General features: G+C 42.9%; 727 protein-coding genes, 12 tRNA genes, 3 rRNA genes, 1 other RNA gene, 126 pseudogenes, 1 riboswitch and 3 other annotated features (2 of these 873 only partly in view). Of the genes and pseudogenes, 381 read left to right on the forward strand and 488 right to left on the reverse strand.

Annotation, left to right across the window (positions count from 1 at the left end; all coding sequences use genetic code 11):
- From ACOBWA_RS10150 to ACOBWA_RS10165, 4 genes are all read right to left on the reverse strand, one after another.
- On the reverse strand, positions 1 to 166 hold the start of the coding sequence (locus ACOBWA_RS10150) for a TIGR04283 family arsenosugar biosynthesis glycosyltransferase (RefSeq protein WP_420229275.1). Its footprint begins 539 nt before the window's first position; only the first 166 of its 705 coding nucleotides appear in the window; the start codon lies at positions 164 to 166; its stop codon lies off the left edge, out of view.
- Positions 167 to 211: 45 nt separating this feature from the next.
- On the reverse strand, positions 212 to 1,033 hold the full coding sequence (locus ACOBWA_RS10155; protein ID WP_420229276.1) for a DUF547 domain-containing protein: 822 nt from the start codon (positions 1,031 to 1,033) through the stop codon (positions 212 to 214).
- Positions 1,034 to 1,168: 135 nt separating this feature from the next.
- Positions 1,169 to 2,161 (reverse strand): arsenosugar biosynthesis radical SAM (seleno)protein ArsS, encoded by a 993-nt coding sequence (gene arsS / locus ACOBWA_RS10160; protein ID WP_420229277.1) that lies wholly within the window; start codon positions 2,159 to 2,161, stop codon positions 1,169 to 1,171.
- Between the two features lie 231 nt (positions 2,162 to 2,392).
- Positions 2,393 to 3,583, reverse strand: coding sequence for an FAD-dependent oxidoreductase (locus tag ACOBWA_RS10165; protein WP_420229278.1), 1,191 nt, complete (start codon positions 3,581 to 3,583; stop codon positions 2,393 to 2,395).
- Positions 3,584 to 3,966: 383 nt separating this feature from the next.
- On the opposite strand from ACOBWA_RS10165, the gene ACOBWA_RS10170 reads away from it, so the two are divergent.
- The 6 genes and pseudogenes from ACOBWA_RS10170 (at position 3,967) to ACOBWA_RS10195 (ending at position 9,609) form a co-directional block, all read left to right on the forward strand.
- On the forward strand, positions 3,967 to 4,923 hold the full coding sequence (locus ACOBWA_RS10170) for an alpha/beta fold hydrolase (RefSeq protein ID WP_201606489.1): 957 nt from the start codon (positions 3,967 to 3,969) through the stop codon (positions 4,921 to 4,923).
- A 223-nt stretch (positions 4,924 to 5,146) separates the two neighbouring features.
- Positions 5,147 to 5,967, forward strand: a pseudogene (gene dapD, locus ACOBWA_RS10175) (2,3,4,5-tetrahydropyridine-2,6-dicarboxylate N-succinyltransferase).
- A gap of 224 nt (positions 5,968 to 6,191) precedes the next feature.
- Positions 6,192 to 6,923 carry a 7-carboxy-7-deazaguanine synthase QueE gene (queE, locus tag ACOBWA_RS10180; RefSeq protein WP_201606491.1) on the forward strand — a complete coding sequence of 244 codons (732 nt, stop codon included), beginning with the start codon at positions 6,192 to 6,194 and terminating at the stop codon, positions 6,921 to 6,923.
- A gap of 61 nt (positions 6,924 to 6,984) precedes the next feature.
- The gene (locus ACOBWA_RS10185) at positions 6,985 to 8,136 is read left to right on the forward strand and encodes a multidrug resistance efflux transporter family protein (RefSeq protein WP_420229279.1); all 1,152 of its coding nucleotides are present in this window, start codon (positions 6,985 to 6,987) and stop codon (positions 8,134 to 8,136) included.
- A gap of 100 nt (positions 8,137 to 8,236) precedes the next feature.
- Positions 8,237 to 8,872, forward strand: coding sequence for a trimeric intracellular cation channel family protein (locus tag ACOBWA_RS10190; protein WP_057760886.1), 636 nt, complete (start codon positions 8,237 to 8,239; stop codon positions 8,870 to 8,872).
- Between the two features lie 71 nt (positions 8,873 to 8,943).
- Complete coding sequence (locus tag ACOBWA_RS10195) at positions 8,944 to 9,609, forward strand: trimeric intracellular cation channel family protein (RefSeq protein ID WP_057760888.1); 666 nt, start codon at positions 8,944 to 8,946, stop codon at positions 9,607 to 9,609.
- Positions 9,610 to 9,691: 82 nt separating this feature from the next.
- Here the strand turns inward: ACOBWA_RS10195 and recJ are convergent, their stop codons facing one another.
- Positions 9,692 to 11,485 (reverse strand): single-stranded-DNA-specific exonuclease RecJ, encoded by a 1,794-nt coding sequence (gene recJ, locus ACOBWA_RS10200; RefSeq protein ID WP_420229280.1) that lies wholly within the window; start codon positions 11,483 to 11,485, stop codon positions 9,692 to 9,694.
- A gap of 361 nt (positions 11,486 to 11,846) precedes the next feature.
- On the opposite strand from recJ, the gene ACOBWA_RS10205 reads away from it, so the two are divergent.
- On the forward strand, positions 11,847 to 12,362 hold the full coding sequence (locus tag ACOBWA_RS10205; protein WP_101206415.1) for a hypothetical protein: 516 nt from the start codon (positions 11,847 to 11,849) through the stop codon (positions 12,360 to 12,362).
- Positions 12,363 to 12,557: 195 nt separating this feature from the next.
- Positions 12,558 to 12,935 carry a hypothetical protein gene (locus ACOBWA_RS10210; protein WP_420229281.1) on the forward strand — a complete coding sequence of 126 codons (378 nt, stop codon included), beginning with the start codon at positions 12,558 to 12,560 and terminating at the stop codon, positions 12,933 to 12,935.
- Between the two features lie 98 nt (positions 12,936 to 13,033).
- Here ACOBWA_RS10210 and ACOBWA_RS10215 read toward each other — a convergent pair whose 3' ends face one another.
- The 4 genes and pseudogenes from ACOBWA_RS10215 to uvrB form a co-directional block, all read right to left on the reverse strand.
- Complete coding sequence (locus ACOBWA_RS10215) at positions 13,034 to 13,339, reverse strand: hypothetical protein (RefSeq protein ID WP_420229282.1); 306 nt, start codon at positions 13,337 to 13,339, stop codon at positions 13,034 to 13,036.
- A 370-nt stretch (positions 13,340 to 13,709) separates the two neighbouring features.
- Positions 13,710 to 14,492 carry a pyridoxal phosphate-dependent aminotransferase gene (locus ACOBWA_RS10220; RefSeq protein ID WP_420229283.1) on the reverse strand — a complete coding sequence of 261 codons (783 nt, stop codon included), beginning with the start codon at positions 14,490 to 14,492 and terminating at the stop codon, positions 13,710 to 13,712.
- The gene (locus ACOBWA_RS10225; RefSeq protein ID WP_420229284.1) at positions 14,429 to 14,761 is read right to left on the reverse strand and encodes a hypothetical protein; all 333 of its coding nucleotides are present in this window, start codon (positions 14,759 to 14,761) and stop codon (positions 14,429 to 14,431) included. The genes ACOBWA_RS10220 and ACOBWA_RS10225 overlap by 64 nt, the downstream gene beginning before the upstream one ends.
- 306 nt (positions 14,762 to 15,067) lie before the next feature.
- Positions 15,068 to 17,178: pseudogene (gene uvrB / locus ACOBWA_RS10230) on the reverse strand (excinuclease ABC subunit UvrB).
- A 469-nt stretch (positions 17,179 to 17,647) separates the two neighbouring features.
- On the opposite strand from uvrB, the gene dps reads away from it, so the two are divergent.
- The gene (gene dps / locus ACOBWA_RS10235; RefSeq protein ID WP_101206410.1) at positions 17,648 to 18,130 is read left to right on the forward strand and encodes a DNA starvation/stationary phase protection protein Dps; all 483 of its coding nucleotides are present in this window, start codon (positions 17,648 to 17,650) and stop codon (positions 18,128 to 18,130) included.
- A 159-nt stretch (positions 18,131 to 18,289) separates the two neighbouring features.
- On the opposite strand, the gene ACOBWA_RS10240 is transcribed toward dps, so the two are convergent.
- A protein-coding gene (locus ACOBWA_RS10240) for an IS3 family transposase (RefSeq protein ID WP_420229285.1) occupies positions 18,290 to 19,376 on the reverse strand; the annotation gives its coding sequence in 2 pieces (ribosomal slippage) (positions 18,290 to 19,124 and positions 19,123 to 19,376; 1,089 coding nt in all).
- A 160-nt stretch (positions 19,377 to 19,536) separates the two neighbouring features.
- Between ACOBWA_RS10240 and ACOBWA_RS10245 the strand changes: the two genes are divergently transcribed.
- Entirely contained in the window at positions 19,537 to 20,379 is an 843-nt protein-coding gene (locus ACOBWA_RS10245; RefSeq protein ID WP_420229286.1) for an IS630 family transposase, read from the forward strand.
- Positions 20,380 to 20,406: 27 nt separating this feature from the next.
- Here ACOBWA_RS10245 and ACOBWA_RS10250 read toward each other — a convergent pair.
- From ACOBWA_RS10250 to ACOBWA_RS10265, 4 genes and pseudogenes are all read right to left on the reverse strand, one after another.
- Positions 20,407 to 21,563, reverse strand: a pseudogene (locus tag ACOBWA_RS10250) (cation diffusion facilitator family transporter).
- A 128-nt stretch (positions 21,564 to 21,691) separates the two neighbouring features.
- Complete coding sequence (locus ACOBWA_RS10255) at positions 21,692 to 22,246, reverse strand: acyl-CoA thioesterase (protein WP_420229287.1); 555 nt, start codon at positions 22,244 to 22,246, stop codon at positions 21,692 to 21,694.
- Positions 22,247 to 22,397: 151 nt separating this feature from the next.
- Entirely contained in the window at positions 22,398 to 22,808 is a 411-nt protein-coding gene (locus ACOBWA_RS10260; protein WP_057760908.1) for a DUF2177 family protein, read from the reverse strand.
- 39 nt (positions 22,809 to 22,847) lie between these two features.
- Positions 22,848 to 23,753: a LysR family transcriptional regulator gene (locus ACOBWA_RS10265; RefSeq protein ID WP_257019964.1), complete on the reverse strand. Its 906-nt coding sequence runs from the start codon at positions 23,751 to 23,753 to the stop codon at positions 22,848 to 22,850.
- Between the two features lie 104 nt (positions 23,754 to 23,857).
- On the opposite strand from ACOBWA_RS10265, the gene ACOBWA_RS10270 reads away from it, so the two are divergent.
- On the forward strand, positions 23,858 to 25,030 hold the full coding sequence (locus ACOBWA_RS10270) for an MFS transporter (protein ID WP_420229288.1): 1,173 nt from the start codon (positions 23,858 to 23,860) through the stop codon (positions 25,028 to 25,030).
- 85 nt (positions 25,031 to 25,115) lie between these two features.
- Here the strand turns inward: ACOBWA_RS10270 and ACOBWA_RS10275 are convergent, their stop codons facing one another.
- From ACOBWA_RS10275 to ACOBWA_RS10290, 4 genes are all read right to left on the reverse strand, one after another.
- Positions 25,116 to 26,567: a class I SAM-dependent methyltransferase gene (locus ACOBWA_RS10275; RefSeq protein ID WP_420229289.1), complete on the reverse strand. Its 1,452-nt coding sequence runs from the start codon at positions 26,565 to 26,567 to the stop codon at positions 25,116 to 25,118.
- A 120-nt stretch (positions 26,568 to 26,687) separates the two neighbouring features.
- Positions 26,688 to 27,737 (reverse strand): DUF1365 domain-containing protein, encoded by a 1,050-nt coding sequence (locus ACOBWA_RS10280; protein ID WP_420229290.1) that lies wholly within the window; start codon positions 27,735 to 27,737, stop codon positions 26,688 to 26,690.
- Positions 27,738 to 27,820: 83 nt separating this feature from the next.
- Complete coding sequence (locus ACOBWA_RS10285; protein ID WP_420229291.1) at positions 27,821 to 29,569, reverse strand: NAD(P)/FAD-dependent oxidoreductase; 1,749 nt, start codon at positions 29,567 to 29,569, stop codon at positions 27,821 to 27,823.
- Positions 29,570 to 29,708: 139 nt separating this feature from the next.
- The gene (locus ACOBWA_RS10290; RefSeq protein WP_420229292.1) at positions 29,709 to 30,368 is read right to left on the reverse strand and encodes an SDR family NAD(P)-dependent oxidoreductase; all 660 of its coding nucleotides are present in this window, start codon (positions 30,366 to 30,368) and stop codon (positions 29,709 to 29,711) included.
- Positions 30,369 to 30,900: 532 nt separating this feature from the next.
- Here ACOBWA_RS10290 and ACOBWA_RS10295 point away from each other — a divergent pair.
- Both ACOBWA_RS10295 and ACOBWA_RS10300 read left to right on the forward strand, forming a co-directional pair.
- Positions 30,901 to 32,103 (forward strand): pyridoxal phosphate-dependent aminotransferase, encoded by a 1,203-nt coding sequence (locus tag ACOBWA_RS10295; protein WP_201569818.1) that lies wholly within the window; start codon positions 30,901 to 30,903, stop codon positions 32,101 to 32,103.
- Between the two features lie 253 nt (positions 32,104 to 32,356).
- Positions 32,357 to 32,432 (forward strand) — tRNA-Asn (locus ACOBWA_RS10300).
- A 562-nt stretch (positions 32,433 to 32,994) separates the two neighbouring features.
- On the opposite strand, the gene ACOBWA_RS10305 is transcribed toward ACOBWA_RS10300, so the two are convergent.
- From ACOBWA_RS10305 to ACOBWA_RS10330, 6 genes are all read right to left on the reverse strand, one after another.
- Positions 32,995 to 34,311: an arsenic transporter gene (locus tag ACOBWA_RS10305; RefSeq protein ID WP_420229293.1), complete on the reverse strand. Its 1,317-nt coding sequence runs from the start codon at positions 34,309 to 34,311 to the stop codon at positions 32,995 to 32,997.
- 84 nt (positions 34,312 to 34,395) lie between these two features.
- Positions 34,396 to 35,169, reverse strand: coding sequence for an arsenical resistance protein ArsH (gene arsH, locus ACOBWA_RS10310; RefSeq protein WP_083603586.1), 774 nt, complete (start codon positions 35,167 to 35,169; stop codon positions 34,396 to 34,398).
- A complete protein-coding gene (arsC, locus tag ACOBWA_RS10315) occupies positions 35,156 to 35,563 on the reverse strand; it encodes an arsenate reductase (glutaredoxin) (protein ID WP_057760920.1) in 408 nt (135 codons plus the stop codon). Before arsC ends, arsH begins: the two co-directional genes overlap by 14 nt.
- Positions 35,564 to 35,607: 44 nt before the next feature.
- The gene (locus ACOBWA_RS10320; RefSeq protein WP_420229294.1) at positions 35,608 to 35,970 is read right to left on the reverse strand and encodes an ArsR/SmtB family transcription factor; all 363 of its coding nucleotides are present in this window, start codon (positions 35,968 to 35,970) and stop codon (positions 35,608 to 35,610) included.
- A 172-nt stretch (positions 35,971 to 36,142) separates the two neighbouring features.
- Entirely contained in the window at positions 36,143 to 36,445 is a 303-nt protein-coding gene (locus ACOBWA_RS10325) for a hypothetical protein (RefSeq protein ID WP_420229295.1), read from the reverse strand.
- Positions 36,442 to 36,903, reverse strand: coding sequence for a hypothetical protein (locus ACOBWA_RS10330; protein ID WP_420229296.1), 462 nt, complete (start codon positions 36,901 to 36,903; stop codon positions 36,442 to 36,444). The genes ACOBWA_RS10325 and ACOBWA_RS10330 overlap by 4 nt, the downstream gene beginning before the upstream one ends.
- A gap of 380 nt (positions 36,904 to 37,283) precedes the next feature.
- Between ACOBWA_RS10330 and ACOBWA_RS10335 the strand changes: the two genes are divergently transcribed.
- Positions 37,284 to 38,633 carry an MBL fold metallo-hydrolase gene (locus ACOBWA_RS10335; RefSeq protein ID WP_420229297.1) on the forward strand — a complete coding sequence of 450 codons (1,350 nt, stop codon included), beginning with the start codon at positions 37,284 to 37,286 and terminating at the stop codon, positions 38,631 to 38,633.
- Between the two features lie 355 nt (positions 38,634 to 38,988).
- On the opposite strand, the gene ACOBWA_RS10340 is transcribed toward ACOBWA_RS10335, so the two are convergent.
- From ACOBWA_RS10340 to msrB, 4 genes are all read right to left on the reverse strand, one after another.
- Positions 38,989 to 39,065, reverse strand: a tRNA-Asp gene (locus ACOBWA_RS10340).
- A 37-nt stretch (positions 39,066 to 39,102) separates the two neighbouring features.
- Positions 39,103 to 39,178: transfer RNA gene (locus ACOBWA_RS10345), tRNA-Val, on the reverse strand.
- A gap of 223 nt (positions 39,179 to 39,401) precedes the next feature.
- Positions 39,402 to 39,887 carry a glutathione peroxidase gene (locus ACOBWA_RS10350; protein ID WP_238050728.1) on the reverse strand — a complete coding sequence of 162 codons (486 nt, stop codon included), beginning with the start codon at positions 39,885 to 39,887 and terminating at the stop codon, positions 39,402 to 39,404.
- Positions 39,888 to 40,024: 137 nt separating this feature from the next.
- On the reverse strand, positions 40,025 to 40,450 hold the full coding sequence (gene msrB / locus ACOBWA_RS10355) for a peptide-methionine (R)-S-oxide reductase MsrB (RefSeq protein ID WP_057760931.1): 426 nt from the start codon (positions 40,448 to 40,450) through the stop codon (positions 40,025 to 40,027).
- Between the two features lie 537 nt (positions 40,451 to 40,987).
- On the opposite strand from msrB, the pseudogene ACOBWA_RS10360 reads away from it, so the two are divergent.
- Positions 40,988 to 41,053 (forward strand): annotated as a pseudogene (locus ACOBWA_RS10360) (hypothetical protein); the annotation flags it as partial.
- Between the two features lie 129 nt (positions 41,054 to 41,182).
- Positions 41,183 to 42,546 (forward strand): annotated as a pseudogene (locus ACOBWA_RS10365) (aminotransferase class I/II-fold pyridoxal phosphate-dependent enzyme); the annotation flags it as partial.
- A 116-nt stretch (positions 42,547 to 42,662) separates the two neighbouring features.
- On the opposite strand, the pseudogene ACOBWA_RS10370 reads toward ACOBWA_RS10365, so the two are convergent.
- Positions 42,663 to 44,269, reverse strand: a pseudogene (locus ACOBWA_RS10370) (inorganic phosphate transporter).
- A gap of 568 nt (positions 44,270 to 44,837) precedes the next feature.
- Positions 44,838 to 46,528, reverse strand: a pseudogene (locus tag ACOBWA_RS10375) (ATPase).
- A 320-nt stretch (positions 46,529 to 46,848) separates the two neighbouring features.
- Between ACOBWA_RS10375 and ACOBWA_RS10380 the strand changes: the two are divergent.
- The 5 genes from ACOBWA_RS10380 to ACOBWA_RS10400 all read left to right on the forward strand — a co-directional run bounded on the left by ACOBWA_RS10380 (position 46,849) and on the right by ACOBWA_RS10400 (position 51,294).
- Entirely contained in the window at positions 46,849 to 47,109 is a 261-nt protein-coding gene (locus tag ACOBWA_RS10380; RefSeq protein ID WP_420229298.1) for an FFLEELY motif protein, read from the forward strand.
- Positions 47,110 to 47,147: 38 nt separating this feature from the next.
- Entirely contained in the window at positions 47,148 to 47,552 is a 405-nt protein-coding gene (locus tag ACOBWA_RS10385) for an FFLEELY motif protein (RefSeq protein ID WP_420229299.1), read from the forward strand.
- Between the two features lie 84 nt (positions 47,553 to 47,636).
- Positions 47,637 to 48,707: a bifunctional demethylmenaquinone methyltransferase/2-methoxy-6-polyprenyl-1,4-benzoquinol methylase UbiE gene (ubiE, locus tag ACOBWA_RS10390; RefSeq protein ID WP_420229300.1), complete on the forward strand. Its 1,071-nt coding sequence runs from the start codon at positions 47,637 to 47,639 to the stop codon at positions 48,705 to 48,707.
- A gap of 118 nt (positions 48,708 to 48,825) precedes the next feature.
- The gene (locus ACOBWA_RS10395; RefSeq protein WP_420229301.1) at positions 48,826 to 49,530 is read left to right on the forward strand and encodes a ubiquinone biosynthesis accessory factor UbiJ; all 705 of its coding nucleotides are present in this window, start codon (positions 48,826 to 48,828) and stop codon (positions 49,528 to 49,530) included.
- A 102-nt stretch (positions 49,531 to 49,632) separates the two neighbouring features.
- Positions 49,633 to 51,294, forward strand: a complete 1,662-nt coding sequence (locus ACOBWA_RS10400) for an ABC1 kinase family protein (protein ID WP_420229302.1) — start codon at positions 49,633 to 49,635, stop codon at positions 51,292 to 51,294.
- Between the two features lie 117 nt (positions 51,295 to 51,411).
- Here the strand turns inward: ACOBWA_RS10400 and ruvB are convergent, their stop codons facing one another.
- From ruvB to ACOBWA_RS10425, 5 genes and pseudogenes are all read right to left on the reverse strand, one after another.
- Positions 51,412 to 52,395 carry a Holliday junction branch migration DNA helicase RuvB gene (gene ruvB, locus ACOBWA_RS10405; protein WP_057760949.1) on the reverse strand — a complete coding sequence of 328 codons (984 nt, stop codon included), beginning with the start codon at positions 52,393 to 52,395 and terminating at the stop codon, positions 51,412 to 51,414.
- A 175-nt stretch (positions 52,396 to 52,570) separates the two neighbouring features.
- On the reverse strand, positions 52,571 to 53,191 hold the full coding sequence (ruvA, locus tag ACOBWA_RS10410; protein ID WP_420229303.1) for a Holliday junction branch migration protein RuvA: 621 nt from the start codon (positions 53,189 to 53,191) through the stop codon (positions 52,571 to 52,573).
- A gap of 78 nt (positions 53,192 to 53,269) precedes the next feature.
- A pseudogene (gene fba, locus ACOBWA_RS10415) lies at positions 53,270 to 54,306 on the reverse strand (class II fructose-bisphosphate aldolase).
- A 386-nt stretch (positions 54,307 to 54,692) separates the two neighbouring features.
- The gene (locus ACOBWA_RS10420; protein WP_201548846.1) at positions 54,693 to 55,079 is read right to left on the reverse strand and encodes a hypothetical protein; all 387 of its coding nucleotides are present in this window, start codon (positions 55,077 to 55,079) and stop codon (positions 54,693 to 54,695) included.
- Positions 55,080 to 55,336: 257 nt separating this feature from the next.
- Positions 55,337 to 56,534, reverse strand: a pseudogene (locus tag ACOBWA_RS10425) (phosphoglycerate kinase).
- Between the two features lie 519 nt (positions 56,535 to 57,053).
- Here ACOBWA_RS10425 and ACOBWA_RS10430 point away from each other — a divergent pair.
- A complete protein-coding gene (locus ACOBWA_RS10430) occupies positions 57,054 to 57,383 on the forward strand; it encodes a TraR/DksA family transcriptional regulator (protein ID WP_420229304.1) in 330 nt (109 codons plus the stop codon).
- A gap of 65 nt (positions 57,384 to 57,448) precedes the next feature.
- Here ACOBWA_RS10430 and ACOBWA_RS10435 read toward each other — a convergent pair whose 3' ends face one another.
- Both ACOBWA_RS10435 and ACOBWA_RS10440 read right to left on the reverse strand, forming a co-directional pair.
- Positions 57,449 to 58,117, reverse strand: coding sequence for a thiamine phosphate synthase (locus tag ACOBWA_RS10435; protein ID WP_420229305.1), 669 nt, complete (start codon positions 58,115 to 58,117; stop codon positions 57,449 to 57,451).
- Positions 58,118 to 58,204: 87 nt separating this feature from the next.
- Positions 58,205 to 59,287 carry a serine hydrolase gene (locus tag ACOBWA_RS10440; protein ID WP_057760963.1) on the reverse strand — a complete coding sequence of 361 codons (1,083 nt, stop codon included), beginning with the start codon at positions 59,285 to 59,287 and terminating at the stop codon, positions 58,205 to 58,207.
- A 392-nt stretch (positions 59,288 to 59,679) separates the two neighbouring features.
- On the opposite strand from ACOBWA_RS10440, the gene ACOBWA_RS10445 reads away from it, so the two are divergent.
- The 3 genes and pseudogenes from ACOBWA_RS10445 (at position 59,680) to ACOBWA_RS10455 (ending at position 63,989) form a co-directional block, all read left to right on the forward strand.
- Complete coding sequence (locus ACOBWA_RS10445; RefSeq protein ID WP_101206382.1) at positions 59,680 to 60,315, forward strand: response regulator; 636 nt, start codon at positions 59,680 to 59,682, stop codon at positions 60,313 to 60,315.
- A gap of 34 nt (positions 60,316 to 60,349) precedes the next feature.
- Positions 60,350 to 62,107 (forward strand): sensor histidine kinase, encoded by a 1,758-nt coding sequence (locus ACOBWA_RS10450; RefSeq protein WP_420229306.1) that lies wholly within the window; start codon positions 60,350 to 60,352, stop codon positions 62,105 to 62,107.
- A 165-nt stretch (positions 62,108 to 62,272) separates the two neighbouring features.
- Positions 62,273 to 63,989, forward strand: a pseudogene (locus ACOBWA_RS10455) (sigma 54-interacting transcriptional regulator).
- 74 nt (positions 63,990 to 64,063) lie between these two features.
- On the opposite strand, the gene ACOBWA_RS10460 reads toward ACOBWA_RS10455, so the two are convergent.
- Together ACOBWA_RS10460 and gpmI are read right to left on the reverse strand one after the other, a co-directional pair.
- Positions 64,064 to 65,527 carry a S41 family peptidase gene (locus ACOBWA_RS10460; protein WP_420229307.1) on the reverse strand — a complete coding sequence of 488 codons (1,464 nt, stop codon included), beginning with the start codon at positions 65,525 to 65,527 and terminating at the stop codon, positions 64,064 to 64,066.
- Positions 65,528 to 65,760: 233 nt separating this feature from the next.
- The gene (gene gpmI / locus ACOBWA_RS10465) at positions 65,761 to 67,419 is read right to left on the reverse strand and encodes a 2,3-bisphosphoglycerate-independent phosphoglycerate mutase (protein ID WP_420229308.1); all 1,659 of its coding nucleotides are present in this window, start codon (positions 67,417 to 67,419) and stop codon (positions 65,761 to 65,763) included.
- Positions 67,420 to 67,666: 247 nt separating this feature from the next.
- On the opposite strand from gpmI, the gene ssrS reads away from it, so the two are divergent.
- A non-coding RNA gene (ssrS, locus tag ACOBWA_RS10470) (6S RNA) lies at positions 67,667 to 67,862 on the forward strand.
- 106 nt (positions 67,863 to 67,968) lie between these two features.
- On the opposite strand, the gene ACOBWA_RS10475 is transcribed toward ssrS, so the two are convergent.
- Complete coding sequence (locus ACOBWA_RS10475; protein WP_057760971.1) at positions 67,969 to 68,601, reverse strand: FxsA family protein; 633 nt, start codon at positions 68,599 to 68,601, stop codon at positions 67,969 to 67,971.
- Between the two features lie 253 nt (positions 68,602 to 68,854).
- On the opposite strand from ACOBWA_RS10475, the gene ruvC reads away from it, so the two are divergent.
- On the forward strand, positions 68,855 to 69,439 hold the full coding sequence (gene ruvC, locus ACOBWA_RS10480; protein WP_057760973.1) for a crossover junction endodeoxyribonuclease RuvC: 585 nt from the start codon (positions 68,855 to 68,857) through the stop codon (positions 69,437 to 69,439).
- 160 nt (positions 69,440 to 69,599) lie between these two features.
- On the opposite strand, the gene ACOBWA_RS10485 is transcribed toward ruvC, so the two are convergent.
- From ACOBWA_RS10485 to ACOBWA_RS10500, 4 genes and pseudogenes are all read right to left on the reverse strand, one after another.
- Positions 69,600 to 70,550 (reverse strand): META domain-containing protein, encoded by a 951-nt coding sequence (locus ACOBWA_RS10485; RefSeq protein WP_420229309.1) that lies wholly within the window; start codon positions 70,548 to 70,550, stop codon positions 69,600 to 69,602.
- Between the two features lie 313 nt (positions 70,551 to 70,863).
- A complete protein-coding gene (locus ACOBWA_RS10490) occupies positions 70,864 to 71,526 on the reverse strand; it encodes a glutathione S-transferase family protein (protein ID WP_420229310.1) in 663 nt (220 codons plus the stop codon).
- Positions 71,527 to 71,747: 221 nt separating this feature from the next.
- A pseudogene (locus ACOBWA_RS10495) lies at positions 71,748 to 72,384 on the reverse strand (peroxiredoxin).
- A gap of 432 nt (positions 72,385 to 72,816) precedes the next feature.
- Positions 72,817 to 74,556 (reverse strand): glutamine--tRNA ligase/YqeY domain fusion protein, encoded by a 1,740-nt coding sequence (locus ACOBWA_RS10500; RefSeq protein WP_420229311.1) that lies wholly within the window; start codon positions 74,554 to 74,556, stop codon positions 72,817 to 72,819.
- 321 nt (positions 74,557 to 74,877) lie between these two features.
- Between ACOBWA_RS10500 and ACOBWA_RS10505 the strand changes: the two genes are divergently transcribed.
- Positions 74,878 to 75,384 (forward strand): peptidylprolyl isomerase, encoded by a 507-nt coding sequence (locus tag ACOBWA_RS10505; RefSeq protein ID WP_228153198.1) that lies wholly within the window; start codon positions 74,878 to 74,880, stop codon positions 75,382 to 75,384.
- Between the two features lie 123 nt (positions 75,385 to 75,507).
- A pseudogene (locus ACOBWA_RS10510) lies at positions 75,508 to 76,361 on the forward strand (UDP-2,3-diacylglucosamine diphosphatase).
- Positions 76,362 to 76,482: 121 nt separating this feature from the next.
- Here ACOBWA_RS10510 and orn read toward each other — a convergent pair.
- Positions 76,483 to 77,070, reverse strand: a complete 588-nt coding sequence (orn, locus tag ACOBWA_RS10515) for an oligoribonuclease (protein ID WP_057760984.1) — start codon at positions 77,068 to 77,070, stop codon at positions 76,483 to 76,485.
- Positions 77,071 to 77,300: 230 nt separating this feature from the next.
- Here orn and rsgA point away from each other — a divergent pair, with 230 nt between their 5' ends.
- The 4 genes and pseudogenes from rsgA (at position 77,301) to secB (ending at position 80,324) form a co-directional block, all read left to right on the forward strand.
- On the forward strand, positions 77,301 to 78,404 hold the full coding sequence (gene rsgA, locus ACOBWA_RS10520) for a ribosome small subunit-dependent GTPase A (RefSeq protein ID WP_102093737.1): 1,104 nt from the start codon (positions 77,301 to 77,303) through the stop codon (positions 78,402 to 78,404).
- A gap of 220 nt (positions 78,405 to 78,624) precedes the next feature.
- Positions 78,625 to 79,080 (forward strand): rhodanese-like domain-containing protein, encoded by a 456-nt coding sequence (locus ACOBWA_RS10525; RefSeq protein WP_201567342.1) that lies wholly within the window; start codon positions 78,625 to 78,627, stop codon positions 79,078 to 79,080.
- A 336-nt stretch (positions 79,081 to 79,416) separates the two neighbouring features.
- Positions 79,417 to 79,679: pseudogene (grxC, locus tag ACOBWA_RS10530) on the forward strand (glutaredoxin 3).
- Positions 79,680 to 79,871: 192 nt separating this feature from the next.
- A complete protein-coding gene (gene secB / locus ACOBWA_RS10535; protein WP_057760989.1) occupies positions 79,872 to 80,324 on the forward strand; it encodes a protein-export chaperone SecB in 453 nt (150 codons plus the stop codon).
- Positions 80,325 to 80,516: 192 nt separating this feature from the next.
- Here secB and adk read toward each other — a convergent pair whose 3' ends face one another.
- From adk to ACOBWA_RS10565, 6 genes and pseudogenes are all read right to left on the reverse strand, one after another.
- The gene (gene adk / locus ACOBWA_RS10540) at positions 80,517 to 81,170 is read right to left on the reverse strand and encodes an adenylate kinase (RefSeq protein ID WP_179798483.1); all 654 of its coding nucleotides are present in this window, start codon (positions 81,168 to 81,170) and stop codon (positions 80,517 to 80,519) included.
- 334 nt (positions 81,171 to 81,504) lie between these two features.
- The gene (ccmI, locus tag ACOBWA_RS10545) at positions 81,505 to 82,785 is read right to left on the reverse strand and encodes a c-type cytochrome biogenesis protein CcmI (RefSeq protein WP_420229312.1); all 1,281 of its coding nucleotides are present in this window, start codon (positions 82,783 to 82,785) and stop codon (positions 81,505 to 81,507) included.
- Positions 82,782 to 83,339, reverse strand: a complete 558-nt coding sequence (locus tag ACOBWA_RS10550) for a cytochrome c-type biogenesis protein (RefSeq protein ID WP_420229313.1) — start codon at positions 83,337 to 83,339, stop codon at positions 82,782 to 82,784. Before ACOBWA_RS10550 ends, ccmI (ACOBWA_RS10545) begins: the two co-directional genes overlap by 4 nt.
- Positions 83,336 to 84,013 (reverse strand): DsbE family thiol:disulfide interchange protein, encoded by a 678-nt coding sequence (locus ACOBWA_RS10555; RefSeq protein ID WP_420229314.1) that lies wholly within the window; start codon positions 84,011 to 84,013, stop codon positions 83,336 to 83,338. The genes ACOBWA_RS10550 and ACOBWA_RS10555 overlap by 4 nt, the downstream gene beginning before the upstream one ends.
- The gene (locus ACOBWA_RS10560; protein ID WP_420229315.1) at positions 84,010 to 86,043 is read right to left on the reverse strand and encodes a heme lyase CcmF/NrfE family subunit; all 2,034 of its coding nucleotides are present in this window, start codon (positions 86,041 to 86,043) and stop codon (positions 84,010 to 84,012) included. The genes ACOBWA_RS10555 and ACOBWA_RS10560 overlap by 4 nt, the downstream gene beginning before the upstream one ends.
- A 280-nt stretch (positions 86,044 to 86,323) precedes the next feature.
- A pseudogene (locus ACOBWA_RS10565) lies at positions 86,324 to 87,657 on the reverse strand (hypothetical protein).
- Positions 87,658 to 88,150: 493 nt separating this feature from the next.
- On the opposite strand from ACOBWA_RS10565, the pseudogene mrdA reads away from it, so the two are divergent.
- The 8 genes and pseudogenes from mrdA to scpB all read left to right on the forward strand — a co-directional run bounded on the left by mrdA (position 88,151) and on the right by scpB (position 96,225).
- Positions 88,151 to 90,135, forward strand: a pseudogene (gene mrdA, locus ACOBWA_RS10570) (penicillin-binding protein 2).
- Positions 90,136 to 90,204: 69 nt separating this feature from the next.
- Positions 90,205 to 90,891 (forward strand): 16S rRNA (guanine(966)-N(2))-methyltransferase RsmD, encoded by a 687-nt coding sequence (gene rsmD / locus ACOBWA_RS10575; RefSeq protein ID WP_420229316.1) that lies wholly within the window; start codon positions 90,205 to 90,207, stop codon positions 90,889 to 90,891.
- 210 nt (positions 90,892 to 91,101) lie between these two features.
- Positions 91,102 to 91,529: pseudogene (gene rplM / locus ACOBWA_RS10580) on the forward strand (50S ribosomal protein L13).
- 10 nt (positions 91,530 to 91,539) lie between these two features.
- Positions 91,540 to 91,926, forward strand: a complete 387-nt coding sequence (gene rpsI / locus ACOBWA_RS10585) for a 30S ribosomal protein S9 (protein ID WP_101206364.1) — start codon at positions 91,540 to 91,542, stop codon at positions 91,924 to 91,926.
- Between the two features lie 332 nt (positions 91,927 to 92,258).
- Positions 92,259 to 93,347, forward strand: coding sequence for a lipid A biosynthesis acyltransferase (locus ACOBWA_RS10590; protein ID WP_420229317.1), 1,089 nt, complete (start codon positions 92,259 to 92,261; stop codon positions 93,345 to 93,347).
- A gap of 108 nt (positions 93,348 to 93,455) precedes the next feature.
- Positions 93,456 to 94,541: a tryptophan--tRNA ligase gene (locus ACOBWA_RS10595; protein WP_420229318.1), complete on the forward strand. Its 1,086-nt coding sequence runs from the start codon at positions 93,456 to 93,458 to the stop codon at positions 94,539 to 94,541.
- A gap of 180 nt (positions 94,542 to 94,721) precedes the next feature.
- Entirely contained in the window at positions 94,722 to 95,540 is an 819-nt protein-coding gene (locus ACOBWA_RS10600; protein WP_420230762.1) for a segregation and condensation protein A, read from the forward strand.
- Positions 95,541 to 95,664: 124 nt separating this feature from the next.
- Positions 95,665 to 96,225, forward strand: coding sequence for an SMC-Scp complex subunit ScpB (gene scpB / locus ACOBWA_RS10605; protein ID WP_420230763.1), 561 nt, complete (start codon positions 95,665 to 95,667; stop codon positions 96,223 to 96,225).
- Between the two features lie 120 nt (positions 96,226 to 96,345).
- On the opposite strand, the gene lolA is transcribed toward scpB, so the two are convergent.
- The 3 genes from lolA to rplU form a co-directional block, all read right to left on the reverse strand.
- A complete protein-coding gene (gene lolA, locus ACOBWA_RS10610) occupies positions 96,346 to 97,032 on the reverse strand; it encodes an outer membrane lipoprotein chaperone LolA (RefSeq protein WP_420229319.1) in 687 nt (228 codons plus the stop codon).
- 408 nt (positions 97,033 to 97,440) lie between these two features.
- Positions 97,441 to 97,698, reverse strand: coding sequence for a 50S ribosomal protein L27 (gene rpmA / locus ACOBWA_RS10615; protein WP_021813611.1), 258 nt, complete (start codon positions 97,696 to 97,698; stop codon positions 97,441 to 97,443).
- Between the two features lie 91 nt (positions 97,699 to 97,789).
- Positions 97,790 to 98,101: a 50S ribosomal protein L21 gene (gene rplU / locus ACOBWA_RS10620; RefSeq protein WP_057761012.1), complete on the reverse strand. Its 312-nt coding sequence runs from the start codon at positions 98,099 to 98,101 to the stop codon at positions 97,790 to 97,792.
- A 569-nt stretch (positions 98,102 to 98,670) separates the two neighbouring features.
- Between rplU and ACOBWA_RS10625 the strand changes: the two genes are divergently transcribed.
- The 6 genes and pseudogenes from ACOBWA_RS10625 (at position 98,671) to hemB (ending at position 108,266) form a co-directional block, all read left to right on the forward strand.
- Positions 98,671 to 99,696 carry a polyprenyl synthetase family protein gene (locus tag ACOBWA_RS10625; protein ID WP_420229320.1) on the forward strand — a complete coding sequence of 342 codons (1,026 nt, stop codon included), beginning with the start codon at positions 98,671 to 98,673 and terminating at the stop codon, positions 99,694 to 99,696.
- Between the two features lie 828 nt (positions 99,697 to 100,524).
- Positions 100,525 to 101,927: pseudogene (locus ACOBWA_RS10630) on the forward strand (efflux RND transporter periplasmic adaptor subunit).
- A 35-nt stretch (positions 101,928 to 101,962) separates the two neighbouring features.
- Positions 101,963 to 105,193, forward strand: a complete 3,231-nt coding sequence (locus ACOBWA_RS10635; protein ID WP_420229321.1) for an efflux RND transporter permease subunit — start codon at positions 101,963 to 101,965, stop codon at positions 105,191 to 105,193.
- Positions 105,190 to 105,549: a hypothetical protein gene (locus ACOBWA_RS10640; RefSeq protein ID WP_420229322.1), complete on the forward strand. Its 360-nt coding sequence runs from the start codon at positions 105,190 to 105,192 to the stop codon at positions 105,547 to 105,549. The genes ACOBWA_RS10635 and ACOBWA_RS10640 overlap by 4 nt, the downstream gene beginning before the upstream one ends.
- Positions 105,550 to 105,757: 208 nt before the next feature.
- Positions 105,758 to 107,002 carry an efflux transporter outer membrane subunit gene (locus ACOBWA_RS10645; protein WP_420229323.1) on the forward strand — a complete coding sequence of 415 codons (1,245 nt, stop codon included), beginning with the start codon at positions 105,758 to 105,760 and terminating at the stop codon, positions 107,000 to 107,002.
- Positions 107,003 to 107,258: 256 nt separating this feature from the next.
- Positions 107,259 to 108,266, forward strand: a complete 1,008-nt coding sequence (hemB, locus tag ACOBWA_RS10650) for a porphobilinogen synthase (protein WP_420229324.1) — start codon at positions 107,259 to 107,261, stop codon at positions 108,264 to 108,266.
- Positions 108,267 to 108,389: 123 nt separating this feature from the next.
- Here hemB and ACOBWA_RS10655 read toward each other — a convergent pair whose 3' ends face one another.
- On the reverse strand, positions 108,390 to 109,367 hold the full coding sequence (locus tag ACOBWA_RS10655) for a glutathione S-transferase family protein (protein ID WP_420229325.1): 978 nt from the start codon (positions 109,365 to 109,367) through the stop codon (positions 108,390 to 108,392).
- Between the two features lie 318 nt (positions 109,368 to 109,685).
- On the opposite strand from ACOBWA_RS10655, the gene ACOBWA_RS10660 reads away from it, so the two are divergent.
- Positions 109,686 to 109,762, forward strand: a tRNA-Val gene (locus ACOBWA_RS10660).
- Between the two features lie 241 nt (positions 109,763 to 110,003).
- On the opposite strand, the gene ACOBWA_RS10665 is transcribed toward ACOBWA_RS10660, so the two are convergent.
- Complete coding sequence (locus tag ACOBWA_RS10665; protein ID WP_238051263.1) at positions 110,004 to 110,228, reverse strand: helix-turn-helix domain-containing protein; 225 nt, start codon at positions 110,226 to 110,228, stop codon at positions 110,004 to 110,006.
- A gap of 150 nt (positions 110,229 to 110,378) precedes the next feature.
- On the opposite strand from ACOBWA_RS10665, the gene ACOBWA_RS10670 reads away from it, so the two are divergent.
- From ACOBWA_RS10670 to ACOBWA_RS10685, 4 genes are read left to right on the forward strand one after another with little or no spacing between them, the layout of a single operon-like run.
- Positions 110,379 to 110,594, forward strand: coding sequence for a hypothetical protein (locus ACOBWA_RS10670; RefSeq protein ID WP_045447035.1), 216 nt, complete (start codon positions 110,379 to 110,381; stop codon positions 110,592 to 110,594).
- Between the two features lie 11 nt (positions 110,595 to 110,605).
- A complete protein-coding gene (locus ACOBWA_RS10675) occupies positions 110,606 to 111,817 on the forward strand; it encodes an Arm DNA-binding domain-containing protein (protein WP_420229326.1) in 1,212 nt (403 codons plus the stop codon).
- Positions 111,804 to 112,094 carry a hypothetical protein gene (locus tag ACOBWA_RS10680; protein WP_420229327.1) on the forward strand — a complete coding sequence of 97 codons (291 nt, stop codon included), beginning with the start codon at positions 111,804 to 111,806 and terminating at the stop codon, positions 112,092 to 112,094. Before ACOBWA_RS10675 ends, ACOBWA_RS10680 begins: the two co-directional genes overlap by 14 nt.
- Positions 112,095 to 112,104: 10 nt before the next feature.
- Entirely contained in the window at positions 112,105 to 112,425 is a 321-nt protein-coding gene (locus ACOBWA_RS10685) for a hypothetical protein (RefSeq protein ID WP_201549472.1), read from the forward strand.
- A gap of 106 nt (positions 112,426 to 112,531) precedes the next feature.
- Here ACOBWA_RS10685 and ACOBWA_RS10690 read toward each other — a convergent pair.
- A pseudogene (locus tag ACOBWA_RS10690) lies at positions 112,532 to 113,577 on the reverse strand (TRAP transporter substrate-binding protein).
- A gap of 488 nt (positions 113,578 to 114,065) precedes the next feature.
- Between ACOBWA_RS10690 and ACOBWA_RS10695 the strand changes: the two are divergent.
- Both ACOBWA_RS10695 and ACOBWA_RS10700 read left to right on the forward strand, forming a co-directional pair.
- Entirely contained in the window at positions 114,066 to 115,229 is a 1,164-nt protein-coding gene (locus ACOBWA_RS10695) for an iron-containing alcohol dehydrogenase (RefSeq protein WP_420229328.1), read from the forward strand.
- 49 nt (positions 115,230 to 115,278) lie between these two features.
- Positions 115,279 to 116,178 carry an SMP-30/gluconolactonase/LRE family protein gene (locus ACOBWA_RS10700; protein ID WP_420229329.1) on the forward strand — a complete coding sequence of 300 codons (900 nt, stop codon included), beginning with the start codon at positions 115,279 to 115,281 and terminating at the stop codon, positions 116,176 to 116,178.
- Positions 116,179 to 116,292: 114 nt separating this feature from the next.
- On the opposite strand, the gene ACOBWA_RS10705 is transcribed toward ACOBWA_RS10700, so the two are convergent.
- The 10 genes from ACOBWA_RS10705 to ACOBWA_RS10750 all read right to left on the reverse strand — a co-directional run bounded on the left by ACOBWA_RS10705 (position 116,293) and on the right by ACOBWA_RS10750 (position 129,841).
- Entirely contained in the window at positions 116,293 to 117,117 is an 825-nt protein-coding gene (locus ACOBWA_RS10705) for a M48 family metallopeptidase (protein ID WP_420229330.1), read from the reverse strand.
- A gap of 28 nt (positions 117,118 to 117,145) precedes the next feature.
- Positions 117,146 to 120,457, reverse strand: a complete 3,312-nt coding sequence (locus ACOBWA_RS10710; RefSeq protein ID WP_420229331.1) for a type I restriction endonuclease subunit R — start codon at positions 120,455 to 120,457, stop codon at positions 117,146 to 117,148.
- A gap of 9 nt (positions 120,458 to 120,466) precedes the next feature.
- The gene (locus ACOBWA_RS10715; protein ID WP_420229332.1) at positions 120,467 to 121,843 is read right to left on the reverse strand and encodes a KAP family P-loop NTPase fold protein; all 1,377 of its coding nucleotides are present in this window, start codon (positions 121,841 to 121,843) and stop codon (positions 120,467 to 120,469) included.
- A 138-nt stretch (positions 121,844 to 121,981) separates the two neighbouring features.
- Entirely contained in the window at positions 121,982 to 122,974 is a 993-nt protein-coding gene (locus ACOBWA_RS10720; RefSeq protein WP_420229333.1) for a restriction endonuclease, read from the reverse strand.
- Positions 122,975 to 123,157: 183 nt separating this feature from the next.
- The gene (locus tag ACOBWA_RS10725) at positions 123,158 to 124,234 is read right to left on the reverse strand and encodes a hypothetical protein (protein ID WP_420229334.1); all 1,077 of its coding nucleotides are present in this window, start codon (positions 124,232 to 124,234) and stop codon (positions 123,158 to 123,160) included.
- Positions 124,222 to 126,168 (reverse strand): RNA-directed DNA polymerase, encoded by a 1,947-nt coding sequence (locus ACOBWA_RS10730; RefSeq protein WP_420229335.1) that lies wholly within the window; start codon positions 126,166 to 126,168, stop codon positions 124,222 to 124,224. Before ACOBWA_RS10730 ends, ACOBWA_RS10725 begins: the two co-directional genes overlap by 13 nt.
- A 319-nt stretch (positions 126,169 to 126,487) precedes the next feature.
- Positions 126,488 to 126,904, reverse strand: a complete 417-nt coding sequence (locus ACOBWA_RS10735; RefSeq protein ID WP_420229336.1) for a hypothetical protein — start codon at positions 126,902 to 126,904, stop codon at positions 126,488 to 126,490.
- Between the two features lie 187 nt (positions 126,905 to 127,091).
- A complete protein-coding gene (locus ACOBWA_RS10740; protein WP_420229337.1) occupies positions 127,092 to 127,760 on the reverse strand; it encodes a restriction endonuclease subunit S in 669 nt (222 codons plus the stop codon).
- Between the two features lie 31 nt (positions 127,761 to 127,791).
- Positions 127,792 to 128,316 (reverse strand): restriction endonuclease subunit S, encoded by a 525-nt coding sequence (locus ACOBWA_RS10745; protein ID WP_420229338.1) that lies wholly within the window; start codon positions 128,314 to 128,316, stop codon positions 127,792 to 127,794.
- Positions 128,306 to 129,841: a type I restriction-modification system subunit M gene (locus ACOBWA_RS10750; protein WP_420229339.1), complete on the reverse strand. Its 1,536-nt coding sequence runs from the start codon at positions 129,839 to 129,841 to the stop codon at positions 128,306 to 128,308. The genes ACOBWA_RS10745 and ACOBWA_RS10750 overlap by 11 nt, the downstream gene beginning before the upstream one ends.
- Positions 129,842 to 130,399: 558 nt before the next feature.
- Between ACOBWA_RS10750 and ACOBWA_RS10755 the strand changes: the two genes are divergently transcribed.
- The 5 genes from ACOBWA_RS10755 (at position 130,400) to ACOBWA_RS10775 (ending at position 136,673) form a co-directional block, all read left to right on the forward strand.
- Entirely contained in the window at positions 130,400 to 130,906 is a 507-nt protein-coding gene (locus ACOBWA_RS10755; RefSeq protein WP_420229340.1) for a hypothetical protein, read from the forward strand.
- The gene (locus tag ACOBWA_RS10760; RefSeq protein WP_420229341.1) at positions 130,903 to 131,490 is read left to right on the forward strand and encodes a hypothetical protein; all 588 of its coding nucleotides are present in this window, start codon (positions 130,903 to 130,905) and stop codon (positions 131,488 to 131,490) included. The genes ACOBWA_RS10755 and ACOBWA_RS10760 overlap by 4 nt, the downstream gene beginning before the upstream one ends.
- 197 nt (positions 131,491 to 131,687) lie before the next feature.
- Complete coding sequence (locus ACOBWA_RS10765; protein ID WP_420229342.1) at positions 131,688 to 133,388, forward strand: hypothetical protein; 1,701 nt, start codon at positions 131,688 to 131,690, stop codon at positions 133,386 to 133,388.
- Entirely contained in the window at positions 133,375 to 135,267 is a 1,893-nt protein-coding gene (locus ACOBWA_RS10770) for a hypothetical protein (protein WP_420229343.1), read from the forward strand. Before ACOBWA_RS10765 ends, ACOBWA_RS10770 begins: the two co-directional genes overlap by 14 nt.
- A gap of 47 nt (positions 135,268 to 135,314) precedes the next feature.
- A complete protein-coding gene (locus ACOBWA_RS10775) occupies positions 135,315 to 136,673 on the forward strand; it encodes a hypothetical protein (RefSeq protein ID WP_420229344.1) in 1,359 nt (452 codons plus the stop codon).
- 98 nt (positions 136,674 to 136,771) lie between these two features.
- Here ACOBWA_RS10775 and ACOBWA_RS10780 read toward each other — a convergent pair whose 3' ends face one another.
- From ACOBWA_RS10780 to ACOBWA_RS10810, 7 genes and pseudogenes are all read right to left on the reverse strand, one after another.
- Positions 136,772 to 137,521, reverse strand: a complete 750-nt coding sequence (locus ACOBWA_RS10780; RefSeq protein WP_420229345.1) for a MauE/DoxX family redox-associated membrane protein — start codon at positions 137,519 to 137,521, stop codon at positions 136,772 to 136,774.
- A gap of 52 nt (positions 137,522 to 137,573) precedes the next feature.
- A complete protein-coding gene (locus ACOBWA_RS10785) occupies positions 137,574 to 138,059 on the reverse strand; it encodes a DUF305 domain-containing protein (RefSeq protein WP_261869610.1) in 486 nt (161 codons plus the stop codon).
- A gap of 27 nt (positions 138,060 to 138,086) precedes the next feature.
- A complete protein-coding gene (locus ACOBWA_RS10790; protein ID WP_420229346.1) occupies positions 138,087 to 139,049 on the reverse strand; it encodes a copper resistance protein B in 963 nt (320 codons plus the stop codon).
- Between the two features lie 25 nt (positions 139,050 to 139,074).
- A pseudogene (locus tag ACOBWA_RS10795) lies at positions 139,075 to 140,779 on the reverse strand (copper resistance system multicopper oxidase).
- 79 nt (positions 140,780 to 140,858) lie between these two features.
- Positions 140,859 to 141,500, reverse strand: coding sequence for a DUF411 domain-containing protein (locus ACOBWA_RS10800; RefSeq protein ID WP_420229347.1), 642 nt, complete (start codon positions 141,498 to 141,500; stop codon positions 140,859 to 140,861).
- Between the two features lie 135 nt (positions 141,501 to 141,635).
- On the reverse strand, positions 141,636 to 142,229 hold the full coding sequence (locus ACOBWA_RS10805; protein ID WP_238036686.1) for a c-type cytochrome: 594 nt from the start codon (positions 142,227 to 142,229) through the stop codon (positions 141,636 to 141,638).
- Positions 142,230 to 142,320: 91 nt separating this feature from the next.
- A pseudogene (locus ACOBWA_RS10810) lies at positions 142,321 to 142,580 on the reverse strand (hypothetical protein).
- A 194-nt stretch (positions 142,581 to 142,774) separates the two neighbouring features.
- Here ACOBWA_RS10810 and ACOBWA_RS10815 point away from each other — a divergent pair.
- Both ACOBWA_RS10815 and ACOBWA_RS10820 read left to right on the forward strand, forming a co-directional pair.
- Positions 142,775 to 143,496 (forward strand): annotated as a pseudogene (locus tag ACOBWA_RS10815) (heavy metal response regulator transcription factor).
- A 1-nt stretch (position 143,497) separates the two neighbouring features.
- Positions 143,498 to 144,973 (forward strand): ATP-binding protein, encoded by a 1,476-nt coding sequence (locus ACOBWA_RS10820; RefSeq protein WP_420229348.1) that lies wholly within the window; start codon positions 143,498 to 143,500, stop codon positions 144,971 to 144,973.
- 255 nt (positions 144,974 to 145,228) lie between these two features.
- Here the strand turns inward: ACOBWA_RS10820 and ACOBWA_RS10825 are convergent, their stop codons facing one another.
- Together ACOBWA_RS10825 and ACOBWA_RS10830 are read right to left on the reverse strand one after the other, a co-directional pair.
- Positions 145,229 to 145,372, reverse strand: coding sequence for a hypothetical protein (locus ACOBWA_RS10825; RefSeq protein WP_178377961.1), 144 nt, complete (start codon positions 145,370 to 145,372; stop codon positions 145,229 to 145,231).
- A gap of 99 nt (positions 145,373 to 145,471) precedes the next feature.
- Positions 145,472 to 146,304, reverse strand: a pseudogene (locus tag ACOBWA_RS10830) (cation transporter).
- A 75-nt stretch (positions 146,305 to 146,379) separates the two neighbouring features.
- Here ACOBWA_RS10830 and ACOBWA_RS10835 point away from each other — a divergent pair.
- Positions 146,380 to 146,454, forward strand: a pseudogene (locus tag ACOBWA_RS10835) (IS1 family transposase); the annotation flags it as partial.
- A 273-nt stretch (positions 146,455 to 146,727) separates the two neighbouring features.
- Here ACOBWA_RS10835 and cobA read toward each other — a convergent pair.
- From cobA to ACOBWA_RS10875, 8 genes and pseudogenes are all read right to left on the reverse strand, one after another.
- Positions 146,728 to 147,659: pseudogene (gene cobA / locus ACOBWA_RS10840) on the reverse strand (uroporphyrinogen-III C-methyltransferase).
- A gap of 137 nt (positions 147,660 to 147,796) precedes the next feature.
- Positions 147,797 to 150,975, reverse strand: a pseudogene (locus tag ACOBWA_RS10845) (molybdopterin-dependent oxidoreductase).
- Complete coding sequence (locus ACOBWA_RS10850; RefSeq protein ID WP_420229349.1) at positions 150,972 to 152,399, reverse strand: NAD(P)/FAD-dependent oxidoreductase; 1,428 nt, start codon at positions 152,397 to 152,399, stop codon at positions 150,972 to 150,974. The pseudogene ACOBWA_RS10845 and the gene ACOBWA_RS10850 overlap by 4 nt, the downstream one beginning before the upstream one ends.
- 76 nt (positions 152,400 to 152,475) lie before the next feature.
- Complete coding sequence (locus tag ACOBWA_RS10855) at positions 152,476 to 153,177, reverse strand: serine/threonine protein kinase (protein WP_420229350.1); 702 nt, start codon at positions 153,175 to 153,177, stop codon at positions 152,476 to 152,478.
- 35 nt (positions 153,178 to 153,212) lie between these two features.
- Positions 153,213 to 153,476, reverse strand: a complete 264-nt coding sequence (locus ACOBWA_RS10860; protein WP_420229351.1) for a hypothetical protein — start codon at positions 153,474 to 153,476, stop codon at positions 153,213 to 153,215.
- Positions 153,439 to 154,350, reverse strand: a complete 912-nt coding sequence (locus tag ACOBWA_RS10865; protein WP_420229352.1) for a PP2C family protein-serine/threonine phosphatase — start codon at positions 154,348 to 154,350, stop codon at positions 153,439 to 153,441. The genes ACOBWA_RS10860 and ACOBWA_RS10865 overlap by 38 nt, the downstream gene beginning before the upstream one ends.
- A complete protein-coding gene (locus ACOBWA_RS10870; RefSeq protein WP_420229353.1) occupies positions 154,350 to 154,586 on the reverse strand; it encodes a hypothetical protein in 237 nt (78 codons plus the stop codon). The genes ACOBWA_RS10865 and ACOBWA_RS10870 overlap by 1 nt, the downstream gene beginning before the upstream one ends.
- A 3-nt stretch (positions 154,587 to 154,589) precedes the next feature.
- A complete protein-coding gene (locus tag ACOBWA_RS10875; RefSeq protein ID WP_420229354.1) occupies positions 154,590 to 155,933 on the reverse strand; it encodes an MFS transporter in 1,344 nt (447 codons plus the stop codon).
- Between the two features lie 766 nt (positions 155,934 to 156,699).
- Here ACOBWA_RS10875 and nirB point away from each other — a divergent pair.
- Together nirB and nirD are read left to right on the forward strand one after the other, a co-directional pair.
- Entirely contained in the window at positions 156,700 to 159,285 is a 2,586-nt protein-coding gene (gene nirB, locus ACOBWA_RS10880; protein WP_420229355.1) for a nitrite reductase large subunit NirB, read from the forward strand.
- Positions 159,286 to 159,375: 90 nt separating this feature from the next.
- Positions 159,376 to 159,726, forward strand: a complete 351-nt coding sequence (gene nirD, locus ACOBWA_RS10885; protein WP_238036651.1) for a nitrite reductase small subunit NirD — start codon at positions 159,376 to 159,378, stop codon at positions 159,724 to 159,726.
- Positions 159,727 to 160,248: 522 nt separating this feature from the next.
- Here the strand turns inward: nirD and ACOBWA_RS10890 are convergent.
- Complete coding sequence (locus ACOBWA_RS10890; RefSeq protein WP_420229356.1) at positions 160,249 to 161,370, reverse strand: Fic family protein; 1,122 nt, start codon at positions 161,368 to 161,370, stop codon at positions 160,249 to 160,251.
- 586 nt (positions 161,371 to 161,956) lie between these two features.
- On the reverse strand, positions 161,957 to 162,199 hold the full coding sequence (locus ACOBWA_RS10895) for a helix-turn-helix domain-containing protein (RefSeq protein WP_420229357.1): 243 nt from the start codon (positions 162,197 to 162,199) through the stop codon (positions 161,957 to 161,959).
- A gap of 214 nt (positions 162,200 to 162,413) precedes the next feature.
- Here ACOBWA_RS10895 and ACOBWA_RS10900 point away from each other — a divergent pair.
- Positions 162,414 to 162,714: pseudogene (locus ACOBWA_RS10900) on the forward strand (transposase); the annotation flags it as partial.
- 494 nt (positions 162,715 to 163,208) lie between these two features.
- On the opposite strand, the gene ACOBWA_RS10905 reads toward ACOBWA_RS10900, so the two are convergent.
- The 4 genes from ACOBWA_RS10905 to ACOBWA_RS10920 all read right to left on the reverse strand — a co-directional run bounded on the left by ACOBWA_RS10905 (position 163,209) and on the right by ACOBWA_RS10920 (position 167,190).
- Positions 163,209 to 164,066, reverse strand: coding sequence for an ABC transporter ATP-binding protein (locus ACOBWA_RS10905; protein ID WP_420229358.1), 858 nt, complete (start codon positions 164,064 to 164,066; stop codon positions 163,209 to 163,211).
- Positions 164,067 to 164,081: 15 nt separating this feature from the next.
- Positions 164,082 to 165,068 (reverse strand): FecCD family ABC transporter permease, encoded by a 987-nt coding sequence (locus ACOBWA_RS10910; RefSeq protein ID WP_420229359.1) that lies wholly within the window; start codon positions 165,066 to 165,068, stop codon positions 164,082 to 164,084.
- A 53-nt stretch (positions 165,069 to 165,121) separates the two neighbouring features.
- Positions 165,122 to 165,982: a heme/hemin ABC transporter substrate-binding protein gene (locus ACOBWA_RS10915; RefSeq protein ID WP_420229360.1), complete on the reverse strand. Its 861-nt coding sequence runs from the start codon at positions 165,980 to 165,982 to the stop codon at positions 165,122 to 165,124.
- A 152-nt stretch (positions 165,983 to 166,134) separates the two neighbouring features.
- Complete coding sequence (locus tag ACOBWA_RS10920; protein WP_420229361.1) at positions 166,135 to 167,190, reverse strand: ChuX/HutX family heme-like substrate-binding protein; 1,056 nt, start codon at positions 167,188 to 167,190, stop codon at positions 166,135 to 166,137.
- A 560-nt stretch (positions 167,191 to 167,750) separates the two neighbouring features.
- Here ACOBWA_RS10920 and ACOBWA_RS10925 point away from each other — a divergent pair.
- Positions 167,751 to 169,931: a TonB-dependent receptor plug domain-containing protein gene (locus ACOBWA_RS10925; RefSeq protein ID WP_420229362.1), complete on the forward strand. Its 2,181-nt coding sequence runs from the start codon at positions 167,751 to 167,753 to the stop codon at positions 169,929 to 169,931.
- 102 nt (positions 169,932 to 170,033) lie between these two features.
- Positions 170,034 to 171,287, forward strand: a complete 1,254-nt coding sequence (locus ACOBWA_RS10930) for an HmuY family protein (protein WP_420229363.1) — start codon at positions 170,034 to 170,036, stop codon at positions 171,285 to 171,287.
- A 457-nt stretch (positions 171,288 to 171,744) separates the two neighbouring features.
- Here the strand turns inward: ACOBWA_RS10930 and ACOBWA_RS10935 are convergent.
- Positions 171,745 to 172,134, reverse strand: a pseudogene (locus ACOBWA_RS10935) (NAD(P)H-dependent oxidoreductase); the annotation flags it as partial.
- 66 nt (positions 172,135 to 172,200) lie between these two features.
- Here ACOBWA_RS10935 and ACOBWA_RS10940 point away from each other — a divergent pair.
- Together ACOBWA_RS10940 and ACOBWA_RS10945 are read left to right on the forward strand one after the other, a co-directional pair.
- A pseudogene (locus ACOBWA_RS10940) lies at positions 172,201 to 173,492 on the forward strand (IS3 family transposase).
- A gap of 46 nt (positions 173,493 to 173,538) precedes the next feature.
- A pseudogene (locus ACOBWA_RS10945) lies at positions 173,539 to 174,339 on the forward strand (IS3 family transposase); the annotation flags it as partial.
- Here ACOBWA_RS10945 and ACOBWA_RS10950 read toward each other — a convergent pair.
- The gene (locus ACOBWA_RS10950) at positions 174,340 to 175,347 is read right to left on the reverse strand and encodes an HAD-IC family P-type ATPase (RefSeq protein ID WP_420229364.1); all 1,008 of its coding nucleotides are present in this window, start codon (positions 175,345 to 175,347) and stop codon (positions 174,340 to 174,342) included.
- A 14-nt stretch (positions 175,348 to 175,361) separates the two neighbouring features.
- The gene (locus ACOBWA_RS10955) at positions 175,362 to 176,540 is read right to left on the reverse strand and encodes a heavy metal translocating P-type ATPase (protein ID WP_420229365.1); all 1,179 of its coding nucleotides are present in this window, start codon (positions 176,538 to 176,540) and stop codon (positions 175,362 to 175,364) included.
- 188 nt (positions 176,541 to 176,728) lie between these two features.
- Here ACOBWA_RS10955 and cadR (ACOBWA_RS10960) point away from each other — a divergent pair.
- Positions 176,729 to 177,159 (forward strand): annotated as a pseudogene (gene cadR / locus ACOBWA_RS10960) (Cd(II)/Pb(II)-responsive transcriptional regulator).
- Between the two features lie 124 nt (positions 177,160 to 177,283).
- Here the strand turns inward: cadR (ACOBWA_RS10960) and ACOBWA_RS10965 are convergent.
- Together ACOBWA_RS10965 and ACOBWA_RS10970 are read right to left on the reverse strand one after the other, a co-directional pair.
- Positions 177,284 to 177,457 (reverse strand): hypothetical protein, encoded by a 174-nt coding sequence (locus tag ACOBWA_RS10965; RefSeq protein ID WP_420229366.1) that lies wholly within the window; start codon positions 177,455 to 177,457, stop codon positions 177,284 to 177,286.
- 47 nt (positions 177,458 to 177,504) lie between these two features.
- Positions 177,505 to 178,086, reverse strand: coding sequence for a hypothetical protein (locus tag ACOBWA_RS10970; protein WP_420229367.1), 582 nt, complete (start codon positions 178,084 to 178,086; stop codon positions 177,505 to 177,507).
- 123 nt (positions 178,087 to 178,209) lie between these two features.
- On the opposite strand from ACOBWA_RS10970, the gene ACOBWA_RS10975 reads away from it, so the two are divergent.
- A complete protein-coding gene (locus tag ACOBWA_RS10975) occupies positions 178,210 to 179,868 on the forward strand; it encodes an isovaleryl-CoA dehydrogenase (RefSeq protein WP_420229368.1) in 1,659 nt (552 codons plus the stop codon).
- Between the two features lie 188 nt (positions 179,869 to 180,056).
- Here ACOBWA_RS10975 and map read toward each other — a convergent pair whose 3' ends face one another.
- The 6 genes from map to ACOBWA_RS11005 all read right to left on the reverse strand — a co-directional run bounded on the left by map (position 180,057) and on the right by ACOBWA_RS11005 (position 184,886).
- Positions 180,057 to 180,830 carry a type I methionyl aminopeptidase gene (gene map, locus ACOBWA_RS10980; RefSeq protein ID WP_420229369.1) on the reverse strand — a complete coding sequence of 258 codons (774 nt, stop codon included), beginning with the start codon at positions 180,828 to 180,830 and terminating at the stop codon, positions 180,057 to 180,059.
- Positions 180,823 to 181,029 carry a ParD-like family protein gene (locus ACOBWA_RS10985; RefSeq protein ID WP_057761037.1) on the reverse strand — a complete coding sequence of 69 codons (207 nt, stop codon included), beginning with the start codon at positions 181,027 to 181,029 and terminating at the stop codon, positions 180,823 to 180,825. The genes map and ACOBWA_RS10985 overlap by 8 nt, the downstream gene beginning before the upstream one ends.
- Before the next feature lie 216 nt (positions 181,030 to 181,245).
- Entirely contained in the window at positions 181,246 to 181,875 is a 630-nt protein-coding gene (locus ACOBWA_RS10990; protein WP_420229370.1) for a YjiH family protein, read from the reverse strand.
- Positions 181,872 to 182,648 carry a nucleoside recognition domain-containing protein gene (locus ACOBWA_RS10995; protein WP_420229371.1) on the reverse strand — a complete coding sequence of 259 codons (777 nt, stop codon included), beginning with the start codon at positions 182,646 to 182,648 and terminating at the stop codon, positions 181,872 to 181,874. The genes ACOBWA_RS10990 and ACOBWA_RS10995 overlap by 4 nt, the downstream gene beginning before the upstream one ends.
- Before the next feature lie 96 nt (positions 182,649 to 182,744).
- Positions 182,745 to 183,761 (reverse strand): arginase, encoded by a 1,017-nt coding sequence (locus ACOBWA_RS11000; RefSeq protein WP_420229372.1) that lies wholly within the window; start codon positions 183,759 to 183,761, stop codon positions 182,745 to 182,747.
- A 30-nt stretch (positions 183,762 to 183,791) separates the two neighbouring features.
- Entirely contained in the window at positions 183,792 to 184,886 is a 1,095-nt protein-coding gene (locus ACOBWA_RS11005) for an ornithine cyclodeaminase (RefSeq protein ID WP_420229373.1), read from the reverse strand.
- A gap of 168 nt (positions 184,887 to 185,054) precedes the next feature.
- Here ACOBWA_RS11005 and ACOBWA_RS11010 point away from each other — a divergent pair, with 168 nt between their 5' ends.
- Positions 185,055 to 185,486: an Lrp/AsnC family transcriptional regulator gene (locus ACOBWA_RS11010; RefSeq protein WP_057761040.1), complete on the forward strand. Its 432-nt coding sequence runs from the start codon at positions 185,055 to 185,057 to the stop codon at positions 185,484 to 185,486.
- Positions 185,487 to 185,757: 271 nt separating this feature from the next.
- Here the strand turns inward: ACOBWA_RS11010 and ACOBWA_RS11015 are convergent, their stop codons facing one another.
- Positions 185,758 to 186,483: a GntR family transcriptional regulator gene (locus tag ACOBWA_RS11015; RefSeq protein ID WP_191113992.1), complete on the reverse strand. Its 726-nt coding sequence runs from the start codon at positions 186,481 to 186,483 to the stop codon at positions 185,758 to 185,760.
- Positions 186,484 to 186,819: 336 nt separating this feature from the next.
- Between ACOBWA_RS11015 and ACOBWA_RS11020 the strand changes: the two genes are divergently transcribed.
- The 7 genes and pseudogenes from ACOBWA_RS11020 to ACOBWA_RS11050 all read left to right on the forward strand — a co-directional run bounded on the left by ACOBWA_RS11020 (position 186,820) and on the right by ACOBWA_RS11050 (position 193,880).
- Positions 186,820 to 188,109, forward strand: coding sequence for an SLC13 family permease (locus ACOBWA_RS11020; RefSeq protein ID WP_420229374.1), 1,290 nt, complete (start codon positions 186,820 to 186,822; stop codon positions 188,107 to 188,109).
- Positions 188,110 to 188,686: 577 nt separating this feature from the next.
- Positions 188,687 to 189,700, forward strand: coding sequence for a Bug family tripartite tricarboxylate transporter substrate binding protein (locus ACOBWA_RS11025; RefSeq protein ID WP_261871177.1), 1,014 nt, complete (start codon positions 188,687 to 188,689; stop codon positions 189,698 to 189,700).
- A 116-nt stretch (positions 189,701 to 189,816) separates the two neighbouring features.
- On the forward strand, positions 189,817 to 190,272 hold the full coding sequence (locus tag ACOBWA_RS11030; protein WP_201550233.1) for a tripartite tricarboxylate transporter TctB family protein: 456 nt from the start codon (positions 189,817 to 189,819) through the stop codon (positions 190,270 to 190,272).
- Between the two features lie 5 nt (positions 190,273 to 190,277).
- The gene (locus tag ACOBWA_RS11035; RefSeq protein WP_238051828.1) at positions 190,278 to 191,783 is read left to right on the forward strand and encodes a tripartite tricarboxylate transporter permease; all 1,506 of its coding nucleotides are present in this window, start codon (positions 190,278 to 190,280) and stop codon (positions 191,781 to 191,783) included.
- A gap of 186 nt (positions 191,784 to 191,969) precedes the next feature.
- Positions 191,970 to 192,743 carry a sulfite exporter TauE/SafE family protein gene (locus tag ACOBWA_RS11040; RefSeq protein ID WP_420229375.1) on the forward strand — a complete coding sequence of 258 codons (774 nt, stop codon included), beginning with the start codon at positions 191,970 to 191,972 and terminating at the stop codon, positions 192,741 to 192,743.
- A 304-nt stretch (positions 192,744 to 193,047) separates the two neighbouring features.
- Positions 193,048 to 193,443 (forward strand): TetR family transcriptional regulator C-terminal domain-containing protein, encoded by a 396-nt coding sequence (locus ACOBWA_RS11045; protein ID WP_420229376.1) that lies wholly within the window; start codon positions 193,048 to 193,050, stop codon positions 193,441 to 193,443.
- Between the two features lie 159 nt (positions 193,444 to 193,602).
- Positions 193,603 to 193,880 (forward strand): annotated as a pseudogene (locus tag ACOBWA_RS11050) (peptidylprolyl isomerase).
- A 227-nt stretch (positions 193,881 to 194,107) separates the two neighbouring features.
- Here the strand turns inward: ACOBWA_RS11050 and ACOBWA_RS11055 are convergent.
- The gene (locus ACOBWA_RS11055) at positions 194,108 to 194,293 is read right to left on the reverse strand and encodes a pirin-like C-terminal cupin domain-containing protein (protein ID WP_420229377.1); all 186 of its coding nucleotides are present in this window, start codon (positions 194,291 to 194,293) and stop codon (positions 194,108 to 194,110) included.
- 212 nt (positions 194,294 to 194,505) lie between these two features.
- On the opposite strand from ACOBWA_RS11055, the gene ACOBWA_RS11060 reads away from it, so the two are divergent.
- Positions 194,506 to 195,201: a pseudouridine synthase gene (locus tag ACOBWA_RS11060; protein ID WP_420229378.1), complete on the forward strand. Its 696-nt coding sequence runs from the start codon at positions 194,506 to 194,508 to the stop codon at positions 195,199 to 195,201.
- A gap of 379 nt (positions 195,202 to 195,580) precedes the next feature.
- Here ACOBWA_RS11060 and ACOBWA_RS11065 read toward each other — a convergent pair whose 3' ends face one another.
- Together ACOBWA_RS11065 and ACOBWA_RS11070 are read right to left on the reverse strand one after the other, a co-directional pair.
- Entirely contained in the window at positions 195,581 to 196,453 is an 873-nt protein-coding gene (locus ACOBWA_RS11065; protein WP_420229379.1) for an alpha/beta fold hydrolase, read from the reverse strand.
- A 7-nt stretch (positions 196,454 to 196,460) separates the two neighbouring features.
- A complete protein-coding gene (locus ACOBWA_RS11070) occupies positions 196,461 to 197,252 on the reverse strand; it encodes a class II aldolase/adducin family protein (RefSeq protein WP_420229380.1) in 792 nt (263 codons plus the stop codon).
- A gap of 85 nt (positions 197,253 to 197,337) precedes the next feature.
- Between ACOBWA_RS11070 and ACOBWA_RS11075 the strand changes: the two genes are divergently transcribed.
- The 14 genes and pseudogenes from ACOBWA_RS11075 (at position 197,338) to ACOBWA_RS11140 (ending at position 209,894) form a co-directional block, all read left to right on the forward strand.
- Positions 197,338 to 198,027, forward strand: a complete 690-nt coding sequence (locus tag ACOBWA_RS11075; RefSeq protein ID WP_420229381.1) for a Crp/Fnr family transcriptional regulator — start codon at positions 197,338 to 197,340, stop codon at positions 198,025 to 198,027.
- Between the two features lie 141 nt (positions 198,028 to 198,168).
- Entirely contained in the window at positions 198,169 to 199,914 is a 1,746-nt protein-coding gene (locus ACOBWA_RS11080; RefSeq protein WP_420229382.1) for a phosphoethanolamine transferase, read from the forward strand.
- Between the two features lie 78 nt (positions 199,915 to 199,992).
- Positions 199,993 to 200,686 (forward strand): annotated as a pseudogene (locus tag ACOBWA_RS11085) (response regulator transcription factor).
- A gap of 112 nt (positions 200,687 to 200,798) precedes the next feature.
- Positions 200,799 to 202,139, forward strand: a complete 1,341-nt coding sequence (locus ACOBWA_RS11090; RefSeq protein ID WP_420229383.1) for a sensor histidine kinase — start codon at positions 200,799 to 200,801, stop codon at positions 202,137 to 202,139.
- A 178-nt stretch (positions 202,140 to 202,317) separates the two neighbouring features.
- Positions 202,318 to 202,791 (forward strand): diacylglycerol kinase, encoded by a 474-nt coding sequence (locus ACOBWA_RS11095; RefSeq protein ID WP_420229384.1) that lies wholly within the window; start codon positions 202,318 to 202,320, stop codon positions 202,789 to 202,791.
- Between the two features lie 138 nt (positions 202,792 to 202,929).
- On the forward strand, positions 202,930 to 203,754 hold the full coding sequence (locus tag ACOBWA_RS11100) for a PAP2 family lipid A phosphatase (RefSeq protein ID WP_420229385.1): 825 nt from the start codon (positions 202,930 to 202,932) through the stop codon (positions 203,752 to 203,754).
- A gap of 213 nt (positions 203,755 to 203,967) precedes the next feature.
- On the forward strand, positions 203,968 to 204,411 hold the full coding sequence (locus ACOBWA_RS11105; protein ID WP_420229386.1) for a YceI family protein: 444 nt from the start codon (positions 203,968 to 203,970) through the stop codon (positions 204,409 to 204,411).
- Between the two features lie 8 nt (positions 204,412 to 204,419).
- Entirely contained in the window at positions 204,420 to 204,626 is a 207-nt protein-coding gene (locus ACOBWA_RS11110) for a YceI family protein (RefSeq protein ID WP_420229387.1), read from the forward strand.
- A 75-nt stretch (positions 204,627 to 204,701) separates the two neighbouring features.
- The gene (locus tag ACOBWA_RS11115; protein WP_420229388.1) at positions 204,702 to 205,319 is read left to right on the forward strand and encodes a c-type cytochrome; all 618 of its coding nucleotides are present in this window, start codon (positions 204,702 to 204,704) and stop codon (positions 205,317 to 205,319) included.
- Between the two features lie 12 nt (positions 205,320 to 205,331).
- Positions 205,332 to 206,550, forward strand: a protein-coding gene (locus ACOBWA_RS11120) for an IS3 family transposase (protein WP_261871193.1) whose coding sequence is annotated in 2 segments (ribosomal slippage) — positions 205,332 to 205,612 and positions 205,611 to 206,550 — 1,221 coding nt in all. Because the reading frame shifts where the segments join, the coding sequence is not laid out codon by codon here.
- Positions 205,607 to 205,722: a sequence feature (AL1L pseudoknot), on the forward strand. (Overlaps the previous gene by 116 nt.)
- 41 nt (positions 206,551 to 206,591) lie before the next feature.
- The gene (locus ACOBWA_RS11125; protein ID WP_420229389.1) at positions 206,592 to 207,107 is read left to right on the forward strand and encodes a c-type cytochrome; all 516 of its coding nucleotides are present in this window, start codon (positions 206,592 to 206,594) and stop codon (positions 207,105 to 207,107) included.
- A 26-nt stretch (positions 207,108 to 207,133) separates the two neighbouring features.
- Positions 207,134 to 207,433 carry a c-type cytochrome gene (locus tag ACOBWA_RS11130; RefSeq protein ID WP_420230764.1) on the forward strand — a complete coding sequence of 100 codons (300 nt, stop codon included), beginning with the start codon at positions 207,134 to 207,136 and terminating at the stop codon, positions 207,431 to 207,433.
- Positions 207,434 to 207,515: 82 nt separating this feature from the next.
- Positions 207,516 to 209,117: a flavin monoamine oxidase family protein gene (locus ACOBWA_RS11135; RefSeq protein ID WP_420229390.1), complete on the forward strand. Its 1,602-nt coding sequence runs from the start codon at positions 207,516 to 207,518 to the stop codon at positions 209,115 to 209,117.
- 87 nt (positions 209,118 to 209,204) lie between these two features.
- The gene (locus tag ACOBWA_RS11140; protein WP_420229391.1) at positions 209,205 to 209,894 is read left to right on the forward strand and encodes a c-type cytochrome; all 690 of its coding nucleotides are present in this window, start codon (positions 209,205 to 209,207) and stop codon (positions 209,892 to 209,894) included.
- A 21-nt stretch (positions 209,895 to 209,915) separates the two neighbouring features.
- Here ACOBWA_RS11140 and ACOBWA_RS11145 read toward each other — a convergent pair.
- From ACOBWA_RS11145 to ACOBWA_RS11215, 15 genes and pseudogenes are all read right to left on the reverse strand, one after another.
- Positions 209,916 to 210,334: pseudogene (locus tag ACOBWA_RS11145) on the reverse strand (PaaI family thioesterase).
- Positions 210,335 to 210,476: 142 nt separating this feature from the next.
- Complete coding sequence (locus ACOBWA_RS11150) at positions 210,477 to 211,019, reverse strand: DUF3124 domain-containing protein (protein ID WP_101206454.1); 543 nt, start codon at positions 211,017 to 211,019, stop codon at positions 210,477 to 210,479.
- Between the two features lie 44 nt (positions 211,020 to 211,063).
- Complete coding sequence (locus ACOBWA_RS11155; protein WP_057761091.1) at positions 211,064 to 211,765, reverse strand: potassium channel family protein; 702 nt, start codon at positions 211,763 to 211,765, stop codon at positions 211,064 to 211,066.
- Between the two features lie 68 nt (positions 211,766 to 211,833).
- On the reverse strand, positions 211,834 to 213,042 hold the full coding sequence (locus tag ACOBWA_RS11160; RefSeq protein WP_420229392.1) for a TrkH family potassium uptake protein: 1,209 nt from the start codon (positions 213,040 to 213,042) through the stop codon (positions 211,834 to 211,836).
- Positions 213,043 to 213,056: 14 nt separating this feature from the next.
- Positions 213,057 to 213,593, reverse strand: a complete 537-nt coding sequence (locus tag ACOBWA_RS11165) for a hypothetical protein (protein WP_420229393.1) — start codon at positions 213,591 to 213,593, stop codon at positions 213,057 to 213,059.
- A gap of 224 nt (positions 213,594 to 213,817) precedes the next feature.
- On the reverse strand, positions 213,818 to 214,570 hold the full coding sequence (locus ACOBWA_RS11170; RefSeq protein WP_420229394.1) for an EamA family transporter: 753 nt from the start codon (positions 214,568 to 214,570) through the stop codon (positions 213,818 to 213,820).
- A 30-nt stretch (positions 214,571 to 214,600) separates the two neighbouring features.
- Positions 214,601 to 214,756 carry a hypothetical protein gene (locus tag ACOBWA_RS11175; protein ID WP_420229395.1) on the reverse strand — a complete coding sequence of 52 codons (156 nt, stop codon included), beginning with the start codon at positions 214,754 to 214,756 and terminating at the stop codon, positions 214,601 to 214,603.
- 78 nt (positions 214,757 to 214,834) lie between these two features.
- Complete coding sequence (locus ACOBWA_RS11180) at positions 214,835 to 215,977, reverse strand: flavin monoamine oxidase family protein (protein ID WP_420229396.1); 1,143 nt, start codon at positions 215,975 to 215,977, stop codon at positions 214,835 to 214,837.
- A 131-nt stretch (positions 215,978 to 216,108) separates the two neighbouring features.
- Positions 216,109 to 216,531 carry a hypothetical protein gene (locus tag ACOBWA_RS11185; protein WP_057761099.1) on the reverse strand — a complete coding sequence of 141 codons (423 nt, stop codon included), beginning with the start codon at positions 216,529 to 216,531 and terminating at the stop codon, positions 216,109 to 216,111.
- A gap of 450 nt (positions 216,532 to 216,981) precedes the next feature.
- A complete protein-coding gene (locus ACOBWA_RS11190; protein WP_420229397.1) occupies positions 216,982 to 217,470 on the reverse strand; it encodes a M48 family metallopeptidase in 489 nt (162 codons plus the stop codon).
- Between the two features lie 221 nt (positions 217,471 to 217,691).
- The gene (gene betT / locus ACOBWA_RS11195) at positions 217,692 to 219,737 is read right to left on the reverse strand and encodes a choline BCCT transporter BetT (RefSeq protein ID WP_191114027.1); all 2,046 of its coding nucleotides are present in this window, start codon (positions 219,735 to 219,737) and stop codon (positions 217,692 to 217,694) included.
- A 292-nt stretch (positions 219,738 to 220,029) separates the two neighbouring features.
- Positions 220,030 to 221,730, reverse strand: coding sequence for a choline dehydrogenase (betA, locus tag ACOBWA_RS11200; RefSeq protein ID WP_420229398.1), 1,701 nt, complete (start codon positions 221,728 to 221,730; stop codon positions 220,030 to 220,032).
- Between the two features lie 117 nt (positions 221,731 to 221,847).
- A pseudogene (gene betB / locus ACOBWA_RS11205) lies at positions 221,848 to 223,351 on the reverse strand (betaine-aldehyde dehydrogenase).
- Between the two features lie 149 nt (positions 223,352 to 223,500).
- Positions 223,501 to 224,070: a TetR/AcrR family transcriptional regulator gene (locus ACOBWA_RS11210; RefSeq protein ID WP_220456015.1), complete on the reverse strand. Its 570-nt coding sequence runs from the start codon at positions 224,068 to 224,070 to the stop codon at positions 223,501 to 223,503.
- Position 224,071: 1 nt separating this feature from the next.
- Positions 224,072 to 224,415 (reverse strand): annotated as a pseudogene (locus ACOBWA_RS11215) (DMT family transporter).
- A 504-nt stretch (positions 224,416 to 224,919) separates the two neighbouring features.
- On the opposite strand from ACOBWA_RS11215, the gene ACOBWA_RS11220 reads away from it, so the two are divergent.
- From ACOBWA_RS11220 to ACOBWA_RS11235, 4 genes and pseudogenes are all read left to right on the forward strand, one after another.
- Positions 224,920 to 224,995: transfer RNA gene (locus ACOBWA_RS11220), tRNA-Asn, on the forward strand.
- A 190-nt stretch (positions 224,996 to 225,185) separates the two neighbouring features.
- Positions 225,186 to 225,514 (forward strand): annotated as a pseudogene (locus tag ACOBWA_RS11225) (CopG family transcriptional regulator).
- Between the two features lie 323 nt (positions 225,515 to 225,837).
- The gene (locus ACOBWA_RS11230; protein ID WP_420229399.1) at positions 225,838 to 225,987 is read left to right on the forward strand and encodes a hypothetical protein; all 150 of its coding nucleotides are present in this window, start codon (positions 225,838 to 225,840) and stop codon (positions 225,985 to 225,987) included.
- Positions 225,972 to 226,568: a hypothetical protein gene (locus ACOBWA_RS11235; RefSeq protein ID WP_420229400.1), complete on the forward strand. Its 597-nt coding sequence runs from the start codon at positions 225,972 to 225,974 to the stop codon at positions 226,566 to 226,568. The genes ACOBWA_RS11230 and ACOBWA_RS11235 overlap by 16 nt, the downstream gene beginning before the upstream one ends.
- 104 nt (positions 226,569 to 226,672) lie before the next feature.
- On the opposite strand, the gene ACOBWA_RS11240 is transcribed toward ACOBWA_RS11235, so the two are convergent.
- From ACOBWA_RS11240 to ACOBWA_RS11250, 3 genes and pseudogenes are all read right to left on the reverse strand, one after another.
- Positions 226,673 to 226,763 (reverse strand) — tRNA-Ser (locus ACOBWA_RS11240).
- Between the two features lie 91 nt (positions 226,764 to 226,854).
- A complete protein-coding gene (locus ACOBWA_RS11245; RefSeq protein ID WP_420230765.1) occupies positions 226,855 to 228,003 on the reverse strand; it encodes a type I glyceraldehyde-3-phosphate dehydrogenase in 1,149 nt (382 codons plus the stop codon).
- 157 nt (positions 228,004 to 228,160) lie between these two features.
- Positions 228,161 to 230,096, reverse strand: a pseudogene (locus ACOBWA_RS11250) (AAA family ATPase).
- A gap of 507 nt (positions 230,097 to 230,603) precedes the next feature.
- Between ACOBWA_RS11250 and ACOBWA_RS11255 the strand changes: the two are divergent.
- The 10 genes and pseudogenes from ACOBWA_RS11255 to ACOBWA_RS11300 all read left to right on the forward strand — a co-directional run bounded on the left by ACOBWA_RS11255 (position 230,604) and on the right by ACOBWA_RS11300 (position 242,134).
- Positions 230,604 to 232,130 (forward strand): aldehyde dehydrogenase family protein, encoded by a 1,527-nt coding sequence (locus tag ACOBWA_RS11255; RefSeq protein ID WP_420229401.1) that lies wholly within the window; start codon positions 230,604 to 230,606, stop codon positions 232,128 to 232,130.
- A 236-nt stretch (positions 232,131 to 232,366) separates the two neighbouring features.
- The gene (locus ACOBWA_RS11260; protein ID WP_420229402.1) at positions 232,367 to 232,855 is read left to right on the forward strand and encodes an alcohol dehydrogenase catalytic domain-containing protein; all 489 of its coding nucleotides are present in this window, start codon (positions 232,367 to 232,369) and stop codon (positions 232,853 to 232,855) included.
- Positions 232,852 to 233,394: a zinc-binding dehydrogenase gene (locus tag ACOBWA_RS11265; RefSeq protein ID WP_420229403.1), complete on the forward strand. Its 543-nt coding sequence runs from the start codon at positions 232,852 to 232,854 to the stop codon at positions 233,392 to 233,394. The genes ACOBWA_RS11260 and ACOBWA_RS11265 overlap by 4 nt, the downstream gene beginning before the upstream one ends.
- A gap of 198 nt (positions 233,395 to 233,592) precedes the next feature.
- Positions 233,593 to 233,919 carry a DUF779 domain-containing protein gene (locus ACOBWA_RS11270; RefSeq protein WP_420229404.1) on the forward strand — a complete coding sequence of 109 codons (327 nt, stop codon included), beginning with the start codon at positions 233,593 to 233,595 and terminating at the stop codon, positions 233,917 to 233,919.
- Between the two features lie 190 nt (positions 233,920 to 234,109).
- Positions 234,110 to 235,739, forward strand: a pseudogene (locus ACOBWA_RS11275) (GMC family oxidoreductase).
- Between the two features lie 459 nt (positions 235,740 to 236,198).
- Entirely contained in the window at positions 236,199 to 237,839 is a 1,641-nt protein-coding gene (locus ACOBWA_RS11280; RefSeq protein ID WP_420229405.1) for an ABC transporter substrate-binding protein, read from the forward strand.
- Positions 237,840 to 238,034: 195 nt separating this feature from the next.
- Positions 238,035 to 239,050: pseudogene (locus tag ACOBWA_RS11285) on the forward strand (ABC transporter permease).
- A 132-nt stretch (positions 239,051 to 239,182) separates the two neighbouring features.
- A complete protein-coding gene (locus ACOBWA_RS11290) occupies positions 239,183 to 240,097 on the forward strand; it encodes an ABC transporter permease (protein WP_057761128.1) in 915 nt (304 codons plus the stop codon).
- 1 nt (position 240,098) lies between these two features.
- A complete protein-coding gene (locus ACOBWA_RS11295) occupies positions 240,099 to 241,166 on the forward strand; it encodes an ABC transporter ATP-binding protein (RefSeq protein WP_420229406.1) in 1,068 nt (355 codons plus the stop codon).
- Positions 241,163 to 242,134, forward strand: a complete 972-nt coding sequence (locus ACOBWA_RS11300) for a peptide ABC transporter ATP-binding protein (RefSeq protein WP_102093680.1) — start codon at positions 241,163 to 241,165, stop codon at positions 242,132 to 242,134. Before ACOBWA_RS11295 ends, ACOBWA_RS11300 begins: the two co-directional genes overlap by 4 nt.
- A 95-nt stretch (positions 242,135 to 242,229) precedes the next feature.
- Here ACOBWA_RS11300 and ACOBWA_RS11305 read toward each other — a convergent pair whose 3' ends face one another.
- The 4 genes and pseudogenes from ACOBWA_RS11305 to serS all read right to left on the reverse strand — a co-directional run bounded on the left by ACOBWA_RS11305 (position 242,230) and on the right by serS (position 247,657).
- Entirely contained in the window at positions 242,230 to 243,207 is a 978-nt protein-coding gene (locus tag ACOBWA_RS11305) for a nuclease-related domain-containing protein (protein ID WP_420229407.1), read from the reverse strand.
- Between the two features lie 233 nt (positions 243,208 to 243,440).
- On the reverse strand, positions 243,441 to 243,809 hold the full coding sequence (locus ACOBWA_RS11310) for a hypothetical protein (RefSeq protein ID WP_420229408.1): 369 nt from the start codon (positions 243,807 to 243,809) through the stop codon (positions 243,441 to 243,443).
- Positions 243,810 to 244,079: 270 nt separating this feature from the next.
- Positions 244,080 to 246,076 (reverse strand): annotated as a pseudogene (gene tkt, locus ACOBWA_RS11315) (transketolase).
- Between the two features lie 295 nt (positions 246,077 to 246,371).
- A pseudogene (serS, locus tag ACOBWA_RS11320) lies at positions 246,372 to 247,657 on the reverse strand (serine--tRNA ligase).
- 498 nt (positions 247,658 to 248,155) lie between these two features.
- Between serS and ACOBWA_RS11325 the strand changes: the two are divergent.
- A pseudogene (locus tag ACOBWA_RS11325) lies at positions 248,156 to 248,814 on the forward strand (YcxB family protein).
- 265 nt (positions 248,815 to 249,079) lie between these two features.
- Positions 249,080 to 249,565: a Dps family protein gene (locus ACOBWA_RS11330; RefSeq protein ID WP_101206316.1), complete on the forward strand. Its 486-nt coding sequence runs from the start codon at positions 249,080 to 249,082 to the stop codon at positions 249,563 to 249,565.
- Between the two features lie 118 nt (positions 249,566 to 249,683).
- On the opposite strand, the gene ACOBWA_RS11335 is transcribed toward ACOBWA_RS11330, so the two are convergent.
- The 3 genes from ACOBWA_RS11335 to ACOBWA_RS11345 all read right to left on the reverse strand — a co-directional run bounded on the left by ACOBWA_RS11335 (position 249,684) and on the right by ACOBWA_RS11345 (position 252,631).
- Complete coding sequence (locus ACOBWA_RS11335; protein WP_420229409.1) at positions 249,684 to 250,388, reverse strand: DUF2057 family protein; 705 nt, start codon at positions 250,386 to 250,388, stop codon at positions 249,684 to 249,686.
- Positions 250,389 to 250,475: 87 nt separating this feature from the next.
- The gene (gene hda, locus ACOBWA_RS11340; RefSeq protein ID WP_420229410.1) at positions 250,476 to 251,279 is read right to left on the reverse strand and encodes a DnaA regulatory inactivator Hda; all 804 of its coding nucleotides are present in this window, start codon (positions 251,277 to 251,279) and stop codon (positions 250,476 to 250,478) included.
- A gap of 329 nt (positions 251,280 to 251,608) precedes the next feature.
- On the reverse strand, positions 251,609 to 252,631 hold the full coding sequence (locus ACOBWA_RS11345) for an AI-2E family transporter (RefSeq protein ID WP_420230766.1): 1,023 nt from the start codon (positions 252,629 to 252,631) through the stop codon (positions 251,609 to 251,611).
- Between the two features lie 601 nt (positions 252,632 to 253,232).
- On the opposite strand from ACOBWA_RS11345, the gene purM reads away from it, so the two are divergent.
- Complete coding sequence (gene purM, locus ACOBWA_RS11350; protein WP_341610128.1) at positions 253,233 to 254,294, forward strand: phosphoribosylformylglycinamidine cyclo-ligase; 1,062 nt, start codon at positions 253,233 to 253,235, stop codon at positions 254,292 to 254,294.
- Positions 254,294 to 254,986, forward strand: a complete 693-nt coding sequence (gene purN / locus ACOBWA_RS11355; RefSeq protein WP_420229411.1) for a phosphoribosylglycinamide formyltransferase — start codon at positions 254,294 to 254,296, stop codon at positions 254,984 to 254,986. The genes purM and purN overlap by 1 nt, the downstream gene beginning before the upstream one ends.
- A gap of 171 nt (positions 254,987 to 255,157) precedes the next feature.
- Here purN and ACOBWA_RS11360 read toward each other — a convergent pair whose 3' ends face one another.
- A complete protein-coding gene (locus tag ACOBWA_RS11360) occupies positions 255,158 to 256,531 on the reverse strand; it encodes an NAD-dependent succinate-semialdehyde dehydrogenase (protein ID WP_420229412.1) in 1,374 nt (457 codons plus the stop codon).
- 403 nt (positions 256,532 to 256,934) lie between these two features.
- Positions 256,935 to 257,924 (reverse strand): LysR family transcriptional regulator, encoded by a 990-nt coding sequence (locus tag ACOBWA_RS11365; protein ID WP_057761159.1) that lies wholly within the window; start codon positions 257,922 to 257,924, stop codon positions 256,935 to 256,937.
- Positions 257,925 to 258,607: 683 nt separating this feature from the next.
- On the opposite strand from ACOBWA_RS11365, the gene ACOBWA_RS11370 reads away from it, so the two are divergent.
- Together ACOBWA_RS11370 and ACOBWA_RS11375 are read left to right on the forward strand one after the other, a co-directional pair.
- Positions 258,608 to 260,194: an isocitrate lyase gene (locus tag ACOBWA_RS11370; RefSeq protein ID WP_101206309.1), complete on the forward strand. Its 1,587-nt coding sequence runs from the start codon at positions 258,608 to 258,610 to the stop codon at positions 260,192 to 260,194.
- A gap of 153 nt (positions 260,195 to 260,347) precedes the next feature.
- Entirely contained in the window at positions 260,348 to 261,724 is a 1,377-nt protein-coding gene (locus ACOBWA_RS11375; RefSeq protein ID WP_420229413.1) for a CYTH domain-containing protein, read from the forward strand.
- Between the two features lie 343 nt (positions 261,725 to 262,067).
- Here the strand turns inward: ACOBWA_RS11375 and ACOBWA_RS11380 are convergent, their stop codons facing one another.
- Positions 262,068 to 262,580: a L,D-transpeptidase family protein gene (locus ACOBWA_RS11380; protein WP_404693512.1), complete on the reverse strand. Its 513-nt coding sequence runs from the start codon at positions 262,578 to 262,580 to the stop codon at positions 262,068 to 262,070.
- Between the two features lie 140 nt (positions 262,581 to 262,720).
- On the opposite strand from ACOBWA_RS11380, the gene ACOBWA_RS11385 reads away from it, so the two are divergent.
- Entirely contained in the window at positions 262,721 to 263,989 is a 1,269-nt protein-coding gene (locus ACOBWA_RS11385; RefSeq protein WP_420229414.1) for a hypothetical protein, read from the forward strand.
- Between the two features lie 145 nt (positions 263,990 to 264,134).
- Here the strand turns inward: ACOBWA_RS11385 and ACOBWA_RS11390 are convergent, their stop codons facing one another.
- A complete protein-coding gene (locus tag ACOBWA_RS11390; protein WP_420230767.1) occupies positions 264,135 to 265,340 on the reverse strand; it encodes an argininosuccinate synthase in 1,206 nt (401 codons plus the stop codon).
- Positions 265,341 to 265,707: 367 nt separating this feature from the next.
- Here ACOBWA_RS11390 and pyrC point away from each other — a divergent pair.
- The 4 genes and pseudogenes from pyrC (at position 265,708) to ACOBWA_RS11410 (ending at position 268,336) form a co-directional block, all read left to right on the forward strand.
- Positions 265,708 to 266,777 (forward strand): annotated as a pseudogene (gene pyrC / locus ACOBWA_RS11395) (dihydroorotase).
- A gap of 294 nt (positions 266,778 to 267,071) precedes the next feature.
- Complete coding sequence (rnt, locus tag ACOBWA_RS11400; RefSeq protein WP_420230768.1) at positions 267,072 to 267,731, forward strand: ribonuclease T; 660 nt, start codon at positions 267,072 to 267,074, stop codon at positions 267,729 to 267,731.
- A 281-nt stretch (positions 267,732 to 268,012) separates the two neighbouring features.
- Positions 268,013 to 268,159, forward strand: coding sequence for a hypothetical protein (locus ACOBWA_RS11405; protein ID WP_420229415.1), 147 nt, complete (start codon positions 268,013 to 268,015; stop codon positions 268,157 to 268,159).
- 102 nt (positions 268,160 to 268,261) lie between these two features.
- Positions 268,262 to 268,336, forward strand: a tRNA-Glu gene (locus tag ACOBWA_RS11410).
- A 238-nt stretch (positions 268,337 to 268,574) separates the two neighbouring features.
- On the opposite strand, the pseudogene ACOBWA_RS11415 reads toward ACOBWA_RS11410, so the two are convergent.
- The 11 genes and pseudogenes from ACOBWA_RS11415 to ACOBWA_RS11465 all read right to left on the reverse strand — a co-directional run bounded on the left by ACOBWA_RS11415 (position 268,575) and on the right by ACOBWA_RS11465 (position 282,718).
- Positions 268,575 to 269,182 (reverse strand): annotated as a pseudogene (locus ACOBWA_RS11415) (BLUF domain-containing protein).
- 415 nt (positions 269,183 to 269,597) lie between these two features.
- On the reverse strand, positions 269,598 to 270,326 hold the full coding sequence (gene ispD / locus ACOBWA_RS11420) for a 2-C-methyl-D-erythritol 4-phosphate cytidylyltransferase (RefSeq protein WP_420229416.1): 729 nt from the start codon (positions 270,324 to 270,326) through the stop codon (positions 269,598 to 269,600).
- 167 nt (positions 270,327 to 270,493) lie between these two features.
- Positions 270,494 to 270,802, reverse strand: a complete 309-nt coding sequence (locus ACOBWA_RS11425) for an FtsB family cell division protein (protein ID WP_057761172.1) — start codon at positions 270,800 to 270,802, stop codon at positions 270,494 to 270,496.
- 149 nt (positions 270,803 to 270,951) lie between these two features.
- Positions 270,952 to 272,267: pseudogene (gene eno, locus ACOBWA_RS11430) on the reverse strand (phosphopyruvate hydratase).
- 326 nt (positions 272,268 to 272,593) lie between these two features.
- A pseudogene (locus ACOBWA_RS11435) lies at positions 272,594 to 274,950 on the reverse strand (heavy metal translocating P-type ATPase).
- A 228-nt stretch (positions 274,951 to 275,178) separates the two neighbouring features.
- Positions 275,179 to 275,403, reverse strand: coding sequence for a heavy-metal-associated domain-containing protein (locus ACOBWA_RS11440; protein ID WP_420229417.1), 225 nt, complete (start codon positions 275,401 to 275,403; stop codon positions 275,179 to 275,181).
- A 256-nt stretch (positions 275,404 to 275,659) separates the two neighbouring features.
- Positions 275,660 to 275,914, reverse strand: coding sequence for a cation transporter (locus tag ACOBWA_RS11445; RefSeq protein ID WP_420229418.1), 255 nt, complete (start codon positions 275,912 to 275,914; stop codon positions 275,660 to 275,662).
- A gap of 27 nt (positions 275,915 to 275,941) precedes the next feature.
- Entirely contained in the window at positions 275,942 to 276,817 is an 876-nt protein-coding gene (gene kdsA / locus ACOBWA_RS11450) for a 3-deoxy-8-phosphooctulonate synthase (protein WP_420229419.1), read from the reverse strand.
- A 212-nt stretch (positions 276,818 to 277,029) separates the two neighbouring features.
- The gene (locus ACOBWA_RS11455) at positions 277,030 to 278,664 is read right to left on the reverse strand and encodes a CTP synthase (protein WP_420229420.1); all 1,635 of its coding nucleotides are present in this window, start codon (positions 278,662 to 278,664) and stop codon (positions 277,030 to 277,032) included.
- Positions 278,665 to 278,860: 196 nt separating this feature from the next.
- On the reverse strand, positions 278,861 to 279,910 hold the full coding sequence (locus ACOBWA_RS11460; protein WP_420229421.1) for a porin: 1,050 nt from the start codon (positions 279,908 to 279,910) through the stop codon (positions 278,861 to 278,863).
- 609 nt (positions 279,911 to 280,519) lie between these two features.
- Positions 280,520 to 282,718 (reverse strand): malate synthase G, encoded by a 2,199-nt coding sequence (locus ACOBWA_RS11465; protein WP_420229422.1) that lies wholly within the window; start codon positions 282,716 to 282,718, stop codon positions 280,520 to 280,522.
- A gap of 681 nt (positions 282,719 to 283,399) precedes the next feature.
- Between ACOBWA_RS11465 and ACOBWA_RS11470 the strand changes: the two are divergent.
- Positions 283,400 to 284,064: pseudogene (locus ACOBWA_RS11470) on the forward strand (tRNA-(ms[2]io[6]A)-hydroxylase).
- A 178-nt stretch (positions 284,065 to 284,242) separates the two neighbouring features.
- Here the strand turns inward: ACOBWA_RS11470 and ACOBWA_RS11475 are convergent.
- The 6 genes and pseudogenes from ACOBWA_RS11475 to mtgA form a co-directional block, all read right to left on the reverse strand.
- Positions 284,243 to 284,443, reverse strand: a complete 201-nt coding sequence (locus ACOBWA_RS11475; RefSeq protein ID WP_420229423.1) for a hypothetical protein — start codon at positions 284,441 to 284,443, stop codon at positions 284,243 to 284,245.
- Positions 284,444 to 284,515: 72 nt separating this feature from the next.
- The gene (locus ACOBWA_RS11480) at positions 284,516 to 284,842 is read right to left on the reverse strand and encodes a hypothetical protein (RefSeq protein WP_102092250.1); all 327 of its coding nucleotides are present in this window, start codon (positions 284,840 to 284,842) and stop codon (positions 284,516 to 284,518) included.
- A gap of 66 nt (positions 284,843 to 284,908) precedes the next feature.
- A complete protein-coding gene (locus ACOBWA_RS11485) occupies positions 284,909 to 285,166 on the reverse strand; it encodes a hypothetical protein (RefSeq protein ID WP_420229424.1) in 258 nt (85 codons plus the stop codon).
- A gap of 53 nt (positions 285,167 to 285,219) precedes the next feature.
- The gene (locus ACOBWA_RS11490; RefSeq protein ID WP_420229425.1) at positions 285,220 to 285,390 is read right to left on the reverse strand and encodes a hypothetical protein; all 171 of its coding nucleotides are present in this window, start codon (positions 285,388 to 285,390) and stop codon (positions 285,220 to 285,222) included.
- Positions 285,391 to 285,704: 314 nt separating this feature from the next.
- Positions 285,705 to 287,937 (reverse strand): annotated as a pseudogene (gene ppk1 / locus ACOBWA_RS11495) (polyphosphate kinase 1).
- A 149-nt stretch (positions 287,938 to 288,086) separates the two neighbouring features.
- The gene (gene mtgA / locus ACOBWA_RS11500; RefSeq protein WP_102093061.1) at positions 288,087 to 288,776 is read right to left on the reverse strand and encodes a monofunctional biosynthetic peptidoglycan transglycosylase; all 690 of its coding nucleotides are present in this window, start codon (positions 288,774 to 288,776) and stop codon (positions 288,087 to 288,089) included.
- Between the two features lie 296 nt (positions 288,777 to 289,072).
- On the opposite strand from mtgA, the gene ACOBWA_RS11505 reads away from it, so the two are divergent.
- The 5 genes and pseudogenes from ACOBWA_RS11505 to ACOBWA_RS11525 all read left to right on the forward strand — a co-directional run bounded on the left by ACOBWA_RS11505 (position 289,073) and on the right by ACOBWA_RS11525 (position 295,068).
- Positions 289,073 to 289,387, forward strand: coding sequence for a glutaredoxin family protein (locus tag ACOBWA_RS11505; RefSeq protein ID WP_420229426.1), 315 nt, complete (start codon positions 289,073 to 289,075; stop codon positions 289,385 to 289,387).
- A gap of 488 nt (positions 289,388 to 289,875) precedes the next feature.
- A pseudogene (locus ACOBWA_RS11510) lies at positions 289,876 to 291,649 on the forward strand (L-lactate permease).
- Between the two features lie 91 nt (positions 291,650 to 291,740).
- A complete protein-coding gene (locus ACOBWA_RS11515) occupies positions 291,741 to 292,928 on the forward strand; it encodes an alpha-hydroxy acid oxidase (protein ID WP_420229427.1) in 1,188 nt (395 codons plus the stop codon).
- Positions 292,929 to 293,034: 106 nt separating this feature from the next.
- Complete coding sequence (locus ACOBWA_RS11520; protein WP_420229428.1) at positions 293,035 to 294,108, forward strand: rhomboid family intramembrane serine protease; 1,074 nt, start codon at positions 293,035 to 293,037, stop codon at positions 294,106 to 294,108.
- Positions 294,109 to 294,255: 147 nt separating this feature from the next.
- A complete protein-coding gene (locus ACOBWA_RS11525) occupies positions 294,256 to 295,068 on the forward strand; it encodes a MipA/OmpV family protein (protein ID WP_420229429.1) in 813 nt (270 codons plus the stop codon).
- A gap of 152 nt (positions 295,069 to 295,220) precedes the next feature.
- On the opposite strand, the gene ACOBWA_RS11530 is transcribed toward ACOBWA_RS11525, so the two are convergent.
- The 4 genes from ACOBWA_RS11530 to fumC all read right to left on the reverse strand — a co-directional run bounded on the left by ACOBWA_RS11530 (position 295,221) and on the right by fumC (position 298,081).
- The gene (locus ACOBWA_RS11530; RefSeq protein WP_420229430.1) at positions 295,221 to 295,739 is read right to left on the reverse strand and encodes a hypothetical protein; all 519 of its coding nucleotides are present in this window, start codon (positions 295,737 to 295,739) and stop codon (positions 295,221 to 295,223) included.
- Positions 295,740 to 296,006: 267 nt separating this feature from the next.
- Positions 296,007 to 296,375: a redoxin family protein gene (locus ACOBWA_RS11535; protein WP_420229431.1), complete on the reverse strand. Its 369-nt coding sequence runs from the start codon at positions 296,373 to 296,375 to the stop codon at positions 296,007 to 296,009.
- Positions 296,318 to 296,533, reverse strand: coding sequence for a redoxin family protein (locus ACOBWA_RS11540; RefSeq protein WP_420229432.1), 216 nt, complete (start codon positions 296,531 to 296,533; stop codon positions 296,318 to 296,320). The genes ACOBWA_RS11535 and ACOBWA_RS11540 overlap by 58 nt, the downstream gene beginning before the upstream one ends.
- Before the next feature lie 144 nt (positions 296,534 to 296,677).
- On the reverse strand, positions 296,678 to 298,081 hold the full coding sequence (gene fumC / locus ACOBWA_RS11545; RefSeq protein WP_102092240.1) for a class II fumarate hydratase: 1,404 nt from the start codon (positions 298,079 to 298,081) through the stop codon (positions 296,678 to 296,680).
- Between the two features lie 212 nt (positions 298,082 to 298,293).
- On the opposite strand from fumC, the gene ACOBWA_RS11550 reads away from it, so the two are divergent.
- Both ACOBWA_RS11550 and ACOBWA_RS11555 read left to right on the forward strand, forming a co-directional pair.
- A complete protein-coding gene (locus ACOBWA_RS11550; RefSeq protein ID WP_420229433.1) occupies positions 298,294 to 299,019 on the forward strand; it encodes a 5-formyltetrahydrofolate cyclo-ligase in 726 nt (241 codons plus the stop codon).
- Positions 299,019 to 299,267, forward strand: coding sequence for a hypothetical protein (locus ACOBWA_RS11555; protein ID WP_420229434.1), 249 nt, complete (start codon positions 299,019 to 299,021; stop codon positions 299,265 to 299,267). The genes ACOBWA_RS11550 and ACOBWA_RS11555 overlap by 1 nt, the downstream gene beginning before the upstream one ends.
- A 689-nt stretch (positions 299,268 to 299,956) precedes the next feature.
- Here the strand turns inward: ACOBWA_RS11555 and ACOBWA_RS11560 are convergent.
- The gene (locus ACOBWA_RS11560) at positions 299,957 to 301,318 is read right to left on the reverse strand and encodes a Na+/H+ antiporter family protein (protein WP_420229435.1); all 1,362 of its coding nucleotides are present in this window, start codon (positions 301,316 to 301,318) and stop codon (positions 299,957 to 299,959) included.
- A gap of 632 nt (positions 301,319 to 301,950) precedes the next feature.
- Here ACOBWA_RS11560 and lon point away from each other — a divergent pair.
- Positions 301,951 to 304,355, forward strand: a pseudogene (lon, locus tag ACOBWA_RS11565) (endopeptidase La).
- Positions 304,356 to 304,716: 361 nt separating this feature from the next.
- Positions 304,717 to 305,274, forward strand: coding sequence for a superoxide dismutase family protein (locus ACOBWA_RS11570; protein WP_057761216.1), 558 nt, complete (start codon positions 304,717 to 304,719; stop codon positions 305,272 to 305,274).
- A gap of 224 nt (positions 305,275 to 305,498) precedes the next feature.
- On the opposite strand, the pseudogene topA reads toward ACOBWA_RS11570, so the two are convergent.
- Positions 305,499 to 308,176 (reverse strand): annotated as a pseudogene (gene topA / locus ACOBWA_RS11575) (type I DNA topoisomerase).
- Positions 308,177 to 308,431: 255 nt separating this feature from the next.
- On the reverse strand, positions 308,432 to 309,028 hold the full coding sequence (locus ACOBWA_RS11580) for a hypothetical protein (RefSeq protein WP_179797808.1): 597 nt from the start codon (positions 309,026 to 309,028) through the stop codon (positions 308,432 to 308,434).
- Positions 309,029 to 309,385: 357 nt separating this feature from the next.
- Here ACOBWA_RS11580 and ACOBWA_RS11585 point away from each other — a divergent pair, with 357 nt between their 5' ends.
- Entirely contained in the window at positions 309,386 to 309,925 is a 540-nt protein-coding gene (locus tag ACOBWA_RS11585; protein WP_420229436.1) for a DUF2799 domain-containing protein, read from the forward strand.
- A 224-nt stretch (positions 309,926 to 310,149) separates the two neighbouring features.
- On the opposite strand, the gene ACOBWA_RS11590 is transcribed toward ACOBWA_RS11585, so the two are convergent.
- From ACOBWA_RS11590 to ACOBWA_RS11600, 3 genes are all read right to left on the reverse strand, one after another.
- The gene (locus ACOBWA_RS11590) at positions 310,150 to 310,551 is read right to left on the reverse strand and encodes an ExbD/TolR family protein (RefSeq protein ID WP_025651314.1); all 402 of its coding nucleotides are present in this window, start codon (positions 310,549 to 310,551) and stop codon (positions 310,150 to 310,152) included.
- 115 nt (positions 310,552 to 310,666) lie between these two features.
- Positions 310,667 to 311,356: a MotA/TolQ/ExbB proton channel family protein gene (locus ACOBWA_RS11595; RefSeq protein WP_101205179.1), complete on the reverse strand. Its 690-nt coding sequence runs from the start codon at positions 311,354 to 311,356 to the stop codon at positions 310,667 to 310,669.
- A gap of 108 nt (positions 311,357 to 311,464) precedes the next feature.
- Positions 311,465 to 312,283, reverse strand: a complete 819-nt coding sequence (locus tag ACOBWA_RS11600) for an energy transducer TonB (protein ID WP_420229437.1) — start codon at positions 312,281 to 312,283, stop codon at positions 311,465 to 311,467.
- Between the two features lie 625 nt (positions 312,284 to 312,908).
- Between ACOBWA_RS11600 and ACOBWA_RS11605 the strand changes: the two genes are divergently transcribed.
- The 4 genes from ACOBWA_RS11605 (at position 312,909) to ACOBWA_RS11620 (ending at position 317,159) form a co-directional block, all read left to right on the forward strand.
- Positions 312,909 to 313,961: a siderophore ABC transporter substrate-binding protein gene (locus tag ACOBWA_RS11605; RefSeq protein WP_420229438.1), complete on the forward strand. Its 1,053-nt coding sequence runs from the start codon at positions 312,909 to 312,911 to the stop codon at positions 313,959 to 313,961.
- Between the two features lie 82 nt (positions 313,962 to 314,043).
- Positions 314,044 to 315,129 carry an ABC transporter permease gene (locus ACOBWA_RS11610; protein ID WP_413772503.1) on the forward strand — a complete coding sequence of 362 codons (1,086 nt, stop codon included), beginning with the start codon at positions 314,044 to 314,046 and terminating at the stop codon, positions 315,127 to 315,129.
- Positions 315,130 to 315,225: 96 nt separating this feature from the next.
- Entirely contained in the window at positions 315,226 to 316,311 is a 1,086-nt protein-coding gene (locus tag ACOBWA_RS11615; protein ID WP_101211979.1) for an iron chelate uptake ABC transporter family permease subunit, read from the forward strand.
- Between the two features lie 77 nt (positions 316,312 to 316,388).
- Positions 316,389 to 317,159, forward strand: coding sequence for an ABC transporter ATP-binding protein (locus ACOBWA_RS11620; protein ID WP_414559251.1), 771 nt, complete (start codon positions 316,389 to 316,391; stop codon positions 317,157 to 317,159).
- A 432-nt stretch (positions 317,160 to 317,591) separates the two neighbouring features.
- Here the strand turns inward: ACOBWA_RS11620 and ACOBWA_RS11625 are convergent, their stop codons facing one another.
- The 5 genes from ACOBWA_RS11625 to ACOBWA_RS11645 all read right to left on the reverse strand — a co-directional run bounded on the left by ACOBWA_RS11625 (position 317,592) and on the right by ACOBWA_RS11645 (position 324,381).
- On the reverse strand, positions 317,592 to 317,744 hold the full coding sequence (locus ACOBWA_RS11625; RefSeq protein ID WP_261863866.1) for a PepSY domain-containing protein: 153 nt from the start codon (positions 317,742 to 317,744) through the stop codon (positions 317,592 to 317,594).
- Between the two features lie 62 nt (positions 317,745 to 317,806).
- A complete protein-coding gene (locus tag ACOBWA_RS11630) occupies positions 317,807 to 318,289 on the reverse strand; it encodes a PepSY domain-containing protein (RefSeq protein WP_420229439.1) in 483 nt (160 codons plus the stop codon).
- Positions 318,277 to 318,864: a PepSY-associated TM helix domain-containing protein gene (locus ACOBWA_RS11635; RefSeq protein ID WP_420229440.1), complete on the reverse strand. Its 588-nt coding sequence runs from the start codon at positions 318,862 to 318,864 to the stop codon at positions 318,277 to 318,279. Before ACOBWA_RS11635 ends, ACOBWA_RS11630 begins: the two co-directional genes overlap by 13 nt.
- A gap of 220 nt (positions 318,865 to 319,084) precedes the next feature.
- The gene (locus ACOBWA_RS11640) at positions 319,085 to 321,412 is read right to left on the reverse strand and encodes a FepA family TonB-dependent siderophore receptor (RefSeq protein WP_420229441.1); all 2,328 of its coding nucleotides are present in this window, start codon (positions 321,410 to 321,412) and stop codon (positions 319,085 to 319,087) included.
- A gap of 887 nt (positions 321,413 to 322,299) precedes the next feature.
- Positions 322,300 to 324,381, reverse strand: a complete 2,082-nt coding sequence (locus ACOBWA_RS11645; RefSeq protein ID WP_420229442.1) for a TonB-dependent receptor domain-containing protein — start codon at positions 324,379 to 324,381, stop codon at positions 322,300 to 322,302.
- 501 nt (positions 324,382 to 324,882) lie between these two features.
- On the opposite strand from ACOBWA_RS11645, the gene ACOBWA_RS11650 reads away from it, so the two are divergent.
- The 5 genes from ACOBWA_RS11650 to ACOBWA_RS11670 all read left to right on the forward strand — a co-directional run bounded on the left by ACOBWA_RS11650 (position 324,883) and on the right by ACOBWA_RS11670 (position 329,416).
- Positions 324,883 to 325,158 carry a Trp family transcriptional regulator gene (locus tag ACOBWA_RS11650; protein ID WP_420229443.1) on the forward strand — a complete coding sequence of 92 codons (276 nt, stop codon included), beginning with the start codon at positions 324,883 to 324,885 and terminating at the stop codon, positions 325,156 to 325,158.
- Positions 325,159 to 325,272: 114 nt separating this feature from the next.
- On the forward strand, positions 325,273 to 326,691 hold the full coding sequence (locus tag ACOBWA_RS11655; protein ID WP_420229444.1) for an anthranilate synthase component I family protein: 1,419 nt from the start codon (positions 325,273 to 325,275) through the stop codon (positions 326,689 to 326,691).
- A gap of 72 nt (positions 326,692 to 326,763) precedes the next feature.
- Complete coding sequence (locus ACOBWA_RS11660) at positions 326,764 to 327,411, forward strand: anthranilate synthase component II (protein ID WP_179797784.1); 648 nt, start codon at positions 326,764 to 326,766, stop codon at positions 327,409 to 327,411.
- Positions 327,412 to 327,429: 18 nt separating this feature from the next.
- Positions 327,430 to 328,164 carry a lysozyme inhibitor LprI family protein gene (locus tag ACOBWA_RS11665; protein WP_185156593.1) on the forward strand — a complete coding sequence of 245 codons (735 nt, stop codon included), beginning with the start codon at positions 327,430 to 327,432 and terminating at the stop codon, positions 328,162 to 328,164.
- Between the two features lie 298 nt (positions 328,165 to 328,462).
- Entirely contained in the window at positions 328,463 to 329,416 is a 954-nt protein-coding gene (locus ACOBWA_RS11670) for a DMT family transporter (RefSeq protein ID WP_420229445.1), read from the forward strand.
- Positions 329,417 to 329,530: 114 nt separating this feature from the next.
- On the opposite strand, the pseudogene ACOBWA_RS11675 reads toward ACOBWA_RS11670, so the two are convergent.
- The 4 genes and pseudogenes from ACOBWA_RS11675 to ACOBWA_RS11690 form a co-directional block, all read right to left on the reverse strand.
- Positions 329,531 to 330,273 (reverse strand): annotated as a pseudogene (locus ACOBWA_RS11675) (amino acid ABC transporter ATP-binding protein).
- 59 nt (positions 330,274 to 330,332) lie between these two features.
- On the reverse strand, positions 330,333 to 331,016 hold the full coding sequence (locus ACOBWA_RS11680; RefSeq protein WP_179797881.1) for an amino acid ABC transporter permease: 684 nt from the start codon (positions 331,014 to 331,016) through the stop codon (positions 330,333 to 330,335).
- Between the two features lie 74 nt (positions 331,017 to 331,090).
- Positions 331,091 to 331,927 carry an amino acid ABC transporter substrate-binding protein gene (locus ACOBWA_RS11685; RefSeq protein ID WP_057761253.1) on the reverse strand — a complete coding sequence of 279 codons (837 nt, stop codon included), beginning with the start codon at positions 331,925 to 331,927 and terminating at the stop codon, positions 331,091 to 331,093.
- A gap of 429 nt (positions 331,928 to 332,356) precedes the next feature.
- Positions 332,357 to 333,112, reverse strand: coding sequence for a UTRA domain-containing protein (locus ACOBWA_RS11690; RefSeq protein WP_238052142.1), 756 nt, complete (start codon positions 333,110 to 333,112; stop codon positions 332,357 to 332,359).
- A 384-nt stretch (positions 333,113 to 333,496) separates the two neighbouring features.
- On the opposite strand from ACOBWA_RS11690, the gene hutU reads away from it, so the two are divergent.
- The 6 genes from hutU (at position 333,497) to hutI (ending at position 340,794) form a co-directional block, all read left to right on the forward strand.
- Positions 333,497 to 335,215 (forward strand): urocanate hydratase, encoded by a 1,719-nt coding sequence (hutU, locus tag ACOBWA_RS11695; RefSeq protein ID WP_420229446.1) that lies wholly within the window; start codon positions 333,497 to 333,499, stop codon positions 335,213 to 335,215.
- A gap of 71 nt (positions 335,216 to 335,286) precedes the next feature.
- Positions 335,287 to 335,478 (forward strand): hypothetical protein, encoded by a 192-nt coding sequence (locus tag ACOBWA_RS11700; protein ID WP_420229447.1) that lies wholly within the window; start codon positions 335,287 to 335,289, stop codon positions 335,476 to 335,478.
- Positions 335,451 to 336,650: a YjiH family protein gene (locus ACOBWA_RS11705; RefSeq protein WP_420229448.1), complete on the forward strand. Its 1,200-nt coding sequence runs from the start codon at positions 335,451 to 335,453 to the stop codon at positions 336,648 to 336,650. Before ACOBWA_RS11700 ends, ACOBWA_RS11705 begins: the two co-directional genes overlap by 28 nt.
- A 120-nt stretch (positions 336,651 to 336,770) precedes the next feature.
- Positions 336,771 to 338,333, forward strand: a complete 1,563-nt coding sequence (gene hutH, locus ACOBWA_RS11710) for a histidine ammonia-lyase (protein ID WP_420229449.1) — start codon at positions 336,771 to 336,773, stop codon at positions 338,331 to 338,333.
- Between the two features lie 42 nt (positions 338,334 to 338,375).
- The gene (gene hutG, locus ACOBWA_RS11715; protein WP_420230769.1) at positions 338,376 to 339,407 is read left to right on the forward strand and encodes a formimidoylglutamase; all 1,032 of its coding nucleotides are present in this window, start codon (positions 338,376 to 338,378) and stop codon (positions 339,405 to 339,407) included.
- 91 nt (positions 339,408 to 339,498) lie between these two features.
- Complete coding sequence (hutI, locus tag ACOBWA_RS11720; RefSeq protein ID WP_420230770.1) at positions 339,499 to 340,794, forward strand: imidazolonepropionase; 1,296 nt, start codon at positions 339,499 to 339,501, stop codon at positions 340,792 to 340,794.
- 114 nt (positions 340,795 to 340,908) lie between these two features.
- Here the strand turns inward: hutI and gdhA are convergent, their stop codons facing one another.
- A complete protein-coding gene (gene gdhA, locus ACOBWA_RS11725) occupies positions 340,909 to 342,255 on the reverse strand; it encodes an NADP-specific glutamate dehydrogenase (protein ID WP_420229450.1) in 1,347 nt (448 codons plus the stop codon).
- 621 nt (positions 342,256 to 342,876) lie between these two features.
- Between gdhA and ACOBWA_RS11730 the strand changes: the two genes are divergently transcribed.
- The 8 genes from ACOBWA_RS11730 to ACOBWA_RS11765 all read left to right on the forward strand — a co-directional run bounded on the left by ACOBWA_RS11730 (position 342,877) and on the right by ACOBWA_RS11765 (position 347,263).
- A complete protein-coding gene (locus ACOBWA_RS11730; RefSeq protein ID WP_010201036.1) occupies positions 342,877 to 343,239 on the forward strand; it encodes a roadblock/LC7 domain-containing protein in 363 nt (120 codons plus the stop codon).
- Positions 343,240 to 343,415: 176 nt separating this feature from the next.
- A complete protein-coding gene (locus ACOBWA_RS11735) occupies positions 343,416 to 343,910 on the forward strand; it encodes a PAS domain-containing protein (protein ID WP_420229451.1) in 495 nt (164 codons plus the stop codon).
- A gap of 3 nt (positions 343,911 to 343,913) precedes the next feature.
- Positions 343,914 to 344,426 (forward strand): PhnD/SsuA/transferrin family substrate-binding protein, encoded by a 513-nt coding sequence (locus tag ACOBWA_RS11740; protein ID WP_420229452.1) that lies wholly within the window; start codon positions 343,914 to 343,916, stop codon positions 344,424 to 344,426.
- Entirely contained in the window at positions 344,423 to 344,662 is a 240-nt protein-coding gene (locus ACOBWA_RS11745; RefSeq protein ID WP_420229453.1) for a hypothetical protein, read from the forward strand. Before ACOBWA_RS11740 ends, ACOBWA_RS11745 begins: the two co-directional genes overlap by 4 nt.
- Before the next feature lie 124 nt (positions 344,663 to 344,786).
- The gene (locus ACOBWA_RS11750) at positions 344,787 to 344,996 is read left to right on the forward strand and encodes a hypothetical protein (RefSeq protein ID WP_420229454.1); all 210 of its coding nucleotides are present in this window, start codon (positions 344,787 to 344,789) and stop codon (positions 344,994 to 344,996) included.
- A gap of 29 nt (positions 344,997 to 345,025) precedes the next feature.
- Positions 345,026 to 345,409 (forward strand): hypothetical protein, encoded by a 384-nt coding sequence (locus ACOBWA_RS11755; RefSeq protein WP_420229455.1) that lies wholly within the window; start codon positions 345,026 to 345,028, stop codon positions 345,407 to 345,409.
- 140 nt (positions 345,410 to 345,549) lie between these two features.
- Complete coding sequence (locus ACOBWA_RS11760; protein ID WP_057761270.1) at positions 345,550 to 346,164, forward strand: hypothetical protein; 615 nt, start codon at positions 345,550 to 345,552, stop codon at positions 346,162 to 346,164.
- A 418-nt stretch (positions 346,165 to 346,582) separates the two neighbouring features.
- Positions 346,583 to 347,263: a class I SAM-dependent methyltransferase gene (locus ACOBWA_RS11765; RefSeq protein ID WP_165598497.1), complete on the forward strand. Its 681-nt coding sequence runs from the start codon at positions 346,583 to 346,585 to the stop codon at positions 347,261 to 347,263.
- 19 nt (positions 347,264 to 347,282) lie between these two features.
- On the opposite strand, the pseudogene ACOBWA_RS11770 reads toward ACOBWA_RS11765, so the two are convergent.
- From ACOBWA_RS11770 to nfsB, 11 genes and pseudogenes are all read right to left on the reverse strand, one after another.
- A pseudogene (locus ACOBWA_RS11770) lies at positions 347,283 to 347,857 on the reverse strand (GNAT family N-acetyltransferase).
- A 48-nt stretch (positions 347,858 to 347,905) separates the two neighbouring features.
- Entirely contained in the window at positions 347,906 to 348,628 is a 723-nt protein-coding gene (locus ACOBWA_RS11775; protein ID WP_420229456.1) for a nucleotidyltransferase family protein, read from the reverse strand.
- Positions 348,625 to 349,938 (reverse strand): XdhC family protein, encoded by a 1,314-nt coding sequence (locus tag ACOBWA_RS11780; protein WP_420229457.1) that lies wholly within the window; start codon positions 349,936 to 349,938, stop codon positions 348,625 to 348,627. Before ACOBWA_RS11780 ends, ACOBWA_RS11775 begins: the two co-directional genes overlap by 4 nt.
- 111 nt (positions 349,939 to 350,049) lie before the next feature.
- The gene (locus tag ACOBWA_RS11785) at positions 350,050 to 351,447 is read right to left on the reverse strand and encodes a xanthine dehydrogenase family protein molybdopterin-binding subunit (protein WP_420229458.1); all 1,398 of its coding nucleotides are present in this window, start codon (positions 351,445 to 351,447) and stop codon (positions 350,050 to 350,052) included.
- Entirely contained in the window at positions 351,405 to 352,085 is a 681-nt protein-coding gene (locus tag ACOBWA_RS11790; protein WP_420229459.1) for a molybdopterin cofactor-binding domain-containing protein, read from the reverse strand. Before ACOBWA_RS11790 ends, ACOBWA_RS11785 begins: the two co-directional genes overlap by 43 nt.
- A complete protein-coding gene (locus ACOBWA_RS11795) occupies positions 351,995 to 352,471 on the reverse strand; it encodes a hypothetical protein (RefSeq protein ID WP_420229460.1) in 477 nt (158 codons plus the stop codon). Before ACOBWA_RS11795 ends, ACOBWA_RS11790 begins: the two co-directional genes overlap by 91 nt.
- A 2-nt stretch (positions 352,472 to 352,473) precedes the next feature.
- Positions 352,474 to 352,797, reverse strand: a complete 324-nt coding sequence (locus ACOBWA_RS11800) for a hypothetical protein (protein ID WP_420229461.1) — start codon at positions 352,795 to 352,797, stop codon at positions 352,474 to 352,476.
- Between the two features lie 4 nt (positions 352,798 to 352,801).
- The gene (locus ACOBWA_RS11805; RefSeq protein ID WP_420229462.1) at positions 352,802 to 353,467 is read right to left on the reverse strand and encodes an FAD binding domain-containing protein; all 666 of its coding nucleotides are present in this window, start codon (positions 353,465 to 353,467) and stop codon (positions 352,802 to 352,804) included.
- A complete protein-coding gene (locus tag ACOBWA_RS11810) occupies positions 353,464 to 353,985 on the reverse strand; it encodes a 2Fe-2S iron-sulfur cluster-binding protein (protein WP_420229463.1) in 522 nt (173 codons plus the stop codon). The genes ACOBWA_RS11805 and ACOBWA_RS11810 overlap by 4 nt, the downstream gene beginning before the upstream one ends.
- Entirely contained in the window at positions 353,949 to 354,134 is a 186-nt protein-coding gene (locus ACOBWA_RS11815) for a hypothetical protein (protein WP_420229464.1), read from the reverse strand. Before ACOBWA_RS11815 ends, ACOBWA_RS11810 begins: the two co-directional genes overlap by 37 nt.
- A gap of 333 nt (positions 354,135 to 354,467) precedes the next feature.
- Positions 354,468 to 355,124 carry an oxygen-insensitive NAD(P)H nitroreductase gene (gene nfsB, locus ACOBWA_RS11820; protein WP_102093857.1) on the reverse strand — a complete coding sequence of 219 codons (657 nt, stop codon included), beginning with the start codon at positions 355,122 to 355,124 and terminating at the stop codon, positions 354,468 to 354,470.
- Positions 355,125 to 355,507: 383 nt separating this feature from the next.
- Here nfsB and ACOBWA_RS11825 point away from each other — a divergent pair, with 383 nt between their 5' ends.
- On the forward strand, positions 355,508 to 356,167 hold the full coding sequence (locus ACOBWA_RS11825; protein WP_102093856.1) for a DsbA family oxidoreductase: 660 nt from the start codon (positions 355,508 to 355,510) through the stop codon (positions 356,165 to 356,167).
- Between the two features lie 44 nt (positions 356,168 to 356,211).
- Positions 356,212 to 356,907 (forward strand): haloacid dehalogenase type II, encoded by a 696-nt coding sequence (locus ACOBWA_RS11830; protein WP_420229465.1) that lies wholly within the window; start codon positions 356,212 to 356,214, stop codon positions 356,905 to 356,907.
- A gap of 123 nt (positions 356,908 to 357,030) precedes the next feature.
- Here ACOBWA_RS11830 and ACOBWA_RS11835 read toward each other — a convergent pair whose 3' ends face one another.
- Complete coding sequence (locus tag ACOBWA_RS11835; protein WP_420229466.1) at positions 357,031 to 358,161, reverse strand: S-(hydroxymethyl)glutathione dehydrogenase/class III alcohol dehydrogenase; 1,131 nt, start codon at positions 358,159 to 358,161, stop codon at positions 357,031 to 357,033.
- 292 nt (positions 358,162 to 358,453) lie between these two features.
- On the opposite strand from ACOBWA_RS11835, the gene ACOBWA_RS11840 reads away from it, so the two are divergent.
- From ACOBWA_RS11840 to ACOBWA_RS11850, 3 genes are all read left to right on the forward strand, one after another.
- Positions 358,454 to 358,993, forward strand: coding sequence for a LysR family transcriptional regulator (locus ACOBWA_RS11840; RefSeq protein ID WP_420229467.1), 540 nt, complete (start codon positions 358,454 to 358,456; stop codon positions 358,991 to 358,993).
- A 26-nt stretch (positions 358,994 to 359,019) separates the two neighbouring features.
- The gene (locus tag ACOBWA_RS11845; protein ID WP_420229468.1) at positions 359,020 to 359,373 is read left to right on the forward strand and encodes a LysR substrate-binding domain-containing protein; all 354 of its coding nucleotides are present in this window, start codon (positions 359,020 to 359,022) and stop codon (positions 359,371 to 359,373) included.
- A 111-nt stretch (positions 359,374 to 359,484) separates the two neighbouring features.
- Complete coding sequence (locus ACOBWA_RS11850) at positions 359,485 to 360,003, forward strand: DUF302 domain-containing protein (protein ID WP_420229469.1); 519 nt, start codon at positions 359,485 to 359,487, stop codon at positions 360,001 to 360,003.
- A 90-nt stretch (positions 360,004 to 360,093) separates the two neighbouring features.
- Here the strand turns inward: ACOBWA_RS11850 and ACOBWA_RS11855 are convergent, their stop codons facing one another.
- From ACOBWA_RS11855 to epmB, 8 genes and pseudogenes are all read right to left on the reverse strand, one after another.
- Complete coding sequence (locus ACOBWA_RS11855) at positions 360,094 to 360,381, reverse strand: DUF4031 domain-containing protein (RefSeq protein ID WP_057761296.1); 288 nt, start codon at positions 360,379 to 360,381, stop codon at positions 360,094 to 360,096.
- Positions 360,382 to 360,493: 112 nt separating this feature from the next.
- Positions 360,494 to 362,758 carry a transglutaminaseTgpA domain-containing protein gene (locus ACOBWA_RS11860; RefSeq protein WP_420229470.1) on the reverse strand — a complete coding sequence of 755 codons (2,265 nt, stop codon included), beginning with the start codon at positions 362,756 to 362,758 and terminating at the stop codon, positions 360,494 to 360,496.
- Positions 362,755 to 363,771, reverse strand: a complete 1,017-nt coding sequence (locus ACOBWA_RS11865) for a DUF58 domain-containing protein (RefSeq protein ID WP_420229471.1) — start codon at positions 363,769 to 363,771, stop codon at positions 362,755 to 362,757. The genes ACOBWA_RS11860 and ACOBWA_RS11865 overlap by 4 nt, the downstream gene beginning before the upstream one ends.
- Before the next feature lie 247 nt (positions 363,772 to 364,018).
- Positions 364,019 to 365,043 (reverse strand): annotated as a pseudogene (locus ACOBWA_RS11870) (AAA family ATPase).
- A 42-nt stretch (positions 365,044 to 365,085) separates the two neighbouring features.
- A complete protein-coding gene (locus ACOBWA_RS11875) occupies positions 365,086 to 365,508 on the reverse strand; it encodes a c-type cytochrome (RefSeq protein ID WP_228153204.1) in 423 nt (140 codons plus the stop codon).
- 100 nt (positions 365,509 to 365,608) lie between these two features.
- Complete coding sequence (locus ACOBWA_RS11880; RefSeq protein ID WP_420229472.1) at positions 365,609 to 367,696, reverse strand: EAL domain-containing protein; 2,088 nt, start codon at positions 367,694 to 367,696, stop codon at positions 365,609 to 365,611.
- Positions 367,697 to 368,018: 322 nt separating this feature from the next.
- Positions 368,019 to 369,776, reverse strand: coding sequence for a hypothetical protein (locus tag ACOBWA_RS11885; protein ID WP_420229473.1), 1,758 nt, complete (start codon positions 369,774 to 369,776; stop codon positions 368,019 to 368,021).
- Positions 369,777 to 370,193: 417 nt separating this feature from the next.
- Positions 370,194 to 371,201, reverse strand: a complete 1,008-nt coding sequence (gene epmB, locus ACOBWA_RS11890) for an EF-P beta-lysylation protein EpmB (RefSeq protein WP_420229474.1) — start codon at positions 371,199 to 371,201, stop codon at positions 370,194 to 370,196.
- Positions 371,202 to 371,361: 160 nt separating this feature from the next.
- Between epmB and efp the strand changes: the two genes are divergently transcribed.
- Positions 371,362 to 371,934, forward strand: coding sequence for an elongation factor P (efp, locus tag ACOBWA_RS11895; RefSeq protein ID WP_057761310.1), 573 nt, complete (start codon positions 371,362 to 371,364; stop codon positions 371,932 to 371,934).
- 157 nt (positions 371,935 to 372,091) lie between these two features.
- Here efp and ACOBWA_RS11900 read toward each other — a convergent pair.
- The 10 genes and pseudogenes from ACOBWA_RS11900 to ACOBWA_RS11945 all read right to left on the reverse strand — a co-directional run.
- Positions 372,092 to 372,385 (reverse strand): annotated as a pseudogene (locus ACOBWA_RS11900) (response regulator); the annotation flags it as partial.
- Between the two features lie 38 nt (positions 372,386 to 372,423).
- Entirely contained in the window at positions 372,424 to 373,893 is a 1,470-nt protein-coding gene (locus ACOBWA_RS11905; protein WP_420229475.1) for a GAF domain-containing sensor histidine kinase, read from the reverse strand.
- A gap of 30 nt (positions 373,894 to 373,923) precedes the next feature.
- Positions 373,924 to 374,784 (reverse strand): tRNA threonylcarbamoyladenosine dehydratase, encoded by an 861-nt coding sequence (locus tag ACOBWA_RS11910; protein WP_420229476.1) that lies wholly within the window; start codon positions 374,782 to 374,784, stop codon positions 373,924 to 373,926.
- 100 nt (positions 374,785 to 374,884) lie between these two features.
- A pseudogene (locus ACOBWA_RS11915) lies at positions 374,885 to 375,777 on the reverse strand (TatD family hydrolase).
- A gap of 199 nt (positions 375,778 to 375,976) precedes the next feature.
- On the reverse strand, positions 375,977 to 376,153 hold the full coding sequence (locus tag ACOBWA_RS11920; RefSeq protein WP_420229477.1) for a hypothetical protein: 177 nt from the start codon (positions 376,151 to 376,153) through the stop codon (positions 375,977 to 375,979).
- Positions 376,154 to 376,357: 204 nt separating this feature from the next.
- Positions 376,358 to 378,605, reverse strand: a pseudogene (gene gspD, locus ACOBWA_RS11925) (type II secretion system secretin GspD).
- A gap of 77 nt (positions 378,606 to 378,682) precedes the next feature.
- Positions 378,683 to 379,588, reverse strand: a complete 906-nt coding sequence (locus tag ACOBWA_RS11930; protein ID WP_420229478.1) for a type II secretion system protein N — start codon at positions 379,586 to 379,588, stop codon at positions 378,683 to 378,685.
- Positions 379,589 to 379,780: a hypothetical protein gene (locus tag ACOBWA_RS11935; protein ID WP_420229479.1), complete on the reverse strand. Its 192-nt coding sequence runs from the start codon at positions 379,778 to 379,780 to the stop codon at positions 379,589 to 379,591.
- A gap of 40 nt (positions 379,781 to 379,820) precedes the next feature.
- On the reverse strand, positions 379,821 to 380,414 hold the full coding sequence (gene gspN, locus ACOBWA_RS11940) for a type II secretion system protein N (RefSeq protein ID WP_420229480.1): 594 nt from the start codon (positions 380,412 to 380,414) through the stop codon (positions 379,821 to 379,823).
- A 228-nt stretch (positions 380,415 to 380,642) separates the two neighbouring features.
- Positions 380,643 to 380,966: an H-NS family nucleoid-associated regulatory protein gene (locus ACOBWA_RS11945; protein ID WP_101204384.1), complete on the reverse strand. Its 324-nt coding sequence runs from the start codon at positions 380,964 to 380,966 to the stop codon at positions 380,643 to 380,645.
- 542 nt (positions 380,967 to 381,508) lie between these two features.
- Here ACOBWA_RS11945 and ACOBWA_RS11950 point away from each other — a divergent pair.
- Positions 381,509 to 382,290 (forward strand): annotated as a pseudogene (locus ACOBWA_RS11950) (IS630 family transposase).
- Between the two features lie 610 nt (positions 382,291 to 382,900).
- On the opposite strand, the gene ssb reads toward ACOBWA_RS11950, so the two are convergent.
- The 3 genes and pseudogenes from ssb to ACOBWA_RS11965 form a co-directional block, all read right to left on the reverse strand.
- Complete coding sequence (ssb, locus tag ACOBWA_RS11955) at positions 382,901 to 383,524, reverse strand: single-stranded DNA-binding protein (RefSeq protein WP_101204383.1); 624 nt, start codon at positions 383,522 to 383,524, stop codon at positions 382,901 to 382,903.
- Positions 383,525 to 383,860: 336 nt separating this feature from the next.
- Entirely contained in the window at positions 383,861 to 384,247 is a 387-nt protein-coding gene (locus tag ACOBWA_RS11960) for a DUF3833 family protein (protein ID WP_420229481.1), read from the reverse strand.
- A 331-nt stretch (positions 384,248 to 384,578) separates the two neighbouring features.
- A pseudogene (locus tag ACOBWA_RS11965) lies at positions 384,579 to 385,942 on the reverse strand (MFS transporter).
- A 727-nt stretch (positions 385,943 to 386,669) separates the two neighbouring features.
- Between ACOBWA_RS11965 and uvrA the strand changes: the two are divergent.
- The 5 genes and pseudogenes from uvrA (at position 386,670) to ACOBWA_RS11990 (ending at position 392,390) form a co-directional block, all read left to right on the forward strand.
- Positions 386,670 to 389,574, forward strand: a pseudogene (uvrA, locus tag ACOBWA_RS11970) (excinuclease ABC subunit UvrA).
- 311 nt (positions 389,575 to 389,885) lie between these two features.
- A complete protein-coding gene (locus tag ACOBWA_RS11975; protein ID WP_420229482.1) occupies positions 389,886 to 390,164 on the forward strand; it encodes a hypothetical protein in 279 nt (92 codons plus the stop codon).
- A 202-nt stretch (positions 390,165 to 390,366) separates the two neighbouring features.
- Positions 390,367 to 391,002: a hypothetical protein gene (locus ACOBWA_RS11980; protein ID WP_420229483.1), complete on the forward strand. Its 636-nt coding sequence runs from the start codon at positions 390,367 to 390,369 to the stop codon at positions 391,000 to 391,002.
- Between the two features lie 113 nt (positions 391,003 to 391,115).
- Positions 391,116 to 391,781 (forward strand): AAA family ATPase, encoded by a 666-nt coding sequence (locus ACOBWA_RS11985; protein WP_420230771.1) that lies wholly within the window; start codon positions 391,116 to 391,118, stop codon positions 391,779 to 391,781.
- 204 nt (positions 391,782 to 391,985) lie between these two features.
- The gene (locus ACOBWA_RS11990) at positions 391,986 to 392,390 is read left to right on the forward strand and encodes a hypothetical protein (RefSeq protein WP_420230772.1); all 405 of its coding nucleotides are present in this window, start codon (positions 391,986 to 391,988) and stop codon (positions 392,388 to 392,390) included.
- 109 nt (positions 392,391 to 392,499) lie between these two features.
- Here the strand turns inward: ACOBWA_RS11990 and ACOBWA_RS11995 are convergent, their stop codons facing one another.
- Positions 392,500 to 392,739, reverse strand: a complete 240-nt coding sequence (locus ACOBWA_RS11995; protein WP_420229484.1) for a DUF503 family protein — start codon at positions 392,737 to 392,739, stop codon at positions 392,500 to 392,502.
- Positions 392,740 to 392,909: 170 nt separating this feature from the next.
- Here ACOBWA_RS11995 and ACOBWA_RS12000 point away from each other — a divergent pair, with 170 nt between their 5' ends.
- From ACOBWA_RS12000 to gorA, 3 genes and pseudogenes are all read left to right on the forward strand, one after another.
- Positions 392,910 to 393,698, forward strand: coding sequence for a threonine/serine ThrE exporter family protein (locus tag ACOBWA_RS12000; RefSeq protein WP_420229485.1), 789 nt, complete (start codon positions 392,910 to 392,912; stop codon positions 393,696 to 393,698).
- Between the two features lies 1 nt (position 393,699).
- A complete protein-coding gene (locus ACOBWA_RS12005) occupies positions 393,700 to 394,152 on the forward strand; it encodes a threonine/serine exporter family protein (protein WP_057761340.1) in 453 nt (150 codons plus the stop codon).
- A gap of 174 nt (positions 394,153 to 394,326) precedes the next feature.
- Positions 394,327 to 395,689 (forward strand): annotated as a pseudogene (gene gorA, locus ACOBWA_RS12010) (glutathione-disulfide reductase).
- A 281-nt stretch (positions 395,690 to 395,970) separates the two neighbouring features.
- On the opposite strand, the gene ACOBWA_RS12015 reads toward gorA, so the two are convergent.
- Positions 395,971 to 396,897 (reverse strand): XAC2610-related protein, encoded by a 927-nt coding sequence (locus ACOBWA_RS12015; protein WP_420229486.1) that lies wholly within the window; start codon positions 396,895 to 396,897, stop codon positions 395,971 to 395,973.
- Between the two features lie 140 nt (positions 396,898 to 397,037).
- Entirely contained in the window at positions 397,038 to 397,406 is a 369-nt protein-coding gene (locus ACOBWA_RS12020) for a hypothetical protein (RefSeq protein WP_201601527.1), read from the reverse strand.
- A gap of 215 nt (positions 397,407 to 397,621) precedes the next feature.
- Here ACOBWA_RS12020 and ACOBWA_RS12025 point away from each other — a divergent pair, with 215 nt between their 5' ends.
- Positions 397,622 to 397,831: a hypothetical protein gene (locus ACOBWA_RS12025; protein ID WP_025644536.1), complete on the forward strand. Its 210-nt coding sequence runs from the start codon at positions 397,622 to 397,624 to the stop codon at positions 397,829 to 397,831.
- 14 nt (positions 397,832 to 397,845) lie between these two features.
- Here ACOBWA_RS12025 and ACOBWA_RS12030 read toward each other — a convergent pair whose 3' ends face one another.
- Positions 397,846 to 398,472 carry a GNAT family N-acetyltransferase gene (locus ACOBWA_RS12030; protein ID WP_420229487.1) on the reverse strand — a complete coding sequence of 209 codons (627 nt, stop codon included), beginning with the start codon at positions 398,470 to 398,472 and terminating at the stop codon, positions 397,846 to 397,848.
- Between the two features lie 364 nt (positions 398,473 to 398,836).
- Entirely contained in the window at positions 398,837 to 400,486 is a 1,650-nt protein-coding gene (locus tag ACOBWA_RS12035; RefSeq protein WP_420229488.1) for an FAD-dependent oxidoreductase, read from the reverse strand.
- A gap of 243 nt (positions 400,487 to 400,729) precedes the next feature.
- Between ACOBWA_RS12035 and truD the strand changes: the two genes are divergently transcribed.
- Positions 400,730 to 401,887: a tRNA pseudouridine(13) synthase TruD gene (truD, locus tag ACOBWA_RS12040; protein ID WP_420229489.1), complete on the forward strand. Its 1,158-nt coding sequence runs from the start codon at positions 400,730 to 400,732 to the stop codon at positions 401,885 to 401,887.
- Positions 401,866 to 402,051 (forward strand): hypothetical protein, encoded by a 186-nt coding sequence (locus ACOBWA_RS12045; protein ID WP_420229490.1) that lies wholly within the window; start codon positions 401,866 to 401,868, stop codon positions 402,049 to 402,051. The genes truD and ACOBWA_RS12045 overlap by 22 nt, the downstream gene beginning before the upstream one ends.
- Before the next feature lie 112 nt (positions 402,052 to 402,163).
- Here ACOBWA_RS12045 and ACOBWA_RS12050 read toward each other — a convergent pair whose 3' ends face one another.
- The 3 genes and pseudogenes from ACOBWA_RS12050 to ACOBWA_RS12060 form a co-directional block, all read right to left on the reverse strand.
- Positions 402,164 to 402,895, reverse strand: a complete 732-nt coding sequence (locus tag ACOBWA_RS12050; RefSeq protein ID WP_420229491.1) for a GGDEF domain-containing protein — start codon at positions 402,893 to 402,895, stop codon at positions 402,164 to 402,166.
- A gap of 29 nt (positions 402,896 to 402,924) precedes the next feature.
- The gene (locus ACOBWA_RS12055) at positions 402,925 to 403,620 is read right to left on the reverse strand and encodes a hypothetical protein (RefSeq protein WP_420229492.1); all 696 of its coding nucleotides are present in this window, start codon (positions 403,618 to 403,620) and stop codon (positions 402,925 to 402,927) included.
- Positions 403,621 to 403,913: 293 nt separating this feature from the next.
- Positions 403,914 to 404,796 (reverse strand): annotated as a pseudogene (locus ACOBWA_RS12060) (PHP domain-containing protein).
- A 290-nt stretch (positions 404,797 to 405,086) separates the two neighbouring features.
- Between ACOBWA_RS12060 and ispZ the strand changes: the two are divergent.
- The 7 genes from ispZ to ACOBWA_RS12095 all read left to right on the forward strand — a co-directional run bounded on the left by ispZ (position 405,087) and on the right by ACOBWA_RS12095 (position 409,980).
- A complete protein-coding gene (ispZ, locus tag ACOBWA_RS12065; protein ID WP_420229493.1) occupies positions 405,087 to 405,638 on the forward strand; it encodes a septation protein IspZ in 552 nt (183 codons plus the stop codon).
- Positions 405,639 to 405,742: 104 nt separating this feature from the next.
- Positions 405,743 to 406,069 (forward strand): YciI family protein, encoded by a 327-nt coding sequence (locus tag ACOBWA_RS12070; RefSeq protein WP_420229494.1) that lies wholly within the window; start codon positions 405,743 to 405,745, stop codon positions 406,067 to 406,069.
- Between the two features lie 56 nt (positions 406,070 to 406,125).
- Entirely contained in the window at positions 406,126 to 406,515 is a 390-nt protein-coding gene (locus ACOBWA_RS12075; RefSeq protein WP_261869048.1) for a hypothetical protein, read from the forward strand.
- A gap of 124 nt (positions 406,516 to 406,639) precedes the next feature.
- The gene (gene mnmD / locus ACOBWA_RS12080) at positions 406,640 to 408,241 is read left to right on the forward strand and encodes a tRNA (5-methylaminomethyl-2-thiouridine)(34)-methyltransferase MnmD (protein WP_420229495.1); all 1,602 of its coding nucleotides are present in this window, start codon (positions 406,640 to 406,642) and stop codon (positions 408,239 to 408,241) included.
- Positions 408,214 to 408,723: an FAD-dependent oxidoreductase gene (locus tag ACOBWA_RS12085; RefSeq protein WP_420229496.1), complete on the forward strand. Its 510-nt coding sequence runs from the start codon at positions 408,214 to 408,216 to the stop codon at positions 408,721 to 408,723. The genes mnmD and ACOBWA_RS12085 overlap by 28 nt, the downstream gene beginning before the upstream one ends.
- A gap of 101 nt (positions 408,724 to 408,824) precedes the next feature.
- The gene (locus ACOBWA_RS12090; protein ID WP_420229497.1) at positions 408,825 to 409,259 is read left to right on the forward strand and encodes a secondary thiamine-phosphate synthase enzyme YjbQ; all 435 of its coding nucleotides are present in this window, start codon (positions 408,825 to 408,827) and stop codon (positions 409,257 to 409,259) included.
- An 82-nt stretch (positions 409,260 to 409,341) separates the two neighbouring features.
- Entirely contained in the window at positions 409,342 to 409,980 is a 639-nt protein-coding gene (locus ACOBWA_RS12095) for a hypothetical protein (protein WP_420229498.1), read from the forward strand.
- Positions 409,981 to 410,130: 150 nt separating this feature from the next.
- Here ACOBWA_RS12095 and ACOBWA_RS12100 read toward each other — a convergent pair.
- The 7 genes and pseudogenes from ACOBWA_RS12100 to ffh all read right to left on the reverse strand — a co-directional run bounded on the left by ACOBWA_RS12100 (position 410,131) and on the right by ffh (position 416,665).
- Positions 410,131 to 410,807, reverse strand: a pseudogene (locus tag ACOBWA_RS12100) (DUF4112 domain-containing protein).
- Complete coding sequence (ubiA, locus tag ACOBWA_RS12105) at positions 410,800 to 411,717, reverse strand: 4-hydroxybenzoate octaprenyltransferase (protein WP_420229499.1); 918 nt, start codon at positions 411,715 to 411,717, stop codon at positions 410,800 to 410,802. The pseudogene ACOBWA_RS12100 and the gene ubiA overlap by 8 nt, the downstream one beginning before the upstream one ends.
- 130 nt (positions 411,718 to 411,847) lie before the next feature.
- A complete protein-coding gene (locus tag ACOBWA_RS12110; protein WP_114700576.1) occupies positions 411,848 to 412,090 on the reverse strand; it encodes a hypothetical protein in 243 nt (80 codons plus the stop codon).
- A gap of 91 nt (positions 412,091 to 412,181) precedes the next feature.
- Positions 412,182 to 413,081: a class I SAM-dependent methyltransferase gene (locus ACOBWA_RS12115; protein WP_420229500.1), complete on the reverse strand. Its 900-nt coding sequence runs from the start codon at positions 413,079 to 413,081 to the stop codon at positions 412,182 to 412,184.
- A gap of 66 nt (positions 413,082 to 413,147) precedes the next feature.
- Positions 413,148 to 413,990, reverse strand: a complete 843-nt coding sequence (locus ACOBWA_RS12120; RefSeq protein WP_201608189.1) for an undecaprenyl-diphosphate phosphatase — start codon at positions 413,988 to 413,990, stop codon at positions 413,148 to 413,150.
- 158 nt (positions 413,991 to 414,148) lie between these two features.
- Positions 414,149 to 414,850 (reverse strand): tRNA (adenosine(37)-N6)-threonylcarbamoyltransferase complex dimerization subunit type 1 TsaB, encoded by a 702-nt coding sequence (gene tsaB / locus ACOBWA_RS12125; RefSeq protein ID WP_420230773.1) that lies wholly within the window; start codon positions 414,848 to 414,850, stop codon positions 414,149 to 414,151.
- A 270-nt stretch (positions 414,851 to 415,120) separates the two neighbouring features.
- Complete coding sequence (ffh, locus tag ACOBWA_RS12130) at positions 415,121 to 416,665, reverse strand: signal recognition particle protein (RefSeq protein WP_420229501.1); 1,545 nt, start codon at positions 416,663 to 416,665, stop codon at positions 415,121 to 415,123.
- A gap of 452 nt (positions 416,666 to 417,117) precedes the next feature.
- Here ffh and ACOBWA_RS12135 point away from each other — a divergent pair, with 452 nt between their 5' ends.
- Both ACOBWA_RS12135 and ACOBWA_RS12140 read left to right on the forward strand, forming a co-directional pair.
- The gene (locus ACOBWA_RS12135; protein WP_420230774.1) at positions 417,118 to 417,882 is read left to right on the forward strand and encodes a cytochrome C assembly family protein; all 765 of its coding nucleotides are present in this window, start codon (positions 417,118 to 417,120) and stop codon (positions 417,880 to 417,882) included.
- A 114-nt stretch (positions 417,883 to 417,996) separates the two neighbouring features.
- Entirely contained in the window at positions 417,997 to 418,746 is a 750-nt protein-coding gene (locus ACOBWA_RS12140; protein WP_420229502.1) for an IS5 family transposase, read from the forward strand.
- Between the two features lie 62 nt (positions 418,747 to 418,808).
- On the opposite strand, the gene purU is transcribed toward ACOBWA_RS12140, so the two are convergent.
- On the reverse strand, positions 418,809 to 419,729 hold the full coding sequence (gene purU, locus ACOBWA_RS12145; protein WP_227670811.1) for a formyltetrahydrofolate deformylase: 921 nt from the start codon (positions 419,727 to 419,729) through the stop codon (positions 418,809 to 418,811).
- 208 nt (positions 419,730 to 419,937) lie between these two features.
- Positions 419,938 to 425,652, reverse strand: coding sequence for a beta strand repeat-containing protein (locus tag ACOBWA_RS12150; RefSeq protein WP_420229503.1), 5,715 nt, complete (start codon positions 425,650 to 425,652; stop codon positions 419,938 to 419,940).
- Positions 425,653 to 426,136: 484 nt separating this feature from the next.
- On the opposite strand from ACOBWA_RS12150, the gene rpmB reads away from it, so the two are divergent.
- Together rpmB and rpmG are read left to right on the forward strand one after the other, a co-directional pair.
- A complete protein-coding gene (gene rpmB, locus ACOBWA_RS12155) occupies positions 426,137 to 426,373 on the forward strand; it encodes a 50S ribosomal protein L28 (protein ID WP_057761372.1) in 237 nt (78 codons plus the stop codon).
- Between the two features lie 128 nt (positions 426,374 to 426,501).
- On the forward strand, positions 426,502 to 426,657 hold the full coding sequence (gene rpmG, locus ACOBWA_RS12160; protein WP_010201403.1) for a 50S ribosomal protein L33: 156 nt from the start codon (positions 426,502 to 426,504) through the stop codon (positions 426,655 to 426,657).
- Positions 426,658 to 426,841: 184 nt separating this feature from the next.
- Here rpmG and ACOBWA_RS12165 read toward each other — a convergent pair whose 3' ends face one another.
- The 11 genes from ACOBWA_RS12165 to ispH form a co-directional block, all read right to left on the reverse strand.
- On the reverse strand, positions 426,842 to 427,153 hold the full coding sequence (locus ACOBWA_RS12165) for a hypothetical protein (protein ID WP_101205798.1): 312 nt from the start codon (positions 427,151 to 427,153) through the stop codon (positions 426,842 to 426,844).
- Between the two features lie 221 nt (positions 427,154 to 427,374).
- Positions 427,375 to 427,686: a hypothetical protein gene (locus ACOBWA_RS12170; RefSeq protein ID WP_057761376.1), complete on the reverse strand. Its 312-nt coding sequence runs from the start codon at positions 427,684 to 427,686 to the stop codon at positions 427,375 to 427,377.
- 124 nt (positions 427,687 to 427,810) lie between these two features.
- Positions 427,811 to 428,209 (reverse strand): hypothetical protein, encoded by a 399-nt coding sequence (locus ACOBWA_RS12175; RefSeq protein WP_420229504.1) that lies wholly within the window; start codon positions 428,207 to 428,209, stop codon positions 427,811 to 427,813.
- Between the two features lie 211 nt (positions 428,210 to 428,420).
- Complete coding sequence (gene rpe, locus ACOBWA_RS12180) at positions 428,421 to 429,110, reverse strand: ribulose-phosphate 3-epimerase (protein ID WP_057761380.1); 690 nt, start codon at positions 429,108 to 429,110, stop codon at positions 428,421 to 428,423.
- A gap of 113 nt (positions 429,111 to 429,223) precedes the next feature.
- Positions 429,224 to 429,436: a TIGR03643 family protein gene (locus ACOBWA_RS12185; protein WP_057762609.1), complete on the reverse strand. Its 213-nt coding sequence runs from the start codon at positions 429,434 to 429,436 to the stop codon at positions 429,224 to 429,226.
- Between the two features lie 298 nt (positions 429,437 to 429,734).
- Positions 429,735 to 430,625 (reverse strand): S-formylglutathione hydrolase, encoded by an 891-nt coding sequence (fghA, locus tag ACOBWA_RS12190; RefSeq protein WP_420229505.1) that lies wholly within the window; start codon positions 430,623 to 430,625, stop codon positions 429,735 to 429,737.
- Between the two features lie 120 nt (positions 430,626 to 430,745).
- The gene (locus ACOBWA_RS12195; protein WP_420229506.1) at positions 430,746 to 432,227 is read right to left on the reverse strand and encodes a C13 family peptidase; all 1,482 of its coding nucleotides are present in this window, start codon (positions 432,225 to 432,227) and stop codon (positions 430,746 to 430,748) included.
- Positions 432,228 to 432,546: 319 nt separating this feature from the next.
- Positions 432,547 to 434,469, reverse strand: a complete 1,923-nt coding sequence (htpG, locus tag ACOBWA_RS12200; RefSeq protein WP_420230775.1) for a molecular chaperone HtpG — start codon at positions 434,467 to 434,469, stop codon at positions 432,547 to 432,549.
- Positions 434,470 to 435,023: 554 nt separating this feature from the next.
- Positions 435,024 to 435,839 carry a thioesterase family protein gene (locus tag ACOBWA_RS12205; protein WP_420229507.1) on the reverse strand — a complete coding sequence of 272 codons (816 nt, stop codon included), beginning with the start codon at positions 435,837 to 435,839 and terminating at the stop codon, positions 435,024 to 435,026.
- A gap of 134 nt (positions 435,840 to 435,973) precedes the next feature.
- Positions 435,974 to 436,141, reverse strand: a complete 168-nt coding sequence (locus ACOBWA_RS12210) for a hypothetical protein (RefSeq protein ID WP_261869025.1) — start codon at positions 436,139 to 436,141, stop codon at positions 435,974 to 435,976.
- A 53-nt stretch (positions 436,142 to 436,194) separates the two neighbouring features.
- Positions 436,195 to 437,151: a 4-hydroxy-3-methylbut-2-enyl diphosphate reductase gene (gene ispH, locus ACOBWA_RS12215; RefSeq protein WP_114700587.1), complete on the reverse strand. Its 957-nt coding sequence runs from the start codon at positions 437,149 to 437,151 to the stop codon at positions 436,195 to 436,197.
- A gap of 352 nt (positions 437,152 to 437,503) precedes the next feature.
- Here ispH and gmk point away from each other — a divergent pair, with 352 nt between their 5' ends.
- The 8 genes and pseudogenes from gmk to ACOBWA_RS12255 all read left to right on the forward strand — a co-directional run bounded on the left by gmk (position 437,504) and on the right by ACOBWA_RS12255 (position 448,417).
- The gene (gmk, locus tag ACOBWA_RS12220; RefSeq protein ID WP_420229508.1) at positions 437,504 to 438,130 is read left to right on the forward strand and encodes a guanylate kinase; all 627 of its coding nucleotides are present in this window, start codon (positions 437,504 to 437,506) and stop codon (positions 438,128 to 438,130) included.
- Between the two features lie 164 nt (positions 438,131 to 438,294).
- Complete coding sequence (rpoZ, locus tag ACOBWA_RS12225) at positions 438,295 to 438,555, forward strand: DNA-directed RNA polymerase subunit omega (protein WP_057761396.1); 261 nt, start codon at positions 438,295 to 438,297, stop codon at positions 438,553 to 438,555.
- A gap of 339 nt (positions 438,556 to 438,894) precedes the next feature.
- Positions 438,895 to 441,092 (forward strand): annotated as a pseudogene (locus ACOBWA_RS12230) (RelA/SpoT family protein).
- 113 nt (positions 441,093 to 441,205) lie between these two features.
- Entirely contained in the window at positions 441,206 to 441,586 is a 381-nt protein-coding gene (locus tag ACOBWA_RS12235; protein WP_057761400.1) for a RidA family protein, read from the forward strand.
- Between the two features lie 147 nt (positions 441,587 to 441,733).
- Positions 441,734 to 444,022 (forward strand): primosomal protein N', encoded by a 2,289-nt coding sequence (locus ACOBWA_RS12240; RefSeq protein ID WP_420229509.1) that lies wholly within the window; start codon positions 441,734 to 441,736, stop codon positions 444,020 to 444,022.
- 217 nt (positions 444,023 to 444,239) lie between these two features.
- Positions 444,240 to 445,427 (forward strand): cation diffusion facilitator family transporter, encoded by a 1,188-nt coding sequence (locus ACOBWA_RS12245; RefSeq protein ID WP_420229510.1) that lies wholly within the window; start codon positions 444,240 to 444,242, stop codon positions 445,425 to 445,427.
- A gap of 307 nt (positions 445,428 to 445,734) precedes the next feature.
- Positions 445,735 to 446,439: a hypothetical protein gene (locus ACOBWA_RS12250; protein ID WP_102092779.1), complete on the forward strand. Its 705-nt coding sequence runs from the start codon at positions 445,735 to 445,737 to the stop codon at positions 446,437 to 446,439.
- Between the two features lie 91 nt (positions 446,440 to 446,530).
- Positions 446,531 to 448,417 carry a monovalent cation:proton antiporter-2 (CPA2) family protein gene (locus ACOBWA_RS12255; RefSeq protein WP_201605690.1) on the forward strand — a complete coding sequence of 629 codons (1,887 nt, stop codon included), beginning with the start codon at positions 446,531 to 446,533 and terminating at the stop codon, positions 448,415 to 448,417.
- Between the two features lie 45 nt (positions 448,418 to 448,462).
- Here ACOBWA_RS12255 and ACOBWA_RS12260 read toward each other — a convergent pair.
- Positions 448,463 to 449,390, reverse strand: a pseudogene (locus ACOBWA_RS12260) (DUF2628 domain-containing protein).
- A gap of 201 nt (positions 449,391 to 449,591) precedes the next feature.
- Between ACOBWA_RS12260 and trmB the strand changes: the two are divergent.
- The 3 genes from trmB (at position 449,592) to ACOBWA_RS12275 (ending at position 453,671) form a co-directional block, all read left to right on the forward strand.
- The gene (gene trmB / locus ACOBWA_RS12265) at positions 449,592 to 450,431 is read left to right on the forward strand and encodes a tRNA (guanosine(46)-N7)-methyltransferase TrmB (RefSeq protein ID WP_420229511.1); all 840 of its coding nucleotides are present in this window, start codon (positions 449,592 to 449,594) and stop codon (positions 450,429 to 450,431) included.
- A gap of 1,056 nt (positions 450,432 to 451,487) precedes the next feature.
- The gene (recA, locus tag ACOBWA_RS12270) at positions 451,488 to 452,540 is read left to right on the forward strand and encodes a recombinase RecA (protein ID WP_179797620.1); all 1,053 of its coding nucleotides are present in this window, start codon (positions 451,488 to 451,490) and stop codon (positions 452,538 to 452,540) included.
- Positions 452,541 to 452,918: 378 nt separating this feature from the next.
- Positions 452,919 to 453,671 carry a regulatory protein RecX gene (locus tag ACOBWA_RS12275; RefSeq protein ID WP_420229512.1) on the forward strand — a complete coding sequence of 251 codons (753 nt, stop codon included), beginning with the start codon at positions 452,919 to 452,921 and terminating at the stop codon, positions 453,669 to 453,671.
- A 179-nt stretch (positions 453,672 to 453,850) separates the two neighbouring features.
- On the opposite strand, the gene ACOBWA_RS12280 is transcribed toward ACOBWA_RS12275, so the two are convergent.
- From ACOBWA_RS12280 to ACOBWA_RS12305, 6 genes are all read right to left on the reverse strand, one after another.
- Positions 453,851 to 454,564, reverse strand: coding sequence for a YidB family protein (locus tag ACOBWA_RS12280; protein ID WP_420229513.1), 714 nt, complete (start codon positions 454,562 to 454,564; stop codon positions 453,851 to 453,853).
- Positions 454,565 to 454,805: 241 nt separating this feature from the next.
- The gene (locus tag ACOBWA_RS12285; RefSeq protein WP_420229514.1) at positions 454,806 to 455,264 is read right to left on the reverse strand and encodes a hypothetical protein; all 459 of its coding nucleotides are present in this window, start codon (positions 455,262 to 455,264) and stop codon (positions 454,806 to 454,808) included.
- A 52-nt stretch (positions 455,265 to 455,316) separates the two neighbouring features.
- Entirely contained in the window at positions 455,317 to 455,598 is a 282-nt protein-coding gene (locus tag ACOBWA_RS12290; protein WP_057761419.1) for a succinate dehydrogenase assembly factor 2, read from the reverse strand.
- 120 nt (positions 455,599 to 455,718) lie between these two features.
- The gene (gene folP / locus ACOBWA_RS12295; protein WP_420229515.1) at positions 455,719 to 456,612 is read right to left on the reverse strand and encodes a dihydropteroate synthase; all 894 of its coding nucleotides are present in this window, start codon (positions 456,610 to 456,612) and stop codon (positions 455,719 to 455,721) included.
- Between the two features lie 455 nt (positions 456,613 to 457,067).
- Complete coding sequence (ftsH, locus tag ACOBWA_RS12300) at positions 457,068 to 458,963, reverse strand: ATP-dependent zinc metalloprotease FtsH (protein WP_057761422.1); 1,896 nt, start codon at positions 458,961 to 458,963, stop codon at positions 457,068 to 457,070.
- A gap of 401 nt (positions 458,964 to 459,364) precedes the next feature.
- Positions 459,365 to 459,997, reverse strand: coding sequence for an RlmE family RNA methyltransferase (locus ACOBWA_RS12305; RefSeq protein ID WP_057761424.1), 633 nt, complete (start codon positions 459,995 to 459,997; stop codon positions 459,365 to 459,367).
- Positions 459,998 to 460,331: 334 nt separating this feature from the next.
- On the opposite strand from ACOBWA_RS12305, the gene ACOBWA_RS12310 reads away from it, so the two are divergent.
- Both ACOBWA_RS12310 and ACOBWA_RS12315 read left to right on the forward strand, forming a co-directional pair.
- A complete protein-coding gene (locus tag ACOBWA_RS12310; protein WP_057761426.1) occupies positions 460,332 to 460,643 on the forward strand; it encodes a YhbY family RNA-binding protein in 312 nt (103 codons plus the stop codon).
- A 219-nt stretch (positions 460,644 to 460,862) separates the two neighbouring features.
- A complete protein-coding gene (locus ACOBWA_RS12315; RefSeq protein WP_420229516.1) occupies positions 460,863 to 461,636 on the forward strand; it encodes a hypothetical protein in 774 nt (257 codons plus the stop codon).
- A gap of 154 nt (positions 461,637 to 461,790) precedes the next feature.
- On the opposite strand, the gene ACOBWA_RS12320 is transcribed toward ACOBWA_RS12315, so the two are convergent.
- The gene (locus ACOBWA_RS12320; protein ID WP_420229517.1) at positions 461,791 to 462,519 is read right to left on the reverse strand and encodes a CHAP domain-containing protein; all 729 of its coding nucleotides are present in this window, start codon (positions 462,517 to 462,519) and stop codon (positions 461,791 to 461,793) included.
- Positions 462,520 to 462,768: 249 nt separating this feature from the next.
- Here ACOBWA_RS12320 and ACOBWA_RS12325 point away from each other — a divergent pair, with 249 nt between their 5' ends.
- Positions 462,769 to 463,284, forward strand: a complete 516-nt coding sequence (locus ACOBWA_RS12325; protein WP_201605714.1) for a hypothetical protein — start codon at positions 462,769 to 462,771, stop codon at positions 463,282 to 463,284.
- Positions 463,285 to 463,581: 297 nt separating this feature from the next.
- On the opposite strand, the gene lpxC is transcribed toward ACOBWA_RS12325, so the two are convergent.
- From lpxC to ACOBWA_RS12395, 14 genes and pseudogenes are all read right to left on the reverse strand, one after another.
- Positions 463,582 to 464,499, reverse strand: a complete 918-nt coding sequence (gene lpxC / locus ACOBWA_RS12330; protein WP_201605716.1) for a UDP-3-O-acyl-N-acetylglucosamine deacetylase — start codon at positions 464,497 to 464,499, stop codon at positions 463,582 to 463,584.
- Positions 464,500 to 464,823: 324 nt separating this feature from the next.
- Positions 464,824 to 466,029 (reverse strand): cell division protein FtsZ, encoded by a 1,206-nt coding sequence (gene ftsZ / locus ACOBWA_RS12335; RefSeq protein WP_420229518.1) that lies wholly within the window; start codon positions 466,027 to 466,029, stop codon positions 464,824 to 464,826.
- Between the two features lie 280 nt (positions 466,030 to 466,309).
- Positions 466,310 to 467,587 carry a cell division protein FtsA gene (gene ftsA / locus ACOBWA_RS12340; RefSeq protein ID WP_420229519.1) on the reverse strand — a complete coding sequence of 426 codons (1,278 nt, stop codon included), beginning with the start codon at positions 467,585 to 467,587 and terminating at the stop codon, positions 466,310 to 466,312.
- A 163-nt stretch (positions 467,588 to 467,750) separates the two neighbouring features.
- Positions 467,751 to 468,539 carry a cell division protein FtsQ/DivIB gene (locus ACOBWA_RS12345; RefSeq protein WP_261869007.1) on the reverse strand — a complete coding sequence of 263 codons (789 nt, stop codon included), beginning with the start codon at positions 468,537 to 468,539 and terminating at the stop codon, positions 467,751 to 467,753.
- Positions 468,540 to 468,916: 377 nt separating this feature from the next.
- The gene (locus tag ACOBWA_RS12350; RefSeq protein ID WP_227684579.1) at positions 468,917 to 469,909 is read right to left on the reverse strand and encodes a D-alanine--D-alanine ligase; all 993 of its coding nucleotides are present in this window, start codon (positions 469,907 to 469,909) and stop codon (positions 468,917 to 468,919) included.
- 23 nt (positions 469,910 to 469,932) lie between these two features.
- Positions 469,933 to 471,372 (reverse strand): UDP-N-acetylmuramate--L-alanine ligase, encoded by a 1,440-nt coding sequence (gene murC, locus ACOBWA_RS12355; protein ID WP_420229520.1) that lies wholly within the window; start codon positions 471,370 to 471,372, stop codon positions 469,933 to 469,935.
- A gap of 22 nt (positions 471,373 to 471,394) precedes the next feature.
- Positions 471,395 to 472,522 (reverse strand): undecaprenyldiphospho-muramoylpentapeptide beta-N-acetylglucosaminyltransferase, encoded by a 1,128-nt coding sequence (gene murG / locus ACOBWA_RS12360; RefSeq protein ID WP_420229521.1) that lies wholly within the window; start codon positions 472,520 to 472,522, stop codon positions 471,395 to 471,397.
- A gap of 296 nt (positions 472,523 to 472,818) precedes the next feature.
- Positions 472,819 to 473,789, reverse strand: a pseudogene (gene gshB / locus ACOBWA_RS12365) (glutathione synthase).
- A 65-nt stretch (positions 473,790 to 473,854) separates the two neighbouring features.
- A pseudogene (gene pyrE / locus ACOBWA_RS12370) lies at positions 473,855 to 474,570 on the reverse strand (orotate phosphoribosyltransferase).
- A 62-nt stretch (positions 474,571 to 474,632) separates the two neighbouring features.
- On the reverse strand, positions 474,633 to 475,331 hold the full coding sequence (locus ACOBWA_RS12375; protein ID WP_420229522.1) for a hypothetical protein: 699 nt from the start codon (positions 475,329 to 475,331) through the stop codon (positions 474,633 to 474,635).
- 422 nt (positions 475,332 to 475,753) lie between these two features.
- Positions 475,754 to 476,593, reverse strand: coding sequence for an SDR family oxidoreductase (locus tag ACOBWA_RS12380; RefSeq protein WP_420229523.1), 840 nt, complete (start codon positions 476,591 to 476,593; stop codon positions 475,754 to 475,756).
- Positions 476,594 to 476,718: 125 nt separating this feature from the next.
- A complete protein-coding gene (locus ACOBWA_RS12385) occupies positions 476,719 to 477,129 on the reverse strand; it encodes a hypothetical protein (protein WP_420229524.1) in 411 nt (136 codons plus the stop codon).
- 32 nt (positions 477,130 to 477,161) lie between these two features.
- A complete protein-coding gene (locus tag ACOBWA_RS12390; protein WP_420230776.1) occupies positions 477,162 to 478,385 on the reverse strand; it encodes a DUF4105 domain-containing protein in 1,224 nt (407 codons plus the stop codon).
- Between the two features lie 41 nt (positions 478,386 to 478,426).
- Positions 478,427 to 478,879: a hypothetical protein gene (locus tag ACOBWA_RS12395; RefSeq protein WP_420229525.1), complete on the reverse strand. Its 453-nt coding sequence runs from the start codon at positions 478,877 to 478,879 to the stop codon at positions 478,427 to 478,429.
- 151 nt (positions 478,880 to 479,030) lie between these two features.
- Here ACOBWA_RS12395 and ampD point away from each other — a divergent pair, with 151 nt between their 5' ends.
- The 3 genes from ampD (at position 479,031) to ACOBWA_RS12410 (ending at position 482,076) form a co-directional block, all read left to right on the forward strand.
- Complete coding sequence (gene ampD / locus ACOBWA_RS12400) at positions 479,031 to 479,660, forward strand: 1,6-anhydro-N-acetylmuramyl-L-alanine amidase AmpD (protein WP_420229526.1); 630 nt, start codon at positions 479,031 to 479,033, stop codon at positions 479,658 to 479,660.
- A gap of 112 nt (positions 479,661 to 479,772) precedes the next feature.
- The gene (gene murJ / locus ACOBWA_RS12405; RefSeq protein WP_057761456.1) at positions 479,773 to 481,323 is read left to right on the forward strand and encodes a murein biosynthesis integral membrane protein MurJ; all 1,551 of its coding nucleotides are present in this window, start codon (positions 479,773 to 479,775) and stop codon (positions 481,321 to 481,323) included.
- A gap of 129 nt (positions 481,324 to 481,452) precedes the next feature.
- Positions 481,453 to 482,076 (forward strand): hypothetical protein, encoded by a 624-nt coding sequence (locus ACOBWA_RS12410; protein ID WP_420229527.1) that lies wholly within the window; start codon positions 481,453 to 481,455, stop codon positions 482,074 to 482,076.
- Positions 482,077 to 482,087: 11 nt separating this feature from the next.
- Here the strand turns inward: ACOBWA_RS12410 and ACOBWA_RS12415 are convergent, their stop codons facing one another.
- Both ACOBWA_RS12415 and ACOBWA_RS12420 read right to left on the reverse strand, forming a co-directional pair.
- Complete coding sequence (locus ACOBWA_RS12415; protein WP_420229528.1) at positions 482,088 to 482,405, reverse strand: GNAT family N-acetyltransferase; 318 nt, start codon at positions 482,403 to 482,405, stop codon at positions 482,088 to 482,090.
- A gap of 23 nt (positions 482,406 to 482,428) precedes the next feature.
- On the reverse strand, positions 482,429 to 482,797 hold the full coding sequence (locus tag ACOBWA_RS12420) for a GNAT family N-acetyltransferase (protein ID WP_420229529.1): 369 nt from the start codon (positions 482,795 to 482,797) through the stop codon (positions 482,429 to 482,431).
- A 125-nt stretch (positions 482,798 to 482,922) separates the two neighbouring features.
- On the opposite strand from ACOBWA_RS12420, the gene ribF reads away from it, so the two are divergent.
- Positions 482,923 to 483,990: a riboflavin biosynthesis protein RibF gene (ribF, locus tag ACOBWA_RS12425; protein WP_420229530.1), complete on the forward strand. Its 1,068-nt coding sequence runs from the start codon at positions 482,923 to 482,925 to the stop codon at positions 483,988 to 483,990.
- A 75-nt stretch (positions 483,991 to 484,065) separates the two neighbouring features.
- On the opposite strand, the gene ACOBWA_RS12430 is transcribed toward ribF, so the two are convergent.
- From ACOBWA_RS12430 to ACOBWA_RS12445, 4 genes and pseudogenes are all read right to left on the reverse strand, one after another.
- Positions 484,066 to 484,305, reverse strand: coding sequence for a DUF2789 domain-containing protein (locus tag ACOBWA_RS12430; RefSeq protein WP_238052848.1), 240 nt, complete (start codon positions 484,303 to 484,305; stop codon positions 484,066 to 484,068).
- A gap of 294 nt (positions 484,306 to 484,599) precedes the next feature.
- The gene (locus ACOBWA_RS12435; RefSeq protein ID WP_420230777.1) at positions 484,600 to 485,583 is read right to left on the reverse strand and encodes a malate dehydrogenase; all 984 of its coding nucleotides are present in this window, start codon (positions 485,581 to 485,583) and stop codon (positions 484,600 to 484,602) included.
- A 376-nt stretch (positions 485,584 to 485,959) separates the two neighbouring features.
- Positions 485,960 to 486,640 carry a hypothetical protein gene (locus ACOBWA_RS12440; protein ID WP_420229531.1) on the reverse strand — a complete coding sequence of 227 codons (681 nt, stop codon included), beginning with the start codon at positions 486,638 to 486,640 and terminating at the stop codon, positions 485,960 to 485,962.
- A 488-nt stretch (positions 486,641 to 487,128) separates the two neighbouring features.
- Positions 487,129 to 489,260 (reverse strand): annotated as a pseudogene (locus ACOBWA_RS12445) (transglycosylase SLT domain-containing protein).
- Positions 489,261 to 489,607: 347 nt separating this feature from the next.
- Here ACOBWA_RS12445 and miaB point away from each other — a divergent pair.
- A pseudogene (gene miaB, locus ACOBWA_RS12450) lies at positions 489,608 to 491,100 on the forward strand (tRNA (N6-isopentenyl adenosine(37)-C2)-methylthiotransferase MiaB).
- Between the two features lie 101 nt (positions 491,101 to 491,201).
- Here miaB and ACOBWA_RS12455 read toward each other — a convergent pair.
- The 5 genes and pseudogenes from ACOBWA_RS12455 to ACOBWA_RS12475 all read right to left on the reverse strand — a co-directional run bounded on the left by ACOBWA_RS12455 (position 491,202) and on the right by ACOBWA_RS12475 (position 496,486).
- Complete coding sequence (locus tag ACOBWA_RS12455) at positions 491,202 to 491,438, reverse strand: hypothetical protein (RefSeq protein WP_420229532.1); 237 nt, start codon at positions 491,436 to 491,438, stop codon at positions 491,202 to 491,204.
- 150 nt (positions 491,439 to 491,588) lie between these two features.
- Positions 491,589 to 492,802, reverse strand: a pseudogene (locus tag ACOBWA_RS12460) (RtcB family protein).
- 789 nt (positions 492,803 to 493,591) lie between these two features.
- A complete protein-coding gene (locus ACOBWA_RS12465; protein WP_420229533.1) occupies positions 493,592 to 494,320 on the reverse strand; it encodes a LysE family translocator in 729 nt (242 codons plus the stop codon).
- A gap of 175 nt (positions 494,321 to 494,495) precedes the next feature.
- Positions 494,496 to 495,755 carry an acetylornithine deacetylase gene (gene argE, locus ACOBWA_RS12470; protein ID WP_420229534.1) on the reverse strand — a complete coding sequence of 420 codons (1,260 nt, stop codon included), beginning with the start codon at positions 495,753 to 495,755 and terminating at the stop codon, positions 494,496 to 494,498.
- A 77-nt stretch (positions 495,756 to 495,832) separates the two neighbouring features.
- Entirely contained in the window at positions 495,833 to 496,486 is a 654-nt protein-coding gene (locus tag ACOBWA_RS12475) for a UPF0149 family protein (protein ID WP_420229535.1), read from the reverse strand.
- Positions 496,487 to 496,698: 212 nt separating this feature from the next.
- Here ACOBWA_RS12475 and ACOBWA_RS12480 point away from each other — a divergent pair, with 212 nt between their 5' ends.
- Both ACOBWA_RS12480 and ACOBWA_RS12485 read left to right on the forward strand, forming a co-directional pair.
- Positions 496,699 to 497,139, forward strand: a complete 441-nt coding sequence (locus tag ACOBWA_RS12480) for a hypothetical protein (protein WP_057761479.1) — start codon at positions 496,699 to 496,701, stop codon at positions 497,137 to 497,139.
- A 108-nt stretch (positions 497,140 to 497,247) separates the two neighbouring features.
- On the forward strand, positions 497,248 to 497,709 hold the full coding sequence (locus ACOBWA_RS12485; RefSeq protein ID WP_420229536.1) for a cell division protein ZapA: 462 nt from the start codon (positions 497,248 to 497,250) through the stop codon (positions 497,707 to 497,709).
- A 77-nt stretch (positions 497,710 to 497,786) separates the two neighbouring features.
- Here ACOBWA_RS12485 and ACOBWA_RS12490 read toward each other — a convergent pair whose 3' ends face one another.
- The 4 genes from ACOBWA_RS12490 to ACOBWA_RS12505 form a co-directional block, all read right to left on the reverse strand.
- On the reverse strand, positions 497,787 to 498,077 hold the full coding sequence (locus ACOBWA_RS12490) for a hypothetical protein (RefSeq protein WP_224737782.1): 291 nt from the start codon (positions 498,075 to 498,077) through the stop codon (positions 497,787 to 497,789).
- A gap of 314 nt (positions 498,078 to 498,391) precedes the next feature.
- Entirely contained in the window at positions 498,392 to 500,485 is a 2,094-nt protein-coding gene (glyS, locus tag ACOBWA_RS12495; protein WP_420229537.1) for a glycine--tRNA ligase subunit beta, read from the reverse strand.
- A gap of 9 nt (positions 500,486 to 500,494) precedes the next feature.
- Positions 500,495 to 501,496 (reverse strand): glycine--tRNA ligase subunit alpha, encoded by a 1,002-nt coding sequence (glyQ, locus tag ACOBWA_RS12500; protein WP_227679301.1) that lies wholly within the window; start codon positions 501,494 to 501,496, stop codon positions 500,495 to 500,497.
- A 454-nt stretch (positions 501,497 to 501,950) separates the two neighbouring features.
- Complete coding sequence (locus ACOBWA_RS12505; protein ID WP_057761485.1) at positions 501,951 to 502,163, reverse strand: PspC domain-containing protein; 213 nt, start codon at positions 502,161 to 502,163, stop codon at positions 501,951 to 501,953.
- Between the two features lie 746 nt (positions 502,164 to 502,909).
- Here ACOBWA_RS12505 and nadR point away from each other — a divergent pair.
- From nadR to ACOBWA_RS12520, 3 genes and pseudogenes are all read left to right on the forward strand, one after another.
- Entirely contained in the window at positions 502,910 to 503,968 is a 1,059-nt protein-coding gene (nadR, locus tag ACOBWA_RS12510; RefSeq protein WP_420229538.1) for a multifunctional transcriptional regulator/nicotinamide-nucleotide adenylyltransferase/ribosylnicotinamide kinase NadR, read from the forward strand.
- Positions 503,969 to 504,077: 109 nt separating this feature from the next.
- Positions 504,078 to 504,808, forward strand: a pseudogene (gene pnuC / locus ACOBWA_RS12515) (nicotinamide riboside transporter PnuC).
- 222 nt (positions 504,809 to 505,030) lie between these two features.
- Positions 505,031 to 505,464, forward strand: a pseudogene (locus tag ACOBWA_RS12520) (DUF962 domain-containing protein).
- 199 nt (positions 505,465 to 505,663) lie between these two features.
- Here the strand turns inward: ACOBWA_RS12520 and ACOBWA_RS12525 are convergent.
- From ACOBWA_RS12525 to ACOBWA_RS12535, 3 genes are all read right to left on the reverse strand, one after another.
- Positions 505,664 to 506,275, reverse strand: coding sequence for a nitroreductase family protein (locus tag ACOBWA_RS12525; RefSeq protein WP_057761493.1), 612 nt, complete (start codon positions 506,273 to 506,275; stop codon positions 505,664 to 505,666).
- A 105-nt stretch (positions 506,276 to 506,380) separates the two neighbouring features.
- Positions 506,381 to 507,094 carry a pirin family protein gene (locus tag ACOBWA_RS12530; RefSeq protein ID WP_420229539.1) on the reverse strand — a complete coding sequence of 238 codons (714 nt, stop codon included), beginning with the start codon at positions 507,092 to 507,094 and terminating at the stop codon, positions 506,381 to 506,383.
- A gap of 345 nt (positions 507,095 to 507,439) precedes the next feature.
- A complete protein-coding gene (locus ACOBWA_RS12535) occupies positions 507,440 to 507,820 on the reverse strand; it encodes a DoxX family protein (protein WP_420229540.1) in 381 nt (126 codons plus the stop codon).
- A gap of 137 nt (positions 507,821 to 507,957) precedes the next feature.
- Between ACOBWA_RS12535 and ACOBWA_RS12540 the strand changes: the two genes are divergently transcribed.
- Positions 507,958 to 508,863, forward strand: coding sequence for a LysR family transcriptional regulator (locus ACOBWA_RS12540; protein WP_420229541.1), 906 nt, complete (start codon positions 507,958 to 507,960; stop codon positions 508,861 to 508,863).
- A gap of 34 nt (positions 508,864 to 508,897) precedes the next feature.
- On the opposite strand, the gene ACOBWA_RS12545 is transcribed toward ACOBWA_RS12540, so the two are convergent.
- Together ACOBWA_RS12545 and ACOBWA_RS12550 are read right to left on the reverse strand one after the other, a co-directional pair.
- Entirely contained in the window at positions 508,898 to 510,304 is a 1,407-nt protein-coding gene (locus ACOBWA_RS12545) for a Na+/H+ antiporter NhaC family protein (protein WP_420229542.1), read from the reverse strand.
- Between the two features lie 210 nt (positions 510,305 to 510,514).
- Positions 510,515 to 510,589: transfer RNA gene (locus ACOBWA_RS12550), tRNA-Gly, on the reverse strand.
- Between the two features lie 529 nt (positions 510,590 to 511,118).
- Here ACOBWA_RS12550 and ACOBWA_RS12555 point away from each other — a divergent pair.
- The 4 genes from ACOBWA_RS12555 (at position 511,119) to ACOBWA_RS12570 (ending at position 513,531) form a co-directional block, all read left to right on the forward strand.
- A complete protein-coding gene (locus tag ACOBWA_RS12555) occupies positions 511,119 to 511,931 on the forward strand; it encodes a M48 family metallopeptidase (RefSeq protein ID WP_057761502.1) in 813 nt (270 codons plus the stop codon).
- Positions 511,932 to 512,215: 284 nt separating this feature from the next.
- Positions 512,216 to 512,536, forward strand: a complete 321-nt coding sequence (locus ACOBWA_RS12560) for a BolA family protein (protein WP_420229543.1) — start codon at positions 512,216 to 512,218, stop codon at positions 512,534 to 512,536.
- Between the two features lie 74 nt (positions 512,537 to 512,610).
- The gene (locus tag ACOBWA_RS12565; protein ID WP_420229544.1) at positions 512,611 to 512,970 is read left to right on the forward strand and encodes a SirB2 family protein; all 360 of its coding nucleotides are present in this window, start codon (positions 512,611 to 512,613) and stop codon (positions 512,968 to 512,970) included.
- A 165-nt stretch (positions 512,971 to 513,135) separates the two neighbouring features.
- Positions 513,136 to 513,531, forward strand: coding sequence for a hypothetical protein (locus tag ACOBWA_RS12570; RefSeq protein ID WP_102091853.1), 396 nt, complete (start codon positions 513,136 to 513,138; stop codon positions 513,529 to 513,531).
- A gap of 207 nt (positions 513,532 to 513,738) precedes the next feature.
- On the opposite strand, the gene trxC is transcribed toward ACOBWA_RS12570, so the two are convergent.
- The 4 genes from trxC to ACOBWA_RS12590 all read right to left on the reverse strand — a co-directional run bounded on the left by trxC (position 513,739) and on the right by ACOBWA_RS12590 (position 516,760).
- Positions 513,739 to 514,176 (reverse strand): thioredoxin TrxC, encoded by a 438-nt coding sequence (trxC, locus tag ACOBWA_RS12575; protein WP_420229545.1) that lies wholly within the window; start codon positions 514,174 to 514,176, stop codon positions 513,739 to 513,741.
- Between the two features lie 123 nt (positions 514,177 to 514,299).
- Positions 514,300 to 514,920: a class I SAM-dependent methyltransferase gene (locus tag ACOBWA_RS12580; RefSeq protein ID WP_420229546.1), complete on the reverse strand. Its 621-nt coding sequence runs from the start codon at positions 514,918 to 514,920 to the stop codon at positions 514,300 to 514,302.
- A 171-nt stretch (positions 514,921 to 515,091) separates the two neighbouring features.
- The gene (locus tag ACOBWA_RS12585) at positions 515,092 to 515,793 is read right to left on the reverse strand and encodes an IS1 family transposase (protein WP_420229547.1); all 702 of its coding nucleotides are present in this window, start codon (positions 515,791 to 515,793) and stop codon (positions 515,092 to 515,094) included.
- A 94-nt stretch (positions 515,794 to 515,887) separates the two neighbouring features.
- A complete protein-coding gene (locus tag ACOBWA_RS12590) occupies positions 515,888 to 516,760 on the reverse strand; it encodes an MBL fold metallo-hydrolase (protein WP_420229548.1) in 873 nt (290 codons plus the stop codon).
- A gap of 378 nt (positions 516,761 to 517,138) precedes the next feature.
- Here ACOBWA_RS12590 and ACOBWA_RS12595 point away from each other — a divergent pair, with 378 nt between their 5' ends.
- From ACOBWA_RS12595 to ACOBWA_RS12620, 6 genes are all read left to right on the forward strand, one after another.
- Positions 517,139 to 517,426, forward strand: coding sequence for an ArsR/SmtB family transcription factor (locus ACOBWA_RS12595; protein ID WP_057761516.1), 288 nt, complete (start codon positions 517,139 to 517,141; stop codon positions 517,424 to 517,426).
- Positions 517,427 to 517,472: 46 nt separating this feature from the next.
- Complete coding sequence (locus tag ACOBWA_RS12600) at positions 517,473 to 519,176, forward strand: SulP family inorganic anion transporter (protein ID WP_420229549.1); 1,704 nt, start codon at positions 517,473 to 517,475, stop codon at positions 519,174 to 519,176.
- Positions 519,177 to 519,413: 237 nt separating this feature from the next.
- On the forward strand, positions 519,414 to 519,740 hold the full coding sequence (locus ACOBWA_RS12605; RefSeq protein WP_057761519.1) for a beta-lactamase hydrolase domain-containing protein: 327 nt from the start codon (positions 519,414 to 519,416) through the stop codon (positions 519,738 to 519,740).
- A gap of 65 nt (positions 519,741 to 519,805) precedes the next feature.
- Complete coding sequence (locus ACOBWA_RS12610) at positions 519,806 to 520,138, forward strand: TIGR01244 family sulfur transferase (protein WP_057761521.1); 333 nt, start codon at positions 519,806 to 519,808, stop codon at positions 520,136 to 520,138.
- Positions 520,139 to 520,525: 387 nt separating this feature from the next.
- Positions 520,526 to 521,062: a bile acid:sodium symporter family protein gene (locus tag ACOBWA_RS12615; protein WP_420229550.1), complete on the forward strand. Its 537-nt coding sequence runs from the start codon at positions 520,526 to 520,528 to the stop codon at positions 521,060 to 521,062.
- Between the two features lie 499 nt (positions 521,063 to 521,561).
- Complete coding sequence (locus tag ACOBWA_RS12620; RefSeq protein ID WP_420229551.1) at positions 521,562 to 522,323, forward strand: glutathione S-transferase family protein; 762 nt, start codon at positions 521,562 to 521,564, stop codon at positions 522,321 to 522,323.
- Positions 522,324 to 522,407: 84 nt separating this feature from the next.
- On the opposite strand, the gene ACOBWA_RS12625 is transcribed toward ACOBWA_RS12620, so the two are convergent.
- From ACOBWA_RS12625 to ahpF, 4 genes are all read right to left on the reverse strand, one after another.
- Positions 522,408 to 522,572 carry a hypothetical protein gene (locus ACOBWA_RS12625; protein WP_420229552.1) on the reverse strand — a complete coding sequence of 55 codons (165 nt, stop codon included), beginning with the start codon at positions 522,570 to 522,572 and terminating at the stop codon, positions 522,408 to 522,410.
- The gene (locus tag ACOBWA_RS12630; protein WP_420229553.1) at positions 522,553 to 522,711 is read right to left on the reverse strand and encodes a hypothetical protein; all 159 of its coding nucleotides are present in this window, start codon (positions 522,709 to 522,711) and stop codon (positions 522,553 to 522,555) included. The genes ACOBWA_RS12625 and ACOBWA_RS12630 overlap by 20 nt, the downstream gene beginning before the upstream one ends.
- On the reverse strand, positions 522,699 to 523,790 hold the full coding sequence (locus tag ACOBWA_RS12635; RefSeq protein WP_420229554.1) for an alanine/glycine:cation symporter family protein: 1,092 nt from the start codon (positions 523,788 to 523,790) through the stop codon (positions 522,699 to 522,701). Before ACOBWA_RS12635 ends, ACOBWA_RS12630 begins: the two co-directional genes overlap by 13 nt.
- A gap of 321 nt (positions 523,791 to 524,111) precedes the next feature.
- Positions 524,112 to 525,689, reverse strand: coding sequence for an alkyl hydroperoxide reductase subunit F (gene ahpF / locus ACOBWA_RS12640; RefSeq protein ID WP_420229555.1), 1,578 nt, complete (start codon positions 525,687 to 525,689; stop codon positions 524,112 to 524,114).
- A gap of 438 nt (positions 525,690 to 526,127) precedes the next feature.
- On the opposite strand from ahpF, the gene ACOBWA_RS12645 reads away from it, so the two are divergent.
- The gene (locus ACOBWA_RS12645; RefSeq protein ID WP_057761532.1) at positions 526,128 to 526,376 is read left to right on the forward strand and encodes a YdcH family protein; all 249 of its coding nucleotides are present in this window, start codon (positions 526,128 to 526,130) and stop codon (positions 526,374 to 526,376) included.
- Positions 526,377 to 526,545: 169 nt separating this feature from the next.
- Here the strand turns inward: ACOBWA_RS12645 and ahpC are convergent, their stop codons facing one another.
- A complete protein-coding gene (gene ahpC, locus ACOBWA_RS12650; RefSeq protein ID WP_057761534.1) occupies positions 526,546 to 527,112 on the reverse strand; it encodes an alkyl hydroperoxide reductase subunit C in 567 nt (188 codons plus the stop codon).
- A 268-nt stretch (positions 527,113 to 527,380) separates the two neighbouring features.
- Here ahpC and ACOBWA_RS12655 point away from each other — a divergent pair, with 268 nt between their 5' ends.
- Together ACOBWA_RS12655 and ACOBWA_RS12660 are read left to right on the forward strand one after the other, a co-directional pair.
- Positions 527,381 to 528,292 carry a hydrogen peroxide-inducible genes activator gene (locus ACOBWA_RS12655; RefSeq protein WP_201568716.1) on the forward strand — a complete coding sequence of 304 codons (912 nt, stop codon included), beginning with the start codon at positions 527,381 to 527,383 and terminating at the stop codon, positions 528,290 to 528,292.
- Positions 528,293 to 528,331: 39 nt separating this feature from the next.
- Positions 528,332 to 529,003, forward strand: a complete 672-nt coding sequence (locus tag ACOBWA_RS12660; RefSeq protein WP_420229556.1) for a hypothetical protein — start codon at positions 528,332 to 528,334, stop codon at positions 529,001 to 529,003.
- On the opposite strand, the gene ACOBWA_RS12665 is transcribed toward ACOBWA_RS12660, so the two are convergent.
- From ACOBWA_RS12665 to ACOBWA_RS12695, 7 genes are all read right to left on the reverse strand, one after another.
- Positions 528,981 to 529,583, reverse strand: coding sequence for a methyltransferase domain-containing protein (locus tag ACOBWA_RS12665; protein ID WP_420229557.1), 603 nt, complete (start codon positions 529,581 to 529,583; stop codon positions 528,981 to 528,983). The genes ACOBWA_RS12660 and ACOBWA_RS12665 overlap by 23 nt on opposite strands.
- Before the next feature lie 204 nt (positions 529,584 to 529,787).
- Positions 529,788 to 530,417 carry a M48 family metallopeptidase gene (locus ACOBWA_RS12670; protein ID WP_420229558.1) on the reverse strand — a complete coding sequence of 210 codons (630 nt, stop codon included), beginning with the start codon at positions 530,415 to 530,417 and terminating at the stop codon, positions 529,788 to 529,790.
- A 120-nt stretch (positions 530,418 to 530,537) separates the two neighbouring features.
- Positions 530,538 to 532,094 carry a DUF1513 domain-containing protein gene (locus ACOBWA_RS12675; protein WP_420229559.1) on the reverse strand — a complete coding sequence of 519 codons (1,557 nt, stop codon included), beginning with the start codon at positions 532,092 to 532,094 and terminating at the stop codon, positions 530,538 to 530,540.
- 3 nt (positions 532,095 to 532,097) lie between these two features.
- On the reverse strand, positions 532,098 to 533,249 hold the full coding sequence (locus tag ACOBWA_RS12680; RefSeq protein ID WP_420229560.1) for an imelysin family protein: 1,152 nt from the start codon (positions 533,247 to 533,249) through the stop codon (positions 532,098 to 532,100).
- 69 nt (positions 533,250 to 533,318) lie between these two features.
- Positions 533,319 to 534,995, reverse strand: coding sequence for a di-heme oxidoredictase family protein (locus ACOBWA_RS12685; protein ID WP_420229561.1), 1,677 nt, complete (start codon positions 534,993 to 534,995; stop codon positions 533,319 to 533,321).
- A gap of 285 nt (positions 534,996 to 535,280) precedes the next feature.
- A complete protein-coding gene (locus ACOBWA_RS12690; RefSeq protein ID WP_420229562.1) occupies positions 535,281 to 536,741 on the reverse strand; it encodes an imelysin family protein in 1,461 nt (486 codons plus the stop codon).
- A 339-nt stretch (positions 536,742 to 537,080) separates the two neighbouring features.
- Positions 537,081 to 537,737 carry an OmpA family protein gene (locus ACOBWA_RS12695; protein ID WP_057761553.1) on the reverse strand — a complete coding sequence of 219 codons (657 nt, stop codon included), beginning with the start codon at positions 537,735 to 537,737 and terminating at the stop codon, positions 537,081 to 537,083.
- 374 nt (positions 537,738 to 538,111) lie between these two features.
- On the opposite strand from ACOBWA_RS12695, the gene ACOBWA_RS12700 reads away from it, so the two are divergent.
- From ACOBWA_RS12700 to ACOBWA_RS12725, 6 genes and pseudogenes are all read left to right on the forward strand, one after another.
- Entirely contained in the window at positions 538,112 to 539,074 is a 963-nt protein-coding gene (locus ACOBWA_RS12700; RefSeq protein WP_101206015.1) for an acyltransferase, read from the forward strand.
- Positions 539,075 to 539,460: 386 nt separating this feature from the next.
- Positions 539,461 to 539,865 (forward strand): hypothetical protein, encoded by a 405-nt coding sequence (locus ACOBWA_RS12705; protein ID WP_420229563.1) that lies wholly within the window; start codon positions 539,461 to 539,463, stop codon positions 539,863 to 539,865.
- Complete coding sequence (locus ACOBWA_RS12710; RefSeq protein WP_420229564.1) at positions 539,784 to 540,551, forward strand: hypothetical protein; 768 nt, start codon at positions 539,784 to 539,786, stop codon at positions 540,549 to 540,551. Before ACOBWA_RS12705 ends, ACOBWA_RS12710 begins: the two co-directional genes overlap by 82 nt.
- Positions 540,552 to 540,691: 140 nt before the next feature.
- Positions 540,692 to 541,458: pseudogene (gene minC / locus ACOBWA_RS12715) on the forward strand (septum site-determining protein MinC).
- 289 nt (positions 541,459 to 541,747) lie between these two features.
- Positions 541,748 to 542,559: pseudogene (gene minD / locus ACOBWA_RS12720) on the forward strand (septum site-determining protein MinD).
- 97 nt (positions 542,560 to 542,656) lie between these two features.
- Complete coding sequence (locus ACOBWA_RS12725) at positions 542,657 to 542,851, forward strand: cell division topological specificity factor MinE (RefSeq protein ID WP_240366544.1); 195 nt, start codon at positions 542,657 to 542,659, stop codon at positions 542,849 to 542,851.
- Between the two features lie 85 nt (positions 542,852 to 542,936).
- Here the strand turns inward: ACOBWA_RS12725 and ACOBWA_RS12730 are convergent, their stop codons facing one another.
- From ACOBWA_RS12730 to pilG, 11 genes and pseudogenes are all read right to left on the reverse strand, one after another.
- Complete coding sequence (locus ACOBWA_RS12730; protein WP_101206018.1) at positions 542,937 to 543,464, reverse strand: cytochrome b; 528 nt, start codon at positions 543,462 to 543,464, stop codon at positions 542,937 to 542,939.
- Positions 543,465 to 543,602: 138 nt separating this feature from the next.
- Complete coding sequence (locus ACOBWA_RS12735) at positions 543,603 to 544,100, reverse strand: hypothetical protein (RefSeq protein WP_420229565.1); 498 nt, start codon at positions 544,098 to 544,100, stop codon at positions 543,603 to 543,605.
- 17 nt (positions 544,101 to 544,117) lie between these two features.
- Entirely contained in the window at positions 544,118 to 545,053 is a 936-nt protein-coding gene (locus tag ACOBWA_RS12740; RefSeq protein WP_420230778.1) for a chemotaxis protein CheB, read from the reverse strand.
- Positions 545,054 to 545,101: 48 nt separating this feature from the next.
- On the reverse strand, positions 545,102 to 547,534 hold the full coding sequence (locus tag ACOBWA_RS12745) for a response regulator (protein ID WP_420229566.1): 2,433 nt from the start codon (positions 547,532 to 547,534) through the stop codon (positions 545,102 to 545,104).
- Positions 547,531 to 549,828 carry an Hpt domain-containing protein gene (locus ACOBWA_RS12750; RefSeq protein ID WP_420229567.1) on the reverse strand — a complete coding sequence of 766 codons (2,298 nt, stop codon included), beginning with the start codon at positions 549,826 to 549,828 and terminating at the stop codon, positions 547,531 to 547,533. Before ACOBWA_RS12750 ends, ACOBWA_RS12745 begins: the two co-directional genes overlap by 4 nt.
- Positions 549,822 to 551,975: an Hpt domain-containing protein gene (locus ACOBWA_RS12755; protein WP_420229568.1), complete on the reverse strand. Its 2,154-nt coding sequence runs from the start codon at positions 551,973 to 551,975 to the stop codon at positions 549,822 to 549,824. Before ACOBWA_RS12755 ends, ACOBWA_RS12750 begins: the two co-directional genes overlap by 7 nt.
- 30 nt (positions 551,976 to 552,005) lie before the next feature.
- The gene (locus ACOBWA_RS12760) at positions 552,006 to 552,938 is read right to left on the reverse strand and encodes a CheR family methyltransferase (RefSeq protein ID WP_420229569.1); all 933 of its coding nucleotides are present in this window, start codon (positions 552,936 to 552,938) and stop codon (positions 552,006 to 552,008) included.
- A gap of 110 nt (positions 552,939 to 553,048) precedes the next feature.
- Positions 553,049 to 554,336 (reverse strand): annotated as a pseudogene (locus tag ACOBWA_RS12765) (methyl-accepting chemotaxis protein); the annotation flags it as partial.
- A gap of 302 nt (positions 554,337 to 554,638) precedes the next feature.
- Positions 554,639 to 555,169 carry a chemotaxis protein CheW gene (locus ACOBWA_RS12770; protein WP_160022438.1) on the reverse strand — a complete coding sequence of 177 codons (531 nt, stop codon included), beginning with the start codon at positions 555,167 to 555,169 and terminating at the stop codon, positions 554,639 to 554,641.
- A gap of 3 nt (positions 555,170 to 555,172) precedes the next feature.
- The gene (locus ACOBWA_RS12775) at positions 555,173 to 555,535 is read right to left on the reverse strand and encodes a response regulator (protein ID WP_057761573.1); all 363 of its coding nucleotides are present in this window, start codon (positions 555,533 to 555,535) and stop codon (positions 555,173 to 555,175) included.
- A gap of 179 nt (positions 555,536 to 555,714) precedes the next feature.
- Positions 555,715 to 556,092: a twitching motility response regulator PilG gene (gene pilG / locus ACOBWA_RS12780; protein ID WP_057761576.1), complete on the reverse strand. Its 378-nt coding sequence runs from the start codon at positions 556,090 to 556,092 to the stop codon at positions 555,715 to 555,717.
- Positions 556,093 to 556,778: 686 nt separating this feature from the next.
- Here pilG and ACOBWA_RS12785 point away from each other — a divergent pair.
- The 10 genes and pseudogenes from ACOBWA_RS12785 (at position 556,779) to ACOBWA_RS12830 (ending at position 565,259) form a co-directional block, all read left to right on the forward strand.
- On the forward strand, positions 556,779 to 557,270 hold the full coding sequence (locus tag ACOBWA_RS12785) for a hypothetical protein (protein ID WP_420229570.1): 492 nt from the start codon (positions 556,779 to 556,781) through the stop codon (positions 557,268 to 557,270).
- A gap of 122 nt (positions 557,271 to 557,392) precedes the next feature.
- Positions 557,393 to 557,608, forward strand: a pseudogene (locus tag ACOBWA_RS12790) (HlyD family secretion protein); the annotation flags it as partial.
- Between the two features lie 30 nt (positions 557,609 to 557,638).
- Entirely contained in the window at positions 557,639 to 557,998 is a 360-nt protein-coding gene (locus ACOBWA_RS12795) for a hypothetical protein (protein WP_420229571.1), read from the forward strand.
- Between the two features lie 259 nt (positions 557,999 to 558,257).
- The gene (locus tag ACOBWA_RS12800) at positions 558,258 to 558,980 is read left to right on the forward strand and encodes a response regulator transcription factor (RefSeq protein ID WP_057761578.1); all 723 of its coding nucleotides are present in this window, start codon (positions 558,258 to 558,260) and stop codon (positions 558,978 to 558,980) included.
- An 85-nt stretch (positions 558,981 to 559,065) separates the two neighbouring features.
- Positions 559,066 to 560,303: pseudogene (locus ACOBWA_RS12805) on the forward strand (HAMP domain-containing protein); the annotation flags it as partial.
- A 641-nt stretch (positions 560,304 to 560,944) separates the two neighbouring features.
- Positions 560,945 to 561,192 (forward strand): annotated as a pseudogene (locus ACOBWA_RS12810) (sensor histidine kinase); the annotation flags it as partial.
- Between the two features lie 256 nt (positions 561,193 to 561,448).
- On the forward strand, positions 561,449 to 562,219 hold the full coding sequence (locus tag ACOBWA_RS12815; RefSeq protein WP_057761581.1) for a methionine ABC transporter ATP-binding protein: 771 nt from the start codon (positions 561,449 to 561,451) through the stop codon (positions 562,217 to 562,219).
- Positions 562,220 to 562,268: 49 nt separating this feature from the next.
- On the forward strand, positions 562,269 to 562,925 hold the full coding sequence (locus ACOBWA_RS12820) for a methionine ABC transporter permease (protein ID WP_370587210.1): 657 nt from the start codon (positions 562,269 to 562,271) through the stop codon (positions 562,923 to 562,925).
- Positions 562,926 to 563,095: 170 nt separating this feature from the next.
- Entirely contained in the window at positions 563,096 to 564,073 is a 978-nt protein-coding gene (locus tag ACOBWA_RS12825; RefSeq protein WP_420229572.1) for a MetQ/NlpA family ABC transporter substrate-binding protein, read from the forward strand.
- A 337-nt stretch (positions 564,074 to 564,410) separates the two neighbouring features.
- Positions 564,411 to 565,259 carry an aldo/keto reductase gene (locus ACOBWA_RS12830; RefSeq protein ID WP_420229573.1) on the forward strand — a complete coding sequence of 283 codons (849 nt, stop codon included), beginning with the start codon at positions 564,411 to 564,413 and terminating at the stop codon, positions 565,257 to 565,259.
- Positions 565,260 to 565,359: 100 nt separating this feature from the next.
- Here ACOBWA_RS12830 and ccmE read toward each other — a convergent pair whose 3' ends face one another.
- From ccmE to ccmA, 5 genes are all read right to left on the reverse strand, one after another.
- Positions 565,360 to 565,860, reverse strand: coding sequence for a cytochrome c maturation protein CcmE (ccmE, locus tag ACOBWA_RS12835; RefSeq protein WP_101206027.1), 501 nt, complete (start codon positions 565,858 to 565,860; stop codon positions 565,360 to 565,362).
- A 243-nt stretch (positions 565,861 to 566,103) separates the two neighbouring features.
- Positions 566,104 to 566,325 carry a heme exporter protein CcmD gene (ccmD, locus tag ACOBWA_RS12840; RefSeq protein WP_160023571.1) on the reverse strand — a complete coding sequence of 74 codons (222 nt, stop codon included), beginning with the start codon at positions 566,323 to 566,325 and terminating at the stop codon, positions 566,104 to 566,106.
- 16 nt (positions 566,326 to 566,341) lie between these two features.
- Positions 566,342 to 567,130, reverse strand: coding sequence for a heme ABC transporter permease CcmC (gene ccmC, locus ACOBWA_RS12845; protein WP_420229574.1), 789 nt, complete (start codon positions 567,128 to 567,130; stop codon positions 566,342 to 566,344).
- A gap of 286 nt (positions 567,131 to 567,416) precedes the next feature.
- Positions 567,417 to 568,073 (reverse strand): heme exporter protein CcmB, encoded by a 657-nt coding sequence (locus ACOBWA_RS12850; protein WP_179799371.1) that lies wholly within the window; start codon positions 568,071 to 568,073, stop codon positions 567,417 to 567,419.
- 135 nt (positions 568,074 to 568,208) lie between these two features.
- A complete protein-coding gene (gene ccmA / locus ACOBWA_RS12855) occupies positions 568,209 to 568,838 on the reverse strand; it encodes a heme ABC exporter ATP-binding protein CcmA (protein ID WP_420229575.1) in 630 nt (209 codons plus the stop codon).
- Between the two features lie 161 nt (positions 568,839 to 568,999).
- Between ccmA and ACOBWA_RS12860 the strand changes: the two genes are divergently transcribed.
- The 4 genes from ACOBWA_RS12860 to ACOBWA_RS12875 all read left to right on the forward strand — a co-directional run bounded on the left by ACOBWA_RS12860 (position 569,000) and on the right by ACOBWA_RS12875 (position 572,013).
- Complete coding sequence (locus tag ACOBWA_RS12860; RefSeq protein ID WP_420229576.1) at positions 569,000 to 570,103, forward strand: hypothetical protein; 1,104 nt, start codon at positions 569,000 to 569,002, stop codon at positions 570,101 to 570,103.
- 30 nt (positions 570,104 to 570,133) lie between these two features.
- The gene (locus ACOBWA_RS12865; RefSeq protein WP_420229577.1) at positions 570,134 to 570,301 is read left to right on the forward strand and encodes a hypothetical protein; all 168 of its coding nucleotides are present in this window, start codon (positions 570,134 to 570,136) and stop codon (positions 570,299 to 570,301) included.
- A gap of 331 nt (positions 570,302 to 570,632) precedes the next feature.
- Positions 570,633 to 570,959: a hypothetical protein gene (locus ACOBWA_RS12870; RefSeq protein WP_420229578.1), complete on the forward strand. Its 327-nt coding sequence runs from the start codon at positions 570,633 to 570,635 to the stop codon at positions 570,957 to 570,959.
- 145 nt (positions 570,960 to 571,104) lie between these two features.
- A complete protein-coding gene (locus ACOBWA_RS12875) occupies positions 571,105 to 572,013 on the forward strand; it encodes a histone deacetylase (RefSeq protein WP_420229579.1) in 909 nt (302 codons plus the stop codon).
- 32 nt (positions 572,014 to 572,045) lie between these two features.
- On the opposite strand, the gene ACOBWA_RS12880 is transcribed toward ACOBWA_RS12875, so the two are convergent.
- Positions 572,046 to 572,828: a sulfite exporter TauE/SafE family protein gene (locus ACOBWA_RS12880; protein WP_102091816.1), complete on the reverse strand. Its 783-nt coding sequence runs from the start codon at positions 572,826 to 572,828 to the stop codon at positions 572,046 to 572,048.
- 80 nt (positions 572,829 to 572,908) lie between these two features.
- Entirely contained in the window at positions 572,909 to 574,327 is a 1,419-nt protein-coding gene (gene coaBC, locus ACOBWA_RS12885; protein ID WP_420229580.1) for a bifunctional phosphopantothenoylcysteine decarboxylase/phosphopantothenate--cysteine ligase CoaBC, read from the reverse strand.
- Positions 574,328 to 574,455: 128 nt separating this feature from the next.
- On the opposite strand from coaBC, the pseudogene radC reads away from it, so the two are divergent.
- The 3 genes and pseudogenes from radC (at position 574,456) to ACOBWA_RS12900 (ending at position 580,317) form a co-directional block, all read left to right on the forward strand.
- Positions 574,456 to 575,138: pseudogene (gene radC / locus ACOBWA_RS12890) on the forward strand (RadC family protein).
- 349 nt (positions 575,139 to 575,487) lie between these two features.
- Entirely contained in the window at positions 575,488 to 578,418 is a 2,931-nt protein-coding gene (locus ACOBWA_RS12895; RefSeq protein WP_420229581.1) for an acyl-CoA dehydrogenase, read from the forward strand.
- A 522-nt stretch (positions 578,419 to 578,940) separates the two neighbouring features.
- Entirely contained in the window at positions 578,941 to 580,317 is a 1,377-nt protein-coding gene (locus tag ACOBWA_RS12900) for a dicarboxylate/amino acid:cation symporter (RefSeq protein WP_057761609.1), read from the forward strand.
- 117 nt (positions 580,318 to 580,434) lie between these two features.
- Here ACOBWA_RS12900 and ACOBWA_RS12905 read toward each other — a convergent pair whose 3' ends face one another.
- The gene (locus ACOBWA_RS12905) at positions 580,435 to 581,190 is read right to left on the reverse strand and encodes a TSUP family transporter (RefSeq protein WP_101206038.1); all 756 of its coding nucleotides are present in this window, start codon (positions 581,188 to 581,190) and stop codon (positions 580,435 to 580,437) included.
- Between the two features lie 463 nt (positions 581,191 to 581,653).
- Between ACOBWA_RS12905 and nhaA the strand changes: the two genes are divergently transcribed.
- The 5 genes from nhaA (at position 581,654) to ACOBWA_RS12930 (ending at position 585,135) form a co-directional block, all read left to right on the forward strand.
- Positions 581,654 to 582,856, forward strand: coding sequence for a Na+/H+ antiporter NhaA (gene nhaA, locus ACOBWA_RS12910; protein ID WP_102091810.1), 1,203 nt, complete (start codon positions 581,654 to 581,656; stop codon positions 582,854 to 582,856).
- Positions 582,857 to 583,065: 209 nt separating this feature from the next.
- On the forward strand, positions 583,066 to 583,437 hold the full coding sequence (locus ACOBWA_RS12915) for a DUF2799 domain-containing protein (RefSeq protein WP_420229582.1): 372 nt from the start codon (positions 583,066 to 583,068) through the stop codon (positions 583,435 to 583,437).
- An 89-nt stretch (positions 583,438 to 583,526) separates the two neighbouring features.
- On the forward strand, positions 583,527 to 583,667 hold the full coding sequence (locus tag ACOBWA_RS12920) for a hypothetical protein (RefSeq protein WP_420229583.1): 141 nt from the start codon (positions 583,527 to 583,529) through the stop codon (positions 583,665 to 583,667).
- A gap of 77 nt (positions 583,668 to 583,744) precedes the next feature.
- Entirely contained in the window at positions 583,745 to 584,737 is a 993-nt protein-coding gene (locus ACOBWA_RS12925) for an oxygenase MpaB family protein (RefSeq protein ID WP_420229584.1), read from the forward strand.
- Positions 584,701 to 585,135 (forward strand): hypothetical protein, encoded by a 435-nt coding sequence (locus ACOBWA_RS12930; RefSeq protein WP_420229585.1) that lies wholly within the window; start codon positions 584,701 to 584,703, stop codon positions 585,133 to 585,135. The genes ACOBWA_RS12925 and ACOBWA_RS12930 overlap by 37 nt, the downstream gene beginning before the upstream one ends.
- Before the next feature lie 128 nt (positions 585,136 to 585,263).
- On the opposite strand, the gene ACOBWA_RS12935 is transcribed toward ACOBWA_RS12930, so the two are convergent.
- Positions 585,264 to 585,998 (reverse strand): NUDIX hydrolase, encoded by a 735-nt coding sequence (locus ACOBWA_RS12935; protein WP_101206042.1) that lies wholly within the window; start codon positions 585,996 to 585,998, stop codon positions 585,264 to 585,266.
- A gap of 557 nt (positions 585,999 to 586,555) precedes the next feature.
- Between ACOBWA_RS12935 and ACOBWA_RS12940 the strand changes: the two genes are divergently transcribed.
- On the forward strand, positions 586,556 to 587,119 hold the full coding sequence (locus tag ACOBWA_RS12940) for an NUDIX hydrolase (RefSeq protein ID WP_420229586.1): 564 nt from the start codon (positions 586,556 to 586,558) through the stop codon (positions 587,117 to 587,119).
- 82 nt (positions 587,120 to 587,201) lie between these two features.
- Here the strand turns inward: ACOBWA_RS12940 and ACOBWA_RS12945 are convergent, their stop codons facing one another.
- Complete coding sequence (locus ACOBWA_RS12945; RefSeq protein WP_420229587.1) at positions 587,202 to 590,267, reverse strand: insulinase family protein; 3,066 nt, start codon at positions 590,265 to 590,267, stop codon at positions 587,202 to 587,204.
- Between the two features lie 296 nt (positions 590,268 to 590,563).
- Between ACOBWA_RS12945 and ACOBWA_RS12950 the strand changes: the two genes are divergently transcribed.
- Positions 590,564 to 591,025 carry a universal stress protein gene (locus ACOBWA_RS12950; RefSeq protein WP_420229588.1) on the forward strand — a complete coding sequence of 154 codons (462 nt, stop codon included), beginning with the start codon at positions 590,564 to 590,566 and terminating at the stop codon, positions 591,023 to 591,025.
- Between the two features lie 99 nt (positions 591,026 to 591,124).
- On the forward strand, positions 591,125 to 591,586 hold the full coding sequence (locus ACOBWA_RS12955) for a universal stress protein (protein WP_057761630.1): 462 nt from the start codon (positions 591,125 to 591,127) through the stop codon (positions 591,584 to 591,586).
- Positions 591,587 to 591,703: 117 nt separating this feature from the next.
- Here the strand turns inward: ACOBWA_RS12955 and ACOBWA_RS12960 are convergent, their stop codons facing one another.
- Positions 591,704 to 592,639: a LysR substrate-binding domain-containing protein gene (locus ACOBWA_RS12960; RefSeq protein WP_420229589.1), complete on the reverse strand. Its 936-nt coding sequence runs from the start codon at positions 592,637 to 592,639 to the stop codon at positions 591,704 to 591,706.
- Positions 592,640 to 592,858: 219 nt separating this feature from the next.
- On the opposite strand from ACOBWA_RS12960, the gene ACOBWA_RS12965 reads away from it, so the two are divergent.
- On the forward strand, positions 592,859 to 593,980 hold the full coding sequence (locus tag ACOBWA_RS12965) for a YeiH family protein (protein ID WP_420229590.1): 1,122 nt from the start codon (positions 592,859 to 592,861) through the stop codon (positions 593,978 to 593,980).
- Positions 593,981 to 594,281: 301 nt separating this feature from the next.
- Here the strand turns inward: ACOBWA_RS12965 and ACOBWA_RS12970 are convergent, their stop codons facing one another.
- Positions 594,282 to 594,491 carry a cold-shock protein gene (locus ACOBWA_RS12970; RefSeq protein WP_045453470.1) on the reverse strand — a complete coding sequence of 70 codons (210 nt, stop codon included), beginning with the start codon at positions 594,489 to 594,491 and terminating at the stop codon, positions 594,282 to 594,284.
- Positions 594,492 to 594,734: 243 nt separating this feature from the next.
- Entirely contained in the window at positions 594,735 to 595,097 is a 363-nt protein-coding gene (locus ACOBWA_RS12975) for a YbaN family protein (protein WP_420229591.1), read from the reverse strand.
- 479 nt (positions 595,098 to 595,576) lie between these two features.
- Positions 595,577 to 595,693: riboswitch (TPP riboswitch) on the forward strand.
- 172 nt (positions 595,694 to 595,865) lie between these two features.
- On the opposite strand from ACOBWA_RS12975, the gene ACOBWA_RS12980 reads away from it, so the two are divergent.
- The 3 genes from ACOBWA_RS12980 to ACOBWA_RS12990 are packed head-to-tail and all read left to right on the forward strand — an operon-like array spanning position 595,866 to position 596,760.
- Positions 595,866 to 596,135 carry an ABC transporter substrate-binding protein gene (locus ACOBWA_RS12980; protein ID WP_420229592.1) on the forward strand — a complete coding sequence of 90 codons (270 nt, stop codon included), beginning with the start codon at positions 595,866 to 595,868 and terminating at the stop codon, positions 596,133 to 596,135.
- Positions 596,135 to 596,503, forward strand: a complete 369-nt coding sequence (locus ACOBWA_RS12985; protein ID WP_420229593.1) for an ABC transporter substrate-binding protein — start codon at positions 596,135 to 596,137, stop codon at positions 596,501 to 596,503. Before ACOBWA_RS12980 ends, ACOBWA_RS12985 begins: the two co-directional genes overlap by 1 nt.
- A 26-nt stretch (positions 596,504 to 596,529) precedes the next feature.
- Entirely contained in the window at positions 596,530 to 596,760 is a 231-nt protein-coding gene (locus tag ACOBWA_RS12990; RefSeq protein ID WP_420229594.1) for a hypothetical protein, read from the forward strand.
- A gap of 95 nt (positions 596,761 to 596,855) precedes the next feature.
- On the opposite strand, the gene ACOBWA_RS12995 is transcribed toward ACOBWA_RS12990, so the two are convergent.
- From ACOBWA_RS12995 to ACOBWA_RS13020, 6 genes and pseudogenes are all read right to left on the reverse strand, one after another.
- Complete coding sequence (locus ACOBWA_RS12995; protein ID WP_420229595.1) at positions 596,856 to 597,386, reverse strand: VWA domain-containing protein; 531 nt, start codon at positions 597,384 to 597,386, stop codon at positions 596,856 to 596,858.
- Entirely contained in the window at positions 597,356 to 597,841 is a 486-nt protein-coding gene (locus ACOBWA_RS13000) for a TerD family protein (protein WP_420229596.1), read from the reverse strand. Before ACOBWA_RS13000 ends, ACOBWA_RS12995 begins: the two co-directional genes overlap by 31 nt.
- Positions 597,817 to 598,146: a TerD family protein gene (locus ACOBWA_RS13005; RefSeq protein ID WP_420229597.1), complete on the reverse strand. Its 330-nt coding sequence runs from the start codon at positions 598,144 to 598,146 to the stop codon at positions 597,817 to 597,819. The genes ACOBWA_RS13000 and ACOBWA_RS13005 overlap by 25 nt, the downstream gene beginning before the upstream one ends.
- A gap of 145 nt (positions 598,147 to 598,291) precedes the next feature.
- The gene (locus tag ACOBWA_RS13010; protein ID WP_420229598.1) at positions 598,292 to 599,602 is read right to left on the reverse strand and encodes a DUF262 domain-containing protein; all 1,311 of its coding nucleotides are present in this window, start codon (positions 599,600 to 599,602) and stop codon (positions 598,292 to 598,294) included.
- Positions 599,599 to 600,039 carry a DUF262 domain-containing protein gene (locus tag ACOBWA_RS13015; RefSeq protein ID WP_420229599.1) on the reverse strand — a complete coding sequence of 147 codons (441 nt, stop codon included), beginning with the start codon at positions 600,037 to 600,039 and terminating at the stop codon, positions 599,599 to 599,601. The genes ACOBWA_RS13010 and ACOBWA_RS13015 overlap by 4 nt, the downstream gene beginning before the upstream one ends.
- A 217-nt stretch (positions 600,040 to 600,256) precedes the next feature.
- Positions 600,257 to 603,174 (reverse strand): annotated as a pseudogene (locus tag ACOBWA_RS13020) (valine--tRNA ligase).
- Positions 603,175 to 603,485: 311 nt separating this feature from the next.
- On the opposite strand from ACOBWA_RS13020, the gene ACOBWA_RS13025 reads away from it, so the two are divergent.
- Together ACOBWA_RS13025 and ACOBWA_RS13030 are read left to right on the forward strand one after the other, a co-directional pair.
- Entirely contained in the window at positions 603,486 to 603,629 is a 144-nt protein-coding gene (locus ACOBWA_RS13025) for a hypothetical protein (protein ID WP_420229600.1), read from the forward strand.
- Positions 603,630 to 603,730: 101 nt separating this feature from the next.
- Positions 603,731 to 604,627, forward strand: a complete 897-nt coding sequence (locus tag ACOBWA_RS13030; RefSeq protein ID WP_420229601.1) for a formate/nitrite transporter family protein — start codon at positions 603,731 to 603,733, stop codon at positions 604,625 to 604,627.
- 186 nt (positions 604,628 to 604,813) lie between these two features.
- Here the strand turns inward: ACOBWA_RS13030 and ACOBWA_RS13035 are convergent, their stop codons facing one another.
- From ACOBWA_RS13035 to ACOBWA_RS13065, 7 genes are all read right to left on the reverse strand, one after another.
- On the reverse strand, positions 604,814 to 605,737 hold the full coding sequence (locus tag ACOBWA_RS13035; RefSeq protein ID WP_179799341.1) for a bile acid:sodium symporter family protein: 924 nt from the start codon (positions 605,735 to 605,737) through the stop codon (positions 604,814 to 604,816).
- A 306-nt stretch (positions 605,738 to 606,043) separates the two neighbouring features.
- On the reverse strand, positions 606,044 to 606,550 hold the full coding sequence (locus ACOBWA_RS13040) for a YbjQ family protein (protein WP_420229602.1): 507 nt from the start codon (positions 606,548 to 606,550) through the stop codon (positions 606,044 to 606,046).
- Between the two features lie 78 nt (positions 606,551 to 606,628).
- Positions 606,629 to 607,069, reverse strand: a complete 441-nt coding sequence (locus ACOBWA_RS13045) for a YbjQ family protein (RefSeq protein WP_227526636.1) — start codon at positions 607,067 to 607,069, stop codon at positions 606,629 to 606,631.
- Positions 607,070 to 607,177: 108 nt separating this feature from the next.
- Positions 607,178 to 607,735 (reverse strand): YecA family protein, encoded by a 558-nt coding sequence (locus tag ACOBWA_RS13050; RefSeq protein WP_057761653.1) that lies wholly within the window; start codon positions 607,733 to 607,735, stop codon positions 607,178 to 607,180.
- Between the two features lie 298 nt (positions 607,736 to 608,033).
- A complete protein-coding gene (locus ACOBWA_RS13055) occupies positions 608,034 to 608,270 on the reverse strand; it encodes a PA3496 family putative envelope integrity protein (protein ID WP_057761656.1) in 237 nt (78 codons plus the stop codon).
- Between the two features lie 186 nt (positions 608,271 to 608,456).
- Positions 608,457 to 608,651, reverse strand: coding sequence for a hypothetical protein (locus tag ACOBWA_RS13060; RefSeq protein WP_420229603.1), 195 nt, complete (start codon positions 608,649 to 608,651; stop codon positions 608,457 to 608,459).
- Entirely contained in the window at positions 608,648 to 609,913 is a 1,266-nt protein-coding gene (locus ACOBWA_RS13065; RefSeq protein WP_420229604.1) for a hypothetical protein, read from the reverse strand. The genes ACOBWA_RS13060 and ACOBWA_RS13065 overlap by 4 nt, the downstream gene beginning before the upstream one ends.
- Positions 609,914 to 610,363: 450 nt before the next feature.
- Here ACOBWA_RS13065 and serB point away from each other — a divergent pair.
- The 6 genes and pseudogenes from serB (at position 610,364) to hemJ (ending at position 616,129) form a co-directional block, all read left to right on the forward strand.
- A pseudogene (gene serB / locus ACOBWA_RS13070) lies at positions 610,364 to 611,553 on the forward strand (phosphoserine phosphatase SerB).
- 436 nt (positions 611,554 to 611,989) lie between these two features.
- Positions 611,990 to 612,858: pseudogene (locus tag ACOBWA_RS13075) on the forward strand (DUF368 domain-containing protein).
- 281 nt (positions 612,859 to 613,139) lie between these two features.
- Complete coding sequence (aciT, locus tag ACOBWA_RS13080; protein ID WP_420229605.1) at positions 613,140 to 613,532, forward strand: AciT family ciprofloxacin tolerance protein; 393 nt, start codon at positions 613,140 to 613,142, stop codon at positions 613,530 to 613,532.
- A 206-nt stretch (positions 613,533 to 613,738) separates the two neighbouring features.
- Positions 613,739 to 614,245 (forward strand): SCP2 sterol-binding domain-containing protein, encoded by a 507-nt coding sequence (locus ACOBWA_RS13085; RefSeq protein WP_420229606.1) that lies wholly within the window; start codon positions 613,739 to 613,741, stop codon positions 614,243 to 614,245.
- Positions 614,246 to 614,673: 428 nt separating this feature from the next.
- Complete coding sequence (gene bioB / locus ACOBWA_RS13090; RefSeq protein WP_420230779.1) at positions 614,674 to 615,654, forward strand: biotin synthase BioB; 981 nt, start codon at positions 614,674 to 614,676, stop codon at positions 615,652 to 615,654.
- A 40-nt stretch (positions 615,655 to 615,694) separates the two neighbouring features.
- A complete protein-coding gene (gene hemJ / locus ACOBWA_RS13095; protein WP_057762639.1) occupies positions 615,695 to 616,129 on the forward strand; it encodes a protoporphyrinogen oxidase HemJ in 435 nt (144 codons plus the stop codon).
- Between the two features lie 182 nt (positions 616,130 to 616,311).
- Here the strand turns inward: hemJ and ACOBWA_RS13100 are convergent, their stop codons facing one another.
- The 6 genes and pseudogenes from ACOBWA_RS13100 to ACOBWA_RS13125 all read right to left on the reverse strand — a co-directional run bounded on the left by ACOBWA_RS13100 (position 616,312) and on the right by ACOBWA_RS13125 (position 624,693).
- Positions 616,312 to 616,887: a hypothetical protein gene (locus ACOBWA_RS13100; RefSeq protein WP_420229607.1), complete on the reverse strand. Its 576-nt coding sequence runs from the start codon at positions 616,885 to 616,887 to the stop codon at positions 616,312 to 616,314.
- Between the two features lie 263 nt (positions 616,888 to 617,150).
- The gene (locus ACOBWA_RS13105) at positions 617,151 to 617,642 is read right to left on the reverse strand and encodes a hypothetical protein (protein WP_420229608.1); all 492 of its coding nucleotides are present in this window, start codon (positions 617,640 to 617,642) and stop codon (positions 617,151 to 617,153) included.
- A gap of 118 nt (positions 617,643 to 617,760) precedes the next feature.
- Positions 617,761 to 618,475, reverse strand: a pseudogene (gene rph / locus ACOBWA_RS13110) (ribonuclease PH).
- A gap of 181 nt (positions 618,476 to 618,656) precedes the next feature.
- Positions 618,657 to 620,353 (reverse strand): annotated as a pseudogene (locus ACOBWA_RS13115) (AMP-binding protein).
- Between the two features lie 611 nt (positions 620,354 to 620,964).
- Positions 620,965 to 622,691 (reverse strand): annotated as a pseudogene (locus ACOBWA_RS13120) (AMP-binding protein).
- A 353-nt stretch (positions 622,692 to 623,044) separates the two neighbouring features.
- A pseudogene (locus tag ACOBWA_RS13125) lies at positions 623,045 to 624,693 on the reverse strand (vWA domain-containing protein).
- Positions 624,694 to 625,294: 601 nt separating this feature from the next.
- Here ACOBWA_RS13125 and parC point away from each other — a divergent pair.
- Positions 625,295 to 627,601 carry a DNA topoisomerase IV subunit A gene (parC, locus tag ACOBWA_RS13130; RefSeq protein WP_420229609.1) on the forward strand — a complete coding sequence of 769 codons (2,307 nt, stop codon included), beginning with the start codon at positions 625,295 to 625,297 and terminating at the stop codon, positions 627,599 to 627,601.
- A gap of 124 nt (positions 627,602 to 627,725) precedes the next feature.
- On the opposite strand, the gene ACOBWA_RS13135 is transcribed toward parC, so the two are convergent.
- On the reverse strand, positions 627,726 to 628,205 hold the full coding sequence (locus ACOBWA_RS13135; RefSeq protein ID WP_420229610.1) for a BLUF domain-containing protein: 480 nt from the start codon (positions 628,203 to 628,205) through the stop codon (positions 627,726 to 627,728).
- Between the two features lie 113 nt (positions 628,206 to 628,318).
- The gene (locus tag ACOBWA_RS13140; protein WP_420229611.1) at positions 628,319 to 628,792 is read right to left on the reverse strand and encodes a BLUF domain-containing protein; all 474 of its coding nucleotides are present in this window, start codon (positions 628,790 to 628,792) and stop codon (positions 628,319 to 628,321) included.
- A gap of 83 nt (positions 628,793 to 628,875) precedes the next feature.
- Between ACOBWA_RS13140 and ACOBWA_RS13145 the strand changes: the two genes are divergently transcribed.
- Positions 628,876 to 629,718 (forward strand): IS630 family transposase, encoded by an 843-nt coding sequence (locus tag ACOBWA_RS13145; protein WP_420229286.1) that lies wholly within the window; start codon positions 628,876 to 628,878, stop codon positions 629,716 to 629,718.
- 356 nt (positions 629,719 to 630,074) lie between these two features.
- Here the strand turns inward: ACOBWA_RS13145 and ACOBWA_RS13150 are convergent, their stop codons facing one another.
- The 3 genes from ACOBWA_RS13150 to ACOBWA_RS13160 all read right to left on the reverse strand — a co-directional run bounded on the left by ACOBWA_RS13150 (position 630,075) and on the right by ACOBWA_RS13160 (position 631,507).
- Entirely contained in the window at positions 630,075 to 630,548 is a 474-nt protein-coding gene (locus ACOBWA_RS13150) for a BLUF domain-containing protein (protein WP_420229612.1), read from the reverse strand.
- Positions 630,549 to 631,001: 453 nt separating this feature from the next.
- A complete protein-coding gene (locus ACOBWA_RS13155) occupies positions 631,002 to 631,412 on the reverse strand; it encodes a hypothetical protein (protein ID WP_420229613.1) in 411 nt (136 codons plus the stop codon).
- Positions 631,373 to 631,507 (reverse strand): hypothetical protein, encoded by a 135-nt coding sequence (locus tag ACOBWA_RS13160; protein ID WP_420229614.1) that lies wholly within the window; start codon positions 631,505 to 631,507, stop codon positions 631,373 to 631,375. The genes ACOBWA_RS13155 and ACOBWA_RS13160 overlap by 40 nt, the downstream gene beginning before the upstream one ends.
- Before the next feature lie 385 nt (positions 631,508 to 631,892).
- Here ACOBWA_RS13160 and ACOBWA_RS13165 point away from each other — a divergent pair, with 385 nt between their 5' ends.
- Positions 631,893 to 632,636 carry a Cof-type HAD-IIB family hydrolase gene (locus ACOBWA_RS13165; protein WP_420229615.1) on the forward strand — a complete coding sequence of 248 codons (744 nt, stop codon included), beginning with the start codon at positions 631,893 to 631,895 and terminating at the stop codon, positions 632,634 to 632,636.
- 102 nt (positions 632,637 to 632,738) lie between these two features.
- Here ACOBWA_RS13165 and ACOBWA_RS13170 read toward each other — a convergent pair whose 3' ends face one another.
- From ACOBWA_RS13170 to ACOBWA_RS13190, 5 genes and pseudogenes are all read right to left on the reverse strand, one after another.
- Positions 632,739 to 633,470, reverse strand: coding sequence for an AbgT family transporter (locus ACOBWA_RS13170; RefSeq protein WP_420229616.1), 732 nt, complete (start codon positions 633,468 to 633,470; stop codon positions 632,739 to 632,741).
- Complete coding sequence (locus ACOBWA_RS13175; protein WP_420229617.1) at positions 633,464 to 633,604, reverse strand: hypothetical protein; 141 nt, start codon at positions 633,602 to 633,604, stop codon at positions 633,464 to 633,466. Before ACOBWA_RS13175 ends, ACOBWA_RS13170 begins: the two co-directional genes overlap by 7 nt.
- 20 nt (positions 633,605 to 633,624) lie before the next feature.
- Positions 633,625 to 634,355, reverse strand: a pseudogene (locus ACOBWA_RS13180) (AbgT family transporter).
- A gap of 312 nt (positions 634,356 to 634,667) precedes the next feature.
- Positions 634,668 to 634,874, reverse strand: a complete 207-nt coding sequence (locus tag ACOBWA_RS13185; protein ID WP_420229618.1) for a hypothetical protein — start codon at positions 634,872 to 634,874, stop codon at positions 634,668 to 634,670.
- Positions 634,875 to 634,978: 104 nt separating this feature from the next.
- The gene (locus tag ACOBWA_RS13190) at positions 634,979 to 635,806 is read right to left on the reverse strand and encodes a 3-oxoacyl-ACP reductase (protein ID WP_420229619.1); all 828 of its coding nucleotides are present in this window, start codon (positions 635,804 to 635,806) and stop codon (positions 634,979 to 634,981) included.
- A 373-nt stretch (positions 635,807 to 636,179) separates the two neighbouring features.
- On the opposite strand from ACOBWA_RS13190, the gene ACOBWA_RS13195 reads away from it, so the two are divergent.
- Positions 636,180 to 637,313 (forward strand): ABC transporter substrate-binding protein, encoded by a 1,134-nt coding sequence (locus tag ACOBWA_RS13195; RefSeq protein ID WP_057761690.1) that lies wholly within the window; start codon positions 636,180 to 636,182, stop codon positions 637,311 to 637,313.
- 81 nt (positions 637,314 to 637,394) lie between these two features.
- Here ACOBWA_RS13195 and ACOBWA_RS13200 read toward each other — a convergent pair whose 3' ends face one another.
- The 11 genes and pseudogenes from ACOBWA_RS13200 to pilM all read right to left on the reverse strand — a co-directional run bounded on the left by ACOBWA_RS13200 (position 637,395) and on the right by pilM (position 654,377).
- The gene (locus ACOBWA_RS13200; RefSeq protein ID WP_420229620.1) at positions 637,395 to 638,606 is read right to left on the reverse strand and encodes an FUSC family protein; all 1,212 of its coding nucleotides are present in this window, start codon (positions 638,604 to 638,606) and stop codon (positions 637,395 to 637,397) included.
- Positions 638,607 to 638,894: 288 nt separating this feature from the next.
- A pseudogene (locus ACOBWA_RS13205) lies at positions 638,895 to 640,315 on the reverse strand (glutamate synthase subunit beta).
- 231 nt (positions 640,316 to 640,546) lie between these two features.
- Positions 640,547 to 645,010: a glutamate synthase large subunit gene (gltB, locus tag ACOBWA_RS13210; RefSeq protein ID WP_420229621.1), complete on the reverse strand. Its 4,464-nt coding sequence runs from the start codon at positions 645,008 to 645,010 to the stop codon at positions 640,547 to 640,549.
- Positions 645,011 to 646,018: 1,008 nt separating this feature from the next.
- Entirely contained in the window at positions 646,019 to 646,963 is a 945-nt protein-coding gene (locus tag ACOBWA_RS13215; RefSeq protein ID WP_420229622.1) for a hypothetical protein, read from the reverse strand.
- A gap of 129 nt (positions 646,964 to 647,092) precedes the next feature.
- Positions 647,093 to 648,199 carry a 3-dehydroquinate synthase gene (gene aroB / locus ACOBWA_RS13220; RefSeq protein ID WP_420229623.1) on the reverse strand — a complete coding sequence of 369 codons (1,107 nt, stop codon included), beginning with the start codon at positions 648,197 to 648,199 and terminating at the stop codon, positions 647,093 to 647,095.
- 77 nt (positions 648,200 to 648,276) lie between these two features.
- Positions 648,277 to 648,837 carry a shikimate kinase AroK gene (gene aroK, locus ACOBWA_RS13225; RefSeq protein WP_420229624.1) on the reverse strand — a complete coding sequence of 187 codons (561 nt, stop codon included), beginning with the start codon at positions 648,835 to 648,837 and terminating at the stop codon, positions 648,277 to 648,279.
- Between the two features lie 204 nt (positions 648,838 to 649,041).
- Positions 649,042 to 651,393, reverse strand: a complete 2,352-nt coding sequence (gene pilQ / locus ACOBWA_RS13230; RefSeq protein WP_420229625.1) for a type IV pilus secretin PilQ — start codon at positions 651,391 to 651,393, stop codon at positions 649,042 to 649,044.
- Positions 651,394 to 651,420: 27 nt separating this feature from the next.
- Positions 651,421 to 651,954, reverse strand: a complete 534-nt coding sequence (locus ACOBWA_RS13235; protein ID WP_420229626.1) for a pilus assembly protein PilP — start codon at positions 651,952 to 651,954, stop codon at positions 651,421 to 651,423.
- The gene (locus ACOBWA_RS13240) at positions 651,954 to 652,523 is read right to left on the reverse strand and encodes a type 4a pilus biogenesis protein PilO (protein WP_420229627.1); all 570 of its coding nucleotides are present in this window, start codon (positions 652,521 to 652,523) and stop codon (positions 651,954 to 651,956) included. Before ACOBWA_RS13240 ends, ACOBWA_RS13235 begins: the two co-directional genes overlap by 1 nt.
- Before the next feature lie 145 nt (positions 652,524 to 652,668).
- Positions 652,669 to 653,322, reverse strand: coding sequence for a PilN domain-containing protein (locus ACOBWA_RS13245; protein WP_165598122.1), 654 nt, complete (start codon positions 653,320 to 653,322; stop codon positions 652,669 to 652,671).
- On the reverse strand, positions 653,322 to 654,377 hold the full coding sequence (pilM, locus tag ACOBWA_RS13250) for a type IV pilus assembly protein PilM (protein ID WP_420229628.1): 1,056 nt from the start codon (positions 654,375 to 654,377) through the stop codon (positions 653,322 to 653,324). The genes ACOBWA_RS13245 and pilM overlap by 1 nt, the downstream gene beginning before the upstream one ends.
- A 193-nt stretch (positions 654,378 to 654,570) precedes the next feature.
- Here pilM and ACOBWA_RS13255 point away from each other — a divergent pair, with 193 nt between their 5' ends.
- Positions 654,571 to 657,207 (forward strand): penicillin-binding protein 1A, encoded by a 2,637-nt coding sequence (locus ACOBWA_RS13255; protein ID WP_420229629.1) that lies wholly within the window; start codon positions 654,571 to 654,573, stop codon positions 657,205 to 657,207.
- Between the two features lie 159 nt (positions 657,208 to 657,366).
- On the opposite strand, the gene ACOBWA_RS13260 is transcribed toward ACOBWA_RS13255, so the two are convergent.
- The 16 genes and pseudogenes from ACOBWA_RS13260 to ACOBWA_RS13335 form a co-directional block, all read right to left on the reverse strand.
- Positions 657,367 to 657,891, reverse strand: coding sequence for a DUF6586 family protein (locus ACOBWA_RS13260; protein ID WP_420229630.1), 525 nt, complete (start codon positions 657,889 to 657,891; stop codon positions 657,367 to 657,369).
- A gap of 166 nt (positions 657,892 to 658,057) precedes the next feature.
- Positions 658,058 to 662,274 (reverse strand): annotated as a pseudogene (gene rpoC / locus ACOBWA_RS13265) (DNA-directed RNA polymerase subunit beta').
- A 151-nt stretch (positions 662,275 to 662,425) separates the two neighbouring features.
- A pseudogene (gene rpoB / locus ACOBWA_RS13270) lies at positions 662,426 to 666,543 on the reverse strand (DNA-directed RNA polymerase subunit beta).
- A gap of 761 nt (positions 666,544 to 667,304) precedes the next feature.
- Entirely contained in the window at positions 667,305 to 667,676 is a 372-nt protein-coding gene (gene rplL / locus ACOBWA_RS13275) for a 50S ribosomal protein L7/L12 (RefSeq protein ID WP_057761722.1), read from the reverse strand.
- A gap of 120 nt (positions 667,677 to 667,796) precedes the next feature.
- The gene (gene rplJ, locus ACOBWA_RS13280; protein ID WP_057761724.1) at positions 667,797 to 668,324 is read right to left on the reverse strand and encodes a 50S ribosomal protein L10; all 528 of its coding nucleotides are present in this window, start codon (positions 668,322 to 668,324) and stop codon (positions 667,797 to 667,799) included.
- Positions 668,325 to 668,780: 456 nt separating this feature from the next.
- A complete protein-coding gene (gene rplA, locus ACOBWA_RS13285; protein WP_057761725.1) occupies positions 668,781 to 669,482 on the reverse strand; it encodes a 50S ribosomal protein L1 in 702 nt (233 codons plus the stop codon).
- Positions 669,482 to 669,913 carry a 50S ribosomal protein L11 gene (rplK, locus tag ACOBWA_RS13290; protein ID WP_057761727.1) on the reverse strand — a complete coding sequence of 144 codons (432 nt, stop codon included), beginning with the start codon at positions 669,911 to 669,913 and terminating at the stop codon, positions 669,482 to 669,484. Before rplK ends, rplA begins: the two co-directional genes overlap by 1 nt.
- A 90-nt stretch (positions 669,914 to 670,003) precedes the next feature.
- The gene (gene nusG, locus ACOBWA_RS13295; protein WP_057761729.1) at positions 670,004 to 670,534 is read right to left on the reverse strand and encodes a transcription termination/antitermination protein NusG; all 531 of its coding nucleotides are present in this window, start codon (positions 670,532 to 670,534) and stop codon (positions 670,004 to 670,006) included.
- Positions 670,535 to 670,605: 71 nt separating this feature from the next.
- Positions 670,606 to 671,091: a preprotein translocase subunit SecE gene (gene secE, locus ACOBWA_RS13300; protein ID WP_420229631.1), complete on the reverse strand. Its 486-nt coding sequence runs from the start codon at positions 671,089 to 671,091 to the stop codon at positions 670,606 to 670,608.
- Between the two features lie 51 nt (positions 671,092 to 671,142).
- Positions 671,143 to 671,218, reverse strand: a tRNA-Trp gene (locus tag ACOBWA_RS13305).
- 328 nt (positions 671,219 to 671,546) lie between these two features.
- Positions 671,547 to 672,737 (reverse strand): elongation factor Tu, encoded by a 1,191-nt coding sequence (gene tuf / locus ACOBWA_RS13310; protein WP_114701991.1) that lies wholly within the window; start codon positions 672,735 to 672,737, stop codon positions 671,547 to 671,549.
- A 222-nt stretch (positions 672,738 to 672,959) separates the two neighbouring features.
- Entirely contained in the window at positions 672,960 to 675,086 is a 2,127-nt protein-coding gene (gene fusA, locus ACOBWA_RS13315) for an elongation factor G (protein WP_101205359.1), read from the reverse strand.
- A gap of 342 nt (positions 675,087 to 675,428) precedes the next feature.
- Positions 675,429 to 675,902, reverse strand: a complete 474-nt coding sequence (rpsG, locus tag ACOBWA_RS13320; RefSeq protein WP_057761735.1) for a 30S ribosomal protein S7 — start codon at positions 675,900 to 675,902, stop codon at positions 675,429 to 675,431.
- A 218-nt stretch (positions 675,903 to 676,120) separates the two neighbouring features.
- Positions 676,121 to 676,494: pseudogene (rpsL, locus tag ACOBWA_RS13325) on the reverse strand (30S ribosomal protein S12).
- Between the two features lie 392 nt (positions 676,495 to 676,886).
- Positions 676,887 to 677,729 carry an EcsC family protein gene (locus ACOBWA_RS13330; protein WP_420229632.1) on the reverse strand — a complete coding sequence of 281 codons (843 nt, stop codon included), beginning with the start codon at positions 677,727 to 677,729 and terminating at the stop codon, positions 676,887 to 676,889.
- Positions 677,654 to 678,025, reverse strand: a complete 372-nt coding sequence (locus tag ACOBWA_RS13335) for a hypothetical protein (RefSeq protein ID WP_420229633.1) — start codon at positions 678,023 to 678,025, stop codon at positions 677,654 to 677,656. The genes ACOBWA_RS13330 and ACOBWA_RS13335 overlap by 76 nt, the downstream gene beginning before the upstream one ends.
- Positions 678,026 to 678,524: 499 nt before the next feature.
- On the opposite strand from ACOBWA_RS13335, the gene ACOBWA_RS13340 reads away from it, so the two are divergent.
- The 3 genes and pseudogenes from ACOBWA_RS13340 to ACOBWA_RS13350 form a co-directional block, all read left to right on the forward strand.
- Positions 678,525 to 679,760: a beta-ketoacyl-ACP synthase II gene (locus tag ACOBWA_RS13340; protein WP_102093985.1), complete on the forward strand. Its 1,236-nt coding sequence runs from the start codon at positions 678,525 to 678,527 to the stop codon at positions 679,758 to 679,760.
- A 3-nt stretch (positions 679,761 to 679,763) separates the two neighbouring features.
- Positions 679,764 to 680,450, forward strand: a complete 687-nt coding sequence (locus ACOBWA_RS13345) for a hypothetical protein (RefSeq protein WP_420229634.1) — start codon at positions 679,764 to 679,766, stop codon at positions 680,448 to 680,450.
- Positions 680,451 to 680,584: 134 nt separating this feature from the next.
- Positions 680,585 to 681,496: pseudogene (locus ACOBWA_RS13350) on the forward strand (anthranilate synthase component I family protein); the annotation flags it as partial.
- 152 nt (positions 681,497 to 681,648) lie between these two features.
- Here ACOBWA_RS13350 and hisC read toward each other — a convergent pair.
- The 8 genes from hisC to ACOBWA_RS13390 all read right to left on the reverse strand — a co-directional run bounded on the left by hisC (position 681,649) and on the right by ACOBWA_RS13390 (position 689,774).
- On the reverse strand, positions 681,649 to 682,782 hold the full coding sequence (gene hisC, locus ACOBWA_RS13355; RefSeq protein ID WP_420229635.1) for a histidinol-phosphate transaminase: 1,134 nt from the start codon (positions 682,780 to 682,782) through the stop codon (positions 681,649 to 681,651).
- Positions 682,783 to 682,858: 76 nt separating this feature from the next.
- On the reverse strand, positions 682,859 to 684,154 hold the full coding sequence (gene hisD / locus ACOBWA_RS13360) for a histidinol dehydrogenase (protein WP_420229636.1): 1,296 nt from the start codon (positions 684,152 to 684,154) through the stop codon (positions 682,859 to 682,861).
- 251 nt (positions 684,155 to 684,405) lie between these two features.
- Entirely contained in the window at positions 684,406 to 685,098 is a 693-nt protein-coding gene (hisG, locus tag ACOBWA_RS13365; RefSeq protein ID WP_420229637.1) for an ATP phosphoribosyltransferase, read from the reverse strand.
- 93 nt (positions 685,099 to 685,191) lie between these two features.
- Positions 685,192 to 686,460 carry a UDP-N-acetylglucosamine 1-carboxyvinyltransferase gene (gene murA / locus ACOBWA_RS13370; protein ID WP_114701832.1) on the reverse strand — a complete coding sequence of 423 codons (1,269 nt, stop codon included), beginning with the start codon at positions 686,458 to 686,460 and terminating at the stop codon, positions 685,192 to 685,194.
- A 111-nt stretch (positions 686,461 to 686,571) separates the two neighbouring features.
- Positions 686,572 to 686,823: a BolA family protein gene (locus ACOBWA_RS13375; protein WP_420229638.1), complete on the reverse strand. Its 252-nt coding sequence runs from the start codon at positions 686,821 to 686,823 to the stop codon at positions 686,572 to 686,574.
- Between the two features lie 164 nt (positions 686,824 to 686,987).
- Complete coding sequence (locus ACOBWA_RS13380) at positions 686,988 to 687,983, reverse strand: alpha/beta hydrolase (RefSeq protein ID WP_420229639.1); 996 nt, start codon at positions 687,981 to 687,983, stop codon at positions 686,988 to 686,990.
- Between the two features lie 237 nt (positions 687,984 to 688,220).
- A complete protein-coding gene (locus ACOBWA_RS13385) occupies positions 688,221 to 689,012 on the reverse strand; it encodes a BON domain-containing protein (protein WP_420230780.1) in 792 nt (263 codons plus the stop codon).
- 276 nt (positions 689,013 to 689,288) lie between these two features.
- Positions 689,289 to 689,774: a YraN family protein gene (locus ACOBWA_RS13390; RefSeq protein WP_420229640.1), complete on the reverse strand. Its 486-nt coding sequence runs from the start codon at positions 689,772 to 689,774 to the stop codon at positions 689,289 to 689,291.
- A 143-nt stretch (positions 689,775 to 689,917) separates the two neighbouring features.
- Here ACOBWA_RS13390 and rsmI point away from each other — a divergent pair.
- Together rsmI and ACOBWA_RS13400 are read left to right on the forward strand one after the other, a co-directional pair.
- Positions 689,918 to 690,873: pseudogene (gene rsmI, locus ACOBWA_RS13395) on the forward strand (16S rRNA (cytidine(1402)-2'-O)-methyltransferase).
- A 54-nt stretch (positions 690,874 to 690,927) separates the two neighbouring features.
- A complete protein-coding gene (locus ACOBWA_RS13400; protein WP_420229641.1) occupies positions 690,928 to 691,947 on the forward strand; it encodes an adenosine kinase in 1,020 nt (339 codons plus the stop codon).
- Positions 691,948 to 692,062: 115 nt separating this feature from the next.
- Here the strand turns inward: ACOBWA_RS13400 and ACOBWA_RS13405 are convergent, their stop codons facing one another.
- Together ACOBWA_RS13405 and nfuA are read right to left on the reverse strand one after the other, a co-directional pair.
- Entirely contained in the window at positions 692,063 to 693,385 is a 1,323-nt protein-coding gene (locus ACOBWA_RS13405; RefSeq protein ID WP_420229642.1) for an O-acetylhomoserine aminocarboxypropyltransferase/cysteine synthase family protein, read from the reverse strand.
- A gap of 255 nt (positions 693,386 to 693,640) precedes the next feature.
- A pseudogene (nfuA, locus tag ACOBWA_RS13410) lies at positions 693,641 to 694,325 on the reverse strand (Fe-S biogenesis protein NfuA).
- Positions 694,326 to 694,908: 583 nt separating this feature from the next.
- On the opposite strand from nfuA, the gene ACOBWA_RS13415 reads away from it, so the two are divergent.
- The 5 genes and pseudogenes from ACOBWA_RS13415 to ACOBWA_RS13435 all read left to right on the forward strand — a co-directional run bounded on the left by ACOBWA_RS13415 (position 694,909) and on the right by ACOBWA_RS13435 (position 699,563).
- Positions 694,909 to 695,898, forward strand: a complete 990-nt coding sequence (locus tag ACOBWA_RS13415; protein WP_420229643.1) for an alpha/beta fold hydrolase — start codon at positions 694,909 to 694,911, stop codon at positions 695,896 to 695,898.
- Positions 695,899 to 696,108: 210 nt separating this feature from the next.
- Positions 696,109 to 697,104, forward strand: coding sequence for a bifunctional nicotinamide-nucleotide adenylyltransferase/Nudix hydroxylase (locus ACOBWA_RS13420; RefSeq protein WP_420230781.1), 996 nt, complete (start codon positions 696,109 to 696,111; stop codon positions 697,102 to 697,104).
- Between the two features lie 209 nt (positions 697,105 to 697,313).
- A pseudogene (locus tag ACOBWA_RS13425) lies at positions 697,314 to 698,710 on the forward strand (nicotinate phosphoribosyltransferase).
- Positions 698,704 to 699,237, forward strand: a complete 534-nt coding sequence (locus ACOBWA_RS13430) for a hypothetical protein (RefSeq protein WP_420229644.1) — start codon at positions 698,704 to 698,706, stop codon at positions 699,235 to 699,237. The pseudogene ACOBWA_RS13425 and the gene ACOBWA_RS13430 overlap by 7 nt, the downstream one beginning before the upstream one ends.
- Before the next feature lie 2 nt (positions 699,238 to 699,239).
- Positions 699,240 to 699,563, forward strand: a complete 324-nt coding sequence (locus ACOBWA_RS13435; protein ID WP_420229645.1) for a hypothetical protein — start codon at positions 699,240 to 699,242, stop codon at positions 699,561 to 699,563.
- A gap of 113 nt (positions 699,564 to 699,676) precedes the next feature.
- On the opposite strand, the gene ACOBWA_RS13440 is transcribed toward ACOBWA_RS13435, so the two are convergent.
- Positions 699,677 to 699,955, reverse strand: coding sequence for a type B 50S ribosomal protein L31 (locus tag ACOBWA_RS13440; protein WP_057761772.1), 279 nt, complete (start codon positions 699,953 to 699,955; stop codon positions 699,677 to 699,679).
- A 516-nt stretch (positions 699,956 to 700,471) separates the two neighbouring features.
- Between ACOBWA_RS13440 and ACOBWA_RS13445 the strand changes: the two genes are divergently transcribed.
- The gene (locus tag ACOBWA_RS13445) at positions 700,472 to 701,071 is read left to right on the forward strand and encodes a YceI family protein (RefSeq protein ID WP_165597900.1); all 600 of its coding nucleotides are present in this window, start codon (positions 700,472 to 700,474) and stop codon (positions 701,069 to 701,071) included.
- Positions 701,072 to 701,183: 112 nt separating this feature from the next.
- Here ACOBWA_RS13445 and ACOBWA_RS13450 read toward each other — a convergent pair whose 3' ends face one another.
- Complete coding sequence (locus tag ACOBWA_RS13450) at positions 701,184 to 701,621, reverse strand: hypothetical protein (RefSeq protein ID WP_420229646.1); 438 nt, start codon at positions 701,619 to 701,621, stop codon at positions 701,184 to 701,186.
- Positions 701,622 to 702,178: 557 nt separating this feature from the next.
- Here ACOBWA_RS13450 and ACOBWA_RS13455 point away from each other — a divergent pair.
- The gene (locus ACOBWA_RS13455) at positions 702,179 to 703,798 is read left to right on the forward strand and encodes an FAD-dependent oxidoreductase (RefSeq protein WP_420229647.1); all 1,620 of its coding nucleotides are present in this window, start codon (positions 702,179 to 702,181) and stop codon (positions 703,796 to 703,798) included.
- A 130-nt stretch (positions 703,799 to 703,928) separates the two neighbouring features.
- Here ACOBWA_RS13455 and ACOBWA_RS13460 read toward each other — a convergent pair whose 3' ends face one another.
- The gene (locus tag ACOBWA_RS13460) at positions 703,929 to 704,612 is read right to left on the reverse strand and encodes a TIGR00730 family Rossman fold protein (protein WP_397477824.1); all 684 of its coding nucleotides are present in this window, start codon (positions 704,610 to 704,612) and stop codon (positions 703,929 to 703,931) included.
- 303 nt (positions 704,613 to 704,915) lie between these two features.
- Here ACOBWA_RS13460 and ACOBWA_RS13465 point away from each other — a divergent pair, with 303 nt between their 5' ends.
- A complete protein-coding gene (locus ACOBWA_RS13465; protein WP_420229648.1) occupies positions 704,916 to 705,107 on the forward strand; it encodes a hypothetical protein in 192 nt (63 codons plus the stop codon).
- Positions 705,104 to 705,880: an alpha/beta fold hydrolase gene (locus ACOBWA_RS13470; protein ID WP_420229649.1), complete on the forward strand. Its 777-nt coding sequence runs from the start codon at positions 705,104 to 705,106 to the stop codon at positions 705,878 to 705,880. Before ACOBWA_RS13465 ends, ACOBWA_RS13470 begins: the two co-directional genes overlap by 4 nt.
- A gap of 48 nt (positions 705,881 to 705,928) precedes the next feature.
- On the opposite strand, the gene ACOBWA_RS13475 is transcribed toward ACOBWA_RS13470, so the two are convergent.
- On the reverse strand, positions 705,929 to 706,651 hold the full coding sequence (locus ACOBWA_RS13475) for a putative quorum-sensing-regulated virulence factor (RefSeq protein WP_057761782.1): 723 nt from the start codon (positions 706,649 to 706,651) through the stop codon (positions 705,929 to 705,931).
- Between the two features lie 197 nt (positions 706,652 to 706,848).
- On the opposite strand from ACOBWA_RS13475, the pseudogene ACOBWA_RS13480 reads away from it, so the two are divergent.
- Positions 706,849 to 707,438 (forward strand): annotated as a pseudogene (locus ACOBWA_RS13480) (M23 family metallopeptidase).
- Between the two features lie 107 nt (positions 707,439 to 707,545).
- Here the strand turns inward: ACOBWA_RS13480 and phoR are convergent.
- The 3 genes from phoR to dtd all read right to left on the reverse strand — a co-directional run bounded on the left by phoR (position 707,546) and on the right by dtd (position 709,964).
- Positions 707,546 to 708,637 (reverse strand): phosphate regulon sensor histidine kinase PhoR, encoded by a 1,092-nt coding sequence (gene phoR / locus ACOBWA_RS13485; RefSeq protein ID WP_201569546.1) that lies wholly within the window; start codon positions 708,635 to 708,637, stop codon positions 707,546 to 707,548.
- A 58-nt stretch (positions 708,638 to 708,695) separates the two neighbouring features.
- A complete protein-coding gene (gene phoB / locus ACOBWA_RS13490; RefSeq protein ID WP_057761786.1) occupies positions 708,696 to 709,400 on the reverse strand; it encodes a phosphate regulon transcriptional regulator PhoB in 705 nt (234 codons plus the stop codon).
- A 111-nt stretch (positions 709,401 to 709,511) separates the two neighbouring features.
- Positions 709,512 to 709,964 carry a D-aminoacyl-tRNA deacylase gene (gene dtd / locus ACOBWA_RS13495; RefSeq protein WP_420229650.1) on the reverse strand — a complete coding sequence of 151 codons (453 nt, stop codon included), beginning with the start codon at positions 709,962 to 709,964 and terminating at the stop codon, positions 709,512 to 709,514.
- A gap of 274 nt (positions 709,965 to 710,238) precedes the next feature.
- On the opposite strand from dtd, the gene asd reads away from it, so the two are divergent.
- Positions 710,239 to 711,075, forward strand: a complete 837-nt coding sequence (gene asd, locus ACOBWA_RS13500; protein ID WP_420229651.1) for an archaetidylserine decarboxylase — start codon at positions 710,239 to 710,241, stop codon at positions 711,073 to 711,075.
- Between the two features lie 93 nt (positions 711,076 to 711,168).
- On the opposite strand, the gene ACOBWA_RS13505 is transcribed toward asd, so the two are convergent.
- The 5 genes from ACOBWA_RS13505 to fadB form a co-directional block, all read right to left on the reverse strand.
- Positions 711,169 to 711,798 (reverse strand): HD domain-containing protein, encoded by a 630-nt coding sequence (locus ACOBWA_RS13505; RefSeq protein WP_420229652.1) that lies wholly within the window; start codon positions 711,796 to 711,798, stop codon positions 711,169 to 711,171.
- A gap of 233 nt (positions 711,799 to 712,031) precedes the next feature.
- Positions 712,032 to 712,475: an isochorismatase family protein gene (locus tag ACOBWA_RS13510; RefSeq protein WP_420229653.1), complete on the reverse strand. Its 444-nt coding sequence runs from the start codon at positions 712,473 to 712,475 to the stop codon at positions 712,032 to 712,034.
- Positions 712,472 to 712,606, reverse strand: a complete 135-nt coding sequence (locus ACOBWA_RS13515) for a hypothetical protein (protein WP_420229654.1) — start codon at positions 712,604 to 712,606, stop codon at positions 712,472 to 712,474. The genes ACOBWA_RS13510 and ACOBWA_RS13515 overlap by 4 nt, the downstream gene beginning before the upstream one ends.
- Before the next feature lie 285 nt (positions 712,607 to 712,891).
- A complete protein-coding gene (gene fadA / locus ACOBWA_RS13520; protein WP_057761795.1) occupies positions 712,892 to 714,064 on the reverse strand; it encodes an acetyl-CoA C-acyltransferase FadA in 1,173 nt (390 codons plus the stop codon).
- A gap of 208 nt (positions 714,065 to 714,272) precedes the next feature.
- Positions 714,273 to 716,453, reverse strand: coding sequence for a fatty acid oxidation complex subunit alpha FadB (gene fadB, locus ACOBWA_RS13525; protein WP_420229655.1), 2,181 nt, complete (start codon positions 716,451 to 716,453; stop codon positions 714,273 to 714,275).
- Positions 716,454 to 717,319: 866 nt separating this feature from the next.
- On the opposite strand from fadB, the gene ACOBWA_RS13530 reads away from it, so the two are divergent.
- The 3 genes from ACOBWA_RS13530 to ACOBWA_RS13540 all read left to right on the forward strand — a co-directional run bounded on the left by ACOBWA_RS13530 (position 717,320) and on the right by ACOBWA_RS13540 (position 719,285).
- The gene (locus ACOBWA_RS13530; protein ID WP_420229656.1) at positions 717,320 to 718,396 is read left to right on the forward strand and encodes a polyprenyl synthetase family protein; all 1,077 of its coding nucleotides are present in this window, start codon (positions 717,320 to 717,322) and stop codon (positions 718,394 to 718,396) included.
- 71 nt (positions 718,397 to 718,467) lie between these two features.
- Positions 718,468 to 718,695 carry a hypothetical protein gene (locus tag ACOBWA_RS13535; RefSeq protein WP_420229657.1) on the forward strand — a complete coding sequence of 76 codons (228 nt, stop codon included), beginning with the start codon at positions 718,468 to 718,470 and terminating at the stop codon, positions 718,693 to 718,695.
- A complete protein-coding gene (locus tag ACOBWA_RS13540; protein ID WP_420230782.1) occupies positions 718,608 to 719,285 on the forward strand; it encodes a DUF72 domain-containing protein in 678 nt (225 codons plus the stop codon). The genes ACOBWA_RS13535 and ACOBWA_RS13540 overlap by 88 nt, the downstream gene beginning before the upstream one ends.
- Before the next feature lie 101 nt (positions 719,286 to 719,386).
- On the opposite strand, the pseudogene ACOBWA_RS13545 reads toward ACOBWA_RS13540, so the two are convergent.
- The 3 genes and pseudogenes from ACOBWA_RS13545 to ACOBWA_RS13555 all read right to left on the reverse strand — a co-directional run bounded on the left by ACOBWA_RS13545 (position 719,387) and on the right by ACOBWA_RS13555 (position 722,385).
- Positions 719,387 to 720,561, reverse strand: a pseudogene (locus ACOBWA_RS13545) (surface lipoprotein assembly modifier).
- A gap of 316 nt (positions 720,562 to 720,877) precedes the next feature.
- Positions 720,878 to 721,585, reverse strand: a complete 708-nt coding sequence (locus ACOBWA_RS13550; protein WP_420229658.1) for a Slam-dependent surface lipoprotein — start codon at positions 721,583 to 721,585, stop codon at positions 720,878 to 720,880.
- A 14-nt stretch (positions 721,586 to 721,599) separates the two neighbouring features.
- Positions 721,600 to 722,385, reverse strand: coding sequence for a histone H1-like repetitive region-containing protein (locus tag ACOBWA_RS13555; protein WP_420229659.1), 786 nt, complete (start codon positions 722,383 to 722,385; stop codon positions 721,600 to 721,602).
- A 513-nt stretch (positions 722,386 to 722,898) separates the two neighbouring features.
- On the opposite strand from ACOBWA_RS13555, the gene ACOBWA_RS13560 reads away from it, so the two are divergent.
- The gene (locus ACOBWA_RS13560; RefSeq protein WP_261870198.1) at positions 722,899 to 723,639 is read left to right on the forward strand and encodes an SDR family oxidoreductase; all 741 of its coding nucleotides are present in this window, start codon (positions 722,899 to 722,901) and stop codon (positions 723,637 to 723,639) included.
- A 126-nt stretch (positions 723,640 to 723,765) separates the two neighbouring features.
- Here ACOBWA_RS13560 and ACOBWA_RS13565 read toward each other — a convergent pair whose 3' ends face one another.
- A complete protein-coding gene (locus ACOBWA_RS13565; protein WP_101205324.1) occupies positions 723,766 to 724,395 on the reverse strand; it encodes a superoxide dismutase in 630 nt (209 codons plus the stop codon).
- A 552-nt stretch (positions 724,396 to 724,947) separates the two neighbouring features.
- Here ACOBWA_RS13565 and rdgB point away from each other — a divergent pair.
- Both rdgB and tig read left to right on the forward strand, forming a co-directional pair.
- A complete protein-coding gene (gene rdgB, locus ACOBWA_RS13570; RefSeq protein WP_420229660.1) occupies positions 724,948 to 725,601 on the forward strand; it encodes an RdgB/HAM1 family non-canonical purine NTP pyrophosphatase in 654 nt (217 codons plus the stop codon).
- A 526-nt stretch (positions 725,602 to 726,127) separates the two neighbouring features.
- A complete protein-coding gene (gene tig, locus ACOBWA_RS13575) occupies positions 726,128 to 727,471 on the forward strand; it encodes a trigger factor (RefSeq protein WP_420229661.1) in 1,344 nt (447 codons plus the stop codon).
- A 151-nt stretch (positions 727,472 to 727,622) separates the two neighbouring features.
- Here the strand turns inward: tig and ACOBWA_RS13580 are convergent, their stop codons facing one another.
- The 7 genes and pseudogenes from ACOBWA_RS13580 to ACOBWA_RS13610 all read right to left on the reverse strand — a co-directional run bounded on the left by ACOBWA_RS13580 (position 727,623) and on the right by ACOBWA_RS13610 (position 734,460).
- Entirely contained in the window at positions 727,623 to 728,375 is a 753-nt protein-coding gene (locus tag ACOBWA_RS13580) for a HupE/UreJ family protein (protein WP_420229662.1), read from the reverse strand.
- A 50-nt stretch (positions 728,376 to 728,425) separates the two neighbouring features.
- Positions 728,426 to 729,114: pseudogene (ureG, locus tag ACOBWA_RS13585) on the reverse strand (urease accessory protein UreG).
- Between the two features lie 57 nt (positions 729,115 to 729,171).
- A complete protein-coding gene (locus ACOBWA_RS13590) occupies positions 729,172 to 729,966 on the reverse strand; it encodes an urease accessory protein UreF (RefSeq protein ID WP_420229663.1) in 795 nt (264 codons plus the stop codon).
- A complete protein-coding gene (gene ureE, locus ACOBWA_RS13595) occupies positions 729,956 to 730,600 on the reverse strand; it encodes an urease accessory protein UreE (protein WP_420229664.1) in 645 nt (214 codons plus the stop codon). The genes ACOBWA_RS13590 and ureE overlap by 11 nt, the downstream gene beginning before the upstream one ends.
- 164 nt (positions 730,601 to 730,764) lie before the next feature.
- Positions 730,765 to 732,954 carry an urease subunit alpha gene (gene ureC, locus ACOBWA_RS13600; RefSeq protein ID WP_420229665.1) on the reverse strand — a complete coding sequence of 730 codons (2,190 nt, stop codon included), beginning with the start codon at positions 732,952 to 732,954 and terminating at the stop codon, positions 730,765 to 730,767.
- A 56-nt stretch (positions 732,955 to 733,010) separates the two neighbouring features.
- Positions 733,011 to 733,313, reverse strand: a complete 303-nt coding sequence (gene ureA / locus ACOBWA_RS13605; RefSeq protein WP_057761815.1) for an urease subunit gamma — start codon at positions 733,311 to 733,313, stop codon at positions 733,011 to 733,013.
- A gap of 118 nt (positions 733,314 to 733,431) precedes the next feature.
- Positions 733,432 to 734,460 carry an urease accessory protein UreD gene (locus ACOBWA_RS13610; RefSeq protein WP_420229666.1) on the reverse strand — a complete coding sequence of 343 codons (1,029 nt, stop codon included), beginning with the start codon at positions 734,458 to 734,460 and terminating at the stop codon, positions 733,432 to 733,434.
- A 923-nt stretch (positions 734,461 to 735,383) separates the two neighbouring features.
- Here ACOBWA_RS13610 and clpP point away from each other — a divergent pair.
- From clpP to ACOBWA_RS13625, 3 genes and pseudogenes are all read left to right on the forward strand, one after another.
- Complete coding sequence (gene clpP / locus ACOBWA_RS13615; protein ID WP_219621832.1) at positions 735,384 to 736,010, forward strand: ATP-dependent Clp endopeptidase proteolytic subunit ClpP; 627 nt, start codon at positions 735,384 to 735,386, stop codon at positions 736,008 to 736,010.
- A gap of 186 nt (positions 736,011 to 736,196) precedes the next feature.
- Positions 736,197 to 737,468, forward strand: a pseudogene (gene clpX / locus ACOBWA_RS13620) (ATP-dependent protease ATP-binding subunit ClpX).
- A 468-nt stretch (positions 737,469 to 737,936) separates the two neighbouring features.
- A complete protein-coding gene (locus ACOBWA_RS13625) occupies positions 737,937 to 738,782 on the forward strand; it encodes an SDR family NAD(P)-dependent oxidoreductase (RefSeq protein ID WP_420230783.1) in 846 nt (281 codons plus the stop codon).
- A gap of 160 nt (positions 738,783 to 738,942) precedes the next feature.
- On the opposite strand, the gene ACOBWA_RS13630 is transcribed toward ACOBWA_RS13625, so the two are convergent.
- The 3 genes from ACOBWA_RS13630 to argS all read right to left on the reverse strand — a co-directional run bounded on the left by ACOBWA_RS13630 (position 738,943) and on the right by argS (position 742,886).
- The gene (locus tag ACOBWA_RS13630; RefSeq protein WP_420229667.1) at positions 738,943 to 740,037 is read right to left on the reverse strand and encodes a PTS transporter subunit IIC; all 1,095 of its coding nucleotides are present in this window, start codon (positions 740,035 to 740,037) and stop codon (positions 738,943 to 738,945) included.
- A gap of 125 nt (positions 740,038 to 740,162) precedes the next feature.
- Positions 740,163 to 740,969: an SPOR domain-containing protein gene (locus ACOBWA_RS13635; RefSeq protein ID WP_420229668.1), complete on the reverse strand. Its 807-nt coding sequence runs from the start codon at positions 740,967 to 740,969 to the stop codon at positions 740,163 to 740,165.
- Positions 740,970 to 741,056: 87 nt separating this feature from the next.
- Positions 741,057 to 742,886, reverse strand: coding sequence for an arginine--tRNA ligase (argS, locus tag ACOBWA_RS13640; RefSeq protein ID WP_420229669.1), 1,830 nt, complete (start codon positions 742,884 to 742,886; stop codon positions 741,057 to 741,059).
- Positions 742,887 to 743,264: 378 nt separating this feature from the next.
- On the opposite strand from argS, the gene ACOBWA_RS13645 reads away from it, so the two are divergent.
- Positions 743,265 to 743,483 (forward strand): DUF2788 domain-containing protein, encoded by a 219-nt coding sequence (locus tag ACOBWA_RS13645; protein ID WP_101205310.1) that lies wholly within the window; start codon positions 743,265 to 743,267, stop codon positions 743,481 to 743,483.
- Between the two features lie 166 nt (positions 743,484 to 743,649).
- Here ACOBWA_RS13645 and ACOBWA_RS13650 read toward each other — a convergent pair whose 3' ends face one another.
- The 4 genes from ACOBWA_RS13650 to cmoA form a co-directional block, all read right to left on the reverse strand.
- On the reverse strand, positions 743,650 to 744,777 hold the full coding sequence (locus ACOBWA_RS13650) for a DUF1176 domain-containing protein (RefSeq protein ID WP_420229670.1): 1,128 nt from the start codon (positions 744,775 to 744,777) through the stop codon (positions 743,650 to 743,652).
- Positions 744,778 to 744,811: 34 nt separating this feature from the next.
- On the reverse strand, positions 744,812 to 745,858 hold the full coding sequence (gene cmoB / locus ACOBWA_RS13655) for a tRNA 5-methoxyuridine(34)/uridine 5-oxyacetic acid(34) synthase CmoB (protein ID WP_420229671.1): 1,047 nt from the start codon (positions 745,856 to 745,858) through the stop codon (positions 744,812 to 744,814).
- Positions 745,859 to 745,961: 103 nt separating this feature from the next.
- Positions 745,962 to 746,474 (reverse strand): hypothetical protein, encoded by a 513-nt coding sequence (locus ACOBWA_RS13660; protein WP_261870175.1) that lies wholly within the window; start codon positions 746,472 to 746,474, stop codon positions 745,962 to 745,964.
- An 81-nt stretch (positions 746,475 to 746,555) separates the two neighbouring features.
- The gene (gene cmoA, locus ACOBWA_RS13665; RefSeq protein WP_201569589.1) at positions 746,556 to 747,353 is read right to left on the reverse strand and encodes a carboxy-S-adenosyl-L-methionine synthase CmoA; all 798 of its coding nucleotides are present in this window, start codon (positions 747,351 to 747,353) and stop codon (positions 746,556 to 746,558) included.
- Between the two features lie 262 nt (positions 747,354 to 747,615).
- Here cmoA and msrA point away from each other — a divergent pair, with 262 nt between their 5' ends.
- From msrA to ACOBWA_RS13685, 4 genes are all read left to right on the forward strand, one after another.
- Complete coding sequence (gene msrA / locus ACOBWA_RS13670; RefSeq protein ID WP_296207304.1) at positions 747,616 to 748,137, forward strand: peptide-methionine (S)-S-oxide reductase MsrA; 522 nt, start codon at positions 747,616 to 747,618, stop codon at positions 748,135 to 748,137.
- 185 nt (positions 748,138 to 748,322) lie between these two features.
- Positions 748,323 to 749,015 (forward strand): thiopurine S-methyltransferase, encoded by a 693-nt coding sequence (gene tmpT / locus ACOBWA_RS13675; protein ID WP_420229672.1) that lies wholly within the window; start codon positions 748,323 to 748,325, stop codon positions 749,013 to 749,015.
- 52 nt (positions 749,016 to 749,067) lie between these two features.
- Complete coding sequence (locus tag ACOBWA_RS13680; RefSeq protein ID WP_420229673.1) at positions 749,068 to 749,781, forward strand: DUF1499 domain-containing protein; 714 nt, start codon at positions 749,068 to 749,070, stop codon at positions 749,779 to 749,781.
- A 226-nt stretch (positions 749,782 to 750,007) separates the two neighbouring features.
- Positions 750,008 to 751,468 carry a lytic murein transglycosylase gene (locus ACOBWA_RS13685; protein ID WP_420229674.1) on the forward strand — a complete coding sequence of 487 codons (1,461 nt, stop codon included), beginning with the start codon at positions 750,008 to 750,010 and terminating at the stop codon, positions 751,466 to 751,468.
- A gap of 118 nt (positions 751,469 to 751,586) precedes the next feature.
- Here ACOBWA_RS13685 and ACOBWA_RS13690 read toward each other — a convergent pair whose 3' ends face one another.
- The 4 genes from ACOBWA_RS13690 to ACOBWA_RS13705 all read right to left on the reverse strand — a co-directional run bounded on the left by ACOBWA_RS13690 (position 751,587) and on the right by ACOBWA_RS13705 (position 755,288).
- Positions 751,587 to 751,886, reverse strand: coding sequence for a hypothetical protein (locus ACOBWA_RS13690; protein ID WP_057761845.1), 300 nt, complete (start codon positions 751,884 to 751,886; stop codon positions 751,587 to 751,589).
- Positions 751,887 to 752,215: 329 nt separating this feature from the next.
- Positions 752,216 to 753,097, reverse strand: a complete 882-nt coding sequence (locus ACOBWA_RS13695) for a DUF4062 domain-containing protein (RefSeq protein ID WP_420229675.1) — start codon at positions 753,095 to 753,097, stop codon at positions 752,216 to 752,218.
- A gap of 171 nt (positions 753,098 to 753,268) precedes the next feature.
- Positions 753,269 to 754,258: a glutamate racemase gene (murI, locus tag ACOBWA_RS13700; protein ID WP_420229676.1), complete on the reverse strand. Its 990-nt coding sequence runs from the start codon at positions 754,256 to 754,258 to the stop codon at positions 753,269 to 753,271.
- Between the two features lie 217 nt (positions 754,259 to 754,475).
- Positions 754,476 to 755,288, reverse strand: coding sequence for a DUF1285 domain-containing protein (locus ACOBWA_RS13705; protein WP_420229677.1), 813 nt, complete (start codon positions 755,286 to 755,288; stop codon positions 754,476 to 754,478).
- A 551-nt stretch (positions 755,289 to 755,839) separates the two neighbouring features.
- On the opposite strand from ACOBWA_RS13705, the gene ACOBWA_RS13710 reads away from it, so the two are divergent.
- Positions 755,840 to 757,477, forward strand: a complete 1,638-nt coding sequence (locus ACOBWA_RS13710; RefSeq protein ID WP_420230784.1) for an electron transfer flavoprotein-ubiquinone oxidoreductase — start codon at positions 755,840 to 755,842, stop codon at positions 757,475 to 757,477.
- Positions 757,478 to 757,603: 126 nt separating this feature from the next.
- Here the strand turns inward: ACOBWA_RS13710 and ACOBWA_RS13715 are convergent.
- Positions 757,604 to 759,099 (reverse strand): annotated as a pseudogene (locus ACOBWA_RS13715) (alanine/glycine:cation symporter family protein).
- A 752-nt stretch (positions 759,100 to 759,851) separates the two neighbouring features.
- Between ACOBWA_RS13715 and ACOBWA_RS13720 the strand changes: the two are divergent.
- The 3 genes from ACOBWA_RS13720 to ACOBWA_RS13730 all read left to right on the forward strand — a co-directional run bounded on the left by ACOBWA_RS13720 (position 759,852) and on the right by ACOBWA_RS13730 (position 762,656).
- Positions 759,852 to 760,112, forward strand: a complete 261-nt coding sequence (locus ACOBWA_RS13720; RefSeq protein ID WP_101205298.1) for a DUF4212 domain-containing protein — start codon at positions 759,852 to 759,854, stop codon at positions 760,110 to 760,112.
- Between the two features lie 4 nt (positions 760,113 to 760,116).
- Complete coding sequence (locus ACOBWA_RS13725; RefSeq protein WP_420229678.1) at positions 760,117 to 761,985, forward strand: sodium:solute symporter family protein; 1,869 nt, start codon at positions 760,117 to 760,119, stop codon at positions 761,983 to 761,985.
- Between the two features lie 161 nt (positions 761,986 to 762,146).
- Positions 762,147 to 762,656 (forward strand): hypothetical protein, encoded by a 510-nt coding sequence (locus tag ACOBWA_RS13730; RefSeq protein ID WP_420229679.1) that lies wholly within the window; start codon positions 762,147 to 762,149, stop codon positions 762,654 to 762,656.
- 97 nt (positions 762,657 to 762,753) lie between these two features.
- Here ACOBWA_RS13730 and ACOBWA_RS13735 read toward each other — a convergent pair whose 3' ends face one another.
- From ACOBWA_RS13735 to ACOBWA_RS13790, 12 genes and pseudogenes are all read right to left on the reverse strand, one after another.
- Positions 762,754 to 763,359 carry a rhomboid family intramembrane serine protease gene (locus tag ACOBWA_RS13735; RefSeq protein WP_420229680.1) on the reverse strand — a complete coding sequence of 202 codons (606 nt, stop codon included), beginning with the start codon at positions 763,357 to 763,359 and terminating at the stop codon, positions 762,754 to 762,756.
- Between the two features lie 40 nt (positions 763,360 to 763,399).
- Positions 763,400 to 764,451: pseudogene (locus ACOBWA_RS13740) on the reverse strand (5'-nucleotidase).
- 234 nt (positions 764,452 to 764,685) lie between these two features.
- Positions 764,686 to 765,975: a TRAP transporter large permease gene (locus ACOBWA_RS13745; RefSeq protein WP_420229681.1), complete on the reverse strand. Its 1,290-nt coding sequence runs from the start codon at positions 765,973 to 765,975 to the stop codon at positions 764,686 to 764,688.
- Positions 765,972 to 766,499 carry a TRAP transporter small permease gene (locus tag ACOBWA_RS13750; RefSeq protein ID WP_420229682.1) on the reverse strand — a complete coding sequence of 176 codons (528 nt, stop codon included), beginning with the start codon at positions 766,497 to 766,499 and terminating at the stop codon, positions 765,972 to 765,974. The genes ACOBWA_RS13745 and ACOBWA_RS13750 overlap by 4 nt, the downstream gene beginning before the upstream one ends.
- 17 nt (positions 766,500 to 766,516) lie before the next feature.
- The gene (locus ACOBWA_RS13755) at positions 766,517 to 767,575 is read right to left on the reverse strand and encodes a TRAP transporter substrate-binding protein (protein ID WP_420229683.1); all 1,059 of its coding nucleotides are present in this window, start codon (positions 767,573 to 767,575) and stop codon (positions 766,517 to 766,519) included.
- A gap of 381 nt (positions 767,576 to 767,956) precedes the next feature.
- Positions 767,957 to 768,304 carry a hypothetical protein gene (locus ACOBWA_RS13760; RefSeq protein WP_420229684.1) on the reverse strand — a complete coding sequence of 116 codons (348 nt, stop codon included), beginning with the start codon at positions 768,302 to 768,304 and terminating at the stop codon, positions 767,957 to 767,959.
- Positions 768,305 to 768,501: 197 nt separating this feature from the next.
- Positions 768,502 to 768,615, reverse strand: a 5S ribosomal RNA gene (gene rrf, locus ACOBWA_RS13765).
- A 183-nt stretch (positions 768,616 to 768,798) separates the two neighbouring features.
- Positions 768,799 to 771,652: ribosomal RNA gene (locus tag ACOBWA_RS13770) — 23S ribosomal RNA — on the reverse strand.
- A 346-nt stretch (positions 771,653 to 771,998) separates the two neighbouring features.
- A tRNA-Ala gene (locus ACOBWA_RS13775) sits at positions 771,999 to 772,074 on the reverse strand.
- Between the two features lie 9 nt (positions 772,075 to 772,083).
- Positions 772,084 to 772,160, reverse strand: a tRNA-Ile gene (locus ACOBWA_RS13780).
- Positions 772,161 to 772,235: 75 nt separating this feature from the next.
- Positions 772,236 to 773,774, reverse strand: a 16S ribosomal RNA gene (locus ACOBWA_RS13785).
- Together the 16S, 23S and 5S rRNA genes with 2 tRNA genes alongside form the textbook arrangement of a ribosomal RNA operon.
- A 684-nt stretch (positions 773,775 to 774,458) precedes the next feature.
- Positions 774,459 to 775,025: a DNA glycosylase gene (locus ACOBWA_RS13790; protein ID WP_420230785.1), complete on the reverse strand. Its 567-nt coding sequence runs from the start codon at positions 775,023 to 775,025 to the stop codon at positions 774,459 to 774,461.
- A 482-nt stretch (positions 775,026 to 775,507) separates the two neighbouring features.
- Here ACOBWA_RS13790 and upp point away from each other — a divergent pair, with 482 nt between their 5' ends.
- Positions 775,508 to 776,167: a uracil phosphoribosyltransferase gene (upp, locus tag ACOBWA_RS13795; protein ID WP_057761878.1), complete on the forward strand. Its 660-nt coding sequence runs from the start codon at positions 775,508 to 775,510 to the stop codon at positions 776,165 to 776,167.
- Positions 776,168 to 776,240: 73 nt separating this feature from the next.
- On the forward strand, positions 776,241 to 776,990 hold the full coding sequence (locus ACOBWA_RS13800; RefSeq protein ID WP_420229685.1) for an SDR family NAD(P)-dependent oxidoreductase: 750 nt from the start codon (positions 776,241 to 776,243) through the stop codon (positions 776,988 to 776,990).
- Positions 776,991 to 777,097: 107 nt separating this feature from the next.
- On the opposite strand, the gene ACOBWA_RS13805 is transcribed toward ACOBWA_RS13800, so the two are convergent.
- The gene (locus ACOBWA_RS13805; protein ID WP_420229686.1) at positions 777,098 to 777,739 is read right to left on the reverse strand and encodes a hypothetical protein; all 642 of its coding nucleotides are present in this window, start codon (positions 777,737 to 777,739) and stop codon (positions 777,098 to 777,100) included.
- Between the two features lie 177 nt (positions 777,740 to 777,916).
- Here ACOBWA_RS13805 and ACOBWA_RS13810 point away from each other — a divergent pair, with 177 nt between their 5' ends.
- On the forward strand, positions 777,917 to 778,897 hold the full coding sequence (locus tag ACOBWA_RS13810) for an alpha/beta fold hydrolase (RefSeq protein WP_420229687.1): 981 nt from the start codon (positions 777,917 to 777,919) through the stop codon (positions 778,895 to 778,897).
- A gap of 86 nt (positions 778,898 to 778,983) precedes the next feature.
- Here ACOBWA_RS13810 and ACOBWA_RS13815 read toward each other — a convergent pair whose 3' ends face one another.
- Together ACOBWA_RS13815 and tyrS are read right to left on the reverse strand one after the other, a co-directional pair.
- Positions 778,984 to 779,211 (reverse strand): DUF1653 domain-containing protein, encoded by a 228-nt coding sequence (locus tag ACOBWA_RS13815; protein WP_420229688.1) that lies wholly within the window; start codon positions 779,209 to 779,211, stop codon positions 778,984 to 778,986.
- A 99-nt stretch (positions 779,212 to 779,310) separates the two neighbouring features.
- Positions 779,311 to 780,521 (reverse strand): annotated as a pseudogene (gene tyrS / locus ACOBWA_RS13820) (tyrosine--tRNA ligase).
- Positions 780,522 to 780,664: 143 nt separating this feature from the next.
- On the opposite strand from tyrS, the gene ACOBWA_RS13825 reads away from it, so the two are divergent.
- The 4 genes from ACOBWA_RS13825 to ACOBWA_RS13840 all read left to right on the forward strand — a co-directional run bounded on the left by ACOBWA_RS13825 (position 780,665) and on the right by ACOBWA_RS13840 (position 784,484).
- Positions 780,665 to 782,023: an anhydro-N-acetylmuramic acid kinase gene (locus ACOBWA_RS13825; protein ID WP_420229689.1), complete on the forward strand. Its 1,359-nt coding sequence runs from the start codon at positions 780,665 to 780,667 to the stop codon at positions 782,021 to 782,023.
- Between the two features lie 237 nt (positions 782,024 to 782,260).
- Positions 782,261 to 783,511, forward strand: coding sequence for a beta-ketoacyl-ACP synthase II (gene fabF, locus ACOBWA_RS13830; protein WP_420230786.1), 1,251 nt, complete (start codon positions 782,261 to 782,263; stop codon positions 783,509 to 783,511).
- A 129-nt stretch (positions 783,512 to 783,640) separates the two neighbouring features.
- The gene (locus ACOBWA_RS13835; protein ID WP_420229690.1) at positions 783,641 to 784,054 is read left to right on the forward strand and encodes a hypothetical protein; all 414 of its coding nucleotides are present in this window, start codon (positions 783,641 to 783,643) and stop codon (positions 784,052 to 784,054) included.
- Positions 784,055 to 784,073: 19 nt separating this feature from the next.
- Entirely contained in the window at positions 784,074 to 784,484 is a 411-nt protein-coding gene (locus ACOBWA_RS13840; RefSeq protein ID WP_420229691.1) for a hypothetical protein, read from the forward strand.
- 138 nt (positions 784,485 to 784,622) lie between these two features.
- Here the strand turns inward: ACOBWA_RS13840 and ACOBWA_RS13845 are convergent, their stop codons facing one another.
- The 5 genes from ACOBWA_RS13845 to ACOBWA_RS13865 form a co-directional block, all read right to left on the reverse strand.
- Positions 784,623 to 786,440 (reverse strand): aminopeptidase P family protein, encoded by a 1,818-nt coding sequence (locus ACOBWA_RS13845; protein WP_420229692.1) that lies wholly within the window; start codon positions 786,438 to 786,440, stop codon positions 784,623 to 784,625.
- Between the two features lie 407 nt (positions 786,441 to 786,847).
- Positions 786,848 to 788,416 carry a peptide MFS transporter gene (locus ACOBWA_RS13850; protein WP_420229693.1) on the reverse strand — a complete coding sequence of 523 codons (1,569 nt, stop codon included), beginning with the start codon at positions 788,414 to 788,416 and terminating at the stop codon, positions 786,848 to 786,850.
- A gap of 299 nt (positions 788,417 to 788,715) precedes the next feature.
- Positions 788,716 to 789,093, reverse strand: coding sequence for a hypothetical protein (locus tag ACOBWA_RS13855; RefSeq protein WP_420229694.1), 378 nt, complete (start codon positions 789,091 to 789,093; stop codon positions 788,716 to 788,718).
- Positions 789,094 to 789,350: 257 nt separating this feature from the next.
- A complete protein-coding gene (gene lnt, locus ACOBWA_RS13860) occupies positions 789,351 to 790,925 on the reverse strand; it encodes an apolipoprotein N-acyltransferase (RefSeq protein WP_420229695.1) in 1,575 nt (524 codons plus the stop codon).
- 275 nt (positions 790,926 to 791,200) lie between these two features.
- Positions 791,201 to 792,100, reverse strand: coding sequence for a CBS domain-containing protein (locus ACOBWA_RS13865; RefSeq protein WP_201607997.1), 900 nt, complete (start codon positions 792,098 to 792,100; stop codon positions 791,201 to 791,203).
- A 288-nt stretch (positions 792,101 to 792,388) separates the two neighbouring features.
- Between ACOBWA_RS13865 and ACOBWA_RS13870 the strand changes: the two genes are divergently transcribed.
- Together ACOBWA_RS13870 and ACOBWA_RS13875 are read left to right on the forward strand one after the other, a co-directional pair.
- Complete coding sequence (locus ACOBWA_RS13870; protein ID WP_420229696.1) at positions 792,389 to 792,901, forward strand: hypothetical protein; 513 nt, start codon at positions 792,389 to 792,391, stop codon at positions 792,899 to 792,901.
- Complete coding sequence (locus ACOBWA_RS13875; RefSeq protein ID WP_420229697.1) at positions 792,844 to 793,707, forward strand: DUF4105 domain-containing protein; 864 nt, start codon at positions 792,844 to 792,846, stop codon at positions 793,705 to 793,707. The genes ACOBWA_RS13870 and ACOBWA_RS13875 overlap by 58 nt, the downstream gene beginning before the upstream one ends.
- Before the next feature lie 7 nt (positions 793,708 to 793,714).
- Here the strand turns inward: ACOBWA_RS13875 and ACOBWA_RS13880 are convergent, their stop codons facing one another.
- Entirely contained in the window at positions 793,715 to 794,254 is a 540-nt protein-coding gene (locus ACOBWA_RS13880; protein WP_420230787.1) for a YcgN family cysteine cluster protein, read from the reverse strand.
- Positions 794,255 to 794,489: 235 nt separating this feature from the next.
- On the opposite strand from ACOBWA_RS13880, the gene ACOBWA_RS13885 reads away from it, so the two are divergent.
- From ACOBWA_RS13885 to mutY, 8 genes and pseudogenes are all read left to right on the forward strand, one after another.
- Positions 794,490 to 795,227 (forward strand): dienelactone hydrolase family protein, encoded by a 738-nt coding sequence (locus tag ACOBWA_RS13885; protein ID WP_420229698.1) that lies wholly within the window; start codon positions 794,490 to 794,492, stop codon positions 795,225 to 795,227.
- 332 nt (positions 795,228 to 795,559) lie between these two features.
- Positions 795,560 to 796,923: pseudogene (locus ACOBWA_RS13890) on the forward strand (DUF2339 domain-containing protein).
- 68 nt (positions 796,924 to 796,991) lie between these two features.
- Complete coding sequence (locus ACOBWA_RS13895) at positions 796,992 to 797,180, forward strand: hypothetical protein (RefSeq protein ID WP_420229699.1); 189 nt, start codon at positions 796,992 to 796,994, stop codon at positions 797,178 to 797,180.
- Positions 797,181 to 797,293: 113 nt separating this feature from the next.
- Complete coding sequence (locus ACOBWA_RS13900; protein WP_420229700.1) at positions 797,294 to 798,667, forward strand: DUF2339 domain-containing protein; 1,374 nt, start codon at positions 797,294 to 797,296, stop codon at positions 798,665 to 798,667.
- A gap of 125 nt (positions 798,668 to 798,792) precedes the next feature.
- Complete coding sequence (gene ylqF, locus ACOBWA_RS13905) at positions 798,793 to 799,617, forward strand: ribosome biogenesis GTPase YlqF (protein WP_420229701.1); 825 nt, start codon at positions 798,793 to 798,795, stop codon at positions 799,615 to 799,617.
- Complete coding sequence (locus ACOBWA_RS13910; RefSeq protein WP_420229702.1) at positions 799,560 to 799,748, forward strand: hypothetical protein; 189 nt, start codon at positions 799,560 to 799,562, stop codon at positions 799,746 to 799,748. The genes ylqF and ACOBWA_RS13910 overlap by 58 nt, the downstream gene beginning before the upstream one ends.
- A gap of 23 nt (positions 799,749 to 799,771) precedes the next feature.
- Positions 799,772 to 800,710 (forward strand): GIY-YIG nuclease family protein, encoded by a 939-nt coding sequence (locus tag ACOBWA_RS13915; protein WP_420229703.1) that lies wholly within the window; start codon positions 799,772 to 799,774, stop codon positions 800,708 to 800,710.
- A 153-nt stretch (positions 800,711 to 800,863) separates the two neighbouring features.
- Complete coding sequence (mutY, locus tag ACOBWA_RS13920; RefSeq protein WP_420229704.1) at positions 800,864 to 802,105, forward strand: A/G-specific adenine glycosylase; 1,242 nt, start codon at positions 800,864 to 800,866, stop codon at positions 802,103 to 802,105.
- A gap of 86 nt (positions 802,106 to 802,191) precedes the next feature.
- Here the strand turns inward: mutY and ACOBWA_RS13925 are convergent, their stop codons facing one another.
- Complete coding sequence (locus ACOBWA_RS13925; protein ID WP_057761915.1) at positions 802,192 to 803,094, reverse strand: acyl-CoA thioesterase; 903 nt, start codon at positions 803,092 to 803,094, stop codon at positions 802,192 to 802,194.
- A 359-nt stretch (positions 803,095 to 803,453) separates the two neighbouring features.
- Positions 803,454 to 806,357, reverse strand: coding sequence for an RNA polymerase-associated protein RapA (gene rapA / locus ACOBWA_RS13930; RefSeq protein ID WP_420229705.1), 2,904 nt, complete (start codon positions 806,355 to 806,357; stop codon positions 803,454 to 803,456).
- 453 nt (positions 806,358 to 806,810) lie between these two features.
- Between rapA and ACOBWA_RS13935 the strand changes: the two genes are divergently transcribed.
- Positions 806,811 to 807,758 carry an NAD(P)-dependent oxidoreductase gene (locus tag ACOBWA_RS13935; RefSeq protein ID WP_420229706.1) on the forward strand — a complete coding sequence of 316 codons (948 nt, stop codon included), beginning with the start codon at positions 806,811 to 806,813 and terminating at the stop codon, positions 807,756 to 807,758.
- Positions 807,759 to 807,769: 11 nt separating this feature from the next.
- On the opposite strand, the gene ACOBWA_RS13940 is transcribed toward ACOBWA_RS13935, so the two are convergent.
- Entirely contained in the window at positions 807,770 to 809,395 is a 1,626-nt protein-coding gene (locus ACOBWA_RS13940) for a flavin-containing monooxygenase (RefSeq protein ID WP_420229707.1), read from the reverse strand.
- 93 nt (positions 809,396 to 809,488) lie between these two features.
- Positions 809,489 to 810,202 carry an RluA family pseudouridine synthase gene (locus ACOBWA_RS13945; RefSeq protein WP_420229708.1) on the reverse strand — a complete coding sequence of 238 codons (714 nt, stop codon included), beginning with the start codon at positions 810,200 to 810,202 and terminating at the stop codon, positions 809,489 to 809,491.
- A gap of 480 nt (positions 810,203 to 810,682) precedes the next feature.
- Here ACOBWA_RS13945 and trxA point away from each other — a divergent pair, with 480 nt between their 5' ends.
- The 3 genes from trxA (at position 810,683) to ACOBWA_RS13960 (ending at position 813,349) form a co-directional block, all read left to right on the forward strand.
- Positions 810,683 to 811,009 (forward strand): thioredoxin, encoded by a 327-nt coding sequence (gene trxA, locus ACOBWA_RS13950; protein ID WP_057761928.1) that lies wholly within the window; start codon positions 810,683 to 810,685, stop codon positions 811,007 to 811,009.
- 524 nt (positions 811,010 to 811,533) lie between these two features.
- Positions 811,534 to 812,802, forward strand: coding sequence for a transcription termination factor Rho (gene rho, locus ACOBWA_RS13955; RefSeq protein ID WP_055125334.1), 1,269 nt, complete (start codon positions 811,534 to 811,536; stop codon positions 812,800 to 812,802).
- A gap of 319 nt (positions 812,803 to 813,121) precedes the next feature.
- Positions 813,122 to 813,349, forward strand: coding sequence for a hypothetical protein (locus ACOBWA_RS13960; RefSeq protein ID WP_057761930.1), 228 nt, complete (start codon positions 813,122 to 813,124; stop codon positions 813,347 to 813,349).
- 195 nt (positions 813,350 to 813,544) lie between these two features.
- On the opposite strand, the gene ACOBWA_RS13965 is transcribed toward ACOBWA_RS13960, so the two are convergent.
- Entirely contained in the window at positions 813,545 to 814,432 is an 888-nt protein-coding gene (locus ACOBWA_RS13965; RefSeq protein ID WP_102092076.1) for a neutral zinc metallopeptidase, read from the reverse strand.
- 544 nt (positions 814,433 to 814,976) lie between these two features.
- Between ACOBWA_RS13965 and ACOBWA_RS13970 the strand changes: the two genes are divergently transcribed.
- Positions 814,977 to 815,333 (forward strand): hypothetical protein, encoded by a 357-nt coding sequence (locus tag ACOBWA_RS13970; protein ID WP_057761933.1) that lies wholly within the window; start codon positions 814,977 to 814,979, stop codon positions 815,331 to 815,333.
- Positions 815,334 to 815,577: 244 nt separating this feature from the next.
- On the opposite strand, the pseudogene ACOBWA_RS13975 reads toward ACOBWA_RS13970, so the two are convergent.
- From ACOBWA_RS13975 to rpmI, 5 genes and pseudogenes are all read right to left on the reverse strand, one after another.
- Positions 815,578 to 815,876: pseudogene (locus tag ACOBWA_RS13975) on the reverse strand (integration host factor subunit alpha).
- Positions 815,877 to 816,090: 214 nt separating this feature from the next.
- A complete protein-coding gene (gene pheT / locus ACOBWA_RS13980) occupies positions 816,091 to 818,490 on the reverse strand; it encodes a phenylalanine--tRNA ligase subunit beta (protein ID WP_420229709.1) in 2,400 nt (799 codons plus the stop codon).
- A 188-nt stretch (positions 818,491 to 818,678) separates the two neighbouring features.
- Positions 818,679 to 819,733 (reverse strand): annotated as a pseudogene (gene pheS, locus ACOBWA_RS13985) (phenylalanine--tRNA ligase subunit alpha).
- A gap of 327 nt (positions 819,734 to 820,060) precedes the next feature.
- Complete coding sequence (rplT, locus tag ACOBWA_RS13990; RefSeq protein WP_011281252.1) at positions 820,061 to 820,417, reverse strand: 50S ribosomal protein L20; 357 nt, start codon at positions 820,415 to 820,417, stop codon at positions 820,061 to 820,063.
- 119 nt (positions 820,418 to 820,536) lie between these two features.
- Entirely contained in the window at positions 820,537 to 820,734 is a 198-nt protein-coding gene (gene rpmI / locus ACOBWA_RS13995) for a 50S ribosomal protein L35 (RefSeq protein WP_057761939.1), read from the reverse strand.
- 435 nt (positions 820,735 to 821,169) lie between these two features.
- Between rpmI and ACOBWA_RS14000 the strand changes: the two genes are divergently transcribed.
- The 9 genes and pseudogenes from ACOBWA_RS14000 to ACOBWA_RS14040 all read left to right on the forward strand — a co-directional run bounded on the left by ACOBWA_RS14000 (position 821,170) and on the right by ACOBWA_RS14040 (position 827,521).
- The gene (locus ACOBWA_RS14000; RefSeq protein ID WP_420229710.1) at positions 821,170 to 821,613 is read left to right on the forward strand and encodes an acyl-CoA thioesterase; all 444 of its coding nucleotides are present in this window, start codon (positions 821,170 to 821,172) and stop codon (positions 821,611 to 821,613) included.
- 194 nt (positions 821,614 to 821,807) lie between these two features.
- Positions 821,808 to 822,665, forward strand: a complete 858-nt coding sequence (gene hisI, locus ACOBWA_RS14005) for a phosphoribosyl-AMP cyclohydrolase (RefSeq protein WP_420229711.1) — start codon at positions 821,808 to 821,810, stop codon at positions 822,663 to 822,665.
- Positions 822,666 to 822,883: 218 nt separating this feature from the next.
- Positions 822,884 to 823,123 carry a Sec-independent protein translocase subunit TatA gene (gene tatA / locus ACOBWA_RS14010; RefSeq protein ID WP_057761945.1) on the forward strand — a complete coding sequence of 80 codons (240 nt, stop codon included), beginning with the start codon at positions 822,884 to 822,886 and terminating at the stop codon, positions 823,121 to 823,123.
- 26 nt (positions 823,124 to 823,149) lie between these two features.
- Positions 823,150 to 823,851, forward strand: coding sequence for a Sec-independent protein translocase protein TatB (gene tatB, locus ACOBWA_RS14015; protein WP_420229712.1), 702 nt, complete (start codon positions 823,150 to 823,152; stop codon positions 823,849 to 823,851).
- 148 nt (positions 823,852 to 823,999) lie between these two features.
- Positions 824,000 to 824,737: a twin-arginine translocase subunit TatC gene (gene tatC / locus ACOBWA_RS14020; protein ID WP_420230788.1), complete on the forward strand. Its 738-nt coding sequence runs from the start codon at positions 824,000 to 824,002 to the stop codon at positions 824,735 to 824,737.
- Between the two features lie 216 nt (positions 824,738 to 824,953).
- Positions 824,954 to 825,766, forward strand: coding sequence for a UvrD-helicase domain-containing protein (locus ACOBWA_RS14025; protein ID WP_420229713.1), 813 nt, complete (start codon positions 824,954 to 824,956; stop codon positions 825,764 to 825,766).
- Positions 825,763 to 826,179: a hypothetical protein gene (locus ACOBWA_RS14030; protein ID WP_420229714.1), complete on the forward strand. Its 417-nt coding sequence runs from the start codon at positions 825,763 to 825,765 to the stop codon at positions 826,177 to 826,179. The genes ACOBWA_RS14025 and ACOBWA_RS14030 overlap by 4 nt, the downstream gene beginning before the upstream one ends.
- The gene (locus tag ACOBWA_RS14035) at positions 826,095 to 826,451 is read left to right on the forward strand and encodes a 3'-5' exonuclease (RefSeq protein WP_420229715.1); all 357 of its coding nucleotides are present in this window, start codon (positions 826,095 to 826,097) and stop codon (positions 826,449 to 826,451) included. The genes ACOBWA_RS14030 and ACOBWA_RS14035 overlap by 85 nt, the downstream gene beginning before the upstream one ends.
- A 154-nt stretch (positions 826,452 to 826,605) precedes the next feature.
- Positions 826,606 to 827,521 (forward strand): annotated as a pseudogene (locus ACOBWA_RS14040) (tRNA dihydrouridine synthase).
- A 252-nt stretch (positions 827,522 to 827,773) separates the two neighbouring features.
- Here ACOBWA_RS14040 and ACOBWA_RS14045 read toward each other — a convergent pair.
- Together ACOBWA_RS14045 and ACOBWA_RS14050 are read right to left on the reverse strand one after the other, a co-directional pair.
- On the reverse strand, positions 827,774 to 828,202 hold the full coding sequence (locus ACOBWA_RS14045; RefSeq protein WP_414559463.1) for an MAPEG family protein: 429 nt from the start codon (positions 828,200 to 828,202) through the stop codon (positions 827,774 to 827,776).
- 11 nt (positions 828,203 to 828,213) lie between these two features.
- Positions 828,214 to 828,628, reverse strand: a pseudogene (locus ACOBWA_RS14050) (OsmC family protein).
- Between the two features lie 476 nt (positions 828,629 to 829,104).
- On the opposite strand from ACOBWA_RS14050, the gene ACOBWA_RS14055 reads away from it, so the two are divergent.
- Positions 829,105 to 829,575: an RNA pyrophosphohydrolase gene (locus tag ACOBWA_RS14055; protein WP_353670547.1), complete on the forward strand. Its 471-nt coding sequence runs from the start codon at positions 829,105 to 829,107 to the stop codon at positions 829,573 to 829,575.
- 142 nt (positions 829,576 to 829,717) lie between these two features.
- Here ACOBWA_RS14055 and ACOBWA_RS14060 read toward each other — a convergent pair whose 3' ends face one another.
- The 3 genes from ACOBWA_RS14060 to ACOBWA_RS14070 all read right to left on the reverse strand — a co-directional run bounded on the left by ACOBWA_RS14060 (position 829,718) and on the right by ACOBWA_RS14070 (position 832,299).
- Complete coding sequence (locus tag ACOBWA_RS14060) at positions 829,718 to 830,104, reverse strand: NRDE family protein (RefSeq protein ID WP_420229716.1); 387 nt, start codon at positions 830,102 to 830,104, stop codon at positions 829,718 to 829,720.
- Positions 830,002 to 830,538, reverse strand: a complete 537-nt coding sequence (locus ACOBWA_RS14065; protein ID WP_420229717.1) for an NRDE family protein — start codon at positions 830,536 to 830,538, stop codon at positions 830,002 to 830,004. Before ACOBWA_RS14065 ends, ACOBWA_RS14060 begins: the two co-directional genes overlap by 103 nt.
- Positions 830,539 to 830,646: 108 nt before the next feature.
- Positions 830,647 to 832,299, reverse strand: a complete 1,653-nt coding sequence (locus ACOBWA_RS14070) for a DUF4139 domain-containing protein (RefSeq protein WP_420229718.1) — start codon at positions 832,297 to 832,299, stop codon at positions 830,647 to 830,649.
- 460 nt (positions 832,300 to 832,759) lie between these two features.
- Here ACOBWA_RS14070 and urtA point away from each other — a divergent pair.
- From urtA to ACOBWA_RS14140, 14 genes and pseudogenes are all read left to right on the forward strand, one after another.
- A pseudogene (urtA, locus tag ACOBWA_RS14075) lies at positions 832,760 to 834,064 on the forward strand (urea ABC transporter substrate-binding protein).
- 489 nt (positions 834,065 to 834,553) lie between these two features.
- A pseudogene (urtB, locus tag ACOBWA_RS14080) lies at positions 834,554 to 836,118 on the forward strand (urea ABC transporter permease subunit UrtB).
- 10 nt (positions 836,119 to 836,128) lie between these two features.
- Positions 836,129 to 837,199 (forward strand): urea ABC transporter permease subunit UrtC, encoded by a 1,071-nt coding sequence (gene urtC, locus ACOBWA_RS14085; RefSeq protein ID WP_420229719.1) that lies wholly within the window; start codon positions 836,129 to 836,131, stop codon positions 837,197 to 837,199.
- The gene (gene urtD, locus ACOBWA_RS14090; protein ID WP_420229720.1) at positions 837,199 to 838,044 is read left to right on the forward strand and encodes an urea ABC transporter ATP-binding protein UrtD; all 846 of its coding nucleotides are present in this window, start codon (positions 837,199 to 837,201) and stop codon (positions 838,042 to 838,044) included. Before urtC ends, urtD begins: the two co-directional genes overlap by 1 nt.
- 78 nt (positions 838,045 to 838,122) lie before the next feature.
- Positions 838,123 to 838,821 (forward strand): urea ABC transporter ATP-binding subunit UrtE, encoded by a 699-nt coding sequence (urtE, locus tag ACOBWA_RS14095; protein ID WP_420229721.1) that lies wholly within the window; start codon positions 838,123 to 838,125, stop codon positions 838,819 to 838,821.
- Positions 838,822 to 839,142: 321 nt separating this feature from the next.
- Positions 839,143 to 840,027 (forward strand): prolipoprotein diacylglyceryl transferase, encoded by an 885-nt coding sequence (gene lgt, locus ACOBWA_RS14100; protein ID WP_420229722.1) that lies wholly within the window; start codon positions 839,143 to 839,145, stop codon positions 840,025 to 840,027.
- A 148-nt stretch (positions 840,028 to 840,175) separates the two neighbouring features.
- A pseudogene (thyA, locus tag ACOBWA_RS14105) lies at positions 840,176 to 840,805 on the forward strand (thymidylate synthase); the annotation flags it as partial.
- 100 nt (positions 840,806 to 840,905) lie between these two features.
- On the forward strand, positions 840,906 to 841,751 hold the full coding sequence (locus ACOBWA_RS14110; RefSeq protein ID WP_420229723.1) for a hypothetical protein: 846 nt from the start codon (positions 840,906 to 840,908) through the stop codon (positions 841,749 to 841,751).
- The gene (locus ACOBWA_RS14115; protein ID WP_420230789.1) at positions 841,706 to 842,140 is read left to right on the forward strand and encodes a tyrosine-type recombinase/integrase; all 435 of its coding nucleotides are present in this window, start codon (positions 841,706 to 841,708) and stop codon (positions 842,138 to 842,140) included. The genes ACOBWA_RS14110 and ACOBWA_RS14115 overlap by 46 nt, the downstream gene beginning before the upstream one ends.
- Before the next feature lie 297 nt (positions 842,141 to 842,437).
- Complete coding sequence (locus ACOBWA_RS14120) at positions 842,438 to 843,046, forward strand: hypothetical protein (RefSeq protein WP_420229724.1); 609 nt, start codon at positions 842,438 to 842,440, stop codon at positions 843,044 to 843,046.
- Between the two features lie 38 nt (positions 843,047 to 843,084).
- Positions 843,085 to 844,338 carry a site-specific integrase gene (locus ACOBWA_RS14125; RefSeq protein WP_420229725.1) on the forward strand — a complete coding sequence of 418 codons (1,254 nt, stop codon included), beginning with the start codon at positions 843,085 to 843,087 and terminating at the stop codon, positions 844,336 to 844,338.
- A 276-nt stretch (positions 844,339 to 844,614) separates the two neighbouring features.
- Positions 844,615 to 846,033: a hypothetical protein gene (locus ACOBWA_RS14130; protein ID WP_420229726.1), complete on the forward strand. Its 1,419-nt coding sequence runs from the start codon at positions 844,615 to 844,617 to the stop codon at positions 846,031 to 846,033.
- 14 nt (positions 846,034 to 846,047) lie between these two features.
- Positions 846,048 to 846,695 (forward strand): hypothetical protein, encoded by a 648-nt coding sequence (locus ACOBWA_RS14135; protein WP_420229727.1) that lies wholly within the window; start codon positions 846,048 to 846,050, stop codon positions 846,693 to 846,695.
- Positions 846,692 to 846,958, forward strand: a complete 267-nt coding sequence (locus ACOBWA_RS14140; RefSeq protein ID WP_420229728.1) for a hypothetical protein — start codon at positions 846,692 to 846,694, stop codon at positions 846,956 to 846,958. Before ACOBWA_RS14135 ends, ACOBWA_RS14140 begins: the two co-directional genes overlap by 4 nt.
- Positions 846,959 to 847,368: 410 nt before the next feature.
- Here the strand turns inward: ACOBWA_RS14140 and ACOBWA_RS14145 are convergent, their stop codons facing one another.
- From ACOBWA_RS14145 to ACOBWA_RS14160, 4 genes and pseudogenes are all read right to left on the reverse strand, one after another.
- Positions 847,369 to 848,220 (reverse strand): thymidylate synthase, encoded by an 852-nt coding sequence (locus ACOBWA_RS14145; protein WP_371533081.1) that lies wholly within the window; start codon positions 848,218 to 848,220, stop codon positions 847,369 to 847,371.
- An 897-nt stretch (positions 848,221 to 849,117) separates the two neighbouring features.
- Positions 849,118 to 849,243, reverse strand: a complete 126-nt coding sequence (locus ACOBWA_RS14150; RefSeq protein ID WP_256713876.1) for a hypothetical protein — start codon at positions 849,241 to 849,243, stop codon at positions 849,118 to 849,120.
- 99 nt (positions 849,244 to 849,342) lie between these two features.
- Positions 849,343 to 850,175, reverse strand: a pseudogene (locus ACOBWA_RS14155) (cation transporter).
- Between the two features lie 164 nt (positions 850,176 to 850,339).
- Positions 850,340 to 851,558, reverse strand: a protein-coding gene (locus ACOBWA_RS14160) for an IS3 family transposase (RefSeq protein ID WP_420229117.1) whose coding sequence is annotated in 2 segments (ribosomal slippage) — positions 850,340 to 851,279 and positions 851,278 to 851,558 — 1,221 coding nt in all. Because the reading frame shifts where the segments join, the coding sequence is not laid out codon by codon here.
- Positions 851,168 to 851,283 (reverse strand) — a sequence feature (AL1L pseudoknot). Its footprint overlaps the gene before it by 116 nt.
- A 146-nt stretch (positions 851,559 to 851,704) precedes the next feature.
- On the opposite strand from ACOBWA_RS14160, the pseudogene ACOBWA_RS14165 reads away from it, so the two are divergent.
- Together ACOBWA_RS14165 and ACOBWA_RS14170 are read left to right on the forward strand one after the other, a co-directional pair.
- Positions 851,705 to 852,330: pseudogene (locus ACOBWA_RS14165) on the forward strand (recombinase family protein).
- 436 nt (positions 852,331 to 852,766) lie between these two features.
- Positions 852,767 to 853,513, forward strand: a pseudogene (locus tag ACOBWA_RS14170) (IS5 family transposase).
- 215 nt (positions 853,514 to 853,728) lie between these two features.
- Here ACOBWA_RS14170 and ACOBWA_RS14175 read toward each other — a convergent pair.
- Together ACOBWA_RS14175 and ACOBWA_RS14180 are read right to left on the reverse strand one after the other, a co-directional pair.
- Entirely contained in the window at positions 853,729 to 854,547 is an 819-nt protein-coding gene (locus ACOBWA_RS14175; protein WP_420229729.1) for a thioredoxin domain-containing protein, read from the reverse strand.
- A 23-nt stretch (positions 854,548 to 854,570) separates the two neighbouring features.
- Positions 854,571 to 855,899 carry a protein-disulfide reductase DsbD domain-containing protein gene (locus tag ACOBWA_RS14180; protein WP_420229730.1) on the reverse strand — a complete coding sequence of 443 codons (1,329 nt, stop codon included), beginning with the start codon at positions 855,897 to 855,899 and terminating at the stop codon, positions 854,571 to 854,573.
- A 168-nt stretch (positions 855,900 to 856,067) separates the two neighbouring features.
- On the opposite strand from ACOBWA_RS14180, the pseudogene ACOBWA_RS14185 reads away from it, so the two are divergent.
- Positions 856,068 to 857,292 (forward strand): annotated as a pseudogene (locus ACOBWA_RS14185) (IS3 family transposase).
- Positions 857,293 to 857,432: 140 nt separating this feature from the next.
- Here the strand turns inward: ACOBWA_RS14185 and lnt (ACOBWA_RS14190) are convergent.
- Positions 857,433 to 859,000: pseudogene (gene lnt, locus ACOBWA_RS14190) on the reverse strand (apolipoprotein N-acyltransferase).
- Positions 859,001 to 859,239: 239 nt separating this feature from the next.
- Here lnt (ACOBWA_RS14190) and ACOBWA_RS14195 point away from each other — a divergent pair.
- Both ACOBWA_RS14195 and ACOBWA_RS14200 read left to right on the forward strand, forming a co-directional pair.
- Positions 859,240 to 859,884: a DUF411 domain-containing protein gene (locus ACOBWA_RS14195; RefSeq protein WP_083499708.1), complete on the forward strand. Its 645-nt coding sequence runs from the start codon at positions 859,240 to 859,242 to the stop codon at positions 859,882 to 859,884.
- A gap of 798 nt (positions 859,885 to 860,682) precedes the next feature.
- A pseudogene (locus ACOBWA_RS14200) lies at positions 860,683 to 861,403 on the forward strand (CHAP domain-containing protein).
- Between the two features lie 147 nt (positions 861,404 to 861,550).
- Here ACOBWA_RS14200 and cadR (ACOBWA_RS14205) read toward each other — a convergent pair.
- Positions 861,551 to 861,961: a Cd(II)/Pb(II)-responsive transcriptional regulator gene (cadR, locus tag ACOBWA_RS14205; RefSeq protein ID WP_025643920.1), complete on the reverse strand. Its 411-nt coding sequence runs from the start codon at positions 861,959 to 861,961 to the stop codon at positions 861,551 to 861,553.
- A gap of 142 nt (positions 861,962 to 862,103) precedes the next feature.
- On the opposite strand from cadR (ACOBWA_RS14205), the gene ACOBWA_RS14210 reads away from it, so the two are divergent.
- The 8 genes and pseudogenes from ACOBWA_RS14210 (at position 862,104) to ACOBWA_RS14245 (ending at position 871,555) form a co-directional block, all read left to right on the forward strand.
- Positions 862,104 to 864,305 (forward strand): heavy metal translocating P-type ATPase, encoded by a 2,202-nt coding sequence (locus ACOBWA_RS14210; protein ID WP_420229731.1) that lies wholly within the window; start codon positions 862,104 to 862,106, stop codon positions 864,303 to 864,305.
- 120 nt (positions 864,306 to 864,425) lie between these two features.
- Positions 864,426 to 866,473 (forward strand): annotated as a pseudogene (locus ACOBWA_RS14215) (heme lyase CcmF/NrfE family subunit).
- Between the two features lie 143 nt (positions 866,474 to 866,616).
- Complete coding sequence (locus ACOBWA_RS14220; protein ID WP_349773458.1) at positions 866,617 to 867,135, forward strand: DsbE family thiol:disulfide interchange protein; 519 nt, start codon at positions 866,617 to 866,619, stop codon at positions 867,133 to 867,135.
- A gap of 83 nt (positions 867,136 to 867,218) precedes the next feature.
- Complete coding sequence (locus tag ACOBWA_RS14225) at positions 867,219 to 867,701, forward strand: cytochrome c-type biogenesis protein (protein ID WP_020443538.1); 483 nt, start codon at positions 867,219 to 867,221, stop codon at positions 867,699 to 867,701.
- On the forward strand, positions 867,698 to 868,978 hold the full coding sequence (ccmI, locus tag ACOBWA_RS14230; protein WP_101211261.1) for a c-type cytochrome biogenesis protein CcmI: 1,281 nt from the start codon (positions 867,698 to 867,700) through the stop codon (positions 868,976 to 868,978). The genes ACOBWA_RS14225 and ccmI (ACOBWA_RS14230) overlap by 4 nt, the downstream gene beginning before the upstream one ends.
- Before the next feature lie 141 nt (positions 868,979 to 869,119).
- A complete protein-coding gene (gene lspA / locus ACOBWA_RS14235) occupies positions 869,120 to 869,827 on the forward strand; it encodes a signal peptidase II (RefSeq protein ID WP_045455808.1) in 708 nt (235 codons plus the stop codon).
- A 275-nt stretch (positions 869,828 to 870,102) separates the two neighbouring features.
- A complete protein-coding gene (locus tag ACOBWA_RS14240) occupies positions 870,103 to 870,435 on the forward strand; it encodes a DUF3817 domain-containing protein (protein WP_420230790.1) in 333 nt (110 codons plus the stop codon).
- Positions 870,436 to 870,964: 529 nt separating this feature from the next.
- Positions 870,965 to 871,555 (forward strand): recombinase family protein, encoded by a 591-nt coding sequence (locus ACOBWA_RS14245; RefSeq protein WP_420229732.1) that lies wholly within the window; start codon positions 870,965 to 870,967, stop codon positions 871,553 to 871,555.
- A gap of 76 nt (positions 871,556 to 871,631) precedes the next feature.
- Here the strand turns inward: ACOBWA_RS14245 and ACOBWA_RS14250 are convergent, their stop codons facing one another.
- Both ACOBWA_RS14250 and ACOBWA_RS14255 read right to left on the reverse strand, forming a co-directional pair.
- On the reverse strand, positions 871,632 to 871,880 hold the full coding sequence (locus ACOBWA_RS14250; protein WP_371532839.1) for an antitoxin VbhA family protein: 249 nt from the start codon (positions 871,878 to 871,880) through the stop codon (positions 871,632 to 871,634).
- A 128-nt stretch (positions 871,881 to 872,008) separates the two neighbouring features.
- A complete protein-coding gene (locus tag ACOBWA_RS14255) occupies positions 872,009 to 872,353 on the reverse strand; it encodes a hypothetical protein (RefSeq protein ID WP_420229733.1) in 345 nt (114 codons plus the stop codon).
- Positions 872,354 to 872,544: 191 nt separating this feature from the next.
- Between ACOBWA_RS14255 and ACOBWA_RS14260 the strand changes: the two are divergent.
- The 6 genes and pseudogenes from ACOBWA_RS14260 (at position 872,545) to ACOBWA_RS14285 (ending at position 879,627) form a co-directional block, all read left to right on the forward strand.
- Positions 872,545 to 873,763: pseudogene (locus tag ACOBWA_RS14260) on the forward strand (IS3 family transposase).
- Positions 872,820 to 872,936, forward strand: a sequence feature (AL1L pseudoknot). It overlaps the preceding pseudogene by 117 nt.
- A gap of 32 nt (positions 873,764 to 873,795) precedes the next feature.
- A pseudogene (gene hsdR, locus ACOBWA_RS14265) lies at positions 873,796 to 875,152 on the forward strand (EcoAI/FtnUII family type I restriction enzme subunit R); the annotation flags it as partial.
- Positions 875,153 to 875,259: 107 nt separating this feature from the next.
- Positions 875,260 to 876,735: an N-6 DNA methylase gene (locus ACOBWA_RS14270; RefSeq protein WP_420229734.1), complete on the forward strand. Its 1,476-nt coding sequence runs from the start codon at positions 875,260 to 875,262 to the stop codon at positions 876,733 to 876,735.
- A 26-nt stretch (positions 876,736 to 876,761) separates the two neighbouring features.
- Positions 876,762 to 878,486: a restriction endonuclease subunit S gene (locus ACOBWA_RS14275; protein WP_420229735.1), complete on the forward strand. Its 1,725-nt coding sequence runs from the start codon at positions 876,762 to 876,764 to the stop codon at positions 878,484 to 878,486.
- A gap of 217 nt (positions 878,487 to 878,703) precedes the next feature.
- A pseudogene (thyA, locus tag ACOBWA_RS14280) lies at positions 878,704 to 878,988 on the forward strand (thymidylate synthase); the annotation flags it as partial.
- Positions 878,989 to 879,052: 64 nt separating this feature from the next.
- Positions 879,053 to 879,627 (forward strand): annotated as a pseudogene (locus ACOBWA_RS14285) (dihydrofolate reductase).
- Between the two features lie 127 nt (positions 879,628 to 879,754).
- On the opposite strand, the pseudogene uvrC reads toward ACOBWA_RS14285, so the two are convergent.
- Positions 879,755 to 881,598: pseudogene (uvrC, locus tag ACOBWA_RS14290) on the reverse strand (excinuclease ABC subunit UvrC).
- Positions 881,599 to 881,751: 153 nt separating this feature from the next.
- Positions 881,752 to 883,274 (reverse strand): annotated as a pseudogene (locus ACOBWA_RS14295) (DUF3360 family protein).
- 512 nt (positions 883,275 to 883,786) lie between these two features.
- Between ACOBWA_RS14295 and ACOBWA_RS14300 the strand changes: the two are divergent.
- Complete coding sequence (locus ACOBWA_RS14300) at positions 883,787 to 884,347, forward strand: DUF4442 domain-containing protein (protein WP_102092092.1); 561 nt, start codon at positions 883,787 to 883,789, stop codon at positions 884,345 to 884,347.
- A gap of 198 nt (positions 884,348 to 884,545) precedes the next feature.
- Here the strand turns inward: ACOBWA_RS14300 and rplS are convergent, their stop codons facing one another.
- The 4 genes from rplS to rpsP all read right to left on the reverse strand — a co-directional run bounded on the left by rplS (position 884,546) and on the right by rpsP (position 887,005).
- On the reverse strand, positions 884,546 to 884,989 hold the full coding sequence (gene rplS / locus ACOBWA_RS14305; RefSeq protein WP_420229736.1) for a 50S ribosomal protein L19: 444 nt from the start codon (positions 884,987 to 884,989) through the stop codon (positions 884,546 to 884,548).
- A 205-nt stretch (positions 884,990 to 885,194) separates the two neighbouring features.
- Positions 885,195 to 885,959, reverse strand: coding sequence for a tRNA (guanosine(37)-N1)-methyltransferase TrmD (gene trmD, locus ACOBWA_RS14310; RefSeq protein ID WP_420229737.1), 765 nt, complete (start codon positions 885,957 to 885,959; stop codon positions 885,195 to 885,197).
- Between the two features lie 77 nt (positions 885,960 to 886,036).
- Complete coding sequence (gene rimM / locus ACOBWA_RS14315; RefSeq protein WP_101205950.1) at positions 886,037 to 886,570, reverse strand: ribosome maturation factor RimM; 534 nt, start codon at positions 886,568 to 886,570, stop codon at positions 886,037 to 886,039.
- A 165-nt stretch (positions 886,571 to 886,735) separates the two neighbouring features.
- The gene (rpsP, locus tag ACOBWA_RS14320) at positions 886,736 to 887,005 is read right to left on the reverse strand and encodes a 30S ribosomal protein S16 (RefSeq protein ID WP_021812802.1); all 270 of its coding nucleotides are present in this window, start codon (positions 887,003 to 887,005) and stop codon (positions 886,736 to 886,738) included.
- A 426-nt stretch (positions 887,006 to 887,431) separates the two neighbouring features.
- Here rpsP and ACOBWA_RS14325 point away from each other — a divergent pair.
- A pseudogene (locus tag ACOBWA_RS14325) lies at positions 887,432 to 888,906 on the forward strand (ATP-binding protein).
- 38 nt (positions 888,907 to 888,944) lie between these two features.
- Here ACOBWA_RS14325 and ACOBWA_RS14330 read toward each other — a convergent pair.
- The 13 genes and pseudogenes from ACOBWA_RS14330 to ACOBWA_RS14390 all read right to left on the reverse strand — a co-directional run bounded on the left by ACOBWA_RS14330 (position 888,945) and on the right by ACOBWA_RS14390 (position 902,027).
- A complete protein-coding gene (locus tag ACOBWA_RS14330; protein WP_420229738.1) occupies positions 888,945 to 889,124 on the reverse strand; it encodes a hypothetical protein in 180 nt (59 codons plus the stop codon).
- A gap of 204 nt (positions 889,125 to 889,328) precedes the next feature.
- Positions 889,329 to 891,025: pseudogene (locus tag ACOBWA_RS14335) on the reverse strand (ATP-binding protein).
- Positions 891,026 to 891,354: 329 nt separating this feature from the next.
- Positions 891,355 to 892,005: a winged helix-turn-helix domain-containing protein gene (locus tag ACOBWA_RS14340; RefSeq protein WP_420230791.1), complete on the reverse strand. Its 651-nt coding sequence runs from the start codon at positions 892,003 to 892,005 to the stop codon at positions 891,355 to 891,357.
- Between the two features lie 664 nt (positions 892,006 to 892,669).
- The gene (locus ACOBWA_RS14345) at positions 892,670 to 893,086 is read right to left on the reverse strand and encodes a F0F1 ATP synthase subunit epsilon (RefSeq protein WP_057761996.1); all 417 of its coding nucleotides are present in this window, start codon (positions 893,084 to 893,086) and stop codon (positions 892,670 to 892,672) included.
- A 114-nt stretch (positions 893,087 to 893,200) separates the two neighbouring features.
- Positions 893,201 to 894,634, reverse strand: a complete 1,434-nt coding sequence (gene atpD / locus ACOBWA_RS14350; RefSeq protein WP_057761998.1) for a F0F1 ATP synthase subunit beta — start codon at positions 894,632 to 894,634, stop codon at positions 893,201 to 893,203.
- Between the two features lie 38 nt (positions 894,635 to 894,672).
- Positions 894,673 to 895,553: pseudogene (gene atpG, locus ACOBWA_RS14355) on the reverse strand (F0F1 ATP synthase subunit gamma).
- A 216-nt stretch (positions 895,554 to 895,769) separates the two neighbouring features.
- On the reverse strand, positions 895,770 to 897,314 hold the full coding sequence (gene atpA, locus ACOBWA_RS14360) for a F0F1 ATP synthase subunit alpha (RefSeq protein ID WP_057762002.1): 1,545 nt from the start codon (positions 897,312 to 897,314) through the stop codon (positions 895,770 to 895,772).
- 93 nt (positions 897,315 to 897,407) lie between these two features.
- Entirely contained in the window at positions 897,408 to 898,031 is a 624-nt protein-coding gene (locus tag ACOBWA_RS14365) for a F0F1 ATP synthase subunit delta (protein ID WP_057762004.1), read from the reverse strand.
- A 13-nt stretch (positions 898,032 to 898,044) separates the two neighbouring features.
- The gene (locus ACOBWA_RS14370) at positions 898,045 to 898,515 is read right to left on the reverse strand and encodes a F0F1 ATP synthase subunit B (RefSeq protein ID WP_101205956.1); all 471 of its coding nucleotides are present in this window, start codon (positions 898,513 to 898,515) and stop codon (positions 898,045 to 898,047) included.
- Between the two features lie 117 nt (positions 898,516 to 898,632).
- Positions 898,633 to 898,881, reverse strand: coding sequence for a F0F1 ATP synthase subunit C (gene atpE, locus ACOBWA_RS14375; protein WP_010197960.1), 249 nt, complete (start codon positions 898,879 to 898,881; stop codon positions 898,633 to 898,635).
- A 33-nt stretch (positions 898,882 to 898,914) separates the two neighbouring features.
- Positions 898,915 to 899,781, reverse strand: coding sequence for a F0F1 ATP synthase subunit A (gene atpB, locus ACOBWA_RS14380; RefSeq protein ID WP_101205957.1), 867 nt, complete (start codon positions 899,779 to 899,781; stop codon positions 898,915 to 898,917).
- Positions 899,782 to 900,457: 676 nt separating this feature from the next.
- Positions 900,458 to 900,856, reverse strand: a complete 399-nt coding sequence (locus ACOBWA_RS14385; RefSeq protein WP_102093133.1) for an ATP synthase subunit I — start codon at positions 900,854 to 900,856, stop codon at positions 900,458 to 900,460.
- Positions 900,857 to 901,133: 277 nt separating this feature from the next.
- Positions 901,134 to 902,027 (reverse strand): metal ABC transporter solute-binding protein, Zn/Mn family, encoded by an 894-nt coding sequence (locus ACOBWA_RS14390; protein ID WP_420229739.1) that lies wholly within the window; start codon positions 902,025 to 902,027, stop codon positions 901,134 to 901,136.
- Between the two features lie 210 nt (positions 902,028 to 902,237).
- On the opposite strand from ACOBWA_RS14390, the gene ACOBWA_RS14395 reads away from it, so the two are divergent.
- The 6 genes from ACOBWA_RS14395 to gluQRS all read left to right on the forward strand — a co-directional run bounded on the left by ACOBWA_RS14395 (position 902,238) and on the right by gluQRS (position 907,945).
- On the forward strand, positions 902,238 to 902,816 hold the full coding sequence (locus ACOBWA_RS14395; RefSeq protein ID WP_165598211.1) for a Fur family transcriptional regulator: 579 nt from the start codon (positions 902,238 to 902,240) through the stop codon (positions 902,814 to 902,816).
- A 78-nt stretch (positions 902,817 to 902,894) separates the two neighbouring features.
- Complete coding sequence (locus ACOBWA_RS14400; protein WP_420229740.1) at positions 902,895 to 903,692, forward strand: metal ABC transporter ATP-binding protein; 798 nt, start codon at positions 902,895 to 902,897, stop codon at positions 903,690 to 903,692.
- A 113-nt stretch (positions 903,693 to 903,805) separates the two neighbouring features.
- Positions 903,806 to 904,609: a metal ABC transporter permease gene (locus tag ACOBWA_RS14405; RefSeq protein WP_101205961.1), complete on the forward strand. Its 804-nt coding sequence runs from the start codon at positions 903,806 to 903,808 to the stop codon at positions 904,607 to 904,609.
- 316 nt (positions 904,610 to 904,925) lie between these two features.
- The gene (locus tag ACOBWA_RS14410) at positions 904,926 to 905,780 is read left to right on the forward strand and encodes a metallophosphoesterase (protein ID WP_420229741.1); all 855 of its coding nucleotides are present in this window, start codon (positions 904,926 to 904,928) and stop codon (positions 905,778 to 905,780) included.
- Positions 905,781 to 906,272: 492 nt separating this feature from the next.
- Positions 906,273 to 906,710, forward strand: coding sequence for an RNA polymerase-binding protein DksA (dksA, locus tag ACOBWA_RS14415; RefSeq protein WP_057762021.1), 438 nt, complete (start codon positions 906,273 to 906,275; stop codon positions 906,708 to 906,710).
- Positions 906,711 to 906,952: 242 nt separating this feature from the next.
- Positions 906,953 to 907,945: a tRNA glutamyl-Q(34) synthetase GluQRS gene (gene gluQRS, locus ACOBWA_RS14420; protein ID WP_420229742.1), complete on the forward strand. Its 993-nt coding sequence runs from the start codon at positions 906,953 to 906,955 to the stop codon at positions 907,943 to 907,945.
- Between the two features lie 132 nt (positions 907,946 to 908,077).
- On the opposite strand, the gene ftsW is transcribed toward gluQRS, so the two are convergent.
- Positions 908,078 to 909,202: a putative lipid II flippase FtsW gene (gene ftsW / locus ACOBWA_RS14425; protein WP_420229743.1), complete on the reverse strand. Its 1,125-nt coding sequence runs from the start codon at positions 909,200 to 909,202 to the stop codon at positions 908,078 to 908,080.
- Positions 909,203 to 909,553: 351 nt separating this feature from the next.
- Complete coding sequence (gene murD / locus ACOBWA_RS14430) at positions 909,554 to 910,978, reverse strand: UDP-N-acetylmuramoyl-L-alanine--D-glutamate ligase (RefSeq protein WP_420229744.1); 1,425 nt, start codon at positions 910,976 to 910,978, stop codon at positions 909,554 to 909,556.
- 707 nt (positions 910,979 to 911,685) lie between these two features.
- On the opposite strand from murD, the gene ACOBWA_RS14435 reads away from it, so the two are divergent.
- The 4 genes from ACOBWA_RS14435 to ACOBWA_RS14450 all read left to right on the forward strand — a co-directional run bounded on the left by ACOBWA_RS14435 (position 911,686) and on the right by ACOBWA_RS14450 (position 916,398).
- Entirely contained in the window at positions 911,686 to 913,185 is a 1,500-nt protein-coding gene (locus ACOBWA_RS14435) for a SulP family inorganic anion transporter (RefSeq protein WP_057762027.1), read from the forward strand.
- Positions 913,186 to 913,359: 174 nt separating this feature from the next.
- Positions 913,360 to 914,214, forward strand: a complete 855-nt coding sequence (locus ACOBWA_RS14440; RefSeq protein ID WP_057762029.1) for a universal stress protein — start codon at positions 913,360 to 913,362, stop codon at positions 914,212 to 914,214.
- Between the two features lie 476 nt (positions 914,215 to 914,690).
- On the forward strand, positions 914,691 to 915,029 hold the full coding sequence (locus tag ACOBWA_RS14445) for a P-II family nitrogen regulator (RefSeq protein ID WP_010197981.1): 339 nt from the start codon (positions 914,691 to 914,693) through the stop codon (positions 915,027 to 915,029).
- Positions 915,030 to 915,135: 106 nt separating this feature from the next.
- A complete protein-coding gene (locus tag ACOBWA_RS14450; RefSeq protein WP_102078333.1) occupies positions 915,136 to 916,398 on the forward strand; it encodes an ammonium transporter in 1,263 nt (420 codons plus the stop codon).
- Positions 916,399 to 916,592: 194 nt separating this feature from the next.
- Here the strand turns inward: ACOBWA_RS14450 and ACOBWA_RS14455 are convergent, their stop codons facing one another.
- The 4 genes from ACOBWA_RS14455 to ACOBWA_RS14470 form a co-directional block, all read right to left on the reverse strand.
- Complete coding sequence (locus tag ACOBWA_RS14455) at positions 916,593 to 916,976, reverse strand: DUF2147 domain-containing protein (protein WP_101205965.1); 384 nt, start codon at positions 916,974 to 916,976, stop codon at positions 916,593 to 916,595.
- A 261-nt stretch (positions 916,977 to 917,237) separates the two neighbouring features.
- A complete protein-coding gene (locus ACOBWA_RS14460; RefSeq protein ID WP_101205966.1) occupies positions 917,238 to 917,501 on the reverse strand; it encodes a hypothetical protein in 264 nt (87 codons plus the stop codon).
- A gap of 71 nt (positions 917,502 to 917,572) precedes the next feature.
- Positions 917,573 to 917,815: a hypothetical protein gene (locus tag ACOBWA_RS14465; protein WP_420229745.1), complete on the reverse strand. Its 243-nt coding sequence runs from the start codon at positions 917,813 to 917,815 to the stop codon at positions 917,573 to 917,575.
- Positions 917,773 to 918,279, reverse strand: a complete 507-nt coding sequence (locus tag ACOBWA_RS14470) for a DNA/RNA non-specific endonuclease (RefSeq protein ID WP_420229746.1) — start codon at positions 918,277 to 918,279, stop codon at positions 917,773 to 917,775. The genes ACOBWA_RS14465 and ACOBWA_RS14470 overlap by 43 nt, the downstream gene beginning before the upstream one ends.
- A gap of 314 nt (positions 918,280 to 918,593) precedes the next feature.
- On the opposite strand from ACOBWA_RS14470, the gene ACOBWA_RS14475 reads away from it, so the two are divergent.
- Positions 918,594 to 918,684: transfer RNA gene (locus ACOBWA_RS14475), tRNA-Ser, on the forward strand.
- A 250-nt stretch (positions 918,685 to 918,934) separates the two neighbouring features.
- Here the strand turns inward: ACOBWA_RS14475 and ACOBWA_RS14480 are convergent.
- Both ACOBWA_RS14480 and ACOBWA_RS14485 read right to left on the reverse strand, forming a co-directional pair.
- Positions 918,935 to 920,251: a DUF3100 domain-containing protein gene (locus tag ACOBWA_RS14480; RefSeq protein ID WP_420229747.1), complete on the reverse strand. Its 1,317-nt coding sequence runs from the start codon at positions 920,249 to 920,251 to the stop codon at positions 918,935 to 918,937.
- 78 nt (positions 920,252 to 920,329) lie between these two features.
- Positions 920,330 to 921,493, reverse strand: coding sequence for a M20 aminoacylase family protein (locus tag ACOBWA_RS14485; protein ID WP_420229748.1), 1,164 nt, complete (start codon positions 921,491 to 921,493; stop codon positions 920,330 to 920,332).
- A 572-nt stretch (positions 921,494 to 922,065) separates the two neighbouring features.
- Between ACOBWA_RS14485 and ACOBWA_RS14490 the strand changes: the two genes are divergently transcribed.
- A protein-coding gene (locus ACOBWA_RS14490) for a hypothetical protein (RefSeq protein WP_420229749.1) crosses the window boundary here: on the forward strand, positions 922,066 to 922,746 show its 5' portion. Its footprint extends 39 nt past the window's final position; only the first 681 of its 720 coding nucleotides appear in the window; the start codon lies at positions 922,066 to 922,068; its stop codon lies off the right edge, out of view.

Here is a 922,746-nt window from a genome sequence, read left to right on the forward strand (position 1 = left end):
CTGTACTTTTGAGCACACTTTTGGCGATAGCAACCGAACCATCCACTGAACCACCATCGACCAATATCACTTGCTGCGGTGCCGGATCGAGACTGGCAATATGAGCGATAAGCTCAGGCAAGTTGTCCGCTTCATTTAACAATGGAATGATGATGGAGAGTTTCAATGGATATACCGTCACGTTAATCAGCGAGTAAGATTAAAAACTGGCTTATTTTTTGTTCAAATTCCAGTTGTAGTCGGTATAGCTTATTTTTATCTTGCCTTGTTTTAGCTCTGCTGTCTGAGCTTTACTCAATCCTAGTGACGAGTTATAACGACCCAAAAACCCTGCTAAATCTTTGGTGCCACGCCAGTTGGTTGCAAAATCTTCTTTATACCATTTAAAAATTGGCGACACTTTTAGCGTACTGCCTTTGAGAGTGTTGCGACTACTGTCTGCTAAAAACTTAGACGTTGCCTGCTCTAATTGACGGTCTAAACGCTTGCCAGTAAAGGCATCATCTTGCAGTGCAGGGCAACCGATACTGGCACAATTGACCGCAAAGTGAATGCGCGGATCGTTGTAGCGTTTAGAGCCACGAATGAGATTGTGCTCGATATCATCAAGTGAACGCGTCTTACCGAGTACCGAAACAAACTCTTGCTTCCATGGTGACCCAAACAGTCCGCCGATATCTTTGATAGATTTGACGTTTGGATATTTCGTCAATACCAAATCAACCGTACCAGCGTTATAAACGTTGATTAAAAATGCCAACTGCTCGTTTTTACTCCAACGATTGAATTCTGATTGAGACACTTTGCTCGTCGCCTCTAGATAGCTTGTCAGCTTGCTCTTATCTGCTTTCATGCCAGCATAATTGACCACTGAAGCTTTGCCACCGTTGGTCATGGTCACATGCTTATTTAATAAACTATCCCAACTCTGATGATTAAAGTCAGCATGAGCGGCCACGCTTGCTAATAAAATAGTCGTGGCAATCACTGGTTGTGCGAACAATGTTTTCGCGGAAAAGTTAAATACTGACATAGGACTTACTCCGTTTACGCTGATTGTTTTTTATCTAAATTTTTATCTATGCTAAAAGTACCTATGTTTAAAGTGCTTAGGCTTAAAGCTCCTATATTTAAAGTGCTTATATTAAAAGCACTTACATTAGAATGGCTAAGGCGTGTCTGCTAGCACTGGCTCTACTGCCTCTTCTTCTAACGCGCCGCCACAGCTACTGCCCTGTCCTGCTGTACAGCCATAGCAGTGGTCAGCAATGGCAATGTCATCGCCAGACGGGTTCTGCGTTAACAAATCACTTAGGTGTCGCCGTGTTTTATTTGGTACAGGCATCTCTAACTGCTGATTGAAATCACAGTCAAACAGCTCACCCAACCAATTGACACTAATGGTCGAACGGCACATGACTTCGGCCAGATTAGCAGCCATATAATTGGCTTTAAGCAAATCCATATACGAGTGGAACTGGTCTTTTGCCAGTAGCACCGCCCCAAAACGCTGAATCGGCATATTTGTTAGGGCAAATAGATGGTTAAACTCAATATCAAAGTGCGCTTTTAACTCACGCTTATAATCTGCTTCAAGCTGTTGTTGATTGGGCGGTAGCGTCGCACCTTGCGGATTGTAAACCAAGTTTAATGTTAAATCAGCATCAGGCTTGCCGTACCCTAAGCTGTTGAGCTTTTGCAATCCCAATATACTGTCGTCAAACGCACCTTTACCGCGCTGTTTATCCACGTTTTCTAAGGAATAACAAGGCAAAGAAGCCACCACTTCCACTTGGTTGTCTGCTAAAAACTGCGCCATATCCTCATAACCCTCTTCCATAAGAATGGTCAGGTTACAGCGGTCTATCACTTTGACACCTAATGCCCTAGCGGCCTTGACCAAATACTTAAAATCCTCATGCATTTCAGGCGCACCGCCCGTCAAATCAAGCGTATCGATGTTTTGTGCTTGTAATACCTTCGGTATCAGCTCAACCAACTCACGTGACATCATCTCGGTACGATAAGGACTGGCAGCCACATGACAGTGCACGCAGGACATATTACATAAGTAGCCCATATTGACTTGTAATATCGTCAATTGACGTCGTTTTATCGCTGGAAAATCAGTATGCTCAAGTAACTCGATAGTTGATTTCATGGTGGTCTAAAATCCTGTTAGCAGTACAACTAAAAAAGGATAGCAACGTGACATTAAAGATTAGAAAACACAGATAGCGCATTGCTTTTACTGTTTATTTTCAAGTTTGACAATGTAAAACCTGATTGCTCACTTTACGGTTTATCTAATCAATCATACCTGATTATCAATAAGCATTGACAACTAATCATATGGATTTTATGGTTTATTCCAAATGAGCATTAACCTTCGTTAGTTCTTATCAGCTTCGATGAATTGCTTATCGATATACTTCTTGAGACGCCATACCCAGCGACCTTGTAGGTTTACATTACCCCAACTACCAATGGCGTATTTATCACCGCAAGACAGCAGATATAGCGTGCGCGACTTTGGCTGATAGCTCTTCATTACGTTGTTACCCAGATAGGCCAATAAGTTATCAGCTTCGACAGCACCACCATGCACCGAGTGAACCCCTGAGTGCGCCACGTATTTATCGATTCGTGTCGCCACATCACCAACCGCAAACACATTAGGATGAGAGACGCTCTGTTGCTTATCGTTCACCGCGACAAACCCATCACCTTCTATTTCTAAATCTGTAGAAACCGTCCATGCCGACCCTATGACGCCAGTCGCAGCGATGACAGCATTGATGGGCAATGATTTATGCGTAGTTGATAATTTACCGTCACGATAATCGCTCGCTCGTTCTCGAACTATCGTAATGTCATGACGATGTAACTGCTTAATAACCCGCTGTCGAAAGCCCGAATTAAACCCTGACAAGAGATTCTCACCGCATACTAATGTCACCTGATGATTACGGTTAATATTCCGTAGCGCGACTTGGGCTGCCATCACCAATTCTATGGCCGCAGCACCTGCTCCGATAATAGCCAATTGATACTTTTCAGACTGCTGAGCGGCCTTTAGAATCCGCTGCCATTGAGTGATAAATGTTGATAATGGTCGTATGGCAATCACGTTAGTATTAGCAGCGCCAGTATTGTTATCGTCATTATCGCTTCTGTACTCGTTGTAGCTATTGTGGTCAGGTTGCCAACGCATGTCTGTATCTGCGCCCGTATTTAGAGACAAGACATCATAGTCAAAATCCGTTTGTTCATCACCAGTCGTAACCACCTTGTTTGACGCTGCGTTTACTTGTACAAGCGACTGCTGAATGAATCTCACACCTGCTCGCACACAAAGCGATTTGATATCGATACTGATATCATGCAGCTGATAATGTCCTGCCATCCAACCAGGTAACATGCCAGAGTAGATGGTTTGCGGTTGCTCACTAATTAAATGAATGTCCGCATCTATAGTATCGGCATCCTTTATACGCGCGGCGCTAAGTCGGCGCAACATGCCAATGTGAGCATGACCTGCACCTGCCAATAGTAGTGTCTTTTTCGATGAAAATTTTGTCATAGATGATTTTATCAAAGCGGTTGGCGGTTGGCTGCTGTTAGTGTTTGATCGAATGTTGATTGATATAAATGACTTTAAAAACTCATTTAAAAGTATCATATAAATAAGACCAGTCTATTGCGGGTAAACAGTAAGAGCGTAAATGACTTATGTGATTCATGTGACTTATACAGATTCAGCGATAGTCACTGCGTCAACCGTTATTAGTAGAATGATATTTTTATAACTGAATTAAAATAATAAAATAAGGTGAAATTATTTATCATCGCCCAGTACAATAGGACATTATAATAGCCGTATGATAAATTGCGCTGCTTGACCCATTGTTTGAGAAACATCGTCAAAACCGTTAATGAAAATTATAAGTAATCAAGGAACATTACATGAGTACCAATATCGATAACAGTAACGATCACATTTTGTCTTCTGACAATATTCACTACTTGCATCATGACTTTTTTGAGCCAAGTAGCAAAGACGTCGAGATTAGCGCAACTTTATTGATTGTGCATGGCATGGCAGAGCACAGCGGTCGCTATAGCGATTTTGCACAGTTTTTGGCAGACAATGGTATCGCTGTGGCGACTTATGACCATTTGGGTCATGGACAGACGATCAAGACTGAGGCCGATCTTGGGTTTTTCGGTGAAGAGCATCCGGTACAGTCACTTTTAAAAGACGTGATTGTCATGGCCGATAGCTTAAAAGACCGTCATCCAGACGTTCCGCATTTTGTGATGGGTCACTCGATGGGGTCGTTTATCGTGCGCAATGTACTCAAGCATCATGCGCATAATTTCACAGGCGCCATCCTAATGGGTTCCGCAGACGCTAACCCACTGGCCAAGGTTCTATTACCTATTAACAAGCTACTAGCCAGAGTCGCCCCACGACAACCGAATACAGTTTTTGCCAAGGTGATGAACAAAGTCCTTAACAGCCAACTATCTGATCGCAATTCGTCCTCACAGTTTGCGTGGCTCAGTGAAAATACCGCAAACATTGAAGCCTATGAAGCCGATCCTAAGACTGGTTTTGACTTTACCAATAATGGCTTTATGACATTGTTCACGCTTATGGATACTGGACTGAATAAAAATTGGGCTACCACTATTGCCAAAAACTTCCCAATGCTATTTATCAGCGGTGAAGATGATCCGATTGGTGAAATGGGTCGCGGTATACGTAGGGTTGTCACGCGTCTGGACAAGCGTCACTTCAGTCATGTCGATATTCAGCTGTATCCTAATATGCGTCATGAAGTGCTGCACGAAAAGGATAAACAGACCGTTTATCAAGATATTTTAGAGTGGATAGAGACCAACACGGCAGACAATTAAATTATGATAAATGAGTTGTTTTGAGGAGTATCTGAAAACAACTCATTCAATATTGTCACAATAAGACCCTCAACGCGTTTGCTAAAAGCGGTCAAATTAGCGACAATACGGCAAGCAAGTTTTTGGACCAAGCCATACCTTGAATTTTCTTTAGGCTGGGTCATATAAGTCTTTAACCATAACATTAAGATCACCCTCCCTTTCATTCATTTTAGGAACCTTTATGTCATTACAACAAACCATCGAACAAGCTTTTTGAAAACCGTAACGAATACAGTCCAGCTAATATGCCACAAGACGTGCGTGATGCTATCAATCAAGTACTTGAGCAACTAGACAACGGTAGCCTGCGCGTAGCAGAAAAGAAAGATGGCGAATGGGTTGTCAATCAGTGGGCCAAAAAGCCGTACTATTGTCTTTCCGTCTAAACGACAACTACGTCCAAGCCGCTGGCGAACACGTACAGTTCTATGACAAAGTTCCAACTAAATTTGCTAACTGGACCGAAGCGCAGTTTAAAGAAGCAGGCGTACGCGTTGTACCACCAGCTGTCGCACGTAGAGGTTCTTTCATCGCAGCAGGCGCAGTATTGATGCCGTCATACGTCAACATCGGTGCCTATGTCGATCAAGGTGCGATGGTTGATACGTGGGCGACCGTTGGTTCATGTGCTCAAATCGGTAAAAACGTGCATTTATCAGGTGGCGTTGGCATCGGCGGTGTATTAGAGCCATTGCAAGCAAACCCTACTATCATCGAAGACAACTGCTTCATCGGTGCACGCTCTGAAATCGTTGAAGGCGTTATCGTTGAAGAAGGCGCTGTCATCTCTATGGGTGTCTATATCGGTCAATCGACGCGCATCTATGATCGCGAAACTGGCGAGATTCATCGTGGCCGTGTACCAGCAGGTTCTGTTGTCGTACCAGGTAGCTTACCGTCAGAAGATGGCACGCACAGCTTGTACGCTGCCATCATCGTGAAAAAGTTGACGCGCAAACTCGTGCAAAAACATCAGTAAACGAGCTATTACGCCTAGCCTAAATATTTGGCACGTACCATTATTTGGTACATAATATTGTTTTATATGAAGATGCTGGGGATGACTCCAGCATCTTTTTTGCAACTTAATATAACGCGTTACGTTATAATCCTCTTTTAGTTTGTCTTTATACAAACACAAAATCATTCGTACCATCCCCTGCCTTTTTATTACGATTGATAAGCGCTTCATCGCCTTATCGACCTTTAACTGTATTTGAAATATTATGAGTGAATCATCATTACGCACCGCCGCTATCCCTGTTACTGACCCCGAAGCAGGATTACGTCTGACTGAGATTTTTTATTCCTTACAAGGTGAGGCAATCACTTCAGGCTTGCCGACGATATTTGTGCGTCTAACGGGCTGTCCGCTGCGCTGCGTCTATTGTGATACCGAATATGCTTTTACTGGCGGCGAACGTCAATCATTAGAAACCATCATAGAAACCATCAAAGGTTATCCGTGCAAGCGTATCTGTCTGACGGGCGGTGAACCATTAGCACAGCCAAATGCCATTGAATTGATGAAACGTTTGCTGAGCGACGGGTATGAGATATCCCTTGAGACCGCAGGCGCACTCACGGTAGAAAACGTGCCAGCACCAGTCAGTAAGGTGATGGATCTCAAAACGCCAAGCTCAGGCGAAGTCGATAAAAATCTATGGTCAAACCTCGACTATCTCACTCAGCACGATCAAATCAAGTTTGTCATTATGAATCGTACAGATTACGACTGGGCAAAAGCTAAATTGACCGAGTATAAGCTAAACGAATTGGTCGGTACGGTATGGTTCTCTCCGATGTTTAATGTCGCAGATGATGTCGATGAACAGCTCAGCCCTGAAGTACCTGTATTGGCGCGCGAGCTAGCAGAATGGATGTTGGCTGATGCCTTGCCAGTTCGCTTTCAGCTACAATTGCATAAGATCATTTGGGCAGATGCCAAAGGCAAGTAACTATCAGCAAGTAACAAACAGAAAGTGTGAACACGTTGAGTGCCATGGATAAGGTAGCGGTATGATCAAACTCATTTTATTGGGCTTGCTAGCAGGTGCGTTTTTTAGCTCGACATTTATCTTAAATGAGCTTATGAGTAGCGCAGGTGGACATTGGTTTTGGTCAGCGAGTCTACGCTATGTCTTTATGCTGTTAATTATTACCGTCATTATTGCGATACAACATGGCTTTGGTCGTATTAAAGCGCTAATGAGGATTTTTCTTCAGCATTGGGGCTTTTGGTGCATTACTGGCAGTATCGGGTTTGGACTGTTTTATACCGGTATTTGCTATGCCGCAGATCATGTTGCGGGATGGGTGGTAGCGGCTACCTTTATGTTTACCGTCGTCGCCAGTTTACTTGTACTATTGGCATTTGGTCAACGTTTTGATAAAAAATTCATCGTATATGCTGTCATTGTCTTTATCGGTGTGGCACTCGTCAATATCAGTGAAGGTCTGCATGCTGCTGCTATAACCGACACCGTCCCAATGTCTGACATGCTGCTCTACGGTGCGCTACCTGCGCTTATCGCTGCTTTTAGCTACCCAATTGGTAACCAGCTGGTTTGGCAGGCTTCTCATAATGCCCGCCAGCGCAATACTGAACTACAGAAGGCCGCAGAGTTGAACGCTCAAAAAGCCAGTATTGGTATTGATATTAACGATCAAAGTGAACCGCTCATATCCGAAGCTTACGATTTGCCAGCTACGACATATGATGCTACCGACCTCGATAGCGTACTGCAAAGTAACAACACTGCGGCAACCTCCTCCCTACAAAATCTAATTGCTCGTATTCCTTCTATCGAAACCACGCTACTGCAAAATGCCTTTAACAAAGTGTGGCTAATGACTCTTGGGTGTTTGCCATTTTGGCTGTTTTTGGGCATTATAGTGCGCCCTGACCAGCCCCACCCCTCACAAATAATCAATACGTTGCTCGTTGCTCTATTGGCAGGCGTGGCAGCGACCACTATATTTTTGTATGCGCGCGAGCAAGCTGTTACTTCAAGCGAGGTTGCAGGCGTCGACTCAACCCAAGCCAGTGAGGTTATCTTTGCTTTGATTGGGGGTATATTATTGTTAGATAACGCCATACCTTCGGCGATGGGACTGGTCGGTATAGGGCTGATTATTGTAGGACTGATATTATTTGCAAAAGATGGCTAAATGGCACTGTAACACTACACCTTTTTCGTCAAATTTATGCATTGAATAACCGCCTAAAAAACACCTATCACTTTGATGATCACGATTTGGCAATATAACCATGGGTAATGCTTTGATTTTTCCTGATATTCTATTATATTTATTGGACATGGTTGGCATTGTTGCCTGCGCGATTGCAGGGACTTTACTTGCGCAACATAAAGGCTTCGATATCGCTGGTTGTATCTTGGTGGCGATGGTCAATGCCATCGGCGGTGGGACATTACGCGATATGGCTCTCGACCGTCATCCTCTATTTTGGATGACTGATCTTAATTACGTGATCGTTATCACGGTGACCTCCCTTATCTTACAAATCTTCTTTCACCTTTATCATAAGATTGATAATGCGTTAAAGCTCTTTGATGCTATTGGGCTAGCAGCTTTTAGTGTCATTGGTTTTAAGGTAGCCTTAACCTTAGACATGTCTCCCCTCATTGCTATTATGATGGGTGTCTGGACTGCCATTATCGGTGGTTTACTACGTGATATCATTTGTAATGAGATTCCGCTGGTACTACAGCGTGAAATTTATATTACTGCCAGTATCGCAGGGTCTGTGACCTATTTATGCTTACAGTATTTTGGGGTGGGCGCCAGTCTCAACGAATTTATTATGCTGTTTGTCATCTTCGCGGTACGTATGCTCGCGCTCAGATTCGACTGGCATCTGCCTTCTATTCGGCTCGTAAACTGATTAATTGAGCAAGACTCTGCTGAGATAGCCTTTGTTTGACTGACAATAATTGAAAATAGTGAGAACTGCCCATGTTGGCTATCGTATTGGACCCTACCGTACTGATCACTACTTTTGACCCGCGCTCTTTGATATATTTCTTCGATATGATTGGCATCATCGCCTGTAGCGTCTCCGGAACGATACTTGCCAAGCACAAAAACTTCGACGTCTTCGGCTGTCTGCTCGTGTCTATTGTCACTGCTATCGGCGGCGGCACGGTACGTGATGTCATTCTGGATCGCCATCCGTTATTTTGGATGGTAGATATGAGCTATCTGACCCTCATTACGATTTCATCACTAGCGATGCAGATATTTTTTCATCCAAACTCCAGACGAGTGGATAAGTTCCTCAAACTATCTGACACCATTGGTCTATCAGCATTTACGCTGATCGGTATCAAAGTCGCTGATAGTATGGGTGCCAATGTACCTGTAGCGCTATTGTTAGGTGTGATTACCATCGTAGTTGGTGGCATCATTCGCGATATGATTTGCAATGAGATTCCATTGGTACTACAGCAAGAGATTTATATTACGGCAGCGTTGACGGGTGGGGTGCTGTACTTTGCTCTAAAGAACTTAGGCGTGACAGATTGGGTAGCTGACATCTCTACGATGAGTACGATTTTTACTTTGCGGATGCTAGCTATTCGTTACGATTGGCAGTTCCCCACATTAGAGTGGAAATACTGATACTAGGGCGTGTCTTCATTTCAAAAATACCAACGCGCCCATCTCTGAGCGCGTTTAGTATTATCGGTTTGACATTGTCGCTTTACCCTTGCTCTACCACAGCCAAGTCTTTGACCATCAGCTGTAAGCTTTGTTTGCCATTCCATTCATTGATGTCTAGCTGAAATAACAAATGGACTTGCTTAGCACGGTAATCCCAAGCGTCATTATCGAAGTTAAAGCAAATAGCCTCTATCGGATATTGAACGTCTGGATAGCGCAGCGATAACTTAAGATGTTTGTCTTTTAAAATCTTAAAGCTTAGTACCTCAAACACCCCGTCAAATATCGGTGGCGCAAATCCATGACCCCAGATACTGGCATCGGCTAAATGCTCAGCAAACCATAAGCTAAAGTCACTCGCTTGCAAAGGTCCATCGGTGAATTTTTGCTCTGCAAATACCTCATCATCCATCTGAGCCATCACTTCATTAAAAGCTGTGACAAATGCCTCAAAGTTGCGGTGCTTGAGGGTCAGGCCTGCTGCCATCGCGTGCCCGCCGAAATGACTTATTAAGTCTGGATAACGCTCAGCAACTTGTTCAATTGCATCACGAATATGTACGCCAGCGATAGAACGTGCAGAACCTTTAATGGCACTATCTTCATCTGTTTGTTCAGTGTCTGCTGGTGCAAAAACGATGCTGGGTAAATAATGGCTTTCTTTTAAGCGACCAGCGACAATGCCAATGACTCCTTGATGCCAGTCATCTTGGTATAGAATAATACTACGAGCGCCTGTATTGTTTGCTTTAGCAGTAGAAACAGCTTGAGTAATTGTGTCATTGCTACTCACATTGTTATCGCTATCACTACTCACACTCTCATCGCTATTATCTTCATTAGCCAATGCTTGTACGATACTATCAGCTTGCGCACGCATCTCGCCCTCTACATGACGACGCGTACGGTTCAGCTGCTCAAGCTCTTGTGCCAAACGTTGCGCGGTGCTCCAGTCCTCAGTCAATAAGCATTCGATACCGATGCGCATATTATCCATACGCCCAGCTGCATTGATACGTGGGCCTAATACAAAACCAAAATCCTGTGCATGAAGCTGCTTGGGGTCACGGCCCGCTTGCTCAAGCAATGCCAACATTCCCATACAGCAGCGGCCTTGACGAATAGCCGATAATCCATGATGTACCAAGATACGGTTGTTTTTATCCAGTACCCCAACGTCTGCAATCGTCCCAAGTGCGACCAAATCCAAATATTGGCTAACCTGTACCGTGGACTTGCCAGCTTCGCGGCGTAGCTTTGCTAAGCGTCCGAGCACATAAAATGCGACTCCGACTCCAACCAATGCCTTACTAGCAAAGTCACAACCTAGCTGATTGGGATTGACTACCGCTTCCGCAGGCGGCGTCTCTTTGGTCGTGAGATGATGGTCAGTGATAATCACCGTGATACCATCAGCTTGGGCTCGCGCTACCCCTTCATGACTTGAGATGCCATTATCAACCGTCACTATCATATCTGGCTGGAAAGTCTCAATACCTAACTCGACAATCTCTGGCGTCAGGCCATAACCGTACTTAAAACGATCTGGTACTAGGAAATCAACGACCGCACCCATCTTTGTGAGCGCACGCATCATTAAGGCTGTACTGGTGGCACCGTCACAGTCAAAGTCACCAACGATCAAGATGCGCTGACGCTCATCAATGGCCACATCTAATAAGCGCACGGCTTCAGTGACACCGTGCAGGGCCTCAGCAGGCAATAGACCTGACAGGCTAGTCTCCAGCTCATCAGGCGCAGTGATACCTCGCCCTGCATACAGACGGGCAAGCGTGAATGATTGAGCGGCAAATGGTTGCAGCGCGGCGGGCAACTCGTCGATGCGAGTGCTGGTATAACGGGGGTTAAATTTAGCATGAGCGTATTCTACTGGCTTTAGCAGAGGCTCACAATGACAATTTATACTACCTCTGTATATCATTAGGCATTGTGCAACCTGATGAATAATGCCTGTAAATTAGCAATAATTGATACTGCCATTTTTATAGCTCATGTAAACTGCCTTCGTTTAATCACTTACAAAAAAGGTGCATAGTATGAGTAATTTCATTCATTTTGCTACAAAGCAATGATTGTAAGCCACGCATAAATCCATAAAATAGTAAGCAACTGAAGAATTTGTTGTTTATTGAACTTTTTATCATTTATATTTTAATTATTTATAAGGACACTTTATGAAAACCACGCCACTTGCTGAAAAACTTCCAAATACGATCGACCCTAACCTAGACCTTGAGAAGGTTAAAAAAGAATGTCAGGGAATGGTAAAAAGACGCGCTAGAGTTTCTGCTGGTGTAGCGGTTGTGCCAGTACCATTTTTTGATGTGGCAGTTGACGCGGGGATGTTGACGCAGTTGATTCCAGAGATTAGTGAGCGTTTTGGTCTCATTGAAGACCGTCAATCAGCCATTAACTTGGAATCTCGCGAAGTGCATTGGAGCGCAGTAAAAGATCGTACTGTAGATTTCGCTGGACTCATGGCAACACGCGGTATCGTTAAGAAAACCATTCAAGGTTTCGGTGGTCGTATCGCTGCCAAACAAGTGACTAAGTTTATCCCACTTGGCGGTCAATTGGTTGCTGCGACTATGGGCTATACGATTTTTAAGAAAATCGCTAATGACCATATCAACGAATGCTATAAATTGGCGAAAGATATTCAGCAAAAAGAACACGGCAAAAACGTATAAATAAGCCGAATAGCTTAGTCTATATCAAGCCAGTTAAGTGATTACTTAGCTGGCTTTTTTGTGGTTAATACATATAGGTTATAGAGTTCTAAAATAAAATGCGCCTGTGGTTAATGATGTCATTGCTAGGTTTTACTGATAAAATACAGCTTTATTTATGACAGACACCTTAAAGGACTAACTTATGAAAAAATCTTGGCTTCAACGATGATGCTAGCGACTTTTGCCTTGGCGGGATGTACCTCAACAGGTACTACAAACAACGGTACAGGTACAGCAATCGGTACCGCAAACGAGATCGGCATGAATGTTTTTAGAGCTGCGATCGACAACCAATGCCGTAGCCAAATTGAAAAACAAAACGCATGGCGTGTTGCAAGCGTCGCCATGACAGAAGCACAGCAAGAATCTGTTAAAACCAATGTTTGTGGCTGTGTGAGTGAGCAAGCGCCACAGCAAGTGACGATTGTTGAGCTGGGCAATGCCGCGATTGACTCTCAGTACCGTACTCAGTTAGTCGCACAAGTCGTCGCCAAATCTCTACAGAGCTGCTATACAAGCTTTGTTCAATAGAACAATTAAGTTATTTATTAGAATAAAAAATAATAAAGAGAGTGCGTTATACATAATGCACCCTTTTTATTGCTAATAGATTGGTTCAATTAATTAGCCTAAAATTTATTTGTGTCAGATGCTTGAGACGTTATAGATGCGGTAAAAGGTAATGATTGGCTACGACGGAAATACTTCGAGGTGCTATCAATAATTTTATCTACTTCCTTAATTAAATCATTAATCACATCATCATAAATACCATGATATAGCTCTTTTTCAAATGCTGTAAATGGGTGTTTGCGCGACGCTGAACCCACCTCAGTGACACCGTCTTTACTATAAAAAATATCTACGCGACCATCACTATTCAACACACAATTTAATAGTCCGCCTTCAATTTCCATCTCTACGCGTTCTGGCATAAAAATATAGTCATCTACATTGATAAGCTTTTTTCTACTTCTCGTTTAAAAAATGATTTGATATCGAACATAGGTACATCCCTAACTTTATAATTATAAGATACGTGAGCATGCCGAGCACTGTGACTGTTACCCAGTATTCATCTGCGTGATTAACGGGTCATGCTTTACTCAGTTATCGTATAAGATAGTGCTAGATTATTTAAGGTGCGATATGTAAAACTGCGTTTGATGTTGGTAAAAATGTGCGATTGACTTTGAATGGGATATAGACCCAACGAAACAGAACCAGAAAAATAGACTCAACAAAAAAGAAGCGACCAATAAGCAACTTCCCTTTTTTATTATCGAACTCCATTGACTAACTGAGTTAGACCCAGCCCTTCTCACGAAATGATTTGAGTACCTCTACAAATACTGCCATCTCATCAGGTCTGCCAAGTGTTAAGCGATTAAAGCCACTGATTGGCGCAAACTCACGCCCGACAGCAATACCATGCTCACGCATTCTGTCGATATAGGTTTGCACATCGCCTTGTATCTCATGAAATATAAAGCTTGCCTGCGATGGCAAGTAGCGTAAGCCAAGCTCATCTAATGTTTGCTCAACCAGTTGACGCGATTGATTGGCCATACACAAGCTCAATACTAGAAACGCTTCATCATCGAGAGTCGCTAATGCAGCCACGGCACCTGCCAAGTTGGTATTATCAATTGAGATGAAAGCCTCTAGTTTGCCTATCGTTTGCGGGCTAGCAACTGCATAGCCGACACGCATGCCAGCGAGTGCACATAGTTTTGAGAAAGTACGCACTACAACGATATTTTCTGAGTACTCCTCTCGTATCCATGCGACACCACTCTCAAAACTTGGATCAGTCACATATTCCGAATAAGCTTCATCTAATAAAAAGTAATGGTTACTTGTTGCATTTCCTACCCATTCTTTGAGATTTACTGTGTCAGTAATAGTCGACGTTGGGTTGTTTGGATTGCACAGATAAAACAAGCTAATACCGTCAAAGTCATCAGCCACCTTTTGCATACTTTGCAAGTCAAAGGCGTAATTTTCAGTCATCAGCGGTACTTTTACCACAGGCACATCGATAGATGTCGCATATAACTCAGCATAGGCAAAGGTTGGATGCGGCACGATAACTTGGAATTTTTACCTGCTACTAATGCTTGATTTTGTAGCATTTGGACGACAGTACGGATGTTTTCACTAGAGCCACTGCCCAGTGAGATTTGACTCTCTGTCACACCATTTATCTCAGCAACTTTGGTAATCAGAGCTGCACGTTGGTCGTCGGGATAACGAAAGCTGATGTCTAAAGAGTCGATAACGGCTTTTTTGGCCGCATCTGACATGCCGAGTGAATTTTCGTTAGAGTTTAATTCTATTAAGTTATTGGTAAGCACAGTGAATAATACGCCTAGATTATGTCCATTCCAAAAATTTAGTCTGTGTTGACAGTGTGATCTATAAGAAAAGCAAGCCTAGCTAGAGCGTTACTCACTCTCGGCTTGTTCGCTCATGACCTAAATTTTTGAAATGTTATATGGATGGTGAGGTTTATGCGGATATGGTAAGTGGCAATGCGCTGTATTACAAGTATTCTGCACATTCCCATATTGAATAAACCATAAAAAGGTGAGGTACTTAAAAAGCACCCCACCTTAGCTATTGTTTAGCCTCTTTTTAGCCCTAATATTTAACCCAAGTTATCAGATTAAATGTGCTTTTAACTCAAGCACTTTATCACGCGTTTTTGCTGCTTCTTCAAACTTCAAATCGCGCGACATTTGCTGCATTTGCTTCTCTAGACGTTTGATTTCTTTGGCAAGCAGATCAGGACTACGTAAGATATTGATATCGACATCAGGTAGATTACTCTTAACTGGGATAGCTTGATTGTCATTGGCATCCAAGCTTTCACCCGTATCAATCTTGTCCGTGATACTACGACGAGCCCCTTTTGGCGTGATGTTATGCTCAAGGTTAAAGGCAATCTGCTTATCACGGCGGCGATCCGTCTCATCTATCGCCTTTTGCATACTTGGCGTAATGCGATCAGCATAGAGAATGGCTTTACCATTCAAGTGACGCGCGGCACGACCAATGGTCTGAATAAGCGAACGCTCTGAACGCAAAAAGCCTTCTTTATCCGCATCAAATATCGCTACCAGTGATACCTCAGGCATGTCCAAGCCTTCGCGTAATAAGTTGATACCGACCAGCACATCATGCACGCCAGTACGGAGCTCATGGATAATCTGCATACGCTCGACAGTATCGATGTCCGAATGTAGATAGGCAACCTTTACATCATACTCTTTGAGGTAACTGGTCAAATCTTCTGACATACGCTTGGTCAATGTGGTAATCAGTACACGCTCGTCCTTTTCACGGCGTTTGGTAATCTCTGATAGCACATCATCAACTTGCGTCAAGACAGGACGTATCTCAATCTCAGGGTCAATCAGACCCGTCGGACGGACGACCTGCTCTACGACTTGCTCGCTATGTTCAAGCTCATATAACGCTGGCGTAGCACTGACATAAATGGTTTTGGGCTTGATACGCTCCCACTCTTCAAATTTCATCGGGCGGTTATTCATCGCACTGGGTAATCTAAAACCATAATTGACCAAGTTTTCTTTACGTGATCTATCGCCTTTATACATCGCGCCAATCTGTGAAACCGTCACATGTGATTCATCAAGGAACAACAAGGCATCTTCTGGAATATAATCAAATAACGTTGGCGGCGCTTCCCTGATGGACGACCAGAAAGATGCTGCGAGTAGTTTTCGATACCGTTACAGTAACCAAGCTGCTGGATCATCTCCAAGTCATATTGAGTACGCTCTTTGAGACGCTGTGCTTCAATCAGTTTGTTGTTGTCACGGAAGTATTCTAAACGCGGCTCTAGCTCAGCACGAATCGTGTGGCTAGCAGCTTCTAGCTTATTACGCGGCGTCACATAGTGCGACTTTGGATAAATAGTAATACGTGGCACGCTGCGCACCGTCTTACCCGTTAAAGGATCAAACCACGTAATCTTCTCAACTTCGTTATCGAATAGATGCACACGTACGGCTAGCTGCTCAGACTCAGCAGGATAGATATCTAACAGCTCTCCACGCAAGCGATACGTACCACGACCAAAATCTAGCTCGTTACGTGTGTACTGCATCTCAACCAAACGCTTGATAGTCGCTGTACGATCGATGTTATCGCCCACAACGACATGCAATAGCATTTTTAGATAACTTTCTGGATCACCCAAACCATAGATACAAGATACTGAAGCGACGATAATCGCATCACGACGCTCTAACAAGGCACGCGTGGCGGACAGGCGCATCTGATCAATATGATCGTTAATAGCGCTGTCTTTTTCGATAAAGGTATCACTAGCAGCAACATACGCTTCTGGCTGATAATAGTCATAGTAACTGACAAAATATTCGACCGCATTATTGGGGAAAAACGATTTGAACTCACCATATAGCTGAGCCGCTAACGTTTTGTTGTGCGCCATAATAATGGTCGGACGCTGAGTTTCAGCGATGACCTTCGCCATGGTATAGGTCTTACCAGAACCAGTCACACCTAGTAGCAACTGCTCGTCCATGTCCGAATTGATGCCTTTAACTAGCTTTTTGATGGCTTGCGGCTGGTCGCCTGCTGGCTCAAAGTCAGTAACCATCTCAAAGGCACGACTTGATATTTGCGTCCCTGACGCATTAACACCACTAATTTCAGCTTCGCCTTGGAGCTGAGTGGCCAATTGATTTAACTGACGCGATGAGCGCGGTTCAGGCATTCGCATAATGGCTTTCTTCTTCTTAAGGTTTATAACAATATGGGGTCTGAGCAGCGGTTTTTAAAGGAAAATAAGAAGTCTTATCCTATAGTCGAAACGCTCTCTCGCTGCCCAAAAAGTGAGTATATAAATGTACGGTTTATCAAGAGTTAGTGTTTAATATTAGCGGATAAAACTTACATCGTTATAAAAAACGCACACAGTATTCGATAAATTTACAAAGCTTTTCACGGTTAACAAACTCGTTACACGACCACCTAACAAAGCCTAACACTCAAGGGTTCCAACACTGAATTAAGCTGCTATTATCGTTCTTGAATTAACAAGTTGATGACTTTTCAGTACTAGTGAACAAATAGCTTTATAGCAATTCGTATCATTAGCTGTAACTTGCTTGTCATCGAATAGAAGACCAATAAAAATACATTGAACTTTCATTCAATATAATAATTTTAAATAAATGACGGAGTAAAATATGAGAGAACGTTACGCAAGTGGTATTTCAGACGAAACTGCGAAAAAAATGATTGATTTGCTAAACGCTAACCTAGCAAACGTTATCGATTTAACCTTAGATGGTAAACAGTGCCATTGGAATCTACAAGGTACTGGCTTCATCGGTGTGCATCAATTACTAGATGAGACGTCAGATCGTATCCTTGAAGTATCAGATACCATCGCGGAGCGTATTGTAATCCTAGGTGGTCAACCAAACGGTTTGGCAAGTCGCGTAGTCAAAGAGTCTATCCTAGATGATTATCCAACCGACATCACTGAGGTAGATCAGCATGTACGTGAGTTAACTAGCCGCTATAAAAAAGTCGCAGAGACATTGCGTGAAGCAATTGCCACAGCTGGCGATGCAGGTGATGAAGACACCGCTGACTTATTTACAGAAGCTAGCCGCATTGTCGATAAAGATGCATGGTTCATCGGCGCAAACGCACCAAAGAACTAATAGTATTTAATTCGACTAGTCACTAAGTACTAGAGTTATAAAGTTATAAAAAAGCCGTCATGATTGACGGCTTTTTTGTGTTTAGCGTTTTGTTAATTTAAAAAGAATACTTAAAAGCATTGGTAACCCTCCCAAACCTAAGACACCTAATAAATAGAATTAAGCCGCTTGATTGAGTTTCTGTATTGGCGTAAAGCCGCCATTGCCCATATGTGGGCGCTCATTATTGTAGTGATATAACCAAGCCTCTGCTTGTGTGCGTACTTGATCAAGAGTATCAAACAGCTCCTGATTTAACCAATCATAGCGCATCGTTCTATTAAAGCGCTCCACATAAGCATTTTGCTGTGGATTGCCAGGCTCAATGTAACTAATCGTGATGACTTTCTGCTCAGCCCAGTCTTTAAGTGCATTACTGATATACTCAGGGCCATTGTCACATCTTATCTGCACAGGTCTACCTCGGCACTCAATTAACTGGTTCAAGCTACGTATAACCCTCCCAGCTGGTAGCGAGAAGTCAATCTCTACTGTCAGTGCTTCACGGTTATAGTCATCAATCACATTAAACAGTCGAAAGCCACGACCATCTGTTAAGCTATCATGCATAAAGTCCATGCTCCAGCTTTGATTGATCTTATCAGGTACTGCCAGTGGTACAGGCTTATTGCGCTTTATACGGCGCTTGGGTTTGATTCTAAGATTCAATTCAAGCTCACAGTAGGTGCGATACACGCGCTTATGGTTGTATGGCAGCCCCATGACATTGCGCAGGGTTAAGAAGCACAATCCAAAGCCCCAGTTCTTATTCTCATCAGTCAGTTTTATAAGTAGGTCAGCTATTTGCTTATTCTCATCGGTTGCTACGGACTGGTGATAGTAGCAGGTGACGCTGATGTTAAAAATACGACAAGCGAGGCGTATGCTAATGCTACGCGCGTCAATGTAGTGACAAGCGAGCTGTCTGCGCCTTTGGGGCGCTACCACTTTTTGTCATAGCGTCCTGTAGGATGTCGGACTTTAGGCATTCATCGGCATACATCTTCTTAAGGCGGACATTTTCAGTCTCAAGCGCTTTGAGACGAGCAATCAAAGAGGCGTCCATGCCGCCATACTTTGAGCGCCAGTTATAAAAGGTGCTCTGGCTGATGTTATGCTCTCGGCAAAGCTCGACGATAGGAACGCCTTGTTCGGCTTGTTTGAGGATGTTAACGATTTGGTTGTCGCTAAAGCGTGTCTTTTTCATAGGATTCTCCTGCTGGTTTATTTTAGCAGTTATTCTCTATTTTTAAGTGTTCTTATTTTTCGGGGGATTACCCATTCAATATGATTCCTCTACCACATATAGTCTAATCCAAATAAAACCGATACAACCCTATTAACAATTGCATTTAATGAAATAAACGATGACTTATTCAATAGACTATCGCAAACAGGTACTTTCTAGCATCACTGATGGTATGACCATACGAGAAGCTGCGCTATTTTATGGACTTAGCACCAGCACCATTCACAGCTGGCAGAAGAAATTAGCGCCTAAAACAACCAGAAATAAAGCACCGACTAAAATACCTGATGACGCATTGATTGAAGACGTAAAAAGATACCCAGATGATTATAACTATGAAAGAGCTCGTCGCTTGAACTGTAGTAAAACGGGCATCTTTAATGCTTTAAAGCGTCTTGGTATCAGTCAAAAAAAGACCTTGGAACATCCAAAAGCGTGTCCGATAAAAAGAGCGATATTCCAGAGTAGGCTTGATCGCTTTACGCAGCAAGGCTATCCCATTGTCTATATGGATGAAAGCGGCTTTGAGGCTGAAACCATTCGTTCTCATGGCTATGCACCGATTGGTAAACCCTGTATCGATAGCTACAACTGGCAAGCTTCGAGACGTACTAATGTCATCGGAGCTCTCTATGAAAAAATGCTATTTGCGCTTGATTACTTTGAACACAATATTAACAGCAGCATATTCTACCACTGGTGCAAATACACGCTAATCCCAAGTCTTAAAACTAAATGCGTGATTGTCATGGATAATGCTCGATTTCATAAGAGTAAGCGTATTCAAAAGCTACTTAATAGACATGGTCATCGTATTTTATGGCTGCCGCCGTACAGCCCTGATCTAAACCCTATCGAGAAAAAATGGGCACAGGCTAAGTTTCTACGCCAAGGATGGATGGAGAATAATCTACCTAAACTGTTTCATGATATGGGCTGTATCGATTTTATAAAGACTTAACTATACTTAATCTATTAAACCTTTATATCAAATATTCTCTAAACTTAGCAGCTCAGCGTCAGGTTCGGACAGTGTCAAGATAGCCTCTTGAAAGACTGGATTACCTCTGAATAGATTTTCAATCTCTTCAAACTTCTGAGCGATATGCTCTTCTTTTTGATTGCCGGCGATATCTACTGCCGCCACCATAAATATCTTTTTTGGGCCGACCCACTCTAGGTGCAGATAGGACACACTATCGATATCTGGATGATTCAGCAGCTCGCTCAAAACGTATTCGTGCATCCGGTCAGTGACTCTATGCCCGACTAAGAAATCTCGGTTGCGACTGATTAAGAATATGGCGACGACGCCCAATAGTAGACCAACAATGATAGACCCTAATGCATCCCAATACGGTTCGCCCGTATAAGCGTGCATACCCATAGCAGCAGCGGCAATCACCAAGCCGACAACTGCTGCTAAATCTTCAAAGAATACACCGCGCAACGTTGGGTTAGACGTATCTACGACATAGCCAAGTGCACTGATATCAAGCGCTTCACCATGCTTCTTACTTTGTCTGTATGCCTGAACCAATGAGATCCCTTCGAGCACAAACGCCACTGCCAATACGATAAAGCCAATCGTATAATTAGTCTCAGATTCAGTAGCGTTCCATTCTTTGATACCGGTATAGATAGAGACAATCGAACCTGCCGTAAATACCCCAAAAGCAGCAATCATCGACCAAACATAAGATTCTTTGCCGTAGCCTAACGGATGGCTTTTATCAGCAGGTTTGATGGATTTTTTTCTGCGACGATGAGCAATGTACCATTGCCAGCATCCGCCCATGAGTGAGCTGCCTCTGCAATCATGGAGGCTGAGCCTGTCATAAAGGCGGCAACTGTTTTTGCGATTGCGATAACCAGATTGGCCCCGACCGCAATCAACACGGTAATGAGTGAGCCTGAATGCTCATCGTTGGTTTCAGGGCTTTGATTAAGGGTATGTTTTAGTTCAGGGTCACTTGGAATTTTAGGATTGCCTGCCCCACGCGCACGAGGTGTTTGCGATTTAGGAGAGGCTGGTAGATGGCGCTGGGGATTAGCAATAGATGGCTTTAGACTCATGCTAGACTCACTGAAATAAGGTATTGATAGTAGAATTTTTGCCGTAGATAAATGGCTTGAAACATACATCAGCTTAAGATAAGCGCTCTACAATATCAGTGTCTTTTTAGTGAGTCGTTGTATGAATTATTAATTCAATAAAACTAGATAACTTTATAAAATTTTAGATAACTTTAGATAGCTTTAAATAACTTAGGCTATTTTTTGTCATCTACTTCGTGTTCGCTAAACTGCTTGTTAATCTCTTCGAAATCACAACTTGGACGATGTGAGCTTTCCATACGCAGCTTTTTTCGTTCTTTGGCCGCATCAGCTCGACATTGCTGCATCTTGTTTTTGATATCGAGTGGCGGTGCAGAGGTTGGTTTACCATTGTCATCGATAGCCACCATCGTAAAGTAACAACTGTTGGTATGACGAACAGTACGACCACGCACATCTTCTGCTTCGACGCGGATACCTACTTCCATTGAGGTATTACCAACATAATTGACACTGGCTGCAAAAGTAACCAGCTCGCCCACATATATCGGCTCACGGAACATCACCTGATCGACAGACAGTGTCACCACATAGTTACCACTATAGCGACTGGCACAAGCATAAGCGACCTGATCAAGCATCTTGAGCAAATCCCCACCATGCACATTGCCAATGAAATTCGCCATATCAGGCGTCATAAGTACTGACATGTATAGCTCATGGTTTAATGGGGCTTTTTTAGCAGTGGAGCTGGTATTGTATTGCGGCATAATAGTCCTTAATGGGTTAACACTTATTTATTATGTCTACCATTTATACAGCAGGTCGCCGTATAGCACAAACAGACCTCTGTCATTGGACAGTCTAAATTGTGTAAATCAGGGCTATTTAAACAGCGTTATATAGGCCAAGATATAAGCATTAGCTTAACCAATGAAAGCGATACGCAAGCCACGCTACTATGGCGCTAACCGAACCGGTCAAAATACCACCCCAAACAAAATCTACCAACGCTGTATCTAGCGTAAAGCCCTTATACAGTGCTAAATTGGTAAAGTCGTATGTGCCATAAGCCATCAAGCCAATCAGCCCGCCGAGTAAGAAGATATGACCCACGGATGCGCCAGCTTTGATTTGCGGATATAGAACCAAAATACAAAGCGCTAATATATAAAACATATAAAACACGCCAGCCGCCATCATGTTCGGCTCATCAGCCAATAGATGCCCGATACGCGACTCATAAAAGGCGCCTTTCATGGTCGTTAGCCAGACAGCATCGACACCCAAAAATATAACCACAGCAGCGAGATAAATAAAAACGTAACCCATGATATTACCTCTTATAAAATGAATAAAAACGGATAAAATTTATAGTGTCAGTCTTGGTTGAATAAAGTCTAAAAATGCCAGAATACGCGAAGATACGGCACTGTTTTTGTAATATACCGCCTGTATGGCTTCGCGGTTATTTGGTCTGACTATCGCCTCGGGCAATACCTCAACCAATCGTCCAGATTCTAAATCTTCACCAATCATAAAATGTGACAGTAAAGCGATACCCTGATGATTCAAACATAGCTGACGTAAGGTCTCGCCGCTACTGCCAGTCATATGAAAATTGAGCTTCACTGGAGTTTTTAGTGGCCAGCTATTTAGTTTTGACGCATCGTTAAAGCCAATTAATTTATGAGTGCTTAAATCATCAACATTCAAATTATCAATATGAGTCACTTCATTATGCTGGTGTAAGTATTCAGGACTGGCTACTAGCCGCAGCTTACTTTTACCTAATAGACGTGCATGCAGATTTGAGTCTTTTAAGTCGCCAATTCTGATAGCCAGATCTGTCTTGTGCTCAAGCAAATCAATAATATTGTCATGTGAGGTAAGGTCGAGAGTAATGTGTGGATATTGCGCCACAAAATCACCAACCAAAGGGGTCAGTTGATGAAAGACAAACGGGCTCGCGGCGTCAATCCGTAAATGCCCACTTGGCGCTTGTTTTAACAGCTTAATCGCTTCTTCACCGGTATATAACGTATTTAAACTCTCACGCGCATATCTTATAAAGACATGCCCTTCCTCCGTCAGCTCCAAGCGCCGTGTCGTTCTATTTAGCAGTGTGCATTGCAGCGTATCTTCGAGTCTGGACACCGCACGAGATACTTTGGCAACCTGCTGATTCAGTAAGTTGGCAGCGCCAGTAAAGCTGCCCGTGTCTACTACCGTCAAAAATATCTCTATGTCTTCTGTTTTAGCATGTCCCATCATCATGATTACCTTTACAAAATTGACAAAAGCATTTTGTCATTTATGCTGTTTTTGCAAACTATAAATCCGTCAAACTACGCGCATCATTTAATTATTAGGATGTCGTTATGCCACTCGCTTTATGGGCGCTTACTCTAAGCGCATTTGCAATTGGGACAACCGAATTTGTCATCGTTGGTCTGGTACCAACTATTGCCGCAGATCTAGGCGTGAGCTTGCCTTCCGCAGGGTTACTCGTCAGCCTATATGCTGTCGGTGTTGCCATCGGTGCCCCTATACTTACCGCACTCACTGGCCGCTGGAATCGCAAAATAGTACTGATGAGCCTAATGGGTCTGTTTGTCATCGGCAACTTGCTGGCTTGGCAAGCACCAAGTTATGAAACCTTAATACTTGCCCGTATCTTGACCGGTCTGGCGCATGGTGTGTTTTTCTCTATTGGCTCCATGATTGCTACCAGCCTTGTCAGTAAAGAAAAAGAAGCCAGCGCGATTGCCATTATGTTTACTGGGCTTACCGTGGCGCTCGTCACTGGAGTACCCCTTGGTACATGGATTGGACAGCATTTCGGTTGGCGCGCTACGTTTTTGGTCGTCTCAGTACTGGGTTTAATCGCTTTAATCGGTAGCGCAATATTGGTACCGAAAAACCTTAAGAAATCTATCCCTGCAACGTTCAAAGAACAATTACAAGTCATTGTAAAACCACAACTACTGGTAGTTTATCTAATGACTATCCTTGGCTATGGCGGTACGTTTACGGCATTTACCTATCTAGCCCCTATCTTAGAACAGCAGACCAAATTTGCACCATCAGCCATTGGGCTTATCATGCTCATGTACGGCGTGTCCGTTGCAATCGGTAATATCTGGGGCGGAAAACTTGCAGATAAACGCGGCCCTATTAGTGCGCTTAGCATTATATTTAGCGCCTTAAGTGTCATTCTTTTACTGTTCACCTTTACTATGCAATCCAAGATTGCTGCTGTACTCACTATTTTAGTATGGGGTGCTTTCGCCTTTGGTAATGTACCAGGCCTACAAATCTACGTAGTCAAACAAGCTGAAAAATATACGCCAAATGCCGTCGATGTTGCCTCTGGATTGAATATTGCTGCATTTAATATCGGTATTGCACTAGGCTCCATCATCGGTGGTAGCGTGGTTGAAAATATGTCACTGCAAGACACGGCTTGGATCGGTGCTATCATCTCTTTAATAGCACTGGCGGTAACACGCTATTCAGGTCTTCGTGATAAGCGTGCCCTGCAAGCATCGTAGAACTTTTCAATACATAGGTCTCAAACTGTTAATGCAGTATGAGACCTATGTATGTTATGAACAAACCATATCTGTATCACCTAACTTATACCGATGCTGTGTCTGCCCTATCTTCTTCACTAAATGTCTCATCATTCAAAACCGTTTTATGATTTAAGACGGCAGATGGCAAATCAGAAAAATGTAGCGTATCGATATTGTTAGGCTTCACCGCAGTAACTTGTACCACACCTATCGTGCGCTCCAAAAACCCACCTTCGCAATAGCAAAAGTAAAACTGCCATAGGCGGATAAAAGCATCGTCATAGCCAAGCGCTTGAATCTCTGCACGCTGGGCCATAAATGCAGCACGCCAGTCACGCAGTGTGTACGCATAATCAAAGCCATAATCATGCAATTGTTTGACGACCATATCGGTCTGCTCAGTAAATTGGGTCGTCAGCTCTTGGTTTGAGAGCAGACAACCACCTGGGAAAATATGCGTTTGGATAAAATCGACTGAATCGATATAGTCTTGATAATTCTGATCGTTAAAGGTGATGGCCTGTAATACCATAAGACCTGTTGGCTTGAGTAAGCTATTACACTTAGCAAAGAAAGTCGGTAAGTACTCATGCCCCACCGCTTCAATCATCTCGATACTGACTAACTTGTCATATTGACCTGTCAGCTCGCGGTAATCTTGCTTAAGCAATGTAATCTTGTCAGACAGACCTGCTGCCTCGACTCGTCGCTGTGCTTCATCATACTGGGCATCAGAGATAGTCGTGGTGGTCACATGGCAGCCGTAATGCTTGGCCGCAAAGATAGCAAAGCCGCCCCACCCTGTACCGATTTCAATCACATTATCATCAGCACTAAGCTGTAAACGTTGACATATAAGCGACAGTTTATGCTGCTGAGCATCGCTAAGCGTCACGTCAGGTGTAGGATAAACTGCTGATGAGTACATCATCGTATCGTCCAAAAACCGTTCATACATGTCATTGCCCAAATCATAATGCGCTAGGATATTGGATTTAGAGCCAGATTTGTCATTGCTACGTAGCTGATGCTTCGCTTTTTCAAATGCTTTACTAATACCAGCAAAACGATTCTCTAGTTTATTGAGCACTGCTAAGTTACGAGCCGCCAAACGAATCAAACCTGTCAGATCATCCGTATCCCACTCACCATCGATATAACTGTCTGCTAGCGCGATAGAGCCTCCTAAAAGCAGCTGACGATAAACAGCAGAATCATGAATCTGCAATGTCACATGTAGTGAATGGCGACCAACCGCCGAGCTACTAGTGTCATTAGTAGCTACTTTGCCAAAGCTACTTGTCTTAGGTTCCTGCTCGTCAAATGTTTCAATCAGCGTGAGGCTACCAAACTGAACGTGCTGTAACGCACGAAAGATAAGTTTTCTAGCTAAGTTATTCACACTATTGCTGACTGGCTGTAGTACAGCACTTTCATTAACTACTTTGCTCACACGAGCAGTTAATTTTTCTAGTTTTGTGACTGGTGCTCGATCGGTCGGTCGTGCTGGCATCGTGTATTTATCCTTATTTAAATGCTTTATTTTTTAGTATTACATTGACGATATTTTTGGTTTGTTGATATTTAAAAATTGCTAGAACTATAAGACATTTTTTCGCTCGATACTGCTTTTCTACTGTCTACTTTTCTGTTGACTGTCGGCCAATTTTTCATCGTAGTTGATATACGGCACCTTTTTAATCGCATAGAGCTTAAACGCATGCCAATAAATACGGGTTAAGGACGTTATATTCATCAGAGGGTTTTTTCGCAAGCTATGACGAACAGCCTCTTCTGTCATCGGTACGCCTGATATCTTTATGCCAGTTTTTAGCACTTCACCGCGCTCATCGCTGATATTGATAGCGATACGCACTTGTAAGCCAGTATTAAGTTGCTCATCAGTTTTAGTACGTTTTACATTTACCTGCCAGCGATACAGCTGATCGATAGGGTTAAAAGGTGATACGTGAAAGTCCTTGTCATGACGGAACTCAGAATTCTCTCCTTCTAACAAAAACCCGTAGTAATGACGCTTGTCCCATGGTGTATTAGACACTTCAGCCAATAGATGAGTGGGCGTTTGCTGCGCATCAAATCCTAAATAAAAGTTAACTGGGCTAAAGTACATGCCCGCATTACGGCAGACGAGCAATCCCAACATATCGCCTTCAGGTGCGCTCCCCGCATATTTCTCGAATGCTCGGCTTAGACGCTGCTTCAATGCTTGATTAGACCGCAAATTGCTATCAATATCTTTATTGTTACTTATGTTTTCATTGTCATTTAGGCTTTCATTATTACTTAGGCTATTGGTACTCTGTAGGTCAGTATGCTGTAGATAGTCATCCGGACAGAATCGTTGTAGCGCCTTTTTCTTTGTTGAAAATAGAGGCAGACCTTTCGCCAGTAGCTTTTTCGGTAATACTTTACGTAATGGTAATTTTTCTAAAAACTTACTCTCGTCAAATGACGCCGTGCTAATTTCAGGAAGTTCTTGCCCTGTCGCCAATGCGCTAATATTGACGCCCCAGTAGCGATAAGGGTAAACGAATTTATTCACACTAGGTAGCAGCCGACTGTGCCATGTCGTACCCTCAAACAGCTGATGCGGCAATGCATTTGTATCATAAGAAGACTCATGACTTGGCGTAGCATTGGTATCTTGGGCGGACATGGTCATAAATAGTCTCTTGTGTACGGCGTACACTTTATATGGAAAATCTTTCAAAACACTTAGAATACATAACAGAATTAATCGTAATATTATTTGGTTTTACGGCGACCGAATAAGCCACGTTTCTTATATTGGCTCGTATCAGCAGTTGAACTCTGCAAACGATTAGCATACTCAACCAGTTCCTGATTGGTTGTCGCTATGGTGATTTCGCGCTTATTCAACCTACGTAATTTGGTATCCGCTTTTATAGGTAAGTCTTTATAACGAAACGGCGTATGTGCGCTATCAGCGTCAGGTAAATGGGCTGGGTCAACCTCGTCTTTTATATCAATATCAAGACCGAGCGCCTGACAGACACGTAGGCCACTGCGTACGCCATCTTCATGAAAGCCATTAAACCAATAAGCCCCGCAGAAATGTGTGTGCGAACCGTTACCAGAGATACTCGACCATTTAGTCTGCGCCTCAATCATCGCAAGATCGAACACTGGATGACTGTAATCGATGCTCTTAATTATCTGCTTATCATCGACGCTTTTGTTGTCTACAGCTGGATTTAGGGTGACCAAATAATTGTGTTTTTTGGTCAAGCGTTGCAGGATATTCATGTGATACGTCAGCACTGGCTTTGCAGGTATCTGTGCGTTTCCAGCCGCTTGCTCATCCTTAGTATTGCCTGAAATTGTCTCATCTATTAAGTAATTCCAGCTTGCCCATGCCAGTGGTTTCTTAGGTAAAACACTGGTATCGGTGTGCAGTACAGCCGTGTTTTTGGTAAAGCGAAAATGACCTAATACTTCAGATTCATCGGTGCTCGCATCCTTTAAAATCTTTAGTGCGGTATCTGCATGACAAGCAAATATAACTTCGTCGAATACAAGATTTTCGCTACGATTGTCAGCGTTATCTTTATCCTGCACTGTCAAAGCATTCTGTACCGTCAAAGTTACTTGATCGCCATCACGAACCACCGACTGTACTGGGCTGTTGACCCGTATCTTGCCACCCGCTTTGATAAAGCGCGGAATCAGTTTATTGACGTATTGCTTTGAGCCGCCTTTTATCGTAAACCACTGCGGACGATTGACCACATCCAGCAACCCGTGGTTGTCAAAGAACTGTGCAAAAAATACTAGTGGAAATTCTTGTACTTCATCTAAACTGGTTGACCAAATGGCTGAGACCATTGGCAATAGATAGTTATCAGTAAATAGCTGACCATATTTCTTTTGTGCCAAATAACCACCGAGCGTTTGCTCTGCAAAGCTACTGACATCTTGTCCTTGGTCGCGCGCGCTATCATAATCTTGGCGTAGCTGTTTGATATGCTTATTAAACTGCAAAATATCTTTGATAAATTGCCAGAACTTCGGATTGAGTACGTTCTTGCGCTGTGATAATAAAGTGTTGAGCGTATGACCATTGTATTCAAAATTACGTGCAGTATTTTTGACAGAAAAGCTCATGTCCGTTGCCTGAAAAGGCACCTGCAACTCATGGAGCAAACGAAAGAAGTTCGGGTATGTGCGCTCATTAAAGACAATAAACCCTGTATCTATCGCACTACTCTCTACATTGCTACTCTTTGCTTTTTTACCGTCTTGTAGTGCCACATCAATCGTATTTACATGCCCGCCGATATAATCATTGGCTTCAAACACCGTCACATCATGTTGCGTACCTAGATAATGGGCGCATGTCAGTCCTGATATACCTGAGCCGATGATAGCGATACGTTTTGGGGTAGTCTGATGGTCAGAAACTGTTGCAACCTTGGTAGCATTTTTTTGGTTACCTGCACGCTTGAAACGAGTAAAAGGCATAGTAAAAGGCATAAAATCATTCCCTTCTGTGTTTTTCTGTCGATATGTTGGCTAAGAGTTCTATTGATAGTAGATTACTTTTTATTAAGTTTTTCACTAACTTGCTGCCAGACCAAATCAGGCAACGTACCCAATGCTTTTAAAGGCATGGTTAGTTTTTTGGAAATTCAATCACCTCATGCCCGCTTTCGATACCATCACGTATGGCGTGACTGGCCTGCGCTGGCGTTTGAATAAATGGCATCGGAAAGTCATTCTGTTTGGTCATCGGTGTCTCAACAAAGCCAGGTACGACTAAGCTAACTGACACATCATGCGGAGCAAGGCTAATCTGTAGGGTCTTCATCAGATAATGGATAGCAGCTTTTGAGCTACCATAGGCCTCAGCGCGCGCAAAAGGCACATAAGCAGACGCTGAACCGATACCGACCAAGCGACCTTTTGAAGCGATTAGCTTTGGCAGCACTCCTTCGATCGCATGCGATAAGGTACCCATATTGACTGACATCACTTTCATAAAGACACTGCTATCAAAGTTCGGCATATCTAAGTACTCGCACATGCCAGCACCGCAAATCGCTAGATCGACATTGTCGATTTTTTCAAAAGCTTCGATGACCTTTTCTCGATCCATGAGGTCTAAATCAATCGTTTCTGCGCCTAACGCTTTAAGCTCGGCCAACGCTTCGTCGTCACGGCCAACTGCATATACATGATGATCTGCTAGCAGATAGTCTTTTGCCAACTGCTTACCAATGCCTGACGTCGCCCCAGTAATGAGAATATGTAATTTTTCAGTAGAATCTGTCATCGTAAATATCCTTTTTAAGTATTTTTATAATATAGAATTAATGCTCTTAAACTGATTGCTCAATGAAAATTTAGATTTTTGATAACAGCTAGCTATTATTGTTATTCTTCGCAGCTATCATTGGTCGCATTTCATTAATCTATAGGCCATTTTATTTAACAAATCTAAATAATTATAGTGGTCGGCTACAGGTTTATTGTTGTGTCTTCGCAATCATATGGGCTTAAGCTTAATCTCAGCGTGTTATTTGTCATTTTTACAAGTACCCTGCTATCACAAGCAACAACACAAGATTCTGTTACTAGCATCATAAGACAGCTCAATATCAGCATGCTATAATGCAAAAACTAGCAATCGCGTCGTTTGCCGATGCATCATCACCATCATCTATAATCGAATGACCGCCGTATCAAGGTAAGATAACACTATCTTTTTTCAAACTGCATGACATCTTGTCCTGATAGCAATGAAAACGTTATATAATTAATATCAGATTTTCACCAACCCCACCCTCATATAAAAAGGATCTCTCATGAGCGAGTTGCAACTGTCTGACCGCGTCAACAACATCCAACCATCACCTACGCTAGCGATTACCAATAAAGCCAAAGAGCTAAAAGCAGCTGGTAAAGATATTATCGGTTTGGGCGCTGGTGAACCTGATTTTGATACCCCTGAACACATCAAAAAAGCAGCAATCGACGCAATCAATAATGGCTTTACTAAATATACAGCTGTCGATGGTACGCCAGAGCTAAAAACAGCCATTATCGAAAAATTCAAGCGTGACAACGACATCAGCTATGAGCCAAACGAAATCCTAGTATCGGTCGGTGGTAAGCAGTCATTCTTTAACCTTGCTCAAGCATTTATCAATCCTGGCGACGAAGTCATCATCCCAGCACCATATTGGGTCAGCTATCCTGACATGGTTATCATCGCAGAAGGCGTGCCAGTCATCGTCAAATGCCCAGCTGAACAAGATTTCAAAATTACTCCTGAGCAGCTAGAAGAAGCGATTACTGATAAAACTAAATTGTTAGTATTAAATAGCCCATCTAACCCAACGGGTATGATTTATACGTTAGATGAGCTAAAGGCCATCGCTGAAGTATTGAAAAAGCATCCACAAGTCTATGTAGCTTCAGACGATATGTACGAGCACATCCGCTGGACAGGCGATAAGTTCTACAATATCTTAAACGCGGCACCTGAGCTAAAAGATCGCGCCATTATCTTGAACGGTGTGTCTAAAGCGTATGCGATGACGGGCTGGCGTATCGGCTATGCGGGTGGCCCTGCTAAGCTAATTGGCGCGATGAAAAAGGTACAGTCACAGTCTACTTCATGCCCGACATCAATCAGCCAAGTGGCTGCCGAAGTTGCTATCAGTGGTGATCAGAGCGTACTAGAGCCGATGGTAGCCGCTTTTGAGAAACGCTGTGACCTAGTCGTAGATGGTCTAAATGCCATTAAAGGCATTACTTGCCTGCGTCCTGATGGCGCATTCTATGTATACCCAAATATCGTACCGCTCATCAAAGCGGCTGGCCTATCGTCATGTACTGAATTCTCAGCATGGTTATTGGACAAAGTTGGCGTGGCAGTCGTACCTGGCGATGCGTTCGGTCTTGGCGGCTATATGCGTATCTCGTACGCTACTGATGAGGCGACGTTAAAAGACGCCCTATCGCGTATCGAAAAAGCAGTGGCTGATTTAGATGTTGCTGAATAAATCGTAAATAGCAACGAGTCTTACCGCTGTTCATAAAAAGACGCCCTATACATTCTATAGGGCGTCTTTTTTACGCGAGTCTTAGGCATAACTAGGAAAAACACGCTATCTCGTCATTAAAATGATAATTTTTACTAATTATGCAAAAAAGGCTTGACGTATTTTTTAACTTTGCTAGAATACGCCCCACTTAGCAAGAACTCGTTAGAGACTTCTAAGGCTCGTTGTAAGCGATTAGTTACTTACAGCCTATTCTCCAATAGCTCAGTTGGTAGAGCAACGGACTGTTAATCCGTGTGTCCCTGGTTCGAGCCCAGGTTGGAGAGCCACATTCTAGTAGTAAATTTCTTGAGTCAACTTTGATTCAATTATGGCATTTGCCAAAACCCTCATCAATTTGATGAGGGTTTTTTATGCGTATCATTTAGGGTCTGTTGAACATTCAAATGTGGTACTCGCAGTGACTATTTTTTAGACAATACGCAGTGAAATTTTTGACGCCTAGTCGTTCTAGGTTAGACAATTTCGCCATATATTGGCAAAAAATAGCCCTGTCCTCCACTCGAGCACAGCTCTCGTCTTGCAAACGGGCAAAGCAGTGCTTTACTCGATCCGTTCTCAAGGCTGATGCTAAAATCACCTCAAGCGTTGTTGCAAGCCTAGTTAAGGTCTCGACATTATCGTCGGTTTACGCCTAGTTTGATGCGATTTTAGCGATCAGCAGTCCTAATATTTGAATGTTCAACAGACCCTAATATTGTTTATCTATTTTGCCGCTTTGATAAGCGCTAATCACTACTTTGTCTCATACTTGATTATGACAATGATATTCAAAAGTAAATATCATTATCACGATAGGATATTACTGTAGCAAGTTTTCTATTGGCTAGCTTAGCTTGGCAACATTGTTAGCATTGGCAACCAGAATACCAATGCTAACAGTGTCACTAACAACACAGGTGGCGTGATCAGTAGACCAATTTTTATGTACTGTCCCCAGCTAATTTTGTAGTCCTTTTCTGCCAACACATGTAACCATAGTAAAGTAGCAAGACTACCAATCGGCGTAAATTTAGGGCCCAAATCATTACCGATGACATTGGCATAAATCATTAGCTCTCGTGTTGCTGCAGGCACTTGTGCTTGATCAATCGCAAGCGCGCCGACTAGGGTCGCTGGCATATTATTCATAACAGAAGCAACTATGGCGGACAAGAATCCAGTTCCAACGGTAGCAATGACTGCGCCTTGTTGTCCTAACCAGTTAAGTACTTGCGCACCATAGGCCGTAAGCCCTGCATTACCTAAACCATATACCACTAGATACATACCGATTGAGAACAGGACGATTTGCCAAGGTGCTTTACGTACTACATCGCTCACAGAGACCACTGCACCACGCCCGCCTTGCCATATACGACCAGCGATTGCCATTAGTGCAACAGCAGCGATGCCCGTGACCAGTGAAATAGGTAGCCCCAACGGCTCTGTTGCAAAGTAGGCGACCAGTAGCAAGCCTAATAGTGGAAAAGCAGCTCGGAATACCAATGGATCGGTAATAGCAGACTCTGGTGCGCTGAGTTCGCTAGTCGAGTAAGTTTTTGGAATATGACGTGCATATACAACCCACAACACCAGTAGCGTAGCTAATACAGACACGATATTGACCGGTACCATCACCGCCGCATAACGACCAAAGCCTATGTCAAAATAATTGGCACTGACAATGTTGACTAAATTTGAGGTGACCAATGGTAGGCTTGCCGTATCAGCAATAAAGCCCGTCGCTATAATAAATGCCAGAGCTGATGGTGGCGAAAATTTCAGACGCAGCAAGATAGCGATGACGATCGGGGTCAGTAGTAGCGCTGCACCATCATTGGCAAAAAAGGCAGAAATAAAGGCGCCGAGCACGACAATCATCGGAAACAATAAGCGCCCTTGTCCATTGCCAAGGCGTGCCACGTGCAATGCAGCCCACCCGAAAAACCCTGCCCTATCTAAGATAAGGGAGATGATAATCAGCGCCACAAAAGTAAAGGTCGCATCCCAGACAATATCCCAGACGATACCCACATCTGATAGCTGCACGACGCCAAGCGCTAACGCGACTAAGGCACCACCCAAGGCGCTGCAGCCGATACCCAGTCCTTTAGGTTGCCAGATAACTAAGACTAAAGTGACCACAAAAATAGCAAATGCAAGCATTGTACAACCTTACTTAAGCTGATTTTATTCAGCCGATTTAATATAGGGAATTAGATCGATTAGGGGGTTAGATCAATTAGGAGGTTAGATCGATTTTTGATTGACGCGGCTCGATAGTTCTTCAGCACTCTCGACGCGTTCTGAATAGCGATCAGTGAGATAATCTGAACGTCCACGTGTGAGCCAAGTAAACTTCACTAGCTCCTCACAGACATCGACAAGACGCAGATATAACGGAGACATATCCATGCGATTGTCGTCGTTAAACTCCAAAAATGCTTTGGGTATCGAAGATTGGTTGGGGATAGTAATCATCCGCATCCAGCGCCCGAGAATACGCATCTGATTAACTGTATTAAAGCTCTGACTACCGCCGCTGACTTGCATCAGTGCTAGGGTTTTACCTTGAGTTGGACGCACGCCACCTAGTGACAGCGGTATCCAGTCGATTTGCGCTTTCATGATACTGGTAATACTGCCGTGACGCTCTGGACTCACCCACAGCATGCCTTCTGACCACTGCGCCAGCTCCCGCAATTCTTGCACTTTGGGATGGTCTGAGTCTACATCGTCAGGCAACGGCAAGCCGGATGGATCAAACATTTTTACTTCACAACCATACCAACGTAGCAACCGGCTAGACTCTTCAGCGGCCAATCTAGAAAACGAGCGCGCACGGACAGAACCGTATAGCACTAGTATTTTTGGCGGATGACGTGAGTCATTTGGCGCAACCAAAGAATCAATATCGATAGGCTGAAGATTATCTATATCAATATTGGGCAAATCGTCTAAGCTAAATTCTGGCGAAACAGTAGGATCAACGGCTAATGTTTGGTCAACCTCAGTGTTTGTCATGAGTAACAACCTCGCCGTCTTCTTTTGTAAAGCTACTTACTGGATTGGCTAGTAATTCAAACACACGCTCTGACGGACGGCATAGAGCAGCGCCTTTATCAGTCACTACGATAGGACGGTTGATTAAAATAGGATGCGCTATCATGGCATCGATAATTTGATCGTCAGACAACTCAGGATTATCCAGACCAAGCTCATCATTAATAGCTTCTTTGCTTCTTAATAGCTCTCTAGGCGAAATCTGCATTTGTGCCAATAGTTCAACTAAACGGTCGCGGGTTGGTGTATTTTTCAGATATTCCACCACTTCTGGCTCTTCACCTGATGCTTTAATAATGGCAAGCGTGTTACGAGAGGTTCCGCATTTAGGATTATGAAAGATTAATGGCTTCATAGTGTTTACACCTATTTTATGTATTTATTGAATTGATAATTGGTTTAATCATTATTTTGCTCAGCAAACTCATTTACTCTGCAGCCGCTTAGGCTATCCATGAGTGACGCACACAGTTCTGGATGTCCCGCACAGCAATCTTGCAACAGGAACTGAATGACGCTATCCATATGTGATAGCGAAGCACGATAGATAATCTGTCGGCTATGACGCTGTGAGACCACCCATCCTGCCCGTGCTAGCACCGATAAGTGGGCTGACATTGTGTTATGAGGGACAGAGAGCTGACGGGCTATTTCGCCCGCAGGTAGGCCTTCAGGCTCGTGGCTGACTAGCAGCTTAAAAGCCTTTAGACGAGTATCTTGAGAGAGCGCAGCAAAGCTTGCGATAGCATTAGTTATTTCCATATGTCCAATAATACAGACATATTAAAATAATTCAATGTTTTTTGAACAATTCTGTCGCTTATTTTAAGTGTCAAAACTTAGTAAAAATGCGACGATAAATATATTTTCTAAGTAGTTGATGCTAATAACTACCAACATGCGATTAATTGCTACGTATGCTCAAGTAGGTATACTACATGTTCGCGTGAAGACAATGCTTAACCACTTTGAGTCTGACTTTCTCTGATGGTTTGAGGCTACCATTTACCCAAAAATCGTTATCTAGTTTATCCATATGCTTTTCAGCTCCTCCCCAGCGTGTTTCCTTAGAAACAAAATCCTTTAACTCAATTAACGTATAGCCCTGCTTTTTCTCCTCGCTGAGTAACACCTTAGGAATCCAACCATTAATTTTTATTGAATGATCTAACTTAAAATTAATACTAAGATTTAACCAATATTGAGTTTCCTCGCCCTCATCTGTTAAATAACTCAATGTAAAATTATTTTTATACCAAAAATAAAATTATCCGTGGATTTTAAGAAATACCAAGTTAAATCCAACAATTCTTGACAACGTTCAATATTGGGCGGTAGAGCATCATTATGTTCAATGTTATTTCTAATAATCATCATTTGTTTTAACATATAAGGTCGAACTAAGCCTAAAGACTCTAAGTATTCTAGATATCCTTTTGGTGAATCAGATAAAGCAATTTTTTTGAGCGAATATACGTGTTCTACAAACTTTAGTCTTTGATTGAGACAACGCTTTAAGTTAGAAACAACATCTACTCGATTAAACTCATTTGCATTCCTTGTCAAAATTAAGTCAGCATGATTCCAAAGATCGTACGCTCTCAGACGATCTGCTTCGTTCGTATAACTATAGCTCTCTATTGTTGCAGGCCAATCTAATACTGAATTGCATAACCAAATATATTCTTTCTTCATATTTTATTACTCAATTTTTCTAACTGATTGACATCATTATATAGAAACTTAGAGCAGACCAACCTTAAAAAACAATCTTTGTAAAGTTGCCTCACCTAGCCTTTCAATTAAATGCGTAAAGATAAAAAAACCAAAAAATCTAATGGTAAAAATGAGCATTTCTTCACCTTTTCAACCTAAAAATCTCTACGTTTAGCCTTATGTAAATAACAAGTTTAATATATGTTATTGTATATTGATGACACTTAGAAGTTCATGCTAGATTTAATACGAGTTTATGCAACAGTAAAACTAGATTTGGCTGGTAGCTCTCGCTCTGTACTGCCCATAAATCTGATTAAAATAACTATTATGATTAAAACAATAATAAGGAAATGACCATGCTATTAGAAAAAATCAAGACACCTGGACTTTCGCACTTATCCTACTTGGTAGGCTCTGGCGGTCAAGCAGCGGTAATTGACCCACGTCGTGACTGCGCGATATATGTAGAAAAGGCGCGCGCAGCAGGGCTTGAAATCACTCATATTTTTGAGACACATCGTAATGAGGATTTGGTTTCTGGCGCACCTATCTTGGCTGCAATGACAGGAGCAACAGTTTTGCATGGACCCAATCCAGAACAACCTGTTGTCTACGCTGAGACAGTACGTAATGGTGATTGCTTTTCAATTGGCCAATTAGAAATCCGTGTCTTAGAAACGCCTGGTCATACCGATGATCACCTGGCTTATGCGCTGTTTGACACGGCGTATCCAGATAAGGCGGTTGGCGTTTTTACTGGCGATGCGCTCTTTGTAGGTGATGTCGGTCGTACTGACTTCTATCCTGAGCGTCGCAGAGAAGTTGCAGGTTTACTTTATGATTCGTTACAAGACATTCTAGCGCTCGGTGATCAGGCGCTTATTTATCCAGCTCATGGTGCACGGTCAGTCTGTGGTTCAGGTATGGCGGAGCGTGAGTTTTCTACCGTTGGTCATGAAAGGATGAACAATCCACGCTTACAGATTAACGATCGTGAGGCTTTCATTGATTTCAAGACTAGCGAAAACCATTATCAGCCGCCTTATTTCAGATTGATGGAGCGCCTTAATATGGAAGGTGGTGAAGCGCCTCCAGTGGTTATGCGTCCGCGTAACCTTTCGCTTAAACAGCTGCATGACTGTGATGCTGATCATCTCATCGATATTCGTGAACCAATGGCGTATGCGTCAGGACACCTGCCCGGTTCTATGAGCTTACCTGTCAACATGCTACCTGCGTTTGCCGGATGGTTTATTGAAGAAGGACAAAGCTTGGCACTGATTGCCTCTGATGAAGATCAACTGGCGACTGCGATGGAGCATCTGGTACGTATTGCTTTTGATAATATTGTCGGTGGCTATGTGGGTGTCGTCCCTGCCGCTGCCAAAGGGGAACAGATGCAGCAAACCCCTATGATCGATACAACTGAGGTAGAGAGTCGCCTTAATAGTGCTCAAAATTGGACATTGCTCGATGTACGCGATATCGATGAGAGGAATACCAATGCGATCGAAGGGTCACAGCATATCTATGTTGGTCACCTGAATGAGCGTTGGCATGAGCTTGACCAAAGTCGTCACTATACCTTGATGTGTGCCAGTGGTGCTCGGGCAACAATAGCAGCAGGATGGCTTGCTAGTCGAGGTTTTGAGCACATTGATATCTATTTAGGGTCAATGGGTGCATGGCAAGCAACGCATGACTAACCCTTTATTCGTAGATAAAATTTGCAATGAGCTAAAACGCGTCTCAAGTTTTAAACAATGAGTTTTAAGCAAAGACATTTTAAAGTGCTATAACTAGGATAAATACAACGACCCTTCTTTTACTCAGTATAAGACTGATATAAAAGAAGGGTCGTCGTTTTAGCTGACCTTTAAGCGATATGACTTAAGTAAATGTAAGTCATAGTTCTAGATCCTGACTCTTACTGTCTTTCCTTACCTGACTTATCACTCATAAAACATAGATACATAAAAAATAGACACAAAAAAACCTCAAACAACCTAATGCTTGAGGCGAAACTTGCTTAAACTTAACCGTTTAAATTCGTTTTGAATATGGCGCAGCGGACGGGACTCGAACCCGCGACCCCCGGCGTGACAGGCCGGTATTCTAACCAACTGAACTACCGCTGCTTAGGTCTCTTAGCTTGTTTAGCCACTTGCTAAGAAGTGGTGGGTGATGACGGATTCGAACCGCCGACATTCTGCGTGTAAGGCAGACGCTCTACCAACTGAGCTAATCACCCTTCGAACAATTGCTAGGCAATTTATTCAACATCAACTGAGCTCTTAAGTTTGTCACTAAGCTCCGTTGCTGTGGGTGTGTATTATATAGATTTACTGTTGGGTGTCAAACAGTATTTACCACTTTTTGGATATTTTTTCGATTTTTATTAGAATATCTAGCAAGCATTTGTTTTTATTGGCTTTATATTTTCATACAAACCCAATGTTTTTTAGGTTTAATGCTTATTTGTTAGCCAGTGCTTGCTCGATGTCGTTTTTAATGGCTTCTGGCTTAGTCGTTGGTGCATAGCGGTCAATCACCTGACCTTTACTATCGACTAGGAACTTGGTGAAATTCCACTTGATACCATCTGTCAGCACACCACCTTTTTGTTCCTTAAGCCATTCATAGATAGGATGAGCATCTGCGCCATTGACATCAGTCTTTGCCATCATCGGAAAGCTAACACCATAATTCTTTTGGCAAAACGCGCCAATCTCATCGTTGCTACCTGGGTCTTGGCTACCAAATTGGTTACAAGGAAAACCGACAACTACCAGTCCTTGATCCTTATACTGTTGATATAGTGATTCCAAGCCTTCGAACTGCGGCGTAAATCCACATTTGCTTGCGGTATTGACGATTAATAATACTTTATCTTGGTAATCTGAAAACGCTTGCGAGCTACCATCCATGCGCTCAGCCGTAAAATCATAAATTGTACTCATCATTTATCCTTAAATTGAGGTTTTTGTTGTTCTGGGTGTCTATACACTACTTCTTTTTCTATCATACATATAATAAAACTATTGAAAAGGAAGCACCGTGCACTTCCCTTTCACGTTTCTGATACTACTTAGACTACTTACTTCTCAGACTTATCTAAATCGATAGATACTGAGTTGATGCAATAGCGCATGCCTGTTGTCTCAGTAGGGCCATCAGGGAATACATGACCCAAATGTGCGCCGCAGTTGCTGCAAGTGACTTCGGTGCGAGTCATGCCTAGCGAGTTATCGACGTGCTCTTCAATCGCGCTGTTATCGATACCTTGATCAAAACTTGGCCAGCCACAGCTCGCATCAAACTTATTGCTTGAGTCAAATAAGCTTGCACCGCAGCCCTTACAGCGGTAAACGCCATCATCGGTTGCATCATTGTATACACCTGTAAATGGACGCTCAGTGCCCTTCTCACGCATAATATGATACTCATCAGCGGTTAAACGCTCTTTCCAGTCAGCTTCAGTCAACTGGCTGATTTCTTCTTTGCTTAGTTGATTGTCTTGCATAATTTATCCTTATTCGAGTATTTATTATCTAATCTCGGTAACTATTTTATCGCCATATGATTATGAGAACGACGTGCTCTATCTGTTGGTTATCAGCACACTATTCAAGGCATATATAAGAAAAGCACTCTTTATATTGGGAGATAGACAGCATGATTGAAGAGATTGACTGAGTTAAATATACCAAATTAATTTTAGATAATGATGGGTAAAGATGTAATTTTGATACCTATACATTTTATAGTCTACTTAAGAGATTTAGAGCCATACAAATATAAGCCAAGTATTAATTGCAAGATATACTTGCAAACACTGATAGAACTGATTGTAAAATCATTTGCAAATTAACTATCAATGCAATAATATCTTGCATTAGTGCTTAACTAAAATGTTTAATATATCTCTACTCTGAATAATTACTGATTAACAAAGGCTCATATAACAATGTCTGACGACAATGGCAAAGGTACGCAAGCGGAACGACTGGTACAGTTGCGCCGTGACAAAGGATTTACTGCTGAGCAGCTAGCGCAAGCCATGACAGCCGCTGGTGCAAAAGTGAGCCGTGGTGCTATCTCAAACTGGGAGCGCGGTACCAATGGCATTGTCTCATCCAAGCTGCCTACACTTGCGCGTATTTTGGGCTGTAGTGAAGGATATCTGTTGCGCGGCGACCTCAACAATGAAGCTATTGATGCAGACGAGTCGACATCATCTGTAGAGCGCAGTGAACATCAAAAGATAGATACGATTTCCCACACCCAGTCAGATATTAAAATAACTGATGCTCAATCGACGACACCTTATTCCGCTAGTAAAAAATCAAAAACCAATTCGACAACCAACCCGAAAAACGGTCATGCTATGAACACCATAAAAAAATCTGATAAATTACAAAACGTTTGCTATGACATTCGTGGTCCTCTATTGCAGACTGCGAATAAGATGGAAGCAGAAGGCAAACGCATATTAAAACTAAACGTAGGCAATCCAGCACCTTTTGGTTTAGAAGCCCCGCATGAGATTTTGCGTGATGTCGCTATGAACTTATCTGAGGCAACTGGCTATTCAGACTCGCAAGGGATTTTCTCAGCGCGTAAAGCCATTTTGCAATATTATCAATCAAAGGGATTGCTGTCGGCCGTTGACGTACGTGACGTATATTTGGGCAATGGGGTTTCTGAGCTTATTGTCATGACCATGCAGGCGTTGATGAATGACGGTGATGAAGTCCTAATTCCAATGCCAGACTACCCGCTTTGGACTGCTGCTGCTAATCTCGCTGGCGGTACTGCGGTGCACTATCGCTGCAATGAAGAAGACAACTGGCACCCTGATATTGAAGATATTAAGTCTAAAATTACGAGCAAAACGAAAGGTATCGTGGTTATTAACCCGAATAACCCAACAGGTTCACTTTATAGTGATGAGCTATTAAAGCAAATCATCGAAGTTGCTAAAGAGCATGATTTAATCATCATGGCTGATGAGATTTACGACCGTATTCTCTATGACGATAATGTACATACGCCGATGAGCACCTTAACTGACGACGTGCTAGTACTCTCTTACAATGGCTTGTCGAAGTCACATCGTATTGCAGGTTTTCGCTCAGGTTGGATGATGGTATCAGGCCGCAAACAGCACGCAGCTGACTTTATTGAAGGCTTAGATATGCTAGCATCCATGCGCCTTTGTTCTAACGTGCAGGGACAGTATGCCATTCAAACAGCGATGGGTGGGCATCAGAGCATGCAAGATCTGACTTCTGAAAAGGTCGCCTATATAAACAACGTGAGATGGCAGTCTCACGTCTTAATGCTATCAAGGGTATTTCTTGTACCATGCCTCAAGGCGCGTTTTACTGTTTTCCGAAAATGGATCCAGAGGTTTACCCTATCACCGATGATATGGATTTTATGATGGACTTGCTCGTTGAAGAAAACGTATTGATGGTTCAAGGTACTGGGTTTAACTGGGACAGACCCGACCATTTCCGTCTGGTGTTCTTGCCTAACTTGCTTGACCTAGAAAATGCGATGGATAGATTGGACAGATTTTTTGCCAAAAAACGTAAGCAGTTTGGTACCGAGTAAATCGTCATACATCATTAAAAAAACGCTTATCGGCACGATGCTGATAAGCGTTTTTTATTGCGTTGAACCTAGTGATTCAAACTCAATTATAATAATTCACTGATAAAGACAGCATATTAAAAAATATTGCTCAATACGAGATAACTGATAGCTGACATAGTAGCCGCTGCAGGCAGCGTCACAATCCAAGCCAAACCAATCGGCTTCATAAGCTTCCAGTTAGTATCTCTGTTGACGATACCGATACCCAGTACCGCGCCTACTAGCGTATGAGTACTTGATACAGGCAGACCCATAGTCGATGCGCCCATCACAACTGCAGCAGCAGCTAACTCAGCTGAGAAGCCTGAAGCTGGATGCATTTTCGCTAGATTGGTACCAACGGTTTGAATCACTTCTTTACCAATGAACCAAAGACCAACGATTAGTGCCACACCAAAAGTCAGCATGACAGCAGGTGGCACCGCAGCTTCAGTAGCGATACTATTAGTACGAATCACATCCATAATGGCGGCAAAAGGACCAACCGCGTTGGCAATATCGTTTGAACCATGACTAAAGGCAAAAGCTGACGCGGTAAAGACCTGCATCCAGCTAAACATAATGAACGTCGCTTTGGTCAAATCTTCTTTGTGCTTACCGCGAATACTCTTGGTATAGATATAGGTCGCTAACCATACTAGCGCCGCTATCATACCCATAATCAAGAAGCCCTGCAGTGTGGTCAGGCCGCTATTAACATTTTTCAGACCTTTAAAGACGACTAGAGAAGTCATCACCGCACCACCTGCGGCAGCAATGATAGGTACCCATTGCTTAAGTGCTTTTAGAGTATCAAGGCTACTACGCTCATTTTCAATATCATAAAGCTTTTTGTAGTAATCAGTTTCTAGGTCTTCAACAATACAATCGTCATCTTTATAGATTTCCTGATCACGTAACATCGCTGACGTATAGGCCAATTGTTCAGACTCTGTCAAACCATCCAAAAACTCTTTATGGTTTTGCTTTAAGACTTTTTATTGCCTTTTAGCGTCGCAATATGAGCTTCGGTTTTATCATTATATTCAATGATGTTTTTCTTGATTTGTCCATATAAAAGATAAGACAACACGCCACCTAGTAGCGGCGACAGTACCCAAGAAATAGCGATGGTCCCAACTGTTCCCCAATCTACCGTTGATAGCGCCATGTCCGTACCACCTAACGTGATACCTAAAACAATGGAACTACCAATCACACCACCAATAATGGAGTGAGTGGTCGAAACAAGCAGACCTTTTTTGGTCGCAAATAACAGCCAAAATGCTGCTGCAACCAATGCGGAGAGCATGACATAAATGAACTGATTGGGCGTCACTGATAGACCATCTAGATCGACGATGCCGCTTCGAATCGTATCAGTCACCTCCCCGCCTGCAAGAACTGCCCCCGATACTTCAAATATCGCGGCAATACCCAATGCTTGCGGGATAGTCAACGTCCCTGCACCCACCGAAGTACCAAATGAGTTGGCGACATCGTTACCACCGATATTGAATGCCATAAAGACACCAAAAGCGGTCGCCACAATGAATAGCGTCGTTTGTTGACGCATGGTGTAATCTAAACCCCACCACAAAAAGTAGGAAGTCATCGCAATCAGTAAAATGGCAAAAAATAGATTGATTCTCATAGAGCCAACTGGCTTGACTGACTCTGTAGAACTGCTGCTAATACCCATACGTTAGTACGTCCTGCGTAAGCTGATTAAAATTATATGAGGTTGATAATATTGCGCTGCTACTCACAGTACTTGTTACGGCATCTAACGAAGTAGCATATATAAAATATACAACATGCGATTAGAAGGTCTTAAACCGACTAGAGCGAAAGTGAATAATACATCCTTCAACATGTCACAAAGCCGCAAGTGATATTGCTAAATCGTCTGATTACAGCATCTTGCGGCTTATATATTTCATAGCGATATTTGTGGTACTACTAACAGCTATTGTAACAATTTTTGTCGTAATTATTAAGTTATCTATACTAAATAACCAAAACACGTTGTTTGCTAAATTAAAATTATTATTTAGCAGAAGCTGTTTTGCGCTCTATTATATTAAATATGAGCACATAATGCATGATGATATTGCGAGATTTGTAAATGCGAGTGTATACGGACAAGACCACACTCTGTAAAGACAGGATGGCTCGAATATGTTTCGAGCCATCCTACTTAGGAAATACTTGAAAAATACAATTATATAAATCTATGACAGTCCTTAAACTTCAGGCATCTTTAACAACTACTTGCTTTTGGTGATTGCCGACAACTGCTCTATAGCATGATCTAACACATCTAAACGCGCCTGACGCTTTTCGTTGGTCGCAACAACACACCATGGTGCTGTCGTTGTATCTGTACGTGCCAGCATATCTGCTGCAGATTGCACGTAGTCTGACCATTTATCACGGTTACGCCAGTCATCATCTGTCAGTTTAAATTGCTTATGCGGTGTTTCTTGACGATCTTCAAACCGTTTAAGCTGCTCTTTTTATCAATCGCTAACCAATATTTGATAACCAACGTTCCTGCTGCTGCCAAGTCTGCCTCAAAACGATTAATTTCATCGTATGCTCGTTGCCATTCATCAGTAGACGCAAATCCTTCAATACGCTCAACCAGCACACGCCCATACCACGTACGATCAAAAATGGCGATACGGCTAATACGATTCGTTTGCTCGTCAGGCAATCTTGTCCAGAATCGCCACAAGTAAGGATGCTGGGTCTCATACAACATTGGCGCGCCAATATTATAAATTTGATACTCGCGGGGATCTAGCGGTGCGACCAACCTTTTGATTGCACCGCCCTTGCCAGCAGCGTCCATTCCTTCAAAGGCAAATACAACATGCCGACCTTGGCGTGCACGTAGCAACTCAGCAAGCCGCCCTTGTTTCTCTGCCAATGCCTCACGATAGTCGGACTTACTGATTTTTTTGTCTTTAATAGACGTCAGCTGCTTAGGTATCGGTACAGGCTCAAACTGTTTTTGTTTAGTATCTGAGCTAAGTTTTAGTGTCTCGGACTGGGGAGCGTTTGCTGATATTTCATTATCATTGTCATCGCTATCTGTCTGACTACTCGCCAGCGCGGTTTGCATAGCATGTAGCACCAAGTGACAAAAGTTATCAGCGGCCTCTAACTTATCGTCACCATCAATGATGACCCAATCATCCTGTTGACGCAGCAAGGTCGCAGCCACCTCATTAAACTTTTCGATGACTTGCTTATTGTTCCAGTCAATTTGATACAAAAACTGCGGATCTGCTTCATCATCCTTTAAGCGACTGTGCAACGTTTCGATATCAACATGAAACCAGCATTTTAATAATTTGGTTTGATTGGCAATAAGATCCTTTTCAAATGCTTTTAGCGTGTCCAACTGCTGCTGTAGATAGTCTTGCCACTGAGCGATAGGAAGCGAATTTTTACCTTTTTGACCTTTATCATTTGATAATGCTTCAAGGTTCTCACTATCTGATGTCGCTAGTCGCATGACATTGTATAATAAATCAGCATACCAGTTGCCGAAATACACCATGACATCGCCATGGCGTGGCATGGCGCTAGTATGCGCTTGCCAAATGGGTTGATAGTTCAATGGCGAATGACCAATAGTTGCCTCAACTTTAAGCAGCCTTGGATCCACCCATTGCCTCAACTGTTTAACGGCGGTACCTTTACCCGCTTGCTCCATTCCATTAACTAGCACCAATAGACCTGTTGGCTTATTGAGGGTCGGCGGCGTTTGCTGGCGAGTGGCTTTTAAAGCATACTGAGCTGTTACCAATGCTAATCTAAGCGAATCCTCGTCCAGTGAAAACTGACTCAAAGGATTGGGCTTTAGACGCTGCTCCACAACTTGCTCACTAAATTGTGTACTTACCGCTTGTGGTGCTATTGGTTCAGTAGTATCATTTTTTTTAGACATGATTACACTCGCTATTATTGTTATTGGGCTGCTTTACTAATGAATGACTTATGGGATAGCTATTAATAGGACAACTCTTAATATCTCTGACTCATCGCTCATATTTATCTCATTTAATCATAGCACTGCACCAATCGAGTAAATAATATTGCTGTGTAACAGATTGGTATTTGTATTCTTAATTATTTTCTTTTAAGGTGAACACAATTTTAGGTATAGGATAAAACAGTTGTTGAAAACCTTATAACCCTAAACCACTATATTTAAAACAACCATACTTAAATTTGATCACCCTATTTACTTCTACAGGATTTACAGCCATGACCGCTTTAGCTGATTTACAACAGCATTTGACACGTTTTTGGGCGATGCCTCATCACCAAAATGATGTTTTGAGAGCCAAGCTCAACGAAGTACAAATATGGCAACAAGTACGTATCCGTCACACCCATCGTGCACTATTTGAACAACCCAAAAACCAGCTAATGGCAGATTATTTTTTAACGAAGCTATATGGTGGTGATGAGTTCGAGATACTAGCAAAACAATTGGTCCGTATCCTGCCAAAAGCCAAAAACTAGAACGTCTTGCCAAAGAGTCTGCATTAGAGGCTGGTAGCATGGGCATCCAAGCGGCTATTTTTGCTATTGAGCTAGATCTGCATTTAGCCCAGTGGCTACTCGATCAAAACTTACCAGTGAACGCAGACAATATGCTAGCCGCCTACCGTACTGTCGATGAAGGAGACGAGCGTAGAGTTCAGATTGCTAATCTAAAAGACGTCTGCTATCGCACGGACAAACATCTAAATTCGTTTATGCTCAAAAAAGCCTTTGCATTGGCAAAAGGTGCTGCTTATCGCAGCAATTACCAGCCACTTTATGATTTCATCGACGCAGGCTTCAAAGCTATGAAACCTTTAAGTAGCGTAAGCAGTTTTATTGAACCATTTTGTGAACGTGAACTGCTAATTGTTGATGAGGTACATAATGGCGATAAGCCAGTAGGGTTTGGTGTATCATAGAATTAATACGCTAAATAGCTAATTAATTCTTGGCATATCTCAAGCTGTATATAGCCTAATAAAAACAAACCTTAGGATAATGTAATGACCGACACTTCCAGTAATAACAACGCTCATTTGCAAGACAAGCTGGTAAAAGACAGTATTGCTCATAATCAGCAGATTAGTGCGCAGATATTACGCAATCAAACAACCAATGTCGTGCCGAGCAAAAATAATAGCGTTGCTAGTGATGACAATAGCGACTTTACTAAAGTTCAAGACCTACCAACTGGGACGCCGCAAGGCCAACAAACTACTATGCCAAACAACGACAAAACGACTCGCACAAACACTTCAGAGCAAACCATAAAACAAACCCTGTTCAATCAGCGTGATGACATCAATAATCCGCACACGCCTGAAACAGACGGCAACGAGCAGACGCATTTCGGCTATAAGACAGTCAATAAAGCAGAAAAACAAGCACGTGTGGCTGACGTATTTACCTCTGTTGCCAAAAAATACGACATCATGAATGACTTGATGTCATTCGGTATTCATCGTCTGTGGAAGCGCTATGCGATTAGTCTATCAGGCGTGCGTGCTGGTCAGCATGTCCTTGATATCGCTGGTGGTACAGGTGATTTAGCCAAAGTATTTAGCCGTGAAGTTGGTAGAAATGGCCACGTGGTACTATCTGATATCAATGCTGCGATGTTAGAAGTGGGCCGTGAGCGCCTAATCAATGCAGGCTGTAATAACGTCGATTTTGTATTAGCTAACGCTGAAACGTTAGCCCCTTTTGATGACGAAAGCTTTGATTTGGTCACTATTAGCTTTGGTTTGCGTAACGTTACTGACAAAGATGCCGCGCTAAAGTCTATGTATCGCGTCCTAAAGCCAGGTGGTCGTCTATTGATTCTGGAATTCTCCAAGCCAGTATTTGAGCCACTATCTAAAGCCTATGATTTGTATTCATTTACCGCACTGCCAGTGATGGGTAAGCTGATTGCTAATGATGCTGAAAGTTATCAATACTTAGCTGAGTCAATTCGTATGCATCCTGATCAGCAGACACTCAAGCAGATGATGCAACAGGCTGGTTTTGAAAACTGTGATTATCATAACTTGACTGCTGGTATCGTGGCTGTCCATCGCGGCTTCAAAGCGTAACGATAGAGTAAGATTGGCAAGACTATTACGTTTAATAGACCCTATTGAACTTAACACGAACATACTATGCGCTGATGCAGCTAATGCAAAGGCGCTCACTTACCGATGCGAGAGCCTTATGCTGACTGTCCTTCTATTAGCTGGAGCCGAAAAGCTAATTAACATTGCCATTGCCAGTGATGAGATTACCAAGGCAGGTTTAACGCCGCTTGCAGGTAAAGTGTTACGTCTTAATATGAGACTGCCTGAGATTCATTTAGACATCTTGTTCACTCATGAGCGTTTGCGCTTTGAGCCGGTCACGACGGAAAGTATATTTGAGCCAAGTGGTCAGATGAATGAGCGCCAAAAAGCTAGCATGGAGCGCGCACGTTTTGGTCATAGTCGTCCAGATTGTACCATTACTGTAGATAATGCTGCTCAATTGCTCAATCTGATGCGCGGCGCGGAAGGCAACTTGCCAATCGCTGGCGATTACAAGGTGCTAATGCAGCTCAAACAACTGGTTGCAGGGTTTGATCCTGACGTGGCTGGACAGCTTGAACCATTTATTGGTAAACCAATGGCTAGCCAGTTACATCTCCTTATCTCTCAGCTTAAAGGTAGCTGGCGTCATAGTGCCAAACGTGCTTTTGATGACGTTAGTGATTGGGCCAATGAAGTGGCTGGCAATAGCACACCTGACCCTATCGAGGTGGCTGAAGTAAATGATCTAAAACAGCAACTGTTAAAATTACGTGCTGACGTCGAACGAGAAGAAGCCAAACTTGCTGCTATCAAAGAAGAGCAAGCGCAGTTTCTTAACAACTCGTTTCATCAATAGCCGACTGCATCAATCATAAATGAACGCTATTACCGATAGTACTATTTACGATTAAGCACAGCGCTTACCCCATTTTCGTCTTTGTTTAGAGTACCTAACCTCATGCTATTATCGCACCGCGCTCGTCTACTTGAGCTTTGGCGTATCGCCGCAATGTATCGCCTTGATACCCATTTTTCTATTGAAGAAGCACCGCAGCTGCAACCTTTGGCGCGATTAATTCGCATTCATCCAGCAGCATGGGGCAAAAAGCACCAACCAAATGCGATTAAGTATGCGCTTGAGGACATGGGTACGCTGTTTTTGAAACTTGGCCAGTTACTCTCAACGCGTCGCGACTTGGTACCACCTGAGATTATCGCTCAATTGATTCAATTGCAAGACAAAGTTAAGCCTTTTGACGCTGATATTGCTGTCGCTCAAATTCAGCATCCTAAACATGGTCTTGGCCAGTCTATTGAAACCTTGTTTGCTCGATTCGATATCAAACCGTTAGCGGCTGCTTCTATCGCCCAAGTTCATACTGCTGCCCTACATGATGGGCGTGAAGTTGTGGTAAAAGTGGTTCGCCCCGATATTCGCACTGTGATTGTTTCTGACTTTGAGCTACTGCGAGAATTGGCAAGCTGGGCATCTGCACGAATTGAAGCGGCACGTGCCATTCATATCATCGATATTGTCGAAGACTATCGGCAAGTCATGCTCAATGAGCTTGATTTGACGCTTGAGGCTGATAATACTACTCAGATGCGCAACAACTTCTTGGGTTCAGCACTGATGTATGTGCCTGAAGTTTACGACGCTGCCAAAAACGTGATGGTCATGGAGCGTATCCAAGGTGTCCCTATCTCACAAGTTGAGATGTTTGATCAGTTAGGTTACGACCGTGCAGCGCTTGCAGAAAAAGGCCTAACGATATTTTTCACCCAAGTCTTCCGTGATAACTTTTTTCATGCTGATATGCATCCAGGCAATGTGTTCGTAGAGACACCACCTGTGCAAACCTTACATGCAGGTATGGCAGCAGTTGATTTAGGTCATGAACCACGTTATATCGGGCTTGATTGCGCCATCATGGGCACTTTATCAAAAGATGATCAGCTCATCGTGGCGCGGATGTTACTTGCCGTAATGAACAATAACTTCACCGCCGTAGTTGATATTGTTAGCCGTGCAGGTTGGATACCACCAAACGCTGATAAGCATGCCCTGATGCGTGATATGAAACGTACCGTCGGCCCTATGCTACAAAAATCAATCGATGATATCGACTTCGCTGGCGTACTGATGCAGATTTTGGACATTGCGCGTAGACATCATATGAGTATCCCGCCGCAGCTGATGCTTTTGCTAAAAACCTTGGTCCATGTGGAAGGACTCGGTCGTGATTTATATCCTGATCTAGACATTTGGTCACTTGCCAAGCCAATTCTAAGCAGTTGGATTAAAGAGCAATTAGATCCTATGCGTAATCTACAACAGCTGCGCCAACAACTTCCTGAAATACTCCTGTCTACTACTGATATTCCTAAACTATTAGATCAAGGACTACAAAGCCTTGCCTCACAGGGCTCTCGCCAGGACAGTCAACTACGCGAGATACAACAGATTCGCGCTGACATGCTAAACGACCGTCGTCGTGATTGGTTGGCACTCGCAGGGTTTGCTATTTTTATCGCTATCGCTACGCAAGTCATCGGCTGGCTATCACCTATATTTTATATACTGGCTGTTCTAGTGGTTGTTTGGCGAATTTTAGCTTAGAAATCAGATTTATTTTTATTCAATCAGTTCAGAAAATTTTCATAATTTCAGATTTAAACAAAAAAATGCGCCTACTTCTCATTAAAAGTAGACGCATTTTTTATTGAATACTGATTACTATAACATCTGATCTATTGCCATCTGTGTCAGTACGCGGCCACGAGCAGTTCGCAGCACATAACCTTGTTGAATCAGATACGGCTCAATCACATCTTCAAGCGTACCACGGTCTTCAGCCATCGCTGCTGCCACTGCTTCAACACCCGCAGGACCACCGTCAAAGCGCTCGTGCAATATTTCGATATAACGTCTGTCTAGATGATCAAGACCGCGTCTATCCACTGCCAGCATATCTAGCGCACTACCTGCAATCGCGCCGTTAATACTACCGTCGCCTCTTACCTCAGCATAGTCACGCACACGGCGTAATAGGCGGTTAGCAATCCTTGGTGTACCACGTGCACGGCGCGCAATCTCTACAGCCCCGTCTTCACTCATTGGTACACGCATTAGACGTGCTGCGCGACTGACAATCGTCGTTAGATCAGCAATATTGTAAAACTCAAGGCGCTGTACAATCCCAAAACGGTCACGTAGTGGTGAGGTTAACAGTCCTGCTCTCGTCGTTGCTGCTACCAAGGTAAACGGTGGCAAATCAAGCTTAATAGAACGCGCAGCAGGCCCTTCACCAATCATAATATCTAATTGGAAATCTTCCATTGCTGGATAAAGGATCTCTTCAATAACCGAGCTTAGACGGTGAATTTCATCAATAAACAGCACATCACCTGCTTCTAAGTTGGTCAGCATGGCTGCCAAATCTCCTGGGCGCTCAAGCACAGGCCCTGAAGTAGAACGCAGATTACCACCCATCTCACGAGCGATGATATTGGCAAGGGTCGTCTTGCCCAGACCCGGTGGACCAAATATAAGTGTGTGATCTAGCGCTTCGTCACGGCCACGAGCAGCACCGATGAACACTTCCATCTGCTCACGTACCACCGGCTGACCAATATACTCAGCCAATAACGCCGGTCGGATATTGGCATCAGGAGCATCACTTGCACCTTCTAGCGGATTGATTAAACGATCTTGCGTCATAGAATTTATCATTATATTAAAAAGTTAGTTAACAAATAGCATAACCAAACGCTGCGCATAAGTCATGCAAAACCTCATTAAGCGAACACTAAAACGAAAATAAGCGACATTTAATGTCGCTTATTAATTTAATACACTATGTGGTTGTCATCGATAGACGGCTAGTTAATATGAATTAAAAGCCGGATAACTGCTGTAAAGTAGCTTTTAACAAGCTTTGAGTATCAGCAAAAGCATCTCCTTTACTCTTGGCAGCTTTAATCGCTAGCTGAGCTTCTTTTTCTTTGTAGCCCAAGCTAATCAACGCGCCTTCCACTTCAGCGATGATACTACCTTCGTGAGAAATCGTGGTTTCCTGAGGTGTCAATTCAAACGAGCCACTATCAACGTCGATATTCTTTAATTTGTCTTTTAGCTCAATTAATAAGCGTTGCGCCGTCTTTTTACCGATGCCTGGGATACGAGTCAACGCCGTCTCCGACTCTTGCTCGACGTGCATTTTTAGCTCAGCTGCTGACATTGCAGACAGCATAGCCAAGGCCATTTTTGCTCCAACACCATTAATTTTAATTAACTGGCGAAAAACATCGCGTTCTTTTCGATCGATAAAGCCGTATAGCAATTGGGCATCTTCGCGAACATGGAAATGTGTCCAAATGCTGGCTTGTTCATTAAGTTGCAACTGGCAAAATGAAGGCAATGGCAGTTCGATATCATAACCCACACCAGAGGTCGTCATGATACAAGCCGTCGGTGCCATCAAGTACTGCACCTGTCCGGTAATCAATCCAATCATTACTTATGACCTCTTATGTAGGATATTATAAAACCTGCTACTATCTTATGATTAATAACTACATTCTACAATACAGTCTTATTGGTAAAAATCCACCATACCTTCAAGACTGATTGGGCGAATTTTATGTGCTTGGCCTGCAGAGCCGAACGCTTCAAAACGATTGGTACAGATATCTGACATCGCTACCATAGATGCTTTGAAATATTTGCGTGGATCAAATTCACTTGGATTTTTGCAAGGAATTCACGGATAGCACCAGTTGATGCCAGACGTAAATCCGTATCGATATTTACTTTACGCACACCATGCTTGATCGCTTCAACGATTTGCTCAACTGGCACACCATAAGTTTCGCCGATATCACCGCCATTTTCATTAATAACTTTTAGCCATTCTTGTGGCACTGATGAAGAACCATGCATAACAAGATGAGTATTAGGAATACGGGCATGAATCTCTTTTACGCGCTCAATAGACAAGATATCGCCTGTCGGTGGACGTGTGAACTTATAGGCACCATGGCTAGTACCGATAGCAATCGCTAACGCATCGACATTGGTATCTTTTACAAACTGCTCAGCTTCATCAGCACTGGTCAAAAGCTGCTCATGATCCAATACGCCTTCAGCGCCAGAACCATCTTCTTCGCCAGCCATACCAGTTTCCAGACTACCTAGGCAACCGATTTCGCCTTCTACAGAGACGCCGCAAGCATGTGCCATCTTAACAACTTCGCGCGTGACGCTAGCATTGTAATCATAATCCATTGGCGTTTTGCCATCTTCACCAAGTGAGCCATCCATCATCACTGATGAAAAACCTAATTGGATTGAGCGTTGGCAGATAGCTGGCGACATACCGTGATCCTGATGCATCACTACTGGAATATGTGGCCATTCTTCGATAGCAGCGATAATCAAATGACGCAAAAATGCTGACCCTGCATAGTTACGTGCGCCTGCGCTGGCTTGGACAATAACAGGTGAATCACAAGCATCCGCAGCCATCATGATTGCACGCATTTGCTCTAAGTTATTGACGTTAAAGGCAGGAACACCATAGCTGTGTTCAGCGGCATGATCTAGAAGTTGACGTAAGGATATTAGGGCCATAAGACGCTCTCTGATTGGATTTTGAATAGTATTTTAAAAAACAGCTTGATAGCAATCATTTCACTGTATATTCGACCATACTGACCGTATATAGGCTAGTAAAATTCTGAATGATATTGGATATGATTACCACGCGGTGATTATAGCAAAAATTGTTCTGTCTTCGTAGCGGTTGACCGACTATTTGTCAGTCTATACCGTCTCTTGATGTCAGTTTAATTTTATAAAATGTAACAATGGCATACAACGCAAAAAGCCTTGGCAATCACCAAGGCTTTTCTAGTATTTTGAGGCTTATAAAGCAATGACTATTCTTAAAGGTTACATATCAATCGATAGCTTCCCAGTAAATCAGTCATTATAGTGCTTAGTTATCGCGTAGCTTCTTAGTACTGTTGCTCTGCATCAACTGCAACATCATTTGCGCCATCAGCGACAGCGTTAGCGCCATCAGCAACAGCTTCAGCAGTATTTTCAACCGCTGTGTTAGTGCTTTCAGCAATAGCATCGCCAGTGTTTTCTAGAGCGTCTGTCGCAGCTGCACCAGCAGTTTCAGCGCCTTCAGCGACTTCTGTACCAGCGTCTTGAGCAGCAGCTTCAGCTTCAGCAGCAGCAGCTTCTGTTTCAGCGGCAGCAGCATCAGCGTTTGCAGCAGCATCATCGCCAGCAGATTCAACAGCAGCTTCAGTGTTTTCTTCTGTTTGTTGGCTACATGCAGTGATTGCAAAGGTACCAGCAAGTACGCTAGCAAGTAATAAATGACGTTTTAACATAATAAACCTCTCGTAAATAATGCATGTCAAAATACATGGTCGCGCTATTTTATAGAGTGCGAATCAGACATGCAATAATAATTTTCAGTATATAAATAAATAATTACTGCTTAATAATAATCGATGGCTATTGCGCTTACTTATGCTAATAAAAACAAGCAAATCAACAGTCAAAATATTATTTTTACAGACTACCTTAGTTATTTAAAGTTAGTTGTACGTCTAATGTTACTAAGCTACAGAGTATCGTTAATTAGTTAGGCATCTATTTGCAGTGCAGCAACTGCCGGAAGTACTTTACCTTCTACAAACTCTAAAACGCACCGCCGCCCGTTGACATATAGCTCACGCCTTCAGCAACTTGATATTTATCGATGGCCGCTAACGTATCACCACCGCCCGCGATAGAGAAACCATCGCTGTCCCTTACAGCAGTAGCTAATATTTGTGTGCCTTGCCCGAAAGCATCGACTTCAAATACACCCACTGGACCATTCCACAAAATGGTTTTTGCATTAATAATGGCATCGGCAAGCTGCTTTGCGCTTTCTGGTGCGATGTCCAATATCATGTCATTGTCACCGATCGCATCAACTGATTTGATCGTTGCTGTAGCTTTTTGCAATGAGCCAGTAAAGTCAGCGAAATCGATGTCGTCTTTATCAGCGACTACGACGTATTCAGGCAGTAAGATTTCAGTTTTGGTCATAATGTCACGCGCAATATCGAGCAAATCTGCTTCATACAATGAGGCGCCAACACTATGACCTTGTGCCGCCAAGAAAGTATTGGCAATACCGCCACCAACGATAATTTGCGTGCAAACTTCAGCCAAGCTGTGTAGCACTTCTAATTTGGTTGATACTTTGACCCACCAACGATAGCAAGCATTGGCTGTGCCGGTGTTTCAAGCGCTAAGCTTAGAGCATCAAGTTCGGCGGCTAACAATGGCCCTGCACAAACGGTTTTGTCTGCTTGACGCATTGCTTGCGTAACACCTTCTGTTGATGCCTGTGCACGGTGCGCTGTACCAAAAGCATCCATCACAAACACATCGCACAAATCAGCATACTTTTTCGCTAGCGTGGCATCATTTTTCTTTTCACCGTCATTGAAGCGTACATTTTCTAATAGAACCACTTCACCCGATTTTACATTGGCACCTTGGGTAAGATAATCACTATTAAGACGTACAGGTGTCGATAGTTGCGAGCTTAATTTGTCCGTCAAATAGTCAGCAACCGGCGCTAATGAGTATACAGTTTCAGGATTGCCCTCTGTTGGGCGGCCTAAATGTGAGCAAACAATTACCGCAGCACCTTTTTCGAGCGCCATCTTGATGGTAGGAAGACTGGCTTGCAAGCGCGCATCGCTCGTGACCTTACCGTCCTTAATAGGCACATTTAAATCTTCTCGGATTAAGACCACTTTATCCGTTAAGTTCAACTCACTCATACGCAAAAATTCATCACCTGCTCCTATGTATCAATATATCTGTTAATTTGCGATTACTGTCGTTACTGATAGGACCATTATAGTCAGCTCTATATAAATCAGATTCAGTGCTAAGCTCGATCAATCTACTATTTTGTAGCACTCTCGCTCGCCTGTCTTACAACCACGCTATCTTATAGCCAAGCTATATAGTCATTATCAGCTTTATTACGTTTTAATGTTTTTTAACGCTTGGCTCTGACACTTATCAGACCACTCTGGTGAGTCGATCAAGTAAGCAGAATTCAGCGGCGGTGTATTCTACCAGTTTTCTACAACAGTCTCACAAGCAACCTGACACAAATTTCAGTACATTTTAAATATTGAGCCCCTATCTTCAGACCATTATTCGATGGCAACAACTGAAGTTGCTAGCTTTAAGCATAGTCAATAAACCGTAACATTTCGTGGTGGTACTCAGCAGTCAAGCTCTTTATGATAGAAACATTGACAATAAAAATAATCCATTAGGAGAAAATAATGAGCATTAACTTAGACACTGCCAAACAAAACCTATTAAAATTAAAAGATGAGTACGAATCTCGAATTGATAAGATCGAAGATCACATTCAAAATCCGCAAGATGATCTCAATGAACATTGGGAAGATCAGGCCATATCCTATCGTCAAAACGACATGCGTAAAAATTTGATGAGCGAGGCACGTCAAAGCTTAATCTATGTCGAAAATGCATTGAGTCGAATTGAAAATGGTACTTATGGCGAGTGCGAAGTCTGCGGTGAACAGATCGAAAAGCAACGCTTAGAAGCGCTACCCTATGCTACCTTATGTATGGAACATGCTGAGTAACGCTGTCATATTAATATTCTATTGTAAGACTATTGTTACTTTAAAGATTTTACAATAGGCGCGCTTCAAGTAGGTATTTTCCATTTAGAAAATGCCTGCTGCCATTGATGACAGCGCTGAGCTATATCTGCTACTGGTAGATCCATGATATCCCCGACTACTGCCACAAGCGCAATGGGCAAATCTACCAGCTCTGATACATTTTCTGCGGTTAACCCACCTATCACACAGATCGGTATGCCTTGCTGACACCCTTCCATAAGCTGCTGACGTGAAATGATATTAGCATTTGGCTTAGTCGTAGAAGTAAATACAGCACCCATCGCAGCATAACTTGCGCCGTCATTTTTTGCTTCTTTAATCAGCGCTACATCACCATGGCAGGTACGACCGATTATTTGATGCGATGACAAGGATTGCAGAGCATCACCGATACTGCCGTCTGTTTGACCAAGATGTACCCCAACGCCAAGCCTTTCGGCCAACTTCACGTCATCATTAATAACAACTGGCACGTTGTACGTTTTAGCTAACTCGACGATTTTTTGCGCCTCATCAAAAAGCTGCAAAGCTCCATCAGGTAGGCTAAGAACTTGCTTACGACGAATTTGTAATAGCGCAATTAACCCTGTCGATAAGGCTGCCTCTAGCTTTTGATACAACAGCTCGAACTCATCGTCGTTGGTCAACAAATATAGCTTAGGTATAACTGAGGAGAATGGTGAATGACTCATAGCGTGTATCCTTAATGCTTAAATTCAACACAATAAAAAAGCCGTTATATGATATAACAGCTTTTTTATACATTTAGAACAGCAAACTTACACTGTGCGACGTGTAGCCAAACTATTTAAGATATTTTTAGCATCGCCCCAACGTGTTGCTGAGCTGTTTGCTCCTAAGATAACGATAATCGCAGGACGATTATTGACCCGAGTTTCCATTACCACACAACGCCCGGCTTCATTGATAAAGCCTGTCTTAGAGATACCGATTGGATAGCTGCCGTCACGGACCAACGTGCTGGTATTACTGGCTTTATAGGTACGGTTACCACTTGAGTAATTTGAGACAAAAAAGTCATAGCTCTTAGTGGTAGAAAAACGACGAATCACATCATAGTTACCAGCGGCACGTACCATCTTAACCAAATCTTTTGACGAAGCTACGTTACGCTTATCAAGTCCAGTTGGATCGCCGAAAAACGCCGTATTCATACCCAAGTCTTGCGCTTTACGATTCATTGCACGCATAAAGGCATCATAGCCACCTGGGTAATTACGCGCTAGACTCTTCGCTGCTGGATTTTCAGACTTCATCAACGCCATTAATAGCATCTCAGCACGGTTTAAACGATCACCTGATTTCAAACGCGAGCTTGCACGCTTGGGACCAACGAAATCTTCTGGATCAAGCGTGATTTCTTCACGCATATCAAGGCCTGCATCCAATACAACCATAGCCGTCATAACTTTGGTAATACTGGCCATGGGACGCGCGATATCAGCATCTTTTTCGTAGATAGATTCGCCAGTTTCAGCATCGATCACCGCAACACTACGTGAATCCGTACTAATCGGAATCATATCGCTGCTACCGAATGCCCCGCGATAAGTTGTATTGTAGCGAGCACTATTGGTGTTATTACTACTAGCAAAACTATTAGTATTCGTGATGTTGGTAGTGCCGTAGCCATTATCGACTTTCTTAATAGCAGAGCCATTAGACTTGTACATAATGTTGCGAGCTTCAGACAAGCTATCAGCGCCGCCCCAACTCAGGCGTGCACTAGAGGCAGTGTCAGTGCTACCATTAATTGTAAGTGCGGCTTGTGCAACACTGCCCAAACTCAATGAAATCATAGCAGCGATCAATTGCTGTTTGGTTAATGGTAGTTGCTTCATTATGCCTCCTGCTGTCGCTATTACGCCAGTTACATATTGTCTGACGCCAAAAACGTACGTAGCGTTTATAGATGTGTTTGTAAGTACTCACATAGAGCTTTTGTATTTTTAGTGTATCATGGTTTACATTTAAGTTTAATCTATCAAACTGATTTAGTAGTTTTTTTGGCTTCATTCAAACTTTGCTACAACCAATTTATATTATAGAAACATCAATTCACACTGCAGCAATATAATTTAACTTCGAATGTTATGATTACTCGTATTTTGTTATATTGATCAGCGGTATTTTGAATATACAAAGATAACAATAATGGTTGAAATATATTCGTTTTTTATACTATTTGAACCTAATAAAGCGTTCATTCTGACAATCAATAAAGAGTATGGTTATGATTAAAGTATTAGTGGTAGATGATCATGATTTGGTACGGATGGGTATTAGCCGTATGTTGTCAGACAGCCCCGATATTGAAGTGGTAGGTGAAGCAGACAGCGGTGATATGGCTATCAAACAAGCCAAACAACTACATCCTGATGTGATTTTGCTAGACGTCAATATGCCGAATATTGGCGGGCTTGAAGCAACCAAACGTCTGATACAACTCGACATGGGTATCAAGATTTTGGCGGTCAGTAGTATGTCTGCACAGCCCTATCCCTCAATGCTGATCAAAGCAGGTGTCAATGGTTACATTACCAAAGGCACGCCGCTTGATGAAATGATACGTGCGGTCAAAAAGATTTATCAAGGAGGTCGTTACTTCAGTCAGGACGTCGCTGAACAGTTAGCAGATGTTCTATTATCTGATAACGCAAACTCACCTTTTGACTTATTGAGTGACAGAGAAAAACAAGTGGCCATGATGGTTGTTAATTGTCAAAGCCCTCAGCAAATAGCCGATCAATTGTTTGTTAGTGTCAAGACCATTAATACATATCGCTACCGTATTTATGAAAAAGTTGGGGTTGATAGTGATGTTAAATTAACTCATTTGGCCATTCGTCATGGTCTGATTCAACCATAAACCATTTTAGCGTTTATTCTATTACGGCCAGTTTATGAACCCTGCTACCAATCTTAGCTCTGCCATTACTCGTTATGTTCATCATGACGATACGCTTCCTCTGCCGCAGTTGCGTAAGTTAGGACTGATCTATAGCAGTTATCGTTTCGTTGTTAGCCTGTTTTCTATGCTCATGCTATACATCTCTGCTCGTACTGGTGATAGCGCTTCTTTACCGAGTTTTTTACAACAAACGACTCTAAGCTTTTATGTACTTCTAAGCCTGATACTGCTTGGGTTATTTTATGTTGTTAGAAAACATATGCGCCGCCAACTGGCATTCGGACTGGCCTTAGACGTTATTATATTAAGTCTGCTGCTCTATACGACAGGCAACCCTGATTTGCAGTTAACCATGCTATACATGGTGGTCGTCGCGGCTAGCTTTATGCTACTACACGGCTCACAAGCGTTGGTTATTACGTTACTTGCCATCATTCTCGTTATTTATCAGCAGTTTTTTTACGCTATTGCTAATAGCATGAGTCTAGCCAATCTAGGTGATGCGCTACTGATGTCGGCGAGCTTTTTAGCAGTGGGCGGTTTGAGTTGGTCTATCTCTCAACGATTGGTACAGCTTGAGAAAGTCGCGGCAAACCATGCTAAGGAAGTTGAGCGACTGAATGTGATTAATCAAGAGGTTATCACGCAGATGGTGAATGGTGTTATCGTTATCGATAAGCAACATATTGTCTTAGCAAATCTTGCCGCACATCAGTTGCTGAGCCTTTCTCTTGTCACGCCTGTCACACCACAGAATACCTTTGAAGATGTGAAAGAGACTCAAAACAAAGCACTTCTCTCTAATTTTGAGCAGCAACTCAATAAGCAGCATTCACAGTTGTTTAATGCCTGCTTATCGGTAGCATCTGGGCAGTCACGCGCTTTTACCTACGACGTGCCAGCTGTGGCAAATGCCTCAATATTTGGCAAATTACGTGTACAAATTATTCCACTAAAAGACGATAGTAAGCTTGTCATATTAGAAGATTTACGCCGTGAGCAAGCCAGTGCTCAACAACTGAAACTGGCTTCCTTAGGGCAATTGACTGCCAGTATTGCTCATGAAATCAGAAACCCATTAGCAGCGATATCGCAAGCCAGCCAGCTATTAATGGAAGATGTTGCAGAACAAATGGAAGATGACAGTGCATTAACAAATGAATCGAATGCTGCCATGACCGGCAACCATGAGCTTTATGAAATGATATTTTCACAGACAAAACGTGTAAACCGTATCATCGAAGATATTTTAAAGCTGTCTCGTCAGCAGACGGCTACCAGCAGGTGCTCGAATCTGGCTGAATGGATGCCATCGTTTTTGGAGAATTACTTTCAAGGACACGACATTTTTCTACGAATAAAAACCAAACCCATCATATCATTTGATACTCATCAGTTAGAGCAAATATTGATCAACTTAATCAACAATGGTCTGCGTTATAGCAGCTATGCTCATCCTCATGCTTATGTAGAAATCGACATTTACTGCGCAGACAACGATGTTATAATCGATGTGTTAGATAATGGGGATGGCGTTAGTACTGATAACTTACAACTTTTGTTCGATCCGTTTTTTACAACAGATAAAGCTGGTACAGGTCTGGGACTTTATTTATCACAAGCATTTTGTGAAGCCAATCAAGCACGTCTACTCTACATTCCTGAACATGAAAAAACATGCTTTCGATTAATTGTGCCTTCTATCAAATCTGATAATAAATTTTATACTATCGAAGAAAATCTTACCTAAATTCATCCTTTGAAAGCTATATTATTTCGAATTAGTTTTTGCAAAATATAATAATTGAAATGAGATTATAGTATCAAATATTTAAGTTCCAACTTTGTATGAAACTATACGCCTATTTAGACCCAGCTATTGACTTTATAGCTATTGAATACGATGAGATGATGTATGACAACAACCGCGCTAGTCGTCGATGATGAAGTAGACTTATGTCGATTAATGCAAATTACCTTGACTAAAATGGGTATTAAAAGTGATGTGGCTTATACATTGTCGCAAGCAAGAACGTTTTGGCAAGACAATGACTACGATTTCTGTCTGACGGACTTAAAACTGCCAGATGGCTCTGGACTGGAGCTGGTAAAAGAAATTAGCAATAGCTCTAATATTCCAATAGCAGTGATCACGGCTCATGGCAGCATGGATTTAGCTATTGAGGCATTAAAACTCGGTGCCTTTGATTTTGTCAATAAACCGTTAGAACTACCACGTTTGCGCCAACTGGTAGAGAATGCCATAAAAGTTATTCATCAAGATAACGAAGTACAGGCCACACCGGAATGCTCTCCTGAACAAAAAATGCTAGATAGTAGATTGATTGGTAATTCTGCTGTCATGCATCCCCTCAAAAATACTATTTTAAAGCTAGCACGCTCACAGGCACCTGTGTTTTTATCGGGCGCTTCTGGCACAGGTAAAGAAGTAGTCGCCAGATTGATCCATGATTTAAGTCCACGGCGTGATGGCAGCTTTGTACCAGTGAATCTGCGGTGCGATACCATCGGAGTTAATGGAGTCGGAGTTTTTTGGTCATAAAAAAGGCAGCTTTACAGGGGCTGTCGCTGATAAACAAGGGTTATTCCAGCAAGCCAATGGCGGCACGTTATTTTTAGATGAAGTGGCGGACTTACCTTTAGCCATGCAGGTTAAATTGTTACGTGCCATTCAAGAAAAAACAGTAAGGGCAATAGGTGATACAAAAGAAGTTCCAGTAGACATCCGCATTTTGTCTGCCACTCACAAAGACCTGAGCCAATTGGTACAAGATGGTGCATTTCGACAAGACTTATATTATCGCATCAATGTCATTGAGCTAAAGCTTCCAACGCTTAACACACGCCGTGATGATATCCCTGTGTTAGCAGACCACTTTTTGGCGATGATCGCCGATGACTGGCAATTAGAGTCGCCGCCGTCATTGACAATGGAAGCCTGCGAACGCTTACAACGCCACGATTTTGCAGGTAATGTCCGTGAACTACGCAACTTATTGGAGCGTGCAGTTACGTTAGCTGAAACTTCATATATAGACGTTAGTCATTTAGGTCTTCCTGACATTGAACCTGAGCTTATAAATACACAAGAGCAAAATCATAGCTCAGCTATCGATAGCTCTGAGCCACCTGCTCGTAACGTAGAAAGTCAAATAGACGTTCAATCTACAGCCCAATCAACAAAGGACGGTGAGCAAGTCATTCAATCTAGTCGCAATATGGCGACGCAGGTTGAGCAAAGAGTGACCAATTTACATCCCTATCGTACTAACACCAACCACTACCCTTCAATGGTGCAGCATTCGTCAGCTAGTAATAACAGTTCGTCAACCAACGTAGCAAATACTTATGACAAAGAGTCGCTCCTTGCTTCCACCGCCCAAAAAGAAACTTCTAAAGACATATCAGGTTTACAAGAATTGTTTGACGGTCAACTACCGCCTCAAGGATTAGAACATTATTTGCAGGAGCAGGAGAAGCAACTGATTATCACGGCACTCAAACAAACTGGCTGGAACAAAACCCAAGCAGCTGAATTATTAGGAACCACCTTTCGCTCTTTACGCTACCGTATGAAAAAGCTCGAAATTTCTGAAGATGCGTTCGACTAGTTTCTTTTGAACGTCATCATCAAATATTTTTAAGCGTTGAATGGTATGTGCTGTTAATTAATTGCTACGAAATTCTATTCTTTCGTAGCATTTTTTCTAACAAAGCGAATGCCAGAACCAAGCGCGCGCGCCTTTACTATTTCTAATGCTTGCTGCTCCCACGTGTTCTCGCTGCCTGATAAGGTCACATCAGGCTCTACACCGATCTCATCTATTTGTTTGCCTGCTGCCGTCATATAATTGGCCACAGTCAATTTGACGGCTTGCTCATCGTTTAACGGTATGACTGATTGTACTGAGCCTTTGCCATAGCTAACTTCACCGATAATAGTAGCGCGTTTTTGTGCTTGTAAACTACTGGCAAGTACCTCTGCCGCTGATGCTGAATAGCGGTTTTGTAATACCACTAATGGCAAAGGTTTAAGTATCGCATCACCTTGGGTCGATAGTACCCGTGATTTATTTTGACGTGCTTGCACCTGCACTACATCAGTATCATCCATAAATAAACTGGCCACGCTCACTGCTGATGTCAGTACGCCACCTGGGTTGTCACGCATATCTAGTAAAATGCCTGATATAGGAGCGTTTAGATTAATTAAACCTTCTAGTAATTTTTCACGGCTGTTGTTTTGAAACGCCGGTAATTTGACAATGGCAATACCATCGACCAGTTTGGTCTCGATAATCTGCGGATGACTATTATTACGCTGCAACGTCGTTGTATGCTTACGGCGACCAGCTTTAGAAGTGATGATATCTACCTGCGTACCAGCAATACCCGTCAAAAGCTGCTCAACATCATTAACCTGTCGCCCTTCGTCTAGCTTAAACTCATCAATTTGATGCAAATAATCACCAACTGCGATGCCTTTTTTGTCTGCAGGTGAATCATCGATAACCTCTGTCACAACCCAATATCCCGCCTCTGGCTGGTAATTAACCTTAATACCAATATCACCAACGTCACCTTCAGTAAAAGCACGCAGGTTTTCATAAGCTTCTGCGTCCAAAAATTCAGCATGGCTGTCAAGCTTGGTCAGCATGCCACTCATCGCATTGCTAAATAACTCTTCGTCATTGACCGCATCGACGTATTGACGACGTACTAAATCCACTACAGCCACAAATGTCTTTAGCGTCTCAGGAGAGATAGCATTTAGCGATACTTGTGCGACCTCTGCTGGAATCTCCGTATCAATATTATCGGCATCATCTGTTAGGGCGCTTTCATCTGGCACACTATCTATCGAATCATCTGGCTCGTCGGCGACATCTAACATATCAGCAATGTTCGATAAATTATCAGTGTCGTTTTCATCCGCTATTTCATCTGCATTTAAACTGATGAGCTGTAGACCATTCGTAGGGTTATCATTATTTGTAGAAGCTGCTGCTTGTGCATTAACGCTAATCGCACAACCAAGCACACCGATTAAAATTATGGGCTGTAAGACTATAGACGCGACTGATACCTTCCCTACTGATTTACTTAACCCTTTGGATAAAAAAGAACGTGCAAAAGAAATAGGCTGCATAAAAGAACTCATTTGAATAATAGAGAATACGAATTTATCGTTATATAGCGATTTATAAGATAGCACCAAACGCATATTTCGAACTAGCATAGTATTGCAAGTAAATTAAGTAAAATGTATCACAAAAAAGGAAAGGATAATAGGTTATCCTTTCCTTTTTGATATCTTCTGGTACAGCTGTCAAGTCAGTATAAACCACAGTCATTCAAGTACTGTGGTTTAACTCGACTGGCTTAGACTGCTGGAACCAATAAGCTCTCACCTGTCATCTCAGCAGGGGCGTCGACATTCATTAGTGATAAAATAGTCGGCGCCACATCACTAAGTTTGCCGCCACGGCGTACTTGCAGCTTTTGCTCACCTACGTAAATTAATGGTACATGCTCTGTCGTATGCTGTGTATGTACTTGACCACTTTCATAGTCTTGCATCTGCTCGCAGTTACCATGATCGGCTGTGATAAGCATGTCACCACCAGCAGCACGCACCGCTGACTCGATACGGCCAACACATATATCCAAAGCTTCTACCGCTTTTACCGCTGCATCAAAGATACCTGTGTGTCCAACCATATCACCATTGGCATAATTGACCACCAATACATCATACTTACCAGACTCAATTGCTTCTACTAATTTATCAGTGACTTCAGGCGCGCTCATCTCAGGCTGTAGATCATAAGTTGCAACGTCTGGAGATGGCACTAATATACGGGTCTCACCCTGATATTCTTCTTCGCGGCCACCACTAAAGAAAAACGTCACATGCGCATATTTTTCAGTTTCAGCGATACGTAGCTGGGTTTTTCCTTGATCCTGCAAGTACTCTCCCAATGTATTGGCCAAAGATGTTGGGTAGTAAGCAATGCTGGTTTTTGGATTGTCAGCTAGGACATCTGAATACTTAGTTAGCATCACAAATGCCGCCAGTTTTGGCTGCTTTTGACGTGCAAATCCAGAAAACTCATGATCTGGCAGAACAAATGCTTGGGCAAGCTCACGAGCACGGTCAGCACGGAAATTCATAAAAATAAGTGCGTCGTTATCATTAACAGTATATGGCACTTCATCACGTCCAATTACAGTCGTTGGACTGACAAACTCATCGGTCTCACGCGCTTTATAAGCAGCTTGAACAGCGCCATCTGCCCGTGTCGATAGACGATCAGCTTTCCCTTCAGTAATCAGCTCATAAGCTTTTTGCACTCTATCCCAACGATTGTCACGATCCATTGCATAGTAGCGACCGATGATACTTGCAATCTGTACGCGGCCACCTTCGTAATGAGCATTCAATTTATCAATATAGTCGCGCAGACGATTGATGTACTTATCAGCAGATTTAGGCGGGGTATCACGGCCATCTAAGAAACAATGAATAAAGACATTCTTGGCACCATGGACCAATGCTGAATGACACATGCCTTCGATATGGTCTTGATGTGAGTGGACGCCGCCATCAGAGAGCAAGCCCATAATATGGACGTTACCGCCACGCTCATTAGCCGCTTTTACGGCATTGACCAATGCTTCGTTTTTATAAAAATCACGATTGGCAAGCTCACTTGAGATACGAGTTGAGTCCTGATACAGAACACGCCCCGCCCCTAAATTCATGTGACCAACTTCTGAATTACCAAACTGACCATCTGGCAAACCAACATCTTCCCCTGAAGCTGAAATCAGCCCATGAGGATATTGCTGATAAATCTTGTCTAAATTTGGCATATTGGCAGCAGCGATGGCGTTATCTTTATCTTCTTCACGATGACCAAAGCCGTCCAATATCATCAAGACATGCGGTATTTTTTTATTCTGTGCACCGTCTTGGTTATTGCTAAGCTGTGTTTTATTATTATCAATAGAGTCTGATGCTTGTTGGGTACTGGTCATATATTACCGCTCCTCGAGTGAATGAACGCCTATAATGCTGTGTAAGGGAATATAAAGCCCTCTATATTAACACACATCTTGAAATAGCTGAAAAACTGAGCATTTTTCGTGAGTTTATGAATAATTTTATAGGGTTATCTTATGACGTTTTTTCTAGATAAGACAATATAAGTGCGGCCAACCAACCAAGCTACGTATCAATCTGTAATTCAGACTTGCAATCACTCTTTTCATTGGTTAAGATAAAACTATTCTGAAGTGTTGGCTAGTAGATGTTTATTCCCTGAGCCGATAATGCTTTACCAGGATGTGGTACCTATTGTCTCATTGTGTATGCCTGCACCGCTTGCGGTGTATCAGGAAACCTGCAGAGATGATGACGCATCCGCCCTGAACTTCACGGTTCATGGGTCACCATCTTACAGCGGCACTTCGGTTGTTTCATTCGGTTAGTAAATATATTTCTTATAATTTATTTACTACCACTAAAAAGCCCCTTTCGTCATCGACGATAGGGGCTTTTTTTATGCTTACGATTTAACTGAATAGTTATTCGTCATTAGCAGACTTGGTAATTTTCTTTACATCTTTAGGGATGTTTTTGGCAGTACCATCAACCGTAGTATGCTGTTTAAACACGTCACCAAATGGGTTTTGCTGCTGTTGACCAAACGGATTCTGACCATTCATGCCACCTGCACCACCGAACGGGTTTTGACCACCCATACCACCAGCACCGCCAAACGGATTTTGACCGCCGCCCATTTGACCACCCATCTGCTTCGCCATCATTTCCATCATTTTTTGCTGGTTATTCATGACGTAATTATTGGCCAAGTCTTTTAGCTTTTTCTGCACAGGTGGCAATACTACCAACAACGCCATTAAATCACTAAGTACCCCAGGAATAAGCAGTAAAATACCAGCAGCTGCCATCGCGATACTCTTAATCATCGTGGTCTCTGGCGGACGCATCGCAGGGTTCATCATGCCACCAGCTTTCATTTGCTGTGCCATTGGATTAAGAGCAGCCATACCTTTGCGCATCAAAGAGATACCGATAACCGCGGCGATAATAAACCACATAAACACCCACCAGCCGCTCATAAACTGAGCAAGCAAATACCACAGTAGCATCTCGATAATAAACCAAACGATGGCTATACCAACTATCTGACCCATAAAGTGTCGTCCTATAAAATAAAAACCAATAAATTGAGCGCCATGAAAATTAAAATGGCTAACATATGATGTATATGGGGATTGGTTGCTATACTATCAAACTTAAGGCTAATTTTTAAGCCATATAGTCGGTACAATATAATTTGGCTACAAGAAAGGCAAACGTCAGTGCTACGAATAGTAGGCTAAGCGAGTCCGTATCCAATCTATATTGTATTGAATATAAAATGACAGGTAAGCAAGACGGAATATTATGGCAATTATTATAGGCATTGACCCAGGGTCACGCATGACCGGTTATGGGATAGTACAGCAGACAGGTGACAAGCTGACCTATATCGATGCAGGGACGATTCGTACAGATACCAAAGAGATGCCTGAACGCCTCAAGCGTATCTTTAATGGACTAACCCGTATCACACAGCATCATTTAAAATACGCAGACGAGCCTATCTATACGGCGATTGAGCAAGTATTTATGGCGGAAAACCCTGACTCCGCACTTAAGCTCGGGCAAGCAAGAGGTGCAGCGATTGCAGCAATGGTTGCACTAGATTTAGAAGTGTCAGAATATACGGCTCGGCAAATCAAACAAGCCGTCTGTGGCTATGGAGCGGCGGCCAAAGAACAAGTACAAGAGATGGTGTGCCGGATATTAGCGTTAGAAGTCGTACCGCAACAAGATGCTGCCGATGGTCTTGCCTGCGCCATCTGTCATGCTCACTCAAGCCATTCAATGAACAAACTGATATTGAATAGCGCCATGCGTGGTCGCGGTGCTTCCAAGAAGAAAGGTCGTTGGCGTTTAACGGAAGAAGATTTGGGTAACTTACGTTAAAGATCAGCGTTAAAATAGCGAGGCGTTAAGATAATGAGGTGTTGAAGCAGAAAAGCGTCAAAATAGATAAACAGCAAATTAGACACCCCATAAAAAACACGCGCTATTAGACACGTGTTTTTTATGACTATGAGTATTTCAAAGCTCAAACTACAGTAAGCTACTCTACAACTGCACTTTCAATGACAGCATCTAATATATAAGCATACTTTTCATCAGCAGTATCATCTTTAGTTGGCTCATTAGTCTCTGATAATTCATCGATGTTTAGCGGATAGCGTTGTAAGCGCAATACTTCTTCGTGTTTGCTGTCATGCTGATAGCCATCGATCTCACCAACGAATACTCGCCACTGTCCTTCGTGAGTTTTAATACCTTGATCATTATATGTAATAGGCTTAACTTGTAGACACTGCTCAGAGTTACCTGCTTCGCAAGGTACTGTTTCGGAGTTTACTGCCCAAAATACTGTTTCACCCTTACTGTTATATTTTGCTTGTGCAGTAAGCCTACCATTCCATACTAAAGTCACATCATCGTCAGTAAACTGGGTCAATACTGGGTTATCGCCTTGATCAATTTTGAACTCACTACTGCCCTGCATCAAAGTGTTCAAGGTGTTTTCTGCCACATCTAGCTCGCCACAAGACATCTTCGTACTCATACCCTCTTCAGTAGTTAAGGTATGGCCCTTTAACTGATAGCCAGCACTAATCGTATTACAGCCTACGCTATAGCTTAGCGTGTCTTGCCCTTGATATTGGTTAAACGCCAGCGTTACCTGACTGTTAATATTCGCAAATTCAGCCATAGGTTGTTCATTGGCATCGACTGCATTTACTAACGTCCAACGATGATGAGATAAGGTGGTCGTCAGCTTGTCTTGAGCAGTTAGTTCAACAGGTTCAGATTCGTCTGATGTAGGGCTCATACTAGATACCAGACCTTCACTTACGGCTAAGTCTGTCATCTCGCCAGCTTCAGTACCCTGCGATGTATCATTTTCGCTAGACGCCGCTTCTTTTTGACACGCACTTAGCATCAGACTAACTGCCATCATACTGGGTAATAGCAGTAATTTTAACGTTGGCTTATTTCGGCTACCTACCATATTACATACCTCTTAGTAAGCTTGTACAACTTATCTCGCGTACCATCTATATTTTAAAAAACCTATTCAAAAGAAGTCATAATTTAAAAACAGTCCTCTTTAATAAATAATTTAGAAACATAATTGATATAACTAAGCTAGACTAACCACTATAACCTTGGCACTATTAACCTATGTAACGAAATGTTGATTTTTATTATATTTCATAAAAAAACAGCTAACGATTGAGGTTAGCTGTTTTGCTTTATAGCGATCAATTTACCGGATAGGTTAATAGATAATTTTATGATTTAAACTATTTTTCTAGAACCTTTTAGTCATTCACACTTGCAGGTTTGGCTTTAGCCATATTTTTAATACTAAAGCGTTCATTCATCTTTTGATAAAAACGAGCTAGGTTTTCGCCTTGCTCATTAGGATTAATCTTCAATACTTTACCAAAATCCAAGCTTAGATATAGCACGATATCCGCAAAACTTAATTGCTCACCTACTAGGTATTCACGACCTTCTAATATCGTCTCAAAATACGCCATGGCTTTGACCGCACGAGCAATTGATGGTGCGACGAACTCGGGCACTTGCTCAATACGTTGTGCTTTAGATGGATGACTGTGCTGAAACGCGAGCATCAAGTTGTACAGGACTTCAAATTCAGCAATACGGCGCATAGAGCAAACTTGCGCACGCTGTACCACATCATTACCCATAACTGAACGCTCACCGTAAACGCGGTCCAGGTACTCACAAACTGCCTGAGAATCATTCAGTACTGTACCATCATCTAAGGTCAAAACAGGTACGGTCTGCATCGGATTCATTTGCGTAAATGCTTCTGACATTTGCTCATTTGCCGCAAAATCAATGTCTATCACATCCACATCATCCATATCATCGACATCGATACCTTTTGATGCCAATAAGATAAGGGCTTTGCGCGGGTTGGGCGCTGTACGGGTGACGTATAATTTTTTCATGATGAACTCCTTGTAAGAATAATTGAATAGAAATTTAGCGCTGATACGCCTTATTATGATGGTGGCACTAATGAGCACCTATCTATTGATACTCCATACCATAGTTATAGCCTACTCTGACCGTCATGGCAAAGTGTTATTAATCATAAAGTAGAAATAATAAAAGCCCCATAACCTTGAGTCATGGGGCTTTATTTAATCACATTTACACATCAGTCTAATTATTTGTTTGGTGCAGGTGTGGTGCGTAGATACGGCTTAATCTCTTTGTGACCTTTTGGATATTTTGCAGCGATATCTTCGTTTTTCACACTTGGTGGAATGATTACGTCATCACCGTCCTTCCAATCTACAGGCGTCGCGATGTTATACTCATCCGATAATTGCATCGCATCAATCACACGAATAATCTCATCAAAGTTACGGCCACAGCTGGCTGGATAAGTCAGTGTTAAGCGTACTTTTTCTTAGGATCAATAATAAACACACTTCTGACCGTCGCTGTATTGTCAGCATTTGGATGAATCATGTCATAAAGATCTGCAACCTTGCGCTCAGGGTCTGCAATGATAGGGAAATTGACAGCAGTACCTTGGGTTTCTTCAATGTCACTTACCCAACCTTTATGATCTTCTAAACCATCAACCGATAGCGCAATTGGTTTAACATTGCGCTTCTGGAACTCACCGCCTAGTGCTGCGGTACGACCAAGCTCAGTGGTACATACTGGCGTATAATCTGAAGGATGTGAGAAAAAACCACCCAATGATCGCCTGCCCACTCGTGGAAATTAATATCGCCTTCTGTGGTCGCAGCGTCAAAGTTTGGTGCGGTATCGCCTAAACGTAAATGTGCCATGCTTGATTCCTTAGCTATGTGAATGAACGCTTATATCGACACGTCGGCCTCGCGTTCTATTATTGTCATCGACGTGCTCAGCTATCAAATATAACATAAAGCACATCCGTAAAAACTGACTTTATCTTAACAAACTGGTTATGAATGTCTTGTGACGGATTGTAATGCGGTTATTCCATTTACCTCTAAGCTGATGGACAAATTTTTTAATGAATTTTATGGACAAGTAGCTTTGATAAATAATTAAACCACCATACCTGCATCCCATAAGCAAAATTCGCACCATAATCATACTTAACTTTATAACTGCACACAAAAAAGCCCATTCCTAGCGTACTAGAAATAGGCTAACTTGCAAACTACTATTGTTCAGTATTATTTCAAAATATCTATTTGGATAAGGATACTTTTCATATACTGAGTCAACATAAATTAAGCTGGCTTATAGCTATCACGCAAACTAACGATTTGGTTAAATACTGGCTTATCAGTGCTGTGATCTTCGCTATCAGAGATGAAGTAACCTTCACGCTCAAACTGGAAACGCGTGCCGGCATCTGCATTGACCAAAGATGGCTCAACCACTGCATTTAGCTCAGTGAGCGAGTTCGGGTTTAGCGCTTGATAAACATCAGCAACGCTACTTGGATCCTCAGCACTGAATAGCTGCTCATACATACGTACCGTCGCTGGCACACCTTGACTGGCTGATACCCAATGAATCACGCCTTTAACCTTACGCCCTTCAGGGTTGTTGCCCAAAGTAGCAGGGTCAATCGTCGCTTTTAGCTCAACGACATTGCCATTTTCATCAGTGATATGTTCAGTGACGGCTAGTATGTAGGTGTTACGCAGACGAATCTCTGGCTTTTCTGGTGATAGGCGCTTATAGCCTGCTGGCGGCTCAATCTCGTAATCACCTTGATCGATGTATATCGTTTCGGTGAATGGAATCTCACGCTCACCCATATCCACGTTAGGATGGTTCGGCTGAGTCAACCAAAGTGTCTGCGTCGTATCGTCAAAACGTGCATTAACGCTATCGGCTTTTTGCGACTCCCAACTGCTGACCGCTTCACTAAAGTTAGTAATGGTCACTTTCAATGGCTTTAGCACCGCCATACCGCGACCAGTTGTCGTCTCTAACGATTGACGAACGCTAAACTCTAGTAAACGGAAATCAACCACACTATCCGCTTTGGTCACACCCACACGCTCACAAAAATCGCGCAAGCCCTCTGGCGTATAACCACGGCGGCGCATACCAGCGACGGTCGGCATACGGGGATCGTCCCAACCGCTTACGATACCTTCATCTACCAGTTGCTTTAGCTTACGCTTACTGGTCAATGTATGATCAACGTTTAAGCGGCTAAACTCGTACTGATGCGGCGGTACGTCAAAGCCGATTTTTTCGATGACCCAATCATAAAATGGACGATGATCTTCAAACTCAAGCGTGCATAATGAATGGGTAATACCTTCGAGCGCATCAGAGAGTGGATGAGCAAAGTCATACATCGGATAGATGCACCATTTATCACCAGTCTGATGATGCGCTTGATGCATCACGCGATAGATAACAGGATCACGCAGGTTCATATTTGGGCTAGCCATATCAATCTTGGCACGCAAAATAGCCTTTCCTTCAGCGTATTTACCGTCTTTCATATCGTTGAAAAGCGCTAGGTTTTCTTCAACACTGGCATCACGATATGGTGAAGGTGTTCCCGCTTCATTAAATGAACCACGGTTTTCTTTGATTTGTTCAGGAGTTTGCAAATCAACATAAGCGTCGCCTTGCTCAATCAGCTGGATTGCCCATGCATGCAACTGATCAAAATAACCTGAGGCATGATGCGCCTCGCCTGCCCACTCAAAACCTAACCACTGCACATCGTTCTTAATATTGTCGATGTAATCTTGCTTCTCAGCAGTTGGGTTGGTGTCATCAAAACGCAGGTTGCACACACCGCCGAACTCTTTGGCCACACCAAAGTTTAAGCAGATAGATTTTACGTGACCTAAATGCAGGTAGCCATTTGGCTCAGGCGGAAAGCGCGTTACAATTTTCTGGTATTTTTTCGCATTGACATCGTCACGAATGATATTACGAATAAAATCGTTTTTTGCTTCGTCTTTTTGTGCATTGTTGCTTGAGTGATCACTCATCGGGCATTGCTCCTAACGCAAATTGTCAGTTCATGGTGCGTGCCATCACGCATCACGAAACGTTTAAACTAAAGTGTTAAAATAAAACGAGAATATTAAAATAAAGCGAGAATATTAAAACTTAGATAGTGCGACCGCATTATCAAAATTTGTCAAAAATGGGTAAAGTTGCGTTATTCTATCAGGTTTCGCAAACGCATTAACAGCCTGATACATGACACGGGATAAAAAAGCCGTTAGACTACCCGTAACTTTTTAACCACCACTCACAATAGTGCTATTTAAGGCGCTGCAATCAAAAAGGAATATCCCATGGTAGACATGCCACCAGTAGTAGAACTTGAAACCAATATGGGTGCGATCGTTATCGAACTCAACGAAGAAAAAGCACCAAAAACCGTAGAAAACTTTTTAAACTACGTAAAATCTGGTCAGTATGACGGTACAATTTTCCATCGCATCATTGATGGTTTCATGATTCAAGGCGGCGGAATGGACGCTGAGATGAATGAAAAACCAACCAACGCGCCTATCGAAAACGAAGCGGACAACGGTCTAAAAAATGACAAAGGTACTATCGCAATGGCGCGTACCCAAGATCCGCATTCAGCGACTAGCCAGTTCTTCATCAACGTAAAAGACAACGACTTCCTAAACCACTCTGGCAAAAACATGCAAGGTTGGGGTTACACCGTATTTGGTAAAGTAACAAGCGGTATGGACGTTATCGAAAAAATGCGCAGCGTACCAACTGGTCGTTTCGGCATGCATGCTGATGTGCCAAAAGAGCCAGTTGTTATCAACTCAGCAACCATCATTACTCAGTAATAGTCATTCAATAGCTGCTAGTCAGTAATAGTTACTTAGCGATAGCTGTGAATGAGCGAGCATTTTCTAGTAGAGTTTATTAATTCATGCTCGCTATACGATAAGTCACGAGGACCAAGATAAATGCAAAGTTTTAATCACTTAATCACGACCCGCCCTCATCAAGTGCGGCAAGTATTGATTAGCGATTTGCATTTATCGCCTCAGGAGCCTGCCTTAGTGCAGGCTTTTTTGGCGCTATTAGATGACTGTCTCGCCTTGCCAGCGCTCAAACGCCTCTTTATATTGGGTGATTGGTTTGAGGTGTGGCTGGGTGATGATACGTATTTATCGTTGTCAGAAGACGAGAAGATAGCACACTGGTTGACTCCACTTATCACCAAACTCAAGCAGCTACGTATCAATGGCTGTGAGATATTGGTCATGCACGGTAACCGTGATTTTTTATTGGGTCAGCCGTTCTGTAATCTGTTCGGTGGTGAGCTGATCAACGAACCGTATATTTTGCTTGTTGGTCAGCAGAATTACCGCTTAGAACACGGTGACGCACTCTGTACTGATGATAAAAAATATCAGTTTTTTCGCAAAATTATGCGCAATCGTTTAACTCAGTGGTATTTGCTTAATAAGTCATTAGAAAAACGCTTAGCCATCGCAGATAATATGCGCAAAAAAGCCAACAGAAGAATGCGAACAAAGCTGCGCATATTATGGACGTGAATGATAAAGCCGTACGTCAAGCCATCACTACTAGCGATGCATTATTACACGGACATACTCATCGTCCAGACATTCATCAGGCGACTGCTAATAAAAAGCGCTACGTGCTTGGCGACTGGCGATTGTTAGATAAAGATACGTGCCAGCCTAAAGTAAGCGCTGTGATTGGGGTAGTGACAGATAATGAGCATTCAAATGACGGTTTTAGCAGTAATGATGCTGCGTTTGGATTGTTTGAGTTTACAATGCTTGTTTGACTTGATCGTTGAACCTAGCTTAAAAACAAAAAGGGGTCTGTTGAAATATCAACAGACCCCTTTTTATGTTTACTACAATTCTTTGACTACACTCTTAAATAGCTTATCATTTGCTTGCTTTTTAAGGTATTAGCTTAAAGAAATGCTGACGGTAATGCTTTAGCTCACGGATAGAGTCACGAATATCGTCTAAGGCTAAATGACTGCCGCCTTTTTCAAAGTTCTTTAAGATATCAGGACGCCAACGGAAACAAAGCTCTTTAATTGATGACACGTCAAGATTGCGATAATGGAAGAAACGCTCAAGCTCTGGCATTTGGCGCGCCATAAATCGACGATCTTGGCAAATAGAGTTACCACACATTGGCGACTTACCACTATCAACCCATTTGTTTAGGAACTTGATGGTCTCCGCTTCCGCTTCTGCCAATGTCACCGTACTACGACGTACACGATCGACCAATCCTGATTGACCGTGCTGCTTGGTATTCCAGTCATCCATCTTGTTTAAGACTTGATCCGATACCTTGATAGCAAACACAGGCCCTTCAGCAAGTACATTCAAATCTTCGTCAGTGACGACAGTAGCAATCTCGATAATCTCATCATTTAAGGTATCAAGTCCGGTCATTTCTAAATCAATCCACACCAGCCCTTTTTTGCCTTGATTTTTGATTTTAATCTTGTTGGGATGGTCACCGGTAGTCATACAATATCCTATGGTCATTAAATTTTGGGACAGTTTTAAACATAATTTAAAAAACGTATTGCGGTTGAATACTCATATTCAGACAGCATTGCAATGCACTGATTGATTCAAAAAATTTAACAATCAGCCAAAATATTACAAAACCACTGTCTGCCGCAGACGCTTTAGGCTGTATGTTAGCAAATTTTCACGCTACACTTAGCAATATTTTTATAATAGGTCAAAAACCCATGGCATTAATCCGGCAACGCAAACTGACTAAACAACAGATTCGTCGCATCGACAAGCAGCAACTGTCCAATCAAGATAGTATTGATGACAGTTTGATGGATGGCGTGGTCATGGCGCATTACGGTAAGCAACTAGAAGTACAAGTCACTAGCCTGCCAGCTGTAATACCTGAGCAGCCAGAGATTGCCCCTGACGATCCTGAGCCGTTTTGGCAAACGCTTGAATTGAATGATATCTGGCGCTGTCATGTGCGTACCAATCTACCGATGCTAGCTGCTGGTGATCAAGTACGTTGGAATGCCGACTCTAATACTGGCTTTGGACGTATCGAAGCCGTCAAACCGCGTACATCGCTGGTTTCTCGTCCTGACCGCTATCATAAGCTCAAGCCTGTTGCCGCCAATGTCGATATTTTAGCGATTGTTTTTGCGCCATTGCCTGCCGCTGCGCCAACGCTGATCGATCGCTATCTTGTGGTATGCCATCATGCAGGTGTCAAACCACTATTAGTACTCAACAAAGCCGATTTATTAGCAGCAGAAAACGGTGTGGATACCAATGAGTTATTGGCACAATATGCCGCGCTCGGTTATGAGAGCGTTCTAACTTCGGTCGATTGCCCTGAAAATATCGCTGAGAGCGATGAGCAAGAAGGCCTTGATGAACTAAAACGCTATATAGATAAAAAGCTGGTGATCTTCGCGGGTCAATCTGGCGTCGGCAAAAGCAGTTTAATCAATGCCCTTCTGCCTGACTCTGGACAGAGCGTCAATATCATTTCGCAAAACTCTAAGCTCGGTCAGCACACCACGACAACTAGCCGACTATTACCATTCAATCCAGAAGATCTCACTCAAGGCGGTATCGTCGATACACCAGGGATTCGTGAATATGGCATTTGGCATCTTACCCCTGATGATATTATTTCGGGCTTCGTTGAGCTAGCACCATTGGCTGGCGGTTGCCAGTTCCGTGACTGTCGCCATACTCACAACAGCAAAGGCTGCGCACTATGGCAAGCAGTAGCTGATGGTGAGGTATTGCAGCGCCGTGTTGAAAACCTCGTCACGCTACGAGAAGAGGCAGATACTAAGCCTTATTAATATTTGGCTTGTTAGTGTCCGTTTTAATTAAAAGCGGTATTGTGAGTGGATATTTTTATTAGGCTGAGAAGATCCATAGATAAGTACAATAACCGCCCAATTATTGCCTATGTTATCGCCCGTTTACTATAGATGGCCTTATCGGTATAATAGCGCCTTGTTCACTATCATTGGGCTGTCTTCTCAGCTTAATAGAACACTTATTTTTTGGAGGTATGGTTTGGATCGTGCGCTGGAATTTGTGGGCAACCACCCGTTTTTATTTGGTATATTAGCCGTACTTGCTATACTGTTTTTTACGATTGAAAACAAACGTAGCGGTAGAAAGATATCGCCTAACACGCTTGGCATGATGGTCAACTCTCAGAACGCGCAACTTATCGATATTCGCGCTAAGAAGAAGTTTGAATCAGGCTATATTCAAGGCAGCCGTAACATACCATTCACTGACCTCAAAGACCGCTTAGAAGAGATTCGCGCGATTGAGCAGCCAGTGATTATCATCTGCGACATGGGCGTCCAAGCAGGCGCTGCGATTCAGATGATTGGTAAAGATAGTGTCTATCGCTTAGATGGCGGTATTGGCGGCTGGCAAGGCGCTGGCATGCCGTTGGTTGGTGTAAAAGACGCCAAAGCAAAGGCTAAAGGTAAAACAAAACCAAGTCTAAGCAAGTAGTAAACTTGTATAAGCGTTTATATAAGCTTTTTAGCTGATGTTTGTATGACCTGACTGACGCTATCAACGTACTAAAACATTGCTACAAAAAAGACACCTTTTTATTGGGTGTCTTTTTTTATGGTTTATTTATCATGTTTTATAGCACTAAAATACGTTTTGCGCCAAAACGGCTTGAATTTGTTATGCCTATCCCCACTTTAGTAATGAGCATCACTGAATGCATTTTTACTTTACTCATTGATAACAGACTATCCTAACTCTTAGACTATGATAATTTATCATGCTCTCTATAATATGTTTGTTGTCTCACAAATTTATAAATAAGGATTTACCATGACTGTATCTGTAAAAGTTTACACTACCCCTATCTGCCCATACTGCTCAAACGCCAAACAACTACTAAAAACCAAAGGCGTTGATTATGAAGAAATCGGCATGCACGATATGAGCAGCGAAGAGCGCCAAGCGTTGATGAAAAAACCAATAACTACCGCACTGTGCCGCAAATCTTCGTTGGTGAAACTTTTGTCGGTGGTTTTGATGAACTTAACCAAATGAACCAGCAAGGCAAACTTGACGAGCTATTGGCAGGTTAATCTGCTACCTTTCTTTACTGTCTGTCTTTATTTATGTAAAGATAGACAGTGGCACGTTTTAATAGAGTAGTAAGAAGTAATGATAAAAAATATCGAGACAATACCAAAAAATAGTCTCGATTTATATTACAATGAACTTTTATTAAAATGACTATTTGCCCAATCATTTGATTTAATTTTAGAGGATTTACCATGGCTGAAGAACAAGCACAACCACAATTGGCACTAGAACGCATCTACGTAAAAGACATGTCACTTGAAGTCCCAGGCGCTAGCGTATTCACCAAAGAGTGGAACCCAGAGCTTGATATCAATTTGTCTAGCAACGCTGAAAAACTAGATGACGATCATTATCAAATCATCCTAACTGTGAGCGTTACTGCCAAAAATGCGGAAGAAGCAGCATTTATCGCTGAAGTGCATCAAGCAGGTATCTTCTTACTAAAAGACATTCCAGAAGATCAAATCGGTCAAATCTTGGGTGCATACTGCCCTAATGTGTTGTTCCCATATGCTCGTGAAGTCATCAGTGACATCGTGACGCGTGGTAGCTTCCCACAATTGCTACTAGCACCTGTGAACTTTGATCAAGCGTATGCACAGAGTCAGCAGCAAGCGCAAGTTGATGCTCAAGGTAATGCATAAGCATTAATTAAAATATATGAGCTCTACCAGTCGTATATTTGATAAAAGGCCGTTTACTTATAATGAGTAAGCGGTTTTTTTGTGGGTATGTTTTATGAGGCATAAAATTATCAGCCATAAAAAAACCCTGCTATTAAACAGGGTCTTCAATGACTACATCGACTGGCTAAATCAATTAGCTAACCTCGATAGTTAGCCTTTTAGTGCAGACAAAATTTGCTGCTTAACGTCATCGATACCTTGCGTACCATCAAACTTGTCATAGTTAGGCGCATCACCGCCTTCTTTAGCTTTGTCTTGGTAAAAACCAACCAATGCTGATGTTTGCTCATGATAAGTAGATAGACGGTCACGAATAGTCGCTTCTTGGTCATCTTCACGCTGGATGAGCGCTTCACCAGTGACGTCATCGATGCCTTCAACCTTTGGTGGATTGTGATCGACATGATAAACACGACCTGAACCTGGATGCTGACGACGGCCAGACAAACGGCTCACGATTTCATCATCAGGTACGCTGATTTCGATGACATGGTCGATAGCAACATCAGCGTCTGCAAGTGCTTGCGCTTGAGGAATAGTGCGCGGGAAACCATCTAGGATACAACCATTCACGCAATCAGGCTTAGCGATACGCTCTTTCACTAGGTTGATAATGAGGTCATCAGAAACCAAACCACCAGCATTCATGATATCTTTGGCTTTTTTGCCAAGCTCGCTACCTTCTTTAATTGCTGCACGTAGCATGTCGCCAGTTGAGATCTGTGGAATATCATATTCTTTAGAAATAAACTGGGCTTGGGTACCTTTACCGGCGCCTGGTGGTCCTAGTAAAATAATACGCATCATTACACGACTCTCCTTAATAGATAGGATTTTGGGATTAATAAAACTCTGGGATTAGTTGTTTGCAAAGCTACCTTACCTTGTGGCCCTGCAAAGCTCAAGTATTTTCATTATTGATGTGACAAGTTGGCATGACTTATCTGTTCATACATGGTCAATTCAAGATAAAAAGCAGCAGTATTGACTGCGTTTGGAGTGCCCATTTATATATCTGGGTTACCTTTATATCTCTTTTAATCAAGTCAATCATAACACTGCTGCTCGCGTCCATACTGAGCAACAGCGTCTATATAATAAATACCATTAGCGTCCAGTATTTATATTACTACTATGGCTATGGAACTTGCTGATTTATTTCCACGTTGACCTGATTTTGTTCTGCGCTGATAACCACTGGATTACCCGAGAGGTCGCCTGACTCTGCGGTAGCATTGCCACTATGACTGATACGAGCGATGACCGCTAGCTGTACTTTATCAGAACGAGCCGACCCTAGGGTACGCTCTGGCATCATAGCATCAAGATCACTTAGGCTAATAACCGCTTCGCCTTGTTTGATATTGCTAATCGGTAGACGCTTAGCCGCAAATGGTGGACCACCTTTCACGTCACGTATCGCTACAAACAGCGTATCGTCAGCTTTTACCAATGGTAACAGACTAGCATTTATTTTGACTGTCACTTCGACGCCTTCAGAGGCTTGCTGCTGCTGCATCACCACATTAGCGCTAAGCTCATCTAGACTTGATAGCGCTTGCGTATGATCACCTGGTTTGGCCGCGATACTGTCACGCAGACGTTTAATCCAGCCTTGCGCTTGATCGAAGTTACTAGCACGGGCTTCACCCATCGCCATAAGCATTTGTGCGCCCTCATGCTCTGGGTTTTTGGCCAGTATGTTTTCTAACACTCGGCGGCTATTGGCATCTAACTGACCCTTATTAGCAAAGAAACTAATCTGCGCATAAGTGGTCGCAATCTCTTCGTTATCAGGTGATAGACGATAAGCGCGCGACAAAGCCTCTAATGCCGAATCAGTCGCCTCTAATGACAAGAACAGCTCCGACAGGCGCATCCAGCGATTGTAGTCACTGGCATGACGATAGACGTTAGTCTGCATGGCACTAATCAGCTGATTACCATCTTCAATTGCCCAAGCCGGTGGCTGATCGATTCTACCTGTCAGTAAGTCATCTGCCACTTGACCGACTTTGTCCTCAGCAGCCCATAGCTCAAATACAGGTGTGCGATCACCGACCATCAGATATGCCATGGCCGTTAATACAGGCACCCAAACCATAATAATCAATCGGCTTTTGATACCTGGCGTGACCATTGGTGACACTTCACGCTGAGCATCCAAAAGCTGACGTTCAAGCTCAAGCTTCTGGTTTTGATAGTGATGGTCATCAATGATACCACTGTCTTTGTCTGTTTTCAGCTCTGCTAGTCGCTCACGAAACACAGCAACGTTGATATCCAGCAGTTGATTGTCTACAGGCTTACTATGCGAACGCGGTGCTCTTAACCACGGCTTAATGGTGATAACACCCAATAAAAGAGCGACAAGTAAACTTAGCGCAATAAATAAGCCAACAGTAGAAAATATGGTCATTTTTTGCCCCCAAGGCTTGTAGTGTCGTCTTTGTCATCGTTGTTGGCTCGTGATAATAAGCGATCAAGTTCTGCTTTTTCAGCGGCAGACAGCGCTTTGACATGGTTGTCTACTGCTACACCACTCTCGCCGCTGGCAACAAGCTGACGGCGTTTACTTTGCCAAAACCAACCGACCAATAAAACAATCAACAATAATGGTGGGAAAAACCATAAAATCCATGTTGAAGGACGTACTGGCGGCTTATAACTGATAAAGTCGCCATAACGCTCTTGCATATAGGCTCGAATCTCGCCATCACTACGACCATCTTTTATCAAATCATAGGTTTTTTGCTTTAAGTCTTGAGCAATTGGCGCATCAGACCCTGCCAAGTTTTGGTTTTGACATTTCGGGCAGCGTAGCTCTTCGATGAGACCACGGTACTGGGCTTCTTGTTGCACAGAGTCAAAATCGTAGACATCAATGGCAGCAAAGCTTGCCATACTCAATAGACAAGCAATTAACAAGCTCGCTAACTTTATGGTCGCATTTCTTATTTGGTAGGCTATCATTTGCACGCCTCCGCAACTTGGCTCGGATCTGGACTGACACCATTATTACTAGCGTCATTGAGTACCATCAAGCAAGGCGTGATACGACTTTGCCAATTGCTTTCATTGATCTCACCGATGATATGCTGACGAATAATCCCATCACCATCGACGATGAAAGTCTCAGGCGCACCAGTCAGACCTAAGTCAAGAGCGAACTGTCCTGACAAGTCTTGAATAGACATAGAGAACGGGTCGCCACCGCGATTCAGATACCCTAACGCATCACCAATATCATCTTTGTAGTTTACGCCCACCAAGTTTACACCGCGCTCTTCTAGCTTCATCAAAAAAGGATGCTCAATGATACAAGTTGGACACCAAGAGCCCCAAATATTCATGAGGAATGGCTTATCTGGCAAGTTGTCATTGGTCATGATACGACTGGTATCTGATAATAATGGCAACTCGAAAGCAGGTACTGGACGCTCAAGCACTGTATTGGTCACGATATCAGTCGGCTTGCCCAAACGCATATAGAGCATAGCAACCAAACCAATAAAGATAACCAGCGGAATCAAAAACCCGATTTTAAGTTTTTTCTTAGTTTTTACTTTATTGCTGCTTGGCGCTTTAATCCCGTTGACAGCCTCTTGCTGAGCTTTTCTATCAGGTTCATTATTTGAGGTAGTCATATTAACGCTCCCCTATCTTTGTAGCTGACGTATCCAAATCCGCAACCGTCGCAAAACCTGATTTTTGGCCGCGATTTGCGCAGGGGTTTTAGTTTTTTGATACGGTAACGACTGTCTAGCATGCTGAGCAATGCACCAAACGCCATGATGAGTGCACCCAACCATATCCAGCGGATCAGCGGTTTGACATAGATACGGAAAGCCCATTCATTGCTATCTTCAGCAATTGGCTCACCAAGTGCTACGTACACATCACGCATTAGATTGGCATCAATCGCAGCTTCTGTCATCGGCATCATACTGATAATATAGTTACGCTTTTCAGGATATAACGTGGTCACTTCTTGACCGTCTTTACTGACTGTTACTTCTGCTTGGGTGGCGTCAAAGTTACTGCCTTTTACTTCACGGAAGCCTTGTACAGTAAAGTCATAACCTTGTACATTCACACTATCATTAGGCCCTAATGCTACATCACGCTCAATGCTCAACGTGCTGGTAAATGCCACACCGATGACTGCAATGATGACGCCAATATGAGCGGTTTGTTGACCCCAATAGCTTAGACGCAACTGACGTAAGCCCTTTAAGCGACTTGATGCATTTTTGGTTTTATCTTTGAAGTCGACAACCATCCATAACAATACCCAAAAGCTCACAGCCAATGTGACACCGATATTTAACATCGCTGATGGACTGGTAAAATAGGTGATAATGGCAGCTAACACCAAACTGCTTACCGCGATAACCATACCAGCACCCAATAACGGACGGCTGTCTTGTTTCCAGCGGATATTAGAGCCCATACCCATCGCTACTAGTAGTAGCCATGTCAACGGTACAAATAGAGCGTTGAAGTATGGAGGGCCAACAGACACCTGACCTAAGTTAAAGGCATCAGCAATAATGGGATATAGCGTACCAAGTAGTACCACTAAGGTTGAAATGAGAATAATAACGTTGTTAATCACCAAAAATGATTCACGTGAGATAAGTCGATACTGACTCTCGACCGTCAAACGCCAGCCACGTACCGCAAACATCAACAGACCACCGCCGACGATGATACCGAGAATGACTAGAATCACTAGACCACGCGTTGGATCAGCGGCAAATGAATGCACTGAGGTGATGACACCTGAACGTACTAAGAACGTACCAAGCAAGCTAAGCGCAAAAGCAAAGATTGCGAGCATAATCGTCCATGCTTTAAATACACCGCGTTTTTCGGTGACAGCAAGTGAATGCAGTAGCGCCGTCCCTGCCAACCACGGCATCAATGAGGCGTTCTCTACTGGATCCCAGAACCACCAACCGCCCCAGCCAAGCTCATAATAAGCCCACCATGAGCCAAGCGCGATACCGACTGTTAAGAAACCCCAAGCAGCCAATGCCCATGGACGCGACCAACGTGTCCATACCGCATCCAAACGCCCTTCCCACAGTGCTGCCATACAAAACGCAAATGGCACAACCATACCCACATAACCCATATAAAGCATCGGTGGGTGAATAATCAGACCAAAATCTTGCAATACAGGGTTTAGATCTGCGCCATCAACAGGCAGATTGGGTAATGTGCGATCAAATGGCGATGAGGTAAAGATTAGCATCGCTAGCATCATCATCTGCACGCCTGCCAATATCACCAGCACTCGCGCACGCATCGACAACGGCAGTCCACGACTGAAGTAAGAGACCAGCGCGCACCAAGTGGCCATGATGGTCATCCACAATAGCAACGAGCCTTCATGCCCGCCCCATGTCGCCGACAGCTTGTAGTACCAAGGCAGCAATGTATTGGAGTGCTGAGTGACGTAGACGAGACTAAAGTCGTTATAATAAAAGCCTGCCATTAGCGCAGCAAATGAGGTAATCATTGCCGCAAATTGCGCCCATGCCAGACTTGGCGCCAAACGCTGCCAAGCGACGTGGTCACGCATGACGCCAATGGTTGGTAGTACCACCTGCAAAATCGCCAGTATAAAAGCGGCCAGCAAGGCAAAATAACCCAATTCTGTGATTAACATACGGTCTAACCTTGTTTACCTTGGATACAATTAAGGGTTCACCGATGGCATTGCTAGCCACTGGCAAACGCTAATAGTCCTTTATGCGGTCATAGTTTACGGTTAAAAACTGAGGTTTCAATTGCTGTAGAAGCACATAAAACCCGCTACTATCATTGTGACGTATCAATATGAATGATTGATACAAAATGCTTATCTATTGTTAACTTTACATTTTCTAGTTATTCAAAGCTTATTCAATACAGCCGTTCATGACTAATTAAAAATACTTATTGATGCATTACTGCATCGAGGGGAAAAATACTAACACTAAATGCAACCAACCTGCTAGAAAACCGGTCAAACCGCCCAAAACAATTAACGTCATCTCATCCTCTCGGAAAGCGGGACGCAACAAATTCTGAAACTCATTTGGCGTGAGCGCACGTATTCTATCGCGAAACAGACCAAATATCTTACTGGCTCGGCTTTCATTTAGCTCAGGATCTCGCAGTGGTACCATTGTTGCGACAATAGACTTGTCGATAATGGTATTTTTGAGTTGTCCATAATCACGGCGACCCAATCCCACACGTAATGTCGTACTAATCACTGGTGACTCTAGCACCGTATATAGATGCGATTTCATCAAATCACGGGTTTGCGCTGAGCGATCGCCATACATCATTTCATTCATGATGTTTTCTAAAGTGACCAAATCCTTTACCACAATTTCAGCAAAAACCTCAGAAACTTCCTCTTGGCGCTTCATAAAGCCGCCTTGTAAGCGATACTTTGCGATATGCGGTATGACAGGTTTGATAAATGGAAAGCGACTTTGCACCGTAAACAGCTTCAAATAAGGTATGAAGTGCGGCTCTACTGGATTAAATACCATCCAAATGGCAATCCAATTGGTGAGAAAACCCCAGATTGCGGCAAAGAACGGTACGGTCCAATGCTGCGGCACCACCAAAAATATAAACATCTGGATAATACCAAATACCAGACCAATCAAAGCACTAATGTGCCAGATAAAGTCTATCTCTTTTTGCCCAACCTTTAGAAACATATTCACCATCAGGCGACGATCGTTTTCCATCGTGTTTACAATCATCTTACGCATATCGACCAAGTCTTCGACATGATAAGTCAAATCTGTCACAAGCGACTGCATAATACTGGGCAGCTCTTTATGGGCTTGCGCATAGACACGGCGCTTTAGGGCGTAAGGAAGGTTGCCCCACAATGCTGGCGAGTGATCCAGCATAATCTCATCAATCAATGGCTCAAGGTTTTTGTCCACCGTATCAGTGACAAATATCGCCATTTGCTCAGGCTCCATCGCCTTAAAAACTCATCAAGCGAACCGAGTTTTGAGAGCGTCTGGTCAACGATAACTCCTGATATCTTGCCCGCTTTGCGCGGAACAATACCTTGCCAACCGATACCTGGCAACCCAAAAAATGGGAAGTTAGGAATACGAATACCCCAGAACTTAACCGGATAAAACAGCATTTTGAGCGCCATCCACACATGTACCCAAGTGACGAATGCCGTCACTGGTGGGATGGTCAGCATGGCAAAGAACTCTGGGTGTTCAGCTATCGTCTGCCATAATGAATTTACGTCCATGACTTATCTAGTCCCTGACAGGTTGATTGTCGTTGCTAATATTGTCGCTACTGATAACGAGACTTTAGCAAAATGAGAACGTTTCAAAAGACGCTCCGCCCATAATAACTACTATAAAATAAATCGCCTGATTTTAGCATACTTGCCATTTATTAGCACATATAGACCAGCGGCAAGTTGTGACTAAAGATGACATGGTTGATATCGTCTGTTAACCAATAAAAACCTAAATATAAGCAAGTGCTTGGTCAGTAGATAATCAAGACAAAATATATGACTGAGTACTGCGTCTGCTCATTTGTTCTGTTATAATTTGTAGTGCAATAACAAATACTACCTGCGTATAAATGACTGCATAACGTTTTCACCCCATACCCTTCTATGTGATTGAAACCATTTGCATTATCTTTTAGACTCACCGCACTTTGGTTAACCAACCTGCCCTCTTATTTTTCTTTTATTGACTCACTGACCGTTTGGGCTCTGATCTTCTATGAATAAACCGATAACTCCCAATACCGAACAGGTCAACAGTACCTTTACCAATCGTATTATCATCTTTGGGATTATAATATTGATTGGTTTGGGCGGTTTGATAACACGTTATGGGTATTTGCAAGTCTACGCTCATGATCAGTACACAACGCAAGCCGATAACAACCGTATTAAACTGATATCTGCGCCGCCTAGTCGTGGCTATATTTATGATCGTAACGGGGTAATACTAGCAGACAACCAGCCAGTATTTACAGCGATGCTCAGTCCTGATGAGGTCGAAAATCCTGAACGTACGTTGCATCTGCTTGCGCCGATTTTTGATTTAACCGATACAGATATCACTGACATTTTGGCGCGTCTAAGTAAAAATAAAAACGATCCTGTAACCATCAAGATTGATTTAACAGAAGCACAGTTGGCTCAGTTTAGCGAGCGTAAGCCATTCTTCCGCGGGGTATCTATCCAGAGTAAGCTTACACGCTCTTATCCTTATGATGAGCTGTTTGCCCATGTCATCGGCTATGTCGGACGTATCAATGACAAAGAGTCAAAGCGTATCGATAAAGACCGTTACGCTGGTACTGACCTAATTGGTAAGATTGGTATCGAAGATTACTATGAAGATATTTTGCTTGGGCAACCGGGTTATCAATCGGTAGAAACAGACGCACATGGTAATATCTTACGCCAGCTGGATACCAAGCCGCCGATAGCGGGTAACGATATTACGTTGAGCTTGGATTATGGTTTGCAAACCATCGCCCAACAGCAACTCGATGGACGCCGCGGTGCAATCGTCGCGATAGATCCCAAAAACGGTGATGTATTGGCATTTGTTAGTAATCCAAGCTACGACCCTAACCCTTTCATATCGGGTATTTCTTTTAAAGATTATGACGATCTACGCGAAGATTTAGATCAGCCACTATACAATCGCGCACTCCAAGGGATGTACCCCCTGCTTCTACTATTAAACCGTTCGAAGGTTTGGGCGGTATTCATTATGGTCTACGCGATTGGAACAGCACTATCTATGACCCTGGTTATTTTAGCTTACCTGGTGACACGCATCGATTCCGTGACTGGAAACGTGGCGGTCATGGCACGGTAGATCTGAAAAAATCCATCATGATGTCGGTCGATACGTATTACTACAAACTGGCCTACGAGATGGGCATACAACGTCTACATGATTGGATGACACGCTTTGGTTTTGGTCAACAAACAGGCATTGATTTGCCCAACGAAAAATCAGGCATCATGCCATCGCCAAAATGGAAAAAAGACACTTACGATAAAGACTGGCTACCGGGCGAAACCATCTCGGTCAGTATTGGACAAGGGTATTTCTTGGCAACGCCGCTACAGATTGCTAATGCTACAGCCATGACTGCCAGTAAAGGACAGCACATTACCCCGCATTTATTAAAGAGCAGTGACGGTGCTGCGGACGTCAAAATCATCACTAAGCCAGATGGCAAAATAGACTACAACGGTAAGCCGTCTGACTGGCTACGAATGCATGATGCTATGGAAGACACCGTCAAAAGAGGGACAGGCCGCGGCATCTATACCCCACGCTATCGTATTGCTGGTAAAACAGGTACTGCACAGGTAAAGTCTATCGCTCAAGGCCAGCGCTATGACAAGTCGGCAATCGATAAGCGTCACTGGGATCATGCTTGGTTTAATGGTTTTGCCCCAGTAGAAGACCCGCAGATTGCCCTTGCAGTATTGGTCGAAAATGGCGGCGGTGGTAGTGCTGTTGCAGCGCCTATCGGCCGTGCTCTATTTGATTACTGGGTATTACAACGCAAGACAGATCCGGTGCTGCCACCTTCTGCTGATGAGCTAAAAGTTATTAAACGCCAAAAGGCTTTTGAAAAAGCCATGCGTGATGCTATTCGCGATAAAGAAGCAAAAGCGTTAGAAGAGAAAGAAGCCGCGGAAGCTGAAGCGGCAGCAGCGACATCTGAGTAACTAGACGTTTAAGTAATCAATAGTATAAAAAGTAAAACCTAGCAAAGAATTGGTAAGCGAGACACAATAATGAAAAAAGCTTCAAATGGACGCGCACCAAAGAATAACCGTAAAGCGAAAAGTGCCGCAGCAGGTGATGTGCGCATCATCGGTGGTCAGTTTAAGCGCCGTATTGTAAGTTTCATCGATGCAGATGGCCTGCGTCCGACCCCAGATCGCTTACGGGAGACTTTATTTAACTGGCTACTCTCTGACATTCATGACGCCCATGTGCTTGATAGCTGTGCTGGCAGTGGCGTACTGGGGTTTGAAGCGCTATCTCGCGGTGCGGCCCACACAACATTTATCGAAATCAATCCAGCACAAAGCAACTTGCTACGTCAGAGTGCTGAGCAATTACGTCTTGAGTCTACTGCTTACCAAATCATCACTGGCACTGCTGAGCAAGTATTGCGTCAAGAGCAGCTGACTGCGCGCCCCTTTGACATTGTATTTATCGATCCACCTTATGCTCAGGATTTATGGCAGCCTATTTTGACTGCGCTTATTACCAATACCTTAATCAATACTGAAACACTAATTTATTTAGAAGCTGATAAAGATTTGTCAGCACAGCTTAAGCAATTGGAAGCGTCGCTAAATGAGAATTTATATCCTCAATCAAGCGTTACTCAGCAGTCAATCGCTTTTGAATGCTTAAAACAAACCAAAGTCGGACAAGTTGTCGCTGGACTTTATCGTCTATCATCGTCATAATTGTCGGGTTAATGAAAGCCGTTAACGTATTTTACAAATGTTTAGAACCGCTAAAAACTGGCCGACGCTGCAGTTTAATGTATATAAGGCGAAAATAAACCCCAATGCAGCTTGCAAGCGTAGGCGCTACTGCTTATAATGTGCAGTCTGTTTTTTGAGAGCCCCGTTCCCAGCTAAACTCTCAACGAATTCTAATTTTAAGGTTTTATCATGAAAACACTTAGTGCAAAACCAGCTGAAGTGACCCATGACTGGTATGTCGTAGATGCTGACGGCAAAACCCTTGGTCGCTTAGCCACTCAAATCGCAACTCGCTTACGTGGCAAGCACAAGCCTTCTTTTACTCCGCACGTTGATACTGGTGACTTTATTGTTGTCATCAATGCTGACAAAATCACGGTAACGGGTAAAAAGCACAAGACAAAAAGTACTATCGTCACAGTGGCTACCCAGGTGGTATTAAAGAAACCAACTTCAATAAGTTGCTTGCACATAAGCCTGAAGATGTTCTACACAAAGCAGTTAAGGGTATGCTTCCAAAGGGCCCTCTTGGCTATGCGATGATCAAGAAGCTGAAACTTTATGCGGGTACTGATCATCCACATACTGCACAGCAACCTAAAGAACTAGACATCTAAGGATATACTTATGGAACGCAATTACGGAACTGGTCGCCGCAAGACGTCTACTGCTCGTGTATTTTTATCAAAAGGTACTGGTAGTATCGTTGTTAACGGTAAGCCACTTGACGAATACTTCAGCCGTGAAACTTCACGCATGGTTGTACGTCAGCCATTAGAACTACTAGACTCTGTTAACGCATATGACTTATATGTAACTGTTGCAGGCGGTGGTATTAGTGGTCAAGCTGGCGCAATCCGCCACGGCATCACACGTGCATTAATCGAAGCTGACGAAACTTTGAAGCCTGCCCTAAAAGCAGCTGGTTTTGTTACTCGTGATTCACGTCAAGTTGAACGTAAGAAACTGGGTCTACGTAAAGCACGTAAACGTCCACAGTTCTCAAAACGTTAATCAAAACTATCTCTTATATTTTTGCTGCTGTTGTCTTTTTCTCAGAGCTTCAGTAGCAAAGTTAAATAAGAGTCTGGTTTTGCAAAACCTTATAAGCTGGTCACAGCTTATAAGGTTTTTTTATGCCTACTGATAGCGTGTTGATTATCCGATTGTCTTCATCAAACCAGCTTTGTTTTACGGCAATAACTAACATGAGTGCCTTGTTTCAACGCTGCAAAGTAGAGCGTCTGTAGAAATTCTAACTTGCAAAGCATTACACGCTACCCCATCATATCAGTAACTTTTTATTATTTGCCATGATGCCTCAAACCGTGCTGCAGAAGGATATTATGAAAGCGCCAGAACAATTTGACCCTAGCAAGCCATCTGCCAATAGCAGCGTGTCGCCTAGCATGAAACAGTCGGCTAAGTCGCCTGCGATACCTGCTGGCACACCGACAATTACTCAAAATCATAAGCGTACAGCGCAAGCAGATAACAAGCCATTTCAGTGGCAGTTTTTATCACCCAAGAATTGGGGCATCTGGCTGTTATTTTTGATAATACTACCAATGATATATCTGCCGTTACGCTGGCAATTTTGGCTAGGACGTAAGCTCGGTATATTGATTTTTAAAGTTGCTGGCTCACGTAGACGCGATACATTAATCAACCTGAAGTTGGCATTTCCAGAAAAGCCTGAAGCTGAACGTGAATTAATGGCCAAGCAAGTCTTTGTCAATCAAGGCATTGGTGTGTTTGAAACGTTATGCGCTTGGTTCAGGCCAAATATATTTACTAGAACTGTTTCCATTTCGGGGTTACAGCATATTGTTAATGCGCAAAATGAGCAGCGACCAGTTATCCTGCTAGGTGCACATTATACGATGCTAGATTTGGGTGGCCTATTATGTGCGCAGTTTTTCCCTGTAGATTGTATGTACCGTACGCAAAACAACCCATTATTAGACTGGTTTATTTATAATGGTCGTACCAATATTTTTGGTAAGCAAATCTCTAGTCGTGATATGCGTAGTTTAGTTACCTCTATCAAAGCGGGACACGTCATTTGGTATTCTCCTGATCAAGACTATGGTCTCAAGCAAGGTGTTATGGCGCCATTCTTCGGTGTACCTGCTGCGACGATTACTGCATCGCGTCGCATGGCAAAACTGGGTAGCAAAGCAAAGCCACCAGCTGTCATGGCACTGCATACTTATCGACAAACGCCTGACAATTTGCCGCGTGGTAAACGCCCACACTATCATTTAACAATTACACCAGAATTAGACAACTACCCAAGTAAAGATGAAGTCGCTGATGCCACTCGAGTCAATGAAGTTTTAGAAGGACTCATTCGTATTGATCCTACCCAGTGGATGTGGTTCCATCGTCGCTTCAAACATGGGCCAAATGGTCGTACTGATATCTATAAGTAAACCTTTATTTCCAAAAATACTAGTGAAGTTTGCTATACTTTGCGGCTAATAATTTGCATTTTAGCTATGCACTGATAATAATTTGATAAACAAAATAACGGATTTTCCATGAGCAATAACAGTACTCCTGACAATCAAACTTCTGATACTTCAACCGAAGCCAAGCGCATCCTGACTGGTATCAAGCCAACTGGTATTCCACACTTAGGTAACTATGTTGGCGCGATTCGTCCAGCGATTGAGTCTATTCAGAATAGTGATCACGAAGCGTTTTTCTTTTTAGCAGACTACCATGGCATCATCGGCTGCTATGACCCTGCTATCATTCATGAGTCGACTAGAGCCATTGCTGCTACGTGGATTGCTTGTGGTCTAGACCCTGAGCGTGTTACGTTCTACCGTCAGTCAGACGTGCCTGAAATTCCAGAACTTGCTTGGATTTTGAACTGCTCATGTGCCAAAGGTTTGATGAACCGCGCCCATGCCTACAAAGCGGCCATTGATATTAATACAGAAAAAGCCGATGTCGATCCTGATCAAGGTGTCACCATGGGTCTATTCGGTTATCCCGTGCTAATGGCGGCTGATATCTTGATGTTTAATGCGACCCATGTACCTGTTGGGCGTGATCAAGTGCAGCATATCGAGATGGCGCGTGATATCGCAGGTACTTTTAATCATCGTTATAAGTCGCTTTTCACGCTACCGTCAGCAGTCGTTGATAACGATATACCGCTGCTTACTGGGCTTGATGGCCGCAAGATGAGTAAGAGCTATAGCAATACGATTCCCCTATTCGGTGAGCCAAATCCACAGGTTAGTCCTGAAAAACAAATGCATAAAGCAATCATGAAAATTGTGACTAACTCACAGCTACCTGATGAGCCAAAAGATCCTGATGATTCAGCTATCTTTGAGATTTATAAAGCATTTGCTACTGCTGAAGAGATTGCTGATATGCGTGCGCGTTATGCCGCTGGTATTGGCTGGGGTGACGCTAAGCAAGCGCTGTTTGATAAGATCAATGACGAAATCGCGCCATTCCGTGCACGTTACGAAGAACTGATGGCCAATCCAAAAGAGCTAGAAGAGATCTTGCAGATGGGTGCGGATAAAGCCCGTCGCCATAGTCGTAAGCAACTAGACAAAGCTCGCCGTGCTATCGGTATCCGCCCGCTTGCTAAGCTTAAATAATCGTTCCTGGAATAGTCGTTTTACTGGCGCAATTTATTATCAAAGCGGGTGCTAAACGTGCAAACTGAACCAAACACCAAACAGGCGGCTTTGTCTAAAGCCGCCTTATCTGCTATGGCTGATTCAACCTCCGAACTTACAGACAATCAGAGCGATCTTGATGAATCAGTCAACCATAATATGTCGCTACGTATCTATCAAACGCCTGTGCAGCATTTGCCAGAAGATCTATATGTACCACCGCAAGCCTTTGCTATTTGGTTAGAGCAATTTGCTGGTCCATTGGATTTTCTATTGTATTTGGTCAAAAAGAACAACGTCGATTTGACCCAAATGCCTATTCTGCCTATCACTGAGCAATACTTAGCTTATATCGGTGAATTGGATACCGAGCACTTTGAATTAGCAGGTGATTATCTGCTGATGGCATCAACGCTCATCGCTATCAAAACCGAGTTGCTATTACCTACCCCTGATACCCTAACCGACGAGCGTGACCCAAAAGCAGAGTTGATCGAACGCCTTGAAGAATACGCGCAAATCAAAGTGGTCAGTCAGCGCCTAGACAATCTAGTACGCTTAGAACGCGATGTGTTTTTGGCCATGGTTAGTATGCCTGATCAAAACGTTATGAATGCGGAGCTGCCAAGCTACTCATCTAACTTGCTGATTGATAGTTTATTTAAAATGCAACTACAGCCCGACTATCAAATGCATACGATCAAAGTTGATGCAGTACCACTTGCCGATCGTATTGCCAGTATTAGTAGGCAATTAAGTACAGATGGGGCGCGCTCCTTTTATGAGCTACTAGACAAGGCACAAGGTAAAATAGGCGTGGTCGTGAGTTTCGTCGCCGTACTTGAGCTTATAAAACGGCAGTTAGTTGGTGTGGTTAATATTGAGACAGATAGCGATAACGTCAACTCTGCTCCCAATGAAGAACCGTCTGATGTGGATAGTGAGCCTACCGCACTTACGTTACAGTGGTTAGCCTAGTAGACTCTAAGACTGTCTCCTAGCCCATTCTCTATCAAAATCACAATATTGAAATAAGAGCATACTTTAGATGGTAGATATTGAAGACCCAAAGCAACATGACGAAACCCAAGAATCAACAACTATGACTACATCACCATCAGCTGAAGCGCAGCATAATTCTCTTGAAGAGATGAGTAAACGTATTGAAGTACTGTTGCATGCGTCAGAAGCACCGCTGACAGCTCACGCATTAAAAAAACATTTATCATTATCTACTAAAGAATTAAAGCAAACCTTGGAAGTACTGCAACAACGCTTAGGTACAGGTGTGCTTAGGCTACATGAGACCGCCAGCGGTTATCGCTTACAGATATCTAATGACTATAGCAGTCTAATTCAGCGTACTTTTCCGCAGCGTCAAGAACGCCTGAGCCAAGCCCTACTTGAAACCCTAAGTGTCATTGCATACAAGCAACCTGTGACGCGTAGTGATATCGAGCATGTGCGCGGAGTGACATTATCGAGCAATATACTGCGCCAGTTATTCGATAAAGGATGGATTGTGGAGAAAGGCTTTAAAAATACTCTAGGCTGTCCTGCATTGCTTCATACTACTGCGCAGTTTTTAGATGCGTTTGGATTAAGCCATCTGGATGAACTGCCACCTATGCCAGATATGGAAACCATACGATCCATATCTTAAACTTTCTGCTGAACAAACTATAGTTACTCACATGAAAAAGGACAGATCGCATAGGATCTGTCCTTTTTATTACGTTGCTGATTTTGAACTGATATCAAAACCTAGCAACATATCGGTTAATTACTGATTAATTACGTCAACACCTTTTGGTGGTGTAAATTTAAACTGACTGCTACCAATACTTGGGTTCATTTTGATACCGCTAAACTTGATAGAGGTTGTTTGACCCAAGGTGTCATTCAATACCATCATGACAGGTTTGCCACCACTAAAGCTTATTGAAAGACTTTTGAAACTTGCACTGTCTGACTTAGGATAGAGTACGTAGTAGTTTTTGTTGTCATATGGCTGAGTGATTTTGAAGTTTTGATCAATCTTGCTTGGATCACCTGACAGTAGCAAAGCTGGCGTATTACCTACTTGGCTGTCGACATTCTGCTTAGTCGCTTGCTCTAAATCCTTGTCATAAACCCACATAGAGTTACCATTAGCAACGATCAATTGCTCTGATGGTGACTTGGTTTCCCAACGGAAGTTATTTGGACGTTGTACACTCATAGAGCCTTTAAACGTACCACTACTCGCGCCTTTAGTCGTTTGACTAAAATTGGCCGTCATACTCTTGGTATTGGTCAGCAATTTATTCAAACGTTTAGCAGCTGTTAGGTTATCAGCAGGAGCTGCTGTAGCCGTTTGAGTCAATGCCATCATTGGCGCTGCGATACCTAGCGATGTCATTAATACACCTGCTAAAGCACCACTCATCAATTTTTGTTTGGTTGATTTTTTCGTAGATAAGTTCACCATAAATCCTCTCTAAAAAGCATAATCGCTTTAAAGTTGTCGCTAAAAATAAAATGTTCTATTGAAATTTTTGTTTTCTATAAATACTGATTTTACCAAGCTAAAGCTGGTAACCATCAGCAATGGCAACAGTGTGCCAGTTTTTTATTACGCGCCTAGTCATGATTTGCAATCTTTACTACGGCTGCCATACACGCTTGTAACCAATACAGTTACACGGTAAAAGTTTGCATTTATAAGTGTTAGCTACAGTAATTAAGCTAATAGTGGCCTTAAAAATATCGCTCAAAAGAATTATTATTAATTTATATCACCCTACAAACGTAAAAAGCCCCTACTACCATAAGGCAGTAAGGGCTTTTTAATTATCTGATCATTCTATTCAGTGAATAAAACGACCTAAATAGATAATTATGCGTTTTCAACCGTAACATAACGACGGTTAAATTTACCTTTGGTCGCAAACTTTACAACACCGTCATTCAGTGCAAATAAAGTATGGTCACGACCCATGCCAACGCCTTCGCCTGCGTGGAATTCTGTACCACGTTGACGAACGATGATGTTACCAGCTGTGATAGCTTGGCCACCAAAGATTTTTACGCCTAGCATTTTTGGGTTTGAATCACGACCGTTACGGCTCGAACCGGCAGCTTTTTTATGTGCCATGAGAAAATCTCCTTGTTAATTTGACTTATCGCTGATGTGATAACTCTTAAGCATTTAGTGCGCTATTTAGCAATAATTGCTAAATGGATAATTAGGCATTAATCGCTTTGATTTTTAACAAGGTGTACCATTGGCGGTGACCTTGTTCTTTGTGATAATGCTTACGACGGTTGTGCTTGATGATACGGATTTTTTCGCCGCGACCATGCTCAACAACTTCAACTTCTACGCTAGCACCGTCAACAACAGGCTGACCGATTTTGACGTTATCGCCGTCAACAACCATCAACACGTCTTCAAATTTGATTGTTTCGCCTTTTTCTGCTTTTAGTAGTTCAACTTTAAGCAATTCATCGACGACTACACGGTGCTGTTTACCACCAGTTTTGATTACTGCGTACATTGTATGACTCCGTTTAACCCGTGTGCCGTGGCTGATGTTATACCAACGCTTTTACGACGAACACGACAGGGAAAAATTAAAGGCAAGATTTTACGGCTTTTTGCTCATAAAAGCAAGCCGCGCCTCTTGTTTTTGCAAGGTGGTTACACTAATGACCATCTCTCATTTTGCTATAACGGCTGCTCATCAAGGAAAGTCGATAAATGACAATACGAATATAAACATGAGAAATAGTAATAATAAGTGATAGATTAAGCCCAACAGCGGCCATTATAACTTATGCAATCAGTTACTTACAGCCTTTTGTGAATCATTTATGTGACCAATAAGCTTAAAATGCGCTAGAAGATATATCTGCAAAACATAAGACATTTTTTATAATTTTTATTCTATTCAATAGGCATAGTAAGCCCTGTATATCATACGCTTGACCTACTTGTGCTATATACTTTAACCAACAATTTAAGCAGATAGCTATGCTATCATAAGCGAAATAATACCTTACCTATAGATAGATAAAGTCAAGGTTATACCAACTCTCTTTACTCTTATTAATATGACTATTTATTATGACTAGTACCTCTTTAAATAATACCCTGCCTGCCTCTCAATCGACGCCTAGCTATGCTGATATTCAAAGTATTGTAGCCAATGACTTTGAGGTAATGGACAAGCAAGTATTTGGCAGTTTGAACTCAAAAGTACAGCTTGTTATGAGCGTCTCGCAACACGTGATCAATGCTGGCGGCAAACGTATGCGCCCGCTGATTACGCTATTGTGTGCCCGTATGTTTGACGACAATCCATCAGAAAAAGCGATGCACCTAGCAGCCATTACTGAGATGCTACATACTGCAACCTTAGTGCATGACGATGTGATCGATGAATCAGGACAGCGCCGCGGTAAACCGACGGCAAACGCCACATGGGACAATGCCACTGCCGTATTGGTCGGTGACTATCTCATAGCCCGTGCTTTTAATCTTTTGGTTGGTTTTCAGAGCTTGCCATTGTTGCAAGTGTTCTCTGATGGGACCTGTGATATTGCTGAAGGCGAAGTGTTACAGCTACAGCACCAACATAACCCTGCCGCGACAGAGGAAGATTACTTACGCATTATCGATGGCAAAACATCACGCCTGTTCATGATGGCGACCCAAGGTGCTGCTATCTTGCAAGACAAGACAGCATATATGACGGCATTAGGCGATTTCGGACAGCATTTTGGTAATGCGTTTCAAATTATCGATGATGTGCTTGATTATAGTGGCGATAGCGACGTAATGGGCAAAAACCTAGGCGATGACCTTGCTGAAGGCAAGCCTACCCTACCGACTATCAAAGCACTCGAACTACTCAAAGACAGCGACACTGAAGGCTATGAGCAGTTGCGTATCGCCGTTCAGACAGGTAAGACACCAAACGCTGAGCAGCTGATTGAATTGGTACGTAATTCTGGCTCATTAGCTTATTGTAAGCAGCGCGCGCTGGAAGAAACTAAACTGGCGCAAGATGCCCTTAGTACGCTACCAGACAACCGTTATCGTACAGGCTTATATCAATTGACTGAACTCGCTAGCGCCCGACTAGTATAATTAAAGCTGAGTCGTCTTTATTATTAGCTAATTAAGACGACTCTTTTTTGACAGAATTTTTTAGCAAAGCTTTTTAGCAAATTTCTTTAGCAATTGATAAATAAAAAGCCCATAAATTAGAAATTACCCTCTTAAAAACTAGCATGTCAGCCAAATCGTTACCTTTCTTTAAGTTTCATACATCCTTGCAGTACTATAATCGTATAAGGCTTTTTGGACAGTCGGTCAAAGTTTGATAACGCTAGGTAGAGAGATACTGATAGTTATTTTTTATGACTGTAATTAGGGGTTGCTAAAACTGTCATTTTGTTGACAAAGTCGATTTTCTATCGTTAAAAAACCTTAGTTACTATAGGGTTTTAGATTTATAACAAAAGTTTACAATATATTTTGATACTAGGTTGTGCATGGTTCTATTAGCTGTTAATAGAGACGACGCTTACTATGACGGCAATCTATTAATTCGTAAACTGTAATATTACCGCTTTTCGGTCCAGCTCATATCTGAAACTACTTGACTGTGGGGTTACCCCAATAGTTTATAATGACTCATTAAATTTATTAATCCATTCTGTGGTTTGCTTAAACAATTAATGCTAAATAATCCTTTCGATACTTAATCCATATCGATGTCAGATTTTCTATTAGTCATATTTCGCTAACGGAAACATCTGAAACTGGAATAAATAATGCTAGCTTAGGCTATTTATTCTTTTTATTTAGCATTAGTAAGTTATTTAGCATTAGCAAGACCCTTATATTCAGTACGCCAAACTTATTGATCGATTTTTATACTGTCACTATTTATATATATTGCCGAGGACATTGATGAAGCACTCTTATCTTGCGCTTGTAATAGCATCTGTACTATCTGGAGCTGTACTGGTTGGCTGTGACAAAAACGAGGACGCCGCTGGTGAGCAAGCCGCACAGCAGCAAATGCCGCCTGCGGTTGTCAACGTTCAAACAGTCACTCTCGATACCGTCCCTCAAGTACAAACTTTTTCTGGACGTACTGCAGCTTATCAAACTGCTGACGTCCGCCCACAGGTCAACGGTGTGATTGACGAAGTACTATTCCGTGAAGGAAGTAACGTCAAAAAGGTCAGCCACTATATCGCATCAACACCGACAACTATGCCTCATCTGTAACGAGTGGCCAAGCCGCCGTACAGCAGTCACAAGCTAACTATCAAACTGCTGTGGCAAACAATGCCAATGCAAAAGCTGAGTTGGTCAGTCGTCAAGCGTCATTAGCACAAGCGCAAAATGACTTACAACGTCTGCAAGGTCTGGTCAGTATTGATGCCATCTCAAAGCAGCAGTACGATCAAGCACAAACAGCCGTACGTACAGCACAAGCAGCAGTACAAAGCGCCGCCGCCGCTGTCGGTCAAACTCAAGCAGGTATTGAGAGTGCAAAAGCAGGCATCCAGACTGCAAAAGCAGGTTTAGAAGCCAGTACCTTAGATCTAAACCGTACAATCGTACGCGCACCGCTTACCGGTCGTACTGATCGCTCTAGCGTCACTGCTGGTACTCTAGTCAGTGCTGGTCAAGCAGATCCATTGGTGACTATTTCACGCTTAGACCCTATCTACGTCGATATCAGCCAGTCTTCTTCTGAGTTGCTCAAGCTTCGTCAGCAGATTGCAGATGGTACTGCTCAGCCAGGTATGAACTCAGTTGAATTGGTGCTAGAAGACGGTTCTGTTTACCCAGTACGCGGTAAGCTTGCACTGTCGGAAGCCAAAGTTGATGAGTCAACAGGTGCTGTCACCTTACGTGCTATTTTTCCAAACAGCAATAACATCCTGCTACCAGGTATGTATGTCACGGCACGTTTGACACAGAGTGTTATTACCAACGCAGCCCTTGTCCCGCAAAGTGCAGTCACTCGTACGCCGAAGAGTGAGACGCAAGTCTATATCGTTGACGAAAATAATAAAATCCAAGTACGTCCGGTCACCATTAATGGTACTTACGATGGACAATGGGTCGTCACTGAAGGCTTGAAAGCAGGTGACAAAGTAGTTGTGATTGGCGGTGCTAAGGTTAAGCCTGACCAAGAGGTGGTCGCCAAACCACTAGAAAGTGCAAATCCAGCACCATCTGCAAAAGGACAAGGCACGCCAAACGCCAAAACGCCTCAGCAAGCTGCAAAAACGGTGGATAAGCCAGCTGGTAACGAAACTTCTGCTAAGAAACCTACAGAAACCGCTGCTAACTAATTCCATTCAAAGATAGGAAGACTTAGGGATATACTATGTCACGTTTTTTTATTAATCGCCCTATTTTTGCATGGGTTATGGCTATTTTGGTCATGCTCATCGGGGTGATATCGGTTATTAATCTACCGATCGAACAGTATCCACGTATTGCACCGCCGACTATTTCGGTCAGTGCAAGCTATCCTGGTGCTAATGCACAAACCGTCGAAAACTCAGTCGTACAGATCATTGAGCAACGTATGAAAGGCCTCGATGGTCTGATGTATATGTCGTCATCGAGCTCGTCAAATGGTAGTGCTTCAGTGACGCTTACCTTTGAAAACGGCACAGATCCTGACACAGCTCAAGTACAAGTACAGAACAAACTGCAAGCAGCGATGAGCTCCTTGCCTGAGTCTGTTCAGCGTCAAGGTGTCAACGTCAATAAATCGTCTAGCAGCTTTTTGATGGTGCAAGCATTTATTTCTGAAGATGGCACCATGGATCGGGCAGATATTGCCGATTATATTAACTCTAATGTCGTCGATTCGATCAGTCGTGTAGAGGGTGTGGGTGAAGTTCAAGTCTTTGGCTCTACTTATGCGATGCGTGTATGGCTTGACCCTTCACGCCTACGTAGCTACAACATGATACCTTCAGATGTGGTCAATGCGATACGAGCGCAGAACGCACAAGTATCTGCCGGTCAGTTAGGTCAAGCACCTGCTGATACCGACCAACAGGTTATCAATGCCACGGTCACGGTGCAAAGCTATCTTCAAACGCCTGAAGAATTCCGAAACATTCTACTAAAAACAGATACCTCAGGCGCACAAGTACGCTTAGGCGATGTGGCAGATGTCGAAATCGGCAGTGAAAACTATAGCGTTGTGTCTTTATACAATGGTAAAGAAGCAGCCGGTTTAGGTATTTCACTCGCTGGTGGCGCAAACGCCCTTGAGACTCGTGAAGCCGTCGGCGCACGTATGGCTGAGCTGGAAAAAAACTTCCCAATTGGTCTAGCCTCAGTCGTTCCGTATGACACCACACCATTTGTACGCTTGTCTATTGAACAAGTCGTTATGACCCTCATTGAAGCGATTGTGTTGGTATTTATCGTTATGTTCATTTTCTTACAGAACTGGCGTGCCACCATTATCCCGACCCTTGCCGTACCTGTCGTACTCTTGGGTACCTTTGCAGTGTTGTATATTGCAGGCTTTAGTATCAACGTCTTGACCATGTTTGCTATGGTTCTCTCCATCGGTCTGCTGGTCGATGATGCGATCGTCGTGGTAGAGAACGTCGAGCGAATACTAGAAGAAGATCCTCACATCTCTATAAAAGATGCAACTATCCAGTCGATGGGTGAAATCAGTAAAATCGTTATTGGTATTGCGCTTATCTTGTCTGCAGTATTCGTACCGATGGCGTTCTTTGGTGGCTCAACAGGGGTGATTTATCGCCAGTTCTCCATCACGTTGATTACCAGCATGGTGCTGTCAGCCATGGTCGCGCTTATTTTTACGCCTGCGCTATGTGTCACTTTACTCAAACGCGGTAAGAGTCACGAAAAAGGCAGTACTGAAAAGCAAAAGGGTTTCTTTGGTTGGTTTAACCGTGGCTTCTTTAAACTTAGCCGCTCTTATGAAAACTTTGTCGGCAAGAGTATTCGTTTTAAATGGCTTTACATGATTGGCTATGCAGCCATCATCGGTATCATGGCGGTTGTGTTCTTACGTATTCCCGGCTCGTTTTTACCAGAAGAAGATCAGGGTATTATGTTTACCTTGGTTCAGCTTCCTGCTGGTTCGACATTAGATGAAACGCAAGAAGTGCTCGATAAAGTCAGAAACTATTACGACACTCAAGAAACCGATAACATTGCCTCTGTCTTTACCATTGCAGGCTTCAGCTTTGCAGGTCAAGGTCAGAATATGGGTCTGGCGTTTGTGCGCTTATCAGACTGGGAGGAACGCTCGGGCGATGAAAACACCGCTCAAGCTGTCGCTGGTCGAGCGATGGGGTATTTCCTTACTCAGATAAATGAAGCTCAAGTATTTGCCATCGTCCCACCAGCGATTACCGAGCTTGGTAATGCCAGTGGTTTTGACTTAATGCTTCAGGACAGTGGTAACCTCGGACATGACGGGCTACTTGAAGCCCGAAACATGCTCTTAGGTATGGCCGCGCAGAACGATCAAGTAGCTGGCGTACGTCCTAACGGGCAAGAAGACTCGCCACAACTTAAAGTAAATATCAATCAAGAACAAGCGGCGGCTTATGGCCTGTCACTAAGCAATATCAATAGCGTTATCTCAACAGCGTGGGGCTCAAGCTACGTTAATGACTTCATCGATCGTGGCCGTATCAAACGTGTCTATGTACAAGGTGAAGCCAGCAGCCGTACCAACCCTGATGATATTGGCAAATGGTATGTACGAAATGACATGAATGATATGATTTCGTTTGATGCATTCTCTAGTAGTGAGTGGCAGTCAGGCTCACCGCGTCTTACTCGTTACAACAGCCTACCGTCCATGAACATCCAAGGTAGCGCCGCACCAGGACTAAGTACTGGTGAAGCAATGAGCTCAATGGAAGCGATGATAGACAAGCTACCTGAGGGTATCAGTTACGAGTGGACAGGTATGTCATTGGAAGAGCAAAAATCAGGTGCCCAAGCGCCAATGCTTTATGCGCTTTCAATCCTAGTTGTCTTCTTATGTTTGGCAGCTTTGTACGAAAGCTGGTCGATTCCTTTCTCTGTGCTACTAGTTATTCCACTTGGGGTATTGGGTGCAGTGATATTTACCTGGCTACGTGGTTTTGCCAATGATATCTACTTGCAGGTTGGTCTACTGACTGTCGTTGGTCTATCCGCCAAAAACGCCATTTTGATTATTGAATTTGCCAAAGAACACCAAGAAGAAGGCTATAGTCTGACAGAGGCCGTCATGACCGCAGCACGCCAACGTTTGCGTCCGATTATCATGACCTCACTTGCCTTTGGTTTGGGTGTTGTACCATTATTCTTGGCGAATGGGCCAGGTTCAGGCAGTCAAAACGCTATTGGTACTAGTGTTGTTGGTGGGGTAGTCACAGCAACCCTCTTAGGTATCTTCTTTATCCCAATGTTCTATATCTGGGTGCGTAGCGCGTTCCCGCATAAATATGAGAACAACACACCCAATGATAAAGATGGTGGCAATGGTACGCCTGACTCGCATAACCCAACACCTTCTGAGAGTTATCAGCCTGCAAGTCTTGGAGACAATACACAATGAGTGCTCAAAAAACATCTATCATCAACTCATCATCGGTAGCTATTACAGCTATCGATGCGCAGCCAGCACTATCTCGTTTGCGCAAAAACAGTGGCCGCCTGTTAGGGCTGACTGCATTGGCAATCAGCATGGCCGCTTGTAACACCATTCCAAAAGCGGATATGCGTCCTGTGCTAGCAGAGCCAAATATTCCTATGCAGCAATCTTACGGTGCATTTGATAAAGAGACTGTCAGTAGTGCTGACCAAGCAAGCATTGCCAGTCAACGCTGGCAGAATTTTTATAGCGATGAGCGGCTAAAAGGTTTGATTGCTCTCGGTCTTGAAAAAACAAAGACTTTGAAAGTGCGCGCCTAGCGATTGAAAAAGCACGTGCACAGTATCAGATTACCGATATTAACGACTTACCAGCTATCAACGGCAGTGCTGGTTATACTCGCTCAGCACAGAATCGTACTGATCGAAACGCTAGTAGTAGCTACAGTGTCAACTTGGGCCTTGCCAATTACGAGCTCGACTTTTGGGGTAAAATCTCAAGCTTAAAAGATCAAGCATTGCAGAACTTTTGGCGACGACAGCAGCCAAAGATGCGACCCAAATCAGCTTGATTAGTAATATTGCCCAAAGCTACGCTAACCTAAGCTATAGCTTAGCGCAGTTAAAACTGGCTGAAGCTACAGTCGAGAGTCGTGAGCGCTCGCTATTTATCGCGGATAAACGTTTTGAAGCAGGTATTGACGCAAAACTGCCTTTATTGCAGGCTGCTGCCTCATTAGAGAGTGCCAAGCTTGCCGTATTACGTGCACAGACCAGCGTTCTCCAATCACGCAATGCATTGCAGTACTTGGTTGGTGGCGCGATTCCAAACGAGCTTATCCCAACACCTGCTGTCAGCAATATCACTAGCCAGCAGATATTTAATGCCGGTCTACCAAGTGAATTACTACGTTATCGTCCTGACGTACTACAAGCGGAATACAATCTAAAAGCGGCTGGTGCAAATATCGAAGTGGCCCGTGCCTCTTACTTCCCATCTATTAGCTTAACCAGTAGTGTGGGCGTTAGTAGCGGCAGCCTAAATGACTTGTTCAAAAATGGTGCCGTTGGCTGGTCGTTTGGACCTAGCATTAGCGTCCCTATCTTTGATGCAGGCCGTCTAGATGCCAACTATGATGTGGCTCAAATCGAACGTGAACAAACGCTTGCTAGCTATGAGAGCTCTATCCAAACGGCATTCCGCGAAGTGTCAGATGTACTTGCTACTCGTGCAACTCTTGGTGAGCAGTTAGAGGCGCAGTATCGTCTGCAAGATAATTTTGAGCAGACCTATCAGATAGCAGATGCGCGCTTTAAAGCAGGTCTGGACAATTACTTAGACGTACTTGATGCGCAGCGTTCACTGTTCTCTACTCAGCAAGGTATCCTAGATTTAGAGCTACAGAAAATCGTTAGCCAGATTGAGCTGTACCAAGCGCTTGGTGGCGGTGCGAACCTTGATGTACCGACCGTCATCCCTGTACCGCAGCACACCAACTTGGCGCAGATTGTCACTGGAACTGCTACTAGTGCAAAAACCAAAGCGACAAATGCCATTAAAGCAGCTGGTTCAGCGCGTGTGACTACCCCGCAAGAAGCTGTCGCCATTAAGCAGTCGCAAACGGTAGAAACGACTACTTTTGAACCGACTGCTATCGTCGATGTGAATGACGATGGTAAGAAAGATGCCGCTGTCGGCGTGGTCACTGAAGAGACTCGCTTCAATGATGCGAGCGTTGAACACGTGCCTGTGACACAGATTGTCGAGCCTTAAATTAAATGATGGGCTCATAATCTCGTGACGTAATCGTATCTTTACGTTGATAGTCGATAAGTATCATCAGCCCTACCGACTTAACTTGGTAGGGCTTTTTGCTTTATTTTGAGCCTGTTAGTTATAGTAAAATCGTTTTATAAGTCGCTTTTTTGAGAAGCCAGTGCCATAAAGCATGACGCCATAAAAAATGACTTATAAAATAATTTTCACTCGAGCAACACCATAACTACTAAAATGATAGTAAGGAATTATTATGAGCTATACGTTTAACCGCCAATACCCTGCCACTCGCTTGCGTCGTCTACGCTATAACGACAATGTACGAGCAATGATTCGTGAAGTCGAACTACATCCCAAGCACTTTATCGCGCCTGTCTTTGTATTAGAAGGCGACAATCAGCGCGAGACGATCTCTAGCATGCCGGGTGTTGAGCGTTTATCAATCGATTTGCTTATTAATTATGCCAAAGAGCTCTTGGCAGAGGGTGTGACGACTATCGACATATTCCCTGTCATTGACAACGCATTGAAAACCCCTGATGGCAAAGCCGCTTACGACGAAGATGGTCTTACCGCACGCGCAGTCAAAGCGGTCAAAGACGCCGTACCAGAGATGGTCGTCATGACTGATGTCGCACTAGACCCTTATACATCGCACGGTCAAGACGGTCTGCTCGATGACAGCGGCTACGTCATCAATGATGCAACCATCGAGGTATTGGTTAAGCAAGCCCTTGTGCATGCCCGTGCTGGTGCCGATATCATCTCTCCGAGTGATATGATGGATGGGCGTATCAAAGCCATGCGTGATGCCTTTGAGGCAGAAGGCTTTGTTAATACGGCTATCATGGCCTACTCCGCCAAATATGCCTCTGCTTACTATGGTCCGTTCCGTGATGCTGTTGGTAGCGCTGGTAACTTAAAATGCGGGCACAAAAAACAGTATCAAATGGACTTTGGCAATCGTGCAGAAGCCTTGCATGAAGTCGCTATGGACATCAATGAAGGCGCTGACATGGTCATGATCAAACCAGGCCAGCCATACTTAGACCTTATCCGTGAAGTCAAAGATACCTTTGGTATACCGACCTTTGCCTATCAAGTCTCTGGTGAATATGCCATGCATATGGCAGCTATCCAGAACGGTTGGCTCAGTGATGCTGTGATTTTAGAATCTCTGATTGGTTTCCGCCGTGCTGGTGCCGATGGTATTTTGACTTACTTTGCGTTAGAGGCAGCCCGTCAGCTAAACAATGGTTAATATCAATTAAAATGCCTTTTACATTGTAAAACACCCCAGCTGCTTCATAGTCGCTGGGGTGTTTTTTATTGAAATTCTATTTATACTAAGCCGTTTTTGTTCACATGTATAAAGCAAACATGTCTATAGCTGGTCACGATGATGTGCTGTCGTAAAATCAATAGCAGGGCCAATAGGGATGATACGAGTGGGGTTGATATTGGCGTGGCTGGTGTAATAGTGCTGCTTGATGTGCTCCATATTTACTGTCTCAGCGATACCTGGAACTTGGTATAGATCACGCAGATATCCCCACAGGTTTGGATAGTCGATAATGCGGCGTAGGTTGCATTTAAAATGCCCAACATAGACCGCATCAAAACGAACTAAGGTGGTAAATAGTCGCCAATCCGCTTCGGTGATAGTGCTCCCTGTGAGGTAACGCTTATCTGCTAGGCGCGCTTCCAGTGTATCTAATGCAGCAAACAGCTCAATCACCGCCTCTTCATAAGCCTCTTGTGTGGTCGAAAATCCAGCCTTGTACACACCATTATTAATCGTCGTATAGACAAACGCATTAATATCATCGATTTCTGGCAATAAAGATGCTGGCGAAAAATCCCCTGCTAGTGCGCCAACCTCATCAAAAGCTGAATTAAACATACGAATGATCTCTGATGATTCATTACTCACAATCGTATTGGTCTTTTTGTCCCATAAAATCGGAACAGTAACCCGTCCCGTATAGTTGGGTTTTGCTTTAATATAAAGCTCATAAGCATAATCTGCATTGATCAGCGGATCAGGGATTACGCCCTCGCCCTCTGCAAACGTCCAACCATTCTCTCCCATGTAAGGGTTGACCACAGAGATCGGAATGATCTGCTCCAAACCTTTGAGCTTACGATAAACCAAAGTACGGTGTGCCCAAGGACACGCCAGTGAGACATATAGATGATAGCGATCAGGCTCAGCCTTAAACCCGCCTACGCCCGTAGGACCTGCACTGCCATCTACCGTTACCCAGTTCCTAAACCCGGCATCTTCACGCTCAAATCGACCACCATTTTCTTCCGTGTCGTACCATTTATCTTGCCACTTACCATCGACCAATAAGCCCATGTCATTCTCCGACTAATTCTAATTCTAATTTTCATTAAATGCTTGTTTAATACGAATGACTTTACGTCATCGTATTATGACCATCGCATTTGTTAGAGAGATATAATACCAGTTATAGGCGCTGATCCATTAGGTTACACTCTATTATTAACAATAAAAACTAAACTGGTTAAAATAAATATTTAGAAAATATACATAAAAAACATACTGTAGTATTTGATAATAACGCGTGACGTCAAATATTATGATAATAAAATAAGATAATTATAAAAAAGGCTTGCAAAGTCTGAAAAACTTGCTAAAATGCTCAACCTAAATAGGCGTATAGCTCAGTTGGTTAGAGCGCTACCTTGACATGGTAGAGGTCGTTGGTTCGAATCCGATTACGCCTACCAGATTCGAAAAGCCCCAATCTTAAGATTGGGGCTTTTTTTTGTCCGTGAAATATGGGCTGCAGAGAAAAAGGAAACTATACGTCGATGCAAACTTCCTCTTTTCTCACTTTCCGCAAACGTCATCAAAAAATGTGTGTGCCCAAATTGTGCCTAAGTTGTGCCTGCTCTCTATTTAGCATTCCTTCCAGAGTAGCACTTTTGACCTCTACCCCAAATTATCTAAAACACTCTCAAGATTTATTTACTTCTCTTTATCTAGCGACTCGTTAGGTACATAAGTAAATAAATCACCTACTTCAATATCTAGTGCCTCACAAATTTTATCCATAGTGTCAAAATCTATTCTTGAAGTCTGTTCGTTATAGATCTTGTGCATTGTCGACTTACTAATTCCTGTCATTCTTATTATATCTGCCACCTTCATACGTCGTTCAGCTAGTAGCACTGGTAAATTACATAAAATCATTAATAATTCCTTAATGGACTAAAAAAGTACTTGCATCGACTAACGATAGCTAGTAAAGTACTTCTATCGAACAACAAATTAATTCCATAGAAGTATTTATTGTCTCGATAAAACAACCTAGTTATTTAATTGGCTTACAAGGAATTTATTATGTCACATACCTACCTAACTACCCAAGAGCTTTCTGAGCTCATCAAATATAACCCTCGTACTATCCGTAATGAGCTCAAAGATAGCGTGCTTATCGAGGGTATTCATTATATACGCCCGTTCGGTGGTCGTAAGATTTTGTACATTTGGGAAGAGATTGAAAAAGATATGCGCACTGGCATTGCCGGTAGCATCAACGCCATGGCACTACAATAAGGAGAAATAGGATGGCTAGTATCAGAAGGCGCAAAGGAAGCAATATGCTATTTGTCGATTTTTATTATATGGGTATACGCTGTCGGGAGACGACAAACCTTACAGACACGCCAGCGAATTGCAAGAAGCTTGAGAAGGTGGCTGAGAAAATGGAAGCAGAAATCACCCTAGGTCTGTTTAATTACGCTAAGTACTTTCCAAAAAGTGACAAAGCAGCACAGATGGTAGCGTTAAACGATCGCAAGGAATGTATTAATACCGATACGCCCTCTTTTGAACAGTTTGCAGAATTATGGTTCTCTGAAAAAGAAATTGAATGGCGCGATACCTATAAGCGCAAAATAAAGGAGATTATTGATATGTACTTGATTGCTAAGTTTGGGACTAAACCCATTCATCTCATAAAAAAGACAGATGTATTAGCCTTCCGTTCATCGCTCGCCAAAGTAACGTACGGAAAAGCTAACAAACATCTGTCAGCGGCACGCATCAATTCGATCATGGTACCTTTAGGTATGATACTAAAAGAAGCAGCGAAACGCTATAAATTTGATAATCCTTATTACGATATCAATGCGCTCAAACAGCCCAAAACAGATATTCAACCATTCACACTAAGTGAGGTTTGGACGTTTATCAACGGCGTAAGAGCAGACTATCGCAATTATTATCTGGTACGTTTTTTTACAGGTATGCGTACGAGTGAGATCGATGGGTTAACGTGGGAGAACATTGATTTTAATCGACGTGAGATTGTGATCAAACAAGCTTATGTTAAGGGCAAAATTGTTCCTCCTAAGACTCAGGAGTCTTACCGTGCGATTCAAATGTCACCTTGGGTCTACGATGCTCTGAAGGAACAGCAGACCATCACTTATAAGCGATCTGACTATGTATTTTGCGCGCATACAGGTGAACCACTTGATTATAACAACGTAAATAAACGTGTTTGGCACCCTACTCTTAAGATTTTGGGTCTCAAAAAGCGTAATGCTTATCAGACTCGTCATACCGCAGCAACGCTATGGTTGGCTGCTGGCGAAAGTCCTGAGTGGATTGCCAGTCAAATGGGACACTCTACAACTAAGATGCTATTCAACACATATAGCCGTTACGTACCGAATATGACTCGGCAGGATGGTAGTGCATTTGAAGCATTGGTCAATCGCAGTCAGATTGCTCAGGTATCTACCGATAAGGGGCCTCACAATGAAAATGATTGATTACGATAAATTGCATGCGACGTTTAAACCTAGTGGCTATGTCAGTAATGGCGCAGATAATATTGCTAACTACCTCATTTGTGAGCTCTGTATTCAGTCAGGTACTGATTTGGCTAGGTTCCTAAGTATTGATAGTTGCTTTGATAATCATACGGCGCTGCGCATATGGGTTCAAATGCGCTTAGAGGCCAATCCTGACTATGTCGTTGATGATATGTGTAGTCAGCTACAGAGTGAGCTTTACGAGCTACTACCTCAAACTGGCTATGGATACTAAGGAGAATGTTATGAGCATGAACTTCGTCTTTGATTCAGCTTTTGATGATACAGCGAAGCGTTTGTGTCATGAGTATTGGTCCTATGTGTCGCCCAGTGATTATATAGCGCATTTAGAACTGCTTTGTTATGAACACAACACGGAGACTGATGTTTTATTTGCTACACTTGCAAAATGTCAGGTTTATTTAGATGACGTACACTGTGAGTACTGTGGTCGTCCCTATCCATTAGATGTCCCAGCAGATATTCCTCATGCAAGGAGATTGAACTCTTGGTTTTGTGAGGGGTGTATTAGCTTTTCTGGTGGACAGTTTGTCCTAGGTAGGTAAATCTTGAAATAGTTAGAATCAAAAAAAACAAAAAAGCCTCAGCTCAAAGTTGGGGCTTTTTCAATTTAGTCAGTTCAGCTATATTTTAGCTAAAATTTTTATCAGATTACACTTTACAGACTACACTAGCTTCTTTAGCCTTATCATAGACCCCGTAAGCATCTAGTCCTAAAGACTCCACATCATCAAGATATTTCTTTGTACCTTTTTCAAGTGGGCCTTTCCAATATGGGTCATTGAGTGGGTCTAGGATATCGACAACTTCGTCTCCTTGATCGATAGCTGCTTGTAGCTGCGTTGAATAAGTCTTATCCCACATGGCCCCTACTTTCTTGCTAAGCGCCATACCTGAATTGTCATCAATAACTTGTTTCAAGTCCTCTGGCAGACCTTCATACTTAGCTTTATTCATAGTTACCATTAAAGCAGAACTATAAAATGGCATATTAGTATGATACTTCGTCAACTCATTTAGTTTGAAAGTCTCCATAGCTTCCCACGGAAAGCTTAATCCATCAACGACACCACGCTGTAAAGAAGTATATATATCATTGGCAGGTAGCCCCACAGGAGAAGCTCCCATACTTTCGATGATATCACCTGCAACTGCTGAGGGCCTACGAATACGCATACCTCTCATATCCTCAGGAGTTCTGATCAATTTATTAGTACTGTGCAAGGTTCCAGGTCCTGTGGCAAACATAAAGAGCAAGTGTGAATCTTTATACTCGTCAGCAATCGTACCATTGTCATACAAGGTTTGCAGCATACAGCCTGTTTGTGTTGATGAGTTAGATAATCCTGGAAGCTCTGCAATCTGAGATAATGGGAATCGACCACTTGTATAACCTTGTACTTGTGAGCCAATATCAATGGTTCCTTTTACAGCAGACTCATAAGCTGTATCCGCTTTACTAATAGTGGCCGAAGGATATACCTCAACTTTAAGACGCCCGCCCGAATCAGCTTCGATTTTTTTGCCCAAGGTTCAAAAATCTCTTTATTAATATCAGATGTTGCAGGATAGAAATGTGAGAAACGTAAAACAGTGGTCTCTTCTGAAGAAGTCGCACCATTACTAGATTGGTTTGAACAACCTAAAAGGCTCATCGCGGCTAGCACACTTATCGGAAAAATGGGTGCTAATTTCATTATCAATTCCTTTTGATAGTAGTCATAAGTTCATTAATTTAACTTATGTTTTTATAGTATTTGACAGGTAAGTTAAATACACCATTATTAGTGGTTATAAATAATTAGGTCAATATATACTTAACGTACAACTGAACACTCATCTGAAATTATCAACTAAAGTGATAGCTGTCAAATCATTTAATGACTATTCTCTAATGTTTATGATAATGTAATACCTTACAAACATCGGCTAGTTAAGCATGCTAGTAAATTCAGATATTGCTTACTTTTCTGGTACCTAGAATCTTTTAATACGTTTTTTTGCAGCTCACTGCACACTGCTCTTGTAAAAAATGTATTGAAAGTAAACATGTTAATAAGGTAAGTAGTTACCTAATATGCTTGAAAAGCATTGACGCCTTATAAGAGTCTAATCGATATAAGAGCACTCTTACTTTTGCATCGTTTGTTCTCAACAAGTGAGTATATATACAAGGAAGAACAGAATGACAGGGATTGAATTTTATACTAATGGTCATATTGTCAGCGAAGCTGACAGCATGCGCCAAAAGCTAGGGGTCTTAGCAAAACAATATTCTGCAACATCAGCCATCATTATTACAGATGCTGGTATCTCCGAACTAGGCTATGTCGATATCGCCCAGCAATCCTTACAGGAAGCCGGTGTTAATGTCGTTGTGTTCGATAGTGTCGTTGCAGACCCGCCCATTGAAATTGTTGAAAGCGCTATTGAGCGTGCAAGAGACAATCAATGTGACTTGATCATTGGCTTAGGTGGTGGAAGCTCTATTGATACAGCAAAGATTGTCGCCTTATATCCAAACGACTTTCAGTCCGTTAACGATATTTTGGATAAAGATATTAGCGGTTTCAAAAAACTACCACTGTTTGCGATACCGACCACTGCTGGTACGGGCGCAGAGTCTACTTTTGTCTCCGTGATTACCGCAAAGGATGGCAGTAAAAAGGCTATTTATACTCCTAAAATCCTACCTGACGTCGCCATTTTAGATGCAACATTAACACTAAAACTACCTCGTCATATCACTGCAGCAACCGCGCTTGATGCCATGGTGCATTGTATTGAAGCCTACACGAGTCGCACTAAAAAGAATCCTATTTCAGATGCGCTAGCACTAAAAGGCTTACAGATGCTTTGGAGTAATTTTGGAAAAGTATTAAACCAAGGTGACAATATTGATGCTCGTGCCGATATGCTGTTAGGTTCCACACTGGCAGGCATAGCCTTCGTCAATGCCTCTGTAGCCGCCGTTCATGGACTCTCCTATCCCCTTAGTATTAACTTCCACATTCCACATGGACATGCTAATGCACTCGTCATGTGCGGTGTTTTTACATTTAACTTATCAGAAGCTGCTCCTCTATACGCAGAGCTTGCTCGTGCTGTCATGCCTACTCAAACAGCTGGAATGACAGATTTAGACGCAGCGAATTCATTTATTAGTCAACTAAAAATGTTTTTGGAAAACAGTGGTCTTAAATACCGTTTGAGTGAATTGGATATTACAAAGAACGATATTCCTGCCCTAGCCGACATAGTTATCAATACCTATGCACGACTAATCGCAACCAATCCTAAAGATATGACTTTAGAAGAAGTCACTGCTATATATGAAGAAATAGCCTGATAAGAAATATTGTTTAAATAATTTTGTCTATCAATCAAGGAAGATGATTATGTCGAAATATGAAATAGAAGTTGCTGTTGATGGCTTTCACTATTTAGAAGGACCTCGCTGGTATCAAAATGCGCTATGGTTTGTCGATTTCTATACTCAAGGCGTTTATCGAGTTAATGATGAAGGAGTAGCAGAGAAAATCATTCATGTTGAACAACAGCCTTCCGGTTTAGGATGGTTGCCTGATGGGCGTTTGCTGGTTGTATCGATGAAAGACCGCAAAGTCTTACGACTAGAAAATGATGGTAACTTGGTCGTTCACGCCGATATCTGGGAGCATTGCGGTGGTCATGCCAATGATATGGTTGTTTCAGCTAATGGTAATGCTTATGTCGGCAACTTTGGTTTTGATTTGATGGGTGGCGCTGACCATGAAAACACAGGGCTTGTGTTGGTTAAGCCTGATGGAAGCTCAAAGGTTGTCGCTGAAGGATTGGCATTTCCAAATGGGATGGTTATCTCTGCAGATCAAAAAACATTGATCGTTAACGAGCTATTTGGCAATAAAGTTACGCAATTTGATATCAAAGAAGATGGTAGCCTCGGAGAAAAACGTAACTTTGCTAATTTTGGAGAATTAGGTGATGAGCCAAATCTGGGTCTACGTATAGAAAATGCCAGCATATTACCTGATGGTTTGGCCTTGGATACCGAGGGTGCTGTGTGGATCGCAGATACCATAAACCAGCGAGCGGTACGCATAGCAGAGGGTGGTGAAATTTTAGAAACTATCGATACTGCACCTGATGGTATCTTTGCGGTTACTCTTGGTGGACATGATGGTAAGACATTATTTATGTGCGCGGCGCCAGACTGGGATGAAGACTCTCGCAAGGCAGAAACCAAAGGACGTATGTTAGCTGTGCAAGTGAAAGTGGGGCATGCAGGTACGCCATAGTTAAAAAGCGTTTTAGAACTGAACTCAAAATAACCCGCCTGACGCGGGTTATTTTAGTTGATAGCTACTTTTTGAAGGTGGTTTTTATGTTAATTGCGATAAAGGTATTATGATTTACTCATTCAAATAAAGCTCAGCCATCTCATCAAGCCTCGCTTTTACCTCTTTCCAGTTCGGCATTACCTGCGTTAATAACCGCCAAAAATGCTCGCTATGATTATGCTCAGCGATATGACACAGCTCATGGAGTATCACGTAATCGATGCATTCCTTTGGTGCTTTTACTAAGTGCGGATTAAGTATTAGATTGCCTTTAGTAGAGCAGCTACCCCACTGCTTCTTCATAACTAACAGTCTGAAAGCTGGCGTATCAGTTACCCACGCTGCTTTAGGTAATACCACCTCCAGGCGTTCTATAAAGATAAGCTTTGCTTTAGTTTTATACCACTCGTCAATTAGGCTTTTGACGATAGCAGTTCGTGCTTCGAGGTCTATTGTAGAATCGCTTTCAGACAATTCTACATTTAACTTACCGCGACTGAGCTTCACCGTGCTGTTTATCCCATCAGCAGTTTCTGTACTAGTTATCACTTTTAACACATAACGACGACCCAAATAAAACTGGGTTTCGCCGCTGACATAGCGCTTGGGTAATACATGATCTTGTTGCTTGGCAAAGTCTTGTAGGCTTTGCCATATCCAGCGAGCACGTTTCATGAGTGCATCATAAATCAACTCATCGGTAGCATCGACAGGTGCGGTGGCAACCACACGCTGATCAGGGTGTACTTTGATAACCACTTTTCGAGGCTTGGTCTTTTTAGCAATCAGCTTGTCGCTTTCAGGTTTCTTTATCTTCTCTTTATAAGTTACTTCTTTACGCACGACTTCATAGTCAATCTTATATTGACCATAATAAAATACGCCATTCTCAGTCATTACCTACTACCCTCTTGCTGCTCTTAGGCTACTTGTCTCTTGAAAGTCCAAGACGGGTAATCTTTAGCACTTCCTCGATGAGCTGTTGCGCTTTGTCGATACCCAAATCCATAAATAACATCGGTAGCAATTTGACACTAATAGCATTTTCGATCTCTGCTGGGTTAATAGAATACTCAGCAACTGCTGTCTTAACGATACTATCAATCTCAAAGGCGTAAGCGACCAGCTTGTCATTATCTAGCTCTTTATCCGCTAAGAAATCAATATCAAATAAGTGTTTAAACAAACCAAAGTACGCCTGAGCATGTTTGTTCAATTTACCACTATCATCGATAAACGCATTCGGTACATCAGCGACATCGCGGTCTTTGACAGCTTGCTCAAAATCAGCAAACATCATGTACTGCTTCACGGGTGCATCGAACATTGCCTTGGCATCCGCAATAGCTTGCTTGAGCAATTTAGAAAAATACTCTTGGGCATAAGGGTCATCAGCCAAATCTTGTTCAATCATCTTGGTCACCCGACCAGTGATTTTATCCGTTTGGTTGCGGGCTTCATCATCGCTTAATTCTTCAGGCTTAACATCCTTACCTAGGTTGCCAACCAAATAAGCACCTTTTGCCTCACGAACTTCAAGCCCTGCAATGTGCTTATCAAGTAAGCTGCGAATGTCCGCTTCATACTCATCGTAATCAATGGTTTCATCAGCATCCTCGCGCACTTGCTTACGTAGATTGATAAAGGCTTTTAGATCGGCTTTGTAGCGATCACGCTTACTATCGAATGACTTATCTTCAAAGAAAGACGCCGATTGCAGCGCAATTTTCATAGCGTTAGAAAATGTGGTTAAAGCTGCATAAAAGTCGTCACGTTCTTTAAGCTTGGTATCGACTACTCTGCCCTCTATTTCCTGCATCTTTGGTGCAAGCACCTGTCTTAACGCTTGCCCATCTTGTTTATTTTTCACTGATGAGAATATTGCCCACAGCTCGTTATGCAGTCTGGGTAGCTGCTTATACTCAGTATCCATCGCGTTATATAGACCTTTGAGGTCTTCGATATCAAAGCCGCCTTGCGTACGCTCGGCTAAGTCTTGGTATTTCTCAATGGTGACATCCAGCTCTTTTAAGATGCCGCGATAGTCAATCAGATAACCAAAGCGTTTCTTCTCATGCAAGCGGTTTACCCGTGCAATTGCCTGAATCAGGTTGTGCTGCTTTAAGGGCTTATCGATATACAGTACGGTGTTTTTTGGCTCATCAAAGCCCGTTAGTAGCTTATCGACAACGATCATAATGTCAGGACCATCATCCTGACTAAAAGCTTCTATGATGGCTTTGGTATAGGCTTTTTCATCACCGCCATACTGATTGGCGACATTGGCTTGCCACCAGTTCTGGACAATGTCTTTTGACTCGCCATCGACAGTATCATGCCCTTCACGGGTATCAGGTGGCGACATGGCAACCACTGAGGTCACTTTGCCAATCTTATCTAATGCCATCTTATAGCGGATAGCAGAGGCTTTAGAGTCACAGGCCAGTTGACCTTTAAGGTGCTGCTGTTTAAAGTTTTGGAAGTGATCAGAGATGTCATGAGCGATCAACTCAATACGACCTTCAACCTGATAGATTTGACCTTTTTGCGAGAACTTACGTTTGAGATCCGTTTTTTGATCATCGGTGAGCTTTTGGGTGATACGGTCAAACCATGCATCAATGGCTTGATCATTGGTATTCAATTCAGGGATACGCTCTTCGTATAAGAGTGGCGTGACCGTTTTGTCTTTGACCGCTTGCTGCATGGTATAAGAGTGAATAATGCTACCGAATTTGTTTTCGGTCTTATCATCCTTTAGCAACGGTGTACCTGTAAAGGCAATAAAAGCAGCGTTTGGCAAGGCTTGCGCCATACGGATATTGTTCTCACCATTTTGGCTACGGTGACCTTCATCGACCATGACGATGATGTTTGGGCTGTCGTTATAGCATTCATCATATTTAACGGCTGAACCAAACTTATTAATAATAGAGAAGATAACGCGCTCGTTACCGTGACCGATTTGCTGCGCTAGACGGCGACCAGAGGTTGCCATGGCATCGGATTTATCGCGATCACTGAGCACACCACCAGAAGCAAAAGTTTGACTAAGCTGAGTTTCAAGATCGACACGGTCGGTGACAACAATAACGCGGCACTTCGCAAGCTCCTCTAACCAAATAAGTGCTTTGGAGAAGAACACCATCGTGAATGATTTACCACTGCCTGTGGTATGCCAAATGACACCACCTTGCCGACTACCCGACTTACCATCAGAGCCGTCAAAGGTGCTGATACGCTCAATCAATGCTTTAATACCAAAGACTTGCTGATAACGAGCAACAATTTTGCCCACCTTTTTGTCAAACAAGGTAAACATGCGTGTCATCTCAAGCAAACGCTCAGGCTGCAAAAGGCTGATGATTAAGCGGTCTTGGTCGGTGACGGCTAGATCACCACCAGCAATCAAAGACTTATATTCCTCTTTGATAGAGGCAGGACGATCACCAAACAAGTTATCAACCTGCTCATCACTGAGCGCTTGGTTCTTTAAACGATGGAACTCAGGCTCAGAGATTTCTTCTTCGACCCATTTTGTCCAAAACTTCTCAGGCGTACTGCAAGTGGCATACAGACCGTCATTACCATTGACCGCTAGCAATAACTGGCTATAGGCAAATAGATGAGGTATTTCTTTTGGCTTTTGATTGCGAATATGCTGGGATACTGCTTGGGCATTAGTCGATTGCCACTCTCTACTCGAATCAGGGCGTTTGGCTTCTATCACTGCCAGCGGTAGACCATTTATAAAGCAAACAATATCAGGTCTACGACTGTTCGTACCCTCGCTATTGAGTACCACCAGTTCTTCGGTAACGTGAAAGCTATTATTATCGATGTTATTCCAATCTATCAGAGCGATGGTCTGCGAAGTTTTCTTACCATCGATGAACTCAGTCACGGTCACGCCATACAGCATAGCGTTATAAAGCGCCTCGTTTGCTGCCTGCAACCCTAAGTTCATCACCGGATTTAGTTCATGCATGATCTTATCAATGGCGCTGTCTGATAGATGATGCGCCTTACCTTCAAACGTAAAAATTTGCTCAGCTAAAAATGCACGCATGATCGGCAGTAATACGACTTGGTCAGTAGCCTTATTTGAAACAACCTTTGAGCGCATGGCGTTACATTGATTTGGCGGAATGAACTCGTAGCCCAGCGTGGTGAGCAAGGTTAAGGCTGGAAGCTTTGAGCTAAATTCTTCAGCGAAGTTTATGGCTGATGTCATCATGTACTCCTATTAGCCAAAAGCCATTATATTTGCTGTTTCTAATATTAGTTTTATCGCTCTACCTTTATATGGCGTGCCATCCATAAACCTATCCATATATAAAGCCCATTCTTCTAGCTTGTCGTCACTTGGTGTATAATTTTCTGTATTCTGGGTGCAATCTCTTGCAAGAACCACCATCATCACTTCAAAAGCTTCGGGCCTAACGATATATTGATGACTGAGACTTCCATCATTAATGACTGGAATCTCTTTTACTCCTAGAAAATCACCTAATAAACTAGCATCAATGTGTTCGTATTTAATTCTGCTTAAGATTGAAGGTCGAAAGCAAACTAACATCACAGCAATCAGTCGTAGCAAGACGTAACCAAAGTACATCCTTTCAGAAAATGTCTCTGAATTAGAAAGATTCTGTACAATTTGTATATGCAAAATTAGTGTTTCTATTTCTCTAAGAGAGAGATTTTGATGTTTAACCAGATGTTCGATCGCTTTTCTAAAATGTTCTTTTCCTAAAAGCTCATTAGGTAAGCACTCTTTATCTCTTGCTAGTTTAAAAAAGTGATCAGTAGCTGCTAACACAGGATAGTTCAAATCCCTAATAGAATGTGCAGACAATTCAAACCTAAACTTTATAAATTTATCTAAGTAACGTTGTGCATCAACCGCCTGACCATAGCAGTGGTTTATAGAAGCTCTCAACTGCTGAGTATTAGTAACAAGTACGAAGCTAACACCTTCAACATCAAAGGTATGTTTGATTATCTCGAGCATGTCGACTGCAAAATTTGGTCTACATCGATCAAGTTCGTCGATAAATATAATAATAGGATCTTGGGATGCGATAGCAGTTAGAGCAGTTTGTAACGTCTGTAAACTCTTTTCTGCCTCCACATGGTCTTTTAGTATGAGCTCTGCCGTTTTATCTATTGAGTCATCAGCTGCTTTTTGAATTACTTCATCAAAATCATTTGCAAGATCAGCAAAGTCTTGTCTCAGAATATGAGAAACACCAGCTTTAGCGACTGTTTTAATGGTATAGCGTACAGCTGGCAATACTCTATTTATAAAAGCTTTTCTGCGTGGACCTTCAGGTAATATTTTAATAATTTCTGCTAGTACGGTCATTAAAGGCTCATCAACGTGATCAGCTTTAAAAGCATCGATATAAATTATATTGTGCGTACTGCCTTCTTTCATCAGATTGATCAGTTTATGGCAAAACTCAGTTTTTCCTGTTCCCCAACTACCATCGATAACCATTGGTGAAATATCTATATCAGACTTTAAAAGCTTGATAGCTTTCTCAGCAATGCTTTTACGCTGAAACTCATCACGCCCACCTTGCCCACCGAATGTTTTTGCCGTAATGTCCATATCCATTTCACTGTTCCTTTGATTGAACTTAATAAATTATTATTAGAAGTTAACATTAGCGACTGACATCTGTACGATCACTCGATATCTATGGATACTTATGACGGTTTATACAACCCATGTCGCACATACCTTTCATCTTTGTTATAGCAACGTAGGCAAGCTCGATATCCCGAGTGATGAGAGACTGTCATCTGATAACAGATTAAGATTATCGTATATCCAGTTTACGAAATCTGCACCTGCCAGCACTGTCACATCATGCTGCTCTGCAAAATCGGTATTTTTAAATTCCGCTGTTGTGATGAGCACTCTATCAATGTGCGTGTAATCATCTTCATTAATCTCGTACTCTGCCACTTGTCTGATACCTCGATTGCCTGTTGTACCTTCATGGTGCTTAACTTGAATAAAAATGCCTTCCTTCTTTTCTGAGAACTCTGAAAAACGTGTCGCAATGACATCGACATCTTGTATGCCCGATTTCTCATTTTTCGCAGGTATACGTGCAGTGTAGTTTTTAGCTTCTAAAATTTCTTTAATAAGGTGTTCAAGACCAATGCCCCCAGACTGAAGGTTTATATCTTTATTACTGCGCAATCTAGATAGTAGATCAACTTTAAACTTCTCAGTATTTTGCTGTATTTTAAATTCTTGTTCGTTGTTCCATGTATATAGCTTGTCGTTCTTAATCGATTCTATATGCTTGTATAACTCGTCCGAAAATTCATTCAAATCACAAACAGTCATGCGTATCTTAAGTCTGTTTTGCAGGGCAGTTGATAAGTTACCTCTAGGGATAAAGTAACCATCCTTGTGCTTTAGATATCTGACAGATATTCTATTCTCCCCATACTGAATGCCTTCGGTAATAGGTTGATAACTTTTCTCACCAATTATTTCCGCAACAGCAACTGCTCCAGAAAAAGGAACAATCACATAGTCACCTTGCTTAAGATTAAAATAGCGTTTTATTTGGTTAGTTTGTCGCCCTCTACCGATACCTTTGAATCCTTGGTCAATTAAATCTTTTACAGTCTCAAATTGAGAAAAATTAACACTCGCCCAACCATAGCCAATCTGATTATTTTTAATAAGCTTAGGACTTCTGACCATCACAAAATTAACTTGAGCCATTTACCAACTTCCTTTTAGGTGAGATACAAAAAATAGTAATATTCTATGTTTATATTGCTATTTAACTACTAATTGCTATTTAACTACTAATAGCTTCTACAAGATGAACTGATAGCCCAGCATGAGTCAACAAGCTTAAAGCAGAAGTCTTTGAGCTAAAATCTTCTTGGAGGTTGATATTATTTAATAACATTTATCATTCCTAAAGCGCGTTAATAAAGAATATCCTTTAGCGATTTCGAACTGACTCATGGTCATAGCCAGGAGGTAAGTGCTTGAAATAGTCATTTTTATTTGGTCTCGACTTGTATTGAAAATCTCTGATTTTTTTATATTCAATGTTGTCGTCAATATACACGTATTATCTCCACCCTTAATATAGATAATATTTGAATTAAATGTTTTAGTTGGTTGTAATACGCAAGACCCACCGTACTGTGAAGTATTAACCTGAACAGTGTAGCAGTGAATATCTCTGACTACTGATTCTAGAATATGCTCATAATAGTTAGTATCTCTGTTCCATACACAGGCTATTAATAAATCAATTTCTGATTTAAATAAGGAACGATGTGTTATATCAGAAAGTTCATAACAATTATAAGTAGTAAAGGATGTACCTCGCCAAGACACTCTATGATAATAAGCTTTTGGTTCGAAATACGAATTTGCAGGCTGGAGTCGAAGGGATTCAAGCATTTCTAGTTCAGCAGGTGCATAATGATTTTTAATTCGTGCTGTCATTACACATGATTTGTATTTATCTGAAGTTCTAAACGGTAGTGCCTCAATGATAAGATTGTAAGCTATATCATCTACCACCCAATGCTCTAAACCAAAAACTAGTCCAATTTGGTGTCTTCTGGAAAAAGTAATCATAAAAGGAAGCCAGCTGACAGGAATAGCTACCTCTGGAATTACAACCAAATCAGCTTTTTCATATATCGCAGAATTTAATATGCTATATAGTTTCTCCTGTCTTTCAAAGCTGAGATTAGGTTCATGGTCTTTACGGACTGCGTCTTCAATATTAGAATTGTCCAGTTTGATATTTGCTATAGCCAAAGTTAATTTATCTTTAGGTTGATTTCCTTTAACCTCTAAATGCGACTTAACGATTTTCGATTCTTCATTGCAATTATTAGTAAAATTAATAAAACTATTATTCTGTTTAAACTTAGCTCTGTATTCATTCAATACATTTTCTAACAATTGATTTAAATTTTTATCAGGGCTAAGATGCTTTCCTAGATGAAACAACTGCCATTCATCAAAATGAATGAACCTAGGGAATATTTAATCTTATTATTATCAAGTTCAATATTCCTATTATTCATAAAATAGGTTTCTACTGTTAGATCACTATCACTGTTTGAAAAATTTGCTAGAGGCCAAGCGACTAAATTATGCCTTATTAAATTTGATTTTCTAAAATTTATAGAATAATTATATAATTCTTCTTTAGATGTATTTAACGAGCTTAAATTTCTAAATACTGTTTCAACAGTAGATATATCTGGCAGTCCCATAGTCATTGTCAAAGAAAGTGTATTAAATAATCTTAAATCTTCGTGCAACTCATCAGTAACACCTTTTAACTTATATTTTCTTTTAGGTTTTATATAGTTGATCTTGTCGATTTCATTATCGATGTAGTTATAGAAAAATATCACGAATTTATAATTTCTAGTTACCACTGCATATTGATATATTTTTTCCCATAGGCGAAAATACTGAAGAGCGTTTTGACCCTTAAAAAAGTGTTTAACTTGTGATAAAACAGTATCGTTTTTATTTATTTTACAAAGTCTATGAGCAATTATGTGACTTGATAGATACTTTGCTAATTCTGTTTCGTTTTCTACAAGTCCTACAATATTACGTAGTTTATTGGCTGAGCCGTTATAGATAATGTCATACGCAAACCCATCTAACTCTTTATTTATATGGTCATTTGGTAAAAACTTAAAAGCACTACTTTGTTCATCTAGTTTTTGTTTGAAAACTTCAAGACTTGCTCGACTATGATTCTTATCAAGAAAATGCAATATAAGCTTATCTCTTTGAATTTGTAATAACTGTTTATGTACTTTGATCATGTAATTTGAATTATTATTTTTGTTATCTGCCAATGTATCACCAAGATAATGTTCCATGAATGATTCAATAGGTGAATCATCACTTCTAAAATTAGAGTTTCTTGGTCGTTTAAAGACCATGATGATATCGTCTACATACCTACCATAGTAATCTGGTCTGACGTTGCTCTCTACCAAGTCATCAAATTCGGATAAATACCAATTTGCAATAATAGAAGATGAAGATAAACCAATCGGTAGAATGAGATTATCTTTGTACTCAGTATGAGTTTGATCAAAACTATCTTTTATAGTACGTTGATAGCTAACATAAATTTGTTCAAGCAAAATATTTAGTTGAATAGCTAATCTACATTTATCAGTATCTTCATCATAATACTCTTCGACAATTTTCGTTATTTCTTTAAAGTCTAAATCCACGTTGTAGTAGAATGATTTTATATCGAGGGATAATAGAGCTACATCGTCATTGTCTTTAGAAATATTAGTTGCAACTTCAACTGCTTGGTCGCGCCATTTGTTGTATTGATAAATGTAACGTTTAAAAAGCCCAGTTCCAGTTGGACCGTCTTCACTTATAGCATTCTTCAATGCCGTAGGATGCATACGGTTTCCGTAGCTATCTTTGCTCATTTTTGTTTCTAAAACCGAACCAACAAAAAGACACCATAGAGTTTCAATTATATGAATTTCTACAGGAGCAGTAATAAAGTAGTTTATTTTAGAAACCGAGTATTCATCCGACTCTCTAACATTACTGATGAATAAGCCTTTATCTTCATTGTGTTTTCTTTGTTTAAAGTCCTCTTCTCGTTCTACAACTTTTGGTAGTAGACGATAGCTTATATCTTTCAACCATCTTTTGAACTGTTTACTAGCGCAGGCTTCGTTACTATTGATAGTTGATACTATATTTACAAAGACGTCGTCTAGTCCGTTATCATTTTCTTCATCTTCTGACGAGTGACTCACATCAATATGTTTCATTTCAAATTCAGCAATTTGCTGCTTTAAAAATAGGTTCAGATTTTCGTGATAAGCCAAACCTTTTAAATATAAATATGCTTTTTCAACATGCTGAATGTTAATTTCCACTACATACCTCCCCATTAACTAAAGCTCGAATCTTTACCGTCAATTGCTGCGACATAAACTTACAACCTACCACGGTAAGTAAGGTTAAAGCTAAATGTTTTGCACTAAACTCTTCTTGGAAGTTGAAGCTAAGGATAATCATATCTGCCTACTTTAGACATAGCGTTTGTTTGGTTTTATCGATTGTAACTGATAATGTCATAAAAAAGGCAAAGAAAAAACCGCCAAGGTTGCGCGTTGCCCCAAGGGCACTAAGCGTGGCGGTTATACTGACTGGTAGATACTCTTATATGCTGGGTTATTAATCTACCCTACGTGCTTAACCGTCCCAAGAAAATCCCGTTTTTCTAGTGACTGTTGTTGTAAATTTTTCTCCGTTGCAGGTTGTTTCATAAACTGAGGTTGGGCTCGAAATTGCTAACTCAAGTGTGAAATCTTCACCTTTGTGACTAACTTGCCGAGTATGAATTTCAGTCTCTTTCATTGTCTTTGAAACAAGTTTAAATGTATCATTTTCTCTTTCTTGAAGAGCCTTATCAAACTGCATATCATGATTTTGTAAAAATTTTGTTATGGGAATATAGTCATCACAAGATTGCTTCGAAAAAATAGCTCCTTGATTCTCTAAACCTTCCTGAAGGAAGTTGCCTGTTACTTCCTCTCCATATTTATCATCAATCGAACGTAATTGCTTCTCTTGTTTTAAGCCTAAGCTTGTGCCTTTATTTAAACTCATAGTCTTAAATCCCTGTTATTTAGTTATTTTTTAGAGAAAACTTATACTGCTATAACTCATAAAAATATAAGCCTTAGCTTACGAGCGTATCATACAAGTCAATTATTAAGCGACCGAATATCTGTATCATAACTTTACTAATATAATTTTAATTAGTGTACGAGGCGAACTTTAAGACGATTCAGAATTATTCCCCATCAACCACCACCCTTTTCTTACCCGGCAACAAAACCTGCATCAGCGCCTTTTTCTCTTGCTGCAAATCAGCCAACTGCTGTTCAAGCAACTCAATCTCTTTATCGGCATTGGTTAACACGGTAGCGATTTTTTGTTGTTCTTCTGGCTTAGGTAATGGAACTTTGAAACCTCTAATCCTTACTAATGCTAATTTAGGTTGAGCATTTTGTGTTGATTCTGCATCTATGTAGCGTTGAATAATGCTAGATGTCATTACATACAGAAGAAACGTCTTATCACATTTGATATTTGTTAATTTATCAGCATTTTCAGTTAGGTTAGCTCCATCAAGCTCGTCAGGAATACTACCAACAATCCCTAATGTACCAGCAACAGTGATAAACAAATCATCTTTGCTAATCGTATAGTTTTTGATTAGAGGTGCAACCGATTCAGGTACATATTTAATATTTGAAAGATCAACTCCTCCCATGTACATATCTGCAACTCTAATATATGGATTAAAAGTTTTGACTTCAGAAAGTGCACTGCCTTTAGGTAAACGCTTTCCACCTTTGACATCACAAATATCTTCTAGATTTACCCAATTCCACTCATCCTCAAACGGTTTACCCAACTCATCAAGCAACCGCTTTTTACCCGTGAGTAACTGCTGCATCAACGCTTTTTCTGCTGGGTGCTATTATCAATCAAACGCTCAGTCGTGCTAATCGCTTTATCCCAAGTGGATAGGATTTTGGCGATTTTTGTTGCTCAGCTAAAGGAGGATATATAGTTTTTAGCTTACGTATATCCCCTAAATTTATTCGTGAAAAAGTAGAACCACCTGCAAGCTTAAATATTGTCTTTTGAGTATCGGTTGATTGAAGGTTATAAAATAGAAACCTTGGATCACTACCTTTAGGCTTAACTAGAACTGTATCTTGTCCTAGAACAAATGGTTTATCTGAATCGACAAAAGATGCTATACCAACAGATTGGTTACGACTAAGAACTAGGTCGCCGTATTCAACTGTGCAATGATCCATCAATGATTCATATTCTTCAGCTGTCACCCTTTTTGTAGGGCTTTCAAGGTCGATTGCTCCCCATTTGATAGTACCAGGAGAAACTAGCGGAATGCCATTTTTAACGTACTTCGGAGTCCTATGTTTACAGTCAATGACATCCGAAATCTCATCAAGAGTCTTACGCTCCCATCCCTTAGGCACCATAACCCAACTCCTTTAAAAACCCTGCCATTTCAGTCTCTAGACTCTCCAGTTCAGCCTTTAACTCAAGACGCTCAGCACGCACCGCATCTAAATCAATCTCCGCCTCTTCCTCAAAGGTATCGACATAGCGCGGAATGTTTAGATTAAAGTCGTTTTCTGCTATCTCATCAAAGCTGGCTAGATACGCGTATTTATCGACACTTTCTCGCGCTTTATAGGTCTCAATGACTTTAGCAATATTGTCTTCAGTCAGCTGGTTTTGGTTCTTACCTGATTTGAACTCATTACTGGCATCGATAAACAATACCGTGTCATCATTTTTGTTCTTCTTAAACAGCAAAATAGCCGCTGGAATACCCGTCCCAAAGAACAGCTTTTCGGGTAAACCAATCACCGTATCGAGCAGGTTTTCTTCGATCAGTTGCTGACGGATTTTGCCTTCACTGGATGCACGGAACAGCACGCCATGCGGTACGACCACAGCCATGCGACCAGTCGCAGGTTTAAGCGTTTCGATCATATGACTGATAAACGCATAGTCGCCCTTAGTCTTGGGCGGTACACCGCGATGGAAGCGTCCATAAGGATCGCTACTGGCATCTCCATGACCCCATTTATCCAGTGAAAACGGCGGATTGGCAGTCACCACATCGAACTGTAATAAGTGCTTGCCGTCTTTATCGAGTAGCAGCGGATTACGGATGGTATCGCCCCACTCGATACGGTGGTTGTCCTCACCATGCAAAAACATATTCATCTTAGCCAGTGCCCATGTCGAGCCAATGGCTTCTTGACCGTATAGCGCATACTTCTTGGAGTTTGAGTTTTTGCGTACCATCGCCCCGCACTTGATGAGTAGCGACCCCGAACCACAGGCTGGATCACAGATTTCATCGCCCTCACTTGGCTCAAGGATAGTCGCTAGTAAGCTTGATACCTCAGGCGGTGTATAGAACTCACCTGCTGTCGCCCCACTACTCGCAGCGAAGTGCTTGATTAAATACTCGTACGCATTACCAATCACATCGAGGCTACCGACACGCTCAGCACTTAGATTAAGGATATCTTTGCCAAAATCTTCTAACAAGTGGCGTAGTAGCTCATTCTTTTGCTTTTCTTGACCGAGTTTATCGGTGTTAAAGCTAATATCTTGGAAGACGTTTTTGAGCTTAGTGCCGTTGGCTTCTTCAATCGCATGTAGCGCCTCATCAATACGTTGACCATTACCCGGCTGATGACGCTGCTCATACAAGTCCCAAAAGCTTGCGCCTTCAGGCAAGACAAAACGCTGCTTGGACATCATGGCGTGGATCAGCTCGGGGTTGTCGCCAAATTGCTCGACCAACTTGTTGTACTCATCGCGATATACATCAGACAGGTACTTTAGGAATAGCATAGTTAAGATAAAGTCTTTATAGGTATCGGCACTGATGACTCCGCGAAAAGTATCGCAGGCATTCCATACGGCTTTATTGATATCGTCTTGATTGATTTTGCTAATATTATTAGTGGTACTGGCAGGCATTGGTTATTCCTTAACGCACTGGAAAATTTCTGGTTGTTATGGTGAGGTAATGATAGCAGGGTATAAGAAGATTGGCAGATGTCATTGCTGAAAAATTCGATTCTATAGTTGATTTAGTTTAAAAGTGATACAAGGCAACCGAGTGTAGATGTATATGTGATATTTCAAACGAGATTAACGCTGTAACTCTTTTATAGAGGATTGACTATATTAACTTTAATTGTGTACTAACCTGTATTCCCCATTTATCTCTGCGAATCTACTCCTCAATAAGTACATTATTTACTTGTCATTCTCAAACTATTTTTCTAGCTATCTCACCTGCCCTTGCAAGCCAGACTTTAAAACACTTCAAGTAGAACCATCGTAGATTACGTATAAAAGCTTAAAAGTATCGCAAGACGTCATTCGCTGTCGCTTAATTTAAGTCTTTGCCCTAAAACCTCACAAATTGGCTTTCAATTATTATTTGGTCCTCGTAAAGTATTAGTGGAGGTCAGCACATGGGTATATATAAAGCACAAGTTATCTACAAGATACTGAATAATTGAGGAAGATATGGATAGGATATCAATAGCTAAGCTTCAGAAAAACACAGTGACGATACATCCAGATATCATTAGTTTGTTCGATATTTACGTTAATCATATTCGACCTTCAATGGGTAGTCATAATATAGAAATGGAGCAAAACCGAGTCTTCTTCAGACCTACATTATTTATTAAAGAAAAGACAGTATGGTCGATGGTCAATAATTTCGAACTCTACTACTTCTTAAAATCATTTAAAATAGATCAGAAGACAGCCAGAAAAGATGTGAGTATAGGTAGCATAAGTGAAGATCAGTTGGTGTTTGGCATACCTTTTTATGAATTAATTGACATCATCGCACGGTATAAAAAGAGCTTAGATATAAAACTTATCTATAGTTGCTTAAATGAGATTTTAACTACGAGTATCAATCAAGAATTATTCAACAAGAATACCTTTCCCATCACTACATTTTGTCAACTCATAAACATCAATGAGCAAACCTATCATAGACGTCCTGAGAGTGCTTTATGATGGAAAATACTGAAAGTATTGATAAACAGCTAGAGTGTCTTAGCACTCAAGCAATGACAGATATTGTTAATACACTTAACGATGATGAGACATTTACATATCCAGAAGAAGCTTTAGCTGCCATATCTGCCATTGTTATTGCCGTAAATGATAGCTATGTATATCCGGATGACTCTGTTCAAAATTTGTTCGAGCGTATCGTACAGATATTACAGAAGGAACCAGTGGCTCGCCGCTATATGGAGACTAGCAAATCAGCACTGGCACAAAAGCCGCTGATGATGCAGCTACTCATTCTCATGCAGAACCCTATAAATAGAGTCCCCCATGATTTTCTAAGAAGAAATCTGATTTGGCTAGCTATAGCAATGCACACAAGCGTACTGCTGATGCCAAATGGTATAAAAAAGCACACTGATAATATATTAATGCAGTTTAAACAAGCTCAGTTTTCAAGCTCTATAAGACGAACGTGGATTTGGCGTGAACTACCCGACTTGTCTCAGATGACCATAAGTGTGGAGTACATATCTACCCTTCTCAATAATCTATTAGAGCAGAAAAAAGTGAGCTTGAAGCATTAACTAACAACCCTATTAGTGACTCAGTCAAAGCAAAAAACGAAGAATCTATAGCAAAGGCTAAGATTGGCCAAATAGATAAGATAACAATTGCCTACCAGCACGCATATAATTTACAGGCAGCAAAACCTAAGCGTAAAAAACCACCAAAAAACAACAGTATCAAGCCTATAAAATTATCCGATGATACTCCGATATATTTGGCTGGTCCCAATACATTGACTCATAACTGGGGTAGTGCACATAGCGATAATAACTGGAGCAGTACACCGGATGATATCGAGCATAATACTACTGCTATAGATCTGGAATTTTTGGACGCCCATACCGAAACTCACGAAGGGTTGACGACGAGTTTCGAAGAGTATGTCGATCACAATGAAGCACCATATATTAGCTACGACAACTATCCTGACCCTCTCATACAACAGTCTATACCACTACAAACTATTGATTTGTCACTGCAGCAAAACTATATGTCCCAGCGCAATCTTGCGCTCAATTCTAATACACGACTGCTCCCTCTTGTTGGTTACCAATCACTGTTTGCCGCTCTACACCAAGATGCCAAATCTTTACCAGAAGCAGAAACGAATAAAGTCTGCGCTGGTATTCTATTGCTCTCAATGCTCACTGGTCTCCCAATTAAATCGTTACTCATATCAGGTTATATCGGTCATCCTAGTATTTTTGGTATATACGATAAAAGAGCTTACATCAAACATAGCCTTGGTATTACTAAACGCCCTATTAGTCAGACATTGACAAAGCAAGATTACGAAAACCACTCTGATGACATCAAAATCCCACTACCCTTATGGCTAATTGATAACCTGATTGCTTGCAAATTGCCTGTGAAAGCGGACTTTATAGCTTATCTCGCTGACTTACGTGGTAGCCTTGGTCTATCTTACCTTTCAGTCAATCGAATAGAAACGGCTTTACACGTCGTACTCTCTCGCTATACGCCAAATTGCCATGCACATATCGCCGATATTATTTGCCGCACGGCCGCGCCTCATGCTCCAGCAATGTACTACAGCAGCCATACCAGTGAGGAACTCCTTGCACACTATAAATCAGCATTGAGCGTATTTAATAGTCATAGTGACTTTGACTTAACTTATATCACCCCTTGGCATAAATATACGGTGGGCTCAGCATTTGCGCTGAAGATTGGAACAGTTTGCGACATCTTAAATGAGATGAAGTACTTGACCGATCAAAGTTCAAACGATGAGGAGCACTTTAATAGAACCAGTCTCTTTGTATGGTTTGTCTTTTGCCTTTTAACTGGCGTGCGACCAAATAATGGTCTTGGAAAAATGTGTGATATCGATCTCGATATGGGCTGGCTTGTTATCAATGATAAACCCGTTAAAAAAGTGCAAACTGATCGGCTAATTCCATTATGCCCTACTATTGTACGCCTTCTAATAGAATATAGAGACTATTTGAGTGACTATGAAACTAGACATCCATCAAACCAGAAAATCAGCGAAACTATTAAGAATATTGGCTTAGGTAACGATGAAGCACTATTAAAGCTCTTATCTGCAAGTATAAATCACTTAAAAGATATTAAGCGCGGTGATGCCTATCATATGACTAAAGATATTATTGATGCCAATCCTTATTGGACAAGGCACTTCGTACGTACGCAGCTTGAGAAACGTGGCGTTCAGCCTCCACTCATTAACACTATTATTGGTCATGAAAAATCTCGACAAGAAGTATTGGGACGTTTCTCATCGTGCAGTAAAGCAGATATCAGGCGTGTTGCACCTATATTTGAGCAGATGGCTGAGTATTTAGGGTTAAATATTATAGAAATTAAAAGCTATTCTAAACTCAGTCGTATACAGAGAAGACATATAGGGGTAGATCATGCTAATAGATAATATCCATCTGCCAAAAATTATTGATGGTTTAGCAAAATTTGATGGTAGAAAAAAGCGCTATGTACCATATCCTTCGCTACTTAACGATAGTAACCCTGCAAGAAAACGTGAATTACAGCTATTAGTAGATCTACAGACCCAGTGGGAACTCTTACTTGAAATACATCCTGGCAACATTAGGTTCGTCCAATCTTTTAATAAATATTACGGGCACTACGAACAAGTACTTTGGCCAGATAGTCGCACCTTTTTAGCTATACCGAACCCTGTAAGTTTTGCTGATGAGTTATGGTTACCAGAAAGCCAGATGCTAGGTCAGTTTCAGCGTGATTTTACTAATAAGCTAAAGCCTTTATCGGGCGAAGGGTTCGATAAGTTTCAAGAGATTGTTCAGAGTAAAATTTCTCAAGCTTATAAAACTACCAAAACACTAAAACAAGCATGGCAAACCGTTAGTCAGTTTATCGATTATCAAAATAAGCACTATATGCTTGCTGAGCATCACTATCCTAAGATAATCACGCCACAGCCTATAAAGTTTAACCCATTAATTACTGATAAAAGCTGGGTTAAAAACGGTAAGGTACTAGTCAAAATTGTTCGCGCAGTAGAGCATAATTGGGAGCAAACAGCCGATTATAGCCAAGATCAGATTATTGGCTGGCTGATATTCTCAGGAATTGTATATGGCGGTATCAATGAGGTGCAAATGCTACAAGGGTGGCTTACCTCATTGCTCGCCAAAGAGTATCAGCCATTTATCAAAGAAAGGATAATGGTCTCGCCGCGCTTTGTACAAAAGCGCTTTGGTAACGAGCGCGAAGAAGGTAGTGACAAGCTTTATAACACCAAGCAAATCGTTGTAGATATGGTCAGTCAGTGTTGGTTGATGAATTACCATAAAAGCAGCAGTCCAGCAGAGACCACACATATCATTGCCAAGCTGTCAGAAGATAAGATCAAACAATACTTGACCATGGTTTTGTCTGATTTGATCAAGCCTTTAAATATTGACTTGCCTCCCTTTCTAAGGTTTTTACGTTACGCCAGTTATTACTGGGAGGGTCTCGATGACGCTGATATTGATCATGCCTCAGTTGGGGTACTGCGAGGTATGCATAACACTGCAGGACTGAGTACGCAGGACTTTTATCGGTTTTTGAATCAGAAATATCAGTATACAAATGAACCTTATGATCTAGAACATATTTTAACGCTGTCTATCAGCAAAAACTCTACTAATCAAAAAGAAAAAACTAACATTTCCACCAAAAAGATAGAGGTTAGAAAATCTGATTTGATTGTAAGTCTCACTAAAGACTTCAAAATGGATGAAAAACAGAAAAAACAAAAAACCAGTAAAAAGCCGCCTACCCTTATCGAAAGAGTACAAAAACGTTATAAGCAATACGATGATTTAAGTGAAAAGATTTTATTAGATTGGGTACTCAGTTTGCTAAGCCGAGAAGCACCACCGAACAACGTAACTATTTTGAAATATATTAAAACCATAGGCTATGAGTGGTTGTATTTCACAACAGCGCAGCCGCTTGATATTTGGTCAGAGGAAGAGTTTGAAGAGCTCTATGAAGACATCTTAGAATACAAAGCTGTCGTACGAAACAATACTGACATTGGATATTCTGCCAATTTATTAAAGAGTATGCACAATTTTGCTAAGAGCAAATACAACCTTCCCTCCGTGAACTTTCAACACGCCAAAAATGGTCGGCGTGTACGTGCGGAGCTGATATCACCGCAAGCGTACCAAGCCATTATTACGCAGATACTGGGTTCTGTAGATATATTGGAGCGGGAGATGTTCGCGCTTTTATTTATCTTAGTCTATCGTACTGGGATGCGCAAAAAGAGCTGTTAGGACTTAAGTATAATGACATCGAAGGTCTAAAGGCAGCCACACCCTCAGTGGTGATCAGGCCCAATAGCTATCGTCCAACTAAGACTCAAAGTAGTATTCGCCGCGTTCCCTTATTTGCCCTCCTAAAGCCTAATGAACTGAGTTTTTTTATTAACTTTGTGCAAAGTAATATCGGCGGCAATTCAAACAAATTTATCTTTACCTTATCATCGGATCAGCGCCCTATTGATGACCATGTTCCGTTAAAATTACTCAAACGAATCTTAAAAGACATATCGGTAGATGATAATGTTACAGACCATACTTTTCATGGGTTTAGGCATACGGCAGTGAGTAACCTATCTCTGGTGCTAGTAGGCCATTCAGATCTCGTAGAAGCCCTTACCGATTATGACGAAAGCGATGTACTTCGCATTAAACAAGGCATACTCGGAGAGCATATTAATGCACAAGATCGCTGGTATGCTCTCTCAGGTATTATGGGACACTTATCGCCTGAGCGGAGCTTTGAGTATTACAACCACTTTGCCACACTGATGGCGACCTATGCGCTTAGTAAAGCAGATATAACATTGCCAGAGCGGACGCTGTATAACGTAACAGGTTTTACGAACAAAAAGCTTAAGGAAAATAATGCGACTGTTCGTAATAGTAGCGTCAGCATACCTAGTATCCGTACACTTTTATTTAAAAATATTATAGAAGGCAAACGCAAGTCACCGAAATTTACGATAGAGAACTGTGATAAGCAATTTCTCTTGAGTACCAATACGCTAGCCGCTGATGAATTGTTTGGTCGTTATGGTCTAAACCGAGTTCAACTGCTACTACAGACCTATGATAAAGAGATGCCATTAAGTAAGGCAGCCCAGTTAGCAAATATTTCTATTCACGATGCAAAGGTTCTAATAGAACGTGCCAGCGAGATTATCGACATCACTACCAAACGCGGCAAACCTCGCTTTGTTAAGCTATCAGATTCAAATACCCCTGTACTGAGTCCACTGAACATTCAATACCAAAGTGACTTAAGATTGCTGTCGCTTTTGTTAAGTAATGCTTACCGTCTACGAGAAAAGTCAGGGACTGACTGGACTTGGTTTATTGAGATATGTCGTGAAAAACTGTCTAATAGCCGAGCATACCTACCATTTAGAAAAGAAGATGAGAAGGAGTTGCAGCGGTTCATTGGTATTGCTGAGAAACTGCTGCCTTTGAAACGTTGGCTGGTGAGTAGCAACGAAGATTTATTGATGAAAACTATGTCATCTACTGACTATCAAGATATTAAGCAGCAATCTAATGATTCGAAAAATGCTCTCCATATCGGTATTGCTAGCCGAGATCCTAGAGATCAAACGAATAGGTGGCAATACTCACCGCTACTACGGTTTTTGTGCATATGATGCTAATCACAGATGAGAAACTATCTATTGTGAGTTGATTTTTCTAAATTATTCACAGATTTTTTTAGATGCAAGCCCGATGTAAGTCATTATAAGAACTATAATATGCTTGAAAATCTAATCAACATATATATCCCCATACCAACCATCATGATGTTTTCAGTCAAAGACACAAAACCAAGCGGTACATTTGAGTTACCACCAACGCAGGCACATTTTAACTCACGCTTGTCTATGTAGACGGCCTTAAATACTGAGAGGCAATTGATACCGCCTATAAATATAGCAACCACAGACGCTACTACACTTAGCCATGCGACATCTGCTAACATGGCAATACCTACAAACGCCTCGGCGAAAGGATAAACGTAGGCGTAACGGACCACCTTACGTGCTAACAAATCATATCCCAAAAATTGATTGGTAAAGCTCTCCAAGTCTTGCAACTTTTGAATAGCAAGCACGATCATGGATAAGGCAACAAACCAGATGATAGTTTGTACCGAAAACAATGTGCTGCTAAAACCCCAAGTGAGTGAAATACTAGCGAGTGCTGTGGTTGCGAATATCGCGATCACTGGCGTGTAGCTCATCTCAGTACTTTCAGAAACCTCTTTGCCAAAAAAGGCTTGCAGATCATCATACCCGCCTATGCGCTCACCATCGATAAAAATTTGCGGCGTAGTTTTAACATTGAGCTTGTCTTTAAGTGCTTGAGTTTCAGCATCATTCGTCAAATGCTTGTCCTCGACCTGATAACCATTACGCTCTAAAAGATCGAGTGCTTTTAAACCAAATGGACAAACATGATCAGGTTTGACCATGCGATAAACCACGGCTGTTTTCATAATACACACTCCTATCTAACATATAGATCCTATCTTTTAAACCTTTTACGCTTCATTCAAGCTCTTCAATCAACTGCTGCATTTCATCAATTTCGCGCTTTTGTGCTTTTATAATGTCGTCGGCAAGCTGCTGCACACGCGGATCTTCAATATCAGCACGACTACTAGTGAGAATAGCAATCGAGTGATGCGGTATCATGGCCTGCATCCAATCGACTTGATCGACAGTTGCTTGAGATCTAACGCCCCAAATACCAACAGCAAACATCAACACGCTCAGACCATAGATCATCAAATTGACCTTGGTCTTCTTATACATATTAGTCATAAATGCCAACATGACCACTGCCATACCAGCACCCATGTAGAGCGCCATATAAGCTCGGGTTTCACTAAAATAAATATGACCCCATTCATAAGTGTTGAAATACATCATGATGTACATCACAATCGTAGACGTTAGAATCATCAGAGTGAACTTTACATAAGGGTTCATGCCCTGTTGATGATTCATGTTGTTTTGATCTGAAGCATTCATAGTATATCTCCTATTATTTTAATAATATTAAAACCAGAACTTAACCCCCGCAGTTAAACTACTGCTATCAACCGATTCATTATGTTGACGTCGTTGACCACGAGCCTTGCCAAGCGCTGTCTCATAACTCACACCGATGTAAGGCGCGAGTTGGCGACTGAATGTCTCATAAGTAAGCCTAACTTCCGTTTCCATCTCATTAAAGCCCTTGGTAATGTCATTATCATGGTCATCTTTACTAAAGGCAGTCAACCCCACCTCCGGTATAACTACCCAATGCTGATCCAAACGCCACTCGTATTCTGCACCTAAATCAAGACGAAGTTGACCATCGGTATATAAGTACGCCCTAGCGTCCGTTTCGATGAAATACGGCGCGGTACCGACAATACCTGCAATCACTGCAGATTTGTCGTTTTCAGTATCGTAAGCGACACCGGCCTCACCGTTCCAAAAAATACTCAGTGGTTTCCAATAAGCGAGCGAGCTCAAACTATCGATTTCTTTATCATCTTTAGTCTGAGCACTACCTTCAGTGCGTAGCCTTACACGATTACTATCCGTACCGTACCAGCCCGTTGCTTCGAAGTTGATTTGATCTTCCTCAAACTGATAGCCCAAGTCGTCTACTGACACTCCCCATAATAGCATGCTGCCCATCATCATTGGCTTACCATACTGCCCGTAGGGAACCCCATTTGAATAGTCTGGACTACGAGCATCAGCCGGTGGTTCACCGCCTTGCATACCAGACATGTCCATACTGCTGTGATCCATACCAGACATGTCCATACCGCTGTGATCCATATCAGACATATCCATACTACTGTGATCCATATCAGACATATCCATACTGCTGTGATCCATATCAGACATGTCCATACCGCTGTGATCCATGATGGGCATCTCAGCAGCATTTGCTAAAGGTAACGTTAATAACATCAAAGATGACATGCCAATAAACGGTAGACTTACTTTATAAATTTTCATAATAAGGCTCATATTCGAAGGTTTATTAAACGACGGCCACTTCTCTGAACATACCGGCTTCCATGTGATACAGCAGATGACAATGCCATGCCCATCGTCCAGCTTCTCCTGTCACATCGAAGCTAATCTTTGCGCTGGCTGTACCATAATAGTATGCTTGCGCACCTGAAACTCGCCGTTAGGCATACGTAAATCACTCCACATCCCATGTAGATGCATCGGATGATTCATCATCGTGTCATTAACCAAGGTAATACGTACGCGCTCACCCGGCTTAATATTCACTGGTGTCGCGTCACTAAATTTGACCCCATCGAACGCCCAAATATAGCGCTCCATGTTACCGGTTAAATGTAGTTCTATCTCTCGGGTAGGTTTGCGCTGCTCCGCAAATATTGCCTCATCGACAGAGCGCAGCTGACTATAATTCAATACCTCTCTATTAATATTGCGCAGGTTGATACCGGGATCATCAAGGTTCATACGTGGACTGTCCACACGCATATCACTCTTAAAATCGTATTCTGTTTTGGCATGACGGGCTTTATAACCATCAGCACCCATAGCGCCCATCATATCTGCCATTGTGAGCCATTCAACTTTGTCCATAGCAGGTATCGCAGCACGAGCGCCTTCTTTAGTTGCAAGTGTTGCTGCAACATAGCCTGAACGGTCTATGTTTTGGGCAAATATGGTATGGGCATCTTTGGTCGGGGTAACGATGACATCATAAGTCTCAGCCACACCAATACGAAAATCATCAATCGCAACTGGTGCGACATCGATACCATCGGTTGCCACCACAGTCATTTTGAGACCGGGTATGCGTACATCAAAGATAGTTTGCGCTGAGGCATTGATGAAGCGTAATTTAACGCGCTGTCCTGCTTTGACGATTTGCGCCCAATTAGCTGCGGTCGTTTTGCCATTGATAAGGTAGGTAAATGTGTTTTCACCCGACAAGTCCGTAAAATCAGTGGGCATCATGCGCATCTGATTCCACATTTTGCGCTTATCAAACGCGGTTTTCATATCCGTTTCGGCAATATCAGCAAGCAGTTTTTTGAAGTCTGGTAGATGGTAGTTGTCAAAGTCGGCGCGCTGTTTGAGCAGCTTCAAGAGATTATGCGGGTTGCGGCTGGTCCAATCACTAAGCACGATCACATGGTCTTCGTCGATAGGATGACGCTCACGCCCTTTAGGTTCAATCACAATGGCACCCAGCATACCGGTTTGTTCTTGGAACCCACTGTGTGAGTGATACCAATAAGTGCCTGATTGTTTTAATTTGAATTTATAAGTAAAGGTGCTATGCGCAGGAATGCCCTCAAAGCTAATTCCAGGTACACCATCCATTTCAAACGGCACCAGCAACCCATGCCAATGAATAGATGTTGATTCATCCATCTGATTATGAACACGTATCACCACCGTATCACCTTCACGCATCTTTAGCGTTGGTGCTGGCAGTGAATCATTGATGAGCGTTGCCATGCTCTTTTACCGTTCACAATAGCAGACTGTTTACTGACGTATAAATCAAACTCTTTGCCTGTCAATACAGGTACTTTATGAGTGTTTTGATCACTATTAATGGTGGCCGCCTGACTGCTCGAGCGATTCGAATGTCCCAATGCGCTACTGGCAATGGTCGGTATCAAGGAAGCACCAAGGACAGCAGAAGATCCAGTCAAAAAACGTCGGCGGTTCAATATGTTCTGTTTATTCATAATGATGACCTAATTTAATTTGCGAGATGGTGGTTAAGCTTTTGGCTGTTATATTTTTTATATTTAACGAATAATTTAATCACAGTTGCTGCTGAGGAGACTCAATATCCGCATAAACTTCTGTGGTGCCATCTTTATTAAGTTGCATTACCTTGTAAGGCATAAACTTACCTTCATACTCCATACCGGGGCTACCAACAGGCATACTTGGTACAGCAAGTCCAATGGCTTGTGCAGGAGTATTTGCTAAGAACTGTGCCATGTATTTTGCAGGAACATGTCCTTCAAAAACAAAGCCATCGGTGGTAACGGTGGTATGACAAGAACGCATCTGCTGCGGTACGCTATAGCGTTCTTTGAATAAAGACAAATCTTCAACATCCTGTGCGGTTGCGCTTAATCCATTATCTTCTGCATAGCTTACCCATTCTTTGCAACACCCACAGTTGGCATCTTTATAAACCGTCGCTGAAACATTCTTAAGTAGGTCTGATTGGTTGACTACAGGCGTCGTAACCGCTGTAGATTCAGCTTGTGTTTCTGTCACCTGATTGGTTGATGTGGCAACAGTTGGCTCAGGTTGTACGGGTTTTGAATCAGAAGTGCCCGTATTTGATTGGCTACAAGCCGCTAGTAACAGTGAAGATGTCATCATCACTAAAAGCGTACGACCAGATAACTGGTTGTGCTTACTAGAAAACATATTGGTATAGCGTCTCATAAAACACTCCTAAGCATGTATTTGTCTATTGGACATTTTAAAATTTCTACAACCTATCACTAAATAAAGTAAAACAGGCCAAACTTAAATTGCAAAAGGTAGCACTATTTTAGTGCTACGCTTTTTATTAAATAATTAGTGCTGCATTTCAAAGCTATCATCCGACATATCCATATCTCCATCAAAGCTCATGTCCATAATGTCAGTATCTATCCTCGTGGTCAGCATCGTGTACTGAGCTTCATTTAATTCAGGTAACGATCTAATGAAAGCCATCATTGCCCACATTCTGTCATCGTCGTGAGAGGCACCCCATGCTGGCATTCCAGACGCCATGATTCCGTGCTTAATCGCCCAAAATCCTTGCTGTGCGCCAGCTTTCGTTTGATAGCGCTTCACCACATCAGCGTTGGTAAAGTTGGGCGGTTTAGGGTATAGACTTTCACTAAAATCGGTGCTTTCCACCCCAGGTGATAAGTGACAGCCTGCACACATATCTTTATAATCCGCACCGCCTGTACTGATCATATCTACTTTTGCTAGGTTTGGAACGATGATGCCCTTGCTAGCATTTGCTATTGAGCGCGTGCGGGCAGTCTCTAAAAATTTATAAACCAGTGGGCTATGGGCTTGATCAGCGCCAATATTTATCACACCACTAGTCACTACCGCAAAAACGCCTACAATAGCGACAAAGACAGCAAAGAGTATTCCTAGTAAAAACTTCATAGGCTCATCCTAAAAATCCATTTTTATTAATATCCGATTAACCTTTGATGAAAATCATCTAGCAATAATCATGAGCGTATAAAAGGAATCGTTAAGAGTCGCTATCACTGCTCACACAGTGTTTTTGGTACATCTGTTTCATTTTACCCATATTAGCCATCATGGCTTTCATGGCAGGATCATTCATGTCCATCTTGCTGTGATCCATCTTTTGCATCATCTGCATATGCTTTTCCATTTTTCACAGTTCATCTGATCCTTTTCAGCATGCATCTTAGGGTCATGTGCCATAGCAGACGTTGAAACAACTAAGGCGATAGCGGTTGCTACGATTGATTTAAATAGTGACATGATAGATCCTTATTTGATTGGTATGAAATCGACAAGACTTCAAAGTATTAAGTTACTCTAAAGCATACTTTATTGATTCTGACAGAGACATGACCGCAAGATTACAATATTGTCATCTTGAGAATTTTTGATGTTCAAAGCGGGGTTATGCTTTACTATGCTAGGTAGGCGTGAAATGTATATGGGAAGCTATTATGAAAGTACTGCTGGTAGAAGATGAGTTGAAACTTGGCGAATATATAAAAAGGGCTTAACCGAAGCTGGGTTTATTGTGGATCATTATCTAACAGGCCTAGATGGCTATCACGCATTGATGACTGAAGAATTTAGCGTGATACTGATGGATGTCATGCTACCGGATATTAGTGGCTTTGAGCTGGTGCGTAACTACCGAGCTGCAGGTAAACATACTCCCGTGCTATTTTTAACAGCAAAAGATGACTTAAGTGACAAGATAAAAGGGATTGAGATTGGTGGCGATGATTATTTAACCAAGCCGTTTGCGTTTGCAGAATTGGTAGTCAGGATGAAAAGTCTATTGCGACGTGCTAATCAAGTCGATTATCAAAGTACGATCATGCAAATAGCAGATCTCAAAATGGATATTGCAAAGCGTACCGTACATAGAAGAGACCAACCTATTAAATTGACCGCAAAAGAGTTCTCGTTATTACAGTTTTTATTAGAGCGCCGAGGTGAAGTTCTACCACGCTCAGTCATCGCCTCTCAAGTATGGGATATGAATTTTGAAAATGATACGAACGTGATTGATGTGGCAATCAGGCGTCTTCGCATAAAAATAGACGATGAACATGAGGCAAAGCTGATTCATACTGTGCGTGGTATGGGCTACCGATTAGATGCTGTCAATACAATCGCTGATAGCCAGCCATCTTATGAAGCTGACGATATCTAATATGAAATATCGGTTAGATAGTCGACGCCTGCCATTACTGTGGCGCACCGTTTTTCTGCTAACTGTATTCGTAATTATCTCTCAAGTGATTATTTACGCGTGGGTGCAGCGTTCTGTCAGTGGACATTTTGAACAAATGGACTCTGAGATTATCACGCATGCAGCTTTTAACCTGCGCAAAAGTATCAATGATGTTGATGCTCAGACAAAGTCATCAGCAGCTTCAAAATCTCAGTCATTAACTAGCGCCAACCATCTACATCCTTCTCGGCTTGACTATGACTTAAAAACTGTCATTGCAAATAAGAGCGGTGCACTATTATCTAGCGATCCAACCAGCTTCATCAACGACCTACCTTCAGATTTTAGCCTGCCACAATTGTGGCAAGTCTATCGTGATCAGCAATTCACGATTGAGATAAAGGGTAGGAATTACCGAGCAATCATCATCGAAAACCAAGAGGTTTTGGCACTTATTGCATTGCCCATCGATGTTCATCACCACTATCTCATGCATTTCAATCGTCAACTCAGTATGATTTTATTCGCTATTACATTACTGTTGGTGTCAGTAGCTGCATTAAGTGTGTATTGGGGTTTTGCACCTTTAGCCACTATCGTACAAAAAATGAAAAGGATTAACCCTGAAAGATTGGATGAAAGAATAACCGTCAGTGATATGCCTTTAGAGCTACGACCACTAGCAAAATCTTATAATTCAATGATGGTCAAACTTGAGAGTAATTTTGAATCCTTGTCTCGGTTTTCAGATAATATTGCCCATGAGCTCCGTACCCCAATTGCGACGCTGAGTACGCAAACGCAAGTCATGTTGAATAAGCCAAGAGATGGCAATGAATACATTGAGCAGCTACATCATCAACATGACACGTTAGAGCAGCTATCGGCTATGATTAATAATATGTTGCTACTGGCAAAAACTCAAAAAGGTTTAAGCGACACGCAAGTTAGTAACGTAGATACCGAGAGTCTAATCACAAAGCTGATCGACTACTATGAAATGCTTGCCGAGGATCGTGAGATAACTTTTGCAAAATCGGGTGAATTTGCGACAGTATTAGGTGATGAAGGTTTATTGCAATGGTTATTTGCTAATCTGCTGTCAAATGCCATCTATTACGCCGCTAGTGCCAGTACTATCACAATATCAGCTACCATCATTACCTCAGATATCACTCTTGAGAACTCAAAAGAATATCCTCTATCCTCAAAACAATCATTATTAAGAATCGCCTTGACTAACCGCTTAGACAAACCGCTAAATCAAAGCGCGGCCGATAAATTATTTGAGCGATTCTATCGTCATGATAAGACAAGCAATCAACATTCAGGGACAGGACTAGGATTGTCTATCGTTCGGGCTATCGCCAATGCCCATAAAGGCAAAGTAAATATTGCGATCAAAGATGAGTATTATTTTGAGGTTACTGTAGAGTTATTGATGGCCAAATATTAACTATCTTCATACTACGATGCTTGGATTTTATGAACTATAAAAATCGATGAGTTAATAAGATATTAAGATAATAATGACGGCACCCTAGTGAGGACTTGAATCTTTGGCTGTGAGCTAATGGTATTAAGGTTTCAACTTGCTGAGATAGCCACAGTGTACTTCATGATGTACTTACCATAGATATTCTATCTATGATCGGTGCGCTAGTGAGGACTTGAAGAGACCATCCCAGATTCTGTGTAACTGACGTTTAGATTAAATACTTACACAAAATTTAGGAAGGTCTCCCAGATTCTTATCAAAGACTTCATCATCTATTATTCGCCAAACGGCAACTTGCTGATGGTCTTTGGTGGTGACTAGATTTAAAGTTTGTTCAATCATTGCTTGAGGTCTCATATCCTTATGATGTTTATTTGCTTCAAACCCAGTTACTTTACACTTAGCGGTTTAATTAAGCTACTTACTTGAGCTATTTGCTTCAGTTATTAGGCTTGGCTACTTACTCAACTTCAATATTCTAAAGGCGCCCTGAATAACTAAAGCAAATACGATGCTACCAATAATCAAATCAGGCGTACTAGAGTGTAACCAATTAACCAAAACCCCTGCAACAATTACCCCTAAATTGATAATCACATCGTTTGAAGTGAAAATCATACTGGCTTGCATATGGGCTTCTTCTTCTTTGCTTTTCGATTTTTGTAGTAAATAGAGGCAAATCGAGTTTGCAATTAGCGCAAGAATCGATATGACTATCATGGTAGAAAAGTCAGGTAACTGCTCATTGCCAAAGAAACGTCTTAGTACTTCTAAAAAACCAAGAATCGCTAGCGTAATTTGAAAATATCCGGCAATTCTAGCAATCCGTTTTTTCTTAATGACCGTTCCACCGACCGCAAATAAGCTAATTCCGTACACGAAGCTATCTGCTAACATATCTAAGCTGTCGGCGACCAACCCCATCGAACGAGAAATCAGTCCCGTGCTCATTTCAATAATAAAGAAAGCAAAGTTAATGACCAGCACTATCCATAGTAGCTTTCTTTGCTCAGCATCTTTTTGTGACTAGAGTCAGCATCAATTTTAAAATTATTGTTGGGATCAGAGGGGTCAATGGTTTCGGTCGAGAGTAGGGTGTCTCCTAATTTTAGGTCATGAATAGCAGTCTCTATCCCTTCTATATTGTCATGATGAAACACAGTTAATTGACGGTTAGGAATGTCGAACTCAAGATGTTCAATATTCGAGTGGCCCTCTAATTTCATTCGGATTAGGTTTTCCTCCGAAGGGCAGTCCATCTTCGATATTTTAAAAGTTGTTTTATTCATAGCTACATTTATATCCGGGTGGTGGTTCAAAAAGTAGGCTGAAAAAAACAGGCTGAGAAATTGATAAATAGTGAAATGCAAATGACACTATACATCAAATGCCCAGCCTGTCTAAGTGACAATATAAAGAAAAATGGTTTCAAAAGCTATACCCCAAGGGAACCAGCTATTTATCCCTTTGAACCTATTAACAGACCACTTAAAACAGACTGGTATAATGGAACCGCTTAAAACAAACTGCCTAATTAGCTCGTGTTGCACTCAAAACAATAAAACTTTGCACCATACTCTTTTTATTACATCGTCTACTTTTTACATACGTTTTAGTATTTTGTAGTAGTCATTACCCTGTCTAATAATTTGCGCTGACATACTATAAAAGTGCTAAGCACTATTATCGCTTGGCACTAGTATGCTTCTATCCTACGTGACAACCTCCAAATTACTGACTAAATCATGACTGCTAACAACGTTTTGAACGTCAATAAAGGTACTTTTGCCTAACGCACCAAGGTTGTAGCTTGCAAACTCATGATATAAATTAACCACATCACCCATAATTAATAGTGCAGGTGTTGGTAGTTTTGCCTCAGCTTGCTGCTCGGCGATATTACCAAGCGTACCGATGAGCAGCTGCTGAGTTGGTAAACTGGCATGACTAATTACAGCAAAAGGTGTATTACTGTCGCGTCCTGCGGCAATTAGCCCTTGGGTCATCTCATTTAGTCTATTCAACCCCATATAAAAGACAACGGTCTGCGTACTGTCTAAGAGTTCATCGTAGTCATTGTTAGGTGCGCCTGACTTTTTGCAGGCGGTCACAAATTTTACGGCTTGCGCATGATCACGGTGTGTCAAGGGAATACCTGCTCTACTTGCGGCCGCACTAGCAGCAGTGATACCAGGAATAGATTCAAAATGAATACCATGACGCACCACTTCTTGCAGTTCTTCACCACCTCGTCCAAAAATAAAGGGGTCGCCCCTTTGAGCCTAACGACCGTTTTACCTGCTAGCGCATGTTTGACCAGTAGCTCATTAATACCTTCTTGTGGTAGCGCGTGATTGGCACGGCGCTTACCGACGAATATCTTCTCTGCCGTCAGCGCACACATATCTAAAATATCCTCTGAAACCAAACTATCATAGAGCACGACATCTGCTTTTTGCATTACTCGTAATGCTTTTAACGTGAGTAGCTCAGGATCGCCAGAACCTGCACCAACCAAATGTACCGTGCCCGTTTTCACACTTTTTTCTATACCTAATGGCTCATCGCTCACTCTAATATGACAATTTATATTGGGTAAATTCTGTGAAGTTAATGCGGCAATGAAGGTAGATGAATCAGTCATGGTAATAACTCCTAATAACACTGTTAATAACGCGCAACTCTGCACCTAACAATGGCATACCTAAGAAAAGAAGAGCATATAAAATACGGTGCAAGCCCTATGCCATATTAACGATCAAACTTTGCAACAAACACTACTTAAGACGCATACCTATCGATCAAGGCATTAATTTGACTCACACATGAACCGCAGTTAGTCCCTGCTCGGCATGCCTTTCCAACCGCATGGGCACTCATACACTGCTGCTTGGTAATCGTCTCGATAATAATATTCTCTCCAACTGCCATACATGAACATACTAATGCACCTGGATCAACATACCCTGTCGCTGGACGACCTGCTAGCAACCACTTATAGCGTTGATTCTCTGGTATCGCATCAGTACTGGCAAAGCAGTTGTTAAGCCAATGAATATGGGGCAGCTGCGCCACCTGCGGTGCAAAACAAACGCTTAGTAGTAGCTGATCGCTTGGTATGTCAGACTTTGACGCACTAATCGATGCCCGATCTATCGCTTTATTACTTGCTTCTACCTGCGTCGAGACGAAGCGAAGCTGCTTTGCTTGCTTGCTGCAAGTAAAGGCACTATTGATCGGTTTATCGGTGAGAGATGCTTGATAGGCATTGATAAAATTTTGCCAGTACTCAGGGTCAAGCAGTTTACTGACGACTTTGTCTATAGGACTGGCTAAAGTAATCAAGACGCTATTGGTTTGACGACTTAAGCTCCATGTCAATGCGGGTAATGAGTTTGATTTTTCAGAAGTTTTATTTGTATCAGAAGAAGATATCAGCACTCCTTGATCCTCAGACTCTTTCTCAAAATCCAATAAAGTCTCACGCAGATGCACTATCATGGTGTCTTGTAGATCAGGATGCACCAAAATCTTGCCATAAGTTTTCATTGGCACAGGCATCACGCTGATTGCAGAATTTTTTAATTCAGGCTGTCCTGAATGCGGATCAACGACCGTTGGAATCAGCGTGCCTACGCGAGCAAAACGAGCAAAGGCGTTGCTCCAATGCATCGGCATAAAGGCATCGCCTGCACTCATACTGTCGCTGATGGCAACTTGGGCGAGCACCTGACTGTCTGTAGTGGTGCTCGCGACCGTACGCGGCGGCTGGCTCTGTATTGATAAGTTTTTCTCATAGCAGGGACTTAGCTGTACATAATCGCCTTGGTCAACACCGAGCTGCTTGGCATCATTTGGATGCACGGTGAGCGTTGGTACAGATTCGTGTTGGTTGAGCTGCGGTGCAAGTCCTGTGCGCGTCATCGTATGCCACTGATCGCGAAGCCTACCTGTAATCAGCCGTAAGTCTACTGCCCCTGAGTCATCCTGATAAAACATACGACTGCCGTTATTTTTTTACTATCAGTGCTTTTTGATCTTAATCGTCGCGGATGCCTGTTGGGTATACTCGCGTGACTGGGCGGCGTAATGGCAATGAAACGTGTTTTGATTGGTGCGATACGTGCGTCGCCCCACTGAAACGGTGTCATGGCATCATATGCGTCACGACTGAAAGAAACGACGTCTTTATTTTGCTGCTCAAGATGGTTTGGGCTTTCCTCTATCAATGCTATCGAACCGACTACCATTGGAGAAAGATCTTTTGCTAAATTAAGATAGCGCGGTTGATTGCTCGCTGATATATCTTGGCTGGCATCATTTCTATAAGCAGTTAGGGCGATATGCTCATTAAATATATCCCTAGGATGCTGATAATCAAACCCTGCCAAACCCATGCGTTTAGCGACTTGCGACAGTATCCACCAGTCAGGCTTTGCTTGTCCGAGTGCAGGCATCAAAGCCCGCTGGCGCGAGATGCGGCGCTCCGAGTTGGTCACTGTGCCTGATTTCTCCCCCCAACCCTGTGCGGGCAAAACAATATCTGCACACTTAACCGTGTCGCTGTCGACGGAGCAGTCAGATACTATCACCAAATCACAGGTAGCCAGTGCGCGGCGAAACTTATCAGCCTCGGGCAAGCTGACGACAGGGTTGGTCGCCATAATCCAGATGGCTTTGATACGGCCATCTAGTATGGCATCAGCAGCATCGCAAGCTTTTACCCCAACCTCTGCGGCAAGCGGTTGCGGCGCTTGCCAAAAATCAGCCACCAAGTGACGATGCTGCTCGTTATCTAGGTCTAGATGCGCGGCAAGTAGGTTCGATAACGCGCCCACTTCACGCCCTCCCATCGCATTCGGCTGACCGGTGAGTGAAAATGGACTTGCACCTACTCGGCCCACTCGCCCAGTATACAAGTGAGTATTGATGATGGCATTGACCTTGTCGGTACCACTCGCAGACTGGTTGACTCCCATACTAAATGCTGTGATTGTTTTATCGTTTGCAGCGACCAGCTCATAAAACTCCCGTACCAGTTCCTCACTGATACCGCATGCCGTCGCCACTTTATCAATCGTCCATGTTTTTGCGGCCTCTAAGGCGGGCGTGACATCCTGACACTGCTTAAGATAGTCCTTATCACCACAGCCTTCTTGCTCAAGATAATGCAGCAGTCCGTTATATAAGTGGGTATCCGTGCCGACAGTGATGGGCACATGTAAATCGGCAAATTCACAAGAATCAGTACGACGCGGATCAATCACGATTAGTTTTTTATTAGGATCACGCTTTTTGGCGGCTAAAAACCGTCCGAATAAGATAGGATGACACCACGCCATATTGGAGCCCACCAATACCAATAAATCACAAGACTCTAAATCTTCATAATTACTAGGCACTAAGTCTGCACCAAAAGCACGCTTATGCCCTGCAACCGCTGAGGACATACAAAGACGCGAATTGGAATCGATATTATTATTACCAATGAAGCCTTTAATAAACTTATTGGCAACGTAGTAATCCTCTGTAAGCAGCTGCCCTGACACATAAAACATTACGCTGTCACGCCCGTGTGTCGCGATAGTGTTATTCAAACGACTGGCAATATCATCCAATACTGCCTCCCACTCGACAGGCTGCTTATCTGTCGGTTGTCCTTTTGCAATTGATCGCTGTTTGTCTTGATAATAAGGCTGAGTCAACCTGCGCTCAGTGCCCAATGTTTGTGCCAATGCACTGCCTTTTGAGCAGAGTTTACCGAAGTTTGCTGGATGATCAGGATCGCCTGTCACGCTGACTACACCTGCCTCATCGATGTTTGCTAGTACGCCGCAGCCTACGCCGCAGTAAGGACAAGTGGTACGAATAGGACTGACCAAATCCTCAGTGTAAATCGTAATACGAGAGGACGGTACGACACTGAGGGCTTGATCGTCATTTAAGATGGTGCTGCTCATGAGGCCTCTCCTATTAGGTGTGCATCACTTGGCACGGCAGATTCGGGCTCAGCTGCTTCTATTTTCTCTACATCGCAATAAGCTTCGCCAAAGATAAGGTCTTCTTTTATCGAGGATATGTCACTGCCATCAGTGATCAGTTGACTATAAAACCCGCTTTCGCTCACATCACCGTACAGTACCGTGCCAATAAGTTTGCTTGCTTTAATATAGAGACAAAGATAATGATTGAGGCTCGTTTGCTGATAGACCACGCGCTCTATCCGCATCATTTCACTATCATCAAAAGCAATCTGACCTGCTGAAAAAGCGGCGATGCCAGATACTTTTAATTTTAAAGATAAAGGTTTACTTATAAAGGGACGCCAGTGGTTTTTAGATTTATTTAGTTGTGAGTCACTATTGGCTGTCTTGCGACTTGAGATGCGTGGCATTTTTAAGACAGACACCAAAGTATCGACCTGTTGATTGACAGGAGCCACCATCCCGAATAGCTCCCCGTCCAGCTCGACACACTCACCGATCGCATAGACATGAGGACAGCTTGTATGCATAAAGTTATCTACAAGGATACCTCGGTTAACCTCAAGACCACTTTGCTGTGCTAGTGTCATATTGGGGATGACGCCAACTGCCATGACAATAAAGTCTGCTGGCAGTGTGCGGCCATCCTTTAACAACAGACCATTAACCTCGTGTTGATCATTGACCGTAATACACTCTGTGTTGGCTAATACCTCCAGCTTGACACTTCGACTGAAGAGTTCTGCTTGTAGCAGATGAGCGGCGGGCATATCAAGCTGTCGGTTGAGAACATGACTATCGACATGAACCACTGTCATATCTGCCCCTTGAGACGCCAAAGCGCAAGCGGCTTCCAGACCCAGCACCCCGCCACCAATAACGAGACCCTTTTTTGCTTGGCGCGCGTACTCCGTCAATACCTGCACATCAGCAATATCTCGAAATACATGAACACCCTTAGCATCATGATTGGCAAAAGGGATGACGCGAGCTTGTGAGCCAGTAGCCAGCACCAGCTCAGTATAATCTAGGGCTTGTCCATCACTCAATTCAATACACTGTTGCTTGGTATCGATGGCATCTACCGACGTGCCAGCCAATACCGTGATACCCAATTGCTCATATTCTGCTAGCTCGTATAAATATGTCTCTTCAAAAACCGACTCTCCCGAAAGTACTGGTGACAGCATGATACGGTTATAGCCAACTTGCGGTTCTTTGCTAATCAGTGTGATGGGTAAATGAGCTACGCCTTTTCCTTGGCTACTTTGCTGCTGGGCACGTGCCAGCTCAATGGCAAAACGACTGCCTGCCATCCCAGCACCTATAATAACGATGCCCGCAGTAGTCCGACGTTTAGAAAAAGAAGTATGGGTTGGTTCTGGTGAATCAAGTGACATAGGAAAATCATTCCTTAGCCGCAACACGCAGCGTTGAATAAAATGGCTTGTCGTACTATTTACGTTTAACAAGGTTTTATGAAAAATAAATCAGCAACGATATAATAATGACAAATTGAATAAAGCAAATGCTGTGCCAAACCAATAAGGGACGTCGTACAATCAGCGGTTCAGGATCTCTGATATCGTTACTGTTATCAGGGCTGAAGTCTTGTAAGAACTCACCAATCGCTTGATATCTTGCCTGCGTACTAGCATGTAGCGCACGCATCAACGCTTGTTGGCTAGCAGCTGGCACTCGGTTTTGACGCAGGCGTTCTGCAGGTACGATCAGTGAGGCAGATGGGTTCATCAAATCTTGCGAGCTAAATGGCAGCTCACCTGTGAGTAACTCATAACCAATCACGGCGATAGAAAACAAATCAGAATGCACGCCTTTTGGGGCATCGGTGTAATATTCTGGTGCAGCGTAGTGCAAATCGCCATTAGGAGGACGCGTACTGTCTTTTAGTATGGAGGAGCTAGCAGAGCCAAAGTCGATTAACTTGACCGCACCTGATTGAGTTAATAATATATTTTCAGGCTTGATATCTTGATGCAGTAGATAGTTCCGATGCATCACACGGACCGCCATGCCGATCTTAGTAAGTAAATCGTAAGTTTGCCAAATATCACAAGGGGCTTGACGATCCATAAACACTCGTAGGCTCTCCCCTTCGATATATTCCGTTAAATGATATAAATAAGTGCTACTGGCAGGCACTGGGTAGTAGCGCAAAAGCCCCGACGCATTAGACGCATTGAAAGTAGCACTCAGTTTTTAGAGACATCACTGGTTAAAAGTGGATCATGGGAGGATACGCTATTGGGGTCCACTTGATTGTAAGCGGGCTCACCAATGCGTTTGTGCTTGGACAGGCTCAAACCGATTTTGCGTTCCTTTAAAAACTCACGTAGATAATGCCCATCAGCAATGACGTTGAGACTTGGTGACTTCAAAACAAATGCATGCTGGTCATCATCCTCTACTAAATACACCTCACTGCGAGCCGTGCGCGCGATGATTTTTGACCACAAAATTATCAATCTGTGCCCCTACTGCCAAGCCCGTTGGTAAGCGATAGTGATTGATATCCTGAGCGTGACTACTGTCGCTATCCACACTTTGATCAAGAGCAATGCCGTTGTCGGTTTCTCTGTGCGTTTTGCTCTTTGTGATTGCATCGTTCATACCCAGCATGATCACACTGAGGTTATCGTAACTGCCCTCGCTAAAGGCATGTTCACATAAGCGCTGGCTCATCTGAAGATGGTCGATGATTTGATTGGGACATCCCACTGATTGGTGCATAATCTGTACAGCAGCACACAACTCAAACTGTAACTCTGCGGGCGCGATAGACTCATAAACCCCATCAGTCATGAGCGCCAGACACTCGTTTTGATGCAAGGTAAACACCGACTGTTGCAGCTCAACTCGGGTATCAGCACCGATAGCAGCAGACAACGCCCCTTTGTCTCGTCCGTGGTGAATGTGATGGTCTTTGGTCAATAGCACCATACTGTCGATACCGATACGATAGATACGAGAGTCGCCTGTATGAAACAGATGAATACGGTCGCCTATGCATAGCAGTCCTGATAAGGTGGATAATAAAGCTGGCAGGCGCTCATACGCCTGCGGGAAATAAAGCGCATCATTGGCTTGGTGCACCGCCTCCTTAATCACGATGGCAACTTGATTGTCATCAAAGCTATAGAGTGAATTTGGCGATTGCTCTTGCGCTTTGCTTGCAGAGTTTCTTTGCGATTCGCTTGATGCCTCATTTGCTTGCACCCTATCTGTCTGTACCATCTCTGCAAGTTTTGAGGTGATATAGTGTGTCACTGTGTTTATCACTGACTGACTGGCTTGTTTGGGAAACTGGCAAGCACTGACCCCATCAGCCATTAGCACCAATAAAGGCGCTGTAAAGAGGGATGATCGCCACTATGCGCTGACGATGATGAAAAGGATGATAACGATGGGAACCCATAAGGCAAGCAGGTCGTTATGAGTAGGCTATCTTGGTTCTCAGCTTTGCGCCCTGCCATCGTATAAAAATCAGGCAGCCACAATGCAACGTCCGCATCATGACTGCTTACTTGACTTGTCTCTTTATGAGCTTGTTTGACGCTCTCATACATAATTTAGCTCACTTGTATTTGAGCAAAGCTGCCATCTGGCATCTCTTCAATAATAACGCCTTCAGGCTCTTTTAATAAAAACAGCGCCAAGAAGCCAATCACTGCTGTTGCGGCAATCACAAAGAAGAACGCCTGATACGATACCAGACTCAGTACAGTTAGATAGACCACTGACCCGACGTTACCGTAAGCACCCGTCATTCCTGCAAACTGACCTGTCATACTACGTTTAATCAAAGGAATCACAGCAAATACTGCTCCCTCACCCGCCTGTACAAAGAAAGAGCAGAACATGGTAATCAACAGCGCAAGTGCGATCGGCCATGAAGAGTCAACGACACCCATCAACAGATAACCAACAGCCAAACCTGCGGTAAGAATCAACAGCGTGATTTTGCGGCCGAATTTATCACTCAACCAGCCGCCGCCTGGACGTGACATCAGATTCATAAAGGCGTAGCTTGATGCCAAGACACCTGCCATGACGATCGATAAGTTAAAGGTTTCTTGATAGAAGAGTGGCAGCATAGAGACCACAGCCAACTCTGAGCCAAAAGTCGCAAAGTATAAAATATTCAAAATACCGACTTGCTTAAAGTCATATCGGTGAGCTTTTGGCACAGGCGTGGTAAATACTTCCTTATTAAAGCGATAACTGCTGATAAATTCATAAACGTATAACACCACCAACGCAATATAGACGATGTTGACACTTGCCTGACTCAGCAAACTCACGCCAGCTGGTGATAATTTCCACGCCAATAAGGCCAATGCCAAATACATTGGCAGTTTAAATACCATCATGAGCCAGAAGTCACCTGATGAAGTCACCATCATGGCACCCGATTTTTTAGGTTTGAAATACGTAGCACCCTTAGGGGTATCACGTACCATCTTATAAAAAATCACACTATAGAGCATCATAACCACCCCTGAGGTAGCCGTTGCATAACGCCAACCTTCCTCACCGCCAAAGATGGCAGCGGCCGCAATAGCGACTGTCGGTAGTAGCAGTGCCGCGGCGGCAGAGCCAAAATTTCCCCAGCCCCCATAGATACCTTCAGCTGTACCCAGCTCATTAGCAGGGAACCAGTCACTCATGAGACGAATACCGACCACAAACCCTGCACCAACGAAACCTAATAAAAAGCGTGATAGCGCTAACGTGTTGTAATCTTGCGCAAAAGCGAAGGTGAAACAAGGAATAGCGCCAATGGCTAAAATTGCAGTGTAAACAAGCCGCGGACCAAAGCGATCGGTCAACATACCGATGATGACTCGGGCTGGAATAGTCAAGGCAACATTTAATATCAATAAGGTTTTTACCTGGTCTTTGGTGAGGTTCAAGCTCTCCCCTATCGCAGATAAGAATGGTGCATGGTTAAACCATACAAAAAGGTGAAAAAAACGCCATCCACCCAAGATGGAGAATTTTGTTTTTACCGCTAAAAGAAAAGATATTCAGCTTGTTTTTATTTGGCACATCAGGTTTCGATGAAGGCATAGACGATTTCCTCAAATGGCTAACATTAAAGTTATAAAAACGCGTTATGAGTCAAAAACTTATCAGTTGCGACCATTAAGAGAGTGCAATGGATGTGCCAGCTACAAATATAAAATTGATATAGATATGAAACGTCATCTTTTTTAATAGGGCTACGCTTTGTACCAAATGGCTCTAAAGGCATTCCAATTAAATAATATTGCTTAGATAAAACCAAGTTACCCTCGGTTAAGTAAAGTAAGCGATGCACCTTTAAAGTAACAATCAAAACCAATTTGGTGCATTTTTGTAACTATTTTGGTGCATAGGATATAAATGATAATTGTTAAAAAGATCATATTAAGCAACTACTTACAACAGAAAATAGCATCACCAAAAGTACTGGTATGACCTTATAAACTGGTAAGGCTACATACTTTTTAGCTATATAAGGGTTCGATAATTGAATGTCATTAATTGTGTTTGGCACGATTATTGAGGGCTTAATAGTTATAGGCATCTAAGTATTAACGACTATCTATCATTGAACCATTTAAAAATTAACTTGCGACTTTTGGATGGGACATTAGATGAAAGTATTTAAGCAAACCCATTACTGAGGATAGGCATATGAGTAGCACTATAGTGAGTACGATGAATAAAGCTAAATTAGTGGTGATTGGTAACGGTATGGTGGGACATCACTTTATCGAGCGAGCCATAGAGAAAGGCTTACACGATCAGTTTGAGATTCACGTATTTGCTGAAGAGGATCGCCCAGCTTATGACCGGGTGTATCTATCGAGCTATTTTGAACATAAAGATGTGAGTAAACTAAACTTAGTGGACTTGAGCAGGTATGAGGATGCTCAGATTCAGTTGCATCTTAATCAGCGAATCACAAACATTGATGCCGCCAATCAATGTATCAGCACGGAAGACGGTACCCAGATAGACTATGCTGAATTGGTACTAGCAACAGGCTCCTATCCGTTTGTGCCGCCGATTCCAGGGCGCGAGCATCCGCACTGTCATGTCTATCGTACGATTAAAGATTTGGATGATATTCTCAGTACTGCTGAGCAGCCAAAAGTCAAAAGAGGCGTCGTGGTCGGTGGTGGTCTGCTGGGTCTTGAGGCAGCTAAGGCCCTAGTCACACTAGGGCTAGAGACTTACGTGGTAGAGTTTGCGCCTCAGCTGATGGGCGTACAGCTCGATGCTGCTGGCGGTGATATTTTAAAACGTAAAATTGAAGCCCTTGGCGTCAAAGTACTAACAGGTAAAAATACTAAGGCCATTATCGACAATACCCTATCGGATGAAGCATCGTGTCATCTAACCATGCAGTTCGCTGATGATACGTCGTTGGATACCGACATGATCGTCTTTAGTGCGGGTATTCGTCCGCAAGATGGCATTATCAAAAGCAACCCTGAATGCGGTATTGAAATCGGCACCCGTGGCGGTATTCTGATTGATGAAGCCTGCCGTACCAATGCTCCGAATGTCTATGCCATTGGAGAATGCGCCGTATGGGACAACACCGTTTTTGGCTTGGTCGCACCAGGTTATAGCATGGCCAGTATTTGCGCCGCTCAAATCGCAGGCGATCACGCTCAGACCTTTACAGGCGCTGATATGAGCACCAAGCTCAAATTGATGGGCGTCGATGTGGGCAGTATCGGCGATGCGCACGGCGCAACAGAAAACAGTTTGAGCTACTTATACCAAAACCCTGCTGAGGGTATCTACAAAAAACTGGTAACCACAGCAGACAATAAACGGCTACTGGGCGCTGTATTGGTAGGCGACACTGAGGACTACAATAATCTCTTGCAGCTATTTCTAAACGATATTGACCTGCCTGCCCATCCTGAAAGCCTGATCCTACCCAACGTAGAAAAGCCCACCATGGGTATCGAGAACCTGCCCGATAGCGCCACGATTTGCTCTTGTTACAACGTCACCAAAGGTGCTATTTGTGCCGCCGTTGAAGACGGTGCTTATACCATGGCAGAGGTGAAATCATGTACCAGTGCTGGTACCGGCTGTGGCGGCTGCGCACCTATGGTAAAAGACACATTAGGCTATCAGCTAACCGCGCTTGGTTTTGAAGTCAATAATGATCTGTGTGAGCATTTTGCTTACTCACGTCAGGAGTTGTATAGCTTGATTCGAGTACAAGGCATTAAGACATTTGATGCACTATTAGATGAGCACGGTAGTGGTCATGGCTGCGAAATTTGCAAACCAACTGTCGCCTCTATTTTGGCGTCTTGCTGGAATGATTATGTACTCAAGCCCGAACTCACGCCACTGCAAGACAGCAACGATTACTATCTAGGCAATATTCAAAAAGATGGCACTTATTCGGTCGTGCCACGCGTGCCTGGCGGTGAAATCACTGCAGATAAACTCATCATCCTCGGACAAGTCGCCAAAGAGTTCAATCTGTATACCAAAATCACTGGCGGTCAGCGCGTCGACTTATTTGGCGCACGTTTAGACCAACTGCCCGATATCTGGACCCAACTGGTCGATGCTGGATTTGAGACGGGCCATGCTTATGGTAAATCTCTGCGTACAGTGAAATCTTGTGTGGGCAACAACTGGTGTCGCTACGGTGTCGATGACAGTGTGGGTTTAGCACTTAGACTAGAAGACCGCTACAAAGGAGTACGCTCACCACACAAAATAAAAATGGGCGTATCTGGATGTACCCGTGAGTGCGCTGAAGCGCAAAGCAAAGATTTTGGGATTATTGCCACTGAAAACGGCTGGAATCTCTTTGTCTGCGGTAATGGTGGCATGACCCCACGTCATGGCGAGCTATTCGCAACGGATCTTGATACGGATACAGTTGTCAAATATATCGACCGTATTATCATGTTTTATATCAAGACCGCAGATAAGCTTCAGCGTACATCCAAATGGCGCGAGAGCCTTGAAGGTGGACTTGAGTATCTACAGGCAGTCATTATTGAGGACAGTTTAGGTATCGCTGAGGAACTAGAGTCACAGATGCAATTACTCATCGACAACTATGTTTGTGAATGGAAAGCCACCATTACTGATAGCGAAAAACTCAAACGTTTCCGTCACTTTGTTAATAGTGAGCAAGGCGATGACAATGTGGTATTCGTCACTGAGCGAGAGCAGATTCGCCCTGCAACCGACATCGAAAAGACGCAAATAAAAGTAACCGAATTGGCGTAATCTTAACGTGTCAGCGTCTATTAATATTAGACGCTAAAAAGCATTTTTTGTTGTTGGTCTCATTTATATTTTACTATTAAGGATCTTCTGATGACTCAGCTTACTGTGTGCAAAATCAATGATATTATTCCCGAGACAGGTGTCTGTGCGCTCGTAAACGGCAAACAAGTGGCTATTTTTTGCACCAAGCAAACACAGTTATTTGCGCTTGATAATTATGACCCGTTCAGTCAAGCCAACGTCTTGTCTAGAGGTCTGATTGGCGGCACCACTATTACTAACGAGGATGGCTCTGATGAAAATGTACTATATGTCGCCTCACCTATTTATAAGCAACGCTTTAATCTTGTCACAGGTCAATGTTTAGATGACAAAAGCATTATACTCGACACGTATAAAGTAGAGCTTGAGGGTAGCGATGTCATCGTAAAATATAACTAGGTACTTGTGTGTCTAGTACATACTACCTTCTAGACTATTGAAGCAGCCTTTGACTTTAAGAGTCGAAGGCCGTTTTATTCTTCATCAAACCTTTTGTCATCCCCTAATAAATTAATGAGATTGATGTCTGCTAGTAAGTTATCGATATTAAATAAGATTAGAAAAGCTATTTGTGATTATTTATAAATCAACACTAAAATGACAATGCACATTTATCACACAGGAATAAGGCATCTTGCTTTATTTTCTACAATCAATAACTGCATAGTAGATGTATAGCAAAGTCTAAGCGCTTCTATCCTCTTGAACAATCAGCTTGGACTCTATGTTGATCCCTTGTACATACAAAGAAGACCTTCTAAATGTAACCCTCTTATAAAGTTAAGACTTCCTTATCGTATCGAATATTTTAGACCTTCATAATGGAACCACTCATATTATGTCACTGAATGGGTTGTCTCTCTTGCAGTTTGTTCGAATACTTTCTTGCTGTCATAGCGGAATTAAAAAATACTATTTTTATCATAAAACCAACTCATAACTCGTACTACGTCCTGATGCTATAGATTTTTGCATCATGTCCTTCTCTATTAAATCATTAATATCTCGTAGTGCCGTATCTATAGAACACTTGGTCATAGTCGCCCATTTCTTAGTGGTAAGTTTGCCATAAAAATCAGTCAGCAAAATATTTAGCATTTTTACTTGCCTATCATTTAAAGCGTACTGTCGATGCGTCTGCCAAAAGCCCGCCTTACTGATAATTTTATCCGTGGTTTCTTGAGCTACAATGAGGGATTGCTCTAGCGTTTGCAAAAACCACACCAACCAATCCGTGATATCTTTATCACCTTTTTGCGTACGTTCTAGTATTTTGTAATAGTCATTACGCTGTTTAAGAATTTGCGCTGACATACTATAAAAGCGTTGGGCACTGTTATCGCTTTTTGCCAGCATACGTTCTGTGAGTGCTCGTGTTAGTCGTCCATTTCCATCATCGAATGGATGCAAAGTCACAAACCATAAATGAGAAACACCTGCTTTTATGACCAAATCTATATCGTCTTGCTTATTTGACGAAGTGTTAAACCACAATAAAAATTTGCTTAACTCATCTGGCAACCTATCGGCACTCGGGGCAACAAAATGAACCCGCTCGCGACCATACCCACCAGACACTACTTGCATTGGCCCTTTACTATCATCACGAATACTGCCTGCTTGAATACGATAAAGCCCACTATATCCATCTGGAAATAATGCTCGATGCCATCCAAGTAAATCATCTAACAATAGTGGCTGTTGATAACGATAGGTGGCACTTAGCATCATCTCTACCACGGCATCGATCTCACGAGTAGTGGTTGGCATACTGGCATTATCCAGCCCTAAATGCCGCGCAACTGAAGAACGAACTTGCTCATCATTTAGTGTCTCACCTTCTATCTCAGAAGTTTTGATAATCTCTAAGGTCACCGCATCTAATTGTGCCTCAACATTCAGATCGAAACCTAGTGTTAGCAGCTTTCCTAGTAAATGGCCTTGTAATATCCGCACACGACTGACGAGTGGCAATAGCTTTTTGTCCGACCATTGCCATTCAGTCCAGTTTGGATGTTCATGAATATAAGTAACATGCTTCATATGTTCCTCAGAAATATGCAGAGATTAGGACAGTAATCTCCTTATATTATGCAGAGAATAAGTAGTAGAGGCAATACGCAAAAACTCAAAAATGACAATAGTAGATGCAATAAGAGTAGATTCTCAACAAACACACATATTCTTTTATTCTGGTAAGGGCTTGAGTAGAGGTAAAAATACTATAAAAATACAGTGCCCAATTACGAGTTAAATTTTATTCTATTACAATTTACATTGTGATTATTAAATCGTATAATATATACAGGCTATGAATATCGGTGTATGTAAAATAATATCATTTTTTACACGTTCGTTGACCTACCTTGACATGGTAGAGGTCAGCAGTTCGAGTCTGCTTATGCCTACCAAATTTAGAAAGCCCCAGTTTAACGACTGGGGCTTTTTTTCGTCCGTAAAATATGGGCTATAACGGAAAATCTATATTTGTATCCAGTTAAAATCACTATTATTTAATCAGCTTTAAATGATTCAAAAACGCGACGGTGACCAAAACGTGACCGACCCTTAAAAACCATTAAGATTAAAACCCTCTTTTTGACCTCTACTTCAAATTCTGAGCTAGAACCTATTTTTTAGTGTTTTTCTCTTTATCCTCTTTTACACATTCAAATTTTACATATTCAAAAATATCTCCTACCTCTACTTCTAAATACTCACAAAGCTTATCTATAGTATCGAAATCAATTCTAGATGATTGATCGTTGTATATCTTATGCAACGTCGTTTTGCTTACCCCTGTTGCTCGTACGGCATCCGCTACTTTAAGCCTTCTTTCAGCTAACAAAGTTGGGAGATGGTTAACTATCATGCTATAAACTCCAATTATAATTATAAAAAGTACTTTCATAGTTATAAATTTATGGTAAATTACAACCATGGTATCTAAAAGTACCATTATAGTTAAACTTTATATAAGGAACATATTATGTCACATACCTACCTAACTACCCAAGTGAGCTATGCTGAAGAAACCGTAGAGATAAACTTGGTAAACTAATGACTCGATGAGGAGCTTGCTTGCCATGACTAAAAAAATCAGAACTGACAGGGCAACCTTCAAAGCTAAAGCCTTTCATAAGGTAGGGTACGATAACGAATGGCAATATCTCAGCTACCGCAAAGCAGCTTTGTATCGCCATGCAGACCTTATCTAACTGGCACAAGAAAACCAACCAAGGCAAACTTGAGGGAACAGAACAATATGATTCTGAGCTTATGGCGGCGCTTCAGTAAATGAGGCAGCTCAAGCGACAACTTAAAATAGCTGAAGAGGAAAGAGATATGCTAAAAAAGTCCACCGCATACTTTACTAAACACAGCTTGTGAAGTGAGCCTATATTGAAGCCAATCAACAGTTTTTGAACAACTAAATATTGCATCCTCTAGCTAATACAACTAGACGAAACGTAATATCAGTCATCAACAAACCTGCCGCAATCAGCGTGAGCTACTGTGAGCGAGGAATAATCTTAGAAAAATGATAAGGTATTGATTTAGTTAGAGTGTAGAATCGTTAAAAATAATAAAGCACCATCCTGCGTTTTGCTAAATAATTCTAGATAGGTAAAGACATTAGTCTTTTCGACTGATACGAATATCAGACGTATATCTCAATTAAGTTGTCTGATTAAAATATCCCAAGTTAATTTCTACGAGATTAGCGGTAGGGGTCAAAACTGCTTTCATTTTAATAGAAAAAGTCCTACACGTGATTAATCGTATAGTATAAATACTTGAGTTTTAAACCTTCCTCTTCTTAGGTTAAAACAGTCTCTTGAACTCTCATAAAAAATAAAAGAATAGTTTTACTGGAGAGTTTACACAAACACCAAGCCATCTTCAGTCTGATGCATCTTAATATCGACATCATAAACATCGCTTAATTGTGGACGTGTCATCACCTCATTAGGCGTTCCTTGTGCAACAACTTGTCCACCGCTTAATAGCACCACTTCATCAGTATAGCGATGCGCATGGGTCAAATCATGCAACACAACCAAGATACTTTTGCGTTGCTGTCGCACCAAATTATGCAAATAATGAAGTAAAAAACGCTGATGGCGAATATCGAGGTGATTGGTCGGTTCATCAAACATCATGATTTTAGTGTCTTGCATTAGCGCACGCACGATAGCCAAGCGCTGTTTTTCACCGCCTGATAAGGTTTGCACGCGGGCACTGACCAAACTTGATAACTCAAAATCCTGTAGTAAACGTTGCGCGCGCTCAACATGATGGCTATTTGGGCGCTGATACCATGCAAGATTTGGCGAGACTCCTAACAGCGCATAATCCAATACCGTTAACGGCAGCTCAAAACGCTCATGTTGTCCAACCCAAGCGATATGACCATCATTCATGACCTCGTTGATCGGCTGACCGTAAATCGTAATGTGACCATCCGTTTTAAGCGCGGTTCCTGTGTGTTGACCTAAAACCGTATGCAGCAACGTACTTTTACCCGCGCCATTTGGTCCGATAAAGGCGACCAGCTTTTGGCTTGGCACGGTTAGCTTGTCTATTCTTAACAATGTTTTATGACCATGCGAGATATGAATATCTTGCATCGACAACAGCCCGCCTTCATCACTACTCTTGATATCACTACTATCTATAAGACTGTCTCGACTCGCTGGTGATGTCTTTGATATAGCCGTAAAAAATGAATGAAACATAAACACTCTCTCCAATTAACGGCGGCTACTACGCACAAACAGCCAAATAAAGAAGGGGCCGCCAAGCAACGCTAAAACGATGCCAACGGGCACATCCACTGGATAAGCAACATGCCGCGCCGCGCCATCAATGATCAGTAATAATATCGCCCCAAGCCAGCCAGACCAAATCATGAGACGCATCCGCCCGCCGCCAAACAGAATAGCCAATAGGTTGGGCACCATCATGCCAATAAAACCAATGACGCCTGCTAAAGACACCGCTGCCCCTGTTAATAATGCCGAGGCAATCACGACCAAACAACGAACCACACCCACTTTGATACCCAAGGATTTAGCAGCGGCTTCACCAAGCATCAGCCCATCCAACTGGCGACCTAATGGTAATAAAATTGCTAACCCCAATAACATAGAGACAATCGAATAACGCAGCGGCACAAAGCCCGCTTCCGCCATACTACCTGACAGCCAAATGGTCGCCGAGCGCAGCACCATGTCATCAGACATAAATAAAATCAGGCTGACCACCGCCGCACAAAAAGCGCTGATGACAAATCCCAATATCAGCAAGCCCATCTGCCCACCACCCAAAAACCGATGACAAGCGAGAATAAACAAGCACACCAATACGCTTCCAGTAAACGCTGCAAGCGGTATCCCAATGCCACCAAATCCCAATGCCAGAACCAAAACAACACCAAGCGCTGCGCCACCTGATGTACCGATTAAACTTGGATCCGCTAAAGGATTTTCAAATAAAGCCTGTAATGCTGCACCACTAACTGACAACGCCATGCCAACCAACAATGCCGTCACTACGCGCGGATAGCGTAGCTGCCAGATAGTATCGTCAAGATGGCTAGGGCTTGACCATTCGCCAAAGCCAATACCAAGCGCCAACCAAATTAGCAGCACAGATGCGACAGTAGCGGCAACATAATAGATGCTATGTCTGTATTTTCCAGTTTGTATAGGGATAGAAGCGGAAATCGTATTTGCCATGTGAGATATCGTTTTATTGAATATAAAAGAGATTATGCTATATATTGCTTAAGCTATTTTGCTACAGCGTTCAGCTTTTTTAAGACTTGCGGTGAATTCAGACCATAACGTAAAAAGTCATCTGCTGGCCAAAAGTGGACGCCAGCATTTTTACCAGCCGCACTTGCCGCAACCTCAGGACGTTTACTAAATTGACTGACACCGCCAACCACTGCCTGATTATGATCAGCAATGATAATGACATCGGGCTTAGCAGCCAGCCAGCCTTCGCGTGACATAGGTTTTAACCCCGATACGTTTGCCGCATTGATTCCACCAGCACGCCGAATCAACTCATCGCCTACCGTGCCCTTACCTGCAACGATACGACCATCGTAACTTAGCAGATAGCGCTTACCAGTTTTTGCCATAGGGCTCATCTCTGCCTGCCAACGATTTGCAAGCTGCGACCCGGCAGATTTTTTATCAACGTAACTGCCGATAGATTTAATACTGCTTGCAAAGGTGCTGATTTCTTCTTTGGGCGCGACATTGACAGCTTTAACCTTTAAGCCGTTTAGCCGCTGATAAATACTTGCCGGCTGTACCATATAACTGCCGAGTACCAGATCTGGCTTAACGGCTAACACTGACTCGGCGGTGATATTACGATGCAGACCCACGGTTGGTACATTCTTTAACGCTGGATTGTTATTGGTCGCATCTTTGCCCACCAGCTTATTGGTCGCTCCTAGCGCCACAACCACATCGGCGACATCGGGACTCATAGCGACGATACGCTCATAAGCTTGAGCAGAAAGCGATGGCACTGCCAATGACCCAATGATGACAGCACTGCTGATCGTACGAGTGGCAAATTTTGTATTTATAACCAAGTTGTTCGTTAATATTATTTTTGATAATACAGAAGACATAATTATTCCTAATTTGCTAACCTAAAAGATGACACTATTGAAAGGAGCACTAACGTTCATTAAGGACTCAAAATAGCTCACATAACAGCTGTGGCTTAGCTGTTATGTAAATGTCAGTATCCTAAAAATTTTCTGATGTTTTTATGACGGTCTTACGTATTCTCGGCTTCAGCCATTACCGCTGACGCTAGGGCTTCTGTATATGAATGCTCTTGTACCGTATTAGCAACGATCTGCTGCCATTCTTCAAGCTCAGGCGTACCTTCAATACGTTGCCCAAACACGCTAAAGATACTAACGCCGTGACGATCAAACCCTTCAATGCAAGTCACGATACCGTCTTTGGTTGGGCGCTTAACGCTCCATACTTGCGCCAATGCTTTGTCTTTTAAATGCAGCGTAAAGTCATTATGGTCTTTGTCTAAAATATTAAACCAATCACCCATACGCTTGAGTGTCTGTACCGTTCCTGTCTGAATCTGTACGAGTCCGCTATTACCGACAAATATCATCATTGGACATTTGGCATCGCGCGCTTGCTCAAATACCGCTTCGACAGCGCTAATCTCAAGCTGCTGCGTCATCTGTTCTGGTGCTTGACGGTAACTGCTAGCACGATCGATATCGAGATTTTTTAATAATGAGTGGAATTGATGCACGTCTGTCATCGCTTGCCAGCCTTGCTGTAACTGCGCGCGCGCATCTTCACTTAATGCCTTGTAACGCCAGTCATTTAGCGGCTCTTGTACCTCTAACGTCAGTGTCTCATTATTCACCGTTTGCTGCTGCTCCTGAATCATTGCTTGCCAGCGCGCAATAGTCTCAGCGCTTAACTCTCGCAGATAGACTTTGTCAATCGCCGCGCCCTGAGCGTTATAAAACTGAATACTATAAGATGGCTTATCGGCACGGCTGGTATCCGTTACCGCCAGCATATGCTGCCATTGCCACATAAAGAATCGCAAATCCAGCCCACCCACATTGAGTGCCAATCCCATCTTTTCGCCAAGCTTAAGATTGTGATATGGCGCGGTTTTTTCATGCACTGCCAACTCGTTTCTGACAATGCTTTCCATGTCACCAAAGTTTTCAAATTGCTTTAATACAGTTTTGCACTGATCACCCATATACTGGCTATAAGGCGAAGCTAACATCAGTTCAAACTCGCTGATGCCTAGCGCAGCCGCTCCTTCTGTGGGAAATAACATCGGTGTTTTTGCTTTTAATGCTTGGTACTGTTGCCACAGCTCAGTATTTTTTTGGTTAACGATAACGGTTGACTCATGATGGTCTCCATAAAATAAATAGCAGTAAAAAAGCCAATGATCTTGGCTATGTAGTATTGAGATATGAATATCTTTAGAAAATAGCAGCGACGATGATGATTGATGTTTGATGTTTGATAAGACCAATGCCTGCTGTACTACAGTTCTTGCAATGATGCAGCAAGGGTGTATTTATCAAGCAAACCTTTAGCAATTATCGCTTCCAATTCATCATTTATAATTTTGTCTCTAGGCTTCGGGCGAGATCATTATGGCAACATTTTTTCACTTTGTAAATAATAATAATTATCATTTACATCTTGATAATTATTATCTTTTGAAATACTATGTCTGGGCTTTGTTGCTTAATCTAGTGAATCAAGTAACCAAACCTTTAATAATTAATACTATGAAACGGTCGCTTTAGATCACTCTTTTTGTAGCAAAAGGTCTTTAAGTAACACGACTTTCTTACTCTCTCTTTTACGATGGCTGTTTTATTTATGTCAATTTTAGCGTTTAATTTATCGTTGACTCATACGGGACTAAACACCCATCCCTCACCACTGCGTCATAGCCCATTAGCCATCAGTGTGGCATTAGCATTGTTTGCATTCACGTCAGTTTCAGTCCAAGCAGCGCCGATTCTCGCAGAGACTAATGTTGATATGACCGACGATGCAGCCATGCCGAGCACACGTTTAGATCCTATCGTGGTAACGGCCACACGCTCTGAGCGTGCATTAAGCGATGCGCCAGTTGCCCTGCAAGTACTCAGCCGCCAGCAGCTAGATGACAACCATGCTCATACTTTAAAAGAAGCGCTAGCCTTGTTGCCCAATGTGTACTTACGCGAAGTCCATGGTAAAACAGGTTACGAGGTCAGCATGCAAGGCTTTACCGGTGATCAAGTATTGGTGTTGATTGATGGCTTACCCATCACCGCCAGCACTGGCTCGACAGTAAATTTGAATCAATATATGAATATGGATATTGAGCAAATAGAAGTGGTGCAAGGAGCGGCGTCAGCGCAGTTTGGTAGCGCGGCGATGGGCGGCGTCATTAATATCATCACCAAACCCATTGGCGCGGCAACAGGACATATCACCACCGAGATTGCCAGCAATGGGCAGCAAAATCCATCTGGTAAAAAGCTAGATGCCAATAAGCGCTATGTAGAAGCCAGCGTGGAAGGGGCGTTAGATAAAAACCAGCGCTTTCACGCGCGTCTATCAGGCTCGTATCTGGACAATGATGGCTTAAGCTTAGACCATGAAGCATGGCCCAGATTAAAAGATGCCAGCGAGCAATCACAAGTCAGTGCCCGCCTCAGCTACCGCCCTGACGGTAACGACACATCAGGTAATAACAATGACCGCAACGATAGCCGACTGGTCAAAAATTCTCAATATTGGCTAGAAGCCAGCCACTATAAAGAAGACGATATTAGTCGCTTTAACTATTATGTCGCGCCGCGCTATTTGGCACAGCAAAGAGATGAGCACATCAGCAAGCAGCGCTTTAGTATCGGGGCGCGCGCTGATATCGCGCCGCATGTCGATGATCGCAGCAAGACTTATCGATTGTCCGCTCAAGCGCTGCATGAGGAATATCAAAGCGAATCCAATACTAAAACACAGCAAGCCATCACTAGTGCCCGTGATACAGAGATTAGTACGACGTTGGCGCAAGCCCAGCTCGACTTACCTGAGCTATTGCTATCCGATAAGCACCTTCATCTTATCCAAGTCGGCGGTCAGGTTCAGCAAGACAAGTTGAGCCAAACGAAAAACCAAGTCAGCGAGCTTATCAGCGATGACGTCAGCCGTGATGTCGGTGAGCTGTATCTACAAGATGATTGGCTGATTGGCGATAACTGGGAAGTGTTGAGTGGTATTCGCTATCAAAACGATGAAGACTTTGGTGGTCATACAGCGCCAAAAGTATCACTCAAATACAACCATTTGGATGCCAGCGGTCGTGATCATGTCTTTCGTAGCAGTATTGGCGGTGGCTATCGCGTGCCCAACCTGAAAGAACGCTACTACGTCTTTGACCATAGCAATTTGGGTTATAAAGTCATGGGCAACCCCGACTTGCAGCCTGAAACCTCAACCAGTTACCAGATCGGCTATCAAGGTCAACTGAGCGACACCATGAATTTGACGGTCAATGGTTTTTATAACGAGATAGATGATCTGATTCAGACCGATGAAGACAATGCGAGCTTTGAAGGCAATATCGCCATTTATAAATATATGAACGTCGATAGTGCCAAAACCTATGGCGGCGATATTGGCCTTGACTGGCAAGTGGACGAGCGCGCCAAACTACAAGCCAGCTACGCTTACCTCAAGACGCATAACAATGTCACCGATACCGAGCTGACCTATAAGCCCAATCACAAAGCGATGCTGGCACTAGATTATCAAATCAATGACAAATTACAGCTGATCCCGCGCCTCAATTATGAATCCAAACAGCTGATTAGTACCAGCGAGCAAGCGTATTCACCCTCTTGGTGGACACTCGATAGCAAGCTCAATTATGACGCCACTGCAAACTTGAGCTTGTATGCAGCGATTAATAATATCTTTGATGTGCAGCGTGATGTCACCGATACCAGTGACTACCGTCCCATTGATAATCGCGAGTGGTTACTTGGCGCCAGCTACCATTGGTAAGCCTTTGATTCACAATCATTCTAAAGCAAGTGTATTTGTACCGCTATTTTTACCCTTATTTTGTACCCTCTATCTGAAACCACAACCTTCAAGGAAGCTGATATGACCCCCATTTCCCCAGCAATTCACACCAAGCCGACCAAATTGGCATTACTGTTTAGTGGCAGTATTTTAGCACTCAGCATGACTGGTTGCGGGGGCGGCAGTGATGACTCGAATAGTAATGGCAGCGAAAATAGTGATAGTACACCGCCTACTAGCACAGCCAGCTTTAGCGAAACGGCAACTTGGCAAGTCACCAATCTAGCACCTAATACCGCGACCTGTTATGACTTTGATGCCAAAGCTGAAAGCTCGTGTGACGAAGATAAATGGGATATCAAGTTTGATAACCAAGCGCGTTCGGTCAAGCTTTGGTCAAATAGCGGTGATTCTGGCACTGGCAAAGGCGGCGTTTTTGGTTTAATCGATTGGTCAGATTTGAGCCGTTATAGCAATGCAACTCAAGATCCTGATACCAGTCGTGATATTACCATGCACTACAATGAAGACCATAGTGGCGGTATTTTTGATGCGCAGCCTTGGTTTGAATACAATTTAAAAGACAACCATCAGCTCTACCCGAACAATCGTGTCTACCTTGTCACCACAGATAATAGCAGCGCCATGACAGACAGCAGCGTCCAGCAGCCTATTTATGCCATGCAGATTACCAATTATTATAATGATACTGGAACCTCCGGCTACCCTACTCTGCGCTGGATTGATACTGCGCTACCGAATAAGGTACAGACGAAAACCATCGATGCCTCAAACAATGATAATTGGGTCTATTTTGATTTAGCTACAGGAAAAAGTAGCAGCGATAAAAACAGCAGTTGGCAGATTGGCTTTAAGCGTAATGATGTGATTTTAAATGGTGGGGATTCGGGCAGTGGTAAAACTGGCGGTTATCTTGCCGCCACACCAGCCGGATATTATGATGCGCAAGGTAAACCGATTACCAGTCAATTTACCAGCGATGGTAGCGTGGCTACTTTAGCCGACCTTACCAACACCGCTGTATATGATAAACCGCTGAGTGCTAGAAGCTGGGTTATTGACAGTAAAGGCTCAGATCTCAATCCTGCTTATACCGGCAGTTTCCCGAACTTAGACTTTGGCTGGTATACCTACAATGGCATGACGCATCAACTAAATGCCAAACCAGTTGACAGCGCACAAGGCGCGCTCATTAGATCTGCTGAAGGCAATAGCTATGCACGCGTGCGTTTGGATAAAATCAACTATCCTGATAGCTCAGCCACGACTGCGACCTCATGGGAATTTAAAATAGACATTCAGCCTGCTCCTTAGTTTTTTTACCTTTTGAGTTTCGCTCAGCTAAGTTTAACTTATACATAGCGCATTATTTCAGAAAATAAACACATCATTTTAACTGCCCTTCGCAAGCTATCATACTTTACGAAGGGCAATTAAATTGGACAGCTACTAAGCTTAGATCAAAACCCACTTATATTGTCTCTGAAATATCTTCAGAGTTTCGGCTCTCCTTCACTAATTCGACACCATCAGGATCACCATACGCTGACGTACATTCAGAATTCTTAGTCTGACTGTTAATTGCTTATCCAGCTTTAATTGGCATAATAGGAGCATTAGTGTTCTGGAATAAACAGCTACTTAACAATAAGGCTGTAGGTAAAAAAGTATCGCTACTATTTTTGGACTTCATAAGGGCATACTGGCTATACCACAGCATTTTCAGATAGGCGATCAACTCATTATTCATAAGCAATAAAGCTTGCCCTATTTACGCTGCAAACAAGGCACTCAGGTGTTCCTGATACTGCACAATATCGTTATCAATGGTCGGATTCTTAATGGCATCATTCACCATGAATGTTGGCATTGGCTCCATTCCTAGAAACTGATATGCCTTATGAGTAGCGATATATACGCCATCAACGCCAACACCTTCAAAAAACTGCTCGGGATCAGTGAATGCTTCTGTAGGTGCATTCCAAGTTACTGAAAGCATATACTGTTTACCTTGCAGTAGACCACCAGAACCATATTTATCTTCTGAGTTTTGACGAGAACGTCCATCACTTTGATAGAGACTGCCATGACCAATGGTGAAAATCTCATCGATATATTTTTTAACAGTCCATGGCACACCCATCCACCAAGCAGGAGCTTGTTGAGCTATGCTGAAAAAACTGTAGAACCAAACTTGGTAAACTAACGACTCAATGAGGAGTTTATCATGACTAAGAAAATCAGAACCTATAGTGCAGCATTCAAAGCTGAAGCCGTTAAAAAGATAGCAGATAATGATGGCAATGTTTCAGTAACGGCAAAGCAGCTTGGCATCGCTATGCAGACCTTATCTAACTGGCAAAACAAAGCTAATAAAGGCCAGCTTATTGGTACTAAAGAATATGATCCTGAGCTTATGACTATACTAGAAGAGAATAAACGTCTTAAACGTGATCTCAAAGTTGCTCAAGAAGAGCGAGATATTCTAAAAAGGCCACGGCGTACTTCGCCAATGAGGAACGTTAAGAAACAGTCTGGGAGACTGTTTTAGTGACGCAAGACGAAGGGCTATGCCCGCAGTGACAGTTGATGAGGTACGTCTTTATCAAGGATAACCAGAAAATATTTAGCATCACTTGTATGTGTCACGTATTAGATGTCAAGCCATCAAGCTATTATAACTGGATAAATCGTGGTGTTAGTAATCAGCAGATCCACCGCAACCAGTGTGAGCTGCTGGTTCGCGTGGCTCATGATGAAACTAAGCAGCGCTATGGCTGTGAGCGATTGCATGCTCATCTTGCAGAGCAAGGCCATCATATCAGTCAATACATGGTAAGACGCATTAAAGAAGAATACGGCATTGTTTGCCGTCGTCACAAGCGTTTTAAAGTTACCACCAACTCAAACCATAACAAGTTTATTTATCCAAACCTGCTCGATCAAAAATTTGATACCAGTCGTCCTAACGAAGCTTGGGTTAGTGACATCACTTACATATGGACAGATGAGGGTTGGCTATACTTAGCAGGTGTTAAAGACCTCTACACTAAAGAGCTGGTCGGCTATGCTATCCACAAGCGTATGACAGCAGATTTAGTTTGCCGTGCACTCAATATGGCCATCAAGAACAAACGACCCAACCAACAGCTGATTGTGCATTCTGATAGAGGCAGTCAGTACTGTAGTTATGACTATCATAAGATCATTAAGAAGTATAAATTTAAGGGTTCAATGTCCAGACGTGGTAATTGCTTTGATAATGCTCCGATAGAGAGTTTCTGGGGCATATTGAAAAATGAGTTAGTGTATCATCAGGATTATAAAATGAGATTCGAAGCTATCAATGACATCATTAAATATATTGAGCTTGAGTATAATGAGGAGCTATTAGCAAAGCACTGCTTTGCAGCGACGCAAGGCAAGAGCTATGCTCGCAGTGGGACTAGAATCCAAAAGGGTTTGGGCTATAAAACGCCAAGACAGGTGTGGTTTGATTTTTATCGTCAAGCTGCGTAACTAAAATCTCCCAAGTCAATGTCTACAGATTTGACAGCATAGGTCAGTTCAACCATCCAGCTACTATGACTGGATAATTCGTGGTATCAGTGATCAGCAAATACATCGTAACCACTGCCTATTGCTGGTTAAAGCCGCTCATACTGAGACAAAAGAGCGCTATGGTTATGAGCGTCTACAAGCCCATATAACGGCTCAAGGGCATAAGATTAGCAAGTACATGATCAGAAGTATTAAAGAAGAGTATGCTATCAAATGCAAGCGTCATAAGAAGTTTAAAGTGACCACTAACTCAGATCACAATAAACCAATTTATCCAAACCTATTAGAGCAAAGCTTTGAAGCCAAACAGCCCAACCAAGCTTGGGTCAGTGATATCACTTATATCTGGACCTCTGAGGGTTGGCTGTACTTAGCAGGGGTAAAAGATATTTATACCAAAGAGCTGGTCGGCTATGCCATTAATAAGCGAATGACAGCAGATTTAGTCTGTAACGCGCTAAATATGGCGATTAGGAATAAGAAGCCCAATAAAGGCTTAATCGTGCATTCAGATAGAGGCAGTCAGTATTGCAGTCATGACTATCGCAATTTGATCGAACATCATAAGTTTAAAGGTTCAATGAGCCGTAAGGGCAATTGTTACGATAATGCCCCTATAGAGAGCTTCTGGGGCGTGTTAAAGAATGAGCTAGTGTATCACCAAGAGTATCAAACAAGGATGGAAGCCATTAGCGATATTGTTAAATATATTGAGCTTGAGTATAACCAGACTAGGATTCAAAAGAGTTTAGGCATGAAGTCGCCAAGACAGGTGTGGTTTGATCATTATCGTCAGGCCGCTTGATTAAAATCTCCCAAGTTTAGGTCTACGGATTTGACAGCATAGGTCACCTTTGAACCTTAGCAAGCGTAAAGCATTGAGAGTCACTAGTACCGTTGCACCAGTGTCCGCTATCACAGCAATCCATAGTCCGGTAATACCTAGTAAAGTAGTGATTAGAAACACGGCCTTTAGTCCTAGAGCAAAAATTACATTTTGATGAATATTGGACATGGTTGCGCGAGATAAGGCAATGAGATGAGCAACGTCCGTGACGCGACTTTTTAATAATGCTATATCAGCTGTTTCGATAGCGACATCCGTGCCGCCACCCATGGCAATGCCCACATCTGCGGTTGCTAGTGCTGGCGCATCGTTAATACCATCACCAATCATCGCTATCTTGCTATTATCCTTCATCTCATTGAGCAAACGTAGCTTATCTTCGGGCAATAGCTCAGCTTGCCATTCTATATTTAAGTGACTAGCAAGCGCCTGAGCGGTCAGACGGTTGTCACCTGTAAGCATCACCGAACGCACACCCATCGCTTTGAGCTGAGCCACTCCTGCCTGAGCATCATCTCGTAACTCGTCTCGTAGCGCGACCAACCCAAGCCCTTCACAGCTTTGCTCATCGAACAGAACGGAAACCGTCTTACCCTCGTTTTGTAGTGCTTCAATTTGTGCATTTTGTTCTAGTGATATTGATGTTTCATTGGCAGCGTAGATAGGTGATCCGATGGCTAGAGTCCTATCAACTACCGTCGCATGTACCGCTTTTCCCGCAGTAGCATAAGCTTTGGAAGCCATTGGTATAGAGATATTAGCGGCTTTGGCATGATCAATGATCGCTTTTGCCAGTGGATGACTAGAGGCGGACTCAACACTGGCAAACAGCGCTAGTATCTCATCCTGACCTTCAGGCCCTATATGCTCTTGTACTGATTGCTTCTGTGCAAAGGCAATCACGTCGGTCACCAGTGGTTTACCTTCAGTCAACGTACCCGTCTTATCAAAAGCGACAATATTCACGCGACCAATGGTTTCTAAAGCGCTGCCCCTTTGATAAGTAAGCCGTGGCGTGTACCGACAGCCAATCCTGATGCAATGGCAGCTGGAGTAGATAGTACAAGCGCGCAAGGACAGGCGATTAGCAACAGTGCAAAACCCCGATATAACCAAGTCGCCCATTCTCCTCCCATCGCTAGCGGCGGCACGATAATAACCAGTGCGGCAATCGCCATCACCGCTGGGGTGTAGTAACGACTGAATTTTTCAATGAAACGAGCCGTAGGGGCTTTAGAGGCTTGCGCCTGCTCTACCAGATTGATAATGCGTGCAATGGTGTTGTCGGCCGCGGTCTTTTCTACGCAGACTTGCAGCGCTCCTTCCATGTTGATGGAACCTGCAAATACTGCATCGCCCATGGCTTTAGCAACGGGAATTGATTCGCCAGTAACAGGTGAGTCATCAAGACTAGAGCTACCTTGAACAATGACACCATCAGCGGATACTTTATCGCCAGGACGTACCAATACCAGATCATCGATCTGCAACGAAGCTGCAGGAACGTCACGCTGTCTGCCTTGTGCATCAAGTAAAATCGCAGTTTTTGGCACCAATGATGCCAATGCCCTGATACCAGCACGGGCACGATCTGCTGCCACACCTTCTAACAATTCACCGACTGAGAACAAAAAGACAACCGCCGCCGCTTCTTCAGCTTCACCAATGATAAGTGCACCAATTGCCGCGATAGACATCAGCATTTCAATAGAAAACGGGGTGCCTGTCATTGCCAAGGTTATAGACTTTCGGGCAAAAGGGAAAACACCCACAACGACGGCAATAGCAAATGCCCACATGCCATAATCAGGAAAAAGTAATGCCAACGCGTAGGCGACGCTCATCAAGACGCCGAGACCAACCACTTGCTTACCTTTTCTGGTTTGCCACCAACGCTGTTGCTGCGTATCTAATAGATTATCACTAATGCTGTCTGCTGCGTTTGCTTGATCAGTAGTGGCAGATATGCCAAAACCCAGACGCTTGATGGTCTTTTCAATATCGTTGCACTGAGTATCTGAATCAGGGGCAAGCGATAGCTCTAACTTTTCAGTCGCAAAATTAAGCTGTATGTCAGAAACACCGGGCATACGTGCTAATGCAGTTTCAATCTTTCTGACGCAACTGGCACAGTCCATACCTTCAATACGATATTGCATAATAAATTGCCTCATTATAAGAATTCATTTAATAACGCTATTGTGAGCCCTCTAGTGGCTTCAGGGTCAAGGCCGTTTATATGCAATGGTATAAACTTGATTTCCGTAGAGCTAAACCTTATAGTTACTTTAATGTTTTCAGTTTTGAAATGGCTTTGATTTAACTTTGAGAGAACTGTGAGATAACCATGCTAATAAAAATTGGAGAGCTTGCTAAGCGCACAGGTGCTACAGTAGAAACCATTCGCTATTATGAAAAAGAAAAGCTATTACCAGAACCTTCCCGTAGTGAGGGGAATTATCGCTTATATCGCGAAAGTCATATCGAGCGTCTACAGTTTATCCTGCACTGTCGTACACTAGATATGACGTTGGATGAAGTACGGACTTTACTTAAGTACTGGGAAGAGCCTAGCAGAGATTGCGCTGATGTCGATACCTTGTTGGATGAACATATCTGCGCTGTAGAAACACGTATAGAAGAGCTAAAGCAGTTAAAAAACACTTAAGTGTTTTGCGGCAGAAATGCGTTGGTAGCGCACCAGCGAAGTCATGTGGCATATTAAATGCGCTTGCTGATCATTCTTGTCATGAAAATTCGCCATATGGCTCACATTAAATACTATCCGAATAGATGCAAATAATTAATACTTATTCATCGCTATAGATAGCACCTCTGCTGTCTAATAATTACTGTACCGCAATTTCACTTTATTCTATTTGAACTGATTCTAATGACTTGATTAACTAGACTCTGATAACTTGGCCTCTTCAAAAAATGCAAACCATAAACGCCTACCCTCCTCATTAATACGTCGCACCGTCTCAAAATACTTTTGCCGTGCTTCCTCATCTACTAAGGGAGCAGGAAGCAGAGGGTCAAAAACAACACTACGAATACCTGCATCTCCAAGCATGAATATTTTTCGAAGCGCCACGTGGGACGGCAGGTCAGCCAAACCACTTAACCAGTCAGTGAGCTGCTGCGACTTCTCTTTATAATGCTTTTCAAGATGCATGTCTGACCAGAGTGCTCGTGCTTTTTTTGCCTAACCTCATCGAAATCATTGGCCTTAAAAACCGCGGCTTCCTCTTCTAATCCCAAGTCCAATAGACGCTGACGGACGACATCAATACCGCCTAATAAATTATTGGGGCGCAAATAAAGCCCCTTATCGAGTTCACGAAACCCCAATAATGACAAAGCACGAGCACGGGCACGCAGCGCTTTACGATCACTGCGAGGTAACCCACCGGTAGCTACCGCTATCCATGAACCATCGGATTTTATCGTTCTTTTATCCGCTGTCTGCCATAAGGCCACATCGGCGCCCAATTTTTGAGCTTTCGGTCCGAGTTTGTAGGTGGCAGGACCAATCGACTCAGCAAGATCCGCTTGGATCAAACGAGCCAACGTCACACGTATACTATTTTCTGTTATACCAAAGATAGAGCCTGCCAGCACCGCTTCGGAAGCGCTAAGTGTGTTTGCCTCTGCCACCATAAGTAAGCGTAAAAGCAATAAACGAGGCGTTGGTTTGTTCATATTACACCTATTGACGGAATTATTTTTTATATGTAATACTGATCGTAGGAACTACTGAACTACTGAACTACTGAACTACTGAAACTTAGTAAATGACATTTAAAATCAAGGAAGATAATCATCATGTCAATTGTAAATCAATTTAAGACCCATGAGGTGCAGAATCAACCTTTTGCCTTAGCCAATTATAATGCATGGGAAACAGATACAGCGCTCAAAGAAGCTGTCGCAAGAGAAGGTGCTGCTTGGGCAGAAAGTCACTTGAAAGAGTTTGGGGCACTGACTGGTGGAGATTTAATCACTAGCGGATTCTTAGCTAATGAAAACAAGCCTAAACTACGCAGCTTTGATAGCTATGGTCGGCGCGTAGATGAAGTAGAGTTTCATCCGGCTTACCATGATCTAATGCATGCAGGAATGAAGTACGGCATGAGCAACTTTGCTTGGCGCAATGAAGAGCGTGATAGTGCTCACGTGGCTCGAGCGGCAGTCATGTATCTCGGCTCACAGCCTGAGGCTGGGTTTGGTTGTCCCATGTCTATGAGTTATGCCGCTATTCCTGCCCTACGTCATTCGCCAGCACTGGCCGAAAAATGGCTGCCCAAGCTATTATCTGAACACTATGATCCGCGCAGCTTGCCCATGGAAGAAAAGTTAGGCTGTACGATGGGCATGGGCATGACAGAAAAACAAGGTGGATCAGATTTACGTCGCAATACGACTCGAGCTACAAGACAAGAAGATGGCTCTTATGAAATCATCGGGCATAAATGGTTTTTCTCAGCGCCAATGTGCGATGCTCATCTCGTCTTGGCTCAATCTGACAGTGGTCCTAGTTGCTTTTTAGTACCACGCTTTCGGCCTGATGGGACACGCAATGCAGTGCAAGTGCAACGCTTAAAAGATAAATTAGGAGATTGGGCAAACGCTTCCTCAGAGGTGGAGTTTCAAGGCGCATTCGGTGAGATAGTAGGCACTGAAGGTCGCGGTATCCCTACCATTATCGAGATGGTCGCGCTAACCCGACTTGACTGTATGATTGGCTCCTCAGCTCAAATGCGCCAAGCGATCGTTCAAGCGATTCATCACACCAGTCAGCGCGAAGCCTTTGGTAAATTATTAGTCAACCAACCCATTATGCGTAATGTGCTGGCAGATTTAGCCTTAGAGTCAGAAGCAGCTCTAGCCCTAACAATACGAATTGCACGCGCAGTTGATAAGATAAAAACAGACCCTCATGAAGCCGCGCTCGCTCGTATCGCGACAGCAATTGGAAAATACTGGATATGCAAACGCGCTCCCGTTCTTATCAATGAGGCACAAGAGTGTTTGGGCGGTAATGGCTATGTCGAAGAGACTGTTATGCCGCGTCTGTACAGACAAGCACCGCTAAACTCAATCTGGGAAGGCAGTGGCAATGTGCAGTGTCTAGATGTGCTGCGTGCCTTAAAAAAGGAACCAGAAACTCAGCGAGCTTTATTTAAGGAATTGCAGCAAGCAGCAGGAAAAAATGCTGATTATGATGCAGAATTACACCTGCTGATAGAGCGATTTGAAGACATTCAAACCTTAGAGTTCCGTAGTCGCTACGTGATTGAGCGCCTAGCATTGATGCTACAGGCTTCGATACTACTACAGACTGATCATACGGAGATCGCTCAAGCATTCTGTCGTTCTAGGATTGGGAATGAGCATGGACTGGCCTTTGGTACATTAAGTCCTGATGCTCCCGTGGATTTATTAATCGAACGGGCGGCTGGCGCCACCAAAGCAGTTCTATAAGTATCTTTATATGTGTTAAATAGTCGCCTGCTATTGATTGTTATCATAGCAGAGGCTTTTGCCCTTGAGGTCAGCCACTTTATTCTCCTCCCTAACTGGCTTAAATAACAGTCACATGACATCCTAAGAAAAGGCGCTTCTGAATTATAGAAACGCCTTACCGAATCATCGTTCGAATATTAAATCGCTTAAAGCATTTCATCATTTCGCAAAGTGAGAACTTCATAGCCGTCAGAAGTAACCGCAATGGTATGCTCCCACTGGGCAGATAGCTTTTTATCATTGGTGATTACGGTCCAGCCATCTTTTTTGACTTTAACTTTGGCTTTACCTTGATTGACCATTGGTTCAATGGTAAATGTCATACCTTCTTGTAGAACTAGACCTTTTCCTTGATGTCCATAATGTAGCACTTGCGGTCCCTCATGCATTTCGCGTCCAATACCGTGGCCGCAATACTCTCGCACTACTGAATAGCCCTGCTGCTCAGCGTAACTTTGGATGGCATGACCAACATCACCTAGCGTTGCTCCAGGTTTCACCACTCGTATTCCTTCCCACATCGCTTCATAGGTCTGATCAACCAAGCGTTTTGCAAGTGGTGCCACCTCACCTATCAAATACATTTTGCTAGAATCAGCGATAAAACCCCCTTGTTCTAGGGTAATATCCACATTCACAATATCACCTGATTTGAGTATTTGATGATCTGAAGGAATGCCATGACATACCACGTTATTCACCGAGGTATTCAATGCATACTGATAACCATACTGACCCTTACTGGCTGGACGTGCACCTAACTGATCAACAATATAGTGCTCAGCAAGGTTATTGATGTCCATCGTAGAAGTACCAACTGTAATTTTCTCATCGAGATAATCAAAGACAGAAGCTAGAAGTCGTCCAGACTCGCGCATGATTTCCAATTCCGCTGCGCTTTTAAGTATGACCTTATCCATCTATAAGGTTCCTCACATTGACATCAGCTTGTCTCATTTGCTCATTGATAATTTGATTGTAAGACATATTGGGGTTGGCTTCAGCAAGCATGCCTATCTTCATCCAATATTCAGCTTGAGCGTTGATGGAGCGCACCATGACGGCACTTGCTTTACGAATATCTTCATGCAGTTCATCATCAATTTTAACAATACCCATAAAAACACCTTAATATACGAAACGTATATGAATCGTATATCTATTTTTGTATGGTTGCAAGGCATAATATATCGCTTGAACTCAGTTTCCTTATATTGAAATTATGTGAATTCAACTATAGCTTGTTACTGATAGCAAAAAACCACCTATCAAGGTGGTTTTTTACTGCTAATTTTTTGTTCAGACGTGGTATCTCCAAATTTTAGAAAGTTCTATTTAGAAAATCATATGAGCACACAAGGCAATAATCGGTAATGAGATGATTGTTCTCAATAGAAAAATGACTAATAACTGAAAAAAGCTCACTGGAATTTTTGTCCCTAAAATCAATCCCCCTACTTCTGACATATAGATCAATTGAGACACTGACAAGCAAGCGATAACAAATCGAGTTAACTCAGACTCTATCGAAGAACCGATAATAGCCGGCAAGAACATATCGGCAAAACCTACCATGATCGTTTTTGACATTTCTGCGGCAAACGGTATATTCAATAATTCTAAGAATGGAATAAAAGGCATACCTAAATAATCAAATACAGGGGTTTCTTCTGCAACGATTAAACCCATCGTGCCGATGGCCATAACGACAGGCAATATCCCAATCCACATATCCAAAATATTTTTTAGACCATCTCTTAAGAAAGTAAGAAAGCTTGGGCTTTTATCTGCTTTTTGGACGGCTTTATGCAAACTGTGGGTGAATAATGTTTTTCCTTCGGGAATGGTTTCATGATCTCTATCACTGTTTTCGATAGTATAAGTATCTTCAATTCTAGATAAAGGCAATAACCTTGGTACTATTAGCGCACAAACAATGCCGCATAAAGCAACGACGCCAATCATATTGATAAAGTAGCTCTCGAGCTTAACCTGAGAGATGACAACCAAACAGAATGTAATCGACACTGCTGAAAAGCTTGTAGCGATAATTGCCGCTTCTTTTTGGTATAGAACCCACCTTCCAATTGTTTATCGGTTAATAACACACCGATAGTGCCATCGCCCAACCATGACGTTAAACAATCTACAGATGACCTACCTGGCAAGCCAAACAAAGGTCTCATCACTTTGCTTAGTAGAACCCCAAAAAATTCTAATAAGCCAAAATCAAGCAATAATGGTAGCAGCAATCCAGCCAAGAAAAAGACGATAAAAAGTATTGGCATTAACTCATATAATATTAAGCCGCCAATATTGTCTGAATATATTGACTCAAACCCAAATTTAAAATAGGTCACGACAACAAAGAACGCACCAAGCATCCTAATGATAAGCCAAGGCGTTGTAACGTTTAATAAATTATTTAGAAACGCATTCTTCAAAATAAATGCAGGTTTCATGATTTTAGTATATAAAGTACAACACAAGGTAATCATGATTGAGGTGACAACCAATAACGGCAAAAGGTCACCGATATAACCCTGTATATAATCCTTTAATACAGATATAGGAATGGTAAATCCTTCTGCATAGGTGACAAACTTACCGTCAACATATGGGATTGGAAATACAAAAAGCATCAAACCTATAATAGATGGGATAAAGAACTTCAAAAATTGTCTGATATTGATACCGCTAACATCTCGACTTGCAGCGCTGGCTTTAATAATGTCCATATTATTTTTACTCGCAGTCCCTTTTTAACCAACCTAAAGAAGGTTTTAACAAACCCCTTTAGATTAGATTCTGTTACTCATTTTGAATATTCAGTACTAGTAATTGCTCAAAAGTGTGTGGGTCACTTTCTCTAAAATTTTAAATATTCTGGTCGAGTCATCTTTTGAGTTGTTATACAAAGGATTTATCTCTGCCATTTCCCAGCAGCATACTTTCTTGTTCTTAATTAACTCTATGTTAAGTTGCATCGCTTGCTCGTATGACAGGCCATTCATTGCAGGCGTACCGGTGCCTGGCACATATAAAGGATCGACACTATCAACATCAAATGACACGTAGATATGATCGCAATATTCTAGTTTTTTGAAGATTTCCTCTACAGTAGAACTGATGCCTTTTTGGGTTATCTCAGCCACGCTATATAAAGGGATTTTGTGCCTTCTAATTAGATCCATCTCTTCTTCTTGATAATCTCTAACCGCACAAAACACCACATTTTCTGGCTTAATTGATGGCTCGCTTGATGCCATAAACTTCAATTTTTCCCAATACTCTTTTTCTTTTTCAGAAAGCTCGTTACGCTGACATTCCAAATTATCAATGGCACAAGCCATTGCCAAAGGCATGCCATGCATATTTCCTGATCCGCTGGTATATGGTGAATGGAAATCAGCGTGTGCGTCTATATAAACCACACCGATTTCAGCATCAGGATGCGCCATTTTTAGACCATGCATCGTACCTGCACAGCTAGAATGATCGCCTGCAATAACAATCGGAAATTGATTCTCATTTCTTATATCTTTGATTTTATGCGCCAATTTAGAAATAACAGGCTCAATTACATCGGCGTATTTTGCATGCTTAAATGACGACTCTTCTGCATGTATATATTCATTTTTTATACTATCAAGTTGCAATTTTTCATAGTAGTCTGCATTCATCTCTTTTGATGACGCGCGCAATGCATCGATTCCTAGTGACGCGCCTTTTTTATGCCCTGCGACGTCTGAATAAACTTCTACTATTCGCACGTTTTTCATTAAATCATTCATTATTTTGTCTCTATTAAATAAAACAATTTTTTCATCATTTGAGTCCACATCTGGCATTGAACTCCTATTTTTCTATATTCAAACTACTTATGATGCGGCCATCGCTTCATCCGTCTCTGGGCTACGATCTTTGCTATGAGCTTTGACTACCGAATAGAGGTTTTTAGGGTCTTGTTGCTGAGGAATCAAGTCGAGCAGCTCATATGCATCCTGCTTTTTGATCAAATCACGCAAAAATACCAAAGCCGTAAAGTCTTCTGAGGCAAAACCAACACCATCAAATACAACCAAGTTATTTTCGTTGGTGCGTACTTCTTTTTCACCGTTTACGATGCGGTGAAACTCTGTCACAGGGAAATCTTGAGAGAGCTGTTGAATGTCGCCTTCAATACGAGTTTGTGGTTCAAACTCTACAATCACATGATCGGCTCTTAACAAGATATTGGCATCTAGCTCTGTTTTGCCAGGACAGTCACCACCGATGGCGTTAATATAGACGCCTTTTTTGACCATATCATCACGAAGAATGGTGGCGTTTTTCTTATCTGCAGTACAGGTAGTGATGATATCTGCGCCTTCAACTGCTTCTTCTACCGTTTTGCAAATAGTAATCTCTAGACCTGAATCGGCAAGGTTATGCGCTACTTTTTCAGATGCGGCTGGGTCGACATCATACAAACGCACTTTTGAGATACCCACGACTGCCTTCATACCCATTGCTTGGAACTCACCCTGAGCACCATTACCGATAAGCGCTAAAGTCTGGGCGTTTTTAGGCGCACAATGTTTGGCAACCAATGCAGAAGTCGCCGCAGTACGTAAGGCGGTTAAAATACACATTTCTGTCAGCAGAATGGGATAGCCTGTATCGACATCAGACAATAAGCCAAAAGCGGCGACCGTCTGCAAATCGCGCTTGGTGTTGATCGGATGGCCATTGACATATTTACAGGCAAACATTTCACCATCGCTGACAGGCATCAACTCTATGACGCCGTCTTTGGAATGTGAAGCAAAACGACTGGATTTTTCAAAACTATCCCAACGAGAAAAATCTTGTTCTAAAGCATCTACCAATTCTTTTATGGTCTGTTCTATACCATAATTACTAATGATTTCAGCCATCGCCTGTACGCTAACAAATGGCACACCCTGCTTCTGTGATACGATAAATTTAGACATTAATTTTGCTCCATTCCATGAATATTATTTATTTAACCGACAATTAATATGCTACCAATTATAATTGTCAGTTAAAATGTCAATAATTTACCAAATATGGACATTTTTTTGACACATTGTTAGGTACCACTTAGCATAATGTCAAAATCTAATGAAGGAAGCATTTTTATGGCGTATTACACTTATGACTCTTTAGATAGCGAACTGATATCTGAACTTCGACAAGATGGTCGAGCAACCATCTCAAACCTGGCTAAAAAACTTAAAGTCTCTCGTGCCACTGTCCAGAATAGATTGGATAGATTGATTCACAACGGTGCTATTTTAGGGTTTACGATTCGAGTGCATGAAGCATTAGATAAAGAAACGGTCAAAGCGATGATGATGATTGAAGTAACAGGAAAATCTACTTCACAAGTGATCAGGAAACTGCGGGGTATCCCGCAATTGATTAAGCTGCATACGACCAACGGGGCATGGGACTTAGTAGGAGAAATACACACGACGAGCTTGAGAGAATTTGATGAAGTGCTGCGTCAAGTCAGAGAAATTGATGGTATTTTGAATAGTGAAACAAGTGTTCTGCTTTCGAGTTTGTAATGTCATTAAACTCACAATCGCATAAGCGATGCTGTTTATCTGATAGATATTAACTTAGGATGTTGTGACTAGGCCGCCTGAAGGTAAGCGTAAAAATAATATATTGGCGTTTTATAACCTAGATTTTTTAATTTTTATTTTACTGGTACAATAAAACTAAAGAACCTATCTTTTACTACGTTCTTTAGTATGAAAACACGATGATACCTTTAACTCAGACGATAGCTTATCTGAGCTTGAGACAAGAAATTCACTAACGACTTACTATTTATTAAATAATATTAACTTCATAGCTGAACTTCTCTGCCATTCCATATGACTCTCTATATTCGATAGGATCACCTTCTAGACTCTTAGCAATACGGCATACCTTCACTAGGTTTTCTTGCTCATTATTATCTAAATAAGGGTCTACGTGATTGGCTACAAAAAATAGTGTCTCTACGGCAGATGAAACAAACTGGCCACACTTTGTGTAATAAAATGGATATAGCAAATTCTCAAAATCTTCAGGCTCTAGATTTACAAAGGCTTGATAACGACTCTTAGGTAGCCAGATTTTTTCACTGAGCGAAACTTTGCCTTCAATAATGCGCACACGTTCTATATAAATAAGCGCTTTATTCTTACCAATATCTAGCTTTTCGTTAATCTCTTCAATACCCTCTATTACCATGACCTTTTTGACCACGCCTGTCGGTGTCGCATAGCAAGCATCTTTATCACGAAATTTGAAAAACCGTAATAATGAGCTTTCAAAATCTGGACGCTTTAGAAAGGTACCTCTGCCTTGATACTTGGTTAACACGCCATCGTCGACCAGCTTTTCAACCGCTTTTCGAACGGTTCCGACTGATACTTGATACTTGTCTGCAAACTCCTGCTCAGTCGGTAAAGGTGTGTTTTCATCCCATTTACTTTCTGTCAATAAAGTCAAAATGTGCCATCGCACTTGCTCATACCGTGGTATTTTAAATTTTTCTAAGTTTTTTAGCATTATTCCACCACAATTTAAGGGGTTTATGAATTGTTTTACTGTTTTTAAGCATTGTTATCATTCTAGAGATTGGGATACAACGGAGTACTCTATCTTAAGCGCTAAGAAAACCTTATATATCATTGCAATACTAACGACTGTCTAGCACTTTGTGGGCAATCTTATCTAATTCATATTACTTTTTTGCTATTATTCCACTTATTTATACGTGCATTTCAGGCTTATACGATTCTGTAATCTAGAAAGTTGTTTGTCAATATTCTCGTAATGTTCTTTACCTATAGAAGTCAATACAATTCTCTATAGAATTCATGTAGTTAAGATCAAGGGACAGTAATGACTCTTTATATTCTAGCCGCAATAGTAATATGTATTATTTTGGGCTATACCACCAAGATCAATATTGGTCTATTTGCTATTGCATTTTCATACCTCATCGGCTGTTTCGGTATGGGAATGAGTGCTTATGAAATTGTTGAGCTATGGCCTCTCAAAATTTTCTTTGTTATTTTTGCCGTTACTCTCTTCTATAATTTTCCTTTAGCGAATGGCGCTTTAGAAAAACTTTCGAATCATTTGATCTATAGATGTCGTCATTTTCCCGAGTTTTTACCGTTGGTTATTTTCTTTGCCGCTACGGTCGTTGCTGGCTTAGGGGCTGGTTATTACACCGTCTTAGCCACGATGGCACCTATGATTCTGTTATTGTCTAAACGTACTAACTTGAATCTTGTCATTGCTACTTTATCTGTTAACTATGGTGCATTGGCTGGTGCTAACTTTATCACCTCACAAAGCGGGGTTATCTTTCGAGAGCTGATGCGCGGGGCCGGCGTTGCAAATGATAATACCTTTACTTATGCTTTAGGTGTCTTCGCAGTTACCTTTCTCATGCCAGTGATCGTTTTAGGTATCTATTGCTTTTTTAATGCCAAAAATAGCAAAATTGCGATTCAAACGATAGTACCAGAGCCTTTCGATAATAAGCAAAAACAATCTATTATGCTGATTTTTATCATGATGGCTATCGTGCTTATTGTACCCATCTTAAATCTACTAATGCCTAACATAGAAGCGATTCAGTTTTTGAACGCTCGGATTGACATTGGTTTTATCGCCATTATTTTCGCCTTAATCAGTTTATTATTAAAATTAGGGGACGAAAAAACAGTAATTGCTTTAATTCCTTGGAATACACTTATTATGATTTGTGGGGTCGGCATGCTAATCGGCCTTGGCGTTGAGATCGGTGTTATTTACGAACTAACAGAATGGCTAAGTACCAACGTCCCTATCTGGATGATACCAATTTTGGTCTTCGTTATTAGCGCAATCATGTCAATCTTTGCTAGTACACTTGGCGTAGTCGCTCCTACTCTATTTCCTATGGTGCTGCCTTTAGCCGTCGCCTCTGGACTTAACCCTCTATTGTTATTTACCTGTATTGTGGTGGGAGCACAAAGCTCATCCCTTTCTCCTTTCTCATCAGGAGGTAGTCTAATGTTGGGCGCTTCTCAAGTAGTTATAGAAAAAAACAAGCTATTCAATGCACTATTATTCAAAGCGGTACCCTTAGATATTGGTATTGGCATATTAGCAATTTTCATTATCCAGCTGCTGTTTTAACTAACATGTGTTCTTATGTTGAGAATGAGAACAAGCCCTGCCCTTAAACAAATCCATTCCAAAAGACAGTTTTGAAACAGCTGTCTTTTGACTAACATATACGACCAAATTTCTTAAATACCTAATACATTGCCCGTTCTGGCGCTTAGTCTCATCTCACTGAATTCATCTACCAAGTTAGCTCTTTTCCTTATCCAAAAAACATACCCTAGCACATTTTTAACATCGCTCTCATAGTTATCAATACCTGTAAATCATTGTATTCATTATTTTTTATTGACATTATCATCTTGTATTCGGAAGGTTTTTCTGTCTTTTCTTTCCCTTGATGTTAAGACAATAAGTAATTTTGTATCAGTCATTGTGATAGTACCTTAAAATAAAATTCATGTATACATACATATGTTTCTTGTTATTTTTATAATATTCTGTTACTTTTGCAAAACGCTAAAAACTCTACTTTTATGAAGTTTAGTAGTTATTGTCAGGATGATCTGAACTTCAGCTGTAATCACTTTATTATTTTGCTCAGAATTCTATTGAGCTATTCATTAAAAATATACACAAGGAGTGTCGTGTGAACAAACTATCCTATTTGGCTCTTGGCCTTTCTGCACTTACCCTTACCGCATGTAATAAATCTGATACGGCAGCATCTGATGCCAGTTATGACGCCCCTTCACGTCCAGAATGTATCGCCCCAGCAAAACCAGGCGGTGGCTTTGACTTGACTTGTAAACTTGCTCAAGCTGGCTTAAGAGATACTGGCCTATTAGAAGATCCAATGCGAGTCACTTATATGCCAGGCGGCGTAGGTGCTGTTGCTTATAACAAAATCGTTGCCAATGATCGTGCTAATAACGATGCAATCATTGCTTTCTCTACTGGTTCTATCCTAAATCTGTCGCAAGGTAAATTTGGTAAATTCACCGAAAAAGACGTGAAATGGCTAGCAGCCGTTGGTACTGATTATGGTGCTATCGCTGTCAATGCAGACTCACCTATCAAAGATCTAGCAGGATTGGTCGCTGAGCTTAAGTCAAATCCAAAAGCAATCAGTTTCGCCGCTGGTGGTAGTGTTGGCGGTCAGGACTGGATGCAGACAGCTATTTTAGCCAAAGCGGTTGGTGTCAACCCTAGCGATATGACTTATGTTGCGATGGAAGGTGGCGGCGAGGCTATTACAGCTGTAATGGGTAACCATGTGACTGTCGTAAGTGCTGGTATCGCTGAGATCATGCCACAAGCTACTGCTGGCAAATTGCGTGTATTGGCTGTATTCGCAGATGAAAGACTGGGCGGCACTATGGCCGATATTCCTACTGCTGTAGAGCAAGGCTATGACGTTACTTGGCCTGTCATGCGTGGTTATTACATGGGTCCAGATGTCAGTCCTGCCGCTTATGACTGGTGGAAAGCAAGCTTTGATAACATGCTTGCGGATCCAAAATTCGCTGAATTACGCGAGCAGCAAGAGCTACTACCATTCTCTATGACTGGTGATGAGCTAGAAGCATACGTTTATAAACGTACAGATGAGCTACGTGAATTGTCTGCTGAGTACGGTCTTGTTGATGCTGCAGCTAAGTAGCATTACTCAGATCATATCCCCTTAATGATTGAATACTGATTCTTATAGTATTTATCGAAGGTTGACAGATGAGATATCTATCAACCTTCTTATTTTGGAATTTAAGGAATACTTCTATGACAATGGAACGTGCATTTTCTGGATTAATGGGGCTGTTTAGCTTATTTTTAGTCTACTTAGCTATTGGTTACGTTGCTCCTATTGCCTATGATCCTATCGGCCCTAGACCCTATCCTATTTTGATTTTCTCACTTACGGCGCTTTTGACCTTGGTTATTGCCTTTCGTCCAGCACGATTTACGAAAGTCATCGATTTAGGCTATAACAACGTCGTGCTTAGAAATCTTGTGCTGTGTGTCAGCGCATTATTAATTTATAGCTTAATTTTTGAGCCTTTAGGTTTTGTGGTTGCTACCACACTGATGTGTTTTGCGGTTGGTTTATTATTTGCCGGAAATCCTATTAAAAGCCTTATCTTTTCAGTTGTGATCAGTATCGCCCTGTATGTCTTATTTGACATGGCTTTGGATGTGATTCTGCCGCTTGGAATATTATCAGGAATAATGGGATAGCTATTATGGAAACTTTTGACTTTTTAATGCAAGGTTTTGGCGTAGCGATGTTGCCCAAAAACTTACTGATTGCACTCATTGGCGCTTTTATTGGTACAGTTGTAGGCATGTTGCCTGGCCTTGGCCCTATTAATGGTGTGGCAATTCTATTGCCTTTTGCCTTTGCCCTTGGTCTACCACCCGAGAGTGCACTTATCTTACTGGCGGCTGTTTATCTTGGTTGCGAATATGGCGGTCGTATTTCTGCCATTTTACTTAATGTGCCGGGGTCTGCGGCAGCGGTTATGACCTCATTAGATGGCAACCCGCTAGCGGTTCAGGGCAAAGCCGGCATCGCCTTGTCCATCTCTGCGGTTGCCTCGTTTATTGGTTCTACGATCGCGACCATTGGTGTGGTGTTGTTTGCCCCTCTATTGGCTAAATGGGCTGTGTCTTTTGGACCTGCTGAATACTTCGTATTAATGGTATTCGCGATTTGCTGTTTGAGTGGTTTGGTTGGTGATCAGCCTATCAAAACAGCAGTGTCAGCGTTAATCGGCTTGGGTCTGGCTACTGTTGGTGTCGATGCGGTCACAGGTATCTATCGCTATACCTTTGATTCAGTCAACTTATCTGATGGTATTCAGTTCACAACGATTGTTATTGGCTTTTTCAGTGTCAGTGAAATCTTGATTTTGCTCGAAAGAACCAGTACTGGTGGGAAAATTATCGCGCAAGGTAAGCGTAGCTTATTCAACCTAAAAGAATTTCTCTTCACCATTGGCGCCATGGTGCGTAGTGGCATAATGGGCTTTTTCGTTGGTATTTTGCCTGGCGCAGGTGCGACTATCGCGAGTGCGATGACCTATGCTAGTGAACGCAAAATTGCTGGCGACAGTGGCAAATTTGGTGAAGGCGATCTTCGTGGTTTAGCATCTCCAGAGGCGGCTAACAATGCATCAGCATGTGGTTCATTTGTACCGATGTTGACCTTGGGTGTTCCTGGTTCTGGTACAACAGCGGTCATGATGGGTGCGTTGACTTTGTATAACATCACTCCAGGTCCACAGCTATTTACCGAACAGCCAGACATCGTTTGGGGTCTTATCGCTTCATTATTCATCTGTAACGTCATCTTGTTAGTAATGAATATTCCTTTGGTTGGTGTATTTTCTAAGCTACTTAATGTACCAAACTATATCTTGATACCATCCATTGCTGCTATTAGTTTCGTTGGTGTTTACTCTATCAACAGCACGACCTTTGATATGGTATTCATGGTAGGACTTGGGATATTTGGTTACTTCTTACGCAAGCTACATTTCCCTCTATCAGCTCTTATTCTAGGTTATGTACTGGGAGAGCTAATGGAGTCTAACCTCAGACGTGCCTTGTCTATTTCTCAAGGTGAGATGTCTATTCTATGGAGTAGCCCAATCACCGTATCACTATGGGGTCTGGTAGTTGTCATGATATTCATGCCAATCATTCGTAAAATGTATCGTAAGCGCTTTAAAAAGACTGCTGCATAAGTTCTTGCTAGTTCGTCTCTAAATCTCTCTCCGGCGGTGGTTATACTCTATGTATGGCCACCGTTTTTTTAGAGATAATTTCACCCTACTTGCAATAGTTGTTTAATACTCCTAGCTCTTTTTGTCAGCTGTCCAAAATTAGCAAAACATCACTACTTGATGTCACTTATGAAATAGGATTTTATAGTGCTCTTTGTCTTAGAGTTATTGCAAACCATTCCAACTTGGCACTTAGTAGGTTTGTTTGTCGCTGGCATGGTTGCTTTTATTATCTCCACTATATCCGGCGGTGGCGGCGCTATGTTGCTGATACCAGTTACCTCTTCGATGGTAGGGACAGCGATTGCACCACCTGTGATCAACGTGGCTACCTTTCTGAGTAATGCCTCACGACTTTATCTATTCTGGCATGATATTGATTGGTCATTGACCAAATATTATGTCCCAAGCGCTATCGTAGGTGCATGGCTAGCCGCATTGGTGTTTAGTCGTTTGGACGCAGGCTGGATTCAGTTATTGGTTGGCACATTTTTAGTCTCGACTATTTTCCAATACAAGTTTGGTAAGGTAAGCAAGACATTTGATATGCCAAAAGTAGGTTTTGTACCTGTGGGCTTTGCCATTGCTTTTATGAGCACCTTGGTAGGTGGCCTCGGCCCTATTCTTAACCCTTTTTATATGAATGCTGGACTGGAAAAAGAAGGTCTTATTGCGACCAAAACAGCTAATTCTTTCTTTGTAGGTATTGTACAAATCGTCAGCTACACCTTTTTTGGGATACTCACCGTCAAGATATGGGCGTATGGTCTTGTATTAGGACTGGGCGCCGTGATTGGCAATATCATTGGCAAACGCTTTTTAGCAGGCATTAGTATTAGCCAGTTTAGAATTATGCTGCTAATACTAATGGTCATCAGTGGCCTAATAATGATAATAAGAAATATTGATGTGCTGTTCTAGAGACTCTTCCACTCTATGTCATGACCACTCATAGTCTATTCTTATAAATAAGCATCATTTTTTAACTTCATATATATTTGCCGATTAAAAATCTGCGTACAGTATTTTTATTAATTGCATTACAACTTACAATGTTATTGTTCAACCATATAATACCTATAATTCGATAGAATCAGTACATATAAGATATTGTCACTCCATAACATTCAGTTGACCTACTTTAAAATAGTAGAGGTTGTTCCAAAGTAAAGAAGTTCTGTATGCTGCTGTTTTAGAAAAGGTGCTGAGTAAGTGGCTATCGCCTTTGAGTGAGATTAACGCCAACCAAGATCCAAGGGTTGCCCTTAAGACCTACATTGAAGAAAAATATAAAATCTCAAAAAAATCGCCTGCAGCATCGAGACTGTATGCGTTAGAGATTATACAAGGGGCACCTCATTTGATGGCCGTATTAAAAGGCCCTTTAAGGTCTTTGGTTCGTGAAAAGGTGGCAGTGATTGATGGCTGGATTGCAGATAACAAGATTAAGTCCGTGTCTGCCATCCATTTAATTTTTCATATTTGGGCGGTCACTCAGCACTATTCTGATTTTTCTATTCAAACTGAAGCGGTGTGCAGTCATAGCTTGAGAAATAAAAAGTTCGCTAATGAGGCATTAAACACTAGTACTCAGCTTTTGGTAGATAGTTTGATTCCGTGATTTGACATTATGAAGGTACAGCTATGTACCGAAACCCAAATAGTCGTGTCTGTATAGATAGTGACTTGGGAGAAATCAGCACCTGCAAGTGATGTTAGCAACTAAAGTAAGTAGTGATATAATGTCCTGATAATTAATATTTTATAGAAGGGTTACATTATGGCTCGTACCGCTAGCGCATTGCACATTTTAGTAAAACATAAAGAACAAGCTGAGGACATTATTGCCAAGCTTAAAAAAGGCGCTAAGTTTGATGTACTGGCCAAACGATACTCAACTTGCCCATCAGGCAAAAAGGTGGCAGCTTAGGTGAGTTTGGCAAAGGTGATATGGTAGGGCCATTCGATAAGGTTTGCTTTACTGGCGAACTATTTACCCCGCATTTAGTAAAGACCAAATTTGGCTGGCATGTCGTAAAAGTCCTTTATAGAACTTAAGCGTTGGTGCTCTGATTGTAAGCCAACTGAGCTATATTTCAAATATTGTCCTGATTCGCATATGCTTGAACATCGTGATAATTATGTGTGAATCAGGACTTGATGTTTGGTCGACCTACCCTTTCTAATCCTTACGTCAAACTACCCTTATTTTATTTAAGCAGTATTTTACTTAAGCAGCTTTCTACGAGTTAAGGTCAAATAGTGAGGGGTGAGATAAGTTGTAATCAGCCTTTAAAACCCCTAGGTAATTCAGGTGCAGGCAAGCGCTTCATATCAGAGTCAACATTACCGAAACGCTCATGGCCATTATTCCAATCAACAATAGATTGTTCAATCTCAGCTTTGTTATCAGTAACGAAGTTCCACCACATTAGCACTTGATTACTAAGCGGTTCGCCGCCGATAAACATAATACGTGTGCCCTTTTAGCAGCCAACTTAATACTTTTATTATTGGCGACATCGCTATCATGAAAACGGAATAACTGATCTTGTCGACAAACCTTGCCTTCGGACTCTACCTCCCCTTCTGAAACCAAAATACCGTACTCAAAGTCTGACTCTAAATTTATTATGCCACTACAGGTACAATAAAAAGGATATATAATTGACGCATCTAAAATATGAGCAATAAAAACATGGATATCGAAGGCAATACTGCTGATCAAATAGAAATTATCTATGAAGATGAGTATATAGTAGCGATTAATAAAGAAGCTGGTCTGTTGGTGCATCGCAGTTGGCTGGACAAAGGTGAGACACGCTTTGCCATGCAGCTCACCCGTGATGCGGTAGGCTGTCATGTGTTTCCAGTACATCGGTTAGACAAACCTACATCAGGTGTGTTGTTGTTTGCCAAGAGCTCAGCCGTGGCACGCAGCCTTACCGAAGCGTTTACTGAACGCAAAGTGACCAAGCAATATTTGGCCGTGGTGCGTGGCTTTATGTCTGAACAAGGTACTGTTGATTATGCGCTTAGCTTTAAACCTGATGCCATTGCCGATAAATTTGCGAACTTAGATAAACCTGCTCAAGAAGCGGTCACTCACTGGCAGAGCTTGGCACAAATTGAGCTGCCATTTGCAGTATCAAAAAAGCATGCCACTAGCCGCTATAGTCTGGTGCGCTTAACGCCTGAAACTGGACGCAAACATCAGCTGCGTCGGCATATGAGACATGTATTCCATCACATCGTAGGTGATACCAGTCACGGCGATATACGTCACACACGATTTTTCGTACTCACTATGATTGCACGCGTATGTTGCTGCATGCACAGACTTTGGCGCTCAGCCACCCCGTCACTGGTGAGCCACTAGTACTAACAGCAGGATTAGACGATCAGTGGATGCGTATCTTAGAAGAGTTCTCTTGGACAGATAGTGTTGAGGTTTAAGACCCTAGTGGAGACTTGAAAAGACAATCTCTTATACTGCGCTCCAAAATCTCAAATTTTTCAGTATGCTTTTCTTATCGGACTATCAATATCTTGTGGCACCACGCATATAGGCCATTTAATGATAATTAGCCATTTGTTAGTGATCATTTTATCAAAAACCTTTTGCACAGCTTTGTGACTACGCTCACGGATATTAGTCTCATTTAGACTTATGCATTTTTTAAGAATTAGAAGATGATAAGAGAATAACAAACGCAGAGCACCATGTGATGCCCTGCGTTTGTTAGATTGAACTGTATTTACAGAATACTGCGTCTAAATTGCAGATAGGCCGCTGTGATTGCCGCTGCATCTTCTACCTGCGGATAATGACCTAGCCTAGGCATATTGGTTATATCAGCGTTGGGTATCAGCTGGCGATAACGATCAATCATATGCTGACCTGAGATAGGATCTTTGGCACCTGCGATTAATTTCACCGGTACAGTACTGTTGATAATCGCGCCTACCCATCGTTCGCGGTATTGCTGACGCTGTGGCATATAGTTAATCAGCTTATGCATCACACCCAACCCATCATTGTGATTTAACAGCTGCCATAGCGTGTCTATCACCTCTGACGTAGGCGGCGTGTTTGGGCCAAATATCCGCTGTAGACTGCCCGCAAATTTCTGCTTATTAATCAGCTTTGATACCAGAGGACCTAATGGCGAGAGCAGTAGTTTCTGCACCAAGATAGGTTTGTGCGTCTCTGGAAACAGACCACCGTTTAAGAAGCATACGCTGGCAATGTGTCGCTCAGCACTATCCTCAACTTGTCTGGCTAGCAACTCCTGAGCTACCGTATCACCATAGTCATGCGCTAATATATGATAATCATTAACGCCCAGTTTTTGCAAAACAACTTGATAAATATCAGCCTGTTCACTGATTAGATAGCGCGCGTTTTTTGGTTTATCTGACAACCCAAACCCTAGCATATCGAGGGTGATGACATAATAGTGCTCGGTTAGCGCGTCCCACATGCCTTCCCAGTCCCAACTGGCACTAGGATAACCATGAATCAATAGCAATACAGGTGCACTTTTATCCCCTGCATACCGAGTAAAGATTTGATGCCCATGAATGGATTCATACTGCCCCTGCTGTTGCCACTCATCAAGAGTTATCATTAGAGACTTACTCCTCAAACGATGGATCAGTGCGGCGCAATTTTCTTAGTAACGCAGGCCATGCGATATCGCCATTCGCGCCACGGGTGACTTGCTCTGATGCAGCTTGGATACCGGCCAATATTTGTGCTGGTATCGGCGTCAATGCACCGCCCCCACTCTGCGCTTTGATCTGAATCTCACACGCTCTTTGCATGATATACATGTACAAGAACGCATTGGCGACCGTATCGGCACAAGTGAGCAGACCATGGTTACGCAAAATCATAAAGTGAGCATCACCTAGATCCTCAACCAAACGAACCTTTTCTTCAGGGTTTAATGCGACACCTTCGTAGTCGTGGTATGCCAAGTTAGATAGTGGAAATAATGATTGTTGCGAGATAGGTAGCAGGCCTTTTTCTTGCGCTGAGACGGCCACGCCATCATTTGTGTGCAGATGGATAACGCAATGCGCATCGTCGCGAGCTTCGTGTACAGCACTATGAATGATAAATCCAGCTGGATTTACGTCAAACTCTGATGGTGCTACTTTTTCGCCTGCTTTGTTAACCTTGACTAGACTAGAAGCGGTAATCTCTTCAAATAACATCCCGTACGGATTGATTAAAAACTCATCCTCAGTGCCTGGTACGCGCGCAGAGATATGAGTGAATACCAAATCATCCCAACCATAAAAGGCAATCATTCGATAACAGGCAGCAAGATTTACGCGCATCTGCCACTCTTGTTCGCTCATATTATGGTGTACACTCGAGGTTGAATCCGTTGATGTCGCGGTTTGCATAGTTGTTTGCATGGTGTATTCCTTTACTGTGTTAGATATCCTGAATGATTACTTTACACCATTTTATAAAACCAAATCTGTCAAAAACATTACACTTATGAATATCAATCATTATTTGAATAACGACCCATGGTTTAGTAAATTACCAGCCATTGTGCAGCCGCTATTGGCAGGCGATGCGGTGCTAAAGGTATACCAAAAAGGCCAAATGATTCATGCCATCGGTGACAACGATGATGCGGCGCTACACTTTGTCGTGTCGGGTACGATTAGAGTCTGTAACGTGAGCGCTAGTGGCCATGCCATGACGTTGGCGCATCTATCTAGTGGTGAGTGGTTTGGTGAGATATCTATCATAGATGACAATCCTCGCACCCATGATGCGTGGACGATTAATAAAGTGACGCTAATCTCAATCCCAAGAAATCTAGTCATTCAGACAGCGCAGTTGCATCCGATTTTATACAAGCACCTCGCGCTTATAACCTGCGAGCGAATCCGACGAGCATTTGATTGGATTGACGATGCTACCTCACTCAATACCTCAGCGCGATTGGCTAATATGCTGATTGGGCTGATTGACACTTATGGTAAGCAAGTGAATGGTAATATCAAAATAGATCTGCGCTTATCGCAAGAAGAGCTTGGCTTTATGCTTGGCACTACCAGACAAACCATCAATAAAATCATCCAATCGTGGCAAAAGCAGAACCTTATCGATATGCACTATGGTTTCATCACTATAAAGGACAAACCTCAGTTAATGGAAATGATGAATCCTGCCTGACTTGAATGTATAAAATCATCTCAGAAAACACCTCAGCATCTAACTTATTATAAGTAGCATCAATCGCCTTAACATCTTCTTAACAGACCACTTGCTATGGTAAGGAATGACGTTTCCTACCATCTGTTGAGAAGTATCTGTATGTCCATACCTCAAGCCATCAAGACCAATGTGCTCAAAGTTAAAGTACCCAAGGCCAATGCAAAGACCAGCTACCTTAGTAAGCCCTATGATCGCGAGATAAATCTCAGTTATCTTATTCTCATCGTGGCTTTATATTTGGTAGCGACTGCAAATATTGGGTTCTTTGAGCAGGTGCTGACTGTCTATCCATTTAACAAAAACGTCGGCTTTATACTCTCTATTACAGGCATGTTATTCGGACTAATGTGGCTGGTATTACAGCTGCTTTGCTATCGTCCCATTGCCAAACCAGTATTGATTGCGCTACTGATTGCTGCCGCTATATGCGGTTATTTTACCGATGCTTATGGGACGATATTTGACACCAACATGCTGATCAACAGTCTGGAGACCGATCAAGCAGAGGCGATGGGCTTGTTTGCCCCTAGCATGGTCATTCGGGTGCTGCTACTGGGCGTGTTGCCGGCATTTATTATTAGCAAGATACGGTTGAAACGCTTTACTTGGCAACGCAGTATTCTACAAAAGACAGCCACGTTGATATTGTCTATCGCGCTAATCGCAACGTGTCTTTTACCATTTGGTGACCAGTACGCCAGCTTCTTTCGTCAACATAAACAAGTTCGCTCTTATGCCAATCCGATCACGCCTATTTACTCTACGATCAAACTTGGCGAAAACTATGTCGATGAGCTACGCCGTCCTGATACTTTCACGCTACATGCGACAGATGCAAAGCGTGTGTCACCTGCTAATAGTGTTACTGGCGGCGGCAAACCTAAATTGATGGTGTTTGTGGTTGGGGAAACGGCTCGCGCAGATCACTTCGGCTTGAACGGCTATACACGTAATACCACACCACTGCTCTCAAAGCAGTCAGACCTTTATAGCTTTAAAGATGCCGTCTCCTGCGGAACCTCTACAGCCTACTCCGTACCTTGCATGTTTAGCTATGCAAATCGAGCAGACTACGATATCGATACAGCCAAGTATAATGAGAACGTACTCGATACGCTAAGCAAGCAAGGGATCAATGTCATTTGGCGAGACAACAACTCTAGCTCTAAAGGCGTGGCTGATCGTGTTACTTTTGAGGACTACAAAACGGCTGATACCAATCCGAACTGTGATGTCGAATGCCGAGATATCGGTATGCTTGATGGGTTTGATGAACTTGTAAAGTCAGGCAGCTCACAGAAAGAGATGCCAAAAGACACGCTTATTTTGCTGCATCAAATGGGCAATCATGGCCCCGCTTATTACCAGCGCTATCCCAAAGAATTTGAAAAATATAACCCTGTCTGCATGACCAATGAGCTGTCTAAATGTGATGCTCAGTCTGTGATAAATGGCTACGATAATGCGATTCGTTATACCGATTACTTTTTGAATAATGTGATTGATACGTTAAAACCTTATGAGCAAGATTATGATGTGGTAATGGTATATATTAGTGATCATGGGGAGAGTTTGGGTGAAAATAATATCTACTTGCACGGCTTGCCCTATAAGTTCGCACCCGATACCCAAAAACACGTGCCTACGATAATTTGGTCGCCCAATAGTAATAGTATCGATACTGAAAGTCTTTCTAGTATGGTCAATCAGCCCGTGTCGCACGATTTTATTACCCCGACATTGCTTAGCTTTTTTGGTATTACGACCGATGAAGTCAAAGGTGCAGCAACTTTTTTAAATTGGGTCATTCTAGTTGAGTGGCTAAAAATAATTTACTTCAAATAATTTGTTAAAAGTAGCTCACTACATTCGTTTTATATCGTTCAGTTCTTTTAGGTAACCACTATTTTTTAGGTCAGCATCATGTACAAGATACTCGTTATTGAAGACAACCCCGATATCGTGGCCAATATTTATGCTTTTTTGAGCCAAAAGGGTTTGAGTTGGACAACGCGCACAACGGCTATAGCGGGCTAACACTCGCCTCAAACAATCGTTATGATGTGATATTGCTAGATGTGATGCTGCCAGGTATGGATGGCACGCAGCTGTGCAAAAACTCAGAGAAGAGCTGCATGACAAAACGCCTGTGCTAATGCTCACGGCTCGCGATACAATCTTGGATAAAGTCGCTGGTTTTGATAGCGGCGCTGATGATTATTTGGTCAAGCCGTTTTCGCTGGTTGAGCTGGAATGCCGTATCAAAGCGCTCATACGTCGCACCGAGGACGATCATTTTGCCCACAGTATTGCGGTCGGAGCGCTGTCCTTAAACAATAGTGAGCATACCATTATGCGCGACGGACAATCACTGAAGCTTACCCCAACTGGCTTTAAAATATTGCATATCCTAATGAGTGCAGCGCCTAGAGTCGTCAGTAAAACTGAGATTGAAGAAAAAGTATGGGGGCTAGACATACCCAGTAGTGATGCACTGCGCACCCATATGCATAGCGTACGTGCACAGGTCGATAAGCCATTTGACACACCTATGATAGTCACAGTACCTGGCGTAGGTTACCAAGTTGTTGACCCTAATAAATCAGCAAGCGCGTAGTCATCATTGCAGTATGGATTGAATAAACCTTATCCAATTTACTAACTGACTGACCGTATCGTATTTATTGCTCTATTATATATAGCCCTTTTCTATTAGGTTGTCCCATGCCATGCTCAATATAGACTCCATAGCCAATAAGTTCAGACTGTCTTACTTCATATTCGCATTATTACTGTGCGCAGCTTTTGTCAGTATTTTCTTGTACGCGGAGAGCCGAATAGAGCAAGATTTGGTCAAGGCTCGCCTATTGCAGCAGCTAGAGCTTAGTCAAGAAAAGTATGGTGACCAGCCTATCTATGTCGCTGAACCAGGTATCAAGATTTATCGCTATGACAAAGCACCTGCCAGTTTGCAAGCGATAGCCAATGACACGGTGCAAGAGACTTCTGTCACTGTTAATAAAGCCTCTGGAGCAGGTCATGCCAACCTGCATCTTTTTGCCTACGCCCAAGACGGTCAAACTTATATTTTGACTTACCTAGAAAACACAGAAATGGTAATGGAAAATTATCCAGTCTTGGCGATATTTGAGCACCTAGAAGACATATTTGCAGATACGTTAAAGGTAGCCGTGATTTTAAGCTTACTTATCGCCGCTATCTTCTCTCAATTGTCTTCCAAACAGATCATCAAGCCTTTATTAGATTTGAAACGAGCTGTCGAGACTGACCATCACAACTTAAGCGATTTGACACACTTGCCATCTGAGGTTGGTGTCTTGGCACGGGCCATCGATGAGAAAAACCACAAGTTAGAACAGTACCTCAAGCGCGAGCAACTGTTTACTGGTGATGTCAGCCATGAGCTGCGTACGCCGTTGACTATTATCATGGGGGCTTCCGAGGTCTTGGCCTCGCAACTAGACCCTGACAGCCACTTAAATGAGTTTACCAATCGTATCAGTACCACGGCAAAAGAAACTTCCGAGATTATCACCGCTCTGCTCCTACTATCGCGCGCGCCTGAAAAGTTAGACGCACCGCAAACCTCTATTAACAGTATCGCCTTAGCGGAAATGCAGCGCCTGAAATACTTGCTGCGGTATAAGTCTGTCACTTGTCAGATCATTGCTGAGCAGGAATATATTGCTTACGTACGGCCCGAACTACTAAAAATGGCACTAGGCAACCTCATAAAAAATGCGTTTCAATATACCGATGATGGCGAAGTAACCATTACTATCGATGACGAAAAAATCACGGTAACTGATACTGGCTTAGGTATTCCTGAAGCGATGATGCCTTTACTCTATGAACGGTTTGAGCGACTAGAGTCTCAGTATAAAGACGAGCAAACAATCCTGTCGTCAGAGCATGAGACAAAACATAAGGTTGAAGGCTCAGGTCTAGGACTCAGTATCGTCCAGCGTATCATGTCGCATATGGGCTGGCAGCTCACTCACCAAGCCAATCGCTCAGGTGGTAGCACCTTTAGTATTTATTATAAATAACCTCGTGATAGCTCAAAGACATATTCATTTCCTAATAATAATTGCTGATTGGGAAACGACAAATTTAAACACCCATTATGCTTTATTCTCATCCCTCTATATCCTCTTAACGTTTTCTTAACCTCTCCCGTCTTATACTCAGGCTATCTTAATTTTAATAGACCGTTAAGAATGCCCTATGAAGCAAATTACTCATACCAACCTTATAGAGCCGTCAGCCGAGCATAGTTCTATCAATCAGACGACGCATGATAATGCACTTGCAGCTGACAGCTTCGCAAGTCATGCCAAAGGCAAAACAGGAATTTACCGCATTATAAAAGCCACTGGTTACTCTATAGATGGCTTTAAAGCCGCATATAAATTTGAAGCGGCTTTTAGACAAGTTGTGTGGCTCAATCTTGTACTGCTAGCTGCTGTCATCGTTATGCCTTTTGCGCTTGGTATAAAAATGATGCTAGTCGTCGCTTCTTTTTTATCTTTGATTGTTGAGCTAATCAACACAGGTATCGAAGCCTGCGTTGACCATACTTCGACCGCCAAGCACCCACTCGCAAAAATCGCAAAAGATGTCGGCTCTGCGGCTCAGTTCTTAGTGTTAAGTTTGTTAATGGTTTTATGGGTAATGGCATTATCTGCTCTATTTTATTAGAGTCTGTTCTATTTTATTAAAACACGACGAGCACTCGCCTAACAGCGCAACACGCTGCTAGCGTTATTTTAGAAAAATAATAAAACGAAGGTCGTATTAGGATCTATCAACATCGCATATACGTTATCAGGTGTAGTCATGACTTCAGAAAACAATGCAATGACTTGGGACTGGCTAAAACTACTGTGCGTGACCATCATGGCCACCTTAGTTTTTGAGCATAGCCAATTAGATGTACGCATCAGTGAGCTTTTTTATAATAATGGTCACTGGCTACTTGAAAAAGGCGCGCAGCCTTATGCATTTATCTTTTATGATTTGCCCAAAGCATTATTGATTATATTGGCTGTCTACCTCATAGCGATTTTAATCATCAAGTATAGACAGTCAAGGCTTAATGCTATTGCCTTAAACCGCAATAAGCTAAATCTCAGTAAGCCCAGTCATAATAAACTTGATAAATTTCTGCTTCCTTTACCTATACGCGAGATTGGCTACCTACTGATTATATTGGCGATTGTACCTGCTACTATTGCCACGCTCAAAGGCGTCACCCATGTTAGTTGCCCAAATGACTTGGTTATTTTTAATGGGGATTTGCCCTACCTCAACCTTTGGCAAAACATCGTAGCAGCAACGCCTGCCAGATGCTTCCCAGCGGCTCACGCCAGCGCAGGGTTTTCTTTATATGGACTGGCTTTTTTACCGACACTAAGAAAATACCGCTATCAGATAGGCATATCAGTAACCATTTTGGGTTGGACAATGGGACTGTATAAAATGCTGTTTGGCGATCATTTCTTTAGCCATACATTAGTCTCAATGCTGCTGTCATTAACCATAGCCTGTGCGCTCGCAGCCCTGTTTTTTAAACAATCGATTAAGAATAAAACACACAGCACCAACGACGATAAAAGACACACTGGTATTAACTTGTCTAGCATTGAGCACTCTAACATTTAAATTCAGCACTTAGGTTCAGTACTTATGCATCAGTACTTAGCTTCAATAATTAGGTATCAATACTTATGCATTAATAGTTGGAATTGACGTTCGAATATAACAGAGCCGTTCGTTATCTCTTTACGAAAATAGCACTACTAAGTATTTGAAAAACCCTGTATAAATAATTAACAATCACTGGCTTATTGTTAAGCAAACGCACGGATAGCGCTTGTGAATAAGCTCTTCTATATCAATAGCCTGCACAGGAATGTAGCTATGCGCTTGTTGTCTATTAGGCCAAAACCTTCGCATATCTATTCTTTTTTGACCATTCCATGGCTGCTTGTAGGCGCTACAAATAGCAGTCAAGCGGCCAACTACACTATTAATCCTGCCAGCACTCACATCCGATTTGCCATCGAACACTTTAAAAGCTCGGCCACGACTGGTGGCTTTTACAATATCAAAGGTCAATTGCAATACGATCCAAACTTAAGATCAGGTGATATCTCATTAATCATACCGATAAACTCCTTAAATACAGGCAATCCTTCTTTCAATAATAGTCTAACGGGGCCTGAATTTTTTGATATGCAGAGATTTCCTTCAGCACATTTTGAATCGACAAAATGGCATTTCAATCAAGATAAAAAAGCCCGCAGGTCACTCGGGTAGATGGACAATTGACACTGCATGGCGAGACCCACCCAATTAGCCTAACCGCGACTAAGTTCGATTGTTATCTAAACACAAGCATCAGAAAAGATGTTTGCGGTGGCGAGTTCACTGCTACGATTAATCGTACAAAATGGAATATCAATAAATTCGCTTGGTTCGGACTGACCAAAAATCTTGACTTAAGTATCAAGGTCGAAGCCGCCAGACTATAGTATTTTTAATGTTTAGCCACTGATTTTCAATAGACTCTGGTAGTGATTTGCAGAAAGCTTAAAAAGGAATTAGACATGTTTCATCAGTATTATAAAAGCATTGCAAAACCACTTTTTGCGATCATGCCATCATTGTCGTTTTCTTCAGTAATAACACTGACACTAGTACTCAGCTTAGTGTCTACCGTCGTGATGGCAGATACTGTCAGTCTGCCAATGGACACTTTGCCCAGTCCAATAACCCTACCAAATGTTAGCCCTGCTAATAGTGCGCTTGCCAATCGCGGCGCTTACGTGACGCGTACTGCTGACTGTATGGCTTGCCACCGTGAAGACTATAGTGGCGGCGTACCAATTGAGACACCGATTGGCAATATCTATTCGACCAATATTACACCGTCAACGCGCTATGGCATCGGCAACTATACTGAATCTGACTTCAAAAAGGCTTTGCAAAAAGGTCGTGCACCCAATCATCAGCTTTATCCTGCCATGCCTTACCCATCTTATCATGGCATGACAGATGCAGATATCAGCGCCTTGTTCGCGTACTTTCAGACCGTTCCTATCGTAGATAAACCACCTGAAAAAACCACTCATTTGCCTTTCCCGTTAAATATCCGTAGCTTGATGCTAGCATGGAATGTCATCAATGTGAACCGCCCCGATATTGTCGGAGACTCAACATTCTGAGAGAATACGACAATGAAAAGACAAACTTATACTCCTGAGATCAAAGAACGCGCCGTTCGGATGCTGATTGAAGTGGCAGGTGACTATCCCTCTATGTGGTCAGCTATTCAAGCCATCGCCCCTAAGATTGGCTGTACGCCTGAAACCCTACGATCGTGGCATAAAAAGCACATTGATCAAACCATTCCTGCCTCAGTGCAAGCTCAAAGTGACAAAGAGCGCATCAAAGAGCTTGAACGCGAATGTCGCGAGCTTAAGCAAGCCAATGAGATTATACGTAAGGCTGCTGCTTTTTCGCCCAGGCGGAGCTCGGCCGCCCACCGAAATAATGACTCAGTTTATTGATGATTACAAACACCTCTATGGGGTCGAGCCAATTTGTCGAGTATTACCGATTGCCCAATCAACGTATTATCGCGCTAAAGACTTAAGCAACAACCCACACAAGCGCTCATTGCGTTGCCACCATGATGACTTCTACATCAGCGAGATCAGGCGCATCTGGCAGGATAGCAAGTGCCGCTATGGCGCTCGTAAAGTCTGGCAGCAGATGAAAGCAGACGGCATTCATGTCGCTCGTTGTACTATTGAGCGACTAATGAAGCAGCACGGTATGCAAGGGGTTTGGCGCGGTAAGAGTAAGATTACTACCAATAGTCGTGATGATCAGCTGCGGGCGAATGATTTAGTCAATCGTAACTTTAGCGCCCACCGCCCTAACCAGCTATGGGTTGCGGACTTCACTTATATCAAGACAACTAGCGGCTGGGTATACACGGCTTTTATTATTGATGTGTTTGCTCGCGCTATTGTCGGCTGGAAGGTGTCTAATCGCATGAACACCGATATGGTGATGGCAGCGCTCAATCAGGCCATTGCATACAGGAATAATCCTAAAGATGTGATTCATCATAGTGATCGCGGGGTTCAGTATTTATCCATTCGCTATACAGATAAGATGACGGACTCTGGTGTTATTGCCTCTGTTGGCACAACAGGGGATTCTTATGACAATGCCTTGGCCGAGACAGTCAATGGCCTTTACAAGTCTGAGGTGATTCATTATTTAAAGCAGAGCTGGAACGGTGTAAATGATGTTGAACTGGCAACGCTTGAATGGGTGGACTGGTTCAATAAAACACGACTGCATAGCACGATTGGTTATGTGTCGCCTTTTGAGTTTGAAAAGCGGTATTATGACAATTTAACCCTGTCAGGCATTGCTGCCTGACTCAAGTAAAACACTCTCCGATATAGTCGGGGCGGTTCAATGTGCCTTCTACTGAAAACCGCTCAGGGCTGACGAACACTCAGCAGCGCGGTGAATATTTGGTCAATAACTTAGAGCACTGCGGCACTTGTCATACACCGCGCAACTTAACACAAGGTCTTGATAAAGACCGCTATTTATCCGGAGCACCACTTGGTAAATGGTTTGCACCAAATATTACGCCTGACAACGATACGGGTATCGGCCTTTGGAGCGAAATGGATATCGTAACTTACCTGCGTACAGGCACTCTTGATAAGCGCGCTTATGCGGGCGGGCCAATGGCAGAAGCCGTGGCGCATAGTATACGCTATCTCACTGACGAAGACCTGATCGCGATGGCGTCTTATCTAAAAGTCGTCCCAGCCATTAAGACCGATGACTATTTGATACCTGTCAATGTATCTCGCCTACCGCAACCAGTCAGCGATTCTATTACTTATGACTTACTGGAGCAAAAGACTATCTGGCGCAGGCAAAAGCCGAGACGGTTAGCAGTGCCAACAATAGCGGTCTGAACAGCAACACGCCAAAAGACTTATATCTGACACATTGCGCTAGCTGTCATGGCGTCGACGGTTACGCCCAGCCCGATGCACGCTATGCATCCATCGTTGGCCTCAGTAGTATTCGCCGCGTAAAAACTGATGCGCTCGTTGGCGTGATTGCCTTTGGGGCAAAAGGTGCCTTTAACACAGCACCAAAAATGCCCGGCTTCTCAAAAGATGTAAGCCCTGCACAAATCGCTAGTATTACTAACTATGTACGCGTCACCTTTGGTGGTTTACCAAACAGCGATGTCAGCGCAGCGGATGTCACGCGTGTGATAAAGGAAAAAAGCTAGCCATAAAACTAACTATAAAAAATACGCTCTAATCTTCGCTTTTTATAATAATGTAAAGACTCAGCACGATAAGGATAGTCCTATGAATGACCTGCTCCAATCTCCTACGAGGCGACAACTGCTCTCAATGATAGGCAAGACGGCAGGCGCGACCGCGATGTATCAAGCGATGACCACGTTGGGGTTTGCATCCGAGTCAAGCTTTAAAGAAGAAATGAACCTCAAAGGCGCACCGGCTGGCGCTAGTATCGTGATATTGGGTGCAGGATTGGGTGGTCTAACTGCCGCCTATGAGCTGCGCAAAGCAGGCTACAAAGTGACCGTGCTTGAGTACCAAAATCGTGGCGGCGGACGTAGCTGGACACTCAACAGCGGTGACAAATATACAGAGCTGGGCGGTGCTGAGGTCACGTGCGACTTTGAAAAAGGCAATTATTTTAATGGCGGGCCATGGCGACTGCCCATTCATCACTACGCGGTCTTTCATTACTGCAAAAAGTTTGGCGTGGCATTGCAGCCCTTTATCCAAAACAATGATCGCGCTTATCTACACCGTACCAATCACTTCAATGGTGCGCCGCAGCGTTTGGGTGAGGTGCAAAACGATATCCGCGGTTACGTGTCAGAGTTATTGTCCAAAGCCGTCAATAAGGGCAGTCTAGATAGTACGGTCAATAAAGAAGACAAAGAAAAACTACTCGAAGGTCTCAAGGGCTGGGGCGTGTTAGATACCAACTATCGTTATGTCAAAAGCCATGAGACTGGTAAGCATCGCGGCTATAGTGTATATCCCGGTGGTGGTCTTATGCCAGATGCCAAGCCATCAACCCCCATACCAATGGATAAACTATTAGACTCAGGCATGTGGTCGGATATTTATAGCAACTATACCGTCCATGTCCACCAACCAGCGATGTTTCAGCCCGTCGGCGGCATGGGAAAAATCGGTGATGCGTTCACACGTGAGTGTCGCGAAATGATCACATTCAATGCCAAAGTCACCAAAATCAATCAAGACGAAACTGGGGTTACCATTGACTATGTCGATAGCAATAGCCCTGACAGTGAAGCCAAAACAGTGCGCGCAGATTGGTGCATTTGCACCATTCCTTTATCCATACTGACGCAGATTGATATCAATGTCTCCGCGCCAATGAAGCAAGCGATGGCAGCCGTTCCTTATGACAGCTCTTACAAAGTGGGCTTGGAGTTTAAACGGCGGTTTTGGGAAGAGGATGAATGGATCTATGGCGGCATCACCTATACTGATCTGCCGATCACCCAAATCTCCTATCCGTCACAGGATATGTTTAGCTCAGGCTCAGGTGTGCTACTTGGTGCTTATGGATTTGGCGAGACTTCGTACAAATTTAACTCATTGACACCCAAAGAACGTATCAACGCGGCGCTCGCCTATGGCAAACAGATTCATCCGCAATATACCAAAGAGTTCCGCTCAGGCACATCCGTCGCATGGCATCGTATCCCTTGGTCGCTTGGCTGCTACGGTATCTGGAGCGAGTCAAGTCGTGAGCAGTACTATCACACATTATGCGAGATAGATCATCGTATTGTGTTAGCAGGAGAGCATTGCTCACATATTCCTGCATGGCAAGAAGGCGCGATATTATCCGGTATGGATGCTGCCAAACGCTTACATCAAAAGGCCAAGAAACTTGGATAGCCAGCTTTTGAGTAATGAGCTTTGAATAACCAGGCTGCCGTTCAAGCAAGGATGATAACAATGAGACTAAGCACATTAGGAACAATCATGAACATGGTGACATCAAACTTAATCAAACCATTTAGCCCACTCAGCTCGAGCAAGGCAATAATGATGCTCATGGTCGGCGGATCGATAGTGTTAACAACGTTGTCAGGCTGTAGTCAGTATAAGGCAAAAAACGCAGCCACTATCGCCAACCCGCAGACCGCACCCATGGTATTTGACAACAATTTTGACAATCAAGCCAGTCGCAATCAGGGTGCATGGGGCGGCGTATATATGTCCAAAAACGAGTTCACTGAACCCACCAGCAATATTGTCGATGTAGGCTCAATACTAAAAATGAACGATGATGCCAGCATGCAGAGATGGCTCACTAAATTTGAAGGCAGCACACAAGGTAAAACGGGGTTCTTTGCCACTAATGGCAAAAAGCTCTACGATGACTCTTGTGCTGGTTGTCACATGCAAAAAGGTGAAGGCGCGCAAGGCGCAGGCTACTATCCACCGCTAGCCAATAATAGCAAGATGCAATCGAAGTACTATATTATTAGTGTATTAATCAATGGTCTACGCGGCATGCCATCATTCCACCGCATGATGAGCGATGAGCAAATAGCAGCTGTCACACAATACGTGCATAGCGATCTAAATAATTTCACAGATACAGTGACTACTGCTAATGTCGCGCAGCTACGCCATGAGTTTCCACCAGGATCAGACCCTAGTGAGTGAGTAAAATACACGACAAATTAGCTAACCTTCAATACGCTTAGGCGGCACCGAATACGTGCCAACCACATGAGCCACGATGTCATCAGAGCCTTCTGAATAAAGAGAGACTTCGCCCACTATCAACGTGCGTCCCACTTTCATCAAGGTACATTCGGCGATAATACGAGCACTTGCTGATGGCTTACGCAAAAAGTTGATGGTCAAACTCGTCGTCACCGTTAACGGGACAATACCGATTCTTCCGAGGATAGCGACGTAGATAGCGACATCAGCAACGGCCATCATGACCGGTCCCGAGACTGTGCCACCGGGACGCAGCTCGTTTATGCCAATCTCATGCGATAAGGTCGCGCCATTTTCGTTGACCGCCTCGACGACGCATTTGGTTTGGGAAACTCCAATGCCATAAAGGCGCTGATTTCTTCTTTGGTTGCAGACATAACGCTTCCTTGAATTGAACTGTCCATGTTGATTCGTTTAATACATGTATACGATCATCGCTAGATAGCAAAATCGAAACTATTTTCGCCTATACTACAGTGCTCTTTTAATACTATAAACTACGCACCGACTATACATATATCAATGTATCACGGGCGTGCCTTCTGTACTAAAGGCAAATCCTTTATTGCTAAAGTTGCCAATCATGACCGCTTCTATCACTGGTCTGACTGTCTCATCTACACCTTCAACTTCGATGATAAAGTTGGCACCAGAACCACCTTTGTCCTCTTCTTTTTCGACGATATAGTTCAGCGTGGCCATCGCTGGTAGCTCGATAGGCTTATCTAGATATGACTTGACCAATGCCCCATCTGTATCATAATAATCAATTTTATTGATATACAGTGACTTTTTTAGCGTGGTGTTACGTACACTCAGCGTCGCCGATAGCAGCACCTTGCGAGCGTCTCTATCGGTATAGATATCAGAATAAATCGGCACATAAAAGGTTTGCTTGTAACCAAACTGACTGTGATCCACGTCTGAGGTAATCGCCAACTCTTTAATCGGGTCTTTTTGATGTTCGGACAGAAGAACGTTCGGGTCTTGTGCGGACTGATCACAACCTGACAGTAGTGCCATTATAGCGATCAGTAGGACAGATATACTTCGCTTATTCATAATCATTTCCCTATACCTTCTGGTATCACTGCGATGACAAGCTGCTATTTGATTTTCACACCCACACTACGTAAGAACTGATTGATGTGTTTGTTGGCACCATAGATCACCAGTACATCGCGCTCTTGCAATACTTGCTCAGGCGTCGCCAAACCTTGAATACTAGGCTTGCTCTGCGTACGACCAAAACTGTCTTCATAATACTCATAGCGCAACGTACTAAGCAATCGGATATTAAACTTTTGCTCTAACTGTAAGTCGTCAACGGTCTTACCAATCAGCACATTTGGAATCTTAATCTCTACCATGCTGAAGTTATCGCTCAATTCGAACGAATCGACAAAATAACGTAGTGACAGACGCTTGGCCCAGCGATTGGCCGCTTCTTTTTCAGGGTGAATCAAATCATCCACACCGATGGCTTGTAGGACTTTTTCATGTAGCGGATTGATACTACGGCTGATCAAACGTTTTGCTTTTAACGTCTTAAACAGCGCCGTTGCCATGACATTAGCGCCTTGATCTTCGCCAATTGCCACGATGACAATATCAGTATCAACGATTGGTAATCCGCTAACCGTATACTCGTCCGTGGCATCCATACACAACGTATGAGAAATCACTTCTTTATACGCTTCAACCCGTTGCATACTACTATCAATAGCAATCACTTCATGCCCTTGACTGGTCAATGCCGATCCTAACGATGCACCGAAATTTCCTAGCCCTACGATGATGTATTTCATAACTTAAACAACCTTTTTTAGTATTTTTTTGCTATTTATTAAGAACGACTCAGTCTGTTTACGACGGATTAGTTAATCGTAATCTCTTCAGTAGGATAGCGATAATTACGTTGACGCATATTTTTTAGCAGTGCAATAAATATCGTCAGCATACTGACGCGGCCAACGAACATAATGACCGAAACCACTATTTTACTAAAATCTGATAAGTCTGCTGTCAGGTTTAAACTTAGGCCCACCGTGCTATAAGCTGAGAAGCACTCAAATACCACTTTAATCAAATCAAGCTCTGGCTGATCATAACTGATGAGTGTCACGCCCGTACCGATGACCAGTAGCGACAGCCACATAATAGAAAATGCGCGGCGAACTGAAACCTCCGCAATCTCCCGTTTAAACACCTCTATCTTGGTCTGACCACGAGCTAGGCTCAATGTATTCAATAACGCAATCGCAAAGGTACTGGTCTTGATACCCCCACCTGTAGAGTTTGGCGAAGCACCAATCCACATCAAAAATATCGTCAGCATCACCGTTGGAAACGTCAGCTCACCCATATCAATGACATTAAATCCTGCCGTACGCGGGGTAGCCGCCGTAAAAAACCCTGTTACCAGCTTCCCAAGAAAACTGGTATGGTCAGCGAGCACATTATTGTATTCAAAGATCATCACCCCAATCAGACCGACTAGCAATAGTGCGCCTGTGGTAATCAAAGTAATACGGCTATTAATATTAAGTAACCAAGGCTGATAAATATAGCGTTGGTCATGACGATTTATCAGCCGCTGAGCACGATAACGTAAATACCTAAGCACATTGACCACAATAGTAAAACCCATACCACCAAAAATAAATGTCATCGCCAGAATCAGCTGTAGCGAATAATTAAAACGTAGCGAATCATCGTATAAGCCAGCACTAAAGGTAGAGAACCCAGCATTACAAAAAGCAGAAATCGCATGAAAGACTGAAAAAAATAACTGCTCAGACCAATCCATATTGGGTATATCATAAATACTGACATAAATCAGCGCAGCCGCTACCGCCTCGACAGCAAATGTGACGTATAAGATAGACTTGAGTGTCGACACTACATCACCCATACCACGCATGTAAGACATCTCGCTGATGCTGGCTTGTGTCTCATAGCTGACACCACCCTTAAAAAAATAACTAAAATAGGTCACAAAGGTCAAAATACCCAAACCGCCAATTTGTATCAGCCCCATAATAATGACTTGGCCAAAAGTCGTAAAATAGGTGGCAGTATCCACGACGATAAGCCCTGTTACGCAGACCGCGCTAGTCGCAGTAAAAGCGCATCAACAAAAGACAGTGGCTGCGTCGTCGCATTGGGCATCATCAATAGCAAGGCACCAACCAGCACCACGACTAAAAAGCTTAGAATAAAAAACTGCTCAGGGTGTAGAAAGGTACGATTGAGATTGAAATTATGATCGGAGAGTTCGCGGACGAAGGTGACAAACACCGCTATCTTTATCGCGACAAAGCCATCAACGGCAGCAGCTAGGCCCGAACGTACTAAGTCCGTAAAATGCGCGGTCAATAAAATGATAATGGCAATGCTAGTCAGTGCGTCAAAGACAGCGACTTTATTAAAGGTTAATGGCTTTTTGGTATAGATGTAACGACCAGCGGTCACCATAAAGCTCAGCAAGATAATGACCAAATAGAAGATGTGGAATACTTGCTGGAGCCACGTCGGTAGCGTAAAACCACTATCTAACAAGGCAATAACTACTCCGATAACACTAATAAGAATCGTAAAATTATTTAATAATTGATAACGTGTGGCTGCATTCATAGCCTGAGTCCATGACAACAATAACCACGATACTTATACTCCTTTTTTGTCGTATCCACAAAAAGTGATTTAAGTTAATCGTAACCAATTATTGAGTCATAGCAGCTATTGATAAGCTAGATGCTGATAACCAGACTGATAATCCGAGCGAGATAAGAAGTGCTCATTAGGAAGTAACGGTTTTAATAACTCTATAGTTTAATGCTATCGCCTATACACACTTATTAAACCTCTTCTTTTACTCTTGCTATTTTTACGCCGCCCCATGTCACCGATGCCACGCCAATCGCAATTAAGGTGGCGCCTAAAAATAAACCTTCTGGTGGACTTTCCCTTTGCAAAAAAATAGCGACGGGTACGCCGACAATGGCTCCTACCGCACCTAACAAACTCAGCAACACAGGCCCACCTGTCTTTTGCAATAGAAATAATAGTAAAAACTGTCCAGCAAATACGCCTGCTTGTATAGCTATCATGCTTAGCGGCAACCAGTTCTCTAAAGATACAGCGATAGAGAAGTCTGACATCGCACTAAATAAACCTAGCAGCAGCGCTGCCGCAATCAACATACCTGGAGCGAGTGCACCAGAAGACGCATTATCGGGCCAGCGTAACGTCCGATATATATTACCAATAGCGAGTAGCACTGGACCACAAAGTGCGATTAAAATCCAAAACACACTAGAATCTGGCGCAGAGAATTTATGCACGGCTAATGCCCCTGCTCCAATGAGTGCTGCGATGACCCCAAGCGCACGGACAATATAAAATTGCTCTATACGTAGTATCAGCGCGCCAAGATACGTTAGCAGTGGCGGCAATGAGAGGATTAAGGCAACAAAACCTGCGCCCACATGAGGAATGGCAGAGAATAATAATAAGTTGGCGGCGGCGACACTGACAAGCGCTGCGACAAAGTAATACTCTAAGCTGCGCGCATTAAGAGGAGGGAGTTCTTTTCTGATGAGCGCTATCATAAATAAAATAACAGCAGCACCAGTAATCGACTAGAACAAAAACCCTAATGGGGTCAGACCGACATCGATAGCGTACTTTGCCACATTGGTTGAGATACCAGTGAGTGCCCCACCTGCCAGTAGACAAGCGAAAGGCACCAGCCAAGTGGTTTTGTGAGAAGTTTTTTGTTTGAGCGAATCATTCATCGACTATCCTATTGGATGATGAATTTTCTTAGTCATGTTGGATGGCCTTTAAAATAACTTATAACAGCACCCTAATAGCTACTGGCGCAAAATGGTAGCAGGTAAGCTTTGTACAGCGACGGTTGCTGCATCAATTGCCCCAGCGACATAGCCTGGGAACTGTGCTGACCACTCACTACCACAACCTATTAGACAGTCTTGCCACACGCCTGTTTTTGGCTTGGACGGCGGTGCTACTGCATGCTGACCGTTACCGCTAGCATCAGCGGGCATCGCTGTTAATGGATCCTGTGCCCAGTCTTTGAGATATTCAGCTTTTGGAGTACTTGCCTGATCACCAAATAGTCGCACTAACTGCGCACGGCAATGTTCTTTTAGTACCGTATCAGAAACGCTTTGACGTACTTGAGCAGGAACACCAAAGAAGCCAAACAATGCCCCATCGTTCTCTAATGTCGAGGCATCATGTATCTCAGTAAGTGGCCCTATTGCACTGCGCGCGGCACCCGAGAAACCAGCATCTCGCCAAAATGGTGATTCATAAATAGCGACGTATTTGGCATGAGGCGCCATCCAAGTGGCTGTCTCGCGCCACTGTTCACTTAATTCTTGCGGTAGCGCTGGCTGAAATGCTATCCGACCTTCTACCAATCGAGGCGGTAACGCAAGTAGCACATGCTGCGCACGGAACGTGGTCACATGTCCAGAAGTATCTTCACTCTGTACTTCGATATGTTGAGGCGTCCTGTTTAATTGCTGTACGGTTTGACTAGTCATAATGCAACTAGCATCTAAGCGAGCATATAGCGCATCAGTCAACGCGGCCATACCACCGACTAGACGCACAGAAGGTGGTGCACTTTTATAACCTTGCATACGCACGGGTGGCTGATTGGCAGCGCGCTCAACCATCATATCGCCTTCTTCGAACTGCGCAAAACGTAATAAATTTAACGATTCAATCAGACTACTTAACTGCGTTTGATAATCCGGCCAAAACCATGACGGTCCTAAATCAAACGCCGCGCTTGATTCTGCTTGATCGATATCAGTACTGTTATTAGTAGCAGGCGCATCTGAATATTTAGCAACTGCAATGCGACCACCCAAGGTATCACGCGCCTCTAACAGTATATACGCTATGCCCTTTTGCTCTAATAAGAAGGCGGCATATAATCCGCTCAACCCACCACCAACGATTACCACAGGTATGTCTTGCATATCGGATTACCCTATTTATAGTCGGTTCAATATAACTTGGATACAAGGAGGCCGAGCGAAAGTACTACAAATAGCAGGCTGAGCCAGACTGACACCGTCCCCAATTTATAGAGGATTGACTATAAACCAAACTACTCTGCCAATAGCTTAGTAAGCATCTCATCGATCTCAACCTTGAACTCTTTGTCTTCGATCTTATTGGCTGTGACTTTAGCATTTTGTAGACTTTGGATAGCGGCTTCTTTTTCGCCTGTCTCAAGCTGTAGCACCGCCATAGAAAAAGCAATCGATGACATATGGTCTTTTGAGTTAATGGCAGTAGCCTTGGCCAGTGCTTTGTCATAAATCACCAGTGCTGCGTCCAAATCTTCTGTGAAGTCAGCGAGCGTTTCCCATTGTTCTGGGTGGTCTTTGTCAGTGCCTTCATTATCGGTACAAATGGCGTTTAGTTCAGCATACAGCGAATCAAATTTTTCTTGATTGCCTCTGCGATCTGCTTCTAATAACTCTTCAGCTAAGGTGTAAATGGCTTTATATATTTTGGTATTAATCATTGTTTACAACCTTTCATAGACTATATCGTGTGTGGTTAGGATTATAACGTAATTCTAGGGCGTGTCCTCATTTTAAAAATGGTGATAAAAATGAGATAAATTGCAGTCAAACAAGGAAAATAGCGCAGATAATATCGGGATATTAACCAGCTATTTAACGATGTTTGGCAAAATTTAGCCATTTTTAGCCCGTTTAGATATGATCAATTGAATTGAGGACACGCCCTAGCGGCTCAGATGATTGCTACAGAGAAGAACACGATATTTATGTGGCTGTTGTTAACATCACTATGAACCTTGTTAAGGTTGTTAAGGTTGTTAAGGTTGTTATTCATACTATAGTCGATTCAATTTAAAAGTAGTACAAGGCAACCGAGTGCAAGTTATACATTAGTATGCTTAGCGAGGATGACGATGTAGCGGATGTATATAGACTTGACTATATTAGGGCTACAACTCTCGCCAGTGTAACCACAGTCGAGTATCCAACTCAAACTGATGATACTCAGGCTCCATATGGCAGCATAATTGATAAAACGCTTTGTTATGCTCATGCTCTTTGAAATGGGCAAGCTCGTGCACCACTATCATGCGCAAAAACTCTGGCGGCGCGTCTTTAAATAGGCTGGCTACCGTGATGCTATTGTGCGATTTGAGCTTACTGCCTTGTACGCGCGATTGCGTCGTATGGATACCTAGGGCATGTTTTAAAACCTTGAGCTTACTGCTATAGCTGACATTTGATAGCTGACCAATCTTACGCATGTATTGGGTTTTTATCTCATTTATATACTGATAGAGCGCTTTGTCGCTTTGGATTTGATGCTGATTCGGGTACTTTTTTTCCAGATAATCGCCTAATTTACCATCAGTTACAAGCTGAGTAGCTTGAGTCTGAATCTGCTCTGAGTAATGTGCTATGTACTTTAATTTGGTCACAAGTGTATCCTTTGCTAATACGTTGCAGCATATTAGTCGATCAATTTAATCTTAATGAATTTTACCTTATATTTTCGGTGCTTGTTTGCCACTTATTTGGGATACATCTTCAACTTAAACGACAGTTATTTATAAATAGTTATTCATAAAAAAACCCCATAAGCTGCGTTCAACTTATGGGGACATTTTTACTAATAGTTTTACTTAAAAAGTGTGTCTGATTAACGCTCTAAATGCAGATACTGCAAATGACGCTCGTACTGATTTAAGATATCAACCAATACCTGCTCTTTTGAGTAGCCAACCAAGTCATACTCTTGCGAGCCTTCGCTTAAGAACACTTCCGCACGGTAGTAGTACTCTGCGTGCTTAGTAGATGTACTCAATGTAAAGTTAGGACGATGAGCTTTAATTAGATTGACTTCATAAATAAAGTCATCTTCATCGCCATGACCGACACGCAGTTTTAGACCATCTACCTGACCACTGTCTTGGTCCATGCCTGCATCGATACCTTCACCGATACTAGCAAGGTTTTTGGTATCTAACGAGGTTTTGAGACCACCTGCTTTAAACTCTTTTTCGACCTCAGACATTGCTGGCATGACGACCGTATGCAAGAATTTTTCGACCTGTGCATGTCCTGGGAAACTCACAATACGTTGCAAGCGCGCTTTCCAGCTCTTCCCACTGTCCAACACATTTGCCGTGCCGATTGTACTTGCTTTACGCTTATTGCCTTCTTCTTTTAGCGACTTCCACATAGACATCATGTAGAGCACAAGAATAATAGAGAATGGTAAACCTGCAATGACAGAAACAGATTGCAATGAGGCAAAACCACCTGCAAATAGCAGTCCTAACGTAATAAGACCAGTGGCTGCTGCCCAAAACAGACGTAACCAAACAGGAGCATCGGTATCATTGGTCATACCTCTTGAGCTCAAGTTCGCTAGTACTAACGCGCCTGAGTCAGCAGAAGTCACAAAGAAAATAAGACCAATAACCACACCAGCAAATGACAATACTTCACTGTAAGGGAAGTATTCAAACAGCGCAAACATGCCCATTGCCGCATCATTGACCGCAATTTCACCCAGCTCTGTTGCGCCATTGGCAACCAAGTCTATCGCTGAATTACCAAAGATAGAGAACCATGCAAAAATAAACCCAAGCGGAATAAACATCACGCCAAATACAAACTCGCGCAATGTACGGCCACGGCTAATACGTGCAATAAATAGACCTACAAATGGTGCCCAAGCAACCCACCATGCCCAGAAAAATATCGTCCACCAAGATTTCCACTCGGCACCAGCAGCACCGTCATAAGCATAAACGTCAAAGGTTTTATAAATGATGGTTTGGAAATATTGACCGATATTTTGAGTAAAGGTATTTAATAGATACACCGTATTGCCCATAACCAATATGGCAAGCAACAACAGTATTGACGACAGCATGTTGAATTCAGATAGACGACGAACGCCTTTTTCGACACCTGTCATCGCAGAAATAGCTGCGGCAGCGACAACACCTACAATGATGAGCGCCTGAACCGTTTTGCTAGATTCGATACCGAACACATGGGTCAAGCCAGCATTGGCCTGCAATACCCCAATACCCAAACTGGTCGCAATACCCATCAACGTACAGACGACGCCGAAGGTATCAATACCATCGCCTAACCAACCTTTGATTAAGCGTTCACCGAATATCGGTGTTAGCGGCGAGCGTAGCGCGAGTGGCATGTTTTTGCGATAAGCAAAGTAAGCCAGCGCCATACCGATTAGTGCATAAATACCCCAACCATGTAGACCCCAGTGCAAGAAGGTCTGAGCAAGCGCTTCACGCATGGCCTCAGCACTAGCAGGCTCTAGGCCTGTATGAGGGGTCAAATAATGCATCAAAGGCTCAGAGGCACCAAAGAACAACAGGTCAATACCAATACCCGCTGAGAACAGCATGGCCGCCCACGCTAAAAATGGAAATTGCGCTTTTTCGTGGTCTTGACCAAGCTTTATATCACCGTACTTAGAAAAACCAACAAACAACGCGAAGATACTATAAGCGGCAACCACCAACATATAATACCAGCCAAACTTGTCTGATACCCAAGTCATGCTCGCGCTCAACAAGGCCTCACTATAATCTGGAAAAGCGATGGTCCAGATTATCAATAAAATAGAAATAATAGCTGAGCCCATAAACACGGTTTTGTTTAGGGTCAGAGGTTTCGTCACATCTTGTGATGGCGAACTGTACATAAAAGACCTCAATAGATAAATTAAACAGGGTCCGATATTGCTTTGTCCGGCATCGTCTAATAGTAGACTGATGATCTATAACCGTATAACGTGGAACCAACCGCATGACGGACAAAGCAGTACCAATAAATAAAAAGCTAATAAAATTATAAACAAATTCAACCTGAACGGTATTCATTATTCTAATATGTTAGCGCTGATAGAAAAGGCCTCTACTTGGAAAGGCCTTTTGGTTAAAATTTTCTCATATCATTATTTATTCAGTAACCTGTATGCAGGCTTATATCACAGCCTACACCGTCGAGAGATAATCGCGCATTGGCTCTGAGCGCAGCGCTGCACCATTGGCCACGTAATAATCTGCCGTTGAACGTGGCAGCTGTACGCCTCTCATCTTATCGACAATTTTTTCGGCGAGCATAATAGTTGTAGCATTGAGATTACCACTAATAATGTTTGGCATGATAGACGCATCGACGACTCGCAAGCCATCAATACCATGTACCAGACCTTCGCCGTTTACTACCGAATCGTTATCTTCACCCATCGCACAGGTACAAGATGGATGATAAGCCGTCTCACTATGATTGCGTACGTATTCATCTAACTGGGCGTCGGTGACCAGATCATCGGTCGGTGCAATTGCGCGACCACGATAAGGATCAAGCGCTGGCTGATGCATGATCTCACGCGTGATACGCATCGCAGCACGGAACTCTTGCCAGTCTTGATCATGCGACATATAGTTAAACAAGATACTTGGATGTGCTTTCGGATCACGTGATTTTAGCTTAACGCGGCCACGGCTTGGTGAGCGTAATGAGCCGACGTGTGCTTGGAAGCTATGCGATTTAACAGCACTGCGGCCATCATAGCGTACAGCTAGTGGCAAGAAATGGTACTGAATATTTGGATGGGTAAACTTCTCATCCGTACGGATGAAGCCGCCACCTTCAAATTGGTTAGACGCACCAAGACCTGTGCCATTGAATAACCATTCTGCACCAATCGCAGGCTTATTCCACCATTTATTGGCAGGCGCGATTGACACTGGCAGTTTGCATTCATACTGCATATATAGCTCTAGATGGTCTTGTAAATTATTACCGACACCTGGCAGATCCAATATTTCAGTCACGCCAGCATCTTTTAGCCATTGACCAGGACCGATACCTGAACGTTGCAGTAGTTGCGGTGAGGCAATCGCACCAGATGAGATAATCACTTCGCGAGCGGCATGGAAATTTTTGGACTGGCCTTCGTGCTCGACTTTGACACCGACAGCGCGCTTGCCGTCAAATAAAATCACGTCAGTCAATGCACCTGTCAAAATCGTAATATTGCTACGTGGTTTGGCACGGTCAAGATAGCCGCGAGCCGTCGATGCACGGCGACCGTTAGGCGTCACGAATCGATCCATCGGACCAAAACCTTCTTGCTGATAGCCGTTTAGATCTTCGGTACGTGGATAGCCAGCTTGTACGCCCGCTTCAATCATAGCTTGGAACAGTGGATTAACTCCTGGCTTTGAGGTAGTCATTTCAACAGGACCGCCCACCCCATGATAGTCGTTCTCGCCAGCGTCACAGTTTTCTAGCTTTTTGAAGTACGGCAAACAATCAGAATACGTCCAGTCTGACAGTCCTTTTATTTTAGACCAATCATCAAAATCTAACGCATTACCACGGATATAGCACATACCGTTAATCAATGATGAGCCACCTAACCCTTTACCGCGGCCACAATCCATGACACGATTATTCATATATGGCTCAGGATCTGTCTTATAACCCCAGTTATAAGTCGTGCCTTGTAGCGGCATGGCAAGCGCAGCTGGCATTTGGGTACGGAAGTCAAAACGATAGTCTGGACGACCTGCTTCTAACAGCAGTACTTTAACACTGGCATCTTCGGTCAGACGTGTGGCCAGCACATTTCCTGCTGAGCCTGCTCCGACGATAATATAGTCATACTCAGGTGTGGTTGATGTCATAACATACTCCATAATATTGAAAAAACATAAATCGTTTAGGGTCAGTAAGGTCTACTAAAAGGCTAAATAAAAGCTGATAAGCAACCTTACTGGCTTCGTTTTTCTCAATAAGATTGATTAAAAGACAGATTCAAACGCACCCAACTCTACTTGGATAGATTTGGTCTGAGTATAGTGTTCGAGCGCTTCGATACCGTTTTTCGCGGCCGATGCCAGAATGCTTGTACCCGCCTACTGGCATTTGTGCTGCCGACTCGCCCCACGTATTCAACCAGCAGATGCCAGCTTCGATCTGAGCGATGACTCGATGTGCGCGTTTTAGATCTGCAGTCACAACCCCAGCGGCCAAGCCATAATCAGTATCATTGGCACGGCGAATGACCTCTTCTTCGGTCTCGTACGTCAATATCGACATCACTGGGCCAAAGATTTCTTCGCGTACGATAGTCATATCGTCCGTGCAATCAGTAAATACTGTCGGTGCGACAAATGCGCCTTTTGCAAGCTCGTTCGTTGTAACGCGCTCGCCACCTGTTAGCAAACGCGCGCCGCCTTTTTTACCTTGCTCGATATAGCCAAGCACACGCTCCATGTGCGGGAAGCTAACCAGTGGACCCATATTGATGTTCTCATCCATAGGGTCGCCTAGCTTAATACGCTCAACACAAGTTAAGATCGCTTGCTCAAACTTAGCTTGTAACGCTTTAGGGATGAATACGCGTGTGCCATTGGTACATACCTGACCCGTACTGTAGAAGTTGGCCATCATAGCGATGTCAGCAGCGGTATCGATATCTGCGTCATCAAATATGATTAAAGGTGATTTACCACCAAGCTCTAAAGTTACGTCTTTTAGAGATGAGCTTGCTGCACTCGACATGACTTTTTTACCAGTCGGTACGCCACCCGTGAACGATACTTTTGCGATATCTGGGTGATCGGTTAGCGCTTGACCCACTTCATAGTTACCTTGTACGACGTTAAACACACCATCTGGCAATCCAGCTTCGGTCAATATTTCTGCCAGTTTTAGTGCCGTCAATGGCGTCACTTCTGATGGTTTAAAAATCATCGCATTACCAGCAGCCAGTGCAGGTGCCGCTTTCCACATCGCGATTTGAATAGGATAGTTCCACGCGCCAATACCTGCGACCACGCCAAGAGGCTCGCGGCGAGTATAGACAAAGCTAGTATCACGCAATGGAATCTGACGTCCTTCAATCATTGGCGCAAGCCCTGCATAGTACTCGATGACATCAGCACCAGTCACGATATCGACATACTTTGTCTCAGAGTAGGCTTTACCCGTGTCTTTGGTCTCAAGTAGGGCGAGCACATCATTGCGCGCACGCAATATTTCAACAGCCTTTGATAAAATGCGGCCACGCTCGACCGCTGTCATCGCCGCCCAAACTTTTTGACTTTTATGTGCGGCTTTTACGGCTTCATCAATCTGCTCTTTGCTGGTTTGCTGAATCGTTGCCAATACTTCACCAGTGGCTGGATTGATATCTTCAAAAGTCGTCAGCGATTCATCTACCGCTAGATAGCGACCGTTGATATAGGCTGTTTGTACTTGGTCTAAATCGATAATATCTGTCAAATTATTAATATCAGTCATAAATTCTCCTTAGGACGATTGGCAAAAGTAGCTATATAAAGGTACTCAGGCCGAATAGTGTCGTCGTTAGTTAAGTTTCGAAATTTAGTCTTTAAGAAATTTAGTCTTTAAATAGTGAAATAAAAATTATTTTATAAAACAGCGTCATTTTATGAATCAAAGTCTTGTTGCGTCATTTTTATCAGGCGATCACGTAATGACTGTTTGTCTGCGATATCGATACCTGAAAAGTCTGAGAGCCAAATACCGTCAGCGACAAGGCGAACCATACATAATGTCTCGGTATTATCCGTTGCTGCATGTTTTTTGAGTTGCTCGTTCGCCCACTTAGCCCACAACTCACGCAGCTCACTATCACCTAGCATCAGCACATATAAGGTCGCTTGGTTATCGTACTCTTCCTGCCCTTGCTCGCCGAGACTGATGGTGGCGTCTATGTAAGCGCGGGTAAATGAACCGTACTTAACAGGATCGTCAGCCATTGCTGCGTTTACTTCTGCCTCAAACTTAGCCATTGCATCATTGAAGACTTCTAGCACGAGTGCGTTTTTGGTAGAAAAATGATGCATCACACCACCCTTTGTCACCCCAACCGCATCAGCGACCGCCTGAAAAGTCACTTTAGATAAGCCCTGCTCCAATGTGATACGTGCTGCTTGATCTAACAACGCACGACGAATGACTTCTGGCTGTTTTTTACGCTTATAAGCATTTTCCATATCAATGCACCACAGAATTAGACAATAAGTTCATCACAACAACACCGCCGACGATCATCGCGATACCGACCACTGCTGCTGTATCAAGATTTTGCTTGAATAGCACCACACCAGCAAGTGATGTCAGTACGATTCCGAGTCCGCCCCACAGCGCGTACGCAATACCTAGCGGTATGGTCTTAAGCGTCTGAGCCATTAGATAAAATGAAACCGCATAGAGCGCGCCCATCATCAAAGTTGGCACCAAACGGGTGAACTGCTCTGACTTCATCAAAAAGTAGTGCCGATCACTTCACAAATGATGGCAATGGCTAAGTAACCATAAGCAATAGTAGTAGGACTCATCTTTAGAACACCCGCTTTCGTTCAACGCATGCTATGAAAAAACATAGCAAAGAAACCACATGGTCGGTATTTTATAGAAATCTACTGCCAATGTGAAGGGCTGTCTTGCAACTTTATTGTGTCAAACGGTATCGCACCACCCTTGTATTCAAAAACACAAAGCCTTAAATCCAGTTTTACTTTGCCGAATTGACGTCTAGTTCCATATTCTTATCGTTTGTCCATGCGCCATAAAAAATTTTCTGAAAATAACTTGTATTTCTAAAGCACATTTTATTTTTAAAACACATTTATCGTCATTTTCTATTGAGTTCTGTCTTGAAATAGCCTATCTGATAAGGGATTGGCGTTAATTTTCAATAATTGCGATAATATTTATAATTAAACGCATAATAAGGTTGACAGCCTGTAGTGACTTGGCTAAAATGTGCCCCACATAACGCAAACAAGCTAATTAACTGCTTTAATATAAAGCATCAATGACTTGCTGTTATGACCAGCTATTCTCCAATAGCTCAGTTGGTAGAGCAACGGACTGTTAATCCGTGTGTCCCTGGTTCGAGCCCAGGTTGGAGAGCCATATACTAAAAACCTTCATCATAATTTGATGGAGGTTTTTTTATTGCTGTGTCTTTTATATTTACTTCTAATAATATTAGCACGGCTGTGGTGTTCTTTTAGACATTTTTGTTGTATGGTAAGATTAGTTTTGATTGGGTTCGTTTTTGTTTGAGTGCTTCGCTCTTACTCACTAAAAGTAATGGTTTATTATGATACCTGTACGTATAAAAATAAGTTTTCTGATCATCCGCAAAAGATCATGCGCCCGATTAGTATTCGTTTGTCTGAAGAAATGATTGGTCTATTAGAAACGACGTCATCAGACTTGGGCTTTAAGCGCATTCAAGGGCTTATTCGTCTTTATATTCGTCAGGGCTTAGATCGTGACCATCAGGATTATACGCTTGCCCATGATGAAGTATTCATCGAAACACTACGTAAGCGCGGCGTTAGCCAACATATTATTGATGAAGCGATTGTAGTAACGCATAATAACAACATCACTCATCCGCTATCTGAATTACAAGACAACGATTAAACAATTAATAGTGTCGTTACTAATGAATAGTATCGCTGCTAGATAGTCTTAAAATAAAAAAGACCGAGTTTGCTAACGCGAGCTTGGTCTTTTTTGTGGCTGTTATAAAAGTTAAAGCATTACTGATCTTTCTCTAACTCTCCTCTTGTTACGCCCTTCTTACATTTAATCTACAGTAAGTATGTTTTTAAGTACTCTGCGATATTTGCGACTGTAGTTAGCCATAACTAAACACAACAGATGTTTAAACAAGGTATATTAAGGATATAGTCGCGACTATTCATAAGGTTTCAACATAATAAAGATCTGCAAGGAGGGGTACGATGACGGGCTTACATCAGCGTTTCAACAAAACTTTGTTTTCAACCATGACGGTAGCAATACTAGTGATTGCGACTGGCTGCTCATCGCCGCAGACTGATCCAAGTAAAACAACCATACCGACAGATTCAGACCAATGGCAAAAAAGCTAGGACAAACTTTTGAGCAGTTGTCTGAGGCCGATCAACAAGTACTCAGCCGATATATGCTGCGTATGAAATTGAGCGACGCTTATGAATCAGGAGCCATGCCGCGTACCACTATCAAGCAAGCGCTAATACAACAGCGTGAATATGAACGTCTGCATCCAAACAACCCAACAGGCAAGAAAAGCCCAATCGTCAAAGGTCAGGCGGCGAACGCTACTGCACAGATGTATCCTGTCGCCCTGCTCCCAGTGAAAACCAGTGATAGCGATAGCTTAAATCAAGTCAAAATGCAGTTTATGCTATCCAATCATGGCAAAGGCGCGATAAAAAGCTTTAAAGGGACGCTGACCATGAAGGATGCCAACCTGACAAAGGGCAAAAACTTTAATGTGCCTTTGACAACGTTTGATCCACCTATCGCCCCAGAACAGTCCGGCAAAATCATTATTGAAAGCAGTATTGAGGATATCAATGTCATGCGCGCTATCAAAAATGCTAGTGGCATCACTATCGAGATTAACAAAGGCACGCTTACCTTAGTAGATGATCAGACAATCGAATTTGAAAACTCACTGGTGAAGTAGCAGTACAACCTACTATTGAGGATTTTATAGAAGGTACTAATTAACATTTTTATCAATACCATAAAAAAAGCCCCAATCATTGCTGATTGGGGCTTTTTCGAATTTGGCGGAGACGGAGAGATTCGAACTCTCGAAGGGCTATTAACCCTTGTCGGTTTTCAAGACCGGTGCATTCAACCGCTCTGCCACGTCTCCATTGGTGCATCATTATATAGATATCATTTTATAATGCAAGCCCCTAAACTAAAAAATTCAATTAATTTTCGAATACTTGTAAATTGGTGCATTATCGCTTGCTTGAGGCCAGATGTAAGCACATATCGAGCAACCTATTGGCATAACCCCATTCATTATCATACCATGCAAAAACCTTATATTGACCACCCACTTGCATAAGCTGCTGACCATCAATGATAAGCGACTCAGTCTGATGGATAAAATCACTAGATACCAATGGCTCATCGGTATAAGCCATAATGTCATGCAAATGCGCCTGACTGGCAGATTTAAGTACTTCTCGCACTGTCTCGACATCGACATCTGGCGTATCAAACACAAAGGTGACATCAATCGCAGCCACGTCGATAGTGGGCACCCGTATCGAATGCCCATTTATCTTGCCGACCATGGCTGGTAGCACCCGCTCTGTCGCAGCGATACTACTGGATGTCGTTGGGATAATATTATAGCCAGAAGCGCGTGCCCGTCTTGGATCTCGATGTGCTTGATCCAGCACTGTCTGATCGGCAGTGACTGCATGAATCTCTGTCATCATGGCGGACTGCACACCGAACGCCTTATCTAGCGTATCAATCAACGGCACCAATGCCTGCGTGGTACAAGAAACACTAGAGATAATCGGTAGCTCAAGCGTGAGCGCATCGGTATTCACGCCCATGACGATACAGGCATCCACATCATCAAATGGCGCGGCACCGATGATTACTTGCTGTGCGCCTGCATGGATGTGTAGCGTCGCTTGCTCATACGAGCGAAAATGCCCAGTACACTCTAAAACCACATCGACCCCTAGCGACTGCCAAGGTAGGTTTTGTGGATTGGGCTCTGAGAGCATATTGATGCAGTAAGTCAGATTGTTTTTGGTCAGACAGAGCTCAGTCTTGCTCGTATCAACTGACTCACTCTCTACAATCTCAGCATTGACCCCTAATCGACTGAGGCGGCCATGTGTGCTGTCAAACTTCAATAAATGCAGCAAGATATCCGCTGGCGCTAAGTCATTAATTGCCACTACATGAATCGCACGACCCAACACTTCAAAGCGCTCTAACAAAGCGCGAAGTACATTGCGCCCTATCCGACCAAAGCCATTGATAGCGACTCTCAGTGGCTGTGTGTGCTCACCAGTGGTACGGAACGTCGCCGCTATTGGGTCAGACGTCAATTGATAAGTAGCGCTCGAAAAATCAGGCATAACATTGGACATAAAGGGTATCGCTATAAATGAGGGTAAAAACTGAGCGTTATCACGTTGAGTGCGCTAATGATTGCTGAATATTAAGAAATAGCAAAAATAAAGCCTATAAAACTAATGGTAAAAGTTATAGGCAATAAAATTATAAGCAGCAAAACTATGGGGTGATAAAAATCAATGCGAGGCGAATGGTGTTGTAGTCAATGCTCTGCTTAAGATGATCATATATCGGACGCAATTTGATGCTACCGTCATCATTGAAGTCATTTGGATTATTAGCAACTTTAATAGCGACATAGGCATTGCCAACGGCTGTCATTACCTCATCATCTGGACGCAGATGATCGCAGGCAAGACTTGGGTCTTGTGATTTTAGGTCAGCAATATGACGCATGATGGTCGACTGTGACAACTGACGCGCTTGTGATATCTCCGCAATGGTCAAACTCTCTTCTAACAACACTCTGGTCGCAAGTAGGGTACTGTCTGATTTGTCAGAGACCTGATTGCCTAACTTCTGTTTTTTATCGATTTTCGCTTGCTGTTGTTCGCGTCGCTTCTTTTGTAGGGTGGCGTAAGCATCGATTACCGACTTGCTCAATGTCCCACCTGACTTCAGCACGAATTTTTCATGTGCCTGCTGCATGCTTTCTTCATCTAGCATCGCATAGTTGGCATCCGCTTCTTCAGACAGTACCAAAAACCGCTTATCTGCGCCGCGAGCCAATGGATCAAGTTGCAAGCTCATGTCGTTCATACCCAGCAGCTGTAGACCTGATAGCGATTTGAGGCGTGATAATGCTACATAGCCTTGTCCCAACTCAAAAGTACGCGACAAATCGATTTCAGCCGCATCGAGGGTCATGCCTTGTGACTTATGAATGGTAATCGCCCATGCCAGACAGAGCGGCACTTGTAAGTAACTTGCCAGCACGTCACCCGTTTCATCTTCGATAATCCATTCTTCAGGCTCAGCGATGACTTCTCGTCCTGAATTAAGCCGCACGACAGGCATTTTTTGGGTCGTTGGTTTCTTCGACTTTGGTTTTTCTTTATCTTTTTTAGCAGCAGACTTCTTACCTTTTGTCGTTTTTTCGCTAGCAGCATCCTCATCAACGTCATCGCTGCTATCGTCTTCGATTAACGCGTCACTACTGTCTTTATCATCTATTTTGACAGCAGCAAAACCAATCAACTCGCCCATCGTTCCGTTAGAGACACCAAGCTCAGCATTGTTTTTGATAAACATGACCTTGGCGCCGACTTTGAGAATCAGCTCGTCTTGGGTACGCACGGTCTTTTTAGCGTCTCAACCAGCTTGCTATCGCCCGTTGCAGTCGCCTCAAAACGCATCATCTCGCCATCTAGAGACGCCAGTTCTTTGTCATTGATTTTATTGACGTTGAGGTTATGGGTATACAGCCGAGTACGCTTGATATCGACACTTTGGTCATACGTCGCTTCTAAAGCAGCAATCGCCTCAAAGGTTACTTCCTGACGGCGGATTTGGTTAAGGATGTCATCCAAATCCAGACCGCCATTGGCTGCATCGCTGACTTGACGATGCTGCTCAGACAAGTAGCAAATATGGAACTTGGCATCGAGCCACGCTTCGGACATAAAGGCAAACTTTTCACGATTCGTCTCACCTTTACTGCCAATCGGTGGCAGCTGAAAAAAGTCTCCTGCGACTACCACCTGAATACCACCGAACGCTTTGTCATTTTTGCGAATATGCTTGAGCACTTGGCTGACTAAGTTAAGCTGCTTGGCATGTAGCATTGATATCTCATCGATAACCAACACAGCCGTGTCTTTTAGTCTGTCTGCTAAGAACTGCTTGCGTGATAAATTTGTCAAATCTCGATCAGACAGCTCATCCTTGATACCAATACCCGACCAACTATGAATCGTTGTGCCGTTCATGTGTGTGGCAGCAATACCGGTACTGGCAGTCACCGCAACAGGCACACGGCGAGCTCGTAGATAATCAATATATTGATTGAGCGTATAGGTCTTACCTGAGCCTGCTGAGCCCGTTAAAAGACATTTTGACCTGTTTTTAAGATATCGAGAGCAGAAGATTGACGCATAGATTCAAACCAGCCAGTAATGTGAAAAAAGAGAATAATAAAACCATCATCATAATGGAAAAAAACGCAACATTTGCCTAAAATCACCTAAAATTTGCGGGCTGTGCAACCTTGAGGTATCGACAATAAAATAAACAATTGTCAATAGAATATAGATAAAAAATGCTTTATTTTTTATAAATGCAAAAAATCAATAGCTTATCTTTTAATTTTGTCCGTAAAGTATCTGCTTTGATCATAAATACCAAGCCTATGCATTCTAGGCTTTACAGCAATAAAATCATGGCCATTAAAGCAAACTTCCTGTTATGTGTTAACTCATCAGTCATTATAAAATTTTAGTATGATTATCAGCAGAAGCCCAGTAGTATGGAACGTGTACAGAGAGCAATTGATGTTAATCAATCACAACATCAACTGATATTGTTTTGCGATAACAGATATTAGGATAGATAAAATTGCGCTTGTATTATCCGATAAAACAAACAACACAACAAGGAGTGTTTCATGCTGTATGCAAATCCCAATACGGAAGGTAGCCCTGTTCAGTTCCGCGAAAAATACGATAACTTTATTAATGGTGAGTGGACCGCTCCTATCGATGGAGAGTATTTTGATAACACAAGCCCCATCGATGGTAAAACTATTTGCCAAGTAGCCCGCTCAAAAGAAGCCGATATCGAAAAAGCCCTAGACGCGGCGCATGCTGCCAAAGACGCATGGGGCAAGACCAGTGTTACTGAACGTGCCAACTTGTTACTCAAAATTGCTGACAGCATGGAAGCCAACCTAGAAGCGATTGCGATTGCCGAATGTTACGAAAACGGCAAACCTGTTCGTGAGACACTCGCAGCCGACATCCCTCTAGCCATTGATCACTTCCGTTATTTTGCCAGCGCCATTCGCGCACAAGAAGGCGGTATCAGTCAGATTGACGAAGACACTGTGGCTTATCATTTTCATGAGCCACTTGGTGTCGTCGGTCAAATCATTCCTTGGAACTTTCCTATCCTAATGGCCGTATGGAAGCTAGCACCTGCCCTTGCTGCTGGTAACTGTGTCGTTCTAAAGCCAGCCGAACAAACGCCAGTTTCTATTCTGTTCATGTTAGAGACCATCGGCATCGCTGATATTTTACCAAAGGGTGTACTGAACGTCGTCAATGGCTTTGGGGTCGAAGCGGGTAAGCCACTTGCGTCAAATCCGCGCATCAATAAAGTTGCCTTTACAGGTGAGACTACCACTGGCCGCCTCATTATGCAGTACGCGAGCGAAAACATCATTCCAGTGACGTTAGAGCTTGGTGGCAAAAGCCCTAACATCTTCTTTGCCGATGTTATGGATGAGGACGATGACTTCTTGGACAAAGCGGTCGAAGGTCTAGTGATGTTTGCACTGAACCAAGGTGAAATCTGCACCTGTCCATCGCGGGCACTCGTTCATGAGAGCATCTATGATGAGTTTATCAAACGCTGTATCGCCCGTGTCGAGGCCATCAAAATGGGCAACCCACTCGATACTGAGACTATGATTGGTGCGCAAGCCAGCTCAGATCAGTTGGAGAAGATTTTATCTTATCTTGATATCGGTAAAAAAGAAGGCGCAAAAGTCCTAGTCGGTGGCGATCAAGCCAAACACGATGGCGACCTAGCAGACGGCTATTATGTTAAGCCAACTATCTTTGAGGGCACTAATGACATGCGCGTGTTCCAAGAAGAGATCTTTGGACCCGTCCTTGCCGTGACTACTTTTAAAGACGATGACGAAGCCATGCAGATTGCCAATGACACCTTGTATGGTTTAGGCGCTGGTGTATGGACCCGTAGTGTACACAAGGCATATCGCTTCGGACGTGGTATCCAAGCAGGCCGCGTATGGACCAACTGCTATCATATTTATCCATCACATTCGGCGTTCGGTGGTTACAAACAATCTGGTATCGGACGTGAAAACCATTTAATGATGCTCGACCACTATCAGCAAACCAAAAACATGCTGGTATCGTACAGCCCTAAAAAAATGGGCTTCTTCTAAACCATCATTTCTAATCATGGAGCGGGTTATCACAAGTGTTACATAGCCCGCTCGCTACAACGATCTAAATAAAAAACTGAGACGAATTTTTATATCCTCTAATGCGCTTAGGCGCACAGCAGGAAAAATTTGTAGCAGTCTTGCGTTCAAAATAAGGTGTTTGCATATTTTGAATGCAATATCGCAACAACTTTTTATATCAACATTTATCAATCACCCATAAAAGAGAGCTTATTATGACTAACAAAATGAAAGCCGCTGTATTACATGAGTTCGGTCAAGACTTAAAAATCGAAGAAGTCGACATTCCAACCGCAGGTGCTGGGCAAATAGTTGTCAAAATGCACGCCTCAGGCGTCTGTCATACTGATTTGCATGCGGTTGAGGGGGACTGGCCTGTTAAGCCAAGCCCGCCATTTATCCCAGGTCATGAAGGTGTTGGCGTGATCACGGCGGTCGGTGACGGCGTAACTCATGTCAAAGCAGGTGATCGCGTTGGTGTGCCATGGCTATACTCTGCTTGTGGTCACTGTACGCATTGCTTGGGTGGCTGGGAAACCTTATGTAAAAAGCAAGAAAACTCTGGTTACTCAGTGAACGGTAGCTTTGCAGAATACGTCCTGCAGATGCCAACTATGTTGGCATTATTCCTGAGAGTGTCGACTCCATTGAGATTGCCCCTGTTTTATGTGCGGGCGTCACGGTATATAAAGGTCTTAAAATGACCGACACCAAGCCAGGCGACTGGGTTGTTATTTCAGGTATCGGCGGCCTTGGTCACATGGCTGTACAATATGCCATTGCCATGGGGCTCAATGTTGCTGCTGTTGATATTGATGACGAAAAACTTGAATTCGCCAAAAAGCTGGGGGCAACAGTGACGGTAAATGCCAAAAATACAGACCCAGGCGAGTTGCTACAAGAAAAAATCGGTGGCGCTCATGGCGTGTTAGTCACTGCAGTATCATCAAAAGCTTTTGATCAAGCCTTAAGCATGTTACGTCGCGGTGGTACTTTAGTATGTAACGGGCTCCCCACTGGCGACTTCCCGGTGTCAATCTTTGATACTGTACTCAATGGTATCACCATACGTGGCTCTATCGTTGGCACACGTCTTGACTTACAAGAGTCGCTAGATATGGCAGCGGCTGGCAAAGTCAAAGCGACCGTCAAAGCTGAGCCGTTAGAGAACATCAATGATATTTTTGAGCGGATGCGTAATGGCAAAATCGAAGGTCGTATCGTCATCGACTATAATCAATAACGGATAGTAAAATGACAGTGTTATAAGCTTATTACATAGTTATTCCAACTGTCAATTATCAGCCGAAGGTCGTATCTTTTAGTCATATGCCAGTTGTGATGTGTCTGAAGATGATGCGACCTTTTGATTTGACTTTGGCATACTGATACTAGAGAGCAATTATATAAACCATGGATGGGCCATAAGAAGGAGTACGATATGAAACTGGCAGCAACAGAATCTTGTAAAGCGTTAATTGAGCTATTGAAATCTAAGCACGGTGAGCTGATGTTTCATCAATCAGGTGGCTGCTGTGACGGTAGCTCGCCCATGTGCTATCCATTAGGAGAGTTCAAAGTGGGTGGTCAGGATGTGTTGGTTGGTGAGCTTGTTGACTGTCCATTTTATATGGGACGCGCACAATACAATCTATGGCAGCATACCGATTTGACCATTGATGTCGTCAATGGTCGCGGTGCGAGTTTTTCGTTAGAAATCCCTGAAGGCAAACGCTTTATCGTACGCTCAGAACTCTGTGCGATATAAGCACGTTTGACGCAAAGCTAGGTAGCATTAATCTTACCTAATGTACCGAATATAACAGTCTTCGCTTGTCCTATGATATTGGGGAAAACAGATACCGCAGAGTCACTTTTATTTTATTATTTTAGCAAAATAATAGTTACTGTAAAGCGTAAACTATTTTAATTAGCATGGATGCTATAAGGAATATAAAATGGAATTTGACACAACATTTGACTATGTCATCGTCGGCGGAGGTTCGGCGGGTTGCGTGCTCGCCAGCCGTCTCACTGAAAACCCAGATATCAGTGTCTGTTTATTAGAGTACGGCGGTGATGGCAAAGATCTAGCAGTACGTGTGCCTGCTGGACTGATTCTGATGGTTCCTGGCAAACCGCTCAAACTAAACAACTGGTGCTTTCACACTACTCCGCAAGAGCACCTTAATAACCGTAAAGGTTTTCAGCCACGTGGACAATGTTTGGGCGGATCATCAGCTATCAATGCCATGATCTATACACGTGGTAGTAAGCTAGATTATGAGCGCTGGGTGGAGCAAGGCTGTACTGGCTGGGGATTTGACGATGTACTGCCCTACTTTATCAAAGCTGAAAACAACGTTCGTGGTAGCGATGACCTACATGGTGATAGCGGGCCGCTGCATGTTAGCGACCTACTCAGTCCACGAGACATCTCCAAAGCATTTGTAGAAGCTGCGATTGCCAATGGCCTCAGATCACAACCCTGACTTTAATAGCGAAAAGCAAGACGGTACAGGGTTGTATCAAGTCACTCATTTCCATGGTGAAAAACAAGGCCAACGCTGTTCTGCCGCGGCCGCCTATCTACATCCTGTACAAAACCGTGCCAACCTGACGGTTATCACTCATGCACAGGCTAACCGCGTCATTATTGAAGACAATCAAGCGACAGGCGTCGTCTACGAAAAAGACGGTGTCGAACATACTGTCACGGCGCGTCATGAAGTCCTACTATCAGGTGGCGCATTTGGTTCACCTAAAGTTCTGATGCTCTCAGGTATCGGCCCTGCAGATCATTTGCAGTCTCATGGTATCGATGTGGTGGTAAATGCACCTGAAGTCGGTGGCAATTTGCAGGATCACTTAGACGTCGTCTTTGATTACGAGGTCAATACTACTGACGTCATCGGTATTGGCATGGCATCGATTTCGACATTGACCAAAAGCATTCGGCAGTGGAGAAAAGACGGTACAGGGTTACTGTCTACCAACTATGCAGAGGCGGGTGCGTTCTTTAGCGTCGGTGATGACCCAAAAGAGTGGCCAAACACACAGCTGCACTTTGTCATCTCACGCGTGATCGAGCACGGTCGCGATCTCAGACGCGGTTTCGCTGTCTCTTGTCACAGTTGCTACTTACGACCTGAAAGTCGAGGTACTGTCAGATTAGACTCAGCCGACCCCTCCGATGCTGTCTTGATCGATCCAAACTATCTGTCGCATCCAAAAGACGTAGAGTACATGGTAGCTGGTGCCGAACGTACTCGAGCCATCATGCAAGAGTCCGCACTCGCTAAGTACATCACTGAAGACTACCCTGCCCCTTACCTCGAAAAAGACGGCATGCTCGGCTATATCCGTAATAAGTCAGATACCATCTATCACCCAGTAGGCACTTGCCGCATGGGCTCAGATGACAGCTCTGTGGTTGATTTGGAATTGAAGGTACGAGGTGTGAGTGGATTGCGAGTCATCGATGCTTCAGTGATGCCAACGCTTATTAGCGCCAATACCAATGCGCCAACTATCATGATTGCCGAAAAAATAGCCGATCTGATTAAAGCGAATTATAGCCCTGTTTAATACTCCATTAGGTAAACAGCTTATATTTGGGCACGTCAAAGAGACATAACTTTATTATTTCTAATTGTTTATACTTAGTAACATTGTAACTCATTAGCAATTTAAAAGCGTGTCTCTTTGCTACTTAGAATAAATAAACATAAAGCCATAGAATCTAGTATTTAATATCTTATTGATACTAAATACGGCAAAAACGTGCATTTTTTATCAAAATTAGTCGATTTATTGCTTGCATTATCACAGATTAAGAGAGTATATTCGAACGACTTATTTATATTTTTAGTTTCAATCTATATAATTTAAAGTTATAACAACCCTTAATATGTTTTATTTTGTATATATAAAATACTGCATAGATAGATACTTTAGAGGTTACTAAACGCTTTCTCATCGTATTCATGCTCGAGTACGAACATATGGATACATGAGTACCTACCTACCATTACATAGGATGTAATAATGCAAAAATCACTCTTCAAACTTACGATGTTGGCGACGTTTCTCTTAGGTATCAGCGCCTGTAGTGGTGACAACAAAACCACCGACGATTCTGCTGCTAGCTCAGATGCCAAAGCCGCCAAAACATTACTCTATTGCTCAGAAGGTAGCCCTGCCGGATTCGATCCAGCGCAATATACTTCAGGTACGGATTTTGATGCGAGTGCCTTCCCTATTTATAATGGCTTGGTAGAATTCAAAAGAGCGGAAACTGAAATTCAGCCAGGACTTGCTGAAAGCTGGGATATTAGCGAAGACGGCAAGACTTATACCTTTAATCTACGCAAAGGAGTTAAATTCGGTACAACTGATTACTTTACTCCGACTCGCGATTTCAACGCGGATGACATTGTGTTTACGCTAGAACGTATCACTGACCCAGACTTTGAATTTAATAAAGCTTATCCTGCTGAATTCCCATATTCGGTCGGTATGGGACTACCCGATATTATCTCTAATATCGAAAAGGTTGACGACTATACGGTAAAAATCACTCTTAGCGAAACCAATGCGCCGTTCCTACAGAACCTAGCGATGCCTTTTGCTTATATTGGTTCTGCTGAGTACGCAGATCAATTGCTAGCCTCTGGCAATGCTGCTGATATCAATACTAAGCCCGTCGGTACTGGACCTTTCGTCTTTACCTCGTACCAAAAAGACGCGCAAATTCGTTATACCAAAAACCCAGACTATTGGAATAAAGACGACATCTATATCGACAACCTCGTGTTTGTCATCACTAAAGACTCGGCAGTTCGTGCACAGAAAGTGCAAGCTGGCGAATGTCATGTGTCCGCTTATCCAAAACCTGCCGAAATAGAATCTGTCAAAAAATCAGGTAAAGCCACTGTTCTCGATCAGCCTGGCTTCAACGTCGGCTATGTCGGTTATAACGTAGAAAAACCTCAATTAAGCGATCTTAAAGTGCGTCAAGCATTAGATATGGCGATCAACAAAGACGCTATTATCAATGCGGTTTATCAGAGCGAAGGCCTCAAAGCAACCAACCCAATGCCGCCAACGCAGTGGGGCTATGATGAGTCACTTAAAGACGCGCCTTACGACGTCGAAAAAGCAAAAGCGCTAATCAAAGAAGCTGGCGCGGATAATCTTTCTATCAATCTATGGTATATGCCAGTTCAGCGTCCATACAACCCAAATGCCAAGCTAATGGCTGAGATGCTGCAAGCAGATTGGGCGAAGATTGGCGTCGATACCAAGCTTGTGACTTATGAGTGGGGCGAGTACCTAAAACGCGCTGCTAAAGGCGAGCCTGATGTCATTCTAGCCGGCTGGACTGGCGATAATGGTGATCCAGACAACTGGCTTGGCTCATTGTTATCTTGCGACGCTGTCGGCGGAAATAACTATTCTCGCTGGTGTAACAAAGACTTTGACAATTTAGTCACCAATGCCCGTCAGATTAATAATCAAGATGAGCGTGTGAATGAATACGTACAAGCGCAGCAAATATTCAAAGAGCAGCTTCCTTGGACGACAATGGCGCATTCGGTAGTGACGGTATTCACCGCACCAAATGTGGTCGATTATAAAATCAGCCCACTTGGCTCAATACGCTTCGATGGTGTAAAAGTTGAATAACCTTGACTGATTAATTCCGTTACAACATAAGCAATTTATTCATTTTATTCATTCATATAAGTGCGGCTGGGTCAGATACTCTGCTCCAGCCGCACTTATATGAATGATATGAACAATATGAATTAAGCACTTTGTCACGGATCTCTTCATCATCGCTAATACTCTAATCATTGAACCACAACTATTGAGCAGCCCATGCTACTTTATATTCTGCGTCGTATTGCCATTTTAATACCCGTCTATCTTGGCCTAACGCTATCCACTTTTACTCTGATTCGTCTCGTACCTGGAGATGCGGTAGAGATTATGATGGGCGAGCGTATGGTCGATCCAGAGCTACATGCTCGTGCCTTAGAAAGGCTAGGATTAGACAAACCACTCGTTGCCCAGTATTGGGATTATTTGACTGGCATCCTAACAGGTGATTTTGGTCAGTCCTTTCGTACTCGTACGCCCGTATTACAAGACTTTTTGCCCACTTTGTTCCTACTTTAGAGTTGGCGTTATGCGCTATTGTTATCGCTAGTGTCATTGGTGTTAGCTTAGGCATCTTTGCTGCCTTGCGCCGTGGTACATGGATTGATTACACCCTCATGTCAGGCGCGTTGGCAGGCTACTCTATGCCTATCTATTTATTAGGTCCCATCCTGACTGGTATCTTCGCTCATTATTTAGGTCTACTGCCCGTCGCTGGGGTGATATCTGTCGCACAGTTTTTAGATGTGCAACCACTGTATGGGTCATGGTTACTCGGCTCACTAAGCTCAGGAGAGCCTGGCGCGTTTTGGAACGTGGTCAAACACTTTATATTGCCCTCTATAGCCTTATCGACCATTCCGTTAGCGATGATTGCGCGGATGACACGCTCTGCAATGCTAGAGGTATTAGATGAAGACTATGTGCGTACAGCACGAGCCAAAGGCTTATCTCCACGCCGAGTAATACTGGTTCATGTCATGCGTAACGCCTTGATTACTGTGGTTACCGTCGTCGGCCTACAGATGGCGACATTGCTTGCAGGTGCCATTATTACCGAGACTATCTTTAGTTGGCCAGGCGTTGGTAATTGGCTACTCGATGGGTTTTTCACTCGTGACTACCCTATTGTACAAAATGGTATTTTATTGGTCGCCACCGCTCTGATTTTGGTTAGTTTATTTATTGATATTTTGTATGGTCTGATCAATCCACGTATTCGCCATACTTCTTAATTTAACATTAATAAATACTCACATTATAAATAGTGATGATTAGCGCTCAAGTGAAGTTTTAGCAATGCTTAGTACTTTTTATGAATAAGATTCTAAAAAATGTCACTGCGCTAGCCACTATAGGAAATGCTCATGAAGCCTTCTGTTCTCCCCTCTGATGTCAATCTGATGGCAGCCACACCGCCGTCATCTTGGCAGCTATTTTTATCGACGTTCTGCCGAAACAAAGGCGCCGTGATTGGTTTTATCGTACTGGCATTGATGGTTCTAGTTGCCATACTTGCGCCTGCTATTGCCCCTCACGATCCTTACGAGCTGTTCACCGGTCAAGAGCAATTGCCACCTGCCTTTTTAGATGGCGGCAATGCGATGTTTTGGCTAGGCACTGATGATGCAGGCCGAGATACATTGTCTCGAGTGATGTATGGCGCGCGTTATTCATTATTTATCGGTCTAAGCGCGACAACTCTGGCGATGTTGGTTGGTATTTCTTTAGGTCTAAGTGCAGCGTTTTGGCCAAAGGTCTGGGGCAAAGCGGTCATGTTGGTCAATGATATCCTGATGTCATATCCGAGCTTGCTATTGGCCATTATCATTGCCGCTATCTTAGGGCCATCTATGACCAATACGATTATTACGATCGCACTGGTCTGTACGCCGCCTTTTATTCGGCTGACTCGTGCCACAGCGATGGTGGAGCTGCAACGTGAATATTTTATTGCCTCACAAGTGATGGGCGCTGGCGTGCTGCGTTTGTTGTTTATCACCATTTTGCCCAACTGTATGGCACCGCTTATCGTACAGGCAACGATGATTTTCTCATCTGCTATTTTAGAAGCAGGTGCGATTGGTTTCCTAGGTTTTGGCGTACAGCCACCTGATGCCGAATGGGGCGCGATGCTAGGTACGGCGCGTCAATATATTCAAAGTAATGTTTGGCTAGCCATCTGGCCGGGTGTCGCTATCTTCTTAGCTGCACTATCGATTAACCTGACTGGTGATGGCTTACGCGATGCGCTAGATCCTAAATTAAAGCAGGTGACCTAAGATGACTGAACCATTAATTAATACGCCTATCACTCATACGTCTATGAATGGTGCATCAACAAAAGACGCACCATTGTTGTTAGATATTGAAAACCTGTCGGTTACTTTTGGACAAGGGGTGCGTGCCTTTCGCGCAGTAGATGATGTATCACTGAAAGTCGCACAAGGGGAGGTCATCGCTGTCGTGGGTGAATCTGGCTCAGGTAAATCAGTCACCATGATGGCGCTGATGGGTCTATTGCCACCTTCTGCAACAGTTCGCGCACAACGAGTGGTGTTTGATAATAAAGATATGCTCAGTATGCCTGCCAAAGAGAGACGCGGCATCATTGGCAAAGACATCTCTATGATTTTTCAGAATGCGATGTCTTGCCTAAATCCAAGCTTTACTGTTGAGATGCAGTTAGGTGAAGTGCTACGCAAGCATCTTGGTTTACGAGGCGCAGCAGTACAAACACGTATCTTAGAGCTGTTAGAGTTGGTCGAGATGCCCGATGCAAAGAATCGTCTCAAGGTCTATCCACATCAACTATCAGGTGGTATGAGTCAACGAGTTATGATTGCGATGGCGATTGCTTGCGAGCCAAAACTACTGATCGCAGATGAGCCAACCACGGCTCTGGATGTCACTGTACAAGCACAAATCATGGATTTGCTGAGCCGTTTGCAACGCGAAAAACAAATGGCCATGGTATTAATTACCCACGATTTGGGCCTTGTCGCGCAAAACTCGCGTGATGTCGCGGTCATGTATGCGGGACAAGTGGTGGAAACCAGTACCGTGCCAGAGATTTTTCAAAATCCTGCACATCCTTATACCGAGGCATTGCTACAAGCCATCCCTGAACTGGCTATCGGTCAAGACCGTCTAAACAGCTTGCCCGGTGTCGTACCCAGTCAATACGATCGACCAGCTGGTTGCTTACTGTCTCCTCGTTGCCCGTATAAAGAACCTGCTTGTGAAGTACCGCCACCTATTTTAGATACGCCCAATGGCAAGGTGCGCTGTATTGATTCTGATATTACCTCTCGCCCCTCTCACGCTGCTACTTTGGAGTCCCAAGTATGAGTAATAAAGTGGTCCTAAAAGCAGACAATCTACACAAGCACTACCCAGTATCACAAGGTCTGGGCAAAGCAAAGGCCTACGTAAAAGCGCTCAATGGTGTCTCTTTCGAGCTTGAAGCTGGCAAGACATTGGCCGTCGTTGGTGAGTCAGGCTGCGGCAAATCCACCCTTGCCCGCCAGTTGACACTGATCGAAGCACCTACACATGGTGAGCTATTTATCAACGATGAAGGCACCACTGGCTATAGCAGAAAGGCACTAAAAGAGCTGCGTACTGAAATTCAAATGGTCTTTCAAAATCCTTATGGTAGCTTAAATCCGCGTCATACCATTGGCTATCAATTGACAGAACCATTAGATATCCATACCAAACTGTCTAAAGAAGAAAAGCGTGACAAAATCAACGAGATGATGAGACATGTCGGTCTACGTCCCGAACATGCAGGCCGCTATCCACATATGTTTTCGGGTGGTCAGCGCCAACGTATTGCCCTCGCCCGCGCGATGATGCTCAACCCTAAAATCGTCGTCGCTGATGAACCGACTTCCGCGCTCGATGTATCAATCCAAGCCCAAGTCCTAAATCTATTTATGGATTTGCAGGATGAGTATCGCACCGCTTACGTCTTTATCTCGCACAATTTGTCGGTCGTACGCCATGTGGCTGATGATGTAATGGTGATGTATTTGGGTCAAGCTGTTGAGCACGGCCCCAAAGAAGCGATTTATAATGCGCCAAAACACCCTTACACCATCGCACTATTGGCTGCGGCACCAACGGTAAACGGCCATAAAAATGATTTGACCCTACAAGGTGAGCTACCAAGTCCGCTTAATCCACCAAGTGGCTGTGCGCTACATAAACGCTGCCCCTATGCCAAGCAGCAATGCAGCGAGGTAGAGCCACAACTGCGCGAATGGGACGGTCGATTGGTTGCTTGTTTACGTTTAGAAGAGATATATGGTTAAGGTGAATAAGATTAAGGTAACTAACGATTAATCAATATTAACCACACCGCGGCACTTAGGAAATTTGCTACAACCAAAAAAGGTCTGACCTTGATTCAGGCCTTTTTTGCCACGCGCTTGATCATCTCACCGTTACATCTCGGGCAGGTTGGCGTTTGAATTAAATCAGCTGTATGGTCTATCACCTCAATTGTCGCAGGTTCATTAACTTTTGGCTCAGATTCTACGATCTCAAACGGCGTAAGAAAAACCTTATCAGCAATACCGTGCGATGTAATTGTATGCTGAATATCTGCCTGCTGAGTGTCCATACTATCAATTGGTAAATCGCTAGATTCAATGTCAGTCTGACCCGACCATCGATGCACTTCCCTACTTTTTAGAATAGCTCGTTTAGCGGTCTCTTTTACTATCGGCTCTGGTATAGACTCATGAGCCACTTTAGCAACTGGTTTATCATTAGTATTATCGCTAGGCTGCTTATTTGTATTTTTGCTTGAATTGCTATGCTTGTCTTTTAGATAGGCTTTATGCTCTCGATTGGTGCGCCAAGACTTACTAAATCTATTGCTATTAATCTGCGCAACGATAGATGCAACCTCATCTTCAGTGAGTAGCTTATTTTGCTTTTCCTTCACATAAGACACCATACCACTCGTCAATACATACTCGGGCAACTCATCGCGGGTTTTTAATTCGCACTCACCGATAAAAGCAATCATCGAATGAAAGTAGCTCAACTCCAAGCCTAATAAATCTGCGAGCGTCTTAATGTGCAAGTAGTTTTGACGCAATGGGTTTTGGAATTTGAATTTACTTCCATTTGGGAAGGCTTGCGTCCACTGTCTTTGGTTCTCGCTACCATATATCCAGCCTTTATAGTTTTTCGTCTCAATCACAAAAATGCCGTACACAGAGACGATGATATGATCGATTTGTGTACTACCACCATTGGCCCTTGGTAAGGTAATACCGTTTAAACGGTGGTAGACGTCTTTTTCAAGCTTTAGCCACATGGCGACGTTGATGACGGTCTCGCCTAGGAAACCTTTAAAGGTGGATTTTAGGGACATGGTAGCGATCTTTAGAATGGTTATAGAATGTGCTAAGCGTAATACCAAAACTCTTTAAATTTAATTAATCAGCACTCTCTTACGATGCTTTAAAGGCTTGGCATAAGCAGAAGAACATGATTTGATATGTTTATAAAAACTCTTATAAACCCGATCATATTCTTCATCAAGCTGTTTAAGTACATCTAAAGTACTATCGCTAGGATTAACTTCATGTTCATGCTGTGCATTTATCAGGTTTCCCCTGCATTTAAAAACAACTCATATTTTTTCTCAAGCTCTGGAAAATATAAAGCTATTAATATTTCTATCTTGCCACCTTCTCTATAAAATTCATCAACGTCTAAAGCTTCATCGCAATTGCTTGAAAAACTTTTGGATTGAACTTCCTGAATAATGGCTGCAAAATCAACCAGTCTAAAAACCACTTCCTCAAACTTTATTCTCAAAAAGGCTTCATACTCCTTCTTGCGTTCAGCTCTCTGAGTAATGAGAATACCGCACAGTCCAAATATTCCGATTATGCAGGCTGCTATCAAGCCTTCACTTAGTTCAATCTGTTTTAGCCATGTAATAGCATTTGCCAGTTCGATACTATCCATCTAATTTTTCCAGTTCTGTAGTCATATAATTTATTTTTATATGAGAGCTGCACAAGCCGTGAAACTTAGCTTCGTGAGCAATCAGTCTATTCTAATTTACCACTAAATCATCATGTTGAGGCACAGAATTTAGTACTGATTGCAGCAGTTATTTTACCGATAGCCATATTGATGAAAGCAGACCAAAAGAAAAATCAAAGATTAAGCCATAAAAAAAGCCACCAGATTTCTCTGATGGCTCTTTTTTAAACACTAACTAAGTTAGGTCTATCACACCAAACTATTTACCGCTTCAATCACAGCATCCGTCGTGATACCAAACTCTTTATACAAGTCGCTAGCAGGAGCAGATTCGCCATAAGTCGTCATACCGATGACTTTGCCATCTAGACCAACGAACTTATACCAGTAATCTACATGCGCGGCTTCTACTGCGACGCGAGCACGAATATTGGCAGGCAATACCGCTTCGCGATAGCTAGCATCTTGCTCGACAAAAATCTCAGCACATGGCATAGACACTACACGTACGCCAACACCATTTGCGCTTAGTTTTTCATACGCTTCCATCGCTAAGCCAACTTCTGAACCAGTGGCGATGATGATTGCTTGTAGCTCGCCTTGCTCTTTTGCCAGTACATAGCCACCTTTGGTGATGTTAGCGACTTGCTCGCTATCACGTGCTTGATGTGGCAAGCTCTGACGGCTAAAGATCAATGCTGATGGGTTGTTTTCTGATTTGATTGCTTCTACCCAAGCACTCGCAGATTCAGTCGCATCACACGGACGCCATGTACGTAGGTTTGGCGTGGTACGTAGGCTAGTTAATTGCTCAACTGGCTGATGCGTTGGGCCATCTTCACCCAGACCGATAGAGTCATGGGTATAGACGTGGATGACGCGCTGCTTCATGAGTGCGCCCATACGTACTGCGTTACGTGCGTATTCCATAAACATGAGGAACGTCGCTACGTAAGGGATAAAGCCGCCATGCAATGCGATACCATTGGCAATCGCAGTCATACCAAACTCGCGTACACCGTAATAGATATAGTTGCCGTCAGCATCTTTTTCGATGCCTTTAGCACCTTTGAATAGCGTCAGGTTCGAGCCAGCTAGGTCGGCTGAACCACCCAATAGCTCTGGCAATAATGGCTGCAAGCTGTTGATCGCGTTTTGGCTGGCTTTACGACTAGCAACATCACCGCCTGCTTCTTGCGTTTGCTGAATATAGGCTTGTGCTTGGCTAGCAAAGTCAGCAGGCAACTCGCCATTGAGACGGCGTGACAATTCTGCTGCAAGCTCTGGATAGGCTTTTTATACGCTTCAAAGTCTGCATCCCAGTTCTTTTGCTGGACATCACCTTTGGCTTTAGCATCCCACGCTTCATAGATTTCGTCATCTAATTCAAATGGGGCATGTTTCCAAGACAGCGCATCACGAGTCAAGACGATTTCATCATCACCAAGTGGTGCACCATGACTGGCGGCTAGACCTTGTTTGTTCGGGCTACCAGCACCGATCGTGGTTTTACAAATAATTAGACTTGGCTTAGCAGTCTCTGCAATGGCTTGCTCAGTCGCTTGCGTGATTGCATCAGTATCATGACCGTCAACTTTGATAACTTGCCAGCCGTACGACTCAAAGCGCGCTTGCGTATCATCAGTGAACCAGCCTTCGACATTACCGTCGATTGAGATACCATTATCATCGTAGAAGAATACCAACTTACCAAGCGCCAACGTGCCAGCTAATGAGCAAACTTCATGACTGATACCTTCCATCAAGCAGCCATCGCCCAAGAACGCATAAGTATGATGGTCGACGACGTTATGACCGTCGCGGTTGAACTGTGCGGCTAAAGTTTTTTCTGCGATTGCAAAACCAACGGCATTAGCAATGCCTTGTCCTAGTGGACCAGTCGTCGTTTCTACACCAGGCGTGTAACCAAGTTCAGGATGGCCTGGGGTTTTTGAATGCAGCTGACGGAAACCTTTAAGGTCATCGACGCTCACATCATAACCTGATAAATGTAGCAATGAATAAATAAGCATCGAGCCATGACCGTTTGACAGTACAAAGCGATCACGGTTGTGCCAATTAGGATCAGCTGGATTGTGCTTCAAAAATTTGCGCCACAAAACTTCGGCAATATCAGCCATACCCATTGGCGCACCCGGATGTCCAGAGTTGGCTTTTTGAACCGCGTCAAACGACAGTACACGGATGGCATTGGCTAGTTTACGTTCGCTAATTGGAGCTGGCATAGAGTGTCCTAATATTCGAATGAGTAGTATGAAGATAAGAGGAGAGTTTACTCAGAGGATAATCCATCAAAAACGCGACAGGCGTCCTCAATGGATAGGCTATAAAATAAAAATGCAATATTAACATATTTGCTATGAGCCTAGCCAAAAATGCGGTGACAAGACCGTTTATATTTAGCAATGACTCACATCAGTTTTGTTAAACGATAAGCAATGACGGACTTTGATTTAAGTTATAAATAATAAGCTGCGAGTGACCTAAGTGACAAGCAGCTCATTACTTATAGTCAATTTATTAAACTGAAATAGTCTCAGCACCGCCCATAAACGGACGTAATACTTCTGGAATCGTAATGCTGCCATCAGCGTTTTGATGATTTTCCATCACTGCTAGTAGCGTACGACCAACCGCCAAACCTGAACCGTTCAAAGTATGAGCTAAGCTGGTTTGCTTGCCATCTTTGACACGAGTACCCATACGGCGCGCTTGGAAGTCACCACAGTTAGAGCAGCTAGAGATTTCACGATAAGTATCTTGGCTTGGTAACCATACTTCGATGTCATAAGTCTTTTGTGCAGCAAAACCCATATCGCCAGTACATAGCTGTACCGTGCGGTATGGCAAGTTCAACTGCTGCAAGATATATTCAGCCTGTCCTGTCATTGCCTCAAGCAACTCATCAGATTGCTCAGCGGTACCGACATTGACCATTTCTACTTTCTCAAACTGATGCTGACGAATCAAGCCGCGAGTATCACGCCCGTGCGAGCCAGCTTCACTGCGGAAACATGGCGTATGCGCCGTGAATTTTAGCGGTAGTTCTTTGATATCCAAACGCTCACCACGTACCAAATTGGTCATTGGTACTTCAGCCGTTGGAATAAGGTAAAAATCCATTTCATCGTTATTCGTGTGATTGCTCAATTTAAATAAATCATCTTCAAACTTAGGCAACTGACCCGTACCCTTTAGACTATCGCTATTAACGATATAAGGCACATAAGTCTCAAGATAGCCGTACTTCATCGTGTGCGTGTTCAACATAAATTGAATTAGTGCACGATGCAATTGCGCCAATTGTCCTTTTAGCACGTTAAAACGGCTACCAGTCAACTTAGTCGCTGCTTCAAAGTCCAGCATACCAAGCGTCTCACCGATATGAGTATGATCTTGAATCTCAAAATCAAACGTACGCGGCGTGCCCCACTTACGCACTTCTACGTTATCCTCTTCTGACGTACCGACTGGCACATCTGCCGCCGGAATATTCGGAATTTGCAAAGCCGCTTGAGTAATACGCTCCTGCAGAGTACGTAGCTCGTCTTCCGCAGCTTTAATCTCACCACTAACGCTTTGCATCTCAGCCAATAGCTCACTGGCGTCTTCGCCTGATTTTTTAGGGCACCTACTTGCTTTGCACCAGCATTACGGCGCGATTGCAACTCTTCGGTTTTGACTTGTAGAGACTTGCGCTCGTTTTCAATCGTCTGCCAGAACTCCATATCAAGCTCATAACCACGGGTGGCTAGCTGCTGTTGTAGGTCGCTTAAATCGCCGCGTAAGAGTTTCGGATCAATCATAATAGTTGCCTGTAACACTAAAGGTGAGTAAAAGGTTTAAAAGTATTATTAATAGAGTAATTGCCTAGCACATCGCTATCACAGTCTTTGTGATAACTGGCTATGACGTTATGTTTTATATCAACATATCTTGTAGACGCTATAATACCAAGACACGGCAGATTTGACCATGTTTTGGATATCTTTGGCTACTTTTCCCTGTTTCTGGCTGACTTTCACTAGCTTTCGTTCATTATGCTAATCGCTTATCATAAGTTATTCTATTTCTAATTTCTCACTTTTGCTTTCGTCTAGTCTGAATAAACTGAGTATAGAGCTTGAACTACGTCATTAATATGACATCTATCCGTGAACAGTCTTGCTTATATGTTTCATTTAGGAGTACTTTTCGGTAAGATAAGCGCATACCTTTATTCACTTCTAGCCAAGTACAGCATTGCTGCTTCGCTTTGGCAGTTTTAATCCAACGCTTTTAATATAAGTATTTGAGAAACCTTTATGGCCCTGTACCCCTACACGCTCCAACCTGTCGCCTTAAACCTAACTGAGGCTGAATTTCACCAAGCACAGTATGAACTGTTTGCCAGTGCCAGCCCCTCTTTGGTTTATCAAGCTTTAAGACCAAAGAGTGGATCATCATGGCGGTGGTTGTGGTACTTGCTATTGCAGGACTTATCTTTGTGACAGGCTATTCAACCATCATATTTTGGTTAATGCTGGTTGGTGTGGTGATTTATCTATTGGCACGTACTTTAGGTTTTAAATGGTACGTAAAAAGAGAGTTTGACAAACAAGTGGCCGACCAAGAGATGCCAGATGAAATGCGCCAGATGAAGTTAGGTGTGCAAAAGCATGGTCTAGTCATGGCGATGCCAAGCAACCAGCCTGATATGATGAAAAACTCGCAAATGCGCGGTATGCAAATGCGTGCAGGTGCGACTCAGCAAGCAGTTATTCCTTGGACCTCTATTAAGAGCTGGGATGAGACTGATGACTATATCTTTATGATGTTTGAGCTAAAAGGTCAGCAAGGTAGCCAAATCGTACCGAAACGCTTGCAAGCACAGAAGTTTCCTATCGATACGATACGTCAACATTTACAAGAAGTGGTTCCCGTTAAAGGCTTAAATCCTGAAAACTTGCAGCCACCAGCGTAAATGTAATGAGGTCTCTCTATCGTTTAGAAAAACAGTAAAGAGACTTGGTTTTAGTTTTATAAAACCAATCGTAAAATTGTATTTATTAAATTTAACTTATTAATAATAGTTTGCTATTATTATAAGCATCAAAGGAAGAGATAGAGTTTATATTGATAGGTACAGATAAAAACTAAAGTATTTTCGCTGTATTTCAATTGATTAGAGTCTTTATTCTTCTTTATTTATTATCATATAACTACACTAACACTATAAGGACAATACTATGAGCAATTCTAACAATGCTACTAACCAGATCGGTCTAGAAAAAGCAGACATGAGCGAAGTCATCGCCAAGTTAAACAACCTACTATCGACGTATCACGTGTTTTATCTAAACGTACGTGGCTATCACTGGAATGTAAAAGGTGAGCATTTCTTTACTTTGCATCCACAATTTGAAGAGCTATATACGTCACTACAATTACAAATTGATGAAATCGCTGAGCGTATCTTGACTTTGGGTGGTACACCACTTCACGCTTATAGCGATTTTACGCAGCATACTAGTATTAGTGAAGACAAAAACGTCAAAGATGGCACAAGCTGTGTCAAAGGCGTAGTCACTGGCTTACAAGCGTTAATTGCAGAGCAACGCCAAGTATCAGCCCTAGCAGAAGAGAGCGAAGACCAAGGTTCAGCTGACCTAATCGATGCTTACGTACAAGAGCAAGAAAAACTGGTATGGATGTATAACGCGTTTTTGGGTTAAGAATCGTTAGATTTTACTAGGCTAAATTTTAATAAGCCTAATGATCATCAAATACTAAATAATAAAAAAGCACCTAATTAGGTGCTTTTTTATTGTCTATCTTTTAGAAAAGACTGTTTTATTTTTCGATCCATTGACGCATTTTTTCACGTTCAGCAGGCGTGGCTTGTAGCCATACTTGCATAAACGTATCTAACGTACTGGTAGAAGTATTTACGCTAGATGCTTGCTTAACAGTGGTCGTGCCAGTGTTGACGTTACTAGTAGAATTTACTACGGGTTGATCTAAAGAGGCGATAGCACGTTGGTTCTGTAACTCTGCATCACCTGCACCGCCGAACACGCCGCCCAGCGCTTTACCAAGGCCTGAAAATAGACCACCTTGGTTACCGGCCATACTTTGCTGGCTAGCAATGACAGTATTGTTTTGTTGCACAGCGAGCGTAGGCTGCTTGGCATATTCTCTAGCAGCTTCATAATCTTCTGGTTGATTAGGCATAGTCAAACGATATGTTTGATTGTCGGCCAATTGTGCCGTCACACTGACATTACCTGAACGCAAATAATCATGCTCATCACGACGCAAGTTATATAAACGGTCATACTTAGCAGTAATAGCATGTTGTCCAGGCTGTAACGTAAATGTTTTCTGCAGCGGCTGAAAAGCGCTCTGCTGAATTTCCTGCCCATTAATAGCAGTTACTTTGATATGGTCATCAACCTGTAGAGTAACCGCTGCCTGTGACAACGTAGAAACCGAGGCAGCCCCCACCAACAACGTGCCTATCGTTAATTTCTTTAGCAAAAAAGTATTCGATTTCATAAGTTATTCCATTAATAGTAAAAGCGAGTTGGACAAAAGATTCGTATTCTTACGGTTATTCATTTTTTGCTGCTAAGAGTCTTGCTGCTAAAAATCAAGTGGCATCGTATGTTGATCTTGATCAGGCGTGTCGTTATCCACTTGCGTCTCTTGAGCGATATCCGCCAGCTCCGCGGCAAGCGTCTGCTCATCAATAGTACGCAGAGCATCACTTATGACTGCTTTTGAGATATTACTGCGACCAAGGTTAGAAAACATTGGTTGAATATAATTAAGTACTTCCATCATCGCACCGATACGATGCGGTCCATCGGTCAGTAAGTGATCAATAATTCGATCGTCAAACTGCCATCCACGCCGACGCAAAATAGACTGTAATAATGCTTGTCTATCTGCAAAATCATGACCAGTAGGCACTTTAAAGGTCGGTGCTTGTGCCAAACGCGTCATTAAATCTCTTAACTGAAATGGTAAGTCGTCGGCTGGTTTATTAGCGGCAAACAATAACTGGCGTTGCCCTTCTCGACTACGATTAATCAGATGAAATAAAGCTTCTTGCCACTGACTGCTTTGCTCAAGCACTTCCAAATCATCGATAGCAATCAGATCAAAGTTTTCTAACGATGATAGTACGTGGACATCTGTATGAATCAACTCATTAAGGGACAAACAGATAGCCGATTTGTCCATCTCGATAAATGACTCGCAAATAGCAGACAGCAAATGGGACTTACCTGTAGCAGGGCTACCAAACAGATATAGTTGACCGATCAGGCCGACATGTAACTGCCGTACTGCATCGATAATTGACATCCAACCGGGACCGGCAAAGTCGCTGAGACTTGCATCATGCTTAATGTCCAGATTGAGACTTAGCTGTGCTTCTGCCATGAATCATCAACTCGTGTTGCGTAGTGCAATGGAAAAATATAATAGAAAAAGAAAGGTTACTTTGAGCTGTATTCATTACTGTCAATACTAGCCGATATAACTGTAAGTGATGGCCCTATAGCCTTTGCAAAAATTGGTTAGTCGCTTTATCGAAAACAAATTTAGGAAAGCTGGTACCAAAACGGTTGATACTATCAACACTGTGCCTATATATAACATATTTACAAAATGACTGACAAGTCTTTTACCCATTAAGCCTTATCAATCATTGCGTTCCTATCTTGATATTAGATATCAATCTTTATCTAGTGTATTCAATAATAAGATAATTATCTTTTTTCAAACAGTGCCAGTTGTTTACGGCCTTTATAAAAGTCAGTGGTTCGATAGTAGTTGTATAAATGGCGGAACAGGACGTTTAAGACAGCGGATACTGGCAAGGCGATTAGCATACCAACAAAACCTAGTAGACTGGCACCTGCCAATACGGCAAATATGACCCACAATGGCGATAGACCAATCTTATCACCTAACAGCAATGGTTGTAGGATATAACCTTCTGCAGCTTGTCCAATCAAGAACGCACCTACGACCAATGACAAATACGTCCAGTCCAATCCGAACTGAAATAGACAGGCGATAATAGCCGCGATAAAACCAATACCAAATCCTAAATACGGCACAAAACTAGCAATGCCTGCTACCATACCAATGATAAGCCCAAGCTCTAGCCCAATGAGCTGTAACTGTACAGCATAAATAGCGCCTAGCAACACCATCACCAGCAATTGACCTTTGATAAATGCCATCAATGCCAGATCACATTCTTTAGCTATTTCAGTCACTTTTTGACAGTAAGCCCCTGGTATCGCCATCTTCCAGTTATGCAAACGCTGATCCCAATTAAATAGGAAGTAAAAGGTCAAAATAGGCACCAATACAATCAGACCTGCATTATTGATGAAGTTCATACTTGAGGTCAGTATTTGGCTCATCATGGTGCTAGCATCAGCGAACTTGTAATTCGTTTGCATATAATCGACAAGTGTATCGGAAAACTCTTTAGACTCTAATTGGGGCAATTTGATACGAGTATTACTGTTGAACCACTCTCGTACGACTTGGTTATACCAATTAAATATCTTTGGCAAATAATCCCACGCCGCTTGCAGCTGATGCCATAGTGTCGGTACCAACCACCATAATAATAACGCCATCCCCAAAGTAATTGTCGAGTAGACAATAATAATCGCGACCCAGCGCTTGATGTATTTTGATAGGCGCTTGACTAGAGGATTAAACAAATAAGCCAACATAAAAGCAAAAACGAAAGGCACGATGACGGGCATCATTAAATACAAGAGAAACACAGCCACCACTAACGCCACGACAATAAATAAACGCCGAAAAAAGGATCTATTGGTTGATTCATCATGGCAAGTAATCCTATAGTTGGACAGGTTTGAAAAAGTGACAGGTTTGAAAAAGTGACAGTGAGTCAGTCAGTGATAGCGATTTCTAAATGATATAACTATAGCTATCACGATGTGTCACTAGGCGAATTGCTTTTTCTCATTAGTTTTAGCTAGCTAAACTGAGACATATCAAAGTCCCTAAAAAGCCTGATTCTTAATAAATTTATGTTTAGTAATTTTTATTCTATCAATCACATTTGAACTTGTATTAAGGCCATTATTGACAATAAATTTAGCGTTCTATTATCGCAGAGTACAACAAAAAATCAGTCATTTTTTGTTTCTTAACGGCTTATTTGCCACTTAATGCAAATCTTAGTCAAATATTGGCAAGTTGCTTTGCGAGTACGGTCTGTTTTTGGGTATAATGCGCGCACTGTCTTTAAACTTTACTTTTGAACTTTATAACGCTAATTTTTGCGTGCTCAATTACTTTACCTTCTAATCCCAATTATCTATCCCCAACTGTGAGATGACTATGAGTGACAAGCCTTCTTTAAGCTACAAAGATGCCGGTGTTGATATCGATGCAGGCGATGCTTTGGTTCAGCGAATCAAGTCCGTTGCAAAAGCCACTACTCGTCCTGAAGTCGTGGGTGGACTTGGCGGTTTTGGTGCGTTGTGCCGCATACCAACAGGTTATACCTCACCATTATTGGTTTCTGGCACTGATGGCGTCGGCACCAAACTAAAACTGGCGCTACAGCTGAACCGTCATGACACGATTGGTATTGATTTGGTCGCGATGTGCGTCAATGATCTACTGGTTTGCGGCGCAGAGCCACTATTCTTCTTAGACTACTATGCAACTGGTAAGCTGGATGTTGATGTAGCGGCGACTGTCGTGACTGGTATTGGTGATGGTTGTAAACTAGCTAACTGTGCGCTTATCGGTGGTGAAACTGCTGAAATGCCAGGCATGTATCAAGATGACGATTACGATCTAGCTGGATTTTGCGTAGGCGTGGTTGAAGAAGCAGAAGTCGTTACTGGTGAAAATGTTGCAGAGGGCGATGTACTGATTGCCCTTGCCTCAAGTGGCGCGCACTCAAACGGCTACTCATTGGTTCGTAAAGTCATCGAAGTTAGCGGTGTGGATGTTACGAGTAGTGACGAGCAACTAGACGGTCAGCCTATTCAAGACGCTCTAATGGCTCCTACCCGTATCTATGTAAAAGCAATCAAGGCATTACAAGATACGCTTGGTAGCTCAGCTTTACATGCGATGTCACACATCACAGGTGGTGGTCTAACGGACAACCTGCCACGTGTACTACCTGATAACCTAGCAGCGAGCATCGATACCAATAGCTGGCAGTTCTCAGAACTATTCACTTGGCTACAGACCCAAGGTAATATCGCGCAGAGCGAGATGTACCGTACCTTTAACTGCGGCGTTGGTTTTGTCATCGTTATGCCAAAAGACAAAGCAGAAGCTGCTATCCAAACCTTGACTGATGCAGGCGAGACAGCTTGGCAAATAGGTGAAATGATCAAACGCAGCACTGATGGCCAGGCGGATGCAGTGGTGTACCGTTAATGTCAACTGATAACGCAAGCCAGCCTATCAAACCATTGCGTATTGCTGTTCTAGTCTCAGGAAGTGGTAGCAACCTGCAAGTGTTAATCAATGCCATGCAAGCAGGTGCGCTACCGATTGAAATCGTTGGTGTTATTAGTAACCGTGAAGATGCTTATGCATTGACTCGTGCTAAAGATGCCAATATTCCAGTTGCGATATTGTCACACGTTGCTAGTGGTAAACGTATGGGCATCAAGACGTTTGAAACCCACGCCAACGAACAGCTAATAGCATGGCAACCTGACTTAATCGTCTTGGCTGGGTTTATGCGTGTACTAAGTGGCTCATTTATCGATAATGTACCAGCGCCCATGATTAATCTTCACCCTTCTCTACTTCCGGTTTATAAGGGTTTAGATACTCACAAACGAGTCATACAAGCGGGTGAACGTTGTCACGGTTGTAGTATTCATAAAGTCACAGCGGAGCTTGATGCGGGTCAGGTGTTGACTCAAGCTGTATTAGATGTCGATATCAACGACACCGCAGAGAGTTTACAGTCACGGGTGCAGAAGCTTGAGCATCAGCTACTACCTTGGACGATTTTACTACTAGCAAAAAATGTATTATCACTTGAAGCAAATAATACACCATCGCAAACGGAGACTTATTTACCTAAGTTGCCTTTGCAATTGCTTATAGACGGATAAAAATCTCAGCTTATTAAACTGCTTTTAATAATGCTTTATATAGCTCAATAAAAAGCCCAGCTACTCATTACGAGCAACTGGGCTTTTTTATTTGATAACCATTTATTATTTACTATTACTTAAAATCGTAAATAGTTATCTATTTAGCTAATTTGTCTAATCAGTTCATTCTTAGAATACGTGAACCGCTTTAATGTTGACAAACTCTTTGATACCAAAACCGCCATGCTCACGGCCATAGCCTGAGTTTTTCACGCCACCAAATGGCAGTGCAGGATTGGCAAGACCATAACCATTAATATAGACCATACCTGTATCGAATTGCTCACGTGCTAGACGAACAGCTTTCTCTTCGTCTTTTGAGAAAATCGCGCCACCTAAACCATAACGACTGTCATTAGCGATGCGCATTGCATCGTCTTCATCTTTTGCACGAATTAGTGAAGCGACAGGACCAAATAGTTCGTCATCGTATGCAGGCTGACCTTTTTCAACGTTCTCTAGGATAGTTGCTGGATAGAAGCTACCTTTACCTTCAGGTACTTTACCGCCAACAGCGATCGTTGCACCTTTAGCCACACTTTGCTCTACTTGGTCATGTAGCTGCTCACGTAGATCTGCACGTGCTAATGGACCGATATCTGAGCTGTCATCCATGGGGTCACCCGCTTTGGTGCCTTCAAATTTCTCAACGATACGCTTACGGAATTCGTCATATACGCTATCGACTACGATAAAGCGTTTGGCGGCTACACAAGTTTCACCGTTATTAATTAAACGTGCTTGAGTACAAGTTTCTACAGCAGTTTCGATATCAGCATCTTCTAATACGATGAATGCATCATTTGAACCTAGCTCTAATACCGCTTTCTTAATCGCCTTAGCTGCTTGTTGTCCAACGATTACACCTGCTTTGTCACTACCTGTTAGTGTCACGCCGCGTACTTTATCATTGCCAATCAATGCTTCTGACTGGTCATGATCAATGATAATCGTACGGAACAAATCACTTGGCAGTTCAGACTCGTGAAGAATTTTTTCAATTAGTAGACCAGAACCTGTGACGTTAGATGCGTGTTTTAGCAGGACGCTATTACCCGCCATTAGATTTGCGATGGTGTAACGGAATACCTGATACGCTGGGAAGTTCCAAGGCTGCATACCGTAGATGATACCGATAGGTTGGTATGTCACTAGCCCTTTCTTCATGCTTTCGATATCGCGTACATCATCAGCTAAAGAAGCGACGCCATTTTCAGCAGTGTAATCACAGATAGCTTTACAGAGATCAATCTCTTGCATGCTTTGGCTATATAACTTACCGCGCTCTTCAGTCATCAGCTTAGCCAGCTCTTCTTTGTACTCCATCAGCTTATCACCGATAGACTTGATGACACGACCGCGTTCTTCGTGGCTCTCTGTACGCCATTCTAAAAATGCATTATGTGAAGCATCGACAATTTTGTTGACTTCGTCATTGCTCATATAATTGTAGTTACTAATTTCTTCGCCCGTGGTTGGGTTAATAGTAGTAATATTTGACATAGTTACTGTCCTTATTATTCGAATTTATATTTGGGATTTATAATCGGGTTTATTGCCACTTGTAGTTATTTTGCTGTGACAGTTTTAATTATTAAATTTACGTCGATAGCACAGTCTATTGGTAGCTCGTTTTCTATCTGCCGTTATCTTAACAAGCTATTTGATTAAGAGTTTTACAATATATTGTGAAGTGTGTTGAAGATGTTAATAGTGTGACTGACTTATTAAGTCTATCTAAATGTAAAATATCAATTATTAATCCCTAGAACATAAAAAAACCAGCCTAACGGCTGGTCTAATAACTATATAGAGTGGGAGATATAGGAAAATATGTTTATTAAAAATTCAGATAATTAGGAATATTCCGCTCTGATAAAAGATAGATTCAACTCACACAAACCAATCAAAACAAATGATTAATAACCGGTATCTCTTGTGGTGGATTTTCTTCTTCAGCAACGACTTGTCGTGCCACATGCATAATTAGCTGACGTAACCAGCGATGGGCTGGGTGATGCTGCAACAAAGGAGACCATGCCATCGTAAGCTCAAACTCAGGAATAAAAAACGGCGGATCTTCCATCATAATACTGTCATTATTTGCCTGCATTCTTGCCACACGTGTTGGCAAGGTCGCTATCAAATCTTTATTTGCTGCAAGCATAGCAGGCATTTGATAATGACGAGTAAAGACACTGATTTGGCGTTTTTGCCCAAGACGCTGCAGGGCCTGATCGATAGACCCTAGTCCACCAGATTTCTCTGGATTAACCCCAAAACCCACACCCATACCGGTTTTAGATACCCAAACGTGCTGTGCTTTAAGGTAGTTTTTCAGATTAAAACGATTGGCATAAGGACTGTCAGAAGATAATAGGCAACTAAAAGTATCACGCCATACTAGAACCTGATGAAAGCTTTGAGGTATCTCGTTAAAACGGTTAATCGCTAAATCAACTCGTCCCTGCTCCATATCTCGATAAGAGACGTCTGATGGAGTCAAAAAGTCCAAAATCACATTAGGCGCTTCAGAACGTAGTGCTTTTACTAGCTTAGGTACTAGGGTCGCTTCGGCATAATCCGATGTCATGATACGGAACACACGAGAGGTACTATAAGGGCGGAATTCAGTACGCGGCTCCAACACTTGAGTCAAGTCAGCAAGTATCTCGCGGATACGCGGCTGTAATTCAAGGGCGCGTTCAGTCGGCGTCATACCCTCAGATGAGCGTACCAATAATGGATCATTAAACAGCTTACGCAAACGGCGCAAGATATTACTCATAGCAGGCTGAGTAATCCCAAGCTGCTCGGCTGCGCGAGTGACGTTTTTTTCTCGTAGCAACACATCTAGATGGACTAATAAATTTAAATCAACCCGCTGCAAATTCATATTTGGTTCTCTTGGCTTTTGAATAAACGCCATATTAAGGCTGGCATTTGTAGTGCTGCTACGATGATTTGTGCGCTATAACAGCATAATTTCATTATTTTTTACTAATTTGGTTCTATTTTTTTCTGATAGAGCTGCATTATAACTCATTAAACCTATCGTAAGACCCTGTTATATAAACATTATATCATACAGAAATACCAAAGATAACTATCATAAATTAGATAAATCTTGGTAAGGTGGTTATAGTGAGTTCTATAAAGGATTTGCAGCATAGAGGACGAACCTTAGGTTCATAAGCTGTTTTTATCCAATTAAATATTGTCGCTAAGTAATATATTAATGGTTTTTATCAGTCATTAAATACGGTTAATTGACCTCATTATTGTAACATCTCTTGCTACCAATTATGACATCACTGCCTATTAAGTATTCAGATACCTTTTAGATATATAGTGAGAATCGATAAATATTTATAAAACAGCAATTATTTTCAACTGTTGAGTTCAGCAAATTTCTTGTAATAGCTTAGCGGTTTGTTTAGGGTAAATAGAGCTTCGATAGATAAAAGATAGACCAAATTTTGAATATTACTTTTTAGTACAAAGATTTTAGTAAAGCGACAGACCCATTATTTCAACAATTAACTTATTTGTTTTTACACCCCACCAAGGAGACTATAGATGTCAACTGCATATAAATCAGCGATCGACTTAGTACGTGAATTAAAGCAAAAGCACGGCAACTGGCAGAACATTAGCGAAGTTGATGCTGCACGTATGATGTCACAAAACCGTTTCAAAACGGGTTTGGATATCGCAAAATATACTGCAAAAATCATGCGTCAAGACATGGAAGATTATGACAATGATACGTCTCAGTACACGCAGTCTTTAGGTGCATGGCATGGTTTTGTTGCACAGCAAACTATGTACGCTAAGAAAAAATATTTCGGTACGACTTCTAAAACTTACATCTACCTTTCAGGTTGGATGGTAGCTGCCCTACGCTCTGAGTTTGGTCCACTACCTGACCAATCTATGCACGAAAAGACATCAGTACCTAAGCTAATCGAAGAAATCTACACCTTCTTGCGTCAAGCAGATGCTAAAGTGTTGAACGACTACTTCCGTGAGCTAAACGCTGCTGAAGAAGCTGGCCAAGACACTTCAGCTATCCTAGAAAAAATCGAAAACTTTGATTCACATGTTGTGCCAATCATCGCTGATATCGATGCAGGTTTCGGTAACGAAGAAGCTACTTACCTATTGACTAAGCAAATGATCGAAGCTGGTGCTTGTGCCATTCAGGTTGAAAACCAAGTATCTGACGCTAAGCAATGTGGTCACCAGGCTGGTAAAGTAACGGTACCGCATGAAGACTTCATCTCTAAGCTAAACGCTATTCGTTATGCATTCCTAGAGCTTGGTGTTGAAGACGGCGTTATCGTTGCTCGTACTGATTCTGAAGGCGCATCACTAACGCAAAAAATCCCAGTATCAAATGAGCCAGGCGACCTTGCTTCTAAATATATCGATTTCATCGAAATGGAAGAAGTAACGCTAGAGAATGCTCAAGAAAATGACAGCCTACTTAAGCACAACGGCAAGCTAGTACGCCCAGTTCGTCTACCTAACGGTCTATATCAGTTCCGTGAAGAGACTAACATTGACCGTGTTGTACTTGACTGTGTAACGGCTCTAGAAAACGGCGCTGACCTACTATGGATCGAAACACCGACTCCAGACGTAGAGCACATCAAAATGATGGTTGACCGTATTAAAGAGCAACAGCCTAAAGCCAAGCTTGTATACAACAACAGCCCATCATTCAACTGGACACTCAACTTCCGTAAGCAAGTTATCGCTCAGTGGGAAGAAGAAGGCAAAGACATCTCTGCATACAATAAAGATGACTTAATGAGTGCTGATTATGACGGTACTGAGCTTGATGCAGCAGCTGACGTAGCCGCTAAAAACTTCCAACGTGATGCGTCACGTGAAGCTGGTGTATTCCATCACTTAATCACGCTACCGACTTACCACACGACTGCTCTTAGCGTTCATGAACTTGCTAAAGGCTACTTCGGTGAAGAAGGCATGCTTGCTTATGCAGCTGGCGTACAGCGTAAAGAAATCCGCGAAGGTATCTCTTGTGTTAAGCACCAAGCAATGGCTGGTTCAGACCTTGGCGATGACCACAAAGAAATCTTCTCAGGCGATAACGCTCTGAAAGCTGGCGGCGGCAAGAACACGATGAACCAGTTCTAATAACTGACAGACTAGCAGTATTTATCAAAAAACCGCCCTACATCATGTAGGGCGGTTTTTTATTGCGGTTTAAATAATCAGAGAATGGTAGACTAATAATTGTTTATCACAACCATCGATCAGAGCCATTAGTCAGAATTATTAGGAGCTAATATGCAAGAGATAGAGCTGAAGTTTTTGGTACCAGAGTCACGACTAAAGGGATTAATGCGTCAAACGCACGTTAAATCCTCACAAGTGACACAACTGGCTGCACACTATTACGATACGCCTGACCAACAGCTTGCACAGGCAGGTATCGGTCTGCGTATTCGCAAAGAAGGCGATACATGGGTACAAACCATTAAAGCTGGTGGTGATGGTATCGCGGCACGCTTGGAGCACAATGCCGTACTCGATAATGAGCAAGTACAAGCGATGCTTAATAATAATGAGCTGATGCCTGATTTAACGATATATCAAGACACTCCAATCGCTGCAGCATTGGCTGACTTTAAACTCAAAAAGCTAGCAAAGACGCTAACACGACTTTATGTGACTGACGTCAAGCGCACTACGCGGTTGCTAACAGAAAGTAATGAGGATGAAACCGATAATTGTATCGAAATGGCTTATGATCAGGGAGAGATTATTCATGGTACTGATGACTCGCTACGCAAAGCTATTCAAGAGATAGAATTTGAATTGGTGTCAGGAGATTTAGATTTTCTATTTACGACTGCCAAAACATGGTGCAAGCGCTATAAGCTGTGTCTATCTACCGTTACCAAAGCTGAAAACGGTAGCTTACTTATTAACGGACAAAATCACAGTCCAGCGGTCAACGCAAATCTAAGTCAATTGCAAATAGACAAAGACAGTAGTGCACCTGCCTTTATACGTGCGGTCGTACATAATTGCTTATTACAGATATTACCAAACAGCAGTGCTATCGTCGCTGGCAGTATAGATGACGATCATATTCTACAGTTGCGGATTGGTATTGATCGCTTGCGTACTGCGTTGAAAGCATTTGCTGACTTCTCTGATGAAATTAACCCTGAATGGCTGCCGATACTAAAGCAAACTGTAACCTTGCTTAGCGGCTACTATAAACTTGCTTGTATCAACGCACAGATCGAACCTGAGCTACAAGCATGTGGCGCGCCTGCCGTCGACTGGACAACAGATATCGAAAATATCAAAATCACGCCCATCAATACGCTGCAAGCCAATGACTTTCAGATAACCTTGCTAGAGCTGATTGCCTTTACTATGAGCGACCCCAGCATTGAACCTCAGACTGATCAGCTTGCCCGCGATAAGCTAACGAAAGTCCTTTCTAAACAATATAAAAAATTTCTTAAGACCAATAAAAAAGCTGACGAAGTAAGTGTTGCTGAGCTTGTGAGCGATGACACAAATGTAAGCACAGATGTTGCTGATAATGACCAACCTGAAAGCGACCTGCTTAGTCAATTAAAAGATTTGCGTTACATCAGTGAATTTTCCGCATCTTTACTAAGTAAGAAAAAACCAAACGTTGGCTAAAACTGCTAATAAAAGCGCAAAAAGCGTTAGAACAACTGAACGATGATAATCAATATCAGCAGTTTTATGAATTGAAATCAACAACAGATGCTAATGCTTTATATGGTGCGGGTTGGTTTACGGCCATACTGACTGATGACCAGAGTCACATTGATGCATGTTTAGCAAAATTTGCGGATAGCTCAACGTTTTGGTAGAAGTAGGAATATTGTTTTTATGACAAATACTGCTTTCATAAAGTAAAACCACTCCATAAAAAAGACAGTTTGTTATATAACAGACTGTCTTTTTTATTGTGTTTAAATAGCTCCTGTTAGCGTCATGGCTAAATGTGCAAAACGACCTAGTTAGCAACGATCGTAACGGGCATACCCTCTTCTACTTGCTCAAATAATTCTACGATATCTTCATTACGCATACGGATACAGCCATGTGATAGCGGAATACTCATTGGTTCAGTATCTGGTGTGCCGTGAATATAGATATAGCGCTCATAAGTATCGCAACCACCTTGGCTATTGCTACCTTTGTTTAACCCTTCTTCAAGACCGCTTAACCAAAGAATACGGCTCAGTATCCAGTCACGCTTGGGATGTAGCTCACCAAGATTGGTATCATATATCTCACCTGTCGGCACACGCCCGACAAATACCGCATTCATAGGCTCGCTACCACCTATTTTTTGTTCAATGACATGCCTACCGAGCGGCGTGCAACCACTATCCTGCTGACTACCAATACCATTCTTTGCAGTGGAGACTACGTATCTAACCTCAGTCTGCTGCTGGTACATCGTTAATGTTTGCTCAGCGATATTAATCACGAGTTGTTTATCAAGCGTCTTATTATTGGTCATAAATGCTTCCGACTATCAGTCATTCATCAGATTACTATCAAGGTTATTAGTAAAATGATTGAAAATTTCTATTATCAAGGGATTGTATCAAGACATTTGGCACCGTAATATAGGGGCACACTTTTTGATGCTAGCAGATTATGACGACTATTTCACCGACACGTGTGTCGATGTATGATTTTTTATATCATGATACCCAGCCTATGCTGTCACTTTTGGCCGATGCAGCACAGCTTTCTCTACCGCAAGCTCGCTTAGGGATGGATGCCAGTCTACAAGCCATCGTAAGTGCGCTTCTCGCCTATCAGCAGCGTCATCAGGGACAAGCAGTAAGCAAAAAGCTGTTTGGTCGTAGTGCTGTCAAAGAGTTACGACAGTATAACTCAATGAACTTTGCAACCATTAGCGCCACACTCTACCATCGTCATGATGCAGCAGATGCTGTATTTAGTGATAACGCCCGTGTCATAAAGGCAAGCGAACATATCGCTGAGAAGATTGACGCAACGATGCAGCAGGCTCAAACTCTACTCACCTCTTTATGCGTGATTGTGCTGCGTGAATTGGCTATCCTGACAGAATATAGTCAGCTAGACAATGATGAGATCAATAAATGGTTTGCGCTACAACCACAGTTTTTATCAGTAGCACGATTTAGCCCAGAGCATACGCATACCTTAGCTGCTGAGATAGAAAGCAATAGTGACCTGCTTACATCAACTACTGAAGCTGCTGAAGCGATAGAGAACAACTCAGAGAATAATGCGGAACGTACGTTACTAAATACTGAGCAGTTATCAAGCACTCCACCTCCTTTTGATCCTTACTGGTATGAGCTGACTGGATTCAAACCTGAAAACTATGAACCTGTGCAAGATATGCAAATGGCAACAGGCAATTATCTAAAAGCCATTGGGCGTTCACCTGACAATCTACAGCAGGGTCGTCACAACGATATGCTAGTATTTATGGAGATGCATGCCGTTGCCTTACCGCACCAGCGTTGGCTGCTTCAATTAGCCAAAATCTCAGATATCTATCTCAGTCGAAATCGACTGCGCGTTAACTCTGAACCAGCCAATCCGCCCAAACCGCCTTTAGTCAGTTTGGGATTAATCGGCGGCAATAATGACAATACACCGACCACCACTAGTGAAAAGCCCATCGAGTATGAAGCTTCTACACCACTATGGAAGAATCCTGTCATTCTTATCATCATACTTGTCGTTGGTGTCCTTGGTGCGCTCGCTACCTTAAAATACCAATCGCAAAAATCTGACGGTGCGATCCTGGCAACTGAAGAAGTATTAGAACAAGATGCTATTGATGAGCGGCAACAGCAAGATGTGGCCATCGTAATGGTAGATGAAGATGAATCTGACGTTGTAGAAACAGAAAAAGCTGAATAAAAAGCTTTACTATTAAGACAGCTATTCTAAAAGTGATGGTTTTAGCAATCATTTATTAGCCATAAAAAAAGAGGCCCTATTAATATAGAGCCTCTTTTTTGTTGTGCGATCTAAATTCTTAATTGGCTATAAGTAGCTCAAAAACTTACTTAGATAAATCACGACCACGGCTAGCTTCGATAGCTAGACGTAAGCCATTTAGACGGATAAAGCCTTCTGCGTCTTTTTGGTCATAAGCGCCCGCATCATCTTCGAAAGTGGCGATTTTTTCATCAAATAATGAATCGTCAGATTTACGACCAACAACGCTCACGCTACCTTTATACAGTTTTACACGTACAGTACCGTTGACGTATTCTTGTGATTTGTCAATCAATGCTTGTAGCATCATACGCTCAGGGCTGAACCAATAGCCATTGTAGATGATTTTTGCGTAGCGTGGCATTAGCTCATCTTTTAAATGTGCAGCTTCACGATCAAGTGTCAACGACTCAATACCGCGATGCGCTTTTAACATAATAGTACCCGCTGGCGTCTCGTAGCAACCACGTGATTTCATACCGACGTAACGGTTTTCAACGATATCTAAACGGCCGATACCATGTTTGCCACCGATTTCGTTCAGCTTAATCATGACTTCATAAGGCTTCAGCGCTTCGCCATCGATAGCAACGATGTCGCCTTTTTCGTATTCTAGTTCTAGATATTGCGCTTCATCAGGTGCTTCTTCTGGGCTGACAGACCAGCGCCACATGTCATCTTCTGCTTCAGTATACGGTTCTTCTAGAACACCGCCTTCATAAGAGATATGCAGTAAATTTGCATCCATTGAGTAAGGAGACTTTTTCTTATTGCCCGCATAATCAATGGCGATGTCATGCTCTTCAGCATATTTCATCAAGCTTTCACGGCTTGATAGATCCCACTCGCGCCAAGGAGCAATAGTTACTACGTCTGGTGACAAAGCGACAGCACCTAGCTCAAAACGAACTTGGTCATTGCCTTTACCAGTCGCACCATGACTGATAGCATCGGCGTTATGCTCTTTAGCAATCTCAACCAAGCGCTTGGCAATCAATGGACGAGCAATAGACGTACCTAGCAAGTACTCACCTTCGTAAATGGCGTTAGCACGGAACATAGGGAATACATAATCACGAGCGAACTCTTCGCGCAAATCTTCGATATGGATATGCTTGATACCCATTGCTTGAGCTTTGGCTCGTGCTGGCTCAACTTCTTCGCCTTGACCGATATCAGCGGTAAAGGTGATTACTTCCGCATCATAAGTTTCTTGTAGCCATTTAGCGATGATTGAGGTATCAAGACCACCTGAATAAGCCAAGACGATTTTATTGATATTTTTGGATCAAGTTGAGCCATGAATAACTCCCATTATGAAATATAGTTTTAGAAAAGGCGACGATCAAATCAAAAGCAAGTCGAACGATAATTACCTGCTCAGTGTACATCATATTTACTATAGGCAAAAGTCTAACTGCCATAAGGCGTGCGCTTTTGACTTAAATTCTAGTCAACCTCATTTTTGCCACTAGGATTTAAACATCGTTTAAAGATAAGATATTAATCTTAGCTCGATGAATTATGTACAGATATCTAGCCTTATATTTAGTCAAGTGGGCAAATCTGTTATGATAGACCCACAGTATCACTCCCTTTTGTTTCCTTTATTTGACGATATAGAGCGCTTTGACACTATGACTGATTCGATTAGAGAATTGACCATCCTTCAGCCAGATGACTGGCACATTCATTTGCGTGACGATCTCGCTTTGAGCACGACCGTACCTCATGCAGCAAGCAGTTTTAACCGTGTCATCTGTATGCCTAACCTGGTGCCTCCAGTCAAAAATGCACAAGAGGCTATTGCCTACCGCGCACGTATCATGGAGCAATTAGCAGCAAGTAACTTAAGTCTTGAGCGCAAGTCAGCTTTCGATCCGCGTATGACTCTATATTTAACGGATAATACCACTGCCCAAGATATCGAGTTGGCAGCGCAGTCAGGTATCGTACAAGCTGTCAAACTCTACCCTGCTGGAGCGACTACCAACTCCGCAGACGGCGTCACCAACATCAATGCCTGCGTCGATGTCTTTGAAGCATTAGAGAAGTACAATTTGCCATTGCTAATTCATGGTGAAGTGACCCAAGACCATATAGATATATTTGATCGTGAAAAGCGTTTCTTAGACGAAGTATTAGCACAAATTATCGTGAAATTCCCTATGTTGAAAATAGTAGTAGAGCACATCACTACCAGCGATGCGGCAGATTTTGTATTGTCACAAGGCAACCATGTTGCTGCCACTATTACGCCGCAGCATTTGATGTTTAACCGCAATCATCTATTGGTTGGTGGTATCAAACCGCACTTTTATTGCCTGCCTATCTTAAAGCGTGAAAGCCATCAAAAAGTGCTATTAGATGTAGCCACTAGTGGTAATCCAAAGTTCTTCTTAGGTACTGACTCTGCGCCACATGCGACAGACAAAAAGAAGCCGCTTGTGGCTGTGCAGGTTGCTATAGTGCAGCCACGGCGCTGCCTTTGTATGCGACCGCCTTTGATAGTGTTGGAAAAATAGACAAGCTTGAAGGTTTTGCCAGTCGTTTTGGCGCTCAGTTCTACGGCTTACCTCTAAATGAAAGTACTATCACGCTTGTTAACACGCCTATGCAAGTACCGACTGACTATCCTTATTTTGATGGCGCATCATTGACGCCCCTAATGGCAGGTGAGACGCTACCTTGGTCGATTAAGGCTTAACGCCCGCAAAGCTTAGCATTCAATAAATGACCTATTATTTTATCCTATGATATTAATGACGCCTTTGTAGTAGATTTCTTTGTACTAAAGGTGCAGTTAGTATCGTAGGATGCTTATTTCTTATTCAATATATTAGTACGACTGATAAAAGTGATTTAACTTTATATGACCAATCAAAACATAGCGACCTTGCCTGACGAAGACTTATCAAACCCTAAATCTGCTAGTCTCGATGCGACTCTAAGCACTTCCGCTGAAGATGCAGCTTTAGCGACAGATGATGAGCAAGCGACTATGGCCTTAAAAGACCGCTTTCGTAAGTTCTTGCCTGTCGTCGTCGACGTGGAAACAGCAGGCTTCAATGCCCAGACCGATGCCCTATTAGAAATTGCCTGTATTCCTGTCTTACTGAATGAGCAAGGTGTATTTTATCCAGGTGAAGCTTTCAACGCTCATATCGAGCCTTTTGAAGGCGCAAACTTAGAGCCAAGTGCGCTTGCCTTTACCGGCATTGACCCTAAAAATCCAATGCGCAAAGCCATTGCAGAAGATGAAAAGACAGCATTGCGCCGCATCTTTAAAGGGTTAAAAGACGTACGCCGTGACGAAGAATGCCGTCAATGTGTCTTAATTGGACACAATGCCCATTTTGACTTGGCTTTTTTAAATGCAGCCGTGCTACGAACCAATAGCAAAAACCACAATCCATTTCATAACTTTTCAGTATTTGATACCGTCACCTTATCAGCATTAGCCTTTGGTCAGACCGTCCTAGCACGCGCTTGTAAAGCAGCAGGGTTAGAGTTTGATGGTAAGAATGCTCACTCAGCTCTGTATGACACTCAAAAGACTGCTGAGCTATTCTGTCATATACTGAATAACTATCCTATGTTGGCCAATGCGCTGCATAATGAAGACGCGAAAGAAGAATCAACTGATAGCGACAGTCGATAAGTCACATATCTTATATTGCCAATCATACATAATAGTGCTATTTGTAATACTTGATGACTTTGACATCTTGATTTGGCAATCAATAGGGATATGATTGATATCATAATAAATAGACGGAACTATTTTAGTGATGACAGACGTAGTTGTTCTATTCGATATGAATAACGGTCTGATGATAAAATATTACTCTTAAACGATGTAGTTATATCCTATAGATGGTTTAAGTTGCTCACACTGTCTTGATAGCAAGCACTATTAAGATTAATAGGAGGGACTTTATTATGGATCCACAGCTCAAGTTATGGGGCACCATTCTTGGTTATATGCTGCTCGCACTGACGATTAGTGCCTGTACTTCTTTATGGATTCGCTATCATTTAAAGCGAAATGACCTACATCCTCGTCGCGCAATTAAAAAAGATATTTAATTTTAAAAAGACGTAGAAAAAGGCTTGACAGGAAGCGCCGACGCTATTAAAATACGCACCACTTCAGCATAAATGGTGAAAGCAGTTGAAGTGTTGTTACTAGTCCCCATCGTCTAGAGGCCTAGGACACCGCCCTTTCACGGCGGTAACGGGGGTTCGAATCCCCTGGGGACGCCACTATTTGGCGTCACTTGTTAGCACTATTGCTTAGCATTAGGTTAGACTAACAAGCGTACCACCAAAAACCCAGTTCATAATTTATTATGAACTGGGTTTTTTATGTCTCTCATTAAGAGCTAATTTATTCTTTTAAATGAAAAAGCCAGCATTCAATAGATGCTGGCTTTTTTACTTGACTATCTTATTAATTATAAATATAGCTTGGATCAATAGGTACTTTATTCATATCTATCGATTACAGCAGTAACCATAGCAACGTAGCCACTATCATCAATCCCAATATCGTCTGGATTAAAAAGAACGCCTGATGCTGCCCTACAACCTTACTTAAAGTGACCCCTAGCGTACTATATTTGACAGGAGGCGTATCAACGTTACCTGTTCTCGTTTGCTCTTCATAGTAGCCTTGCAACACATCTAAGAACTTCTGCCACTCCTTAGAATCCCACTCATACGGCTTAAATGGCATTAATTTTTTAAGCTCAGGCTCTTTAGTCATCCAACGCTCAAGGGTAATTGAACGTAACGACCAACCGGCAAAACGACGTTTGGTAATTTCAGAAAAGTCTAAAATCTTTAATTCTTTATGTCGATCATCTACCAACAAACGATTTTTTAGATTGGTTAGTGCCTGCTCTGAGCCTTCGACACACTGTAAAAGTAGCCATTGCCATAGCAAAGAATACCTGTGATATTATCTATTTGATTGCGTTCAACCGCGGTCTCTGAGATATCATTAAGCGTGCTAGGACTTGAAAGACCAGTAGAGGTAATCCGGCTTATATATACAAGCTGGCAGAGATCTGGCGTTACTGGATTTGTTGAATCGTTGATTGTTGACAATCAGCTTCTCCCTATTATCAGGTAAATGTCGCTAAAACAATCATACTAACTTCAGAAAAAATATAGAGACAACATAACTAAGCGTAATGAATCGGTCTGATATATTATTAATTTTATAAGTTTTTATATTAATTGTATTAAGTTAGTTACATCATAGGTTAGTTTGGTCATTAAAGCAACCTATTACTGGACATAGGCCCGCTCAGACACAAAAAACATATGTAATAACCATATTATATTCCAAAGTAGATTATATATATTCTTGGTATAGGCTTTAGTAATAGTTAATTTTTTAGAATAGTACAGAAAAGTCTAACGAGGATATAGTGGCTACTGAAGCCATAATACTTATCATGGCTATTATTAAGCATAAAAGGAGTAAAACTGATGCTCGTTAGCAGAAGTAGGATTGAGGCTAAGACTGAAGTGCCATAATCGCTGTTAACAGCAGCGCATCATCAGGATAGGTCAGTTTTATATTCTGGCGACTACCAGAGACTAAGCGTATTGGTAAATCTAGTTGTTCAAAAGCACTGGCTTCATCTGTGATGCTTAGCTGATGTTCAAACACATGATTTAGGACTTTTCTTAATTGACCTAAGCGGAATACTTGCGGGGTTTGTGCTTGCCACATGTTGCTACGATCAATAGTAGATTTGGTATAAGAATGTGGACGACTCTCTTCTGCGGAGGTAGCTAGCTGATAGGAAGCTTTTAACGTATCGGCCACTGGTGTCGCTAGAATAGCGCCGTAAGGCTCCAGCATCGCTGCTTCAATCACTTGATCGATATCTACATTCGGTACAGCGGGACGTGCTGCATCGTGAATAAGCACCAAATCTGAATCATTAGCACCTGTCTGACTAATTGCTTCAACGCCCGACTGTACTGACTGCCAACGCTCTGCTCCGCCGACTGCATAGCGTACAGGAAGTGCAAACTTTAGTTGTTGAGCCGTGCTGTCATCGGCTGATATGACCAATAGACACTTATCGATATGATCACTACAAGCAAGTCGTGCCACGCTATGCTGCAATAGCGTCTGACCTTCTAGCATTGTATATTGCTTGGCAATAGACGCACCAAAACGGCTACCGCGACCAGCTGCGACGATCATGGCATGTATATTAGGGGTTGTATTCATAGTAGTGTACTCATGGTTTGAGCCCATGACAGTATATGTAGAGAGGAATAAAGCAGGTGTTAAGTGTGATGAATGGTGTCAGATAACAACATTATAATGCTACGTCATGAAAGTTAAGTCATGCCGTGAAAAATAGTCTATTTGTGAGAGCCAGTGTATTTATAAAGCTAATAGTTGCTGTGCGTGGTTGGTGCGGTAGATACTTGGACAAAAGTCTCATTGGGTTTGATTAAACCTAAATCTAAGCGAGCATGCTCTTCTACGGCCTCAAGTCCCGTTTTTAAATCTTGAACATCGGTGCGTAGTAAGTTGTTTGCTGCAACTTGATTGTCATTCAAACGTTGTTGCTCTTCGATTTGAGCTGTCAACTTATTGTGTTCAAAACGGCCATTTTCACCCAACCAATACTGATATTGCAATCCTAAAAGCACTGCAACGGCTAAAGCAAGTAGTATAAATTGGCTAAAATATTTCATAAGGTGATAACGCCAAACGGTATAAAAGAAGATAGTAAAATTTAAGCTGATTAGGCGATATACAAATGATTATATATCGCCCAAATATTGACTTCGGCTAATGAGTCTAGGCTTTTTAACGTATATTACGCTAAAAGCCAGTCAGACTCCTAGCCACGTAGACCGATAAACTCTTCACGGCCACGATAGCTTGCGCGTACTTGTTGCTCGATACGTAGCAATTGGTTGTACTTCGCTACGCGGTCTGAACGGCATAGCGAGCCAGTTTTGATCTGACCAGCCGCTGTACCAACTGCCAAGTCTGCAATGGTGCTGTCTTCCGTTTCGCCTGAACGATGTGAAATGATGGTTGCATAGCCATTTTTCTTAGCCATATAAATCGCATCTAGCGTTTCTGACAAGGTGCCAATTTGGTTAAATTTAATCAAGATTGCATTGGCAATATGCTTATCAATACCTTCTTGCAAGATCGCAGGATTGGTTACAAATAAATCATCACCAACCAATTGGACTTTATCGCCAATCTGCTCGGTCAGATATTTCCAGCCATCCCAATCCGACTCATCAAGACCATCTTCGATAGAGATAATAGGATACTGACGTGCCAGCCCAACTAGGTAGTCTGAGAACCCTTGGCTATCAAAGGCTTTATTACCTTCGCCTGCCAAAACGTATTGACCGTTTTTGTAAAACTCACTAGCCGCACAATCTAGCGCAAGATGGATATCTTCACCAGCTTTGTAGCCAACTTGCTCAATCGCCTGCATGATAACCGTGATAGCTTCTTCGTTGCTACGTAGGTTAGGTGCAAAACCACCTTCATCACCAACGGCAGTATTTAAGCCTTGTGATTTTAATACTGACTTTAAGCTATGGAAAATTTCTGTACCAGCACGTAGCGCTTCTGAGAAGCTTGTGAAGCCTACAGGCTCAATCATAAACTCTTGGATATCAACCGTGTTATCCGCGTGCTCGCCACCGTTCAAGATGTTCATCATCGGTACAGGCATGGTCAACGACGTTTGATTACGTAGATTGGCGATGTATTGATGTAATGGCAGATTCTGTGATTTGGCTGCCGCTTTGGCCGTAGCAAGTGACACAGCTAGCATGGCATTGGCGCCCAAGCTTTCTTTGTTTTCTGTACCATCTAGCGCAATCATGGCATCATCAATGGCCTGTTGCTCAGTCACATCTTTGTCAATCAAGGCACTGCGGATTTGACTGTTGACATTAGAAACGGCTTTTTGACGCCTTTACCCATAAAGCGGGTCTTGTCGCCATCACGTAGCTCAAGCGCTTCACGTGAGCCTGTTGATGCGCCACTTGGAGCAGCAGCACGGCCGACAGTACCGTCAGCTAAGATAACATCAGCTTCGATAGTTGGGTTGCCGCGCGAGTCTAAAATTTCACGAGCGCGAATGTCTTTAATTGCGGTGACGTTGTTGGTTTCTTCAGCGTACATAATGTCTGTTAATTCCTTTGGTCATGCCAAGTTTGTGAGATAAATAACGGCAGCTAGCATACAAAAAAGATAAAGCAAAATATCATATAGCGCATAGTCCTAAAAACCCTTCATACCTTTCTATCTTGTGGCTATCGTTGCCTAACGATTAGAGGTGTATGGAGCAGATTAATAGTCGGCTATAGTGCTTGGCATCATAGCATATATTTTACCAAACTTCCCTTATCTTACACCGACTTGCCGTCATAAAAACAATTCTAGATATACAGATATGCGATGGCTATCTGTTTTATATTTATAAAATACCTAAGCAAATATGATAGCTACTATTTCGCTATGCGTTCTTTATCCGTATGAGAGGTTGATACCGTATTATCTAGCTCAACCTCTGTCTTAAACCGTGTCAATCGTAGTGCATTCATGAGTACTGAGATGGAGCTAAGCGCCATAGCAGCGGCGGCAATCATCGGATTCAAAAACCCAAATGCGGCAAGCGGAATACCAAGACAGTTATAAATAAAGGCAAAAAATAGATTTTGTTTAATATTGCGTAGCGTCGCTTGAGCGATTTTTTGTGCCGCATCGATATGCATGAGCGACTCACCCATTAGACGTGCAGAAGCACTATGCTGAGCAACATCAGTCCCCTCAAACATCGCAAAGCTAGCATCAGCAGTAGCCATCGCTGGCGCATCATTGACACCGTCTCCTGCCATCGCTACCTTATGACCAGCAGTTTGCAATAGTGCAATTTGACTGGCCTTGTCACGCGGGCTCATCTTGCCATAAGCCTTATCAATACCCAACTGCCCTGCTACATGATCGACGACGGACTGCTTATCACCACTCATCAAAATGACATTGATACCCGCATCTTGTAGTGCAGCGATTGCTTGCGGCGTATCTACCTTTAAATCATCAGCTAAGGCAAACGCGCCTAATGGCTCATCATTAATACTAATCGCAACAGTACTGGCAATTTGCCATACTTTTGGCATGAATCTTGGCAACGTCAAGTTCGCAAACTCTGCCGTACCCACTTTTATTAATCCAAGCCCTTCGATATTTGCTTGTATACCAGCGCCTTTTATCACACTGATGTTAGTCACATTAAATGGAGGTAGTTGGCGGTCTTTAGCCGTATTGACGAGAGCCGTTGCTAATGGATGACTGGCATGCGCTTCGACACTGGCGGCAATCTGCAATACATCATCCACAGCAAGCGACTTATCCACCATGACATGATCGACGATAGTAGGTTTACCAATAGTCAATGTGCCCGTTTTATCGAGCACTACCGTATCGATATTGCCTGCTGCCTCAAGACTTTGTGCATCCTTGAACCAAACACCATGACGCGCGGCAACACCCATACCAGCCATGATCGCCGCTGGCGTGGCCAAACCAAGCGCACAAGGACAAGCAATAACCAATACCGATACTGCGTGCATTAAAGCAGTATCAACCATACCTGTTAGCCACCATGTGACTCCAAAAGTAACCAATGCAATCGTAACTACCACAGGGACAAAAATAGCCGTTACTCGATCAGCGAGACGCGCTAGATTGGCTTTTGATCCTTGTGCGTCACTTAACGCTTGTACCATATCGCCGAGTTTCGTGTCGCTGCCTTTCGCACTGACACGGTATAGTAGACTGCCATTCTCTACCAAAGCGCCTGCCAGCAACCCATCGCCTTGCTCTTTTTGAGGGCTACCGACTCACCAGTTAAATGACTCTCCACGCACCAACCGCTGCCTTCTATGACGGTACCATCTGTAGCGACGCGGCTGCCTTGCTTCGCACGTAGGACGTCACCTACTTGTACATCAGATAACGCAATATTATGAAATTCACCATTTGGCTGCTGCTGCTCTACTTCATCAGGTGTCAATGACAATAGTAAATCAATACTGTTTAGGCTGTGCTTCTTGGTACGTTCCTCAAGATATTTACCTGTACGTACAAAGGCAATGACCATCACCCCTGCTTCAAAATATACGGCTGGGCTATTACTCGCACCGTGTTCGCCCAAATGCCCACTTTGCAATAGACTGTTTAAAGTACCATCGCCATGCGTGAGCCAAAGATAAGTCGAATACGCCCATATCGTCACTGTACCAATGACTACCAACACATCCATATTGGCAAGGCCGCCCTTTATAGATGCCCATGCGCTCTTATAAAACGGTAGCGCCAAGCCAAACTGTACTATGGTCGCTAAAATAAATTGAACCCAGACCGGTGGCATCCACGCCATACCAAAACCCGCCAACATACCTGCCATACCCACCAAAAATGGCACCAAACAAATCCATAATCCGATTAAACGCCATGGGTATTGAGTGGCAGTATCTTCGTCAGTCTGAGCAAATAAGCTATCGGCTGCCTGCACATTAGCCACAAAGCCTGTTTTATTCACCCACTCTGTCACCTGTTCGGGTGTCGTCTGGGTTGGATCATAATCAACATTGGCGGTCTCGCCAGCAAAACTCACACTTACCTCGTACACCGAAGGCTTTTTGTTAAGCACCTTCTCGATTCTTGAGGCGCAGGCCTGACAAGTCATGCCATCAATCGCTAATTGCAGATGCGCACGTTGCGGTGTCAGTGGCGTGTTGGACTCAACATCAGTTTCGACATCATAAGACTCATCTTTGGTAGTACGGCTGGTATCGTTCATAAATAAAACTCGTCATGGTGCCTATAAATTTGTAGGAACCACGATAAAATATCAGTGGGTGGGCAAAAAATTCAAATAAAGCAATTAGGTTATATTGTATTCAGTATGAGTATTTTAGACAAAGTATCAATGTATCAATGCTAAATACTCGTAATCGTTAATCATTAAAAAACCAGCTATCATGCTTGTAATAACATGTTAGCTGGTTTTTTACATAGAAGATGAGATTTATGAGTTAGCAACTGTCGCCTCAAATCCCGCATCGTCAATAACTGAAGCAATAGCCTCTGCACTGGTTTTGCTATCATCAAAGGTTACCGTCGCTAAGTTGTCAGCGAGGTCAACGGTAATAGTCTCTAATCCATCAATATCGGCTGTTGCTGTATGTACGCTTGCTACGCATCCGCCACAAGTCATACCGTCAATTTTAATAATACGTGTTTGATCTGCCATATTGGGCTCCTTATTTTTATTAGTAACAGGCAGCTCTAATAGTAATTCTGTTAATGCTTACTTTGATATTTTTAAGTTATCAAAGTAAGAGCAACTATCAAAGCTACGTTAAATAAGCATAAGCCCTATTATCCTCGACAACAAGACCGTTTAGTTGTTGCTTTATTAACGAGATGCTATTAACGAGGCAGCAACTTATTAATAAAAACGTAAAAGAGCGCGTCGACAAATTGATAGCAATAGCTATTTGTAGCGTCTAGTCGTCATGATGCGGGTTCTGCGGTGAATCAATCGGAAATGGCTGAGTCACATAATCCACCATACTAATCGCCGCCGTTAAAGCATGGATACTAGTATCCGTATCATCATAGCTTACCGTTGCGACATTATGCTTAGGATCCAAATTAATAGCCGTCACGCCTGAGATATTCTTAAGCACAGTCATTACACTATCTAAGCCCTCTGCATCATCGATATTTTCGATGCTTACTTGCGCCATCTGAATTGCCATTGTATAGCCCTCTTATCACGTACTGTATTAATGAGTATCCAATACTTCAAAACCTTTGACCAAATCATCAATCTGCTTGAGCTGACGCAAGAATGGCTCTAATTGACTCATACGCAGCGCACACGGACCATCACATTTTGCGGTTTCTGGGCTAGGGTGCGCCTCTAAAAACAGCCCTGCTAAGCCTGTTGCCATACCAGCGCGTGCAAGGGTTGTAATCTGCTCACGACGTCCACCAGCACTGTCACTACGCGCGCCTGGCTGCTGTAAGCTGTGCGTCACATCAAAGAATACCGGTATATCCATCTGCTTCATGGTATCAAAACCAAGCATATCGACGACCAGATTATTATAACCAAAGGCACTGCCACGCTCACAAAGTATCAATTTATCATTACCGCCCTCTAAGCACTTATTGACGATATGACGCATCTCGTGAGGGGCCAAAAACTGCGCCTTTTTAACATTAATAATGGCATCTGTTTTTGCCATCGCATGCACTAGATCCGTCTGACGCGACAAAAATGCAGGTAGCTGAATAATATCAGCCACTTCAGCGACTGGTGCTGCTTGATGTGGTTCATGCACATCAGTGATAATCGGTACTTGGAACTTTTCTTTGATCTGACCTAGCCAATCGATACCCTGCTCTAAACCGGGCCCACGATACGAATGCAAACTTGAGCGATTGGCTTTATCAAAGCTCGCTTTAAAAACATAGCCGATACCCAAGCGCTGGCAAATATCAACATACTGCTCAGCAATCTCAAATGCCAATTCTTTGGACTCTAAAACATTCATACCACCAAACAATACAAAAGGCTGGTCGTTACCAATGTTAATCGTATCATTGTTAGGAGTGTTGAGCGTGATATGTGATTGTGCAGTCAATAAATTTTCCATGAAGCCATTACCTCTTATTTTGTTATTAATATGTCTGTCCCATATTGTAACCGATAGGCTGATTAAAAAAGTATGCAAGCGTAATTAGAGATTATTAATGAGGATATTGACTTGTTAATAACAACAAACGGCCTGAGTTAAGCAAAAAAAGACCAATCCGAAGATCAGTCTTTTTATAATAAACGCTTGCACTTTGCATTACATTTTGAGAGCTATTTTGCTTCGCTGTGGTTCTTAGCGGCTTTTACAAAGCTATTAAATAGTGGATGACCACCACGTGGTGAGCTAGTGAACTCTGGATGGAACTGTACAGCAACAAACCATGGGTGCTCAGAAATCTCAACCGACTCTACCAAATGTTGCTTGGCAGAATAACCAGAGATGGTCATACCTGCTTGCTCTAACGGCTCGATATAACGATTATTCATCTCATAGCGATGGCGATGACGCTCAGTGATATTGCTCGCACCGTAAATTTGGCTTAGCTTACTGCCAGAAACCAGCTCTGCTTGCTGTGCGCCTAGACGCATCGTGCCACCAAGGTCTGAATCATCACTACGAATCTGTAGCTCGCCGCGCTCATCTAACCACTCAGTGATCAGACCAATGATAGGCTCAGCTGTCTTACGATCAAACTCAGAAGAGTTGGCGTTAATATTAAGTACGTTACGTGCATACTCAATCACAGCCAACTGCATACCAAGGCAAATGCCTAAATATGGAACGTTGTTTTCACGAGCATAAGTGATGGCTTTTATCTTACCCATCGTACCGCGCTCACCGAAACCACCTGGCACTAATACCGCATTGGCATTGTTTAACTGTGCCAATAAGCTATCATCACTCTCTAGACGCTCCGCATCGATATAATCAATCTTGACGTCTACCTTGTGAGTGATACCAGCATGTAGTAATGCTTCATTGATTGACTTATAAGCATCTGGAAGCTCGACATATTTGCCAACCATCGCAACAGTCACTATTCCTTCTGGATTCAACTGAGCTTCAACCACTTTGTCCCAATCGCTCAAATCAGCTTCAGGCACATCAAGACCGAAACGCTCACAAATTAGATCATCAAGATCTTGCTCGTGTAATGTGCGCGGTATCTGATAGATACTTTGTGCATCTTCACACATGATGACCGCACGCTCTTCAACGTTGGTAAATAGCGCAATTTTGCGACGGTTGTCTTGTGAGATATGATGGTCAGAGCGGCAGATTAAGATATCAGGCTGTAGACCAATAGAGCGCAGCTCTTTTACGGAATGCTGCGTTGGCTTAGTTTTGGTCTCACCCGCACTAGCAATATACGGTACTAAAGTAAGATGCATTAGCATGGCTCTATTACGGCCAAGCTCTACTTGCATCTGACGTACGGCTTCCATAAACGGAAGTGATTCGATATCACCAACCGTACCGCCAATTTCGATAATAGCGATATCATACCCTTCGCCACTGGCAAGGATTTTGTTTTTGATTTCATCAGTAATATGTGGAATAACCTGTACAGTACCGCCTAGATATTCACCACGGCGTTCTTTATTTAAAACATTTTGATAAATACGGCCACTGGTGAAGTTATTACTTTTACTCATTTTTGAGTGACGCAAGAAGCGCTCATAATAACCCAAATCTAAATCGGTCTCTGCGCCATCTTCAGTGACGAATACTTCACCATGCTGAAACGGGCTCATTGTACCTGGATCAACGTTAATATACGGATCCATTTTGGTCATCGTGACAGTCACGCCACGTGCTTCTAAGACCGCTGCAAGAGAAGCTGCGGTGATACCTTTTCCTAGTGAGGACACTACCCCACCGGTCACGAATATAAACTTGGTCATAGTACTCTGTCGGTAATTGGTAAAGAAGGATTTTACTAAAAATACGCCATAAAATATAGGGCAAAAATGCAAACTGTCTGAAACTCTTATAGTTTCGTGCTGGTAGCAAACATTTTTCTATTATTAAAACGCTACGCAACAAAAAACTCACCCCGAAGGATGAGTTTTTTTAATTTAAACTTAATAAAGAGTAAGATTAGAATTTATATTCTAGACCACCGCCGATAGCGAGTAGATCGTAGTCATCACCACGAAGGTCAGCTGAGTTTTGACCAACATAAGCATGAGCAATCATATTAGGCTTATAAGCATATTCACCACCAACTACGATTTGATCAGAATCAGCGTCATCATAGCCAAGCAAGTTGTCAGTGTTATTGTATTGAATATAAACAGCAGCTGGCTTAGCGAAGTTATTTAGGCCCATCTTAGCACTAACAACTAGACCTTTTTCTTTATCATCGCCTCTGTTAGCTGCATCACTATCAAAATCAGCTACTTGATATAGAGCGCCAAGTACTACAGGAGCTGCCATGTACTTGCCTAGATCAACAGTAGCCGTACCACGGATTAAGTCACCAGAAAGGTTAACATCTTTATCATAAGCAACACCAAATGTAACACCAGTACCAGCATCATACATTGCTGCAGCAGCAAAGCCATTGTCACGATCACCGCTATCAGAGACAAAAGACTCATCAGCTTTATACATAAGTGCAACATCTAACGGTAGGTTGTTATATTTAGGCGCTTTCCAGATAACTGAATTATTACGGCGACCGCTATCAACCATGTTATAGCCGTTTTCGTTTTCTTCAAGCTGATTTGAGCCTAGGTTATCCCAAAAACCACTACCAGCAGTCACAACGTTATTTACGTAATCAACAACTGATGTATTACGACCAACGCGGAGTTCACCATAGTTATCATTATTCAAGCCTAAGAAAGTATCACGGCTTTTGAATGCAATATTGTTATCATCACCATCATTACCATCAATATTGATACCCACTTCGTACTGATAGATTACATCAGTATTAGCAGTAATTGCTTCAGAACCCTTGAAACCAAGACGTGAAGAATATGAGTTGACTTGGACGGCGTCCATATCGTCATCAGTACGAGACTCATCATCTAAATTAACGTAGTCCATACCGACAAATGCTTTACCATAAACGGTTGGTGCTGCATTGGCTGCTGATACAGATAGGGCTGCGATTGCTGTAGCTAAAAGTAGTTTTTTCATGGGGTATCTCCACTTTACAATTGTAGTAATGAGCAAGCTGTTATTAGCTGGCGCCCATAATGGTATCGTCACAAATCCTCAAAGATATAATGTGTAACTGGCTACCGAGATTAGTCAGAAACAAGTGTGGCGAAGTTCTATTACAGTAAGATGAAAAAAACCATGATTTACATAACTGGGATTAAAAAAGTAACTGCCATGTAATCTTTAGTTTTTATCCTTCCATTGCGTAACATCCGTTACCAAACTCATACTTCGAATACAAGCATAACAACTTTGACATAATTTGCAACATATTTTTTTGCCTTTTCGATACAACTATTATCAAATAACAGACCCTTCATTTTATTTGAACGATTGTTAAAAAACTTCCGCTTACTCAATTAGATACGGATAATATTGGTTAATATGATTACTAATATTCTTAAATTTTTATAATAAACATCGAATAATAGTCCAAAATAAAGCGCTATTTACTAAAAATAAATAGCGCTAATTAAGAAGTTAATAATCTATTTGAGCAAATTTATCAGTTACAAACGAGCAAGACTGACTGGCATACTTGCTCATCAAGTATGCTCAAATACCTGTCATATTTAGTCTATTGTTCTAAGCGTTTGCTTTAAGATCCAAACGTGCTTGATGCAACAATGGCTCAGTATAACCACTAGGCTGTGCGCGGCCTTTGAATACTAAATCACAGGCGGCTTTGAATGCATAAGAGCTATCGAAGTTATCTGCCATTGATTGATAGTCATCATCGCCTGCATTTTGCTCATCGACGACCTTGGCCATGCGTTTCATCGTATCCATCACTTGCTGCTCACTAACCACGCCATGATGCAACCAGTTAGCAATATGTTGGCTTGAGATACGCAAAGTAGCACGATCTTCCATGAGACCGACATCGTTGATATCAGGTACCTTGGAGCAACCAACGCCTTGATTTACCCAGCGTACGACATAACCCAAGATACCTTGAGCATTGTTTTCAAGCTCTTGCTGCTTCTCTTCATCAGTCCAGTCGGTATTTTTCGCTAATGGAATGGTCAAGATGTCATCCAAGCTAGCACGCTCGCGTGATTTTAGCGTGTCCTGTACATCAGCCACGCTCACTTGATGATAGTGTATGCTATGCAAGGTAGCGCCCGTTGGTGATGGTACCCACGCAGTGCTGGCACCAGACTTAGGATGAGCGGCTTTAGTATCCATCATCTCTTTCATTTCATCAGGCTTAGCCCACATACCTTTACCAATTTGCGCACGACCTTGTAGGCCTGTCTCTAGACCGATATCGACGTTCCACTGCTCGTAAGCAGGCTGCCATGCTTGCGACTTCATCTCGCCTTTTGGTACAAATGGACCTGCATTCATGCTGGTATGCATCTCGTCACCAGTACGGTCTAAGAAACCTGTGTTAATAAAGATAACCCGTTCTTTGGCTTGGCGGATTGCTTCTTTTAAGTTGACCGTCATACGGCGCTCTTCGTCCATGATGCCGATTTTAAGCGTATTGCGTTCTAGACCTAACAGATCCTCTGATGCATTAAATAAGTCATTGGCCATTTTAACTTCTTCAGGGCCATGCATTTTTGGCTTCACGATATACATTGAGCCTTGACGCGAGTTTGATAGCTCGTTTTTGCCTTTAATATCATTAAGTGATAATAGGGGCGTGATTAGGCCATCCATTAAGCCTTCAAATATTTGCTCTTGACCATCACCTAGATCGACTAAGATGGCAGGGTTCTGCATTAAGTGACCGACGTTATGGATTAATAATAGTGAACGACCCGGCAAGATCAGCTTGCCACCGTCTGGTGTGTTATATTCACGATCTGGGTTTTGCTTACGTGTACGGGTTTTACCACCTTTTTCAAAGGTTTCTTGTAGGTCGCTATTCATCAAGCCAAGCCAATTACGATAGACTTCGACCTTCTCTGCTGCATCTACCGCAGCGACTGAATCTTCACAATCCTGAATGGCTGTCATGGCTGACTCAAGGAGTACGTCCTTGATGTTTGCTGGATCGTCTTTACCCACTGGATGGTCGCTATCGATTTGAATCTCAGCATGCAAGCCGTTGTTCTTTAACAGTACACCTGTAGGAGCTTCAGCGTCACCGACAAAACCGACAAACTTAGCCGTATCTTTTAGCTCAGTACTGCTATCACCTTGTACGACCTCGAGCTTGCCATCGACTACTTTAAAACCAGTCACATCATTGTAAGAACCTGATGCTAATGTAAAGTGCTCATCTAAGAACGCTTTAGCGTAAGCGACAACAGCAGCACCGCGAATAGGATTATAGCTACCACCCGCTTCTTGACCATTTTCACTACTGATAACATCGGTGCCATACAAAGCATCGTATAAGCTACCCCAACGTGCGTTGGTCGCATTAAGCGCATAACGAGCGTTACGAACTGGTACGACTAGCTGCGGCCCTGCGATGTGCGCGATTTCGTCATCGACGTTTTTGGTATCAACCGTAAACGCTTCGCCTTCAGGTAGCAAATAACCAATCTCTTGCAGGAATGTCTTGTAAGCTGGATAGTCTATTTCGCCATCTTTTGCAGGATTATCTAAGTGCCATTGGTCAATCTGTGCTTGAATCTTGTCACGAGTCGCAAGCAACGCTTTATTGCGCGGGGTAAACTCTTTAATAACCTTTTCGAAACCTGACCAATAATCGTCTGAATCCACACCGACTTTCGGTAATACTTCGTTTTCAACAAAGTCATATAACTGCTGATCGATGGCAAGACTGCCTTTTTGAATACGATTGGTGTTAGAAGACTGGCTCATATTGTTATCCTTATCTGTTCGTGAGGGGTACTAATACTGAGTTGTGACAGTAACTGTTTAAGAGTTTTTAATCTTGTGAGGTTTAAACGTTCATATTTCATTCGTTGTGGAATCTTTAATTCTCTAATTTTTCTACGAAGATATATCTACAATTTTTATGTTCTAATGAAAAGCAATCTATTGATATCAGGTTTATTCTTTACTAAGAGCGAATCATAAAAGTAAGACGAAATGCTTAAACAGCAAAATCTCATCCTACTATCAAATAATAAAATTAACAAGGAAACACCATTCACTAAGTAAATACTTAGGCTGTTTAATAATGATAATGTATAAGTGGCCTACTCTAGGAGCTATAATCATCATCTAGGAATTAGATGCAGAAAAATTAATATAAACAGTAAGTAATCATTGATACCTTTAATTATGCTTAACCGTTATCTATTAATAAACACCTATTGATGACTGTCAGATATTTATCATCGTATCTAGGTCAGACTAACGATATAATTACTGGTATCACCATTCATAAATAAAGCTTTCTTAGACTATGACTATCAATCAACAAGACCTCACGACATTACAATCAACAGCAAATACTATAAATAACGATAGTATCGAGAAAAATCTGTCGAAGAAAACATCTCTCAAACTGTAAATAATAGTGCTGAAGCAGATCTAATCGAAAAAGAGCTGCCTGAAGAAGATAGCATCGATATTACGCATCTGCGCACTCCTATAAAGGTAGACTTATCTCCTGTTTATAATTTCTTAGGTGCTCGAACCACGCAATCTTGGGTAAATGCTGCGATTGAAAACCTACCTATGATCATTCAAGACCATGCTAACTGCGAAAAAAGGCAGCTGGTACTGCGATGAATTTGATATTTCGTTATGAGTTCTCGTATGACTTGCAGCGTAAACTTGCACAGCTGATACGTGAAGAGATGCTGCACTACGAGCAAGTACTGGGTATCATGAATGAGCGCGGTCAGGAATGGAAATATCTAAGTGCTGGACGCTACGCCAAAGGTATGTTGAAGCATAAACGCACTTACGAGCCAGCAGCGATGGTTGATGTATTGATAATTGGGGCATTTATTGAGGCACGCTCTTGTGAGCGTTTTGCCGCGCTGGCCGAAGTCATCGACGATGAGCGTTTAGCGAAGTATTATCGTTATCTACTCAAGTCAGAGAGCCGTCATTTCGAAGATTATCTTGCACTCGCTCAATCATTATCAGATGAGAATATCGATGAGCGAGTTGCTTTCTTTAAGGAAGTAGAGGCTGAATTAATAAGTAGCCCAGATGCTGAGCTACGTTTTCATAGTGGTACACCTGCTTAAAACCCACGCCTTACCTAAATATGTCTACCTATATAATGTCGAAAGTAAAAATATAGTAAGCAAAAAAGGCACTGTGTTTGATACGAGTTATATACTCTTACCAAACACAGTGCCTTTCTGTTTATGTACAAATGCGTATTTATGTACAAATACTAATAGCTATTGATGTAGTGAGTTTTTACTTTTTATCTTCCATCAATGGACTGTCATACTGTTTATTACTTTTAGCGACATTATGCGGATCATGATTTTCCGTAGCCTTTTCTGCTGCGGCTGGATTTGCTTTTTGTAATGCATCATCAGGGACAATACCATTATTGTCATCTGCATCTTTTAAGTTATGATCACTATTGACGCTTTCATTATTTGAGTTATTCATTGGTACTCCCTACTATAATAATTACTCGTGTAATCCAAGAAACGCTATATATCTTTCGAGATTTAAACCTATCTAATCTTTTTCATCAGGATTTAAAATACGGGTTTGTGCATTATCAATATTGGCATAACGATTTAAATCATTAATACCCTCACTCTTTGGTGCTGCACTACCGACAGTATCTTCATTGATATTGTCATCAAATGCGGTACTACCTTCTTGATCACGACGATCTGGTTGGCGCGCTGGATTGTCATTATCATTTACGTGTTCTGAGTCGACAACAGACTCATCAAAAGTATCAGTTCCTTTGTTCTCGGTAGTATTTCTTTCAATTGCACTATGATCATCAGATCCTAGTACCTTTGTCTTGTCTATTGCTGAGTCTTTAGCTTGCATTATCATATCCTCTTTTTATATTTATAATTTTGTCGATTTGGTTAGCCCGCTGTTAGCTATACTCCTTTACTCATTACCTTTTTGGCTCAAGTCGTAGGCACTTAGTTCTGCTGCATTCTTGCCACCAGCTGGAAGATTCTCTTCTTTACGTGGATCAGCATAAACTTCGTCGGTCTCTTGTGAGTCTTGCTCAGGGCCATCGATTTCAGGCTTGTGCTTGCGCCCTGCATAACTATCTTTAGGGTTTTCTAGTTCACTAGCAGCAGGGTCATCCACGATTACTTTTTCTTCTGTGTCTGTTGCTTCTGGTTCTTGCATAGTCATGGCGCGTCCCTCGCTTTATTATTAATTATTAGATCGATGTTTGATGTCGTAGATTACTTATCAGTACGTAGATCATCATCAATAAAAGGTGTTTTCTCTTCTTCACTTAATGATTCAGGAGCGTCGACTTTTTTATTCTCTGCTAAGTTCTTCTCAACTTCCTGACCATTTACCCGTTCTGCAGCTTGCTTGATATCTGAATTGTCATCGTTAGTAGTACTCATGGTTTATTTCCTATTATTATGATTTGATTAGACGGCTTTAGACAGTCCAATAGATATATGTTTCGAGATTATACCAACGCTTAAATGAGCAACCAATACTTCTCAAGTAGCGTCGGAATTGATATTAATTATAGGTATGACCTTGGGTAATGCACCAGTGTACTGCCGTATCAATATGTGAATAATTGTGAGGTTGCAAGTCAGTTTGTAACTTTTGCAATTGGTGAGCAAAAAAACCAAGCACCAGTATTTACCAGTGCTTGGTTAGATAGACAATCGAATAGCTGATTATCGCCTAAAGGTATCTTTGCAAATTAGCTAGACTCTTCGACACGATTGATCGTTTTTAATAAATGCTCTTGTGCGACATGTGGCTCCTCACCTGCTGCTGGCTGTGACTGCTGCCAAACGCCAGTGCCATCAAGTGTCCACGCTTGCGTATTATCCTGTAAGTAGTTAATTAAGCCATCTTGATAAATCTGCTTAAACAGTTTCTTGTTCTCAATCGGGAACGCCACTTCTACGCGATGGAATAGGTTACGATCCATCCAGTCTGCACTACCGCAGTATAGACGCTCATCGCCATTATTATAGAAATAATAAACGCGCGTATGCTCCAAAACCGACCGATAACAGAACGTACTGTAATATTTTCAGAGAGTCCTTTTACTTGCGGACGTAAACAACACATAGACCGTAAAATCAGCTCAATCTTAACGCCTGCCTGCGAGGCATCATATAATTTATCAATGAGGCGGCGCTCAGTGAGCGCATTGGCTTTTATAATGATATGAGAACGTTTACCCGCTTTGGCATGAGCGATTTCATCATCGATAAAGCTCATCAATTTCTCATGCAAAGTAAACGGTGCATGTAATAGTTTTTTGAGGTTGGCAGGCTTACCCATGCCGGTTAACTCTTGGAATATTTTATGAACGTCCTCTGAGATATCAGGATCGGCGCTAAACAGACCATAGTCCGTATAGACTTTGGCATTGGCCGCGTGATAGTTACCAGTGCCTAAATGAACATAACGACGGATTCGATCGTCCTCGCGGCGTACGATTAACATAAGCTTGGCATGGGTCTTGTAACCGACGATACCGTAGACCACGACCGCGCCTGCTTCTTGTAGATAGTTGGCAACTGCGATATTAGATGCTTCATCAAAACGCGCACGCAGCTCGATAACAGCCGTGACTTCTTTGCCATTACGAGCAGCGGCTGCAAGTGCTTTGACAATTTCTGAATTGGTACCTGAGCGATATAGCGTTTGTTTAATCGCCAATACTTTAGGATCGCTTGCTGCTTGCCAAAGTAAATTAATAATCGGAGAAAAGGCATGAAAAGGATGATGAACTAACACATCGCTTTTACGCATGGCAGCAAACATACTGGTCGATTTATCTGACTTATCCATTTCTCGGCGAAATGCCTTTGGCACGACATGAGTAAATGGCTGGTAGCGTAGCGCAGGAATATTAAAGTCAAACAGCAAACGCGTTAGATTGACAGGACCATTGACACGGTATAGCTGATTGTCATGCAGCTCAAACTCATTAAGCAGATACTCACTGATATGCGTTGGGCAATCAGTTGTGACCTCAAGACGTACTTTGTCACCGAAGCGGCGGTTTTCAAGCTCGCCTTCTAATGCTTTGGCAATATCTTCGACATCATCGGCCAAATCTAAATCGGCATTACGTGTCAGCCTAAATTGATGACAGCCACTCACACTCATTCCAGGGAATAGCTCACCGATATGCTCATGAATGATAGCGGATAGCATCACATGATGCTCTTTACCACCAGTCAGCTCATCTGGCAGGCGTATCACACGCGGCAGACTGCGCGGCGCAGGTACAATCGCTAAGTTGATATCGCGTCCAAAGGCATCTTTACCTTCCAATGTAGCAATAAAGTTTAAGCTTTTATTTACAAGACGCGGAAATGGATGTGCCGGATCAATACTAATCGGCGTCAATACGGGTACGACTTGCTCCGTAAAATAGCGCTTCATCCATGCAGACTGTTCAGCGTTTAGCTCATCACGTTTGAGATAGCGAATATCTTCGAGCGCGAGCGCTGGCAAGATGTCCTCATTGAGGATACGATACTGCTCACTGATTGCAGCATGAGTGATAATAGATATCTCGTTTAGCACTTCGCTAGGACGCATGCCATGAGCACTGGTCGATACATCACCGATGTTAAGCTTTTGCATGATGCCAGCGACACGAATCTCAAAAATTCATCGAGATTGGATGAAAAAATAATCAAGAAAAATAAGCGTTCAAGCAATGGGTGACGCGAACTAGATGCCTGCGCTAATACCCGCAGATGAAACTGTAGTAAAGACAAATCACGATTGATATAACTGCTCGGTGAATAGCTGCCATCTTCTGAGCGTTGCCATTCAATTTCTGCCAAGTTATTTTGGCTATTATCTACACTAACGTCTTTATTAATATTGTCATTAGCGCCATCTTCAACATTATTAACGTCAATCATATCGTTAACATCACTACTGCCCTGATTACTAGTCATCTCTACCACGTCACTACTCCTTTTGCGTTATCGATACGCCATCATCTTTTATCGTTCTGTCTTTTCTAGGGCATATCCTAGTTTTATTCGAAATATCCTAGCCTACAACATCCGATCCTATAATCTAACCTAGCCCTAATGATTTATATTTACGAAGCTGCTTGCGGTAATACAGCATTTTTCATGCGTTTTTTGATAATACGTTGCTTATTACGCAAACGCTTATCGCCTTGATTGTCTTCGTAGTACTTTGGATTGGTAAGCATCGCAATCAGAAGTGCTGACTCATCTCGGTTTAGATTGGCCGCAGACTTATCGAAATAATGATGCGCTGCCGCGTCGATACCATAGATACCATTGCCAAACTCCGCCACATTTAGGTAAGCAGTCATAATGCGCTGCTTGTCCCACAAGGTCTCAATCATCACAGTGATGACAGCCTCTTCCGCTTTACGCACATAAGAGCGATGCGAGGTTAGGAACAAGTTCTTTGCCAATTGCTGAGTAATCGTTGAGCCACCAGCAGACATTTTGCCTGTCTCTTCATTTTTCTTTTGCGCCGCTTTGATACCTTTAAAGTCAAAACCACTGTGCTGACTAAACGTCGAGTCTTCACTCACAATTGCCGCTTGCTTGGCAGATTTGGCAATCGCATCATATTCAGCCCATGTCTGAGTGACTGTGCCGCCCGTTAGGCGATGCGTCAACATAAACATACTGTTGTTAATTGGCTGTGTTTTCCAAATTAATAGTAGCCCAACAACCAATATATGGAATGCGACAACCAATAGCATAATTGCCAATAACAGACGTTTGATAAATGTGCCAAAACTTGCCATGCGCGGTATCCGAGTGGTTAAAAAAGTAATAAGATAAGATAGATACTCTATCAATGACTATGAGACATAACCAAGAATCAATGATTGTAAACGGGCTATTTATAGCCAATCATTAACTGTTGAGCATTAGTCATTAATAACGATCAATAGCAGGTCATCTTACCTAATCTCACAATCGCTGTCATTATTTACCCCACTTCTTTATGATGTAATGGCCGTTAAAGTATTTTATGTTTTAAATAAGCGCGTACTGAGCATCAGCGCTTTGCAATCAGTATGAAGATAAGAGATTACCCATGCACGATGATAATATAGAAGTATTACGAGCGCGTGTTATTGCAGCAAATCCAAGCCTCAACACTGCTGAAAATAACAATCAATGGTGGCTACTGGGCACCTCGGGCTGTCATTTGTGTGATATCGCTGAGCAAATACTTGCACAGTTTCAGTCGGTACAGCCAATCACTTACCAAAATGTCGATATTGCAGAATTTGATGAGGCGCTTATGATGGATTTTGCCACGTCTATCCCTGTGATTTTGACTCCATCAAAACGATTAGACTATCCATTTTCAGTCATGGATTTACAGCAACTGTTAGCTCACAACTAACGGCACTTTGTTTTGATGTTATAGAGCTTTTAAATTTCTTATATTAGAATATCTACCGCTAATTTTAGCTAGTATGGTATTTCAATATTTGCTAGACTACTTTTATATTCTGTTTGGTAAATTGATTATACTAATGCTAATGATTTACTGATCAATAATCTCAACTCTCTAACCTTGCACTCTGTTAAATCATATACATACAATTCTCAGCGAAAGCACCTAAGAGCAACTATTAGGGCGTGTTTAACACGCCTTAATAAATATAGTTAGCTGAATGTAAAACTGTTATGGATTTAAACGCGCTACTGGTATAAATTTTACTTGCGTGCTGCGTTCCCAGAGGCTGCGCAAAATTCATCCCAGTAGCGCTATGACATTTTTAGAGTGTATCGACTATAGTAATAACTTAGTATGACTTTAAAACCAGTAAAAAATAAGCTGGTATACACAACAATAAGGACTGTTAATAACAATAAGGACTGTTAATTATGTACACTTTCTTAGCCTTAGCGCCAATTCTCGTTGTATTCATACTACTCATAGTTATGCGCCTGCCAGCTAAGATATCTATGAGTATTGCCTATTTGGTGACAGCTCTGCTAGCCTTTTTCATTTGGCACGCTAGTGGTGCCTCAGGTAGCGGCTGCTACTGTTAATGGGATTATTGTGGCACTTACTATTTTATTCATTGTATTCGCAGCTATTTTACTGCTGAATACGCTGAAAGAAAGCGGCGCTCTTGTCGCCATACGTAAGGGCTTTATGGATATTTCACCTGATAGGCGCGTCCAAGCGATCATTGTGGCATGGTTGTTCTGCTCTTTAGTAGAAGGTTCATCAGGATTCGGAACACCATCTGCAGTGGGTGCTCCGCTGTTGTTGGCTTTAGGCTTTCCAGCGATGGCATCGGTCATGGTTATTCTTATCATTCAATCTACACCCGTATCATTCGGTGCAGTTGGTACGCCTCTACTACTTGGCGTTTGGTCTGGTATTACTGATAAACAAGATTTAGCACAGTCCATTGCCCCTACTACTGCCGAAAATTATTTATTACAGATTACAGCTAACGTAGGCCTTGTACATGCGCTTATTGGGTTTTTGATACCTTTAATTTTAAGTGCTTTTTTGACAAGGTTCTTTGGTGAAAAACGCTCCTTCATAGAAGGGCTTAAAGTATGGCCATTTGCCATTTTTGCAGGTCTTTGCTTTACTATTCCTTATTTTTTGGTTGCTAAATTTCTAGGGCCTGAGTTCCCTTCACTCATTGGCGGTTTCATTGGGTTGTTAATTGTACTTCCCGCTGCTAAGCGTGGTTTTTTGATGCCTAAAGATACTTTTGATTTTGCCCCTCGCGCAAAATGGGACAAAGACTGGCTGGGTACTTTAGACGAGGTAAAATATGATGATTCAGAAACCCCAAAGTTCTCTTTAATTCGTGCATTTTCGCCCTATTTCATTGTGATTGCCTTATTGGTCATAACTCGAGTGATTGCACCACTCAAAGCTTTTCTGGTAGGGGATTTAACAACCATTAGCCTTACTAATCTTTTTGGTACAACAATCTCTAGTAAGATACAGCTCGCCTATTCTCCTGGTAGCATTCTAATTATTACTTCTTTATTATGTATTTTACTGTTCAAAATGAATAGCCAAGCGGTAAAGCGCAGTTGGAGTAACTCGGCAAAGACCATGGTTGCTGCCGCACCAGCTTTGCTATTCTCGGTGCCTATGGTACAAGTATTCATTAATTCAGGCTCAGCCGCTGAAGTCGCTACTGCGCTACCGGCTATGCCAATATTACTGGCTGAAAGTGCTGCCGATGCTTTTCAAAATGCGTGGCCGCTAGTGTCTCCATGGATTGGGGCAATGGGTGCTTTCATCGCCGGTTCAAATACTATTAGCAATATGATGTTTTCATATTTTCAATGGTCAACAGCCAATCAGATCGGACTCAATAGCGACCTTGCAGCACAAGTAATAGCCTTGCAAGCTGTGGGTGGTGCGGCTGGTAACATGATTTCGGTGCATAATGTGGTAGCTGCTTGCGCAGTAGTCGGCTTGGTGGATAAAGAAGGCTATGTGATTCGCAAAACACTGCTAGCGATGATTTATTATGTCGTGCAAGCAGGTTTGATCGGTATGGCTATCATCTTCGGTCAAATATGGTGGTGGGCTTTAGCCGTTCTCTGGCCCATAACATTCTTTGGACTGATGTCTTTTTGTGGCAAATTTTCCCGTAGAAAACTGAATGGACGATAATCAGGCAAGCTGACGCTATTAAACTAGATCTAGTAGCGTTAGGTTAAGGTTGCCTTCTAGTTAAAACATAACAGCAATAAGAGATAAACCTATGAAAGACTTAACTAAAATCACCGAAATCGAAGATCTGCGCCGCGTTGCTGAGCGTAAAGTGCCGCGTATGTTCTATGACTATGTCGATTCAGGCTCGTGGACTGAGACCACCTATCGTAATAACGAGACTGACTTTGACCGTATCAAGCTGCGCCAGCGCGTATTGGTCGATATGGATAACCGCAGTCTGGCAACGAGTATGATCGGTGAGCCAGTCAAGATGCCTGTAGCCATCGCCCCAACGGGTTTTACCGGCATGATGTGGGCAGATGGTGAGATACATGCCGCACGCGCCGCTGAAAAATTCGGCGTGCCCTTTTCACTATCGACCATGAGTATCTGCTCTATCGAAGACGTCGCTGAAAATACCAGTGCGCCGTTTTGGTTTCAGCTTTATGTCATGCGTGATCAGGACTTTATGGCCAATTTGATTCGCCGTGCCAAAGCAGCAAACTGTTCTGCGTTGATTTTGACTGCGGACTTACAGGTGCTGGGACAACGTCATAAAGACATCAAAAACGGTCTATCCGCACCGCCAAAACCCACATTGGCTAATATTTTAAATTTAATGACCAAGCCAGAATGGTGTCTTAATATGCTGGGCACCAAACGTCGCACGTTTGGTAATATCGTCGGTCATGCACAAAATGTTGAGGATCTGTCATCACTCTCTGCTTGGACGGCAGAGCAATTCGATCCGCGTCTGAGCTGGGACGATGTGGCGCGTATCAAAGACATGTGGGGCGGTAAACTTATCATCAAAGGTATCATGGAGCCTGAAGATGCTATTATGGCAGCTCGCAGTGGCGCGGATGCACTGGTCGTCTCAAACCATGGTGGCCGTCAGTTAGATGGCGCACTGTCTTCTATTTCTGCGCTGTCTGACATCGTACAAGCTGTCCATGCTGAGAATAGCGACATTGAAGTGTGGTTAGACAGTGGCATTCGCTCTGGTCAAGATGTGCTAAAAGCCATCTCATTGGGTGCAAAGGGCACAATGATTGGTCGCGCTTTTCTCTACGGATTGGGAGCGTATGGTGAAGACGGGGTGCGCCGCGCGCTTGAGATTATCTATAAAGAGTGTGATATATCTATGGCATTCTGTGGTCATACCGATATCAATACTGTCACGGATAATATCTTGGTAAAAGGCACGTATGAAAACCTCAAAGTGGGTCGTTTTTAGAGCGGCTGATTGTAGAACAATCAACGTTTAAAACCGGCTACACATAACATAATTTGCTCATACCCTTTATACTGTCTCTATAACTTTTTGATGACAGTTAGCCTTTATGACCATTCAACAATTATTAAAAACAGCGCCCGTCACTACCCTGCTATTAGCCAGCTTTATCGGGCTATTTGTCATGCAGCTAGTCACGGGCGTCGATGCCAATAACCCGTCAACTGAAGCGTTAGTTAAATGGGGTGCCAACGCCTTACCCTTAACGATGATGGATGACCCATGGCGCTTGGCCAGTAGTGCGTTTTTGCACATTGGTCTCATGCATCTACTATTTAATGGCTTTGCCATGTATTTCTTTGGGCAGATTGCCGAGCCGATGTTTGGCTCAGCCAAGTTTTTGGCGTTATTTTTACTAGCGGCAATCGGTGGTAACCTACTCAACAGCTATGTGACGTGGCAAAGTATTTTGGATGGCACGGGACAGCCCGGACTATCAGCTGGCGCGTCAGGCGGTATCATGGGCATTGGCGCGGCATTATTAATCGCTGCACTGTTTAAAATATCGGTCAATGGCATGGTGCTCAATCTAAAAAGCCTGATATTTATTATGGGCATCAACCTCGTCTATGGGTTTGCTGTACCGGGTATTGATAATGCTGGTCATATCGGTGGCGCAATCACAGGACTAGTGATTGCATTGGCTTTTGCGATTGGCTACCGTCAGCGTCTAGCCGTTGCTATACAGAATGCAGCGATTCAGCAGCAGCGCACGTTTAACCCTTATCAAACCAACTACTCATACAGTACTCAAGACAACTCATCATATAACAGTCAGTATAGTGGCCAATATCGTGCACAATACGATAATCAAAGCTCGTATGATGCCACTTCTATCGACCAATCGCCTCATATTGATGCCAATTCAACCGAGCAAGATGCTGCGTTTGCCAACAATGAAACGAATACAGCAGATATATATGCCGATAGCATTACTGCTAACAACTCACCGTTAAACAATGGCACTGTTCATAATAGTATTGAACCCGAAGCACTTAAAAAACCTTCCATTATCTGGCAACTATTACCATGGCTTGCGATGTTACTTATAAGCATTGGTTTTGTCTGGTGGTGGCAAGATATTCATCAGCAATTACTACAAGTACTAAAAGCCATTGAGTAAATGCTCATACTTATCTATCATTGCTATATGTACTCCAAAAACAGCATACTGACCAACATTACTGATTCGTTTTATTGCTTACTCTTTTGAACACGTTTTGCTTACTCGCACCACTCAGTTATTTATACTCACTTACGAGATCCAATTATGTTAAAACTTGCAGCGCTACCTAATATCTCTACACGTACTATGTTTAGCGCGTTCACAGCTACTGCACTACTTAGTGTGGCTAGCATGTCTAACGCCGCACTTTTTAATGACAACTTGCCGACTGACAAAGATGCTGAGCTCAGCGTTGGGGTCAATGTCATGGCAGTCAAATCGGCCTATGATCTCGAAGACAGCACTGAAGTGCGCGTGCTACCAGGTGCATTTTATGACAACAACAAAGTCTATGTACGCGGTGCGCAAGCTGGTGCGTATCTGATCAATGATGGTGTCAATCAGCTGTCTGCTTATGCCAAGCTTGCGGGTTCTGAGTTTGATCCTGATGATGCCAATGGCGCACTACAAGGTTTGGATGAGCGTAAATCATCAGCAGAAGCAGGTCTAAGCTATCAGCGTCGTACGGCTATTGGTGGCATCCGCGCACAGATAGGTGCTGATGTATTAGATCGTAGTGGCGGTAACACGGCTCGCTTAACCTACCTTTCTAGAATTACTAAAGGCAAGCTAACGGTCTATCCAAGCATTGGCTTTGAATATCATGATGCTGACTACAATGAATACTACTATGGCGTCAGTGAAAAAGAAGCCGCTAAAACGGGCGTTGACGCTTATAAATCTAACTCAAGCCTGAATCCGTATATCAATATCAGTGCCAACTATGACTTTAATGAGCGCTGGGCAGGATTTGCCAATCAAAGCGTGAGCTATGTACCGAATGAGCAATACGATAGCCCAATGGTTGACTCACGTACTGAAGCAGCGACAACGCTTGGTTTGCTTTATAAGTTCTAGTTAAGCTTGGCTTTTCATGAAAAAAAGACTTTATCACGTAATGTGGTAAGGTCTTTTTTCATGAATTCCGATATATGGTACAGCCAATACACTGATAAAATATATAGGTCTTACAGTAGGTGCGTATGATCTAAATATTCAAGCTCAATTAACTATAACCTTTTGATCATAGTGTTGATAGCATTAGACATACCTAACAAATTTAGTATGTGATAATAGCTATCTTTGACACGTTTATAATGATCGGGGTCAAAGCCCATTAACGTAGATGGTAGCCCTCTTGAATCGACATATTTTCTCTTTGATTCATTCCATTGCCCATGGACATATGCATTACGAATATATTTGCATGCTAAATAGTCATCAAACATAAGCCTATTAGGCTTAAGACCTCTGATTCTAAAAGCTTCAAAAATTCGTTGCAAGCGAGCTTCATTAGATCCTTTGTCAAAATAGCTAGCTATATCTAACATTCCAGCTTGATTGGGCATAGACCATTTTGTTATCATCATTTCAATACTACCAACCATCATGACGATCCAAAGGCGACAGAATGACGAGTATTTAATACTATCTGGTACATTACCTTCTAAAGGGTGTTGGTTCACTAAATTTTCTATCATTTCTAAATAAATTTGATCATCAGAATATGCATCAATAAATTCATCCATAGTGCTTCCCTTTATTATCTATAATGCCATAATTAGCTAATATCCTACCCTACAGTTGATTTAATGGCTTAGCAAAACCAATCAAACTTTTAATAAATACAAAGTATAATCTAAACAATTTTAAAATGTAATCCTGTTAGTTTAAATGAGTCACAGAGATTAGTGTATTCAAGCTAAAAACAGAATCTGCTCTATAGTCGTAAATAAAAAAAGACCTTGCCAATTAACATGGTAAGGTCTTTTTTATTTCTAACTTCTTAATAGAACCTAAGCATTACTTTTTAAATACTCTAACATAGTGTCTGCATCTGATACTTCAAATGGGTCTATTGGACAGTTGTCGCCAAAATCAGCTTCTTTAAAGACTTTTTTAACTTCTTTATTGTCGACAACCATCGAATAACGCCATGAGCGCATACCAAAGCCAACATTACTCTTATCAACAAGCATGCCCATTTTACGAGTGAATTCACCATTACCATCAGGAAGTAAGAAAACGTTTTCACGGTTTTGCTTTAGACCCCATTGGTACATGACGAACGCATCATTGACAGAAATGCAAACTATTTCATCTATGCCTAATGCTTTAAACTCATTATAAAGCGCTTCATAACGAGGAGATGGCTGGTCGAACAAGTTGGCGTAAAGGCACCTGGTAGAGAAAACACAACCACCTTTTTATTAGCAAATAACTCATCTGTGGTTAGATCATACCATGTGAACGGGTTGTCTCCTCCAATAGAGTCATCACGAACACGAGTTTTAAAAGTCATATCAGGTACATGGGTAATCATTGTTTACTCCGAGTTAGGTTATTGTTTTTTTTATTTATAAATTCTCAGTGGAACAAATATGATGATGCTACTAGCAATACAAATTGTACTTGTCGTACATTAAGCAAGTCTGACACCGTAGCAGGTCACTATTTGGTCTACTGCTTACTTAGGATGTACCATATCAGCAGGAATGACCCACTCATCAAACTGCGCTTCAGTTAGTAGCTCTAGCTCAACCGCCACTTGCTTCAAAGTCTTATTCTCTTTATAAGCAGTTTTAGCGATTTTTGCAGCATTTTCATAACCGACATGACGGTTCAATGACGTTACTAGCATCAATGAGTTATGCAAGAAGTCATCGATTTTGTCTTTTACTGGCTCGATACCAACGGCACAGTTTTCGTTAAAGCTGTTGCAAGCATCGCCAAGCAGCTTGATAGATTGCAACAAGTTAAACGCGATAACTGGCTTATACACGTTTAGCTCAAAGTTACCTGATGCGCCAGCCATACTGATAGTGGTGTCGTTACCCATAACCTGAGCGACAACCATGGTCATTGCTTCTGACTGAGTTGGGTTCACTTTGCCTGGCATGATAGAAGAGCCTGGCTCATTTTCAGGAATCGTCAACTCGCCCAGACCACAACGAGGACCAGATGCCAACCAACGTACGTCGTTAGCGATTTTATTCAAGCTGCCCGCTAGTGTTTTTAGTGCGCCTGACGCAAATACTTCTGCATCACGAGCCGCTAATGCTTCGAATTTGTTTGGTGACGTAACGAATGGCAAGCCAGTCAAAGTCGCTAGTTGCTCAGCTGATTTTACTGCATAGTCAGGATGGGCGTTTAGACCAGTACCAACTGCAGTACCGCCTAGTGGCAATTCATATAGACCTTGTAGCGCGTTGTCGATACGAGTCAATGAATGGTCAAGTTGGCTCACATAGCCGCTGAACTCTTGGCCTAAAGTCAAAGGCGTCGCGTCTTGTAAATGCGTACGACCGATTTTTACGATGCTATCGAATTCTTTGGCTTTTGCCGCTAACGTATCGCGTAGTGCTTTTACCGCTGGAATCAGTAAGCTGTTGATCTGACGAGCAGCAGCCACACGAATCGCTGTTGGGAAGCTGTCGTTGGTAGACTGTGCATGGTTCACATGGTCATTTGGGTGAATTGGCGTGTAGCTGCCACGCTCAGAACCAGCGATTTCGTTGGCACGGTTGGCCAATACTTCGTTCATGTTCATATTTGACTGAGTGCCAGAACCTGTCTGCCATACGACCAATGGGAACTGATCGACCAGACCACCATTGATGATTTCGTCAGCGGCTTGTACGATAAGGTCACGCTTGTCGCCTTCGATACGCTCTAGGCTTGCATTGGTAATCGCAGCGGCTTTTTTGACCAGTGCCATCGCTTCAATCATTGGACGCGGCAATGTCTCACCACCGATTTTAAAGTTTTCGCGGCTACGCTGAGTTTGCGCACCCCAATAAGCATCAGCTGGGACTTCTACATTGCCCATGGTGTCTTTTTCGGTACGAGTTGCCTGATTCTGTGTCGACATAACTACCCTCTTTACTGGTTTGTTGTTAAATAACTGAACGATAAAAAGTGCAACAGCTGCTGCACATAAACGGAAATACGATATAAAGTGGCGTTATGATAGCATGACTAGGACGTGTTGAATATTCACAAATCGCCTTGAGCGATGCCTAAAAACGAATGTCTAAAAACGCCTGTCATCACCAATCTGATACTTCATTGGATAAGATACCTATGCACTCTAAAATTATGCACTCTGAAACCATGCACCCTAAACCAATACGCCCTGAACCAAATAACCTTGATTCAAATAATTCGGACTTAAAAAACGCTGAAACATCTGAATCTGTCATCAGCAATCCGCCTAGACGACACTTTACTCGCCAACGCCGTCAGTTGAGCGATGGAGAACGTAGACAACTTGCTCAGTCTGCAAGCTTACATTTGACCAAACTACAGCAGCGACTGCCTACACATGCGCGTGTTGGACTGTACTATGATGGCTTTGGTGAGCTACCTACTCAGTCACTATTGGATTGGTGTCAACGCTTAGGCTATTTACCTTATTTACCTGTTGTCGGTTCACTTGGTCGTACTAGCAATGGCAATGATGATAAACGATTGCGCTTTGTGCCTGTTTATCATTCAAAATTGATCAACATACCGACGCGTATCCATCGGTTAGGTATGAAGCAAAACCATCATCGCCGTCTACTTTGGGCGTGCGAATTGGATGTCATTATCTGCCCACTGGTGGCGGTTGATCTAAATGGTAATCGTATGGGCATGGGTGGCGGGTTCTATGATACGACCCTTGGGAAAAGTTATCGCTCAGGGGCTTCAAGGCCGTTAAAGATAGGCTGGTGCTATGATTTTCAAGTGGTTGAACAATTAGCACGTCAACCGTGGGATGTGCCACTAGATGGCTTAATTACGCCAAGCGGCATAAGGTGGTTTTGATGAAAGATGATGAACAATTTGAAAAAGACTCTAGCGCTGCTGATTCCAGTGCAGACAGTGTGGATGAGTATTTACAAACGTTAGGCAATGAGGACGCTAGGGAGCAACGCTACTACAGTCAAGAGCAACTCTTTAGCGCTGATGAAATGACACGGCTCGTCAATGAAGAACGCTTAAATGAATTGCTAGCGCAAAGCGATGCGTTTTTGAGTAGTTTGAATAGTGAGATTGGGGATTTTGATGAATAACATCTATAAATGATAGAGCACAATTTGAATAACCGCGGTTATATGTTAGTTTGATTTGATCGACGTTTTCTTTTTATTGCCAAACTATTGTTTCTATATAACCTATAAACTATACTTATCGCAAATAATTATCATTACAGTATAGGTCGTTGATCGTGGACAAAGTAAAAAAGAATTTATGTCGCCCGCTTCGCTACAAGTTTGTTTTTATTTGTTCGTGCTATTACTACTGGCCACGCCTGCGGCTTATATTTATGATTACGACGGCTTTGATTTTGCTGAACTAAGAACCTTTTTGCTAGCGCTTGCAGCATTTTATACCTTCGCGCTTAGCACTCACATTGAAATGCGTCATATAAAGTCCTCTAGCAGCACATCTTTTCTACATTTTTTGATCCCTATATCTCAATGCTTTTCTTTGATTCTACTATCTTTGTTTGCGTTGGCCACTATTGAATACATCAACGGTGATTTGAGGCTAGATCGTGTTTATGACCCATTCATTACACTGTTTTTCGTATACCTGTTGCGCAAAAATATAGAAAGTATAAAGCAAGATATCGGTACTTAAGATAACCGTCTAATTTAATTATTCTAACAATCCTATAACTAATGCAAAAAAAGACGCTTACCGATAAGCGTCTTTTTTGTTAGATACTTGGATTGAGTTAAAGGGCTGACCAAATCACTTATAACACCATCGCTGCAATCCAACCAAATGCTAGTAGCGGAATGTTGTAATGCAAGAATGTCGGTATCACACTGTCTTTAATATGGTCATGTTGACCATCGATATTTAGACCAGACGTTGGTCCCAATGTCGAGTCTGACGCAGGCGAACCCGCATCCCCAAGCGCGCCAGCCGTACCGATAATCGCCACAGTAGCCAACGGCGAGAACCCTAAAGAGATACATAGCGGCACATAAATCGCGGCCAAAATAGGAATGGTCGAAAATGAAGAACCAATGCCCATGGTCACAATCAAACCAATCAATAGCATAATAAATGCCGCCATCGCTTTATTACCAGCGAACAGTGATGCTGCTCCATCGACCAATGGCTGAATCTGCTCAGTGGCTTTCATTACTTCAGCAAAACCTTGCGCGGTAATCATAATAAAACCAATCATCGCCATCAGCTTGATACCGTCATTAAAGACGCCATCAGCATCACGCCACTTCACTACGCCAGTCGCCATAAATACACCGAAGCCAAACATCGAGCCGAGAAGTAGCGAGTCAGTATATAACTGCACAACGAAAGCAGTCACGATAGCAGCCAGTGCAACCAGCGTCTTTAGCTTGCTTTGCGACTGTGCGCCAGCAGCCGTTTTGCTTAATGCATCACCTTCTACTACAGCATCATGCGCTTGCTGATCTATCGCAATCTGCTGATATGCGCGTGGCTTACGGTAGCTGATAAATACAGCAACTAGCAAACCAATTAGCATACCCAATGCAGGAATCGCCATGGCTTGCACCACAGAAATATTGGCAACATCAATACCCGCTTCACCCACGTTTTTTAGCATAATCTGATTCAGATAAATATCACCAAAACCATAAGGAATAAACATATAGGTGGTGACCAGTCCAAACGTAATCAGACAAGCAATCAGGCGTCTATCAATCTGCATGCGATTGAATGCTAACAATAGTGGCGGTACCAGTAGCGGAATAAAGGCAATATGAATAGGGATTAAGTTTTGGCTGAAGCAGCTCATGGTAATGAGGCCTGCAAACAGCATGTACTTAATCATGCCACTCGTGCCCGCAGCATCAATACGCTTGATAACCGCGCCTGCCAACGACTGCGGCAAGCCCGAATGAGCAATCGCTACCGCAAACGCCCCAAGCAGTGCATACGACAGCGCAATCTCTGCGCCATTACGGATGCCTTCCTGAAAAGCATTGAGCGTATCAGTAATACCAAGCCCTGCTAGCAGTCCACCTACCAGCGCCCCGATTAATAAACTGAGCACCACGTGCACTCGCGAAAGTGACAGTCCTAGCATAATAATAACTGCTAGCAATACTGCATTGATGGCCATGTGTTGCCCCTTGTTCTTTATACTTTGGTCTTATTGAGACCTATGAATATTGAAACTAATGAATATCGCCCTGTTGTCTAAAACGTCTTAATATGAGAGCCTGTTTTAGACGCGCGCCAGTTTACCTTATTTTGGGTATAAAGCCTACGCATAGAACCGATTAGACATCATCATAGGTAGCCAAATATCACCTATACATCTAAACCCTCTTCTATAATTTCTGACTGTCTTTATCCTTCATAGACCAGTTATACCGTTGACGACATGTCATTGGTAACATTGATTGCATTAATAACTGGGCACTCAGACAACTATTTAACAAAGATAAGCAAACGACTTCACCATTCAGCCTTGCAATTTTTTTCGTGAGCACCATTTATCTAAACATGAACCACGAACTTGACTTTACAAGTCTGGGGAACGAGGAAAAACATATGAGTGAACATAATATTGATAAAGACAACATCGACATCGATGTATCATCTGCCCTGAACACTGACACGACGTCTGACGCAAATACTGACACTGACGCTAACATCAGTGCTGACGCGAATAATGAGACAGAAAGCTCATCTACGGATGCGTTAAATGCCTCATCCAACGCTGTCAAAGACGATGAAGATGAAAGCTATCTGCCACTGCTGGCATTACGCGACGTCGTCGTCTATCCACACATGCAAATTGCATTGTTTGTGGGACGTGCGCCATCGGTGAAAGCGGTTGAGCTGGCACAGGCTGAGTATGGCAATAAAGTATTGGTAGTCGCGCAAAAAGACTCACTGACCGAAGATATTGATCAAGACAACTTGTATCAGTACGGTACGGTGTGCCGCATCGTCAGTACTATGCCACACGATAGCGATGAGAACTGCATTAAAGTATTGATCGAAGGTCAATACCGCGCTCGTGTCGATAACATAGAAGGCCATGATGATTTATTGATGGCGAGATTTGAACGTGCCGACCTTGATGTCAGCATGGATGAGAGTCAACAGAAAAATACCATTCAAGCATTAACTACATTATTCGAAAGCTATGCAGATGCGCGACTTCGCAATGCACGTGAGCTGACTCGTGTGGCCAAACGTATTGACGACTTGCTTGAGTTGGTTTATTTCATCTCAACTCGTGTGTCGATGGATCTTGATATCAAGCAGTCTTTCCTAGAAGAAGACGATATCAAAACGCATATCAATACTTTGACTGAATATCTAGTCAAGCAAAGTGCTGAGCAAAATATCGAACAAGATATCCAAGATGCTGTCCGTCAGCAAATGGAAGACAATCAGCGCGAATACTTCTTGAATGAAAAGATGAAAGCCATCAAAAATGAGCTGTCAGATATGAATGACGGCGCGTTCGATGGTGAAGATGATGTGGCTGAGCTAGAGCAGCGTTTAGAAGATGCTGACCTGCCAGAAGATGTGCGCAAAAAAGCGGAGCAAGAATTCAAAAAGCTCAAAATGATGCCACCTGCATCAAGTGAATCGTCAGTCGTACGCAACTATATTGAATGGATTTTGGATACGCCGTGGAATGCGACGACCAAAGTATCTATCAATCTAGACAAAGCTAAGACGGTATTAGACGAAGATCATTATGGCTTGCAAGATGTGAAAGACCGCATCTTAGAATATCTCGCCGTGCAATCACGCGTGAAGAAACTTCGTGGCCCGATTCTATGTCTCGTCGGTCCTCCAGGTGTTGGTAAAACCTCATTGGGTGAATCAATTGCCCGTGCCACTGGTCGTAAGTTTGTGCGTATGGCCCTTGGCGGCGTACGTGATGAAGCCGAGATTCGTGGTCATCGCCGTACCTATATCGGTGCGATGCCGGGTAAAATCGTTCAATCACTTGCAAAAGTAGAAGTCAAAAACCCGCTGTTCCTATTGGATGAAATCGATAAGATGGCGCAAGACTTCCGCGGTGATCCAGCATCAGCGTTGCTTGAAGTATTGGATCCATCACAGAATGACACGTTTAACGACCATTATTTAGACATGGACTTAGACTTGTCGCAAGTGATGTTCATCTGTACTGCCAACAGCATGGATATTCCGCCTGCGCTGCTTGACCGTATGGAAGTCATTCGCCTGCCGGGTTATACCGAAGAAGAAAAAGTTAATATCGCACAGAAATACCTAGTGCCAAAAGCGATTAAGCAAAATGGTCTCAAAGAAGGTGAGATTGAGATTGTTGAAGCGGCATTGCATAGCATCGTGCGTAGCTATACGCGTGAAGCAGGTGTACGTAACCTTGAGCGTGAAGTGAACAAGATCTGCCGTAAAGTGGTTCGCGGTTCGGTTGAAACTCATGGCGCACGTGCTCCGAAAAAGCAGAACGTCAGCTAGTGACCGTCGATGACAAAAATATCGATGACTATCTAGGTGTACATCAGTATGACTACGGTCTGGCTGAAGAAGAGCCTGAAATTGGTCGTATTACTGGTCTTGCATGGACTCAGGTCGGCGGTGAGCTATTGACCATCGAAGCGGTCGGTATGAAAGGTAAAGGCGAGCTTAGCTTTACCGGTTCACTAGGCGATGTAATGAAAGAGTCGATTCGCGCGGCCATGAGTGTGGTTCGTGCTCGCGGTGATAGCTTAGGTATCGACTACGAAACGTTTAAAACAACAGACGTCCATGTGCATATGCCAGAAGGCGCCACGCCAAAAGACGGCCCATCTGCTGGTGGTGCACTGACGACAGCGCTAGTCTCTGCGTTGACAGGTATTGCTATTCGTCCAGATATTGCGATGACAGGTGAGATTACCTTACGCGGTAAAATCCTACGTATCGGCGGTCTCAAAGAGAAGTTGCTTGCGGCACATCGCGGTGGTATCAAGCATGTCTTGATCCCAGCGACTAATGAGCGAGATTTGGCTGATATTCCTGATAACGTGAAAGAAGGCTTAACCATTCAGCCAGTCGCGACGATTGAAGAAATCTTAAAGGTTGCTTTGGTCAGTATGCCAACACCAATTAAGCCTGCCAAAGTGACTGTTGATAAAACCTCTGGTAAAGCACTGCACAATTAATTGAACCTTTATTAAGCCAGTTCTATAGATTAGGAAGCCGCTCATCACTATGGTGAGCGGCTTTTTTATACCTGTTTGTTATTCATTTGCTTGCAGTTCATAGCCTTCTTAGTAGGTTTCTCACGCATTTAAAGCCATTTAATTTTGAAAATCATTTATCTTAGTTCGTTTTTCAAACCCATACGTTACTTACATTTATTAACTGATTGTTGCGCATTTGATGAATAACTATAGGGTTAGCTTGGCTATACTGGCTCCGATGTTAACGAATATTGACGCCGATTTTTATAGAACAATAACGATAGATATTCGCAGCTTTAATAAAGATTAAAAATAACAACTCAAACAATTGGAGATAATAATGAATAAGACATTACTTGCAAGTACCCTATTATGCGGTTCAGCGTTAGCAATGACTGGTTGCCAAACCGTAGAAAGTCAAATGCAGACAGGCAATCCTTTAGCACAGCCAACGCTAAAGTCAACCATACAAACAGTAGATGGCAAGAAGAAAGAAGTTGGTCAAGTTTTCTTACGTCCAGTTGATGGTGGCGTCCAAGTTTACGGTAAACTCACTAACCTACAGCCAGGCAGAACTGTCTCATTACATATCCACGAAACAGGTAGCTGTGACGTCATGGGTAAAGCAGCAGGCGGTCACTTCAACCCAGATAACAAGCCACATTCTAATCCAGATGACATGAATGGTCATGCTGGTGACTTGCCAAACTTAACTGCTAATGAAGATGGTGTTGCTACTATTAACTATGTGAACAAGAAAATTGCAGCGACTGAAGCAGGTAAATATAGCGTAAATCGTTTGGCTTTTATCGTACACGCTGGCGTTGACGACTATACCAGTCAGCCTTCAGGTAATGCAGGCGATCGTATTGGTTGCGGTATCATCGTAAAAAACTAATGCTGTCCAAACCTATTAATTTAGGTTAATTCTATAAATATAGAAATAGCTTAAAAGAAATATTATAAGCACAAAAAAACCCTCTTAAATTATAAGAGGGTTTTTTATTGAAAGTAACTTTTGGGTTTGTTTAAGCCAATATAAGAAAGACGGATGCAAATCGTACCTGTAGTACATTAAGTGAGTCTGTCTCTATAAAAGCACTATATTGGACTTCACAATAGTTATTCCTCTATCCATTCACCTTTCCGCCAGTAAACACCCCAACGTGTGGCCTTGCCGTTTTTCTCAGAGCCGATATACTGCTCTTTTTCTTACGTGACCAGCGCAAGATGGTTGGGTTACCTTCAGGATCTTCATCTGGCCCTGCAAACAGATACTGGAACTTGTCTTCCATCTTGTCTTTGATTTCTCGTAGTTCAGCCAGCTTTGGCGGACGTGTCTCGCGCACTTTTGGAAACTTAGACGCTGCTAAGAACATCCCAGCCGCCCCTTCACGCAAAATGAAATAATCATCGTGCTTGGTCGACTTTAGCTCTGGCAGATGGATTGGATCCATACGTGGCGGCGCTGCTTCGCCTGTTTTTAGTACTTTACGCGTATTATCACAGTTTTGACAAGCAAAATACGGACCAAAGCGTCCTGTTTTAAGCTCCATCTGCCCATCGCACTTGTTACAGTCAATAGTTGGTGCATCTGAGCCAGGAACTTCAAACTTGCCTTCTTCTAGTATATAACCATCGCAATCAGGGTTGTTACCGCAAATGTGTAGTTTGAGACCACCATCTACGATGTAACCATTCATCGCCGTGCCACATTTCGGACAGCGTTTTTCTCCATCAAATCTTTAACTTCTGCCGCTTCGTCATCACCTTCCGCATCATCTAGATTGGCGAATGCTTCGACTGGCATTAGATTTTTGGTGCCTTTACAGCGCTCTTTTGGCGGTAGATTGTAGCCAGTACAGCCTAAGAATACGCCTGTTGACCCTGTGCGCAACTGCATCGGACGATCACAGATATCACAATGGACATCTGGCACGTCAGTCGGATCGTTTGGACGCATGCCGTCTTTTTCTTTGGCACGCTCTAGAGTGGTTTTAAACTCACCATAGAAATTATCAAGCACATCTTTCCAATCTTGATTACCTTCTGCCACATGATCGAGCTTATCTTCAAGCGCAGCAGTAAAGGTATAATCCATTAAGTCTGGGAAGCTAGCCGTCAATCTATCAGTAACGATATCACCCATTTTTTCAGCAAACAGACGCTTATTCTCAAGCTTTACATAGCCGCGATCTTGAATGGTTGAGATAATTGAGGCATACGTCGATGGACGACCGATGCCTTTTTTCTCAAGCTCTTTTACTAGGCTAGCTTCTGTATAGCGAGGCGCAGGCTTAGTAAAGTGTTGACTCGGATCTAGCTTATCTAGATTTAACTTATCGCCTTTTTTGACATCAGGCAGTAAGGTGTCGTCAGTCTTGGCTGGTGGCATGACTCTTGTGTAGCCATCAAATACCATGGTACGACCACGGGCTTTTAGCTCGATATCGTCTGCGCCTACAAACAGGTTCACTGACAGGTATTTGGCAGGTAACATCTGACACGCCACAAATTGACGCCAGATTAGCTCGTATAGACGTATTGCATCACGCTCAACACCTTTGAGCTGCGTTGACTTCATATTGACATTAGAAGGACGAATCGCTTCATGCGCCTCTTGTGCGCCTTGTTTATTGCCATAGAAGTTTGGTTTTTCTGGTACGTATTTTGCGCCATAACTGTCTTCGATATGACCACGGACAGCTGCAAGTGCATCGCCTGATAAGAATGTCGAATCGGTACGCATATAAGTAATATGACCGGCTTCGTATAGACGCTGCGCTAAAATCATGGTTTTTTAACAGAGAATCCTAAGCGCGTGCTAGCAGCCTGCTGCAAGGTCGAAGTAATAAATGGCGCGCTTGGACGTGATTGCGTTGGTTTTTCTTCACGCTCTTTAACAATAAAGTCGCTTGCCTTGAGCACCTCTAACACTTTATCGGTCTGCTCTTTATTACCAAGCTTTAGGGTTTTGCCGCCTTGTTTGGTCGCCTCTAAGCGTATACCGATTTGCTCAGCGTCTTTTTTCCATTAGCAATGTGCGTATCAGCATGAATCTGCCAGTACTCTTCTGGAATGAACGCGCGAATCTCATGCTCACGCTCGACGACCAAGCGCATGGCAACTGACTGTACACGACCTGCCGACAGTCCGCGAGCAATCTTTTGCCATAATAATGGCGATACCATAAAGCCAACAACACGGTCCAAGAACCGACGCGCTTGCTGCGCGTTCACGCGGTCAATGTCTAATTTCGAAGGCTGCTTAAATGCACTTTGAATAGCTGACTTGGTAATCTCGTTAAAGACCACACGTTGATACTTGCTATCAGGGCCACCGATGACTTCTTTTAAATGCCAAGCGATCGCTTCCCCTTCTCTATCCATATCCGTTGCTAGATAGATTTTGTCAGCGTCTTTGGCTAGTGCTTTGAGCTCTTTGATGACTTTGGTTTTGTTTGGCAGTACTTCATAAACTGCCGCCCAGTCATGCTCTGGATCTACACCCATGCGGCGTACCAGTGCTTGTTGCGCTTTTTCTTCTTTGGTCAGACTGTCATCTTTTTTAGCGGTCGTTGCTTTCTTTGCGCTTTTGCTCGCACTGACCGGCAAATCACGGACGTGACCGATACTTGAGCGTACAATAAAGTCATCACCAAGGTATTTATTAATCGTTTTTGCCTTGGCTGGTGATTCTACGATCACCAAAGACTTACCCTTTGGGCTGTCAGCAGCTGGTACTGGACTTTTTTGGTTGTGGTTTTTGCCATGTTTGACGACACCATAATATAAGTAAATTAAAAGTAAGTTTAAATTCAGCAGCACAGCAATTTATGGAAGCAGATACTCATGGTTTGACCATGGTTTAGCTATTTATAGTAATAATCGCTGCTGATAAAAAAGGTTATAAAACAAATAATAACCATAAAATAAAGATATAGTTATAAAGACGTTACACTGCTAAGCGTTAAACTGTCAACTTTAAATAATTTGAATATGACAAACCGCTTGCATATTGCCCTTTAATGGAGACGAAAAAACGCTTTACTAGGTTTATGCTTGTTTTTGCATCTGTAGCGCCCATTTCTCAAGGTTTTCTTTGAGCACTAATAAGTCCGCTTCGATCCGTTTTTGATGGTACGTTGGGTTAGATGCTGGACGTACATAAGCAATATCTTCCCAATAAATAATAATGCTGTTGGCCTTGGTCAATAGACCTTTAACAAACGGCTCGATACTTACTGGCAGCTCTAACGGCACTTGATCCAAGCTAAAATCAGTCTTTTTGACCGTCGGATTATTGCTGATTTGACTAGAACGAATCGCACTGGGAATAGTAAGCGTCTTATCGTCTGTACTGGTATCGACAAAACTGCTGTCTGGTCGCCACTGTCCATCAATCACTTGATAACGGGTATGCGGCAGTTTAGTGTCTTCAAATATCAGGCAGTACTGTCCAAGCATACCGCGGCCATACTCATTGTCACGGCCTTTGATCCAATCAGGGCACGAAACGAGTTTTGGATTGAGCTGTAAACGACGCGCGGTCATACGTAGCTTATCCAAACGCTGATCGATACCGTTCGGTTTGAGCGCCATCATACTCCCTAATACGAATAGTACAATGATAACGCCAATCAATGTTCCCATGATGGTCTGGCCTTTTGACTAAATGAAAAAATACTAAGAGATATAGAGGTAAATATCGCTAGTGAACCGATGCTTATAAAGTAGTACGTACAGACTTGCGGTTAGCACGATAATAAACAACTATATATAAGGGCTTATAATGAGCACGAACCGTTAAAAATCAAGCGTTGTCGTCCAATCGCGGTGCAACGAGTGCTTTTAAAGCATATGACAATTTAGCAAGTTACGCTATTAAATCAGCTATTTAGCGTATACAAACTTACTGATCACAGTACGCTATAAAAACCAGATACGAAAAGTGGTCAGTTCAAAAAAGTGCTATGATAAACCATAATTTTAAACGCGCGCAGGTTTATTATGAATTATCTTATTGAGTCAAACTCATCGGGCGCTTATCACGCTCGCAAGCTGACAAGTAAAGTCATGAGCAAAGCAGGCATGAGCCTATCGCTACTTGGCGCGGTCGTACTGACATTATCAGGCTGTGCCACGACTCAGAGCCTAACCCCGCAGCAGTGTCAAAGCAGTAACTGGCAAGAAGTTGGCTACGCTGATGGTTCGCAAGGGCGTTCAGGTGCCTACTTTGGTCACTATACCAATAGCTGCGCCAGTATAGGCGGTGCTAGCCCTAACCGTATCCAATGGGAGCAAGGCCGTCAACAAGGCCTCAAAAACTACTGTACCGAGCTGAACGCTTATAAGCTCGGTCGCGAAGGCTATGACTGGCAACCTGTCTGTCCGTTAGAAGGTATTGAGAAGTTAGAAGAAGCTTACTCTCAAGGGCGCTACTACTATATCCGTCAACGCGATCTCGACTACTTACGCTCACCTTACCCATTTGGCTACAGACATGCAGGTTTTGGTTACGGCTATCGTCCATTTGGCTACGGCTGGTAAAAAAGAAAACCTCACTAACGACTTAATTTGAGGTTTAAGTAGTTAATGAGGTTGGAGAAAATTTTATTATTTTAATTGTTTTTATTATAGCGGTGTTGGTTGTCTTGCTGGTTGGGCTATTGATTTATCTAGCCAGTTTTCTCATATAAAGTTAAAGCTACTAGTACTAACTCACAGTGCTTAAACTATTCAATGCTTAAGTTATTCAGTATTTAGCGACTAAGCTACTCATTCACAAATGCGATTTTGGTCAGTCCAGCGTTACTTGCCGCTGCCAAAACTTGAGCAACCGTATCGTACTTGCCTTCTTTATCTGCACGTAACTGTACTGCTGGATTCTTACCAGTCGCGCCTTGTTGCTGCAAGCGTGTCTCTAACTCTTCCATGCTGATTGGGTCGCTATCCCAGAATATTCCCGCGTCCTTATCAATGCTGACTTGGATCGCTTCTGGCGGCGTTTCATTGAGCGCGGCACTAGTCTCTGGCAAATCTAAAGGCACCGTCGGATTCAGCACGGTCGCTGTCAATAAAAATATAATCATCAATACCAGCATGATATCGATCAGCGGAATGAGGTTCATCTCATCCATGCTTCGTACGTCATCATCACCCAATTGAAATGCCATAGTTACTCTCAATGCTTTTGGTTATTTTCACACAGCCAAGCCGTTTTTTGACCTGTCGTTTGAGCCTTTACAGACCTAGCGCTGGCAGATTTAATGCTTGCAAGATCAACACTATCTATAGCTGCTTTGGCACAGAATTACTGTAGTTATTGGTATGCTGAGTCTCGCTCGTCGTTGAACGACTGCTTGGTGCAGCGTGCACTTGTGAGGCGCTAGCAGCATGGCTCGCGGTTACCTTGGTAGTATCCACAAGACCCGTTGATTGCGCCAATAAATCATGCGCTCTATCGTTGGCTTGATACATTATGCGGCGATTGATACGTACTGCAAGGTTATAAAACACCACAGCTGGAATCGCTACTGCAATACCAAGACCTGTCATAATTAGAGCTTCACCGACTGGCCCTGCAACCTGCCCCAATCCTGCCTGACCACTCATACCGATATTGTGCAAGGCATGGAAAATACCCCATACCGTACCAAACAAGCCGATGAACGGTGCAATCGCTGCCGTCGTACCAAGAATCGGCAGACCGCGCTCACTAGCAAAGCGATAGCGACCGATATGCTTGAGCAAAGTCTGCTCAGTCACCAAGCGGCGAGTGGCAGCATCAGTACCAGCCAAGTCAGACTGTTTGGCTTGTAATTGCTGACTCAAATCATCTGCTACATTGGTCGCCAGCTTACGGCTTTGCAATACGCGGACGATACCTGTCACCCAAGAGAGAATAGATAACGCAAGCAACAAAAAGAACAACGTTTTTGTCACCATGTCGCTGATCTGCCAGTATTGCATAAAGTCCATGTCAGACTCCTTAATGTGTAATGCCATTACATGATACTGAGGTAAATATCATGTTTAGTTTTATAATGAAAAATGATTAATAAATACGTTGTTATAAAGTATGAACTATCAAGGAACCGCGTAACTGATCGGTAGAGTTACATCACCTACCACGGGTACGCCATTCTTAGTAAAGGGTTTGAACTTGCCAGATCGCACTTGACGTCGGGCTTCTTTGTCTACTAGCGGATTACCTGATGATTGAGCCACTCGCACGTTATCGATGCCGCCTTGTTTGTTGACTCGCAATACCAAGACAACGTTGAGCGTATCACCAGAACGGGCTCTACGTGCGGCGCGCTCAGGGAAACTAAAGTTTGGCGCAGATGCCCAGTTGGCTGAGCTGGCAGTAAAGCTCACAGGCTCATTACTCTGTGCTAAAGCAGCTGCTGCTTCTGCCTCAGCTCTTGCTTGTGCAGCGGCGGCCTCTGCGGCAGCCTTCGCTTGAGCGGCAGCTTTGGCATCAGCGACTCTTTTGGCTTCTTGCTCTGCCCTAGCTTGTGCTTCTTGCTCAGCTTTTCTAGCTTGTCGCTCTGATTCAGCTTGGGCAGCTGCTTGACGTTGTGCTTCGGCTGCTGAGTTATCAACCTTTGGTTTCGGTAGCGGCTCTTTTGGGGCTACTTTTTGACTGGTATCAGGACGAGGCTTTTCTGACGCTATCACAGGCGTCACTTTCGGCTCTATATTTTTTACAACAGGCTCTTTTGGTTTTACTGGGGTCTCTGTTGGTTGTTTAACCGGCTCTTTAGGCTTTGGTTCAGGTTGCGGCGCTGGCTGAACTTGCACCTCAGGCGGTACTTCTTTTTTGGCCGTGACTGTTTGTTTTTCTACTTCAGTTGAGACCGTTTTTGCCGGTAATGACACAAACTTTATCTCAAGTGGTGACATCTCTTTTTTGGCTCAGGTTTAAGTTCAGGCGTTTTTATTGCCACTAGTGCAATTGCGGCAAGCACATGGAGTCCTAAGACTGCAACAATAGCTAGCAATAACGACTTAAGTGGTGGCGCGTCTAAATCCGTTGAACTCATAACAGCCTAATGTTTATTACTCAGAGTAGAATGGCGTAGATAATAATGCAAACGATAATTATTATCAATAATAATTTACAATATTTTCGCTATTTAATACATCTCTGATACTTGACATTGCTTATTGGTTTTACATATCACAACGCTCATTTTCATGAACGTTGCCTACTTTCATGCCTCACTACTATGAACCTTATTTTTCATCAAATGATACGTTGCGTTTAATATAACAAGTACTGTTAATAAAAACCATTATCATTTATATTGATAATGAGTCTCAACTACTTTATTATAACGGCTGTGCTGTCTACTCATACTATTTTTATAAAAACTATTCGTATAAAAAGTTAGTAATTGGTACTAAGTAGACTATTTATTTTATGCTTTTTATCTCAAGCATCTTTCAGACTTAATATTTTTAGCATCATTCATCTGCAATTATTTTAGACAATTGCTTAAACATTTTTTGATAGACCGAGTTCATTATGCCGACACCTTTATTATCTAGCAGACCTACCGCCTCTTTTTTCAAACGTCCATTATTGACTGCTGCCATGACAGCGTTATTAGCTACGGTAGTGGCAGGATGTAGCTCGCCTGAATCTAATGACTCTGAGCCAGCAGACGCCAAAACTGAAAACCCAACGGCTGATGAATCACAGAACGTTGCTAATAACGACGCTGTATCTGCTGAGAAAATCATGGTCAATACTGTAAAAGGTGATGTTGAGCTGGCTATGAACCCATCGCCACTTGTCGTCTATGACATGACATTGATGCAAGACTTGGCCGCGCTAGATGTGGCGGTCGATGGTATGCCTGGTGGCCTATTACTAAAGAATCTACATTCAGAAACACAGCCTGATCCAAAATCGGTAGGTACTGTGTTTGAGCCGGATCTTGAAGCGTTGAATGCAATGCAACCGCAAGCTATTTTGGTCGGTTCACGCATGGCAGAAAAATACGACGAGCTATCAAGTATCGCGCCGACATTGGACATGAGTATTGATACAGCTAACATTTACGAATCAAGCAAGCAGCGCCTGCATGATCTAGGTGCACTGTTCGGTAAAAGCGATCAAGCCGCTAAGCTACAACAGAACATCGATGGACTCATCACTGAGACCAAGAATCTAACAAAAGAAAATAAAGGCACTGGCCTAGTCGTCATGGTCAATGGCAACAAAATGTCAGCCTATGGTGACAAGTCTCGCTATGGTTTTATCCATACTGTGTTAGGTGTACCAATGGCAGATGACAAAATTGCCGATGCGCCTCATGGTCAGCCGATATCGTTTGAATACATCCAAAAAGCCAATCCTGATTGGTTATTTGTCATCGACCGTAGTGCTGCAATTGGTGAAGACGGTATTGGTGCCAAGGCCGTATTAGACAATCCACTGGTTGCCCAGAGCAATGCATGGAGTAAGCAGCAAGTGGTTTATTTGAGCCCAGACTCTTACTTAGCATTTGGCGGTTACTACCAGTGGATGCAGGATCTAACGACGATCAAAGATGCTTTTACTAACGCTAAATAACGTCGTTGCTTATAAAAAATATTATTGCTCAAGTAGGTAATTATTACCGTTAACCCTGCTCATTTTTAAGCCAGTAGAGATTATGTCGTTATTTTCACACCGTACTCATGCTAGGCTCAAATCCAGTACTGCTCCATCAGCGTCAAGCTGGCAAAGCGGTACTGGCAATGCGTTACATCGACGTACTGTCATACCACCGTGGTTCATCAATACAGCAAGCCTCATTCTTATGGGGCTTTTGGTGTTATTGAGCTTATCTATTGGTGTGGCTGACTTTTCGTGGTCAGGTATCTTGCAGAGCCTGCTGACTCAGAGTGCCAACTCCGATAGCTCATTGTTATTGGTTAGCCGTATACCGCGTACCATCGCCATTATCTTGACTGGTATTGCTATGGCAGTGGCTGGGATGATTATCCAAGTAGTACTAAAAAACCGCTTTGTAGAGCCATCTATGGTTGGTGCAACTCAGAGTGCTGCACTTGGTTTGCTAGTGGTCAGTCTGCTGTTCCCTGCCAGTGCGCTCATTGTAAAAATGGGCGTGGCAACCATCGCTGCCGTTTTTGGCATGATGCTATTTATGCTGCTCATTCACCGCATTCCGCCCACTGATTTTTTGATGATTCCACTGATTGGCATTGTCTTTGGCGGCATTATTGAAGCCGTCACTACCTTTATCGCCTATCAAACCGAATCACTACAGATGCTGAGTGTTTGGCAGTTTGGGGATTTTTCGGGCGTATTGGCAGGGCGCTATGAGCTGTTGTGGCTCACGGGTGGACTGTGTGTGCTGGCTTATATTATTGCTGACAAGCTGACCATCGTTGGTTTGGGTGACAATATCGCCTTAAACTTGGGTATTAGTAAGCGTCAAGTCACTTGGATTGGCGTGGGTATGGTAGCCATGATGAGCGCTGTCGTGGTCGTGACTGTGGGCATGATTCCTTTTATTGGGCTGGTCGTACCAAACATTGTGAGCCGTCTAATGGGAGATAAGTTGCGTCGCAGCTTGCCAGCAGTGGCCCTACTTGGTGCTTCAGCCGTACTGCTATGCGATATTATCGGGCGCTCTATTCGCTATCCATTTGAAGTACCGGTCGCCACTATTTTTGGTGTGGTTGGTACGGTGCTGTTTTTATGGCTGTTATTACGTGCGCCAGCTGAGCAGTAGCACCATGTTCACTAACTATGTATTAATTTTCAACACTCGCTTACCGTCGTTCATTTTTTGCCTTATTAGATAAGCTTGGCACCATAGGATTTTTGTATGTTCTCATCAACTAAGCTTACTTCCACCAAGACTGATGCTACCAGAACCAGCACAGCGGTAAATAATTCATCTTCAGCAGATGGTCAGTATTCAGCCGCTGCACAAGGTCATTTGGCAAAGCTTTGGGCATGGATAGCTGCCCATCCAAAATCCATAGCAGCTATTATTCTACTTATCTCGATGACCTTGTTTATGACACTCAATGTCAATGGCTATTGGGACTTTGCACTACCATTACGCGGCAAAAAACTGTTGGCACTAATGGTGGTTGGCTATGCGATTGGCGTGTCGACGCTACTGTTTCAGACGTTGACTCACAATCCAATTCTAACGCCCTCCCTACTTGGGTTTGACTCACTCTATGTTCTGTTGCAGAGCTTACTGGTTTTCTTTTTAGGTGCGATTAGCTTTACCAGTCTCGATCCTATTGCCAAGTTCACGTTAGAGATTGTCCTGATGTTTGGGGCATCTTTATTATTGTTTAAGTTATTATTTTCTAAAAGCAGTCAGGATCTGACACGGCTAATATTGGTGGGCGTTATCTTTGGCGTGTTGTTTCGCAGCTTATCAGCACTCATTGCACGACTGATAAACCCTGATGATTTTGTGGTCGTACAGTCTGCCAGCTACGCGCAGTTCAATACGGTCAACCCTCAGCTACTAGGTATCAGCTTATTTATCTGTGCCATCACTGCGATATTTGTGTGGCGCTGGCGTTATCAGTGCGATGTATTGATGCTCGGACAAGCACAGGCCGTCAACCTTGGTATCAACTATCAACGTCTGGCATTTGGTCTATTAACTGTCATCGCTGTATTGGTTGCCACGGCCACTGCACTGGTCGGTCCAGTGACTTTCTTTGGTTTATTGGTTTGCGCATTGACCAATCGTATCGCGCGACATATGTATCACACTGAGCGGCTGATATTGGTCAGCTTGGTTGCTATGATTTGCTTAGTGCTGGGTCAGACTATCTTTGAGCAAGTGTTAGATATGGCAGGCGTATTGTCAGTGGTGATAGAGCTAGCAGGCGGATTGATGTTCTTAGCATTGATATTTATGTCTCAACGTCGTTCGTTATAACTACTTAGCCGACATTGTTTATTTAGCTGATGCTGTTGATAGAGAAAACCCTAAGACTTTTTTAAATAAGACTGACTATGATTAAACTAAATAATATCTCTCACCATATTGGCAAACAACAAATCTTGCATGACATTACGTTGTCCCTACCAACGGCGCAGGTAATTGCTTTGATTGGGCCTAACGGTGCTGGAAAGTCTACGTTGTTTTCTGTCATGGCCCGTTTGCAGCCGCTACAATCTGGGCAGGTGAGCTTCGCTGTAGATAATGAAGAGCGTGATATTGTCAGCTGTCAGGCACGGACACTGGCAAAGACTGTCGCGATGCTTGGGCAAGACAATCATGTACAAGGACGCCTGCGCGTACATGAGCTACTGATGTTTGGTCGTTATCCCTATCATCAAGGACAACCAACTGCTGACGATCAGCAAAAAGTACAGGAAATCCTTGAACGCTTTGAGCTTGAGCCATTAGCCGAGCGCTTCTTGTCAACATTGTCTGGTGGGCAACGGCAACGCGTGCTGATCGCTATGATTGTCTGCCAAGATACACCCTATCTATTGCTCGATGAGCCACTGAACAACCTAGATATGTATCATGCTGGTCGGCTGATGCGTGAGCTGCGTCAGCTTAGCCACAATCAGCAAAAAACCGTGGTAATCGTCCTGCATGATATCAACCAAGCGGCACAGTTTGCAGATACAGTAGTTACGATGAAAGCAGGAGAAGTGACGGCTGTTGGTCGCCCTGCTGATGTTATTACTAAAGAGACGATGAAAGATTTATACAACGTCGATGTCACTGTCCTAAATCATCAGGGTCGTCCAGTGATTGTTGATGCAGTTTAAGTACAGCATTTTGCAGACGAAAAAAGGAATTTTTGATGCATAAGATCCTATTGAGCCATCGATGGATAAACTATAAAAATCTATCTATATTAATTTTAGTAATTAGCTTTTGCTTATTCATTTTTAATGCTTTAAATAAAGAGATATCAAATACCTTTTTTGGTTAGGAATCACTTTATATGCTTTAAGATTGGTGGTTATTCCTATGGATTTTACTCAAAACATCTCTTCAGTAGACTACATAAAGAACTACGATGAAAATAATACATGGCATAAATGGGTGATGCTAGGTGAGAGATTTTCTTCCTTTATTTTTACTGTCTTGATAGCATACACAATATTTTTGCAATTCAAGTGATAACTAGGGCATGCCTTTAATGCAGTACATAGCTATTTACCGAATTAAAAGCCTACCTTAGAAATCTGGCAATATTACCTACCCTTTTGCAACGCCTTCAATCGACTTTGACGCCCTTTCCACCATAGATAAACACCAGTAATAGACAACACTGTCACAGCCAAACCTATCAATGCTAAAAATATTTGATACAGCAAATGGCCAATACCTTGACTGATATGCCCCATATGTAAGGTCGATAGCCATTGATCGGCTTTGCTGCCAAATGATGAACTTTGATAGCCAAAATTTACACGCTCGATGCTACCAGTCCTTGCATTGACGGTAATAGACGAAGCGCCGCCTTTTTACCGATATCTCTATCTGTTTTAAAACGCAGCTGCCATTGACCCTCGTCCTCAATCCAACGTATGCCTAAAAACTCTCGTACTAGCATACCCTTGCTTTGGGCAGCAGTGTTTGCCTGCTCACTTAAATAAGCAATGCTATTGGCTTTATTGACCACATCAACAGACTCGACATCGACAACCTCATTGTTTACAACCTTAACCCTAGTCGCTGTTTCTGCACCAGACGCCTGCTCTGCTTTTTCTGATGGTTTTCTTGAGTTCTCCTGTCTCTCACCCCTTCCTTCAAGCCCTACGACAGCGTGCATCACAGGTTGATAGACCTCTCTTAGGTTAAAACCAACACTAGACCACGCGATGACAAATAAGATCCCCCAAAGCCATAATCCAAAAGCATGGTGTAGATCATAATTCAATTTGAACATATTACTTTTAGTACGGATTTTCCACGCTGGTAACCAACGTTTAAAAAAGGAGGCACGTTTTTTAGGCGAGGTTTTATTCTGTGCTTTTTCTTGATCGCTCTAGGAAACGTTAAGTAAAAGCCAATAAAGCAATTAATCGTCCACACGAGCGCGACAATCCCTAGTAGCAATTTTCCAATGTCACCCAGTAATAAATCGCGATGTAACCAAAACACTTTCCACATGGTGTTGTGCCATGCCCACTCATCTCTATCACGAGTACCAATGATATCGCCAGTATAAGGATGGACATAAACTTGTTGAAACGGTGCTTTTGGTTGGTTTTGGGCGGCTTTTCCTCGTGCTCTATCTACCGAAAATACGGCTGATCTCTCTGCTGCTATCGAAGTTGGCATGCTAGAAAAGTTATATTGAGGGTACGCACTGATGACCTTATCATGAAGCTCAGCAATAGGCAGATGTGATGCGTTCTGCTTCTCAACCTGAGCCAGTTTATGGTTGAAGATATCATCTAGCTCGTCATGAAATGCCAATAATGTACCAGTAATACCAGTGATAATTAAAAAAACTGCCATGGCGAGCCCCGTATAACGGTGAATCCAAAGACAGCTATAGCGAAAATTAAATGACATAAATAAATCTGCTGTTATATTGTGATAGTAAGTTATTGAATTATTAAAAATATTTACGGGGACATGGGCTTATTTTGAAAATGAAAACCTGCCCTAACAACACAAAAGGTCTAAGCAAATAGCTCAGACCTTTTTCTACCTTAACAAACTCTGCGTCTACCTCCTAAAAATCAACGCTAACGTCGAACACATAAGTACGGCCAGGCTCATTAAAAGTACGTGCACCAGCATTCGTAGCGGTACCCTCACGATAAACACCCGTATCAAATAAGTTTTTGACACCAGCACCAACCGTAATCGCGTTTGTCAAATCATAGCGAGTGCTCACGTTAGCAATGGCATACGGCTCGCGATCAAGCAACGGGTCATCACTATCATCTCCCGTCGTCGCTGAAATCGTTGGGGCTTCAATCGTGCCATAGTAGCTCACATCAAAACCAGCATTCCACTGAGGCGTGATATCCCAATCGACACCCGTGTTTACAGTAAACTTAGGAATGAGCGATAATGGCTCGCCATTGTCTTTACGCTCAGAGCGGATGTTACCAGTGATATTAGAAGACCATCTTACATTGTCAGTGACTGGTACTTGTACAAAGCCTTCTAAACCTTCAACAATTGCTTCACCTTGATTGTCCCATTGAAAGATAGAACGATCTGTCGCCGTATCTACCGCCACACGATCCGTACCAGCGCCAATGCGGTTATCATAGGCATTGTGGTAATAAGTCAAGCCAGCATTCAATCCAGTACCATCATCATAAGTAAAGGTCAACTCTTTGTTCCAAGAAGTTTCATTTTCTAGATCAGAATTACCCAAAACATGACACCCTCCACCTCTTTTTTCATCTTTCACGTATTGTGGACAGCCATTACCTCTGGTGTAATAAATATAATTTGGGTCAAGCTGGTATAGCGATGGCGCTTTAAATGCACGACTGACACCCGCCTTCACTGACCAATCAGGACTAAAGTGCCAAGTAGTATTGATACTAGGCGACCAATTACTACCAGCCTCGCTATGATAGTCGAAGCGTAGACCTGGAGTCACATACCAGTCAGGTGTGATCTCGTAGTTATCTTCTAGATATACACCAATAAGATAAGCATCTGAAGTTGGATCACGCTGTTCAGGATCGGTCTCTACATCACCAAAATCAAAACCATCTGCAAATGCCAAATCAGATACCACGGGGTTATCTAGCTTTTCGCCGCGAAACTCTGCACCAGCAGTCAAGGTATGACGATCAAAGTAAATATCCCATTCTGATTTGGCATTTAGCGTATCGTAAGTCGCCTCTGTCCACTCAAAATCTTCGCCATCGTCAGGTATGACAATCTGTCCTTCGCCACCACCCGCACTACCTTCACCCAAACGCTCATTAACTGTCCGAGTATACTCAATGAAACTGTTACTACTAGCGTCATCATACTCACCGCGATGTGTGATCGCCGCGCCATAGCGTTGCATTTTGCTCGTTGTTTCACCTTCTAACTCATCTAACAAATTTTGGTTCACGGTTTGGAACAATGAATCACCCGCCCAGCGGTTTTCTTGACGGCTATAATTCACTTCAAAACCGACCGTATTCATCGCATCCATCGCGTATTCAAACAATTGGCGCACATCGATATTTTCGACACCTTCAGTACCTGCCGCTACCGAGGCAGCCGGACCACTGCGCCCGTCAACAATCTGTGCATCTTTGGCATTGATATAAGGATCATCGCCTTCACTATCGTGATAACCAAGAGTGGTACGCGAGGACAGTTTATCCGTCAATGCACCTGCCATATTGATATTGGTACGCCAGCTACTGCCTTCTAGATCGCTCTCTGGTGCCTCATAGTGACCACTGATAGAAAACTCTGGCTCAGTCGGGCTCTTAGTAATGATATTTACCACGCCGCCCATACTACCAGAGCCATAACGAGCTGCTGCAGGACCGCGCAATACTTCGATGCTTTCGATAGCGCCTGGTGGTACCCACTGCGAGTCACCACGCGTGTCTTGCTCACTGCCACGACTAGGTCGTGAGGAATTACGAGAAGTGACAGGACGACCGTCGATTAAGATAAGTGTATTGTTTGGCCCCATACCGCGCAAATCAATTTGACGCTGGTTACCACGCTGACCTGACGTTGAAGAACCCGACAAATTCACACCTGGCATCTTACGTACAATCTCTGAAATATCATTAGAAACTGATGCTTTTTCGATGGCTTCTTCACTAATAATAGACAGCCCAGCCGCTTGTTCTAGCTCGTCCCTTGCTGCCCGCACCACAATTGTATCCAATGTAGCTGTAGGCACAGCTTCTTGGTCGGTCGCCCCTTGCACAGCTACCTCATCACCCTCGGCAGCAAAAGCGGTACTACTAAGAATAGAAGTCACAGCGATACTTAGTAAAAGCTTACCAGTCACGACGCGTTGAAGTTTTTTTGGAGAAGTGATGACTGAGAAATCAGAGCAACCTGATTGGTTTGACATAAGTAATATTCCTTGAAGCGCACAATTTCATTAATACCTGTTTATCTCATCGTCAGTGAATGGTTTCAGCCACTTTTTATGCAATGCTTCGGATGCATTCTCGGTGCAAGTACACATAAATAAACGTCTAAAATTGACATACGATTGTCGGATAGACGTGTCCGTAAATATATGTGTTATAAAAACATGACTAAAATATCGCCAAGCGGCTTAGCTATTGAGAGTAAACGAATAAGGGTATGTACTAAGTAGGGTTAAAAGTTTGATGACGCTATAACTGTCATTAGCCAACGAATTAAATATTTAGCGTAAAAAAGTCTCTATAAATAGAATAGAGCAAAGGGTCATTAACTGTTCTGTAATGAACGAAACACACTTTAGCAAGATACATATAAGAATGCAAACATTAATGATAATAATTATCATTAATGTTTGCATTCTTATATGTGGTTTAGTTAACGGTTTAATTGATGCTTAATATCTTTATAGAAAGGCCTGCTAGTTTCATTTGTATAAGCACTACCCTGTCAAACCTTGTCGATATTTCCAATATGATAGTTCGGCCAGTTAGAAACATTATGCGTCAGCTTCAGAATTTCGACGTTTGATTACTCTATGCCCGTATTCATTCACAATCATTTCCTGATAATTTGAGATATATAAATGAGCTTCGATGATAGCTCGCTGTTGTTTAGAGTATTGGCGTAGTGCTCGCATACGATTTAACTCATATGCTATTTATACGGTAGCCTCACCTTCTACCAAACGAGCAACTTAACATCTACTCTTAGATAAATCGCACTCTCAAAAATCTCGTAAAAAAGCCAGCTCCCGTATAAGACAGCTGACTTTATAAGTACGATTAGACTTAAATTTGATAAGCTAGATTAGAACTGATAAGTTAAAGACGTTTTGATATTACGTCCCATGTCGAAATCAGTAGCAGCATCACTGGTTGAGCTTAATCGAGATGAGTGGTTAGCATAAGTTTCATCAAAGATATTGTATACACCTAAAGTCGCTTTAATACCTTCGATCTGAGTTGGCGTATAAGTCATAAAAATATCGTGAACATCGTAGCTTGGCTTAGTATCTTGATTATTATCTGTAATTGATGACACATAAGTACTGCGCCAACCTAGATCAACGATATCAGTTGGTGCATAATTTAAGTTTACCATGTAACGATCACCCGAGTCCGCACTACCGCCGCTGACTGATGGAATACTATCGCCTGTCTTATCACCTTCGCTACGAGCACGCGAATAACTTAGCCCCATACCAAAGTCACGAGTCGTATAATTGGCTGCTAGTTCGACCCCTTTGATTTCGTAGTCTTCGTCGCTGTTTATTGTACCTTGGCAATCTTGTAAGTTGCCCGATGAACCGCGTGCACCAGTGTCGCAGTTGAGACCATATCGACCCGCGCGATCACCTGTTCTGATGAATTGCTGGTAGTTTTCAATGTCAGTGACGAAGTACTTACCACTCAATTGCAGAGCATCATTAGCGATCGTTAAACCGCGCAATGTCGTCGCAATACCAACCTCAGCGTTAGAACCTTCTTCCGCTTTTAGATTTTTATTGGCATAAGTCTCTGCTCCGTCATCATTAAAAACAGTTTGGCTTAAGTCTGGACCGTTAAATAACTGAGTATAGCTCGCGAATATTTGGGTACGCGGGGCAATCTCATAACTGGCAGCCAGTGCACCGACGACGTTGTCATACGTTTTGCCACCAGAGACAAACTCTGGAGATTCGTAGCGATCATAGCGCACACCTGGCGTTAAGGACAGTTTACCCATTTGCCATTGGTCTTCTAAATATACAGAAGTATTGGTTGCCTCATCACTGCCTGCCGCAGCGCCGTCACGAATCATTTCTGATTCTTTCTTGTAATGCTCAACCCCAGCGATTAACTTATGAACCCCTGGTACACCATTGATGATACTGCTATCGATGATACTAGTGTTTTGTACTTTACCGCCTGTAGTCTTTACTTGAGCATCAAAGTCAAAATTACCCACATTGTCAGAATCACGTAATATTTGTGTCTCTGTTTGATAGATGGTGGTATCAACATCTATCAGCTGATTTACAGGATTATAAGTATGATCGAGTGTATAAGTATCTCTGCTTATGTTTTGCGGTATTCGCTCATCGGACAGGCTAGGAAAGTCTGGGCGGAATGGAAAAATACCATCTTTTTCAGTACGACTAAAGCTTGCGCCAATGCGATGAGCATCAGCAATATTAGCACCTGCTTTCAATAGAATATTTTCGCTTTCGCTATCTTCGAAAAGCTCACGACCTTTACCATCTTCACCCGAACTAGTATCACGCTTACCATAGTAAGCAAGTAGATCAATATTATCAGTTGGGGCAGCGAATACTGTAGCTGAAGTCAATAGTTCGTCATTATTACTACCATAACCCACATTAACTTTAGCACCGATTTTTTGGTTAGGTTTAAGCAAATCTGCCGCGTCGACTGTCTCAAAAGCAACCGCACCGCCAAGAGCATCATTACCTAGCGTCACCGAGTTATTACCAACAGCGACTTCTGCTTGTTTTAGCAGATCTGGATCAATAGTGACGTCACCCATATGGTAGAACAACGCGCCTTCTTGACGTGCGCCATCAATCGTTACTTTTAGATTGGTATCATCAAGACCACGTACACGAATACGTTGGTTGACTGATGAGGTACCGCCCACGCTTACCCCTGGTACAACGTCCAGAAAATCATTCAAGTGGCTGGCTTGTGCAGCTGGGGTGTAGTCATCTATATAGACAGAGTCTTCTTGTACAGCGTCATGCACTGAGCTATTCGCTGTTACAGTGATAGTCTGCAATGTCGTGTTTGGCATATCTGCTGCCGTTGCAGCGCTGGCAGCTTGCGTCCACAATACAGCGGCGACACCGATAGACAATACTGTCAATTGACTAGATAACTTTACTTCGCGCATAACACATTTACTCACTTTGTTTACTGTCAGAAATTAGAATGTTTAGAATTATTTTTAAAAGTTGTCGTCAAACAATCTTTAAAATAGTGCTTACCAGAAGATTAAATACCTTGAAAAACTTGACTCATCATACGAATAACATGACTAATGTTAATGATAATAATTTGCGTTTAAATAATGAGAGGCATAATAACGAAGTATTAACACTTTGGCAATAATTAATATAATAAATTCTCAGTTTTAGCTCTGAATATGCTGAGAGAGCACAAAAATGCTTCTGCACTAGCAGTAGATATAGCATTCAATATAATTCTGGCTATGTATTAAAGCTATATGTAGACAGGCATACAAACTCATCACGTCTATAGCAGGCTGCTATTAACTTAGCTCATCCCTTGTTTTTTTTGTACTACTGTACTAGAATACTGAAACAAGATAGTTCTCAGCGAAAAATCGCTCGATGAGCGACTTATCTATTTTCTTTGGCTAAGATTACCTATTATGACTATCGATCCTTATCAGAGCTTAGTGAAACATTTGACCAACTGTACTGATAGCGCAGATATCGAAAAGCTGCTCAGTGCACTGCTGACCGATAAAGAACAGCATGACATTGCCAATCGTATTCGGATTTTTGACTTGCTAGATCGTGGCATCACCCAGCGTGATATCTCTGAGCAGCTAGGTGTTGGTATCGCCACTGTCTCTCGCGGTGCCAAGGCCAAGCAAAGCCATGATGTCAGCGCGTTATTGGCCACTCATAGAGATCACTTTTAGCCTCTGACGACGATACTATCTAGCTTTTTACTGACGAAACTTATACTTATTAATCAACACTTATTAGTCGACACTTATTAATCAACACCTATTTGAACCATTTCGGACTTTGTTATGACCTCTAGCACTCGCATACAGACCAAGCCTGCTCCTATCGATATCCCGAGCAAACCACAACGTATCAAACTGACGCAAGATATCGATTTTTTTGCATTATTCAAACGTATCGAAAGCGCGTTTGATACCTGCTATTTGCTCGAATCATTAGGTGAAGACAGCCATATCTCGCGCCATCATGCGATCGGCTTTGACCCTGTGACGACTATCGCCGCATTAGACCGCAACACGCTTGCGATTACCGATAATAAAACCGCTGAGACAAGCCATTATCAAACTGACAACCCTTATCAGCTACTGCGTGACATAACGCCGCAGCATGTCATCGCTCGCGATCAAAGCGGTGGTCTGGTCGGGTATTTGGGTTATGACTGCGTGAACTTCTTTGAGCCTAGCCTCAATGCAAAAGCCAGCGAAGACTTTGAACCATTTAAGTTTGGCGTGTATTTAGATGGATTGACCTTAGATAAGATGACTGGAGAAATCTTCTACTTTTATTACCCAACCGCTCAGCAGAATAATCGCATCGAGCAAATCAAAGCCCTACTTGATGAGCCAACGCCCAGCTATGAAGCGCCTAAAGTTGAATTTTTAAGTGATGGTATGAGCCAAGAAGAGCATGCCAATGTCGTCATGCAAGTCAAAGAAGACATCATCGCTGGGCGTATTTTTCAGTGCGAGGTAGGCTTTAAATCTAAATATCGTATTGCCGGTGACAAAATGCCGATTTATGAAAAGCTACGTGCCGTCAATCCATCACCGCATATGTATTTTATGAAATTTGCTCAGCAGTGCATCATTGGCGCTTCTCCTGAGCTACTATTCCGCTTGCGTCAGGGTGAAATGGAAACCTATCCGCTAGCAGGGACTGCCAAGCGCGGTGCAGATGTGATCGAAGACCGTAAGCTTGCCCGCGCCTTACTCAACGATGACAAAGAAATTGCCGAGCACAATATGCTAGTCGACCTACATCGTAATGATATTGGCCGAGTGGCGCGATTTGGTACGGTAAAAGTACGTAGCTTGATGGATATCAAACGCTTCTCTCACGTGCAGCATATCTCTTCTGAAATCGTTGGTATCCTGCATCCTAACGAAGACATGTTTAGTGCCCTTGCCAGTAACTTCCCTGCTGGGACACTATCAGGCGCACCCAAGGTAGAAGCCATTAAGGTGATTAATGAGCTAGAGCCAGATGGTCGCGGTGCTTATGGCGGTGCATTAGGCTCGTTCAATTTTAATGGTGATTGTATCTTTGCCATTCCTATTCGCAGTCTGTTTATCAATGGCGAGTCTGCCTACGCCCAAACTTGCGGCGGTAACGTTTACGACTCAAACCCAGCCGATGAGTACTTAGAGATTCAGCGTAAACTGTCGGCGATGAAAGTCGTGTTGGACAGCTTTATGCAATCATAATTGCTACCAGAAGTACTGCATAAATTGACCATATTTTACCTAGCACTATTTTTACAAAAGAGTTTATGACCCATGAATGTTTTAATTATCGATAACTACGACTCGTTTACCTTCAATCTCTACCAATATGTGGGTGAGATTTTGCAAACCTTAGACAGTGATAAAGAGGCCAGCGTCATCGTTAAACGCAATAACGAAATCACCCTAGCAGATGTGCAAGCGATGAATCTTGATAGAATTATCATTTCACCTGGCCCTGGCTCCCCTGACGATCCCGCGTACTTTGGTATCTGTAGCGAGGTGATTGAAACACTAGGCAAAACTGTGCCGCTACTAGGCGTTTGCTTGGGTATGCAAGGCATTGCTCATGTATTTGGCGGTGATGTGGTACGCGCTAGTGTGCCGATGCATGGCAAAGTCTCATCGATTCGCCATGATAATTCAGGTATCTATCAAGGCTTACCACAAGAGCTTGAGATCATGCGCTATCACTCACTGGTGGTAAAAGCTGACACCATCCCAAGCTGTCTGACGATTACCTCAGTAGTCGCCAATGATAGCTGTGCTGAATTGAGCTTTGCTGAGTCAGCATTGACTGGTGATGAGATTATGGGACTGGCGCACAAAGAGTACCCAATCCAAGGCGTACAGTTTCATCCTGAGTCGTTTGCCACTGAAGGCGCTAAGCGATTGCTAGGTAACTTTTTGCTACAGGTATAAACCTATATGGCCGTCTCCATGTCTAGCTCAAGCCTAAATACATCCAGCTTACTCAGACGTACTACATTGCTCTCAAGCTTAATGCTAATGACCTCTGTCAGTTCGGCTGTAGCACCTGTACAGGCAAACTTTACCATGGGCATGGACATCCAAGGTCAACGTCTTAACCTTTATGAGAGATGTGCAGAAGGAAGCGTTACTTGCAACAATATGCTACTGGTCGCTCCCGATTTAGGACGACTATTGCAGACAACACCAGAATCTAGTAAGTCGCCCTACGCTGTCAAATACTACTCTGCGGAAACCAAGCATAGCTTATGTAAAGATGGCGTGACCCCGTGTCGATTTCAGGGTTATACCTTTGAGGGCGAAGATTTTGATGGGTTTATAGATACCTCGAACCATGAGATATCTATAAGAAGTAAATGGACAGTCGATACCTATAGTGCCACCTACAAAGAAAACGAGACTTATCTGCCATTAGCCTCACAAGCTGATTTGGTTGATCAGATATATAACACGTCTGATAAAGCATTGAATGAAAGCTACAGAGTAACGCGAAATGAAGTCAGACGCCTGTACGGTGAGGATATGGCGGCTAATCTTAAAAAAGAGCAGACTCAGTGGATAAAACAGCGCTCAAAAAACTGCGGGGCTGATACGGATCATTTACCAAGAACCCAATTGGAAAAAGTGTGCTTTATTCAGCGAAATGCTCTCCGAGAGCAAACATTCTTTTTATGGATTGATTAACAGAGACTGTAGAAAGAAAAAATGACGCGAACACGAATATGATATGAGTTAATAATTCGATATCACTTAGGTTATTTAGCAAACGCTAGCCATTTTTGAGCCATTGGAATAACTATTAATTGAATTTAGCACACGACCTAGTAGCCACTTATTATCTTTTAGTGATAGACTCAAAAGAACAAACAAAAGACAGCCTTTAATCAGGTTGTCTTTTCTTATTTTAGTATTGCTTGGAGAGATTGTATCAATAGCAATCTTACAACATCTTGTGTCACTTAGATCGTAAGAAGAAAACAGTATGGCAAACATCGACAACGGAATGACGAACCATTCGCACCAATCATGGCTAGGCACCATTCAAATCATCACGGCTGCTATCTGCTGGGGTACGTTGGGTATATTCTCGACTTACCTAAACCAAATTGGATTTAGTGGCTGGCAGGTAACGATATTACGTATCGTCACGGCGGCCTTTATCATTTTAGCCATGCTACCAACACTATGGCCACACCTTATCAAATTACAGCCAAAACAGTGGCTTGGACTGGCGATGCAGTCGTTGATAGGTGTCCTTGGCATGTCGGTCTGCTATTTTTTTGCGGTCAGTTATGTCGGTGCTGGCCCTGCCGTTGCCTTACTCTATACCGCGCCTGTATTTAGTTTATTATTTTCGAAGTTCTTACTGAGTGAGTCTATTACTCGGAAATCAGTTTTACTAGCATTGATGGCGGTGTTTGGCGTAGGCTTAACGATGCTAGGTGAGCAAGCAAAAGTTAACTGGGGGATTTTACTCGGTCTATCAGCAGGGATGTGCTATTCGTTATATGGTGTACTGGGCAAGCGCGCGATGCATTACGCTCACCCTGCCCCTCTGGTATTTTTCACTTCCATTATCATTAGTGCTGGCGTACTACTGCTCTTGCCTGAGACCTATAACACTTATGAGCAGCTATTAGATCTGCCCTTAATGACTTGGGGCTATGTTTTGGGATTGTCATTATTGGGAACCGTCGTGCCATTTGGGCTATATATGAAGGCATTGGAAAAGCTGCCTGCCACTCGTGCATCGGTATTTACGATTTTCGAGCCATTGACTGCGATTGCACTTGCAATGCTGTTACTGCATCAATCTTTGTCTTGGATTCAGTATTTGGGCGTGGCGCTTATTTTGCTGGCGGCTTTATTAAATGCTGTGTTAAATGGTACCGCCACTCGCGTACCTCGCTGGTTAAAACAACGAACAAAGGCATAGTGTTACTATCTGCTCATTTGAGATACGTCCCATTTATTTCGATAAAAAAATCCCCAACCATGACGTCATGATTGGGGATTTTTTGTTTCTTCGTTTACTTAAAAACAAGCGTTTTTACTGCTCAATACGTTGCAAAAATGCCTGCGTACGAGGATGCTTTGAGTCTTCAAACAGCTGCTTGGCACTGCCTTCTTCGACCACATAACCATCTTCAATCAGTACAACATGATCGGCAACGTCGCGGGCAAAGTTGATTTCGTGAGTCACTACGACCATCGTCCAACCTTCAGAGGCGAGCTGCTTCATCGTCTCAAGCACATCCTGTACCAACTCTGGATCCAGCGCCGACGTTGGCTCATCGAATAGTAACAATGACGGCTCAATAGCAAGCGCACGGGCAATACCAATACGCTGCTGCTGACCACCAGATAGCTGGAAAGGATAGAGATCCGCTTTGTCCGACAGTCCAACTTTCTCAAGTAGTACCAGTGCCTGCTCACGGGCTTGCGCTTTGCTCTGTCCTTGTACCACTGTAGGCCCAAGCATCAAGTTTTCAATGGCTGTCTTATGTGGAAACAAGTTATAAGACTGAAACACCATACCTGACTTACGCTGTAAAGCTAGTAGCGTTTTTTTGCTTGGCTTAGTCGCAAAGTCGACGCTCAAGCTATCGTCATCAAAAGCAATCACACCTTGATCAGGAATCTCTAGCGCATTTAAGCAACGCAAAAAGTGGTTTTACCCGATCCTGAAGGTCCTAATATTACGACCACTTTGCCTTTGTTAATGGTCAAGTCGATGCCTTTTAGCACCTGATTGCCACCAAAGGCTTTATGAATATTAGTGACTTTGATCATAAAAATTCCTGTTGTGCTAGGGCGTGTCTATTGAGCCATAATTTATTTTACTACGTAGCTTATTTTGCCACATAACGGTCTAGCCGAGTTTCAAGCTTGCCTTGGATAAAGGTCAAGAACAGACAAATACCCCAGTAGATAATCGCCGCTTCGGTATAGACCAACATAAACTCATAGTTACGAGCTGTGATAATCTGCGCTTGTTTAAATAGTTCAGTGACCAGTACCAATGAGGCAAGCGAGGTGTCTTTTACCAAACTGATAAAGGTATTAGACAACGGCGGCACCGACACTCGAAGCGCCTGCGGTAAAATCACATGACGAAACGTCTGTAGATACGTCAAGCCAACCGTCGAGCCTGCTTCCCACTGCCCTTTTGGTATCGACAAAATCGAAGCACGCACTGTCTCCGATGCATAAGCACCGATGTTCAGTGAGAACGCAATAATCGCTGAGGGAAAGGGATCGAGCTTCACCCCAACACTTGGCAGACCATAAAAAATAATAAACAGCTGAACCAGCATCGGTGTACCGCGAATGGCGGACACATAGACACGAGCGAGCCGATAGATGATTTCATGGAACCAAGTAGCACGCGGAATGATACGAATCAATGCCACTGTCAGTGCAATGGCCATACCAATCGCAAATGAGATCAACGCCAGCGGTATCGAGTAATAGATACCGCCTTTGAGCATTGGCCAAAACGACGAAATAACAATCTGCGCTCGATCAGGACTCATAAATGGCAATACTGCCAATAAGTCTGCGAACCATGATGTAGACATTACAGAAGCTGACATGATAGAAACTGACATTATTTTTGTTGACTTATATCAGCACCAAAGAACTGTTCGCTAAGCTTAGTTAGCGTGCCTTCAGCCGCCAATTCAGCCATTGCTTCATCCAGTTTCGCTACAACTTCATCATCACCTTTGATAAGCACTAGGCCTGAACCACGTAACTCACTAGCAGGTGCAGTCAGTTTAATCTCAAGATCAGAATCTGGGAACTTTTTGAGATAATCCAATACCGCTAGATTGTCATTCATCGTAAAGTCAGCACGGTCCTGCTTCACTAATTGAATTGCTTGCGCCATACCATCGACAGGAACGATCTCTGCGCCATAACGCTCTGCAAGCTCACCATAGTTACTGCTAAGTGATTGCGCCGTACGTAGGCCTTTTAGACCTTCCCACGAGCTATAACGGTTGTCATCAGTAGGTGCCAATACGACCGCACCTGACCAGCTATAAGCCATTGCTTTGTCATACTTTGCTTTACGCTCAGGCGTGGTCAAACTAACTTGGTTAGCCACCATATCAAAACGTTTTGAATCCAAACCAGCCAACATTGCATCCCATTGGGTTTCTTTAAACTCAACGTCTACGCCTAGTTTATCTGCGACTGCACGCGTTACTTCAACATCATAACCCGTTAGTTTGCCGCTCTCATCATGGTACGTGAACGGAGGATAAGTACCCTCTGTACCGACGTTGATGGTGCCGCCGTTGTTGATACGTTGTAGCAAATCAGAACCGCCTGTTGCAGCGCTATCAGTTGCACTGGTATCGGCTTCGTTGGTAGTAGATTGACCACAAGCGGCAAGGAACATAGTACTGGCAGCAAGGGCTAAGAGAGTACGACGTTTCATAAGACGTCCTTATAAGAGTGAATAAATAAAGTAAAAACGCATAATGCTAATAAAATATACGGTGCTAATAAATAGGACAAGCCGACACAGAAGAACAATATAAGCTCTTCTATGATTTTCGGCTTTGGTTGCCCGATTTGAGGCTATTCGGGCTATTTTTCAATACTGTTTCTATATTATATTTTAATTTTTAACGATTGTTCAAATATTCTGATGACTTTAATTAACGCCAATTGCTATCTTATTAAATAGCAGCTTATGGATATAGTATCTCACTTTAGACAGAAAAACGTACACAATCAGTGAGCATACGTAAGCTATAGTCAGTTCAATATAATTTCGATACAAGGAAACCGAGTGCAAGTTATACATTAGTATGCTTAGCGAGGATGAGGATGTAGCGGATTGATATAGGCTTGACTATATCTACTATAACTCGCCAGAAAACTGATAGCGATCACCCGCATGCCACATTCTTACAAAGGTAACGACTTGGCCGGCCGAATAGGTCTGCCGACGCAACACAAGCGTTGGTGACTGCGGCGCAATTTGCAAAAACTCAGCAATTTCATCAGGAGCTGCCAATGCTCGGATGGTATAACTGCCACTCTCTAGAGGGCTTTTGGCAATCAAGTAATCACTGGTATTGACCACACTAAAATCCTGATCAATAAACTTCGGCACTTTTTTGGCATCGACCCAACGTTCCTCAAACTGTATGGGCTGACCATCAGCAAAGTGAATGATTTTTACTTCATACAGGACAGCTTCATCACTAGCATCTGTCTGAGCGCTTGTATTAGCAGGTACAGACTTTTCATCAATACCAAACTTACGACGCAACTCATTATCGAGCATAGCAGCAGTAACGGCGCGCTTGCTGACGACCTGTGCCTCATAATCACGATTGGCAGACTTTAAATCCTCAGCGATGTTGCGTACCTCAACAAACGTATGATTGAACTGCTGCTGCGCGACAAACGTGCCCGACCCTTGCCGACGCTCTAACACCCGCTCCTCGCTCAGCTCTTTTAGCGCACGGTTGACCGTCATTCTTGACACGCCAAACTCTTCAGCCAGTGCCATTTCTGTCGAAATTGCGTTGCCCGCTTGCCACTTACCAGAATGGATGTTGTCTAGTATGGCGTTTTTTATGCGTTGATACGCCGGAATCGTCTTTGTCATATCCGCCTTTGACCGTCAGTTTTGCTAATAGGAATGACCACATAATATCACGAGACCACCGTGCAAGCCTTAGTCAAAATGTCTGAGCGTTCAGTGTTGACTAGGGCGTTTTTCAACTCACTCGGTGTTATCTAAATCGACTGAGTAAATAACAAAAATAATCAGCTCATGAAAAAAACCTTGCATGAAAAAAGTATCTTTGATAATTTGTATATACAAATATACAGCAGTGCTAGAAAATTTGCTTTATCGATTCGATATTTTTATGAATTTAGATGAATACTTAGTAGTAGATAAATACTTAGTAAATGAATATCTAGGCTGACTGTAAGACACTTACTCTGATGACTTTATCGCCCTATTCGCTATCACAAGGATATGATCATGACTACTGACAATGGAACCAACAAAGAGACTAAGCTGACTCGCCGTGATGAGAGCCGTAATATTGCTGCGCCTACTGGTAGCACGCTACATTGCAAAAGCTGGCTGACCGAAGCACCTTATCGTATGCTGCAAAACAACCTGCATCCTGATGTGGCAGAAAACCCAAAAAGCCTGGTCGTCTACGGTGGTATCGGACGCGCAGCCCGTAACTGGGAAAGCTATGATCAAATCTTAGAATCACTAAAAGAATTAGAAGATGATGAGACGTTGCTAGTACAGTCTGGTAAACCAGTCGGCGTGTTTCAAACACATGAAAACGCACCACGCGTATTGATTGCCAACTCCAACCTTGTACCGCGTTGGGCAACGTGGGAGCACTTCAACGAGCTCGATCGCAAAGACCTGTTTATGTACGGTCAAATGACTGCTGGTAGCTGGATTTATATCGGCACGCAAGGCATCGTCCAAGGTACGTATGAGACTTTTGTGGAAGCGGGTCGTCAGCATTATGACGGTAGCTGGGCGGGTCGTTGGATTTTGACCGCTGGTCTAGGCGGTATGGGCGGGGCACAGCCATTAGCCGCGACCTTTGCTGGTGCGACTTCTCTAAACATCGAGTGCCAGCAGTCTAGTATTGATTTTCGCTTGCGTACAGGCTATGTCGATAAGCAAGCTGACAACCTTGACCATGCTTATGAGCTGATTAAGCAGCATACTGCCGCAGGTGAAGCCGTCTCTATTGCCCTACTTGGTAATGCAGCAGATATCTTGCCTGAGATGGTCAAGCGCGCCAATGCAGGCGAGATAAAACCTGACTTGGTTACTGATCAAACCTCAGCGCATGACTTGATTAATGGCTATCTACCAAGCGGTTGGACAGTAGAGGAATGGAAAGCTGCTCAAGAAGATCCAGAGCAACATGCAGCACTGACCAAAGCCGCTGCTCAGTCTTGTGCCGTACACGTCCAAGCGATTTTAGACTTGCAAGCGATGGACATTCCAGCGACTGATTACGGTAATAATATCCGTCAGGTCGCTTTTGATGAAGGGGTCAAAGATGCCTTTAATTTCCCAGGCTTTGTCCCTGCTTATATTCGTCCGCTATTTTGCCAAGGTAAAGGCCCGTTCCGCTGGGTAGCGTTATCAGGTGATCCAGAAGATATCTATAAGACTGATCAAAAAATCAAAGAGCTATTCCCTGAAAATAAACATATCCATCGCTGGTTAGATATGGCAAAAGAGCGTATTCAATTCCAAGGCTTGCCTGCTCGTATCTGTTGGCTAGGTCTTGGTGAGCGTGACAAAGCAGGTTTGGCATTTAATGAGATGGTCAAAAACGGTGAGCTAAAAGGCCCAATTGTAATTGGTCGTGATCACCTAGACACAGGTTCTGTCGCCAGTCCAAACCGCGAAACAGAAAGTATGAAAGATGGCTCAGATGCGGTATCTGATTGGGCACTATTAAACGGCATGCTGAACGTAGCAGGCGGTGCCACTTGGGTATCACTGCATCATGGTGGCGGTGTCGGTATGGGCTACTCGCAGCATTCAGGCATGGTCATCGTGGCGGACGGTACAGATGCCGCAGCCAAACGCTTGTCAAGAGTACTGGTCAATGACTGCGGCTCAGGCGTCATGCGTCATGCCGATGCTGGTTATGAGTTGGCGATTAAGACAGCGAAAGATTATGGTTTAAACCTGCCAATGCTCAAATAATTTGCCCTCTGTCCTTATGAGCTTGTAGCTAGGCATAAGGACATAATCGCCTATTTATCAAGGAGGATAATATGATTGAGCAAAATACGATATCTAGTCTGAACGATGAAAGTACAACGACATCATCGAAAAAACTACTATCAACCCCTATTGCATTAATACAGCTGATCGTATTCAGTGCGATCGGTTTGGTGATGTTTTTTGTGCCGTTTACCATTGGTGAAAAAGCACGATTTTGTTCGATCATGGCGCAACCTATCTAGTCAATCAGCAGCATACCTTGTCCGTGACGCTATTATTTTTACTCATGCTCTATGGCGTGAGTAAGCCATTTATCGATGGCTCATGGCGTAAAAATATCACTCACATGATTATGACGACTTTCAAGATCATCGGTCTGATGTTGGCAGTGATGTATGTGGCTGACATAGCGCCTGCCTTTATGATGGAAAAGGACATGCTGCCTTTTCTGTTTGAAAAACTGGCCTTACCAGTCGGTATGATTGTACCGCTTGGGGCGTTGATATTAGCATTCTTGGTTGGTTTTGGCTTACTAGAAATGGTTGGTGTGCTCATGCAGCCAATTATGAAACCTATTTGGAAAACCCCAGGTTCATCAGCGATTGATGCTGTTGCTTCCTTTGTCGGCAGCTACTCCATTGGCTTACTCATCACCAATCGTGTGTACTTGCAAAAGCAATATTCAGCGCGTGAAGCCATTATCATTGCGACTGGGTTTTCAACCGTGTCAGCGGCATTTATGGTCATTGTTGCCAAAACGCTTGGTCTGATGGATTTTTGGAATATGTTCTTTTGGTCTACGCTAGTAATTACCTTTATTGTCACTGCGATTACCGCTCGTATTCCACCTATCAGTCTCTTTGATGATCATGTCGAACGTCCCGCTTTAGACCATAAAGGTGGTACACGGTTAGCAGCTGCGTTTGACTTAGGCTTGTCCACTTCACGCCGTGCAACTGACCTCAAACAAATATTATGGTCTAACTTCCGCGACGGTCTAACGATGGCAGCCGCCATTGTGCCGTCCATCATTGCAGTCGGTTTAACAGGATTACTATTAGCAAAATATACGCCGGTGTTCGATGCCCTAGGCTTACTTCTTTATCCATTTACATGGCTTGGCGGCCTACCAGAGCCTCTCGTCGCTGCCAAAGGAATGTCAGCAGGATTGGCTGAAATGTTCTTGCCAGCACTATTGCTAAGTGACGCAGATATACTGACGCGCTATGTCGCAGGGGTCATCTCCATCAGTAGCGTGCTGTTCTTCTCAGCCATGATTCCGTGTGTGCTTGCAACCGAGATTCCAGTCTCTGTTGGCAAAATGGTCATCATTTGGTTCGAGCGCGTGGTACTTAGTATTTTATTGGCTGCGGCTTTCGGACATCTGGCTATCTACCTCAATTGGATTGGCTAAAAAATTCAAACTCAATAATAGATATTTCGTTGATTAAAATCCTTTTAACAACTTCATTTTAATAAAGATACGAATCAAAAATCATATAACCCATATGACTATGCAACTAGGATTACCCCTATGAACAATATCAAACAACTAACCCTACATCCTCGCCAGCTTAGCTTTGAGATGCTACGTGATATCTACGAGCAACCTGTCATATTGACACTGCCTGAGAGTGCTTATGAAGCGATAGATGCCTCGCACGAAGATGTACGTACCATCATTGCACGAGACAAAAGCGCTTATGGTATCAATACCGGTTTTGGCCTACTTGCTAAGACACGTATCAGTGATGATCAGCTTGAGCTACTTCAGCGTAACCTGATCGTTTCTCACTCAGTGGGTACTGGTGAAGCGTTGCCAGACGGTGTAGTTCGATTAATTATGGTCATGAAAGTCGCCAGTCTGGCGCAAGGTGTCTCTGGTGTACGCCGCGAAGTGGTTGATAGTTTACTTGCCTTAATCAACAATCAAATCACACCCAATATCCCAGCCAAAGGTTCAGTTGGTGCCTCTGGTGACTTAGCGCCATTATCACATATGACACTTGCAATGATGGGCGAAGGTGATGTGTTTGTTGACGGTAAAAAAATGCCTGCCGCTGACGCTCTAGCCCAGCATGGACTTGAGCCTATTACTCTTGCAGCCAAAGAAGGCCTTGCGCTGATCAACGGTACGCAAGTCTCAACTGCGCTAGCATTACGTGGTTATTTCTTAGCGCGTGATTTACTTGAGACAGCTACTATCGTCGGCTCACTGTCAATTGATGCCGCCAAAGGCTCAGATTCACCATTTGATGCGCGTATTCACGAAGTACGCGGTCATCATGGTCAGATAGAGATCGCCAAAGCACACCGTCAACTGATCAAAGGCAGTGCTATCCGTGCTTCGCACGATGGCGAACAAGATGATCGCGTTCAAGACCCATATTGCTTACGTTGCCAGCCACAGGTCATGGGTGCTTGTCTTGATATCATCAACCAAGCAGGGAAAACGCTGCTCATCGAATCTAATGCGGTAACAGACAATCCGCTTATCTTTAATAATGAAGATGGTCCGGTCGCCATATCATGTGGTAACTTCCATGCTGAGCCAGTCGCTTTTGCCGCGGATATTTTAGCATTGGCTATCGCTGAGATTGGCTCGATGTCTGAGCGCCGTGTCGCTTTGCTGATCGATGCAACTTTGTCAGGTGGTCTGCCACCATTCCTAGTCGATAACGCTGGGGTAAACTCAGGCTTTATGATTGCTCATGTAACCGCAGCAGCACTGGCTTCAGAAAACAAATCTATCGCCCATCCTGGTAGCGTCGATAGCATCCCGACTTCTGCCAACCAAGAAGATCACGTCTCAATGGCTACCTATTGCGCACGCCGCCTATATGAGATGGCGCAAAACACTGCGACTATCATAGGTATTGAGCTACTGGCTGCTGGTCAAGGTATTGATTTTCATCGAGGACTCGAGACATCAGAGCCGTTAACTGTGGCACATCAAAAACTACGTGAGAAAGTGACGTTCTATGATAAAGATCGCTACCTCGCCCCTGATATCGAAGCGGCCAAGCAGTTAGTACTAGACGGCACACTTGCTCAGCACTGGCAAGAACTACGTCACAACTGGTACGAGTCTAAATAAGCATTGGCTGGTAAAAGGAGAGCCATGATGGCAGTCACAAACATGACCACACCCATTAGCCATACACCCGCTGATATGACTCAGTGGACAGGACGCGCAGAGCCGTTTGAGACTGCACGCGCCCGTTATTGGTATCAGCTTGCTCAGCCTTATGAGGCTCAACATATTGGGCTAATTGGCTTTGCCTGTGATCAAGGCGTCAGACGCAATCAAGGCCGCGTGGGTGCTAGAGCTGCACCGTCATTGATTCGTCGAGCTTTTGCTACGCTGCCAGTCATCGCTGATTTGCAACAACGCTTTGATAGTCAATTATCAACCTTATTAGGTGATGCTGGCGACATTCATTGTGATGATAATGATGGCTTTGCCGACAATATTCTTGAGCAAGCTCAGATCAAATATGCCGATGCAGTGAGCACTATCGTCAAGCAAGGTGGATTACCCATCGGGCTTGGCGGTGGTCATGCCATTGCTTATGGTAGCTTTTTGGGATTATGGCAGGCCTTAGAAAAGGCAAACGATACAACTATCAGCACAAACACAGCGCCTACTATCGGGATTATTAATTTCGATGCCCATCTTGATATTCGTCAGTCTGATGTAGCAACCTCTGGTACACCGTTTCGCCAGATTGCCGAGCATCTTGACGCACACGATCAGCCCTTTCATTATTGCTGTATTGGCGTCAGTCGCTTTTCTAATACCGCCGCGCTCTTTGATCGCGCTGAGCAACTGGGTGTACAGATTATTAGTGATGAAGACTGTCATTATCAGCCTTGGGACACCATTGCCGAGCAGGTCAAAAGCTTCATAGATCAGGTCGATATCGTGTATCTCACCATTGATATGGACTGCCTCCCCTCTAGTCTCGTCCCGGGTGTCAGTGCGCCTGCTGCTTTTGGTATTGAGCTTGGTTTTGTTGAGCGTATGGTCAAGCTGATTGTGTCATCAGGCAAAGTAAAAATGGCAGATATTGCTGAGATCAACCCGACCTTTGATGTGGATAGTCGTAGCTGCAAAGTCGCTGCTCGACTGCTAGCGACTATTGTAGAGCAGCACTTACTTAGCGCTTAGGCCTTCAAATAAAGGTCTCTGACTCCACAATAATTAGGAGCATATTATGAATAAATCAAAGAACTCCGTATTGAAAAATCCTACAGAACAGATGCTAGACGAGTCTATTATGACATCATTTGATCATATTATTATTAATGCCAATATTGCGACCTTTTCAGCGCAGCATGGTTTTGGCATTGATACAGGTGTAGATGCAAATAAGAACGCTGATAGCATCCCATATGGTCAGCTACACAATGCAGCCATCGGTATTAAAAATAGCAAAATCGCTTGGGTTGGCACACAGCATCAAATCACTGCTCATTTGTCTAAATATCAAGCTAGCCAAATCACGGATGTAAATGGTAAATGGATAACGCCTGGACTCATCGATTGCCATACGCATATCGTCTATGGTGGCAATCGTAGCAATGAATTTGAAGCCCGTTTGCAGGGCGTTAGTTATCAAGATATTGCTGAACAAGGCGGCGGTATTGTCGCGACGGTCAGTGCTACCCGCGCTTCCAGTATTGAATCGCTATTTGCCCAAAGTGAAAAACGCTTAATCGCACTTATGAAAGAAGGTGTCACCAGTATCGAAATCAAGTCTGGCTATGGCTTGGACTTGGACACTGAACGTAAAATGCTTACGGTCGCTCGTCAACTGGGAGAAAAATACGACATTCATGTAAGTACCACGTATTTGGCGGCTCATGCCTTGCCACCTGAGTATAAAAATCGTGCAGATGACTATATTGAGCAAGTCTGCGAGTGGCTGCTAATTCTGCATGCAGAAGGCTTAGTCGATGCGGTCGATGGTTTCTGTGAAAATATCGCCTTTAGTACAGAACAAATCAGACAAGTGTTTGAGGTAGCTCGCTCTTTAGATCTACCAGTCAAACTGCACTCTGAGCAACTGTCTGATATCGGCGGAAGTGCCTTAGTTGCTGAATATAAAGGACTATCAAGCGACCATCTAGAGCACTTATCAGAAAAAGACATCAAAAAAATGGCGGCTAGCAATACCGTTGCCGTGATATTACCAGGGGCGTTTTATACGTTACGTGACACTAAGTTGCCACCGACTGAAGCTTTGCGCAAGCATCACGTCCCTATGGCAATTTCAACTGATTGTAACCCCGGCACCTCACCGTTGACGTCGCTGTTATTGACGATGAATATGGGCTGTACGCTATTTTACTTAACCACTGAAGAGGTTTTGGCAGGAGTTACTGTTCACGCAGCACAAGCATTGGGTCTACCTAATAAAGGAAAAATAGAAGTCGGCTGTGATGCCGATTTAGCGCTATGGAATATCGCTCGTCCTGCTGACTTGGCCTATCAGATGGGGCTCAATCCCATCCAAGGCATCATGGTTCAAGGACAATGGCGCGACACAATATAATCAATCTACCTTTGTTTATCTCAATTAAAAAGCCCCAACCATTCAATGATTGGGGCTTTGCTATTTGTCCATATTAACCAACCACTAAGGCTTGTTTACCACTTATAAGTAAGACTAGTTCAAAATACCAAAAGCGACCAACGCATCAGCCACACGTTTGAAGCCAACCATATTGGCACCAGCCATATAATCGATATACCCATTGTCAGTTTGACCATATTGTTCTGAAGCATTCGCAGCACTGTCGTGGATATCTTTCATAATACCTTTTAGACGCTCATCGACTTGCTCAAAGGTTTGATATTGACGGACAGAGTTTTGCGACATTTCAAGCGCAGATACTGCTACCCCGCCCGCATTAGCAGCTTTACCAGGTGCATAATGAACACGGTGCAAACGGATATAATCAATTGCTTCCGCAGTGAGCGGCATATTAGCGCCTTCCACCACATACTTCACGCCATTTTCGACCAATAATTTGGCATCAGCTTCATTGACTTCATTTTGAGTAGCGCATGGAATCGCAATATCAGCTTCAAACTGCCACGGTTTCTGTTTAGCAAGCCACTCGCCACCATAAACATCAACATACTCTGCTAAAGGCTTGTTTTGCTGCTTTTGTTTTTTGAGCCAATCAATTTTTTCTTGATTAAGACCCTTTTCATCATGCAACATCCCTTGTGAATCAGAGACAGTTATTGCCATACCACCTAGCGCATTCACTTTTTCGGCAGCGTGCAATGAGACATTACCTGCTCCTGATATCAGCACCTTTTTGCCTTGAAGCTTATCGTTCTGAGCGATGAGCATATTTTCTAAGAAGTAGACTGCACCGTAGCCAGTCGCCTCTGTACGCATCAAGCTGCCACCAAAGCCCACGCCTTTGCCAGTGATAACCCCTGTTGATTCACGCGTTAAATTCTTATACATCGCAAACATATAGCTAACTTCTCGACCACCGACGCCGATGTCACCAGCAGGCACATCCATGTCTTTGCTCACGTAATGATGTAGCTCACGCATAAAGGCATAGCAAAAACGACGTATCTCGCTGTCTGTTTTACCTTTAGGATCAAAATCTGACCCACCTTTACCGCCACCAATAGGCAAGCCAGTTAAGGCATTTTTAAAGATTTGCTCAAAGCCTAAGAACTTCAATACGGATTGATTGACGGTAGGATGGAATCTAAGACCGCCTTTGTAAGGGCCTAGAGCATTGCAAAACTGCACACGCCAACCACGATTGACTTGTACCACGCCTTGATCATCTTCCCAATTGATACGAAAGCCAAATACCCGATCAGGCTCTACCAAACGCTCGAATACCTTTAACGTACTGTATTCAGGATGCGCATCGTATAAAGGTTGAATCGTAATTGCCACCTCTTTTACTGCTTGAATAAACTCTGGCTGATGGGCATAACGTGCTTCGACTTTTTGGATGGCTTCACTGATGCTCATGTATTTCTTCCTTAGGATAAAACTGGTGATAGTAATTATTTACATCGACGCTACAACATATTGAGTGAACGAAAGGGCTATAAACGTTGATGTAAAACTGAAATCGCCCCTATACAAGATTATGTATAGAGACTGATAGGATCAAAAAAGCTGACTCAATTTGTATCTTTATAACGCATTTAGAAGTGTCAATATTTATCCCCTCATGACTGTATATCATTTTTGAGACTTATAAGTCTAGTAAATATCTTCATCATAAGAATCTATAAGTGATTTTTATTAACTAAATTCCAGCGGCTCCGTTTGATAGCAATGGTGGACATTAATCTATAGTTACAAAGAATACCTCTATTCAAAAAATACCAAGGATCTTGCTAGGTCTTCAACCGCTCATCGATTAGATATAATAAAAAACCACCATTTTCCTCGAAAAAATAAAGATAAAGGGTAATGATTTGATGACAAAAGGCATAAAAGTCCAAAAAATTTACTTTTAATTGGGCAAGTGTATATCAATATTATTAGGAAGGAATTATAATACCTTTCTTTAAACAAGGATATTTTTGACTAACTTCATTAGTTCATAAATAAAAAACCAATCACCAGTACAGAGAAAGCGATATGCGTACAGATTCATTTCAGCAGATATTGGAAGACTTAAACAGTTCATCAGCAGATGTTGAAGCATCTGCGCTAATCTCTAACGATGGTCTTATGATTGCTTCAGCTCTACCAACCGGCGTGGATGAAGATCGTGTGGGTGCTATGTCAGCAGCATTATTATCATTAGGTGACCGTGCAGGCCGCGAGCTGGCACGCGGTAGTATCGATCGTATTATGATTCAAGGCGAGAAAGGCTACGTCATCATGACTTCATCAGGCGATGAAGCCGTACTCACCATCATGGCAAAGCCCAATGCCAAGCTTGGCTTGATATTCCTAGATATTAAGCGCGCTTCAGAAGCGTTGGCAAAGCTCATTTGATTGGCGACTGCTTATCGAATTTATTAGCTTTTAATTACTATAAACATAGTTGATTCAATATAATTTGGATACAAGGAAGCCGAGTGAAAGTACTACAAGTAGTAGGCTAAGCAAGGCTGACACCGTATCTAACTTATAGAGGATTGACGATATAACGATCAACGAAGGAGATGACCATGGGTTCTCCAATCCCCGATGCACACAAACCCGATATGCCTGCTGAGCAAATCACAATGACTTATCATGATGGCACCTCACGGACTGTCTATGATACTGGTATAGAGCGCCCCTACCCAGACGGTAAGCTGATTGTCTCGCGTACCAATCTCGACGGTATCATCACTCACGTCAACGACGCCTTTGTCGAAATCAGTGGCTATCATGTAGATGAATTGATTGGCCAACAGCACTATATTTTGCGTCATCCTGATATGCCAAAAGCTGCCTATAAAGACTTATGGAATACTGCTGAGTCTGGACAAAAATGGCATGGCTATGTCAAAAACTTATGCAAAGACGGCAGTCATTATTGGGTCTATGCCACTGTGGTGCCTAACGTGCGTCGCGGCGAAACCGTCGGCTACACCTCGGTACGACGCAAACCATCACGCAGCAAAATTGAAGCGGCGTTGATTCAATATGCCCAAATGAAACAAGATGAGGAAGGCTAACTCATGACGACACACAATATGTTAATCGCCCCTGATTTTTCGCCTGATCGCTTTGCTGGCTGGCACATGTTCAACACCTTGATTCAAAAACGTGCCAACTTAAACATGCATCTCAATATTCCTGCCTCTCACGCTGAGCAAGAGCAGGTCATTGATGCTGGTGACATTCAAATCATTTATGCCAACCCTTTTGATGCAGCCACTCTCATTCGAGAGCAAGGCTATCGAGCCATTGCCCGACCTATCGGCAAGTCTGACGAGATGATCATTGCAGCCGCTGCCAATAGCACTATCAGCCGTTTGGAAGACATTCAAGCAGGGGCTACTGTCGCGATGGCTGACAACCGAGATGTCAAACTGATTGGTTTGCGATTGCTAGAAGCCGTTGATATCGAAGAATCTGATCTCAACTGGGATGTGACCGAGACCTATCAAGCGGCTGCCCGCAAAGTCATCAAAGGTGAGGCCCAAGTCGCATTTTTTTGGCAGAGATATTTCATAGCTTTTCACGCTTGACCAAGACTCAGCTGTCAGTACTTATCGAAAGTGACTTGGCTGATATCAGTCATGTGTTACTAGTCAAAGAAGACTTTCCCGATGCACAAATCTTCCTAGAAGCCATCCTGAATTTGCACAACGATGCAGATGGTAAAGAGGCCTTGGCTGAGCTTGGCATGCCTCAAGGGTTTGAGCCAATGAGCGAAGAAGATGCCGAATTTATGATTGATTTGATGCAGACATTATTGGATTAGTCGCTCAATCATTATATTGATATCAAGCGCTATTTTGCGAGATGAAGTCATCGTTTGTTTTACAACATCATTATCATTGAAACAAGCACCGTCGTAATAATAGCGATGACAGGAGGGTATTATTATGTCTGATTCAGACCTTATCAAAGAAAATGAAAGAGTCGCGCATCGAGTATTTCGGTTTTACTCTCGTAAAGTATTTTTAGCTCCTAACAACCGTCACTTTCATGAGCAGCGTATCAATGCAGCGTTACTGTTGACGGAGAAAGAGCCGTTACAAGGCGCTGTAGCGGACTTTTTTATGGGTGCTGGTTTGATATCCCATATGATGTAAACAACCTATTTACTCGTATCAAAGATCGTTTGTATCCTCATGTCCAGCAAGGCTTTCGCGATTGCATTGATAAGAAAAGATACATCCAGCGCAATAGTATGTTGGCCACTCGTTGGAGTGTGCTGATATCCCCTTCTCTCAATGAGCAAAAGCAACGGCTGCGTATCAGCAGCGACGATGCCCGAGAAATCGCTAAAGATATCACCACTGAGCTGATGCAAGCGCGTGAGGACGAAGACTGGGGTACGATTGAGCAAATCGAAAATGAGTTTTTTGCCCATTGTACTGCGCGCAATGATCGTCTCGCATTTTCGCTGGTATGGTTTCGCTTGGGTAGAAGTGATTGGCAGTTCGATGCACGTTGGGACAACTGCCAACAACATCTCGATCAAACTATAGTCAAATCCATATAAATCCGCTACATCGTCATCCTCGCTAAGCATATTAATGTATAACTTACGCTCGGTTTCCTTGTATCGAAATTATTTGAACTCAACGATATGAAAGCCTAATTTGTCACCTATTAATCACTTTTATCATAATGGTAGTTACTATGTCCTCTTACTTAAATGCTGATAAAACCTATCTTACCCTGACGCCAGCTGGTATTTTTGAGGCGTTTTCACAGAACGAACCGACTGATGAGCAGCTAGCATTACAGAATTTACTGTCTTATGATCAGACACTGCTCGCTGCTGACTGGCTTCAGCGTTATTCTGATGACTGGCTACAGAGTTTTATAGAACAAGGCTGGATTGAAAAACTGTCACTATTTTTACCAGCGCCTAACTTGCCATTGGACCAGTTTTTGCCTTATGTCGTAGCGAGCTTATCTGGTAAACGCCGAGCCGCGATCGGCTCTGATGAAGGGTTTTGTTTGGCACGAGTTGGCTATAGTCAAGAAGAAGCGGACATGCTCAGTGTCGCCGCCGCTGATTTTTCAGGCTTTATGCTCCGCCAAAAGCAACGTGGGTGGGCAGTAGAGAGTCAGGCAATCTCGTTTTTTCAACAGGTCGACCTACTCATTCCTGAGACCAGCTTTGTGTTTTTATGGATAGATAATGCAGGCTACGTTCTCATCATCGATGGCGAACCTCTGACCAACAGTCGCGCTTTTGTAGAGCTGGTATGGGCACTCAAAACCTCTGGATTGAGATTTCTTAACTAAGGAGATTTCTTAACTGATTTAACTCACTTAGTTGATTCCGCTGTATCGACTGATTTGATGCCTAATCTCAATCTTTTACGCGAGCATAAGCAGTGCGATTAGCTAAAATCAAGCGCACTGCTTATGCTCATGCAAATCTTTTCGTACCATTCTTATCTATATCACTCTTTGATATCAACCAACTCTACGCAGCAATAACAATACTCTCAGAATTAACAATAACTTGTCAGAATTTAGGTCATACTCTTCTCATACACTTAGGTATTTTCTTGCCACAACTTAAGTTGCCACAAATCTCTAATCATTCAAACATCTATACAGCTTCCAACATTTTAATTATCTTTTTCAACGTTGTACCCTACCGAAATCGGCAACCCCTGCCAAACCTTGCATTCTTGCTTATTTTTTAGGACAGTTTATGACTTCGCTGACCACTGTGCGCGTGCGTTATCAAACGATTGAGATTGGCAATACCGACATTCATATTTGCACACTACGTGACAATCAACAATTTAGCGACCCTGATGACGAAGCGTTAAATCTGGGCATTTGCTCCGCTTCTTGGCCGATGTTTGGGGTGATATGGCCGTCAAGCTTGGTGCTAGCCAATCATATGCTCGATTACGATATTGCAGGCAAACGTATTTTGGAAGTTGGCTGCGGTATGGCGCTCTCTAGTCTGCTACTGAATCATAGACATGCGGACATTACAGCGACTGACTATCATCCAACGGTTGAGTATTTCCTTGATAGGAATACCACGCTGAATAATAATAAAGAGATTAATTTTGAGCGTTTAGACTGGGCAGAGGACAATAGCCATCTTGGCAAGTTTGATATGATTATCGGCAGTGACTTGCTCTATGAAGACCAACACATTGATATATTAGCCGAGTTCATTGACCGTCACGCTATGCCGACTTGCGAAGTCATCGTGGTTGATCCTGGTCGCGGTCGCAAAAACAAGCTAACCAACAAGATGACTGAGTTTGGCTTTAGTAGTAAGCATGTAAAACCTGAAAATACGACTTATCTAGACTTGCCATTTAAAGGGCATATTTTGACGTTTTCGCGAGATAATAGTAGCCAAACAGAGTAAAAGCCAGCCGTCAATGCAATTAAGTGAGCACAGTATCCTGCCATTGCTGCCGAGTGATTTTGTACAGCACATGCTCAGCAAGTCGATGATTAGACTCAAGCATAGGGTGAAAAAATCCTCCTGTGTATTGGTCATACCAAGGCGCTCCATAACCAATTGTGAGCGCTTATTGATAACGGCAGTAAAGGCAACGACTTCATCTAGTCCTAATGTATCGAATGCAAAATTCAATGAAGCCCTTGCCGCCTCTGTCGCATACCCTAATCCCCAATAATCATTATGCAGGCGCCAAGCAATCTCAACAGCAGGAGAAAACGGCATATCGGCATACGCATGATTTAACCCAACCATACCGATAAAAGTATCTGTCTCTTTTAGACTAACCGCCCAAAAACCCCACCCATTATCATCAATCAGCGACTGGCATTTTTTGGCGATAGCATTACTCATCGAAGTAGTTAATAACTTAGGAAAGTATTCCATTACTTCAGGGTTAGCGTTCATCTCAGCGAATGGCGCAAAATCGCTCGCTTGCCATTGTCTAAGGTACAGTCGTTCGGTTTCTATCGTATTTATAATTTTATTCTCTCGCATTTCGTTGTTCAAAATGAATACTGTTCAAAATAAATCAGGTTAATCAGGCTAGCTATCAAGCCAGCCTTGTTGTTTTGCATAAGCTAGCTGCTCCGCTGTATCAATATCGTAGCTAAGTTGGTCATTATCGACCTCACCTATTTGATCAGCGGGCAATCCTCTAATGAGGTGACGAAGCCCTTTATCTCCTATCAACTCTGGCTGCCCCTGTCTAAGCAATTTATAGTTAATTGTTAAAGGTAGACCTATGATATCAGTTACCGTTTCATCCAGATATTGATGTTTTTCTAAACGTTGCCAACTGTGATAGCGACTGGCCACTACCGTCTGTTTGCCCGCTAGCAAAGCGGTTAAATGTGGTTCATCTAATAATACTTGATCGACTCCCATGATGAGCACTCGATCGATTGAAGTTGATTCAAAAGCAGCAATTGTCTCAATACCCAAACTCAAACTATGCGCCATACCAGTATCAGCTTGTGAGTTCACCACTATCTGAACCGTTGGATATTGATTGGCCAACGCTGTAATCGCACTAGCAATCAAACGATGGTTATCAGGAATGACAATGACAATAACTTGCGGATTGGTCATTATTGCCAGTTGAGTCATATAAGTAACTAATGGCTCGCCATTCTTAACGAGTAGCTGTTTTGGTTGACCGAGACGCTGACTGAGGCCACTTGCTAAGATAATGACCGCATGATTTTGACTATGCTGTTGATTACTTTCTGTATGTTCAGCACCTTCTGTAAATGCACGCTTACTCATACGCCACTCTGGACAGTATTGGCATCCGTATCACTACTCACCGCTGTGATATTTGGGAGATTACTATGTGAACCATTTACTGAAGCGGTTTGATCATGCATGATCGCATTAATCTCTGCCATGATGCCAAGCGCGAGTGCCTCAGGGCCATCTCCACCCAGCTTATAACCAATCGGATAATGCAATTTGTGAATGCCCGCTTCTAACATAGTAGGATTGCTAAGGTTTATGCTAATCTCATTAATTAAACGTTCGGTTCGATAGCGCGGCCCTAACTGTCCTAAGTATTTATAATTGTTTGAATGCTCGAGCAGTACAGCTAGGCGCGCGCGATCTTGACTCAAGCTGTGTGACATCAGGGCGACGGCTGCGTTATTACTGAGCTTAAGCAAAGTCTCACTGTCATTTAAAGATAGCGACATCACAACATCCGCTTGAGGAAACCGCATACGCGTCGCATATTGCGCGCGACTGTCTACGACCGTCACATGCCAATCTTGTAGCTTGGCCATGGTCACCAGTGGCATCACATCGTTACCTGCCCCGCAAACCAATAGACGCACTTGTGGTTGCAGGCGCTGCACAAGCCACTCTGTTGTTACCTTGCCGTTTTCCACCGTCACATATTCGGCATTTTTATCAGACAGCTTATATTCTGCTAATTCTTCTATAGTATTGGCAAGTATGCTTGAAAACGCTGTTTTCCCTAGTGCAGAAACACTTCCCAAACTGCGGTACTCATCTAAATTAATCCTCATCCCAGTTCGCAGATTATCACTGTTTTGCGATATAGAATCTTGATGCTGATAGTCGTTAGCACGAATTAAAGTCGCTACAGTAATCGGCTGCTGAGTACGTCGAACATTACGGATTGTCTCTAACAATGGCGTTGCTGTCGTTAACCGCTCAAATAATACATGCACTCGCCCATTACAGCCCAATCCAAAATTTAGCTCATCAAAGTCCGCATCATCTAAGCCGCTATCTGGCTCATCATATATATCAGACTCAGTTTGCTTCACGCCTGCTTGCGCTTGGCCATCGTCAGCATATTGAATGTCATCACCCGTCTGATACACTTGCACATTGGCACCGTTACGAGTAAGCCAAAAGCCACGTTTGATGATGTGCGGCTCCAAGCAACCGCCACTAATCATCCCAACTGAACGACCATCCTCACAGATAAGCATCATCGCGCCAGCACGGCGATACGCTGAGCCTTCAGTACGTACGACCGTTGCCAATACAGCATCAATACCCTGTTGCTTAGCTTTGATTGCCAGCTTAAGAATGTCAGCGACCTGATTCATAACGCCTCTTATTTGGTAGTTATTTTCTTGATAATGACGAAATATACTTCTGATTGAGTTATAAAAACCCGCTCATTAAGCGGGTTCCTGTCGTACATATGGCTCAAAAAATTACTCTGGCATCTCGTAAAGCAATTTATCAAGCGTGATCGGAAAATCATAAACACGTACGCCGACGGCATTGTATACAGCGTTAGCAATCGCAGCAGCAGCACCGGCAATCGCCGTCTCACCAATACCTTTAATATGCATCGGGTTGGTATAAGGATCATCCTCTTCGACCAATATCACATCTAACTGCGGTACATCGGCATTAACTGGCACATGATACTCAGCGAGGTCATGGTTACATAGGCGACCGTCACGTTTATCGTGGATGACCTCTTCCATCAACGCTGAGCCAATACCGAATACCATGCCGCCATAGCATTGCGAAGTCGCTGTCTTGTGGTTAAGAATACGACCAGCGGCAAATGCACCTGTCATACGTTTCACCCGAATCTCACCAGTGACTTTATGAACCGCCACTTCAGCGAAGTTCGCACCAAAAGAGGCTTGGCGATGGCTCTTACCGTTCTTACCCGGTTTTATCTGGCCTTTGGCAGTGATTTTTTGCTCATCATAGTCAGCGACCACATCCGCAAGCGCATAAGACTCTGTATTATCAAAATCATACTCTTGTGATGCTGACTGTCCTGATAGCGAAAGCCCTGTGGTTTGCGATAGCTTATCAATAGTGCTGTCAGCAAATGATTGGCCGCTCTTTTTGGCAGCTTCCATTGCCGTTAAAGCATGCTCGCCTGTTTTCTTGATTTGACCATTGTCTAACTGAATGTTGTCAGGATACAGACCAACTTTTTCTGCTAGCATTTCACGCAGCTGCTCACAAGCAAGATAGACACCACTACCCGCACTCGCAGCACCCCAACTGCCACCTGAGCCTGATGCTGGTGGCAATGCACTGTCACCTAGTTTCATCTCAACATGGTCGATAGGCAGTCCTAACAGGTCTGCCGCTACCTGAGAAAACACCGTATAAGACCCTGTACCGATGTCTGTCATGTCTGTCTCGATAACCGCTTTGACACCAAGTGCTTTTGACTTATCGATTTGCAGCGTTGCGCGTGCTTCAGATGGCTGTAATTGGTTACCACGGGCAGCCGCCGCCATGCCTGTACCTATCCACCAGTCGCCTTCTAATTGACTGGCAGGCTTGGGATTATGCTTATCCCAACCAAACTGTTCAGCGCCCTTCTCCATACAAGCGACTAGCTGACGGGTGGAGAAAGGAATCTCTTCGGTAGGGTCCTCTTCAGGCTCATTACGGCGGCGCAGCTCGATTGGATCAATGTCTAGCTGTGAGGCTAGCTCGTCCATGGCACATTCAACCGCGATCAAACCCACCGCTTCGCCAGGTGCACGCATCGAGCCTGATAACACTTGGTTCATATCGACCATTTCATAATTTACACGGCGGTTTTTACCACTGTATAGATAGTGCGTAGACAAGGCAGTTGGCTCAAAAAAGCTTCTCCTGGCAAATTACTGGTCGTAGTATCATGAATAAATGTGTTGATAATACCTTCTTTATTACAACCAATAGCGATACGCTGACGCGTGTTTGAGCGTCTGACCGTTGCTTCCATCACTTGTGAACGCGTCATAGTGATTAGCACAGGACGACCCAGATCTTTCGCAGCAATCGCCGCTGCAATAGATTCAGGAGCAATACCGAGCTTACTACCGAACCCACCACCCACATAGTGTGCGATCAGTTGTACTTGATCTTTATTTAGGTCCAGAGCATCCATGACTTGCTGTTTGCAAGAAGCGATCATCTGATTGGAAGTATACAGAACGAGCTTATCGCCTTCCCAATGCGCCAACGTCGCATGTGGTTCCATCGCCGCACTGTTTTGACTTGGCGTATGATAAAAACGATCTAGTGTCACCTCAGCATCGGATAGACCTTGCTCTGGATCTCCTTGAACGTAGTTCTTATCCGAACCTTTTTGCTCATCAACTTCATGGGCGTTAGACAACTCTTTAGTAAAATTTAATGCTGCTTGGTCAGTTTCATCTTTATAAGTGACTTTAAGCGCATTTGCCCCTTCTGTTGCTGCTTCAAAAGTTTCAGCGATGACCACCGCAATAGGCTGACCATGATAAAAATCTCAGTTGCTCCCTGCTTCGGCGCTTTTTTCAATCCGCCTTGCTGCGAATTACGCAAGAAGTGCTTAGGGTCTGTCACAACCTTGATAATATTAGGGATGCCGTCTAAAGAACTGCTATCAATATTTTCGACTTGTCCTTTGGCAATGGTCGCACCGACCAAGACACCGTACGCTTTATTGTCTAAATGGATTTCAGCACTGTAAGGCGCTTGACCACTAACCTTTAGCGAGCCGTCAACACGGTTAATTGGCTTACCAACCAGTTTGCTCGCTGTTGTGCTAAACAAAGACTCAACAGGCTCATCCATGGTCATTTTTTTGGTCGGTTCTGACTGAGTGATTGATTCAAGTAATGACATGATTATGCTCCCTCGCCCGCTAGTGCGCGCTGAATGACTTGTTTTAGTAGGCGACGCGTCAACGGTATCTTAAAGTCGTTTTGACCATTACCTTTGGCATCATTCAATAACAGATCAGCGGCTTGCGCGATAACGTCATTATTGCCATCGGTATCCGTCAACAGTGCCTCAATCGCTTCATTACGCCATGGCTCCGTACCGATACCACCAAATGCTAAACGTACCGTCTTTAGATTGCCGCTATCATCAGCGTCTATCACTGCAGCACAGGATACAAGCGCAAAGGCATAAGAAGCACGATCGCGCACTTTGTCATAGGTGTGCATACCTTTAATAGGCGCAGGTAAGACAACATGAGTAATTAACTCGCCTGCCTCTAATACGTTTTCGATATGCGGCGTATCTCTTGGTAAGCAATAAAAAGTCTTTTACATTGATAGCGCGAGTCGAACCGTCCGCCTTAACTGTTTCGATAGTGGCATCCAGCAAGCGCATGGCCACTGCCATGTCAGATGGATGCTGAGCGATACAGGCATCGCTCGTGCCTAAAATAGCCAGCGTACGGTTCTCGCCGTTAATAGCAGGACAACCTGTGCCCGGTTCACGCTTATTACAAGCGCTGTCTGTCTGGTAAAAATAATAGCAACGGGTACGTTGTAAGAAATTGCCGCCAGTCGTTGCTTTATTGCGCAGCTGACCAGTCGCCCCTGCCAAAATCGCTCGGGACAATACTGGATAATTTGCAATAACTTCAGGATGCGCCGCCAAATCGCTATTGGTCACAAGCGTACCGATACGCAAACCACCATCGGTAGTGGTTTCGACCTTTTCTAACTCTAAACGGGTAATATCGACCAATTTAATTGGCGTCTCAATCTCTAGCTTCATTAAGTCTAATAAGTTGGTACCACCTGCGATAAAAGACGCATCTTTGGTATTAGCAGATATTGCCGCTTGCTCTGGTGCATCAGCACGACTATATTCAAAGCGTTTCATGAGCGGCCTCCTGTTGTAGCAGTTGCTGTCTTGTTATTCGCTGAGGTCCTACCAAGTTGCGCCTCGCTCGGTGGCGGTGACCAGATACCTGTCACGCTTGAGTTTTGCACTGTGTTGTCTGCTTTTTGAGTACTAGGCTCTTGTGTTTGAGTATCTGATACCTGGCTTTCAAGCACTTGTGAAATGGCTTTGATAATATTTGGATAAGCTGAGCAGCGGCAGATGTTACCGCTCATGCGCTCAGCAATTTCTTGTACAAGGCGACCATCAGGGTTTTGCAGATCTGTGCTCACATGGCTTGGCCAGTTTTGTTTCACTTCTTCTATCAATGCGGTCGCTGAACAAATCTGACCTGGCGTACAGTACCCACACTGAAAAGCGTCATTGTCTTTAAACGCTTGCTGCAATGCCGATAATGACTCTGGCATCCCGATGCCTTCGATCGTTGTGATGTCATCACCATCATGCATAACGGCGAGTGTCAGACAGGAATTGACCCGTCGTCCATTGATGAGCATGGTACAAGCCCCGCATTGACCATGGTCGCAGCCTTTTTGGGTCCAGTAATTTGTAGGTGCTGACGACAGACGTCGAGCAGTGTCGTACGAGCGTCAAGATTTTCGAGCTGATAATCTTGCTTATTGATTGTTAAGGTCAAAGTAGACATGCTGGCTTCTCGCTGGCAGGTGAATATAATAGAGTGGTGAAATACGCTTCAAAATGACAATGTCAATAAATTTATTATGACGTATGAAAACAGTTGTTTTGTTTTTACTTTGTAGGGATTCCAGTGTAGTTTCTAATCTGCGAGAGTATCGAAATGTTAGCGCTGCTAATAGGTAGTATATTTTTTATCATCAGTTTTTAACGTTATTTCAAAGGAAGTCCCTAAAAAAAGCCCCATAAACAGTCAGTTTACGAGGCTCTTAAATAGAATTTTTACGTATAGTATTTAGTAGATCTGTCTATCAAAAATGTTCTTTGCTTAGATAATAACTGGCTATGCCTTCGTGATAATCGTTTCTTCATCAAAACGTGATTTTGGTAATTCAGCGTTAAAGTCATCTTTACTACGATAACCAAGTGATACGACTGCCACAGCGGTGTAGCCTTTACTACGTAAATCAAACTCTTTATCAAGTGCTTTCAAATCCGCCCCTTCCATCGGAACCGCATCAATACCCAAAGCTGCCGCCCCTAGTAGCAAAGCGCCCATATTAAGATACAATTGCTCTATCAACCAATGTGGTTCGTCCTTTTGCTCATAACGACGAATGTCCAAAAACATTTTACGCGTCTCATGCATTTGCTCTTTAAATTTTGGCTCTGCAAAACGACCATCTGCATCTTCTTTTTCTAAGATGTCATCCAAAAACTCATCATCAGCATAGACACGGCTACAGAATACAATGACGTGCGAGGCACCTTTTACTTTGGCATCGTTGAACTCATACATGCCCTCAGTGCCTTTTGCGATTCGGGCTTTACCTGCTTCATCATCAGCAATGACAAAATGCCACGGCTGAATGTTGGTACTCGAAGGACTAAGGCGCAAAATATCCTTTAGACTTTGGAAATCTTCTGCTGAGATTTTCTTATCGGTATCAAATTCTTTTGTGCTGTAGCGCCAGTTCATTGCTTCAGTGATGTTTTTCATCTATGACTCCGTTATTGATATTTGTTCTTCTTAGAATTTTTCTTCTTCGATTGCTATTTAACGAAGTCACTTTAAATAAAAAGCTATTTTATAACTATGCTTGCTTGGTTAAGTATTCGTAGGTTTTGTTATGACTGAGTCAGCGTATTGCAAAAACGCCTACTTTCTTATTAGTAATGGTTACAATTACGCTACCGAATTGGCGACGCCGACTGCGCAGACTACATTGTAATCACTTAGTCATTCTCTTAGTATGAACTGACTTGATACATGGTAACTAGTTATAGTTGTCTGATAACTAGGTATATCTGCTTGATTCCAACTGATATGCCACTATCTATATATCCCAAACAAAACATACATAATAATACCCGTGAGGAAATATGAGCACATCAGAAAAACCACTCCGAATAGATATCGTCTCAGACGTCGTCTGCCCTTGGTGCGTTATCGGCTATCGTCAATTGGCAGCAGCACTTGAGCAAACCAATACCGCTCACACTATCCACTGGCATCCGTTTGAGTTAAACCCAAATATGCCAAGTGAAGGTCAAAACCTACGTGAACACATCATTGAGAAGTACGGCTCTACTAAACAAGAATCAGATGCTAGCCGAGTCAGAATGACTGAAGCTGGACAAGAAGTTGGCTTTGAATTTAATTTCAATGATGATACACGCATGCACAACACCTTTAACTTGCATCAGCTGATACATTTCGCTGATCAACAAGGCCGCATGCATGAATTAAAGCAAGCCTTGTTTGCCGCGCATTTCACCAATAACAGAGATATCTCCGATATCAACGTGCTTGCCGATATTGCAGCAGAGACTGGGCTTGATCGTAGTGAATCATTGGCAGTGTTAGAAGGTCAATTCTTTGCGAAAGAAGTACGAGCAGAAGAGCAGCATTGGCAACAGCAAGGCATCCAAAGTGTACCAGCGATTATCTTTAATGAGCGTCATCTGGTCAGCGGCGCTCAAGGGGTCGAGAACTATGTCAGTATCTTAGAGCAATTGGCCAACATGAACATGACTGAGTAAACCACCTGACGTTATAAAAATGTCATTCTATAAAAGGATACTTTATGTCTTCTGAACGCTTTCCCTCGATTATTGTATTCGACGTCAACGAAACACTGCTCGATATCGATACGCTAACGCCTTTATTCATACGCGTCTTTGGCAAGCAAAGAGTGCTAAGAGAATGGTTCGCTCAGCTAGTACTGTACTCGCAAACTATGACGTTGTCCGGTCTCTATACGCCTTTTGGTGAACTTGGCGTTGGTGCTCTGCAAATGGTTGCTGATATCAGACAAGTGACTTTGACAGATGCTGATATCAATGAGTTCAAAGAAAGAATGAGCTCGTTGCCGGCTCATCCTGATGCAGCGCCAGCACTGACTCGTTTGCGTGATGCAGGGTTTCGACTGGTCACGCTGACTAATTCAGCAAGCAGTGCGTCTCCAACGCCATTAGAAAAAGCAGGACTCAGTCAATTCTTTGAGCAGCACTTTAGTATTGAGACTGTTGGCAAGTTCAAGCCAGCACCTGATACTTATCAATTGGTGGCTGATACGCTAGCCGTTGATACGTCAGACTTATGTCTTGTTGCCTGTCACCTCTGGGATACTATAGGTGCACAAGCGGCAGGTTGTCGCGGTGCATTTTTGACCCGTCCTTATAATGCAATGCTGAACGCGCCTAATGTACCAGTTCCTGATTTGACCGCATCAGATTTATCGACATTAGCGGATCTAATCATTAGCAAAAAAGGTGCTTGATACATTTAAACTTTAAGCTATGCGTGAAAATAATATTAAAAAAGGCTGCCTCAATATCGAAGCAGCCTTTTTATTTTTAATAAAGCATTTCTAAGACAATAACGTCGTTGCGGTCTTTGTTGATTACTCTGAGAAATGTACAACCGTACGGATACTTTCGCCTTTGTGCATCAACTCAAACGCTTCGTTGACGTCTTCTATTGGCATCGTATGAGTGATGAAGTCTTGTAATGGAATCTCACCCGCTAGATAGCGCTCGACATAACCTGGTAGTTCTGTGCGACCTTTTACACCGCCAAATGCTGAGCCCTTCCAGACTCGACCAGTCACTAACTGGAATGGACGGGTTGAGATTTCTTGTCCAGCACCAGCGACACCGATGATGACCGACTCGCCCCAACCTTTATGGCAGCACTCTAGCGCTGAACGCATAACATCGACATTACCGATACATTCAAACGAATAATCAACACCGCCATCGGTCAATTCAACGATTACTTCTTGAATCGGCTTGTCGTAATCTTTCGGGTTAATACAGTCAGTTGCCCCTAGCTTTTTAGCTAACTCAAACTTGCTCTCGTTAATATCAATCACAATGATACGGCTGGCTTTTGCCATCGCCGCACCGATGACTGCGGATAGTCCAATACCGCCCAGTCCAAAGATAGCAACGGTAGCGCCCTCTTCAACTTTTGCAGTATTCATGACCGCGCCCATGCCAGTAGTTACACCGCAACCAAGCAAGCAGACTTCTTCTAATGGCGCTTCTTTATTGACTTTAGCCAAAGAAATCTCTGGTAAAACCGTGTACTCAGAGAAAGTTGAGCAACCCATATAATGGTAGATAGGTTCGCCATCTTTGTAAAAACGCGTCGTGCCATCTGGCATCAAGCCTTTGCCTTGAGTCTCGCGTACTGCCGAGCAAAGATTGGTTTTGCCTGAGCGGCACATTTTACAGACGCCGCATTCTGCCGTGTATAACGGAATGACATGATCACCGACCTGAACGCTGGTTACGCCTTCACCAACTTGCTCAACGATACCGCCACCTTCATGACCCAAAATCGCAGGGAATACGCCTTCTGGGTCTTCACCAGATAAGGTAAAAGCATCTGTGTGACAAACACCACTGGCGACGATTTTCACCAATACTTCACCTTTACGCGGTAGCATGACGTCCACTTCTTCGATAGATAGTGGCTGCTTTGGACCCCACGCAATGGCGGCTTTTGATTTAATAAATTTATCAGACATAAGAATCTCTCTTTTTAATTGATTGTTATTTATGGGTGACGACATAACAGTTTTGCTATAAGTACAAGCAGTTTTGAAAGTTTGCTAGCGCATCTTATGGATTTTGGCGTTTACTATATCTATAGTTAAAACAAATAAAGATAGACTGAGCTTATCTTGCCTGCCCTACATAGGCAAGCATCTATGACAGTAAAACACCATCTGTTTACATTGATACTAACCATTATATTTATTTCTGAGCGGATAACAATATGCTATATTTGCAAATATCTTTTACACATTGGTAATAATCATGCGCTGGGAAGGGATTAGTGAGTTTGTCTATGTCGCAGAATATGAGAGCTTCACACGTGGTGCGAAAGAGCTTGGTATCTCGATTGCACAAGTCAGCCGCCAGATCAGCGCGTTAGAGAAACGCTTAAGTATAAAGCTGCTATATCGAACCACACGCAAGGTTTCACTAACCGAAGAAGGACGTGTATTCTATCAGCACTGCCGCAGTGTGCTCGATGGCTTGGATGCCGCTGAGCAAGCCGTAAGCAACTTACAATCAAAGCCTCAAGGCAGGATAAAACTAACAGCGCCCGTTACTTATGGTGAGCAGCAGTTATTACCACTGATCAATAATTTTATGATGCAGTATCACAATATCGAAGTGACTGCCTTTTTGAGTAATCAGAAAATTGACTTGATTGAAGGGGGTTATGATTTGGCGATTCGTATTGGCAAATTGCATGACTCGACGATGATGGCAAAGAGACTTAGCCTGCGTACTAACTTTGTCTGCGCTGCGCCCTCTTATCTAAAAAACACGGTATACCACACCAACTGAGTGATTTAAGTCAACATAATTGCCTATTGGGTACTCGTGACTATTGGCACTTTATAGATACCACTAAAGTACAAGAGAATAGCGATGCTCATGGTAAGACGAACAACCAACAAACGAGCGTAGAAAGGAACCTGCGTGTCTCTGGTACGGTGCAATATAACAGCGGCTATAGTCTGGTCAATGCTGCGCTAAAAGGTCTGGGTATCGTACAGCTTCCTGATTATTATGTACAAAAGTATTTAGCGTCTGGCGAGTTGGTCAGTTTACTTGATGACTATAGAGAGCCCGAAGAAAGCATTTGGGCCATTTATCCACATAACCGTCATTTATCACCAAAGATTAGGCTGCTCGTAGATTATCTAGCAGAACATTTGGTTTAACGTTCTGTTAAGACGCATTGCAATCACAAACCTGATTACGCACAATGAATATTCGGTGTTGCTCATTATAGTTAGGACTGACCATACTACAGATAACTTAAAGGTGTAATTATGATTAAAATCGTCTCCATCGCTGCCCTAGCAGTGGCCGTTTCCTCTTGTGCCAGTATCGATACGCTGCTGGATAAAACCAATAGCACCGGTACTATGACAGACACCACAACCTCTATCAATGCCGAAAAAGGCTTAGTAACTTTACAGAGCAATCACTCCGTCCAAGATACCGCAGACAAACTGGTCTCAGTGATCGAAAGTAAGGGTATGAAAGTATTTGCACGAGTCGATCATCAGAAAAATGCACAGAGTGCCGACTTATCATTGAGACCAACTCAAGTCGTTATGTTTGGCAACCCTAAAGCAGGTACGCCATTAATGAACTGTGAGCAAACTGTTGCCATTGATTTGCCGCAAAAAATCTTAATTAGCGAAGATGCTGATAAAAAAGTATGGCTGTCATACAACAACCCTGACTACCTCAAGACACGCCACAATATCAAAGGTTGCGATACTGAGATTGCTAATATCTCAAAAGCACTCAACGCGATCGGTACTGCAGCCACAGAAAAATAATGCGTTCAGTATAGTTGAATAAATATACATTCGAGTAGATAAGTGAACAGGCAATTGAAACATGACTTATTTACTTGAAAACCCCTCATATTAAGAATGACTAGATTGTTCTATCTGGTCATTTAACTCTACTTTTAATTTCTTTGCGCACTCGATAATCTTTTTTCTATCTGCAGGAATAGCGCCTTGTGCAATAGCGATTTCACGCATTTGAACCGTGATATCATAATGAGGATAGCTGGCGTTACGATGAAATAGACGCGCATCCACATCAATAAATGCCGCAAAATCATGCAGCTCTTGCAAGCTATCCGCCAGCATATGACACCACTTATGGCCTTTGAATTTTATCTGCACAAAATCTACATATATCGCCATATAACCGCCTCTCTACTTATTCACTAATTCGCTTATCTAACTTATCGTCAGTTCAAAATACCTCAACAGCACTATCATCAAAGCAACTTAATAGCACTATCACCAAAAACCTTTATAACAATGCGCGCACATCTTTTTTAAGTTGTTTGAGTCGTTCTTGATACTCGCTATGACTGCTATCAAATGTACTCAGTCGTCCGTAGCGTAACTGACGGTAGTTTTGTCTAATTTCAATAAGCTTTGTCTGAATAACGATTGGGTCACTACTATCTGTTAGCTGACTCGTAGCAGAATGAGCATTGTCACCCTGACGGCTATCAGTAGCCGATGCCAAACGTTCCAGCCAAGCTAGCTGCCCTTCGTTATCATTGCGAGCTAATAATTTATCATGTTTGGCAACACGTTTTGAGAGCTGAGCAAGAGGTAAGTCTGCTGGATGCCAACGTTTGCGGCGGCGATACCAAATGACAAATACTAAGATAGCCATAACGGAAACCGCACTGGTGGCTAACCAAACGACTTGCTGCATGATTGAGCTAATATTGAACCATTTGAGTAATGAGTCTGCCTGTTTGTCTTGGTCATAGCCGACTACGTCTTTTTGCCAGTAGTAGCTCGCTTGGTCTGATAGGCGGCGTAGCGTTTGTAGCATCTGATACTGCTGATAGCTGATTTGTGCACTGGCACCATTGCCAAACATGGCTGCCCCTTGCTGCTCGGTCATCGTATTCATGCCTCGCTCTACTCGCTCAGGTGCCACAAAGGCTGTCGGATCCACACGTACCCAGCCTTGGCCCTCAAGCCAAACCTCAGTCCATGCGTGCGCATCCATTTGCCGCACTTCCCATACGTTACCATTGCGACTCGGCTCACCGCCTTGATAGCCGGCTACTACTCGTGCAGGAATGCCAGCGGCGCGGAGCATAAAGGTAAAGCTTGAAGAGTAGTGCTCACAGAACCCTGCTTTGGTTTCAAATAAAAACTCGTCAATACGATTGGTATTGAGCCGTGGTGGCGACAACGTATAGCGAAACTCTGTTCGATTGATCCATTGCTCGATAGCCGCTATGTAGCGCACAGGGTCTGAACCTGACTGCTTAAATAATTGCTTAGCAAGCGCGCGTGCTTGTGGATTACCTTCATTAGGCAAGGCAAGGTTCTCACGTCTTGATGCCTCTGTTAGAACCGGATCAATACGCATCTGTGCAAACTGCAACACATCATAGCGAAGCTGCTGCGTAACAGGTTGGTCCTTTGACAAGGTAAATTCAGAGGTAGTATTGATATCTGGCTGCTCAGAGAACGGATAATCAAGACCGAATAGCCAGTTTTGCTGAGTGGGTTCTAAGATAACCTTGTAATTGACAGGTGCCGCCCTTTCTTCCTCAGGTACAGTAGCAAAGGCGTTCTGAATCCATGCAGGTGCTTGCAATCTCGACGACCATTGATCCTTTTGAGGGGCTGGGCGCCATGTGACACCATCAAAATCACTAAATACCAAACCGCGCCAATACAGCTGCTGCTGTGGCGGGCGCTCATCAGCAAACTCTACGCGAAAGGCCAGCTCAGTTGACTGCCCTAAATTGGCAAAATCACCAGGGGACATGCTATCAGAGACACCTGTGGTTGCTTGCTGACCGGAGAGCTGTACGGACCACAGCGGTGGCAGTCTCGGAAAAAACAAAAATAGCACCACCAATAATGGCAATGCACCAACCCCTAACACGCCCAATGTACGCAAGCGTCCATCACCGCTAGCATTGCTATCATCATTAAGCGCAATAAATGCTAGCAATACAATGACTGCGCCAACGATCACTTCTAAAGTAGTCAGTAAACCTTGGTCCATCAAAAATAATGCCGCAAGCACGAACAATGATAAATTCAACACCACATAGGCATCGCGGCGCTTATATAGCTCCCACAGTTTGCTAATTAGGCATAGCACTAGAAATGCCACACCCATATCCAATCCAAATGCTGTATTGTAGGTTAGCCACAGACCTAATAGCCCCAGCAGAAAGCCTAGCATTTGTACACTTTGATAAATACGCTTTAGGTGCGATAGTTTTTTGAATTTAGCTTTGATATAAGGCAATTGAGCGGCGATACTGACGGCGGCAAATCCTATCAGCCATAATGGTAAATGTGCGGCATGCGGTAACACAACGACGACTTGAGTAATTAATACCCAATAATAAGATGGCAGTGCAAATAACTTACGATACCATTTAGCGTCATTTCGCTCAGGTCGAATTGAGACTTTTTGACCTAAAGCCAACTGCTCAAAGCTGGCTGTTTTTGTAACATCGACCGCAGAATAATCTGTGGACAGTGTATCAACATCAGCAGAAGATAAGCGTTTAGAATTGGTCATGGTGCTTTCGCAAGCCTTAGCAAGCATGCTTGCGCAAAGGATTCTCCGTTACCCATCTCCGCAGTAGCAGGAGTATCACTAGGTAAACGCATTTGAAACGGCACGCCTAGCTGACCCAGCGTCAATGCCCCATAAGCCAATTGTGCAAGTTTTTGCTCGTGATGTGCAGCTGGCATATCTGCATAATCAAGCGTTTGCTCATGACCGACTGGATCAGCGAAGTGCTTGGTTAGCATACCTTGTCCCCGCGCTACATGCCCCCAAGAGACTCGAGCCAATGACTCACCCTCGACATAGTTGTCTAGTCGCTCAAAGTCGTCCTGACCCTGTCTATACTGCCCACCTGTTGGTAAATCCTCTAAGCTTACGATTGCATATTTTTCTTGCCAATCAAAGACTTCAGGCTCTGGATATACCCACGCTGTACGCGCAAAGTAGACATAAGACCATGCACACATGATACCTAATGGATAAACTGTTTTTATTTTTAACCGTGGTAGTTCAAGTTGGCCACGGTTGTAGGTCTGGACAGGCAGTCGAATGACTTGCTCGCCTTGTAGCCGTGTGATAAGCACTGAACTTTGCGTGTTTGTGCCGTTTTTGGTTTTTTTATTGGTTATTTGCTCAAATTCAAATAGCAACTGACGCCGTGGTTGGCGACTATCACTATTCAACTGTAGTGTAACCCAAACAGACGCACCTGCCTCTGGCATAGTGACTTCCAGTAAACGCACTTGCAGACCAGATATATGAGCAAAAGTAACATGAAAGCTAATTAGCCAAACACTGACCAGATAAAAGCACAAACCAAGCACTAAGTTGTTGCCATAGTTGATACCCGCGATAAAGGTAATTACTAACAATACGGCGAATAGCATTCCTTCACGACTAAAGAAAATATAAACATTACGCAAATTAAGCGTAGCACTGTCACTCTTAGGCGCGCGCGCGGCAAACCAGCGGCTCAGAGCTGATTTTATTGGTGCGGTTAAGGTCTTTGGTAACAAGCTCATGACTACCCTATTATTACCATCTAAATAACAATGCTGTCAGTATTTGTATCTGACTGACAAACAAACTCACGAATAGAACGATACAGTTGATTCAGGACAATTTGAATACAAGAAAAGCGGGTGAAAATACCGTAAATAGTAAACTGAGTGACTTTGATATTTTTTCTAAGTTATATAGCTTTGACTATGTGTAGAACTACGTTTCACCGATGCAGTTAATCAATACGGTCAAACAGTCTGCCAGCTGCTAAGCGACGACTGACACTTCTGCTAGGATACGTTGGGCGATGGTTTTTGTTGCCTGCCCACCAGTCACATGCGCGGGTACGAAACGCTGACCGAGGCGATGATCAGTAACCGCAGCAAACACCGCTTGGATATCTTCAGGGGTCACTTCCATATATCCCGATACATAGGCATGCGCTTGGGCAGCACGTTGTAGCGACAACACGCCGCGAGGCGATAAGCCATGATACTCTTGGCTTGCACGAGTTTTTGCAACCAGTCTTTGCAAATAATCCAGTACTGTATCTGCCACATAAACTTGCCTGACAGCGTGCTGAGCCAGTAGTACAGCTTCAGTATCAAGTACCGTATCCAAATCCTTGAGTAGCTCGCGACGGTCTTTACCTTTAGCAGCTCACGCTCTGCGGCAGGCGATGGATAACCCAATGACAAACATAATAAAAATCTGTCTAACTGCGACTCTGGAAGCGGATAGACACCTGCTTGTTGCAATGGATTTTGGGTGGCAATCACAAAGAACGGCTGCGGCAAAGGATAAGTCTGGCCATCTTGCGTGACTTGTCGCTCCTCCATCGCTTCAAGTAGCGCACTCTGTGTTTTAGGACTGGAACGGTTGATTTCATCAGCAAGTAATAACTGTGTAAAGATAGCGCCCGGACGAAACTCAAATTGTTGTTTACTTTGGTCGTAGATGCTCATACCTAAAATATCAGCAGGCAACATATCATTGGTAAATTGCACTCGGCTAAAGCTCAAACCTAACAACTGCGCCAAGCCCTGTGCCAAAGTCGTCTTACCCATACCAGGCAAGTCCTGTAACAACAAATGACCGCCTGCTAATATACAACTGAGTGCTAGCCTGACTGCTTGCGGCTTGTCCAATACAATCTGATTTAATTGCGCTAACAGCTGTGCAATTTGCTGCTGATTGCGTTGAAAATCAGCCGTACTAGGGATGGACTGGCTGAGCGGGTTCGCTGTTATATGAGAGGTAGATAATGATCTATCGTTAGCTGCATGGGTCATAGTAGGTTATTGGCTCATTTTTTAGGTCATAACGATGATAAGTCAGTTTACATCATCTGTAACGGTTGGTGCAGCGGCACGGAGCGTAGATAAATAAGCAATGATATCGGCACGCTCTTTCGCATCTGGCATCGGGTCAGACAGCATTTTGGAGTCTGGCATGGCTTTTTGTGCATCTGCAATGTATGGATCGAGTGTCTCTGCATCCCATACCCAACCTGAATCTTCTAACCCTTTGCTGTAGGTATAGTCTTTTAACTCGGCAGCCGGCGCACCATATATATTCATTAATTGTGGGCCTTTTTTATTCAGACCTGCATTACGTTGATGGCATTGACCGCAAGCATCTTTATAAATTATTGAGCCGTTGTCCGCATCCCCGTCGGTATATAAGGGCAGAATCACAGGAGCGCGGTGGTCAGGTGGTGTTTTCTCACAAGCTGTGAGCAACAGAACAGCAGCCAAAAGGCTGCTCATTTGATATCTACTAATAAGGGACATTTTTAGCAATCTTTGGTTGAGGAATATCATCGCCATGACATAAACGATATGATGTATTGGCCTTTTAACTCGCTACCTTTATCGTGCTACTAGGCTCTTCTAAATAATACCCTTGCAAATAGCGCGCCCCCACACTCCAAGCGACTGACATCGTTGCTGCATCTTCGATATAAGGCATGAGCACATCAACTTTGATATCATTAGTGCGCATGATGATAGACTTGACCGTTTCTAAATTTTCTACTGAACCAATGTCTTGAATATAACTGCGTGCCAAGCGTACCATATCAGGCTGGACAAAACTGGCAATTTCGATAGATTTGGCAGACGAGCCAAAGTTATTAACACCGATTTGACAATTGACATCGTTGAGCGCGGAAAATTGGGATTTGGCGACGGTTAAATGTTCAGAGATATCTATTTCATTGAACTGTAGTGTTAATACACCGGCTACGCCGCCTACCGCTTTTATCAATTGGCTGGCGACAATCGGCAGTTTTTTATCAACCAGTGAAGCATTGGTTAATTGTACTAACAGTTTGGCTTCAGGATGAACTTTACGGACGTCATTGATTTTCTTACAGGCATTGATAAGCACCCATCGATCAATCTTTTCTAACAGTTGATGTTTTTTAGCCACCGCCATAAATTGATCAGGGGTTAATACCGTATTGTCAGCATCTGACAGCGGTAACCGTAGATACACTTCAAAGAAGTCGCTACGATCGTTGTTGATGTCGTATATTGGCTGAAATGATAGATCAAAACGGTTATTAGTAATGGCATCCACTAATGACTCAGCAAGTGCATGATCATCGCTATTGGCATGTTCGCTTGGGTCATATATACGATAAGATCCACCACTATTAGAAGTCTCTACCATGATTTGGCTGATAGCGTCCATGGCGCGTTCTAATATGATAACAGGCTCTACCGTATTTTTTTCAATTTTGACAATAGCAATGCTAACTGTTGTATTCGTTGTACGTTTATCAACTTCAATAAACATATCCTTGATAGAGGATCCGATATTTTTAGCAAGTTCTTCAAGATCATTCGTCGTCTTGTTTTTTACTAATATCGTGAATGCAGTATCGCTGAAACGGCTTACATGCCCATCAGGTACTAGCTCAGTCAACGTGTGGGCAACTTGTTTGACCGTTGCATCTATTCCTTGCAGACCCAAACTACTTCTTATTTTTCCTACATTATCAACCTGCACATATAACAGGGCTGCGATCATTAGTCCTTGGGACGCCTGCTGATGTATTGCTATCATCTGATCTTCAAAACCGCGACGATTATCTAAGCCAGTTAAATTATCTTTACGTTCAGCTTCGGCTAAACGCTTGGCAACCTCTGCACTATTGTTACTATTCTGCTGAATAATAATCTGAATGACTGGCTCGCCCTCTAACGTGGCTGATGCTAATTGTAACTTTGCTTCAAAAGTGCTGCCATCTGTCCGTACACTTTCAAAATTAAACTCAACGTCTTGGCGACTACCTTTATCAAACTGACGTAAAAACTGTTTAAATCCTTTGACACTATCACCACCCGAAATCAGATCAATAATAGGCACGCCTACCGCTTCATTCATTGATTTGAAACCGAATAATTGGAGATAGGGATCATTAGCAAAGATATGAATCCCTTCATCAATATAAGCAACCGCGCTCTTGGAGTTCTTAATCAGCACATTAGCACGTTGTTCTGCTTCAGACAGTACTTGACGTAAAGTTTTTAGCTCACGACGACTGCGCAAACTACTATGCTGTAGACAAATAGCCATGACGACAGGCATTTCTTGATCGATGGTGAGCGCTTTGACCATTGTGCCACTAATAACAGTAGGTAGTCCTTCCTCATTACAAGCTGTCGTCGCTATCTCTTCGTTCACTAGACAAATCATCGGCAGATCAATACTTTGCTCTTGTACTAGGCTCACTACATCCGTAAAGCTCATATCATAAGCCTTACCAAATACCAAGATATCCCACGGTTGGCGTAAGAGTTTCAATAGCTCTTCTTTATCGTCCAAAAACCCTAAATTTACATTATCGTAATAAGGACTCAATAACTGCACAAGACGTTCAGCGTAGAGCTGATCATCATTGATTACCAATAAATTTAAAAGAGATTGAGAGCGCATAAGGAGCCTTTTAGTCGTACGTATTGTTATCTATTATTTTGTTACTTTACATCTTTGTCTAAAACTAACCTAGCACATAAAACACGCTAGCGTTAATATTCTATGAATCCTATCAGTATAGACTGAGCTTTCACCATGATAATTACTTTATTGTTAGAGATATCATAAAAGTCAGAGTAACAATATTTATCATTATAGACAATAATTAGACCAACTGCAGATTAACTTATGCCCTTTGTCGCCTACTATATTACTGACGAAAATCTGTATAAACTCTCCGTTATGGCGTGAAATACTTGTCGCATCTAAGTACCTCTAAGCGCTATAACTGCGCCACCTCATATTGACTAAACTTATCAGTCATCATTAGCCTGCGTCCTAATCGTAGAGTGGTTTGTTTATTACCAATACGCATGACGACTCTATCATCAGCTTGAAAGTAAAAAGGCGGTACGATTAGCGTGCCAGTCGTCTGTAGCTGTTCATCTTTACCGAGAATAAATACCGGTACAAAATGATGACTTCGCGTTTTACTGCCTTCCAAACGTAATCCACATGCCACAATTTTATGCCCGAGTATTTGCCATTCCACTTCTGGATTTTTAGTATCTACATTGAACCAGCGTACCACCCCTATTGACCAATCAGGTTGTTCTGTATTTTCAGAGCCATAGACCAAAATTAAACTCATTATGTGTAAGGGCTGCGGTGCCGTTAGAGAAAGGTCAGAGTCATGTTTTTCTACAATAAGCCTCTCTTTATTGAAAATATTTTTGTCTGCAACCTTCTCATTAGGCTTACCATTTTTTGGCAACAAATGCAGTTTGCGATATGCTGAAGAACTTTCATAGTCGTCAAATATCTCAATATTTATAACGCTACTGCGACTACGCTCGCTGTCAAATGTATCGTATAAAGGCCTGTCCTCTTCTCGTAAATTTTTGATAGCGATCAAATTGGCAAAAATTTTTGAATGACCTACTTGGTAGTGTATATCATTAAAATTGGTGATTAACTTTGCCTGCTGCTTGCTAGTATATTTGGTTGGTAAGGTAGGTGGCGGCTGCAAATAGCGATAGCTAATGGTCATCGAAATAGCATTAAGCAGACTATATTCTGCTGTGCCACCTTCTTCGATAAAGGCTTCTTTACGTGACTCAAAATATTCAACTATCGGTGTCAGTTCTATAAATAGACAGTCATGACGATCTTCATATGGGTTGATATGAGAGTTGACGGTCAGATAGCTTGGCGGATTACTACTATGAAGATCAACGAAAACTTTTGTCTCGGTGGCGGGCTCCATTGTCGCAACCATGTGCTTAGCCAATTCAGGCAATAGACGCTGTACTAGTAAGATATTCGGGCGCCTCATAGCACGCAAATTTAACAAGTGATGCAAACAAATTTGGCAATATAGCTGATGGATACTGTTTGTTTGGTTCGTGACAGTATGTAGACTTAAATCAATATCAGCTACTTTTTTCTGATGAGCCAAATAATATAACCGATTGACTTTAGACCACAGGTAGTCTGATGGCTTTCGATAGCACAGTGCTTCTTCTGCTAATAGTTTTTGGTATCTTAATAGTGATTGATAAATCGCAATAGCAAGCGTGCTATCAGGTTTAGTCTCAGCGCCAAAAAAACGCTGCCAACCTTTATCAGAAGATTGGTTTAAGGAGGCTTCTGACAACTGCGTCTCACGACGTACGACTTTGTCGTAAACCATAATAATTAAATAATGTAGCGATTGCATTTGAGCGATATAAGACATCTGATCCTGACTAAGCGCGCCTGTCTCATAGATATAGTGCTGTCTAAAAGCTGCAATCAGTCGGTCTGAGGCATCAATGACTGTTGCCATTAATTTGAGACGCTGTTGTTCATCCATATTGGATTCACGTAATACTGTCAGTAGACTCTCTAAATGCTCTGTTTTCTGCTCTTGGGTAAGCGTAGGTAGCGTTGCTAACATCTTTAACAAGTAACGCTCTTGACCATTTACTGAGCGATTAGATAGCGGAGGTAGTGGCTCTGTAGAATCTAAATGCTCTCGAAACATTGATAACGTTATCATCAGTATCTTTACTCTCTATTAGTCACTCCGAAGCAATCAGTAATATGCAGCAGTACAAATACATGTATGGCATAAAAAATGTTTGTTAAGCTAGACTATAGAAAAGTGATGATATCTATTTATTGTAAGCCTAAATCTAGCAGTACGCTCTGACAATACCTACATACTGTCAAAATCTTACATCTAAAATTGTATATTTTTAAGTTAGCTTACATACTGACAGTCTATATTCTGCTCCAATCATATATCTATATATACTTATACAAAAGCATAAATCCTAGATTTTAGTTTTTAGTTTTTAGTTTTTAGTTTTTAGTTTTTAGTTTTTAGTTTTTAGTTTTGAAAGATATTATCCGTATCTTTTTTAAGAGCCTCTCTTTGTTTACTAATTCTCCTAAATTGTTATAGTGCCCTATATTAGCTATTGCTGTAAATATCAATCGGCACTTTAAAAGGTCTATTCGGTAACTCTCTGACCAACTTAGGAACAAGATAACCTGGCAATGATGCTAACAATGACCAATAAAGCTCAATCGCTGCTTGCTCACTACTATCAAAATGCGCTGCACCAGCCACCTTGTCCAACACATGCAAGTAATATGGTAGCACGCCACAAGCAAACAAACGCTGACTAAGCTGCACTTGCCCGTCAAGAGTATCGTTGACACCTTTTAACAACACAGCTTGGTTTAATAGCGTAATCCCAGATGCTCTGGCACGTTGCAAATATTCAGCGGTTGGTGCATCTATTTCATTAGCATGATTACAATGAATCACCATGACAATATGGCAGCGGCTTTGAGATAACCTCTCTAACAATGCAGCGTCCAAGCGTGCGGGTATCACCAATGGCAAACGCGTATGCAGCCGAATGGTAGTAACCTGCGGAAGAGACTCCAAAGTATCTAACCATGAAAACAATCGTCTATTAGTCACATTTAGTGGATCACCACCACTCAAAATTACCTCATTGACCTCAGGATTTGCATTAATATAGTTGATGATATTTTCTTTTGCATCAGCAGTCGGCATATTGGCACTATAGTCAAAATGCTGGCGAAAGCAGTAACGGCAGTGAATAGCGCACGCGCCTGTAATCGTTAACAATACTCTTGACTGATATTTATGAAGCAAGCCTTTTACAGGATTTTGAGTGTTTTCGCTTAGCGGATCTGCTACGTAGCCTGTGACGTTGATTTGCTCTTGCTGGTCTGGCAACACTTGTTTAAGCAAGGGATCATTACGGTCGCCAATAGCCATTTTTGCCACAAAGCCACGCGGCACACGCAGTTCAAAATGCTTAGGTACGTAAACTTCTGCACGCATTGATTCAAGCTGTAGGATACTCAATAGCTCATCAACAGATGTAATAGCTTCCGATAATTGCGTTTGCCAGTTTTTTTGTGTGATTAAATGGTTTATCATGACAGCCTATTACCTGTGCCCAAAATCCGATATTATACGCCCTTAGTGTCTAGCCTATCAAAGTATCCTCGTTAATCCGTAAATACTTGGCATAACAGAAAATTTTGGTACAGTCAGCCCTATGTCTTACTATTATATTTACAACCCCTAGGAGTTTCTTGTGGCAAGTTTTTCTACTAATGAATTTAAAGCTGGTCTAAAAGTGATGCTTGATGGCAACCCTTGTGCCATTCTTGAAAACGAGTTTGTTAAGCCTGGTAAAGGTCAAGCCTTTAACCGTGTTAAGTTGCGCAATCTTCGTAGTGGCAAAGTACTGGAACAAACTTTCAAATCAGGTGACAGCTTAGAAGCTGCTGATGTGATGGATACTGAAATGAACTATCTATACAACGATGGCGAGTTTTGGCATTTTATGCATCCTGAGAGCTTTGAGCAGATTCAAGCGGACAAAAACGCAATGAGTGACTCAATCAAGTGGTTGAAAGAAAACAGCAATGCTCTATGTACCATTACGTTATTTAACGGTGCTCCTCTGTCAGTCACTCCGCCTAACTTCGTTGAGTTAGAAATCACAGAAACAGATCCTGGCGTACGCGGCGATACTTCAGGCGGTGGTGGCAAACCTGCTAAATTAGAGACAGGTGCTGTTGTACGTGTACCATTATTCGTGCAACAAGGTGAAGTGGTACGTGTTGATACGCGTACTGGCGACTACCAAACTCGCGTGAACTAATATCGCTCTAAACATGACTGGTAGTTGATATTTACTGATATCTTTATCATCAATAAAAAAGCTTAACCACCATATAGGCGGTTAAGCTTTTTTATATTTACCGATCATAGTTACATTAAAATGCTAATCAATGGCGCCAATACTAATATTTAGTAAGTTACTCTTCTTCCAATGATTGCTTTTGTATCAGCCAATACTGTACTAAGGCATTCAACTGCTCTTGCTTAAAAGGTTTGGTGCAATAATCCTGCATACCAACTTTCAGATATTTCTCACGCTCGCCGTCCATTGCATTGGCAGTCAAGGCAATAATGGGCGGCAATACTTGAGAATCATATAATTCATGCAGCTTAATAGTAGCCTGTACCCCATCCAAAATCGGCATGTGATGATCCATTAATATCACATCATAACGCTCAGGGAATAAAGCAAAAGCCTCAATTGCTTGCTGACCATCAGTAACATGAGTGACGGTATGACCACTGTTGGTTAGTGCTTTTTGGCAATAATCGCATTGACAGTATCATCTTCAACCAACAAGATATGCCCAGACCGCTCATGCGTAGGTTCAATTATGGTCGTATCGTTAGAGTCTTGCCATGTCTCATACTTGTCTTCATCAATAGTAGTTAACGGTAATAAAACACTAAATGTCGTACCGACTCCTACTTCACTATTTACATGAATGTAACCACCCATCAAATCGACTAGAGACTTACAAACAGACAGTCCAAGTCCAGTACCACCATAAATACGATGAGTAAATTTATTCGCTTGGTCATAAGCGTCAAATATCGCCTCTAACGACTCTTCTTTGATACCAACACCCGTATCTTTCACTTCTATACACAAAGTTATATTCTGACCAGTTTCATCGCATTCTATTTTGCTTGCTTCTTTTTCTTGACTCGTACTCACGAATTTTTCGTTAATGTTATTTGGACAGTAGCAATTGTCCATATGTTTAACATCGATACTTACTTGACCACCTTCACGCGTGAATTTAATCGCGTTATTGACCAAGTTTGCGATAATCTGCTTTAGACGTACAGGATCGCCGTTTACATAAGGTGATAGCGTTTCAGTATAATTATAATCTAAGGTCAGGCCTCTTTGACGTGCCTTTATTGCAAATAAACTGACGACCTCATTACATAAGCTAGATAAATTCAATGGAATAGAATCAATCGTCATTTTTCCAGACTCAACTTTTGATAAGTCCAAAATACCATTAATGATGACCATCAAATGCTCGTTAGAAACTTTTATATTATCAACGTATTCTCGCTGTTCATTACTGAGCTGGGTATCGCCTAACATCTCTACCATACCGATAATACCGTTCATCGGTGTGCGAATTTCATGACTCATATTAGCCAAAAAGCTCGATTTCATTTCATTAGCACGCTTAGCATCACGCTGCTTATCCTGTAATTGCAAAGCATCAGCTGCCATTTTGGCAAACTCTGCCAAGATCTCTGACTGTTGTTCATTAAAACTATGATTAGGCTTTGTATCCATAAGGCATAAAGTACCTAGACGATACCTTTTATTGTCTTCATATAAGATAATAGGAGCACCAACATAAAATCGTAAATATGGAGAACCTGAGACCATGGGATTCTGGCTAAAGCGATCGTCGTTCCAAGTATCTGGCACTATAAAAACGTCATCGGACAATATCGTATAGTTACAAAAAGCAATGTCACGTGATGTCGTGCATACACTTTCAGGTTCACTATCAAATTTACAAGCTGGTTTTAAATACTGTGTTTCCTCGTCCATGAAAGTAATGGTGACTACAGGCACATCAAAGAACAGTTTTGCAAGTGCAACTAGTCGATCGAACGCAGGCTCATCATCTTCGTTGAGTACCTGGTACTTCTTTAGCTTGTTGACACGTTCTAATTCATCTACCGCGACAGGGTAGCTCTGCTTGGACGAGTTAGATATAGACAAGGTAAACTCCATTAAATAATATCAGACACATTAGTTACGACTCGTCTGTCTTATTAATAATTGTAATGCTTCACTCACCATAATCATCGCCACCACTGACGTAACGACCACTGCTGAGCCATAACCACCGCACTGTAAACCGCCTGTTTGACAGCTTTTATCTACAATCGGTGGCTCTGTCGAATAGACACATTTGATACCAAATTTTTCTTTTAAAGCACTATTAATGCCTTTTTCGTGGCGTAACTTGTTGCGTAACTTTGCAAGTAGTGGGTCTTGATAACAGTCACGCAAATCACTTACTCTAATCTGACTTGGATCTATCTTACCACCTGCACCGCCCGCACAGACCAACTTTAGTTTATTAAAACGACAGTGTAAAGCGATTGCTAATTTAGCATTCATATCGTCTACACAGTCTAAAATAACAATCGGTTTACCCTGAGCATTGGCAAATTTGACTGCTTCACGACTTGGTAAGAGTGTGGCGACATTATCTACTGTCAAAAAGTCATCGACTAAATTTAACGTTACTGTGGGATTAATTTCTCTAATACGAGTTGCCATTGCTTCAATTTTACTTTGACCAAATGTGCTGTCCAATGCAGGCAGTTGGCGGTTGACATTAGACGCAACTAATACATCCAAATCAATCAGCGTAATCGTTCCCACTGCTGTCCGAGCCAGCGCCTCTGCTGCCCAAGAGCCCACTCCTCCTACACCAATAATGTAGACATGAGCTGCCGAAAAAGTATCAACCGCTGAGGTACCATAGAGTGTCCGTGTACCTTGAAAACGACGATCGTACTGCTCATCTTGTTGGCGCGATTCGTCTTGTGCAAGACTGTCTTCGACGGATTCTGGTTGTTCAAATTGTCGCGTGTCACTCATAACAGATCAAATTCTCTTTTCAAATATTTTGGTTGTCATTTATTTGGCTAGTACTTTTTAGCTTCTAATTACAACGATGCTTTTCTTATAAGTAGCACAATTACACTGAATAAGCCCAGTCTACTTTCAGAGCATCACAGCTATTTTGCCACAATTGCTTAGCAAGTTTATCATGTGGTATCTCTAATAGCTCACTCAAGCCTGTTAATACCCATGGCAGATTGGCTGGTACATTCCTATTATGTGAATCAATATCATCCGTTGTCTGACACATAATAGGTGTAATATCTGGACAATCCGTTTCAACAACCAAGCATTCGATGCCATGACTTTCAACTGCTACTTGAATAGCACGGCGCAGTTTTTTGGCATTCGGATTGGTAATTTGACCCGTAACACCAAGCTTAAACCCCAATTTTACAAAAGCCTTTGCCTCTTGTTCACCACCGCTAAAACTGTGGGCAATACCGCCTAATTTATGCGCATCGTATTTATGCGCTTTTAATATTGCAAGTGCTTCGGCATGCGCCTTACGAATATGCAGCATCACTGGCAGTCGATGGGCCACTGCTATATCCAACTGCGCCGCAAAGAACCTTTTTGTTTAGCAAATACATCAGGCTGCTTCATTGCATCGGTAAAGGTGTCTAATCCAATCTCACCAATAGCTAATGGACGACGCTCTATCACCATTTGCTCAAGTTGTGTTAAATGGTCGTCGGTATGCTGCTTAATATAAAAAGGATGTAAACCTAGCGCGATATGGGCTGCAACATCGCACTTATTTTTACTATTCACCTCTGTCACAGACGATTGCGACAGTTCATTGATGGAGTCTTGAGTATCGTACATTCGATCAAAATACTGGTATAAATAACCTACTAGCACTAAGTGACAGACACCTTGACTATAAGCCTGCTCTACCTGCTGCCTTCGGTCAGTATCGAATACAGGAGCGTCAAAATGTGTATGCGTATCTATAAGAGGATAGATATTTTTAAAGCTTCTCTAGCGTATATTCTCTCAGCCATAGTCGCTGATTTGTTGCCACACATTAATAAACTCCAAAACTGACTTTTCAGAACATAGAATTGAGTAATAAACACTGAACAATTTTTTCTATATTAGTATTTTTATATAAGAATATTGCTATAGACGCATTACTGAGCTTTTATTTTCTAATTACTAACTTCTATTTTTTAGCTGCATTCTCACGAGCATCATTGATATCATTACCTTTAGATACGGTCTCATGGTTGTTTACTGTCTTCGTATTGTCCTTTCGACTACTGCGTCTAGGGATGAGCAATAGCGCAGTTGCAGCCACACTCAGTAAAAACCACTTTTTTGTATTCTTATAATTTGTCATCTTAGCTTCTGTTTTACTATGGTGGAAAACATAATACGTAACTCATTATTTTATTAGTAACTAATATACTCAAATATAAAAGCGGCTATGTTTATCTGTGTTATGAATACGCAAGCTAATGTACGATGTAACTAGTATCTATCACATCGTACATTAATTTATGTCAGTTGAATCATATTAACCGTTATATATAAGGCTATTATTTTAACGATTGAGAGGATAGGTCGTGATACCGCTATTAGGACTATCTACTCTCGTAAAACCTTGCGAAGTAGATTTTGGCGCTTGATCACGTTTAGGGATAAGAGGATTAAGCGGCATAAGCTCGTAATCTGCACTGACATTACCATTCCAACCTTCAGTGCCGCTCAATGGTAATTGCTTAATCGTACCGTTTTTATCAATGACCAGCTGCAACACTCGCATTTGATTAAATTTGCGTTCAGTCACACTTCGCTACCGCGCCGCCATCACGTAAAATAGTCGGCTGTAAAAAGATGATCAAATTGCTCTTTTGGGTGCTGTCATTGTCAGAACGAAAGAGTCTACCGATAACAGGAACATTGCCCAAACCAGGAACTTTCTGTTGACGTGTGGTGGTGTTGTCACGCATCAGGCCGCCCAAGGCAATCGTCTGCTGATCATCCGCTAGAATGGTCGTATTAATAAGGCTTTTATTGGTAATTAGCCCACTGGCATTACCCGTACTACCTGGTACCACTGACGAGACTTCTTGCGACACCTCTAATCGTACTGTGCCGTTGTCACCAATGTGGGGAATGACATTCAGATTAATACCAATGTCTTGACGATCAATTGTCTGAAATGGGTTGTTTGAATTATTGCCACTAGTGGTAAAAGAACCCGTGACAAAAGGTATGTTTTGACCAACTAAGATACTGGCTTTTTCATTATCCAGCGTCAAAATCGATGGCATGGATAGCAAGTTGGCACTGGTAGATGAGTCAAGCGCCTGTAAAATAGCGCCATAAAACTCTGTATTGCCCTGACTGTCTTTGCGACTGTCTCCAATGCCTATCAATGCACCTGCGATAGAGCTGGCAGCAGCGCTAATACCTGCCGTACTTGTCCCTGCTAAAGCGGCAGCCGCAAGCGTCGTTGCGCTGGCTCCCACATTGTTAAAGTTGACCACTCCATACCCACTATTAGCGTTACCTAGCGCCCACTGAACACCTAGCTGGGTAGCATCATCGCCTGACACTTCAACGATAGCCGCTTGAATTAATACTTGTGCGCGGCGACTGTCTAATTGGTTGACCGCATCTTCAATCTCAAACATTAGCTCAGGTGCGGCGTTGACGATAACGGCATTTTGAGTCTCATCAGCGATAATACTAAACGGACGACCGCCCACTCCTGTGCTTGTTCCACTTGTGCTGCTAGTCGGCACAGCGGCCGCACTGCTACTACCAAGGTTATCGCTGGCTGCATTATTAATTACGGCGCCTGTACTACTTGCATCATTTAGCGAAGCTGATTCTAATGTCGAGGTCGCGCCAGCACTGTTGATAGATTGATTAGCAAGTAAACCGCGTAACATATCGGCGATATGACCAGCACTAGCATACTTTAAACGAAAGACACGTAAACCACTTAAACGTCTGGTCGGCGTAGTATCCAATTGATTGACCATTTCTTGGACTTTAGCAATCATTTCAGGACTGCCTTTGACCAGCAGTCTATCGCTTGACGTATCAGCAATCACCTTTAGCTGATTGTTGCCACCTTGTGCTTGTCCACTACCCGCACTTGAGACTAAGGCGCTAATCAACTCCATCATACGTTCGGCATCGACATGGCGTAGTGGTATCACTTGCAAACTGTCATTTACATTACTGTCTAAATCACGGATAAGGGCTGTCAGTTGGTTAAGGCTGTCTGCTCGATCGGACAATACTAGCGCATTGACACCAGGTACAGCGGCCGCGTGAGCCGACTGCGGCATCAATGGGCGAATAACACCTAATACTTCTGCAGCTTGGGTGTTGGTCAAATAAATAACTCGAGTAGCGAGCGACTCGCCCACACTATCACCGCGTAAATCAACCGCCACGCCAGATTGCTTAGCAATATTATCTGGCACCAGTTTTGTCGTCGTTCCTGACTCAATCGCGGCGATACCATTCACTTGCATCACGCTTAGAAATAACTGATAAATCTCATCACGGGACAAGGCTTTATTGGAGATGACCGTGACATTACCATTGATACGTGGATCAAGTACAAAGTTTTGATCTGTGATGGTCGCGACCTCATTGATAAAAGCTTTGATATCAGCGTCTTGCAAATTGACTTTCCAGCTCTCAGCATTGGCAAGACCAATACCAGCAGCCCATAATGGCACTGCTAGACAAAGTGGACGACACAGGCGCATCAAACGCTGCAGGCTACAGTACAAAAGCGTGGCTGAAAAATTCTGAAAACTTACCATATTGATGATTACCTACAGTGATATTGCTTACTATGTGCTGATTTTTTAAGGAGCAATTTTGCTAAAAACCTACCTTGCTAGAACTGCTGGCGAATCGTAATAACTTGCTCACCACGTTGAACCTCTATCTGCGCTTCACCTGCTTGCTGTACTTGCTGAAGTACACCAGCATCTTGCGCTGGGTTATTACCCACGCTCTGTCCGTTGACGGTCAGTACCTTATCGCCTGGCTCAAGCCCTAAACGATTACGTAGGCCAGCAGGCATCGCCGCTGTGACTTGGTAACTTTCACCTGATGCCATCACCCCCATCCTACTTAGATAACTGGCAGGGTTTTCTTGCAAGGCCGTAACCGCTTCTTCGATAGCCGACTGTGGACTTTTTGAAGTGTCTGCGCCAGTTGTCCCTTCTGCCTCAGGAACAGCGTTTTGTACTGGCTGGGGCGCTGTAGGCAACATGCTATTATTTGGCAAACGCTGATTACTTATTCCGCTTGCTAGCATATCACTTTGGTCTAATGGCATCGCCTCTGGCATTTTGATAACGGTTTCTTTATCGTTAGCATCAGCGATAATGACTGAATTCCAATCAACAGCCACGAGCGTATAATCGCTGTCTTTTAGCCCATCACCGATGCGGTAATTTTTGACTTCGCCATTGACATTTAATAAGGCGGAAGACATGCTCTCAGGTATGGCTAGTAGTACGCCTTTTAGCTCAATGTTGGGAGGTGGTTGCACGGCTGCGGTAATAGGATCGGGATCAGCAAATATTGCAAATAAGCCACTATAATCGTTGGTGGATTTGGCACTATTCTGTAGAGGTGCTAAAGGTAATGCAGGTGCTAAAGGCGCTGCTAATAATAACCATAAAAGACGGGCGGCTGTCCAGCATAGCCAAGCAATGGCTAACAACAATAGCCAACCTGAAAAGCGATTGAGGGTATTGATAACAGGTTTTAGGCTTGCGGCGATATTAAACATTTAGTTCGCCCCCAAACCAGCTAACAATGGCTGGCGCACACTGACAACTGGCGTATCTTGAGCGGCTTGTCCTTTATACTCAGGCATGTTCTCTAGCAAGCGCTGCGTCAAACTGACATCGAGCATATTATCGCTGTCGAGATACAGATCACCCAAACGCTTATCTTGATTGTTCAATAAATTGATATGCAACAAATCTCTATTGTTTTTTGCTCTGTACTAAGCTCGGCTCTTAGAGCAGGCATCGTAATATAAAAACTTTGCCACCACTAGGATAGCCTACTTCACCACCAACCCAAGTCAATTGGCCATCCGCTGCACTAAATCCGCCCGCGTCTTTAGCAGGATCACTACTAGATGTGTCACTTTTATCAGACTGACGCGTTAGCGATACATTGTTTACTTGAATAGGGGTATTTGGCAGCTGCCAGTTGACCACACTCGCTAGCGTCTCAGGTGCAATTTTTCCACTCATGTCATCAACTTGCCATGAGTTTAACCCAAGTTTAACTTGCCCATTCAGACGTGTCTGTGCTGAGTGGATATTAACATCCGCACCTAGCTTACCTATGAGTAGCTGCCAAGGCTGCCATGACCATTCTGCCATACCTGTAAGCGACGTCGATGACATAGGCAATTGCCAAATGGCAGCACCTTGCCATACGTTGCCAGATACATGCTGGACATAAGGCGTATCTGGCGCGTATTTCTCAAGTAACCATGCTGCTGGCATTTGCAAAACAGAAAATAGCGCAAACAACACAAACCCCACTAGCCACCAGAGCTTACGGGGACGTTTATGAGAAAACTCAGATACTTGGGCCACAGTCGTACAACTCTTATATAAGACAAAAACGTCATTATCATAACAAACAATGGCATATAGATGACAGAAAAAAGCCAGTATCTTTTTGCCAAAATACTGGCAGTAAAGATACTGGCTTTTATTTTCTGAAAAACAGCTATATCTATCGCTAAATAGTTGTAATTACACCATTATAAATAGTAACTTCAAACTGGTTCAAAGAAAGTAACTTTATAAGAAAACAGCTAATTAAATAGCAAAATCTTCGATATCACGACCTGCTGCTAGCGCTTCAACCAACCATGTTGGCTTACGGCCACGGCCAGTCCAAGTTTCACTATGATCATCGGTATTGCGATATTTAATACTGCGTTTTTTCTCTAACTTTTCACCAGCTTTCAGTATCTCTTCGATCGTTGCATTGCTATCTTCAGCAATTTGCTCGAACTGCATATAGGCATCATACAAACGTTGATGTTGTTTTTTGGCGATAAGTTGTTGAGCGTTTTCAGTTATAGCACGTAACTCATCTACGTTCAAATTTTCTAAATCAATTGCGTTATTTTTGCTCATAATAAATCCAACTATAAAATAAGAGTGTGGCCTCTATTGAGGTATTGTTTTTCGTGAAATAATGCAGTGAACAAATCGTTCATTGGCCATTAATTCTATTTATAAAATATAATTAACTCTAAAGAGTATTTAATTTCTAATAACAGCCCAAACAATCCATTATAAATAGAAAATATATAGCGATAGATGCTCATTGTATCCATTTTAAATAAAATTAGTTTTGGATAAATCTAAACACACAAGTCATCATTCTTTATATATTGCTATTATAGCTTTGAAAATATTTTCTAATAATAAAACAAAATTCTAGTACTTTGACTACTGCTAGAATCTCACAATAATATTTCGACAAAAATCTATTGTTAAAATAATAGAGTAGTAAGTCAATGCACTATACTCTCAAATACTGCTAATTTTAGAGATATAGTCAGTCCAAAATAGAAAAGGTACAATGCTTTTAAACCAAGCAAAGAGAAATATAAAAGATGACCTACTCAGCAGATTTTCGAGCACAAGTTATCAAAAACATTGAGCAAAAAGACATGAGCATCCGTCAGGCCTGTATTTTTTATAATATCAGCAAGAGTACACTACAGCGCTGGCTTATAGACCCAAGCATCCAAACGACCAGAGTCAAAACGCCAAGCAGTATACCCAATGAAGCTCTTCTACAAGACGTTAATCAATACCCAGATGACTATCTATATGAGCGAGCTCGTCGTTTAAACTGTAGTAAATCAGGTATTGGCTATGCCTTAAAAAGATTAAATATCAGCCAAAAAAAGACCTTAGCACATCCAAAAGCGTGTTCAATAAAAAGAGCGGTATATAAGAATAAGCTTGATCATTTTAAGCAGCAAGGCTATCCCGTTGTCTATATGGATGAGAGTGGCTTTGAGGCTGAAACTATTCGTCCTTATGGCTACGCACCGATAGGTAAACCTTGTATTGATAGCTATAATTGGCAAGCTAAAAAACGTACCAATGTCATCGGTGCTCTGTATGAAAAGATGCTTTTGCGCTTGATTACTTTGAGAAAAACATCAATGGCGATATATTCTATGACTGGTGCAAATATACGCTCATTCCAAGCCTTAAAACTAAATGCGTAATCGTCATGGATAATGCCAGCTTTCATAAACGAGTGAAAAGTCTTCTGAATAGGCATGGTCACAGGCTTTTATTTCTACCATCCTATAGTCCTGACTTAAATCCTATTGAAAAGAAATGGGCACAAGCTAAGTTTCTACGACAAGGTTGGATGGAGAATAATCTACCTAAACTATTTCATAATATGGGTTGTACTTCTTTTATTTTGGATTGACTATAGTTCTGCATCAGCTCTGTAACTTACTATGTCGTTGCTATGCTGCTTTCTGAAGAAGTTAACATTTAATATAAAAATCTATTATCTAAATAGCTTTCGATTTATTAATAAGAAACAAGTAAAACTTTGACTATTATCATCGAAATTTATTTTATTTAGAGACGATCAATATATTAACTATATGCCATATAAAGTTAGTATAGCAATTTTTAAAACCAAACGTCACTAATCATAATTATTTTTTGGTATAAACGGTCAATATAGAGTATAGAAGGTAGTAGGCATACTAGCTAATGTGAAAACCAATAGTATTAAACCAATACCAAATAAACTTAAGTTTAATGATTTAGGTATTAAGAGCATATTAAATAAATTAAAAATTCTTTAATAAAAAATTAGTTTAGCTACGTTAAAAAGTATTAACTGAATTATATTTTGGATATAGTTAACCCTCTATAAAAGAGCCACAGTGTTAACCTCGTTTGAACTATCACAGTTACATCTGCACTCAGTTGCCTTGTATCTCTTTTAAATTGAATCAACTATAGCAAGCATTAAAAAAGCCCTACAGTTGCAGGGCTTTTTGAACATTTATTTATTGTATAAGTTAGAACGGAATATCATCATCTACAGGGCCGTCTGGCATTGCTGTAGGCTTAGATTGTGCAGGTTTCTGTGCTGGCTGATTGAATTGATTTTGCTGAGCAGGCGCCTGATTGTTAAAGCTATTCTGCCCACCTTGAGCCGCTGGTTGATTGTAGCCGCCTTGATGTGCCATCTGATTATTTGCTTGCTGACCAAAGTTATTCTGGTTGTTTTGACCACCTTGATTATTATAGCCGCCACTTTGACCTTGGTTTTGACCACCAAAGCTATCTCCACCTTGACCACCGCCAGTTTGACCATCGAGCATCTGCATTTGTTCAGCACGAATCTCAGTAATATAACGGTCTTGACCACTTTGGTCTTGGTATTTACGTGTACGCAAACTACCTTCGATATAAACCTTGCTGCCTTTACGCAGGTATTGCGCTGCGATTTCACCTAGACGGTTAAAAAGTGCGATACGATGCCACTCTGTCGCTTCTCTTTTTTCGCCGCTTTGTTTGTCTGTCCACTGCTCTGATGTCGCAACCGAGATATTGGTCACGCTACCGCCATTGCTAAATTGGCGTGCCTCAGGATCTGCTCCGAGGTTACCGATGATGATAACTTTATTGACTCCGCGCATGATACCGTCCTTTTACTTATGAATAATTTAATAAACTGTTTTAATCGTTATTTGATAGCATCATTTGATACTATCAATTGTATAATTTTACTTTAACCAATTTTTATCGAAATATCTATAGGCTACCTATGGTGCACGTCAGTCTATGTCGCTTAGATACTCTATCTAGGTATGCTAGTCGATATTGTAGAGTCCAATAAATAACAGGTGATAGATAAATATGCTGCTATTTTGCCATTTTAAGACGCTGAAGAACACCGTCTACCTTTATCGATATTGCATAGCACCTAACTTATTATCAAATGATTTAGAGATTTCTAGTTAGCATCGGAAGGCTTACGATGCATACTTAACGTCTACGCTACCCAGCTCTACGCCAAATTTTTTCATCACTGAGCGATTGAGCATGACATCCTTATTGATAAGATACATCCAATCATCGAACGTTACTTTATAGGTTTTGTCCTCGACAGGTAACTCTAATAAGTAATTCCAGTGCAACGTGTTGCCAACCACTTGCCCTGTTGCCTCGCCAATAACATCACCTGCCACACCTTTCCAGCTGCCATCTGTCTGCTCAGTCAGACGCCATATACGCTGCGATTTCGTGCCATCTGCCCACGAGAACTTCTCGTTTAGGACAATGACATCATCTCCCTCATGGGTTGCATCAATATCAACATAAAAGCGCTTTTTTACTTCGCCATTTCGACCTTGGAACATACCCCAACCATCGATTTGCCCCGAAAAAACTCATGCATGTCGAGCGTTGGTGTGGTGTTCTGATAGGCCTGAATATTTTGTGTAGCGCAACCAGAGGTCAGCAGCATGGCTGATAGACCAATACCTATTGTTAGCTTGGATATTGAGCGATGCGCCTTCTTTTACCCTCAATGACATTACCAGACAACATAAATTTACTCATATTAATTCCTTTTAAATAGAGATAAATAGTTAGTTTCTATTGATTGATATTGGTGGTTTATAAGATTGCTGTCTGTACAATTTGTGCTATTTGTCTTTATTTCTATATAAAAACATAAGCCTAAAGTTGTTATATATCTAGCGGACTCTGCGCCAAACTCGATAGCTGCTGACGTGAATCATCCGTCAACTGTGTCTTATCTAATTTTAAATAGGCGACTTGCTCTTTTGCCATTACGACCAGCTCATCAACACCATCTACTGCCAACATCTGCCGTGACCAATCTTGAATATTGATGTCTTTAGGAATAGTAACTGTCGTGCTCGATAGATAAGGAGGCTGAGAAATGGGAATAATGATAAGTAGTGCGGCACCCATAATAATAGCCAGCATGCCCCACGCCAACAAATTAGGCTGACTTAATAACAGACCACCCATTGCCCCGCCTACAAATGCACCAAAGAATTGACTAGAGGAGTTAAGACCCATCGCGGTCGCTTTATTGGCGACTGGTGCACGCTTAGATATCCACGAAGGAATCGTTGCCTCAAGTAGATTAAAGCCCATAAAGTACAGCAGCAAACCAAATATAATACCAACACCGACCTGACTACCAAGCGCGAGTATTGCTAAAGCGGCGGTCATTAATGCAATCGCACCCAAAAAAACCTGACGCATTTTGCGTTTCTTTTCAGCGATTATGATAAACGGTATCGCGATGGCGAAGCCAATAAACAATAGTGGCAAATACACCATGCCTTGCTGACGTACTGACAAGCCAAGTACGTCACTGAGCTGGTGCGGCAATATCACAAATATCGCCGTCATCGTCAGATGTAGCGCAAAGATACCAATATGTAAACGGTTAAGATCGCCAATCTTAAGGACAGTGGCCAACTGTTGACCGATGGTTTTGTTATCTAGATTGTGCTTGAGCACGCGCATAGGCGTCGGTACTACCACCAATAGCAGCATCGCCAAAATAGCAAACCCTGATGTTAGCCAAAACAGCCCAGAGATACCGAGCGAGCCGACTAATAATGGACCAAAAGCAAAGGCGAGCATAATAGAGGTCGCAATCGTCAGACCCATCGTGGCCATCGCTTTGGTACGCATTTCCTCACGAGTCACATCTGCCAATAGTGCCATAAGCACAGCAGAGACCGCGCCACTACCTGCCAGCGCCCGACCAATAATCACTTCGTAAATATCAGTCGCATTTGCTGCAATCATGCCGCCGACAGCGAACAGTATCAATCCCAAAAGATAATAGGCTTACGCGGGAATTTATCAGCAGCCAAACTCATCGGTATCTGAAAGATGGCCTGCCCTAAGCCATAAATACCAACGGCCAAACCAATTAAAAACGGCGTCGCGTGTGCATAATTGTCACCATAAACAGAAAATACCGGCACAATCATAAACAAGCCAATCATACGTAAGGCAAAGATGCCACCGACTCCGAGGATTGCCCGTTTCTCTACGCTATTCATACTTGCCTCACTGGTTGATCATTGCTGGTTGCTCATTGCTATCTTTCACGACTAACACTGTGCCATACCATGATTTATCACTACTGGTTTATCAAGGCATTGGCCTATAAATCAAGCCCCCTAGTATAAGACATTCGCCGTTTGGTTGCCGAGACTTTTGTCTTACTGGTGCAGTAACGTATGCGCCCTTAACCCAAGCCATTCATATTACGAGATTATTTTGTTACCAAGTGCATCAGATGCACAGTGACACCTTGAATAATGCTGTCACCATGACAATAAAGTAAAACGTTGTCAGCACAATTAATGGCTCACTCACCATATCTACGTAACGACGAACGCTTCTATAAAATGACATTTTTGGTCAAAACCATAACAAACGATGCCTGTTACTTAACACTGATTTGATTTAGATTTGCTTAGTCCTATAAAAATCATCATAAGAACGACAAGCAACATAAAGCCAAATAACAATAGCAAATGAACAACTAGGCTGGCTTAACTTTTACCTTATCAATGTATGTACCTTTTATAACGACACTGTTCATAACGACATTATTTATAACGTTACCCTTTATAACAACGCTACTTATAACAACACTACTTATAACAACATCATAAATTTAGAATTATTCACGTTTTAACCAACCATTTTACTGATCTGTATTTACTTTTTGACTTGAGATATTTCCCAATCCCCTTTTAGCAAATAGGAAACCTGTAACCGATGGCACATGACCATATCGCAATACGCGGCGCACGTACTCATAATTTAAAAACATCGATTTAGACATTCCACGAGATAAATTCGTGGTAATCACTGGCCTATCTGGCTCTGGTAAATCTTCATTGGCATTTGACACTCTGTATGCCGAAGGGCAACGTCGTTATGTCGAGAGTTTATCCGCATACGCTCGTCAGTTCCTCTCGCAAATGGAGAAACCTGATGTCGATAGTATCGAGGGTCTATCCCCTGCGATTGCTATCGAGCAAAAATCAACCAACCATAACCCACGCTCGACCGTCGGTACGATTACCGAGATTTATGATTATCTGCGCCTGTTATATGCACGCATTGGTACGCCATATTGCCCTGAGCACGGTGAGCCAATGGTCGCGCAGTCGGTCACTGAGATGGTCGATCAGGTCATGGCCTTGCCAGATGACACCAAGATTATGATTTTGGCACCGGTGATTCGCGAGCGTAAAGGTGAACATACCGTCTTGCTTGAGCAGCTGATTGGGCAAGGCTTTGTCCGTGTACGCGTCGATGGTGATGTCTATGACACTGACGAGCTACCGACCCTGGATAAAAAGAAAAACATACCATCGAAGTGGTGGTCGATCGCTTTAAAGTCCGTGATGACTTGGGCAACCGTGTTGCTGAGAGCTTAGAGACGGCGTTACGTCTAGGCCAAGGGCTGGTCACGCTACACTTTATGGATGGTAATCCAAAAAGAAGGCGGTGACGAAAACCAAGTGATGTCAGCCAAGCACTCTTGCCCTGTCTGTGATCGCGCGGTGTCTGAGCTTGAGCCACGCATGTTCAGTTTTAACAATCCATATGGCGCGTGCCCAAGCTGTGATGGTCTCGGTAAACGTCAATATTTCGCCGCTGAAAAACTGATTACTCATCATGAGAAGTCACTTAACCAAGGCGCTATCAATGGTTGGGATAAGCGTCATGCGTACTATTTTGGTTTACTTAGTACCGTCTGTAAGCATTTTAAAATCGATATGGATGCGCCATGGCAAGATCTGTCAAAAGAGCAGCAAGACCTTATCATGCACGGCTCTGGTAAAGAAAAGCTGACCTTTAACTTTACCGATGAGCGCGGTCGTAAGACCAATAAAACCGTACCGTTTGAAGGTGTGCTTCCTTACCTAGAGCGTCGTTATGCTAAGACACAAAGTAACCTTGTCCGTGATGAGTTGGCTAAATATCTGGCTGATACCACTTGTAACGTTTGTGATGGTGCACGTCTGAATGAAATCTCACGCAATGTCCGTGTTGATGATCAGACCATTGCAGAAATCGTTAAGCTATCTATCGGTGATGCGGCTGACTATTATAAAACGCTGAAGATTGGCGGTCACAAAGGCGAAGTTGCCGAAAAAATCTTTAAAGAGATTAATGAGCGTCTAAACTTCCTTGTGAGCGTTGGGCTTGATTATTTGACCCTTGCTCGCTCTGCCGAAACACTATCGGGCGGTGAAGCACAGCGTATTCGTCTGGCTAGCCAAATAGGTGCTGGTCTGATGGGCGTCATGTATGTACTTGATGAGCCATCAATCGGTCTGCATCAACGTGACAACGATCGCCTGCTAAAAACCCTAACGCGCCTGCGTGATTTGGGCAATACCGTACTGGTCGTTGAACATGACGAAGACGCCATTCGCCAAGCAGATCACGTCATCGATATCGGTATCGGTGCCGGTGTGCACGGCGGTCATGTCATCGCTCAAGGTACGGTCGATGACATCATGGCAAACAAAGAATCGCTGACTGGACAATATATGTCTGGTAAGAAAAAATCGAGATTCCAACTGTGCGTCATAAAGCTAAAACCATCGATGTAGAAGTCAAAGGTAAGGCCAAAGCCAAAAAAGTCCCAATGACCATCGAGCTAAAAGGCGCGTCAGGTAACAACCTACATGATGTGGATTTGACCATTCCTGTTGGTATCATGACTTGTGTGACTGGTGTCTCAGGTTCGGGTAAATCAACGTTGATTAACCGTACGCTTATGCCATTGGCAGCGACTCAGTTAAACAATGCCTCAACGCTGATTGCCGATAAGTTTGAAAGCATTAGCGGTCTTGAGCATTTGGACAAAATGGTCGATATCGATCAAAGTCCAATCGGCCGTACGCCGCGCTCAAACCCAGCGACTTATACAGGCGTGTTTACCCCTGTGCGTGAGATGTTTGCCCAGACGCAAGAAGCGCGTGCCCGCGGTTATAAGCCTGGTCGCTTTAGTTTCAACGTAAAAGGCGGACGCTGTGAGATGTGCCAAGGTGATGGTCTCATTAAGGTTGAGATGCATTTCTTACCAGATATGTATGTGCCTTGTGATACCTGTGAAGGCAAACGCTACAACCGCGAGACACTAGAGATTCACTATAAAGGCAAAACGATTGCTGATGTGCTCGATATGACGGTTGAAGATGCCGTTGAGTTCTTCTCAGCGATACCAGCGATCTATCGTCGTCTGCAAGCATTGATGGATGTCGGTCTGAGTTACATTCGCTTGGGTCAGTCTGCGCCAACACTCTCGGGTGGTGAAGCGCAACGTGTCAAACTGGCGCGTGAGCTTGCCAAACGCGATACGGGACAGACGCTGTATATCTTGGATGAACCAACCACTGGTTTGCATTTCCATGATATCGATAAGCTGCTCAATATCCTGCATGCCCTACGCGATAAAGGTAATACCATCGTGGTCATCGAGCACAATTTGGATGTTATCAAGACGGCGGATTGGGTGATTGATCTTGGCCCTGAAGGCGGTAAAGGTGGTGGTATGATTATCGCTGAGGGTACGCCTGAGGAAGTGGCTGAAGTCAAAGAATCCTACACGGGTATATTCTTAAAGCCGATGCTTGAGCAAGGTATGAAAGAAGTCAGCTAATACCGTTAGTCATGATTGATAAAAGGTCACTCTTTATAGGGTGGCCTTTTTATTGGTTGGTATAAGGCAAAGCGCAAACTATAAGCTATGAATGAAAATTGATATATAAACTAAGACTTAAGTTACTTCACTACGTTACCTTTCTTAATATTTATTAAAGATACTTAAAAGTTAAATGCATTAATATTTAAATGGTTAGATATGACGCGTAAACGCATACGATATAGAAACAACTGGTTAATAACGATATAGCCAACACAAATTGACATTACTCACTCCTGCATGACCTCTGAAACTCTTAAGGACTTCTTATGAAAAAATTACTATTTATTATCTTGGCATCTACTGTTGGCGTTAGCGCCTGTGCGTCAGGCGGCACATCAAATGGCACAAGCGATCGCAACCATCAAAGACCTGCGATGTCAGCGGATATGAAGCAAGCCATGGATGACTGTGCTCAACGAGCTGGCGTAAAAATGTCTAAAGAGAATCGTCCAAGCCAAAGTGATATGAAAAAACTAGAAGCCTGTATGACTGTAAAAGGGTATAAAAACCTGAAGGACATGGTCAAGGCCGTCCGCAATAATTAGCATTTTTTAGATGATTAATGATAAAAGGCCACTCTTTAGGGAGTGGCCTTTTTTGGGCGTTATCATTGCCACTTGCTCATTTCACCTTCAGCTAGCATGCTATAGCTTTCTCCCTGAGAACTGTATACAATTTGAAGCTAAGCACAATAGCGGACTAAAAATTTTTTAGCCAAATGACATCTAAAATAATAGAGTTAAAATCATGAGTGGATTCAGACTATATAGTCTTGCACTAGATACTAAATCGATTAATACTAATGAAATTAATTTAGTTGATGACTCAGACTCTAAATACGATAACTACTTCACTCTAATTGTTGGCAATAATGGAACTGGAAAAAGCAGAATACTAAGTAGAATAGCAAATTTTTTCAAAGATATAAGCAGAAAAGATAGAGAGAATCACTCATTTAATTATTCAGAATTTGACTACAATTTTCCACCTTCAAAAATAATAGCTATTACGAATAGTATTTCAGATAAATTCCCCATGGATCAGAGTTTTAGAAATATTAAAAACTCAACCCTTGAGTTATACCATAGAGATTTTGACTATAACTATTTAGGAATGAGGAATAGGATAAATAGCTTCTCAAGTACAGCTTTAATGAATCGAGCTTTAGAGATAATTTTTGAAAGCTATTCACAGTTTGATATCTCAAGAAACTATAGACACATATTTGATTATTTGGATTACGAACCTGTACTGAGATTAGAATATAAATTAAACACCTCATCTTTTGAAGATTACCACAATAGTATTAATCCAGAAATCTTAGTAGCTTATGCTGAGAATTATTACGAAAAAAGTTTTTTGATAGAAGTGAAAGTACTATAAATATAGTAAAAGAAAGAGCTTATGACTTATGTAATCTTATTAATGACAGCATTCTATCTAAAAATCGTATAAATGAAATAATTGTTAATTTTTCAGAAAAAAATATTAATAGAATTAGCCAGGATAACTCTTTATATAGTGAAAAAACCTATGAGTATGATTTAATTAACATTTTGAGAAAAGTAGGAATTATTAGTACGTTTAGAGTCCAAGTGTATAAAAAAGGTGGAAGTTCATTCAACTTCAGAGAAGCCAGCTCTGGAGAAGCAAATATTTTATCAACGTTAATATCACTTGTACCATTACTCAAAGATAATAGCTTAGTACTAATCGATGAACCTGAAATAAGTCTTCATCCTTTGTGGCAATCAAAATATATTGACTTATTAAATAAGATTCTAGAAAATGTTTCTGGATGCCATATAATTATTGCTTCTCATTCACCTTTCTTAGCTTCTGACCTAAAACCAAGCAACTCCTCTGTAATATCTTTAAAAAACAAAAAAGGTGTTATATGTGCAAATGGACTTGAAAAATCAACTTACGGATGGTCAGCTGAAGATATTTTATTAAATGTTTTTGAAATGGAAACAACTAGAAATTTTGATTTATATCAGAGCGTTTCTAAAGCTCTTTTATTGTTGAGTGACAACAAAAGATCTAATGAAGAATTGAAGTTTATTCAGAATAATTTAAAATCTTTCTATCCTTCTCTTCTTGATAACGATCCTATAAAACCTGTTATTGAAGCAATATTTAAAGCGATTTCTTATGACTGATAGGATCCATATCCCATATATTTTTTCTATAGAAGAACTACAATGTATTAAAGACAACTTTACTTCTCATACTGATTGGGAAAAAGTAATATTTGATGGCATCAAAAAAATATTGTTGATCATCTGAGACCACAACAAGCAAATACTTGCTGCTATTGTAAAAACCAACTAGGCCATGATATTAAACAAGTTGATATTGAACATATACTACCTAAAAGTAAGTATGAAAAATTCACTTTCAATGGTAAAAATTTAGCTTTGAGTTGTCCCGCTTGCAATACGATAAAAAGCACTAAAGAAGTTTTGAAAAAACCATTAGTAAGGTATCCACGCAGTAGTAATCATATAAAGATAATTCATGCACACTACGATAATTACTCAGAACATATAGATATAATTAACAATTGTGTCTTCTTTTCCAAAACCAGTAAAGGCTCGGAAACAATTACTTTTTGTAATTTATTTAGATTAAGTGAAGTCGAGGACAGGGCTAAAGCATATGAGAAAATAACCTTAACTTCTTTATGTGACAAACTAAGTAATACTAGTCATATAGATCCACAGACTAAGCAAGATATAATGAACATTATATTGAGTAAGATTCGTTAAAATTTTATGTAGGAATCCTTGAAAATTAGTATTATTTTCTGGGTGTCGCAAGCTCCACCCAACCTACAAGTTAAACATTTTTCAGAATTAAGATATAAAACCAATTAACCTAAACAAACTCTCTTTCAATATTCATCACCCTTGCATCCACCGTACGCTCTAGCTTTTCCTCAATTTGACTACATTGCGACTCGACCTCACGTTTTGACAGTCCAACGATCACAAACGTCCACTCACTAGCATCATGGCGCGCGCGGCCGCCGCTTTCGCATACCGCGACACTTGGCGTATTGCCAAAGCGCGCGTGCAAGCCGCCCATACGGTGGCGTTTTTCTTTAGCGAGCCACAACCGGGCAATGCAAACGTCAATGTCAAAATAGCGATGTGCATTTTATACTCCTTGCCAAAAATTTTTATAATAGCAGCCAACATAATATTCGATAATGACTGATATTGTCTGCGCGTCAGCACCTATACCCTTTATAATAGTGTATCAATACCAACCTGCGTATCTCACCCATGACCTCTATCAGCTACGTAAAGCAGCAGCGCATTACTCGACTATGCGTGCGCTGCGGATTACTCCTTATGCAGTATGGCGCTGAGTCTGCCGTAGTGGTGGACTTATCCAAACGCTTGGGGCTTGCCTTGGGGATGAACAGCGTCGAATGTTCGCTGAACTTTAATGCTATTACCCTAACGACTATCTGTGACGAGCGCTGTATTACCACCACCAGAGACACGATTAATCAGAGCATCAATGTCAACTTATTGGTGCAGATCCAGCAAATAATCAATAAAACTGAAGCTACTGTCGACAGTACCGATTTGATTGACCGCACGACCCTTGCCTTTGATGAGTTGGATAAGACCGTATATCCAACGTGGCTCGTAAGTATATTTGTTGGCGCATCTTGTGCGGCGTTTGCTTATCTAAATGGTGGTAGTTGGTCGATTACGGCGGTGACATTTATCGCTGGCATGGTTGCGATGCTCACTCGTATTTATCTATCCAAGCATCATTTCAATCCCTTTATCACTGTCATTGTGACGGCTTTTATTGCTTCTCTTATTGGGGCGACGACCTATTATTTTGATATTGGTAATAATGCCGATATCGCTGTTGCCTCTAGCGTGTTGCTACTGGTGCCCAGCTTTCCGTTGATTAACTCGTTCTCAGACATACTCAAAGGCTATGTCAATATTGGCGTTGGGCGTGCGGTCTTTACCTATATGCTCACCTTATCCGCGTGCGTTGGTATCGTGATAGCGCTGGTTTTACTTCGCATACAGCACTGGGGGTTTTAAGATGTGGTTTATTGAGACCGTCATACTGTCTTGCATCATTACCCTTGGTTGGACGCTGATGTTTAGCGTACCCAAACGCTATATCTTGCCTTGTTTACTGATGACAGCGTTTGGCTTTGGGTTAAAGACAGCTCTCGTTTATCAGCACATTCATATCGTGGTTGCTAGCTTTTTTGGGGCGATGCTTGCCAGCTTTTTGGGTGTGTACTTTTCTAAGAAATATACCCTACCGCCCAAAGCGCTCATCTCGCCCAGTGTCATCTGTATGATGCCTGGTATCGCCGCCTATAAAGCGATGGTCAGCATGGTACAGATTGGTTATTTCGGCTTTTCAGACGAGTTATTTAGCCAAATGATGGTGTACTTATTTGAAGCGCTGTTTGTGACCTCAGGATTGGTGCTTGGCTTGTCTATCCCTGGGCTGTTATTTTATAGACGTCGCCCTATTGTATAGATGGGTTTGAGTAGATTTAAATATCTAAATGCTAAGCTTTTCTTAATCAAACACCATTTATACTCAAGCGATTCAACACATCTTAACCATAAAAAACTTGTAAGATGAATGATAAGACCCATTACAGTAGAGTCGGAAATAGCACCCATAACAATTCAATAAAGAGACCTAATTATGACCAAACATTATGATTATATCGCCATTGGTGGCGGTAGCGGCGGCATTGCCTCACTCAACCGTGCAGCAAACTATGGCAAAAAATGCGCCATTATCGAAGCCAACCAATTGGGCGGCACTTGTGTGAATTTGGGTTGTGTGCCTAAAAGGTCATGTGGTATGGCGCGCAAGTGGCTGAAGCCATCCATAAATATGCGCCAGATTATGGTTTTGATGTCGATGTTAAAGGTTTTGATTTCCAAAAGCTGGTACAGAGCCGCCAACAATACATCGAAAACATTCACCGCGCTTATGATAATAACTTGGCTAAAAACGGCGTCGAAGTGATCAAAGGCTTTGCTAAGTTTGTCGATACCAATACCGTAGAAGTAAATGGCGAGCTGATTACCGCTGACCATATTTTGATTGCTACGGGCGGTTATCCTATTCAGCCAGATATTAAAGGTGCAGAATACGGCATCGATTCTGATGGATTTTTGCGTTGAATCATTTACCAAAACGCGTGGCGATTGTGGGCGCAGGCTATATCGCTGTCGAGATCGCAGGCGTGTTAAACAGTCTGGGTGCCGAGGTGCATTTGTATGTGCGCAAACACTCGCCACTACGTACGTTTGACCATACTATCGTAGAGACTTTGCTGATAGAAATGGAACAAGCTGGCATCAAATTACACACCAACACGGTGATCAATGAAGTCAATAAAAATGACGATGACAGCCTTGATTTGACCACCAACGATGGCGGTGAAGACTGTATCGACACTGTTGACTGCTTGATCTGGGCGATTGGTCGTGCGCCATCGACTGATGGTATCAACCTGCAAGTGACAGGGGTCGAGACAACCGAGACGGGTAAAATTAAAGTCGATAAATTCCAAAACACCAACGTCGATGGTATTTATGCGGTTGGCGATATTATCGAGAACAGCGTAGATCTAACGCCCGTAGCGATTGCCGCTGGTCGCCGCTTATCTGAGCGTCTGTTTAATAATAAACCCAATGAGCATTTGGACTACTCGTTGATACCGACCGTAATCTTTACTCACCCTGCTATCGGTACGATTGGCCTGTCTGAAATCGACGCGGTGGAACGCTATGGCAAAGAAAATATCAAGTGTTATACCTCAACGTTTACCGATATGTATAGCGCGGTCACTCAACATCGTCAAAAATGCACCATGAAACTAGTATGCTTGGGCAATGACGAAAAAGTCATTGGCCTGCATGGTATTGGTTTTGGCGTCGATGAGATGATTCAAGGCTTTGCCGTTGCGATTAAAATGGGCGCGACTAAAGCAGACTTTGATAATACCGTTGCTATTCATCCAACCGGTGCAGAAGAGTTTGTGACGATGCGTTAATATGTGCGTTGATTTGATAATTTGATAGTCGTACTAAGCAATTTATTATAAAGGCTACTCTTGAAGGAGTCGCCTTTTTTGCTAGGTTTGAGGACTATATCTCGCTTTAACGAATTACTTCAATATTCTTTATTTTACTCTGACATTCTTAAACTGAACGACATTATCTAAACTGCCAAGCACGCTTTTAGGTTGCGGTTTTAACTGAACCGTATTATTAGGTAGTTTTACCGTGATGCCTTGATTATTAATTTTATAAAGTACAGGTCTGTTGGTGAAGCTCAGTGTTTTCTTTGTTTTATCATAGTCAAACTGTCCTTCATAAAGCAGCTCAATTCGGCCCTCCTCATCTGCAAAAGCATAATATAATTGCTCGCTGCCATCTTTATACTGACTATCGAGCACCATTTTTTATCATTATCTACTGTCAGCATATAGATATAGGGAAATGGGTTTTCTGCTTGTTCGACATAAGGTGGTAGCATTTCATAGTTCTCGACCTTCATTTTGCCCTTGATCTTTTTGCTTTCAGTAATAGATAGCAGGCTTCTGTTATTCCACTCCTCCTCAATGATACGGACAACGACTGGTTCATCGTTGATCACCTTATACTCTGAAAACTGATGCCACGCAGCACCGCTTTTGGTCATAGTGTTCAAGGTTTCACTGTCTTTATCGATGCCAAAAAAACCACAGTATCCCTGTGCCAGATCCGTAAATCCATCACTATGAATGAAAGTATTATCCTTTTTTAGATAGACTTGGTAAGAAGGTCCACCATAACAGCCATTGCGTCCATCTCTTAGTGCTAAGTCCTTTTGATTATCAAAATTAAAGTCATCGTATATCAGTACGCTATGCTCGCCATAATACCTATTGGCAATATTAGCGCTAATTTTGTCGCTTAGTTGACGCTCTTTACTGTTGTCCAACTCATATTCAATATCGAGACTAGCAGGCTGACTAATCATGGTTTGCCCAGTTTTTGCATTGATAACCTTAATAATACTATTTGACTCGCCATCTTCATCCTCTGCTGGGATAATGATGGCAGAGTAATCGTCAGAAAACTCTTCAATTTGATAGTGCTGATTTGAAGCTTGAGCCGTAGCTGACAATGTTGACGTAAACACGAGGAAGCCACTTGCTATTGTCGTTGCTCTGAATGCTCTTTTAAACAAGACCTTAGATAGAATATTGCTAGACATTGCGTACTCCTTATTCGCTTATTTTTTATTATCATAGGCCTTCTAGAACAATATAGACCACTGATTAGCTCTTGTTAAGCAAAAAAGGCGCTACTTAAGCGCCCTGTTTATATCATTAATTTAAGCAGTTTTATAAACCACTATGGCGTCAATACCCATTCGCCATTGACATCACTGACCTTAAAAGCGCCGCTATCAGTACGACTATTGCCGCCGATGGTTTGCGTGACATCAGCGGTACACAGATAAGTGTTGTCACCCTCAGTCGTATCACAGCTGACATTGTCTACGCTCTCAAGCGTTGGCATCATACCTGCCATCATGCCGCTCACAGCTTTTGCCATTTCATCATCACCCGCTTGCACCATTGCATCGTCCATGATGCTATTGGCCTTGTCATACTGCGCCTGAATCAGCTCTTCTACATCACTATCAGAGGGGCCGCTCGAGCAAGCGGCAAAGAGCGGTGTCAATACAGCGATAATTGCTAATTTTTTTATACTTCTCATCGTATTCTCGTTTCGATTAGGTAGTGCTCAAAGTATACCTAAACACCCTATAAAACCCAACATAATTTCTTTGTCAATAGCACTGCTTTTTATAGCCTTTTATCTTTGCTAGTATCTTGCTCTTTTTATGCCTTAGCCTCAAGTGACTTGCAGACAGTTCAATATCCTTGCTGTTATTATGCCAGTATTCTAATAAACGATAAGAGAGTTGCAAGATGGTAGCCGTCTACCTTTATATTTTACCTGTTGGCTTAGGCATTATGACTTTAGCAGCAAGTTTATTGTTCTTGTTTGCATTTTTGATGTCTGATGACCCTGCGACCCGCTTGCCTGCTTTTAACTGGTTCAAGCGCTTAATTATTGTGGCATTTATCTTGCTCAGCATTGGGCTATTTATGACTTTTGGTCACTTTTGGGGCGCATAAAGCAAAGTCCGCTGTTATGCGTTAACGATTTTCTCAAGCTCCAATAGCACTAAGTCATCGCGCTTAGGCTCGCCATTATTGCCATCGACAGGAAACGGCATACTATTACCATTTAGCTGATAACCGCGGCGCTGATAATAAGCCAAAAGCTCAGGACGATGACTTAGTATAGACATAGTCAGACGGCTAGGCTGATTAAGTGACTGTAAATGGCGATCTGCAAAGGTCTCAGCCGCTTGTAAAATCACGTTCCCAACACCCTTCCCTTGTAGCACAGGATGTACCGCAAACATGCCGATATAGGCTTTTTTATTTGAGTCAGCATCGGTTTTAATATCGACAGCGATACAGCCAAGTATCTCACCCGTCTCATCTCCATCACGGTCGCCTGTTGTGGTTTTCGGATAAACAAAATAATAGTGATTAGGGTCATTGATAACAGCAGCGAGCTCCGCTGATGTGGTCCTGATACCGCCGATTAAGTCGGCCTCATTGGTCCAGCCCGCTGTCTCGCGATAGCAGCAGTTCAATAACTGCTCAAGTGCGCCAATATCCTCTAATGTCGCTTCACGCAAAAATACCGACTCTTTATCAAAATGGTCTGTTTTCATATTGCTGTTATTTATATTGTTTTCGCTCATATTATAATTTTTCCTTTTCCGTCTATGTATAGTTGCATTCAAATAATTTCGATACAACAAAACCGAGTGTAAGTTATAGATTAGTATACTTAACAAGGATGACGATGTAGCGGATTTATATGGATTTGACTATAAAAAACTGGCTTAGATCACTAAGCCAGTCTAGGGTATGTCATTAATTAGATTGTGAGGCTTAAAATGAGAAAAGTTGTAGATAAACGAGGAAAAAATTGCCGTTAATATGAACATATTTGCAAGATTTCTGACAATGTTTAGCAAAATTTAGCCATTTTAAGACCACTAAATGTATTCATGTGCTAATTGATGACATGCCCCAGATACTAATACTTATTAGTCTATAGTACTAGCGCGATAATGCATGCGCTTGCTCAATAATATCGAGCCCTGCATTAAGCTGCGCACGTGTCGGCGCATGACCACGGCGTAATAGCTCAGAGAAGGCTACCAGCTCTTTGTCACGTCCAAGCGTACTTGCTGCACTAGCCCGTGTATCCTCGCCTTTACCATCGAAGTAGTATTCGATATAATCATGCGTATCTGGCGTACCAAATAGGATATTGTGATCTGGTGTCGCGGCATGACCGCTATAGCGTAGGCTCTTGCCATATTGCATGGTCCAAAAGAAAGGAATACGCGCCTCTAATGAGTCAACACTGTCGTCATTTAATATCGCAGCTGCTGTGACCATGCCATGCTGCAATGCCACGCGCCAATGCTCGATACGCATGCGACCCATTTGATTGGTGGCTTTTGCAATATCACCTAGCGCATAGACGCCATCGCGCAGCTGTAGATGAGCGTCGACTTGTACACCATCTGGTTCGTTAACTGCGCTCAATATCTCTGTACGTGGAGACACGCCAGTACCCAATATCACGATATCAGCATCAATATGCTCACCATTCGCCAGCGTGACACCGCCTACATTTGAAAAAGCTTGGTTATTGTTATCTCCATCCTTATCTACTTGACGGTCAACCTTAGTAATTTCATTGACGGTTGCGTCAAACACAAAATTGATGCCCTTCTCTTCATGTAACTTAATTAAGGCGTTACTCACCGTTTCAGAGATAATATTGCCCATCACACGGCTACCTTGCCCAATCACTGTGATAGAAGCTGTCGTGCCTGCTTGCGCTAATGCCGAAGCGGTCTCCATACCGATAAAACCTGTACCAATGATCACCACACGCTGATCATGACTGGCCGCTTTAATTAATTTGGCATCATTCATGCTGCGTAGCGTATATACTCCATCTATGTCAGCACCTTTGATAGGTGGCAAGTTTGGTCTAGCGCCAGTGGCGACGACCAAGAAGTCTGCAGTTTGTCGCTCGCTGTTGCCATCATTATCTTCTATAACGATGGTTGCTTCATTGGGTAGCACTTCGCTAACCGTTTGGTTGAGGCGTAACTCAATATTATTGTTATCCGCCCAATCAGCACCGCCCAATAGCAGCTTCTCCTCGTCCATCTTGCCTGCCAAAAACGCTTTGGATAATAAAGGACGATTGTAAGGTGCCTTATCCTCTTTACTAATCAATGTAATCTTGCCGCCATAGCCACCCTGACGCAACTGGTCGGCCGTCATAAATCCTGCACCGCCACCACCAACGATAATAGTATGGGTGTCAGTTAATTTATCATTTTTGACTTGCCCCGTTACCTGAGCTGAGGTATCGACTGTCAGATTATCACCATCATGAGTCAGCTCATACTGGGTCAAACTTTTTGTCGCTATCGGCTCTAATAGGGTGCCATCGCGACTATCAAAAGTCGCATGATGCCAAGGACAAACTACCCGATTGCCACAACGTAATCCGTTACCCAAATCTGCGCCCGCATGTGGGCACTTACCATCGAATGCACGGAACTCATCATCATCACGAGTGATTAAAATGATACTATCGTCTTCTTGCTTATACGACTTCATACCACCGCTTGGGATATCCGCTTTACTGATGGTGGCTATGTTGATCGTTGCGTCGGTCATAATGCTTCCTTAACAGTTATAATGATTTCTAATGACAGCAGGTTGAAAATGACCGTAACCAACCAGACAAATTCAACTTATCCTATTATTTTTAATATGCTATGCATTGATAGTAGCAAGAGCGCCGCGCACACGATGTTTTTTTGTATGTTTGCTGCGTTGCAAAACGTAATTATGCGACTTTATTTTCCGCACTCTTTTTACTTCTAATCATTATTAATAAACAAAATAAAAGACGACCTTATGACTTCTCAAGACAACCAAAACGAAATAACTACTTCTCAAGATAGTTTAGATAGCCAAGCTGCTACTCTTGATTCAACAGCTGTTGCTCAAAACGCTAATGAACGAACAGCTAGTGAGAAAACAGCCAGTGAGCAAATTGACCTAGCTCATATGGATATTGCCACTATTACAGATACTGAAAATTTGCCTCAGCCAAGTTTGCAGCCAATACAGCAAGCGACTTATAAAGCCAATACGACTGATTTTATCGTTAATGAGCTATTGCCATTAGACTTCACTGGTGAAGGTGAGCATTTATGGCTACATATCGAAAAATCAGGCATGAATACTACTTATCTGGCGAAACTACTGTCAGAGTGGGCAGACATTCCATTACGTGATGTTGGCTACTCAGGGTTGAAAGACCGTCACGCGTTGACGACTCAGTGGTTTAGTTTGCGCATACCAAAGAAGCAATTGCCACCTACTGAGTTTGCACCAGTGGACATTGGCGAAAATGAGACTGTCACTATCCTTGCGCAGCACTGGCACAATAAGAAACTCAATCGCGGTACGCACCGTGCCAATCAGTTTGTTATTACTTTACGTGATATCCAGTTTGCGAGCGCTAGTGACGAAAATGTTGATGACGGAAGTAACGCATCACCCGAGCAACTACTATCTGCAAAAGAGGCCGTCGAGCAGCACCTAACGCGCATTGGTAGAAACGGCGTACCCAATTATTTTGGTCCACAGCGTTTTGGTCGTCAGGGTAATAACGTCAGAGAGGCTTTATCACTGTTTGCTCGTCCGCCGCGAGAGCCTCGCCCGCAGCCAAAAAAGAGCAAACGTAAGCGTGCCCCGCGCGAGCAAAATACGATGGAATTGTCTGCTGCACGTAGCTTGATATTTAATGAGATATTGGCAGCACGGGTACGTGATGGTAGCTGGAACACTGGCCTAGCAGGTGAAGTGTTTAATTTGGATGGTTCAGGATCAATATTCACTAGTGAGACACTAGATGATACGTTGCATGCTCGTCTTGACAGTGGCGATATTCATCCAACTGCCGTGCTATGGGGCACGGGTAACGATAAAATCACCGGTAGCGCTGCAGATTTAGAGACCGAGGTAGTACAACACAGCCCCTACTCATGCAACTGGCAACTGGATTAGAGCAGCGCGATATTAAGGCGCAAAGACGAGCGCTACGTCTACCGATTGAGGCGTTAAGCTGGGAATGGTCGGACGATCAGACGCTGGTATTAAACTTTACTTTGACGACGGGTAGCTTTGCCACAAGTGTGCTCGCAAGCTTGGTACAGCAATTAGCTTCTTGATTGGAGGGATTAATGAAACTGGCATCTAAATTGGACTAATCAATAGAATATCAGCCATACCGATAATACTTACACAATCTTAGCGGCATGGCTGATCGCTAATAATTAATGGCTAACGACTTTTGTAAAGCAATTGCTTACCGCCTTCTTTTTCAGCCCACATCTCATTTGCACTGACAACTTGATTGCGACCACGGTGCTTGGCTTCATACAGGGCTTTATCTGCTGTGCTAATTAAACGTTGGCAGATATCACTAGGCAGCTTTTGCATTGAGGCTATTTTGCTTTCCGCACGCTGAGTAGCAATTGGCTTGATAAGAGGTGACGTTCGAGCGACGGTCTTTTGCTGTGTGATCGTTTTGTAGCCTTGCGCAATACAATCTCGCTCTTCGTGAGTTAAGGTATACAATCCAAAACTTGCTGTCACATTAAAATCAGCCAGACCTTCAATCTTCATGACATGTTCAGCAATATTTAGCCGTAATTGCTCGGCAATCATCATAGCGCTATCATGCTTCGTGTCTGGCATTACAACCAAAAATTCTTCGCCGCCGTAGCGACTGACAATTGACTCATCTGTTAACGACTGCGATAGCGTCTGCGATATTTCAATTAGAACCTGATCACCTACATCGTGTCCATAATTATCGTTAATCTGTTTGAACCAGTCCAAATCTAACAGCATGACGCTTAAGTCTTGATATTCTCGCACAGTAGCCAAGGCATACTTCATCTTTTTCAGACCGTAGCGACGATTTTTAAGCTGGGTAAGCTCGTCCTGATTGGCATGTCGTAAGGTCTCAAACCGACTATCATCTAATACCAATAGCAAAGCACGGAACATATAAACGATAAAAATCGCTTTTGGCAGCGCTAAATATAAATGCGTCGACCGCCAAAAAATGCGGATGAACGCTGTAGCTCGTTGATACTATCCCAATTTAAGACGTTGTTCTCAAAAGCCAACGCAGCAACCGCATTTTCAGCAGCCATGATCTCGTTGTAAGTTAGATAGTTATGACTTTCAAGCATGGGATGAATGACAGTCAATTGGCGTAAATTAGGCAGACTGATACCAAAGTAAGGCGACATGATCGCTAATAGCATCAAGATAATATGCAGCCAAAACATGCGCCAAGCATAGCGGCGCTTAATCAGCATCATGCCAAGCATAGCACCGCCGACGAGCGACACGCCTGCAAACAAACTGCTATACCCTATCATTACAATAACAGTAGAAATGTAAGCAGTGTAAACCAAAACCAAAGCTATCTGCCATCTGCTTAAGACAATGTCGTTGTCATTGCTTGAATGAAATAAGCCTTTGACCATGCACAAAAAGAACAGTCCAACAAAGCTAATCCCAAGCCATAATGGATATAGATAATGTATGTTCACATAGGTGTTTAACGCATCTTGTTGCCACCAGACATACAAGCACCAGAACCAATGCAATGATACCTCTAACACGATAAATAAGGCCATCAGCGATGTTCGGTCAGCTGCTTGCCACTCAAAAATCATTTGAGAGATTTTGTTGTAACCTAGATGGGATATCGATACAGCCATAGAAGGGTTACCGCAGAGAGTATAAATACATTAAAAGGTATAAATGCGTTGAATAGATAAGTGCTAAAATCAAAGCCAAAGCATATTGTTCGCTCTGAAATTCCCACATCAAGTGTTACAAGTTCTGGTCCTATTATCAATCTATTTTACGCATTTATTTCCCAATAATTTCTCTATGAATATAATTTTGTTTACTTACCCATTCTTGGCCTTATTCATCATGATAAATAAGGCCCTATCGCTATTGGAAATAACCTTATTAGAAGTAACTGTAAAAAGGTAAATCCTATTCACTAAGCAAGCGTTGCAAAAGATTCCCAAACCCCTTGCTGATCATCATTTAAAGTAGGAACATCGCCCAAACGTCGCCAAGGCATGTTACTACCATGAAAGTCACTACCAATAGATGCCGCAAGATCATGCTCAGCAATGCTACGGTCGACCATTCTGCGTGTACTAATCGGCTCACTAGTGGCTGGTAGTTCACAAGCATCTCCGCCAAGCTGCGCAAACTCTTCGATTAGTTTACGCACGCGTGTCGCTGATAGTTGATATCGCGTAGGATGTGCGAGCACCGCTTTGCCGCCGCAAGCATGAATCAGCTCGATACCATGCTGCATCGTCAACGCCTCGATCGCTACATAAGCAGGTTTATTATCTGCTAGGTACTTATCAAAGGCTTTTTGAACGGTTTTGACTTCACCGCGCTCAAACAATACCTGTCCAATATGGGCGCGCCCGACTGCTTGAGGATTACCGCCTGCTTTATCGAGCACTGCTTGCCATAGCTCATCATAACTAATATCTAATAGCTCACTCAATTTTTCGGCGATACGCTGACCACGAGTGGCTCGACTGTCTTGCAGTTGCTGCAGCGTTGCGTGCATTTTTTCGCGATCAGTAAAGTCCAGTCCAAGTACGTGAATAATTTTATTGGTAGACTTATTCTTTCCGTAACCACCGCTTAATGTATGTTCACAACTGATTTCAACGCCATTAATAATCTGCATATCGCAGGCACTCGGCAGCGTCTCTTGCCTCATCAATCCCTGCCAGCGTGTCATGGTCAGTCAATGCCAATACGTTGATGCCCGCTGAATGAGCACGTTGTATGACCTCGGTCGGTGCATAGGTACCATCTGAACAAGTACTATGGCAATGTAAGTCAATTTTCATAAGGTAAGCCTTAAAGTATTAGATAAAATAAGAGTAGAATAAAAACTAGTTAACAGACAGTCATTGCTACGATTATGAGTATTGTGATTTGTCTTACTGATTCTGTAGATTTAGCAGTTATTGGTGCTGTATTTGTGTTTATATTTGGCCAGTGACATGGTCATCAGGCGCAATAAGAAAGTATTACTCTGTAGGTTGCGTATATCGCATGATTATCGTGTTGATTGCTTTTTTTGGTGCGGTAGACGTGTAAACTACCCCATACGTTTTTGTTGGATATACCCTTTGCTATGAAAGCATTATTAGACTTTATTCCCTTAATTGCCTTTTTTATCGCGGCGCGTTATAACGGTATTTTAGCAGCGGCAGGGGCTTTGCTCGTCGCCACTATTATCGTTTACGCCATTCATTTTATTCGTCAAAAAGGTAAGTTTGATAAGCAGCAATGGGTTGTCTTATTATTAACGATTTTATTCTGCGGCGGCACATTACTATTGCGTGATGATATTTATTTGCGCTGGAAGTCGCCTATTATCAATGGTATTTTTGCGTTGACGCTATTCGTCAGTGCCGCTATTAATAAGCCATTGATGCAGCTTGCTATGAAAGAGGTATTTACCTTGACGGTTAGCGGCTGGAAAAAGCTGACCGTTGCTTGGGCATTGTTTTTTGCCCTAATGGCTGTACTACATTATATCACAGCGTTCACAATGTCAGATGAAGCATGGATCAACTTTAAGACCTATGGCTGGATTCCAATTATGCTGGTGTTTGTCGTAGCTCAATTTGCCGTGTTGAAAAAGCATCTCAACCCTGCACTGACGGACAAAGCCACTAAATAGTTTCTGTTGCCTTGTCATAGCAGCAGTCACTTTGTCGCTATGACGTTTATACTAAGCCCATATAAGCTCATTACTACTTTTTTATTATTCACTAAGGAAGTCTCATGTCTTTATTTGCAATCATTGGTCATGACGTGGCTAATAGCAGTGCACAACGTCTGATTACTCGTACTGAACACATTGAACGCCTAAAAGCATTGCACCAAGAGGGTCGTCTCGTTATCGCAGGTCCAACGCCTATCGAGCATGGCAAAAGTGATATGTCAGGCAGCTTAATCATTGCAGACTTTGACTCTATCGAAGCGGCTCAAGCATGGGCAAACGATGAGCCTTACTTACGTGATGGCGTGTATAGTCATGTCGATATCAAACCATTTGTTCAAGCATTGCCAGCACCAACTGATAGCAAAAATCAAGTAGCTGCATCGTGATTCAGAGAGTCTCTTTTTCACCTACCCGTTTCTACAAAAGTGCCCTGATTGGTCTTATGTTAGTGACAGCTGTTTCGGCGCAAGCTGCACCCACTGCGCCCATAACACCTGCTGTCGATGCAACCGATCCGACAGCAGTGCTGCCGTTGACTGGGCCAGTAGCGGCGCGCGCTTTACCAACGAAAAACTCAGCACTAGATATCAATGATACCTTGGCGGCACAGTTGCAACCATCTACTAAAGCATTGTCAGCTGCCAATCAAGAACTGCTCAGCCGTAATGCACAACTGCAGCGCCAAGTGAACGACTTGCAGACCCAAGTAAATGTCTTGGTTTACGAAAGTAAAGGACAGTTATTTCTATACGGTGCGTTTACCGTTTTGATCAGTCTATTAGTCGGCATTTTTGTCTCGTGGTTAGTATTTGTCCGTCGTGAGCGCTGGTAGCATATGCTGTACTCGCACTGACTTGCATTACTCTACTTCGCTGCGTCTGACCAAATGTCGATATCATTGATCCGTCACAATTGACCGTTGAGCTACCGTTACTGATATTCCTAAGAAGTGTCTCATGTCTACCGCTAATCATCAAAACCCTGAACACTTAAACGTTATCACACCTGCCAAGATTGACTGGCAAACGGATGATACTGGCAATATGGTGCCAGTATCAGGTGAGTTTGGGGATGTGTATTTTTCTCATGCGGATGGTTTGGCAGAGACCCGTCACGTGTTTCTAGAGCACAATCAGTTACCAGAGCGTTTAGCACACCTTGCACCAAAGCAATGCTTTACGATTGCTGAGCTAGGCTTCGGAACTGGGCTTAATCTACTAGCGACGTGGCAATTGTGGCGACAATTACGTGAAACCAATCCGCAATTAGCAACGGCTCGCCTGCACTTTATTACTACTGAAAAGTTCCCTATACCGCTAGCGGATTTGACGCAGATACTTGCTTTATGGGGTGAGCGCGCACCGGAGCTAATGGCATTTATTGAGCCACTTTTGGCTGCATATCCGCCCCTGGTTGCAGGCTGTCATCGTTTAAGTTTTTCTTATGATAACTTAACCGTCGATATGTGGCTTGGTGATGCAGCAGAAAGTCTAAGCAAACTGGCATTAGACCATTCTAACCAGCATACGCCTTGTATTGATGCTTGGTTTTTAGATGGTTTTGCGCCTTCTTGCAACAGTACGTTGTGGGCTGACAGTATCTTTGGACAAATGCAGCGTCTATCACGCCCTCATACGACTGCCGCTACTTATAGCTGTGCAGGTATCGTCAAGCGCGGACTAAGAGAGCATGGCTTTCAAATTAAAAAAGTCAGAGGTTTTGGTCGAAAGCGAGAAATGCTAACGGCCATCATGACTAATGCAGAAAGTAGTGACCTTACTAGCGATAATAAAAGTTGTGATAATAAAAGTTGTGATAATAAAAGCCACGATGCAAAGCAAGAAACGACTTATAGCACATTTGATTACACTGTCGTCATTGGTGCAGGTGTCTCAGGGTTGCTCACAGCTTGGTCGCTTGCCAATCGCGATATTACCGTTACTTTATTAGATAAATCAGCGCCCTTAGCAGGCGCATCAGGCAATCCTAGAGCGTTACTTGCGCCCAAAATGACGCCACTTCACCATGTTGACGAGCATCTGCATACCATAGGTTATCTCCATAGCAGCAGGCTATATCGAGACCTTAATCAAACAGCCGTACAGCTTAATACAGCACCGGTACTTGAACTGACTGGCGCCCTTGATTTGCTTATAAAAGCCAATATCGGTACAGAACAAATTGCCGACTATCCTGACGAGATGGCGACCACCCTATCGCATGAGCAAGCACAGGTTACTAGTAGCCTAAAAGAGCAGGACTTATCAGAGAACTTGTACTTACCGCAGTCTGGTCTGGTCAATCCACAAGCATTAAAAAACACCATACTGACTCATCCGCTCATTCACTTTCAGCAGTTAGAAGTGAATGAAATCAACGAGACTGAGCAGCAGGTTCGTATCGAAGGTATTGATGGAAACCGTAACACTGTCACTATGACTGCTGATAATGTTGTCATTTGTGCGGCTTTTGAAAGTCATCAATTGGATCAGCGTATTTTTGATTGCCGTAAAATTCGTGGGCAGCTGTCTTGGTTTACCCCTCGACGGAGCAACTAACAAAGCTACCTAAAATACCGCTTAAATATAGTGGTTACTGTGCGCGGTTCAAAGCACAGAGTGGAGATGACGAGTTAAATACTGTGGTCGCTGACGAGCCCTATTTATTGCTTGGTGCGAGTTTTATCCGCAATGACACAAGTACTGACATACGTGACGAGGAACATCATATTAGCCGAGACAAGCTCATCACTGCTATACCTGAAATGGCATCTGTCATTCCGGCAGATACGAGTCTATGGCAGGGACGATCTGGCATTCGCACCCAAACGCCTGATTACCACCCTATCGTTGGACAATTGGCAAATAGTCAGCGGAGGATATGGACAATGAGTGCAATGGGCGCAAAAGGTTATGCATTGGCACCTATTTGTGCTGAAGCATTAGCAGATATGATGCTAGGGTCATTCGCACCACTGTCAGAGACGATGCTCGCACGCCTATCACCCAATCGTACACGTCTACAGACGCCGCTTGTTTAAGAATAAATGGCTCTTGTGTAAATAACAGCAACGATTTCCATAGTTCATACTGTCTTATGATATCTTAATTTGATGTCGATCCTAATAATGAGATATACCCCATGAGCTATTACCAAACCACCCTTACTCTACCCGCCTATGCGCGCGGCATTCATATCATCACTCCGAAGGTTGAAGAAGCGATTTCTCAGCTGCTACCTCACTCTGCCAAGGTAGGGTTGGTTCATCTGTTTTTGCTGCATACGTCAGCCAGTCTTGCAATCAATGAAAATGCTGATCCAGATGTCAGATTAGATACAGAGGAATGGCTTAATAAAATCGTACCAGAAGATCAGCCAGAGTATCGCCATACCTTAGAAGGCTCAGACGACTTGCCAGCGCATCTCAAAAGCATGATGCTTGGAGTAAGCTTGACTATACCGCTTGTCGATGGTGAGTTAGGACTGGGTACGTGGCAAGGTATTTATTTATGTGAGCATAGAAACCTGCAAGTATATGGTGGACAGCGTAAGCTGGTGATTACGGTAAATACGTAATAATATACTGTCAATAAATAGCAGGTTGACCCTTGCCAATTACCACAGTTACGTAGAGCGCCATTAACGGATAAAGCTGATTATGAATACTTCTTTCTCAAAAGCACTAAACTTACGAAAATCTAAACTGCTTTATCGTACGGCTCCTGCTATTTTCTTCAGTCTATTGCTACTGACTGCTTGTCAAAAAGATCCAGAACCTGAAGCAACTGATACAACTACAGCTGAAACCTCAACGCAAACCAAGCCCGTAACGACCAATATCAACGTTGATGAAGCTAAAGACAGCAACGTTGATGATGCTCAAAATGTAGCGCAGACTGATTCAGAACGTGATATGAGCTTAACAGAGTTAAATAAAGATCTTACTGATACTACGTCTACGGCAAATGATAGCGCTGAAAAACCTAACCCAGAGCAAGCTATTAAAGGCGCACAAATCACTGATGTCCGTTATAAAAGTGAAGCAGGTGAGAGTTTGTCCGTAGTCTTTGAGACGTCGGCAGCTGGTATGCTTAACGCTATCATTACTCGTCCCAACCAGCCAAAAATGACATTGAGCGCACCCGAAGGCCAAGGCAATAATCCTACCTATCAATCAGCTGACGGCAGTATCCAACTCGTCAGTCATGCTGGTGGCGGTACTATCGACCTTATCCGAAACAATAAAGTGACTAGCTTTGATGCCGTCAGTGCTGAAGCAGAAGTCATCACTGAATAAAACCTAATTCGCTTTCTGTCTCAACACTCTATTTAAAACCATAAAAAAGGCGGCAAACGTTATTATCGTTGCCGCTTTTTTCGTTTCTATGTATTACTCTCCGCTGACTTGTCTCTACTGAGCTGTCTAATGAGTTATGAGTGATTGTATTTAACCAAACCCAGTCGATTGCCCAAACATCCCAACCAACCAACTTATCACTGTCCACAGCCCCCAACCGACAAACACAATGACTAGCAGTCCAAGAAAATCAGGGATATGCAAATACAGCCAAGCAACGATTGGATTGCGCCAAAAAACCCAAAGCGGCTTTGCTGCTGCTTGTCTTCTAGTGACTGGTGTAAAAACGGTCGATCCATATGCATGGTTTCGGTAATACCATACTCATGATGTAGATGCTCGTGCACGATACCCAGGGTCTTACGGCTAGGGCGAATGAAAATATCTAATAGCGTACCAATGCCAGGTACGATACCAACGACCATATCAATAACTGCCAATCTAACCGCTGGCGTCATTTTATGAGCGGGCACACCTAACTGACGCCCTAATATAAATGCATAACTGGTCAATGCCAATCCTGCCAAATCTCCTGCTAGTGGAATGGTCGAAAGCGCCGCATCCGCACCCATTCCTTGGTTGGTAAAAGGCACTCGTACTAGCGAATCCATGGTATTGGCAAATTTTGCCAGTTTACGCTCAGTTGCGATAACTTGCTCACGAGTCAGACCATGTTTGGCAAGTTTAGCTTGATAGTCTACGCCTGAGCCATTTGTATCAGACGATTTCTTTGATTTGAATCTCGACAATTGATCGAACTTATCCATTTAGCGTCGTCCATATGCAAGTAACTGCGATGAGCGCAAAGACATAGCGTCCTACCCAGATATTGGCCAAGAATGCCTGAAAGCAAGCTAAAGGATTGCGGCTGGCACAAGCACTGTTTTGTTTGGCAAACATCATCGCAACAAGCGCCAATCCAAATACTGGGGTTACGCCTAATGTGGTCGGAGCAAAATAATGCCACATAACCACGCCCATCATTAGCAAAAATAGCATCTGTAATATTGAGATGATAATCACATCATAACGACCGAATAGTATCGCTGTTGATTTCACGCCAATCTTTAAGTCATCCTCACGGTCAGCCATGGCGTACTGGGTATCATAGGCCACTGTCCAACACATATAAGCAAAGAATAGCAGCCAGCACCAAATATCGGGAGCGCCCTGCACCGCCACATAAGACATCGGTATCGCCCATCCAAAAGCAGCTGCTAAAAATACTTGCGGCAGATGGGTATAGCGTTTCATAAATGGATAAACAAACGCCAATACAACGGCACCAAGCGACCAGTAAAATACAGCTATAGGCAGGAAAAATAGCAGACTGGCACTTAACAGCACCAGTACTAAGAATGCAGCGACGGCTTCTTTGCCAGATAAGCGTCCATCTGCTAACGGGCGGCCTTTAGTACGAGTCACATGACCATCTACTTTGCGATCCGCAAAGTCATTGATCGCACAACCAGCCGCTCGCATAAATATTGCACCAAGGGCAAATATCGCAAATACTTTGATACTTGGCAACGCTGCCGTCATTCCTTGCTGCTGCGCTTGACCCATTGCAGCGAGTAGTACGCCCCATAATGTTGGCCATAAGAGCAGCTCAATGCCGACTGGCTTATCAAAACGGGTTAGCTGGATGTAGGCTTGTAGCTTGTCTTTAAATGTCATGGCTTTTTATTATCATTGTTTGAATAATTTTTATGTGCGCTTATATATTTCGTTCAGAACAACTAAATCAACTTTTGAAGGGGCTGGTTACTGAGTTTTAATAGACTAATTACTAAGTTTAATGAGCTGGTTATTGAATTTGTTGCCATAATTTATTCGCTTCGATCAGTGATAGCTCAGGATATTGCTTGCGCAAAGCTTTTAGTGCTGGGACTTTGTCTTTCTGTTTAGCTTGCTGACGTAAAAATGCTAATTGCTCTTGTGGATTGCTCAGTTCTTTTAACCGTGCCTCAAGCCGAAGAATGCGAGTACGCAGCATGATATTAATCAACAATAGAATTGCACCCATAACCCAAATGATTAACGCTGACATTCCTTGCTCCTAAATCCATTAATTTTGAACACATAAGCTGATTAATTGCGTACATTTATACTCGTACATTCATTATCGCAAACAGCAGCTGTCAGACAAAATACCCATCAAAGCGTACGGCTTCATTGTGCCAGCTTTCACTAGCAGGCTCATCAGCAAGCAGCGGTGCAAACTGTGGACGCTTTACGACTACGCGACCTTGGCCTTGCGTATTTTGTTTGACAACGGCCTGCGCCCTACTTAGCAGTTGTTGCTCTTCATCTAATGTTGGTGGACGAGCCAATTGATGCAGTGCTTGCATATGCTTACCGACTTTTGCCCCTTTGCCTGTTCTGCTATCTTGATAGCTATCTTCTGGAAACATTGGATCCAGATAGATGACATCAATTGTGGTAGCGTTATCTATTACGGTGCTTGCTTCTAGATTCTCAAAATAACTGAGCGCATCAGTGTTAATAATCTGTAGACGGCTCATGAGCTTTTGCCAATTGGGTAGCGCACTCATACGCTGCTGCTCTGCAAGTAACAGCAATGCCATCAACGGCTGCTGCTCAAGCATAGTGACTTGGGCACCAGTACTGGCCAATATTAAACTATCATGTCCAAAGCCAGCGGTTGCATCAATAAGGTGACTATCTGATGTGATTTTGGCTGCTTGTAATAGCAGCTCAGACTTACGACCAGCACTCACTACACGGCGCTGCAACTTGTCCCACTCAGGTGCCACACTGAGCCCATCACTTAGCCATGATAGCTTGTCTTTATCATCTAATAATAGAATAGGCTGAGTAGATGCTTGGCTCAATTGCTGACGTCGATTTTGAGTTAATTTCTCTGTAGCGACCTCTACATCTAAGAGAATTGGTAATGTATGCTCAGCTATCAATGCCTGTAAACGCTCAACCTGTGCTTGCTGGCTGTTATCGACGTAGAATAACTGACAATGTACAACAGCACCTGTCTCATCATACGTTTGGGGCACATCGGTCATAACCATCATCCTATTTGCTGCTTATTTTCACTATGAATTACTGGCGTGTTAAATCATAACGCAAATCTAGCCAGCCATTTGATAACCAAAGCCCCAAGCGGCGACCAACACGATAACACCCGTGATGATGCGCAACCAAGCAAAAATAGTAAAGTCACGGCGACTTACCCATGCCACAAGTAAGCGAATACAAAGTAGCGCTACTACAAATGACACGATGGTTCCGATACCTAGCACCAGCCAGTCTTCACTGCTCGTCAGTACGTCACCATGCTTGAGTAAGTCCAACAGTGCCGCGCCTACAATGACAGGAATACCCAAAAAGAAAGAAAACTCAGCAGAAGCCTTACGTGAAACACCTAACCACAACGCACCAATAATAGTGGCACCTGAGCGTGACGTCCCTGGTATAAGAGCTAAACATTGGAACAAACCAATCATCAACGCAGTTTTTATGCTGACATCTTCTGCCTCTTCTGCAATGACCGTTTTAGGACGCTTTTCCACGTAAAATATCAGTAGACCGCCGATGATGAGCATAATGGCAACGACAATAGGATTAAACAGATAAGCTTTGATTTCATCGGCAAAGGTAAAACCAACAATCATCACAGGGATAGTAGAGACAATCAGACTCAGTCCCAGCTGTCTAGGATTGGTCATGCCTTCTGCTTTGCCAGTCAGCAAACCCATCAACGCTTGCCACAATCTACCCCAATAGTCATAAATCACTGCCAAAATAGCGCCAAGCTGTACCACTACGACAAATAAATCAACTTTTTCTTTAGTCCAGAAACCCATCACATCTGCTGATAAGATCAAATATCCCGTACTAGAAATGGGTAAAAACTCAGTGATACCTTCAACGATACCCATGATGACAGCTTGAACGAATAAAACTATATCCACAGTGACTTTCCTAGAAATAGACTGGCCTAAAAAAACTGGCCTAAAAACAGACCGATTGGCTGTCCTATATTAACGTTGATTTTATATGGGTATGCGCTTGCTAAACACTAAAAAGCTGGCTGCTATCAATTGACGCTGCAAAAAGCATATTTATAAAGCTATGCTTTACCTTGCTCTTTAAGTGTTTTCCAAGCTTGATTACGTAGATATTTTGGTAATGCCTGTGACGCTTCCGTACCACCATCGTTTGCAAACTGAGCAATACCAAGCTGCCCAATAACAACAGCATCTGGCCAAACATCTTCATGGTAGTCTTGCTGATCATGTCGTGTCAATAACGGCGCGCCATTACCCGCGATAGGCAGGTTGAGCTCTGTTTGGCTATCATAATCTAATAGCTGCTCAGTGCTATCGCTATCATTAGCCAAGACTGGCTGCATAATGTTATGACCAAACTGGTCGTCAGTTACCAACTCATACTGCCCAAAGTAGACTTGCTGCATACGAGCATCAAGGGCGCTGTATAGATGTGTCAGCCCATACTTCTGATACGCGCATTGTGCGATTGCTTGCAGGCTTGAGACGCCAACACAAGGCAAGTCATGCGCGACAGACAGAGCCTGTACCACTGCGGTATTGATGCGAATACCACTAAACGCACCCGGCCCGCGATTGAATATTAAAGCCTGTATATCAGCAAGATGTAACTGCGCCTCAGACAATGCAGCATCAATCATTGGTAAAATCTGCTGAGTCTGCTGACGCTTCTCTGTTTCGGTATGGCTCGACAATACCTGTCCGCTCGAATCTAAAATCGCGATCGAACACTGGTCGAACACGGTATCCATTGCTAAAAACATCACAACCTCGGCTTTTACTTTTGGTGTTCTAAATTGATTTGTCAGATTTTAATAATTTTTAATAATGATCTATCATTCATGTCCTGTAATAATACTGACAGAATGAAGCAGCGCCTATCATAGCATTTAGGGTACACGAATTTTATTAATTTCTATATTTTTCACACTTTATCCATCAGTGTTTATCTACAACTGATAACGATAAAAAGCCCCAAAGCTTCATTGGCTTTGGGGCTTTGATCAAACTTCTTAAAAATAACTAATTGTTATTTAAAAGCGGGTTTTGAACTTCTTTGGTGCTTGGTTTTGCATTTCTTGCATCTGCTTTTGCATCTCTTCGGTGCTTGGCATATTATTTGGATCCAGTCCCATTTGCTTGGCCATTTGTTCTGGATTCACGTCTTTAGTACCACCTTGCTGACCGCCGCCAAACAATGGACCGCCGCCACCGCCAGCACTACCGCCGCCCATGAGCCCTTGCATAGATTTCATCATTTTACTGATGCCTTCAGGCTTTGAGATCATTTTCATCATTTTTGCCATCTGCTTGTGTTGCTTGAGCAGACGGTTAACATCTTGAATCTCACGGCCTGAACCTGCAGCGATACGGCGCTTACGACTTGGATTAATCTTGTCAGGGTTTTTACGCTCAAACGGCGTCATTGAATTGATCAATGCTTCCATTTCACGTACTTTTTCTTCTGGTTTGGCGTCTTCGACGGCTTTTTGCATGTCTGAGCCGCCCATACCTGGCATCTTATCTAAGAAGCCTGCCATGCCGCCCATACTCTTCATCTGCTGGAACTGAGTCAATAGATCCTCAAGGTCGAAGTCACCGCCCTTTTGCATCTTTTTCGCCATTTTTTCGGCTTTATCACGGTCAATCTTTTGCTCAACTTCTTCGACCAGACTCAGTACGTCACCCATACCAAGGATACGCTGTGCGATACGCTCAGGGTGGAACAGCTCTAGCTCGTCTAGTTTTTCACCGCGACCCAAGAACTTAATTGGCTTGCCAGTGATAGCGCGTACAGAAAGCGCCGCACCGCCGCGAGCATCACCGTCAGTCTTGGTTAAGATAACACCCGTCAATGGCAATGCATCATTAAAGGCTTTTGCGGTATTGGCGGCATCTTGACCCGTCATTGCATCGACGACAAATAGCGTCTCAGATGGGTTAACCGCAGCAGTTAGCGCCTTAATCTCATCCATCATGGTATCGTCGATATGTAGACGACCAGCGGTATCAATGATCAGAATATCTTGATATTGGATTTTGGCTTCTTCAATCGCACGCTTTGCGATATCAATTGGATTCTCATCTGTGCTTGAGTTCACAAACTTAGCATTCACCTGACCGGCTACTTGCTCAAGCTGTTTGATGGCCGCTGGACGATAAACGTCGGCAGAAACTAGCATCACTTTTTTCTTTTGGCGCTCTTGTAAATATTTTGCCAACTTACCAGCTGTAGTCGTTTTACCCGCACCTTGCAGACCTGCTAGCAAATAGACAACGGGCGGCTTACCTGTCATCTCTAACTGCTGATTGGCACTGCCCATCATTTCGGTCAGCTCGTCGTGTACGATTTTGACAAAGGCTTGACCTGGCGCTAACTCTTTTAGCACCTCAGCACCAAGCGCTTGTTCTTTGACGCGTTTTACAAAATCACGAGTGACAGGCAACGCCACATCAGCTTCTAACAACGCCATACGCACTTCACGCAGCGTATCTTTGATATTGTCTTCGGTCAACTGCCCAGTACCGACGATGTTACGTAGGCTCGACGATAAGCGTTCTGTTAAGGTATCAAACATAAATAACTCTCAATTAAAATGGTTTTCAATTAAATAATACGCAATTAAAATAACTCTAAATCAAACCATTAAAATGGTTCATAAATAATATTAGGATACGCTATAAGATATTAGGATATTGCATGACAAGAGACATGATAAAAGAATTATATTATCAATACTATAGCATTAACATGGCTCAAAACTTATAGTCGTTTCGCAAAGGACACAGCGCTTATAATTGTAGTTAACTTTTTACAGATGACATATTTTATGTTTTGCGCTATGCAGTACTGCCGATCATTTATAAGTTATAAGCAAGATGGTGCTCAATTGGCACCCATTTTATGATAAATTGGACGATTATTCTAATCATTCTGATAATACCACTTTAGCGACACATTGAGCGGCAGTTTATGCTCAGTATAAGATGAGGCTTTTTATCTGTGCACTTTGCATTCTTACTTGCTAGCATGGCTTATATCTTAGTCAGCATCCATATTGGTTGGGCGCTGGTTCAGGACAAACCTATCCACAAAAGCCTCAGTTTAGGCTTATTGCTGGTCGGCATGGCGGCACATGCGGCACTGCTATATCCATACGTTGTGACGCTGTATGGTTTAAATTTCAACTTATTCAATATCATCAGTCTGACCAGTTTATTTTTCTTATTCTTTTATCTGTTGTTTTGTTTATACCGCCCTATTCTTAGCCTTGGTATTTTGGCTGCACCCACTGCGCTAATAGGTATGACTGTCGGTTATATCGGCCGCGCCCCTTATCAACCACTCACTGACGTCAGTATCGGACTTGAAATTCATATCATATTATCATTGGCCGCCTATTGTGTGCTGTTGATGGCTGCGGTACAAGCGCTATTTCTACGGCTACAAATACGTGAGCTCAAGCATCATACCATTCACCGCTTTTGGGTCAATAAGCTACCCTCCTTGCAAAGTATGGAGAGTTTATTATTCGATATGCTCTTGGTAGGCTTTGTATTGCTCAGTATCGCACTGGGGATTGGACTTATCTATGTGCAAGACCTGATGGCGCAACATATTGTGCATAAGACTGTTTTTAGTCTACTGTCGTGGTTATTATTTGGTGTACTACTATTCGGTAATTGGCGTGCAGGCTGGCGAGGTAAACGTGCAGCCAACATCACTATTTATGCCTTTATCCTATTGGCTATTGGCTTTGTTGGTAGCAAGTTCGTCTTAGAAATGCTCCTATAAAATATATGTTCAGAAAAAGGCGGTCAGCAACACTAGGGCGTGTCTTCAATTGGATAAGCCCTAAATAATAGTTACAATACCGCATCTATTGAGTCGATGCGAGAAATACAAGTTATGGCAAGAAAAGCATTAACAGATACGCTTTGGGATCAATTGCAATCGACGATGATAAAGTACGGCTGCTATCAAACTCAAAACAGCCGAGAGATCATGGAAGCCATACTGTGGAAACTACGCACAGGGGCGCCTTGGCGTGACATACCTGAAGAATTATGTTCGTGGAAAACAGCCTATAGTCGTTTCAACCGCTGGTCGAAAACTGGCTTATGGGCGGATTTTTTTGGCTTACGAAAAGAAGTTGATACGGAATGGGTATTCACAGACGGAAGCTATGTTCGCTGTCATCAGCATGCAAGTGGAGCTCGGCGTGGTGAAGAGCGAGCAATTGGACAAAGCCGTGGCGGAGCAACTACAAAGATACACCTATCCTGTGATGCCGATGGATATCCGCTCCATTTTAAAATCACTGGGGGTGACGTCCACGACAGTCAAATTGCAGGTGAATTGATTGAGATGATTGGACAGGCAGATTACTTTATCGCTGATAAAGGCTATGACTCAGAGTGTATCAGAGACAAAGCTCGCAGCCATAATATGATACCTGTCGTTCCTAAAAGGAAGAATGCCAAACAGCCTAATCCAGAGTTTGATAGCTATTTGTACAAGCTGCGTCATCTTGTTGAAAATATGTTTGCAAGGCTTAAACACTTTCGTAGTATCGCCACTCACTATGAGAAGTTAGCGCGTAATTTTAAGTCAATGCTTTACCTAGCGTGCACTATCATTCATTGCAAGATGAATTGAGGACACGCCCTAGTTACTGACCGCCTTTTTTATATTTTTAGCCGACTCACCACTCATTTTTCTTAGTTAAATACCACTGTCTTATTACCCGCCACAATCACACGGTTTTGCACATGCCAGTTTACAGCACGTGCTAATACGTTGCGTTCGATATCACGGCCGATAGCACGCAACTCTGTCACCCCTTGGCGATGCGTCACACGATGTACGTCTTGCTCAATGATAGGCCCTTGATCAAGCTCAGCTGTGACATAGTGCGCAGTTGCGCCGATAAGCTTAACGCCTTTATCATAAGCTTGACGATAAGGATCTGCGCCCACAAACGCAGGTAAGAATGAATGATGGATATTAATAATCTGCATCGGCCAACGCTTGACAAAATCTGATGACAATATCTGCATATAGCGTGCCAATACTAGTAAGTCGTTACCTGCCATCAACTTATGGATTTGCTCTTCTGCCTCTGCCTTATTGTCTTTGGTCACTGGCACATGATGAAAAGTAATGCCAAAGTTTTGTACTGCTTGCTTTAAATCAGGATGGTTGCTGACCACGCAAGTAATCTCGCAATCGAGCAATCCACGCTGATGTCGCCATAATAGATCTAACAACGCATGATCAAACTTTGATACCAAAATACCGACTTTGGTCTTCGTTGCATTATTATGTAGACGCCAATCCATGTCGTGGCGCTTAGCAACCGTATGCGCAAAGCTGGCTTCAAAATTTTCAATAATATCGCTTAATCCTGCCAAGGCAAACTCTAAACGCATAAAATATTGCCCACCTTCATGCGCCGTTGAATACTGATCAAGCGTAATGATATTAGCGCCATAACGATGAATAAATTCAGAGACTGCCTGTACGATACCTGCCTGATCTTTGCATTTGATGAGCAGAGTGGCTGTATCAATAGCGCTAGGTGTCTGTTTGCTCTGAGAAGCTATGGTCGATAATGAAACCGTTTTAGTGTTGTCTGACATAATTCGCCCAATATAAAAAATGATGACTTATCGCTGAAAAATTGCTGACAGCATAGTAAACCGGTTATTTTAATCTTTTTGCAATACTTTGCTGAGCGAGTTGGTTGTCTTTAGTTATTTAAGGTGATTCAGTTTTTTGAAAGGACAAACTAAAAACCCCCAACGTAGGGTTGGGGGTTTAAAAGTCTAAAATTAAAATAATGATCTTCTATTCGACCTTGATGGCTCTGGAGAAATCAAATCCATTGCGAACAACAGTGACTGTAGACCCCATAGAAAATGCTTGATTGAAATCTACAATATAGCTATTAAAGTCTGTATTTGTCGTATTGCTTGACACTCCATTAATCGAAACTGCATAAGGTGTTTGACCAGTTATATAAGGAGATAGAGTTACTTTAGTAGTATTTTTTTGATCATTAATCATAATACTCATATTATCTACACAAGTAGCTCCACCTGTACCAAACGGGCTAGCATTATCTATCCAAGGTGTTATTAAGCTGTTGCCACTGATGTTCAAATCGCTGTCTAACGACGGTAGTCTATAATTAACACTTTGAGTGCTTTCGCTTCCGTTTAAGGAAGTAGAGGCATCAAAACGAACTTTTACCCAGTTGGAATAGCGTAGAGGATAGCGAATCTCAAAGTCTGCCCGTCCTTCTGCATTAGTAATAAAGGTATAACCGTCATCTGACACTGTGCCGCCGATAATAGCTACTGGATTAATAGCTTCCAGAATTCCATTATTATTTCTATCCTCATCCAAGATGGGATCACTGTCTAAAGTAAAATTGTAATTTGAATCTTCAGTAGGTAAGAATCCAAATTCCTGTGGTATTGATACAGCAACTTTTTCAGACTTTGTAAGTGGCTCTGGTGTTGTTGTGCCAATAATATCACCTTGCTCATTGCGCTCTATTTCGTCCGCTTTTTGATAAGTGACTGTACTATCAAGTAAGCAATATCTACCTTGAGCATATTCTGTAGCATAAGACTGAATAGACACTTCCTTGTTAGGAACCGCACGTCCTGAGCCGTCGACTACAGATATTGATACGCGTTTTGTATAATAAATAGTATCGGAAGATACGACGTTGCTAAAGGCTAGTGTTGTGTACACCGCATCTTGTGAAACGGTGATAGTCTTAGTTTCATCCGGTACGTTAAAAGTAGCATCTAGTAGGCTGGCATTGATAACGACACCGCCGATAGGAGAACTTGCATTAGCTTGGTATACAACGCGTGCTTGACCTTTACTATCAGTTATTGCTGTAGCAGCCGATAAGCGACCTGCTGAAGAGTCTGACGTACGGCTAAATACTACAGTTTGACCTTCGACTGGTATATCATTTATGTCTTTTACCGTTGCAATGACTTCAGTACTACTACCTGGAGTAATGACAGATCTTACAGCTTGAAAGATGATTTTTGCGGGTGTAGTTGCCCTAAATCGAGTATCAACTGTTGTCTGATATTTAAGACTACCCGTAGTACCTGTAGCAAATATACCAAGTACCTTAGCTTTGAGTACTGCTGTACCTGCTAACTCAGACGTTAGTTTCACAGGGACTGTAATTATATAGCCATTTGCAGCTATATCAGTAGCTCTGATTTTTCTTGTGAAGATGACACTATTGTTGCCACTGCCATTATTAAACTTCCCAATAGTCGTTTGCACTTCAATAGTTTCACCAATCAGACTTTGTGCTAATTCTGGACTATCAGCACGAATTTGGACATTGATAGTTTGCTGCTCATTTACATCATAGACATCTTCAATATCAATAAAGCTTATACCTGCTTGAGAAACTTTGATAAGATCTAGACTGTTTAAACTACGTTGAGTATTTACTCTATTTTCTCCAAAGGCACGGGCATATATACGTAAGTTACCGTTATCGTCAAATGACAGTGCGCTTTCACTAAGAGTAAAGCTAGCGTTACCATCTGCATCAGTTGTCGTAGGGGCGCTAGTAATAACATCACCATTCTCGTTTATTAGTTCGATACCAGCATTGGCAATAGAACGTCCTGACCCGTCTACTAAAGTAGCACTAATGACTGTTGAAGCATTGTCCTTCAAGTTAGTCTCTGTAGCCGTAAGGGTCATTGCTGTACCAATTGCTGATAAGCTCAAAGCCTTCTCTTCGCGCACTTGCATACTGACATTACCATCTACGTCATATTGTGGCGTGACGATTTTGGCATTGATTACAACACTATGATTGAGGCGTGCATTTGTAGAATTGGCAGCTAGGATAATACCAACATCTATCTGACCACTAGCGTCAGTTGTTACCATGCTTGGCGTGGTCAAGGCTGCACCACTTGCTTCTAAGTTTTCAATACTCAGCTGTACTGGCACTCCTGATAAAACACCACCATTACTATCTGTCACTCGGAAGGTCGCACTAGTCTGATCGCCACCAGTATTCAAAGTAGACTTATCAGAAGACGCTATTAGCTGATAGCTATCGATCGTAGCGGTATCTACTGCAACGATATAGTTTTGTACCAATGAAGTGTTTTCGGCAGTTGTTGTGGTCGCTGTTAATCGAATACCAGCTTCTAACGTTGCTTGGTTAACGTTAGCACCATCTTCAAGAGTTAAGTTAAAGGTAGCTACGCCATCACTGTTAGTAGTAGCAGTACCGTTCGAGATACTGACACCCGTTTTTATAGGGTCATCAACGTTTAAAGTAACTTGACGATTGGCAATAGCACTGTCTGTATTTTCTAAACGAACAAATACTTTGAAGGTATCACCTTTGGTATTGACGACTTTATTTGCACCAATAGTAAGACTTTCAGTCGTACCAGTTGGCACAGTAGTACGGACAGTACTCGTCTGCGTCACAATATTTCCGCTACTATCAGCTGCTGATAATGCCACAATAAAGCTTGTACCTAACGCGGCCTTTTGAACATCAGTTAAGCTGTTCGGTACTGCCAAAGTAAACACCGCTTTGCCTGAATCATCAGTAGTTTGATTACCACCTGATACTAAGGTAACTCCTTGACTTGCAATAGAGGCTGGCAGTGCAAGGAATACTTTTTGTCCAGCAACGATATTACCTTTACTGTCTCTTGCTGTTATCTCAACCTGTGTTTCGCCGCCATTCAAATTTAAGGCATTTACTGAATTAGTAATTAGAGAAATGGTCGATGTCATCGATTGGACTTTAATTTTGACTTGCTGTTGTTTGCTAGTTAATGTTTCTGTCAGAGTCGCTGTCAATACTTGTTTGCTGAGCGCTTCTTTTTGCTCATCACTTAAGTTGTTTGGAACTACAACGTTAAAGCTAACCAAACCATTAGCATCTGTACTAGCAGTAATATTTGATGAGCCAAGCTGACCATTTACTATTAACAAGCTTGCTAGTTCAGGGTTATTAAATACAAGTTTCACTGTTTGATTAGTAACTTGCTCACCAGATGACTGATTATTTAACTGTGCTTGGATAGTAGCAGTACTACCTACATTATTTAAGATATATCCTGCTTGATTATCAATATTATTAATGGCATTCAAGATACTTAAACTAACGCTAGGCGTAGTGATTTTTACTTTCTGTATTTCTGACTTATAAGAAACATTGTTTTCAGCATAAGTTAGCTGATAGTTGATACCAGTGTTCTTTAAATCCGCTCGCTGTACAGCTGTCAAACCTTGAGGTACATTAATAGCAAAAATCGCCTCACCATTAAAATCTGTAGTCGCTGTAGTTTGAGTAGCTGTGACACCGTACTCTAGTGCTTTTGCACCTAGCTGGATAGTAACCGCTTTATCTCTGACTGGCTGAGCACTACTCGCTTTAGTGGTTAATTTTACACCGATGTTGCCGCTACCGCCCAATTCGCTAACTTCTGGAGTTGTGATGGAAGCAAACTGTATACTCGTTGCTGGCTGCTCAACTTTTACTGTCTGAATAATTCTGGATTGAGTACCATCTTCATCAGTCAGTACTGCCGTGTAGGCAATACCTGCTTTTATTAGCTGATCACGCTGTGCTTGTGTTAGGTTTTGACTGATACGAACTGTAAACTCTGCCACACCACTGCTGTTTGTGGTTTGTTCGTTACCTTGAATAGTAATACCTGTAGCAAATCCTTCATTAATGACAAGCTTAACTGTACGACCGACTGCAGCGCTACCATCTTTACGCTTCCCTAAGATTTGTAATTTGAACTCTTCATCTAAGACACTCGCGACTGCAGGTACACTTTGCGCAGTTAATGTAATATCGCTTTGTCCGATGTCGGAGCCGATACGAATACTTTCACTACTGGTAGTGCTTGGCACTCCAGACGCTTCTGTTATATTTGCAGACAATACAAAACTACCTGCCTTTTCGATCTGTGCTTTTTGTGACACAGTCAAGTTATTAGGCACTCGTACTGTATAGCTAACTTCACCTTTAGCATTAGTGGTTTGTTCTGAGTTATTTTCCAAAGTTAGTAGACCTGCAGCAGCCAGACTTGCTGGTAAACTTGCTATTACTTTTTGCCCTTCCACTACACCACCGCGGCTATCATTGACGCGGAAACTAATGACTGCACTGCCACCTGAGCTTGATAGCTCCTTCTTATTACTTGCATTAAAGTTTATTTTGTATTCCGCAGTTGGAACAATGACTACGCTAGAAGGACTCGCTGTTGACGTCGAACGGTTTGGTTCTGTGAGTAAAATAGTGTAGCTAATACCTTTTTCTGCAAGCTCTTGACGTTCAGTGGCGCTCAATGTTGGCGATATAGTTAATGCTACAGTCGCTTGACCATTAGCATCTAATGTCAACTGTTCACTCGCTAGGCTAACTCCTTTAGAGGCATTATTTAGCTTGATTGTTGCCTTTGCACCAGCAATCTGGGTAGACACATTCGTATTTTTAGGCGAAGCAGTGATAGTCAGCTGCTGTGTATCCCCATAAGCACTAAGCTTTGTTGAGTTTCCTGAAACTTTTAAATCGTAGTCTTGAACAGGTAATGCAACAGCTAGCTTGCCAGATACAAGCTTAGTAGCTCCACTGCTTTCTTTGATATTGATAGCATAAACGATACCTTGTAGCAGTTTATTACGTGTCGCTTCAGACAAGTTACTATCGATCTTGAGATTAAAAGTAGCGATGCCTTTCGAATCAGTTGTTTGACTAGCGGCGTCGACAGAGACACCGTCTGTCTGATCCAGACCAAGACCGACCTCGACATCAGGAACCAGTGCACCTTTTTCATTTTTCAGCTGTACACTTATAACTGCCGTATCGCCATAAGGGTTAAGTTTATCATTGGAGACAGAGCTCGTATCAAGACTTTGAGTAACGCTCAGTTTACTTTCAACAACTTGAGTGCCATCTCCACTACCTTTTTTGCTCACCGAAACTTTTAGCTCTTGAGGCGCAACAGCTGTACCATCTGCTTTATTGGCAGTCGCTATTAAAGTAAAGCCTGCTGCTATCAATGCATCTTTATCAACAACAGCTTGCGGATTGAGCTTCAAAGTATAGGTTGCATTACCATCATCATTGGTCGTTTGAGTACTCTGACCTTCGATAGTGACACCATTAGTTTCAGAACCCACTACCTTTAACGTAACTGCTTTGCCAACCATTGCACCGCCAGAGCTTACTTCAGCTGCTTTTACAGTGACTGTAAAAGTCGCTTGCTCATCAGATAACTCGATGATAGTAGGTGATGTACTGAGTTTCTGTAAGAAAAAATCAGCCTCAACATCTGGTACTTGTTCACCGCCGTCACTGCCACTACCATCCGTTCCAGGCTGCGTAACACCCAAATCAGGTGCTGGTGCAACAGAGTCTACGGTGTCACCATCACCGCCTCCACCACAACCTGCTAATGCTAATGCGCAAGTCAAAGAAGTGAGCTGAAACAACTTAGAAGTAAGGGGTAGAGAGCTGTATGACATGTTTTGACTCCGCATGAGCAGTAATTTATCTGAGCAAATAAGCAAAAAATCATTACCCAGAATCAGAAGAGATTGGTAATGATACATAGATTTACAGTAATACTGGTGTATTAACAGATTGTATTAAATATATAACAGCAACTTTACTGACTTTTGTTATAACTTACAACTAAAAATTAATCTTTACTATTAAACAATCAACAACATAGAGCGCTCATTTCAGGGTATAATAGCCCTCCTTTAATTCGACAGTTATTGTAAAAATATTTGAGTATTCATCTGTTTTATGGTATAAATGTCGGCTTTAAAATTTTCTGAATTGGTCAGCCTGTTATTTGCCTTTAGATAGCAGCAAAACCAGCTCAACCTTCATATAGTTTTGTTTGGTGCAAAGCTGCCGCTTGCTGTGTCCATGCCGCAAAAACGTGCAACTTGCCCAGACTGGTATGAGAAAAACTCATACCTCATAGATTAGGAGTTCGCCATGTCTCGAGTTTGCCAAGTGACTGGAAAGCGCCCTATGGTGGGTAATAATGTTTCGCATGCAAACAACAAAACCCGTCGTCGCTTTCTACCAAACCTTCACAACCATCGTTTTTGGGTAGAGTCTGAAAACCGCTTTGTACGTCTACGTGTGTCTACCAAAGGTATGCGCATCATTGACAAACTTGGTATCGATAAAGTGTTAGCGGATCTACGCGCACAAGGTCAAAAAGTTTAAGTTAAAAATAGCGGCTGGGTGATGACTCTCATCATTTAGGCTGCTGTTTTGCTACATTAATTGTGGCAACTCACTCTTTGAGACACGTACCTATCGTTTGAAGACCCCTCATTTACAGGAAAGCTATCATGAGAGATAAAATTAAATTAGTATCAACAGCTGGTACTGGGTATTACTACACCACTACTAAAAACAAGCGCACTATGCCTGGCAAAATGGAAATCAAAAAGTTTGATCCAAAAGTACGCCAGCACGTGATCTTTAAAGAAGCTAAAATCAAATAACTGCCATCATTTGTAGAAGGCATTATTATAAATACTTTCTATAAAGAAGTTATTTGAACAAAAAAAGGGTTTATCAATTGATAAACCCTTTTTTTATGGCTGTAGTTTATATTACTAAGCTATATCTTCAGTCATTCGCCTTGACCAGTATTTACTTTAACTAGTGCTCAAAAACAACCAAAGATTAGCTGTAATGTGTTGGTTCTTTATCATACACATGCGCATGCCACTTACTCATTTGCTTTTGCATAATGACTTGAATCGCAGCATGAATCATGTGTTGACCAATGGCTTGAGTATCGCTACCAAGTAGCTCTTTAAGCTTATCAGAGAAATCGATAGTCATCAGCGGCGCTTCGTCTTGTTCAGCATCACGCAATAACAACCTACCATCATCTGCTTCCACCAACTCTAACGTGGTTTCTTTGGCAAATCCTGCAAACTGATCGCTACTCTCGTTATCTACTTCTATATCATTATCGATATCGTATGGCATTAATGTGTTCCTTATTATCCCGTTTAGTACTGGTAGAGAAATTGGTCATTGCAAAGCAGTCATTTCTTAAAAATAAACTCATTTGGCAAATCTATCGTCTTACAGTAATGCGGGTAAATCTGTCTTACTCATACAATGGACGCTTTAACACTGGAATTCAAGGGCTGTCACATAAGTCTTCGCTATAAAAGCAAACTTGAATGCTTTGCAATGAGTATACATTAGTGCCAATAACGTAACTTTCCTAATGTAAATAAGAAGGCCACAAACATTCCAAGGTAATAAACTAGCTTTAGCTCAAGGCTAGGATCACGATACTTAAATGGCAGTGCAACGGTGGCCGTCGCAGTGGGCAATATCAGCAGCATAAGCAGCCAGTTTTCAATGACATTTAGCCAACCTTGTAAGTCGGTTCCGTGACGTAGTGACGCCAACCCCATTAACAAACAAGCGATAATTAAGCTGGTAAATAAGCCATTTGGTAAGTCTTTAGGATAGATAATTTTAGCAATACTGGCTGGTACGATTCTCATATAAAATTCCAGTCATGCTTGTAGAACATGGCTTAATGGTTAAAAATATAAAATATTACGATATTATATAGACGCGAATAAACGATATAGGCGCAGAAAAGCCTTATATTTACAGTGAAACAATTTAACTGTAAGTACCCATCAGCCATAGCATCGATATACAAGAAGTCAAATAGCCCAAACTAATCGCATTCCAACTCTCGATATGCAGGCCTTTAACTTTATTAAGTATGCGAGAGCCTACCCAAAAAAACAGCGGAATGCCTAGCATAAATGCAGGTACAATGACCGCAGCATGACGCAGTACGGTTTCAACGTCATCACCTACCATCAGGCGAAAGCCATAACCTGCCAAACTAAGTACAAGTGCAAACATCGCTAAGCCAACGGTAATACCTCTAGGCACCAAGCTGCGCTGCGGTGTTTCACTTTCAAATGATTGCTTAGCCTGCTGACTCAACGTCTCATGAGAACTTGCTTGCACAGAAGGTTCTTTTGAACTGCTAGAATTGTTTGTGTCCATATTTCACCTTTACGTGACTGACCATTATATAGAGTTGATTCAATTTAAAAGAGATACAAGGCAACTGAGTGCAGATATATATACGATACTTCAAGCGAGGTTAACGCTGTAGCTCTTTTATATCGGCTTAACTATATAGTCATAAGTTATACAGCACATCTTAATATTATTATTGTATGGCTAATAGCGTTTATTAGCCATACAATACTCGCTAGCTATTGTTGGCTAACAACAACTCTGCGCGCATCTCATCAATAGCCGCTTTATAATCTTCTTGATTGAATATTGCAGAACCCGCAACGAACATATCAGCGCCCGCTTCAGCAATCGCACGTATATTACTGGCTTTGATACCGCCATCAACTTCCAATCGAATATCTCGACCACTAGTAATAATACGCTGACGTACCTGACGAACTTTATCTAAAGTACTATCGATAAACGACTGTCCACCATAGCCTGGGTTCACACTCATTAATAAAATCTGATCTACTTTATCCATGACATAATCAAGATAATGTAATGGTGTCGCTGGATTCAATACCAAGCCACACTCTGCACCGCCATCTTTGATCAGTTGAAGTGAGCGATCGATATGAGCGCTGGCTTCTGGATGGAAGGTAATGATACTAGCACCCGCTTCCAAAAACTGCTCAATCATACTATCGACAGGTGAAACCATCAGATGCACATCAATTGGCGCTTCAACACCATAGTCACGCAACGCCTTACAAATCATGCTACCAAACGTCAAATTGGGTACGTAATGATTGTCCATTACATCAAAATGAATCACATCGGCACCCGACTCTAGTACCTTCTCCACTTCTTCGCCCAACCGCGCGAAATCAGCTGAGAGTATCGACGGTGCAATAAGATAAGGTTTAGCAGGACTGTTCATAATTGAGCTACCTAATTCATGTTTATATAAAATATTGATAAATTAAAAGAAAATCCTAATTGGCTAACATATATTGCAAGCCCTTTATGTACTGATGTTAAATACTTAATGGTTTAGCGCTGCTTATATTGAGTTTTGCAATAAGCGCGGCCAACTTCGAAAGAGCGCTTTGCCTCATGCTTGGTAGCACGATTGCTCACTCTCTGACGCCATAAGCGAAAAGATGACGGCTTTAGCTCTTGGCGCATGAGTTTGATAACCCCAGTCTCATCAAGACCATAGCTATGCTCTATAGCACCGAAGGGCGTTCTATCTTCCCATGCCATCTCTATCACGCGAGATATTTGCACATCATCAAGTACTATGTCGCCAGCGTCGTTGACGGTTTTTGCAATCAGCTCGTCTGACTTAACTTGAGACACTTCGTCACTATAATCAATGTTACGTTGTTTCTTTTGTAGAGCAGCATCCATATCAGCTTGCATAGTCGCTTTTGTAGAGCTCGTATCTGCTGACTTATTCTTTGAATTAGAAGCTGTCAAATCTTGATAACTTGCCATAAAAATCACCTTCTGAGCATGAATGGAATAGCGAAAAATGTATCACGGTCGTCTAAAAGACATCTTAGCTCATTTGAGCCATATGCCAATGATGTTCGATATGATCATTAATCACCGTTTGGATAAAATAATAGCTGTGGTCATGCCCCGCTTGATAACGTAATGTTAAGGGCTGTTCGGCTTTTGCACAAGCATCTTGTAGTTTAGAAGTCTGTAGCTGACCTTCTGCTAAGAAATTATCAGCCGCGCCTTGGTCGACTAAAATGCTCGAATACTGCTGACCGACCTTTTCAATCATTTGTGAGGCATCGGCTTGTGCCCATAGAGATTTATCATCACCGAAGTACTCTGTGTAAGCAGCTTGCCCCCATGCAGACTCACTGGCTGCGCATACTGGCGATAAAGCCGATACGCTGACAAACTTACTTGGGAACTTAAACCCTAGCAATAATGCGCCATGACCACCCATTGAGTGTCCTGTGACACCGATGCTGTGAATGGGAAACTCTGAACGTAGTAAGTCATATAACTCATCGACAATATAGCTTTGCATATTAAAATTGTCTGACCAAGGCGCTTGGGTCGCGTCAACATAATAGCTTGCACCTTGACCGACAAAATAGCGATCGTCGTTTGGTACATCGCTGTCTTCACTACTTCTGGGCGAAGTATCAGGTGCGATAAATATCATACCAAGCTCGCTACATTTTTGCTGAAAATGCGCCTTATGGGTGACATTATCGGCATTACATGTCAAACCTGATAGGTACAATATCGCAGGACAACGTCGTCCAGCCAAGGCTTCATCAGGTAGATAAATACTAAACGTCATAGAGGTTTTGGTAGATGTCGACTCGTGACTATAATAATGCTGCTCACCATTAAAACAGCGATTCACGCTTTTTTGGGTAAGCTGTTTATTGGTAGATAAACTATGACTATAGGAATTTTGCATGAGTGATATCCTTTTATTCAAAATAGAACCAATGACAATGTTTAATAAATACTCATCATCTAATAGTAAATCTGATATTGGCATTTATTAAATGCCAAATCATACTTTATATTTATTTAGCTATTCAGCAGCTATCTCTACTTCGTCTACCGACAGATTAGTAGTGCTGTCAGTTAAAATATTAACTGTTGTAGAGGTAGCATTATTTGTAATACTAGCAACGGATGGGCGCGCCTTATCAAACAATACTTGCTCAAACGCAGGTAATGCCGTCTCCATTAAGCTACCAATCACCATTTGCGGCTCTGATGGCTCAAAGCCCATTGCGCTCTCACGCTCATTGACCCGTATACTGGCATCCTTAAAAGCCGACTCAAAACTGGTATTCCCTCGTAGGCTTTCAGCAAAAAACGCTTGACCAAAATACGTCATCTCAGCTGTATTCGTGCAGCCAAATGATGCTTTGTCAGCGGCTGATGCAGTAATCACTACCGTGGTTGGCGATGCCAATTCGTCAATAAACGAACCTGAGTAGCAGGCAGACACCACGATCACACGCCAGCGAATACCCGATGCGTCTAGCGCGTCACGCAACCATGTAGCATCTAAATTATCCATCGCAAGCGGCGGATTTGCCAACTGAACGATATCTTGGTTACCATGTGAAGACAACGTCAGGAACAACACATCTTCATCAGCGTTCATCTGCTGACCGATTTTCTTTAGACCGCGCAAAATGCTAGTCTTAGTAGCGATTGGTTCATCTAGCCAACTATAAGTATTATTAATCAGCGATAGTGAATGCCCGCTGGTACCAAAACGTACATCAAACAGCTCGCGCACTTTATTAATCTCGGAACGAAAAACGTTTTGATCAGAGAATCCTGCAACTCCCATAAAGTACCAGTCGGTTTTGCCATCGATACTTGGGTCTATACTATCCAATGCTTGCTGTAATAGGCGTGGCTGCTGATACAGTGCCGCCTCTTCTAATACAGGCTCTACAGGTATTTGCTTAAAGATCGGCTGATCAGCAACATTACGCTGCCAGATAGTCAGCAACGCAACCGCGCCGACCAATACAATGATTCGCTCCCACCATGGTATACGCAGACGACGGGAAAATATCCAAAGTAACGCTAGCGTCTGCCATAAGAACAATACTAAAAACAGTACTGGTAAGAACGAATAACTCCAATTTGGCAACCAACCATAGCTACCAAAAAACTGCACCAAGCTCTGCAATAGGGCTGACAATGTATCAGCAACCAACCATAGTACTACTGGTACAAATACCAATGCTTGATTACTCGCTCGCCGAGCCAAAATAATACCACCAAGCAAAATAATCATCGGCCAGATCAAATAACTGACCAATCCTTGCTCATTAAATATACTGCCACTTTCAGCAGCTAACCATGAAAATAAAACATTACTACCAAGTGCCAATAGTGCAAATACGGCAAACTGTACAAAAGTAGGTTTAACCCAAGAAAAAGCCCGTGTTGAGCCCACCAGCATCCACAAGGTTGCAATAATATTAGCAGCGAAATTGAGCGAAAAACGCTGAAGCGAGACGGTTTTTAACGACGTAAGTGACAAAGACTTAGACCTCTAGCCAGTCGAGAAAAATAAAATGACTCAATGATAATTATCTTAATGTAACAGCCGCGCGGTGCAATCAGTTGACGATTTTTTGTACAGCATGCAGACATCGATTTATATTGAATTCACGATGGAGTGATTATAGAAGATGACTAGCATTGCCTAATATTTTAGCTCGCTAATCTATCGCGATTGTAACGGATTGTCGGTTAAGAGGATAAGGCTGATTTGTAAAATTCACTCAGATTTGGCTAAAAATTCAAATAAAAAGGAGGCCTCTTATATAAAGCCTCCTTTTTTTACTAATTACTAAACATTATCTCATCAATAGCTCATTGACGCGTTTTAGATAAGCGGCTGGATCATCTAGCTGACCGCCATCTGCCAATAATGCTTGATCAAAAATGACTTGCGCCAGATCATCAAACTGCTCACTGCTTTCAAGCTTTTTGATGAGTGGATGGTCAGGGTTTACTTCTAGCGTTGGCTTACTTGCTGGTACGTCCTGACCCATTTGCTGTAGCATCTGAATCATTTGTGGCGATAACTCACCTTCACCTACAACCAAGCAAGCTGGACTATCGACTAAACGAGTAGACACTTTGACGTCTTTAGCACGCTCGCCCAATGCAGCCTTTAATTTATCAACAACAGGCTTTAGCGTTTCTTGGGCTTTCTCCGCTTCCGCTTTTTCTGCTTCATCTTGCAAGTCGCCTAAATCTACTGCGCCTTTGGCGATGTTTTGCAGCGGTGTCTCATCGAATGAGGTCAAGAAGTTCATTGCCCATTCATCAACACGGCTAGTCATCAAGATAACCTCGATGCCTTTTTTCTTGAATAATTCAAGTTGCGGGCTGTTTTTCGCAGCGGCTAGGTTATCAGCTGTGAGGTAGTAGATGGCTTTTTGGCCATCTTTCATACGGCCTTTATAGTCTTCAAAGCTTGTTACCAAACCGTCTTGGGTGCTAGTTGCATAACGCAATAGCTTAGCAATACGTTCTTGATTGCCTACGTCTTCGCCTAAACCTTCTTTGATGACATCACCGAACTCTGCATAGAACTGTGCAAATTTTTCTTGCTTGTCACTGTCTTCGCTATTAGCAAGACTTGCGAGCAAGGTTAAGATACGGCGAGCGTTACCATCACGAATAGATTTTACATCACGTGACTCTTGTAGTAGCTCACGGCTCACGTTCAATGGCAAGTCGGCTGAATCGATGACCCCTTTCACAAAACGCAAATACATCGGTAGCAATTGTTCAGCTTCGTCCATGATAAAGACGCGCTTCACATAAAGCTTTAGACCATGCTGCTGCTCACGAGTGTATAGATCAACTGGCGCTTTTTTAGGGATATATAGTAGCTGCGTATACTGTACGCGACCCTCTACACGGTTATGCGTCCAAGTAAGCGGCGCATCCATGTCATAAGAAATATTCTTATAAAAATCGACATACTCATCATCTTCAATTTCAGAGCTAGAGCGAGTCCATAGTGCACTGGCTTTATTGATTGTTTCCCAGTCATCAGTGAGTACCATCTGGCCACCAGTAGGCGTGTCGTCATTCTCGTCTTCTTTTACGTCTTCTTGCCAGATCTCTTTACGCATCTGAATCGGCAAGCTGATATGGTCAGAGTATTTATTGACCAAGCGCTTGATTTTACTGCGGTCCAAGTAGCTATCTTCACCCTCGCTATATTCTTCTTTTAAGTGCAAAGTAATCGCCGTACCGCGCGTGTCTTTGGTAATAGGCTCAACAGTAAAGCTGCCAGTACCATCTGATACCCAGCGCACGCCTTTATCCGCAGGCTCATCCGCTTTGCGTGATTCGACACTGATGGTATCAGCCACGATAAAACCTGAGTAAAAACCAACACCGAACTGACCAATCAATTGACCGTCTTGTTTCTGTGATTCAGACAATTTGTCTAAAAACGCCTTGGTGCCTGATTTAGCAATCGTACCTAAGTTTTCAATTGCATCGGCTTCGTTCATACCAATACCATTGTCGGTAAAGGTAATGGTTTTGGCGGCTTCGTCAACAGCGATGCGGATTTTTAATTCGCCATCATCTTCATAAAGGCTATCATCATTTGTGCCTTCAAAGCGCAACTTATCACAAGCATCCGACGCATTAGATACCAATTCGCGGACAAAAATATCAGCGTTAGAATATAGTGAATGCGTTACCAAATGCAGTAACTGCGCCACTTCCGCTTCAAACGTATGTTTTTTAATTCTGGATTCAGACCTTCAGCTTGAGTTGCTTCACTCATAAAAACTCCTTTAAATTCTATGAAAGACCTATTATCAGATAACGATATACTCACTAAAGCCGTTCTCATAATGTTAGAGAACTTGCCGCATGCAATACCGTTAAACTGTCTATACTAATAGGGGCATTGAGAAAAATTCAAGCTCAAAAGCCCTATTCAATAAAAAACACCGCGCTTGTTTACCAAGGCGGTGTTCTGGTATCAGTCATTTGTTTGCTTGGTTTTTACTTGCTTCGTCATTTAATTGCTCAGTTATTTTCTTATATAGCAATTAAAGCGCAAACAACAGCAACTATTCTGAATATGCTTCTATCAATATATCCCAGAGAGTCGTCAGCTTTTTTGAAAATTGAGTATGGGCTTTCATAGTAACCTCTATGTCGATTAAAATCGGCTTGTTAGTAATATTATCTTGTTAGCTACTATTAAAACCATTTCTCTATTATTTGTATAATTAATTGATTACAACGTATTATTTTATTTTACAAAACTATAAGCTGGCTGACTCTTAGCCTTTTAGCGTGGCATCGGACGAATAGTAAGGATTTGCTCACTACGACCAAAAGGGCCGTATACATCGTGCAATACCGCACTGGTCAATCCGATACCATCATCGCCATATTGTTGTACAGCCTCGATACCGAGCCAGCGACCTTTTGGCGAGCGATGCATATGGATTTGCAAATCAGTATTGGGAAACATCCACTCTAACTGAGACAAACCAAGACCCAATCTTGGTACAACACCATTGGCAGTATCGACCATACCTAACAGATGCACCAAGTCATCAGTCGGCTCGCCTTCTACCATGTCGAGATCATTGGTAATCCATACCATACCGCGACCAGCACGACGGTCTTCTGTTGCTACTAGACGTACGCTCTCAATAAAGCCGCCCGGCCAGCCTTTCATACCTTCCCAAACTGGTAGTTCTTCAGGTTTGTATTCTGCTAGTTGATCTTCAAGTCCGGCAATCTCGCTGGTATCTTGAGTAATTAGTCGCCACGCTCTTGCAATGATAGCATCGCGGCCGCGGCTACTCATGACCGCTTCGACCAGCTCAATAGTCCTGCCAGGTCGGATACAGCGAGTAGTGATAGTAAAATCGTCAAGCGGTATTAGCCCCAAGATATCGAGGCTCACACGTGCAATACGAGTATTGGGTTGTGGCGCAAAGCTGTTGATCTCAGCTGTCAGTAGGCCTGTTGCTGGTGCCATGTGCTGCTCATGCTCATTCCAAGCACCTTGAGCATGCTTGGTTGGCTGATAATGCGCCACACTGACACCGTCTTCTTGTAATTCTCGTTTGATAAATTTGTAATAAGCAGTCATAGCTATCCTATATTTTGTACTTTTATCTGTATTTTTTATTTAGGCTTGTACTTTCTATTAATGAATAAGCTCTTGTTTTCTTAGCGTGAGAATACGGCGAGCCTTTTGTATGAAAAATAATAAACAGACCATGACTACTGCGAGCATCGCGTAGAAAAAGCTTTTTCTGCCATAAACTTCATGATATTCATAAACAATACAAAAACTACTGCTGCCATCACTAGCATATTGAGCTTTAGTTGCTTGTTGACTTCAGCGAGCGTGGCCTCTGCCAATACAAATCTGGCTTTTGGTTCTTTCATGTGACCTTATCCATATCAATGATGGTTCATACAAATATAAATACAAACACTAATTACTTACCAACCTGAGTGACAGGAATCCGCAACGCTTTTGGCAGACTAAACGTCACATTTTCTTCAATACCAGATAGCTCACTAGGCAGATCACCACCCCAGTCCTGCAACTGTTGCAATACTTCTTGGATTAATACTTCGGGCGCGGATGCACCAGCGGTCACGCCTATACTCTGCACACCATCTAACCAACGCTTGTCCATCTCACTGGCATTATCGATTAGGTACGCTCGGCAATTCATACGCTCAGCCAGCTCACGCAAGCGATTGGAGTTTGATGAGTTTGGTGAACCGACTACCAAAACCACTTCACAGCGACTGGCCAAATCTTTGACCGCATCTTGGCGGTTTTGAGTAGCATAGCAAATGTCGTCTTTGCGGGGACCTTGGATACTAGGAAATTTTTCACGCAGCGCATCGATGACGCGCGCAGTATCATCCATCGACAAGGTTGTCTGAGTCACAAATGCCAAGCGTTCGGCATCTTGTACGGTCAACGCGGCCACATCACTCTCATCTTCGACCAGATGAATTTGTCCACCATGGCGACGATTAAAGCGTCCCATCGTGCCTTCGACTTCTGGGTGTCCTGCATGTCCTATCAATACTGCATCCATGCCATCTTGCGCGAACTTCGCCACTTCGATGTGTACTTTAGTCACTAACGGGCATGTTGCATCAAACACAGTAATATCACGGCGACCAGCCTCATCTTCAACTGCTTTAGACACGCCGTGAGCAGAGAAGATAACAACAGATCCATCTGGCACTTCGTGAAGCTCTTCAACGAACACCGCACCACGATTGGCCAAGTCTGATACCACAAACTTATTATGCACAACTTCATGACGGACATAAATGGGCGGCTCAAAACGTGTCAATGCTTCATTAACAATCGCAATTGCACGGTCCACACCAGCACAAAATCCACGGGGATTGGCAAGATAAATTTGCATAAAAAGGCCTATCATTGGATAATTTATAGTTAAAACGTATTTTTGAATGTTTTTATTCAAAAGTTAGGGCGAAATCAATGCTCTACTTTAGCATAATTTGATTTTATTGCCCTCAAAAATAGCAGCGCACTCATTGCAATATGTCAGGTGCAAATATCAACATGCTAGCTACATATTGCAAAACCCACTTTATCTCATATAAAAGCAGTTTATAATGACGCAACTATGATGATTTCTATCGCCATACATGATGGCGTTTTTTCTTTTTCCAGTCTCTACCACTGACTGAATCGTCTTTTAGTCTTTTACTAAGACGCATTTTACTAGCACATATTCCATTAGGATAAATTGTATGACAGGTTCATTATTTATTGTTACTGCCGCCTCAGGTACGGGCAAGACCTCACTGGTTAAGCAATTACTTGCTACGACCAACGACTTAACGGTCAGTATCTCACATACGACTCGCACCCCGCGCCCAGGCGAGATTGATGGTCAGCACTATCATTTCACAGATACCGATAGTTTTACCAATGGTATCAATGCGGGTCTATTTCTAGAGCATGCTGAAGTATTTGGTAACTATTACGGCACGTCAGAGGAAAGTGTACGTACTCAGCTAGCGGCGGGTATCGACGTGATTCTGGAGATTGACTGGCAAGGCGCGACGCAAATCAGAAATATCTTTCCCGATGCCATTATGATTTTTATTCTACCACCCAGCATTGCGACATTACGTCAACGTCTCTCAACCCGCGCGCAAGATTCTGTAGAAGTTATAAAGCGCCGTCTAGCTGGCGCGGTCACCGAAATGGCACAATATGTGAATGCTGACTATGTAGTGATCAATGATAATTTTGACGTAGCCTTAGCTGAGCTAAAAGCCATTATCGTGGCCGACAGGCAGACACTTGGTCGTCAGCAGCAACGCTATCATCGTACGATTAGCAACTTGCTAAACACTCAGGTAGAAGAGTAAACTACGCACAAGCAGCTAATCTCGTAAGTAGATATAAAAAGCAACTACGCGACTTGGCAAAAAATGCTATAATATTTAGCTATCCCCCTTTATATTTTTGATATTATTTTTATTGAGTGGCGGGCAAGGTCCGTTACTAATAAAAACAACCGAGGTAGCTATTTATGGCACGAGTGACGATTGAAGATTGTTTGGATAATGTTGATAATCGCTTTGAGCTAATTTTGGTCGCAAGCAAACGCGCCCGTCAATTGGCCAAAGGTATTGCCGAGCCGTTGGTTGACGTTGATAACGACAAGCCTACAGTATTGGCACTACGTGAAATTGCCGCTGGCAAAATCACACGCGACATTCTAAATCAGCCAGAGCATAATTTTGCTACTAGCTCATTAGATTTAGCATTGTCAGGCGACCACAGCTTCTAATCAGCTGTTTTGATAAGATGTATTTTATAAAGCCAATCGTGTTTTTATAAAATAAATACATATCTTGATCAACTATAGAGACCACAGCATAGGCTGTGGTTTTTTGGTTGTGATAATAATGTATTGGCTATTTTGGTCACCATTTATCCCCAAAATAGACCACTTAGTGAAATTTTTTCATCGCCCACACGCTTATCAGTTGACATTGAAAGCGATTTGCGATTAATTAGAGAATGGCGTACTCATCCTTAAGTTTTGTATGGTAGGTCATTATTTAGCCTCCATTTGCTTCGGTAAGTGGCCCAACAAGTAGGTCATGGAAAATAGGATCATCATTTTATGAGTCAAACCCTACCCAAACTCAGTCATCACCTCGTCGATGATGCTCAATATAATTTACTACGTTCGGTAGGTTATCTCACTGCTGCTGAGCGCCGTGATATTGTTGATGCTTGTGAGTTCGGAGATATTGCGCACATTAAAGACAAGCGCAAATCAGGGGAACCTTATATCACGCATCCAATCGCTGTTGCTGAGATACTAGCGGGCTTTCGCTTAGATCGAGATACCATCATTGCAGCAATCCTGCATGATACGGTCGAAGACACCGAAGTTAGTGATGAGCAAATCAAGCAGCGTTATGGTGAAACTGTATCAAGATTGGTCGATGGTGTGACCAAGCTAAAGTCCTCTTCACATAACAAGCAGCAGAATAAAGCGGCCACCTTTCATAAAATTTTAACCGCCACTCTCGCTGATCCGCGTGTACTCATTATCAAGCTTGCTGACCGTCTACATAATATGTCTACGCTAGACGCGGTACGTCCTGAGAAGCAACGCACCACAGCTCAAGAAACCTTGGATTTTTATGTGCCATTTGCCCGATTAATGGGTCTGAATGATATTGCTGACTATATCGAAGTATTGTGTTATCGCAATTTAGACTCTGATATGTACAACAAGCTGTCTGATAAACTGCTACAGCATGGGCTTGGACGTAACTTTCAAAGAGAGTCCATTCATCGTTATTTGAGTATCGTGCTAAATAACTTGGATCTCAATGGTCTGGTCAAAGTGTTAGACAATCGCGTGGTCATATATCGTCAGTTTTTCCGCAATCGCGGTGAGATTAATGCGCTACTGCGTCACTATGCATTTGAGATCGTCCTCGACAATATCGAAGCATGCGATAAGCTGGCCTATTATTTGATCAAAAAATATCAGATTGATGATACCCATATTGCGGATAATATTCGTCGGCCGCTGCCAGGTGGTAACCAGTCCCTCACCCTCATCTATGAGCGTGACAATGATGTGGTAAAAGTCACTATATTAACCAAGCAAATGCAAAGCGCTGCAAGACTTGGTGTCATTGGTGCAGAGCACGCATCTGATGTGAGTCAGTCGGTTATCCAAGCGTCATTGCGCAACATGAAAGATTTGGTCGATGAAGACAATCTGAATGAAAACAGTCCTGATTTCTCAGCAGCAGTCTCTACTATCAATGAGCTGATGGATTACCTGCATTCTAGTAAGATCATTTGCTACAGTCCTCAAGGGCGTGCTTACGAGCTTCCGCAAGGGGCAACGGCTCTAGACTTCGCCTACGCGGTCGGGCCTATGATTGGTAACGTTGCCGTTGGTGCAAATATCGATGGTAAAGCTGCAAAACTTGGCACCGTAGTAAAAACGGACAATCCGTTGAGATAGAAGTGAACAGTCACTCAGAACCAAAAGCGGAGTGGTTAGGGTTTGTAGTAACCAACAAAGCCCGTGAAGAAATTTTACGTTGGTTCAAAGATCTGTCTATCGCTGACAAACAACACCATGGCAGGCAAGCATTAGATCGTGCGCTCAGAACGCATCAGAAAAGTTTTGATGATTTGACAGATGCTGACTGGAAAGACCTGACCGAATGGCGCGGTCTGACAGAAAAAGATGCGCTATTTGAACAAATAAGCTCAGGTACGCTACTTCCTCAGCTAGTCGTGACACGTTTATTTAGCGATGAGCTGAGCGATCTACAGGCGAAAGTACATAGCGATGATATGACTCAACCGCAACAGCTGATTGCAAATGCTGCTGGTGTCGAGCTTGATTTTGCTAATTGCTGTCATCCAATATATGGCGACCCTATCGTAGGCCATTTATCACGTCATGGTTTGGTCGTTCATCGTCATAAATGTTTTTCACTGGATGATATCCGTAAGGACAATCCTTATCAGGTGATCCAGTTACGTTGGCGCAATGACAATGCTGTCAAACAAGGCGACATCGGTGAGCACGATCTAAAAAATAGCGGCAAGATTCGTTTTCCTGCTTACTTAAAGCTTTCTATTGCGCTTAGTGACGAGCAAATTAGTGAAGTTATTTATCACTTACGCCAGCTCAATATGGGGGTTGAAACCGTTGATGTTCGCAATACTGATACCATCATTCATATCGTGGTACGTAGTCGCAACCATTTAGCACAGGGTATCCGTGAACTACGCTCGCTGCTAGGTTTCCCTAACATTATACGGTTATATCAATTATAATAAGCGCATTTGCTGATTTGCATCACTGCTATAATTGTGATGCAAATAGCTAAAATAGAACTGCTATTCTAGTAGCAATGAATCACTCACATAAAATATAAAAGGGATACCCCATGACTCGTCAAACCATCCAAACTGATAAAGCACCTGCAGCAGTCGGCACTTATTCACAAGCTGTAAAAGTCGGCAATACTGTCTATATCTCAGGTCAGCTTGGTTTTGATCCTGACACGATGGAGCTAAGAGAAGGTTTTAAAGCACAGGCTGAGCAAGTATTTGAAAACATCAAAGCTATCTGTGAAGCAGCTGGTGGCAGTCTAAATGACGTGGTCAAATTCAATGTATCTTTGACTGACTTGAGTGATTTTGCTGTCTTGAACGAAGTGTTTGTCGCCAATCTAAGCGAGCCGTACCCTGCCCGCGCTGCCGTTCAAGTAGCTGCTCTACCTAAAGGTGGTGTGGTAGAAATTGAGTCTATTCTTTATATCGAATAAGATGATATTTAATGCTTAATATTAGGTGCTAATTTTAACAACAGCCTATAAGTCATATCACCATAAGCTTAGCATCATGCTAAGCTTATTGGTCTCCGTTCTATTATTCTGATCTCATATTCACCTAATAAGACTGCGAAGCCGTTTATGTTGGTACAAGTTGCTCTACCCGTTCCCCTTTATCGGGTGTTTGACTATAGCCTACCAGCTGATATGCTTGCTTTGCCAGACAGTGCGATACCGCAAATTGGCAGCCGTGTTGAGGTTTCATTCGGTCGTCAGACTCTGATTGGTATTGTGATTGCTCATATTTCACAAGACGATAGCAGCGTACCTGCTAACAAGATCAAACCTATTAATAAATGTCTAGATGCTGAGCCTATTTTGGACTCGGACATGCTCAAGCTTGCCTACTGGTTGGCACGCTATTACCACTATCCACTTGGCGACGTGTTAGCAGTTATCCTGCCAAGTCTTGTCCGTCAAGGCAAACCATTAGACTTGCTGATTACCCATTGGCGTATTTTACCTCATATTACTGATGATGATTTTCGAGCCAATGCCAAGAAACAAAAGCAGCAGTTCGACATGCTAAAGCTACATGGTCAGCACGGCGCAAGTGAAGATGTATTGCTATTAGAAGGAATGCAACGAGCCTTTTTAAAGACGCTAGAAGATAAAGGGTTAGTCGAACGCTATATTCAGCCAAAACAAGCACCTGCTCCAGTCAAACTGGCAAAAATGCCACTTGATCTCAATGATGAGCAGAAACTTGCTGTCGACGCTATTATTGCTGCCCATGAATCAGATACTTATACTGGTTTTCTGCTCAATGGTATTACTGGTAGTGGTAAAACCGAAGTCTATCTGCAAGCGATGCAAGCTGTACTAGAAGCTGGTAAACAGGTTCTTATTTTAGTACCAGAGATTGGTCTCACACCGCAAACGCGGGCAAGATTTGCCAGTCGGTTCGCAGCCCATATTGTGCTATTACATTCTGGCATGACTAACACTCATCGCTTACAAGGTTGGCAAGACTGCCGTACGGGTCATGCACAAATCGTGATCGGTACACGTTCGGCTGTGCTATATCCTTTCGCAGACTTAGGCCTGATTGTCGTTGATGAGGCGCATGATGGTTCGTACAAGCAGCAAGACACATTACGTTATCATGCCGCTGATGTCGCTCTCTATCGAGGTTTGCAATACAAAATCCCAGTGATACTTGGTACTGCCACACCTTCTCTTGAGCATTTAAAACTGGTCGATGATAGCAAGCTATCAGAATACCAACTGCTTACTCGTCCGGGCAATGCCAAGCCTGCAACCATGCAACTGATCGATGCTCGCTTGCAAAGCACCCATCAACAGGCACAAGATGACGGTGCACGCTATGATACAGGGCTGACGGATGCCATGATCGGAGCGATACGGCAAACGCTAGAAGCTGGTGATCAGGTGTTAATATTTTTGAATCGTCGTGGCTATGCGCCTGTTCTATTGTGCGAGGCTTGTGGCTGGCAAGCAGATTGTCCGCGCTGTGACGCGCACCTGACCGTTCACTATAATAGCCAAGCTCAGCGAAACAGTTATTCAAACAACTCTTATTTGAAATGCCATCATTGCGATTGGCAAGCCTATATCCCTACCGTATGCCCTGATTGTGGCAGTCAAAACCTGGATGCCAAAGGTATGGGAACGACAAGGCTTAGCGAAAATCTACACGCAATCTTTGCTAACCCTCAAACTAGCAAAGAGCTCTATCCGATTATTCAGATAGACCGTGATACCACAAGACGCAAAGACAGCTGGGAAAATATTTATGAGCAAATCAATAAAGGCAACCCTGCCATATTGGTCGGCACACAGATGGTTGCCAAAGGGCATCACTTCCCCAATGTCACGCTGGTTTGCTTACCCAATGCCGATCGCGGATTTCTATCAGCAGACTTTCGCTCACCAGAGCATACCGCGCAGCTCATGATTCAGGTGGCTGGCCGTGCTGGTCGAGGTGACAAAGCTGGCCGCGTATTGATTCAAACGTTGCAACCTGATAACGAGTTACTATTAAAATTGGTCAAAGACGGCTACTTGTCATTTGCACGCGAGCTACTGCAAGAGCGTCAAATGATGGGCTTACCTCCTCATCGACATGCTGCATTGATACGCTGTGAAGGCAAAACATTGGCAGCTACCACTCAAGCGCTCAAGGATGCTATTGCGCATTTGCCGAATGCTCATAACCTCGCTGTTCTCGGTCCTATTGATGCGCCCATGAGTAAAAAGAACAGCCGCTACCATGCACAGCTTTTGCTACTGGCTAAAGATCGTCGTCAATTGCACCATGTGTTGGGACAGTGGTGGCAACCAGTGCTTGCCCTACCAAGCGCTAAATACCTTAAGCTTACTTTGGACATTGATCCTGTCGGTTGGTAGTTCTCACGCAGCTCTCAACAAATGGGTGCATATCTTTCTACTCATCTCCTCATCATGTTTACTTCGTCGTTACAGCTTCTCATGCTTGGCTATGTTAAATTTATAACTATCAAATGATATGCGATCAAGGCTCTATGCCTACTCTACCCATAGCAAGCATCACTTATCAGTAAGCACCATCTATCGAACGCAATTATCAGCGAATTTGAGTATTATTATGAATCCAAATAATCCAAACTCTGACGAGCACAATCATAGCCAACAGCATAATAATACGGATGTGCCTAAGTACGTTCGCGAAGATGAAGAAAATAACTACACTCAAGAAAACCAAGGCCATCACGATCATGATGAGCATCTAGAGCAGACAACTACAGCACGAGATACCAAGGGCTATCAGCGTACGTTGCTGTTCAGCTTTATTATCATTACCGGTTATATGTTTATCGAAGCCATTGGTGGCTGGCTTACCGGTAGTTTGGCCTTGCTGTCCGATGCAGGGCATATGTTAAGCGATGCGATAGCGCTTGGCGCCACTTTGGTCGCATTTAAAATCGGCGAAAAAGCGGCTACCCATCAGAAAACTTTCGGCTACAAGCGTTTCGAGATATTAGTCGCTACGGTAAATGGTGCTACCCTTGTCATAATTGCTTTGATGATTTTTTATGAAGCAATTAAACGCTTTAACTCACCGCCAGAGATTGCGACCCAAGGCATGCTTATCGTAGCGACTATCGGTATGTTAATCAATATTCTGGTCGCTTGGCTAATGCACCGAGGTAGTCAAAGTGGCGAGTCACATGGTCATAATCATAGTCATGGTACGGATGATGCCCAAATCACAGAGCAGAAACCTAATAATGCAGAACCCGTTAACCTCAATATGCAAAGCGCTTATTTACATGTATTGAGCGATTTATTAGGGTCAGTAGCTGCGATTATCGCTGCACTACTTATGATGGGTTTTGGTTGGGTATGGGCAGATGCAGTGGCATCAGTAATCGTTGCCGTACTTATTTTAATAAGTGGCTACCGCGTTGTACGTGATTCTGTGCATATATTGATGGAAGGAACGCCTGCCAATATATCGCTAGTCGATGTAGAGCAAAAATTACTCGAAGACTCTCAAGTACAAAAAGTACATGATCTACATGTTTGGAGTATTACTAGCGGTCTCAATGCACTCTCCTGTCATGTAGTAGTAGATGGTGAAATGAGTATCCATGAATCAAATATTCTAATTGCCAGTCTCGAACAAAGACTGCTAGAGCTTGGTATTCACCATGCTACTATTCAGGTCGAAAGCTCGTCTCACCCGCAGAATATCGCACATAGCGATGCATTGGTCTGTGATATTTCGGGACAGCTACCTGATGGTAATAGTCATATTGGTCATAACCATTAACGATACATTTTCAGCTAAGTGATTGAATAAAGAAGTCAATAACTTGAAACACGACCTAGAAAATACAAGTATAGGCATCTGATACTGGTTCATACTAAAAGTTACGTAGAATTAGAACTAGAATCTAGATCACATTAAGACAGTCGTGATTTGCGACAAACTTTTGCTTTATTCCATTCAAAAAACTTAAGTTCAAATCGGCTTATGTGGTTATAATAACTATTATAAAGTTTTGTTTAGCACCCCAGTTAATTTTTATAATCATACTTTTTGGTATTTTCACTCTATCTATTGATGATACAACACTATGTCTAGACGCTCAGCACCCTTTGTCGCCCCAGACTATATCGATGATCCTGCATCAAAAGATGGCAAAAAACACGCCAAAGTTTTGTTATCAACGCTGCAAGAAGACATTGCAAACTTTCGTAATGAACAGTTTCCACCTGATATTTTGCGACAAATCCGTGACATGCCTATTTATGAAGGCAACTTAGCCGAAGTCCAAACCTATCAGCAACGTTGGCAAAATCTGCTTGAGCGTGCAAAGGATTTTTATCCAGCGGCCAATATGCCACCTGATTACTTGCCACTTCCTGCCAGCCTTGAGATACCACAATTCATCTATCATGTTCAGCGTCTACATTTAACTAAGACACGCGCCAAAGAATCTAAAAGCTTTGGATCAGTAGGCGCCCTGACTGATAAATGTGGTCAATATACGGATGATGAAATTGAGCGCATGACAGCGGTGCTAGATAACGACGAGGAAGCGCGACTGGTAGCGCATCGTGAATTTATCGATCTGCGTGCCTATGTTTTTTGTCGCGATAATAAGGGCGAAATGCTAGAGCCTGAGCGAGTACGCTTTTATCGTACGGGTCTTATTGTACATGCCCTGCCTGACTTTAAGATTGTAGATAGTCGCCAGACACCGCGTAAACGCCGCAACGATGCTTATAATAATCCGCTTGCAGACAATGGTGTGTGGAAAATTTATCGCAAAAAATAATAGATACTAGCGCGATATCGTTTTAGCCATACTGATTTTAGTCACGTTGATTTTATATCGTATATTTTATTCAAATTTTTAAGGAGCCCAGATGTTTGCTGCCGCCGCCGGCTCACCAAATCTCATGTTGCAAGCCACTATCTTTTTGGGAGCAGCATTGCTCTTTGTCCCTCTTGGTAAACGCTTCGGCATTGCAACGGTTTTAGGCTATCTCATCACTGGACTAATATTGGGTCCAAGTGGCTTGGATGTGGCAGGCGACGCTGAAAGTCTATTGCACTTTTCAGAGTTTGGTGTGGTCATGCTGCTGTTTATTATCGGGCTTGAACTCCAGCCTTCGCGTCTCTGGGCATTACGCCGCTCTATATTTGTGTTGGGTGGTTTGCAGGTCGGTTTGACTGGTACGCTACTGATGTGGTTATTACACCAGTTTTTCTCCTTACAACTAGATACCGCCTTTATCGTTGGTTTTGGTTTAGCCCTATCTTCTACCGCGTTTGTACTACAGATACTGACTGAAAAGCAGCAGCTTTCAAGCACCCATGGTCGAGAAGCCTTCACTATCTTACTATTCCAAGATATTGCGGTCATTCCATTATTAGCAATCATTCCCTTTTTATCAGGGGTGCGTGAACAAAGCTACGATTTGATTTATTTTGGTAAAGTATTTGCTGTCTTTGCCGGTCTGATTTTTGCCAGCCGTTACGTGGTTCGACCCTTCTTCAAATTTGTGGCTTCCAGTGGTGCGTCAGAACTACTAACAGCGGTCGCGCTATTTATCGTGATGGGCGTATCTATCTTGATGGGCCAAATTGGTCTATCAATGGCGTTGGGTGCATTTTTAACAGGTGTATTGCTCGCTGATTCTGAGTATCGTCATGAACTAGAGGCTAGTATCGAACCTTTTAAAGGGTTGCTATTAGGTCTGTTCTTTATGTCAGTCGGTATGCTTACCGACGTCAAACTTATTTTGGCAGAACCCATCTTCATTATTGGCTGCGCACTCGCATTGATGTTCATCAAGTTTGCAGTGATTGCAGGTATTGCCAAAGTATCGGGCAATCGCTGGCCGACCAGTATTAGATTAGGCGTGACCTTAGCCCAAGGTGGTGAGTTTGCCTTCGTCCTATTCAGTGTTGCCACTGCTCAAAACGTCTTGCGCCCCGAGCTTGCTAATACTCTCAATCTTGTGGTTACCATCTCGATGGCGCTAACACCTCTGGCATTCTTGTTATTAGAAAAAGTGGGTGAGCCGTTATTTGCCAAGAGTAAACCGAGTCGCGAATACGATACCATTCCCGATCATGAGCATCAGGTCATTATTGCAGGCTTTGGCCGCGTCGGACAGATTATTGGCCGTGTACTGCGCATGCATAATATCGAATTTACCGCTATCGAACGCTCTGCAAACCGAGTAGATTTCGTAAGAAAATTCGGTAACCAAGTCTATTATGGCGACCCAAAGAACCCTGAAATTCTACGAGCGGCAGGTATTCAAAAAGCGCGGGTGTTTATTCTGGCTATCGATGACTTAGAGCGTTCTATCACCACCGCCCAGTATTTACGCAAAAATTATCCTGAACTGATTGTATTGGCAAGAGCGCGCGATCGTCAGCACTATTATCGTTTACGTGAGGTTGGTGTGCGACACATCTGGCGTGAGACTTATTTGTCATCTTTGGACATGTCACGCGAATCACTACAGCTGTTAGGTATTTCTCCAGAAAAAGCACGAGAAACAGTAAAAACATTCCGTGATTATGATGATGACTTGATCGAACGTCAACAAGCTATCTACGATGATGAAGCCAGCATGATTGAGTCCGCGCAATCAGCAATGGCTGAGCTCGAAAGCTTGTTTGATGAAGATATTGGTAAAGCACGTAAAATGGATTTGACCGATTTTTATGAGGCGTTAAAGAGCCAAGCAACACCAGTTGAGGAAAAGGATGATACTGCAACGGACTCTAAGCATTAGCTCTCAGTACTAGCAACATCTATAAACACTCGTAAAGCACAGCCCCTAATCAGCTATGCAGTTTTTAGGAGCTTGTTTTTATTCAGTGAGCTGGTGCAATCCCAATTATCACTGTCTGGTATATGATAAAAGACCAACGTCTGCTCGTTTAAATAGCGTATCGGAAACGTCACGTTCTGAATCGTTGCTACTACCGCACAGTCGGTTTCTGTTACGCCAGCAGCTTGAGTATCGACATGCATGCGTATCTGCTGCTGCTCGGTACTCAGAGGCAAACTTACTGGGCACTGCCCTGTCTGCTGATAAATCAACGCCACTCGATTTTGGGCATTCTTTGCAATATCATAAGCATCAAACAACACTTCGTTTGCTTTTGGCTTGGCAATAATCGGTAAAAACTGCACCTTAATCACCAATAGCGAAAACGCAAAAAACCAAATCCTAATGCCAGTCCGAACAAGCTAACGCCGCCTTCTCTTTGCAAATGTGCCTTCTGTGCTGCCTCATCTCGCGGATGATCATTTATCGCATCAGCGATCTCACGCCTTGCCATACGGTAGTAATACGCATCCGTCCAGCGTGCCACCATGAACGACCAAAACAACCAAATAACGGCAGCAATACCGATACGTGTTGCCATCTGATAAACATCTGGTACATAGGACATCGCTACAAACTCAAAGGCGACTAGCACCAGTGCCACATTAAGCTGGATAAAAGACCACCCTGCGACACTATAGACAATCGCATCCATATAGCGCTTGCGATATAGCAACCAAGGAAAAGTGATAAAAAATGCAGCCCAATGCCATTTTGGCGACAGATAACCTTGCTGATCAAACTGCTCAAAGCGTTTGAGATAATAACGCTGGCTACGATTACCGATGAACCACTTGTCTAACTGCTTACGTTTAGCAGGTGTTAGCGCTTCTTGATAAAATGGTGGCGGTGAATCTGTCTCGATAAATAACATGGCAACACGCTCTACTTGCTGACTCTTAGGAAAAGCACTTGAAAGATACCATTATATGATAACGCCAAAACCCGTGTGTAACATAGAGAAACCACAGCACTGACCAGCAAATACGCGAAAATAGGATTGTCCGTTCACAGTTGTATGGATTTAACTTATAATAAGCAAACATCACCCACCTAATTAAGCCTTACGAATCCTATGAGTCAACATTCTGATATCAATGACAACGTCAATAGTACCGATACTACTGATGAGCAAACCCTTAATAGCACAAGTGAGCCTATCGATATCGATAACAGCACTAGCCAAGAGATAGAGCCGACCTCTGACAATCATATCCGCATCGTCAATACGTTTATGAAGCGCCGTACGCACATGAACAAAAACGCTGAGCTTGCACTAACTGCTCCAGAGTTTTCTGAGTATTTGGTCAATAACAGTTTTGGTGATGGCGATCTTACCGGTATTGACAACTTACGTACGTTATTTGCTGATAGCCCTAACGGTCCAGATGCGCCGCTTACGGTAGAGATTGGTTTTGGCTTGGGTGATTCATTTATTGAAATGGCGGCCGCTGACCCTACTCGTAACTTTGTCGGTGTAGAAGTGCATGAGCCTGGTATTGGTAAATGTGCTTATATGGCTGGCACCCAAAATTTGAGCAACGTAAAAATCATCAACGGTGATGCCATTCAATTGCTCAAGCAATTACCAGAAAACCATATCGACCGTATTCAGCTATACTTCCCTGACCCATGGCAAAAGAAGCGTCACTATAAGCGTCGTTTTGTCAGTCCTGAACGTATGACCATCGTCACGCGCAGCTTAAAACAAGGCGGCTGGTTCCATACAGCAACTGACTGGGAGCATTATGCATTTTGGATGGTTGAAGTATTGGATGGTTTCGCTGGATTGACTAACAAAGCAGGTACAGGTAATTTCACTGAGCGTCCTGACTTTCGTCCAATGACTAAGTTTGAGCGTCGTGGCCTCGACCGTGGGCATGGCGTGTGGGATTTGATCTATATCAAAGACTGATTAATACAGCTCTACTTTTAAGTGTTTTGACAAAGCGGCTATCTGATGTAGCCGCTTTTTTGTGGCCTTCTATAGGCTATAGAAAATATCTCTAAAAATACTAGACATCCTATGCATAACTATGTCTGTTGACATCTTAGGTATATATCTTGAGTCATACTCCTGACTTTTAATGCCTATAGTATGATTATGCATAAAAAAGATAAATTTATAATTTGTGAAACATAGCGCTCATAGCGTTGTTTGTAGACAAAACTGCTTCTCTAAAGTGATTAGAAAAAAATATAGAATCCGTTCCTAGCACTAATAATCTACGTAAACTTATGTATTATAAGGCTTTACAGAGTTCTCCCCATAAGCTGTGGATAACCCTGTGCATAAGTCACTACTTGACAACTTTATAGCTAAGCAACTTAAAGGATAAGGTAAAATCGTTCATTTTTTGTACAATTTATAAATCATTTAAAATCAAATACTTATATTAAATTCACACACATAAAAAATTATTTTAAATAATTTCTAAAATAATTTAATTATTCATAATGTTTCACAATTAGCGAAAATAAGCCTTTTATTTGTTGTGGACAACTCCTAAATCTATTGACAAGCATAGTCATTATCAGGTTCAAAACAACAGCGACCTATCGCATCATTTCTATAGATTTTCAGCGTCATACCATACGACAGATAGTGTCGTCTAGCATCCCTCAACGCTCATTATAGTGCTTTGCTTTTGTTATAATTACCTTATCAAATCAACAGCGTTAAGAAGTTGAGTCGAGTAATTAGCACGCCAAGTCTGACTTAAAAACAACGATAACGACAGTGTATTACGGACTTATTTTTACTTCTCTCGCTATTTAATTTTACTGTATAGTAGAACGATACATTCGATACTACTACCTATACCAGTCACGTGACAACCTATTTTTTGATAAAACAGCCAGACAATAATTGCCGACTTCATAACAGTCAGTATGCGTTTGCCAAAGGTTTTAACCGTACCAATATTTTATTTATAGCATCAACTTAACTACCGAAAACAAGGAATCCAATATGGACGACAATAAAGCCAAAGCCCTCAAAGCGGCATTAGGTCAAATCGAAAAGCAATTTGGTAAAAACACCATCATGCATCTAGGCGATGACTCGGCCATTATGGATGTCGACGTGGTCTCTACAGGCTCTCTAGGATTAGACATTGCGCTTGGCATTGGCGGTCTACCAAAAGGCCGTATCGTTGAAATTTACGGCCCAGAAAGCTCAGGTAAAACCACCATGACCCTGCAAGCTATTGCAGAATGTCAAAAGCAAGGCGGTACCTGTGCCTTTATCGATGCTGAGCATGCGCTTGACCCTGTTTATGCACGCAAGCTTGGGGTAAATACTGATGACTTATTGCTCTCGCAGCCTGACAATGGCGAGCAAGCACTTGAAATCACCGATATGTTGGTACGCTCAGGCGCGATCGACATGATTGTAATTGATTCAGTAGCCGCCTTGACGCCACGTGCAGAAATTGAAGGTGAAATGGGTGACTCACACATGGGTCTGCAAGCGCGCCTGATGAGCCAAGCCCTACGTAAAATCACTGGTAACGCCAAACGCTCTAACTGTATGGTGGTGTTTATCAACCAGATTCGTATGAAAATTGGTGTTATGTTCGGTAGCCCTGAGACCACAACTGGTGGTAACGCGCTGAAATTCTACGCCTCTGTACGTATGGATATTCGTCGCATTGGTGCGGTCAAAAACGGTGATGAAATCATCGGTAACCAGACCCGTGTCAAAGTTATCAAAAACAAAATGGCACCACCTTTCCGCCAAGCTGAGTTCGAAATTACTTACGGTGAAGGTACGAATCACTTAGCCGAAGTTATCGACTTAGGCGTAGAGATTGGAGCTGTTGGCAAAGCAGGATCTTGGTACAGCTATGGCGACGAAAAAATCGGTCAAGGTAAAGCCAACTCTGTGCTTTTCTTAAAAGAGAACCCTGCCATTGCTCAAGAAATCGAAGACAAGATTCGTGACGAAAAGCTTGGTACAAAGAAAAATAGCAAAGCCGACGAAACTGAAGATGCAGAACAGGCTTCTGAACCTGTACAATAACGGTTTAGCGATTAACCGTTGTCAGTTACTATGATTTATTATGAAAATTAAAACCTTAGCTGAAATTCTAGCTGAGTCGGCACCCGACTCAGCTAGTTCTGTTGATAGAAAATCAAAAAAACTGTCCAAAAACTCTCATACGAAAGAGCCTAAAAAACGAGAGAAACCTAGTAAACGGGCTATTCGTTCAAGTAAAGATGATTCAGTCACGAATGACGCTACTATTGATACAGCGTTCTTTGAAGACTCCTCTCCTAAGTCAAAAAAGAACTCTAAATCTAAAAACGTAAAAAGCGTTTTCACCCAGCGGCTAATTTTACCGCTGAGCCTAGTGATACCCCTATATATCAACCACCTGAAGCGCAAACCATCAAAGAGATGCTGGCAGAAGTCAAACTCGACATTCATAATGACGAAATTAGTGATGGTTTGACCACTGGTACTAGTGATAGCACTGAGCCACTATCCAAAAACTCAGAACATGAAGCTGAGCTTTTTGCTATCAATGGTAGTGAAGCAGACAGCCAAAACGATAACATACCAGCCGCGCTCAAAGCTTACTTACGAACCCCTGAACAAAAACAAGCAGAGATCGATGCGATTAAAGCAGAAAGTCGATTACGTTGGCTCGCATTTTATTATTTATCACGCCGCGAATACGGTAAGGCTGAGCTAAAGCAAAAGCTGATCGACAAAGAACAAGACCCAGAAAAAATTGACGCACTACTTGATGAGTTTGAAGAAAAAGGTTATCAAAGTGATTATCGCACTACCCTAATGTTGATACGTGAGAACATTCGCAAAGGCCGCGGACGTGGTCGGATCAAACAAGAATTCTATCGCAAGAAGATTGCTATGCCAGGTAACATCGATGAGCTAATCGATATGGCAAATACTGAGTCTGATGAATTTAGTGAGTTTGTAGATGATGATGCAGACAACCTAGTCGATGGTGTAGATTGGCTAAAACTGGCGGTGATAGCACGTACCAAAAAATACGGTAATGAGATACCAGTTGAGCAAAAGGAAAAAGCCAAGCAGCTACGATTTTTACAATATAGAGGGTTTAATACCGATATATGCTTTGCCGCACTTAACCATACAACAGAGACGCTAGACGAGCGATTTTAAGGCCTTACTATCGCTATCACTGTCCCTGCCAAACGGTATTTATCGACAGTTATATTGTTGTAATAGACATAAAAAAGAGCACGTTATACAACGTGCCCTTTAATCAATACTATTAATTATTTTAATCTACACGACTTTCAAGTATTCCATTAGAAATTTTCGAATTCTAAGCTGCCAAACTACTTAAAATTACCAAGACGACTAGATAGCTGGCTAATGATTTGATCTATCTCTTCATTGGCCTCAGACTCATTATCCAGATTGCCATTAGGCGTTAGCTGATTCATTACTTCAGGCAACAGCTCAGCGAGTCCCTGTCTTACCTCAGTTTCATTAGCACCAGTATGAGCGGCTACTTGCTGAATTTCGTTTTCATCAAACAAACGGTTAATTTCGTTTGGATCTAAATTATCGTTTGCTTCGTTATTACTCATCCAAGAGCTTGCTTGACCTTCATAGCCCATACCAGTAATTTTTGACAACGCCCCACTCAAACCACCGTTACGTTTGATCCAGCTAAGTACCATAGGCATCAATGCAGCAACGAGCATACCTTTACCACCAAACCCACTATTAGTACGCTGACCACCTAATACACTACCTAAAATATCACCTAGTCCGCCAGCACCTGAACTCATACCGCCGCGCTGACTACCGCCCGTGAGACCACCAATGATGTCATCTAAGCCAAAACCATTATCTGCTTGACGGCTATTTTGTTGAGGGCTATAACCACCTGCCTGACTGCCACCGCCCAGCACACTACCTAAAATATCACCTAGTCCGCCCGTCTGCCGTGCTTCAGTACGTTGGTTAACTGGATTACGCTGAGCATCGTCTGGATTCATTGCACTACGTGCCACTTGGCTCACTAAATTCCCTAATAAGCTCATTATCTATTCCTCTTTTTATCCTATTGTTTACTACAAAAATACTGCTAAAAATTGTGAAACCTCATATCTGCCTACATATTCTTTACTAACAGGACAGCAGACTTACGAGTTTTATTTTCTATTTTTAATATAACAGATTTTAATATAACAAACCTCTTTGTCCTTTGAGATAGCTATTTTGTTATGACGTGTAGGGACTTTTCATCGTAAAATGAGAAGTCTAAGACCAGTAGATAACCAGTTATCTAGCATTACTCTTACTAGTATTCGCTAAAATACTTAACTGTCGCCATTGCTCGTGATTTACTTGATCGCGGAATATAGTAGTCGAAAACGATCTTTGATAAGGCTCAACGATATTGAATTCGACACTCATCGCCCACTGGTAGCAATTTATATCAACTAACTCTGCTTGCCATAATTCATCGCCGCGGCCCGTTCGTATCAGTAATTGCCATTCTTTATCGACACGCTGACTGAGCAATGGCTGACTAATATGTAATAGGATTGGTCTCGATATAATAAGATAACTTGCGACCGCTACCGAGACTATTAAGATCAGTAGATACTGCCACAAAGCCAAAGATGCAAACCATGCCAATATCATCATAACGCCAGTCAAGCCTACATATAGCAGCGCGCGTAAATAACTGGCAGGCTTGATAGCTGTATCAATACGTAGCGAGGTTACTAGCGTCATATAAGCGTACCATGGGAAACGTTAGATATTGTGCCGATCCATTCCTTAAGAGCTAAACCAAGTCTTTGGTATGGCGCCATGTTTTAATCTTATTGACCAACGCCCAGATATCGTCCTCTTCTGGACGATTTTGATTGGTAAAGTAATCAAGCAAGTCTGGGTCTTCATGAGTCAGCATTTCTGCAAATGTTGCTTGCTCAGTAGCATCTGCTGTCAGATATAGCTCTTTGACGTAAGGATCAATATAAAAATCCAATTCTTTTAATCCGCGGCGAGCTTGATAAATGATGCGGCGCTGTTCATTGGTTGGTTCTGGCTGAGTTGTACTTGTCATAGTTTTACTCTTATTAACTGAGATAGTTTTATTGGTTTAGATAGTTTAAAAATAGACGCTAAGCATAGCGTATAGAATATTTATAGTCTTAAAATCTCACTATGCATATATAAAGTGACATTAACAACGATATGCTGACAGTTGACTCCATAAGGCCACTGCTTGCTGCATCATCGCCACATTATGCGTACGAATGATACTTGCTCCTTGCTGTAAGGCAAAGAGACCAGCTGCGGTTCCTGCCGAATCACGTTCTACCGCTTGCGTCATACTTACGGATTGCACCCCACTTTTGGTCAATACTTCTGCCAAGAAACGCTTGCGAGAAATACCAAACATCATTGGTAGTCCTAATGTCTGCAAGCTACTCAGCTGACTTAATAGCGCGCAATGATGTTCATAGTTTTTGGCAAAACCAAAACCTGGGTCGATAATGATATTGCTTCGTTTGACGCCGATGCTCACTACTTCGTTAATACGGTCGAGCAGCTCTGTACGCACTTCATCGATCACATTGTCATACTGTGCCAGATTATTCATTGTCGTTGGCTCACCGCGCATATGCATTAGCATGACTGGTATATCAAGTTTAGCCGCCAGCTCTGCCGCACCAGTACGTTTCAGTGCTCGTACATCGTTCCAAATGTCAGCACCTTCATTAAATGCTGCCTGCATGACTTCAGGACTGCTAGTATCAATCGATAACCAAATGGCATCACCACAGTGCTGACGAATGGCTCGGACCACTGGTACAACTCGTTGTATCTCATCATCAGTCGCCACAGTTTGCGCATTTGGACGAGTAGACTCACCACCGATATCGATAATAGTAGCGCCTTCATTTATCATCTGCTGATAATGAGCGACGGCTTTATCTACTGCGTTAAACTGCCCACCGTCTGAAAATGAATCTGGCGTTACGTTTAAGATGCCCATGACATGTGGCTGCGACAAATCTAAAGTTTTATCACGGCTAGATACTTGGTAGTTAGGTAAAGGTTGGAATAATGACATGAATAATCCATCGCAAGTAAAATTTATAATGCAGTTTTAGGGCGTGTTGAACATTCGACCATGGCACTGACAAAGATTATTTTTTAGACAGTTCGACATTAAAAATAGTAAGTTTAGTCATTCTAAGCGTGTATTTTTAACAATGAAATGGCAAAAAAGAGTCCTGTCTTCTTCTGTTAATATTAGAGCTGAGCCTAAAACTTCCCCCAGATCCATACAAGCAATACGTTGCAAACCTAGTTAAGGCTGGAGCATTACCGTCGCTTTATCCCTTGTCTGAAACAGTTTTAGCGATTAGCAGTGCCTATTTGTGAATGTTCAACACGCCCTATTTATTGTTATCTATGCTTATGATACCAGTAAATCTTATGGGGTTCTAAATCCTTCATAAAATGATGACAATAAAAAGCCCTCTATCATAAAGGGCTTTTTATAAAACATGAATATGCTAGCACTTACATCGCTGGTAATGGTGGCGGTGTAGCACCAGTTGTTTTAACGTCATTTTTTGATAAGTTTACTTCGTTATGCTGGTAAACTCTAGGTGGACGTGGCTCTTCACCTGCTAGAATATCTTGCAGTTGGTCACGATCAATGGTTTCCCAGTTCATAAGCGCATCAACCATCGCATGCATTTTGTCTTGGTTGGCTTCAATCAATTCACGAGCAATATCATACTGCTCTTCTAGCATACGACGCACTTCTTCATCGACCTTCTGCTGAGTAGCTTCAGAGATAGTACGACCACCACCACCGAAATATCCTTGCGAGTTGTCGTCATCTTCGTACACCATGATACCGAGTGCATCAGACATACCGTACTTCGTGACCATTGCACGTGCCATTTTGGTAGCACGTTCAAAGTCGTTCGAAGCGCCCGTCGACATCTGATTAATAAACACTTCTTCAGCGATACGACCACCAAACAAAATAGCAATGTCGCTCAGCATTTTCGACTTATACATACTGGTTTGATCATGCTCAGGCAACTGCCAAGTGACACCAAGTGCAAAGCCACGCGGCATAATAGTGACTTTATGCACAGGATCTGTACCTGGCAATAGCTCAGCTACTAACGCATGACCCGCTTCGTGATAAGCAGTGGCACGGCGTTCTTCTTCGCGGATGACCATGGATTTGCGTTCAGGACCCATATATAGCTTATCCTTCGCATCTTCAAAGTCATTCATATCGACGCTAGTCTTGTTACGACGCGCGGCGAACAATGCAGCTTCGTTTACAAGGTTAGCAAGCTGTGCACCACTAAATCCAGGCGTACCACGAGCAAGAGAACTGGCATCTACACTGATTGTATTCGGCAGTTTCTTCAAATGAACTTTTAGGATTTGTTCACGGCCTTTGATATCCGGCAAGCCTACTTGTACCTGACGGTCAAAACGACCTGGACGCAATAATGCTTTATCAAGCACGTCAGCACGGTTGGTTGCGGCAATGACGATAACGCCTTCATTACCTTCAAAACCATCCATCTCAACCAATAATTGGTTCAATGTCTGCTCGCGTTCATCGTTACCGCCGCCCATACCGGAACCACGATGACGACCAACTGCATCAATCTCATCAATAAAGATGATACAAGGCGCACTTTTCTTTGCTTGTTCGAACATATCACGGACACGTGATGCACCAACACCGACAAACATCTCAACAAAATCAGAACCTGAAATTGAGAAGAACGGCACTTTAGCTTCACCAGCAATAGCTCTCGCTAGCAAGGTTTTACCCGTACCTGGAGGACCTACCATCAAGATACCACGAGGAATCGTTGCACCCAGTTTGGTAAATTTGTCTGGATCACGTAAGAACTCAACCACTTCAACGACTTCTTCTTTGGCTTCTTCACAACCAGCCACATCTTCGAAGTTAACGTTGATTTGATCTTCAGTTAGCATTTTTGCTTTCGATTTACCAAAGCTCATTGGGCCGCCGCCTTTACCGCCAGCGCCGCCCTGCATGTTACGCATAAAGAATAAGAACAGACCAATAATCAATAGAATTGGGAAGCTGGCTATCAGTAATTGCATTAATACGCTTTGGCGCTTCGGTGCAGTTCCTTGAACTTCGACTTGGTTCTCACGTAGCATTGGCATGAGCTGGTCATCTGACACAGCTGGTCTAATGGTCTCAAAAGATGAGCCATTTTTCTTTTCGCCGGTGATCTGTTCGCCGTCGATCTCGACACTGGCTACTTGGTTCTCTGACACTGCGGTCACAAACTCAGAGTAGTTAAGGTTATCCGGCTCAGAGGATTGATCAAAGCCGCTAAACACCAGCACCAAAACGCCGATTACCACCAGCCACAATAAGGTATTTTTTACCATGTCGCTCACTAGTTATTCCCATCCCTTACTTATTGGTGTGTTTATTAAACACGTGACGTCTATAAACGTATTGCTCATTTTTAACGAATATCCTGATAATAAAAAACTGCTAAATTAAACTTATATGATTTATAGGTAGCCTAAAAATTGTTTTTATAAATAATCATTATGAGATAAACATAGATATACGATCACTGAGCTTGTAAAACGCTTATTATCAGACGACTTTGCCTAAAACGTATGCTAAAAACAAAGGTAATATACCATGATATGTGGTGCTAACCCGCATAATTCAAGCAGGTTTCACGATTATTCATTTAACAATTGACGCAGCTTTTATATCGCGATAATAACACTTTATGGTGGTTTACCCTCACGCTTACAAGAGCAGCAACCTATTGATGTTAAAACTATTTAATCGCTATCCAAAACATCTCTTTTGAGCGTGGTCGTGACGCACCTGGCTTTATACTACGAATCTTACTAAAATCCTGCTGCATCTGCTTGCGTAATTCTTGTGTACCCTCACCTTGAAACACTTTCATAATAAGTGCGCCACCTTCTGGTAAGGTTGCGAGCGCGAAGTCTACTGCTAGCTCACATAAGTACATCATACGTGGCTGATCGATAGCGCTATTTCCCGCAGTATTGGGTGCCATGTCAGACAATACCACGTCGACTTGTCTATCACCCACTTCTGCCATAATGGCATCAAACACTTCAGCTTCACGAAAATCGCCCTGAATAAAGGTCACATCAGGCAAGGTATCCATGGCCAAAATATCAGAGGCAATCAAGATACCATCGTCACCTACCAATCGACCAGCGACTTGTGACCAGCTACCAGGCGCACTGCCCAAGTCCACGACCGTCATGCCTTTTTTGATTAGGTTGGTTTTTTCATTAATCTCTAATAATTTATAAGCGGCACGGGCACGGTAGCCATCTTTTTGAGCTTTTTGCACATAATGATCGTCAATATGCTCTTTCATCCAAGCACTGCTGCTCTTTGATAGTTTTTTGTTTTCGATACGCGTGGCCAAAATACCTGCTCCTATTGCTTTGCTAAATCTAGCTGCTTTAATTGCTCTATCACTTACAAACTGATATTAATCCGTTGCGGATTATTCTAAATACGATGTTAATCAGATTTTTTATTCATGGTTAGTTGCAAACTGACCAAATTCTATTGGTTAAATAACTGTTTTATAAGGCAGTAGCGTTTATAATGTACCAAACATTCAGTTTAACATTTTCGTCACGTAAAATCGTGCAAAATCCTGCTGATCTCATGCAAGATGGTCACAGATTATCTATAATGATCAATAACTGTTTTTGACAGTACCATTTTTATTTTTACCAACACCTAGGAATTCTATGCAACTCGATAACGCTACCATCAAACGTCTAAAAGGCATCGGTCACGAGCTAAAGCCTATCGTTATGATCGGCAACAAGGGTATTACTCCAACCATCACTGAAGAGATTGATCGCGCGCTAACAGATCATGAGCTTATCAAAGTGAAATTGCCTGCTGGCACGAAAGAAGAGCGTGACATCGTTGGCGCTGAACTTGCTAAAGCGGCTAATGCGTCTTTGGTTCACTCTATTGGTCGTATGGCATTATTACTACGTAAAAACCCAAATGCCAACCCAAAACTGTCTAACCTAGCACGTCACGCACAGTAATATGTCATGATAGACTGGCATTAAGTGACTGGCTTTTATGTTCACTTATATCATAGCCAAACGATAATGAAATACAAAGGCCGCGACGCTTCTTGCTCGCGGCTTTTATGTTTTCCGATAGTCTCGGTTATACTTACCATATAGTATTAGAGCCCTTAATCAGTACAACTTCTATTCTTACTTTTACCTCTTTATTATTACCGTCGAGATGTACCCATAATGAAACAAGCTTTTAACCTCCGTCTAGCCACCGAGACGATAGCGAAAGACGCTCAGGAATTAGGTGTATCTATAGAAGCGCTTGAGAATATCTCTATCGAAGTAAGTGCAGAGATCATCCAGCAACCAGCTTTGCAACTGGTGCTAACCTATCAAGTGACTCTGCCTAGCCAAACTTTAGCAAACCAACTCAATTGGCCAACATGGCAAAAAACCCAAGTAAGTTTCACTAACTACCTATGGGAAGAAACCTGCCTTGAATGTTTTATTGCTGGCAGTGAGATTGATGGTAGTAAGGTTAATAGTGAAGATGTCGTAGCATCTGACCAGACAGAACCTCACAAGATACCATTTCAGCAAGCAACCGCTTATATAGAGATTAATGCTAACCCTGATGGTCGTTACGCACTTTATCAATTTGTGAGCTATCGTAACCCTGCGGTACTACCGCCTGCACCGTTGTACGAGACCGATGGAACCACGCGCGTATCTATTGGTTGGAATAACCATAAGGATTTGACATCCTTAACAGTAGCAAGCCTACTATCTAGCACTTTAACGGCAGTGCAGACACCTGCTCATTATGAGCGCAGCTTTAGCCTACCTATAACGCAGCTACCGAATCAACAATACGCTATTGCAAACATGAGGATCGAGCAAATACATCCTTGTGTCATCTTATGGTTTGGCAAAACTGACTTATACTTTGCCTCGGGCCATGCCTTCCCGCCTGATTTTCACAATCGCGACTATTGGCCAAAATTTGAGCTTTGATTTGTTTATATGAGCTGAACTCATTTAAATACAGCGATTCTTAGATATAATTATTCAAAGCACAAAAAAACCCAGTAATGTCGTAAAGAGCATTACTGAGTTTGGAGAAAACCTTAGTTCTATTTAACTGATGCTTACTTCATTTAACCGATGTTTATTTGTCAGCCATCGCAAGGTAGATACCACGATCTGATGCATCATCAACATACTGCGAATCACGCCATGTCGTATAGCTGTATGTACCGCTATAAGGGCTAATGCTGTTTTGACGGAAATCAGATACCCAGTCATTGCCATCAAAAATCTGGATATGGCCATGTGGACGGCTTGACGTGCGGTTATAGACAACGACATCACCAACTTGTGGTGCCATGTCGTTACTGATCTTGGTAAAGCCGGCTTGGGCTAGCGTGCCACGAGAGGCGTACTGATAGGCTGAAGGGTTAGGCGTAAATTCGTAACCTGCTGACTGTAGTGCTTTTCGTACATAACGGGCACAATAACCAGAGCTTCTAGACAAAGCCACTCGTGATGCGCGTGCTGCAGCAATAGCAGGTGCAGAATTACTATCAGGGATACGACTTGCTTGCCGCTGACGCTGCTCGTATGATAAGCGGCTAGTAAGTGAAGCGAGCTGATATTCTTTTTGCTTAGCATGAGCGCTTAGATTGTCAATTGCTTGACTGATCTCATCGTTGCTATATACATGAGCACCACTGTTAGTGCTGTAGATGTTGCGACTAGAACCATAGTTCGCAGAAGTAGAAATATTTGTGATGGTATGACTCAAGGTATTATTTGGTTGAAAGGTTGTTTCGGCAGCACCACTCGCCTGTGCGATACCCATTCCCAATACTGACAAAATTAATAAAGCTTGTTTCATAAATTTACTACCTATTGTTAATACAAGTCTGCTCGTCATCCATAACGAAGCATCAATTAATTTAGAGGATATAATCATCAAATAGACGTGATAAAATCCCTATTACAACGGTTCATTCTTTTCAAATAGTGACTAGTGCCAGTAGTACCTCCCACCTAGTCAACTATCTTATAATCCATCTGCTATATACTGCTTTTAGCATGTCTGTTATGAGTATCGAGTTTGTCACCTATTAGATGAGTACTTACGATGTCAAAGAAACAACCTAATCGGCTTGCCCAGCTTATAGATCATCAAGCATTTGCCGGTAGCGCGCTACCTCAAACCCTTGCTAACAACATGCGACTATATATAGAAGCAACCAACGAGATAAAAGAGCTATTGGTAGACTGTCTACCTGAAGAAATACTCAACACCTGTTGGGTTGTAGGCTTAACACCTGAGCAGTTGATATTAAGTGTTAGCTCAATGACAGCAGCAAATCATATTCGCTATTTACATAGCTCGTATTTGCAAATACTAACAGAGCAGTCAATTACATTTAAACAACTCAAGCAAATTCGCGTCGTTGTGGCTAAAAGCTCTGCCGATAATTATTCATCTAAACAATCATTGACATCATCACTGCACTTGCCAAATTCTCGTAAAGCCAATGAAAATCAGGCGCTTAGCCAGAACACAAAACGGACTATATCACAGGCCGCAGAGCATGTCACCACTGATGAGAATCTCAAAAAAGCCCTTTTGCGTTTGATTAATCATTAAAAATACCGACCGTTAAATGTAAAGTTATGTAAATAAGAGCAGATGATGGCATTGATAAAGATGGATTTTTGTAATGCATTGGACAAAAAAATCCTTCATCGGTTACATCCAGATTATGGATATAACCGATGAAGGACTTAAAAATCATCTACATCTTTTGTATTATATGCCTTAACGGAAAATTCATATATTCATATAGACAATATATTCAAAATATAGAATATTATATAAATGTAATTATGAGCCGTCTATGTAATATTGCGTAAATGTTTCGATACTTCCTGTATATTCCTGTATTTATCCTTCAATAACCAAATCGTTGAGTGGTAAATACTCGATAGGACAGGTTACATTGTCATCAAAAGTTACAATTTCAAAGTTATCTTCATCAGACAGTATTTCACGTACCAATAAATTATTTAGAGCATGACCAGACTTATAGGCGTTAAAACGACCTAAAATTGGGTAGCCAATCAGATGCAAATCTCCCAAAGCATCTAAAATTTTATGACGGACAAACTCATCGTTAAAACGTAGGCCTTCGGCATTGAGTATGTTGGCATCATCGATAACGATGGCATTTTCCATACTACCACCTAATGCTAGGTTGTTTTGACGTAGCGCCTCTATATCACGTAAAAATCCAAAAGTACGCGCAGTGCTTAATTGTTCGATGAAGTTCTGTGTAGAGAACTGCAACTGTGCATGCTGAAAGTTCTTATCAAACGCAGGATGATCAAAATCAATTTCGAAATTTAATTCGTACCCTTCATAAGGACGTAGCTCTGCCCATTTATCTTCTAGCTTCACTCGTACTGGACGTATAATTTTAATAAATTTCTTGGCCGCTTCTTGCTCACAAAATCCTGCATCAAGTAAGAGCGCAACAAAAGGCGCAGCACTACCATCCATGATTGGTATCTCTGAAGCAGAGACACGAATCAATAGGTTATCCACGCCTAGACCAGCGATGGCACTAAGCAGATGCTCAACGGTGCCCACGCGCGTACCACCAAACACTAAATTCGATGACATCATCGTGTCTTGTACTAAAAACGCACTCGCTGGAATTGGTTGACTACCTTCTATATCAGAGCGCTCGAAAACAATACCAGTGTCAATAGGCTGTGGATGAAACTCTAAGTCAACAGGCTGACCACTATGTAGACCAGTACCCGTAACGGCTATTGCTGTTTTTATGGTTCTTTGGTTCATGGTTGTCTTCTCACATATTTTGTTACAATTGACATAGTGTACCATTACCGACCCCTTATTCGCTATATATAAAAAGCGCTAATTTTCTTATCTCCTTGATTGATAACACTTATCGTCAACTTTCTATCACTGATTTTTACTTTATATGGCCTATCTAATGCTATAAAACAACGAGACTCATATAAGTTTCGACAGCCATATACATATAGATTACATAGAAAACTGTCATAATTTTTCTTATAGAAAACGGTTCACCTTTGTTTAAACACAAAAAAGCCAGCATTAAAACGCTGGCTTTTTCTTACTTACAGTAAATTAGAAGTACTATTTATTCTGTTGGCGCTTTAAATAGTCTTGGATACTGTTTGTTTTAGTCTTAGGCTGCTCTTGAGGTACACTTGCGCTAGGACGTGCAACGCTATCTTGATACTGCTGAGCTTGTGACTGCTTCTGACTATTTAAAGCGCTGGTATGCACGTTAGGATCGACAGGTTGCGTGCTATTAACAGAAGGTACTGGCTGCTCGACTACTTCTGGCTCTTGGCCTGCATTTTCATCTAACGTTAAGCCAGTTGCGATGACGGTTACATGTAAGTCGTCACCCATTTTTTCATCAATTACAGAACCGTAGAAAATGTGAGCGTCATCAATATCAGTAATTTCTTCGACTATTGCACTGATTTTACTCATTTCATCTAGTGACAATGACTCTGAAGAAATAACGTTAACGAGTAGGCCTTTTGCATTTTCTAAACGCAAATCATCAAGTAGTGGTGATCTGATGGCTTTTTCAGTCGCTTGGCGCGCACGATCGTCACCGCTGGCACGGCCAATACCCATCATCGCATGACCTTTCGCAGTCATCGCCGTACGGATATCGTTAAAGTCAATATTGATCATACCTTCGCTAGCGATGGTTTCTGCAATACCTTGAACAGCATGCAGCAATACATCATCCGCTTTTTTGAAAGCATCTTGCATAGAAATGTTGCCGTATACACTCATTAATTTATCATTTGGAATCGTGATAATTGAGTCGACAAAGTTAGTCAGCTGCTCAATACCTGCTTTAGCAGCTTTGATACGCTTACCACCTTCGAATTTGAATGGCGTGGTCACAACCGCAACGGTCAGCACTTCCATTTCTTTAGCAATACGAGCAACAACTGGCGCTGCGCCTGTACCAGTACCGCCACCCATACCAGCAGTGATAAATACCATATCCGAGTGCTCAAGCAATGCGCGAATCGCTTCTTCTTCGCTCTCTGCTGCTTCACGACCCACTTCTGGATTTGCGCCTGCCCCTAGACCACGGTTCGTTTTTGCACCTAATTGCAGTTTGTGCGGTGCAGTAAGACGATCTAGCGCTTGTTTATCTGTATTGGCACAAACGAACGTTACACCTCTGATGCCTTGCTGTACCATATGTTCAACTGCATTACCGCCGCCACCACCAACACCGAATACAGTGAAGCTTGCTTGGCCATTGTTTTGAAGCTGATTATCATCTGGCATGGTGTATTTTGACATAAAAAAGATTCTCCAGTTGCAGATAGCGTGTAAGTCGATACATAGTAACGCACTCATGTGGCGCGCTATTGACATACTATATATAAATGTATTTAAATAAAACAGGGTATGGCTAAAATCGATCAGTATAGACAATAATATGTCATTATTACTTAATACTTTATTTTTAAAACGAATTTATTCGCAATATTACTTTATTTTCTTGCTTAACTAACTTAGAGACATTCCATAATGTATGGATGCTCTAGATATGAGGTTAAACGAATCTATAGTATTTTCTTTAAAACATTTGCAAACCGTTGACCCGCACTCCGAAATACGCCTGATACTCGATTGTTTTGAATCGCTTCAGGTTCACTTTTTCGCTACGGCGGAATTGCTCGCTCTGACTATATAACAATGTGCCAAAAGCCGTCTGATAAACACGGTCATTCACTTGACTATTTAATAGCTTAAACGACTCATCATTATCAAAATGATTATAAGCACTGATAGCAGGATGAGTATTGGTCAGTACGACAGGCATTTTTAGTAGCTTTTTGGCAAAGGGTATCATACCTTTAATCGTACTACCGCCGCCAGTCAACACAATCCCTTTATCGATATAGCCTATCAAACCTGCTTCGTGTAGTTGACGCGCTACTTCAGTAAATATCTGAACGTAACGAGCTTCAATGATGCGTGCTAGGTTATAGATACCAATATTTATTTCGTCGCCCGATCCTTGAGGCTTGAACAAAAAGAAGGCGCTTGGATCGACACTATTGACATCAGCTGTACCATGAGACTTCTTCAGCTTTTCAGCTTCAATCATGGAAATACCAAAATCAGCTGAAATATCCATTGTCACTTCATGACTGCCTGTTGCTATACAATGTGTAAAAATCAACTTATTCTCTTTATACACACAAATGCTGGTCGTACTAGCACCAATATCTACTAAGCAAACGCCTTGCTGACGTTCCTCAGTCATCAAACTATACTCAGCGCTGGTCACTGCATCGAAAACAATATGATCAATGCCGACGTCACAACTTTGCAATAGCTTTTGGATATTCTGACGGCTGGCAACAGGCATCATCATCATGTGGTACATCACGGTGATATTGTGTGCCATCATCTCGATGACATCATCCACCATAAAGTCTTGCTCATCGACATAGATACCTTGCTGACAGCAATGCATCAAATAATAGTCAGATGATAAATCACGCGACTTTGCATTAGCCAATGCTTGTACCATATCTTGGGCACGTACAACTTCATCTTCTACTTTGACCTCTCCAGCACTGTTTTTGCTAGATAGCTCGGGTGTCGCAAGCGTTAACCAGACACTATGCACACGACAATTAGCGGTGTCTTCTGCTTCTTGAATGGCTTGCTTAATAGCACCTTGCAGACGTTCACGGTGCTTTATTTGACCTTGATAAAAATCGCTGTTTTTAACTTGTCCTACACCCAAAATACGAATGTCTTTTGCAGAGACAACATTGCCTATGACGACATATACTGCCGTGGCACTTAGATGGACAACAACCAGATTTTCATTATTTTTCATGGTACCAGACAAATTATCGCTAAATAGAAGATCAAGTGATGCTCTTCTATTAAATCATTAAAAAAGCGTTACTAATACGCTATGATGTTGTATATATTTTCTTCAAACTAAATAAGCCCTATTAGCTCACATCGGTTATGCATAGATGTAGTACTTACTTAGGCTATTCTGCTTCAGCACTCTGTGTCACGTTCCAAGCAATGGTAAAGCCATTTTTGTATCGTAAATCTACAGACTGCATTTCATCTCGACGCGTACTTAACTGATTGCCAAGCAGTTGGCTTAAATTCAGTAGTTTTTGCGCCGTATTTTCATTGTCTACAATCACACGTAGCCCATTGTCAAAGCGGATTAGCCAAGTCATTCTCGGTGACAGAATGATATCTTCGACCTGCATACCAAGCGGTGCATACCAATCATTGACCTGCTGCATCTGTTGCATAATAACTGGCGCTTGAGACATCTCGCCTTGTAGGGTCGCAAAACGCTCTTGTGTTAAATCTCTACTATCAGCAGGAACAAACACAGCACCTTTTGCATCGACCAAACGTTCTGTACCAAAATTAGCAACTGCTTGCTTGGGTAATGCGTTGACGACGATGCCACGTTGCCAATCACGAGAGATACTCACTTGGTCTACCCAAGCTAAGCCCATCGTGATGTCGCGCAATGCTTGCAAATCAGAAGTAAAGAAGCTACTTACTTGCTGTTGTTCCATCACATCTTGTAATGAGCGATATTGAGCAGCAGACAAACCTTGATTACTGACATAAATATTTGCGGGCGGCGCATCACGTAACGCTTTGCCGCCCATCATTAATATTAGCACTAGCAAACCTAAGACCAGTACCATAAATAGATACTTTACCGTTGCCGGTATTTGGATCTTAGATTTTGGGCGACCGGCTTTATCACTCATCAAGTCAGTTACCTCGTTGACAGTTTGAGCCATAACGACCTTTGTCCCTATATTTGCATAAAACTGATCATGCTATTTATTGATATAAATCTGCGTATTTTTGGCAGAAGCTTATTAAGTCGATATGTTATCAAATTTTATTAAAAATATAGCTTATATACAGTGATTACGTTGATTTAAACGTAACATTTTTCTTAAATTATGAATAAGTTATCAGTTGTATTCACAAAACAACATAAATATTACTGAAATAGACCTATTCTTACAATATTAACGTATTTTATGGTTAAACAATAGCCAAACACCAACTAGCAGCAGCGAATTTACACAAGTTTACATGAAGCTGTGGTATAGCAGCTCTAGTGACACAAAGAGTCGTCACTATCTGCTTAATTTAGTTGATTTGACAGTTATAGCGTTTGCGCCAAAATATGCCAGCATAGTGCATCAAAATCTAGTCCCCGAGCTTTGGCCGCCATCGGCACCAAACTGTGACTGGTCATACCTGGTACGGTATTGATTTCAAGCAACCAGAAATTGCCTGCTTCATCTTGCATGGCATCAATACGTCCCCAGCCTTTTGCATCTACTGCACGAAATGCTGCAAGGCTTAAATCTTGCAAGTGCTTTTCGTCAGCAGCGCTCAATCCACAGGGGATGTAATAACTGGTATCATTACGATTATATTTAGCTTCAAAATCATAGAAGTTAGTAATGTCAGCAGGCTCAAGGCGAATAACTGGATAGGCTTCATCATCGATAATCACAATCGTAAATTCGCGACCTGTAATCCAACGCTCAGCCATCACCGCATCACCACATTCCACTGCAGTTGCATAAGCGGCAGGCAGTTCGTCAAGGTGGTTGACCTTGGTCATGCCAATACTTGAACCTTCATGAACTGGTTTAATGATAAGTGGCAAACCTAGCATGTTAACCACTTGCTGCCAGTCAGTATCAGCCGTCAATAATGAAAATGGTGCAGTTGAAAGGCCGCAACCTTGCCACAGTTGCTTGGTACGTACTTTGTCCATGCCTAGTGCAGACGCTAGAATCCCTGAACCAGTTTGCGGTATATCAAACCACTGTAATACGCCTTGCAACAAGCCATCTTCGCCGCCACGACCATGCAACACATTAAACACGCGGTCATATTTGCGTAGCTCAGTGATGTCTTGGTGCTTTGGATCAAAGTGAGTGGCATCAACGCCTTGGTTTTGAAGCGCTTGCAATACTGCCGCACCACTGTCCAAAGACACGCTACGCTCATTGCTACTGCCACCATAAATAACAGCCACTTTGCCAAATTGACTGGCATCTTTTGCATGAGTCGTCGTGTCTACAGATGTATCATTGATAGCTGCATTTTGAGTGCTATTATTGTCTTTATTATCAGTTGTCATGAGGATCGTCCCTAAATTTTAGCTTACTTAATATAAAGGTTATTGGCAGCCAAATCGATAGCAATCTGCCCGACATTACCAGCGCCTTGGGTAATCAGCATGTCGTTGGCTTTTAATAAACGCTGCATAACAGGGGCTAGATTGTCTTTATCAATAATAGTCGGTTCAACTTCACCGCGCAAACGGATACTACGCGCTAGTGACTTGGTATCAGCGCCCGTAATCGGATTCTCACCTGCTGAATAAACATCTAATAATAATAGCTCATCAACACTTGATAGCACTTCTACAAAATCATCGTAGCAATCACGGGTACGGCTATAACGATGTGGCTGAAATAGCATCACTAAACGACGATCAGGGAAGCTTTGGCGTGCGGCTTTAATGGTCGCATCGACTTCTTTTGGATGATGACCATAGTCATCAATCAATAAGACATTACCATCATCGATATCGACAGAGGCATGCTGCTCAAAACGACGGCCCACGCCTTCAAATTTCTGTAGGGCACGCTCAATCGCTGCATCATCAACGCCTTCGTCAGTCGCCATCGTGATGGCAGCAAGCGCGTTATAAACGTTATGTGTACCAGGAATGTTCAACGTCAGGCGTAATGGCTCACGGTCACGGCGCAATACGGTAAAGTGAGTTTTAGTTCCTTCCGTTACCAAGTCTACAGCCTGTACATCATTGAACGGCTCAAGACCAAAGGTCAATACCGGACGACCGATATCATCGATCATTGCATACAGCTCAGGGTCGTCACCGCAGACCACTGCCAAACCGTAAAATGGCATGTTTTGTAGAAACTGGATATAGGCGGCTTTTAATTTATCAAAGCTGTTTTCGTAGGTTTCCATATGGTCTTGGTCGATGTTGGTCACAATCGCGGCCATCGGATGCAATGACAAGAACGATGCATCAGACTCATCAGCCTCTGCTACCAAGAAACGGCTGCTACCCAATGCCGCATTTTTGCCTGACGCATTTAACTTACCGCCGATGACATAAGTAGGATCTAGCTGTCCTTCTGCCATCATCGTGGTGAGCAAACTCGTCGTCGTCGTTTTACCGTGGGCGCCAGCAACTGCGATGCCATGACGATAGCGCATTAGCTCACCAAGCATATCGGCGCGGCGTACTACCGGCAGACGAGCTTCAAGCGCTGCTTTTACTTCAGGATTGCTACGATCAATCGCTGATGAAACAACGATAACATCGGCATTGGCAATGTTTTTAGAGTCATGGCCAATCGATATCTCAATACCAACCTGCTGTAGACGCTTAGTCACCAAGCTTTCTGCGATGTCAGAACCACTGACCTGATAGCCTTGATTGTTCATCACCTCAGCGATACCGCACATGCCTGAGCCACCAATACCGATGAAATGCAAATGCTGAATGCGGCGCATTTCTGGTATTTCAATCAAACGCTTAGGTAGAGCTTTCGCAGAGGTAGGCATAAGGATCTCTCTTTATTAAAGGTCAATAAAACTTAGTAAATTCAAATGAGGGTATAGATGACAGACTATAGCGCTTGCCAAATGATATCAGCAACTTGCTTACTCGCACTACGGTTGGCCAATGCGTGGCCTTTTTTGCCATCGCTAAGCACTTCTCTCGATTGAGTACGCCAAGCTCGTCACTGAGACTTTTGGCAGTTAGCTCTGACTGTGGCAGTAGAATTGCAGCATCATGTGAGGTCAACGTGCGCGCATTGGCCGTCTGATGGTCATCCACTGCATGCGGTAGCGGTACAAAAATAGCGGCGATGCCGACGTTTTGAATTTCCGTCACGGTCAATGCACCTGCTCGGCAAACGATGATGTCTGCCCAGTTATAAGCTGCAGCCATATCATCAATAAAAGGCTGTACAGTAAACTGATGGTTGTTTAGATTTTGCTCGCTATAAGCCGCTTGCGTGGCTGCTTCATTGTTGCGTCCACACTGGTGTAGGACTTCAAATGGCTGATCTAGTAATGCTAACGCTTTTGGTACTGTATCATTTAATACCTGAGCGCCAAGTGAACCGCCGACTACCAACAGTTTAAGCAGTGAACTGTCATTTACGTCGTAGCGTACCGTTGGCTCTGCAACACCAGTAATGGCGTTACGCACAGGATTGCCCACTGTCTCAAGCTTGGCATCTTGCTGACTATTAGCAAAGGTATTCTCGAACGCTTGTAATGTCTTAGTCGACAGCTTAGATAAGTAGCGGTTGCTCATGCCAGCGATGGCATTTTGCTCATGGATAATCAAAGGCGTATTAGTCATACGCGCAGCGATACCGCCAGGTGCAGTGACATAACCACCGAACCCAACGACCACGTCAATCTGATTACTACGAATCACTTTTACTGCTGCCATCGTCGCTGATAGCAGAGTCATTGGTAGCTTCAATAATCGACCAACGCCTTTGCCACGAAGTCCTTGCATATTAATAGCATGAAAAGGATAACCTGTTGGCTCAACCAAACCGTTTTCCATACCGTTTGGCGTTCCTAACCAATGAATCACCGCACCGCGCTGGGTCAACTCGTCGCTCACTGCAAGCGCTGGAAAAACATGCCCGCCCGTACCAGCTGCCATCATCAATATATGCGGTGTTTTCATGAACGCCTGCCTATCTTTACTTTATTTATATGAAGGGTTTATCTCACTGCGGCGGTAACAATTATGAAAAATAATGACCTAGCCAAAGCCCGCATAGTATAGAGGAAATCATTGTCTTATATACAGTACTTTATGCAGCAAAAATAACAAAAATCCAAGCTATGAGCGGTCATAGCTTGGCGTCGTGTAATGCTAATAAACGGTAAGGAAAATTAATGACTAACAATACCTCAAAATACGGGTTTTACGTAGTCAAAATACTCCTTAACTCAAAACTTTCCTGAACATAGCGAAAGCTACGCAGTAAATTTATTCTCAATCGCCATGATAAAGTCGGTTGCGATATCTGTACCGCATTGGTCATCAATCTCACGTACGCATGTTGGGCTAGTAACGTTAATCTCAGTGATACGCCCACCGATCAAATCTAGACCAACGAACATTAGGCCTTTTTCTTTGACAATTGGCGCCACAACTTCTGCTACCTGGCGTTCGATATCAGTCAATGGCATGGCAACACCGCTACCACCAGCTGCTAGGTTACCACGGGTCTCGCCTTTGGTTGGAATACGGGCCAAACTATAATCTACCACGACTCCATCGACGATTAATACGCGCTTATCGCCTTCTTTAATCTCTGGCAAATAACGCTGCGCCATGATAGGCAAAGTTTCAAGCTCAGTCAGTATCTCTAACGTCACTCCGATGTTTGGGCTATCAGCGGTTAAGCGAAAGATACCAGTGCCGCCCATACCATCTAGTGGCTTGACGATGACGTCCTGCTGTTCAGCGATAAACTTACGAATGTGTGCTTGTTTGCTGGTCACAATCGTTGGGCTCATATAATCGCTAAACCACGTCGCAAACAACTTCTCATTGCAGTCGCGAATCGCTTGTGGATCATTGACCACGAGCACGCCTGCTGCTTTGGCATGGTCAAGCATATAAGTGGCATAAATAAAGCGCATATCAAACGGTGGATCTTTGCGCATCAAAATCACGTCATAGTCGCCGACTGGCCCTGTGCTTTTATCACCCAATGTATAGAAATCTGCAGGATCACGCTTTACTGTAAGCGGCTGCGTATCAACCATCAACTGACCACGGTCCAACCACAGGTCATGAATCTGACAATAACCGAGCTGATGGCCACGGTCTTGAGCGGCCCACATCATAGCGAGACTGGTGTCTTTTTATAATTGACTCGCTCGATAGGATCCATAATAACGAGTATTTTTAGCGATTTTTCTTGTTTTTGTTGGCTCATGATAAGACTCACTTACGTTATATTATTAATATGAAATAAACTTATTAAACAACATCAGTGCCCAACTATACGCCGTACTGCTCACGATAGTGTTGCATTTTGGCTAACTGGGTCGCGTCTTTATGCTGGCCGTTTTGTGCACCATTGTCATCGGCTAAATAACTGATCAAATCATCGATATCGACCAATGCACGTACGGGCACTTCTAGTGTCGCGGCAAGCTCTTGAATAGCAGAGTGCTCTGCTTGACCTTTTCTTTACGATCAAGTGCGACGAGAATACCAGCAACGCTTGCGCCTGCTTGCTCTAAAATCTCGACCACTTCGCGCATGGCTGTACCCGCTGTGATGACATCGTCGAGCACCCAAACGGCCTTGCCACTTACGTCAGCACCGACCAAATTGCCGCCTTCGCCGTGAGTTTTTGCTTCTTTACGGTTATAGCCCCACTTGGCGTTAATACCATGATGTAGCCATAACGCTTGCGCCGTCGCTGCGACAAAAGGAATGCCTTTGTAAGCCGCACCAAAGATGACCAGCTCTTGCGCATCAGCGCTATTATTTGCTGTATTCATTTGTTCAGCTAAGGCATCTGCATAACCACGTGCTAGTAACGACAACATCTCACCAGTCGCAAGCAAACCTGCATTAAAAAAGTACGGACTGATACGACCAGACTTTAGGACAAACTCACCGAATTTAAGCACTTGGTTGTCTAGAGCCAGTTGAATAAATTGATGAGATGAAAATGTAGGGTCTTGAGGGCGTGTTACATGAGACATTATGACATTCCTATCAGCAAAAAGAGGGGGCAAAAAATTTGCATTATTGTACGCATTATTGATCAGCTTGACCAACCATTGATCGCATAATCCTGCATATTGGCATAGCGAGTCAGCAAACCACTACGCGACGAGATATTAAAATAGCTTTGTCCATCTGCTCGGACTTGTATCTCCCAGCCCAAATGATAAGCGGCAACAATAATATGACCAGCAAATAGTCGAATCTGACGATATGCGTGGCGCTGCGATGGCTCACAAACGATTTGACTCAGCAAATAGCTACGCACATACTGACAAATTTCTGCGGCGCTATAACTATGATTGATACTCTTACGGGTACTACACTGCTTTAGCGCATGGACAGCCACGCTACATGCCATGATATCCGTGGCCAAACTGCCCTGGCCTGTTTCAAACTGCTGCGGTTGTAGTATCACTTGCCAATCGTCGGCATACAGACTGTTTAGTAGCTCATCCGGATTATAACGTTTGGTCAATGCGCGCATAGATAATACAAGCTTCTCAGCCTTTCTGTAATTATTTGAGTCATCATCTGAATCGTTGTTTGACTCAACTCCTGTAGCGCTATCAATAGGCAAAAACCCGTAACGGTTCAGTTTTGGATAAGCGCGAATCGCCTGTTGAATATCTGACATATCTAACAACGTCATATCCGATAATGTCGATATTAGTGGCTGCTCACTATGATTCTGATAAAAGCTATCCGGCAATTCGATAAGCTGGGCCGCATTCAGCAATGATAAATGCTCAGCCAGTGCTTCTGAAGCAATCAGCGACCACTTCGATAAGCTGTCTGCATTGGGCTGATAGAACCGCGTAGAGTTACCATAAAGCCTGCGCAGTTGACCATTTAGGCGACGAGCAGGCTCAGGTATATCACTTAATGGTCTGGCAGGATCAAGAGGAGATTGTTTGGGATCAAAGTTAGGATGTACGATCGCAGGTTGCTGTGAATCAGCTAATATAGACGATTGCTCAGCCTTTTTCGGACGTGACCTTCTGCCAGCTGCCCGCCTTCTGTTGCCAGATTAGCATGAGACAAACGGTCATCAGAAGTAGAAGGCTGGGACATGAAATCTCCATAGACTGTAAAGTCTGAAACAAATAAGAACGATTATACCAAGTGCTATTTTACTCTTTAGGGCTCAGCTCTAAAGGCTTACTCTTGATAATTCAAAATATCTCGGTAGCCTGTCTGCCAATCAGCATAATCAAGCCAAGCTAACGGAATGTTGCTGTGCAAGCGTTTTCCTGTCACTGAGGTTTTTGTATTATCAATAGTAGGAGGTGTCTCGCCAACCTGCTCACTAAGCCAAACACCTAGTTCAAACGTAGTAACAGGTCTATAGTCCGTCGCTAGATAGACAGGTTTTGGTGTTTCTATCGTCAACACTTTGGCGATGATATTGACCAAGTCGCGATCCATGATGCGGTTGCTCCAATGCTCAGCTGGCACTGGATCTTTATTTGGCTCACGAGCCTTGCGTAGTCGCATTAAGCGCTCGCGCCCATAGATACCACTAGGACGGATGACCACTGCTTTATCACCAAAACCCTGTTGCAGCGCTTGTTCTGCTTGCAATATGACCTTTGACGCAGCGCGCGCTGGCGTGACAGGTGCAGTATGCTCATCAATCCATTCGCCATTATCCTGACCATAGACACCAGTAGAAGAAATGAATACCACACGTTCAATTTTAGTGAGCTGTGGAGCAAGCGTTGCTAAATGCTGACTAATCGCTAGATAACTGTTGTGATAACCGCTGGTCGAATACTCATCAGGAGTGACGATAATCGCAATATGAGTAAACACTTGTAGCTGCTCAGCAGTCAAAGTCAACGCATCAGCCTGCAAAAAATCTGCACTATCTACCAAATCATAATGGCGGCGCTCACTACGAGCCAGCCCAGTCACACAATAGCCATCTTGGGCAAGTTTATTGGTCACTGGCAGGCCGATATCACCTTGACCAATAATTAGTAAATTTTGCGTACTCATAAAGCATGTTTTCCTTTATACAACTTCCTTGATACAACCATTACAGCACTTAGAAGCCATCTTGTTTAAATTAATGTCTAAATTAATGTCTAAATTAATGTCTAAATTAATGTCTAAATCAGTGACTAAAAATACCGTCTGTACGATAGCTGTATATCATCGTTGGCATCGATACGTTCTTGCCATTCGTAATTTGCATTGATACGTAATGCTTGTTTTTTATCAATATCGTATTGCAGCCCTAAGCTTGAGATTGGTTGCCAATAATGGCCACGGACGTTGGATTCATCGCTGCTGCCATGATACCAATATGGCAATTGCAATTCAGCTTGTGCGCGTAACTGATTGTTAATCTGATAACGGCAGCCCGCATTGATACCTGCGCCTAGACGAAAGCCTTTATTGATACCGCGTCCTACTTGTCCTGTACCTGCCAAAAAGGTATAGCACAGTTGCGGCGGCATCTCACCAGTACCTGCGGCTGGTGTACCAAATGCCCATGACCAGCCTTTCTCGTAACCTACGCTACCGACCAAATGATCCGTACCTGCCTCTTGCGATCCATCGTTTACTCGCGTCGCCTCGATACTAGCGCCCCAAGTATTGCCTTTTTGGCTGCATTGACAGGGTTAAAAGAACGGCCACGAATCAAAGTGACATTTTGCAAAACCACACTATCTGGCTGATTGGGCTTATTATCATCTGTGTCATACAGTCGTAATGTCGCAGCCAGCCCTTCTAAGTTAAAAAACTGTGGATACCCTGAGGCGTGGTCAAGCGTATCATGAAACCCCGCTCGAAACCCAATATCCATATAGTCATCATCGCCACGCTGCCCTATACCTATCGTACCCAACTGTAGCGGATGCCTGTCTATCGGATTATTATCCGATACGTCGATTTGACGCTTGAGCAGTGTTTGCCCATCAGCTGACATGCTCGATACAGGGTTGAGCTGCGCAGACTTGATCTCATTCACGGTTTGTTTGGCGCTATTATGATAGCCCAACTGCGCGCGCTGTTGTTTTTTCTCATTGAGCTGATTTTGACGTAAGGTATTATCAGCAGGCGTATAAATGGAACTTGCCAGCAACAGCTCATCATTTAATAGTTGAATCACATCAGAAGGCACGACTGCATAAGACAATTGGCTCAGTAAGTTTTGCTGCGGGCGGACCACATCAATAAGACGCAGAATCTCAGAAGCACAATTGTCCGTGGTGAAATAATACGGCATTTTCAATGCTTTGGTTTCCCAAACGTGGCGCATAATCTGCTGAACTTCCGCTGGCGTCAGACTCAACTGATATGTCCACGTATCACGTTCATCATCTTGCAGGTATTTCGCTAGCATCTCTGGATAAAGGTCAATTTCGATAGCGCTATTGTAGCTACCAATCATTGACTTGGTAGCATAGACTGGGAAACTATCGTTTGGATCACCGTCTACCGTATAATTCAGCGCATAAGCCTTATCGATTTGATTTGGATCAGCGATGCTCGCTTTTGAGTCAATGCGTAACAGCGTATGAGCAAACGCAGAGAGCGGATTGTCCAAGTACTCCTGCGCAAACATAATAGATAGCTGCTCAGGCGCCAATGTCGACATCCATTCATCCAATTCTGGACAGTCAGCAGATAGACTTGCAGCATCGATCGCTAGCACCCCTGCTAACCATGCCACTCGTGCTGGAAAATGACATAAGACAGAATTATTATTGGTATCAGTTTTTGCTTGGTCGTTATCAGTTGCTGATGATGACACCAACTCTTGTGCAAGTGCCACAAGCATCGCATCCAATTCTGCACCTGAATCTCGTTGACCATTTTTACTTAAAAAAAGCTCGGATCATTAACCAAACTCTCGGTTTTCTTTTTACCCAATACACTGTTTTTATCATCGTAAAAATACAACAAGCGTCGCCATGTTGTATGCTGTGCCAACTTGTCTGCTTTTACTTGTTGACGCCATGTCGATAGTAGCTGCTCTGTCTCTAAGCTTGATTCAGATAAAGTACTATTTTTAATATTAGGTTCAGCACTATTAATATTCTTCAACTCAGATAATGCATCTGAATTAGAATAATTAGGTGCTATGCTAGTAGGTGCGGTGCTAGATACGTCAGGTGACAATGCATCTGATTCAAGGACAGAGAGCGGCGTTGGTAGAAAGGCCTGTGTTTGAGCCGAGAGTAATAACCCTGCTACAGCCAGTGGTAGACGTGCTCGCAGGCCAAGGGTCATTAGCGTACAATCGATAGGTATGGACGTCAGTTTTATAGACATGAGGTAAAATCTCGCACGTTATTATTCATACGCTATCAGCGTTATTAAAGTTTCTGGGTCAAAAAATCAAACACATCGCCCACTATCATTTAACTATTTAGATAGATTGTTTATCACACCATTATCAATACTAGTATAAAAAGAGAGCATTATGCCTGCATCATTGCCAAACTCATCATCTACGTCGTCAATGACTATCAAAGATGGTCTACTATCGGCAGCCACTTGGCTGGCCTCACCCAATTACAATGTAAGGCCAAAAGGTTTAAGTATTGACGCCATCGTCGTACACAATATCAGCCTACCACCGAATGAATTTGGTGCCTGCGACACTAATGGTACGCATTACGTAAAAGCATTATTTACTAATCAATTGGACTGGGATGCTCATCCTTACTTTCAAACAATTAAAGGCGCAGAAGTATCAGCGCACTTGTTTATAGAACGTGATGGCGCTATCACTCAGTTTGTCAATTTCAACGAACGGGCATGGCATGCTGGGCGGTCTAGCTATTTGGGTCGACCTGAATGTAATGATTATAGCATTGGCATCGAGCTTGAAGGGTCGGATTTTGTGTCCTTTACCTCTGCTCAATATGAGCAGCTAGCCAAGGTAATTGCCGCCATCTATAAGGCCTATCCCAAAACACGTCGCCACTTGACGGGCCATAGCGATATCGCGCCTGGGCGTAAGACTGACCCTGGTGAGTATTTTGAATGGGCAAGGTTGCGCCAGTTAGTGGCTGATGCAACGAAAAACGATGTACCGTCGCATAAATGATTTCCACACTCAATCCATTTATCTCAATGGTGAAAGTGATATAATTCGTCAGTTTTTCATCCATATCACATCAGCACATAACTCAATATACAACTTAGCAAGATAGGTTCTCATGGCAAAAAGTCGGTTATTTCGTTCAACCATGGTGGTCAGTAGTATGACCATGTTATCGCGTATTTTAGGTTTGGTACGTGATGTTGTATTGCTAGGGGTTTTTGGTGCAGGTGGTTTGATGGATGCCTTTTTGGTCGCCTTCAAAATCCCAAACTTCTTACGACGACTGTTTGCAGAAGGTGCGTTTAGCCAAGCTTTCGTGCCAGTACTGTCCGAATACAAAGAAAAGTACAGCTTGCAACAAGTGCAGATTTTGGTCAGTCGAACCTCGGGCGCATTGTTGCTAGTGTTATCAATGCTGACAGTGGTGGTCATCTTAATCGCTCCTTGGGTGGTGACGTTGTTTGCCCCCGGATTTGCCGATCAACCCAACAAATTTGCCATTACCGCTGAGTTGCTACGTCTTACCTTTCCGTATTTGCTATTCATCTCTATGACAGCTTTTGCGAGTGGTATTCTACAAAGCTACGGTCGTTTCGCCGCGCCCGCTTTTGCGCCCGTGTTATTGAACCTATGTATGATTGGTGGCGCACTGATTTTTGCACCGATGTTTGATACACCCATCATGGCCCTTGGCTATGCCGTTGCTATCGCAGGTTTGCTACAGTTTTTGATTCAACTGCCGCAGCTCTGGCAACAAAAACTGCTTGTCGCACCAAAGATTGATTTCCAGCACGAAGGCGTTCGTCGAATTTTAAAGTTGATGTTACCTGCTATCTTTGGTGTTTCTGTTACTCAGATTAATTTACTATTAAATACCATCTTTGCCTCATTAATGATTGGCGGTTCCGTCTCTTGGCTCTATGCAGCTGAACGTATGAGCGAGCTGCCGTTGGGTCTGATTGGTGTGGCGATCGGTACCGTCATATTACCAAGTCTGTCAAAAAGCGAAGCTCAAAAAGACGATGTCAGTTTTAAAAAGACCATCGACTGGGCAGCACGTCTTATCATCTTGGTCGGTGTGCCTGCCTCAGCCGCCCTATTTGTACTCGCAGATGTATTGATGCAAGCGCTGTTTTTACGTGGTGAGTTTACCTTACGTGATGCCCAAATGAGCTCACTGGCTCTACGTAGTATGGCAGGTGGTATCTTAGGATTTATGCTTATTAAAATCTTTGCTCCTGCATTCTTTGCGCGTCAAGACACCAGAACCCCTGTCAAAATAGGCATCATCTCTGTCATCGCCAATATGATCTTTAGTGTCATTTTTATCGGGATATTTTATTTCTTAGAGATACCGTTACATGGTGGTCTAGCATTGGCTACGACTGGCGCTGCTTTTGTAAACGCAGGCTTACTATATTACTTCTTACACAAGCGTGATATTTTCCGTTTCGGTCCGCATTGGAAAAAGTTATTTACGCAGTTTGCTATCTCGACTGGCTCTATGATTGGCGTGCTTTATTTTATGCTACCTTACTTTCCTACCGATCAGGCTCAGTGGCAGCGTATCGTCGCGCTGATTATTATGTGTGCTGTCGGAGCGCTGGTTTACGGTGTGGTATTGCTAGCGACAGGGTTCCGTCCGCGTCAGCTAAAGCACGGTTAGGACAAAGTATAAGCAAACTTATGGCAGGCTTACGAAACCAAAACAAGCCTGTCATGAGAAATGACAATGCGCGCTGCTGATAATTGTCATAATAGATCACTAATGAATACATGACATTTGAGGTTTGATATGACAACGAAACAGCCAATCTTCCAGCGCTTACCAATTTTGCTAGCAACTGGTGTACTAAGCACTGGACTCCTTATTAGCGGCTGTAGCAATAATGAGTCGGCTGAAAATGCTACTGATAATGAAGATGTGGCAGCGACTGTTGATACCTCAGAAGACGTCACATTAGACAATGATATGACTGACCAAGCAGAGATTGCTGAAAGTGCTAGCGAAACAGGCGAAATTACAGATGGCACTGAAGATAAGACATCGATTGATAGTGACAATATTAATCCAGTTGCTGATGCGGCCGAACAGAAAAGCCTAGTAACTAATCCAACTCAAGCCGGTACGCCAGAGGATACTATCAAGCAAGCCCTAAACAGCTTATATTACGGTGATGTGAAGGATGCGGCGTCATATTACCAAGTTGATATGGCAAACTTCGAAGAAGAGCTTGCCAATACTCAGTCTGCATTTCAGCAAACGGTGGATGGCGTTACGATTACTGATACCAAATACAACGATGATAAAACTCGTGCCACCATCACTGGCGAGCTGATGCTAAAAGGACAGAGCGAACCTGCACCACTGACCTACCAGCTACAGAAGATAGAAGGTCAATGGAAGATTTTAGGTTAGAGCGTTTTAAGTTAAATTGTTTCAGACGCTTTATCTGAGATATCGTCTGATGTCACTGCTTTACCAAGCATCACAACATCAGCGATAAACCCTTCCATATCGCAAACTTCGGGCATATAACCCCATTGCTCAAAGCCAAGCTTACGAAATAATCCTAAGCTTGGATGGTTATGAGCAAAGACAAGGGCAATGATATTTCGAATACCTAGGCTTGGTGCTTGCGTCAACATCCAACGGGTCAGCACACTGCCCAACCCTTTGCCCTGATAATCTTGATTTAGATAGATGCTAATCTCGGTACTGATGTGATAGGCCGTACGTGCGTACAAATCACTAAAGCTGCCCCATGCGACTATCGGTGCTTTTTTTGATCTATATTATTTGATGATAGTGCTTTAACCACATATATCGGTCTGGTTGTGCTATCCAAATGTTCCTCAAACCAAGTAGCACGCTCCTCTAGCGTAACCAATGCAAGATTGGCTGTTGCTTGTTTGCCCGGTATGCTTTGATTATAAATGGCTAAGACTTCTGCTAAATCTTCTTTATTTGCACGCTGCACAACGAACTGATCGGTAAGCTGATATGTCGATAGTTCGGTTGGTATGGTATTCAAGGCAGCAGCAGACATAAGATCTCCATCGTTGTCGAGATTGTTGTTAGGATTGGTATTAGCATCATTGGCAATAAAGAATAGCCACCCTACCTGCCATACTTGCATTACAGGTAGACTATAGGATGTTAGTGTGGCTATTTTACTTTATAATGGCTGGCTTTAGACACATCAATTTTAAGCATAGATGTGTTTTTTCGTTTTTTATTTGGTCTCATCATAGCTGAAAACTTATGAAAACCTATTTTCTTGAGCAACTGATTTCGTCGCCACATTCTTCATCTACGGACACTGTCCCAGTAGAGTTGGCATCTTGCGTGCTCACTATCGGCAATTTCGACGGTGTGCACCTTGGTCACCAAGCCATGCTAGCCCAAGTTAGTGAAATTGCACATACCCAAAATTTGGGTGCGGCGGTCATGATTTTTGAGCCGCAGCCACGCGAGTTTTTTGCACCTGCTAAAGCACCTGCACGTTTGACGAATCTGGCAGAGAAGCAAGCACTGCTAGCAGAGTATGGTGTTGAAACATTGATCGTAGCAGGTTTTGATACAGAATTTCGCTCGCTATCAGCACAAGCGTTTGCCGATATATTAGCCAAGCGTTTGAACGTCAAAGCATTGGTGCTGGGTGACGACTTCCGCTTCGGCCATGATCGTACTGGTGACAGTCAGTTTTTGCGTGGTTACGGTTTGGATGTGACCAACCTGCATACGGTCACTGATAGTAATACTGATAGCGACAGTATTGATACTATCGATAACGACGCTGCCCGTATTAGCTCTACTCGGGTTCGTGACTTACTATTAGCAGGTGAACTTCAGGCGGCCAACAGGTTGCTTGGTCGTGACTATGCAATCACAGGAAGGGTTGTGCGCGGCGACCAGATAGGTCGTACGATAGACTTCCCTACCGCAAATATCGATTTACAGCGTATAAAGCCTGCCCTGCATGGTATTTTTGCAGTTGACGTGGTGAGCTTAGATGATAATGGTAATGTGATCGCTAATGGCTTGACTACGCTTGCCTCCGATGGTCATACAGGTGTTGCCGGATTGCGTCCGCATAGTTTGTTTGGCACGGCTAATATTGGCAAAAGACCTTCTGTTGATAAAGGTGATGACTGGCGACTAGAAGTCCACTTTCCGCAGTTGCAAGCTGATTTGTACGGACTGAATTTACACGTACGTTTCCTACACTTTTTGCACGGTGAGCGTCGCTATGATGGAATAGAAGCATTAAAAGCGGGTATTCATCAAGACGTTGCAGATCTACTTGAGTGGCGCGAAAAGCAAATTTGATTTTTAGTGTTATTCCAGACATAAAAAACCCCGCGATATTAAGACTATCGCGGGGTTTTTTATGTCTATAAATATCTATGCATTAGGATGCAAACGGACATTTAGCTCATCGATAGTTTCTACCCATGCGGCATCTTTTTGCCATTCTTCTTGCAAGAACATACGCTGATTATCCGTCCAAATGCTAGCCTCTGTCAGTTTTTCTTCGCTAGCTAGTTGGTTTGCTGCGATAAAATTATCAATTGCCTCATCAGAGCTGTCGAGGCCTAACTGAGCAAACAACTCATTCATACTGTATTCTGGTTCACCCAACATAATTTTTCTCCTTAAATGGTACGAATATAGTCGTACTTATTGTTTAATGTGCTTATTATTCAAATTGACATATTCATTGTAGCAAGCTTTATTTTAATAGCTGTTAATCAACGTTTATCTAACGTTATCAATTGTATTAACGGTAAATCGCTCTTATCAGTTTAAAATATGAATTAAGTTGATCTCATCTGCCTATTTCTCATAGACACGAAAAAGCCCTCATATTTCAGAGGGCTTTCTTGTACTACTTATCTCTACTACTTAAATCATAGCTTATCGTATAGCAGCTTAGATTTACGGTAGTAAATGTGCTACTGCATCACGCTCTTCACTAAGCTCTTGCTCAGTGGCAGCCATTTTCTCTTTCGAGAAATCTGATGATACATCAACGCCGTCTACGATAGACCAGTCGCCGTTAGTGCATGTGCATGGGAATGAGTAGATCAAACCTTCAGCAATACCGTATTCGCCGTTTGAGTAAACGCCCATAGATACCCAATCATTCTCATCAGTACCTAGTGCCCACGTACGCATATGTGCGATAGCAGCGTTGGCAGCAGAAGCGGCAGATGATGCACCGCGAGCTTTAATAATCGCAGCACCACGCTGTTGTACTTCTGGGATATAAGTTGCTTCGTACCATTCGCGATCAACTAAATCTAGAGCAGGCTTGCCGTTTACCGTACAAGCAGTTAGATCTGGATACTGCGTTGACGAATGGTTGCCCCAGATGATCATTTTTTTCACGTCATTTACAGTGCTTTCAGTCTTACCAGCTAACTGCGCCATAGCACGGTTGTGGTCTAGACGAGTCATTGCAGTGAAGTTGCGTGGATCAAGATCTGGCGCATTGCGCTGAGCGATAAGTGCGTTGGTGTTGGCAGGGTTACCGACTACCAATACTTTTACATCACGGCTAGCGACTTCGTTCAATGCTTTACCTTGTGCTGAGAAAATCGCAGCGTTGGCTTCTAGCAAATCTTTACGCTCCATACCTGGGCCACGAGGACGTGCACCAACCAGTAAAGCATAATCGATATCTTTGAATGCGACATTAGCATCGTCAGTTTGGACGATACCAGCCAACAATGGGAATGCACAGTCTTCTAGTTCCATGACCACACCCTTTAGGGCGTCAAGAGCTGGCGTAATTTCAAGTAATTGCAAAATAACTGGCTGATCTTTACCTAGCATCTCGCCAGATGCAATACGAAATAGCATCGCGTAGCTGATATTACCAGCGGCACCAGTGACGGCAACACGTAAAGGCTGTTTCATTGACATTGAATACTCCCTAATTAATTATTAGATAATTCTAATGAACGATTATCATTTTAGATATCGACTTGTTTGCCGCATAGCAGCATGTATAAACCGAGAGCTAGTGTAGCACTTCATCGCAGTGACCGTCTAGATACAGTCATAGACCCGTCAGGGATTATATTGTTACATTTTATACGAGAGGAGTTCTACAGAGGCTAAGCGCTTATAGATAAAGCGCTAGAGGGTTTTAGCACATGGTAATTAAAGCACATTTTCACTGTGTTATACGTAGATATAATGGTCAAAATAGGCAATGTGCACCATCAAATTCGATTAAGTGAAATGAAAAACGGTATCGAAAAGGAAGTTTAAGCAGGTAACTAAGTAAAGACTATCGTCCACCTGAAATGATAAATTTACTGCCACAGCTGTCTACAACATCATGACAAGTACCAAAGTCACTACCTTCATAGCACACATGTATATCAGTAAGTATCGATTGGCGACGGCTGCCTTCTTGACAGATAAGATCTACACTATTGGAAGACATACCACTATTAAGGCGGGTCATTTGACTGATAAATCGTGATTTGGAAACGGTATAACTATTACCCGTATTTAGCTCATTCGGTAATTTTAATCCACCTGCATAATTGGTAATCTGGCGGAAGTAACTGCTAGCGCTAAGCGGACTACAAGCTCCATAACGTTGCCACGTTTGGCTACGTACCGTTGTGTCAGGCATGATTCGGTTAACGACTTTTAGTTGTAGCGGGGTAAGACGTGGCTCACTACCACGACCGCAGCGCTCACCATATCCCATGTCTAAACCAGATACGGTTAACGAATACCCTTCTAAACACTGGCGCATACGTGCCCGCGTTGGCTGCATATTACATAATGCTGGGGTCATCTCAATCATCAATACGCGCTGACCCGTCTTGACCGTGCTAGCCGCCTGTGCTGGCAGCAATACAACGCCTTGTATAAGCAGTAAAGCGCCAAAGCTCATCGTCGCTTTGATACTGTCTACACAATGTCTACTAGCCAAACCTGCACGTAATTGCACCATAGAATTAGCAGCCTTATTGCTCAGGTTTGTATCTGTCTTTGTATTTGCCTTCGATAAAAAGCATATCCGATTAGATAACGAATATTTGGTTTTTGGCGACGTAGACAGACTAAAATATTTTTTGATCATAGGACTGAAGGCAGTTAGTTAGCAATGATAAGACATAGGCTATAACTTAAATCATTAGACGCGATACATAAAACACGCATTGACCTAAGAACAAGACTGAAAAATAAGGTTTCCCATTAAGGCAATGGTAACAAAACGTTTTTTTTAATCTATAGCAAAAACGTAAACGTTGACGACATCGTCAGGAATCTCGATAAATGTTTATAAAGTACTGAAGGATAAAAAATATGAAATTTATTTTCGCTAGATGAGTGCTGCTTGAGCAAATCAGAGTTGATCAATTGACAAAGCAAATCAGTAGATAAAAATAAACCACTAACAATAAATCATTAGTGGTTTATCAAATGCAAGTTCAGTGATTAAAAGCCAGCTGGCACCGTACCCATACGCTGAGTAATCGGCTGACCACGACCCAACAGACTGCTGTAGATAGTGGCGTTTTCCATTACGTGTTTGACATAGTTACGTGTCTCAGGAAATGCAATAGACTCTACATATTGATCTGCGGCAAGTGAGCCATAAACTGGCTGCCAGCGTTTGGCATTGTTAGGTCCAGCATTATAGCCTGCGGTTGCTAATACTGGCTGATAATTAAGCTTGCCCAAGATATCACCCATGTACCATGTACCATAGCGAATATTGGTGTCACCGCTATTGGCACGGCTCGCACTATACGTCTCGCCTAGGTTACGAGCGATATATTTTGCGGTATCAGGCATAACTTGCATCAGTCCGCTCGCGCCTACGTTTGAGCGCGCAGAAGATACGAAACGGCTTTCTTGACGCATAATACCGTACGCCCATGCTGGATCAATACCTGCTGACTCACTATAACGTACGACTGCGCTTTGATGCGGCATCGGATGCGAAAGTGCTAAGCTATCCACTCTATCAGTATTATCAACTGCATAAATCGCTCGATCGAGCCAGCCCATATCATAGGCTTGACGAGCAGCGGCAATAATTAAATTGTCATCACGATTATCACGAGCTTGCTTCACTGCCCAGTTCCACTCGCGGTTGGCATAAGCACGACTAGCCTCAGAGTTGTACAATGCAAACGCACGAGCAAAGTTAGCATCTTGCATGACGCGTGCGCGGTCAGCAGTACTGACATTAGGCAAATTACTACCGCCTAGACTGCTAGCATCAAAACGCTGCCCTATTTTGTCTTTTGCCATTAGGCCATAGTAGTCATTACTCTTTGATAAGTTTTGATACATTTTTTTGGACGTATTACGCTTGCTACTATCGCTTGACTGCTCATACGCACGAGCTAGCCAATACTGCCACTGGGCTTCTTTTGCGTTTCGCCGTCCATTTTTGAGATGGCTTCTACCACATCATCCCAACGACCGAAGCGAATCGCTGCCATAGCGTAATCTTCAGCTTCTTCAAAATTAAAGTCATTGTCCAAACTGTTGCGGAACCAATCCACTGCTTCAGCGTTAAAGCCATCGTCAGTGTTATGATTCATACGCTGCACGCCAAGCGTACGATAAGCATAGCGTCGTGTTTCATCATTCAACAATCTGACCGCGCGCTGATTGTCTTGTTTGATATCAAAATCTAACTGTAACGCTGCCTCACGATAAGACTTATCAGCCATACGGCCGATTGCGTACATATATAGGTATTGATTGGTTTGGCTTGCAGGCTCACGACTAAAACGGCTAAAGAAAGAAGATGGGTTTAGCTGAATTTCACTCAGCGCCGAATAAGCAATTGGCGTACCAAGGCGTGAGGACAATGCCATAATATCGCCTGTCTTGCCTTTACGTAGCATACGCTTGAGACGAGCCGCACGATCTTGATTACTAATCAGCGCGTTGTTGTTCATCTCCATCGCTAGCTGGTCACACAAGGCGGGCTGCTTTTTGGTGGTTAGCCAAACATCAGATTTGGCAGCCATGGCACGCATGGTATCACCGCCATTATTGAACCCAAGGGCGATAGCACAGCGCTCACTGGCATCTGCATTGGTGATGAGATTCGCCACTTGTCTGACAGAGGCGTAGTCATTCGACCCCGCTTTGGTCTCCGCAAAGTCAGCCACCAGCTTCTCGGCCATGACCGTATCTGGATACTGACGCACAAACTGCGAGACCGCCGCTGAACTCTGTGAATTGAGATCTAGATTCATACGCCAATAAGTTGGATACATCGCAAACAAGCCGCCACTCATGACTTGCTCATAGTTATAGAGCGCACTCACATCACCGCGATCTGCGGCGATAGCGGCTGCCATAAATGAGTCGATACTATTGTCTTGCTGATAATCTTGTTGATAGTTGCTCTCTTGTTGGTAGCTTTCCTCATCGCCCCACGTCAATTCGGCACAAGCGACCTGTGACATACCAAGTGCACTTACCGCTGTTGCCACGCTAAACGCACTCATCCGTAACGTACTGGCTGCGATCCGCTTCGACGCGCGCTTTTGACTGATTGATTCTTCATCCTTGATGCTATGCGCAACACGCAACTTTGTCATACTGACTCTCTTTATGATATCTCTACAAATATATGAATAACGGTTCGCTAAGTACCGCCAAGGGTATAGCAATCATCATACTATACTCATTGTGCTTTCAACTATCTCCTTTACCTTTTGTTAATAAATAGGACAGCACGGTGTAACATAGAAGTGATAACGAGCCGCAATTTTTATGAATAGTAATATGAACGACAGTAAATAATTGATACTGCTATGAATTATTTATCATATTGATACCTCATCGCCTGTGCTAATTTTTCACATTGGCACAGGGTTGTGATAAAATACGCCACCTGTTAATCGGCTACTCCGCTATATTTTTGGTCAATCATGGACTTATCCTTATGAGTGTTACTGTATTCAATCCCCGCATCGATGACGATGCTGTTGCTGAGACGACTGTCACCGCACGTGCTGTCACTGCACTCAAAGAAGCAAGTTCAGCCCAAGCGCCCGTCGAAAAAGCAGCGACAAAAAGGTCTTTGTCACGACCCAAGGTTGTCAGATGAATGTCTATGACTCTGGCAAAATGCTAGACGTGCTCGGCGATTCACACGGTATGGAAGTGACTCATGATATCGATGAGGCTGACGTACTACTGATGAACACCTGCTCTATCCGCGAAAAAGCGCAAGAAAAAGTCTTTTCAGAATTGGGTCGCTGGCGCAAACTAAAGGAAAAACGTCCTGACCTCGTCATTGGCGTCGGTGGCTGTGTGGCCTCCCAAGAAGGCGATAACATTCAAAAACGCGCGCCTTATGTTGACATGGTATTTGGCCCGCAAACCTTGCATCGCCTGCCAGAGCTGTACGATCAATCAAACGAACAGCGTGAAATCGCGCCTAAGAATCGTATCGGTACGATTGATGTGTCGTTCCCTAGCATCGAAAAATTTGACTTTTTGCCAGAGCCAAGAGTAGAAGGCTACAAAGCCTTTGTCTCTATTATGGAAGGTTGCTCAAAGTATTGCTCATTTTGCGTTGTTCCTTATACGCGTGGTGAAGAATTATCGCGTCCACTTGATGACGTATTGGCTGAGATTGACAGCCTTGCCGCTCAAGGTATCCGTGAAATCAACCTATTGGGTCAAAACGTCAATGGCTATCGCGGCGAAAAAGACGATGGCAGTATTTGCCGTTTCGCTGAGCTATTGCACTATGTCTCGCATGTCGATGGTGTCGAGCGTATTCGCTATACGACCAGCCATCCGCTAGAGTTCACTGATGACATCATTGACGCATATGCACAATTGCCAGAGCTAGTATCGCACTTACATCTACCGGTTCAAAGTGGCTCAAACGCTATTTTGGCAGCGATGAAGCGCAACCATACGATTGACGTTTATATTAATCAGATTAATAAGCTAAAGACCATTCGTCCAGATATTCACTTGTCGAGCGACTTTATCATTGGCTTCCCTGGTGAGACAGATCAAGACTTCCAAGATACCTTGAACTTGGCGAAAGAGTTGAACTTCGATCACTCTTATAGCTTTATCTATTCTAAGCGTCCAGGCACGCCAGCCGCTGAGTTGCCAGATGATGTGAGCTTCACTACTAAGAAGGCTCGCTTAGCTGAATTTCAGAAAGTCATCATTGACTCAACACTTGCCAAAACGCATGAAATGGTCGGTACCACGACTCGCGTCTTGGTTGAACAAGTTGCCAACCGTCATCCTGACTGCTTAATCGGTACGGCAGATAACACTCGTACCGTCATGTTCCCTCATGATGTTGAGAAAATGGATGAGCTATTAGGTAAACTTGTGAGCGTACGTATTACTGATTTCGTCAGTCCGCACATGGTGAAAGGTGAGCTAATCGAAGTATTAGCATAGTAGTTAAGGTAACAGTAGTTAAGTTATAAGTTTAAGTAAGAATAAAAAAGCCGTTTACTATAATAGCGAACGGCTTTTTTGTGCGTGAATATTAGCCATCATTATTCTGATAACCAATCTGTCCGTCGCAATTGTTGCTTAGTCTCACGACGACGTTTTTTGCGGACGATATCAATGTCTTCTTTTTCGTGAATACCACCTTTTCTTAATAGTGGATCCAGTGCCAAGTAGTTGCGCGGCTTGACTGTGCCTAGCGAGTGTTGCACACCTGTCTCAGCTTGCTGCTCTAACTGTCGTTCAATCTGTTTGGCCTTTTTTAAGGTTTGTTTTAAGCTCATATTGTTACCTATATTTTTAACAACTCTAAATCTGTTTTATATGTTCGAGTGACAGCATAGTGGGATCACGACTAGGAAATCGAGCGCAAATAGTACACTTCGTACATTTAGCTCGATTGACACCGTCGTGACTCCCTATGGTTTTACTCATTAGCCTTTAATACACATGACCTGCTTAAGCGTATGCACCACCTCAACCAAATCCGTTTGATTGGCCATCACTTCATCGATGTCTTTATACGCTCCGGGTATTTCATCTATGACACCTTTGTCTTTGCGACACTCGACGCCATCCGTCTGCGCTTTTAGCTCGTCGATGGTAAATGCTCGCATGGCTTTACCACGGCTCATCTGTCGTCCTGCCCCATGCGAACACGAGCAAAACGATTCAGCTTCGCCCAGACCACGTACGATAAAGGACTTTGCGCCCATAGATCCTGGGATAATCCCAAGCTCACCAGCATAGGCACTGATCGCACCTTTACGCGTCACATAGACTTGCTCACCGAAATGCACCTCTTCATTGACATAATTATGATGACAATTGATGGCTTCTTTGGTCAGCTGAAATCGTGGTAATCCCGCTTGTGGCGACTGCAAGGACTTAATCACCAAACGCATCATCTCGCGGCGGTTCTCTAACGCGTAGTCCTGCGCCCAGCCTACTGCTTCGACATAATCAGCAAAACTATCAGACCCTTCGGCAAAGTAAGACAAATCTTGATCTGGTACATGACCGAAGCGCGATTGACGTTCTTTTTGGCAAGGTTAATAAAGTACTGACCGATACAATTACCGATGCCGCGACTGCCAGAATGCAGCATGATCCAGACATCATTGTTCTCATCCAAGCACAGCTCAATGAAATGATTGCCACCGCCGAGTGTTCCTAACTGCTTCGCCCAAGTACGCTCAAAACCTTTAAGCATTTTGAGCAAGCCCGGATGCTTATCGGTAATTGGCTTTAGGCGTTTGCCTAATGGATCAAGTGTGGAGTTCTTCGCTTGGATTTGCTTATGCATGTTAAAGCCGACAGGTACTTGCTGCTCGACCACCAAACGTAGTGATTTTAAACTATCGGGCAAATCGCTTGCCGTAAGTGACAAGCGTACCGCGTTCATACCGCAGCCGATATCCACACCGACCGCCGCAGGAATAATGGCAGACTTGGTCGGAATCACACTACCAACGGTTGCACCTTTGCCAACATGCACATCAGGCATGACCGCAATATGCGAGTGTACAAACTCTAGCTGAGCCAAGTTACGTAATTGCTGCATCGCGCCTTGCTCGATATCAGAGGTGTAAATCTTGACAGGTACGCCATGTTTACTATTTTTATTTAATACTAATTGAATGCTCATTATTTATTTCTTCCACTTTTTTTATTTTTAAAGCCATACAAATAATTTTTATATTTACCTATTAAATTTTTTAGACATTACTTATATTTCTCGATTAAACGTAACGTTCAATAATAAAAAAACTATTAGCTAAGAAATAATAGGCAATAAAAAACCGTATTTTTATTAATTAAAAATCAATAAAAATTTATGGCTGATTTATTATGGACATTTTAAAGAAATATAATATAGATCAAAACCGTCGGCCACAGCGTAAATATTATACGCATAGAAAAGCTTTAGCTAAATCATAGCCTGAAACGATTCATTGGCAGTAACGGTAAAGAAAAATGTTAGGTAAACAGATAACAGCAGGTGCAATATAGCTTAGCACAATCGCAAAGCAAATTTGGCACAATAGACCTAGAAAAGAGATAGCGCAAGTAGATACAGAAGGCTATTCGTTAATATAGATAGATGGGATATCACTCAATAGCTTATATAAAAATTTAGCCAAACCTTTTCGAAGGTGTCATTGCTGTCATGTGGTTTACACATTTAATCTCTAAAAACGTCTTGGTAGTTATATAGGACACGATGATTCCTCCATAGGTTGTGGCTAATGTCAGGGCGACAATAGCAGATTAATTGAAACGATTTATCGCTTACGAAAGATAAACGATATAAATCAATGAGCCAATAATAACGATTTAAAAATTAAAGTCAATAATTAATTTGGCTTATATATAAAATAATTTAATAAACGTATGTTTAATTAATCACTTTAATTTAAAATATTATCGGTAGTTTTTAAGCTATAAAACTATTTATCACTTCAGTCAATAAAGCAGCAGCAATGATTATAAATATTACCCCACATCCACGATTGAGCCAAGCTAAGCGATTACCAACATCGAGCCAACTTGCTAGCTTTTTGCCACCTAGCGTATATACGATTTGCCAAATCGTTTCGCTCAAAAACAAGCCGATGGTCAATAGGACATATTGCGGCCATAGTGGCGCACTGAAATTGATAAATTTAGGGAAAAAGGCCGCGAAGAACAAAATAGCTTTCGGATTAGATAATGATACCCAAACACCAGTACGAAACAAGGTTGTATTGCTCGGTGCAATTTTAGTAGCAGCACTAGAAAGCGAACGCGGCTGTGGTGTACTGGGTACGCCGTCAGTGGCAGCATAGTCTGCTGCTACCTCGGCACTTAACTCTTTGGCATCGCTCATCAAGCTACCGTCGCCAGCATCGCGCCATGAGCTGATACCTAGATAGATTAGATACGCCGCGCCAACTGCTTTGATAATCGTCAGTAGCCACGGTGACTGGCGACTGATTACGTCCAAGCCAAGCAGTGTCGATAGCAGTAATACAAACAAGCCAAGGCTCAGACCTGCTAGCGTCCATAAGGTTCGTTTGACGCCATAGTTCATGCCGTACTGAAATGCCAGCAGCATATTAGGACCAGGGGTCGCTGAGATAAAAAACGTACTTGCGAAAAACACTGCAAACAGATGCCAAGACATCAACCCACCCCTACTTTGTCATGTGTAAATGGTTCTAATACGAAAGGCTATACGACTTAAATACGCGACTAAAAAATAAACACCGCCATTAAGACGGTGTCATTTATACCTATATATCAAAAATTCTCGCAGAAATCATTAAAGAAACGACATGCCTTCTTCTGAATAATTACGATTACATGGACGGCTGAGTCGTACAGCTATCTAATAACTTCTTTAAAAACGCATCGCAGCGTTCAATTTCGCTAAGCTCCACATACTCATCCGCTTTGTGTGCCTGTTCAATACTACCAGGGCCACAAATAATCGTTGGGATGCCTGCATTGGTAAACTGACCACCTTCAGTCGCATAAGCCACTTTATGACGCTCATCATCCCCTGTCAGCGCAGCGATTAATGATTGCAACTCAGCACTATCATTATCAGTCATGGCGGGGACGCTTTCTTCTTGCATCAGCTCAATACCAGTCTCTGGCGCGCGCGCTTGCATTTGCGCGTTTAGCTCAGCGATTTTTACCTGAATAGGCGCTAGTATATCGTCTTGAGTCATGTGCGGTAAGTTACGATAGTCAAAAGTAAACTCGCATAGGTTGGGTACGATATTGGTCGCTGTGCCACCATGTATGGTACCTACTGACAATGTCGAATAAGGCACTGTAAATGATGCATCCCCGTCTTCTAAAGTGTCATCACGAGCGCTCAGCTCTTCAGCAAGCGTATCTACATAGCCAACCAATCTGCTAGCGTAGCTAATCGCATTGACACCTTGTGCAATCAATGAAGAATGCGCCGACTTGCCATGTACACGGCAACGATAAACCGCGATGCCTTTGTGTGCAACCACCATAGCCATATTGGTCGGCTCACCTACGATACAATAATCAGGCGTGATACCGCGTGCTTTTAGGTCTGCCAAAATCAATGGCGCACCCAAGCAGCCAACCTCTTCATCGAACGACAAGGCCAGATGCAACGGACGACGTAGCTGACCGCTGTTCGATAACTGCACGGCTTGTGGCAATACCGTGAGCGCGCAAGCGATAAAGCCCTTCATATCACACGCACCGCGACCATATAGCTTATCACCATGTATCGTCGCGGTAAACGGCTCTGAAGACCACGCTTGTCCATCAACTGGTACAACGTCGGTATGACCTGATAAGACCAGACCGTTATTGATAATATCAGCGTTTTCACCAGCTGGTACAGTCACAAACAAATTGGCTTTGGTCTTAGCTTCATTAAAGGTCAAATCTACCGTCAAACCCAACTGCTCACAATAAGACTTTACATCATTAATCAAAGCCAAATTAGAGTGGCGACTGACCGTATCAAAGGCAATAAGCCGTGTCAGCCAATCAAGGCTATTACTCGGGTGCGTAGCAGGGTTCAACTGTTGGTCATTGCTAGCATTGTCATTAGTATCTTGGATCATAAAATATCCCTATTATGATTTTTAAGAGCCATTTCTTAAAAGCCATTTCTTAAAAACTATGAGGTATCAGATTTGTCTTATGATGGATTATTCTGATTCATCACATCAACCACTGGCGGCATTGGTTTTGGTAGCTTGCCTTCTGCCTGTAGCTCTTTGGTTGTTTTGGCATCGATAGACAAACCCGCGATGAGCGCGATATCTTTGACAGCCTTACGCTTACGCGTGGCAAAGCTTACTGGTACCATACGAGCAAATTCATAGATATAAAGATAAGACTCTTCGCCACCTTCAAAATCTTCATCATCTTCGAGACGAATTGCGCCAATCTTAGCCAAATCAGATAGCATCTCGTTTTCTTCACTGGTCAAACCACAATCAGTAATACCAAAACCGGTCATAAAACCGTTTGCCCACTGTTTCAACGCCATCACGCGCTCGTATAAATCATGTTCATCATCTGGAATGAGCGGCATATACGCGTAGGCATCATCTTTGTCTTTTAGCTGAAACACGATGTCTTCCGCTTCTTCTGTCAGCAAGGTCAATGCAGGCTCTGGTAGCGGGGCAAAGCTGAGCTCCTCAAACACCTTAGCCCAAGTTGCTTCGTCAGGTGCATTACAAGCCGTCATAAGCCCTGTCATCATGCCATGCACTTCGCTGATAGACACGTCAGTCCAATCATCAAACGCGGTTAGCCAAGTATTCCAGCCAGAGATATTATCATTCATAATAGATGTCCTAGTAATTGATTACTGCTCATAAAATAAAAATAGTCGCGATAAGATGTCATGGACAAGTCATCGATAAATAAAAGTGAAAAGACAAAGCCTGATGCTTGTAATTACTTTGTTGATATAGATATTATGCGGTCACCTATGGCATTATTAAATACAGCGAACAAAATTCATTCACGCTTACTTGTTAAGGATAAAAACTGACTATGTATGATCAACTTAGAATATTAGAAAAAATGGTACTCGACATCAAAAAACAGTATCAGCTTGTCAGTGCTGAACTTAGCAGCTTAAAACAACACCCTGTTACTGATTCAAAAGAATTTGCCGCCCTAAAAACCAAATTAGATAACAGTCATAACGAACGTGACGGTGCCAAAAAACAACTGAACGATCTCGACAAGCGCTATCAGAGCCTTGCAGAAGCGCACCATATGATCGGTGAAGAACAAGACAAACTGCAAAAACAGATCAGCCAACTACAACAACAAAACAGCGAGCTGCAACAACACAATAATGAGCTAAAGCAGCAGTATAGCGATATCAAACAACAAAACAGTGAGCTGCAAAAGAAGAACCAATTGGCAGCCGAGCGTACGCAAGTCGTATTACAGCGCCTAACCCGTATCGATCAAGCAGAAGGCTAACGTTTTCTTGTAGCAGATAGCAAAGACGTACTGTTTATTCAACTGCCAAATGCTATTTGTAAAATCTGATATCACTCATTTCACTGACCAGACATTGTAGGATTTATCATGACCGATGACCAAAGCAAACCGATAGAAAAACAACCAAAAAATACTCAAGCGCCAAGGGCGCCAGTAACAAGTGCGACAGTACCAGCGCAAAAAACGACACCAGCAGCATCAAATATATCAAGCGCCATGGCACAATCTAATACCAAAACACCTAAAGCGCCAGAACCACAAATCAAAAAAGTTGATATCGCGATTGCTGGGGTTACTTATCCAATCTTTTGTCCAGTACATGAGCAAGAAGAGCTACTGTCAGCGGTTTCGTATATCAACAACTATGCGCTCGATTTAAAAAGAGATGCGCCTAGTCTCAGCCAAGAAAGCATACTGGTACTGTGCTGCTTGAACCTATATGAAAAAATTCATGCCAATCAAAGAAGTGACGAAGATCGTTTGCAGAAAGACAAACAGTCTGAGGCATTGCTGAATAAAATCATGAAAGATGCTCATTCTATTCTGTAGATGCATCGTACTGTATTAAACATATAAGCGCCTAGCTAACAAAGTTAGGCGCTTTTTTTGGTCAATCATTTATCTATTTATGCATAAGGCGTGTAGGTCTTGCCTGCATGAAAGTCTGCTTGATGCTCATAATTGCAAAAGAATAACTCTTGGTTCGCTTCAACATTGCCATCGGTAGCTGTACTTGGTTTGGTTTCGAGTACGCCGCGATATTCAGCCAAGCTGTTGCCACAGAAATTGCACTGACGCGGAGTGGTCACATCTCCTTCTTTTGGCATCATACTCTTAGGTGCGCGCGGGTACATAAACTTATAAAAAGCCCACATTGAAGCCCAAATAATAAGGATGACGATAATAACAGCAAACACGGCAGTGCTCCTTCGATTATGGGTAAACGCGAGAAATAACGAAATCTACTAAATAAGATTATTTAATACGTTTTGATAACATAAATTTTACCGTCAATAATAGCGATAATACAATGCCTTTACCGTTTAATTGCTGATTGCGCTAACTGACTGGTTGTATCCACTAGATAAACCTACCAACAAATCAGTCAACTGCATAACAAAAAACCTGGCCATGATAAGCCAGGTTTTTTATCAGAAGTAATAGTCAATTTAAAACAACAATCAGGTTAAAGTAACTATCCAGTTAAAGTAACCATCAGCTTTTAGCAGAGTTACAGCTGTAGCTCGCTGATATCAGCTACCGTCAAGAACAAGGCACGAACCTGCTTTAGCAATGCCAAGCGATTGTTTTTAAGCGCAGCATCTTCACTGTTGACCATTACTTGATCAAAGAACTGTGTCAGCGGCTCATCTAAGCTAGCCAGCGTTTGCAATACTTGCGTATAGTCCGCTTGCTCCAGCAATGGTTGTACCACTGTCTGTGCTTGCTTCACATTTGCATATAAATTTTGCTCAGCTGGTTCAGACAGTAGAGTTTCATCGACTGTATCAGCAACGCTCACTTCTGACTTGGCCAATATATTAGCAACACGTTTGTTTGAGTCAGCCAACATCGACGCCTGTGACAGCTCGCTAAATGCTTGCACTGCACGGATACGCTGATCAAAATCAAGCGGCATATGCGGGTTAATCGCTTGTACTGCTTGAATCGTATCGACGCTAACGCCCTGCTCTGTATACATCGCACGATAGCGCGAGTTTAGGAAGGCCATGACTTGGGTAAAAGTATCACCCATTTTGGCAATCTTACTACTTTCAGCATCGCTATAGCCTTTAACCGCTTGCTCAACGAGCGCTACCAGATTAATCGGCAGCTGCTTTTCGATCAAAATACGCAAGATACCAATAGCAGAACGACGTAAGCTAAACGGATCCTTTGAACCCGTCGGTGCTTGATCAATCGCAAAAATCCCAACCAATGTATCCAAACGATCAGCCAATGCTAAGCAAATACCAATTGGTGTTTGTGGTAGCACATCGCCACTGAATTTCGGCAGATACTGCTCTTCTAAACTGGCAGCAACCGCTTCAGGCTCATCATTTAGACGCGCATAATACGTACCTGCGATACCTTGTAATTCAGGGTATTCGCCGACAAGCGAGCTGGCTAAATCTGCTTTAGATAAAATGCCCGCACGTACGGTTTCATCAACATTGATATCGTGGCCTTGCTGCTGCATCAACGTGGCAATGAACGCTGCCAGCTTGGCAATACGCTCAGACTTCTCCCAAATCGTACCCAGTTTGTCTTGGAACACGCGATTTTTCAGGCTTTCTGTGAGCGCAAACAACGGCTGCTTTTGATCTTGTAAAAAGAAAAACTCTGCATCAGCCAAACGTGGACGCACGACTTTTTCATTACCTTCGATAATCTGGTTAGGATCTTTTGATTCAATATTGGTAATAAAAATGAAATACGGCTGCAATTTGCCAGTTTTATCAGTTAAGCAGAAATACTTTTGATCCGCTTGCATGGTCGAGATAAGCGCTTCTTGCGGTACTTGTAAAAAGCGTGCTTCAAAGCTTGCTCGTAGCGCAATTGGAAAATCGACCAATGCGGTGACTTCATCCAACAAATCTTGCGGTACGATGGCATCAGAATTGACTTCATCTGCCAATGCTTTGACTTGGTTTTTGATCAGCATTTGACGCTTATCAAAATCTGCCACTACTTTTAGACCATCTAGCAGTTGCTCGTAATCATTGGCATGAGCAATATTGTGGTAGTCAGGGCTGTGGAAGCGATGACCACGCGTTTGCGTACCAGTCTGATGACCTTGGATAGTGGCATCGATGACAGTACCATCCTGCATTAATACTGCCCACTGTACTGGACGCACAAACTCGTTACGGCTAGCACCTGAGCGCATACGCTTAGCAATAGGCAAATTATCTAGCGCGGTCTGAAAAATAGCAGGCAGTAACTCAGTGGTCGCTTGACCACGGATAGTCTGCTCAAAACCGACATAGTCACCTTTATCGGTATTAATCGTCGTAAGCTCGCTAGCTTCAATACCTAAGCCTTTGGCAAAACCCATGGCCGCACGTGTTGGGTTACCCTCTGCATCGAACGCCGCTTTAATCGCAGGGCCACGTTTTTGTTCTGTACGATCAGGCTGCTTATCGCTAATACCTTGAATCTGAATTGCCAAACGGCGCGGAGCAGCAAAGGCTTTGATGCTATCAAAAGTAATGTCTGCTGCCGTCAATTGCTCAGTGACACTGGCTTGTAGTGCATCACGTAATGGTTTTAGGCTTTTTGGAGGTAGCTCTTCACACCCCAGTTCAAATAGAATAGTACTCATGGGATGCTCCTATTTATCGTTAGTAGATTGGTTAGTGTCAGTATTTTCTTTTGCTACGCCATCTGCTGCTAAGGTGTCTGCTGCCACGTCTTCTTTTGGTAAATACTTATCAAGTGCGGCTTGGCGATGTTCTTCATCAGCCAATGGGAAGCCTAACTTGGCACGAGCTTCGACATAACCAAAGGCAACTTTACGAGCAAGCGTACGCACACGTAGGATAAAACGCTGACGCTCAGTCACTGAAATAGCGCCACGTGCATCAAGCAAGTTAAAGGCATGAGATGCTTTTAATACCATCTCATAAGCTGGTAACGGCAATCCTGCATCGACCAATTTGTCGGCTTGTTGCTCATAAAAGTCAAACATCTCGCCCATCATCGGCACATCAGCGTGCTCAAAGTTGTAGGTAGACTGCTCGACTTCGTTTTGATGAAAAACATCGCCATACGTGACACGGCCAAACTCACCGTCTGCCCAGACCAAATCATAAACGCTATCAACGCCTTGTACATACATGGCCAAACGCTCAAGCCCGTAAGTGATTTCGCCAGTGACTGGGAAGCACTCGATACCGCCGACTTGCTGGAAGTAGGTGAACTGCGTGACTTCCATACCGTTTAGCCAAATCTCCCAACCAAGTCCCCACGCACCAAGTGTTGGCGATTCCCAGTTGTCTTCTACAAAACGCACATCATGCACCAATGGATCAATACCAATGGCTCGTAGTGAGTCCAAATACAGCTCTTGGATGTTCGGTGGATTTGGTTTTAATACAACCTGGAACTGATAATAATGCTGCAAGCGGTTTGGATTGTCACCATAGCGCCCGTCAGTAGGACGACGTGATGGCTGTACATACGCTGCATTCCAGCGCTCAGGACCTAATGAGCGCAAAAACGTCGCGGTATGAAAAGTACCTGCACCGACTTCCATGTCGTAGGGCTGCAATACAACGCAGCCTTTATCGGCCCAATAATTTTGCAAAGTTAAGATTAAATCTTGAAAAGTCATCGGTTGAGAGTCTTTATCTTGGGTCATCGGGGTTATCGCTTGGGATGTCATAGTTTCGGTTTTCATAGTAAAGCCACTGTGAAATGAGTATTATTAAATAAATCTCTGATAGCGCTCGCGCGACCTATTCGGCAACGACTCTATCTGCCTGCTCACCTTACTAAAAATTGACTATTTTATCCATATTTACATCAACTAAATTTGCATAGTGAGCATAAAACCTCGGTTGTATAGCGTATTTGCAGGCAAATCATCATAGAATTCGCACTAATATAATGAATAAAAAAATACCCAAATGCGCTAGCATTCGGGCAGGAAGGAAAATTGTATCTTGGGCATCCTGATTGATCAGGCTTTTTATTTTTGGAGGTCTACTGTTTTTAACAACTACGTCTAACTTAATTCTTTAACTGGTTTAAAAAACCTAGTTTTAAAAGTAACCATCAGACTCCTATTATTGATAAGACTGACTATTGGCCTTTGGCATAATTATCCATAGGATGATATAAATCAAAATGCCTGGTACTGCTGCACTTAATGATGAGATGATTACAAATAATACTCTCACCCATGTTGGCGACCAACCAGCATATTCTGCAATGCCACCCATCACACCTGCTATCATGCGATTGTTTGGTGAGCGATGTAATTTTGCTAACTTAGCCAAATCAAATACCTCTCTATTTTCTATTCTTGTTTATTTTTTTATTCTATTTTTCTGATTGTCTCACATATTTAGCCAAAACATTATCTTGCTTTGCTAACTTACGAATCAGTATATCAATAATTCAGGATTTATCTGTTGAAGGTATAGCAGTACTTTGTGAGTTTATGCTACTCAAGCTTACCCTAACCTGTCATAACACCATGCAAGCCCCTGATTTTAAATAGTTATTTCAAAATGTTTCAAAACCGCTTTTGTTGCTATAACCTTGCAATCTGGCTTCATATATCTTGTTATTTTGAATTTAATCAAAGGGATAAGCTCGCTTTATAACGCTAAAATCGAGTCAAATCCTTGATAGTCTGAATAATCTTTTAACTGACCAAGTTTACTCGATTAAAAGAACCCTCAATTAAAAAACCTGCGATTCCGTGTACGTGCGATATACCTTATTTTTACAATAACCCACCTGCAAATCATCCAAAACCTTTATACCATGCTGATAAGCAACTTGGGTTTTCAAATACTCTATTATGAAAGCTAGGAGGCTGCCTAACTATTAGATAAAAATACCTTTACGAAGAATATTAGAAATATAAAACGTGGTTAGTGTTACGGGTCTTAATAGATTTCTGATTTGGATCTTGATAGATGTCTAGTTTGGACTATCTAACTTAGACCGCATTAAACGTATTTTTGGAATAGACATGGGACACTGAGATTAAAATAAAAAAATAATAAGGATAATTATGTACGACACTGGATTGATGATTGGACATTTCGAGCCGCTGCATTTAGGGCAGATGCGTAGTATATTGGATGCAGCAGGACAAGCCAAAACCTTACATATCGTTATTATGGCACATCCATCGCCGCATCCTGATTTCACCATCACCTTACAAGACAAAGCGCGTTGGCTACAGATGGCCTGTGCCGACTTGCCATTTATCCATATTCATACTACTCATGAGATCGAGTTACCGCTGCACGAACACCTGTATAGTGCCAGTGACGATGTCAGTATCGATGTCGCTGCTAGTAATGCCAAATTACAACGTTTGATGGATGCCTTATCACTATCAACAGAGACTGTATTGTTTATGGCGGAAAACCATCCACTCACTCGCAATGACATACAAGAGCAGCTGCTTTTGCCAGTCGTTACTACGCCGCTACAGCCGGAATTTGACTCTTATGCGATTGCGCGTGATCCAGTCGCCCATTGGTCAGCACTTCATCCGCAAGCGCGCGTCGACTATACCAAGACTGTCGCTATCGTCGGCGGTGAAAGCTCAGGCAAGACAACGCTGGTACATAAGCTGGCCAATTATTATGGTGCCAGCTTTGCCTTAGAGATGGGTCGTCTGTATGTCGGTACGGATTTGGGCGGTAGCGAGGTTGGATTACAGTACAGTGATTATGGCCCTATTTGTCTTGATCATGCTGAGGCAATCCGAGAAGCCAAAGCCCGTGCGACTGCCCCTATCACCATCGTTGATACTGACTTTGTCACTACACAAGCATTTTGTGAAGAGTATGAGGGTCGCACGCATCCCTTTGTGGCTGCTTGTATTGATGAGTTTCGTTTAGACCACACCATTATGTTAGATAACAATACGCCATGGGTTGATGATGGTATGCGATCTTTGGGTACGCCTGAAGCGCGTGGACGCTTTGAGCAGCGCTTGATAGATATTTTTGCGCGTCACGATATTACACCGCATATGATTGATCAGCCTGACTATGATGCTCGCTATCAGCAAGCATTGTTATTGATTGATCAATATATCTATGGCAATAAATCATAAACTGTACTGAGCATATTTATAATAATTTATTCAATTAGCATATGTTATCTAACTAGCACATGGTAGTTAGCACTATATTGACATCAGTATTTACTTTAGGGGAAAAGCGATGCGTATTCAGCTATTGGACAACATCACCGGAAAATGGGCGATGCAATGGATTATTATTTGGTTTATTTGCGGTGTCATTGCCTTATCCGCAGGTTTTTGGCTTACGACAGACCATACCACGCTTGACTGGTTTTATTTAGCGGTCTCGTTCATTGGTTTGGTTTGCGTGGTCTCGTTATCATTCCGCAAAAACGTCATGGGCAATGGCTTTGGTATGGGGGCAACGGCTGGCGAAGTCATCGTGCAGGCAACGTCTGGCGCAGTAGGCTTAATGCTTGCTCCACTATTTAACTTTTTTACCCATGTTTACGGTATTTTTATTGGTCAAAGCACACCGACCCTGATGGCGACATGATACCCAAGTCAGCGAGTAAAGCTGTTTGGTTAATCACCGCTGCATTTATCGTCATTGGCCTTGCCCTTTTTCCTACGATAAATGATTTATTAGCGAGCTACGGCTATGCGGTCGTAGAAGATGATAGTAGTCTGTTTTTGGGATTTATCTCTTTCTTTTGGATTAATGTGATTGCCTTTGTGCTTTCTATTACCGCTCAGGCAGCGATGATTCTGCGTTATTCGTTTAACTGGTGGTTGTGGATTATCGTCAACTTTGTCTGGCTCATTGTGAATCTGATGTCTGGCAACTATATCTTTGCTATTCAAACTATGGTGTATCAAGTAAACGCCTTTATCGGCCTTTATGAATGGCATCGCAGCGAGCAAGGATAATGTGTTTCTTGTAGAAAAGAACCCTTGGGAGTTTGAATAAAATCTTGCTGATATAGCATCAATAGTACGAGTGAAATTGACTGTGCGGTCTATCAGATAATATGGTAGACAGGCACAATTAGTGCTACAACTGATATTAACAATCATCTTCGCATTTAGCTTAGTAGCGAGTCCATTAGCTAGTATCAGTTACTTATCTTATTTACTAACAGGGAGGTTAGTATGTCTCGTCAACCAAAAATGTCTAAACGTACGCTAGAGCAATGGCTTAGTGAGTACTCTATCAGTCACCAAAACTTGGTCAATAAAAAATCCATTGGCTATGTGTGCCAACTATCTTTGTCAGCCTGTTAGGTATGGGCATGTCATTATCTGTGTGGTTTACCTTGGTGCTTAGCGCATTAGTATTACTGTTTTATATGCGTTTATCTACGCCACTGTTTTTAGCGATGGGGATGTTTATTCTTATCTGTCTGTCAGTGATAGCAGCGATGCCATGGGGCTTTAAGGCATGGGCAGCGGTATTTATCGTTGCGTGGATTGGCCAGTTCATTGGTCATAAAATCGAAGGCAAAAAACCTTCTTTCTTTAAGGATTTACAGTTTTTATTAATCGGTCCAGCATGGGTGGCTAATAGTTTGATGCAACGCAAATAGTCGTCAATCTCTGCGTAATCTCTGTAAGAACGTAGCTTAGCTTTAGGCTACTCAACAACCTCTACAATTCTCACCCTCAACAAAAGAATATCATCAATAAAAATACGCCACCCAGAGATTACTGAGTGGCGCTTTTTGTTTTACGTAAGCTTTTGGGGCTATTAAAATTTTAGGGCTATATGGAATAGACTACCCTATCTTACGCACCAAACACTTTCATACGCTCTTCGACTGGCTTGAATGCTTTTTCACCCGCTGGCTGCTCAATCGTTCCAAATACCAATTGTGCATTTAGTGTCCAGTCTTTATCGATATCCCAAGCGCTAGCTACTTTTTGATCGATTACTGGGTTGTAGTGCTGTAAGTTTGCGCCAACATCGATACTGGCTAGTGCCGTCCAGATAACATACTGATGCATGGCGCTGGTTTGACTTGCCCAGATTGGGAAGTTATCAGCATATAGTGGCGCTGCTTCTTGCATACCTCTGACGACTGCTTGATCTTCAAAAAACAATACAGTACCAGCACCGTTACGGAAACCATTGACACGCTCTTTGGTCGATTTGAACTTCTCTTCGTCACCAACGATTTCGCGTAATGTATCTTCGGTCATGTCCCACAATTTACGATGATCATCGCCGAACAATACAACGATACGCGTTGATTGCGAGTTAAACGACGATGGCGTGTGCAAAATAGCATGCTCAACTATTTTCACGATTTCGTCGTTAGCTACTGGTAGCTGGTTGCTTAGCGCATAGATAGAACGACGTTTCTCTGCTAGCTGCTGTAGTGTTGTTAAATCTGACATAGTGTTTCTCCATGTTGTTAGTAAAATAATTGTTAATGAAAATAATTTTTAATATGAGTGATTGTTGGTATGAACATTCTAATTGATGAAGTGCTTTGCTCTTGACTACATAAATAGCGGCACTTCCATCACCAATACTTTTGCGGTTTCTTTTACGTTTATATCAAAGCTCGCAGTATCCCAAATACCCAAACCATCTCTACTAACCAAAGTATTACCATTTATCACGACTTTACCGCTGATGACAAATACGTAGACACCGTTGTTAGGGTTATTTAACTGGTAAGTTTGCGATACACCTTCGTCAAAACCACCCATGCTAAACCAGGCATCTTGATGAATCCAAACCCCTGCATCATCGGCATTAGGTGATAACACTTGGCTAAATTCGTTAGGACGCATGATATCGCCCATATACACCTGCTGATAACGCGGTGCGACATCCATTTTGTTTGGTATCACCCAAATTTGCAAAAACCTCACAGCCTCTGCATCGTCACCGTTCATTTCACTATGCGTAATGCCTGTACCCGCTGACATCACTTGAATTTCACCAGTCTCTATGACGCCCTCGTTACCGATACTATCGCCATGAGCGAGCTTGCCGGATAGAGGAATACTGATAATTTCCATGTTACGGTGCGAGTGATTGCCAAACCCCTGACCGCCAATGACAAAATCATCATTAATAACGCGTAAGGCACCAAATCCCATACGCTCAGGATTATGATAATTGGCAAAGCTAAAGGTATGTCTGCTTTTAAGCCAGCCATGATTGGCATCGCCACGTGAGGCTGCTGCATGATAGATTGTTTTCATAATTCGTCCTTAGCTATCAACAGATTAATCCTCTATATACTTATTATCGATTAATCTATTTAAACAATGGGCTTATTATAATTATTAATTCTACATAGATAAACAACACTAAATGCAATTAACTATTCTTTTTTATAGAACAATCAGAGCGGTTTTAACGTAATATAGATTTTTTACATATATTAGCACAGATAACTTTATATAGATTACTTTAAGTTATGCTTATATAATAACTGTCTGCTGTTGAAATGTTCTGTGAAAATGTTCATGACGCTCTTTATTTGAAACTACCCCTTTATGACTGTTCTTCGTAAGCGTATAAGAAGTAGATCAGCTACTGATTGTTTATCGCTTATTGTCTATTGAGTAAGCACCCGCACCATGAGCAAAAATCATCAAAAACCCACCTGCGATTGAAATATTTTTCATAAATGAGATCATCTGTGATTCATCAGTCCAGAACTGATGAAAAAGAATAGCTGACACGATGCTAAACCCGGCAAACAAAAAAGCGATTGGGCGAGCTTTATAACCTAGCAAGATAGCGATACCACCTAGTACCTCAAACGCGATTACCAATGGTAGTAACATACCAGGCACACCTACTGACTCCATATAGCCTTGAGTAGTCGCATAATCTGTGATTTTACCAATGCCTGCAAAGATGAAAATTATTGATAATAATAGACGACCGAGCGGTGCGCCCAATTGCTGTAACTTGTCCATAATGATACTCCAAAAGTGTGTTTAATCATGTCTCTAAGTAGAGAATAGCGCGATTATAGGCGTTGACTAGCATGGGATAAACAGCAATAATCACAAATATAAGTTCTTGGTGTAAGAACAATCATGAGGCATCGATAATGGGTCAATTAGAAGACATGGCGATGTTTGTACGCATTGTTGAGGCAGGTAGTATTACCAAGGCTGCTGAGCAGTTAAATATTGCAAAATCAGCCGTCAGTCGCCGACTTAAAGAATTGGAAGAGCGTTTAGGCAGTCAATTAATTAGCCGTACTACCCGCCAATCTAAATTGACGCAAGCTGGTGAGCAATATTATCAGCAAGTGAATAATATCTTGCGTGCGGTTGACGCTGTCAATGAGCATGCTACTGACGCTCCTATGCGTATTGAAGGTACGCTAAAAATGACAGCGCCGTTGTCCTTTGGACTCATGCATCTAAACGATGTGATTGATAAATACGCCAATAAACATCCCAATCTGAGATTCGATCTGGATTTTTCTGACCGACGTATTGATTTGATTGAAGAAGGCTATGAGTTGGCTATTCGAATCGGGGAGCTACAAGATTCTAGCTATCAAGCAAAAAAGTTGGCATTGATTCGTTGTGTGATTTGCGCCAGTCCTGATTATTTGGCAAGAATGGGCATGCCTGAGACGCTAGACGATTTAGACAACCATGCTCTGTTGCAATACAGTCTCGGTCAAACCAATAGTATAAACTTGGTGGATACTGAAGGCAGAAGTCATCATCGTACGATAGATGCCAAAATCAAAGCCACCAATGGTGAGTTCTTAGTAGATTTGGCAGTCAAAGGACATGGCATTACCTTTGTGCCGACTTTTATTGCTTATAAACAACTGGCGCTGGGCGAGCTTATACCTGTCTTCCAACACTATCAACTGCCAACCCTAACCGCTTATGCTGTCTATCCAAAGAATCGTTTTTTGTCGCAGCGCTGTCGTTACTTGATTGATTTTATTGCCGAGCAATTCGGTGACAATCCGTACTGGGATCAGTATTAATCAACACTCTTATTATCCCTAACGATATCAATTGTTACTGGTTTTGAGTCACCTTCCCCTCTTTCACTCTACTAATCGTCAGCCCCGTAAACCCGAATAGCAGCGTCAGCAGCAGTGACAAATAACAGAAGAACGCATAAGGCAAGTAGTCTAATACCGGCACCCCTAGCGCCTGACTGATAAACACCCCGCACACACTCCAAGGCACTAATGGATTAATCACCGTTCCCGCATCCTCAATCGTCCGAGATAAATTCTTAGGATGTAAGTGTAAGCGCTCAAACGTTGAACGAAATGCCGTACCCGACAGTAGAATACTCAAATACTGCTCACCGATTAGCACGTTAATGCTTAGTGCCGACATCGCTGCAGCGAATATCGCTCGGCCTGATGTCGTCAATGTATCCTTAATACCAGATAACAGTGCTGGCAGAATCCCCAGTGCCGTTAATAGACCACCTAAGCTTAATGCCAGTATCACAATTGCCTGAGTAAAGAACATACTCTGTACACCGCCGCGTGACAGCATACCACCTACCTCACCCAACTCTAATGACTCAGCAGGGGCATAGCCTGCAAACAGATAACCACCCAATTGACCAAAACTTGGTGAACTGTGTACATAAGTAATGATCAATGCCGCGGCAATCGTACAGATAATCGTATAAATCGCATTAACCCGAAACAGTGCCAATCCGACTAATACCACAAAGGGTAATACCGAATACCCATGTACTAGACCACTGTCTATCAGTTGTCCTTGCAATATGATTACTTGACTCAAATCAGCACTAGTCGTCTGTCCTGAGAACATCCAAAACAAGATCACTGTCAGTATCCACGCAGGTACGGTTGTATACATCATATTGCGAATATGCTCAAACAGATCAATACCAACGACAGAGGATGCAATCGTACACGTATCAGACAAGGGTGACATCTTATCGCCGAAGAACGCGCCTGATACTACTGCCCCTGCTGCTATCGCCACATTGGCATCAAAGGCATTACTCATACCAATAAAGGCTACGCCCAAGGTAGCTGCAGTCGTCAAACTACTACCCAATGCAATACCGATAATAGAGGTCAAGATAAAGGCAGAGATATAATAGTACTCAGGTGAGATAAGCTGAAAGCCTACATACATCAGTGTAGGTATTGCTCCTGACATCATCAGAGCCGCCACCATCAGTCCAATAAAGAAGAACAAATAGATGGCACCAATACCACGCATGACACCTGAGGCCATTTGCGCTTGCATGTCATCAAAGCTGAGTCCCTTATACATACCAATAGCCAGTAACACACAGATGGCTAAGATAAGAGACAGGTGCGGCACCCAGCCAAAGCCAATCATGGTGATGCCCATGATACCGATGACGATGGCGGATATAATAAAGGCGAGCTTGGCACTGATTAATGTGAGGGGTTTTGGTGGCATTGGATGCCCTTATGTTGCCGAGAAGTTTAATTCGTTCAGGTATTCTGGTGTGCGCATCTATTCTTCAATATTGATAATCTCTGTCTTGCTGATAGTTAGCTTTAGTTTTTGATTTCTATGTTTTCGCTATTAGCTGACTTAGGACAGATTTTACACATAAAAAAAGCCTCACTGTGAAGTGAGGCCTTTTGCGCTTTTTCAAGCCATATTTGGAGCGGGAAAAGAGATTCGAACTCTCGACCCCAACCTTGGCAAGGTTATGCTCTACCACTGAGCTATTCCCGCTTAGTATCAATCCGTAGCGTTGTTAACAACTACTCCGTCTCGATAGGCTGGCTATTTTAGCAAATATTCTGTGGGTGTCAACACCTTTTTTAGAATTTATTTCTAATATTTTTAGCTAAATGCCCTTTTTATCGGATAAATCAACATAAGCAATTGATTTAAAAACAGGAATTAATTTTAGCTAAATGAAAAATATTTCACATTAATTATAGGACTTTAAGTCTGGGATTCATTTCTCTTGGCTTTATAGTGGTAATAAGACAATCGATAAAATAAAAACTCACTATTTGCACTCTAATAAAAAGATATCGCACTTACAATCATACGCTTTATTGTTACTTTTCCTATCTTGGTTTTAGGTGGTTAACATTATTATACTTATGTCCAATGGCAGTTAAGGTAAACTTTTACTGTTTAAGCCGATGAATGAGCACTACTAAAAGATCAATAAACACGGTTCTAATATCTGCTGCACTATTTTTTAACTTGTTTGACTGTATGTTTTTCCATCTTATAGAGAGGATGTTTTATGAAGAAATTATTAACCACGACAGTGATGGCCGCTTCATTGTCAGCACTGACTTTAACTGGTTGTACCAGCACTACCAATTCTGGCGCAGTTGGTGTTGATCGTCAGCAGTTGCTATTAGTGTCTAGTGAGCAAGTATTGGCACTATCTGCTCAAAGCTATGCCAAAACAATACAAGACGCAAAATCAAAAGGTGTGCTAGATACCAATACTGCTCAGCTAAACCGCTTAAAAAATATTGCCAACCGTCTAGTTGGTCAAGTTGGTGTCTACCGCGCAGATGCAGCCAAATGGCAATGGGAAGTACACACCATCAAGTCTAACGATTTAAATGCATTTGTGGTGCCGGGTGGTAAGATTATGTTTTATTCAGGCATCATCGATCGTCTGAACCTTACTGATGATGAGATTGCTGCCATTATGGGTCATGAAATCTCTCATGCATTGCGTGAGCATTCACGTGAGCGTCTGTCACGCGAGTATGCAACCCAAACTGGTATTGGTCTGGCTGCTAGTATATTTGGCTTATCACAAGGACAGGCTGAGTTAGCTGGTACTGCGGGTAATTTAGGCTTGAGCCTACCCCACAGCCGCACTCAAGAAAGTGAAGCTGATCAGATCGGTCTTGAGCTGATGGCACGTGCAGGTTATAACCCTCAGGCGGCTGTTACGCTTTGGCAAAAAATGCAAAAAGCAAGCCAAGGTGAGCCACCACAATTCCTCAGCACTCACCCAACGAGCAGCAGCCGTATCGCAGAGTTACAGTCATTGATGCCAAAAGTTACGCCTCTATATCAACAGTCGCGCCGCTAATAAGTAGATAATTAGCTACTCCTACGCTTTAGCAGTGCGCATTTAGATATCATAGAAGCAAAGTACAGCCACAGTGTTGTGCTTTGCTTTTTTAGTTATAGCCAGACATTACAGGCTTTATAATTGGCAAGCATTGTAGTTGATAAGCATTGTAATGGGCAGGGTTTGCAATTGTTCGATTTGGCAATCGCACGCTATCCCGCTTATCGTGTCTGTTATAATGCCGATAAATATTATTTGCAGATTGCCCAATCAAATTGCACAAAATACATTGAAGGATTGTTATGAGTACCACACCTACGGCCGACGCACTTCATACTGAATTACAAGCGCTAGAACCGCAGCATATCGAACTGATCAATGAGTCGATGTCGCATGCCGGTTACTTTGAAGGTAAAGAAAGCCACTTTAAACTCACTATCGTTAGCGATGAATTTGACGGCAAAAGACTGGTCGGGCGTCATCAGCTGATATATGGCTTAGTCACGCCTTTGCTTACTTCACAAGGCGGCCAAGTACATGCTCTCGCTATCCATGCCTATACTCCGACAGAATGGCAAGGTCAAAGCCCTGCGAGTCCATTATGTGCTGGTCAAAACAAATAGACGATTATGTTTGAATCGCAACTAACTATTCTAAATTAGCCTATATACTGCAGTTTTAGAGGGAGCAATATTCAATGAAACATCTACATATGCTGATGGCAGCGCTGACTGTTGCGCTATTTTTATATCAAAGCTACTTAGTACTCAGCGCAGATAGACACGCACCACGAGCAGTCAAAATAGCCACGCATATTATCTATGCCCTGCTTATCTTGTCAGGTGCGATGATGCTAATGCAATTGATGGGTGCCAACGCTCCTGTACAGTGGGTGTTTGCCAAAATCATCTTACTGATCGCGGCTATTAGCTCAAGTATCAAAGCGTTTAAGGTTGATGCGACACCTGTGCAAAGAAAAACAGGTATCCTTATCGCTGCCGTTGCTTATATCGGGATCGTCATACTTGCCTTTGCCAAGCCAGCAAACTTATTTTAATAGGCGATTTTTTGTTTTAACAAATAACCGTTTTAGAAAGCTATCGTTATGTTGATGACATGATACGAAAATTTTTCATCATCGATGGATTTTCAATATCTTAATCACGCTATTTTTGCTATCTTAAATAGATATAAATACAATCACTTAGCCACTGGAGCCATTATGAAAACGTTTACGACAGCGACACTACTAGCTGGCATTTTTGCGCTCTCAGGCTGTGCCTCTACTGGTAACATCACCCCGCAATATGTACCGCCAAGTACTTATCAGAATTATAATTGCCAAGCACTTGGCCAAGAGTATACTCGTGTCAACCGCTATGTCGAAGCGGCACGCAATGAGCAGTCTACCCTATCGGCATCAGGCGTCGGTGTTGGTGTCTCTGCAGGACGCTGGGGTATCTCGCCGAATATCAGCTTTGGTCTAGGCAAGAGCAACAATACCAAAGCACGTGATGCAAAATTATCGCGTCTCTACGGTGAGCGTGATGCAATTGTCCAATCTGCCCGCATTCAGCGTTGCAGTTTTGCCAATGGCATTAAAATTTATGGTGAATAAGCTTAAGAAAATGCAAGGCTATCTGAACGACTAAGATAGTGTATGACACCGTAAAATAGTACATGACACCATAAAGTAGTACATGAAATAGCAAAAAAGCCAATATGCAGATCGCGTATTGGCTTTTTTACTGCTACGGTTTTTTATAAGAAAACATGAGCTTTTAGATAGATAGCTTGGAGAAAAAGTAATCTAGCCTGACTAATACTACGACTGTAAGCTTTGCACCCATTGGATGATTTGATGACTTGGTAGCGCGCCTGATTGTCGAGCGACTTCCTGACCATTTCTAAAAGCAACCATCGTTGGCAAGCTGCGAATATTGTAAGGCGCGGCTGCCTGCTCGTATTTATCCGTTTGTACCTTGGCAAAGACCACCTGTGGCAATTGGCTAGCCGCGCTCTTGAACTCTGGCGCCATCATGATGCAAGGCTGACACCAGCTCGCCCAAAAATCCACGATAGTCAGCACATCGTTCTTTTGGATGACATTATTGGCTGTTTGCGCATTTAGCTCATGCGGACTGGCAGTCAATAATGGCTGACCACATTTACCGCATTTTGGCGCAGCGCTTAGTCGTGCAGCAGGTACACGGTTGGTTGCTTGGCAATGTGGGCATACTAGATGAAAACTTTGCTCACTCATTATTTAATTCCTATTCTAATTATTTTGTTATTTCAAATACTATTCATGAACTCTTTTATATAAAAGCTATTTACGTTGATTGATTACATAAATAATTTTAGCATAGTTAATTGGGCTTATCCTTTATGCCAGTTGCTGTGCCACACCGCTATACACATAGCTCATCGGCCGTGGACCTGGCAAATACGCTTCGCTCAACTCATCAATAGCAAACCCACCTTCTCTAATAAGCGCCGGAATATCGCGATTTAAATGACACCCACCTGCTATAGGTTTCCAAAAAGGTGTCAATCGATGCTGCCAGCGTTCAACAGAAGAGTCTGGTGCCAGTCCATGCTCACAAAATAGTAAGCGACCGCTAGGTTTTAGCACGCGCGCCATTTCTCGAAGCGCCACTACTGGGTCATCAATACTGCACAAGGTAAAAGTCATTACAATCGTATCAAATTGATCTGTATCAGCATGAATACCTTGTACATCGACGGCTATCACTTCAACCGGAATGCCAATGTCAGCTGCACGCTCACGGGCAAGTGACTGCATCTGAGCTGCTGGATCCACACCGATAATAGAAGAGACTTTATTAGCATCATAAAACTGTAAATTCAGACCGCTGCCAATGCCAATCTCCAACACCTTACCGAGCGCTTGCGGAACAATTTTAGAACGCGCTTTCATCACATTACCCGTACTACAGGCAATATCTATCATCTTTGGCAACACATAGCGCTCGTAAGGGTTCATTGCTCTCTCCAGTTATTGCCGCACTTAGCGCTTGCAGTTGGTCATACATAGCATTTAAAAATGGACAGTCTACAGGTTAGCATTCTTATAGATATCAATCATACGATACTTACGTAGAGCTGCATCGGGTAATGATTTTAATTTGGTGGTGTTCTAAAAAGTATGCTGGCATTAGACGTAGCCATAATTGACATAAAAGAACACCAAATCAAAAACCTTAAAGTGATTATCAAGCTTCTTAGAGAAACAACAGGTTTTTCTAACCGCCCGACGCAATCGGTGTCTAAGACGGCAGTTATTACCTTCAATGCCTACCGTATGAGATTTGCCAACTCGTTTGTGATCAAGTTTAAAGGCGGTTATAAAACTGTCCCAGTTATCCATGCTAATCGATTCATAGCTGACTGTAAGCTGCTTAAGACGCGCTCTTAACTTCTTAGCCGTTTTTAAGTCACGTCTGCCCCAAACATAAGCAACAATCTCATTGGTAGCACGGTCATAAGCATAAATAAGCCAAACTTTACGCTTTTTGCGATACACGTAAGTCCAGAATTCATCAACCTCTAAGCGTTCATAGTAGCGCTTCTTAGGCGCGATCTTATAAACAGATGAGCCTATGGTACTAAGCATTTTTCCAATACTGACTGAGGCCATAACCGCTATGTCTCTAACACCGCAACCATGAACCGTCATTAGCCGTATCTTATCTTCTATTTGGGAGTGACAACCTTGGTAGGTTAAAGCATGATCACCAATGAATTGACGTTTGCAGTCCTTACACTGGTAGTTTTGCTTACCATAGCTTTTTATGCCATTTTTCTTTAAACTGGGACTGTGACAGTCGGGGCAGCTGATATCTATTTGTGTCTTCATAACCTTAAATATATCATCTTGCTTTGGCTGTCACCCTCCTTTTATCTCCTCAGCATACTTTCTGACACACCACCCATTTATTAAACTGTTTAACTTATCCACCGAGGACATTGATCGGAACTTTTAGATAGCGTGTACCATTGTCTTCTGGCTCGGGGAAATGTCCTGCATCGATATTGATTTGTACAGCGGGAATTATGAGGCGAGGCATATCTAGAGTCGCATCACGGCGCTCACGCATTTGTACAAACTCTGCTTCGTTTATACTGTCTTTAACATGGATATTCTCTAGTTTTTGCGCGGCTACTGTTGTCGTTGGGCAGTGCTGACGACCTTTGCTTGGATAATCATGACACAGATACATGACCGTATCTTCAGGAAGTGCTAGTAGCTTCTGAATAGACTGATAGAGTGTTTTGGCATCACCACCCGGGAAATCACAGCGTGCTGTACCGACATCAGGCGCGAACAACGTATCCCCAACGAATACCACTGTTTTCTCATCATCAGCGGCTAGATAAGCCATATCGGCACGTGTGTGACCGGGTACATACATCGCAGTGATAGTAATATTGCCAAGCTCTAAGGTCTCGCCTTCGTCTGTCAAAATATCAAACTGGCTGGCATCAGTGCGGAAACTGGTGTCAAAGTTAAAAATTTGCTTAAAGATTTTTTGTACTTCGGTGATATGCTGACCAATGACTAACTGTCCGCCAAGGCTTTCTTTTACATGGATGGCCGCTGATAAATGATCTGCATGCGCATGGGTCTCGATAATGTACTTGAGTGCCCAATCCTGCTTACGTACAAACTCAATCACTTCATCGACACTACTGGTATTGGTTCTGCCTGACTTAGCATCGAAGTTCAATACAGGATCGACAACGGCGCATAATTTTTGCTCAGTATCAGCAAGTACGTGGGTATAGGTTTCTGTATCGCTATCTAAAAAAGAATGAACTTGCATGGCGGCCTCTTTGATTATTTATACATAAGTTATTTATACATATTTTGGTCATAGGGATTTTTATGTTCAATTAACCCTTAAGTATGATATTCAGTCGTATATAATGCGTTCCTACGACTTATCTGATGCCACCAATATAACAACCACCATACAATTTATCAATTTATATAATGTAATTAATGATAACTTGCTATGTGGCGTGATATCATTGATAATCAACTATATATTGTTCAAAACATCATGGCATTTGTTACCATCTAATGTAAGGAATTTGTTCTGACTACTTCTATTTCAGCCGAAGGTACACCTACTCGCAGTACTACTGACGATGGGTCATCTGATACTGCAGATTTAGTACCTGCCGATCTTGCCAAGCAAATGCAGCAAGCATCGCTACAAGCCAGCCAACTATTAAAGTCGCTATCGCACCCTGATCGCCTACTTCTTCTTTGTCAATTGACCCAAGGTGAATATTGCGTCGGTGAGCTTGAGGATTTGGTTGGAGTTGGACAGCCGAGCTTATCGCAGCAACTGGGTATATTGCGTAAAGACGAGCTGGTCGCCACACGCCGCGAAGGTAAGCAAATTTACTATAGTATCGCAAGCGAAGATGCGCTAGCTGTACTCGATCTGCTGTATCAACGTTTTTGTGCCAAAGCAGAATAACGCCGCCCTCGCCTAATTATTTGTACTATCTACTGTGGTGATTGATATGTCCTCTATCGTCGCTCGTCTGATTCCAGCTTGGCTGCGTCAATACCAGCTCTCAGCGTTGCCGACTGATCTCGTCGCAGGCATAGTGGTGGGCGTGTTGGTCATACCGCAGAGCTTAGGTTACGCCGTGTTAGCAGGACTGCCGCCTGTCTATGGTCTATATGCAGCGATCGTACCTGTCCTCGTTTATGCGTGGCTCGGCTCTAGCAACGTGCAAGCTGTAGGACCTGTTGCCATTACCGCCATTATGACAGCCAGTGGTCTACTGCCATATGCTGAGCAAGGGACTGAACAGTATGCACTGATGGCTAGCCTATTGGCACTGATGGTAGGTGCACTGCTGTGGATAGCAGGCAGATTAAAACTTGGCTGGATCATGCAGTTTATCAGTCGCGGTGTGTCCGCAGGGTTTGTAAGCGGTGCAGCAGTCCTTATATTTGTCAGTCAGCTCAAATATCTGACCGACATTCCGGTCACTGGCAATAGTTTGATTGGGTATTTGACTACTATGCAACGCTATGCCAGCCAGCTGCATCCATTGACCTTAGCTATTGGTGTGACCGCATTTGCGCTATTGGTTGCCAATCGCTATGCAAGTGAGTGGATATGGCAGACGTGGCTATCATCGTCATATGCCAAATGGGCAGAGCGCTTATTCCCGCTTATTTTACTTGGCATCGCTATCGTACTCAGTATGGCACTGCATTGGAGCACACATGGTGTGGCGACCATCGGTCGTATTCCACAAGGGCTACCGAGCTTTACGTTACCGCATATCTCAGACCTACAAGAGGCGCTGAAGCTATTGCCAACCGCAGGACTGATGGCACTGATCGTATTTGTGTCAAGTAGTTCAGTTGCCAGTACCTATGCCCGCTTGCGTGGTGAGAGCTTTGATGCCAATCGTGAGCTGACTGGACTTGGACTGGCCAATCTGTCTGGTGGACTGTTCCAAAGTTTTGCGGTTGCTGGTGGTTTTTCGCGTACGGCTATCAATGCCGATTCAGGTGCTAAGACACCACTTGCCAGTCTCGTCACCGTACTGGTGATGATTGCCGCGCTTATAGCCTTTAGCAATGCACTTGCCCCACTGCCCTATGCACTACTGGGCGCAACAATCATGGCCTCCATCATTGGCTTGATAGATATTGCGACGTTGAAATCTGCATGGCAGCGCGATCGCTTAGATGGTGCTAGCTTTTTGGCAGCGTTCGTCGGTGTGCTTATATTTGGGCTAAACACGGGACTGGTCATTGGTTTAATGGTGTCATTCGCCAGTCTCATCTGGCAGTCGAGTAAGCCACATGTGGCTGTCGTTGGGCAATTGGGCGGTACAGGACATTTTCGTAATATCAATCGCCATGACGTCGTAACTTTTGACAACTTATTGATGTTGCGTATCGATGAGAGTTTGTTCTTTGGTAATAGTGAATCTGTACATCGACGCATCCTCAATGCCATGCAGCAATATCCAGATGCCAATGAAATCATATTGATTATGGCGGCCGTCAACCATATAGATCTGACCGCTCAAGAAATGCTTTGCACCCTAAACCACGAATTGGCATTACAGAACAAGCGCTTACACTTTAGCTTTATCAAAGGTCCTGTGATGGACATCATCGGTCACACCCCATTGATTAGCGAGCTATCAGGGCAAGTCTATCTGAGTACCTTAGATGCTGTCGATGCGTTAAAATAATTTATAGTTTGCTCATAACAAAATCGCTGCGACATTAATTTCACTCAACCTCAATTACTATTGTCGCCTACAACACAATATCGCTATGATAGCGCCTGTGTTATGCTAGACGCACTAAATAGGGAGTCAATTAACCTAGAAATCGGTCTAAAAAATTGCTGATTTATAGTCCTTTGATATTCTTAGCCTAACCCTCAATAATAAATATACTTTAACAAATATAACTGAACCTATTTTATGACCGATGATTTAACGATTTATAAGCAAATATACCCAAGCCAATGCGTTAAGATTGCTGAGCTTGGTTATCGCTCAGTGCTTAATATTCGACCAGATGCTGAGATTGAAACACAGCCTAATAGCTGCGATTTGGCGACTGCTACGGAACAGGCGAACCTAGCGTATCAGCATCTGCCGTTTGATGATGAGCGTCTAAGTATGCTGACGGTCGAGCAGTTTGCCGATTTCTATCACTCAATGCCCAAGCCTATATTAATGTTTTGTGGCACTGGGGCACGCGCCAAGCTACTGTACCAAAGTGCATTGATGCAAGGTCTGTTATAACGATAACCGTCGCTCGAACTAACACGTTTTATAAACCCAACAACACCAATAAAAAAGGAGCTCTTATGAGCCATGAAGTTAGCTTTACCGGACAAATCACGCCTGACCAAGTGCCTATGATTGCCGAAAATGGTTTCAAAACCATTATTAACAACCGTCCTGATGGTGAAGAGCCAAATCAGCCAACCAGTGCCGAAATCGAAGCAGCCGCCAAAGAAGCTGGTCTTGCTTATAAAGAGATTTCTTTTGCAGGTAATGAGCTAAATCAAACTCACGTTGAAACGTTTGCAGATTTCTTTAATCAAGCTGAGCAGCCAATGCTGATTTTTTGCCGCACAGGTAACCGCTCAAACGGTATCTATGAAGCAGCTAAGCAAATGGATTTGTTAGACGACTAGTGCAGCATAAATAGACTAGAAAGTTAGCGTATTTAGCCCACAGAATCTTGTGGGCTTTTTACTGCGCTTGTCATTATTCTCAAAGTTTTATTAGCCACAAACAGCCCAATCACTGCCTAGTTACTGCCTAATCATTTCCCGATAGCTTCCAACAACCTCGACCAACCTCAATAGTCACGACAAGTGGGTTACTATACGAGCGTAATACCGCTATTATCATTTGATAGGCATGAGCTAGCTTAGTGGTTAAGACACCTAAATAGCTAGACGATTAAATACCTAAACACATGGAATGTGAGCAGCTGTATGGTGACAAAGTTGCCCCGCTGCTATTTACTTTCAAAAAGCCATCTTGATATGGCATTTTAGTTTTACAAGGAATGTTTGATGAATAATACCGCGCTAGCATTACTGCCACTAGCCCTTGCCTACATTATGTTCACTCTAGGAGCAGGGCTAAAACTGAGTGATTTTAAGGTCATTGCCAAATATCCGAAAGCGTTCTTTGTTGGCTTAATCAATCAAGTTGTGTTGGTACCGTTGGTTGCGCTAGCAGTCGTGTTAGTGACGGCTCCGCCACCAGCGATTGCTTTTGGGATTATGCTGATTAGTTTTTGTCCCGGTGGCGTCACTAGCAACATGCTAACCTACTATGCCAAAGGAAATGTCGCGCTCTCTATCGCGTTGACCGGTGTGGTCAGCATATTGTCGGTGATTACATTGCCCATTTTAATTACATTGGCTTTTGATCATTTTATGAAAGATCAGGCAAACTCTATTAGCGCGATAAAGATTGGCCTAGTCATGTTCTTATTGACCACATTGCCCGTATCTCTTGGTATGCTTGCTCGCCACAAATTTACGGACTTTATGGTACGTCGTAGCAGCCTTCTAAACGGCTTGGCCAGCGTATTTTTGTACTAATTGTCTTCGCTGCTATTGCCTCTAACTGGCAACTACTACAAACACAGTTCACTCAAATTGGTTTAGAGCTGGTCTTTATCATTGCTATTTTATTTGCTATTAGCATCTTAATTTCTAAAGTCCTAAAGCTTAGCTGGTTTGATACCAAAACCATCTCGATAGAAACCAGTATTCAAAATAGTACGACGGCTATCACCTTAGCCCCTATCATCATGGGCGTGAGCACACTACCCGTCATCGCGCTGCCTGCTGCTTTGTACGGTGTGCTGATGTATTTCGTTGCGCTGCCTGTTATTTTCCTAATTAAAAACAAGAATTGATGATAGCGAATGTAAGAAATAAAAAGCGTCCTTCTAAATAAGTGCCCGTCTAAATATTAGATGGGCGTTTTTTTCGAAATATGATTTACATAATAGAAATATGGCTCGGTTTATAGACTGGGCAATACTCAATATTGAGTACATAATAAAATGCTACTGTTATCGCTTAATAGGACTCTATGATGCTAAAACCGCTATTAATTATTGGTAATAAAAACTACTCGTCTTGGTCGCTACGAGCATGGCTATTGCTTAAAGCATTCAATGTTGATTTTGATGATCAGCTTGTTGAGTTGTTTCATCCATCAGCACGTCCAACGCTCGAAGCGCATTCGCCAACAGGTAAAGTACCTATTTTAGTCTATGGTGAAAAAGATAATAAAGTAACCGTTTGGGACACCTTAGCTATTGCTATTCATGTTAATGAGTACTTTACGGATATTGATATTTGGACAGGCAATGATAAATCTAACGCTGAAAAACGGAATAATAATCAAAGTAGGATAAATAGCGCCTATTGCCAAAGCATCGTGGCTGAGATGCATTCGGGATTGACAGGCATTCGTAACGAGATGCCGATGAATATACGAGCAACGGCTAAGATACAACCAAGTAGTGCTTGCTTAGCAGATATCGCTCGTATCGAAGACATTTTTGCCGATTGTTTAAAAGATCGCTCAGCAGACAGTTTCTTATTCGGAGATTTCACAGCAGCTGATGTGTTTTTTGCTCCAGTGGTGCTGCGATTACAGACTTATGCTGATGCATCTAATATTACTTTGCAGCCATTTACCAAGCAGTATTGCCAAACCATGCTAAATCATCCGCACATACAAGCGTGGCAACAATCAGCACTGACAGAGACTCGTATTATTGAAGAAGATGAAGCAGGAGAAATACTGTCTGTCGTTGGCGTATTGGCGAATAACCATTCATTTTAGGCATAAATAATATCTTGCATAAAAAAACCACTTCAACTCAGTTAAAGTGGTTTTTTCTTTCATGAGAAATAAAGCCTACAGGTACTACTGTTTTTGGTCTAACGCTTCTTTCACTGCTTTTTTACCCCATGCGCTCAAATCGAGATCCAACTTTTCATACTCTTGCGCATCAAATAGCGGCTCTTTAACCCCTGATTTTAACTGACTTGCAAAGTCGTCAAGTAGACGCTTAGCTCGCGGAAACAACATTATCAAGGCCAATAAGTTTGCTAGCGCTAGCATCGCCCATCAACGGATCAGCAAAGAAGAACACTGCGGTTGCTGCAGGAGCCACTGCGCCCAAGAATAATACCGCAATCACAACAATTCGCAAAATCAGAGTCGCCATTTTGATATTCTTTTGATCAAGAAATTAATGGCATTTTCACCCATATAATAGTTATACATGATAGAGCTTAGGGCAAATAACAATATCGATATGGTGAGAATATACTGCGCCCAATCCCCAAGCTGGGTCGTTAGCGCCTGCTGTGCCAGTACAATACCATCGACTTCAGCACCTGGTTGATACACGCCGCTCAGTAAAATCATAAATGCGGTGGCACTACATACGATTATCGTATCAATAAACACAGACAGTGACTGCGAGATACCTTGACTAACAGGATGAGTGGCGTAAGCGGTGGCGGCAATATTAGGCGCAGAACCCAAACCTGCTTCATTAGAGAATAAACCACGCTTCATGCCTTGCTCAATCGCCACACCAATACCACCGCCCACGACAGATTCAATGCCAAAAGCATTTTTAACAATCATTACCATCAGTGCAGGCAATTCTGTAAAGTTAAACGCAATAATAATAAGTGCCATACTGATATAGATTAATGCCATAACCGGAATGACAACGTCGGCTACTTTAGCAATGCGCTGAATACCGCCAAAGACAATAAATCCACCTGCAATTACCAGTACTACACCCGTTATCCAGCGGTCAATCCCAAAGCTTTCAAGCGCTGATCCTGCTACCGTGTTGCCTTGGAACGCGATAAACCCAATAGAGAAAGACAGTAGTAAAGCAATAGCATAAATGACGGCAAGCCAGCGATAGTCTTTACCTAACCCATGTAAAATATAGGTCGCAGGGCCACCGCGAAAGTTACCATCAGTGTCTCTACGCTTATAAAGCTGCGCTAAGCTACACTCGACAATACTGGTCATCATGCCAATTAAGGCCACAACCCACATCCAGAATACCGCTCCCGGTCCTCCTAAAGAGATGGCAACAGCAACACCAGCAATGTTACCGCCGCCCACACGTCCACCGATAGAAACGAGCAACGCCTGACGAGCAGAAATTCCGTCGTCTCCTACTTCATCCGTTTTGAACACACGGAACATACGTTTAAAATATTTAAACTGAGCGAACCTACCTACGATGGTAAATAATAAACCAAAAATAATTAGCATAGGCACGAGCGCCCAGCCCCACGTTAGATCCCCGACTAGGGCAAAAAAGCTTCAATGTATTCCATGCCTACTTTCCTTATAGTTCATGACGCTATGATAGGTTTTATTGCATACATTATTGCATCAACAACACGAGTTTGTAATGCAAATGTCGAATTTGTAACGTAAATACTGATATTTTCTGAGTGAAATCGCGTTATTTGTTTACTTAAGAGTCCATTTTCTAAATATCAGGATTTTTTATATAGACGTATTTATGCGATAGCACAAAAAACCACCTCAACCGAGGTGGCTTTTTATACTGAAACTAAACCGAACAGCTTACTGCATGACCAAGTATTCAAACGCTGACAATGCCGCTTTACTACCTTCACCCATCGCAATGTTAATTTGCTTAAATGGTACGGTGGTTACGTCACCACAAGCAAAGATACCTTTACGATCTGTACGGCAGCGCTCATCGATTTCGATCTCACCAAAGCGGTTTAGATCAACGAAGCCTTTGATGAACCCAGTGTTTGGTACTAAACCAATCTGTACAAACACCCCTGATAAATCACGCTCATGAGTCTCACCTGTGCTGCGATCTTGGTAGACGATAGATGATACTTTGCCATCAGTCGCTTTGATCTCTTGCGTCTCTGCACCGGTAATGAACTCGATGTTAGCTTTCTCTTTAGCTTTGTTGATCAGTACTTGGTCAGCTTTTAATTCATCAGCGAACTCGAGTACAGTAACGTGATTAACGATACCTGCCAAATCTAGTGCTGCTTCAACACCTGAGTTACCACCGCCGATCACTGAGATATCTTTACCCTTGAAGAATGGGCCGTCGCAATGCGCACAGAAAGCCACACCTTTACCAATGTTTTCTTCTTCACCTGGTACACCAAGCTTTCTCCACTGAGCACCTGTCGCTAAGATAATACTACGAGTATTAAAAGTCTCACCAGTGTTTAGGTGAATACTGTAGTTCTCTTCTTCAGTCTCGTCGATTTCTTTAACGCTCACATGCTCTTTTAATGTGATGTTGTATTCGGCCAAGTGCTTGACAAAGTTGGTCGATAAATCTGTACCATTGGTTAGCGGTACTGAAATCAAGTTTTCGATGTCTTGCGTATCTTTTACCTGTCCACCGATACGGTCAGCAACCATAGTTACTTTTAGGCCTTTACGCGCGGTGTAAATCGCAGCTGCCACCCCTGCAGGGCCAGCACCGATGATAGTGACGTCTTGCTGCTCTAATTGCTCAGCATCGTCTTCTACTTCTGACAATAAGTCAGGGAACTGCTCTTGCAATTTTCCGATCAATTTAGCAGTGTCGATTAAGCCGTTAGCAAATGGTTTACCATTCAAAAATACAGCTGGTACGCCTTGGATTTTGTTCGCTTCTACTTGTTCTTGGAACAATGCCCCGTCGATCATCTCATTGCTAATTCCATCGTTTAATAGCGCAAACTGATTCAATGCCTGAACGACTTCTGGGCAGCTATGGCATGACAATGACACGTAGGTCTGGAACTGTAGCGGCTTATTAAAGCGCTTAACTAGCTTTTGGATACCTTCATCCAACTTTAGCGTATGACCACCCGCTTGCAGAATCGCCAAAATCAATGACGTAAACTCATGACCACCTGGGATACCGCTGAATACGATACCAGTGTCATTTGATGCGCCATCAATGTGACTGACTACTTTGAAACTAATCGCACTAGGCAAACTATCGTCAGTTGCTTCTGCATCGAAGTTGATTTTGTCTGTTGTTCCAGCAATCTTGGTCAAAAAATCTACCAATTCTGCACGTTTTGCATGCGTACCATTACCTAATACAAAGGTAATTGGGCGTGTCATATTTTCGCTATAGCTCTTAACGGCATCTAATAAATTCTGATCTATCATGTTTGTTCCTCATTATGGCTGAATATGTAACGGCAGCTGTCATGCTACGCGTTTAAATATGAAATAGTTGGTGTTAATAACTTTGTATAAAAGGTTATATGTAGTGGGCTCTTGCCCTTTGATGTGTCTATTATCAAGCGTTTAGCGAGTTTCGGCAAGCTGAGAAACTCAAACTTTATGTTTTATAAAACCAATCATTTATTAACTTAAATAATTAAATATAAATACATAAGCAAATGATAGTGATGGTACATGGTCTATTTTTTCGCTACAATCGAATGGTATTGATAGCAATATGCATTATCAATATCGTGAAGTAGCTATCTTTATTACCATTAAACTTCCACCCCTTCCAAAAAAATCTCACCATCATAAGCGTCTTAACCATAACGTGCTTACGCTTATTCTAAGCTTGCACTAAATAACAAGGATGACAACATGACAATGACAGACACATGGCAAGATCACAGTGATATTATCGATGAGCTCAAGCAAAAGGACACGCATTTTGCGAGTATCTTTGACGAGCATACAACTCTAGATAGGCAAATCAATAAGCTTGAAAACGATGTGGTCAAGCATGCCAGTCGCGACGAAGAAATCGAACAGATGAAACGACGAAAGCTACAGCTTAAAGACGAGATTTATAAAACCATTGATAAAAATAAAGCACAGTCTCGCGCTTAATATTGCGTCTATACTTAGAGATATGCTGAAAAATAATACTAACAATATCTATGCTTAAGACGTAAAAAGACCCCATCAACTTATGTTAATGGGGTCTTTATTTGTAGCACTGACTTAAATTAGATGTTTAAGATACAGCACTACTTTTATCTAAGTATGAAATGTCTACTTAGATTTTACCAACTAGGTCAAGACTTGGCTTCAATGTGTCGCCGCCTTGTTCCCATGCTGCTGGGCAAACTTCGCCATCGTTTTCGCGAACATACTGTGCTGCTTTCACTTTACGTAGCATATCTTTCGCGCTACGGCCGATACCGCCAGCATGGATTTCAGCGACTTGGATCAAGCCATCAGGATCTACTAAGAATGTACCGCGCTCAGCCAAACCTGCTTCTTCAATCATAACGTTGAAGCCACGAGTGATTTTACCAGTAGGATCGCCGATCATTGGGTATTGTACTTTACCGATAGCTTCTGAAGAATCATGCCATGCTTTGTGCGTGAAATGCGTGTCAGTAGATACTGAGTATACTTCAACACCAAGACCTTTTAGCTCGTCATAATGAGCGGCCATGTCTTCTAGCTCAGTTGGGCAAACGAACGTGAAATCAGCTGGGTAAAATAGGAAAATCGCCCAGTTGCCTTTTACGTCTTCTGAAGTGATGGTTTTGAACTCACCGTTTACGTATGCATCTGCTGAAAATTCTGGGATTTCTTGATTGATGATAGACGCCATGGTTGGCTCCTCTATAGTTAAGTAAATTGGAAATTATTTATATGGTTTTTTCAATTAGCCCTCTAGCTCTCTGGGCTACCTGACAAACTATACGCGAATTCTACGGTTAATCCAGTTAAAAGTTTTTAATGTGATGTTTTGTTTTATTAAACTTGTTAAACTATTATCTCTACATTTTATCAGTGGTGGTTAATTGGTAATTTGCTACCTTATAAAGGTTGACCAAACATAATAAATTGCATTAAAAACCCACTAACAGAGAGGTTTTATGATTACTTTACGACAACTTGAGTTTGCCCTAGCCGTCGCCAAACATCGTCATTTTAAACGTGCGGCTGAAGATTGCAATATCTCGCAATCTGCACTAAGTTTGGGTATCGCAGAATTAGAAAAACAGCTAGATACTCAGATTTTTGAGCGCAACAATAAACAGGTATTGATTACCCCTATCGGTCAAGACATCCTCACACGGGCGCAGCGAGTGTTTTCTGAGGTCAGCGATTTGACCACGCGTGCTCATAGCCATCAGACGCCGCTTGCCTATCCCATGACTGTCGGTATCATTCCGACGATTGCGCCTTATTTGCTGCCAAAAGTACTGCCTGCGCTGCGTGCACAATATCCAGAGTTCCGTATGACCATCGTCGAACAACAGACAGAGCGTTTGCTTGAACAGGTACGCTACGGTCATATCGACACCGCTATTATTGCGCTACCTTATGCGGTAGATGGGCTACACAGTTTTGAGTTTTGGAGTGAAGACTTCTTTGCCGTGTTCCCAAAAGACGACATACATGCCAAGCTTGATACCATCAATGCTGATGAACTGGCGACTGCCAACCTGATGTTACTTGGTGAAGGGCACTGCCTAACTGACCAGACGCTGTCTGTCTGTCATTTCGACCGCGCACAAATGAAGTCAAGCTTCTCAGATGCCAGTTTAAATACCTTGATTCAAATGGCACTTGCCAATATGGGCACAACGCTAGTTCCTGAAATGGCGCTCGATCAGCTGCACCTGCAGAATCAAAATGCCGTCGCCATACCATTGGCTGAAGACGGGCCGCATCGCCATATTGCCTTTGTCACCCGTCTGAACTATGCGCGTGTCGATGATGTTAGTTTGCTTGGTGAGGTGTTTAATAAAGCATTTAAAGATGCGGTAGCTAACAAAGAATAATCAAATCATCTTTACCACGGTCATAGTGAAAAATGACATATGAAAACTGTCTCAAATAAGCATGATGAGCTTGGCAAGTGCTTTGCACAACATTTATCAACTATGACTAGCGATATTTCGCCAAAGCAAATAGATAGACTTTGGCAAAATATCGTGACGCGTTATGGCGAATCACAACGTGCTTATCATACGCTCGATCATATTGAGCAGTTATTGGTACAGTTTGAAAGTATTAAGCACCATCTGTCTGAGCAGCATATCATTGCATTGGCACTATACTATCATGATGTGATATATGACCCAACACGCTCCGACAACGAGCTAAAAAGTGCAAAATTTGCAACAGCTGCCTTGAGCCCTTATCTAAGCACAGAGCAATGCCAACAGATTCACGCTCTCATTATGATGACGACTAATCATCAGCTAGATACGTTAATAGACAGTGACAAATATAACGATGCGGCATATCTGTTAGATATGGATTTAAGTATTTTGGGTGCGCCTTGGCCTACCTACAAGCAGTATGCAAAGGCGATACGTCAAGAATATAAGCATGTCGCCGCTGACGATTACTGTGATGGGCGCACTGCAGTGTTACAAGGATTACTAGCACATCCCAAACTCTATCTGACTGACCATTACTATGAGCAGTTAGAAACGCAAGCTCGAGCTAATATCAAGCGCGAGCTTACTTTGCTCGCAGCTTTATAAATAGCTCACTACCCTGCCGCGCTGGATGTGAATTATAGCTAGGCTCCATAATATCGATATCAAAATGACTTTGAAAACGCTGCTGGTACTCTTCCTTGCTGCCGCCAAATGGTGGCTCCTCCCGTCCAAAATCCATGTCGAATAACAACCCAATTAGCTTACCTTGTGGCTTCAACAGCTTTGCCATCTGCTGCACGTATTCATCACGTCGCGACGGATTAATCGCACAAAAAAACGTCTGCTCAAGTATCCAATCGAATTGATACTGCTCAGCTGACAAGCTAAAAAAATCCGCACAGATCAGATGCTCAGAAGGGAAAGTAGGATAGCGCTCTGCAAACGTCTCAATCGGTGCAGGGGCAAAGTCAACCAGCGTGATATTGGTAAAACCTTGCTCATATAAGTAGCCCACTTCATAGGCGTTACCTGCACCTGGCACTAGTATCGCCTGATCTTTTGCGCTCTTAGGTAACTGGTCGATATAAGCTTTGAGCGGTGGTGATACCTGCCCCATATCCCAACCGATGCTGTTCTTCTCATAACGCTGCTGCCAAAACTCCGCTTGGTTGACGTTTTCCATATGACATCCCTGTATATAAACTTGTTAATTAAACGACACGATTTGTACCGTTATTTCTTATCATATCAGGCTTATCCAGGTGTGTGCTTATTTTAAAAATGATAATAAAAATAGGACTTGTTGCTCAGCATAATGAAAGTTACATAGATGATATCGAGATGGTTGCTAGGGTTATTTAGATGGTTAGATAGTTAGGTGATACGTTTAATCTAGCTGTCCTGTCTTGCCTGCTAAGATGTTATGCCATTGCTGATAATCTGGCATCGCTGTCGCAACCGTTTGCCAAAACGCACGGCTATGATTGGCATGATGCAAGTGGCACAGCTCATGAATGATTACGTACTCAGTGCACTCGATAGGATAGGCAGGAAGATAGACTGATAACCAAATTCGCTTTGCACGCGTGTTGCAGCTGCCCCAACGTGTGTGCATTTTTTTCAATCGTATCTCATTGGCATAAGCGCCAACGATTGGTTGCCACTTTTCAAATAGTGCAGGTGCGACTTCGGAGAGTTGTTGCCGATAATAGGTGATTTTTTGATCGGGGCTTAGCGTAAATGATTGCTCTGTACCCCATAATGAAACTGAGTTATTCGCAGCTGAAGGGTCAGACGACGTGCTCTGTCTACGTCTATATTGTTCTAATACCTGTGGGTGATTTTCTATAGCCCATGGCACCCGTTTAGCCACAGCATGCAACATTTGTGATGCGCTGACATGCATCGGTGCAGAGACCATCAATGTATGAGGCTTTAAGCGAAAATTGATATTTTTAACACGCTTTTGACTGATATGTAGCTCAATGCCTACTCGTGCAAGCCGCTGTCTGACCATATCTAAATTGGTGTCTAAGCTAATGCTCTATCTCCTTGGCTGACTATTACTACTGTTCTAGTGATAGTCATTATTAAGCGCCATACCTGTTCATCTGCCGTTCTTGTTGAACATCATGGGTCACAGTGCTTGCAAATGGTTGTCAAACGACATCATATGCAGTTGACTGTCTTTGATAATCCGCTCATGAGATTCGATGTCGTTTACGTCCAACTTTACTTCAGGCAAAGCATTTACCCTTAACGCTGTTAACTGACCTTGACCATCACTGACAATAAATCCTGTCGGCTCGGCATATTTATCAATTTTACTCATTGAAACACTAGAGTTAGCTAACACTGAAGCCCCTGCACAATCTGGCAGACTTACATCATCAATCAGCTCTCGGGTATGTAAATCATAAATCGCCGCACAGCCACCAATCGGCGTGGTCACACACAGTAAGTTACGCTCACTATCCACCGCCACGCTAGCGATATATTGGTGAAAACGTTGCCATTGATTGTTTGGCATAGTCAATGGAGTAAAGCTGCCGTCACCACGTTTATGAGTCAGCACTAACGGTACATTGATATGTTTTTCACCTTGGAACTGAATACCGATCATCACTGTGCCGTCATCGTGCATGGCTAAGTGGCGCACACTCATCTGATTATGCTCTGGAGTCACTTGCTCAAGCAGTGTGCCATCGTGACGATTCAGATAAACCAGTGAGGGTCGCATGGTATCTAGATTTAGCTCTTCGCGTGAGGCCTGCTCGGTTTTGATACCACCGTTTGCAATGACGAGCGTTTCGCTATCAGGATGCATAATCAGCTCATGCGGCCCGATACCATATGAATCAAACTCTGCTACTTTTTGATAAGCATCATGGGCATCATAGATACCAATTTTACCTGCCAGACTCACCGTGTCATTCTCGGTTACATAGAGCAAGCTGCCATCTAAGCTATAGCAAGCATGACCATAAAAGTGACGGTTTATATCAGCTATAATCGCATGCTGTACTTGCCCATTTGACGTATTAAGCACCCAAAATCTTTCGCTTGGACGACGACCCATGACGACGACATCACGTTTTTGATCCACATGGCTATGCTGAGCTTGAGATATATTGACAGGCAGAGGCTGAACAACGATGTCGTGGACACGCTCAGGCATAGTCGTTTGCCAAACGATTTGTCTGTCGGCATCAATACCTACCACGCCAAAGTCATGCTCATTTTGGCTTGATGAGGTCTGATCTTTTGGCATGGAGGCGACGCCACTGACCCAGCTGACTGGTCGTGCCAGCATCGTTGTCGTATGCATGACAGCAAAGTCAGGCGTGTTACTTTTACCATCACCTACAGCATGATAAGCCTGCTTCCAGGTTGCCGCTGCTTGCTCACAAGCATAACGTAAGCGCAAAAGCTTCGGCGTTGAATCAGGACCAGCTCGTAATACCTGCAACTGCGTACGAATACCATCTACATAATCTTGTAGACTGGCATCTGGATGCTGCTGCTTACGATAACGATGGTGAATACCAACTAATGCTGCCGTACTAACTGCTGTCAGCACTGAAGTCGTCAAAAGCTCATGAGCTGACGAAGTTCTCCCAGACCGATTAGACCTGTTCATCTGGTCATGAGTCTGGACTGCTGACACTGCTGTACCCGCTTCGATAGTAGACATTGTCTAATCGCCATCAGTGCTATTAAACCCCACACGGATACCAAGTGCTGGGATTAACTGGCGCTTAATCAGACGAGTGACATCAGTCAGATGATCGTATAACGCTTGTTGATCATCCTTATTAGCCTCTGATAAATCTTCTGGCATTTGTGCTAATAATGCGGTTGTATCAGCCAATGCAGTCGATAAATTATCCGAAACTTTGTTTTCATCATTGCTGCCAAGAATAGCCGTCAGTACTGGGTCAGTCATGGCTTTATTGATAATATCTAACTTAGCATTGATAATAGCGCGGCTCTGACCAGCACTAGCAGCAGGCAGATGACCTTTTGCTTTACCTGTCAGACCTAGTGGCTGATCAATGGCATTAGACTTCATGGTCTCAATCAATGATAGTAGAGAGTTAATCCACTGATTTAAGCCTCTATCGCTTTCTGCTGCTTTGTCTATCGCCAATAAATCAGTCGCGTTTTGCTGCCAGTTTTTCTCGATGTCTTTTAGACGCGTGCTCAACGCACTACTAGCGCTAATCACATAAGCACACTGACCAGCGTCTAAACTGTCATTGGCAAACAAAGCTTCTTCTAACCCTGGCACGCCTTGTACGATAGCGCTCTCGCCAGCAAGCTGCTCTGGCGTTAGTTTTGGATTGGCAGCAATCAAATCAGCCACGCCACTGTGTACGAGTCCGCGCTCGTCAGGATAGTAGTTTATATATAGATTGCTCATGCTAGCAGTCGCAGGACCAAAGTTGACCATCTCAGCACTTGACCACGCTTGTGCCAATACTAGCCACTGCGCACGTAATGCTTGTAGCTCATCGCCACTTACTGGCGCTTGGGTACAATGTTTCTGCGCCAATTCGTTCAACAGATCGCTTTGCTTAGCTGCATCAGCATACGCAGGAATCACGATATCGTCTGCCACATGCGTCAAATACGTTTTTGCAGTCTCAGGGCTGATATCTACTGCAACGATTTGCTCAGTACTTTCTTTGCTGTTTTCTACTGAGCTGTCAGTAGCTGCACTGTCTTGCACAACTTTTTGGCTGTCTACATCTGCAGCTTTGTTGTCATCGGCAGGTTTGACACAACTGATCAGCAGTCCAGCACTCAATGCAGATAGCGCCATTGCCAAAGCGTGGTTTATTTTCATAGGTTTCTCGGTAATGTTATAGGTAGTAATTTATAGCGTTTTTATACTGATTTTATAATAGCGACTTTATTACAGCGACTTTAGGAACGCATTAAGCTCTGCGCGACCTTGTTTGTCCAACTTCAATACTTGTTGCTTTTGCTTTTCGGCTTCTCCGCCATGCCATAAAACAGCTTCCATCAACGTACGGGCACGGCCATCATGCAAAAACGTCGCTTGAGGATCAACTGTCTGCGCAAGCCCCACGCCCCAAAGTGCTGGCGTACGCCATTCATAAGAGTTGGCTAAAAACTCAACTTGGGCATCTTTTGGTGGTAGTTTGCCAGCAATCGTACGATCAGCGAGATCATCGCCCATATCGTGCAATAGCAAATCTGTGTAAGGATAAATCACTTGTCCATGCTGCTCAAGATGATCATCGTCGGTTTTTGGCAACTGATATCTTGGCGTATGACAGCTTTGACAACCCATGTCATAAAAACGCTTTTTGCCAGCCAGTACGAGCTTATCATCCGCATTACGGCGATGCGGCACTGCTAGATTTCGAGTATAAAACTCTACAAATTTCGCGACCTCATCATTTACTTCCACAGGTGATTTACCATTGCCCTGTTCATCAGCACCTGTCGCTGCATTTAGGCAAGCGGTCTGCGTTGGCATACATGACTCGTTAGGACGGATGTTGGACGTCAGACCCATGTCTTCGTTAAAGGCACTTTGGTTTTGAGTAATCAGTTTGGTTTGACCAGCTTTCCACCCAAATCGTCCAAGCGCCCGCTTGCCCGTTTGCGGATCCATGACCCAGTTAAATTTACCACTGATATCACCATTGCTACTGTCGCTGGCTTGTTTTTTAATGTCATCGTCAGGTATTTGCTCTAGTAGCCCAAGCCCAATCATTGGTAGCGCAACACGCGGCGATACCATCATGTCATCGTCAAAAGCACCGTAACCAGGTTTGGTCAAATTAAACGTTGGCGCACGTAGTGTCTCGACATACCCGTCAGCAAAGGTAACTGGTTTGTCTGTCCACTGCACTGCGATTCTTGCTTCAGCAGGTACGCCCTGAATACCGCGATCTTGTAGCTGGCCACCATACATAGGATGAGCTACCTTTTCAATTAGCGAATCCTGTAGCTGCTGGCGCTGCTCATCAGTCGTCGCTGGCATAGACAAACGAATCAATAAACTATCAGCATCGTCATCGGCAGTCATCGGCGCATGACCTCGCCCATCTTTGACATGACAGGACTGGCAAGCGGCCACATTGAATAATGCACCCAGTCCATCACGACTATCAGTACTAGCAGGAGCGACGACCCATGGCTGCTTGAAAAACGCGTTACCAATAAAGAACGATCCTTTTCGAGAAGCTGCTAGGTTCGATGAGGGCTTTGAGTAGCTCTCAGCACTGCTAATGCTAATACCAGAGTCGCCGCCTTGCTTAATCTCTTGAGGGTCAAAGCTCACCAGTTGCTGCATCGGCACGCCTGCCAGTGTTTCTATATTTTTGGCGTTTTCAGACGATAGCAATTGGCTGTTTTCAGTGCTGCTTTCATTACTTGAGGCCTGATCTAAAGTGTTATCAGAAACATGGTCAGAATTGTCGTCAGAAACGCTATCAGATGGTTGACATGCACTGATGGCCATTGCACTCGCGATAATTAGCGCAAGCTTAGAGGGTATATGTCGTAGGATTTGAGTAGCAAGAGGAGAATCAGAGGGGTTAACATAGTTGGCGTTCATAGAAATTAATTGCCTTAGCGCTAGAGTAGAACCATTAAAATTTTGTCATACCATCTCATTATATGTCGTCACAATCATTGCTTATCGACATATAATGAGGTGGTACACCGGCCAATTGGCTCATTTAATGCTCGTAAAAATGCGTTGCCAACGGTGGCTGACAACGCACGTATTATATCTAATCTAAGTATCCAATAAACAGCGGTTACTGACCTATAACGACTAATAAAACGTCGCAAAGCCAATGAAAAGATTTTAAATAAGGGCCGCTAGCTTAAATTTTTCTTAAAACTGTGACCCTGCATCTGCGTCTAGATTATCGATACCAACTGCTTTTGCAGCGTTTTCGATACTGGCCGTCAGCTCTTGTAAGCTAGTGATACCCGCTTCAACCCATCCACGGCGAACGTTTTGTTCTTCAGCAGAGACACCTTCTTGGCTGGCTTGACCGACAGTTGCAATCATCTGGTCAATCTTGATGCCGTCTTTTTCGCCTTTTTCAACGATAACGTTAAACGCGCCTTCTACTTTGTTGAACTCAGCAGCCAATTTATCAGCAGCTTCTGTGTGGCCGTTATCCGTTAGATAGTCTTTGATACCGTAGCCGCCCACTGTCTTGCCAGCGACTGTTGTATAGCTACCATTAAAGACGTTTTGGATACCGCGCGCATTATTGGCATAGCTTAAATGAGTCAAATCACTAAAGCATTCGTGCTCATCTTCGGTAGAACCCGTAACAAAAGCGACCTGCATACGCTCAGAAGCAAGCTCACCTAATGCTAAGCTGCCCATTTGATACATAATTTGGCGCAGACCATTGTCATATTTGCGCGCTATCAAATCACTACGTAAGGTATTCTCAGTATCAGGCTGCCACTGGGCTTCCATCGCGGTCAAATCATCGACCAATAGTTGAGTTGCAGCGGTTAAGAATTCCCCGCGGCGCTCACAGATACTGGCATCTTCATTGACGGTCTCACCACTAGTACACTGTCCGGCTTCAGTCGCATAGTCAGTGACTGGGCGATTACCTGCACCTTCTTTCACACCGTTGTTGTCTTGACCCCACAGCATAAACTCAATCGCATGATAGCCAGTCGTTACGTTGGCTTCACTACCACCGATTTCATTCATTTCTGCGAGTAGCTCAGGTGTGATTGTACTGGTATCTTGCTTGATACTACCGACAGTAATGCTGTCGCTATTGATGATGTTCTCTTGGCTGTTATATTCGCCTTCATAGTCGTCACCAACATAATCAATCAGCGCTTCATCAAGTGGCCAAGCATTGATCTGCCCTTCCCAGCTATCGATGCTGTTGATAGCACGTTTATCATTGGCAGTCACAAAGCCTTCATCGAAACGGAAAATCTCAGTTTGTGAATATGGTTGGCGTGCTGCTTTATAGGCAGCTTTTGCAGCATCAAGGTTTTCTTGTGTTGGAGTGGCCACGTAAGTCTCTACCGCAGTTTGTAGCGCTTTGGCCGTGTCCAGCGAATCTTTATAAGCGGCGTGTGCCATATTTGCATAACTGATAATCAATCTATCAATATGTGCTTTTTCGGCAGCAGTCATCTCTGAATTATCCGCTGTCTCTGTGTTTGCTACTTCTGTTTGCGTTTCTGTCGCAGCATTGGTGTCTTCATCGGCTTGCTTTGTACAGCCCGACACCATTAACAATCCTGCAAGTGCAACAGCTAAAGTAGTTGGTAAAAGCTTACGGCTCGTTACTGTGGTAATCGTCATACATATCCTCAAGAAATATAGCAAAAAATTCGTTTTGGTTAAGTAGCCTCAATTATTTTGATAATCAAGCCATGTTACAGCAGGCTATCTTAGCCATGCACATTGATTCTCAGTGCGCACGATAAGACGTTTAATATTGCATTGATAGCAAACACTGACAAATTATAGTGTTATTGATAATCATTATCAATATTTAATTTAATATTAACTATATCTATTAATCATCACTGTTTTATTCAAACTGAAAACACAAAAAAGAGCCAGCAGATTGCTGGCTCTTTTTAAAATATATGTGCTCAAATATCTAGCACATACTTAATAGCTATAGATAACTATTGATTAGTTTACGCTCTGTGGTGCGTTAACTGTTAGCTCAACACGGCGGTTTTGACCACGACCATATTCAGTGTTGTTGTCTGCGATTGGACGTGACTCGCCGTAAGCAACAACGTTTACACGGTTTGAAGCAACACCGCGAGCTGTTAAGTAGTTAGCAACTGAGTAAGCACGATCACGTGACAGACCCATGTTATAAGATGCAGAACCTTTGCTATCAGTGTGACCAGCGATAGTAATTGTGTTTTGGTTGTACTGGTTCATCGTTGAAGCAAGCTTATCAAGCGTTGGCTTGAATGATGAGCTAAGGGTTGCATCATCAAATGAGAACGTGATGCTACCTGGCATAACCAAATCAATGTTACCAGTGGTTGGGTTCTGCTCAACAGTTACGCCTGTGCCAGCCATTTGCTGCTCAAGCTGACGAGCTTGACGTTCCATGTAGTAACCAACGCCTGCACCTAGTGCTGCGCCGATAGCTGCATCACGACCAGTTTTGTCGCCGCCTGTTGCTTTTGAAATAGTTGCACCACCTGCTGCACCAACTAGACCACCTAGAGCAGCTTTGTTTAGACGCTGTTGTCCAGTGTTTGGATCTGTTGTACAACCGCTAAGTGCTAGACCTGATGCTACTGCTGCAATCATTAAAGTATTACGCATAATATTTCCTCTTAAGTTTAAAAAATCGTGCTTTTTATAAAGATTGTCCGTTAATCTTTTTAAGTACTTATCTACATTCCCCATTATTATGGCAACTACAACCTATCTCTGTGTAATATTTTGTCATACCTATGTATGAGAAGTGCAGGTTATATTTCAATGATTTTATAGGTCAAATTTTCGCGCCTTGCTACCACTAGTCACGTTTACAACCGTACACTACAACATGTTTCTGCTAAAATTATATCGATGAATTTGTCCGCTTTAAATAGTCATGATTTAAAGCTTTACGTTCATGATATTCCTGACTTGACTAGGACAGATTCAGCGACATACTGCTTATTATTAATCAGATAGACTGAAAAGGATTGAGCATGCGATTGACATCTACCATTCGAAAAATGCATAAACGTTCGCCTAAACTGGGCAAAGCTGTGTCGCTTGCAACAGCTACTGGTGTCATCGCCGCCAATAGCTTCGGTGGTAGTATTCCTTTATGGCTAATGGGCGTCGGTAAAGTCATTACTGGCGCCTCTATTGCAGACAAAGCCGTCATAAAAATTGCTACTCACTGGATCAGTAGCAACAGTGCCTTGATCGATAACATGTTGCCTCGCAAAGATTGGCGTATCAACCTACCGGACGATATCCATACCAATGGTAAATACCTGCTAGTGAGCAACCACCAATCATGGGTCGATACTAGCATCGTGCAGTATATTGGCGAAAAACGTTTGCCACTTACGCGATTTTTTACCAAGTTTGAGCTGATTTACATTCCTATCGTTGGTCAAGCTTTTTACTTTTTAGACTTTCCAATGATGCGCCGACACTCAAAAGAAGCCATCGCCAAAAATCCTGCGTTAAAAGGCAAGGACATCGAAGAAGCCAAACGTGCCTGCGCCCTACTAAAAGACAAACCGTTTACCTTATTAAATTATTTGGAAGGTACTCGTTTCACCAAAGCCAAACAAGCTCAGCAAAAATCGCCTTATAAGCACTTATTGAAACCTCGTGCAGGCGGATTGTCATTGGCTATTAGCGCACTAGGTGAAGATATCGATGGCATACTAGACATGACAATCGTATACCCTGATGGTGTGCCAAGCTATGGGGATCTTTGGAAAGGTAATATCAAACGTTTGGGCGTTGACTTGCGCTACATCGACATACCAGATGCGTTGTTCGAAAGTATCAAGCAAGGTGGCTACGAAAATGACGAGGATACAAAAGCTCAAATGTTCGACTGGGTTGAACAGGTGTGGCGTCAAAAAGATGAACGCATTAGCACTATGTTGGCAGATTTTGAAACCAATCCTAAAGCGCAAGATGCCTAACAATCATGAGCAGCCATATTAAATGGTTGTCCGTCAAACCTTATAAAATACCAAGCACAGTCGATACAAGCGTACTAAGTAGTAAATATCGATGTAACAAACGTTGATGTAATAAGTATCGAGTACGAGATAAAAAGTTATTGAGGAACAAAGTTACGGGTACAGGTGTCACCATAGTCATATCTTACTTATGATGTTTACTGTTAAAACAGCCATGCATCATAAGTAAATTTTAATCATAGATGGGTTGTTTTTTAACCTTATTCATTGATAATGTGACTAATCATGAACGCATAGATTTTCGATGTCTACTTTGATAGTAAATGGTAGTAAATATCGATTTCTGACCCATTCTTTGTGCCATTTATTACTTATAAGGTATGACTGTGCCCACCTCTACTACTAGCTCGCCGCTAGCTACCGAATCTGTTTTGAGTCAGCCTCCTTATCCAATAAGTGATGAGCCGCCAAAACCGAACCATCCAAAGCCGAGTCGCTTTAAGCTCACTTACGATATCGTTATGATTATTGCGATCAGTATTGATCTGCTATTGATCAGTATCGACGCTATTTTGATGAGTAATTTTAGTAGTAATGCTGCAGAATGGCTAACCATTAGTGAAGCGCTCAATTGGTATCAGAGCACTCTACATGATCCTCTACGCACTGCTGGAGGATTTTTTACTATTTTTTGGTCGTTGAGTTGCTATTGCGTTGGGCGATTGCCATCAAACAAAAAGTCTATTATCGCTGGTTCTTTTTCCCATTCGTTCATTGGTACGAAGTATTAGGCTGTTTTCCGCAGCTACGTGCTTTGCGACTGCTGCGAGCGGTGGTTATTGGACGACGTCTATATCAGCTTGGCTATCAAGTACTGCCCCAGACGTGGATCAATCGAATCAAATTCTACATTGACCTACTGTTAGAAGAGCTCTCAGATCGCGTTATTTTGACAGCGATACAAAACTTTCGACAAGAGCTAACCAGTTCAGACACGCATAAATCATTCATTGAGTCGACGATTGCAAAAAATCGAAATAAAATTGAAGCGGCCGTATTGTCCGTACTGCGTACAGAGCTTGCACCAAAGCTGCAGGAACTGACTGCCTTATCAGGTGGCGGCAGTATATTGGCGAGCGAGATGGGCAATGCTATTGAAGAAGGATTGGCCAACACACCCGAATTGCGCCGCTATCTACGCATGATACCTATCGCGGGCAGCCTGATTGAATCACAGCTACATCACGTCGGGCACAATATCGGTGAGAACGTCGTCAATGCATTAAACAAGCGACTTTTAGACCCTAAGCGCTTGGATATATTAATGATGGAAATTGCTAGCGGTATTGCGCAAATAGATACCAATAATACAGCGCTAGATACCTTAATTTCTAGTATCATTGATGACAGTTTGACTGCGTTTGAAGCGCAAGTAAAAGTGCAGCAATGGAAGCACCAAGATATGCTAAATCTATAGTTTAGCTATCTAATAGCATGACGTAATAAGAGACATAATAAGAGACATAATACCGTGACAGAATTATTTTTAAGGGTTTGTATATGACAGTTTCAGCTAACGATAACCAGACTGCACCAGCGCTAGCTTTCTATGGCAAGATGCTGACGTTTTCACGCGTACAGTTTAGTACAAGCGATCTAGCAGCTATAGAAGCTCAGCTAACTGAAACGCTCAGCAATAAATCGAGCAATATCCCTATCCTTATTGATAGTGACGTTGAGCAGGATTTATCAGCACTAGTAGAGCTGTTATGGGCATGGGGATTGCAGCCTATTGGCGTGGTGACAGGTATGCTTGATGCGCAAGCACGTGAGCAGCGCTTAGCGATATTTCCAGCAGATGGTAAGCGTATTGAGCGTATATTACCAAGTAAAAAGCCCCTATCCCTACCCAGCCATCACCAGGAAATGATAACGCCGAAGCAGTTAATGCTAATAGCGTCGATAATGCTTCTACCACGAGCGAACCTGCCACTGAAACCACACTATCTAATATGCCCACCGAGACGTTGGTAAGTACTCAGCATATTACCAGCTTAATCTATGATCAAATGCTGCGTTCAGGACAAAGCCTCAATCACGTTGGTGGCGACTTGATTTTGACCAGTAGTATCAATAGCGGCGCTGAAGCGATTACTGACAATAGCTTGCATGTATATGGCCGTGCACAAGGGCGTCTGGTGGCAGGCGCAACAGGGGACAAAGATGCCCGTATATTCTGCCAAGTCTTTAATCCTTCACTGGTATCAGTAGCAGGAACTTACTGCTTACGAGACAACTTACCTGAGCATGTCATCGACAAGTCCGTGCAAGTAAAATTTGTAGAAGGCGAAGGCTTAGTATTTACCGTGATGGATGAAGCTTAAGACGCTATTAAAAATAATACACGGTGAAGTGACTTTATAGAAAACTAAGGTAGTTAAGCTGCTCTATTCGACAAGCCAAAGAGCATGACTATGACCCTACCAATACCACGCAGAGAGGCTAATTGAGCGATACATAGGTTGTTTTTCTGCTTTAGTATCGAGCTGCTATAAATTTTTGTTTATTTATGCTAGGCTAGCTTCGAAGATAGTGTATATATGTTAGGTGAATAACATGTAATTTTGCTATTTATATAAAAGATATCCCATTGATTCATAGGAGTGTGCCATTGTGGCGAAGATAGTTGTAATCACTTCAGGTAAAGGCGGTGTGGGTAAAACCACGACAAGTGCTTCTTTTGCCGCTGGTTTGGCGTTACGTGGCTATAAAACGGTTGTTATCGACTTTGATGTAGGTCTACGTAATTTAGACTTAATCATGGGTTGCGAAAACAGAATTGTTTATGACTTCATAGATGTCATCACTGGAAACGCGCGCTTGTCGCAAGCACTTGTCAAAGACAAACAGCTTGAAAACCTATATATCCTGCCAGCCAGTCAGACGCGTGATAAAGACGCATTGACCGACGAAGGGGTATCAGAGGTAATGGCTGAGCTCTCTAAACAGTTTGACTATATTATTTGTGACTCGCCTGCTGGTATTGAGCGCGGTGCACAGCTAGCGATGTATCATGCGGATGAAGCTATTATTGTCACCAACCCTGAAATCTCTTCAGTGCGTGACTCAGATAGAATCATCGGTATTCTACAAAGTCAGACGAAAAAGTAGAAGAGAACCAAGGGACTGTTCGCGAGCATTTGATTATCACTCGTTATAATCCTGAACGTGCGGCTGCCAATGAGATGATGGATATTGATACTATCTCAAATGATATCCTAAAAGTTCCATTACTTGGGGTTGTTCCTGAGAGCCATTCAGTGCTTGAAGCGTCCAACCATGGCGAACCAGTTATCCATTATACCGACTCTGTGGCTGGTCAATGTTATGAAGACATTGTCGCCCGTTTCTTGGGTGAAGAGCGTCCATTACGTCATATTGACGTGAAGAAAAAGAGTCTATTACAGCGCTGGTTTGGGGGATAATGATGACTAAGAAAAAGGATTTTGGAGTAGCCTATTTGGTACTGACGACAACAGTAACGCAGGTAGCGCAAATTTAGCAACTGAGCGTTTAAAAGTTATCGTTGCTAGCGAAAACAGATTGAACAATCGCTTAACGGTTGATCGCATCGAAAAAATGAAACGTGAAATCTTAGAAGTTGTGAACAAATACGTTAACGGTGTGCAGATTGATGATGTCAATATTAACCATCGTTCTGAAGACAGCTTAGATGTGTTAGAGATGAATATCAATTTACCTGAGCATAAGAAATAGCATTCTAACAGTACGTATTTCTACAATGAATAAAAAAAGCCCCAAGTTTGATACTTGGGGCTTTTTGATGTTTATCGATTATAGATTATTTCATACGGGCAATGAGATTGTCTTTTTTGACAAACTGATGGTATAGCGCGGCGGCTATATGCAAGACCGTAAAACCAATAATCATTGGCCAGATAATCTCAGTATGCAAGTTATTGTAAAAACGAGCCAAACTTCTATCTGGGGTCACGAATACAGGTATCTGAAAAATACCAAAAATATCGACTGGTCGACCGCCATATACTGCCATCAATAAGCCAACCATTGGCATAGCAATCAGTATGGCATAGAGAGCAAAATGTGACAGCTGAGATACGAGCATTTGCCATTTTGGCATAGCTAACGGTGGTGGCGCCTTAGTAAAAACGCGGTTGATGACTCGAGCAATCATCCAGAATAATAAGCTCACGCCGAACGCTTTATGGTATCCAATAAACATATTGCTATCTAAATTCTCATATAGCAGTATCATTATCCATGTGGCTAACAGTAAGGCTGCACTAATCCAATGAAAAATACGGCTACTAACCGACCACTTTGATACATTCGAGTTGGCATTATTCATGAGTGACTCTACTACCTTTATCAGGAATTATCTCTAATCAGTTTTATAAGCCAGCTAATGCTCTTCAACAGATGAAGTCATTAACATTACTGGCTTACTATTTATAGAACGGAGAATACCTTAAATAGCGATAAGAATCTAGCTATCCGAATCAATCAGGTGATAGGCAATTTTATCCAAATCTGGCACTAAGTATAGCTCGTCATCAATCATCACTGTTTGATATAGGTAGGATGAGACGTCATTTTTATCAAAATACTCTTCCCTATCTTTGCCATTGGTAGTACTAAACTGTTCCGGTGTCTCTACATCTTTCACTTCAGAAATTCGTGCTTGCAGCTGACGCAAATCACCTGCCGTCTGTAAGGCAAAACGGTGATCAGTCGTATTACCTTCCAAAACAACCATTTTGTCTGGGATTTGATCTTGCAGTAGCAAATGAAATACAGCCAAATCTTGCTGTTGCCAGTCGTATCTAGAAACCTGCTGCTGAGACTCATCCACACTCAAAATTAGGCTGCTTGGAATGATCCAGTCCGGCTGGTTAGCTGCTGGAACAATAGTGACGTCAAGCATACCGTTGTTGGTAGTCAACAGACTCACAGCCTCAAACGAATGTTTTAAAATTTGTGTCATACGTCACTCGCAATAAGTTAATGTGAATGGCTAGCTGCCCTTTCACCAATGTAATCGGTTAGTTTTTTTGCTAAATCGGTAGGGCTGCCAATAAAGTTGCAATACCCTGAGTCAATGATAGCCTGAGGTTGACTTGGACATGCACTCAAGCTCGGATCTTGTGCCCATAATTGACTGTTATTGTCTTGGATTAAATCTAGATACTGAGAGCCATCATTACCCATACCTGAAAATATAATATTAATAAGCTCGCTACCATAGACATCGCTGGTATTTTTGAGCAGCTGCCCGATTGCAGGCTTATATTCACCATGCCAATCTTGATCCAATAGTATCACGCGACCCGTTGAATCACAGACAACCTGCTTATCAATAGGCACTATCAGACACTCTCCTGCACGTAGCCGCTGTGAAGAAGCGATAATCTTACAGCGCCAGTCATTATGACGATTAAGGATGCGAGGCAACGTACCAATCATAGATTGATTGAAATGATGTGCCAATAAAATACAAATTGGTAGTGTGGCTGGCACATTATCTAAGAATTCTTTAACCGCACTAGGGCCACCCATAGAAGCACCCAAAAATACGACATAATGCCAGTCAGTATCAGCACTCTTGTAAGCTGGAGCATCTATCAGTGTTGGCAAGTCAAGCAGTTGGGCAAATTTACGCTTTAACTTACGTTGCCACTTTGCATATTCTTGGGATTCGTTTAGATACGGTGCTTGACTGAAGCCAACCAGTACTGCTGCTGGTTTAGATGCCACCGTCGCTATTGCCACACTGTCATCATAATCACTGTCTATCAGCCAAATATCGATAGCTGAGTTAGAAAGCTCACCTGTTTCATGCCACTGTGCTCGTGACACACAGCCGGCTAGCATAAAGCCGAAACCACGTACCGTATCTGAAAAAGCCATGCGCTGGCGATGGTCTTCTGCCACCACCATCACTTTAATGTCGTTTCTATTTTTTTTCGCAGCGCTAAAACACGTGCATTATCCTTCATTAGTCAGGCTGACCCCTTCACCTAGTAATTTTTGCATTTTATCAAGCAGCTCTTTTTCTTGGAATGGTTTACCCATATAGTCATTTACACCAATCTCTAAGGCACGCTCACGATGCTTTTCGCCAGTACGTGACGTTATCATAATAATCGGAATTTGCTTTAGACGATTATTATGTCTGACTTGAGTGGCGACCTCGAAGCCGTCCATACGAGGCATTTCGATATCAAGCAATATCATGTCTGGTGTCATATCTTGCAATATTTTAATTGCGTCAATACCATCTTTAGCGACTGCCACATTGAACCCTTGGCGCTCTAAGAAACGTGAGGTTACTTTACGCACTGTCACTGAATCATCGACGACTAGAATGGTAGATTTAGACTCTATACGTCCTCTTTGAGCATCAGCAGCTTTCGTAATATTCTTGGCCAGTTGCGCATTACGCATAAGAGCAATCAGATCTAAGATGAGCATGACCGAGCCATCACCCATGATAGTAGCAGCTGAAACTCCTGGAATATTTGATAATTGCTGGCCTAAAGGTTTGACAACAACTTCTATGCGCGAACCTGCAATCTGATCCACTTGCAAAGCAATATTCTGTCCGGTACGGTTTTTAATAATGATAAGTGGTAAGCTGGTATTGGTATTTACCACCAACTCATTTAACTTATTGCCTGATAAAATCTCATTTAGGTAGCGTACTCGATACTCAGTGTCTTCAAAATTCAATGTGGCATCATTTGATTGATAGTAGTCATAGAGCTTCTCTGGATTCACTCGAACCACGCGCTCAATCTGTACCAATGGAATCGCATAGTAGCGATCTGCAGCACGAACAACCAATGCGTCAGACACGGCTACCGTCAATGGTAGACGCATTGTGAAACTAGAGCCTTTACCCAACTCTGAAACGACGGATACTGAGCCACCTAGTTGGCGAACCTCACTAATAACAACATCCATACCAACGCCGCGTCCAGAGATCTGAGTCACTTGCTGACTAGTACTCAATCCAGCGTTGAAGATGTATTGCATAATATCAAGGTCTGACAGACTATTATCGTCTGCATCAATTAGACCCTGAGAGATGGCTTTACTACGTACTGCTTCAACATCAATGCCTCGCCCATCATCTGTTAATTGGATGACGATCTCACTACCTTCACGATGCACTTCAAGGGTAATACGGCCGCTACGCTCTTTGCCTGACTTTAGACGGGTCGATGTGGTTTCAATACCATGGTCGACAGCATTACGTAACATATGCTCAAGCGGTGAAGTAATGCGCTCTAGGATGGTTCTATCCATCTCGTCATCAGCATTAATGATGGACAGTTCAACAGACTTATTAAGCTCGTTAGCTGTTTGACGTACGATACGTTCAAGACGTGGTGTCAAGCGCGTAAATGGCACCATACGTGAATTCATCAAACCATCTTGCAGTTCAGTCTGGGTACGAGACAACTGTAGCAGTAGGCTTTCACTATCACGGGTTTTTTCTAATAATGTATGGTTAATATCAACCAAATCCGAGGCTGACTCTGTTAAAGATTTAGATAGCTGATTCAAAGATGAGTATTGATCCATCTCTAGAGGGTCAAAGTCTTCATTATCGATGAGTTCCTCATCTATTTGAGATAGAATCTGTGCTTCTAGCTCGATCTCCATACGACGTAGCTGATCTGCCAAACGTTGTACTGTCGTACCCATCTCTTCAATACTGTTTGTTAGACTACTGATACCCATATCGATACGAGCACGGTTAATCGCTGACTCACCAGATAGATTAATCATGTGCTCAATCAAACCACCCGAGATACGAATCATCTCATTGCTACTAGCGCTCTGATCTTCCTCGTGAGTATCTCTAAGCATAGACGGCATTTCACTGATATCTTTTGCAAGATACTGTGAATCTTGGTTTTCTTTGGCAATCAAGATTGCTTCACGCTGGGCTTGTAGAGACTCTTTAGGTATCGTTTTTAGGCTATCAGGGTTTCTACCAAATTGCTCCAACGCTTCAATTAATAGCGTAGGCGTCGGTGGATTAACATGTTGTTGAAGAATAAATACTGCATCAGCTAGCCAGTCATGACTTGCAACCAGCAACTCTAATACTTTTTTGGTGGCTGGACGTCGATTACTGACAAAGTCTGTATAAACCGACTCCATCTCGTGAGCCAAGTCAGCAATACCAGAGGCAGTGACCATTCGTGCGCCACCCTTTATGGTATGCAAGTCACGTTGGAGCGCTTGCAACGCTGTGGTATTACTCGTATCTTTTAAGAACAAGTGCAGATACTTATTACGATTGGTAAGCTCTTCTGCTTCTTCTAAAAATACCGCTAATATATCAGGATCAGGCAATCCATTGGCCCATGATTGCTTAATCATGCTATCCAGACTTAGGGTACTCAATGCCTCATTATCACTATCAACAACATTGGCAGCAATGCTACGCTCTGTAGGTTCAAAGTGATTTTTGGTACTGGTATGACTAGATCGACTACCTCTGGTAACGTTTTTGCTTTTTCAAGCTGATGCAACTGTTCAATCAGATCTGGAGTAAAGAAAGATTTCTTATGACTCACAATATGCATCACTTGTAGTGAAATCGTGTCTTGCACCATTTGCATGATTTCAAGCCACTGCGCGGTTGGCGCTCTTCGGTTCTCTACAAACGACTCATAGACGCTTTCTGCTTCGTGGGTTAAATCACCAATACTACGGATACCGGCCATCCGTGCACCGCCTTTAATCGTGTGCAAATGACGCTGTAGAACCTTTAGCGCATTGATATTGGTGATATCGGCACGCCACTTATTGAAGCTTTCATCTAGTGCAGTATCAAGCTCTTGTGCTTCTTCTAAAAATATTTCTAACAGCTCGATATCAGTATCAATAGTCTCAAACTGTAGCTCAGTTGCTGGAACAACCCTAACGGTGAAGCCAACGTCCTCGTTCTCATCCCTTTCTTGATAAATACTCTGTAGATCATCAATGACTTGTTTATCTATTTTTAAGGAGGTACTTCCAGCTAAGGCATCGAACAAGCCAATCAGCTGAGCATGACCTGCATGCAATATCGCTTGAATGTCTTGATTTTGAGCTTTATCGATATGATTACTCAAATAACGATACGCATTACCCAGCTCATCTAAAATCGTGACAAATTTTGGAAATGCTTGCGCCTTTTCCATGAGAGAGGCTATTTGAGAGATTTGCTGCTCTATATAACTTTGAATATGCTCTATTTCAGTATGATTCAACGCATCATCTAGTTCCCACTCAGCATCGAGCAACGTATCAATATTACTGTCTAATAACTCTTCTATCGTCAGTTTCTTATTGGTCATGACAGTAGTGTCATTAGCCACGTATTGCTCACCAAGCATAGCTTGCAATGACGCTATATCATGCTGACTCTGCGAACCATCGTCCTCTGTTGATGCATCATGCTGCTCTACATTTTGCTTATAGTTGTTTAGATAACCCTCTATTAATGTGGCTGACTGGGCTAATGCTGCTAAGTGCTGAGCATTCATGCCTATATCTTGTTGTTGTAGTGACTCCAAGCTATGTTCGATAGTCGCACTGACTTCGCTGATAGCGGCCAAAGCACTAGAACCAGAAGCGCCGCGCAAAGTATGAAATGCGCGTACGATTTCATCTGTGATTTCTATATGATGCTGTTCTCTATTGTCTTTGACAAACTGCTCGATACAATCAAGCAGTTCTTCTGCTTCATCAATAAAGATCTTACAAAATGCTTTTTCTTCTTCAGTTTGAGGGGTAAGGACAACCGCTGCCTCTGCCATTTTTTCATTGACCGAATGAAAGGTCTGTAAGGTAGAGTCTATAGCTTCATTACTGTTGTCATCATAAGCATTGTCAGTCTCATTCGTATCAAACCATGGCGTTGTTTCTTCAATCTTATCTATAGAACTATCTATTGACTGTGCAAACAAAGCAGAGTAGCTAAATTCATTACCCTGCTGTTTGCTGTACGCATCAGCACACGCAATCCACACTGGAACAACAGCTGGATAGTCTTGAGTACCCTGTTCAAACGCTACAAGCATATCAGGATAAGCTGCCAGTACATCTGTAATCAACTGACGCATATCAACTGAGATAGCGACACTATTATCTAAAACACGGTTGAGCATGTTTTCTATAGACCATGCCAGTTCCGCTGTATAGTTAGCGCCTACCATGCGGCCCGAACCTTTCAAGGTATGGAAACCACGACGAATATCTTTTAATCCCTCTAGATCGGTCGAATTTTCCTGCCAGCTTTCATACAACGGCACAATTTCTGCCAATACTTCATTGGCCTCTTCTATGAATATCTCTTTGATATCAGGATCTGCATCGTCGGCATCAGCTGGTAGTTGATTAGTCTCTCTAATAAAAGGTGCAAGGCTCTCTGGAATATCCAATGTAGATAGATATTCGTTGGTATTCACTTCTTTGTTATTCGAGTCAGTAACCAATTCGGTACTATCGTTATTAGAGTCGTTATCAACATCATCAATTTCTAGTAGCGATTTTTCTAATTCTGCATCATCTGACATAACCTCTTTAGGAGCAAGTTCAGTTAGCGTCAGTCCAGTGTTGACCGGCTGCTGGCTCATAAGATTGCTACTTTGTAAGATAGCAATCGCAGGATCAAAACTTGGTGGTCGCTGCGCTGAAAAATCTGCTACCAATGCTGGTAGATTTTTGTGGTATCAACCACTAGATTTACAACATCATCTGTTACTGGCAATGTTTTATCTAACAAACGATTCATTAGGTTTTCGATTGACCATGCTATCTCACTGATACTAAAGGCACCAACCATACGACCTGAGCCTTTCAGAGTGTGAAAACCTCTACGCACTTCAGTCAACGGTGTTAGGTCTTGTGAGTCTTGCGCCCAGATAGGAAGGAAATCTTCAAGATCAGTGATGATTTCGGTCACTTCTTCAATAAAGATATCGTGGACATCTTCACCTGTTTCAAAGTTATCAGGCTTTACGTGTTCACGAGCCTGCTTTAGCGCATCACTTTCAGTACTGTTGGACAGACTCACACTGTCTTCTTCAACTACATTTGCATCGTCTACATTAATAAAAGGTTTGATCTCACCACTATCATCGTAACGTACAACATTCGTCGCAGCTGACTCTTGAGTGAGTATAGTCTTGTTAAGCGTTGCTGGTGATACGATATCAGTATCAAGAAGCTGTGTTGCTCTGGCCGTATGTGTATTTGCTAAAGTGAGCAACTGCTGGTCGAAAACCTGCTGCGCAAGATAATCAAGTAATAGCTCAATAGACGTTAAGCTCTCAGCCAACGCCTGCACCAAACTCCAGCTCGGGGTAGTAATATTACGAGTAGTTAACTGTGTAAATAGACTACCGATATCATCTATAGTATGACGAATTTCTGGTAATTCCATATCATCAAAAGCTTGACCAATACTGGTAAACTCAGTGGACGCTGGTAATAACCCAATATCTTGATGCTGTATATAATTGTTAAAATTTTGCTTTATCTCTTCTACTGCAATTCGAAGCTCACGTAGGCCATCATCGGTAGTAATGGGTTCATGTTTACTTGTTAATTCTGTCTCGTTACTATTTATCACTTCAGACACAGTAGCGAAAGAGGTCGCATCACCAATCTTAAGAGAAATGGTTTGCTCAGTACTATAAATAGCGTTATATAACTCTTGCAGCTTGCGTTCAATTTGCCATTGCTCTTGCGCAAAACTTGTTTCTGATACGAGAGACTGTTTTAAATCTGCAAGGATTGATTCCACCTGAGACACATAGTAAGTCCAGCCTCGGTTTTTGAGCTGCTCTCTGATATATTGCAAAGGAGCTACCAAGCTATCTGGCTCATCTAACTTGAAGATAAGCGCATCAAGCTGAGTCAATAATTGCGGTAAAAAACGAGACGCTGTCGTAGTACTTTGAGATACTTTATCCAAAATAGACTGAGTACGTTTGCTATTGTGCGCTAGATAACTCAATTCGACATAGATTGCCGTGGTCAATCTTACAACTATAGTTGAAGGTACTTCATTTGACTGAGCACAAGATTCTATAACTTGATCAAGCTGACCTAATAATGGTGCATAACGCTCCGGAAGTGGCGTCTCGTTTTGGGCCAGATCACTGAGCAATAACTCAGTCAAACACCATAGTCTTTGTAAACCACTATCTTGTGTTGTCTGCCTGAGATACTGGCTAGCTTTTTCTAAGGTACTGAGTGCTGACGACTGATTTGTATTAGTGATTAGTAATGCCTGTACTTGTTGACGCCATACGAGTAGCAACTGCTGACACTGTTCACTTGTCAAGCTAGCAGTAGCTTGTTCTGTTGGTACGGCCACTTCAATACTATTGATAATATTTTCGTTATTCGCATGATCATTCGTGTATTCATGCTGAATATCACTAATGTTTACAAGAATATCAGTTTCTATATCTCGTTGAGACAAGGCTTGGGTCAGCTCATCAACCGCCCTACTTATTAGGCCTATATGATAGATTCCTGTACGCGCATACTGATTGATCTCTCGTTGTAATAATCGATGAGAGAACTGACCTATACGGCGCTCTTTGATAGAAAAGTCATCACAACTTTGTAATCCTGCGAGTTGACTCAACTTGCTAGCAACATTTGCTAGTAAAGGAAGTTTGAGCATGATGAGCGCACCACTAACCTGATGATAACTTGATGTCAGTTGCTCATGGTCGATGCTAGATTCACCTAATTGCCAACCGTCAGATATCTGTGTTAACTGCTGATTGAATAATGGTAGTAACCACTGAAATATCACGATGTCATTGGGCTGGTTTTTCATAGGTTTATCCTAACTCGTCTATGCACTAATTTAGGCACTAATTTTTTGCCACACATTAACCTGTGGGTGCGCAATGCGGCGCATATTTGAAGGACGCCAGAACAACGCCTCACCTGGAGCCAATATAATATATCCCTCTAACGCGCACTGCTCTGATAACCGTGTCAAAATATCACGCTGATCAAATTTACGAAAATATAGCAGCATGTTTTGGCAAATAATCACATTCTGAAGATGCGTAGTGGGTGGTTTTTGTTCAATAACATTGTGTACAGAAAAACTGACATGTGGCTGCAATACAGGTGCTACCTGCCAATTCTCCTGCATACTATTAGCCGCTTCTGATGTGCTAGGCTTCGATCTATTTAATGTACTCTTAGATGGCAGCGGCTGAACAAACGGCTGACACGATTGCGGGATTAAAGATTGCTGCCTGTTATCATACTGCCCCAGTCGTGCGCTTTTAATAGCCTCTTCGCTGATATCCGTCCCTAATACTGCATAGTCTTGACATCGCTGTGCGGCTAAGCTCATGGCCAATGACCAAGCTTCTTGTCCGCTTGCACAGCCAACACTCCAAATACGAAACAAACTATCAATGTTGTCCGCTTTATGATGCTGCAATGCATACTCTGTAACAAAGTCGATAGAGGGTCTATGTCGAAAGAAGCGACTCTCATGAATGAGTACTTTATCTAGCAACTGCTGACGCAACTCATCACTTTTCGATAATTGATACCATAATTGTTGAACGCTCAATCCATTCGACATCGCCGTACAGTCAATTGCATTAGCCAGCCACTGTAGCTGTATGTCTGGCAGCACAAACCCAGTCTCTTGCTCTATGTACTTCTGCCATCGTTGCACATCCAAACTGTCGACTTTCATCAAAGTGTTACCCAATGTCAGCTCAACTGTATTAAGCAGATGATTTAGCTTATTAACACCATCTATCCTAGACAAATCATCTACTATGATTACGGCTTCTTTCTATCACTCTTACAGCAGTAACCTTGTCCAATATGCAGAAAAACCAAATGCTATCGATCTTGCTCTAAAAGAATACCTAATCACTAAACGCTTTCTTTCAATGCGCCTTCCGTATCCAACACTTCATAATCTACTAGCTCGTCGTCGTTCGATACTTTGAAGCCTGTTACCGATTCCTGTAGTGCTGCTGCCATTTCACTTAGCTTCACCAATAGAACGAGCTGTTGCCATCGTTCCAGAAGAAGTTTGTGAGGTAATATCTTGAATGATGTTCATGGTGTGAGAAATATGACCAGCAGACTCAGCCTGTTGTAATGCAGCATTTGAGATGTTTTGAATCAAGTCAGCCAAGGTGTTAGAAACGCTCTGTACTTCTTCTAGTGCTTCACCCGCATCTTTCGCTAAGCGTGCGCCGCGTACAACTTCAGAAGTTGTCGATTCCATTGACATAACCGCTTCGTTGGTATCGGCCTGAATGGTTTTTACCAATGTTTCAATCTGCTTAGTAGCATTAGCTGAACGCTCAGCCAGACGCTGTACCTCATCAGCAACAACCGCGAAGCCTCGGCCCGCTTCCCCTGCCATCGATGCCTGAATAGCGGCGTTCAATGCCAAAACGTTAGTCTGGTCAGCAATATCGTTAATTAGTCCAACGATATCACCAATCTCTTGCGAAGACTCACCAAGACGCTTAATACGTTTTGACGTTTCTTGAATCTGATCACGAATAACGTTCATACCCTCAATAGAGCGTTGTACAACTTCTGCTCCATTGTGAGAGATAGCAACTGAACGCTGGGCAACCGTTGCAGATTCTGCAGCGTTGTTTGAAACCTGATCAATTGAGACAGTCATCTCATTAATAGCGGCTGATACTCCAGCAATTTCTTGTGCTTGGTGTTCAGAAGCTTCGGCCAGTTCAACAGCATTCATCTGCGTTTGATCCGAAGACTGTGAGACTCGGTCAGCAGTGCTGTTAATAACAAGTACCAACTGTCGTAATTGGTCAATTGCAAAGTTGACTGAATCGGCAATCGCCCCTGTAAAGTCTTCTGATACAGTCGCATTAACGGTCAAATCACCCTCTGCCAAATCACCCAATTCATCAAGTAGACGTAAAATAGCGATCTGGTTACGTTCGTTTTCTTCTTGGATTTGACGCGCTCGCTCAGACTCAGCTTCTGCTTCTTGGCGACGACGCAAGGTTTCTTTCTCAATAAGTGATCGCTCTGATCCACCACGGTGTTTCAGTAGCTGGTACAAAGCAAACACAATCCCTAATGCGCCGATTGCAAATACAGCCGCTGGCAAGATAACGGATTGATTGAAACTATCGAAATACTGACTTACCGATGATAGCGAGTTAACTAGCCAAATCAGACAAGCCAAACTTAATAGAACAAAAATCCTAACAATAGCTTCCAAGTACTATCAGCGTCTTTGCCATCTGCTGATGTTTTAGCCATACCAGCTACAGGTTTTTTTATCACATCACTCATCTTGCGTCTTCCTTTCAAACAGTCATCAAAGTCTAATTGTGGCTGACTTTGACAATCGTATTGTTATCTAAACAATGATTAGCAAAGCCTGTATAAATGCTGACATCGAACCCTATTATGTCAGTCGCTATTTCTCTGTCGTTACTTAACAGACAGGTATTTTATAGTTAATAGCTATATCGCAGCATCTGAATACTGAGGATCCTGTGCGAGCAAACTTGGCATAAATACATACCAGTCTTGGTCGTTTTTGAAAAACTTGCCATGGTTATAAGGCGCAAATGGCGACTCTGGATCTATGGCTTCTGGACGATACTGTTCTTGTGTGAACTGTTCGATACCAAGTACTTGATCAACCAGCAGTCCTGAAAAGTTATTGTCATAATCAATGACGATAACTTTTCGTTGGCTCATTTGTGTCAAGCGACTAGGTACTTGCAAAAAATGCGACAGATCCGTCAAAGGTAAGAGTCGCCCACGAATGTTGGCAATACCTAGCATCCATGGCTTTACTAGAGGTAGGCTAGTATATTCTGGCATAGATAATACCTCTGATACCTGACCCATAGGGGCAACTAAGCGCTGCCCACCAATTTCAAATACCACACCTTGCCAATCAAACTCTTGGCCACCGCGGCGACCGCTTTTGCGCGCGCGTGCCAAATCTGCTAAACGCAGAAGCTCAATAAATCCTCTAGAAGCCACAAATTACTCCATCACTTTGCGAATCATATTGACCAATCCACTTTCATCAACTGGTTTGTTCATATATTCTTTGGCGCCTTGACGCTTGCCCCAAACTCTATCTGTTTCTTGGTTTTTGGTACTAATCATAATAACAGGGATATGAGCAGTGGTTTTACCGCGGGTAATCTTGCGCGTGGCCTGAAAACCATTCATTTCTGGCATGACCACATCCATCAAAATCACATCTGGCAAATGTTCAGCTGCCATCTGGCAACCCTGCTCACCATTAGTCGCTTCCAACACTTGAAAGTTGTTTTTGGCAAGCATATCGCGAAATTTCGCCATTTCTGATGGCGAGTCGTCAATGACTAAAACGGTAGTCATAGGAGGTTCCTTTAAGTTCTAAAATATCTGTGAAGATATATTGATATATGGTTCAGATAAAATGATTAAAAATAGCACTTATAAATCGACTGGTAGCCATTCTTTAATCATAATTATTCAGTATTGAATAATCTGGAGCGATAATATCAATCACTCCCTGTAAGTCTATATTTATTCGATTAACGGTACTGATTAATGGCATCAAAAAGCTCATCTTTACTAAATGGCTTAGTCAGATACTCATCAGAACCCACAATACGACCACGTGCCTTATCAAATAGACCATCTTTAGATGACAACATGATTACCGGTTTATTGGCATAATCAGGGTTATTTTTTATCAGCGCACAAGTCTGATATCCATCTAGACGTGGCATCATAATGTCGACAAAAATAATATCTGGATTGTTATCTACAATCTTTGCTAACGCATCAAAACCATCGATAGCGGTCACTACTTCACAGCCCGCTTTTTGTAATAAAGTTTCTGCAGTACGGCGAATGGTTTTTGAATCATCAATTACCATTACTTTTAAACCTTCAAAATTATTTTCCATTCTCATTGTCCTGTAAACGACTATTTGTTCGTAACGCTATCTAACAATACAAAATTTGCTTGGCTATTTTAAACTTTTATATCATCTATTGTCAGATCGATATAAGTACCTATATTTGCATTGTCTGCGTTGAAATTTGTGATAACAGCGAATCTTCTACAATTGATGCCTACTGACTAATCGCGGTATCAATATAGCGTACTATACGCACTTTATTATTATTAATCTTACAAAATCTAGCGTTATTTGAGTGCTTTGAATAAGATAACTTACCCCGCGAATATCTAATAGAAAAGTCAAATATAACAACGATTTCAATTAACTATAAATCCATTTTCTAACATATAAATAGATTGAAATTTGAATTGAAGGTAGCGTTATTATATTTTTGTATTGTATATAACTGGCAATGATATTACTGGATAATTTTCATTTGTAATAAAAATGTATCAATGCATTTTATAGTGTTTGTTTTAGCACAGTTATTATTGCTTTTCCAGTAATTAGTAAAATTATGTTCGAACTCGTTGGTATCATAAATAACTGTTCTTATTTATTAAAGGTATAATTTCAACTCTTCTTAATACTGAGTTATCAACTTTCTTAAGTTTAGTAAATATCTTACAGTCGTTCCACCGCGTTACAATTCACTATATAATAATATGACGATTACAATGGTGACTGCTATGACAGCTTCTAGACGTCTAAGAAAAATCCTCTATTTATTCAGCGTGCTATTTATCGCTGCTTGTCAGCCGTCACCTGTAAATGAATCGACTGTTACTGACACTGAAGCAGAGACCGCAGACACGCCTCTTATCATCACAAGTGATAATGTCACAATGACGCCAGAACATATCTTGAGTATCAAACCTTCAAGGTATCAGCCGAGTCTCGGATTACAAGGTAATATCGAACCTATCAAGCAGACTACATTTGTTGCGGTACATCCGATTCGTATAGAAAAGACACTGGTTAGTGAAGGTCAATGGGTAGAAAAAGGCACGCCATTGCTTGTCTTTAGACGTACGGGCACGGCTAGCAAAGCTGAAGATTTGAAAAAGCCTGAACAAGGTAATTCAGAATTAGGGGTACTAATCAAAACAATCAAGAAGATACGCAAAACTCTGATGCTAACTCCGCACAAGCTGCGCCAGACGCAGATATCGCTGTTGTAAGAAAAACTGACAGTGATAAAACGTTAGAAGCAAATTCTGCGATAGATACTGATAGCAACATCACTAATCAAAATGCAGACATTAATACGGCTAAACAAGATGCGCAGTATAATTCGATTACCATTCATGCCAGCTTTTCGGGTCGGGTAGAAAACTTATCTGCTGATGCAGGACAACAGCTAGCGGCGCGCGCGTCTCTACTACAGATCAGTGACGAGACCAAACTGCACTTTACGGCTACCCTGCCTATACAAGCCAAACCACAGCTTTCCGTTGGCCAAACAGTCAATTTTACCGCCGAAGGTATCTCAGACAAGTTTACGGGACAGGTCAGTAAACTGGTATCGACCAGTCAGCCCAAAAAGCTTTTGGTCTATGTTAATGTCATCGACAACGAGGTAAGTCGCGATAAGTTATTACCAAATATGAAAGTCACAGGGCGCGTCAATTATGGTCAAATAGATGTCGGCACTATCGTACCTAAGCACGCGCTACACGATGTCGACCTGACAGAGTTGCAAACTCCTCCTTATATGCCGCTACAACCATTGACTGCAAATGTTTGGATAATCGGACAAGATCAGCGTTTAACACGCCAACCTATTGAGGTAGTTGAATATGATCCTACTACGCAGCAGTATTTGATAGCAGGTGTGAGCAATGATAGCTTGATTTGTTTGGCTGACTTACCTATTGATTCTAAAGGTAAAAAAGTCGTTGTGTCATAATAGCTTATGCTGACAGTTACATTTGGTAGAAACATTAACAAAGCTTCTCTTGTTTTGTAACAGCATAATTAGGCAATATGCCCCTATTATATATAGCATTATCCGAGTATTAAAATACGTCTCATATTTAATTATGCGCTATTCTGTATATTTGAAAACGTAGAGGCTTAATAGTTTAACTGTTTATTATTTCCAACAGCTCATCATTACCGAAAACGTTATATTTTTATAAATCACAATAACAATTAGAGGACACTCCATGAGTAAGCAGATTTTATTGATTGAAGACGATCCAGATTTGGCTGAGCTGATCAGCGATTATTTGACCATGAACTATTATGATGTGCATCATGCTGGTCTTGGCCAAGAAGGTCTCGACTTATTAGACACCAAAGAGCGCGATATTGACTTGGTTGTATTGGATCTTATGCTACCTGATATGGACGGTATGCAAGTATGTCAAAAGATTCGTGGCAACAAGAACAATATGACCAATAAAGTACCTATTATTATGCTGACCGCAAAAGGCGACACAACCGATCGCGTATTAGGGCTAGAGATGGGTGCTGACGATTATATCGCCAAGCCCTTTGAGCCACGTGAGCTTTTAGCTCGTATTCGTGCGGTTATTCGTCGTCATGAGCAACCAAATCAAGCCGATAGCCAATCAGACAGCTTAACCTTTGGTCGTTTAAGCGTGTTCCCTGATAGTCATGAAGTCACTATCGATGACCAACCAGTACGTCTAACCACGCATCAGTTTCAGTTGTTACACTACTTTGCCACTCATTCTGGCAAGGTGTTGAATCGTGAGCAACTCTGGCAAGCGATGCCAAATGATGACAGCTCAGACAATATTGACCGTGCAATTGATGTACATATTTCGCGTCTACGTGCTTTGATCGAAGACAATCCACGTCAGCCAAAACGTATTATTACCGTACGCGGCGTCGGCTATCAATTTGCTACTGATCAGGTGTAATCACAAAGGATGCCTAATTAGCTGACTCATGGTGTAAACTCTATACCATGAGTCGGTACAAGCGTTTAATAATAGAGATCGTTTAATGCAGCAATTGGGTTTTCGTTCCGTATTTGCCAAACTATTTGCCAGCGTTATGCTGGCACTTACGTTATTTGCTGTAGCAATGGTGCTGTTGACCCAACTTGTTCATGATAAAGACGCTGGTATTCGCTCAGAGATATTAGCCACACAGATTTTGGGTCAAATCGATCCATTCTTGCACGAATTAAATATCTCTATCAGTAAAGACAATCGTTTGCAATCACGTTTTATGCTGGCTGTCGTTAAGAAAAGCTTCGATATTTTTGATGAGTCACTGCAAGCGAAAATGGGATTGTATGACAGCGAAGGTCGGCTGCTCATGCAAACTGACAACAGTGACCTACCCCTAGAGCTTCCCCTACTCCTTCTTTGTTCTCGCGCGTTTTTCCATCACTTGCAGACACGTCACCTACCAAGCAAGCCCAAGTGTATAGCAGTACGGGTTATACCTTATTATACGAATCACGTCTAACGCCTAAAAACCTGTCCTTTCTGCAGCCTTGAACTTGTTCACTGGTACGTTACTACTCTTGCTTATTATGGCAGGTGTACTATGGTTGATTGCCCGGACGATGACATGGCGTATTGACCAGTTAAGCCAGCAAATGACTCAATTGGGTGATGGTGATTTTACGGTGCGGGTAAATGCACGTGGTAATGATGAAATCGCTGCATTAGCACGTGGATTCAACCAAGCAGCACAAAAAATTGAACACTTAATTGATGCCAATAACTTGCTACTGGCACATGCTTCTCATGAGCTACGCACACCTATTACGCGTATCCGTCTACAGATTGAAATGATGGATATGTTGGCTGGTGCGCTGCCAATTGATACCAAAGCAAAGTTCGATAAACGAGCACAAGCGATCAATAGAGACTTATCAGGTCTTAATGACTTAGTAGAAAGCATATTACTGGTTAGCCGTCTGGATGCGGGACATGCCTTACAACAAGTTGAAAACTTAGATTTATACGATTTGGTAAATCAAGAACGTCAGCACTATCCTGAAGCCACGCTGATTGGCGAGCACATCGTGATAGATGGTCAATCATCAATGTTGACTCACTTAATTCGTAACTTACTTACCAACGCTATGCTACATGGCAAGCCACCTGTTACGGTATTGTTATATGGTGTTCAGAGCATAGAAGAAGCCGGAACTGTGCCTGACTATCTATTACAAACAGTGCTATGCAGCAGCTTTGTCGATTACAACAGTTTAGACTTTGATGACTATGAAGAAAACGCTGATGCCAAGGTAATTGAACACCAAACCGCTAAACACGAAGCTACTAGTTCGGTTGATAAAAATAAATCAGACACGACTGACTCAATAGCAGATCTACCAACGCCGACTATCTATAAAAACGGTGAAGACATAGCTGCTCACAATGAAAATAACGAGAGCAATGATGATGCCAGCCTTGATAACGGCCTTTCAGATGACAGCTTAATAGACAATGCTAGCAAACCCCAACCCTCTACTGGCGAATCATCACTACTTGCTGACTATTACAGCTTTACCAGTGAGTTAACTGACAGAATTAAGAAAGTTATTTGGAAGGCTGTTCCAGACTCTCCTGACCTTACTAACGACGCCGATAATGCCAACAATGCTAACGCGACTGAAGTAGCATCAACAAACTCTATAAGCAATGTAGAAAGCGAGAATACTGGCACTCTTGTCAATAATAGTGCTCAAAAATCAGATAGATCTATTACTGATACTGCTACTAAAAACAACGGCTCAAATAATACGAAAGATGACGCCAAATCTAATAGCTCAAACAATGAGAGCTCAGGTGCAGTCGTGCGTAAAGAAGGCTTATTTGCTAAGCATATGAAGAAAGCCAAAACTGAACCCGAACGTCCACTGCCGAAATATGCCGTGCTGGCTGTAATCGACGAAGGCACTGGTATCCCTGAAGGCAAGCGAGAAGAAGTCTTTAGCCCATTTGTACGTTTACAGCAAAAAATAAAGGCTCTGGATTAGGGTTATCGTTAGTCTCACAAATCGTTACCGCTCATCAAGGGCGCATTATTACAGATACCCTAAATGGTCATACTAGATTTTTGGTGACTATCCCCATTCATCATGACCCTCATTACAACTATCACGAGTAATCAATCCCCATCGTTATATAGATAGCTATCACGCTGTCACCTTCACACTTGCCATTTTAACTGCTTATTCTTAATAGCTATTAATCATAAGCCGGACACGTATGTTCATATCCAAAGTGCCTGATAATATGCTATATTACCGCCCCTTATTATACGGTTATTGACTGTTGTCGTTTTGACAAGCTTCTTACATATTGAAAGAGGCCTGATGACGCGTTTTTAACCATTAAAAAATTTATTAAATTTTGAGCCCTCCATGAATGACATGATTGTCTTAAACGATGTGACCAAAAGTTTTTTAAGCGACCGATCAATCAAAGACAAAGACGGCAAACCACATTGGTTTACCGCTGTTGAGCCGACATCTCTGACTATCAAACAAGGCGAAATCTTTGGTCTAATGGGTTATTCAGGGGCAGGTAAATCTACCTTATTGCGCCTAATCAATATGCTTGAACGTCCAGATTCGGGTCAAGTCGTGATAGATGGTACTGACCTAACCACGCTGTCTGCCAGTGAACTACGCATTGCTCGTCATAATATCGGTATGATTTTTCAGCAGTTTAATCTGATGTCTAATCAAACGGTTTTTGACAACGTGGCATTTAACTTAAAAATCTCTGGTTATCCAAGTCGCGACATTCATAAGCGCGTTATGGATTGTCTTGCGATTGTTGATTTGACCGATCGTGCTGGTCACTATCCTGCGCAGTTGTCAGGTGGACAAAAACAGCGTGTGGGTATTGCCCGCGCGATTGCCCCTAGTCCAAAAGTATTGTTGGCCGATGAGCCAACCAGTGCGCTTGACCCTGCAACGACCCGTAGTTTGCTGACTTGTCTGCGCGATATCAATGAGCAACTTGGCGTGACTATCGTCATTGTGACTCATGAGATGAGTGTTATTCGTAGACTTTGTGATCGCGCAGCGTTATTGCATCAAGGACAACTATTAGAAGTTGCGGATGTGCGAGACGGTCTGATTCAAGCAACCACCCCGATTGGCAAAGGCCTAGTCGTCGAGGACTAATGAGGCAGGAGAAATAGATATGTTAACTGGTACTGAATTATCCGCCTCTATAGACAAGCTACTTGTGTTACGCAAAGAGATCGTGAGCGCGTTTATTGATACGTTTGTGATGCTCGGTATTTCAACCACAGTCGCAATCGTCATCGGTGGACTGTTTGGCGTATTCTTGTTTTTGTCTAGTGATCGACAGTTTTTGCAAAACAAGACGTTGTACGGTGTGCTTGGCGGTATTACCAACTTTATGCGTGCTTTCCCTTTCGTGATTTTGATGATTGCAATGAGTCCGTTTACTAAGGCCATCGTTGGTACGGGTATCGGACCAATTGCTGCATCACTAGTACTTGCTATCGCTGGTTCGTTTTATTTTGCGCGTTTGGTTGAGCAAAATCTACGTGAAGTGCCGCGCGGTATTATCGAAGCCACTGAATCGATGGGTGCCAGGCCTTTTACCATTATTAAAGTACTACTTAATGAAGCTCGCTCAGGTTTAGTATTGTCAGTCACTATTCTTTGTATCAGCTTGCTCTCTTATTCAGCGGCGGCTGGTATGATCGGTGGTGGCGGTTTGGGTGATTTGGCCATTCGTTATGGCTATTATCGCTATCAAACCGAGGTAATGATTTTTATCGTGATTGTATTATCCATCATGGTCGTATCGATTCAAGCCTCTGGTAACTGGCTCGCCAATCGTTTAGACAAACGTTAAACCGCTTTAGAGAATACTTGACATTACGAGCGACTAGGTTTATTTTTGGCAACACTCAACCCTGATCTCAGCTCTTACAACAAAAGCAGCATTACTATTTATAATGTTGCTTTTTTAATGTTCAGACGATAAACGTTTTACTCAACCCCATTCATTATTAAGGACATATTATGAAATTAACAGATATCAGCCGTCAGTTAGCTACCGCATTTGCCGCTGTTGGTGTATCAGGTCTAGTCTTAGTTGGTTGCAGCAATTCATCAGCGCCAGAAGCGACTAAAGAGCCAGTAACCGAAGGTGCCACTGCAGAAACTGCCGCTAGCGATATCGATCCTGATCATACCAAAATCGTTATCGGTACGACTGAAGGCGATTTTGCTGATATGGTTCGTAACCAAGTAAAGAGCACGCTTGAAGCTCAAGGTTATGAAGTTGAGTTGATTGCTTTTACTGACTATGTCCGTCCTAACCTTGCATTGGCTGAAGGCGATTTGGATATCAACATCTTCCAGCACAAGCCTTATCTTGATAATTTCAAAAAAGAAAACAATCTTGATCTAGTAGAAGCATTCCAAGTACCAACGGCTCCGCTTGGCATTTACTCAGGTAAAAAGACCAGTCTTGACGCTGCATTCAAAGGCATGAGTGTCTCTGCACCAAACGATCCTAGTAACTTTGCACGTGCTTTGGTTATGATGAACGATCTTGGCTGGATCAAATTGAAAGACAACATCGACCCATTGACAGCGTCAAAAGCAGATATCGCTGATAACAGCAAATACGATATCGAAATCGTTGAACTAGAAGCTGCTCAATTACCACGCGCGCGTGATGAAGTTGACTTCGCGGTTATCAACGGTAACTATGCTACTGACTCTGGTATCAAATTGACCGAAGCATTGTTCCAAGAGCCAAGCTTTGCTTATGTAAACTGGTCAGCAATCAAAACTGCTGATACTGGTAAGAAATGGGTTGAAGATGTGACCAACGCTTATAACTCAGAAGCTTTCAAAAAGTATGCTCATGAAACGTTCCCTGGCTACAAGTACCCAAAAATCTGGGGTACTGATCATAGCGCACATACGGACACTGCTGCTAAAACTGAAAGCGCTGACGCTCCAGAAACTACAGAAGCTGCTGCTCAATAAGACTTTAAATCAAAGTACCTAGTTTTTTAGGTGTTATGATTAATAGAAACGCCCATAACTTAGAGTGATGGGCGTTTTTTTATTTTTGATTTTGGGAGTACTATCTTCCAGTACCGTTATCAAAAGACTAACTGTGCATTAAATGACTATCAAATAACTATTAAAAATCACGTTACAGCCTGTTTGCCCTTTGTAGGAAACCGTCACTCACTCTTCCACTTGTCTTTGGTTTTTCTTATAGTGGACATGCTTAATAGTAATTTACTCTTTAAACCATACTATTGATGACATTTAAAACGAATGAAAATTATAAGATACATATAACAAGGATAATAATATGAGCGCTAAAAACTATAATATTCGTACCGCTGGACAAGCAAATATCCCTATCCTAGGGCTAGGTACTTGGCAGTCAACTGGCCAAGATTGCGTAGATGTGGTCAAAAAAGCATTAGAAATGGGTTATGAGCATATCGATACCGCTCAAGCTTATGGTAACGAAAAAGAAGTTGGCGAAGGCATTAGACAATCAGGCGTGGCTCGTGATAAGTTCTTTTTGACTACCAAGATTTTTCCAGATGATATGAAGTTTGAACCGGAAAAACTGGTCGCAGCAGCCAAGCGTTCTTTGGAAGATTTGGGTACAGATTATGTCGATCTGTTGCTGTTGCACTGGCCTGATGACCGCGTGCCGTTATCTGAGACCATTCCTGCGCTGTGTGAACTCCAAAAGCAAGGTCTAACGCGTTATATTGGTGTTTCAAACTTCAATATTGCTAATATCATTGAAGCCAAGAAATATGCTGATGTGCCTATCGTCGTGAACCAAGTAGAGTTTCATCCGTTCATTAAACAAAACACATTGCAGACCTTCTTGAATAATCATCATATTCTACTAGAAGCCTACTCGCCATTAGCGCGTGGTGATGTATTTGATAACGAAGTAATTAAAGAGATTGCAGATAAGCACAACGTAACACCAGCACAAATCTCACTAGCTTGGATCTTGTCAGACAAGCATCGTGTGGCTATTCCAAAAACGTCTAATCCTGATCACTTGCAAGGCAATCTAGATGCCATCAAAGTTGAGTTAAGTGCAGATGAGTTAGAAAAAATCGGTAACCTAGCCAGCTCTGACGGTCGTAAGATCGAGCACCCTGACTATAGCCCAGTATGGGATGACTAACAGGGTTAATAAGTAGGATTAATTGATTAGCTAAACAAAGCGCAATAAAAAGCCACCGATTATCGGTGGCTTTTTTATATGGTATGAAAGCTCAAAATCATTACTGTTGTAGCGTTTCGGTCTCATGAATTTTTTCAGCAGGATTATACTGTTCAGAAGAAGGTATCGCTCCGCTACGATTGTTTTCTTTCATAGATTTAGCAACTTCTGGTGGCATATAGTTTTCGTCATGCTTAGCCAATACTTCCCCAGCGACGAAAGTATCGCCCTGCATTTTACCCGTGGCTACGACGCCTGAATTTTCAGCAAATAAATCTGGCAGAATACCTTGGTAAGTCACTGGCACGGTTGATTGGAAATCAGTAATCGCAAACTCAACATTTAATGGATTGTCTGCTGCACGCTGCACACTACCGGCAACCACCATACCACCAGCACGAATACGTTTGTCTTGAGGCGCTTCGCCTTGGGCAATAGCGGTTGCATCAAAGTAGTAGTCAGTTTGCTGCCCGATGGCATAGATAACCAACATAACTGCTACTGCCGCACCTGCCAGCGTAAACATAACCCACGTCAGTTTTTTCCGACGAACTGCATTCATACCACTACCCCATTAATGAGTCACTGTTTTATAAACCATTATCAATCTACAAAACAGAAAATTTTGAAGAAACTACCATTAGAAAAACGTTTTGAAAATGTCTTTCTAATCGTACTCTTCTAATTGCTATATGGTAGCATTTTTCAGACAAATCAATAAGCCTCATCACTGCCTATAAGGTCATATTTTTGTCAGTGTAAGGATACGGTTTCTTACGCTAAAACCATGATATTAAGATGATTTTTATTCAGCTTGTTTGGTTACAGGCGTTGAGGTTTTGGTCGTCCGTTGTGCTTGTCGCGCTTGCTGGATGGTCAGCTGTTTGATAAGTGACTGTCGCTGTCTGCGGCTATAGATAATAAAGGCCAACATCACGCCGATCGTTATCGCCCAGCACGACCACACAAAAACCCCATGCTTACCCATGGCGAAAAACTCAGATACGCTATAAAAGTAAGGCTGCATAGTATGTTCCTAGCCGTTATTTGTGTTGACCACGAATGTATTCTTTAACCCACGCTTTCCCTTGATCACGGTATAGAATCAGCGTGTTGGTACGATAAATCGCTAATGTTGCAACCAGTAAATAGCTGCCGATAATCATCAGTAATAAGGGCATCCACATATCTGCCGACATCTTCGGTGCGGCGGTCAAGCTAAAAGTCGCGCCTTGATGCAAAGTATTCCACCACTCTACTGAATACTTAATAATAGGCAGATTCACTGCGCCCACGATAGATAAAATAGCAGCCGCTTTACCGCGATTGGCCGTATGCTCAAAAGCGGCAAACAGTGCCATCACGCCCGCGTATAGAAACGCTAATATCAGCATTGACGTAAGGCGTGCGTCCCATACCCAGTAAGTACCCCATGTTGGCTTTGCCCAGATAGAGCCTGTAAGCAGACTGATGACACACAGCAAAAACCCCATCGGGGCAAGTGCCTGCGCGACCAAACTGGCTGTCTTAATCTTCCATACCAAATAAATCACTCCCAGAACTGCAAGGGAAAAATAGATAGAAATGGCAAGACTGGCCGCTGGCACATGGATAAAGATAATGCGATAGCTATTGCCCTGAAGATAATCAGGCGGCGCAAAAGCAAGGCCCCATATGCTACCAATGAGCAAACAGAGACTGGCTAATATCGCTAACCACTTGACCCAAGGGCTAAAGATACGAAAAAACTGCTTGGTACCCACAGTGGTCAAGAAACCCTGCCAAATGCGCTGCCACAAGCTAGGGGATGAGACGTTATTCAGGTTGGGCATGGGAAGAAACCTATTACACAGCTTACTGGCGATAAATGATGCGGTCTATAAAAGTACCACTATCAACTCACCTGCTGGCGTTAAACACTGGATAGAATCTACAAAGAGCTGTTTACGTATTCAATTGACTATTATAGCAAAATTGCCAGTTTTCACCACGATGTTAATACATGTGGTGCAGATAACTAAATTTCGATGACTGGATTTAGATGGCTAGGTTTAGATAACTGAGTTTAGATGACCAAATTTCGACAATTGGACTTTAGGATTGCAACAAGCAAATCGTTTAATTGAGCCATGACATTTTTAAAGTTGTAGCAATCACCCAAGGCATAACTAGTACAGAAACAATACTTCCTGCCAGCAATAAAGCCAAGATTGGCAAACCGTTCAGCCCAGAAGCAAATAAATCAACCGCACCTGTAGCAAAAATCAAGACTGGCAACTGCATCGGTAAAGCAATCAAAGGCACTAATACTGCCCCATTCTTTAACGATAGCGTCAAGCTACTGGCAATCGCGGATAGCATTAGGAGCATTGGACTACCTGTCACGATAGAAGCCATCAATATCCACGCTTCAAACCAACTGAGCTGAAACAACGGAACGGCAAGCAAGCTAAGCGCTGCCACAATACCACTGCTAAAAATCCAATGGATGACCAGTCTAATCAGCACCCATAGCGGTAGTGACGCTTTGGCGACGACCAATTGCGCAAGCGTACCATTATCAAGCGCAGGCTTAAATAATCCATCAACGCCCATTACCAGTGACAGCAATGCAGCAATCCACACTGCTGATACGCCTAGACGCTGCAATAGCGCAGGCTCACTACCAACTGCCAACGGAAACAAAGTAATAATCACTAAGAATAATACCAATGGATACAACCATTGTACCGCTCCTTGCTGCTTGACTTGCCATTCGCGTCGCCACAGCTGCATAAACCCAATACTGCGAGGTGCTACGACAATAGCATTTGTACTTTTATTCATGGCTGCTACTGATCCTACTTGTATTGGACTGTCTGTCATTATTTGTCCTTGCACATATACTGATGGTACTGATATCAATCAAACTTATACCATGTGATTTGACAAATCGAGCACTTGATTGGCGACACCGACTGCCTGATGACTGGTCATTAGTATCGACCCGCCAGCCTGTGCAAATTCGCATAACCGCGCTTCCATACGTGCCACCATATCGACATCTAGCGCAGTGAAAGGCTCATCAAGTAACCAGAGCGGTGTCACGTCAGGAGTTAACAAGTACAATCGTGCCAGCGTGATGCGCCGCGTTTGCCCAGCGGACAGATGACTTGAGCTGATCGTTTCAAACCCTTGTAGCCCAACCCATGTGAGCGCATTATCAATATCAGCAGCGCTTGGAGTAATACCATATAAGTTCAGTAGAAACGTTAGGTTTTGTGCTACTGTCAGATTCGGATGGATGCCCAACTGGTGTGAGACATATAAGGGCTGGATAGGCAGGCACGATTGTCCTTGATAAATAACTCTACCTGACAAAACAGGTAACAATCCAGCCAATTGCATGAGTAACGTAGTCTTTCCCGTCCCATTTGCCCCGATTAGATGGCAAATACTACCCGTAGATAGCTGCAACGCAACTCCTTCGCACAGCGGTATCTCACCGCGCTGAACCGTCAGCTCATCAAGTGCAAGTAAAGGCGTATCCAAAACCGTCATCAAAACCTCTGGTTATTTATCAAGCAGCAATCAATATTCATCACAAACACAGGCAATGTTCGTGGCATAATACCCTATGCTCGCTACAAACACACAGTATAACAAATTGTCGATTACTCTGACTTCAAAAAGTACGACCTCAAAAAATACGACTTTAAAATATGACTTCAAAACCTATGCCGACTTCACAAGATAGCCAAAAACCTAATACTGCTGCAGAGACTGATAACGCAGACACTAACTTGTCAAAAGAGCTATCAGCCAGCTGTTTGACAGTAGATAGCTTGATTGATGCTCAAGTCAACTTTATGCAGCAGTGGTTGCACAATCAAGCTGAGCCACTAGCGATGGAAGCTTGGCAATGGTTTGGTGCGCAGCCTTTAAGCAAATATATTACTTGTGACCATTTACAACAGCTGATGAAAGACTGGCTGTTAAATCAGCCGATGACTGAGGTGATGCGTACCGACATCCGTGATATTTTGCACACTATTATTTATCACCCAGTTAATGATAATGTGCCTTTGTCTGAGTTGGTCGATGATGCCCAAGTCGAAACGCTGGCCAACTATATCGGTAGCCACGAGCAGCAGCGCAATATATTGATTCATACGCTGGTCGGTAACGAAACCTTTGCAGATTTATTGACCCAAACACTCTATCACGCTATCAATGACTTTATGGAAAGCACGCTCGATAAAGCAGGTGGCGTTGGTAAATTGATGAAGCTTGGGCGCAGCTCTTTTGAAAAGGCGACCAACAGAAACCTCGATGAAAAACTACAAACCTACTTGCATCGCAATATCAAAGATTTGACGCGCAAAGCCGAGGCCAATGCGCAGGAACACTTGTCAAACGAAGAAGTGGCGCGTCTGATGGTTATGGGCTGGGATCGCATCAAAGACCAACCGATTAGTGAGCTGCAAACCTATTTAAGCGATGAGCCTAGTAACAGTAGCATTGACCATATCGAAGCCAGTATCCAACAGAGCTATAATCGCCTGCGACTGTCACCGTATCTACACAGTTTAGTCTCGGCAAGCATCGACACTTGGTATGCCAATCATCAGTCTGACACGATGGCGACCATTGCGGCGAGTTTGCACATTGATGAAGCGGCCATGAAGCAATGTAGCACTACACTACTGCCTATCGTGTACGATGCTCTTGAGACGCCTTGGTTAACGGCTCACATTCGTGAAATGCTAGCAGCGTTTTATGCACAGCCTGCTATCAAAGAAGGTTTGGTATTCACTCACAATTAATTTACAACCCTTACTTGTCAGCATATTATTATGAGTCAACGCAATAAACTCAGCTTGTGGCAAAAAATCAAACGGTTATTGACTGCTTCCGCACCGCAGTCAGTCATCGATGCTGCAAGCGAGCAAGGGCCTGCATCACTTGCTGACAGCGAGGTTAATAATACAAAAATATATCAGCTGATATCTCTCATGAGTTAGAGGCGAATCAGGGCAGCAAACAGGATAACGCTCAAGCTCAAGCACAAGTACAAGTACAAGCAAATACATCTCAACTCAAAACCGATAATTTAGAAACCGATAGCACAAATGCAGAACCTCAAAACCAGAGTGACACGCCTATCGTCGACTGCTTAAAGCAATACTTCAATGACAAACAGTGGCACTACACGCATTATCGACCCAAAACCAACGACAGCCAAAAATCGCATCATTTATCCTTGAGAATGCGTCATAAGCAAATAAACTGTGGCTATCTGTTTCGGGTGCAAGAAAAAACAAACTATTAGCTATTTACGGCATCCTGCCATTTTTGATACCAGAAAGTTATCAAAGTGCCGCGATGCTACTCATCACCCAAATCAACTATGACATGCTAGTCGGTAATCTAGAGATGGATGTTAACGATGGTGAGATACGCTACAAAAATGCTATCGATGTCGAAGCAGTTGGTCTAGATAATGAGATCATTGAGCATTTATTACAAAGCGTGGTTGCGATGACCACGGTCGCCAACGAGCTTTTTGGCAACTTGGTTAATAATCAAGACCCTGCTGAAGACATGCAAACGCTACTTGTCGAGCTACGTCAACAGTCAAACGCGCGCACGTTCTTTTTACCAACTCAGTTTGTTCAATAGTTCAATCCGTTCGATAACTCAGTTTGTTCAACAGCTCAGTTCATTCGATAAACTGGTTTTTCAGTCAAGTTATAGTCGACGATAGCTGATACTTATCCCTTTATTTTTCTATCCAAAAAACCATCAATATTAAGCTAGAATTCTTATGCTAAAAATTGCCTACTCTGACGTCTTTCGATATTCCGTGCCAGAAAAGCACCGCTTCCCCATGCAAAAGTACATTATGATTCCTGAGCGTCTACTGGCAGAAGGCACTATCAGCCAAGATAACTTCTTTGCTCCTGCTCGCTTAAGCGAAGATGAGATTTTGACCACCCATACCGCAGAGTACTGGTATCAGCTTAAAACCCAAACACTGCCGCGCAAGGCTGCTCGTGCGATCGGATTTGAGATGACGCCGCAGTTGGTGGAGCGCGGTCGTTATATTGCCCATGCAACGTATGAGTGCGCGCTATATGCTCAGCAATATGGCGTGGCCATGAACGTCGCAGGCGGCACCCATCACTCCTTTGCTGGTCATGGAGAAGGCTTTTGCGTATTTAATGATGTTTGTATCGCTAGCAACTTATTGCTAAATCGTGGACAGGCAAAGAAGATTTTAGTGATCGATTTGGACGTTCATCAAGGCAATGGCAACGCCAGTATTATGGCAGATGAGCCACGCGTTTTTGTCTTTAGCATGCATGGTGCAAAGAACTACCCGTTTCGTAAGCAAGTATCAGACTTAGATATTGAGCTAGACAATGATACTGGCGATGCTGAGTATTTACAGATATTAGAAGATACGCTGCCACGCTTAATCGCTGAGGTTGCGCCAGATATGATTTTTTATCAGTCTGCAGTCGACGTGCTCGCTACCGATAAGCTCGGCAAACTTGGTTTGACACAAGCAGGATGTAAGGCGCGTGATGAATACGTTCTGCAGCAAGCAAAAACCGCCAATATCGCTATCGTGATGGGTGGCGGCTACTCAGAAGATATCGAAGACGTGGTCGAAGCGCATTGTAATACCTTTCGTTTGGCACAGCAGATATTTTTTGAAGAATTGGTCTAATAAGATATCGCTGAAAAGGCTTATATCTTTAGCTATAACAAAGCGGTAATACCTTGCCAACCGACACGTATTCCAAGCACGATTAAGATTAATAAAATAAGCTGACGAAAACGCGCTTGCGGCAAATAGCGACGCAAACGGATTCCAACTAGCAGTGTGACTATAGACAGCACACTCAAAAAAGTAATCAGCTGCCATTCACCACTGCTCAGTGCCATGATAGGCTCACGCAACACGATAATTTGGGCAATCTTTCCTAAGAAATAGCACATGTTACCGACTTTGGCGATGGTGTTTTTATCGTCACTGGCAGACAATAAATACATCATCAGTATGGTCGACATTGCATTGGTCGAGCCGCCGATGACGCCTGCACCAAAACCAACGGCAATCAACATAGGCTTGGTGTTTGGTAGACGGATTTGTTTGCCGAGTAAGCTACTCACAACGTAGAAGGCAATGACCGCGGCCAACAATAAGAGAATATAAGCGCTATCGACCCATAGCAAGAGTTTAGCACCTAAAATGCTACCTAGTAAGCTAGTAAGCGCAAGCAACCAATAGCGTCTGCCGTAGTAGATAAAGTTTTGCCAAATGGTGCGTTCACCGCCTACTAGCCAGGTCATCACATTAACGACTAGCGAGGGAAAAATCACTAACACAATGGCGTGTTGCAATGGGTACATACTAGCAAGCGCAGTGGTCGTCACTAGCGTTGCGCCAAGTCCGCTAATACCATGCAGCAGTGAGGCAAGCGCAAAAATGACCGTCAGCACTAGCATTTGAGTGCTATCGTTACCAGCTATATTCATCATATCGGTCACACCATTTTAGGCTCAGCGTCTGTATCTACACACTATCTACATGCTAGCTATCAGATTTAGCGCCTGTAGCTCTAACTATCTTTACGTTGACCGATTGCTTGACCAATAATGCTAGCCAGTTGCTCAGCAATTTTATCTTTACTGGTCTTCTCAAGTGTTACCGCGTCACGCTCATAGCGCTCAGAGAAAAACACCTGCATCGCATTGTCATCACTAGCAAAACCGATATCTGCACGTGAGACATCATTACAGGCAATCATATCCAAATCTTTTGCGACCAACTTACCACGGGCATAACGCTCGACATCTTGCGTCTCTGCTGCAAAACCGACGACAAATAGCTCTGGATGCGCAAGAGAAATCGTCGCTAGAATATCAGGGTTTTTAACCAAACTGAGCGTCATGGCATCTTGTGTCTTTTTGATTTTTTGCGGTGCAGCTTCTGCCGTACGATAATCTGCCACTGCTGCAGTCGCGATAAAGATATCTGCTTTCACAAATTGATTGTCATCATAAGACTGTAGCGAGTCATGATTGTCGTTATGGTTATGGTCGCTTACATCATCACCGCAACCACAGTCGCCATGATGGTGTACGTGGGAATGGTTATGAGAGTGCTCATGTTCATGTGGGTGCTCATGAGAATGGTCATGCTCATCTTCAAGGACAAATTGAAGCTCGCTATGCGTACCTTCCACACATTGCTGTGCGGCTATTAGCATATCTTCGGCAGACAGCACATCGATTCGTGTGACATTAAGCGGTGTGGGCAATGCCACTTTACCACCAGCGATTAAGACAACGTCTGCGCCAGCAGCCACACAGGCACGGGCCAATGCAAAGCCCATTTTTCCTGAAGAGTGATTAGACAAATAACGCACAGGGTCGATCGCTTCTACGGTTGGACCCGCGGTAATGACCACTCTTTTGCCTGCCAGTAATTGCGGCGTTGTATTCATCGCTATGAACAGTAACACTTCATCCAATAACTGCTCAGGCTCAGGCAATCGCCCTGCTCCGACATCACCGCACGCTTGCTCACCGCTAGCTGGTTGGATAATCTGATAATTCATATCGCGCAATGTTTGCACGTTTAGATTGACGGCTGGATGCGCCCACATCTGCTGATTCATGGCAGGCGCAATAATGACAGGTGCAGTAGTAGCAAGACACACTGTGGTCAATAGATCATCAGCCATCCCCATGGCCAGACGCGCAAGCGTATTGGCTGAAGCAGGTGCAATCACGATTAAGTCGGCCCACTTGGCCAGCTCAATATGTCCCATGCCTGCCTCGGCTTGCTCATCGAGCAATGATACATGCACCTCGTTACCAGTCAACGCTTGTAGCGTCAGCGGTGTGATAAATGCTTGTGCGCCTGTCGTCATGATAACGCGCACATCAAAGCCTGCCTTGACTAACAAGCGGGCAAATATAGCAGATTTATAAGCGGCGATACCGCCAGTAATAGCAAGCACAATATTGGACATAAGCGTGGCATCAACAAAAAAGTGAAAAGATAAAATTGCGCTTATAGTAACAATTATGAGATAAATTGGGTAAGATTTTCCGTATCTATCTCAGATAACGAGTATCCACCCATTTTCAAGGAGTGACAATGGCGATCAAAGACTGGCATGAGGATGACAGGCCACGCGAGAAACTTTTAAAATTTGGTGCAGCTCATTTGTCTGACGCCGAGATACTGGCCATATTTTTGCGTACGGGTACTCAGTCTCAATCAGCGATTGAATTAGCGCGGCATTTGATTGATCAGTTTGGTAGCTTAGCCGAGCTATTAGCCGCCCCTCAACAGACGGTTCTTGCCTGCCATGGTATTGGCCCTGCAAAGTACGCCCAAATATTAGCCTCACTTGAGATGGGTACGCGCTATCTGGACAGCCAACTCAAAACCGGGCAAGCACTAGGACGCTCACAAGCGGTCAAAGACTATATCAGCACACAGTTGCGCGGCGAGCACCGTGAAGTATTTGCGGTACTCTGTCTAGACAATGCGTTGAACCTTTTAAATTTCGAGATATTATTTACTGGTGGTATCTCATCATGCTCGGTCTGTATCAAGCACGTACTGCGACATGCACTAAGCCATGCTGCTAGCCAACTTATTATCGCCCACAATCATCCTCATACCGATGCCAACCCATCAACGGCAGATAACTTACTGACTTATGAGCTAAAAAAGCCTGTGACCTATTAGATATCTCGCTTGTCGATCACATTATCGTCGGACGTAACGACACTTTGTCTTATGCCGAGAGCTGCCTTGCCCCTTTTAGTTAGCCCTTTGGCTAGTTTTCGATAATAGTTAGCTACGTGTTTCAACTAGTCCTATAACTAGCCTGCAAACAATTATGTTTGATACATATCATCGACAGAGCGTAGCATTTTGGCTCTTGATAGTTATCGACAACTGTTTCATATTAGTAGCCATTATTGTCATTTATTTGTCAATTACTTACTAGACCGTTAATACTAGTACTTAAGAGACTTAGAACCGAGCATCTAAAGATTAATAAATCATTCGACATATTTATAAGATAGTAAGTGGCAAGACAAAAAATAATTATAGTTAGCTTATTCACTTACGTACTTTTCGCATTTCTTATTCAGCGTTTCAAAGGAGATAGTCATGGCAATTGGCTTGTTTATTTTGGCAGTCATCATTCAGTTAGCCGTGGTCTTGGCCATCTTTTTGTTGTCCTTATCACGGGTCACCGGTAGCATCATCGCCCTGATTACGGTTATCGTCACTGCAATTATCAGCCCATGGTCGCTCATTTTGGGTATACCAATGGCACTACTGTGCTTGGTCTTACTCGTTGCACCGCTTCGCCAATCGTTAATCACTAAGCCTGTATATAAGGCGCTAGGTGGTGCGATGCCGAGTATGAGTGATACGGAGCGTGAAGCGCTTGATGCGGGTACTAGTTGGTGGGAAAAAGAGCTGTTTATGGGTGTGCCGAACTGGGATACCTTTGCCAATTATCCTTATCCGCAGCTCTCAGAAGAAGAGCAAAGTTTCATCGATAATGAAGTAGAAACTTTATGTGTCATGCTTGATGAATGGCAAATCCAGCATAAAGATAAAGATTTATCACCTGAGGCATGGCAATTTATAAAAAGTAATGGTTTCTTAGGTTTAATCATTCCAAAAGAATTTGGCGGCTTAGAATTTAGCTCTTATGCGCAAAGTCGTGTGATGAGCAAAATCGCTTCGCGCTCGCCGACTGCCGCTGTGACCTGTATGGTTCCCAATTCGCTCGGCCCTGGTGAGCTATTGATGCATTATGGTACAGACGAGCAAAAGCAGCGCTGGTTACCAGGTCTTGCAAAAGGTGATGAAGTGCCTTGCTTTGGTTTAACTGGGCCCGAAGCAGGCTCTGATGCAGGTGCGATTCCTGATACAGGTGTAGTCTGTTACGGTATGCACGAAGGCGAGCAAGTGCTTGGCTTACGCATGAACTTCTCTAAGCGCTGGATTACCCTAGCACCTGTCGCTACTGTGGTTGGTCTAGCATTCAAAATGTACGATCCTGAAGGTCTGCTTGGCAATCTTGAAAAAACCGATTACGGTATCACTTGTGCCCTCGTTCCAGCTAATCACGAAGGTGTGGTAACAGGACCACGTCATAATCCAATCGGCTCCCCATTTATGAATGGTACGGTCGATGGTAAAGATGTCTTTATCCCATTAGATTACATCATCGGCGGTGTTGAGAACGCTGGTCGCGGCTGGCGTATGCTGATGGAATGCTTGGGCGTTGGTCGAGGTATCTCTCTGCCCGCTCTGTCGACATCAGCCAGTGAAATGACCTATCTATCTGTCGGTGCGTTCGCAAAAGTTCGCGAACAGTTCAAGATATCGGTAGGTAAATTTGAAGGTGTACAGGACGCTACTAGCCGTATGGCGAGTAACACTTATATGTTAGAAGCATTCCGTCACTTAGTCACTTGTGGATTAAACCAAGGTGGCACGCCCTCAGTCATGACTGCCATGGCTAAATACTATGCGACTGAAACCATGCGTAGCGTCGTCAACGACGGTATGGATGTGGTCGGTGGTCGTGCTGTACAGATGGGTCCGCGCAACTTTTTGGCGACACCTTATCAAGCGATTCCTGTATCTATCACTGTTGAAGGCGCCAACATTTTGACCCGCTCGCTCATGATCTTTGGTCAAGGTGCGATGCGTTGCCATCCTTATTTATTCGACGAGCTTCAGTTATTACAAAGTGAAGACAAAGCTGCTGCCACTGAAAAGTTTGATACCCTTTTCTTTAAGCATTTGGGCTACACGTTTAACCGTGGTGCAAAAGCTTTTGTCGCAGGTTACATCGGTGGTAGCGATAAGGCCCCGAGTTTCGCAGATGCTTTTACCCGTCCCTACTACAAACATATCAACCGTTTAAGTGCGAGCTTTGCCTTGACTGCTGATATGGCATTAGGACTACTAGCAGGGGATTTAAAACGTAAAGAGATGCTCTCTGGTCGTTTAGCAGATATTCATAGTCATCTATTTATTGCGACTGCTATTTTGCAATTTTATGAACATGGTAGCAAATCAGAGTCTGAGCGCTTACATGCTGAAGTTGCGCTACAAAACAGCTTGTATACGATTCAAGAAGCCTTTGTGTCATTCTTTGCCAACTTCCCGAATCGTATGGCAGCCAATGTGGTCAGCTTTGTGACCTTCCCAAGTGGACGTATCTTTACCCCAGCAAGCGATGAGCTGAAACGTCAATTGGGTGATACTTTCATGGATGATTTTGCAGCCAACCCGTTCCGCGATTATCTGAAAACCATGGTTTATTACAATACAGATGCAGACGATGTGACTGGTCGTATGGAACATGCTTATCAGACGTTGGTCGAAATCGAACCATTGTGGCAGAAGTTCAAAAAGGCAGAGCATCAAGACAGCTTTGAAGGTCTAACCTTTGAAGACCATGTGGTACACGCCAGTCAAAATGGCGGCATTACCGAAGAAGAAGCAGAAGTTCTGATTCAATATAACGCCATGCGTTTTGATTCATTATTGACCGATACGTTTGACGAGCATCTATCGGAAGCGCTAGAACGTGACAATCCTCATGCCCTCGAAAATGCGGTTCACCAACTGACTGATTACGCACAGCTAAAAAGACAAGCGCAGAGTAAAAATGGTATCGCTGTGGATACCGATGCATCTGCCGTTGATGAGCTAGCCACTAACGAACTAACTATTAACGATCTAGACAGTCCTGCAAACACAGACAATCATACTGGCGATGCCAATCCTAATCATGGTTATGAAAGTGATGGCGATGTAGAGTTGGTCAGTGAGCAAGATACTGTCAAAGAAGTAAATTCGCAGACAGATTTTGAAGAGTCAAAGCCTGAGATAGAGGCACTCGATCATCGACATCGTGATGCTGAATCATATCTTAACGAGCGTATGGGCAATAATCATAATCGTCATATTGCACCACCTGACGAGATCAACAATGAAGTAAGTGATAATGATATCAAACCTTTAGAGCGCCAATCTCCTTTGTCACGCGAAGAAAACTATAAGGTTTAATGGTCTATTCTGTTTTTAATATTGCTATTAGAAACTCAGTATTATTAGATTTTATAATAAAACTTTCACTTCTTATTAGCCAGACTATCTATAAACGATAGTCTGGCTTTTTTGGTCTATTGGAAATTCTGAGCTTAATTAATCATATGAGTCTTATTCTTTTCTTCGCATTTCGATAACTTGAAATCAACGGTTTGATATCAATAGTTTGACATATTCGCTTACCCTAAAAACTCTTTCATGAATATTTTGTTTCATATGGGAAACAAACCGTTTAGAATAAATATTGACTATATTATGGGCACATAGTTGTAACGAGGAATGTACATTTAGAATAAAATCAGAAAAAATCTTGCAGTGCCCTTAGCTATTCTTTTATATTGTCCACGAAAATGTGACATCGAGCGACAATCACGGGAACTTAATAGTCATAACAAGCTTTGTAGTAAGGCTGATAAGTACAATCATGTTGGCTAATGAACACTTACTATAAAGCTGTTATGCACACAAAGGATATGAATTATGTGGAAGAATTTGGGACTGACGGGCAAGATCATTGTTGCCATGGTGCTCGGTATTGGACTGGGCCTATTTCTAAACTACTCAGGATTGAACGGCGAAGGTGGCTTTGTTAATACTTATATTACCAATGGCTTCCTTGCCATTGTTGGTAAACTATTTGTCAACTCGCTAAAAATGTTGGTCGTACCTTTGGTGCTTATCTCACTGATTTGCGGTGTATGCGGTATTGGTGATATTCGCCTACTTGGACGTATTGGTACCAAAACGTTCATTATTTATATGATAACCACTGCACTCGCTATTGCGACTGCGATTGGTCTTGGCTCGTTATTCGGTATCGGTAAAGGCATGAATATCGGAACGGAAGCCGAGTTTGAAGCTGCGTCAGCGCCGCCTCTACTTGATGTGTTCTCTAACATTATCCCATCGAACCCCATCAGCGCGATGGCAAATGGCGATATGTTATCGATCATCTTCTTTGCTATTTTGATTGGTGTCAGTATCTTGATGGTAGGTAAACCTGCCAAAGGCTTAGTGCAGAGCCTAGAGCTGATCAACGAAGTCATCTTAAAGATGGTCACGATCATCATGAACCTTGCACCATATGGTGTATTTGCGCTATTGACCAAAGCAATGGCAGAGCTAGGTTTAGACTTGATTTGGTCACTACTTGGCTATGTCGCGGTATTGGTCGGTTCATTGGCCTTCCACTTCTTTGTCACCATGATGATTGTACTTAAGGTCTCTTCAGGCCTGTCTATCAAGACGTTCTTGGCAAAAATGCGTGAAGTACAGATCTTTGCTTTTAGTACCTCAAGCTCGAACGCGACGATTCCTATTACCTTGCGTACGGTTACCAAGCGTATGGGTGTAAACAACTCAGTTGCATCGTTCACTGTTCCTTTTGGTGCTACTATCAATATGGATGGTACAGCTATCATGCAGGGTACTGCGACCATATTTATTGCCAACATTTACGGCATTGATTTGGGCGTGACCGAATACTTAACCGTGATCTTGATGTCAGTACTAGCATCTGTTGGTACGGCTGGTGTACCTGGTGTTGGTCTAATCATGCTGTCTATGGTATTTGCTCAAGTAGGTCTACCAATCGAAGGTATCGGTCTAATCTTGGGTGTGGATCGTATCCTTGATATGTTACGTACTGCTGTAAACGTCGGTGGTGATGCTGCTGTTACTACTATCGTGGCAAAATCAGAAGGCAAAATGGATCTGGCTATTTACAACGATCCTAACGCTGGTGCAAAAGATGTATTTGATGGTCATATCGATGAAGACAATGAGCGTGAGTTCTCTGAAGTCTTTAGTGATGGCATCATGGGTAGTGAATACGATGATGTCGATCGTCGCCGCTAACCCACGCTTGCTAGATAGAAGTGCATAAAATAAAAAACTTCAGTCAAATTGGCTGAGGTTTTTTATGATCAATAATCAGTAAATAATAATGGTTGATACGGTTCTATCAACAACTAATTAGCCAAACACGTACTTGGTCAACATTGCCAGACAGACCAGTACAATCACTGGACGAATCAATTTGCTACCGCCTTTAACCACCATATGTGAGCCAAAATAGGCACCGATGGTTTGTCCAACCATCATCGCTAGCCCCACTTTCCACAGTACGTTACCACCCAAAATAAAGAAAATTAGCGAGCCAATATTGGTCGATAAGTTCAATACTTTTGCCGCACCTGTTGCTTCGATAATTTGACGACCACGTAATGCCACATTGCCAAGCGCAAAAAACATACCAGTACCTGGACCAATATAACCATCATAAAAACCAATCAACGGTGCCACGACTTTTTGCCACTTACTCTCTGAGATACGCGGTGCAGCCTCTACTTCACCTAATCTAGGGGCAAATAATGTATAGATACCGATAGCCGCGATTAAAAACGGAATCACCTTTTCAAGCAAGTCAGGTGGCGACATCTGTACAGCGATGGTACCGATAACGGAACCAATAAAAGCGGCAATGATAGCTACTTTGATTCGTTGCGGTTTGACGACTCCTTTTCTAATCATAGTAATAGACGCCGCTAGTGCGCCTGATGCCGCTTGCAGTTTATTGGTACCGAGCGTCAATACTGGCGGGATATTGGCCAGTAGCATAGCGGGGATAGTCAACAACCCGCCGCCGCCAGCGATAGCATCAATAAATCCTGCCAATGCGGCCACCGCAGTAAGCATTAAAATAATCTCTAACGAGAAAGTTAAGTCCATGACACTGACCTGCAAAATATGATAAGAAGAGAAAAAGGAGTTATGAGATAAGGCTAAAATATCATTATCGATAAGCTGACAGCTTACCAGTGCTAGCAAAAGAAATAATGACACGTCGCACAGCGCTGCTCATTATAAAGATAAAACCATAAAAAAGCCAAAAACGTAACAAAGTCTGCTAAATTTGTCTAATAACGTTCTAAATATGCTCAGCAAAATAGCGACTTATTAAAAGATGTAACGACTTACAACTATTGTGCTCGTCAAATCCTCTTTATAATATTGCTATTGTAAATATAAAAAAGTAGACCGTTGGCACTGGCTCAACGTATTTTGTTGTCTATCTTGATAAGAGTATGAGAAACTGTTTCTGTCTATTTGCTACCTCAAAATTATAGGTAGCTCAGACATTGATGGATATTTGAGGTTATTTAGTAAATTGTATTTAGCGAATGAGGATGATATGGCAATACGAAGGATTAAGGCATTTTTTGAATTTGAGGCAGCAGGCGGTATCGTCTTAGCATTGGCTGCCATTGCTGCAATGATCATTGCCAACTCCCCTCTTAATGTTTGGTATGAAGGTTTTATTCATGCACCAGTCGCCATTCAGATTGGTGAGTTTGCGATTGCCAAAGACGCTCATCACTGGATCAACGATGGTCTGATGGCGGTTTTCTTTTTCTTGGTTGGATTAGAGCTGAAGCGTGAAGTACTCATTGGTGAGCTGTCCAACGTCAAGCAGATAATATTGCCAGCAGGGGCCGCACTCGGCGGTATGATTATGCCGGCGATTGTCTATCTGCTCTTTAACTACAATGAGCCTGAGTTCTGGAAAGGTTGGGCCATTCCTGCGGCTACAGATATTGCCTTTGCACTCGGTATTTTGAGCCTTTTAGGTAACCGTGTACCTAACTCTTTAAAGGTATTTTTGGTCTCTATTGCTATCTTTGATGACATTGGTGCGATTCTGATTATCGCTTTGTTTTATACCAGTGAATTATCGTTAGAGTCATTAGCAGTAGCTGGTCTATGTTTGCCGTTCTTATATGTTCTTAATCGCCGTAACGTTACCAACATCACGCCCTATCTACTCATTGGTCTGATCATGTGGATTGCCGTACTCAAGTCTGGTATCCATGCAACATTAGCAGGTGTGGTATTAGCACTGTTTATCCCGATGTTCGACCGCACTGATCCTGAGCACTCTCCGCTTGAAGAGCTAGAGCATGATCTGCACAATACCGTCGCCTTTGGTATTTTACCAATCTTTGCTTTTGCCAACTCGGGTATCTCGCTCGAAGGCGCAGGTTTTGCTGAGTTATTCCACTCAGTGCCGCTAGGTATTGCCGCTGGTTTGTTTATTGGTAAGCAGTTAGGCGTCATGTTCATGTGCTGGTTAATCTTCAAACTTGGTATTTCAACCATGCCAAAAGGTATGGACTATAAGCAAATCTACGGTGCAGCTCTATTGTGCGGTGTTGGTTTTACCATGAGTTTATTCATTGGTGGCTTAGCGTTCGCTGGCGACACCACTATGTTTGATGAGCGCTTAGGTATTATTATGGGTTCAATCGTCTCTGGTATTGCTGGTTACATCATGTTGAAAATGAGCTTGAAAGACAATGCTAGTGGTACATCGGTCGACTTGACTCGCCCACATTAATGAAACGTAGAGTAGCTTATAATGGTACTGCTTAATGTTGATGCCACTTATAAGCTGCTCTATTTTATTTATATATGCGTTATCGAGATATCTACAAGTGACCTAGCAATCGATGACAAGACTACATAACGTGATTAATTGCTAATATCATTTATTTGTGTTCATAGTTATTATCGTTATCATAGTTATCAAAGCTATCGGAGCTAACCATGTACCGACCTATACACCGCGTTGTACGTCAACTGGCATTAGGATTATCTGTGTTCGGTAGTATTTATCTGCTAGCAGGCTGTGCAACACTCTCTAAGCAAGAATGTCTCATCGGTGACTGGCAAGCTATCGGCTATAACGATGGCGTGGCAGGTTACCATTCCGACCGCTTAGCATCTCATACAAAAGCCTGTGCCAAAGCTAGCGTCGCGCCTGACTATCAGGCATGGGAACGCGGTCGTAAACTTGGTCTGCAACAGTACTGCACCATCAATAATGCCTATAACATTGGTAGACGTGGTCGTCAGTTGAACAATGTTTGTCCAATTGCTATGGCTAATACATTGCAAACGGCCAATCAAAAGGTCTAGATCATTACGCCTTAGACAGTCAATTAGACAAAGACAATCGCCTCTTAGATACTTACCAATCAGAATTCGATAAGCTAGAAAATGGTGACATGCTAGATTTTGCTAATGAAAAAGAAGCCCGTGCACGGCTACTATCTCTATCTGATGAAATTCGTGATACCAAACGCCGTATCCGAACAACACAGCAGCAATTGGATTCATTGAACCAGTCCAGTAATTTTTACGAATGACTGTAATACGAAGCTATCTCAATGCAAGTTTTACGTTCTAAGGCACGCCCTAACTCTGAAAATGGTACTTGATAACTATGGATAAGAAAATCATCAATACGGCAAGTACTCCAACTGACAAACCTGACTTTCAGTCATCGAATGCTCAATCATCGAACGCTTATCAGCGTCATGGACGTACCACTGCTATCGATGACCATAGTGATTTGCAGGTTTTAAAACGCATTAAGCGTTATCTATTACCAAAAGACTTTACGATCTCACCTGCTCTGCTAAATGAGATAGTGGCAGGTTATGATATTGGCGATCCGATTGCAGACGCGCTAGCCGCTCAAAGCATAAAATTTGCGAAGCCTTTACAGCATACTATTCTTGGCGATAATTCAAATCATAATCCTGCGAACAATGGCCTTGTAAACAAGGACCTTGCAACCAATTCATCATTTAAAGCGCTCACTGAGCAATTTAGCAGCCATCCTGATTGGTTCGACCCAAAGCTTGCTCAGATAGGTGCGGTTGCCTATCGGCGCTATCCATTGATGCTCATTTGGCTACTGCGTAATGTTGCTCTAATGGCTGGCTATAGCATTCCTGCCCTCTCGCTACCGCTCATTCAGACGGGCGCACTGATGCATGATGCGCTACCGCGACTGATGCGTACTTATGCCTATATCTTGGCTGTGTCTGAACATCCCTCGTCTAATATGAGTGCAGTTAATCAAAATAAACCTATCGAGCAAGTATTGGCTATTGGCTCTGAAGGCTGGCGACAATCGGTCCAAGTACGTCAGATACATACCTTGGTACGGCAAAACTTACTCAAAGGTAAAGGCAATGCTGCTACAGGCCTGATACCAAACGCCGAGCAACATCATAACCCTGACGGTAGTTGGAATACTGACTATTGGGGCATCCCTATCAATCAAACCGATATGATTGCCACCCATTTGCAGTTCTCGTTACTGATTATGCGCGGTCTAAGATTGCTAGGCGCACGTATTAGTACAGAAGAAGCTGAAGGTATCCTGCATCTATGGAATCTTGCCAGTTATTGGATGGGGTTGATCTAGATCGTCTGCCAAAAGATGAGGCCGCGTGTTGGGAATGGCTCTATACCTATCTATCGATACAGCAGCTAGACTTTAAGATGGGTCAGCCATTGGCAAAAGCATTGCATGATCTGCCGCGTCAGCTCATGGGTGAAGACAATCGCCGTGGACGTTTTGTCGAAATGGTTAATGCGAGTGTCACTCGCACTTTGGTTGGTGATGATATAGGCGATGGTCTGGACTTACCAAAGTCAAAGATACGCTTTGGTGTGTTGTCTTCAGTACCGATTCTTTTTGCGCTCGATACTGCACGGCAGCATAATGCATCCGTTGCTCATAAGTTAGAAGCATTCCGTGCCAAGCGCCAAGACAATATGAACTGGTGGCTAAAAAGAACGATGACTATTATAAGTAGATGACCATATTCATTCCACTATAAAAGCATTACTGCGTTAACCTCGCTTGAAGTATCACAGTTACATCTACACTCGGTTGCCTTGTACTACTTTTAAATTGCATCGACTATATTATAAGTAGATGACATTTATCAGCGTTTGTTTTCTACGCGGTAATACCATTCGAGCTGTCGATCAAACCCTGTTTCTAATAGGTTAGCAATTACCCGTCCTGTTAGTCCCCAAACCGTCTCACCATCGACCTGCCAGCTCGGCGTCAGTATGGTAGCCATTTGTTCTTGCATCTTATACTCAATTTCATACTCTACCGTTGGCTGAGTGACTAACGACTCTAAGTCTGCCCAAAAGATACGTGATATTTCTCCCGCTTCAGGTACGAGTACCAAGCCAGGAGCGATGAGTGCCACGATTGGGCGTACGCTCATACCACTTTTTGAAGTTTGGATCGGTAGCTGACCAAGCAACTGGACTTTATTGGGTGGTAGTGCTGTTTCTTCGCAGGCTTCACGCAATGCGGTAACGACATTATTGCCATCGCCTCGATCATGTTTACCACCCACACAAGACACTTCACCCGCATGACTGTTCATGTGGGCGGCGCGGCGTGTTAATAATAGTTTAGGTCTGCGCTCATGAGTAATAGCGACCAGTATTGATGCATCGGCAATCGGTGTCTGATATAAGCTGTCCAAAATACGCGTACTTTGTGAGGTGTTGCCACTCTCGTACATCGCTGGACTCGTCAGCGCGTTCAATGTCTCGTGCTGTACTCGTTCAGCTAATTGACGAAGCGTCGGATGACGAATAAAAGTAGGTACAGCAACTGACAGGTTATCGAAGCTTACAGCCTCCGGTGGGAATAACATTATAATTGCCCTATATTTTTATCGTTATTAAGCGGTATCACCAGCATCTTTCTTATTTTCTATTATTAAAATCGCGACTAGTAAATAAAACCAACAATCTATTTATTGTTCTCGGCCACGCGACTTGTCAGCGGCTTTGATATCAATAATTACTGAACACTCACTAGACTAGCGCAATATAATAGTGGCTGCATGCTATTTATGTGACTGATTCATTGCTTATCAATGCTCAATAACGGCCCTATTAACTAATAATAGTCAGCCTATCTGTGAAATGATGCGTTACTGTTATCGTGATTCTGTCCGTCGATAATATGTGCTATCTTAAGACGATAGCTGCTCTTTAGAATAATATCTTATATAGTCGATCTTATATAAGTCAGGTACGTTTAAGTTAGGTTTATCGTCAGGTTCACTCAGTTTACTGCTTGTGGTACTTGTCTCACCGTCCTTATGTCTAACTTATCTCGAAACGATGACAGCAGCACTTCAGAATGTAGGTCTTATAACCTATAAAAAACATCATACACAATAACTTTTATAACAAGGTAGTTGATATGCGCTATTGCCTCCAATGCGGTCATGAAGCAGAACGAAAAATCCCACCTACGGACAATATGCCGCGTTTGGTATGCCCCAATTGCCACTATATCCACTACGAAAACCCAAAAGTTATCTGTGGCTCGCTGGTGGTACATGAAAATAGAGTACTACTCTGCCGCCGTGCCATTGAGCCACAATATGGGCTATGGACGATACCTGCAGGTTTTATGGAAAACGGCGAAACCATGGCTGAAGGCGCAGCACGCGAGAGCTACGAAGAAGCTGATGCCATCGTACTGAATCCGCATCTATACTGCGTTTATGACTTACCAGATATTGGGCAGATCTACTCTATCTATCTAGCCGATCTAAAAGATGGCGCGTATGGTATTGGCTCAGAAAGTCTCGACTGTGCACTGTTTAGCGAAGAAGATATCCCATGGGATACACTGGCGTTTGAAGCCATTCGCCGTACTTTAAAAAGCTACTTTGCTGATCGTAAGCAGTATAACGAGTTGACAGAATTTCCGATTCATCAGGATAAAATTGGCAAAGATTTGAGTATCAAACGATATTAGTCAATTACCTAACTGCAAAAAGCCAAGCATGATGCTTGGCTTTTTTGTGCTTAACTTTTAATCAAAAACAAACCTAATAGTCTTAGCTCTTAATTCTACAAACCTCAAAGCCTAGACCTTTTACTGCCTCTTCTTTGTCATAAGGCGCTAGCACTGCACGTACATGCTTTTGACCTTGTAGATATTGCTTGGCAACGCGCTGCAAATCAGTAACCGTGACGGCTAATATCGACGCACGCATTTTACGCTGCCAGTCGACACCGCGATGATGTAGATTTGCAAAGCAGGCTTTGATTGCTTCGCCTGCAGGAGAGCCCGGCTTATCCATACCTGAAATAATACCTAAGATAGCTTCTTCCAATTGCTCATCAGTCTGTGGCTCGTTTAATAGCCAATCGATACTGGCATCAAAGTGAGCAAAGGTTTCAGCGCACTGTGGATCACGATAGCTAAAGAACTTAAAGGCACAAGCGTTGGCATCGTAACCTGCGCCGCCGCCATAGGCACCGCCGCGCTCACGAATAGCACTGTGCAAATAGCCATTACGTAAGTAAGGCGCTAATACCATGAGTGCAGCGGTATCAGGATGGTCAGCAGCAGGTACGGTATACGCACTGGCGTTATGATAGACGTTGGTTGGTACTAGCCATGCTAAATCTGCAACATCAAGCGCTACCCCGTTTTCTAATGCTTTGACTGTATCAGTCGCACCATTTAACGCAGTATCTAATTGCAGGTTTGCAAACTCACTTGGAATATTTGCTACTGCGTTCGTTAAATCATTAGAAGCGGTCGTCGCTTGGCTATCTTTCCAGCTATCGACGATTAAGCTACTCAAGCGTTCGGTTTGCTCTGCTTCACAGATAATAACGGCATGCTTAGGCAAACTGATCAGACGTTGATGTAAGTCCATCAAGCTCGTAGCCAGTTGATCCCACTGAGCATCATCTGTACTAGCATATGCTAAGAAGTCTTTAAGTGCGTTCAATGCTGGTAGGCCGCTGCGCACATATTCCAACTGCGCTTGGCGACTCATGCCACGACTAGCCGTTTGCATCGCATAAGAATGCCCTGAGCCCGCTAGGTTTGACTGCCAACCCGCTTGACGCTGCTGCAAAATTTCTTTGATACGGTCATGCTCAGAGAAGATACTGTGCTCCATGACTTCTTTGAGCAAATCAATTGCTTCAGGCTTGCGATTTAGCGCACGCGTTGCCACGACAAAGTAGCTGCTAATCGCTTGGCTATCATCGACGTTGGTACGTTGGCTGATACGTGCGGTCACACCAGAAGAATGCGCGGCCTGCTTGGCTTGCATCTCATGAGCGCTAAGTGAGTCAGTACCTAGCTCAGATAATAGACTTAAATAAATAGGCAACAATGGATGATTAATCACATCATTAACTGGTAGCGCATCTGCGCTCGCATTACCAATTGCTTCAGTGAGTGGGACAATCACTTGATAGTAATAAATGCCATTAGTGCCAGCTTCATACTCAAATAGCGTGCTGTCTTGCCCGCTCAAACGCACCTGCTTTTGGGTGCCTTCTTTAAAGCTGATATCTGTTGGTACGTCTTCTAGACCCACTTTTGGTAATAAGCTTAAATCATCTGGCGCAGCTTGACGTGCAGCCAAATCTAAGGCTTGTTGCTTTAAAATAGCTTTGTCATCAGCAGTCAAATCCATCGCGATAGTATCCAAACGAGTCTGCTCAGCTGCTGCCAAACGGGCTGTTTTTTCGCTATCAGGGGTCATCGTTACGCGTACGCGATGCTGATTATCCAATAAATGCGTTTTAATCAAGTTCGGTAGCCACTGTGGATCGACGACTTGCTCGCGTAGCCACTGTAGGTGCTCGTCTACTTCCCAAACATCGATAGGATTGCCATCATGAATAGCGGTACTAAAGCCCTCTAGCATAAGGTTTAGACCATAAGGAATGCTATCGCCGCCAATGTGACGCTGATCAATCTCAATCTGATGCAGAATGGTTTCGATTGTCTCATCATCAACTGGTGAATTGGCCACTTCGGTCAGCAAGTCAATGATGCCCTGCTCTACTGCTTCGGCATGTTCAGGGTTAGAACCGCGCAGTCCCGTATAAAAGACCATCTCATAATGACTGTCATCGAGTCCCAATAGCGGACTTGGCGCTTTACCCAGCGGATGACTGTCAAGATAGGCACGCAATGGCGAACCTGCATGCTCAATCAGCACGCCCTCTAATAGACGCAATGCCAAACGCTGCTTAGGATCGGTAATCGATGGTAGTAACCAAGCAACCACGTGATGCGTCTGATCTGGGCCGGCTTCGTCAGCAGTATAAGTATCAACCGCGCTGATTGGCGCAGACAAACGCTGTTCTGGACGCGATACATGCTTTTTGCCTGCTTCAAATTGAATCAAAGCATCTTCGTGTATTTTCGCTTGCGTCTCAGCAACAGGGATATTACCGAAGCTCATAATGACACTGTTTGACGGATGATAATGGCTCTGGTGAAACTCTGTCAGCTCAGTGTGTGTCAAGTCAGGGATATCAGCAGGATCGCCGCCTGAATTATAATGATAGGTCGTCGTTGGGAATAGATGATGAGCAACCGTATGATATAGCTGATCAATCTCGCCACTCATCGCACCTTTCATTTCATTAAAAACGATACCTTTAAACTGCGGCTTATCATTTTCATCAAGCTCTACGCGAATGCCTTCTTGGGCAAAATCGAGCGGATGGATATTTGGGAAAAACGACGCATCCAGATAGACAGCAAGCAAATTAAAATAGTCATTTTTGTTCTGTGTCGCATACGGATAGGCCGTCCAATCAGCGGCGGTCATCGCATTCATAAACGTGTTTAATGAGCGTTTAATCATCGAAAAGAACGGATCACGTACTGGGAACTTATTCGAACCACATAAAGCCACGTGCTCTAAGACATGCGCCTCGCCTTTTGAATCCATTGGCTGGGTGCGAAAACCGACCAAAAACGCATTTTCATCACTTGGGTGTGCCAGATGATAATGCATCGCTCCTGTTTTTACATGCTGACTGATCAGCACATCCATCGATAGCGCCTCAATATGGCGATGCTCAATCAGCTCAAATGCTGGATGCAAGGTTAAATCAGCAGTAAATGGCGTGTCCGTCATAGTTATCCTTATCGCTTATTATGCGTATAGTGCCCTGACTGTCAGGGAAAATAGAGTAATAAATTGGCTAAAAAAGAGTTGGCTTAGCGCTATTAGTGGGGCTGCGACATGGATAAGTCAAGGCAACAGCCATGCAATAATCCACCACATAATCTACGCGGCTATCAACTTTAACTATTAATCCCTTATAGTTACAAATTCATCAATATCCACAATTTTATTATGGATTTATCACTTAACAAAGACAGCCTGCGCTGCTACTATAAAGTTAACTATTAACAGGAGTGGAGTACTTTATGAGCTACCAACACGTTTTACTGGTCACTGACTTGCTGTCTGATGCGGACAAAGTGGCGCTAAAAGCCAAACGTATTCTCGCAGGCTCTCTTGAAGCCAGACTGTCTGTCTTGCATATAGTCAAGGATGACATGGTGCGCTTTGGTTATGAGCTCGTGCCTGCCTCTAGCCTCTCGGGTGATGTCGATAGTGAAAAGTGGCAAGAAGCACGGGCTAAGCTGGCACAATTTTTGGCACGTAACGAGCTAGAAGCGATCAACTCTGAGGTCACTGCTGCCATCTCTAATAGCAAAGGTATTATTAATTACTGCCGTGAAAAAGACGTCGACTTACTTATCATTGGACGTCATGAGCGCCATGGTATCGCTGCTTGGTTGGTTGGAGCCACTGCCGATAGTATCTTGCCAAATGTCCCTTGCGACAGCTTAGTGGTGAAGCTTGATCAGCCTGTCTTGGAATAATTGGCATTGCTCCAATCTGCTGCTAAAGACGACAAGCTTTACTTAACAGCGCCCTAGAGTAGTGCTATAGTAAATACTATCTGACATGAGGAAGACGCTATGAGTTACGAACATATTTTACTGGTCACCGACTTACTCTCTGATGCAGATATAGTCGCCCAAAAGGCCAAGCGCATCGTCGAAAACCGTCCAGGCTCTAAGCTATCTGTTTTACATATTGTCAAAGACACCATGGTTGGCTTCGGCTATGAGCTGGTGCCTGCCTCTAGCCTATACGATGAGATTGATGATGAACGCTGCCAAGAAGCACGTGCAAAGCTGGCGCAATTCCTTGAACGCAATCAGCTAAATGCAGCAACGTCAGAAGTCACGACTGCCATCTCTAGCAGTGAAGGTATCGTTAGCTACTGCCATAAACACGATGTCGATTTATTGGTCATCGGTCGTCATAAGCGTACGGGTATAGCTGCATGGATCAGTGGTGCAACTGCGGATAATATCTTGCCCAATGTACCTTGCGATAGCTTTGTAGTGAGACTGGACAAGCCTGTTTCAGCATAACAATATGCTTTGATTGTCTTATATTATCTAAAGCATATCTCAAAAAAAGCGCAGCGTAACTTTTAACGCTGCGCTTTTTTATGGTTAATAGGTTTTAGGTTAATCCAAACTCATTGCTTAACCCTGTTGAATAATATCTATAAAGGTTTGCCAAATGGGGCTCTGGTGACGGGCTTTATGCCAGACTAGCCACCATGTCCTTGATAAATCAATTCCCGCCACGTTCACTTGTACCAACGTCCCTGTCGAGAGTTCCGTCTCAATCACATGCTGCGATAGACAACCAAGACCAATATCTGCACTCACCATGTGCTTGATGGCCTCGGATTGATGTATCGCCTTCACCACTTCTGCATTAGGTAGATACTTAAGCAATTGCTCATCGATAATCTGCCGTGTGCCTGACCCTGCCTCGCGCACCAGTAACGGCAACTGCGCTAGCTGATTGATACTTAGCTGATAGCAGTCCTTATCTTCGCTATAGGTAGCTATACCCTTTAGCCACTTGCTATCGCGCTTGGCAAATATCACTAGCGTATCGGTACGCCATTCACGCTGCTCAATGGCTTTCATATCTACCGGACGCGGCATTCCTTCTACCAGCGCGATATCGATATTGAGTTGCTCAACTTCGCTCACTACCTCTTGCGTATTGGCAATATACATATCGACATTGGCATCGGGCAGCGCCTCATATAGCTTGCCAAGCAAAGATGGCAGCACGTAATTACCAATAGTGGTACTAGCACCGATATGAATCTGCCCTGCTTGATACTGATGATAATGCTCAAGCGTGAGCGACTGACCCAAGATAGCCTGTGCTTGTATATAAATCGGATGGGCATTGGGGTGTTGATTAAGCCTGCGACCGACGCGCTCAAATAGCGGCATCTGTAGTCTAGATTCAAGCTCAGTCAGCGCGCTACTGACCGCTGACTGTGATAAATGCAGCTCCTCACTGGCGCGACTGGTGCTACCTGTCTGATAAATACTGACAAAAACAGCAAGCTGCTTAAGTGTAATCTTTGGCACTGTCTGCACAGATTTTTTCATGATATCGATAATACCTTATGTCAGTTTTTGCGCTGTTTTATTCGTGATGTTTGTCTTTTTGCTGCTCATGCGCGGTATATCGACTTCTATTATAAATTTTAACCTAAAAAATCGATAGTTTATATCTTATTAATCTGTTTTTATTATAAATGCAGCAGGCATATACTGTCTATTCATAAGCTTATGCTTATCTTAATATCAGTGATAGGATGCCGCGTCATGTACACACTCGTCCAATCAGTCAGCAACTCCGTTCATAACTATACCCCTAATCACCGTCACTTAGCGGGATTGGTAGTCGTTCTGATTGGTAGTTTATTTTGCTTATGGTTGGATAGTAGTTTGGATATCTGGTCAAACGGACGTATCGTTGGACTATCCTCTTTAACGTTAGCGATTTTGCTAGGCATGATCTTGGGCAATACCGTCTATCCTAAATTCGCTGAACGTTTAAACGGCGGCGTTTGCTTTGCCAAGGGTCAGATATTGCGACTTGCGATTATGTTTTATGGGTTTAAGCTGACCATAACACAAGTTGCGAGCGTCGGTATGCCAGCGATTATGACTGACGCACTGGTACTAACATCGACCTTTATGCTGACCTATTGGTTAGGTACTAGATGGTTAAAAGTCGATAAAGAAACGGTGATCTTGATTGGCTCAGGGGCAAGTATTTGCGGTGCTGCTGCTGTCATTGCTGCAGAGCCAGTCGTCAACGCGCAAGCTCATAAAGTCACTATCGCCGTTGCAACTGTGGTGGTTTTTGGCACTATCGCAATGCTACTTTATCCTTTTTTATATCATCTTGGTTGGTTACAGCCTTGGCTCAGCGCCCAGCAGTACGGCATGTACACTGGCTCAACCGTTCATGAAGTGGCGCAAGTCGTAGTCGCAGGTAATGCAATCAATACTGAGATTGGCGATACTGCGGTCGTGACCAAGATGATACGCGTTATGATGCTTGCACCTTTCCTGCTTGTGTTATCGTTTGCGCTAACCAAAGATCGTACCGTAGATAGCGCAGCTGTAGAAGAAGATAATAAAAACGAGACAGCATCATTTATGACTCGTGTTAAACAAGTTAAAGTGCCATGGTTTGCGTTTATTTTTATTGGCATTGTGTTGATACATACATGGGTGCCGATGTCTGAGAGTATCGTACGCAGTATGGTGATGCTAGATGATGTATTACTTACGATGGCTATGTTTGCATTAGGTTTGACCACGCATCTAAGTGCGATCAAACAAGCTGGCGTTAGACCGCTTATCTTAGGTGCTATTATGTTTGGTTGGTTAATACTGGGCGGTGGTCTAATTAATATCGGCATTAGCTTTATGTAGTAATCCGAATTTTGAGTTTTAGCTTCTTACTTCACTGCATAATATAAAAGGCTTCCAACTATTTATAGTCAGAGGCCCTTTTGTATCTGTTATTCGGTCTAATATAACTGGCTAAAACTTTTAATCTTGGACTAGTACTAGCTTTAATACCAGTACCTTAAATATCAACCTCTTAAATACCAATCTTTTAAGTACTAATGCTTTGAACACTAAATCTCTAAATACCAAATCACAGACGAAAAAAACGAACCCGAAGGTTCGCTTTTCTACATCTATTCATCTATCTGTCTATAAAGACAAATTAGATAGCAACGATGTTATGTGCTTGTGGGCCTTTTTGGCCTTGAGTTACAGTGAACTCAACTTCTTGGCCTTCAGCCAAAGTTTTGAAACCTGAACCAGTGATTTCGCTGTAATGAGCAAAAACGTCTGCGCCAGTTTCTGGAGCGATAAAACCAAAGCCTTTAGCTTCGTTGAACCACTTAACTGTACCTTTTTGAACGTCTGACATAGTATAATCCTACTTTTAAATTTATTAATGGTCTAGTGACCGGTAACGCTTGCAAATAGCTACTGAACGATAAATATTAAAACGAAGGATTATAACTAATACTACGAGGTAATGATTTGGTGCAGAACTGCTCTTAAGCTTGGGCGTATTATAAGGGGTACATCCCAGTATCGCAAGTCTTATCTCATATTTCGTGTAACCAGAGCCGTTTATTGACCGATTTTGGCGCAAATTGCAACGGATTTAGGCATTTGGTAAACGGAACAAATATATCGCTACCCCACTACAGACAGTGGCTACCGCCCATGCCATCCACATCATATCAGCAGGCAAACGATAAAATAACATAATTGTCGATGCTGCCATCATAACCGTCGCTAAACACTTGGCATAAAGCGGAACGGCATGATTCTCTTCCCAATCACGGACGAATTTACCAAAGTATTTATGATTAATCAGCCAAAAATGAAAGCGTCGAGAACTGCGTGCCCAGCAACCTGCTGCTAGCAAGATAAAAGGCGCTGTGGGCATCACTGGCAGCAATATACCGATAATCCCTAAGATAAAAAACAACCAACCAAGCGTCACAAAGGTCCAACGCAGCATTGGGCTGTTGGATTGATCAGTCTTAGGTCGGTAATAGAACGCTTTTTATTGTCGGTCATATAAGTTGTCGGTCGTGTAAGTTGTCAGTTATGCCAAGTGTCGATTGTTTAGAGTAGCGCCTATTATATAAGCAGCGGCATAGAAGGCTAATCATGCAATATCGCCCGTCTGCGCACAAGACTATTTATATAAGGTTTTTGCTATTGATAGGTATGTTTGGTTAGTAATTGGGTAAGTACCAATAATAAATGCTGCACTCTTCTATTAACACGTCGCTAAAAATAACTATCAGTAGCTGTGGTAAACAACAGCTATCATAAAGAGCGGTTAACGAACATCAGTCATTACTTGCCATCGTCATTCCCGATACGCTTGCATCCCATCTTGTAAGTCGTCTATGATGATGCAGTAACTATCGATAATAGCCATTCGCAGTACGGATTCATTAGCAGTACTGATCAAAAATAATGCAATAACAATCAATCTTGTCGGGGTGCTTTGATTTAACGCTGTAGACACAGCCCACATCATCGCTGAGACACACCCGTGAACCTGAAGCAGTTAGCACTGACGTAGGAAACAAGCGTGACACGCCCTCAGAGGTCTATAAATAAGAGCAGTCTATAGATGACGTACTGATAGTGTTGACCATATCAAATACCGAGCATCTGACAGTTAGCATCGAGACTTCACTTTTCTTATTTGGCCTTTCTTGTTTTACTTAATCGTATCAGTCTGATTGTTTTCTATACTTAAAAGGGAACAACCATGCAGCCGACCACCAAACTTACTCTGACCCTCGAATGGTTTTTAAACCCTGATCATCTGCCCTTTATCGCTGGTGTGACCACGGGCGCATATGAGCAAGCAGGGCTTGATATCACTATTATCGAGCCAGATGATCACTATGATGGCTTTGCCGAACTACAGAACCAGAGCATCGATTTGCATGTCAATGAGCCTATCCATCTATTTGAGCATTACGCGCCTAACTTGCGGGCGCTGGGCTGCTTTTTGAGACCGATGGCGGCATATTAATGCAGCGCGCTAGTATGGATAAGCTCAAAAACAATCAGCCTATCTGCATTTGCACCCCTGCCGCTGAAGAAAAAACCAATCGTATTGGCTTTGAGATATTAACGCGCTATGCAAAGAAAAATGGCTTTAGTATCAGCCGTGATAATGTGACCTTTGTACAAAAAGACTTTTATCATATAAAAAACTTGCAAGAAGACCCAAGACTAGATGGTGCATGGCTGTGCTTTTATAATTTTGAAGGTGTTGAGGCGACTCATGAAGGGTTAGACTTTACGTTTATCGATCAGCATCTGTCACCTTACCCTAACTTTTCGGCGTTAGAAATTCTCACGACGGATGAGATCTATAGCGCGAAAAAGATGCGATAGATACCTTTATTCAAGTAACTAACCAGATGACAGAACTGTGCAAAAACGAGCCAGAGACTGCTCACCGTATGTATTATGACTATAGTAAAACCGAAGCAGATACACTAATGGATGCGATTATTGATAATACGTTGGGCAGATTGATCACACCAATCACACCTAATGCAAATAAATGGCAAGAACTGCGTGAGATGCTAGCCGAGATCGATATCGTGACGTTAACTGATGAGCAGTATCAATCGCTGTGGACGCTATAGAGATTTTAGAAGTTAAGATATTTTGAATAGTAGAAAACCGCCACAGCAAACACTATGGCGGTTTTTTATGTATTGATAGTAGAATAACAAGATTACTACTGCACGATACCAAGCTGCTTGGCTTCTTTGAGCCAACTTGGGAACTCTTCTAGCATGTTTTCGTACAAAGCTTCTTCGCTGATATCATCCAAGTCATCGAGTTCAAAAAAGTCGCAATTATCAATCACGCGTCCTGTCATGTCGTCTAGCTTTTTTAGGATGCCATAACCACGACCACCCAAGCCCACAAACTGCCAAAATATCGGTAATTTTGCCGCATCCGTCATGACTCTAGTGATGCCGCGATTGTCATTCACCCCGCCATCACTGATAAATAGCACATAGATAGGCACATCCAAGCCGTCCTTTTGATAAAACTCCGTCACGGCTTTCATGACCTCTGCTTCGTTATTAACGCGTGGACCAAGTGCCCATTTGCGCCAGCCGCCATGAGCGCTGTCAATAAAACCGTCATAGTTGCTCAGCCCAATCTCGCCTAAATACTGCGGATCTCGGGCAAACGCCCAGCAGTCTAGCGCTTGGTCGTCATCGAAGCTCACTGCCAATGGCAATAAGCGGTTGACCACCTCTTGCACGCGGCCTTTTTGTACTGTCTGTTCATTGATCCTGAGGCATCTAACACCAACGCTACCTTTGCGGTTAATTGCTGCAACTGGCGTTTCTCAAGCGATATGGTGGCTTTTTTGGCCAGATTAACCAACTTGGGCGCTTTGTCTAGCATGACTTTTTCTAGCGATGGTTTTGTTTGAACTGGCGCTACGGTCGGCTCGAGTACTTGTGGGCTACTCTCTTCTACGTCACCACCGAAATGCTGCACGATGGCGGCCAGTCCACCATTAAAGCCTTGCGCGACGTTAGATACTCGCCACACGCCACTCTTACGATACAGCTGCATCAGCATACTGGCTTGCTGCTGGGCAAAGTCTGCTGCTTGATATTCTGCCTGCGCCTTTTGTGATTGCTGCCAAATGCCAATCTCAAGCGATTGAATTTGATTCAGCGGCGTGTCGGCTGATAACACAAAAACAAGCTGTCTATATTAGTAGCCAGTTTGGATAAATGAACTTCAAACTCGGCTTGGATGCCCTTATTCGCCGTTGGCTGCGACTCGTAATGGGTGAGCTTGATTTGCCCGCACGGTGAGGTTGGCTGATTATAAAACACCATGTAATCATCATTGATCAGTTTGCCCGCTGCGTCTAAGGCAAAGCAGCTGATGTCCATCTCTATTGGGCTTTGGCGGGTGAACTTGAGCGTGATTGGTACGGTATCATCAATAGCAAGGTTGCTTAAAGGTAAGCGTTGTCCGACGGTGAGATGGTTCATGGTGTTCCTTACGTTAAATTATTATTCCTTTAGAAATAATAGACTAATTGCTGATATTAAAAACCGCTAAAGCATGAGCTGGAGCGGTTTTTTAATGCGAATAAGTTAAAAATCAATCCTAGACATTGAAAGTGAATTCTATTTTTTACTCTATAACTTTTGAAAATAATACTTCATTATAATAATAATCTGCTAATGAAACAGAACGTTCAACAATTTTATTTTTATTCCATGAATAATCAAACTCATTAGCGAAATTCTGAGTTAAAGCAAAATTAGATTTTTCATAAATAACTATCTTATCAGGTACAGGTAAATCACCTGCTTCTTGATTTAAAGCATTCCCTAATGGTAACAAATTCCCAATTTTCCCTACTATATCTTTCGCTATTAATTTAGATTTTTGAGGCTCTATATGTTCTAAGGTAAATTTTTCAGGAGCAAACTCCCTATACTCATATCGCGTACATTCAATTCTCATAAAAATATACTGAATTAACTTTTTATCACCTTCCTTTTTTGATAGAAATGAAAGATCGCTAAAGTTACTAATGAAAGTACTTTTGTCTGGTAGCTTATCTCTAAGTTGTTGCTGTAGTTCATTTAAAATTTTCTTAGAGTTTGTTTTAGATTCTGACCTGAATAAATCTCTCGCAGTTTTAGAGTATATCTGATCTAATCCTGAAGCTCGTTGGGAGCAAACAGCATTGAAGACAAAATGAAAGTCTTCTATCACTCTTAGAGTATTGACGAAATCCTTATGTTTTACCAGTTTCTTTTGTTTCAAGTGAAATAGAGATAATAATAATGGTTTGTGCTGACTTACTTTGAATATATTAAGAGCAATCAGTGCATTATATATATCCAAATCCTCTTGTTGGGGAAAGTCCTCTTTATGAGGATAAGATATAATTTTATATACTTTACAGTCCTCATATAAATCAAGTAAAAAACTCTTTGCATCAAAAGTTTGAACACTCAGTTCCCTTTTGAAATTTTTATACAAAGAGTCTTTACTAGCATTAGAATATCTAGAAATCCACCAATGTCTCACATAACTCTCAAGGTTTCCTGTACTAGATGAAGCTCTATCATTCATTTCTTTAACTATTTTATTCCACTTCGTCCTTGCATCATCATCAGGGTGGACTGTTTTAAGATTTTTAAACAACGTATTTTTAATTAAGTCTACAGAACTTAAGTCCATACCTCTAGCATTTAAAGTCTCAAAAATAGTGTAAGCCTCTTCTTCCTCTTGCACTGTAATATAAATGACCTTCAAATAATTTAGAACCTCCTCTCTAACTGCAGATAATGCCTTAGAGTACATTTCCTTATTCATTACATCTAATTGAAAAACTTCTTTTAACTTATCATTACTTAAAAGATTCATAAATTCAGAAAAATTTTCTTGTAAGTTCTTTTCCTCATCTGTTTCTGCTGAACTATTATTCATTTCTTCAATGTGTTGAATTTCATTTTGAAAAAAGGTTTTGGATTTTCATTTTCTAGTTTAAAGTAAGTCTCTCCTTCATCATCTGATCCAACCATATATGTATTATATATTGCCTCAGCTTTTTTTCTTTCATCAATCTTAATAAAACTTCTGCAAATGGCTGATAGTAAAATTGTAAGAGTTGTGAGCCGTTGCTGTCCGTCAACTATCAATAGGCTCGATTTCTTATCATCTCCTACAAGAACTATTGTTCCAATGAAATATTCAGAATGAGAAAATTCTGACTCAGAACAACTAATATTACTAACTATGTCTTCCCATAGCTCTCTTACCTCGGTTCTTTTCCAAGAATAAGGTCTTTGAAATCTTGGAACAATATATTTCTTTTTCACTGAAAATAGATCCGATATAGTTCTAGTATATGCATGTAATTGCATGAATTATTGTTCCTTTAATTTTTGAGTAACTTAGCACTTTTTGTTCAATTAAAACAGGCTGTTGATTTAGTAGAATCAACGCTATTTAAGATAATAGCATACAAATATTTAGTACTTATCAGAATTAATAGTTGGTTAGAGACTAACCAGTAGACAATAAAAAACGCCATCACAATTATGACAGCGTTTTTTATTACTATAGATATTTACGCTTTATTTACAACGCTTTTAACTGCTCCATCTGCGCTGTCATCGCCGTCAACTGCCCTTCTAGCTCAGCCAGTTTCGCCTTCTCAGCATCGACTACTTCCGCAGGGGCTTTACTGACAAAGCCTTCATTACCGAGCTTACGGGCGATACCTTCTGCTTGGCCTTTCAACTTATCATATGACTTACCTAAACGTGCCAGCTCAGCCGTTGGATCTATTAGACCTTTCATCGGTACGAGTACCCGTAGCTGACCGACCATACTTGATGATGACAGTGGCACATCGTCGCCTTCTTTGACAATCTCTAAGCTCTCAACTTTGGCAAGCGCTTTGAACTGGTTTTTGATACGAGATAGACGCGCTTCTTCATCGACAGAGACATTTTGTAGTAGCACTGGCAGACGTACCGCATTACCCAGTTTCATCTCACCACGGATGTTACGGACGCTGGCGATTAGCTCTTGTAGCCACGCCATATCGGCTTCGGTCTGCTCGCTAATTTGGCTGGCATCGGTCTGTGGATAGTTAGCGACCACGATGCTGTCGGTGTTTTTACGACCCAGTAGCGGCGCGATGGTCTGCCAGATTTGCTCAGTCAGATACGGCATGATTGGGTGCGTGAAGCGTAGCGCTGTCTCGAGCACGTGCAGCAGCACATAGCGGATTTGCGCTTTGCGCGTATCCGTCACCGAGTCATCATTTAGGCTGGCTTTGGCAAGCTCCACGTACCAATCACAGTACTCGTTCCAGATAAATTCATAGATATCTTGGCTGACCATATCGAGACGATACTGGGCGAAATGCTGATGAATGTCTTTGATACTAGAATTCAGACGACTCATGATCCATTTTTCTGGTAATTCCCATACGTCAGGGTTCGCCGTTTGGTCGATAGGCTTGGCATTGCTGTCACCATCGACACAGTTCATGAGGACAAAACGGCTGGCGTTCCAGATTTTATTACAGAAGTTACGATAGCCCTCGACACGCTTGAGATCAAAGTTGATATCGCGACCCGTACTGGCTAATGAGGTAAAGGTAAAGCGCAGTGCATCGGTACCATAAGCTGGGATGCCTTCTGGGAATTCTTTGCGCGTTTGCTTCTCAATCTTGGCCGCGTCTTTTGGGTTCATCATGTTGCTGGTGCGTTTCTCTACCAACGCTTCTAGCTCAATACCGTCGATGAGATCGATCGGATCTAAGACGTTACCTTTTGATTTTGACATTTTTTGACCATTGCCATCACGTACCAGACCATGCACATAGACGGTCTTAAACGGTACTTGCGGCGTGCCGTCTTCGTTTTTCACGAAGTGCATGGTCATCATGATCATGCGGGCCACCCAAAAGAAGATAATATCAAAACCTGTCACCAGCACGCTGGTTGGGTGAAAGGTGTCCATCACGCGTGGATCGGCGTTGACGTCTGCCCAGTCAAGCGTACTGAACGTCCATAGACCCGAGCTGAACCACGTATCGAGTACATCGTCGTCTTGGCGCAGTTTGACATCGTCGCTTAGGTTATATTTAGTGCGTACTTCCGCTTCATCGCGGGCGACATAGATTTCACCTGTCGCATCGTCATACCATGCAGGGATACGATGACCCCACCACAGCTGACGACTGATACACCAGTCTTGCAGATCGGTCATCCATGCCATATACATGTTTTTGTACTGCGCAGGGACGAACTCAATGCTGCCGTCTTCTACTGCGTCAATCGCAGGCTTGGCAAGCTCTTTAACTGCGACATACCACTGATCGGTCAACCATGGCTCAACGATCGTACCGCCACGCTCAGCGCGCGGGGCTTTTAGTGCGTAGTCCTCGATATCTTCTAGCCAGCCCTGCTCGCCTGCTTGCTCAACAAGGAACTTACGCGCAGCAAAACGCTCAAGTCCTGCGTACTCACTAGGCGTAGTCTCTAACTCTGGCTCACGTGTTTGCAAGTCAGGATAAACTTCCATCGCTGGCAAGATATTAGCGCGCTCATCAAGGATATTGATCAATGGCAAGCTATGGCGACGACCCAATTCATAATCGTTGAAATCGTGCGCTGGAGTAATTTTGACACAACCTGTACCGAAGTCTTTTTCGACATAGTCATCAGCGACGATAGGCACGACACGACCAGTAATTGGTAAAGTAATGGTTTTGCCGACTAAGTGTGCATAACGCTCATCGCTAGGATTGACGGCGACAGCAGTATCACCAAGCAATGTCTCAGGACGCGTGGTTGCGACGACGAGATAGTTTTTACCATCTTGAGTGGTTAGCTCTGCATCCGTGAAATGATAGCGGAAATGCCACAAGCTACCTTTTTCATCATGGTTTTCTACTTCTAAATCAGACAGCGCAGTTTGGAACTTAGGATCCCAGTTGACCAAACGCTTACCACGATAGATAAGTCCATCGTCAAACAGGCGTACGAACACTTCTTTACCGCATTGGACAGACCATCATCCATGGTAAAGCGCTCACGCGACCAGTCAACCGAGCTGCCCAAACGGCGAATTTGGCTAGTGATATTGCCGCCTGACTCTTCTTTCCATTCCCATACTTTATCGATGAAATCTGCACGTGTCATATCACGGCGCTTGATACCTTGCGCTTCTAATCGACGCTCAACGACCATCTGGGTGGCGATACCCGCATGATCCGTACCTGGCTGCCACAGCGTATTGTCGCCATCCATGCGGTGATAACGGGTGAGCGCATCCATAATAGCGTTGTTAAAACCATGACCCATGTGTAGCGAGCCCGTGACGTTTGGCGGTGGCAGCGCAATAGAAAACGACTCGTCTTTATCAAAAGTCGGCTGAAAATAACCGCTTTCTTCCCAGCCTTGATACATGCCTGCTTCAACTTCCGCAGGATTATAGGCACTCTCTAATTGGCTTAGCGCCGCTTGGATCGACTGGGTCAGATTGGTTTTCGCATTGCTATCAATGCTGGTATCGGTATTAGGATTGCTCATAATAGGGTTATCTTATTGTTGATAATGAATGTGGTCAAAATGAGATAGCGCACAACGCTATAAAAACAGGAAAAATAGTTGATAGTGTGATTTTAACGCAGATAGGCAGATTTTGTTAGATGGTAAGACAATTTATAAAGCCTGAAGGCGATTTATTACCTAAATTGTTAATCAATTAACAACAGCAATCCGAAGAATGGGAAATATAATAGAGATTACTTATGCAGCAAAATCATTAGCCTATAACCAGCGAGCTAACCGTGTCCCAAGATACCGAGCATGACCATGATTCTCAGGCTAATCGACCAAACGATGAGCGTACAAATGCGAGTACCACTACTCCTGTGCCTGAAGGTGACGATACGCTAGAAAAAGCAGCAGCCCCTCCAAAGACGATGAGGTAAATAAGGACGTAGACGACACTACAGATAGTGACGTAGATGAAACTACAGACAACGACGCAGACAAACCTATCAAAGCCACTGAAGACTTAGAAAATGACGACTTGCCAGAAGAAATCAGCGACGAAGACAAAGAAACCATTAAAAAGGTTGCCAGTGATGACAATCTAAGCCAAGCAAAAAGCTACGCCAGCATCTTAGTCGAGCAAGTTATCCATGCAAAAGAAACCTTTGAGCGTTCACTTGGCTCGCTATTTACCAGTGCCTTTACGGCTGGGTTAGAGATTGGCATAAGCTTTTTTATGATTTTATCAGCGTTTGCTCTATTCAATGACGTGATACCAAGTCGCTATGCGATGGTGCTGTCGTCACTGCTGTATCCGATCGGCTTTATTATCGTGGTGATTGGTCAATCGTTATTATTTACAGAGCAGACTTCCCTCTTGAGCTTGCCTGTCTTAAATAAAATTGAGCCGCTGCACAAACTGCTGCGGCTATGGGGCATTGTCATCGCTGGTAATATCGTTGGCGGTTGTATCTTTGCAGCGTTAATGATTGGTCTGGGGCTACATATGCACTTGTTTACAGACCATGCCATCGATGTCTATGCCGAGCATATCTTAGGTTTTGAGTGGTGGGTTATCTTTGGTAGCGCGGTACTGGCAGGTTGGATGATGGGCGTGGCCGCATGGCTGGTGACCTCTGCACGGGATACGCTTAGCCGTATCGTACTGGTGACGCTCATCACTGGTAGTATTGGGTTTTTAGGCTTGCATCATAGTATCGTGGGTAATATTGAGGTGTTTTCTGCCTTACTGTATGGCAATACCGTCAGTCTTTGGCGTTATTTGGTGTTTTTAGTCGTGGTATTGGTGGGTAATACGGTAGGCGGTGTGGTGTTTGTCGCGGTACTCAAAAACCGTACGTTCTTATTTGAAATTGAAAAAGTCAAAGAGCAAGCTGCCGAAGCAAGAGCGAAAATGGACAGACGAAGATTCTAGACTTGAGCTAAATTGGTTTGAGCTAAACTGGTTTGAGTTAGAACTAACACTAAACACAAAAGCCCATAACCAGCTTCATTATAAAAAGCGGATTATGGGCTTTTTTATCGCATCATACACTGTTGGTTTTTGCCAAGTACTGTCTCAACTGCGCAACAATGCGTTACTACGGTTATCTTAAACCTCTTACATTCTACGTGCTGCCAATACGCTGTTTTCTATCTCGGTTCTTTTGGCTTTATTGTGCTGGGCAGTAAATACTCTGACCATGATACCAGCGGTCAAGAACATGATTAGCGTATAAATGGCTGGCGTCATCGACATCTTATAGTTAGCCAATAGCGTCAGTGCCATAAACATTGAAAGCGTACTGTTTTGTAGGCCGACTTCCATAGTAATCGAGCGTCTTTGTGCAGGATTTAGACCGAACCATTTACTGGTGTAATAACCAAGCGCCATCGTCGATACGTTCAATATCAATGCCACAGGGCCAGTAGCGATTAACGCTTCAACGATAATGTCTCGTTGCACATAACTTAAGAAAAGTACCAAGAAGCTCAAGAATATCACGCCAAAACGAGACACCATTACCTGTCCCTTATCTGCCGCATTAGGCGCATAGCGTTTGATCAACATACCAATACTGACGGGTAAGATAGTCAGAGCGATTAGGCTGATCATGGTCTTGACTACTGGCAACTGAAACTCACTACCAGCACCCATGAAGTATACGAGCGAAAAACTGAGGACAATAGGAATGGTAAATACGGTAATGACACTGGCAATAGCGGTCATGGTGACCGAAAGTGCGACGTCACCTTTGGCTAAATAGGTAAATAGATTCGATGTCGTGCCACCAGGACACAGTACTAGCAACATAACCCCAACGGCATACTCTGGCTCGAGAGACATGGTGGTTGCCAAAGCAAAACCTACGAGCGGTAAAAATATTAGCTGATTGGTCAAGCCTATGGCGACTGCTTTAGGGTATTTGACGACTCTCTTAAAATCATTGGTAACTAAGGACAATCCCATTCCCATCATAATCAAAAAGATACTAATGGGAATGACTTTTGCATTTATAAACGTGACTAACTCAACACCTTCCATAACTACATCCTTGTAGATAGAGCCCTTACACGGGCAGGTTTATGACAACCTCGTCATGCTCAATCAGCCAATCCTGCTGATATCTTGGGTAAAAGCCACCGACGTTGTCAGCTCTTTATATGACACTTTTTCATACAGTCGTGTTTTTTAAACCGACAATTTTTGATAAAACTGGTTACTACGAACCGAAATAATAACGGAACGGCAAAATTCAGTATATCGTTGTAAAAGTGTATGGTTTTGATTTTTCTGACTACTCGTCAGTCAATTATAGGTTTTTGCACTTGATAAAAAAGTAGAAATGATTTAAGCGGAGGTTTTATGATTTACAGCAGATGTGGGTTTAATATGGTCAATACTAATCACTGCCGTACCGTAGGCAATGGCTTCGACCATACTGCCTAATTGGTTGACATTGGTTACCTCAAGACGTAACCCGTAGATATGCGTGTAGCCTTTGGCTTTTGCCTCAGTCCGCATACGAACGATGGCTTCGCGGCGCGCACGATCTAGCAAAGTCTCATAAGTGGTTAAGTTTTTGCCGAAGACACTTAATACGCGAGCGATAATCATTTTGAAATAATCTTGAGCGATGACGACACTACCAAGCACAAGCTCCCCTTCACTACCGGCTGCTAACTTGGGACGGTATAAGCGTTCGCTTGAGACAGTGATATCGCCTAATGCTTGCTCTGCTACTGTTAGCTGTGCCAAATGCTGACGCTCATGGCGCGAGCCGAAGAACCAGCCAGCCGCGAATAAGAAGACAAACGGCCCATAGTTGATGAGCATTTGCGTGAGTGAATCATTCATAGCACGTTTCTCATCATAAAAAGCATCGGTGCTTTTAGCATTATAGGATTTAGTATGGTAGTTTTTAGTATTTTAGGATCAACCAAAAGGATTGAAGCGCGGTAAATCATCGGGTGCGACTTGGGTCTGAGTACTCACATTTTGATTAGAATGGTTGTAACCATCGCTTGGTGGGTTTTGATATTGTTGCTGTGATATCGGCGCGACCTTGACCGCCGTACCATAAACAAATAGCTCTGAGGCACCTTGGGCGATACTAGAAGTCGAAAAACGCAGACCGACCACCGCATCAGCACCTAACGCCTCTGCTTTGACAATCATGCGATCGATTGCCTCTTGGCGTGACTCTTCTAATAGCTCGGTATAAGCCGTCAGTTCGCCGCCAACGATGTTTTTTAACCCAGCAAACAAGTCTTTACCAACGTGCTTTGAACGCACGGTACTACCGTACACCACGTCTAGGCGCTCGGTAATTTGATAGTTAGGTAAGTGTTCAAGGTTAGAGAGTTGCACAGTCATAGGATGACCTTATCGGTGACTTATAAAACGTATAGTAAATCAAGACGCTGCGATACAGCATAGACAAGACAAAAACAGCACTGCTAGCAGCGCTGTTTCTTAATATTATTAATCGTTGGTATGAAACAACAAAAACAATTCAGTCAAATTACCTTCGATACTATTGGCCATCTGTACCATTTTGTCTTCGTCTTTACGCATCTCAGACAGCTCTGGATCTTCATCATCGATACCGCTTAGTACGATCATAGGCAAGGTCAATACCGCGACGTCTTCTGCCGTTTCTTGATCTTCAAACCAGTCGCTTGCTTCATCACCATACATGGCATCGACGAAACCGATTGACCAAGCAACGATGTCTGACTCGTCAGAGAAATCAACCGCCACTTCTTCGTTACCAGCATCTTCACCAAATGGTAATTCAATAGGCGTCTCGTTTTTTAACTCAGCCATGATCGAATCGCGCCAGCGTTTGATGCCATCGATAACGTTTTCTGGAATCTCACTTACGTGACCTTCGAACAGGGCATCCATCCAGTTAGGCAATGGACGACCGATGACCGTCGCTGTCAAAAAACCATGCGCTGCGACACTATCTAGCACGAACTGGCTTTCTTGATTGTCCAAATAGTCTAGTAATTCATCAAAACTTAGTTGGTTACTCATAATTTGGTTTTCCTTAGCAGATAGATGTCATCAATCGCAGTGGGCGATCGGTTAAATAAAAGAGGACGAGTACTTATTTTAAGACTAAAGGCTGCTTAGTTAATCAAACTCAAGCAACCTCTATCAGGTAGGTATTATCGAGATGAACTGGTTGCGAGCAACCCTAGAAAATTAGAAAAGTAACAAATAGCAGGCAACCAATTCGACTGGCTAAATAATTTTAGTCATTAAAATAGCCACTGCTGTCAAAGTAGCCACTAAAGCACTTTAGTCCACTGAAACGACTGATGCTGACAAATTAAAAATCGTCATCATCCCAATCATCGCCGTCTTCATCGAAGTTGTCTATGTCGTCTAGATCGTCTTTTAACTCTTTAGCCAAACGCTTTTCTTCTAGCAAATTATCGATTAGCCGACGTTTTTCAAGACTACTTAAACGTGTGCGTACGCTCGTCTCAGCTTCTTCAACCATCTTTGCATCATCATCGTCGACAAAATCATCATCAAAATCGTCGTCAATATCAGCGTCACTCATGACAAACTCCTATCATTTTTAGGCAAGGGTATTAAGAATACATCAATATATATATGCCTTATAAAGTCTCTATTGAATGTTGTCAATCCTTTTTCGCAATATGGTACATTTCATCTCTACGATTAAGATAGTCTAGTAGGCTATATAACAGACAATTGTAATATAAATGACCAAATACAGTCGGCATTAAATGTCTAGCTCACCCTCATCTTCAATCATTAGAACTGCATTGCGCACATCAGCCAAACGCTGAATCAATGAGTCATTAGCCCCATCAAATATCGCACACTCGCGCTCATAGACAGTGGTTGGACGCATGATGTTATGTACTTGTACATGATTGCTGATTTGCTTGAGACCGGCATTTGGCAATAGTATCAATAGCTGCTCTTTTTGCCGATACTCTGGAGCAAGTGAGTCATTGGCTCTGACTGCGCATCATCACTCACGCCCGCTTTCGCTGGCAAAGCAAAACGTGACAGCTCAATATGCTTATCATGGATAATTTTGTTAAGCATTAAATATAGCTTGGCAAGCATCACGCCTGCGAGTGCCACTTTCGCATGGCTATTATCAGCCTTTAGTACCACACTTGCACCATTGTCTTCAAAGTGCGCTTCATTCATCGCACTCACGCCCAGTAGCAATGGCTGTCTTAGCAACTCAGTCACGGCTTGATTGAGTAGCTGGGTACAGAGTGCTAGATATGGAAGACGCTGCGCAGGTGCAAGGCGTTCAAGCATATTGAACTCATCATGGAATACGATTTGAACTTTGACGCTATCAACAGACCGTGTGGCAGATAGCTTAGACGTATGGCTAGTAGCTTGAGGAGCAACACCGTCTGTATCTACTATTTCACTTTCGCTACCTTCACCCGCACTCATTAGATTGTCAGTATCGCTACCTGCCTCTTGGTTTTGCTGGGTTCTAAGATACTCGTTCACTTCATTATGCACATTAAATTTGCGTGCATTAGTCACTTCGTCATCTGTGACATTAGCCGTATTATCCGTCGCTACTTGACCATCTGACATGTGAGAAGCTGATTGACCCGTTGACTGGCGCTCAAGTTCACGGTCGTAGCCGCGTTGATCGACTGGTCTATATTGGTCGCGATACAGCTCTTGGATATCTCGACTCAATGCATTGATTTGCTCTTTGGTCGGACGAGCGAGGTAACCGTAAATCAACCAAAGCAGTAAATGTAGCAGCATGGTGCCGATGACGAACGGCCATTGCATGGCGATGATCTCGCCTTTGCTGACGTCCTTTAGGGTCAATGCAACGCTACCGATGACTGCATCGCCATTGGTGGCGATTTGACGAATGGTGTCACCTTGCTGCATCGGCGCATTGCCTACTGGCACCAAAATATCATCGTTGTTGTCTTTAATCAGTATCCGTGTGACGTCTTGCTCGCTGGTATAGCGATTGGCAATAACGCTTAAACTCACACGGTCTTTATTTTCTAAAGACAACCTTGCTTCATCAATCAGCTGGGCGACCATCTGCTCGCCTTTTAACGCACGACTTTTGCTCAGCTGCTGGTCGGTACTGATGACCAATAACAGCGTCTGCAAACAAAAACTAACCAGAAGAATAATGGCAAACAACCCTTGCCGCGGCGCTAAATACGTCATGATATGTTAAACTTTTTTGGAGAAAAGAAATTAAAAAACGAGTCTATTGCTCATTTTTTGGCTAATTTTTAAACAATTGTGATGTGCGCCAACTGTGATGCGCACATAGTTATAAAGCAGTACTGCTTATTAATGACTATCAACACTATCAATATTGTTGCTAGCTTCGCTATCTTTTGCCTTACAATCTTTTGCGAAGGCATCGTTAATAAGAAAGCACCGTCGGTAAACAAGCCAGCTTATCTCATCTACTATATCACCATAATAAGCCTTATAGCGTGAGCGCTTTATAAATTTATCATAATAACTTTATTGCATTTTCTATGGCTTCTTACGCCATGAAATCTGTTTTTTAGCATCATTGTTACTTTGCGCGTCATCTATAGGCGCTGCCCAGTAAAACTGTTATTATTCCTAATCTTATATGAGCATACAAGGGACAATTGAGCCATGCCAAAAAATACATCTTATTCGTTACCAAAAGACAGCAAAGCATGGCAACAAGCCGTTGATTCTATTGCGGCATTATTACCCGAAGATACCAATTTGCAAGACTTTGATGCGCTACAGTCGCTACCTGTTTTTGCGCTCATCGTAGTACTACCGACTCAGGTATCTGCATTGGATATTCATCAGTACGTTCAGTCGTGGGTCGATGAGCAGCCAAGCTGGCATCTAGTGACCGTTGCCGAAGATACTGACGCTAGCTTCGTCAATATCACGGTGTCTGATACAGAGCCTACAGCAGCAGACGCACAGCGCCTACCCTTTACCCATACTCAGGTCTACCGTTATCTGCTGGTACCAGTCACTGACACACTAATGCACCCTGGCAAAAAAACCGCAGCCGCTCACATTATTGATGATCAGCTGACCGCTCGCCTGCGTCGTGACCTAACTGAAGAATATAACAATACACGCAGTGCAGATAGCACAGGCAACATAAACGTCGTAGACTGTCATATCTTGTCTGTCGGTCATATGCTACGGACGCACAAACTTGCCTGCTTCGATATGGATTCAACCTTGATCGAGCAAGAAGTCATCGTAGAGCTAGCAAAAACGGCTGGGATTGGTGAAGAAGTCGAAGCCATCACTGAAGCAGCAATGCGCGGTGAAATTGATTTTGATGAATCATTTGCTCAGCGTGTGGCTTTGCTAAAGGGCACTTCTACTGATGTGCTGGATGATATCTGTAGTCGTCTAACATTATCGACTGGTGCACGCACGACGATCAGTGCGCTAAAAGCATTGGGTTATCATACGGTGCTAGTATCAGGCGGCTTTACTTATTTTGCCCGTTATATCGCTGAGCAGCTGGGTATCGATGAAGTACATGCCAACGCTCTAGATATCGAGGAAGGTGAAGTCACTGGTCATGTACAGTGGCCTATTGTCAATGGTGCCAAAAAGCCGCTATCGTTGAGCATACTGCTGAGCGCTTAGGCATTGAGATGTCACAAGTGGTCTGTATCGGTGACGGTGCTAATGACTTACCGATGATGGCGCTGGCCGATCTGGGTGTGGCCTATCATGCCAAACCAATCGTTCAAGCACGTGCTGATGCCGCTATCAACGTGACAGGACTTGAAGGTACTCTGTACGCTCTTGGCTATCCAGCACTAGCGCCTACTGAGTAATTGCAGAACGCTTTATGCCATTCAATAAGCTAGGTTAATGTTTTGTCATTAATCTGGCTTTTATGCTTTAAGGCGTGGTTTAAACAAGAAAAGTAGCGTAGATAGTATCGGTATATCAACTAGCTATTTGACGATGTCTGACAAGATTTAGCCATTTTAGTCCAGTTAAACGACTATCAAATGAATTGAAGACATGCCTTAGTACGTGATGATAATTCATACAATATTCTATTCATACTGATGTTTAGCTAACGCCTGTTTTTATCTAATGCTTACTTTCAGATAACACTTATTTTTAAATGATAAAGGAATACCCATGACGGCACCACAATCTCCACGGCCAACTCAGCCGTCAACGCCACTAGAGCAAGATACGGTACCTTTACGTACCGATAGCCCTAAGCAGCTGGTAGGTATCTATGTCAGAGGTATGGCCATGGGAGCAGCTGATATCGTACCTGGTGTCTCTGGCGGCACCATTGCGCTGATTGCAGGGATTTACGAGCGCTTGATTAACGCACTTGGCAGTATCGGCCCCAATCTTTGGACGATATTTCGTCAGGAAGGTGGCATCAAAGGATTCGCGGCGATTTGGCGACAAGTAGACGCGACATTTCTATTGTGTTTGCTACTAGGCATTGCCACTAGCTTTGCAACGTTGGCCGGTATCATTAAGCATTTATTGGACAATCAACCATTGCTTATTTGGTCATTCTTTTTGGACTGGTCGTTGCAACGGTATTTATCTTACTCAGTGAAATTAAACGCTGGAATATAGGGCGTGTCGCACTGTTCGCGACTGGGCTTATTGCCGCCGTAGTTATCAGTAGTATGCCGTTACTCACGACCACGCCTAGCTTACCGTATCTATTTTTTGCAGGGGCAATTGCTATTTGTGCCATGATCCTACCAGGGATATCAGGGTCTTTTATTTTACTATTGCTAGGCGCTTACGATGCGGTATTAGAAGCAGTCGACACGATGAATCTGAGTGCCATTTTCACAGTCATTGCGGGCATGGCAACTGGGCTACTGCTATTCACGCGCGCACTTAAATGGCTACTCTCGCATTATTACCAAGCTACTTTGGCATTGCTGACAGGCTTTATCGCAGGCTCTCTAATAAAAGTATGGCCATGGAAAGTAGATGCGCTAGGCTCGTTAAATACTGAAGCCGTCCATAATGTCATGCCATGGCAATATCCTACTGGCGCACAGTGGTCAACGACAATAGGACTTATGCTACTCGGTGCTATTCTAGTTTCGTTATTATCGTGGTGGGGTAATCGTACCAATCGAGGCTAAGTATTTAGCAAAATGTCAATCCTGCTTTCTAGTTTGGCCTGGTTTGCTAGCTAATAAACGTCGTCCTAGACTAGAAAAACCATTTCCGTATTCCTCAAAATAAGCGCCATTCCTCACGGCGCTTAGCCTAAAATCTAGCAATCAAATATCGCAAAACAAGCTAAAAACCAAACGTCAACGGTTGTCGCAAAGTCGCCTGTACCCTCTTCAGCTTTACTCAATAACCTCTCATAATAGTCTCATTGGAATTCACCTTATGAATAGCGAGATGAATGATGTTAATGACTATATTTTCTTTTATCGGTGTAGAGGCATGGAGCGGCGCGGCATGGCTTGGTTATGGACTGCTAGCCAGTTTAGTAGGGGTGCTCGCCTTTTCGTCATATCGTTGGCTACTGCTATATCTGTTTGGCGGTATGGCTTACTGGTTCACCGTTGAGTTGATTCAAAATATATTAGCAGGTCGCCCTATGTTTATGGAGCTATCGTCATGGCATCGCTATATCATCGCTATGGGCATCAGTTGGTTACCGTTGGCAGCTTGGGTACTGTATCGGGCATTACGCTATGATGACGTAAGTCAGTCAGTTAGCCAGCAACGTGAGCTAGAAGCCGCACGCTATATCGAACACACTCCCGTCTATGATGATAACTATCAGCCACGTTTCCGTTAAAACCGTCCTATTTATACCTCTACTTGTCTATATCAATACCTTACTTACGTCAGTGACATCGAATGTTACAAGATACTTAACGCTCTCTACTTAACTCCTAAAGAGTTGACACCTTATGATAGTTTATAATCCAGTTATATATTTGTCATAAAAACTGGTATAAAGTACGCTTTATTTTTATGCCTCATTTCTTTAGGAGTTCTGCTATGTTTACTGTTCCTGTATTAGATATCAAACCTGATCCATTAGATGCTTTATTGGCTGTTGTTGGCTATCGTTTGTCTATGTTAGCTGATAGCAATAACGAAGATGTCAAAGCGTTATTCGCTGATCGCCAAGTTACGATTGAGTTTGCTAGTACTGAGTCTGATATCGCCCGCACTTTTAGCTTTGACAATGGACAGTTTAGTCAACAAAGTGGTCATGCAAAAGAAGCCGATTTGACCATCACTTTTAAAGATTCTATGACTGGTGTTAGATTGCTAACCAAAGGTAGCTTGCCTGCCTTTATGACTGCTGTACAAGAAGGTAACTTGAGCATCGAAGGCGACTATAGCCTAATGATGTGGTTCAACAAACTTGCTAAGCATATCGTCCCAGCTATCCCAGAAGAGTGCAAACCATATATTCAAAAAGCCAAACCTTACGCTTATAAAGCCCAGAAATTTGCTGAGCATTGGGTTGGTATCGCCAAGCACAAACTTGGTAAATAAAAAGAATGGTGCACTGAGCGGTAGTCATTGGTAGAATGGATGATATAGAACTAAATAGCCAAACGTATAGTTACTATTTATGTGCGCTACTGTGACAATTATACATACTGTCTAGCAGTGTTCTGATTTTCTAAAAAGGTTGCGGTATACTATACGGCAACCTTTTTTGTTACCTTATAAATGACAATAGATAAAAACATTGGTTTTATTTAATACCCTCTCATTCTTATAAAAGGACTTACCTTATGGCAGGATTGCTTAGCATCTCCGAACCTGACGCCACCCAGCCAACTGATCTAGCCACTCAGCCAGATGCGACCAATAGTGATTTTTTGGCCAATCTAGCCACAGACGCGACTCAAACTGATAGTAAAGTAGCTACGACGTATAGCCGTGAAGAAATCGCGCAACTGTTTAATTTACCTCTAATGGACTTGCTGTTACAAGCACAAACCATCCATAGAAAGCATTTTACTGCTAATGAAGTACAGATCAGCACGCTACTCTCTATCAAAACGGGCAACTGCCCTGAAGATTGCGGCTACTGCTCACAGTCAGGCCATCATCGCGACACCACCAAACTACAAGCAGAAAAGCGTATAGAAGTTGACAAAGTCATCGCAGCGGCCAAACGTGCCAAAAACAGTGGCTCATCGCGCTTCTGCATGGGTGCCGCGTGGAAACATCCAAGTGCTAAAGACATGCCTTATGTGGTTGAGCTGATCAAAGAAGTCAAAGCATTGGGACTTGAGACTTGTATGACACTGGGTATGCTCGATACCAATCAAGCAACACAGTTGGCCAATGCAGGGCTGGATTATTACAACCATAACCTAGATACTTCGCGCAGTTACTATGAGCAAGTCGTTAGCACGCGTAGCTATGATGAGCGTTTAGATACGATAGAAAACGTGCGTAACTCTGGCATTAATGTCTGTAGTGGTAATATCGTTGGTATGGGCGAAAGCCGTGATGACCGCATCGATTGGGTACTTGAGCTGCTAAAAATGCCAAAAGCGCCTGAATCAATTCCAGTCAACTTACTGGTGCCTATTGCAGGTACACCGATTGGTGACAAAGTATTGGCCGAAGGTCAGCTGTCTGTACTTGAATGGATTCGTACTATTGCGGTCGCCCGTATTTGCTGCCCGACTAGCTACGTGCGCTTATCTGCTGGTCGCGAAAGTCTATCTGATTCTGAGCAAGCATTAGCCTTTATGGCAGGTGCTAACTCATTCTTTTATGGTGACAAGCTTCTTACCACTGGTAACGCAAGCCAATCAGGCGACGACAGACTCATGCGTGAGCTTGGCCTAACCAAACAGTTTGCCGCACCAAGAGCACCTAAAGTACTGCCTGTGATAGATGCGATGAATGGTCATCAAACACAAGTTGTGTTGGCAGATTAAGCCCACGCTAAAAAATACAAGCTAAGCAAGAGAAACTATGATGGCAGATTATTTTAACTGGATTAAAGCGGCACACATTATCTCGATGGTCTGCTGGTTTGCGGCGATATTCTATTTGCCGCGCCTGTTTGTCTATCATGCGATGAGTGACGATAGCATCAGCCATGAGCGCTTTGCCATTATGGAGCGCAAGCTATATCGCGGTATCATGACCCCATCGATGATAGCGACATGGATCTTTGGTCTATGGATGTTAGGGCTGGGATGGGATGTCTATAAAACCCAAGGCTGGCTACATGTTAAATTGCTATTAGTAGTGCTACTGTCAGGCTATCATGGTGCTTGCGGCTTTTATCGTAAAAAGCTAATTGATAATCCACATTATAAAACGCATAAATTCTGGCGCTGGTTTAACGAAGTGCCTGTCTTCGCCTTAGTGATTATCGTCATTCTAGTCGTGGTAAAACCGTTTTAGCATAAGAAAACCAATTAGACATGCAAAATAAAAGCGTCCGTAACTTCAATGAGTTGCGGACGCTTTTTTATTCACTTATAGAACATGGTGTCAAACTGGAAATATCAAAAACTAAACACTAAACACTAGGGCGCATAATTTGATAAACATTGCTTAAATCGTACACGCGGTAACGAGCTGGTTCACGGCGATTTTCGCCAGCATAGCTCAGTATCAATGCCTGCTTCGGCACGCTCATCAACCCAACCGACGAACAGTCCACTATGCTCGACGCCATTGTAGCCATGATTGATATAATAGAGCCAGTCACCTGCTTCAATCTCGCTGCTACTAGCATAGGGCCCTTGCGCATAAGTGCCTTTGTGTATGGTATTACGCGATACCCCTGCCCGATTGAATACAGCATTTAAATAGTCCCAGCAGCCACCCTGAATAATCGTGCGCTCGTTAAGTGCCATTTTGCGTGCGGTACTGACCACCTCACGTGCTGCCATACTACTTTGCTTCTCAGCATTGCTCAATAGCGGTAGATACTCGCTATCGACATTGTCATAGTTGCCTGACAAAAACGTTGGTAAGACTGTAGGTGCTGAACGCTGTACCTCAGGATAACGATAGGACGTATTCATCGTTGGTTGAATAGATTTTTGGGCGATAAGCATACTCATACTATCTGCATGGGCTTGCCCTACCATGCCGCAGGTAAATAGTAATAAACCGCTTGACGCGGCGACTGACGGTATAGACAAACGCAGCATGACTAACTCCTTGTCAATCAGATCTCAATGACAGTGTCGATAATAGTAAGAATGAACTTTATAATCCTACTTATAAACCATTTGCGCACAAATCTGCAAGCACTATTCGCCTGCGATAGGTGATAGACGGTATAAGTATACTGATGAATGACAATATTGGGGAGATGCGCTAAGTGAAATTTAAAACGATATTCGAATTAGAAGTTTGGATAGCACAAAGATAATAGCTATGCTTTCATAAAGTATAAAATTGAGAAAAGATACTAATTACTCTTCATTTTGATATTTACATGACGTTTCGTTAGCGCTTGCCCTTCTAAGATAGCTTTCGCAGCTTTTGCTTCTTGAGCACTCTCAAAACCAGTAATATAATATTTGCGGACGTCACTACTATCGACAATCTGTAATTGCTCGCCAATCAACGTTATCTTATCGCCATCCGTTAAATGAATATGCTCACGCTTACCTAGATTGTCATGGACCAACTCGCCAGCCCTTACCCACAATGTACCGCTACTAATCATACCGCTCATAGCCTTTTTAAGCTGTTGGCGCTTTTTATTAAAAATAAAGCTACCAATGATAAGCAGTGCAAGTGCACCGATAGCTAAACGCTCAGGTAACAAGCTCATCGCCATAGCGACTGCGACAGCCCCTACCAATAATGCAGAACCAAACCAAAACATGCCATTATCAGCAGCATTCGATTGCCCTTGTAAGGTGATTTTGGCGCCATCATCTGTCAGCTTGAGCATGTGTTGTTACCTATTACGTAATGTACGAATATTTTCTATTAAAAAACTGCCTATTAGCAGCTAACAGGCAGTTATTGACACCAAAAACAAAGACAGTATGTTGAATCTAAACGCTAGTCTACCAACCAAGCGCTGTCTGTTGCATTTTAATCAATTCAGCGATGCCTTTTTCAGCTAATGACAGCATAGCATCTGCTTGAGCACGAGTGAACGGCTTTTCTTCAGCAGTACCTTGTAGCTCAATGTACTCGCCTTTTGGGTCATCACGACGTTCAAGTCGGTATCGCAGCTAGAGTCTTCTTCGTAGTTCAGATCAAGATACGCTTCGCCATCTTTCATACCAACAGAAACCGCAGCAACCAGTCCGATTAGCGGATCTGCTTTGAGTTTCTTGGCCTTTTGGATACTCTCTAGCGCATCGATAAGCGCAATTGCAGCACCAGTGATACTAGCCGTACGAGTACCACCATCCGCTTGCAGCACATCGCAATCTAGATAGATGGTGTTTTCACCAAGCTTACTCAGATCAATCATGGCACGCAAGCTACGACCAATCAAACGCTGAATCTCTTGCGTACGACCTGACTGCTTACCGCGAGCCGCTTCACGCTGATTGCGCGTGTTGGTCGCACGTGGCAACATACCATACTCAGCTGTGATCCAACCTTGCCTTTACCTTTGAGCCAGCGCGGCACACCAGACTCTACACTGGCAGTACATAGTACTTTGGTATCGCCAAAACTTACCAGTACTGACCCTTCAGCATGCTTCGTATAATGGCGCTCAAAGCTGATCGAGCGAAGTTGGTCAAGCTCACGATTGTCAATACGCATAAAAATTCCTAGTACAATGTTATAAAAGCAGTGTCATAAAAATACCTATCAGTCGTTAGTAAACACATTGATAGGTATGTAGTCGACTAAAATCTTAAGATATCCTAACGTGACAACGGCGCAATAGCAAGATTCGCTCCTGCCATTACGCCACCGTTATCATCAGAATGTCAGATATAAACTATTCTAACCCTTCCATCTTACGCAATTCCTTACGTAGGATTTTGCCAACGTTCGACTTTGGTAATTCGTCAACGAACTGTATATGACGTGGGCGCTTATAGCCAGTCAGTTGTTTTTTGCCATATTCTAGTAGCTCTTTTTCAGTCACGTTGCCTTTTTTGACCACAAACAGCTTTGGCTCTTCGCCGCGATCATCGTTTGGAACACCAATAGCACCGCACTCTACGACTGCTGGATGCTCACTCATCGCCTCTTCGATTTCGTTTGGATAGACGTTAAAACCAGACACCAAAATCATATCTTTTTGCGATCGACAATTTTGATAAAGCCTTTTTCATCCATAATGCCGATATCGCCAGTTTTTAAGTAACCACTAGCCGTAAAGGATTCAGCAGTTTCTTTCGGACGATTCTGGTAACCAATCATGACCTGTGGACCTTTTACGCAGATTTCACCACGATCGCCCATGGCTACTATATTTTCGTCATCATCAATGAGTACGATATCGGTACTAGGCGCAGGAATACCGATTTTTCCGGTAAATTCCGCAATAGTCATCGGATTGAAAGCCACCACGGGTGAAGTCTCAGACAAGCCATAACCTTCAACGATAGGCAGACCAGTGATTTTATGCCACTCTTTCGCTACGCTAGGCAATACTGACATACCACCGCCGATAGACGCTTTTAGATTAGAAAAGTCTAAATCAGCAAAGTTATCTTTGTGTACTAAGCCATTAAACAAGGTATTTACAGCAGGAATAAACGCTGGCTTATACTTGGCCATCTCTTTGATAAGACCATCAAGATCGCGCGGATTCGGAATGAGTAGCGAGGCATAGCCTTGATACATACTACACATGCCGCAGACCATAAATGAGAATACATGATATAGCGGCAGTGCGGTCAAAATCACGTCTCTACCATCTATATCATCATCAAATGCACTGTTCATCAGCGCACTGACCTGTAACATGTTGGCGACTAGATTACCGTGAGACAGCATTGCCCCTTTCGCTACTCCCGTCGTACCACCAGTATATTGCAGCAAGGCCACATCACTCAAGTTTAACTCAGGGCGTTGGTACTTACTGGCTGATTCAGCATTCAGAGCATGCTTGAAACTCACGCTATTCGGTATGCTATAAGCAGGAATCATCTTTTTGACATGACGAGCCACAAGGTTAACCACAGCTCCTTTAATCGTACCTAGCATATCGCCAATGGTACACACGACTACATGCTCTACCTGACCTTTGTCTTCGGCATCTTGATACGTCTTGGCAAAGTTTTCAACAATAAATAGTGCTTTAGCACCACTGTCATGCAACTGATGTGATAGCTCACGGCTGGTGTATAGAGGGTTTACATTGACCAACACCATCCCTGCACGAATGATACCCAAAGCGACCACTGGATACTGCAAGACGTTGGGCATCATTACCCCAACTTTATCGCCTGCGACCAGTCCTATTGACTGCAAATAGCTAGCAATCTGTCGGCTATATAGATCTAATTGCTTAAAAGTAATCGATGAGCCCATGCAGATATAGGCAGGTTTTTGACCATAACGGCTAAAATTACGCTCGAACACATCAAGTAGAGAGGTATTGTCTTCTGGCATCTCGATAGTAGCATCGATGCTATAGCGCTCATAAGCGCTCAGCCACGGACTATCACTGTCGATGGTCGGCATAGTAGGAAACGCATTGCTTTGATAAACGTCGTTAGTAGTATTGGCTTTATCGTCAGTTGCAGCGCTATTATCTGTCGTTTCTTTATTAATATTATCCGTCATAATTTTCCCTAAATGTTACTGTTAAAAACATTGAATATGCTAATGGAAACACCATTTTTTATGATTATTGCTGACAGCAGAAGCTTATGAATAAGAAATAGATAAGTATGATCGGGTTTATCATTCATAAGCTTTGCAAATTAAAGTGTGTTACTGGGTCTATGATAAATAATACTACCACTCAGCACGACCAAGTCGAAAACGATATTTACTACCATGATTTCACTAGTTGTCTTAAGCAAAACCAGTACGATTTTTTGGATAAAAACAAAAATACGTCGATGGGCACTATAGCAGTTTTAATAGATATTCTCTATTAATAGTAGCTGTCATCCGCAAATGTCAAAAGCGATAAAGACAAAAAAATGATAAGACAGCATGGTTGCAGCCTTATCATTTTTGGTTACTACTTTAATTACGACAGTATCTAATCGTGCATCACTTTCGCAAGTGTCTTTGGTTAATACACACATCTATCAAACGACTATCTAGGTGCGTGTATCAGCAAATTAACCGTGATTTTTTTCTTCAAGTACGCGTAGATCTTTACGCAAAATCTTACCAACGTTCGATTTTGGTAGCTCATCAATAAACTCAACACGACGAGGACGCTTATAACCTGTTAGGTTCTCTTTACCGTACTCAAGAACTTCTTCGGTGGTCAGACTTGGATCGTTACGGACAACATAGATCTTAGGAATCTCACCGCTCTTCTCATCTTCGATACCGATGACACCACATTCTAAAATCTTAGGATGTCCAGCCATGACTTCTTCGACTTCATTCGGATAAACGTTAAAACCAGACACCAAAATCATGTCTTTTTTGCGGTCAACGATGGTCACATATCCGTTGTCAGCCATAATACCGATATCACCAGTACGGAAGAATCCATCTGCTGTCATGACTTCGGCAGTAGCATCTTCACGGTTCCAGTAACCTTTCATGACCTGTGGACCACGAACACTAATCTCGCCGCGCTCACCAAGTGCTACTTCATTACCTGCATCATCTAAGATCGCCACATCGGTTGCTGGCATAGGGACACCAATAGTGCCAGTGAATGTCTTGCTGTTGCTAGGGTTAGCGGTCGCGACTGGTGATGTTTCAGACAAGCCATAACCTTGAATAATAATATTACCTGTCACTTGGCGCCATTTTTCGGCTGTTGGGCTCAGTACCGCCATGCCACCACCCATCGACTGACGCAGCTTGCTATGATCCATCGCGATAAATTCTTCGTTATTGGCAAGTGCGTTAAACAACGTGTTGACCGCTGGGAAGAACGCTGGTGGATTGGCTTTATATGCTTTTAACAAGCTATCAAGATCACGTGGGTTTGGTACTAATAGCACCACACAACCGCGATACAGACCGAACATGCCACATACGGTAAATGAGAAAATATGATACATCGGCAATGCCGTCATAATCACAGGTTGCTCACCTCTTTGATCTAAATCATCAAAAGCGGTGCCCAAAAAGGTATTAGACTGAATTAAGTTTGCCACCAAGTTTTTGTGCGTTAGCATCGCACCTTTTGCCACACCTGTCGTACCACCGGTATACTGTAGGACAGCGATATCATCAAGCGTGATATTGGTTGGGCGCTTATATTTGCTAGCCGTGACTTGCTTTAATGCACTTTTGAAACTAACGCTATTAGAAATACTATAGTCTGGCACCATTTTTTTGACATGGCGGACGACCGTATTGACCATAAAGCCTTTGAGCGTACCCATCAAATCGCCCATACCCGTAATCACGACTTTATCGACCACATTGCGACCGATGTCTTGATAGGTTTTAGCAAAGTTTTCGACCATGATCAGCACTTTGGCTTCTGAATCAGTCAATTGATGCTCGAGCTCTCTGGTAGTGTACAGAGGGTTGACGTTGACTAAGGTAAAGCCTGCACGCAGTACAGCGATGACAGAGATTGGTAACTGCAAAATGTTGGGCATCATGACCGCAACTTTATCGCCTTTGACCAATCCTAATGACTGTAGATAAGCGGCCATTTGACGGCTGTATAAATCTACTTCTTGGAAGCTTAACGATGAACCCATGCAGATATAGGCAGTTTTATCAGCATTTTCAGCGAAGCTTTTTCGAAAATATCGATAAGTGACGTATTGTCGGCTGGCAACTCAATGTCATACTCCAGACCAAGTTCTTCATACGTTTTTAGCCAAACTTTATCGTCACGACGGGTTAAGTTTCCTTGATTTTCCATAATCTTTTCTCTCCTAGTAATAATACATTACCGTCAACCCACGCCAATCACAGTGTGATAAATATACAAAACGTCAGAGTCTTGCCTATCGTTATGATAAAAAGCAAGGCTGCGATATATTTGTATAGTGCTGAGCGAACAATATAGCGGTAAATAGCCCTTTGTTCATTAACATACACACTTTATACATAGTACTCAATACAAAAGATTGCTACACCAGTTCTCAAATAGGCTTGACGCTCAATATCCCTATAAATATCAATACTTTAGAATAAAAATATCAGTCAATCTATTAGAAAATATGACCCTTCAATTCTGCTCCCTAATGACCATCCCGACACGATATCTGTTCACTATCGGCTATTTTTTAGCGCACTCGCCAGCTCAGTTAACGTCACAAAGTTGCGACGAGTACCATCAGTATCGCTACTTGGTCTATCTGCGATACTACTTTTGGCAAGCTTAGTGCTATCACTGTACTGCCAATCATTAATATAATCGCTTTGAGTCAAGCGTTGACCGAACCCTGCTACTGCCATCGCAAACTGAGTATCGATACTGGCTTTATTTAAAGCGTGGCTGGCTTTATTAATCGGTTGGCTAACGAGTTTGGAGCTACCACCTGTCGGTGCTTTATAACGAATTTTTAGATAGCCAAGCTCATTAGAGTTCTGTTTATTATTCGAACTAATACTGGCATTGCTAGCAGCATAACGGCGATCGCTATATAACCCTTTTTGTCCTTTTGGAGTTACCTCAAACAAAGCGATAACCGCCTTACCTGCCCCAAGCTCACCTGCATCAACTTTGTCATTATTGAAGTCTTCTTCAGCCAGTACGCGATTTTCATAACCAATTAAGCGCCACTCACTCACCACATCAGGATTAAATTCAACTTGGACTTTTACATCCTTGGCAACGGTGTTGAATGTCGCGGCTAATTCATCGCCAAAGACTTTTTCGCTTCAGTTAGACTGTCAATATAGCTGTAATTACCATTGCCGTTGTCCGCCATCTGTTCCATCATGTGATCATTCAGATTACCACGACCGAAGCCAACGGTAGATAAAGAGATACCGCGATCGCGATTGGCTTTGACCAAATCCAGCATCTCATCGACATCACTAATACCGACATTAAAATCGCCATCCGTTAACATCATTATTCGATTGATACCGTTCTTTTTTAGTCCTTGCTCAGCTTGTCTGTAGGCCAATTTCAGAGCGTCTTCCCCATTGGTTGAGCCTGAGGCATTTAACCCCTCGATCGCAGCCAATATTTTTGCTTTTTGGTCACCATTAATCGCAGGCAACGCCACACTAGTACTACCTGAATAGGTCACAATACTGATGCTGTCTTGGGCACGCATCTGCTCTGTCAACAGTTTAAGCGATGACTGTGCCAATGGCAGTTTATCGCGCGACGACATAGAGCCTGACACATCTACTAAAAACACAAGGTTGGCAGGAGGCATAGACTGCTTATCCGTTTTTTGCGACCAGCTACTATCAACGGCCTTGATACCAACTTTGACGATTTTATTATCCTGATCTGCTCTATCCCAAGGTGAGTCTACTACTTCAGTTGACACAATAAACGGGGCGCTACCTAAGCGTTTGCCATCATCAAATTGATAGTTGAAATAATTAATCAATTCCTCTACCCGTACGGCATCAACAGGTGGTAGTTGACCCTCGTTTAAATAGCGGCGCACATTGGCGTAGCTGCCCGTATCGGTATCGATAGACAGGGTGGATACCGCCATATCCGTAGTTCGATGTACAGGATTGGCGGCGTTTTTTTGATAGTTGTCTTTTGCCTCTGGCGTGACTATGATGTTCGGTAATGGGCGTACGATACCTGTCTGCGCCGCAGAACGTATCATCATCTGTTGGCTGATGACGGATGGCTTAACACTGGGTGACGCCATGATAGACTCTGACACCACTGCTGCATCTTGATTGACTGTGCTGCTTGTCTCGGCTGGTAGCGTTTTGCTCATTTGTGAAGGGCTACAGGCTGTCAATCCTAGACTGGCTACAGCAGTAATCAATAGTACATTTCTAGTAGCGTTTTTCCCTAGGTGCTTACTTTCGTTTTTTAGTATGGTAGAGGCGGAAATATTAGATAAAGGGTCAAATGACATAACAGAAATTCCTTATTGTAAAATAGTTCAGTAGCGACTTGTCCGTGTCAATATATGGTTAACGCTATTTAAATAGGTAAAGCAGCCGCCTTGTTTAGTCTATTAGCTGCCATACTTGCAGTTATTAATTTTGCACTAAAACTATTCTGTACCTACTTTCTTTAGACTAATGATAGATAAAATATCCTAAATAAAAAGGATTCAATCTTAAGACATCTATTAACTATATAAAAAATAAATATTAGATTTACTATACTTAACTTAATCTATAAAAGCTATGAATCACCACACTATAAAAGACCTTTATAAGCGCTTGTTTTAAGCACGTCACGAGATGTCGTATATTCTGACATACGTCTTTTTAATTGGTGCAATATCCTTTACGATAGCACTATCCTATTTGTATGCTTGAACCAATTATCTATACCTATTAAAACTGATAAGTGAATCCTATTTTATGTCTGATGTTATTGATCATACGATCGCCCCAATTATTCCCAATGAGCCAATGGATACTCGTTCAGTCGCAGAGTTCACTGAACAGGCCTATCTAAACTATGCCATGTACGTCATCATGGATCGGGCGTTGCCAAATATCGCTGATGGTCTAAAACCTGTCCAGCGTCGCATCGTCTATGCCATGAGCGAGCTTGGGCTAAAGTCCTCTGCTAAGGCGAAAAAGTCTGCACGTACGGTCGGTGACGTATTGGGTAAATACCATCCGCATGGTGACAGCGCTTGTTATGAAGCCATGGTACTGATGGCACAGCCGTTCAGCTATCGCTATCCACTCATCACTGGTCAAGGTAACTGGGGTAGCCCAGATGATCCAAAATCCTTCGCCGCGATGCGTTATACCGAAGCCAAAATGTCAGCTTATGCCAATACGTTGCTGGCAGAATTGGGTCAAGGTACAGTCGACTGGCAAGATAACTTCGATGGTACGATGCAAGAACCAACGACCTTACCTGCCCGCTTACCTAATATTTTATTAAACGGTACGACAGGTATTGCTGTTGGTATGGCAACTGATATTCCGCCACATAACCTTAATGAAGTGGTACGCGCGGCTATTCGATTGCTTAAAAACCCAGAGCTATCGGTTAAGCAGCTTACCCAATCGATACCCGCACCTGACCTACCGACACCAGCGGAAATCATCACTAGCAAGAAAGATTTGCAAGCGATGTACGAGACTGGACGCGGCAGTTATAAGATGCGCGCGACCTTTCATGTTGACCCTAAAGAAAAAAATCTCGTCATTATCGATGCGCTGCCTTACCAAGTGTCAGGCAACAAAATCCAAGAGCAAATTGCTAAGCTTATGACAGATAAGAAGCTGCCTTGGGTGACGGATATTCATGATGAATCAGATCACGAAAATGCCTGCCGTATCGTCCTTGAGCTGCGCTCAACGCGAGTCGATGTCGATCGTGTCATGAGTCACCTGTTTGCCAGTACTGACCTAGAAAGCAATTACCGCGTCAATATGAATATGATTGGCTTAAATGGTAAGCCTCAGGTGAAAAACCTAAAGGAAGTCTTGGAAGAATGGTTAATCTGTCGCCGCTCGGTGGTCACGCGACGCTTGCAATATCGCCTCGATAAAATCGATAAACGCTTGCATATCTTGGCAGGTTTACTGATTGCTTATCTGAATATTGATGAAGTGATTCGCATCATTCGTGAAGAAGATGATCCAAAAGCGACCTTGATGCAGGATTATGACCTGACTGACATTCAAGCCAATGCTATCTTGGATATTCGTCTGCGTCAGTTGGCAAAATTAGAAGAGATTGAGCTGCGCCGTGAGCAAGATGAACTCGCTGCTGAGCGCGCTATTATTCAAGAGTACTTAGACAATCCAGACAGTCTAACCAACCTGATGATTGACGAGCTTACTGCCGATATGAAAGAACATGGCAATGAGCGTGTATCACCATTGGCAGAACGTGAAGAAGCGCAAGCACTGAAAGAGTCAGACCTCGTACCGAGTGAGCCGGTCACTGCTATCTTATCAAAAGCAGGTTGGATTCGCGCAGCCAAAGGTCATGATGTCGATGCTGCTGGCATGAGTTACCGCTCAGGTGACAGCTATCAAGCGCACGTGCGCGGCAAATCAAACGAAAGGATTTACGTACTCGACAGCACTGGACGCAGTTACAGTATCGATGCGCATAATTTAGCGTCTGCGCGTGGTCAAGGCGATCCATTGACCAGTGTATTAAAGCCACCAGCAGGTGCCAGCTTTGAGCAGCTACTAACGGGTGATAACGATCAACGTATTATTCTTGCTAGTTCAGCGGGTTATGGTTTTATCAATACCATTGGCAACCTCGATAGCAATCAAAAAGCTGGTAAAAACGTCATTAACCTAGCAACTGATAGTCGCTTGCTCCCTGTTGCACGTATCGACGTACCAGTAGAGACGGCTGCTAATACAGAAGGTGAAAATAGCAATGTGCGTGTGACACCTGATCATGTTGCCGTTGCGACCAATGCAGGATATCTACTGATATTTGCTCTTGATGATTTGCCTGAACAAGCTCGCGGTAAAGGGAACAAACTTATTAAACTGAAAGATGGCGAAGAGGTACTTGCTATCACACCACTTAGTCAGCAAGACAGCCTTGTCATTACTGCTGGCAAACGCCATGTGACACTCAAGCCAAATGATTTGGCTAACTATACGGGTGTTCGCGGTAATCGTGGTGGGCAGTTGCCAAGAGGCTTTCAGAATGTGACGAGTGTTGAGATTGGGTAGTTTGACTAGTTAAATTTTGGAAACCCTAGTTCAAAATCTAGCTAATAAAATTAAACAGCTTAAAAAGCCGCCTATACACAATGTATAGGCGGCTTTTTTACGTTAATCAAAATATAGAATTTATTTAAGCTTTATTGAATTCGGTATCCTTAAAGATCGTTCTCAGGAAGCTTGTAATCTGAGTGCTTTTCATTAGATACGGATTAAAGTCAGCACCTGCTGAGAAACTTTTTAGGGTATATGCTTCGTCTTCTGCACTTGATGTTAAATATTTTATTAAAAACCCATCCCACCTACGTTCTTCTATTTCCTCAATTTCACTGAGGTGGGGTACTAGGTAAGAGTACTCACTGATCAATTTTACTAGTATTTCATTGATAAGAGGTCTTGGACCTTCAATATTTTGAATAAAGTAATTGTCATTCACGACAAGCGCTGAGGTTACACCACTTTTTTCATTATTCCTTCGCCATTGCTCAAGCAGACGAGCCAACCCTATTCCATTATTACTGTCACTATTTCTGCCAATATACGTTAGGCTTAGAGTAATATGCTCACCATGTCTTTTTCTATCTTCTAAAGGTTGGTTGGTAGTGATATGCATAAGAAACCTTATTTATAAAAAATTATCTAAATCAAAAGATACTTTATAGACGGCTTTTTTACGCCAATTAAAATAGATGACTCTTATGGTATAGAAATGCTACTCATTAAAAATTAATTAGATTCAACATTTTCAAAAACCGCTTTCAGAAAGCTTTCAATCTGAGAGCTTTTCATTAGATAAGGATTGAAGTCAAAACCTGCTGAGAAACTTTTTAAGGCATATTCTTCATCTTCGGCACTTTCCGTCAGATGCTTGGTTACGAACCCATCCCATCGAAGCGCTTCTATCTCTTCCACCTTGACAACATTAGGAACAACCTTGAAATGCTCATCAATTATCTTCGCTAGAGCAGCGTTGACCGCCGGTCTTGAGCCTTGAATGTTTTGAACAAAATAACCGTCATTGATCACAAGCACTGCAACTAACCCACTTTCCTCAAAGTATCTTCGCCACTGCTCAAGAGCACGAGTCAACTCTATACCTGTTTTCATTTCGATGTTTTTACCGATATACGTTAGGCTAATCAGCAGATGCTCGCCATGTCTTTTCCTATTTTCTGACGTTTGACTTGTCGTTATTTGCATAAGAAAATCCATTTATACAATATAGTCTAATCCAAATAAAACCGATACAACCCTATTAACAATTGCATTTAATGAAATAAACGATGACTTATTCAATAGACTATCGCAAACAGGTACTTTCTAGCATCACTGATGGTATGACCATACGAGAAGCTGCGCTATTTTATGGACTTAGCACCAGCACCATTCACAGCTGGCAGAAGAAATTAGCGCCTAAAACAACCAGAAATAAAGCACCGACTAAAATACCTGATGACGCATTGATTGAAGACGTAAAAAGATACCCAGATGATTATAACTATGAAAGAGCTCGTCGCTTGAACTGTAGTAAAACGGGCATCTTTAATGCTTTAAAGCGTCTTGGTATCAGTCAAAAAAAGACCTTGGAACATCCAAAAGCGTGTCCGATAAAAAGAGCGATATTCCAGAGTAGGCTTGATCGCTTTACGCAGCAAGGCTATCCCATTGTCTATATGGATGAAAGCGGCTTTGAGGCTGAAACCATTCGTTCTCATGGCTATGCACCGATTGGTAAACCCTGTATCGATAGCTACAACTGGCAAGCTTCGAGACGTACTAATGTCATCGGAGCTCTCTATGAAAAAATGCTATTTGCGCTTGATTACTTTGAACACAATATTAACAGCAGCATATTCTACCACTGGTGCAAATACACGCTAATCCCAAGTCTTAAAACTAAATGCGTGATTGTCATGGATAATGCTCGATTTCATAAGAGTAAGCGTATTCAAAAGCTACTTAATAGACATGGTCATCGTATTTTATGGCTGCCGCCGTACAGCCCTGATCTAAACCCTATCGAGAAAAAATGGGCACAGGCTAAGTTTCTACGCCAAGGATGGATGGAGAATAATCTACCTAAACTGTTTCATGATATGGGCTGTATCGATTTTATAAAGACTTAACTATAGGTATATAAATTAATATACACTTTATCATAAAGTATAATCAATAAAACTCTTGGGAATTGACCAGCTTCTTATCATCCATAGCTTAAAATAACATAACAAAAACAGATATCACCAAGGCGTTTTTAGTAGTTAAATAATGCAAGAGTCAGGTATGAATAGTCACTTATGAACATCCGCCAATATTCTGTCCAACTGCTAAGAAAACATCCTGTACCGATACTGCTAACTTGCTTTCAACAAAAAGCCGCCTATACAAACGTATGGACGGCTTTTCTATTCTAGATAGGACAAGTGGCTATTACCTATTCTAAGAGGTAAATGCTTAAAAACTAAATGCCACTCATTTAAAATTAATTAGATTCAGCATTTTCAAAAACCGCCTTCAAGAAGCTTTCAATCTGAGAGCTTTTCATTAGATAAGGATTGTAGTCGGAGCCTGCTGAGAAGTTCTTTAGAGCATGCTCTTCATCTTCAACGCTTGAGGTTAGATGTTTAACTAAAAACCCATTCCATCGGCGCGATTCTATTTCCTCTATATTCACAATATTGGGGACAATAGTTGAATGCTCGTCAAGTATTTTTTCCAAGGCAGTATTGATAGCAGGCCTTGTCCCTTGAAAACTTTGAACGAAATAACCTTCACTAATGACTAAAGCTGAAACGATATCGTTCTCTTCAAAATATCTGCGCCAGTACTCAAGTGCGCGAGTCAGCTCAATCCCAGAATCTAGATCGACATTTTTGGCGATATATGTCATGTGGATAAGAATATGTTCGCCATGCCTTTTTCTATCTTCTGAAGATTGAATGGTCGTTATGTTCATAAGAAACCTTATTTATAAAATAATTCATTCAAATCAAGGTATACTTTAAGATAAAGTATAATTAATAACGTTTTTTACCATTTGTTATGATTTTTTTAGATTTATAACATAGAAGTTTCAATGATATAGCATACCGATATCCGTAGTAGTAAAATTATACTACAAAATTGTCACGTTCAGTATCTTGGCATTATTCCAATAGTTAACAAGCCTAATCTATATTCTCCTATAGCCCTGCCTCAACGCCCTTATAAGACTAAGTCATGTTTACTTATAGACTAAACTCTACAAGCATTTATCAGGGTCTGTAATGTCTGTTGATCTAACCCATTTATAGGTATGTAAAACACAACCTACCCTCAATAAAAAGCCGTCTACGGCATGTATAAACAGTTTTGTATAGACGGCTCTGTTGCATACCAATTGTTGCATATTAATTGAATAGCTAACGTATTAATACCGTCCCATCTCAACTGTTGTTTCAGCAAGTACCGAGTCGCCTTGCCATGCTTGTACATCTACCGTATACAGATGGTTTTTGCCGCCAGAGCAAGGCGGCTTATATGCACCGCCCGCCTCACCTTTACGGTTACGGTATTCTGCGACCATCTCAATACCGACTGGTACTTCGTAAGTATGACCAAATACTCGTGGCACTTCTGCGCTCGTAGCACCCTCTGGTAGTGCAAATTCCACGATACCATGTCCACCATGCTGCATACGTTTGTTGCTTACATCGTTGTAGACGAATACCAAGCTTTCCGCGTCTGTAGGAATGTTTGAAACAGTCATGCTAGGCGTGGCTGGACTTTTGCCATTATAATTTAGACATTGCTGACCTTCAGGTACTTTTTGCCATCCCAAGCAGCATCATTAAATTTAACATCCATTGCAAAAGCATTAGCAGATAAAGCCACTGTTGCCAAAACTGTAACCGATTTTAAGGTAAAGAATTTCATACTTATTCCTTTAGGTAGCTGATGCATTAATAACGAGAGTCCATCTTATTTGGTAGATTGTTTTTGATAATTGAATATAACTTTATAATAAATAAACACGGTTAAGTTAATCATATCGTTTAGCATTTTTGTTAATACTCTGGACAAGCAATGAGCTGTTCTACAGGCTACATGCAAATACTGTCTCAATAAGCATACTTGTAGCATCATAGGTTACTCGATAGGTATTTATCTGATTGGGTATGTTGTAGTAGTATCTGAATCATTGTATCTACACGACTAAAAATAATAGGATCATCATGTTTATCGAAGATAAGATTGCCAAAGAAAGTATGACTACTAAGATTTCGACCCCAAAAATCATCTTTTTGACATCGATGATACCTTGAGCCGTAACGGCATCATCGCTGAACACAATAAAGCGACGCTTGAGCAGCTTGCAGATACCGATATTAAACTAGTGATTTCGACTGGTCGTTCTAAAGCCATATTGCCTGAAGACATTCTAACGTTGCTTGACGCAGATATATTGGACGCTATTATTTGTATGAATGGACAGTATAGTTTTGATAAAAGCGGCCGAATCAGCCACTACCCATTAACGGCTGAACAGACAGATAAAATCGTGCGCCTATGCCAGCAGAGTGATTTGATTCATAAGTTTGACTCTGCTACTCATATCGCTTGGTCAGGTGAAAATGAACGTTTACGCGAGTTCAATGCGGTCACGCCCAATTCGATCCTTGATCCTGAGTACTACAAAACAAATACCGTCTATCAGTGCTCGGTATTTTTTAATAATCAGCAAGAAAAGATGCAAGACATCGACTTTGCCCAGTATGATTTAAAGCTGGTACATTGGCATCAGATTGGTGCCGATATATTGCCAGCAGAGGCATCAAAAGCTCGCGGCATCAAAGATGTATGCGAGTACTATGCGGTAGATGCAAGCGAGTGTATGGCATTTGGTGATGGTATGAATGACTTAGAAATGTTCGACTTGGTTGGATTTGCTGTGGCCATGGGAGATGCGCAGCCAGCTTTAATAGAACGCGCTGACTTTGTCACTGGGACGATTGAAGAGTATGGTATTCAAACCGTGCTTAATCAGTTAGCAATGAAGTCGTAAGACTGTTCAGGCACATAAAGCCATTAATGTTTATTGGAAAAGCCCTTACTAGGTCACTAGTAAGGACTTTTTATTGTCAGTATATTTGCTATAACTATCTACTTATTGTGCTGGGTAAAACGTCTCTGAACCTGGACCAACTGGCAAACCAAGTACAAACACCCAAATGCAGAATAGAATAATCCAACCAACTAGGAATGCAATAGAATAAGGCAACATCATTGCCATCAGTGTACCGACACCCGTATTTTTCTTATAGCGAATCGCAACCGCCATAATTAAGCCAAAATAGCTCATCATGGGCGTAATAATATTGGTGGTCGAATCACCAATACGATACGCTGCCTGTATCATCTCCGGTGCATAACCCGTCAGCATAAGCATCGGTACAAATATCGGTGCTGTCACTGCCCACTGCGCAGACGCCGAACCTAGCATCAAGTTGACTACCGCACATATCAAGATAAAACCCACTAACAAGAATGGTCCAGTCAAACCGATATCATTTAGGAAAGTCGCACCAGATACAGCCATCACAGAGCCAAGGTTTGACCAGTTAAAGAATGCAGTGAACTGTGCGGCAAAGAACACCAAGACGATATAAATACTGAGCGAACTCATCGCATGACTCATCGCATCAACGATATCTTGATTGTTTTTCATGCTACCAGTAATTTTGCCGTAGATGTAACCTGGTATGGCAAAGAAAACAAAGATAAAGACGACAATCCCTTTCAAAAATGGCGAGCCTGATATTAGGCCTGTCTCAGTATTACGTAAGATACCGTCTGCTGGCACTACCGTCCAAGCAAGTAATAAGCAAAATATCAACATGCTAATACCTGCCCAGATAAGGCCTTTTTCTCAATCGCAGACACGTGCTCAGCTTTGGTATCTAGCACCGAAGGATCATCAGCATCAGTCGGGTTATACTTACCCAAACTTGGCTCAACGATTTTTTCGGTCACAAAATAACCCAAACCACTAATCAAAAAGTGCTGACCACCATAAAATACCAGTTCGCTTCTGCTCCAACGGTATAAGCTGGATCGATGATACGTGCCGCTTCTTGGGTAATCCCTGATAATAGAGGATCAACCGTGCCGAGTAATAAGTTGGCACTGTACCCACCAGACACACCAGCAAATGCTGCTGCAATACCAGCTAAAGGGTGTCTACCAAGTGAGTGAAAGATGACTGCTGCAAGCGGTATCAACACTACGTAGCCAAGCTCAGCGGCTGTATTCGACATAATACCTGCGAACACAATGGTAAAGGTCACCATTTTTTTGGTGCATTTAATACCAGTCCGCGTAGTGCAGCGGATATCATGCCAGAACGCTCAGCGATGCCGACACCGAGCAGAGCGACTAGCACCGTTCCGAGTGGTACAAAGCCTGTAAAATTGCTCACTAAGTTCTCAACAATACGTGCTAAACCTTCACCATTTAACAAGTTGACAACTTCGATCATACCATCGACGCTACGCCCTTTAGCACCTTCTGGCCGCGGATCAATTACCGATACACCAAAGTAAGACAATACGGACGACAGTACTAGCAAAAATACTGACATCCATACGAATAAAATCACAGGGTGTGGTAATAGATTACCTAGCCATTCTACCCCTTTCAAAAATCGCTGCATGCGAGAGTTTTTTTCTGCTGCATCAAAGTTATCGTGTGGCGGACTGCCATTTGGCGAATTACTTCCTTGCATAGCCCATTACTCCAATCAAAACTTAAGCACAGTGGATGTACTTAAGGTATATAAGAAATTGATAAAAGAATGAGATTGAAACATAGTTGGGAAATAGAAACAAATATTTCTGTATCACCAAACAAAAAGTTTGTATCTATGTACAACATATAAACTATAAGCATCTAAAAATGGATCAGCAAGAATAAAAAAAACGATAGATCGAGATACCTCTAACCTATCGCTAATGAATAGCATATAAAAATCAAAGAAGCATTAGAACAACGTAATCGACTATAAAATTCTGAGGAATATACACTAGCATTTTGGCACTTAAGACTTACCTGCTACTAACCCATAAACCCAGCTACCAATTTTATAAGACCCTACAACGATAAGAATAAGCACTACTGCCGCTAGCACGTAAGCTAACCAGCTGGGTACACCACTCAACCAGCCAATCGTAAAGGTCAGACCTATATAAGTCTCAACAGGCCAATACATCATAGATGTCGGTGAGCCAGAATTGAGTAGCGTCATAAATGCAACGATAGCCAGTGTAGCGGTGATGATTCCATCACATTGACGATCATTTTTTCTTCTACAAATTTAATATAGCGTTAAGGCGTCAGTTAAGGCCTCAATTAAGGCATGGTTAAGCCACCATCGACAGCGATAGATTGTCCAGTAATAGCCATGCTCAAATCAGATGCCATGAGCAATACTGAATTGGCAAAGTCAGCTACCGAATTCGCTTGGCGCAGCGGCGTCGTAGTCGCGATATAGTCAAATACCTCTTCAGTGGTTAAGCTGCTTGCGTCGGTGGTTTTTAATAAGCCACCTGCTAGCAAATTAACCCGAATACCATACTGTCCAAGCTCGCTCGCTAGGTTGCGGGTCAGTCCAATCAATGCTGATTTAGCCGTGGTGTAATCATAATAGGTAACCACTGGGTTGTAGACAAGATTGGTTGAGATGTTAATAATTTTACCTACTTGCTGCGCTTTCATTTGCGGCAACACTGCTTGCACTGTATTGACTGCGCCCTTGACGATACCGTCCATTTGTTGCGAAAAGTGCGACCACCTTACTGTTTCAATACTAGTGTACGCAGCGCTTGGATTGAACTGATAACTTGGCAAGGCATTATTGACCAATATATCGATACGACCATGACGAGTGATGACTTCAGCTGCCATGGCTTGTACTTGCTCAAGATCGGTCACATCCGCCTGATAAGCAAATGCTTGGCCACCTGTCGCGATGATATCAGCCACTACTGCCTCAGCAGCCTCTTTACTATTGAGGTAGTTGACGCAAACGATAGCGCCTGCTGCTGCCATTTGCTGTGCAATCTGTGCACCAAGCCCACGACTGGCACCAGTGACTATGGCAACTTTATCCGTAAGCAATGCCGGTATAACTGAGTGGCTTTTATTCAAGGCATTTTGAGTTGAGGTACTTTCGGTCATTGTGCTGTATCCCTTATTATTATGGTATGGTTGGTGTCTTAGAGCCAAAGGTTGATATCTGCTTAAATGATGTTCGTCATACTTCGGCCTGCGCCAAGCATAGCATGGTTATATACTATCTTTTTCGATTCGACGTTAGCAGCTCGCTAGCAATTCTACTCAGAATTAGCTGTCACTAAGTTAGTTTACTACCCATCTCATTAGCCCAACTGGCTATTTTTATTAGTATTATTAAGTATTACCTTAATAACAACCCTTTAAATTGTACAAATTAATGACCATAATAGTTTTATTGGCCTTATTAGGCTTTTATCTTTTTGGCTTTTTTATTGAATTTTTCTGATTTGCATTATTTTTATTTAGGAGAAATATTTTGACCCATTTATCATCGTCCCATCCCACTACTCACACCTCGGCTAGTGTCGGTCGTATAGTGCCAAAAGCATTATTAGCAGCAGCTGTCGGCTTGGTGCTTGCCAGTTGTAGCAACTCTGACAATGCAGCGGATGGCAGTGCTGCGGCGAGCAATGAGACGCTGAACCTTTACAACTGGTCGGAATATATGCCGCAAGAGATTTTAGATGGCTTTGAAGAAGAGACTGGCATCTCAGTTAATTACACCACATTTGACTCTAACGAAGCCATGTATGCCAAGCTCAAACTATTGGATGATTCGAGCCAGTATGACTTAGCCATTCCATCGACTTATTATGTCGAAAAGATGGCGAAAGAAGGACTACTACAAGAGCTAGATAAATCAAAACTGAGCAATTTCAAAAACCTTGATACCTCATTCACTAATACCAAAGTCGATCCTGATAACAAATACTCTATCCCTTATATGTGGGGCAGCACCGGTCTCGCCATTAACGGTGACAGTGTCGATCCGAAAACTGTCAATAGCTGGAATGACCTATGGGATCCTAAGTATAAGGGTCAGGTGATGCTGACTAATGACGTGCGTGAAGTCTTTGGTATGGCACTGCTGACTCTTGGCTACTCAGGTAACAGTAGCAATCCTGACGAAATCGAAGCCGCTTACGATAAGCTCACTACGTTGATGCCAAACGTCAAAACTTTTAACTCTGATGCGACACGTATGCCATATATCGAAGGTGAGACTGCGCTTGGTATGACATGGAATGGTGAAGCAGTCATGGCCAATGACGAAGGCCTGACCAGCTTGGTTTATAAGTATCCAACCGAAGGCGCTATCTTGTGGATGGACAACTTTGTCATTCCAAAAAATGCCAAGCAAGTTGATGCAGCACATAAATTTATTGATTACTTATTGCGTCCTGAAAATGCAAAAATCGTCAGCGAAGAGATCGGCTACGCATCACCAAACATAGCAGCGCGTGAGCTGATGGATGAGAGCGTCCAAAACAATCCAACGATTTATCCTTCTAAAGAAGTCTTAGCAAAAGCTGAGTTCCAAGAAGATGTGGGCGATGAGGCGTTGCAAGTGTATCAACAGTACTGGGATAAGCTAAAGACTGGTCGTTAATAGTTTTAATTTAGCATTTTAGAATAAAGTAGTCTTTGAAAAATAAAAACGCTGATCCTAAATGGTCAGCGTTTTTTTGCGCTATAAATGTAAATCCGTCTCGCCGCCCTGCTCTTTCATTCGGCGCTGCTCGCGGCGTTGATAGCCCAGACCGGATGCAGCAAACCAATGCGGCTTCGATGTTTGTAGTAAATCACTCAGCTGCTGCAACTGAGTCTGCAAGGTTTGTGTCAACCAGAAATAGCCCTGCCACTCAAATGCTAGGTGCTGTACGCTTGGATACTCCGAGACAGCAATACGAGTAATGGGTCGAAATACTTCATCGCTTGGACTACGTAACACCGCTGCCATATGCTGCATCGCTTGGGTTAGCTCATGCTGATAATGTACCAATAAAACATGGTTTTCTTCATCAATTTCGATATTTGCCAAGCGCGGTGCCGCACTTAACAGTAAATCAATCGTCCCAATGATATTACGGTGGGTACGTTGAATCGTCTCTAGCGTTTCCTTTTCAATACCTGACTCACTTGCTGTCGCCGCGATATGTGGTCGCACAGCCAGCAGACGTTTATTGATCTGTTGTAACGCTGTGACCAACGCTCTATCAACGGGTATTTCCTTAACAGGAAAAGTTACTGGGTTTAACTTTTGAACAGAGTCGTCCACTACTCCATCCGTTGCGTCAATATGATGACCTACGCCTGCATAGAGACTACTACAAGCGTCAAGGTTACTACTCAATAAGAACCGCCACATCAACGTTGATTTGAGCGGCAAAATTAGCGTCACTGCTACCGAAACGCCTGTCCCCAGTAAGATATTTAAGGCACGGTAGATACCATCTTGACCAATGCTACTATTGCCTAAATCAGAGACAATCATCAACATAGTGATACCCGTTAGCAGCCCTGTATACCCAAGCTGTCTGACGGCTAAATAGCCAATGATGCCGCTGAGCAGACCAATGAGCGCATAGTCCACCCATAGCCATGCGCCTGCGTTCTGATTAAACCATAACACCCCAAGCGCAGTACCAATACCTAACAAAGTACCAATCACGCGCTCTTTTGCCTTAGTATAAATAGCGCCTTGGTATTGCAATAACCCTAGAATAATAAATACTGTAATGGTCGTCCATTCACCGTGCGGAAGGTTGGTGATTTTATTTACCAATAAAGCCAGTATCACAGCCGTACCTAGGCGTATGGCATGTAAAATATCTGCATGTTGGTAGCGAACATAGGGTTCGACAAATGGAGCAGTAATACGCTGATAAAGGGTGGATTTCACGCAAGGCTACTCTTTTTGGATGGAATATTTAAGTGAGACATTTTAATAAAGTATTATTAAAAAACATCAATAACTAAGGGTAAGTATAAATGGATATTCTATCAGCAAAATGACGGGCAAAAAATAACGCCTTTTACCTATTATTCACAGGTAAAAGGCATTATAAAAATATCCTAGCACACTATATTGAAATCTACGCTATTGAAGATTATTTATCAAATGACTTATCAAACTATTCATTGAGAACTGCGTCAGTATTAATGAGTAATAGTCTATTGCGCTAGCGTATTACACTTCTAGGTAGTCTAAAATGCCTTCCGCAGCTTCGCGGCCTTCCCAAATCGCGGTCACAACCAAGTCAGAACCACGCACCATATCGCCACCAGCGAAGATTTTAGGATTTTGAGTCTGGAATTTAAAGGTTTGCTTTTCGGCTGCTAGTACGCGACCAGAGCTGTCCATCCCCACTTGCTGAGACTCAAACCAATCAGCAGGACTTGGTCTAAAACCAAAGGCCATGATGACTGCATCACATGGAATGATCTCTTCAGAATTAGGAATTGGCTCAGGGCGTTGACGACCACGGTTGTCTGGTGCGCCTAACTGAGTAGTAACAACTTTTACGCCGTTAACTTTACCATTTAAGCCGATGATTTCGGTTGGCTGACGATTAAATAAGAACTCGACGCCTTCCTCGCGAGCATTGACCACTTCACGGCGTGAACCTGGCATGTTTTCTTCGTCACGGCGATAAGCACAAACTACTTTTTCGGCGCCTTGACGGATACTGGTACGGTTACAGTCCATTGCTGTATCGCCGCCACCAAGTACAACCACCTTTTTACCTTTAAAGTCGATGTACTCTTCAGCGTCTTTTTCCCAGTCATTGCAACGGTTCACGTTGGCAATCAGGTAATCTAGTGCATCGTAGACGCCTGTCAGCTCTTCACCAGCGAAGCCGCCGCGCATATAGGTGTATGTACCCATACCCATAAACACTGCGTCATACTCAGCCAATAGCTCATCAATGGTGACGTCTGTACCAATCTCTGTCTCTAAACGGAATTCGATACCCATGTCTTCAAAGATCACACGGCGATTGCGCATGACATCTTTTTCCATTTTGAACTCAGGAATACCAAAAGTTAGTAAGCCGCCAATCTCAGGACGCTTATCAAAAACCACTGGTTTTACACCATTTCTGACCAAGATATCTGCGCAACCCAGACCTGCTGGCCCTGCGCCAATGATAGCGACTTTTTTATCTGTCCAAACGACTTCAGACATATCTGGACGCCAGCCAAGTGCAAACGCGGTATCGTTAATGTACTTTTCGACATTACCAATGGTCACTGCGCCAAAACCATCATTTAACGTACAAGCGCCTTCACACAGACGATCTTGCGGGCAAACTCGTCCGCACACTTCAGGCAAGGTATTGGTACGGTGGCACAATTCAGCTGCCTGAAATATCTGGCCTTCTGTGGCCAGTTTTAGCCAGTTAGGGATATAGTTGTGTACTGGGCATTTCCACTCGCAGTAAGGGTTACCACACTCAAGACAACGATGCGCTTGCTGAGCAACAGCTTCGTTTTCGAAAGGTTTATAAATTTCAACAAACTCTGTTGAACGCGTTGCAATGTCTTTTTGGTTGGATCAAATCTTGGTACATCTAAAAACTGGAAGTTATTTTCTAAGCGTTTTGCCATGGTGCTATCTCTTGTATATAAGGCTCTTTTGCAGTGGGTGGCGACAGTCAGCGATGTTTGGTTTGTCTAAAATCTAAGACATATATCACTGCTGTCACGTACCTGCTGAAAACCTGTGAGTTAAAACGTCTCTAAAAACGGAACGCTGGCTAACCTGATTAAAGCGACTGCCGATCCATCAATACAATCCATCAATGCATTCCATTGATACGATAGGCAGTTACGTATCGGCTATTGTGGGTCGGCCATGGTAGTTTTAAGAAGGCTTGCAATGTTCGCCGCTTTTGGCTTAACCAAATAGAACTTACGAACATAGTGCTCAAAGTCGTTCAGAATTGTCTGACCCCATGCACTGCCTGTTTTATCTACATGAGCTTCTATCACTTGTTGCAAATGAATGCGATGCTCTTCTGTTTGCTCGCTCGAAATACGGTTTAGATCGATTAGCTCATGGTTGCAACGGTCAAAGAAGTCGCCTTCCATATCGAGTACATACGCAAAACCACCCGTCATACCAGCACCGAAGTTGAGTCCAGTACGGCCAAGAATCGTGACAATACCGCCCGTCATATATTCACAGCAATGGTCGCCTGTGCCTTCGATGACTGCATGTGCACCAGAGTTACGAACGCCAAAACGCTCACCTGCTGTACCGGCAGCATATAGCTTACCGCCAGTTGCACCATAGAGACAGGTATTACCAATGATGGCCGTTTCTTGTGCTATAAAGTTTGAGTCTTTCGGCGGATAAATAACGATCTCACCGCCTGCCATACCTTTACCCACATAGTCATTGGCGTCGCCTTCAAGCTCGATATTTAAACCGCCAGCGTTCCACACGCCCAAACTTTGTCCTGCGGTACCAGTTAGACGAAGCTTAATTGGCATATCGCTCATGCCAAGGTTGCCCCAGACTTGCGCAATCTCACCAGAAATACGAGCACCGATAGAGCGGTCACAGTTACCAACGAAATAGCTATAGTCGCCGCCTGCCCCTTTGCAAATGTTCACAAGCATATCGCTAATCATCTGCTCAGCAAGCAAACCTTTATCAAACGGCTCATTACGCTCAACCTGACAAGTTTGTGCTTTGCCTACGCTGGCTGGGTGACTAAATAGCAATGGCGTTAAATCAAGATGACGCTGCTTATCCGTATTACCTTCTAAGATATCAAGCAAGTCAGTACGACCAACCAGCTCTTCCATACTACGAACACCTAGCGCTGCCAACCATTCACGTGTTTCGGTCGCGACAAACTTAAAGAAGTTAATCAGCATTTCTGCTTCGCCAATGAAATGCTCATCACGCAGCTTGGCTTTTTGGGTAGCAACCCCTGTTGGACAATTATTTAAATGACAGATACGAAGGTACTTACAACCAACCGCAATCATCGGCGTAGTACCAAAGCCAAAGCTCTCTGCACCCAAGATAGCAGCTTTTACTACATCCAGTCCTGTTTTTAGACCACCGTCAGTCTGGACACGTACCTTATCACGTAACCCATTCACTCGTAGAGACTGGTGAGTCTCAGCCAAACCTAGCTCCCATGGCGAGCCTGCATGATGGATAGACGATAGCGGAGATGCTGCTGTACCACCATCATAACCTGAGATCGTAATCAAATCGGCATAGGCTTTTGCAACGCCTGTCGCGATCGTACCAACACCCGGACGCGACACCAATTTAACGGATACCAATGCATCTGGATTGACTTGCTTCAAATCAAAAATCAGCTGCGCCAGATCTTCGATAGAGTAAATATCATGATGCGGCGGCGGTGAAATCAAGGTCACGCCTGGCACCGAATAACGCAAGCGCGCAATCAACGCATTCACTTTACCACCAGGTAGCTGACCACCCTCGCCCGGTTTTGCGCCTTGAGCGACCTTAATCTGCATCACTTCTGCTGAGCGCAGATATGCAGGTGTCACCCCAAAACGACCAGAGGCCACTTGCTTGATCTTTGAGTTGCGCAATGTGCCATAACGCGCAGGATCTTCACCGCCCTCACCAGAGTTTGAACGTCCACCGATAGTATTCATCGCCATTGCAATCGATTCATGCGCCTCAGGAGACAGCGCACCTAGTGACATGCCAGCTGAGTCAAAACGCGTCAAAATCTCAGAGATATCTTCAACATCATCGACATCGATACTGTTGTCAGTCTTTAGTTGCAACAAGTCACGTAAGGTCGCCACTGGGCGGCTATTGACTAGATTGGCATAATTCTGATAATTCTCATAATCGCCCGTACGTACTGCCGTATGCAGGCTGTTGATCACGTCAGGGTTAAAGGCATGGTACTCTTTATTGAAGACAAATTTGAGCAAACCGCCCTGATCTAGTGGCGCACGACGCTTAAATGCGTTGGCAGCCAGTTGCGCTTGGTCAGCGGCAAGATCTGCAAAGGTAGCGCCTTTGATACGGCTTTGTACACCTTTAAAACATAGGCTCACGACTTCTTCAGACAGACCAACTGCTTCAAACAGCTGCGCACCGCGATACGACACAATGGTAGAGATACCCATTTTTGATAAGATTTTTAGCAAACCTTTATCTAAGCCTTTGCGGAAATTAACACGGGCTTGAATTGGGTCGCCAAGTAGCTCACCAGTCGCGACCAAATCATCAATGACATCATATGCCAGATATGGATATACACAAGTTGCACCAAAGCCAATCAATACCGCTATTTGATGCGAGTCACGAGCAAGACCTGTCTCAATGATTAAATTAGCATCAGTACGGATACCTTGCGCGATTAGATAATGATGCACAGCACCAGTCACCATAATGGCATTAGCGGGTACTTTGTCTGCATCGATATCTTTATCAGACAAGACAATCAACGTATTACCTGAGCGAATGTTATCTGCCACTTGCTCACAAATAGCCACGATAGCATCAGATAGCTCTAGAGTACGGTCATAGTTTAGATCAATACGAGCCATCTTGAACGCTGGATCATCCAAGGTTTCAAGCTGCTGCATTTTGCTGGCTGACAATACTGGCGATGACAAAATAATACGATGCGCATCTCTCGCAGATGGCGCAAATACGTTAGTCTCAGCGCCTAAACAAGTCTGCAACGACATCACGATAGATTCACGTAATGGATCGATTGGCGGATTAGTCACCTGTGCAAACTGCTGACGGAAGAAGTCACCGACATGGCGAATTTGCTGCGACAGTACAGCCATTGGCGTATCGTCACCCATTGAGCCGACTGGTTCTTGACCATTTTCAGCATTAGGGCGAATGATTTCTGTGCGCTCTTCATTGGTGATGTGATACATTTTTTGTAGCGCTTTTAGCTTATCACCGCGGCACGCTTGCGTTGCCAATGTCTCTTCTAGACGTTCATCATCACGAACACGCGTTGCTTCTTCACGCAACCATTTGCGATATGGATGCGCCGTTTTTAGTAAAGTTGCAATAGCTGTCGTATCTAGAATTTGACCAGTCAACGTATCAATGACCAGCATTTGACCAGGTCCAACGCGACCTTTTGCCAGTACGTCTTGTGGCTCATAATCCCAAACGCCAACTTCTGATGCAACAGTGATATAGCCATTCTTGGTGGTTACCCAACGTGACGGGCGCAGACCGTTTCTATCGAGCATACAGACCGCATAGCGTCCATCTTGAATGACTAGACCTGCTGGACCGTCCCACGCTTCCATATGCTGTGAGTAAAACTCATAAAATGCACGCAGATCCATATCCATGCTATCAACATTTTGCCACGCTGGCGGTACCAAGATAGACATCGCATGGAACAGATTCATACCACCAGACATAAGCACTTCGAGCATGTTATCTAAGCTTGATGAATCAGAGCCGGTACTATTTACAAGTGGTGTCAGCTCATTCAAGTTAGGCAGCTTGTCTGATTTTAGCTTTGGCGTACGGGCTTTAGACCAGTTGCGGTTACCTGTAATGGTATTTAGCTCACCATTGTGCGCAAGATAGCGGAATGGCTGTGCCAGTGGCCAGCGCGGTAAGGTATTGGTTGAGAAACGCTGATGGAAGACTACGATATGTGACGCCAAACGCTCATCTTGCAAATCCAAGAAAAACGCTGGCAAATCTGAAGGCATTACCAAGCCTTTATAAATAATGGTCTGACAACTCAATGAGCAAACGTAAAATAGATCATCATCCGTCAAACGCTGCTCTGCTTTTTTGCGTGCAACAAATAGCTTACGGTTGAAGTCATCAGCTGCCAAGTCATCTGGCGCATTAACGAACACTTGCTTAAAGTCTGGCAATGTCTCACGACCAATTTCACCAACAATACTCAAGTCAAGTGGTACATTGCGCCAGCCAGCCACTTCTAATCCTTGGGCGGTAATCTCATCGCTCAATACTTGTTGGCTATGCTTGGCTTTATCGCTATCTAAATTAACGAACACCATACCGACAGCAAAGTTGTCCTTAATGGCAAATTGCTGCTCGTCAGCAATCTGTTTAAAGAAATCGGTAGGCGTCGCTAATAGTAAGCCACAACCATCACCAGTTCTACCGTCAGCAGCAACACCGCCGCGATGTGTCATACAACTTAAACTATGAATGGCAGTTTTTACCAAATCATGGCTCGCTTCACCCTCAATATGGGCAATTAGGCCAAAACCGCAATTATCAGAAAAATCATCTGGCGTGGCCAGGTGTGTTTGTGAGGAAATCATTGACATAGCTTGTCCTTTTAAGTAGACGGGCAACTTACATTTCCAATGCGGAGTATAAGTTGGTACCCGTAAGCAGAACGGGCTGATAGTGGATATTCGTGTGTTCGAATTAGCAAATAGTGCAATGCTCGATAGACATCATACTCTAAGAGAAAGTAAAACCCTTGACCCTCCTGGTCATTAGCTGATGTCTTGACATGTGGTCCGTGTATCAAAAGACAGTAAGTAGCAGCCCTTGGCAACGGGAGAATCTACGCCCTTAAATGCCAGTTACTCAATCAGTGATATCTAATGCCATTCATTTAAGCATCATTTGTTATGTTGTCATGTCTAGCATTTAGAGCTAAGCATACAATGACTTAATAACGGTGCACTTGTTTATCTTGAATATCTGACGCTCTGTATTCAAGCACTTTGTTTACCCTAAAAAGAGTGACAATAAGAGAGGTTGCGTCACTTACGATAACCTAATTATGGATAGTAAGTAACCGTACTTGAGACAATAATATTTAGTAAAGAACTCTAAAAACCACGAAAAAACTACTAAATAGTTGTTAAATAGACATTTTTTACGATAACTATACAGAACGTCGCCCACAGTTATATTAGTTAATGATTGTCGAAAAATCTAGTCTTTTCTATCGATTCATCAGCCATAAATTGTAAGAGGACTTATTACTATTGGTTATGAGACAAATAAAACTACTATTAAAATTTTAATGTAAACCATATAAATGACATTTAGCAAAAGGCTTTGATAATACTTATCAGTAGTAGCTTACCGCTTATTATGACGATGGAATGATTTCGTATAACGCTAAAAAACCCACTAACCAAATAGCTAGTGGGTTTAATTAATCAGACAAAAACTAATTACTCTTGTCTTCTATTAGCGCTTTTATACTATCGCTATTACTCTTGGGAGGATTAGCGTTAGCACTTTTACCATTAGCATTTGAATTATTGTTTGTGCTACTAGGGGGTTTAGGCGTTGGCACGACTGGTGGCTTCTTACTAGTAGAGTTCTCCGCCGGTGCCGCAGGCTTTTTTGTTTTCTGGCGCAGGCTTACTTGTGTTGTTTTCTTCTTTTGGCGATGCTTCAGATATTGTCTGCGTCTCCCCACCAGCTGTACGCTCTTCGCTAACAGATAACGTAGCAGAAGTATCTACCGACTGACGAATACTCTCTTGAGTGGTGCTACTATTAGCGCTTTCTTGGTTACCTCCATTACTGTTAGCACTGGCTGCTTGAGCAGCGGCATCATCAGCTTCTTCTTGCAAACGAGCAGGCACTTCACGCTTGGTAGGTTTTAAATCGACGGCACGTGTACGTTTTGTACTTAGATCTTTTACTGGATCAGGACGCTCATAATTATCAATGATACTGACATACCGATTAATCTCTTCTGGCAGTACACGTACGTTTGTAGGTAACTTAAAGTCTATTAGCTTTGCGGCTCCTACTGCTTCTTGCGGGCTACTCATAATCCCATAAGTCAGCATATAACGGACTTGTTTTTCATCATCAAGATAACGGAAATAAGCAAATTTATCGCGATCTTGACGGCCTTCTAAGTAACTAACAATCACATCATTTTCAGAGACATTCATTACTTGAACAGTCCATTTGCCTTTGTTAGCTAGCAGATAACGCTTGTCTTTAAACTCATCAGGATAATCGCGCAAATCTCGAATCGTTGCATCAAAGTTAATCGGTTGTACATCCGTATCTAACTCATGTAGCGATTCGACTTTTAGTGGTTGCTCAAACTCTTCATTCAAAATCTCTGGCGCTGATATTGGTGCATTCTCAATTTTGGCACCCATGGCTGGCGTTTGACTAAACATCCATACTAACGCTGTGACCACCCCTAAAAGTAGGGTCACTATTAGCCAAATCAGTGCTTGACGACTGTATGATTGGCTAGCAGTACGCGTTTTTGTTTTTGATGTTGCCATGAGGCGGTCCTTGGTAAACACATGTTTTACAGCATAATATAAATGCTTATTCAAACAGAGGTACAGCTAACCAGTTGGCTATAAGTACGAGATTTTAGTATAAATATATAAACGATAATTCTTGAGACGTTACGCGCTATGTTTTGACAAAACTTCGTGCAATAACTGGCTGTCAAACTCATTAGTCATTACCGCATCGCCAATTGATTTTAACAAAATTAGGCGGATTTGTCCGTGTTTCACCTTTTTATCGTGTCCCATTAAATCTAAAGCAGTGTCTACATCGATAGCTGGTGGCGTAATAGGTAAGTTTGCCAATTCTAAAACACGCTTAATACGTACAACTTCATCATCAGTTAACCAGCCAATTTTTTGCGATAGCTCAGCTGCTTGTACCATGCCAGCCGCTACTGCTTCGCCATGTAACCAATTGCCATAGCCTTCATGTGTTTCAATCACATGACCAAAAGTATGACCAAAGTTCAATAGCGCGCGCACACCGGACTCTCTTTCGTCTTGTGCCACTACATCGGCTTTGTACTGACAGCAGCGCTTTACAGCTTCACCAAGTACTGCCAAGTCAAGCGCCATCATTGCAGGTAAGTTTGCTTCAAGCCACGTTAAAAAGGCCTCATCCATGATAAGGGCATATTTAATAATCTCAGCTACTCCAGCAGATAGCTCACGCGCAGGCAGTGTCTTAAGCGTACTCATATCAGCAAGCACCATTTGCGGCTGCCAAAAAGCACCAATCATATTTTTACCTTGCGGATGATTGATACCTGTTTTACCACCAACACTAGAATCCACTTGTGACAATAGCGTCGTTGGAATTTGAATAAAATTGACACCACGCATAAAGCTGGCAGCAGCAAAACCAGTCATATCTCCGACTACACCGCCGCCAAGGGCGACAAGTGTCACATCACGATTGAAGTGTTCTGTCATTAGCGCATCATAAATCTGATCAATACTTGCCTGATTTTTGTATTGTTCACCATCTGGCAGTACGCACACCTTTACCACAAACTGCTCTGCTAGCTCATCTTCTAATACTTTTAAGTATAAAGGTGCCACAGTGTCATTAGTGACAATCAAAACCTGACGGCCACTGATATAAGGCGTGATTTGCTTCGCCATACTGCTATGTTCAGTCGTAGATTGTTCAGTAATGACAATAGGATAATCATGACTTTGCGTCTGAACTATTAGGCCATCATGAAACGGCATTACCATGTGATACTCCTAAAGCATTTCTAATGAGGTAAAAGTAATTGAGTCTGCATATCAATATCGTAGTTGCCAGTCTATTACTAGTCTTCTTGGTGCGCCGATGAGCCTGTAGTGCAATCGACGAATGATTCTAACTGCTGCATCAATTGATTGACCATATGGCGTGGGTACGTGTGACCAGTAGGCATAATAATATGGGCGACTTGGCGATAGAGTGGATCGCGAGCACTGTATAACTCTTGCAGTATTTTTCTAGGATTAGGCTGCTGCAATAATGGTCGAGACTTGTCTTTAGAGGTACGTGCTAGCTGTACCTCGACCGGTGCATTAAGATAAACGACGATGCCACGCTGTTTTAGGAACTCTCGGTTTTCAGCACACATGACTGCACCGCCACCGGTCGCCAATACGGTTTGAGAGTTTTGGGTCAATTCATCAATGGCACGCGTTTCACGCTCACGGAAACCTGCTTCACCTTCTTTAGCAAATATCCAAGCAATGTCGGCACCCGTCTGCGATTCAATATACCAATCGCTGTCTACAAAAGTGCGACCTAACTGCTTGGCAAGCAGTTTTCCGATTGTCGTCTTCCCTGCTCCCATCGGACCCACTAAAAACACCGACGGTAATTCCTGCCCCATAATACTTACTCAGCTAAATTAGGTATGATACAACGTCATTGTTATTCTGGCTAGTAATGAGCCGTGATTATTGTGAGTAAAATTTAGAGTGCATCATTCATCGGTACATACATAGGTATTACAACGCTAAAACCACTAATTTCGCGCATAAAAAAGCAAGCACTATGGCTTACTTTTTTTAGTAACTAGCTAAACAATTTATGATTAGTTCAGACGACTCGTACCATCATTAATAAGCTTTGGAGTTACGAAAATAAGTAGCTCTTCTTTGTTGTTGCTTCGTACATCTTTACGGAAAGCACGACCGATATAAGGCAAATCACCTAAGAAAGGAACCTTCGTTACTTCGTTACCGGTACGGTTTTTGAAGACGCCGCCTAATACCACTGTCTGACCATCTTCAATAATAACATTGGTTGATATGGAATCCTCAGAGATGGCAACCTGATTATTGATGATAGTTGGCGTGCCGTTGGTAATGACTAATTGCAAACCAATTTTACCATCAGGCGTGATATTTGGTGTCGCTTCTAGACTTAATGCTGCCTCTCTAAAGCTGGTTGTCGTCGCACCACTGGCTGATGCTTCCTGATACGGAATCTGAGTACCAGAAGAGACTTTTGCAGTTTGCTTGTCTGCGGTTAAAATCTTAGGTGTAGAAATAACTTCACCACGGTTGTCCGCCTGTAGTGCTGACAACTCAAGATCGAGCATTACGTCAGACATACTGAGCAAACCAAAGGCAATACTACCCGCTGGGTTAGAAACGCCTAAGTCGACGTTTAAGTTATCAGGACGACTAATGTCATAAGAAGGATAAGAAACGGTCTGACCATTTACGGTCGTCGTCTCTACATCAAAATCTTTCAAATCCCATAAGGTTTGATCGCTACCGCCAACCAATAAACTGCGGTTGTTGGCTGCACCATTTGACAAGATACCCCAACGAACACCAATCTCTTTACTGAAGCTATCAGTTGCACTAACAATACGTGCTTCGATCATAACTTGGCGAACAGGAATATCAATTTTGCTGATTAATTTATGGATGTTTTCGATACTGTCGGCAACGTCTTTGATAATCAAAGTATTGGTACGTTCATCAACCGTTACCGTCCCACGATTGGATAACAACGTATTATTATCCTCACGATTTGCGAGGCCACTACTATTACCAGTCGCGCCGCTACCTTGCGAAATAAGGGTTAAGACATCTTGTGCTTTTGCATAGCTTAAACGAATATACTCAGTACGCAGAGGTGCGTAAGATTGAACAGCTTGCTGCGCTTCTAGTTCACGTGCTTCTTGCTCAGCCAGCTCAGTAGAAGGCGCAACCAAAATCACATTACCATTTTCACGCTTGCCTAAGTTTTTGCTTTTCAAAATAATATCGAGGGCTTGATCCCAAGGAACATTAATCAAACGCAAAGTGATATTACCAGCAACGGAATCACTTGCCACGATATTCATCTCAGTAAACTGCGCCAAAATATCTAAGACACTACGAACCTCAACATCTTGGAATTCCATAGATAGCGGTTCGCCACTATAGACTCTTTCTTCCAGCGTCGGCTCACGTAACAGCTCAGGCTTTTTAATACCAATATTTAACTGGTTACCTGATTGGTAGGCTTGATACTCATAATCGTCATTCATGTTAATGGTGACGACGCCATTCTGTCCTTGGTTTTTGGTATCAATACTACCAACAAGACCACTATTAATATTCAATCGGCGCAGTAAGTTTCTCGGAACCGTACTACCAGTCAAACGTACGACAAGTTTATTACCTTGGCGCTGCACATCTACTGGAATGGCTTCGTTAGCCAGTACCATACTGACGTTACCGCCACCATCGTTACCTGCTGAAAAATTGACTGCGCTTAGCCCATCATAACTATACTGCTTGCTTACTTGTGAAGCGGCCAATTGAGGGTTCAAAAGCGGATTGACTCTGACCACCATCGTATCAGCTGGTACTTCGTTCTTCACGACAACCTTGCTCGTGGTACGTACAGGTACCACTGGTACAGTAGAGCTCTCAACAATAGGCGTAACGACTGCAGTCGTTGTCATACTATTATTGTTATTGAGCACATCTTGAATCGGGTCGCTGGTAATGACGGGACGATTAGGGTCAGTGATGGTTAGCAATAAATCATTGCCTTCAATCGCTGTTGTATAATTGCCTGACTCTTTTAAACCAACGATGAGGCGCGTGGTACTGTCACTGCTTAGCGTCGTAACGTCATTGATCGCACCGATATTATATTCGTTAAAGCGGCTAGCAAGCCCATTCTGTACTTGTTCGAAATCTAGGACTAAGCGACTAGGATCATCAAGCTGATAGGCTGCAGGCAATACTGGCAATCCTGTAAACCCCAAACGCATTTGCGTCACTGCAGGTGCGGTCTGTACTACAGAGACATTGTCGATGCGCTGTGCAGCATGAGTACTATTAGTCACAGCCACCATACTGACTGCCAGTGCTGAAATGGCAAAAGCAGAAGACATGCGGTTGCTCATCATCATTACCTTGTTATTGCGTACTGTCATTATTTATTCCTCAAAAAATCTGCCGACTTAGCTTATAGGGGATACCAGCGACTGGGGTTTTTCTACAAACCCTGCGCGGCTATCTGGCACAATTTCAATCAAGTTAACCTGGGTCGGCGTGATTTCAACAATACGGCCGTCATTCAATCCAAGATAATCGCCTACTTTAACACTGGCAACCGAACCGTCAGGACGTTGTATCAATGCATATCGCTGACCTTCGGGCGAAATCACCACACCTCGGAAGACCAATTGCGACAATTCATACTGCTCAAGCGGTTCTTTGATTCTGTTGATATCTGGTCGTACACCATCTATAGGAGTGGTCGGGCTTTGTACATTGACTAAACTCGGTGGTAAAAATGGACTACGCTGCGAGCTAGCGCTATATACAAAATCCTCTACCAGCTCGGCTTTAGGCGGCGGCTCAATAGGCTGTGCAGGCTGATTACGGATATCGGTCATTGCCTGCTCTGCCATACCTATACGGTCACTACACCCAGTCATAGATAAAACAGCGACACTTAAGACCAATAGCATGGGCATTCTTTGAATACTCATTAGTTGCCTCCTGCATTTGTATCAGTAGCGGCGGCGGCATCACCTTCAGGAGCCGCTTCTTTAGAGCGATAAGTCTTAGTTTGCAATACTAAGTTAAGCTCTGGCAAAACGTCCAACGTAGGCTTCGGATTGCTGACTTCAAAATCATGCATCGTAATAATTCGAGGCAGTGCAGCAAGACCACTGATAAAGCTACCAAACTGATGGTATTCACCCAAAGCTGCGATACGTATTGGCTGTTCAATAAAGAATTCATTTTCAATTTCGGGCTCTACTGAAATATCCTGAAAACGGATATTGCTACCAACGCCTGTCATGTTTATGCCTTCTACCAATTCTGACACACGCGTATCTTTTGGCAACTGATCCAACAAAGTATTAAACTCAGTTTCCATTTGGACAACTTGCGCTTGATACGCTTTCAAATGACGAGCGCGCGACTCTTTTTCGCGGTAACTATCGAGCAAGGTCTGCTGCTGGCTTTCAGCCGCATTAATCTCGTCAATTTTGCTGCTGATGGGTAATGCCCATGACAACGCTGCGATGAAGGTAATGATAAGACCAATCACTGTCACCTTTACAGGTAATGGCCAACTGCCATAGTTTTCTGAATCTAGCGACTCAAAACTACGGCGAAACTCATTTAAATCGAATTGCTTTTTTGGCTTTAAAGCAGATTTTTGGTTTTAGAGAGGCTCTTTTTGCGGATAAGCTTCATAACGCACCTCCTAGACCAGTATCGGTATCAGCAGCAGTCGGAGTTTCCGATTGTACTCTAGTCGTTACTACAAACTGTACGTAACTGTCTTCAGGATAAACGGGGCGCGCCTGCTCACCAGTATTAACCGTATTATTGAGGGCTGGAGCAGCCTCATAAGCGCTAATATTCTGTTGAATGTTACTTACTGCTGAGTTGCCCATCCATTTACTGTTATCAAGGTTACGAATCAGACTGGACACAATATTTGGATTGTCCGCTAAGCCTGTCAAAGTTAGCGTATCGCCTTCACGTTTAAGGTTATTTAGATAAAGTGCTGGTGGAATAGCTTTTGCCAAATCATCCCATAAACGTACAGGCACAGGACGTCGCCCCTGCAAGTCTTGAATGACTTGCATGCGTGAAATAATGTCTTCACGGCGCTGCTCTAAACTGTCGATCTCGGTCAATGCGGTGTCTAAGCGAGTATTTTCTTGTTCGATCAATGCGTTGGCATCAAGCTGCTCATCAAGTTCATTATTAAAATAACTCCATGAAGCAAAAGCTGCTAATAGTGTCAGTAATGTCACCGCCACTATCAATGTCATAAACTCTTTGTTACGACGTTCACGCTCTTCTTGTCGCCAAGGTAAAAGGTTAATACGAGCCATTAGTCAAAGCTCCTTAACGCAAGACCGCATGCAGCCATTAAGCTTGGCGCATCAACCGCCAGTTGCTCATTATCGATATTTGGTGCAATAGTCATATTGGTAAAAGGGTTGGCAACACTGACAGTTACACCCAGCTTTTGTTGTGCCATACCAGCGAGACCTGCAATAGAACTGCTGCCTCCTGCAAGCACTACATGATCGATACTGCTATATTGACTTGATGAGAAATAAAACTGTAAAGAGCGAGTGATTTGTTGAATGGTATTTTCTATAAAAGGGGTCATTACTTCAGGATAGTAATCATCAGGTAAGGTACGTTCGCGTTTGCTTAGTGTCGCTTCTTCTGCTGATAGGCCATAGCGATTTTGTATTGCCTCGGTCAGCTGAGCACCGCCAAATAACTGCTCACGACTATAAATAAACTCGCCATTCTTGGCAATATATAATGTGGTCTGATTATGGCCGATATCTACCAATGCTACTAGTTCGGGTACATTTGGTAGACTATCTACCATCAATCCAAACGCACGCTCGATTGCATGAGATTCGATATCCATGACTTTCGTTTGTAGTCCACCAAAGGCTAAAGCATCGACACGCTGGTCAACGTTCTCTGAGCGAGAAGCAGCAAGCAATACCTGAACCATATCTTCACTAACTAAAGACGGTCCTAATACTTCAAAATCTAGATTGACGTCTTCTAATGGATAAGGCACATACTGGTCAGCATCCAAACGTATTTGCGCCTCACGCTCTACATCGCTAAGTGTCATATCCATATCAATGATTTTAGTAATCACTGCAGAGCCAGAAACAGCGGTCGCAGCATTGCTACCTGCGACTTGGCAGCGTCTTGCCAAGCTCGTTATAATATTACCGGCAGCTTCTGTATCCACTAGAATCTTATCAACCACGATACCTTCCGGTAGTCTTTCAATACCATAAGATTTTAGGTGAAACATGCCTTGCTGACGCTGTATGTCAACCAACTTTACTGAAGTGGCACAAATATCCACGCCAATCAAATGTCGACTTTTGGAAGTAAATAGCCTCACTAGCTCTATACCTTATATTAAGTGTACAATCTGGTAGTTATTTGTAATAATTCAATACAATACTTTACTTAATTGATAGATTCAAGCATTTAAAAATATATTAAGGCCAACTTACACATTTATTATGACCTGCCTATTTTGTTCAATGTATAATAATATTGTCTGCTACAAATTCTAACTAATAAGTCTTATTATGGCCAAAACAAATGCTACCGCTCGTCTCATTCGCTTTTTGGTGGGACTCTTTATCGCTTGCCTAGCATTGGCAGTTGTTCTAGCACTTGCTGTACCTATTGGTTTTTATGGGATGGCCATGTATCTATCGCCGACCCTACCTAGTACGCAAGAAATTAAAACAGCTAAACTAGAAATGCCATTACAGATTTATAGTAGTGATGATAAATTAATCGGCCAATACGGTAATCGTTTATCTTTACCAGTTAGTTTTGATGAGATTCCTGAAGATTTAACTCATGCTTTTTTAGCGGCCGAAGATGCTTCTTTCTTTCAGCATAGTGGAATTAGCATTAAAGGTCTTGGTCGCGCTGTCACCGAAGCAGTCACTGATGACGATGGTCAAACCGGTGGCTCTACCATTACAATGCAGGTCGCTAAAAACTATTTCTTAAGTCCAGAACGTACTTTAAACCGTAAACTAACAGAGTTGTTTTTGGCGCGTAAGATCGAAGACGAACTGAGCAAAAACGACATCTTGACGTTATATGTCAATAAAATCTATCTAGGCGAAGGCGCCTACGGCATCCGTGCTGCGGCCAAAAAATACTATAGTAAGTCATTAGACAATCTAACTATTGCTGAAATGGCCATGTTGGCCGGCCTACCAAAAGCCCCTTCTAAATATAATCCTGTAGCCAATCCTAGCCGCGCATTGACTCGCCGTAACTGGATCGTTGGACGCATGCATGAGCTTGGCTATATTACCAAAGCTCAGTATGATGAAGCGGTCAACTCTCCTATAGGTATCAACCTATACAAAGAAAAGCTCGATGTAAATATGCCTTATTTGGCAGAAATGACGCGAGCTTCTTTAGTCGAACGTTACGGTGATCAAGTCATGCACGGTGGCTGGCGCGTACGTCTCACAGTAGATAGTAAAGCGCAAACAGATGCAGAAGCAGCAGTAGTAACAGGCTTAATTGCCTATGAGCATCGCCATGGTTGGCGTGGGGCTGAAGCAAATGATGAGCCTCTCGAAAACTTCCAACGTTACAGCAATATGTCTCCTGCCAAGGTGACTAAAGTCAATTCTCGTAGTTTTGACGCAGTCCTACAATCTGGTGAAGAAGTGACCGTTAATTGGTCTGGTATGAAATGGGCACGTAAATATATTTCTGCTGACCGTATTGGTTATTACCCTAGCAATGCCAGTCAAGTTGTTAAGAAAAACGATATCGTTCGTGTGATACCTACTTCAAATGGCAACTGGCAACTAGGTCAAATACCTAAAATCCAAGGTAGCTTGGTCTCGTTGAATCCAGAGACTGGTGCTGTCAATGCATTGGTCGGTGGCTTTGATTTTAACCACAGTAAGTTCAACCGCGCTCTACAAGGCTGGCGTCAACCTGGCTCAACCATTAAACCGCTTGTTTATACCGCTGCTTTAGAAAAAGGTTATCGCCCAGATACCATCGTGTCTGACCGAGCTATCCAAGTAGGTGACTGGAAACCCAAAAACTCTGATGAACGTTTCTTAGGTGATATCACTTTACGTCGTGGTTTATATTTGTCTCGTAACCTCGTATCTATTCGCTTGTTGCAAGCTATCGGTATCTCAAGTACGCGCAACCTATTAGATGAATTTGGTCTTGATAAAGAAAAGCTACCGACAACCTTGTCATTAGCACTCGGAGCAGGACAAGCCACACCATTACAAATGGCCACGGCTTACTCAACCTTCGCGAATGGTGGTCATCGTGTCCAACCTTACTTTATTGAACAAATTTACAATTATAAAAACGAGCTGTTGTTTCAGGCAAATCCACGTCAAGCGTGTGCACTATGCTTTAACGAAAAACTTGAGAAGGTTAATAGCAGCTTAGTTGAAGAGTATGAGAAGTCAATTGAAGCGCTTGATGATAGCAGTAATGAAATAACTGCCGATAATACATCATCAGAAGGTAATGATGATAGCGAAACAACAGATAAAGAGCTTGATTTAACGGTATATAACGCAGGTCCACAGTCAGACCGCCTAAAAGCGCCTGCCGTACAATATGTAAGGGCCAAACAAGCACCGCGCATACTGCAACCTAGAGTGGCTTTTGAGATGGCCGATATACTACGCGATGTAGTCCAACGCGGTACAGCGGTAAGAGCAAAGGCATTAGGTCGCAATGATATCGGTGGCAAAACTGGTACCACCAATCAGGCCAAAGACGCCTGGTTTGCAGGGTTCCATCCTACCAATGCGACAGTAGTATGGATGGGATTCGATCAACCATCTACTATGGGCCGCCGTGAATATGGTGGTGTGGCAGCGCTGCCAGTCTGGATGGACTTTATGAAAGCTCAGCTGAAAGACACGCCAAGCCAATGGGTATCTATCAATAATCGCTCAAAATCCAGAAAGCAACAGCAAGACATTATAGAGATGACTGATGATGGTATCCTAGTTAACGATGCCTCCAATAAATCAGCAAAACCAGTCAAGACTCAAACCCAGCAGCGTAAGCCTTCGGTTCCAGAGCCTACTGAGGAGACGAGCACTCCACCATCAACGAAACCAAGTAGCAATCGTAGTGATGACAGCGTACCGGAAAATCCATTAACGGTGACACCCGTTGAAAGTATGCCACCGATGCCAGAGTAACAAACAAGACTATTTTTAGTTAATAAGAAAAAGGCTTATTCAGCAATGACTGAATAAGCCTTTTTATGCGCTGTAGACTATGGCCTACCCTACTTAATCATCCTTTCAAATGGTTCAATAAATAGCGGTCAAAGAATAAATTTGCTAGTTTACTTCCTATTAGAATTCAACCATACCTGCACGCAGTTGTTCAATCAGCTCTAAAAGCTGACTGCGCCATTCTCGTATTGTGGTCTCATCAGGCAGCCATTGATTGGATAAAGTGACAACATTGACAATCAAGTCTGGCGACGCTGATTGGCTACTTGGCGCTTCATCGACGATAGTATCTGGTGGTACTGCATAAAGACAGCGCTGATAAGCACGTTCTATATTGGCGATAAAACCTTGCTGCTGTAATTGCTGCAAACGCTGAATCTCAGGAGATACTTGGGTTCGCTCGCTCAGTGCTTGCTCAATATCGAGCAAAGTTGGCGCCGTCATATTTAGGCTATAGAAGTGACCGAGCTCCTGAATGAATGCCAATAAAGCACCATGCAAGTGAAAAATAGCAGTCTCACAGTGTGCTTGGTATAACTGCTTATCATTGGTACTTCCTGCAGATTGGCAAGATAAACGACAGAAATATAACTTTTGATTGGTTCGATCTGCTTGATATTTGGCGACGCGAGTTTTACCTGCCATTTGCTAATTATCCTTTTATGAATAGTGAATTAGAGCATATTTCCAGTGTACTATTTTTTTAGATGATAGCACCATGCCTTTCTTAGTTTTTTATACGCACAAAAAAGCCAGCAACTTAGGCTGGCTTTTTTATTAAATTAAGAATGAATCAAAATACTTAATACGATTAATTATCTTGATTTAACTCTTGAGCAAATGCTTCGTCAAAGCTTGCAAAGTCTTTGCTATCAGTGCTTGCAGTCATATCAAACGCTGCATTCAAATCTTTATCTTGTAGCTTCTGATCTGCTTTTTCTTTGCGTGCTTTATGATAAGCAAGACCAGTACCTGCAGGAATCAAGCGACCCACAACTACGTTTTCTTTCAGACCACGTAACTCATCCACTTTACCAGTCACAGCAGCCGCAGTTAGTACACGGGTTGTTTCCTGGAAAGAAGCCGCTGAGATAAAGCTTTCAGTTGCTAGACTTGCTTTGGTGATACCTAGTAATTGACGCTCAAACTGTACTGGGAATTTATCTTCCGCTTCTAGCTTCGCATTCAATGCTTTGATATCTGCATACTCTACCTGATCACCTTTGAAGTGACTTGAGTCGCCGCCGTCAGTGATTTCAACTTTACGCAGCATCTGACGAATGATAACTTCGATGTGCTTGTCGTTGATTTTTACACCCTGCAAGCGATAAACGTCCTGTACTTCGTTGACGATGTAATCAGCAAGTGCAGTCTGACCCTTCAAACGTAAGATATCATGTGGGTTCTGTGGACCATCAGCGATCACTTCACCACGTGCTACCGTCTCGTTTTCAAAGACGTTGATTTGACGCCATTTCGGGATTAACTCTTCATGTACTTCACCATCTTCATTAGTAATAATGAAGCGGTTCTTACCTTTAGTCTCTTTACCAAAGCTAACGACACCAGTCATTTCTGCCATGATGGCGTGATCTTTTGGACGACGTGCTTCGAACAAGTCAGCAACACGTGGTAGACCACCGGTAATATCTTTTGTACCAGAAGACGCTTGTGGTACACGGCCCAGAATCGAACCTGCTGCTACTTTTTCACCATCGCTCACGCGGATGATAGTTTCAGCTGGTAAGAAGTAAACCACTTCTTTGCCTTCGTCAGTGTTCAAGATAATCGCAGGACGTAAGTCTTTTGCTGAGCTTGAACGGTCACGAGTGGCTAAAATCTCAAATGAGCTCATACCAGTCGCATCATCAACCTTAACTGTTGCAGTCATACCATCAGTGATGTCACTGAAGCGTGCTGTACCAGCAAATTCTGTGATGATTGGATGCGTATGCGGATCCCATTTAGCGATAGTTTGACCGCCTTCAACCTGCTCTTCGTCTTTCACAAGTACGCTTGAACCATATGGTACTTTATAGCGCTCACGCTCACGGCCAAGCTCATCGGTCAATGCGATTTCAGCTGAACGCGATACGATGACTAAGTGACCATCGGTATGCTGTACTGTTTTCATATTTTCAAAGTGCGCTTGACCAGCATTACGTACAGAGATGCTGTTGTCTACAGAGGCTGAACTCGCGGCCCCGCCCACGTGGAACGTACGCATGGTTAACTGAGTACCCGGCTCACCGATAGATTGAGCTGCCATAACACCGACTGATTCGCCGATATTCACTTTATGACCACGTGCAAGGTCACGACCATAACACTGTGAACATACGCCATGTTCGATATCACACGTAATTACTGAACGTACCCAGATATCATCGATTGCGTTGTTATCAAGGACGTTAACCCAGTACTCATCGATCAATGTACCAGCTGGAATCAATACTTTATCAGCATCATCATTGTAAGTAACGTCACGAGCAGTCACACGACCCAGTACTAGCTCACCGAGCTTCTCAATGATTTCACCACCTTGGATATGTGGTTTCATGAGTAGGCCTTCTTCAGTACCACAATCATCGCTAGTGATAACCAAATCTTGTGCCACATCAACTAGACGACGAGTTAGGTAACCCGAGTTAGCCGTTTTCAGTGCCGTATCCGCTAGACCTTTACGTGCACCGTGAGTTGAGATGAAGTACTGTAGTACCGTCAAACCTTCACGGAAGTTAGCTTTAATCGGTGTCTCAATGATTGAGCCATCTGGTTTCGCCATCAAACCACGCATACCAGCCAACTGACGAATCTGTGCCGCACTACCACGAGCACCAGAATCTGACATGATAAAGATTGAGTTGAATGATTTCTGCTCGTCTTCTTCACCTTGTGCGTTGATAACTTTATCTGTTGCCAAGTTGTCCATCATCGCCTTAGCGACTTTGTCATTGGTACGTGACCAGATATCAACTACTTTGTTATAGCGCTCACCAGCAGTTACAAAGCCTTGCTCGAATTGATCTTCGATTTCGCGAACTTCGCCTTCTGCCACTTCGATGATTTGCTTCTTAAGTGGTGGAATGACCATGTCATCGATACCGATAGACACGCCAGATAATGTTGCTTGAGCAAAACCAAGATACATCAATTGGTCAGCAAACATAACACTTTCTTTGACGCCAACTTTACGGTAGCAAGAGTTAATCAAACGAGAGATGTTTTTCTTCGTCATCTCTTGGTTACACTCATCAAACGTCATACCTTTAGGCATGATATTCCAGATAAGTAGACGACCAGCAACCGTATCTTTGATACTGATTTCTTTAGTCTCGTTACCATCTTCGTCAATTTGCGTCTCAGTGACACGCACTTTGATCTTAGCGTTTACATGTAGGTCGTTTGAACCAATTGCACGCAATGCTTCATTAACGGTAGCAAAAATCATGCTCTCGCCTTTGGCATTGATCGACGAGCGACTGATGTAATATAGACCTAGTACAACATCCTGAGATGGTACGATGATCGGATCACCGTTCGCAGGTGACAAAATGTTGTTGGTAGACATCATCAAGGCACGTGATTCAAGCTGCGCTTCTAGCGTCAATGGCACGTGAACGGCCATTTGGTCACCATCGAAATCGGCGTTGAATGCAGTACAAACAAGCGGATGCAACTGGATTGCTTTACCTTCGATCAATACTGGCTCAAATGCCTGTAGACCCAAACGATGAAGGGTTGGCGCACGGTTAAGAAGTACTGGATGCTCACGGATAACCATGGCCAGCATATCCCACACTTGTGGCTCTTCACGCTCTACCATCTTTTTGGCAGCTTTAATCGTAGTCGCTAAACCATGAGACAATAGTTTGTTATAAGTAAATGGCTTGAATAGTTCTAGTGCCATTTTCTTAGGTAGACCACACTGATGTAGACGTAGTGTTGGACCTACAACGATAACCGAACGACCAGAGTAATCGACACGCTTACCAAGTAAGTTCTGACGGAAACGACCTTGCTTACCTTTGATCATATCTGCCAAAGATTTTAATGGACGCTTGTTACTACCAGTGATGGCACGACCGCGACGACCGTTATCAAGCAACGCATCTACTGACTCTTGCAACATACGCTTTTCGTTACGTACGATGATATCAGGTGCGCTCAGCTCAAGCAGACGCTTAAGACGGTTGTTACGGTTGATCACGCGGCGATATAGATCGTTTAGATCTGACGTTGCAAAACGGCCGCCTTCTAGCGGTACTAGAGGACGCAAATCTGGTGGTAGTACTGGCAAGATGTTCATTACCATCCACTCAGGCTTGTTATTAGAATCACGGAATGCTTCTAATAATTTGAGACGCTTAGACATCTTTTTAAGCTTAGTCTCAGAACCAGTTTGTGGAATCGCTTCACGTAGCTCATCAATTTCAAGATCGATATCGATGTCTTTTAGTAGGTCTTGAACGGCTTCAGCACCCATTTTAGCTGTGAATTCATCACCGAACTCTTCAAGCGCTTTGTAATAATCTTCATCATCAAGCAATTGGTACTTCTCTAAAGAAGTCAGACCCGGCTCAGTGACGATGTAGCTTTCGAAATATAGAACGCGCTCGATATCACGTAGCGTCATGTCTAGCAATAGACCGATACGGCTTGGTAATGATTTTAGGAACCAAATATGCGCAACTGGACTGGCTAGGTCGATATGACCCATGCGATCACGACGAACTTTAGCAGTGGTAACTTCCACACCACATTTTTCACAGATAACGCCTTGGAACTTACGGCGCTTATATTTACCACATAAACATTCGAAGTCTTTTACTGGGCCAAAGATTTTGGCACAAAAAGACCATCACGCTCAGGCTTGAACGTGCGATAGTTGATGGTTTCAGGCTTTTTTACTTCGCCGTGCGACCATGACTTGATGACGTCAGGTGACGCTAAAGTAATTTGAATGCTATCAAACTCTTGGTTACCGTTGCCGGTAGGGCTTTGCATGATATCGAGTAAATCTTTCAAGTTGCTTCTCCGTTATCTTTATAATCATCTGAAAGCGTACCATTGACGCAGATAAGATGAATGAAGGCAATGAATAGGGTTGAGACAAATCACTAAAAGCAGCAGCAATAAAGCAGACTGCCTTTAGTGGACAACTAAGTTAAACAACGGGCTAGTTGCTTTGTTTTAACTCAATATTAATACCCAGTGATTTGATTTCTTTGGTCAGTACGTTAAACGACTCAGGCATGCCTGGATCCATATACTGCTCACCATCAACGATGTTTTTGTACATACGAGTACGGCCTTCAACGTCATCCGACTTCACCGTTAGCATTTCTTGCAACGTGTAAGTCGCGCCGTATGCTTCTAGTGCCCATACTTCCATCTCACCGAAGCGCTGACCACCAAACTGAGCTTTACCGCCGAGTGGCTGCTGCGTGACTAGAGAGTAAGAACCCGTTGAACGCGCATGCATTTTGTCATCAACCAAATGGTTAAGCTTGAGCATATACATGTAACCAACGGTTACTTTACGGTCAAACTTCTGACCTGTACGACCATCATATAACGTCTGCTGACCATCGCGATCCATACCAGCAAGTTCGAGCAAGTCTTTAACTTGGCTTTCTCTTGCACCGTCAAATACAGCAGTACCCATCGGTACACCGCCACGTAAATTGTCTGCTAGCGCCATGATGTCATCATCACTTAAGCTATCAAGATCAACTTGCTCACCGCCTACTTGGTTATAGATTTTGTCCAAGAAGTCACGTAGCTCTTTGATTGCTGCTTGAGATTTGAGCATACCGTCAATCTTCTCGCCCAATCCTTTCGCTGCCATACCCAAATGCGTCTCTAAGAACCTGACCGATGTTCATACGAGATGGTACACCAAGTGGGTTCAATACGATGTCAACGGTATTACCATTTTCATCATAAGGCATGTCTTCAACTGGCATGATGCGCGATACCACACCTTTGTTACCATGACGACCAGCCATCTTATCACCAGGCTGAATACGACGCTTAACCGCTAGATATACTTTAACGATTTTTGTACACCATGTTGCAAGTCATCACCAGCAGTCAATTTGCGTTTTTTCTCAGCAAACTTCACATCGATGTCTTTCTGCTTATCAACCAAATAATCAGCGATTTGCGTTAGACGCTCAGAGATTTCTTCTTCTACTGGTTGGATATCCAGCAAAGTCTCAAGGCTCATATCTTTCATATCAGCCAATGCCATAACCGTACCAGCTTTTAGACCAGCACCGCCGCTGACTTTTTGGCCATCTAATAGATTACCAATACGGCCACGTGCTGCTTCTTCAAAGATACGTAGCTCTTCTTTCAAATCTTTGCGATAGCTATCAAGCTGCGATTTTTCAATCGCTCTTGCGCGTGCGTCTTTTTCAACGCCATCACGGGTGAAGACCTGTACATCAATAACCGTACCTTTACTTGAAGTCGGTACGCGTAGTGACGTGTCTTTCACGTCAGCCGCTTTTTCGCCAAAGATAGCCCGTAGTAGTTTCTCTTCTGGCGTTAGTTGCGTTTCACCTTTTGGCGTCACTTTACCAACTAAGATATCGCCAGCGTCAACTTCAGCACCGATATAGACGATACCTGCTTCATCAAGACTTGATAATGCTGCTTCACCAACGTTTGGAATATCAGCAGTGATCTCTTCTGTACCTAGCTTGGTATCACGAGCCACACAAGTTAATTCTTGAATATGAATAGTAGTGAAACGATCTTCTTTAACTACTTTTTCAGATAGCAAGATTGAATCTTCGAAGTTATAACCGTTCCACGGCATAAATGCGATACGAATATTCTGACCCAATGCCAACTCACCAAGATCCGTTGAAGGACCATCAGCCAAGATATCACCCAAAGCAATCTCGTCACCTTGGTTAACGATGATACGTTGGTTGATACAAGTGTTTTGGTTAGAGCGCGTGTATTTGATCAAGTTATAGATATCGATACCCGCTTCACCAGCAGTCATCTCGTCTTCGTTTACACGAACAACGATACGTGATGCATCAACATCTTCAATCACACCGCCACGCTTAGCGATCACACAAACACCAGAGTCACGAGCAACGTGACGCTCCATACCAGTACCTACTAACGGCTTATCAGCACGTAGCGTAGGAACAGCCTGACGCTGCATGTTCGAGCCCATCAAGGCACGGTTAGCATCATCATGCTCTAGGAACGGAATCAGACCTGCTGCAACCGATACTACCTGACTTGGTGATACATCCATATGCGTCACTTTTTCTGGCGGCATACGAACAAATTCACCATAGCTACGTACACTGACCATCTCATCAGATAACGCGCCATCTTCAGTCATTGGAGAATCAGCCTGTGCAATGACAGTACCTACTTCTTCGATTGCTGATAGATACTCAATAACGTCAGTCACTTTACCATCAACCACACGGCGATAAGGCGTTTCTAAGAAGCCAAAGCTGTTGGTTTTAGCAAATGTCGCTAGTGAGTTGATCAGACCAATGTTTGGACCTTCAGGAGTCTCAATAGGACATACACGGCCATAATGCGTATCATGTACGTCACGTACTTCAAAGCCTGCACGTTCACGAGTTAGACCACCAGGTCCTAACGCTGATACACGGCGCTTATGGGTAACTTCAGACAACGGGTTGTTCTGATCCATAAACTGTGACAACTGGCTTGAACCAAAGAATTCTTTAACCGCAGCCGCTACTGGCTTAGAGTTAATCAAATCTTGTGGTGACAGGTTGTCTGATTCTGCTGAGCTTAAACGCTCTTTTACAGCACGCTCAACACGTACTAGACCAACACGGAATTGGTTTTCTGCCATTTCGCCCACTGAACGAATACGACGGTTACCAAGATGGTCAATATCATCGACATCGCCGCGACCGTTACGAATCTCGATAAGTTCTTTTAGAACGTTAACGATATCATCATTGGTCAATACACTGCGTTCGCGCTGGATATCAGGATCATCAGTATTATCAAATTCTAAACCAAGACGACGGTTGAACTTCATACGGCCAACGTTTGATAAGTCATAACGATCTGCGTTGAAGAACATGCTTTCAAACAGTTTCTCAGCAGTCTCAACCGTTGGTGGCTCACCTGGACGCATGACTTTATAGATTTCGATCAATGCTTCTTCACGGCTCGACGTGCTATCTGCACGTAGCGTATCAGCAATATAGCTACCCTGATCGATATCGTTCGTGAATAGGATGCTAAACTCTTTGATGGCACCACTGGCTTCAAATGAGTTCAATTTAACCAATAACTCGTGATCGATTGGCGTGTTTGCTTTAGCGATGATTTCATCGTTAACGACGATGTCTTCTGCTAAGATACGCTCATATAAATATTCATCAGGTACCGCAATTTTCGTCATACCTGCTTCTTCAAGCTGACGGATACGGCGGGCGTTAATGCGTTTGCCCTGCTCTACAATAACGTCACCTTCAGGTGATACGATATCGAACTGAGCCATCTCGCCACGTAGACGATCAGCAACTAGATCAATTTCAAACGTCTCTTCAGCTTTATAAACAGCGACTTTATCAAAGAATAAATCTAAGATTTCAGAAGTTGTTAGACCAAGTGCGCGTAGAATGATAGAAGCCAATAGCTTACGGCGACGGTCAATACGAGCAAAGACTAAGTCCTTTGCATCAAATTCAAAGTCTAACCATGAACCACGGTAAGGGATGATACGTGCGTTATAAAGCACTTTACCACTTGAATGCGACTTACCTTTATCATGGTCAAAGAACACACCAGGTGAACGATGTAGCTGAGATACGATAACACGCTCAGTACCATTGATAATGAAAGTACCGTTAGCCGTCATCAAAGGCATCTCGCCCATGTAAACGCTTTGCTCACGGATATCTTTGATAGCAGCTTTGCTATCTTTGTCTTTGCTGTCTTTGTCTTTGATGATCAAACGGATTTTGACACGCATTGGCGCCGCAAACGTTGAACCACGTAAGATACACTCACGCTCATCAAATTCAGGCGTGCCTAAATAGTACTCAACAAATTGTAGCTCTGCGTTACCAGAGTGACTCTCAATTGGGAAAATAGAGGAATACGCAGCTTGCAAACCAGTATTCTCACGAGCTTTCGGCTTTTTGTGCTCTTGCAAAAATTGCTCGTAAGAATCTACTTGAATAGACAGTAAATAGGGAATGTCCATTACAGTGGGCAATTCAGCAAAACTTTTGCGAATACGCTTTTTTCAGTATAAGAATATGCCATCGAGAGTCCTTACAGTAAACGTGGAAACAAATTAAAAGCGTGGCCAGTATGCATAAATACGATGCAAACGTGGCGACGTAAACGATAATATAAAACGGGTCTTCGTGTTCAGTTCATGTCTTTTCTGTCAATTACTACTTTACTCTTCAGTGCTTACCTAGCACACTTCACTTAATCTCATCATTGCTTGCTAAATTCATGGTAAGTGAATCAGTCTATATGACTGTTGCAACCAAAAAATTCAATATTATATAATCTATAACGCATTGCCTATCAGGCTTACTTTACAAATACATTGCTGGGAAATAATGTCTACTAAGATTGCATCCATACCACTTGCCATCTAGACTACTTATTACCGAACTATGTTCCCTACACATACAAACTGTCTATGAGACTGAATATCGACAGTCACGCCACACCAAGTAGGCAACTTATGATCAACAGCTTTTTAAGAATACCGCTTTTTTCAGGATTAATAATCGGGGTAACTATAACTTTTAGAATCAGTATAAACTATAGTGTTGATAGGAAAGCATGCAGACACAAAAAAATGCCAAACATCTACAGACGTTTAGCTCATATTAACTGATTTCAAAAACTGGCATGTGTGCTTGCATGTATATCGTCTGTCCTTTTGATGGGTATCCACCGTGATGTTGCATACGTATGTTGGCAGACACAAAAGGTCAAGCTACGAATTATAGTAAAAAAAGCTGGCAATGCAAGGCATTACCAGCTTTTTTCGTACAGTGTTAAACTTATTTTAGTTCAACAGTTGCACCAGCTTCTTCAAGTTTCTTTTTCAACTCTTCAGCTTCAGCTTTAGATGCGCCTTCTTTGATTGGAGCTGGAGCGCTTTCAACCAAATCTTTCGCTTCTTTTAGGCCAAGACCAGTAGCTTCACGTACGGCTTTAATTACGCCAACTTTCTTCTCGCCAAAGCTGGCAAGAACTACGTCAAACTCGTCTTTTTCTTCAGCAGCAGCAGCAGCAGGACCAGCAGCAGCAGGTGCAGCAGCAACAGCAGCTGTTACGCCGAATTTTTCTTCCATGTCGCTGATTAACTCAACGATATCCATTACTGACATTTCAGCGATTGCATTTAACACGTCATCTTTAGATAGTGCCATGAGAACTCTCCGTTATCTGATAAAAATTAATTGATTCTAATATCGCTTTGATTGCTTGCCTAATGTGACAATAAAATGCAACCAAAATTAGCGATGTTAAAGTTACGTTAAAACAAGCAATTAAGCAGCTTCTTTTGCGTCTTTGATTGCCGCTACAGTGCGAACGAACTTGCCAGGAACAGCGTTCATAGTCTGGACAAGCTTGGTCACTGGTGCATTCATAGTAGCCATCAAGATAGAGATTGCTTCGTCGCGAGTTGGTAGCTTCGATACGCGCTCTAGCTCTTCTGGACCATAAACTTCACCACCGACTGATACTAATTTGGTCTCTAAAGCTTTGTTATCTTTGCTGAAGTCGAAAACGACTCGAGCAGCAGATCCCAAGTCTTCCATAGAGAAAGCCAAAAGTAGTGGACCAGTCATACGGTCTGACATGCTCTCAAACTTAGTGCCTTCGAAAGCGCGTTTTGCTAGTGTATTTTTTACCACTTTCAAAACAACACCTTTATCACGAGCTTGTTCGCGCAGCTTAGTAAGCTGTGCAACACCAATACCGTGATATTCGGCAGCTACTGCTGAGTAAGCATTAGCAGCAACTTCAGACACTTCAGCCACAACTTGTTGTTTTTGTTCTAGCGTTAATGCCATAAGTTGACTCCTTTAATCTTATCAATCGACTTATAATAAAAGTGCCAAAAACAAGGTTTTTATGCGCTCAAACTGTAAGCTAAGACTGACTTGATACGACACATTACCAGTGGACTCAATTAATAAAAAAGTATCTACTGGTAACGACTGATTACGGCACCGTTATCAGAATGACGTTGAGTAATAGTTTGAAGATTATAAATAACCCTATCGCCCTATTCGCTCGTGTCTTAAACTGTGTGGGCCACCGTCTGCGTAGGACAACTAAGATTTTCATCTGTCGTCGATTAACAAAAGTGACTTATCATCATAAACAACTATCCGAAGATCGCTAACTATGACTCTAAACTACTCTCTACCTACGGTCTTAGACAGCGTAGCAAATACTACGCTGACCTAATTCTTTAAAAACTGTTTGTATTTATCACTCAAAATATTTGAAGATAAAAACTTTAATTATTTAGCAGTACGATAAGGAACAGCGTCGATCGTTAGACCTGGACCCATCGTGCTAGACAAGGTAATTTTCTTAATGAAAGTACCTTTAGAAGTAGCAGGCTTAGCACGCTTTAGATCAGAAAGAATCGCTTGCGCGTTTTGCTCGATTTGATCAGCAGTGAAACCAACTTGGCCGATAGTTGCATGGATGATACCAGCTTTATCAACACGGTACTGAGCCTGACCAGCTTTCGCATTAGTCACAGCTTCAGCAACGTTTGGCGTTACCGTACCAACTTTAGGGTTAGGCATTAGACCACGTGGGCCTAGGATAGTACCTAACTGACCAACAACACGCATTGCATCTGGAGCTGCGATAACAACATCAAAGTCCATGTTACCGGCTTTGATTTGCTCTGCTAGGTCTTCAAAACCAACTATGTCTGCACCAGCTTCTTTAGCGGCTTCAGCAGCAGCGCCTTGAGCAAATACAGCAACGCGTTTGGTTTTACCAGTACCCGCAGGTAGGTTGGTTGCACCACGAACTACTTGATCAGATTTACGTGGGTCAACGCCCAAGTTTACTGCGATATCGATAGACTCTTTGAATTTTAGCGCTGGCAAATCGTTTAGGATTTGAACCGCTTCTTCAATAGTGTACTGTTTTTCGTTATCAATACGGCTTTGAATTTCTTTTTGACGTTTGGTTAGCTTAGACATTATACACCCTCCACGGTAATACCCATTGAACGTGCAGTACCAGCGATGGTACGGACAGCAGCGTCAAGATCAGCTGCAGTTAAATCTGCATTCTTAGTCTTAACGATGTCTTCTAGTTGTGCACGGTCAACTTTACCAACTTTAGCAGTGTTAGGTGTACCTGAACCTTTAGCAATACCAGCAGCCTTACGTAGTAAGTATGCAGCTGGTGGTGACTTCATGATGAAGGTAAAAGATTTGTCGCTGTATACTGTGATCTCAGTTGGGATCGGTAGACCTGGCTCTTGGCCTGAGGTCGCAGCGTTAAATTCTTTACAGAACGCCATGATGTTCACGCCTTTTTGACCCAAAGCTGGACCAATAGGTGGTGAAGGATTTGCTTTGCCTGCAGGCACTTGCAGTTTGATGTAACCATCAATCTTCTTAGCCATGATACTCTCCTAAATGGGTGATAGCGCCAAATCAATGTGGTATATACCTAATTGACTAACAGCTCCCCGGTTGATGAATTTTTTGCTAATTTAGTCTAGTTTTTCAACTTTACTAAATTCAAGCTCAACCTGCGTAGGTCGATTAAATACGTTTACCGTTAGATGTAGTTTAGACTTCTCATAATCCACTTTTTCTACCAACCCTTTAAAGTCAGTAAATGGACCATCGATAACCAACAACTCTTCGCCTGGCTCAAATAGAGTCTTAGGACGTGGGTCAGTTTCAGTCTGGTTCAAACGGTTTAAAATGCGATCAGCTTCTACTTGCGTAATCGGTGCAGGCATCTCAGGCGTACCACCGATGAAGCCCATAATACGTGGACAGTCTTTTACGATGTGCCAAGTATTATCGTTCATCTCCATTTGGATCAATACATATCCAGGAAAGAACTTGCGCTCACTCTTACGTTTTTTGCCGTCTTTCATTTCGACGACTTCTTCAGTAGGAACCAATACATCACCGAATGACTCAGCGAAGTCACTACGGTTAATACGATCAGTTAATGAACGTTGTACTTGTTTTTCATATCCTGAAAACGCTTGGACAATATACCAACGCATATCACGCTCCTGATCATTATAAATAAGTCGTTAAAAGTAAATGTCTCGCTAATAGTCACTAATACGTGCTATTAACCGATAAAGACACCAACGAACCAATTAAAAAAGTTATCCAATAACCAAATAAAGAAACCGGCAATCGCAATCACGACAATTACTTGCCATGTGTATTGAAAGGTTTCATCTTTACCTGGCCATGTCACTCGGCGAAGCTCAACGGCAGCGTCTTTTAACAATATTTTAAAAGCACGGCCTTGATGCGTTAGCGCCAAACAGACTAATGCAAATACAACAAGTACGACAATAATACCAATACGTACCCAAACATCGTTGGCAGGTTGCCAATAGCCTGGTAAGTATTGATTTACTAGAGTCGCACCGATTAATACAGCTGCGGCAAGTAGCCACAAAATCAAATCTTTTATTGAGCCAGTCTTAGCCACTTCAACAGCAGTAGTACCGCTAGCTGAAACATGCTTATTTTTAGACAGCATTCCACCAGCAACCGCCTTGGCATCAGATAACTTAGTCTCGAGGTTATCTTGATCATTGCTCATAAAGAACTCGCTTCGGAGATGGTGGGGTACAACAAAGATGTGATAAGAAGATGGCAGGCGATGTAGGACTCGAACCTACAACCCTCGGTTTTGGAGACCGATGCTCTACCAATTGAGCCAATCGCCTATGGGTGTAAAGGACAGCATTATACAATATTTAGCATAGAATGCAAGCCCTTGACGGTAAAATTATTAATTTTACCTGATTTTGCACTGACGCAATCTAAAATAACTGCTAGCGTTAAGTGCAGCGATAATATAACAAGCTATGCCGTAGATTACAATATGCTATCTAACAAATAATTATATCTGTCACACATATAGCCAATTCATTAATACACGCTAGGTCTAATTCTATTTTTGAACGTGCTTCACTATCCCAATAAAAAAGGCCACCCTAGATAGGATGGCCTTTTTTATGACTAATTCATAAGCTCATTACTGAGACTTAAGTCTTAGTTCAATACGTTAGCAACAACACCAGCGCCTACAGTACGGCCTCCTTCACGAATAGCGAAGCGAAGACCTTTGTCCATAGCGATTGGGTGGATAAGCTCTACGCCCATCTCAACGTTATCACCAGGCATTACCATTTCAGTACCGTCTTGTAATTGGATTGCGCCAGTTACGTCAGTAGTACGGAAGTAGAACTGTGGACGATAGCCGTTTAGGAATGGTGTGTGACGACCACCCTCTTCTTTTGACAATACATATACTTCAGCGTCAAACTTGGTGTGAGGAGTGATTGAACCTGGCTTAGCTAGTACTTGGCCACGTTGTACGTCTTCACGCTTAGTACCACGTAGTAGTACGCCACAGTTTTCGCCTGCACGACCTTCGTCAAGCAGTTTACGGAACATCTCTACACCAGTACATGTGGTTTTTTGAGTGTCACGGATACCAACGATTTCGATCTCGTCGCCAACTTTAACGATACCAGATTCAACACGGCCTGTTACTACGGTACCACGACCTGAGATTGAGAATACGTCTTCGATTGGCATTAGGAATGCTTTGTCGATGTCACGCTCTGGCTCTGGGATGTAGGTGTCTAGTACGTTTAGTAGTTCTACAACAGCTGGTTGGCCGTATTTTTCTTGTGAGCCTTTTAGGGCTTCAGTAGCAGAACCTTTAACGATTGGCGTGTCATCGCCTGGGAAGTCATAGTCGTTCAATAATTCACGAACTTCCATTTCTACTAGCTCTAACAATTCTTCGTCATCTACCATGTCACATTTGTTCATGAATACGATGATGTACGGTACGCCAACCTGACGTGAAAGCAAGATGTGCTCACGAGTCTGTGGCATAGGGCCGTCAGTTGCAGATACTACTAGGATTGCGCCGTCCATCTGGGCCGCACCAGTGATCATGTTTTTAACATAATCGGCGTGACCTGGGCAATCTACGTGAGCATAGTGACGGCTGTCTGTGTCATATTCTACGTGTGAGGTGTTGATGGTGATACCACGTGCTTTTTCTTCTGGTGCTGAGTCAATAGACGCATAGTCTTTGGCTTCGCCACCAGAGGTGATTGCAGCTACGGTTGCGATTGCAGCGGTAAGGGTTGTTTTACCATGGTCAACGTGTCCGATTGTACCGACGTTGACGTGTGGCTTGTTACGTTCAAACTTGGCCTTTGCCATGGGTATTTCCTCTTTTTTGGGGTTCAAGACTTAACTCATATAAATATGATAATTAAGACGATTTTGACCACATTAAGATAATTGTTAAAAGGTTGCACATACTAATGTGCAGATATTATAAGAAAATCGCGGCCAATAACAAGTCTTTTAACAAGTTATTGGCGTATTCTTTAGTGACAATACACAGACGTACTCTATATTGTCACTTTCAGTAAGCTTTATTTACTCGTCATCATCTTTAGAGTTGAACTTAGAGATGATTTCAGCAGCAACTGATTTTGGAATTTCAGCGTACTTTTGGAATTCCATTGAGTAAGTTGCACGGCCTTGTGACATAGAGCGCATTTGAGTGGCATAACCAAACATTTCCGCTAATGGTACTTCAGCACGAATCTGTTTAGTACCGCCAGGTAGATCTTCCATACCCTGTACCAAACCACGACGACGGTTAAGATCGCCCATGATATCGCCCATGTAGTCTTCAGGTGTTTCAACCTCTACTTTCATTACTGGCTCAAGTAGCGCTGGATCAGCTGCTAAGAAACCTTTTCTGAAGGCCATAGAACCAGCCATCTTAAATGACAATTCATCAGAGTCAACGTCATGATAAGAACCATCATACAAGGTCGCTTTTACGCCGACTACTGGGTAGCCTGCAAGTACGCCGTTTTTCATGCGCTCTTGGATACCTTTATCAACAGCACCGTGGAATTCTTTTGGTACAGTACCACCAACAACTTCTTCAGCGAATTCATATTCAGTGTCGCCAGCTGGATCAAGTGGCTCAAGACGTAACCAAACGTGACCAAACTTACCACGACCACCTGTTTGACGTACGAATTTGCCTTCTTGTTCAACAGTGTTACGAATCGTCTCACGATAAGCAACCTGAGGTGCGCCGATGTTTGCTTCAACGTTGAATTCACGCTTCATACGGTCAACAAGAATCTCTAGATGTAGCTCACCCATACCACTGATGATCGTCTGACCAGATTCTTCGTCAGTGTGTACACGGAACGATGGATCTTCTTTTGCCAAACGGCCAAGAGCGATTGACATTTTTTCTTGGTCAGCTTTGGTCTTTGGTTCAACCGCTAGAGAGATAACTGGATCTGGGAATTCCATACGCTCAAGAGTGATCACGTTGTCTTCATCACATAGCGTATCACCAGTAGTCACATCTTTCATGCCGACTAGAGCTGCGATATCACCAGTACGAATCTCTGCAAGCTCTTCTTGAGAGTTTGCCATCATCTGTACGATACGGCCAACACGCTCACGCTTCATCTTAACTGGGTTATAAACACTGCTACCCTGCTTCATTACACCAGAATAAACACGTACGAAGGTTAAGTTACCAACGAATTTGTCATTCATGATTTTGAACGCTAGTGCTGAGAAAGGTGCTTCATCTGATGCTTCACGGCTGCCTTCGCTTTCGTCTTTGTCATCAAGAATACCTTTAATAGCAGGTACGTCGATTGGTGCAGGTAGATACTGAATAACGGCATCTAGCATCTTCTGTACACCTTTGTTCTTAAAGGCAGTACCACAAAGAAGCGGGATGATTTCGTTATCGATAGTTAACTGACGAATAGCACCGTGAATTTGTTCTACAGTCAATTCACCGTTTTCTAGGTATTCGTTCATCAACTCTTCGTTTGCTTCAGCAGCGTTTTCTACAAGATGCTCGCGGTATTCTGCTGCTTTTTCTTGTAGTTCAGTTGGGATTTCGCGCTCATCATACTGCATACCTTGAGACGCTTCGTCCCAATAGATAGCTTTCATGGTCACTAGATCAACAACGCCTTCGAAGTCATCTTCTTTACCGATTGGAATAACCAATGGTACAGGGTTACCGCCTAAGCGAGTTTTGATCTGTTCGATAACACGATAGAAATCAGCACCAACACGATCCATTTTGTTTACAAATGCAAGACGTGGTACTTTATATTTGTTCGCCTGACGCCATACGGTCTCAGACTGTGGCTGAACGCCGCCTACTGCACAGTAAACCATGCAAGCGCCATCAAGTACACGCATAGAACGTTCAACTTCGATCGTGAAGTCAACGTGACCTGGGGTATCGATGATGTTGATACGGTGTTCGTCAAACTGTTTAGCCATACCTGACCAAAAACAAGTTGTTGCCGCTGAGGTAATAGTAATACCACGCTCTTGTTCTTGCTCCATCCAGTCCATAGTGGCTGCGCCATCATGTACTTCGCCAATTTTGTGGCTAACACCGGTATAGAATAAAACACGCTCTGTAGTGGTTGTCTTACCAGCATCGATGTGCGCTGAGATACCAATATTGCGATAGCGTTTTAGGGGAGTTTTACGAGCCATAGTGTTTTCCTAGGAAAAGTCGTGTATATAATAATGTATTGTGTCTCTACCTCATACTCTATGACAAAGCGTTCAGCTTCGTAATATTACTTACTGATTATTGAGCCTAATACGGACAAAAAAGAGCAAATACTAAGAATAGTGCGGCATCAAATTTGGGATGCTCTCCAGCAAAAACTGTATTTGTTAAGAGAGACATCTGGATAGATGTCCGCCACCTCAGTCATCAATAAATAACATTTATATATGACCGAATAATGATGGCGGCAATCAATAGAATAAACAGCAATGTAAGATTAAATGGCATGAGCCTCTAATCTCAAGCTACTATTAAAAAGTAGCTTAGAAACGGTAATGAGAGAATGCTTTGTTAGCATCTGCCATGCGGTGAACTTCGTCACGCTTTTTCATAGCAGCGCCTTTGCCATCAGCAGCATCATTCAATTCGCCAGCTAAACGCAAAGCCATTGATTTTTCAGAACGCTTAGCAGCAGCTTCAGCTAACCAACGCATAGCCAATGCAGTACGACGGGAGGGGCGTACTTCCATTGGTACTTGATAGGTTGCACCACCGACGCGGCGAGCTTTTACTTCTACCATTGGGCGTACATTTTCTAGCACTTCTTCGAAGAAAGATACTGGATCTTCAACTTTACGCTTCTCACTTACTGTCTCAAGTGCACCGTAAACGATACGCTCAGCAGTAGATTTTTTACCATCACTCATTACATGGTTGATGAATTTTGCAACAGTTTGGCTACCAAACTTAGGATCCGGTAGGATCTCACGGGCAGCAACGACGCGACGTCTTGGCATAATAAATTTCCTTATCTTCAGGAGTGTCTAACATTCACAACATCGACTACTTATCATTAGGATATAGCAGTGAGTTATCAGTTAGCCTTACTGCATGGTGGTATGTTTTAAGAGCACATCACAGATATATATTTATATAAAAGTGATATTACTACTGACACCAAACCCATGCACAGTTATTGGGTAGTGCAAAAAGCTTATCTAATAACGTTTAGTTATTAAACTTTAGGCTTCTTAGCACCGTACTTAGAGCGACCTTGCTTACGGTCTTTAACGCCTGCGCAATCTAATGCACCGCGAACAGTGTGATAACGTACACCTGGTAGATCTTTTACACGACCACCACGGATTAGAACAACACTGTGCTCTTGTAGGTTATGACCTTCGCCACCGATGTAGCTTGATACTTCATAGCCTGAAGTCAAACGTACACGACATACTTTACGCATGGCAGAGTTAGGTTTTTTGGCGTGGTAGTATATACACGAGTACATACACCGCGACGCTGTGGGCACGCTTCCAACGCAGGAACTTTTGACTTTTCCTTGATGGTTTTGCGACCTTTACGAATCAATTGGTTAGTTGTTGCCATAAGGCATCCTTCTCCCGTTTGGTATAAAACAAAAAAATGGGCCAATGCACCATCTATCTGACAATAATTGCAGATTTCGGGGCACCCATTTTTAGGACAGTGTATTATAAAGAGTTGTTGCTGCTATTTCAACCACTTATGAATGGTTTCGCTTTACAACATTTGATAGATATGCATTCAGCCTCTCATTGTATCACTTTATAGATTTTTCGCCGAAAAATAGCGTAATAAATAAAGCAAACAAAGTGAGCTCAAGCATCATTAAGAAAAGATGTTTAACATTGAAATGGTACTTGATAGTAACTAAGTGGTGGTATTTATCCTAATTTTCAAGTCGTGTTGCTCAATCAAACCAAGATAAATATCATCGTACTTATAAATATATAACCCAACTAGCAAATAATATGTTTATTACTTGGCTTTTTTATCAGACGTTTACTTGTCTGCGTCTTTTTTACTGCTAGTTTCTTCTTTACTAGCTTCTTCTTTATCAGTAACTTTTTCTGAGTTACTGCTTTTTCTTTGGGCTCTGTGTCTTTTTTCGCCTCATCAGTACTAGTCTTTTCTACTTTAGCCTCACTGCTGCTGTCATCGGTAATGGCACGATTGGCTAGTTTTGCCTCTGGTGCAAAGGTCGCCTGAGCAACGCCAATAACTTCGTCAATCAATTGGCTGTTGTAGTGCATACCGATCGCTACTGCAGTGACAGGAATAAAACGACGAACCCATGATAAATTAATCTGATCTAAATCAATACCTACTTGACTGGCGACTTTGTCTATTTGCTCAGCATAGAAATTTACATTTTTATTTTTCAGACCGAGATTTTTAAGTTCACTATGCAGTCCATTGCTCTGAGCATTATCGAGCAAACCTTTACCAATACCTAGACCAGCTAGTAGCGCTTGTTTTTCTTGCATCTTGCTCAAATCAGCGTTTGATAGTAGTTCGTACGCCATCTTGACGCCTTGCTTACCTGTCAGCGGCTTATTATATACAGTAGCAATCTGATAAACCGTACGTAATGAAACCAGTAATAGCCATAATGTATCAGCGAGCAAACCTGGTAGACCTACCAAACCCGTCAAACCACCCATCATTGCAAGCGCGCGATTTTGGTTAGCAATATCAGTAGCTAGCGCATAACGCTCTTCGTCATCTAAGGTAGCAATATTGGCAAAGCGATGTTCATTAGGTAAGTCGAGTTGACTCCAGTTCGCAGCGAGGTTGGCCACTTGGGCAAATGCGCCATCAACTGTTGATTGAAAAAACTATTCGGCACAACTTTCTTGGCATATTTACCATAAGTAGCGAAGCGTGGTCCTAATAGTTGCTGCGTCGCCTTCAACGTTTGCTCACGAAACAAGTCTTGTTGGTAGTCTTCATCGCCTAGGTCGACGGCTTTGTATTGACGCGGTTTGCCTGTTTTGGCGTTTACGCTATCAATCATAGCCCCTACGCGCTCTAAATTATTTCGAGTGAAAGAGCCAATGGTATTGATGCTTTTAGAAAGAGTACTACGCTTTGCCATCGTGATGTCCTTAATATGATGAGTTGGTTTTTTAATATAATTGTATTTTAATACGGTAATTTATTATTAATAATAATGAATCTATTATTTTAGCCAGTTATCGTAACTGGTGTCAGTGCGAACAATGTTATTAGAATCACAAATTTTGTATCTAAAGTATAATTCCGTGCATAGCCAGTAGCTAGTCTTACTTCTCATCTCTTTACTCAAAACTCAGTCATAAGTGTTATTTTGTCGTTATTTTACACTTGTCCAAAGATTTCCAGTGCTTGATACGTTATCATGTGCCATAACTGAGAGCATAATTGTACACTGAACTTATATTGCCTCTGATAGACCGTTAACAGAATTTCGTTACCTAAATTCATGCTATCGTTATCTACATAGACTATTTTTTCATTATAATGCTCGAATTAACTCATAGTTAAACATCATATATAGATTTACCACGATTATTGCAACCAACTGCTAGCAAGTCGTTACTTATAAGGAATAGCATATGCGCCGCGTCGTTATTACTGGAGCAGGGATTGTCTCTTGTATTGGACATGATTTAGATACTGTCACCACTGCCCTCAAAGAAGGTCAGTCTGGCATCACATTTAACGATTCTTATGCTGAGCACGAGTTTAAATCACACGTGAGCGGTAGTATCAATCAATCAGAACTGGATACCAGTGGTATCGATCGTAAGCTGAAACGGTTCTTTAGTGACGCCAGTCTTTATGCTTATGTTAGTGCGCTAAATGCGATTGAGCACTCTGGCCTGTCACTTGATACTATCAATAACAACCCACGAGTGGGTGTAGTGGCAAGTTCGGGCGGCGCATCAACAGAAAATATCGTCAATGCTATCGATGCTATGCGCGAAAAAGGTCTACGCGGTGTCGGCGCAATGGCAGTACCAAAGACAATGGGCAGCTCAGTATCAGCTGCTTTAGCAACCGGCCTCAAAATCCAAGGCGTCTCCTACTCGCTCGCCTCTGCTTGTGCGACTTCGACACACTGTATCGGTCATGCTGCTGAGCTTATCCAATTGGGTAAAGCCGATGTGATATTGGCTGGTGGTAGTGAAGCTGAGCATTGGACGCAGTCTTGTATGTTTGATGCTATGGGCGCAGTTAGTACTCAGTATAACGACACACCAAAACTTGCCTCAAGAGCCTATGACAAAGACCGTGACGGTTTTGTGATTGCTGCTGGTGGCGCGATGGTGGTTGTAGAGAGTCTGGAGCATGCTCAAGCACGCGGCGCTAATATTTTGGCTGAAATCGTTGGCTATGGTGCCAGCTCTGATGGTGCAGAAATGGTTGCGCCAAGCGGTGAAGGTGCAGTTCGCTGTATGCAACAAGCCTTGGCCGAAGCGGGTCTAGAAAGTGTCGATTACATTAACAGCCATGGTACTAGTACACCGTTAGGCGATATCACTGAGCTTAAAGCGATTGCTAAAGTATTTGATAATGACATCAGTAAAGTACCTGCTATCAGCTCAACCAAATCAATGACAGGTCATAGCTTGGGTGCTGTTGGTGCACAAGAGCTGATTTATTGTCTACTGATGCTACAGGACGGCTTTATCGCTCCAAGTATCAATGTTGATAACTTGGACCCTGCTGCTGAAGGTTTCGATATTGTCACCGAAATGCGTGAAGCTAATCTTGAAACCTTGATGAGTAATAGCTTTGGCTTTGGTGGTACCAACGCTACGCTAATTATCAAAAAGTTTGACGCTTAACCCATGCTTGTATCAAATCACAATACAACTGAGCAGACAGATTCTGTGCCATCGCCAGCTAGCAAACCTAGCTGGCGTTTTGGTGATTTGTCTGCTGCAGAGCTGATGCCTGAGCTACAGCGTCATTTACTCGCTCAAGATATTAAAGCAAACTGGCAACTTGTTTGGCTTAATAACGATGGTCGACCAGTAATCGGCTTAATCCCAAAAGTCAGCTGGTCTGTATACCCCAATGATGAACAAGTTTCTAGTAATTTACCTAATACTTATAAGGTGATAAAGAGTTGTCGCAGTACTGGCGTGCGTCGCGATACTGATGTAAATAGCGATAACAATAGTTATGCTAGCACGATAGCCTATATGAGCTATCTAGAATGGCAAGAGGAACTAATCGCTTATAGCAATACTCAAAAAGCCAATCACGACACGTCATATATCAATAGCGAAGAAAGCTCGAAACCCAGTTATCATCATGGGCTAATCGGTTTTATTGGTTATGATATTGCAGCTCTCGAACTAAGCCCTGCCGATAGGATTGAATTGGCAATGCAGCCGTGTGCCTCGTTGGGACATTATGATATTTATCTAACGCCTACAGCACATGCTGATACAGGTTGGGCGTTAAAGACTCATCTGACTAACGATGACTCTTCTGAGAATATTGGTCATAAAAAAACGATATTCTTATAAATACTCTTACCTCTTACCTAGACGAACTGGATCGAAAACTGTCTGATAACTATCTCAATCAACCACAGTTTAAAGATGCATCAAACATCACTCCCCTAGTTTTAAGCCCGCGATGGAGTAAGCTTGATTATCAACAAGCATTTAATCGCACACAAGACTATCTACAGCAAGGCGACTGCTATCAGATAAACCTGACACAGAAATGGTCTGGCAGTCTAGCGTGTGAAAATAACGATGTTCAATCAGTCTTTTCGCTTATTGACTATTTGCCTGCGCTATATCGCAATACAAAAGCACCTTTTGCAGGATATGTGAGCGTTGATAGCAATGATGGTGATTACCTAAATAGAAGCAGCAGCTTTAACGCAGACAGCAATCATTTTGAATTGTTAAGCTGCTCACCTGAGTTATTTTTTACATTCACTAGAGAAAACGACACTGGCAAACACTCTATTCGCACCAAGCCTATCAAGGGAACCATGCCGCGAGGTACGACTAACGAGCAAGATGAGCGCTATAAGCAGCAACTGGTCAATAGCGAAAAAGACCGTGCCGAAAATGTCATGATTGTAGATTTACTGCGTAATGATTTGGGTAAATACGCCAAAATTGGTAGTGTAAAAGTACCACAGTTATTTGCGATTGAGAGCTTTAGTAACGTCCATCACATGGTGAGTACTATTACCGCTGAGCTAAAAGCTGATACGCATCCGTTGGCTGTATTGTTTGGTAGTCTGCCTGCAGGCTCTATCACTGGCACACCAAAAAAACGCGCTGTCGAAATCATCGCTGAACTGGAATCTACGCCACGCGGTGCCTATTGTGGCACTATGGGTTATATGAATTTTGATGGTAGTGGTCAATGGAACGTGCTCATTCGTACATTGCAAGCCAATGCTTCGTCAGATAATAGCCTTGATGAAGAAAGGCACATCAACCTGTGGGCAGGTGGCGGTATTACGGTCGCGTCTGATTATGATGCTGAATACCAAGAATGCTTAGATAAAGTAGGTAACTTGTTATCAGTACTGGCTCAAAAAACCTAAGATAGTAAATTAAAATGCTCTAATTAATTTAAAGCGAAAAAAGCCTGCCAACGTTACGTTAACAGGCTTTTTTAAGACTTAGCGATAGTGTTTTACGTGATGAGTAAAGAGATTTACCTACCAATATCCTATATTAAGCTATCAATCTAATATTATTCAGCAGCAACGCTAGCATCGACTTGCAAGGCTTTTAGCGCATCAATCAAACGGTTATTCTGCTCTGCCGTACCGATAGTAATACGCAAGTACTCTGCAATACGCGGCTTATCAAAGTGGCGAACGATAATGCCTTGCTCGCGTAACACACTCGCTACAGCACTTGCATTGCCATCTTTTGGACGAGCGAATACGAAGTTGGCATGTGACGGTAGGACCTTATAGCCCAATGTAGTCAACTCTGCTGTTAGCGACATACGTAAATCAATGACTTGCTGACGGGTTTGCTCAAAGTATTCAGTGTCTAATACACTCGCAGTCGCCCCAGCTTGAGCCAACTTATCCAATGGATAGCTGTTAAAGCTATTTTTCATCCGTGTTAGTGCTTCAATCAATGATGCATTACCAAAGGCCATACCAACACGCAATCCAGCAAGCGAGCGTGACTTTGAAAAGGTTTGGGTCACGATAACGTTATCACACTCATTGATTAAGCTGACCGCTGAAACCTGAGCCTCTGGGTTACCTGATTCTATCTGAGCAAAATCAATATATGCCTCGTCAATTACAATGACTGCATTAGAATGCTCGCTTGCTAGCTTACGGATATCAGCAAGTGATAAGAGCAAACCTGTTGGCGCATTCGGATTGGCAATGATGATACCGCTACAAGGCTGACGATAAGCATCAGGATCGATACTAAAATCGTCTTCTAATGGGATTTTGACGAGGTGCACACCAAAAGTCTGCGCATAGACAGGATAAAAGCTGTAGCCAATATCAGGTGATAAAAGCGGACGCTCTTTTAGGAAAAAACTGGCAAATATAAGCGCCAAGACTTCATCTGAGCCATTACCAACAAACACTTCGCTGACATCAAGGTCATATGCTTGTGCCAGTGCAGCACGTAGGTCGTTGGATTCAGGTGCCGGATATAAACGCAGCTCTTGCGCTTGCTGAGTGAGTATCTTAGCGATTGCCTCCCCTACTTTTGGTGAGGGCGGAAACGGGTTTTCATTGGTGTTCAGTTTGCATAAATTGTCGTGCTGTGGCTGCTCACCCGGCACATAAGGTGACAAGTTGCGTGCTTTAGATGACCAAAGTCTGGTATCTATCTTTGACTCACTCATAAATTATCCTACTAATTAGCCATACAGACTATTAAAAATATCTATCAAAAGTAAAAACGAAGACGCTCAAAATATCTTACTGATAACGATAACGGGCTGAGCGCGCATGGGCCTCTAGGTCCTCACGCTGCGCTAAAATATCTGCCGTCTCAGCCAATGGCTTGCTGCCAGATTCACTGCAATAAATAATTGAGGATTTCTTCTGAAAGTCATAAACACCTAACGGTGAAGAAAAGCGCGCGGTACCGGATGTTGGTAGCACATGGTTCGGTCCTGCACAGTAATCCCCAATCGCCTCAGGCGTGTGACGACCCATAAAGATAGCACCCGCATGACGAATATCATCTAACAATGCATCAGGGTTATCAACGGATAACTCCAAATGCTCAGGGGCAATACGATTAATCAGTGCCATACCCTCGCTACGATCTTTCACTAATATAAGTGCACCACGATTTTGTAGCGAATCGCGTGCGATATCTGCTTTTGGCAGCTCAGCTAGCGCTTTTTCTATCTCAAGTGCGACTTCGTTGAGCTGCTCTTCGCTAGTCGTCACAAAGATAGCTTGTGCAATACGGTCATGCTCAGCTTGAGACAATAGATCCATTGCTAGCCAGTCCGCTCTATCTTGTGCTTCGCCTTCTGCATATACCAATACTTCTGAAGGTCCAGCAATCATATCGATACCAACTTGACCAAATACTGCGCGTTTGGCTGCAGCGACATATTTGTTGCCTGGTCCTGTGATTTTGTCCACGGCTGGAATCGTTTCAGTGCCGTAAGCTAAAGCTGCTACTGCTTGAGCGCCACCAATAGTAAAGACGCGATCGACTTGGGCCAAATGTGCTGCTGCCAATACCAAAGGATTGAGCACCCCTTTTGGCGCTGGTACGACCATGATGACTTCAGTGACGCCAGCTACCTTAGCAGGAATGGCGTTCATCAATACTGACGAGGGATAAGAGGCCAGACCGCCCGGTACATAAATCCCAACGCGATCAAGTGGTGTGACTTTTTGACCCAGTCGGTTGCCTAGCTCATCCTCATACTGCCATGTTTCTTGTACTTGGCGCTCATGGAATGTCTGTACCCGAGTTGCGGCTGTGGTCAACGCTGTTTTTACTTTTTCATCAAGATTGGCAAATGCTTCAGCAAGCGCTTCTTTAGACAGCTCTAACTCTTGCATCGACGTTGCTGGATGTTGGTCAAACTGCTGAGTCAATGCCAATACGACGCTATCACCATCAGCACGTACTTGGGCGATGATATCATCGACGGTATGTAATAATTCAGCATCATTGACTGTTTCAAAGGCAAGCAACTGTGTCAATTGACTATCAAAATCGGCATTTTGGGTACTTAACTGGCGCATGACCTAATCCTATATCTGAGCGTAAAGTAGTGCTAAAAATAAACGGTTTGGAACTGAGTAAGGTAGATTTGCATGTTAAAAATATTGCGACTTATTCGATGTCTTCTTGTCTGCATTTTATGATGATTTTATATTTTCGCAAGCTAAGACAACAAAACCAGTTTAGCACGCTACGTCACTCATAGCCTGCTAAACTGGTTTAAAAATTTGTATAACCATGCTTTATATTACCAATGACTTGCACTGGGTAATTAGCCGTTGGCGATACTATTTTTAAAGCTATCTAAGATTGGTTCTAGTAATGAAAATTTGCGCTTATAACTCACTTGATTGACAATCAGACGTGAGGAAACATCACAAATATGATCGCGGGCTTCAAGTCCATTGGCACGCAATGTATTGCCTGTGTCGACCACATCGACAATTAAATCTCCCAAGCCAACCAACGGCGCAAGCTCCATCGAACCGTAAAGTTTGATGACATCAACCTGTTGACCTTGGCTTGCAAAATAAGCACGAGCGACATTGACATATTTGGTCGCGATACGCAGGCGACGATTTGGCAGCGGTGCATCTTTCACACCCGCAGTCATCAATTTGCACTGAGCAATCTGCAAATCGAGTAATTCATAAACATGATTGGCACCATGCTCAAGCAGCACATCTTTACCCGCCACCCCAAAGTCAGCAGCGCCATGTTCGACATAAGTCGGCACGTCACTGGCACGCAAAATCAATACACGTACATTTGGATTTGAGGTTGGAAAAATAAGTTTACGTGACGCTTCAGGATCTTCTAAAAGATCAACGCCAGCTGCACGTAACAGTGGCATGGTCTCTTCTAAAATGCGGCCTTTTGATAAAGCCAAGGTTAGACCTGAAAACTCATCGTTTACTTCGTTTAATAAACCGCTGGCTGGTAAAGATTTGCTTGTCTCAGTCATAATGACATCGTGTCCATGTGCAGTCCCCTATTAAAGGGGAGTTTTTAATTTATAACGTAATATGGGTAACAGTCGATATTGAGTCAATCAATATTAAGCGTTGGTATTAATACGCTCGATGTTCACGCCTAAGCTACGCAGCTTGTCTTCAACATGCTCATAACCACGGTCAATGTGGTAAATACGGTCAATCAGGCTCTCGCCTTCAGCAGTCGCCGCTGCCATTACCAATGACATAGACGCACGTAAATCCGTCGCCATGACTGGTGCTGCAGTAAAGTTTTCGACACCTCGTACTACGGCAGTGTGACCATCAACCTGAATAGACGCGCCTAAACGATTGAGCTCTGGTACATGCATATAACGGTTTTCGAAAATATTTTCAATAAAAGTACTTGTACCGTCAGCTAAGCAAGCAATCGCCATGAGCTGAGCTTGCATATCCGTTGGAAAACCAGGATGTGGCTGTGTACGAATATCAACCGCCTTTGGACGGCCTTTCATTTGTGCGCGAATCCAGTCATCACCGCTCGTGATAGTTGCACCCATGTCTTCGAACTTCTCTAGCACTGGCGTCAATAATAGAGCAGATGTTTTTTTGGTCAATACATCGCCACGTGTCATCAAGGCACCAGCAAGGTATGAGCCTGTTTCGATACGGTCAGGGACAACTGAGTATTCACAGCCGTGTAGACGCTCTACCCCTTCTATGGTCATCGTTGATGTACCGATACCGCTTATTTTGGCACCCATTGCAACCAACATATTGGCCAAATCAACCACTTCTGGCTCTAACGCACAATTGCCTAAGACGGTTGTGCCTTTAGCCAATGCTGCTGCCATGATGACGTTTTCAGTACCGCCAACGGTAATCATATCAAATGAGAAATTACAGCCTAATAGCTTGCCACCTTTTGGCGCTTGGGCTTTTACATAGCCATTCTCTACACTGATTTCGGCACCCATCGCTTCAAAAGCCTTTAGATGCTGATCAACAGGACGTGAACCAATCGCACAACCGCCCGGCAATGAGACTTCGGCTTCGCCGAAACGTGCCAATAACGGCCCTAGTACCAAGATTGACGCGCGCATGGTTTTTACCAAATCATACGGAGCGTAAAAGTTATCGATACTCTTGGTATCACAAGTGACCGTATCATCTTGCTTTTGGATTTTGATACCCATGCCACCGATCAATTCAATCAACGTTCGCACGTCTTGTAGTGACGGCACGTTATGCAGTGTCGTTGGAGTCTCAGCCAATATCATAGCTGCGAGTAACGGCAAAGCGGCATTTTTGGCGCCTGAGATGGTGACTTCCCCTGCGATACGACTACTACCAGTGATTAAAAATTGATCCATAAAGGTGACAACCTAGCGATGAGTATAGAAAATTATGAAAACCAGAACTACAACTCTCAACCATGCATATGGCCGATTCAGTAATATCTAGTCATATAGACAGCTATTTGATTAGCCTTTTGATTGAACGTCCCACTCAACAGGCGTCAGCGCTTGGATATTGAGTGCGTGAATATCGCCACTCGCAATCTTGTCATTAACTAACGCATATACTGCTTGCTGACGCTGAACCGCGCGTTTGCCTTCAAAGCTGGCATCGACCACGCGTACGTCAAACTTATTACCTTGGTTGGCAGCTTGAATAAAAGCGTCTGGGAAGTGAGTCTGTAAAAATGCGATCAAATCGTCAGCGTTCATGCTCATAGAATGGTCTGCCTTAAAGTTTAGAATAGGGTATAGATTTAAAGTGATGACATTATAACAAGAGTTTGCATATCTTACAGTACTGTCTTACTCAAGTGTGTTTAAGCATTAAGACAGTGCTATCAATTAAACGGTCAAAAGTCGTCGATATGCATAGTGATAAGCTATTTGAGCGTTTTATCTAAGTAGGTCAATACTTGCGCACGCACATCATTGACCCAGCGTAGCGGCGGTGCCATCGCGCCAATACTGGTTGCATGACTGGCTCCTTCGATTTCGCCCGTTTCAACGGTTACGCCTGCTTTTTTAAACGCTTCTGTCATTTTGATTGTATTAGTCACATGTACAATTTTGTCTTTTTCTGCGGTTAATAATAAATACGGTGGCTGCGCGCCTTTAATCTGGCGATCTGGCATCACCTCATCAGGTGTGGCATTGGGGCCAAACGCCGTTGCACTACTGAACTTGCGGAAATCATAGCTATAAGGACCCGCAATTCCGATAACGGCTGCAATATCTGTTGGCTTAATACCATAAGGCGCCAAAAAGTCTTCGTTGGCAACGGCTGCAACGGCATTAAACGCGCCAGCAGAATGCCCCATCACTGCTAGGCGTGACGGATCTGCATGGAGACTGGTCGCATTTTCAATACTCCAAGCAATCGCTTGAGCCGCATCTTCGACATAATCAGGATAGACGTGCTCAGGCGCTTTACGGTAATTAATCACTGCAGTGACATAACCTGCTTTGGCTAAGCTCTGACCGACAAAGGCATATTGTTCTTTATTACCACTCTCCCATGAGCCACCATGGACAAATACCACCATAGGGTAGCTAGTATCAATAGCACTCTGAGATTTCATTGCTTGTGCTAAAGGTTTTGGATAATAGATATCTAGGTCTTGAGAAGGCTGATCACCGTATAAGATATCCTTACTCACCCCAACGCCACCACTAGAAGTAATCCCATTGACGATAGCCAATGGCGATAATGCCTGTGCGTTTTGCGTGGCTAGCGCGATACTACCCAATGCCAATATTGCCGCACCACCAAATCTCAACGTTCGTGTTTTCTTATGAGCAGGCTTGTCATGTAGTCTTACATTACCAATGACGCTTGTTTCTTCATTTGGTTGTATATTTGCCTGTGAATCCTTCATGACCAGTATCCTATTACATTTATTTATCAATCAGTAGTAACAGGCTAACAGCGATAATGGTTCATCCACTAGCCAATGAGGTGTTTGATATTAGTATCGTTGGCTAATGCGCTGACTCTGCTACGTTTTACTATTGATATAGTAACCACTGGCTGAGGATTTCTCGTGCCTTTACTGTTATCACTATTTAGGCTTATTGTGATTAACGTCCTTTATTGCATGGCGAACTAAGGTTTTTTATTGATTCTGATAAAGGTCAATATAAGGGCTTGATGACGGCTGCGTAGTATTGGCCTCTTCTTCTGTTATGACAATAGGCGTTGCCGTGCTGATAGTAGTATCTTGGGCAGCTGGCGCTACTGCAGGATTGGCCAAATTATTCTCATACATGATGTCATCATTATTTATTTTGACACCTCTATCGTCAACGACAGTTGTCAGCAATACCAACTCAGTGACTCCAACAGTACCATTGGCGATATCAATCAAGTGACTCTGCTGAGTAGGTGTCATACGACCCATAATATAGACCACACCATTATTGGTAACGGCTTTAATTTGTGACGCACTCACACCATCGCTGGCGGCTATTTTCGCCAGTAGCTTTGAAGTGATATAACCATCATGAACCGTTGAGCTATACCCTTTTGATGCACTCACTTCCATCTCATTGTAGACACGGCGTACATCTGGCATAGAGCTAACGACTTTTTCTACTTCTGCTTTGAGCGTTTCAGTTGGTATTTCACCTGTGAGCAGCACTTCGCTATTGAAGCTATCGATACCCATACGACTGGTTTGCTGCAAGTCTTCTTTTAGCCCGTACACATTGATTTTGGCAGTATGTTCAATACTACGATCGAGCAGACGCTGCGGAATCGTGCGCTCAGTCATTGGTACACCATAAGTCCCTTCTGTACTGTTGGTCAGATAATTGGTGGCACAACCTGTACTGACAACACAGGCAGCAATCATAATGCCAGTCGTAATACGGCGTGATGAACCAAAAATAGCAGTGCGCAAATGCATCCGTGTCATTATTTACCTCTTAGAACATGGTTGTGACAATTTTATAAATTGAGCAAATCTTAATCTAGGCCGTGTTTTTATTTTGGAGAAAACACGGCCTAGTAGTGATGAGCTAAACTTAGCTGTAAGCTAATACTGTATCTGATTTATAAAAAGTTGACTATAACCGCTACTTTACTTAATTTTGGTCATCAGCGGTTAGCTTTTTAGTAACGAACCTTACTTGTCAGATGTGGTTAAATGCTTCACTTGGCAGCATCTATCTTATTTACTCTATTACCATGCACTGGCTATAAAAGCATTTTGAATCCATTCTGGTTGATGGTCTAACTCCTCATTTCTTGAATTTAACTTACTCATCGTATTGTAAGCAATAACATCAAACCGGCAGTCATAATGAGCATACTCAGGATACTGCTGCAAAAAGGACTGCGCTGTCTTAATAACTTTGCGCTGTTTGCTGGCTGTCACACTGAGTGCTGCATCGCCATAATTCGAGGACTTGCGCTGGCGAACTTCAATAAATACTAGTGTTGACCATGCTAAACCTGTCTCAATCATGACCAGATCCAACTCACCTACTTTTGGCTTTTGCCAATTTTGCACGACTAGCCTCAACCCTTGCATTTGTAAATACTCACACGCCTGCTGCTCAAACCGACTACCTTGGCGCTGTTTTGGTGAGGTTAAGATTAAAGGCTTATGGTTCGGCATAAGGTGAATTGGTCTGATTAACATTTGAGAATTATCATAGCACAACATGCTAAACTAGCCACTTCTGCGCGTTCTACTCTCACAATCTATCGATTTCTTCACTCATTATTTGACTGAAAAACCATAGATAACGACTGTACATACTAGCGCACTATTATTTTTTAATGTCTTTTTAACGACTCGAGGTTTTCATGTCTACCCCTACTGCGATGCCAGCTTGTCTCTATATCGTTGCCACGCCGATTGGCAATATGTCCGACATGACAACGCATGCAATTGATGTCTTAAAGCAGGTTGCCATTATTGCCTGCGAAGACACCCGCACCTCAGGTAAACTACTGTCGCATTTTGGCATCGATACCAAAGGCAGCAAAGGTGACGAGACAAAAGACTCAGAGATTCGTCCTGTCAAAAGTAGTATCGAAAATGATGACACAACCGCCAAGCAAAAAGGTCACAATAAGCTATGGGCCTACCACGAACATAATAGCGCCATTCAAACGCCCAAAATTATCGAAATGATTAAGCAAGGTCATTCGGTTGCCTTGATTAGTGATGCAGGTACACCTCTAGTCAGCGATCCAGGTTATCAACTGGTGCAAGCCGCGCATGAAGCTGGCGTGACCGTATCACCTATCGTTGGGGCTTCTGCTGCAATTGGTGCATTGTCAGTAGCAGGATTGCCTTCTGATCGATTTAGTTTTATTGGGTTTTTGCCCGCCAAAACCCATGGTCGTCAAAAACAGCTGAGCGATCTAATCGCACGTACTGAAACTTTAATCTTTTATGAAGCGCCGCATCGTATCGTAGCTAGTCTAGAAGACATGGCAACGATATTTGGTGCAGACCGCGCAGTGACTTTTTGCCGTGAATTAACTAAAACCTTTGAAACGGTACACAAGAGCACCCTTGGGGAGTTGGTTGAGTTTGTTAAAGCAGATGATAACCAGCAGCGCGGCGAGATAGTCGTGGTCGTCGCTGGCGTCGGTGTGGCAAAAGATACTGACGACATCAGTACGCATGATAAATTGCTACAGCGTTTGCTAGAGGATTTGTCAGTCAAGAAAGCGGCCGCACTGGCCTCTGATATCACTGGTGTGAAAAAAATGCGCTTTATCACCGTCTACTAGAGTTGCAAGCAGACTAGTTTTTAATAATAAGAAAGACAACTGTTTATAAATAAATTGAGGAGAAATAATCAATGTACGATGTAATGGCAATAGGCAATGCGTTGGTTGATCACGAATATGTGCTGTCAGATGCGGCACTAGAAGAGACTGAGCTGACCAAAGGTAATATGACTCTGGCTGGTATTGAGGAGCAGCAGCAACTACTGGCTTACTTTAAACTGGCTGAGATTGAGCCATCAAAACAAGCAGGCGGCGGATCAGCAGCAAACACCATGTTTACCTTTGCAAGCTTAGGCGGTAAGCCTTTCTATGCTTGCCGCGTTGGTGATGATGATCAAGGGGCATTTTACCTCAGAGACTTGCACGAAGCAGGTGTCGCGACCTCAGACAAATCTATCCATGCAGGCGGCGTGACCGGCTCATGTGTGGTTGCCGTCACCGAAGATGGCGAACGCACCATGCAGACCTATCTTGGCACCTCAAGTGAGATTGCCGCTGACAATGTTGATTTTGACGCGTTGACGCAAGCAGATTGGCTATATATCGAAGGCTATCTGGCGATGTCTGAGAGCATCCAACCAGCGATGACTCAATTACGTCAACAAGCCGGTATCCATAATGCAAAAATCGCAGTGAGCTTTGCTGACCCTGCGGTAGTAAAATTTGCCAAAGATGGTTTGCTTAATATGCTCGGCAACAAAGTCGCAGTGATATTCTGTAATAGCGAAGAAGCCAAGCTATTCACTGATAAAAAACAAGTCAAAGCAGCGGCGCGTGCCCTGCTTGAATATTGCCAAATTGCCGTCGTCACTGATGGTGCCAATGGTGCGGTAATCGCCCACCAGCCTAATGACGAGGCAGAAGTTGAAGTCTATGACGTTGCAACGCCAGCAGTGGCCAACGTCATCGATACCAACGGTGCAGGCGATAACTACGCTGGTGCTTTCTTATATGCACTATCGCAGCAGTATAGTCTGCCAGAATGTGGTCGTCTTGCTAGCGAAATATCAGCACAAGTTATTCAGCAGTTTGGACCGCGTCTTGCCTCGCAGGATTATCGAGATATCGCGCAGCGTGTACTGTCTTCTTAATTGTTAAACACATCTGTTGGACGCAAAACAAAAAGCCCATATCAAATCGATATGGGCTTTTTTATATCATTCAGACTTGTTCAAACAGTTTGCTCAACTTAATAAGCGCTTGTTATTAAGCAGAAGCTAATGCTTGGGCAAGATCGGCTTTGATGTCTTCGATATGTTCGATACCAATCGACAGTCGTACCATGTCCGTACTGACGCCTGCATTTTCTAGCTCTTGCTCATTTAACTGACGATGCGTGGTCGTCGCTGGATGGCATGCTAGTGACTTCGCATCACCAATATTTACCAGACGAGTAATCAGTTGCAGCGCATCAATAAAGCGCGCCCCAGCTTCCAGACCGCCTTTCACCCCAAAGGTCAAAATAGCAGAAGGCGTGCCCTTCATGTATTTTTTGGCAAGCTCGTGCTCAGAATGGTCAGACAGACCTGCGTATTTCACCCACGCAACTTTGTTATGGTCACGCAGATATTCTGCAACGGCTTGTGCGTTTTGCACGTGACGCTCCATACGCAGACTTAGCGTCTCCATACCTTGCAAGATACCAAATGCATTTAGCGGGCTAAGTGCTGCGCCAGTGTTACGTAGTGGCGCAACGCGGGCACGGGCAATAAAGGCTGGCGCGCCTACGTCTTTGACGAAGTTCACACCGTGATAACTATGATCTGGCTTATTCAAGAGTGGGAAACGCTCAGGATAATCACCCCAAGCAAACTTGCCACTATCGACAATTGCACCACCGATTGAAGTACCGGTTCCGCTCATATATTTGGTCAATGAGTGAACTACGATATCTGCACCGAACTCAAACGGACGGCATATCGCAGGCGTCGCCACGGTATTATCAATCACGACAGGTACACCGTATTCGTGAGCGACATCACTGAGCGCTTGAATATCGACGATATTACCTAGCGGGTTACCGATACTCTCGGCAAAAACCATTTTAGTTTTATCATCAATCAAGTCACGAATGGCTTCTGGGTCTTTGTGATCAAAGAAGCGCACTTCGATACCTTGACGCGGCAATGCATGGGCAAACAAATTATAAGTACCGCCATATAGCGTTGATACAGCGACGATATTGTCGCCTGCTTCGCAAATGGTCTGAATCGCATAAGTAATGGCAGCCATACCAGAAGCTACGGCAAGCGCACCGATACCGCCTTCTAACGCAGCCACACGCTCTTCTAGCACCGCGTTGGTCGGATTCATGATACGAGTATAGATGTTGCCTGCGACTTTTAAATCAAACAGATCTGCACCATGCTGAGTATTATCAAAGGCATATGAACTGGTATGATAAATAGGCACGGCGACTGCTTTGGTCGTTGGCTCTACACTATAGCCGGCATGAATCGCTAAGGTCTCAAGACGTTGAGGGGTTTCTGGTTGCTGGGCTGTCTGCTGGTCTGCTGATCCATCACTCATAGTACATTCCTTTATTTTGATAAAAGATGATTTATTGACGACGTATCGCTCGAAAACCACCTTAGAAAACTGTCTGCTAAATCATAGCAATAAAAAAAGCTGAGTTCATCATAACTCAGCTTTTTTATTAAAAGAATAGCAAAATACTCATCTCTTCATGACAAATATTCATAAGCACCAAACCAAATAGGTATATCTATACTAGAGATATGGCCACCTTTATAGCAGCCACTTGGCTTTTATCTACTTTTATTTTTATTTGTAGTAAGCATTCTCTGTACGAGTATGGTCAGTCTCGTCAACCACTTGGGTCAATTCTGGAATTTGCTGTTTCAGCTGCACTTCAACGCCTTGGCGTAAAGTCATATCAACCGCTGAACACCCTTGGCAACCACCGCCGAATTTCAATACAGCGGTTAAACCAATGCCTTCTTCATCAATCAGCTCAAGTAACTGTACGTCACCGCCATGCGCTGCCGAAGCCAGGGTTAATCTCTGACTGCAATACATAGTTGATACGCTCTTCGACACTGGCATCAGCGCCTACTTTAGGTACTTTAGAGTTTGGCGCGCGGAAAGTCAGCTGACCACCAAAACGGTCTTTATTATAATCGATGACCGCGTCTTCTAGATAAGGTACTGACGCCGCCTCAATAAAGGCAGAGAAGTTTTCATACGTAAAACGCAAGTCAGCGCTATCTTCTTCACCTGGCTGGTTATAAGCCATGCAGCACTCTGCACGCGGCGTACCAGGATGCTCAACGAAGATACGCACACCGATACCATCGGTATCTTGCTTAGATAACAAATCTGCCAAGTAGCCTTGAGCTGACTCAGTGATAGTGATGTTACTTTTCGCTTCGACTTGCTCGGTATCTAGGGCTGATTCATAGCCAGCAGTTTGGTCTAGTTGGTTATCAGCTTGGTTTTGCTCACTCATAATGTTTCCTATGCGTTATGACACAAACGCTATATCTATTATGGCTACTGTGTCGTGAATTTGGATTTTTAAAATGTTTACGATTTATATAAGACATGCAGACTGGCAATGATTGGTATTTATTATTGTATGACATTGGTCGACATGAGTATAAAGTTTAACCCGTCTATAGCAGTCATTATACCTGAATCACACATCAATTCCGACCACGCTACTGTGAATTGAACCGCGGCTATTGTAAATGGTCGTCATTGGTTTTTTTAATGATGCTAACAGGTGGCAAAGTAACTCAATATGTAAACCATGACAGATAAACACGCTGAATGATTGTGTAGGCTGCCAAGTTATTCTCTATATAAAGACAGCTGTGCCATTTATCAAGCGCACTCAGCATTTTCGATATGCCATACCGTTCACATCTAGTCCGAGCAAGTCGTCTGGTTTTGACGTAGTATTGATAATTTGAATTATTTTATTCATTAGCGTTATGTGCAAGGTAGCTTTTAATCGCCTTGTATAAATATCAGCTTGTATAAATATCGATTTGTATAAAAATTACGTATTTTTTGGATAGGATCATTTTATGATGACACGGACGTTGCACCTAGTAAATACCAAGGACGATGAGCAAATTGCCGTTTGGAAAGTAGTTGATAACTCAGAAGAAGATACGATAGCCAATACATCAGAAAACAGCCTGCCTAACATTACACTGCAAAACATATTTTTGACGCATGGTACGTTTTCTGACAAGCAAACTTGCCTCAAAATCGCTGAATATTTTGCAGGGCTTGGTCATCATTGCTACATCATGGAATGGCGCGGGCATGGTAATAGCTCCCTACCGAAAGAAAAATTCAACTTTGAGACCGTCGCCACTTACGACTATGAAGCGACTTTTCGCTATTTCTTTGAAGAATTAAAACTCGATAATCTACATTGCGTCACTCATAGTGGTGGCGGTGTTGGTTTGACCATGTTTCTCGTTCAAAACCCAAGCTATATCGATAAGGTTAATAGCATCAGTATGTTTGCCTGCCAAGCTTTTGGGGCGGCGCAAGACTCGACCAGCCACGCAAAAATCCTTACAGCCAAGATAGTTACTCGATTGGTCGGCTTCATACCCGCTAAGCAGTTCAAGGTAGGCCCTTTTAACGAAAGCTACTATACGATGACCCAGTGGTACGATTGGAATTTGCGTAAAAACTTTAAAAGTAGCTTTTTAAAAAAGGCTCATTTTGATAAGGGCAGGACGAATATAGACGAAATGAACGAAAGCATTAATCAGCAAAAGAATATTGGCGATAACTTTATCGACTATCGACATCATATGGCTCAGATTACCATTCCTGTTTATTCTATTAGCGCAAAAGGCGATACCTTCATCTCCCCTACTCGCGGCTGTCGTTTGTTTTTTGATAGCTTTGATAATTCAACTAATATCTTTCGAGAGTACTCGCTCAGTAACGGCGATTTAGATGACTATACGCACAGTCGCATCATGATCAGTCGCAATGCTGCCACAGAGATTTGGCCAACGGTGACGGCATGGATAGAGAAGTATGCCAGTTAAAGTAGAGATTTCGTTTGGATGATTTCGATAATGACACACCCCTAAACATCTTTATACTTGTCAGAAAGTCATGGGCTGTGTCAGTATTAGCGTCATTAATTTTTAATCAATAAAAATAAGTCGTAGGAAGTTGGCGTCTATGAGTGAATTATCAAAGCAACAGTCAGATAAGCAAAACCTAGATCAAAAGGCAGTAAACACTATCGTTATCTGGTCTTTATCGGTCGCTTTCAGCCGTTTCATGCTGGCCACAAAGCCGTCATCGATGAGGCACTAAAACGCTCAGATGAAGTAATTATGCTCATTGGCTCAGCCAACTTGCCACGTAGCTTACGCAATCCATTTAGCGTCGCTGAGCGTGCCGCAATGATTAAAGGTGCCTACTCTGAAGAAGAAGCCGAACGCATTCACTGTGTTGGCTTAGATGACGCACTCTACAATGACACCCGCTGGCTACAGTATGTGCAGGCAGGTGTAAAATCTGTCACTGGCGACTTGCAGACGGATATTGGTTTGATTGGTCATTCAAAAGACAGCTCATCGTACTATCTGTCACTGTTCCCCAACTGGGACTCTGTGTCAGTGCCCAATTATCATAACTTATCAGCCACGCCGATTCGTGACAGCTATCTGATGGGTGCTACGCCAACACCTGAGCGTACGCCTGAGTCTACGCGCAACGTCCTCGATGCATTCAAACAAACTGACGATTATCATCAACTGCATGAAGAAGCAGACTTCATCGATAAATATAAAAGACAGTGGGAATCAGCACCGTACCCGCCGACCTTTATGACAGCCGATGCATTGATCGTACAGTCGGGGCACATTCTACTGGTTGAGCGACGCAGTATGCCAGGTCGTGGACTCTGGGCGCTGCCGGGTGGATTTTTAAATCCAAAGGAGACGCTGTTTGATGCTTGTATCCGTGAGCTACGTGAAGAAACTCGCCTCAAGGTGCCTGAGCCAGTACTGCGCGGCTCCTGCCATAGCCAACATACCTTTGACGACCCATATCGCTCAGCGCGTGGTCGCACCATTACTCAAGCGTTTTATTTTCAACTCAAAAACGATCCAAAAGGTCTGCCAAAAGTAAAAGGCGGCGATGATGCGACCAAGGCATTTTGGCTACCCTTGGCAGAGCTTGATGCAAAAATGATGTTTGAAGATCACTACGCGATTATTACTAAAATGGTTGGCTTATAGTTCGCTGCTAATCGTTTTTTCTATTAGCTTTCCTTAGTAGTCTTTTTAGTAAATTTTTCTAATAGCTACTTGAGCAAATTATTATCAAAACAGCTATCACTAAATATCGTATTAATAATTTGATACCAATGCCGATAGACGGCAATCAACCGCCGCCACTGCTCTTTCAGTAAAGCAGCTGCGGCATTTCAAAGCAGAGGAGTTCTGTGATGTATACCAGCAATCTAAACAACTTAATCTTAAATAGCGACAGCTATAAGACTTCACATTGGGTGCAATACCCAAGCGGTAGTGAATATCTGTCAAGCTACATTGAGGCGCGCAAGGGCGACTACGATGTGGTGTTCTTTGGTTTACAAGCCTTTATCAAAGAATATTTAAGCACTCCTATTACTCATCAAGATATCGATGAAGCCGAAAAGGTTATTCAAGCGCATGGCCTAACCTTTAATCGTGCTGGTTGGGAACATTTAATTGAAAAACACGACGGCTATTTGCCATTGCGTATCCAAGCCGTGCCCGAAGGCAGTATCGTACCAGTGTCCAATGTAGTCTGCCAAGTGATCAATACCGATCCTGAGTTTTACTGGCTACCCAGCTATATCGAAACAGCGTTATTGCGTGCGATTTGGTATCCGTCCACGGTCGCTAGTGTCTCTCACTATTGCAAAGACATTATCCGTCAAGCATTAGAAAAATCAGCGGACAATACAGAGTCCCTGCCTTTTCGCTTGCATGACTTTGGCGCGCGCGGTGCATCGAGCCAAGAAACAGTTGCACTTGGTAGCTTAGCGCATTTGGTCAACTTTGCTGGTACGGACTCGATGACGGCGCTTATTGCTGCCAGTCGCTGGTATCAAATGGGCGACGATATGCCTGCATTCTCTATCCCAGCAGCCGAGCACAGTACGATGACAGCTTGGGGACGTGATGGCGAGACTGCTGCTTTTCACAATATGATTGAGCAGTTTGGCGGTAAAGACAAAGCCTTTTCGGTCGTCTCAGATAGTTATGATTTATGGAATGCCATCGACAATATCTGGGGCGACGTCTTAAAAGACGAAGTCAAAAATATGGGCGGCACCTTGGTCATTCGTCCAGACAGCGGCGAACCTGCCAAAGTCGTCCGTGAAGCGTTGGAGCGCTTGGCAGTGAAGTTCGGCACGACTGTAAACAGTAAAGGCTATAAAGTGCTACCTGACTACGTACGCATCATCCAAGGTGATGGCATCAGCTCGCAAAGCTTAAGCAAAATTATTGATGTAGTAATCAAAGCAGGCTTTAGCATAGAAAACGTGACGTTTGGTATGGGCGGTGGTCTATTGCAGCAAGTCAACCGCGACACCATGAGTTGGGCGATGAAATCTAGCGCTATCTGTATCGATGGTGCATGGAAGGATATTTATAAAGATCCCGTCACCAGCCGCTCAAAACGCTCGAAAAAGGGCAATTGGCACTGGTAAAAGACGACAGTGGCCAGCTAACAACCATAAAAGAAAATGAGATGATTGACCCAACTGACAATCTATTACGTGATGTCTACGTCGATGGTCAATTGTTAATTGAAGATAGTCTCACGACTATTAGGGAACGTGCAGGATGGTAGATACTATTAAGCTGACATCGGTCGCAAAGGACGTCTTACTTGCCCCTGTCTACCTCTATCAAGGTCGCAAAATCAAGCGTGATACAGTCCGCTTGCCTGAACCACATGGCGAAAGGCACGGCGTAATTGAGCTGCCTCAAGCGAATGATGAAGTATCAACGCGAGACGCTAAGACATTTAACCTCATGGTCGTCGGTGATTCGGCAGCAGCAGGTGTGGGTAGCCAAACGCAACAAGAAGCGTTGGTCGGTAAGCTTATCCCGATACTGGAACAAAACGAAACTATCCAAGCAAACTTTGCTCGACTCAATTGGTCATTGCAAGCGACAACAGGTCATACCAGCTTTGATATTCTACGCAGGTTATATGTCTTACCTGCTCCTGAGCAGCCTATCGATGTGATGTTACTGAGCGTAGGGGTCAATGACACGACGTCCAATGTCTCTGTGCATAAATGGCAACAGCAAATTGAAGACATTATCAATATTGCACAGCGCAAATTTGGCGTACGAGAATTGGTTTTTTAAGTTTGCCGCCGATGGCGCAAATGCCTGCAATCCCTGCCCCGCTCAATAACTTTGTAGGTGCAAAAGCGTCGGTACTGGATGAGATATTACAGCAGGTTTGTGCGGCTCATGCTGGTGTCACCTATATGGCAACCGACTTTACACGGATGTTAGAAGAGCATGCAAATGGCTCGGCTATCGATATCAATGTGATGTTTGCCAGTGATGGATTTCATCCTAGCAGTCTGATGTACGGCTATTGGGCACAGCAAATCGTAGAAACCATTATTCAGTTACTAGATTCTATTCAGATATTGGACTTATCTACTACTGAGTTTGAGCGCTAAATAGCCTGTTAGCTTTATTTTTAGATCATAAAAAATAAAACACAATAAAAAACCGCTGAATAATCAGCGGTTTTTTATTGCTTAACGAAATATATTTACACCATAAGTGCAAATTATTCAGCAGCGTCTGCAGCTTTCTTGCTACGGCCACCAAATGCGCCAAAGCGTTTGTTGAAGCTTGCAACACGACCTTCAGTAGAAGTTTTACGTTGCTCACCAGTATAGAATGGATGCGACGCACTTGAGATATCAAGTGGGTAGTATGGGTATTCTTTACCTTCGTATTCACGAGTCGCTTTAGTCTTAGCAGTTGAGCGAGTCAAAAAGAACACGTCAGCGTTAGTGTCGTGGAACAAAACTTCTTGGTAATTAGGATGGATATCTTTACGCATAATATACTCTCTAGGTCCGATGTATGTACAACGTCTAAATACAACACCATCGATGATGTATCAAACAAATAATGACATACGTAACTGAGGCACTAAGGACATTACAAGTATGGCAACTGCGTCACTGGCTTATTCCAGCACCCAACACCACCCTTCTGTTCGCTTAGCCTTTCCCCAGCGGGAAAATTAAACCGCGATTTTAACGGTTTTTGACGTAAGACGCAAGGAGCAGTTGTGATAGAGATATGTGATAAGTTGTCAATGATAAAGTAATGGTATTGAGATAAGCGATGTAATTCAGTACAATAATTTGGTTAGTAAAATTAATCTATGGTATAAATTACTGTAGTTAACCTAAACAAATATACTGCGTATGAATCATTTATATTTAGTATATTAAACGGTACAGCTACGCGATATTGATCAGTTTTACAGGAAGTATCGCTTTACTTATTTATAGACAAACATAGATTTATAATCAAGCATGGAAAACCAATACTCAATAAGGACTATTCAATGATAAACATGACAATGAAGACCACTGCTAAAGCGCTATTCATCAGCTCAGCACTTGCTATCACTACTATGGCAAGTGCGGCACTACCAACTCAGTGGGAGTTAGATGATTCACATACTCGCGTCGGATTTTCTGTGAGCCATATGGGATTCTCAACCACAATGGGTCATTTTAGTGATGTTGAGGGCGTGGTGAATTATGATATGAAAGCACCAAACCAAACCAGCATGGAATTTACTATAGCCACCGACAGCATCGATACCAATTGGGATGCTCGTGATAAACATCTAAAAACTGATGAATTTTTCAATGTCGAAAAGTACCCAACCATGACTTTTAAATCGACCCAAGTTAAATTTATCAACCCACAGCAAGCTAAAGTAACCGGTGACTTTACCTTACTCGGTCAGACCAAGCCACTGACATTGGATGTTACATTAAATAAAATCGATAACAGCCCACTGACTAAAGAGCCCGTTGCTGGTTTCCGTGCTACTGGTACGATCGATCGTGCCGCTTATGGTATGACCGCTTATGCTAGCGGTATTACGACCAACGTCCCTATCCAAATCGACGGTGAGCTAGTAGAAAAGAAATAACAGTAAGTTTATAGCTCTCTAATAGCTTTCGACAAAAACGAGAAAAGCAGCCCTACGATATGGGCTGCTTTTTTGTCTTAACGTTTCCGAGTTAGTTTATATCTAACGCCTGCTATTTACTTGGGATAACGTGCCAAACGCCAAGTTTATCATCACCGTCTTTGTCACCAACTTTTGTGTCATTAGCATAGAAGTATAAAGGCTTACCGTTCATTGCCCACTGATATTTGCCATCTTCACGCTTAAATGCAGCGAACTGACCTGAGGCTTTAGCATCGCTAGGCGCTTTGAAAATTGGCCACACAACTTGGCAAGCTGCACCGCAATCTGCCAAGTTCATAGAGTCTTTATCAAACGTATATAACGTCATATGATTTGTAGCATCTACCAGCACCCCATTCTTGCTAGTGACTGGTGCTGTATTATTGCTCGTTGCCTGTACTTCATGCGTACCTGACATATCGTTACCGACTACGTTTTTTAAGGTAGTACAGCCAGTTAGTGTCAATACACCTGTTAGTACCGATAGCATCATCATATTTTTCATCATAACTTCCTTGTAATTTTAGTCGTATTTTTTATAGCGATGAGCTTGTTGTCGTTTACTTTATCGACTGTCCCTTTTGTTAATTTTAACATTTGGAATTTTGAACAGTTCTCAAAACAGAACCGACACTTCTTGCTAAGCAAAATGAATACAACATACGATTTTAAGTTATCTTGGCTACCAATATACACACTTACAAAAGTGGTCGAATTTTACAAAACAATAAAACGAGCTTATTTCCGATTCCACAAGTTTGCCACTTCTCTCGTTTACTCTATTTTTAGAAAGGCTCGTTTGTCTGAAAAACTTCACACATATAGCGACTCGTTGACAAAAATCATGCATCTTCTTACGTATTTCCCATCATATTGTCTGTAGTTCTTCGTAAAATAAACCTATAGAGATGAAGAATGGCTAAACAATAGGAAAGATGACTATTGAAGTTCAGATTTGTGTGTTGAACTTAATTACCTTCGCACGCATATCAAGAAATATAGAACATTTGATACATATACCGAGCACGGCCTAATACAGATGCTATTAAGGATACAACGACGACAATGACTCAGTCTTTTGATAAAAAATACGCTCAATCCTTTAATCGTGACGCTCATTCTGGGGTGTTATCTTATGGGGCACAAAACACTCAACCTAAAAAGCGTGTTGGCATTTTGGGCGGCGGTACTGCGGGATCGACGATTGCGATTCGACTTGCTGCGTTAGGATTAGAGACCTACTTATTCGAGAAGAAAAAATCTCTCATTGATGGACCACCTATGTGTCATTTGCATGCAGGTGGTAACTTGTACCGTGAAATACCGGACGAAGATTGCGTAGCGCTGCTTAAGCAATGTATCGATATTTTGCGTTTGTATCCGCACACTATTGACGTTCGTCCTACAGTGTTTGCCGTACCGACACGTGACGAAGGACTGCCTGAAGACTTACTACCGCGTTTGGATATTTTGACCGATGCTTATCAAGAACTGATCGAGCAAGATGTTAATAATAAAGTATTGGGTGAGCCTAAAGATTACTATCAACTTTATAGCCATGAGCAATTGATTGAGCTGTCTGAACGTGAGCAAGTCGCTGTACCAAGTACAGTTGATGAATGGATGATTCCAGTCGCTAGATATTTAGATTTGAACAAGGTTAAATTTCCGTTAATTGTTGTTCAAGAATACGGTTGGAACATTTTTCGTTTAGCCGCTTCTGCCAAGCTTGCACTTGAAGAGTACGACAATGCGCATGTATTTACCGAAACCGCTGTGCAAAAAGTCGTGCCGGTAGATTGTGAGAACTGTACCAACGCTGACCATCATGTCACCAAATGGCGTATCGACTATCAACAAATCCATAGTCAAGAGCACGCCTCTCAGCCTGAGTCTATCGAAGTTGATTATCTAGTCAATGCTTGCGGATTCCGTACAGGTGTTATTGACGATATGGTCGGTGTCGAAGTCACACGTATGGTCGAGTTCAAATCGTCTTATGTGACCCATTGGGGTGATGCTGGTGGACAGATACCAGAGATTATCGTTTATGGTCAACGAGGAACGCCAGAAGGCATGGCGCAGCTTACCCCCTACCCTGGCGGATATTTTCAGATCCACGGTATGAGTAAAGCCATTACCTTGTTTGATGATGGTCTTGTCGCATCAAGTGAAGACAGTGCGCAGCCCAAACTGCCACAGCAATATGTGCACTATATTGAAGATGGTTGGGATAAAGCGCCCCTACAGGCACGTAGTCAGCAAGCGATTGAGTATGTGGCGGAGTTTGTACCGACATTTAACAGCGCACGTACTGTTGGTAACGCGCTATACGGTGGGCAGCAGATTCCTGGACAAGATGATACGCTGCGAGTAGCTGATGTGAGTTTATACTCTAATATACGCTATGCCCGTGCAGAAAACGTCAAAGCATCTTCGACTTTGATTGCCGCTGATCAAATCGTTAATGAGCTGACAGATCTAGGCTTGATAGAGAACGATACACCTCTGAATCGTAGTCGCTATGATCATGAGTGGTCGTACCTTGTCCATAACGATAGTCTCGCTGTCGATGAGGTTGCACGTGAGCTCGCTGAACAGCGTGGATTCCCAATAGCTATGGCTCATGTCAATCATATTATTCGTGAAGTAGCATTGGACGATCTCACGCCTGCTGATGCCTAATAGACATGATTCGCTGATAGGTTGTTAATACATATAATAAAGGAGCAGATAACCGAGATTTGGTTATCTGCTCCTTTTTGCAATAGCTTTTAATATTTAAGCATTTGCTGTGTATGAATAGCGATACGGCTTAACTATTACTACCAGCCATTTTCTCCGTATCCACAGAATCATCTATGGTCACTACTGTTTGTAGCATATCGATCGCTTCGCTGATGGTATTGCACACCACTAGACGGTCTAAATCTTCCTGCTTCATAAAGCCTTGCTCAGTGGTATATTTCAAATGCTCAATCATACGGTCATAAAAACCATTGATATTTAGAATAATCATTGGTTTTTCGTGCTGGTACAATTGACGCCACGTAGCGATTTCCATAATTTCTTCTAACGTTCCTAACCCGCCCGGTAGCGTGATAAAGGCATCGGCATACTCGGCCATAACGGTCTTACGCGTGTGCATAGTGTCAGTCAAATGCAAGCGAGTCAGCTGCTCATGAGCGATTTCGTGCTTGAGCATAAAGGTTGGAATCACGCCCACTGCTTGCGCGCCGCCATTAATTACTTCATCCGCAACTGCGCCCATCAGACCGATACTAGCACCACCATATACTAGCCCCATGCCATTGTTTGCTAATGCGCTACCAAGCTCGCGCGCCGCCTGTTCATACACGTCACCATTGCCCAAGCGTGAACCGCAGTACACAGCCACGAGCGGCATTGATAGAGCAGACTTGTCGACTGCTTTTTCAATATTGGTAATGTCTTTACTCGTGATTACGTCATAAGTATCATCGTTGATTTTCATTTGCATATAGCTTCCTTAATTACCTGTCAGTTTTTATTGAGTGCTTGTTATTAGTGAAGGCTGCATACCGACACCTATCATTTATATTGTCATGCACATGATTCATAAGACAAACTCAGCCAAGCTATACAAAACTTGTAAGTCATATTTGAGCAACTGTCTTGCCAGCATTTATCTTAACATAAGCAATGCTACCACATAGTCACAACGATTTATCACTACGCAACGACTACACTTTCAAGATGCGCATTTATTGTTCATCATAGTTCGATATTCATTATCTACTAATAAAAATACTAAGGTATACCCATGGATAATCACAACACCTCTCCTACTGCCGAGCTATCAAGCTCTGTGGTTAATAGCAATCTCACTAGTAAAAGCAATACGAATGACGCGAGCAATATTGATACTTACTCATTAAGCATCATGACCGATCGCAACCAAGCATTGGCAGCCACGGTCTATCGCCCTAAAGATGCAACAAAAAAGCCGTCATGATGGCACCTGCCACAGGTATTAAGCGTCACTTTTATCATAATTTTGCGACCTACCTAGCAGAAAGCGGCTTTGGAGTGCTGACCTTTGATAATGAAGGAATCGGTGAGTCACTATCGACCGAACTGGCAAAATGTAGCGCTTCCTTAATCAGTTGGGGTCGCCACGACATGCCAGCTGTACTTGATGCCTTACAAGATGAGTTTCCTGATGCGACTTATCATCTTATCGGTCATAGCGCAGGTGGTCAGCTCATTGGCTTGATGCCCAATTATCAGGCGATTGGCTCAGTGTTCAATGTCGCTTGCTCGTCAGGGCGTATCAAAAATATGGGCATGCCATATAAGCTCAAAGCCATGGGTTTTATGGATGCATTTATTCCGTTCACTAATTTAACACTGGGCTATACGCCGTCAGATAAAATCGGTATGGGTGAGCCACTGCCACGCGGCGTGGCTCGTCAATGGCGTGAATGGTGCAATGGGGCGGGCTATATCAAAACCGCATTTGGCAAAAGCATACATACGCATTTCTATGATGAGCTCAGCATGCCAGCACTATGGCTTGGCTTTAGCGATGATGATATCGCCAACAGTGAAAACATGGACGATATGATAAGGGTATTTACAAAAATGCCTGTCGAAAAGCGTTTCTTGGACCCTGAGGATTTTGGACTAAATCATATCGGTCATATGCGCTATTTTAGCAGTAAGACCAATATCAAAGCGCCGCAGCTATGGCAGATGGCAGTGACATGGTTGCACGACCAACCATAAGCTTAGCAGCATGTTGCACCCTACATGGTAGACCCACGATAATTCAGGTTACTTTTTTGCATTTTCGGCTTCTTCCAGTTTTAAGCGTTTAGTCAGTGCCGAATACAGGGACGGCTGCATATTATGAATATTGCCTATCATCCATTTAACATAGCTGATGGGCACGTCTTTGATAGGTTTGCCTTTATGCTTACCAAACGGCATTTTGCTCACAGGAGTCGCCTTATTAGAGATAGCATGTGCCGCTGCAAAATCTGTCGGCGCAATCTCTAGACGCTCGCAGCATGCTTGATACAGCAGATAACACATCCGAGCATCGCCAAGCGCATCATGAGCGGCAATCGTCATTGCACTCGCCTCACCTTTGCCCAATAGCTGCTCGATACACTTAGACTGACCGTAAGCACGCCATTCTGGAAAGGCTGCCCGCGCAAGTCTCACCGTACAAATCAGCTTAGCAGAAGGACTGCCAATCACTCGCCAATCAAAACGTACGTTATGACCAATCAAGTACTCTGGTAATTCAAACTGCTCCAACTCAAAGCGCTCAAGTCCAGCCACATCATCATCGGTAATACCATGCACTTTTATGACAATGGGTGAAATAGATCGACCACTGTTAAAGTATTTCATCCACTCAAAACCAGTTGCTACATTGATAGTAGCAACTTGGATAGGTCTGGGGTCACTGCCCTGATCTGTTTCGGTATCGATAACCAGCGCTGTTTCGCGCGTGGCAGAAATATCAGTAGGCTTAAAAGCATCATTCATAAAGTATTAACCATCAGTAGCAACTGTCTATGCTCAGCAGAAATGTTAAGTAGATAAAACTGTATTTGCTGTCTATATCCTTAACCATAAGAATAACTATGGGGGTAAAAACGATAGATAACAATGCGATACATACGTTATCAGACGAAGCTTTTATAATAAATTTTCAAATGACATCAAATATATATGAGACATCAATGCTAGCAGATGGAAACAACCAGCCTCCCAGACCTTCTTTTTTCAGTCGTTTAATAAGCCTATTGATTAAGGCTACTGTATTGCTAGCACTGTTATTTGTCTTCGATAAACTACTACCTAGTATTAGCCAACAAACGCAGTCATTTGTGGTTGCCAAATGGCAGCAACTGAGTCTATTGCAACAAGAACTGCCGACCGAAAACAGCTTACCCAGTCCACTACCAGAACGAAACCTGACAGACACTTGGGGTGCAGCACGTAGTCAAGGCCGCTCCCACGAAGGCATCGACATCTTTGCGCCGCGCAATACTCCGTACAGTCGACCACGCAAGGCGTAGTAAGCAAGGTTGGTGAGAACACATTGGGTGGACGCGTGGTTGTGGTGGTAGGGCCTGGTGGCGCAGGACATTACTACGCTCATCTAGAAGACTATGCTGACATCTCTCCCAATGATTGGGTCAATCAGGGCGACGTGATAGGTTATGTGGGTGATAGCGGTAATGCAAAAGGAACACCGACACATGTACACTATGGTATCTATATTAATGGCAGTGCGGTCAACCCTTATCCGCTTTTGCAAAAGGATTAACGGATACAGAAAAGTATGTCGTTAACCTAATTTGAAATAGCACTGAGCTGATATTAGTTAAAAAACTTAAGCCGAGAAACGCACGCTAATACAGACCAGAAATCATATTAATTGGCTGTGACGGATCTGACGTAGTTTGAGGGGAATACCACACTAAATGTCGACCCTTCCCCTTCTACTGAATCGATTTGCAACTGCGCTTCGTGCTGGTGCAATACGTGTTTTACAATCGCTAATCCCAACCCTGTACCACCTGTTGCACGGCTACGACCTTTGTCGATACGATAGAAACGCTCTGTCAAACGGGCGATATGCTCTGACGCAATACCGATCCCATCATCTTCGACCGCGAAACGGCAGCCATCAGACGTCCTTGTCCAGCTGATAGTGATATTGCCACCCTTCGGCGTATATTTGATTGCATTGATTACCAGATTGGATAGCGCACTATTCAAGTACATCTCTGACCCATACAGCCCATCGTACGTATCTATATGCAAATGAATGATATGTTTATATGCTTGGTTGTAGGCCTGTGCATCGTCGTAGATATTGGTCAGTAACTTAGTCATATCTATGTAATGCAGCTCGTGTGACTCTTCAATTTCAATCTTAGACAGTAGCAGTAAGTCGTTCACGATTCTGTTCATACGGGCAGTTTGCTGGGTCATCAGCTCAAAACCGCGACGCCATTGCGGCGGCATATCTGGTTGATCGGAGAAGTTTTCCAAATAGCCCATCATTACTGTTAATGGTGTCCTAAGCTCATGCGAGACATTTGCTACAAAATCCTGACGCATTTGCTCTAAGTGCCGCAGGCGGGTCACATCATATACAAACAGCAGTTTTTCATCACCGAAAGGCGTCAGTTCACACTTCAAGTAGCGACTAGGATCTCGCCATGATTCTATATGTACGCCATCGTTAGGTATCGTTGTACCTTCATAATACTGGCGGAACTCAGGTACAGTGATAAAGTCAAAAATATTTTGACCTTTATCCTCTGGCTGTAGCAGCAATAAGTCTTGTGCCGCCTGATTCCACCACTCTAGGCCATCATTGTTGTTGAGCAAAATCACTGCATCGCGCAAGGCTCGTAGTGCACTGCCGATTTTTTTGAGTTGCTCCGCTGTGTTTTGAGTAGATATTTGCTCTAGTAAAGCTGATTGCTCACTTTGTGCTGGCGCTATCTTGTCCATTTCTTATCCTTACCACTATCCGCGGCCTTTATATTGCTGCGGCATTATTTGTACAAGATTAACTTGGCTCAATCAGGCTAGAAAATCGGTAGCCTGTTCCACGTACCGTCTGTATCAATGTATCACAGTCATAAGGTCGCAGTAATTTACGTAGACGTTTGATATGCACATCGATGGTTCGGTCTTCGATATATACATTGCCGCCCCATACCTGATCGAGTAGCTGCGTTCGTGTATAGGCGCGCTCAGGGTGGCTCATAAAAAATGCCAATAGGCGATACTCTGTGGGCCCAACATCAACGATTTTACCAGCAGCTGTCACGCGCTGACTCTTAGTATCTAGACTTAACTGTCCAATTTCGATAGGTTTATCACTGCTCATCGCGCTACTGCGTCGTAGTACGGCTTTGATTCTAGAAATCAGTTCACGAGTCGAAAAAGGCTTGGTCATGTAGTCATCTGCCCCTGCATCAAGACCATGCACCTTACTGTCTTCTTCACTTTTTGCCGTTAGCATAATGACTGGTATTTCAGAGAGTAGCTCATCGTTTTTGAGCATACGACAAAAATCCACACCGCTCTTGTCACCAGGCAACATCCAATCTAACAGTATCAGTGACGGTCTATGATCGACCACTTGCTGATGCGCCTCTGACACATCTGCCGCTTGCAAGCTATCAAACCCAGCCATCTCTAGCGTCATGACAACCATTTCACGAATCGCAGGTTCATCTTCAACAATCAAAATTTGCTCATTATACATAGGACATTCTCGGTGTTAGCGGACAAAATCTAGCATGTAAAAGGCGATATATACTCACCAGTCTCTACCTATTAAACGGATTAATTATGACAGCTTGATGACACTCTAAAATCAGATTTCTAGTAAAAAATTGAGCGGCCCATCATTGACGCTCGACACTTGCATATCAGCACCAAACTGACCAGTTGCCACGTTCGGGTGCTTAGTTTTGGCATAGTCGACCAGTTTTTCAAATAATGCTTGTGCCGCAGCAGGTGCCATCGCACCACCAAAGTCTGGACGGCGACCTTTGTCTGTTTTTGCCATCAAGGTGAATTGTGAAACTAATAATAGCCCACCACCGACCTGCTGAACGTTTTTATCCAGTTTACCAAATTTGGCAGGATCTTCGTCATTTTCAAAAATGCGATAGGTCAGTATTTTGTCAATCATACGCTGGGCAGCGGCAAAATCGTCTTCATGCCCCAAGCCAATATATGCCAATACCCCATGCTCAATTTCACCGATACACTGCTGGTCGACGACCACACTAGCCTGCTTCACCCGTTGTATGAGTGCTTTCATTTACTAATTCCTTAACAGATTATGGCCATACAATAATATGCTGTCCATGATAAAATACCGTCATTAACTTAACTATTATTAGGACGTGTTTGATATTCACAAATAGGTACTGCGGATCGCTAAAACTGTTCCAGACAAGGCGTAAAACGACGATAATGCTCATGCCTTATCTAGATTTACAACGTAGTATGGCGCAATTTTAGCCACTGTCAGTGCCATGGTCGAATTTCCAACACGCCCCTATTACATTACACCTTATTTTGGTAGCCTTATTATGAATGTATTTACCACCTTACAACAGCTTGTGCCGCAGCAAAAGCTCAGTAAAGTCGCTGGACGTTTGGCCGCCAGTCGTCATCCTTATGTCAAACGCACCTTTATCCGTAGCTTTGCCAAAGCTTATAATATCAGCTTAGACGAGTACGAACGCCAAAGCCTTAACGCTTATGAAAGTTTTAATGACTTTTTTACCCGCGAGTTAAAAGAAGACGCTCGTACTATCGACGCCACGGCAAACGGTATCGTGAGCCCTGCGGACGGTATTATCTCTCAGCTAGGACAAATCGAAGACCATAAACTACTACAAGCCAAAGGTCGTCACTATGATGTCGGCCAATTACTTGCTGATAGTGAAGATGGCAGTTATTTCGCTGATGGCAGTTTTGCGACTATCTACTTAGCGCCTAGTAATTATCACCGTGTGCATATGCCATTTACTGGCACATTGACCAAGACTCGCTATGTGCCTGGCACCCTGTTTTCAGTCAACAATACTACGGCGGCTAACGTGCCGGACTTGTTTGCGCGTAATGAGCGTCTGGTCTGTATGTTCGATACCAAGTACGGCAAAGCAGCTGTCGTAATGGTTGGTGCTATGATCGTCGCTGGTATCGAAACCGTCGCCACTGGCAAAATTACCCGCACGGATGATATACAGGAAGCGGAACACGATATGCAGTTTGCGGCAGGCGAAGAGCTTGGACGCTTCTATCTAGGCTCAACGGCTATCGTAGTATTACCAAAAGCAGCGAAGGCTGACTGGCTAGATAGTATGCAAGCCAATAGCGTCGTGCAAATGGGTCAATTGCTAGGAATGGCAAACGCTCAATAGCACACCTGTATAAGAGTACTGAAAATATCAGCCCAGTTAAGCATGAATCATCATGCTTAACTGGGCTTTTTTATGCCTGTTACTTATGCAGATTTACGCATCAATCAGCCACCCTTGCTGAGTTGCGTATGCAATATTACGTGTGAGCCAATCATGGATAGGAGGAAAGCTGTCTTTGATAAATGTATGAGCACCCGCCACCTGCGATCGCGTAACGCCAAGCTCAATCCACGTTTTACCATCAGTATTTAGATTGAGTAGAAATGGCAATAAGCGATCGACCACTCTGAGTAACTGACTCTCTTTGCTACTTCCTGTTTCTTGCGCTTCCCACACCTCGCTTAAATCACTAATGCCATTGCCTCGCTCACGTTGCAATCTGGCAATGCCTGCACGCTCTTCGACGTGTGCATCAGTACGCGTATCGGCATATAAAAAAGTATCGCCCGCATCAATCTCACCCAAATCATGAACCAGTGCCATCTTCAGCAATTTTTCATGATTGACGTCTAGCGCAAATAATTCAGCAATCGACCAACAGGCCATCGCTAAATGCCAAGAATGTTCGGCAGAGTTTTCTTTGCGAGTGGTCTGTGTCACATAGCTGCGGCGATTCACGCGTTTGAGCGCATCTAACTCCAATAAGAAATGAGTGACATCATCAATATCGATATGTGAAGTAGATTCGGAATTAATGAGTGATATAGAGCTGGCTTGCGACATTATTTTTTCTCTGGTTTTCTCTAGTTATTGGTTTAATGCTTATAAGTTCTAGCAATTTTAAGTTTCATTGCTCAAGGTATTATAGTTAGTTTGATATCTAGCAATGGTCAAAAGACTATTACCGTTACCAAAAAAATAGCGCTTATTTTACCAAGCGCTATCTATTATAAATTAGAAGATAAATGGTTAAATTGACATTTATCCAAGCCTTTAAGCACCTAGATATTAGCCACCTACTTGATCAAATTAATAATGGTTTTAAACGCAGGATCTTCGCTGCTACGGCACAGCTCAAATAAGATTGATTCGACAGTACTAATCACCCCACCTGCACGGCGAATACGGCGAATTGCTTGCTTTTTATCATAAGGAAAACGAGAACCCACCGCGTCACCAATAATGACAGGCTGCATACCATTATCCAATAAATCCAGTGCTGTCTGCATAATACAGACATGAGCTTCAGCACCAAAAAGCAACACGGTACTACGGTTCTGCTGCGCTAAATGGTGCCATGAATCATTATTATCGCAGGCACTAAAGGTGACCTTTTCAAAGCTCTTGGCATTATCTCCTTCGAGTACGTCGCGCAGCTCTGGCAAGGTATCGCCCAATCCTTTTTTATATTGTTCATTGAGCATGATTGGAATATTGAGCGCTTGCAGCCCTTTAATCAAGGTAACGGTTTTTTGACGATATTTTCGTGATCATAGATATGCGGCGTTAAGCGCTCTTGCACATCGACAATCATTGCTTGGGTATTCTCACGAGCGATTCGATAGGTGCGATCATTAATCATAGTAGACATAGTACACTCCTTGTACGGCTGACAGTTGCAACTAAAAACTATTTTAGAATTATCATAAACAGTGCCATGGTTCATCTTTCTCTTATTTAGTCATAGTTTCATGAATGCGTCAATGGAGATATTTTTTAAACGCTATAATACTGTGTCTTTCGACTCCGTGTTTTATTAGCTTACCAAACATTAGTTTTACTTCATAAAAAACCTCCAGCCGTTATGACTAGAGGTTTTTCGTTAGCGAGTAGCTACTTATTGAGTGTTCAAATAATCTTGTTTATATAAATAAGATTAAACACGCTCAATAATAGTAGCGATACCTTGGCCAAGACCAATACACATTGTCGCTAGACCGATTTCAGTATCTGATTGCTCCATTGCGTTTAGCAATGTCACTGTGATACGAGCACCTGAACATCCTAGTGGATGACCTAGAGCAATGGCACCACCGTTGATGTTAACGATGTCTTGCTTGTCAGATAGGTTCAGGCCTTTCAATACTGATAGACCTTGAGCAGCAAACGCTTCGTTTAGCTCGATGGTTTGCATGTCATCGATGCTCATGCCAGCACGCTTCAATGCTTTTTGGGTAGCAGGTACAGGACCATAACCCATGATAGCGGCATCACAACCAGCCACAGCCATACTACGGATACGGGCACGTGGCTTTAGACCTAGATCTTTGGCTTTTTGTGCGCTCATTACTAGCATTGCTGACGCACCGTCAGATAATGCAGATGAGGTTGCCGCTGTTACTGTACCGCCTTTTGGATCAAACGCTGGACGTAGCTTTTGCATTTGCTCCATCGTTGCGTCTGGACGAATCACTTCATCAACCGTACATAGTTGCAGACGACCAGCAGCATCATGACCTTCGATACCGATGATTTCATTGTCAAAACGACCTTCAGTGGTTGCAGCCCATGCACGGCGATGTGACTCAAGACCAAACGCGTCTTGCTCTTCGCGCGTGATATTGTTCATACGACCTAGCATTTCAGCAGTTAAGCCCATCATGTTTGACGCTTTTGCATAATGCTTAGAAGCAGCAGGGTTTAAATCAACACCGTGCATCATGCCTACGTGACCCATATGCTCAACACCACCGATGATGAATACATCACCTTGGTTGGTCATGATTTGTGCAGCAGCAGTATGTAGCGCTTGCATAGAAGAACCACATAGACGGTTAACCGTTTGGCCACCAGCAGTCTTTGGGATACCAGCTAGCAAACCGATGTTACGACCGATGTTCAGGCCTTGCTCTAGCGTCTGGTTGACACAACCCCAGATAATGTCTTCGATATCATTGGTATCAAAGTCATTACGTTCTACTAGCGCACGTACTAGTTCCGCTGACATGCTATCAGCACGTACATGACGGAACATACCGTTTTTGGTTTTGCCCATTGCCGAGCGTACGCCATCTACGATGACCACATCTTTTGGACTTAAAGTTGTCATACCATATTCCTTTTCAATTTTTATTGTCAGTGTAGTCAGCCCAATTTACGCCTATTACCTCGTCAATCTCGCTCAAAGTACAATAGGTACATTTGCGCTTGATTTACTCGTACTAGCCTTAAACCGAACCAACTATAATCGTACGTTCGCTATTGGAGACGATTCATGTCTCAATTGCTTTTATGCAAAATAGCAAACGTACTGCACTTCATCCTAGTAATGACTGACTATTACGCTGTTGCGTAAAAGTCTCGCCTGCGGCTGCCATGTCACGAATCTTTTGTGGCGCTTCATAAGCTTTGCCAAGATGTGCGTATTTTTCACATAGTGCCAAGTAGTTATCTAGACCCATTTGGTCGATATAACGGCATGGGCCACCACGGAATGGAGGGAAACCTACGCCCATAATCATCGCCATGTCGGCTTCGCTTGGGGTGCTTACGATGTTGTCTTCTAGGCAGCGAACGGTTTCGTTACAGAAGGCAATCATAGTGCGATCAATGATTGCTTGATCGTCAAACGTTTGCTTTTCGCTATCGGTCGTGGCTTTTAGCAACTCGTAAGTGGCTTCATCAGCAACTTTCTTTGGCTTGCCGCGCTTGTCCATTTCGTACTTATAGAAACCGATACCGTTTTTCTGACCCAGACGCTCATTGTCATATAGATGCTGGATAGCACCTTTATAATCAGGCTTCATACGATCAGGGAAACCATCAGCCATCACTGCTGCGCCATGTACACCTGTATCTAGACCGACTACGTCGATTAGGTATGCAGGGCCCATTGGCCAACCGAATTTTTCCATAACTTTATCGACATGAGCAAAATCAGCACCTTGCTTAAGTAGCAAGTCAAACGCGCCAAAGTATGGGAACAATACACGGTTTACGAGGAAACCTGGGCAGTCGTTAACTACTACTGGCACTTTACCCATTTTAGAAGCAAGTGCAACGGTAGTCGCGATGGCTTCTTCAGATGATTTCTCACCGCGGATAACTTCTACCAATGGCATACGATGTACTGGGTTGAAGAAATGCATACCAACGAAGTTTTCTGGACGCTCAAGCGCTTCTGCTAGGAACGTAATAGAGATAGTCGAGGTGTTTGACGCTAGGATACAGTCGTCTTTAACCAAGCCTTCTACTTCTTTTAGTACCGCACGCTTCACGTTTGGATTTTCTACGACAGCTTCGATAACGATATCAGTCTCAGCAAAATCACCGTAGTTCAAAGTAGGACGGATACGGCTTAACGTTTCACCCATTTTTGCTGGGGTCATCTTGCCGCGATCAACCATTTTGCCAAGTAGCTTGCTGGCTTCACCCATACCAAGGTCTAATTGCTCAGACTTGATATCTTTCATGATGATTGGCAAGCCTTTGCTGGCTGCCTGATAAGCGATACCGCCACCCATGATGCCAGCACCTAGTACGGCGGCTTCATTGATTTCATGTGCTAATTTGCTATGCTGTTTCGCTAACTTTTTAACCAATTGATCGTTTAAGAACAAACCAACCAAGCTTTCTGCTTGTGGGGTTTTAGCCGCTTTTGCAAAACCAGCCGCTTCTACTTCGATCGCTTTGTCACGTGGTAGGTTAACGTGTTTTTCAATGGCTTCGATTGCTAGCGCTGGTGCTGGATACTGCTTAGGATTGGCTTTAGCGAAAATAGCACCTTTAGCACTGTTAAACGCCATTGCTTGCTCAAGTTGGTTTAGCTTAACTGGAGCCAGTTTTTCTTCACGTTTTGCTTTCCAATCAAGCTCACCTGAGATACATTTTTTGACTAGATCAATTGCTGCATCTTGTAAGTCGTCAGCAGGTACAGTCGCGTCAACCAAGCCTAGCTTCAATGCTGCCAATGCTTTCTTTGGGCTACCAGTCGCGATCAGCTCAAGTGCGTTATCGATACCGATAATACGCGTACTACGAACTGTACCGCCAAAACCTGGGAAGATACCTAGCTGAGTTTCTGGCAGACCGATGATGGCTTTGTCACTCATGACACGGTATTCACAAACCAAAGTCATTTCACAACCGCCGCCCATCGCCGCGCCATTGATAGCCGCAACTTTAGGGAATGGTAGGTCTTCAAAACGATTGAAAGCGTCATTGACATGAACGACCCAATCTTTGATCTCGCTTTCTGATTTTTTGAAAGAACCGACGAATTCTGTGATATCAGCACCAGCGATAAACACGCCTTTGGCTGAAGTAACGATAAGACCTTTTACGTTGTCGGCTTTTTCTAACGCACTAACTGCTTCACCAAACTGTTTGTTGGTTTCGGCATCAAATTTGTTCACGCTCTCATTTTCGGCGTTGTACTGCATGTTGGCGATGCCATCCTCTAGCATTGTCACCGTGATGCGATTTCCTTGGTATACCATTTGAAACTCCTTTCTATATAACGAAAGCTACGTTTTGAATTAAAATAAATAGCCAGTTACTGTTAGTAAAATGGGTAATAGCACTGTGCGCTTGTCATGTTATAAAGACAAACATATAACCAGCTCACAAGTGAAGATGTCTTTATTATCCAGCGTTCATCATGATGCACGCATTTTGCGTCTCTTGCATGACATCATATGACGCTTCATTTATATACTGCTGTTGCAGGTACTGATGTTCAAAATATTGACTGAGACTTGGTCTAACACTCGGTATCGACGATTGAACATCCTGAGAAAAAACCCAGTAGGGTCACCATCAGACCATTTTCACGTCAATTAGTGTAGGGGATTATGCCCCTAACTGTCACAAGCTAATACCATACTCGCAAGTCACTCTTAAATCACTTGCAGGCATTTACCTTACGCTAAAAGTGTTTTAGTGAATAAATGTATACTGAATTGTTAATTTAGATTTATTTCGTGTTGTTGACTTCTTGCGTGCCATCTTTGGAATGGCAGTCCGTTAGCGCTACTTAATAAATGCTACTTGGTCAGTGCTAGCTATTCAGTGTTAGTATTCAGTACCACTTTTCTACGGTAATAAAATTAACGTGCCAGCCTAGCTTGCTCTTTTATCAGAACATATTCAACAAGAGAGTGACATCATCCATCCGTAACGAAATCTTGTCGTTATATTGCAGCTAAGATTGCTCTGTTTTTAAATAGACTTTGGTAGAAAAATGCAAAAAACAATCAATTGATACCGTGTGTCACATAGGCAATATGGCCTATCATGCTACACTAATAGCGTTTTTACCTTATCCCTAATAAGTTTTACTGTATTCCTGATAAATGGTTGGATTATGACTGTTTCCCTTACTTCTAGCACTACCTCTACTGGCTTTATACCTTTTGACTTTGTCTCTTTTCAAAGCACTGAGCAGTTTCATGGGGCTGTACGCGAGCAATTGGCGCAAGATATTGAAGTCATGTTCGCTTATGCCAAGCTCCCTAGCCCGCTGGTAGATGCTTGCCGCTATGTGATGACGGGTCAAGGCAAACTGGTACGCCCACTGATGGTTGCCAGCGCTTTTGCCAGTATTAATAGCAGTAATAATGAACGTACAGATGAACATAATGATGATATCGACACTCTCGATACTGATCTGGACGCGCTACTAGAAAACGACTCAGACTATGATATGTCGCGCCGTGCTGCATTGGCCGTAGAGCTACTACATACCTACTCACTGGTACATGACGACCTGCCGTGTATGGACGATGATGAGCTTCGCCGTGGTCAGCCGACTGCGCATATCGCTTTTGATGAAGCGACGGCTCTGCTGGCAGGAGATGTATTGCAGACACTAGCGTTTGAAGTACTAACTGCAGAGATGCCAACTTTTACGCCATTCGATGCAACTATCGCCAGTCAGCTCATGGCAATATTTGCTCCGCGCGCCAGACGCATGGTGTCGGGTCAAATGCTAGACCTCAATGCCGAAGCCAGTGTCAGTGTCGCGCAGGATGATTTGGAAGCCATCCACCGTGATAAGACAGGCGCGTTGATTGAAGCAGCGATGCTCATGGGCGGTGTCTGTGCTGGTGCAACGGCTCCGCAGCGCATGGCACTACAAGAGTGCGCCCAACATATCGGTCTCGCCTTTCAAGTCCAAGACGATGTGCTAGACGTCACGATGACGACTGATACACTTGGTAAGCCTGCAGGTAGCGATGAAAAACTAGACAAATCTACCTACGTAAAACTGATGGGTGTCGATAATGCCACCAGTTATGCGCAATCGCTATTTAATGACGGACGTGCAGCCATTTCTCATGAACTACATAGTCGTGAGCTTAGCGACAATGAAGATAATATTGGCACAGACAATGATGCACTACTAGCACTGATTGAATGGCTCTGGTCGCGTAAAAAGTAGCTTGTCAAATAGCAGCCGAAAGCAGATATCGTAGTAAATTTCATTACCCAAAACGGCAGTGAGTGGTCAACATGGACAGTTCCCCTACCCCGCGCATTTATCTTGGCACTGGTGGCTATAGCGATACCGATTTGCTCGGTACGCTGTATTCCACCGGCACCAAAAAACTGATTTCTTACGTGAGTACGCCAAGCAATATGGTGCAGTCGAAATCAACAGCACCTTTTATGCGCCCATCGGGCAAAAAGCCTTTGCTGGGATGGTCGATAAAGCTTATGTACAGGCTGACAGCGAGTTGAAATTCGCCGTTAAGCTGCATCAAGACTTTACTCATGCGCGTAAAGGAACAAGCGATCATGCACAGGCATTTCTAAACGCCTTATCCCCACTTATCGAAGCAAATGCTTTAGCGCCATTATTACTCCAGTTCCCGCATGGCTTTGATCGTACTCGTGAGCATCGCCTCTATTTGGCCAACCTCGTTAGCTGGTTTAAAGACTATCCGCTCGCTATCGAGTTTCGTCATAACGGCTGGCATACCCCGCAAGTGGTCGATAGCTTTCGTCAGCAAGGACTAATTTGGTGTAGCGTCGATTATCCCAAGGTTGGCGGACTGCCGCCGTCACGATTGATATTTACCGAACGCACTGGCTATCTGCGCATGCACGGTAATAACCTAAACTGGTGGGATGCGATGAGCGCAGCAGACCGTCATGATTATCGCTATAGCGAAGCTGAGATGCTGGACTGGGCACAAGCGATTGCCAATCAGCGTCAGCACTTTGATACGCTCTATATCTTCTTTCAAAATACCGTCAATGCACATGCTTATTATAATATTGCGATGCTGCGAGAAGCGTTGAGTCAGTTTGGGTTTGAGGTTTTGTGAATGTACGGTGAATATATAGGAGTAACATTCTTGATAGAGCCTGAAAACACCTAAAGAGAATGTGAATATTTACTGCTCTTGTTTAACGTTGCATAAAAAAATCAAAAACTTTTATCTACTTTTACAAAGGCTATGCTGTTACTACGCTCATAAAGTGATAAATTACTATCAATTTTCTGGTACTCATAGTTTAATTTTGGTGTGAACCCTTTCCAACTAAGTTTTCTATGTCCTAGGGTTGTACTAAATTGGTATTCATCATCTTTACGTTTTTCACCATAGAAGAAATTATCTGCTTTAAAATCTCGCTGAGCGTAACGGAAACTACTTCTCAAACTAATTTCATTCCCAGAGAATGCCATTCCGCCGCGTATACCGTAACGATCTGACGACTCAGCCTGATCCTTCAAGTCATCGCGCATCAAGTCTGTACCCACATAAATTAGCCATCTAGGTTTTGGTTGGTAAAGTAAAATCCACGCAGTACTGTTGGCATGACCATCGTAGTAATTGGCTAAGTCATCATCTTCATAATGTTTTTGTAAATGTGAAACACTACCAGAAATTTGCCATTTATCTGATACTTGTCGGTTGTATTCTAACGTCGCCGCATAGTTCTGATTATAACGACTTCCGCCTAGCAAGTTTTGCTCAACCATTGTTATGACACCCCATGATTGCTTGATGTCTTTATAACGATAACCCAAATTTGCTTGCAGTGTTAATTCACTATAATCACTATTATCCCAATAGCTTACACCGCCTAAGTCTACGTTTTTATAAATATAATGATTACCTTCAAGGTTTTTTCTTGCGTAGCACCGATTTCATAACGTATGCCGTGTGCGTCTTGCGGGAGTGAGTCATCACTACGAATAAATGTGGCTTCACCAATCACTAATTCTTTCAAATCAGACGCCTGATTGACGTTGTCAGTGGATTCATAACTGAAGTTTAGCGTGGGCTGCCACTCTTGAGACTTTTTGATACTGCTTAATATCTGACTAACCAGAGCTTGTAGCGCTGGTGCAAGATAGGGTTCAGTAGTCTCTAATTGCACCTTTGCTTCAGCATAACGCTTATCTTCATATAACATCATTGCCAAATCAAATCTTGGATAATATAGATCTGGTTGACGCTCTAATAGTTGCTGATATAACGCAATGGCTTCTTTTTGGCGACCCTGATGTCGATATAGTGCTCCTAGTCCATAATCATATAAAATTGGATCAAAATTCGCAGTCGTACGATATTGAGCCAATAGTTCTTCTAGCATTTGCCAGTCTTTACTGACAATGGCGAAACTGATGCTTTCTTCTAGACTGCTACCTTCTGCTAGTGGTGCAACACTTGGCGTATTAAGACTAGGCTGGTTGAGTAGTAATTCTGGTTGTATTTGTGGTGTTTTTTCAAAGAACACGGTTTGGGATGGTGGTATTTCTTGAGCGATGGCTGTGGTAGATAATGCGATACAGCAGGCTATATAGAGCTTTTTTTCATTAACTTTTACCAATATGACGAAAAAACCGTTTGAAATATAGAATAAATACTTCAAACGGTTTAATTTATATAGTTACTTAAGGATGAGCTTTCTATTTTTTAGAGATTTCTCCACGAGTACCACCAAAACCAATGGTATCTTTACCATCGAACACAACCTTACCAGCGATTTCTTCAGCCTTTTTGCCATAGAAGTCTAGCAAGTAATTTCCGTTTTTATAACCTTGTTGAGCTATTGCAGAGATTCCCGTTCCTGAAATTGTGCCTTGTTGTAAATCAACGGTATCACCTAAGCCAGTAATTGAACCAGTACCAGTTCTATCTTTAAAGTTCACATCATAAGATAACAAACCTTCTTTATGCGTGTTATATGTTTGGTGGAAATTACCATCTCTACTAAAAGCTTTACCCGAATACGTTGCTGTACCTAAACTAGGGATTGCATCAGCTTTTGTTTTTAGTCCTTTAACGGTAATATTAGAATCTTCACTATATCTAGGAATATAATAACTATTATCTTTTGTGCTTCCATAACTACCTAAAACAACCGAGTATGGCTGATTATAGACTACTGCATGGCCTTGGTAGAATTGACCTCTACCATTAATTGTTGCACTACTACTAGCTGTTGTTCGTGCGGAAATCTGACCTACAGGATACGCAGAGCTATTATGATACTCACCCTTAGCTTGAGAAAGAGCTTCATCTAAGGCAACTCTTTCATTTTCAGCAATGATAGCAGCTAACTGTCTTTGAGCTTTCTGTGCACTTGAACCTTTGTTCGCCTCAGCATATGCCACTGCCTGTTCCTCACTTAAACCTGCTTCTTTTGCTTGTTGTAGGAGGACAACACGGTTGGCTTCGATTTTTGTAGGCGTTCTTTCTCAGCCTTTTCAGCCGCGGCTTTATCAGCAGCAGCTTTATCGGCAGCAGCTTTTTCAGCAACCAAAGTTTCTAATGCAGTTTGCGCCACTTTATCAGTAGCTTGTTTGTTGGCTTCGGCATAAGCAGTTGCTTGTTTGTCACTTAAGCCGGCTTTTTTAGCGTTATCAAGTAAGACCAGACGATTGGCTTCAATTTTTTGTAGGCGTTCTTTCTCAGCCTTTTCAGCCGCGGCCTTTTCAGCAGCAGCCTTTTCAGCAGCAGCCTTTTCAGCAGCGGCCTTTTCAGCAGCAGCCTTCTCAGCAGCAGCCTTCTCAGCAGCAGCCTTCTCAGCAGCAGCCTTCTCAGCAGCAGCCTTCTCAGCAGCAGCCTTCTCAGCAGCAGCCTTTTCAGCAGCAGCCTTTTCAGCAGCAGCCTTCTCAGCAGCGGCCTTTTCAGCAGCAGCCTTTTCAGCAGCAGCCTTCTCAGCAGCGGCCTTTTCAGCAGCGGCCTTCTCAGCAGCCTTCTCAGCAGCAGCCTTCTCAGCAGCAGCCTTTTCAGCAGCGGCCTTTTCAGCAGCAGCCTTTTCAGCAGCAGCCTTCTCAGCTTCAGTCTGTTCTATTGGTGGATTTACGTTTGTAGATAAATTTGAAGAACCATTACCAGTGCTGCTGCATGCAACAATGCCTACTGCTAGAACGGTAAGAACACTTATTTTTGATAGATATACTAAAGACACTTTGCTGCTCCAATGAATATTAAATTATCTTTCAGCTTAGAAAGCTGAACTCGACATATGTATGTAAAATATATTACAGCATTGTGTTTGATTTGTATAATATATTGTTAATAATAAATCTTTAAATTGAATGAACGGTAATATTTAGAATGAAAAGAAATAATAATGTAAAGTTAATGAGTAGCTCTAATTACATTACAAAATGAAGTACTTATTGAACGCAGAAATAAGCAAAAGTAGACATTTTATCAGACTTAAGAAACTACCTTATAACACCTTTCCCCTTCATCTAAACCTTTAGCAAATAAAGACTACTTTTCAACAAATATCCTTATTTACGCACTTTACATCCGCATAGACACAATAGATAAATTTATCTAAAAACAAGCATACTGAATCGCTCTACTTATTTGTTTTACACACTGGTAACTTATCTCCTACTAATCAAGAGACATCAGTCAAAACGCCATATAAGCGTACTGATATTCACTCATAATATTGGAGAAAGTATCGATGACAACACTAAAAAACAAAGTCGCGATTGTAACCGGTTCATCAAAAGGTATCGGCGCACAGATAGCCTTATCACTTGCAGAATCAGGGGCTAAAACCGTCATTAATTATGCAAATGATGACTCAGCAGCCAATGATATCGTAAGTCAGATTAAATCCGCAGGCGGTGAAGCTATCGCTGTGCAAGCCGATGTTAGCAATACCAAGCAAGTCGAAGCAATGTTTGATACCACTATCAGCGCGTTTGGTAAGCCAGACATTCTGGTTAATAGCGCAGGTATAATGATTAATAAACCCATTGCCGAGACCACTGATGAAGACTTTGACCGTATATTTGCTATCAATGTAAAAGGCACGTTCAATACATTGCGTGAAGCTGCGACTAAACTCAATGACGGTGGTCGTGTCGTAAACCTCTCAAGTACGACCACTCGTATGCTGCTACCTAGTTACGGCACTTACTGTGCGACCAAAGGCGCGGTCGATCAGCTAACCCGTATATTTGCCAAAGAAGTTGGCGAACGCAATATCACGGTCAATGCAGTATCTCCCGGCCCTACTGACACTGAGCTATTTCATCAAGGTAAATCGGATGACACGGTGGAGAGACTTGCTAGCATGTCACCGTTTAATCGTATCGGTGAGCCAGTCGATATCGCTCGTGTGGTGGCATTTTTGGTCAGTGAAGAAGCAGCTTGGGTTACTGGACAAAATATCGGCGCAAACGGCGGTATCGCCTAATAGCACTACTCTATCAAAAATATGTTTTGATCAGATATCGAAATAGAAAGTTATATAGAAAGCTAGCACATAAAAAAGGACACCTCGCGGTGTCCTTTTTTCAATCAAATACTTAGTCGTTAAAGATTACTCTTCAACGCCAGCATCTTGACCTTTATATTTTGCATTTGCGTAGTCCCAGTTCACTAGCTTGTCTAGGAACGTATCAACATAGTCAGGACGACGGTTACGGTAATCTACATAGTACGCATGTTCCCATACATCACAAGTCAATACCGCTACTTGGTCATGTGCAAGTGGGGTGTCAGCGTTAGCAGTTTTGGCGATTGACAGTTTGCCACCGACTTTATCAGCAACTAGCCATGCCCAACCTGAACCAAACTGAGTCAATGCTGCGTTTTTGAACTCTTCGCGGAACTTGTCGTAGCTACCGAAATCTTCTTCGATTTTTGCTTTTAGATCGCCAGTAGGTTCGCCGCCGCCGTTCGTTGGCGTCATGCAGTTCCAGTAGAACGTGTGGTTCCATACTTGAGCTGCTTGGTTGAACATACCTTGCTTGCTGTCATCTTTAGCAGTCGCTACGATGATTTCTGGCAATGTTTTATCTTCTAGACCAGAACCTGGCAACATGTCTTTTAGCTTGTTTACATAAGCAGCATGATGCTTGTCATGATGATACTCTAGCGTTTCGGCACTGATATGTGGCTCTAGTGCGTCTTTTGCATATGGTAGGTCTGGTAAAGTAATGTTTGACATAATTATTTTATCCTTGCTGTTTAGCCGTTAGTTTATAAAAACTTGCTTATAGAAGCTGAATTTTACGCTATTTTTACACCGCAAAAAACACTATAAAATAGCGGACTAAATTGGCTGAGTTTATTGTTTGAAATGAACTTTATCGCTTGATACACAGTACTGCTCAATACAATATCACGTATCATTATGAATCCAAAATCAACCTGTCGGTTACTTATTGCTATTATTCTTCGTCAAAAAGCCAAGTCTCTGACTTTATAGACTTTTATTAACTTAATATTCACAAGCCATAAGATATAATTCACTGTAGCTTGTCTCCTATTATAGCAATAGCAACCAATAATATCAGTTACCAAATGTTATAGCCCGTACAATCTGTATAGCGATTGGTTATTTATTAAGCAGGAATTGCACGCACTCCAAACTCATGCGTTATCATTATTAGTATAACTACTTCAATCGTCAAATAATTTATCGATTAGCACTGCAGAAGATAAATAAAGCCCACTCGAATGATAGTTTTTCATCATCTTTATATAATGGACTGACTCTATGAGCACCACTGATACCTCGTTAACTGCTACCCATCCGACATCTGGCAACCAATGGGTACTGGCCAGTAACAATAAAGGCAAATTGGCTGAGTTTAAACGACTATTTGCCGAAGCGAACTTGGACGTGACGATTGTCCCGCAAGGTCAGCTCGATATCGAAGACGCCATCGAGGATGGTCTAAGCTTTGTGGAAAACGCCATTATCAAAGCCCGTCATGCGAGCCGTATCAGTGGACTGCCTGCGATTGCGGATGATTCAGGACTGTGCGTGCCTGCACTAGGTAATGCACCGGGGATTTACTCTGCTCGCTACGCTGTTGAGCACGGTAACGATAGTAAAAATAACGCCAAGCTAATCGCTGACTTGCAGCCTATCCGCGCAGCGAAGCCAGATACTCCGATCAAAGGTATGTTCGTTTGCGTACTGGCAATGGTGCGTCATGCCGATGACCCGCTACCGATTGTCGCCCAAGGATTATGGCATGGCGAGATTTCAGAGACAGCGCATGGTGATGGTGGCTTTGGTTATGATCCACTGTTTTGGTTACCTGATTTGCAAGCCAGTGCAGCGAGTCTGAGCGCTGCTAATAAAAACAGTATCAGTCATCGTGGTCAGGCAATCCAGCAGCTATTGGCACAGCTACCTTTATAAGTATTTTATAGCTGTTCTATTTATAACTATCCATAACTATCCGTAAGCGCGCTTGCAACCTTATCGCTGTTTCTTGTCCGTTATCTGATTTATTGAATACGAATCTGGCTAAATTTTTATATAAAATTAAGCCATATAAGAGCAAGCAACATAAGGAAACATGCTGTCAAAGAGATAATTTTTACTTTAATAAACAGATAGATTATACTGTTCTACTTTTAAAATTTTGTTGAAATCCGCTATTTGGCTGTATAATTCACCAAAAAGCGTTATTATGCGGTGCATTAACGGTTTATTATCGATATTTGATAGCATGGACAACCTCAGCAGGTTCACCTTTTGGTATCAGTGGCGATTGCTACTGGCACTGAATTTGACGTTGTGCGCTATCGCTATCCCCTATTTATTTCAACGGCAGCCCGTCGTACATGCCCGTAATTTGAGGCGCGGTCTGTCTATTACAATTTAACCCTAAGTACTATTTCATTAATCAAACGTACTACTTAATCCTAAAGGTGTAATTAACATGGCTACAGATTTACAAGTCACAACCAACAAGCTATCTAATAAAGAAACCCAGCTAACGGTTAAAGTACCCGTTGAAAAAATTCAAAACAAAGTTGAAGGCCGTATTCGCCAAGTTGCGAAAACTGCCAAGATTGACGGTTTCCGTAAAGGTAACGTCCCTATGTCACACATCCGCTCTCAGTACGGTGCTGGCATTCAACAAGAAGTTATCAACGATGTCATCCGTGATACTGTATTTGAAGCGATCAAATCTGAAGACATCCGCGCTGTTGGCATGCCTAACATCGACGACGTAAAACTTGAAGACGATTTCTTGGTATATCAAGCCACTGTTGAAATCTTCCCAGAAGTAGACGTACAAGGTATCGATGAGATCGAAGTTGAGCGTCACACTGCACAAGTGAGTGAAGAAGACGTTGACACCATGATCGAAAACCTACAAAAGCAACGTCAAGAATTCGTTGAGAAAAAGGGCATGGCTGCGAAAGACAACCAAGTGACTTTTGACTTTGAAGGCTCTATCGACGGCGAAAAATTCGAAGGCGGCTCTGCTGAAGACTTTAAACTAGTTATCGGTAGCAACCAAATGATTCCAGGTTTTGAAGCTGGTATCAAAGGCATGAAAGCTGGCGAAGAAAAAACTATCGACGTAACTTTCCCAGAAGATTACCAAGCTGAGAACCTAGCTGGTAAAGAAGCTCAGTTCAAAATCAACGTAAAATTGGTTGAAAAATCTAAGCTACCTGAAATCAACGAAGAGTTCCTTGAGCTATTCGGCGTAAAAGAAGGCGGCGTTGAGAAGTTGAAAGAAGACGTACGCAAAAACATGGAACGCGAAATCAAAAACGCTGCGCGTAGCCAAGTTAAGCAAGCGACTTTTGACGCATTGCTAGAAAAGAACGAGTTTGATGTACCAAACGCGATGCTAGAGCAAGAAATCGAGCGTCAACGCAACATGATGATGCAACGTTTTTCTCAGCAGTTCGGCGCAAATGCTGATAGTTTCGATAAAGACATGCTGCCAAATGAGCTATTTGAAGAGCAAGCGCTACGTGCTGCCCGTCTTGGCATCATCGTTGCCCGTGTTATCGATACCAAAGGCCTAGAAGTAGATCAAGAGCGTGTAGAAACCTTCATCAAAGAAGCCGCTGAAAACTACGAAGATCCAGCAGAAGTTATCGAGTACTACACCAATGACAAGCAGCAGCGCGCTAACATTGAGTCTGTTGTGCTAGAAGACCAAGTAGTAGATTACTTGATCGCACAAGGTAAAGTAACTGACAAAGAAGTTAGCTACCAAGACTTGCTAGCTGCTCAGCAACAACAGCAGCAAGCAATGTAATTGATACGACAAGCTGTCTTTTGAGATATGCTGTAGTCGGTTATCAAAACTAAAATGCGCCCCCGACCTTTTGATCGGGGCGCATTTTTATGGCGTTCGATAGCTAAGTAAGTTCAGCAGCAAACATCGTACTTGTACTATAAAGCGCGCTTTATACCAAAACAGGTGCAAATACGGCGCTCAATCCTAGTAGCACTAGCCCGCGCTGTAACCACAGGCTATCGCTAAAGCGTTGCTGCAACTGCTGACTAACCAGCGTACCAACTGCATATAGCGCTAGCATCGTGATCATCATCCCTGCATAAAAACCTAGCTGACCGCCTACACCGACATTCGCTGGTACTTCCATCGCGTGTGCCATGCCATGAAAAACCGCCAGACCACCAAAGCCAAACAATGATAACTGCTGAATACTTGGCGTGCGTGCTGTATGAGTCTGCACAGAGAATGCTTCTTGTCTACTTTTACCACTCATTAAAATCATCGCTAATACGACCACCGACAGTGATATCGCCACTTCAATTAGCCCAGATGATGCAACAAATGCAATACCGCCAATCAGTACGCCAGCCGTGCCCAATATCGCGCCTAATGACAACCCTGCCGTCAATGACATCATGCCTAAGCGCTGCTTTTGCAGGCCATAAAACAACATGCCCATGCCGACTGCTAAAAACAAATGATCAAGGCCAGTTACTGGATGCATCAGTCCTGCTTGCAACGTACCCAAAAACAATGGCGCTTGCGCGGTAGTCGAGTGAATATGACCTGAATGCGCCTGCGCCAATGACGGTAGCATTAGTGATGTCATCATCACAGCCGAACCAGACACGATATGACGAGCTGAGAGCACTTGTGAAAAGCGAGAGTTTTCGATGTGAAGACCTTTTGTACACTGTGTCATGCTGTTTTTCCTTATTCTTTATATTTTAATGGTAAAAGCTCATCTGCTCTTTAGGCAAGCATGCCATGTTCTTTAATAAAGGCGATAATCTCATTTAGCCCATCGCCTGTTTTCATATTGCTAAAGACAAAAGGTTTGTCGCCACGCATTTTTTGGCATCGCGTTCCATCACTTCAAGCGACGCACCAACCATTGGTGCAAGGTCAGTCTTATTGATAATCAACAAATCAGACTTGGTAATGCCAGGGCCACCTTTACGAGGTATCTTATCGCCTGCAGAGACATCAATGACATACAAGGTCAAATCAGACAGCTCTGGGCTAAACGTCGCGGCTAGATTGTCGCCACCTGACTCAATGATAATCAACTCCAAACCTTCAAAAGTCGCTTGTAGCTCAGCAATCGCAGTCAGATTAATAGAAGCATCTTCGCGGATAGCCGTATGCGGACAACCGCCCGTCTCTACGCCGCGGATACGCTCAGCGGGCATGGCATCATTGCGGGTCAAAAATTCTGAATCTTCTTTGGTATAGATGTCATTGGTCACGACTGCCATATTGACCGTATCACGCAGGTTTTGGCATAGTCTTAATGTCAAAGCAGTCTTACCACTACCAACTGGCCCACCAATACCAAGGCGTAAGCACGATAAGGCAGAAGACGGTTTCTGGCTATCACTATCAGTTTGTACGTCTGATGCAGCGTGAGAATTTTTTGATTTAAGCGGAGTTAGAGACATATTAATTTCCTAAAACAGTTTGTATATTAATAAGTATAAATAGAAATAAAGGTACAGTTATGAGCGGAACAACCGACTGTATTGCTCCTCATGCATACTCGAGAGAATAGCCAAATTGGGTAAATTATTCGAGATATTAAGCGATTCATAGAGGTCTTGGCATAGCTGCTGACAGTCTGGTTCTTCACTTTTATCTACAGTATTGGTAGTATTTGTCGACATAACTAGAGCATCAAAGGCCTGTTGTACATCATCGCTTAGAGCATCGACCTGAGCACCCAATTCGCTTTGCAATTGCCAAAGAATACGCTGACCCGCCATTTGTCCTAGCGGCACTGTCTTCACAGCGGCGAGCACCATATTCTCTAATTGCGCAAATCCATAAGTAGTCATCGACTGCGCTAGTGGCAGTTGCCAATGCTGAGCAACATGAGCAAATAGCGGCAAAAATCCATCTTCAGGTATTTCGGCCGGTATGCCAAGATTCAATACTTCGTTTAGCCAAGACACCATCGCTTGTGCCAACTGCTGCGACTCCAGTACAAACTCCTTACTCTCGAGACCAGCATGATAATCATGTGCTAGATTTGCCGCTAGTGCTTCATGACTTTGGCTGAGCGCACACATTATTAGCCCTAATATAGGCAGCTCGTAGCCAATCACCGCAAGTGCTAGATAGTCCTGCATAAATGTAAGCGTACTGGCTTCATCAGAGACAACCCCTGACTCAATCGCTGACTCCACACCTTGCGAATAGGTATAGCTACCAATCGGCAAATTACTCGATGCCAGCATCAGTAGCTGTCCAAGCTGGGCAGACTGAGTAGGTTGAGCACTGGTATTAACCATCATTTGAACGACCTACAGGCGTATCATGATGACTATGGCTATGTTGATGTCCGTGGCTGTGGCTGTGGCTTTCATCATGGCTATGACTTTCCTTATGACTATGAGAGTCACTATGCGAATGTGCATGTGAGTGAGAGTGGCCATGCGAATGCCCTTGACCCGTTTGATAAGCGCCCGTCTCAGGCTCAAATGGCACTGACGTAGACTCGATATGCAGACCAAGATTTTCTAACATTTGTGCAAGTACATGATCGTTTTCAAAGTACAGCGCATAGCCTGCCTCACCCTGATCAAAACTGTGGTCAAACATCAATGGCACATGACGATTGCCCAAATGATAAGCCCCTTTCATTAGTAGAAAATCATCTGCAGCAGTCACCTTAGTCACGGCTTGAGGCTTGGCGATGACTTGCATCAACTCCCCTGATTCATTGATAAGGACATCATCACCTTTTAATCCGCCTGTACGAGGTAGGTCAACACCAACCGCCTCGCCTGAAACAGTAATCGCTCTAAAGCGGGAATGCTGACGAGTATCAAAATCCAATAGCAGGTAATCATCGGCTTGATATTGTTCTACCAATTGTGCTTTTTGGGTATCGCTAAGCGTACTTAAACGGGTATTAAATATTTTCATTATTCTTCTCTGGCTGTTGTTGCTCAAACTATTGGTCAATAGTATTGATGGTAAAAGTATTGGGAATAAAGATACGATCTCATTCAAGAAACCAACTGACCATTGGCATACATGGTTTATGGCTCACTGTATTAGAGAGCTCCTATAAACGTGCATCATAAGCTCTAAAATAAAAAGTAACGCTGTGCCATTGGTAGTACATCAGCTGGCTCACAGGTGAGTGTCTTACCATCAGCGCGTACTTCATAGGTCTCAGGATTGATGTCCATATCTGGGCAGTAGCTGTTAAAGCGCATATCGCCTTTACGAATTTTACGGATGCCGTGTACTGGCTGAATGACTTTGGTCAATCCAAGCTGCTTATCCACTTGTTTGTCGATCGCCGCTTGCGACATAAAAGTAATGCTGGTTTGGGCAACCGATTTTGGATATGTCGCAAACATAGGACGATAATGTACAGGCTGGGGTGTGGGAATAGAGGCATTGATATCACCCATCGGTACTGCAGCAATGAGCCCGCCTTTTATAATGCATTCAGGCTTTACCCCAAAAAACTTGGGCGACCAGAGCACCATATCTGCCCATTTACCTACTTCGATTGAGCCGACTATATCGCTGATACCGTGAGTAATCGCAGGGTTTATTGTATATTTTGCGATATAGCGTTTGATGCGGAAGTTATCGTTGTCCGCGCTTTGGTCATAGTCTGTCAAAGTGATGTACTGTTGCTCATCTTCAATCGTTGCTGTTGCATCTGGTGCTAGATGACCACGTTGAACTTTCATTTTGTGCGCTGTTTGCCATGTACGAATGACCACTTCACCCACCCGTCCCATCGCTTGTGAGTCACTACTCATCATAGAAATTGCGCCCAAATCATGCAAGATATCTTCTGCGGCGATGGTTTCTTGACGAATACGGCTTTCAGCAAAGGCCACATCTTCAGCGATAGCAGGGCTCAGGTGATGACAAACCATCAGCATATCGAGATGCTCATCAATGGTATTGACGGTGTATGGGCGCGTTGGGTTGGTTGAAGAAGGCAAAACGTGCGACTCGCCAATAGCCTTTAGAATATCGGGCGCATGCCCACCGCCTGCCCCTTCCGTATGAAAGGTATGAATACAGCGGTTTTTAAAAGCAGCAAGTGTGCTCTCAAGATAGCCACTTTCATTTAAAGTATCTGTATGAATGGCCACTTGCACATCATAGTCGTCAGCGACGCTCAAACAGTTATCGATGGCTTGCGGCGTTGTACCCCAATCTTCATGTAGCTTTAGCCCCACGGCACCTGCTTCGATTTGTTCAGCAATGGGCTCTGGTACACTCACATTACCTTTACCCAGTAGTCCAATATTCATAGGGATACTATCGGTAGACTTTAGCATCGAGGCAATATGATATGCCCCTGGTGTACAGGTGGTGGCAAGCGTACCTTGAGCTGGCCCTGTACCGCCGCCTAGCATCGTCGTTACCCCTGACATAAGCGCCGTCTCACACTGCTGGGGCGCGATAAAATGAATATGACTGTCGACACCACCTGCTGTGAGAATTTTGCCTTCGCCAGAGATGATTTCGGTAGCACCGCCAATAGGAATATCAATAGCAGGCTGGATATCAGGATTGCCCGCTTTGCCAATGGCACTGATACGGCCATTTTTGATACCGATATCCGCTTTATAGATGCCTGTATAGTCAACGACCAATGCATTAGTAATAACCGTATCGGCAACTTCCGCGCCTAGTAATTGTCCTTGTCCCATACCATCACGGATGACTTTACCACCGCCAAATTTAACTTCTTCACCTTTGATTTCGACAGATTCTCTGCTACTTCCATCACTTTGCGACGTATCTGCTTGATCAACAGCTGTATCTTTATGACTGGTTAAATCTGCTTCAACCTGTAGCCAAAGCTCGGTATCGGCTAAGCGGACTTTATCGCCTGTTGTCGGACCAAAATGCTCAGCATAAACACGACGACTGACTCGCTTCTGCGAAGTAGCAGTTGCCTTTTTATCAGTAACACTCTCTGATGCTTCGTCTGGATGAGCGGCGCCCATGACGCGCCCAGCAAAACCATATACATCTTGCTTGCCAGCGTATGCTACCAATTCGACTTCCCGCGATTGACCAGGCTCAAAACGTACAGCGGTTCCAGAGATAATATTGAGACGAAAACCTCGAGTCTGCTCTCTCTCAAAACTCAAGGCATCATTGACTTCATAAAAGTGATAATGCGAGCCGATTTGGATAGGTCTATCACCAGTATTGCTGACACTGATGGTCTGCACCTGTCGACCTTGGTTTAAGATAATATCGCCATCTTGGATATGGTATTCGCCTGCTTGCATGGTAGCCGCCTTATTTTATAGTGAGCATTTCAGTGCTATAACAATGGTATACAGCGTTACACGATGGGATTATGTACCGTGACCAGTTTGGTGCCATCAGGAAAAGTCGCCTCGATTTGCACTTCATCTACCATCTCTGCGACACCTTCCATGACATCGTCAGCCGACAGATAAGTGGCGCCCTCACTCATTAATTCGGCAACTCTTTTGCCATCTCTAGCCCCTTCCATCAGCAGCATACTGATATAAGCGATGGCTTCGGGATAGTTAAGCTTAACACCGCGATTTTTGCGACGCTCAGCCACCATACCAGCGGTAAATAGCATGAGTTTATCTTTTTCTGTTGGGGTCAGGTGCATGATAATTCCTTGTTGTACTTATCATTATATTTATAGCAGATTAGAGATTTTCACAGCATTAAATATCGATTAAAAACAGTCGCAATATATCTTAGTGTCATTATTTAAAGTGGCCATATTAAGTGTCCCAAATACGTGGACGACAGGGCTCAAGTTGCCACCAATATTCGCGTAAGACCTCTCTCAGCTGATAAAACGCTTCAAAACAACCACGTACATCTGAGCCAATATAGCGGATATTAATCGCTTGGCAATTATGAGTGCAGTAGACAGGCAGTTGTGCTCGAGCAATAACTTGTCGCAATGCTGCTACAGTATTGTCTAGATAGCGGGTTAATGACTGCTTGATAGTTGCTTGGGCAGTTTCGGTCGATTGCGTAGTCTGTGACGCGGAGAGTGCAAGATTGTCATGGACATCGCTTAAGCTTGGTACTGCCCAAAACGAGCCATAAATATGCTGGTTTGCTAATCCTAAATTTGAGGTAAACCAGCGATTTTGTGCTGCCTGTGCCACTCGCTCAGCAACGATAACCTTGCCATCTCGGTAGATATTCAATCCAGTATGATAACGCCCTTGCAAAAACTGCTCGTCGTAAGCTTGCCGTCCAAATACGCTAATCTCCCATGTTAGTAGACTAGAAGAATCCGTCAAATCGAAGCGGCTCACTGCATGCATATTGGCTTCGTTATAAATGATGCTCTCTTGCGGCAGCCATTCTAGACGGGTATCTGCTGCGAGTTTGGCCTGTACGTGTTGGCTTGCATAGGCAGCTATCTCGTCTTGACCCATACTTTGGTGAGTAACGTCGCTGCATAACGAAGATTTATGTTTTTGACTGACACTGTCCTTGCCGTACCATTTACCTGCCCCTGGTGTGGTGATAACAGCGTGGCTACCATTATCTAAGTTTAGGTCTATGGTCAGTGTATCGCCGCCTGCGATACCTGCTGGCGGGTACAACATCAGTATGTGACAAATCCCCTGCTGTACGCTTGGCTCAGGATACAGAGCACGCTGCACCATCAAGGCACCCGTGTGCTTGCGATGATAAAGCCGCGTTTTTGAGTTATCAGCCGTACCCTCTTTGGCCGTACTTGTACTGCTAACAGTGTCAAAGCTTAATGCTAAAGAAGAGGCCCAACTCATTTTATATACTCATTTACCAATTAAATATGTTTCAGTATTTTATATGACAACTCTCATTTACTATCCGTTAAAAACTCTATTGCCAATCGTTAATTACAGTTCATTAACTACAGTAATGTCAGAATAACAGCGAAGAAATACAGCCTACACCATTTATCGTGCCTAGCGCACCACTATAAATAAAAGCGTCAATGTTTTTATTGATACAAGCACTGTGCCAACTCTTGATAGCAGATAATCAAATAGACAACCTTACCGGCTCAAAACTTTGATTTGTCTATGCTTTTTCTATTTAACTTAAATGATAAAAATAACACTATATTCCCAACTATTTTCTAAACGTTTTTTGAGCATTATCTATTTATATAATCAGCAGATATTTGCACCAAAACAGTACATTTTGTCCAGAATAGTGCATTTTTTAGCGTTATTGTTAGCGCAATACCCTCTGAGGACATTAGATAAGCAAAAATACTAAACGCATAACTATTTGCAGGCTTAGTCAGTAAGATAGGTGGATTATAGGGCTATTAATCAGGTATTCTATGTTAAAAAGTCAGGTCAGACATGATTTACGCTATTTGTATCGATATAGATACTATCGATACAGGTACTATCAATATCTGTACGACTTGATAATAGATAAGATAGTATTTATCTACTTCTAGACGCATTTTTATTATAAGTTTCAATATAAGCAATGAGTCCTAGCAATATCGGAGAGTCACTTTTTCAGCTATTTTATGCACAAACCCGTTTTATAGGCTTGAATAGTGAGCGCAGCCCCTTATAAACAACCCATTAGTCAAAAACTACTAGACAATAAAATCATTCAATCCATTTTTATTTTATACATTTATCGATAGGACTTTTCTATGACAGATTATGATCGCATCACTGCCAACCCGCATTTTGATATGCTGATGAGTGCGCACAAAGAAATACAGACCACACAAGCGGCTTTAGTACCTATGGTGGTTGAACAGTCCTCACGCGGTGAACGCTCGTTTGATATTTTTTCACGCCTATTACGTGAGCGCGTTATCTTTTTGACCGGTCAGGTCGAAGACAACATGGCTAACCTTATCGTCGCCCAGTTACTATTCTTAGAAGCTGAAAACCCTGACAAAGATATCCATTTGTATATCAACTCACCAGGTGGTTCAGTAAGCGCTGGCTTGGCTATTTTTGATACCATGAACTTCATCAAACCTGAAGTATCTACTATCTGTATGGGCGGTGCTTACAGCATGGGTTCATTCCTATTGGCCGCTGGTCAAAAAGGCAAGCGCTACTCACTTGCTAATGCTCGTGTCATGATTCACCAGCCTTCAGGCGGCGCGCAGGGTCAAGCAACAGATATCGAAATTAATGCTCGTGAAATCCTTAAAACTCGTGCACGTTTAAATAGTATCTTAGCTGAGCGCACTGGTCAGCCAGTAGAGAAAATCGAAAAAGACGTTGAGCGTGATTATTGGTTAGATGCACAAGAAGCCAAAGAGTATGGTTTGGTTGACGAAGTATTAGAGCGTCGTCCTGAATCTTTGTAATCTAAGCATTAACGTGATGCCTCTTAATTAAGAGTGCAATCATAAGACCTTTTATAGTTTATTTGCCGTACAGTAAACCGTTATCAATGTCATACCTGATCTATTGGAAGGTATGACATTGAATGGATACGATAATCGACATACTACAAATAAACTAACCAGTTTTAAATTTTAGGAGCGCCTTTTATGGCAGAAGATAATACCCCGCAGTGTTCGTTTTGCGGTAAAGCCAAAAGCGATGTACAGCAATTGATTGCTGCTGACGATGCCAATATCTGCAATGAATGTATCGAGCTATGTACTGACTTAATCGCAGACAGCGCAGAGCACGGTGATGATGATAGCGAAGTAGACACTTCTTGGGTCAATAAAAAACTACCAACGCCAAAAGAGCTGCGTGCCAAGCTTGATGAATATGTCATCGGTCAGGACGCTGCCAAAAAGCATTGGCTGTGGCCGTCTATAACCATTACAAACGTCTAAAAGTTAGCCAGACGCTAGCCAACGACAGCAAAAAAGCCAAGATCGGCGCTGACGATGCAATGGTAGAATTAGCTAAAAGTAATATCTTGCTAATCGGTCCGACTGGTTCTGGTAAGACGTTACTTGCGCAAACTTTGGCTCGTTTGCTAGATGTACCTTTGCGATGGCTGATGCTACAACGTTGACCGAAGCTGGTTATGTTGGTGAAGACGTTGAAAACATCGTACAAAAGCTACTCCAAGCTTCTGACTATGATGTGGCCAAAGCTGAGCAAGGTATCATCTATATTGATGAAATCGACAAAATCAGTAAAAAAGGTGATAACCCATCTATCACGCGTGATGTATCAGGTGAAGGCGTACAGCAAGCGTTGCTAAAGCTAATCGAAGGTACTGTGGCTGCTATCCCGCCGCACGGTGGACGTAAGCATCCGCAGCAAGAGCTGATCCAAGTGGATACCAGCAACATCCTAATCATCGTTGGTGGTGCATTTGCTGGACTTGATAAAGTCATTCAGCAACGTACTGAAAAAGGTGGTATCGGCTTTAACGCTGATGTCAGCTCAAAAGACGACAGCCGTCGCAGCTCAGACTTGCTACAAGAAGTCGAGCCAGAAGATTTGATTAAGTTTGGTCTGATTCCTGAGCTGATCGGTCGTCTGCCAGTACTTGCGGCACTGCAAGAGCTAGATGAAGCAGCCTTGGTACAAATCCTGACCGAACCTAAGAACGCACTGGTAAAACAGTACAAGTATTTGTTCGATATGGAAGGTGCTGAGATTAGCTTTACTCAAGAAGCCCTAGATGCCATCGCCAAAAAGCAATGGAACGCAAGACAGGTGCACGTGGTCTACGTTCTATCGTAGAAAACGCCCTGCTTGAGACTATGTATGAATTGCCTTCTATGGAAAATGCCAAGACCGTAATGGTTGATGCGGACGTTATCAATGAAGGTAAAGTACCTAAAATTGCTTAATTTATAGTTGATTTAAATAGTCCGTTATCATTAACGGACTACTAAAAAAGCGTCTGGCTAAATTAGTTCAGGCGCTTTTTTTATGTCTATTATTTAACCAGTTTGTCTGTTAGATAGCTTGTCTACTAGATAATTCGTCTACTGAAAATTAGCGACATTCATTACGTCTACTCTGAAATGACAGTAGCGTTTATCAATCGCGAGTAAGCATCAGCACAAACCATGCTAATGTAGATAGACTGTTTTGACCCTTAGACTTTATTTCTATATACCGCAAAATATAGCCTGTACAACCCATATGATTAACAAGACAAAGGATTGTTTATTATGCTCAACCATGTGACCGCTATGGCGACTTCATTACGCCAAAACCTACCGTTTTCTTCTAACCGTACCTCATTGGATGACTCGGACGTTGCATCCTACTACCGAAACCATGTCGCGGCTATCACAGGCGCAGGCTCTGGTATGGGCCGTGAGCTAGCCATTCATTTAGCAAAAATGGGCTGTCATGTTGCACTATCGGACATCAATCCTGAACAGCTAGCAGCGACCAAACAATTACTTGCCAATTATGATGTCAACGTCACTATGACGGTACTCGATGTGTCAGACAATAAAGCCGTGGAAGCATGGGCTGATAGTGTGATGAGCGATTATGGCAAAGTAAATTTTATCTTTAACAATGCAGGTGTTGCGCTCTACTCTACCGTCGAAGGCAGTAGTATTAGTGAGCTTGAATGGGTAATGAACATTAATTTTTGGGGCGTGGTTTACGGTACTAAGGCGTTTTTACCGTTAATCAAAAACAGCGTTAAAAAGAGCCAATTTGGCGAGCATGGACATATTATTAATATCTCAAGTCTGTTTGGTTTGACCGCTCAGCCATCACAGTCGGCCTACAACTCTAGCAAATTTGCCGTACGCGGCTTCACAGAGAGCTTACGCCAAGAGCTAAACATCCAGAACTGCGGGGTATCAGCGACTTGTATCCATCCGGGCGGGATCAAAACCAATATCGCCAATAGCGCGCGCGGTAATGAGAGTATCCATGATATTGGCATGAGTACTGGGCCCAAAGCCATCAGAAGTTTTAATAAATTCTTAAAATTTGATGCCAATGAAGCGGCTTGGATTATCCTACAGGCAGCAGCGACCAACCAGCAGCGCTGCCTGATTGGTAACGATGCCAAGATAGTCGATGCTATCCAACGTGTATTTCCATCACATTATAGTCAAGTGCTGAACGACTTTCATCAACTGTCCCGCAAACTAAAACCACGTCGTCATAAGAAGCTAAAGACCGTTAAATAGTAGGTTATCAACATTCCCTATATCACAAGAAATTGATGGATTTATATATAAAAAGCCCAGCTATAGTCGTAGCTGGGCTTCTTGAGAGTTGCCATTATTGATTGAGGATAAGACTGAATTTTGAGACTGTTAATAATATTTCAGTTCAATACTCCAAGCATTAAGGCAGCTTCATATCACCAGCGACCAACCAGCCCATACGGTGCATGATGTAAGCCACTAACCCTGCAATCACCGCAGGTAATATAAACATCAATAGAATAATCGCTGTCCATAGTTGACCGGTGCTCATGATTTCTTGTGATGCCTCAATAACCCCAAACACACCGACCAAACCAGCAGTACCCATACCCGCCCCTGTCGCGGTACAAGCTAATCCAAAACCAACGGTCGCGATAGGCCCAACGATAGCGCTAGCAATGACAGCAGGTAGCAAAACGATAGGCTTTTTGAGCACATTAGGGATTTGCAGCATACTGGTACCCAAGCCCTGAGAGATGACGCCACTAACGCCATTGTCTTTGAAACTTGCGACAGCAAAGCCAATCATGTGCGCAGCACAGCCAACTACTGCAGCCCCGCCAGCCAAACCACCGAGTCCAATAGCAATACAAATGGCCGCACTTGAAGTTGGCAATGTCAATAAAACACCAACTACGACGGCAATAATGATACCCATTAGAAGTGGCTGTAATTCAGTAGCGGCTTGAATACCCTTACCGATAGCAGCGACCCCTGCTACGATAGGCGGATTAAGCAAGGCGCAAACTAGAAGAGCAATACCGCATACAACCAAAGGCACTAATAAAATATCTAGCTTAGTCTTACCCGCGATCCAAGTGCCAGCGCGATAAGCAAACACAGAAGTCAGATAAGCACCGATTGGATTGCCCGGTAGTGCTACAAAAGTTGCAGGCCCACCCACTTGCGGCGTAAAGAGCGTGCCTGCCATTAGTGCTTCGGAATGAGCACCAAGCATACCTGCCACAAGACAGCTAAGCATAACTAACGTTGGTGCTTTGAGATAATAAGCGATACCTACGCCGATACCAGCACCCATTAATATCGAGGCAAGCTTCCCGACCGCGACCAATGCCGGCAAACCTAACCAACCACCGATTTGCGAGATAATCAGACCTGCGATCAACGTGACAAATAGCCCTAAAGCCATACCAGTAAAAGCATCGATAAAGTATTTTTGAAAGAACGCTTTAATGATGCCTGCTTGCGGTGTTACTGAGTTAGATACGGTCATAACCATACTCTTAATGGACGTTTAATAGGATAAAACAGCTAGAAAGCTTTTGATAAAATAAAGAGATAAAAAAAGCGTCATTACGACGCTTTTTTAATAAATACAATAACTGTAAACGACTCAACCTAGCGACGCTGTTCAACGATAATAGAATCTATACCATTGTTCTGTAGGCGCTGCTGTGCTGTCGTTACTGCTTGACGGTTATTCAAAGGACGCGAGATGACTTGATAAATTGGCAAGCCATTGCCCGTCGTGTTTTTGACCACGCGAGCATCGACACCTGCCATCAGTACTTGCGCACGGCGACGATCCGCTTCATCTGCATCACTAAAGCTATTGATCTGCAAGATATAGGTCGCCGCAGGTTTGGCAGCTTGGATGCTCGCCGTCCCTGCTGCTGCACTGTTATTGCGGGTTGTAGCGTTGCTAGTAGCAGGCGGCGTACCATCATAAGTTGCATCTTCTTCAACGACAACGATATCCTCGCTAGACCCAGCATTATTACTACCAGCAGGCTCGACAGTCGCATTTTCCGAACCACCGAAGCTGCCCGTACTTTCTGTACTGCCTGCATCGCTCTCTGGTTGAGTCACGACGACGTCTGGTTCAAACGCACCGATATCACCTATTTGATCATTATCAATGTCAGCGATATCTTCATCAGGGATAGTTGCCATCTCTTGATTAGGCAAGATATCATAGAACTCATAATCGCCATTATCGGTATCAGTATCCACACGTGGCTGTACTTGGCGATCAGAATCGTTCTCAGCACTACCATCAGCGGGGCTGAAATTGAATAGTGGTGAGAGGTAGATAAACACCCCGATCATAAGGGTCAATACGGCCCCAACAAACATCCACAATAAGCCTGATACGCTACTTGATTTACGCTTTTCTGTTGCGCCTTTAGGTTTTTTGGCTAGCATGGATCTCGTTCTCCCTACTGGATTTAACTATCATCATCGAATTAATGCTATCAGCTGTCTATACTCATGTCACATGTTAGAAAAGTACTACATACTAGACGGTGCAGACAAGCCTAGCAGACCAAGGCCATTTGCCAGTACCTGTCTAACAGCTTTGGACAGACGCAAACGTGCTTGCATTAAGTCTAGCTCATCTTGACTTGGCGTTTCACCTGACGTCAGGCTCATAGGCAAGATACGGTTGGTGTCATACCAACCATGGAACAATGCCGCCAGCTCTTTTAGGTAGTTGGTCAAGACATGTGGCTCGTAACCAGTCGCTGCGCGAAGTAACGTCGCTGGATATCCTGCTAACAGTTTAATCAGCTCGTCTTCGTTTGGTGCACTTAGCAAATCTTGATGTGCCAAACCAACAGCATCATCTACTGCCAAATCGTAGGTTGCCAGTTTTTCTAACACGCGGCAAACGCGCGCATGAGCGTACTGGATATAATACACTTGATTGTCTTTGCTTTGTGATTTGGCAAGTTCTAAATCAAAATCAACATGCACTTCAGGCTTACGCGCGACATAGTAGAATCGTGCAGCATCGTTACCGACTTCTGCACGTAGCTCACGCAAAGTCACAAACTGACCAGAACGCGAAGACATTTGTACCTTTTCAGAACCGCGCCATAATGCCACAAACTGTACAAGTACCACATCAAGACGTTCAGCATCGATACCAAGAGCTAGTAGCGCTGCTTTTACGCGTGGGACATAACCATGGTGGTCTGCGCCCCAAACGTTAATGACTTTATCAAAGCCGCGATCAAACTTGTTTTTATGATAAGCGATGTCAGAGGCAAAATACGTCGATTGACCATTGGCACGGCGTACCACACGGTCTTTCTCATCGCCGAAATCAGTCGACTTAAACCAGATGTTGCCGTCTTTCTCATATAGATAGCCTTTGTCATCTAGTATCTGTAATACAGGCTCAATCTCGCTATCGATAGATCTTTCGCTAAACCAGCACTCGTAGCTCACGCCAAAGTCATTTAAGTCGTCTTTAATATCCGCCAAAATACTGCTCAATGCCGCGTTTAAAAATAACGCATAGCTGTCACCTAGCAAAGACTTACTATTGGCAATCAAGCCATCAATATGCGCTTCTTTATCACCTGAAATGACGGTTTTTTCGCCATCAGCATTAATCTCAAATTGAGCATCTTCTGGCACATCTTTGGCAACGTCTGCAAAGCTATGTACGTAGCTATCGCCATGCTGTGTTTTTAGCGTCTGGGCGATATCACTAACATAATCACCTTGATAGGCGTTGACTGGGAAAGTTATCTCTTCACCATTTAGCTGTAGATAACGTAAATATGTACTGGTGGCCAAGATGTCCATTTGACGACCAGCATCATTTACATAATATTCACGCGTGACGTCATAGCCGATAGCTTCTAGCAGGTTAGCAACGCTCATGCCAAATGCAGCACCGCGACCGTGACCAACGTGCAGACTTGACGTTGGATTGGCAGAGACGAATTCAACCTGGACTTTTTGATCGTCAAACTGATTACTCAAGCCAAAGCGGTCCTGCAACGTGAAAATATCGTCCAATACAGAAAATTTAGCTTCCGAGTTTAAGAATACGTTGATAAACCCTGGTCCTGCGATTTCTACTTGGCGAATATCTTGATTGTCAGGCAATGCGCTGACGATTTTTTCAGCAAGTTGACGCGGATTGGCTTTAGCTGCTTTCGCTGCCGTTAGTGCGATATTACTGGCAAAATCACCGTGACTTAAATCTTTTGTACGGGTGATTTGACTGTTGTTTTGCCAATCGCTTGGTAGCATACCATCTGCTTGTAGGGTTTGAATTGCATCGTTAAACAGGGATGCAAGCGTATCAATTTGGGCTTGTGACATAGGAATTTGAACTCAATTAAATAAACAACAAAAACGGTGCGAATGCGAGCAATCGATAACTGCTTATTATAATAGCGACCGACATTGCAGGGATAGAATAATGTAAAAAGATAAGTAACCTGTAAATATAACAATCTTTGCGCTTTATTGCACCATTTGCGCCAAAATTAGCACTAAAATCTTACCGTTATCAGGATTTGGGCTGACTAATATCAATGATGCAAAACTGATAAATAACTCATAACGTGAATTGTAGCGTTACTGTTGCTCAATACTGGGCAGTCGTTTATACCTGACTGCTTCCACGTTATAATAATGGTTTGTACGGCTCTTCTAAAATATAGAAGACGCGTTACTACTCTATTATAGGATTACGCCATGTTTGCTATTGCCGCCAGTACTGTCACCAGTTGGGGACTGTACGTCTTGTTGCCGATATTCATCGCTTTCTTGTTTTTTATTATGTGGGATATCTCTAAAACGTCTGAAGCTGGGCGCGCTGGTACTTTTTGGATATTCTTAGCCCTAGGCGCAGGTTCTGTTGGTTTTATTCTTAAGATAGTCATGGAAGTCGCGTTCAAAAAATGGTTAATCTAATTGGCCATTTTTATCACTATTCTTTGATATCGCTTAAGATGTGAGTAGCAAAACTAAAAATGTAATATATGGCTTATGACTGCTGCGCTTGATAAGGTGTCAGTCATTTAAAACAAGGATTTTTGAATCAAGGCTTCTTAGATCAAAACCTTTTAAATAAAAGAAGCTATTGAGCCTTAGCATCATTTCTTATAACCTGACTCACATACGTTGGTAGGTCCCACGCTCCACCAGCAAAACCTCGGCACATGCCCGTACTAGACTCTTCGCTCTTAGCAAACGTTTCACCATTCCACGTCCATGTAGTACGATTCCAGCAGTCACCGATACCTCGGTCTTTGTGAGTAGCGGAAATCTCACCATCAAAATAATCATTTCCTGCTGTCGTGATAAGCATAGGCTTGCTAGGTTTTGCATTATCAATGAGCCAATAGCCGTTACTGGAATTGTAAGCACCTAGCCAGCAAGTATGCGCGGCTAACGTATAGCTATCATCAACTGGTATAAATTCCCAACCAAGCATCGTAGAGCCATACTCTGACATTCGCTGATATGTTTCAGTTTTTGGGTTAATCAGCTCACAGTCGCCCATCTCGTCCTTGGACCCTATAAGCTGCTCATCGTTAATATCGACCCAGTTATCAATATTTTTCTGAAAATACGCCAGCTTTGATGGAGCAAGTGTTTTGTTGTCTTTTGCTGAATACGCAAATGCTTTTTGAATAATTGGTTTTGGCAAGGCTGCTTTAGGACGTTGACGATTTGGGTGGTTCTTACTAACCAATGCTATCGGCGTCCCTACCCGACCTTGCACATCGTCTAGTTTAAGCAATACGGCTGACATGCCTTTATCGCTGATCTGCCAGTGGTTGTCGCCCGCTCTAATTTCTATCTTGGTCGCTATACGAGCATGATCAAGCAGTGCTTGAGTCTGCTTGGCTGACAGGTCATATAGTAGACTGTCTTCTTTATTAGGTTGCAGCACACCATAGTTTTTGTTGTTCAGCCAAAGCTCAGCAGGCTTAAGATCATCTAGCGGCACTTCTGAGATAAACTGAATTTGCGCTTTTGGCAGAGCTACTTTTGGCAACGCTGTGAGCAATATTGAGGCAGGCTCATCTATTAGTGCTTCACTAGCGTAACCAGCCGCTCGACAAGTCCGCGTATTATCACAAACCACTTGCCAGTCGTCTTGTACAAAGCCCCAGCCTTCGGATACAGTTCCATAACCTGCCATAGCAGGTAGCGATAGCAAGCTGATGGTAGCTACAATAAAAGTCTTCAATGTCTTCATAGTGCTTTCCTTATGTTAGCTACCACCATCAATGCTACTTTTTGGCAATCAAAGTCGCACGCATGGGAGCAGGATATCCTTCGACGGTCTTAGTAGAATCATTAGGATCTAAGAAATCTGCTAACGAATGATAGGTCATCCACTCGGTTTGTCGTTGTTCCTCAGTCGAGGTGACTGCCACATCGACGCAGCGCACATCTGAGAACCCTGCTTTCTCTAACCAGCCAATTAGTGCCGCCACCGATGGTAAGAAATAGACGTTATTCATCTGCGCGTAGCGGTCATGCGGCACCAGTACAGTATTGGCATCACCTTCAATCACCAACGTCTCAAGTACCAACTCACCACCTTTGACTAACTGTCCTTTAAGCTGTTGTAAATGCTCAAACGGTGACTGACGATGGTAAAGTACGCCCATGCTAAATACGGTATCAAACAGCTGACTGTGCTCAGGTAAGGCTTCAAGCGGTACAGGAATATAATGCGTCCGATAGCTACCTGTATCACTAGCATCTGCGGCACCAACAAAGTGACGAATCGCCATAAACTGATGATAAAACAAGCATGACGGATCAATAATAATAACCGTATCCGCGCCAGCCCCTGCCATGCGCCAGCCGTGATAACCAGAGCCACCGCCCACATCCAATACGCGGCGACCGTCCAATCTACTTAAATGCGGCGCAACGCGCTGCCATTTCCAATCACTATGCCACTCGGTATCAATCTTAATACCTGACTCATCATCGCCGATTTGACCGCCAATCTGAAATGGGCCTTTACGCCACGGCATCAACTGCTTCAATAGTGCTGTTGTTTGTTTGCGCTGAGACTCATTTAGATCTGCCTCAATCGTCAATGTATCGCTGTTTAGATCGACGTTATTGACAGCTAAGTTTGGCAAACGAGCGACTGACGCTTGGTAGGCAGGCGCGTGCGCATAGTTGGCTTTGTCTTTTATGTCACCTAGCCATGTTGGTAATTGCTTGAGCCATTCATAAGCGCTCGGCTGCTGCTGTGCCAGCTCTAGCAGGGTTAAATATAATTCGCGTTCTGCGTTGATGATAGTGTCGTTGAGCATAAAAGCAGGTTACCGTATTGATTAATATTCAAATGAATAAAATTAAAAGGGTTAAAATAAAGAAAGATAAGTTTTAATATGTAAACTCTTTGAAATTCGTGAACTACGCATTTCCTTGCAGAATTTCCGTTTCACTACGAAGATCGTCGTATTCAAAAACACCATAACCATTGTCCTGACTTTTGAAAACAACTTTGCCTTCTTCTAACCAGTTCCGTACATTTTTAGCATCATCAATAATCTCGGGATACAACTTATCTAAGATAGTATCTATATTATGGTTAGATTCCGAAGTTTCGTAGTCTACTAGGCAGAACCCGTATATAATTCCTAGCTTGCCGAGAAAACCATAACCCTTACAATATAACTCATACATCACCCAAATCGCATTACTACAATTTCCATCTCTATCAATAATTGAGTTTAAGTACCCTTTTATGCGATCAGCTTCAAATTTATAAAAATGGACGTATTGCGCAAAACTATCATAAAAACGGTAATAAAAATTATCTTCAGAACTATAATTAAATGAAATCAGTTCAAGATACAAATCAGGGTTGCTAGACTCTAATACATCATCTTCATATAACCATTGCTCAAATGATTGTACGCTCATTTTTTTATTAACACTTGATGAATATTTTGTTCAACTATAGACGGAATCATATGAACACCTTGTTCGCTCCCAAAGTAAATCCTATTTAAACGCCACAATAGAGACAAAATTCAAAAACTGAAACCACGTCAGATGACGCGCGAAACCAACCTGATCTAACCGTGCATGATGCTCATCTAATGTGTCAGTAATTAGGACATTTTCCAATGCATTACGCTTGCCACTGATTTCCATTTCGGTGTAGCCATTGGCACGTTTAAAGTCATAATAACGCTCCACCAACCACGCATCATATTGCTCATCAAATGCATGGGTTTTTTCAGTCAGTACCAATATACCGCCTTCGCTCAATGCCGCATAAATTTTCTCTAGTACTGCTACCCTATCAGCAGCTGGCAAAAACTGTAGCGTCAAGTTCAAAATCACCATGTCGCACGGCTCAAGCTCAATATCGCGAATATCTGCTGTGATCACTTCGATATCGTGCTCAGGATAATTCTCACTCAGTAGCGTGGTCGCCTCTGTCGTCATCGCTGGTGAGATATCAATTGCTTTAATCTGCAAGTCTTGTGGGTCGAACTCTCCCGCTAGCGTCATACTGGCGGCACCCAATGAACAGCCCAAGTCATAAACACGACTAACACGCTGACCGCTATCGCTCTGCTGACGATACTTGCAATGACGACGGGCGAATATAGGTAGCATCGCCAATACCTGTCCATAACCGGGTACGCTGCGGCGAATCATATCAGGGAAGCAAGCCACCACTTGCTCATCAAAGGAAAAGCGTGCGGCCTTGTCCAGTGGCGTGGTAAACGGTTTATCAAATAGGGTGTCATGTTTGATAGCGGGCTGGGATTGGCTCATGGGACGACTCATTTTTTAGAATAGAACTGAAATTAGAAATTACTTGGTGTTTTGCTTGTCATTGTCAGTTGAAAACTAAGCCAGATAGCAAAAGCCCATTATAACATTACTGTTTGTTACTTATCGCCTTTGGCTTGCCTGCTAAGCTGAATAACCTACGAAACTGGATAAATAGTGCCAAGGGTAATGAGACGTTTGAAAGAAGCATTGAAAAACGAGAACTTCACTACCAAATATAGCGCTTAACCCATATTTATAATAATAGGAAAAAACTATGCAAACGATCGTATTAGGTGGCGGCTGCTTCTGGTGCACCGAGTCTGTATTTTTATCGGTAAAAGGTGTGCAATCTGTCGTCTCAGGCTACATGGGCGGCGATGCTGTCTCTGCCAATTATGAAGCTGTCTGTAGTGGTACGACTGGCCATGTCGAAGTCATCAAAGTCGAATTTGATGACTCTATCGTCCCGTTAGAGGTAATACTCGATGTCTTCTTTGCCACGCATGATCCCACCACGATGGATCGTCAAGGAAATGACGTCGGTAGTCAGTATCGCAGCGTGGTCTTTTACACTGAAGACAGTCAAAAACCGACCGTTGACCGTACCATCAATAAGTTACGCGATATGGGTGTCAATGTGGTGACGGAAGTACATCCTGCTGTTGAATTTTATCAGGCAGAAGACTCACATCAAGATTTCTTCAACAGAAACCCAGGACAGGCTTACTGCAACTTTGCAATACCGCCAAAGCTTGCCAAACTGCGTAAAGAATTTAGCAAATATATGGTTAGTTAAATGAGGGTTCGTTAAATTAAATAAGACATTATTTATTCAAAAAATTTCTTAGCCCAATATTAGATACCAGCCAAACACTTATACTATAGGTGTTTGGCTTTTTACTATTTATGCCTTTGACATGACCAACCAATATTACTAATGCTAAATCTATATATAAAAACTTACAGATAGAGGATCACAGCATGAACCCTGAATTTTGGCGAAAACGTTGGCAAGAAGGTCGCATTGGATTCAATCAATCTATGGTCAATCCATTATTGATTGAGTACTTTAACCGCCTCAATTTAACTGCGGGTAGCCGAATTTTCGTTCCGCTTTGTGGTAAATCTATCGATATGGTTTGGCTAGCGACGCAAGGCTATGACGTGGTGGGCGTTGAATTGGTCGAAACAGCCGTACAAGCATTTTTTGCTGAGCAAAACATTGAACCTGCTGTCTATCAACAGGCAGACAACCCAATGATTAAATACTATCAGGGCCAATTATCGGAACAAACCATCACTTTATGGGTCGCTGATATCTTTGCACTGACCGCTAAAGATATTGGTTCCATTAATGCAGTATATGATAAAGCGGCATTAATCGCCCTGCCAGCCGATATGCGTGTGAGATATAGTGAGGAAGTGCGGAAACTTAGTAGCGATACCAGTAAAGTTGATGGTGCTAACAATAAAATAACACCGCAGCTTTTACTCACGCTAAATTACGATCAGCGTAAAAAGAATGGACCACCTTTCTCTATTAATGCCGACCAACTAGAGCAGTATTATAGCGCTCACTACCAAATCTATGAGCTAGCAAGCGTGCCTTCTTCTATAGGTTCTGCACCTGATATCACCGTCACAGAACAGGTTTGGCTATTGAGCAGTAAATGAACCAAACTCATGTAACTTTTAAAAAGCTGCTAAATCGCAACGGAGAAAATGAATGAAAATGATAGTCGGTCTAATGAGTGTAACTGCTATTCTGCTGGTTGCTCTAGCAGGCCCATTGTATAAGTTTGGCGTTGTAGAGTTAGGCACTGCATTTACGGGGTTTAAATTTGGGTTATTTGCTGGTATCGCAGCATTGGTATTGTTAGCTATTCAGCTATTATTTAAACGCAATACAGCCAGTATTGGGAGCGCACTAGCCTCAGCCGTACTTGCTGCTACTGCAATCGCTGTCCCGCTCGGCATGATGAATACGGCCAAAAATGTACCACCTATTCACGATATTTCTACCGGTTTGGTAAATCCGCCTGAGTTTGTTGCGATTGCTCCACTACGTGCAGATGCGCCAAATCCCGTAGAGTACGCAGGTGCAGAAGCGGCTGAACAACAACGTACGGCCTATCCTGAACTACGGACATTGACCTACTCTCAATCAAAGCCTGAACTGGTTGAGGCATCTAAACAAGCCGTTGAGAATTTAGGGTGGAAGCTAGTAAATGTTGATGCCGATAAAGGCATCATCGAAGCAACAGAGACGACTGCTTGGTTTGGTTTCAAAGACGATGTGATCATTCGTGTGACTGACAACGATAGCGAACGCTTGGTTGATATCCGCAGTAAATCACGAATTGGCAAAAGTGACCTAGGTAAAAATGCGGCACGTATTCATAGCTTTATTGAAGAACTAGATAGTGCGCTAGCCGAATAAACAGGTTATATCTCCTAAGGATAGTCCTCAAGTTGAAATACTGTCTGACGCTTTGCGTTTTCAGCTCCACGAAATCCTCTTCTAATCTCACGGCAGCGTCAATTTATCGTAACCATTTATAATCTTCGTACTTCGACAGCTTTTCTTTACTGTTTAGATTGGTTACTCTACGTTAATATCATTTTTTGCCTTTCGATAACTATCTTAACGTTTATAGGATATTTTCATGCGTTTGACTCCTTTTTCTACTTTGTCGTTGCTTAGTGTTGCTGTCGGCATCAGCCTTGCTACCACTGCTCAAGCCGCACAGCCGCCAGCACCTGATTTATCCAATAGCGAGTTTCAGCAGTGCTTGGACAATCTAAAAAATTCTAGCAAGTTTAGCGGTGTTGATGGCTATACTTTTAATAACTATCGTCCAAGCCAGCCTGATCCTAGCGTCATTCAGTCGCTCAACTATCAGCCAGAGTTTCAAAAAGATGTCTGGGATTATCTCTCAGCGCTAGTAGACAAAGAGCGTGTCGAAGATGGTATCCGTGCCAAGCGTCAGTGGCGCGATACCCTACGTCAAATCGAATCGCGTTACGGGGTAAAAGCGGAGCATGTGCTTGGGGTATGGGGCGTAGAGTCTAACTTTGGTCAGACGTTAGGTAAAAAACCATTGTTTGAATCTTTAGCGACGTTGTCTTGTTTTGATCGTCGTCAAAGCTATTTCCAAGGTGAGTATGCCAATGCGCTAAAAATCGTGCAAAACGGTGATATCGCACCTAATGATATGACAGGATCATGGGCAGGTGCCTTTGGGCAGACGCAATTTATGCCGAGTACCTTTTTAGAATTGGCAGTAGATTTCGATGGTGATGGACGTCGTGATTTGGTCAATAGCGTACCTGATGCACTCGCTTCTACCGCAAACTTCTTGGACAATCGCGGCTATCGTACTGGTGAGCCTTGGGGCTATGAAGTCAAACTACCTGATGGGTTTTGGGCCGCTTCTAATCGTAAGGATAAAAAATCGATAAGCCACTGGCGCGACCAAGGTCTGACGTTGGCTAATGGTAGTCCGTTACCATATGACTTAAGTAGTGCAGGCTTATTGTTACCCGCTGGGATGGAAGGCCCTGCTTTCTTGGTGGGTAAAAATTTCGACACTTTCTACTCTTATAACGCCTCAGAAAACTACGCATTGGCTATCGCACACTTATCAGATCTAATCACTCGCGAAGACAGCAGCAAAACAGACTTTATCACTGCGTGGCCGACAGATGATCCTGGTATCAGCCGCCAGCAGGCTAAAGACATTCAACAAGCGTTGCTAAACGCAGGTTATGACATTGGCGGTGTAGATGGCATCATCGGAGACAATACTCGTACCGCTATCCAGCAATATCAGACTAGTCGCGGCATTTTCCCAGCTGACGGACGCGCAGGCCAGAAGTTCTATCGCGCCATCGTTGGTAATGCAGCACCGAGTCAAACTCAATACGGCCAGCCTGCAAACAGCCAACCCCTGAATCCTGCACCCGCCGATCGCATGGGGCAATTAATTCAGCAGCAAACGACTGCTCCTAATAGCTATTCATCTCAGCCATCAGTGAGCTCCTCAACTTCTGGCAATACAAGTTATCGCCGCGTTACTGACGCCGATGGCACTATCAAGCTTGTTCGTATAGACCAAGGTTCATAGTAGTAAGATAAGTGATGCTATTTAAATGCATCAAAAAAGCCACGCTAACGATAGCGTGGCTTTTTTATTTATAGATAGGTATCAATAGATACTTATCTCATTTTCTCAAAATACGTATCTAGACGATAGGTGGTGGCTTAGGCTGACCATTGTCACCATTCCAATTTTCGCGAGCTTTGTCGTCTAAATCGGCAGCCGTTTTTGGCTCCCACTTACCGTTTTCTTTCCAAGTCGCATCGCCCCAATCTTCATCTTCGGCTTTACTGTCTAAATCTTTGTAGGCCTTGCTAGGATCTATACCGCGACGTTTCATATCTGCTACTTGCTCTTCTAACGTATGAAACTGATCAGCATCATGCATAGACTTTTCTAGACCATCGATCTCTCTTTTTAGTTCGTCATTTTTAGCATTGCTCATCGTACGCTCTCCCTAATTATTAATATTATAGTTCTCATTCTAAAATAGTTAACGTTGTTAATACTGCTAACTAACTGACTTTATTATTACGGGTCTGAGGAAGATTCACAAGCATTGCACGTATGCTTTGTATTACAAAACGTAGTCGTGATGCCTAAGTGAACGTTTTAGATGGCTATTATTGAGTACGCTAGTGAATAATTACTAGTCTTGTTTATTCCTATTTGAGGTATGATTTTGCAGTAGGTTTTTTGCGTAGAAGGTAAGCTTCCATAGCTCTTGTGATACCCGCGTGCCATAAGTCATTAGTTGTATCCAGTTTGCACCGACTAGCTTACGTTGCAAATTATTGATATCAGCTTGAGAGATTTGGCAGCGTGAAACAGCATGAACGTTTGGCATCTCTTTTTGATGTCTACTTCCGCTTTAGCGGTAATCAAACGATTAATGGCATTTTGCAAGCCATAGCTCGAAAAAGTAGACGGTATTCTCATGAGTGTCATGAGTATCTCGTGCCACGAGAGGGTTAGTGATCGGGTCACGTCCGTTAGATTGCCGCCCTCATAAGCTTGGGCACTATATTGAATCTCAAAAAACTCCGTTAACTCAATTGGCTCACTAACCTTATCCGATATAAAATCTTCGTCATCAGGACTGTTGTTCTCTACCTCGGTAGTACTAGGTAATACATCGACTGGCTTCTCATACACGACCTTTTTACTAGTCGTATTCTCTTCGTCATTCGCTCTGACCCAGCCACCTATCATTTTATTATTGGCGACGGCATTATAATGAGCCTGTACTAGCAATGGCTCAATATCTTCTTCCGTATCATAGTAATATAGCTGGTTGTCTTGCTTGGTGACTAACTTAATAAACTCTTGAAGTTGTCGGCTGATAACAGCGTCTGGAGAGTGGTTTTTGACCAGAACAATTAGCGGCTTAAGCTTCGCTTTGGCATTTAGATAACTCAAATGCATCTGGCTGACACCGTTTTTTTGCACAGTTCCGTAGCTGTCGCCAACGATCATGACTGCGTAATCACAAGAGTCAATACACTGACGCCCATAAAAAGAGGCTTTAGATAATTTACTAGAAACATCATAGGTCAGAAATGCGCGCGCCTGAAAAAATATCGCTAAGCTGTCTAGAACCAACAACTGGTCATTGTCAGCGCATATAATATGAATATGATAGCGACGATTCGGCACAATTACCTCTAAGCGTAGGTCGTGACATAAAAAGGATAAGGTGTGAGATAGAACACAAAAATCTTGTCTTGCTCAGCCTAGCATACTCTTAGCTTGAAAAGATGCACTCAATTTATTTTAACTGAGTCAGCGTTGCATACAGCGTATTGATATCACTAGCTTTGATAGTAACTAGTGAGAGTAGTATTGCAATGCCATTTCTGTACCGAGTAAGCGCTCAACTAAAGCGCATAGTCTATCACTATATTTAGTGGCATGAAAAGTTAATGGCGGTCTAGTAATGGTATTTTTCTTACTGGTTTTTTGTGACAGATTTTCTTGTTTTTCACTCATCAATGATGCAGATAAGTTGTTTGCAATCAATAGCTGTCTAACTCGCTCAGCGATTGCTTGCCCAGAGTCAACCACCTGTATCGATAACTGCTGCTGTGCAATTTCGTCTAATAAAAACGATTTAAAAAATGGATAATGTGTACAGCCGAGCACTAGCTGGTCAATACCTTCATTAGCAAATGCCCGTAGCTGTTGGCGTAGACGCTGAGCTGTCTCATCTTCAACTGGCATGCCAGCCTCTACCCAAGGCACCAGTTGTGGATCAAAATACTTGGTAACCACTGTGCTATTAGGATTGGCAAAACTGGCAATGACATCATTGAGTAATGACCCATTTAAAGTGGCTTTGGTAGCCAATACCGCCACATGTCCACTTTTACTTGCCAGTACGGCGGGCTTTAAAGCAGGTACCAAGCCCACGATAGGTAATTGCGGATAACATTTTCTTGCTGTGTCCAAAGCATAAGCTGATGCGCTATTGCACGCGATAACAATGAGCTTGCAGCCCTGTTGGTATAACCATTCCACTGCTTTTAAAGTCAGCGCTTCGATATCTTCACTATCACGATTGCCATAAGGAACATTTAAGGTATCAGCGTAATATATATAGCTCTCATTAGGTAGTTGCTGGGCTAAATGCAAATAGATCGACAAGCCGCCAACGCCGGAGTCAAACAACCCAATGGGCGCGCTACGGTTTTTATCGCTTACAACTGTGTTACCAGCATGTTTATTGACATCTACTAGATCAATAGCTTTGAGACTCTGGTCAACAGATATATCGACACACGGTCTGAGCTTTCCGACTGTCTGGTTTTTGATATCCATATTTATGCTAATGCCATTATCATATTATTCATCAATTTCATTACTCAGTTAAATGCTTAAATGCGCTATATATGTTGCGTGTATGACGTTACTCTACGTCGGCTGTCTATCGACTACCTTTATACAATAATAATTTTTCAACCCAATAGATAATCAAGCGACATTATAAAATTATAGCACTCATCGGCATACAGCAATTAATAGATAGACATAATACTTACTCAGTAGGCATCGATAATGAGTAAGATTGGCCACCACTCTGTAATGTTAATATCGTATTACCATTGTCTTCTGATAATGCTCCAATTTCAGTCAGGTGATAAAAAGTATTGCGGCCGATAAGCGCAGTCAATCCATTTCTGACCATCATGTATGGGCGTACTTGTTCTGTAGATGCTAATTCTTGAGAATCTGCAACATCGTCAGCGGTACTCAATTGATTCGCTGTATCACTGTTATGAAAGTCGCTTTCACTAAAGTCACTGTTGTTAGAGTCGCTGTAGTTAGAGTCGCTGTAGTTAGAATCGCTCTTATTAGAATTATACGTCTTTAATACGATCGGATGCGCATCGTCTAAGCGAACCACATCTCCTGTCGTCGTGGTAAACTCCAACCAACTCATATCATCTTCATGGACAATACCAACATCATTGATCAGAAGTGGTGCATCTTCAACTTGGATACGGATTTTCTGTACAGGGGTCTTGAGGAAGTACTCAGTAATGCCATTATTTTCTTCTTTCCATAGTATCGTGGCAAACAAGCTGACCAGTGACTCACGGGTCATTTGTCCGCCTTCATGCCACCACTCTCCGTTTGCCTTGATAGTCAAATCCATATCAGCAATATCTTTAGGATGCCATTTTTCAAGCGATGGTATTGCACGCCCTTCGCGAGTGCCTTTCGTAGACTTAATATACTGGCTTAGTGCATCCAAATTATCTAAGCTGCCTAGGCTAGAAGGCTTACTGGTTGGGGCTTCTATTAATTTTTTATGACTGCCTTCAACACTATTATTGTCGTTATTCATTATTAATCCCTTCATTTAGTATTCAAAGTTTGGCTTATCTATTATTACTATAAATTTTTGTTTCGGGTATGATGAAACCATATTGTTCAAGCACACTCGTTTATTCAATATAACCTTAACACCTATACTCATAAATGCGTATCGTGTTTGTAGGACTTTTCTTTTATAATGAGTAACGATTTTTTATTGAGATGGTCAAGCGGTCATTATGTTGATGGCATAATTTACGTTATGTGTTGATATCCTTGAATAAATTATTCACGACACCGACGCATTAACTGATACCGCAGAGACAGTTTTATCGGGCAGCCATATGTCTGAGTGACGTTAGCGCCGCAAGTCTATTATTCAGTTGTTAAGCTAATGATGCCCTGAGATAAGCCACTAAAAGTTTAGGAGTAGGTATGCAAGAGCAAGACAATCAAACGCCAGTTATCGATGGTAATACTGTGAATGCTGACGCACCAGTAGCGACAGAGACCGCAACGCTAGATAAAGCAGAACCAGTCGTAGCGCCAGTTGCCGCGGAACCTGAAGTCGAACGCGAATCAATGGAGTTCGATGTCATCATCGTTGGTGGTGGACCTGCAGGTCTGTCAGCTGCCATCCGTTTGCGCCAGCTCGCTATTGAAGCTGGTAATGATGAGTTTATGGTTTGTGTGGTCGAAAAAGGCTCTGAGTTTGGTGCCCATACGTTGTCTGGTGCAGTCATCGAGCCACGTGCTCTAAATGAGCTGATTCCTGACTGGAAAGAAAAAGGCGCACCGCTTAACGTGCCAGCGACAGAAGATCGTTTCTATTATTTGAACTCTGCCACACGCTCAACTAAAGTGCCTGACTCTTTGATTCCAGGTCCGATGCACAACGATGGCAACTATATTGTCTCGCTAGGTAATGTCGTTCGTTGGTTAGCAGTACAGGCAGAAGAGCTTGAAGTCATGATGTTCCCAGGCTTCCCTGCCGATGACATCTTATACAACGACGACGGTTCGGTCAGAGGTGTGTTAACGGGTGATATGGGTGTGGCCGCCAATGGTGAAGCCAAGCCGAGCTTTGAGCCTGGTTATGAGCTTCTTGCCAAATACACTATTTTTGCCGAAGGTAGCCGTGGTCATTTAGGCAAACGCTTAATCAGCCGTTTTGATCTAGATAAAGATTCGGATCCTCAGCATTATGGTATCGGTCTAAAAGAGCTATGGGAAATTGAGCCTGAAAAGCATGAGCAAGGCGTTGTCATGCATGGTCTTGGCTGGCCATTGACTGAAACTGGCTCTACTGGTGGCTGGTGGTTATACTTTGATGAAAACAACCAAGTAAGCTTTGGTCTTGTGGCTGATTTGTCTTACCACAACCCTTATATGTCTCCATTTGATGAAATGCAGCGCTTAAAAACACATCCTGTTATCAAAAATGTTTTAGAAGGCGGTAAGCGTATTTCTTATGGCGCCCGTGCGTTGACCAAAGGTGGTCTAAACTCACTACCGAAGTTCACCTTCCCAGGTGGCGTGTTGGTAGGTGATGATGCTGGTTTCTTAAACCCAGCAAAAATCAAAGGCACGCATACCTCGATGAAGTCAGGCATGCTCGCAGCCGAAGCTATCTTTGAGGCGTTGCAAGCTGACCGTCAGCATGATGAAGTGGTTGCTTATAGCACAATGTACAAAGAGTCATGGTTGTATCAAGATAACTATGAGTCGCGCAACTTCTCACCTGCGATTCACCGTATGGGTCTGTTCATGGGCGGCGCTTTCACCTTTATCGAGCACAACTTGTTAAAAGGTAAAATGCCGTTCACTTTGCATGACAATATCCCAGATTACGATCAGTTAGAGCGTGCTAATCATGCTTATCAGCCAACCTATCTTAAGCCTGATGGTAAGTTAGTATTTGATAAATTGTCGTCAGTATTTATCTCTAATACTAACCATGCAGAAGATCAGCCAACGCATCTAAAACTTACTGATCCAACGGTACCTATCTCAATCAACTTACCGTTGTATGCTGAGCCTGCACGTTTATACTGCCCAGCGGGTGTGTATGAAGTGGTTAAAGACGCTGAAGGGGCTAAGTTTGTCATCAATGCGCAGAACTGTGTGCATTGTAAGACCTGTGATATCAAAGACCCTTCACAGAACATCACTTGGGTAACGCCAGAAGGTGGCGGTGGTCCTAACTACCCAAACATGTAAATCAGGATAATTCTGGTTTGAGCTGGTACAGTAAAACTGCGCTCCAATAAAAACCGCCCTTCTCTTCATAAGAGTCGGGCGGTTTTTTAATGCTTAGAACAAGCAACTTTTACCAATCAATGCTACTTAATCTGTCCAAGCATCACGGTTAGCTTCATCTCTGAGTTTTACAAAGTTATCAGGATCAAACTTAATCTGATCGCCTGTTTTACCCTCTTTTACCTGACGCTCATAGTCACGTAGTATTCTTAGCGCTACAGGAGACAAGAGCAAGATTGCCACTAAGTTGACCAAAGCCATCAGACCCATAGACAAGTCAGCGAAGTTCCATATAGCAGGTAGGCTAGCAACAGAGCCGACAAATACCATACCTAATACCAGAAAGCGGAAAACCATAATCATTACTTTGGCATTTTTGGCACCAGAGATAAACTCAAGATTTGACTCACCGTAGCTGTAGTTGGCAATGATAGACGTAAATGAGAAGAAGAAAATCGCAATCGCCACGAACACCACGCCTAGGTCACCCACATACTGTGATAAGGCTAGCTGGGTTAACTGAATACCTTCTTGCTCGACATTAGGGTCGACCACACCAGACAAGATAATAATCGACGCCGTCGCGGTACAAATGATAAGGGTATCCATGAATACGCCTAGCATTTGCATGAAACCTTGCACTGCTGGGTGATCAGGATGACTCTTTGCCGTTGCTGCAGCATTCGGCGCTGAACCCATACCTGCTTCGTTAGAAAACAAGCCACGTTTGATACCGTTAATCATTGCCTGCGCAATACCATAACCGATGACACCGCCTGCTGCCTGCTCAAAGCCAAATGCTGATTTTACAATCAACGCGATCGCTGCTGGGAATTGACTAAAATTAGTCACGATAATGAATAGCGCTAGCAAGATGTACAAGATGGCCATCACTGGTACTATTTTACCCGCAATACGAGCTACTGAGCGCAAACCACCAAATACCACTGGCGCTACCAGTACTACCAATACCAAACCTGTCATCCACGTTGGCACACCAAAGGCTTCATTTGTCGCTTGAGCGATGGTGTTTGACTGTACGCCGTTGAACGCCAAGCCAAAGGCCACTAACAAACATAATGAGAAAAACACGGCAAGCCAGCGTTTGCCTAGACCTTTTCGATGTAATAAGCAGGGCCACCGCGGTACACATTATCGTTGTGCGGTACTTTGTACGCCTGTGCTAAGGTTGACTCGATAAAGCTGGTCGACATACCGACCAGTGCCGTCATCCACATCCAGAATACAGCACCTGGGCCACCCAAATAGATGGCAATTGCCACACCTGCCAAGTTACCAGTACCAACACGCGCGGCCAGCGACGTCATCAATGCTTCAAATGAGCTAATACCACCATCTTTGCGTCCTTGGTTGGACACGCGTAGCAACTTCCACATATGACCAAAATGACGAAACTGTATAAAACGTGTCACGATGGTGAAGTAGAGACCTGCACCAATTAGTAAGAACATCAGTAATCCATACCAAGGGTTACTAGCAATCAGCCAATCATTGTTACCCCAGATAATACCGACACCATAATTTACGATGTTATTAAACCAACCTACTATCCCTTCGTTCATATGGGCTCCTTATTCATTCTTTATACGCGTTACTTAAGTTTCATATCGATATCATATTTTGATTGCCATGGACTATAAAAGCCTCTGCACAAAATACCTGATACCAAAAAGACCCGTGCATGATATAGATATTGAGCGACATATGACCATCACGTTTGCTTATCGACTTCATATAACTATTTTTAAAATAAATAATGCTTATGTTTCATCTTATATAGAATAGATTAAGTGATAATTTAATCGTATAAATTACTCGGTTGCCGTAACGTTAGGTTCTTTAATAAATATTTAGCAAACTAATTTTTAGTAATTTACTTATTATTTATGCGTAGTAGTTTGCAATTATCTTTATTAAACCGTGCTAATATAAATTCTATATCCGTTTAGACTGTTTTATGGTTATCGAAGCTATTAATCAGTACAAGAAGCACAACAGGTTAGCGTGTTAAAAAGATTAAAACTCTTGTCAGGAAGACGAGATTGTTAAAAAGACACTGGATAGTCCACCCTTCTGTCTTCCTCAAGAAACGTTATTTTTGCCATTCGATGGTTTAGGTCAATACGATGCTTAAATAGTTAACTACTTTTATTTGAAGTAGAGAATTACCGAGCATTAAACGTACTATCACGCATCATCGTTTTCACTATATAAAGCAGTACCTGACTATTTTTTATACTTTTCGTGGTAAGAAATAATCGCAGTTCTTTTTATATGGTTGATATTTTTTAGGTAAGACAAAAGGAGTTGTCCTATGGAAAACCACAACGATCCATCTGGATATTGGCGCGCCAATATTCGTCTCATTCTCGGCAGCTTGGTTGTTTGGGCGCTATGCTCATATGGCTTTGGTATCTTGTTTCGTCCATTGTTAGCTGGTATCAAAATCGGTGGTACTGATCTGGGCTTTTGGTTTGCTCAGCAAGGATCCATTGGTATATTTATCATCCTAATTTTCTTTTACGCTTGGCGTATGAATAAGTTAGACAAACAATATGGCGTAGACGAGGAATAGCCCCATGAGTCAATTTGTAATTAATCTTATTTTTGTGGGTCTATCCTTCGCTCTCTATTTCGGTATCGCGATTTGGGCTCGTGCTGGTTCAACCAGTGAATTTTATGTTGCTGGTGGTGGTGTCCATCCGGTCGTTAACGGTATGGCAACAGCTGCTGACTGGATGAGTGCGGCGTCATTTATCTCAATGGCAGGTCTTATTGCTGCTAGTGGTTATGGCGCTTCTACCTATTTGATGGGTTGGACTGGCGGTTACGTTCTGCTAGCGATGCTTTTAGCGCCTTATTTACGTAAGTTCGGTAAGTTCACGGTTCCTGATTTTATCGGCGATCGTTTTTACTCAAAAACGGCTGCTATGATTGCTGTGATCTGTTTGATTACCGCATCGACCACTTACGTTATCGGTCAGATGACCGGTGCTGGTGTTGCATTCTCGCGCTTCTTAGAAGTTGAGAGTAGTACTGGTCTTATCATTGCGGCTATTGTTGTCTTCTTCTATGCCGTACTTGGTGGTATGAAAGGGATTACCTATACGCAGGTTGCACAGTATGTGGTTCTGATGATTGCCTATACTATTCCTGCTGTCTTTATTTCACTTGAGTTGACCGGTAACCCGATTCCAGGCCTTGGTTTGTTTTCAAACCATGTCGAGTCAGGTGTCCCTATTCTGACTAAGCTTAACCAAGTTGTGACTGACTTAGGATTTGCCTCTTATACGGCTGATGTTCCTAACAAGCTAAACATGGTGCTATTTACCTTGACGCTAATGATCGGTACAGCAGGTCTACCACACGTTATCATTCGTTTTTTCACTGTACCTAAAGTGGCTGATGCACGTTGGACAGCAGGTTGGACACTGGTATTTATCTCGCTACTATACTTTACTGCTCCAGCAGTAGGTGCTATGGCTCGTCTAAACCTAATTGACACCGTTTACCCACAAGGGGTTGCAGAAGCGCCTCTAGAATATGATCAACGTCCAGACTGGATGATGACATGGGAAGAAACAGGTCTTATCAAGTATAACGATCTAAACAATGATGGTCGTATTCAGTTGTACAGTGATAGTGGGTTAGGTGCTGCTCAGATCGCCCTCAATACTGCTCAAACTGACGGTGGCGATGTTGCTGCAGCAACTGCAGCGGTAGAAACCGCTCGTATTGCACATGATGCAGAGCTTGATGGTCGTTTTGCTAACGCTGGATGGGCAGGTAACGAGCTTGATGTTAACGCTGATATCTTAGTTCTAGCGAATCCAGAAATTGCACAGCTTCCACCATGGGTTATTGGTCTGATTGCTGCAGGTGGTTTGGCAGCAGCACTATCAACCGCTGCAGGCCTACTGCTCGCAATTTCATCAGCCATCAGTCATGACTTGATCAAACGTAACTTAAACCCAAATATCACTGATAAACAAGAGCTAAAATATGCTCGTATCACTATGGGTGTGGCGATTGTAGTAGCAACTTACTTAGGTATGAATCCGCCAGGGTTTGCCGCACAGGTCGTAGCACTGGCCTTCGGTATTGCTGCCTCTTCATTGTTCCCTGTGTTAATGATGGGTATTTTCTCTAAACGCATCAACAATCTTGGCGCTATTGCAGGTATGTTGACTGGTTTAATAGTCGTTCTTGTCTATATCTTTATGTTCAAAGGTTGGTTCTTCATCAGTGGTACAGCGAACTTCCCTGATACTGAAGAGTACTGGTTATTTGGTATCTCACCACTATCATTTGGTGCAGTTGGTGCATTGCTTAACTTCATCGTAGCATTCGCTGTATCTTATGCTACTGCGCCACCACCAGCACATATTCAAGAGCTGGTTGAGAGCGTACGTTCTCCACGTGGCGCTGGCGGTGCGGTCGACCACTAAGCTCACAACTGAGGATATATCTTCTGTTACTATATATCACTCACAGGCAGTAGCTGCTTGTGGGTGATTTTTTTATCCTATAGCTATAATAACTAAATTTTAGATTTTTACTTTATCTAAGAGGTTCAATTAGACACATCTAACGCATTAAGGAATATTTTATGCTTTTTGAGTTTATCGCTACCATCGCTGCCGCATTTGGTATGGCTGGACTAGCACTTATCATAACTCACCTCAGCAAACTGGCAGGCAAACGTGCACCTAAATGGCTGATTCCCTTATTTGCTGCTATTGGGATGTTTGCATTCCAGATAAACCAGGAATACAGCTGGTATGGTCAACAAGTGCGAGATCTGCCAGAAGGCGTAGAAGTTGTCAAAACAGCAGAAAGCAAGGAATGGTTCCGCCCATGGTCTTATGCTAAACCACAAATATTACGTTTTATCGCTGCTGATACTGGAAATGCTAGTGTGCAAGTAGACAACCCAAATATATATTTATTCAATTTATATTTATTTGAAAGACGAAGAAGTGTAGAGAAAGTTCCACAAGTTATCGATTGCAGTGTTCCTGCGCGTGCAGACTACGTAATACCAGAGAAAGGTAGCACGCTGACGGTCGATGAACATGTTAAACAGATCCACTGCGTGGCGAGAGCTGACTACAGATGAACCTTTATTTATCAAAATCTGTACTGATGAAAGCGTCTGATCCTATAACGCTTAGTACGACGATGCTAGTCCATTAAATGCTGATATCCAGTTGCTTTTAATAGCGTTGAGAAGCTGCTGAATAAGTATGCTTTGAATTGGCTCCCAGCAATAGCCCCGCACACAAGCCACCAAAATGCGCCGCAAACGAGATACCTTGTTGCGGCATCAATCCTTGCTTAATGGTCAGCCAATAACCAGTTCCCATGACGATACAAGCAATCAGATAACCCCAGCGTCGCGCAAATATCGCCCCGCCTACCATATAACCTAACATTGCAAAACAAAGCCCTGATGCGCCAATATGAATAGAAGACGGCGACCCGATAACCCAAGTAACCAGTCCTGAGGCAACCACTAGCTTAATCACTGTGCGATAAGCATTTTTCTCAAACAGCCCAAATAAAAACAAAATCTGTAATAGCGTCACCGTATTGCCAGTCAAATGCGATAAATTGCCATGCATGGTCCACGAAGCAAATACCCCTATCATACTACCTACATCTAAAGCACGCGGCACGATACCAAAGATGTTCCACAGTCCAAATAAGGCCACTTCATTTAGAAAAAACATACCCCACATCGGTATAAGCACAAAAGCATACAGTCCAATGACCTGCTTTATTCGTACGACAATTAACTTAAGCAACTGCTGCCAATTCATATACCATCCTATTCTTATTACCTAGATTTTTTATACCTACTTAATGGTTTACAGCAAATAGTGGGTGTACAGCGGGTTTGAACGATAATAATGATGCGTCCTCATCAGTAGGGATATAGTTGTCACCATGTAATAATGACTTCGAATGATAAGGAACCAAGGCCGTAGGAATAAAGCGACGTGCTGCGTCGATATGCTTGATGGAATCATCAAAGAAGATATGCGGCGCAAATGTTCTAAGTACCGCTGTTTTCTCTAATCCTCCCAAAAAAACGCCATATCAACATTCACGCCCCATTCTCGCAACGTCTTGATGGCACGCAAGTCAGCTGGTGCATTACGCGCCGTCACCAGCGCAATTTTTATTGGCGAGTATTTTAAACCAGCAGGCAGGCGCTCTTGCAGATTTGACAATTTAATCAACAATTCAGCATAAGGGCCTTTTTCAATCGGCAAATCACGCATTTGTACTTCACGGTCATGAAAGGCTCGCAGTCCTTTTTGTTTATATAGCAGTTCACCTGAATCATCAAAAAGTACCGCGTCACCATCAAAGGCAATGCGCAGCTGCTCAGTATCCAGCTCATAAGTATTGACAGGCGTGGCATCTAGTATGGCACAGGCACATATATTGGCATCCGCAACTTGTTGAGCATCGTCGCGATTGGTAGTCAAAAACAGATCAACGTTAAAGTCTTTAATATAAGGCGCAACAGGGCTACCTGAAACGAAAGCAGAACGGGAGATATTAATACCATGTTCTAAAATTGCATTAAGCACCTGAATACCAGTGTCTGGACTACTTTTTGAGACGATAACGACTTCGACCAATGGTGTTTCAATGTCTGAATCTCGTCCATCGCTATTATCAGAATATTTATTTAGGTTTAGTAATGCTTTAATCAGTGGATAACCTGCACCAATATTCAAAGGATCATTTTCACGTTCGGTCATGTACTCCCTAAACTCTTTTATAGCACTTGCAGGTCGTTGCTCTAGCAGCTCTAGCAAATAGTTTTCTGACTCAGTCAAATCAAAAAGTGCCGTCGCAGAAATTGCGACGATAAGCGTATTACTAAAATCGACAGCCATGACTATCTCTACTTATAAAGTTATATAGGAAAATGAATGGAAACCAGTTTACTACATTCATAAGCCTTTATAACACTAAGAAAAGTTATCATCATGCAGCGTCACAGACTGTAAGTTTGTAAGATGTCCTTCTCTTAACTCTTAGTCAAAGAATCAGCCAATAAAAAAGCCACACTGCTGTATTAGCAATATGGCTTCATACAATAACGTTACACATGAAGGTTTAGGTTAAACCTACCCCAACAGCACAAGAGAGATGGCAGGGAACATCACCAAGATAACCAAACGAATCACATCAGAGACAATAAATGGTGCCACTCCGCGGAACATATCGCTCAGCTTAATGTGCGGTGCCATCGCCTTAATCACAAAGATATTCATCCCCATCGGCGGCGTAATCAAACCAAGCTCCACCGTCAATACTGCAATAATGCCAAACCAGACAGGATCAAACCCTAGCGCTAAAATGATTGGATATACCACAGGTATCGTGATTACCAGCATCGCTAAGGCATCCATGAACAGTCCCAATAGGAAGTACATGAATAGAATACAGATCAGCACAATCATTGGACTGACCGCTAAGCCTCCAATCCAAGACGCCAGCGTATAAGACAAGCGTGAGACTGAAATAAAGTATCCCAATGCCTCTGCACCCAGTAGCATAAAGAACACCACGGCAGAGAGCGCTAGCGTCTCAATCAATGACTGCTTGAGACCATCTAGACGCATGCCTTTAGCAAAGGCATAAGCCCAAGAGACAAAGGCCCCTACTGCGGCGCCTTCTGTTGGGGTGAATAACCCAAAGAAGATACCAGCAATAATCACAATAAAGATGAAGCTAAACGGTATCAGACCAGTCAGTGACAGTAGTTTGGCTTTCCAAGACGTTTTCTCACCGCGCTTTGCCAGATGCGGTTTCCAGCGTACCATCACCATGACGGTGATTGAGTACATCACCATGCCAAGCATACCCGGTAAGAAACCAGCGATGAACATATCACCTACTGACTGCTGGGTTAAGATCGCATAGACCAGTAGAGCGATACTGGGCGGAATCATAATACCAAGCGTACCGCCAGCGGCTAAGATACCGCAGGCAAAGCCTGGTTGATAGCCGTACTTCTCCATTTGCGGTAGCGCGACTTTGGTCATGGTAGAGGCAGTGGCAAGCGACGAGCCTGAGATAGAGGCAAAGATACCGGATGAACCAATGCCTGCAATACCAAGACTGCCCCTTACCCCGCCAAATATGGTTCGGGTGGCTTCAAAGAGTTTACCTGCCATACCCGAGTGAGTCGCAAACACGCCCATCAGAATAAATAAAGGAATGGCACTAAAATCATACTTTGCTAAGACATCGACTGGGATGTCTTTTAGCATTTGCAGAGCACCACTAGGCGCGGTGACCGCACCAAAACCAACCAATCCCACACCTAACATGGCAAGCGCCACTGGAACTCGCAGGACAACAAGCAGAATCATGACGATTAAGCCGATAGCTCCAATAATTTCTGGACTCATGCGCCTGTCTCCTCGGCGTCAAAGAACTCGCCTGTTTTAAAGATGTTGATGGATTCGATCAGTGAGCGTATGGCTAGAAAAGCACTTAACAAGGCACTGATCAGGTAGATAGGCATCATAGAGAGTCTTAAGTCTTGGGTAACTTTCCCAAACTCCATAGCGTCAATGGCACTCTCGTAGAGTCCCCATGAGAAGACGATGCCGATGACGAAGAAGCCCAGCATAAAGATAGCCATGAGGTAGCCCTTGATAGATTGGGGCATTTTCTGGGTGAAGACGTCGACGATGATTTGTGAGCGTTCAACGAAGGCAGCAAAGGCAGCGAGTAATGCAAATAGCATGAAGTAGGAGACGACCTCTACACTGCCTTTGACGGTAAAGCCAAACTCACCGCCGGTGAGTTTGAATATGTAGCGCGCGCTGACGTCGAGCATGGTGGTTAGTACGATGATGATGAGACTGATCCCACCAATGAACTGGCATAATCTAGAGATTAAGACGCTGAGCTTGACTAAAAATGCCATGTGACACCTCCAATAGGTTAAACCTTACAGGCAGCACTGGCAGCTTTTGCTTTTTCATAGACACTATCAGCATCCAAACCCAAAGCATTAACATCCTTTAGATATTTTTGTGTTCCTCTTTCAAGTGGCCCTTTCCAATCTGGATCATTTAATGGATCAGGAATTTCGATAATTTCATCACCTTTATCTTTAGCAGCTTGAATTGCCATTTGGTCATGTTTATCAAACACTTCACCGACCTTATTAGCTAATGCCATCCCTGAGTTTTTATCCAAAACTTGTTTTAGATCATCAGGTAAGTTGTCATATTTGTCCTTATTCATCGTGACCATAAGCGCTGAACTATAGAAAGGAATGTTGGTATGATATTTGGTAATCTCATCAATCTTGAATGCTGTTACCGCCTCCCAAGGGAAACTTAAACCATCAACGACACCGCGCTGTAGAGAGGTATACATATCGTTTGCAGGTAAACCGACTGGTGAAGCACCTGCACTTTCGATGATATCACCAGCAACAGCTGAAGGACGGCGAATACGCATACCTTTCATGTCTTCAGGTGTTCGAATTAGCTTATCAGTTGTATGAAGCGCCCCAGGTCCAGCCCCGTACATAAATAATAAATGTGAGTCTTCGTATTCACCTGCTAAAGTACCGTCATCATATAAGGTCTGTAGCATACAGCCCATTTGAGTTGCTGAATTTGATAAACCTGGAAGTTCAGTAATCTGAGTCAAAGGAAAGCGACCATTGGTATAACCATGCGCTTGTGAACCGATATCGATCGTACCTTTGGCAGCAGATTCATAAGTAACGTCTGCTTTAGCAAGGCCTGCTGATGGATACAGCTCAACTTTTAGACGGCCGTCAGAATCTGTTTCTATCTGTTTTGCCCAAGGCTCAAAGACTTCTTTACTGATAGATGAGGTTGCTGGCCAAAAATGCGAAAACCGTAGCACGGTAGTTTCTTGAGAAGTCGCTGATGAGTCATCAGTAGTATCAGCAGATTGGTTAGAACAGCCAAGAAGACTAATAGCGGCTAAAGCACCAATTGAAAAAAGAGGAGCTAACTTCATTATCAATTCCTTTTGATAATTATGAGAATAGGAGTAAGGTATTACGAGCAGACAATTTGATTCATCCTAGATTAAATTGGCTACAAGGTTTAGATATATTTTTTACATACCTGTAATAAAAGTACAGTTTAAAATTAGCAGCTATAATGATAGAAGTCAAATCATTTTGAGCAGACTATGGAGGATATATTCATATTATAGATATATTTTTAATACTCTAATTGTCTACATAAATAATAGTAAAAAGTAAGCAGATTAAGATAATTCCTCATAAAAAAGCTCTCAGCCTGTTATCCAGTTGAGAGCTTTATTGTGTAAATATCATATAGATTTATATAAGCTGCTCTAGACAGTTATATAAATAATAATAGTGATGAAGCGCTATTCTTCCATCTGCCATTTATCATCTATCCATACAGCATCGTTATCATCTAGATGCACATGCCATTCTGCATCAGTTACCGCAAGGCGAATCTCAGTCAAACATTGTAGCCAATGCTCTAGGGTATACATAAGATCTTCTACATCCATATTAGCAGGTAGCTTTGTAGCTCCTGCTAATATGACCTCAGACTCACTATCATCATATGCATAGAGATCGAAAGTCTCTGCATCATCTGCATGCTTGAAGTTTTCATTATATTCATCGACTATTGACGCGATCTTTTCTTGCTCCTGTTGAGTCAAGAGAGTAGAACGTTCAGCAGTATAGTAGAGTGAAACGCCCATAATATGCTCCAAAATAAATGACAAATAGTAGATTCTAAAAGTGAATAAATAGTATCACATCAAACTGATTTGTAGGAAGGTTTGAGTTTTGACCGAAGTATCTAGTGCTAAACCTCCTGAAACCGAGCACCGTCACCAAACCACGCACAAAGAAAATCCCCCGACAAGCTAATGTCGGGGGATATTTCAGAATAGAGAGCTGACGATGACCTACTCTCACATGGGCGAACCACACTACCATTGGCGCTACGATGTTTCACTTCTGAGTTCGGGAAGGGATCAGGTGGGGCCATCGCGCTATTGTCGTCAGCAAAGGGGTTAGATATGAGTCTGTTGTTGTTATTGTTGACTTCAAGTTTAAGCTTGTTGTCGATCAACTTGTAACCTAACTGAATCAAGGTTAAAGGTGATATCGAAATATTCTTTCTTATTCTATAGCCTGAGCTATACAAGATAGATTAATTAGACTTGCATACAAACCACTTGGGTGTTGTATGGTCAAGCCAAACGAGCAATTAGTACAGGTTAGCTACACACATCGCTGCGCTTCCACACCCTGCCTATCAACGTCCTAGTCTTGAACGGCTCTTTAGGGAAATCTAATCTTGAGGTGGGCTTCCCGCTTAGATGCTTTCAGCGGTTATCCCATCCGAACGTAGCTACCGGGCAATGCCACTGGCGTGACAACCCGAACACCAGAGGTTCGTCCACTCTGGTCCTCTCGTACTAGGAGCAGATCCTCTCAAATTTCCAACGCCCACGGTAGATAGGGACCGAACTGTCTCACGACGTTCTAAACCCAGCTCGCGTACCTCTTTAAATGGCGAACAGCCATACCCTTAGGACCTGCTTCAGCCCTAGGATGAGATGAGCCGACATCGAGGTGCCAAACACCGCCGTCGATATGAACTCTTGGGCGGTATCAGCCTGTTATCCCCAGAGTACCTTTTATCCGTTGAGCGATGGCCCTTCCATACAGAACCACCGGATCACTAAGACCTACTTTCGTACCTGCTCGACTTGTGGGTCTCGCAGTTAAGCGCGCTTTTGCCTTTATACTCTACGACCGATTTCCGACCGGTCTGAGCGCACCTTCGTACTCCTCCGTTACTCTTTAGGAGGAGACCGCCCCAGTCAAACTACCCACCATACATTGTCCTCGGTATTGTTATACCTGAGTTAGAACCCCAACATGACCAGGGTGGTATTTCAAGATTGGCTCCACCGAGACTAGCGTCTCGGCTTCAAAGCCTCCCACCTATCCTGCACAAGTCAGGTCAAAGTTCAATGTAAAGCTGTAGTAAAGGTTCACGGGGTCTTTCCGTCTAGCCGCGGGTACACAGCATCTTCACTGCGATTTCGATTTCACTGAGTCTCTGCTGGAGACAGCGCTGCCATCATTATGTCATTCGTGCAGGTCGGAACTTACCCGACAAGGAATTTCGCTACCTTAGGACCGTTATAGTTACGGCCGCCGTTTACTGGGGCTTCGATCAAGAGCTTCGCTTACGCTAACCCCATCAATTAACCTTCCAGCACCGGGCAGACATCACACCCTATACGTCCACTTTCGTGTTTGCAGAGTGCTGTGTTTTTAATAAACAGTTGCAGCAGCCTGGTATCTGCGACTGCCAGCAGCTCAAGGAGCAAGTCCTATCACCACCAACAGCGTACCTTCTCCCGAAGTTACGGTACCATTTTGCCTAGTTCCTTCAGCAGAGTTCTCTCAAGCGCCTTGGTATTCTCTACCTGATCACCTGTGTCGGTTTAGGGTACGATTCGTTTATAACTATTGCTTAGAAGCTTTTCCTGGAAGCATGGTATTTGCCACTTCGCTGTACAAGTACAGCTTGCTATCAGATCTCGGTATAGAATAGCCCGGATTTACCTAAGCTATAAACCTACATCCTTTCACCTGGACAACCAACGCCAGGCTGACATAACCTTCTCCGTCCCTCCATCGCATTATAAACAAGTATCGGAATATTAACCGATTTCCCATCGACTACGCCTTTCGGCCTCGCCTTAGGGGTCGACTCACCCAGCCCCGATTAACGTTGGACTGGAACCCTTGATCTTCCGGCGTGCGAGCTTTTCACTCGCATTATCGTTACTCACGTCAGCATTCGCTCTTGTGATACCTCCAGCATGCTTTACAACACACCTTCACAGGCTTACACAACGCTCCCCTACCACTTGAAAACAAATTCAAATCCGCAGCTTCGGCTCCTAGTTTGAGCCCCGTTACATCTTCCGCGCGGGCCGACTCGACTAGTGAGCTATTACGCTTTCTTTAAAGGATGGCTGCTTCTAAGCCAACCTCCTAGCTGTCTATGCCTTCCCACCTCGTTTCCCACTTAACTAGGAATTTGGGGCCTTAGCTGGCGGTCTGGGTTGTTTCCCTCTCCACGATGGACGTTAGCACCCACCGTGTGTCTCCCGGATATCACTCATCGGTATTCGGAGTTTGCATCGGTTTGGTAAGTCGGTATGACCCCTAGCCGAAACAGTGCTCTACCCCCAATGGTGTTCGTCCGAGGCGCTACCTAAATAGCTTTCGGGGAGAACCAGCTATCACCGAGTTTGATTAGCCTTTCACCCCTATCCACAAGTCATCCCCTGGCTTTTCAACGACAGTGGGTTCGGTCCTCCGGTGCCTGTTACGGCACTTTCAACCTGCTCATGGATAGATCACTCGGTTTCGGGTCTATACCCTGCAACTAAACGCCCTATTAAGACTCGGTTTCCCTACGGCTCCCCTAAACGGTTAACCTTGCTACAGAATATAAGTCGCTGACCCATTATACAAAAGGTACGCGGTCACCCAACAAGTGGGCTCCCACTGCTTGTACGCACACGGTTTCAGGTTCTATTTCACTCCCCTCACAGGGGTTCTTTTCGCCTTTCCCTCACGGTACTGGTTCACTATCGGTCAGTCAGGAGTATTTAGCCTTGGAGGATGGTCCCCCATCTTCAAACAGGATTTCTCGTGCCCCGCTCTACTTAATATGTTAACTCTAATGTTTCGAATACAGGACTATCACCTACTACGGTCAGCTTTCCCACGCTGTTCTTCTACATTAGAATTAATCGGCTTCTCCCCGTTCGCTCGCCGCTACTAGGGGAATCTCAATTGATGTCTATTCCTAAGGGTACTGAGATGTTTCACTTCCCCTCGTTCGCTTCCTAATAAATTAGGATACCTACCTTATGGTAAGTGGGTTTCCCCATTCAGAAATCTCCGGATCACAGGATATTGCCGCCTCCCCGAAGCTTATCGCAGGCTGTCACGTCTTTCATCGCCTCTGACTGCCAAGGCATCCACCATGTGCGCTTCATTACTTGACCATACAACCCCAAGTAGTCTTTCGACTTCTAAGTGTCATACAATCTAATTATGATAACGATATCACCTATGTTTATACGCTTGATTCAGTTCTCTTTACTTTTTTAATAACTCACCCCTGGGATAACAACTGATGTCGTTAAGAGGTGAGTTATTAAGGTTAAGAAGTGCGCGTGAACACGCTCTTCCTAACCCAGACTCATATCTATGTTTTTAAATAGTCTCTATGCTCTCGTCGAGTCACAGATTCTGTATAAAACAGAAAGAAGTAATCAGTTAAAATCACTTGTTTCTATTTAATACCTATTTATTTATTAGCATCTAAAGCTTACTTAACCGTCTTAGTAGTGGTGGAGCCAAACGGAGTCGAACCGTTGACCTCCTGCGTGCAAGGCAGGCGCTCTACCAACTGAGCTATGGCCCCATTGTAAAATGGTGGGTCTAGGTGGACTTGAACCACCGACCCCCGCGTTATCAACACGGTGCTCTAACCAGCTGAGCTACAGACCCTAATACGTTTGTTAAAAACGTAAGCTTAAACTAAAGAACAACTTGTTGTGAATTCTTGCTGACCGAATGCGTCTATAAGGAGGTGATCCAGCCGCAGGTTCCCCTACGGCTACCTTGTTACGACTTCACCCCAGTCATCAACCACACCGTGGTGAACGCCTCCCCGAAGGTTAAGCTATCCACTTCTGGTGCAATCAACTCCCATGGTGTGACGGGCGGTGTGTACAAGGCCCGGGAACGTATTCACCGCGGCATTCTGATCCGCGATTACTAGCGATTCCTACTTCATGGAGTCGAGTTGCAGACTCCAATCTGGACTACGATAGGCTTTTTGAGATTCGCATCACATCGCTGTGTAGCTGCCCTCTGTACCTACCATTGTAGCACGTGTGTAGCCCTGGTCGTAAGGGCCATGATGACTTGACGTCGTCCCCGCCTTCCTCCAGTTTGTCACTGGCAGTATCCTTAGAGTTCCCGGCTTAACCCGCTGGTAACTAAGGACAAGGGTTGCGCTCGTTGCGGGACTTAACCCAACATCTCACGACACGAGCTGACGACAGCCATGCAGCACCTGTATTCTAATTCCCGAAGGCACTCCCGCATCTCTGCAGGATTCTAGATATGTCAAGACCAGGTAAGGTTCTTCGCGTTGCATCGAATTAAACCACATGCTCCACCGCTTGTGCGGGCCCCCGTCAATTCATTTGAGTTTTAACCTTGCGGCCGTACTCCCCAGGCGGTCTACTTATTGCGTTAGCTGCGTCACTAAGTCCTCAAGGGACCCAACGACTAGTAGACATCGTTTACGGCGTGGACTACCAGGGTATCTAATCCTGTTTGCTACCCACGCTTTCGAGCCTCAGTGTCAGTATGATGCCAGGAAGCTGCCTTCGCCATCGGTATTCCTTCAGATCTCTACGCATTTCACCGCTACACCTGAAATTCTACTTCCCTCTCACCTACTCTAGCCTAACAGTTTCAGATGCAGTTCCCAGGTTAAGCCCGGGGATTTCACATCTGACTTATCAAGCCACCTACGCTCGCTTTACGCCCAGTAATTCCGATTAACGCTTGCACCCTCTGTATTACCGCGGCTGCTGGCACAGAGTTAGCCGGTGCTTATTCTGCAGCTAATGTCATCGTCTCCGGGTATTAACCGAAGAGTCTTCTTCACTGCTTAAAGTGCTTTACAACCAAAAGGCCTTCTTCACACACGCGGCATGGCTGGATCAGGGTTTCCCCCATTGTCCAATATTCCCCACTGCTGCCTCCCGTAGGAGTCCGGGCCGTGTCTCAGTCCCGGTGTGGCTGATCATCCTCTCAGACCAGCTACAGATCGTCGCCATGGTAGGCCTTTACCCCACCATCTAGCTAATCCGACTTAGGCTCATCTAATAGCGAGAGCAGTAAACTGCCCCCTTTCTCCCGTAGGTCGTATGCGGTATTAATACGAGTTTCCCCGTGCTATCCCCCACTACTAGGTAGATTCCTAAGTATTACTCACCCGTCCGCCGCTCGACGCCTGGTAGCAAGCTACCATCGTTTCCGCTCGACTTGCATGTGTTAAGCCTGCCGCCAGCGTTCAATCTGAGCCATGATCAAACTCTTCAGTTTAATCTTGCTATGAAGCTCTTTAAAGAAGCTTCTAAACTTGGCTCATCTAATCTGGCAAAATCGCTAAAAATTATGTTCGTAATGAATTAACTTTGAGTTTTTCTGCTGTCTTAAATGATAATTTTTATAGTTAATAATCTTCCCGAAAAGAAAAGATAGTCAACTTTATTTTTTAGCATTCTGAATCAGCAAAAATCCACACAAGTTGTTCTTTAGTTATGCTTTTAAATAATGTCTAACACTGTCGTCCAGTGCTAGTATTTCAAACTAAATAAGTTAGCCAATGTGGTTTATCCTATTTAGCGAGCTGACCATCATATCATGATTTAATAGTCTGTCAACTTCTTTTTTTAATTTGTTTCAACAAGTTAACTGGGTTATCAATGTGTAATCTACACACTAGCTACTTCCAGCTCGTCTTGATGAGGTGCGTATTATAGACGGTTTATCTTTTGTGTCAACCCGTTTTATTAATGTTTTTGAACTTATTTTAAGAGAGAAACAAATCTGTATTTTTTTCAATGGGTTATCGTTTAATTAATTTCAATAGGTTTAAAGACTGACTATAGATGTGCTATTTACTATAATTCATAACATCAAAGACGTTTAGACTTACTAGATAAATACCTTTTATTATCTTTGAACTTTATCTTCGATTAGTGCAACCATTTCTCTATTTCCATTTTATAACTTACCCATTTTTTCAAAAAACGCTTTATACGCAGCGACTTTCTTATCCAACGATAGTGGATAAGCACGTGAGGTTGACGGCAATCTGTATAAGGTTAGATTATTCACATCAGCTTTCTGGTCGTCTGTACTCTGCCATTGATAAGGATAATCCATACTTTGATTGGTTTTTGGATGCTTTGATTTGGCAATTGGCTCGTCTAATAACCCAAGCAGTACTTCGGTCGCCTTGCCTCCTGTCGTAAACAATGACTTTACCTTCGGCACTTGTGGCAAGATAACCTCTAAATCAACAGGTGTGACTACCGTTAGATTTTTATCCGAAGCATTACCCGTCTCACGGATCGCCTGCTTTACTGTCGGACAAGACGCAATGCCACGTTCAAACATAAAATCTCGAATGCGCTCAGGGTCAAAGCGTTTTTCATCGCCTATTCTAAAGTAGTCAGCATCGTTAAAAAACACTCGACCATATATTCGCCACATATCATTATAAAAATTAGGATAATGAAAGCTCATCGCCCATTTATCAGCCGTCGGTGGAAAAGTACCCATCATCATGACCGTGGCATTGGGCGGTAAGACAGGTTCAAAAGGATGGGTTTCAAGCTCTGTGGTTTTGTCATCAGGTGATTTTGATTCAGTACCAGTGGTTTTTTGAGTGCTTGGTGTTTTTATAGTCATGATATTCTTCGTCAGAAAAGCGGTTTTTTTGGTATCATAGCAAGTCTAAACACTACCTCACTTATAGTCACGTTATATAGTCAAAATTAGTCGGTTCAATCAGTTGACTTAAGATAGCGCGATATCATTTTACTTAGTCTGAATTGCTTAGGCTTTGATGGCAGCTGTGAACGCAAATATTGTCATTGTGATAAACCAGCACTGTTGTAAAGTAGTTTATTAGCTTGATTGTGAAGGATTTAACTTTACTATTTATAAGCTGAAGATATGGTTAAAGTGCGGTAAGTGTTTGTATCTTTTATACTAATAGCAACCGCAGTAACTGCGCAAGCATCAGACAAGAAACCAAGAGAGTACTTATGAGTGACTTAAACAGCGATTTAAAAATTACGGTAATCGATCATCCACTAGTCCGTCATAAACTCAGCCTTATGCGCGAAAAAGACTGTAGTACTTATAAATTTCGTACATTGACCAAAGAGCTTGCGCGCTTGATGGCTTATGAAGCGAGCCGTGATTTTGAAATTGAAACTTTTCCAATGGAAGGCTGGTGTGGCGAAATTACTGGTGAGCAAATCATCGGTAAGACGGCGACGATCGTACCGATTTTACGCGCAGGTATCGGCATGCTTGATGGGGTGCTCGACTTGATCCCTACTGCTAAGATTTCTGTGGTCGGTCTACAACGTGATGAAGAAACGTTGCAACCGGTACCGTTTTTTGAAAAATTTGTTAGCCACATGGACAAACGTCCTGCGCTGATCATTGATCCAATGCTAGCCACGGGCGGCTCAATGGTTGCGACTATTGAAATGCTAAAGAAAAATGGCTGTACTAACATAAAAGCATTGGTATTGGTGGCTGCACCTGAAGGCGTACGTTTGGTAAATGAAGCGCATCCTGACGTGACTATCTATACCGCTGCATTAGACAGCCATTTGGATGAGCACGGCTACATCATCCCAGGTCTAGGCGATGCTGGTGATAAGATTTTTGGTAAGCAGTTATCTAATAGATAAGTCGCATTAGGGTAAATAAAGCCGTCATTAAAATTATGGCAACAGCAGACAGCATCAATAATAAGGACAGATCATGAACGTATTGATTACAGGAGCAAGCGCGGGTTTTGGTAAAGCGTTGGCAGAGCGTTTGGTTGCTAACGGCCATCGCGTGATTGGTTGTGCCAGACGCCTTGATAAACTGAATGCTTTGGCAGAAACTTTAGGTGAGACTTTTTTACCCGTGGTTATGGATGTGAGTGATACAGCTTCTATCCCGAAAATCATTGCTGACTTGCCTGATGATTTTAAACAAATCGATGTCTTGGTCAATAATGCAGGATTGGCACTGGGTACAGAGCCTGCTCACAAAGCCAGTCTTGATGACTGGATGCGTATGACTGATACCAATATTAAAGGCTTGATGGCGTTGACCCATGCGATCTTACCAGCGATGGTCGCTCGCGATAATGGTTATATTATCAATGTCGGTTCGATTGCTGGTAGCTGGCCTTACTTCGGTGGTAATGTTTACGGCGCAACTAAAGCGTTTGTAAAACAGTTCAGCTTAAACTTGCGAGCGGATCTGATTGGTACCCAAGTGCGTGTGACTAATCTTGAACCTGGTAATGTGGCTGGCACTGAGTTTTCAAATGTGCGCTATCACGGTGACGATGACAAAGCGGCAAAGGTGTATGATGGCTTTAAAACCATGACAGGTGAAGATATCGGTGATATTTTATTATGGTTGATTGAGTCACCTGCTCATATTAACGTCAACCGCCTAGAAGTAATGCCAGTTGCGCAAACGTATAATGGGCTAACGATTGCCAAGCAAGATTAATATTAACTGTTCGGCTAGTTATAGTGTCGATGTTGATTATCGATATATCACTTATTAACACCGAACCTGTTAGCGTATCTCATAAGATCGAAGCAATATAGAGTCATCTATATTGCTTTTTTTATGTCTTCGACAGTCTGCTCATTGACCAAGCGCAAATCCTGAAAGTCCATAATCAATACTTCATTGCGCAAGCGCTCGCTAGTACGTTTATTGTGACGTATCGCAAACCCTAATACTTGCTTACCAGTGATGGTTATCTGGTTAATGATTAACCTTGAATTACTCACGGACAGCTTTTGTGCTAGATTATGAGACATTTTCTGAGCATTTATGATTGCAGTCGCTGGATTCACCGTCGTGGTTAACGTTTTAGTCTGTCGTACACTTTTGGGCATATCTCCTGCAAAAAACAATACCTGACTGAGCGGTAAATACTGCGCATGGCGCACCAACTCTTGACGGAACAATGCAGGCATATCTGTGTTAAAACTGTCTTCTGTCTGCTGATAAAACGCGGTGAAGTTACGATGTAAATAACGCCCGAACACCGTAGTATTAATCCATTCCTGATAAACATCGTCTGCCAATAACTGCTTGGTAAAAGCACTGGCATCAATTGTGACATTCCTACTCAAAGTAGCAGACAACATCGACAGTAAAAGCGCTTGCGGACTGGTAAATGTCTGCTGCTGCCACACTTGTGGATATAGGCTACTATCGAGTAATGGCAATGTTAATCTGCTCATGTACTTATATCCTTGTCAGTTAACGCTACTGCTTTTACCGCCAGCCAAATTCTATGCTATGGTCAGGTGACAGCTTTAATATAGCAGGCTTTTATTAGCTGTATAACTATTTTGTAGCGGTGTACTCTACCGCCATACTTTTTTAGCTAAATTGACCGAGACAGCCTAAAAATCAAAGTGATATCACTCTATGAAAAAGACCTCATACCCTTTCCTACTCCCTACCAGCTAAAGACTATTACTGTTCAAACAGCTGATGGAACACTGCTGCCCGTCTCTGTCATTGGCAAAGGTAAACCTGTCCTATTAATGCATGCTTTTGGTATGGATGCGAGGCAATTTCTACCATTTATTTTACCACTCATTCAGCACTACTGCTTTTACTTGCCGCATTTTAGAGGGTTTGGTTTGGCCAGTAATCTAACGTTGCCAACGTTTGATTTTATTGAGCAATATGCACAGGATACCCAAGATGTGTTTGAATACGTGAGCAAAGAAACTGGCTTTGAAGCTTTTCCTGTTGCCGCGATATCGATGGGAGCATTAGTCATGTGGGCGTATTTTCAGCGCTTTGGTACTCAGCGCGTGAGTCACTATCTGAATATTGACCAAGCACCGATTATTCATAATCAGCCAGACTGGCAAGGTGGCGGTGTATTCGGTACACGACAAACCGAATTGTTTGCGCAATTTACACGGTTGATTACTGACACTGCTCCTTATTTACAAGCCGAACAAGTGGTTGACTTCCGTCACCTGCCCTATCGATTGAAAGTAAATTTATTAGACATGGAACGCTCTTTTTCTCTGCTCTCTGTCAGTAGTAAACCTTCGCAATTATTGATAAAAGCCCTCAGTTATCGGGCACCGCACAAAATCTCACTAATGGAACACGCGACTTGGCAACACAAACTGCGTTGTCTATCGGCTTATGTTGCACTGCCCTACGATTACCGCGATGTGTTACCAACGGTCAATATTCCGACTACTTTGCTGATTGGTGCGCGCTCGCAGTTATATAATGCAGAATGGCAACAGCGTTTGACTTCTCTGCTGCCCAATGCACACAGTATTATTTTGTCAACATCAGGGCATGCTGTACCGATGGATGCACCAGTTAGTTTTTATAAAGTATTGAAAGAGTTTCTGAACGCTTAATTGTGAGTTTGCGATAATGCACAAAAAAAACGACCTCAACGGGTCGTTTTTTTGTGCATTATTCAATCTAAATTATTGGCTAAGTATTAATCATTTAATACCTTAATCAATTCGAATCGCGGAATTTCTTTACCATCGACCATGACTGTTTCAGCGAACATCGCAAGCGGACGAACCCACACGCCATACTCACCGTACAAACAACGATATACCACTAGCGATTCTTCGGTTTCTGAGTGCTGCGCGGTATGCAATACTTGATACAAGCTGCCTTTATAGTGGCGGTAAATGCCTTGGGTGATGGTTTTAGTCATAGCAAACTCCTACTATTAAAAAATGGCTGCTAATTATCGCTTCATAAAAAAGGTCGACAATTACTGCCGACCTCGCTCTTAATCATTTTTATAGATTATCTAAGCAACCGTCACTTTTGCATAAGCTTTTTGCCTGCTTGAATCACGACCGTCTGACCTGAGGTTAGACTAAAGCCACCATCAACGACTTCGCCATCTACTTTGACCGCGCCACGTTTTACCATGTCTTTGGCAGCCGAGTTGTTTTTAGCGAGCTTAGCTTGGTTCAGGATCTGAGTGATAAATAACGCATCTTGCCCTTCTAGATCTAGCATGATTTCTGGCAAGTCAACTGGTAGCTCGCCATCTGCTAAAACGTTACCCGCAGATTTGTGCGCATTAGCAGCGGCATCAGCATCATGGAAGCGCTCGATTAACTCTTCGGCTAAGATACGTTTGATTTCTTGTGGGTTACGGCCACCTTCCATGTCTGCCATCAAGCTTTCGACTTCTTCCATTGGCTTAAAGCTTAAAAATTCAAAGTAGCGATGGATCAGTGTGTCCGGCATCGACAGGATTTTTTGATACATGGTGCCTGGTGTGTCGTAGATCGCGACATAGTTGCCCAGTGATTTGGACATTTTATTGACACCATCCAACCCTTCTAAGATTGGCACAGTGATACAAACTTGTGGTTCTTGGCCATAGCGTCCTTGCAGCGTGCGACCCATTAGCAAGTTAAAAGTTTGATCGGTACCGCCAAGCTCAACATCGGCTTTTAGGGCGATAGAATCGTAGCCTTGTACTAACGGATAAAGAAATTCATGGATAGAGATGGGCGTTTGTGATGCATAGCGTTTTGAAAAGTCATCACGCTCTAGCATACGCGAGACGGTTTGCTGACTGGCAAGCTGAATCATGTCAGCGGCGCTCATGTCATTGAACCACTCAGAGTTAAAGACCACGCGAGTTTTTTCTTTGTCCAAGATTTTAAATACTTGCTCAGCATAAGTCGTGGCGTTGGCTTTGATTTGCTCATCAGTCAACGGTGGACGCGTGCTGTTTTTGCCAGAAGGGTCACCAATCTTGGCAGTATAATCGCCGATTAGAAAATAAATCTCATGACCCAAATCTTGAAAATGCTTAAGCTTATTGATCAATACTGTATGACCCAAATGCAGATCAGGGGCGGTAGGATCAAAGCCAGCCTTGATACGTAGTGGACGATTGAGCTTTAGCTTAGCCACTAAGTCATCTTCAGACAATATCTCTTGCGTACCGCGCTGAATAAGGGCCAGTTGTTCTTCTAGGGTGTAAGTTTGATTGGTCATGATGCTCTCTATATGTCGCTTTAATTGGGATTTTTATGAATGACGGTTACTGGCTCAACACCTTAGGAAGTTTAGAACCTCAAAAGGTTGGAAAAAATGCTAGAATTTGACGGATATACTAGCGTTTTTTAAGGTAAATTGCCATGACCAACCCCGCATCGATTGCTGATACTGACCATAATGCCCTCACAGACTTACTTATGAATAATGGTTTGGATAACAGTTCAGACGATATTGATGATTTGACCTTTGATGATTCGAACTACGCCACCCTGACCGATGCCCTTGAGCAAACCGTGTTTGAAAGCTTCGATGATGGCTTATATATCGGCATGATGTCTGGCACCAGTTTGGACGGTATGGATGCGGTTCTTTGTCAGTTTAATCCTGAGATGAGCAACGAAGACAACACTCAACCGCCAATGCAACTGCTTGCGACCTATAGCCAAGACTTTCCGCCCCGTCTGCGTGAAGTTTTACTGGCATTATGTCAGCCGAATGGTGTAAATCAACTTTTACCAGAGGCCGATGAACCAAAAAGTGAATTGGATTGGTTCGGTTGGGCAAGTCGCGCGTATGCTGAGTTCGCGAGCGAAGTGGTCAATACTTTATTGCAGCAAGTAAATATCGATGCTGAATCAGTGCTAGCGATTGGCTGTCACGGACAAACCGTACGTCATCGCCCGCAGATGGGTTTTAGCTTGCAACTGGTCGATGCCAATATTATCGCTGAGCGCACAGGTATCAGTGTAGTCAGTGATTTCCGTCGTCGTGACATGGCAGTTGGTGGTCAGGGTGCGCCTTTAGTACCTGCGTTTCATCAGGCATTATTCGCCAATCCCGATAGCACACGTGTGCTATTAAACTTAGGCGGTATTGCCAATATAACCGTCTTGCTAGCCAGTGAAGAAATTCAAGTTGTTGGCTACGATACTGGACCTGCCAACTTGTTATTGGATGCGTGGACAGCGTTGCATACTGATAATAGCTATGATGCGAGCGGTGCTTGGGCACAGTCTGGAACTCTCATTGAACCATTATTACAGCAACTTTTGGCACACCCATTTTTTGCTCAATCTCATCCAAAAAGCACAGGTCGTGAGGACTTTAATTTAACTTGGTTGCAGGGTGAGCTACAGGCTTTTGAACAAGCCAATGCTAACATCAGTTATTCAGCTGCCGATGTGCAAGCAACCTTAACTGAACTAACGGCTATCAGTGCCAGTACGCAAATCAACATGTTTGTCAGTCATTCAAAAAACAGCTCAGTTTATGTTTGTGGTGGCGGGGCATTGAATGACTATTTAATGACACGCCTGCAAGCACATCTACCCTATTGCACAGTAAAAACTACTGAACATTTAGGGCTTGCGCCAACATGGGTAGAGGCCGTTGCTTTTGCGTGGTTAGCCAGACAAACATTGATGGGTGAAACTGGTAATTTACCAGCGGTAACTGGTGCAAATAAAGGCGTGGTATTGGGTCAAGTATGTTTTGCCTGACCAGTTAAATTTTAGTTTACATACGTGCACTTATGTGTTTTATAATGACTTTTGAAACGCCATCCTCTTAGGACCTGTAAGTATAGGATATATCGCATGAGCCAGAATAGTAGTTCACCTATCGACCAAGCCACCACTGATGACACAAATAATATGACTGCAGCACCTGTACATAAATCGCGTCAAAAACCACCTCACTACGAGCGTTCTGATGATACACGTGTGGTAGTCACAGGTATGGGCGCCATTACGCCGCTCGGTCTAGACGTCGATAGCTCATGGACCAAATTGCTCAATGGCGAGAGTGGTATCTCACCGATTACGCATTTCGATGCCACCGGCTACCGTGCGCAAATTGCAGGCGTGATCAAAGACTTTGATGCCAAGCAATATATGAATGCCAAAGATGCGCGTCGCTACGATGAGTTCATGCATTATGGGGTTGCCGCTTCTGCCATGGCCCTAAAGCACGCTGGTTTTATCGATGAAGTCAGTGCTGCTGATGCGCCTGTGCAAGGCGTTGATCAAGATCGCTTTGGTATTATTTTAGGTTCAGGTATTGGCGGTATTCAAACAATTGAAAACAGCCGTGATACCCTACATGAAAAAGGCGCAGGCAAAGTCTCACCTTTCATTATTCCAGGCTCTATCGTTAATATGGCCGCTGGACTGGTAGCAATTAAGCATAAGTTGAAAGGCCCAAACCTTGCGACCTCAACAGCTTGTACCACGGCGACTCATGCTATGGGTCTTGCTGCTCGTTTGATCGCTTATGGTGATGCTGATGTCATGTTGGCCGGCGGTAGTGAAAAAGGTTCTAGCCCACTTGGTATAGCTGGCTTTAGTGCTATGCATGCACTATCTACGCGCAACGATGAGCCAACCAAAGCCTCACGTCCGTTTGATAAAGGTCGTGACGGATTTGTCCTTGGTGATGGTGCTGGCGTGGTTGTATTAGAAAGCCTTGCCCATGCCAAAGCGCGCGGTGCAACGATATTGGCAGAGTTAGTCGGTTTCGGTATGAGCGATGACGCCAGTCATATTACTGCACCACCAGAAGACGGTAGCGGTGCGGCAAGAGCGATGCAAAATGCACTAAACGATGCTGGTATCGAGTCATCAAGCGTCGGCTATGTCAACGCTCATGGTACTAGTACCCCTGCTGGTGACGTGGCTGAGTCTATTGCTATCGAAACTGTGTTCTCTCCTGTAAAAGACAGCATCTTAGTTAGCTCGACCAAATCGATGACTGGTCACTTACTTGGTGCCGCTGGCGGAGTTGAAGCTATCTTTACAGTACTAGCGCTACAGCATCAGCATGTGCCGCCTACGATTAATCTAGACGATGTCGAAGACAACTGTAACCTTGATTATGTGGCTAATCAATCACGCAAAGTTGATAACTTGCAGTATGCAGTATCCAACAGCTTTGGCTTTGGTGGTACCAATGGCTCATTGGTATTTGCTCGCTGGCCTGTCAATCAATAATAGCCACCCATCTACAGCGCAGCGCATGGTAATGAGTGCGTTGTAACGTTGGTGTCAGATTTGCTACGTTTGTCCACTTGCAGCCCCTTATCGTACTTGCGTATGATAAGGGGTAATTTTGGAACATTTATGGAAGATACCATGTCAAGCTACTCATTTTCCCATCAGTTTTATCAACGCTGGACGTGTGCACCTGAGCCAGTACGCGCAGCGATTACCCAAGAACTAAAAGATATTACTACTCTACTGCAATCTGATACCTCATTTGAAGACTTCACTTTTAATACTCATGATTTAGATGCGCATGTAGACGAGCTATATGACAACTACAATGCTGAGCAAGCCATTGCTAAAGCAATCACGGACAAACAAGAGCGAGAAGACGCGGCCGCTGCAAAACAAAAGCTAGAAGACGAGCAGAAGAAAAAGAAGCAGAAGAAGCCACACGCAAGGCAGAAGCGACTCAAAAAGAACAAGAAAAAATACGCAGTCAGCGTTAGAGACAGACAACGACAAAGAACTGGCTGCTACCGACGTAGCTAAAGTAAACACAGATAAAGTCGTGGCAGATAGCGCTGTTACTGACGATTTTGTTACTGATAACTCTAGTGCAAAGACTGAAAAAGCGATATCAGAAGTCGTAAATGCTGAAGGCAATGCTAGCGATAATAAAAGTGCTGACAGCAAAACCATTAGCGAACAGGCACATGCGCTTAGTGATAACCACATTAAAGATATTAATAATAAAGCCAGTGCAGCGATTAATTTAGCACTAAAAGACGCGAAGCTAGATGCAACACACCAACAGCTAATCCGCGAGCTAGAAACACAGGTCGATGACTATCTAAGTGAGCAAATGATGCTGATGTCTGAAAACCTAAAGTCTTGGCTACGTGCTGAGGTAACCCAACACTTTAGCGAGCAGAATGACTTAACTACTAATAATGAAGCTGCTAAGAAAAGTATTCACTAACAGTGATTATTTTTCAGTATTAAACCTACAGTTAGAAACAGCCGTTCAGTACTAAGTACTAAATAACGAACACTAAAAAGCCCCGTAAATTGTTTACGGGGCTTTTTAGTACTTTTAGTTAATGTTTTGAGCTTGGTATTAAATACCTTTGGTACGTTCAGTCAACCATTCAAGCGCTGCACCTTCAACACGATCTTTTAGCTCTGCGAAGACTTGGCTATGATAGTCATTTAACCAATCAATCTCGGTTTGATCCAACAGGGACGGCTCAATCAGACGCGTGTCAATTGGGCAGTAAGTGATGGTCTCAAAGTTCAAGAAATCACCAAACTCTGTCTCAGTAGGCTTAGCAACTGGCGTATTTACTACCAAGTTCTCGATACGGATACCCCATTTGCCTTCGCGGTATAGACCTGGCTCATTACTTGAAATCATACCGACTTTCATCGCGCGCTCTTTTGGTGTGCTAGCACTATAGGCAATGACTTGTGGGCCTTCGTGCACGTTTAAGAAATAACCAACGCCGTGACCTGTACCATGACCATAGTCCATCTGTGCTTGCCACAATGGCGCACGGCAAATAGCATCGATCAACGGTGAGGCGATACCATCAGGGAAATGGGCACGAGCTAGCGCAATGTGAGCTTTTAGCACAATCGTAAAGTCCCGTTTATGCTCGGCAGTGACTTGTCCAATACCGACTACGCGGGTGATATCAGTCGTACCGTTTTGATATTGTGCGCCTGAGTCAATCAGTAGCAATCCGCCTTCGCCCTCCGCCACATCAAGGTAGCTGAATTTTTCTGGCGTCGCACGGTAATGTGGCAATGCGCCATTTTCGTTAAAGCCTGCGATGGTTGGGAAACTTGGAGAGACATAATGTGGCTGACGACTGCGCACGTCTATCAGCATGCTATCAACATCTAGCTCACTCAAACGCTCGCCTGCCGCTAGACGCTGCTCAAATGTCGCAAAAAACTCAGCCAAAGCAGCACCATCTTGACGCATCGCTTCACGGACATGATCGATATCTGCATCTGACTTTACAGATTTGAGTAATGTACTAGGCGCCATTTGTTCAATAAAACCAACATCGTCTGCCATTTTTGAGAGTGTACCAACTGCGACTTTGCTCGGATCTAACAATAATAAATCGTCTGGCGTCAATGCACTCAGTGCCTCTTGCACAGCAGAATAATCAGCCAATGTGATACCACTGTCTTTTAGACTCTGTGCGATATCTTCGCTTACTTTATCAGTATCAACAAATAACGTTGCTTTGTCTGCGTCAATCAACATGTGCGACAAGAACACCGGATTATAATCGACATCAGCGCCGCGCAAGTTCGTCAACCAAGCGATATCGTCTAGACTTGAGAGTAAATGATGGGTTGCACCTGCTTCTGCCATGCCTTCGCGCACTGCAGCAAGTTTTGAGGTGGCAGACTGAGCAAGGAACTGCTCATCATGAGTATATAATTTGGCCGCTGGTAGTGCTGGACGATCTGTCCAAATCTCTGTCAGCACATCACGCTCAGTGATCAAAGTAATATCATTGGCATCAAAAGCACTTAACAGGCGATCTTGCTCAGCGATAGATAACACATTACCGTCCACTGCTACGCTATCCCCTTCTTGCAAATGCTCAGCTAGCCAATCGATATGATTTGGCTGACCTGGCGCAAGCTTTTCTAAAGTAATACCTGTGCCTTCTAACTGGTCGGCAGCATGTACCCAATAACGGCTATCCGTCCATAGACCTGCAAAGTCAGCAGTCACGACCAGCGTACCGACAGAACCGGTAAATCCTGACAGCCATAAGCGTGCTTGCCAGTACTCTGGTAGATATTCAGATAAATGGGGATCAGCAGAGGGTACGATGATTGCGGTGAGATCTTGCGCGGCTAAGGTGCTACGTAAGTTAGCAATACGTTCGTGAATGGCTTGTTTATTCATTGAATGTGTCCTTATAGAAATTATAAAAATATGATGATGGAGCGATTATTTACAATCGTCTTGTTCTAATAGTCATCTTGTTTGAGTTGTTAATACCGCTTTAGTTTTAATAAGACATTTATTATCGATAGCAATTATTCAAGCAAACAGTCTACTTATTTAGCTATCTAACTGTGTTTTCGTTGATAACTGCATCCGCTTATTGAGAGTAGAAAATTGAAATTAATATTGCGTCACCGGGGTTTACGGTGCCCTATCATTAGATGTTTGGGCGGATAATAAGCTTTCAATAGCTTGTGCTAAATATCCCACCAACTAAAACAATAAAACGTGCTACCAGTAATGGTAACACGTCTCATCATATGTCACTTGTGCTGTTGTTAATCACAAATGTACATCAAACTATCTTATTGCTTGGCCAGTTGTTTTTCACGCTCGCTTTCTTTAAGCATTTTATTGATAGGTTTTGCTAGTATCAATAATAGTACAGCGGTAACTACCAAGAAGATGGTCATGGTTGTGAACAGACCTGGTAAGCCTTCGATTTTGTCAGCTGATACATGCCCACCAAAGAAAGCAGCAACCAAGTTACCCATAGCGATAGAAGCGAAGAACAGCCCCATCATTTGGCCTTGCATACCCTCTGGCGCCAATTTAGTCATGGCAGATAACCCAACTGGGCTTAATGCTAACTCACCTAGCGTCAATAATAATAAACTACCAACCAACCATAGCGGCGATGCCAAGCCAGCACCAGGCGCTAAAATGCTTTTTGAAGCAAAAATCATCAAGGCGAAACCTGCGGCTGCCAGTAGCATACCGAGTGCAAACTTAGCCATACTGCTAGGCTCAAGACCTCGGTTACCAAGCTTGACCCAGATAATACTAACGATAGGTGCCAATATTAAAATAAATAGTGGGTTCAATGACTGGAACCAAATACTTGGTATTTCAAATCCTAAAACATTCAGATCGGTATAACGATCGGCAAATAAGTTAAAAGACGTTGGCTGCTGCTCAAAACTTGACCAAAACAGCGTCGAGCCAATGATTAAGACAAAGCAAATTAACAAGCGTAGTTTGTCCGTTTTATCCAATCTCGGTGAGATAAACATAATAGCGAAATACAAGATAACCACCGCAGCAATGATATACGTCATATACTCTGCGACCATCTCAGGACTGAACGATATCATGCCAGTAGACACTAATAGCACTGCGGCTACTAGCAAGGCTACAAAACCACCAACCCAGCGACCGATGTTTTTGTAATGGTCGTTAGATTTTTCCCACTCAGCAGAAATACCTTTGGCACGTGCATAACGTGTTAAGTTCTTTTGCGCGACAAAACGATAGATCAATAATGAAACCAACATACCCAAACCACCAACGCCAAAGCCGACATGCCACATGCCTTTTTCTTTGAATACGCCGACGATAAGTGCCGCTAGTAACGCACCGATATTGATCCCCATATAAAATAAGGTGAAACCGCCATCACGGCGAGAGTCGCCTTTGGGGTACAAGGCGCCAACCATCACTGAGATACAGGTCTTAAATAACCCTGAGCCCAAGACAATACAGATTAAACCAACGAAGAAAAGCGTCATACCAAACATCGCTGAAAGCGCGATACACAAGTGACCAAGGGCAATAATGATACTACCCCACCACAGCGCACGCTCTTGACCTAGCCAGTTATCTGCCAACCAACCACCTGGTACTGCTGCTAAGTATAATGAACCTGCAAAAATACCATAAATAGCAGAGGCGGTGACTTCACTAAAGCCAAAACCGCCACTGCTCACTGTTGCCACCATAAATAAAACTAATAGTGGACGAATACTATAATAGGAGAACCGCTCCCACATTTCGGTAAAAAACAATGAGCGTAAGGGCGCAGGATGTCCCATAAAGCCATTGTCTAGAGCTTCTAACTCTGCTGCACTAGCCCCCGAATTTGTTTCTGTGCCCATAACTTTATTCCTTTAAAGATCATATTTGTAATGACCAAACCCCTGATTATCCAGATGGACGGTCATCTAGGCGGGACATTGTTTCACTTGGTTATAATCAAGTAAAGAAAAAGTTGGTCAAAAATTACACAAATACTCATAAAAAAAGCCCGCTCTCAATGGTTGAGAACGGGCTCTTTTTATGACTATTTAGAACTGTATCATTATGCTTATAGCACTGTTGATAGAGACTTCATAATAAGACTCATTTTATAATTAAGTAGCACTATTTTAGATCATTTACACAGTCATACTACAGCTTACTGTGCTGCGGTCTCTTCAGTAGCTTCACCAGCCTCTAAGTCACCATCCGCTTGCTCAGCTGTCAAATCAGCATCAGCAACAGCGGCTTGGTTTACAGTGCCAGAGGCAGTCGCTGTACCTGCTTCCGCAGTAACGACTGCACTATCTGCATCTGCCGCTGGTGTTGCATCTGCTGCAGTTTCAGGCGCTGTAGCATCTGACGCTTCTGCTGTTGTTGCAGCTTCTGCATCGGTTGGAGCCGCTTCTTCTTCAGTAGCAGTGGCTTCTGCTTCATCTGCCGCAGCCGACGCTTCAGTCGTCTCAGCAGTGATATGCTCGCCTGCTGGACGCAAAAATGCAGAAACACCAATAAGTAAGACAATACCTAGGAACATGGCAATGCCACCTAAAGCGAATAACAGCTCTTTTTTGGATTGTTATTGACGATACCTTCTGACATACCTTATCCACCTTGCACAAAATATTTGAAATATTGACCTATTATATCGCAATTTATACTGATTTGTGAAAACCCTTAAGTATTTAAAGGGTTTATTATCCACAATTTTAACATCTGTTTTTGGCACTTGTGACAGCTAACCACTTAATCAGTTATCTATTATTCGCTATCGACACCTCTTACTTAATAATACTACTTAACCAAACGTACTGGAGACTTCGGACGTTTACCCAAATAGCTAAGTATCAGCAACAGTGCCATGATAAACAAAATAGGATATTGACCAAAACGCATGAATGGCGTGTTGCCAACTCGTGCCTGAATATCGCCGCGCAATACAGTACGCTCAAACTGCGGTGCACGCTCTACGATACGACCTTTATGGTCGATAATAGCTGTCACACCTGTGTTGGTCGCACGCATAAACCAGCGACCATTTTCTAACGCACGCATCTGTACCATTTGTAGATGCTGTAGCGGGCCTGCCGACGTACCAAACCACGCATCGTTTGAAATGGTTAATAGGAAATCTGTGCCAATCGCGTTTTTACGCGTGGTATCTGGGTACGCTACTTCGTAGCAGATGGCTGCACCTAGGTTGTGCCCTCGAACACGCAGCGGCGACTGCTGATCACTGCCGCGACTATAGCTCATGATATCTTGGCTACCTGCTAGATTAGGCAAAATATCGAGCACGCCTTGGAATGGAATATATTCCCCAAATGGCACCAGACGTTGCTTTTTATACAGCCCTTCTGCCTGTGCCCCTAGCGCTACCACGCTATTGTAGAACGGCGGATATTTATCTGTACTGGCATCAAACGCTGCTTCATCCTTATAAGGAATACCTGTCACCCATGTCGTGTCAGTCTCTTTGGCCATCGCGACCATTTCACTGATAAACCCGACAGCCTCTGTCTGAAACATAGGAATCGACGATTCAGGCCACAGCACGATGTCACGTCCCCACTCGTCACGAGTCAACGTTGCATAGATTTTTAGCGTCTCAATTTGATACTCAGTGAGCCATTTTAGGTCTTGAGGGATATTGCCCTGAATCAAAGATACCGATAAATCAGGGGTTCCTTTTGGCTTGGTCCACTGCGGATTGATTAACCATAGCGTGCTACTAATGATAAGCAATGCTATGGATGGAATCATATAGCCACCGCGACGACGCAATAGTTCAACGATACTGGCAGCCAGTAGTACCGCCACAAAAGAAACCGCAAAGACGCCAGCCACAGGCGCGAGCGACGACAGCCAATACTGCTCAGTAAACGCATAACCAACGAATAGCCAAGGAAAACCAGTAAATAGCCACGTTTTCATCCACTCTTGGAGTATCCATAAGGCAGCAAAAGATAACGGCTGCTTGCCGACCACACGATTAAAGATGAGCGCCAAAAATCCATGGAACAAGCCCATGCCCAGACCCATAAGCGCAATCATAATCAGCGCAAGCCATGCGGGTGTATCGCCATAAACGTGTATCGAGGTGTATAGCCAAAATGCTCCAATACACCACAGCCCTGTACCGTACGCTTGACCAATTAGAAAGGCGCGGCGACCTGTCATCGCTGGTACCAATAACGCATATAAAATAGCAGGTGATACCAAGGCAACTGGCCAAATGCCATAAGGCGCGAGCGCGAGTATAAAAGCTGCCCCTGCCAGCCAAGCTATTAGTACCGTCAATCCCATATGTAAACCTTTTGGCTTATCGGGGTTCAGACGTTTTTGTAAATCAACAGTAGACAGACGCATAGCAGTTATCCAAAACCATATTTTCTAAAATTTCTCAGCTAAGCGATGAGATAACACTCACGCACAACCTGACTGCACAATGCTTTATGCAGGGCCACAAATAAAACCCACCCATGATACCAGTCAAAACCTACAAGTGGGTAAATTTGCGTAGCTAAAACCTCATTCTAAAGACCAAAAGGCAGAAAGCAAAAAACACGATTTTTCATCGTGTTTTTTATTAATTTGCTAACAAGTTTTATTCATTGACCAACTATCGTGACACTATAAGCAAGCTAGTGGCTGCCTATCAATATCTGTTGCTCAGCATTGGTTTTGGTCAGCTCTAGATTTTGGATAAACCGCCCTTCTACGTCAGTAATAGTAATTTTCCAATCATCTATCACGACGCTCTCGCCTTCTAAATCGCCAACGAAGCCAAGTGCTTGCATGACCAGACCACCCATCGTATCAACATCGGTATCGTCAAAACGACTACCCAGCTCATCATTACAGTCTTCGATTACTGTAGACGCTTGCACACGCCATGTATTTGGCTTTTCTGGGTCAGGAATGATGTTGTTGATATCACTATCTTCATCAAAGTCATCATGCTCATCGACGATGTCGCCAACGATTTCTTCCAACAAATCTTCCATGGTGACGACACCACCAAAGTTACCAAACTCATCAACGACAATCGCCATGTGTACTTGGGTACGCTGCAATGAGCGTAGCAAGGTATCAGAACGAGCCGTTTCACTGATATATAACGGCTGGCGCACCAAATCTCTAAGACGCTTACTGTCAATTTTGTCTTCTTGATTGCGAACCATATGTACCAGAATCGGAATCAAGTCTTTTGCCAATAAGATACCGATGACGGCATCATCATCTTGACTGTCAAAAACAGGATAGCGCGAGTGAGTGGTCTCAAGAATGATGTCCATCACTTCGGCAAGACTGGTGCTCTCGTGCAGGCCAATCACTTGCGGACGCGGCGTCATGATTTCGCGGACTTGTGTCGCAGGCAAATCGAGCACGCCTTCTAACATATCGACCGTATCAGGCTCTAAAAACTGGCGCGAGTCTTGTACCAGACGAATCAATTCATCACGGGTTTCGGGGGCGGTCGATAGCCAGCGTTTTAAGCCGCGCATCGACCAACTACTCGGGCTGGGAGTGTCGTCAGACATGGTGGTGTGATTTAACCTCTTTAGTTAATAAAAATTAGAATAGTATTCAATAAAAAAACGAACAATACTCAATAAAAAAATAAGTAGAGCCTAGATGGGGATAAAAGTAGCAAATAAAACAGCTGGTTTGTTATTAATTACTGCATGAATAACAAATTTGCTAGTACAAATTAGCTTCACTTTATCGCAAGGCTCACCGACATTCAACGACAAATTCACTCAAATTGTATTGTCAGCGTGTTATAAACTTTGCTATGGTCAAAGCCTTTATTTATCAAAGCAAACCCTATGTCGCTACGTTCCGTTTTTTCTCGCTTACTCTCGTCGCGTTCACGCAGTCGACTGTCAGACAGTCGTGGCTTAGAGAGTCTGGACTTAAAACGCAAAACATTAGAACGTAAACAGCCAAAGCCTACATGGCGCCAGCGTCTTGTGACTTTTTTAATTGCCGTTACGTTATTGTTATCAGCGCTATGGTTATTACTCGCGATTTGGTATCAATACGGCGTCAGCTCAGTATTAACTTGGCTTGCGACAATAGCAATTGTAGGCATATTAGCTGCGCTGCTAAGTACACGTTATTGGAATGTCGTCACAAGAGTATTGCACAGTGACTCACTATCTAATAAAAAATCAATTAGCAAAGGCACAGCAACCAAGCTGCTTATCGGTATATATGGCGCTGTTTGGCTCGTGGGTCTAGGTTGGTTTTTTCTATCGAACCGAAACAAGATCGAGAATGGATGGCTGAGGTCGACCAGCGAGTCTCCTATGAGCGCGATGCGACCAATCCTGACTTGATTACCTTAACCAATGTTCGTAACTTTGATTGGCAAACTGAAGAAGACGCTACCGAGCATTGGGAGACCCGTACAGTCGTTCTGTCTAAACTCTCTGGCGTTGATGTGACCAACTCTTATTGGATGGGACCGCTAATCGCTCATACCTTAGTTAGCTTTCGATTTGAAGATGATAGACCACTTGCCTTCTCATTCGAGATACGTAAAGAAGATGGCGAGTCTTTTTCAGCGCTTGCTGGCTTTTTTCGACGTTATGAGCTGAGCCTGATTGCCGCAGAAGAGCGCGACATTATCTATACCCGTAGCAACGCGCGTGGCGAGCAGGTTTATCTGTTTCCTATTAGCAATTTGCAACAGCATGAAGTGAGGTCGCTATTTGAGTCTTATCTAACGGCGGCTGATGATTTGAACGCTAAACCTGCTTGGTACAATACATTGATTAGCAACTGTACCAATATTATCTTTTATATGGCGCGTATTGTTAGTGGCGATCGCTTGCCATGGGATTATCGAATTTGGGTGTCTGGTTGGTTACCGAACTATCTATATGATGTAGGCATGTTGGATGCGGCGCCAGAAAAGGACAACCAGCCTTGGTCAATGAACACGTGGTATGAGCGCGCTCATATCAACCCAAAGGCAAAAGGCTTTGATAATCAGGCTAACCAACTAACTAGCGTTAGTAGAGATAAAAACAGCCGTAACTTTTCACAGCAGATTCGTCAAGATATTCCGATACCAGCATTGGCTAACTCGCAAGCCAGTGCGGAAGCAAAAGCCAAATCTACTGCTCAGGCATCTAACTAGCCGTATACTAAGGATTAACCCAGTTAATCACCCGCGTTTCCATCTCTTCATCAGACATACCGATTTCCGTTACACAGCGACCAGCGACGCCTACGTTGGCCGCTCGCATTTGTTGTTGTGTCACCACAGCATCCCCAGTCAATAATAAATGCCAACTTGGTAAGCCCTGCCCTTTATACAAACGCTTATAGGCGCAGTGCGATGGTAGCCACATCATCTTGGGCAAGTTGTCCATAGTCAGCTGAATACAGTCTGGCACATGCTCTTGACGCGTCGCATAGTGACTGCAATATCCCGTCGCGCAGTCCATCAACTGGCAGGTGACATCAGTATATTCGACCAGCTCCTCATCTACATTGCCACTTTCATCTTCATCGATATACTTAATCAAGCAACAACTGCCGCAACCATCGCACAACGCTTCCCACTCGCTATGGTTTAGTTCTGTTAACGCAAATCGCGACCAAAACTGCGGACGTAGTGGCTCAGACTCATACTTAGAGTCAGAATCAGCATTAGAATCGACAACGGTACTATCAGGGAACAAACTCACCGATTGCGCAGGCTTGGCCGCTGCATCGAGACCTAAGTTCAAGTCTGATTGGTCATTATTTTTGTTTAACAAATTTATAGTCATAAAGTCGCAGTAGCATTTTGATAAAGAGCGTTACAGTATTATAGCTGTTTTTGCTAGACATGGGCGTTAAGGTAGTACGAGTTAGAAAAACGAACCATCACAATGACGAATAATTAAAACTCACAACATAAAAAAGGACAATAATATGTCAATTAAGACTTTTGAATTAATCAGTACTACCGAGAATGGTGTAGAACTTATCAGTTATGTAGCACTACCAGAAAACGCTTCAGATGAAAATCCAGCAGCAGGTATCTTAGTTGCACCAGAATGGTGGGGCGTAGTCGATCATCCAAAATCAGTGGTTGAGCGTTTGGCAGAGGCAGGTTATGCAGCAGTCGCTATGGACGTTTACGGTGAAGGCAAACTAACTACTGATACAGCGCAGGCAAACATGTGGATGGAGCAAGTACTGGCTGATCAAAACATGCTGATGGCACGCTGCCGCTTAATTCTTAATGACTTCAGCGATCAGTTATCTGTCGATGGTGACAACCTAGGCGCAATCGGTTACTGCTTCGGTGGTAAAGTTGTACTAGATATGGCTCGCGAAGGCATGCCGCTAAAAGCGGTCGCCACGTTCCATGGTAACCCAACGCCAAAACAGCCAGCAGACAAAAACTTTGCAGCAAAAGTGTTGGTCGCTCATGGCCGTGATGACTCAATGGTATCAATGGATGCTATCGAAGGTCTAAAATCAGAGCTAGACGCAGCCGATGTTGATTACACTATCGACGTCTATGACAACGCTAAGCATGGCTTTACTAATCCGCATGCCGATGAGCGCGCAGCCAAAAATGAAGTAGATCTTGGCTACAATGAAGCCGCTGCTAAACAAAGCTGGGAAAACATGCTTGAGTTTATGAAAGCCAATTTAGCATAAGAAACGATTTGGTATAAAGATCATTAAAAAAGGGTAGCTTAATTATTAAGCTACCCTTTTATTTTGAGTGTTATTCTAGCATTTGTCTTTTAGCCTAGTAATCAGAGTAGTCTTGTGCTTCTTATTAAATCACGTCATTATCACTTTACTATAAACTGGATTGAGTGACGAAGATGTTGTATCTAATGGTGACCCAGTTGGGCTGGCTGGCTTTTACGATTTTATTGATCGTAGTGGTCGCGTTATATACTAGGATAGCTCGAAAAATCGAGCATCTACGCCGCGATGTGACGACGCTGCAAGCTGAGCTTGAGCAGCAAAGACAGCGTAGTATGACGCCTCCGTCTGCACCTTTCGTCGATAAAAATGATTATGCACGCAACACTGCTACTAACAATCCTCATCTTAAAGGCAATGTTCCTAAAGACCATGTTCCTAAAGACAGTAACACTAAAGACCATGATGCTAAAGAAATAGCTTTTGACTCACAACACTCTTCTCTAGATAATCGGCTGCCTGTATCACCACCACCGCTTCCTACCGTTGCTTCAAACTCGACCACACATGCAGCATCAAATATATTTAATAGTAAATCTATAGACGATAACGCCTCGATAAATACGAAAAATACGGCGTCGTCCGCACCGATTGAGCCAGATGAACGCTCATTACCTATTGTGACCTCGCTCATTCATTCAATCAAAAACTGGTTTTTCGGTGGCAATTTAGTCGTGCGAGTCGGCGTATTGGTACTATTGGTAGGCGTAGTGCTCCTGCTTCGCTTATTAAGCGAATATATCGAGATTTCTATTGCCACAAAGCTGATAGCAGTCGGTGTTACAGGGTTAGCATTGGCAGCACTTGGGTTAAAGCTGACCGCAAAACGCTTTTCATATGGGATTACGCTACAAGGTGCAGGCTTAGCGATTGCCTATCTAAGCACCTTTTTGCTTACAGTGTTTATGAAATCATTCCTAGTATCCCAAGCTTTATCGGGCTTGGGTCATTGTCTGCCATTACCATTGCTCTCGCCGTACGTCAAAACGCTTTCCCGTTAGCATTATTAGCATTATCGGGTGGATTTTTTGCACCGATTTTGACCAGTGACGATACTGGCAGCTTGGTCACCTTATTTAGCTATTATCTACTGCTAAACGTCACCATTGCCGTCATTGCTCATTATCGACCGTGGAAAATATTGAATCTATTCGGTGTGACTGTGACATTTGGCTTGGCATACTATTGGGGTATCAGCGAAAACCTGAGCGCCGTCATTGAAACGCAGCGCTGGACATTGGTAGCGTTAGTAACCTTACACTGGCTGCTTTACTTATTTGTCGTCATTCGTTATGCGCAGCAAATCATTACCTATAATGCGCTAAACGAAAAATACCTCAGTCATGCTGATAATGTAGATGACACAAAACACTTGGACAAAGCCCATGTAGGCAGCTCCTATGTATTTCCTATTGATACAGGCTTACTATTTTCAGTACCACTACTGGCCTTTGGATTGTTTTCCGCATTATTAAACGACATCTCTAATGCCTTAACCATTACCAGTGCCATCTTGGCGGCGGTTTATCTTGGGATGGGCTGGTTGTTCATCCAGCGCAGTAGACGCTATGCTTTAATCACCGAAGGGATGCTGGCGTTAGGATTAGGATTTTTGCACTCGTTATTCCGCTGGCGCTAGATGCTGAATGGATTGCTTTTGGCTGGTCCGTACAAGGGTTGGCGCTAGTATGGTTTGGACGACGCTCGTTGCGATCGTGGTCGGTGTTATTCGGCTTGCTATTACAGCTCGTCAGTATTGGTATGCTAGTCACGACAGCGATATTCTCTATCGAAGACTATCCCGTTTTAGCCTTTAGTATTTCAGCGCTCAGTTATCTAGCGACCGTCTTTATATTACGCGCTAGCAACTCCCTGCTGTGCTGCTTAATAGGTTAGATAGTAGTAATAACCTTAATAGCCTTAACAATAAAGGCACTACAACATCCTCGGTCCTACAATCTCAATCCTCAGTCCTACAATCTCAATCCTTAGTCCTACAATCACAAACATTGGACCGCACATCAGATGTCTTGACCAGCTATGCGCGTGCGCTGGGAGTCAGTACGCAAGCTGCACAGCAATGGCTGACCTCTATCAATAGTCAGAGCCGCGTATTCAAATTCGTTTGGCATAGCCCTAGATTCATCAAGTTTTTGACATTGACCGCGATAGCTTGGATGCTACAAGTACTGATGCTTGATTTGCATCATTGGTTTGATATCTGGCAATCAAGCACGACGGTAATTGCACTGGCAGCACTCATCAGCTTGATCGCTTATTGGGTCATCAATCGCTATCGTCCATGGGCGGAAATTAGACAGCTTAGTCATGGATTGCTAGCTTTGTTCTACTTTATGCTAATACTGCAACTGCCCCAAAAATTTGAGCGCAATTTAACATGGGCAACAGCGGAATGGTTAGTATTCGTAGGGTTGATAATTGGCTGGTTAGTCATGGGTCAGCTATGGCTAAAAACATGGTCTGATACATGGTCTGATAATAACAATGCTTCACGCTATACTGCTGCAAGCTGGCTAGGTACGGGTATCTTACTTATTGCTGCTGCAGCGCATTACGGCCTACCAGACTCTGATGGCGTGATGGCTTTCTTGTTTTCAGCAGTACTCATATTATTTGGGTTATGGTTCAATCATCGTTATCTCAGACAAAATGCAGAAAATACATCAACTAATCCAGTTTCAAAACAAGGTCTGCTGTACTGGTTTGATTGGCAACAAGCATTATTAGGATGCGCTGCCATTTTTGCTCCCATTGCTTTACTGTGGGTTGTTCTTACCAATTGGTCTTATGACGGTATGATTTGGGGACTGTCTTATTTTCCATTATTCAACCTATACGACATCACATCGTGGCTGACACTATCGGTTGGTTTTAGTCTGTATTACATCAGCCAACGTCGCCACAATGAAACCGTTATAGAATCGGGTGCAACTGCCAAATCTAAGCACGTATTCAACGCTGAAAGTCTGTTAATTGTATTGGGGCTGATCAGCTTTTGGTTAATCTCCAGCATGTTGGTCAGAACGCTACACGCCTTTATTGGCACACCACTTTGGAATGACTATCAAGGCGGCGCATGGCAGAGCGAGCAGGTACAAACCGGACTGACGATTTTATGGACGCTCTTGGCGTTGGTCGCCACCATCATGGCGAGTCGCTACTGGCAACGCGCGCTTTGGTTTATGGGTATTGGATTATTAGGTATCGTCGTACTCAAGCTAGTCTTGGTAGATTTGTCTCAGACTGAGGCAATTTGGCGAGTGATATCCTTCCTTGGCGCAGGCAGCTTAATACTATTAATTGGTTACCTTGCCCCATTACCACCAGCGCACGAGGAAACAGAAAACCAAAATCAAGCATAATGACAAATCAGGTTGGGTGAAATTGTGCCGTGAGCAAGGTGGTTCTGTAGTAAACTGGACACCATTAGAAAGTAAACGTTGATTGTTTTACTTTTAGCATTTTTTATAAAAGGTTATGAAAGCAGATGGATAAGAGAGCAAGTATTCAGTGGTTCCCTGGGCATATGAACAAAGCCCGTAACGAAATCAAAGAAGTCATGCCGCAGATGGATTTGGTCATCGAGGTCATCGATGCGCGTATTCCATATAGTAGTGAAAACCCAATGGTCGCAGCACTGCGCGGCGAAAAACCTGTTATCAAAATCCTGAACAAAGCTGACCTTGCCGATCCTGAGTTGACTCAAGCATGGATGGATTATCTCGAGCAGCAAGATGGGGTCAAAGCCATCGCTTGCGATACTGAAAAAGCCAATGATGTAAAACGCATCATCGCCATCTGTAAGCATCTCGTACCTAATAAAGTCGGGACTGGTCGTCAAATCAAAGCAATGATCATGGGTATCCCAAACGTTGGTAAATCAACGCTGATCAATACGCTAGCAGGACGCGCTGTGGCAAAGACAGGCGACGAGCCAGCTGTGACCAAGTCGCAGCAGCTGATTAAGCTTGACGATGACATTATGCTTTATGACACGCCCGGTATGCTATGGCCAAAGGTCGAAAACGAAAACTCAGGTTATCGTCTCGCAGCGACGGGCGGTATCCGTGATACTGCTTTTGACTTCGCTGATGTGGCAAGCTATACCGCTGAGTACCTAATGCAAGCCTATCCTGAGCTACTAAAAACCCGCTATAAAATTGAAGAGCTGCCAAAGACTGATTGGGAGTTTTTGAAGTGGCTGGACGTAATCGCGGCTGTGTACGCGCGGGCAACCAAGTCGATACTTACCGTATGTCTGAGATTCTCATTAACGAACTGCGTAGCGCGAAGATTGGTCGTATCACGCTAGAAACACCAGCAATGACTGAAGCGGAAGAAATTGTCGTCGCTGAACAACGACTCGCTGCTGAAGAAAAGAAAAAAGCGAAAGAGGAAGAAAAGCGCTTACGTCGTCTAAAAACGCGGAAGAATCATAAGTAGATTCACCAATAATATAAGCTACTATGAATCCATTAATACCATCGGCTAAAACCATCCAAATTTATCTGCCAAAAGGTAACCCTCGTGGGTTGCGTTTGGCAGAGATGACTACGCGCACAGTAAGATTGATTGAAATCCCCCGTATCCACATTGACGATTTTTTTGCGATGCCCGATGCCAATCAAGTTGGTCTGTATTTTTTGATTGGTGATACCGATAGTGTAGAGAAGCCGTTACTTTATGTTGGACAAACTGGCGATCTTAAAAGACGTCTTAACCAACATGATGACAAAGAGTTCTGGACACGGGCTTTTGTCATGCTCTCAACTAATAACTCTATGACGCAAACCCATGCGCTATATATGGAACATAAGGCTATCGCAACTGCTATAGAGGTGGGACGTTACGAACTAAAAAATGGAAATAATGGTAATAAACCGCATACACCTGACCCATTAAAGGCTGATTGCGAGGAATTATTCCACACCCTTGATGTTTTACTATCCACCTTAGGACAGCCTATTTTCGAGTCCTTGGCTATTCATGATAGCCTTCATACCAACGAGACTTATAAAAACAAATCGACTGATTCCACCATTGCTAAAATTGCTCAAATAATCGATGAAGCTCCAACAAAACCTATTCCATCCCTGTTTTACTATAAGGTAAAAGATGGTGATGCTAAAGGATACTATGACGACGATGGCTTTGTTATATTAGCAGGCTCTTTAATACGCCAAACACAGACATCATCAGCTCCACCATTCGTAGCTAAATTGAAAGAGAGTCTACTCAGTAGCGGCAAACTCGTAGCCATAAACGATAAAAGCTATAAACTCACTGAAAACCATTTATTTAAAACACCCAGTGGAGCCAGTTCTTTAGTGTCAGGACGTTCAACAAACGGGTGGATTAAATGGAAGAGTGAATCGGGTGAAACTTTAGACAGTGTTTATCGATAAACTCTTACTTCTCCATAGTGATACTATTTATCCCCTTTATTTATAAACAATTAACCCTCACACATTGGTAAATAGTTTTATCTATTTACCTTTTTGCTTACCCGTCGTAACTCCAAATCCTATATATCCCTGTTCAACTTACAAGGAATACTTTTGCCTACTCAATTCTCTCAATCACCTACTGCTCTAAACTCCTTCGCCTCCCGCCTCCTTGACTGGTTCGCTGAAAACGGTCGCCACGATTTACCTTGGCAACAGCACCAAACCCATACGCCCAATCCTTATATCGTTTGGCTATCAGAAGTCATGCTCCAGCAAACGCAAGTGACTACTGTGCTGCCCTACTTTGCCCGTTTCATGGAATCCTTTCCGACAGTGCAAGATTTGGCCGCAGCAGAATGGGACACGGTGGCGGAGCATTGGGCAGGGCTTGGCTACTATGCGCGCGCGCGTAATTTACATAAAGGCGCGAAGCAATTGGTCGAAGTCATTGATGAGACGGGCGACTTTCCGCAGACGCTAGCAGGATGGGAAACGATTTCTGGCGTTGGGCCATCGACTGCTGGCGCGATTATGGCGATGGGCTTGCACCATTATGGAGTCATCTGCGATGGTAATGTCAAACGAGTACTGACACGTTGGGCCGCAATTGACGGCGATATCACCAAATCTGCTACCACCAAAGACTTATGGGCATTGGCAGAGCGACTGACACCGACAGAGAACTCCGGACTATTTGCGCAAGCCATGATGGATATGGGTGCGACATTATGTACCCGTAGCAAGCCTGCCTGCCTATTATGTCCATTAAAAGATGACTGCTTGGCACATGCTGAGGGGCGTGAGACTGATTATCCCGTCAAAGCCAAAAAACAGCCAAAGCCAAGTAAGTTTAGCGATGCGTTGCTGATAGAAAGCGTAGACGGTGAGATACTATGGCTACAACGCCCTGACAACGGCATCTGGGGTGGATTATGGAGTTTACCATTACAGTTCGTGGAAAAAGTTGATGGTAAAACGAGTGGTAGCACTGCGAAGAAAGTAGAAGCTAACGATGACAAACTATCGAATATGCCAAATGACGTACGTAGTAATGAAAAAATATACGAAGCAGAATTTACTACCGCTGAGCAAATCATTAATGAATGGCTCATAAAAAATGAACTGGTCACAAAATCAGTTAGCAATACCTTGCTCGATGATGCGCCTATCAAGCATTCGCTGACGCATTTTCACTGGTATTTGACCCCACGTAAATTGACGATTAACGCGACGCAGGTAACTGAACTAAATCAAAAATTAGCAGCGGCTGAAATTGACTTTAAATGGCTAACCGAACAAAAAGCACAAGACAGCCTAGGACTGCCTCGCGCGATGGTTAAAATCTTAGAATAAAAATTGGAATAAAAAAAGCGACTCACTATTAATAATGAGTCGCTTTTTTATGATGACAATCTAAAGGCAGCTGAGCCTACAGCACTTTAAGATTTTGGCACACGTAAACGCATGAGGCCTTCTTGTTGAACAGTGGCGACCAGTTTGCCATCTTGCCAAAACTGACCATGATTCAAGCCTTTCGCATTGGACGTGGTATCGCTCCACATGTCATAAAGCATCCATTTATTCAAATCAAAATCACGATGGAAATGCATCGAGTGATCGATACTGGCAGCCTGTAGACCACTGGTCATAAAGCTAACACCATGAGACATCAACCCTGTACCAACCAAATAAAAGTCTGACGAAAATGCCAATAGGGCTTGCTGGATAGCCACTGGCTGATTGCCCAATTCACGAATGCGTAGCCAGTTTGCTTGTTTAGGCTTCATTGGTTCTGGGCTAATCGGATTACGCGGCTTTACTGGCTTAATCTCGACATGACGGCGGCGCATAAATCTTGCTTTTAACGCTTCTGGCACTTTTCCGACATTCTCTTCTTTTAGATCCTGCTCTGTCAGCAAGTCTTCTGGCGGTGGATAGACAGGCATATCTTCTTGATACTCAAGCCCATCTTCCATCGGTGAAAACGAGGCAATCATTGAAAATATTACTTGTTCAACAGGCGGCTTACCGCGTACTTCTTTGTACTGAATAGCGGTGACTTCACGTGCAGACAAGCTACGACCATCACGTAATCGACGGACTTGGTATATCACCGGTTGGTTAATATCGCCACCACGCAAAAAATACCCATGCAGTGAGTGACAAGGTTTGTCTTTATCTAATGTATGCGCCGCTGCCATAATCGCTTGAGCGAGCACTTGCCCACCAAATATACGACTGCCCACATAGTCATGGCTTTTACCCTCAAACACATCAGGGGTAACTTCAATAAGCGCGATAGTAGCCAGCAGCTCATCAATCAGTTGTAGATTATCGGACATGACGATATGTTTCCTTATTTTTATCAAAAACGCTCAGCATCTGATGATATTGATGCCATATAGCCATCATATTTGAATGTAAAATAATGCGAGATCACTTGTTAAAATCTGTTGAAGGAGACCTTAAAATAAGCATACAGACATCGTTAGCGATGTTATCACCGAATATTTATTTTCTATAGAAAAGGTAAACATCTTACCCAATATTGGTGGCTTTGACTAGTTACTGTCGGCTTACTCATAAGTATTGCTTGTCAGTTTTTGCCAGACAAATCGCAATTAAAGAGCAAAAAAGCAATCTCAACCATAAAAAAACGAGATGTATAATAACACCTCGTTTTTGACAAATACGCCGATGTTTATGGCTTAACTGCTACGAGTACGCGAATAGAATCCGGTACTAATGACAAGTTACCAAGTGCTTGCTCACCTTGAGCTTTAAGCTGCTCTAGACGCTCAATCTCTTCAGGACGTACGTTTGGATTGATCGTCTGTAGATGTTTTAGACGCTTGATTTCACGTGACCACTGCTGGCTAAAGCGGCTACTTGCTTGCTCACCAATTTCAGCGATCTGCTGACGAGCAATATCTTCAGCTTCGTAATAACGCTGCTCAATCACATCGCCGCGTACTTTAATGACTTGGCGGGCACGGTTTTTATCCAATCGCTCGACATGCGGCATAATCATCTCAGCACTGATACGAGCCGATAAATCACTACCCTGCTCACTGATAAAGACACGGATATTTTGCGTGGACAAAGTCGCTGGCAGATTGAGCACTTTTGGCGCGATTGCTTCAACACGGAAGTTCACCTCTAGCAGTACCATACCTTGCGGAACAGCGGCACTTTTTAGCATGGCAACTGTCGTATTACCGAAAGTGCTGGTGCTCGCTAGCTCATAAATTGCCCGCATCAATGGATGCTCATGAGTGATGAATTCGATATCTTCACGCTGAAGCGCTTGCTCACGCTCGAAGGTCAACGTCATACCGTCTTCATCACCAAGTGGCAAACCATCAATATAGTCACTGATCTCGGTGCTATCGATAGGTGCGATCACCCACGAGCCATCACGTTGAATGTTGTGATCGATATTGGCAGAGGCAAAGAAACGCTCAATAAAGTGCGGTAATAGATTGTTGCCATCAAAATCACGCATAGCATCGGCGATACGACCTGCGACACGCGGACGACATGAGTTGTACTCTAACAGACGATCACGACCAGCTTGTAGCTGTGCTTCTAGTCCCAAACGTGTCTGTAGCGCCTCGTCAATGATGTCTTGCAAGATGACATTGTTTTCAGCGGTATCAGCACCCTCAAGCATTGGCTTGAGCTCTTGGATATATTGCTCTTGCACGCTTTGTGCCGTTGGCGATATCTGATTGAACATGTTCAGCGCATCGTTATACCACTGATACAGACGCTCTTGCGCTGTACCCTGTACATAAGGCACATGTAGCATGATTTGCTGCGTCTGTCCGATACGATCTAGACGGCCAATACGCTGCTCTAACGTATCTGGATTAGCAGGCAAATCCCATAGTATTAATTGGCTTGCAAACTGGAAGTTACGACCTTCTGAACCAATCTCTGAACATAGAAGTATCTGCGCGCCTTCACTATCTGCAAAGAATGCGGCCGCTTGGTCACGCTCAAGCAAAGTCATCTGCTCAGTAAAGATAGCTGTTTTGATACCTGCATGCAGACGCAATACCGCTTCTAAACTCTCTACCGTCGCACCACTACGAGCGATTAATAGGACTTTTTGATGCTTCAGCTCACCACGTAAGATATCAATCAACCAAGAAACGCGTGGGTCATCTTCTAGCCAGCCACCATCTGGTTGGTTTTCTTCGCCCCATAGCTGCTCACGCAACTTACCATTGGTTTGATAGCTGTCTTTCCATGCCTCAGGAAGTGGCAATGGATATGGCTGGCTACTACGGCCATAGAATCCTTTGACACTCTCACGAGTATTACGGAACAAAATACGACCTGTACCATGACGATCTAACAGCTCATTTAGTGCATGCGTTCGTAGTTTTTCATCTTCATTGATTGAGGATAGCTCTTCAATACTAATGTCTAGTAGGCTACTTAAAGCAGCGATTTGACCTTCATTCAATGGCTTTTCTTCTATTAAGACGCCAGCAACTGCTGCTGTTTCTGCAAAAGCTTCTTGACCATCAATAAACTCATCCAAATCATCAAAACGATCTGGATCAAGCAAACGCAGACGGGCAAAGTGACTCTGCGCACCAAGCTGCTCTGGCGTTGCTGTCAATAGCATCACGCCTGGCGTTTCTTCTGCGAAATCTGCAATCAAGTCATACTTATCATTGCCGCCCTGCGCTTCATCCCAATGCAGATGATGCGCTTCATCAACAACCAATAAATCAAACCCTGCATCCATCGCTTGGTCGTATAAGTCTGGGTGATCGAGCAATAAATCCATACCACCAATGATACATTGCTCAGTGGCGAAGACGTTTTGTTCAGGATCGTGTTCTTTGATAGCCGCAGTACGTACTAGATCAAACAATGCAAAGTTTAGGTTAAAGCGACGACGCAGCTCAATCATCCATTGATACTGCAAACTATCGGGTACTAAAATCAATACACGCTCAGCTTTGCCTGTTAGCAACTGCTGATGAATAATCATGCCCGCTTCGATGGTTTTACCAAGGCCAACTTCATCAGCCAATAGTACACGCGGCGCGATACGCTTGCCAACTTCATGTGCGATATATAGCTGATGCTCGATGATATCGACACGTGCACCTATTAGGCCTTTTAGTGGATGGCCTGCTAGCGCTGACTGCATGCGCAAGATGTCTTGGCGCAGCTCATACCAGTCACCACGTTCAATACGGCCAGCAAGCAAGCGCTCAAGCGGCTTGGCCAACGTGATATTGGCAGCAAGGCGGGTTTCCATTATTCCTTTAGAAGCAGTGCCGCCCTCGTGCTCATCGACGCCATATTTGAGCACACCCATGACTTCATCGACAGCATTGACCGTATAGCTTTTGCCATCTTGATCGTAGATGCTATCGCCCACTTTAAACACCACGCGCGATAATGGCGCAGAGTTTTTTGCGTAGACGCGTGTCTCTTCACTTTGCGGAAATAAAATATGCACACATCGGTCGTCAACATCGATGACCACACCTAAGCCAAGCTCAGACTCCGTATCAGATAAATAACGTTGACCAACGGCGAATTCAGTACTGTGCAATGAAGCAATAGAGATAGTCATAAGGCGATGTCTTTTGTACTCAGATAATGAAATTTAGATAGATAGCTTAGAAAACAGCAATGGCGGCTAACAATAGCTAAATAAGGTTGTTCACATCATAAAATGTCAAAAGACATAGAAGAAGTGCCACAATACCAATCAAGCCAATCGTTCAGCCCAACCATTATATAACGTTAGCGGGTAGATGAGTGCGTTAAGTTGACTTTTCAAGAGGCAGCTTGCGATAGCTATGATTTTATAAGTTATTTAATCGATACTATGTCAGACCAGTACACTATTATTAAATAATACAGATTATCCTATTTTATCAGCAGCTTATATCTATTCTATCGATATTTGGCCGATTCGTTTTTGACTAAAAATATCAACGTGCTACATTAAGCCGATAAGGATTCATGCGATAGCCATTTATTCGCTGATTATCTATAAGACAACAATAAGTAAGGACTAGCCATGCAAGCCGTTTTTTTAGATAAAGGTACTTTTTCTGAAGGTATTGACCTGCCCGCGCCAATGGGTGTGAGCGATTACATCACTTATAACGACACGCCAAAAGACACGGCTGTCATCATTGAACGCTGCAAAGACGCCGATATTATTATCACCAACAAAGTCCAGATTGGTGCAGAAGTGATAGAGCAACTACCGAAACTTAAGCTTATCCAACTGACTGCTACTGGCATGAATAACGTCGATCAAGAGGCTTGCGATAAGCACGGTGTTGCGCTGTTCAATGTCGCTGGCTATGCGGTCAAAAGCGTGCCCGAACACACATTTATGCTCATGCTGACAGCGATGCGTGCTGGTATTCATTATCATCAAAAAGTCGCTGATGGCACGTGGCTGGCAAACGGTAATTTTTGCCTGCTAGATATTCCGCTGATTGATTTGGAAGATAAGACGTTAGGTATTATTGGTATTGGCACTATCGGCAAGCGCGTGACCGAGATTGCTCGTGCCTTTGGTATGACCGTACTGTGGGCAGAGCACCAAGGACGTGAACCACGCAGCGACGACTATACCGCGTTTGATGAAGTGCTGGCACGTGCGGATGTGATCAGTCTGCACTGCCCATTGAATGAACAAACTGAGCATCTTATTAATAAAGATACTCTGGCAAAAATGGTTAAACAACCGCTCATTGTCAACGTCGCCCGTGGCGGCATCGTTGATAGCCAAGCATTAACTGACGCGGTTAATAATGAGCAAATCATCGGCTATGCTAGCGATGTGTTTGAACAAGAACCGATCGCCGATAACGACCCTTTGCTCAGTATCAGCGACCATCCGCGTGTTATCTTTAGTCCGCATAATGCATGGGGCAGCAAAAGCGCTCAAGAGACCTTGTGGCAGATGTTAAGCAAGCAAGTGGCCGATTTCATCGACAATCATCATCAATAATTACCAAGATACTAACGACTGAACCGTAACCAGTCGTCTTTTACCTTACGATACTTAAGCATGATTCGATCGCTTAGATAGTTGTTGGTCACGAACCAAGGATAGCGATCGCCTTGCTTAGGTAGCTCGTCTTTGCCGCGTCTGACATAACCAGACGATAGCGAACCCATCACGGTATCTGCTTGAGCACAGGCTGTCATATCGTCAGTCTGTGCTTGTGGCATGGCGACTTGATAATGGTTTTTATGCATATACCCCAACAGCCTCACTACATATTGACAAGCAAAATCGATTTTTAGTGTCCACGAAGCATTGGTATAGCCAAACAGTGCTGCCAGATTAGGTATGCCTTCTATCATGACCGCTTTGTAGGTCATACGCGTGCCAATATCGACAGCTTGACCATCGATATATACCACAGCCCCGCCCAACATCTGTAGCTTTAAACCAGTCGCGGTAACAATGATATCAGCGTCGAGATGCTGGCCAGATTGCAGCATAACTCCTGTTTCAGTAAAGTGGCTGATTTGATCGGTCACCACTGTTGCGCGTTTGTCCTGCAGGGCTTTGAATAAATCACCGTCAGGTACCGCACATACTCGTTGATCCCATGGATTATAGTCAGGCATAAAATGCTTGCTATCAACGCCGCTACCTTTTAACTCTTTTTTCACCCCATTTTTTAAGACTGCTTTCATCACCTTGGGTGCGTGAGTCGCAACTTTGTACAGGCCTTGTTGCCGTAACACGTTGCGCACGCGCAGTAGCGTATAGGCCTGCTCTTTTGATAATGGAGAAAACTTGCCTGATAGCCAGTCAATAGCATGGTCATCACCCGGCACGCTCGCCACATAGGTCGGCGTACGCTGTAACATCGTGACATGACGTGCACACTGAGCACTGTCTTTATCTACTAGTGCAGGTAGCAACGTCATCGCCGTGGCACCGCTACCAATAATGATGACTTTTTTATCATCATAGTCTAGATTATTCCAATGCTGTGGATGGACGATTTGTCCATGAAAATCCTCCTCTCCTTCAAAATGAGGACGATAGCCTTGCTCATAGTCATAATAGCCAGTGGCACCTACGATAAACTTAGCAGTCTTAACAAACCTCTCACCGTTTGCATAGTTCTTGATGGTTGCTGACCACTGTTGATCATCACTAGACCATGATATCTGCTGAACTTCATGTTGATAGTGGATATGTTCGGTCACTCCAAACTCGCGTGCCGTATCAGCGATATAGCGTTTGATATCATCGCCTGCTGCAAGCATTCTATAATCTAGCCACGGCCTAAAGTTATAACCAAAGGTCAAAGCATCAGAGTCAGAGCGAATCCCCGGATAGGTAAATAAATCCCATGTACCACCCAAATCAGCACGCTTTTCTAAGATAGCAAAGCGTTGTGGAGGTTTTTGCTTATTAGTCGAACTTACCTGCTTTTGCTTTTTGGGAACTCTATGGCCGAATAGACCTTTATGCTGCTGTTGCTGTAAACGGCAAGCCATACCAATACCTGCAATACCCGCACCGATGATCAATACTTCATAGTCGGCTACTTTATCCGTCTTTGACTTTTTACCTTTAAGGCGGTTTTTAATGGCCTGTTTGGTCGTGGTGATATCAAGCATACTTTTACCCTTGTATTTACATGACTGGCATTTTATAGCTGGCTTTAGAGCCGTTTATCGCATCTATTAACAGTAAGCGGCAAAATCTACTTCTTAAAATGGGCAAGGACTCTCCCAGTCCATCCAAGCACCCAGTACTGGATGCTTTAAACGCAATTGCTGTGCATGTAAGTTGAGCCTTGGAGCTATCTCTAGTGCGGCACCTTCAGCATAAATAGGATCGCCAATCATCACATGATTAACATGCACCATATGTACGCGTAGCTGATGGCTACGGCCCGTGACTGGCTTTAGCATAACCCGAGTGACTGCCTCACCACTACAGGTTTCATGAGCCACAACTTCATATAACGTCAGTGCATGTTTGGACCATTCGTGATCGACGATATGACGCGGTTTAGTACTTGGCTCATAGCGCACTGGCACTGATATCTCACCAGTTGCGCCGACTTGCTCCCACTCACCAAAGACACGCGCTTGGTACTTCTTTTGCGGTAGACGTTCGATAAATTGCTTACTGATATTGGTTTGCGCTGCTGCATTTTTTGCAAAAATAAGCAGTCCCGAGGTGTCCATATCTAAGCGGTGAATTAATTTAACGGCTGGATTGGCACGCTCAAGACGAGCAAGCAGACTGACTTTGAGTGTTTTACCATCGACGCTTAATAGGCCTGCAGGTTTATCAACCACCCAAATATCATCGTCTTCGTAAACCGTAATCTCTTGTGCAAAATTTTTAAAAAACTCAAGCGGATAAGTGCTTTCTTGGGCATTGAGGGCATTAACTTCTTCATCGGTAAAAGGCATAAATTTAACTACTTATGTAAATTGGTTTTAAGATAAGGATTTTTGGTGGCTAATCTTTTAGACACGATAGCCATATTTGGCATGATAGCCATTTTATGAACAACGTTTATTTGGATAAAAAGGCAAAACTTTGACTGATTTTCAAATTTATTAATATCGCTAGCTACTAATCAATAACTACTATATAAACGAGGTAAACATAAAACTTCTATCGCACTGAGATACATACTTTGATAAGGATAATCGTATTAAATAACAGATTAGACACTCTTGTGCTGCACCGTTTCGATTTATTGTGCTAATACTAGTTGTTAAACAATTTAACCAGCCTGTATCTGTCAAATTAGGGCAAACATGTTAATATAATGGCACATTTTCACCCCTTCTAAACAATTCTTTGACCACCAACTGATTTATTATTAAACCAATATATAGGTTGATGAGTGGTGATAGAAGTAATAAAACAAGAGAGATAAAATTATGTCAGACCTTATTGTACATACTACCGACACAGACTTTGATCAAGACGTTCTACAATCAGACGTACCTGTACTAGTAGACTTCTGGGCACCATGGTGTGGTCCTTGTAAAGCCATCGCTCCTATTTTAGAAGATCTAGCAACTGAGTACCAAGGTAAAGTTAAAATCGTCAAAGTAGACGTGGACAACAACCCGCAGGCGGCTAGCCGTTTCGGTATCCGCAACATCCCAACGCTATTTGTATTCAAAGATGGCGAAAAAGTTGATTCAGTAATGGGCCTACAGCCAAAAGCTGAATTGGCTAAAGTACTAGACAAGCATTTATAAGTTACATTTGCTCGCTCTAGGTTACCTTGAGCTGGTAAAATAGAATAACCGAGAAAGCCATTATCTGACTAAGATAGTGGCTTTTTTGCTTGTTTTTGTGCAAAAAACTCGATAATGTGACTTTTTTGGCAAAATTTATTGACAACGCTATTGTGAAGACCGTATAGTCTGCTGACAAGAGAAAACCAACTGTTTTCCTAAGTATCTTGTCGCTATTCTCCTCGTGTTTATCAACAAAAACACAATCGTCATTATAAACACCATTGCTGAACAAAATGACTAAACGCAATTACTGATATTGAGTTTTTGACGCAGACTCTTATGTAGCCTTTTTTATCCTTATTTCTTATTACCTTGCATCCAATCATGGCAATGCGTACATAAGCAGACATATAAAACCAAAACTACATAAACTACAGCGCTGTGCACACACCCATATCATCATATTACCGTTATTTTAATCACTGTCGTGACTTGTGCTGCTAATGGCATCTCTCATCTGATCAATTGCTAATGACCTATCTATGAATCTTACTGAATTAAAGAAAAAATCAATCGCTGAGCTATTGGCTATCGCCAAAGAAATGGGTCTTGATAATATGGCGCGTAGCCGTAAACAGGACATTATCTTTGCTATTCTAAAAACCCATGCGCGTAACGGCGAAGCCATTTATGGTGACGGCGTACTTGAGGTTCTTCCTGATGGTTTTGGATTTTTGCGCTCATCAGAAGGCTCATATTTAGCCGGTCCTGATGATATTTATGTCAGCCCTAGCCAAATTCGACGTTTCAGTCTAAAAACTGGTGACAGTATCGCTGGTACGATTCGTCCACCAAAAGATTCTGAGCGTTATTTTGCATTATTAAAAGTTGGCGAGATTAACTTTGATACGCCAGATCGCTCACGTCATAAGCTTATCTTTGAGAACCTGACACCCCTATTCCCAACTGAGCATTTAAAACTTGAGCTTGGTAACGGAACCACTGAAGATTTGACTGGTCGTATCATCGATCTAATCGCTCCGATTGGTAAAGGTCAGCGTTCTATCATCGTCGCACCGCCAAAAGCGGGTAAAACGATGTTGTTACAGACCATCGCGCAATCAATCACTCGTAATAATCCTGAATGCTATTTGATCGTACTATTGATTGATGAGCGTCCAGAAGAAGTCACTGAGATGGTACGTACAGTACGCGGTGAAGTGGTCGCTTCTACCTTTGATGAGCCGCCACAGCGTCACGTACAAGTTGCTGAAATGGTCATCGAAAAGGCCAAACGTTTGGTCGAGCATAAGCAAGACGTGGTGATTTTACTTGATTCAATTACGCGTCTAGCGCGTGCTTATAACACGGTCATTCCATCGTCAGGTAAAGTGTTGACGGGTGGTCTGGATGCCAATGCTCTAGAACGTCCAAAACGTTTCTTTGGTGCTGCGCGTAACGTGGAAGAAGGTGGTAGTTTGACTATTATTGCCAGTGCATTGATTGATACTGGTAGTAAGATGGATAGCGTTATTTTTGAAGAATTTAAGGGAACGGGTAACCAAGAGATTACGCTTGAGCGTGACTTGGCTGAAAAACGTGTATTCCCTGCGATTAATATCAAAAAATCTGGTACGCGCCGCGAAGAGCGTCTATTGGACGAAGACAAACTGCGTAAAGTATGGATCTTACGTAAACTACTTCAACCGATGGATGGCGTACAAGCCACTGAGTTCTTATTGGATCGCCTAAAAGAAGCGAAAACCAATGATGAATTCTTTGAGCAAATGAAGCGTAAATCACAAAACTAATTCTTAGTTAACTTGTTAAACATATTCAGCTTTGATTCAATATTAAGACTACCTATAGGTAGTCTTTTTTATGACAACATCAAAATATTAATAGTTAAACCCATTAAAACGTAATTCCTTCTGTCGTTTACAGCTATTGGTGATGATACAGTACGGCAACATCGCTTACATCTCGTTTGCAAAGTTTAGCGTTTTTACTACGACTATATTATTAGTAACCGACTATTATGACAGACAGTAGGAATATACTTAAAAATATCATGGACACAGTATTTTGAATGTATTGTATTTTAAACTTGATGACTTAATAGGTGATAATATGAAATTTGCTAAAACGATCGCAATGACTGCAATTACTAGCTCGGCATTAATCATGACTGGTTGTAACTCTTATAGCGGTATGAGTAACACCGCTAAAGGTGCTACTGCTGGCGCAGCAGCTGGCGCTCTTATTAAAAGCAAAGGTGACAGTAAAGATATCGCTCGTGGCGCATTGGCTGGTGCAGCAATTGGCGGTGCTGGTGGTTATGTTCTTGACAACAACTAAATCTTTCTACGCTGATATTACTTAATAATTGATTGAGTAATATCAGACAAAAGATGATAAAAAAGCCTGCAATTCGTTGCAGGCTTTTTTATGTCTTAATTTTGATTATAAGTCCATGCACTAGACTCGTAATCAAAAACATCAGTATTAAGAAACATCGTTAGTCAAATACATGACTACTAATATGTATAGCTATTAAAGTGCACCGCTGAACGTATCGCAAGATTGTACATTACCGCTTTCTAGACCACGGGTGAACCATTCGACACGTTGTTGACTGGTACCATGAGTAAAGTTGTCAGGCACTACTGCACCACCACTCGCTTTTGCTAGACGATCATCACCGATTTGACTAGCTGCATTCACCGCTTCATCAAGGTCACCAGCTTCTAAAAACTGTACGCGCTCTTGATTGCGCTGGGCCCATACACCAGCAAAACAATCCGCTTGCAACTCTTGCAATACTGATAGCTTATTGGACTGTGCTTGGGTCACTTGCTGACGAGCTTCATTAACTTGTTGGCTGATGCCCAATAACGTCTGAACATGATGACCTACCTCATGTGCTATCACGTAGGCCTGTGCGAAATCGCCAGCCTTACCTTGGTTCTCTTCACCACCAGAGCCTTGCTGATCGCCTGAAATACCAAGATTCTGACGCATCTCTACGAAGAATGACGTATCCAAATAAACAGTCTGATCCCCTGGACAATAAAATGGACCTGTTGCAGAGCTAGCACTACCACATGCAGAGCTAACCTGACCATTAAACAAAATCAATGACGGTTCTTGATAAGTGCTACCAGCTTCGTTAAAGATTTGATGCCAGACTTCTTCTGTATCTGCTAGTACAACTTTCACAAACTGCGTGTCTCGGTCTGTGCTGGTTGCAAGCTCGGTAGATGACTCACTACCACCGCCTGTGACCGCTTGTCCTGTCTGTAATGCGGTCATTGGGTTTACCCCAAATACCAACCATAAAATACCAGCGATGATAATACCACCAATACCACCGCCGATCATCTTACCGCCACCTGTGCTAGAGCGCACATTCGAGCTACCGCGTCTACCTTGCCATTTCATAATTCTATTCCTCAAATATAGATTGATTCGTTATTTCTACTAACCACTATCTCTATTAACCACTACTTCTATTAATCATTACTGATGTTATATATTATTTGGCTGGTTAATTCACGCTATGGCCTAGTCTACTATCCTAAAAGCAAGTAGAAACCCATAAAATTGCTAACTTAACTATAATTTATGTAATATAAGACGATAATCGGACTACTTAATTCAATTCTTACCCATACAAACGGGGCTAATATCGACAATTTTAGATAAGAAACAGGAACCAGAAAAGCTCTCCATCCTTCTCATGTCTTTGATTATACGTCGATTAATCTAGCCTCTTGTATTAAAAAGTATATCGGATAGAGAAAGTAAAATATTATTTTAAATATTATTGTTACTTAATTGTACAGGCTATTTCTATTTACTTAGAAAACCTATAGAATGCGTGGAAGCTGAGTAGCTGTGACTAAGACTAGTTGAATTCTGAGAAATCTCGGATTTCGACCTTTGTTGCTGCTACTGCTCATTTCATTTTTCCGGAGAAAACCATATGAAACTTAAATTACTTGCTCTAGCTGGTATCATGACTGCAACTATGGGCCTTACTGCCTGTGATAGCAGCAAAGAAAACGCTGCTGAAGATTTATCTGACGCGCAAGAAGAAGTGCAAGACGCTTCTGAAGAGCTAAACGAAGCTGCTGCTGAAGGCGAAATGACTGCTGATGCTGACGCTGCTGTTGCTGGCGCTGAAGCTGATATCGCTGATGCACAAGCTGCAACTGCTACTGACGAAATGGACGCTGAAGTTCCTGTAGACGGCGATACCACTAGCGTAGACGTAGCTAGCGAAACTGATACTGCTGCTGTTGAAGCTTCTGACGAAGTAGTAGTTGAAGAAGCTCAGTAATTTATTGTTCATACAATAGATAAACTGTAGTAAAAAAGAGAGCCTATGCTCTCTTTTTTTATGTCTATCATTTATGATTTTAGTAGGTTTCTACTTTATAGATAACCCTAATATGCGATGCGTGCTCCAATATCGAAATACATAGATGTACGCAAAAATAACTAAGTGCAAATACGCACTAGCATTCTTATAATTTCACGATAAAACAGACACACTATCGTTCAGCGCAGTGCCAAACTAAGTATTAGCTATCAAACAAACGCTCGTCAACCTTCTGGCGAAATTTCTGCCCTGTTTTAAAAGTAACCACACGGCGCGCGGATACTGCAACAGGCTCCCCTGTTTTCGGGTTACGGCCTGGACGGCTGTTTTTATCTTTAAGCTCAAAGTTGCCAAAGCCTGAAAGCTTGACCTCCTTGCCATCAATCAAACTCTCTGACAGCTCATCAAAAAGTTCTCCACCAGACAGCGACCTTCTTGGCGTGTTAGGTTTAGGTGACTCATCAAATGCTCAATCATGTCAGATTTGGTTAAGGTGCTCACAGTACGACTCCTATGCTATGTCGTGATGTCGAATATCATGGTTTAGCGGTATGAGGGTTAAGGCTAGCTATTATAAAGGTTTTTTGACCGTTTTTAACAAAGTCTTCATTAAAATCCTTTATTAATAACCACTTAACTTATTCTATGAATAGCAATGCTCCGTAGCCTCATGGTAAAAAGACTACAGAGCATTGGGTATAATACTTACTAAATGTTAGCTGTCGCGCAGCTGTACAGAATGCTGGTCAGTTAGCGCTTGTACCACTTTATCTGTGGCAGTCTTGACGGCTTCATCAGACAGCGTTTGCGTACTGTCTTGCCATATCAGTGCAAACGCTAGTGAGCGCTGGCCTGCTGGTACTTTGTCACCTTGATAAACATCAAATAACCAAAGATCAGTCAGCATATTACCTGCCGCAGTTCGCACGGTTGTCTCTAGTGTCTGCAAACTGATGTCACTGTCTACCAAGATAGCAATATCGCGGCGTACCTGCGGGAACTTGCTTGGTGTCGTGATAGCATGCTGCTCACGTGCAATCGTCAATAGCGGTGCCAGTGACAATTGAGCGACCCATGTAGTCGGCAAATCTAATTGCTTAGCAGTATTTGGGTGCAACTGACCCAACCAACCAACATATACATCATCAATATACAACTCAGCGCTTTGTCCTGGATGCAGGAAGCTCAGCGTACTACGCTCGTAGCGAATACGTGCGCTATCGATTTGTGCTGGTAATAGCTGCTCAATATCATGCTTTAGGTCATAAAAATCTAAGGCGCGGTTTTGATAAGCTTGTTCGCTCCATATATCACCAACTGCAACTAAAGCAATACTTGGCGTTTGTACTAAGTCCCTGATACTTTGTCCAACAAAGCTAAGACCCGTCTCAAAGAAACGTACGCGTGGCTGCTGGCGATTTAAATTATATTGTACGCAAGGCAGTAGACTCGATAGCAAGGTACGACGCATAACGGCCAAATCACTAGAGATAGGGTTTGCCAGTGCCAACACCTCACCCAGTGCTTCGTCGTCAAGCAATGCTTCTAGTTTTGCATCACTAAAGCTAAAGCTAATCGCTTCCATATAGCCGTTGTCGACCAATGCGAGCTTCATTTCATGGGTTAAATCTGCAGTATCATCATAATCCATGCTGACTTGCAAATGTGGCAGGACGCTTGGAATATTGTCATAGCCATAGATACGAGCAATCTCTTCGATTAAATCCTCGCGGATACTCATATCAAAACGGTAAGATGGCGGCTTACAAATCAGTGAATCGCTTTGCTGCTCTACGTCAAAACCCAGTTGGGTCAAGATACGTACCATCTCAGATGGCTCAATATCAATCCCAATGACATCGCTAACTTTCGCGATTGGCAATGTAATCGGTGCGCGTGCTGGCAAATGCTCAAGATTTTCGGCCGTGACTATTTGTCCTGCTTCCCCGCCAGTAATACTGGTGATTAAATCACAAGCTCGTGCCAACGCTAATGCTGGCAATTCAAAGTCGACGCCACGCTCAAAACGCTGAGATGCGTCCGTATGCAGCCCAAAACGGCGTGCGCGCGCAGCGATAGCTAACTGATTAAAGAAAGCACTTTCTACAACGATATTGGTAGTGCTATCGGTGACACTGCTACGCTGACCACCCATAATGCCAGCCAGTGCCAAGGCACCTTTGTCATCAGCAATCACAAGCTCGTCACCCGTCAAGGTAACAGTTTGCTCATTTAGCAAAGTAATGGTTTCATCAGGCTGTGCCAAACGTACAACGATATCACCTTCGATCGTGTCTGCGTCAAACGCATGTAACGGTTGACCCAATTCCATCAATACATAGTTGGTCACATCGACCAAGAAGTTATGTGAACGTAGTCCTGATTGTACCAGCGCATCTTGCATCCATTTCGGAGTATCAATGCTACGATCAATATTACGAATCGATTGCAACAGATAGCGAGGGCACGCTTCCTTTGCATCGACTGTCACGGCTGGCGTTGCAGCAGTGCCAGCAGTATTGGCCGAGATTTCTGGCATTTGTACAGGTAAATCGTTGATGACTGATATTTCGCGAGCGATACCACGTACGCTAAAGCAATCACCACGGTTTGGGGTGATAGAGATATCCAATATTTGATTATCTAGACCTAGATACTCACGGATATCCGTACCAACTGGTGCATCTTCAGGCAGCTCAAGCAAGCCATCTATATCATCGACTAAATCAATTTCAGAAGCGCCGCATAGCATGCCGTTTGAGGCCACACCGCGTAGTTTGCTCTTTTTGATTTTAAACCCTTTCTTATCATCGCTTGGCAATACCGCACCAACGGTAGCAACCGGTGCTTTCATACCGACGGTCACATTAGGCGCGCCGCAGACAATTTGTAGCGGCTCAGCGTCGCCAATATTTACCTGCGTGACACGCAGTTTATCTGCATCTGGATGCTGCTCAACGCTGATGACTTCACCGATGACCACACCGCTAAAAGCACGGGCAACCGCATAGCGTTCATCAATCTCAAGACCTGCCATAGTCAACTGTTCGGCTAACTGTTCGCTAGTATTTGTAGGGTTTACCCACTGACGTAGCCACTGTTCGCTAATTTTCATAAATATCTCGGATCAGAATTTTATAATAAAGATGTTGGAGTAAAGCTTGGCGAATTCACTTGCTATGGTCAATCCTATATAAATTAGATACAGCGTCAGGCTCGCTCAGTCTACAATTTGTAGTACTTTCACTCACTTTCCTTGGATCTAAGTTATCTTGAACTGACTATATAGGTATAAGGAAAACTCTAGCCAAATTGCTTTAAGAAGCGCACGTCATTTTGGAAAAATAAGCGCAAGTCATCAATACCGTAATACAGCATCGCAAAGCGCTCGATACCCATACCAAAAGCAAAGCCAGTGTATTTGTCGCTATCGATACCGCAATTGGTCAATACTTGTGGATGTACCATACCGCAGCCCATCACTTCAAGCCATTTGCCGTTATCATCTAAGATATCCACTTCTGCAGAAGGCTCAGTGAATGGGAAGAACGAAGGACGGAAACGTACGGTCAGCTCTTTGGCAAAAAATGCTTCTAGAAACTCACTGATTAAACCTTTTAGCTCAGCAAAAGTGCTCGACTCGGTGACCATAAGGCCTTCTAGCTGATGGAACATCGGCGAATGAGTTTGGTCTGAGTCGTTACGATAAACACGGCCTGGGCAAATGATACGAATCGGCGGCTCATTTTTTTCCATGGTACGAATCTGAACAGGGCTAGTATGCGTACGCAATAGATAATGCGCATCAAAATAAAAAGTATCATGCATCGCACGTGCAGGATGGTGCGACGGGATATTCAACGCTTCAAAATTATAGTAGTCGCTCTCGACTTCGGGGCCAGTTGCGACATTGAAGCCCGCTTGAATAAAGTACTGTTGCATACGCTGAGTAATCATAGTTACTGGATGCAGATGACCCTTTTGGCCACCGCGAGCAGGCAAAGTAATATCAATGCTCTCGCTTTCTAGCTTGGCATTGAGCGCTGCGACTTCTAGTTGCTGCTGTTGGTCTGTCAGTGCTTGCTGAATGCGGCTACGTACTTGATGCAACCAGCCGCCATAAGTTTTTTATCGTCAGCATCGAGCTTGCCCATCTGCTTTGACCAGCCCGTTAGCGGACTCTTTTTACCAGTCAACTGCACACGCAAATCTTGCAGTGTACGCGCATCAGTTACTTGTAGGATTAGAGCTTCAGCAGCACTCGCAAATTCGGTAAGCTGAGCTTCGTTAAGCTCATTGAGCTCTGAAGACAAGGTCGGTAGCGCCGACAAGTCGTTGGTGGCAGCAGGGTTAGTCATAAGACGCATTATTCCTGATTTGAACGGACTATTAATTGTAGGGATTTGACCAAATATTGCAAACCATTTATCCAGCTATGTTTATATAAAAGATTAATATAAAGACTGGTTATAAGAATGGCTTGAATATTTAGACGATAATAAGCGTATTTTTGCTCGACAAAGTTCAATATAGAGCACGCTTAAAATAATTTAATATAAAAAAAGCCACCGACCAGCGGTAGCTTTTATTAATATCATACTATTAATCAATATTAGTCCTATCCATTTAGACAATTGCTTATAAATAATTATTTAAAAGCATCATACCTGAAGGACGGTTAATATTTAGGCCAATTCCGCTTTTGCTTTTTCGACCAATGCTGTGAAAGTCGCTGCATCATGCATAGCGATGTCTGCTAGAACGCGACGATCGATTGCGATGTTTGCTTTTTTCATGCCATTGATGAAGCGGCTATAGCTTAAGCCGTTTAAGCGTGCACCAGCATTGATACGTGCGATCCAAAGACGACGGAAAGTACGTTTCTTGTTGCGACGGTCACGATAAGCATATTGACCAGCTTTGGTCACTGCCTGTACCGCTACGCGGTAAACACGTGAACGGGCACCGTAGTAGCCTTTTGCGCGCTTTAAGATTTTTTTGTGACGGCGATTTGCCTGTACACCACGTTTTACACGGGCCATAATTTACTCCAAGATTTTTTAATCACTGTTAAGCGAGTGATGATGCCGTTAAATAACAAACATCATTGTCAGATTGCAAAGTCAAATATTTTCAATCAAAGATAGATGACGGTAGGCTATTAAATGTATGGGCACATACGACGAACTGCTGCTTCGTCAGACTTGTGCACCAACTTAAGACCACGCAATTGGCGAATACGCTTAGCTGATTTCTTGGTCAAAATATGGCTTTTGAATGCTTGCTTACGCTTGAAGCCATTCGCTGTTTTTTTGAAGCGTTTAGCTGCGCCGCTTCTGGTTTTCATCTTAACTTTCATGATGATTTGCCTCTTTTTCTGTTTTAGAACCTGGTCGTCAAATAGTCACACTGAATAATCGTTATATAAATAACCACTAAACCTCTATTTGCCTCGAGGTGGGAGGCGCTATTTTAGCAGATAGTGCCTTGTTTTGCCAAGTAAAGTTTTGGCGAGGTTTTAGTAGACAATATAGACAAATAATCAGCATCAAATAAGCGATAGCGACTCTCCTAAAAGCACCAATAAAACGGCTAATTTTCCTCTAAATAGATTGAATGTCAACCTAAGCTGTGCTTAAGTAGAGACTGAGCTATATCTTTATATAAACCCTATTAAAACCCACTTATTTACCATGAATATTTAGGCTGTGATGTATAGCTATAACGACAACAATGCTACTAACCTACAGCACGATAAATAGAATAATCTTTGGCCATCACTCTAGGAGATAGTGTGTCAAAACAAGAGTTAGTATTCGACGACGACTTGTTTGTTTTTGAGACAGTGATGCGTGTACGTCATACGGAAGCCGACGCAGGACAGCATATGACGATCGAATCTCTGACAGCGCTATTGTCCGAAGCACGGCTAAGATTTTTATATGCTAAAGGTGTCAAAGAAATCAACGCAGACCATCAAGGCTTGATTATTGATAAATTGCAGCTAGATATTGTGAGCCGTATCCGCGTACGAGAAGAGCTGTTATTTGAAGTTGGTGTTGAGCCAATATATGATAATGGCGGTAATATAATCCTAAAGGTCACGCGGATGCATACGGGCGAAATAGTAGCAAAAGCGCGCCAGCATTTTAGAGGTTACGACTTTAACCTCAATAAAGTGACTAAGCTTGATAATACGATTAAAGAAGCGTTGTATCCGCATTTATTTAGACTGTAGAATCGCTTATTATCAATAGTATGCTGTTCATTTAGATTTAGCATAATTGCACTCTATAGCACATTTAGCTGACATCATATTGCTAGCTGTCAGCATATTGCAGAGCATTTCAGATAATCTCCCGCTTTAATCATAAGTAGTATAATTGCTTATCACTCTTTTTCACTTTCTACCTATAAGACGACAAATACATTATGACTTTACCTGCTTGGCTGACTGCCGTAACTTTTAATGATGATGGTTTGATTCCTGCAATTGCTCAAGATCATCAGACAGGTCGTATTTTGATGATGGCGTGGATGAATGCAGAAGCATTGCAGCTAACCGCGCAAACCCAAACAGCGGTTTATTTTTCACGCTCACGTGCCAAGCTGTGGCATAAAGGTGAGTCATCAGGTCATACGCAAACTGTGCATGATATTCGTCTAGACTGTGATGCAGATGTGATTGTGCTTAGTGTCACTCAGGCTGGCGGCATTGCTTGCCATACGGGACGTGAATCTTGCTTTTATCAGCGGTTGGATTTATCAGGTCAAACGCCTGAATGGCAAACTGTCGATAAAGTATTAAAAGACCCTGCAGATATTTATCATTCTCATGACTCTACTAGCGAAACTCTTGAAATTGAAAACACTGGTTCGAATACTGACTCTGATACTATCCAAGCACAAGCTGATACTGCTCAAGCACAAGTCGATAAAGCCTCTGTATTGCAGCAGCTCGATAGCGTATTAGCAGAGCGCAAACAAGCCGATGCCGACAGCTCTTATGTGGCCAGTCTGTATGCTAAAGGATTAAATAAGATATTAGAAAAAGTCGGTGAAGAGAGTACAGAAAGCATCATCGCTGCCAAAGATTTTGCTAACTGCGATGAGAGTACAGACAAAGCAAGCTATGATGAAGCACGTCATGAGCTGATCTATGAAGTCGCCGATGTCTGGTTCCATACCTTGGTTGGACTGGCATGGTTTGATATAGAGTCGGACGCCGTATTAAACGAGCTAGGCAGACGTTTTGGGTTGTCCGGTATCGATGAAAAAGCCGCTAGATAAGCCTAAATAAAAAATAAACGTCTATTTTATTGGATTATTGTTGCTTTCACCTATTTGTAATAAGTGCAGGTTATAATATAGCTCTGTTTTATCTCGCATTATATGTCGATGCTTTTTGTTTGCTAGATAGACCTTTTTGCAAACTAAAAGCAGGCATATAAAGACTGAAAACCAAGTCACAAAACTAGGTCACAAAACCAGGTCACAAGGATACCATTATGGGTAGTTTTTCTATTACACATTGGCTGATACTATTGGTCGTTGTCGTTGTCGTGTTTGGCACCTCAAAACTCAGAAATGCTGGTAAAGATTTGGGCGGTGCTGTCAAAGGCTTTAAAGAAGCTGTTAAAGATGAAAATACAGAGCATGCCAAAAAACACGCGGTTCTTGACCACGATGCAACGGCACACACTGAAGAGCGCTCAACCACCAAGGTTGATGATAAGCATAACGTATAGCATCTAAACAGTGACATCGGACCATTATGTTTGATATCGGGTTTTCTGAACTACTTCTCTTTGGCGTTATCGCCCTAATCGTACTGGGCCCAGAAAAACTGCCGCAGGCAGCGCGCACGGCTGGGCAATGGTATGCCAAAATTCGCCGCACAGTCTCAACATTGCAGTCTGAAATAGAGGCTGAGCTTGACTTGGCTGAGACACGTCAGCAAATGCAAAAAGAACTTGCCAAAATTCGCCAGACCGAAGCTGAAATGAGGCGTGAGATGGCTGAGATGCGCGGCAATATGAAAGCTTTTGAAAGCTCACATAGTCCTGCTTCTGAAGCATCGACAAATGCTGAAAACAGCAAGGGCGACGAAGCTCAAGAAAATAGCCGCACACAAAAGCAGCAACCAGCCACACCAAAAGCCTTCGACTATGCTTATGCCACTGACGAGCAGACAAATACGTTAGAAAACGGTCAATTATCGAAGCGCGGTCACAACGGTGACGATGTAGATGACGTAAATGTGGATGATGCAAATGTGAGTGACAACGCCAAAGCAGCGCCAGTTGTTCAGACCATCATTACCCGACCGTGGGAAAACATGTGGTTTCGACTTGGCGCTTATGACAAAGCACGTCGGCTCCCAATGCCACCATATGTGCCAAACTATAAAGCGGATGCCCTACTCAACAGTCCTGCCAACATGCAGACTTCTGACCATAAGCAGGAGACTGATTGATGCCATTATTCAAGCACAAAAAAGTCGTCAAGAGAAACTCGCGATTTCAGATACTCCTACTTTAGATGGCATTGATCAAGACGATAAAGCAACAACTGATAGCACTCAAAACGAATCATCAGATGACGTCTTAAGCCCTTTGGCTGATATGCCTATTACCGAGCATTTGATTGAGCTGCGTCGGCATTTGATCAAAATATGTGTGGCAGTACTGATAATATTTTTAGGCTTGGTCGGTTATTCGCGCGAGCTATATAACTTATTGTCTGACCCATTAGTTGCACAGTTACCTGCCAATTCGACCATGATTGCCACCGATATCACGTCAAACTTTATGGCACCGATACGTTTGACCGTATTTGTAGCCGCGTTTTTGGCGATGCCCTATATCCTTTATCAAATTTGGTCATTTGTAGCGCCCGGTCTGTATAAAAAAGAAAAGAAAATTGCTATTCCAGTACTGCTATCTTCTATATTTTTGTTTTATGCCGGTGTGGCTTTTTCTTACTTTATTGTGCTCAAAGGGGTCTTAAAGTTCTTTATCATGTTTGCCCCGCAAAACGTACTACCCATGACAGATATCGACAGCTATCTCAGTTTTGCCTTAAAATTATTTATGGTATTCGGCTTAACGTTTGAAATTCCAGTCGTTACTTTGCTATTGATATTGGCAGGTATTGTCTCCATTCAGAGCTTAGAAGAAAAACGTCGTTATATCATTGTGGGCTGTTTTGCTGTGGCTGCCGTTGTCACGCCGCCCGATGGCGTATCGATGCTCATGCTGGCGATTCCGATGTGGTTGTTGTTTGAGCTTGGTTTGTTTTTGGCAAAGATTTTAATCAAAGAAGAGCCAAGTCCTACTATCGTATCGACAGTCAAAGAATAAAACACTTACTAGTCTAATCTAGACTAAAATAAAGTTATTGATTACATATAGCTATGCGTTAAACTACCATTACACCGTTTTATTCTTGCCTCATTAGTAAGCTGATTGCTTATTATCACGTTTTAGCATCACCATCATCTATAAGCCATTGTTTACCCAGTGGCTTTTTTTGCCCCTTTTGTTTTTAATCAATTTTTGTATTTAGGTAGCTTTATTATGTCCGCATCTATGCCAGCTTATATGAGCGATCCCACTGACGAGCAGCTGAGCGCGCTGAATATGGCGATGGATCACAAGTCGTTTAAAGTTGTCGCTTATGCGGGCGCCGGTAAGACAACGACGCTCAAGCTAATCGGTGAGCGCTTACGTGGACGCGGACTATATCTGGCTTTTAACAAAGCGATTGCCAATGATGCTCGTTCAAAGTTTCCGCCGCATGTAGAGTGTCGTACTTTTCACTCATTAGCTTATCGTCATGTTGCTCGTGATATTACCGCCAAGCTATCTTTGCCACGATTTTCACCTAAGCGTCTCGGTGATGATTTAGGACTACAGCCTGTACAAGTACGTCGACAAATGGATGGGGTTAATAAATACATTACGCTGACACCCGCACGATTGTCTCGGTTCGTCAGCGATGCGGTAAGTAATTTTGCAGCACGCATGCCAGCTACCCTGCGCCAAGGCACATACTCTTCCCAAGCTGGCTCGATGACTCAGATGCAGAGCAGCTGCGCGGAGATGCTCTACCCCGCTGTTGAGCAGCGTTGGTTACAGTCGATTGATGCGCGTCACCCTGCTGGTATTGGCCATGATATTTATCTCAAGCTTTGGGCGTTGTCTAAGCCCAGTATTCCAGCGGACTTTATCTTATTTGATGAAGCCCAAGATGCCGATCCCTTGATGATGGGTATCTTGACTCAGCAGTCGAGACAAGTCATCTATGTGGGCGATGCACACCAGCAGATTTATGAATGGCGCGGTGCGGTCAATGCGATGAAAAACTGCCGCTACCGCAGACATTATTGACGCAGTCTTTTCGCTTTGGCGAGCCGATTGCAGAAGTGGCCAACACCTTATTAAAAGCACTACAAGAGGACGTACCGTTAAAAGGCAATCCGAATAAGCAGTCCTCTACCGATAAGGGCATGGTACATAGCAAAAAAGATGCTATTTTGTGCCGTACCAATGCGGCTGCTATGTCGCAACTGTTGACAGGATTAAAACACGGGCATCGCGTGGCGCTACAAGCGGATACCGACCGTATGCTCAAATTCTGTCAGGCAGCCGAAAACTTAAAAATGGTAAATCGGCTTACGGTGTACCTGAGCTGGCTTATTTTTATAATTGGGGTGATGTGCAAGAGTACGCCGAAACCAATGAGGGTAGCGACCTCAAAACACTGGTCAAACTGGTCGATGACCATGGTACTAATGTACTAAGCCAAGCGGTCAATAGTCTGACTAGCATTGAAAACGCTGACTATGTCATCTCTACTGCTCATAAAGCCAAAGGGCTTGAATGGGGAAAAGTACAACTAGATGATGATTTTTACTACGATGTGACCACCAACGCGGTCAAGATAAGCCCAGAAGAGTTGCGCTTGCTCTATGTCGCCTGTACTCGCGCGCAAAGCAATTTGGATATTCACAATATTAAAGACTTGATATCAGGATTACAGACGGGTAAAAAAGTGATTTTTGGTAATACTTAATTGTCCTACACCTCTGTCAACCTCAAGTTTTATTCAATCTCTTATAACGATCCTTTAGCAGTGAATCACCAGCATGAATAATAGCCAGCAACTTCAAACGCGTCAAAATACTATTAATCAGTTATTTGCAGCTCCAGTGCGTTTGCTCGCGCCTATGGAAGGCTTGACCGATCCTTTGATGCGCCAAATCTTAACCCAAATTGCGTCTGACTTGGATCGTCCTTATGATTGGTCGGTCAGTGAGTTTATTCGCATCACTCAGCATGTCTTGCCTGCGCATGTTTTTTATAAATATGTGCCTGAGCTACATCATGATGCCAAAACGGCCTCTGGCACGCCCATTCATGTACAGATTTTGGGTAGCGAAGCGCAGCTTATGGCCGAAAACGCCGCTTACGCTTGTGAGCTTGGTGCACCTGCTATCGACATCAACTTTGGCTGTCCTGCAAAAACGGTAAATAGCCATCGCGGGGTTCTGTATTGTTAGATGAACCTGAAACCATGTATCAGATTATCAGTGCCGTACGCCAAACCGTTCCCGCTCACATACCAGTATCAGCTAAGATTCGCTTGGGCTACACCGATACCAGTCGCATGGATGATATCCGCGGCGCAATTAACGACAGTGGCGCCGACTGGCTAACCATTCATGCACGCACTAAAACCCAAGGCTATAAGCCGCCCGCCTATTGGGACAAAATTCAAAGTTTTAATGCGCTCGATATTCCAGTCATAGCCAATGGAGAAATTTGGAACTTTGAGCATGCGCAGAACTGTATGACGCAAGCAGGTACACAGCACTTGATGTTAGGTCGCGGCGCAGTAACGCGTCCTGATTTAGTGGCACAGGTTGATAATGATACTGAAAAAGTACTGACAACGGAGATAATACGGCTACATTATTATGGCAAGATTTGATTGCCCATCAGATTAAGTTTTTGGAAGGTGAGGCAAAGAACGATGTGGTGTTAGTCGGACGCTATAAGCAATGGTTAGGTATGCTCACCAAAGGCTATGTTGAGGCACAAACAGTGTGGGAAGGTATCAAACGAGAAAAAATAAAGCGGTGATTATTAGCGCCCTACAAGCAAGCGTACGAAATTAATCACCTGCTTGTATTTGAGCGTTTTGTCAGTTACGGATATTTTTACCAGGGTGTGTCCTCATTTCAAAAATGGAGATAAAAATGAGATAAATTACCGTCAAACGAGAAAAATAGCGTAGATAATATCGAGATACTAGCAAGCGATTTGACGCTGTTTGGCAAAATTTAGCCATTTTTAATCCGTTTAGATAACTGTCGTTTGAATTGAGGGCATGCCCTAGACGCTGACTCGTATCGCTAAATAAAATAGCATTAGACAACATGCCATTGATAATACCCAGAGGATAGAGCGGAACATTGCCAAATTAGTAATATACGCCACACAAAAACCAATTCGTATCATCACATACAGCCAAGCCAATACGTTGATAATCGACTGCGGTACAAAGAATAGCATAGCAACTATCACTGCCGCCAAAAACACTGGCAAGGTTTCATAGCTGTTTTGTTGTGCTGCATTAGCACGTGCTGCCATGCCTGTCACATTTTGAAAAAATTCGCGAGGATGTGCATTATTTCTGATTCTAAAGCCACCAGATACTTTCGCAACGATTGACACCGCCCATGGCAATAGACTTGCTACCACCATGGCCAAAATGGCAGACGCCACTTTGTCAGTTACCAACTCAAAAAATGCACTTATCATTATATAAGTCCCTAGCCTGCAACCACTTCAAAGTCATGGGTGATATTGACCCCACCTGCTACTAGCATACGGCTGGCAGAACAGTATTTTTCTGCTGATAACTGGATGGCTTTTTTCGACTTGTTTTTCTTTGACATCTTGACCAGTGACAACGAAATGCATATGAATATCAGTATAGACCGCTGGTATAGTTTCAGCGCGCTGGGCGGTTAGCTCACAACGTACATCCGTCACTGCTTGGCGTGATTTTTGTAAAATCTCTACGACATCATAACTGGCGCAACCACCTAGTCCTAGCAAAATCAGCTCCATTGGGCTTGAGCCTTTTTCTTTATCAGCATCGATTTGTACATTATGTCCTGATGGTGACACGCCCATAAAAGCTTTGTTCTCTTGCCATATGACGCTTGCTTTTGATTCTGACATTGTAGATGTTCCTTTATTTTAAATGGCGTATTGCCTATTATTATTGTGTGAATGATATATTGCTCAGCTAGTGTAGCACAAGCCAAAGCAAGATTTTATAGGCTCATTGTTTTGCTGTTAGCTCGCCAGTGAACTCTGTACTTTTACCACTTTATACATATCGAAATAGTGAAGTTCGATAGCTTACTAAATAATCGTATCTCCATACGTCTATTACTACTCTTCAACTCTTGCCTAAAAATTCCTCATAAAAACCTACAAAAGTTTGCTCTTAAATAGTTGATTTTAAAAGGTAAAACTCGTGAAACATTTTATAGCAAAATACTGTTACACATTTTGCTTGTTTCTTGGTTTAATAACGGTAATGAATCTTGTTTTGAGCGAATATCGATAACAATCACCTTATAATAATTACGATTGCTGTCACGGTTTCAAGTCAAAACAAGCTATTTTTAAACAAATTAAAAGGTTTAGTCATGATAGATGCAGACGGCTTTCGCGCCAACGTCGGCATCATCTTGGCAAATACACAAGGGCAGGTTCTGTGGGCAAAACGTATTGGTCACAACGCTTGGCAATTTCCGCAGGGTGGTATCGACCGCGGGGAGACGCCGATGGATGCAATGTATCGCGAGCTCTGGGAAGAGGTCGGCTTACATCCGCGTCACGTAGACTTATTGGCAGTCACGCAAGACTGGTTGCGCTATCGTTTGCCAAAACGTTATGTACGTCATGGTCAGCATCCCTTATGTATTGGGCAAAAACAAAAATGGTTTTTGCTACGCTTAGATGAGCCAAATACTCAACATATCCGCTTTGATGAAGGGAAACCTGAATTTGACCATTGGCAATGGGTCAGCTACTGGTATCCACTCGGACAAGTGATTCACTTTAAACGAGGCGTTTATCGTCGTGCCTTGCAAGAATTGGTACGCGAACTCCCCTAAAGCAAGAGCTGATCATTCCTGAGCAAAATAATCATTTGCTTATGTAATGAGTCACTTAATAGTACGATGCAAAACACCCACGATAGTAGCTAGAATGTTAGCAATTACCGTGGGTGTTTTTATTATCTACTAACAGTCATTGTCAGTGATTATCAAACTCTCGGCTAATAATATTCGCCTTATAGTTTGCTCCCGTATCTCTCTCTTTGCGCAACGTTAAGATGCTTTGAGTGCGGGTACCATAAGTAGGTTTACTAGTTTCAGTGTCGCCAAAAGCGACAGGTTCAATATAAACAGACGATAACATCTGCTCTACTTCAAATGCTACGCCAGTAACAGGCAATTTGTCTTCTGGTGCTTTGGTACTATCTGACAAGACATTGAAAGCCGCCGCTTGCCAGTACGCAGGTGAGCTATCCTCTGCAATCAATGGCAGCACCTCTTGACGTAGTCGCCCGCGCAACCGCTCTGTCTTAAACCAACTGTCCTCTGGTTGACCATTAGAGATAACATGTAGACCTGAATACAATGGCGTGGGGCATGACCACGATTATTGACGATCACAGCTTGCGCAGTGTCACCAATGATCAGATTAAAACCCGCATAATCTTGCAAATCAATCTGCCGTGCAAAATCCATTGGACTTAGAGTCCCTGTCAAGAATTCAGTGACCAGTGCGCCTCGCGAGCGCTCATCATTACTTGCCTGCACCCCATCACGAAAATTTAATACCGCAGCCCAACGGCCATTTTGGTGATGATATTCTGGACTCTGCGCTGGTGACGCTTGCTGATGAATGCCTAACCACGTACCACCGCTTTGTTTATCGCGTCCAGCATAAATAGGTTGGTCAGACCACTGGTGGAGCGGCTCAGTTGGGCGCTGCAAAAACTCATCACGGTTAGACAGTAGTACCAGCGGTAACTCATCAAATAATTGCCAAGCAATAGCGACAATACACATAGCTTTCCTTTTATAATAATTTTCGTTATGCGAGTAATTCTTAATAGAGGCAAAGATATTATTTCAGACTTTACCTATTAATAAGGTAGCACTTACAGGCAGTACTTATTAATTGCCAGTTAGCAATTTATTGGCAGGATAACTAATTTGGGAGGTTGAACGTATTACTTGTGATTGTTTACTTGGTAAGTCAAATTCCCACGCTACCATGCCTTGATTGTCATTCCAATCTCGCTCAGTGACAGGCGGCGTATGCGTCACCGCAACCTTTAAAATATCGTCACGACTGATAGGCTCACTGCCCAGTACTTGCAAACGTACGTTGCGATTGTGCTGATTGGTAAATTGATAGGCCTTGGTGGTCGTCAGTGTTTGCATACGGTTTAGCACGCCTTTCTCACCTTGCTTATCTTCACTGGTCAGCTCTTTTACGAGCATATTTGAATCACGACCAAATCCAATCCCCTGCTCTTTTAGCACTTGATAATTATAACGCGACTGACCTACATAGTTGTCATCACGGTACAACTGTAGCGAACCATCGACCCAGTCCGGCGTCAAAAACGGCGCTGACGCATACCAGTAGGCAGCAGTCTCAACACTTGGCGTACTACGAATCCAGAGCTTACTATTACCTGCCTGCTCCCCAATCACTGTGCGTACGCGTCTCCCGTCACTCGGAATACTGACCAACTGCGGTAAACGATACTCGATGATGCCATTTTTGTTTTGGCTACTGACCGTAAAATTCGGTAGCGGTGCCATAGTTACCCCTGCTCCTTTGTTATAAGCAGGCTCTTCCATCATAACAGGGGACGCATCCATCATAGGTAGCTCACGTCTTACTCGGGCATCTGCGCTCTCTTCATACAATGACAGACGCTGCACATACGGCAATTGCCCCGTCGTCCTTTGATTAGGATTAACGGTACTAAGTGTCAGTGGTACGTTTGTCCAGTTCTCGCCAGTTTGCTGAGCGATAATCGCAGATGCTGTGATACCCAATTGATCACTATTTGTGTTTAGGCGAGCTTGATACGTAGGTTCCCAACCTGCACCTTGCACTTGATAATGCAACTTAACGCTGCTTGGCGAGCGGCTTGCCGTACGTACACTCACCTGTGTCACCTTGTTAAAGGTCGATGTCGCGCTGCCTGCCATCAGTTGGTTCAATGCGTCTTGGGCACGCGCTTGTCGCTGTTGAATCTCTAAAATCCTTTGGTTAATACTGGTCGCTTGAGTTTCTATATCGCGGGCATTATTGGCAATCGTACTATCCGTATTGACTTGCGTGGCTTTGGTCAGATTTTGCAAGTAGGCCTTTGCTAACCGTGCCGCTTCTAATTCAGCATTGATATTGGCTAAGGTATTTTGCTGCGTCTGTACCTTGGCGTCACCTTGATATTGGCACTGGGCTGCCTGCTCACCTGTCAACTCTTCGATACTGACTTCCCCAACGTTGACACTACCTGTCGCCTGTACGCTTAGGCTTTCTTTATCCATATAAGGTGACAAGCACGAAAACACCACCGTTTGCTCACCGCTACCTGTGATAGGCAATGCGCGCGTCACGCTCGCCAGCCCCTGATAAATGGTCACTTGCTCGACGCTACTGGTGGCTGCTTGTGCCGAAGACAATCCCAAGATGCCACTACTACCAAGTACAAATGGCAAGATAGCAAATCTGGTCATTTGATTAAGTGGCGGCAATACGCTGCCATGCCCTGTTGAGACAGTCGAATCCGTTAATTGTGCGTTCATACATCATTCCTTAGCAGTAAAATCGATCATGGCAGCCACGCATTGGCTCAACGCGCAAAATAGTAACTATCTTAGAGATATTACCGTAGCCGTTTTACAGGTCTTTGGCAATAAATGCTTTTAGCAAGCAGCATTTTTAGTAAGAAGCACTTCTAACGATAAATTTCTTCATGTGGCAGCTATTCAGTTTTAAAAATTTAGTTTTCTGTATTGCACCATTTTTTTGTTCATCTCCCTTTATGGTGCAGTTTATTAGCCATCCTGCACTAAATTAATGAATATATTAATCAGAACCTAATTATTGCTCAATTATTACTCGATTATTGGCTTTTTTAACTTGGCACGGAACTTGAACTCTTAATAAGTGTTCAGGAGCCATATTTTATCTTTTGTGTTTATTTAGGAGATGTCCATGTTTTCGTTACCAACTTTAGCCAATCCTCAATTTGTTGAGACTCATATGCACGGCAAAATCAAATCACGCTTCTCATTATTAGCGATTGCTGTCGTTGGTAGCTTGAGTCTCGCGGGCTGTCAAAAACCTGCCGAAACTACGGCATCGACAGAGACAACCGCTGAAACGAGTACAGAAACGACCACCGAGCCTGCTGCTGATGGCGACACTATCAAAGTCGGCATACTACATTCGCTGTCTGGCACCATGGCCATCTCTGAAACCTCTCTAAAAGATACCGCGTTAATGACGATTGATGAAATCAATGCCAATGGCGGTGTGCTCGGTAAGCAACTCGAACCAGTCGTCGTCGACCCTGCTTCTGATTGGCCATTATTCGCTGAAAAAGCCCGTCAGCTACTCACTCAAGATAAAGTAGATGTCATCTTTGGCGGTTGGACATCGGTATCACGCAAATCTGTATTACCTGTAGTTGAAGAGTTAAACGGATTGATGTTCTATCCAGTACAGTACGAAGGACAAGAGCAGTCAGAAAACATCTTTTACACTGGTGCGGCGCCCAACCAGCAAGCCATTCCAGCAGTAGAGTACTTGATGAGCGAAGAAGGCGGCGGTGCAGAGCGCTTTGTATTGTTAGGTACTGATTACGTCTATCCACGCACCACCAACCAGATTTTAAAGGCATTTTTGAAATCAAAAGGCGTGGCTGATGCAGACATCATGGAAGAGTACACCCCATTTGGTTTCAGCAATTACCAAACCATCGTATCTAACGTTAAAAAGTTCTCAACGGGCAAAAAACCGCGGTTATCTCGACCATCAATGGCGACTCAAACGTTCCGTTCTATCGTGAACTAGCGAACCAAGGCATCAAAGCATCAGATATTCCAGTCATGGCATTCTCAGTCGGTGAAGAAGAGCTACGCGGTATCGATACCAGTTCTGCTACAGGGGCATTTGGCGGCGTGGAACTACTTTATGTCGATCAAAAACCCGACTAATAGTGCCTTCACCAAACGCTATAAGCAATATGCATTAGACCAAAAACTACCAAATGCTGAAAAAGTCGTGACCAATGATCCAATGGAAGCGACTTATGTCGGTATCAACATGTGGAAGCAAGCTGTCGAAAAAGCAGGTACGACTGATGTCGATAAAGTACGTATTAGCATGGCAGGACAAACGTTCGACGCACCTTCTGGCTATACATTAAAAATGGATGAAGAAAACCATCACCTATGGAAGCCTGTCATGATTGGTCAAATTCGTGCCGACGGACAGTTTGATACGATTTTCAAAACGCCAGAAGTTATCCAAGCCCAGCCATGGAGCGAGTACATTCCTAAATAACTCGTTCTACAAATAAAGCGGTACTGAAAAGCACGTGGATAGTAATTGAATAGTAGGCGGATGGATAAACGACACTAATAACAATCCTAACGCCTATTTTTCACAGTTGTTTTCAACACTTATTCTTAACTTTTAAATAACGCCAAACCTTATCAATACTTCTATCGCTTAGTACGCTAAGCAGTAGTGGCTAAGGGTTTGTTGTCTGTGAAAAACAGGGAGCCGCACATGCAGCACCATACTTTACGCCCGTTTGTAGGGCAAACATCGTCCAAAAATGGAAATAACCCACAAGCATCAGCCAGTGAAGTCATGCAGCATGCGGCTCGTTTTTCAATTTATGCGCCTCTGCGTTTACTTGCATTGATGGCATTATGCATAACAACTTTTACCACCACAGCGTATGCGGATCATGATGGTCAGGTACATGACCACGATACGGATACCGCTCATAGTGAGCAATCGTTGCTCACGCCTGCGAACAAATCTATCTCTATTCAAACCACCTCAGATACCTCAGCAGCAACTTCTACAAGCTCAGGTGACGCCATTCAACAGTTTGTGGCAGGTGATTTTAGTAAGCGCCAAGCCATGCTAAGTGATTGGCCAGGAACCGTTGAAAGTTTAGATAGTTTGGTTGAATTTATTGCCAATGATGAGCTATATCAAGGCAATAGTGGGCAAACGTATTTATTGAATAAAGAAGATCAGCTGTTTACTTATCCTGATAAAAAGAGACTGACGATTGGCCAAGTGATTTATCACAAATTACCCTGACCAATGCCCTACGCTCAGCGCTCATCTTTGGTCAAGCCAAGGTAAAACTAGCATCTGACAAGCCAGCACAGCGCCTACAGGCTGTAGAGATTTTGGCCGACAATATTGACCAAGTAGATCCAGCCATTATTGCGACAGCAGCGGCAAATGAGGATAGCGCTAAAGTCAAAAAGGCACTAACGGCACTACAAGCTCGTATTGATTTTAAAAACGGCGACCTACCTACTCAAATTGCAGCCATGCAAGTACTCGCTGATAGCGACAGCCCGCAAGTATTGGTCGATATCGAGTCTGCTCTCACAACTGATAATTTAGATCCCACGCTTGAAGCGGCACTTATCGATGCAAGAGATAGCGTGTCACGTCGTATCGAAATAAGCACATGGACGGGTCATATTTTCACCGGTATGAGTACCGCTAGTATTTTGCTGCTAGCAGCGCTTGGTCTTGCCATTACCTTTGGTTTGCTTGGCGTTATTAATATGGCGCACGGTGAGCTAATTATGATTGGCGCTTATACCACTTATATGGTTCAAAACTTCTTTCAAGCTTATATACCGAATATGGCAGGTTGGTATTTGCTTGCTGCTATTCCGGCTGCTTTTTTAGTCAGCGCTGTCATCGGCATGATTATTGAGCGCATTGTCATTCGCCCACTATATGGTCGTGAGCTAGAAACCTTACTGGCGACCTTTGGCGTCAGTCTGATTTTGATGCAATTAGTACGGATGATTTTCGGTGCGCAGAACGTTGAAGTCAGTAACGTGGCATGGCTCAGCGGTGCGTATCAAGTGTCATCAAGTTTGGTACTGCCTTACAACCGTATTGCTATTATTGGTTTTACCGTCATTGTCGTGGCGCTACTGGTGTACTTACTTAACAAAACGCGCTTTGGTTTGTTTATACGAGCCGTTACCCAAAATCGCCAAATGGCACGTGCTGTCGGTATCCCCTCTGCACGTATCGATATGATGGCATTTGGGTTGGGCTCTGGACTGGCTGGTATGGCTGGCTGCGCCCTTGCCCAAGTCGGCAACGTGGGTCCTGATCTGGGACAAACCTATATCATTGATACGTTTTTGGTCGTCGTCGTTGGCGGTGTCGGACAAGTATGGGGTGCAGTATTGGCCGCCTTGGGACTTGGTATTAGCGGCACGGTACTTGAGATTGGTATCGGTGCGGTATTGGCAAAGATTGTGTTGTTGGTTCTTGTGATTCTGTTTATTCAGAAACGGCCACAAGGTTTATTTGCACTCAAAGGCCGCTTTGTCGAATAAGGAGACTCCTATGATACTGACCAAATTATTGTCTGATACACCGCGTAGTGCTGTTTTAATTGGCTTATGTTTTGCCGTACTACTCATACTGCCTTGGCTACATCTGATGCCAGAGACTTCAGCCTTTCACCTTTCAGCCTACTGGATTACCCTAATTGGCAAAATAATGGCTTTAGCCATGGTGGCTTTGGCACTAGATCTCGTCTGGGGCTATGCCGGTATTTTGAGCTTGGGACATGGCTTGTATTTTGCTTTGGGTGGTTATGCGTTTGGCATGTACCTAACACGTGAGACAGCAGGCGACGCGCTTCCTGACTTTATGCGATTTTTGAGCTGGACTGAGATGCCATGGTATTGGGCTGGCACGCAGCACTTTTGGTGGGCAGTCGTACTGGTCGTATTAGTACCTGGCTTGGTTGCGTTTATATTTGGTTTCTTTGCTTTTCGCTCCAAAATCAAAGGCGTTTATTTTTCTATCATCACCCAAGCTATGGTCTATGCAGCAGCCTTGCTGTTCTTCCGTAATGAGACAGGCTTTGGCGGCAACAATGGCTTCACTGGTTTTACCACCTTACTCGGCTATGACATTACCGCTGCCTCTACACGCTCAATGCTGTGCTTTGTCACGGCCTTAGCATTGTTAATCTCTTATATGGGTTTACGTCATTTAATGAATCAGCCTTATGGGCGAGTACTTGGTGCGATTCGTGATAGCGAAAACCGCTTGCAGTATTTGGGCTACCGTACGTTGTGGTACAAGCTATCCGCTTGGGTATTATCCGCCGTCATCGCTGGTATCGCAGGTGCGCTATATGTGCCACAAGTAGGCATTATCAATCCGAGCGAGATGAACCCTGTGAACTCAATTGAGATAGCCGTCTGGGTAGCAACTGGTGGTAGAGGAGGCTTAATTGGCGCAATCTTAGGTACTGGTGTGGTAAACGCGGTAAAAACCTACTTTACGGTCGCCTACCCTGAGTTTTGGCTATTGATATTAGGTGGACTGTTCGTCGTCGTGACGTTGTTTTTACCCAATGGCATTATGGGCTTGTTCGATCGATTCAAAAAGGAGAAGCAATAATGCTAAATGATAAACCGTCAACGACTGAGCAAATTATTAATGAGTATGGACGTAATCATGGCGGTACTGGCCGCAGTCACCCAAAGCCATCAGGCGTCGATTTTAGCCATGGCATTGCATTATATTTAGAAGATTTAAGTGTTTGGTTTGATTCGTTTCGCGCACTCAACAATCTGTCACTCTATATCGAAGAAGGCGAGCTACGCTGTATCATCGGCCCCAACGGCGCTGGCAAAACCACACTAATGGATGTCATTACAGGTAAAACCCGCCCTACCGAAGGCAGCGTGTTTTTTGGTCAGACTCACAACCTTGCCAGCTTATCTACCGAACAAATCGCTGAAGCAGGTATCGGCCGTAAGTTTCAACAACCTACTGTCTTTGAGAATTTTACGGTAATGGATAATCTGTTACTTGCCGCGCCGAAAGACAAACGTGTGGTCAAGAGCTTATTCAATAAACTCGATGCCGATACTCGCGATACCCTCGACGCGACTCTACAGCAAATTCGCCTGACTGACAAAATCAACAAACCTGCTGGCTTGCTCTCTCATGGGCAAAAACAGTGGTTAGAGATTGGCATGCTACTAATGCAAAGCCCCAAGCTGATTTTGCTTGATGAGCCTGTGGCCGGTATGACTGATGCAGAAACTGAACATACCGCCGAGCTGTGTCTACGCCTTAAGAAGAACCATACCTTAGTAGTGGTCGAACATGACATGACCTTTATCGATGCCATCAGTGAAAAAGTCACAGTATTGGCACAAGGGGCGATTTTGGCCGAAGGTACGTTAGCTGAAGTGCAAGCTAATGAGGCAGTGATTGAGTCCTACTTAGGTCGATAGCCGAAAAAATCATCTAGACGAGCCAAACGAATATTCCCTTTAAAATATTAAAAAAGTTTTAGAGTTTAGGAGACAGCCATGTTACAAGTGAACGATATCAACCAGTATTACGGCGGCAGTCATATTTTACGAGATGTCTCGTTTACAGCACCTGTAGGCGCATGCAGCGTGGTACTTGGACGTAATGGCGTGGGCAAAACTACTCTGCTTAAATGCCTGATGGGGATACTACCGATTAAATCAGGAGAGATTTTGCTCAATGATAAAGACATCAGTAAGATGTCGTCCGAGCAGCGGGTACGAGCAGGTTTGGCTTATGTACCACAAGGTCGTGATATCTTTTCGACACTGACCGTAGAAGAAAACATCTTAATTGGTATGGCTAAGTTTTCACGTAGTAAAGCAAAACACGTACCCAAGCATTTATACGATATTTTTCCAGTACTCGATGAGATGAAATATCGACGTGGTGGTGATTTATCTGGTGGTCAGCAGCAGCAACTTGCCATTGCGCGCGCCTTAGCCTCCGAGCCGACTGTGTTAATTTTAGATGAGCCAACTGAGGGTATACAGCCTTCTATCATCAAAGATATTGGCCGAGTACTACGTGACTTGGCTGACAAAGGTGACATGGCCATTGTACTGGTTGAGCAGTTCTATGAATTTGCCGAAGAGCTTGCTGACAATTACACGGTACTATCACGCGGCAAGGTAGTCTCACAAGGCGCAGGCGATACGATGGTCGAAAACAAAGTACAAGACTTAGTCGCCATCTAGCTGCATTTACTTAGCTATATTTGCTTAACTGCGTTTATTTACGAACACTTGGTAGTGACCGCTTAAAACAACAGAAATCACGCTTTTATTCTGAGCTAGTAGCTACCAAGATTACATATCATCACGAAAACACTCCTTAATTAAAGTCACTTTTTTCACCTCACTTCTTATCTTTTTTGGCTCTTAGCCTATACATTCTGTACCATCTCAAAAACTCAAATTACCCATATACTCTGATTAGCACCAGAGCAATTATGTATGCCCAGCGAACGAAATTTGCTATTATAGTCAGCATTTTATTATCAATATTATGATGCCCTTATGATGATCCATCCTCAGTACGATCCTGTAGCATTAGCAGTTGGGCCTGTCGAAGTCCATTGGTATGGGCTGATGTATTTGTTGGCATTTGCCGCCTCCTACGGACTGGCGTGGTATCGCAGTACCAAGCGTGAAGGCTGGACGACAGATATGGTCTCAGACCTAGTGTTCTTTGGCGCACTTGGTGTGATATTAGGTGGCCGTGTCGGCTATGTATTGTTTTATCAGTTCGGTGAGCTACTCCAAAACCCTGCCTATCTGTTCAAGGTCTGGGAAGGCGGTATGTCATTCCATGGCGGCCTGATTGGTGTCATGTTGGGTATGCTGTATTTTGCTCGCAAATATAAGAAGACACCTTTCCAAGTGCTCGATTTTGTCGTTCCCTGCGTACCAACTGGTTTATTGTTCGGACGTATTGGTAACTACATCAATGCCGAGCTATGGGGCCGCGTTTCTGACGGTGGCTACAACTGGTTGACCTACTTCCCGCAGGCCGCTAGTGTTGATATGCAGCAGCTACAAGCCAATCCTGCGCTACAAGATCTGATGACTGAGGTCAATGGCCAGTACCTGTTGCCTCGTCACCCGTCGCAACTGTATGAAGCCCTTGCAGAAGGTCTACTGTTGTTTCTATTCTTGTGGTGGTACTCATCGAAGCCCCGTCCTCGTATGGCAGTGACTGGTGTCTTTATGCTTGGTTATGGCTTTAGCCGCTTTATCATTGAGTTTTTCCGCCAGCCAGACATCGACCAAGGATTCATCTTGCTAGGCTGGATGACCAAAGGTCAGATACTAAGCGCCCCAATGATAATTATCGGCCTGTTCTTGATCGGTTACGCCTATAAACGCGGCATCTACGACTGGGGTAAGCAAGCTGCTTATTAAGCCTACCCTTTTGTGATAAAGGTTGATGATTTAAAATAGGGTCTGCTATCAAAACGCTTATCCTAGCAATACTTTCAATAATGACAGTGTATATATCGACTACCCATCTAGTCTGTATGCGCTGTCAGCAGTAACTAAAGAGCATTTTATGATCAATGGCACCCAAAGTAATAACGAGCAAGGCTATTTAGATTTGCTACGCCACGTTCTCGACAATGGCACCGAAAAAGGCGATCGTACTGGTACTGGTACGCTTAGCCATTTTGGCGCGCAGCTACGCTTTGACTTAGCAGATGGCTTTCCACTGCTAACAACCAAAAAGGTTCACTTTAAATCTATCGCTTATGAGCTATTGTGGTTTTTAAGTGGCAGTACTCATGTTGACTATCTGCAACAGAATAACGTTCGTATTTGGAATGAGTGGGCAACAGCAGAGCAAACCGCACGCTTTAACAGACCTGCTGGCGATTTGGGTCCTATCTATGGTCATCAATGGCGTAACTATGGCGCGACCAAAAATGAAGATGCCAGTTATAACGCTGATGGCGTCGATCAAATCGCACAAGTCGTTGAACAGATAAAGACCAATCCGAATTCACGCCGTTTGATTGTTTCTGGCTGGAATCCAGGTGAAGCAGAGCAAGTAGCCCTACCACCATGTCATACGTTATTTCAGTTCTTTGTCGCAGACAACAAGCTGTCGTGCCAGCTGTATCAGCGTTCGGCTGACTTATTCCTATTATTCCCCTATAATGATAATTCACAGTATGAATTATTAGCAGCCTAGGAACATCTCATTCCTCTATACTTATAGTGAACATCAGGTCAATGCATAATATGATATACAATTTAATCTATGTATTACTTTGGCCTATATTATGGATATTAAGATTTGTTCCAATAGAGAATTAGACCTATCAAAATCTTATTTAATTAGTGAAATACCAGACCTATTACTGGATCAGAAAGTCAAAGTGAATGGGGTTGGTGTATTTGATGATAGTGGTAAAATTCTCCCTCTTATCTCTGAGTATCTATCATATCAATTCAAGCACGAAAAGATTGCTCATGAAACAGCAAATACATATGGCAAAAACCTAACTTACTTCTTAAAGTATATCCGTAGTCGTCCAGACTATAGCGATGATGAAACTGATGAGGTCTTCATTACAGTCCCAGGGTATGTAATTCAGGAATACTGTACTTTTCTAAGTGTTGAAGAACATAGAAGTTCAGCTACTATTAGAAATCGTGATGGAGCAATATACGCTTTCCTCCATTTCCTCTGCAGTCGCACAGAAGACCGTCAGCCGCTTAGAGAGGATAATCCATATAGTAATGGATACTTTTCAAAACTACCAAAGCGTACACCAATTACTTCATGCACTCTTGATGATCTTTTCATATTGATTCAATCTACTCGATTAGAACGAGAACGAGTAATACTTCAGTTTTTATATGACTCTGGCGTGAGGCGTTCGGAGTTGATCAGGGTTACTCTTAAAGATTTTAGAGATACTGTCAACTTTAACTCTGAAAAGTTCATTTCAGTAGAGTCCGATCAACCTATTCATGCAGACTACGTACCTTTAGCCATCAAAGGTAGCAAGGGGCGTGGAAATCAAATCAAACCACGATGGACGTTAGTTAGTTCGGCAACCATTAAACGTATACAGAAATATCATGCGTCTCCGCTCTACAAAAACATGCTCGTAAATATGTAAATCCAGATCAAACCCCAGCATTTTTTAATGCTAAAGGTACTCCTTATACACGTAAAGCAATAAACGAGTTACTTGAGCGTCTCAGCAAACGTGCAATAAAGAAAGGTCGCCTCGATAGAGTAATCTCTCCTCACAAGCTACGGCATGGTAATGCCTATGCAATATTGCAATCAAATGACCTAGGATCCGACTACCTAGATCGGCTCGTTATCGTACAAAAAAACTTAGGTCATAACCACCTCAGTACTACCCAAATGTATACCAGTATTCCTCAGGAAATTTATAATACTATTTGTGATGAGAATGGGGACTTACTAACTAGAGCTGAGAAGATGAGGCGCTTATCTGAGCAGACACAATTGAAAATTGGCATTAAGGACATCAAATGAAAAAGATGGAATAGCCATTGATGAGAGTTATAAAAATCGTTCTAAATCGGAAGTTATCAATGAAGACTTCAAGAGCAATAAAGAAAAAAATTACTTAAAAAGGATGCTAAAAAAGCTGTTGTAGAGTGGGTATCAAAAACAGTTAGAGATACAGAAGCGCTGTGGGAAGTACCAACCAGTAAGTCTGATAGTGCTTTAGGTTTCGGTGTATCTGTTCAATATATTCAAAGGGCTGTAGGTATCTCATACTGTACTGCGCGAAAATACAGGTTCCTTACGAATCCTGTAATTGAGAAGATGATCAAAGAAGAGATTCTAGTAATACCAGATGGGAGCTATGAAGCTGCTGGCATCGAAAGCAGGAGGAAGCTACTGAATTGGTACAGACAGTTATCTGAAAAAGAAAAGCATACTTTACCTATTTTTGGTAATAAGATTTCGATAGGAAAAATGTCTTCAGAACAATTACCTATAACGAAAGCCTCTTTAAGATTTAATGTTGTTAGAAGTGCTTGGGACTTCATTCACAAAGATCTTGAAAAACTTGGAATTATTGACCCAGATTATAAAAGCGTTGCTGAAAGAACAAGTGAAGCGAACGTTAATAGAAAAAACTATAGTGAAAGTCAGATAGAACGTTTTCATAGACTGGCAGCCAGAGAGTTAAATGCTGCTGATGACTTCTTCTTTCCTTCAAAACTAGAACCGTTTATTCAGGTTGAGCAACTGTTTGCTTGTACTAGCAAAACTGTCTCTTCAGAATCAGGCAAGAGTAACTATAGAATTGCGAGTAATTCCTTTATATATTTCTTATCTGAACTATATGGTAATTCACCTTTAAAAATTGTCACAGTTTTTGATGAGCATCTCCTATCTAGATATCGAAAATATTTAGAGAAAAAATAATAAGTAAAGAAATATCAAGTCATCATGCGAATACAGCTTTGAGTTCAGTACGCAAAACGCTGGGGAGGCTGACCCAAGTACGGGATTTGGAATATAATTTTTTCGATATCAATGGCTTTGCTGTAAGTAGAGAAACAGACGTGAAAAAGCCATTTACAATGAACGAGCGAATTCAGGTATTAGATGCTATCGAAAAAGGATTGTGTCAATCTAGAGCAGCTCTCATACCTTATAAAAAAACTGGTATAGGGAAAAATCCTTTGAATGAGAAAGGTCGTATAATAAGAGGCCTTTCTACATTAGATAATGCGAGATGGCTGTTTGAAAACCCCTTGATGTGTAAGCCAGTTCATTACCATACAGCAGAATCCCCTATCGAGAAATCTTTCTTGAACATTACTGCCAGTTCAGACAAAGGACTGAGCGAGATATATGACGAATGGGGTGTTACTCCAATGATAAATATGGACATACTAACGCCCTACCTCTTAAGGCTTGCTCAAATTACAGGCTTAAATACAGATTCTTTACTTTCTCTCAACGTAAACGATTATCTAGAATCTCATCCAGCAACATCGCGACCTTGTCTTAGATATTGGAAAGAGCGCTCTGATGGCTATAAGGAGTATCATCTCGATCTTTTCAATTCAGAACTGACATGGCTTACATCATCTCAAGCTAAATCGATAAAAATTATTTTTGAAGAATTAGGCCAATTAACTAGTGGGATTCGAAAAGACATAGAGAATGATACATGCAGAGATAGGTTGTTTATTTACAAATCAAACGGTCGTAGAAGTCATGGAAGAGTATCTCCCCTACTAGGAAATAAAGGAAAAAATAGTAAAGCCTTAAATAATAGCCTATCTAAGTTTGTTGATAAATATAACTTAAAGAATGATGTAGGAGAGCCGTTAACTCTTACAATAAGCAGATTTAGACCAACCTTTGTTAGTGAGATGTTAGACAGTGGAGTGACTTTACGCGAAATTCAGCTCATGTTAGGGCACTCCTCAATTCAAACAACTATTGGTTACCTCGACTCTTTTGACTTCAATACAATAAGTAGAGTAAAGATAAACGATAAACTAAAAGAAATACATCAATCTACTTTGAATAAACAAACTCAAGAAGTACCACAAGAATTACAAACTAGAGATACCAACGAATTAGCAATAACCTTCCATACCCCTTTAGCAGAATGCAGGAATATTTTTGATCCTCCAGATTTTGTAAAAACCTTTCATCCTATATTCCTGGTACTCCATGCTCACAATATAATAAGTGTTTAGGTTGTGACAATGTCATTATTACGGCTAAAAACCTCCCTGAAATCTTTGCAATGAAGCGTGACTATACGCTTTTGACAGAGCACACTCGGGTTATGGACACCCCCTACGGACATGTCATTTCGGAGAATATGGAACTAATAAAAGGCATTACAGATCCAGCATTGTCTGACTTTTCCTTAGAGGATCTAAAGAATGGACAGCGTTTAGCAGAGTACATTGAAACCACTACACTAGTTGATGGAGTAATTTGATGGACTATGAAAAAAATTAGACGTGTTGACAGCTTTTGCAAAACATCGTTTCTATGTTTTAGAAGCCTTAAATCCTATTACGGATCAGAGAAATGAGTGCCTTCAGCATAAGCACACATTTGATATAGAGTATATGACGTCTCTTATGGACAAACCCATATCAACACTATCAAAGTTTTCTGATAGCGTTTGGAACTTTAATAAAGATTATCCTAATGCTGCAAGAAATGTTCAAGGTGCAAAGCTGCGAATCAATTTTTCGAAATATACAGCGATTCCGGCATTTGTTTTGATAGAAATGAAAATTATATTCGAGTTGGCTTTGCTCAATAGTTCCATCTTCAAGCTGCAGAAAAACGAGGGTAAAAGCCGATCAAAAAAAACATTAAAAGCCAACTCCTTGATTGCAACTTTTGAAAGTGGTTTAACATTTATCAATGAACTATTCAAACAAGCATCTCATGAACTAGGTTATGAGTTTGTTCAGAAAAAGATTAAAACATTCTCCGATATAACACCCGAACTGTACCCCATAGCGGCTAAAAACTATAATCGTGTAAAAGGTGCAGATTTAGATAGATTTTTTAAATACGTACGCAGCCCAGCTTCTGTTAAGTATGTATTTGAAAGGCCTATTGCTCATGTAGAGTTAGATAGCTTGAAATGGAAGAGAGTGGCGAATGTTGATAAAGAAAAGAAAGATCAAGTGTTACCAGACTTGGTCTTTGAATCTTTATCAAAGACTGCATCCTTTATTGTAGTAGATTTTTTAGACGCTATAGGAGACGGAGAAAAAATATCAGATGTCAACTCTTTAAAACGTTTCAATACGAGCGAATATTTATCATGGGCTAGTCAAGAACGTGTTACGCATGAAGCTCTGCATGGGTATATTGCGATGCGATTAAGAACCAAAAATTATTCTTCAAATTTTGTTATGAATGTAATCGAGCCCTACGACTGGATGCTAAATAAAGATTCTAACGTTATGGCTGGGGCAACTTTACGTGAAAAATTGAGAGAACGCGGTTATAAAGCAGATAACCTTAGGAAATATGTTAACCTCGTAGCGTATGCCTGCACGTATTTAGTGGGTCAGTATACTGGTATGAGACCATCTGAATTATCAGAAGTAAGAGTTCAGAATTGTTCGTGCTTAATTCAAAGTGATGCCGTTTGGCTAATTGAAAGTACGGTCAAAAAGCATAAAGATGAAGTTAGTACAGGTTTGTTTGACGATAGATGGGTAGCTATACCAATTGTTAAGGATGCAGTATTAGCAGCTTCGTATATTTCAAGAATTAGTGCCTCACCATACCTACTTTCTAAGGCAGATACTGTTAGACCTGGTAGTTCACCTAAGTCTCTGGGTAGTGGCGGCCTTACATATCAAATGAATATTTTTATCAGCCAACTATTAGGCGAAAAACTGCTAAAGAACTAAAGTTCAATCCATATATGTTAAGACACACCTTAACATATCAATTATTTAAGGCTGAAGTAGGTCTACCTCTAATATCGTTTCAATTGAAGCATTTTGTGGATAGCGTCTCTAACTATACCTCTGCTGGGTCTACTTCATTAGTAACGCTAGGGTATGGTGATATAGGTGAAATGCTGTCAAAAGATGGGAACCGAAAAGGTGATAAGAAATCATTGCGCCGAGCAGCTGAATTAGAGGCTATTAAAACAGCCCATAATCCAAATGGCACGTATTATGGTGGTAAAGCGAATGAGCATAAAAAAGGTCTAATTAAGACGTTTAGCGGATATATGGCTGAAGGCTACACGGAAGAGGAAGTATATGAGGCTATGGTAGATCAAGGTGTTGCCATAGTATATATGGGCCAAGGGATTTGCTATGGTAATAGAGCAGAAGAATATGACTCAAGCCTACCATGTATTGGTTCACTACGTTGCAACCCAGCTCGATGCAAACAAGCCGTCGTAACTACTAAACATGCCCCTAAATGGCGTGAAGTTTATACGTTAAACAAGCTTAATCTCAATAAACCAGAATATTCGCACAATCGTGAGCAAGTTCTAGCAGCAATGAACGAAGCCAGAATGGTACTGGAAAATCTTGGTGAGGAAGTTGAACTATGAATGCTTATGATCAAAAGAATAGCGATGACTATGATGCAAACACATTGCTATTGGAAAAGGCATTATCAGACATTAAAGGCAACAAGAGGTTGAAAGCCACTGTAGCACAACTTTCAGAAATGACTGGTATTCATCGGAATACCATCTCAAACCGCGTTTGGCCTGTCCAAGAGCTTAAACAGATCAGAGACTCTCGGAAAACCGAAGAGAAATCACGTAAAGAACAAGTACGTTTAAGCACTGCCAATGTAAAAATGCGCTAGAAGCAAAGCTAAGTCGAGCACAAAGTGAGGTTATCTACTGGTTTAATGAATATCAAGATATAAAAAGGGTCGCTGAGCACTCAGACAAACGGTTACAAAAAATGAGAGAGTCACGAGATTACTATAAAACACTATCTGACACAGACAAAAGGTCACTATCAGAAGCTGAACAAGAAATTAAGAAATTGAGAAAAATGTTAGCCTTAGAAGATGCAAGATCGAAACAGCTTATGCACTAGTCTGTCAAAAATCATCTATGCTATAAAGAGCATAATCTTGATTTCCTCTTGCTTAAAAGCTAGCGAGAGCTTAGCTAATAAGCATATATCCCATAGTACAAATCACATATATTAATACTTCATGCCTAATAAAAGTTTATCAACCTTCTCAGCTTTCACTTTATGCTTATATCAAACTGAGAATGGATAGGCAATAGACTCATGATACTGGTATCCTTCAACTTTAAAGTCATCCAATGTTACCCATGTTTCAATATCTTCGAGAGACTTAATTTCAGGGTTAATATGAAGCTTAGGTGACGGATAAGGTTCGCGTTTTAATTGCACGTCACGCATTAATTCTAATTGATCTTCATAAATATGTGCATTTACGATCTTATGATAAGCTTTTCCAGCCTCGTGGCCCGTAATTTGAGCCATGAGAGCTAGTAAGGTAAACACTTGAATCTGATTAAAATTTTGACCTAATGGTACATCACATGAACGTTGTGATGAAGTCAAATAAAGCTTTCCACCTAGCAACGAAAATGTATGAGTATGCATACAAGGACGTAAACATCCCATATGAAACTCACCTGGATTGTAGAAGGTTAGAATTTCACCTCGATCATCAATACCGTTTCGCAAGTTATTATAAATCTTACGAAGTTGGTCAAACTCCTCTCCTACTGAATTACGCCATCTTCGTCCCTGTACACCATAAACTCGGCCCATATCATCCTTACCTTTACGATAAGGATTAGCTAGCCAGGCTGCATTTTCATTGGCATTGGCGTTCCATGTATTACATCCAATAGCTCGAAACTGATCTGCGCTATCATAACCACGTAGATATCCCAACAACTCTGCGATAGCTGCTTTCCAATAACTCTTTCGAGTAGTTACTAAGGGAAACTCATTAGCTCCTACGTTGTAGTCTAAATCAGCATTAATAACGGTTAAGCAACGTTTTCCAGTTCGTTCATTCTCTACCCATACACCCTCATCAACTATACGTTGACATAAATCTAGATACTGTTTCATTCAATAACCTTAGTTAGACTACAAACTTAGCTCAAAAGGTGATTTTTGTTGATCTGCGTGGACAATACATTTTACCTTTTGATTTCATTGAGCATTATAAAGTTTCAAGGTTCAATTGTACAAACCTGTTCGTAACAACTGATTGTCTTAATAACTTATCAACAGACTATGCCCCAATGGAGCCAATGAAACCGAATCCTTCTATCTAACATCATTTGCTATAAGATACTTTTATGGAAACAGTCGGCTTGTAGTGGTCGAAAAAGATGACTGGAAGTTAGGTGCTTACCATTGTCCAAAGTGTAATGCCGATACTGTTGATAGCTTCGTACTTGTCGATTATTATGAAAATGGGTGCAGGATTGTCGCTAAGAAGATAAAAGCCTATGATTTATTTAATAGAAAGTAACGCCTTAATAAACTACAGTGGAATTATTGGAGACTCAACAATCTGAGAGATAGCTGCTAGTTCGATACCTCTATAACGGACCAACCCAATAATTAATGAGGTGGTAATTGCCGAACTGATTGAATAAGTTCGGTTCCCTAGTGAGGACTTGAATCTTTGGCTGTGAGCTAATGGTATTAAGGTTTCAACTTGCTGAGATAGCCACAGTGTACTTCATGATGTACTTACCATAGATATTCTATCTATGATCGGTGCGCTAGTGAGGACTTGAAGAGACCATCCCAGATTCTGTGTAACTGACGTTTAGATTAAATACTTACACAAAATTTAGGAAGGTCTCTGAAAATTAACCACCTGACACAACTCGTCACCTACTAACAGATCTTGGCGGTCATAAAAGTTGCCCCAACGCTTATAATTATTATCCGTTCTCGACTCAGGGTTATAAGTAATGGCGATGTAGGTTTGAATTTTATTAGTGTCCTAAATTAGTTGACCACCACCAGATTCTTATCAAAGACTTCATCATCTATTATTCGCCAAACGGCAACTTGCTGATGGTCTTTGGTGGTGACTAGATTTAAAGTTTGTTCAATCATTGCTTGAGGTCTCATATCCTTATGATGTTTATTTGCTTCAAACCCAGTTACTTTACACTTAGCGGTTTAATTAAGCTACTTACTTGAGCTATTTGCTTCAGTTATTAGGCTTGGCTACTTACTCAACTTCAATATTCTAAAGGCGCCCTGAATAACTAAAGCAAATACGATGCTACCAATAATCAAATCAGGCGTACTAGAGTGTAACCAATTAACCAAAACCCCTGCAACAATTACCCCTAAATTGATAATCACATCGTTTGAAGTGAAAATCATACTGGCTTGCATATGGGCTTCTTCTTCTTTGCTTTTCGATTTTTGTAGTAAATAGAGGCAAATCGAGTTTGCAATTAGCGCAAGAATCGATATGACTATCATGGTAGAAAAGTCAGGTAACTGCTCATTGCCAAAGAAACGTCTTAGTACTTCTAAAAAACCAAGAATCGCTAGCGTAATTTGAAAATATCCGGCAATTCTAGCAATCCGTTTTTTCTTAATGACCGTTCCACCGACCGCAAATAAGCTAATTCCGTACACGAAGCTATCTGCTAACATATCTAAGCTGTCGGCGACCAACCCCATCGAACGAGAAATCAGTCCCGTGCTCATTTCAATAATAAAGAAAGCAAAGTTAATGACCAGCACTATCCATAGTAGCTTTCTTTGCTCAGCATCTTTTTGTGACTAGAGTCAGCATCAATTTTAAAATTATTGTTGGGATCAGAGGGGTCAATGGTTTCGGTCGAGAGTAGGGTGTCTCCTAATTTTAGGTCATGAATAGCAGTCTCTATCCCTTCTATATTGTCATGATGAAACACAGTTAATTGACGGTTAGGAATGTCGAACTCAAGATGTTCAATATTCGAGTGGCCCTCTAATTTCATTCGGATTAGGTTTTCCTCCGAAGGGCAGTCCATCTTCGATATTTTAAAAGTTGTTTTATTCATAGCTACATTTATATCCGGGTGGTGGTTCAAAAAGTAGGCTGAAAAAAAACAGGCTGAGAAATTGATAAATAGTGAAATGCAAATGACACTATACATCAAATGCCCAGCCTGTCTAAGTGACAATATGAACCGCCCCGACTTTATCGGAGAGTGATTTACTTGAGTCAGGCAGCGATGCCTGACAGGGTTAAATTATCATAATACCGCTTTTCAAATTCAAAAGGTGACACATAACCAATCGTGCTATGCAGTCGTGTTTTGTTAAACCAATCGACCCATTCAAGGGTTGCTAGTTCAACATCGTTCACACCAGACCAGCTCTCTTTCAAATAATGAATGACCTCAGACTTATAAAGCCCGTTGACCGTCTCAGCCAGTGCATTGTCGTATGAATCACCTGTAGTGCCAACAGAGGCAATCACACCGCAGTCAGCCATTTTATCAGTATAGCGAATGGATAAATACTGAACCCCTCGATCACTGTGATGAATCACATCTTTGGGATAGTTTCTATCTGCTATTGCTTGATTTAACGCCGCCATCACCATATCTGTGTTCATACGATTAGATACTTTCCAGCCCACAATAGCGCGAGCAAACACATCAATAATAAAAGCGGTATACACCCAGCCGCTTATCGTCTTGATATAAGTAAAGTCTGCCACCCAAAGCTGGTTAGGGCGATGAGCGCTAAAGTTACGATTAACTAGGTCATCAGCACGCTTTTGATCATCACGGCTGTGAGTTGTTATTTTACCCTTACCGCGCCAGACACCTTGTAAGCCATGCTGTCTCATTAAACGCTCTATGGTACAACGAGCAACCTTTAACCCGTCAGCTTTCATCTGCTGCCATACTTTACGCGCACCGTAACGGCATTTGCTGTCCTGCCAGATACGTTTAATCTCGCTGATGTAAAAGTCGTCATGTTGACTGCGCAGTGAGCGTTTTTCAGGGTAGCTCTCCAAGTCTTTAGCACGGTGATAGGTTGATGGGGCAATCGGTAATACTCTACAGATCAGCTCGACCCCATAATTATTCTTATGATCGTCGATGAATTGAATCATGATTTTAGTCAGCGGTCGAGCTCCGCCTGGGCGAAAAAGCGGCAGCCTTACGTATGATCTCATTGGCTTGCTTGAGCTCTCTGCATTCGCGTTCAAGCTCCTTGATGCGCTCTTTATCACTTTGCGCTTGCACCGATGCAGGAATAGTTTGATCGATGTGCTTTTTATGCCACGACCGCAGGGTTTCAGGCGTACAGCCAATCTTAGGGGCAATGGCTTGAATCGCTGACCAGGTGGAGGGATAGTCGCCCGACGCTTCAATCAGCATACGAACGGCGCGTTCTTTAATCTCAGGAGTGTAGGTTTGTTTTTTCATTGTCGTATTCTCTCAGAATGTTGAGTCTCCGACAATCCCGGGGCGGTTCAATATAAAGAAAAATGGTTTCAAAAGCTATACCCCAGGGGCACTATCAAAACAGGTCTCTTAATCAATTAATAGTCTACTTATAATAGACTGCAATAATGGAACTACTTATAACAGACTATTTTAGGTGTTTATGTTTATCAGAGCATAGAGCGCCAATCAAAGATCAAGATGCCAAGCGTGCCAAAAGTGAGCTCATATAGCTTGCTGCTGATCATGGTCACAAAATTGCCGCCTTCTATGTTGAAAACGAGTCAGACGCAACTTTAATATGTCCACAGTTAATGTAACTGATAAATGATGCCCATGAAGGCGATATAATTTGGTTGAGCAGATTGACCGCTTAGCACGTTTAAACCAAGCTGATTGGGATACTCTCAAAAGAATGCTATTAGAAAAGAAGCTGGCGGTAGTATCAGAAGAGCTACCGACCTCTTATATAACGCCTCAATCTGATAGCAGCATTGAATTTATGAGCAGCGTATTACAGGCCATCAATTCGATGATGCTTTATATGCTCGCTGCTATTGCTAGAAAGGACTATGAAGATCGACGTAACCGTCAGATGTAAGGTATTTCTCGTACTAAGGTAGAAAGTAAATATTCAGGACGTAGGAAAGATACCGAGAAGCGTAAGATTATCGCTAGCCTTCTGAAATCTGGGCGTAGTTATTCTGAAATACAAGCTACAGCTAAGTGCTCGCGTCATTTGATAGCTGTATAGCTAAATAAATACTCAAATACTCAAATACTCAAATACTCAAATACTCAAATACTCAAATACTCAAATACTCAAATACTCAAATACTCAAATACTCAAATACTCAAATACTCAAATACTCAAATACTCAAATACTCAAATACTCAAATACTCAAATACTCAAATACTCAAATACTCAAATACTCAAATACTCAAATACTCAAATACTCAAATACTCAAATACTCAAAATTATTTTGAGGATCTGTAATAACCTTGTCAAATAAAAATGGTCTGTTATCAAAGTTCCTTTAATATATTCTGTTTAAGTAAGAAAAATATTGATTACGTTTCAGGTGACAGTATTTTAGCCGAATCTTTTATAAACGAATCATTATCGTAACGATGACACAAATACTAGGGTGTGTTGACATATATAGAATAATTGATAATCATAGTGTTATGACTAGATTAACCCTAAGTGATGCCCAGTGGGCAAAGATAGCACCGTATTGTGCAGGTAAAGAGACCGATGTTGGTAGAACAGCGGTAAATAATCGACTATTTATCGAAGCTGTTCTATGGATTGTCCGAACAGGTAGTCCGTGGCGAGACTTACCCCCTGAATTTGGTAACTGGAACAGTGTTTATAAGCGCTACCGTCGATGGGTAAAAAGCGATAGATTCAGCAAGCTATTTAATGCTCTGAATGACTCAGATTTAGAGTATGCCATGATTGATGGCACTATTGTTAAGGTACATCGTCATGGACAAGGCGCAAAAGGGGGCTTGTCATCAGGCAATTGGCAAATCAAGAGGCGGTATGACCACTAAAATCATGGCAATGGTTGATGCATTAGGCAACCTTGTTGATTTTACTTTATTGAAAGGACAACAGCATGACATGGCTGGCGTTAAACCTTTAATTAAAGACAAAGAGTTTGGTGCATTGCTTGCTGATAGAGCCTTTGACACGGATTGGCTACTGCTAGACTTAGAAGAGCGTGGTAGCAAAGCGGTCATACCCCTAAACGCTCTCGTTTAAAGCAACGAGATTTCGATAAAGAAATGTACAAGTGGCGTCACTTAATCGAGAACTTCTTCTGTAAGCTGAAAGATTTCAAGAAAATTGCCATGCGTGCTGAAAAAACGGATGAGTCGTTTGCTGCTAATATCTATTTAGCAGCGACGATTATCCATTTACGGTAATTGTCAACACACCCTAGCGTTATTGCGAGCAAATACTGATGTAAATAATAAGGTAAGTAGTTAAATGAATAGTAATAAATAACGTTAAACCAAGGATTTAGCGTCTATATTAAAAAGGCTATTTAGTAAGATTGAAAAAGACAACGTCCTATTATCAAAGGACGTTGGCTTTTTAATGGGTAGAAATGATGTGGAATTTATCTACATTTAAACGATTAATTTAACGCGGTTAAGGTTTGCTCAAACTCTGCGCGCCCGATTTCACCCACTTGTTGATTGACCAATTGCCCGTCTTGATAATACAGCAATGCTGGCGGACCAAATAGTTTATAACGCGCTAAGATTGCTTTTGAATCAGCCGTAGTCTCCGTGATATCAAGTCTGACCAATTGCCAATCTTGCATTTGCGCAGGGCGATTATGAAATAAGTTTTTCTCCATAATCCGGCATGCAATACACCATTCGGCGGTGACATCGACCAGCACTTTAGGATTGGCGGCGACAATGGCATCTAACTCAGCCAGCGTCGTGACCGTCTTATCGGTTGCATTACTGGTGGCTGGTTGACCAGCAGTTGTCTGCAGCACCGGAACCGCAGTTAGGGAGGCAAGCGGATGCAAGCTGTCGTCATTGCCCAATGCGGCGCCGACGATTAAACACGTCGCCCAAATACCAGCGATTAAGCCTAGCGCTTGGGTCAGCATCCGACCTTTGCCTAGCCAGCTCCACGCCCACATCGCCACGACCATAAACCACAGCGCCCAAACCATCAGCATCACAGGCGAGATAAAGACGCGTTCAATTAATAACAATGCCACGGCAAAAAGCAACAAAGCAAAGCCCTGCTTGACCCAATTCATCCACTCGCCTGCTTTTGGCATGATTTTACCTTGGGTCGCGCCAATTAAGATAAGCGGCGCCGATAAACCAAAACCGAGCATAAATAAAGCCGCAAAGCCAAGTAATGGACTTCCAATCGTTGATACAGCAAGCAGCGCCCCAAATAAGGGTGCCGAAACGCATGGCGATACCACGAGCGCCGATAAGAATCCCGCAATTAAACTGCCACCCGTACTACCAAGTTTGCTATCCCCGCTTGGCTTAGACCCTGCATTTTACTACTGATGAATCTTGGCAGACGAATGCTAAATACGCCCAACATATAAAGGGCTAATAAGACAAAAACGATGGCAAACCCAATTAAAATAATCGGATTTTGTAGCCAACCGATAATGCCTAACGATTCGCCAAATACCGCAATGACCGCGCCTAAAATACCATAAGCGATGGCAACACCAATAGCGTAGCTGGTCGTTAAAATAACACCGCGTTTTACCGTTGGATTGTCTTCACGCGCGACGATATTGGCAACAATCGGTAGCATCGGTAACACGCATGGCGTCAATGCCAAGACCAACCCTGCCAAGAACAATAACACCAATGCCAACCACGGATGCGAGGCTAAGCCAAAAGGGTCGCTATTGATGGCGTTATCACCAACAACGGTATTGTTCGTTGCAGCAGCATTATTTATGACAGCGTCATTGTTCGCTGCTTCACTTGTGACATTATCGCCTACAACCTCTTCATCGGCACCAGAGATGGTATTGGTCGCACCAAGCTCTGCATCTAATGCTTCGTCATCTAACAAAGCGTAATCAATCACCTCGTCATCTGGCGTAGTTTGCTCTGTAGCAAGACGATCAGTATCAGTCGCCTCTGTAGATGCTTGCGCAGTTTCTGCATTGCTGTTATTGCTCGCAGAAACTGTAGCAGTGCTACTTGAACTATTGGCTGCCGATTGTGACGCAGCAGCAATATTGACCGTGGTTTTTATTTTCTCCGGTGGATAGCATAGACCCGCTTTGGCACAGCCTTGCCAACCTATCGTCACGGCGGCATTATTTATCGCCTTGCCATTACTACTACTCAAAATGGTAGTAGCAACCATATTGGCTTGGTCAAATACCAATACTTGCCCAAAAGTTGGATCGTCGATGGAGACTGGCTTTTGGCTAAAGGTAAAAGGTGCAGCGCTCACGCCAGCAGGCAGCGTTAGCTTAATTTGGTCTTTATAAACATAGTGCTCAGGCGTAATGTCAAATTTAATGGCTAAGCGCGTGCCATTATTGGTCGGTTTGCTGCTACTGCTAACTTGAAACGCTTCGTTAACGGGCAAAAATTTCGGTTGGGTCGCGCTTTTATCACTGCTAAATAAATCGCCCAATCCTGCCGCTTGCGATGCCACTGGCACGGCCATCAGCCCAGTCGCTGCTAGCCCTGTCAATAATGAACCAGCGCTTACAGCGAACGCCAACAGATAAGATTTTTTTGACGGTTTATTAGGCGTTAATGCCGGAGGTTTTTCTGCGCTCTTAAGGGACATGAAGGGCTACCTATTATTACCAAAATTCGAATTGACCAATTCACTGTCTGTATGGACTTGTCTATTTACAACCCCAGTTCGGGATAAGCCACATTGTAACTCATGAGCTATGCTGAAGAAACCGTAGAGATAAACTTGGTAAACTAAGCGTATTAATCGGAGTTTATCATGACCAAGAAAGTAAGAACCTACAGTGACGAATTTAAAGCCGAGGCCGTCAAGAAGATATCAGACAATAATGGCAATATCTCAGCCACTGCAAAGCAGCTTGGCATTGCCATGCAAACGCTATCAAATTGGCATAACAAAGCCAATCAAGGCAAGCTTGTAGGAACAAAGCAGTATGACCCTGAACTTATGAGTGCGCTTGAAGAGGTAAAACGCCTAAAGCGACAGCTTAAAGTTGCCGAAGAGGAACGCGAAATACTAAATGAGGAGGGATAAAGCGAAGCACTGCTTCGCCCCGACGCAAGGGGAGAGCTATGCTCGAGTTGGCGACGGCGTACTTCGCGAGAAACAGCTAGTCAGGTACGCCTTTATCAAAGACAACCAGTTCCTCTTTCGCATCACCACTATGTGCCGTGTGTTAAGGGTTAAGCCATCAAGCTATTACGACTGGCTAAGTCGTGATCTCAGCGACCAACAGATACATCGCAACCAGTCTGAATTACTGGTTAAAGCGGCTCACAATGAAACGAAAGAACGTTATGGCGCAGATCGACTGCATGCTCATCTAAGCGAGCAAGGCCATAACATTAGCCTGTATATGGTAAGAAGCATCAAAGAGCAACACGGCATTAAATGTCGTCGTCATAAGCGCTTTAAAGTCACCACCGACTCCAATCACAACAAGCTGGTCTATCCAAACGTACTGGATCAGAAGTTTGATGCTAAGCGCCCTAACGAGTCGTGGGTCAGCGACATCACCTATATCTGGACGAATGAGGGTTGGCTGTACTTAGCAGGGGTCAAAGACTTATACACCAAAGAGCTTGTCGGTTACGCTATTAACAAGCGTATGACCGCAGATTTAGTTTGCAAAGCACTAAATATGGCCATCAAGAGTAAACGTCCAAGCAAAGGGCTAATCGTTCATTCAGACAGAGGCAGTCAGTATTGCAGTCACGCCTACCACAAGACCATTAAGCAGCATCAATTTATAGGCTCAATGAGCGGCAAAGGCAACTGTTTCGATAACGCTCCGATAGAAAGCTTCTGGGGCACATTAAAGAATGAGCTGGTATATCATCAAGACTATAAAACAAGGTTCACAGCCATCAATGATATTATCAGTTATATCGAGCTGTACTACAATCAGACGAGGATTCAAAAGGGTTTGGGCTATCAATCGCCAAGACAGGTGTGGTTTGATTATTATCGTCAAGCTGCGTAATTAAAATCTCCCAAGTTTATGTATACGGATTTGACGGCAGGGGTCAATAGTTTAAAACTTTTATATTTACGTGCGTTAGGACGTTACCTAGAAAAAATAAAAAACTTACACTGATTAAATTATTATGATTAAGTTTACTATTACCCTCGTCTTCTAAGTGTGGTTAGACCTTTGCCAAAATAGCTTAGTAGTAATAACAAGGTTATTATTATCAAGATAGGATAATTTCCCATAAGCATAAAGGGCGTGTTACCAACCCGTGCCTGTATCTCACCACGTAGTACAGTACGCTCAAACTGCGGTGCGCGTTTTACAATACGACCTTTATGGTTAATGATAGCGGTAACACCAGTATTGGTCGCTCGAATAAACCAGCGCCCGTTCTCAAGCGCGCGCATTTGTACCATTTGCAAATGTTGCAATGGTCCTGCTGAAGTGCCAAACCAGGCATCGTTAGAGACGGTCAACAAAAAGTCAGTATCGATGGCATTTTTACGCGTGGTATCTGGATAAGCTACCTCATAACAGATAGCCGTCCCTATATTGTGTCCACGCACCTTTAGAGGTGACTGCTGATCACTACCACGACTATAGCTCTTAATATCCTGACTACCGGCCAAACTTGGGAAAATATCGAGCACGCCTTCAAATGGAATATACTCTCCAAAAGGCACTAGACGCTGCTTCTTGTATAGGCCTTCCGCTTCTACACCTCGAGCAATCACGCTATTGTAAAATGGGGGATACTTATCCGTACTGGCATTGAATGCCGCTTTATCCTTATAAGGGATACCAGTTATCCATGTCGTATTGGTCGCATTAGCCATTTCTATCATTTCACTAATAAAGCCCGCAGCCTCATCCTGAAACATAGGAATAGATGATTCAGGCCACACCACCACATCACGTCCCCACTCAGTGCGTGTTAACTTCGCATAAATCTTTAGCGTTTCTACTTGATACTTAGTCAGCCACTTTATATCTTGTGAAATATTACCTTGAATCAATGACACTGACAGATCAGGTGTGCCCTTAGGTTTTGTCCATTGCGGATTGACCAGCCATAATGATGTGCTAATGGCTAATAACAGTACAGAAACGATGGCATAACTACTGCGCCGAAGCAGTAGCTCTACTAAACTTGCAGCCAATAGTATGGCAACAAAAGAGACGGAAAAAACACCAGCAACGGGTGCTAAGGACGATAACCAATACTCTTCAGTAAATGCATAACCAACAAACAGCCACGGAAAGCCTGTGAATAACCAAGTTTTTAACCATTCTTGTAGCACCCAAAGAGCAGCAAATGAAAAGGGTTGTTTGCCTACCATACGGTTAAAGACTAGTGCTAACAATCCATGAAACAGTCCCATACCGAGACCCATCAATGCAATCATAATCAATGCGAGCCACGTTGGTGTATCGCTATAATCATGGATAGCAGTATAGAGCCAAAAGCCGCCGACGCACCATAGCCCCATACCGTAAGCTTCACCGATAATAAAAGCGCGACGACCACTCATACTTGTCACCAACAGCGCATATAAAATCGCTGGTGATACTATTGCTAGCGGCCAAAACCCATAAGGCGCTAGCGAAAATAAAAAATAGCCCCTGCAAGCCATGCTGCTACTAGCGTAAGCGATAGCGGTAATTGATTTAAGTGAGTACTCAAACGCTTTTGTAGATTAATAGTAGACAGGCGCATCGCAAATTATCCAAAATTATGAGTTTTGAATTTTTAGTCAAAATCCAAAACTCGGATAGACCTGTTAATACTACAGGCAGCATTTCAAAATGAAAACTGCTTATGATACCAGTCCGCACTGCTCAATGGATAAATTTACGTACTCCGTTTGATGGGTTATTATGCTACATTACCAAACGATATGAAGTGTTACTTGACCTTCTATAGCTCACAATATCTACAGTACATGAGAGAGCACTATGACCCCCTTAAAAATAAAATCCAGTCTTATATTCAATCGTTATCTGTCTAAGGGGTTGCGTAGTACGTTAGTATTACTTGCCGCCTCATCACTATTTGCTTGTAGCCAACCGAGTAGTGGCGTATCTGATGCAAGCACAACATCGGCATCAACTGAAGATGTTTTGGCTGTTCCAAAGACAGCTGAACCAAACGTTATAAATACTCCTATGATGACATCAGTAAGTAAACCAGACCTACTAAAAAACGTCTCAGCCACTGTCTATAAAGATGCCAATTGCGGCTGCTGTAAAGAATGGATAAGTCATGCAGAAGATAATGGTCTAAGTGCAACCGCGCAAGATGTTGCGGACTTAGCCGTATTTAAAGAGCGCTACAGCGTTCCAAATGAAATGCGTTCTTGCCATACTGTAGTCACTACGGATGGTTACGTCTTTGAAGGTCATGTACCCGCTAAATATATGGCGCAGTTTTTAGAAAATCCGCCAGTACAAGCTATGGGTCTTGCCGTACCTGGCATGCCTGTTGGTAGCCCAGGTATGGAGTATCAAAATAAATTCATGCCCTATCAGGTTATGCAGCTCAATAAAGACGGGACGACCCAAGTTTATGCTGATATTGAATCGGTAGAGCAGCAATTATAGTGTGTTAGCAGTTAAGAATACTTTGATTATAGTGTTAGCGTTAAAAGTAAATGAGGCAGGTATAAGACTGTTCTATTGCTTATAAAATGATTCTTCATCAAAAAAATCATTAGCTATTGCGACTTTAAAAGCAAAAATAACTTTGAATTTGTAACTTTTGATGACAATGTAAGCGGATTTATCGGTTATTAACCCTTAAAATAGATAAATAATTAAGGGTTAATACAAGAATATACAGGATGTATCGAAACAATTACGTAATATTACATAAGCCAGTAGGGAATTAACATCTATATTAATATTATAAATTATTATATTATCTTAATAATTAGTTAGACCCTATATAGGGTAATTACTTCATCCAATAAAAAAACGTCTGAGGGTTAAATCTATAATTTAGATTTAACCCTCAGACGTTTTTTTGCTTATAAAACAGTAGAAATTGTTGTCAATTTAGTCAGCTATATTCTGTATATGTTACACAAACTTACATTGTAAAATGTGGAATATTAGCAATTTTTTCAACATCAAAAAGTATTTTTGGGGTTTTTAAGGGTGATGACAGGCTAAACAGCCTATGCTAAAGTCGGCTTTGTGTTTTGGCCAGCAGCTTGATTTGCAACAGCTTCGTAAGACTTCAATGATGTGCTGTGATCGCCAATAATCATTTTTTATATGAATAATATGCAGCAGAAGTATCAGTCACTATGACGTATATATACTTGAGTTGTTGAAATTTAATTGACTGCGCTGTTGTTGATAACAGACCATTTTGAATTAACCGTAGGTATTAGATTTATGAAACAGGCTTTATTGATTTTGTCAGTACTGGGTATGGGCATAGCACAAACGAGTGGTGCTGCTATCACAATCTCTCAAACAAATAATACCATCACCAATACTTCTGTGGCATCAAACTACGGTTCATCAAAAAACATCTATAGCACTAGCAGTGGTGCTTATGTTTCTAGTAATGACGAAATCAGTCAAGCTATTAGCAACCTAAGTGCGCAGGCTAAGCAAAAAGAGAGTCGGCTTTCATCATTAAACAGCCGCTTATACGCTGAAAAACAACAGCAGCAAGTCAATACAGTTCCTGATAGCAATTCAGCCCCGCTATCGCTGCTGCTCGTGCTTCACGAGTGGCTCTATCTGGTAGCTCTGGATACTGTGCCCGTTACGTACGTAAAGCACTACAATCAGCAGGTTATGAGTTCACCCCAATCCTTCAGCCTATCAGTACGCCACTCGTGGCACGCTTGATAAAGCAGGTTTTAGCAAAATCAGTAATGATATGCCAACCCAAGTAGGTGATGTTATTGTCTATGATCGCTCATCAAAGCGTCCACATGGCCATATCCAAATCTTTGATGGCGAAAACTGGATTTCTGATTTCCGTCAGAACAGCATCAGCCCATACAGTGGTGTCTATGCTTATACCACATGGCGTGATTCAAAATACGTGGATGACGCATCCGCATCAGATCGAAATATCTACCTTGCTATGAATGATAAATAAGACCTGATAAGTCAGCACAACATAGTTATTATTTCCTCCAACCCCAGTAGTGATCTTAATATCATTGCTGGGTTTTTTGTGCTTAACATCAGGGCGTATTTAACCTTTCATGATTTGATCCGTCAGAAATGAACACTACTGATATCATTACTCATGACAGGAGTTATCGACAAGCGCGTTTAAAATGCCACATGATGACGCTGGTGCACTACTTGCACATTTCTGGCGCAAAACGGTCAAGTGATGCTTTAAGTGCATCAGTTCTTCCATTCGTATTTCCACAGCATGAATGTGCTCATCTAGCAAGTTATTCACATCGCCGCAGTCCTTGTCAGGCGACTCCCAGTATTCAAGTAAGATTCGCACATCATCTAAAGCCATATCGAGCGTACGGCAATGTAGGATAAATTGTAGACGCTCAATGTGCTCTTCATTATATAAACGATAATTCCCTTCGCTACGAAAAGGCTCGGGTAATAAGTGCTCCTTTTCGTAATAGCGAATGGTTTCTACTGTGGCACCTGTGCGTTTAGCGAGCTCACCAATTTTGATTGTCATAACAACCTCTATGATTTAAATAATTAAAGTGGCTGTAAAGACTAGCGCTAGAGAAATTAAAATTACGAAACTGTAGATAAATAACCTTGACTCTAAAGCCACTATAGGGTTCATAATACCATTATTCAAAGGGTAAATTATTATGAAATATCATATTGAAGGTATGGACTGTGCCAGTTGCATCGGCAAGATTGAAACAGCTTTGAAACGTATGCCTGGGGTTTCTGATGTTGAGCTAAATTTTGCTACAGAAACGCTAGAGCTAAGCTTGGCCCCTGATGCGCCGACTCAGGCTAGTGATATTGAAAAAACCATCAAAAGCCTAGGGTTCGGTATATCTGCCAATACTGGTCAACAAACTGTATCGGCTATTGATATTGACAGCGACAATCAGATGGCTCCGCAGGACAAGCGGTGGTGGCAAACTCAAAAAGGCAAACAGGTTGTTGGTCTCGGTATTTTGATGGGCAGCGCTTATGCACTGTCACTACTGTTCCCCGCTTATGGGATATGGGTGTTTGCCATCGCTGTGATTGTAGGCGTTTTTCCATTTGCACGCAAAGCCTTAGCACTGGCTAAAACAGGTTCATTCTTTTCAATTGAAACGCTGATGTCCGTCGCCGTGCTTGGCGCACTTATCATTGGTGAAGCTGAAGAGGCCGCAGCAGTTGTCTTTTTGTTCTCAATCGGTGAACTGTTTGAGAGTATCGCTGCTGATCGCGCTCGCGCTGGCATCAGAGCCTTATCATCGCTGGTTCCGAAAAGTGCAATTTTACTTGATGCTCAAGGTGGGCAGCGTAACGTTCCAGCGACTTCATTACAAGTGAATGACCTTGTGCTGGTGCGTCCTGGAGATAGGGTATCTGCTGATGGTTCCATTGTTCAAGGTGCGTCCAGCCTTGATGATTCGCCCGTGACGGGAGAGTCTGTTCCTGTTGCCAAGACGATGGGTGACAATGTATTTGCAGGGTCAATTAACATCGATGGTGTGCTCCAAGTGCGCGTAGAAAAGACAGCCGCCGATAACACCATTTCGCGCATTATTGAGCTGGTAGAGCAAGCCCAAGCCTCCAAAGCACCCACTGCCCGTTTTATTGAGAAATTCAGTCGCTATTACACACCGGCAGTGATGGCTATTGCCGCACTAATTATTATCATTCCACCGTTAGCCATGGGTGGAGATTGGTCGACTTGGTTGTATCGCGGTCTAGCACTGTTGCTGATTGCCTGTCCCTGTGCTCTTGTACTATCAACACCCGCTGCCATCGCCTCTGGTCTTGCTGTTGGTGCGCGCCGTGGCTTGCTGATCAAAGGCGGTAGTGCTTTAGAAACTATCGGCCAAGTGAAGACGGTCGCTTTTGACAAGACAGGCACTTTAACTGAAGGCAAACCACGCGTGACCGATGTTGTTGCCTTTACACAAGAGGACTCAAGTATTCAAGGTCAGAATTCTCAAGGTCAAGATGAGATATTGGCACTTTTTGCCAGTGTGGAGACTGGTTCTAGTCACCCACTTGCTGAAGCCATTGTCAGTCATGCCAAAGCCGCCAAAGTTGTTATACCTGTGGCTTCCAAAGCTTCTGCTACTGCGGGTAAAGCGGTACACGCAACTGTCGCGGAGCGCGCGCTAGCTATCGGTTCGCCTGTTTACGCAGCCGATGAGGCATTGATTTCATCCACACAACAGGCGCAAATTGAGGCGCTGCAAAATGAGGGTAAGACCGTCTCTGTTCTTTTCGATGAGCAAAACCGTGAAGTGCTTGGATTAATCGCGCTAAGAGACGAATTACGAGACGACGCTCATGAAGGTGTGGCTCAGCTCAAAGCGATGGGTGTGCGCTCCGTCATGCTAACAGGCGACAACCGCTTAACCGCTCAAGCACTTGCCAGTAATTTAGACGTGGAATGGGAAGCTGAGCTGTTGCCTGAGGACAAACTGCGCCTGCTTAACGAGATGAAGAACAACCGCAAAATAGCGATGGTTGGTGATGGTATTAACGATGCGCCAGCGCTAGCAACTGCCGATGTTGGCATCGCGATGGGTGGTGGTACCGATGTGGCCATTGAGACGGCCGATATCGCATTATTAAAAAGTCGTGTTACGGATATGGCTCATCTCATCGCACTTTCACGTGCCACCATGCGCAACATTCATCAGAACGTCATTTTCGCTTTAGGTCTCAAAGGCGTCTTTCTGATCACGACCGTATTCGGCATTACTGGACTATGGATTGCGGTTCTAGCTGATGCTGGAGCAACAGTGCTCGTTACTCTTAATGCGTTACGTTTACTGCGCTTTAAGGGAGCGCCTCCACTGGTAACTCCGCCTAAAGTAGTTAAATAAAACCCTTCGAAATCAATTAAAAACTAGAGATAGCAGCAGATTTCGGGGTGGGTTCTAATAATAAAAATTCCACCGCTACAGTAAACTGCAACCGCATTAGAGTAAATAAGGTTAGACCGTATGTTGATTACAGAATTGGGCTATTTTGCCTTGCTTACCGCTTTTGTATTGGCGTTATTGCAGGTAATTCTGCCAACTATTGGTGTTATTCGTAACCAAGTTGCTTGGCAACGACTAGCCCCTAGCTTAGCTTGGGCACAGTTTGCCGCCATGATAACGTCATTTGGCGCTTTGATAGCAGGTTTTTATTATAATGATTTTAGCCTCAGTTACGTCGCGCAGCATTCCAATACGCTGTTGCCTTGGTACTATAAGTTATCGGCGACATGGGGCGGACACGAGGGCTCTTTGCTGCTATGGATGACCATCATGGCCACATGGTGTGCACTGGTATCATACTTTAGTCGCGGCTTGCCGTTATCAATGCGTGCGCGGGTATTAGTTATTTTGTCCGGTGTACAGTTAATGATGCTAACAATGCTGATATTTACCTCGTCACCGTTTGAGCGTACCTTACCCAATCTAGCGGTCGATGGCGCTGATTTAAATCCTGTCCTACAAGATTTCGGTCTGATTATTCATCCGCCCATGTTATATATGGGCTATGTGGGTATGGTAGTGCCTTTTGCATTTTGTATGGCGGCATTGTGGGAAGGGCGTTTAGATGCTGCTTGGACACGCTGGTCACGTCCATGGGCGCTCGCGGCTTGGGGATTTTTGACCATTGGTATTGCACTGGGCTCGTGGTGGGCCTACTACGAGCTTGGCTGGGGCGGTTGGTGGTTTTGGGATCCGGTAGAGAACGCCTCGTTTATGCCTTGGCTTGTCGGCTTAGCATTGCTGCATTCATTAGCAGTCACTGAAAAGCGCGGGGTGTTTAAAGCATGGACCATCATGCTGGCTATTTTCGCCTTTGCCTTAAGCTTGCTTGGCACGTTCCTGGTACGCTCTGGAGTCCTTACCTCAGTGCATTCGTTTGCCGCTGATCCGACGCGTGGTTTGGTCATCTTAGCTATTCTTGGCATTATCATCGGTAGTGGTCTATTAATGTTTGCCGTTCGCGGTTGGCGTTTAACCGTTGAAAGTCAATATCAGCTGATTTCACGTGAGTCCTTTTTAGTGATCAATAACGCCATCATTTTGATTGCAACCTTAGTGGTGCTGCTCGGCACCCTCTATCCTATTATCGCTGATGCCTTTAGTCTCGGTCAGGTATCTGTAGGGCCTCCATACTTCAATGCGCTGTTTGTGCCTTTGACATGGCTGTTGTTAATCGCTATGGGTATGGGCTCTAATATTCGCTGGAAACAAGATAAGCGTCCGTTACTAGGGGTGGGTATCGCCATTGCCGCTAGTAGTATCGTATTGGCTGCTATTATCGCCTACTTTACCAGTCCATCTGCTATGTTCAATATTGGCGTGACTTTAGCGGTGAGCTTTTGGGTACTGCTATGGATGATCGTTGACTTTAGAGACAAAACCAAGAACGCCCCTAATTTCTTTAAAGGTCTGCGTCAGCTGCGTCTTAGCTATTGGGGTCAACAGACTGCTCATATTGGCGTATTGGTTGCTGTCATTGGCATAGCCTTTACTAGTAGCCTGAGTATTGAGCGTGACGTAGCAATGGGTATTGGCGATACAGTCAATGTTCAAGGTTACGATTTTGAAGTAACTGAATTTTTGAAATAAAGGGGAGTAACTTTGATGCAACGCAAGCGCAAGTGGTGGTATCCAAAGACGGTCGTGAAGTGGCGAAACTGACTCCAGAAAAGCGTACTTATATTATCAGCACGATGCCAACAACTGAAGCTGCTATTGACCCCAGTCTTATGCGCGATGTTTATGTCGCACTGGGCGAACCTATTGCCGATGGTAGTAACCAATGGGCATTAAGGATTTATGTAAAACCATTAATTCGCTGGATTTGGTTAGGGGCAATTATCATGGCTCTAGGTGGATTAATTAGCATGCTTGATAAACGATACCGCATCAAAAAAGTTAAAGCTCCATTGCTAGTTACTGGTGATCTGGCTACTGATGGAGTCAATGAGGTAGCTATTGAACAGGCAATCTCAGCATCGACGATGTCGACACTAAAGGAGAAATAAATGACTATGTCGAATAATACTCCTGAGCAAAAAGATAGCCAAAACAGTAAGCAGCGTAACCCAAAGACAATGAAAAAAAGCAGACGAAGCTATGGTTCTTAATTCCGCTTATCCTCTTTTTTGGTTTGGTAGTTATATTGTACATGCGCTTAGGTAAACCAACAGACATTGTGACCAATACCGCTCTTGAGCGTCCGGTTCCTACCTTTGAGCTGCCGTTATTAGCAGATACTACCCGTACTATCACCAATGATAATTTGCCGGATAAGCCGTTTTTACTTAATGTTTGGGGCTCATGGTGCCCAACTTGCGTTATTGAGCATCCGTTTTTAATGCAACTAGAAGAGCGCGGCGTTGATATCGTTGGTGTGAATTATAAGGATGAGATTGGTAATGCGCTCAGTTACTTAAACCGAGGCGGTGATCCATTTTCTATGTCTATTCAGGATTCATTGGGTCAGTTTGCTCTAGACTTAGGCATAACTGGTGCGCCCGAAACCTTTGTTGTGGATGGAGATGGCATCATTCGTCAGCATATTGTTGGTGAGGTTAATGAAGCCAATTGGCAACAGCGTGTTAAGCCGTGCCTGACCGTACTTAATGAGGCTAATAAGAACAACGATAGTCCTGATCTCATTCAGGTTGAGGAGATGTGCAAATGAACGTTATTCGAATAAGAGCTCCTCAACTAAAACCCAATATAGTTTTAAAACTAGCAAGCTTAATACTAGCGTGTCTGCTTAACATGACGGCAAACGCAGCTATTGACGTATACGATTTTGACTCACCACAGCAAGAAGCTCAGTATCGTGGATTAATAGAAGAGTTTCGCTGCCCAAAATGCCAAAATCAAAACCTTGCAGCCTCTGATGCACCGATTGCACAGGATCTAAAGCAAAAAGTCTATGATTTAATTAAAGATAGACGTAGTGATGCTGAAATACGCGTCTATATGCAAGAGCGCTACGGTGACTTTATTAGCTACAAGCCGCCTATGCGACCATCAACATGGATCCTATGGTTTTTTCCACCACTATTATTGCTCGTCTTAATTATTGGTTGGTTTTGGCAAAGTAAGCGTCGCCAAGTTGTTGCCCGTGGTCAAAGCGGCGTCACAGTGAACAGTACTGCTGCCTTGACCTCTACGGAAAAGGCTGAGCTTGATCGTCTATTATCGCAAGCTGAGAGTGTCGACCACGACATTACTAGCCTAGAGGACAAAAAATGACTCTATTTTCTACTTTTGGCTTATTTGTAACTCTAAGCTTGCTGATTGCCCTTATATTTGCGCTGATTGCTATTATGCCATGGCTACGAGCACCGCGTTTGCAGTCCAAACCAATAGACAATCAACTGCTAGATATTAATGTTGCAGTATTTCGCGAACGTTTAGCTGAGCTACAAACAGATAAAGACAGCGGTACTATTAATAATAGCCATTATCAAAATCAAAAGCTGGAACTGGAGCGTCAGCTATTAGATGCGCAGCGTCAGATAACACCTATGGTCACCCCTGATGTCAAAAGCCGTTTAATTGTCGCAGCTTGGATCCCAATATTGGCTGCAATGGCGTATTTACTAATAGGCAATCGTACGCCCGTGTTTGATTTGTGGACAGCTGAGGACAAAGTAGGACAAGTGGCTGACGACCTATTGACAGCTAAAATTGACAAGCCGCCATCATGGGCGTTTGAAGATGGTCGTCAACTGATTAGCGCCATGCAAACCAATGTTCATCGTAATGCTGATGATCCTAATCGCTGGATGCGCCTATCCGAGCTTTTCTTATCTATGGAGGCAACTGATTCTGCGCTGGAAGCCTTATCTCGTGCCTATCGTTTAGCTCCTGAAAATGAAGAAATCGCCACCACTTATGCTCAGACTAGCTTTTTCGTTAATGAAGGTCAGTTAGACGCCAATATTCGCCGTGTATTACAAGCTATATTAGCTAAGAATCCGCAGCATGAACGGGCTCAAATGCTCATGGCAATGGGTGAGACTCGTAGTAGTAACTTTGCCCAAGCGCAAGGTTGGATTAAACGCTTACAAGGCAGCATTGTGGCCAAACCAGGTGATCATACTAAAGCTTTAGCAAGCTTAGATGAGTTAAGCAACTACGTTAGCACGCAAGAAAAGCAAGCGCTAGAAGGTATTGACGTGACAGTGAAAATTAACGCTAATTTATTACCGTTAGTGAAAGCTGATGATGTGTTGTTTGTTGCGATACGTGACGTTAAAGGAGGTCCACCGTTTGCCGCCAAACGTTTACCCATTAGTATTATCAAGCAAGGTGAGGCTAGTATCCGCTTAAGCAATCTTGATGCGATGATGCCAGATCGCACGTTAAATTCAGCTCGTAGTGACAAAACTCAGTTAGCAGTCGTTGCTCGTATTAGTCATAGCGGTAATGCCATAGCAGAGTCAGGCGACTTATCGGGTAATCCTATAGTGATTAGCGCTGAACAGACTCAGGTTAATGTTGAAATCAATCAACAGATTCCCTAATAAAAAATTATTACCGTAAGTTTCATAACACCAGAGCGGTAAGTGGAGCCGTTTATAAAAGTGGCGCGATTAATAGTCGTATACCAAAAACATATACGTTTAACATTGTTCATTGTATAAACACAGATAAAGAAAACAACTATGACTGAATCTACCGACAGATTAGATAGTACTAAATTGAATAGCGTTGAATCGGCTAGTACTAATATTGCTGACAATAAAGTACCTATAGCTGTGAGTAGTACTCATCAATCGATTGACTCTAAAACCATGAATCATACGCCTAAAGCTATGTACGTGACTTCAGGCAACTCGATAACACCTAAAGGTAAGTTGGATAAAATGCCAAAAATGGTTGCCAATGGCAGTCGCGCTTTTATCTGGTATTTGTTGGCGATAATGGTGTTAATACTTGATCAATGGACTAAGTGGTTGGCCCAAACCAAATTAGCGTTCAATGACCCCGTACCGGTCATTGAACCATTTCTCAACTGGACACTCGCTTATAACTATGGGGCAGCATTTAGCTTTTTAGCCGACGCTGGCGGTTGGCAGAAATGGTTTTTCTCAGGCTTAGCTTTTGTAATGGCTATCTTTTTAACGATTTATTTAATCAAAGCGCCACGTACAGCCAAGCTATTGTCTATGGGGTTGGCCTTAGTGCTTGGCGGTGCGATTGGCAACTTAATCGATCGTTTAAGAATTGGCAAAGTGGTTGACTTTATCCATGTGCATTATGCTGATGTCTGGAATTATCCTATTTTCAATGTTGCAGATATAGGTGTCTGTGTCGGTGTCGCATTGATTATAATTGACATGATATTTTTAGAAAGTAAGCGTAATAAATAAGCACATTGATGCCGATTATCACAAACAAAATGAACTAGCGTCGTAGTCACTCTATACGGAAAAATACTTTTTATACTTGAGTATGTTTATAAAATGTGAACTGGAAGGTAATGTATGACTGGTATAGGTACTCACTCATTTTAGGTCTTAAAACCCAATACTTAAAAGCTCTGCGTAGAGCCATTATTATAGAGACATTGAATAATCCATAAATTCTTTATTGATAATAACAAAAGGAAAATATAGTGTCACAGGCTCAGCCAACTATTGAAAAAATTCACAGCCTTAGAAAAAAACAAGAGACCGCGTTAAAAAGTCTTACCCTTATAGGCTACCTAGAAGGCACCTCTTTCTTATTATTGCTCTTCATCGCCATGCCACTAAAATATATGCTGGATATTCCAGAAGGTGTGAAATACATCGGTATGGCACACGGTATTTTGTTTATTACCTATATCATAATACTTATAGGCTCAGCTATCAAAATGAAAATGCCTCTTTGGGCAATACCTGCGGGCGTACTCGGCTCACTCTTACCTTTTGGCCCATTTATATTCGATCATTTACTAAAAAAGAACTTGCAGGAAAATGTAAGTAAAGAAGCCTAGAACAAGCTCTGCTATAAATGCCACAAACGTATCTTATTACTCAAGATTATTTTTCCTAACTAAATCACAAGCCGCCATCACTCATCGTGGCGACAAATGAATAACATTGAGCAGAAATTAATCACAATAAAACTTTAATTCAGACCCAGTATGAATAGTCTCACACTCCAGTTACTTTTCGAACTTATCTTACATACTATCGACAAACCCGTTTTGTTTAAAAGCTAAACAGGTTTTGTCATCCGCGATGGCTTTCCTGTTATCGTAGGGTATACCCCAAGGGAACCAACCATTTAACCCTTCAAACCTATTAACAGACTACTCAAAATAGACTGTTAATATGGAACTATCTATAACAGGCTTTTGAATTATGGGACTGGTCGCCGCGCTTTTGCCCTATCATTAGCCTATACCTTAACAGTAAAATAATTAAATGATAATAAATCTATCATTAGAGTTGTTTTCACTATTAAACGATAGTATTATCATTAAACAATAATATTTAAGTCTAAAAGATATGTTGATACCCATGACAGTCAGAATATATGTGAGAGCTAGCACAAAAGACCAAGATGCTAAGAGAGCCTTGTCTGACTTGATTGGCGTTAGTAAAAATTATGCTGACAATCATGTTGATTACATTGAAAACTATAGTGGTACTAAGTTAGATAGACCAGAACTTACTAAGTTACTTGATGATGCTAATCAAGGAGATATCTTGCTTGTTGAGAGCGTAGATAGATTAAGCAGATTGTCTCAAGATGATTTTGCAATTCTAAAGCAACGCATTAAAGATAAAGGCTTAAGGTTAGTTGTAGCTGACCTGCCTACTACGCATACAATCAATACTGGTATGAGTGGAGAGATATTGGCTGTAATCAACAATATGCTAATTGACTTGTTAGCAACAATGGCTAAATTGGATAATGACAAGCGTAGAGAGCGTATTAAGCAAGGATTAGCTAATAGTGGTTATAAACCTACAGGCAAAAAAGCTAATATACAGAAGCACAAACGTATTAAAGAATTAGCAAGTCAAAACAATATGAAAAAAGATGAAATAGCTAAGGCCTGTGATGTTGGAGTGGCTACAGTTTATCGTGTACTAAAAGATACGTAATACGTCAGGTAATGAACTTAAATAATTATGCTTTGCTGAATTACTATGTCTAAAAATAAAACAGTAGTCATAAGCGTTAATTATCTCCAAGCGCTACCTTGGTATAGTGAGCGTGTAGTAGCGCTTTTACTTCCTTGCTAGTTGCAATTTTACCTTCCTCAAAGTCTTGAAAGATATGCTGAGTATCTGGGTTAACAGGAATATTATCGACTGCAAAGCTGCCCAAAGTATCAAAGTTAATGCGGCGGCGCTTTTCTATCTCTTGTCGACTAACAAGAATAGGTCGATCGTCAACAATCGGTGTTTTAGATTTAGAATCTTCCATACTAGCTCCTATCAGTAGTAATGAAATTGTTCAGCAAGTCAGATAGTCTTCTATCTAGATAACCTTTCTCTCATTGCTATGTCTTATTCGGCTGATTTAATTGTATTAATGATTTAGACATCGGTAAATCATGATTGTTTAACCTCAAGAGCTATTGTGACTGAATAATTCGTACTTCTAGCATCTCCTAGAGTTGCGTAACTTACTTGCTCTAAAGTTTTTTGGGACCTATATGGGCTGAATAGCTCATCAAGAGTATGGTGAAAACCACCATCATCTACTCCAAATACATAATCAAAAAATATTTTGGCCATTGCAGACTGAGGGTGGCTAGCATCGCGAAAAGATTTATTGTGACTCCAACTACCACTGTATATTTTATTGAATACTCTCTCTATATTACCAGAAACAAGAATTTGAAGCATGTCTTCGAGTAATACCTGGTTTTTGCACGTATGCAGCAGCATTTTCAACAGACTTCCAAATTACATAATGCATAGTTGATACAGAGCATTCAGCTAGACATGATCTGAGAATGCTAATTAGCTTATCGCCAATAGGCGGTGCTAGATAGTTCAGTCTTGACCTAGTAATCAGGTAGCTTAAACACTCTCTGAACCGCCCCGGGATTGTCGGAGACTCAACATTCTGAGAGAATACGACAATGAAAAAACAAACCTACACTCCTGAGATTAAAGAACGCGCCGTTCGCATGCTGATAGAAGCGTTGGGCGACTATCCCTCCACATGGTCAGCGATTCAAGCCATTGCCCCTAAGATTGGCTGTACGCCTGAAACCCTGCGGTCGTGGCATAAAAAGCACATAGATCAAACTATTCCTGCATCGGTGCAAGCGCAAAGTGATAAAGAGCGCATCAAGGAGCTTGAACGCGAATGCAGAGAGCTCAAGCAAGCCAATGAGATCATACGTAAGGCTGCCGCTTTTTTCGCCCAGGCGGAGCTCGACCGCTGACTAAAATCATGATTCAATTCATCGACGATCATAAGAATAATTATGGGGTCGAGCTGATCTGTAGAGTATTACCGATTGCCCCATCAACCTATCACCGTGCTAAAGACTTGGAGAGCTACCCTGAAAAACGCTCATTGCGCAGTCAACATGACGACTTTTACATCAGCGAGATTAAACGTATCTGGCAGGACAGCAAATGCCGTTACGGTGCGCGTAAAGTATGGCAGCAGATGAAAGCTGACGGGTTAAAGGTTGCTCGTTGTACCATAGAGCGTTTAATGAGACAGCATGGCCTACAAGGTGTCTGGCGCGGTAAGGGTAAAATAACAACTCACAGCCGTGATGATCAAAAGCGTGCTGATGACTTGGTTAATCGTAACTTTAGCGCTCATCGCCCTAACCAGCTCTGGGTGGCAGACTTTACTTATATCAAGACGATAAGCGGCTGGGTGTATACCGCTTTTATTATTGATGTGTTTGCTCGCGCTATTGTGGGCTGGAAAGTATCTAATCGTATGAACACAGATATGGTGATGGCGGCGTTAAATCAAGCAATAGCAGATAGAAACTATCCCAAAGATGTGATTCATCACAGTGATCGAGGGTTCAGTATTTATCCATTCGCTATACTGATAAAATGGCTGACTGCGGTGTGATTGCCTCTGTTGGCACTACAGGTGATTCATACGACAATGCACTGGCTGAGACGGTCAACGGGCTTTATAAGTCTGAGGTCATTCATTATTTGAAAGAGAGCTGGTCTGGTGTGAACGATGTTGAACTAGCAACCCTTGAATGGGTCGATTGGTTTAACAAAACACGACTGCATAGCACGATTGGTTATGTGTCACCTTTTGAATTTGAAAAGCGGTATTATGATAATTTAACCCTGTCAGGCATCGCTGCCTGACTCAAGTAAATCACTCTCCGATAAAGTCGGGGCGGTTCAATATCGATGTCGATATGCAAGGCTGGCGTCCAACAAAAGGACAGACAGATAAGCATGGCGAGTTGATTGAAGATCGTATCTATAATCAAAAAGACTTTGATCGTAGTCTGGTGATTGATGAGCGTACTGAATTGGTGGCTCAGACCATCACAAGCTACCTTGAGCGTACTGACCCAATGGCCAAAACCATTGTGTTCTGTAATGATATTGATCATGCAGAGCGCATGCGCCGTGCTCTGATTAACTGCAATCCCGAGCAAGTCAAAAAGAACGAAAAGTATGTCATGAAAATCACGGGTGATGATGAGTTAGGCAAAGCGCAGCTCGATAACTTCATTAATCCAAAAAAGCTTATCCAGTGATAGCGACGACGTCGGAGCTGATGACAACAGGCGTCGATGCCCAAACCTGTAAGCTAATCGTGTTAGATCAAAATATCAAATCGATGACCAAGTTTAAGCAGGTTATTGGCCGTGGTACTCGTATCAATGATAAATATGGCAAGCTATGGTTTACGATTCTCGACTTCAAAAAAGCGACTGAGCTATTTGCAGATGAGCGCTTCGATGGTATTCCTGAACGTATCATGACCGTAACGCCATCGCAGATTAATGAAGGAAGCGTTGAGCTGGACGAAGTGGTAAATGGTGAGTCAGACGCAGAGTTAGATATTGCGAATGGCACTGATCTAGCCTACACAACCCAAGATGATAAGAGTGGCTTTGATTTAGGGGCTGGTATGGGTGATGATATGGGTGTCAGTGAGCCTGCGAAAAAATACCATGTAAAAGGTGTAGCTGTCCAAGTCATAGCACAGCGTATCCAGTATTATGATACTGATGGCAAGCTAGTCACCGAGTCTTTTCAGGACTATACTCGCAAAACCTTCACCAAGCAGTTCGCTAGTTTGGATGAGTTTACCAAGCGTTGGAACGATACTGAGCGCAAACAAACCATCATTGATGAGCTGGCAAACGCTGGTATTATTTGGGAAGCGTTGCAAGAAGAAATCGGTTCGGACATGGATCCCTTCGACCTAATTTGCCATGTTGTCTATGATCAGCCACCTTTAACCCGTCGTGAACGTGCAAATGAAGTTAAGAAGCGCAATTACTTTACCAAGTATTCAGACACTGCTCAGAAAGTACTGAACGCTTTGCTCGATAAATATGCTGATGCGGGTGTAGAAGAGATCGAAAGCCTAAACGTGCTTAAAGTGAAGCCGCTTGATCAGCTAGGTAGTCCTATGGAAATTGTTAAACAAGGCTTTGGTAGCAAAAAGATTACCAGCAAGCCATTAGTGATCTTGAAAACGAAATCTATTGGGCACCGCCACCCAAACAAGCTTAAGTAACTAGAAGAAATTAGCTACAGTCTATATATCTAAGCCTCTTATTGAGGCTTGTTTTATTCATACTGTTTATTAAGACCAACCGTTTATTAAAAAGAGAAACAACATGTCAATCAGTTCAGTTATCAAATCTATTCAAGATATCATGCGTCAAGATGCTGGTGTCGATGGTGATGCCCAGCGTTTAAGCCAATTGTCATGGTTATTGTTTCTCAAGATATTTGATGCACAAGAAGAAGCACTTGAGTTCGAACAAGAAAACTATAAAACTCCCATCCCTGAGCAATACCTTTGGCGTAATTGGGCAGCTGACCCTGAAGGCATCACTGGTGAGGAGCTACTAGAGTTCGTAAACGATGAGATATTCGTTGAGCTAAAAAACCTGACAGCGCCAGTAGATACCAACCCACGTGGCTTCGTAGTGCGTCAGGGTTTGAGCGATGCCTACAACTATATGAAGAACGGCACGCTGCTACGCCAAGTGATTAATAAACTCAACGAAGTGGACTTCAATCGTTCAGATGAGCGCCATCTGTTTGGTGATATCTATGAGCAACTGTTGCGTGATTTACAGAGTGCAGGCAATGCAGGTGAGTTTTATACCCCTCGTGCTGTGACACGCTTCATCGTTGACCGTGTCGATCCAAAGCTAGGTGAGCGTGTCATGGATCCAGCTTGTGGTACAGGTGGGTTTTTGGCCTGCTCATTTGATCATGTCAAAAACAACTATGTTGAAACTGCTGAAGATCATCAGATACTACAAAAACAAATTCTGGGTGTTGAAAAGAAGCAACTGCCGCATCTACTCTGTACAACCAATATGATGCTGCATGGTATCGAAGTTCCCGTACAGATACGCCACGATAATACCCTAAATAAGCCGCTATCAAGTTGGGATAGTGATATTGATGTCATCGTAACCAACCCACCTTTTGGTGGCACTGAAGAGCACGGTATCGAAAAGAACTTCCCTGCTGAGTTCCAAACACGCGAAACGGCAGATTTGTTTTTACAATTAATCATTGAGGTTTTGAAAGACAAAGGTCGCGCTGCCGTCGTATTACCTGATGGTACTTTGTTTGGTGAAGGAGTAAAAACCAAGCTAAAGAAGATGCTGACGGAAGAATGTAATTTGCATACTATCGTGCGCTTACCAAACGGTGTGTTTAACCCTTATACGGGTATTAAGACCAATATTCTCTTCTTTACCAAAGGTCAGCCAACCAAAGATATTTGGTTTTATGAGCATCCTTATCCTGAAGGCGTCAAAAACTACAGCAAAACCAAACCAATGAAGTTTGAAGAGTTTCAAACCGAGATTGATTGGTGGGGTGATGAGTCTGACGGCTTTGCCAGTCGTGTCGAAAATAATCACGCTTGGAAGGTCAGCATTGATGAAGTCATCGAGCGTAACTATAACCTTGATATCTCCAACCCTTATCAAGGCGAAGTCATTGATTATGATCCTAATAAGCTACTGGCTGACTATGCCAAACAGCAGCAGAGCATCGATACGTTACGCAGCCAATTAAAAGATGTACTGGGTGCTGCGCTGTCTGCTAATACGACAGAGGGCAAGTAGCTATGAATATAAGGACGAGCTTAGAGATGAGTAAAGACATAAGCAAGCCAGAGCAACTAATTACTGAACATATCGATATCTGGACCAGCGCTATATTGGCTAAATCGACTAGTGGACGTGGCAGCAGTAAAAAGTATGAGCTATATGGTATGAAAAAATTACGTAAGCTAATTTTAGAGTTAGCAATACGTGGCAAGCTGGTACCACAAGATACTAATGATGAGCCTGCATCTGTTTTGTTAGAGAAAATAGCAATTGAAAGAGCTCAATTGATTAAAGAAGGTAAAATTAGAGAGGCTAAACCAGTTGCTAAAATCAAAAGAGATGAAGATTTTTTGGAACTACCTAATAATTGGGAGTTGTGTCGCTTTGGAGCGATAACATTTAACCGAGATCCAGAGAGAGTCCCTTTATCCGTAGAAGTACGTCGAAATAGACAAGGTTCTTATGATTATTATGGTGCATCTGGTGTTATAGATAAGATTGATGATTATCTTTTTGAAAAACCATTGCTGCTTATTGGTGAAGACGGCGCTAATCTGGTCAATAGGTCAACACCTATTGCATTTATTGCAAGAGGTAAGTATTGGGTTAATAATCATGCCCATGTAATAGATGGTATTAATGAAGATTTTCTTCTTTATCTTTGTATTCATATTAATGCTATTTCTTTAGAGACTTATATTACTGGCTCTGCTCAACCAAAGATGAATCAAGCTAAGATGAACTCTATTTTGATTGCTTTGCCTCCATTAGAGGAACAAAAACGCATTATTGCCAAAGTCGATGAACTGATGGTGCTATGTGATCAGCTAGAGCAGCAAACCGAAGACAATATCGATGCTCATGCGACGCTTGTAGAAGTCTTATTAGCCACGTTGACAGACAGCACTGACGCTGATGAATTAGCGCAAAACTGGGCAAGAGTTGCTGAGCATTTTGATAGCCTATTTATCACCGAGCAAAGCATTGACGCTCTAAAGCAAACGGTGTTGCAACTGGCAGTAATGGGTAAATTAGTTCCGCAGAATCCAAACGATGAACCTGCTTCGGTGTTGTTAGAAAAGATTGCTGAAGAAAAAGAGCAGTTGGTTAAAGAGAAGAAGATTAAGAAAGAAAAGCCTTTACCGTCAATTAGCGATGATGAGAAACCTTTTGAGCTACCACAAGGGTGGGATTGGAGTAAGCTTGGCAACTGTTCTGCTAATATTCATTATGGTTATACAGCTTCAGCTAATGAATCTTTGACTGACTATAGAATGTTGCGTATTACTGATATTCAAAACAACACTGTAAACTGGGAAAATGTGCCTGGGTGCGAAATAACGCCAAAACAAGCAGGTAATTATCTTTTAGCTGATGGTGATATTTTGATTGCACGAACAGGAGGTACAGTCGGTAAATCATACCTTGTGCAAAATATCTCAGTCAAATCCGTATTTGCATCTTATTTAATTAGAGTACAAAAACTAGATGCTTTATATGAAAGGTATATAAAAGTATTTTTAGAATCAAAAAGCTATTGGTCACAGCTATATGAAGCTGCAATGGGGACAGGGCAGCCAAATGTTAATGGAAACGCTTTAAAAAACCTAGTATTCCCAGTTCCACCGCTAGCTGAACAACATCGTATCGTCGCTAAAGTTGACGAGCTAATTGATATTTGCGATCAGTTAAAAGTTAAACTACAGCAGTCTCAAGAGACACAGGTTCAGCTTACCGATGCGTTAGTTGATCGTGCTTTAGGGTGAGTTTTAGTGCTGGGCTAAGTGTTTTATATGTCTTGATAAGATATAATATCTCTTATCAAGACATGCACTCAGTAAATCAGATAATGTTGGTATTACTTCTAAGGACAACTGACTGATCACATAGTCCGTATTGTGCAGAATTAAAAATGCACAGTCAGAATATAGCGCTCTACATTAGAAAATAAAACGACTTGTGCATAAATTAGGGGTTGTAAATTTTTTAGGCGTGCCTTTTAATATTGCGAGCTATGCGCTATTGACTCATATGATCGCGCAGGTGTGTGGTCTAGAAGTTGGAGAGTTTGTTTGGACAGGTGGTGATTGTCATATTTATCAAAACCACCGTGAGCAGGCTGAGCTACAGTTGACTCGCTCGCTATATGAATTGCCGACGTTGTCTTTGAATCCTGAAGTAAAAGACATATTTGCGTTTGATTACGAAGACATTAGCGTCAATGACTATGAGTCGCACCCTGCTATCAAAGCAAAAGTCGCCGTATAAAGTTAGTTTGATTAACTACGCTAAATAAAAGCAAAACTTAAGAATATAATAAAAAGGATATATTATGAGCTATGCCCATACCGAAGTTGCCCAAATCGCTGCTATTAGTAGCAATCGCTGTATCGGCAAAAACAATGAGCTACCGTGGCATATCTCAGCAGATTTGCAACATTTCAAAAGCATGACGACCAAAGAAAACGATAGTAAGATTCAAGGTATCGTAATTATGGGTCGCAAAACATTTGAGTCAATGGGTAGTAAGCCATTACCCAAGCGCGTGAGCTTTATTGTTACCACACAGATGGACTATGCTGAGACAAAAGGTCTTGCAGATAGCAGTAACGCCTATGTGGTACACAACTTAGACGATGCTCTGACACAAGCAGCTAGCCTGGCTCATGGCGCGCATCTCGATACGATTTGGGTGATTGGCGGTGAGCGAGTATTTAGTGACGCTCTGATGTACACCGACCGTATTGAGCTGACTCATGTAGATACTGATATTGTAGACGGCGATGCATTTTATCCTGAGTTGCCAGAACGCTTTAAAGTAGCAGACGAATCTGAGCAAATGCACGATGAAAAAGCGATTTAAACTTTAAATTTACCACTTATAAAGTAACAACTGATAAGCAGTAAAGCCTATTAAAAAAGGGGCAGTCTTGGATAATTTTACTTATCCAAGACTGCCCCTTTTCGTTTACTCTTCACAAAGTCTTATTTGTATACAATCAATAAAAACTGCTGCTTGATAATATCTAATCCGTTACTCGTGCAATACTTTATAAACCGTTTTTGCGAGTACTGGTCCGATACCTTGTACGCCTGCCAACTCTTGCTGTGAAGCGCCAAGCAACTGCTGCATACCACCAAAATGATTGAGCAAGTCACGACGACGTTTCTCACCCAGTCCCGGTATTACCTCTAGCACTGATGATGAGCGACGCTTATCGCGTTTTTTACGGTGAGCGGTAATCGCAAAACGATGCGCCTCATCACGAATATGCATCAGCAAATGCAATGCTTTGCTATCCATCGGTAGATCTAACGGTTCGTGATCGATAAAGTGCAATACCTCAAGCCCAGCCTTGCGCCCTTCCCCTTTTGCCACACTGATGAGCAAGGTGTCGCCAAGGATACCCAATTCAGTTAATACTTCTTTGGCAATACCAAGCTGACCTTTACCACCATCAACCAATAGTAAGTCCGGCAATGGTTGTTTCTTGTAACGCCGAGTCAGCACTTGTTTCATCGCTGCATAGTCATCGCCACCTTGGATATCATGGATAGCATACTGACGGTAGTCTCGACGGCGCGAGCCACCTTGGTCAAACACCACGCAGCTACCAATGGTCGCCTCACCCATCGTATGTGAAATATCAAAACATTCAATACGATCAATCGTCCGATCAGTGACAGTCGCCAGTACGTCTTTTAGCGCACCAAAGCGCGCATGTAGCTCTAGATAATCGCCAAGCTTGGTTTTTAATGCATTACCGGTATTTAGTGTTGCTAAGTCCAGCCACTCTGAACGGTGCTCACGCACATTGGTCTTGATGACTACTTTATTACCGAAATGCGTTGCCAATGCTTCACTTACTGCCACTTGATCTGGTATCTGATGGCTCAATATGATTTCAGCGGGCAAATCATCGGTCACTTGGAAATAAAATGACGTAATGAAGGCTGATAGGTTATCTGCTAACGACTCACTACTATCCACATCTGGGAAATAATTTTTTCCACCCAATACACGTCCACCACGTACCGTCAGTACGTTCACACAGGTCATGCCAGCCTGACTGGCAATCGCAATCACATCTGCCTCACCTTGTACTGTGTAGACTGCTTGCCTTGCTTGTACTTCACGTAGCATGGACAGCTGATCGCGATAAAATACCGCCTTTTCAAAATCTAACGCTTCAGCTGACGCTTCCATCTTTTCAATCAGCGTACTATGGATGTCACTAGAGTCGCCTTTTAAAAAACGGATGGTATTGTTCACATCTTCTGCGTACTCTTCTGGCGATACCAAACCGACACAGGGCGCACGGCAACGTTTGATCTGATACTCAAGGCAAGGACGTTGACGCTGCTTAAAAAGGTATTGGTACATTGACGCATTTGAAACATCTTCTGCATCAACACCAACGTTTCTTTTGCCGCATGTGCAGAGGGAAACGGGCCAAAGAATCGACCTTTTTGATGATTACCTTTGCCGCGACCATAAGCCAAGCGTGGATAAGGCTTATCGGCTGAGATAAACACATACAGATAGGATTTATCATCACGCAGCAGTACATTATAAGGTGGACGATGCTCTTTGATTAGATTCTGTTCAAGCAACAGCGCTTCGGTCTCACTACGCGTGATGATAGTCTCAATATTATGAATCCGCGCCACTAGCGCCCGTGTCTTTGGATGATCTATCGTCTTGGCAAAATAGCTATTTACCCGGCTTTTTAGCGACTTAGCTTTACCAACGTATAATATATCGCCGTTCTTACCCAGCATCTTATACACCCCTGGCAAGTTAGGCAGGCGTTTAATCAGATGCTTAAGACGGGCTTTTTTATCATCGACAGGACTCGATTCTGAGACATTAACCATAGAATTTATTGCTCTTAAAAATCTTAGTAATACTGCTAGTTATGGGGCGGGAGTCATTGTTTTACAAGCCAATTATTATCGCAGCGCTACCCAGAAAAAGCCAGCTTTCGCCGGCTTAGTTTGTTCTATTATCGTTTATCCAATCACATACTACTAATGACGGAAGTTAGCCATCAGTGCTGGGATACCCGGCAGCATACCAACGATAGCCATGACACCTGTCAGTACCACGAACATAATACCTGGTATGATCCAGCGGCTCATCTTAGTCAAATTCGCACTACGCTCTTTAGAGCCAATCAAGCCCAAGTTATCAAGCAATAACGTGAGCGACCAACCAAAGGCTGGGTTAACCAATGCCGACGCGAATACCACGATAGCAGCAGACTGCGTGGTTTTACCTTCGCGCGTCATCTCCATACCAGCTTCTAGTAATGGAATAAATACCCCAACGATCAAGGCCACACACATCACTGGCTGCCAAATGGCCAAATCCATCGGATAGCCCCAAACTCCTGCGATAATACAGAATAGAGCCGTCAATAAAGCACCGGCAGGAATTGGACGTTTAGCAATCGCCGCAGGAACAATATACGTGCCCCAAGATGACGCAAAGTTGGAGCCGCCCAATACAGAGCCGACTACCTGACGAAATGAAGCACTGGTCATGGTGTCATCAATATCCATAAGCACTTTTTCAGTACGCTTAGGATAGCTGATTTTTGGAATACCTGATGGCCTAAGAAATCTGGTGACCACATCGCCACGGCCAAAATAGCAAACGGCAATACTACAATGAAGCTTTCAATCGTCGGCAGACCTAACATCCAACCTGTGTTTTCACCCCACCAATACATTGGGTTCATGTTTGGTAGACCTGGTGCTGTTTTGAACTCAAAAGGTGCGCCCAATGCAAATGCAAGACCACCACCCAATACACAGCTTAGCGGAACCGCGAGCCAGCGTTTTTGCCAATGCTCGAGCAATGCATATAGCAGGATAGTCGCAAGAATAATAAAGAAAGCGATATGCGACATGCCAATCCCTTCTGCCCAAGCAAAGAGATTTTTGACCTGTGATGTGGTACCAATAAAGCCCAAGTAAATCAAGAGGCCACCGCACACCCCTTTACTGGTTAAGTTGGCTAGTAGACTTCCTCCTTTACTAATCGCAAGGAGCAGACCAAAAGCACCGATAAGCAAACCAAAGGCCATCGGGTGCCCACCAGCTGCTACCACAATAGGAATCAAAGGAATAAGTGGACCATGAGTACCAGCGAGGTTGGCGGTCGGCAATAAAAATCCCGAAAATAAGATAATAAAGAAGGAGACGATCAATAGCTCGTAGCGTACGTTTTCTAGAACAAACGCATCACCTAAGCCGAGTGGACCTGCAAAGGTTGCTGCAATGGCGCCCACCATAACAACTTTACCAATGGTCGCGGCCATTGCTGGAATAGTATCTTCGTATTCAAAACGGTAATCACGGAATGGTAAATTAGGACGCCAGCGTTTCGGCTGCATGATTTGTAATTCATGGTTTAAATAAGCATCACGACTGTCGAAACTAGAACTGGGCTTATGCAAATCTACATAACTGCCTTGTACTTGACTGTCGTGGTTTACGTTCGAGGTCGGCGGATTAGACCCTGAAGAGGGGGTCTGAGGGTTACTCATCACATTTCCTTGTGTCGATTACGTCTTTGATTGACTACACACGCTCTGCTCTAATGTCATAGACCAAAGCGCCTATTACAAACTGCGAACTATTGTATGCCAAGACTTGATGAAATGCGAACCTAAAACCATTTAAAGATACTATGTATCTCATTATAATATATAAACTAAAGTTTCTATTTGAGACAAAATTAACCTTAATAGAAAACCATGAGTAAAAAATCTCTCTGTTATAGACTTTGAATTAGGATAAACGACCATTTTATTGACAATTGTTTACATCTAGGTAGATTTTTATCACATAGATGAATAGCAAAGATAGTTATAGTAAATAATGATCGTTACTTGTAAGTGGGCATAAATATGTCATTTCGGTTACGCTTTAGAGCTAGCGGGCTGAGTACTTTTTAATTATGATAAATACTTTTTATCGATTTATTTACCAGTGATACTGTGTAAAACCGCATTATTGATACAATCAAAAAATTGAGAAAAGGCAACAGGACAAGTTTATGAGCGTATTACCTACCAACCTTGAGACTTTGAAACGTCGGGCCAAGCAAAGCATCATGCCATTGCTGACACCGCATTTATTAAAGCTACGCCTTAATACTTATGCACCATACATTGGCGCAGGTATCAAAATCGATCATATTAGTCTCGATCAGGGTTTGTGCGTAGTCAGCATGGGACTAAACACTCTGAACAAAAATATCGTCGGTACTCAATTTGGTGGTAGCTTGTATTCGATGGTTGACCCTTTTTATATGCTCATGCTGATGCATCAACTGGGTAGCAATTATGTAGTGTGGGACAAGAGCTCACACATTGATTTCATTGCGCCTGGCAATAGCAAAGTCACTGCACGCATGAAAATACCTAGCTCTGAAATTATTACTATTCAAGATCTAGCAAAAGAAGGCGAAGCGGTATTCCGTGAATATAAAGTCGATATCGTTGATGAGCAGCAAAAGCTCATTGCAACCGTTACCAAGACTTTATACATTAGACTGCGCAAATACAGTAAGTCCAAAGAGCAAGTCAACCGCATCGATACATTTGATGCTCAATAAGTTTTAGCTTATAACTGGCACTATCAGAGCTGATAAAACTCAAATTATTAATGCTATACATACAAAAACCCCAATCTAGCTTTCGCATAGATTGGGGTTTCGTCTTTTTGGTATGGCCCGCTTATTTATAAATAAACCTATGAATAAGGGCTTGTATCTACTATTACCTTGTCTTGAGCCAATCCTAAAATTATAGGACTAATTCAAAACGGCAAACTTGTGCTTAGATACCAGGTGCAGTATCAACTGCATCAGGTACACCAGCGTCAGTTTTTTCTGAGCTGGACGTGGCGCAAGTTTTTCGCGGATACGTGCTGATTTACCAGAACGCTCACGTAAGTAGTACAGTTTCGCACGGCGAACAGCACCGCGGCGTTTCACTTCAATGCTATCGATGATTGGTGAATGCAATTGGAATGCACGCTCAACACCAACGCCGCTTGAGATTTTACGTACGGTAAACGCTGAGTTTAGACCGCGGTTACGCTTAGCAATTACAACGCCTTCAAAAGCCTGTAAACGCTCACGCTCACCTTCACGTACTTTTACTTGTACCACAACGGTATCGCCGGGTGCAAAGTTTGGGCGCTCAAGCAATTGAGCGTTTTCGATGACCTGAACCAATGGATGCTTGTTGCTCATGAGAGTTATCTCCTCACATTAGATAATAGAGGCTTAACGCATATCACCTGTTTGTAATAATTAATCGCATCTCTTTATAGTGAGACACAACGTAAATGGGTTATAACCAACGGCCACTATGTGATGACTCGTTTTATTATTGCTCAAAATTCTGTTTCTTAACTGTTTATCAAACCTAGTAACAATAAAGTCAGATTTTAAAAATCTACTTTTTATCTGCTTTGGCCAATGCTTTCAACCACTTCGCTTGCTCTACGGTTGGAGTAAACGCTTGCCATAAGTCTGGACGACGCGTTTGCGTACGACTAACTTGCTGACTAAAACGCCACTTAGCGATATTGGCATGATGACCTGAAAGTAATACCTCAGGAACCGCCATACCTGCAAACTCATGCGGCTTAGTATAGTGTGGACAGTCAAGCAAGCCATCGACAAAAGAGTCTTGCTCCGCTGACTTGTCATCACCCATGATATCGGGCAGACGACGTATCACACTATCCATCAGCACCATTGCTGGCAACTCGCCACCAGTCAACACGTAATCACCTAACGATACTTCCATATCGACATATTGTGATAGTAAACGCTCGTCAATACCTTCATAACGACCGCATAATAAAATCATGCCATCGTAATCAGTCATATTGACTACGCTACTCTCACTAAGCGTATGTCCTTGCGGTGACATATAAATCACCGGACAGTGCTCACTATCGACACGGCAACCATGTTGACTGGCACGCAATCGTGCATCCTCAATGGCTTTCGATAATGGCTCAGCCATCATCACCATCCCAGGACCACCCCCATAAGGGCGCTCATCAATACGGCGATAGTTATCGGTGGTATAATCACGTGGATTGATGCATTCAATCGTAACTTGTTCTTGAGTCACTGCTCGGCCCGTGATTCCAAACTCACGAATCGTGGCAAACATCTCAGGAAAAATACTAATTACGGCAAAATACATCTGATGTCTACTTGCGTTAAGGCTAAAACAATCGGTGTAAGTACTAACAACATCTGACTAAAAAGCCAGAAACGCTATTAGTAATCACTCGGCCATGCCACAAGCACTGTTTTTTCAGTCATATTGACTTCTATTACAGTCTGCTTATGCCATGGAATCAGGCGTTCTTCATTGTCCAAACTGTCTGAATTTGCCGTTACACGCATGATGTCATGGGCACCGGTTTCAAACATTTCAGTGATATTACCTAGATACTCATCCTGCTCGTTCATCACGCGCAGACTGACCAAATCCGACCAATAATATTCGTCTTCAGCTGTTTCAGGTAGGACGTTTTGTTCGACCCAAACGGTAACACCGTTCATAGTCTCAGCAACATTACGATCAGGAATCTGCTCAAATTGAGCCACAATTCCTGTTCCTTGCTCACGCCAAGCCTTCACAGTTAAAGGTTTCATGCCAGTGGCAGTTTTCATCCACCACGGCTTCATGTCGAATATCGCTGTACGGTCATCCGTATCACTGAATACCCAAAGCCAGCCTTTAATGCCGTAAGGCTTCTTAAGCTGACCAATTTTCATAAGGGCACTAGCGTTTGGAACAGATGACATAGCAGCTAACCTAACAATGATTAAAACAGCAATTGCAAAAACAATTGCGTCAAAAGCGATAAACAGTTAATGGCGCACCCTGGTCAGACCAGTTACGCTATGTATTCTAAAGTCTACTGAGTCATATCATAGTTTTGCTACGAACATCTCAGTAACAACTAAAACTTAAGCAGTTGCTTCAGTTTGAGCTGCAGACTTGTTGTAAGCTTTTGCTAATGAAGCAACGCGATCTGAAGGTTGTGCACCTTTTGCGATCCACGCATTGTACGCTTCCATGTTTAGGCGTACTGCTTCTTCAGACTCTTTAGCGAGTGGGTTAAAAAAGCCGATGTTTTCAATATAGCGACCGTCACGCGCGCGGCGTTGATCAGCAACAACTACTTGATAAAATGGGCGTTTCTTGGCACCGCCCCGTGCTAAACGAATAACAACCATGTGAATTCTCTCTTTCGCAGGTATACCAAAAAGGGCATAATTATATCACAGTCTTTATTTGTTGAAAACATAAACTGTGCATATTTAATTATTTATTAACAATAGCTTAAATGTTGACCTAAGTAAAATATAACTGATAACAATGGCTTATTTTTAAAGTTTTTCTTTAGATTCTATAGATTACTATTGCTCTCTCTGAAGAATAGATGATTGCTAAATACATTTATCCTTAAGCTTAACTTTACATCTATTCTAATAACTACTTAGCTCGCTCGTCGATTGCATACTGTATCAGTACTATTTATTGATTATGCTATTCTATGATATATCGCTATAGATTGATGCACGGACTAGCCTTAAGGCGATCGCAATTAGAGAGCTACACGCTATATCACACTAACTTTTCTTTTACTCTGTTGGACCCATATGATCTCTCCAAACCCAAAGCCGCGTCGTAAAGGTTGGCTGCCACGCTCTTATTCCAACACTTGGCTAACGACCTTGATGGTTGCCTTTATCGTGCTTATCAGTGTGAGCTTGTCAATTTTGTTCTTTTGGCGCAGTCTGTATCTGCCAGAGCTAAAAAACCATGCGCGTTATTTAACGAGTGAATTACAGCTGATCAATAGCGTCAATAAAGACTGGCAAGGTCGTCCCGAAGTACGTCAATGGATTTACCAGCACTCTCATGTCGTCGTGGTGAATAACCCAAGCGACTTTCCAGAAGTCGCTGACAAGCCATTCGTGAGCTTTTTTACTGACGTACTACAACGTGAAATCGGTGCACAGCTCGGCCGCCCTGTAGAGGTCTATTTTAAATTTAAGCCAACACCTCAGCTATGGGTACAAGACAGCCGTGATGATAGTTTTTGGGTGCGTGAGCCTGTGGTTTACTATTCACAATATAGCCCGACGTTACTGGTGCTATTTTTGATCGGCCTGCCTATCCTATCGCTACTAACGATTATTCTATTAGCCCGTCAGTTAAATCGCCCGCTACGCTACCTACAGCGGGCAGCTACTAACTATATTCGTCTCGGTCATGCAACCACACTGCCCACTCAGAAAGGTCCCACAGAAATACGTCAAGTTAATATGGCGTTTAACCGACTGTTTACGACCTTAAACCAAGCGCAAAAGAGCGAACAATCATGCTTGCCGGCATCTCACACGATTTGCGGACGCCGTTGACACGTATGCGCTTAACTGCAGAGATGCTACCAGATGATTTTTTTCGTGAAGGGCTGATTTACGATATTGAGGATATGGATGCCATTTTAGAGCAGTTCATTTCATTTATGAAAGATGGTTCTGATGAGCCAGTCAGCTTGACCAACCTAGACACTATATTTAATGAAGTCATGGTGCAGTTTGCGCCAATGAAGTTTGTATATGAGTCAGAATGCGACAAGGTGGTTCCTGTACGTCCATTATCTATCAAGCGTCTGATTATCAACTTGGTTAATAATGCCAATCGTTATGGAAAACCACCTATTTATTTATCGGCAACGGTTGTACCGACATTTATAGAAACTGTCGAAGACGAAGATACGGATGTGGTCAGCGAAAATGTGGTAAACAAAGAAGCTCAAGAACAGCTAGTGATTTGTGTACGAGATTGCGGTGATGGCGTCGCTGACGATCAATTAGAGCGGATTATGCAACCGTTTGAACGTGGAGAGACGGCACGGACTACTCAAGGTAGCGGACTAGGTCTTGCAATTGTTGATCGTATTGCACGATTACATCACGGTACTGTTGAAGCCATTAACCACCCTGAAGGTGGGCTACAAGTATGTGTACGCATTCCCCTACTCTCTAAAGTCGCTGGAGATACTACGTTAGCGGCTGAAGTAGAAGAGGTATCTGAGGTAGACAATACGGTACCAAATTCAAAATAGTGATGAAACTTTAATCTGAATAAGCAAAGAGGTCAACGCTAGTCTTTGCTACCAATAGCCGGCGGAATATACTCAGCACTGTTAGTAAAAGCTAGTGGCTGGGTAATTTCAGCCTGAGCTGTTTGTAGTGTTTGGGTCCTTGATGGCTGTTTTAAGAATAAATAATAGCCTAGCGTAATCGCATTCAACACTACCAAGCCACCAAATAAATATGGCATCCTATGCCCTCCTATGACATTGTCCAACTGTCTTAAAAATAGCGACGAGCGCGTCATCTTGCTATAAAGCTGTATCCTGTTATACCGTTAAAATGACGCTTATTTTCTTTAGCAACATGACTAATAATTATGGCCTAGCCTGATAATTTAGTCTGATGATTTAGTCTGATAGCTTGCTCTTATAGCTTAGCTCTATAACTTGGTCTAATCTGACAACTTAGTATCAAAGTCGCGCTCGCTTTTCTCTTGCGTCAATTCATCAGCAGCAAGAATTTGTGTCAACGGTTTAATAGGCCATGTCATCACAAACCTTGCCCCGCCTAACTCACGACTCTCATCTACTTTCATACTACCATTAAACCAAAAGGCAATACGCGATACAATAGACAAGCCTAAACCATAGCCACCTGACGCGCGTGTACGGCTGTCATCTAAGCGTGAGAATGGAATGAATACTTTTTCGCGATCTGCTTCAGGAATACCATGTCCATCATCTTCGACACTGACGAAGGCATTACCTTTTTGACACCAGCACTAATGATAATAGTCGTTTCTGCATAGCGTAACGCATTACCTGCAAGATTCTGAATCACACGGTGTAAGTAGCGTCTATCTGCCACTGCTGTTACTTTTGCATTTGGCAGACTGGTTACTATTTTGATAGGTTTACCTAGCGCATTGGTTTCGCGCTCGATCTGCTCTAACAGCTCTCTTAAGTTTACTGGTTCTAAATCTAACTTTGGTGACCCTTCCTCAAGCTTAGCATAGGTCAAAATCTCATCAATCAAACCATTAAGCGATTCAATATCTTCATCAATATAGTCACGCTGCATAAAACGTGAGTCTTCGTCATCCGTATCAGCAAGCATATCTACGGCAAATCGAATACGAGCCACTGGCGTACGAAGCTCATGTGAAACCGCTCGGGTAAGCTCTCGCTGTGATTCAATCAAACGCTTAATATGCGAGGTCATGGAATTAAAAGTTGCTGACAAACGTGCTATTTCATCTTGACCAATAACCTGTACTTGAATATCAAGGTTACCTTGACTGACCTCATTCACACCTACCTGAATCAATTGCAGCTTACGCTCAAGCGGGAAGATGAGCGCATATACACCTAAGCTAATTAGGAACATACTGATAAGAATCATACTAATAATTAAGTTAAGCGGGAACCAGTTAAATAACGGTATAGGCCCAATTAAAATTGCCATATCATTGATTTCAGAGGGTACTATTACCCTAATAGCAGAGTTACTCGTACTACTGTTAGTATCTTGCAGTGATATGACGACTTCGTCACGACGCAGACGAGCCATCTGATCTGAATCTAACTCAAGCGTATTAACTGCTTTAAACGCTAAAGGAAAAGAAAACTTTTTCTCCAATTCAGCCAAACGTGCGCGCTTGTCCGATAGTGTCATGTGATAAGACAAATCATCTAACAGAAATACCGCGATTGCCCGTACTTGCTGCTCGGTAACCTGTGAGATTCTCGCTGTTAATATACTCTTATTATCCGGCAAGCGATAATAAACATCTGCATATACAGGCTGGTTGAAATAACGTACAACGGTATTATCATTTTTAAAACGGCGTAGCTCACTGGCGCTAAAATCTACTTCATCAATAGGCAAGACTTTAAAAGTAGTACCAAACAAACTACTCGCATCTGATAACCAATATTCACGCTCTTCTTCGCTATTTTGGTGAGAGATGCCTTCACTCACCAAATGAAACGCGCCCTTTGCCATATTTTCACGATAGGACTGGACACGCTCCTTATTGATGGTATCCATCAATAACTGCGCAAACAGTGCCACACACAAACAGACTATAAGTAGCCCAGCATAGATACGAACAAAAATACTGTGTTTTAAAGAAGAGACTAATGACATACGTGCCGTGACCAACTTAATAAATAGAGATTGCCAATATCATCAAACATATAGGTATTGCTATGTGTTTGACGATATCGAACATGATCGAATAGGGATAGACTTTAACTTTGACTTTTAATTACCGTATTTTAATCCATATGCAGCAATCATCCAAAGACTTATATGTATGACATATATTTAGTCAGCGTCTATAATAATGGCTTAATTAAACCACATAACACTACATTTAAGTTTAAAAATTAAAATTTAGCCACAAAAAAACCAGCATCGTTGCTGGTTTTTTCGAATAGTGACTAATAATTAATCAACCTATAGAAGCAACAATATTAGTTGCCTTCTTTTACGAATAGATAGCCTTTACTACGTACGGTCTTAATACGCTTTGGATTTTCTGGATCATCACCGATTTTTGGACGAATACGTGAGATACGTACGTCAATTGAACGATCTTGACCATCATACTCAATACCGCGTAGACGCTCAAAGATATCCTCACGAGATAGAATACGACCTGCATTAGAAGCAAGCAACCATAGTAAATCATATTCAGCACTGGTGAAATCGACGAGCTCATCACCTAGATTAACTGAGCGACCACCGTTATCAATGACTAACTCGCCAAACTCTAGACGTTGTGGCACATCTTCTGATGGTGCATTTTCTGAACGGCGTAATAGCGCACGAATACGAGCAAGCAATACACGTGGCTGAGCAGGCTTGGCAACATAGTCGTCAGCACCCATCTCGAGACCCAATACCTGATCCATGTCTTCAGTACGTGCAGTCAACATCAAAATTGGATTTTGATAATGCGGGCGCACTTCACGGCAGACAGTCAGACCATCGCTACCAGGTAGCATGACATCAAGTACAACCATATCTGGTTGCTCATTGACGATACGGCGAATAGCACGATTACCATCAGTTTCAATTGCCACTTCTAAACCATTTTTGACCAAGTAATCTTGAGTCAACATGGCCAGACGCTCATCATCTTCAACAATCAAGATTCGGGGGTGTTGTCTTCTTCATTCGTTGTCATTGTTATATCCTCTAATACATCTAATTTAAAAGCAGTAAAAGTAAGAGCGGTAAAATTAATAGCACCATATAGTGGCACAATTGATGTTCGTATAGCTGTTACAAACTTGGTAGCACAGTATACTATTAAATTATCAGCTTCCTATACTATAGCTGATAGTCGGTAACAAAACCTATAAACTACCCCTATCAAAACTTTAGTTTGCGTCCAGAAATTACGTCAATTACTTCATTGGTACATTGCAATTTGTATTATCTATCGTTTGCTAATTATCCAAACCATCGAGCCAACATTATCACGTACAGTTACTGCTCGTTGCTTATAATACGTTATGTCTAATATAACCATATATTAACGTTGTCGCCAGTGTCTTTTTAAGAAAATTCCAATAGGCGATGATTCATTGATAATAAAAGATTTTTCCTGAGAATAGATTGAACTACCACAAATACTATCCAAGTAATAACCGTGTGTATTTACCGCAGAACCGTTAATTTCATAATGAATAGACATAAAAAAACAGCCCATATAATGGACTGTTTTTTATCATTACTTATAGCGATAACTCTAAATGACTAGCTATAGCTATCAGTAGTAAATTACGCGCGGTTTTTGTACTTACGAATAGTCTGTAATTGTCCTACTGACTCTGCAAGTGAGGCCAAAGCCGCATTGGTTTGTAGCGTATCAGACTGATTAACTAGCATTTGCTCAGCCTTTTTACGTGCTTCAACGATTTTGCTTTCGTCAAGATTGTGTGCACGCATGGCTGTATCAGCCAATACCGTAACCATCTTAGGCTGTACTTCTAGTACGCCACCTGAGACGTAAATTACTTCTTCTTCACCGTTTGGTGTTTGCACTCGCATTGCACCTGGCTTTAGCAAAGTAATAAGCGGTGTGTGACCTGGCAATACACCAATCTCGCCTTCGGTACCAGTAGCTATTAACATGCTAATTTCGCCTGAATACAACTCTTCACGAGCACTTACGACGCGACATTGTAACGTTGCCATACTTAATTCCTTACCATCAAAGCGCGATCAAAAAACAGTAAAACTGCGATGCGTTACTGAAGAGTAGATACAAGGTTTATATTATATCTACTCGTTAGCTTATGCTCATACAACTTACGCTGACTTAGACTTCATTTTTTCAGCTTTAGCGACTACTTCATCGATGCTACCAGCCATGTAGAACGCTTGCTCTGGTAGGTCATCGTATTCACCAGCGATGATTGCTTTAAAGCTAGCAATGGTATCGCGTAGTGGTACGTATTTACCAGGTGCACCAGTGAAGACTTCGGCTACGTGGAATGGCTGAGACAAGAAGCGCTGAATCTTACGAGCACGATAAACAACCAGTTTATCTTCTTCTGATAACTCATCCATACCCAAGATAGCGATGATGTCTTTAAGCTCTTTATAACGCTGTAGAACTTCCTGAACACCACGAGCAACATTATAATGATCTTCGCCGATTACTTGTGGATCTAGCTGACGTGATGTTGAATCCAATGGATCAACCGCAGGATAGATACCTTGTGATGCGATATCACGGCTTAGTACAACTGTTGCATCCAAGTGAGCAAACGTTGTAGCAGGTGATGGATCGGTCAAATCATCCGCAGGTACGTATACCGCCTGAACTGAAGTGATAGAGCCTGACTGAGTTGACGTAATACGTTCTTGTAGTAAACCCATCTCTTCAGCTAGTGTTGGCTGATAACCAACCGCTGATGGCATACGACCAAGTAGTGCTGATACTTCTGTACCCGCTAGTGTATAACGATAGATGTTATCAACAAACAATAGGACGTCACGACCTTTGCCAGTAACAGGATCTTTGGTATCACGGAAGTACTCAGCCATAGTCAAACCAGACAGTGCAACACGTAAACGGTTACCCGGTGGCTCATTCATCTGGCCATACACCATTGCTACTTTAGACTTACTGAAGTCTTCAGTGTTTACAACGCCAGCTTCCTGCATTTCGTGATAGAAATCGTTACCTTCACGAGTACGCTCACCAACACCAGCAAATACTGACAAACCTTCATGTTTTAGAGCGATGTTGTTAATCAGCTCCATCATGTTAACGGTTTTACCAACACCAGCACCACCAAACAGACCAACTTTACCACCTTTAGCAAACGGGCAAAGTAGATCGATAACTTTAATACCAGTCTCTAGTAGCTCAGTACTGTTCGACTGATCCGCGTAGCTTGGCGCTTCACGGTGGATAGACCATTTTTCGTCAGCAACAACAGGACCTTCTTCATCGATAGGACGACCAAGAACATCCATGATGCGACCTAGCGTACCAGTACCTACAGGCACAGAGATAGGTGCGCCAGTATTAGTAACAGGTAGGTTACGCTTTAAACCTTCGGTTGAACCCATTGCAATAGTACGTACAATACCGTCACCCAGCTGTTGCTGTACTTCTAGGGTAGTTTCGGTACCGTCTACTTGCAAGGCATCAAAAATTTGAGGAACTTCATTACGGTTGAACTCAACGTCAAGAACCGCGCCAATAATCTGTACAATACGACCGCTACTCATTGCGTTCTCCTTGAACTTCTATATATAGGTGTAGTCAATTATGAAACAGCAGCAGCACCGCCAACGATTTCCGAGATTTCTCGGGTAATCGCCGCTTGACGCAGCTTGTTATAAACCAACTGTAAATCGTTAATAAGGTCACCAGCATTATCTGTTGCCGCTTTCATCGCAACCATACGTGAAGACTGCTCAGAGGCAATGTTTTCCATTACCGCTTGATAAACAATCGACTCAATATAGCGACCAAGCAATTCATCAATTAACGTCTTGATGTCAGGCTCGTAGATATAATCCCAGCTAAGTTCTGTCTGTAGACCACTGTCTTCATCATCAAATGACTGCTCTGGTAGAGGAACCAACTGATTAACCGTTGGTTTCTGAGTCATTGCATTGACGAATCGGTTATAGACTACATAAATACGGTCAATATTGCCGTTATTATAGTCTTCAAGCATCGCTTGAACCGGTGCATTCAATTGTTCAAACGTTGGTTTATCGCCATAATCGGTCACAGCCGACGTAACTTTACCACCAAAGTTTTTGAAGAAACTCACACCTTGGCACCGATGACTGCAAACTCAGCCTGTACAGACTGATCTTGATAATCTTGGATACTTTTAGTTAGGGCTTTGAATAAGTTAATATTCAAACCACCCGCTAGGCCACGGTCAGAGGTAATGACAATATAGCCAACCTTATTGACTGGACGCGATACCATATACGGATGTTTATAGTCTGATGAGGCATGCACCAAATGTGAAATAACCCGGCGCATACTATCAGCATACGGGCGACCCACGTCCATGCGCTCTTGCGCACGGCGCATTTTACTTGCCGCTACCATTTGCATAGCACGAGTAATTTTCTGGGTGCTTTTAATACTGGTGACTTTGGCACGTATCTCTTTTAAGCTTGCCATAATGATTCCAATATAAGAGGGTTAAAAAGCATTGGCGCATGCGACAATCGTTTGATATACAACATCAGTCCTACAGAATAACATTTTATATCTTGTGGCATTACGCGATCTAATACCGATAATGGTTAAAACAGTGGCGCAAATATCTAGTCAGACAACGCGCCACTTTATCAGCTCTAAGCTACAGTTATAACCAATTCGGCTTAACCCGTTAAATTAATAACTGTGATTTTGTTTAAAGGTCTCTAGAGATGACTTTAAACGACCTGCGATATCATCATTGTAGTTCGCAGTGTCATCAATCTCACGCATCAATTCACTTTGCTCATCATGCATATAACGTAGGTACGCTTCTTCGAAAGAACCAATCTTTTCGACAGGTACGTCAGCTAAGAAGCCTTCGTTTGAAGCATAGATAACGGCTGCTTGCTCAGAGATTGACATCGGCTGATACTGCTTCTGCTTCATCAATTCAGTCACACGCTCACCATGATCAAGCTGTTCGCGAGTTGCGTCATCAAGATCTGATGCGAACTGAGCAAATGCGGCTAGTTCACGATATTGAGCTAGAGCGGTACGAATACCACCAGATAGCTTTTTGATGATCTTAGTCTGAGCGGCCCCGCCCACACGAGATACCGAGATACCAGCGTTTACTGCTGGACGGATACCTGAGGCGAATAAACTAGACTCTAGGAAGATCTGACCATCAGTGATCGAAATCACGTTGGTTGGTACGAATGCAGATACATCACCAGCTTGTGTTTCAATGATTGGTAGTGCGGTTAAAGAACCAGTTTTACCTTTCACTTCACCGTTAGTGAACTTTTCTACATAATCAGCATTTACACGTGATGCACGCTCAAGTAGGCGTGAGTGTAAATAGAATACGTCACCAGGATAAGCTTCACGACCTGGCGGACGACGTAATAGTAGTGAAATCTGACGATAAGCAACCGCTTGCTTTGATAAGTCATCAAATACAATCAGTGCATCTTCGCCGCGGTCACGGAAGTATTCGCCCATCGTACAACCTGAGTACGGTGCGATATACTGAAGTGCTGCAGGCTCTGATGCTGAAGCAACCACAACAGTGGTATATTCTAGTGCACCAGTTTGCTCAAGCTTACGTACGACGTTAGCGATAGTCGAACGTTTCTGTCCGATAGCCACGTATACACATTTAATGCCTGAAGCTTTCTGTGCGATGATCGCATCGATAGCCATCGCTGTTTTACCAGTCTGACGGTCACCAATGATAAGCTCACGCTGACCACGACCGATTGGAATCATGGTATCAACGGCTTTATAACCAGTCATTACTGGTTGATCTACTGATTGACGGTCGATAACGCCTGGAGCGATCTTTTCGACTTTATCAGTCATCTTGGCATCGATAGGACCTTTGCCATCAATAGGATTACCCAAAGCATCAACAACACGGCCTAACAGCTCAGGACCTACTGGTACTTCAAGAATACGACCAGTACAATAGGCTTTTTGACCTTCTTGCAGCTTTAGGTAATCACCAAGTACTACCGCGCCAACAGAATCACGCTCTAAGTTTAGAGCCATTCCGTAGATTTCGCCTTCAAACTCAATCATTTCGCCGTACATGGCATCTTCAAGACCATGAATCTGCACGATACCGTCAGATACTTTGACAATCGTGCCTTCATTCTTTGCAGTTGCACCCGCATCAAGGTCTTGAATACGCTGCTTAATCAGGTTACTGATTTCCGCTGGATTCAATTGTTGCATTGCCTTGTTTCCTTTAATTTATGATAACCCGCCCACTGACTTAATTGCTCTTATAATCATACAGTCAATATTTGACAGTATTGATGATTGGCATTAGGCAGTTAGCTGTGTTTTTAACTGTTGTAACTTGCCGCGCATCGAATCATCAATGACTTTGTCACCGACTTTGATTGTAGCGCCTGCCAATAGACTTGGATCAACTGATTCGTGAATCACTACACTAGCATTTAGCGAGGCAGCAAGACGCGTTTGTAGCGTTTGACGCTGTTCATCAGTCAATGGGTAGGCAGAGGTCACATATGCGTCAAGCTGCTTTAAGCTTATTGCCTTGTGACGGCGATAATGCTCATAAACTTCAGGAAGCAGCGCCAGACGCTCTTGTTCTGATAACTGTTTAACGAAGTTACTAAGTGCTACTGATACTTTTGGATAGCTTACGTTACTGTCAAGGCTAGTTCCTTGAGCTTCGCTTAATAACTGCTTAAAAGCAGAATCATTAGCGCTAGCTACTTGCGTATCATAAAGATCGACCAAAGCAGCTGACTTATGCTCAGCAGAAACAGCTGGATTGTCTAGCCAAGTACTGAACGACTTGTCATTGACAACAGTGCTAGCAACAAGTAAGAAGTTTTCCCACTCGTTGACTGCGCCGTTTTCGTTGGCATAGTCAAACGCGGCTTTAGCGTACGGTCGTGCTAAGGTTGATAAGTCAGCCATTATATCCTCACAATTACAGCTTCGCCGCCAGTTGGTCTAACATACTGGCATGTTTTTGCACATCGACTTTGTCTTGCAAAATCTTCTCTGCACCAAGTACAGCCAGTTCAGCAACTTGGGCACGTAATGACTCACGCGCTTGATTGATTTCTTGATCGATAGATGCTTGCGCTTGTTGACGAATGCGCTCGCCTTCCGCTTGGGCTTGCGATTTTGCATCTTCGACGAGCTGATTGGCACTCTTGTTCGCTTGCTCGATTAGAGCGGCAGCCTTGGTCTTTGCAAGATCAAGTTCCTGCTGGACATTTTGCTCCGCGGTCGCCAAATCTGCTTTTGCTTTTTCTGCGGCATTCAGACCTTCAGCAATTTTACGCTGACGCTCATTGATGGCACCGATAAGTGGTGGCCACACGAATTTCATGCAAAAAATCACAAATATTGCAAAAGCAATGGCTTGACCGACGAGGGTAAAATTGATATTCACGTGATCACCTCTTTGTTAATGAAAAATCAGTTTCATTGATCATGTTTGGTAGTCAAATCTTGACTATATTTGATAGAAAGTCTCCGAATACCAAACATTTACAACTGAGCTTTCGGATTAACCTGCTAGAGGGTTAGCGAACAACAATAGCATAGCAATACCAACACCGATCATCGGAATAGCATCAAGAAGACCTGCTACGATGAACATACGAGTTTGCAATTGTGAGCCAAGCTCTGGTTGACGCGCAACGCCTTCTAAGAATTTTCCACCTAGAATAGCAAAACCAATACCTGTGCCAAGTGCGCCAAGACCGATAAGTAGTGCTACTGCGATAACTGTGTAACCACCTAATACTGGATCCATTGATGTATCCTCATTTACCTATTGAATGTCTAATTAATGTTCAGTTGATGATGCAAGCGACATGTAAACTATCGTCAGCATCATGAATACGAACGCTTGAAGTGTAATAACTAAGATGTGGAAGATAGCCCACGGTACCGATAACGCCCATTGAATCCAAAACGGCATTAGAGCAATCAGTATGAAAATCAATTCCCCAGCATACATGTTGCCGAATAGACGCAAACCAAGTGATACAGGTTTGGCTATTAGAGTAACTGCTTCTAGGATGAAGTTGATGGGAATCAAAATCGCTTGTACGATTGGGTTTTTGGCGCCAAACGGATGTAGTGTTAACTCACCGATAAAGCCGCCCAAACCTTTTTCTTTAATGCTATAAAAGATAATCAGTGCAAAGACAGAGAACGACATGCCAAGCGTGATGTTAGGATCAGTCGTTGGAACAATCTTAAAGAAAACATGATGTGGATCATGGCCCATAGCGGCACCGATTTGCCCAGCAATACCTGGAATGAAATCAACAGGTATCAAATCCATCAAGTTCATCAAAAAGATCCAGACAAAAATGGTCAACGCCAATGGCGCAATCAATTTTGATGTACCACTGTATGAATCGCGAACGTTGTTATCAACAAACTCAACGATCATCTCAACTGCTGCCTGAGTTTTTCCAGGCACGCCTGAAGTGACTTTTTTGGCAACCATCCAAAAGACGGCGCAAAATAAGATACCTAGACCAATCGACCATAGCATAGAATCAAGATGGATAGCGTTAAAGCCCATTGCTCCTGCTTCTTCAGCAGTATGAGCAACTTTCCAACCTTCGCCTGGCAGATAGCCATACGTCCAATTCGTTAAGTGGTGAGAGATATATTCTGATGATGTTTGCTCGGATGCCATAATGTAAGCTTCTTATTAATCAACGATTTAATCAACTACCAAAAATATGGTTGTCATCTGATGAGGTGTAGTATGGATATCTATCTTGCTATTAAGCAAATAAATAAACCTTACTAAAACACTCATGTAACCAACAACATCCAACCCATAGTTCTATTACTAATATGCAGTATTTGATAGCGTGAGATAAATTTTAGCTATCAAAAAAGGGCTTATGATAACTCAGTAATAGCCCTTGCATTTTTATACGCAAAATTATTATATATGTGCTTGCCCACTGACCGTTTTTTACGATCGGCGCTTAATGTAGCGCTTATAAGCAAAATATTTAGCCGCCTATATTAATGCAGCGTTGTATTCGTGTAAAGTCAATTGTGATTTTTTTATCCACTGTATGAATAAGTTAGCCACCAGTTTTACTTGCTAATATAACCACTAACCATAATTAGATATCAGTAATCTAATTATCAGCAATACAGATAGTTGAATAACCCCTACCCTCTCACTGCATACTACGTCTAACATTGAGACTCATAGTGCGGTCTTTATAATCACTGGTGCTATCCTAAGACAGCTTTGTGCTTCGACTTTTCGAACTAGTCATAGAGAAGCTGGACGGCAGGGTGACTTGCCAGTACTATTAATAAACCATCTGTTTAGCGATCATTTATTAGCGCTAGCGTATATGCCACAACATCCAACTGTGACTAATTTGCATTACCATAAAACCGATAAACAGCGCTGGCGCAGATAGGGGTTGTACGGTAATAAAAATTAGTGCAAAACCAAACACGGTCAATAACCATTTTGACATTTGACCCCGATATAGCTGGCTAACGATGTGTTGGCGCGCGCGATATCCGGTGTACCAAAAAATAAAAAACGCAAATACTGCTTGAGTGATAAAACTTAGTAGCGCACCAATTGCAGCACTTTTTGCTATCGTAAGCTCACTATGTAGCCAAATAGTATCTACTATCCAAGCAATAATAATAAGGATAAATAGTATCCATGCCTGTCGTTTAATATAGATGCCAATCTTGTCTTTTTGCGTGCGTTTGGCAGGCTTGGTCATCGGTATTCCTATAGCCCTTACAGCATTGGGACAATATATCATATTTATGATAATTTTATCCGTGAATGACTTACTCTACAGGCATTACCTTTCGGCCAAAATAAAACGCTACTTATTATAGGTAGAGCGTAACTATTAAGCAAGTAAAATATGACTTTTATCAGTCACCTAACGCATTTTGCTAAGATTATTATATTATTTAGTCTGTAATAAATGCTTTAAACGAAGCTATACAACCAACTTAAACAATCCTAGCAAATTGCTGTTTTTGGCTACATTATGAGATACATTGATATATCTGTTTGGCCATACTCTGCCAACCGCTGATAAAGTCATCGCTACTACTCATATCTTCAGGTTGTACCGTACTCTTCACTGGTTGCAATTTCGCAAGTAAGCCCTTTGCCGGCTCACTTGGACTAACCAAACACATTTGCTTGGCTGGGCGTTGCTCATTTAACCAACGGAGTTGGCTTGCTTTAGGTGATAGATGATGATCCACGCTAAGGCTACCGACGAGCATTAAGTGTAAGCTGTCTTCGATATATTGATAAGCATCATGATAAGCCCAATAAGGTCGTATTTTTGAGGCACTTTGAATAGAGCTTTGCTCAAATGCAGTAACTTCTTTGTCTAGTTGCTGTGCAAATTTTTTCGCGTTGGCTTGATATAGGTCTTTATATTGTGGATTTGCATGGCTATGAATCACAGCCAATGCGCGAGTAATGGCTTTGGCATTTTCAGGGTCTAACCAAATATGTGGATCTAGTGTACCCGCGATAGCGTCACCCTTTACATCACGTAATGGATGTCGATTGAATGCATCGAACTCAAATAAAGCAATAGCATTTGGGGCTGTTTTCAGGCTCGCTGCTAGATTGTTTTCTAGCGGTTCACCGAACCATACCACGAACTTACTGTCTTTGATTGCCTTGATATCACCAGGGCTGATACTACCATGATGTCCCACCTCCCCCGCTTGCAATAGTCGATTGGCTGATGGTGCGCCTTCTGTTACTGCTTCACTTAACAAGAATAGCGGATAATTGCTAACACTGACCGTTGCAGCTTGTGCATTCAGTGTGAAAGACCCTAGAACTATCAGTCCTGTCATTAGCAAGCGCTGTAATGTGATAAGCGAACGTACGGAGTAAGTAAAAACAGCGTTCATAGTCAGCTCTTTTATTGTTAGATAGCATTGTTGGATAACGAACGTATGATCAATAGTGTCCTGCCCAACTCCTGTAAAAAGGGTAGATATACAAGACTACTATAAGACAATTCACTCAGTTATTGTTTTAGTATGTTATACTATAACAATAAAAAACGCTATCATAAAAAATGTCATGCGATTACCATGCTATTTTTAGGAGCTTGTACCATGTCTATTACTTCATCGATCTGCGAACATTTGCATGATGTGCAAGATCTGACTCCGCATGATGTTCATGAACGCTTAGCAGCAGCTAAAGAGCATTGCCGTCTAAATGGCGCGCGATTTACTCCTTTGCGTCAGCAGATATACCAATTAGTCTTAGAGGCAGATCAGCCCGTTGGCGCTTATGACCTAATCACTCAGTTGCAGCAAATGCGGTTGTCTATACCTAATGATAGTAATATTCAAAAAGTAGCGAGTTCACCAACAGTGTCGGTAGAAACTAAGATAACCAAAAAACGCACGCCGAAAAATGTCGCGCCACCGACGGTTTATCGCAGTTTAGAATTTTTGCTAAGTGAAGGGTTGATTCATCAATTAACCTCTATTAATGCTTATGTTCCTTGCTGTCATCCTCGCGCCCAGCATACAGCCGCATTCTTGATCTGCGATCAGTGTCAACGTGTGCAAGAATGCAGCAGTCTACCCGTTCAAGAAATGATGAGCTTTGCCGAGCAAGATGTGGGGTTTGTGGTTGAGCGTAGTGTTATTGAGCTTAGCGGTCGTTGCCAAGCTTGCCAGTAAAATTAAAGCTACTATAGTTTGTGTAAACGTTTTAAGCAAGATTCGTCGATTGTCTATTTACCTATGCGTTGTCATATTATGAATATCTCTACCCTACCTTCTAATCAGTTAAGTACTACTGTTGCGAATAGCAGTACTGTGAGTAATGCTGACAAATTATTGAGCTTAAACAATATCAGTTACCATATTGGGCCTCAACGCCTGCTCTCTCACATAGATATCGACATTGCTGTTAATGAGACAGTCAGCCTTATCGGTCCCAATGGCGCTGGTAAGTCAACGCTAGTCAAACTTATCTTAGGTTTGATTGAGTCAACTGATGGCTCTATGACAGCACATCAGCCGCTACAGCTTGGCTACGTACCGCAGCGATTTGCTGTGCCACCGATATTGCCATTGCGCGTTTGCGATTTGTTGGCGCAAGCAGATAAGAAGCGTTTAACCCCTGAACAACGGCAATTTATCTTTGATAACTTATCATTAACGCATTTGCTGTCACGGCAAATGTTGCATTTATCAGGTGGTGAGACGCAGCGCGTACTATTGGCCAGAGCGCTATTAGACAAACCCAATTTGCTTATTTTAGACGAGCCGATGCAGGGTCTCGATCCTGATACCGAAGTTTGGCTATATCAGTTCATTGATGAGCTGCCTGATTTCTTACGTTGCGCCATGCTAGTGGTGTCTCATGATTTACACTGGGTCATGAAAGGCAGCCGCCGCGTTATTTGTTTGAATAAGCATATTTGCTGTGAAGGACAACCAAGCGAGCTGGCTATTAGTACTGAATTTCAAAAGCTATTTGGTCATCATTATGAGCAGCCATACGTACATCAGCCTCATGCCTGTGAACACCATGCACCAAGCGAGCTGTAGTGTCAGTAATCAAAGCTCGAAATCGTCGAAATCTAGCTCATCAAAGCCAAAACTATTGAACATATAAACAATACGGCTTTACTCTATTTATAAAATTTTTACGGACATTCATTATGACTGCTTGGTTAGCCATCATTGCGCCTGCTTGGATCGCTGGCAGTATATTAGCGTTATTATCAGCGCCGTTAGGTTGCTTGGTATTGTGGCGGCGCATGGCGTTTTTCGCCGATGCCTTAGCTCATGGCACGTTGCTAGGTGTGGCTTTGGCTGTGTGGTGGCAATTACCAATGGGTATCGGCATTGCATTGGTCAGTGTCATGGTCGTACTGGGACTGGTCTTGATTGATGATGAGCGTCTGCCAGTGGATGCTGTATTGGCAGTCGTGTCAGTGTCGCTCCTGTGCCTAGGCTTACTGGCTTTGACCCAATTGACTGACCAACAGGCCAATGTGCTCGGATTTTTATTCGGTAACTTGTTGGATCTTGATTGGGCAGATTTGCCTTTACTTGCTGGTAGCGTACTAGCTGGCTTGGGACTGCTTATCTACATTTGGCCTGCGCAAATCAAGCTGGCAACGCATGAAGCATTGGCACGTATTCAAGGTATCAACCCAACGCGGCAACGGCTGTTTTTTATGGGTGTACTGGCAGGGTTTTGTGCGATTGCACTACAAGCGGTTGGCAGTCTATTAATCAGCGGATTATTAGTGCTACCTGCACTGACCGCACGTCTATGGTCGGCATCGCCAAAACAAATGGTGATTATAGCGTTGATAATCGCTCAACTGGGTGTGACACTTGGTGTGTGGGGCAGTATTTGGCTAGATATTCAAACAGGTCTTTCTATCGTCTTGATATTAGCTGCTTTATTTTTTACTGCACTCATTTTTTCAAAGTTAATAAAGATAAAACTTTAGTTAGCGTCGCTGTAAATACGTTATAATAAATAAAACATGACTGTTTTTCGCTATCTTTTTGTTCAACTTTATTTTATTAATATAATGAATACTTTAGCTCGATAATACTATAAGGTGGCTCTAGACTTTAAATTTGCTATTGCTAGTTGATAGTATAAATATCGTTGATTAGAGTCAAAGTAAGCTCAAGGCAAACGCTGTGCTCTTTTATAGTAGATTAATAATAATTATAAAGACCCAGTGAAAAATAGTAGCTCATTTATCCATACTCGCGCTAACAATACTTATTGTTGTGACTCGATAAGGGACTGAACCAATGCCAAACTATCCTGCCAATAAGTTAAGCACCTCTGATAAAACGATAAATATTTTACAGATTACTGATTTGCATTTATCGACGCCTGTCCTTGTTGATCCTGTCCTTGTTGATGAGAGTAATACCTATAGTGATGATATGGCTTGTCAGCGTAGTTTTGAAGCAGTTCTCCAACAGGCACTTAGTGAAGATATTCGCTGTGATTTGATTATTGTGACCGGTGACATGGTTAATCGAGTAAAGTCCTCAATTTATGATCATATCTTTACTGTATTACAAGCGACTCAGATTCCTTTTGCTTGTATTGCTGGTAATCATGATGTGACGGACGAGAATGGTAAAGACTTGCCATTTTTTCAGCGAGAGCTTGTCGCTCAGCCTGCTGACTCACGTTTGTTAAGTCGTCATGTCATTGAGACTAAATACTGGCAGCTGTTGTTATTAGACTCCTCCATTTCTGGTAAGGTCGCAGGCGAGATTACGCCTACTGATATCAATTGGTTATGTGAGAGACTCAGCACCTGTGATAAGCCCGCATTAATCGCCCTGCACCATCATATTGTTCCAGTTGATTCTGACTGGATTGATACCCATATGGCAGAAAACACTGAGAGCTTTTGGCAGCATATGGCACCATTTGAACAGCTAAAAGTGGTGATCAGTGGCCATACTCACCAAGAGCAAGTTCGACTGCGCCAAGGCGTCACGGTGTATAGCACGCCATCTACCTGCTATCAATTCAAACCCTATGAAGATGATTTCTCTTATGATGAGCATGCATTACCAGGATATCGCTGGTTGCAATTAGCCAACAATGGAACAGTTGAAAGCTGGGTTGAAAGACTAGATACTTGATGCCCAGAATTATTGGCACTAGTATAAGCCTTAGCCCTTTATACTTATAGCTTTCGTCAATAATTCCTAATAAAAAATACAGTGATGAACAAATAAAATATGCATTCAATATAAAAAATCACTTCATTATTATTACAAACAATGATACAACTTATGAAATAAAGCAAGGGTGGCCCAATATCTGATATGAAGCCACTGCACGATAGCTAGGATGGCCCATTAACCACAAGCTCAGTTTTCACAATCAATGACCTACGGCATGCTTTAGACAGTATTATTCAAACCGAAGTTTATATAACAACCTATCTAACAATCGGTATATAACTGTCAAGATATAAAGTCTACGATATTATTTGATCAGCTGTGTTACTTGTATTACCAAGTGGTGAAACGTTTGATAAAAGGACAAATTGTAGCGTTTGTAGCATTAATAACGTCTTGTCTTTTGATACGTCGTTTTATTGAATTAATTTGAAAAAGTAGGATACCCATATGAGCACCCTGACCACGAATCCGAGTGAAGTTAAATTTACTCCTTATGTGCCGGCCAAAGACGAAGAGTATATGTCTGATGCGCAGTTGGAGCACTTTAAGGCTATTTTATTGGATTGGAAAAACCAACTGATTGGCGAAGCGGATCGTACCAAAAACTACATCCAAGATGAGTCAAGCGCCATGCCAGACATCAATGACCGTGCCACTCAAGAAGAAGAGTTTGCATTGGCATTACGTACTCGTGACCGTGAGCGCAAACTTATCCGCAAAATCGACAAATCTATGTTAGAAATCGAAAATGATGACTATGGATTTTGCGAGACTTGTGGTGTAGAGATTGGATTACGTCGCCTTGAGGCACGTCCAACCGCTACCCAATGTATCGACTGCAAAACTTTATCTGAAATCAAAGAACGTCAAAACCAAGGCGCTTAGATCAGATATTACAGATATGAATGTAAACAGAAGCGACCTTATAATAGGTCGCTTTTTGTATTTTAGACTGTCACTATTTTGCTAACCTCATAGCACTACTTCACAAGATATAATCGCCTCAATAATGATACAACTAACAAAACAATCTCATTTAATGAATATCTTTTGATACTCATATTTATTATTCTATCTTTATTACCTTTTATAGACAGCCATTTATTTTGAAAACAATGCCTACAGCTATGCCAAATCAAACGCCACCATCCCAGCCCATTGGCCGCTTTGCGCCTTCACCAACGGGTGAGTTACATCTTGGCTCTCTAACCACCGCGCTTGCCAGCTTTTGCCATATCAAATCAATCGGTGGTAAGTGGCTGTTGCGTATGGAAGATACCGATACTGAACGCTGTGACAGACAGTTCACTGAGCAAATTTTGATGGATCTTGAGGCACTTGGATTGCATTGGGATGGTGATGTTATTTATCAGTCTGAGCGCATTGATATCTACAACGATTATCTATCATCATACCTACGACCGTTGACCTATGGCTGCCAATGTTCCCGTAAAGACTTAGAGCAGTACTGGGCGCAAGAAGAGATAAGTAGAAACCATAGTCTTGCCAGCTTAGCTGCGCTGACCGACCAATCATTAAACGAACAAGTTTCATCAATTGACCAAGTACAACCAAATAGACAGCGGTATCCGCGTCGCTGTGTGGCAACTGACCTTGATAGACAGCAGCATAAGCTACGTATTCAGCTACCAGATTATCGGATTGGATTCAATGACGGTATTCAAGGATTGCAGTGGGATAATCCGCAGCAGACGTTAGGTGATATGGTTGCTCGCCGCCAAGACGGTATGATTAATTATATACTGGCAGCCAGTCTCGATGATGGTCTACAGCAGGTTACTCATATCATGCGTGGTCTTGATATCCTACCTATGACGACGGCTCAAATCGCTATCATGCAAGCCGCGCGCCTACCCACTACTGACCAATGGTATCATTTACCATTGATCAATAATGCTGACGGCCAAAAGCTCTCTAAGCAAAACCTTGCTCAACCAATCGACACATCAGATCCGAGCCAACTTATTGCTGAAGCCCTATCGCTACTGCAGCAACCAAAGATCGATAGCGATACCCCAGAAAATATGCTTAAACAAGCCATTACTCAATGGGACAATACCCCACTACAAGGCAAGCAACAGTTAAACTTGTCCTACTGATAAGAGTTCAAAAGCTATAAATAGACAATAAAAAGCGCCACTATGAGTGACGCTTTCATTTCAATAATGCTAAACACTATTTACCGAAACTCTGAAGCTACATTATACCAAGCCCATTGTATGCAAAACCTATTAATAATAACGGCATTGGCTTTTTTCTATTTCAGGGCTTTCTTTATATATCTTTAATAATAGCGCGACCATAATCAAGCTAATCAACATAGACGAACCGCCATAGCTAAAGAACGGCATAGTCAGACCTTTGGTTGGAATAGCACCCATATTCATCGCAGCGTTAATAATCGTCTGGGCAATAAATACTACACCGATTCCGAAAGCGGTATAGCTCATACGCATTTGACGACGTTTTAGCGCGTTGTAACTGATACGCATCGCACTACCGATGATCAATGCTTCAAGTATGAGTACCATGCTAACACCGACGAACCCTAACTCTTCACCCGTAATGGCTAATAAGAAATCCGTATGCGCCTCAGGCAAATGCGACAGTTTCTGTACACTTTCACCATAGCCGACACCCGTGAACTGGCCACGACCAAAGGCGATCAAACTACGTGCCAGCTGATAATCAGTATCTTGCACATCATCAAATGGATCCATAAACGACATCACACGCACCAGTCGGTACTCTGCCGTAGTCACCATCAATACCGCCCCACCGATAGCAGCAGCACCCAATGCTAAGAAATGCTTATAAGGCGCCCCAGCGATATAAAAAATCGCGAACAGCGTACCAATGATGACGACAAAAGAACCAAAGTCTGGCTGCGACAATAGCAGTATCGTGATCAGCGCCACTACCAACATAATTCGTAAGAAACCATCTAGGCCATTACGAACTTCAAAAGATCGCCGCACCACAAAGTCAGATACAAACACAATCATGACCAGTTTGGCTAACTCAGCTACCTGAAAATTAAAGCCGCCTACTGTGAGCCAGCGTTTAGAGCCATTAATTGGTGTGCTAAACAACGTGGCAACAAGCAATAGCCCCGTGATGCCTAACAAAGCAAACTGGGTCTCAGTTTTATAAAGGGTGCGTAAAGACACGCCATAATAAGGAATGACCGCAACGATTAAACCAATCGTCATATACAACAGCTGGTTTTTGAAAAAATATAGCTCTGTCATACCGCGGCTGAGCGCAAAAGGAATAGAAGCAGAAGCAACCATCAGCAGACTAAGCACCATCATACAGCCGACGCTAGACAATAAAATTGCGCGCGCTGACGGCATAGACAGAACACCGTCTGAGCCAGAGGTTTGCTTGGTTTGGGGCGAGGAACGAAAAAAGAAGAGAGCGCCATAATTTTATATACACTAACAAACGAAAAAACACGGCGTCTATGAAACGCCACCGTTTAAAAAATCATAAAATAAATCGTACTAAATAGATGGTGATAGGAAACCTGTAACCCTCGGCAAACGCCTTAGCTAGCACCTATTTCAGCAATCAAGATTATATGCTTGACAGTAGCAGCAATCTATAAGCAAAACAATCATTTATCCAGAAAATACTGGCTGTTGCTAAAGACGCGATATGCGATATGCCAATCTATATAACTGATTGACCTATTCGGCTACCTATCAAGCTTCTGATTGTGCGGTGTCTAATTGATTAACCAATTGGCTAAAGTGGTCACCGCGAGCCGCATAACCACTATATTGGTCAAAGCTAGCACAGGCAGGTGACAACAATACAGCCTGCACTTGCGATAAACTACTGGTAGTGACTTGTTGGATGGTCGCAAAGGCATTCTCTAATGTCTGACACTGATGTAGTGCGACATCATCACTCACTTTCGCAGCTCTTAGGTGTTGTTCAATCTGCTGACCATCCTCACCAATGAACAAGACTTGGCTCACATATTGATTGATAAAAGGCGTTAATTCACCAAACTGTTGCCCTTTACCTTGCCCGCCTAAGATCAATAATAGCTTACCGTCTTTTGGCGCATAGACTGCGCCCAAGCCTTCGATAGCGGCCATGGTCGAACCAATATTGGTGCCTTTAGAATCATTGAAATAATCAATACCAGCAGCGTTAGCTACATATTGGCAGCGATGTTCAAGACCTGTGAACTGCTGCAAAGTGGTCAGCATACTCTCTAGCGGTAATCCTGCCAGTTCACCAAGTGCTAGAGCCGCTTGCGCATTCAGTAGATTATGACGACCTTTAATCAACAGTTTGTCTGCCGACAGTAATCGTTCTGTACCACGAGCAAGATAAGTTTGGCCTTCTGTGTCGGTAATCAGACCATACTGACCTTTATCAGGGGCATGAATACCCGTACTAATTCTCGGTAGGTTGTCTGCGACCAATGGACGAGTAAGTGCATCTTCGCGGTTAATCATTACCGACTTGGCACCTTGGAAGATACGGTGTTTGGCTTGATGGTAGCCAAGCATATCTCCATGACGATCTAAATGATCAGGCGACATATTGAGCACAGTCGCTACTTTTGCGCCCAAATTGGTGACGGTTTCTAACTGAAAGCTAGACAACTCAAGTACCGCAAGTTCCATATCAGGATTATCTAGCAATGTTAAAGCTGGTACACCGATATTGCCGCCGACACCCACGTTAACGCCAGCATCAGCTGCCATTTGACCAACTAACGTAGTGACCGTACTTTTGGCGTTAGAACCTGTAATTGCTACGATGGGTACGATACAAGCTTCGCAGAACAGTTGAATATCGCTAACTACAGGAATATTGGCTTGGCGAGCAGCAGCCACAGCGGTAGTCTCAAGAGAAATACCTGGGCTAATAATAATACGTGCCGCTTGCTGCAATAAATCGGCATCTATCTCACCGAATTGACGAATCTCAATCTCGGCTGGCAACTTATCGGCCAATTTAGGGGTAACTTGAGCATCAGTGACTGCGACTTGATAGCCTTGCTTGGCCAGATAATGCGCGACTGACAATCCAGACTGCCCCAAACCCACTACGACTTGTAGACCACTACCCTTATGAAGTAAGGCTTCTGTTGCTGTATTAGTGGTCATATCTATTCCTTCTATTAAACGAGAAAAATTGCATCAAATAAATCTGCTGTATAGCGACTCTAATCGACACCGCTAAGATGTGCAGCATCTTAACGCCATCGTTCAGATTTCGGTACTGATTTTTTATGACTTTATGCTATTATTCGCCTGTTTTTATATTAAGTGGCTAATGCTATAATAGTCAGCTTGATTAATATTTATCAGTATTTTGCTGAGCACATTGCTCAAGCATTTTAGTTTAGCATGTTGTCACATTTATCGCGCTATTGTCATGCCTCTTCATCAACGATTCTTGTTGTGATAAAGGTGTATCAGACAATTTTGATAATTTGACGAGTGATATATCATCTTCTACTACAGCAAGTGATTGCTGACTCTATATATTATTGTAGGTACATCTATCTAGTTGCCTATTTTAAGCAATCTTTTAAAAAATATTTTTAGGTAATTTACTGCCCTTATCATCGTATTGATTATTGATGAGCGTATTTTTGATACCAAAAAAATCAGTAGATATCTTGGTTATTAGTTAGATACTTTGGTTATTAGTTAGATATTTTGGTTATTAATTTCTCACAATCCAACACAGCAACATGACCTAGTGCATGTTGACGTAAAAGAAAAATGAATAGCTATTATTAGCGACGCGATCATTTTATAAATGAGTAATGATTACTTTTTTGCCTCTAACCCTATGTAGTTTACTTATGACATCTTTTATTGATAACTTGCGTGACGAGTGGTTTTCCAATGTTCGCGGTGACGTTTTATCGGGTTTGGTTGTAGCCCTAGCCCTTATTCCAGAAGCCATTGCCTTTTCCATTATCGCTGGTGTTGATCCAAAGGTTGGCTTATATGCCTCATTTTGTATCGCGGTAGTGATCAGTTTTGTCGGTGGTCGTCCAGGTATGATTTCGGCGGCGACTGGCGCTATGGCACTGGTCATGGTCGATTTGGTTGCTGACCACGGTTTGCAATATTTGCTTGCCGCAACTTTGCTTTGTGGTGCCATTCAGGTCGTGATGGGCATTCTAAAGCTTGGTAATCTGATGCGCTTTGTTTCTCGCTCAGTGGTTATCGGTTTCGTCAATGCTTTAGCAATACTGATTTTTGCTGCGCAATTACCAGAACTGAACCCAATGACTGAGCGTGTTGGCATGACTGTTTATATCATGACGGCAGCTGGTTTGGCGATTATTTATCTGTTTCCACTTATTCCTAAAATCGGTCGCATCGTTCCTTCACCGCTTATTTGTATCGTAGGTTTGACCGCTGTTGCAATGTATATGAATCTCGATATTCGCAACGTTGGTAGCATGGGTGATTTGCCAGATTCATTGCCAGTATTCTTGTTACCTGACATTCCATTAAACCTAAATACCTTGCTGATTATTGCGCCCTACTCTATCGCGCTTGCCATTGTCGGTCTTTTAGAGTCTATGATGACAGCAACGATCGTCGATGAATTGACCGATACACCAAGTGATAAAAACAAAGAGTGTCGTGGTCAAGGTATGGCTAACGTCGTGTCGGGTTTCTTTGGTGGTATGGCAGGCTGTGCGATGATTGGCCAATCAATGATCAACGTCAAATCGGGTGGTCGTACGCGTTTGTCTACTTTGATGGCCGGTGTAGTCCTTCTGATTATGGTCGTGTTTTTGAGCGAGTGGGTCAGTCAAATTCCAATGGCAGCCTTGGTTGCAGTCATGATTATGGTATCGATTGGTACGTTTAACTGGCAATCTATTCGCGAATTTAAGACACACCCAATGTCGTTCAATATCGTCATGCTAGCGACTGTATTGACTACCGTCTTTACTCACAACTTAGCTTACGGTGTCGGCGTAGGTGTCTTACTATCTGCTTTGGCATTTGCCAATAAAATTGGTCAGTTCCTAACCATCTTTAGTGAATATGATGACAGCAGCAACACTCGCTACTATTATGTTCAAGGACAGGTATTCTTTGCCTCTACTACCCAGTTCTTGCATAGTTTTGATACCAAAGAGGCTGTAGATAGTATTCAGATTGATGTAAGCCAAGCACATTTTTGGGATGTTAGCGCTGTTGATACCTTGGACAAACTAGTGATGCGCTTGCAACGTGAAGGTATTGATGTCAAAGTGGTAGGACTCAACAATGCGAGTCGAACACTGATTGATCGCTTCTCTGTTCATGACCGCCGAGACATTGGCTTGTTAGACTAAGCGAAACTGTTAAGCGAATCTACGCGGTTGCCATATGGCTGTATTATTAGTCCATGGCTGATGTATCGGATATTAATAGACAGTTATATTAGTAAAAGGGTTGGATGTATTTTGCATACGCCAACCATAAACTGAGATAGCCGATTTTTATTATTAAAATGATGTGGTCGTTTTATGAGTAATTTAAAACCAGATAGTGTGATTGCTTGCTTGGACTGTCCTGATCATGTTCAAGCGGTACTAGAAGCTAGTATGTGGGCTTCTATTCGCCTGCGCGCGCCTGTTGGCTTATTGCACTCGATGCCAAGCTTGCAGCAAAAAGCCGCTATCAATTATTCTGGTTGCCTCAATATTGATGACGAAAATGCTTTGCTCGAACAGTTCACATCCAAAGAGCATCTGAGCAACTGTGAGCTAAAAGCACAAGGCCGATTGCTATTATCTCAAGCAACCTCGTATTGTGAACAGCAACGCCATAAGCTAAAGACATATACACTGCACCGTCATGAGAACCTCAATCAAAGCATTGATTACGTCGATGACAAAGCACAAATGATCGTTATAGGTCATCATGTCACCTGCAAATCAACACTGAGCCAACTCATTCGAGTCAGTCACTGCCCCATTTTGGTGACACATGCACCATTTTTGCCCCCTACTACCGCTTTATTTGCGTTTGATAACAGTCCAACGTGCCATAAACTACTAAATTGGCTGTGTAAAACGCCACTGGTGCGTGCACTAACGGTTCATATTGTGATGGTTGGCAAGGAAACTTCTGATAACTGTGATGCGTTGCGTGAAGCCTATGCCAAGCTCAAACAGGCTGGCATCAAATCCAAAAAGACATTGCTTGACTGCCGTGATGTTGCAGCAGCTTTGAACTACTATCAAAATCAGCATGATATCGGTTTACTTATGACTGGGGCTTTTGGCCAATCTCGTCTACGCGAATTACTACAAGGTAGTGACACAAAAAAACTATTGGTCAGTACAAAAACCCCTTATCTACTATTTCCTAAAGCATAACGACGTATATATAAACACGCCCAAACCCTTTATCTACCTAAGCGCGGGGTCTAACTACTATGTTAGGCTCTGCCGCTTATCTCTATTTTCTCTCTACCTTTCCGCCATTCATCTTTGATACGCTTGCATGAAAAGGCCAAGCTAACGACCAAACTCAAGTTAGCAAATCGTCACATGAAATAAAGGAATAGCCTCCCCAAGCACTCAAAAAGTTGGTTATAATAAAGTTTTCGTTAACCAAACGCTAAAGATTGATTCACTTTTATTATGCTTGTAGCGATGGCTCTAATCGTTGCATCGTAGCCCATATTCTATGTTACTACTGTTATTACTTTTTAATGAACAACGCCAATTCTACCTCCCCTTGAGTAGGTTGGCACAGTTCTTGAATAACTTACAGTAAGCAAGGCAGAGATATGATGATGCACCATAGTACTTCTATCAATCTGCGGCATCACACAAATAAGGAATTTTTTATGAAGCTAATCACTGCGATCTTAAAACCGTTTAAGCTCGACGACGTGCGTGAAGCGCTTTCCGACATCGGTGTTAAAGGTGTCACTGTCACTGAAGTCAAAGGTTTCGGTCGTCAAAAAGGTCACACAGAGCTCTATCGCGGCGCAGAATACGTGGTGGACTTTTTACCTAAAGTAAAAGTCGAAGTCGCTGTGATCGACGAGATGGTTGAGCCTGCTATCGAGGCAATCACTCGTATCGCTAGCACTGGCAAGATTGGTGATGGTAAGATTTTTGTCACTGCACTTGAGCAAGTTATCCGCATCCGTACGGGTGAAACAGGACCTGACGCTATCTAAATTTGAAGACCTACCTACGGGCATAAACTTATAGGTACAGACTCTTACAGCATTTTTATCTATCGGTAATGCCGATATCTATATTATAAATTCAAGGGGAATTTAAATGGAAAGTCAAATCTTTGAGCTCCAATATGCGCTTGATACGTTTTACTTTTTGATATGTGGTGCGTTGGTCATGTGGATGGCAGCAGGCTTCACTATGTTAGAGGCCGGACTGGTCCGATCAAAAAACACAGTCGAAATCTTAACCAAAAACATTGCCCTATTTGCAACGGCTAGTATCATGTATATGGTATGTGGCTATGCGATTATGTATGGTGGCGATCTATTCTTAAGCGGAATTGCAGGCGGTGATACGTTAGTAGAAGACGCCCTAGCAGCCTCTGCTGAAAACGGCTTCGGTGGCGACTCTGTCTACTCTGCCGCATCAGATTTTTTCTTCCAAGTAGTCTTTGTAGCGACCTGTATGTCAATCGTATCAGGTGCGGTTGCTGAGCGCATGAAACTGTGGTCATTCTTATTATTCGCTGTAGTCATGACTGGTGTTATCTACCCACTAGAAGGTAGCTGGACATGGGGCGGCAACGATGTCTTTGGTCTATTTAACCTAGGCGACATGGGCTTCTCTGACTTTGCAGGCTCTGGTATTGTACATATGGCCGGTGCTGCAGCAGCTCTAGCAGGTGTATTGCTCTTAGGCTCACGTAAAGGTAAATATGGCCCTAATGGCGAGATACGTGCTATTCCTGGTGCCAACCTACCATTAGCGGCACTCGGTACACTAATCTTGTGGATGGGTTGGTTCGGTTTCAACGGTGGTTCAGTGCTTAAATTAGGCGACATCGCTAGTGCTAATGCTGTTGCAATGGTATTCTTGAACACTAATGCTGCTGCTGCTGGCGGTGCTGTCGGTGCCTTGATCTTAGCCCGCATCATCTTTGGTAAAGCGGATCTAACCATGCTTCTAAACGGTGTACTAGCAGGTCTAGTTGCCATTACTGCTGAGCCTTCAACTCCTTCTGCATTACAAGCCACTATTTTTGGTGTTATCGCCGGTATTATTGTAGTGCTATCTATTTTAGCCTTAGACAAAATCAAAATTGATGATCCAGTTGGTGCAATCTCAGTTCATGGTGTGGTCGGTCTATTTGGTCTGCTAATTGTACCTATTACTAACCCAGCATCTACCTTTATCGGTCAGATTGTGGGTGCTGCAACCATCTTTGCTTGGGTATTCATTGCCAGCCTAGTGGTTTGGTCTATCATCAAGCTAGTTATCGGTCTACGTATCTCTGAAGAAGACGAATACGAAGGTGCTGATATTGCAGAATGTGGTATGGAAGCTTACCCAGAATTTATAAGATAAGCGCCTTTCAAGTAAGCTAAAGATTGATGTTAAATGCGCTGATACTACCCACTGTAGTATCGGCGTTTATAATTTTAGTGTTTAAAGTTCTCCCCTGTTGAAGCCATAAGCTTAAATCTAAAACGTAAAAAATCCCGCGAGACCTTTCGGTAACGCGGGATTTTTATGTATTACGCTAAAACTAATTTTTTAGTTTATTTCTTTTTCCACTCTTGGCTACGAGAGAATGGTCCGATATAGCCTTTTAGCTTCAATGTGTTGCCGCTTAAGCTTGCAGTCATACGATAGTCTTTGCCTTTTTCAGGGTCAGTAATCGTACCACCACTATATTTACCACCACCGTCAGCTTTTAGACCTTTAATAATGGTCGTACCAACGTGCTTTTTGCCTTTAGCTGAGTTAGTAGCAATAAGAGTACCGGTCAACACACCATTTGACTCAGTGATCTTTACCGTACCTTTTGGCTTGCCTTCATCATATGTCTGCCAAGTAGTGTTGGCTAATGGGTCAGCGGCGAATGCCATGCTAGCAATACCAATACCAGCAACTGCTAAAGTGGTCTTTGTAAATAATTTCATAGATTGACTCCCTTCATACAATGATTACTCGAAACGTTATGTTTCTGTTGTCCTATGCTTATCCTTTGCTAGAATCTTTCATTACGAGCTTTATGATTTCGACCTTTTTAAATGATAGTTACCATTACAACTTATAAGCTTTTGGTTAAAGATTCAAGCGACACAAGCGATGTCTTAACTCATTATAAGCAATTTTTAGGTTTTGCCTAGTAATTTTTTTACAGTTTCTTATTTCTATAAAAATAAAACCATATCAAAGACTTATAGAAAAGGATTGTCGATATCTTTATCTAATTGGTCATCATTTTCCTTTGACTTAGCATCATTCTTGCTATATAGATTTTTATCTTCAAATGCTTGTACGATTTTTCCCGATAGCTCATGCAACTGTTGGGCTTGCTTATATCCTAACTCGTCAAAAGTGAGATCAATATCACCATATATAATAATCTTGTCTTTTTGATTTTCAATGACAAGATCACCAATCTGCATGCTTTGATGGTCGTTGGCGAATGGCTCAATCATTTGATTATCCTTATTATCAGTAACATTTTATATTTTTCGAAATGTGGTTATTTTAGAGGCTAACTTTTAGCTTAAGCCTGCAATTGTGCAATCAACCATTCTAAAATAGCCCAGACAAACAGCATCCACTCCGGCTCTTCTACTGGTACCTCAGGTGTATCTGAGCTCTCACCTGCCTTCAGTGGTAAATCAAATGCTTGAGATTTGGACTGACTATCTAGCATAGGTAATACATCGATACCAATCTCAGTGGTCAGCTCATCGATACTGATCACATCGATGCGTTCTGACTCATCATTTGGGGCGTAATACACGCCTGCTTGATTGGTTGCTGGGATATATACCGCTTTAAAGAAGTGACTGGGCACAAGGACACGGTTAGCGAGCTGCTTGGTTTTTTATTAGTAAATGCCACACCTGTGATGGTATACACCTCACCGTATTGCTGAGTCAAATATCGAGTGGCAGATTCAATATTACGCCAAATATAGCGATTATTACGTGGTGACTGCGGAGCGATATTGGCTAAACTAAAACTATCGTACTGCTGGCTGCGATTGGCCATATTGGCATTAGGTGCCAAATGTCCTCGATCATAGCCAGAGCCTGAATAATCAGATAATGAGGCTCGTGCTGACTTTGGTAGTTTACTCTCTTCGTGGAAGCTATCTTCACGATCGATCTGCTTAGCTTGTTGCAGACGTGTGCGATCGAGATGCTCTGCTGACCAAAGCGGTGTACGCGATACTCCTGAATACATAACCGCAAAGCCATCCATGCATAGCGCTTGTGTGTCTTTTTTAGCTTGGTATTGGTAAATTCAGGATAAACACCCCCATAAAAAGACTGGCTACACTGGGTCAAATCATCAGCGTGTGCTTGGGTAATACCTGTCGCGACAAGTAATACTGCCATCAGCGCACTATTCTTACATCCGTACTTAAGCCTACTAAAACTTATCATTCAACTTTCAACCATTTATACTTGCCGTTACATACTTGCTATCCTAGCAGGCGCTTGCCAATAAAGAAAGATAGCGCGCAAGTCGTGACATTTTAAATGGTATCCGCTATACTTAGGCGTTCAAAAAACGGTGAAGTGGGTGAGTGGCTGAAACCGCACGCCTGGAAAGTGTGTATACGTTCATAGCGTATCGAGGGTTCGAATCCCTCCTTCACCGCCAATCTTATTCTGCTTAAGCAAACCCTCATTTTTCTATCTTGTTCTACCCTTCTCTAAATATTCTTTATACTTTTTAACAGTAAGACTTTCAGTCTATACCCATACTCTACTGCTGTCTGAAACACTTCTGTCTAGCCTTAATTTCATGTGTCGAATGAATCTAATAACTATCTGTCTTCTGTAGGATCAAACAATAAAAACCCCAGTTGATCAACTGGGGTTTTTATTATCTTCAAATACTAACCTAGCTTTTAGAGCATGGCTTGCGCAATCATCGCTGATCCGATGAAAGTACCTGTAAAGGTTAATACCGCAACAATGGCAATTTTAAAGCCAGACTTCTTAAACAAATCGACTTCCATTTGCGAGATGGCAAAACCAGCATAAGCAAGGACTGGCGTTAATAATTGTAGAACGCCCAGTTTGGCGGTTTCTTCCAAAACATAAGTATTAAATGGAAACTGTGGTAGAGAGATTAAAATAGCTACAATAGATATCCAAGCAATCGCCGGTACATTGACTGGAATAAATCGCTTTAACAACATACCAATCACACAACAGGCAAACAAAATGAGCATGGCTGGCAATGCCGTTAATGGATTTACACCTTGCCCTACCCAGTTGCTCAGTAGCAAGACCACGCAAATCACAGCCAATAAAATAAAAGACTGCATGATTGATAGACTGGCAGGCTCTTCCATGACTGCATCGAGATTAGTTTCTGTCGTAGCGACTGTTTGTTGGTTCTTCTTAAATTTACTGACTACTTTATACAAAAACTCTGTAAAAGGTAGTGCTACAAACAAACTAACAAATAAACCAGTGGCATACGTTAGCAAGTTAGAAGTAGCGGCAAAGGCAGTAATGGTTTCTGCTTGGGCAGGCACCGTCTCTGCCAATGCTGCTGAACAAGCACCCATCATACTACCACTACCAATACCGCATGCCATAGCAAGTGCGCGTACATCCATAATGTCCATCGAGGCAATGATACCGGCCATTAATGAGAAGTAAATCGCGCCAAACAAAGTACCCATGACATAGACGCCCATTACACCGATTCCTTCTGGGCTTTGTAACCCATATTTATCAGCAATCAAAGCAACGTTGGGTTCACGAGCAACGGAGTGCGTGGCACCGATAGCTTCTCGGCCCATGCCAAAGACAAGCACTGCAACGGGTAGCGCAATCAGAACGGTCGCTACGTTACCTAACTCTTGCAATAGTAGTGCTGGACCGGCAGCAATGATTTCTTCGATATTGGGACCAACGCCAACACCAAATTTGGCGATAAAAGGCATAATACTTAACAGAATGGCGTAACTGGCGAACTTGGCGCGTTTTTTGGTTATAACCACTTTCATCGAAGGCACGACATTGGGGTTTAATAAAATCGCGAAGATAAAAGCATAAAGTAATGGCAGTAATACCAGAATGCCAATACCGATAGGGATTTTTATAATGCCTATCCATTCTGCTAATAATGACACAGCAATCACTAATAAATGCAGTTTCCAATCAAGCAGGTGCTTTGTCATGGTAGGTGACAGCACGCTATTGTTGTTCATATAAATTCCCTTTGAGTGTGATGATGGCTCTATTGACTGAACTTGGTCTATTGAGCTTTATCTATTGATAATAAAATTTTATTCAGCGTTCTTTGGTAACTCTGACTCAACCAAAGAAGTCCATACTTTGATACCTGTCTCAATAGCATCATCATTGAAGTCATAAGACGCATTGTGCAGCGGCTTAGAAGGTGTGCTGCCATCAACGCCCAACCAAAAATAGGCGCCTTTAACTACCTGACTCATAAATGAGAAGTCTTCAGAAGCCATCGAAGGCTCTACATCGGTATTGACTTTATCAGCACCCAACGCCTTAGTAGCCGCTTCTTTAATCTCAAGGTAAGCCTGCCTGTCATTGGTGGTTACTGGATAACGAATGTGGTAATCCATCTCGCCTTTGACACCATATAAAGGCGGCAGAGTGGCGACCATTTCTGTGAGCATCTCTTGCATAGATTGGCGCACATCCATATCAAAGCTACGAACCGTACCTTTTAAGATGGCAACATCTGGAATCACGTTGGTGGTATCGCCGCTGTTCATTTGCGTCACGCTGATAACGCCAGACTGCAATGGCGAGACGCGGCGAGAGATAATAGATTGAATATTGGTGATTAGTGCAGCACCTGCGGCGATAGGGTCAGCGCCCAAATGCGGCATGGCAGCATGCGTGCCTTTACCCGTCAATGTAATCTCAAAAGTATCAAAAGAGGCCATCATCGGACCATTATTTACAGCGATTTCTCCTACTGGCAGCCCAGGCCAATTATGCAAGCCATAAACGGCATCCATCGGAAATTTATCAAATAAGCCATCATCAATCATGGCTTTGGCGCCGCCTAACACCTCTTCTGCAGGCTGAAAAATAAAGTGAATGGTGCCACTAAACTCTTTATGTTGACTTAAGTGTTTTGCCGCTCCTAGCAGAACAGAGGTATGACCATCGTGACCACAAGCGTGCATACAGTTTGCGTGGGTAGATTTATGCTCAACGTCGTTTTGTTCTGCAATTGGCAACGCGTCAATATCGGCTCTTATACCGATAGTAGGACCTGCACCGTTTTTCAAAGTGCCCACCACACCAGTGCCACCCAAACCTTGATGAACTTCAATACCAAAAGATTGTAATTTATCTACGATAAATGAAGAGGTCTTAAATTCTTTGAATCCAAGCTCAGGCTGGCTATGAATCTGTTTGCGCCATTGTTTGACTTCATCTAATAATGCTTCATTAACTGACATTTATTTTTTCCTTTGAGAGTATGTATTGATATACCGACGTTGGCATTGATACGCGCTATCAACTTTTGGATAGCGAAAAACCATCTAATCTTTTTGCATTCTTTTACTTTTACCAAATAAATAAGCCACTTAAAGTGGCTTATTTACGACGTACTAGAGATATATTTTCTTGAATGGCTATTGTAACCTATTTTCACGCATTCGAATAAAGCCGAGTCGTATTAGTAAGCTTCGTCTTTATCTCTTTTTGAATAGATTTTTTACAGTCGTGCAGATTATAAGCATCTTTACAGTCGTGTTTGGCCATATAAAACTACCGTTAAATGCGTAAATACTCTATTACGATTCGTTTTATTAATAGCTTAATTTTATTCCTAGACCCCTATTTGAAAAGGCTTTGAGTTTTTCTGTGGCGCTCAATCTAGTTTTATATCAATGCTAGTCAATATTGCTATTCCGTACAAAAATGTAATCACAATAGGGTCTCTGATACTCGGCAGATGCCATTGTCCAAAAATTGGATTATAGTAGATATCGGTAGTATTTATTTAAATAAACTAAAGGATACAACGATGAAAACACTAGGAATGTGTATCGTAGCAGGACTCGGATTGAGTGCTTGTGCTACTGGCATGGGCGGCATGGCAACAGGTAATACCAATCAAAATAACAGCTCTGATAAAGTGGTCACTCAATACCCAGTTGAGACTGCCTTACTCAATATCTATACCAAACAACGTAGTGAAAAACTGGTCGCTACTGTCGGCGGACAAAGCGTAGCCGCAGATATTCAAATCACCCCTAAAGGCAGCATGCGCTTTAATAATAAGATGGTACAAGGCGCAGAAGTCAGCACAATCAACACTGTGAATCAGCAGATTATGGATCAGTCCGTCGCTATCAATTATTTTACGCTAAACCCATTGGTGTTCCATGGTTTTACAGATAGTACGGGTGAGTATTCAATCGCTAACCAAACGACAAGTATCCCTAAGTTAGCTACGGTGGGCGACTCAAGTCAGCTCATCACTGAAAACGTATATGCTGACAGCAGTATGCGTCAGAAAACCGCCACCTATAAGCAGGACTGGTCGCTCACACAAGATACAAATAACACGGCGTGGCTCTGTATAGAAACCTCAGGCAATCTACTTTTGACTTCTGGTGCTGCAGGTACGTCTTCAGAATGCTATAAAATCAATGCCAAAGGCAATGTTTTGAGTAGTAAAGTCACACTCACTCAGCCTAATAAA

The organism is Psychrobacter sp. ER1 (assembly GCF_048631835.1).
Lineage (GTDB): Bacteria > Pseudomonadota > Gammaproteobacteria > Pseudomonadales > Moraxellaceae > Psychrobacter.

Coding starts and splice junctions, on each gene's coding strand:
- ACOBWA_RS10155 (WP_420229276.1), bottom strand. CDS start 1,033: ATGTCAGTATTTAACTTTTCCGCGAAAACATTGTTCGCACAACCAGTG.
- arsS (WP_420229277.1), bottom strand. CDS start 2,161: ATGAAATCAACTATCGAGTTACTTGAGCATACTGATTTTCCAGCGATA.
- ACOBWA_RS10165 (WP_420229278.1), bottom strand. CDS start 3,583: ATGACAAAATTTTCATCGAAAAAGACACTACTATTGGCAGGTGCAGGT.
- ACOBWA_RS10170 (WP_201606489.1), top strand. CDS start 3,967: ATGAGTACCAATATCGATAACAGTAACGATCACATTTTGTCTTCTGAC.
- queE (WP_201606491.1), top strand. CDS start 6,192: ATGAGTGAATCATCATTACGCACCGCCGCTATCCCTGTTACTGACCCC.
- ACOBWA_RS10185 (WP_420229279.1), top strand. CDS start 6,985: ATGATCAAACTCATTTTATTGGGCTTGCTAGCAGGTGCGTTTTTTAGC.
- ACOBWA_RS10190 (WP_057760886.1), top strand. CDS start 8,237: ATGGGTAATGCTTTGATTTTTCCTGATATTCTATTATATTTATTGGAC.
- ACOBWA_RS10195 (WP_057760888.1), top strand. CDS start 8,944: ATGTTGGCTATCGTATTGGACCCTACCGTACTGATCACTACTTTTGAC.
- ACOBWA_RS10205 (WP_101206415.1), top strand. CDS start 11,847: ATGAAAACCACGCCACTTGCTGAAAAACTTCCAAATACGATCGACCCT.
- ACOBWA_RS10215 (WP_420229282.1), bottom strand. CDS start 13,339: ATGCCAGAACGCGTAGAGATGGAAATTGAAGGCGGACTATTAAATTGT.
- dps (WP_101206410.1), top strand. CDS start 17,648: ATGAGAGAACGTTACGCAAGTGGTATTTCAGACGAAACTGCGAAAAAA.
- ACOBWA_RS10245 (WP_420229286.1), top strand. CDS start 19,537: ATGACTTATTCAATAGACTATCGCAAACAGGTACTTTCTAGCATCACT.
- ACOBWA_RS10255 (WP_420229287.1), bottom strand. CDS start 22,246: ATGCCGCAATACAATACCAGCTCCACTGCTAAAAAAGCCCCATTAAAC.
- ACOBWA_RS10260 (WP_057760908.1), bottom strand. CDS start 22,808: ATGGGTTACGTTTTTATTTATCTCGCTGCTGTGGTTATATTTTTGGGT.
- ACOBWA_RS10265 (WP_257019964.1), bottom strand. CDS start 23,753: ATGATGATGGGACATGCTAAAACAGAAGACATAGAGATATTTTTGACG.
- ACOBWA_RS10270 (WP_420229288.1), top strand. CDS start 23,858: ATGCCACTCGCTTTATGGGCGCTTACTCTAAGCGCATTTGCAATTGGG.
- ACOBWA_RS10275 (WP_420229289.1), bottom strand. CDS start 26,567: ATGCCAGCACGACCGACCGATCGAGCACCAGTCACAAAACTAGAAAAA.
- ACOBWA_RS10280 (WP_420229290.1), bottom strand. CDS start 27,737: ATGACCATGTCCGCCCAAGATACCAATGCTACGCCAAGTCATGAGTCT.
- ACOBWA_RS10285 (WP_420229291.1), bottom strand. CDS start 29,569: ATGCCTTTTACTATGCCTTTTACTCGTTTCAAGCGTGCAGGTAACCAA.
- ACOBWA_RS10290 (WP_420229292.1), bottom strand. CDS start 30,368: ATGACAGATTCTACTGAAAAATTACATATTCTCATTACTGGGGCGACG.
- ACOBWA_RS10295 (WP_201569818.1), top strand. CDS start 30,901: ATGAGCGAGTTGCAACTGTCTGACCGCGTCAACAACATCCAACCATCA.
- ACOBWA_RS10305 (WP_420229293.1), bottom strand. CDS start 34,311: ATGCTTGCATTTGCTATTTTTGTGGTCACTTTAGTCTTAGTTATCTGG.
- arsH (WP_083603586.1), bottom strand. CDS start 35,169: ATGACAAACACTGAGGTTGACCAAACATTAGCCGTTGATCCTACTGTT.
- arsC (WP_057760920.1), bottom strand. CDS start 35,563: ATGAAGCCATTAATCTTTCATAATCCTAAATGCGGAACCTCTCGTAAC.
- ACOBWA_RS10320 (WP_420229294.1), bottom strand. CDS start 35,970: ATGGAAATAACTAATGCTATCGCAAGCTTTGCTGCGCTCTCTCAAGAT.
- ACOBWA_RS10330 (WP_420229296.1), bottom strand. CDS start 36,903: ATGAAGAAAGAATATATTTGGTTATGCAATTCAGTATTAGATTGGCCT.
- ACOBWA_RS10335 (WP_420229297.1), top strand. CDS start 37,284: ATGCTATTAGAAAAAATCAAGACACCTGGACTTTCGCACTTATCCTAC.
- ACOBWA_RS10350 (WP_238050728.1), bottom strand. CDS start 39,887: ATGAGTACAATTTATGATTTTACGGCTGAGCGCATGGATGGTAGCTCG.
- msrB (WP_057760931.1), bottom strand. CDS start 40,450: ATGCAAGACAATCAACTAAGCAAAGAAGAAATCAGCCAGTTGACTGAA.
- ACOBWA_RS10380 (WP_420229298.1), top strand. CDS start 46,849: ATGACCGCTTTAGCTGATTTACAACAGCATTTGACACGTTTTTGGGCG.
- ACOBWA_RS10385 (WP_420229299.1), top strand. CDS start 47,148: ATGGGCATCCAAGCGGCTATTTTTGCTATTGAGCTAGATCTGCATTTA.
- ubiE (WP_420229300.1), top strand. CDS start 47,637: ATGACCGACACTTCCAGTAATAACAACGCTCATTTGCAAGACAAGCTG.
- ACOBWA_RS10395 (WP_420229301.1), top strand. CDS start 48,826: ATGCTGACTGTCCTTCTATTAGCTGGAGCCGAAAAGCTAATTAACATT.
- ACOBWA_RS10400 (WP_420229302.1), top strand. CDS start 49,633: ATGCTATTATCGCACCGCGCTCGTCTACTTGAGCTTTGGCGTATCGCC.
- ruvB (WP_057760949.1), bottom strand. CDS start 52,395: ATGACGCAAGATCGTTTAATCAATCCGCTAGAAGGTGCAAGTGATGCT.
- ruvA (WP_420229303.1), bottom strand. CDS start 53,191: ATGATTGGATTGATTACCGGACAGGTGCAGTACTTGATGGCACCGACG.
- ACOBWA_RS10420 (WP_201548846.1), bottom strand. CDS start 55,079: ATGTTAAAACGTCATTTATTACTTGCTAGCGTACTTGCTGGTACCTTT.
- ACOBWA_RS10430 (WP_420229304.1), top strand. CDS start 57,054: ATGAGCATTAACTTAGACACTGCCAAACAAAACCTATTAAAATTAAAA.
- ACOBWA_RS10435 (WP_420229305.1), bottom strand. CDS start 58,117: ATGAGTCATTCACCATTCTCCTCAGTTATACCTAAGCTATATTTGTTG.
- ACOBWA_RS10440 (WP_057760963.1), bottom strand. CDS start 59,287: ATGAAGCAACTACCATTAACCAAACAGCAATTGATCGCTGCTATGATT.
- ACOBWA_RS10445 (WP_101206382.1), top strand. CDS start 59,680: ATGATTAAAGTATTAGTGGTAGATGATCATGATTTGGTACGGATGGGT.
- ACOBWA_RS10450 (WP_420229306.1), top strand. CDS start 60,350: ATGAACCCTGCTACCAATCTTAGCTCTGCCATTACTCGTTATGTTCAT.
- ACOBWA_RS10460 (WP_420229307.1), bottom strand. CDS start 65,527: ATGCAGCCTATTTCTTTTGCACGTTCTTTTTTATCCAAAGGGTTAAGT.
- gpmI (WP_420229308.1), bottom strand. CDS start 67,419: ATGACCAGTACCCAACAAGCATCAGACTCTATTGATAATAATAAAACA.
- ACOBWA_RS10475 (WP_057760971.1), bottom strand. CDS start 68,601: ATGGGTCAGATAGTTGGTATAGCCATCGTTTGGTTTATTATCGAGATG.
- ruvC (WP_057760973.1), top strand. CDS start 68,855: ATGGCAATTATTATAGGCATTGACCCAGGGTCACGCATGACCGGTTAT.
- ACOBWA_RS10485 (WP_420229309.1), bottom strand. CDS start 70,550: ATGGTAGGTAGCCGAAATAAGCCAACGTTAAAATTACTGCTATTACCC.
- ACOBWA_RS10490 (WP_420229310.1), bottom strand. CDS start 71,526: ATGAAAAAATTATACGTCACCCGTACAGCGCCCAACCCGCGCAAAGCC.
- ACOBWA_RS10500 (WP_420229311.1), bottom strand. CDS start 74,556: ATGAGTGATCACTCAAGCAACAATGCACAAAAAGACGAAGCAAAAAAC.
- ACOBWA_RS10505 (WP_228153198.1), top strand. CDS start 74,878: ATGCCACCAGTAGTAGAACTTGAAACCAATATGGGTGCGATCGTTATC.
- orn (WP_057760984.1), bottom strand. CDS start 77,070: ATGACTACCGGTGACCATCCCAACAAGATTAAAATCAAAAATCAAGGC.
- rsgA (WP_102093737.1), top strand. CDS start 77,301: ATGGCATTAATCCGGCAACGCAAACTGACTAAACAACAGATTCGTCGC.
- secB (WP_057760989.1), top strand. CDS start 79,872: ATGGCTGAAGAACAAGCACAACCACAATTGGCACTAGAACGCATCTAC.
- adk (WP_179798483.1), bottom strand. CDS start 81,170: ATGCGTATTATTTTACTAGGACCACCAGGCGCCGGTAAAGGTACCCAA.
- ccmI (WP_420229312.1), bottom strand. CDS start 82,785: ATGACCATATTTTCTACTGTTGGCTTATTTATTGCGCTAAGTTTACTT.
- ACOBWA_RS10550 (WP_420229313.1), bottom strand. CDS start 83,339: ATGATAGCCTACCAAATAAGAAATGCGACCATAAAGTTAGCGAGCTTG.
- ACOBWA_RS10555 (WP_420229314.1), bottom strand. CDS start 84,013: ATGACTACCTCAAATAATGAACCTGATAGAAAAGCTCAGCAAGAGGCT.
- ACOBWA_RS10560 (WP_420229315.1), bottom strand. CDS start 86,043: ATGTTAATCACAGAATTGGGTTATTTTGCCTTGCTGGCCGCTTTTATA.
- rsmD (WP_420229316.1), top strand. CDS start 90,205: ATGAAAAAAGCTTCAAATGGACGCGCACCAAAGAATAACCGTAAAGCG.
- rpsI (WP_101206364.1), top strand. CDS start 91,540: ATGGAACGCAATTACGGAACTGGTCGCCGCAAGACGTCTACTGCTCGT.
- ACOBWA_RS10590 (WP_420229317.1), top strand. CDS start 92,259: ATGAAAGCGCCAGAACAATTTGACCCTAGCAAGCCATCTGCCAATAGC.
- ACOBWA_RS10595 (WP_420229318.1), top strand. CDS start 93,456: ATGAGCAATAACAGTACTCCTGACAATCAAACTTCTGATACTTCAACC.
- ACOBWA_RS10600 (WP_420230762.1), top strand. CDS start 94,722: ATGTCGCTACGTATCTATCAAACGCCTGTGCAGCATTTGCCAGAAGAT.
- scpB (WP_420230763.1), top strand. CDS start 95,665: ATGACTACATCACCATCAGCTGAAGCGCAGCATAATTCTCTTGAAGAG.
- lolA (WP_420229319.1), bottom strand. CDS start 97,032: ATGGTGAACTTATCTACGAAAAAATCAACCAAACAAAAATTGATGAGT.
- rpmA (WP_021813611.1), bottom strand. CDS start 97,698: ATGGCACATAAAAAAGCTGCCGGTTCGAGCCGTAACGGTCGTGATTCA.
- rplU (WP_057761012.1), bottom strand. CDS start 98,101: ATGTACGCAGTAATCAAAACTGGTGGTAAACAGCACCGTGTAGTCGTC.
- ACOBWA_RS10625 (WP_420229320.1), top strand. CDS start 98,671: ATGACTAGTACCTCTTTAAATAATACCCTGCCTGCCTCTCAATCGACG.
- ACOBWA_RS10635 (WP_420229321.1), top strand. CDS start 101,963: ATGTCACGTTTTTTTATTAATCGCCCTATTTTTGCATGGGTTATGGCT.
- ACOBWA_RS10640 (WP_420229322.1), top strand. CDS start 105,190: ATGAGTGCTCAAAAAACATCTATCATCAACTCATCATCGGTAGCTATT.
- hemB (WP_420229324.1), top strand. CDS start 107,259: ATGAGCTATACGTTTAACCGCCAATACCCTGCCACTCGCTTGCGTCGT.
- ACOBWA_RS10655 (WP_420229325.1), bottom strand. CDS start 109,367: ATGGGCTTATTGGTCGATGGTAAGTGGCAAGATAAATGGTACGACACG.
- ACOBWA_RS10665 (WP_238051263.1), bottom strand. CDS start 110,228: ATGATTTTATGTAATTTACCAGTGCTACTAGCTGAACGACGTATGAAG.
- ACOBWA_RS10670 (WP_045447035.1), top strand. CDS start 110,379: ATGTCACATACCTACCTAACTACCCAAGAGCTTTCTGAGCTCATCAAA.
- ACOBWA_RS10675 (WP_420229326.1), top strand. CDS start 110,606: ATGGCTAGTATCAGAAGGCGCAAAGGAAGCAATATGCTATTTGTCGAT.
- ACOBWA_RS10680 (WP_420229327.1), top strand. CDS start 111,804: ATGAAAATGATTGATTACGATAAATTGCATGCGACGTTTAAACCTAGT.
- ACOBWA_RS10685 (WP_201549472.1), top strand. CDS start 112,105: ATGAGCATGAACTTCGTCTTTGATTCAGCTTTTGATGATACAGCGAAG.
- ACOBWA_RS10695 (WP_420229328.1), top strand. CDS start 114,066: ATGACAGGGATTGAATTTTATACTAATGGTCATATTGTCAGCGAAGCT.
- ACOBWA_RS10700 (WP_420229329.1), top strand. CDS start 115,279: ATGTCGAAATATGAAATAGAAGTTGCTGTTGATGGCTTTCACTATTTA.
- ACOBWA_RS10705 (WP_420229330.1), bottom strand. CDS start 117,117: ATGACTGAGAATGGCGTATTTTATTATGGTCAATATAAGATTGACTAT.
- ACOBWA_RS10710 (WP_420229331.1), bottom strand. CDS start 120,457: ATGATGACATCAGCCATAAACTTCGCTGAAGAATTTAGCTCAAAGCTT.
- ACOBWA_RS10715 (WP_420229332.1), bottom strand. CDS start 121,843: ATGGATATGGACATTACGGCAAAAACATTCGGTGGGCAAGGTGGGCGT.
- ACOBWA_RS10720 (WP_420229333.1), bottom strand. CDS start 122,974: ATGGCTCAAGTTAATTTTGTGATGGTCAGAAGTCCTAAGCTTATTAAA.
- ACOBWA_RS10735 (WP_420229336.1), bottom strand. CDS start 126,904: ATGAGTTTAAATAAAGGCACAAGCTTAGGCTTAAAACAAGAGAAGCAA.
- ACOBWA_RS10740 (WP_420229337.1), bottom strand. CDS start 127,760: ATGCAGCAGTTACTCACGGGTAAAAAGCGGTTGCTTGATGAGTTGGGT.
- ACOBWA_RS10745 (WP_420229338.1), bottom strand. CDS start 128,316: ATGGTGCCTAAGGGATGGGAGCGTAAGACTCTTGATGAGATTTCGGAT.
- ACOBWA_RS10750 (WP_420229339.1), bottom strand. CDS start 129,841: ATGCCTGCCAGTACCACTAATAATATTAGCAAAATCAATCAAGACGAT.
- ACOBWA_RS10755 (WP_420229340.1), top strand. CDS start 130,400: ATGGATAGGATATCAATAGCTAAGCTTCAGAAAAACACAGTGACGATA.
- ACOBWA_RS10760 (WP_420229341.1), top strand. CDS start 130,903: ATGATGGAAAATACTGAAAGTATTGATAAACAGCTAGAGTGTCTTAGC.
- ACOBWA_RS10770 (WP_420229343.1), top strand. CDS start 133,375: ATGCTAATAGATAATATCCATCTGCCAAAAATTATTGATGGTTTAGCA.
- ACOBWA_RS10780 (WP_420229345.1), bottom strand. CDS start 137,521: ATGAAAACAGCCGTGGTTTATCGCATGGTCAAACCTGATCATGTTTGT.
- ACOBWA_RS10785 (WP_261869610.1), bottom strand. CDS start 138,059: ATGAATGCTTCAGATCAAAACAACATGAATCATCAACAGGGCATGAAC.
- ACOBWA_RS10790 (WP_420229346.1), bottom strand. CDS start 139,049: ATGAAAATTTATAAAGTAAGTCTACCGTTTATTGGCATGTCATCTTTG.
- ACOBWA_RS10800 (WP_420229347.1), bottom strand. CDS start 141,500: ATGAGACGCTATACCAATATGTTTTCTAGTAAGCACAACCAGTTATCT.
- ACOBWA_RS10805 (WP_238036686.1), bottom strand. CDS start 142,229: ATGAAGTTTTTACTAGGAATACTCTTTGCTGTCTTTGTCGCTATTGTA.
- ACOBWA_RS10820 (WP_420229348.1), top strand. CDS start 143,498: ATGAAATATCGGTTAGATAGTCGACGCCTGCCATTACTGTGGCGCACC.
- ACOBWA_RS10825 (WP_178377961.1), bottom strand. CDS start 145,372: ATGAGACCTCAAGCAATGATTGAACAAACTTTAAATCTAGTCACCACC.
- ACOBWA_RS10850 (WP_420229349.1), bottom strand. CDS start 152,399: ATGTCACTTGATTCACCAGAACCAACCCATACTTCTTTTTCTAAACGT.
- ACOBWA_RS10865 (WP_420229352.1), bottom strand. CDS start 154,350: ATGGCTGATGGGGTCAGTGCTTGCCAGTTTCCCAAACAAGCCAGTCAG.
- ACOBWA_RS10870 (WP_420229353.1), bottom strand. CDS start 154,586: ATGTATGAGAGCGTCAAACAAGCTCATAAAGAGACAAGTCAAGTAAGC.
- nirB (WP_420229355.1), top strand. CDS start 156,700: ATGAGTAGCACTATAGTGAGTACGATGAATAAAGCTAAATTAGTGGTG.
- nirD (WP_238036651.1), top strand. CDS start 159,376: ATGACTCAGCTTACTGTGTGCAAAATCAATGATATTATTCCCGAGACA.
- ACOBWA_RS10890 (WP_420229356.1), bottom strand. CDS start 161,370: ATGAAGCATGTTACTTATATTCATGAACATCCAAACTGGACTGAATGG.
- ACOBWA_RS10895 (WP_420229357.1), bottom strand. CDS start 162,199: ATGATAGTTAACCATCTCCCAACTTTGTTAGCTGAAAGAAGGCTTAAA.
- ACOBWA_RS10905 (WP_420229358.1), bottom strand. CDS start 164,066: ATGTTTCATTCATTTTTTACGGCTATATCAAAGACATCACCAGCGAGT.
- ACOBWA_RS10910 (WP_420229359.1), bottom strand. CDS start 165,068: ATGGCAAATACGATTTCCGCTTCTATCCCTATACAAACTGGAAAATAC.
- ACOBWA_RS10915 (WP_420229360.1), bottom strand. CDS start 165,982: ATGTCTTCTGTATTATCAAAAATAATATTAACGAACAACTTGGTTATA.
- ACOBWA_RS10920 (WP_420229361.1), bottom strand. CDS start 167,190: ATGTTATTTCCCACAGAAGGAGCGGCTGCGCTAGGCATCAGCGAGTTT.
- ACOBWA_RS10925 (WP_420229362.1), top strand. CDS start 167,751: ATGTCAATTTTAGCGTTTAATTTATCGTTGACTCATACGGGACTAAAC.
- ACOBWA_RS10930 (WP_420229363.1), top strand. CDS start 170,034: ATGACCCCCATTTCCCCAGCAATTCACACCAAGCCGACCAAATTGGCA.
- ACOBWA_RS10955 (WP_420229365.1), bottom strand. CDS start 176,540: ATGCAATATCGTATTGAAGGTATGGACTGTGCCAGTTGCGTCAGAAAG.
- ACOBWA_RS10965 (WP_420229366.1), bottom strand. CDS start 177,457: ATGCTTGGAGATGCAGGTATTCGTAGTGTTGTTTTTGACCCTCTGCTT.
- ACOBWA_RS10970 (WP_420229367.1), bottom strand. CDS start 178,086: ATGAACAAACCAACGCCTCGTTTATTGCTTTTACGCTTACTTATGGTG.
- ACOBWA_RS10975 (WP_420229368.1), top strand. CDS start 178,210: ATGTCAATTGTAAATCAATTTAAGACCCATGAGGTGCAGAATCAACCT.
- map (WP_420229369.1), bottom strand. CDS start 180,830: ATGGATAAGGTCATACTTAAAAGCGCAGCGGAATTGGAAATCATGCGC.
- ACOBWA_RS10985 (WP_057761037.1), bottom strand. CDS start 181,029: ATGGGTATTGTTAAAATTGATGATGAACTGCATGAAGATATTCGTAAA.
- ACOBWA_RS10990 (WP_420229370.1), bottom strand. CDS start 181,875: ATGATTGGCGTCGTTGCTTTATGCGGCATTGTTTGTGCGCTAATAGTA.
- ACOBWA_RS10995 (WP_420229371.1), bottom strand. CDS start 182,648: ATGGACATTATTAAAGCCAGCGCTGCAAGTCGAGATGTTAGCGGTATC.
- ACOBWA_RS11000 (WP_420229372.1), bottom strand. CDS start 183,761: ATGCCAGATGTGGACTCAAATGATGAAAAAATTGTTTTATTTAATAGA.
- ACOBWA_RS11005 (WP_420229373.1), bottom strand. CDS start 184,886: ATGTCTAAATTTATCGTATCACAGAAGCAGGGTGTGCCATTTGTTAGC.
- ACOBWA_RS11010 (WP_057761040.1), top strand. CDS start 185,055: ATGGCGTATTACACTTATGACTCTTTAGATAGCGAACTGATATCTGAA.
- ACOBWA_RS11015 (WP_191113992.1), bottom strand. CDS start 186,483: ATGCTAAAAAACTTAGAAAAATTTAAAATACCACGGTATGAGCAAGTG.
- ACOBWA_RS11020 (WP_420229374.1), top strand. CDS start 186,820: ATGACTCTTTATATTCTAGCCGCAATAGTAATATGTATTATTTTGGGC.
- ACOBWA_RS11030 (WP_201550233.1), top strand. CDS start 189,817: ATGACAATGGAACGTGCATTTTCTGGATTAATGGGGCTGTTTAGCTTA.
- ACOBWA_RS11035 (WP_238051828.1), top strand. CDS start 190,278: ATGGAAACTTTTGACTTTTTAATGCAAGGTTTTGGCGTAGCGATGTTG.
- ACOBWA_RS11055 (WP_420229377.1), bottom strand. CDS start 194,293: ATGTTTATCGGCGGCGAACCGCTTAGTAATCAAGTGCTAATGTGGTGG.
- ACOBWA_RS11060 (WP_420229378.1), top strand. CDS start 194,506: ATGAGCAATAAAAACATGGATATCGAAGGCAATACTGCTGATCAAATA.
- ACOBWA_RS11065 (WP_420229379.1), bottom strand. CDS start 196,453: ATGATAACTCTTGATGAGTGGCAACAGCAGGGGCAGTATGAATCCATT.
- ACOBWA_RS11070 (WP_420229380.1), bottom strand. CDS start 197,252: ATGCAAACAACTATGCAAACCGCGACATCAACGGATTCAACCTCGAGT.
- ACOBWA_RS11075 (WP_420229381.1), top strand. CDS start 197,338: ATGAATATCAATCATTATTTGAATAACGACCCATGGTTTAGTAAATTA.
- ACOBWA_RS11080 (WP_420229382.1), top strand. CDS start 198,169: ATGTCCATACCTCAAGCCATCAAGACCAATGTGCTCAAAGTTAAAGTA.
- ACOBWA_RS11090 (WP_420229383.1), top strand. CDS start 200,799: ATGCTCAATATAGACTCCATAGCCAATAAGTTCAGACTGTCTTACTTC.
- ACOBWA_RS11095 (WP_420229384.1), top strand. CDS start 202,318: ATGAAGCAAATTACTCATACCAACCTTATAGAGCCGTCAGCCGAGCAT.
- ACOBWA_RS11100 (WP_420229385.1), top strand. CDS start 202,930: ATGACTTCAGAAAACAATGCAATGACTTGGGACTGGCTAAAACTACTG.
- ACOBWA_RS11115 (WP_420229388.1), top strand. CDS start 204,702: ATGTTTCATCAGTATTATAAAAGCATTGCAAAACCACTTTTTGCGATC.
- ACOBWA_RS11135 (WP_420229390.1), top strand. CDS start 207,516: ATGAATGACCTGCTCCAATCTCCTACGAGGCGACAACTGCTCTCAATG.
- ACOBWA_RS11140 (WP_420229391.1), top strand. CDS start 209,205: ATGAACATGGTGACATCAAACTTAATCAAACCATTTAGCCCACTCAGC.
- ACOBWA_RS11150 (WP_101206454.1), bottom strand. CDS start 211,019: ATGAATAAGCGAAGTATATCTGTCCTACTGATCGCTATAATGGCACTA.
- ACOBWA_RS11155 (WP_057761091.1), bottom strand. CDS start 211,765: ATGAAATACATCATCGTAGGGCTAGGAAATTTCGGTGCATCGTTAGGA.
- ACOBWA_RS11165 (WP_420229393.1), bottom strand. CDS start 213,593: ATGAATGCAGCCACACGTTATCAATTATTAAATAATTTTACGATTCTT.
- ACOBWA_RS11170 (WP_420229394.1), bottom strand. CDS start 214,570: ATGATAGCGCTCATCAGAAAAGAACTCCCTCCTCTTAATGCGCGCAGC.
- ACOBWA_RS11175 (WP_420229395.1), bottom strand. CDS start 214,756: ATGAATGATTCGCTCAAACAAAAAACTTCTCACAAAACCACTTGGCTG.
- ACOBWA_RS11180 (WP_420229396.1), bottom strand. CDS start 215,977: ATGCAAGACATACCTGTGGTAATCGTTGGTGGTGGGTTGAGCGGATTA.
- ACOBWA_RS11185 (WP_057761099.1), bottom strand. CDS start 216,531: ATGATTAATACCAAAATATATAAAGCCATTTACACCTTAGCTGAAGAG.
- betT (WP_191114027.1), bottom strand. CDS start 219,737: ATGTACAGTTCGCCATCACAAGATGTGACGAAACCTCTGACCCTAAAC.
- betA (WP_420229398.1), bottom strand. CDS start 221,730: ATGACATCAACCACACCTGAGTATGACTATATTATCGTCGGAGCAGGC.
- ACOBWA_RS11210 (WP_220456015.1), bottom strand. CDS start 224,070: ATGGAAAATGCTTATAAGCGTAAAAAACAGCCAGAAGTCATTCGTCGT.
- ACOBWA_RS11230 (WP_420229399.1), top strand. CDS start 225,838: ATGACGGGCTTACATCAGCGTTTCAACAAAACTTTGTTTTCAACCATG.
- ACOBWA_RS11235 (WP_420229400.1), top strand. CDS start 225,972: ATGGCAAAAAAGCTAGGACAAACTTTTGAGCAGTTGTCTGAGGCCGAT.
- ACOBWA_RS11245 (WP_420230765.1), bottom strand. CDS start 228,003: ATGCCTGATTTTTCGAGCGCTACTTATCAATTGACGTCTGACCCAATA.
- ACOBWA_RS11255 (WP_420229401.1), top strand. CDS start 230,604: ATGCTGTATGCAAATCCCAATACGGAAGGTAGCCCTGTTCAGTTCCGC.
- ACOBWA_RS11260 (WP_420229402.1), top strand. CDS start 232,367: ATGACTAACAAAATGAAAGCCGCTGTATTACATGAGTTCGGTCAAGAC.
- ACOBWA_RS11265 (WP_420229403.1), top strand. CDS start 232,852: ATGACCGACACCAAGCCAGGCGACTGGGTTGTTATTTCAGGTATCGGC.
- ACOBWA_RS11270 (WP_420229404.1), top strand. CDS start 233,593: ATGAAACTGGCAGCAACAGAATCTTGTAAAGCGTTAATTGAGCTATTG.
- ACOBWA_RS11280 (WP_420229405.1), top strand. CDS start 236,199: ATGCAAAAATCACTCTTCAAACTTACGATGTTGGCGACGTTTCTCTTA.
- ACOBWA_RS11290 (WP_057761128.1), top strand. CDS start 239,183: ATGAAGCCTTCTGTTCTCCCCTCTGATGTCAATCTGATGGCAGCCACA.
- ACOBWA_RS11295 (WP_420229406.1), top strand. CDS start 240,099: ATGACTGAACCATTAATTAATACGCCTATCACTCATACGTCTATGAAT.
- ACOBWA_RS11300 (WP_102093680.1), top strand. CDS start 241,163: ATGAGTAATAAAGTGGTCCTAAAAGCAGACAATCTACACAAGCACTAC.
- ACOBWA_RS11305 (WP_420229407.1), bottom strand. CDS start 243,207: ATGTCCCTAAAATCCACCTTTAAAGGTTTCCTAGGCGAGACCGTCATC.
- ACOBWA_RS11310 (WP_420229408.1), bottom strand. CDS start 243,809: ATGGATAGTATCGAACTGGCAAATGCTATTACATGGCTAAAACAGATT.
- ACOBWA_RS11330 (WP_101206316.1), top strand. CDS start 249,080: ATGAGCAATTCTAACAATGCTACTAACCAGATCGGTCTAGAAAAAGCA.
- ACOBWA_RS11335 (WP_420229409.1), bottom strand. CDS start 250,388: ATGAAATCGAATACTTTTTTGCTAAAGAAATTAACGATAGGCACGTTG.
- hda (WP_420229410.1), bottom strand. CDS start 251,279: ATGGCAGAAGCACAGCTAAGTCTCAATCTGGACATTAAGCATGATGCA.
- ACOBWA_RS11345 (WP_420230766.1), bottom strand. CDS start 252,631: ATGATGCCCGTCATCGTGCCTTTCGTTTTTGCTTTTATGTTGGCTTAT.
- purM (WP_341610128.1), top strand. CDS start 253,233: ATGAGTGACAAGCCTTCTTTAAGCTACAAAGATGCCGGTGTTGATATC.
- purN (WP_420229411.1), top strand. CDS start 254,294: ATGTCAACTGATAACGCAAGCCAGCCTATCAAACCATTGCGTATTGCT.
- ACOBWA_RS11360 (WP_420229412.1), bottom strand. CDS start 256,531: ATGTCAAATATTACTACTATTAACCCAACCACGGGCGAAGAAATTAGT.
- ACOBWA_RS11365 (WP_057761159.1), bottom strand. CDS start 257,924: ATGAATTTGCAGCGGGTTGATTTAAATTTATTAGTCCATCTAGATGTG.
- ACOBWA_RS11370 (WP_101206309.1), top strand. CDS start 258,608: ATGTCAACTGCATATAAATCAGCGATCGACTTAGTACGTGAATTAAAG.
- ACOBWA_RS11375 (WP_420229413.1), top strand. CDS start 260,348: ATGCAAGAGATAGAGCTGAAGTTTTTGGTACCAGAGTCACGACTAAAG.
- ACOBWA_RS11380 (WP_404693512.1), bottom strand. CDS start 262,580: ATGACCAATAATAAGACGCTTGATAAACAACTCGTGATTAATATCGCT.
- ACOBWA_RS11385 (WP_420229414.1), top strand. CDS start 262,721: ATGACGACTATTTCACCGACACGTGTGTCGATGTATGATTTTTTATAT.
- rnt (WP_420230768.1), top strand. CDS start 267,072: ATGGCCTTAAAAGACCGCTTTCGTAAGTTCTTGCCTGTCGTCGTCGAC.
- ACOBWA_RS11405 (WP_420229415.1), top strand. CDS start 268,013: ATGGATCCACAGCTCAAGTTATGGGGCACCATTCTTGGTTATATGCTG.
- ispD (WP_420229416.1), bottom strand. CDS start 270,326: ATGAATACAACCCCTAATATACATGCCATGATCGTCGCAGCTGGTCGC.
- ACOBWA_RS11425 (WP_057761172.1), bottom strand. CDS start 270,802: ATGAAATATTTTAGCCAATTTATACTACTTGCTTTAGCCGTTGCAGTG.
- ACOBWA_RS11440 (WP_420229417.1), bottom strand. CDS start 275,403: ATGGCAGATCAAACACGTATTATTAAAATTGACGGTATGACTTGTGGC.
- ACOBWA_RS11445 (WP_420229418.1), bottom strand. CDS start 275,914: ATGGCAATTCAGATGGCGCAAGTAAGCATCGAAAATATCGATGATGCA.
- kdsA (WP_420229419.1), bottom strand. CDS start 276,817: ATGGAAAATTTATTGACTGCACAATCACATATCACGCTCAACACTCCT.
- ACOBWA_RS11455 (WP_420229420.1), bottom strand. CDS start 278,664: ATGACCAAGTTTATATTCGTGACCGGTGGGGTAGTGTCCTCACTAGGA.
- ACOBWA_RS11460 (WP_420229421.1), bottom strand. CDS start 279,910: ATGAAAAAACTACTTTTAGCTACAGCAATCGCAGCCCTATCTGTATCA.
- ACOBWA_RS11465 (WP_420229422.1), bottom strand. CDS start 282,718: ATGAGCCAGTCTTCTAACACCAATCGTATTCAAAAAGGCAGTCTTGCC.
- ACOBWA_RS11475 (WP_420229423.1), bottom strand. CDS start 284,443: ATGAATAACTCAAATAATGAAAGCGTCAATAGTGATCATAACTTAAAA.
- ACOBWA_RS11480 (WP_102092250.1), bottom strand. CDS start 284,842: ATGCAAGCTAAAGACTCAGCAATAGACAAGACAAAGGTACTAGGATCT.
- ACOBWA_RS11485 (WP_420229424.1), bottom strand. CDS start 285,166: ATGACTATGCAAGAACCAGAAGCAACAGACACAGAAGAAAAAGTAATC.
- ACOBWA_RS11490 (WP_420229425.1), bottom strand. CDS start 285,390: ATGAGTACTACTAACGATGACAATTCAGATATCAAGCAAGCTGCAGAA.
- mtgA (WP_102093061.1), bottom strand. CDS start 288,776: ATGGCAAGTTTTGGCACATTTATCAAACGTCTGTTATTGGCAATTATG.
- ACOBWA_RS11505 (WP_420229426.1), top strand. CDS start 289,073: ATGCACGATGATAATATAGAAGTATTACGAGCGCGTGTTATTGCAGCA.
- ACOBWA_RS11515 (WP_420229427.1), top strand. CDS start 291,741: ATGAAAGACTTAACTAAAATCACCGAAATCGAAGATCTGCGCCGCGTT.
- ACOBWA_RS11520 (WP_420229428.1), top strand. CDS start 293,035: ATGACCATTCAACAATTATTAAAAACAGCGCCCGTCACTACCCTGCTA.
- ACOBWA_RS11525 (WP_420229429.1), top strand. CDS start 294,256: ATGTTAAAACTTGCAGCGCTACCTAATATCTCTACACGTACTATGTTT.
- ACOBWA_RS11530 (WP_420229430.1), bottom strand. CDS start 295,739: ATGGATGAATTTATTGATGCATATTCTGATGATCAAATTTATTTAGAA.
- ACOBWA_RS11540 (WP_420229432.1), bottom strand. CDS start 296,533: ATGATTACCCATGTACCTGATATGACTTTTAAAACTCGTGTTCGTGAT.
- fumC (WP_102092240.1), bottom strand. CDS start 298,081: ATGTCGACACAGAATCAGGCAACTCGTACCGAAAAAGACACCATGGGC.
- ACOBWA_RS11550 (WP_420229433.1), top strand. CDS start 298,294: ATGCACTCTAAAATTATGCACTCTGAAACCATGCACCCTAAACCAATA.
- ACOBWA_RS11555 (WP_420229434.1), top strand. CDS start 299,019: ATGAAAGATGATGAACAATTTGAAAAAGACTCTAGCGCTGCTGATTCC.
- ACOBWA_RS11560 (WP_420229435.1), bottom strand. CDS start 301,318: ATGGCCATCAATGCAGTATTGCTAGCAGTTATTATTATGCTAGGACTG.
- ACOBWA_RS11570 (WP_057761216.1), top strand. CDS start 304,717: ATGAATAAGACATTACTTGCAAGTACCCTATTATGCGGTTCAGCGTTA.
- ACOBWA_RS11580 (WP_179797808.1), bottom strand. CDS start 309,028: ATGGGAACATTGATTGGCGTTATCATTGTACTATTCGTATTAGGGAGT.
- ACOBWA_RS11585 (WP_420229436.1), top strand. CDS start 309,386: ATGAATTATCTTATTGAGTCAAACTCATCGGGCGCTTATCACGCTCGC.
- ACOBWA_RS11590 (WP_025651314.1), bottom strand. CDS start 310,551: ATGGCATTTCAATTGGGTGATGATGACGTACGAAGCATGGATGAGATG.
- ACOBWA_RS11595 (WP_101205179.1), bottom strand. CDS start 311,356: ATGGACTTTATGCAATACTGGCAGATCAGCGACATGGTGACAAAAACG.
- ACOBWA_RS11600 (WP_420229437.1), bottom strand. CDS start 312,283: ATGTCACCACTTGAGATAAAGTTTGTGTCATTACCGGCAAAAACGGTC.
- ACOBWA_RS11605 (WP_420229438.1), top strand. CDS start 312,909: ATGCCGACACCTTTATTATCTAGCAGACCTACCGCCTCTTTTTTCAAA.
- ACOBWA_RS11610 (WP_413772503.1), top strand. CDS start 314,044: ATGTCGTTATTTTCACACCGTACTCATGCTAGGCTCAAATCCAGTACT.
- ACOBWA_RS11615 (WP_101211979.1), top strand. CDS start 315,226: ATGTTCTCATCAACTAAGCTTACTTCCACCAAGACTGATGCTACCAGA.
- ACOBWA_RS11620 (WP_414559251.1), top strand. CDS start 316,389: ATGATTAAACTAAATAATATCTCTCACCATATTGGCAAACAACAAATC.
- ACOBWA_RS11625 (WP_261863866.1), bottom strand. CDS start 317,744: ATGGGGCATATCAGTCAAGGTATTGGCCATTTGCTGTATCAAATATTT.
- ACOBWA_RS11630 (WP_420229439.1), bottom strand. CDS start 318,289: ATGTTCAAATTGAATTATGATCTACACCATGCTTTTGGATTATGGCTT.
- ACOBWA_RS11635 (WP_420229440.1), bottom strand. CDS start 318,864: ATGGCAGTTTTTTTAATTATCACTGGTATTACTGGTACATTATTGGCA.
- ACOBWA_RS11640 (WP_420229441.1), bottom strand. CDS start 321,412: ATGTCAAACCAATCAGGTTGCTCTGATTTCTCAGTCATCACTTCTCCA.
- ACOBWA_RS11645 (WP_420229442.1), bottom strand. CDS start 324,381: ATGCGCGAAGTAAAGTTATCTAGTCAATTGACAGTATTGTCTATCGGT.
- ACOBWA_RS11650 (WP_420229443.1), top strand. CDS start 324,883: ATGACTATCGATCCTTATCAGAGCTTAGTGAAACATTTGACCAACTGT.
- ACOBWA_RS11655 (WP_420229444.1), top strand. CDS start 325,273: ATGACCTCTAGCACTCGCATACAGACCAAGCCTGCTCCTATCGATATC.
- ACOBWA_RS11660 (WP_179797784.1), top strand. CDS start 326,764: ATGAATGTTTTAATTATCGATAACTACGACTCGTTTACCTTCAATCTC.
- ACOBWA_RS11665 (WP_185156593.1), top strand. CDS start 327,430: ATGTCTAGCTCAAGCCTAAATACATCCAGCTTACTCAGACGTACTACA.
- ACOBWA_RS11670 (WP_420229445.1), top strand. CDS start 328,463: ATGGCAAACATCGACAACGGAATGACGAACCATTCGCACCAATCATGG.
- ACOBWA_RS11680 (WP_179797881.1), bottom strand. CDS start 331,016: ATGAGTCCTGATCGAGCGCAGATTGTTATTTCGTCGTTTTGGCCAATG.
- ACOBWA_RS11685 (WP_057761253.1), bottom strand. CDS start 331,927: ATGAAACGTCGTACTCTCTTAGCCCTTGCTGCCAGTACTATGTTCCTT.
- ACOBWA_RS11690 (WP_238052142.1), bottom strand. CDS start 333,112: ATGACAAAGACGATTCCGGCGTATCAACGCATAAAAAACGCCATACTA.
- hutU (WP_420229446.1), top strand. CDS start 333,497: ATGACTACTGACAATGGAACCAACAAAGAGACTAAGCTGACTCGCCGT.
- ACOBWA_RS11700 (WP_420229447.1), top strand. CDS start 335,287: ATGATTGAGCAAAATACGATATCTAGTCTGAACGATGAAAGTACAACG.
- hutH (WP_420229449.1), top strand. CDS start 336,771: ATGAACAATATCAAACAACTAACCCTACATCCTCGCCAGCTTAGCTTT.
- hutG (WP_420230769.1), top strand. CDS start 338,376: ATGACCACACCCATTAGCCATACACCCGCTGATATGACTCAGTGGACA.
- hutI (WP_420230770.1), top strand. CDS start 339,499: ATGCTAGACGAGTCTATTATGACATCATTTGATCATATTATTATTAAT.
- gdhA (WP_420229450.1), bottom strand. CDS start 342,255: ATGAGCATCAGTGAAGCCATCCAAAAAGTCGAAGCACGTTATGCCCAT.
- ACOBWA_RS11730 (WP_010201036.1), top strand. CDS start 342,877: ATGCGTACAGATTCATTTCAGCAGATATTGGAAGACTTAAACAGTTCA.
- ACOBWA_RS11735 (WP_420229451.1), top strand. CDS start 343,416: ATGGGTTCTCCAATCCCCGATGCACACAAACCCGATATGCCTGCTGAG.
- ACOBWA_RS11740 (WP_420229452.1), top strand. CDS start 343,914: ATGACGACACACAATATGTTAATCGCCCCTGATTTTTCGCCTGATCGC.
- ACOBWA_RS11750 (WP_420229454.1), top strand. CDS start 344,787: ATGTCTGATTCAGACCTTATCAAAGAAAATGAAAGAGTCGCGCATCGA.
- ACOBWA_RS11760 (WP_057761270.1), top strand. CDS start 345,550: ATGTCCTCTTACTTAAATGCTGATAAAACCTATCTTACCCTGACGCCA.
- ACOBWA_RS11765 (WP_165598497.1), top strand. CDS start 346,583: ATGACTTCGCTGACCACTGTGCGCGTGCGTTATCAAACGATTGAGATT.
- ACOBWA_RS11775 (WP_420229456.1), bottom strand. CDS start 348,628: ATGAGTAAGCGTGCATTTACAGAAGGTGCTGAACATACAGAAAGTAAT.
- ACOBWA_RS11780 (WP_420229457.1), bottom strand. CDS start 349,938: ATGAATCAGGTCGCTGACATTCTTAAGCTGGCAATCAAAGCTAAGCAA.
- ACOBWA_RS11795 (WP_420229460.1), bottom strand. CDS start 352,471: ATGTCATTACTTGAATCAATCACTCAGTCAGAACCGACCAAAAAAATG.
- ACOBWA_RS11800 (WP_420229461.1), bottom strand. CDS start 352,797: ATGCACACCTATGACAAAGTGCGCGATCGTGCTTCTTATGCCTTTGCG.
- ACOBWA_RS11805 (WP_420229462.1), bottom strand. CDS start 353,467: ATGAAACGCTTTGAATATAGTCGTGCTGATGCACCAGAGCAAGCGGCA.
- ACOBWA_RS11810 (WP_420229463.1), bottom strand. CDS start 353,985: ATGCTCATCAATGGACGACGGGTCAATTCCTGTCTGACACTCGCCGTT.
- ACOBWA_RS11815 (WP_420229464.1), bottom strand. CDS start 354,134: ATGTCTACTTTGACCTTAACAATCAATAAGCAAGATTATCAGCTCGAA.
- nfsB (WP_102093857.1), bottom strand. CDS start 355,124: ATGAAAAACATCACTGAAGCAATGAACTGGCGCTACAGCACAAAAGAA.
- ACOBWA_RS11825 (WP_102093856.1), top strand. CDS start 355,508: ATGAGCACATCAGAAAAACCACTCCGAATAGATATCGTCTCAGACGTC.
- ACOBWA_RS11830 (WP_420229465.1), top strand. CDS start 356,212: ATGTCTTCTGAACGCTTTCCCTCGATTATTGTATTCGACGTCAACGAA.
- ACOBWA_RS11835 (WP_420229466.1), bottom strand. CDS start 358,161: ATGTCTGATAAATTTATTAAATCAAAAGCCGCCATTGCGTGGGGTCCA.
- ACOBWA_RS11840 (WP_420229467.1), top strand. CDS start 358,454: ATGCGCTGGGAAGGGATTAGTGAGTTTGTCTATGTCGCAGAATATGAG.
- ACOBWA_RS11850 (WP_420229469.1), top strand. CDS start 359,485: ATGATTAAAATCGTCTCCATCGCTGCCCTAGCAGTGGCCGTTTCCTCT.
- ACOBWA_RS11855 (WP_057761296.1), bottom strand. CDS start 360,381: ATGGCGATATATGTAGATTTTGTGCAGATAAAATTCAAAGGCCATAAG.
- ACOBWA_RS11860 (WP_420229470.1), bottom strand. CDS start 362,758: ATGACCAATTCTAAACGCTTATCTTCTGCTGATGTTGATACACTGTCC.
- ACOBWA_RS11865 (WP_420229471.1), bottom strand. CDS start 363,771: ATGAGCTTGTTACCAAAGACCTTAACCGCACCAATAAAATCAGCTCTG.
- ACOBWA_RS11880 (WP_420229472.1), bottom strand. CDS start 367,696: ATGCGCTCTCAATCTCTTTTAAATTTATTGGTAATCAATGATGATCAG.
- ACOBWA_RS11885 (WP_420229473.1), bottom strand. CDS start 369,776: ATGATAACGTTATCAATGTTTCGAGAGCATTTAGATTCTACAGAGCCA.
- epmB (WP_420229474.1), bottom strand. CDS start 371,201: ATGATAAACCATTTAATCACACAAAAAAACTGGCAAACGCAATTATCG.
- ACOBWA_RS11910 (WP_420229476.1), bottom strand. CDS start 374,784: ATGAGTGACACGCGACAATTTGAACAACCAGAATCCGTCGAAGACAGT.
- ACOBWA_RS11920 (WP_420229477.1), bottom strand. CDS start 376,153: ATGACAAATTATAAGAATACAAAAAAGTGGTTTTTACTGAGTGTGGCT.
- ACOBWA_RS11930 (WP_420229478.1), bottom strand. CDS start 379,588: ATGTTTAATATCGCCGCAAGCCTAAAACCTGTTATCAATACCCTCAAT.
- ACOBWA_RS11945 (WP_101204384.1), bottom strand. CDS start 380,966: ATGAGCAAAAATAACGCAATTGATTTAGAAAATTTGAACGTAGATGAG.
- ssb (WP_101204383.1), bottom strand. CDS start 383,524: ATGCGCGGAGTCAATAAAGTTATCATCATCGGTAACCTCGGAGCAGAT.
- ACOBWA_RS11960 (WP_420229481.1), bottom strand. CDS start 384,247: ATGTTCCAAGGTCGAAATGGCGAAGTAAAAAAGCGCTTTTATGTTGAT.
- ACOBWA_RS11975 (WP_420229482.1), top strand. CDS start 389,886: ATGAAAAAATTACTATTTATTATCTTGGCATCTACTGTTGGCGTTAGC.
- ACOBWA_RS11980 (WP_420229483.1), top strand. CDS start 390,367: ATGAGTGGATTCAGACTATATAGTCTTGCACTAGATACTAAATCGATT.
- ACOBWA_RS12000 (WP_420229485.1), top strand. CDS start 392,910: ATGACCTCTATCAGCTACGTAAAGCAGCAGCGCATTACTCGACTATGC.
- ACOBWA_RS12005 (WP_057761340.1), top strand. CDS start 393,700: ATGTGGTTTATTGAGACCGTCATACTGTCTTGCATCATTACCCTTGGT.
- ACOBWA_RS12015 (WP_420229486.1), bottom strand. CDS start 396,897: ATGTCTAGCAATATTCTATCTAAGGTCTTGTTTAAAAGAGCATTCAGA.
- ACOBWA_RS12020 (WP_201601527.1), bottom strand. CDS start 397,406: ATGAGAAGTATAAAAAAATTAGCAATTATCGCTGTATTGACACCGCTC.
- ACOBWA_RS12025 (WP_025644536.1), top strand. CDS start 397,622: ATGGTAGCCGTCTACCTTTATATTTTACCTGTTGGCTTAGGCATTATG.
- ACOBWA_RS12030 (WP_420229487.1), bottom strand. CDS start 398,472: ATGAGCGAAAACAATATAAATAACAGCAATATGAAAACAGACCATTTT.
- ACOBWA_RS12035 (WP_420229488.1), bottom strand. CDS start 400,486: ATGACCGACGCAACGATCAACATAGCCACCATCAGTAAAGCGGATATC.
- truD (WP_420229489.1), top strand. CDS start 400,730: ATGACTTCTCAAGACAACCAAAACGAAATAACTACTTCTCAAGATAGT.
- ACOBWA_RS12045 (WP_420229490.1), top strand. CDS start 401,866: ATGCAACTGGCAACTGGATTAGAGCAGCGCGATATTAAGGCGCAAAGA.
- ACOBWA_RS12050 (WP_420229491.1), bottom strand. CDS start 402,895: ATGTTCCGTGCTTTGCTATTGGTATTAGATGATAGTCGGTTTGAGACC.
- ACOBWA_RS12055 (WP_420229492.1), bottom strand. CDS start 403,620: ATGGCTGTATCGATATCCCATCTAGGTTACAACAAAATCTCTCAAATG.
- ispZ (WP_420229493.1), top strand. CDS start 405,087: ATGAAAGCATTATTAGACTTTATTCCCTTAATTGCCTTTTTTATCGCG.
- ACOBWA_RS12070 (WP_420229494.1), top strand. CDS start 405,743: ATGTCTTTATTTGCAATCATTGGTCATGACGTGGCTAATAGCAGTGCA.
- ACOBWA_RS12075 (WP_261869048.1), top strand. CDS start 406,126: ATGTTAGTGACAGCTGTTTCGGCGCAAGCTGCACCCACTGCGCCCATA.
- mnmD (WP_420229495.1), top strand. CDS start 406,640: ATGTCTACCGCTAATCATCAAAACCCTGAACACTTAAACGTTATCACA.
- ACOBWA_RS12090 (WP_420229497.1), top strand. CDS start 408,825: ATGAGCTATTACCAAACCACCCTTACTCTACCCGCCTATGCGCGCGGC.
- ACOBWA_RS12095 (WP_420229498.1), top strand. CDS start 409,342: ATGAATACTTCTTTCTCAAAAGCACTAAACTTACGAAAATCTAAACTG.
- ubiA (WP_420229499.1), bottom strand. CDS start 411,717: ATGACATTTAAAGACAAGCTACAAGCCTACATCCAGCTAACCCGTTTT.
- ACOBWA_RS12110 (WP_114700576.1), bottom strand. CDS start 412,090: ATGTCAGCGTTAATCATTTGGGTTATGGGTGCAATTCTATTGTTGATT.
- ACOBWA_RS12115 (WP_420229500.1), bottom strand. CDS start 413,081: ATGACCGATGTGCCCCAAACGTATGATGAGACAGGTGCTGTTGTACAT.
- tsaB (WP_420230773.1), bottom strand. CDS start 414,850: ATGTTTTTAGCAATGGATACCGTGTTCGACCAGTGTTCGATCGCGATT.
- ffh (WP_420229501.1), bottom strand. CDS start 416,665: ATGTTTGATACCTTAACAGAACGCTTATCGTCGAGCCTACGTAACATC.
- ACOBWA_RS12135 (WP_420230774.1), top strand. CDS start 417,118: ATGGCTTATATCTTAGTCAGCATCCATATTGGTTGGGCGCTGGTTCAG.
- ACOBWA_RS12140 (WP_420229502.1), top strand. CDS start 417,997: ATGGCAAGAAAAGCATTAACAGATACGCTTTGGGATCAATTGCAATCG.
- purU (WP_227670811.1), bottom strand. CDS start 419,729: ATGTCAGACAACACTAAAACGGTTTCATTATCGACCATAGCTTCTCAG.
- ACOBWA_RS12150 (WP_420229503.1), bottom strand. CDS start 425,652: ATGTCATACAGCTCTCTACCCCTTACTTCTAAGTTGTTTCAGCTCACT.
- rpmB (WP_057761372.1), top strand. CDS start 426,137: ATGTCTCGAGTTTGCCAAGTGACTGGAAAGCGCCCTATGGTGGGTAAT.
- rpmG (WP_010201403.1), top strand. CDS start 426,502: ATGAGAGATAAAATTAAATTAGTATCAACAGCTGGTACTGGGTATTAC.
- ACOBWA_RS12165 (WP_101205798.1), bottom strand. CDS start 427,153: ATGCCATACGATATCGATAATGATATAGAAGTAGATAACGAGAGTAGC.
- ACOBWA_RS12170 (WP_057761376.1), bottom strand. CDS start 427,686: ATGAGAATCGTACCAGCCAGTATTGCTAAAATTATCTATCCTAAAGAC.
- ACOBWA_RS12175 (WP_420229504.1), bottom strand. CDS start 428,209: ATGGACACAAACAATTCTAGCAGTTCAAAAGAACCTTCTGTGCAAGCA.
- rpe (WP_057761380.1), bottom strand. CDS start 429,110: ATGAACAGTCCTGCTAAACCTTATCTTATTGCACCGTCGATACTCTCA.
- ACOBWA_RS12185 (WP_057762609.1), bottom strand. CDS start 429,436: ATGGCATGGGAAGATAGAACGCCCTTCGGTGCTATAGAGCATAGCTAT.
- fghA (WP_420229505.1), bottom strand. CDS start 430,625: ATGCAAAATTCCTATAGTCATAGTTTATCTACCAATAAACAGCTTACC.
- ACOBWA_RS12205 (WP_420229507.1), bottom strand. CDS start 435,839: ATGACTGCTTATTACAAATTTATCAAACGAGAATTACAAGAAGACGGT.
- ACOBWA_RS12210 (WP_261869025.1), bottom strand. CDS start 436,141: ATGAAAGAACCAAAAGCCAGATTTGTATTGGCAGAGGCCACGCTCGCT.
- ispH (WP_114700587.1), bottom strand. CDS start 437,151: ATGCAAATTTATCTTGCCAATCCCCGTGGATTTTGTGCTGGTGTGGAC.
- gmk (WP_420229508.1), top strand. CDS start 437,504: ATGACAGGTTCATTATTTATTGTTACTGCCGCCTCAGGTACGGGCAAG.
- rpoZ (WP_057761396.1), top strand. CDS start 438,295: ATGGCACGAGTGACGATTGAAGATTGTTTGGATAATGTTGATAATCGC.
- ACOBWA_RS12235 (WP_057761400.1), top strand. CDS start 441,206: ATGACTCGTCAAACCATCCAAACTGATAAAGCACCTGCAGCAGTCGGC.
- ACOBWA_RS12240 (WP_420229509.1), top strand. CDS start 441,734: ATGTTGGTACAAGTTGCTCTACCCGTTCCCCTTTATCGGGTGTTTGAC.
- ACOBWA_RS12245 (WP_420229510.1), top strand. CDS start 444,240: ATGAATCCAAATAATCCAAACTCTGACGAGCACAATCATAGCCAACAG.
- ACOBWA_RS12250 (WP_102092779.1), top strand. CDS start 445,735: ATGTCTAGACGCTCAGCACCCTTTGTCGCCCCAGACTATATCGATGAT.
- ACOBWA_RS12255 (WP_201605690.1), top strand. CDS start 446,531: ATGTTTGCTGCCGCCGCCGGCTCACCAAATCTCATGTTGCAAGCCACT.
- trmB (WP_420229511.1), top strand. CDS start 449,592: ATGAGTCAACATTCTGATATCAATGACAACGTCAATAGTACCGATACT.
- recA (WP_179797620.1), top strand. CDS start 451,488: ATGGACGACAATAAAGCCAAAGCCCTCAAAGCGGCATTAGGTCAAATC.
- ACOBWA_RS12275 (WP_420229512.1), top strand. CDS start 452,919: ATGCTGGCAGAAGTCAAACTCGACATTCATAATGACGAAATTAGTGAT.
- ACOBWA_RS12280 (WP_420229513.1), bottom strand. CDS start 454,564: ATGAGCTTATTAGGGAATTTAGTGAGCCAAGTGGCACGTAGTGCAATG.
- ACOBWA_RS12285 (WP_420229514.1), bottom strand. CDS start 455,264: ATGACGCTAGTAACCTCGCTACGTATTGATACAGCTATCAAGCCTGCC.
- ACOBWA_RS12290 (WP_057761419.1), bottom strand. CDS start 455,598: ATGACAAGTACAACTCAGCCAGAACCAACCAATGAACAGCGCCGCATC.
- folP (WP_420229515.1), bottom strand. CDS start 456,612: ATGTCATTATTCCAACCTTTACCTAACTACCAAGTATCTAGCCGTGAT.
- ACOBWA_RS12310 (WP_057761426.1), top strand. CDS start 460,332: ATGCAACTCGATAACGCTACCATCAAACGTCTAAAAGGCATCGGTCAC.
- ACOBWA_RS12315 (WP_420229516.1), top strand. CDS start 460,863: ATGAAACAAGCTTTTAACCTCCGTCTAGCCACCGAGACGATAGCGAAA.
- ACOBWA_RS12320 (WP_420229517.1), bottom strand. CDS start 462,519: ATGAAACAAGCTTTATTAATTTTGTCAGTATTGGGAATGGGTATCGCA.
- ACOBWA_RS12325 (WP_201605714.1), top strand. CDS start 462,769: ATGTCAAAGAAACAACCTAATCGGCTTGCCCAGCTTATAGATCATCAA.
- lpxC (WP_201605716.1), bottom strand. CDS start 464,499: ATGAACCAAAGAACCATAAAAACAGCAATAGCCGTTACGGGTACTGGT.
- ftsZ (WP_420229518.1), bottom strand. CDS start 466,029: ATGTCAAAATACACCATGCCAGATGATAATCAGCTTCAAAACAATGGC.
- ftsA (WP_420229519.1), bottom strand. CDS start 467,587: ATGAAAAATAATGAAAATCTGGTTGTTGTCCATCTAAGTGCCACGGCA.
- ACOBWA_RS12345 (WP_261869007.1), bottom strand. CDS start 468,539: ATGGCTCAAACTGTCAACGAGGTAACTGACTTGATGAGTGATAAAGCC.
- ACOBWA_RS12350 (WP_227684579.1), bottom strand. CDS start 469,909: ATGACAACTGATAATAAAGACAATAATAGCACTCAAAATGCAGCTATC.
- murC (WP_420229520.1), bottom strand. CDS start 471,372: ATGCCTACCTCTGCGAAAGCTCTACCTAAGCGTTTGATTGAAATACCA.
- murG (WP_420229521.1), bottom strand. CDS start 472,522: ATGAAAACACCGCATATATTGATGATGGCAGCTGGTACGGGCGGGCAT.
- ACOBWA_RS12380 (WP_420229523.1), bottom strand. CDS start 476,593: ATGAGTACGCAAAATTTACTAATTATTGGTCAAGGTGATATCGGCCTG.
- ACOBWA_RS12390 (WP_420230776.1), bottom strand. CDS start 478,385: ATGCTTGTGGCACTTGCACAAGAGTTGGTGTCATCATCAGCAACTGAT.
- ACOBWA_RS12395 (WP_420229525.1), bottom strand. CDS start 478,879: ATGTCTATAAAACTGACGTCCATACCTATCGATTGTACGCTAATGACC.
- ampD (WP_420229526.1), top strand. CDS start 479,031: ATGCCTGCATCATTGCCAAACTCATCATCTACGTCGTCAATGACTATC.
- murJ (WP_057761456.1), top strand. CDS start 479,773: ATGGCAAAAAGTCGGTTATTTCGTTCAACCATGGTGGTCAGTAGTATG.
- ACOBWA_RS12410 (WP_420229527.1), top strand. CDS start 481,453: ATGACAACGAAACAGCCAATCTTCCAGCGCTTACCAATTTTGCTAGCA.
- ACOBWA_RS12420 (WP_420229529.1), bottom strand. CDS start 482,797: ATGCAAGTATGGCAGGTAGGGTGGCTATTCTTTATTGCCAATGATGCT.
- ribF (WP_420229530.1), top strand. CDS start 482,923: ATGAAAACCTATTTTCTTGAGCAACTGATTTCGTCGCCACATTCTTCA.
- ACOBWA_RS12430 (WP_238052848.1), bottom strand. CDS start 484,305: ATGTTGGGTGAACCAGAATACAGTATGAATGAGTTGTTTGCTCAGTTA.
- ACOBWA_RS12435 (WP_420230777.1), bottom strand. CDS start 485,583: ATGAAACAGCCTTTACGTGTTGCCGTCACTGGTGCCGCTGGTAATATC.
- ACOBWA_RS12440 (WP_420229531.1), bottom strand. CDS start 486,640: ATGGTGCAATTACGTGCAGGTTTGGCTAGTAGACATTGTGTAGACAGT.
- ACOBWA_RS12455 (WP_420229532.1), bottom strand. CDS start 491,438: ATGAGCTTAAAACAAACCTTAAAAAAGGCCAAACAGATTGAACGACAG.
- ACOBWA_RS12465 (WP_420229533.1), bottom strand. CDS start 494,320: ATGTCTTGGCATCTGTTTGCAGTGTTTTTCGCAAGTACGTTTTTTATC.
- argE (WP_420229534.1), bottom strand. CDS start 495,755: ATGATCCAAGATACTAATGACAATGCTAGCAATGACCAACAGTTGAAC.
- ACOBWA_RS12475 (WP_420229535.1), bottom strand. CDS start 496,486: ATGAATGATAATATCTCTGGCTGGAATACTTGGCTAACCGCGTTTGAT.
- ACOBWA_RS12480 (WP_057761479.1), top strand. CDS start 496,699: ATGTATGATCAACTTAGAATATTAGAAAAAATGGTACTCGACATCAAA.
- ACOBWA_RS12485 (WP_420229536.1), top strand. CDS start 497,248: ATGACCGATGACCAAAGCAAACCGATAGAAAAACAACCAAAAAATACT.
- glyS (WP_420229537.1), bottom strand. CDS start 500,485: ATGAGTACTATTCTATTTGAACTGGGGTGTGAAGAGCTACCTCCAAAA.
- glyQ (WP_227679301.1), bottom strand. CDS start 501,496: ATGACTTTTCAAGATTTAATCTTAACTTTGCAAAATTATTGGGCCGAT.
- nadR (WP_420229538.1), top strand. CDS start 502,910: ATGTACGACACTGGATTGATGATTGGACATTTCGAGCCGCTGCATTTA.
- ACOBWA_RS12525 (WP_057761493.1), bottom strand. CDS start 506,275: ATGTCAGATTTAACAACACTACAGCAGCTAGCAGAGAAACGTCGTTCT.
- ACOBWA_RS12530 (WP_420229539.1), bottom strand. CDS start 507,094: ATGAAAACAATCTATCATGCAGCAGCCTCACGTGGCGATGCCAATCAT.
- ACOBWA_RS12535 (WP_420229540.1), bottom strand. CDS start 507,820: ATGGACAAGTTACAGCAATTGGGCGCACCGCTCGGTCGTCTATTATTA.
- ACOBWA_RS12540 (WP_420229541.1), top strand. CDS start 507,958: ATGGGTCAATTAGAAGACATGGCGATGTTTGTACGCATTGTTGAGGCA.
- ACOBWA_RS12545 (WP_420229542.1), bottom strand. CDS start 510,304: ATGCCACCAAAACCCCTCACATTAATCAGTGCCAAGCTCGCCTTTATT.
- ACOBWA_RS12555 (WP_057761502.1), top strand. CDS start 511,119: ATGAAGAAATTATTAACCACGACAGTGATGGCCGCTTCATTGTCAGCA.
- ACOBWA_RS12560 (WP_420229543.1), top strand. CDS start 512,216: ATGAGTACCACACCTACGGCCGACGCACTTCATACTGAATTACAAGCG.
- ACOBWA_RS12565 (WP_420229544.1), top strand. CDS start 512,611: ATGAAACATCTACATATGCTGATGGCAGCGCTGACTGTTGCGCTATTT.
- ACOBWA_RS12570 (WP_102091853.1), top strand. CDS start 513,136: ATGAAAACGTTTACGACAGCGACACTACTAGCTGGCATTTTTGCGCTC.
- trxC (WP_420229545.1), bottom strand. CDS start 514,176: ATGAGTGAGCAAAGTTTTCATCTAGTATGCCCACATTGCCAAGCAACC.
- ACOBWA_RS12580 (WP_420229546.1), bottom strand. CDS start 514,920: ATGAACCCTTACGAGCGCTATGTGTTGCCAAAGATGATAGATATTGCC.
- ACOBWA_RS12585 (WP_420229547.1), bottom strand. CDS start 515,793: ATGAAGACACAAATAGATATCAGCTGCCCCGACTGTCACAGTCCCAGT.
- ACOBWA_RS12590 (WP_420229548.1), bottom strand. CDS start 516,760: ATGCAAGTTCATTCTTTTTTAGATAGCGATACAGAAACCTATACCCAC.
- ACOBWA_RS12595 (WP_057761516.1), top strand. CDS start 517,139: ATGCAGCAAGCATCGCTACAAGCCAGCCAACTATTAAAGTCGCTATCG.
- ACOBWA_RS12600 (WP_420229549.1), top strand. CDS start 517,473: ATGTCCTCTATCGTCGCTCGTCTGATTCCAGCTTGGCTGCGTCAATAC.
- ACOBWA_RS12605 (WP_057761519.1), top strand. CDS start 519,414: ATGACCGATGATTTAACGATTTATAAGCAAATATACCCAAGCCAATGC.
- ACOBWA_RS12610 (WP_057761521.1), top strand. CDS start 519,806: ATGAGCCATGAAGTTAGCTTTACCGGACAAATCACGCCTGACCAAGTG.
- ACOBWA_RS12615 (WP_420229550.1), top strand. CDS start 520,526: ATGAATAATACCGCGCTAGCATTACTGCCACTAGCCCTTGCCTACATT.
- ACOBWA_RS12620 (WP_420229551.1), top strand. CDS start 521,562: ATGATGCTAAAACCGCTATTAATTATTGGTAATAAAAACTACTCGTCT.
- ACOBWA_RS12625 (WP_420229552.1), bottom strand. CDS start 522,572: ATGTTGTTTCCGCGAGCTAAGCGTCTACTTGACGACTTTGCAAGTCAG.
- ACOBWA_RS12630 (WP_420229553.1), bottom strand. CDS start 522,711: ATGGCGACTCTGATTTTGCGAATTGTTGTGATTGCGGTATTATTCTTG.
- ACOBWA_RS12635 (WP_420229554.1), bottom strand. CDS start 523,790: ATGCTAATTATTTTTGGTTTATTATTTACCATCGTAGGTAGGTTCGCT.
- ahpF (WP_420229555.1), bottom strand. CDS start 525,689: ATGATAGATCAGAATTTATTAGATGCCGTTAAGAGCTATAGCGAAAAT.
- ACOBWA_RS12645 (WP_057761532.1), top strand. CDS start 526,128: ATGACAATGACAGACACATGGCAAGATCACAGTGATATTATCGATGAG.
- ahpC (WP_057761534.1), bottom strand. CDS start 527,112: ATGGCGTCTATCATCAATCAAGAAATCCCAGAATTTTCAGCAGATGCA.
- ACOBWA_RS12655 (WP_201568716.1), top strand. CDS start 527,381: ATGATTACTTTACGACAACTTGAGTTTGCCCTAGCCGTCGCCAAACAT.
- ACOBWA_RS12660 (WP_420229556.1), top strand. CDS start 528,332: ATGAAAACTGTCTCAAATAAGCATGATGAGCTTGGCAAGTGCTTTGCA.
- ACOBWA_RS12665 (WP_420229557.1), bottom strand. CDS start 529,583: ATGGAAAACGTCAACCAAGCGGAGTTTTGGCAGCAGCGTTATGAGAAG.
- ACOBWA_RS12670 (WP_420229558.1), bottom strand. CDS start 530,417: ATGGTCAGACAGCGGCTTGCACGAGTAGGCATTGAGCTACATATCAGT.
- ACOBWA_RS12675 (WP_420229559.1), bottom strand. CDS start 532,094: ATGTCTACTATCGAAGCGGGTACAGCAGTGTCAGCAGTCCAGACTCAT.
- ACOBWA_RS12680 (WP_420229560.1), bottom strand. CDS start 533,249: ATGAAAATAAACCACGCTTTGGCAATGGCGCTATCTGCATTGAGTGCT.
- ACOBWA_RS12685 (WP_420229561.1), bottom strand. CDS start 534,995: ATGAACGCCAACTATGTTAACCCCTCTGATTCTCCTCTTGCTACTCAA.
- ACOBWA_RS12690 (WP_420229562.1), bottom strand. CDS start 536,741: ATGACGATTACCACAGTAACGAGCCGTAAGCTTTTACCAACTACTTTA.
- ACOBWA_RS12695 (WP_057761553.1), bottom strand. CDS start 537,737: ATGCGTAATACTTTAATGATTGCAGCAGTAGCATCAGGTCTAGCACTT.
- ACOBWA_RS12700 (WP_101206015.1), top strand. CDS start 538,112: ATGCGATTGACATCTACCATTCGAAAAATGCATAAACGTTCGCCTAAA.
- ACOBWA_RS12730 (WP_101206018.1), bottom strand. CDS start 543,464: ATGAATAATGCCAACTCGAATGTATCAAAGTGGTCGGTTAGTAGCCGT.
- ACOBWA_RS12735 (WP_420229565.1), bottom strand. CDS start 544,100: ATGACACAAATTTTAAAACATTCGTTTGAGGCTGTGAGTCTGTTGACT.
- ACOBWA_RS12740 (WP_420230778.1), bottom strand. CDS start 545,053: ATGGTGGTGGCAGAAGACCATCGCCAGCGCATGGCTTTTTCAGATACG.
- ACOBWA_RS12755 (WP_420229568.1), bottom strand. CDS start 551,975: ATGAAAAACCAGCCCAATGACATCGTGATATTTCAGTGGTTACTACCA.
- ACOBWA_RS12775 (WP_057761573.1), bottom strand. CDS start 555,535: ATGACTACCGTTTTAGTCATTGACGACTCGCCATCAGAAATGGCGAAA.
- pilG (WP_057761576.1), bottom strand. CDS start 556,092: ATGGAAAATAATTTTGAAGGTTTAAAAGTAATGGTAATTGATGATTCA.
- ACOBWA_RS12785 (WP_420229570.1), top strand. CDS start 556,779: ATGACAGCTTCTAGACGTCTAAGAAAAATCCTCTATTTATTCAGCGTG.
- ACOBWA_RS12800 (WP_057761578.1), top strand. CDS start 558,258: ATGAGTAAGCAGATTTTATTGATTGAAGACGATCCAGATTTGGCTGAG.
- ACOBWA_RS12815 (WP_057761581.1), top strand. CDS start 561,449: ATGAATGACATGATTGTCTTAAACGATGTGACCAAAAGTTTTTTAAGC.
- ACOBWA_RS12825 (WP_420229572.1), top strand. CDS start 563,096: ATGAAATTAACAGATATCAGCCGTCAGTTAGCTACCGCATTTGCCGCT.
- ACOBWA_RS12830 (WP_420229573.1), top strand. CDS start 564,411: ATGAGCGCTAAAAACTATAATATTCGTACCGCTGGACAAGCAAATATC.
- ccmE (WP_101206027.1), bottom strand. CDS start 565,860: ATGAATGCAGTTCGTCGGAAAAAACTGACGTGGGTTATGTTTACGCTG.
- ccmD (WP_160023571.1), bottom strand. CDS start 566,325: ATGCAGCCTTACTTTTATAGCGTATCTGAGTTTTTCGCCATGGGTAAG.
- ccmC (WP_420229574.1), bottom strand. CDS start 567,130: ATGCCCAACCTGAATAACGTCTCATCCCCTAGCTTGTGGCAGCGCATT.
- ACOBWA_RS12850 (WP_179799371.1), bottom strand. CDS start 568,073: ATGCAGCTGTGGCGACGCGAATGGCAAGTCAAGCAGCAAGGAGCGGTA.
- ccmA (WP_420229575.1), bottom strand. CDS start 568,838: ATGACGGTTTTGGATACGCCTTTACTTGCACTTGATGAGCTGACGGTT.
- ACOBWA_RS12860 (WP_420229576.1), top strand. CDS start 569,000: ATGACTTCAAAACCTATGCCGACTTCACAAGATAGCCAAAAACCTAAT.
- ACOBWA_RS12865 (WP_420229577.1), top strand. CDS start 570,134: ATGAGTCAACGCAATAAACTCAGCTTGTGGCAAAAAATCAAACGGTTA.
- ACOBWA_RS12875 (WP_420229579.1), top strand. CDS start 571,105: ATGCTAAAAATTGCCTACTCTGACGTCTTTCGATATTCCGTGCCAGAA.
- ACOBWA_RS12880 (WP_102091816.1), bottom strand. CDS start 572,828: ATGATGAATATAGCTGGTAACGATAGCACTCAAATGCTAGTGCTGACG.
- coaBC (WP_420229580.1), bottom strand. CDS start 574,327: ATGTCCAATATTGTGCTTGCTATTACTGGCGGTATCGCCGCTTATAAA.
- ACOBWA_RS12895 (WP_420229581.1), top strand. CDS start 575,488: ATGGCAATTGGCTTGTTTATTTTGGCAGTCATCATTCAGTTAGCCGTG.
- ACOBWA_RS12900 (WP_057761609.1), top strand. CDS start 578,941: ATGTGGAAGAATTTGGGACTGACGGGCAAGATCATTGTTGCCATGGTG.
- ACOBWA_RS12905 (WP_101206038.1), bottom strand. CDS start 581,190: ATGGACTTAACTTTCTCGTTAGAGATTATTTTAATGCTTACTGCGGTG.
- nhaA (WP_102091810.1), top strand. CDS start 581,654: ATGGCAATACGAAGGATTAAGGCATTTTTTGAATTTGAGGCAGCAGGC.
- ACOBWA_RS12915 (WP_420229582.1), top strand. CDS start 583,066: ATGTACCGACCTATACACCGCGTTGTACGTCAACTGGCATTAGGATTA.
- ACOBWA_RS12920 (WP_420229583.1), top strand. CDS start 583,527: ATGCTAGATTTTGCTAATGAAAAAGAAGCCCGTGCACGGCTACTATCT.
- ACOBWA_RS12925 (WP_420229584.1), top strand. CDS start 583,745: ATGGATAAGAAAATCATCAATACGGCAAGTACTCCAACTGACAAACCT.
- ACOBWA_RS12930 (WP_420229585.1), top strand. CDS start 584,701: ATGGAATCTTGCCAGTTATTGGATGGGGTTGATCTAGATCGTCTGCCA.
- ACOBWA_RS12935 (WP_101206042.1), bottom strand. CDS start 585,998: ATGTTATTCCCACCGGAGGCTGTAAGCTTCGATAACCTGTCAGTTGCT.
- ACOBWA_RS12940 (WP_420229586.1), top strand. CDS start 586,556: ATGCGCTATTGCCTCCAATGCGGTCATGAAGCAGAACGAAAAATCCCA.
- ACOBWA_RS12945 (WP_420229587.1), bottom strand. CDS start 590,267: ATGACGGACACGCCATTTACTGCTGATTTAACCTTGCATCCAGCATTT.
- ACOBWA_RS12950 (WP_420229588.1), top strand. CDS start 590,564: ATGAGCTACCAACACGTTTTACTGGTCACTGACTTGCTGTCTGATGCG.
- ACOBWA_RS12955 (WP_057761630.1), top strand. CDS start 591,125: ATGAGTTACGAACATATTTTACTGGTCACCGACTTACTCTCTGATGCA.
- ACOBWA_RS12960 (WP_420229589.1), bottom strand. CDS start 592,639: ATGAAAAAATCTGTGCAGACAGTGCCAAAGATTACACTTAAGCAGCTT.
- ACOBWA_RS12965 (WP_420229590.1), top strand. CDS start 592,859: ATGTACACACTCGTCCAATCAGTCAGCAACTCCGTTCATAACTATACC.
- ACOBWA_RS12970 (WP_045453470.1), bottom strand. CDS start 594,491: ATGTCAGACGTTCAAAAAGGTACAGTTAAGTGGTTCAACGAAGCTAAA.
- ACOBWA_RS12975 (WP_420229591.1), bottom strand. CDS start 595,097: ATGCTGCGTTGGACCTTTGTGACGCTTGGTTGGTTGTTTTTTATCTTA.
- ACOBWA_RS12980 (WP_420229592.1), top strand. CDS start 595,866: ATGCAGCCGACCACCAAACTTACTCTGACCCTCGAATGGTTTTTAAAC.
- ACOBWA_RS12985 (WP_420229593.1), top strand. CDS start 596,135: ATGCAGCGCGCTAGTATGGATAAGCTCAAAAACAATCAGCCTATCTGC.
- ACOBWA_RS12990 (WP_420229594.1), top strand. CDS start 596,530: ATGACAGAACTGTGCAAAAACGAGCCAGAGACTGCTCACCGTATGTAT.
- ACOBWA_RS13005 (WP_420229597.1), bottom strand. CDS start 598,146: ATGAACCATCTCACCGTCGGACAACGCTTACCTTTAAGCAACCTTGCT.
- ACOBWA_RS13010 (WP_420229598.1), bottom strand. CDS start 599,602: ATGAATAATAGTTCAGCAGAAACAGATGAGGAAAAGAACTTACAAGAA.
- ACOBWA_RS13015 (WP_420229599.1), bottom strand. CDS start 600,039: ATGCAATTACATGCATATACTAGAACTATATCGGATCTATTTTCAGTG.
- ACOBWA_RS13035 (WP_179799341.1), bottom strand. CDS start 605,737: ATGGAAGGTGTTGAGTTAGTCACGTTTATAAATGCAAAAGTCATTCCC.
- ACOBWA_RS13040 (WP_420229602.1), bottom strand. CDS start 606,550: ATGAATGATTCACTCACGCAAATGCTCATCAACTATGGGCCGTTTGTC.
- ACOBWA_RS13045 (WP_227526636.1), bottom strand. CDS start 607,069: ATGACTGTGCAACTCTCTAACCTTGAACACTTACCTAACTATCAAATT.
- ACOBWA_RS13050 (WP_057761653.1), bottom strand. CDS start 607,735: ATGAGTAACCAACTAAGTTTTGATGAATTACTAGACTATTTGGACAAT.
- ACOBWA_RS13055 (WP_057761656.1), bottom strand. CDS start 608,270: ATGAGTGACGCTGATATTGACGACGATTTTGATGATGATTTTGTCGAC.
- ACOBWA_RS13065 (WP_420229604.1), bottom strand. CDS start 609,913: ATGACGTATTTAGCGCCGCGGCAAGGGTTGTTTGCCATTATTCTTCTG.
- aciT (WP_420229605.1), top strand. CDS start 613,140: ATGACTATATTTTCTTTTATCGGTGTAGAGGCATGGAGCGGCGCGGCA.
- ACOBWA_RS13085 (WP_420229606.1), top strand. CDS start 613,739: ATGTTTACTGTTCCTGTATTAGATATCAAACCTGATCCATTAGATGCT.
- bioB (WP_420230779.1), top strand. CDS start 614,674: ATGGACTTGCTGTTACAAGCACAAACCATCCATAGAAAGCATTTTACT.
- hemJ (WP_057762639.1), top strand. CDS start 615,695: ATGGCAGATTATTTTAACTGGATTAAAGCGGCACACATTATCTCGATG.
- ACOBWA_RS13100 (WP_420229607.1), bottom strand. CDS start 616,887: ATGCTGCGTTTGTCTATACCGTCAGTCGCCGCGTCAAGCGGTTTATTA.
- ACOBWA_RS13105 (WP_420229608.1), bottom strand. CDS start 617,642: ATGCTCAAGCTGACAGATGATGGCGCCAAAATCACCTTACAAGGGCAA.
- parC (WP_420229609.1), top strand. CDS start 625,295: ATGTCTGATGTTATTGATCATACGATCGCCCCAATTATTCCCAATGAG.
- ACOBWA_RS13135 (WP_420229610.1), bottom strand. CDS start 628,205: ATGCATATCACTACCAACCAACCTTTAGAAGATAGAAAAAGACATGGT.
- ACOBWA_RS13140 (WP_420229611.1), bottom strand. CDS start 628,792: ATGCAAATAACGACAAGTCAAACGTCAGAAAATAGGAAAAGACATGGC.
- ACOBWA_RS13145 (WP_420229286.1), top strand. CDS start 628,876: ATGACTTATTCAATAGACTATCGCAAACAGGTACTTTCTAGCATCACT.
- ACOBWA_RS13150 (WP_420229612.1), bottom strand. CDS start 630,548: ATGAACATAACGACCATTCAATCTTCAGAAGATAGAAAAAGGCATGGC.
- ACOBWA_RS13160 (WP_420229614.1), bottom strand. CDS start 631,507: ATGAAATTCTTTACCTTAAAATCGGTTACAGTTTTGGCAACAGTGGCT.
- ACOBWA_RS13170 (WP_420229616.1), bottom strand. CDS start 633,470: ATGTTGATATTTTGCTTATTACTTGCTTGGACGGTAGTGCCAGCAGAC.
- ACOBWA_RS13185 (WP_420229618.1), bottom strand. CDS start 634,874: ATGACGCTACTCAATTCTGGCTCACCGACATCTATGATGTATTGGCCT.
- ACOBWA_RS13190 (WP_420229619.1), bottom strand. CDS start 635,806: ATGACCGAAAGTACCTCAACTCAAAATGCCTTGAATAAAAGCCACTCA.
- gltB (WP_420229621.1), bottom strand. CDS start 645,010: ATGTCAATGATTTCCTCACAAACACACCTGGCCACGCCAGATGATTTT.
- ACOBWA_RS13215 (WP_420229622.1), bottom strand. CDS start 646,963: ATGGCAACATCAAAAACAAAAACGCGTACTGCTAGCCAATCATACAGT.
- aroB (WP_420229623.1), bottom strand. CDS start 648,199: ATGGTAATGCCGTTTCATGATGGCCTAATAGTTCAGACGCAAAGTCAT.
- aroK (WP_420229624.1), bottom strand. CDS start 648,837: ATGGGGCAGGAATTACCGTCGGTGTTTTTAGTGGGTCCGATGGGAGCA.
- pilQ (WP_420229625.1), bottom strand. CDS start 651,393: ATGACAGTACGCAATAACAAGGTAATGATGATGAGCAACCGCATGTCT.
- ACOBWA_RS13235 (WP_420229626.1), bottom strand. CDS start 651,954: ATGAGTATTCAAAGAATGCCCATGCTATTGGTCTTAAGTGTCGCTGTT.
- ACOBWA_RS13245 (WP_165598122.1), bottom strand. CDS start 653,322: ATGGCTCGTATTAACCTTTTACCTTGGCGACAAGAAGAGCGTGAACGT.
- ACOBWA_RS13255 (WP_420229629.1), top strand. CDS start 654,571: ATGGCCAAAACAAATGCTACCGCTCGTCTCATTCGCTTTTTGGTGGGA.
- ACOBWA_RS13260 (WP_420229630.1), bottom strand. CDS start 657,891: ATGGCAGGTAAAACTCGCGTCGCCAAATATCAAGCAGATCGAACCAAT.
- rplL (WP_057761722.1), bottom strand. CDS start 667,676: ATGGCACTATCTAAAGATGACGTGTTAAATGCAATCGCTGAAATGTCA.
- rplJ (WP_057761724.1), bottom strand. CDS start 668,324: ATGGCATTAACGCTAGAACAAAAACAACAAGTTGTGGCTGAAGTGTCT.
- rplA (WP_057761725.1), bottom strand. CDS start 669,482: ATGTCTAAGCTAACCAAACGTCAAAAAGAAATTCAAAGCCGTATTGAT.
- rplK (WP_057761727.1), bottom strand. CDS start 669,913: ATGGCTAAGAAGATTGATGGTTACATCAAACTGCAAGTGCCTGCAGGC.
- nusG (WP_057761729.1), bottom strand. CDS start 670,534: ATGCGTTGGTATATTGTCCAAGCGTTTTCAGGATATGAAAAACAAGTA.
- secE (WP_420229631.1), bottom strand. CDS start 671,091: ATGAGCAATGATCAAGATAACCTCGAGACTAAGTTATCTGATGCCAAG.
- tuf (WP_114701991.1), bottom strand. CDS start 672,737: ATGGCAAAGGCCAAGTTTGAACGTAACAAGCCACACGTCAACGTCGGT.
- fusA (WP_101205359.1), bottom strand. CDS start 675,086: ATGGCTCGTAAAACTCCCCTAAAACGCTATCGCAATATTGGTATCTCA.
- rpsG (WP_057761735.1), bottom strand. CDS start 675,902: ATGCCAAGACGTCGCGTCGTTGCTGCCCGTGAGATCCTACCGGATCCT.
- ACOBWA_RS13335 (WP_420229633.1), bottom strand. CDS start 678,025: ATGGCAAAGCGTAGTACTCTTTCTAAAAGCATCAATACCATTGGCTCT.
- ACOBWA_RS13340 (WP_102093985.1), top strand. CDS start 678,525: ATGCGCCGCGTCGTTATTACTGGAGCAGGGATTGTCTCTTGTATTGGA.
- ACOBWA_RS13345 (WP_420229634.1), top strand. CDS start 679,764: ATGCTTGTATCAAATCACAATACAACTGAGCAGACAGATTCTGTGCCA.
- hisC (WP_420229635.1), bottom strand. CDS start 682,782: ATGAGTGAGTCAAAGATAGATACCAGACTTTGGTCATCTAAAGCACGC.
- hisD (WP_420229636.1), bottom strand. CDS start 684,154: ATGCGCCAGTTAAGTACCCAAAATGCCGATTTTGATAGTCAATTGACA.
- hisG (WP_420229637.1), bottom strand. CDS start 685,098: ATGACTGAGACAAGCAAATCTTTACCAGCCAGCGGTTTATTAAACGAA.
- murA (WP_114701832.1), bottom strand. CDS start 686,460: ATGGATCAATTTTTAATCACTGGTAGTAGTCGTATCGCAGGGGAAGTC.
- ACOBWA_RS13375 (WP_420229638.1), bottom strand. CDS start 686,823: ATGAGCATGAACGCTGACGATTTGATCGCATTTTTACAGACTCACTTC.
- ACOBWA_RS13380 (WP_420229639.1), bottom strand. CDS start 687,983: ATGAAGGATTCACAGGCAAATATACAACCAAATGAAGAAACAAGCGTC.
- ACOBWA_RS13385 (WP_420230780.1), bottom strand. CDS start 689,012: ATGCATTTGCGCACTGCTATTTTTGGTTCATCACGCCGTATTACGACT.
- ACOBWA_RS13390 (WP_420229640.1), bottom strand. CDS start 689,774: ATGTTGTGCTATGATAATTCTCAAATGTTAATCAGACCAATTCACCTT.
- ACOBWA_RS13400 (WP_420229641.1), top strand. CDS start 690,928: ATGTACGATGTAATGGCAATAGGCAATGCGTTGGTTGATCACGAATAT.
- ACOBWA_RS13405 (WP_420229642.1), bottom strand. CDS start 693,385: ATGAGTGATGGATCAGCAGACCAGCAGACAGCCCAGCAACCAGAAACC.
- ACOBWA_RS13415 (WP_420229643.1), top strand. CDS start 694,909: ATGATGACACGGACGTTGCACCTAGTAAATACCAAGGACGATGAGCAA.
- ACOBWA_RS13430 (WP_420229644.1), top strand. CDS start 698,704: ATGGTAGATACTATTAAGCTGACATCGGTCGCAAAGGACGTCTTACTT.
- ACOBWA_RS13440 (WP_057761772.1), bottom strand. CDS start 699,955: ATGCGTAAAGATATCCATCCTAATTACCAAGAAGTTTTGTTCCACGAC.
- ACOBWA_RS13445 (WP_165597900.1), top strand. CDS start 700,472: ATGATAAACATGACAATGAAGACCACTGCTAAAGCGCTATTCATCAGC.
- ACOBWA_RS13450 (WP_420229646.1), bottom strand. CDS start 701,621: ATGATGAAAAATATGATGATGCTATCGGTACTAACAGGTGTATTGACA.
- ACOBWA_RS13455 (WP_420229647.1), top strand. CDS start 702,179: ATGACTCAGTCTTTTGATAAAAAATACGCTCAATCCTTTAATCGTGAC.
- ACOBWA_RS13460 (WP_397477824.1), bottom strand. CDS start 704,612: ATGCAAATGAAAATCAACGATGATACTTATGACGTAATCACGAGTAAA.
- ACOBWA_RS13465 (WP_420229648.1), top strand. CDS start 704,916: ATGGATAATCACAACACCTCTCCTACTGCCGAGCTATCAAGCTCTGTG.
- ACOBWA_RS13470 (WP_420229649.1), top strand. CDS start 705,104: ATGATGGCACCTGCCACAGGTATTAAGCGTCACTTTTATCATAATTTT.
- ACOBWA_RS13475 (WP_057761782.1), bottom strand. CDS start 706,651: ATGAATGATGCTTTTAAGCCTACTGATATTTCTGCCACGCGCGAAACA.
- phoR (WP_201569546.1), bottom strand. CDS start 708,637: ATGGACAAGATAGCGCCAGCACAAAGTGAGCAATCAGCTTTACTAGAG.
- phoB (WP_057761786.1), bottom strand. CDS start 709,400: ATGTATAATGAGCAAATTTTGATTGTTGAAGATGAACCTGCGATTCGT.
- dtd (WP_420229650.1), bottom strand. CDS start 709,964: ATGAAAGCACTCATACAACGGGTGAAGCAGGCTAGTGTGGTCGTCGAC.
- asd (WP_420229651.1), top strand. CDS start 710,239: ATGAATGTATTTACCACCTTACAACAGCTTGTGCCGCAGCAAAAGCTC.
- ACOBWA_RS13505 (WP_420229652.1), bottom strand. CDS start 711,798: ATGTCGCAAGCCAGCTCTATATCACTCATTAATTCCGAATCTACTTCA.
- ACOBWA_RS13515 (WP_420229654.1), bottom strand. CDS start 712,606: ATGTCTACTATGATTAATGATCGCACCTATCGAATCGCTCGTGAGAAT.
- fadA (WP_057761795.1), bottom strand. CDS start 714,064: ATGACAACTTTAAGTCCAAAAGATGTGGTCATCGTAGATGGCGTACGC.
- fadB (WP_420229655.1), bottom strand. CDS start 716,453: ATGGTATACCAAGGAAATCGCATCACGGTGACAATGCTAGAGGATGGC.
- ACOBWA_RS13530 (WP_420229656.1), top strand. CDS start 717,320: ATGACTGTTTCCCTTACTTCTAGCACTACCTCTACTGGCTTTATACCT.
- ACOBWA_RS13535 (WP_420229657.1), top strand. CDS start 718,468: ATGGACAGTTCCCCTACCCCGCGCATTTATCTTGGCACTGGTGGCTAT.
- ACOBWA_RS13560 (WP_261870198.1), top strand. CDS start 722,899: ATGACAACACTAAAAAACAAAGTCGCGATTGTAACCGGTTCATCAAAA.
- ACOBWA_RS13565 (WP_101205324.1), bottom strand. CDS start 724,395: ATGTCAAACATTACTTTACCAGACCTACCATATGCAAAAGACGCACTA.
- rdgB (WP_420229660.1), top strand. CDS start 724,948: ATGAGCACCACTGATACCTCGTTAACTGCTACCCATCCGACATCTGGC.
- tig (WP_420229661.1), top strand. CDS start 726,128: ATGGCTACAGATTTACAAGTCACAACCAACAAGCTATCTAATAAAGAA.
- ACOBWA_RS13580 (WP_420229662.1), bottom strand. CDS start 728,375: ATGACACAGTGTACAAAAGGTCTTCACATCGAAAACTCTCGCTTTTCA.
- ACOBWA_RS13590 (WP_420229663.1), bottom strand. CDS start 729,966: ATGATGGTTAATACCAGTGCTCAACCTACTCAGTCTGCCCAGCTTGGA.
- ureE (WP_420229664.1), bottom strand. CDS start 730,600: ATGAAAATATTTAATACCCGTTTAAGTACGCTTAGCGATACCCAAAAA.
- ureC (WP_420229665.1), bottom strand. CDS start 732,954: ATGCAAGCAGGCGAATACCATATCCAAGATGGCGATATTATCTTAAAC.
- ureA (WP_057761815.1), bottom strand. CDS start 733,313: ATGCACCTGACCCCAACAGAAAAAGATAAACTCATGCTATTTACCGCT.
- ACOBWA_RS13610 (WP_420229666.1), bottom strand. CDS start 734,460: ATGAGTTGGGCCTCTTCTTTAGCATTAAGCTTTGACACTGTTAGCAGT.
- clpP (WP_219621832.1), top strand. CDS start 735,384: ATGAGTGCGCACAAAGAAATACAGACCACACAAGCGGCTTTAGTACCT.
- ACOBWA_RS13625 (WP_420230783.1), top strand. CDS start 737,937: ATGGGCCGTGAGCTAGCCATTCATTTAGCAAAAATGGGCTGTCATGTT.
- ACOBWA_RS13630 (WP_420229667.1), bottom strand. CDS start 740,037: ATGACCGTATCTAACTCAGTAACACCGCAAGCAGGCATCATTAAAGCG.
- ACOBWA_RS13635 (WP_420229668.1), bottom strand. CDS start 740,969: ATGCTAGCCAAAAAACCTAAAGGCGCAACAGAAAAGCGTAAATCAAGT.
- argS (WP_420229669.1), bottom strand. CDS start 742,886: ATGTCACAAGCCCAAATTGATACGCTTGCATCCCTGTTTAACGATGCA.
- ACOBWA_RS13645 (WP_101205310.1), top strand. CDS start 743,265: ATGTTTGCTATTGCCGCCAGTACTGTCACCAGTTGGGGACTGTACGTC.
- ACOBWA_RS13650 (WP_420229670.1), bottom strand. CDS start 744,777: ATGAAGACATTGAAGACTTTTATTGTAGCTACCATCAGCTTGCTATCG.
- cmoB (WP_420229671.1), bottom strand. CDS start 745,858: ATGCTCAACGACACTATCATCAACGCAGAACGCGAATTATATTTAACC.
- ACOBWA_RS13660 (WP_261870175.1), bottom strand. CDS start 746,474: ATGAGCGTACAATCATTTGAGCAATGGTTATATGAAGATGATGTATTA.
- cmoA (WP_201569589.1), bottom strand. CDS start 747,353: ATGAGTCGTCCCATGAGCCAATCCCAGCCCGCTATCAAACATGACACC.
- msrA (WP_296207304.1), top strand. CDS start 747,616: ATGCAAACGATCGTATTAGGTGGCGGCTGCTTCTGGTGCACCGAGTCT.
- tmpT (WP_420229672.1), top strand. CDS start 748,323: ATGAACCCTGAATTTTGGCGAAAACGTTGGCAAGAAGGTCGCATTGGA.
- ACOBWA_RS13680 (WP_420229673.1), top strand. CDS start 749,068: ATGAAAATGATAGTCGGTCTAATGAGTGTAACTGCTATTCTGCTGGTT.
- ACOBWA_RS13685 (WP_420229674.1), top strand. CDS start 750,008: ATGCGTTTGACTCCTTTTTCTACTTTGTCGTTGCTTAGTGTTGCTGTC.
- ACOBWA_RS13690 (WP_057761845.1), bottom strand. CDS start 751,886: ATGAGCAATGCTAAAAATGACGAACTAAAAAGAGAGATCGATGGTCTA.
- murI (WP_420229676.1), bottom strand. CDS start 754,258: ATGGATATCAAAAACCAGACAGTCGGAAAGCTCAGACCGTGTGTCGAT.
- ACOBWA_RS13705 (WP_420229677.1), bottom strand. CDS start 755,288: ATGAATAACGACAATAATAGTGTTGAAGGCAGTCATAAAAAATTAATA.
- ACOBWA_RS13710 (WP_420230784.1), top strand. CDS start 755,840: ATGGAGTTCGATGTCATCATCGTTGGTGGTGGACCTGCAGGTCTGTCA.
- ACOBWA_RS13720 (WP_101205298.1), top strand. CDS start 759,852: ATGGAAAACCACAACGATCCATCTGGATATTGGCGCGCCAATATTCGT.
- ACOBWA_RS13725 (WP_420229678.1), top strand. CDS start 760,117: ATGAGTCAATTTGTAATTAATCTTATTTTTGTGGGTCTATCCTTCGCT.
- ACOBWA_RS13730 (WP_420229679.1), top strand. CDS start 762,147: ATGCTTTTTGAGTTTATCGCTACCATCGCTGCCGCATTTGGTATGGCT.
- ACOBWA_RS13735 (WP_420229680.1), bottom strand. CDS start 763,359: ATGAATTGGCAGCAGTTGCTTAAGTTAATTGTCGTACGAATAAAGCAG.
- ACOBWA_RS13745 (WP_420229681.1), bottom strand. CDS start 765,975: ATGAGTCCAGAAATTATTGGAGCTATCGGCTTAATCGTCATGATTCTG.
- ACOBWA_RS13750 (WP_420229682.1), bottom strand. CDS start 766,499: ATGGCATTTTTAGTCAAGCTCAGCGTCTTAATCTCTAGATTATGCCAG.
- ACOBWA_RS13755 (WP_420229683.1), bottom strand. CDS start 767,575: ATGAAGTTAGCTCCTCTTTTTTCAATTGGTGCTTTAGCCGCTATTAGT.
- ACOBWA_RS13760 (WP_420229684.1), bottom strand. CDS start 768,304: ATGGGCGTTTCACTCTACTATACTGCTGAACGTTCTACTCTCTTGACT.
- ACOBWA_RS13790 (WP_420230785.1), bottom strand. CDS start 775,025: ATGATGATGGGTACTTTTCCACCGACGGCTGATAAATGGGCGATGAGC.
- upp (WP_057761878.1), top strand. CDS start 775,508: ATGAGTGACTTAAACAGCGATTTAAAAATTACGGTAATCGATCATCCA.
- ACOBWA_RS13800 (WP_420229685.1), top strand. CDS start 776,241: ATGAACGTATTGATTACAGGAGCAAGCGCGGGTTTTGGTAAAGCGTTG.
- ACOBWA_RS13805 (WP_420229686.1), bottom strand. CDS start 777,739: ATGAGCAGATTAACATTGCCATTACTCGATAGTAGCCTATATCCACAA.
- ACOBWA_RS13815 (WP_420229688.1), bottom strand. CDS start 779,211: ATGACTAAAACCATCACCCAAGGCATTTACCGCCACTATAAAGGCAGC.
- ACOBWA_RS13825 (WP_420229689.1), top strand. CDS start 780,665: ATGACCAACCCCGCATCGATTGCTGATACTGACCATAATGCCCTCACA.
- fabF (WP_420230786.1), top strand. CDS start 782,261: ATGGGCGCCATTACGCCGCTCGGTCTAGACGTCGATAGCTCATGGACC.
- ACOBWA_RS13835 (WP_420229690.1), top strand. CDS start 783,641: ATGGAAGATACCATGTCAAGCTACTCATTTTCCCATCAGTTTTATCAA.
- ACOBWA_RS13845 (WP_420229692.1), bottom strand. CDS start 786,440: ATGAATAAACAAGCCATTCACGAACGTATTGCTAACTTACGTAGCACC.
- ACOBWA_RS13850 (WP_420229693.1), bottom strand. CDS start 788,416: ATGGGCACAGAAACAAATTCGGGGGCTAGTGCAGCAGAGTTAGAAGCT.
- ACOBWA_RS13855 (WP_420229694.1), bottom strand. CDS start 789,093: ATGTTCCTAGGTATTGTCTTACTTATTGGTGTTTCTGCATTTTTGCGT.
- lnt (WP_420229695.1), bottom strand. CDS start 790,925: ATGCGTCTGTCTACTGTTGATTTACAAAAACGTCTGAACCCCGATAAG.
- ACOBWA_RS13865 (WP_201607997.1), bottom strand. CDS start 792,100: ATGTCTGACGACACTCCCAGCCCGAGTAGTTGGTCGATGCGCGGCTTA.
- ACOBWA_RS13870 (WP_420229696.1), top strand. CDS start 792,389: ATGTCGCTACGTTCCGTTTTTTCTCGCTTACTCTCGTCGCGTTCACGC.
- ACOBWA_RS13875 (WP_420229697.1), top strand. CDS start 792,844: ATGGCTGAGGTCGACCAGCGAGTCTCCTATGAGCGCGATGCGACCAAT.
- ACOBWA_RS13885 (WP_420229698.1), top strand. CDS start 794,490: ATGTCAATTAAGACTTTTGAATTAATCAGTACTACCGAGAATGGTGTA.
- ylqF (WP_420229701.1), top strand. CDS start 798,793: ATGGATAAGAGAGCAAGTATTCAGTGGTTCCCTGGGCATATGAACAAA.
- ACOBWA_RS13910 (WP_420229702.1), top strand. CDS start 799,560: ATGTCTGAGATTCTCATTAACGAACTGCGTAGCGCGAAGATTGGTCGT.
- ACOBWA_RS13915 (WP_420229703.1), top strand. CDS start 799,772: ATGAATCCATTAATACCATCGGCTAAAACCATCCAAATTTATCTGCCA.
- ACOBWA_RS13925 (WP_057761915.1), bottom strand. CDS start 803,094: ATGTCCGATAATCTACAACTGATTGATGAGCTGCTGGCTACTATCGCG.
- rapA (WP_420229705.1), bottom strand. CDS start 806,357: ATGACTATCTCTATTGCTTCATTGCACAGTACTGAATTCGCCGTTGGT.
- ACOBWA_RS13935 (WP_420229706.1), top strand. CDS start 806,811: ATGCAAGCCGTTTTTTTAGATAAAGGTACTTTTTCTGAAGGTATTGAC.
- ACOBWA_RS13940 (WP_420229707.1), bottom strand. CDS start 809,395: ATGCTTGATATCACCACGACCAAACAGGCCATTAAAAACCGCCTTAAA.
- ACOBWA_RS13945 (WP_420229708.1), bottom strand. CDS start 810,202: ATGCCTTTTACCGATGAAGAAGTTAATGCCCTCAATGCCCAAGAAAGC.
- trxA (WP_057761928.1), top strand. CDS start 810,683: ATGTCAGACCTTATTGTACATACTACCGACACAGACTTTGATCAAGAC.
- rho (WP_055125334.1), top strand. CDS start 811,534: ATGAATCTTACTGAATTAAAGAAAAAATCAATCGCTGAGCTATTGGCT.
- ACOBWA_RS13960 (WP_057761930.1), top strand. CDS start 813,122: ATGAAATTTGCTAAAACGATCGCAATGACTGCAATTACTAGCTCGGCA.
- ACOBWA_RS13965 (WP_102092076.1), bottom strand. CDS start 814,432: ATGAAATGGCAAGGTAGACGCGGTAGCTCGAATGTGCGCTCTAGCACA.
- ACOBWA_RS13970 (WP_057761933.1), top strand. CDS start 814,977: ATGAAACTTAAATTACTTGCTCTAGCTGGTATCATGACTGCAACTATG.
- pheT (WP_420229709.1), bottom strand. CDS start 818,490: ATGAAAATTAGCGAACAGTGGCTACGTCAGTGGGTAAACCCTACAAAT.
- rplT (WP_011281252.1), bottom strand. CDS start 820,417: ATGGCCCGTGTAAAACGTGGTGTACAGGCAAATCGCCGTCACAAAAAA.
- rpmI (WP_057761939.1), bottom strand. CDS start 820,734: ATGAAAGTTAAGATGAAAACCAGAAGCGGCGCAGCTAAACGCTTCAAA.
- hisI (WP_420229711.1), top strand. CDS start 821,808: ATGACTTTACCTGCTTGGCTGACTGCCGTAACTTTTAATGATGATGGT.
- tatA (WP_057761945.1), top strand. CDS start 822,884: ATGGGTAGTTTTTCTATTACACATTGGCTGATACTATTGGTCGTTGTC.
- tatB (WP_420229712.1), top strand. CDS start 823,150: ATGTTTGATATCGGGTTTTCTGAACTACTTCTCTTTGGCGTTATCGCC.
- tatC (WP_420230788.1), top strand. CDS start 824,000: ATGCCTATTACCGAGCATTTGATTGAGCTGCGTCGGCATTTGATCAAA.
- ACOBWA_RS14025 (WP_420229713.1), top strand. CDS start 824,954: ATGTCCGCATCTATGCCAGCTTATATGAGCGATCCCACTGACGAGCAG.
- ACOBWA_RS14045 (WP_414559463.1), bottom strand. CDS start 828,202: ATGATAAGTGCATTTTTTGAGTTGGTAACTGACAAAGTGGCGTCTGCC.
- ACOBWA_RS14055 (WP_353670547.1), top strand. CDS start 829,105: ATGATAGATGCAGACGGCTTTCGCGCCAACGTCGGCATCATCTTGGCA.
- ACOBWA_RS14065 (WP_420229717.1), bottom strand. CDS start 830,538: ATGTGTATTGTCGCTATTGCTTGGCAATTATTTGATGAGTTACCGCTG.
- ACOBWA_RS14070 (WP_420229718.1), bottom strand. CDS start 832,299: ATGAACGCACAATTAACGGATTCGACTGTCTCAACAGGGCATGGCAGC.
- urtC (WP_420229719.1), top strand. CDS start 836,129: ATGATACTGACCAAATTATTGTCTGATACACCGCGTAGTGCTGTTTTA.
- urtD (WP_420229720.1), top strand. CDS start 837,199: ATGCTAAATGATAAACCGTCAACGACTGAGCAAATTATTAATGAGTAT.
- urtE (WP_420229721.1), top strand. CDS start 838,123: ATGTTACAAGTGAACGATATCAACCAGTATTACGGCGGCAGTCATATT.
- lgt (WP_420229722.1), top strand. CDS start 839,143: ATGATGATCCATCCTCAGTACGATCCTGTAGCATTAGCAGTTGGGCCT.
- ACOBWA_RS14110 (WP_420229723.1), top strand. CDS start 840,906: ATGGATATTAAGATTTGTTCCAATAGAGAATTAGACCTATCAAAATCT.
- ACOBWA_RS14120 (WP_420229724.1), top strand. CDS start 842,438: ATGATCAAAGAAGAGATTCTAGTAATACCAGATGGGAGCTATGAAGCT.
- ACOBWA_RS14135 (WP_420229727.1), top strand. CDS start 846,048: ATGTTAAGACACACCTTAACATATCAATTATTTAAGGCTGAAGTAGGT.
- ACOBWA_RS14140 (WP_420229728.1), top strand. CDS start 846,692: ATGAATGCTTATGATCAAAAGAATAGCGATGACTATGATGCAAACACA.
- ACOBWA_RS14145 (WP_371533081.1), bottom strand. CDS start 848,220: ATGAAACAGTATCTAGATTTATGTCAACGTATAGTTGATGAGGGTGTA.
- ACOBWA_RS14150 (WP_256713876.1), bottom strand. CDS start 849,243: ATGAGACCTCAAGCAATGATTGAACAAACTTTAAATCTAGTCACCACC.
- ACOBWA_RS14180 (WP_420229730.1), bottom strand. CDS start 855,899: ATGTCCCTTAAGAGCGCAGAAAAACCTCCGGCATTAACGCCTAATAAA.
- ACOBWA_RS14195 (WP_083499708.1), top strand. CDS start 859,240: ATGACCCCCTTAAAAATAAAATCCAGTCTTATATTCAATCGTTATCTG.
- cadR (WP_025643920.1), bottom strand. CDS start 861,961: ATGACAATCAAAATTGGTGAGCTCGCTAAACGCACAGGTGCCACAGTA.
- ACOBWA_RS14210 (WP_420229731.1), top strand. CDS start 862,104: ATGAAATATCATATTGAAGGTATGGACTGTGCCAGTTGCATCGGCAAG.
- ACOBWA_RS14220 (WP_349773458.1), top strand. CDS start 866,617: ATGCGCTTAGGTAAACCAACAGACATTGTGACCAATACCGCTCTTGAG.
- ACOBWA_RS14225 (WP_020443538.1), top strand. CDS start 867,219: ATGACGGCAAACGCAGCTATTGACGTATACGATTTTGACTCACCACAG.
- ccmI (WP_101211261.1), top strand. CDS start 867,698: ATGACTCTATTTTCTACTTTTGGCTTATTTGTAACTCTAAGCTTGCTG.
- lspA (WP_045455808.1), top strand. CDS start 869,120: ATGACTGAATCTACCGACAGATTAGATAGTACTAAATTGAATAGCGTT.
- ACOBWA_RS14245 (WP_420229732.1), top strand. CDS start 870,965: ATGACAGTCAGAATATATGTGAGAGCTAGCACAAAAGACCAAGATGCT.
- ACOBWA_RS14250 (WP_371532839.1), bottom strand. CDS start 871,880: ATGGAAGATTCTAAATCTAAAACACCGATTGTTGACGATCGACCTATT.
- ACOBWA_RS14270 (WP_420229734.1), top strand. CDS start 875,260: ATGTCAATCAGTTCAGTTATCAAATCTATTCAAGATATCATGCGTCAA.
- ACOBWA_RS14275 (WP_420229735.1), top strand. CDS start 876,762: ATGAGTAAAGACATAAGCAAGCCAGAGCAACTAATTACTGAACATATC.
- ACOBWA_RS14300 (WP_102092092.1), top strand. CDS start 883,787: ATGAGCGTATTACCTACCAACCTTGAGACTTTGAAACGTCGGGCCAAG.
- rplS (WP_420229736.1), bottom strand. CDS start 884,989: ATGAGCAACAAGCATCCATTGGTTCAGGTCATCGAAAACGCTCAATTG.
- trmD (WP_420229737.1), bottom strand. CDS start 885,959: ATGTATTTTGCCGTAATTAGTATTTTTCCTGAGATGTTTGCCACGATT.
- rimM (WP_101205950.1), bottom strand. CDS start 886,570: ATGTCATCTGTTCCAAACGCTAGTGCCCTTATGAAAATTGGTCAGCTT.
- rpsP (WP_021812802.1), bottom strand. CDS start 887,005: ATGGTTGTTATTCGTTTAGCACGGGGCGGTGCCAAGAAACGCCCATTT.
- ACOBWA_RS14330 (WP_420229738.1), bottom strand. CDS start 889,124: ATGCCATATTTATTTGGTGGCTTGGTAGTGTTGAATGCGATTACGCTA.
- ACOBWA_RS14340 (WP_420230791.1), bottom strand. CDS start 892,005: ATGTTGACTCAAGATTACTTGGTCAAAAATGGTTTAGAAGTGGCAATT.
- ACOBWA_RS14345 (WP_057761996.1), bottom strand. CDS start 893,086: ATGGCAACGTTACAATGTCGCGTCGTAAGTGCTCGTGAAGAGTTGTAT.
- atpD (WP_057761998.1), bottom strand. CDS start 894,634: ATGAGTAGCGGTCGTATTGTACAGATTATTGGCGCGGTTCTTGACGTT.
- atpA (WP_057762002.1), bottom strand. CDS start 897,314: ATGCAACAATTGAATCCAGCGGAAATCAGTAACCTGATTAAGCAGCGT.
- ACOBWA_RS14365 (WP_057762004.1), bottom strand. CDS start 898,031: ATGGCTGACTTATCAACCTTAGCACGACCGTACGCTAAAGCCGCGTTT.
- atpE (WP_010197960.1), bottom strand. CDS start 898,881: ATGGATCCAGTATTAGGTGGTTACACAGTTATCGCAGTAGCACTACTT.
- atpB (WP_101205957.1), bottom strand. CDS start 899,781: ATGGCATCCGAGCAAACATCATCAGAATATATCTCTCACCACTTAACG.
- ACOBWA_RS14385 (WP_102093133.1), bottom strand. CDS start 900,856: ATGACCAAGCCTGCCAAACGCACGCAAAAAGACAAGATTGGCATCTAT.
- ACOBWA_RS14390 (WP_420229739.1), bottom strand. CDS start 902,027: ATGAACGCTGTTTTTACTTACTCCGTACGTTCGCTTATCACATTACAG.
- ACOBWA_RS14395 (WP_165598211.1), top strand. CDS start 902,238: ATGTCTATTACTTCATCGATCTGCGAACATTTGCATGATGTGCAAGAT.
- ACOBWA_RS14400 (WP_420229740.1), top strand. CDS start 902,895: ATGAATATCTCTACCCTACCTTCTAATCAGTTAAGTACTACTGTTGCG.
- ACOBWA_RS14405 (WP_101205961.1), top strand. CDS start 903,806: ATGACTGCTTGGTTAGCCATCATTGCGCCTGCTTGGATCGCTGGCAGT.
- ACOBWA_RS14410 (WP_420229741.1), top strand. CDS start 904,926: ATGCCAAACTATCCTGCCAATAAGTTAAGCACCTCTGATAAAACGATA.
- dksA (WP_057762021.1), top strand. CDS start 906,273: ATGAGCACCCTGACCACGAATCCGAGTGAAGTTAAATTTACTCCTTAT.
- gluQRS (WP_420229742.1), top strand. CDS start 906,953: ATGCCAAATCAAACGCCACCATCCCAGCCCATTGGCCGCTTTGCGCCT.
- ftsW (WP_420229743.1), bottom strand. CDS start 909,202: ATGCCGTCAGCGCGCGCAATTTTATTGTCTAGCGTCGGCTGTATGATG.
- murD (WP_420229744.1), bottom strand. CDS start 910,978: ATGACCACTAATACAGCAACAGAAGCCTTACTTCATAAGGGTAGTGGT.
- ACOBWA_RS14435 (WP_057762027.1), top strand. CDS start 911,686: ATGACATCTTTTATTGATAACTTGCGTGACGAGTGGTTTTCCAATGTT.
- ACOBWA_RS14440 (WP_057762029.1), top strand. CDS start 913,360: ATGAGTAATTTAAAACCAGATAGTGTGATTGCTTGCTTGGACTGTCCT.
- ACOBWA_RS14445 (WP_010197981.1), top strand. CDS start 914,691: ATGAAGCTAATCACTGCGATCTTAAAACCGTTTAAGCTCGACGACGTG.
- ACOBWA_RS14450 (WP_102078333.1), top strand. CDS start 915,136: ATGGAAAGTCAAATCTTTGAGCTCCAATATGCGCTTGATACGTTTTAC.
- ACOBWA_RS14455 (WP_101205965.1), bottom strand. CDS start 916,976: ATGAAATTATTTACAAAGACCACTTTAGCAGTTGCTGGTATTGGTATT.
- ACOBWA_RS14460 (WP_101205966.1), bottom strand. CDS start 917,501: ATGATTGAGCCATTCGCCAACGACCATCAAAGCATGCAGATTGGTGAT.
- ACOBWA_RS14470 (WP_420229746.1), bottom strand. CDS start 918,279: ATGGATGGCTTTGCGGTTATGTATTCAGGAGTATCGCGTACACCGCTT.
- ACOBWA_RS14480 (WP_420229747.1), bottom strand. CDS start 920,251: ATGAACAACAATAGCGTGCTGTCACCTACCATGACAAAGCACCTGCTT.
- ACOBWA_RS14485 (WP_420229748.1), bottom strand. CDS start 921,493: ATGTCAGTTAATGAAGCATTATTAGATGAAGTCAAACAATGGCGCAAA.